Source organism: Cronobacter muytjensii ATCC 51329 (assembly GCF_001277195.1).
Lineage (GTDB): Bacteria > Pseudomonadota > Gammaproteobacteria > Enterobacterales > Enterobacteriaceae > Cronobacter > Cronobacter muytjensii.
Genome location: NZ_CP012268.1, coordinates 2,167,892 through 3,088,237, shown reverse-complemented (window position 1 = coordinate 3,088,237; position 920,346 = coordinate 2,167,892). Strand labels below are relative to the sequence as shown.

Here is a 920,346-nt window from a genome sequence, read left to right as displayed (position 1 = left end):
GTCTCGAACGGTAACTACTCCAACTTTGAAAGCCTGGAGTTCGGCAAGCTCATCACGGCTATCGATAAAGTGGATGACCACACGGTGCGCTTTATGCTCGCCCACCCGGAAGCGCCGTTCGTGGCCGATCTCGGCTGGTATTTCGCATCTATCCTGTCGGCGGAATATGCCGACGCGATGCTCAAAGCCGGCACGCCGGAGCGCGTGGATATGAACCCCATCGGCACCGGGCCGTTTAAGCTCGCGCAATATCAGAAAGATTCGCGCATCCTGTTTACGGCGTTTGACCAGTACTGGCAGGGCAAAGCGAAGCTCGACCGGCTGGTGTTCAGCATCACCCCGGACGCCTCGGTGCGCTACGCCAAGCTTGAGAAAAACGAGTGCCAGGTGATGCCGTTCCCCAACCCGGCGGATCTGCCGCGCATGAAGGAAAACCCGGATCTCACGCTGATGAGCAAATCGGGGCTGAACACGGGCTTCCTCGCGTTCAACACCCAAAAACCGCCGCTGGATAACGTCAAAGTGCGCCAGGCGCTGGCGATGGCCATCAACAAGCCTGCGATTATCGACGCGGTGTTCCAGGGCACCGGCACCGCCGCGAAAAACCTGTTGCCGCCGGGCGTCTGGAGCGCAGATAAAGATTTAAAAGACTATGACTACGCGCCGGAGCAGGCCAAAGCGCTGCTGAAAGACGCGGGCATGCCGGAGGGCTTTACTATCGATCTCTGGGCGATGCCCGTGCAGCGGCCCTATAACCCGAACGCCAAACGCATGGCGGAGATGATCCAGGCGGACTGGGCAAAAATCGGCGTGAAGGCGCATATCGTCACCTATGAGTGGGGCGAATATTTAAAACGCGTGAAAGGCGGCGAACACCAGGCGGCGCTGATGGGCTGGACGACCGCGACCGGCGATCCGGATAACTTCTTCGGCCCGCTCTTTACCTGCCAGTCCGCCAACGGCGGCTCGAACTCCGCGAAGTGGTGCTATGCGCCGTTCGATAAGCTCATCAGCGAGGCGAAAGCCACCAGCGATCGTCCGACGCGTGAAGCGCTCTATCTTGAGGCGCAGCAGATCATGCACGATCAAATGCCCGCCGTCATGATCGCTCACTCGACGATCTTCGAGCCGGTACGCAAAAACGTCACCGGTTATGAAGTCGATCCGTTCGGCAAACACATTTTTTATCAGGTGGATCTTAAAAAATAAGGCGGGAAACCGCCTCTGCGGAGGCGGTTTATCATGGCTCCTGGCGGGGGAGATTACGCGAAAACGCCACATTCGCCACCGACTGCACTTTCCAGGCATTCCCTTCTTTGACCATGCAATCAATCACGATGTGATCCTGTTTTTTGCCAAACGCGATATAGACGTTATTGCATGCCGCATGCGCATCGCTGGCGACGGCGGCGATCTATCGCTTCGCACCTTCTCCCGCCACACTTCCCACCCAGGCCTGCGACATCACATCGCGCCACGCCTCATCCTGGCGTTCAAAAAACGCGGCGGTCTCATACAACAGCGCATCGGGCGCAAGGTGCGGTGACTGTAACAGCGCCAGTAACCCTTCATAGCCCGCGCAGGCGTGCCACTGGCACTGCGCCACGTAACCGATGTTTCGCTCCACCCGCATATGCTGGAAGAACGGCGCCTGGAGCGCGGCGGCGGCTTTGCGCTGCGCAGGCGCCAGCGGGATGAATAACAGCAACGCGCTGTCGGTGCCGTTTGCGGGCAGGGTAAAACGGCGCGGGGCGGGCAGCGGGCGCGGCGGCTGTGGGGTGACGAGCGGGAAGGGGAAGTCGCTTAAGCGGCGCGCGAGCGCGTCGCGCAGCAGCGGGCCGCCGCCGTCAAGCGTAGCCTGCCACGCCTGCGCGCCCGGTACGCGCGTGGTCATCAGCAGCTCGCGGGGAAGCTGCGCCAGCAGGCGGCGCACTGCGATAGCCTGGTTTTCCTCTGCCTGCGCCCGCTGAGCCAGTCTTTCCGCTTCGGCGCGGTAGCGATCATCCGGCTCCCACAGGTACGTCATCATCTCCGTGAGTAGCACCATGATCAGCGCTTCGTCGCCGGACAGCGTGATGCGCCAGTCTCCGTTCACAGGCCCCACATGCAGCGCGCCGCCCTCAAGGCGCGCCCGGTCGCACAGCGGGCGCAGGCGTGAGAGCAGCTCCATGCCGCGACGCTCGCTGACGACGGTGCCCGGCGCGGGCGCAAGCGTCAGGGCGATGCGTTCAGCGCCGGGTTGCCACACGAGCGGCGCGCAGTCGCCTGGCAGCGCCACGGCAAGCGCGGGCGGAAAGACCGGCGCGGGGGAAAAGGGAATATCCGGCGGTGTCCTGTCCGGCGTCGCCGGAAAATCGCCGAGCGTGAGCGTCAGCCCCTGCGTCGCGACCGGCGCGCCGTTGACTTCCGGGGCGAGCCACAGCCGCGTCGGGCGCTGCGCCATGAGCGCGGCCAGCAGCGGGCGCCATGCGCGGGCTTCCACCGGCGGCTGACCAAACGCATGCGCGCGCAGGGCGTCCATGGGCGATAACGCGTTGAAATCCTCGCAGGCGAGGCGCAGCAGGGGCGTCAGCGCCCCTTCCGGCAGCGCGGCGAGGGCCGCCAGCCAGCGGTGGAACAGCGCGTCCACGCAGGCCGGATCCACCGCCTCGCCAGCGAGCGTGAAGGTCACGCGCAGCCAGAGCGTGGCGTCATCCAGCGCGTCGGCCTCAAGCGCGGCGTCGTCGGCGAGCGTCTGTTCGCGCAGGGCGGCCATCAGGCCGCCGGGCGCTTCACTGCGAAGCGTGTGCGCAAGCAGGCGCAGGGCAGGGCGCACGGCGACGGGCAGCAAAAAACTCAACGCCAGTTGCGTAATCCCCGGCTGCGCCAGCGCGCACTCCTGGCCTGAATGCGCCTTAACGGTAAGCGGCTGCGCCACGCCCGGCGTGATGCGGGCGGCGGCCTCGCGGGCCAGCGCGTCGAGTTCATTAAGCGGCTGCGGACCGCAGAGCCAGAGGTGCAGGTTCGCGGCGTGATAGTGCTGCTGATGAAACGCAGTCAGCGCCGCGCGTAGTCGCGCGGCGTCGTCACCAAACGCCGCCTGATGGCCGATGCGCAACCGCGTCAGCCGCGCATCGCCCGCCATTGTTGCCAGTATCGCCGCCTCACGCCGGGTCGCGGCGTCCTGCGTCAGCAGCCGATACTCGGCGTCAATCACCTGCGTCTCCTGCATCAGCGGCTCTGGCGTAAAGCGCGGGGCGACCAGCATATCGGTCAGGCGCGAAAGCCCAGGCTTAAGCGCCTGCGCAGGCACTTCAAAGAAAAACGCGGTCTGGCACAACCGGGTGGAGGCGTTAAGCCGCCCGCCCTGGCCCGGCACCCAGCGCATCAGCCGCTCGTCGTCCGGGTAGCCCTCGCTTTCGCGAAACAGCATATGCTCCAGCAGGTGCGCGAGCCCCGGCCACGCGTCCGGCTCGTGCAGGCTACCGGCGTTCACGCGCCACAGGGCCGCCGCCTGCGCGGCGTGCGGCTGGTGGATAAGCGTGAGCGTCACGCCGCTCTCAAGCCGAAGCGTGCGCGTCATTGCGGCGTTTTAAAGATGAGTTGCGAGTTAGCGCGGTTGCGAAACCGCAGATCGCCGATGCCCATCTGCGTGCGGTTCGCGGCCTCGCGCGCGGCGAGAATGGTGCCGTGGTGCGGCGATTTGCTGCACACCGGGTCGGCGTTGGCCGCATCGCCGGTCAGCATAAACGCCTGGCAACGGCAGCCGCCGAAATCCTGCTCTTTCTCCGGGCAGGAGCGGCACGGCTCCGGCATCCAGTCATTGCCGCGGTAGCGGTTAAACCCGAACGATTCATACCAGATGTGTGAGAGCGACTGCTCCAGCACCGACGGGAATTTGACCGGCAGCTGGCGCGCGCTATGGCACGGCAGCGCGGTGCCTTCCGGCGTCACCGAGAGGAAAATCGCGCCCCAGCCGCCCATGCAGCCTTTCGGGCGCTCTTCGTAATAATCCGGCGTCACAAACAGCAGGTTGGCGAGGTTGCCGGTGTCGGCCATCTTCTCGCGGTACTGTTTCACCACCGCCTCGGCGCGGGCGATCTGCTCGCGGGTTGGCAGCAGCCCTTCGCGGTTGAGATGCGCCCAGCCGTAGAACTGGCAGGTGGCAAGCTCCACATCGTCCGCGTCAAGCTGGATGGAAAGCTCGATGATACGGTCAATCTGATCGATGTTATGACGATGCAGCACAAAGTTCAGCACCATCGGGTAGCCGAGCGCTTTCACCGCTTTCGCCATCGCGAGCTTCTGGTGAAACGCTTTCTCGTTGCCCGCCAGCGCCGCGTTCAGCGTCTCGTCGCTCGCCTGGAAGCTAATCTGAATATGATCCAGCCCGGCGTCGGCGAAGGTCTGGAGCTTTTTCTCGGTAAGCCCAATGCCGGAGGTAATCAGGTTGGTGTAAAAGCCCATGCCTCGCGCGGCGGCGATAAGCTCCGGCAGATCTTTACGCACCAGCGGCTCGCCGCCCGAAAACCCGAGCTGCACCGCGCCCATCGCGCGCGCCTGGCGAAACACGTCGATCCACTGCGCCGTGGTCAGCTCATTCTCCTGGGCGGCGAAGTCGAGCGGGTTTGAGCAATAGGGGCATTGCAGCGGGCAGCGATAGGTCAGCTCCGCCAGCAGCCACAGCGGCGGGTTCACCGGTTTAGCGTCACTCACGGAAAATCACCCACTTTTGCTGATACGCGAGGCCGAGAAAGCCCAGCACGTCGTCGGTCAGGGAACCGGCTTCCGGGAAGCGCGCTTCCAGCGTGTCAATGATCGCGCCCGCCGTCTGCTGGCCGTCAACCAGTTGCAGAATGGCCGCCGCGCTCTCGTTGAGTTTCGCCATGCCTTCCGGGTAGAGGATCACATGTGTGTTCTGCGCCTCTTCCCATTGCAGGCGGTAACCGCGGCGAAATTGCGGTATATGATGGCGTTCAGGCTGCATCAGACCAGTCTCCGTTTGTGCCACACCGGCTCGCGGGTGACGGTGTGATAAGGGGCTCTGTCCAGCGCATAGGCCATCGTCATGGCGTCAAGCATGCTCCAGAGGATGTCGAGCTTGAACTGTAAAATCTCCAGCATCCGCTGCTGGCGCTCCAGCGTATTGCAGTACTCCAGCGCCAGCGACAGCCCGTGCTCCACGTCGCGGCGCGCCTGGCTTAAGCGGCTGCGGAAATAGTCATAGCCTTCCGCTTCAATCCAGGTGTAGTGCTGCGGCCAGCTGTCGAGCCGCGCCTGGTGGATCTGCGGGGCGAACAGCTCAGTGAGCGAACTGCACGCGGCTTCTTCCCAGCAGGCGCGGCGGGCGAAGTTCACATAGGCATCCACCGCGAAGCGCACGCCGGGCAGCACGCTCTCTTGCGAGAGCAGCGACTCACGCGACAGCCCGACCGCCTCGCCGAGACGCAGCCAGGCTTCGATACCGCCTTCGCTGCCGTCATAGCCGTCGTGGTCGAGAATGCGCTGCACCCACTGGCGGCGGACTTCCGGGTGCGGACAGTTCGCCATAATGGCGGCGTCCTTGATGGGAATACTGGTCTGGTAATAAAACCGGTTCGCCACCCAGCCCTGGATCTGCTCGCGGGTCGCCTCGCCGTTATGCATGGCGATGTGATAAGGGTGGTGAATATGATAGAACGCGCCTTTTGCGCGCAGCGCCGCTTCGAACTCGTCGGGCGTCAGCAGTCGTTGCTCGGTCATAAAGCCTCTTATAGCGCGATAACCATCCCGTCGTGGCTCACCTCAATGCCCAGCTGGTGCAGGGACTGGCGCTCCGGGGACTCCTCGTTAAGGATCGGGTTGGTATTGTTGATATGAATGAGAATTTTGCGCTCTGCGGGCAGGCGCGCCAGCAGCGCCGCGAGCCCCTGTTCTTCTGAGAGCGCCAGGTGGCCCATCGCTTTGCCGGTGTTATGGCCGACGCCTGCGGCGGCAAGCTCATTGTCGCGCCACAGCGTGCCGTCAATCAGCAACACATCGGCGCGCTCAAGCCACGGCATAATCGCGTCGTCCGGCTCGCCGAGGCCCGGCGCATAGAGCAGATTTTTGCCGCCTTCTTCTTCGATAAACAGCGCGACGTTATGGCCCGGCAGCGGGCGGTCGCGGTAAGGCGAATAGGGCGGCGCGTTGCTCAGCAGCGGAATGGCGGTGAAATGCACGCCCGGACAGACTCGCGTCTGAAAGCGCGCCAGCGGCGCGATAGCGTGATGAATCAGCCCGCCGTTCCAGTGAGAGAGCATCGGGAAGACCGGAAAGCCGGTACAGAGATCCTCATGCACTTCTGGCGTACACCAGACGTGATGCGGGCAACCTTCACGTAAATTGAGTAATCCCGCGCTGTGATCGATCTGGCTGTCGGTGAGAATAATCGCGCCGATAGCGGTGCCGCGCAGCACCTCGGGATTATGCAATTCGGGTGAGGCGAGAAGCTGGTGACAAATATCGGGCGAGACGTTACACAACACCCAGTTTTTCCCGTCGTCACTGACGGCGATGGAGGACTGGGTACGGGCGGACGTCTTCATTGTGCCGTTACGCACGCCCTGGCAGTTGGCGCAGTTGCAGTTCCATTGTGGGAAACCGCCGCCGGCCGCCGAGCCGAGAACTTTGATCTGCATGTGTCAAACCGGAAAGGGAAAAGAGAAAAGGTGCCCGCGATGCCGCGGGCACAGGCGATTAACGGTTGGAAATGTACAGCGTCACTTCCAGACCCAGGCGCAGGTCAACAAACGCAGGTTTAGTCCACGTGGTCATAGTCTTACTCCTCATATAGCGGGTGATTTTTTATCACCCTGGTGAAACCGATTACCGGCGCGCTTATGTTGCGTAAATGTGATCGAGATCGCAACTTAAATGCTTAACCATTTATTGCGATTCTCCCCAGGCGAGCCTGAGAACACGCAACCAGTTGCGCCAGGCGAGCTTTTCAAGCAGCGGCGCGTCGAACCCCGCCACTGCCAGCGCCTCCATGAGACGCGGTAAACCGGTGACGTCGCCCATCGCATCCGGCAGGCTGATGCCGTCGAAATCCGATCCGAACGCCACCCGGTCTTCACCCAGTTTAGTAACCAGATACTCAACGTGCGTAACAATTTCAGACAATGGCGTATCGCCGTTGCGCTGGCCGTCGGCGCGCAGAAAGGCGGTGCCGAAGTTTACGCCTACCAGACCGTCGCTCTCTTTGATGACCGCGAGTTGCTCGTCCGTCAGGTTGCGCGGCTGCGCGCAGCGCGCGTGGGCGTTAGAGTGCGTCGCCACCAGTGGCCCGCCGCCAATAGCGGCGGTGTCGAAAAACGCCTTCTGGTTCATATGCGAGACATCCACCAGCACGTGATGCGCGCGACAGGCGCGGATAAGCGCTTTACCTGCGGACGTTAATCCGGCGCCGGTATCTGGCGAGCCTGGGAACGGCCCGCTGACCCCCTCGCCGAACGCGTTCGGCAGATTCCAGAACGGCCCGATACTGCGCACGCCCTGGGCGATCAGGGCTTCCAGCGGCTCCAGCTGCGCGTTAATCGCCTGCGCGCCTTCGATATGCAGCACCAGCGCCACCACGCCGTCCGTGATGCACTGCTCGATATCCGCAACCGTAAGGCAGACGCGCATTTTTCCACCGGACGCCTGCGCCATCTGATGAAATAGCACTATCTGCGCCTGGGTTATCGCAAGGGGATCGTGCATCGTTTCGGCATCCGCCAGCGGCAGGTTGCGCATCTGCGCGACATACTCCGCTGGCGGCACGAACACCGCGAACAGCCCGCCGGCAAAACCGCCCTGACGCATCCGTGGATAATCCAGATGACCGCCTTCAAGGCCGGTAAACACCGCGCCGACAGGCTCGCTTTCAGCGCGCAGCCACAGGCGCAGCAGCAGATCGTTATGGCCGTCAAACACGGGCGGAAAAGCAGAACAGGGGGCGTGCATCGGCGCTCCGAAGTAAAAAAATGGTTAACCTATTGTGGCATGGGTAAGGGGAGCGCGCTTAAACGTGGGTGCGGTTTGGGAAACGGCGTTGGGATTCTCTCAACGCCTTTACGCGACGTTTGCCTTTAGCGAGTTTGCTGTACTTTTCCGTCTGCCTTTGTAAGTAAATATCGTCATCTATGCGGTCTTCTGTATTGCCGCTTCGGGTTTGACTGACAGACATCAGAATATTTTTATCAATACAGTTACGAGGCGGAGCGATATCCGCGAAGCATAGCCTGTCGGCTTTTCCTTCTTCCTGATCCCCATCGCCCCAAACATAAATATAGATATCTTTGCCATTCAGAGGGTATTTTTCCGCAAGCGTTTTGCCATTTTTTATCCACCAGCCGATTTTTGCTGATGAGGATAGCGGTAAATCGTTAACCAGAATTTGTGCAGTGAATTCGCCATGATGGATGCTCTTAATAGCCACGTTATCATGGTTCAGGTAATTCAAAAGAAAAATGGCGGCATTAATGACAGGAATAATGAAAAGGCAGATTTTTTCACCGGCAATTCCTTTCTGAACCAGGTGCGAAGCGGTGACCAGCATAGCGTAAATGCATGTATTGAGGAGCATCAAACGTTGCGGTGTTTCAGCCGTCGCCATAATGTTTTCACAACAATAAACAGCAGCAGGGCGACTATGAAATCCGCTAACGCCATTAGCAACCACCACAGTTCCTGCGCATTAAGAAAACCTATCCATTCGGCGGTCGCTACCAGACTGTCCGTTTCCTGACGCGTGAGTGGTCGCCAGAAATGAATGGTCGGGATAGTTATCATATAAAGCACACCAAACAGCACTACATTAGCGAGCAGGGCAGAGACTTTCATAAGCCACCACTTCAATTTCTCCATATGTCAGGATCCCTTTACCCATGACGACTTTATTCGTTACCAGTAACGCGTCACGTATTAATGCAAAATCAGAAGAGTGCTGTAGCGTAATACATCCCAATGATAAACCCTGGCCCCCAACAGGATGAAGACGAAAGTTACCGCTTTTACCTCGTTTATCCAGGTATAGTCATCCAGCAGACCATCAGCGCGATATAATGCGAACCATTGAGTATGATCAGAAGGAACGCCCGCTACGCTGTTCCATGCATCTATCACCTGGGTTCTTATTCTTGAACCTGCGCCTCCCTGTGGTCTGTCTACAATCAGATATCGTCCTGGGGGGAATGGGCCTTTGTCGGGTAATGCAACGCATCCACCGCGGTTGCGGTATGTTGAATCTCCTGAAAAAGCCATAAAAGTGCCGACGCCATAGATTAATAGCGGTGAAAAATCAGCATTGTTAATTGTGAATTTCCCAAACAGCGCCAGGGTGATATTCCTCTGTCTGAGTATGCGTAAGATATTGTTCTGGGGCGTGATTAAACCTGAAGCTGACGCGGCGATATTACGTGATTTTTAAGCGGGTTCTGTGTAAGTACCGAGAGTTATTAGCTTTTAGTAAAAACAATAAAGGGGTGCTGTTAGTGGGTTGATTAATAAAAATTGCCATGATGCTCAGTCCGAAAAATAATCTCTCCGGTATGCTTATTCCATGGATTTGCCTCTTTGTTCCGCGCCTCGCTTATTTTTTTCGTACCCGGCGCATTCCGCTTCCCTGTACTACCCTTTATTTTTCACCTGTTGAAGGAGGCACGATGGCAGAGTCGCATCTGATTGATACCCTGGAATTTGGGCCGGAAAACGCGCCTGAGTGTAAATATGAAATTTACGGCGAGGACGACAAACAGCCGCAGTACGCCACGCGGTTTGTGCGCGACGACAGCGGCGAATGGCAGCCGCAGCAGGATCAGCTCCGTTTTGCCGCGCAGCAGGAGCAGCAGGCCGCCAGCAGCACGATGGATTACGGCTACAGCGACGGCGCGCCGGAACTGCGCGACTTACTGGCCGAAGCGAAAGAACACTGCGAGCGCGACTGGCAATCGCGCAAGTAAGGCTTGCCCCGCTGCGCTGGCAGCGGGCACTCACTCTGAAATAACGCGGCCTCACGGCATCACCGCGCCCCGGTTTGCGCCTACTCCATTCCCACTTCGCTGACTTACTTGCGATTCTCCTGATTCCATAGCGGGCTATCCCTGCCTGATAGCGGAGACATCACGCCATCCCATGCTCGAAAAGCGCCACGCAGTAAAGTAACCGTGTTGACTTAATTTGTATAAAGCGTATTTTTCAGGACATGAAAACGATTCTGATCATTGCCCCGGAAGGGGGCATGCTGCTGGAAGCGACCGGCATCGCGGATATCTTTACCCGCGCCAATCAGCTGCGGCCTGCGTCTTCCCCTGAGCCGCATTACCAGGTAACGCTCGCTACCACGCAGCCGCACCACGTCATCCACGGCGCCTCCGGCTTTAAACTGCTGGCAGAGCATCGCCTGTGCGATCTCGCGCCGCAAACGCCGTTCGACACGATCATGGTGACTGGCCGCGGCCTCACGGAAGAGGAGGGCGATCAGGTGGCGCAGTGGCTCGCGCAGGCGGCCCCGTATGCCCGGCGCGTGGTCTCGGTGTGCGGCGGGGCGCTGCTGCTGGCGCAGGCCGGTCTGCTGGACGGGCGGCGGGCCACGACCCACTGGCGGATGCTCGATACGCTCGCCGCGCGTTTTCCGGCGGTGACCGTAGAGCGCGGGCCTATCTATGTGCAGGATGGCGATATCTGGACATCCGCCGGCGTCACGTCGGGCTTTGATCTGACGCTCGCGCTGCTGGAAGAAGACGGCGGGTTTGAGCTGGCGCGCAATGTCGCGCAGGAGCTGGTGATGTACCTGCGCCGCCCCGGCGGGCAGTCGCAGTTCAGCCGCTACCTGCTGACGCAGGCGAAAACGCCCGGCCCGATCCGCGATCTCCAGGGCTGGATCCTCGAGAATCTGGCGCAGGACCTCAGCGTCGAGCGGCTGGCGGAGCACGTGGCGATGAGCCCGCGCAATTTCACCCGCGTCTTTACCCGTGAAACCGGCGTGTCGCCCGCGCGCTATGTCGAAGAGGCGCGCCTTGACGCCGCCCGCCAGCGGCTGGAGCAGGGGAGCGAAAGCGTTGAGCAGGTCGCCACCCTGTGTGGCTTTGGCAACGGCATTAACCTGCGGCGCGTCTTTGAGCGTAACCTGCATCTCACGCCATCGGAATACCGCGAACGCTTCTGCGCCCGCATGCTGGCGTAAAGTGATCTAATATCGTCGTTTACGCCATTTGCCCTCTGTTACACACTCTCTACAGAACGTTAACAGAGGAGCTTTATCATGGTTAAGGTAGGCATTAACGGTTTTGGCCGCATCGGCCGCAACGTATTACGCGCCGCGCTGGGCAATGAGGCGTTTCAGGTGGTGGCGATTAACGATCTCACTGACAGCAAAACCCTGGCGCATCTGCTCAAACATGACTCCCTGCTCGGCACGCTGCCTGCGACTGTAGAGGCGGGCGAGGGCGAGCTTAAGGTTGACGGGCGCGCCGTTCGCGTCTTCTCTGAGCGCGACCCCGGTAATATTCCGTGGAGCAGCGTCGGCGTGGAGATAGTCATCGAAGCTACCGGTTTCTTCACCGATAAAGCCCAGGCCGACGCGCACATCACCAAAGGCGGCGCGAAGCGTGTCATCATCTCGGCACCGGCCAAAAACGACGACCTGACCATCGTGATGGGCGTTAACCATGAGCAGTACGATCCGGCGCAACACCGCGTGGTCAGCAACGGCAGCTGCACCACCAACGGCCTCGCGCCTGCCGCCCAGGTGCTGCATCAGCAGTTCGGCATCCGCCACGGGCTGATGAACACCACGCACGCTTACACTAACAGCCAGGCGCTGCACGATCAGCCCGAGAAAGACCTGCGCGGCGCCCGCGCGGCGGCGCTCTCCATCGTGCCTTACTCCAGCGGCGCGGCGAAGGCGATTGGCAAAGTGATCCCGGAGCTCGACGGCCGCATGACCGGCTACTCGCTGCGCGTGCCGGTACCGGTGGTGTCGATTGTCGATTTAACCGTGACGCTTGAGCGCGACGTGACCGTAGAAGAGGTCAACGCCGCGTTCCTGAACGCCTCGCAGGGCGGGCCGCTGAAAGGCATTCTCGGCTACAGCGATGAACCGCTGGTCTCCAGCGACTACCGCGGCGATCCGCGCTCGTCCATTATCGATGGCCTTTCAACGCTGGTGATTGGCGGCAACATGGTCAAAATCCTCGCCTGGTATGATAACGAGTGGGGCTTTTCAAACCGGCTGGTGGATCTGGCGCTGTTCATGGCGCGCCGCGGCCTGTAACGCGTTGCTGCTGAAAAAGGATGGCTCAGGCCATCCTTTTTTTATGCCCGCGGCGCGTCCGGGATGCGGGCAATCACTTTGATTTCAAAATCAAAACCGGCAAGCCAGGTGACGCCGATGGCGGTCCAGTTCGGGTATGGCGGCTGCGGGAAAATAGCCTGTTTCACCGCCATAATGGTTGGGAACTGGTTTTGCGGATCGGTGTGAAACGTGGTGACATCCACCAGATCGTCAAACGTACAGCCCGCGGCGGCGAGCGTCGCGCGCAGGTTTTCAAAGGCGAGGCGCACCTGGGCGTCGAAATCCGGCTCTGGCGTGCCGTCGGCGCGGCTGCCGACCTGGCCTGAGACAAACAGCAGGTCGCCGGAACGAATGGCGGCGGAGTAGCCGTGTTCTTCATAGAGCGCATGCCGGTTAGCGGGAAAAACGGGTTCACGGGCAATCATAGCGGGTCCTCTTATCGGTCAGGCGCAAGGCGGATGCAACGCGCCGGTTATTGATTTAATATACGTGGCGTATGTGAATAATAATCATACATACGCCGCGTATGTCAATTGAAATACGTAGCGTATGTGAAATGGAGGAGTTATGGCTGCGAGACGCCGCATCGAAACGATGGAAGAAAACCGCGCGAAGCTCATCGCGGCGGCGCGTAAGGCGTTTGCCGAAAAAGGCTTTGCCGCCGCCTCAATGGATGAGCTGACTGCAAGCGTCGGCCTGACGCGCGGCGCGCTGTATCATAATTTCGGCGACAAAAAAGGGCTGCTCGCCGCCGTGGTGGCGCAGGTGGATGGCGAAATGGCGCAGCGCGCGAAGGCGGCTGCCGCAAACGCCGGCGACGACTGGGAAACGCTGCTCGCCGAAGGCGTGGCGTATATCCGGATGGCGCTGGATGAAGAAGTGCGGCGCATCGTGCTGCTGGATGGCCCGGCGTTTCTCGGCGATCCGGCGCAGTGGCCGAGCCAGAACAGCTGTCTTGACGCCACACGCCAGACGGTTATCCGTATGATGGCGCGCGGGATAATCAAACCGGTGGATGCCGACGCCGCCGCGCGGCTGCTGAACGGCGCGGCGCTCAATGCCGCGCTGTGGGTGGCGGCAAACCCCGATCCACAGCAGGCGCTGCCAAAGATGATCGACGCCTTCACGCTGCTGGCAGGCGGCTTGCGCGCCTGATTGGGTTGCGTTTATGCGAAAAAAGGATGGCCGGTGCCATCCTTTTTAGTCAGCGAGACAGAACGAATTAAAGCTTCATCCGCTATTATATTATTAGCCCCGCCGTTCGTGCGGAGCTCTGTCATTTTTACACCGGTTTAACTGAGCATGTTGCTATAAACGTTGGCATATATTTATCAATAAGAAAACGTGGCGCAGGCTGGAAAGCCTCATCGAAACCCGTCAATATCAAACCAGCTTCCAGCTGGCCGCTAATTTGTTCCGCTAACGTATGGCCAAAAACAAAGGCCTCGTTCGTGGCTAGCTTCTTTTCAATTTCTGCTGTACTCAAATCCGTTATATCAGCATAAGGTAAAATGAACGCGGGCTTCATCAAACCACGTTGGGCCAAATCAGGCGAGCGGTCAAAAACAAAGACTACCGGATTATAAAAGCTGCTGAGTAACTTCCCGCCTTTGCGCAGGACACGGAAACATTCGGCCCAAACTTTACGTATGTTCGGTATATACAGATTAGAGATGGGATGAAAAATCAGGTCGAATGACTCATCCTCAAAGGCGGACAAATCCTGCATATCGCCCAGTACTGTTTTTAAGGTCAGGTTGTCGCGTTTCGCAACCCTTTCATCTAAGGCCAGTTGCTCCTTCGAAGCATCAAGGACAACCACTTCCGCGCCAGCCGCTGCCAGCACAGGAGCCTGCTGCCCACCCGCGGCGGCCAGGCACAAAACACGTAGACCGTGCACGTCGTCAAGCCATCCCGCCGGGAGTTCAGCAGGTATAAGTTGTACCCGCCACTGGCCCTGTCGGGCGGCCTGAATGGTTTCCGTTGTCACGGGGCGCGACCAGTCACCATTTTCACGCGCCATGCGATCCCACGCGGCCTGATTGTGAAAATAAATATTATTGAGGGAACAATGAGTCGGCATCATTATCTGTCCTGAGCAAGTTAAAACAATGCCAGACAGTAAAGCACAGAAATTTTTGCTATCTGCTGCTATTAACATTAGCGGCAAGCAGACAAAATGATATGAACGAAAATGTGCATTTACTTCCGGCAAACCAGTAAGTGTTCATAGCACATTAGTTGTTCATTTCAGCAAAACCTCACCAGGCAGGAAGATTATATGAATATGCTTCTGAAATATAATTCCACAACGCTGTTCCTACAAGTCTGATTATAAAATAAAGGTATCTGTCGCTATTAACCTGTTCCCAAACGAAGCGGTTTCAGTTTCATAATTAACTTACAGATTAAAAGGTGCATTTTTTTGCGTTCTGCGCATCCCGGTCCAGACTAAAAGCTGGGCTGCGTCGTCCTGCAAGCCTGCGGCGGCGCGGCAATCTGCTGATAAAAGGGGGCCGGTATGTCTGAAGAAAGAATGATCAATACCACCATCGTCATCACCGGGGCGTCGAGCGGCTTTGGGCGCGGGGCCGCGCTGGCGCTCGCTAAACGCGGCGCGAATGTGGTGCTGGCGGCGCGACGGGGCGAAGCGCTGGAGGCGCTGGCGCAGGAGATCAACGCCGGTGGCGGCCACGCGCTGGCGGTGGAGACGGATGTCAGCCAGCCGGATCAGGTGGAGCGTCTGGCGCAGGCGGCGATCGCGCGCTTCGGGCCGATTAATATCTGGATCAATAACGTCGGCATTGGGGCGCTCGGCTGGTTCTGGGAGATCCCGGTGGCCGATCACGAACGGCTGGTGGACGTAAACCTCAAAGGCGTCATCTATGGCGCACACGTAGCGGTAAAACATTTTATTGCCCAGGGCTTCGGCGTGCTGATCAACACCGGCTCCGTGGACAGCGAAGTGCCGCTCGCGTTTCAGTCGAGCTACGCCGCCACCAAAGCCGCGGTGCTGAGCCTCGGGCGCACCATCAACGAAGAGCTGCGGCTCAATGACTATAACGACATTAAAGTGGCGACCATCATGCCGTGGGCGGTCGATACGCCGTGGTGGACCCACGCCGCCAACTATACCGGCCACGCGCCGCGCATGGCCGCGATGGATTCCCCGGAAAAAGTGATCGACGCCATAGTGAAAGCCTGCTTCAAACCGGAAGAGGAGATCCCGGTGGGCTGGAAGGCGCGCTCGTCTAACCTGTCGCACCACCTGTTCCCGGATATGACTGAGAAACTCTCGGCGAAGGTGATTAACCGTTCAGTGGAGAAAGCGCAGCCGCTGGCCCCGACGACCGGCGCTATCTATACGCCTATGGCCGACACCACCACCATTGACGGCGGCATCCGCGCTCGAATGAAGCAGGAAGATAAAGCGCGCTGAGCGTGCAACCCGCCGGAAGGCCCGGCGGGTGCGGCTTAAAAGTCGTAGCTCATGGAGAGTTTCAGCGTGCGCGGTTTGCCCTGATAGAGGTAAATGCCGCTGCTTTCCACGGTCGACCAGTATTTCTCATTGGTGACGTTATCGACGCCCGCGCGCCACGTCACGGTATTCTGCTGATCGTTAAGCGTCATGCGGTAACGCACGCCGAGATCGAGCGTGGTGAAGTCGTCCAGCTTGCGGGTGTTGGCGGCGTTAGCGTACTGCGCGCCGGTGTGGTTCACCCAGGCGCTGGCGGTCAGCCCCTCGACTGGCGCGATATCCACCTCGCCGCCCACGCGCATCGCGAAGCGCGGCACCCCGACGGCGTCGTTACCGTCATTCACGCCGTCTTTGGTGCGGGTCATTTGTGGGGCAATCCAGGTGGCGCTGGCGTTCAGGCGCAGCCCCAGCACCGGCTCGCCGAACAGGTTCAGCTCCACGCCGCGGTTGCGCTGCTCGCCGCTGAGGGCGTAGATATTCGTGACGCTGTCCTGGGTGGCGACGGGCTTTTTGATTTCAAAGGCGGTCAGGGTGCCGCCAAGCCGCCCGAAATCTACCTTCACGCCCGCTTCATTCTGTTTTGAATGCAGAATGCCGGTGCTCTCGCCGTAGTTGGCGGCGGTCGACGGCGCGCTGCCGCCAGGCTCCAGCGACTCAGTATGGTTGGCGTAGAGCGATACCTGTTCGGTTGGCTTGTAGACGATGCCATAGGTCGGCATCCAGCGGCTGTCGTTAAACCGTGAATCACGCGTCTCATCGCCAGTTTTGGCGCTGTATTTGCGCACCACCACTTTCTGGTGGCGCGCGGCCACCGTCAGCAGCACGCGGTCATCCAGCACGCCCAGCGTATCGCTCAGCAGCCAGCCCTGGGTGCGCGAGCGCCCGGTGGTCGGCGGCGAGCCATAGTTACCGCTGAAGCTGGCGTTGGGCGGACGGCCCACGTCTGGCGGGTCATAAATATTCACCGCCCGGGTGGTTTTCGCCATGCGCCAGGAGGTCGCGTCGCGGCGCGCGATGGCCGAATACCCCACATTCACCTGATGCGAAATAAACCCGGTGTCGAAGCGCCCGCGCACGCCGCCCATCCCGCTGAAATTATCATTAATGCGGTTGGTATCCATGCGGCCCATCGTGGCGTCGCCAGCGGCGTTGATCAGCCGCGGCGTGGCGTACAGCCCTTTCTCGTGGCTATGCTGGCCGCCGAGGCCGCCATAGAGCGTCCAGTCGTCGGTGAGCGCATACTCAGCGCGCGCCATGCCGAACTGGCTTTCGAGATCGCTGTAAACCCAGTCCTGGCTGTAGTTCTGCGTCGCTTTCGGCACGGCCGGGATGAAATCGACGTTGCGAATATCCACTCCAATCCGCCCGCCGTGGAAGCCCTGCTTCTGGTAGCCGAGATCGAGCGAGGTTTTCAGCCGGTCGCCTTTGTAATCGAGGCCGACGGAGGCAAAGGTGGTGCGGCGCTTTTCGTTATCCACCGCCGTCTCGCCCTCGCGCTGCACCAGGTTTACGCGCGCGCCGAACTGCTCCGCGTCGCCGAAACGTCGCCCGGCATCCAGCGTGACGCCCGCCTGGCTTGCGGAGGTGTAGTCAACGCCAAGACGGGTGAGCGGCAGGTCGTCGGCATGTTTCGGCTCAAGGTTGATAACGCCGCCCACGCCGGTGGTGGACGCGCCGTTCACCAGCGCGTTGGCCCCTTTGAAGATCTCGATGCGGTCGACCATCGCCATCTCCACCACCTGACGCGGCATCACCCCGCCAAGGCCGCTAAAGGTCATGTCGTCGCCTTCAAGCGCAAAGCCGCGAATACGGTACGTCTCCTGGAAGTTGCCGTAGCCCTGCACGTTCTGCACGCCCGCATCGTTACGCACCACGTCGGCGACGGTGCGCGCCTGCTGATCTTCCACAAGCTTTGAGGTAAAGCTGATGACGTTAAAAGGCACATCCATCGCGCGCTGCTCGCCGAGCATGCCGAGTCGGCCGCCGTGCGCCACCTGGCCATCCAGATAAGCGGGCGGGGGCGTGTCGCCGCCCGGCGTAAATGCCTCGCCGGCGGCCTGTACCACGATAGTCTCTTCCGCCTGCGCATCGGCGCTGGCGGCCTGCGCGTAAGACGCGGCGCAGCCCACGGCCATCGCCAGCAGCGTTTTGCGTAACGTTACGTGTCTCATCCCCGAGGTTGTCCTGTCGTTATTCTTGTAAGGAAAAAGGGCCCCTTGCCGGGCCCGTAAAGCGGTTATTTCAGGTCGATGCGCACCACGTGCTCCGGCCCTTTAGTTGAGTGATCTTTATTAAACGGCTGTTTGACGGTGACCCACAGCGTCTGGCCGTCTTGTGAGAGCAGCAGGCTGTTCGGGTTCGGCGGCAGATCCCACTCTTTTTTCACTTTGTAAGTGGTGGCATCGAGGCTCAGTAGTTTTCCGCCGTCGCGCCGGGTGAGGTAGATCTCCTGGCGCTGCGGGTTGAATTTCACCGCCAGCGAATCGCCCACGTCGAGCTGTTTGATGACGTCGCCGCTGCGGATATCCAGCGCCAGCGTGGTTTTCGCTTTGGAGTTGTCGGTAACAAACAGACGGCCGGTCGCCGGATCTTCCGCCATGTTCAGCAGCAGCGCCGGTTTATCGCCGAGCGGTTTCCAGCGCTTTTCGATGCGCTGCGTGGTCGGGTTGATAACGAGAATTTCGCCGCCGCCGTTTGCCGCATACAGCCGTTGCGTGACAGAGGAGAAGTGCAGGCCGGTCACCCATTTGCCCGCGTTTTTGATGCGTTTTTTAAGCTTCAGCGTTTTCGCGTCGACGACCCAGATCACCGCCGGATCGGCGACGGCACCGACATACAGCAGGCCGTCGTGCCAGAGAATTTCACGCGCGCCGGACGGGAAGCCTTTCTCGTTACGCTCGCCAAACAGCAGACGACCGGTGATTTTCCCGGTGGCGGCGTCGAGCGCGCTGATGCCGCCATCCAGCGAGTTGGTCACCCAAATCGTTTTACCTTGCGGATCGGTGGTCATGCCGAAGTTTTTCAGGTCGGTATGCGTTTCGCCGAGAGTTTTCAGCGACGCGGGATCGAGCTTGTAGATAACGCCGCCCTGAACATCTTTAAACGACTGTGCCGTGGCGACGTAAAGCGCGTGGGTCGTCGGGCTTAGCGCCATCTCATAGACGCCGTAAGCGAGCTCGCGCTTCACGAGGTTATCAGGCTGGGTTTGCGCGGCGGGAGCCGGAGAGGTGGCCTGCGCGGGGGATGGTTGTGTCGCGCAGCCGCTAAGGGCGAGCGCCACCAGCAGCGCCAGGGCGCCAGTCTTGTGGTTCATCAGACAACTCCATTTGGTTTAACGTATTGTTATAAAACGCAAAAGGGGAGTTCGCCCGCCGTCTGCGCCAGCGGTTCCTGCCATAAACTGAAACACCCTTTCACAGAAGCTGCAAATGTTACTAATAATCATTTGCAATTGAAAGCAAAAATCATCGGCGTGAAAAGGCGGCTAAAAAGCAGGGAAATGCGCTAAAAAGGCGGGATAATAAGCAATGCCGGCAGGAGGGCCGGCGTGGCGTTAACAGTCTCGCAGCGCCTGAACGAGGCGCGCCATCTCGTCGAGCAGGCGCTCGCGGTCGGCGCGGCGATCGCGCAGCGGGGCGGTAGAGCGGCGTTCAATAAAGCGCGTCGGCAGCAGCGTTGAGCCGCCGTCGCCATGGCCGGTGAGGCGCGCCACCATCCGGCGCACCGACTCCGCGCCAAGGCGGTTGAAATCCTGCTCGACGGTAGTGAGCGGCGGAATGAAATAGGCGCTGTCCGGCGTGTCGTCATAGCCAATCACCGAGACATCCTGCGGCACGCGCAGGCCGAGCTCGTCCAGCGCGCTCATCGCGCCGAAAGCCATCTGATCGTTTGCCACCAGCAGCGCGGTAATGTCGCGCCGCGTGCGGAACAGGCTGAGCGTCTGCTGCCAGGCATCCTTTGAACTCCAGTCGCCGTGCAGCAGCGCGCAGGCGCGCAGGCCGCGCTCCGCCAGTACGGCCTGCCAGCAGGCGAGACGCATTGAGGAGGCGACCGAGTGCGCGGGCCCCGCGAGCAGCGCGACCTGCTGATGTCCGGCATTGAGCAAAAATTCCGCGCTCTGACGCGAGCCGTCGCGCGGATCAAAGCTCACGTGAAACACGTCGCTGTCGGCGGGCACGTCGAGAAACTGGCAGAGCAGATCGCTGTTTTGCGCCGCGAGTGTCGCCGCGGCGTCAGCCCCGAGCGGCAGGTTGATAATGACACCATCCACTTTCTGCGCGCGCATTTCGTTTAGCGAGCGTTGCAATTCCTCCAGCGTGCCGGTTTCCAGGGTGGCGATCACCACGCTGTAGCCCGCCCGCGCGGCGTGGCTTTTGATGGCGGCGGCGATCTGCGACGGCGCATGGAGCGCCAGCGAGACGGTAATAAAACCGAGCGTGCGGGTGGCTTTGCCGGCCAGCAGCTGCGCGTTGCGGTTCGGCACAAACTGCAACGCCTCCATCGCCTCCAGCACCCGCTGGCGGGTGGCGGGCGACACCAGCGCCGGTTTGTTAAGCACGCGCGATACCGTCTGGTGCGATACCCCGGCCTTCCGCGCCACGTCATCCAGCGTGCTGAGTCGTTTTTTCATCGCCTTTCCTCTGCGTCTCGTCGGCGCAATCATCGGCGATGGCGGCGGCGAAAGTCAATTTCTGGCGCGAAATGTCTAGCGCTAACATTGGTGGTGTGACGTTGATCTCACTTCTCGATCCATCCACCGCAGGGATGTGATCCGGGGTCGCATTCTGAAAAGCCGCTATTCGCCATTTTTACGCTTTCCCGCCATGCTGATTACCAATGTTAGCGCACGACATTTTTTGATTTACAGGGAAAACTCATGACAGAAAACCCCACCACGACCGCTTTTAACGAGCTCCAGACGCGCCCGCTGGCGACCATTCTCGCCCGCAATGACTGGCAGAACCCGGCCATCACCAGCGTCAACCGCCTGCCGTCCCATACGCCGCTACACGGCTGGCGCGACGCCTGCCAGGCGCGCCGGGGCGAAACCTCCGACGCCGTGCTGTCGCTCGACGGCGAGTGGCAGTTCAGCTTTTTCACCAGCCCTCAGCAGGTGCCGGACGTCTGGCTGGCGGCCGATTTGAGCGACGCCTGCGCAACCAGGGTGCCGTCGAACTGGCAGATGGAAGGCTACGACACGCCGATCTACACCAACGTGCGTTACCCGATCCCGGTGAACCCGCCGTTTGTGCCGGACGAAAACCCGACTGGCTGCTATTCGCGCGATATCGACGTGCCGCAGGCGTGGCTGGAGGCGGGCCGCACGCGCATCATCTTCGGCGGCGTGAATTCGGCGTTTTATCTCTGGTGTAACGGGCAGTGGGTGGGGTACTCCCAGGACAGCCGCCTGCCGGCGGAGTTCGATCTCACCGACGTGCTGCATGCGGGCCGCAACCGCCTGTGCGTGCTGGTGTTGCGCTGGTCGGACGGCAGCTATCTTGAAGATCAGGATATGTGGCGCATGAGCGGCATTTTCCGCCCGGTCAGCCTGCTGCATCTCCCGGAGCAGGCCTTCGCGGACGTGCGCGTTCACACCGAGCTTGCGCCATCGCTGCGCCACGCCACGCTGTTTAGCGAGGTGGAAGTCACGCCCGCCGCGCGCGGGCTTGGCGTCAGCCTGGCGCTGTGGCACGGCGACACCGAAGTGGCGAGCCAGACGCGGCCGCTCGGCTCAGCCCCCATTGATGAACGCGGTAACTACCCGGAGCGCGTAACGCTCTCGCTCGACGTTGACAACCCGCTGCTCTGGAGCGCCGAAGCGCCGCATCTCTACCGCGCGGTGGTCACGCTGCTTGACGCCGACGGTATGCCGCTGGTTTCTGAGGCGCACGACGTCGGCTTTCGTCGCGTGGAAATCCACAATGGCCTGCTGACGCTCAACGGCCAGCCGCTGCTTATTCGCGGCGTGAACCGCCACGAGCACCACCCGGAGAAAGGCCAGGCGGTGGATGAGGCGGCGATGGTGCAGGACATCCTGCTGATGAAGCAGAACAACTTTAACGCTGTGCGCTGCTCCCACTATCCTAACCAGCCGCGCTGGTATGAACTGTGCAGCCGCTACGGGCTTTACGTGGTGGATGAAGCGAATATCGAAACCCACGGCATGGAGCCGATGAGCCGCCTGTCTGACGATCCGGTCTGGCTTGGCGCGTACAGCGAGCGCGTCACCCGGATGGTGAAATGCAACCGTAACCATCCGAGCATTATTATCTGGTCGCTCGGCAATGAGTCCGGCAATGGGGCCACCCACACCGCGCTCTACAACTGGATCAAGCATCAGGACCCGACCCGCCCGGTGCAGTATGAAGGCGGCGGGGCGGATACCCGCGCCACCGATATCATCTGCCCGATGTATGCCCGCGTGGAGACCGACCAGCTCATCCCGGCGGTGCCGAAGTGGTCGATTAAAAAATGGATTTCCATGCCCGGCGAAACCCGCCCGCTCATTCTGTGCGAATACGCCCACGCGATGGGCAACAGCCTCGGCAACTTCGCCGACTACTGGGCCGCGTTCCGCCAGTATCCGCGTCTGCAGGGCGGGTTTATCTGGGACTGGGCCGACCAGGCCATCACGCGCGTGGAGCCGGACGGCAGCCGCTGGTGGGCCTACGGCGGCGATTTTGGCGACACGCCGAACGACCGCCAGTTCTGCATGAACGGGCTGGTCTTCCCGGACCGCACGCCGCACCCGGCGCTCTTTGAGGCGAAGCATCAGCAGCAGTTCTTCCAGTTCCGGCTGGTGAGCGAAAGCCCGCTGCAAATCGAAGTGACCAGCGAATACCTGTTCCGCGACAGCGACAACGAGCGCCTGGTCTGGAGCGTCGAAGTGCGCGGTGAAGCGCGCATCAGCGGTGAAACCGTGCTGGAGCTTGGCCCGCAGGCGAGCCGCGTGCTGACGCTCAGCGAAGACGGGTTTACCGCCAGGGCGGGTGACGACGCCATCTGGCTGCACGTGCGCGTTGAACAGCCGCAGGCGACGGCGTGGTCCCCGGAGGGGCATCTCAGCGCCTGGGCGCAGTGGCCGCTTGCCGCGCCGCTCGCGCTGCCCGAGCCGCCGGCTGCGGGCGATGCGCCGCAGCTTGATATCACCGACGCGGAATTTGTCATCCGCCACGGGCGTCAGACATGGCGCGTCAGCCGCGCCAGCGGTCAGCTCACCCAGTGGAGCGACGACGGCGTCGATCAGTTGCTGACGCCGCTTGCCGATCAGTTTATTCGCGCGCCGCTTGATAACGATATCGGCGTCAGCGAAGTGGAACGCATCGACCCGAACGCCTGGGTGGAGCGCTGGAAGGCGGCCGGGCTGTATGAGACTGAGCATCGCTGCCTGGTCTGCTGCGCGCAAACCATCCGCGAGGGCGTGGAAGTGCGCGCGCAACATGCGTATTTCGCACGCGGCCTGGCGGACGGCCCGGCGATCCTCAGCCGCTGGCGCATGGTGGTGGATAACCAGGGCGCGCTGCACTGCGATATCGATGTCGAGCGCAGCCCGGCGCTGCCGCCGCTGCCGCGCGTGGGCGTCGTCTGCCAGCTGCGCGGCGGCGAAGAAACCGCAAGCTGGCTCGGCCTCGGCCCGCATGAAAACTACCCGGACCGCCTGAACAGCGCCTGCTTCTCGCGCTGGACGCTGCCGCTCGCGGAGCTCTCCACGCCGTATATCTTCCCGAGCGAAAACGGCCTGCGTTGCAACACCCGCGAGCTGAGCTGGAACGGCTGGCAGGCCGAGGGCGAGTTTCATTTCTCACTCAGCCCCTATGGCACCCGTCAGCTAATGGAGACCAGCCACTGGCATAAATTGCAGCCGGAGGCGGGCGTCTGGCTGACGCTTGACGGCTTCCATATGGGCGTCGGCGGGGACGACTCCTGGACGCCGAGTGTCCACCCGGAGTATCTGCTGACCGCGCGGGAATACTGCTACCGCTTTACCCTGCGCAGACGGCAAGGCTGACAGGGCGCGACCGCCGGGGCGCGCCCCGGCTTTTACAACAAAAACAGCCTTATTAACCCTGAAGGTGAAAGATGAATAAGCCTGCCCTGACCCCGGTTGAAAGACAGAACTTCATATTCTTTTTGCTGTTCTTCTTTTTCTACTACTTCATTATGTCGGCCTATTTTCCGTTCTTTCCGGTGTGGCTCGCGGATGTCGCCCATCTGAATAAAACGGATACCGGGATCGTCTTCTCGTGCATCTCGCTGTTCGCGATTATCTTCCAGCCGGTGTTCGGGCTGGTCTCCGATAAGCTCGGGCTGCGTAAGCATCTGCTGTGGACGATAACCGGGCTGCTGGTGCTGTTTGCGCCGTTTTTTATCTTTGTGCTCAAACCGCTGCTGGCGTTTAACATCTGGGTCGGGGCGTTTGTCGGCGGCTGCTATCTCGGCATCGTATTTTCGAGCGGCTCAGGCGCCGTGGAGGCTTATATTGAGCGCGTAAGCCGCGCCAATAACTTCGAATATGGCAAAGTGCGCGTTTCCGGCTGCGTGGGCTGGGCGCTGTGCGCCTCGATGACCGGCATGCTGTTTGGCGTGAACCCTAATATCATCTTCTGGGTGGCCTCGGCTTGCGCGCTGATTCTGGCAGGCGTGCTCTGGTTCTCGCGCCCGGCAGGAGAGAGCGGCAACCTGATCTCCGGCACCCAGGAAACCAGCCAGGCCTTCTCAATGAAGCTGGTGGGCGAGCTGTTCAGAATGCGAAGCTTCTGGGCGTTCATCATTTACGTGGTGGGCGTGGCGAGCGTCTATGATGTCTTCGACCAGCAGTTTGCCAACTTCTTCAAAGGCTTTTTCTCAAGCCCGGAGCGCGGCACGCAAATTTTCGGTTTTGTCACCACCGGCGGCGAACTGCTCAACGCCACCGTGATGTTCTTCACGCCGTTTATTATTAACCGCATCGGCAGCAAAAACGCGCTGCTGATAGCAGGCGCGATTATGTCGATGCGCATTATCGGCTCGTCGTTCGCCACCGCTGACTGGCAGGTTATCGTGCTGAAAACGCTGCACATGTTCGAGCTGCCGTTCCTGCTGGTGGGCACCTTTAAATACATTTCGGCGGTATTTGACCCGCGGCTTTCAGCCACGCTGTTCCTGGTGGGCTTTAACCTCTCTAAACAGCTTTCGGGCGTCGTGCTCTCCACCTGGGCGGGGCGGATGTATGACACGGTGGGCTTCCAGCAGACTTATCTGGTGCTGGGGCTGATTACGCTTGGGTTTACCGTTATCTCCATCTTTACGCTTCAGGGGCGACCGCGCCCGGCGCTTGAGAAATCGCCCAATTCTTCTCTCGCCTGACGCCCGCGCCCTCCACGGGGGAGCCTGGCTCCCCCGCCATTCCCCTGAATGAATAAATTGCATGGCATTGATGTCAGAAATCTGTCCATTTATGGAAGAGCGGCGGGCCGCTTTCTTATACACTATGTGCCGCTATGGTAATCCGCCCGTTCCGACGCGGCCTCCAGAAAGCCGGTGATGAGGCTTCTGCCGCGCAAAAAAGAGTGAGACAGATGGAAATCAAACACAAAAAAAACCGTTCGCTTTATATCCCCTACGCCGGTCCGGTTCTGCTGGAGTTTCCGCTGCTGAATAAAGGCAGCGCCTTCAGCATGGAGGAGCGCAGCAACTTCAACCTGTTAGGGCTGCTGCCGGAAGTGGTGGAAACCATAGAAGAGCAGGCGGAGCGCGCGTGGCGACAGTTTGAAGATTTCAAAACGGATATTGATAAACACATCTACCTGCGCAACATCCAGGACACCAACGAAACCCTGTTCTACCGCCTGCTGGAAAACCATCTCGACGTGATGATGCCCATCATCTACACGCCGACCGTGGGCTCCGCGTGCGAGCGTTTTTCTGAAATTTACCGCCGCGCCCGCGGGGTGTTCATCTCCTGGCCGAACCGCCACAACATGGACGACATCCTGCAAAACGTGCCTATCCATAATATCAAAGTGATTGTGGTGACCGACGGCGAGCGTATTCTCGGCCTCGGCGACCAGGGCATCGGCGGCATGGGCATTCCTATCGGCAAGCTGTCGCTCTACACCGCCTGCGGCGGCATCAGCCCGGCGTATACGCTGCCTATCGTGCTGGATGTCGGCACCAACAACCAGCAACTGCTCAACGATCCGCTCTACATGGGCTGGCGTCATCCGCGCATCACCGACGATGAGTATTACGCGTTTGTGGATGACTTTATCCAGGCCGTGAAACAGCGCTGGCCGAACGTGCTGTTGCAGTTTGAAGACTTCGCGCAGAAAAACGCGATGCCGCTGCTGGAGCGCTATCGTGATGAGATCTGCTGCTTTAACGATGACATTCAGGGCACCGCGGCGGTCACGCTCGGCACGCTGATTGCGGCGAGCCGCGCGGCGGGCAGCCAGCTTAGCGAGCAGAAAATCGTCTTCCTCGGCGCGGGCTCCGCCGGGTGCGGCATCGCCGAGCAGATCATCGCCTGGATGCGCACCGAAGGCGGCTTAAGCGATGAGCAGGCGCGCGCCCGCGTTTATATGGTCGACCGTTTCGGCCTGCTCACCGACAACATGCCGAATCTGCTGTCGTTCCAGTCGAAGCTGGTGCAAAAGCGTGACAGCCTCCAGAACTGGGACACCAGCAGCGATTCGCTGTCGCTGCTGGATGTGGTGCGCAACGTCAAGCCGGATATCCTGATTGGCGTGTCCGGGCAGACGGGCCTTTTCACCGAAGAGATCATCCGCGAGATGCATAAACACTGCGCGCGCCCGATCGTTATGCCGCTCTCAAACCCGACGTCCCGCGTTGAGGCCACGCCGCACGATATCCTGAACTGGACCGACGGCGCGGCGCTGGTGGCGACCGGCAGCCCGTTCCAGCCGGTGACCATCAAAGAGAAAACGTACCCGATTGCCCAGTGCAATAACGCGTACATTTTCCCGGGCATCGGGCTTGGCATTATTTCGTCCGGCGCGCTGCGCGTCACCGATGAGATGATGATGGCGGCCAGCGAAGCGCTGGCGTCGCATTCGCCGCTGGTCAATACCGGCAGCGGGCTGGTGCTGCCGCCGCTGACCGACATTCAGCAGGTGTCGAAAGATATCGCGTTTGCAGTGGGGAAAATGGCGCAACAGCAGGGCGTGGCGGTGAAAACGTCCGCCGAGGCGCTGTTGCAGGCCATTGAGGAAAACTTCTGGCTGCCGGAGTACCGCAGCTACCGCCGCACGTCTATCTGATGCGGCTTCACGCTGGCGCGTCGCGCCAGCGTGCTTTCACTTCTGGCGGCTACCGCCGCGCCACTGCGCCCAGAGGCATTTGCCCGCCACCGTCGTTATCAGCGAACAGATAACCGACACCACCGCCAGCTCAATAAAATACGCGTTAAAGTCATCCAGGAACGGCACCACGTTCACCACGGCGGCCACGTCGCGCAGTTCGGCTGCGTGCAGCAGGGCGAACAGCACATGCGGAATATTCAAAAAGAAGAAAATAAACAGCAGGCAAAAGATAATGGATTCAATGGTGTTGGCCGGGGTGACTCTCATTGACGCGCTCGGTTCTGAATAAAGGACAACCCCGACGACGCCTGGCGCCGCGGGGTCTGGCCTCGCATCATACCTGAAACCGCGCCCGACAACAGGTGATTTTATCGCCGGTTTCCCGGCGCACAGGCTCAGGCAACGTGCTGGCGCACCTGCTCAATACTGCTTAGGATCTCGCGCTCGATATCCGCTTCGCGCCATGTCGCCAGCGCTGATGAGAACGGCTCAAAAGCGTAAATTCCCTGATAGCCCCGCGCCTCCAGCGCGTTAACCTGCTCAACCGAGTTCAGGCGATCGCCCGGCGTCAGCATAACGCGCTGATCGTCGGTCAGCGCGTCGAACGGGCGCGTGTCTTCCACGCCTGAGAGGTGCACCAGCCCAATCATTGAAACCTCAACCTGCGCGAACTCCTGCGCTGCCTGCGGGTAGAGCGCGTGGTGGAAGGTATCGATCAGCAGTTTAAAAGGGACGCTGGCGTCGCGGATCAACGTCTGGGCCTGCGCCGCCGAGCGCAGCGAACTCTGCGGAAAACCGAGCGGCTCTACCAGCCCCTGAATGCCGTAGCGTTCAAAGAGGGGGGCGAGATCCTGAAGCGCCGCCAGCGTCTCGTCGGGCGCTATCTGGCGACCGTCGTTCAGCGGGCAGAGCACCAGCCCCGCCGCGCCCACCGCCTGCGCCTCTTTCAGCAGCGATTCGGTCAGTTCGCGCACCGCGGGCGTGCGCTGATTAAAGGGATACACGGCGTTAATCGTGACAATCTCAATACCGTAACGCGCCGCCAGGTCGCGCACCTGCGCATGGCTCAGGTCGTCGGTCACGCTACCGCCGGGCATGTCATTACGCAGCTCGACCTTATTCAGTCCAAGCCGGTTAACAAGCTTAAAGAACGCGGGAATGTCCAGTCCTGGGGCGATTTTGCGGTTAACGCAGAAGCGGTGCAGTGCAACGGTCATCTTACTCTCCTGAAAGCAACAGAATGAAAGGGTCAGCCTGTCATTAATCAAAACATTTATTTCATAATTGGCAATGTTTGAAAATCCGCTTCTTTGATCGGCTTCGCAAAAAAGTGTTGAAGCCAGGCGGATATACCCGTTATACGCGGTATAAGCCGTGATGTTTCAGGGGGTAAACCGGTAAAGCGAAGGCGGGTTGAAACGGCGCAGGATGAAAATGCGACCATTGTCACCAAAATTAAATTTCATTTAATTGCTTTATTGAAATATTCATTTCATTTGGCCAGGATAAGGACAGACGAGTTTACGCGAGCCGCCACGGCTACGGCATTGACCCCCTCCAGACGACGAGGCTAAGCATGACTATTACAGGAAACTTTATCGGCGGGAAAATCTGCTACAGCGACAGCAACCAGACGGTGCCGGTCTTTGACCCGGCCACGGGCAAACCGGTGCGTGAGCTGACGCAATCCACGGCCCGGGAGGTCTCGGGCGCGATTCAGGTCGCCCATGAGGCGTTCGCCGCCTGGTCGAACACCACGCCGCTGCGCCGCGCCAGGGTACTGTTTCATTTCAAAATGCTGCTGGAGCAGCATGCCGAAGAGCTGGCGGCGATTATCGTCAGCGAACATGGCAAGGTCTGGTCGGACGCGATGGGCGAACTGACGCGCGGCATGGAAGTGGTGGAGTTCGCCTGCGGCATTCCACACCTGATCAAAGGGGAATACTCCTCCGACGTCGGCACCCGCGTCGACAGCTACTCCCTGATGCAGCCGCTCGGCGTGGTCGCCGGCATCACTCCGTTTAACTTCCCGGCGATGGTGCCGATGTGGATGTTCCCGATAGCGCTCGCCTGCGGCAACAGCTTTGTGCTCAAGCCGCCAGCGCTGGCGCCCACCGCTGCGGTGCGACTGGCGGAGCTGCTAAAAGAGGCCGGCCTGCCGGACGGCGTTTTTAACGTTGTGCATTGCAGCAATGAGGACGCCGAACAGCTCTATACCGATCCGCGCATCGCGGCGGTGAGCTTTGTCGGCTCGTCCGGCGTGGCGGAGCATATCTACAAAACCGCCAGCGCCTGCGGCAAACGCGTGCAGGCGTTCGGTGCGGCGAAAAACCACGCTATCGTGATGCCGGATGCGGATCTCGACGCGACGGTCAACGCCATTATGGGCGGCGCGTTCGGCTCGGCGGGCGAACGCTGCATGGCGCTGCCGGTGGTGGTGGCGGTGGGCGATGAAACGGCGGATAAACTGATCGCGCGCCTGACGCCGCTGGTGGAGGCGCTGAAAGTCGGCCCAGGCTGTATGCGCGGGCCGGAAGAGAATGAGATGGGGCCGGTCGTCTCTGACGCGCACCAGAAAAAAGTCCTGGGCTATATTGAGAAAGGCGTCAACGAGGGCGCGAAACTGGTGGTGGATGGTCGCCGGTTCCGCCTGCCGGGCTATGAGGCGGGCTATTACGTGGGCGGCACGCTGTTCGATAACGTGACGCCGGAGATGGTTATCTGGCGCGAAGAGATTTTCGGGCCGGTGCTTGGCATCGTGCGCGCGCCGGACTACGACAGCGCGCTGACGCTGATAAACAGCCACGAATTCGGCAACGGCAGCGCGATTTTCACCAGCAACGGCCACACGGCGCGCGAGTTCGTGCACGATGTGCAGGCAGGCATGGTGGGCGTCAACGTGCCGGTGCCGGTGCCGATGGCCTTCCACAGCTTCGGCGGCTGGAAACGCTCTGTCTTCGGCGCGCTTAACGTGCACGGGCCGGACGGCGTGCGTTTCTACACCCGCATGAAAACCGCCACGGTGCGCTGGCCGCAGGGGCAACAGACCGTCTCTGAATTCAGTATGCCGACGCTGGGTTAATTTTCCAGGAGGAGCCATGTCGTTACTTGCAAAGGCGCAGCGCGACGCGCGCCATCTTCAGCACATCACGCCGGAAAGCGCCGGCTGGCGCTATATCGGCTTCGATGTCTGGATGTTGAAAGAGGGGGAAACGCTCACGCTTGAGAGCGGCGACCGGGAGTTGTGTCTGGTGCTGGTGGCGGGGCGTGCCTCGGTGAAAACGCGCAAGGCGGATTTCCCGGGGCTCGGCGGGCGGATGTCGCCGTTTGAGCGCACGCCGCCGTGGTCGGTCTACGTGCCGCCGCAGGAGCGAATTGAAGTGACGGCGGATTCCAGCCTGGAACTCGCGGTCTGCAGCGCGCCGGGTAAAGGCACGCTGCCTGCGCGGGTGATAACGCCGCAAGAGGTGGGCGTCGAGCATCGCGGCAAAGGACGTAACCAGCGCCTGGTGCATAACATTCTGCCGGACAGCGGCGAGGCGGACTGTCTGCTGGTGGTCGAGGTGTATACCGAAGAGGGCGCCACCAGCTCCTGGCCCGCGCACAAGCACGACACGCCAGTGCCCGGCCAGGAGACGCAGCTCGAAGAGACCTACTATCACCGTTTCGACCCGCCGCAGGGCTTTGCGTTTCAGCGGGTTTACACCGATGACCGCAGCCTCGACGCCTGCATGGCGCCCTACAATCACGACGTGGTGATGGTGCCGCGCGGCTATCATCCGGTCGCGGCGATTGCAGGTTACGACAGCTATTACCTGAACGTGATGGCGGGGCCTGAGCGAAAATGGCTCTTCACCTGGGAAGAGGACCACGCCTGGATAAACCACGACGACTATCCGCGGCGTTAAGCGTGGAAACAAAAACGGCCCATACGGGCCGTTTTTTTGTGGCGCGCGTCAGGCGCTTTGCTGCTGCGCGGTTTTGCTGTTGTTAAGCGCCAGCGACACGGCCAGCGTCTGGGCGAGACAGAGCGAGGCCACCTGCGAGCGGAAGCCGTCCACCTGGGCTTCACGCACCACGAAACAGACATCGCTGAAGGCGGCGAGCGGGCTTACCTGGCTGTCGGTAATGGCAATCTGGCGCGCTTTGCGCTGCGCGCCAAGCTCGACCAGCTCCACCACTTCGCGGGAATAGGGCGAGAAGCTCACCGCCACCACCACATCTTTCGGCCCCACCAGGCTTAACTGCTCGGTAAACATCCCGCCCAGCCCGTCGATAAGAAACGCTTTACGGTCGAGATGGCGCAGCGCGTAGGTGAGATAAGACGCGACGCTGAACGAGCGGCGCAGGCCAATCACATAGATATTTTCCGCCTCCGCCAGCAGCTTCACCGCGTTTTCCAGGTCTTCCGGCGCCATTTGCATCGCCAGCTGTTGTAGCGCCTGGCTGTTGACCATCGTAAACATGCTGAGGATTTCGCCCGGCGTTTCCGGAGCGCTGGTCTCTTCGCTGGCGGTCTGGCGGAACAGGCGCGCGCGCTCGGTATAGTTGGCGGTCTCCTCCATCAGATGCTGTCTGAACATCTGCTTCATTTCATTAAAGCCGCTGAAGCCGAACGCGTTGGCGAAGCGGATAAGCGTGGAGGGCGGCACATCCGCCTGCTGGGCGATAGAGGCCACGGTGTCGAACGCCACGCTGTTGCTGTTATCGAGAATGTAGCGCGCCACCTGTTTTAGTCGTTTGCTGAGCTCGTCATACCGGCGACGAATTTCATCCTGCAGGATGGAGAGCTGGGTCGGATTATTTGCCATGTATCGTGCCTGAAAAAGGGGAAAAAGGAGGAAAGCTTGTGTCAGTGTATCAAATGAAGCGAATTTTTCATTTTCCCGAATGAAATACGCGATTCATTTCACGAAGCAGGAAGGCGCGGAGCGACAGGGCCGCTCCGCGAGGGGATCAGGAACGGGCGTCGCGCCAGAAGCCGATAAGCGTCAGGTAATTATTTTTTACCTCGCGGATCAGCGCCTCGTCGCTAAGCTCGCCCTGCATCCAGCGGCGCGACGGCTGGCCAAAAATGGTGCGCCCGACCGCAAAGCCTTTGATGATGGGATGCGACGCCGCCTCAGCGAATCCTTCACGCAACTGCTCCTGCGGCGCGTCAAGGCCCAGCAGCAGGATGCCGCGACAGTACGGATCTTCCTGTTCAATCAGCGCGCTGATGGCCTGCCAGTGATGGCTCGCCAGCGGCGGCAGTTTCCACCAGTCCGGTTTGATGCCGAGCTGATAAAAATGCGCCAGCATACTGTGGTAATGCTGTTGGTCTTTATCCGGCCCGCTCTCGGGCAAAATGACTTCCAGCAGCAGTTCATGGCCCGACTGCTGACAGGCGCGCCACACCTCCCGCAACAGCGCGTCCTGCTCTTCACGCAGCGCGAGCGGATCGTGCGGATGGTAAAAGACCAGGCATTTCACCACATGCTCCAGCGGCCAGCTTGCGAGCTGCGAGCCGATATCGCCATGCTCCAGGCGCAGCGGGCGGGAGCCCGGCAGTTCAATCGGGCGGCCAATCCACCAGCCCTGGCCGGTAATGGCGTTCAGCGCGCGCTGGCCGTAGGTGCCGTCCGCGAGAATGCCGCTGCGTCCCTCAAGCCCCGCCTCCTGCGCCGCGTCTTTCGCGGCCTGTAGCAGCAGTTGTTTCAGCGCCGGGATGCGCGCGTCGTCACAGCCGGTATCGCGGGCCAGATCGGCGAGCTGTTTGCGGTGATCGAAGGCGAAAATGCACAGCTCCGGCCACGCCTGGCGGCGGGAAGTGACGCGATGCAGATGATTTAAGCGGGAGTCGAGATCCGGGCGCGGCACCGCTTGCGCGCGGGCCAGATAATCATCAAGCTCGTCGCGGGTCGGCATCGCCGGGGCGCAGCCGTGGCGAGATACCACCAGCGCGCCGCAGGCGTTGGCGTAGCGGCAGGCCTGCTCCCAGCCCTCGTCATTCAGCCAGCCGCGCAACAGGCCGGACATAAACGCATCGCCCGCGCCCAGCACGTTCAGCACCTCCACGCGCACCCCCTGAAAGAGCGGGATAGCGTCCCAGCCGTCCGGCACCGCGCCTTCCAGCACCACGCAGCCCATCGGCCCGCGCTTGCAGACCAGCGTGGCGTTCGTGGCGTGGCGGACATTTTTCAGCGCCGTCAGCGTGTCGGTGCTGCCGCCCGCGATATGAAACTCCTCTTCCGTACCGACGACCAGATCGAAAAGATGCAGCACTTCCTGCAACTGGCGCGTCACCGGCTCTGACTCCACATAGCGCGTTTCGCCGTCGCCGGGTGAGGTCAGCCCCCACAGCACCGGACGGTAGTCGATATCCAGCGCGGTACGCAGCCCGTGGCGGCGCGCATATTCCAGCGCTTTCAGCACCGCGGCGCGGGTGTCCGGGTGGGAGAGATGCGTGCCGGTCACCGCCAGCGCGCGGGCGGAGGCGATATAGTCTTCGTTGATATCCTGCGGCGTCAGCGCCATGTCGGCGCAGTTATCGCGATAGAAAATCAGCGGAAACGTCTCCTGGTCTTTAATGCCGAGCATCACCAGCGCCGTCAGCCGCTGTTTATCCGTTATCAGGTATTCAGTATCGACGCCTGCGCGCTGCAGCGTTTCCCGCAGGAAACGTCCATTATGTTCATCCCCCACGCGGGCCAGCATCGCCGATTTCAGCCCCTGAATCGCGGTACCGAACGCGACATTGCCCGACGAACCGCCGAGATATTTGGCGAAGGTCGCCACATCTTCAAGCCTGGCGCCGATTTGCTGCGCGTAGAGATCCACGGCAACCCGGCCAATACAAATGACGTCGAGCCGCTTAACTGCTGCATTCATAGCTACGGTTTCCTTTTACATGCCTGCTTCACGAGAGGGCCGGAGAGCCGGCGGCGCGCCCGCAAGCAGCCTGAGGGTTAACGGTTGAACGTAGTATGAGAAATAAATATTTCATTTACAAATTAGTTTGAAATTAAAAAACCAAAAATGTGAACGCTATTCCACTCTGCGTGTCTTCAGCGCATGGCGCGCAGGCGCGAGCGCCGCTTCCGGGCAGCGCATCACCGGCCGCTGCAAAAGCATAGACTCTGCGGGGTTATCTGGCGCGGCGCGGTGTTGCGGGTTGCAGCGTTTCGCGATCCCTCCCACAGAAAAAGCCAGGGGGCGAAACAGAGTTTGATCGCTCTCTCAAAATGAAACATTTCATCTGTATTTTGGTTTAATGAAAAATATGTTTGCCTATAATCCAGACAGATTCCGGCAGGCAGTCCGCTTTTACACCGACACCAGAGCGAGCCTGCATGACATTGGCTGAAAAAGGAAGGCGAACATGGGCAAGCAGAGACTGACAATGGCGCAGGCGCTGGTGAAGTTTCTTGATAACCAGTATCTGGAGGTGGATGGCGAGACCGTCAAATTCGTCAAAGGCATTTTCGCCATCTTCGGCCACGGCAATGTGCTGGGGCTTGGCCAGGCGCTGGAGCAGGAGCGCGGCGAATTGCGTCTCTATCAGGGCCGCAACGAACAGGGGATGGCCCATGCGGCCACCGGTTTCGCCAGACAGTCGCTGCGCCGCCAGATCCTCGCCTGCACCTCGTCGGTCGGGCCCGGTGCCGCCAACATGATAACCGCCGCCGCGACGGCCACCGCCAACCGGATCCCGCTATTGCTGCTGCCGGGCGATGTCTTCGCCACCCGCCAGCCCGATCCGGTGTTACAGCAGATAGAGCAGAGCTACGATCTCAGCATCAGCACCAACGACGCCTTTCGCGCCGTCAGTAAGTACTGGGATCGCATTACGCGCCCGGAACAGCTGATGAGCGCCTGCATTAACGCCATGCGCGTCCTTACCGATCCGGCGGAAACCGGCGCGGTGACGCTGGCGCTGCCGCAGGATGTCCAGGGCGAAGCCTGGGATTATCCGACGGAGTTTTTCGCCCGCCGCGTGCATCGTCTCGACCGCCGTCCGGCGAGCGCCGCCCAGCTCAATGACGCCGTGGCGGCCATAGTCGCCAGCCGCAAACCGCTGATTGTCTGCGGCGGCGGCGTGAAATATTCCGGGGCGGGCGAGGCGCTGGCGCAGTTCGCTGAGCGTTATCACATTCCGTTCGCCGAGACCCAGGCGGGAAAAGGCACGCTCATCTCGTCGCACCCGTATAACGTTGGCGGCGTCGGTGAAACCGGCTGTCTCGCGGCGAACCTGCTCGCCAAAGAGGCGGATCTGGTGATCGGCGTCGGAACCCGTTTTACCGATTTCACCACCGCCTCGAAATGGATTTTCCAGCATCCGGGCGTGCGGTTTCTCAATATCAACGTCAGCAACTTCGACGCCTGGAAGCTCGACGGCATTCCGCTGCTGGCCGACGCCCGCGAGGCGCTGACGGCGCTTGACGCCGCGCTTGGCGATACCGCGTGGCAGGCGGGCTGGGGCGAGCAGATTGCCGCCGTGCAGAACCGCCAGATGAAAGAGACGCACCGTGTATATCAGGCCACGTTTCAGGAAAAGGGATTCGTTCCGGAGATAGATGATCATCTCGACCGCGAATCGGTCTGGCGGGAATTTCGCCTGCTGACCGACTCGACGCTCACCCAAAGCAGCGTGCTCGGCCTGCTTAATGAGGCGTTACCTGAAGAGGCGGTGATCGTCGCGGCGGCGGGCAGCCTGCCGGGAGATTTGCAGCGCGTCTGGCGCACCCGCGCGCCCAATGCCTATCACGTTGAATATGGCTACTCCTGCATGGGCTATGAGGTGAACGCAGCGCTCGGCGTGAAGCTCGCCGAGCCGCAGCGCGAGGTCTACGCGATGGTGGGCGATGGCGCGTTCATGATGTTGCATTCAGAGCTGGTCACCTCCTTACAGGAAGGCGCGAAAATCAACGTGCTGCTGTTCGACAACATGACCAACGGCTGTATCAACAATCTGCAAATGGAACACGGCATGGACAGTTTCGGCACCGAGTTCCGCTTCCGCTCGCCGGAGAACGGCCAGCTGAGCGGCGGGCTGGTGCCGGTGAACTTCGCCGCCATCGCGGCGGGCTACGGCTGTAAAACCTGGCGCGTCACCACGCTTGATGAACTGAAAGCGGCGCTGGAGGCGGCGCAGCGCGAGACCGTCAGCACCCTTATTGATATCAAAGTGTTGCCCAAAACCATGGTGCACAAATATGGCAGCTGGTGGAACGTCGGCGTGGCGCAGCAGGCGCTGTCCGAACGTATTCAGCGCGTGGCGCAACAGATTAACGAAAAACGCGCGCAGGCGCGGGATTACTGATTTTCCCTTTAAAAGACAACTTACCTTAACCCTGATTATTCCGGAGATAACCCTTATGTCGCTCAGATTAGGTGTAATTGGCGCAGGCGCCATTGGTAAAGAACATATCCGCCGCTGCACGCAGGTGCTGCAGGGCGCGACCGTCGTCGCGGTATCGGACATCAACCTGGATAACGCGCGCGCCGCGGTGACCGCGCTCGGCCTGCAAGCGGAAGTGTATGCCGACGGGCAGGATGTGATTAAGGCGCAGGATGTGGACGCGCTGATTGTCACCTCCTGGGACCCGACGCACGAGGCCTTTACGCTCGCGGCTATTGACGCGGGCAAACCGGTGTTCTGTGAAAAACCGCTCGCTATGACCGCCGAAGGCTGTCGCCGTATTGTGGACGCCGAGATGAAAGCGGGCCGCCGTCTGGTGCAGGTGGGCTTTATGCGTCCTTACGACGAAGGCTACCAGGCGCTGAAAGGGGTTATCGATAGCGGCGACATCGGCGCGCCGCTGATGCTGCACTGCGCGCATCGCAACCCGGAAGTGGGCGAGAACTACACCACCGATATGGCCATCACCAGCACGCTTATCCATGAGCTCGACGTATTGCGCTGGCTGCTGAACGACGACTATGCCTCGGTGCAGGTGCGTTTCCCGCGCGCCACATCGCACACCCACGCGCAGCTCAAAGATCCGCAAATCGTGATGCTGGAAACCCGCAAAGGGACGCTTATCGACGTCGAGATTTTCGTCAACTGCCGCTACGGCTACGACATCCAGTGCGAAGTGGTCGGCGAAACCGGCATTGCCCGGCTGCCTGAGCCGTCGTCAGTGCAGATGCGTAAAGCGGCGAAGCTTGCCACCACGATCCTGACCGACTGGAAAGACCGCTTCATTAAAGCGTATGACGTGGAGTTGCAGGCGTTTATCAATGACGTAAAAGCGGGCGAACTGCGCGGCCCGTCCGCCTGGGATGGTTACGCGGCGTCGGTTGCGGCGGATGCGTGCCTGAAGGCGCAGGAGAGCGGCGCGCTGGAGTCCATCAGCCTGCCGGAGCGCCCGGCGTTTTATCTGCGCTAAACCCGCAGCCTGCTAATGAATCTGACAGGGGTTAACTATGAAAATCGCCTTTGACGTCGACGTCATTAAAGACCTTGGGATCACGAATATGGTCCGGCAGGTCGCGGAGTGGGGCTATCAATACATTGAGCAGTCGCCGCACCCGCAAATTAACCCGTTTTATAAGCACCCGAAAGCGGGCCGGGAAGTGATCGCCGAATATAAAAAGGCGCTGCGCGACACCGGCGTTGCGCTTTCTTCCTTTATTTGCGTCTACCGCTGGTCGGGTCCGGACGAGCTGCGGCGACAGGCGGCGGTGAAAAACTGGAAGCGCCTAATCGAAATCGCCATCGAGATGGATGTGCAGGTGATCAACACCGAGCTCTCCGGCGACCCAAACCAGCCGGAGATCTGCGAGGAGATGTTCTATCGCTCAATGGAGGAGCTGTTGCCGATTTTCGAGCGCGAGGGGTTGCGCGTTGAGATCCAGGCGCACCCGTGGGATTTCTGCGAAGAGAACAACGAGACTGTCGATATCGTGAAGTCGTTTCGCAGCGATAACGTGAAATATGTCTACAGCGTGCCGCACACCTTCTTTTATGACAAAGGCAAAGGAGAGGTGGAAAAGATGCTGCGCTACGCCGGGGATGACCTGTCGCATGTGCTGATCGCCGATACCATGAACCACACCCGCCACTGTCGCTATATCGTCAACCCGCCGGGCGTCGACGCCGCGGTGCATCAGCATGTGGGCGTAGGGGAGGGGGAAGTCGATTTCCAGGCGTTGTTCAGCACGCTGCGCGATATGGGGTTCGCCCACCAGAGCTTTAAAGTGGGCGGCGAGCCGATTGTCGCCGCGTCGCTCTTTGGCTACCCGGAGAAGATGAAATACCAGGCGGTGGAAACCCGTGAACTGATTGAGCGCGAACTGCTGGGCCGTTAAGCCCCAGCCGGTTGCGACCTGAGAGGCGCATTATGAATAAGCAAGATGTGAAGCTGGCCATCGCCCCGATCGGCTGGACAAACGACGACATGCCGGAGCTGGGCGGTGAAAACACCTTTCAGCAGACGGTCAGCGAAATGGCACTGGCGGGCTTTACCGGCAGCGAAGTCGGTAGCAAATACCCGCGCGACCCGGCCATTCTCAAGCCGATGCTGGCTATCCGCGGCATTGAGATCTGCAACGCCTGGTTCAGCACCTTTTTTGCGGCGGGCGAGCGGGAGAAAACCCTCGACGAGTTTGTGAATCACATGAATTTCCTGCATGCGATGGGCGCGAAAGTGATTGGCTGCTCCGAGCAGAGCGGCAGCATTCAGTGCACCACGCTGCCGGTGATGGGGCCGGACAAACCGTGTTTCAGCGAGGAGGAGTGGGCGCGCGTGGCGGAGGGCTACAACACGCTAGGCCGGCTCGCCGCCGAAAAGGGCATGCAGGTCTGTCTGCATCATCATATGGGCACCGGTATCCAGACCGCGCAGGAGATAGACACGTTTATGTCGCGCGTGGATGACACAGTGTTTCTGCTGTTCGATACCGGACACGCCTGGTACGCCGAAGGCAGCGAAGCGGCCATGCTCGCCATTCTGGAAAAACACCTGCCGCGCATTAACCATGTGCACCTGAAAGATGTGCGCCCGGCAGTCATTGACGAGGTGAAACGCGACGGGCTGTCGTTCCTGGCGGGCGTCAGGAAGGGCACCTTCACGGTGCCGGGCGACGGGGCTATCGATTTCCGTCCGGTATTCCGGCTGCTGGATGAGCATGGCTATCGCGGCTGGATGGTGGTGGAGGCCGAGCAGGACCCGGCAGTGGCGAACCCGTTTGAATATGCGGTGAAAGCGCGTCGCTATATCCTGGAGACCGCCGGGATCTGACCCTCTCGCGCTGGCCCGCCAGGGGCAAACTGGCGGGTCTGTCCATTCAGTCTGGATTTTTTTGAAAACAACGTTTCATTATGGCTGGCGCTGTTCGCATGACGGCGTCGGCCCGCCCCGCGTTACGCTACCACTGGTTTTTTCTCGGTTTTATGCTTTTATCTGTTTGATAGTTCCTACTATTTTTTCGTATTGGGTGTCTTCCCCACAGCGATCGCTTCCCCGCCTGCGTGCTCATTATCACAAAGTAATAACAAAACATGACCTGCCACTCAAAATTAAAATTTCATTGTTTATATAAATGAAATATTCGATCTAAATTGATTGTGGTGAATATATCATCAACCGAGCCCGGCCCCTGACAACTGGCCGCCTCGTTTTTCCCTGAACGGCAGGTTACTGGAGTCTTTTATGACTAAAGAACAATATCTCACCCTTAACAGAGCATCAGGGCCTAACAGCGACGCGCCGACGTCGCCGTTTGTCAAAGTGATTGCGCTAATCGCCACGCTCGGCGGTCTGCTCTTTGGTTACGACACCGGCGTTATCTCCGGCGCGCTGCTGTTTATGGGCAGCGAACTGCACCTCACCCCGCTTACCACCGGTCTTGTCACCAGCTCTCTGCTTTTTGGCGCCGCCTTTGGCGCGCTGCTGGCGGGCCATATGGCGAACGCCGCGGGACGAAAGAAAATCATCATTTATCTGGCGGTCATTTTCGCTATTGGCGCGGTGGGTACCGCGATGGCGCCGGACGTGTCGTGGATGATTTTCTTTCGCCTGGTGCTCGGCGTGGCCGTGGGGGGCGCGGCGGCAACGGTGCCGGTTTATATCGCGGAGATCGCGCCTGCCAACAAGCGCGGCCAGCTGGTAACCCTCCAGGAGCTGATGATCGTCTCCGGGCAATTACTGGCCTATATCTCTAACGCCTCCTTCCACGAGCTGTGGGGCGGCGAGTCGACCTGGCGCTGGATGCTGGCCGTCGCGACGCTGCCCGCCGTGTTGCTGTGGTTCGGGATGATGTTTATGCCCGATACGCCGCGCTGGTACGCCATGAAAGGGCGTCTTGCCGAAGCGCGTCGCGTGCTGGACCGTACCCGTCGCCCGGAGGATGTCGACTGGGAAATGATGGAGATTGAAGAGACGCTCGAAGCCCAGCGCGCGCAGGGCAAGCCGCGTCTGCGCGAATTGCTGACGCCGTGGCTGTTTAAACTCTTCCTGATAGGCATCGGCATCGCCGTTATTCAGCAGTTAACCGGCGTGAACACCATTATGTATTACGCGCCGACGGTACTGACGGCGGTCGGGATGTCCGATAACGCCGCGCTGGTGGCGACCGTCGCCAACGGCGTGGTGTCGGTGCTGATGACGTTTGTCGGCATCTGGATGCTCGGTAAAATCGGGCGGCGCGCCATGACCATGATTGGCCAGTTCGGCTGTACCGCGTGTCTGGTGTTTATTGGCGCTGTCAGTTATCTGCTGCCGGAAACCGTTAACGGCCAGCCGGACGCGCTGCGCGGCTATATGGTGCTGGCGGGGATGCTGATGTTTCTGTGCTTCCAGCAGGGCGCGCTCTCGCCGGTGACCTGGCTGCTGCTCTCGGAGATTTTCCCCACCCGCCTGCGCGGCATCTTTATGGGCGGCGCGGTGTTCGCAATGTGGATAGCCAACTTCCTGATCTCGCTCTTCTTCCCGATCCTGCTCGCCTGGGTCGGGCTCTCCGGTACGTTCTTTATCTTCGCGGCGATCGGCATCCTGGGCGCGACGTTTGTCATCAAATGCGTGCCGGAAACCCGCAACCGCAGCCTGGAGCAGATTGAGCACTACCTGCATGACTGGCTGGATAATAGCCCTGAGGGCCAGCGCCGCGCTCGCGAGCGCCGGGCGTGTCGGGCGCAGATGGATAACGCGCGGTCATAACGGGCGCGCGACGCAGAGGGAAGCCGCCGGGCTTCCCTTTTTTTTGGCCGCTTATTGTTATATTTCTGTAACAAATATTCCGTAGCCTCACGTGCATAAAAACTATTCCCCTTCAAAACGACATCCCGAAAGGAAACCGCGATGGGCAGACCGTTAAAAACCTTATTCAAACGTGAGCATAGTGAAGAGATCAGCAACCGCAGCGACAACCGCGCGTTTTCGCAGGTGGCGGAAGTCTATTTGTCGCGCCGTCGCCTGTTGCAGGCGGGCGCGGTTGCAGGCGCTGCGGCGGCGTTCCCGTTTCTGCTGAAGCCGGAAAACGCGCTGGCGAAAGTGGTCGCAAACGCGAGCGGCAACCTCGGCAAAGCCACGGCGCTCGGCTTCACCAGTCTGCCGGTTTCCACAGAAGATACCGTTATCGTGCCGGAAGGCTACATTGCGAAGCCCTTCTATAAGTGGGGCGACGCCACCGGGCTTGCGGGCAACCTGCCGGTTTTCAAAACCGACGGCAGCAACACGACGCAAGAGCAGGCGGCGCAGGCCGGGATGCACCACGACGGCATGGCGTGGTTTAGCCTGCCGCAGGGCGGGCACAGTGCCGATCACGGTCTGCTCGCTATGAACCATGAATACATCGACAACGGCCTGCTGTTTAAAGACGGCGAAGCCAACTGGAGCCCTGATAAAGCGCTCAAAGGCCAGAACGCGATGGGCGTGTCGGTTATCGAAGTGAAAAAAGGCCAGCAGGGCTGGGAAGTGGTGCGCCCGTCCACCTTCGCCCGCCGCATCACGGCTAACACGCCGATGAAAATCACTGGCCCGGCGCTGCACAATAAACTGATGCAGACCGCCGCTGACCCGAAAGGCGAAACCATTCTCGGCACCATGCAGAACTGCGCCAACGGCTTCACGCCATGGGGCACTTACCTGACGTGCGAAGAGAACTGGTCCGATATTTTCGTCAAGAAAGCGGAAATGAACCCGCTTGAGAAGCGCTACGGCATCAGCGACAGCGACGACTCCTACCGCTGGAATGAAGTCGACAAACGCTTCAGCGTCGACGCCACGCCGAACGAACCGAACCGTTTCGGCTGGGTGGTGGAAATCGACCCTTACGATCCGCAGTCGGTGCCGCGCAAGCACACCGCGCTTGGCCGCATCAAGCATGAAGGCGCCGCCGTCACCATCGCGCCGGATAACCGCGTTGTGGTTTATATGGGCGACGACCAGAAATTCGAATACATCTATAAATTCGTCTCGGAAGGCAAATACAACCCGCAGGATCGCAAAGCCAATATGGGCCTGCTGGAAAAAGGCACGCTGTACGTGGCGAAATTCCACGACGACGGCAAAGGCGAGTGGCTGCCGCTGGTGTTCGGCCAGAACGGGCTCGACGCCAGTAAAGGCTTTGAAAACCAGGGCGATCTGCTGGTGAAAACCCGTCTCGCGGCAGACGCCGTGGGCGCCACCAAAATGGACCGCCCGGAGTGGATTGCCGTTGATCCGTATCATAGCGGCAGCGTCTACTGCACGCTCACCAACAACAGCGATCGCGGCAAGGAAGGCAAAGCGCCGGTGGATGCGGCTAACCCGCGCGCAAAAAACGTTTACGGCCACATCATGCACTGGCTGGAGCAGAACGGCGATCCGACCGCGCAGCAGTTTGCGTGGGATATTCTGGTGATGGGCGGTCGCACCGATACTGACAAACCGGAAGCCAAAGGCAGCATGAAGGGCGCGGAATTCGGCAGCGCCGATGGCCTGAGCTTCGATCATCGCGGCGTGCTCTGGATCCAGACCGACGTGTCGTCCTCGACCATCAACCGCAAAGATTATGAAGGCATGGGCAATAACCAGATGGTGGCGACGATCCCCGGCACCAACGAGTTCCGCCGCTTCCTGACCGGGCCGCGCGGCTGTGAAATCACCGGCATCGCGTTCACGCCGGATAACCGCACACTGTTTATCAATATTCAGCATCCGGGCGAGCCGGGCGAAGGGCTGAGCGACCCGCAAAACCCGACGGCGGTCTCTACCTGGCCTGACGGCGACAAAGCGGGCCGCCCGCGCTCCTCGACCGTGGTTATCGTCAAGGCCGACGGCGGCATGATCGGCACCTGACAGTAAACCATTCAGAGAACAACGCAGGCGCAGTCAGCCTGCGTTTTTTTATGGGCCGTGGCAGGCTAAATCATGGTCTTGAGCCATGTGGAGGCTGGTCAATCTGCATACGCTGGTGCGGTTTAGAATCATCTGTTATATAACATTCTCTTTTATTCATGTTCACCTTCAGGCCTTTCGGTATATTCCTCCAGGATAAGACCTAAAGTCGGAACGTCTGCGCGCGGCGCACCCTGTTTTTTGCGGCAGTGCGCCGCTGAAGGAAAGTAAAACCTTATGATAGTTTTAAGGAACATCTCAAAGCTGTTTCATCAGGGTAAGGACACCATTACGGCCGTGGATGACGTCAACCTGGACGTCGAGCGCGGACAAATCTACGGCATCATTGGCTACAGCGGCGCGGGGAAAAGTACCCTGATTCGCCTGTTAAACGGCCTCGAAAAACCGACGTCCGGCACGGTGACCATCGCGGGTAAAGAGATTTCGGCCGCGCGCGGCGAATCGCTGCGCCAGGCGCGCCTGAAAATCAGCATGGTATTCCAGCATTTCAACCTGCTCTGGTCGCGCACCGTCAGTGAAAACATCGCTTTTTCGATGCAAATCGCCGGCGTGCCGAAAGCGGAAATTAAAACCCGCGTGGCGGAGCTTATCGACCTTGTCGGCCTGAAGGGGCGCGAAAATGCGTATCCGTCGCGCCTTTCCGGCGGGCAGAAGCAGCGCGTCGGCATCGCCCGCGCGCTGGCGAACCGCCCGGACGTGCTGCTGTGCGACGAAGCCACCTCGGCGCTCGACCCGCAAACGACCGATCAGATCCTCGATCTGCTCCAGGACATTAACCGCCGCTTCGGGCTCACCATTGTGCTTATCACCCATGAGATGCACGTGGTGCGTAAAATCTGCGATCGCGTGGCGGTCATGGAGGAGGGGCGCGTGGTGGAAGAGGGCGACGTGTTGCAGGTCTTTACGCACCCGCAGCAGCCGATCACCCGCCAGTTTGTGCGCCAGATTAGCCAGGAAGAGGGCGATGAGGCGTTCGACCCCGCGCTTGCGGGCGAGCTTAACGGCGCCGTTATCAAACTGACTTTCGTCGGGCACAGCACGCACAAGCCAGTGGTGGGCGAACTGACGCTGCGCTACGGCCTGCCTTTTAATATTCTGCACGGCAAAATGACCCAGACCGCCCACGGCGTGTTTGGCCAGCTCTGGCTGCACGTGGTGGCGACGCCGGAACAGCTGGAGAATATCCTCGCCGATTTACGCCTGCATGAGATCCACTGCGAGGTTATCAAACATGCTTGAGTCACTTTTCCCTCATCTGAAGCTCGATCAGCTGCTGGCCGCCACCCAGGAGACGCTCTACATGACCGCGCTCTCCGGCGTCGCCACCTTTGTGCTCGGCATCGTGCTCGGCCTGGCGCTGTTTTTGACGGCGCGCGGCGGGCTGTTTGAAAACCGTCTGGTCTACGGCGTTATCTCCATCGTGGTGAACGTGTTCCGTTCCATCCCGTTTATCATTTTGATTGTGCTGCTGATCCCGTTTACCAAAACGATTATTGGCACCATTCTCGGGGCTAACGCCGCGCTGCCCGCGCTGATTGTTGGGGCCGCGCCGTTCTATGCGCGTCTGGTGGAGATTGGCCTGCGCGAAGTCGATAAAGGCGTGATTGAAGCCACCCGTTCAATGGGCGCACGCATGAGCACGTTGATTTTCCGGGTTCTGCTGCCGGAGTCATCCCCCGCGCTGGTGTCGGGTATCACCGTCACCCTTATCGCGCTGGTCAGCTACAGCGCGATGGCCGGGGTGATTGGCGCGGGCGGGTTAGGGAACCTTGCTTATCTGGAAGGATTCCAGCGTAACCACAATGACGTCACGCTGGTGGCGACGGTCGCTATACTGGTGATTGTCTTCATCATTCAGTTCATCGGTGACGCCTTAACCTCTTATTTAGATAAACGCTAACAACAACAGAGAACACACATCATGAAAAGAGTACTGACGCTGATTGCCGCCGCCACCCTGAGCGTTTCCGCCTGGGCCGACACCCTGACCGTGGGCGCGTCCAACGTGCCGCACGCGGAAATTCTGGAGCAGGCGAAGCCTATCCTGGCGAAGCAGGGTATCGATCTGGAAATCCGCCCGTTCCAGGATTACATCCTGCCGAACACGGCACTGGCAAGCCGCGATATCGACGCGAACTACTTCCAGCACATCCCGTATCTGAACAGCGTGCTGAAAGATCACGCCGACGATAAAACCTATGATTTCGTCAGCGCCGGTGCTATCCATATCGAGCCAATCGGCATCTATTCTAAAAAGTACAAATCGCTCAAAGATCTGCCGGAAGGCGGCAAAGTCATCATGCGTGACGCCGTGGCGGAAGAGGGCCGTATTCTCTCTATCTTCGAGCGCGAAGGCGTTATCAAGCTGAAACCGGGCGTGAATAAAGTCGATGCGCGCATCAGCGATATCGTGGAAAACCCGAAAAAACTGAAGTTCATGCCGAACGTGGAAGGCTCTCTGCTGCCGCAAATGTATAACAACGACGAAGGCGACGCGGTGGTGATCAACGCCAACTACGCCATCGACGCGGGCCTCGACCCGGTGAAAGATCCGATCGCGGTGGAGAGTGGCGAAAATAACCCGTACGCCAACATCATTACCGTGCATAAGGGCGACGAGAAGAAAAAAGATATCGTGGCGCTGGTGAACGTGCTGCACTCTAAACAGATTCAGGACTGGATCCGCACCAAATATAAAGGCGCGGTGATCCCAGTAAATAACTGATTTGCCATTGGTAAAAGGGGAGCTGCGGCTCCCCTTTTTTTTGCCCTGCGGCGGGTTAAATCCTGTGCCCCGGATTCTCCCTGGAAAGCGCGTTGGCCGCGCAGATAAGCGACAGATGGCTTAAGCCGAGCGGCATATTGCCGCGCCAGCCGCCCGTGCGGGTGTCGTACATCTCATTAAAGATTTGCACGTTGCCGCTCTGGCACAGCGTGTCGAGAATCTCTTTCATATCGTGCTGCGCCTCATCGCGCTTTTTCAGCTCCGCCAGGGCCTCGACGCGCCAGAAGGCGCAGGCCACAAAGGTGCTCTCTTCCACCTCGACGCCCGAATAGCGGTAGAGCATCGGGCTGTTGTGGCCCAGTTCCTGATAAATCGCTTCAAGCGTTGAGAGCATTCGCTTGCGGTTAACCTGCCTGCCGTAATAGTGGGTGAGGCTGATAGCGGCGTCGAGCGTTTCGCTCCCCGCGTAGAAGGTGTACGCCTGGCGGCTTTCGCTCCAGCAGTGCGTTTCGATCCACTCGCTGATACGGTCGCGTTCGCGCGCCCAGCGGCCCTTCCAGGTCGGTTCGATATGGCCGATTTCCGCCAGCGCCACGGCCTGATCGAGCGCCAGCCAGCAGGCCATTTTCGAGTGCGTGTAATGACGCTCCTCGGGCAACTCCCAGATGCCGGAATCGGGCAGCCGCCAGCGATCGGCGCAGCGGTTCGCCAGATGCCCGAGCAGGCGTGAAGTGGCGAGATCAAGCACATGGCCCATCTCGACAAACAGACGCGCGGTCGCTAACAGGTCGCCATACATGCTGGGCTGGAACTGATCGCGGGCGTTATTGCCGACCCGCACCGGCTGCGTACCCTGGTAGCCTTCCATCTGCGGGTAGCGTTCCTCAGGCACCCAGCCGCCTTCGAGCGTATAGCAGGCGCGCAGTTCGCCGTCATGGCGAATAATGGTCGAGGTGAGCCAGGAAAACGCCGCCTTACAATCCTCAATCGACCCCAGGTAGACAAACGATTTAATAATCAGGCAGGCGTCGCGCACCCACGCGTAGCGGTAGTCGTAGTTTTTCTCTTTGCCGAGCCCTTCTGGCAATGAGGTGGTGGCGGACGCCGCCAGCGCGCCGGTCGGCGCATACCAGAGGAATTTCAGCGCCAGCGCCGAGCGCTTGACGTGATGTTCAAACGGGCCGTTCCAGTGAAGATTCTCTGCCCAGTCGCGCCAGGCGCGATCGCTGGTGTCGATACGCTGGTCGATTTTCTCAAGCGGCGGTATCGCCAGCGGCTCTTTTTCGGTGGCGACCAGCGCCACCAGCGATCGCGAGCCGGGCGAGGTCGTCAGGGTGCCTGTCATTCCCATGTCGTCACAGCGTTCGGTCTCCACGTCATCGGAAAGGCGCAGGGCCACCATCAAATCATCGAGGTGAAAAAGGGTTTTCTCCTGCACGTGATCCAGCCACGGCGAACAGGTGTGAGCGCGCGTGCCGGGTTTAAAACGCACCGTCAGGCGCACGTGGCCTTTGATGCCTTCAACGCGGCGCGCCATCTCGCTCCAGGGCAGGCGTCCGGCGAAGGTGCTGTTAATGGATTCTGTAATCAGCACCTCGCCGGAGGCGGTTTTATAGCGCGTTTCCAGTACGTTGCTGTTCTCACGGTAGCTGCGCGACATCTCCCACTCTTCTTCTGGCGTCAGCGCGAAAAAGCCGCCTTCGGGCGCGTCGAGAATACGGTCAAACAGCGGCGGCGAATCGAGATTCGGCACGCACCACCAGTCGATAGCGCCGTCCGGGGCGATAAGCGCCACCGAGCGGCCTTCGCCGATGGCGGCATAATCGCCGAGGCCCGCATAGCCTTGCTGACGCGCGGGAGAGCGGTAAGTCTTATTTTTCACAGGCGGGATAATCCTTTCTCTGGTCCATGCTGGCGCAACCGCCGCAAGGCTGCGGCGAAACGGTAATGCCTTAAGCGTAGACCATGAGAGCGCGGTCACAGTTTGACCGAGGGGCGGGGGAGAGATAAAAAAACGGCCCGCCGACAGGCGAGCCGTGGCTGCGCGAGGAGAGAATTAGCGCAGGTTATCCGGGAAGTTAGCCGGCAGATCGCTTGCGGCGCAGGCTATCACGGTGTCATCGTCAGGGCCGCAGTCACGCACGAAGGTAATGGTGGCGAACTCATCGATCACTTCGGTCGGGTAAGCCGGGCCTGCTTCGCGGTAGGCTTCCATCTGTTCGATATGTTCATTCTGGAAGCAGACGGTTTTCTGCGGATCGTTCATCACCCAACGCGGGAAGAAAATGGTGCCGTGGAACAGCAGGTCGCCGAGGTTAGCGATCAGGCTGACGTCAGTACCGGTCGGTTCGGTCCAGGAGATTTTATAGATGCTTTCGCCGACGCGAACGATATACACGCGCTGATCTTTCACCCAGCGGTTGCCCACGATACCGCTGTGGATACGGTAATCAATGGTGGTTTCGTTTTTTACGTAGATCTCGTAGTTCCAGCCGTTGTCATAGGTATAGACCAGATGTTTACCCACAAAACCGCTTAAATCGTGTTTGTCGAAGTTGCTCATTGTTGGCCTCCTTTGTTTCGTTGAATTAAGCATAGACCTTTATTTTTTTAATGAAAAACGCTAATTTTGCATAAGATTGATTCAAAATTTCGATGAGTTATGCATAAAACAACGCTGGAACAATGGGCTTTGCTGGACAAAGTGGTGGAAGAGGGCAGTTTTGCGCGCGCAGCGCAAAGCACGCACCGCAGCCAGTCCTCGGTGAGTTACAACCTGGGGCTGTTGCAGGAGCGGCTCGGCGTGGCGCTTCTGGAAACTCAGGGCCGCCGCGCGGTGCTGACGCCTGCGGGCGAGCTGCTGCTGGCGCAAGTGCGCCCGTTACTGAGCGCTTTTACTTGGGTCGAGGCGCATGCCGCCACGCTTCGCAACGGCGTGCGTACCCGGATTGATCTGGTGGTGGACAACATCTTTCCGCGCGAGACGCTGTTCGCTGTCCTGCGCGAATTTCAGCGCCAGCACCCTTCGACGCAGGTGCAACTGACCGAGGTGCTGGAGAGCCAGAGCGACGCTATCGCCGCGCACTCCAGCGCCGATCTGCTGGTGCTCTCGCGTCGCGAAGACAGTCTGGGACGCGGCGAGTGGCTGATGAACGTAAATTTTGTGGCGGTGGCGCACCGCGATCACCCGCTGGCGCAGATGCCAGGGCCGGTTGGCGAAGAGGCCCTTGGACGGTACGCCCGCATTAAGCTTGCAGGCGGTGAGACGCAAAGCCCCGGCGGCGCGCCGGAGCAGTGGGTGTTTTCAACGGTAGATGCCGCCATCGAGGCGGTAATGCATCAGGTGGGCTACGGCTGGCTGCCGGAGGCGCGCATCGCAGGGCCGCTGGCGCAGGGGCTGTTGCGCCCGCTCCCGCTCGCCCACGGCGCGCGGCGCGCCACGCCGCTGCATCTGATTGTGAAAAAAGATCTGCTGGTGCCGGACGCCGCCGTCAGTACGCTGATTGCCCTGTTTAGTCGGCTGCGCGAGGCGTAGCGGCGCGCCGGTTGCCAAGGTAAATCAGCGCCAGCGCCACGGCGAGGCACACTACCGCGCCGAGACGGCTTAGTGAGAACGGGATCGCCGCGTTGCCGAGCCAGCCGAAATTATCGATAAGCATGCTCATGGCGAGCTGACCGAATATGACCGCCACCGTCGCGACCGCCGTGCCGATGCGCTGTACCGCAAGCACCATGATCACAATATACGGCACGCCGCACAGCGCGCCGGTAAGCTGCCACTTCGGCACGTCCAGCAGGGAGATCGCGTGCGGCGGCTCGAAGAAGAAAATCAGCAGCGCGCAGACCAGCGCGCCCACTGAGAACGTCAGAAAGGCGCAACGAAACACGCCCACTTTCGCGCCAAGCTGGCCATTAATCGCCGCCTGAATGCTCAGCAGCGCGCCGCCGATCACGGCAAGAATAATCATTAACGTTGTCATCAGTGCTCCTTAGCCCCGCGCGACCAGCGCCAGCGCGGCGAGAATAAACAGCAGCGCCAGCAGGCGCAGTTTGTCCATCGGGCGGCGCTTCGCGCCGAACAGTCCGAAGTGGTCGATAATCAGGCTTTTGAAAACCTGTCCTGCCAGAATGCCTATCATGGTCATGGCAATGCCGATAACCGGCGTGGCGACGGTCAGGATCACCACATACCCCGCGCCGAGCAGGCCGCCGGTCAGCTGCCAGCCGGGCTGGGCGAAAAACGACGGGCTGTTGCGCGGGCTATAGAACAGCATCAGCAGAAAGGTGAGCGCCGCGCCGACGCCAAAAATGCTGAACGCCGCCCAGAAATCCCCGACCTCGCCGCCGAGCGGCCCCAGCAGGCCCGCCTCAACGGAAAGCCCCATCCCGCCCGCAATGACGAGCGCTATTAATAAAAGCTGCATGGTTATCCTTAATAAAACGCGAAGGTCGCGCAGTGTAGTGCAGCGCGCTGTGTTGAAAAACGCTACGATGCACGAAACACCTTTGCAGGATTGGCACAGATGATGGATCCCAGTTCAGTCAACATTCGGGCGCTACAGCTTTTTATCAGCGTTTTTGACGGGCAGAGCTTCTCGGCCGTCGCGCGCCGTGAGGGCGTTTCGGCATCAATGGTCTCCCGGGTTATCCGCCAGCTTGAAGAGGCGCTCGGGCAGCAGCTTTTCTACCGCAATACCCGTGCCGTCATCCCAACCGAAGCCGGGCGGCTGTTTGCGCAGTACGCGCGCGGCATGGCCGAACAGTTCAGCGAGGCGCGCCGCGAATTACAGGACCGGGCGCTGGAACCCTCCGGGCTGCTTCGCATCAACGCGCCGGTGTTCTTCGGCCAGCGGCATATCGCGCCGTGGCTGACCGGCCTTGCGGAGCGCTATCCGCGCCTGCAGCTGGCGCTGACCCAGACTGATGACTATGTCGACCCGCACCGCGACGCCACCGATCTTATCGTGCGCATCGGTACGCTCACCGATTCCAGCTTTCACGCCCGCGTGTTTTGCGAGCAACGCTATTACTTCGCCGCCGCGCCGCGCTATCTGGCGCGCTACGGCACGCCCACGTCGCCGGAGGATTTCCGCACGCATCAGTGTCTGGTTTACAGCGGCTCATCGGGGCCGAACCGCTGGCTGGCGCGCAGGCCGGGCGAGCCGTGGGTGCATTACCCGGTGAACGCGCGGCTCGCTTCCAACAACGCCAGCTCGCTGCTGACCGCGGCGCTTGACGGCATGGGGCTGGTGCTGTTTCCGGACTGGATGACGGGGGAGTGGCTGAAGCAGGGCAGGCTGGTGAAGGTGTTGCCGGAGTATGAGGCGGCCATCAACACCGAGGCGCAGCATATCGCGGCAATCTACCCGAACGCGCGTCACCCGCCGCTGAACGTGCGCGCGGCGATTGACTATTTTATCGAGGCGTTCGGCACGCCGGTTTACTGGCAGCGCGATTAACACGCCAAAAAGGCCGCGCGAGGCGGCCCTTTTGGCGGTCTGGCTGTGCGGCGTTACGGCAGCGCGTAGGCTATCACGTAATCGCCACGGTCAGGAGACTGACGGGCGCCGCCGGCTGAGATAAGCACATACTGCTTGCCGGTTTTCGGCGACACATAGCTCATCGGGCCGCCCTGGCTGCCCACCGGCAGGCGCGCTTTCCACACCTCTTTACCGGTCGACGAATCAAAGGCGCGCAGGTAGTAGTCCTGCGTGCCCGCGATAAACACCAGACCGCCCTGCGTCGCCAGCGTACCGCCAAGCGTCGGCATACCGACCGGCATCGGCGCACGCATCTTGATACCGAACGGGCCGGTATCCTGCACGGTGCCGACCGGCACCTGCCAGACGATTTTCCGGGTTTTCAGGTCGATGGCGGAAAGCGTGCCGAACGGCGGCTCCTGGCACGGAATGCCGAGCGGCGACATAAAGCGGTTTTTATTCACCGCATACGGCGTGCCTTTCAGCGGCACCGCGCCCATGCCGGTGTTAATCGCCTCGCCGCCGTTGCTGCCACGGTCGATGGCGCTGGTGTCCGCCGGGATCATCTGCACCCACAGACCAAGACGCATGTCGTTGACGAAGATGTAGTGATTATTCGGGTCGGTCGACAGGCTGCCCCAGTTCATACCGCCGAGCGAGCCGGGGAAGCTCAGGGATTTATCGGTGCCGGGAACAGTAAACAGGCCGTCATAGCGCATGCCTTTAAACGCGATGCGGCAGGCGAGCTGGTCAAACGGCGTCGCGCCCCACATGTCCGATTCGGTCAGGGTCTGCGCGCCAATCTGCGGCATACCGACCGAGTGCGGCTGCGTTTTAGGGTACTGCTCGTTGGGAATGGTGCCAGGCTTCATTGGCAGCTCTTTGACTTCCGTCAGCGGCTTGCCGGTCAGGCGATCCAGCACGAAAATCTGGCCCGCTTTAGTGCCGAACACCACGGCGGGCGTGGTTTTACCGTCTTTTTGCGGAAAGTCCACCAGGCTCGGTTGCATCGGGATATCAAAGTCCCACAGATCGTTATGGACGGTCTGGTACACCCATTTCTCTTTGCCGGTGGTAGCGTCCAGCGCCAGAATCGACGCGCCATATTTATGATCGAGCGGCGTGCGGTTCGCGCCCCACAGATCCACCGAAGAACTGCCCATCGGAATGAACACGGTGTTCATTGCCGGGTCATAAGACATCGGCGCCCACGAGTTCGGGGTGCTACGCGCGTAGTGCTGGCCCGGTTGCAGGCGGGCGTTCGGATCTTCATTGCCCGGATCGAACGCCCAGCGCATTTCACCGGTTATCACATCAAAGCCGCGCAGTACGCCGCCCGGCATATCGGTCTGGACGTTATCCGCCACGCGGCCGCCCACCACCACCGTCGTGCCGGCAACGGTCGGCGCGGAGGTTAGCTGGTATTTCGGGTCCTGCGCGTCGCCGAGACCCGCTTTAAGATCCACGACGCCGTGGCTGCCGAAGCCTTCGCAGAATTCGCCGTTATCGGCGTTCAGCGCAATCAGGCGCGCGTCGATGGTGTTCATCAGAATACGGCGCTGGCAGGCGGCGCCCGCCGGTAGCGAAGGCGCGGGCACCGGCGTGGCGCCCGGCACGGTCGGCTGAGCGATCGGTTGGGTGGCGTCAAAATACGCGAGGCCGCGGCAGCGGTTCCATACTTCCGCTTTAGCGTTGATTTCACGCTTCCAGATCTGCTTGCCGGTATCGGCTTCAACCGCGATCACGTTGTTATGCGGCGTGCAGAGATAGAGCGTATTGCCGATTTGCAGGGGCGTTTGCTGATCTTCCGCGCCGTTGCCGGTCGGGCTGTCAGGAATATCGCCGGTGTGGAAGGTCCAGGCGACTTTCAGATCTTTAACGTTATCGCGGTTAATCTGATCGAGCGCGACAAAACGGCTGCCGCCCGGCGTGTTGCCGTAGTTCGCCCACGCTTTTTGCGCGTTCTCTTTAGCGACCGGAACCAGCGGCAGCGGCTCGCCTTTGAAGGCGACCGTCGGGTGTGGCTGGAACATCTGTACCAGCGTCGCGACCATACCGACGGCAATCACCGCGCTCAGCGCATAAGAGAGTTTCGCGAGCGGCGCTTTGCCTTCGCGACGACGCAGGGCAGGCCAGGTGAGAAATGCCAGCAGCATCATGCCCGCAGGCACCATCAGGCGAGAGACCAGGCCCCAGAATTCCAGCCCGGTGTCATACAACGCCCAGAGAAGCGTGCCGACAAACACCAGAAGAAACAGCACCACCGCCGAAGATTTGCGGCGCAGGAACTGAATCGAAGAAAGCAGCGTGACAACGCCTGCGATAAGAAAATAGACGCTGCCGCCAAGCGAGACCAGCTTGCCGCCCCCGATAACAAAGAAGAGGCCAATAGCGAGCAGCACCAGCCCCAGTAATACAGACCAGATGGCAAGCCCTTTTGAGCCGCCGGTCTTGGTTTCCGTCATAAAATAACTCTCCCGAAAAGAACGTTCCCCGCGCGAAGCGGGTACAAAAACGCTTCATAAAAAGATTATGAAGCGTAAAAGTCGCACAAAATTGCCTTTCGAGTGTAACATCGGACAGCTTTGAATGGGGTTTTTAACGCCCCTGGCGAGGCGTTAACCGCACTTTTTTCAAATTGCTCAGGAAGGGTCGTCTTCTTTTTTCTCCAGCGGCAAAGAGGTGCGACCGGGGCCGGCGGAGAAGGTGTTCCAGCAGGTGACAAAGAGCGCTGCGATAAGCGGCCCGACCACGAAGCCGTTAATGCCGTACACTTCCAGCCCGCCCAGCGTCGCGAGCAGGATAAGCCAGTCGGGCATACGGATATCTTTCCCCACCAGCAGCGGACGCAGCAGGTTATCCGCAAGGCCCACCACAACGATGAAAAACGCGGTCAGCAGCACCGCTTTCACGATGGCTCCGGTGGTGAAGAGATAGATAACCGCCGGCACCCAGATAAGCGCCGTGCCGACGGCGGGCACCAGCGACAGGAACGCCATCAGCGCGCCCCACAGAATGCTCGCGCCGATGCCCGCGAAGTAAAACGCCACGCCGCCAAGCACGCCCTGAACCACCGCCACCACCACCGTGCCTTTTACCGTGGCGCGCGCGACGGCGGCGAAGCGGCGAAAGAGCCGCTGTTTGACTTTATCCGAGAGCGGCAGCGCATTCAGCACCATCGACACCAGCCGCGGGCCATCCTTCAGCAGGAAAAACAGCAGATAGAGCATGATGCCGAACCCAACCACCACGCTGAACGTGTTGCGGCTGATAAGAAAAATGCTGCCCGCCACGTACTGGCTGCCCTTAAGCGCCGCGCCGGAAATTTTCTCCTGAATGGCGGTCGCGCTGTCGAGCTGGTTTTCGGCGAGCATCTGCTGCGCCCAGTCCGGCAGTATGCGCACCACATCCGCCAGCAGCACGGAAAGCGTGGTGTTATTGGCCTGCAAATCGCTGTAAACCGTGTTGAACTCTTTAACCAGCGACGAGGTGATCACCGCCAGCGGCGCGAACACCAGCAGGCAAATCAGCACGACGGTTAAGAGCGAAGCGATACTGGCGCGCCCGCCCATCGCATGACAGAGCCTGCGCTTTATCGGATAGAAGATCACAGCGAGGATCACGGCCCACAGCACGGCGGAAAGATAGGGTTTGATCAGGTTGAAAAACAGGATCGAAACGATAAACAGGATCAAAATAAAAAACGCCCTGGACATCTCTTTCGAGTTCATGATGCATCCTTATCGTCAGTCAATAGCAGCCGGATACCACAACGGCGCGGCACCCGCTTCATTCCAGAAGGGTCTTACAAACGTAGCTGAACTCGGGGCGTTTTGCCGAAGGCGGCGAATCGGGGGCCTGTCCGACAGGCCCCCGGCGGGGTCAGGTTACCGGCCACTGGGTGAGGCGAATACCGCGCTGCGGCGCGTTCTGCGCAAAGTCGCTCAGCACCGCTTTGACATCCGGATCGAAATAGTCGGCGTTGTCATGCTCGACAATCACCACGCTCTTTTCCGGAATTTTATCCAGCAGCGCTTGCAGGCGCGGGTTATGCATAAACGTTAGGTTTTGGTGAATGCGCAAGACATAGTGGTCGTCATAACGCGCCAGCTGCATGGCGTTGCGATGGCTATGCCAGAGGCTGAGCGCTATCTGGGCGGCAAGCCCGATGCCGATACCTGCCAGCATCCCGAACGCGATGATGCCAATGATGGTGGCGAGGAACGGCACCGACTGCTGCGCGCCCGCGCGGAACTGTTCTACAAAGAGGCGCGGCGTGGCGAGCTTATAGCCGGTATAGAGCAGCACCGCCGCGAGGCTCGCCAGGGGGATAGTCATCAGGACTTCACGAAACCACAGCACGCAGATGAGCAGCAGCGCGCCATGAATGAAAATCGACAGTTTGGTCTGCGCGCCGGTGCTGACGTTCACGGAACTGCGCACAATCACCGCCGTGATCGGCATCGCGCCGACCAGCCCCGAGAGCAAGTTACCCGCGCCCTGCGCCAGCATTTCACGGTTGGGCGACGGCGGCGGGTTTTGCGGGCGCAGTTTTTTCAGCGCCTCCTGGCTTAGGAGCGTTTCAAGGCTCGCCACCAGCGCCAGCGTCACGGCCACGACATACACCGACGGATTAGTAAACGCCTGCCAGGCGGGCGTCTCCAGCTCCGAAACCAGCGCGCCCAGGCTTGCGAACTCCGGTAGCGTAATCAGCGGCAGGCGCGCGAGCAGCGCGGGCGAGCTGTGGCTAAGCGCAAGCGTCGTCACGCAGCCCACCAGTACCGCGACCAGCGGGCCCGGGATCCAGGCGAGGCATTTAACGCGCCGGATAGCTGGCGAGCCCCAGAGCGCCATCAGCAGCAGCCCGCCGACCGCGACCGCAATCGACACCGGCGAGAACGCAAAATCGCCGCTGAACACCGCCAGCAGGCTGTTTTCATCCGCCGCGCCCAGCGCCACCGGGATCTGCTGCATAATAAGCAGCAGGCCGATCGCCGCCAGCATGCCTTTAATAACGCTCCCTGGCACCAGCGAGATAAACCGCCCGGCGCGGATAAGCCCGAGCGCGATTTGCAGCACGCCCGCCAGCACCAGCGCCAGCAGAAAGGCGGAAAATGAACCCAGCGTTTCAATCGAGGCGACGACAATCGTCACCAGGCCCGCGGCGGGGCCGCTGACCGCGAACCGCGACGGGCTTAGCGCCGTGACCACCAGCCCGCCGATAATGCCGGTCAGCAGGCCGACGAACGGCGGCAGGCCGCTTGCCTGGGCGATCCCAAGGCAAAGCGGCAGTGCTACCAGGAAGACAACCACCCCCGCCAGGCTATCCTGGCGCAGCGTATTCATATTCATACCGCTTCCTCTCCCGTTTGCTCCGTCAGCATTTCCAGATGACCGGACGCCAGGTCATACACGCAGCCGTAAACATTCAGCTCCTGGCCGCTGCGCCAGATATTGCGCACTGTGCGGGTCTGCACCAGGCGGTTGAATTGCGCGATGACGTTGGCTTCCACCAGTTGATTCAGGGTTTGTGTATCGGGCGGCGACGCATCGCGCCCGGCGATATGCTGCGAGAGCGCGTCGCGCAGATGGCTGATGCGCCGCGCCAGCGATGAGGATTCATGCGCGAGCGACATTTGCGGCAACGTCAGCGCCGCCTGTACGCCGCCGCAGCCGTAATGGCCGCACACCACGATGCGTTTCACCTTCAGGTAGTGCAGCGCGTATTGCAGCACGCTCATAAAATTGTCGTCGTCCGGATCAACCATATTGGCGATATTGCGGTGTACGAACAGTTCGCCAGGGTGAGAGCCGGTAAGCACTTCCGCCGGCACGCGGCTGTCGGAACAGCCTATCCAGAGCGAGTGCGGCTGCTGCTGGTCTAGGTGTTTGCCAAAGTAATCCGGGTCCCGTTGAAGACGCTGCTGCGCCCAGCTACGGTTTTTGGCCAGAAGAGGTTTTAAGGTGGTCAAAATGCTGTCTCCATGAGGGATTCAACGAGCCGAATATCGACTGCCCGTTAAAGGCATTCTCCGTGGACTCGTTACGGCGAAATTAATAAGTAGCATTCTTCTTTGATATTTATTACTCAGGAAATTCCTATAAGAGAAATTAAAGTTTAAAGGTTTATCAGCTTTGTAAAGTTTTAAAAATTCTGGGTAAGTAAATGCGAGTGTCGATAATAGAAACAGAGAGGTAATTTATCAGGAAATGATTAGCCGGATGATAATCAGTATAGATAAGCCATTGTTATATTGTGGGTAATAAAGGCGGGCGCTTAACTTTATTTATAAATGCCTTTCACGGAAATATATCCGCTGATTCTCTTCCCAATTTCCTCATGCGTACTTCTGTTAATAAGAAATATTTATGTTTTAGGCGCAGTGCTGTCAGGTTTCTTTGGGCTGGGCGGCGGGGCTGACCGCACCCGTTGCCAGGCAGAGGATTGCGGTAAATACTCTTCTCATTTTCGCGCGGTACGCCGCTGTTAAGGCGCGCCGCGCAACATCCGACTGCTAAGGAGAACATGATGGCAGGGGAACATGGCGCGCGAACCAGCGCCTTTCAGCTGGAGGATTTCCTGAACGGCGACTACTTTTATCCGGCCATGACAGCACGCGGCGAGTATGCGATGGTAGGTGGAAACATCGCGGTTAGAGCAGGAAAAATAACAATGGCAGGGAATATCCTGATGTGGCTGATATCGTCAGCGTTACTGCTGGCCTATTTCTGGCGTGTTACGCTCAGAAAGCCGTTTAAAACGGTGGGTAAGCACTTTCTTATTCTGCTGGGCGTGCATCTGGCGCTCAGCGTGGGCGCGATGTCGCTCAGACAGTCCGGGCATTTTATCCCCGGCGAATACCGTTCAGCGGGCATATTGCTGATTAAAGGGTATATGCTGGCGATAGTGATTGTACTGGTGAATTTTTTCGCCGCGCTTTCCGCGCGCGGCGCGGCGAAAATGACTGACTTTCATGAAAAACATAACGCGGCCAATTTACACCGTCAGCCGCTGCGTTTTTATCTGCGCCATCAGGCGGGGATAGTCTCGGCGTACCAGTGTTTTTTTATCGCCGGCGGCGTTTTTATGCTTTGGGCGGTCTGTTTCCGCCTGGGGTTTTAAGCGGCTCGCGGCGCGGCGCGAGCCCCGGTTATTTCGCCGACTGCGCCTCGCGGCGCTCCGCCAGCAGGCGGCAGATCTCGGCGTGTTTCTCTTCGGTAAACGTAAAGCGCGACATCAACAGCAGGCGGATTAGCGAACCGATGGCGGGCAGCAGGCAGATGCCGAAAAACAGCCCATTCAGCACCGCAGGCGTCTGGCTCTGGGCCTGCGGCACATAGCCAATCAGCGTCAGGAACACGCCAATCAGCCCGCCGCCTACCGCCACTGACATCTTGCCGGTAAATGTCTGCCCGGAGAAGGTGATCGCCGCGCAGCGCCGGTGAGTGTGATACTCGGCATATTCAATAGTGTCGGCAATCATCGACGAGGTGAGAATATTGGTCATCATCACAAAGATATTGCTAAGCCCCAGCAGGATGAACAGCAAAATAGTGTGCTCAAAGCCCGCGAACCACATCACCACGCGCACGGCGATATCCAGCCCGCAGAGGATCATAAACAGCCGGCGCTTTTGCATCCGCCGCGTCAGCAGCGGTGCTATCAGGCAGACTACCGCGGCCACAATGCCGAGCACGCCAACCACCGTCTGTAAGCCTGCGTCGCCGAGGTTATAGATAAAGAAATAGATGTAAATGCCATTCGCGACGTTATGAAAAACGCAGAAAAAGAACGACATCAGAATAATAAACAGCGGCTTGTTATGGCGTAAGTTGCGGAAAGTGTCACGAATGGTGACTTTTTCCGGGCTGGGCGGCACGCGCTCTTTTACCTGCATAAAGCCGTTAATCATCAGCGGCAGGCCAATCAGCATCATGACCAGCGCGCCCATGAAATAACCTTTGTCATCGCTGTAGGGGGCGAAAAAGGCGGCGAGGCGCGGAAAGAAAATACTGGCGCAGGCGATACCGGCGTTGACGCCGAGCATAGCGGCGGTCACCGCGCGGGTACGCTGCACCGAATCATTGGTCATCACCGATGACATCGACCAGAACGGAATATCGGAAATCGCATACAGCGTGCCCCATAAAATATAGGTCACTCCGGCGTAAATAATTTTGGTGGTCATGTCCGCGTCGATTTTATAAAACGACAGCAGCGTGACGCCGGTAATTAACAGCGGCGCGATGAGCATAAAGTGGCGGAACTGCCCGAAGCGGCTGTTAATGGTGTCCATAATGCTGGCAAACAGCGGATCGTGAATCGCATCCCAGGCGCGGGCTATCAGAAAAATGGTGCTCGCGGCCAGCGCTGAAATACCCAGCACGTCGGTATAGAAATAGTTAATAAACGATCCCACCAGCCCAAAGCTAAAACATTGCCCTAACCCATAGCCGAAATAGGACCAGAGTTCGCGGGACGGGATTTTCATCGTGTTTGCCATAGTCTCTGCCTTACTACCCGGCCACCGGGGCCGGGCAAAGATGTTATACAGCGGTGGATGTCACGGCGGGATGAAGGCCGATTTTGCTTAAGCGGCGTACCAGCTCGATTTCCGCCTGTGAAAAAGGAATGCCGTTTTCTTCAAACACATCGTGGAACCAGAGCCGGCAGTAGTCGGGGCTGTTTTTCATCACCACCGGCCACGGCAGCCACGTCTGGGTTTTGCCGCGCACCAGCCCCCACTGATAAGGCGCCACATTGGCGGCGTGCATCAGCGGCAACTGTTCTTCCACCGTGCTTCCGACGTGGCGCGCCAGCCATTCGGTACAAAACAGCGGGCGGCCGAGCTGCTGGAGCTGGTGGATGATAGCCACCATGCGCGCGGTGTGGGTGTAGGCGTGGAAGCTGATGACATCCGAAAGCGAGAGCGCCGCCTGGTCGAGCGGATGAGTGAAGTAGCGCTCGTTCGCCTCCTCGGCGGGCAGATGCCAGGCGCAGACGGTCAGCGGCTGGGAGGGGTTTTCCTCGCGCGCCCAGCTAAACGCCTGCGTCATCAGTTCCATCGCAAAACGTTCCAGCTTTTCGTCATACAGCACCTCTTCGGTGCCGCTTGAGAAAATGCCGCGGTTGCCGGGCTCGTTGTAGAGATCCCAGAGCAGTACGCGCGGATCCTGACCGAAGCGACGGAGAATATCGCGCACGTAGCGCTCCACCTGCGGCCAGGTGCTTTTATCGCACACTTTTGCGCGCCCCGGGCTCGCGGCGGCCTGGCTGTTGTGTTTGCCAGGCACCGGCGGTTTTTGCGGCCCGAGATAAGGCTCATCGCCAGAAAACCCGCAGTCGTCCATCAGGGTGAGCATGGTGCGCAAACCGTGCGCCTCGGCAATGGCGAGAAACCGGTCGATGCGCGCGAGCAGCCCGTCGCGGTCATGTTCCCAGACGATAAACGGCAGATTGATGCGCAGCGAGTTATAGCCCGCCCGGGCCGCCCAGCCCAGCTCGCGCGTGATGGTTGGCTCGTCGAAGGTTTCCGCCTGCCAGATATCCGTCCAGTTCACCGCTGTCGAAGGCAGATAGTTAAAGCCGCACAGCCAGCCCTGATCCTGATACCACGCCTGCGCCTGCGCCTGGCTCCATTGCTGTTTCATTTATCGCTCCTTTCAGTTAATAAAATTAACTAATAAATATTAGCTGTGCGATAAACCAGCAAACCTCTGAGTGGCGAAAGGAGAGACGAATCACAAACTGGCGGCACCGTCCGGCGTAAAACGTGACGCGCCACACAGGAGATTGCCCGTAGCGGGGCATGTCAGGTTATGATGCAGGGCTCACGACAGCGCGGGAAAAGGACGATGCGAAAAAATAAGGTGACGATGAATGATATCGCGCGCGCGGCGGGCGTCTCCCAGGCGACGGTATCGCTGGTGATTAACCAGTCCCGCAATATCAAGCTGAGTGATGAAACCCGTCAGCGGGTGATGGCTGTGGCGGCAGAGCTTGGTTACGACCGCGTCCCGGCCATCCACTCGCCGCGCAATCAGGAAGAGATCGCGCTGCTGATAAGCTCCCTGCAAAGTTTTGATCCGTTTATCGACGCCATCAGCCAGGCGCGCGAGGCCGCGTGGCGTAACCAGGTGCTGCTGACGGTTTATGACTACGGCGATGACGATGCGCTGGCGCGCGATATCATTCGCCAGCTTGAAAAGCGCAACTGCGTGGGGATTATTCTGGCCTCGCCGGTTACCGCCGTCATCGACATGTCGCCGTTTCATCAGTGCACCGCGTTACCGCTGGTGCTGCTGAACCAGAGCGCGCCGCAGTCGCCGCAGGTGCCATCTTTCGTACCGGACGATTACGCAAACGCGTATCTGCTAACACGCCATCTCATCGCCCAGGGCGCGCGACGCATCGCGCATATTACCGGCGAAGAGTGGATGGAGGCGACCCGCCAGCGGCTGGCGGGCTATCTCGCCGCGCTGAAAGAGGCGGATATCGACCCGGAGCCGGAACTTATCATGCAAACCAACTGGCAGTTCAGCGAATCGTTCCAGGCGACGCAAACGCTGCTGACGCAGACGCCGCGCCCGGAGGCTATCTTCTGCGCCAGCGACTGGCTGGCGATTGGCTGCTATCAGGCGCTGGCGACCGGCGGCGTGCGCATCCCTGACGATATGCTGGTGGCGGGGTATGACGATCAGAAAATTTCCGAGCAGCTTACGCCCGCGCTCACCAGTATTCAGTTGCCCTACAGCGAGCTTGGCCGGATGGCGGTGGAGTATTTGTGCAACGGCGAAGACGCGATAGCGCATGTCACGCTGACCGGACAGTTGCGTACGCGCCTGTCGACCTCGGCAAAGGGCAGCGCAAAATAACGGCCCCCTGAAATTTAGCGGGTACGCAAAAAGCGTTTTTTATGACAGCAAAATAAAAAGTTTATTACTGCTAAAAAAAAGCGTAGCGAAAGTAACCGATTATTTTGGGCGATCGAATAAAAAAACGGCAAGCCGTTCGAAAGACTGCGCCGAACAGAATGAATGAATAAGATAAAACTTAACCATCATCATATTTTTTCATAAAATCCGCGTTAAAAATGTCTGCGGGTTGCGAGCTTCAGCGTAAACTGCGTTTTCGCCAGGGATGCTACGTAAATACCAGACTGGAGGTGAATATGTATTCCTTTATCGCCAGGCAGCCCATCTTTGACGCTGCGCTTAATACCGTCGCGTATGAGCTGCTTTATCGCAATGGATTGACCAATACGTTTCCGATGGTGACGGAAGAATATGCCACTAACCATCTGCTGGCGGAGCAATTTCTTGTCACCCCGCTGCAACGTCTGGTGGGGCAGCACACGTCCTATATCAATTTCCCGCATGAGATGATTGTCAACGGTCTGGCGCAAACCCTCCCGGCGGAAAAAGTGGTGATTGAAATTCACCAGAACGCCGCCCCGGAACCCGAGCTGTTAAAAATGGTGCGGGAGATGTATTACAAGGGCTTTCGTTTCGCCCTGGATAACTTTCGTTTGAGTGAGGCGTGGTCAAGTTTTTTGCCGTATGTGACGGTTATTAAGTTCGATATTCAGGCATTAACGCCGGAGCAAATTTCACGTTTTATTCGTGAAAATAATATCAGTAACCGCAAATTACTGGCCGAAAAAGTCGAAACTCGCGAGCAGTTTACCCTTTACAAAGAGATGGGCTTTCAGCGTTTCCAGGGCTATTTTTATGGCGAGCCGGAAATGATTAAGACCCGTAAATTGCCGGAGCAGCAGATGTTTATTCTGCAATTGCTCAATGAAGTGGTTTCGGCCAACCCGGATATGCGCAAAATAGAAGAGCTGATAAGCCGCGATGTGGCGATCACCTACAAGCTGATGCGCTATGTCAATAATATCAAATATAAAATTAACCACCATGCCAACGCGGATGTGCTGCCTTTTCGCAATGTTCTCTATTTCCTGGGGCTTAGCGAATTGCGCCGGTTTATCGCGATTCTGGCGGTGACACACAGTAGCGAGCCTGCGGTCACCGAACTGTTTAACTACAGTCTCGCCTGCGGCCGCTTCTGTGAAATGGCCGTCGCGCAAACGGGCGCGAACGTCGATGAAAACGACGCCTTTATCGCCGGGCTCTTCTCGCGGCTGGATATTATTCTGAGCGTGCCAATGGCGGTGCTGCTTGAGCAGATAACCGTACCGGTCATCGTGCGCGAGGCGCTGTTAAACCGCAGCGGCACGCTCGGCGCGCTGTTGAATCTCTATGAAGGCTACGAGCAGAATCACTGGCAGGGCGTCACGCAGGGCATGAAACAGCTCAACATGAGCGAAGAGCAGGTCACGCAGCTGTTCCTGGAAGCGGTGGAGTGGGGCGACAGAATTATTTAAGGCTGCGCCGCAACCCGCTCCTGCCCGGTTGCGGCTAAACGTGCAACTTCAGGCATTACGCCTGTGGAACCTCGTCCAGCGAAAAGTAAATCGTCAGCCCGTGTTTGCGGGCAATCTCCACATCGCGGTCCGCGCCGCCAGAGGCGCCAGGCAGGCGCAACACCGCGTCGCATTTCGCCACCAGGCGGTGCGCGACCGGATACAAAAACCGCTCGCTTAGCGCATCGCCAGGCTTTTCGCTACCGGCAGTCCTGGAGAGCGGCAGCGCGAGCCATTCGCCAATCACCGGCACGTGGCCGCGCTCAAACAGCGCCAGCGCCGCCTGCTCAAGGCGCGCCAGGTTCTGCCGCATCAGGGTTTCATCGCCGTGGGTGCCGCTGCGCCACGGGCCCGCCACCAGAATCAGTTTGCTCATCGTCTTGTCCTTACACTAGCGCGTTCAGCGCCGCGTATTGCAGCAGCATGATGGTTTTGGCATCGACTATCTCGCCGTCGCGCACCGCGCGCAGCGCCTCGTCGAAGGGCATTTTCACGACCTCGATATCCTCGCCTTCTTCCGCGATCCCGCCGCCCGCGCCGCGTCGTCGCGCCGGATCGTATTCGCCGATAAAGAAATAGAGTTTTTCCGTCACCGAGCCGGGGCTCATGTAAGCTTCAAACACTTTCTCGACCTTCTCCACGAGATAGCCGGTCTCTTCTTCGGCCTCCGCCCGGATACGCGCTTCAGGCTCGGCTTCATCCAGCAGGCCCGCCGCCGTTTCGGTCAGCAGCCCGTCGTAGCCGTTGATAAATACCGGCAGACGAAACTGGCGAGTGAGAATGACGCCGCGTTCGGCGCGGTTATACAGCAGAATGGTCGCCCCGTTGCCGCGGTCATAGGCTTCGCGGCTCTGTCGCTGCCACCGGCCGTCACGGCGCTGATAATCAAAGGTATATTTCTTCAGCACATACCAGTCGTCTGACAGGGTTTGCGTTTCAACAATGCGTACTTTTTCACGAACAGATGGCATGATGACGTCTCCACAGGTAGAATCGGCAACATAACGTGCATATTCGTGCATGGTCAAGAGATATCGTGCAAACAGGGAACCCGTATGCTGACGTCACAACGTAAAAAGCTCATCCTGGAAAAACTGGCGGCGGAAGGGCAGGTGCAGTCCCGGGCGCTCAGCGAGTGGTTTAACGTCTCAGAAGATACGATACGGCGCGATCTGCGCGAGCTTTCCGCCGAAGGCCGTCTGCAACGTGTGCATGGCGGCGCGCTGCCTGCGTCGGCGGCGGTGGCGGATTTCGCCGGACGCAGCCAGCTTTCGCTGGATTCCAAACGGGCGGTTGCCCGGCGCGCCGCAGCCCTGATTGAGCCTGGGCAGATTGTGATGCTTGACGGCGGCACCACCACCAGCGAGCTGGTGAAATGTTTGCCAGCAGATCTCGCTATTACCGTTATCACCCACAGCCCCGGCATCGCGCTGCTGCTGGTGGAGCATCCGCGGATTGAAGTGATCCTCATTGGCGGCCGGTTGTTTAAACATTCGATTGTCTCGGTGGGCGCGGCGGCTATCGAGGCGATGAGCCACCTGCGCGCCGACCTGTTTTTTATGGGCGTAACCGGCATTCGCGCCGACGCGGGTCTTAGCACCGGCGACTACGAAGAGGCGTGCGTGAAGCGCGCGCTGGCGTCGCGCGCCGCCGAAACGGTGGTCATGGCCTCGCGGGAAAAACTCAACGCCGCCTCCGCGTTCTGTATCGGCGATATCTCGCTTATCCATACGCTGGTGGTGGAAGGCGACACCGCCGACAGCCTGCTTGCGCCCTTCGCGGCACAGGGCGTGACGGTGATAAAAGTGTAGCGTCGTGAGGGAATAACCCGGCCGGAAAGTGCGCATAACCGTGTAAAGCTGTCTATCCTGTGAATGACGACGCCCGAAAACGGTTATGCGGATAATTTCAGGAGGGACGGCATGAAGTTTTTTTATTTTGTTTCGTTAATTGCAGCGGCCTGTTATCTGTTTGCTTTTTTACCGCGCGCGAAAAGTGACCGCGAGCCGCTTGCTTACTGGGGATGCTGGATTTATCTGGGTGCCTCGGCGATTTACTGGGCAATTTTCGGATTAAAACACTATTTTTAATCGCTATATTAACGCGCCGGGAAATAATGCCCGGCGGATAACGCGATTTTATCGGAAAAGTAAATAGCGAGGGCATAATTCCTAAAACGTTTCTTTTTACCTGACCTCCATAATTCCATCGCTTTCTTTACAAAATTACGCTATCTTTCCGCGCGCAAAAGGCTCACTCTGACACATCGCGTTAGCGCTGTGGTTGGCAACGCGCTCAGGATTACCGTGCCGCTTTACTAATTTTCCTTTAATGACAAAGCGATACGAATTTCCGGTCGTAACATTCTTTTAAGACTGGAGCCAGTTTCTGTTAATTAAGGTTGTTATCATTAGCGGATTAAGTTTTTTTACAGCGGCGTTTTGCTGTGGTTGTCACCAGAAATTACGACGTAATAGGGTGAAGTGTTTCAGAATTCATAAAAAGACCATCTTTTATTCACATTCTGACATTACTTTATTTCAAACCGCGAGCCATTACGGCGCTTGTGCTTTTTTGGCTTCACCTGTTTTATTCTGTAGCAGGAAGGCAATATCCCTGCTGAATCATTCTCTGTCTGGTTTGTACCGCTTACGGAACGGCTTCTTTATGCGATACACCGCTGTGCATAAAGGGGCTTTATATGAATAACGTCACGCCTTTTTCCCGTGCGCTGTTGCATCCGCGCTACTGGTTTACCTGGTTTGGTCTCGGCCTGCTGTGGCTGCTGGTTCAGATGCCGCATCCGCTGTTAATGCGCCTCGGCGCGTTTCTCGGTCGCAACTCGCGCCGTTTTCTCAAGCGCCGTGAAAAAATCCTGCGCCGTAATCTTGAACTATGCTTCCCGAACTTCAGCGAGGCGCAAAAAGAACAGCTGATTCAGGAAAATTTCCTGTCGCTCGGCATGGCGCTGCTGGAAACCGGCATGGCCTGGTTCTGGTCAGATGCGCGCATCAAAAAATGGTTTAACGTCGAAGGGCTGCACCATCTGCACCAGGCGAGCGCGCAGCAGCGCGGCGTCATCGTCATCGGCGTACATTTTATGTCGCTGGAGCTGGGCGGCCGCGTTATGGGGCTCTGCAAGCCGATGATGGCGATGTACCGCCCGCATAACAATAAAGCGATGGAGTGGGCGCAGACCAAAGGGCGCATGCGCTCCAACAAAGCGATGATCGACCGTAAAGATCTCAAAGGTATGGTGAACGCGCTCAAGCAGGGCGAAGCGGTCTGGTTCGCGCCGGATCAGGACTACGGCCCGCGCGGCAGCACCTTCGCGCCGCTGTTTGCGGTGAACAACGCCGCCACCACGCGCGGCACCTATGTGCTTTCACGCCTGAGCAACGCGGCAATGCTGACCATCGTGATGATCCGCAACCCGGATGCCAGCGGCTATAAGCTGATTATCCAGCCGGAACTGCAGGGTTATCCGCGTGAAGATGAAGCCGCCGCGGCCTGCTACATGAACAAGGTAATTGAGCGTGAAATTCTGCGCGCGCCGGAGCAGTATCTCTGGATCCACCGCCGCTTCAAAACGCGTCCGGCTGGTGAAGCGTCGCTCTACACCTGATACGCGTCATTACAGAAAGCCCCGCTCAGTGCGGGGCTTTTTTTTGGCTCAATCGTGGTTTTACCACGCCATGCAGCGCCGGGTTATCGCTCTCATCCTTGAGCTTCACGCCGGTGAGCCTGCGTAAAAATGCCTGTTCCAGCAGCCAGGCGAGCTTAAAGGCCGCCGCCTCCCAGGGAAGCCCCTCAGGGCGAATATTGGAGATGCAGTTGCGCTCGGACTCAATACGCGAGCGCTGCGGCTGCCAGGTGAGGTACACCCCGAGGCTGTCCGGCGACGAGAGGCCGGGGCGCTCGCCAATCAGGATCGCCACGGCCCGCGCGCCCAGCGCCTCGCCGATATCATCTCCCAGCGCCACCCGCGACTGATGCGCCAGCACCACCGGCGCGAGCGACAGCCCGAGCGTGTCAATATAGGGCAACAGGGCGCGGATAAACCCGACCGACTGGCGGTGAACGGCATGGGACGACAGCCCGTCGCCAATCACCAGCAGCAGATCGGCGTCGCGTTTACGCGCCGCCAGCACGGCCCGGCTGTCATCATCCAGACGGCGGCCCAGATCCGGGCGATGCAGATACGTGGCGCGATCGGGCGCGGCGCTGTGCACGGTCAGCGTCTCAAGCCCGAGCGCCGCCAGGGCGGGCCGCAGCCCTTCGCTGTCGAACGGTTGATGAATGGCGTCGCGCGCCTGCGCATGCGCCAGGCCGAATTTCAGCACCTCGCCGGTAGGAAGGCTCGCGCCGCTGCGCCCGAGCGCGATGCGGGCATCGGTAAACTGGCGTAGCAGTTCCCAGCTGTCATGAGTGCTCATACATTTTCCCCCTGCGGCAGCGCCGTCAGCAGCGGATGGTTCGCACCGGTCAGGCGCAGATCGCCCTGGGCGTTGATTATCTGCATTTTCTCAAGCCAGGCGGCGAATTCCGGGGCGTGCTTCAGGCCCAGCAGGCGACGGATGTAGAGCGCATCGTGAAATGAGGTGCTCTGGTAATTCAGCATAATGTCGTCTGCGCCCGGCACGCCGATAAGAAACGTCAGCCCGGCCGCGGCGAGCAGTGTAAGCAGCGTGTCCATGTCATCCTGATCCGCCTCGGCGTGGTTGGTGTAACAGACGTCGCAGCCGAGCGGCAGCCCCATCAGCTTGCCGCAGAAGTGATCTTCAAGCCCCGCGCGGATGATCTGTTTGCCGTCATAGAGGTATTCCGGGCCGATAAACCCCACCACGGTGTTGACCAGCAGCGGTTTAAAATGGCGCGCCACCGCATAGGCCCGCGCCTCGCAGGTTTGCTGATCGACGCCATGATGCGCGTTTGAAGAAAGACAGCTCCCCTGGCCGGTCTCGAAATACATCACGTTGTCGCCGAGCGTGCCGCGTCCGAGACTCAGCGCCGCCTCGTGCGCCTCCTTGAGCAGCGCAAGGCTGATGCCAAAGCCGCTGTTCGCCGTCTCGGTGCCCGCCACCGACTGAAACACCAGGTCCACCGGCGCGCCGCGCTCAATAAGCTGGAGCGTGTTGGTCACATGCGTCAGCACGCAGGACTGCGTCGGGATCTCAAAACGGCTGATGACGTCATCCAGCATATAGTTGAGCCGCTCCAGCACCGGCAGGCTGTCGCTCGCCGGGTTAATGCCGACCACCGCGTCGCCGCTGCCGTAAAACAGCCCGTCGAGCATACTGGCGGCGATACCGCGCAGATCGTCCGTCGGGTGATTCGGCTGCAAGCGCACGCTTAAATGGCCCGGAAGGCCGATGGTGTTGCGAAAGCGCGTCACCACGCGGCATTTGCTGGCGGCGAGGATGAGATCCTGATTGCGCATTAACTTGCTGACCGCCGCCGCCATCTCCGGCGTGATGCCCGGCGCCACCCGCGTCAGCGTCTCGCTGGTGGTCGACTCATCCAGCAGCCAGTCGCGAAAATCGCCGACCGTGAGATGGCTGACCGGCGCGAAGGCGTCGCGGTCATGGGTATCGATAATCAGCCGCGTCACTTCATCTTCTTCATACGGGATAACGGGGTTATCGAGGATGTCGCGCAGCGGCACGTCGGCAAGCGCCATCTTTGCCGCCATTCGCTCGGCGGCGCTTTGCGCCGCGACGCCCGCCAGCACATCGCCGGAGCGTGCCGGGGTGGCTTTCGCCAGCAGCGTTTTCAGGCTGTCGAACTGATATGTCGAATGCGTAAGCGTAGTGCGATACACAAGCGCTCCTTATGAGGCGACGCGCAGCTGGGCATCCACGGCGGCGGCGGCCCGCGCGCTGGCGGTCAGCCGGAACCACAGGTAGCCTGCCAGCATCATCACGGCGAAAATCGCGGCCAGCGCCGGGTTAAACCAGACCATCGCCACGAGGCAGATCAGGGCCATACCCAGCGCGAACGCGGGCGCCAGCGGCCAGAGCGGCGCGCGGAAAGGCCGCGCCAGATGCGGCTCGCTGCGCCGCAGCTTAAACAGCGCGGCCATCGAGACGATATACATAACAATAGCCCCAAACACCGACATAGTGACGATGCTGGCCGTGAGCGACATCCCGTTTATGGTTATCAACGAATCGGAGAAGATAGCGGCGATCCCGACAATACCGCCCGCGAGGATCGCCCGGTGCGGCGTGCGGGTACGCGGGTGAACGGTTGACAGGCTTGCCGGCAGAAAGCCTGCGCGCGCCAGAGAGAATATCTGGCGTGAATACCCCATGATGATGCCGTGAAACGACGCCACCAGGCCAAACAGGCCGAGCCACACCAGCATATGCAGCCAGCCGCTGTTGGCCCCGACGATGGTTTTCATCGCCTGCGGTAAGGGATCGTTAATATTAGCAAGCGTACGCCAGTCGCCGACGCCGCCTGCGAAGATCATCACGCCTGTCGCCAGCACCGTCAGGGTGATAATGCCGCCGCCGAGCGCGCGCGGAATGGTGCGCTGCGGATCTTTCGCTTCTTCGGCGGCCATTGAGGCGCCCTCAATGGCTAAGAAAAACCAGATGGCGAAGGGAATGGCGGCGAACATGCCCGGCAGGGCGAGGCTGCTGAAGTTCTCTGCTCCCGCCCAGCCGTGCGCGGTAAAGTGGCTCCACGAAAAGCCCGGCGCCACCACGCCCATAAAGACCAGTAGTTCGAAGATGGCGAGCAGGGTGACGATAAGCTCAAAGGTGGCGGCGATCCCGACGCCGAGAATGTTGAGCGTCATAAAGATGACGTACGCGCCGCAGGCGACCCATTTCGGGTCAAGCGACGGGAACTGCACGTTAAGATAGGCGCCGATGGCCATCGCGATGGCGGGCGGGGCGAACACAAACTCAACCAGCGTGGCAAAGCCCGCGATAAACCCGCCGGTGGGGCCGAAGGCCCGACAGGCGTAAGCGAACGGCCCGCCCGCGTGCGGGATGGCGGTCGTCAGTTCGGTAAAGCTGAAGATAAACGCGCAATACATAGCGGCAATCGCCAGCGCCACCACCAGAAAACCCATCGTGCCTGCCTGAGACCAGCCATAGCTCCAGCCGAAGTATTCGCCGGAAATCACCAGCCCCACCGCGATGCCCCACAGCCGGAAACTGCCCAGCGTGCGTTTTAACCCTGCCTGCTGTTCGCTCATACCTCACCTCGTAAGATACCGGATAGACCGGATGAGCGCTGCAAAGAGCGTACCAGCCGCGCAGGCCCGCATGGCGCGGGGCGGGCGGGTCCGGCTGCGCCAGCGTGGTGCTGATAGTGCGCTGCTTTGGTGAAACGTGCGGCAGGCTTTGAAAAAGCGCGCGGGGTATGTGTTAATAACATTTTATTTACATGTGGAGCCGTCACGATGGCCGGGACCGCCGTAGCTTTTTCATTTCGCGAGGTCATGCAACAGCGCGCGCAGGAGAACGCGCTGCGGCTGGATGCGGATCAGACGCAGCTGGTCGCGGCGCTGGATGCGCTGGCGGCCCCGCGGCTGGCGGGCGGAGCGCGTTTCGCCGGGCTCTATGTCTGGGGCAGGCCCGGGCGCGGTAAAAGTTTTATCGTCGATAACTTTTTTGCCTCGCTGCCTCTCGCCGCGAAAAAGCGCGCCCACTTTCATGACTTTTTTCGTGAACTGCATCAGCGGATGATGCACCAGCCGCTGGAGGCGGCGCTGCGCGCGCTGCTCGGCGACGCGCGGCTGCTCTGCTTTGACGAGTTTCACCTGCACGATCCGGGCGATGCGATGCTCGCGAAAAAGCTGCTGGAGGTGGCGCTCTCGATGAATATCACCCTTATCCTCACCTCCAACTATTCGCCGCGGGAGCTGCTGGCGCATCCGCTGTATCACGAGCTTTTCGTGCCGTCGATTGCGCTTATCGAACGCGAAATGACAATTTTCGCGCTCAACGGCGAGCGCGATTATCGTCTCATGGCCGGGAGCGACGCCGGGCTGTTCAGCCAGGGCGCGTGGCTGCGCCCCGGTACGCCCGCCCAGCGCGACGCCTGCGGGCTGCCTGGCGCCTGCGGCGAATTTGCCGTTGCGGCGGGGTATCACACGTTTTACGCCGTCTCGCCGCCGGACGAAATATTACATTTTACGTTTGCGGGGTTATGCGAAGCGCCGACGGCGGTAATGGATTATTTAACGCTTTGTGAATCTTATTCCTGCTGGTTTATTGACGCGGTGCCGTTGCTCGCTAATGTAAATCCGGCCGCCCAGCAGCGGTTTATTAATCTTATTGATGTGCTTTATGATAAGCAGCGGCAGTTATTTGTTTCCAGCGCCTATGGCGTGACGGATATTATTCACGGCGTGGAACTTGACGATATCGGGCGCACCGCCAGCCGGCTTTCGCAATTACCGGTAATACAGATTCCTGTTACGGGTTAACGGAATAATAAAGCGCGCGCGTATTAAGAAAATAAGTAATGAATGGTAATGAAAAAAAGGGTGCCTGAGAGGCATAACACCGCCAGCCAAATCGCGGGGATTGCTCCCCGCGTCAGACGCTTACTCTCTGGATTTACAAGCCAGTGAAGCGACAACTTCCATGCTCGCGCCCCGCAAGCGTAGCTCGCAAAGCGTTTCCCGTGAGAGGGTGGTGAACATTAATACCGTCACGCAGACAATAATAACGCACCAGATAAAAGTATTGTCCTTCATAGCCATTCTCCTTGCCGTGAGGCGAGTAAGAGGCTAACATATGAACTGTCGGGTTCATGTGTCGGCCTCGGGTTAAGTTAATTAACTCGGGGCCTTCATCTTTTTGGGAACCTGCACAATGCCTGAAACCAAAAAGCTTCAGGCACCCGCCGCGAATAATACGCTTCTTTTATCCTGGTAAAATCTTTTCCTTTTTTGGTTTCTTTAAAAGTCACCCGAGTGAATATTCACTTCGCTTTGGCGCCGCGAATATTCACATTAGGGGTTCCTGTTATTCTTTTTCTTATTTATTGCTGACAGCGATGAGCCACGGCCCGCCAGAGCAAGGCCGCGACGCTGACGACCCGCAGGCGCGGCGTCAGGGGCGCTCATCGTCGTGCGCGGCGTGGATTTTGCCGCGAAAGATCCAGAAGCCCCAGCTGTTATAGATAAGCGTGACGGGCACGAAAACGCCGAAAGCCATCAGCATCAGCTTTTGCGTGGCGGGCGGGGCGGCGGCCTGCGTGAGCAGCAGTTTCGGCGGCAGAATAAACGGAAACACAGCGAGCAGCATCGCGCCGAACGCGGCGATGAACAGCAGCAGCGTCATCGCGAGCGGCAGAAAATCGCGCTGCTGGCGCAGCGCCAGACCGAGCCCGGCGAAGGCCAGCAGCCCTGTTGCCGCAAGCGGCCCGCTCCACGCCCACGCCTGCAAATGCAGCCGGTAGCTTTCAGTAAGCTGCACCGTCCAGATAAGCAACCCGGCCAGCAGCGCGGCGGTGAGCGGCGCAAGCCACATCGCCTGACGCCGCGCCCGGATACTGAGCCCGCCTTCGCCGCGCCAGATAAGCCAGCAGGCGCCGAGCAGCGCGTACCCGGCGCTGAGCGCTATCGCGCAGTACACCGAAAACGGCGACAGCCAGTCCATCGCGCTGCCGGTGAACCGCGCGCCGTCATGCGTGATCCCTTCCATCCACGCGCCCATTGTCGCGCCCTGGCTCAACGAGGTTAGCCAGGAGCCGCCAATAAACAGCGCGTCGAAGAGCCGCGGGCGCAGATGACGGTACTCAATCGCCATACCACGCACAATCATCGCCAGCAGCATGATATAGACCGGCAGGTAGAGCGCGCTGTAAAGCATGCTGAAGGCGACGGGGAACATCGCCAGCAGCGCGCCGGCGGTCAGCACCAGCCAGGTTTCGTTGCCGTCCCAGACCGGCAGCAGCGAAATATTCATCTGCTGGCGCGCCTGCGGCGGATGAAACGGCGCGAGCAGCCCGACGCCGAGATCCGCGCCGTCGAGCAGGACATAAATCAGCACGCCCGCCGCGAGCGCCCCGGCGCAGAGCAGCGTTAACAGCGGCAGGGAAAGCAACAGTTCAGTCATTGGTTCTCCCCCGCAGGCTGTGCGGCACGATGCCGCCGCCGGTTTGCGCCGCCACGGCCGGGTTGGCGTCAGGCTCGTCGTCGCCCGGCGGTTTTGCGAGCAGACGCAGCATAAACCACAGGCCCAGGCCGAACACCAGCAGATAGACCGCGACAATCGCGCCGAATGACCCGAGCACCAGCGAAGGGGCTACAGGCGAGGCGCTGTCGCGGGTCAGCAACTGCCCGTAGATGGTCCACGGCTGGCGGCCCGTTTCCGTCACCACCCAGCCTGCCAGCATCGCGATAACACCCGCAGGCGCCATCGCCACCATGCTTCGTTGCAGCCAGCGCGCCTCCCACAACCGGCCACGCAGCCGCACCACCAGACCGGCCGCACCAAAGAAAATCATCAGAACGCCGAGCCCGACCATCGCGCGAAACGCGAAAAACACGCCCGGCACCCACGGCAGTTCATCCTGCGGATATTGATTGAGGCTATGGATCACGCCGGTAAGGTTATGGCGCAGATAGAGCGAGCCTGCGGACGGGATCGCCACTTCCACATGGTTGCGCCGCGCTTCCATATCCGGAATAGCAAACAGCCGCAGCGGCTCGCCTTCGCCGGGCGGCGGCGGGTTCCAGCTGCCTTCCATCGCCGCCAGTTTTACCGGCTGGTGGTCGCGGGTGTTGGCGCCGTGCAGGTCGCCCACCACCGCCTGTAAAGGGGCGAGCGCGAGCAACAGCCACAGCCCCCAGGAAAACATCCGTCGCGCGCCCGGTTGTTGCGGGCGTTTTAGCAGATGCCACGCGCCGACGGCGGCTACCAGGCACGCCGTGGCGAGCAGCGCGGCGATGGACATATGGATAAGCCGGAAGGGAAACGACGGGTTAAAAATCACGGCCCACCAGTCGACGGGCTGAAAGCGGCCATCAGGGCCGATACTAAAACCGGCGGGCGTCTGCATCCACGAGTTCGCGGCGAGTATCCAGAAGGCGCTGAAAAGGGAGCCTGCCGCCACCACGCAGGTGGCGAGAAAGTGCACCCACGGGCGCACCTTGCCCATGCCGAACAGCACCACGCCCATAAACCCCGCTTCAAGGAAAAACGCCACCAGCACTTCCATGTACATCAGCGGCCCGATCACGGCGCCGGCGCGGCTGGAAAGTTCTCCCCAGTTAGCGCCAAACTGAAACTCCATCAGCACGCCGGTCACCACGCCGATCGCGACATTCAGCGCGAACACCTTGCTCCAGTATGTATAGAGATCCAGATAAATACGCTGCCTGCGCCACAGCCACAGGCCCTCCAGCAGCATCAGCCACTGCGCGAGGCCAATCGTCAGCGCCGCCAGTACGATATGAAACCCGATGGTGAAGGCAAACTGGCTGCGCGCCAGCAGCAGCGCGGTTTCCGGACTTATCATGAACACTCCGTTAAAGCAGGCGACGCGCGCTTTACCGGAAAAGCGGCGACGCGAAAAGGCGAGGTCAGGGGTGGTTTAAAGGTAGCCCGCCGGGGCGAGCCTGACCAGGCGGAGTATTCATATCAGCAATTTATTCTCCTCTGGCAGGGCGGCGTCTGAAACAGGGGGCATCCCTAACCTGCTGACAACGTGACGGCTTTTGCAATTTGCGCGGCTTCCCGGTATAACGTTTATCTATGGATGTTTAGACGTCTGAACGTATAGAAGGGTTTATGCAGGAATCGCAGCAGTTACAACGCACCATGAAGGCCCGTCATCTGGTCATGCTCTCGCTGGGAGGCGTTATCGGCACCGGGCTGTTTTTTAATACCGGCTATATTATCTCCACTACGGGTGCGGCGGGCACGCTGCTGGCGTATCTTATCGGCGCGCTGGTGGTGTGGCTGGTGATGCAGTGCCTCGGCGAGCTTGCCGTCGCCATGCCCGAGACCGGCGCGTTCCACGTGTATGCCGCGCGCTATTTAGGCCCGGCGACCGGCTATACCGTCGCCTGGCTTTACTGGCTCACCTGGACGGTGGCGCTCGGCTCAAGCTTTACCGCCGCCGGATTCTGTATGCAGTACTGGTTCCCGCAGGTGCCGGTGTGGGTCTGGTGTCTGGTCTTCTGCGTCGTGATTTTCGCGCTCAACGTCTTCTCCACGCGCCTGTTCGCCGAGGGCGAATTCTGGTTTTCGCTTATTAAAGTCATCACCATCGTGGCATTTATCGTGCTGGGCGGGGCGGCGATGTTCGGCATTCTGCCGATGAAAGACGGCTCGCCCGCGCCGCTGTTGCATAACCTCACCGCCGCAGGCTGGTTCCCTGCCGGAACGCTGCCTATCCTGATGACGATGGTGGCGGTGAACTTCGCGTTTTCCGGCACTGAGCTTATTGGTATCGCGGCGGGAGAGACCGAAAACCCGCAGCAGGCGGTGCCGGTGGCGATTCGCACAACCATCGTGCGGCTGGTGATTTTCTTTCTCGGCACCGTGCTGGTGCTGGCGGCGCTGATCCCGATGGATCAGGCGGGCGTGGTGAAAAGCCCGTTCGTGCTGGTGTTTGAGAAAATCGGCATCCCGTATGCCGCCGATATCATTAATTTTGTCATTCTTACCGCCATTCTTTCAGCGGCGAACTCGGGCCTGTACGCCTCAGGGCGGATGCTCTGGTCGCTGTCTAACGAGCGCACGCTGCCGCGCGGTTTCTCGCGCCTGACGCGCCGCGGCGTGCCGCTGACGGCGCTGACCGTAAGTATGCTCGGCGGCGTGCTGGCGCTCTTTTCAAGCATTGTGGCGCCGGATACCGTTTTTGTGGCGCTGTCGGCGATTTCCGGTTTTGCGGTGGTGGCGGTGTGGCTCAGCATCTGCGCCGCGCACTTTATGTTCCGCCGTCGTCATCTGGCTGAAGGTCGTGCGCCGGAAGAACTGCACTATCGCGCGCCCTGGTACCCGCTGACGCCGATCCTCGGCTTCGTGCTCTGCCTTATCGCCTGCGTGGGGCTGGCGTTCGACCCGAGCCAGCGTATCGCGCTGTGGTGCGGGCTGCCGTTTGTCGCGTTCTGCTACGGCGCGTATTATCTGACACACTTTTTCCGCACGCGCCGCCATGAGGAGCCTCGCCATGTCGCTGAATAACCCGTTATCCCTTCTATTAAGCCAGCGGCCGTTTGTGGTGCTGGACGGCGCGCTCGCGACTGAGCTTGAGGCGCGCGGCTGCAATCTCGCGGACAGCCTGTGGTCGGCGAAAGTGCTGATGGAGCAGCCGGAGCTGATTTACGCGGTGCATCTTGATTACTTCCGCGCCGGGGCGCAGTGCGCCATTACCGCGAGCTATCAGGCGACGCCTGCCGGTTTCGCCGCGCGCGGACTTGACGAGGCGCAGTCGCGCGCGCTGATTGCGCGAAGCGTTGAGCTGGCGCGTCAGGCGCGTGAGGATTTCCTCAAAGAACAGCCGGAGGCCGGGCCGCTACTGGTGGCGGGCTCCGTCGGGCCGTATGGCGCTTTTCTGGCGGATGGCTCGGAATACCGCGGTGACTATCAGCTGACTGAAGCGGAATTCGCGGCGTTTCATCGCCCGCGCGTGGAAGCGTTGCTCGCGGCGGGCGTGGATCTGCTGGCGTGCGAAACGCTGCCGTCGCTTGCCGAGGCCCGCGCGCTCGCCGTGCTGCTGGCGCAGTACCCGCAGGCCCGCGCCTGGTTCTCGTTTACGCTGCGCGACAGCGAGCATATCAGCGACGGCTCGCCGCTCGCCGACGTGGCGGCGGCGCTGGCGTCCTGTTCGCAGATTGTGGCGCTCGGCATCAATTGCGTACCGCTGGACGACGCCACCGCCGCGCTGACGCGCCTGCATAACGCCACGCCGCTGCCGCTGGTGGTTTACCCTAACTCAGGCGAGCAGTATGACGCGGTCAGTAAAACCTGGCGTCACGACGGCCACGCCTGTCATACGCTGGCGCACCATCTCGACGCCTGGCGTGACGCAGGCGCGGCGCTCATCGGCGGCTGTTGTCGCACCACGCCTGCGGATATCGCGGCGCTGCGTGCGCAGCGTTGAGCATGATTGCCGGGGGGCGCTTCGCTTACCCGGCCTACAAAATATGGAGCAGGCAGGGCGGGTAAGCGCGCCCGCCGTTTCCGGCTTCACCCGTCAGGTGAAGGGAGCGGGGCGCATATGAAAGCCTGGTGAAATCGTTCCGTTCGCCATCACGTCGCGTTTATATGCGTGTCTTTCTCACGCGAACGTGCAAAGGGGGCTCGCCGCCGCCCCCTTTGCCATCCCGGCTCCCGGCGGAAAATCGCCCCGGTGGGCCGATTTTTTTTAGCCGGAGCAACCCCCCCCTTTCCCTGACGTTTCCTGCGCAGTAGGGCGCTTCGCTTACCCGCCATTTCCGGCTTCACCCGTCAGGTGAAGAGAGCGGGGCGAATATGCAAGCCCGGTGAAATCGTTCCGTTCGCCATCACGTCGCGTTTATATGCGTGTCTTTCTCACGCGAACGTGCAAAGGGGGCTCGCCGCCGCTCCCTTTGCCATCCCGGCTCCCGGCGGAAAATCGCCCCGGCGGGCCGATTTTTTTTTAGCCGGAGCAACCCTCCTTTTCCCTGATGTTTCCTGCGCTGTGGGGCAGGTAAGCGCGCCCGCCGTTTCCGGCCTCACCCGTCAGGTGAAGAGAGCGGGGCGCATATGAAAGCCCGGTGAAATCGTTCCGTTCGCCATCACGTCGCATTTATATGCGTGTCTTTCTCACGCGAACGTGCAAAGGGGGCTCGCCGCCGCCCCCTTTGCCATCCCGGCTCCCGGCGGAAAATCGCCCCGGTGGGCCGATTTTTTTTAACCGGAGCAAAACCATCGGTTTAAGGTCAGCTTCGCCCGAGAAAATAAAAAGGTGGGTGTGGCTTCGCCTACCTTCCTCTTGCAAATAAAAAAGACATTTGAAGCAGGTAGGGCGGGTAAGCGCGCCCGCCATCCCGCACATCGCCCTCCATAGCGCACAAAATTAACTATCCATTGCCGCTTTTTTTCTAAAAACGATTCGGCATGAGCGATGCCTTTTTATTCCTTTATCAAACGCCGCCTGCCGGAAATACTCCCCCATAACAAAAGAAGGGGAGCAGAGACTATGGCAATTTCATCGCGCATTATCTTGTCAGGCGCACTGGCGCTATGGGCATTTCAGGCGCAGGCGGTAGACGTCACCGTCGCGTATCAGACCTCCGCCGAACCGGCGAAAGTGGCGCAGGCGGACAATACCTTTGAGAAAGAGAGCGGCGCGAAGGTCGACTGGCGTAAATTCGACAGCGGCGCAAGCGTGGTGCGCGCGCTTGCCTCAGGCGATGTCCAGATAGGCAATATCGGCTCCAGCCCGCTCGCCGTGGCGGCAAGCCAGAATCTCCCCATCGAAGTCTTCCTGCTCGCCTCGCAGCTCGGTAATTCCGAAGCGCTGGTGGTGAAAAAATCGATTCGCACGCCTCACGATCTTATCGGCAAACGCATCGCGGTGCCGTTTATCTCCACCACCCACTACAGCCTGCTCGCGGCTCTGAAACACTGGGGCATCAAACCGGATCAGCTACAGATTGTGAATCTCCAGCCGCCCGCGATCATTGCCGCCTGGCAGCGGGGCGATATTGATGGCGCTTACGTCTGGGCGCCTGCCGTTAACGCGCTTGAAAAAGAGGGCGTCGTGCTGACCGACTCTTCTGAAGTCGGGAAATGGGGCTCGCCGACGCTTGATGTCTGGGTCGTGCGCAAGGACTTCGCCGAAAAACACCCGGAGGTGGTCACAGCCTTTGCCCGCAGCGCGCTGGCGGCCCAGCGCGGTTACATCGACGACCCGCAGGGCTGGCTGAAACAGCCGGCGCATCTGGAAAAGCTGTCGCGCTTAAGCGGTGTGCCGCAAAGCGATGTGCCGGGGCTGGTGCAGGGGAATACCTATCTCACCGCGAGCCAGCAGGTGGAGCAGCTTAACGGGCCGGTAAATCAGGCGATTATCGACACCGCCGCGTTTTTGAAAGCGCAGGGCAAAGTGGCGCAGGCCGGGCAGGATTACCGCGCGTTCGTGACTGACCGCTTTGTGAAGCCGCTGGCTCAGCCGTAAGGGGGCGCGATGTTACGGGTTTCTCATCTGCATGCCAGTTTCGACGGCAAGCCCGCGCTTGCCGATATCAACCTGACGCTTAATGACGGCGAGCTGCTGGTGGTGCTTGGCCCGTCCGGCTGCGGAAAGACCACGTTACTGAATCTGATCGCCGGTTTTTTGCCGCTCACGGCCGGAAGCATTACGCTCGACGGCAAACCGGTCATCGGCCCCGGCGCTGACCGCGGCGTGGTGTTTCAGCATGAGGGGCTGCTGCCGTGGCGCAGCGTGCTGGATAACGTCGCGTTCGGGTTGCAGTTACAGGGCGTTGGGCGTGAAGAACGCCGCGAACGGGCCCGCCAGATGCTCGTGAAAGTGGGGCTTGAGGGCGCGGCTAACCGGTTTATCTGGCAGCTCTCCGGCGGTCAGCGCCAGCGCGTCGGCATCGCCCGGGCGCTCGCCGCCGATCCGCAACTGCTGCTGCTCGACGAGCCCTTCGGCGCGCTCGACGCCTTTACCCGCGAACAGATGCAGACGCTGCTGCTGCGCCTGTGGGCCGGGAGCGGCAAGAAAGTGCTGCTCATCACCCACGACATCGAAGAAGCGGTCTTTATGGCGACCGACTTAGTCCTCCTGTCGCCTGGGCCAGGCCAGGTGCAGGAGCGGCTGCGGCTTGATTTCGCAAGGCGGTTTGTCGCAGGCGAACCGGCGCGCAGCATTAAATCCGATCCGGCGTTTATCGCCCGCCGCGAATATGTCCTGAGCCGGGTCTTTGCCTTACGGGAGAGCGCCGATGAGCGTACTGATTAACGATAACGCGGCGAGTCCGCCCACGCGTCGCCGTCGTGCGGCCCCCCGCCCGCTGGCGCTTAGCCTCGCCACGCTGGGCGCGCTGCTGGCGCTCTGGTGGGCGGCGACGGCGCTACAGCTTGTCAGCCCGCTGTTTCTGCCCGCGCCGCAACAGGTATTGCGCCAGCTGATGACCATCGCCGGGCCGCAGGGGTTTATGGACGCGACGCTCTGGGCGCACCTCGGCGCGAGCCTCGCGAGAATGCTCACTGCATTGCTGGCGGCGGCGCTTATCGGCATTCCGGTCGGCATCGCGATGGGGCTGAACCCGTCACTGCGCGCCATTCTCGACCCGCTGATTGAGCTTTACCGACCGATTCCGCCGCTCGCCTATCTGCCATTGATGGTTATCTGGTTCGGCATCGGCGAGACCTCCAAAGTGCTGCTTATCTACCTCGCGATTTTCGCGCCGGTGGCGATGTCGACGCTGGCGGGCGTCAAAAGCGCGCAGCAGGTGCGTATCCGAGCCGCGCAGTCGCTGGGCGCAAGCCGCTGGCAGTTACTCTGGCACGTGATTTTGCCCGGCGCGCTGCCGGAAATTTTAACCGGTCTGCGCATCGGGCTTGGCGTCGGCTGGTCGACGCTGGTCGCCGCCGAGCTTATCGCCGCCACGCGCGGGCTGGGATTTATGGTGCAGTCTGCCGGTGAGTTTCTGGCGACCGACGTGGTGCTGGCAGGGATCGCGGTGATAGCCCTGGTGGCCTTTATTTTAGAACTGGGGCTGCGCGCGCTGACGCGTCGGCTGACGCCCTGGCATGGAGAAACACAATGAGCGAACGCATTACTATTACGCCGCTGGGGCCGTACATTGGCGCTCAGGTATCCGATATCAATCTGGCGAAACCGCTGAGCGACAGCCAGTTCGAGCAGCTGTATCACGCGCTTATCCGCCATCAGGTGCTGTTTGTGCGCGATCAGCCCATCACGCCGCAGCAGCAGCGGGCGCTGGCGATGCGCTTTGGCGATCTGCATATTCACCCGGTCTATCCGCACGCCGAAGGCGTGGAGGAGATAATCGTGCTGGATACGCATAACGACAACCCGCCGGATAATGACAACTGGCATACCGACGTGACCTTTATCGACACGCCCCCCGCGGGCGCGATACTGGCGGCCAAACAGCTGCCTGCCAGCGGCGGCGACACGCTCTGGACGAGCGGCATCGCGGCGTTCGAGGCGCTCTCCGCGCCGTTACGGACGCTGTTAAGCGGCCTGCGCGCCGAGCATGATTTCCGTAAATCTTTCCCGGAGTGGAAGCACACGAAAACGCAGGAGGAACACCAGCGCTGGCGCACGGCGGTAGAGAAAAACCCGCCGCTGCTCCATCCTGTGGTGCGTACGCATCCGGTGAGCGGCAAACAGGCGCTGTTCGTCAACGAAGGCTTTACGACGCGCATCGTGGATGTGTCGCTCAAAGAGAGCGAGGCGCTGCTGGGCTTTCTTTTCGCGCATATTACGAAGCCGGAATTCCAGGTGCGCTGGCGCTGGCGGGAGAACGACGTGGCGCTGTGGGATAACCGCGTGACGCAGCATTACGCCAACGCCGATTATCTGCCTGAGCGGCGCGTGATGCACCGCGCGACAATCTTAGGCGATAAGCCCTTTTACCGGGCCAGTTAATCAAAGGGCGCTGCGGCGCCCTCTCTTTTTACGCTCGCTTGTACATTCGGTTACACGCCGATACCAATCACTCACGGAAGCGGCGGCGCGGCTTCTCTATAGTGATTTCCAGAGCCCCGACGCGGGGTAACTGAAAGCCAATTCGAGGGTAAAGAGATGAAAAAAGTATTAGCGCTGGTTGTTGCCGCCACTATGGGTCTGTCTGCTGCTGCGTTCGCGGCGGATAACACTGCCGCACCGGCTCCGGCCGCTGCGACCACCACCACCACCGCTGCGCCGGCAAAAGCGCCTGCGGCGAAAACGCACCACAAAAAAGCGCACAAGAAAGCGGTAGAGCAGAAAGCGCAGGCTGCGAAAAAACACCACAAGAAAGCCGCCGAACAGAAACCGGCTGCTGAGCAGAAAGCCCAGGCGGCCAAAAAGCACCACAAAAAAGCCGCCGGGCAGAAACCGGCCGCTGAGCAGAAAGCGCAGGCTGCTAAAAAACACCACAAAAAAGCAGTAAAACACGACGCGGCTAAACCGGCTGCCCAGCCTGCTGCATAAGCCATACGATCCCCCAGTAATTAAAACACCCGGCTTGCCGGGTGTTTTTTATGGGTGAAATGTGGGCTGAATGGTGGGTGCGCTGCGCTTACCCCCCCTACGATGAAAATGGTGTTGTTTGGATGGCGGGTAAGCGACGCGCACCTGCCGTTCGGGGTTTCTCGATCTCGTTCAGAAAGAGCGTCGGTATGAGGGAATATATACCAGGGCGGCGAACAGGTTCCGTTCGCCTTAAAGTCGCCTTCATATGGGCGCTTTGCTCACGCGAACGTGCAAAGGGGGCTCGCCGCCGCCCCCTTTGCAATCCCGGCTCCCGGCGGAAATCGGCCCTGAGGGGCCGATTTTTTTAGCCGGAGCAAAACCATCCACCTTACCAACCGATTAACGCCCGGGCGGAAAAAAGGTGGGTGCGCTGCGCTTACCCCCCTACGATGAAAATGGTGTTGTTTGGAGGGCGGGTAAGCGACGCGCACCCGCCGTTCGGGGTTTCTCGATCTCGTTAAGAAAGAGCGTCGGTATGAGGGAATATATACCAGGGCGGTGAACAGGTTCCGTTCGCCATAAAGTCGCCTTCATATAGGCGCTTTGCTCACGCGAACGTGCAAAGGGGGCTCGCCGCCGCCCCCTTTGCAATCCCGGCTCCCGGCGGAAATCGGCCCTGAGGGGCCGATTTTTTTAGCCGGAGCAAAACCATCCACCTTACCAACCGATTAACGCCCGGGCGGAAAAAAGGTGGGTGCGCTGCGCTTACCCACCCTACGATTAGCGTGGTGCTGTTTGCATGGCGGGCGCGCCGATATACCGCTCCCGGCGCGACGCTTTGAGGCGCGTTAAATCGACCAGCACCAGGCCGTCCACGCAATCGCTGAACGCCGGATCGCTGCCGAAATCGATAAACTGCACGCCGCCTGGCTCGCAGAGCTCCGAATATTGCTTGTAGAGCGGTGGTATCCCGCAGCCCAGATTGCCGAGCAGCGACTTCAGGCGCGTCAAATCATCCTGATAATTTACGCCGCCGAACTGCGCCAGCGCCTCCGGCAGCGAAACCGGGTAAGGGCGGCGCGAGGCGGCGAGCGGATGCTGCGCCGGGAACCAGAGCCGGTAAAACGCTACCAGCAGATCGCGCGCGGCAGGCGGCAGGCCGCCGGAAATCGATACCGGCCCGAAGAGATAGCGGTACTGCGGGTAACGCGCCAGATACGCGCCGATGCCCGACCAGAGATAATCAAGCCCGCGCCGTCCCCAGTATTGCGGCTGGATAAAGCTGCGGCCAAGCTCGATCCCCTGGCTTAACACCTCATCCATCCGCTCGTCGTAGTGAAAGAGGCTGTAGCTGTAAAGCCCCTGCGGCCCGCGCAGCGCCACCTGCTGCGCCGTCGGGATAAAGCGATACGCGCCGACTATCTCCAGCGCCGCGTCATCCCATAACACCAGATGCCAGTAGTCATCGTCATACGCATCGGTATCGCGGCGCTTGCCGCTGCCTTCGCCCACGGCGCGAAAGGCGATTTCACGCAGCCGCCCGAGCTCGCGCAGCACCGGCGCCTCTTCCATGCCGTTGCGTCGCCACAGATAAATGGTTTTGCCGTCCGGCGTTTTGCCGAGGGTCTCGGCACTGGCCAGCGCCCGACGCAGCACCGCCCGGTCTTCCGGGCGCGCAATGGCGCATTCCGTTTTAAAACAGCCTTTTTGCCCTTTGCCGAGGCGCGAAACGTGCAGGCGAAAACGCGCCGCCATCTCGCGCGGCGGCGTGTTTGCATCATGCCAGGCGCTCCAGGGAATGCGCTCGCCAATATTCACCGGCAGCGACGTGCCGCGTTTGCGGAACATCTCGCGGATTAGCATCAACATGGCGAGCGGCGGGGCGATAAGGGCAGCGCCGTAGAAGGCCAGACTGTTGCGCCCGGCGATATGCACCGGCAAAACCGGCGCGCGGTAACGGCTTGCGAGCTTCACAAATCCGGCGTTCCAGTCGCCATCCTGGATACCCTCCATGCCGGGGCGCGACACTTCGCCGGACGGGAAGAAAATCAGCGCGCCGCCGCGCTCCAGATGCGCTTCCATCTCTTTAATCGCGGTTTTGCGGGTGCGGTTGCCGATATTGTCGACGGCGATAAAGAGCGACGAGAGCGGCTCCAGATGGCTTAGCATCCTGTTTGCCACCACGCGCACGTCGCGCCGCACGCGGGAAATGGCGTAGAGCAGCGCCAGCCCGTCGGCGGTGCCGGTCGGGTGGTTGGCGACGACGACCAGCGGGCCGTTGTCCGGAATTTGCTCCAGCGCGCGCGCGGGCAAATCGCAGCGAATATCAAGATGCTCCAGCACCTGCTCAACCATATCAAGCCCTTTAAGATGGCGATGGCGGGCGGCGAAAGCCTGAAATTCGTGTTCATACAGCAGGCGCTTAAGCGTTTTTTTAAGCCAGGGGGCGGGGGTTTTCTGCGGGTAGAGATCGTCCAGAACGTTGTCGATGCTAAACACGGTTGTGTCTCCTCGGGAACCGTCTGCGAACAGTGATAGACCCGGAAGATGACGCCAGCATGTCAGGGGCGTGAAGGAACGGTCACAGCGCGGGGGGCGCAGGGAAAACGGCGGCGGACAGGGCGTCCGCCGCGGCAGGTCAGAGAATGTTTTTCTCGGCCAGATCGAGGGCGAAGTAGCTGAAAATAAGATCCGCCCCCGCGCGCTTGATAGCGCCGAGGCTTTCCAGAACCACTTTTTCTTCGTCAATCGCGCCCGCCTGGGCGGCGAATTTGATCATCGCGTACTCACCGCTCACCTGATAGGCGCCGAGCGGCAGGCTGGTGCGCTCGCGCACGTCACGCAGGATGTCGAGATACGCGCCCGCCGGTTTGACCATCAGCGCGTCCGCGCCTTCGGCTTCATCCAGCAGCGACTCGCGGATCGCTTCGCGGCGGTTCATCGGGCTCATCTGATAGGTTTTACGATCGCCTTTCAGCGCGGTGCCGGCGGCTTCGCGGAACGGGCCGTAGAAGGATGAGGCGAATTTGGTGGAATAGGAGAAAATCGCGGTGTCGGTGAAGCCTGCCGCGTCCAGCGCCTGGCGAATGGCTTTCACCTGGCCGTCCATCGCGGCGGAAGGGGCGATAAAGTCAGCGCCCGCCGCGGCAGCCACCACGGCCTGACGTCCCAGATTGGTGAGCGTCGCGTCGTTATCCACGCCGTGCTCACACAGCACGCCGCAGTGCCCGTGGGTGGTGTATTCGCAAAAACAGGTGTCCGACATCACGATCATTTCCGGCACCGCGTCTTTGGCGATACGCGACATGCGCGCCACCAGCCCGTTTTCATTCCAGGTGTCGCTGCCGCACTCATCGGTATGATGCGAAATGCCGAACGTCATCACGGAGCGGATACCCGCCTTCGCGATGCGCTCGATTTCACGGGCGAGATATTTTTCTGGAATACGCATCACGCCAGGCATGGCGGCGATCGGTTTGTAGTCGTCCAGCTCTTCCTCAACGAAAATCGGCAGCACCAGATCGTTGCGGCTTAACGTGGTTTCTTCAAACATGGCGCGCAGCGAGGCGGACTGGCGCAGGCGGCGCGGGCGGGAACTCAATGAAAAATCGGCCATAATTGCTTCTTATCAGAGAAATGGGACAGGCTTTATTTTAACCCGAAACAGGGGTGGATGTTTGACGATTGTGGGCGCTAAACCGCGCGCCGTCGCGCAGAGCAGGGCCTGCCGGGGGAAAAGCGCGGACAGACCCTGAGGCGCGCCGGTTATTCCCGCGCTTTTAACAGCTCGACGAGGCGCTCCAGCGCAAACACTGCGGCCTGATCGATAACGGTTTTTGGATCGCCGTTAAAGTGGCGTTTTTCCGCCACGGTTTCCTGGCCCGGCATTCCCCAGCCGAACCACACGGTGCCGGGCGGCGTGCCGTCTTCACCGCCAGATGGCCCGGCGTAGCCGCTCACGGACAGGCTGACATCTTCGCCGGAGCGCGCGCGCGCGCCTGCCGCCATTTCATGCACCGTCTGCTCGCTGACGGCGGTGTAGAGGCGCAGCGTCTCTTCTTTCACGCCCAGCATGCGCTGCTTGGCTTCATTGGTGTAAGTGATAAAACCGCTCGAATAAAACGCAGTGGTGTCTTCGGTGGCGCACAGCGTGTAAGTGATAAGCCCGCCGGTGCAGGACTCCGCGGTCGCCAGGCGTAGCCCGCGCTGGCTGAGATAAATGCCGGCCTGTTTTGCGGCGTGCTGAAGTTTTTCGTTCATTCGATTCATTTTCTCCATGCCATTGAGATATTCACATTATAGATGAGTATCCCGCAGTGAATGTGAAAAGTACCGGGAGCGCAGCGGTACCTGTATTTTATAACCGGTGGCTATGTTATTTATTGGAACAATAAGAGTTATATTTTTATCTCAATAAACCATTGCTTTTTTATGACGGAATCATGAGGTTTTCTCGCAGACAAGGCAGCAAAAGGAGCGGGGGGATATTCGCTGCTCTGAATTAAATAACCAAAAAGTTTGAATTCATACAATCCGTAAAGAAGAATTGAACCTTTAATTTTCCGATGTGCATAATTTTGCCGTTAATACACTCCGTTTGTATTACGGCAAACCATTTGATGGACCAACTTTGTGACGTCCCTGAGGAGGGATGATAAATGCACTCCTGGAAAAAGAAACTTGTAGTCTCACAATTAGCCGTGGCCTGCACGATGGCTATCGCTTCTCAGGCATCCGCCGCCACGGATATTTCAGGCAAAAGCTACGACACGTTTTATTATGACGGCGGCATTATGTATCAGGGTTATGTCGGCTATGACTATGGCGCTGATTATTATAACGGCAATATTTATCCGCAAATTTCCGGCGCGCAGGTCGACGGTGTTATTTCCACCTGGTATCTCGACGACGGCACCAGTAATAATAGCAACCGCAACGCCCTGACCATTAAGGACAGTACCATTCACGGGATGATTACCTCCCAGTGCATGACTGATAATTGCGATAATCGTACCGGAGATTACCTCTATAATCGTCTCGCCTTAACGGTCGATAATTCAACTATTGACGATGATTTCGAACACTACACTTATTATAACGCCGACGATAAAACCACCGCCTCTCAGGATATTTACAATCTCGGCACCGCGATTACGCTTGATCAGGAAACCGATCTGGTTATCCAGAATAACTCCCACGTTGCCGGTATTACGCTGACGCAGGGTTATGAATGGGAAGATAATCAGGACGTCACCTCCGCGACTGGCGCAAATAGCGGCGAAATTTTTAATAACACCATAGCGGTGACAGATTCTGTGTTGAGCTCCGGCTCATGGACCGATGAAGGCACCGATGGTTTTTACGGCCATACCGGTAAAGCCAGCGATTACGATAACGCTATTACCGCTGACGATATCGCACTGGCCGTTGTCGCTAACGCCAGCGCCGATAACGCGATGCAGACCACCGCCTCTTTCGATCGCTCAACCATTAACGGCGACATCTACTTCGAAAGCACGTTCGACGAGAATTTCGGGGGGTATGACCGCACCACGCTTGATGCCGACGGCAATCCGGTTACGACGCATGTCAACGCGTATGACGTGAACGGCGACGGCACGCTCGATTCCAACGGCTGGGATGACACTGACCGCCTGGACGTCACGCTGACGAACGGCAGCAAATGGGTGGGCGCGGCTGTCTCCAATGTGGAGGCGACCGCCGAGCTTTATGACTATCAGCCGAACAGCCTCTGGCCGGGCTCTACCTATGGCATCGAAAACGACGACACGGCGTTTAACGAAGCGGGCCACGTGACGGGCAACGAGGTTTACCAGAGCGGTATTTTCAACGTGACGCTGCAAAACGGCTCCGAATGGGACACCCGCAAAGCCTCGAACATCGACGCGCTGGTCGTGGATAACGTTTCGCAGGTGAACGTGGAAAGCTCATCGCTGCTGGCGGATTCTATTGCCCTGACTAATGCTTCCACGCTGAATATCGGCGACGGCGGCGCAGTCGCGACTGACTCGCTGACGCTGGATAGCGGCAGTGAAGCGACGCTGACGGAAGAAACCGCCTCGCTGTACGCCAACACGCTGACCGTCGATAACGGCGCGCAGCTGAATCTGGGTCTGGGCCAGGTGGACGCCGACCAGGTGGTGCTGACCGACGGCGGCGTGCTGAACGTGGCGAGTCGTGACTATGTGCTGGACGCGTCGCTTGGCAACGCGCGCTACGTCACCAACGATCCGCACCAGGAAGATTATGACGACGGCGTGATCGCGCTGAATTCCGATGGTCATCTGGCGGTCAACGGCGATGTGTCAGGCAACTACCGGGTGCGTATCGATAACGCGACCGGCGCGGGCGCGATCGCGGATTACAAAGGCAATGAAGTGCTGCGCGTGTACGACGATAACGACGCGACCACCGCGCGCTTTACCGCCGCCAACAACGCCGATCTGGGCGCGTACACTTACGAGGCCAGCCAGCAGGGCGATACCGTGGTGCTGAAACAGCGCGAGCTGACCGACTACGCGAATATGGCGCTGAGCATTCCTTCCGCCAATACCAATATCTGGAACCTGGAGCAGGATGTGTTGAGCACGCGTCTCGCGCAGGGCCGCCACAGCGCGGCGGATACCGGCGGTGCGTGGGTAACCTACTTCGGCGGTAACTTTAACGGCGATACCGGCGAGCTGAGCTATGACCAGGATGTGAACGGTCTGATGGTCGGCCTCGATAAACAGGTGGATGGCAATAATGCGAAATGGATGCTGGGCGCTGCGGCGGGCTTTGCGAAAGGCGACATGGACGATCGCACCGGGAGCGTTGATCAGGACAGCCAGTCCGCGCGTCTGTACGCCTCCGCGCAGTTCGCCAACAACGTGTTCCTCGACTCCAGCCTGAGCTACAGCCATTTCAGCAACGATCTGAGCGCGGTCATGAGCGACGGCCAGGCGGTCTCTGGCGATATCTCATCCGACGCCTGGGGCTTCGGGCTGAAACTGGGTTACGACTGGGCGTTTAATCCGCAGGGTTACCTGACGCCTTACGCCAGCGTTTCCGGGCTGCTCCAGGACGGCGACGGCTATCAGCTGAGCAACGATATGCGCGTCAACAGCCAGTCTTATGACAGCCTGCGCTATGAGCTGGGCGCAGATCTCGGTTACACGTTCAGCTATGGCAACGACCAGGCGTTCACCCCGTATGCGAAACTGGCTTACGTCTATGACGACGCGAACGATAACGATGCCGACGTAAACGGCGACAATATCGATAACGGCGTGGAAGGCTCTGCGGTTCGCGCGGGCCTCGGCGGCAAATTCAGCTTCACCAAAAACTTCAGCGCCTATGCCGACGGCAACTACCTCGGCGGCGGCGACGTTGAGCAGGACTGGGCGGCCAACGTGGGCGTCAAATATACCTGGTAATCATGTTAGTTAGCGTCAAAAGCTGCCTGTCCCGCGCGGACAGGCAGTTCCCATTAACACACCTGAAATGGATATCTCGCGTGTTAGACCTGGTAAAACCCCTTCATCATCTCGATGCCCTTCAGCGTCATCTCGGCCCGGCAGGAACGCCCTTTGACATTGACGCCCACTGCGAACTGTCGTTTTTCAACGAGCAGGGCGAGCCGCAGTGCTGGTTTTTTAAGGAGGGTAGCCTCAATCTCTGGCGTGAACAAAACCGCATTCATGTCGATTTAATGACCTCGCCGCTTTATTTAAGCTTTTCCGACGCGGTGATCCCCGAGCCGCTGCGCTATACGCTGATGACCGAAACACCGTGTCGCGGCTTTCGGATGCCGGTGCGCCGGGCGATAGAAATTATCGAACATCGTCAGCTGTGGAAATCGTTCTGCCACTGGCAGACATGGCTGATGCGTTCGTTTGAGTGGCGCGACGCGCATTTTATCGGCACCACGACCTATTCGCAGATCCGCGCCACGCTGTTGACGATGGCGAGATGGAGCCCGGAACTGCGCGCCCAGATAGGCGTTATCCATCATATTCAGAATCACACCCATATTTCCCGCTCGGTCATCGCCGAAGTGCTCGCTGAGCTTCGCAAGGGCAAGTACATTGAAATGCAGAAGGGAAAGCTGGTGGCGGTGAATAAACTGCCGCTCAACTACTGAAAAAGTACGGCGCCGAAGGGGCGCCGTTTTTGAGATTACGATCCCGGCGTTTGCAGCGGTTTGTTGCCGCTCAGCTCGGTCACCAGATCGTTGATGCCGTCGCTCATGTTAGTAAAGCGCGTCAGCGGGGAGCGAGTCACCACCACGAACGCGCCGATGTTATGCTGCGGCACCATCGCCATGTAGGTGATAAAGCCGCCGCCGCCGCCGGTTTTCTGAATAATGCCAGGGCGTCCGGCTTTCGGAGCCATATAGACCCAGCCAAGTCCGAGCGCGTCCGCTTTGCCCGGCACGTCCATTCCCACCACTTTCGTGAGCTGCGTGCGCTGATAAATCAGCGTCTGCATCCGGTCGGCCTGCGCGCTGCGACGGTGGAAATCGGACGCCAGGAACTGCTGCATCCAGCGCATCATGTCATCCGGCGTGGAATAGACGCCGCCGCTGCCAATCGCCGCCAGCGTGTTATTGCACGGGCTGGCGCCTTTTTCGGCTACCATCAGGCGCTTGCACTGATCCGGCGAGGGCGTAAACGTGGTGTCTTTCATGCCGAGCGGACGGGTTATCTGCTCTTCGAACAGCTGCGTATAAGGCTTGCCCGCCGCGTTCGCCAGCGCGTCCGCCAGAAGATCAAAGGCGAGGTTGGAATAGGCCGCTGTGGCGCCAGGGGCGGCTTTTAGCGTCGCGGTGGAGAGCCACTCCCAGCGCTGCTGGCGCGTCGGCCAGACAAACACCGGGCGTTTCGCCGCGCCGCCAGGCTGTTCGCGGGGCAGGGCGCTGGTATGCGTGGCGAGGTTCACCAGCCGGATAGGCTCGCCCTGATACGTCGGCACGCGCGCGCCGGGCGGTGCGTAGCGGCTGAGCGGATCGTCAAGCCGCACCACGCCCTGATCGAGCATTTTCACCAGCATTTCGCTGGTCATCAGTTTGGTGAGCGAGGCGATACGGATAACCGAGTCGAGCTGCGGGCGAACGTTATTGCCGGGGCGCGTTTCGCCGAAGCTTCTGAATACGCGCTGGTTACCGTCAATCACCACAATCGCCATGCCGGTCGCGCCGCTGCCATAGAAAATATGGTTGGCGTAACGGTCGACAATATCGGACGCAAAGACCGGGTCGGGCGAAGTTTGCGCGGCATGAGCCGCAGAAAAGGCCGCGCTAATCAGCAGGGCGCAGGAGAGCAGACAACGTTTCAACGAAGCAATCCATTCAGTGAGCGGGGATAGAGGGTATTTATACTACTGCGCGCAGATCTGCAAAGGCCGGAAAAGCACGCCCGCGTGCGAAAAAACGTAACGACGCGTAACAGCTCGTTTTTTTGCGCTAATTTTTTGTGCAATCGGCACCGCTTCGCCTGTGGTAACCTCCTGCTTTCCCCAGAAGGAGTGCGCGATGTCTGTACCAAAGGTTGTGATGGTTATCGATATGCAAAACGGCGTTTTCGCGACGCCACGTTTTGACCGGGAAGGGCGCGTCGCCCGCATTAATCAGCTGATGGCGGGGGCAGAGCAGGTCATTATCATTCAGCACGCCGAGGCGGGCGGGCTGGAAGAGGGAACAGCCGGGTTTGCGGTGTTGCCAACACTCAACGTACCCGCAAACGCCCTGCGGGTGACGAAAACCGCCTGCGACGCCTTCTGGCGCACGCCGCTTGAGGCGCTACTGCGCGAGCATAACGTCGACGCGTTCGTGGTATGCGGCTGCGCCAGCGACTACTGCGTGGATACCACTATCAAACAGGCCGCGAGCCGCGGCTTTCGCGTTACCATCGCCGGGGATGCGCATACCACCGCCGATCGTACTGCCGCCACCGCGGCGGTGCTCATCGAGCATTACAACGAGATGTGGCGCAACCTGACGATGCCGGGCAATCCGCTGCGCGTGCTGAGTACCGGGGAGATCCTCACTGCGTGGCAGGCGAACTAACGCGCTTGCAGTCTGTCTCACCACGGCGCGAGCGTGGGCCGCGCCGTTACACTTTCAGAAACAATCGGGGCGGTGCGCTGGCCGCTCGTCGGGTTACACTCAACGCCCCTGTCGCGAGGGCAGGGCTGCGGTCATACAGCAACAGCAAAACAAGAATATTTGCAGGAGTGATTGATGTTTAAATCCTTTTTTCCTCGTCCCACCGCGTTTTTTCTTTCAGCGCTGGTCTGGGCGATGATTGCCGTGGTCGTCTGGCAACTGGGTGGCGACTGGCTTAGTGAACGGCTCGGCGTGGCGGGCGAACTGCCCATCAGCGCGGCTCGTTTCTGGTCGGGCAGTTTTCTGCTTTTCTACGCGTATTACGCGCTCTGCGTGGGGCTGTTCGCCGCCTTCTGGCGCTTTTACAGCCCGCACCGCTGGCAGCGCTGGTCGGTGCTGGGATCGGCGCTGCTGATCTTCGTCACCTGGTTTATGGTGGAACTGAGCGTTGCCATTAACGCCTGGTACGCGCCGTTTTTCGATCTGATCCAGACCGCGCTTGGCGCGCCGAATAAAGTCAAAATCGGCCAGCTCTACAGCGGGCTTACGGTGTTTCTCGGCATTGCGCTTATTTACGTGACGGTGGGCGTGCTGAATAACTTTTTCATCAGCCATTACATCTTCCGCTGGCGTACCGCCATGAACGAATACTATATGGAGCACTGGCAGCGGCTGCGCCATATCGAAGGCGCCGCGCAGCGCGTTCAGGAAGACACCATGCGTTTCGCCTCAACGCTTGAAGATATGGGCGTGTCGCTGCTGAAAGCCGTAATGACGCTGATTGCGTTTCTGCCGGTGCTGGTGGCGCTCTCGCCGCACGTGAAAGAACTGCCGGTGGTGGGCGCCGTGCCTTATGGGCTGGTATTTGCCGCGATCGTCTGGGCACTGATCGGCACCGGGCTGCTGGCGCTCGTTGGGATCAAGCTGCCGGGGCTGGAGTTTCGCAACCAGCGGGTCGAGGCCGCCTATCGTAAAGAGCTGGTGTATGGCGAAGACGATCCGACGCGTGCCGATCCGCCGACAGTACAGGCGCTGTTCAGCAATGTGCGCTACAACTATTTCCGGCTCTATTTTCACTACACCTATTTCAATATCGCCCGGATCCTCTACCTGCAAGTGGATGCGATTTTCGGCCTGTTTTTGATGTTCCCGTCGATTGCGGCAGGGAGCATTACGCTGGGTCTGATGTCGCAAATAGGCAACGTGTTTGGTGAAGTACGCGGCGCGTTCCAGTATTTAATTAACTCCTGGACAACGCTGGTGGAGCTGATGTCTATCTACAAACGTCTGCGCAGCTTTGAGCGAACGCTGAACGATCGGCCTGAGCCGCAACACGAACCGCAGGAAGCGATGTAACGCGCGCTGCCGCTGCGTCTTCGGAGCGATCCGCTTTTCGCGGCGGCAAAAACGTGGCAGGGTAAACGGCCTGAACCCAGCCTGACAGGATTATCATGGCCGCCACGCTTGCCTTGCCAGCTCGTTTTCGTCCCCTTACGCTCGCCGCCCTGCTGGCGCTGGCGGGCTGTACCAGCCAGACCTCAACCACAGAAAAGGGCGCGAAGCCGCTCGACGTGCGCGCCGTGGTGAAGCAAAAAATGCCCGCCAGCGTGAAAGACCGGGACGGCTGGGCGCGCGATATCGCCCGCGCGTTTGAAATGCAGAAGATAACGCCCAGCGAAGAGAACATCTGTTCAGTGCTGGCGGTGGCGGAGCAGGAGTCGAATTATCAGGCCGATCCGCAGGTGCCGGGGCTTGGCAAGATTGCCTGGAAGGAGATAGAGCGCCGCGCCGGTAAGTTGCATATTCCCGCTTTCGTGGTGCGCACCGCGCTGCTGATTAAATCCCCTAATGGCAAAAGCTACAGCGAACGGCTCGATAACGTGAAGTCTGAACGTGAGCTGAGCGCGATTTTCGACGATTTCATCGGCATGGTGCCGCTCGGCCAGACGCTGTTCGGCAACCTGAACCCGGTGCATACCGGCGGGCCAATGCAGGTGAGCATCGCCTTTGCCGAAGCGCACGCGCGCGGCTACCCGTATGATATCGACGGCACACTGCGCCAGGAGGTCTTTACGCGGCGCGGCGGCCTCTGGTTCGGCATCTGGCATCTGCTTAACTACCCGGCGGATTACTCGCGCCCGCTCTATCGCTTCGCCGATTTCAACGCCGGCTGGTACGCGAGCCGCAACGCGGCGTTTCAGAATGCGGTCAGCAAAGCGAGTGGCGTGAAGCTGGCGCTGGACGGTGATGTCATTCGTTACGACAGCAGCGAGCCGGGCGCTACCGAAAATGCGGTGCGTAAACTGGCGGGCAGGCTGGACATGAGCGAGAGCGCGATTCATCGCGCGCTGGCGAAAGGGGATAGCGAAGATTTCAGCGACAGCGAGCTTTATAAAAAGGTGTTTGCGCTGGCGGACAAACGCGCCGGTAAGGCGCTTCCACGCGAGTTACTGCCGGGTATTCAACTGGAAAGCCCGAAGATCACGCGTAAGCTCACCACGGCGTGGTTTGCAAAGCGCGTGGACGACCGTCGGGCACGCTGTATGAGTAAAGATTAAAGGCGATGACGTCGCAGGCGGAAGAAAAACGCCATGACCATCGCAAAGACGCAGCCTGCCAGAAACGGCACCAGCGCGAACACGGTGCCGACCGCGAGTCCCATTTTGATTTGGGGACGGCCGTTTTCCTGCATCTGCATCAGATTATCCAGAACGCCTGGCGCATGCACCACGACATTCAGGAGTTGCGCGCCAACCCAGAAAGAGAACAACACAAACAGCGCGTAAGCGAGGTTGCCCAGCGCGGACGATCTTCCAGGTTTCCCGGCGATTATGGGTTTGGGTAACGATATCTCAGCCATACAGACCTCCGGGGTGTTCGACCTTCGTACTGGCGTGACGCCAGGTGCTACAGGGGAAGTTTGGCAGGAGATTTTATTTGTCAATATCGGATTCGTGGTAATTTGGCGGGCAGATTACTCCTGAATGTCAAAATTATGTCGATTCTCACATTTCTGTAACTGCATTAATAAATGGTTAACATTCAGACTTTTCCTGCTCTCCGCGCGCAGCACGATGGCCCACAGATATTCCGGTTTCTGACGCTTTTCGGCGTTTTTTAAGCGTAACCGTAACGCGCTTCACACCGCGCGACGCGGGCCACAGACAGGCGTCAGAGGATATGCGAAGATGCTTTTTTTGACGCTTTCGGAGTAACCATGCAACTCTCTGCCAAAATTCGCCGTGACTGGCACTATTACGCGGTCGCGCTGGGCCTGATTTTTATTATGAACGGCGTGATTGGCCTGCTGGGGTTTGAAGCGAAAGGCTGGCAAACCTATGCGGTGGGGCTGGTGACCTGGGTTATCTGCTTCTGGATAGCGGGCTTTATTATCCGCCGTCGCCCCGAAGAACCGGGCGCGGCGGAAGAGTAACGCTTTAACCGGTGATGGAGCTTTTCAGCGACGCGTCGGCGCGATGACGCTCCAGCGCCAGTTCAATCAGGCGGGTGATCAGTGCCTGGTAACCGATGCCGCTCGCCTGCCACAGTTTCGGATACATACTGATATTGGTAAAGCCCGGCAGCGTGTTGATCTCATTAATAATCACCTCGTTTTCCGGCGTCAGGAAAACGTCCACGCGCGCGAGGCCAGCGCACTCCAGCGCCTGAAACGCGCGCACGGCGATGGCTCGGATCTTCTCGTTGATCTCAGGCGCGATATCGGCAGGCACCACCACGCGGGCGGCCTGATCGTCGATGTATTTGGTGTCGTAAGAGTAAAACTCGCTGTTGACCACGATCTCGCCGCAGGTGCTCGCCTGAGGATCCTCGTTGCCCAGCACCGCGCACTCGATCTCACGGCCCTGAATGCCGGTTTCCACCACCACTTTATGATCGAATTCAAAGGCCAGCGCCACGGCGGCGTGGAACTGCGCCTCGTCGTTGACTTTACTGACGCCGACCGATGAGCCCTGGTTCGCCGGTTTGACGAACAGCGGCAGGCCCAGCTGCGCTTTAACCTCGGCGAAGGTGATGCGCTGGCGGTTTGCGCGGGTAAGGGTAATAAACGGCGCGACGGCGAGACCGGCGTCGCGCAGCAGTCGCTTGGCGACGTCTTTATCCATGCTGACCGCCGAACCCAGCACGCCTGCGCCGACAAACGGAATATTTGCCATGCGCAGCATCCCTTGCAGGGAACCATCTTCGCCGAGCGTGCCGTGAACGATGGGGAAAATCACATCCAGTTGCGGCAGCGCCTGGCGGTTGTCAGAATCAATCAGCTGCTGCGCTTGCTGGCCCGGGATCAGCGCGACGTTTTTCTCCGAGCGGTGCAGGGCGATGCGCGCCGGGTTATCGGCATTCAGCAGATAGTGCGACGCGTCGTTAACATGCCACTGGCCTTGTTTATCAATGCCAAGCAGCACCACGTCGAATTTTTCTTTATCAATCGCATCGACGATATTTTTCGCCGACTGAAGCGACACTTCGTGCTCCGCCGATTTTCCGCCAAACACAATGCCCACGCGCAGTTTTGCCATTTTTACAACCATCCTCAAAGCAGACGAAAGTCCACAACATAGCACGCCCGGCAGGTGGATTCATGTGGTTCGTCGCCACGCAGCGCGAAGCGGTTATACTTTGATTTTGTGTCTGGTTTTCTGGCGGTGGCATGGCGAAAAAAGGGATAGCGATGGTAACGACCCTGGCGTTAACGGCGCTGGCAGGCGTCTGGCTGTATGATTCTCTGCCCGCCTGGTACAACCCCTTCGCGCCACTCTCGCCGCTCGATCCGCCGACGATGGTGACGCGCTACAAACTGCGCCAGATGGCGAAAAATCCGCAGGCGTGTCTGGCGCTACTCGACGAAGCCCGTAAGCGGGACATGATCCAGTACCGCGTCCAGGCATCGACCCGGGGCAACTGCCCGCTGAATTCGCCGGTGCGGGTGCAAAGCTTCGGCGAGGTGAAACTCAGCAGTTCGTTTCTCGCAAGCTGCCCGCTGGCGCTCAGCAGCGCCATGTATGTGCAGCAGCAGGCGAAACCCATCAGCGCCTCTGTGATGGGCAGCCCGCTGGTGCGCATCGACCACTACGGCAGTTACGCCTGTCGCAATATCTATCATCGTGCTAATGCGCGTTTAAGCGAACACGCGACGGCGGACGCGCTGGATATCAGCGCCTTTCGTTTTGCCAACGGCCAGCAGATAAGCGTGCTGAAAGGCTGGAAGGAGAGCGGCCCGCGCGGCGAGACGCTGCGCGCGCTGTTCGGCCAGAGCTGTCTCTACTTCGGCAACGCGCTGGGGCCGGACTATAACGCGGCGCACGCCAACCATTTTCACTTAGGCATGCGCGGTTTTGGCATTTGCCGCTAAGGATAATCGTCGGCGCAGGCGGCGCTCTGGTGTGATAAATGTCACAAACGATTTTATATTAATAATAAGCATCCAAAATATCTCAGGCCGCACTGATGGGCATATGTCTTTTGGCGCATCCTGATACTCTTATACTTCATCGACTTACAGAAAGCAGATAGCGCGCGTATGGAATCCTGGAAGGTTAATCTTATCTCCGTCTGGTTTGGCTGTTTTTTTACCGGCCTTGCTATCAGTCAAATCCTTCCGTTTTTGCCGCTGTATGTCGCCGAGCTCGGCGTGCAGTCGCACGAGGCGCTGTCGCTCTGGTCAGGGTTGACGTTCAGCGTCACCTTTCTCGTCTCCGCGTTTGTCTCGCCGCTCTGGGGAAGCCTCGCCGACCGCAAAGGCCGCAAGCTGATGCTGCTGCGCGCCTCGCTTGGCATGGCAGTGGCTATCCTGTTGCAGGCGTTCGCGACCAGCGTCTGGCAGCTCTTCGCGCTGCGCGCGCTGATGGGGCTCACCTCCGGGTATATCCCTAACGCGATGGCGCTGGTGGCCTCGCAGGTGCCGCGCGACCGCAGCGGCTGGGCGCTCAGTACGCTTTCCACCGCGCAAATAAGCGGCGTGATTTTAGGCCCGCTGATGGGCGGTTTCCTCGCTGACAGCGTCGGGCTGCGCCCGGTCTTTTTGATAACCGCGCTGCTGCTGATGATAAGCTTCGCGGTAACGTTATTTCTGATTAAAGAGGGTGCCCGTACAGCGCTTTCCAGAAGCGAACAGCTTAGCGGCAAAGCCGTGTTCGCCTCGCTTCCCGCGCCGTGGCTGGTGGTGAGCCTGTTTATCACCACGATGGTCATTCAGCTCTCTAACGGCTCCGTCAGCCCCATTCTGGCGCTGTTTATCAAAGAGCTGACGCCGGACAGCAGCAATATCGCCTTTTTAAGCGGGATGATCGCGGCGGTGCCTGGTGTGTCGGCGCTCCTGAGCGCACCTCGCCTCGGGCGGCTTGGCGACCGCATCGGCACTGCGCGGGTGCTGATGGCGACGCTGGTGGTCGCGGTCGTGCTCTTTTTCGCCATGTCGTTCGTCACCTCGCCGCTACAGCTCGCGGTGCTGCGTTTTCTGCTCGGCTTTGCCGACGGCGCGATGTTCCCGGCGGTGCAGACGCTGCTGGTGAAATACTCCTCCGATAACGTGACCGGACGTATATTTGGGTACAACCAGTCGTTTATGTATCTCGGCAACGTGCTGGGGCCGCTGATGGGGGCCGGGATCTCCGCTGCCGCCGGTTACCGTTGGGTTTTTATCGCCACGGCGATAGTGCTGCTGCTGAACGTGTGGCAATTTGCCGCAGCCTTAAGACGTAACGCAAAAGCTGTAAATAATTAAACTGCCGCCGCGCGGGGGAATTAATTTCTTACGTCAGGCCGCTGTTAAGCGAGGGCGGATAATCGTTTTCTTAGCGGCATTGATTTATTCCAGTCAGTAAAACGTTTCGCTCACGGGAATTTTTTGTGGCGCCGCACAAAACCGATGCGCCATTAAAAAAAGCCGCTGCGATCACTAGGCAATCCCGACGGCTAATGATAACTTCTCAGCAACAATTTCACGGGAAGACAGTGATGAAAAACCTTATAGCTGAGTTGCTGGTCAAGCTTGCAGAAAAGGAAGAAGAGTCTAAAGAGCTGGTGGCGCAGGTCGAGGCTCTGGAGATTGTCGTCACCGCCTTGCTGCGTCATCTGGATAACGAAACGCAACAGACGCTGATTGCGAGCGTGGAAGGGGCGCTCGAAGGCGTACAGCCGGACAGCCACATTCCGCAGCGCGATACCGAACTGCTCCAGCAATACGTAAAAAAGCTGCTGCGGCACCCCAGATCATAAACAGGTGAAGGGGGAGCCGCGTTATTTTTCTGTCACATGATTGCGCTACGCTTGCGACACAGCGTTATTCGCCAGCGCTATTTTCAGGAGGCGTTATTCCCGTTATGTGCATCAGGAAATACCCTGCGATACTGCCATTATTTTCAGACCCTTTCTCCCTTTGTCGCGCGCTTTATCCTGCAGGTATGGCGCTTTTGTAATAATAATTTTACCGTATCACGCTTTCGTTAATTACGCCCGCCTCTCCTTTATCAGCGCAGCTATTTTTATGTGCGTCATAAGATTATTGTCTGGCTGACAAATACGACGACAGAAATAACCGGCTGCGATTTTTCTCTCTTACTTTTATATAGCGGCGGCTGGCGGCTGTACGTTCTGTGCTCGCCTGCCGATGGCGCGCCGTTTTCCGGCGGGTTAAAAAGCCGCCAGCCTCTCTGACGGAAACAGGAAACTCTCTGATTGTCCATGAGAGAAACGGCGGATTAACGTTGTGTTGTTTTAAAAATATGGCGCTTTATCACATTAATTCCCACCATGCGGGGATATAGCGCGAGGTGAAGCGATTTTTCGGTTTTATAACCTGCATCACAAAACATTACTTCACAGCAATTTTATCCATATCTTCGCCGTTTCCCGCCTGACCGCTCAGCGGCGTTGCCACTACCGTTATGAAGATGGCCGATTGCCTTTAACGGGAGAAAAAAGATGTCCTCGGTAAGTGAAGTCACGCCTGCTGCCAGCGCTCAGGAACGTAAAGCGCGCCGCATGAACCTGTTTGTTTCTGTTTCTGCCGCTGTCGCGGGCCTGCTGTTTGGCCTGGATATCGGCGTTATCGCCGGGGCGCTGCCCTTTATCACCGATCATTTCAGCTTAAGCAGCCGCGCCCAGGAATGGGTAGTGAGCAGCATGATGCTCGGGGCAGCGCTGGGCGCGCTGTTTAACGGCTGGCTCTCCTCGCGGCTCGGGCGTAAATACAGCCTGCTGGCGGGCGCCGTGCTGTTTATTCTCGGATCGCTCGGATCCGCGTTTGCGCATTCGCTGGAAGTGCTGCTCGCCGCCCGTGTGATCCTCGGTATCGCGGTCGGGATCGCCTCCTACACCGCGCCGCTATACCTCTCGGAGATGGCGTCCGAGAAAGTGCGCGGCAAGATGATAAGCCTGTATCAGCTAATGGTGACGCTCGGCATTCTGCTGGCGTTTCTGTCTGATACCGCGCTCAGTTACAGCGGCAACTGGCGCGCCATGCTGGGTGTGCTGGCGCTGCCCGCCGTGATCCTGCTGGTAATGGTGGTGTTTTTGCCGAACAGTCCCCGCTGGCTGGCAGCCAAAGGGATGCATATCGAGGCGGAAAATGTGCTGCGGATGCTACGCGACACCTCGGAAAAAGCGCGCGAGGAGCTTAACGAAATTCGCGAAAGCCTGAAGGTGAAGCAGGGCGGCTGGGCGCTGTTCACCGCCAACCGCAACGTGCGCCGCGCCGTGTTTCTTGGAATGTTGTTGCAGGCGATGCAGCAATTTACCGGTATGAACATCATCATGTATTACTCGCCGAAGATCTTTCAGATGGCGGGGTTCGCCAGCACCGAACAGCAGATGATCGCAACCGTCGTGGTGGGGCTTACCTTTATGCTCGCCACGTTTATCGCGGTATTTACCGTGGATAAAGCAGGGCGCAAACCGGCGCTGAAAATCGGCTTCAGCGTGATGGCGCTCGGCACGCTGGTGCTCGGCTACTGCCTGATGCAGGTCGACCGGGGGCAGATCTCCACCGGTATTTCGTGGCTGTCCGTCGGCATGACCATGATGTGTATCGCGGGCTACGCCATGAGCGCCGCGCCCGTGGTGTGGATTTTATGCTCGGAAATTCAGCCGCTGAAGTGCCGTGATTTTGGCGTCACCTGTTCGACCACGACCAACTGGGTATCGAACATGATTATCGGCGCCACCTTCCTGACGCTTATCGATCATATCGGCGCAGCGGGCACGTTCTGGCTTTATACGGCGCTGAACATCGCCTTTGTCGGCGTCACGTTCTGGCTTATTCCGGAAACCAAAAACGTCACGCTCGAACATATCGAGAAAAACCTGATGTCTGGCAAGAAACTGCGCGATATCGGGCAGTGAGCCAACAAAAAGGGCTACCGCGGGTAGCCCTTTGTTTTTTAGCCCTTGCTGAGCTTTTCCGATTTGGCCATGCACTGGGCCATCGCTTCAATCACGGCGGCGCGCATGCCGCGCTCTTCCAGTACCCGCACCGCCTCGATGGTCGTGCCGCCTGGCGAGCAGACCATATCTTTCAGCTCGCCCGGATGTTTGCCGGTCTCCAGCACCATTTTCGCCGAGCCCATCACCGCCTGCGCGGCGAATTTATAAGCCTGCGCGCGCGGCATACCGCCAAGCACGGCCGCGTCGGCCATTGCCTCGATAAACATAAAGACATACGCCGGCGCGGAACCACTCACGCCCACCACCGGATGGATCAGGTACTCCGCCACCACTTCCGCCTCGCCGAAGCTTCGGAACATCGCGAGCACATTCTGGATATCTTCGTCGCTGGCGAGCGCGTTCGGGGTGATGGAGGTCATACCGGCGCCCACCAGCGACGGCGTGTTCGGCATGGTGCGGATAATTTTGCGATCGTGTCCCAGCACGGTTGCGAGCTGGTCAAGCGTGATACCGGCGGCGATAGAGACCACCAGCGAATCTTTGTTCAGACTGGAGGCGATATCGCTCATCACTTTCAGCATGATGTTGGGCTTCACCGCGCCGATGACGATATCCGCCGCCTGAGCGACCTCCTGCGCGCTGGAGGCGGTATTAACGCCATATTCCTGCTTCAGCGCCGCCTGGCTCTCTTCAGAGGGCGTATACACCCAGACGTTCTCCGCCCGCGCCTGGCCGCTCGCCAGCAGCCCGCCAAGAATCGCCTTGCCCATATTGCCGCAACCGATAAAGCCTGTTTTCTTCTCCACAGCATCACTCCGTTTTATCGCGTCCAGAATCACAAGGGGTATAGCTTAACGCGCTTTCAGGCAATCCGTTAAGGCTTCGGCTACGCTTATCCTGAATCCAGGGAGATGTGTGATGGCGAAATCTGTTTCTGACGAACGCGTCAGCCGGGAGACGCCGGTGCGCGAACATATGCATGCCCAGCGCGTCGAGTGGCGCATACAGCAGGGCGGAAACTGGCTGCTGTTTACGATTGTCGTTATCGCGCTGCTCGGCGGGTTTTCCGACGGCTGGCTGAGCGAAACCTCAATCACCAACCGCGAAAAAAGCCTGACCATCGAATACCAGCGTTTTCTGCGCGCCGAGAGTGACGAGCCGTTTGCGCTGCGCATTCAGGGGCCGAAAAACCAGCCGGTGACGCTGACCTTCGGCGGCGCTCTCCCCGATCGCTTCGTGCTGCAAACGCTCCAGCCGCAACCGGTCGTCGCGCATACCGGCCAGCACACCCTGACGCTCACCTTCCCGCCGACGCCGGATGGCGCGCACGCGGTCTGGATGGTGACGCAGCCGCAATCGGCGGGGCGCCTGAGCTCTACCGTGACGCTGAACGGCGCGTCGCCGGTACATCTCACCCAGTGGGTTTATCCGTAGGAGAACAATATGGACAGCGTATTACGCGCCGCAGGCATGTATTTTCTGCTGCTGGTGGTGCTGAAAATCGCCGGTCGCCGCACCTTAATGGAGATGAACTCATTTGATTTCGTGCTGCTGCTTATCATCAGCGAGGCGACCCAGCAGGCGCTGCTCGGCAACGATTTCTCCTTCACCGGCGCGGCCATCACTATCATTACGTTGATTGTGCTGGATATCGTGCTGAGCTGGTTGAAAAACGCGTTTCCGCGTCTCGATTTGCTGCTCGACGGCTCGCCGCTGATCCTTGTGGAGAATGGTCGGCTACTCACTGCGCGCATGAAAAAATCCGGAATTTCCCGCGACGATATCTTAAGCTCTGCCCGCACCAGCCAGGGGATTGAGCGGCTGGAGGAGATAAAATTCGCCATCCTTGAGAAAAATGGCAAAATCTCCATTATTCCCGCCGATAATCAGGAGTCGTAATGCCAGTCTGGGTGGATGCCGACGCGTGTCCGAAAGTGATTAAAGAAGTGCTGTTCCGCGCCGCCGAGCGTACCGAAACGCACGTGGTGCTGGTGGCGAACCAGCCGCTGCGCGTGCCGCCCTCGCGGTTTATCCGCGCGCGCCAGGTGCCTGCGGGTTTCGACGTGGCGGATAACGAGATTGTGCGCTGTTGCGAGCCGGGCGATTTAGTCGTGACAGCGGATATTCCCCTGGCCGCTGAGGTCATAGCGAAAGGAGCGGTGGCGCTGAACCCGCGAGGCGAACGTTACAGCGAAGCCACGATCCGCGAGCGCCTGACGATGCGCGATTTCATGGATACGCTGCGCGCCAGCGGCATCCAGACCGGCGGTCCGGACGCCCTGAGCCAGCGCGACCGCCAGCAGTTCGCCGCTGAGCTCGACAAATGGCTCAGCGGCCAGAAGCGGCAGGCTTAGACCCAGTTATCGTCGTCGCCGCCGAAATCATCGCCGCCAAAGTCATCGCCCGCGAAGTCGTTATTCCAGTCTTCTTCGCCGCTTGCCGGCACATAATCGTTGCTGTTGTCCTGTTGCAACCCGGCGTCCTGATTCAGGAACTGGCTGTCATCCGCCTGGTTGTAATCTTCCACGGCATTCACCGGGGTGTTATCTGCCGGTTGCGCCGGTTCGTTGATGATATTGACGAGTTCTTGCGGCTGGTGGTGACTGAACATGCTGGTCAGCATATTGCCAAGCACCACGCCGCCCGCGACGCCTGCCGCAGTCTGCAGAGCGCCCGCCATAAAGCCGCCGCCGCGCGGGGCGTTATTGTAATACTGGCCCTGGGCCGCCTGCGGCGCATAACCAGCGGGCGGGGCGCTCTGGTACTGCTGCGCGCCGGGGATAGGATCAGAGCCGCGAGCGACCGCCTGCGGACGCGGCGGTTCCTGTTCGTGCTTATTGCCGCCAAACAGCCCGGCCAGGAAGCCGCCGCTGCTCTGCTGGCGGCTGGCGGAATGCTTAAGCTGTTCCACTTCCGCTTCCAGCGCCTGAATACGGCCATTAAGCTGTTTCATGGCCGCTTCCTGGATAAGAATGGTTTGCGCCATATAGTACGCCGCGCCCGGCTGAGCGCGCATGTGCTGCTCAATCCAGCGCTCGGCGTCCGCGTCGCGCGGCGCGCTGTTTTCGCCGGCGGCTTTGAGTCGGTCAAAAAGCCCGTCGATCAGACGTTGCTCTTCAGATTGCATGATTCATCCCTCTGTCATTGAACGCGATAATAGTAAGTCTGGAGAAAAATCCACACTTGTAAATGTCCGGTGCGTAAAGGAAATAAGAAATATGTAACCGGGTGCGGCGGATAGTGGGGTTGTGCCGGGCGTTCCCTTTCAAGTATGGTGGGCGCGTTTTGCGTATTCTTGCGAGTGGTAGCGTGGCTTTACACTTGGCATTGACCCGAACGGTTGTTCCTCGCGGGGTTTCACGCGACATCCGCACTTTTGTAAGTTTAAATTTACGCCTGTCCTGTGTACTAGTTTATTGTTAAACTCATGGCTTACGGCCTGCGTTTTCACCCTTTCGTGGCTTGCGAAAGGCGAGGTAATCCATCCATGAATCAACCCATTTATTTAATCGGCGCGCGCGGCTGCGGCAAAACCACTACCGGCGAGGCGCTGGCTCGCGCGCTGGCATACAGCTTTGCCGATACTGACCGCTGGCTGCTTGAGCAGACGCAAATGACCGTCGCCGAGGTGGTGGAGAAAGAGGGCTGGCCCGGTTTTCGCGACCGTGAAAGCCAGACGCTGCAGGCGGTGACTGCGCCTGCGACAGTGGTGGCGACAGGCGGCGGCATGGTGCTGCGCGAAGAGAATCGCGAGTATATGCGCCAGCACGGCGTGGTGATTTATCTCAGTGTGCCCGTGGCGGTACTGGCGCAGCGGCTTGAGGCGTTTCCGGAAGAAGGGCAGCGCCCGACGCTCACCGGCAAGCCGATGACGGAAGAAATCGCCGAGGTGCTGGCAGTGCGCGACGTTCTCTACCGCGCCTGCGCGCATCATGTGATTGACGCCGCCGACGCCCCGGCAAGCGTCGTCTCGCGCATTATCGCAGCGCTGCAACCGGCGCACGCCAGCTAAGTGCCGGGATTGTCTATACTTAAAGCTCGTCCCCGATAATTAAGGAAGAGCTATGCCGAGCAGACCCCCCTATCCGCGCGAAGCGCGCGTGGTTCCCATTGAAAAAGGCGTGCCGGGTAAAACCGTCACCAGCTATCAGCTGCGTGCCGATCACCCGGAGCCCGATACGCTTATCAGCGAGCACCCCACCGAGCACGAAGCGCTGGATGCCAAGCGCCGTTACGAAGATCCGGATAAGTCCTGACCGCCGATGGCGGCAGGCGCCAGCGTGTCGCTGCGCTTACCGCCAGTCTGAAAAAATGCGCCTGCCGCTTTGTATCACACCTTTCATCCAAAGCTAATGTTAACGATACGTTATGATTATTATGCTGCGGCAGGCGCGGTTTCGCGTGTTTGTCTCCTGTGCTGCGCTGGAAAGCTGCTACGCTTTCTGATTCCCCCTTCGCTTGCGCTCAAGTTTCAGGCAAAGGGTGTCGTTATTAATGTGAGAGGCTGTAAACCAAGGCGATAAAAATGTGTGCGACTCTGGCGATAATTACCATCGGCGTAGTGCCTGTCAGCGAGGTGCTGCCGCTGTTAACGGAACATATCGATGAGCAGCAAATCACCCATCTGAGTCTGATGGGTAAGCTGTCGCGCGAAGAGGTCATGGAAGATTACGGCGTGTTGGGTCAGGAAGAGACGCTGGTGACCCTGCTCTCTGACGGCGAAAAAGCGACGGTATCGAAAGCCAAAACCGAAAGGGCGCTGCAAAGCGTTATCGAAGTGCTCGACAACCAGGGGTATGACGTCATTTTACTGATGAGCACGCAGCGTTTCTCTGGTTTGCGGGCGCGTAATGCGATATTGCTTGAGCCGGACCGCATCATTCCGCCGCTGGTGGCGTCTATTGTCGACGGGCATCAGGTGGGGGTGATTGTGCCGATCCCGGAGCTGATGGATATACAGGCACAGAAGTGGCAGGTGCTGGAAAACCCGCCGCTCTACTCGCTCTCTAATCCGTTTTACGGTACGGAAGACGAGCTGGTCGGCGCCGGGCGCGATCTGCTGGCCCGCGGGGCGGATGTTTTGCTGCTCGACTGCCTCGGCTTCCATCAAAAACACCGCGATTTACTGCAAAAGTCGCTTGATGTGCCAGTGCTGCTGAGCAATGTTCTGGTGGCGCGGCTCGCTTCCGAACTCCTTGTCTGAGCGCGGGTCACAATTTGCGTGACAGCGCTCAGGCTGGCCCTCTATATTGTTTTTCCAACCATTTTTTCGATAAGGGCCTGCTTATGCTTCAGAGTAACGAATACTTTTCCGGTAAAGTGAAATCCATTGGCTTCACCAGCAGCAGCACAGGCCGCGCCAGCGTCGGTGTGATGGCGGAAGGCGAGTACACGTTTGGCACCGCGCAGCCGGAAGAGATGACCGTCGTCAGCGGCGCGCTGAATGTCCTGCTGCCAGGCGAAACTGAATGGAAAACGTATGAGGCGGGGCAGGTCTTTCACGTGCCAGGGCACAGCGAATTTCATTTGCAGGTGGCCGAGCCGACCTCTTATCTCTGTCGTTACCTGTAATTGCGCCGCCCCGGACGGGGCGACGCGAGCGAATTAACGCTGGGCTTCGCCGCCCAGCGCTTCCACTAAGTTCTGGATCAGCGCCGCCAGTTCGCCAGTCATTAGCGTGAAATCGGCGTCAAAGCGCTGCGCCACGTCTTCACGTGCAATGTCGTCGTTCTGATCGCGCAGCTCGTCGGCAAATTTCAGACGCTTGAGCGAGCCGTCCTCGCACAGCATAAATTGCACGCGCTGTTGCCAGTCGAGCGCCAGCTTGGTCACCACTTTGCCCGCTTCGATATGCACGGCGATTTCGTCGCTCACCAGCTCCTGTTTTTTACAGCGGATCACGCCGCCATCTTCAAGGATTGCCTTAAGCTCCGCTTCATCGAGCAACTGAAAGCCCTGCGGCACGTTATTAGCGCGCACCCATTCGGTAAGCGTCAGCTCGATCGGGTTTTCCAGCGTCAGCGGCACCACCGGCAGCGAGCCGAGGCTTTTGCGCAGCAATGCCAGCGTGTCTTCCGCTTTTTTGGCGCTGGCGCAATCCACCACGATAAGTCCGCTGGCGGTATCTATCCACATCATGGTCTGGCTGAAGCGGCTGAAGGCACGCGGCAGCAGCGAGTGCAGCACTTCATCTTTGAGCGAATCTTTTTCCGTCTTTTTCAGTTTGCGGCCCTGATCGGCCTCCAGACGGGCGATTTTCGCTTCCAGCGCCTGTTTGATGACCGGCGCCGGGAGAATTTTTTCTTCTTTGCGCGCGCAAATCACGATCTGGCCGTTGGCGGCGTGGGTAAGCGCGTCGCTGCCGCCGCCCATCGGCGGCACCCAGCCGGTTTTCGCCATATCCTGGCTGCCGCACGGGGTGAAGGTAAACGCAGCTAACTGTTTTTCCATCTCATCCGCACGCAGCGCCGCGTCGCGGTTTAAGCGGTAAACCATTAAATTTTTGAACCACAGCATGTTGATTTCCACGGCCTGGTAGTTAAACGCAGCGGGCATGATAACGAATCAGCCGCAGCGTTTCATTGCCTTTCACGGACAGGTTATCTACTCTCCAGGTAAGTCATTGAATATGAGGAAGCAGACGTGCGTATTGGGATCGATTTAGGCGGCACCAAAACCGAAGTGATTGCGCTCGACGACGACGGCGAACCGCGTTTTCGCCACCGCGTGCCGACGCCGCGCGACGATTATCCGCAAACCGTCGAGACGATAGCGGGCCTCGTTGAGCTTGCCGAGCAGGAAACCGGTGATCGCGGTACGGTGGGCGTCGGCATACCCGGCACGCTTTCGCCTTATACCGGCGTGGTGAAGAATGCGAACTCGACCTGGCTGAACGGTCAGGCGCTCGATAAAGATCTGAGCGCGCGGCTCAATCGTGAAGTGCGGCTTGCGAATGACGCCAACTGTTTCGCTGTCTCTGAGGCCGTGGACGGGGCCGCGGCGGGCGCGCAGACCGTGTTCGCGGTCATCATCGGCACCGGCTGCGGCTCCGGCATCGCGCTGGGCGGCAGAAGCCATATCGGCGCCAACGGCAACGCGGGCGAGTGGGGCCATAATCCGCTGCCATGGATGGATGAAGATGAGCTGCGCTATCGCGAAGAGGTGCCGTGCTACTGCGGCAAGCAGGGCTGTATCGAAACCTTTATCTCCGGCACAGGCTTTGCGACCGACTACCATCGTCTGAGCGGTCAGCCGCTCACTGGCAGCGAAATCATCCGCCTGGCGGACGCGCAGGACGCAGTGGCGGAGCTCGCGCTCAGCCGTTATGAACTGCGGCTGGCGAAATCGCTGGCGCATATCGTCAATATGCTCGACCCGGACGTGATTGTGCTGGGCGGCGGAATGAGTAACGTCGACCGGCTCTACAAAACTGTACCGCCGCTGATGAAACACTGGGTGTTTGGCGGCGAGTGTGAAACGCCGGTACGTAAAGCGGTGCATGGCGACTCCAGCGGCGTGCGCGGCGCGGCGTGGCTCTGGCCTGCCACGCGCTAATAAAAAAGGGGCGCAATGCCCCTTTTGTCAGTCGACCTGATACTCCCGCGCCAGCCGGCTCACGCCGAGTCCGTTAATCTTCCTGACTTTAATCTGCACCGGAATACGCTCTTTCATCGCCTCAACGTGGCTGATGACGCCGATGGTTTTGCCGCTGGCGTTCAGCGCGTCCAGGGCATCCAGCGCGGTGTCGAGCGTCTGCGCGTCCAGCGTGCCGAAGCCCTCATCGAGGAACAGCGAATCGATGCGGGTTTTATGGCTGACCAGATCCGAAAGCGCCAGCGCCAGCGCGAGGCTTACCAGGAAACTCTCGCCGCCGGAGAGCGTACGGGTATCGCGCACCGCGTCCGCCTGCCAGGTGTCGACCACTTCAAGCTCCAGGTCTTCGCTCAGCTTCCGCTTCAGCAGATAGCGGCCATGCAGACGCGTCAACTGGTTGTTAGCAAGCCACACCAGGTTATCCAGCGTCAGCCCCTGGGCGAATTTACGGAACTTATCGCCTTTCTGGGAGCCGACCAGATGGTTGAGCTGCCCCCATTCGTCGGCCTCGCGCCGCGCCTCGTCAATCAGCCCGAGCAAGGAGGCGAGCCGCGCGCGGTTCTCTTCATCCTGGCGCAGCTGCTGGCGCAGCTCGCCCTGACGCGTCGTATTATCACGTAATCGCTCAGCGATAAGCGCCAGCGCCGCCTCGCTCTGACGCGCATCCGCCGTGTCGTCAAGCGTGGCCGGGCGCGCGTTAAGATGGTGCTCCAGCGCCTGTTGCGCCTGCGTAAACAGCGTCTGCTGCGCCTCCCGCTCGCGCGCCAGCCGCTGTTTTAACGCCTCAAGCGCGCGCAGCGTCGCGTCATCCAGCAAAGCGGCGAAGAACGCCGTTTTATCCGCGAACGGGCTGGCGGCGAGCGCCTCGTCAAACGCGCGGCAAGCGGTTTGATAACGCGCGCGCTCCTGCTCAAGCTGCGCGCCGAGCGTCTGCCACTGGGCTTCCAGCGACAGGCAGAGCGTATGAGCCTGATGGCCTGCACGCGGCAGGTCGTCCACCGGCGTGGCGGCCGCCTGCGCGTCGCCATCCTCCGGCAGCAGAGTAAGGAGATTTTCGCAGGCCGTGAGCTGCTCGCGCAGGCGTTGCTGGCGATCGTGCTCCTGTTGCCAGCGTGTCGCCTCTTCTTCGCGCGCGGCGAACCACGGCGCCGGGTCGTCGTGGTCCGGCTCGGCCAGCGACAATGCCGCCAGCTGGGCGCGCAGTGTCTCCTGCTGGGTCTGATACGCGCTTTCAAGCGCGGTGAGCTGGCGCTGCGCGCTGTCGATGGCCGCCTCCAGCGTCTGGCGTTCGCGCAGCAGTTGCAACTGCTGCTCGCGCTGTGTCTGCTCGTCAAGCCACGGCGTGATATCCTCGCCCGGCATCGCGTTGATCGCGGCGGCGGCGCAGAGCGTCTGCCACTGCGACGTGAGCGCTTGCTCCTCTTCCAGCAGGCTTGTCGCTTCGTTTTCCTGTTGCTGGCGCTGTCTTATCAGCGCGTCGAGCTGGCCGCGCAGCGCCGCGCCCTCCGCGCCAAGCTGTTCTTTTTCTTGCTCCAGTTGCGTGAGCCGCAGGCGGCTGGCGTCGGGTTTCAGCGCCTGATACGCCTCCACCGCCGGGTGTTCGGTCGCGCCGCAGAGCGGGCAGGGGCTGCCAGGCTGCAGGCGCGCGCGCTCTTCGACCAGACTTGCGATGCGCTGCTCCAGCTCGCAGACCGCTTTTGCTCGGGCCACCTCGTCCTGTTTGGTTTTGTAATCCTGACGCTTTTGCGCAAGCTGCTGCTCCAGCTGCTGGATTTGCGTTTGCAGCGCGACAAAGCCCTCCTGCTGGCGCGCTTTACGGCGCATCAGCGGCGCAAAAGCCGACTGGAGCGTTGCCAGTTGCTGGCGCAGCGGGCGCTGTTCGTTGAGCGTCGAGAGCGCCTGAGCAACATCTTCAGGGGTGAGGAAAAGCCCGGCGTCCGGCAGCGCGTCGCGCTTGCGCCGGGTGGCGGCGAGACTGTCGTTAAGCGCCCGTATCTGTTGGCTGTCGCGTTTTTGCTGCGCCAGCACGGCGCGCCAGCCCGCCAGTTCGCTGCTCCAGAGGCGGTAGCGGTCGTGTTCCGTGAGCCAGCGGGCGACCCGGGCGAGGTCGTCTGCGCGGATCTGCGCCTGTTCCGCCGCCGCCTGGCGGATCTCCCGGCGGCGCTGGGCGCTTTCCTGTAAGCGAACGCTCACTTCTTCGTGCTGGCGCTGGGTCGCGGCAAGCGAGGTCTCAAGCTCCTGGCAGCGCAGCCAGGCCGGACGCAGTTTTTCGGCGGGCAGCGCCGCCTCCAGTTTTGCAAGCTGCGGGGCGGCCTCCTGCAATGCCTGTTCCGCCCGCGCCACGCCCTGACGCGCCGCCTCAAGCGCGGCGGCGAGCGCGGTGCGCTGCGTCAGCCACAGATGCTGTTGCTGGAGCTGACGCTGCTGCGCCAGTTGCGTTTTTTCATCGTCAGTAAGCGCCTGCAAACCTCTGGTAAGGCTTTCGCGCTGCGCGTCATCCAGAAGCGTCACGCCCTGCGCCTGGGATTCGAGCTTCTCAAGCTGGCTGCGCGCTTCCTTATGCTGTTCGAAAATACGCGCGGAGACCTGGCCGTAGATTTCAGTGCCGGTGAGCTCTTCTAACAGTTCGGCGCGGGCTTTGGCCTCGGCGTTGAGAAACGCGGCGAACTGCCCCTGCGAGAGCATCATCGATCGGGTGAAACGGTCATAATCCAGCCCGGTCAGCGCGGCGATGCGGTCAAGTTTGTCTTTGATTTTATCGGCGACGATTTTGCCATCGTCACAGCGCGCAAGCTCCACGCGCGGCGCCTGTAAATTGCCGTCCGGCTGGCCGCGGGCGCGGCTCTGGCTCCAGAACGCGCGCCAGGCGACGCCTTTAACTTCAAACTCCACCTCCGCCAGACATTCGGCGGTGTCGCGGGTCATTAAATCGTTCTGGCTTTGCGACAGCGCGTTCAGACGCGGCGTGCGGTGATAGAGCGCAAGGCAGATGGCGTCAAGCAGCGTGGTTTTGCCCGCGCCGGTCGGGCCGGTAATGGCGAACAGTCCGTTGCTGGCGAACGGCTCGGCGGTGAAGTCGATTTTCCATTCGCCTTTGAGTGAATTCAGGTTTTTCAGCCGCAGGGTTAAGATTTTCATGCCTCGTCTTCCTCGTGCAGGCTCTCCAGCGTGCGGGCGAACAGCGTGCGCAGCCGCGCCCGCTCTGGTTCTTCCAGCGCTTCCAGATCCAGGCGGCGCTCAAACACTTCTTCCACGCCCAGTTCGCTGAGGGTTTCAGTGCTGAGCGTGCCAAGTGCGCGCTCGCGCATCTCGCGGCTGCGACGCAGCAGGACGACTTCCACCGGCAGGCTTTCGGTAAGCTGGCTTATCTGGCGGTGCATGTCGTGCAGGAACTCTCCGGTGTCAATTTCAATATCGAGCCAGACTTTCGGCTCGTCGGGCGCGTCGCGCCACTGTTCGAGCTGGGCGGTGATGGACGCCAGGCTGCCTTTTAAGACCGCCAGCGGCTGGCTGACCGGCACCGGGAGCGCCGTGACGTCGCGCAGTTTGCCGTCGGCGAACTCCACCAGAAACACGCTTTTCTCTTTGCCGGTTTCATCAAAGCTCAGCGCAATCGGCGAGCCGCTGTAGCGGATATGCTCGCAGCCCGCGACCTTCTGGGCGCGGTGGATATGGCCAAGCGCGATGTAATCGGCGGGCGGAAAGCGATCCGCCGGAAACGCGTCGAGCGTGCCTATATAGATGTCGCGTACCGCGTCACTTTTCGTCACGCCGACGGTCGTGAGATGGCCGGTGGCGATAATCGGCAGATTACGCTCGCCGCGAAGCTGGCAGGCGGCCTCGTAGCACTGTTGATAGTGCTGGCTGATGGCCTCCAGCAGTTGCTGCTGTTTTTCGCGCCCCGACTGGCCGCTAAGGCTGCGCAGCACATCGCGCGGGCGCAAAAACGGAATGGGGCAGAGCACCGCGCCGGGCTCGCCGTCGCGCCGGTATAATAAGGTGGCCTGACTTTCCGGCGTCAGCCGGGCGCTGGCGATCACCTGCGTGTTAAGGCAGGCGAGCAGCTCGCGGGATTCATTCAGCGTCGCCACCGAATCGTGGTTGCCGCCCAGCACGATAAGCGGACAGTTCGTCGCCTGCAGTTTGACGACAAAGCGGTTGTAGAGCTCGCGCGCATAGCTCGGCGGCGCGCCGGTATCAAAAATGTCGCCTGCGACGATAATCGCGTCCACCTGATGCTCGATGGCAGCGCCGAGGAGCCAGTCGAGAAAGGCTTCATGCTCGGCGGCGCGGCTTTTGGCATAAAAATTTTGACCAAGATGCCAGTCTGAGGTATGCAGAATACGCATGGGATGCCCTGTGGCGAAAAAGCGAGAAGGGGATTATAAACATCCGGTACGGCGAGTGTCCTGTTTCGTCGCGCCGCGCGGTTTTTTCGCCTGCGCTGACAGGTCATCTTACGGTCATCTTTTTCATAAATCTGTCATAAATCTGACGCATAATGGCGCCGCATTACATTCTGTTTACTTTATTTAACAGGGCTAATCATGGCGAGACGTATTCTGGTCGTTGAAGATGAAGCACCTATCCGCGAGATGGTATGCTTCGTACTGGAACAAAATGGCTTCCAGCCGGTGGAAGCGGAAGATTATGACAGTGCGGTGAATCAACTCAATGAGCCCTGGCCGGATCTGATTTTGCTGGACTGGATGCTGCCTGGCGGATCGGGGATCCAGTTTATTAAACATATCAAACGCGAAGCGCTGACTCGCGAGATCCCGGTCGTGATGCTGACCGCGCGCGGCGAAGAAGAAGATCGCGTACGCGGTCTGGAAACGGGCGCGGATGATTACATTACCAAGCCGTTCTCCCCGAAAGAACTGGTGGCGCGCATCAAAGCCGTCATGCGCCGCATCTCCCCGATGGCGGTGGATGAAGTCATTGAAATGCAGGGCTTAAGTCTCGATCCATCATCGCACCGCGTGATGACCGGCGAAAATCCCCTCGACATGGGGCCAACGGAATTCAAACTGTTACACTTCTTTATGACGCACCCGGAGCGCGTTTACAGCCGCGAACAGCTGCTGAACCACGTCTGGGGTACGAATGTGTATGTGGAAGATCGCACTGTCGATGTGCATATCCGCCGCCTGCGCAAGGCGCTGGAACATAGCGGTCATGACAGAATGGTACAAACGGTGCGCGGTACGGGTTATCGGTTCTCGACCCGTTTTTAAACCCAAAACAGGAGTGTGACGCGTGCTGGAACGGCTGTCATGGAAAAGACTGGTGCTGGAGCTGTTGCTTAGCTGTATTCCGGCGCTGGTTCTCGGGGCGATATTCGGCTATCTGGCATGGTTTTTACTGGCGGCAGTGACCGGATTGCTCATCTGGCATTTCTGGAATCTGCTGCGCCTTTCCTGGTGGCTGTGGGTGGATCGCAGCATGACGCCGCCGCCTGGCAGCGGCAGCTGGGAGCCGCTGCTCTACGGGCTGCACCAGATGCAGTTGCGCAATAAAAAGCGTCGCCGTGAGCTGGGCAATCTTATCAAACGCTTTCGCAGCGGCGCGGAATCGCTGCCGGACGCCGTGGTGCTGACCACGGAAGAGGGCGCCATCTTCTGGTGTAACGGTCTTGCGCAACAGCTGCTTGGCCTGCGGTGGCCCGACGATAACGGGCAGAACATCCTTAACCTTCTGCGCTACCCGGAGTTCACCAGCTATCTGCGCGGCCAGGATTTCAACCGACCGCTGCATCTGGTGCTCAATAACGGGCGTCATCTTGAGTTTCGCGTGATGCCATACAGTGAAGAGCAGTTGCTGATGGTGGCGCGCGATGTCACACAGATGCATCAGCTCGAAGGCGCGCGACGCAACTTCTTTGCAAACGTCAGCCATGAGTTGCGCACGCCGCTGACCGTGTTGCAGGGCTATCTTGAGATGATGCATGAGCAGACGCTCGAAGGGCCGCTGCGTGAAAAAGCGCTGCATACCATGCGCGAGCAAACCTACCGGATGGAAGGCCTGGTAAAACAGCTACTGACGCTGTCGAAAATCGAGGCGGCGCCCGCGATGCAGCTCAACGAAACCATCGATGTGCCGATGATGCTGCGTGTCGTGGAGCGCGAAGCGCAGACGCTCAGCCAGCAGAAGCATACCTTTACGTTTGAGGTGGAACCACAGCTTAAAGTGCTTGGCAACGATGAGCAGTTGCGCAGCGCGATTTCCAACCTGGTCTATAACGCGGTGAACCATACGCCTGCGGGCACGCATATCACGGTGCGCTGGGAGCACACGCCGCATGGCGCGCGCTTTAGCGTGTCGGATACCGGGCCTGGGATCGCGGCGGAGCATATTCCTCGCCTGACGGAGCGCTTTTACCGGGTGGACAAAGCGCGCTCGCGCCAGACCGGCGGTAGCGGGTTAGGACTCGCGATTGTAAAACACGCGCTGACGCATCATGACGCGCGACTGGAGATTGAAAGTACGCCCGGCAAAGGAACGACGTTTTCGTTTCTGCTGCCGGAAAGACTCATTGCCGCCGCGCCTGCCAAAGCGGTTTCTGTAGTGTAACTCGTCACGTCTGCTTTCCGGGGCCAGCCATAAGCTGGCCTTATTCATTTTTTATCCACCTTGCAGCGCTTTTTACATCGTTTGTTGCTTTTTTGCTCGCGCGAATCGCCGGAGGTTTTTTAGGAAATTAGATTTTATCACTGCCCCGAAACTTAGATCTGGCATAAAGGTCTGGTTTTACGATCCCGTCTTGCCTTTAAACGTTATAAGCGTTTAAATTGCGCCCCTGCTATTGCCAGACCGACTGTTTTTGCGTGGTAAACTGAAAAACAATTCTTCGCCAGCGTAATCGGGAAGCATATCCCGCTGTCGCCGTCTGAAATAGCCGCGTTTTCGTCAGGCAACTGACGGTAAAAAATATTTATTTCAACACCACATCCACAGGCAGTAAATCTTATGACCCATCAGTTAAAATCGCGCGACATTATCGCACTGGGGTTTATGACCTTTGCGCTGTTCGTCGGCGCGGGTAACATCATTTTCCCTCCTATGGTTGGTTTGCAGGCCGGTCCGCATGTGTGGACGGCGGCGATCGGCTTTCTGATAACCGCTGTTGGTCTGCCTGTGCTGACCGTGGTGGCGCTGGCGAAGGTCGGCGGCGGCGTTGACAGCCTGAGCCATCCGATCGGCCGCGTGGCGGGTATTCTGCTGGCGACCGTCTGCTACCTGGCGGTAGGGCCGCTGTTCGCGACGCCGCGTACCGCCACCGTGTCGTTCGAAGTGGGCATTGCGCCACTGACCGGCGACGGCGCGCTGCCGCTGCTGATTTACAGCCTGGTCTATTTCGCGCTGGTGATCCTGGTCTCGCTCTATCCGGGCAAACTGCTGGATACCGTGGGCAACTTTCTGGCGCCGCTGAAAATCATCGCGCTGGTGGTGCTGTCGGTCGCGGCCATTCTCTGGCCGGCGGGCGATATCAGCGTGGCGACAGAGGCCTACCAGAAAGCGGCGTTTTCCAACGGGTTTGTGAATGGCTATCTGACGATGGATACCCTGGGCGCAATGGTGTTCGGGATTGTTATCGTCAACGCGGCGCGCTCGCGCGGCGTTACCGACTCTCGTCTGCTGACGCGCTACACGGTGTTCGCAGGCCTGATGGCGGGCGTGGGCCTGACGCTGCTCTATCTGGCGCTGTTCCGCCTGGGCTCTGACAGCGCGACGCTGGTGGATCAATCCGTTAACGGCGCGGCTATCCTGCACGCTTATGTTCAGCATACCTTCGGCGGTGCGGGCAGCTTCCTGCTGGCGGCGCTGATTTTCCTGGCATGCATGGTGACCGCGGTCGGCCTGACCTGCGCCTGCGCTGAGTTCTTCGCGCAATACCTGCCGCTCTCCTACCGCACGCTGGTCTTTATCCTGGGGCTGTTCTCCATGGTGGTGTCGAACCTCGGCTTAAGCCAGCTGATTCAGTTCTCGATTCCTGTGCTGACGGCCATCTATCCGCCGTGTATCGCACTGGTTGTGCTGAGCTTTACCCGCGGCTGGTGGCATAATGCGAGCCGTGTTATCGCCCCGGCGATGGCGGTCAGTCTGCTGTTCGGTTTGATTGATGGGGTGAAAGCCTCGGCGATAAGCGGTATCCTTCCGGCCTGGACTCAGAAACTGCCGATGGCGGATCAGGGGCTGGCCTGGCTGCTGCCGACCATCGTGATTGCGCTGGCGGCGGCCGTCTGGGATCGCATGGCCGGACGGAGCGTGACTTCCACCGCACACTGATCGTCGGTTGATTGTTGAACCACGGGGCCTGGCTCCGTGGTTTTTTTATTGTATGACGTGGTACTGGAAAGATGGAAAACGAGAACAAGCTCAAGCGCGGATTGAGTACAAGACACATCCGCTTTATGGCGCTGGGTTCAGCGATTGGCACCGGCCTGTTTTACGGCTCGGCGGACGCCATCAAAATGGCAGGCCCAAGCGTACTGCTGGCCTACATTATTGGCGGCGTGGCGGCGTATATCATCATGCGCGCGCTCGGCGAAATGTCGGTGCATAACCCGGCGGCGAGCTCTTTCTCTCGCTATGCGCAGGATAACCTCGGCCCGCTCGCGGGTTATATCACCGGCTGGACCTACTGCTTTGAAATCCTGATTGTCGCCATCGCCGACGTGACCGCTTTCGGCATCTATATGGGCGTCTGGTTTCCGGCGGTGCCGCACTGGGTCTGGGTGCTGAGCGTGGTGCTGATTATCTGCGCCATTAACCTGATGAGCGTCAAAGTGTTCGGCGAGCTGGAGTTCTGGTTCTCGTTCTTTAAAGTCGCCACCATTATCATCATGATTGCCGCCGGTATCGGCATCATTATCTGGGGCATCGGCAACGGCGGCCAGCCGACCGGTATCCATAACCTGTGGAGCAACGGCGGCTTCTTTGCGAACGGCTGGATTGGCACCGTGATGGCGCTGCAGATGGTGATGTTCGCCTATGGCGGCATTGAGATTATCGGCATCACGGCGGGCGAGGCGAAAGACCCGGCGAAATCCATTCCGCGCGCCATCAACTCCGTACCGCTGCGTATTCTGGTGTTTTATGTCGGTACGCTGTTTGTGATCATGTCTATCTATCCATGGAACGAAGTCGGCACCAACGGCAGCCCGTTCGTCCTGACCTTCCAGCATATGGGCATTACCGTCGCGGCGGGTATCCTGAACTTCGTGGTGCTGACCGCTTCACTGTCGGCGATCAACAGCGATGTCTTCGGCGTCGGTCGCATGCTTCACGGCATGGCGGAGCAGGGCAGCGCGCCGAAAGTGTTCGCCAAAACCTCGCGTCGCGGCATTCCGTGGGTGACGGTGGTCGTGATGTGCTTCGCGATGCTGCTGGCGGTGTACCTCAACTACATCATGCCGGAAAACGTCTTCCTGGTGATTGCGTCGCTCGCGACGTTTGCGACCGTCTGGGTCTGGATAATGATCCTGCTCTCGCAGGTGGCTTTCCGCCGTCGCCTGAGCGCTGGCGAAGTCAAAGCCCTGAAATTCAAAGTGCCGGGCGGGGTGGCGACCACCATCGCGGGCCTGATTTTCCTGGCGCTTATCATCGCGCTGATTGGCTATCATCCGGATACCCGCATTTCGCTCTACGTCGGTTTCGCGTGGATTGCGCTGCTGCTGGTCGGCTGGGTGTTTAAACGCCGCCGCGACGCCCGTCTTACCGCGTAATCCTTCTCCCTTCATCCCCGCCGCCTGGCGGGGATGATGTTTTCGCTCTACGCTCACCTGAGATTCTCCGCCTCCCGTCTCCTCCCCCAATAAAATCCAGAATGAGGAAGGCGCGCGGTTGCCCGTGTGAAAAGATCGCCCCGTTTTCTGTCGATTAAGGATTAAGTGTATGTTGAATGCCTGGCATCTCCCCGTCGCGCCCTTTATTCGCAAGCAGGGGGAGACGTTACAGATTACCCTCTGGCTCAAGGGCGACGCGCTGCCGGAAACCGTTGTGCTGCGCTACGAGCGCGATAACGAAGAAACGCCGTTTACCATGAAGCGGCTGTCAGCCGCGCCGCACCCGGAGGTCAGCGCGTGGCAGGCGAGTATTCCGCTCGGCGACGGTCAGCCGCGCCGCCGCTACGCCTTCAAACTGCTCTGGCGCGATCGTCAACAGTGGTTCAGCCCGCTCGGCTTTAGCGCAGTCCCGCCTGCTCGTCTGGCGCTGTTCGCGACTGACGCGCCGGACAACGGCCCGCAGTGGGTGCAGGATCAGGTGTTTTATCAGATTTTCCCGGATCGCTTTGCCCGCAGCACGCCGCGTGGGGCGCAGCAGGACAAGATTTACTATCACCACGATCAGGGGCGCGACATTATTCTGCGCGACTGGCACGAGCCGGTAAGCGCGGAGGCGGGCGCCTCGACGTTTTACGGCGGCGATCTCGACGGCATCTGCGAAAAGCTGCCCTATCTGAAAGCGCTTGGCGTTACGGCGCTTTATCTCAACCCCATCTTTTGCGCGCCAAGCGTACATAAATATGACACCGCCGATTACCGCCACGTCGACCCGCAGTTTGGCGGCGATGAGGCGCTGTTGCGCCTGCGCGAAAAAACGCGTGAGGCGCAAATGCGGCTGATTCTGGACGGCGTCTTTAACCACACCGGCGATACGCACCCGTGGTTCGATCGCCAGAACCACGGCGAAGACGGCGCGTGCCACCACCCTGACTCGCCGACGCGCAACTGGTACAGCTTCACCGATGACGGCCACGCGTTCTGCTGGCTCGGTTATGACAGCCTGCCGAAACTCGATTTCGCCGAGCGTGGCGTAGTGGAGGAGATCTACGCAGGCGAAGAGAGCGTCGTGAAGCACTGGCTGAAAGCGCCGTGGAACATTGACGGCTGGCGGCTTGACGTGGTGCATATGCTCGGCGAGCGCGGCGGGGCGAAAGAAAACCTGCGCCACGTCGAGGGCATTACGCGCGCGGCTAAGGCCGTGGATCCGCAGGCGTTTGTTTTCGGCGAGCATTTTGGCGACGCGCGCCAGTGGCTGCAAAACGACGCCGAAGACGCGGCGATGAACTACCGCGGCTTTACCACGCCGCTGTGGAGTTTTCTCGCGGGTGTGGATCAGGGGCTTGAACCGCAACGGCTCGACGCCGCCGACTGCATCCGATGGATGGAGGAGTACCGCGCGGCGCTCTCGCACCAGCAGCAGTTGCGGATGTTTAACCAGCTCGACAGCCACGATACCGCACGCTTTAAGACGCTGGTTAACGGCGATCCGGCGCGCCTGCGGGCGGCGGCAGTATGGCTTTTCTGCTGGCCTGGCGTGCCCTGCATCTTCTATGGCGACGAAGTGGGCGTGGAAGGCGGTAACGATCCGTTCTGTCGCCAGCCATTCCCGTGGGAACCCGCGCGCCAGGACGGTGAATTGCTGGCGCTCTATCAGCGGCTCGCGCGCCTGCGCCATCGCAGCCGGGCGCTGCGTTCCGGCGGCTGTCAGGTGATGTACGCAAAAGGCGATGTCATCGTATTCGCGCGCGTCTTCCGACAGGAGCGGGTGCTGGTGGCGCTCAATCGCGGCGCGGCCTGTGACGTGACGCTGCCTTTCTCACCGCTCCTTGCGGGGCAAACCTGGACGCATGAAGAGGGCGATGGCGCGCTGGATGAACAGACGCTGCGACTGGCGGCGGGGGCGGCGGTTATCTGGCGCACGCGATAAGCGTACCGAAATGCGGTAAAGGAATACCGCTTTTCATTCAGATATGGGAAAGTAGCCGCACCTCTGTCGCAGGGTCTGAAATCAATGGATGAGATTTTTGTATTTGCTGCTCTGATTGCGCTTTTCTGCATCGTCGTGGTGCCGGTACTGGCTATCATGGCGCTAAAGCGCAGCGCACGTAACGAAACTGAACTTCAGCACCTGCGCGAGCGGGTAGCGACGCTGGAGGCGCGTCTCGCCGACGCCTCTGCGACGGGCGCCGTAGCGCCTGCGCCGCAGGCCGCGCCTGTGCCCGCCACCGCAGTGCCTGTTGTCACTGCGCCTGAACCTGATACGGCCCCTGCGCCTGAACCTGAACCGGCCCCTGCGCCGCAAGTGGCTGATACGCCGCCGGTCTGGTCGCAGGCGGTGCGTGACGCGGCGAAACCGCGTGCGCGTGACGCCGCGCCGCGCCGTGAGAAGTCGGTGCAGGAAAACCGCGGCGAGGCCGCGCTCGGCGGCATATTCACGGGGCTCGCCCGCTGGTTTATGCAAGGTAATCCGCTCGCCAAAATCGGCGTTATTTTGCTCTTTTTAGGGCTCTCCTTCCTGCTGCGCTACAGCGTTGAGCGCGACATGCTGCCGCTTGAGCTGCGCGTCGCGGGCGCGGGCATCGCGGGGCTGGCGCTGCTGGCGTTCGGCTGGCGGCTGCGGCATAAGTCTCCTCTCTATGCGCTGATCCTCCAGGGCGGTGCTGTCGGCGCGTTGTACATCACGATTTTCGGTGCGTTCCGGCTCTGGCAGATGTTGCCGATGCCGCTCGCCTTTAGTCTGATGCTGAGCGTGTGCGCCGCGAGCGTGGCGCTGGCGGTGCTGCAACGCGCCTTAAGCCTCGCGATGCTGGCGAGCCTCGGCGGCTATCTTGCGCCGCTGTTGCTCTCCACTGGCGGCGGCAGCCATATCGCGCTCTTTTCGTTCTATCTGCTGCTTTCTGTGGGCATCGCCGTCGTGAGCGTCTGGCAGCACTGGCGCGAGCTGAACCTGCTCGGGCTGCTCTTTACCTTCGGCGTGGCGGGCTTGTGGGGCATTAACGGCTATCAGCCGGATGAGTGGCTGAGCTGCCAGCTCTTTCTTATCGCCAATATTCTGCTCTTCGGCGTGGTCTGTGTGGCGCTGTCGTTACGCGCGCAGCAGCACAGGAAAATCGTCGACGGCGTGCTGCTGTTCGCGCCGCCGCTGGTCGGGTTCGGGATGCAGTACGCAATCACCCGACACTGGACATACGGCCCGGCGTTTTCCGCGCTCGGCTTTGGGCTGGTCTATTTACTGCTTGCGCGCGCTGCGCTGCGTCGCTACCCGCAGGAAGGGCGGATACTGGCGATGGGCGGACTGGCGCTCGGCGGCGCGTTTGTCACGCTCGCGATCCCGCTGGCGCTTTCGGCCCGCTGGACGGCGCTCGCCTGGGCGCTGGAAGGGCTGGGGCTGCTGTGGTTTGGCATGCAACAGGCTCAGCGGCGCATGAGCTACAGCGGCAGCGCGCTACTGGTGCTGGCGGCGGCGAGCGCGATTTACGCCTGGCTTGACGGCATCGCCATGCTGAACGCGGCGTTTATCTGCGCGGTGCTGGCGCTCTGCTGGCTTGCCGGTGGCTGGCTGTGGCGTGAGCCGCAGCGGCAGGTGAGCCGCGTGCATCTTGGCGCTGGCATTGCGTTCTGGCTGTTGGCGCTTTTGCAGGCCGCCCGCTGGACGTTTGCGGATTTCTCCGTCGGGTTTGCCCTGTTGCTTGCGCTGCTCGCGCTCTCCGTGGTGCTGTGGCGCGTGGGCGCGCGTAAAGCCGCGTGGCCGGATCTTGCGTACGCCGTCTGGCTGCTGTGGCCTGGCATGGCCCTGATGCTGCTGTGTCATCTCGTGATTGACGGCGCGCTGGTGCAGGCAGGCTGGCACAGTCTCGTCTGGTGTCTGGCGCTGCCGTGCGCGCTCTGGCTGCTGCGCCGCGATGCCGGCACGCTGCCGGCGCGTATCCAGCAGGGGCTGCACCTGACGTTGTTCTGGATGTTGTTGCTTGCCGCAGGCGCGGAGACCTGGTGGTTTACTGACAGCCTGCCGTGGGGCAGCGAGGCGTGGCAGGCGGGTATTATTCTGGCTGTCAGCGCCGCTATTGTGCTGCTGGTGAGCGCGGCGATCCGACGCCAGTGGTGGCCGTGCGCGCAGTGGCCTGCGCTTTACTGCGGACCGGGGCTGGCGCCGCTCGCGCCTGCGCTTGCGCTAGTGCTGCTAACGGGCAATCTGCTGGACGGCGTATCGATCGGCTGGTCGTATCTGCCGTTTATCAATCCGCTGGAGCTTGGCGCGGGCTTCGCCCTGCTGGCATTGCTGAGCTGGTGGCGGCTGCTCACGCGCTTCTGGTTGCCGGCGCTGCGTCAGGCTGAACCCTGGGCGCCGCTTGTCTGGCTGGCGCTGCTGTTCTGGTGGGGCAACGGCGTGGTGCTACGCACCCTGGCCTGGGGGGGTGATATTCCCTGGCAGGCCGACGCGTTATGGGGTTCGCGCCTGGTGCAGACCACATTCGCGCTACTCTGGATGCTGCTGGCGCTGCTGGTGATGGTGCGCGCCACACGCCAGGGCGCGCGGCAGGGCTGGTTTTGCGGCGCGGGGCTGCTTGGCGTGGTGATTGTGAAGCTGATGCTGGTGGACAGCGCTGGCGGCGGCGGGCTCGCGCGCGCCGTCGCGTTTATCGGCGTCGCGGTGCTGGTGCTGATTGTGGGTTATTTTTCTCCGCTGCCGCCGAAAGCGGCGCAGCCGGTCAACGCCCGTCAGGGAGAGTCAGAATGAAACGATACTGGATGGCCCTCGTCTGGGCGATGACCGCCGCGTGTGCGGCAAGTGATGACACCTCAGGCCCTGCCGAGAGCCCGCAGGATTACGCGCGTGGCGTTGAGCTTGCCGTCGAAGGGCAGTCGCCCTGGTACCAGCTGACGCTGCCGGAGGCGGTGTATCAGCAGAGCGCGTTTCCGGACCTGCGCGATGTTCGCGTATTTAATTCGCAGGGCGCGAGCCTGCCTTTCGCGATGGAAACCACGACGCCGCCCGCGCCCGCGCCGCAAAGCGCGCCGCTGACGGTCTATAAGCTGGACGCGCAGCCGCTCAAACCCGCCCGTGACGACGACGCGCAGGCGATGCTGCTGACCGCGCCGTCCGGCGTGCAAATCCGCATGGAAAACCCGCCCGACGAGACGCTGAGCGCAAGCTGGCTTATCCCGCTCGGCGAGGGGCGGGGCGAGCAGGCGCTGACGCAGCTGCGTCTGGCGTGGCCGCCGCAGGCGAACGGCTGGCAGGCACGGGTGGATGTGCTTAGCAGCGAGACGCTGCGCGACTGGCAGCCGGAAGTGGCCGACGCGCCGCTGATGGATTTAACCTCCGGCGATCAACGTTTGTTGCAGGACAGGGTGGATTTCAGCGACGGGCTCGCGCTTTCCGGCGCGAAATACCTGCTGGTGGTGGTGAAAAACGCCAGCGCGCCGCTCGAATTCACTTCGGCCACCGGGCAGTGGCAGGCGCCGCATCCGCAGCCTGTGCGCATACCGCTGCCGGCTCAGGGCGTGAAAGCGCCGGATAACGCGGCGGTCTACCGTTGGCCGCGTCCGCAGCCGTTTGATGCGCTGACGCTGCGCCCGGCGCAGGAGAACGCCGTTGTGCCGGTGGAGATTGACTATCGCCGCGCGGATAACATGCCCTGGCAGCCGCTTACCCGTACCGTGATTTACCGCCTGCCGGAGCGCCCTGTGGTCAGAATTGCGCTGCACGGCGAGCTGATTTCCGCCCTTCGCGTGCGCGCTATCAATCAGCGCTTCGGGGATGCCCTCCCGGAAGTAGTCGGCGAACGCGATGAAAAAACGCTGGTGTTTAACGCCCAGGGCCACGGCCCGTTCCTGCTTGCCTGGGGCAACGGCGCGGCGCAACCGCAGGCGCTGGCGCTGCAAACGCTGGTGCCGGGACAGCGCAACCTTGAGACGCTGCCTTACGCGCAGGCGGTCAATCCTGTGACGTTAGGCGGCGATGCGCGGATGGTGGCGAAAGATGCTGTCGCGCAGCGCAGCGCGCTCTATACGTGGCTTATCTGGGGCGTGCTGGTGGCGGGAGCCGCCGGGCTGCTGCTGCTCGCCTGGCGGCTGTGGCGGGAGATCCGTCGTGAAAAGGCGGCGTAATCAGAGCGTCTGCTGGCGCGCCATCTCCATCATGCGCGGATAAAAGCGCCAGAACTGGCGCTCCAGCGCGGCGTAGTGGGTATTGAGATCGTCCCAGGAATCGCGCAGCGCCGCCAGTTTCGGGCGGCGGCTCGCCATGCCGTTGAGCACGCGGGCGATAAAGTCCATGTCGCGGTAGCGCTCCATCCAGCGCTCGCGCCAGAGAACCTCGTTAAGGTTGACGAAGCGCTCGGGCGCATCGGGCAGTGCAGGCAGGATCAGCGCGTGCGCATGGGCGACGAACTGGTCTAGCGGCACCTCGGGCGAAATGCGCGCCCAGTGGCGCGAGAGGAAGTGATCCCACATGACGTCCAGCGTGACCGGCGCCACGCGGCGGGTTTCCGGGCGGAACCAGTCGCGCGCCTCGCGTACTTCCGGCAGGTTATCGGTGAGGACATCCACGCGCCGGTGCATGTAAATTCCCGCCACGACATCCGCCGGGTAAAACGCGTCCGGTTTGCCGCGCACAAAGTCCGCCATCAGGTTTCCGGGCAGCGAACTTTGCGCGAGATGCGCGAGGTGCAGATGGGCGAGAAAATTCATAACGATCCTTTCCAGAAAGAGAGATAAAGCGGCTTATCAGTTGCAGGGAGCGCGCCCCGGCACTAGACTAGCCGCCTGTTTTTTATGTCAGAGTTCCAGCCATGCGTTTGACCGATTTCTCCTTTGAATTACCCGAATCCCTGATAGCTCACTATCCACAAGCTCAGCGCAGCGCCTGTCGCCTGCTGTCGCTCGACGGGCCGACGGGCGATCTCACGCACGGCACTTTCACCGATTTGCTCGATAAGCTCAACCCCGGCGATCTGCTGGTCTTTAACAATACCCGCGTGATCCCGGCGCGCCTGTTCGGCCGTAAGGCGAGCGGCGGCAAGATCGAAGTGCTGGTGGAGCGTATGCTTGATGACCACCGCGTGCTGGCCCATATCCGCGCGTCCAAAGCGCCGAAGCCGGGCGCGGAATTACTGCTGGGCGATGATGAAAGCGTAAACGCGACAATGACCGCGCGCCACGACGCCCTGTTTGAAGTGCAGTTTAACGACGAACGTCCGGTGCTGGATATTCTCAACAGCATCGGCCATATGCCGCTGCCGCCGTACATTGAACGTCCGGATGAAGAGTCCGACCGCGAACTCTATCAGACCGTCTACAGCGAGAAACCGGGTGCGGTCGCGGCGCCGACCGCCGGGCTGCATTTTGATGAGCCGCTGCTGGCGCGCCTGCGTGAAAAAGGCATCGAGATGGCGTTCGTGACGCTGCACGTCGGCGCGGGCACGTTCCAGCCGGTACGCGTCGAGAGCATCGAGGATCACGTGATGCACTCCGAATATGCGGAAGTGCCGCAGGACGTGGTTGACGCGGTGCTGGCCGCAAAAGCGCGCGGCAATAAAGTCGTCGCCGTGGGCACGACGTCGGTACGCTCGCTGGAAAGCGCGGCACAGGCGGCGCAAGACGCGCTTATCGCGCCGTTTTTCGGCGACACGCAGATTTTTATCTATCCTGGCTATCAATACAAAGTGATCGACGCGCTGGTGACAAACTTCCACCTGCCGGAATCCACGCTCATTATGCTGGTGTCCGCCTTCGCGGGTTATCAGCACACCATGAACGCTTACCGCGAAGCGGTGAAAGCGGAGTATCGCTTTTTTAGTTACGGCGATGCGATGTATATCACGTACAATCCGCAGGCCATTTTCGAGCGGCCGGGCGAGTAATTTTATTCAGCGCCGGCGCAATACCGCTATTTTCTCTCTCCATAAGCGGAGAGGGCCGGGGTGAGGGGAGCCTTCACCCTGCAACATTAATCATCAGACTGTCTCTCTGATGTGGAGAAAAACGTGAAATTTGAACTTGATACGACCGATGGCCGCGCGCGCCGCGGCCGCCTGGTATTTGATCGCGGCGTGGTGGAAACCCCGGCGTTTATGCCTGTCGGCACTTACGGCACCGTTAAAGGCATGACGCCGGAAGAAGTGGAAGCCACCGGCGCGCAGATTATCCTTGGCAATACCTTTCACCTCTGGCTGCGTCCCGGCCAGGAGATCATGAAACTGCACGGCGACCTGCACGATTTTATGCAGTGGAAAGGCCCGATCCTGACCGACTCCGGCGGCTTCCAGGTCTTCAGCCTGGGCGATATCCGTAAAATCACCGAGCAGGGCGTGCATTTCCGCAACCCGATCAATGGCGATCCGATTTTCCTCGACCCGGAAAAATCGATGGAGATCCAGTTCGATCTCGGCTCTGACATCGTGATGATTTTCGACGAGTGTACGCCATACCCGGCAGACTGGGATTACGCGAAGCGCTCCATGGAGATGTCTCTGCGCTGGGCGAAACGCAGCCGTGACCGCTTTGACAGCCTCGGCAACAAAAACGCGCTGTTCGGTATTATTCAGGGCAGCGTTTACGAAGATTTACGCGATATCTCGGTTAAAGGTCTGGTAGAGATAGGCTTTGATGGCTACGCTGTCGGCGGCCTGGCTGTCGGCGAGCCGAAGGAAGATATGCACCGCATTCTGGAGCATGTCTGCCCGCAGATCCCGGCGGACAAGCCGCGCTACCTGATGGGCGTGGGCAAACCGGAAGATCTGGTCGAAGGCGTACGTCGCGGCATCGATATGTTCGACTGCGTAATGCCGACGCGCAACGCGCGTAACGGCCATCTTTTCGTCACCGAAGGCGTGGTGAAAATCCGCAACGCGAAGTACAAAAGCGATACGGGGCCGCTGGATCCTGAGTGTGATTGCTATACCTGTCGCAATTATTCACGCGCCTACTTGCATCATCTTGACCGTTGCAACGAAATACTGGGCGCGCGGCTCAATACCATTCATAACCTTCGCCACTATCAGCGCTTAATGGCTGGTTTACGCAAGGCTATCGAAGAGGGTAAATTAGAGCACTTCGTCGCGGATTTCTACCAACGCCAGGGGCGGCCGGTGCCACCGTTGAACGTTGATTAATTTAATAATGAGGGAATTTGAATGAGCTTTTTTATTTCTGATGCGGTAGCCGCTGGCGGTGCGCCGGCGCAGGGCAGCCCGATGTCACTGATTCTGATGCTGGTGGTGTTTGGTCTGATCTTCTACTTCATGATCCTGCGTCCGCAGCAGAAGCGCACCAAAGAACATAAAAACCTGATGAGCTCTATCGCTAAAGGCGATGAAGTGCTCACTAACGGTGGTCTGGTGGGTCGCGTGACCAAAGTAGCGGAAAACGGCTACATTGCTATCGCGCTGAACGACACCACCGAAGTGGTTATCAAGCGTGACTTCGTCGCAGCCGTCCTGCCGAAAGGCACCATGAAGGCGCTGTAATCCATTGTTTTCCCAAAGGGAACTGCCGTGTTAAACCGTTATCCTTTGTGGAAGTACCTCATGCTGGTCGCCGTGCTTATCGTCGGCCTGCTTTATGCACTTCCCAACCTGTATGGTGAGGATCCGGCTGTTCAAATCACTGGCGCGCGCGGCGTCGCCGCCAGTGAGCAAACGCTGATCCAGGTCCAGAAAACGTTACAACAAGAAAAAATTTCCGCGAAATCTGTGGCTCTGGAAGAGGGCGCCATTCTCGCGCGCTTTGACTCCACCGATACTCAGCTACGCGCTCGCGAAGCGCTGATGAGCACGATGGGCGATCAATTCGTCGTCGCGCTTAACCTCGCGCCTGCCACCCCACGTTGGCTCACCGCTATTTCCGCCGAACCGATGAAGCTCGGTCTTGACCTGCGCGGCGGCGTTCACTTCCTGATGGAAGTGGATATGGACACTGCGCTTGGCAAGCTCCAGGAACAGAATATGGACAGCCTGCGCAGCGATCTGCGCGAAAAAGGGCTGAGCTGGACGAACGTACGTAAAGCCGATAACTACGGCGTGACGATTCAGTTCCGTGACAGCGATACCCGTGACGCCGCGGTTTCTTATCTGACGACCCGCCATCGTGACATGGTTATCTCCGGGCAGGGCGACAACGGCCTGCGCGCGGTGATGTCCGATGAACGTCTGCGCGAAGCGCGTGAATATGCTGTTCAGCAGAACATTAACATCCTGCGTAACCGTGTTAACCAGCTGGGCGTTGCCGAGCCGCTGGTGCAGCGTCAGGGCGCTGACCGCATCGTGGTTGAACTGCCGGGTATTCAGGACACCGCGCGCGCTAAAGAGATCCTCGGCGCGACTGCCACCCTGGAGTTCCGTCTGGTCAACAGCACGGTTGATCGCTCTGCCGCAGCCGCAGGTCGTGTTCCTGGCGACTCCGAAGTGAAGATGACCCGTGAAGGGCAGCCTGTCGTGCTGTACAAACGCGTTATCCTGACCGGCGACCATATTACCGATTCCACCTCTGGAGTTGATGAATACAACATGCCGCAGGTGAATATTTCGCTCGACAGCTCGGGCGGCAATATCATGTCCAACTTCACCAAAGACAACATCCATAAACCGATGGCGACGCTCTTTGTGGAATATAAGGACAGCGGTAAGAAAGACGCTAACGGCCGCAGCATTCTGGTGAAACAGGAAGAAGTGATTAACGTCGCGACTATCCAGGCGCGTCTCGGTCAGAATTTCGTCATCACCGGCATCGATAATCCGAACGAAGCGCGTCAGCTCTCGCTGCTGCTGCGTGCGGGCGCGCTGATTGCGCCTATCCAGATTGTTGAAGAACGCACTATCGGCCCGACGCTTGGGATGCAGAACATCACCCAGGGTCTGGAAGCGTGCCTGGCGGGCCTCGCGGTCTCCATTCTCTTCATGATCCTGTTCTATAAAAAGTTCGGCCTTATCGCGACTACCGCGCTGCTGGCAAACCTGGTGCTGATCGTCGGCATTATGTCGCTGCTGCCGGGCGCCACGCTGACCATGCCGGGTATCGCGGGGATTGTGTTAACCCTTGCGGTCGCGGTGGATGCGAACGTGCTGATAAACGAGCGTATTAAAGAAGAGCTCAGCAACGGCCGTTCGGTGCAGCAGGCGATTGATGAAGGTTACCGTGGGGCGTTCAGCTCTATTTTCGACGCCAACGTCACGACGCTGATTAAGGTCATCATCCTGTACGCAGTGGGGACCGGGGCGATTAAAGGGTTTGCTATCACGACCGGTATCGGCGTGGCGACCTCCATGTTCACCGCTATTGTCGGTACCCGTGCCATTGTAAACCTGTTGTACGGCGGCAAACGCATCAACAAGCTGTCTATCTGAGGAGTGCGTTGTGGCACAGGAATATACTGTTGAACAATTGAACCACGGCCGTAAAGTCTATGACTTTATGCGCTGGGACTACTGGGCCTTCGCCATTTCCGGCCTGCTGCTTGTCGCCTCTATTGTGGTGATGGGCGTGCGCGGCTTTAACTGGGGCCTCGATTTCACCGGCGGTACGGTCATCGAGATCGCGCTGGAGAAGCCGGCGGAACTGGATTTAATGCGCGAATCGCTGGAAAAAGCGGGCTTTGAAGAGCCGCTGCTGCAGAACTTCGGCAGCAGTCGCGACATCATGGTGCGTATGCCGCCTGCGCAGGGCGAAACGGGTGGTCAGACGCTCGGCAACAAAGTGCTGAACGTGATTAATGAGGCGACCGGCCAGAATGCGGCGGTGAAGCGTATCGAGTTCGTCGGCCCGAGCGTGGGCGCTGACCTCGCTCAGGCGGGCGCGATGGCGCTGCTGGTCGCGCTGCTCTCCATTCTGGTGTATGTCGGGTTCCGCTTTGAGTGGCGTCTGGCGGCTGGTGTGGTTATCGCGCTGGCGCATGACGTCATTATCACCATGGGCGTGTTGTCGCTGTTCCAGATTGAGATTGACCTCACCATTATCGCATCGCTGATGTCGGTGATCGGTTACTCGCTGAACGACAGCATCGTGGTTTCCGACCGTATTCGTGAAAACTTCCGCAAAATCCGTCGCGGAACGCCTTACGAAATCTTTAACGTGTCGCTGACCCAGACGCTGCAAAGGACGTTGATCACCTCCGGCACCACGCTTGTCGTGATCCTGATGCTGTACCTGTTCGGTGGCGCAATGTTGCAGGGCTTCTCGCTCACCATGCTTATCGGCGTGTCTATCGGTACGGCGTCGTCGATTTACGTCGCGTCCGCGCTGGCGCTCAAGCTTGGCATGAAACGCGAACATCTGCTGCAGCAGAAAGTGGAAAAAGAGGGCGCGGATCAGCCGTCGCTTCTGCCGTAATCACGTAACGCATTACGCCAGTAAAAACCGCAGGTTTCGGCCTGCGGTTTTTTTTCGCCTGAATAAGGATTAAGCGAAAGCGCAGGTGCCACGATAATAAGCGCAGCCGTCTGGCTGATGACCGTGGAGCATCGGTGATGAACAATCATAAAAAAAGCCAGCGTACGCTGGCTTTTTGATTGAAGTGGTCAGGCTCAGAAGTTGTAACCGACCACCAGGTAACCACCCCAACCGGTCGTACGGGTGTTGTAGTTGGTGAATATCAGTTCGGCATCGTCATTCCACTGGCCGCCGTTGTGCCAGTAACGCGCCACCACAGAGTAGTGCCAGTGATCGTAGTTCAGCGCCAGGATATGGCTGGAGGCGATGGAGTCGTTCGTGCGGGCCTTCACGCCATTGAGCGCATAACCGCCTTTATCGCCGAGGTCTGAGCCCCAGTCAAAGTTGGTAAAGCCGATATAGCTCAGGTTGCCGCCCCACAGCTGGGTAATAGGCACAAAGTATTTCACTTTGAAGCGGTAGCCATCCCACTCGTTCTGGTTCTGCGCGCCATAGTTCTGCCACTGGTATTTGGCGTACACGTTCAGGGAGAGGCTCATCGGCAGGCCGGTATCGATATCGGTACCGAGACCCATATACCAGGTGCTCTGTTCCTGAGAGTCGTTACGGCCCATATCGTAGATATAGTTGTTCGCAAAGTACCACTCTTTGAACGGGCCAAACGCCAGGCTGGTGCCGGTCAGTTTGTCGATGGAGAAACGCGGTTCAATCTCCATAAACAGCGGAGAGCCTTTGTTCCAGATCCCTTTGGCATCTCTGTTGCCGCCAAAAAACACTGGCGCATCCAGGTAGCCGTAGAAATCAAACCAGTCTTTTTTCGCGAAAGCTTCATATTCCAGGTAGGTATCGTTGCGAACTTTCGGTCCGAAGCGGGTGTGGTAGCTGCCCACCACGTTGACGCTCTGGTGCCACCAGTCGGAAACAAACTCACTATTGCTGGTTTCTGCCGCGCTGGCAGTAAAAGAGGTGGAGAGCGCCAGGGCTGCACCGGCAGCTAAAACAATTTTTTTCATAATAGAGCCACTGTTTTAAGGAAATCCCCATTTCTGGGTGGAGTAAAGCTTTCGCATTTGGCGGGATGGCCGCCACCGCATAAATTGTGCTGCCTATTATAAGTATCCAGCCTCACAAAAATATGTGGCGTTTCACATTCTTGCCATGTACGTAATCGATTGCGTTCACGTTTGCGTACATCGGAACGCGGATTCTAACGGCATAAGGGAACTCTGCCAACAATCACGATCTCACTTTTTGCTTAACGCGGCGGGAAAAGACGGAAATTAGCGGGACAAAAAAGCAAGTGGACCCAGCGGCGCGAATGTAACAAATGGTGCGCCGCTGGCGGAGAAGACGTTACGGCGCGACGATGGCGTCGCCCGCGATAAGCGGCTGGATATCATGTACGCGGATAAAACCCAGTTGCCCGGGCGTAACACCGGCGAGCGTGAGCGGAATCGAAACGTCACTGGGTGCCAGCGTACTGGCTGGCGCGCTGAACGGTTGATTCTGCACGTTCACCTCCTGATAGTTCTCGGTAGTGCCCTGTAACTGGCCCCATTCCACGGTGCCGGTAAAGGCAGGCAGCGGTTCGTTGGACTCGCTCTGGATAAATAACGTCGCCTGCGTGCCGTTCGCGCCCGCCGAGACGTTACGCAGCGACATTTTCAGCATTCCGAGCTGGCTGCTGAGACGCGCAGGGGTATTTGAGCCAGGCAGCAGATAAACGCCGCTTTGCGATTTCATATTCAGCGCGTTTTGCTGCGTGATTTTGACAGTTTCCTGCTTCAGCTTCGTCATTTCATGATTCAGGGTGCTGACATTCTGGTGCATCTGGCGCACTTCGCTTTGCGGAGCGCAGGCGCTTAATGCCAGTGTGCTGCCGGCGATCAGCCATTTCAGATAACGTGTTGTCATTGTTCGCTTTTCCTGAAAAAGGTGAGGTGCAGTAATGGTAGAGCCTGCCGGCGCGTCTGGCATAGCGTCTTTGTCTCAAAAAGGTTGCGCCTTTGTAGTCCCGCCAGTTCAGGGTAAACTGTTGTTCAGTTAACTTTTTCAGTCAGGAAGCGCTATGCATTGCCCGTTCTGTTTCGCCGTTGACACTAAAGTGATCGATTCCCGCCTGGTGGGAGAGGGCTCCTCAGTACGCCGTCGCCGCCAGTGCCTGGTGTGCCATGAACGTTTCACGACGTTTGAAGTCGCGGAGCTGGTCATGCCGCGCGTGGTGAAAAGCAACGACGTGCGCGAGCCTTTCAATGAAGACAAACTGCGTAGCGGCATGCAGAAAGCGCTGGAAAAGCGCCCGGTCAGCTCCGACGATGTGGAAATGGCCATCAACCATATTAAATCCCACCTGCGTGCTACCGGCGAGCGCGAAGTGCCGAGCAAACTTATCGGCAACCTGGTGATGGAGCAGCTCAAAAAGCTCGATAAAGTCGCGTATATCCGTTTTGCCTCGGTATACCGCAGCTTTGAAGATATCCGCGAATTCGGCGAAGAGATCGCCCGCTTACAGGATTAACCGATGTCCGACGAATTTTACATGGCGCGCGCGCTGACGCTCGCGGGCCAGGGACGCTTCACCACGCATCCAAATCCGCGCGTGGGCTGTGTCATTGTTAAAGACGGCACGATCGTCGGCGAAGGCTTTCACCTGCGCGCAGGCGAGCCGCATGCCGAAGTGCACGCGTTGCGCATGGCGGGCGAGAGGGCGCGCGGCGCAACGGCGTACGTCACGCTGGAGCCGTGCAGCCACCACGGGCGCACGCCGCCATGCTGCGACGCGCTGATTAATGCGGGCGTCGCGCGCGTCGTCGCGGCGATGCAGGACCCAAACCCGCAGGTGGCGGGGCGTGGGCTATATCGTTTGCAGCAGGCGGGCATTGATGTCAGCCACGGGCTGATGATGAGCGAGGCCGAAGCGCTGAATAAAGGCTTTCTCAAACGCATGCGCACCGGTTTTCCGTATATTCAGCTTAAGCTTGGCGCGTCGCTTGACGGGCGTACAGCGATGGCGAGCGGCGAAAGCCAGTGGATAACCTCGCCGCAGGCCCGGCGCGACGTGCAGCGTCTGCGCGCCGAAAGCCATGCTATCCTCACTACCAGCGCCACCGTGCTGGCGGACGATCCGTCGATGACCGTGCGCTGGGACGAACTTGGCGACGCCACGCAGGCGGTGTATCCGCGTGAAAATCTGCGCCAGCCGCTGCGAATCGTCCTTGATCGCCAGAATCAGGTGACGCCCGCACACAAGATTGTCAATCAACCCGGCGAAACCTGGCTTGCCCGCGCCACCCCTGACGACGCCGTCTGGCCTGCGAGCGTGGAACAACTCCCGACGCCGGTACATAACGGCAAGCTGGATCTCGTCCTGCTGATGATGCAACTGGGCAAGCGGCAGGTAAACAGCCTGTGGGTGGAAGCGGGCCCGCAGCTCGCAGGCGCGCTGCTCCAGGCCGGGCTGGTGGATGAACTTATTGTTTATATGGCCCCAAAACTGCTTGGCAGCGAGGCCCGCGGGCTTTTCTCCCTGCCAGGTCTTGAGAAACTTGCCGATGCGCCGCGTCTGGAATTTCGCGACGTTGTTCAGGTCGGCCCCGATTTGCGCCTGCGCCTCGCGCTCGCCTGACGGCGGGACGTAAAACGTAAGCAGTGCGCGAAAGAGTATGATAAAATCCGCCCCCCTGCGGGGGCTACATAACCCTAAGGTAAGAGTATGAACATTATTGAAGCTACCGTTGCTGCCCCGGACGCTCGCGTCGCCATCGCCATTGCGCGTTTCAACAACTTCATCAATGACAGCCTGCTGGAAGGCGCGATCGACGCCCTGAAGCGTATTGGTCAGGTAAAAGATGAAAACATCACCGTGGTGTGGGTGCCAGGCGCTTACGAGCTGCCGCTGGCGGCACAGGCGCTGGCGAAAACCGCGAAATATGACGCGGTTATCGCGCTCGGTACGGTGATCCGCGGGGGTACTGCGCATTTCGAATACGTTGCTGGCGGCGCCAGCAATGGTCTGGCCCACGTGGCGCAGAACAGCGAAATCCCGGTAGCTTTTGGCGTACTCACCACTGAAAGTATTGAACAAGCCATCGAACGCGCTGGCACCAAAGCCGGGAACAAGGGCGCCGAAGCGGCGCTGACCGCGCTTGAAATGATTAATGTCCTGAAGGCTATCCAGGCCTGATTTTTTTGTAAGGGGAATTCCGTGAAACCTGCTGCTCGTCGCCGCGCCCGTGAGTGTGCCGTCCAGGCGCTTTACTCCTGGCAGTTGTCCCATAACGACATCGCCGATGTTGAATACCAGTTCCTGGCGGAACAGGATGTCAAAGATGTGGACGTGATGTATTTCCGCGAACTGCTCTCCGGGGTGGCGACCAACAGCGGCTATCTCGACGGCCTGATGAAGCCGTACCTGTCCCGTCAGCTCGAAGAGCTGGGCCAGGTGGAGAAAGCGGTGCTGCGTATCGCGCTGTACGAACTCTCAAAACGTGACGATGTGCCGTATAAAGTGGCCATCAATGAAGCGATTGAGCTGGCGAAAGTCTTTGGAGCCGAAGACAGCCACAAGTTCGTCAACGGCGTGCTCGACAAAGCCGCGCCGCATATTCGCCCCAACAAAAAGTAATATCCGCCTGCCGTCGGCAGGCGAGACCTGGCCCTCGTTTTCTTTTACCGTTCTGTGCGTCAGACGGGCAAAAAGCTGGCGATTGTCTACTATGGTCATCAATACGAAGAACCCGCTGTTCTTCGTCTGCTGTCTGAGGCCGGGCTTCCGGCCTTTTCTTCTTCTCTTCTGTAGAGGCGTAACCCTATGGCATGCGGCGAGTTTTCCCTGATTGCACGTTATTTCGATCGGGTCAGAAGCTCTCGTCTTGATGTCGAGACCGGCATCGGCGACGACTGTGCGCTGTTAACCGTGCCGGAGAAGCAAACCCTGGCGATCAGCACCGATACGCTGGTGTCAGGCATTCATTTTTTACCGGATATTGATCCGCGCGATCTCGGCTACAAGGCGCTGGCAGTCAATGTGAGCGATCTGGCGGCGATGGGCGCCGACCCGGCCTGGCTGACCCTGGCGTTAACCCTGCCGGAGGTTAATGAGCCCTGGCTTGAGGCCTTTAGCGACAGCCTGTTTGAACAACTCAGCTATTACGATATGCAGCTTATCGGCGGCGATACCACGCGCGGCCCGCTCTCGATGACGCTCGGCATTCACGGCTTCGTCCCGGCCGGGCGGGCGCTGAAGCGCTCAGGCGCGCGTCCTGGCGACTGGATCTACATCACCGGCACGCCGGGCGACAGCGCCGCTGGCCTTGCGATTTTGCAGCAGCGTCTGACGGTGGAAAACGACCCCGACGCCGATTATCTCATCAAGCGCCATCTGCGCCCGACGCCGCGCGTGCTGCACGGTCAGGCTTTGCGCGGGCTGGCGAGCGCGGCTATCGATCTCTCTGACGGGCTGATTTCCGATCTCGGTCACATCCTGAAAGCGAGCGACTGCGGCGCGCGTATTGAGCTTAATGATATGCCGTACTCTGCGGCGATGACGCGTAACACCACGCCGGAGCAGGCCCTGCGCTGGGCGCTCTCTGGCGGTGAAGATTACGAGCTCTGCTTTACGGTGCCGGAGATTAATCGTGGCGCGCTGGAGGTGGCGGTGAACCATCTCGGTGTGTCAGTCACCTGCATCGGACAGCTGACCACCGCCGCCGAAGGTATGGTTTTTTTACGCGATGGCGCGCCGGTAACGCTCGACTGGAAAGGATATGACCACTTCGAAACGCACGTTTAATAAGGATGTCGCCAAAAGCCGGCTGAATTTACGCAACCCCTGGCATCTGCTCGCCACGGGGTTTGGCAGCGGCTTAAGCCCGTGGGTGCCGGGTACGATGGGGTCGCTTGCGGCAATCCCGTTCTGGTATCTGATGACGTTTTTGCCCTGGCAGCTTTACTCGCTGGTGGTGATGTTCGGCATCAGCCTCGGCGTTTATCTCTGCCACCAGACCGCCAAAGACATGGGCGTGCACGATCACGGCAGTATCGTCTGGGATGAGTTTATTGGCATGTGGATAACGCTAATGGCGCTGCCGACCCACGACTGGCAGTGGGTTGCCGCCGGGTTTGTGATTTTCCGCATTTTCGATATGTGGAAACCCTGGCCTATCCGCTGGTTTGATCGCAACGTTCACGGCGGCATGGGGATCATGGTGGATGATATCGTCGCAGGGATTATTTCGGCGGGCCTGCTCTACTGGGTGGGCCATCACTGGCCCATCGGTCTGATTTAACCGCATCAGCCCTCGCATCAGAGGGCTGATGTTTTCTGCCTATTTGAAACCGACGACCGGATGCGCCTTGTAAGGCGTTTCCAGCTCGGCCATCTCTTCGCTGGTGAGCGTCACCTCGACCGCGTCAATCAGCTCCTGCAACTGCTCCTCGCGCGAGGCGCCGATAATTGGCGCGACAACGCCCGGTTTACTCAGCAGCCAGGCGAGCGCCACCTGCGCGCGACTGACGCCTTTATCCTGCGCGATAAAGGCCAGCCGCTCGGCGATTTTCGCGTCGTTTTCTTCGGTTTCGCTGTAGAGCGTTTTACCAAATTCATCGGACACCAGCCGCGCCGTGGTTTCGCCCCAGGGGCGAGTCAGACGGCCGCGAGCCAGCGGGCTCCAGGGGATAACGGCCACGCCTTCGCGATAGCAAAGCGGCAGCATCTCCTGCTCCTCTTCGCGATAAATCAGGTTGTAGTGGTTTTGCATGGTGACGAACGGCGCCCAGCCATTCTCTTTTTGCAGGTTCAGCGCCTGCTCGAACTGGTGCGGATGCATGGAAGACGCGCCGATATAGCGCGCTTTACCGGCTTTCACCACGTCGTTTAAGGCTTCCAGCGTCTCTTCAATCGGGGTGTCGTAGTCCCAGCGGTGGATTTGCAGCAGGTCGACATACTCCATGCCGAGGCGGCGCAGACTGTCGTCGATAGCGCGGAGGATCAACGGGCGGGAAAGCCCCTGCGGCAGATCGCCAACCTGGTGATAGACCTTGGTGGCGACCACGACATCCTCGCGGCGTGCGAAATCACGCAGCGCGCGGCCTACGATCTCCTCGCTGCTGCCGTCAGAATAACTGTTGGCGGTGTCGAAAAAGTTAATGCCGCCGTCAAGGGCGTGTTTGATGATAAGGCGGCTGCTTTCTTCGGGGAGAGTCCAGGCGTGGTTACCGCGGTCCGGCTCGCCAAACGTCATACAGCCCAGGCACAGACGGGAAACCTGAAGGTCGGTTTTTCCTAATTGCTTGTATTGCATGGTTCCGCTCCTGCTTTCGGGTCACAAAGGGTACCTTTAAGCATAGCAGGAGCGGAAACGAAGCAGAGGTCAGGCGAGCCAGTCGCGCACGCGCCGGGCGATGCCGTCGGCGGTAAGGCCAATCTCCGCGCGCGCTTCGTCCTGGGTGCCCTGAGGGATAAAGTGATCCGGCAGGCCGAGGTTCAGCACCGGCACCGGTTTGCGCTTCGCCATCAGCAATTCGTTAACGCCGCTGCCCGCGCCGCCCATAATGGCGTTCTCTTCGATGGTGACCAGCGCCTCGTGGCGTTCGGCGAGCTCCATGATCAGCGCTTCATCAAGCGGTTTCACAAAGCGCATATCGACAAGCGTCGCGTTGAGCGCTTCGGCGGCCTGAGTGGCCTCCGGCAGCAGTGTGCCGAAGTTGAGCAGCGCCACTTTTTCACCGTGGCGTTTTACCACGCCTTTGCCAATCGGCAGCTTTTGCAGCGGCTCCAGCGTCACGCCGAGCGCGTTGCCGCGCGGATAGCGCACGGCGCTCGGGCCGTCGTTGTAGTGATAGCCGGTAAACAACATCTGGCGGCACTCGTTCTCATCGCTCGGCGTCATGATGACCATATCCGGGATGCAGCGCAGATAAGAGAGATCGAACGCGCCCTGATGCGTCTGGCCGTCGGCGCCGACGATCCCTGCGCGGTCAATCGCGAACAGCACCGGCAGTTTCTGGATGGCGACATCATGAATGACCTGATCATAGGCGCGTTGCAGGAAGGTGGAGTAAATCGCCACCACCGGCTTGTAACCGCCAATCGCGAGACCCGCCGCGAAGGTGACCGCATGCTGTTCGGCAATCGCTACATCAAAATATTGCTCCGGATACTGGCGGGAGAATTCGACCATGCCGGAGCCCTCGCGCATGGCGGGGGTAATGGCCATCAGTTTGTCGTCTTTAGCGGCGGTTTCGCACAGCCAGTCGCCGAAGATTTTTGAGTAGCTCGGCTGGCCGCCGCTGCTTTTCGGCAGCGTACCGCTTTCCGGATCGAATTTCGGCACCGCGTGGAAGGTAATGGGATCTTTTTCCGCCGGCTCATAACCACGGCCTTTCCTGGTCATGATATGCAGGAACTGCGGGCCTTTGAGGTCGCGCATATTTTTGAGTGTATGCACCAGCCCCAGCACGTCGTGGCCATCCACAGGGCCGATATAGTTAAAGCCCAGTTCTTCAAACAGCGTGCCCGGCACGACCATGCCTTTAATGTGCTCTTCAGTACGCTTGAGCAGCTCTTTGATTGGCGGCACATTGGAGAAGACGCGTTTGCCGCCTTCGCGAAGCCGCGAGTAGAGCTTGCCGGAGAGTAGCTGCGCCAGATGGTTATTCAGCGCGCCGACATTCTCGGAAATCGACATTTCGTTGTCGTTAAGGACGACCAGCATATCCGGGCGGATATCGCCCGCATGGTTCATCGCCTCGAACGCCATACCGGCGGTAATCGCGCCGTCGCCAATCACGCAGACGGTGCGGCGGTTTTTCTCCTCGCGCGCCGCGGCGACGGCGATACCGATACCCGCGCTGATAGACGTGGACGAGTGGCCGACGCTTAACACGTCATATTCGCTCTCGCCGCGCCACGGGAACGGGTGCAGGCCGCCTTTCTGACGGATGGTGCCGATGCGGTCACGGCGTCCGGTCAGAATTTTATGCGGGTACGCCTGATGGCCCACGTCCCAGATAAGCTGGTCAAACGGCGTGTTGTAGACGTAATGCAACGCCACGGTAAGCTCCACCGTGCCCAGCCCGGAGGCGAAGTGTCCGCTTGAGCGGCTCACGCTGTCGAGCAGATAGCGACGCAGTTCGTCGCACAGCTTCGGCAAACTCTCTTTTGGCAACAGGCGCAGCTGTGCAGTGGAGTCCACCAGCGCCAGGGTCGGGTATTTGGCAGTATCAAAACTCATTCAGAGACTCATCGTGGTGTTATACGTTTATTTATCACGTTGGATTATGAAATTCGCTAACGCTTCCAGTGTTGCGGTATCCAGCGTCTGGGCTTTCAGCGGCGCCAGCGCCGCCAGAGCGTCGTCGCACAAACTGCGCGCTTTCGCCTGGGCTTGCTCAAGACCCAGCAGGGCGGGGTAGGTGCTTTTGCCAAGTTGCTGATCGGCACCCTGGCGTTTACCAAGGGTGGCAGTATCACCCACCACATCCAGAATGTCATCCTGTACCTGGAAGGCGAGGCCGATGCTTTCTGCGTAACTGTCAAGATAAACCAGCGCGTCGCGGCCTTTATCTCCAGCGCACAAAGCGCCCATGCGTACCGCCGCGCGGATAAGCGCGCCGGTTTTATGGCGATGGATGCGCTCCAGCGCGTCGAGATCGACCTGCTGGCCTTCGGCTTCGAGATCGAGCGCCTGACCGCCGCACATGCCCGCCACGCCGCTCGCTTTCGCGAGCTCAGAGACCATCGCGAGGCGGTCGCGCAGCGCCACGTTGTCCATCGGCGCGTCGCTTAAAATTGAAAACGCCAGCGTTTGCAGCGCATCGCCCGCAAGGATCGCGCTCGCTTCGCCGAAGCGGATATGGCAGGTCGGCTGTCCGCGACGCAGATCGTCGTCATCCATTGCCGGCAGATCGTCATGCATCAGCGAGTAGGCGTGAATGCACTCAATGGCCGCGGCCGGGGCATCCAGCGCGGTCGGGCTGACGCCGAACATCTCACCGGTGGCGTAGACCAGAAACGGCCGCAGGCGTTTACCGCCTAATAATGTGCCGTAGAGCATCGCCTCAACCAGTGGACTCTTCTGAAACGGCAGGGCGCCAATAAAATGCTGCAGCGCGCCGTTGGCCCGCTCAGCCTGCGACTGAAGCTGTTGACTGAAATCCATGTTTACTCGGCGTCCGGCGTAAAGGGGGTAAGAGGCGCATCCTCATTCTGAGAAAGCAGGATCTGCACGCGTTGCTCCGCCTGTTGCAGTTTTACCTGGCCCTGGCGCGCAAGCTGCACGCCGCGTTCAAATTCATTGAGCGCCTCTTCGAGCGGCAGGTCGCCGCTTTCCAGACGGTTGACGATGAGCTCAAGTTCCGACAGGGCAGTTTCGAAGCTGGCCGGCTGTTCATTTTTCTTCGGCATAGTAAATGTCTGACTCTATGGGTTAACTGTCATTTCAGCGACACTGCATGGTAGCGGAGACGCAAAGATTAGCAAATAACGCCTTGTGGGTTGGTAACAGGCGCAGTTACACCGCGATGGTGATATACTGCCGGGCTCACGATGCAGGCGCGCTACGTCCTGCAGTACCATTTTCTAAGCCCCGGTGGGCTTGCCAACGAATCATAGCCACCATGAAGTTTATCATTAAATTATTCCCGGAAATCACCATTAAAAGCCAGTCTGTGCGGTTGCGCTTTATAAAAATCCTGACCGGGAATATTCGTAACGTACTGAAACACTACGATGAAAATCTTGCCGTGGTTCGCCACTGGGACCATATCGTGGTGCGTATTAAAGATGAAGCCCAGCACGATACCGTGCTCGACGCGCTGACCCGTATCCCAGGCATTCACCACGTTCTTGAAGTCGAAGACGTGCCGTTCACGGATATGCACGACATTTTCGAGAAGGCGCTCGCCAACTGGCGTGAGCAGCTCGAAGGGAAAACATTCTGCGTGCGCGTTAAGCGACGCGGTCAACATGAGTTTAGCTCTATTGAAGTGGAGCGCTACGTTGGCGGCGGGTTAAATCAGCATATTGAATCCGCCCGCGTCAAATTAAAACAGCCTGACGTTACCGTCCATCTTGAGATTGAAGACGATCGTCTGCTGCTGATAAAAGGCCGCTATGAAGGCATCGGTGGTTTCCCGATCGGCACTCAGGAAGATGTGCTGTCGCTCATCTCCGGCGGCTTCGATTCCGGCGTCTCCAGCTATATGCTGATGCGCCGCGGTTGCCGTGTGCATTACTGCTTCTTTAACCTGGGCGGCGCGGCGCATGAAATCGGCGTACGCCAGGTGGCGCACTACCTGTGGAGCCGCTTTGGCAGCTCGCACCGCGTGCGTTTTGTGGCGATTAACTTCGAGCCGGTGGTCGGCGAAATCCTTGAAAAAGTGGACGACGGCCAGATGGGCGTGGTGCTCAAGCGTATGATGGTGCGCGCGGCGTCGAAAGTGGCGGAGCGTTATGGCGTGCAGGCGCTGGTCACCGGCGAGGCGCTGGGACAGGTCTCCAGCCAGACGCTGACCAACCTGCGCCTTATCGATAATGTCTCTGATACGCTGGTGCTGCGCCCGCTTATTTCTTACGACAAAGAGCACATTATCGATATCGCCCGCAAAATCGGCACCGAAGATTTTGCACGGACCATGCCGGAATATTGCGGCGTGATCTCTAAAAGCCCGACCGTGAAAGCCGTGAAAGCGAAAATCGAAGCCGAAGAAGCGAACTTCGATTTCACTATCCTCGACCGCGTAGTGGAGGAAGCCACGAACGTCGACATCCGCGAAATTGCCGAGCAGACCGAACAGCAGGTGGTGGAAGTGGAAACTGTCAGCGGTTTCGGCCCGAACGACGCGATTCTGGATATCCGCTCGGTTGACGAGCAGGATGACAAACCGCTGGTTATCGATGGCGTTGAGGTAGTGTCGCTGCCGTTCTATAAGCTCAGCACGAAATTTGGCGATCTCGACCAGAGCAAAACCTATCTGCTGTGGTGCGAGCGCGGCGTGATGAGCCGCCTGCAGGCGCTGTATCTGCTGGAACAGGGCTTTAAGAACGTGAAAGTCTACCGTCCGTAACGCCAGCGCGTTGCGCGAAGTGACAGAAAAATCCCCTCCACGGAGGGGATTTTTTATGGGCAGAATTTCTGGCGGGAAAGCTTAGTAGTCGCGATAGCTGTAAATCCCCGCCGCCAGCACCAACTGACCGGCGACCTCGTGCGCTTTTGCACGCCCGACCAGCAAGTCGATAATCTTCAGTGCGAAATCAATCGCGGTGCCTGGCCCCTGGCTGGTCAGCAGGTTGACGCGCGGATCCCAGACCACGCGTTTATCCTGCCACTGATCGTCCGGGATCGTCTCTTTCAGCGCCGGGAGGCCGGTCATGTTGCCGATGGGAAAGAGCGCATGCGGCACCAGTACTGTACCTGCCGCCGCGCAAATAGCCGCGACAATCCGCCCGGATAAATGAAACTGGCGCACCGTTTCGACCAGCAGCGGACTGTCGCGAAACGCTTCAGCGCCTTTCAGGCCGCCCGGCAGCACAATGATGTCGAAATCACCGTCCGCCACTGCCACCAGCGGCGCGTCCGCCAGCAGCCGGACGCCGCGCGAACACGCGATCGTTAAATCACCGTCGCTCGCGACGCTCGCGGTGGTGACCTTAATGCCGCCGCGAACCAGCAAATCGATGGTGGTGACCGCTTCGGTCTCTTCAGTGCCAGGGGCGAGGCATACCAGTGCCGATGCGCTCATACTCATTCTCCTTGCGTTTAATCTGTTCATACAGACGGCTGTTCACCGGCAGCGTCAGGCCATGCGCTCTGGCGCGGCGCAGCAGATAGCCGGTGATGTAATCAATCTCGGTGTGACGCTGCTGGCGGACATCCTGCAGCATTGAGGAAATATTGGCGGCGGTGCTCTCGATAACCTGGTCGATATAGTAAAGCAGGCTGTCCGTCGACGTGTGGTAGCCTTCGCGCTGCATGACCTGCGCCACTTCGGCGCAAATCTCCCGCACTTCATTCTGGCGCTCGCGCAGCTCGCCGTTCGGGCAGTTATAAAGCGCTGTCAGCGGGTTTATCACGCAGTTGGCGGCAAGCTTTATCCAGCGCGACGCATTAACGTTATCGTGCCAGGCGACATCCGGCAGCGCCTGCTGCAACAGCGCCGCCAGCCGGGAATAGTCCTGCGCGTCCGGGGTGACCGGGCCAATATGCGTGGTGCCGCAAGCGACATGCGTTACTACATTGCCGTCGCGTCGCGCCGCATGCGTTGTGACGCCGGCGAGCAGCGGCTGCGCGATAGCGCGTAGCTCATCCAGCGTTCCCATACCGTTATGCAGCAGCAAAATGGGGCTGGCGGCGGGCAGGCGGGCAGCGAGCGCTCTCACCGCCTCGGAGACCTGCCAGGCTTTCAGCGTTACCAGCAGCAGCTCGCTGTCGGCGAGAAAGGCGGCGTCGTTCGCGGTAAAGGTGTGTGTAAACGCGCTGCCGTCGGTTTCCACCAGGCTGACGTGGCAGGATGACTGCGGCACGCGCAGCCACCCCTGTACCTCGTGACCTTGTTTGTGCAGCGCGCTCATCCAGAGCTGGCCTAAAGCGCCGCACCCAAGCACGGTAATTTTCATTATTCCTCCTCGCCCGCAACGGCGCCGGGCGTTGTGTCATACGTCTATTATAACGTGAGCGCTTAGGCTTTCGCCTGCCGCCGGTTTCCGGGTTGTGTTATGCGCCTTTGCGGGTATTATGCAACGCACATACTGAGAGGGAGATAGAAAACATGCCATCTTTTGACATTGTCTCTGAAGTCGAAATGCGGGAAGTGCAGAACGCGGTTGAGAACGCCACGCGTGAACTTGAAACCCGTTTCGACTTCCGCAACGTGACCGCAAGCTTTGAGCTGAACGAAAAAAACCAGACCATTAAAGTGACGAGCGAATCAGATTTCCAGGTCAATCAGCTGCTGGATATCCTGCGCGCGAAGCTGCTAAAACGCGGCATCGAAGGCAGCTCCATCGACGTGCCGGAAGAGTTTGAGCACAGCGGGAAAACCTGGAGCGTGGAAGCGAAGCTCAAGCAGGGCATCGACACCGCGATGGCGAAGAAAATCGTTAAGCTGATTAAAGACAGTAAGCTCAAAGTCCAGGCACAAATCCAGGGCGAGCAGGTTCGCGTAACCGGTAAAGCCCGCGACGATCTCCAGCAGGCGATCGCGCTGGTGCGCGGCGGCAACCTCGGCCAACCGTTCCAGTTCAATAACTTCCGCGACTAAGCGAGCGGAAGGGCAAAAATCAAAAGGGCGGAATATCCGCCCTTTTTTGTGTCTGATTGTCGCGGCTACGGTTAAGCGTGGCGGATCTGCTGTTCTATCTCGACGCGGTTTGTCACTTTGGTGTCGATTTTCAGATACGCGCTGCGTTCATCAGGCACTACCACCGCCTCGCTGACGCCCGCAGTCTCACGCAAACGCTGCGCGAGCGTTTCATCTGCCGACACTCCAGGCGGAATTTCCACGCGAATACTGCTGACATACGGCGGCTCTTTCATCGTGGTGCTGACCAGCAGCCAGACGGTCGCCAGCAGCGCGCCGACCAGAAAGACCGTCTGGGAATCGAACAGGCCATCGACCCAGCCGCCCAGCGAGCCGCCGATGGCCACACCCAGAAACTGGCTGGTGGAGTATACGCCCATGGCGGTGCCTTTATAGCCCGCCGGCGACTCTTTGCTGATAAGCGACGGCAGCATCGCCTCCATCAGATTAAACGCGATGAAAAATAGCTGTACGCCGACGATAAGCTCCCAGAAGTGCGGACCTGCGCCCCACAGCACGATTTCGGCGATAAGCAACAGCGCCACGCAGAGGAGAAACACGCGCTTCATTTTGCGCTTCGCTTCGGCATAAATAATGAACGGCACCACCGAGACGAACGAAATCAGCATGGTGCACAGATAAACTTTCCAGTGCGCCGCCGCCGGGTAACCTGCGGCTTCCAGCTGGCCGGGCAGGGCGACAAAGGTCGACATCAGGAGAATATGCAGGCACATAATGCCGAAGTTAAGTTTCAGCAGCGTCGGCTCGGCCAGCACTTTGCGAAAACAGCCTTTGACCATGCCTGAGTCACGGTTCAGCACATGGCTGTCGCTGTCGGGCACGACCCAGAGCGTGATGAGAATGCCCGCGGTCGCGAGCACCGCGATCATCCAGAACAGCGCATGCAGGCCGAGCGCGTGGGTAATTATCGGGCCAAGCACCATCGCGATGGCGAACGTCACGCCGAAGCTGACGCCGATAAAGGCCATCGCCTTGGTACGGTTCTGTTCGCGGGTGAGATCGGAGAGCAGCGCCATAACGGCGGCGGCGATAGCGCCGGAGCCTTGCAGCGCGCGCCCGAGAATAATGCCCCAGATGGAGTCGGTCAGCGCGGCGACCAGGCTGCCGATAACGAAAATCGCGAGACCGCCGACAATCAGCGGTTTACGACCAATACGGTCAGAAAGCAGGCCAAACGGCACCTGGAAAATCGCCTGCGCGAGGCCGTAAATACCAATCGCGAGGCCAATCAGCGCTTCGCTGGCGCCCTGTAACGCCATTCCGTAAGTAGTAATGACCGGCAGTACCATAAACATACCGAGCATGCGCAAAGAAAAAACCGTCCCTAAACCCCATGTCGCGCGCAACTCGACTGGTGTCATTTTGTTATCGTTCATTACCACCTCAGATAAAAAGCAGGCCTTAGTGTAGTGCGAGGGCAGGGGAGGGTAAATGCCGGGTTATTTAGAAAATATTTCAAGGGTTAACTATTCATGCTGTCAATGAATATCGGCCCGGATGAGCGCAATAAAAAAGGGTGCCGTAGCACCCTTTTTCGTGTCGGTGACTTACCAGACGTAAGTCAGCAGACTCTGTGAATCCGGCACCATAAAGTCCACGGACATCATCACGCTCAGCGAGGTGATAGCGACAATCGAGAACACAAACAGTTTGCGTGCCCAGACTTTATCGTTTTCAGCCTTGTAGCCGCGCAGGGCCATGCCAAGCCACCAGACGCTGACCGCTGCCGCCACCACCAGGTATTTATACCCGGCATAACCGCCCAGCGAGAGCATCAGGGTCGCCACGGCGAAGGCGATGATGTAAAGGGTAATGTGGTTTTTGGCCACAGAAATCCCTTTAACCACCGGCAGCACCGGAATGTTAGCGGCCTGATAATCCTTAAAGCGGAAAATCGCAATCGCGTAGGAGTGAGGCATCTGCCACAGGCTGAAAATCGCAAGCAGGATCAACGCGCCGGTATCGAACTCGTTAGTCACCGCGCAGTAGCCGATAACCGGCGGCGCAGCGCCGGACAGCGAGCCTATCAGCGTGCCATAGACCGAGTGGCGTTTCATGTAGAGGCTATATACCCCGACATACACCACAAAGCCCATGACCGCCAGCCACATCGCCAGCGGGTTCGCACCGAACCAGAGCAGCATAAAGCCAGCAATACCCAACAAGGTGGCGTACACCAGCGACATTTTCGGTGAAATCAGTCCCTTCACCAGCACACGGTTTTTGGTGCGCTCCATTTTGCGGTCAATATCACGGTCGATGTAGTTGTTAAACACACAACCGGACGCCACGACCAGCGACACCCCCACGAGGGTGAAAAGGAACAGGGGATAGTCGATGCTGCCTTTGGAAGCCAGCAGGAATCCCCCGATAACCGATATCAGGTTGCCGAAAATGATGCCTGGTTTCGTTACTTGCAGGTATTGCTTAATCATACTCGCCGCTCTTAGTGAACCATCATGTTGTAATTCAGGTTCCACATAATCCAGATAGAGCCTACCACTACTATCGCGATAATCAGCAACGTAAAGACAAAGGCTACCAGGTTCCAGCGCTCCTCAGAGGAAGCGTTCATGTGCAGGAAGCACACCAGGTGAACCAGAATCTGTACGACTGCGGTTGCCACTACCACACCCAGCAGGGTGCCGTGAGACGCGGAACCATTCATGACCATCCAGAACGGGATTACTGTCAGAATAACCGACAGGATAAACCCGATCAGGTACGTCTTGACGCCACCGTGATGAGCGCCGTTGTGATCGGTTGAATGACTCATTACATCGCCCCCATCAGATAGACTACAGAGAACACGCAGATCCACACCACGTCCAGGAAGTGCCAGAACATGCTCAGGCACATCAGGCGCGCGCGGTTATTGTGGGTCAGACCGCGGCGGGAGACGTGAATCATCATCACAACCATCCAGATAAGGCCAGAGGTCACGTGGAGACCGTGGGTGCCGACCAGCGCGAAGAAGGCGGACAGGAAGCCGCTTCTGTCTGGGCCGAAGCCTTCTGCGATCAGATGATGGAATTCATAGATTTCCATCGCCACGAACCCTGCGCCAAACAGGAAGGTCAGGGCGAGCCAGGACATCACCTGGCTCTGTTTGTTGTTGTTCATGGCGATCATCGCCATGCCATACGTGATGGAGGAGAACAACAGCAGGAAAGTTTCAACCAGCACAAACGGCAGTTCGAAAATGTCTTTCCCGGTCGGGCCCCCCGCCGTGCCGTTCACAAGAACGGCATAGGTGGCAAACAGACATGCAAACAGAATGCAGTCGCTCATCAGGTAGATCCAGAAGCCGAACACTTTGTTCGCTCCTGCATCGTGGTGCCCATGCTCATGGCTGCCATGGGCAAGTTCGTGATTAATGCTCTCAGTTGACATTTTTCAGCCCTGCTTTGGTGATTTCTTCGAAGTGCTGGTTTTCCAGTTTCTCAACGGTGGCTACCGGTACATAGTAATCCACGTCTTCATCGAAGCTCTTCGCAATCCAGGTAATAACGATACCCGCGAAGCCCACGATAGCCAGCCACCAGATGTGCCAGATCATCGCGAAGCCAAAGATGGTGCTGAACGCGCCGATGAAAATACCCGCTGCGCTGTTGCGCGGCATATGAATTTCTTCATAGTGCGCCGGCTGCTTGTAAGCTTCACCTTTGTCTTTCATTTCCCAGAACGCATCGCGCTCGTGGATTTCCGGTACTACCGCGAAGTTGTAGAACGGCGGCGGAGAAGAAGTCGCCCACTCCAGCGTACGGCCGCCCCACGGGTCGCCAGTCAGGTCGCGGTTCAGATGACGGTCGCGAACACTCACGTAGATCTGCAGGATGATGCACAGGATACCGCAGGCAATCAGCAGCGCGCCGATTTCAGCGACAATCATCAGCGGCTGGAACATCGGGTCGATGTTCTGGCTAACGCGACGCGTCATACCCATGAAGCCCATGGCGTACAGCGGCATAAAGGTCACGAAGAAGCCGATGATCCAGAACCAGAAGGCGCGGATGCCCCAGGTCTCGTTCATCTTGTAGCCGAAGGCTTTCGGCCACCAGTAGCTCATACCGGCGAAGCAACCGAAGACCACACCACCGATGATTACGTTATGGAAGTGCGCAATCAGGAACAGGCTGTTGTGCAGTACGAAGTCTGCGCCCGGCACCGCCAGCAGTACGCCAGTCATACCACCGATAGAGAAGGTGATGATGAAGCCGATAGTCCACAGCATGGAAGAGTGGAACTGAATACGGCCCTGATACATGGTGAACAGCCAGTTGAAGATCTTCACCCCGGTCGGGATGGCGATAATCATCGTGGTGATACCAAAGAAGGCGTTAACGTTCGCGCCACTACCCATGGTGAAGAAGTGGTGCAGCCACACGATGAACGACAGCACGGTAATCGCGATGGTCGCCCAAACGAGGGAGGTGTAACCGAACAGACGTTTCTTCGAGAAGGTGGAGGTGATTTCAGAGAACACACCAAACACCGGCAGAACCAGGATGTACACTTCCGGATGGCCCCAGGCCCAGATCAGGTTCACGTACATCATCATGTTGCCGCCCATATCATTGGTAAAGAAATGGGTGCCCAGATAGCGGTCCAGGGTTAGCAACGCAATAGTGACGGTCAGGATCGGGAACGAGACGATAATCAGGACGTTAGTACACAGCGACGCCCAGGTGAATACCGGCATTTTGAACATGGTCATGCCCGGCGCACGCATCTTCAGGATGGTCACGAAGAAGTTGATACCGGTCAATGTCGTACCAATACCGGAGAGCTGGAGACTCCAGATCCAGTAGTCCACCCCAACGCCCGGACTGTACTCAATACCCGAGAGCGGCGGATAGGCCACCCAGCCGGTCTGAGCAAATTCGCCCACGCCCAGAGAGACGTTCACAAGGATTACCCCGACAACCGTGAACCAGAAGCTCAGGTTGTTCAGGAACGGATATGCCACGTCGCGCGCGCCGATCTGCAGCGGAACCACCAGGTTCATCAGACCGATAACGAACGGCATCGCCACGAAGAAGATCATGATAACGCCGTGGGCGGTAAAGATCTGGTCGTAGTGATGCGGCGGCAGGAACCCGGCTTCGCCGGAGGCCGCCAGCAATTGCTGGGTACGCATCATGATGGCGTCCGCGAAGCCGCGAACCAGCATCACGATAGCCACGAGGATATACATAATCCCCAGACGTTTGTGGTCCACAGAGGTGAGCCACTCGTTCCACAGATAAGACCACTTACCGAAGTAAGTGATAGCTGCAACTAGCGCCAGACCCCCGACGATAATGGCAGCCACCGTAACCATGATAATCGGCTCATGGTACGGGATTGCATCCAGTGTAAGTTTTCCGAACATCGTATTATTCCTCGGCCCCTTAGTGAGAGGTTTCCGCGTGATTCATGTCCATGCCTTCCATGCCTTCGTGGGCGTTGTGCTCCCCTTCAGACTGAGTCACGTCCATGCTCTTCCCAGGTCCCATGAATTTGTTAATCACGTCTTTAAACAAATTCGGTTTTACGCTGGAGAAGTATTCGACTTTGTTGTATTCGCTCGGGGCCGCCAGCTTGTCATAGGTCGCCATATCGTTAATGGTTTTGCCAGACTGCTTCGCTTTGGCCACCCACTGGTTGAAGGTCTCGTTATCCGGCGTGGCGATTGCCTTGAACTTCATGCCGGAGAAACCTGCACCACTGTAGTTAGCAGAAATACCGTCGTAGGTGCCGGCTTCGTTCGCAATCAGGTGCAGTTTGGTCTGCATACCTGCCATTGCGTAGATCTGGCTACCCAGGCGCGGAATAAAGAAGGAGTTCATCACCGAGTTGGAGGTGATTTTGAATTCCACAGGCGTGTTCGCCGGGAACGCGATTTCATTGACCGTCGCGATGCCCTGCTCCGGATAAATGAAGAACCACTTCCAGTCCATTGCGATAACTTCGATGGTCACCGGCTTCGCATCGTGCGCCAGCGGACGGCTGGGTTCGAGCGAGTGCGTGGTTTTCCATGTCAGTACTGCAAGGAAAATGATGATAAGGATAGGGATGGTCCAGACAACAGCTTCAACTTTGTTGGAGTGTGACCAGTTGGGGCTGTATTTTGCGTCCTTATTGGTTGCCCGATATTTCCAGGCGAAGCCAATAGCCATCACGATGGCTGGAATCACGACAATCAACATCAGCCCGAGGGCGGTCAGTATCAGTGAACGTTGCTCCAGTCCAATCTGTCCTTTGGGGTTGAGAAGCGCAGCATCGCAGCCACTGAGTAAAACAGTGCCTGCGAATAATGACAGCAGTCCCAAACTTTTATTGTATTTCCTGAGTCTCATTTAACGACCTCAATTCAGGGGGATCTGGTGGCGGTTAAAGTGTGCCGGGCATTTTACGGGAAGGTTACATTACTGTAAACACGAATGGCGCAGTGTCTGTGGGGTGTAACCGGGTTCTGTCGCTACCGTCACAGCCAATGCAACAAAATGTAAAATGTAAGCCATGACAGCCACATGGCAAGGGTTATAACAAAATCCTATGTAAAGTAAGGTCAAGACGGGAATTGAGTATATAGGGGTGGAAATAACATACAATAAATTAACAAGGCGGTTTCAAATGAGAAACAATAACGGCGGGAAAATAATTTTTCACGGTGCTGAATCGTTAAAAATAATGTCGCACAGAATGATAAACGAAATTATTTAAAGTCTCTGCTACCAAATTTCGATAAATATATCTAAGCAAATCAAATGCTATTTTATTGACCAGTAAATTGGAACGCTTTCCTGGTTGTGCTTTTTTTCTGGCGATAAAAGCAACAATAAAACAACAATCATTCAGGGTAAAGGATTGATACGCATGGAAACAGTAACGCCTCTGATAGGCATCGATTTAGGCACGTCTAACAGCGCGGTGGCCTGGTTTACCGGGGGGCAGTCGACGCTGATTGCCGATGGTGACAAGCGCGTGCTGACGCCTTCTGTCGTCGGCCTGGACGATGACGGACATCTGATTGTCGGCGCTGCGGCGAAAGCCCGCCTGGTCAGTCATCCGACGCTCACGCACGCGAGCTTCAAACGCTACATGGGCACCGACAAAGTGTTTACCCTCGGCGAGCATCGCTTTCGCGCGGAAGAGCTTTCGGCGCTGGTGCTGCGCAAGCTGAAAACCGACGCTGAAGTGGCGCTCGGGTCGACCATCACACGCGCGGTCATTACCGTCCCGGCCTGGTTTAACGATATTCAGCGCAAAGCGGTGAAAACCGCCGGGCACCTGGCGGGGCTTGACGTCGAGCGTCTGGTCAATGAACCGACAGCGGCCTCGCTTGCCTATGGTCTTGCCGATAACCGTGAGCAAAAGTTCCTTGTTTTTGACCTCGGCGGCGGCACGTTTGACGTCTCTATCGTCGATATGTTTGAAGGCGTGATCGAAGTACGCGCCAGTAGCGGCGACGCGCGCCTCGGCGGCGATGACTTTACCGATGTTATTCGCCAGTGGATGCTGTCGCGTTACCCTGACTACCAGCCGGCGGACGCATTCGAAGAGGCGCAACTGACGGCGCAGGCCGAAGGCCTGAAACACCAGCTCACGCAGCAGGCGCTGGCGACAGCCACGCTCCACGCTGGCGGGCAGGAGATGACCTGGCGGCTGGATAATGACACGCTCACCGATATCTGCCAGCCGCTGCTGGCGCGGCTGAAACAGCCCGTTATCCAGGCGCTGCGCGACGCCCGTTTTGATATCGGCGATCTGGACGATGTTATCCTGGTGGGCGGCGCCACGCGCATGCCGGTGGTGCGCCAGCTGGCGGCGCGCATGTTTGGCCGCTTCCCGCGCGCTGAGCTCAACCCGGATGAAGTGGTGGCGCTGGGCGCGGGCATCCAGGCGGGGCTTGCAAGCCTCGACGCGGCGCTCGACGACGTTGTACTTACGGATGTAATGCCCTATTCGCTCGGCATCGAAACGGCGCGCCGTCACGGCGAACGCTTCGAGAGCGGCTACTTTCTGCCGATTATCGAGCGCAACAGCTTTGTGCCGGTCAGCATGTTCCGCTCCATCGCGACCGTTTATGACAACCAGCGCCAGCTCGAAATCGCCGTATTTCAGGGCGAGGCGCGCCGGGTGGCCGAGAATATTCTGCTCGACAAATTTACGCTCGATATCCCACCGCGCCCGGCGGACGAAGTGACCGTGGATGTACGTTTCACTTATACCCTTGATGGCATTCTGGAAGTGGAATGTAAAATCGACGGTCAGGAGGACGTGGCGTCGCTGGTGATTGAACGCGCGCCTGGCAGCCTCAGCCCGGAGGAGATCCAGCAGCGCCTGGCGCAGCTCAATGCGTTGAAAATCCATCCGCGCGACCGCACGGAGAACCGGCAACTGCTGGCGCAGGCGAGCCTGCGTTATGAACAGACGCTCGGCGAGCGGCGTCATCTTATCGATCACTACAGCGCGCAGTTTGAGCAGGCGCTGGAAAGCCAGGATCTGCGCGCGATCGCCGACGCGCGTCAGTCGCTGGCGCAGATCCTCGCCCAGTTTGACGACGGGTTACGCTAATGGATGCCTGGAGCCTTCTCGGCCTTGAGCCGACCAAAGACAAAAGCGCGTTGCGCCGCGCCTGGGCGAAAGTGGTCAAGCAGCATCGTCCGGATCAGGACCCGCAAATGTATCAGCGGCTGCGCGAAGCCTACGAGGCGGCGCAACGCTACCAGGAAGAAGAAGACCTGGACGATGCAACCGACGGCGACGAGGCGCAATCGCCTGTCGTTATCACAGACGGTGATATCCCTGCCTGGCTGCAAACGGAAACGACTCCGCAGCCGGATGTCATGTCGCAGCCCGGCTGGGATGCGCAGCAGCTTCGCGAGAAAGCGCAGTGGCTGTCGCCTTTTATCGTCGCCGATGAGATGGCTGGCTGCCAGCTGCTGGAAACTTACCTGGTAACCGAGCTGCCGGATGCGCTGGCGGCGCGCCGCTACTTCAGCGAGCAACTGGCCGGAGCGCTGGCGGATGAACAGTGGCTCACGCGAGGCCAGCTGGAGCATGTCGGCAGGGTAATGGGGTGGGAGCTTGAGAGCTACCGCAGCACAGCGCTGTCCGACTGGCTGGTGGAGGCGCTCGACGCGCGCGTCACCACCACGGAAGAAGATTACCGGATGATCGTGGAGCGCGGGCAGCATCAGGCGAACTGGCTCTGGCGAGCCCGCTGGCGACTGATGACCGAGCCGCAGGCGCCGCTGCCGTGGTGGGGGCGACTGTGGCCTGGATTTCTTGACGAGGCCCGGCAGCAGGTCCAGACGATGTGCGGCGAACAGCCCGGTTTATGGCAGCGTATTAACCCGGTGATGATGGAACTGCTCTATACGCCAGGCCGGGCGCTGTCGATGCATCTCTTCATAAGCCTGCTCTTTTGGGGCGGCGTGCTGGGTTTTCTGGCGGTCGATCCTCAGGTAAGGGCGGTGGATGTGGGGATTGTGAGTGCGATTGTAGGGGCTTATCTGTTCGGTATCCCGGCGCTCTGGAACCGCTATCCTGAGGGGAGCCGACAACGGATCGGCGTCCGTATTGGGTATGTGCTGTTATCAGTCACGCTGCTGGCGGCCCCGGTGGGGCTTTTTGCGCACTATGCCGTGGCGTTCTATCAGAAAAGCCACGAAATCACGCCGGTGCTTTATATGGTCGTGATTATCGTGGGAGTGCTGGTGGTGTGTCTGAGACCGCGGGCGCGGCAGTGGTGGCGCTGGCCCATTGATATCATCTCCGGGCCGATCGGGTTTCCTGTTCAGTTGCTTTGTCAGCTGCCGTGGGTGATTAACCTGTTTTTAATTCCTTTCGGCACGAAGTTGTACAGCGTGTTTATCCGCCTTTTTATTGAGGCGATAAGATCAGGGTTCTGAACGCACCGCGACGCGACGTAGCGCCAGGTAATCGAGCAAACAGCCCAGCACGATCCCCCCCAGCGCCAGTAACGCGCCGGCTTCAAGCAGCATCCCATCAAAGGTTAACGCGCTCAGGCCGAGCGCGTTGCTGATAATCACCAAAAGCCAGGCGCCGAGCAGCGCGCAACCGATCAGCAGCAGACGCAGCGCGAAACGATAACCCGCCGGGAACGCCTGGCGGCGCAAAAACGCGCCGGTTTCACGGGTATACTCCAGTGTGCCCCGGCACAACTGCAACAGCAGAATACCCGGCACCGCCGCGACTACCGAGAAGAGATAAAAGCTCGGCCAGCCGTAAGCTTCCACAAACCAGCCCGCCACCGGGCCCACATAGACGCGCCCGACAGCCGACAGCGCGGAGAGCAGGGCAAACTGGGTGGCGGAAAACGACTTATTACACAGCGTCATCAGCAGCGCCACAAACGCCGCGGTGCCCATGCCGCCGCACAGGTTTTCAAAGAAAACTGCGGCCGCCATGGTCAGCAGATCTTTATCGCTCACTGACAGCAGCCAGTAACCGGCGTTCGACGCCGCCTGTAAAATGCCGAAGATCAGCAGCGCGCGGAACAGCGACAGCCGCTGCATTAATACCCCGCCGTAGAGCGCGCCGATAATCGTCGCGAGCAGCCCCAGCGTTTTATTCACCATGCCGACCTGAGCGGCGTCAAAGCCGACGCCGCGAATAAGAAAGGTGGTGGTCAGGCTCATGGCGAACGCGTCGCCAAGCTTATAAAGGACAATCAGCAACAGGATAAGCCAGGCGTTGTTACGCCCGAAGAAATCGCGCAGCGGCGCAACGACGGCCTGCTCCAGAGTGCGCGGGGCCGGGATGGCGTCGTCAGGCTCCGGCGCAAACCAGGTGGCGATAAGGCAGGGGATGAGAAGCGCTGCCATCAGCCAGTAAGTGGCCTGCCAGCCGAGCCAGCGGTCTGCGAGCCACAGCGCCAGTCCGCCTGAGACCAGCATCGCCAGCCGATAGCCAAGCACGCTAATCGCCGCGCCCGAGCCGCGTTCGTCAGCGGGCAGCACGTCGGTTTTCCAGGCGTCGAACACGATATCCTGCGAGGCTGAACAGAACGCGATAAGCACCGCCAGCGCCGCCATCCAGCGCAGATGCGTCGAGGGCTCTAAAAAGCCCATCCCGGCGATAGCTACCAGCAGTAACAGTTGCGTGATAAATAGCCAGCCGCGACGCCTGCCGAGCAGCGGCGGCGTATAGCGGTCCATGACCGGCGACCAGAGAAATTTAAAGACGTAAGCCTGACCGACAAGCGAGAAAAAACCGATGGTTTTGAGGTCGATATTCTCAACCGTCATCCAGGCCTGAAGTGTGCCGGAGGTGAGCGCCAGCGGCAGGCCGGAGGCGAAGCCGAGGATCAGTAAAATGGCGGATTTCGGCTGCTGAAAAAGGCGTAAATAATGACTGTGCATGGGCGGCCGTAAAAAAAGCGGCCCGGCGAACCGGGCCTTTAAAAACAAGGATGATTAACGCGCGTTCTGTTTGATGAACTCGTGGATGCTGGTGTCCTGCGCCATATCGGCGATAGTGTCGCTCAGCACGGAGTTAACCGCGTCGGCGATATTTTTGTTGCTCGCCTGGAAAGCGCCTTCCACAGAATAACTGGCGCGGTAGTTTTTGGTCATCTTATTGCCCGTTTTCGCGGTCGCAATGATAGAGATGTCCGCTTTAGTGGCGATGTTGTAGCGCACGTTGCCCTGCGAGACGTCAGCATAGAGCTGGTTAACGATAATCTGCAAATCTACCGCGCCGCTTGGGCCAATCATGTAGCCGCGGGAGGTCATCTGTTTCTCCAGCACTTCCTGAAGCAGGAAACGCAGATCGCGCGAGGCGGTCAGCGTCACCAGCTGGTTGTCGCGGGTCACTTTCGCCAGCGCCTGATCCTGACGCTGATCCGCGCCGTTAATGCTGACGGTCACGCCCATCAGGCTCGGGTCCTGCTGCGGCAGGGTGATTTTAGGGGAGACTTCAATCGTCGTCGGCGGGGTCGCGCAACCTGCCAGCATAAAAAGGGCAACGAGCGGGAAGAGTACTTTTTTTAACATGTTCAGGCTCTCAACGGTCCATGGGCAATGAAGAAGAAAATTCCCGCCATCATAGCATCGCCATGCGCGAGGGGAAGAGGCCAGTCGACTGAAAATAACGCAATGTCTTTTTTATGACCGCCGTCTGGCCTGGCGTCGTCTGAAATTGCGGTTATAAGCGCGCTGACCGGCGCTGAGCGTGCCATAAAGCGCAGCGGCGGCAAAAGTTAAAATTGTGTTGTTTTTTGACAATGGAAACGGTAAAAGCGGCTAACCTTTAAAGTGATGGCTGCCATCGCAGCGTTGTCGAGGAGAGTCTTATGATGATACGCGAGCAGATTGAAGAAAAACTGAAGGCAGCCTTTGAGCCTGTCTTTCTGGATGTAGTGGATGAAAGCTATCGTCATAACGTACCGGCGGGCTCTGAAAGTCATTTCAAAGTCGTGCTGGTCAGCGATCGCTTCGTCGGCGAGCGTTTCCTCAATCGCCACCGGCTCATTTACGGCATTCTTAGCGAAGAACTGGCCTCGACGGTGCATGCTCTGGCGCTGCACACCTATACCCTGAAAGAGTGGGAAGGGCTTCAGGATACGGTGCTGCCTTCTCCGGCTTGTCGGGGGGCCGGCACCCTGGCCTGATGAATCACAGTTGCAACGGCGGGAGCTTTTCCAGTATGTTGCGCCAGCGGTAATAAAACGAAACGGCCTGCGTGGCCGTTTTTGTTTTGCCTGAATTTTGCACGCTATGTGCACTTTTCAGTCATAAATTTGCCGGGAAGTGTGAAAAGTGCCGCAATGCCTCGGCTGGCTTTTCTCGACTCCCCAAGGGGATGCCGCTATAATGCTGCGTCTTATTTTTCGGAATGTCTTCGGGACGATTCTGGCGACAGGGATAGTGTTTCTGCTAAAGAAGACGTCCCGGTTCTGCGAAGCGAATACCATAGGGCTTCCAGAGTTGACCGAGCACTGTGATTTTTTGAGGTAACAAGATGCAAGTTTCAGTTGAAACCACTCAGGGCCTTGGGCGCCGTGTAACGATTACTATCGCTGCTGACAGCATCGAGAACGCTGTAAAAAGCGAGCTGGTCAACGTGGCAAAGAAAGTGCGTATCGACGGCTTTCGCAAAGGCAAAGTACCGATGAATGTTGTTGCTCAGCGTTATGGCGCATCCGTGCGTCAGGATGTGCTGGGCGATCTGATGAGCCGTCACTTCGTTGACGCTATCATCAAAGAAAAAATCAATCCGGCTGGCGCGCCGAACTATGTGCCGGGCGAATACAAACTGGGCGAAGACTTCACCTACGCGGTAGAGTTCGAAGTGTACCCGGAAGTTGAGCTGCAGGGCCTGGAATCTATCGAAGTGGAAAAACCGGTTGTTGAAGTCACCGACGCTGACGTAGACACCATGCTGGACACCCTGCGCAAGCAGCAGGCGACCTGGAAAGATAAAGACGGCGCTGCCGACGCAGAAGACCGCGTAACCATCGACTTCACCGGCTCTGTAGACGGCGAAGAGTTTGAAGGCGGCAAAGCGACCGACTTCGTACTGGCGATGGGTCAGGGCCGCATGATCCCGGGCTTTGAAGAAGGCATTAAAGGCCACAAAGCAGGCGAAGAGTTCACCATCGACGTGACCTTCCCGGAAGAATACCACGCGGAAAACCTGAAAGGTAAAGCTGCTAAGTTCGTTATCAACCTGAAGAAAGTTGAAGAGCGCGAACTGCCGGAGCTGACCGAAGAGTTCATCAAACGTTTCGGCGTTGAAGATGGTTCCGTTGCCGGTCTGCGTACCGAAGTACGTAAAAACATGGAACGCGAGCTGAAAGGCGCCGTGCGTAACCGCATCAAGTCTCAGGCTATCGACGGTCTGGTGAACGCGAACAACATCGACGTTCCGGCTGCGCTGATCGACGGCGAAATCGACGTGCTGCGCCGCCAGGCCGCACAGCGTTTTGGCGGTAATGAGAAACAGGCTCTGGAACTGCCGCGCGAACTGTTCGAAGAACAGGCTAAACGTCGCGTCGTTGTTGGTCTGCTGCTGGGCGAAGTCATTCGTACCCATGAGCTGAAAGCTGACGAAGATCGCGTGAAAGCGCTGATCGAAGAGATGGCTTCTGCTTATGAAGATCCGTCAGAAGTTATTGAGTTCTACAGCAAGAACAACGAGCTGATGGACAACATGCGCAACGTGGCGCTGGAAGAGCAGGCGGTTGAAGCGGTACTGGCGAAAGCGAAAGTGACCGAGAAGCCGACCTCTTTCCAGGAACTGATGAATCAGCAGGCGTAAGCCCTTTCATCGTTCCACGACGAGGCATATGGGCCCGTCACCGCAGGGTGACGGGCTTTTTTGTCACTTTTCCTACCCAGAAATGGCGGGTAAGGGGTGTTTCGGTGTTAGCGTAACAGCAAAAGATTGTTATGCTTGAAACAGGGCATCATTATCCCCATTAATGAAACAGTAAAAAGTGAACGACTGGCTGATAATCCGTCCGTAAGGTGTTTACCGGCAGGAGCGTAGTCATCCTGAGCGGTCTCAAGTAGAATCAGTACAGCAGGTTACTCAGAATATTTATCCAGGAGACGGATATGTCATACAGTGACGAACGTGATCAATTTGCACCCCATATGGCTCTGGTGCCGATGGTTGTTGAACAGACCTCGCGCGGCGAGCGTTCTTACGATATTTTCTCCCGTCTGCTCAAGGAACGTATCATTTTTCTGACCGGCCAGGTCGAAGACCAGATGGCCAACCTGATTGTCGCGCAGATGCTGTTTCTGGAAGCGGAAAACCCAGAGAAAGACATCTATCTTTACATTAACTCGCCGGGTGGGGTAATCACCGCCGGGATGTCAATCTACGACACCATGCAGTTTATTCAGCCGGACGTTAGCACCATTTGTATGGGCCAGGCCGCGTCAATGGGCGCTTTCCTGCTGACTGCGGGCACGAAAGGTAAACGTTTCTGCCTGCCCAACTCGCGCGTAATGATCCACCAGCCGCTGGGCGGCTACCAGGGGCAGGCGACGGATATCGAAATCCACGCCCGCGAAATCCTGAAAGTGAAAGCACGCATGAACGAACTGATGGCGCAACATACGGGCCAGCCTCTTGAACAAATCGAGAGAGACACAGAGCGCGACCGTTTCCTCTCTGCAGGTGAAGCAGTAGAGTATGGTCTGGTTGACTCCATCATGACCCACCGTAACTGATGCCCGCCACGCGAGGGCCGCTATACTAGAAAAAGGCGGCCCTTTGCATCCTGGCGGCAGGCGCTGGTACGAGCATGGCGTTGTCGCGTGCGGCACTAAGAACAGAAAAGAGGTTTTGACTCATGACAGATAAGCGCAAAGACAGCTCAGGCAAACTGTTGTACTGCTCTTTTTGCGGCAAAAGCCAGCATGAAGTGCGCAAGCTAATCGCCGGGCCGTCCGTGTATATCTGCGACGAGTGTGTCGATTTATGTAACGACATTATTCGCGAAGAGATTAAAGAAGTGGCTCCGCACCGTGAACGCAGCGCTCTGCCGACGCCACATGAAATCCGTAGCCATCTTGACGATTATGTTATTGGTCAGGAAAGGGCGAAAAAGGTGCTGGCGGTAGCGGTCTATAACCACTACAAACGTCTGCGCAACGGCGACACCTCGAACGGCGTCGAACTCGGTAAAAGTAACATTCTGCTGATCGGCCCGACCGGTAGCGGTAAAACCTTGCTGGCGGAAACGCTGGCGCGCCTGCTGGATGTACCGTTTACCATGGCTGACGCCACTACGCTGACCGAAGCCGGTTACGTGGGCGAGGATGTGGAAAACATCATCCAGAAACTGCTGCAAAAGTGCGACTACGACGTCCAGAAAGCGCAGCGCGGCATCGTTTATATTGATGAGATTGATAAAATCTCCCGTAAATCCGATAACCCGTCCATCACGCGCGACGTATCCGGCGAAGGCGTACAGCAGGCTCTGCTGAAGCTTATCGAAGGCACCGTGGCGGCCGTACCGCCGCAGGGCGGGCGCAAACATCCGCAACAGGAATTCTTGCAGGTTGATACCTCCAAAATTCTCTTTATCTGCGGCGGCGCGTTCGCAGGTCTCGATAAAGTGATCGCGAATCGTGTAGAAACCGGCTCCGGCATTGGTTTTGGCGCGACAGTAAAAGGCAAATCGCAGAAGGCGACCGAAGGTGAGCTGCTCTCCCAGGTCGAGCCGGAAGATCTGATCAAATTTGGTCTGATCCCGGAATTCATTGGCCGTCTGCCGGTTGTCGCCACGCTAAATGAGCTGAGCGAAGATGCGCTGATCCAGATCCTCAAAGAGCCGAAAAACGCCCTGACCAAACAGTATCAGGCGCTGTTTAACCTCGAAGGCGTAGAGCTGGAGTTCCGCGACGAAGCGCTGGAAGCCATCGCCAAAAAAGCGATGTCGCGTAAAACCGGCGCGCGTGGTCTGCGCTCCATCGTCGAAGCGGCGCTGCTGGAAACCATGTACGATCTGCCGTCCATGGAAGACGTTGAAAAAGTGGTTATTGACGAGTCCGTAATCGCGGGCCAAAGCGAACCGCTGCTTATTTATGGCAAACCGGAAGCCCAGCAGGCATCCGGCGAATAATTCGCCAGTTCTGACAATCAGTTAACAATAAATGGGGGAAATAATCCCCCATTTATTTTTCCTGCATCCGTGCCGTTGAATGTGCGGGAAACATCCCCATATACTGATTTACTTATTGGTGATGCCGTGAAGTGCGTTCACATGCGCCCCATCACCAGGCGGAAACTAAACTAAGAGAGAGCTCTATGAATCCTGAGCGTTCTGAACGCATTGAAATCCCCGTATTGCCATTGCGCGATGTGGTGGTTTATCCGCACATGGTTATCCCTTTGTTTGTGGGACGGGAAAAGTCTATTCGTTGCCTTGAAGCCGCCATGGATAATGACAAAAAAGTCATGCTGGTGGCGCAGAAAGAGGCCTCAACGGATGAGCCGGGCGTGAACGATCTGTTTACTGTCGGTACCGTGGCGTCCATTTTGCAGATGCTGAAACTGCCAGACGGCACCGTCAAAGTGCTGGTTGAAGGTTTGCAGCGCGCGCGTATCACCACGCTTTCCGACAACGGCGACCATTTCGCCGCGAAAGCCGAATACCTGGAATCGCCGGCCATTGACGAGCGCGAGCAGGAAGTGCTGGTGCGCACTGCCATCAGCCAGTTCGAAGGCTACATCAAGCTCAATAAGAAAATCCCGCCAGAAGTGCTGACGTCGCTTAATAGCATCGACGATCCGGCCCGTCTTGCGGACACCATCGCCGCGCATATGCCGCTGAAACTCAGCGATAAGCAGTCGGTGCTGGAGATGTCTGACATCAACGAGCGTCTGGAATACCTGATGGCGATGATGGAGTCGGAAATCGACCTGCTGCAGGTTGAAAAACGCATCCGTAATCGCGTCAAAAAACAGATGGAAAAAAGCCAGCGCGAGTACTATCTGAACGAGCAAATGAAAGCCATTCAGAAAGAGCTCGGCGAGATGGACGATGCGCCGGACGAAAACGAAGCGCTGAAGCGCAAAATCGACGCGGCCAAAATGCCGAAAGAGGCTAAAGAGAAAGCCGAGGCCGAGCTTCAGAAGCTGAAAATGATGTCTCCGATGTCGGCCGAAGCCACCGTGGTGCGCGGCTACATCGACTGGATGGTGCAGGTGCCGTGGAACGCGCGCAGCAAAGTGAAAAAAGACCTGCGCCAGGCCCAGGAGATTCTTGATACCGATCACTACGGCCTTGAGCGCGTTAAAGATCGCATCCTGGAATACCTCGCGGTTCAGAGCCGTGTGAACAAAATCAAAGGGCCGATCCTGTGTCTGGTGGGGCCGCCGGGGGTGGGTAAAACCTCGCTTGGTCAGTCCATCGCTAAAGCGACCGGTCGTAAATATGTCCGTATGGCGCTGGGCGGCGTGCGTGATGAAGCGGAAATCCGCGGTCACCGTCGTACTTACATCGGTTCTATGCCGGGTAAACTGATCCAGAAAATGGCAAAAGTGGGCGTTAAAAACCCGCTGTTCCTGCTCGATGAGATCGACAAAATGTCCTCCGACATGCGCGGCGATCCGGCTTCTGCGCTGCTGGAAGTGCTCGATCCGGAACAGAACGTGGCCTTTAACGATCACTATCTGGAAGTGGATTACGACTTAAGCGACGTGATGTTTGTCGCCACGTCCAACTCCATGAATATTCCGGCGCCCCTGCTGGACCGTATGGAAGTGATCCGTCTTTCCGGTTACACCGAAGATGAAAAACTCAACATCGCGAAGCGCCACCTGCTGCCGAAGCAGATTGAGCGTAACGCCTTGAAAGAGAATGAAATCGAGGTGGATGACAGCGCTATTATCGGCATCATCCGTTACTATACCCGCGAAGCGGGCGTGCGTAGCCTTGAGCGTGAGATCTCCAAACTGTGCCGTAAAGCGGTTAAACAGCTGCTGCTGGACAAATCGCTTAAGCGCATCGAGATCACCGGTGAAAACCTCAAGGATTTCCTCGGCGTTCAGCGCTTTGACTACGGCCGCGCCGATAGCGAAAACCGTGTAGGACAAGTAACGGGTCTGGCGTGGACGGAAGTGGGCGGCGATCTGCTGACCATCGAAACCGCCTGCGTGCCGGGTAAAGGCAAACTGACTTACACCGGTTCACTCGGTGAAGTGATGCAGGAGTCCATCCAGGCGGCGTTAACCGTGGTTCGCGCGCGTGCCGAGAAGCTTGGCATCAACAGCGACTTCTACGAAAAACGTGATATTCACGTTCACGTACCGGAAGGCGCCACGCCGAAAGATGGCCCGAGCGCCGGTATCGCTATGTGCACCGCATTGGTGTCCTGTCTGACCGGCAACCCGGTGCGCGCTGATGTGGCGATGACCGGTGAAATCACGCTGCGTGGCCAGGTGCTGCCGATTGGCGGTCTGAAAGAGAAACTGCTGGCGGCGCACCGTGGCGGCATTAAAACGGTGCTGATCCCGGATGAAAACAAGCGCGATCTGGAAGAGATTCCGGAAAACGTCATCGCCGATCTGGATATCCATCCGGTGAAACGCATTGAAGAGGTGCTGAGCCTGGCGCTGCAAAACGCGCCGTATGGCATGCAGGTCGCGACCGCAAAATAGTGACCTGACGCAAGCACGCTGAGAAAAACAGGGCTGGTAAGTGTTTTCGCACTTGCCAGCCTTTTTTTGTATAGCTAATTTAGATTGCCGTCCGAAGTGCCATCACTAACTCTTGTTGTAAGGGCATGAGAGGACTGCTATAACTGCTGCGCGGTCGCGTCGTGAAGGATTCCGGTGCGATATAAAATATAAAGAGAGGAAGAGAAGAGTGAATAAATCTCAACTGATAGACAAAATTGCCGCAGGTGCCGATATTTCTAAAGCAGCGGCCGGACGTGCGTTAGATGCTTTGATTGATTCTGTTACCGAATCTCTGCAGGCAGGGGATGAAGTTGCGCTGGTTGGCTTTGGTACCTTTGCTGTTCGTGAACGTGCTGCCCGCACCGGCCGTAACCCGCAAACTGGCAAGGAAATCACCATCGCAGCGGCGAAGGTTCCGGGTTTCCGTGCTGGTAAGGCGCTGAAAGACGCGGTTAACTGATCCTTTGGCTGGCATTATCGCAGCCGGGGGAGAAAACAAGGCGCATCATCTGATGTGCCTTTTTTATTTCTGGATGAGTAATCTGCTGATATGGGCTGACAACCGCCCCGGTTTCTTGTCACAATACGCCTTTGCGCGCAGCGGCCGAGCGGATGTCGTCACGTTTCTGTGCGAGTTCTACCTGTCATTCTACAGCGGAGTGTTGTTACACCATGATGGACAATTTACGCGCGGCGGCGAATCACGTCGTGCTCAAGATCATTCTGGGTTTGATTATCCTGTCATTCGTTTTGACTGGCGTGAGTAACTACCTGATTGGCGGTAACAGTAACTATGCCGCAAAAGTTAACGATCAGGAAATCAGCCGGGCCCAGCTTGAAAACGCGGTCAACGCGGAGCGCAACAACCTCGAAAGAAGACTGGGCGATCGTTTTTCGGAGCTCGCTTCCAATGACAAATATATGGCCGATCTGCGCCAGCGTGTACTGCAAAGTCTGATCGACGAAGCGCTGATCGACCAGTATGCGCATGCGCTCAAGCTTGAGATCAGCGACGAACAGGTGCGCGACGCGATTTTCAAAAATCCTGCGTTCCAGGAAAACGGTAAATTCGATAACGCGCGCTACAACGCGATTATCACCAGCATGGGTATGAGCGCCGATCAGTACGCGCAGGCGCTGCGTCGTCAACTGACCACTGACCAGCTGGTTAACGCCGTTATGGGCAGCGACTTCGTTCTGCCGGGCGAAAACGATCAGTTCGCGGCGTTGTTCTCGCAGCAGCGTCAGGTTCGCACCGCGACCATCGCGATTGATGCGCTAGCACAGAAGCAGCAGGTTTCCGGGCAGGAAATCAACGATTACTACCAGCAGCACACCAACAACTTCATGTCGCCTGAACAGTTCCGCGTCAGCTATATCAAGCTTGATGCCGCTGCGCTTGCCGAAAACGCCAGTGAAGAAGAGATTCAGGCTTACTACGACAAACATCAGGATGAGTTTGGTCAGCCGCAGCGCAACCGCTACAGCCTGATCCAGACCAAAACTGAAGCTGACGCGAACGCGGTACTCGCGCAGCTCAAGCAGGGCGCGGATTTCGCCACGCTGGCCAAAGAGAAATCGGTCGATGTCATCACGGCCCGTAACGGCGGTGATATGGGCTGGCTGGAGCCGGGCACCACGCCGGAAGAGTTTAAAAACGCCGGTCTGAAAGAGAAAGGCCAGCTTTCTGGCGTTATCAAATCTTCTGTCGGCTTCCTTGTCGTGCGTCTTGATGACATTCAACCGGCCAAAGTGAAGCCGCTTTCTGAAGTGCATAACGACATCAGCGCTAAAGTGAAGCAGGAGAAAGCGCTGGATGCCTTCTTCGCGCTGCAACGTACCGTAAGCGATGCGGCAAGCAACGACAACGAGTCGCTGGCGGGAGCTGAGAAAGCGGCAGGCGTGAAAGCGGTCGAAACCGGCTGGTTCAGCCGCGACGCCGTTCCGCAGGAGATCAATTTTAAACCGGTCACCGACGCGGTGTTTGGCGGTAATCTGCTGGGTGAGAATGGCACGCCGGGTAATAACTCCGACATCATTACCGTCGATGGCGATCGTGCTTTTGTGCTGCGTATCACCGAGCACAAACCGCAGGCCGAGAAACCGCTCGCCGAGGTAAAAGATCAGGTTACTGCGCTGGTGAAACATGAGAAGGCACTGAAACAGGCGAATGAAGAGGCGCAAAAACTGCTGAGCGCTCTGAATGCAGGCAAAGGTGATGAGGCGCTTAAAGCGGCAGGTATCTCCTTCAGCGCGGCGAAGACCTTCGAGCGCAGCACGCAGGATACGCTGACGCAGCCGGTCTTCGCACTGCCGCTGCCGGCGAAAGGTAAACCGAGCTACGGCATCGGCAACGACATGCAGGGCAACGTTGTTCTGCTGGCGCTGGATGAAGTTCGCAGCGGCACCATGCCGGACGCGCAGAAGAAAATGATGGCGCAGCGTCTGACCCAGAATAATGCGGAAATTGCATTTGACGCGTTGCTGGTGGGGCTGCGTAAAGACGCCAAAATCAAGTTTGGCGATACCGGCGCCGCGCCGCAGCAATAACGAGACGTCTCGCACAAATTTTGCAATTCTCTGCAAACCTTAAAGGCCGCTTTCGCGGCCTTTTCCATTTCTGAAATCTGGCGTTTGAGCCGTTTTCTCTGTCCGCTTATGGTGGCGGTGCTGTTAACAAACAAGGAGAACACAGCATGAAACGTGGAATCAAAATCTTCTGTCTCGCCGTCGCTCTGGCTGGCGGTACCTTTTGCACCGCGACGAGCGCGGCGCCATCAGCAGGAAAAGTCCAGGCGGAGCAGATAAAAGATAAACCAGCCGCCGCTGCGCCGCAGGCAAGGCCAGAAAGCGCGCCAGAAACCCTGGAAGAAACCGTGAGTATCAACACCGCCACGGCGGATGAGCTGGCACAGGCGATGAACGGCGTCGGTAAAAAGAAAGCGCAGTCTATCGTCAGTTATCGGGAAGAATATGGCCCGTTTAAATCCCTGGAGGATCTCAAACAGGTGCCCGGCATGGGCAATTCGCTCGTCGAACGCAACCTTTCCCGGATCCGGCTCTAATCGTTAACCATCCGCGCTTGCAGAGTTGAAAAACTTTGCCAGACTAAAGAGGTCATACCAGTGGTGTGACCTCTCTTGTTTTTATCACTCTGTATCTCTTACAAAAAAGAAAAGGTTTAAGCGCTATGCAGACTCAAATCAAAGTGCGTGGGTATCACATAGATGTTTACCAGCATGTGAATAACGCGCGTTATCTGGAGTTTCTTGAAGAAGCCCGCTGGGATGGGCTGGAGAATGACGAAAGCTTTAAATGGATGATGGCGCACAACATTGCTTTTATTGTCGCCAATATCAACATCAACTACCGACGACCCGCAGTGCTGGGCGATCTGCTGACTATCACCAGCGAGGTAAAACAGCTTAACGGCAAAAGCGGCGTGCTGAGTCAGGTGATTACGCTTGCGCCTGAAGGCGAGGTGGTTGCCGATGCGCTCATCACCTTCGTGTGTGTCGATCTGAAAACGCAGAAAGCGCTGCCAATTGAAGGCGAGCTGCGCGAAAAACTGGAAAACATCACAGGCTAAATTCTGCAATCACGCCGCCTGTGCATGCAGTGATGGATTTCTCTCCGTTAAAGGCGAACAATCCGGTAGATGTTATCGGCCCGGAAGCACTGTAAAAAAATGCTTTTAAAATCAACAGGGCAGCCGCTCTTTAACAAGATGGGTTGTGATGTAAATGTTGGTAGGTTGTGGCGGGCGATAAAAAGGTAAATAAAACAAAGTATTGTCTTTAGAGTGTTCCCCGCGCCAGCGGGGATAAACCGGTGCGCGCCGTACTGAACGGCAGCAAGACGCAGTGTTCCCCGCGCCAGCGGGGATAAACCGCCGCTCGACAGCGTGCGGGCCGCCATTGTGCCGTGTTCCCCGCGCCAGCGGGGATAAACCGGAACTGGCAGGCCGATGGATTGCTGAAGATGGGTGTTCCCCGCGCCAGCGGGGATAAACCGACACTGATTATGCGCAGGCCGACGCGTGGCGCGTGTTCCCCGCGCCAGCGGGGATAAACCGTTTATATTAACGTGGAATTCGCTCCTAAATCGGTGTTCCCCGCGCCAGCGGGGATAAACCGATCTGCCTGCAGGTTAATCCAGAAATCCTCGTGTGTTCCCCGCGCCAGCGGGGATAAACCGCATTTCCCCGTGTACGAACGCGCTTTATTCGTGTGTTCCCCGCGCCAGCGGGGATAAACCGTGGGGCGGCCGCGTGCGTATTATTTCCACGCAGTGTTCCCCGCGCCAGCGGGGATAAACCGGCTTTGACATTGTTCTGAACGACGATGAGACCGTGTTCCCCGCGCCAGCGGGGATAAACCGCCAGACCGATATGCGGCCGAGTACCGGGCCGAGTGTTCCCCACCCCAGCGGAAATAAACCGGAACAGGGCGGTGAATAGAGACCAGAGAATACGCGCCCTCTGGCCCCCCACATTCTTCAGCGGCGTTTATACTTCAAAGCCAACGTAAAATTTCGCAACACTGCGCAACAAAGGAGAGACGATGCGGGTACACCATCTTAACTGCGGTTGTATGTGTCCTTTGGGCGGCGCGCTGTATGACGGCTTTAGCAAAGGGCTGCACGCGCATCTTATTTGCCACTGCCTGCTGATTGAAACCCAAAACGACGGGCTGGTACTGGTGGATACCGGCTTTGGTCGCGACGATATGCGCCATCCCGGCCGTCGGTTGCCGCTGTTTTTTCGGGCGCTGAACAATATTCAGTACCGCGAATCATTAACGGCGTTGCATCATATTAAAGCGCTCGGCTTTAAGCCGGAGGATGTACGACATATCGTGCTGACGCATCTCGATTTCGACCACGCAGGCGGTATCAGCGATTTCCCGCATGCGCAGGTGCATCTGATGCAACAGGAGATCACTGCGGCGAATGGGCGGGGTACCTGGCTCGACAGCGCGCGCTATCGGCCGGGGCAGTGGGGAAACCGGTCGGGCTGGCACGGCTATCAGGCGCATGGCGAGCCGTGGTTTGGTTTTAGCGCCGTGCGCTCACTCGATGGCCTGCCGCCGGAGATACTGCTGATCCCGCTGCCGGGACATACCGAAGGCCATGCAGGCGTGGCGATTGATACGCCGCAGGGCTGGATCCTTCATGGCGGAGACGCGTGGTTTTATCGCGATGAGATGGCGGCGGACCCGCACTGCACGCCGGGGCTGCGCTTTTATCAGTGGATGATGCAGAAAGACAAATCGGCGCGACTGGCGAACCAGAAACGCCTGCGGAACCTGGCCGCTGACGCAAATGCGGGCGTGACGCTGTTTTGCAGCCACGACGCCCGCGAATTTGAACGCGTCAGCGGTAAAAACCTGGCTATTTAAGCCCGGTTTTTTGTTTCATGGCGGCCATAACGGCAGGCTGGTTTGCCTGATATTGTGACAGCCCGTTGGCGCGCAGATGGCAGGCGGCGCACTCGCCGCAGCCATCACCCTGAATGCCGTTATAGCAGGTGAGCGTCTGCTGGCGAATCACATCCAGCTTGCCCCAGTAATCCGCCAGCGCCCAGGTTTCCGCTTTATTCAGCCACATCAGCGGCGTCTCAAAGCGCACGTCACGCGCCATGCCAAGCGTGACGGCGTGGTTGAGCGCTTTAACAAACTCGTCGCGACAGTCCGGGTAGCCGGAAAAATCAGTCTCGCAAACGCCGGTGATCACTGCTTCGGCCTGCACCTGATACGCATAAACAGATGCCAGCGTCAGGAACAGAATATTACGGCCCGGCACGAAGGTGCTCGGCAACCCGTCGGCATCGGGATCGTAATCCGGCACAGGGATGCTGTCGCGCGTCAGGCTGCTGACCGCGAGTTCGTTAAGCAGCGTCACATCCAGCACTTTGTGCGCACGCGCGCCCAGCGATGCGGCAAGGGCGCTCGCGACATCAATCTCGGCGCGATGACGCTGACCGTAATCGAACGTCACGCAATGCACTTCATCATATTGATGTAACGCCTGAATCAGGCAGGTGGTGGAATCCTGGCCCCCGCTGAAGACCACAACGGCACGTTTCATAAAGCCCCTGTCATTGAATAGCAAAAACGTTATGGTAGCGCCGCGTCGCCGCGCCCACCAGCTTCTTGCGGCGGCGGCAGCCATGCGCGGCTGAAATCAAACCAGCCGAGCGCGTTCAGTTCGATGCCGTTAACGCCAGGCGGCGCGCTTATCTGATAGCGATAGTTAAAGAGCGGGGTGATGACGGCGTCGTGCATCAGCGTCTGCCAGACCTGGCGCAGCGCTGCATTGCGGCCCCGATCGTCCGGATGGCTTTGCACCGCGTCCAGCGTGGCGTCAAGGTGCGCCCGCTGCGGGCCGGTTAACAAATGTCGCCAGAGCGGGTCGCAGCGCAGCCACTGTTCCAGCGTATATTCCGGCGCCTCGCCAATCAGCCTGTCGCCCATCACGATATCTGCCTGCGGCAGCAGCGCGCAGCCATCCCAGTTTTTCGCGTTATGAAAATGCAGTGTCAGACAGCATCCGCGCTGTGCCAGAAAAGCCTGAAGCTGGCGGGCCATTACCGGCAACTCTACTGGCAGGTGATAGACCAGCGTCAGTGAAGGCGGCAGCGGCGGCGGCGGTTCGTCGGGCCATTCCGGCAGTTCCCAGCCGGGCAGCAGTTCGTTGCTGGGCGTAATCAAATGTTCATCAAGCGGCAGGGCGTCAATCATGCCGCTGCGGTGAATGAGTTGCATCAGCCAGCGCGCCTGCGTACGCGACAGCCGCCCGTTTTGCCGGATACCGAGATAGCAGAACCCGAGGCTGATGCTGTTGCTCACCGGGCGCAGATGCTGGAGCTCTTCCTGCTGGCCGATGGCAATCTGCACCGGATGGCGGCAACTGGTGCCGAGCGCGCTGTCGAAGAGATCCGGCGTAATCCAGTATTCGACCGCTTTTAACAGTGGATGATTAAGATGATAAAGATCGTGGCTTTCGATGCGCACCAGGTCAGGGGTGAAAGCGGCAAGCCGGAACGGGCCGCAGCCGAGCGTCGCCTCGTCCGGATGCGCCAGATAACTGCAGTGGCTGGCAAACCGCCACGCCAGCCAGTAATCGGGGCGGATCAAATCGACGCGCAGGCAGTGCGTGTGCTCCACCGTAATACTTTTGACGCTGGCGAAGAGCTGGCGCAGTGCGTCAGGCTCAAGCAACTGTTGCAGCCGTCGCTGCAACTGCGCGGCGTCTACCGGTTCATGATTGTGCCAGTGCAGGGTGGGGCGCAGATAAAAGCGCCAGCTGAGGCCGTCCGGCGACACATGCCAGTGGTGTGCCATATCGCCTTCCGGGCGCGCGCTTTGCGGATTAAACCGCGTCAGTCCGCTGAAAATTTGCCGGGCGAGGTGCTGTTCGGCGCGGCCTGGCAAAAAGCCGGGCGTCAGCGGCTCAAGCGGGCGGTAATAGGGAATGCGCAGCGTGGGAGTGTCGTTATGCCACTGGCCGCCCAGAAACGGGTGCAGCAACTGACGCAACTGGCCGGAAGCGAGCTGCGCGAGTGTGAGGGCGTTATGGTGCTGGCCCTGGCGTAACACGGTTTCCATCATGCCGGCGCGCACGGTTTGCGGCGAGACCATAAAAGTTAACTCGCCCCGTTTGCCACGGCCCGGCTGCGCACGCCAGCGCAGCCAGCCCTCTTGTTCCAGCTGGCGCAGCAGCGTACGGACGTGGCGCTCGCTGCAAAAACAGCGCGCGGCGAGCTCCGCGACAGTGACGGCCTGCGGGTCACCCTCCGACGCCTGCCACAGGCGCTGGAATTGATTAAGCCGGTTCAGGAGACGCATAAAAAACCCGGAACAATTTTTCGCAAGTATTCACTATTAGTTCCGTATATGCCAGGCAATACTGCCCGTCAACCGTAAGAGGGGATGAAAATGGTACGACTGGCCGCTTTTGATATGGATGGTACGCTCTTAATGCCCGATCACCGCACGGGCGACGCAACCCTGAAAACGTTACGTCGCCTGCAGGAGCGCGGCGTCACGCTCGCGTTCGCAACGGGTCGGCATTTGCTTGATATGCGTCCTCTGTTGCAGGAAATAGCGCCGGAGGCCTTTCTCATCACCGGCAACGGGACGCGCATTCATGCGCCATCAGGCGAGCGGCTGCTCGCCAGAGATTTACCGCCGCAGGTCGCTGAAATCGTGCTGCACGGTCACTGGAATACGTCCGCCAGTGTGCATGTGTTTAACGACAGCGGCTGGCTCACGGATAAAGATATTCCGGCGCTGTTGCAGGCGCATAGCTGGAGCGGCTTTCGCTATCAGCTTACCGATCTCAAACGCCTTCCCGCGCATGAGGTGACGAAAATTTGCTTTGTTGCCGACCATGCCACGCTCTGCACGCTGCGCACGGCGCTGAGCCAGACGCTTGGCGCGCAGGCGCATCTCTGTTTTTCCGCGACCGACTGTCTCGAAGTTCTGCCGCCTGACTGTAATAAAGGCGCGGCGTTACAGGCGCTGGCTCATCACCTGGGCATCACGATGGCGGATTGTATGGCGTTTGGCGATGCGATGAACGATCGCGAAATGTTATCGCTGGCCGGGAAGGGGCTGATTATGGGTAACGCGATGCCAGAGCTTATCGCGGCGCTGCCTCATCTGCCGGTTATCGGGCACTGCAACAGAGAGGCGGTCGCGCACTATTTGACGGATTGGCTGGACACGACACCTTAATGATTCCCCCGAATGATGAGGCATTCCAGCAAGCCGGGGCTATCGTTATCCCCCGGCTTTTTTTATTTCCCGCCGCTGATGGTCACCGTCAGCTTCATTAATGAGTAGTTAAAAAGCTGCGGCGGCATGGTGTCCGGGTTGTAGAGATCGCCTGCGAAGCAGTAAACCTCCATCACGCCACCCCGTTTACCGAGCTCCAGCGCCTGCTGGAAAATATACGGCAGGTTTTCGTCATAGGTCACCGGCACATTGGCGTTATTGTTCAGCACGCGCCCGTCAAGGGTCGCCTCTTTGAACGTGACGTTGAGCGTTTCGCCCGGCGCGATAGCCTTTTTGCCCGCTTTGGTCTGAATAAAGAACAGCGACTTATTACGCTTAAGCAATTTTTTCTGCGCGGTCACATTCTCCAGTTGTTTAATGCCCGCCTCGTACTTCTTCTCTTCGCGGCTGGACAGCTCTTTCAGCATCGATTCATGCAACGTCAACAGCAGCTTCGGTTCGATCGCGACTTTTTGCGCCAGGCCATCTTTGATACCCATCAGCAGAAGCGGCAGATCCGTTTTGATGCCGAGATCGTTCATCTGATCCATGCTTTTTTGCACCAGCCGCGAGAACATCACGCCGTTGGCGTAAGACTGTTTGCTCGCTTTATCCTTAAGCGATACGGTGCCGGCTTCCGGCCCGGTTTTGCCGGTCGTCTGCGCCTGAACCTGGGCCGCGGTATCCGCCCTCAGTTTCTCAGCCTGTGCCAGCAGCTCTGTTTTTTCTTTTTCGGCCTGTGCTTTTTGCGCGGCGTTTTCCGCGTTCAGGCTCGCCAGTTTATCGGTCAGTTCCTGATTCGCACGTTTGAGGGTTTCCAGTTCGGCTTGCGCTTTTTGCTGATCGGTAGCGGAGGCCGAACGCAACGCTTTGTCTGACGCCTCTGGCTGGTGTTCTTTATCAGCGAGCGACTGCTTCAGCGTCGCGATCTCCGCCTGGGCGGTAGTGAGCTGCTGGTTTATCGCCTCTTTTGCGGCGGCCATTTGCGCGGTCTGCTGTTGCTGGCTACGGAACGCCAGATCTTTTTCGCTCTCACTGCCTTTGAGTCCGGAAAGCTCTGTCTGTAGCGCCGTCGCTTTCTCCTGAGTGCGGGTGGCGAGCGCAGTTGATGCGTTAAGTTTCTCCGTAAGCGCGGCTACCTGCGCCTTGAGCGCCGCTTCCGTCGCCTGGTTTTTTTGCAGCAGTGCGGCCTGTTCCGCCTGCATTTTTTGCAGTTTCTCTTTATCTTCTTTGCTGAGCGTACTGGTTTTAAGCTCCAGCAGGCTGTTTTGCTGTTTCAGTGCTGTGAGTTCAGCGGCGCGCTTATCGAGCTCCGCCTGCAGCGCCTGCGCTTTCTGGTTCAGCGCGTCAACGCTCTGCGCGTTTTGCTGCGTGAGCGCGGCTTTTTCCTGCTCAAGCTTCGCGAGCTGGGTTTGCAGCGCGTTTTCACTTTGCGAATGTTCAGCGCCTGCCTTTTTGAGCGCCGCCAGTTCAGCGGCGCGTTTATCAAGCTCCGCCTGCAGCGCCTGCGCTTTCTGGTTCAGCGCGTCAACGCTCTGCGCGTTTTGCTGCGTGAGCGCGGCTTTTTCCTGCTCAAGCTTCGCGAGCTGGGTTTGCAGCGCGTTTTCGCTTTGTGAATGTTCAGCTCCTGCCTTTTTGAGCACCGCCAGTTCAGCGGCGCGTTTATCAAGCTCCGCCTGCAGCGCCTGCGCTTTCTGGTTCAGCGCCTCAACGCTCTGCGCGTTTTGCTTCGCAAGCGTCGCTTTTTCCTGCTCAAGCTTCGCGAGCTGGGTTTGCAGCGCGCTTTCGCTTTGCGAATGTTCAGCGCCTGCCTTTTTGAGCGCCGCCAGTTCAGCGGCGCGTTTATCAAGCTCCGCCTGCAGCGCCTGCGCTTTCTGGTTCAGCGCCTCAACGCTCTGCGCGTTTTGCTGCGTGAGCGCGGCTTTTTCCTGCTCAAGCTTCGCGAGCTGGGTTTGCAGCGCGCTTTCGCTTTGCGAATGTTCAGCGCCTGCCTTTTTGAGCGCCGCCAGTTCAGCGGCGCGTTTATCAAGCTCCGCCTGCAGCGCCTGCGCTTTCTGGTTCAGCGCCTCAACGCTCTGCGCGTTTTGCTGCGTGAGCGCGGCTTTTTCCTGCTCAAGCTTCGCGAGCTGGGTTTGCAGCGCGCTTTCGCTTTGCGAATGTTCAGCGCCTGCCTTTTTGAGCGCCGCCAGTTCAGCGGCGCGCTTATCGAGCTCCGCCTGCAGCGCCTGCGCTTTCTGGTTCAGCGCCTCAACGCTCTGCGCGTTTTGCTGCGTGAGCGCGGCTTTTTCCTGCTCAAGCTTCGCGAGCTGGGTTTGCAGCGCGTTTTCGCTTTGTGAATGTTCAGCGCCTGCCTTTTTGAGCGCCGCCAGTTCGTCAGCGCGTTTATTCAGCTCGGCGCGTAGCGCCTGCATATCGTTGTTAAAACGTGCCGTGCTCTGCGTATTTTGCTGCGTGAGCGCGGCTTTTTCCTGCTCCAGCCGGGCAATCTGTTTTTGTAACGCATTTTCGCTCGCGGAATGGGTGTCGCTTGTTTTTTTCAACTGTGCGAGCTCCGCGGTTTTACTGGCGAGCGCCGCCTGAAGTTCAGCGGTTTTTTGCTCCAGCGCTTCAATACGCGCGGCCTGCTGCGTGCTGGTCGCGCCTTGCTCGCGCTGCGCGTTTTGCAGGCTGCGGGAGAGGCGATCGTTTTCCTTCGCCAGCGCGCTGTTGTCTTTCAGCAGCTGCGCGTTTTGCGCCTCAAGCGCTGTGGGCGCGCCGAGGCTTTTTTTCTCCTGCTCCGCTGCTTTGAGCTGTTTTTTCAGCCGGGCGATTTCCTGCTGGAGATCGTTTATCTGGGCGCGCGAGGCGGAACGCGTTTGCGGACGTCTGGTGGGTTCAGGGAAGTCCATCGGTTTTACGTCGATTTGCTGAATAGTCGACAGAAAGTCATTTCCCTGCGCGGCCTGGCTATTTTGCGCAGCCCAGGATGACTGGCCGCTCAGCGCCAGTGCCAGCATGCAGGCGAGCGCGCTTTTGCGGCTTATTATTCTTCCCTTCATCCCGTCACCTCTCATTTAGCAATTCCCGCGCCTTTTTTCAGCTCGGCCAGCAGAGACTGCGAAATCGTATTGCAGGCGTCATTCACGCGGAACTGATAAAGCGGAGTGATGGTGTCTACCATAATATTGGAGAGATCGTTACTGATTGACGCGTAATATTGCGTCGCTTTAATGCTGCGATACAGTGTGTCGATCTGCTCGCGATATTTATCCCGATTAATATCGGCAAGGTGTTTGGTTTCCGCGAGGCAACGCTCAAGGCGCAATTTTGTATCATTGTTAACGGGCGCCAGTTGATTCATCGACTCCACCGGCGTGGGGGCTGTCTGCGCTGGGTGAGTGGTCGCCGCGGCGCTCGTCGCCTGCGGCGCGGAAGTTTTCACTGGCGCATTTTTTTTAGCAGTAGTACAGGCGCTTAAAGACATCATTATTGCGGCAATATAAATGATTTTTTTATTTAACATATTTTATCTCTTTTTATCTCTTATCTGTCTCATCTGTGTCTGATTACAGGATGCCAGCCATCCCTGGCGCAATCTGGCCTGGATAACCCGAATTTTGTCCAGTAATAGACTTACTCATCGCGAAGGGCGCGCGAGATTACGCCAGCATACCGGGAGAAAGAACGATGATTTTATACAGACTTGAGGAAGATAGATTTTAATAAATTCTTAAAAGTGGTTGTTTTATTTTTAAAGTAAATAATAAGCGCTGGAATATTTATTGAAATTATATTTTTGCGGATGGCGGCCGTGAACGGTAAAGAGGGTCTGTTGTATTTGTCGCGCAAATAAGAAAAATAAATTAATAAAAATAACAAATAAAAAAGCGGCGTACTGGCGCCGCTTTGCAGTGATTGTGCGTTACGCGCGCGCCTGGCGCAGCAATGCATTGATGTCCGCACGCCACGGCGAGATGTCGCCAAGTGTCGCCGCGACCCATTCCGGATTGTGATACGTGTCCAGATAACGCTCGCCGCTGTCGCATAAGAGCGTCACGATAGCGCCGTTACGGCCTTCCTCGCGCATCCGTGCCGCCAGCTGTAGCGCGCCCCACATATTCGTGCCGGTCGAAGCACCCACTTTGCGGCCCAGCAGTTCGCTTAGCCACTGCATCGCCGCCACGCTCGCGGCGTCCGGCACCTGCAACATTTCATCAATCACGTCGGGGATAAAAGAGGGCTCGACGCGCGGGCGGCCAATGCCTTCAATCCGGCTGCCGACCGCGCTTTTCAACCCGCCGTCGCGCTGGCGCCAGTAATCGTAAAAGACTGAATTTTGCGGGTCGACCACCATCAGGCGCGTGGCATGTCCCTGGTAGCGCAGGTAACGGCCAATCGTCGCGGAAGTGCCGCCGGTGCCGGCGCTCATCACGATGTAATCAGGGATGGGGTGCGGCTCGTCGGCCATCTGACGGAAAATGCTGTCGGCAATATTGTTATTGCCGCGCCAGTCGGTCGCGCGTTCGGCGAAGGTGAACTGATCCATATAGCGGCCATGCAACTCGCGCGCGAGCGTTTCGGACGTCTCGTAGATCTCGCAGGCGCTCTGCACAAAGTGGCAGCGGCCGCCGTAAAACTCAATCTGTTCCACTTTGCGCCGCGCGGTACAGGCGGGCATGACGGCGATAAACGGCAGGCCCAGCATCCGGGCGAACCAGGCTTCTGAGACGGCGGTCGAGCCGGAAGAAGCTTCGATAATCGGCGTGCCTTCGCGGATCCAGCCGTTACATAAGCCATATAAAAACAGCGAGCGCGCCAGGCGATGCTTAAGGCTGCCGGTGGGGTGCGTGCTTTCGTCTTTCAGATAGAACCAGATGCCCGGAAACGCGGGCAGGGTAAAGCGGATCAAATGGGTATCCGCGGTGCGCCGGGCGTCGGCGTGGATCTCGTTAATGGCGTGGTGAACCCAGGTGCTGGACATGATACGTTCCGGTTTATCAATTTGTGCCCAGCGTAAAGCATCTTTCAGGAAAATAAGTTGCCTTTTAGCCTGCGGATTGCTGCTATAGGAGAAAATTTTTCTACAGGAGGCGGGAATGTTAGATAAAATTGATTGCAGACTCCTCGCGCTGCTTCAGGAGGACGCGACGCTTTCTTTGCAGGCGCTCGCCGATGCCGTTAATCTGACAACGACGCCCTGCTGGAAGCGGCTTCGGCGGCTGGAGGACGAGGGCTATATTATTAAGCGCGTCGCGCTGCTGGATCCGCAAAAACTCGGTCTCGGCCTCACTGCCTTTATGCTGATTAAAACGCAGCATCACAGCAGCGACTGGTACAGTCAGTTCGTCGCGGTGGTAGAAGAGATGCCGGAAGTGCTCGGTTTCTGGCGCATGGCGGGCGAATACGACTACCTTATGCGGGTACAGGTAGCCGATATGAAAAGCTATGACGACTTTTATAAACGTCTGGTTAACCGGGTGCCGGGGCTGTCAGATGTCACTTCGAGCTTCGCGATGGAGCAGATAAAATACACCACAGCCCTGCCGCTTAAGCGCTAAACCGTCTGGCTCGCCACGACGCCCGCGCTTTATCATCAGACCAATCAGGAATTTCGCGTGCGATTATTTGCTCAGTTAAGCTGGTATTTTAGCCGGGAGTGGCGTCGCTACCTCGGCGCCGTTGCCCTGCTTATCCTTATCGCCATTCTGCAACTGGTGCCGCCGAAAGTGGTGGGTTACGTTGTTGATGGGGTCACTCAAGGTCATTACACCACCCGGCAGGTGCTGCTGTGGATTGGCCTGCTGGTGGCGATTGCCATTGTGGTTTATCTGCTGCGCTATGTCTGGCGCGTGCTGCTGTTCGGGGCGTCTTATCAGCTCGCGGTCGAACTCCGGCGCGATTTCTATCGCCAGCTCAGCCGCCAGCATCCGGAATTTTACCTGCGCCACCGCACCGGCGATCTTATGGCGCGCGCCACTAACGATGTCGATCGCGTGGTGTTTGCCGCGGGCGAAGGTGTGCTGACGCTTGTCGATTCGCTGGTCATGGGCTGCGCGGTGCTGGTCGTTATGTGCACCCAGATAAGCTGGCAGCTCACGCTGCTGGCGCTGCTGCCGATGCCGGTGATGGCGATTGTCATCAAACGCTACGGCGACAAGCTCCATCACCGTTTCAAGGCCGCGCAGGCGGCATTTTCGTCACTTAATGACCGCACTCAGGAGAGCCTGACCAGCATTCGCATGATCAAAGCGTTTGGGCTGGAGGACAGGCAGTCGGCGCTGTTTGCCGAGGACGCGCGCGACACCGGCGTAAAAAACCTGCGCGTGGCGCGCGTTGACGCCCGTTTCGACCCGACAATTTATATCGCCATCGGCATGGCGAATCTGCTGGCCATCGGCGGCGGCAGCTGGATGGTCATGAACGGTACGCTGACGCTTGGCCAGCTCACCAGTTTCACCATGTATCTCGGCCTGATGATCTGGCCGATGCTGGCGCTGGCGTGGATGTTTAATATTGTCGAGCGCGGCAGCGCGGCGTACAGCCGTATCCGCGCGCTGCTGGCGGAGGCGCCGGTGGTGGAAGATGGTCAGGCGGCGCTGCCCGCCGGGCGTGGCGAGCTGAACGTGGCTATCCGCGAGTTTCGCTACCCGCACGCCGCCCGCACCACGCTGCAAAACGTCCAGTTTACGCTCAAACCCGGCCAGATGCTGGGGCTCTGCGGCCCGACTGGTGCCGGGAAGACCAGCGTGCTGGCGTTGATTCAGCGTCATTTTGATCTCGACGCCGGCGAGATTACGTTCCACGACGTACCGCTCGCGCGCCTGCATCTGGACGAATGGCGCGCCCGGCTGGCGGTCGTCAACCAGACGCCGTTTTTATTCTCCGACACCGTTGCCAGCAATATCGCGCTCGGCAAGCCCGACGCGACGCGTGACGACATCGAGCGCGCGGCTAAACTCGCCTGCGTCCATGACGATATTCTGCGCCTGCCGCAAGGGTATGAGACGCAGGTCGGGGAGCGCGGCGTGATGCTCTCCGGCGGACAGAAGCAGCGTATCTCGATTGCCCGCGCCCTGTTGCTGGAGGCGGAAATTCTGGTGCTGGACGACGCGCTTTCCGCCGTCGATGGCCGCACCGAACATCAAATTCTGCATAACCTGCGCCAGTGGGGCGAAAACCGCACGGTAATCATCAGCGCGCACCGGCTCTCGGCGTTAACCGAGGCCAGCGAAATCCTCGTGCTCCAGCACGGACAGGTGGCGCAGCGCGGGCGTCATGAGGCGCTGGCGGCGCAGCCGGGCTGGTATCGTGATATGTATCGCTATCAGCAGCTCGAAGCGGCGCTGGATGACGCGCCGGATGAGAATGACGAGGAGGCGCTGAATGCGTAATCCAGGACAGAGCTGGTCGACGCTGCGGCGTCTGCTGGCCTATGGCTCGCTGTGGCGTAAACCGCTCGGCGGCGCAGTGATCATGCTGTGGGTCGCGGCGGCGGCGGAAGTCACCGGGCCCGCGCTTATCAGCTACTTCATCGACAACCTGGTGGCGAAAAACCAGCTGCCGCTGGGGCTCGTGGCCGGGCTCGCGTTCGCGTATGTGCTGCTGCAAATCCTCGCGGCGGGGCTGCACTACTGGCAGGCGCTGTTGTTTAACCAGGCGGCGGTCGGCGTGGTGCAACAGCTGCGAACCGATGTGATGGACGCCGCGCTGCGCCAGCCGCTCAGCGCGTTCGACACCCAACCGGTGGGCCAGTTAATTTCGCGCGTCACCAACGATACCGAAGTGATACGCGATCTTTATGTCACCGTGGTCGCGACGGTGCTGCGCAGCGCCGCGCTGATTGGCGCGATGCTGGTGGCGATGTTCAGCCTCGACTGGCGCATGGCGCTGGTGGCCATCACCATTTTCCCGGCGGTACTCATTGTTATGACGATTTACCAGCGCTACAGCACGCCGATTGTGCGCCGGGTGCGGACATATCTTGCTGATATCAACGACGGCTTTAATGAAGTCATCAGTGGTATGAATGTTATTCAGCAGTTTCGCCAGCAGTCGCGGTTTGGCGAACGCATGAATGCTGCCAGCCATTCGCACTACCTGGCGCGCATGCAGACGTTGCGCCTGGACGGGTTTTTGCTGCGCCCGCTGTTGAGCCTCTTTTCCGCGCTGGTGCTGTGCGGGCTGCTGATGCTGTTTGGGTTCACGTCCGTTGGCACGATTGAAGTGGGCGTGCTGTATGCGTTTATCAGCTATCTGGGCCGCCTTAACGAGCCGCTGATTGAGCTTACGACGCAACAGTCTATTTTGCAGCAGGCGCTGGTGGCGGGCGAGCGCGTCTTCGAGCTGATGGACAGACCGCGGCAGAATTACGGCCACGACGAGCGGCCTCTCTCAAGCGGGGCGATTGACGTGGATAATGTCTCGTTCGCCTATCGCGACGATCAACTGGTGCTGAAGGATATCTCGCTTTCGGTGCCGTCCCGCCATTTTGTGGCGCTGGTCGGGCATACCGGCAGTGGTAAAAGCACGCTGGCGAGCCTGCTGATGGGCTACTACCCGCTGACCGCAGGCGAAATTCGCCTTGATGGACGCCCGCTTGCCTCGCTCAGCCACGGCGTGCTGCGTAAAGGCGTGGCGATGGTGCAGCAGGATCCTGTCGTGCTGGCCGACTCGTTCTTTGCCAACGTGACGCTTGGACGTGAGATAGACGAAGCGCGCGTCTGGGAGGTGCTGGAAACTGTGCAACTGGCGGAGCTGGCGCGCGGCATGAGCGACGGCATTTATACGCGTCTTGGCGAGCAGGGCAATAATCTCTCGGTCGGGCAGAAACAACTGCTGGCGCTGGCGCGCGTGCTGGTGGACGCGCCGCAAATCCTGATCCTCGATGAAGCGACCGCCAATATCGATTCCGGCACCGAGCAGGCCATTCAGCAGGCGCTCGGCGCTATTCGCCAGCACACCACCCTTGTGGTGATAGCGCACCGCCTCTCGACTATCGTGGAAGCGGACACCATTCTGGTGCTGCATCGCGGTCAGGCAGTGGAGCGGGGCAGCCATCAGGCGCTCCTGGAAGCGCGCGGGCGTTACTGGCAGATGTATCAGCTACAGCTGGCCGGTGAAGAGCTTCAGGCCGCTGCGCAGGAGGAGTCGCTCAGCGCCTGATGCACCAAAACAACGCGTTCTGCTAACACTCATCGTTAGTGGTGCAAAAATGCAACGCACCCTGCACTGGCATGGTGCGTTTTTGCTTTCTGGCACCCGCGCACCGCGCTGCGCTGCGCTTCCTTTCCCATCTCCTCGCCGCCGCCGCGCGCTTTTTCATTCCTGGCACGCTGCTTGCTTTATCCGTTCAACATCGCTGCCGCATTACCCAATTCTGACTGGAGGGGATCTATGAAGCTGGTTACCGTGGTAATCAAACCGTTCAAACTGGAAGACGTGCGTGAAGCACTTTCCACCATTGGCATTCAGGGCCTTACCGTCACTGAGGTGAAAGGGTTCGGGCGTCAGAAGGGCCATGCCGAGCTTTACCGCGGCGCCGAGTACAGCGTGAATTTTCTGCCCAAAGTAAAAATCGACGTGGCGATCGCCGACGATCAGCTTGATGAAGTGATCGACGTGGTCAGCAAAGCCGCGTGGACCGGTAAAATTGGCGACGGCAAAATTTTCGTCGCCGAACTGCAACGCGTGATTCGTATTCGTACCGGCGAAGCCGACGAAGCGGCACTCTGATTTCTGGCCAACCGTAACAGGAATGGAAAAGATGAAACACACAGCCCTCAAATCTGGTTTCGGCCTGCTTGCTCTGCTGCCCGGCTTCGCGCTGGCGGCGCCTGCGGTGGCGGATAAAGCCGATAACGCCTTTATGATGATAAGCACCGCGCTGGTGCTGTTTATGACAATCCCCGGCCTTGCGCTCTTTTACGGCGGTCTGATCCGCGCGAAAAATGTGTTGTCGATGCTGACGCAGATCTCCGTCGCTTTTGCGCTGGTGTGCGTGCTCTGGGTGGTATACGGCTATTCGCTGGCGTTTGGCGCTGGCGGCAGCTTTTTCGGCAATGTCGACTGGATCATGCTGAAAGGCATCAAAATTACGGATCTGATGGGCAGCTTCTATCAGTACATCCACGTCGCCTTCCAGGGGTCGTTTGCGTGCATTACCGTGGGGCTTATCGTCGGCGCGCTGGCGGAACGTATTCGCTTCTCGGCGGTGGTGATTTTCGTGGTGGTGTGGCTGACGTTCTCTTACGTGCCGATTGCGCACATGGTGTGGGGCGGCGGTCTGCTGGCCTCTCATGGCGCGCTGGATTTCGCGGGCGGTACCGTGGTGCATATTAACGCGGCGGTGGCGGGCCTGGTGGGCGCGTATCTGGTTGGCAAACGTGTCGGTTTCGGCAAAGAGGCATTCAAACCGCATAACCTGCCGATGGTCTTTACCGGCACCGCAATCCTCTATTTCGGCTGGTTCGGCTTTAACGCCGGCTCCGCCAGCGCCGCGAACGAAATCGCCGGTCTGGCCTTTGTGAATACCGTTGTTGCGACGGCGGCGGCCATCCTTGCCTGGGTGTTTGGCGAATGGGCGCTGCGCGGCAAGCCTTCTCTGCTGGGCGCATGCTCCGGCGCTATCGCCGGGCTGGTCGGCGTGACGCCTGCATGTGGTTATATCGGCGTCGGCGGTTCGCTGATTGTCGGTATCGCGGCGGGCCTTGCGGGTCTGTGGGGCGTGACCATGCTGAAGCGCTGGCTGCGCGTTGATGACCCGTGCGATGTGTTCGGCGTACATGGCGTCTGCGGCATCGTAGGTTGTATCCTCACCGGTATCTTCGCCTCCACGTCGCTCGGTGGCGTCGGTTACGCCGAGGGTGTGACGATGGGCCATCAGGTGCTGGTGCAGCTTGAAAGTATCGCCATTACCGTGGTGTGGTCTGGCGTGGTGGCGTTTATCGCCTACAAAGTGGCGGACATGACCGTTGGGCTGCGCGTCTCTGAAGAGCAGGAGCGCGAAGGTCTGGACGTGAACAGCCACGGCGAGAACGCGTACAACGCCTGATCGTTGTGATTGCGAGCATAAAAAAACCTCCCGCGCGCGGGAGGTTTTGTTTTTTATGGGGGAGGCCGGAAATGGCAAGCTTTGGAAAGGGTGACGTCTGGCAAGGGTGGGGCGCTTCGCTTACCCACCGAGCCCCATCTTCAAACGGTTATTCGCTGGGCGGCTAAGCGCAGCGCACCCGCTGTTCGGCAAACGGCGCGCCAACCTTACCCGCGCTTTCTCATCACGCCTTCCTGCACGGTCGAGGCGACAAGGACGCCGTCCTGGGTATAAAACTCGCCGCGTACAAACCCACGGGCGCTGGAGGCGGACGTGCTCTCCACGCTGTAAAGCAGCCACTCGTTCATATCAACCGGGCGGTGGAACCACATGGAATGGTCGATGGTCGCCACCTGCATCCCCGGCTCCAGGAAACCGACGCCGTGCGGCTGTAACGCCACCGGCAGGAAATTGAAATCCGAGGCGTAACCGAGCAGCGACTGGTGCACCCGGATATCGTCCGGCATCTGGCCGTTGGCGCGCAGCCACACCTGACGCTCCGGCTTCGCCACATGGCCTTTAAGCGGGTTATGAAACTCTACCGGGCGAATTTCCAGCGGTTTGTCGCACAGAAACTTTTCTTTCGCCTGCGGCGGCAGGAGGTGCGCCAGCGAGCGGGCGATATCGGTTTCCGATTTCAGGCCGTCAGGCGAGGGCGCAGGCGGCATGGTTTTCTGATGCTCGAAGCCGCTTTCGGGTGCCTGGAACGAGGCGGTCATATAGAAAATCGGCTTGCCGTGCTGGATAGCCGCCACCCGCCGGGCGCTGAAGCTGTTGCCGTCGCGCAACACTTCCACGTCATACACAATAGGCTTCTGGCTGTCGCCGGGGCGCAGAAAATAGCTATGAAAAGAGTGCACCAGCCGCTCTTCCGGCACAGTCGCTTTGGCGGCGTAAAGCGCCTGGCCGACGACCTGACCGCCGAACACCTGCCGTAACCCGAGATCTTCGCTTTGGCCGCGAAAGAGCCCTTCTTCTATTTTTTCCAGATTTAATAACGCCAGTAAGTTGCTCAGCGCCTGACTCATAAAGGGTCCTCTGATACCGAGAAATGCACAGCCGTGCGAATGATATATGCCGATTATAACGCAGAAAGACAACTGGTCAGAGGGGTTCAATAATCTTAATAGCGGCCCGTTTCCAGGCGAAAATTAGTGATATGTGCCACACTTAGCACGACAAGCATGTTGTGAGAGCTCACGCTGGTGAGTGCAAGGCGCTTACTGGTGCATCGAAAATAAGGAGAACGCTATGAAACTCGTGCACATGTTAAGTGGTTTAGCCGTTGCCGTTGCGCTGGCTGGTTGCGCGCAGGATAAAAGTGCCGATATCGCCGTTCCCGCGCCGAACCCGAATACTTCTGGCGTCGCGACGAAGCCGGTGATTAAGCAGCCGAACGTGTCCGGGACAGTCTGGATCCGCCAGAAAGTGGCGCTGCCGCCGGATGCGGTGCTGACCGTGACCCTGTCGGACGCGACCCAGGCGAACGCGCCGTCTAAAGTCATTTCGCAGAAAGTGGTGCGTACAGAAGGCAAACAGGCCCCGTTCAGCTTCGTACTGCCGTTTAATCCATCCGATATTCAGCCGAATGCCCGCATTCTGCTGAGTGCCGCGATTACGGTTGACGATAAGCTGGTGTTCATCACCGACCGCGTACAGCCGGCGGTGAACGATGGCGGCAAGAAAATCGACCTGACCCTGGTGCCGGTGCAGCAGACCGCCGTGCCGGTACAGGCTGGCGGCGGCGCGGTCACAACCGTACCGTCTACCTCGCCGACGCAGGTCACGCCGTCCGCCGCCGTTCCGGCGCCGACGACGTACTAAGCCTGCCACAGCGCCTCTTCGGAGGCGCTTTTCAGTAGCGCCACCCGTAGCGCGCCAGATCGATCTCTCCTTTTCCCGACACCTGTACGCCTTCTGCAAGCAATGCCTGACGCTGACGCTGTAAATCCGGCCCGGTCAGCGAAATTTCTCCCCGACGATTCACCACGCGATGCCACGGCAAAAGGCTGCCCTCCGGCAGGCGCTTTAACACGCCGCCTACCTGACGCGCCGCCCGCGGCGAACCCGCCAGCCGCGCCACCTCGCCATAGGTTGTGACGCACCCTTCCGGAATGGCGGCGACAATCTGGTAAACGCGTTGCGGGAAGGTGTCGTGGTTATGCATGAGGGGCTCCTGTCAGTCAGGTTGTAAGCATATGAACGCACGCTCAGAAGGGCAACTATGAGTGAAAACGTCGCGCGGTCAATATCATTTTGATGAATGGAAATCGCGTAATCCTCTTACGGGCAGCGTGCCGCATACTCAGTGTTCCCCGCGCGAGCGGGGATAAACCGCCCAGCCAGCCGACGCCCTGTTTCACGCTCCTTTGACCATGATTGCGCAATAAACCGGCATCCGGCGCGCGTTGGGTTGCAATCGCCAGGGGCAACAGACATAATGCGGCCTGCGCGTTTAACGACGCTCTCAATGGGGGCCCTGTTGGTTCTCCCGCAACGCTACTCTGTTTACCAGGTCAGGTCCGGAAGGAAGCAGCCAAGGCAGATGACGTGTGTGCCGGGATGTAGCTGGCAGGGCCCCCACCCATTTCAGGCGCTCTCGCCGCCACCTCCACAACATGCTGCTTCTTCTCTTATCCAGAGTATCTGTCTCTACTTTTTCTTATCCGCGAAACGCAATATCCATTTCCGCCACGTAGCGTTATATATTTTGTTTTTTATTTGCAAATTCATTTAACTGTCATTTATTTGTCATCTTATTGTCATAATAGCTTGTCGAATATCTCATTTTTGAAACGTCTTTTTATAAGAAAGAGCTTAGTGCTGGATCTTAATAATCAATTAAGGTATTAAATAGCTCTCATCTGTAAAGAAAGGAATTTTCTATGACTGCTGCGGTGCTTAACGTAAAAATAAATACGGACCTCAAAGAAAAGCTTCGTCAGTATGCTGAGCAGAACAGTGAGACGCTCAGCGCCGCCACAGAAAAGCTGCTGCTTAAAGCGCTGGTGCTTGCTGATGAAGACGACGCGGTGAGCGGCGAAGAGATCGACAGCCAGCATACCGAAGAAGATATCTCCCCACTTTCTGTAAAAGAAATCAAAGCGCTACGTAAACTTCTGAAGAAGAAAAAATGAAAAACGCCCCTCTGTCTACCACGGCTTCAACCTATCGGGAAGCCTGCGAGCTGTTGCGTTCAGGCTATGTAAAACACGTCCGTCTGGGCTGGGATGTCGGCAGCGATGAGTTTTTTCGCATTGCGTCTGACTGGTGCGATGCTGGCGCCAAAATAAAAAAAGAGGGCAATGAGTTTATCATTTCCCTGAAAGGCTTCCCGGTTCCCCGTCAGCATTAATTCCCGCTTGTTGAATGCGTCATTAATATATCATCTCCGTGACACGGCGCTGTTACAAAGCGCCGTCATTATCTTCCGCATAATAAAATGATACGCCTCACCATCTCATAACATGTGCAGTCACGGATGACGGTATTTTATGGCGAGCCGGAAGGGTCGCCATCTGTTTTTTCTGGCCGGGGTGATGTTATCGCTGTCATCCGGCGCTATCGCTTCAGACTGACCTCATTCACGCTGCGCGGCATCTGTCAGGCCCTACACCAGGCCGCGGGCGGTCGTCGCGCGCGTCTCCATTAACTGCTGCCAGAGCGGCTGCAACCGGCTGAACGCCTCTTCCAGCCGTTCGGTCTCCAGCGTAAACGGCATACGCAGATAACGCTCGAACGCGCCATCCACGCCGAACCGGTTACCTGCGCCAAGATGAATGCCAAGCCCTTCGGCGCTGGCGGCAAAACGCGTCGCCAGCGGGCGCGGTAACTCAACCCAGAACGATAATCCTCCTTGCGGCAGCGGGCTGCGCCACTGCGGAAAATAGCGTTGCATGGCGTCGAGACAGGCGTCGCGGCGCGCTTTTAACGCCGCACGGCGCGGCGGCAAAAAGCGCGATGACTCCTCAATAAGCGTGGCGACGGCGAGTTGCTCCAGTAACGGCGAGCCGAGATCGAGCGTGTCGCGCATCTGTACCAGCGAGGCGATAGTGCGCGCGCTGGCGCGTATCCAGCCGAGCCGCAGTCCGCCCCAGAAGCTTTTACCCGCCGACCCGAGCGTAATGACGTCATCCTGCCCGCTGAATGCGGCAAGCGGCGACGGCGGGGCGTTTTCATACCAGAGGTCGACCATGGTTTCATCCACTACCAGCGTCGTACGGCAGGCCGCCGCCGCCGCCGCCACGCGCTCGCGGGTCGCCGCGTCCATGCAACTGCCGGTTGGGTTGTGATAATCCGGAATAAGATACGCGAGGCGCGGCGACGTCTGGGCGAATGTGGCCGCCAGCCCGTCCGCGTCCCATCCTTGTGCGGTCAGCGATACCGGCACCGGGCGGCACGACGCGCCGCGAATAGCGGCGATGGCAAGCGGGTAAGTGGGGTTATCGACCACTACCCGGTCACCGGGGCCGGTCAGCAGCCGCAGGATGAGCGCGAAACCGCTCACCGCGCCGTTGACCAGCATCACCTGATCGGCGCTGGTAGGCAGGCCACGCGCGTTGTAGCGGGCGGCGATAATTTCGCGCAGGCGCAGCAGCCCGTGCGGATCGTAACCGGTATGGCCAAGGTAGTCCGGCAGCTGCGCGACGGCGCGCTGGCAGGCTTCCAGCACTTCCGGGCCTGCGCTCAGCGCGGCGGTGGAGAGATCGAGCGCGCCGCCGCTGCCGGTTAGCGTCGGCACTGAAGCGCTGCCAGCCGGCAGAGCGATGGCGGAGCCCGCGCCGTGGCGGCTTATTAAAAAGCCTTCATCGCGCAGCAGCCCCAGCGCGCTGGCGACCGTGGTGCGGCTGACGCCAAGCGCGCCCGCCAGTTCACGCTCGCCCGGCAGCCGGCTGGCGAGGGGCAGGCGCCCGTCAAGAATGACCAGCCGCAGGGCCTGCGCCAGCTGACGATAAACCGGCAGGCGGGCGTGCTCCTGCTGCCAGCGACCAAGCAGGCGCAGCAGCGAGGCCGCGCCGGTGCGACGCGTATTCATAAGCAGTCCACTTTGTTGTAACTGGACCTTAATCTTAGGCCGGCTGGCTTTAAAGTAGTAGCCAATTTACTGGCGAGGAAAAAAGTATGTGGCGTCGTTTACTTCAGCTGTATGTCGGGCTTGCGTTGTATGGCGTGTCTACCGCGATGTTCGTGCGGGCCGATCTCGGCACCGATCCGTGGAACGTGTTTCATCTGGGCGTCGCGCGGTTGCTGTCGCTGAATATCGGCCTGGTGATTATCGGCGTCGGGGCGCTGGTGCTGCTGCTGTGGGTGCCGCTGCGCCAGAAGCCCGGGCTTGGCACTATCAGTAATGTCATCATGATTGGGCTTGCGGCGGACGCGGCGCTGGCCGTGTTGCCCGCAGCCTCCTCGCTGGCGGTGCGCAGCGGGCTGCTGGCGGCGGCTGTCGTGGTGAATGCGCTCGCGACTGGCATGTATATCGGCGCGGGCTTCGGCGCGGGGCCGCGCGATGGTCTGATGACCGGCATCAATGCCCGCACCGGCTGGTCGGTGCGCAGCGTGCGAACCGCGATTGAAGTGTCGGTATTGCTGGCGGGCTGGGCGATGGGCGGCTCGCTCGGCATCGGCACGGTGGTTTACGCGCTGACAATCGGGCCGCTTATCCAGCTCTGCCTGCCGTGGTTTCAGGCAAAGCGCGTAAAGCGCGCCGCGCCAGGCGCCGCGGCGATTGAGAAAGGTTGAGTCGCCTTTTTCCGGCGCTGCGTTATGCTGAGAGTTTCCGCTGGCGAGGAACTGCGATGTCGAATAAGGAATCACTGCGTGCGCTGCCCGCAATCCACTGGAGCAGCGAGGCGCTGGCCGCCATGCTGTGCCGCTGCTTTGATGGTTATCTGGTGCCGTTCCAGCTGGATGGCGCCACCTTCGCTCAACGTTTCGGCGCGGAGAATGTCTGCCTGAACGCGAGCCGCATCTGGCTTGAGGGCGATAACATCGTCGCGCTGGCATTGATTGCACGGCGCGGCTGGCGCAGCCGCCTGGCCGCGTTCGCCATTCACCCGGCGTGGCGCGGCAAAGGCGTTGGTAAGATGCTGATGATGCAGTTGCTTGATGAAGCGCACGAGCGCGGCGAGAAAAGCATGACGCTTGAGGTGATCGTCGGCAACGACGCGGGGCAGGGGTTATATGAGCGGGTAGGGTTTGCCTGCGAAAGAACGCTGGTCGGCTTTCAGGCCCACAGCCCGGCGACGTTTGTCGATACGCAGGCGCTGATGCCGTGCGATCCGCATGAGGTGGCGCGCCGTATCGCGGCGCAGGCGGACGACCTGCCGTGGCTGGTGTCGCCCGAAACCGCCCAGGCGCTGCCGGGAACAGGGTTTTCACTTGATGACCGGGCGTTCGCGATTGTCGCGACCTGCTATGCCCAGCCGCAGCTGCGCGCGCTGTGGGTGGCGCCTGCGGCGCGGCATGAAGGGCGTGCTCGGCGGCTGTTATCGCTGCTGCATGAGCGCTTTCCGGGGCTGATGACGCCGGTGGCGGTGGAGCAACGCCTCGCGCCGCTTTTTGAGCAGAGCGGCTTTCGGATCCAGCCGGTGCGCCAGTACGAGATGCGACACTCGCTTACCTGACGCCGTGCGCTTTACACCAGGCGATAAATGCCTCGGCGGGCAGCGCTTTACTGTAAAGCCAGCCCTGGGCGTACTGCACGCCGTGTTCGCGCAACCACTGCGCCTGGCTTTCGTTTTCCACGCCTTCGGCCACCATCTCCAGCTTCAGCGTTTTCGCCATTTCGATGATGTGCGGCGTGACCGTTTTGTACTCCAGCGCGTCGACAAACGATTTATCGATTTTCAGGATATCGACGTTCAGATCTTCGAGATAACTCAGGCTGGAGTAACCGGTCCCGAAATCATCGATGTAAATCTCATGACCCGCCGCGCGTAGCCGCTCAATCACAGGGCCGCTTAAGCTCGGGTCGGCAAAGCCGCGCTCGGTAATTTCCAGCGCCAGCTGGCACGGTGGGATACCATGCTGCGCCAGCGCCTCGCTGAACATATCAACGAACTGCGGCTCATGCAGATCGAAGGCGGAAATGTTAATTGAGATGTGCTGTTGCGGGTGCGCGCGCAGCCAGTCGCCGAGATCGTGCAGAACGTTGTAGACAATCTGGCGCGTCAGCGGGCCGATAAGCCCGGTCTGTTCGGCGAGCGGAATGAAAATATCCGGCGTCAGCATACTGCCGTCCGGCTGGGGCCAGCGGATCAGCGCCTCGGCGCCAATGGGCTTGCCGTCCGCCAGGCGAATAATCGGCTGGTAGTGCATCACCAGTTCATTGTTGTTAATGCCGTCCTGCAGGCGATAGCGCGGGGACTGTAAACGCCGTAACAGGCGCAGCAGGTAAAACGCCGCCGCCAAGCTGATTAAAATCCCGGCCGGCAGCCAGATGAGCTGGAGCTTGCGGATCTCCGCCGTCTGCGGCGCCCGCGACGCCCAGGCCACCACGGCAATCCCGGAGCGCGGCTTCATGCGTATCAGGTAAATATTGCCGCGGTACTCGATTTTTTCGGCGCCGCTTTCACGCGCTTTACGCCAGACGGAGATGTCAAACGGGCTGCTGCTGGCGAGGATCCGGTTGCGCTGTAACCCGATAATCGTCGTGTTGATGGGCCAGGCGCTGAACGGGATGAGATCGATAAACGAGTAGGGGTCGATCAGAACCATATGTGGCATCCGACCGATCATGATCATGGGCGTCGGCATGCCGAGATCGTTTTGCGCGCTAAACCAGATGGGGTAACTGGATTCGCTGACCCATGTCGGCGTCGGCAGCGGTTTTGAGATACTGCGGCCCACCAGCGATGAACAGAGCGGCGTCATATCCTGCAGGTAAACCACTTCCTGAACGTGGCGGAACACGAACGACGTGCGGCGCATCGCTTGCAGATGCGTCTCGCTGCATGCCTCGCCGTCGAAGCGATTGATTTGCGTCAGCGCCGCTTTCGCCTGTTGCATAATGGTGTCGGTGCGGATCAGCGTGCGTTCCGTGTAGGCGTCGAGCTCCATCATAAAGTGCTCTTCGGCCTGGTGGCGGGCGAGCCAGAAACTGAAAGCGACGGGCAGCAGAACGCTGAGCAACAGCACGGCTGTTACTACCCTTATCAGTTTTGCAATGGTCACGATGGTTGCCTGCCCGTAATGAAGAAAAGAGTGCGGAGTACCTTTAGCGTAGTGGGGGATAATGGCTTTTGCGACGGCATGTCGCATTGATTTCGCTTAGGGTTTAGGCAAAAAATAAGAAAGCAGCGCAGCCGCGCGGGCCGCGCCGCAGAACATACATCTTAGCGGCGGTGCGCGAGGCGGCGCACCAGCCGATCGCCGAGCGTTTGCACGCCCTGCACCAGCGCCACCAGAATCACCACCGTGGCGGCCATCACTTCATTATTGAAGCGCTGATAGCCGTAGCGGATCGCGAGGTCGCCAAGCCCGCCGCCGCCAATCACGCCCGCCATTGAGGAAAAGCCTATCAGCATCACCACTGTAAGCGTGACGCCTGCCAGCAGCGCAGGCAGCGCCTCCGGCAGCAGCGCTTTGCTGATCACATGCCAGGCGTTGCCGCCCATCGCGATGATCGCTTCGGCGCGTCCTTTGTCCACCTCATCAAGCGCGTTTTCCACCACGCGCGCGAAAAAGGGAAACGCCCCGATAGTAATGGGCACTACGGCGGCGGTACTGCCGAGCGTGGTGCCGATAATCAGGCGCGTCAGCGGGATCAGCGCAATCAGCAGCACGATAAACGGCAGCGATCGCCCGATGTTAATGACCCCGCCCAGCAGACGGTTAAGCCGGGGCTGAGGGAGCACGCCGTCGCGCCGGGTGATAAACAGCATCACGCCGACCGGCAGGCCGATAAGCACCGTAAAGAGCGCCGCCAGCCCAACCATATAGAGCGTCTCCAGAGTTCCCTGCGCCAGTAGCGGCCAGAGATCGTCAAAACTCATGCGACTTCGCACAGTATTCTGCCCTCCACGCCGTGACGACGTAAAAATGCCTGCCAGGCGGCGTTATCTCGCACCAGCGTCTGGCGCAGCACCGACCACGGCGCGGTTAACAGATCCGCGAGCCTGCCGCTCTCCACCAGCCGTCCGTTCTCCAGCAGCGCGGCGTGATCGCAGATGGCTTTCACCACCTCCAGCTCATGCGTGATAAGCACGATGGTCAGCCCCAGCTGGCGATTGATGTCGGCAAGCAGCGCCAGGATGGAGCCAGTAGTTTCCGGATCCAGCGCGCTGGTGGCCTCGTCGCACAGCAACACCTGCGGATGCGCGGCCAGCGCCCTGGCGATGCCGACGCGCTGCTTCTGTCCGCCGGACAGGCGCGAGGGAAACGCGTTCGCTTTATCCGCAAGCCCCACGAGCTCCAGCAATTCCCCGACCCGCTGACGGCGCACAGTACGCGGCATACCGGTTATCTCCAGCGGCACCGCCACGTTGTCCGCCACCGTGCGCGCATGCAGCAGGTTAAAGTGCTGAAACACCATTGCGGTGCGCTGGCGATGCTCGCGCAACGCGCGGTCGTCAAGGCGCGTGATCTCCGCGCCGTTCATCAGGATGCGACCCGCCGTGGGCCGCTCCAGCAGATTAAGACAGCGCAACAGCGTGCTTTTGCCCGCGCCGCTGCGCCCGAGTATCCCGTAAACCGCGCCCTGGGGAATGGCGAGCGAGACGTCGTCCAGCGCCGGGCGGCCCTCTCCGGCGTAAGTTTTGCTCAGCCCTTCCAGCGTTATCATGACTGCGGGGCCGCGACCGGGATCACCGAGCCGTTATAGTGCTGGCGGATAAATTCCGCGACCTGCGGCGACTGCAAATCCTTCGCCAGCGCTTTGATGCGCGGGTCGTTCACCAGCGTCGGGTTAGTCACCAGCAGGTTGGCATACGGGTTATGGTCGGCGCTCTCAAGGCCCAGCGCATCTTTCGCGGGCGTCAGCCCGGCTTCCAGCGCGTAGTTGCCGTTGATCACTGCCAGATCCACATCATCCAGCGAGCGCGGGATCTGCGGAGATTCGATTTCGAGGATCTTCAGGTTTTTCGGGTTCTCCCTGATATCGTTCGGCGTGGCGAGGCTGCTTGCCGGATCGTTAAAGCCTGCTTTAAGCGTAATCAGTCCCTGCTTTTGCAGTAAAAACAGCGCGCGGCTGAGGTTGGTTACGTTATTCGGCACCGCTACCGTGGCGCCTTCCGGCACGGTTTTGAAATCCTTATATTTATGCGAATAGATGCCGAGGGGTTCGACATGCACCGTCGCGGCGACCGCGAACGTTTTGCCGAGCGCTTTTTCCTGATCCTTCAGGTACGGCAGATGCTGAAAATAGTTGGCGTCAACGTCGCCGTTCGCCAGCAACTCGTTGGCGTTCACGCCGCTGGAGAGCTCCACCACGTTCAGATCGAGTTTGGGGTCGAGCGTTTTAATGTAGTTAAGGATTTCAGCGTGCGGCACCGGATCGGCGGCGATACGCAGCGGTTCGGCAGCCTGTAAGCCGGTTGCTACCAGCAGCGTCAGCCCTGCCAGCGTCAATGTGGCCTTATTCATGGTCTTTTCCTTTGCAAGTGAAGGTCAGGCAATCAGTTCATGGCTTTCGCGCAGCACGTCGCGGTAGTAGCGTTCGGCGACATCGGGGTGCGATCGCAGGCGGCCTTTTAAGTAGTTCCAGCCGACGTCGCGCAGCAGTGGATTGCGCGGATCGCTTTGCGGGCCGTGCGCCTCGCGGGCGAGCTCCGGCGGTAGGGGATAGACCGGCACCACGCCGTCGAGCCGCGCGCCCAGGAAGAAGGCGATGGAAAGGCGTTCTTTATCCGCTGGCGGCGAGACGACGCGGTGCACCGTGGCGCGCAGATAGCCGTTGGTGGCAAGCTCCAGCAGTTCGCCGATATTGACCACAAAGCTGCCGGGCAGCGGGGCGGCGTCAATCCACTCGTCGGGTGCCACTTCCACCTGCAGGCCCTGTTGCTGATCCTGCAACAGAAAGCTCAAAAAACCGGAATCCTTGTGCGCGCCGACGCCCTGATCGCTTTGCGTATGCTGCTGGCCGGGGTAGCGGATGAGCTTGATATGCTCGTTGGGCTGTTCGCCATACAGCGTGTCGAACGCGTCTGGCGCGAGATGCAGGGCTTCTGCGAAGGCGCGCAGCAGACGCAGCGCCATCTGCGCCATGTCGCGCTGAAAGCGCAGCAGAGTCGGTTTAAGCGATGGCTGGGCGTCGGGCCAGAGGTTCGGCCCCTGCAAACGACGCCAGGACGGCGCGTTCGCGGAAAGCGTGAGCGCCGGGCGCTCGGCGCCAATATCAAACTGTTCGCGCCAGTCCGGTTTGCCGCGCGTCAGCTCCGCCGCGGCGCGGTTATAGCCGCGAAAGTGAGGCGAATGGATCATCGCCACCCGCGCTTTTTCGTCTTCCGGCAGCGCGAAGAACCGGCGCGCTTCGTGTTGAACGTCGTCCAGCAGGCGGGTATAGACACCATGATTCACGATATAGAAAAAACCGATGTCGCGGGCGGCGTAGCGCAGGTGATCGAGAAACGCGGCGCGGTCGGCCGGGCCCTGATTAAGCCGGGTGAGATCCAGGATTGGCAACGTTGGGGGAAAGGCTGTGCTCATGGGGCGCTCCGTTAGCAAAAGAAAATAACAGTCGGTTATCAGCAAACAGACAGGCACAACAACAGCGCAGGCGCATAGGGATCTCCTCAGGTTGGCTCCATGACGTCACGGTGCCTGAAAAGCGTCGGCGCGCCCAATATCGTTCTTTTCTGATTTATAACGTCATGGGGTAAAAAGGATTTCTGGCTACCGCATAAGGAAGTATTTCAAAATGTTTCCGGTGGAACGGGATTTGTTTTACCCGTCAATGAGTTAAATTTTCGTTAAAATCTTAACAATGATTCAACCTTCAAGTTTGCCGCTGCGCTGCCGTTGTCCTGAAAGAAGTTCCCTCTGAATCTTTCCAGGTAAATAACAATGCTAAAAACAACGCAAGCCAGGTTTATCGTTTTACTCTGTCTCTTTTTTGCGGCGCTCAGCGTTATTACCGCGCTGGTGATCCACTTTTTTGTGACGCCGGAAATTAAGCGCACTGAGACGCGTCTTATTCGTTATGAAGTGGATAACGTGGCGTTCAGCATCGTCGAACAGATGAACCGCGTGCAGGCGCAGATGCGCAGCGTGACGCAGAGCGTCGCGACCATGCAGAGCGATGAAATCGATCGTCTGCTGCCCGCGCTGGTGGATCAATACCAGGATGTGAATGTCTTTGGCGGGGGCATCTGGCCGCTGCCGGAAAAACGCGAGGCGGGGCGCAATAAATTCAGCACCTTTTTCGCCCGCAACGCCAGCAATCAGCTGGAAGTGAACACCTACTGGAACTCTGAGGCGGCGCCGAACTATTACGAGCAGGTCTGGTATAAAGCGGGGCTGAATGCGCCCGTAAGCCAGTGCGCCTGGGCGAACGCGTATCAGGATGACGCCAGCCCGCAGCCGCGCACCAACTGCGCGATGGTGATTACGAAAGATGGCCAGCCGTGGGGTGTGGCGACCATCGACGTGACGCTGGGCTTTTTCAACCAGCTGGCGAAACAGATGAACGAGGCGATTTCCGGACGCGTGCTGATTCTCGAAGCGGACGGCAAAATTGTCGGCGACGCAAACCAGGTAGGGAAAACCGCCAGCCTGAAAAAGCTCGCCGATCTCGGCGATGACCCGATGGCGCAGGCGGTGCAGAACACGTTGTCCCGCTTCCGCGCAGGCGAAAAAACCGAGCAGGAGTATGACCAGGATGGCGAATCGCACACCGTGATGTTGCAGTCCATCAAAAACAGCCCGTGGATTATCGCCGTCGATCTGCCGACCGCGCTGCTGACGACGCAGACTGATACCATTCTGGCGCGCCTGAGCATGGTGCAGATCCCGATGATGTTGCTGCTGCTGGGCGTGCTGGTGCTGTTTATCCGTTCGCTGATGGGCAAGCTGGCCGATCTTAACCGCAACATCAGCCGTCTCTCCGCAGGCGGCGCGGATCTGACTCAGCGCCTGGAGCCGACCAGCAGCCCGGAATTCAACGCGATTATCGACAGCTTCAACGGCGTGATCGACTATCTGCAAAAAATGCTGCGCCAGGTGGGCGACAGCGCCCGCGCGCTCTCGTCGGCATCGCAGCAGATCTCAAGCGGCAACCAGGATCTCTCCGCGCGCACTGAAGATCAGGCGAGTTCCATTGAGGAGACGGCGGCCTCCATGGAACAGCTCACCAGCACGGTGCGTCAGAACGCCGATAACGCCGCGCATGCCAACGAGCTTGCGCATCAGGCGTCCCAGGTGGCGGAGCGGGGCGGCAACGTGGTGCGCGAAGTGGTCAGCACCATGAGCGCGATTCAGAGTTCGTCCGGCAAGGTCGTGGATATTATCGCGGTAATCGACAGTATCGCGTTCCAGACGAACATTCTGGCGCTCAACGCCGCGGTAGAAGCGGCGCGCGCGGGCGAACAGGGCCGCGGTTTTGCGGTGGTCGCCTCCGAGGTACGCAGCCTGGCGCAGCGCTCCGCGCAGTCGGCGCGTGAAATCAAACAGCTTATCGAAAACTCCGCCACCAATATCGACACAGGCACGAAGCTTGTGAATGAGGCGGGCGCGACGATGGATGAACTGCTGAGCGGCGTGCGCAACGTAACCACGCTGATGGGCGAGATAATGTCCTCCAGCCGCGAACAGAGCGCGGGGATTTCACAGGTGAACCTGGCGATTAACCAGCTCGACAGCGCGACGCAGCAGAACGCGGCGCTGGTACAGGAAGTGTCGGCGGCGTCTCACTCAATGAGCGAGCAGACGCAGCAGCTCGACCGCGTGGTAGCGGGCTTCCGCCTGTAAGTTAGCGCTTGCCTCTGAGAAGCCGGCCGCCCGATGCGCCGGCTTTTTTATTTCTGCCGCTCGACCCTTCACGCCAGCCGCTTGCAATTTCAGCGCGGTCGCTTTACGATATTGTTACGTTATAACATTTCTTTAAGGGCGAATGATGAAACCAGATATCCATCCCCACTACCGCACCGTGGTGTTCCACGACACGAGCGCCAACGAATATTTTAAAGTGGGCTCGACCATTAAAACCGAGCGTGAAATCGAACTCGATGGCGAGACATACCCGTACGTGACGATTGATGTGTCATCAGCGTCGCACCCGTATTACACCGGGCGTCAGAAGACCATCACTACCGAGGGCAGCGCCGCGCGCTTCCAGCAGCGTTTTGGCCGTTTCTTTAACGATAAAAAGGCGTAAACCATGCAGGTGCTGAATTCATTACGCAGCGCGAAAGCGCGCCATCCTGACTGTCAGATAGTCAGACGCAAAGGCCGGCTGTATGTTATCTGCAAATCGAATCCGCGTTTTAAAGCGGTGCAGGGCAGGAAGAAAAGACGGTAAGCATCGCCCTCGCAAGAGGGCGATTTTTTTAGTGCGCCTGAGATGCCGTCGCGGTGTTCACCGGCGGATTAGCGCTACCCGCGTGTTTATCGAGCGAGTAGATATCATAAAAGGAGAGCGCTTTTTTACGGGTCAGCATTTTCTCCAGCTGCGCTTTTTGTTCGGCGGTAATACGCGGCGAATGCTGGATCTCGTTCACCAGGCTCTCCGGCACGTTGCGGGTGTTATACCACTCGCCGTTGTAACACACGCGCAGATCCAGAACATCGATATCTTCGTAGTGGTAGCGCGGGTTAACATCGAAAAAGAAAAAGCCGTTGAGCAGCGCAAACAGCACCACCAGCAGCCAGACCGAGCCTGCCAGCGTTTCCGACTGGAGCATCACCGCCATGGTGGCGAGCCACCCCAGATACATGGCGATAAACAACCCCGGATGCTTACGGATAAAGCTGATGCTAAAACGCGGACGGTTATCGCGCTTCTCTTCTTTGTTGAGCTGGTCAATCGTGGCCGTCAGCAGTCGCTGGATTTCAGTCATGCAAAACCTTCAGAATCTGTGTCGCGCGTGCGCGGGAAAGGGCATTTTAGAAGGCCGCCGCGCGCGAAAAAAGTAACAGACGGCCAACAAAAAACCATAACAGTTAACCGCAGCGGCACTCAGAGGCGGCGGATCACGCGCGCCGGGTTGCCTGCCACCACGCAGTTATCTTCCACTGAATGGGTCACTACCGCGCCAGAGCCGACCACGACGTTATCGCCAAGCGTGACGCCGGGGTTGATGATGGCGCGCCCGCCAATCCAGACATTATTGCCAATGGTGACCGGTTTAGCGAACTCCAGCCCGCTGTTGCGTTCGGTCGGATCCAGCGGATGCGTGGCGGTATAGATGTGCACGCCGGGCGCCAGCATACAGTTATCGCCAATGCGCACCGGACAGACGTCCAGAATCACGCAGTCAAAATTGGCGTAGAAGTTTTCGCCAAGATAAATGTTATAGCCGTAATCGCAGCGGAACGTGGGTTCGATATACGCGTTCCCCGCCGCGCCAAGCAGCGTCGCCAGAATCTCCTGACGTCGCGCTTTCGCATCCGGCGCGCTGTGATTGTATTCATGCAACAGATGTCTGGCGCGCAGACGGTCCTCACGCAGTACCGGGTCGTTCGAGAGGTACAGCTCGCCCGCAATCATTTTGCGTTTTTCTTCGCTCATGGCTTAAGTCACTCCTTTAACAGTAAGGCCTGATAGTAGCCACTAAACGCGCGGCTGACCATTCACTGCATTTAAGAGGGGGAGGCGCTGCACAAAAGAGAGGGGAGGAGGGGCCATGCTAACGGAGGCTCTGTTCGGTATGGCACGCATAATCCGAATCGCTCGACACTAACATGGCGCCAGCATCATCAATATCACTGATGATAATCACGTACAAAATAACAGGGGATTAACGGACAAATTTCCACACAGAGGTTGGGATTTTATCGTAAAGCTTATTCATGGTCAGTTCAGCGAGACGATGATCTGCAGCTGAATAAAATACCGCCAGTTCATTGTCAGGCAATTCATATTTATTTTTTTCAATCACACGTTCCAGCGTATCAATTGTCTGACAGCGTCTGAGTCGCATTAAATAATCGGTTTTGGTTAATGGTTTGGTCGTCATAATACACCTAAGTGGTTGTTCTATTTTTAAAAAGACAAGCTCACAGGATTCTCCCGGCTGGCGTTTACGAAACACCGGAAAAGCCTGTTTCCGGACTTGCGCCATTTTTGCAAATCTTGCGCATTGATACCGTAATTGCTGAAAAGCATAAAAGTATCATCCAGATATTCATCTAATTGCTCAATGAGAGCGGCATCTTCGTCATGCTTAATTTTATAATTAAGACCGAAACTGGCAATATGCTCAATCAGATCGTTCAGTTGCAGGTTAACGGCGGATGTGGGGTCGTTAACCCAGCCATGCTGGTTTTCGCCTAGCGTGGCGAGGCAATCATGATACAGGCTTTCGCAAAGAAATTTAAGCTGCGCTATATCATGCCGTTTTGGTGAGTATTCGTCCATAACGTATCCCCTTTTTAGCGAAAATTTTTAGTCAACAGCACCGCAGGGGCAGATACACAACGCGTATCAGGAGGCTTCGCGCTCCATTTTTAATCTACTTTTACTATAAAACACCCTGAGGATTTTTTCCTGGCACGATTACGAAAAATTACATTTTCGCTTTTAATCGCACGTCATTGTCGACACATTTACGCGAATCAATATTGGCAGCGAACGCTGACGCATTGAGAAAGAAAACTTAAGCTTTAAGTCTTAGATTTACCTTAGTTTAAAACTTTCATTTATTCGCGCCTGAAGAATATTCTGTAATAAGATCTTTTTCTGCATCGGATTAATCCCAATAAAATATTTTTAATGCAAAAAAGAGGGATACGGAGGCGAGGTGATGTTTTTTTGCGCGGGATTCTAAAAACGCCGGAAGGGGGCGATGCGCCCGTGGGGAATATCCCGGCAAAAAGAAAGGCCGCATCAGCGGCCTTTCTTATTCACGTTGCTCAACCGATTAGTGGTGCTCAACCGGATGGCTATGCTCAATATCTTCATTCTTGCGGCTGAAGCGGCGGCGTACCACCACAAAGAACACCGGAACGAAGAAGATAGCCAGAATGGTCGCGGTCACCATCCCGCCCATTACGCCGGTCCCTACCGCGTTCTGCGCGCCGGAACCTGCGCCGGAGCTGATAACCAGCGGCATTACGCCGAGAATAAACGCCAGTGAGGTCATCAGAATAGGACGCAGACGCATACGCACGGCTTCCAGGGTCGCTTCAATCAGGCCCTTGCCTTCTTTCTCCATCAGGTCTTTGGCGAATTCCACAATCAATATGGCGTTCTTCGCCGACAGGCCGATGGTAGTCAGCAGGCCCACCTGGAAGTAAACGTCATTGCCAAGACCGCGTACCGATGCCGCCAGCAGCGCGCCGATAACCCCAAGCGGAACCACCAGCATGACCGAGAACGGAATTGACCAGCTCTCATAGAGCGCCGCCAGACACAGGAACACCACGATAAGCGAAATGGCGTACAGCGCCGGCGCCTGGTTGCCTGACAGACGTTCCTGATAGGACATACCGGTCCAGTCGTAGCCGATACCGGTCGGCAGCTTGCTGGCGATCTCTTCCATCATCGCCATCGCTTCACCGGTACTCTTACCTTCTACCGCCTGGCCCTGGATCTGCATGGACGGCAGACCGTTATAACGCTCCAGACGCGGCGAACCGTATTCCCAGTGGGACGTCGAGAAGGCGGAGAACGGCACCATCTGCCCGTCAGAACCACGCACGTACCAGTTGTTGATATCGCTCGGTAACATACGGTACTGCGCCTGCGACATGACATACACTTTCTTCACGCGACCGCGGTCGATGAAGTCGTTGACGTAGCTGCCGCCCCACGCGGAGGCCAGCGTCGTATTGATGTCGCTCAGCGAAACGCCCAGCGCCTGCGCTTTTTCCTGGTCGATGTCGATTTTGAACTGCGGCGTATCTTCCAGACCATTCGGACGCACCTGCGAGAGCAGATCCGGGTGTTTCGCCGCTTCGCCCAGCAGCTGGTTACGCGCCTGCGTCAGCTTTTCATGGCCCAGGTTGCCCTGGTCAATGAGTTCGAAGTCAAAGCCCGTCGCGGTACCGAGTTCCACAATCGCCGGGAGGTTAAAGGCGAAGACCATCGCATCTTTGATCTGCGAGAAACGCCCCATCGCACGGCCAGTAATGGCAGGAACTTTGTTTTCCGCACCCGGACGATCCTCCCAGTTTTTCAACGAGACGAACGCCAGACCGGTGTTCTGACCGCGGCCGGAGAAGCCAAAGCCGTTAACGGTGAAGACGGAGTTAACGTTGTCTTTCTCCTGAGTGAGGTAGTAATTCGTCACCTCATCCAGCACCTTCTGGGTGCGCTCCTGAGTGGCGCCCGCCGGTAGCTGGGCCATCGTCAGGAACACGCCCTGATCCTCTTCCGGCAGGAAGGAGGTTGGCAGGCGGATAAACAGGAACGCCATCGCCACGACAATCAGCAGGTAGAGCAGCAGGTAACGACCGGTGCTGCGCAGAATATTCCCTACGCTGTCGGTGTAGTGATGCGTGCTCTTGTCGAACATGCGGTTAAACCAGCCGAAGAAGCCTTTTTTGCCTTCGCCGTGATCGCCTTTGGCGACCGGCTTGAGCATGGTGGCGCACAGCGCCGGCGTCAGGATCATCGCCACGATAACCGACAGCACCATCGCGGAAACGATAGTAATCGAGAACTGACGATAGATAGCGCCCGTCGAGCCGCCGAAAAAGGCCATCGGGATAAATACCGCCGAGAGCACCAGCGCGATACCCACCAGCGCGCCCTGAATCTGACCCATTGATTTACGGGGCGCCTCTTTGGGCGGTAGTCCTTCTTCCACCATCACACGCTCGACGTTTTCCACCACGACGATGGCGTCATCCACCAGCAGACCGATGGCGAGCACCATCCCGAACATGGTGAGCGTGTTTATCGAGTAGCCGAACGCCGCCAGTACCGCAAAGGTGCCAAGCAGAACGACCGGAACCGCGATGGTTGGAATCAGCGTCGCGCGGAAGTTCTGGAGGAACAGGTACATGACCAGGAACACCAGCACGATCGCTTCAACCAGCGTTTTCACCACTTCGAAAATAGAGATTTTTACGAACGGCGTGGTGTCGTACGGATAAACCACTTTCAGACCGCTTGGGAAGAACGGCTCCAGCTCCGCAATGGTCTTGCGTACCGCTTCCGCGGTATCCAGCGCATTGGCGCCGGTCGCGAGTTTAATACCGAGACCCGAAGCCGGCTGGCCATTGAAGCGCGCGATAACGTCGTAGTTTTCGCCGCCAAGCTCAACTTTCGCCACATCTTTCAGGCGCACCTGCGAGCCGTCCGGGTTCACCTTCAGCAGAATTTTGCTGAATTCTTCCGCGGACGTCAGACGGGTCTGCGCGATGATAGAAGCGTTAAGCTGCTGGCCTTTCACCGGCGGGGTGCCGCCAAGCTGACCGGCCGCGACCTGGGCGTTCTGCGCTTTAATGGCGCTGATAACGTCCACGGGCGTTAGCTGGAAGTTGTTCAGCTTATTCGGGTCGAGCCAGATACGCATCGCGTACTGCGAACCGAAGAGCTGTACGTCACCCACGCCGGAAGTACGGCTGATGGGATCTTTAATGTTGGCGCCCGCGTAGTCGGCGATATCTTCCTGGGTCATCGACCCGTCAGTGTTGATAAGACCCAACACCATCAGGAACGAACTGGAGGATTTCTCGACGCTGACCCCTTGCTGCTGCACTTCCTGCGGCAGCAGCGGCATGGCGAGCTGCAGTTTGTTCTGCACCTGCACCTGCGCGATATCCGCGTCAGTGCCGGATTCAAACGTCAGCGTTATCTGCACGGTGCCCGAGGAGTCGCTGGTGGAGGACATGTACATCAGGCCATCGATACCGTTCATGTTCTGTTCGATAACCTGCGTCACGGTGTCCTGCACCGTTTTCGCATCCGCACCCGGGTAGGTCGCGTTAACCGTCACCGCTGGCGGCGCAATCGACGGATATTGCGCAACGGGCAGTTTCATAATGGACAAGCCACCTGCCAGCATGATGATGATGGCGATCACCCATGCGAAGATGGGGCGATCGATAAAAAACTTAGCCATGTTTTAACGGCTCCTGTTAACTCAAGACTGCGGTTGCTGTGACTGCGTCTGACCAGCGGCGCCGGATTTCTGCTGTTGCTGCTGGTTTTCAGTCACTTCCTGCACTTTCACCTGCGCGCCCGGGCGAACTTTTTGCAACCCGGTCACGATCACGCGATCGCCGGCTTTCACACCGTCGGTGACGACCCACTTGTCGCCCATCGCCTGGCCAACCGTCACCGGACGCACTTCGACTTTGTCGCCTTCGCCAACCACCATGACCGTCGCGTCACCGCGCGGCGTGCGCGCCACGCCCTGCTGCGGCACCAGAATCGCGTTCGGGTTAACCCCTTCTTCGAGACGGGCGCGGACAAACATGCCCGGCAGCAGCGTGTGGTCAGGGTTCGGGAAAATCGCGCGCAGCGTAATGGAGCCTGTGGTCTGATCCACGGTCACGTCGGAGAATTCGAGCGTGCCTTCCTGCGAATATTTCAGGCCGTCAGCGGTGGAGAGCGTTACTTTCGCTTTGCCGTTATCCTGCTTCAGCTGTCCGCTCGCCAGCTCCTGCTTAAGACGCAGGAAATCGTTGCTGGACTGGGTCACATCGACATAAATAGGGTCAAGCTGCTGCACCGTTGCGAGCGCCGTCGTCTGGCCGCTCTGCACCAGCGCGCCTTCCGTTACGGCGGATTTGCCGATACGGCCGCTGATAGGAGAGGTCACTTTGGTATAGGCGAGGTTGATACGCGCAGTTTCCACCGCCGCTTTTGCCGCGACGACCGCCGCATTCGCCTGCTGGGCTTCCGCCTGCGCATTGTCGTAATCCTGCTGGCTGATGTACTGCGTGCCGAGCAGTTTCTGATAACGCTTGAGCGTCACCTGGGCGATATTGGCGCTGGCCTGCGCTTTGGCGAGATCGCCTTTCGCGCTTTCATAAGATGCCTGATAGGTCGCGGGATCGATCTGATAAAGCGAAACGCCTGCTTTGATATCGCTGCCTTCCTCGAAATTACGCTTGAGGATAATGCCGCTCACCTGAGGACGAACTTCCGCCACACGATACGCGCTGGTGCGGCCAGGAAGTTCAGTTGTGATTTGCAGAGGTTCGCTTTTCAGCGTCACCACACCCACTTCGGGCGCCTGGGGCGCTTGTTGCTGAGCCTGTTCACCGTCACATCCTGTAAGCGCTATGCTGCCTGAAAGCATCAGAACGACCGCCAGAGGCGTGAACCCTCTGTTTTTGTTCATATCTAAACCTCGAGTGTCCGATTCCAAAAAATGACCAATGGATCAAAAGTCCGCAAACCCATTGCTGCGTTTATAGTGTCGTCATGCTATGGTACATACATACAGAAATGTATGTAAATCTGACTCCTGTAAATTCACCGACATATGGCACGAAAAACCAAACAGCAAGCCCTGGAGACGCGTCAACACATTCTGGATGTGGCGATTCGCTTGTTCTCGCAACAGGGGGTGTCAGCCACATCGCTGGCGGACATTGCCCAGGCGGCGGGCGTAACGCGAGGCGCCATCTACTGGCATTTCAGGAACAAGTCGGATTTATTTAGTGAAATCTGGGAATCATCAGAGGCCAGCATTGGCGATCTTGAAAATGAGTATCGGGCAAAATTCCCAGACGATCCACTCTCTGTGTTACGCGAGATTCTCGTTTATATACTTGAAGCTACGGTGACAGAAGAGCGTCGCCGCCTGATGATGGAAATAATTTATCACAAATGTGAGTTTGTTGGAGAAATGGCTGTCGTTCAGCAGGCGCACCGCAGCCTCTGTTTTGAAAGTTATGACCGTATCGAACAGGCGCTGACGCAGTGCATCCAGTCCGGCATGTTGCCGGAAAACCTCCAGACCCGCCGCGCCGCGATCCTGATGCGCAGCTATATTACCGGCTTGATGGAAAACTGGCTCTTCGCGCCACAGACGTTTGATCTTAAAAAAGAAGCACGTGAACTGGTGGCGATTTTACTGGAGATGTATCAGTACTGTCCGTCCCTGCGCCACGCCCCCGACGCCGCGCCTGCGGCCACCTCTCGCTGAATTTATCTTAAAGCCCGGCGGGCCGCTATTCCATGCGCCAGAGCCGTGGTATTCTCTGCGCCGTTCCAGTATCCCCGCAGGCATTCCGCGTGCGGTCCGGCCATGATTTCATTCAAATGACAATGCAGCACACAACCCTTTCGCGGCGCCTGACGTCCGCCATGCTTTTGACCGTCCTGCTGATGTTCGGCGCGCTTTCGCCTGTCGTGGCGCAGGCGGCGTCCGCCAGCGGAGAGATCCCCTCGCGCGCCGAAGTGCAGTCGCAGCTTGATGCGCTGGGCAAACAGAAAAACCACTCTGCGCAGGATAAGCTGACGACGGAAGATTTAACGGCGACGCTTGAGACGCTGGATAAAATCGAACGCATCAAGCAGGAGACGGTGCAACTGCGCCAGCAGGTGCTGCAGGCGCCGGAGAAAATGCGCCAGGCGACTGAAAACCTGAACGCGCTGCGCAATCAGGATAGCGACGAGGTGGTGCGCCAGACGCTGAAAAACCTGTCGCTGCGCCAGCTGGAGTCGCGCGTCGCGTCGGTGCTTGACGACCTGCAAACCGCGCAGGGCGATCTCGCCACGTTCAACAGCCAGCTGGTGTCGCTACAGACCCAGCCGGAGCGGGTGCAGAACGCGATGTACAACGCCTCGCAGGAGCTGCAGCAGATCCGCAACCGCCTGAACGGCACGGCGCCCGGCGAAGAGACGCTGCGTTCTTCGCAACAAACGCTGATGCTGGCCCAGCAGGCGCTGCTGAACGCGCAGATTGATCAGCAGCGTAAAAGCCTCGAAGGTAATACGGTGCTGCAGGACGCGCTCCAGAAGCAGCGCGACTACACCACCGCGCACATCAATCAGCTGGAGCATCAGCTGCAACTGTTGCAGGAGGCGGTGAACAGCAAACGCCTTACTATTACCGAGAAAACCGCCCAGGAGGCGATTGCTCCGGAAGACGCCTCCAGCATCCAGAACAACCCGCTGGTGCGCCAGGAGCTGGAAGTGAATCACCAGCTCAGCCAGCGCCTGATCGACGCCACCCAGAGCGGCAATAATCTGGTACAGCAAAATATTCGGGTGAAAAACTGGCTCGACCGCGCGTTGCAGTCGGAGCGTAACCTGAAAGAACAAATTTCGGTGCTCAAAGGCAGCCTGCTGCTGTCACGCATTCTGTATCAGCAGCAACAGACGCTGCCTTCCGCTGACGAACTGGAAGATATGACCAACCGCATCGCGGATCTGCGTCTCGAACAGTTTGAAGTAAACCAGCAGCGCGACGCGCTGTTCCAGAACGACGCGTTCGTTGCGAAGCTGGAAGAAGGGCATCAGAGCGAGATCAATGACGACGTGCACGACGCGCTGTTGCAGGTGGTCGATATGCGCCGCGAACTCCTTGATCAGCTCAACAAACAGCTTGGCAACCAGCTGATGATGGCGATTAACCTGCAGATCAATCAGCAGCAGTTAATGAGCGTCAGCACCAATCTGCAGGAGATGCTCACGCAGCAGATCTTCTGGGTGAACAGCAACAAGCCGATGGACTGGGAGTGGGTGAAAGCCTTCCCGCAGGCGCTGCACGACCAGGTGAAGGCGATGAAAATCACCTTTAACTGGGAGAAAGCCTGGCCCGCCATGCTGAAAGCGTTGCTGGCAGGGCTGCCGCTATTGCTGATAGCCGGTCTTATCCGCTGGCGTTTTAGCTGGATGCGCCAGTATCTGAATAAACTGGCGGGCGAAGTCGGTCAGTTGCGCAACGACAGCCAACTGCATACCCCCAAAGCGATTCTGATAAACCTGATCCGCGCGCTGCCGGTCTGCCTGATTATTCTGGCGGTAGGGCTTTTTGTTTATGTGATGCAGCTGAATATCAGCGATTTGCTCTGGGCGTTCAGCAAAGAGCTGGCGATGTTCTGGCTGGTATTTGGCCTCTGCTGGCGCGTGCTGGAAAAAGACGGCATGGCGGTGAGCCACTTCAATATGCCTGCGACGCTGACCAGCCACTGGCGCCGTCAGATTGTGCGGGTGAGCCTGGCGTTGCTGCCGCTGCTGTTCTGGTCGGTGCTGGCGGAACTCTCGCCGTTGCATCTGATGGACGACGTGCTCGGCCAGACCATGATTTTCCTTAACCTGCTGCTGATTAGCGCGCTGGTATGGCCGATGTGCCGCGATAGCTGGCGCGATAAAGAGTCGCACACCATGCGGCTGGTCACGGTCACGGTGCTGTCCATTGTGCCTGTGGCGCTCCTGGTGCTCACCGCGACGGGGTATTTCTATACCACGCTGCGCCTCGCGGGGCGCTGGATAGATACCGTCTATCTGGTGATTATCTGGAACCTGCTCTACCAGACCGTGCTGCGTGGCCTGAGCGTCGCGGCGCGCCGTATCGCTTACCGCCGCGCGGTGGCGCGTCGGCAGAATATGGTGAAAGAGGGCGCCGAAGGGGCCGAGCCGGTGGAAGAGACCTCGCTCGCGCTCGATCAGGTGAATCAGCAGACGTTGCGTATTACCATGCTGGTGATGTTCGCGCTGTTTGGCCTGGTCTTCTGGGCTATCTGGTCTGATTTAATCACCGTATTCGCCTACCTCGACAGCATCGTGCTGTGGCATTACAACGGCACTGAAGCGGGCGCGGCGGTGATGAAAAATGTCACCCTCGGCAGTATTTTGTTCGCGGTAGTGGCGTTTATGGTGGCCTGGGCGCTTATTCGTAACCTGCCAGGCTTGCTGGAAGTGCTGGTGCTCTCGCGCCTTAAAATGCGCCAGGGCGCGTCCTACGCCATCACGACTATCCTGAATTACGTGATTATCGCGGCGGGTGCCATGACGGTGTTCGGCTCGCTTGGGGTGTCGTGGGATAAACTGCAATGGCTGGCGGCGGCGCTGTCAGTCGGTCTCGGTTTCGGCCTGCAGGAGATTTTCGGTAACTTCGTCTCCGGCCTGATTATCCTGTTCGAACGCCCGGTGCGTATCGGCGATACCGTCACCATCGGCACGTTCTCCGGCACGGTCAGCAAGATCCGCATCCGCGCCACTACCATCACCGACTTTGACCGTAAAGAGGTGATTATCCCGAACAAAGCGTTTGTGACGGAGCGCCTTATCAACTGGTCGCTGACCGACACGATCACCCGCGTGGTGATCCGCCTCGGCGTGGCGTATGGATCGGATCTGGATAAGGTGCGCGAGATCCTGCTGAAAGCGGCGATGGAACACCCGAAAGTGATGCACGATCCGGAGCCAGCGGTGTTCTTTACCACTTTTGGCCCAAGCTCGCTGGATCACGAACTGCGCCTTTATGTGCGTGAACTGCGCGATCGCAGTTATACCGTGGATGAGCTGAACCGCACCATCGACAGGCTGTGTCGTGAAAGCGATATCAATATCGCGTTCAACCAGCTTGAAGTGCATCTGCATAACAACCACGGCGAGATGCATACCGAAGTGAAGCGCGATCTGCGTAACGCCAAAAACGACGGCGAGGCGAACGCCGCCAAAGCCTGATGCGTCAGCCCTTCTTCGCGTATCGGGGAGAAGGGCTGTTAGCTGTCGGCGTCGCGCAGCTTACGCAGATAGTCATCACGCACGATCTCCAGCGCCGCCAGCACCGTTTGCGGCGGGATTTCATGATTTTCCAAGAGCATAATTAAATCGACCGCGAGCTTGACCTCATCAGGGGCTTGTTCCAGCGACATCGTTTCTCTCCTTCAACCTCATTCAGTTTTAGCGCGTAATGCGCTCCAGCGCACGCTCTGTGCGGGCCACTGCGGCCCGGCAGCGCGCCAGACGTTCGTCCAGCGCCTGGATTTCGCGTTGCAGTTGCGGGTCGTCGCCCGCGGCGAGCTGCCGTTCGCGCCCGGCTTTCATCGCCAGCAGGCGGCGTTCATACTCCTGATATTGCGCAAGCCTTGTGTGCAGACGCCCGCCGGGCAGATGCGCGTTCTCGTGACGGCGCAGCGCGGCGGTCGCCGCCTCGCGCCGTAACGCCTCAGTTTGAAGCGCGAGCCGTTCGGCAAGCCAGGCCACGCGCGCGGCGTCATTCTGCGCGACCGCCGCCTCAAGCCGCGACAGCGTTCCTTCAGCCTGCGTCAGATAATCGCCCAACCGCTCGCTTTTAGAAGGAAAAAGCTGGCGGTCAAAACGCGGCGAGAAATGGCGCTGCGACGCCAGCGGGCCGATCAGGTCGTGAAGCCCCGCGAGGCGGGCCTTAAGCGATTGCAATAATAGGGGGGTTCTCATGTGACTCCGGGCGTTACGCCATGCGCGCTGTGCTACAGTAACTCACTTGGTTTCGCGAGTACGATTATGCAAAGGACTATTTTACTCATCCTGGGGTGGCTGGCGGTAGTGCTGGCGACGCTGGGCGTGGTGCTGCCGCTTCTGCCGACGACGCCGTTTCTGCTGCTGGCCGCCTGGTGTTTCGCGCGCTCGTCGCCGCGTTTTCACCACTGGCTGCTCTACCGCTCCTGGTTTGGCGGCTATCTTCGCCACTGGCAGCAATACCGGGCGATGCCGCCGGGCGCGAAGCCGCGAGCGATACTCGTTATCCTCGCTACCTTTGCTATCTCACTGTGGATGGTGAAGATTTTCTGGGTGCGGATCGTACTGCTCATCATCTTAGGCGGCCTGTTGATGTTTATGTGGCGCATCCCGGTCGTTGATGAAAAACAACAAAACCCGTAAAGCGCACCCGCGGTGGTTGCAATTGCCGCGCGCAGCCAGTAAATTCGAGCGTTTTCGAGTACAGGCGCCGTTGGTTAAAGGGTAAACAACTTCTCCCTTCAATCCTCTCCGGCGCCCTGTGAGTAATACCGTTTTTATCAGGCATACATCCATGACCGCAACTGCGCAGCAGCTTGAATTTCTTAAAAACAGCATTAAAAGCATTCAGGATTACCCGAAGCCGGGCATTCTCTTTCGTGACGTGACCAGCCTGCTGGAAGACCCTAAAGCCTATGCCCTGAGCATCGAACTGTTAGTGGAGCGCTACAAAAACGCGGGTATCACGAAAGTCGTCGGTACCGAAGCACGCGGTTTCCTGTTCGGCGCGCCGGTCGCGCTGGCGCTGGGCGTGGGTTTTGTCCCGGTGCGCAAACCGCGTAAACTGCCGCGCGAAACCATCGCGGAAAGCTACGAGCTGGAGTACGGCACCGATCAGCTGGAGATCCATGTCGACGCGATTAAGCCTGGCGATAAAGTGCTGGTGGTCGACGATCTGCTGGCGACCGGCGGCACCATTGAAGCCACCGTGAAGCTTATCCGTCGTCTCGGCGGCGAGGTTACCGACGCGGCGTTCATCATTAATCTGTTCGACATCGGCGGCGAAGCGCGCCTCAACAAGCAGGGCATCACCTGCTACAGCCTCGTGCCGTTCCCGGGCCACTGATCTTCTTCCCGGCAGCCTCGCCCATCGGGTGGGGCTGTGTTAGCATTACCCCTTCAGAATCCACCACTCAAGCGTTTCAGAGCCTGCCCATGAGTTATCAGGTCTTAGCCCGAAAATGGCGCCCACAAACCTTTGCTGACGTCGTCGGCCAGGAGCATGTGCTCACCGCCCTGGCGAACGGTTTATCGCTGGGCCGAATTCACCACGCCTACCTGTTTTCCGGTACGCGCGGCGTCGGCAAGACTTCTATCGCCCGTCTTCTGGCGAAGGGGCTGAACTGTGAAACCGGCATCACCGCCACTCCGTGTGGCGTGTGCGACAACTGCCGTGAAATCGAGCAGGGGCGTTTCGTCGATCTTATTGAAATCGACGCCGCCTCGCGCACCAAAGTGGAAGATACCCGCGATCTGCTGGACAACGTCCAGTACGCGCCAGCCCGCGGCCGCTTTAAAGTTTACCTTATTGACGAAGTGCACATGCTTTCGCGGCACAGCTTCAATGCGCTGCTGAAAACGCTGGAAGAGCCGCCGGCGCATGTGAAATTTCTGCTCGCGACGACCGATCCGCAAAAGCTGCCGGTGACTATCCTTTCCCGCTGCCTGCAATTCCATCTGCGGGCGCTGGATCTTGATCAAATCCGCCAGCAGCTTGAACATATCCTGACGCAGGAAGGCATCAGCCACGAGCCGCGCGCGCTGCAACTGCTGGCCCGCGCCGCCGACGGCAGCCTGCGCGACGCGCTGAGCCTGACCGATCAGGCGATCGCCAGCGGCGACGGACAGGTGACCACCCAGGCGGTGGGCGCGATGCTCGGCACGCTTGATGACGATCAGGCGCTGAGCCTGATTGAAGCGCTGGTCGCCGCCGACGGCGAGCGCGTGATGCAGCAGATTAACGACGCCGCGGCGCGCGGCGTTGAGTGGGAGGCGCTGCTGGTCGAAATGCTTGGCCTGCTGCACCGCGTGGCGATGGTGCAACTGTCGCCGTCAGCGCTTGGCGCGGATATGGCTCCGCTGGAGCAGCGCCTGCGTGAGCTCGCGCGCGTAGTGCCGCCGGGCGATATTCAGCTCTATTACCAGACGCTGCTTATCGGGCGCAAAGAGCTGCCCTGGGCGCCGGAGCGCCGGATGGGCATTGAAATGACGATGCTGCGTGCGCTGGCGTTCCATCCGCGCGCGCCGCTGCCGGAGCCGGAGCGTGAGGTTCAGCCCGCCGCCGTGCTGCCGGTCGTGAACGCGACGCCTGCCCCGCAACCGCAGGCTCAGCCGCCGCAGCCCGTGCAGACAGAGGCCGCGCCGCAGTATCAGACGTCGTCTCAGCCGGTTTCGCCGTCTCAGCCGGTTTCGCCGTCTCAGCCGACCGCGCAGACGATTCCCGACACCACTAGCCAGCTTCTACAGGCGCGCAGCCAGTTACAGCGCGCTCAGGGAGCGGCCAAAACAAAAAAGAATGAACCGGCAGCGCCAGCCACAGCGCGGCCGGTGAATAACAGCGCGCTGGAGCGGCTGGCGTCCGTCACTGAGCGCGTGCAGTCCCGGCCTGCGGTGGTGAAAGACGACGCCCCGGCCCAAAAAGAGGCGTATCGCTGGAAAGCGAAAAACATCGTGCCGCAGGCGCAGCAGGCCCCCGTCGCCACGCCGCGCGCGCTGAAAAAAGCGCTGGAGCACGAGAAAACGCCGGAACTTGCCGCGAAGCTTGCGGAAGAGGCGCTTACGCGTGACGAATGGGCTGCCGAAGTCAGCCGTCTGCAGGTGCCGAAGCTGGTGGAACAGGTCGCGCTGAACGCATGGAAAGAGCAGGACGGACAGAAAATTTGTCTGCACCTGCGCCCGTCTCAGCGCCACCTGAACTCCGCATCGGCGCAGAAAACCCTCGCCGACGCGCTGGGCGTTTTGTACGGCGCGCCGGTTGAACTGACTATCATTGAAGATAATAATCTGGCGCACCGGACGCCGCTGGAATGGCGGCAGGCTATCTACGAAGAGAAACTCGCAAAGGCGAGAGAATCGATTATCGCGGATGCCAATATCCAGACGCTGCGTCGTTTCTTCGACGCGGATCTGGATGAGGAGAGTATTCGCCCCCTTTGACAGGCAGTGTCGCTGCCTGTTGTAACCCCTGGCCTCGCTGTCGGCTCTGCCGTCAGCGACCTGAAGCAAAGAGAGAAGCTTATGTTTGGTGGTAAAGGCGGTCTGGGCAACCTGATGAAACAGGCCCAACAGATGCAGGAAAAAATGCAGAAGATGCAGGAAGAAATCGCCCAGCTGGAAGTGACGGGCGAATCTGGCGCGGGTCTCGTAAAAGTGACCATCAACGGCGCGCACAACTGCCGTCGCGTGGAGATCGATCCGAGCCTGCTCGAAGACGACAAAGAGATGCTGGAAGATCTGGTCGCTGCTGCGTTTAACGACGCCGCTCGCCGCATCGAAGAGACGCAGAAAGAAAAAATGGCTTCCGTTTCCTCCGGTATGCAGTTGCCGCCGGGCTTTAAGATGCCGTTCTGATGCCTTCGGGACGACAGGGCTCGCCTGTCGTCCTGCTTCCCGCGTTTTTCCTCGTTGCTCTCGTTTTCCCGCTGCCCGTCACCTCTGGACTATGCTCTTACAAGAGGTTTGCCGTGCGTGCGTGAAGGCGCAGGTGGTAATCTACACGCTTTGTTCGTCGTTAAGGAATTCTTCATGCAGACCAGTCCTCTGCTGACTCAACTGATGGAAGCCCTGCGCTGCCTGCCGGGCGTGGGCCCGAAATCGGCGCAGCGCATGGCGTTTACGCTGCTGCAGCGCGATCGCAGCGGCGGTATGCGTCTTGCTCAGGCGCTGACCCGCGCCATGTCGGAAATTGGCCACTGCGCCGACTGCCGCACTTTCACCGAGCAGGAAAAATGTAATATCTGCACCAACCCGCGCCGTCAGGAAAATGGACAAATTTGCGTGGTGGAAAGCCCGGCGGATATTCACGCCATCGAGCAGACCGGCCAGTTCTCAGGCCGCTATTTCGTGCTGATGGGGCATCTGTCGCCGCTCGACGGCATCGGCCCTGACGACATCGGGCTTGACCGTCTGGAGCAGCGTCTGGAGGCGGAGCCGCTCAAAGAGATTATTCTTGCCACTAACCCGACCGTGGAAGGGGAGGCGACCGCCAATTACATCGCCGAGCTCTGCGCCCAGTATGGCGTTGACGCAAGCCGCATCGCGCATGGCGTGCCCGTGGGCGGCGAGCTGGAAATGGTCGACGGCACCACGCTCTCGCACTCGCTGGCGGGCCGCCACAAAATGACCTTCTGAGCCTGTCTGTCCTCTTTTTGCCCAAAGCCGCGTTGCGCGGCTTTTAACCAGTTAACGCCCGCCGCGTTGACCGCCGCTTGAAAAATCTTTGCGCTATCCCCATCTCTGCCTCAACCGTTTTTGTTCACTGTGGCCTGTTTTGTTGAGGTATCACCATTATGAAAGGACAAGAGACCCGTGGTTTTCAGTCAGAGGTAAAACAGCTTCTGCACCTGATGATCCATTCTCTCTATTCAAATAAAGAGATTTTCCTGCGTGAGCTTATCTCCAACGCCTCGGATGCGGCGGACAAACTGCGCTTCCGTGCACTCTCCAGCCCCGATCTCTATGAGGGCGACGGCGACCTGCGCGTACGCGTCTCGTTTGATAAAGATAACCGCACCCTGACCATCGCCGATAACGGCATCGGCATGACGCGCGATGAAGTGATAGACCATCTCGGCACCATTGCGAAATCGGGCACCAAAGCGTTTCTTGAATCGATGGGCTCTGACCAGGCGAAAGACAGCCAGCTTATCGGTCAGTTCGGCGTGGGCTTCTACTCCGCGTTTATCGTGGCGGATAAAGTGACCGTTCGCACCCGCGCGGCCGGCGCCAGCGCCGATGAAGCGGTGTTCTGGGAATCGGAAGGCGAAGGCGAATATACCGTTGCGGATATCTCCAAAGCGGATCGCGGCACCGAAATCACCCTGCATCTGCGTGAAGGCGAAGATGAGTTCTTAAACGACTGGCGCGTGCGCTCGATTATCAGCAAATATTCTGACCATATTGCGCTGCCGGTCGAGATTGAAACCCGTGAAGAGAAAGACGGCGAAACCGTTGTCTCCTGGGAGAAAATCAACAAGGCGCAGGCGCTGTGGACCCGCAGCAAAGGCGAAATCAAAGACGAAGAGTACAACGAGTTCTACAAGCACATCGCCCATGATTTCACCGACCCGCTGACCTGGAGCCACAACCGCGTGGAAGGCAAGCAGGAGTACACCAGCCTGCTGTACATTCCTTCCCAGGCACCGTGGGATATGTGGAACCGCGATCATAAGCATGGGCTGAAACTCTACGTGCAGCGCGTGTTTATCATGGATGACGCCGAGCAGTTCATGCCGAACTTCCTGCGCTTTGTGCGCGGCCTGATTGACTCTAACGATCTGCCGCTCAACGTCTCGCGTGAGATCCTCCAGGACAGCTCCATCACCCGTAACCTGCGCAGCGCGCTGACCAAACGCGTGTTGCAGATGCTGGATAAACTCGCCAAAGACGATGCTGAAAAATACCAGACTTTCTGGAAACAGTTTGGCCTGGTGCTGAAAGAGGGCCCGGCGGAAGACAGCGCCAACCAGGAAGCGATCGCGAAACTGCTGCGTTTCGCCTCGACCCATACCGACTCCTCCGCCCAGACTGTGTCGCTGGAAGAGTATGTCTCCCGCATGAAGGAAGGGCAGGAGAAAATTTACTACATCACCGCCGACAGTTACGCGGCCGCGAAGAGCAGCCCGCATCTGGAGCTGCTGCGTAAGAAAGGCATCGAAGTGCTGCTGCTTTCCGATCGCATCGATGAGTGGATGATGAGCTATCTCACCGAGTTCGACGGCAAAGCGTTCCAGTCGGTGGCGAAAGCCGACGAGTCGCTGGAGAAACTGGCGGATGAAGTCGACGAAAGCGCGAAAGAAGCGGAAAAAGCGCTGGAGCCATTCGTGGAGCGCGTGAAAACCCTGCTGGGCGAGCGCGTGAAGGAAGTGCGTCTGACGCATCGTCTCACCGATACCCCGGCGATTGTCACTACCGATAACGACGAAATGAGCACCCAGATGGCGAAACTCTTCGCCGCAGCGGGCCAGGCGGTGCCGGAAGTGAAATACATCTTTGAACTCAACCCTGATCATCAGCTGGTGAAACGCACCGCCGATACTCAGGACGAAACACAATTCAAAGAGTGGGTGGAACTGCTGCTCGACCAGGCGCTGTTCGCCGAACGCGGTACGCTGGAAGATCCGAACCAGTTTATCCGCCGTATGAACCAGCTGCTGGTCTCCTGATCGCCGTGGGGGCTTAAGGTGGGACGCTTCGCTTACCCACCTTACCACCGGGGGCATGTATTGGCGCAGGGCGGATAAGCGTTAGCGCATCCGTCATCGCAAAAACGCGCCCCCTCCCGTTACCCATAAAAAGGCGGGCACACGTAAATGTGCCCGCCTTTTTTATGCCCCGCCCCCGGTTTTCTGCACCTCAATCCCCGTTGAAACCATTCACCATCCGCCGCGTTTGTTGTCGGGATAGCGCCTTTAATGGTATGGTTTTCGCTTCAATCACGTAGTGAAAATGCAAACGTATGGAGAATTACGCAATGCGTATTATTCTGCTCGGCGCTCCGGGCGCAGGTAAGGGGACTCAGGCACAATTCATCATGGAGAAATACGGCATTCCGCAAATCTCCACCGGTGATATGCTTCGCGCCGCAGTGAAATCCGGCTCTGAGCTGGGCAAACAGGCTAAAGACATCATGGACGCCGGCAAGCTGGTTACCGACGAGCTGGTTATTGCGCTGGTCAAAGAGCGTATCGCACAGGAAGATTGCCGCAACGGCTTTTTGCTGGACGGCTTCCCGCGCACTATTCCTCAGGCGGATGCTATGAAGGACGCAGGCATCAACGTTGACTACGTGCTGGAATTCGACGTGCCGGATGAACTGATTGTCGATCGTATCGTTGGCCGCCGCGTACACGCCGCCTCCGGTCGCGTTTACCACATCAAATTCAATCCGCCGAAAGTGGAAGGCAAAGACGACGTGACCGGCGAAGCGCTGACCACCCGTAAAGACGATCAGGAAGAAACCGTGCGTAAGCGTCTGGTGGAATACCATGAGATGACCGAGCCGCTGATCGGCTACTACCGCAAAGAAGCGGAAGCGGGCAACACCCGTTACGCTAAAGTCGACGGCACCAAAGCCGTGAGCGACGTGCGCGCCGAACTGGAAAAAATCCTCGGCTAAACCGCATTCGCGTGACCGACGCCGGGCCGAGCCCGGCGTTTTGCTTTCTGTCTCCCTCCTTTACGCTGCGCTTTTTCCGCCTGCGCCTTAAATTTCTCCGCCTGAGGGCGTATAACGTCTGCGGGTTAACAGACAGGGAATACCGCATGTTCAGACAGACTCCGCTGCTGGATGAGTCCACCGCAAGGCTTATCGTCCGGCGCGCCATGAGCATCATCGACTATCCGGTTAACGTGATGGACAGCCACGGCGTTATCATCGCCTCCGGCGATCCGCAGCGGCTGATGGAGCGCCACGAAGGCGCGCTGCTGGCGCTCGCTGAGAGCCGCGTCGTGGAAATAGACGCCGCTACCGCGCGTCATCTGAAGGGCGTGCGGCCTGGCATCAACCTGCCGTTCTGTTTTCGCCAGCGTCAGATGGGCGTTATTGGTATTTCGGGCGAGCCCGAGCAGGTGCGCGCCAGCGGCGAGCTGGTGAAAATGGCCGCCGAACTGATGGTCGAACAGGCGGCGCTGCTTGAGCAAAACCAGTGGGAGAAGCGCTACCGTGAGGAGCTGACGCTCCAGTTGCTCGCGGGCGGCGGTGAGCGCGAGGCGCGCGAATCTATGGCCGCCTGGCTTGGCGTCGCGCTCGACGTGCCGCGCATCGCCTGGATTGTCGAACTGCGGGACGGTAACCCGCAACAGATGCGCGAACTGCTGGCGGAGCTGGAGCGCGAAGCGCGCGACGCGCTGTTCGCCATGACCGGCTTTAGCGAAATGGTCATGCTGTGCCCCGCGAGCCTTGAAAACGGGCGGTGGAGCCAGGCGCAGGACCGACGTCAGGCGCAGCGGCTGCATGCGCTCTGGCAGGGACGTTTTAACGTGCGGCTGATTATTGGCGGCTTTTACTCAGGCGATGCGGGGCCGTCCCGTTCGCTGCGCGCGGCGCGCGCCACGCAGTCGATGGCGCGCCGCCTTAAGCTGCGCCACAAGACGCTGTTCTATGATGAAAATCCGCTGGCGGCGCTGCTGTGCGATTCCGGTGACGACTGGCGCGCGGAAGAGCTTGGCGCACCGTGGCGCAGGCTTGCGGAACACGATGAAAAAGGCGTGCTGCGCCAGACGCTGCGCTGCTATTTTTCCCGGAATTGTGAGCAGGCGCAGACGGCCAGCGCGTTGCATATCCACGTCAACACTCTGCGCTACCGGCTTCAGCGCGTCGAAGCGATAACCGGCCTTAAAATCAATCAGTTATCTGATTGTCTCCAGCTCTACGTCGGGATGCTCACGCAGGCGTAATTTGTAGAAACCCACAAACAACGGCGTACTGAAGCGCGCGTTCTTTGTGGGTTTCGCTCAGGCATTCTCCCCTTCGCGACGCTATGTTGTCCTGACCCTTACCTCAACGAGAAAACAATAATGACAACGGTATCCACTCTCGGCGCGCTGACGGCGTTAGTCGTCGCGATTATTCTGATCCTGCGTAAAGTGCCGCCTGCTTACGGCATGCTGGCAGGGGCGCTCGCAGGCGGGCTGGTCGGCGGCGCCGATCTTGTCCATACGGTCAGCCTGATGATTGAAGGCGCGCAGGGCATCACTAACGCGGTGCTGCGCATTCTCGCGGCGGGCGTACTGGCTGGCGTGCTGATTGAATCCGGTGCGGCGCATACCATCGCCGAAACCATTGTGCGCAAAGTGGGAGAGAAACGCAGCCTGCTGGCGCTGGCCATCGCGACGCTTATTCTGACGGCGGTTGGCGTATTTATTGACGTGGCGGTAATAACCGTCGCCCCTATCGCGCTCTCTATCGCCCAGCGCGCGGGCATTTCGCGTATTGCCATTCTGCTTGCCATGATTGGCGGCGGCAAAGCGGGCAACGTGATGTCGCCAAACCCCAATACCATCGCCGCGGCGGACAACTTCCATGTGCCGCTGACTTCCGTGATGCTCGCAGGCGTAGTGCCGGGCATGGTGGGGCTGGCGATGGCCTGTTTTCTGGCGAGCCGTCTTAGCCATAAGGGCAGCCGCGTCACCGCGCAGGAGCTGCCGGTCGAGAATACCGGGCCGCGCCCTGGCTTCGCCGCGGCTATCAGCGCGCCGCTGGTGGCGATTCTTTTACTGTCGCTGCGCCCTGTTGCGGGCATCGCCGTTGACCCGTTAATCGCGCTTCCGGCAGGCGGTCTGGCAGGCGCGCTGCTGATGGGGCGTTTGCGTCAGTGCAACACGTTTATGATCTCTGGCTTAAGCCGTATGGCGCCGGTCGCGATTATGCTGCTCGGCACCGGCGCGCTGGCGGGGATTATCGCTAACTCCGGGCTGAAAGATGTGCTGATCGACACGCTGACCCATACCGGGCTGCCCGCCTGGCTGCTGGCGCCGCTCTCGGGCACGTTAATGTCAATGGCGACGGCCTCCACCACCGCCGGCACCGCCGTGGCGTCCGCCGTGTTCAGCCATACGCTGCTGGAGCTTGGCGTCAGCGGTCTGGCTGGCGCGGCGATGATCCACGCGGGCGCGACAGTGCTCGATCACCTGCCGCACGGGAGCTTTTTCCATGCGACTGGCGGCAGCGTCGGGATGACCGTGCATGAACGGCTTAAACTCTTACCGTATGAAACGCTGGTGGGCTTTACCATTGCCACCGTGTCGGCGCTGATGTTCGGCGTACTGGGTGTGGCTGCTTAAGGAATAAACCATGACAACCCTGAAAAAAATCGTTATCGCCCCGGATTCATTTAAGGAAAGCCTGAGCGCTATGGATGTCGCGAAGGCTATCGAGGCAGGCTTTCGTGAGATCTACCCGCAGGCCAGCTATGTGCGTCTGCCGATGGCGGACGGCGGCGAGGGCACCGTCGAGGCGATGGTCGCCGCGACGGGCGGACATATCGTGCACGTGCCGGTCACGGCGCCGCTCGGCAACCGGGTGGAGGGCTTCTATGGCGTGCTCGGCGACGGTGAAACCGCGGTAATCGAAATGGCGGCGGCCTCCGGCCTGCATCTGGTGCCGCCCGCGCAGCGCGATCCGCGCATCACGACCAGTTTCGGCACCGGGGAGCTTATCCTCGCGGCACTGGATAGCGGCGTTAAGGCGATAATCATCGGCATCGGCGGCAGCGCCACCAACGACGGCGGCGCGGGCATGATGCAGGCGCTGGGCGCGCGCTTTCTCGATAATCAGCAGCGCGGTCTGGCGCCGGGCGGCGCGGCGCTGGCCGCGCTTGCAAGCGTGGATATGTCCGGTCTCGATCCGCGTCTGGCGCACATTTCTTTCACGGTCGCCTGTGATGTCGATAACCCGCTGTGCGGCGCGAAGGGCGCGTCGGCGATATTCGGGCCGCAGAAGGGCGCGACGCCGGACATGGTGACGCAGCTCGACGCCGCGCTGCGCCGCTTCGGCGCCACGCTCGAAGCGGTAACCGGCAAAAACATCATCAGCGCGCCGGGCGCGGGCGCGGCAGGCGGCATGGGGGCTGCGCTGCTCGGTATGCTCAATGCGCAACTGCGCCCTGGCATTGATATCGTGATTGAAACGCTGGGGCTGGCGCAGGCGGTGCGCGACGCGGATCTGGTTATCACCGGCGAAGGACGGCTCGACAGCCAGAGTATTCACGGTAAAACGCCGGTCGGCGTGGCGCGGGTGGCAAAGCAGTTCCAGCGTCCGGTCGTGGCGATCGCAGGCAGCCTGACGCCCGATTATCAGGTGGTGCACGAGCACGGCATCGACGCCGCGTTCTCGGTGCTCGATCGCATCGTCACGCTGGAGGAGGCGCTGGACGACGCCGCGCGCAACCTGCGCGTGACGGCCCGCAACGTGGCGGCGCTCTGGCAGATGGCGGAGAACCACCGCTAGCGCCTTTTGCTGTTATCGGTTCCGGTGAATTCGTTTTACGTTACAATGATTTTCATTCGCAGCGGTGCGGCTGATGATTTCAGTCGCTCCGCTCGCGCCGGATATCAATGAGGAACCGTGATGCAGTCAGTGAAAAGCGGCGTTTTATTAGTCAATCTCGGCACCCCGCAGGCGCCAACCCCTTCAGCCGTAAAGCGTTATCTGAAACAGTTTTTGAGCGACCGGCGCGTCGTGGATGTGCCGCGTTTTATCTGGTGGCCCCTGCTGCGCGGCGTCATTCTGCCGCTGCGTTCGCCGCGCGTGGCGAAACTCTATCAGTCCATCTGGATGGAAGAGGGCTCGCCGCTGATGGTCTACAGCCGTCGTCAGGAGAAAGCCCTGAGCGCGGCGCTCGGCGATGTGCCGGTAGCGCTCGGTATGAGCTACGGTCAGCCGTCGCTCGACAGCGCGGTGCAAAAGCTGCTCGACCAGCATGTTGATCACATCATTGTCCTCGCGCTCTATCCGCAATACTCCTGCTCCACCGTGGCGGCGGTGTGGGACGAGCTGGCGCGTATTACCGCCCGCTACCGTAAACTGCCGTCAATGACGCTTATCCGTGATTACGCCTGCGAGCCGACCTATATTCACGCGCTGGCGCAATCGGTACAGCGCTCGTTTGAAAAACATGGCGAGCCGGATCTGCTGCTGCTCTCCTACCACGGCATTCCGCAACGCTACGCCGACGAAGGCGACGACTACCCGCAGCGCTGTCGCGATACGACCCGCGAGCTGGTATCAGCGCTCGGCATCGCGCCGGAAAAAGTGATGATGACGTTCCAGTCGCGCTTTGGCCGCGAGCCGTGGCTCACGCCGTATACCGACGAAACCATGAAAATGCTCGGTGAAAAAGGCGTGAAGCATATTCAGGTGATGTGTCCGGGCTTCTCCTCGGATTGTCTGGAGACGCTGGAGGAGATCGCCGAACAGAACCGGGAAATTTTCATCGAGGCGGGTGGCGAAAAGTATGAATATATTCCGGCGCTTAATGACGAGCCGGCGCATATCGCGATGATGAAGGAACTGGTAGACCGTTACCGTTGATCGCATGCGGGGCGGGGAGTGTGCTACCATTCCCCGCCTGAATAGCCACCTGCACGCAAGACCATGAAATTTCCCGGCAAACGTAAGTCCAAACACTACTTTCCCGTCAGCGATCGCGATCCGCTCCTGCAACAAATTCAACCTGAAAGCGAAGTCAGCACCTCCTGGGTGGTGGGTATCGACCAGACGCTGGTGGATATCGAAGCCCGCGTGGATGACGCGTTTATTGCTCGCTACGGCCTGAGCCTCGGCCATTCGCTGGTCATTGAAGACGATGTCGCCGAAGCGCTGTATCAGGAGCTGGTGCGCGAAAACCTGATAACCCACCAGTTCGCCGGGGGCACCATTGGCAACACCATGCACAACTACTCGGTGCTGGCGGATGACCGCTCGGTGCTGCTGGGTGTGATGTGCAATAACGTGCAGATTGGCAGCTACGCCTATCGTTATCTCTGCAACACCTCAAGCCGTACCGATCTGAACTACCTGCAGGGCGTGGACGGAGCGATTGGCCGCTGCTTCACGCTGATAAGCGAGCAGGGCGAGCGCACGTTCGCCATCAGCCCAGGCCACATGAACCAGCTGCGCCCGGAAAGCATTCCCGAAGCGGTGATCGCAGGCGCGTCGGCGCTGGTGCTGACGTCCTATCTGGTGCGCTGCAAGCCCGGCGAGCCGATGCCGCAAGCGACCATGACCGCCATTGGCTACGCCAAAAAACATAACGTGCCGGTCGTGCTGACGCTTGGCACCAAATATGTGATTGCCGATAACCCGCAGTGGTGGCGCGATTTCCTCAAAGAACACGTATCGATTCTCGCGATGAATGAAGAAGAGGGCGAGGCGCTGACCGGCGAAAACGATCCGCTGCTGGCGTCCAATAAAGCGCTCGACTGGGTGGATCTGGTGCTCTGTACTGCCGGGCCGGTGGGGCTCTATATGGCGGGCTTTACCGAAGATGAAGGCAAACGCAAAACCCAGCATCCGTTGTTGCCGGGCGCTATCCCGGAATTCAACCAGTATGAGTTCAGCCGCGCCATGCGCTTTAAAGATTGCGAACAGCCGCTGCGTATTTTCTCCCATATCGCGCCATACATGGGCGGGCCGGAGAAGATAATGAACACCAACGGCGCCGGCGACGGCGCGCTGGCGGCGCTGCTGCATGATATTACCGCCAACAATTATCACCGCACCAACGTGCCGAACTCCAGCAAGCATAAATACACCTGGCTGACCTATTCGTCGCTGGCACAGGTGTGTAAATACGCAAACCGCGTGAGTTATCAGGTGCTTAACCAGCACTCTCCGCGTCTGACGCGCGGCCTGCCGGAGCGCGAGGATAGCCTCGAAGAGGCGTACTGGGAGCGTTAACTGTTATCGTTATGGCGGGTGCGCTGCGCTTACCCGCCCTACGGGGCTCCGACGTCTGTTTCAGTGTAAGGTGGGTGAGCGAATGCGCACCCACCTTTTTATTGGCGGTGGGAACAGCGGTTTTCTTCTCTTCCCCGTGGGTCAAGGACTGAGCTAAGGGAAATAGGCGAGGTCGTTGAAATCGTTCCGTTCGCCATAACGCCGTGTTTATATGTGCGTCTTCCTCACGCGAACGTGCAAAGGGGGCTCGCCGCCGCCCCCTTTGCAATCCCGGCTCCCGGCAGAAAATCGCCCCTTCGGGGAAGCCGCGCCTTTTTCCCTGCGGCCACGGGTCGGGCATGACAATACGTCCCTGTATTGTCATGCCCTCGCACCGGGTCCCTCCGGTGCGTCCCGGCCTGCGGCGAAACGGCGCGCCCGATTTTTTTTAGCCGGAGCAAAACCTTCCACATTGACGCCGTGATGATTTCCTGGGCAGGTTAGCGAAGCGCAACCACCCTGACCAGCCGCCACCGCCTTAACTGTGGCTCAACACCTCCTGCGCCTGCTCGGGTTTATCGAGCATCCGCAGCATCGTGCTCGCGATTTCGCGCTCACCCATCACGACCTCATTCGCGCCACGTTCGGTGATGTAATCCACCTCGTCGTCATAATGCGCGCGGGCGATGATCTCAATATCCGGACGCTTCTCACGCGCGGTAGCGACGATTTCGCCTGCCTCATAGCCGTTCGGGATTGTCAGTAGCAGCCAGCGCGCGCAGTCGAGGTGCGCCAGCGCCATGGTCTGCTCGTTAGCCGCGTTGCCAAGTACCGCGCGCACGCCACGCTCGCGCAGCGCCTCTACGCGGGTACGCGAGGTCTCCACCACCACCAGCGGAATACCCTCGGCGATAAGCTTCTCGCCAAGCAGGCTGCCGACGCGCCCGTAGCCCACCAGCAGCGCATGATTACAGACATCCACCGGGTTCTGCTGCTCTTCTTCCATCGCCTCTTCAAGCGTCTGCTCCTCCAGTTCGTCGTGGCGCGAAAGAAAGCGCTCCAGCAGAGCAAACATCACCGGGTTAAGCATAATGGAGAGGATCGCGCCCGCCAGCACCAGATTCTGTCCGTCCTGCGGCAGCAGATCCAGCGCCATGCCGAGCCCGGCCAGGATAAACGCAAATTCGCCAATCTGCGCGAGACTGACCGCAATCGTCAGGGCAGTGCGGCGTGAGTGGCCGAACAGCTTCACCAGAATGAAGGCCGCCAGCGACTTACCGAACAGGATAATCAGCAGCGTGCCCAGCACCGCCATCGGCTGCTGCACCAGGATCATCGGGTCGAACAGCATTCCGACCGAGACGAAAAACAGCACCGCGAAAGCGTCGCGCAGCGGCAGCGTATCGTGCGCGGCGCGATGGCTGAGCTCGGATTCATTCAGCACCATCCCCGCGAAAAACGCGCCGAGCGCAAAGGAGACATCAAACAGCTCCACGGCGCCGAAGGCGATGCCGAGCGCCAGTGCCAGCACGGCAAGCGTAAACAGTTCTCGCGAACCGGTCGCTGCGCTGCGCGCCAGGATCCACGGCACCAGGCGGCGACCCACCAGCATCATCAGCGCGATAAAGGCGATAACCTTGCCAAGGGTGATCCCCATATCGACGCTCAGCGTCGCGAGGCCGAGATTGCCTTTTTCCAGCATGCCGGCGACGGCGGGCAGCAGCACCAGCGTCAGCACCATGACTAAATCTTCGACAATAAGCCAGCCGATGGCGATCTGCCCGCGCTGGCTGTCGATAAGCTGCCGCTCTTCAAGCGCGCGCAGCAGCACCACCGTACTGGCGGTAGAAAGACACAGGCCGAAAACGATGCCTGTCATCAGCGACCAGTCAAGGAAGGAGGCCAGCCCCATGCCAAGCAGCGTCGCCACGGCTATCTGCAAAATCGCGCCGGGTATGGCGATGGACTTTACCGCCATCAGATCCTTCAGAGAGAAATGCAAACCCACGCCGAACATCAGCAGGATCACGCCAAGCTCCGCCAGCTCCGGGGCGAGCTTCGTATCCGCGACAAAACCGGGCGTGAACGGCCCGGCCACCACGCCCGCCAGCAGGTATCCCACCAGAGGGGAGATGCGCAGCCGGTTGGCGAGCATACCGAGAATAAAGGCCAGAACAAGGCCACCGACAAGTGTGGTGATAAGCGGTGTGGCGTGATGCATTCCGTCTCCTTTCGTTGAATGTGGTACACCGGATGTTTTGCGTGCAACTCGTAACAGTTTATGACAATTTTCGGCAGCGCGGAGGAGAAAATTAGCGAAAACTTTCTGAAATCGTCCATTAAGCGCAAAAAAATGCAAAGTGACGACATAACTCAATATTATCTTGAGTAAAGCAAGATGCCATGCGGGTAAGTCGTCAGAATAAGGCACGATTCTCCCTGTAAAAAGACCTGTTTTAGGCGGAAAAAACAGGCGGCGCCCTTCAATAACGAGAGTTTGGTGTTAAATGGCGGATTTTTGACGGAAAGATGACTGCAAGATGATAGCAATCATAAAGATTGAGTCGGGGGCGGCGCTTTTTTGCAGGCCACGGCCTGAAACCCCGCCTGGTGAATAAGGCATAAACTTTGCTTCCTTCTGGCGTGCGGTTTTGAGGAAAGTCGCAAATCTGAAAACAAAGTTGAGTATGTTCGGCTGGCGCTGTAATTTCAGCATTTCACGTTAAGGATAGGGAGAGTTGTCATGGGGTTAGCCAGAAAAGGGTTGGCTGTCGCGCTGCTGGCGGGGCTTAGCCTGCTGAGCGGCGGCGCATCCGCCTGGGAGCAGGATAAAACGTATAACATCACCATTTTGCACACCAACGATCATCACGGTCATTTCTGGCGTAACGAATATGGCGAATATGGGCTGGCGGCGCAAAAAACGCTGGTCGACAGCGTGCGCCGCGAGGTCACGGCCCAGGGCGGCAGCGTGCTGTTGCTCTCTGGCGGTGATATCAACACCGGCGTGCCGGAATCCGATCTCCAGGACGCCGAGCCCGATTTTCGCGGCATGAACCTGATTGGCTATGACGCGATGGCCGTTGGCAACCATGAATTCGATAACCCGCTGAGCGTGCTGCGCCAGCAGCAAAAGTGGGCCAAATTCCCGCTCCTCTCCGCCAATATCTACCAGAAAAGCACCAATGAGCGGCTTTTCAAGCCCTGGGCCATTTTCAAACCGCAGGGCATTAAAATCGCCGTGATTGGGCTTACGACCGACGACACGGCGAAAATCGGCAATCCGGAATTTTTCACTGATATCGAATTTCGCAAGCCTGCCGACGAAGCCAAACTGGTAATTCAGGAGCTGCAGCAGACTGAAAAACCGGATGTGATTATCGCCGCGACCCATATGGGGCATTACGATGACGGCAACCACGGCTCTAACGCGCCGGGCGATGTCGAACTGGCGCGCGCGTTGCCGCCAGGGGCGCTTACCATGATTGTGGGCGGCCACTCGCAGGATCCGGTCTGCATGGCCTCGGAAAATAAAAAGCAGGTCGATTACGTGCCGGGCACCCCGTGCGCGCCGGACCAGCAGAACGGCACCTGGATTGTGCAGGCCCATGAGTGGGGCAAATATGTCGGCCGCGCCGATTTCCAGTTCCGCAACGGCGAAATGAAGCTGGTGCGCTATCAGCTCATTCCTGTCAACCTGAAGAAAAAAGTGACCTGGGATAACGGCGACAGCGAGCGCGTGCTCTACACGCCGCAGATCCCGGAGAACCCGCAGATGCTCTCGCTGCTGACGCCGTATCAGAAAAAGGGCCAGGCGCAGCTGATGGTGAAAATCGGCAGCGTTAACGGGCGTCTTGAGGGCGACCGCAGCAAGGTGCGCTTTGTGCAGACCAGCATGGGCCATTTAATTCTCAACGCCCAGATAGCCCGCACCGGGGCTGATTTCGCGGTGATGAGCGGCGGCGGCATTCGCGATTCCATCGAGGGCGGCGACATTACCTATAAAGATGTGCTCAAGGTACAGCCATTCGGCAACACGCTGGTGTATGTCGATATGACGGGTAAAGAGGTCGTGGAATACCTGACGGCGGTCGCGCAGAAAAAACCGGATTCCGGCGCTTATCCGCAGTTTGCCAACGTGAGCTTTACGGCGTCTGGCGGCACGCTCAATGATGTGAAAATCAAAGGCGAACCGGTCGACCCGGCGAAAACTTACCGTATGGCGACGCTCAGCTTTAACGCTACCGGCGGCGACGGCTATCCGGCCATCGATAAAACGCCAGGCTACGTCAACACCGGTTTTGTGGATGCGGAAGTGCTGAAACAGTACATCCAGCAGAACTCGCCGCTGGATGTAAACGCGTTTGAGCCGAAAGGCGAGGTGAGCTGGCAGTAACTCAGTCGCGACGGGCGATATCGGCGAACTGCGCGCTCAGCAGTTTCGCTACATCCGCCGCCGCCAGTTCGATATCCAGCCCGCGCTTGCCGCCAGAAATATAAATGGCCGGGAAGTCGCGGGCTGGCGCGTCTATCAGCGTCGGCAGGCGCTTTTTCTGCCCAAGCGGGCTGATGCCGCCCACCAGATAGCCGGTGGTGCGCTGCGCTATCATCGGGTCTGCCATTTCCACTTTCTTAGCGCCCAGCGCCTTAGCGACCTTTTTTAAATCGAGTTGTGTCGCAACCGGCGTCACGGCGACCGCCAGCTGTTTCATATCACCGTTTACCGCCACCAGCAGCGTTTTATAAACCTGCTCTGCATTAAGCCCGAGCTTACGCACCACTTCATCGCCAAAGTTGGTTTCGTTTGGATCGTGCTCATACGTGTGCAGCGTGAAAGGTATTTTATTTTTTTCGAGTAATTTCACGGCGGGCGTCATCTTTCCTTTCCCATTTCTGTGGTCTGTCGGCGCAGCATAGCGCCGTTGATGTCCGAAAAAATTGTATCAGCTTGCTGGATTATATTGGCAGCGTGTATGGATTGCGCGACAATCGCCGCAACCGTTCGCTTCGCGGGCGGCATAACGACAATAATGAAAGTTCCTCTTTGACGGGCCAGTAGCGATACTGGCCTTCTTTTTTAGCGCGCGCGGAACATCGCCGGCAGGTTGTCTTCACCATAGAGATGCAGTGCGCCGACCGCCACCACATAGCGGCCCGGCGGCAGCGTCAACAGATACTGGTGCCACTGCCGGTTACGCTGCTGCATCAGCATATCCCCCAGCTCGGCGCTGAAGGTGTTCGGCAGCGCGACGTTATCCGCTTCCGGCGGGCGCGCCATCCACCAGCCAATCATAATCTGCAACAGCCGCGCGTTGGTGTGCCAGTGGGTCAGGGTATCCTCCAGCAGCGCCAGACCCTCCTGCGGCAAACGGCGCAGCAGCGCTACCTGACTTTGCGCGCCCTCCAGCTCCTTAACCGCTACCTGATGCGTTTCGGCCGCATTTAACAGCTGAAAATCGATCCCGAAATCAGGCCGCAGGCCGAGGCGCTGCGCCTGGTGCGCCTGTAGAATCAACGCCACCTGCCACAGCGGCAGGTCGTCCAGCCGGGAAAGCGGCAGCGCCAGGTCGTCGATGCGCTTTTCAAGCTGGCTGAACAGCGCCTCGTCGAGACGCTCGCGCAGCGGCGGGCAGAGCGGCACATCGCCGAAGGGCGAGGCGTCGCCGCGGATATCGGCTTCGACAATCAGCGCATCGGCGCGCTTTAGTTTTTCCACCAGGCGGGCGGGTAGCGGCGACATATCGGGCGTGCCCATATGGATGCTGCCGACCAGGTGCAGGTAGCGGCCGCCTGGCAGCGTAATATCCACTGCGGGCCACGGATAACCGGGACGCAGGCTGTCAAACCAGGTGCGCAGACGACGTAACAGGCCCATAACCACTTTCCCTGAGTAAAAAAGCCATGCTAACGCGCAGACGTGACGCGTGCAAACGAGAGGGGGCCGGGGGGCAGGTACGTGGAGAGGCGTGCGCCATAAAACGCCAGAACAGGTAAGCGAAGCGCACCCGCCATTTCGCGCGTATTCACAAAAAAGCCCGCCGGAGCGGGCCTGACATTACGGTTTCGGCGTAAAGCGCAGCAGCCGGTTGGCGTTGCTCACGACAGTAATGGATGACAGCGCCATCGCCGCGCCCGCCACTACCGGGTTTAACAGCGTGCCGGTCAGCGGCCACAGGATACCCGCCGCGATGGGGATGCCGAGCGCGTTATAGATAAAGGCGCCCAACAGGTTCTGCTTCATATTGCCAAGCGTCGCTTTAGCGATAGCCATCGCGTCGGCGACACCCGTCAGGCTGTGGCGCATCAGCGTGATGGCCGCGGTTTCAATCGCCACGTCGCTGCCGCCGCCCATCGCGATGCCTACTTCCGCCTGGGCCAGCGCCGGGGCGTCGTTGATGCCGTCGCCAACCATCGCCACCTTGCGGCCCGCCTGCTGGAGTTGCTTAATGGCCTGCGCTTTGCCGTCCGGCAGTACGCCTGCGATCACCTCGTCAATACCCGCTTCGCGGGCAATGGCGTTGGCGGTCACGGCGTTATCGCCGGTCAGCATCACCAGACGGTAGCCTTCGCGATGCAAACGCGCCAGCGCGGCGGCGCTGTCTTCACGCAGCGGATCGCGAATGGCGAACAGCGCCGCCAGCTTACCGTCCACCGCCAGCAGCACCGGCGTGGCGCCGAGGCTCGCCTGACGCTGCGCCTCGTCGCGCAGCGCGTCGGTCGCGATGCCGTTTTCCTCAAGCAGCGCCTGATTGCCGAGCAGCAGCGTTTTACCCTCTGCCGCACCGCTTACGCCCAGCCCGCGCAGCGTTCTGAAACCGCTGATGGCGGGCAGGGAAGCCCCTCCGGCACGCTCGATAATGGCGCGCGCCAGCGGGTGGCTGGAGCCTTGCTCAAGCGCGGCGGCAAGGCGCAGCGCGTCGGCTTCGGTGATTTCGCCAGTAGTGGCGATGGCCGCCACCTGCGGTTTGCCTTCGGTCAGCGTACCGGTTTTATCAAACACCAGCGTATCCACGTCGCTGGCCCGTTGTAGCGCATCCGCGTCGCGCACCAGTACGCCGAACTCCGCCGCGCGCCCGACGCCGGAGATAATCGACATCGGTGTGGCGAGCCCCAGCGCGCATGGGCAGGCGATGATAAGCACCGTGGTGACGATAACCAGCGTATAGACAATCTGCGGTGCGGGGCCTGCGAAGAACCAGACCGCGCCGCTTAGGAGCGCAATCAGCACCACCACCGGCACGAAGACCGCAGAGATGCGATCGGCCAGCTTGCCGATTTCCGGCTTGCTGCTCTGCGCCTGGCGCACCATACGAATAATGCGCGACAGCGTGGTGTGGTTGCCCACCGCGGCGGCGCGAAACAGCACGCTGCCATCCTGCACGACGGTGCCCGCGTGTATCGCATCACCCGCCGCTTTTTGCTGCGGCACCGGCTCGCCGGTTAACATCGCTTCGTCAAACCAGCCTTCGCCATCGGTGATGTTGCCATCCACCGGCACGCGATCGCCGGTGGTGAGTCGCAGCGTCATGCCCGGCGTGACCTCCGCCAGCGGCACGCTTTTTTCGCCTTCCGGGGTGACGACGCGCGCGACCGGCGGCGTCAGATCCAGCAGGCGTTCCAGCGCCTTCGACGAACGCTGACGCGCGCGCGCCTCCAGCATATGGCCGAGGTTAATCAGACCGATAATCATGGCGCTGGCTTCGTAATAGAGGTGGCGGGCTTCCATCGGGAAATGCTGCGGCCAGAGGTTAACGCTCATGGAGTAGAGCCACGCCGCGCCGGTGCCGAGCGCGACCAGCGTGTCCATTGTCGCGCTGCGGTTACGCAGGCTTTTCCAGGCGCTGCGATAGAAATGGCCGCCCGCGAAAATCATCACGCCGAGCGTGATAAGGCCGATGACCAGCCAGAGCGACCGGTTGGCATCGGTGACCATCATATTGTCGCCGAACATGCCCCAAATCATCACCGGCACGCCGATGGCGAGCGCCAGCGTCGCCTGCCAGCGAAACCGCTTCATTGCTGCCTGCGCGGTCTGCTGCTGGCGCTCGCGACGTTCGGCGTCATCGTCAATCGCTTCGGCGCCGTAGCCTGCCTTTTCAACCGCCGCAATCAGCTCATCGGCGGACGCGTGGCCCATCACCAGCGCCGTACGCTCCGCCAGGTTGACCCGTGCCTGCGTGACGCCTGCCACCCCCTGAAGGGCGTTCTGAACGCGGCTCACGCAACTGGCGCAGCTCATGCCGTTGATAAGCAGCTGGCGGCTGTCGTCATCAATGGCGATATCGGCTGCCGGAAGCTCAGGTTGCGCCGCTGTCAGTGCTTCCGACGGGGTTGATGACTCTGTCAGCGGGTTAGCCTTTGGGTGTGCGAGCGTCGCGTCGTAGCCGGCCTGTTTGACCGTATCGATAAGCGCCTGCGCAGAGGCGGTGGTGGTCACGCTGGCATGTTCAATGGTGACCTCAGCGTGCTCAACATCCGGGCGTTGCTCCAGGCTCTCTTTCACCCGTTTTACGCAGTGCCCGCAGGAAAGCCCGTCCAGGGCCAGCTCAATGGTGTTCGACATACGTTGTCTCCTCAGTTAACGATCAACCTCAGGTTGACCAGAAAATCGTATTCGTTCTACTGTTATTCAGCGTAAACCTTCCATCAAGGGGAAGGTCAAGGGGGAAACATGAATATCAGCGATGTGGCGAAAAAAACCGGGCTGACCAGCAAAGCGATTCGTTTTTACGAAGAGAAAGGGCTGGTGACGCCGCCGTTGCGCGGGGATAACGGTTACCGGACTTACTCGCAGCGGCATATTGATGAGCTGACGCTGCTGCGTCAGGCGCGTCTGGTGGGGTTTAACCTGGAGGAGTGCCGCGAGCTGGTGCATCTGTTTAACGATCCGGCGCGCCATAGCGCAGATGTAAAAGCGCGCACGCTGCAAAAGGTGGCGGAAATCGAAAGTCATATCGAGAGCCTGCAGGCGATGCGCCAGCAACTGCTTGACCTCGCCGCCGCGTGTCCGGGCGACGACAGCGCCGACTGCCCGATTATTGATAATCTCTCGGGCTGCTGCCACCGGCGCGCCGACGCGTAAGGGTCAGCGCCCGGCGTTAAGCACGAATATTACCGCGCCGCGATACCACGGCGAGGCCGCAAGCTTCGCCTCCTCGGTTTTATTCCACTCGCCGTTCTGCGCGATGCCGATTTTAAAGGGAATGCGCAGCCCCAGCAGGGCGGGCAGATAGCGGGCGTACCCCGGCACGGTATGACGCCCCTGATAGGTCTGCACCACCAGCTCATCCACCGGCAGCGCGTTGAGACGCGCAATGCTGCCGGTCTGCGCCCAGTCGAGCAGCCCCGTGACACCGAGCGCGAAGCGCGCATCCAGCCGCGCCCGCAGCCGCGTTAAAAACTGGTCGTAGTCGTCGATTCGGTGCGTGGCGGCGTCAAAATCAATCTGTAACCCGGTCACCCGATTCCCCGCCTGCGACCAGCGGGCGGGCAGACGGGCGAGCGTATCGAGCATCTCATCTGTGAGATCGAGCCGCTCCAGCCTGACGGTGACCCAGATGGCCGGTGCGCGCAGCCGGGCGACGGGCTGACCGAGACGCACGAATGTCGCCTCGCCCCGGCGCGTGACCACTTCCCCCTGGTGCAGATAGATAACCTCGGCCTGACGCAGCGCCGCGGGCGGCCTGACGCCGGACCAGAGCCAGAAGGCCCGGTAGTCGGCGTCATTCGCCCGCGTCGCCTGCGCCCAGGCCCCCGCTGATGCCAGCAGCAGGCTTACCAGTAATATTTGAGCTGCTGCGCCCATGGGCTTCCTGGCCAGTTTTTCTTAAGCTGCCCGAACCAGGCTTTGCGCGTCGCTTTGTCCACCTCTTTACCGCCACAGTCGTTATAGCCTGACGGCGCGTAGCACATCACAGCACGGTAGAGCGCATAGCTTTTATCTTCCGGCTCGGCTTTAGGGTTGGCGATCACCTGCTGGTAATAATGCTGGCGATTGGGCTGCCCGTCGGCATGATTAGTGTCGGTGGCGCTGTCGAGCGTGCTATTGCCGCCCGTATCGCCCCAGCGGTTGACGCTGGCGTCCGTCAGGCGGAAGAACTCGCCCAGACAGTTCAGCGCATGGCTGTCATCAGGGCGGTCCGCCAGCGTTTTCGCGGTATCGTCAAGCGTCGCGCAGGCGTAGCCTTCCGCCACGTCGTCGCCTTTCCAGTTAAAGACCTTGAGGTTCACATCGCCGAAGGCTTTTTCGTCCAGCGGCTGAAGCTCCTTCGCCAGCGCTTTGTCCTTGAGATAATCCTCATAGCGACCGTCGATAAGATGGCGGATGAGCAAGGTGTGCAGCGCAATGGTGCGTTCTTCGTTGTTCATGCCGTGCTGCGCCTCAGCCTTAAGCAGTTCAGGGGAGGCTTTGGTTTTCAGCACCAGCGAGCGATAGCGCAGGCCGGTGACGAGGCTTTCCGGGGCGAAAATGGCCGCCGTCTCGTTGTTTTCAACCAGCGCTGCGGCAAGCTTCATCTGCAACAGCTGTTGTTCCGCGCCCGGTTTGGCGGTTTTCAGCAGACGCTGCCAGTGGTCGCGCGCCGCCGCCCACTGTTTTTGCGCGCCCAGCGCGTCGCCATATAGCACCTGCTCGCTGAAGGCGAGAATATCGTGTTGCGGCAGGCTGTCGGCGGGCTTAATAGCCGCCGTCACCGCCGCGTAATCCTCCTGCTGCCAGAACAGCCAGGCGTTTTGCAGGTAATTCCACAGCGGCATCAGGCCCGCTTTTTCATAAACAGGTTTATAGCCGTCGAGCATCTCGCGTGTAACGTGCGGGTTTTTGTCGCCCTGGCGTTCATACTCGCGCAGCCAGCGCAGCGTCTGGGTAAAGGTGAGCAGCGGGGCGTCGGGGCTGCTGACGAACCAGGTATCGCCGCTGGCGTCTTTGCTTTGCAGTTTGCTGTCGTTTTCAAGCAGCAGCGCGCGAAGGGCGTCGGCATCCGGAGCGTCTTTCAGCGCCTGCTCGTAGCGCGGGGCCAGCGCGTCCCAGTCCTGCAGATACCAGTAAATCCGGCGCTGCATGCCGCGCGCAGAGTCGGCGTAAGCGCCTTTCGGCCAGGTTTTCAGGTAAGACTCAGAGTATGTCAGCGCCTGACGCGCGGCCGCTTTGTCGATTTTGGTGGTATCAAACAGGCCGTAGTCATCATCGACGGCGCTGGCGCTGCTCTGGTTGAGCGCGACGCGCATCAGCATATAAGCGGCGGTTTCCGCCACCCACGGCTGCTGGCTGGCTTTCAGCGCGGTAAAACCTTCCGCGGCGGCGGGGTAGTCGCCCTGGTAAAAGGCGGTGGCAGCGGCAAGGTAATCGTCGAATGCGGCGGCGGGCGTGCCCTGCGGCGCGCTCACGCTGGCAGGCTGGCTGTCAGGCGCCTGATACAGGCTCAGACGGGCCTGCGCCAGGTGCTGACGCTGGGCGTCGGTGAGCGATTTCTCATTGTTGAGCGCTGTCAGATACGCGATAACGCTCTGCGAATTATTGGATACAAAACGGGTTTCCCGGTCGGTATCGCTGACGGTCGCTGCGGCCGGATCGAGATGCATGGCGGTCAGCAGAGAGGCGAGCGGATCCGGCGTGGCGGCTGCGGGCGCGCTGTCGACGGATGCCTCAGCGGGCGGCGTGCCATCGTCGTCGTGATAGCCAAAGTGATACTCACGGGTGTGGCGCGGGTCGGCGGGCAGCGGATACACCGGCAGCGTGAACTGTTTCTGCTCGCCGATGATGCGCATCAGGTTATCGCGGGTATCATTATCTACGTCGAGCCAGGGTTCGCTTTGCAGCACGCAGCCGGATGAGCCCCAGGTACAGTCTTCGATATCAGAAGAAGCCTGCGCGCAGAGCGTGGGCAGCGCGAGAAGGGCGAGGGCGATCCCTGTCAGTCTTGGCGTCATAACGTCATTTCCTTGTGAAAATATTGTAAAAAAACCTGCCCGGATCATGCCCGAACAGGCTTTTATTGAACAGTGGCCTGGCGTGAAAAAGGGTCAGCGCGTCTGGCTTGTTTTTACGCGCAGGCGAATGCCGTCGATAGCGACCACCTCTACCGCCGTGCCCGCCGGTAAATCGCTGTCGGCAACCACCGGCCAGACGCTGTCGCCCACGGTAATCTGGCCGCGCCCGTTAACAAGCGTCTGCGTCAGCGTAAAGCGCTGGCCCACCAGCTGATGGCCGCGCTGGTTCAGCGCGTTGTCAGGGCGCGGCGCGGCCCGGCGGGACAGCCAGCGCCACCACAGCCAGACCGCGACTAACATCAACAGCGCGAAGCTCACGCCCTGCCACTCCCAGCCCATCGGCAGGAGCCAGGCGAGCAGCCCGGTCGCCACCGCCGCCACGCCGCTCCAGAGCAGGAAGCCGTTGCCGCCGAGCATTTCCGCCGCCAGCAGCAGGCCGCCTAAGCAGAGCCAGAAGACGTGAGGGTGAGCGAGGATAAGCGTCATCATGGGCGTTTACGCTCGTTGCCGCTCTCTTTCATCAGCTCGGCGATACCGGCGATCGAACCCATCAGGCTGGACGCGTCAAGCGGCATCATGACGACTTTGCTGTTGCTGGAAGAGCCAATCTGCTGGAGCGCGTCGGTGTATTTCTGCGCCACAAAGTAATTCACCGCCTGAATATCGCCCGCGGCGATCGCTTCCGACACCATCTTCGTGGCGCGCGCTTCGGCTTCCGCCGAACGTTCGCGGGCTTCCGCCTGCAAAAACGCCGACTGGCGGTCGCCTTCCGCTTTGAGGATCTGCGACTGCTTCTCCCCTTCGGCTTTGAGGATCTCCGCCTGGCGCACGCCTTCGGCCTCAAGGATATAGGCGCGTTTGGTACGTTCGGCTTTCATCTGGGCATTCATCGAGGCGATAAGCTCGGCGGGCGGGCGCACGTCACGGATTTCGATACGCGTAACTTTAATGCCCCACGGGTTGGTGGCTTCATCGACGATATGCAGCAGGCGAGTGTTGATACTGTCACGCTGCGAGAGCATTTCGTCGAGTTCCATCGAGCCCAGTACGGTACGGATGTTGGTCATGGTGAGGTTAATGATGGCAAGCTCAAGGTTGCTCACCTCATAAGCGGCGCGCGGAGCGTCGATCACCTGAATAAAGCAAACCGCGTCAATCGTGACGTTGGCGTTATCTTTGGAGATAACCTCCTGCGACGGAATATCGAGTACCTGCTCCATCATATTGATTTTACGACCGACACGGTCCATGAACGGCACGACGAGATTCAGGCCGGGCTGCAGCGTTTTGGTATAGCGGCCAAAGCGCTCCACGGTCCACTGGAAGCCCTGCGGCACGATTTTGACGCCGGCCATAACGATAACCAGCGCGACGAAAATAAGAACGGGGATAATAAACAGCATCAAACCAACCTCCTGTTGTTTGTGATAGCGGTTATTGTACCCCTTGCCAGCGCCGGGCGCAGCGCCCGAATCTGGCAGGGGAAGATCACGGCGTCCTTGCCGCGTAGCGATCAGTAAAGCAGGGAGTAGAGCTGACGGCGGTATTTCGACGCCAGCGCGTCACCGGTACCCAGCGCGGCCAGGATTTCCTGGAACATTTTACGCGCCTGGCCGTCAGCGGCGCCCAGATCTTTTCTCAAATGTGCGAAAAGCAACTCCAGCGCCTCTTCGTTGCGGCCCACCTGATGCAGTTGCAGCGCGAGCTGGCTTGCGAGCTGCGCGTCATCCGGATTTTCCTCCACCTGCTGTTGCAACTGCTGGATTTCCGGGGTGTCCGCCGCCTGCTTCAGCAGGTCAATCTGCGCGACCAGGCCCTGATAGCGGGTGTCCTGATCCTGCAACGGAATGGTTTTCAGCACCGCTTCGGCGTCATCAGTGCGGTTAAGCGCAATTTGCGTCTGCGCCAGCAGAAGACCGATTTCACTCGACTGATTCGACATCTGCCAGGCCTCTTTGAGCAGCGGCAAAGCGTCGGCATGTTTGCCTTCCTGCATCAGCGCCATCGCCTCCTGCGCTTTCAGCTCTTCCTCACGCGGCAGAACTTTATCCAGCAGCGCGCGGATCGCTTCTTCCGGCTGCGGGCCCTGGAAGCCGTCCACCGGCTGGCCCTGGCTGAACAGGTAGACGGTGGGAATGGCGCGCAGGCCGAACTGCGCGGCGATAGCCTGTTCATTGTCGCAGTCTACTTTCGCAAGGATAAACTGGCCCTGATACTGGTTCGCCAGTTTTTCAAGCACCGGCGTCAGCTGCTGGCAGTGCTGGCTGCGATCGGACCAGAAGTAGAACAGCACCGGCACGTTCATGGATTGCTCCAGTACCTGATGCAGGTTCGCTTCGCTGAGGTTGATAATATACTGTTCGGACATGAGTCACTCTCTGTTGTCGATTTCCTTTTTACATGGGGGCAGGGCGCGCGCCTTCAACTTACCCGTGTAAAATTTTGTCCATCATTCGCGTCGGCAGCAGCCGTTTCAGCCAGGCGACGGCGTGGGTCACCAGCGTGACCGGGTAGCGAATGCGCGGGTTCGGGCTCTCAAAAGCATGGCGCACTTTAGCGACCACCGCCTCCGGGCCGAGCGTAAATCGCGCGGCGATGCCAGGGTTTTCCACTGGCTTGTCCGTCTGCGTCTGGTTGACGTTTTCCGTAAAGCGCGTCCGGATGGGGCCTGGCTCAATCAGGCTCACCTTCACGCCGCTGTAGCGCAGCTCCATGCGCAGCGCGTCGGCCCATGCCTCCAGCGCGTATTTGCTGGCGGCGTAGGCGCCGCGGCCGGGTGTGGAAATCAATCCCATCACCGAACTGGTGTTGACGATGCGCCCTTCGCCATGCGGCAGCATCGCGGGCAGCAGCAGCATGGTGAGCTGGTGCGCGCCGAAAAAGTTGGTGGAGAACTGCTGCTCCATCTGCGCGCGGCTGATGGTGGAAAGCGGGCCGTACACGCCATAGCCGCCATTATTAAAAATGCCGTACAGGCGGTTATTCGTCAGGCGTATCACTTCCTGCGCGGCAGCCTCCACGCTCTGCGGCGAATCGAGATCGAGTTCAATGCCAATAAAGCCCAGCGCGTTCATACGCGCGACATCTTCCGGCTTGCGGCAGGCCGCGAGGATCTGAAAGCCCTGACGGCGCAACTCATGCGCGCAGGCAAGGCCTATACCGCTGGAACATCCTGTAATTAAGAGTGATTTTTGCATAACTTTACCCGCTCAGCGCCCCGCAGGGTTATGAGTCGTGTTTAACTAAAGGGGCCAGTCGCTGCGCCATCCAGTCGGCGATAAACGGCTGGGCGTCGCGATTGGGATGAATGCCATCCTCCTGCATCCACTGCGGTTTGAGGTAAACCTCTTCCATAAAGAAGGGCAGCAGAGGGATGGAGTAAGACTGTGCAAGCTCAGGGTAAATCGCCTCGAACGCCTGATTGTAACGGCGTCCGTAGTTGGCGGGCAGTCGAATCTGCATCAGCATCGGCTGCGCGCCCGCCGTTTTCACCTGTTCTATGATTTTCGTCAGCGTGGCCGAGAGCGTCGCTGGTGGAAAACCCCGCAGGCCGTCATTGCCGCCAAGCTCAATCAGCACCCAGCGCGGCTGATGCTGTTTGAGCAACGCGGGCAGGCGCGACAGCCCCTGCTGCGCGGTGTCGCCGCTGATGCTGGCGTTGACCACGCGCACGTCGCGTTGCTGCCATTTATCGTTGAGCAACGCAGGCCAGGCGGCGTCTGCCGCCATGCGATAACCGGCGCTCAGGCTGTCGCCCAGCACCAGTAACGTGTCCGCCGCGGCGGCGCGAAAGCTTAATAACGCCAGTAACAGGAAAGGGAAATGCCAGCGGAAAACATTCTTGAAGTTCATCATCTTAATAAATCCGTCGGTCAGGGGGAACACGCACTTTCCATCCTTACCGGAGTTGAACTGGTTGTCAAACCGGGCCAGAGCATCGCGCTGGTGGGCGAATCGGGGTCTGGCAAGTCAACGTTGCTTGCGATCCTCGCAGGTCTCGACGACGGCACCAGCGGTGAAGTGCGCCTGCTGGGCGAGCCGCTGCATCAGATGGATGAAGAAGCGCGTGCGCGGCTGCGCGCCCGTGACGTCGGCTTCGTGTTTCAGTCATTCATGCTGATCCCGACGCTTAACGCGCTGGAGAATGTCGAGTTGCCCGCGATGCTGCGCGGCGAGAGCGGCAAGGCCAGCCGCCAGCAGGCGCAGGCGCTGCTGGAGCAACTGGGGCTTGGCAAACGTCTTGACCACCTGCCGGCGCAGCTTTCCGGCGGCGAGCAGCAGCGCGTGGCGCTGGCGCGCGCGTTCAATGGCCGTCCGGCGGTACTGTTCGCCGATGAACCCACCGGCAATCTTGACCGTCAGACCGGCGATCGCATCGCCGATCTGCTCTTTTCTTTAAACCGCGACAGCGGCACCACGCTTATCCTCGTCACCCACGATCCTGAACTGGCGGCCCGCTGCGATCGCACTTTGCGGCTGCGCGACGGCAAGCTGTGGGAGGAAGCATGACGGCCCGCTGGTTCTGGCGCGAATGGCGCTCCCCGTCGCTGTTAATCGTCTGGCTGGCGTTAAGCCTCGCGGTGGCCTGTGTGCTGGCGCTCGGCAAGATAAGCGATCGTATGGAAAAAGGCTTAAGCCAGCAGACGCGCGAATTTATGGCGGGCGACCGGACATTGCGCAGTTCCCGCGCGGTGCCGCAGTCGTGGCTCGACAAAGCCGGGGAAGACGGCCTGGCCGTCTCGCGGCAGCTCAGTTTTTCCACCATGACGTTTGCCGCCGATCGCCCGCAGCTTGCGAGCGTCAAGGCGGTGGATACGCGCTATCCACTCTACGGCACGCTGCAAACGCGCCCGCAGGGGCTGTTGCCTGCGCCAGGCACGGTGCTGCTGGCACCGCGTTTGATGGCGCTGCTTGGCCTGAAACCTGGCGATAACGTGGATGTGGGCGACGCGACGCTGAGCGTGGCGGGTGAAGTTATTCAGGAGCCGGACAGCGGCTTTAATCCGTTCCAGATGGCGCCCCGTCTGCTGATGAATCTCGCGGACGTTGAACGCACCGGCGCGGTGCAGCCCGGCAGCCGTCTCACCTGGCGCTACAAATTCGCCGGCACCCCCGAACAGCTCGGGCGCTATGAAAGCTGGCTGTTGCCGCAGTTGCAGCCGGAGCATCGCTGGACCGGCCTTGAGCAGGACGAGAGCGCGCTCGGCAAATCGTTGCAGCGCTCGCAGCAGTTTTTGCTGCTCTCCGCGCTCCTGACACTGCTGCTGGCGGTCGCTGCCGTGGCGGTGGCGATGAGCCACTACTGCCGCAGCCGCTACGATCTGGTGGCTATCCTGAAAACCCTCGGCGCCGGGCGCGCGGCGCTGCGTAAGCTGATTGTCGGCCAGTGGCTGATGGTGCTGACGCTCGCCGCCCTCACCGGCGGGGCGGCAGGACTGCTTTTCGAAGCGATCCTGATGCGGTTGCTGAAACCGGTGCTGCCCGCCACGCTGCCGGAGGCGAGCTTCTGGCCCTGGGTCTGGGCCGTAGGCTCAATGGTGGTAATTTCTCTGCTGGTGGGGCTGCGCCCGTATCGTCTGCTGCTGGCCACACAGCCGCTGCGCGTCTTGCGACGCGACGCGGTGGCGAACCTCTGGCCGCTGAAAATTTATCTGCCGGTGATGGCGCTTATTGTGGTGGCGCTGCTCGCCGGCCTGATGGGCGGGCGGATGTTGCTCTGGGCAGTGCTGGCGGGCGCGGTGGCGCTGGCCGCGCTGTGCGGCGCGGCAGGCTGGGCGCTGCTGTGGGGCCTTAAGCGGTTGCGGCTGCGTTCGCTCGCGCTGCGCCTCGCGGTCAATCGTCTGCTGCGCCAGCCGTGGCAAACCCTGAGCCAGCTCGCCACGTTTTCACTCTCTTTCATGCTGCTGGCGCTGCTGTTGGTGTTAAGGGGCGATCTGCTCGACCGCTGGCAGCAGCAGTTGCCGCCGGAAAGTCCGAACTATTTTCTGATTAATATCGCACCGGAACAGCGCGATGCGGTGAAAGGGTTCCTGGCGGAGCACCAGGTTATTACGCAGGCGTTCTATCCCATTGTGCGTGCGCGCCTGACGCAGATTAACGGCAAGGCAACCGCAGGTCATGAAGATGAGGCGCTTAACCGCGAGCTTAACCTGACCTGGCAGGCAGAGCGCCCGGATCACAACCCGATCACCGCGGGCAGCTGGCCGCCAAAAGCGGGCGAGGTATCAATGGAAGAAGGGCTCGCGCAACGGCTGAATATCGCCCCCGGCGACAGCGTGACGTTTACCGGCGACACCCAGGCCTTCACCGCCAAAGTGACCAGCCTGCGTAAAGTTGACTGGGAGAGCCTGCGGCCAAACTTCTTCTTTATTTTCCCGCCGGGGGCGCTGGACGGGCAGCCGCAAAGCTTCCTGACCAGCTTCCGGGCTGATAACGCCGACACGATGCTGACGCAACTGAACCGGGAGTTCCCGACGGTCAGCGTGCTGGATATCGGGGCAATCCTGAAACAGATTGGTCAGGTGCTGGAGCAGGTGAGCCGCGCGCTGGAAGTGATGGTGGCGCTGGTAACGACCTGCGGCGTGCTGCTGTTACTGGCGCAGGTGCAGGTCGGGATGCATCAGCGCCGCCAGGAGCTGGTGGTCTACCGCACGCTCGGCGCACAGAAAAAACTGCTGCGCGCCACGCTCTGGAGCGAGTTCGCGCTGCTGGGGCTGGTGGCTGGTCTGGTGGCGGCTATCGGCGCGGAAGTGGCGCTTGGCGTACTGCAGACCCGCGTGTTTGACTTCCCGTGGGAGCCTGACTGGCGGTTGTGGGTGACGCTGCCGCTATGCGGCGCGCTGCTGTTGTCGCTATGCGGCGGCTGGCTCGGCGTGCGGCTCCTGAAGGGTAAAGCGCTGTTTCGGCAGTTCAGCGCTTAGCACATTTTCGTCGGTATTTATGCGCCTCCGGTCTTATGACCGGAGGCGTTTTTGTTTGTGGTTATCTTTCATCGTCTTAGCGCGGCCTGCCGTCAGCAGCAGCGAGCCGCTGAATGAAATATTTTCAATTACCCGCCGCTTGCGAATATGCCATCTTAACGTGCCGCACCTCACGTGCGCGCGATCACAATAATCAGGCGGCTCACCGCCGTTACGCACTGACACACTTCATCAAAGGGAGATCCTCATGGGATTGCTAAAAGGCTGGCGCACGCTTGCGGGCGCATTACTTCTGGCGGGCGGCATGCAGGCCGCGCAGGCGGGCGACCCGCAAACCATCACGTTCGGCGTAGCGCCGGGGCCTTACGGCGATATGGTTAAACAGGCCATTGCGCCGTCGCTTAAAGAGAAAGGCTATAAGGTGGTGGTGCGCGAATTCAGCGACTACGTACAGCCGAACATGGCGCTTGCGAACGGCAGCATTGACGCCAACCTGTTCCAGCACTCACTCTATTTTGAAAAATTCACCGCCGATAAGGGCCTTAAGCTCACGAAACTGCTGACGGTGCCGACTGCCGGTATGGGGCTCTATTCCCGCAAAGTGAAAAGCATCGATGCGCTGAAAAAAGGCGACATCGTCACGCTCTCTAACGACCCGACCAACCTGGCGCGCGGGCTGCGCTTTTTGCAGGCGATGGGCTTAATCACCATCAAGCCGAATATCGATCCGACCAAAGCGTCCGAACGCGACATCGCCACTAACCCGAAAGGACTGGTGTTTAAACCGCTGGAGGCGGCGCAATTGCCGCGCACGCTCGACAGCGTCACGGCGGCGCTGGTCAACGGCAACTTCGCCATCGCGGCGGGTCTGGATCTCTCTTCTGCCCTGAAGCAGGAGCAGCTTGATGAAAATCTGAAAAATATCATCGCGGTACGCAGCGAAGACGCCGACAAGCCTTTTGCGAAGGATATCGTGGCGGCGGTGAAATCCCCGGCTTACGCGGCGGTAATTAACGATCCGAAAAATATTTTTAACGCGTTCCAGAAACCGGACTGGATGACGGCGACGCAAAAATAATGGTCGGCAGTGTCGCGCGGGCGGGCCTGATGCCTGCCCGCGCGTTTTTCAGAGGGTTGTCATGATTACACTCACTCACGTCAGCGTCGATTTCACGTCGGGCGGCCAGCGCACCCGGGCGGTTGACGACGTTAATCTGGAGATCCCGCGCGGAGCGATTTTCGGCATTGTCGGCACCAGCGGTGCCGGGAAAAGCACGCTGCTGCGTACCTTGAACGCCTTGCAACGGCCATCGGAAGGGCGCGTCACCGTGGCCGGAACGGAAATCTCCGCGCTATCCGGCGCGGCGCTGCGCACCGCACGTCAGCGCATCGGCATGATCTTCCAGCACTTTAATTTAATGCATACGCGTACCGTGGCGCAGAACGTCGCCTTTAGCCTGAAAGCGGCGGGCTGGGAGCGGGCGAAAACAGGCCCGCGTGTCGCGGAAATCCTCGAACTGGTGGGGCTCAGCGATAAAGCCAGCCGCTACCCGGTACAGCTTTCCGGCGGACAGAAGCAGCGCGTCGGCATCGCCCGCGCTATCGCCAATCACCCGGACGTGCTGTTGTGCGACGAGCCCACCTCGGCGCTGGATCTGGAAACCTCCGCCACTATCCTGGCGCTGCTCAGGGAGATCAACGCTCGCCTTGGGATCACGGTTGTGTTGATCACTCATGAAATGAACGTTATCAAGACGATTTGCGATCGCGTGGCGGTGATGTCCGGCGGCAAGGTCGTGGAAGAGGGCGAGGTGTTTGATATTTTCGCGCGCCCGCAGCACCCGTTTACGCAGCAGCTGGTGTCGCACACGTTGAACCTGACGCTTCCGGCGCGCCTGCGCGAGCATCTGCACGGCTCGCTGCTGAAGATTTTATTTATTGGCGACTCCGCCGAACAGCCGGTGCTGTCGGAAGTGGCGGTTAACTTTGGCGTGGCGGTGAACATACTGCACGGCAAAATCGAGTATATCGGCGAGCGCGCGCTCGGCATTTTAGTCGTGCAGCTTACGGCGAACGATAACCCGGCGGCGGTCGAGGCGGCGGTGGAGCATATTCGCGCCCGTACGGCACAGGTGGAGGTGATCCATGGATGATTTACTCGCTGACCTGACGCTGGCGTTTGGCGAAACGTTCCAGATGCTGGGCATTTCGACGCTGCTTGCGATCGTGGGCGGTCTGCCGCTCGGCTTTTTGCTTTTCGTGACCGACCGCCATCTGTTCTGGCAGAACCGCGCCATTAACGTGGTCGGCTCGGTGCTGGTGAATATCATCCGCTCGGTGCCGTTCGTGATCCTGCTGGTGTTGCTGCTGCCGCTGACGCAGTTTCTGCTGGGTAATACCATCGGGCCCGTGGCGGCGTCGGTGCCGCTCTCCGTCGCGGCCATCGCGTTTTACGCGCGACTGGTGGATGGCGCGCTGCGTGAGGTCGATCGCGGGATTATCGAGGCCGCCGAGGCGTTTGGCGCAAGCCCGATGCGTATCATCTGCACGGTGCTGCTGCCGGAGGCGAGCGCGGGCCTGCTGCGCGGCCTGACGGTGACGCTGGTCAGTCTGATTGGCTATTCGGCAATGGCCGGGATTGTCGGGGGCGGCGGCGTCGGCGATCTCGCGATTCGCTACGGCTATTATCGCTACGAAACCGGGGTGATGGTCGTGACCGTTATCGCGCTGATTGTGCTGGTGCAGGCGGTGCAGATGCTCGGTGACTGGCTGGCGAATCGCGCCGACCGACGCGGCAGGCATTAAAGACCACCGGCATGAATATTCACGGCGCGCCGGGCTTCCTGCGCGCCGTTTTCTTTTCTTCAGTCTCGTTTTCCTCTTCGATAAATTCCGGCAATCCAAATACGCAAACTGGCAAAGCGGGTCGCTTACGGGCGTAAAAATGCTGAAAATAACGCCAAAAAACCGTCGTTCAGCCATCGATATTTCTGGACGACTTTACCGATCGCCTTCTTTACTGCTGAAACCGCAGAGAATATTCCATCTGGTTCTAACGTACCGCGAATGATTCTTTAACCGCCGAAAAACGCCGCCCTATCATTTGTCCGTTCTCTGTTTAACGGATAAATACACTATGTCGATAGTCGATTCTGTGACGTCTCTTATCGGGCAGACGCCGCTGCTGCGCCTCGCTAAGCTTGATACCGGCCCGTGCGAATTGCTGCTGAAGCTGGAAAACCAGAACCCCGGCGGCTCTATCAAAGACCGCGTGGCGCTCTCGATGATTAACGAGGCTGAGCGCCAGGGGCGGCTTGCGCCCGGCGGCACGATAATCGAAGCCACTGCGGGTAATACCGGCCTTGGGCTTGCGCTTATCGCCGCGCAAAAGGGCTACCGGTTGATTCTGGTGGTGCCCGATAAAATGAGTCGCGAGAAGATTTATCACCTGCGCGCGCTCGGCGTGGACGTGCGGCTGACCCGTTCGGACGTTAACAAGGGCCATCCGGCGTATTACCAGGATTACGCGCAGCGTCTCGCCGATGAGACGCCTGGCGCGCTCTATATCGACCAGTTTAATAACCCGGCGAACCCGCTGGCGCATGAAACCACGACCGCGCCGGAACTCTTTGACCAGGCGGGCGGGCGCATTGACGCCATTGTGGTGGGCGTCGGCTCCGGCGGCACGCTCGGCGGATTGCAGGCCTGGTTTGGCAAACACTCCCCGCAGACCGAATTTGTGCTGGCCGATCCGGCAGGATCGATCCTGGCCGATCAGGTCGAGACCGGGCGCTATCACGAGGCGGGATCGTGGCTGGTGGAAGGCATCGGCGAAGATTTTATTCCGCCGCTGGCGCATCTCGAGGGCGTTAAACAGGCGTTACGCGTCACTGACGCCGAGGCGTTCAGCACCGCGCGCGACCTGCTGAAAATCGAAGGCGTGCTGGCAGGCTCCTCCACCGGCACGCTGCTTGCCGCTGCGCTGCGCTACTGCCGCGCGCAGACGACGCCGAAGCGCGTCGTGACCTTCGCCTGTGACAGCGGCAATAAATATCTCTCGAAAATGTTCAATGACGACTGGCTGCGCCAGCAGGGGCTCCAGGCGCGGCCCGCCACCGGCGACCTGCGTGATTTTATCGCGTTTCGCCATGACGAGGGCGCCGCCGTCACCGCCGCGCCGGATGACACGCTGGCAACCGTGCTGGCCCGGATGCGGCTCTATGATATTTCGCAGCTGCCGGTGCTGGAGGCGGGCCGCGTGGCGGGCATCGTCGATGAATGGGATCTGCTGACGTTTATTCAGGGCGACAGCCAGCGTTTTCTCACGCCCGTTTCCGCCGCCATGAACCGCGAGGTGGTCACGCTCGATAAACACGCCAGCGAACGCGAGCTGTTTGACGTTTTCTCGCGCGGGCTGGTGGCGGTCATCACTGACAACACGCGCTTTCTGGGTCTTATCACCCGCACCGATGTGCTGAACCGCTGGCGCAACCGGCTTGAATCGTAAGGAGCTTTATTATGGATAAATTTGCCACTCTTAGCGTGCATAGCGGCACGCACCACGACCAGCACGGCGCGGTGATGCCGCCGATTTACGCCACGTCTACTTTCGCGCAGCCCGCGCCCGGCGAACATACGGGCTATGAGTATTCGCGCAGCGGCAATCCGACCCGCCACGCGCTGGAGCGCGCCATCGCCGAGCTGGAGGCGGGCCGTCAGGGGTTTGCGTTCGCCTCCGGGCTGGCGGCGATTTCCACGGTGCTGGAACTGCTCGACAAAGAGAGCCACATCGTGGCGGTAGATGATGTTTACGGCGGCACTTACCGGCTGCTGGAAAACGTGCGCAAGCGTACCGCCGGGCTTTCGGTCACCTGGGCGAAGCCGGACGATCTTGCCGCGCTGGAGGCGGCGATCCGCCCGGAAACGCGCATGATCTGGGTCGAAACGCCGACCAATCCGTTGCTCAAGCTTGCGGATCTTGAAGCCATCGCCGGGCTGGCGCGCCGCCACGGAATTATCAGTGTGGCCGATAATACTTTTGCTTCACCGGCGATCCACCGCCCGCTGACGCTCGGGTTTGATATCGTGGTGCATTCGGCCACCAAATACCTCAACGGCCACTCGGATGTCGTGGCGGGGCTGGCAGTGGTGGGGGATAACGCGGCGCTGGCGCAGCAGCTGGCGTATCTGCAAAACGCCGTCGGCGGCGTGCTCGATCCGTTCAGCAGCTTCCTGACGCTGCGCGGTATCCGCACGCTGGCGCTGCGTATGGAGCGCCACAGCGCGAATGCGCTGAAGATAGCGCAGCGGCTGGAGCGGCATCCGCAGGTGGAAAAGGTCTTTTTTCCGTGGCTCGACAGCCATCCGCAGCATGCGCTGGCGCGCCGTCAGATGGCGCTGGCGGGCGGGATGATTTCCATCGTGGTGCGCGGTGACGACGCGCGCGCGGCGCAGGTAATAAAAAAGCTGCGGCTCTTTACGCTTGCGGAGAGCCTGGGGGGCGTCGAGAGCCTGGTGAGCCAGCCTTTCAGCATGACGCACGCGTCGATTCCGCTTGAGCAGCGGCTCGCGAACGGCATCACGCCGCAGTTGATCCGGTTGTCGGTGGGGATCGAGGAGGCGGAGGACCTGATTGCCGATCTGGGGCAGGCGCTGGAAGAGTAACGATGTGCGGGACGGCGGGTGGCGCTTTGTTTACCCGCCCTGCGAACCGGACATAACGTGATGCGGCTGTGCTGGGGGAGTAAGCGCACTGACCTTATCAATCACCGCACCCAGGCGTCTGTAAAAAAGGCACCCCTCGGGGTGCCTTTCGCTTAGCGTAACAGCGCCTGCGCCCAGGCGATGCCGCTGGCATACTCTGGCGGAAGCAGCGGCGCGAGCGCCTCCAGCGTGGCGTCAAGCAGCGCCGGGTCGTTGTCGCTGAGGTTAAGGTGACCCACTTTACGGCCCGGACGCACCTCTTTGTCGTACCAGTGCAGATGCACCAGCGGCAGCTTGAGCCAGTCGTAATTGAGATCGCTGCCAATCAGGTTGACCATCACCGACGGGCTGCTGACCACCGGCTGCGGCAGCGGAAGGCCGGTCACGGCGCGCAGGTGCAGCTCAAACTGGCTTATCGATGCGCCATTTTGCGTCCAGTGGCCGCTATTGTGCACGCGCGGCGCCAGCTCGTTAATCAGCAGGCCCTGCGGTGTCACGAAACACTCCATCGCCATTACACCGACATAGTTCAGCTCGTCCATAATGGCGCGCAGCATCGACTCGGCCTGATCCTGCTGCGTGGCGCTCGCGTGCGGGAAAGCCACGCTGGTGCGCAGAATGCCGTCCTGATGCAGGTTATGGGTCAGCGGATAAAAGACCGCGCTGCCGTCGTGCGCGCGCGCGCCCACCAGCGACACCTCGCCGGAAAAGTGAATGCCCTGTTCGACGATACATTCGCCGTAGCACTCGGCAGGCAGCGTGTCGGTCTCGCCTTCACGCAAACGCCACTGGCCGCGGCCGTCGTAGCCGCCAGTGCGGCGCTTCACGATAGCCAGTTCGCCAAGACGGCTGAACACCTGCGGCCACTCGCTGCGGTCGGCCAGCAGCTGCCAGGGCGCGGTAGGAAGCGCGAGCTTATCAAGCAGTTGCTTCTGGGTAAGGCGGTCGGCGATAAGCGGGAAAACGTCGCGGTTCACAAAGGCGTTATGACGCGCCAGCTCGCGGGTGAGGGCGGTTTCCGGCCAGCGTTCGATCTCCGCTGTGATAACGCTTTGCGCGAACGGCACCGCCTGCGGATCGGCGTCGAGCCCTACCGGCCAGACGCGAATGCCGAGCGGCTCGCCTGCCTGACGCAGCATTCTGCCGAGCTGGCCGTTACCCAGCACGCATACCTGCTTCATGCGTCACCCCGCGGATCCGGGTTCTCCAGCACCTCGTCGGTTTGCTTCTGGCGCCAGACCTGAAGACGCGCCAGCAGGGCGCTGTCGTGCTGCGCCAGGATCTGGGCGGCCAGCAGAGCGGCGTTGGCTGCGCCCGCTTTACCGATAGCCAGCGTACCCACCGGAATACCGCGCGGCATCTGTACGATAGAGTAGAGGCTGTCCAGCCCGCTTAACGCGGCGCTCTGCACCGGCACGCCCAGCACCGGCACCAGCGTTTTCGCGGCGATCATGCCCGGCAGATGCGCCGCGCCGCCCGCGCCCGCGATAATCACCTGAAAACCGTTCTCCTGCGCGCTTTCGGCGAAGCTGAACAGTTTATCGGGCGTGCGGTGCGCGGAGACCACTTCAACGTGGTGAGGAACATCCAGAGCATCAAGGATTTCTGCGGCAAACTGCATGGTGGCCCAGTCGCTTCTGGAACCCATGACGATGGCGATACGCGCCGGGGTGTGGCTGGAGGACATACGTCTCAAAACTCCTGTGGTCAGGCGGCAAAATCAACGGGGTCGCCGTTACGAGGGCTTCGAGAATATCATGGATAACGGGCAAGGAAAACGGTTGCGTAGGCGTGCGGACGGCAAAAAAGGGGAGAGCGAATCAGAACGGAAAGGCGATCAGTTCAACGTCGTCTGGCGTGACTTTGATCATTGAGCCTTCGCTGTGCCAGGCGCCTAACACGACGCGATGAGCGGGCTGGCCGTTGGCTTCAAGGGCATGGACGGCGGGGCGGTGGGTGTGACCGTGGATCAGCCACTGCACGCGCTGGCGCGTCATCGCCTCAGCCACAGCCTGGGGGTTGACGTCCATAATGGCGAGATCTTTCTGGCTGTTGGAAGCTTTGCTGCCGGCACGCATTTTTGCGGCGATGCGGCGGCGCAGGCGCAGAGGGAGCGTGAGGAAAAGCCGTTGCAGCCACGGCTTATGCACTTTGGCGCGAAACGCCTGATAGCCGGCGTCATCCGTGCAGAGCGTGTCGCCATGCATAATCAGTACGCGTCTGCCGTAAAGCTCAAGGACTTTTTCTTCCGGCAGAAGCTGCATACCGCTTTCACGCGCGAAGCGTTTGCCCAGCAGGAAATCGCGGTTGCCGTGAATGAAGTAACAGGGCACGCCGCTTGCCACGAGCGCCTTTATGGCGGCGGCGATATCGCGGTGCAGCGGCTCGGGGTCATCATCGCCAATCCAGGCTTCAAACAGGTCGCCCAGGATGTAAAGCGCGTCCGCCTCACGTGCCGTACCGGCTAAAAAACGCAGAAAACCGGCGGTAATCGCCGGTTCTTCTGAGCACAGATGAAGATCTGCAATAAAGAGCGTCGCCACGAATTACTCGCTGACGGTTACGCGCTCGATAATCACGTCTTCTTTCGGCACGTCCTGATGCATGCCGCTGCGGCCGGTGGAAACGCCTTTGATTTTATCAACCACGTCCATGCCTTCGACCACTTCCGCGAATACGCAGTAGCCCCAACCCTGCAGGCTTTCGCCGCTGAAGTTCAGGAAGTCGTTATCAACCACGTTGATGAAGAACTGGGCGGTCGCGGAGTGCGGCGCCTGCGTGCGCGCCATAGCCAGCGTGCCGCGGGTGTTCTTCAGGCCGTTGTTGGCTTCGTTCTTGATAGGATCTTTCGTGCTTTTCTGTTTCATGCCCGGCTCGAAGCCGCCGCCCTGAATCATAAAGCCGTTAATTACACGATGGAAAATGGTGTTGTCGTAGAAACCTTCGCGGCAATATTCCAGAAAGTTTTTTACCGTTTCCGGCGCTTTGTCATCAAAAGTTTTGATTACGATATCGCCGTGATTGGTGTGAAAAGTAACCATGTCTGCATCCTGTTGTGTTTCAGTGGTGCTTCGGCTTCCAGAAGAAGCCACAGTAGGAGGCTGTTATAGCATAACTCACCGCTTGCTTCACCTTGCAAAGTGGGGTGCTTGCGCTTTCAATTATGGGTAATATAGGGGTTTTATCTGCTTACCACACACTGACACGGAAACTTCTGATGTTAAAAATCTTCAATACCATGAGTCGCCAGAAAGAGGAATTCAAGCCTATCCATGCCGGGGAAGTCGGCATGTACGTGTGTGGTATTACCGTTTACGACCTCTGTCACATCGGCCACGGGCGCACGTTTATCGCCTTTGACGTGGTCGCGCGTTACCTGCGTTTTCTCGGCTATAAGCTGAAATATGTGCGTAACATTACCGATATTGACGACAAAATCATTAAACGCGCAAACGAGAACGGTGAAGACTTCGTGGCGCTGGTAGACCGCATGGTCGCCGAAATGCACAACGATTTTGATGCGCTGAACATTCTGCGCCCGGATAGCGAGCCGCGCGCGACGCAGCACATTCCGGAGATTATTGAGATTGTGGAGCAGTTGATCGCCCGCGGTCATGCGTATGTCGCCGGCAACGGCGATGTCATGTTCGCCGTGGAGAGCGACGCCGATTACGGCAAGCTGTCGCGTCAGGATCTCGAGCAGCTTCAGGCGGGCGCGCGCGTCGAAGTGGCCGACAGCAAACGCAATCCGATGGATTTCGTGCTGTGGAAGATGTCCAAGCCGGGCGAGCCGAGCTGGCCGTCGCCGTGGGGCGATGGCCGTCCGGGCTGGCATATCGAATGCTCTGCGATGAACTGCAAACAGCTGGGCAGCCATTTCGATATTCACGGCGGCGGTTCTGATCTGATGTTCCCGCACCATGAAAACGAAATCGCCCAGTCGACCTGCGCGCATGACGGCGAATACGTTAACTACTGGATGCACTCGGGCATGGTGATGGTCGATCGCGAGAAGATGTCTAAATCGCTTGGCAACTTCTTTACCGTGCGCGATGTGTTGCAGCATTACGACGCGGAAACCGTGCGCTATTTCCTGATGTCGGGCCACTATCGCAGCCAGCTGAACTACAGCGAAGAGAACTTAAAGCAGGCGCGGGCCTCCCTTGAGCGTCTCTACACCGCGCTGCGCGGCACCGACAGCAGCGCGACAGCCGCGGGCGGCGAGGCGTTCGAAGCGCGCTTTATCGAGGCGATGAACGACGATTTCAATACGCCGGAAGCCTATTCAGTGCTGTTTGATATAGCGCGTGAAGTGAACCGCCTGAAAGCGGAAGACAGCCACGCGGCGAACCAGCTGGCGGCGCATCTGCGTAAGCTCGCGGCGGTGCTCGGGCTGCTGGAGCAGGCGCCAGAGCAGTTCCTGCAATCCGGCGCGCAGGCCAACGATGACGAAGTGGCGGAAATCGAAGCGCTGATCGTGAAACGTCTGGAGGCGCGTAAAGCGAAAGACTGGGCGGCGGCGGACGCGGCGCGCGATCGCTTAAACGAGATGGGCATCGTGCTGGAAGATGGCCCGCAGGGTACCACCTGGCGGCGTAAATAAGAAAAAGCGGCGAAAGCCGCTTTTTTTATGCGCGATGTTCAGGGAGGGGGGCAAGTGTGCTGCGCTTATCACCCCAGGTATGCATCCACACCAGGCTTGTTAGCAGGTAAACGTAGCGCACCCCTCCTCCGTCAGCGACGCACCATCACGCGGAGCCGCGCGCGATAAGCTGGCCTGAGAGCGTAATGCGCTGCGCGGCCAGGCCCGGCTCGTGAATAAGCCTAACAATAAGCCCCGCCGCCTGCCGGGCGGTCTCTTCGCTGGCGGACGAGACGTAGGTGAAAGACGGTGAGGTGAGATTCACATGCATCATGTCTTCAAAGCCAATCAGCGACACCTGCTGCGTCAGAAACACGTCTTTCCCCACGGTGCGGCCCACCTGATGGATCGCCTCCAGGCAGCCGATAATCGCATGCGGCGAGTGGCACAGCAGGGCGGTAATTTTATTATTCGCTTCAAGCAACTGGCGTACCGACTGGCTTACCGCGAGCGTCTCTTCAGCGCAGGCAGGCGCGAACTCATCGCGCCAGGCGAGGCCATATTGCGTGAGCGCGGCGCGGTAGCCGAGCAACCGCTCCTGACGAATCAGACACCCCGCCGTACCGCCAATATAGGCGATATTGCGGTGGCCCCGCTCTATCAGATAGCGCGTGGCGAGCCCGCCCGCCTGGCGGTTGTCGCGCACTACGCTGTTGAGCTTTTCCTCAACCGGCGATTGTGACACCACCACTACGGGCAATGTGCTTTGCGCGACCGGCGCAGGCAGCGTGCGGTGGTCGGAATCGGCGGTCAGGTAAACGACGCCCGCCACGCCCTGGCGGATAAACGAGACAAAACAGGCCGCCAGCCGCCCCGTTTCTCGGCCCGGCTGGGTGAGAAAGACCATATAGCCCTGCGCCTCCAGCGCCTGCACCAGGCTTGCCGTGACGCGGGTGGAGAACGGATCGTTGAGATCGTCCACCACCAGGCCTATCAGGTTGGAGGTTTTGCCGCGCAGGTTAGCGGCGGCGACGTTATGCACATAGCCCAGCGCCTTAATGGCGGCATGCACTTTTTCGATGGTCGCGGCGGAGATTTTTCCCTTCTGGCGCAACACCAGCGAGACGGTGGACACCGACACGCCCGCGTGACGCGCCACATCGATAATGCTGACCTTTTTCATCTGCCCTGATTTATCCTTTTATCGCCTGAGAACGCGGGCCTGGCGCCAGGCCCGCGCGGGCGTTATTTCCCCGTCATGCCTGACATGTTTTGCGCGATAAACTGCGCGCGCGCGCCGAATATCACCTGTATGCCGTTATCGCCCACAAACACCACGCCGCGCGCGCCAAGGGCGTTCAGCCCGTCTCTGTCAACCAGTTCCGGACGAGCGACCTCAAGACGCAGGCGGGTGATACAGGCGCCGACGCTGGTGATGTTCTCTTTGCCGCCCAGCAGGCCCATGATATTGCCCGCCAGCTCCGCATCAGTTTTATCATCCACATTCGCGGTGATTTCCACCCGGCCCGGCGTTTTCACGTCAAAACGGCGAATAACAAAGCGGAAGGTAAAGTAGTAAATGATCGCCATCGGAATACCGACAATCACCGCGTTCAGGAAGTGGGTCTGATAGCCATTAAAAGACGGCAGGATCCCGAACGAGATGTAATCGATAAGCCCGGCGGAGAACGATTTGGCGATATGCGCGTCCAGCAAATACATGCACATATACGAAAGCCCCGCCATGATGGCGTTAAATACATACAGCACCGGCGCGACAAAAATAAAGGTAAATTCCACCGGCTCCGTGATCCCCGTCAGAAAACAGGTCAACGCGGCGGAGAAAAGAATGCCGGAGGCGATTTTTTTATTTTTCGTGCTGGCTTCGTGATACATCGCAAGACACGCCGCCGGCAGCGCGAACAGCATCAGCGGGAACTCGCCCTGCATAAATTTACCGGCATTCTGGTAAGTATCGCTGCTGAAGCTTTTCACGCCTTCTTCCAGCATCTTGAACCAGATGGTCTGGTCGCCGTGGATAACCTGCCCGGTCTGGGTGGTGTAATCGCCAAACGAATACCAGAACGACGGATACCAGATATGATGCAGGCCGAGCGGGATGAGCGCGCGCTCCACCAGCCCGAAGATAAAGGTCGAGGCCGCCTGGTTATCCCCATTCACGATGACCGACAGCGCGTCAATGCCCGCCTGGATATGCTGCCAGACATAGGGCAACGCCAGTCCGAGCAGGAATGAGAGCAACGCCGCGGCAATCGCCACAAACCGTTTACCGGAGAAAAAGCCCAGGAATTCGGGCAGTTGCAGCGTGTGGAAACGGTTATAGCACCATGCGGCGAGAATGCCGGAAATCAGACCGCCGAACACGCCCATCTGAAGCGTCGGGATGCCGACCACCATCGCATATTTTCCGCCGCTCGCTGCCATCTCCGGCGTAATGCCAAGCTGCGTGCTGATGGTGATGTTGATAATAAACACCGAGACGGCGGCAGAGAGCGCCGCGATGCCCGACTCCGACGCCAGACCGACGGCGGAGCCGATGGCGAACAGCAGGGGCAGGTTATCAAAAATAACGCCGCCCGCGTTCATCATCAGCGGCAGATGGAATTTATCGCCGAACGCCAGCAGCAGACCGGCGGCGGGCAACAGCGAGATAGGCAACATTAGCGCGCGGCCTATCATGGACAATTTCGAAAGCGATTTAACGACACCTGTGATGAGACTCATACCGATCCCCCGATTGGAACAGCCGGGCTTTGGTGCCCTGTTTTATAGTAAGTAGAACGTTCTAGTAGAACGTTCTACTTATGCTGTGGGATCGGAGGCTAAACACGCAACATCTATTTAACGTTCCGTCAGAAGATTTGCTGATTATTTGAAGTCGGTTAGAAAACGCGGCGGATACGCAGCATGCGAAAAAACGGTAAAAGGGCAGGAGAGGGCGATAAGAAAAGCGTCTGAAGCAGGGAATAATACGCCCTCTGCGACGAGAGGGCGTGAGGCGTTACGCGGTGACGGTCACGCTCTGGCCATCGAAGCTGACGGTCTGGCCGGCGACGATTTTGCAGCGCTTGCGGGTTTCTACCGCGCCGTCCACGGTCACCAGCCCTTCGGAGATAAAGATTTTCGCCTGCGCGCCGCTCTCGCTCCAGCCTTCAAGCTTCAGCAGATCGCACAGTTCGACGTGAGGGTGTTTGCCTAAAGAAAATGTCGCCATGTTATGCGTCCTCGCTGTCGTGATATTCAACACACGCCTGTAGCGTGTTCTGGATGAGCGTGGCGACCGTCATCGGGCCGACGCCGCCCGGCACCGGGGTAATGTAACCGGCGCGCTCTGCGGCGTCGTCAAACACCACGTCGCCGACCACTTTGCCGTTTTCCAGACGGTTAATGCCAACGTCAATCACGATAGCGCCTTCTTTGATCCACTCGCCCGGAATAAAGCCTGGTTTGCCGACCGCGACGATCAGCAGATCGGCGTTTTCGACATGCTGACGCAGGTTTTTGGTGAAACGGTGGGTCACGGTGGTGGTACAGCCCGCCAGTAGCAGCTCCATGCTCATCGGACGGCCAACGATATTGGATGCGCCAATCACCACGGCATTCAGCCCGTAGGTGTCGATATTGTAGCGTTCAAGCAGCGTCACGATGCCGCGCGGCGTACAAGGGCGCAGACGCGGCGCGCGCTGGCACAGACGACCGACGTTGTACGGATGGAAACCGTCCACGTCTTTATCCGGCGCGATGCGCTCCAGCACTTTCACGTTATCGATGCCTGCCGGCAGCGGTAGCTGAACCAGAATACCGTCAATGGCGGCGTCGGCGTTCAGTTCATCAATCAGCGCCAGCAGTTCGGCTTCGCTGGTGGTGTCCGGCAGATCGTAAGAGCGGGAAACAAAACCCACTTCTTCACACGCCTTACGTTTGCTGCCGACATAAATTTGCGACGCCGGGTTCGCGCCGACCAGCACGACCGCGAGCCCGGGGGCGCGTTTTCCGGCCGCCACGCGCGCTTTTACTTTTTCGGCAACTTCAAGGCGCACCTGCTGCGCAATCGTTTTACCGTCAATAATCTTTGCTGCCATCAGAGAGAAGATTCCGTCTGTAATCAAAAGAAGAGGGGATGAGGATATTCTGTCAGAAGCGCGCCGTGCTGTCAGTTTTCGTTTGTGTCTTTCGCTCAATTGTCCAGCAGGCGGTTCGAAAGCCATTGACTCACCAGGTGCTGACCGTATAATTCCAGGCGTTTCACACCGCTGCCGCAGGCAAAAGGTGAAACGCCTCTCCACGAGGCGCCCTTAGCTCAGCTGGATAGAGCAACGGCCTTCTAAGCCGTGGGTCGCAGGTTCGAGTCCTGCAGGGCGCGCCATTATTTTTCAATAACTTACCCTTTGCTGTTTGCCTCCTGTTTTTCCATGTGGGACAGAGTTGGGGCATCAACGTCATAAATCGCCTCGACTGGCACCCCGCGCTTTATCCAGTGGCCACGCAGACTGCCTCTCACACGGTACGTTCTGTCAGTGCGTTTTGCGAAACCGACTAAGGGCGCGGTACGGAATAAGCCCGTTTGCTTATGCGCGCCGCAGAGCGCTGGCAAAATTTTCATTCGTCGTCGGCTCGAAGTCCGGGCGCACTCAGTTTCCCAGCGCCGCAAGAATGACGGTTTCCATTTTTTCGGGGGGCGTGAACGGCGCAAAACGTTTGAGTGGTTTGCCATCGCGTCCAATCAAAAACTTCGTGAAGTTCCACTTGATCCGGCCACCCAGCACGCCGGGCAATTCATCTTTCAGGTAACGAAACAGCGGGTGCGTAGCCGCGCCGTTGACCGCCACTTTCCCGAACATGGGGAAGCTCACACCGTAATTGATGTGACAGGTCTGTGCGATTTCATCGGCACCGCCGGGCTCCTGATTACCGAACTGGTTGCAGGGAAAACCAAGCACTATAAACCCCCGGGCGGCATACTTTTTATAAAGCGCCTCAAGGCCTGCGTATTGCGGCGTGAAGCCACAATGGCTGGCGGTATTCACCACCAGAATCACCTTGCCCGCGTAGTCGGCCATAGAGATAAGCTCGCCACGCAGGCTGGTGGCAGTCAGTTGATGAAAGGGGGTCATGACGGGATCCTCAAAACAAAATCAGTGTGACGTCGACATTGCCACTTCGCGCGTTGTAGCAGGGGGCACACGGGATGTGTCGGGCGAGATGCTCCTGCCCCCGATTGCTCAACATACCATGATTTTAGTGAAAGGACGCCGGTAGCGCAGGCGTCCTGAAATGTGATGACCGCGCATCCCCATTAGCCGGGGCAGGCGCGCCGTATCGCGGAAGAAGCCGTTTACGCCGTCATCCCGCCATCGATGATAAGCTCTGCGCCGCTCACGTACCTGCTTTCATCCGAGGCAAGAAACAGGGCGGCGGCGGCCACGTCGTCGGGGGTCCCTAAACGCCCGGCAGGGATACGCGCGTTCATCATTTGCCTGAAGTCGTCGCTGACCTTGTCAAACATCGGCGTATCCGTGGGCCCGGGGCTGAGTGTGTTCACTCTGATGCCGCGTGGTGCCAGCTCTGCGTTCCACGAGCGCGCATACGAGCGAACCGCGGCTTTGGTGGCGGAATAGGTGCCATAACCGGCATTCGCCATGTTGCCTGCAATCGAACCGAGCAACACGATAGCGCCGCCATCGCCCATATGGCGAACTGCGTGCTGCGCCGTTAATACCATCGCACGCACGTTCAGGCCGAAGGCGCGATCGATATGCTCCCCGGTGGTCTCTTCAAGGCTCGCAGGCTCAGAGAGACCTGACGAGTACACCAGAATATCAAGGCGTGCGGCTCTGGCCTGAAGCGTGTCGAAAAGGCGCGCCCGCTCGTCGGTTTTAGTGAGATCGCAGGGGATCGCTTCGATTCGACCACCGATGGCGGCAACCGCTTCGGCCAGCTGCGCTTCACGTCTACCGGTGATGAAAACATGGGCGCCTTCCTGCACAAAACGGCGCGCGATCGCAAGCCCGATACCGCTGTTGCCGCCTGTTACCAGGACGGTCTTTCCTTCAAGTTTCAACATGGCTACTCCAGAAAGAGGGTGGAAGCCAGATGATACATTTTGTATATTTAGGGTCAATTACGCACCTGATGTACATCAGATATATAAAAGGAAACCTCATGTCTACGGATATCGCTGCCCAACTGGCAGAAATCAACAGCACACGCCCTGTCCTGGAACAGGTGGCCAACAAATGGTCAATATTAATTCTGACCGTATTGTGCACCCAACCTGCGCGCTTTAACGCCATCAAGCGCAGGCTGGATCCCATCACGCACAAGGCCCTGACGGAAGCGCTGCGCCGGCTTGAGCGCAACGGTCTGGTCAGCCGCCGCGTGATTGCATCGTCACCCGTAGCGGTCGAATATGCGATTACGCCGCTGGGGCGGACCCTGCAGGAACCTTTTGTGGCGCTGGTGAGCTGGGCCAGGCAACATGGCGCCTCGATAGCGCAGGCGCAGGCGGCTTATGACGACAGGCTCGCTGCCGATGAGGCGGTGTAAGCGTCTTGTTTCCACAAGGGTCGGGCAACACGGCGGCTGAATAATGACTGCGGAGGCGTTATGGATATCACGCGTTTTTATACCTCTGTTAACGGCATTTTTTATCGGGCAATCGATCCTGCGTATCGGCACTTCGCCTTATCCGGCTCCAGGGCGCCGGGGCGATATTCAGGAGGCGATCAACCCACGCTCTACCTGAGTTCTTCGCCGGAAGGCGTCGGGGCCGCCATGCAGGCTCATCGCGATAACAGAGCGAGCCTTGAAATCATTAAAGTCAGCGTCGTGGCAGAGAAGATTTTTGACCTGCGCGATGCCGCGGCGATGCTGGCCGCAGGTATTGATCTTCACGACGCGATTGCGCCGTGGCAGGAGACCGTAAAAGAGGGCGGCATCCCCCGGTCATGGAAGGTTCGCCAGCGCCTGGAATCACTGGGAATGAAGGGGTTGATTGATCCCTCCCGCCAAGCGCCCGGCCTCTGGCATCTGGTGCTTTTTTCCTGGAATGATGACAGTCAGGCGCGGGTAAACATTATCGAATAGCGCATAAGCGCAGCATGGCTGAGTGGACGTGCCGCGCTAAGCATCACGCCGTCACAGCCCCATCCACAATGCGATTAAGGCGAGCAGCGCGGGCTGCGCCTGCACATAAAGAATTTTTCTGTTGGCGGTAAGCGCGCCAACGATGCCGGCAATCAGTACGCAAACCAGAAAGAAGAGTTTGAACTGAAAACCGTTATCGCCCAGCCAGAGTCCCCAGAACAAACCTGCCGCTAAAAAGCCGTTGTACAGCCCTTGATTGGCGGCAAGCACCCGGCTGTCGCGGGCAAAATCGGCACTCAGGTTAAACGCTTTGCGGCCCGTTTTCGTCTCCCATAAAAACATCTCAAGCACGAGAATATAGACGTGTATGACGGCGACAAGCGCGATAAGAACGGTAGCTGCCATGAGCACCCCTCATAAAGAAAAAAGCAACATCAACAGTATATATCGCGCAGCCGCACTGCGCGGAAGGCGTCAAGCCGTCGCAGGTACCCGCGCGCCCGCGCGCCACCAGACGATTAACGCCGCCAGCGCAACCACCCCGAGGGTCGCGAATGCTACGCGCCATGACGACTGCGCGACGATGCTTCCGGCGAGCGCCGGGCTGAACGCCGCCCCCGCGCCCTGCATCAGCATAATCACGCTCTGCCCGGCATTGATATGCCCGGAGCCGCGCAGCGCGTTAACGATATATCCCGGCACCGCCACGCCTAAGATCCCGGCGGCGACGCCATCCAGAATTTGCACCGGGATGACAGATAACGGCCCGGCAAAGCTCGCTGCCAGCGCGGCGCGTACCGGCAGCACGATGAGCGCAATCAGAATCAGCCTGCGATAGCCATATCTTTGCGCCTGCGCCGGGGTCAGGAGCGCGACCGGGATCATCACGCATTGCGCAATCACCACGGTCGCCGCCGCGTAAAGACCTGGGCTCCAGAGGTTGCTGCCGGTGGACGCCACGCGCATGCTCAGCATCGGCAGCAGCGCGGCGTTAGCGAGGTGAAACAGCAGCAGCGTGATACCCGTCGTCAGCAGCACCGGGTTGCGCATCAGCACCGACAGCCGTGGCACCGCGTGCGCTTTGTCATGTGTTTCAATGCCGCGCGCCACATCGTGATCGATATCCTGCTCGCGGATAGCCAACACGCTAAGCGCGGTGAAAACCGCCATACTGGTCATCAGAATAAAGACCGCACCGATGCCCCACAGCCACATCGCGCTGCCCGCCAGCACCGCCGCCACCATATTGCCGCCGTGGTTGAACGCCTCGTTGCGGCCCATCTGTCGCGTGAAGCCGCTCTGGCCGGTCAGGCCCAGCGTAATCCCCGCCACCAGCGGGCCAATCAGGGCGGCAACCAGACCGGAAACCATCTGCGACACCATCGCAATGCTGTAACGGGTGCTGTACCAGAGCAGCAATGTCGCCAGCGTCACCAGCGCGCAGCAGACCAGCAGCAGCAGGCGTTTCTGGCGCGTGGCGTCGATGATAATTCCGGCCGGTACCGTCGCCAGCAGCGCCGCGATGCCGCCTGCGGTCATCACAAAGCCGATATCATCCGGTCGCCAGTGCTGCTCTGTGAGAAAAATGCCGAGAAAAGGACCCAGCCCGTCGCGGACATCCGCCAGAAAAAAGCTCATCAGGCAGAGCGCCTGTAGCGAACGCAACATTCTTATCATTCTCCCTGCAAAATGTGGTGACGCGAAACGACGTTATCGAGTTGTTATAAAAGAATGATGGCGGCAATAAAAAAAGTCACCCAGGGGAAAAGTAACCAAATGAAACGGGCAAGGCGGCGAGAGGCAACGCGCCCGCGAAGGGCGGCGCTTCAGCGTGCTGACGGGAAAGCGTGTTTCAGGCAGGGGAATTGCTCAAACCGGGCGAACGGTATTTTACCCGCGGCGTTATCGTACTGGTCGACATGAGGGGCACCCGGACGATCACTCGCGCTTTGGCGCGGCTGCCGACCGCTTTACAGGCGTCTTCAGCCAAATCCACTTCCTGATAAATCAGCCGGGCGCTCACAGCGTCGGTGTTGATATCCGTGGAGACGCGCTTGCACGTCGCCTGATATTTTAGTATTTTCTAAATTTAGAAAACGCTAAACTATTCTTAAATGACCGAACGGGATCTGTTACAACGGCAGGCGAATGACGCGGCTGCACTACTGAAAACGCTGAGTCATCCTCAGCGCTTATTGATTTTGTGTATGCTCATCGACAAGCCCGGCACCGAAGCCGGTGAGCTGTGCAGGATGAGCGGGCTCAGCGCGTCCGCGACCTCACAGCATCTGGCCCGTATGAAAGCCGAAGGGCTTATCGAAGGCGTCCGGCAGGCCCGGTTTATCCGCTACCACATTAAAAATGAGGCGGTCGTCGCCGTGGTGCACACGCTGAAAAATATCTATTGTCCGGGAGCATAATATGTCGTCTGTGTTTATCACCCCTGCCGAGGCGAAGGCGCTTATTGAGCGCGATGCCATCCTGATGGATATCAGAGGCCATGATGAATGGCGGCGCGAGCATATTTCCGGCGCCCGTATGGTGTCGCCTGAAAACAGTCAGCCTGACGATTTTAGCGACACGGCGCTGCGCGAGACCGATACCGTCATTTTTCACTGCCAGAGCGGAATGCGTACGGAAAAATTTAAAGACCGGCTTGTCGCTGCGGTATATCCGGCCAGAGCGCTAATCATGCAGGGCGGTATTAATGCCTGGAAAGCCGCCGGTTATCCCGTCATCACCGATCGCCGTCAGCCATTACCGCTGATGCGGCAGGTGCAGATCGTCGCTGGCGCGCTGGCGCTGTGCGGTACGCTTGCGGGCGCCACGCTTGCGGCGGGGTTTTATATTATTCCCGGCATTGTCGGGGCCGGGCTGCTGTTTGCCGGCGTGACCGGCTGGTGCGGTATGGCGAAATTACTGGCGGCGATGCCGTGGAATAAACGCGCCGCATAGCCGCTGGTGCGCGTAATGGGCAAATAATGAAAAAGTGAGCGCGCGCCACTTTCTGTCGTGCGGCAACGTGAGAATGATTGCGCCAGCGCCGGTAATGCGCGCCGTGAGGATACCGAAACCCAAAAACAACGCTGACGGTATGATAAATACAGGAAAAGAGGCGCAATGCCTCTTTGTTTTTTAATGTGTATAAACGTTGGGGAAGAAAGGGTGCCAAATCCTTTTGGCGGGTATTAAAGCGTTATGCTGTGATTAAATCGCTATGCCAAATAAAAGAAACAGACACGCGATAAACGCCACATACAGCGAAATAATAAAATATTTCGCGCCAAAACTATATTCCATTGTCACTCCCGGCGTGCTTCAGAGGCTGTGTAAAGTCTTTATCGTTGATTGCGAAGCGTTATAATCAATATGGCCCTCAAGGCGAGGTGCTCCGACGGTGCAGCGTAAAATAAAAAAATAAAAAAGCCGCTTTTAAAAGGCGGCTTAACCCTGTTTCCAGGTGGCGCGCATGGTAGGGGATTACCGGCAGCTTATCAAGCAATGGCCGGTCATTCCCCCTGAAAACCACTATATTTTGTAGCGATACGAATAAAGCGGCGTTATTTCATTAGGCCACAATAAACCGGTTAACCAGCAGCGACATCGCCTCCGACTGGTTATCAAGCGTCTGGCTGGCGGTCGCAGCCTCGGACACCAGCGAGGCGTTCTGCTGCGTCACCTGCTCTAACTGGTTCAGCGCCTCGTGCACCTGCGACACGCCGAGCGACTGCTCAGCGGCGGCGCGGGCGATATCGCTGATAAACGTCCGCATCCGGGCGGTATTCGCCACGGCGGCGTCCAGCGCGTGACCCGAGGCGTCCACATGCTCCACGCCTTCGCCGATTTTCGCCATGTTATTGGCGACCAGCTCACGGATAAGCCCCGCCTCGCGGGCGCAGCGCTGCGACAGCGTGCGCACTTCGGACGCGACCACAGCAAAGCCGCGACCCAGTTCGCCCGCCCGCGCCGCTTCCACGGCGGCGTTAAGCGCCAGCAGGTTGGTCTGGAAAGAGATATCGTCAATGGAGCCGACAATGCGCGAGATCTGTTCGCTGGAAGACTGAATATCCGCCATGCTCTGGCGGGCCGCATGCGCCACGGTGCTTGCGCTCTGCATCTCTTCTTCCATCAGGCGCGTCAGACGCTCGGCCTCGTGGGCGTTGTCGGCGGTCTGGGTAATGACGGTCGTTATCTGCTCCATGCTGGCGGCGGTTTCCACCAGCGAGGCCGCCTGTTCATCGGTGCGCTGCGCAAGATCCTGGTTGCCCGCCGCGATCCCGGCGCTGGCGTGGCGCAGCACCACGGCGCCGGATTTTATCTGCGCGACGATCTGCTGGATATCCTCAATGGCGCGGTTATAGGCGCGGTTGAGCGCGGAGAGTTCATCGCTGCCCGGCACGTCCAGACGGCGGGTTAAGTCGCCCTGCATCCCGTCAATAGTGGTTAACGTGGCGTGCAACTGACGATGAATACTGCGCGCGACCATCACGGCGAAACTCATCGCCACGATAAGCGCCAGCAGGGTGATAGCGAGAAAACGCTGCCATCCGGCGCGGGCGTCGCGCGCAAGTTCGCCCGCGGTGGTCAGAAGCTGCGCGGAGGCGGCGTTCTCCAGCGTGCGCAGGGTATCGATGCGCTGCGTCTGGGCCTCGAACCAGCTTCCCGGCGAGACGCCGAATCCGCCGCTTGCGGCTTTATCGAACGCGGTCTGGCGCAGCGCCAGCGCATGGGTGGCTGACGGCAGGGCGAGCGTCTCATCAATGCGTTTCACGCCGTTCGCATCGGAAAGCTGACGCGAGGCGGCAAGCCAGGCCTGCTGTTTGCCCACCACTTCGCTCAGGCGCGCCAGCTGGCCATCGCTGAAGCGGTCGGCGAAGAAAATCCCGGAGAGCAGCGCGCGCTCGACGCCCGCCTGTTCTTTCATGCTGAGCAGGCTGTAGTAAACCACCATCTCATTCACAATGACGCCCGCATGGCTCAGGTGCGTGCTGCGGCCCACCAGCTCCAGCACGGTGCTGATGGTTTCAGTGTAAAACGCCACGCCCTGCGGGGCGGGAATCGACAGGGCGGTTATCTGCTGGCGCGTCTCATCCAGCATCGAGACGCGTTGCTGGAAGGCGCGGATTGCCTCGCCGACGCTGCCTTTCAAACTGGCTTCATCGGTGCTGTTCATGGCGGCATTAAACGCTTTCAGCGCGTCGTCGGTATGGCTGCGCTGCGCCGTGAGCTCGCCGTTAAACTGCGCGCCTTTGCTGCCGAGATAACCGGCGCTCAGTCCGCGCTCTTTTTGCAGTTCATGCACCACATCGCCAGCGCTTTTCGCAAGGCGCGTCACTTCTTCGACATTTCGCATCTGCCGTTCAGTATCGATGCGCGCCAGCATTCCGGCACCCGCCAGCCAGAGCAGCGCCAGTAATAAAGGCAAAAGCGCGATGGCTAATTTCGTTTTCATAGAGATACGATATATCCATGACATAAGCGTCATTCCTGTGTTGCGATAAAAACAGATATATTTTTTATCGGTAACATAAATCAGGAGCTTTAATGGCTGACGCCGCGCTTAAGGTAATAAAATAACTAAAAAGAGTTATTCTGATGATCCAGAATATAAAAGAGTGAATTATTTTTTCAGATACCGTTTAAAACCGGCAATGCATCGCCGGTTTTTCAGGGCAGGCGGCGCCTTCTTTCTGATAAATACCGCTAATCAGAAGGGCGCCTGTCACGGGACGTGCTCAGGCAGCCCAGATCTCGCCGTGCAGGCGCACCAGTTCGGAGAGCGAGCCGCCGTCAGCGGTAAACTCGCGGACGCGATGCACGTCGCTGTCGTTGTTTTTCACGTAGCGGTGAATCGCCTCCAGCGCGCTGCTGGCGTTCAGCGGACGGGCGTAGCGCTCCAGTTTATCGAGCAGGCGCAGAATATCCTCGCCGAGGGTGCGCTGCTCGCCGGTACATACATCCGTCAGCGTACCGTCGAGACCATAGCGGCAGGCCTGGAAACGGTTGAACCGGTAAATCAGGTAATCCTCAGCTTTATGTTTATACGGCCGCTCTTCTAACAGCCAGTGTGAAAGCGCCTGAATAAAGCCGGCGATATTAATGGCGCGCTCCAGCGTCAGCGGCGTATCCATGACGCGCACTTCCACCGTGCCAAAGCCGGGGCTTGGGCGAATATCCCAGTGGAGATCTTTAATCGACTGCACCACGTGGGTGCCTTCAAGCCGCGCATACATCTTCTCAAATTGCGTCCAGTCGGCGGCAAACGGCGCCGGGCCGTTGTCCGGGAACGCCGAGAAAATATTAAGCCGCGAGGAGGCGAAGCCGGTGTCCGAACCCTGCATATAGGGCGACGACGCCGAGAGCGCCACAAAATGCGGCACAAAACGCGAGAGTCCATGCAGCAGGTAAATCGCCTCTTCGCCGGTGCGGCAGCCGACATGCACATGCTGGCCAAACACGGTCGCCTGTTTAATCAGGTAACCGAACAGCTCCAGCGTGCGGGCGTAGCGCTCGCTGGCGCAAACTTCCTGGCGCTGCCATTTCTGGAACGGGTGCGTGCCGCCGCCGCTGATGACCAAATGGTGTTGCTGGGCGCAGGCCAGAATTTCACGCTGCATCGCGGCGAACTCCGCCGCGACCTGGTTGATATCGCGACAGACGCCCGTCGCTATCTCCAGCATGCTCTCGGTGATGTCATGTTTGACCTCACCTGCGGTGATGCGGCTTTCCAGCGCGCTAATCAGCGTTGACGAATCCTGGCTTAAGTTATAGCCAGGCGGGCTGACGACCTGGAGCTCCAGCTCAACGCCCAGGGTGTAGGGCTCGGAAGCAGCGAAAGGTTTAAGCGGCATTGGAGGCTCTCTTATCCGTAATGGGTTCTGCTCCAAGTATAGTCACGTGACATCATTCAGTTGCGCATCGGCGGCTCGGATAACACTGAGTTCGTACATGCGTTTTCCCCCATAAATCAATGGCTATCTTCTGCGCAGAAGGGCTGATATAACTTTTTATTAACAACACACCGGGAGGAGAAAACGTGGCTTATTACAATCATTACGGCCAGCAGGTAGACGCGCCGCTGCCAGACTGGCAGGGCGCCCGCATGCCGGAGCGCGTGACGCTTGAGGGCCGCTACTGCACGCTGGCGCCGCTCAACGCAGACGCCTATGCCGCGCAACTTTTCGCGGCATATCAGGAGGCCCCCGACGATCGCGACTGGACATGGCTTGCCAGCGATCGCCCCGACAGCGTCGCCCGGTGTCACGACTGGATAATGCAAAAAGTCATGGATCCGTCGCTGGTGCCGTTTGCCGTCATCGATAATGCACGCGGCGAGGCGGTGGGGCTGGTCTGCTTTATGCGCATCGATAAAACCAACGGCGTGGTGGAAATCGGCCACGTCACCTGGTCGCCGCGCATGAAAAATCGCGTGACCGGCACCGAGGCGCTCTGGCTTCTGATGCGTGACGCCTTTGCGCGCGGCTTTCGTCGCGTGGAGTGGAAATGCGACTCCATGAACACCGCCTCGCGCCGCGCCGCCGAACGGCTCGGCTTTACATATGAAGGGCGTCTGCGCCAGATGATGGTGCGTAAGGGCCGCAACCGCGATTCCGAGTGGTTTTCGCTGCTGGACGGCGAATGGCCGCAGGCGGATGCCGCGCTCCGCACCTGGCTTTCAGCGGAGAATTTCACCGCCGATGGCGTGCAGAAGCAGCCGTTAAGCCACTTTCGCAAGCTTTAAGCGACGCGCAGGAGCGTCAGGATCTGCTGCGCGTCCTGCTGCCAGTGCAGGGTAAAACACTGCCCTTGCGAGAAGGGGCCGAGCGCACAGGCAAGGCGCAGCGTCAGCCGGCTTTCCTCCAGCGCGACGACGCGCGCGCACGCAAAGCCAAACCAGTGGCCCACGTGCGGGAACAGCGCTTTAAAGAGGCTCTCTTTGGCGGAAAAGACCAGCGTCAGGGCGCTGGCGAAGGGCAGGGGCGTACGTTCAAGCAGCGTGCGCTCCTGCGCGTCGATAATCCCCGACGCCAGTTCCTCCGCCGTTGGGGACGCCATCACGGTTTCCACATCAAGCCCGATGCTGCCAGGCGTGGCGATAACCGTCGCCCAGGCGCGGTTACCCGTGTGCGTGATGCTGCCGGTAAAACCGGCGGGCCAGCGCGGCTCGCGGTGCGCGCCGATGCCGGGAACGCCCGGCTTTGCGCCGGCGTCCCGTAGCGCCGCCACGGCGGCCATGCGGCCCGCCAGATGTTCCGCCTGACGCCGCACAACGGCGCTTTTAAGCGAGGCGTGGTGCGGCAGCCAGAGAAGATCGGCAGGCTGTAAAGTCTGCGGGGAGAAATCGACGCGCCAGACAGCGTGTCCGGCCACGTTAAAGGGGGTGAGGGTCGTCTGCATAAAAAACGGGCGGGAGTCGCCTCCCGCCGTGGTCATCAGAAGTGGGTGTTGATGCCCATGAACCAGGTGCGTCCCGATTCGTTATAGGTTTCCGCTCCGGCGCCATACATCCAGGCGTTGGTTTTGGCGTTACCGGTGGTCTGGGCGTTACCGGCGCGCCAGTGACGCTTGTCGAAGACGTTATCGACGCCCGCGGTCAGGCTGACGTTTTTGGTCACATCCCAGGTGCCGCTCAGGCCGACGATGCTGTAAGGACTCACTTCGTTGGTGCCGCTGTCGCTTACGCGCTCGCCCTTGTAGTTATACATCTTCGGTTTCTGACGACCATACCAGGTCAGGGTGCTTTGCAGCGACAGATCGTCGCGCACCTGCCAGCTCAGCGTCGAGTTCAGCGTAAACTCCGGGATGATAGACAGGCGATCGCCGGTGGTTTTGTTCTTACTCTGCAACATCCAGGTCAGGTTGTTGCTCCACTGTACGGTATCGGTCACCGGCAGGTTCAGCGTGCCTTCCAGCCCTTCAACCACGGCTTTCGGCACGTTCTCCCACTGGTAGAGATCGGTTTTGCCGCTGATAGCCGTGACGCGCGAATAGCCCGCTTCGATTTTGTCGTGATAATCGTTACGGAACCACGTCAGGCCCGCCTGATAGCCATCCTGTTTGTACTCCAGGCCAATCTCTTTATTGACGCTGGTTTCGGCTTTGAGATCGTCGTTACCCATCAGGTAGCAGCCGATATTGGTGGCGCTGGCGTAGCAGCCCTGGCCGCGGCTGTAGAGGATGTAGTTGTCGTTGGTCTGATACAGGCTCGGCGCTTTATAGGCGCGGGCGATGCCCATTTTCAGCGTCAGCGTGTCGGTCAGCGCCTGGGTGAGGTTCAGCGCCGGGCTCCAGCTGTTGCCAACGATAGTATGGTGATCGAAACGCAGCGACGGGGTCAGCGTGGTGCTGTCGGTCAGTTGCATGTTGTCTTCTGCGAACAGCGAGAAGATCTCCGCTTTAGCGTACGGGCTGCGGCCCGTTGTCTCGACGCCCGGAATCTCGCCACCGCTGGTGGAGCCGGTCAGCGCCTGCGCGGTGGAAGTGCCGTCTTTCAGGCGCTGCTGATTCCACTCGGTGCCGACGGTCAGGTTCTGGTTCACCAGCCAGTCGAACGGAATGCTCACTTCGCTGTGCAGCAGCACGTCGCTCAGGTTGATATCCGAGAACTTCTCGCTGTTGAATAACCCTTCCAGACCGCCCGTGAGACCTTCGCCCAGGCGCGAGTTGCGGGTGTGCTCATACTGGGCGTAAGTGTTGGTGGTGACGCCGTTATCCCAGCCGCCGGTCCAGGTGACGGCGTAGTTCTGGCGATAAAGGCGGTTGGTTTCCTTGCCGTAGTATTTCTTCACCAGACCACTGGAGTTGTTGTCGTTGTTGGTGTTTTGGGTGTCGCCCGCGTAGAGGTTGCCCTGGCGGCTGTAGCCCGCTTCGAACTCCAGCGCCTGCATCGGCGCGAATTCCCAGCGAACCTGGCCGTTGATGTCTTTATTCACCACCCCTTCGCGCCCGGCGGGCAGGGTATCGGCGTAGCTGCCGGTGCGCAGCGATTCGTGCCCGGCGTTAATGTCCTGCGCGTCCGCCTGGGTTTTCGCCAGATTGCCGTAGAGGCGGAAGCTGACGCTGTCGCCAAGCGGCCCGGTCAGGCTGAAGTTAGTGCGTTTGGTGGCGCCTTCGGCTTTATGTTCCGGTACGTCGAAATAGCTGTCCCATGCGCCGTGCCATTCGTTGCTGCTGCGTTTGGTGATGATGTTCACCACGCCGCCCGCCGCGCCGTTGCCGTAGCGCGCGGCGGCAGGGCCGCGCAGCACTTCGATGCGTTCTATCATTTCCGGCGGTACCCAGGCGGTATCGCCGCGGCTGTCGCGCTCGCCGCGCCAGCCCTGACGCACCGAGTTGCGGCTGCTCACCGGCTTGCCGTCAATCAGGATAAGCGTATTTTCCGGGCCCATGCCGCGGATATCGATCTGGCGGTTATTGCCGCGCTGGCCGCTGGTGGAGTTACCGGTCAGGTTGACGCCTGGCATGGTGCGGATGATTTCCGACACGTCGCGCGCGGGCGGGTTTTTGCGAATTTCGTCAGCGGTGATGGTGGAAACGCCAGGCGCCTGAAGGTTTTGCTGTGCGGCGGTAACCACAATTGTGTCGTCGTTTTCCGTTGCTTTGCCATCCACGGCGGCGGTGCTGTCCTGTGCCCAGGCGGGCAGCGCAACGCCATAAATCCCCATGTTTATCAGCATCGCCAGGGAGAGAGGGAGCTTTTTATTCATTTTGTATCCTGCTGTTTTCCGCAGCGGCCCGGAAGTCCTTCCCCAACGGGGCAGGGCGCGGCATGGAATTGCCAGGCTCGCCTTACGCAACAGACCGCTCATCCCGGAGCGGCAATGCGCAGAGGCCTGGTCGGGTTAATGTTTTAAGGGTGAAAGACGCGCTTCCCACAGCGCGCCAATACGCTATTGCAAATGCAAATAATTATCAATAATATTATCGACAAATTATCACGAGTTCCTTAAATTCATGATATTTATTAAAATTAACAAGGGGTTGGACGGTGGCGGTGCACGCAACGGGAAGTGAGGCCTGGTGGCAGGCAAAGCAGGCACAGGGCGTGCCGGAAATTTCCGGCGCGCAGCAGGGTAAATGCAGCGTCACCTTCTGGTGGCGCGATCCGGCGGGAGATGAAACCACCTCCGACGTGCAGCGTGTCTGGATCTACATCACCGGCATCACCGATCACCACAAACCCTCCGCGCCACAGTCGCTGACGCGCCTGCCTGGCACCGACGCCTGGTTCTGGCGCACAGCGCTGAGCGAGCACTGGCGCGGCAGCTACTGTTTTATCCCCTCGACGCGCCCGGATGATTTCGCCCCTGAAGCCTTCAGCGATACGCCCGCGCGCCATGCGCTGCGCGAAGGCTGGCGCAAATTACTGCCGCAGGCCCTGTCTGACCCGCTCAATCCGCACCACTGGCGCGGCGGTCGCGGCCATCCGGTCAGCGCGCTGCATCTGCCCGGCGCGCCCGCGCAGCCGGGCTGGGAGGAAGGCGAGGTGGCGTATACGCCCGCCGAAGAATTTCTCTGGCGCAGCGACCGGCTCGGCAATCAGCGCCGCGTCTGGCTTTTCACCACCGGCGGCAATGACGCCCCCGAGGCGCGCCCGCTCGCTATTCTGCTCGACGGCCAGTTCTGGGCGCATAGCCAGCCGGTCTGGCCTGCGCTTCAGCGGCTGACCGATCGCGGCGTGCTGCCGCCTGCCGTTTATCTGCTGGTGGATGTGATTGATACGGCGCACCGAAGCGAGGAGTTGCCCTGTAACGCCGTTTTCTGGGAGGCGCTGTGGGAGGAATTGCTGCCGCTGGCGCGAACCAAAACCGCATGGCGCGACGCCCCGCAGACCACCGTCGTCGCCGGACAGAGCTTCGGCGGCTTGTCGGCGCTCTACGCCGGGCTGCACTGGCCGCAACGTTTCGGCTGCGTGTTAAGCCAGTCCGGCTCGTTCTGGTGGCCGAAACGCGACGCGAACGGCGACGGCTGGCTGGTGGAAGCCCTGGCCGCAGGCCGCCTCGACCCACGTCCGCTGCGCATTTTTCTTGAGGCGGGCCTTTATGAACCGCTCATTTTGCAGGCCAATCAGCGCCTGGTTTCCTTACTGCAACAGACACAGCAGCCGCTTTTCTGGCGTCAGGTTGACGGCGGACACGATGCGCTTTGCTGGCGCGGCGGGCTCACCGAAGGGCTGGCCGCGCTGTGGGGCAGCCCTCACGCCCCGGCGCGTTTTTAAAGACAGGAGTGAAGTATGGAATTCAGCAACCCCTTCGATAACCCGCAGGGCCGCTTCTGGCTGCTCGAAAACGACCAGCAGCAGTTAAGCCTCTGGCCGCAGGCGTGCGCGCTGCCGCCGGGCTGGCGCGTGGTGGCGCCGCCGCAAAGCCAGCAGGCGTGCGAGGCGTGGCTCGCACCACATGGCGCGGCGCTTCAGCCGACCCGTTTCGCGCATTCCGACGACAAGCGAGGTTAACGTGAAGGACGTAACCCTGACACCGGCGACGCACGCCGCCGCGCTGCCGCTGGTCGCGGCGCAGCCTGGCATCTGGATGGCAGAAAAACTCTCCGACCAGGTCAACGCCTGGAGCGTGGCGCACTATGTGGAGCTGAACGGCTCGCCCGATGCGCCGCTGCTGGCGCGCGCCATCGTCGCAGGCATGATGGAGGCGGATACGCTGCGCATGCGCTTTGACGAGCACGACGGCATCGTCTCCCAGCGTGTCGACCCCGATTTCACATTCGATACGCCCGCGATAATTGATTTGCGCCATGAAGCTTGCCCACAGGCAGCGGCGCTGGCGATGATGCGCGCCGATCTGGAGCAGGATTTGCGCGTCGCGAGCGGCAAACCGCTGGCGCACCATCAACTGCTGCGCGTGGGCGACACGCGCTGGTTCTGGTATCAGCGCTATCACCATCTGGTGGTCGATGGCTTCAGTTTCACCGCCATTACCCGCCGTATCGCCGATATTTACCGCAGCTGGCATCGCGGCGAAGTCCCCGGCCCGTCGCCGTTTGTCGCTTTTACCGAGGTGGTGGACGAATATGCGCGCTATCAGGCGTCGGACGCCTGCGCCCGCGATGCCGCTTTCTGGGCGCAGCAGGTGCGCGAGCTGCCGCCGCCTGCGACGCTTTCTGACAAACCGCTGAGCGGACAATCCTCCACCACGGCGCTTATCCGCCGTTCGCTGCGTTTTGACGACGCGCAGTTCGCCGCGCTGCTGGCGAAGGCTGACGGGCTCGCCGCGCCGGACATCGCGCTGGCGCTGGTTGCGCTGTGGCTCGGGCGTCTGAGCGGGCGTAATGACTACAGCGCCGGTTTCATTTTTATGCGCCGCATCGGCTCCGCCGCGCTGTGCGCCACCGGCCCGGTACTCAATGTGCTGCCATGCCCGGTTCACATCGACCCGTCGCAGACGCTCGCGCAGTTTGCGGCAGGCTTCGCAAAGACGCTTAAAACGCTGCGCCGCCATCAGCGCTATGACGCCGAGCAGGTGCTGCGCGACAGCGGCAACGTGGCGCAGCAGACGCCGCTGTTCGGCCCGGTGCTGAATCTGAAAATGTTCGATTACCGGCTCGATTTCGACGGCGTCGAAGGTATCACGCACCAGCTCGCCTCAGGGCCGGTGAAGGATCTGGAAATCGCCCTTTATGTGGACGAACAGGGCGGCGTGACGCTGGAGCTGCTGGCCAATCAGCAGCGCTACGATGCCGCACAGATTGAGCGCCAGCTCGCCCGCCTGCCGCGTCTGCTGGCGCAGTTTGCGGCTGATCCTGAGCTTGCGTGCGCGCAGGCGGATCTGCTGGGTGAGGAGGATTATGCGCTGATTGAGCGCGTGAACCAGACCGCCATGCCGCTACCGCAAGAGACGCTCAGCAGTCTGCTGGACAAACAGGCCCTGGCGACGCCGCAGGCCGCCGCGCTGGCCGATGAACATTACGCGTTCACCTACCGCGAAATGCGCGAGCAGGTGCTCACACTCGCGGCGGAGCTGGTGCGTCGCGGGGTGGCGCCTGGGGATGTCGTGGCGGTCGCGCTGCCGCGCTCGGTATTTCTTTCGCTCACGCTCCAGGCCATTGTGGAAGCGGGCGCCGCCTGGCTGCCGCTTGATACCGGCTACCCGGACGATCGCCTGCGAATGATGCTGGAAGACGCGCGCCCGGCCATGCTTATCACCGCCGCGCAGGAGCAGGGCCGTTTTGCCGGGCTGGATCTGCCGGTGTTCTGCTATGAGGCGCCGCTGCCGGTGAACGCGCCGCAGCCGCTTGCCCGCTCGCGTCCGTCGCACACCGCGTATGTCATTTTCACCTCCGGCTCCACCGGACGTCCGAAGGGCGTGATGGTCGGCCAGACCGCCATCGTCAACCGGCTGTTATGGATGCAAAGCCACTACCCGCTCGGCGCGGATGATGTGGTGCTACAAAAGACGCCGTGCAGTTTTGACGTCTCGGTGTGGGAGTTTTTCTGGCCGCTTATCGTCGGCGCGCGGCTGGTGATGGCGCCGCCTGAGGCGCATCGCGACCCGCAGGCGCTACAGGCGCTGTTCGCGCGCTGGCGCGTGACGACGACGCACTTTGTGCCATCGATGCTGGCGGCGTTTGTCGGCGCGCTCGCCACGCCGCAGGCCGTTGATGCCTGCGCGTCGCTGCGTCAGGTGTTCTGTAGCGGCGAAGCGCTGCCGACCGGGTTATGCCGCGAGTGGGAGCGCCTGACCGCCGTTCCGCTGCATAACCTTTACGGCCCAACGGAAGCGGCCGTTGATGTGAGCTGGTATCCGGCTTTTGGCGAGACGCTCGCGAAGGTGGAAGGCCCGAGCGTGCCCATCGGTTTTCCGGTGTGGAATACCGGCCTGCGCATTCTGGACAGCGCTATGCGTCCGGTGCCGCCAGGTATGGCGGGGGACCTCTATCTCACCGGCATCCAGCTGGCCCAGGGCTATCTGGGCCGCCCTGATCTCACCGCCAGCCGCTTTATCGCCGACCCGTTCGCGCCAGGCGAGCGGATGTATCGCACCGGCGATGTGGCGCGCTGGCTTACGGACGGCGCGGTGGAATACCTCGGGCGCAGCGACGATCAGCTGAAAATTCGCGGCCAGCGCATCGAGCCTGGCGAGATTGACCGCGTCATGCAGAGCCTGCCGGACGTGGCGCAGGCCGTCACCCACGCCTGCGTACTGAACCAGAATGCCCGGACGGGCGGCGATGCGCGCCAGCTGGTGGGGTATCTGGTTTCCGCCTCCGGCGACGCGCTGGATGTCGACGCGCTGCGCGCGCGCTTAAGCGCGCTTCTACCCGCGCATATGGTGCCGGTAACGCTGATTCAGCTTCCCGCGCTACCGCTCAGCGCCAACGGCAAGCTGGATCGTAAAGCGCTGCCGCTGCCGCAGCTCACCGCCCGCGCGCCAGGGCGTCAGGCGGCGCCAGGCGTGGAAATGACGATCGCGCAGGCGTTTTCACAGCTTCTGGGCGTGGACGTGACCGACGCGCAGGCCGATTTCTTCGCGCTCGGCGGCCATTCGCTGCTGGCGATGCGGCTTGCGGCACAGCTTACGCGCGAGCTGGAGCGGCCGGTAACGGTCGGGCAAGTGATGATTGCGCCGACGGTGGAAAAACTCGCGGCGCAGGTAAACGCGGACCTGAGCGATGCGCAGGCGGAACAGGCGGGCTTCGACGCGGTGTTGCCGCTGCGCGATGGTACCGGGCCGACGCTTTATTGCTTCCACCCGGCGTCGGGTTTCGCCTGGCAATTCAGCGTGTTGCAACGCTGGCTGTCGCCACGCTGGGCGATTACGGGCATTCAGTCGCCGCGCCCGGACGGCCCGATGCAGCAGTGCGCGTCGGTCGATGAAGTGTGCGATCGCCATCTCGCGACGCTTCGTGCGCTACAGCCGCACGGCCCGTACTGGCTGTTCGGTTATTCGCTTGGCGGCACCATCGCGCATGGCGTCGCCGCGCGCTTAAAGGCGGCGGGCGAAGAGGTGGCGTTCCTCGGCCTGCTCGACACCTGGCCGCCGGAAACCCAGAACTGGCAGGAAAAAGGCGAGCAGGAGCTCGACCCGGCAGTGCTGGCGGAGATTGAACGCGAGCGGGCGGCGTTTGTCAGCGCGCAGCAGGGGCAGGGCTCGACGCGGCTGTTTGAAACGATTGAAGGGAACTATGCTGACGCAGTGCGGCTGCTCTCGACCGCGCGCAGCACGCGCTTTGACGGCGATGCCACGCTGTTTGTCGCCGAACGCACCGTGACGCCGGGCCTCAACCCGCGCGACGCATGGGCGCCCTGGACGCGCGCGTTAGAGGTGCATAACATCGATTGCGCGCATGTGGAGATAATCTCCCCATCCGCGTTCGAGGTGATAGGCCCGCTGCTGCGGGAAAGGCTGGATCAGGAGGCGGCGAAGGGCGATCTATAAGAGCGGTGATATCGTTCCGTTCGCCATCACGCCGCGTTTCTCTCTGCGCTTTTTTCACGCGAACGTGCAAAGGGGGCTCGCCGTCGCCCCCTTTGCCATCGCGGCTCCCGGCGGAACATCGGCCTGCGGGCCGATTTTTTTGAGCCGGAATACCACCGCTTTACCGCACCCGCCGTGGGTTTCCATCCAGGGAGGTGCGCTTCGCTTACTCACCCTGTAACAGAAACCGGGGCTGACCGTCTGGCGGGTAAGCGTTAGCGGCCCCGCCACTCATAACCGTCCGCCATCCGTAACCCCGTCATCCCCGGGCTTACGCGAGGCGCGGGTAACTTTCGGCGATGGGGCTGCCGGTGAAGTTCGCAATCCATCCTTCGGGATTATCGAAAATGCGGATCGCCGTGAAATGCGGCTGCGAGCCCATATCAAACCAGTGCGGCGTACCTGCCGGCACCGAGATCAAATCGTTTTTCTCGCATAACACCTGGTAGATTTTGTCGCCGATATGGAGGCAAAACAGCCCCGCGCCTTCGACGAAAAACCGCACTTCGTCTTCGCCGTGGGTATGTTCGTTGAGAAATTTGCCGCGCATCGCCTCTTTTTGCGGGTTATCGGCGCGCATGCTGATGACATCCCAGCTCTGATAGCCCTTTTCCGCCACCAGCCTGTCGATCGCATGTTGATAAGCGTTTAACACCGCCTCCGGCGTTGGGTTATCGCCGAGCTCGCGGTCGGCCTGCCAGCGCTCGAACCGCACGCCCTGTGCGTTAAGCTGTTCGCGAATCGCCTCTGCATCGGTGCTCTGCCACAGCGGTTCGCGGGCATCATTATCGGCAAAAATCGTCAATGCGCTCATGTCGGGATCTGCTCCGGGTGGATGTCATCGAAACGGGAAACCTGGGGGTGGGTGCTTTGCGGATCCGGCTCGCCGCGAATCAGCTGAAGGGTTTTCCAGCCCGCCTCACGCGCGGCGTCCAGCTCTTCATGGATATCCGAGAGAAACAGCATCTGATGCACCGGCACGCCAGTTTTCATGGAGATATTGCGGTAGGACGACACCTGGCGTTTAGCGCCGACCTGGGTGTCGAAAAAGCCGCTCAGCAGCCCCGAAACGTCGCCTTCATCGCTGTAACTGAACAGCAGTTTTTGCGCCGGAACGGAGCCGGAAGAGTAGATGAAGATATCGATATCCTGATCGCTCCAGCGGCGCAGCGCGGGTACGACGTCCGGGTAGAGGTGGCCGGTGAAATCGCCATTTACATAACCTTCGCGCCAGATATGGCCCTGAATGGATTTCAGCGCCGGGGATTTACGATCTTCATCCATAAATTTGAAGAGGGTGTCAATCAGCTGATCGACTGACGCTGCCGGCTGGTGGATCTCGCCGCGCAGTTCGTTAAGCAGCAGATTCACCGGTTCGCGCTGCTCGCCTGAGCGGATAAAGCGCTCCAGACGCTCGCGCGCATACGGAAACAGGACGTTATGAACGAAGCGGATATCGGTCGTGGTGCCTTCAATATCGGTAACAATGGCGCGGATCATGCTCTCTCCAGCAGGCGTCGCTGCATTTCACATTCAAACAGGAATTCGAGCCCCTCCAGATGGCGACGCGCTTGCACGACATCTTCCCCCCAGCAGGTCAGCCCGTGGCCGCGCAGCAAAAAACCGTAGCGCAGCGGAAACTGGCGGTGATGATGCGCAATGCGCTCCGCCAGAGCACCAATATCCTGATCGTTATCGAAAATGGCAACAGGCACGTCATCAAGATGGGTGGTTTGTCCGGCAAGCGATTTCTGCATCTCGTAACCGGTAAGGCGCAGCGTGTCGCTTTTCTCCACGCGGGAGAGCACCGTTGCGTTGACGGTATGCACATGCAGCACGCAGTTTGTCTCAGGGAAGAGGCGATAAATCAGGGTATGCAGGCCGGTCTCGGCGGAGGGTTTACGGCCAGACGGCGCGCGCGAGGTGGCGATTTCCACCTGTAAAAAATCGTCCGGCGTCAGGCTGCCTTTATCTTTGCCCGACTCGCTCAGCCAGCACCAGCGCGCGTCTTCACGCAGCGACATATTGCCGCCGGTGGCGGGCGCCCAGCCCTTTGCGCCGATCCAGTGGCAGGCCGCCACCAGTTGCTCCAGTTGGCTCTCTTTACTCATCGCATCCCCGCAGGCATATCGTTAGCGTTTAGACGTCTAAGCGTCTTGATTGCCAGAGAGTAGCATCGTGTTATAGTGTCGGCAACACAAAGACAACACCATAACAACACGACACCGAGCGAAAGGATCAGCCGTTATGAGCCACACCCCGTTGACGCCAGAAAGCAAGCTGCCCGCGCTGGGCACGACCATTTTTACCCGTATGAGCGCGCTGGCGCAGCAGCATCAGGCGATTAATCTGTCGCAAGGATTCCCGGATTTCGACGGCCCGCGCTGTTTGCAGTCGCGGCTCGCGCACCACGTGGCGGCGGGCGCAAACCAGTACGCGCCAATGACCGGCGTACAGGCGCTGCGCGAGGCGATTGTCGATAAAACCGAGGCGCTCTACGGTTATCGCCCGGACGCCAGCCTTGACGTGACCGTCACGGCAGGCGCGACCGAAGCGCTCTATGGCGCCATTACGGCGCTGGTGCGCCCTGGCGATGAGGTCATCTGCTTTGACCCGAGCTATGACAGCTACGCGCCCGCAGTGGCGCTCTCTGGCGGCGTGCTGAAGCGCATCGCGCTGACGCCGCCCGACTTTAGCGTCGACTGGCAGCAGTTCCCGGAATGGTTAAGCGATCGCACCCGGCTGGTTATCCTCAATACGCCACATAACCCCTCCGCCACGGTCTGGCGCAAAGCGGATTTCGCAGCGCTCTGGGCGGCGATTGCGGAGCGTGAAATCTATGTGTTGAGCGATGAAGTCTATGAGCACATCTGCTTTGCCGACGAGGGGCACGCCAGTGTGCTGGCGCATCCACAGCTGCGCGAGCGGGCGATTGCGGTGTCATCGTTCGGCAAGACCTATCACATGACCGGCTGGAAAGTGGGGTACTGCGTGGCGCCCGCGGCGCTCAGCGCCGAGCTTCGCAAAGTGCACCAGTACCTGACGTTTTCGGTCAACACCCCGGCGCAGCTGGCGCTGGCGGATATGCTGCGCGCCGAGCCGGCGCACTATCTTGATCTGCCCGCGTTTTACCGGGCGCGGCGCGACACGTTTATTCAGGCCCTCGCGGGAAGCCGCTTTAAGATTTTGCCCTGTGAAGGCACCTACTTTTTACTGGCGGATTACAGCGCGATTTCCTCACTGGATGACGTCAGCTTTTGCGAATGGCTGACCACGGAGGCGGGCGTCGCCGCCATTCCGCTGTCGGTATTCTGCGAGGCGCCATTCCCGCACAAACTCATCCGGTTATGCTTCGCCAAGCAAGAGGCGACGCTGCTGGCCGCGGCAGAACGGCTGGCGCGTTTATAAGGTCGGCTGATCCGGTGGCGCGCCGCCCTGTTTTAGCGCGGCGGGCACATCGTGCAGAAAATGCTGTTCTATCCGCGACACGAAGTTCACGAACGACGCGTTGGTTAACGATGAGCGGTTGTAGATAAGGTAGTAGTCTATCTGCGGCAGAGTGATGTTCAGCGCCACTGGCCGCAGCCGGAAGACCGAGCGGTAGCGGCGCAGCGTGGAAACGGGCAGAATGCCGACAAAGTCGGTTTTGCCAATTACCGCCATGATCGCCGACGGCGAGTTACTGGTAAACGCGATTTGCCGCTCGCCGATAAGCTCGGATGACTTCACGTGGAAGTGTTTCTGACCCTCTTCGGTGCCGTTAAACAACGTGAATTTTTCCTGCGCCAGCGCGGCCTCGTCGGCGCGCTCCCCCAGCCGCGGATGGTTTTCGCCGCACACCAGCACGGTCTCCTCGCTAAAGCAGTGTTTGCAGATCATTGAATGGCTGACGACAGGCGTCATGCCGATTATCAGATCGGCTTTGCGATAGGCCAGCAAATCTTCTGCGGTTTCGCTGGCGAGCGTGGTGTCGTAATGCTCCAGTTCGAAATCGTAAAGCTCACGAAACGCGCTCACTAACTCCGGCAGATGATCCGCCGCCAGCGACGGCGGGCAGTAGAGCACGAAGTTTTTACGCAGCGGCGCGCCCTGCATCATATTGATGGTCTGCTCAAGCTGATTCAGATTGTCTTCGAGATAGTGATGCAGATTGGTGCCGACGGTGGTGGGCGTGATGCCTTTGCCGGAGCGGACAAACAGCGGATCGTTAAGCTGGTTGCGCAGGCGCTGCAACGACTGGCTTATCGCCGAGGGCGTGAGAAACAGCGCTTCAGCCGCCTTGCTGACGCTACGATGTAAATAGATACACTCAAAAATAACCAGAAGATTGAGGTCGAACTTTTTCAGATCCTGCAAATTTGCCATGGCAGCCTCGCAACGAGACGAAAGGGTTTTTATGGTTTATGCATTCTCTGTAAATAATAGATAAGGAATATGTTTTTGTGCGTACGAAGCGGGGCATATTCTGAAAAACCGAGCGGCCTTCACAGAAGCCGCCTGGCCGCGAGCGCAAGGGCGTTTTATACCGCGTGAAAGGCAAGTAAAAGCCATTTAATACAATATGTTGAGCGATAAAAAGACAACGTGTAAAGCGCGCGGCCCGTTGTTAAGCTATGCCTATCAGAGCCATAGACGGGAATAATCTTCGCCTGCGTTGCCCTTAAGGCAGGAGAGTGTTCTAATCGCAGGAATGCTTGTGTCGTAAATAGCGGCGCAGCACTTTGCCAGCACGCTGGCTCTGACGTTACCTGCGGGTATCTCAGCGACTCAGGCCGCCCGTTCAGGTGGCTTTTTTATTTTTTTCGCCCGTTGGCGTCAAAAGTTCATAAGGTTGTCCCGGAAGCGTTGTTAGCTATCACTTATTGATTTGATAATACAAACGCATTGGCCCGGGTTGCTAAAATTCGATACCTTACGTCCCATCGAAAACACGGAGGAAGTATAGATGTCCTTGATTAATACCAAAATCAAACCTTTCAAAAACATGGCGTTCAAAAACGGTGAGTTCATCGAAGTTACCGAGAAAAACACTGAAGGCCGCTGGAGCGTATTCTTCTTCTATCCGGCTGACTTTACTTTCGTATGCCCGACCGAACTGGGCGACGTGGCTGACCATTACGAAGAGCTGCAGAAACTGGGCGTAGACGTTTACTCCGTTTCTACTGACACCCACTTCACCCACAAAGCATGGCACAGCAGCTCCGAAACCATCGCGAAAATCCAGTACGCGATGATCGGCGACCCGACTGGCGCCCTGACCCGTAACTTCGAAATCATGCGTGAAGACGAAGGTCTGGCTGACCGCGGTACTTTCATCGTTGACCCGCAGGGCGTTATCCAGGCTATCGAAATTACTGCTGAAGGCATCGGCCGCGACGCGTCTGACCTGCTGCGTAAAATCAAAGCAGCTCAGTACGTTGCTTCTCACCCAGGCGAAGTGTGCCCGGCTAAGTGGAAAGAAGGCGAAGCGACGCTGGCTCCGTCTCTGGACCTGGTTGGCAAAATCTAATTTTTCTTCGGCTTTTGCTGCATAGCTGTGTTGGCATCACTCTCGCGCCCCGGTCACTTACTTTTGTAAGCTGCCGGGGACTTAAGAGTTCGCCGCCTTGCTCTGCAACAAAAATCCTTCGAAAAATACAGGCATTATCACGGGTGCAGTTCTGCACCCGTTTTTTTGAAAACGCTTTTACGCGCTCTCATTTAAGTTGCAACGCGGCGCAGCCTGTACGAGGCGGCTTAAATGAGGAAGCGTAAGCTCAGGAGAAAATTATGCTCGACACAAACATGAAAACCCAGCTCAAGGCGTATCTTGAGCGTCTGACAAAGCCTGTTGAGTTAGTGGCCACGCTGGATGACAGCGCGAAATCAGCAGAAATCAAAGAACTGCTGACAGAAATCGCTGAGCTGTCTGACAAAGTCTCCTTCCGGGAAGACAACACGCTCGCGGCGCGTAAACCTTCATTCTTAATCACCAACCCAGGCTCAACCCAGGGCCCGAGCTTTGCGGGCTCGCCGCTCGGCCACGAGTTTACCTCGCTGGTGCTGGCGCTGCTGTGGACCGGCGGTCATCCGTCGAAAGAGGCGCAGTCGCTGCTGGAGCAGATCCGCGATCTGGATGGCGATTTTGAGTTCGAAACATATTATTCGCTCTCCTGCCACAACTGCCCGGATGTCGTGCAGGCGCTGAACCTGATGGCGGTGCTGAACCCGCGCATCAAGCACACCGCTATCGATGGCGCGGTGTTCCAGAATGAAATCACCGAGCGCAACGTAATGGGCGTGCCGGCGGTGTTCATGAACGGCGTGGAGTTCGGCTCCGGTCGTATGACGCTTGCGGAGATTGTGGCGAAAGTCGACACCGGTGCTGAAAAACGCGCGGCGGAAGAGCTGAACCAGCGTGACGCGTACGACGTGCTGATCGTCGGCTCCGGCCCGGCGGGCGCGGCGGCGGCGGTATACTCCGCACGTAAAGGCATCCGCACCGGTCTGATGGGCGAGCGTTTCGGCGGCCAGGTGCTGGACACTGTGGATATCGAAAACTACATCTCCGTGCCGAAAACCGAAGGTCAGAAACTGGCGGGCGCCCTGAAAGCGCACGTAGACGACTACGACGTTGACGTTATCGATACCCAGAGCGCGACGAAGCTTATTCCGGCGGCGAGCGAAGGCGGCCTGCATCAGATTGAAACCGCTTCCGGCGCGGTGCTGAAAGCGCGCAGCGTTATTGTGGCGACCGGCGCGAAATGGCGCAACATGGGCGTGCCTGGCGAAGATCAGTATCGCACCAAAGGCGTGACCTACTGCCCGCACTGCGACGGCCCGCTGTTTAAAGGCAAACGCGTTGCGGTGATCGGCGGCGGTAACTCCGGCGTGGAAGCGGCGATTGATCTGGCGGGTATCGTTGAGCACGTAACTCTGCTGGAGTTCGCACCGGAAATGAAAGCCGACCAGGTACTGCAGGACAAACTGCGCAGCCTGAAAAATGTCGACATCATCCTGAACGCGATGACCACCGAAGTGAAAGGCGACGGCACGAAGCTGACGGGTCTGGATTATCAGGACCGCGTGACCGGCTCCGTGAAGCATCTGGAAGTGGCGGGGATCTTCGTTCAGATAGGTCTGCTGCCGAACACCACCTGGCTGGACGGCGCGATTGAGCGTAACCGTATGGGCGAAATCATCATCGACGCCAAATGCGAAACCAGCGTGAAAGGCGTGTTCGCGGCCGGCGACTGCACCACTGTGCCGTACAAACAGATTATCATCGCCACCGGCGAAGGCGCGAAAGCGTCGCTGAGCGCGTTTGATTACCTGATTCGCACGAAAACCGCGTAAGAATAAGAAAGTAAGACACCTGCGTAAAAGCCGCCTGCAAGGGCGGCTTTTTTATTGGCGCGCGGTGGGTGCGGCTTCGTTATTCATCCCTGTTTATCGTCAAAAACGTTTACTTCACGAGGGGCCGTCATGACCTCTCTGCCGCTGCGAGCGCTCCGGTTCAAGGGTTTCAGGGGGGCTCATGGGTAGGGATGATACTGAGCCTTGCGCGCCGGTTAACATGATCCCGCTCGCGAAAAAGGGCTTAACGTCAACGCAGGGCGGGTAAGCGCCAGCGCACCCGCCATTTATCCTCAAATCACGCGCCATGTATGCGCAGGCATTACCGCACCACAAAAACCGGCACATGGGCGTGGCGCACCACACTTGAGGCGTTTGAGCCTAACAGGTGGGTGCTTATCGACGGATCGCGCGAACCGATGACCACCACGTCGGCGCGTAACTCTTTCGCCATCGCGTTAACTTCATCGCGCACGCTGCCGAACCGGATATGGCTGCGCAGACGGTCTTCCGGCAGGGTGAAATGGTGCTTCAGGGTTTGCAGGCGCGCATTCGCCTCGGCTTCAAGATGCTCTTCAAACCGGCGGATATCGGCGGCGAAGCGGTGGAGGCTCAGGTTGGCCGAGCCGGGCAATACATGTAGCAGATGAATAATCCCAGCCTGCTGCGCCAGAAATTCCGCATGGGCAATCGCTTTGTCGCTCAGTTCCAGTTCAAACACATCAACAGGCATCAGAATAGTGTTGTACATCGTCACTCCTCCTTTAGCGGTTATCAGCGCCTGCATAAAACCATATTTTTTGAGCGGATAATTTTAGCCGCCCGACAAATTTGTCCTTTTTTACACCGCAGCTTTGCCAGGAAAACTCTCAAAGCCGCCGCGCCACGAGCCGATTCCGCGGCGGGCGGGCCATCCGGTCTACCCTTGGTGTAGACCAGATGAACTTTCGCACTGGAACCTGTCTCTTTTTACTCTCTGCCAGGAGGTCGTAATGAAGGCGTTAACCTACCACGGGCCGCATAACGTTAAAGTTGAAAATGTCCCGGACCCGATTATCGAGGCGCAGGACGACATTATTCTGCGCGTCACGGCCACCGCGATTTGCGGTTCCGACTTACACCTCTATCGCGGCAAAATTCCGCAGGTGCATCATGGCGATATTTTCGGCCATGAATTTATGGGCGAAGTGGTGGAAACCGGCAGCGCGGTGAAAGATATCCGCCGTGGCGACCGTGTAGTGATCCCGTTTGTTATCGCCTGCGGGGAGTGTTTTTTCTGCAAGCTGCAGCAATATTCCGCCTGTGAGACCACCAACAAAGGCACCGGCGCGGCGCTGAATAAAAAACAGATCCCGGCGCCCGCCGCGCTGTTTGGCTACAGCCACCTCTATGGCGGCATCCCGGGCGGCCAGGCGGAATATGTCCGCGTGCCGAAGGGCAATGTCGGGCCGTTCAGGGTGCCGCCGGTGCTCTCCGACGATAAAGCGCTGTTCCTCTCTGACATTCTGCCGACCGCCTGGCAGGCCGTGAAAAACGGCCAGGTGCAGAAGGGCTCACAGGTAGCGATTTACGGCGCAGGCCCGGTCGGGCTTCTGAGCGCCGCCTGCGCGCGGCTGATGGGGGCCGAGCAGATTTTTATGGTCGACCATAACGACTATCGTCTCGCGTTTGCCAAAGAGCGCTACGGCGTTATCCCGATCAATTTTGACGACAACGACGATCCGGCGGCGTTCATTATCGAAAACACGCCGGGCAACCGCGGCGTGGACGCGGTCATTGATGCGGTTGGCTTCGAAGCCAAAGGCAGCCTGACAGAAACCGTGCTGTCGAATCTCAAAATCGAAGGCAGCAGCGGCAAAGCGCTGCGCCAGTGCATCGCGGCGGTGCGCCGCGGCGGCGTGGTGAGCGTGCCGGGCGTGTACGCGGGCTTTATCCACGGCTTCCTGTTTGGCGATGCGTTTGATAAAGGCATCAGCTTCAAAATGGGCCAGACGCATGTGCATGCGTTCCTGCCGGAGCTGCTGCCGCTTATCGAGCAAGGGCTGCTGACACCTGAGGAGATAGTGACGCACTATCTGCCGCTCGAAGACGCCGCGCGCGGCTATAAGATTTTCGAGAAGCGAGAAGAGGAGTGCCGCAAGGTGATTCTGGTGCCGGGCGCGGCGACGCCGGAGGCGGCGCGCGATAAAGTCACCGCGCTGATGAATGCGCCGTTGCAGCCGTAGAACGGGCGCATAAACAGAAAGAGGATGCCGGAGCATCCTCTTGTTTTTTGCCGCCATGCGGGCTTAGCGGTGATATTCGCCCGCCGCTTCCGGCTGGTAGAGCAGTTCCAGCACTTCGATATGCGTTTCGCTGCCGTCCGGCAACGGCCAGCGGATGGCGTCGCCCACGCGCAGCCCCAGCAGCGCCGCGCCCACCGGTGCCATCACCGACAGCGAGTCGTCGTTGCTGCCTGCAAGCTGCGGGTAAACCAGCTGCCGCTCGTATGTTTCACCACTCGCCAGATCGCGGAATTTCACCCGGCTGTTCATCGTCACCACATCCTGCGGCATCGCCTGCGGGCTGACCATCCGGGCGCGATCCAGCTCATCGTTCAGCGCGTCGGCGACCGGCAGACGCGCGAACGCGGGCTGTTCCAGCAGGCTATCGAGACGTTCGGCATCGAGTTCGTTGATGATAAGGGCAGGTCGGGACATTTCTTACTCCATGTCGTTGAATCAGGCAGCGTTTCGCCGTTAACAAGCGTCCAAAGAAAAACCCTCACCGTCAAAACGATGAGGGTCCGCGTCAGAGGATGATACTCAGCCTTGCGCGCCGTTTGAAGTGACCTGGGTCACAAAACGGGGCTTAAAGCAGGATGCTGCCCACCGTCGCCAGCAGGAAGGCGATAGTGCCCAGCAGGGTTTCCATCACGGTCCAGGTTTTCAGCGTGGTTTTCTCATCCATCTCAAGGAAACGGCCCACCAGCCAGAAACCGGAGTCGTTGACGTGTGAAAGCACCGTCGCGCCGCCCGCGATAGCGATAACGATAAAGCAGAGGTCGAACTGGCTTAAGCCTGGCGTCGCCTGCACCATCGGCGCGACCAGCGCGGCGGTGGTAGTCAGCGCGACGGTCGCCGACCCTTGCGCCACGCGAAGCGCGGTAGAGATAACAAACGCTGCCAGGATAACCGGCATGCCGGTATCAGAGAGTACGCCCGCCAGCGCGTCGCCGATGCCGCTTGCGCGCAGCACGCCGCCGAACATGCCGCCCGCGCCGGTCACAAGGATAATCCCGCAGATAGGTCCGAGCGCGCCGTCGCAGACTTTCTCCAGATGCTGGCGGCTGTGGTTGCGGCTAAATACCATCAGCGCGAAAAACACGGTGATCAGCAGCGCCACCGGGGTTTTGCCGAGCATACGCAGGAAGTTCACCACGCTATTATCGGCGCTGACCCAGCCCAGCACTTTGGCGGTGTTGAGGCCCGTATCCAGGAAGATGAGCGCCAGCGGCAGCAGCAGAATGGCCAGCACCATGCCAAATGACGGCGGGCGGTGCGTCGGGTCGGCTTCCACTTCGCCAAGGAAAGACGAGGGCAGTTTGATATCGAATTTCTTACCGGCGTACTGCCCATAGAGATAGCCGCCGAAATACCAGGTGGGGATCGCGATAATCAGCCCCACGATCACCAGCAGGCCGATATTAGCGCCCAGCAGTTCGCTGGCGGCAACCGGGCCTGGATGCGGCGGCACCAGCGCATGCATGGCGGCGAACGCGCCCGCCGCCGGGAAGGCGTATTTCAGCGTCGAGCCACCAAAACGTTTCGCCACGCTGAAGATAATCGGCAGCATCACCACCAGGCCGGCGTCGAAGAAAATCGGGAAGCCGAACAGCAGCGAGGCGACGCCCAGCGCGAACGGCGCGCGGTGTTCGCCAAATTTATTGATAAGCGTGTCGGCCAGCACTTTCGCCCCGCCGGAGATCTCCAGCATACGGCCTATCATCGCGCCGAGTCCCACCAGCAGCGCGACGCCCGCGAGCGTGCTGCCAAAACCGGTCAGCAGCGTGGGCACGACTTTATCAAACGGCACTTTGGTCAACAGCGCCACAACGATACTGACCAGGGTAAGAGCAAGAAAAGCATGCACTTTAAAGCGCATGATAAGTACCAGCAGCAGCACGACGGCACAGGCGGCAATGCCCAGCAGCGTACCGGCGCCATAAGCGTAAGTGGTTTCTGTCATCGTTATTGTCCTCAACATGGGTACAGTGAAACCGTAGCCTGGTCTGCGGTTTTCTCACTGATACCGGTAACATGATACTGGTAACATGCAGAGGGTTGTAAACAGGGGGTGTCATATTTATTAACATTTTGAGATCACCGTCAAACTCCCGCTTTCGCGGAGCCTGACGATGCATATCCCGCCTGACGCTTCTGTCAAATTTTCCGGCGCATTTTTTTCACTAAATCGCCAGATTTGTTGGCTATATCGAGCTTTTTTGTTGTGAAGTGGCCACGAAGTTGTCGCTTTGGTCTGTCGTTAACTAGCTTAGGATCGTGATGATATGCCGTACATCGCGCTGTATACGGCGGCGCAACGCCACCGGACCCTGATCAGTGCATAAGAGGACATCATGAAAAAGCTCACCTTCACGTTTCTGACCGTGGCGCTGGCGGGCACCAGCCATTTCGCCTTTGCCGATACCCTGCGCATGGAATGTCCCGTCTCTCCCGGTGGCAAACAGTACTGCCAGTACATCAAAGAACGCTTTGAGAAGCAGACGGGCAACCAGCTCGAATTTATCGAATTCCCGGCCGCCTCGGATGAAAAGCTGGCGCTGCTGCAACAGCTGTTCGCCGCCAAAGATGAAAAAGCGGTGGATGTGTTTCAGTCCGACACCATCTGGATTGGCCTGCTTGATAAGCAGACGCTCGATCTCACCGATGCCATGGGGGGGATGGAAAAAGAGTTTTTCCCGGGGCCCTGGAAGAACAACACCGTGAATGGACGCCTGAAAGCGGTGCCGTCATATATCGACACCGGCGTACTGTTTTATCGCAAAGACTTACTGGAGAAATATAAAGAGCAGCCGCCGAAAACGTGGGACGAGATGACGCGTATCGCCACCAAAATCCAGGCGGAAGAGCGCAAGGCGGGGCATAAAAATTTCTGGGGATACATCTTCCAGGGCAAATCATATGAAGGGCTGACCTGCAATGCGCTGGAGTGGATCGATTCCTATGGCGGCGGCACGTTTATCGACGAAAAAGGGAACGTGACCATTAACAATCCGAAAGCGGCGCAGGCGCTCGATATGGCGCGCGGCTGGATGGGCAAGATAACGCCGAAGGGCGTGCTGGGCTACAAAGAAGAAGAGTCGCGCACGGTGTTCCAGAATGGCGATGCGCTGTTTATGCGCAACTGGCCTTACGTCTGGCAGTTGTCGCAGGCGGATGACAGCCCGCTGAAAGGCAAGGTGGGCGTGATGCAACTGCCTGCCGGGCCGGACGGGCGTCAGGCGACGACGCTCGGCGGCTGGCAGTGGTCGATTAACGCCAATACTAAAAACCCGCAAGCCGCGATTGCGCTACTGAAAATCTTAAGCGACGACGACTCGCAAACCACGCGCCTGAAAATCCTCGGTCACGCGCCGACGCGCGTCGCGCTTTATGAAAACAAAGACGTGCTGGCGATTGCGCCGGAGCTGACCCAGTTCCGCGATATCTTCGCCCAGGCGGTGCCGCGACCGGCGACGGTGACGAAAGCCCAGTATCCGCGCGTGTCGAACGCGGTGTTCAACGTGACCTTTAGCGTGCTGAACGGCAAAGAGGACGGCAAGAAAGCCACCGCGGATCTGCAAAAACGCCTGACGCGCGCAAAGGGCACCGGCTGGCGGTAAAGGCGGGATAACGATGTGGGGGCGGGTGCGCTTTGCTTACCCGCTCTGCACGTGACGAAACTGCGTGTCGCAGGGCGGGTAAGCGGCGCGCCCCCGCCATTCAAACCTGATAAACGCCGCCACACAGGGAACGAATTTCCCCTCGCGCCTGCGCGAAGAAAGCCGGAGCGAGGGCAATACCGTCGTGTCCGTCAACATGCTCAACGGAGCGCTTATGAAATCCGATAGCCTTACGCAGCCGCCGACAGCCCGGCGGCACAAGGTCTCCTGGCATCAGCGCCGTCGCCGCGTGGCGTGGGGGCTGGTGCTGCCCTCGCTGATCCTGCTGGCGCTGGCGGCGGGCTGGCCGCTCGCGCGCACTATCTGGTTCAGCTTCACTAACGCCATGCTCGACGCGCCGCAGGACTATCAGATGGTCGGCGTCGCCAACTATTTTGCGCGTCAGGATGGCGTCAGCATCGGCGTGCTGAGCGACCCGCTCTGGTGGCAGGCGGTAGGCAATACGCTGTGGTTTACCTTCACCTCGGTGGCGCTGGAGCTGCTGCTCGGCATGCTGCTGGCCCTGCTGATGAACGAGAAATTTCGCGGTCAGGGGCTGGTGCGCACCGCCATTCTCATTCCGTGGGCCATTCCGACTATCGTCAGCGCCAAAATGTGGGGCTGGATGTTCCACGACCAATATGGCGTGGTGAACGATCTGCTCGGCAAAATCGGTCTGCCGTCACACCTCGCCTGGATTGCCGAGCCGTCGCTCTCCATGTGGGCGGTGGTGATTGCCGACGTCTGGAAAACCACGCCGTTTATGGCCCTGATGCTGCTGGCGGCCCTACAGCTTATCCCGGCGGATCTCTACGAGGCGGCGAAAGTGGACGGCGCCAGCCCCTGGCAGCGCTTTAAGCGCATTACGCTGCCGCTCATTATGCCAGCGCTGGTCGTGGCGCTGATTTTCCGCGTCATGGATTCGATGCGCATCTTTGACCTCATCTACGTGCTGACCTCCAACAGCGAGGCGACGATGTCGATTTCTGGCTACGCCCGCGAGCAGATTGTCTCTTATCAGGATATGGGCATGGGCTCCGCGGCGTCGGTGCTGGTATTTATGATGGTGGCGGGCATCGCGGCCTGCTTTATCCGCGTCGCGCGTTTAAACGACAAGGAGAAGAACTGATGAAAATCACGCGCGGGCAGCGCAGGGCAGGGCATAAAGCGGTGATTTTTATCGGCGCGCTGATGGCCTGTCTGTTCTGCGTTTTTCCCTTTTACTACGCGATTATTACTTCGCTGCGCGCAGGCCAGGAGCTGTTTACCCCGGCCTATTTCCCGACCGGCTGGCACTGGGATAACTATGTGGTCGCGCTGGTGGATAATGGTATCGCCCGCAGCCTGCTGAATTCCGTGCTGGTGGCGGTGGTGACGGTAGGGCTGTGCCTGCTGGTGTCGGTGACCGCCGCGTTCGCGCTGGCGCGCGTGCCGTTTCGTGGGCGGCGCGTGCTGCTGTTCACCATTCTGTGCGTCTCGATGTTTCCGCAGGTGGCGGTGCTGACCGGCATGTTCGAACTGGTGCGCTTTCTCGGGCTGTATGATTCGCTCGGCGCGCTGGTTATCTCCTACACCACCTTCTCGTTGCCGTTTACCGTCTGGGTGCTGACCACGTTTATGAAGTCGATTCCGGTGGAGCTGGAGGAGGCGGCTATCGTTGACGGCGCGACAACCGGCACCATTATTCGACGCGTGTTCGCCCCGGTACTGGCGCCCGCGCTGGTGACGACCGGGCTGCTGGCGTTTATCGGCGCGTGGAATGAATTTATGTTCGCGCTGACGTTTATTATCTCCGGCGACAAGCGCACCGTGCCCGTCGCCATCAGCATGTTCAGCGGCGCGTCGAGCTACGAGCTGCCGTGGGGCAGCATTATGGCCGCGTCAGTGGTGGTGACGCTGCCGATTATTATTCTGGTGCTGATTTTCCAGAAACGTATTGTCAGCGGGCTCACCAGCGGGGCGATAAAGGGGTAAATCATGGCGCAACTCCGGTTAGAAAAAGTGCAGAAACGCTACGGCTCTCATGCCGAGGTGATAAAGCCGCTCGATTTACAGATTAACAGCGGAGAGTTTGTAGTGGTGGTCGGACCGTCCGGCTGCGGCAAATCGACGCTCCTGCGCCTGGTGGCAGGGCTTGAGGAGATTACCGATGGCGATATGTATATCGACGATCTGCGGGTAAATGACGATTCGCCCTCCGATCGCGGCATCGGCATGGTGTTCCAGTCCTATGCGCTCTATCCACACATGACCGTGTACCAGAATATGGCTTTCGCGCTCGAAATGGCGAAAGTGCCTGAAAAGGCGATCGACGAGCGGGTGCGTGAAAGCGCGCGGATTTTACAGCTGGAGCATCTGCTGGATCGTCGTCCGAAAGATCTCTCCGGCGGTCAGCGCCAGCGCGTGGCGATAGGCCGGGCGATTGTGCGTGAGCCGAGCCTGTTTCTCTTTGATGAACCGCTCTCGAACCTTGATGCTTCGCTGCGTGTGCAGATGCGTATGGAGATAGCGGCGCTGCATAAGCGTATCAACGCGACCATTCTCTATGTTACTCACGATCAGGTGGAGGCGATGACGCTCGCTGATCGCATCGTGGTACTTAACCAGGGCCAGATTGAACAGGTCGGCTCGCCGCTTGAGCTCTACGATACGCCTGCCAACGTCTTTGTGGCGCAGTTTATCGGCTCGCCAAAGATGAATCTGATCCCCGGCAAAATGCTGCGCATTATGGAGCACGCCTGCGAAGTGGAGCTGGAAAACGGGCTGCGGCTGACGCTGCCGATACAGGCGCAAGCGGGCAAGGAAGGCGACGCGGTGCAGCTCGGCATTCGCCCCGAGCATGTCGGGATAATGACGCTTGCCAAAGCGGACGTGGAGGGGGAGGTGCTGTTCGTCGAACATATGGGCAATGAGACCCTGATTTACGTCAACGGCGGTTATGGCGCAGAACCGCTGGTCATGCGCCATACTGAGAGGCTGGAGATACGGCCGGAGCACCATCTGGGCCTGAAACTCCCACCGGAACACTGTTATCTTTTCGACAGCGCGGGCAGGGCGTTTGTACGGCTCAGCGGCCCGAAAAACCAGCACTAAGGGAGCGTGATGAAAGCAATCGACAAGAAGTGGTGGCACAACGCGGTGGTCTATCAGATCTACCCGCGCAGCTTTATGGACGCCAACGGCGACGGCGTGGGTGACCTGGCCGGGATCATCAGCAAACTCGACTATCTGCAACAGCTTGGCATCAACCTTATCTGGCTCTCGCCGGTCTACAAATCCCCGATGGACGATAACGGCTACGATATCTCGGATTACGATGATATCGCCGCCGAGTTCGGCACGATGGCGGAAATGGAGCAGCTGATTCATGAAGCGAAAGCGCGCGATATTTATATCCTGATGGATCTGGTGGTGAACCACACCTCGGATGAACACCCGTGGTTTATCGAGGCGAGAAAGGGCAAAGATAACCCGTACCGCGACTTCTACATCTGGCGCAAACCGGCGCCGGACGGCGGCCCGCCCAATGACTATCGCTCGCACTTTGGCGGCAGCGGCTGGGCGTATGACGAGGCGAGCGGCGAATATTATCTGCATCAGTTTTCCGTTCGCCAGCCCGATCTCAACTGGGAAAATCCACGGGTGCAGGAGGAGATCCACGCGATGATGAACCGCTGGCTCGATAAAGGCATCGGCGGCTTTCGCATGGATGTTATCGATCTTATCGGTAAAGAGGTTGACCGACAGATCATGGCGAACGGCAAGCACCTGCATGTGCTGCTGCGCCAGATGAACGAGGCGACCTTCGGCCCGCGCGATTCGCTGACTGTGGGTGAAGCCTGGAGCGCCACGCCGGAAGATGCGCTGCTCTACAGCGACCCGGCGCGCCAGGAGCTGTCGATGGTGTTTCAGTTTGAGCATATCAAGCAGACCTGGGACGAAAAAGCCGGCAAATGGCGCAGTAAGCCGTTCGAGCTGTCGCGTTTTAAGGCGGTTATCGACAAATGGCAGACGGCGCTCGCCGACCGCGGCTGGAACTCGCTGTTCTGGAGTAACCATGACCTGCCGCGCGCGGTGTCGAAATTCGGCAACGACGGCGAATTCCGCGAGGTGTCGGCCAAAATGCTTGCCACCGCGCTCCACTGCCTGCGCGGTACGCCCTATATCTATCAGGGCGAAGAGATAGGCATGACCAATGTGCGTTACTCCACCATTGAAGAGTACCGCGACATTGAGAGCCTCAATTTTTATCGCGAGCTTATCGCCGGCGGCCTGACGCATGACGAGATGATGACCGGTATTTACGCCAACGGACGCGATAACGCCCGCACGCCAATGCAGTGGGACGACAGCCCGCACGGCGGGTTTACCACCGGTATGCCGTGGCTTGGCGTTAACCCGAACTATCGTGAGATAAACGTCGCCCAGGCGCTGGCCGAGCCTGACTCTATTCTCTGGCACTATCAAAAGCTGGTGGCGCTGCGTAAACAGTACCCGATTCTGGTTTACGGCGATTATCAGATGCTGTTTGCCGAACATCCTGAAGTGTTCGCCTGGGTGCGCCGCTACGAGGGCGACACGCTGCTGGTGATTAACAACTTCTTCGGCAACGCCATTACGTTGCCCATTCCGGAAGCGATGCAGGCGTGGCACGGCGAGTGCCTTATCAGCAACTACGCGCCGCGCGACCAGCTCGCCGTGAGCCTGGAGCTGCAACCTTATGAATCTTTCGCGCTGTTAATTCATCAGGAGGGGTAATGATTGAGGCAACGACGCAGGTAGAAGGCCGCTGGTGGAAAGAGGCGACGGCCTACCAGATTTATCCGCGCAGCTTTAAAGACAGCAACGGCGACGGTATCGGCGATCTGAACGGGATTATCGAGAAGCTCGACTACCTGAAAGATCTCGGCATCGACCTTATCTGGATCTGCCCGATGTATCCATCGCCCAACGACGATAACGGCTACGACATCAGCGACTATCAGGGGATCATGGCGGAATTCGGCACAATGGCCGATTTTGACCGGCTGCTTGCGGGCGTACATCAGCGCGGCATGCGGCTTATTCTCGATCTCGTCGTCAACCACACTTCTGACGAGCATCCGTGGTTCCTGGAGTCGCGCTCCTCGAAAGATAACCCGAAACGCGACTGGTATATCTGGCGCGATGGCAAAGACGGCGCCGAGCCGAATAACTGGGAATCTATCTTCAGCGGCTCGGCATGGAAGCGTGATGAGGTGACCGGCCAGTATTTCATGCACCTGTTCAGCAGCCGCCAGCCGGATCTCAACTGGGAAAATCACGAGATGCGCGCCGCCGTCTACGACATGATGCGCTGGTGGCTCGATAAGGGCATCGACGGTTTTCGCATTGACGCCATCGCGCATATGAAAAAGGAGCCGACGCTCAGCGATGTGCCGAACCCGGACAAACTGCCGTATGCGCCGTCGATGGTGGCGCACCTCAACTACGACGGCCTGCTGGATTATGTGGACGATATCTGCCGCAACGTCTTTAACCATTACGACATCGTGACGGTGGGCGAGATGAACGGGCTGGATGCGGATCACGCGGAAGAGTGGGTGGGGGAGAACCGCGGACGGCTCAATATGGTGTTTCAGTTCGAACATGTCCGGCTCTGGGAGCCACAGGCGGGCCTGCGACCGACACCCGCCGTGCTGCGTAATATCTTCACCAGCTGGCAGCAGGCGCTGGAAGGCAAGGGGTGGAACGCGCTGTACGTGGAAAACCACGATGTGACGCGGGTGGTTTCACGCTGGGGCGATACTGAACGCCACTGGCGCGAGAGCGCGACCTGTATTGCGGCGATGTATTTTCTGATGCAGGGCACGCCGTTTATCTATCAGGGCCAGGAAATCGGCATGACCAATACCCGGTTTGCGAGCCTTGATGATTTCGACGACGTCTCGGCGCATAACAAAGCGCGCGATCTGCGAGATCAGGGCATGAGCGAAGAAGACATTGTCGAATTCCTGACGCGCACCGGGCGCGATAACTCACGCACGCCGATGCAGTGGGACGCGTCGCCGTACGCCGGTTTCAGCACTCACGAGCCGTGGCTGAAGGTGAACCCGAACTACGAGATGATCAATGTCGAAAGCCAGCAGCACGACCCGCATTCGGTGCTCAATTTTTATCGGCAGATGATCCACCTGCGTAAGCGCGAACCGGCGCTGATCTACGGGCGTTACGAGCCGCTGCTTGACGATCATGAGCAGATTTACGCTTATGGACGCACGCTGGGCGAGGAGCGCCTGGTGGTGCTCTGTAACCTCTCCGGCAAGGCTGCGGAATGGGAGGCGCAGGCGCTGTCGCTTGACGGCGCTACCTGCCTGCTCGCCAATTTCAGCGAGAGTCCGGAGGGGCATCGCCTGAAAGCCTGGGAGGCGCGGGTGTATAAACTGGCGACATAACGCGCGTCAACCTGTGACGTAACAGCATTTTTTGGAAGACAGATCGCGCCACAATGGCGCGATTTTTTTACATGGATGCAAATGATGATGCGTAAAACCGTTCTGGCCGCGCTGGCGTTACTGGCAATGTGGCAGGTATCCCCGGCGCTTGCGGCATTAAGCGACGATCAGGTCAAAGAGCAGATTATTCAGGAGGAGATTGACAATTATTCCGGCAATTGCCCGTGCCCTTATAACACGATGCGTAACGGTCGTGCCTGCGGCGGGCGCAGCGCGTGGAGCCGGGAAGGGGGCGCTTCGCCAGTCTGTTACAAACGCGAGGTGACCGAGGAGATGATCCGCGAATGGCGCGAGCGCAACGAATAATCGCGCTCGCGCGGATGGCTTAATACCCGACGGTATCAAGGATAAAGTTTTTCCCACAGTTGCCCGGATGCGGCTGCGGCGCGAACGCGTCGGCGCTGAGCGGCGCGTTGATTTGCGCGGCGTTCAGCGAGATCTGCATTTCGGTGAGATAGGCTGGGTTACCGTTGCAGGTGAGTTTGACTGCACGCACGCTCTGACGTCCAAAGGCTTTGGCGACGGCAGTATCAAACGCCTGACGACTCACCGCTTTGCCGTAGTTGGCCGCCAGAAACGCGCCCAGCGGACTCTGCTTGATCTCGTTGTTCATGCGGACCATCGTGCCGAAATAGGCGTCCGGATCAAAACCAAAGCAGACGCCGTGCTTGGCATATTCGTAGCGTTCAAGGCAGGAGTCGCCGCCCGCGCCAGGCATGGTCTCACTCAGTTTCTCCGCCGTTTCCAGCGACAGGCCGGTTTCCGCCGCCTGGCATTTTCTGTCGGCGCGGGCGAGCGGCATATTCGGCACAGGACGCGTGGCGCAGCCATAGCGCATCCAGCGTTTATCGTCGACGCCGCGCGCGGCGATGGATTTCGGCAGGCCAGGCCACAGGCCGTGCACCGTCAGGTAGTTGCGTTTATCGTCTTCTTCTTTTTGCAGCGCGCATTCGGTTGGTTCGTCGCGGTGACGCTCATGCATGCTCTGGCAAAAACCAGTCTGCCAGGAGAGCGCCAGCACGTAGCGATCGAAATCGCCATACTGCTTCGCTTCCAGCGGCTGCGCGGCGGCGGTTGTCGCGGCCATCGCCAGCAGCGCGCCTGCGGCGAGTAAAACTTTCCTGTTAACCATGGTATGGGTCCGAAATCGACGGGATAAATGACAAAGATGTGTCATTTAACCATAAAAAAAGCGCCGCGAGGGCGCTTTTCGGACAGATTCCGCTTAAGAGCAGAAGATTATGCCGCCACCAGCAGTTGCGTGGCGAGGATCACGACGATTAATCCAACCAGCACCGGCACCGAAGTGCGTTTTACTACTTCAAACGGCGAAATCTGCGCCATACCGGCAACCGCGACCACGACGCCGGAAACCGGCGACAGCGTACGGCCCAGGTTAGAGGCCTGAAGCATCGGGATAGTCAGATAGGCCGGGTTAATGCCGGCGCTGTGGGCAAGCTTCGGGATCATCTCTACAAACGCATAGAACGGCGCGTTGCCGGAGCCGGTGGTCATCGCGGCAAGCATAGTGAGCGTGACCAGCACCAGCATCAGAATAATACTGGCGGAGCCAAAGGAGGTGGCGACAGAGATCAGGCTCTGAATAAAGCCGATAGTGCTGAGGCCCTGGGCGAAAACCCCGGCGGCCACCAGCAGAATGACGACGCCCGCGAAGGCGTCCGCCATGCCCCGGTAAGCGACCTCCAGCCCGGCAAAGACTTTTTTACTGTCAAAGCCGCGCAGGAATTCAATAATGGCAGTCAGCACGATACAGATCACGAGAATGGTGATGATGTGCAACTGCGGGCCCCATTTACCATCAAAAATCAGCACGCCGATGATAGGACTGAACGGCAGGATGGCGTAAAACGCGGGCGCATGGGTTTTAATATCGTTCACGTCGAGCATTTCATGGCTGACCTGCTCTTTTTTATCCAGCCAGCGCTGCCAGAAGAAATGCGCGATCGCCATGCTGATGATCGCGGCGATGGAGATGGGCAGCGTGGTTTTAAAGGCGAAATCGATAAGCGGCATCTCAGAGGCCTGAGCGGCCAGCACCACATCACCGGAGGTGGGTGAGAGGATAATCGCCGCCGGTGAAGCGCAGATGGCCGCCGCCGCGCCGCGGCTGATGCCGACGTTCACCATTACCGGAAACAGCGTGGCCATCAGGAGTACGCCAAGCCCGGTGGCGGATGAGACGGCCAGCGACATCAGGCAGGCGACAAAATAGGCGGCAATCATCAGCACGTAAGGGGAGTTGATATAACGCAGCGGACGCGAGGCGAGTTTCACGACCATATCGTTTGCGCCGGTGTGCGTCATATAAGCCGCAAAACCGCAGAGCATCATAATCATCATGCCGAGATCGCCGCCGCGGCTCATCAGCAGAATTTTAATGTATTCAAAAATATCGCTGATGGCATAACCGGTACTGGTTTCTTTTGCCGGTAATATCGCGTGACCCATTAGCGCGCTAATGATTAACAGCAGCAGGCCGCCAACAAAAAGCACGCCGGTGGCGGAATAACCTTTAATGATATAACGCGCGACTCCCACAATAACCACGGCTCCTGTGAGGAGTTCCAGAATTGTTCCCATAATTGCCTCTGTTGAGCGACCGGAAAATAGCCTGGCGACGATAGGTGTATGGCTCAGGCGAGATGCGGGGGAATGTGCCTTAATTACGCTGAGTGTTATCTGATACATATCAATAAACTCTCTGCTAGTGGATAAGGCAAAGGGCAAGAAAATAATGTATTTATAAATTAATGGCTTGCATAAGGCAACCGATTAACAGCGATGAACGAAAATGCGCAGGACATGTACAAAACGGAATTTGCGTTAAGGTGTGGCGGGCATCGCGATTATTGACAGGCATTATTCCGGCGCGTCAAGGAATAAAGAAATCAGGGGTTTTTAAGTGGCTCTGACAGTGTGCAATTCGACTTCAGAGGCCAGAAGCGTCTGAAAAAACCATGCGTAGTAAGTCTGCGGGCTCGCTTTCGGAATCAACCGACATCTGGTTAAGACTTCATTGAGGCACGATCGCCCAGAATATGGCTTCATACTAACAGTGGTAATTAAGACGTGACCGTAGTTAATAAATCCTTTCTGACAATTTTTCTGCTTTTCTGCCAGTTTGTGTTTCCCCTGAATGCCTCGGCGCTGGAAGCGCCACGCACCGTTAAAGCCTGGGCTTCTGTGCTTGGTGATAATATCGCCGAGACGTGGAACGAGCCGCAGCATGTGGATCTCTATGTGCCTTCCATTACCTGGCATGCGCGCTTTGCCTACGACAAAGAGAAAACCGATCGCTACAACGAGCGCCCGTGGGGGGCCGGTATCGGGAAATCGCGCTGGGACGAGAAAGGCAACTGGCACGGTCTGTATGTGATGGCGTTTAAAGATTCCTACAACAAATGGGAGCCTATCGCCGGGTACGGCTGGGAGGCGACATGGCGCCCGCTGCCTGATGACGCCTTTCATGTCGGGCTGGGCTATACCCTCGGCGTGACGGTGCGCGATAACTGGGATTACATCCCTGTTCCGCTGGTGCTGCCGCTCGCTTCCGTGGGTTACGGCCCGGCGACGTTCCAGATGACGTACATCCCTGGCACTTACAACAACGGAAACGTTTACTTCGCCTGGCTGCGGTTACAGTTTTAAGCGCAAAATATTTTCAGTCATAAGAAAATGCGCTAAGCCAGAGAAGACAAGGCTCACAAGCCCAACGGCAAAAAAAGTTCGCGACTTTTATCACTTTTTCTAAAAGTTCGACTGGACAAAAGCCACCACAATTGATGTACTGATATCCGACACAGCATTTGTGTCGATTTTTCATGTAAAGGTAATTTTGATGTCTAAGATTAAAGGTAACGTTAAGTGGTTTAATGAATCCAAAGGATTCGGTTTCATTACTCCGGAAGATGGCAGCAAAGACGTGTTCGTACACTTCTCTGCGATCCAGAGCAATGGTTTCAAAACTCTGGCTGAAGGTCAGCGTGTAGAGTTCGAAATCACTAACGGTGCCAAAGGCCCTTCTGCTGCTAACGTAATCGCTCTGTAATTACAACAGCAAGAATTTCAAAACCCGCTGACTCAGCGGGTTTTTTTATGCCTGTCGCTTTACCGTTATTCAGTAAAACAGAAAGCTCTTCAGGAAAAACCCGACCACCAGAACGCTGAACAACACCGCCAGCCAACTCAACATTTGCGCTTTCATAAGCCCCTCCGCACCAGACAATGGGGCGATAGTGGCAGAGAAAAATTAAGCTAACATTAACGAGACGCCGTTTAGCGCATGTTCACGGACGAAAAGAGCCAGAATGCGAGCGCCGTCATCATAAATGAGCCCAGCAGGTTCAGCATGACGTTAAGCCCCGCCCAACCGATACGGCCTTCCTGAAGCAAAAAGACCACTTCTGCGGAAAAGGTTGAAAAGGTCGTCAGGCCGCCGCACAGGCCGGTGGTGATAAGAAGTTTCCACATCGGGTCCAGATGCGTCATCCGGTTGAACCAGGCAAGCCCTGCGCCGATGATAAACGCGCCGGCCAGGTTGGCCGTCAGTGTGCCGAGCGGAATGGCGTGATGGACCGGGTTCAGGCGCAGGCCAAGCCACCAGCGCAGCACGCTGCCGGTGCCGCCGCCCAGAAAGACCGCAAGCATAATTTTCAACATGAGCATTCGCCATTATGTTATTGGTAAGGCGAAGAGTTTACCGCCAGCCACGGCGCGCTGGCTACCGTAACGAGGAGAGGCGCAGATGAAAGTAGCGGTGGGACAGTTCGCGGTCACCCCCGACTGGCAAAAAAACGCGTTAACCTGCGTGACGCTCATGGCGGATGCGGCCCGTCAGGATGCCGCGTTGCTGGTACTCCCGGAGGCGCTGCTGGCCCGCAGCGATAACGACCCGGATCTGTCAGTAAAATCGGCCCAGGCACTCAATGGCGAGTATGTCAGTCGGTTGCGCGAAGAGAGCGCCAGAAACGGCCTTACAACGCTTCTGACGCTGCATATCCCCACCCGTGAGGGGAGAGCGGCCAACACGCTTATCGCGCTGCGTGGAGGCGAAATTATCGCGCAATACCAGAAGCTCCATCTCTATGACGCCTTCGCGATGCAGGAGTCGCGTCTGGTGGACGCGGGCGATGCAATACCGCCGCTAATTGAGGTGGCGGGTATGAACGTGGGGCTGATGACCTGTTACGATTTGCGTTTTCCGGAAATGGCCCTCAGCCTGGCGCTCGCAGGCGCCGAGTTGCTGGCGCTGCCGGCGGCCTGGGTACGCGGCCCGCTCAAAGAGCATCACTGGGCCACGCTGCTCGCGGCCAGAGCGCTGGATACCACCTGTTATGTGGTCGCAAGCGGCGAATGCGGCAACCGAAATATCGGACAGAGCCGTATCGTTGACCCGCTGGGCGTGACGCTCACGGCAGCGGCAGAAGGCCCGGACCTGATTTTCGCAGAGGTATCGCCACAGCGCGTGGCGCAGGTACGCGACCAGCTACCGGTGCTTAAAAACCGCCGTTTCGCGGCGCCGCAATTATTTTGATGTTTTTTTATCCAGCGCTTGATTCATCTCGTTACAGATTGCTATTGTGTGTCGGGCTGAAATGACCGTTAATAAGTGCGGTCTTTAAGATGGCCGAATGGCGCCAGATTTTCTAAGAAGGTAAGTATGGGTGAAATTAGTATTACCAAACTGCTTGTGATCGCCGCACTGGTTGTTCTGCTGTTTGGTACCAAAAAACTGCGTACGCTTGGGGGAGACCTGGGCGCGGCGATTAAAGGCTTTAAAAAAGCGATGAACGACGATGAGTCCGGCGCGAAAACGCCTGCCGCGACCGACGCTCCGGCGGAACGTCTGTCTCATAAAGAGTAATCTCCGGCCCTTGCGGCATAAAAAAACCGGCCTCTGATGAGCCGGTTTTTTTGTGGGCGATTGCCAGACGGTAACGAAATATTACGCGTTTATTTGACTTCTTCGCCTTTCGCCTGGAGATCGGCGTGGTAGGACGAGCGCACGAACGGGCCGCAGGCGGCGTGGGTAAAGCCCATCGCGAGCGCTTCCGCTTTCATCTCTTCAAATTCGTCCGGGCTGACGTAGCGCTGCACCGGCAGGTGGTGACGGCTCGGCTGCAGGTACTGGCCCAGCGTCAGCATGGTAACGCCGTGTGCACGCAGATCGCGCATAACCTCAATAATTTCCGCGTTAGTTTCGCCAAGGCCGACCATCAGCCCTGATTTGGTCGGGATCTCCGGGTGCGCTTCTTTAAAGCGCTCCAGCAGCTTCAGCGACCAGGCGTAATCGGCACCTGGACGCACCTGACGATAAAGACGCGGCACGTTTTCCAGGTTGTGGTTAAACACGTCCGGCGGCGTGGCGTTGAGGATATCCAGCGCTTTGTCCATACGGCCGCGGAAATCAGGCACCAGCGTTTCGATTTTGATGGTCGGGCTCTTTTCACGGATTGCGCTGATGCAGTCCGCAAAGTGCTGAGCGCCGCCGTCACGCAGGTCATCGCGATCCACAGACGTGATAACGACGTAGCGCAGCGCCATATCGGCGATGGTTTGCGCGAGCTTCTGCGGCTCGTTGGCATCCGGTGCCACCGGGCGGCCGTGGGCCACGTCGCAGAACGGGCAGCGACGCGTGCAGATAGCGCCGAGGATCATAAAGGTCGCGGTGCCGTGGTTGAAACACTCCGCAAGGTTCGGGCAGGAGGCCTCTTCACAAACTGAGTGAAGGCCATTTTTGCGCATCGCCGCTTTGATACCCTGAATGCGGGTTGAGTCGGCAGGGAGTTTGATTTTCATCCACTCCGGCTTTCTTAACAAAGCCTCGCGCTCTGTCGCCACATTCTTAACCGGGATAAGGGCCATTTTATCGGCATCGCGGTATTTCACACCGCGTTCCATCACAATGGGTTTACTCATAGCGTGCGTGTTCCAGTTGCGGATAACGAAGGAAAGCGTTTAAATTCAAGCTAATGTTGTATTTATCAACTATTTTTGAATTAACGGCACGCAGTATAACATTACTGCCACACAGAATCAGCCTGAGGGCACCCGAATTGCCGAAGAATTTGTAAAATAGTTGTTATTTAGTGCCCTTAAGCCGTCGCCCGTTATGAGGGCGACGCGTGAGCGGAAACCGCTTTGCTGGCAAACCCTTCCACAATCGCTTCAATCACATTCTGTACCACCGGATCGCGCAGGCTGAATTTATTGTAATGCAATGAAATGTCGATAGTTTCTTTAATTACGACATCGCTTTCTACTTCAATAAGTCCAAAGCTGTCTTTAAATAACGCGAATATACGTGCGGGCATAAAGCCGATTAAATCGCTGCTGCCGATGATGGACGCGATAGTAACCATATTGTAACTGCTGAACGAAACGTTTCGATCCGGCAGTAACGTATTGATCTGCTTGCGTACACCGTTCACCATGCCGCCGGGCAGCATAATAAACGTATGTTCCCAGGTTTGCAGATCTTCAGACGTGACGGGTTCACCGGTACGGCTGCACGGATGGCCGCGACGGCAGACCACCGCGACGCGATCCTTAAAGAGCAGGTGCGTACTGAGCGTGCGAGAGGACCATGAGCCGCTGTCGACTACCAGATCGGTCTGGAACTGGCTCAGCTGCGTTTCGGTGTCCTGCAGGGGAATATTGCGGATTTGTAAGTGCGGATTCACCTTGCGGATCTGCTGATAAATCTGCGGGATCACCAGGGCGCCCAGCGAGGCGGACGTGGCGATAGTAATGGTGCGCTGTTTTTCATGCTCGCCCTGTAAATCCAGCGCGCCGAGAATAGACTCCAGTCCCTGACTGATATATTCGTGCATATGGGTCGCGTAAGCGGTCGGCGTGACCCCTTGCCCCTTACGAATAAACAACGGATCGGGAAATATCAGGCGCAGTTTTTGAATAGACTGGCTGATGGCCGATGGCGTCAGGTTCAGTACTCTGGCCGCGTTGACAATGCCTTTATGCACGTATACGGCTTCGAAAATCGTCAGCAGGTTAAGATCGATATTTCGCAGAGTCTGGAATATTTGCGGTCTACTGTCATCTTCCTGTTTGGCTGAAGGTTTTTCAGGGGGATGGTTCAATTCCACGCTACGCTCCAACTGTATAGATAAATCAAATAATAGAGAGGTTCTATTTATAATAACTGTGAACAGGTCCCTTAGCCGATAATAAAACGCTCCGGGGATCTTACCCGCATAAAGTGAACAGGACTTTACATGGTCGGCAAAGGGGCGGGTGGCGTTTTCAGATAAATCCCGCTTATCTTCTCGTACCGTTAATGTATTGATGAGATTAAGAAAAATCTACTCAGGCGCAGAGAAAATAAATAATCCGTTATGGAATGTAAAGCGGCAAATTGCATAACGATTAAAGGCCGCCACAAGAAGGGCGGCGAACAGGTAAAGTCTTAAGCGCTGATATATTCCGCCGTGGGATTATTAAGTAGCGCTAAAAAGTGATGCACCAGTCGCGGTTGTACAACTTCCAGTTGCGCGCCAGCAGATAGCGCGCTGACCTGAGTCATTTCCATTCCCGCGTAGCCGCAAGGGTTAATTCGTAAAAACGGACGCAGATCCATATTTATATTCAGTGCGAGCCCGTGAAATGAACAGCCTTTACGAATTCGCAGTCCCAGCGAGCAAATTTTTTTGCCGTCCACATAGACGCCTGGCGCGTCCGGGCGCGGATAGGCGTTAATGGCAAATTCAGCGAGCGTATTCACTACCGTCTGTTCCAGCAGCGTCACCAGTTCACGCACGCCAAGCTTGCGGCGTCGGAGATCCAGCAACACATACATCACCTGCTGACCGGGCCCGTGATACGTTACCTGGCCGCCACGATCGCTTTGAATAACCGGAATGTCGCCGGGCATTAACACATGCTCTGCCTTACCGGCTTGCCCCTGAGTGAACACCGGCGAGTGTTCTACCAGCCAGAGCTCATCCGGCGTGTTTTCATCGCGTTCATCGGTAAACTGATGCATCGCCTGCGAAACGGGTTCATAAGGCTGAAGCCCAAGCTGGCGAATGAGGATTTTTTCCTGAAGCAAAACTGCGTCTCCGAAGAGAGAAGGTGCGGGGAGTATATCACGAAGAGAAGTTACCCGGGCGCGGCCGGGTAACGGGGATCACAGTACCATACGCACGATTTCGATATTGCCGAGCTCTTCATAGAGCGTTTCCACCTGCTCGATATGCGTCGCGTTGATGGTAATCGAAACGGAATGGTAGTTGCCTTTGCTGCTCGGTTTCACCTGCGGCGTGTAGTCGCCAGGCGCATGGCGCTGCACGACCTCGACGACCAGATCGACCAACTCAGGCTTCGCCAGGCCCATCACTTTGTAAGTAAAGGGGGTCGGGAACTCAAGCAGCTCGTTAAGTTTGGTTTTCATGTCAGCTCCAGCGTTACGTCAAAAAATAATAACTCCCGCCGGGGCGGGAGTAGGATTGATGCTTAGTATATGGGGATGAAAGTCAGGCTTTCAAGTGGTCAGCAATTAACCAAACCAGTGGTGGAACATCAGCTTGATGTAATCAATGATGCGACCAAAGAAGTTACCTTCCTGAATCTCTTCCAGCACGACCAGCGGGCGCTGTTCGATGGTTTTTCCGTCCAGCTGGAAGTTAATCGTGCCCACGACCTGATTTTTAGCAAGCGGCGCGTGCAACTCGGAAGTGTTCAGCACATAGCTCGCTTTGAGATCCTTCATGCGTCCGCGCGGAATGGTCAGATAAATGTCTTTATCAACGCCAAGCGATGCGCGATCGCTGTCGCCAAACCAGGCGGGCTCAGAGGCGAACTCTTTGCCGGCTTTCAGCGGATTCACGGTTTCGAAGAAGCGGAAGCCCCAGGTCAGCAGTTTTTTGCTCTCGGCTTCGCGGCCTTTAAAGGTGCGCCCGCCCATCACGGCGGAAATCAGGCGCATCTGGCCTTCGGTCGCCGAGGCCACCAGGTTATAGCCCGCTTTGTCGGTGTGACCGGTTTTGATACCGTCCACGTTCAGGCTGTTATCCCACAGCAGGCCGTTACGGTTGGTCTGGCGGATACCGTTAAAGGTGAACTCTTTCTCTTTGTAAATAGAGTATTCATTCGGCACGTCGCGGATCAGCGCCTGGCCAATCAGCGCCATATCGCGTGCGGAGCTGTACTGGCCGTCGGCATCAAGGCCGTGGACGGTCTGGAAATGAGTGTTTTTCAGACCCAGCGCGGTGACGTAGCTGTTCATCAGGCCCACAAACGCATCCTGGCTGCCCGCAACGTAATCGGCCATCGCCACGCAGGCGTCATTGCCGGACTGTAAGTTAATGCCGCGGATGAGCTGAGATACCGGCACCTGCATGCCAGGCTTCAGAAACATCAGGGATGAGCCTTTGAAGACCGGGTTGCCGGTCGCCCAGGCGTCGTTGCCGATAGTCACCAGATCGGACTCTTTAAATTTGCCTGCTTTCATCGCCTGGCCGATGACGTAACTGGTCATCATTTTCGTCAGGCTCGCCGGATCGCGGCGCGCGTCAGCGTTCTGTTCCGCCAGCACTTTCCCTGAGTTGTAGTCGATGAGGATGTAGGCTTCCGCGTCGATCTGCGGCACCCCTGGGATCATCGTTTTGATATTAAGGTCGTCGGCATGGGCCGCGGTGGAGAGGGCTGCGACAGAAAGCGTCGCGCTAACGGCGAGACGCTGCATAAAACGAACGGAGAAAGTGGTCTTCATGGTCTGAACAACGACATCCGTGATGAGTGAAAAAAGTGCCTTACTATAGCAAATGCCTTATGGGCTGGCATCCGACTTTGCGCAGGATTTGTTAACGGTCTTTACCGTAACTGACAAAGCGGCAGGCCAGCCCGGCCTGCGTTTATTGGGCGACAGTAATGAAAGACTGTACCTGCGCTTCGCTCTGCAAACGCTGCTGGAGCGAGGCGGCCTGGGATTTGCTGGCGAACGGCCCTAACTGAACGCGATAAACCGCGCCGTTCTGGCTGACGCGTCCCGGCACGGAGAACTGCTGGCTCAGCTTCTGCTGCCACTGCCCGGCACGCGCGGCGTCGCTCACGGCGCCGACCTGCACCACATAGTTGCCCGCAGCGGCACTCGCCGGTGCGACGCTACCCTGGACAGAGCCCGGTGCAGTCACCGGCGCGTTACGGGTCGCGGGGGCTGCGAGCTGCGCCGGTTCAGCGGCCGGCTGCGCGGTGGTATCTCCGACAGCCGGTTGAGGGGCCGCTGCGGCAGGCGCGGTTTCTGGCGTTGCGCTCTCCAGTACGCCTGAGGCAAGCGTTGTCGGCGCGCCTAAAAAGCCGCCGCTTTTCACCGGCGCGCCGGTGGTATCGTCACTTTGCAGCGTGTCATTGCTGACCGGACGGATATCGCCCTGCGGCGCCACCGGCTGCGGCGCGGATGACACACTGCCGAGGCCGCCGCTTAAATCAGGGCGCGCCGGGAGCGCGTAAGTCTGCTTCGCGACGGTTGTACAGGCCATGCCGGGGCCGGAAAGCGAGCCGTCCGGCGCGACGATAATCGGATCGATACGCACTTTGGTGTTATTCGAGGTGTTGAGCCTGTCCGCCGCCGCGCGTGAGAGCGAAATCACGCGGTCGTTGCCGTAAGGTCCGCGGTCGTTAATGCGCACCACAATCATGCGGCCGTTGGCGAGGTTGGTGATACGCGCATAACTCGGCACCGGCAGGGTAGGGTGCGCGGCGGTGAGCTGCATCGGGTCGAACGGTTCTCCTGACGCCGTCAGATTGCTATCCGGCTCGGCGTCATAAATCGCCGCGAGCCCCGCCTGGCTGAAGCGCGAGAGATCCTGAACGATGCTGTAGCGCTTACCGTCGCGCTCGTAATCGCTGTTCACGGAAGGGTTCAGTTGCTCGTAGCGAGGCTCCGCGCCGCTTATCTCAACGATCGGACCGTTGCAGACCGGCTGCTGTGGCGCCACGCTCGCCTGTTGTTGCCCTTCGTTATTTACGCCGCAAGCGGTTAATAACCCCGCGGCGATGCAGACGCCAATCCACTGCTTACGCATTGCGCACCTCTTATACGCTCTTCGACAACATTTTCCTGTGGGTATGGATCGACATGACGATACCAAACCCTGCCATGAGTACAATCAGGGCGGAACCCCCGTAGCTGACCAGCGGCAGCGGAACGCCCACCACCGGTAAGATACCACTCACCATCCCAATATTCACAAACACATAAACAAACAGAATCAGCATCAGCCCGCCTGCCATTACGCGCCCGAAGGTCGTCTGCGCGCGCGCGGCGATCCACAGCCCGCGCATAATCAGCAGCACATAGAGCGCCAGCAGCACCAGTACGCCGACAAGCCCCAGCTCTTCGGCGAGTACCGCGAAGATAAAGTCGGTATGGCGCTCCGGCAGGAATTCCAGCTGTGACTGTGTGCCGTGCAGCCAGCCTTTACCGCGCAGACCGCCGGAGCCGATAGCGATTTTCGACTGAATAATATGATAGCCCGCGCCAAGCGGGTCGCTCTCCGGATCAAGCAGCATCATCACGCGCTGACGCTGATAGTCATGCATCAGGAAGAACCACAGGATCGGGATAAACGCCGCTATCAGCAACACCGCGATACCAATCAGACGCCAGCTCAGGCCGGAGAGGAACAGCACGAACAGTCCGGAGGCGGCAATCAGAATCGAGGTGCCGAGGTCAGGCTGTGCGGCCACCAGCAGCGTCGGCATGAAAATGAGCACCAGCGCGATACCGGTGTTTTTAAGCGAAGGCGGGCAGACGTCGCGGTTGATAAAACGCGCCACCATCAGCGGCACCGCGATTTTGGCGATCTCCGAAGGCTGGAAGCGCACCACGCCGAGATCGAGCCAGCGCTGCGCGCCTTTAGAGATAGCCCCGAAGGCGTCCACCGCCACCAGCAAAATGATACAGACGATATAAAGATAGGGCGCCCAGCCTTCATAGACGCGCGGCGGGATCTGCGCCAGCACAATCATAATCACCAGGCCCATCATTATCTGGCCTATTTTGCGCTCCATCATGCCGATATCCTGGCCGCTGGCGCTCCAGATAACCATCGCGCTGTAAAAGCAGAGCGCCAGAATAATCAGCATAAAGGTCGGGTCGAGGTGGATTTTATCCCACAGCGACTTTTTATTCGGATTGTCGGTCATCTTATCGATCCTCCGCCGCCGCCGTGGCGGGGTTTTCCGTCGGCAGTTCGGTGTTGTTATCCCCGAGCATAATGTGATCGAGGATCTGACGCATGATGGTGCCCACCGCCGGGCCCGCGCCGCCGTTTTCCAGGATCATCGCCACCGCGACCTGCGGGTTGTCATAAGGCGCGAACGCGGTCATCAGCTTGTGGTCGCGCAGACGCTCGGCGATACGGTGCGCGTTGTAGGTCTCGTTGGCTTTCAGCCCGAAGACCTGCGCGGTACCGGATTTCGCGGCGATTTTATATGGCGCGCTGGCGAAATATTTATGTCCTGTGCCGTTGGCGCGGTTGGCAACGCCGTACATACCGTCTTTGGCGATTTCCCAGAAACCGGAGTGGATGTCGCCTACCGGCGGCTGTTCCGGCTGTTTCCACGGCACTTTCTGGCCGTTAACGACGGTCGTCATCAGCAGATGCGGCACTTTTACCACGCCGTCGTTAATCAGGATCATCATGGCTTTGTTCATCTGTACCGGCGTGGCGGTCCAGTAACCCTGGCCGATGCCCACCGGAATGGTGTCACCCTGATACCACGGCTTTTTAAAGCGCTTCATTTTCCATTCGCGGGTCGGCATGTTGCCGGAGCGCTCTTCAGAGAGATCGATACCGGTCATGCTGCCGTAGCCGAATTTACGCATCCACTCGGAGAGCCGGTCGATGCCCATGTCGTAAGCGACCTGATAGAAGAAAGTATCCGCCGACTCTTCCAGCGATTTCGTGACATTAAGCCGCCCGTGGCCCCACTTTTTCCAGTCGCGGTAGCGCTTCTCAGAGCCCGGCAGTTGCCACCAGCCCGGGTCGAACAGCGAGGTGTTGCGGTTAATCACGCCCGCGCTTAAGGCAGACACCGCCACGTATGGCTTCACGGTCGACGCGGGCGGATAGACGCCCTGGGTGGCGCGGTTAATCAGCGGCGTGTTCGGGTCGTTCAGCAGCCCGGAATAATCTTTGCTGGAGATGCCATCCACGAACAGGTTCGGGTTGTAGCTCGGCATCGACACCATCGCGAGGATGCCGCCGGTGCGCGGGTCAGTAACGACCACCGCGGCGCGGCTGCCCTGCAACAGCGTTTCAATATAGGTTTGCAGCTTGAGGTCGAGCGTCAAATAGATGTCATGGCCCGCCTGCGGCGGCACTTCTTTAAGCTGGCGGATCACGCGCCCGCGGTTGTTAACTTCTACCTCTTCATAACCGGTCTGGCCATGCAAAACATCTTCGTAGTAGCGCTCAATGCCGAGCTTGCCGATATCGTGCGTGGCGGCGTAGTTGGCGAGCTTGCCGTCTTTATCGAGGCGCTCAACGTCTTTATCGTTAATCTTCGACACATAGCCGATAACGTGGGTCAGCGCCGCACCGTAAGGGTAATAGCGGCGCTTATAGCCTTTCACTTCCACGCCGGGGAAGCGGTACTGGTTCACCGCGAAACGCGCCACCTGGACTTCTGTCAGGTTGGTTTTCACGGGAATGGAGGTAAAACGGTGCGAGCGCGCGCGCTCTTTTTTGAAGTTCGCGATGTCGTCGTCAGTGAGATCGACCACTGCGCGCAGCCCTTCCAGCGTGTCCTGCACGCTGTCGACCTTTTCAGGCATCATTTCTATCTGGTAGATAGTGCGGTTCAGGGCCAGCGGGGTGCCGTTGCGATCGTAGATAATCCCGCGGCTTGGCGGGATGGGCACCAGTTTGATGCGGTTCTCGTTGGAGCGGGTCTGATAGTCGTTAAAACGCAGGATCTGTAAATGGTAGAGGTTGAAGACCAGGATCCCGGTCAGCACCAGGATGCCGGCAAAGGCGACCAGCGCCCGACGCACAAAGAGCGCGGACTCAGCCGTATAGTCACGAAAGGAATCCTTGAGTTTCATCCGCTGCTTAACTTACCTGATGGTGATTATTCACGATGATACGGGTGATTGGTGGTGATGCTCCAGGCGCGGTAGAGGCTCTCCGCGACAATCACCCGCACCAGCGGATGGGGCAGGGTCAGCGTGGAAAGCGACCAGCTCTGTTCCGCCGCCGCTTTACACGCATCAGACAGCCCTTCCGGCCCGCCTATCAGCAGGCTCACGTCGCGGCCGTCTTGTTTCCAGCGCTCAAGCTCGCGAGCCAGTTGCGGCGTGTCCCACGGACGGCCCGGAATATCCAGCGTGACGATGCGGTTCTTCCCGGCCGCCGCCAGCATCATTTCGCCTTCTTTATCCAGAATACGTTTGATGTCGGCGTTTTTGCCGCGTTTTCCCGCCGGGATCTCAACGAGTTCGAACGGCATATCTTTCGGGAAGCGGCGCAGATACTCGCTGAACCCCGTCTGCACCCAGTCGGGCATTTTTGTGCCAACGGCTATCAGCTGAAGCTTCACGCCTTAACCCCAGAGCTTTTCCAGCTCATACAGGCGACGACTTTCTTCCTGCATGACGTGAACAATCACATCGCCGAGATCGACCACAATCCAGTCGGCGGCATTTTCGCCTTCCACACCGAGCGGCATCATGCCCGCCGCGCGGGATTCCTGGACAACATGATCGGCGATAGACATCACGTGACGGCTGGAGGTGCCGGTGCAGATGATCATACAGTCGGTGATGCTGGATTTGCCCTTAACATCAATGGCGATAATATCCTGGCCTTTAAGATCGTCAATTTTATCAATGACAAAATCCTGGAGTGCTTTACCCTGCAAGTTTTCCCCCTGGGAATGTGAACCTCGGATGACGCCGGATGCGCCATCGAATGACCGATACGAACACAGCGCCCGACAGGGCAGGCTGCGCTCAGAAGTGGGCTATCATCCCACCGCAGGCAAGAGTTTGCATCGCCATTTTTGTAAAACAATTTCAGAAAGGCGGTTTGCGGCGGGAAATATCTGGCAGCGGAGGATAACAGTATCGCCCGTTGTGTCAATGCCTGAGCCACAATCGGCTCAGCGCGCGGCAGGCGACGGGCGATACAGCGCGTGGCGGTGAATGTAATCCAGTACCGCCGGAGGCAGCAAATCGTCACACGGCTGCCGGTGCGCCAGGCGAGTGCGAATGTCGGTCGCGGAAATCGGGTAGAGCGGGGTATCGGCAAGATAGATTTTTCCGGCGGGCTGCTGGTGAAGCTCATCAGCATGATGGGCGAGATGCGCTGACAGCCAGCGTTGATCTTCTTCGGTTTTCATCTCGACCGGATAACCCGGACGGCGGCAGACCAGCAGGTGACAGCACGCCAGCAGGGCCTCGTAACGGTGCCAGGTGCGCAGCGTCAGTAAGGAATCCTGGCCGATGATAAATCCCAGCGGCGCGTCCGGTCCGGCCTCCTGGCGCAACTGCGCCATCGTTTCGCTGGTCCATGACGGCGTTGAGCGTTGCAGTTCGCGAGAATCGAGGCGGAACAGCGGATTACCGGCAATCGCCAGTTCAACCATCTCTTTGCGCTGGACGCTGCTGGCGCCCGGCTGCGGGCGATGCGGCGGCACATTGTTCGGCAGCATCGTCACCTGCGTGAGTTTCGCTTCTTTCGCCAGCGCCTCCACGGCGCGCAGATGGCCGTAATGGATGGGGTCAAACGTGCCGCCATACCAGGCCTGAAGAGAAGAGGCGAGATCAGCCATCAATAAAGACATCCGCCAGCGCTTTATGGCACAGCACCAGAGAGAGACTTTCCAGCTCCGGCCAGACGTTCTGGCCGTAATCCTGCTTCAGCGTAATTTCACACTGTGTCAGCAGGCGCACGGCCTGCCACAGCCGGTCGTCGGTCAGGCGGGACAGCGCTTCGCCAAGAAGCGGGCGGCGGTTCTGCCAGACGCGATGCTGGTCGAACAGCGTGCGCAGCGGCGTGGTCGCCGACTGACGTTTCAGCGTCACCAGCGTGAGTAACTCGCGCTGCAGCGTGCGCAGCAGAATAACCGGTTCGGCGCCTTCCAGCCGTAGCTGTTGCAGGATATGCAGCGCGCGTTTGCTTTTGCCCGCCAGCAGCGCGTCGACCCAGTGGAACGGCGTGAAGTGCGCGGCGTCGTTGACTGCCTGCTCAACGCGCGGCAGGGTCAGCTTGCCGTCCGGCCAGATTAAAGAAAGCCGCTCCAGCGCCTGCGCCAGCGCCAGCAGGTTGCCTTCATAGCAATAGCAGAGCAGTTGGTTTGCCGCGTCATCAAGTTGCAGGTTCATCTGTTTCGCCCGGTTAGCCACCCAGCGCGGCAGCTGCGCCTGCTCCGGCGTCTGACAGGTCACCTGCACCGCACGGTCGGCGAGCGCGGTGTACCACGCGGCGTTTTCCTGGGCTTTGGTCAGCTTGTTGCCGCGTACGATCAGCAGCAGATCGTCATGAAGCAGGCTGACCAGCGTGGCGAGTTGTTCATTGATGGCGGCGTTGGGGCCGTTTTCCGGCAGCGCCAGCAGTAATGTCTGGCGACTCGCGAACAGGCTCATCGCCTGACAGAGTGAGAAAATAGCCTGCCAGTCGGTGCTGACATCAATGATATAGCGGTGATGCTCGTCAAACCCCTGTGTCTGCGCCTGATGATGAATAGCGTCCTGGCTTTCCTGGAGGAGCAGCGGATCGTTGCCGAGCAATAAATAGGCCGCGCGCAGCCCTTCGTTGAGCTGCGCGCGGAGTTGTTCAGGGTAAAGCCGCAGCATTACTGAACGGGGAGGGTCGTGGAGACGCGGTTGCTGGCCGGCGCGGCGTCAGCGGTGGCAGGCGGCGTGGCAGCCTGCGGCGCGTCGCGGGTTTCCGAGACATCGCGCGCGTGAACCGCCACCAGTTTGCGGATCAGCTGTTCGGCGGCTTTGTCATACATCTCCTGAACGATGATGGTTCGTTCAGCCGACTTCGCGAGCGCCGTCAGCGGGTTGTCAAAGAATGAGCGATAGACGCGGGCACTGATCGGGTAGATGTCGTGACCCGGGATCAACACGCTGGCGTTTACCGTCATCACCATCTGGTACTCCGCGGTGCGGCCGTTCTGGAAGACCGATGCGGTATCCTGAGAGATAGACGCCGCGCCGATACGCAGCGACGGCACGTCCTGGCGAATTGAACTCGCCTCGACAATTTCCACACCGTTCAGACGCAGCTGGTTACGCACCGCGCGCGTCAGCGGACCGTTCGGATCGCCGGAGTTAAGGATTAACGTATGCATTTGCTCTGGCACCTGCGTGGTATTGCGCAGATGCCAGCCGCAACCGGCGGTGAGCATCACCGCCAGGCCTACTAACAGAGTAATCAGATGTCGCACGCTTCCTCCTGCGCTTAGCCTACAACCAGGTTAAGCAGTTTACCCGGTACGTAAATCACTTTACGTACGGTCACGCCGGCGAGGTATTTCGCCACCAGATGTTCCTGAGCGGCGCGCTCGCGCACCTGCTCTTCTGTCGCGTCGGCCGCCACGGTGATTTTACCGCGCACTTTCCCGTTGACCTGGACGACGACAAGCGTGGTGTCTTCCACCATCGCGCTCTCATCAGCCTGCGGCCACGGCGCATTGTCGATATCGCCTTCGCCTTTCAGCTCCTGCCATAGCGTAAAGCTGGCGTGCGGGGTGAACGGGTTAAGCATACGTACTACCGCCAGCAGCGCTTCGCGCATCAACGCGCGATCCTGTTCGCCATCCTGTGGCGCTTTCGCCAGTTTGTTCATCAGTTCCATGATGGCGGCGATAGCGGTGTTGAAGGTCTGACGGCGGCCGATATCATCGGACACTTTCGCGATAGTTTTATGAACGTCGCGACGCAGCGCTTTCTGATCGTCATTCAGCGCATCCACGTTCAGCGCTGGCGCGTCACCGAGTTGGGTGTGCTCGTACACCAGACGCCAGACGCGTTTCAGGAAGCGGTTCGCGCCTTCCACGCCGGATTCCTGCCATTCGAGCGTCATATCCGCCGGGGAGGCGAACATCATGAACAGACGCACGGTGTCGGCGCCGTAACGCTCTACCATCTCCTGCGGGTCGATGCCGTTGTTTTTGGACTTCGACATCTTGCTCATGCCGGTATACACCAGTTCGTGACCTGCAGCATCGCTCGCTTTAACAATGCGGCCTTTTTCGTCGCGCTCAACGATGGCGTCTTTCGGGGATACCCAGTTACGCTCGCCATTCGCGCCGACATAGTAGAACGCGTCCGCCAGCACCATACCCTGACACAGCAGCTGTTTTGCCGGCTCGTCGGAATCGACCATGCCCGCGTCGCGCATCAGTTTGTGGAAGAAGCGGAAGTAGAGCAGGTGCATGATGGCGTGTTCGATACCGCCGATATAGATATCGACTGGCAGCCAGTAGTTGGCCGCTTTCTCATCCAGCATGCCTTCTTTGTACTGCGGGCAGGTATAGCGCGCGTAGTACCAGGACGACTCCATAAAGGTGTCGAAGGTGTCGGTTTCGCGCAGCGCCGGCTGGCCGTTAACGGTGGTTTTCGCCCACTCCGGATCGGCTTTGATCGGGCTGGTGATACCATCCATAACCACATCTTCCGGCAGGATAACCGGCAGCTGATCTTCCGGCGTCGGCATCACGGTGCCGTCTTCCAGCGTCACCATCGGGATCGGCGCGCCCCAGTAGCGCTGGCGGGAAACGCCCCAGTCGCGCAGACGGTAGTTAACTTTGCGCTCGCCCACGCCTTTGGCGGCGAGTTTATCGGCAATCGCGTTAAAGCCCGCCTCGAAGTCCAGTCCGTCGAATTCGCCGGAGTTGAACAGGACGCCTTTTTCCGTCAGCGCCTGCTCGCTCAGATCCGGCGCGGTGCCTTCTGCGGTCAGGATAACCGGCTTGATCGGCAGACGGTATTTGGTTGCGAATTCATAGTCGCGCTGGTCGTGGCCCGGAACCGCCATTACGGCGCCGGTGCCGTATTCCATCAGCACGAAGTTCGCCGCCCATACCGGGATGGCTTCGCCGGTCAGCGGATGAATCGCTTTCAGGCCGGTGTCGATGCCTTTCTTCTCCATCGTCGCCATATCGGCTTCGGCCACTTTGGTGTTGCGGCATTCTGCGATGAAATCGCCAAGCGCCGGGTTAGCGGCGGCAGCGGCCTGCGCCAGCGGGTGACCCGCCGCGACGGCCAGATAGGTGACGCCCATGAAGGTGTCCGGACGGGTGGTGTAAACCGTCAGTTTCTCGTCGCTGTTCTGGACGTCGAAGGTGATCTCCACGCCTTCGGAACGGCCAATCCAGTTGCGCTGCATCGTTTTAACGGTGTCCGGCCAGTGATCGAGCTTGTCCAGATCGTTTAACAGTTCGTCAGCGTAAGCGGTGATTTTAATAAACCACTGCGGGATCTCTTTGCGTTCGACTTTGGTGTCGCAGCGCCAGCAGCAGCCGTCGATAACCTGTTCGTTGGCAAGCACGGTCTGGTCGTTCGGGCACCAGTTCACCGCGGAGGTTTTCTTATACACCAGGCCTTTTTTATAGAGCTCGGTGAAGAATTTCTGCTCCCAGCGGTAATATTCCGGTGTGCAGGTCGCCAGCTCGCGGCTCCAGTCATAGCCGAAGCCCAGCATTTTGAGCTGGTTCTTCATGTAATTAATGTTGTCGTACGTCCACGGCGCCGGCGCGGTGTTGTTTTTTACCGCTGCGCCTTCGGCCGGCAGACCAAAGGCGTCCCAGCCGATGGGCTGCAATACGTTTTTACCGAGCATACGCTGGTAGCGTGCGATCACATCGCCAATGGTGTAGTTACGAACGTGGCCCATGTGTAGTCGGCCAGAAGGATAGGGAAGCATCGACAGGCAGTAATACTTCTCTTTGCTCTCGTCTTCGGTCACTTCAAATGTGCGCTTCTCTTCCCAGTGAAGCTGTACTTTGGATTCTATCTCTTCCGGGCGATATTGCTCTTGCATGGCAGCCAGTAGTCCTGTTTTCAATACAGCTACAAATGTAGCTTTAACGTGTGTTATTTCAGATCCGCATAGCATAGCCGATTCGACCGCCGCACAACAGCCTTTCAGCGGAGGCGGCGCGAATAAGGAAAAGCGCGCTTTTAACGGGCGCTGTGCGCTGACAAACAAAGCGCTGCGGGATTAACGTCTACAATAAGAAGAGGTTACCCATCCAGGAGGAGAAAGGCGATGAACAAGGTTGCGCAGTACTACCGTGAACTGGTGGCCTCGCTCACCGAACGCTTACGCAACGGCGAGCGCGATATCGACGCGCTGGTGGAGAGCGCCAGGCGGCATATAGCCCGCAGCGGCGAGCTTACCCGCACGGAGGAAGAGGAAGTGACCCGCGCGGTGCGGCGCGATCTCGAAGAATTCGCCCGCAGCTATGGCGAAAGCAAGGATGAGCTCACAGACAGCGTTTTTCTACGGGTAATAAAAGAAAGCGTCTGGCAGGAGCTGGCGGATATCACTGATAAAACCCAGCTGGAGTGGCGCGAAGTCTTCCAGGATCTCAACCATCACGGCGTGTATCACAGCGGCGAGGTGGTGGGGCTTGGCAATCTGGTGTGCGAAAACTGCCATCATCATCTGGCGTTTTACACACCCGAAGTGCTGCCGGTCTGCCCGAAATGCGGCCATAACCAGTTCCAGCGTCGGCCGTTTGAACCATAATCCACACGCCTGCCCGCGGGGCGCGTATCGCTTACGCCCCGCGAGCGCTGGCTGCTGTGTTACGATTTTTATTGCCCCTAAGCGCGATTTTCAGCACGTTGCGTATCGCTTACGGCATTCTGCCGTAAACGCTGTTGTCCTGCCCGCCGTCGATTGTGTTGACGCGTCTCGTCGTTATACTCACTCCTGATTTTTAATGGAAAACTCTTGAGGGAACAGTGAAACACGCATACTGGCTCGCAGCCAGCGCTGCTGGCGCTGACCGCCTGCAACAAACAGGACACCTGGGAAAATAGCGACTATCTCATCAAAACGATTAGCGTTGATTATGACAATAAATCCCAGAACGGCACCGGAGCAGAATAACATCCTGAGTTTCAGGCTGCTATTACAGAAGAAATACGCGGGCTTAAAGAGAAATTCTATTTTCACCTGAATAAGGACACGTTGACGTGGTATCAGGATACGCGGCCGCATACGGAGAAAATCGCGGATCGTCGGGTGCAGATTAACGGTATCTGGCACACACTCACGCGCGATGCGACGAGCGATATCGTGCGCGTCGTATCGGATAACACGGGTATGTGCGGGTTATACCGCTGTACGGTCACGATGGAGTTGACGCCTGCAAGCGCCGAGCCGGCACGGCTGGCGCGCCTGAAAGCACAGTTTCAGCAGACCGAACAGCGCCGTCTTGCTCAGACGCAGCGCCAGAAGGCGCAGGCGGAAGAGGCGCTCCGCCATCCACCCGCAGGGTTTCTTGTCAGCCTGAATAACGATGCCGAACTGACGCTGCCCGACGCGATGATTCAAAGCCTGCAACGCTGGGAGTCTGGTATTTACAGCCGTCGTATTGGCAAGCTCAGTATCGACTGGCAAAACGAACATGATGAAATCTATTCGTTTACTAACCCGGCGCAAACCCTGCACGGTGAACTTATTATCGCACCGGGCGCGCAAGGCGATATTGAATTCGACCGCTGGCTGGCGTTGCAGGAGAGCGTGATTTACGCCTCGTCGCGCGGCGCGATTTATTATAATGCGCAGGGCTTGCCGGAGGCGTTTTATTACCACTATAACGCGGCGGCAAAACGCTATGTCATCGGCATCGCTAACAGCGAGTCTTTTGCGGACATCCTGACAACCTATTCGGTGTTACGCACGATGGATCCGGAATACCGCATGCAAAACGTGATTAAGATGGATGATCTGGCGCTGCCAGCGGCGGCGCTTGAAGAGCGAATGGGGATCACCGCCAGCGACCTGTTTGACTGCGCCCGATCCCGCCTGCTCATCCTCGATACCATAAATACGCTGCTGGCGGAGGCTGAGCGTGGCGAGAAAGCGACGCGTAACGTGCACCGCATTCCCGCTCAGCTCAGCGGCGGCGGCCATGAGGATTATGCGAAGATGGTCATTCACCGTGGCACCTTGCGTGACGTGGCGGCGAAAACGCAGAAGGACTATCCGGGCGGCAGGTGGCTTAATGAAACTTACCTGTACCCGCAAAACGCGCAGTTTGACGGCGCCTACAGCTTCTTGCTGGAAAAAGATGGCCTGGTGTATGAGTTCTACGTGGATAACAGCGAGTATACGCAGGCGGAGCGGATGCTTTATCTGACGGTGCTAAGAACAATCGACGCCGCAGGTATTCATTCTCTGCCGGCGAGCAAGCGCGCTAACCTGTTTGCGCCGCAGAAACCGTAACAGACGCGCCGGCATACCGTGCGGGTATGCCGGCAGGGGCGTCATCAGTGCAGGATTTTAGCGAGGAAGTCTTTCGCGCGTTCCGATTTGGGGTTGGCAAAAAACTCTTCTTTCGGCGAATCTTCCACAATTTTGCCTTCGTCCATAAAGATAACGCGGTGCGCAACCTTACGCGCGAACCCCATTTCATGGGTCACGACCATCATCGTCATCCCTTCCTGCGCCAGTTCAACCATCACGTCCAGCACCTCGTTGATCATTTCAGGGTCGAGCGCGGAGGTGGGTTCGTCAAACAGCATCGCCACCGGGTCCATACAGAGCGCGCGGGCGATCGCCACACGTTGCTGCTGGCCGCCGGAAAGCTGTGACGGGAACTTATTGGCATGAGCGGAAAGCCCGACGCGCTCCAGCAATTTCAGCCCTTTTTCGCGGGCAGCGGCTTTATCGCGCTTCAGCACTTTTACCTGCGCCAGCGTCAGGTTTTCGATGATAGAGAGATGTGGAAACAGCTCGAAGTGCTGGAATACCATGCCGACATGCGAGCGCAGCTGCGCCAGGTTGGTTTTTTTATCGTTGACGCGGGTGCCGTTGACGACAATTTCGCCCTGCTGAACAGGTTCGAGGCCGTTAACGGTTTTAATCAGCGTCGATTTGCCGGAGCCGGAAGGGCCGCACACCACCACGACTTCGCCTTTTTTTACGGCTGTGGAGCAGTCGGTAAGCACCTGAAAGTGACCATACCATTTCGAAACGTTTTTCAGGGTAATCATTATACAGTCCTTTTCTTCAGCCAGCTGACCAACAGCGATGCACTTAAACTAATGACAAAGTAAACGGCGCCTGCAAACAGGATCATCTCTACCTGCGTGCCGTCGCGCTCGCCAATCGTCGAGGCGGTGCGGAAGAAATCCGCGAGGCTCAGCACGTAAACCAGCGAGGTATCCTGGAACAACACGATGCCCTGAGTGAGCAGCAGCGGCACCATGGCGCGAAACGCCTGCGGCAGGATAATCAACTTCATGGATTGCCAGTGTGTCATCCCGAGCGCCAGCGCGGCGCTCGACTGGCCGCGCGAGATGCTCTGAATACCGGCGCGAATAATTTCCGAATAGTACGCGGCTTCAAACATTGAAAACGCCACCATCGCCGAGATGAGGCGGATATCGGTTTTTGGCGAGATGCCCAGAACATCCTGCAAGATGCCCGGCACAATCAGGTAAAACCACAGTAGCACCATCACCAGCGGAATAGAGCGAAACACGTTGACGTAAGCCGTGGCGAACCAGGCGAACGGCTTAAACGTGGAGAGGCGCATGACCGCCAGCAGCGTGCCCCAGACGATGCCGATAATGACAGCCGTGACGGTGATTTTTAAGGTGATGACCAGCCCTGCCAGCAGATAGGGCATAGAGGGAACAATCGATCCCCAGTCGAACTCGTACATTATTTGCTCCCCATATTGCCCGGCAGGCGAACCTTACGTTCCACCAGATTCATGACCAGCATGATGACCGTATTGATAAATACATAGGCGAGCGTAATAGCCGTAAACGATTCCCAGGCGTGGGCGGAGTAGTCGAGCAGCTTGCCCGCCTGCGCCGCCATATCGACCAGACCGATAGTGGAGGCGATAGCTGAGTTCTTCACCAGGTTCATCATCTCGGATGTCATCGGCGGCACAATGACGCGATAGGCGTTAGGCAGCAACACATAGCGATAGGTTTGCGGCAGCGTCAGGCCCATCGCCAGCCCGGCGTTCTTCTGACCGCGCGGCAGCGACTGGATAGCGGCGCGCACCTGCTCGCACACGCGCGCGGCGGTAAACAGCCCCAGGCAGATCATCGACGAGAGGAAAAACTGTACGTTGGGATCAAGCTCTGCTTTAAACCACATGCCGAGATCTTCCGGCAGCAGCTCCGGCACCACGAGATACCAGGTAAAAAACTGGACGATCAGTGGAACGTTGCGGAAAAGCTCGACGTAGCAGGTGCCGATGGCGGAGAGAAGGCGGTTTGGCACGGTGCGCAGAATACCGAACAGGGAGCCGACGAGGAATGCGATTATCCAGGCGGTGATCGACAGCGCGACCGTTACCTGGAAGCCACTCCATAGCCAGCCTAAGTAGGTGGTGTTGCCGAACGGCGCATCCTGTAAAAAGATGCCCCAGTTCCAGTCTATAGACATAACGGACTCCGAAAAAAAGGGGGGTAGCAGCGCTACCCCCTAAGATTGATGAGAAGCCTCTTGTATTCGCGCCGGATGGGGAACGGCCATCCGACGTATAGTCTGTCCGGGCTTCATGTCGTCAATCGTGAGGGCAGGGTGACCCGCCCCTTAATGGTTGTAATTAGTTAAGCGCTTTATCGTTAGGCTCTTTGAACAGGGCTTTCATGTCGTCGGAAAGCTCGAAGTTCAGGTTAAGGTTTTTCGGCGGAATCGGGTTTTTAAACCACTTATCAAACCATTTCGCCGCTTCGCCGGAGGTCTGCGCCTGGGCAATGGTGTCGTCTACGAGTTTTTTGAACGTCTCGTCGCCTTTACGCAACATGCAGCCGTAGGCTTCTTTGGATTGCGGCGTGCCGACAATTTCCCAGTTGTCCGGTTTCTTCGCTTTAGCGCGTTCGCCGGCGAGCAGAGCGTCATCCATCATAAAGGCCACCGCGCGGCCGCTTTCCAGCGTGCGGAAAGAGTCGCCGTGATCTTTAGCGCTGATGATGCGCATATCCATTTTCTTCTCATCATTGAGTTTATGCAGCAGCACTTCAGAGGTGGTGCCGGAGGTCACAACGACCGCTTTGCCTTTCAGATCCGGGAAATCTTTAATCGGGCCGCCCTTTTTCACCAGCAGGCGTGTGCCCACGACGAAAATCGTGTCAGAGAACGCGGCTTGTTTCTGGCGCTCCAGGTTATTGGTGGTCGAGCCGCATTCAAAATCAAAGGTGCCGTTTTGCAGCAGCGGGATACGGTTTTGTGACGTAATCGGGATCATTTTGACCTGCAGATCCGGCTTGTTGAGCTGTTTTTTAACGGCTTCAACGATAGCGTTGGAGTAAGCCTGCGAGTAGCCGACCACTTTTTGCTGATTGTCGTAATAGGAGAAAGGAACTGAGGATTCGCGATGGCCGACGACAATAACGCCGTTCGCTTTGATTTTATCCAGCGTGCTTTGACCGCTGCTCGCTTCTTCCGCATGGGCCAGACCTGCGCTCAGCCCCATTACCAGCATTGCTGCGGTCAGTTTACGTAACTGCATATCCAACTCCTTTATCGCGGCGCCAGAGACGCCATTGATACCCAATTGTGAATGTGTGTTGTTATATCCTGCCGTCCCGCCAGCAGCGTTAGTACCGTGTTGGTACCATTTAGCCTGGCTGGATGTAAATAATTTGCTGTGAATTTGTTTATTTTTGCGAAGCGCGCCGCACCAATTAGAGGCAAAAATGCGGCGTTGCACTAAAGTGGTGCCGCAAAAGTGTTTTACTGGTGCAAAGGCCGCCTCTGCATCGCCTGTTAAGGCGTTTCAGCTAAATCATTGGATTAACTAAAGCAAAGGATATGCCAGGAAAGAAAAAGGCCAGCATAGCTGACCTTTTTTAGCGTGGTTTACGCGCGTCTGCGTCTGCCGAGGCTTATCAGCACCGCCGCGAAGCCGCCAAGTGCGACGATAATCCAGATAATCGCATTGCCGAAACGGGCATACGGCGTAAGCCCGCTGGTGGGCGTGACGGAGGCGTTTAACACCTCGCGGGTGAATTGCGGAATGATGGACTGGACGTCGCCGTTTGCGTCAAGCACCGCTGTGACGCCATTGTTAGTGCTACGCAGCAGCGGACGCGCCAGCTCCAGCGCGCGCATGCGCGCCATCTGGAAATGCTGCCACGGGCCGATGGAGTGACCGAACCAGGCATCGTTTGAAATCGTCAGCAGGAAATCGGTGTCCGGACGGAAGTTATCACGCACCTGTTCGCCGAGAATGATTTCATAACAGATAGCCGCCGTCAGCTTCATACCGTGGGCCTGCAACTGCGGTTGCAGATAGGGCCCACGGCTGAATGACGACATCGGCAGGTCGAAGAATGGCGCCAGTGGCCGCAGGATGGATTCCAGCGGCACAAACTCGCCGAACGGCACCAGATGATTTTTGTGGTAGCGGTTGGCGGAATTGTAGCTGTAGGGCGTATCGGCGCCGAGCGTAATAATGGTGTTATAGGTGTCGTAACGGTTTTTCTCGTTAAGACGCGCATCCACCACGCCGGTTATCAGCGTCGCGTCATTCGCGCGCAACACCGTGTCAAGATCGTGCAGGAATTGCTGCTGGTTGCTCTCTAAATCGGGAATAGCGGATTCCGGCCAGATAATCAGCCCGGCTTTGCCGAGTTGCTGGCGCGTGGCGTTGAGATAGATACGCAGCGTATTCATCAGCTCGCCTTCATCCCATTTCATAGACTGCGGAATATTGCCCTGCACCAGCGACACGTTGATTGCGCGCTCGGCGTGCGGCTGATACCACTGGATATAGCGCAGCGGGAAGGGGAGCGCGAACAGCACCAACGCGCAAACGGCGGGCTTCCAGGCGCGACGCGCCAGCGCCAGCGTCAGAAGACCGCTGACGGCCATCAATAAGAAGTTGATCGCCTCGACGCCCATTACCGGCGCCAGGCCTTTCAACGGGCCGTCTATCTGGCTGTAGCCGAACTGCAGCCACGGGAACCCGGTCAGCACCCAGCCGCGCAGAAACTCGGTGAGATGCCAGACGACCGGCGCGGCGATAGCCACACGCAGCCAGCAGGTTTTCGGCCACAGGCGCGCCAGCACGCCAGCGAAAAGACCGGTGTAAAGTGACAGATAGGCGGCGAGAAGCACGACCAGCGCCACGTTGACCGGGCCCGGCATACCGCCAAACTGGGCGATGCTGACATAGACCCAGTTCACACCGCTGCCAAACAGGCCAAGCCCCCAGGCAAAACCAATCGATGCGCTTTGCATCGGGCGACGGTTAAGGGTAAGCCCCTGGAGGCCCATCAGCGAAATGAGGGCGGCGGGCCAGAAATCATAAGGGGAAAAGGCCAGCGTTCCGCTGGCACCAAAAAGCAGCGCCAGCAGCAGACGCACGCGCTGGCGTTCAATCATTGAGGCAAGAGCCATTCCATTAGTCTTCCAGTTTAGGCTGCGGCGAGTTTTCCGGCATTCTGACGTGGACCTGGATAATACGACGGCTGTCCGCCATGGCAACTTTAAACTGGTAACCATCGATATCGATGGTCTCCCCGCGCGCAGGCAGATGGCCAAACGCCTGCATGACAAGACCGCCGATGGTGTCCACTTCTTCATCGCTGAACTGGGTGCCGAAAGTATCATTGAAATCTTCGATGGACGCCAGCGCGCGTACGGTCCAGGTATGACGGCTGAGCTGACGGAAATCGATATCTTCTTCATCGTCATATTCGTCTTCGATTTCGCCGACGATAAGCTCAAGAATATCTTCGATGGTCACAAGACCTGACACGCCGCCAAATTCGTCAATCACGATAGCCATGTGATAGCGCTGGGAGCGGAACTCTTTCAGCATCCGGTCGACCCGTTTGCTTTCCGGCACGACAACCGCCGGGCGCAACACTTTATCCATGCTGAAGGCGTCGGCGTCGCTGCGCATAAACGGCAGCAGATCCTTGGCCATCAAAATCCCTTCAATGTGATCTTTGTCTTCGCTGATCACCGGAAAACGCGAGTGCGCCGATTCGATAATGACGTCGAGACATTCATCGAGGCTCTGGTTGCGTTTGAGGGTGACCATCTGAGAACGGGGGATCATGATATCGCGCACGCGCTGGTCGGCAATATCCATTACCCCTTCGAGCATGTCGCGCGTATCCTGATCGATAAGCTCGTTCTGCTCGGAATCACGGATAAGCTCAAGCAGTTCATCACGGTTTTTCGGTTCACCGTGGAAAAGCTGGCTTAAGAGGAGGGAGAAAAATCCCTTTTTGTTAAGTGAGTCGCTACTGTGTGAGTTGTCGTCGCTCATGGCGTTAATTCAGGGTTCTCATGTTGGTGGATGTGTCGCCCGCGGCGGGAAATACACGCCGCAGCGATAGAAATCACTGGCGGCAGCGGACTGCCGCACAGATTACGCTTTCTCGGCAATGTACGGATCGTCAAAGCCCAGGGCAAGCATTATCTCGGTTTCGATGCCTTCCATCTCTTCGGCTTCGTCATCCTCGATATGGTCATAGCCCAGCAGATGCAGACTGCCGTGCACGACCATGTGCGCCCAGTGGGCTTCCAGCGGCTTTTCCTGCTCCTGCGCCTCGCGCTCTACCACCTGGCGACAGATGATAAGATCGCCAAGCAGCGGCATCTCAATGCCGGGCGGCGCTTCAAACGGAAACGACAGCACGTTGGTGGATTTATCTTTGCCGCGGTAGGTCAGGTTTAAATCGTGACTTTCCGCTTCATCCACCAGACGTATCGTCACCTCTGATTCTTCCTGAAATTGTGGGATGACGGCATTCAGCCATGTCTGAAACTGGGCTTCATCCGGCAAACCGGAGGTCTCTTCGCAGGCAACCTGCAAATCAAGGATCACCTGACTCATTTACTCTCCTGCGTGCCAGCGGCCAGCGCCTGGGCTTCGCGTTTACGTTCCGCCGCCTGTTCGGCCTTGCGTTTCTGATCGGCCTCTTCCCAGGCTTCATAGGCGGTGACGATACGTGCGACCACCGGGTGGCGCACCACGTCTTCGCTATGGAAGAAGTTAAAGCTAATCTCTTCCACTTCTGACAGCACTTCGATGGCGTGACGCAGACCGGACTTCAGGTTTCTCGGCAAGTCGATTTGCGTGACGTCGCCTGTGATCACCGCTTTGGAGTTAAAGCCGATACGCGTCAGGAACATCTTCATCTGCTCGATGGTGGTGTTCTGGCTCTCATCAAGGATGATGAATGCGTCATTCAGCGTACGGCCGCGCATGTAAGCCAGCGGCGCGACTTCAATCACGTTGCGTTCCATTAACTTTTCTACGCGCTCAAAACCTAACATCTCAAACAGCGCGTCATAGAGCGGGCGCAGGTACGGGTCGACCTTCTGGCTGAGATCGCCTGGCAGGAAGCCGAGCTTTTCGCCCGCTTCGACCGCCGGACGGGTCAGCAGAATGCGGCGGATCTCCTGACGCTCCAGCGCGTCCACGGCCGCGGCAACCGCGAGATATGTCTTACCGGTACCGGCAGGGCCGATGCCAAAAGTGATGTCGTGGTCAAGAATGTTGGCGATGTACTGCGCCTGGTTCGGCGTACGGGGTTTAATCACGCCGCGCTTGGTCTTGATGTTGACCGCTTTGCCGTACTCCGGCACGCTTTCAGCGCTCTGTTCGAGTACGCGAAATTCTTTGATAGCCAGATGGATCTGTTCCGGCTCAATTTCTTTGATTTCGCCACGCATCGGCGCGGTATCGACATACAGATGGCGCAGAATATCTGCCGCGGCGCTGACGCAAATCGTGCGGCCGGTCAGTTTAAAGTGGTTGTCGCGACGGGCGATTTCTATGCCGAGGCGTCGTTCCAGCTGTTTGATGTTGTCATCAAAGGGTCCACAGAGGCTAAGCAGACGAGCGTTGTCTGCCGGTTCCAGCGTAAATTCACGAGTTTCTATATTCAAACTTGTCCTCTTGGTCACACAGGGCCAGTTAAGGTGAATAAAATGCCTGCTGATTTTCTCAGGGCCTTAGAGAAATTATTCACGGCGAGGGAAAAAGGCGCAAGCGACAACCCGGATATTTGGGTGACGCCTTCAGAATGCAAGAGCGGATGCGTGAAAAATAAGCGTATGCCGCAGCGGGGCGGCATACGTGAGACGGCGGGTTAAGGCTGGAAAATACCGACGCCGAGTTCGTTCTCTTTACGCGTGCGGGCGATGATCGCTGCCGGAGATTCCACCACGCGCAGGCCCATCTCTTCCTCGGTGCGGATAACCTTGCCGCGCAGAGAGTTCGGGAACACTTCGGTGATTTCCACATCGACGAATTTGCCAACCATGTCCGGCGAGCCTTCGAAATTGACCACGCGGTTGTTTTCGGTGCGTCCGGACAGCTCCATGATGCTTTTACGCGACGTGCCTTCCACCAGGATGCGCTGGGTGGTGCCGAGCATTCGACGGCTCCAGGCCATTGCCTGCTGGTTGATGCGCTCCTGCAGAATATACAGACGCTGCTTTTTCTCTTCTTCCGGCACATCGTCCACCATGTCGGCGGCAGGGGTACCCGGGCGTGCCGAGAAAATAAAGCTGTAGCTCATGTCGAAATTGACCTCGGCAATCAGCTTCATGGTCTGTTCGAAATCCTGCTGGGTTTCGCCCGGGAAGCCGACGATAAAGTCTGAGCTAATCTGGATATCCGGACGTGCGGCGCGCAGTTTGCGGATAATCGCTTTGTATTCCAGCGCGGTGTGGGTGCGCCCCATCATGTTCAGCACACGGTCGGAGCCGCTTTGCACCGGCAGGTGCAGGAAACTGACCAGTTCCGGCGTATCGCGATACACCTCGATAATATCGTCAGTGAATTCGATCGGGTGGCTGGTGGTGAAGCGAATACGATCGATACCGTCGATAGCGGCTACCAGGCGCAGCAGATCGGCGAAGGTGCCGGTAGTGCCGTCATAGTTTTCACCGCGCCAGGCGTTGACGTTCTGCCCCAGCAGGTTGACTTCACGTACGCCCTGGGCGGCAAGCTGTGCGATTTCCAGCACGATATCATCGCTCGGGCGGCTGACTTCTTCGCCGCGGGTGTACGGAACCACGCAGTAGGTGCAATATTTGTTACAGCCTTCCATGATGGAAACGAACGCCGTTGGGCCTTCCGCGCGTGGCTCAGGCAGACGATCGAATTTTTCGATTTCCGGGAAGCTAATGTCAACAACCGGACTGCGGGTGCCTTTCACCTGGTTGATCATTTCCGGCAGGCGGTGCAGGGTCTGTGGCCCGAAAATGATGTCGACGTAGCGGGCGCGATCGCGAATATGATCGCCTTCCTGAGAGGCCACGCAGCCGCCCACGCCGATAATCACTTCCGGATTTTTTTCCTTTAACGTTTTCCAGCGACCTAACTGATGGAAAACCTTCTCCTGCGCCTTCTCACGGATCGAGCAGGTATTCAGCAGCAGAATATCTGCTTCTTCCGCCACGTCGGTCAGCGTAAAGCCGTGCGTGGTTTCCAGCAGATCGGCCATCTTCGATGAATCGTACTCATTCATCTGACAGCCCCAGGTTTTGATATGGAGTTTTTTTGTCATTGACTTGCCATTGCTCAGTTAAAGCCACTCATTTTGGCCGCGTATTGTAATGCTTTGATGTGTTCGTGACCAGTGGCGAGGCAAAGACGTCAGGCGGCGAAAAATCCGGTAAACTGAAGGGAGACTGCTTAAGGATAAAATGACCATGATAAATCAACCAATTGAAGTCGCCGTCGTCGGCGGTGGCATGGTGGGCGCCGCTGCCGCGCTGGGGCTGGCGCAAAATGGTTTTCAGGTAGCGGTGGTGGAGCATGCCGCGCCGCCCGCGTTTTCGCCACAAAGCCCGCCTGACGTGCGAATTTCTTCCATTAGCTGCGCCTCAGTGGATCTTCTGCGCGGGCTGGGCGTGTGGCAGCGGGTGCTGGCGATGCGCGCGCATCCTTATCGTCGCCTCGAAACCTGGGAGTGGAACGAGGCGCGGGTGGAGTTCAGCGCTGACGAGCTGCAACTGCCTGAGCTCGGTTACATGGTAGAAAACAACGTGCTGCAACGCGCGTTGTGGGAGGCGCTGGAGGCGCATCCGGCCGTGAGGCTGCTATGTCCCGCGACGCTCACGCAGATGACGCCGACGCAAAACGGTTATCAGCTGGCGTTAGATAATGGCGAAACGCTCCAGCCACGGCTGGTGATTGGCGCCGATGGCGCGAGCTCGCAGGTGCGCAAATGGGCCGGGATAGGCGTTAACGCCTGGCAATACCAGCAGTCGTGTTTGCTCATCAGCGTGCAGTGCCAGCTGCCGCCCGGCGACAGCACCTGGCAGCACTTTACGCCTGACGGGCCGCATGCGTTTCTGCCGCTGTTCGATAACTGGGCTTCGCTGGTCTGGTATGACCGTCCGGCGCGCATTCGTCAGTTGCAGGCGATGAATATGGCGCAGCTCGGGCGCGAAATCGCAGCGACGTTTCCGTCGCGGCTCGGCGGCGTGACGCCGGTCGCCTGCGGCGCGTTTCCGCTGGTACGCCGCCATGCGCTGCGCTACGTGCTGCCGGGCGTCGCGCTGGTGGGCGACGCCGCGCATACCATTCACCCGCTGGCGGGGCAGGGCGTGAATCTCGGCTACCGGGATGTCGATGCGCTGCTGAAGGTGGTGATTGACGCCCGCAATGCGGCGCAAGACTGGGCTTCTGTCGATATACTGAAGCGCTATCAGCGCCGCCGGATGCCGGATAACCTGATGATGCAAAGCGGTATGGATCTCTTCCACGCAGGCTTTACCGCGAAGCTCAAGCCGCTGCGCGTGCTGCGTAATCTGGGGCTTATCGCTGCCCAGCGGTCGGGCGTGCTGAAGCGCCAGGCGCTACGATATGCGCTGGGTTTATAATTTCATAGTTACAACATACTTATTGCTGTCGTAAAAGAGATGACGGAGGCGTTAGCGCCGTCATCGCCGGGCCCCGGTGAACGAGGGGAGTAAAAAGGCCTGCATGTGCGGGCTTTTTTTTATTGAGCGATTCAGCCAAAGAGCGACAGGGTTTGTGAAGCGCGCTGAAGAGAGGCCGTACATGTCGGGCGCAGAAAAGATCGGGCGCAGAAAAGAAAAAAGCCTGCTTTCGCAGGCTTTTAAAGAGTGGCTGGGGTACGAGGATTCGAACCTCGGAATGGTGGAATCAGAATCCACTGCCTTACCGCTTGGCGATACCCCAACAAAATGTTGGTGCTGAATTGTCAGTTAAAGGAAGAAACAAAGAACCTTTAACCTGTGCGTTTAGCTTCTTGCCAACCGCTTCTTCAAAGTGGCTGGGGTGCAGGGATTCGAACCCCGGAATGGCGGAATCAGAATCCGCTGCCTTACCGCTTGGCGACACCCCAAGAAACTCTTGCGAACTTTACTTCGCGCTATCTCGCATAAACACTGCAAGATGCTTAAATATGGTGGCTACGACGGGAATCGAACCTGTGACCCCAGCATTATGAGTGCTGTGCTCTAACCAGCTGAGCTACGTAGCCAAATTTTATTGCTTTACCAGCCATAACGACTGGCTGGGGTACCTGGATTCGAACCAGGGGATGCCGGTATCAAAAACCGGTGCCTTACCGCTTGGCGATACCCCAACGACCACTGCGCTATACGCAAAAGTCGAAGAAATATGGCTGGGGTACCTGGATTCGAACCAGGGAATGCCGGTATCAAAAACCGGTGCCTTACCGCTTGGCGATACCCCATCCGTGCAACGCTAACCCGGGAATGGTGCGGGAGGCGAGACTTGAACTCGCACACCTTGCGGCGCCAGAACCTAAATCTGGTGCGTCTACCAATTTCGCCACTCCCGCAAAAAAGATGGTGGCTACGACGGGAATCGAACCTGTGACCCCATCATTATGAGTGATGTGCTCTAACCAGCTGAGCTACGTAGCCATCTTTTTTCGCGTTACCTTATCGGCGTTGCGGGGCGCATTATGCGTATTGGGCCTGGAAGCGTCAACACCTTTTTTGGCGAAAATCGACGTATTGTGACTGTTTGACTAGCTTGCGAACAGCTTGATGCAATATTCGTCGATTCCGGTTGATTTATCCACTAAGTCAATGGAAAACGAGCCACTGTCTGAACAACGTTGTGCCAATAAAAAAACGGGCCGAGAAGGCCCGTTGTTCATTTAAGGAGTACTCATTTATAGGCGGACTGGTGTACACCCACCGCGCGGCCTGACGGATCGTTCATGGTTTTAAACGCTTCGTCCCATTCGATGGCTTTCGCAGAAGAGCAGGCGACAGACGGCCCGCCCGGCACGCACTCCGCCGCGCTCGGCACCGGGAACAGCTCTTCGAAAATCTCGCGGTAGAGATACGCTTCTTTCGACGACGGCGTGTTGTACGGGAAGCGGAAGCTGGCCGTGGCTAACTGCTGATCGGTGACCTGCTCAGCGGCCACTTCTTTCAGCGTATCGATCCAGCTGTAGCCGACGCCGTCAGAGAACTGCTCTTTCTGACGCCACGCCACGCTGGCTGGCAGGTAAGATTCAAAACATTCACGCAGGATATGTTTCTCCATTTTGCCGTTGCCGCACATTTTATCCTGCGGGTTGATGCGCATCGCCACGTCGAGGAATTTCTTATCAAGGAACGGTACACGCGCTTCGACGCCCCAGGCTGACATCGCCTTGTTTGCACGGGCGCAGTCAAACATATGCAGCGCCTGCAGTTTACGCACGGTTTCTTCGTGCAGTTCTTTCGCGTCAGGCGCTTTATGGAAGTACAGATAGCCGCCGAATACCTCATCAGACCCTTCACCCGAAAGCACCATTTTAATGCCCATCGCTTTGATCTTACGGGACATTAAATACATCGGAGTTGACGCGCGAATGGTCGTCACATCGTACGTTTCAATGTGGTAAATCACATCGCGAATCGCATCCAGCCCTTCCTGAACGGTAAAATGAATTTCATGGTGCACCGTGCCGAGGTGGTTCGCCACTTCCTGCGCCGCTTTCAGATCCGGCGAGCCTTCAAGACCGACGGCAAAAGAGTGCAGCTGCGGCCACCAGGCCTCGGAACGCTCCTGATCTTCCACGCGACGCGCCGCGAATTTCTTGGTGATCGCAGAAATCACCGATGAATCCAGACCGCCGGAGAGCAGCACGCCGTAAGGCACGTCTGACATCAGGTGGCTTTTCACTGCGTCTTCCAGCGCCTGACGCAGTTCGGCTTTATCCGTCACGTTGTCTTTTACCGCGTCATACTCGAACCAGTCACGCTGATAGTACTGGCGAATTTCGCCGTCCTGGCTCCACAGATAACTGCCGGCCGGGAACTCTTTAATGGTGCGGCACACCGGCACCAGCGATTTCATCTCGGAAGCGACATAAAAGTTGCCGTGCTCATCATGCCCCATGTAGAGCGGGATAATGCCGATGTGGTCACGGCCAATCAGGTACGCGTCTTTTTCGCTGTCATACAGCACGAAAGCGAACATGCCCTGCAGCTCGTCGAGAAATTCCGGCCCCTTTTCCTGATACAGCGCCAGGATAACTTCGCAGTCAGAACCGGTCTGGAACTGGAAACGGTCGCCATATTCCGCACGCAGCGCCTGATGGTTGTAAATCTCGCCGTTCACGGCCAGTACATGCGTTTTTTCGGTGTTGTAAAGCGGTTGCGCGCCTGCGTTGACGTCGACAATAGAAAGACGTTCATGCGCGAGAATAGCTTTATCGCTGGCGAAAACGCCGGACCAGTCCGGGCCGCGGTGACGCATCAGGCGTGACAGCTCAAGTGCTTTTTTACGCAGCTCAACCGCATCGGTTTTGATATCCAGCACACCAAAAATAGAACACATAGAAAACTCCGTTAACCCTGGCGGTGATGTTGTGTTGTCTGTCTGCGAGGCGTTGCGGTTTATGCAATTTTTCCGCTTCAGCCTCCGTTGTTGATTAAGAAAATGCCGTAATTCATACAGACTATGCAAGCCTTTTAGCGATGGAGTAATAAATAGTTCAACAGGCGTTAGCGGAAATTTAAAAATGATTACCAGAATGGCGCGGTTTTTAGCGATTTCTCAAAAAAAAGGCGATTTTATTGAATGCGGGGGGGCGGGGCAGGCAGAAAAAACGGCCATCATTATGGCCGTCAGGATCAGATAACGTCGATTTCGGCGACGGAAGGATAAATCCAGCTCGGTCGGAACGGCATCGCGTCGATATCATTGATGGTGGAGACGCCAGAAAGTACCAAGATGGTTTCGAGCCCGGCCTGGAAGCCTGCCAGAATATCAGTACGCAGGTTATCGCCGACAATCACGGTATGCTCGGAGTGCGCCTGCATTTTGTTCAGCGCCGCGCGAATGATCCACGGGCTCGGCTTGCCGACGTAAAACGGCTTACGGCCAGAGATTTTCTCAATACCCGCGCACAGCGCGCCACAGGCGGGGTAGAAGCCACGCCCGTGGGTGTCCGGGTTAGTGGCGATAAACCGCGCGCCGTTGGCGACGAAAAAGGCGGCCTTATGCATCATCTCCCAGTTATAGGAGCGGGTTTCGCCGACGATCACGAAATCCGGATTGATGTCGGTAATGGTAAAGCCAGCTTTATACAGCTCGTGAATTAAGGCCCCTTCGCCGACCACATACGCTTTTTTGCCTTCCTGGCGACGCAGAAAGTCCGCTGTCGCCATGGCGGAGGTGTAAAACACGCTGTCCGGCACGTCGATCCCGGCGGAGGCGAAACGGTTAGCCAGATCCTGGCCGGTCTGGGACGGGTAGTTGGTCAGCAGGACCAGCGGAAACCCTTTTTCAAGAATGCGTGTCAGAAATTCACTGGCGCCGGGCACCGCAACGTTATCGTGCATCAGCACGCCATCGATATCGCAAATTACGTTCTGAATGGTCATGGACTACTCTGGCTCAGGGAACAGAAAGGCGTAACTATAGCGCAAACGCCAAAGTCACTCGTTAACTTTCCAGCAAACGCTGTAATAACAAACCGTTAAGCATGGCGCGTTTCACCAGCGCGAAAGCGCCGATTGCCGAGCGGTGATCGAGTTGTGACGGCACCACCGGCAGGTTTTTACGAAATGCTTTGAGGGATTGGGTGTTGATGCAGCTTTCGATAGCGGGCAACAGCACTTTCTGCGCTTCGACGATTTCACCGGCAATAACGACTTTTTGCGGGTTAAAGAGGTTAATGGCGATGGCGATAGTTTTGCCAAGCTGACGCCCAACGCGCTCCACGACTTCGCTCGCCAGCGCGTCGCCCCGGTTAGCGGCTTTGCAAATCGCTTTGATATTGCACTCGTCTGGCGTCAGGCGGCTCTGATAGCCCTGCTCAAGCAGTTGGCGCACGCGTTGTTCAATCGCGGCATTGGCAGCGACAGTCTCCAGACATCCGAAGTTGCCGCAGTGGCAACGCTCGCCTAAAGGGTCGACCTGAATATGACCAATTTCGCCGACGTTGCCGTTGCGGCCGATGAAGATGCGCCCGTTGGAGATAATGCCTGCGCCCGTGCCCCGGTGAACGCGCACCAGAATGGAGTCTTCGCAATCGCGTGTTGCACCGAAATAGTGCTCCGCCAGCGCCAGGCTGCGGATATCGTGCCCAACAAAACAGGCGACGTTGAAGCGCTTTTGCAGCGCGTCGACCAGCGGCCAGTTTTCCACGTTAATGTGCGGCATATAGCGGATAACGCCGCTTTCCGGGTCCACAAGACCCGGCAGAATAACGGAGACGGCGATAAGCTCGCGGATTTTGCGCTGCCAGGTCTCGATAAACTGCGCAATCGTATTCAGCAGTGCGTGCTCAAGCGTTTCCTGAGTACGCTCTGGCAGGGGGAAATGTTCTTCCGCCAGCACTTTGCTGCTCAGGTCGAACAGCGTAAGCGTCGCGTCGTGTCGGCCAAGCCGTACGCCAACTGCCTGGAAGTGCCGGGTTTCGGTGATGATGGAGATAGCGCGGCGGCCCCCGGTAGAGGCCTGCTGATCGACTTCTTTAATCAGGCCGCGCTCAATCAGCTGGCGAGTAATTTTGGTAACGCTGGCGGGCGCAAGCTGGCTCTGTTCGGCTATCTGTATGCGCGATATCGGCCCATGCTGGTCGATAAGACGATAAACCGCCGCGCTGTTAAGCTGTTTTACGAGATCAACGTTGCCAATTTGAGCCTGTCCGCCAGTCGTCATGCCTTTATTTACTCAGTAACGACCTCGTTACCATTAACGATGGTCTTGATGATTTTATAGTCGCGGGTAAAGGCGGTGAGATTCGCCACTTTGCCCGTTTCAATGCTGCCAAGCCGGTCTGCCACGCCCATGGCGCGGGCCGGATACAGCGTCGCCATACGCAGCGCTTCGTCCAGTGCGATATTGACATGCTCCACCAGGTTGCGCACGCCTTCGATCATGGTCAGCGCCGAGCCGCTGAGGGTGCCGTTTTCGTCCACGCACAGGCCATTGCGGTAGTATATTGTTTTACCAGCAAAAATGAACTCATCAATATTGGCACCTGCGGGCGCTGTCGCGTCAGTCACCAGACAGAGTTTGTCGCCTTTTACTTTTTTCGCGAGGCGCACGTTTGCGAAATCCACGTGCAGGCCATCGGCGATAATGCCGCAAAAGACATCCGGCTCGTCAAAGATAGCGCCAGTCAGGCCCGGCTCGCGACCAGTGATGTAAGGCATTGCGTTGAAGAGGTGGGTTGCAAAGCGGATCCCGGCGCGAAAGCCTGTTTTTGCCTCTTTCAGCGTCGCGTTCGAGTGCCCGGCGGATACCACAATGCCCGCCGCGGTGAGCTGGCTAATGAACTCTGGCGCGACCCGTTCCGGCGCGAGCGTGATTTTGGTAATAACGTCAGCATTTTCACACAGAAACTTGACCAGCTCAGCGTCCGGTTCACGCACGTAATCCGGGTTGTGCGTGCCTTTTTTGACGATATTCAGCCACGGGCCTTCAAGGTGCAGACCCAGCGCCTGATTTTTGTGGTGCGCCAGGTATTCGCGCATTACCCGCACGCCCTGTTTCATCAGCGCGTCGCTACAGGTAATCAGCGTCGGCAGATAGCTGGTGCAGCCCGATTTCTCGTTGGCTTTCTGCATAATTTCCAGCGTTTCGACCGAGACCGCGTCTGCCGTGTCGTTAAACTGCACACCGCCGCAGCCGTTTAACTGTACGTCGATAAAACCGGGGGCGATGATGGCACCGCCCATGTCGCGCTGTTCGATTCCCGCCGGCAGGTCAGCCAGCGGGCACAGGCGCTCAATCAGGCCATCGGCGATAACAATCGCATGGTCATCCAGAATGTCGTGGCCGGTGTAAATCCGGCCGTGGGTTAAAGCGTACATAATGCCCCCGGTAACCAGTCCTTAAAGATCTTTAATATTTTCAGCTTCGAGCTCGGTGAAGTATTTTAACGTCTTCACTTTCAGTTCCATGGTGGAAGGCTCGTCACACACGATAACCGCTTTCGGATGCAGTTGCAGACAGCTGATGGTCCACATATGGTTTACGTTGCCTTCGACGGCCGCCTGCAGCGCCTGCGCTTTAACATGGCCCAGTACCAGAATCATCACTTCCTGCGCGTCAAGCAGTGTGCCGACGCCGACCGTGAGGGCGTATTTTGGCACCTGATTCACATCGCCGCCAAAGAAACGCGAATTCGCCACGCGGGTGTCGTGCGTCAGCGTTTTGATACGGGTGCGGGAAGCCAGTGAAGAAGCTGGTTCGTTGAACGCAATATGACCGTCGTTGCCCACGCCGCCCATAAAGAGGTGAATTTTGCCGTAAGCGCGAATTTTTTCTTCATAGTGGCGGCATTCTGCGTCAATATCCGGCGCGTTACCATCCAGCAGGTTGATATTTTCTTCGGGAATATCAACGTGGTCGAAGAAATTGCGGTACATAAAGCTGTGGTAGCTTTCCGGATGATCTTTCGGCAACCCGACATATTCATCCATGTTAAAGGTCACCACATGTTTGAAGCTCACCTGGCCCGCTTTGTGCATCTCAATCAGCGCTTTGTAGGCTTCAAGCGGCGTGCCGCCTGTCGGCAGGCCGAGCACGAACGGACGGTCAGCGGTGGGGTTGAAATCGTTAATGCGCTTAACAATATGGCGGGCGGCCCATTTGCCTACCTGCTGCGGCGTAGCCAGCGGAATCAGTCTCATTGTTCACCTCGAAAGTTAGAAAACAGGCGCGGATTGAACGACGCACAGTGTAAGGGTATACCCGTTCGCTGAAAGCGGGAGCAATCCGTCTCGATTTTTTGAATGATAAAATAAGTTTTCGAGGTAAGCCATAGGTCAGGACCTTCAACTACGATATTTGGTGATAAAAATCACAGAAAAGACGCGTTTAATTTGCGAGGCGAATTAATTTTGCAGACACTCAGCGTTGATACCAAGTGTCGCCGCGTTTCAGGGTTGGTAGCACAATAAAAAACGGCTTAGCTGGAGCCTCATCGGGGTCTCATAGGGGGAAAAAGTGAGTATTTTAGGTTATTTACAACGAGTGGGCCGGGCGCTGATGGTGCCTGTGGCTACGCTGCCTGCGGCAGCTATTCTGATGGGGGTCGGCTACTGGCTCGACCCGACCGGCTGGGGCGGCGGCAACGCACTGGCGGCATTTTTCATTCAGTCTGGCTCCGCCATTATCGACAACATGGGTGTGCTGTTTGCCGTGGGCGTCGCTTATGGCATGTCAAAAGATAAAGACGGCGCCGCGGCGCTGGCGGGGTTTGTCGGTTTTCTGGTGCTGACGACGCTTTGTTCGCCTGCCGCAGTCGCCATGATCATGAAGATCCCGGCCGATCAGGTACCGGCCGCTTTCGGTAAGATTAAAAACCAGTTTGTCGGCATTATGGTGGGGATTATCGCCGCAGAACTCTACAACCGCTTTAGCGCCGTCGAGCTGCCGAAAGCGCTCTCGTTCTTCAGTGGCCGTCGTCTGGTGCCGATTCTGACCTCGTTCGTGATGATTGTTGTCGCTTTCATCATGATGTACATCTGGCCGGTCGTTTTTGGCGGTCTGGTAGAGTTTGGCGAGCAGATCCAGAAACTCGGCTCCGTTGGCGCAGGCGTCTACGCCTTCTTTAACCGTCTGCTTATTCCGGTGGGCCTGCACCACGCGCTGAACTCAGTGTTCTGGTTTGACGTCGCCGGCATCAACGATATCCCGAATTTCCTCGGCGGCGCGCAGTCTATAGAATCCGGTAAAGCCGTGGTGGGTATTACGGGGCGTTACCAGGCGGGCTTCTTCCCGATCATGATGTTCGGCCTGCCGGGCGCAGCGCTTGCGATTTACCACTGTGCGCGTCCTGAGAACAAAGCCAAAGTGCTGGGCATCATGATGGCAGGTGCTTTCGCCGCGTTCTTTACTGGCATTACCGAGCCGCTGGAATTCTCCTTTATGTTCGTGGCGCCGGTGCTGTATGTCATCCATGCGGCGCTGACCGGTATTTCGGTGTTTATCGCGGCGACTATGCACTGGATTGCCGGTTTCGGCTTCAGCGCGGGTCTGGTGGATATGGTCCTCTCCTCGCGTAACCCGCTGGCGACCCACTGGTACATGCTGATTCCGCAGGGCCTGGTGTTCTTCGTCATTTATTACGTGGTGTTCCGCTTCACTATCACCAAATTCAACCTGATGACGCCGGGCCGTGAGCTGGCTGTCGCAGGCAGCGAGGCGGACGGTGAAGACGTTAACGTGAGTGGCGATAAAGCCCTCGATGCGACCGGGCTGGCACGTCAGTACATTGCGGCGGTTGGCGGCTCCGATAACCTGACTGGCATCGACGCCTGCATTACCCGTCTGCGTCTTTCCGTGAAGGATTCGGCGCTGGTGGATGAAGCGCTGGCTAAACGCCTCGGTGCGACCGGCGTTATCCGTCTTAACAAAACCAGCGTGCAGATTATCGTTGGTTTTGTGGCGGAAAAAATCGCTAACGCGATGAAAACGACCGGCCACGTGGCGGCCTCTGCGCCGACAGCCCCTGCTGGCGCGCCTGTCGCACCCGCGGTAAAACCGCAGGCGGTCGCGAATGCGCAGACGATAGCCGCGCTGGTCTCGCCGGTGACCGGCGAGGTTGTGGCGCTGGATGCGGTGCCGGATGAAGCGTTCGCCAGCAAAGCCGTCGGTGATGGCGTCGCTATCAAACCGACCGACAAAACGGTGGTGTCACCGGCGGCGGGCACGATTGTCAAAATCTTCAATACCAACCATGCGTTCTGCCTTGAAACCGAAAACGGCGCGGAAATCGTGGTTCATATGGGGATTGATACCGTCGCGCTGAACGGGCAGGGCTTTAAACGTCTGGTGGAAGAGGGCGCGCAGGTGACCGCGGGCCAGCCGGTGCTGGAGCTTGATCTGGATTACCTGAACGCGAACGCGCGCTCAATGATTAGCCCGGTGGTGTGCAGCAACATCGACGATTTCGGCGGCATGGTCATTAAGGCGCAGGGTGCGGTTGTGGCAGGGCAGAGCGCGCTGTATGAGATTAAAGGCAAATAATCGCTTCTGAGTCGTAATGCCTTAAACGGCGGGAGATGCTCCCGCCGTTTTTTTTTGCTTTTTTTCGGGGCTGGCGCAGGGGGGGGAAGCCGTGTAGGGTGTCGCCCATCAGGATTAAGGAGAATCATATGCGCCATTGTATTATCGCGGTTTGCGCCGCCGTGCTGCTGAGCGGCTGCGTGCCTCGCTACGCCACGCACCGGCCTGCGCTTGAAATGGAAATTCAGAACGAACGGGGCGAGCCGGTTCCTCACGCCACGCTCTGGCTGCAAACGCACCGCATGCCGCCGGGCTTTTACCCACCGCCGGAGAAATTCATGGCAGATGAGAAAGGCCATATTTCCGTTTCACGCGTCTCGGAGTGGGAACTCATGATTTTCTTCCTGCACGGCACAATGATCTATTCCTGGACCTGGTGTGTTGAAGCGCCGGGCTATATTCCGCGCGACGGAAATGTCGACTCGTTAAGCTCACCAGTAAGAATGCTCAAAGCCACTGTCCCCCAGCGTTGTCGGCAGGCGGAATACGCCCAACGCGGGCAATGACAGGCGCTGCCCCACGGCGGGATTTTCTGTAACTAAAGGTTGTTTCCCGCTGCAGCTTATAAGATCATACGCCGTTAAACGATGTTGACGCTTTGAGGAATATGCGATGAGTGAGGCAGAAGCCCGCCCGACTAACTTTATTCGCCAGATTATTGATGAAGATCTGGCGTCTGGAAAACACACCACGATTTGCACCCGCTTCCCGCCGGAGCCGAACGGCTATCTGCACATCGGCCACGCGAAGTCCATCTGCCTGAACTTCGGCATCGCCCAGGATTACCAGGGCCAGTGCAACCTGCGCTTTGACGATACCAACCCGGTGAAAGAAGACCTGGAATTTGTCGAGTCGATTAAAAACGACGTGCAATGGCTGGGTTTCCACTGGTCTGGCGATGTGCGTTACTCCTCTGACTATTTCGATCAGCTGTACAATTACGCCGTTGAGCTTATCAACAAAGGGCTGGCGTATGTCGACGAGCTGTCGCCGGAGCAGATCCGCGAATACCGCGGCACCCTGACCGCGCCGGGCAAAAACAGTCCGTTCCGCGATCGCAGCGTGGAAGAAAACCTGGCGCTGTTTGAAAAAATGCGCGCTGGCGGGTTCGAAGAAGGCAAAGCGTGCCTGCGTGCGAAAATCGACATGGCGTCGCCGTTTATCGTGATGCGCGATCCTGTTCTGTACCGCATCAAGTTCGCTGAACATCACCAGACTGGCAATAAGTGGTGCATCTACCCGATGTATGACTTCACCCACTGCATTTCCGATGCGCTGGAAGGGATCACTCATTCGCTCTGTACGCTGGAATTCCAGGACAACCGTCGTCTGTATGACTGGGTACTGGATAACATCACCATCCCGGTACATCCGCGTCAGTACGAGTTCTCTCGTCTGAATCTGGAATATACCGTGATGTCCAAGCGTAAGCTGAATCTGCTGGTGACCGACAAGCATGTTGAAGGCTGGGACGATCCGCGTATGCCGACCATTTCCGGTCTGCGCCGTCGCGGTTATACCGCCGCTTCCATTCGTGAATTCTGCAAGCGCATCGGCGTCACCAAGCAGGATAACACCATTGAGATGGCGTCTCTTGAGTCCTGCATTCGTGAAGACCTCAACGAGAACGCGCCGCGCGCGATGGCGGTTATCGATCCGGTGAAACTGGTTATCGAAAACTACCCGCAGGGTCAGAGCGAAGTGGTTTCAATGCCTAACCATCCGAACAAACCGGAAATGGGCAACCGCGACGTGCCGTTCAGCGGCGAAATCTGGATCGATCGTGCAGACTTCCGCGAAGAAGCGAACAAGCAATACAAGCGTCTGGTGCTCGGTAAAGAAGTGCGTCTGCGTAACGCGTACGTCATTAAAGCGGAACGTGTTGAGAAAGACGAGGCGGGCGAAATCACGACTATTTATTGCTCGTACGATGCTGATACGCTGAGCAAAGATCCGGCTGACGGTCGCAAGGTAAAAGGCGTTATTCACTGGGTCAGCGCCGCGCATGCGTTGCCGGTTGAGATCCGTCTCTATGACCGTCTCTTCAGTGTGCCGAACCCTGGTGCTGCGGAAGATTTCCTGACGACAATAAATCCGCAATCTCTGGTGATCAAACAAGGTTATGCTGAACCGAGTCTGAAAAACGCCGAAGCGGGCAAAGCCTGGCAGTTCGAGCGCGAGGGTTATTTCTGCCTCGACAGCCGCCATGCAAACGGTGACAAACTGGTGTTTAACCGCACCGTTGGCCTGCGTGACACCTGGGCTAAAATCGGCGAGTAAAGGCTTGCCTGTCATAAGACGCCGCCATCGCGCGGCGTTTTTTTTATTTGCTGAATCAATCTGTTAACTCCCCTTAAAGATTCGCGATGCGAATTAATTTCTTTTGTTTTGATAAACGCCTTTCATCGTATATCTCCCCGCTACAGAGCTTTCTACTTTATTAAAAATTGTAATCGCTTTCATTTTATTGTTTTGACTGCGTTTTCTAAGTTGTACGGCATAAAAATTCACCCTTATGAAAATGTTACAAAATGAAGGAATTTTTGTGCTGCTCGTCATAAAGCCATAAAGAATTCAGGTTTTAAGATTGATAATTCGCGCTGCGAAAAATAGTCTTTAAGTGCGGTAGCGCGGGGGAAGCTCCGCCGCCGTCTTTTATTTTTTTAATTTTTTCATTCGCTTTATGGGCGTTGTTCCACGCGAATTTTTTACGTCAAAGAGGAATTTCACATGCGTTCGTTGAAATACAAACGTAGCGGCGTCGCTTTGGCTCTCGCCAGCGTCAGCGCGCTGGGCGGCTTGTGCAGCCCACCCGATGCTCTGGCAGCGGGGTTTATTGATGACTCTACGTTAACCGGCGGCATCTATTACTGGCAGCGCGAGCGCGACCGTAAAGATGTTGTAGAAGATAAATACAAAACCAACCTTTCTCACTCCACCTGGAACGCGAATCTCGATTTTCAGTCAGGGTTCGCCGCCGATATGTTCGGGCTGGATATCGCCGCTTTTACTGCCATCGAAATGGCGGAAAACGGCGACAGCGGTCACCCGAACGAAATTGCGTTCTCCTCCAGCAATAAAGCCTACGACGAAGACTGGTCAGGGGATAAAAGCGGTATCAGCCTTTATAAAGCCGCGGGCAAATTCAAATACGGCCCTGTCTGGGCGCGAGCCGGCTGGCTGCAACCGACCGGGCAGACACTGCTGGCGCCGCACTGGAGCTTTATGCCCGGCACATATCAGGGCGCGGAAGCCGGGGCGAATTTCGACTACGGCGATGCTGGCGCGCTGAGTTTTTCCTATATGTGGACCAACGAATACAAATCGCCGTGGCATCTGGAGATGGATAAGTTCAGGCAGAACGACAGAACGACTCGCGTGGATTATCTCCACTCTATCGGCGCGAAATATGCGTTTAAAAATTCGCTGGTGCTGGAGGCGGCGTTCGGCCAGGCGCAGGGCTATGTCGATCAATACTTTGCCAAAGCGAGCTACAACTTTTCGCTTGCCGGAAACCCGCTCGCCACCAGCTATCAGTTTTACGGCGCGCGCGATAAAGCCAGCAGCGGCACTATTAATGATATCTACGATGGTACGGCCTGGCTCCAGGCGCTGACGTTTGGCTATAAGGTCGGGCCGGTGGATCTGCGCCTCGAAGGCACATGGGTGAGCGCCGAAGGACAGCAGGGCTATTTCCTGCAGCGTATGACGCCGACGTATGCCTCCTCCAACGGACGGCTCGATATCTGGTGGGATAACCGCTCAGATTTCAACGCTGACGATGAAAAAGCGGTATTTTTCGGCGCGATGTATGACCTGAAAAACTGGAAGCTGCCGGGCTTTGCGATAGGCGCCTCTTACGTCTACGCGTGGGATGCAAAGCCCTCAACGCTTCCGACCACCGACAACTACTACGATCCTGACTACCGCCTGAAAGAGTCTGCCTACAGCCTGGACGCGGTCTACACCCTGCAGGACGGCCGCGCCAAAGGCACGATGTTTAAGCTGCATTTCACCCAGTATGACAACCATTCCGACATCCCGAGCTACGGCGGCGGCTACGGCAACATTTTCCAGGACGAACGCGACGTGAAATTTATGGTCACGGCACCGTTTACGATTTTCTGAATGCGCAGGGGCGCGCAGGTGCGCCTTACATAAAGGGCAGTGAAAAGGACGAGATGATGAAAAAGTTACAGATCAGTCTGTTAGCCGGGGCGGTGATGGGGATTTTAGCCGGTAGCGGCGCACAGGCGTCAACGGCAGACCAAATCAGCCAGTTTGGGCTCAACTACGCGATTACCGACAACCACGCGGCACAGCATGGCGTCGACTGCGCCGCGCTTGGCGCCGACTGGGCCTCCTGCAATAAAGCGGTTATCACGCTCACCAATCCGGGTGACGCGGTGACGGATAAAAACTGGACTATCTGGTTTCACAGTATTCGCCAGATCCTCAAGGTCGATAACGATCAGTTTAAAGTGACCCACGTGATGGGCGATCTCCATAAGCTTGAGCCGACGGACAAATTCACCGGCTTCCCGGCCAATGCCTCGGTGGAGATCCCAATCGTCAATGAATACTGGCAGCTCTTTATCACCGATGTGCTGCCGCGCTGGTACGTTACGGCGGACGATGGCGCGCCGAAAGTGATCGCCAGTACCGATACCGAAACGTTAACCGGGTTCGTCAGCCCGCTGAAAGATCAGTGGAAACGCACGCCGGACGATAAAAACATCCTGATGACCGCGGAAGCGCGCTTCGATAAAAATAGCGACATCAAAACACTGAATGCCGACAGCCTGCGTGGGCAGATTATCCCGACGCCGCGCCAGGTCAGGCTGCACGGGCAGGACGTCGCTCTCGACCAGGGCGTTAAGCTTGATATAGCCGTGCTTGATAAAGGCTCGCAAGAGGCGATTACCGCGCGCTTTGCGCTGCTGGGAGTGAAAACCGGATCGGGTTATCCGGTGCGTACGGCCATCGCGAGCCGCGCGTTTAACGGCAAAGAGGCGGTGTCCGGCGCTTATCAGCTGCATATAGGACAGAAAGAGGCGGTAATTACCGGCTACGATCGCGCAGGCGTCTTTTATGGTTTGCAGTCACTGCTGTCGCTGATCCCGGTGGACGGCGCGCGCCAAATCGCGATGCTTGACGCGCAGGATGCGCCGCGTTTTGCGTATCGTGGCATTCACCTTGATGTGGGGCGCAACTTCCATACTAAAGCCGCCGTGCTGCGCCTGCTCGATCAGATGGCGGCCTGGAAGCTCAATAAATTTCACTTCCATTTAAGCGACGATGAGGGCTGGCGCATCGATATTCCGGGGCTCCCGGAGCTGACTGAAATTGGCGCGAAACGCTGCCACGATCTGAGCGAAAAAACCTGTCTGCTGCCGCAGCTCGGCTCCGGGCCGGATACCAACAACAACGGTAGCGGCTATTTCACCCGCGCCGATTATATCGAGATAGTGAAATACGCCGCGGCGCGCCAGATTGAGGTCATTCCGGAAATAGATATGCCGGCTCACGCCCGCGCGGCGGTGATTGCAATGGAGGCACGCTACGATCGGCTGATGAAAGCGGGTAAAACCAACGAGGCGAACGCGTACCGCCTGCTCGACCCGCAGGATACGTCGGTTACCACTGGCGTGCAGTATTACAACCGTACCGGCTACCTCAATCCGTGCCTCGATTCGTCACGCCGTTTCGTGGATAAAGTGATCGGCGAAATTCAGCAGATGCACCGGGAGGCCGGACAGCCGCTCACCACCTGGCATTTTGGCGGCGACGAGGCGAAAAATATTTACCTTGGCAGCGGTTATACCGATAAAACGAAACCGGAAGCCGGGAAGGGCATTATCGATCAAAGCCGCCAGGATAAGCCCTGGGCGCGCTCGCCGGTGTGTCAGAAAATGGTTAAGGACGGGGTGGTCGCGGACGTTGAGCATCTCTCCAGCTACTTTGGCGTTGAGGTCAGCAAGCTGGTGAAAGCGCACGGCATTGACACCATGCAGGCCTGGCAGGATGGCCTTAAAGATGCGAAAGACGCCAGCGCCTTTGCCACCTCACATGTCAACGTCAACTTCTGGGACACCCTCTACTGGGGCGGTTTTGACAGCGTCAACGACTGGGCCAACAAAGGCTTTCGCGTTGTGGTCTCTAACCCTGATTACGTCTATCTCGATTTCCCGAACGAAGTGAATCCGGCGGAGAGCGGCTACTACTGGGGCACGCGCTTTAGCGACGAGCGTAAAATTTTCAGTTTCGCGCCGGATAACCTGCCGCAAAACGCCGAGACGTCGGTCGATCGCGACGGCAACGCGTTCAGCGCTAAATCCGATAAACCCTGGCCTGGCGCTTATGGGCTCTCGGCACAGCTCTGGAGCGAAGTGGTGCGTACCGATAAGCAGATGGAGTACATGATGTATCCGCGTCTGCTGGCCGTAGCGGAGCGCGCCTGGCACCGTGCCGCATGGGAGCAGGATTATCAGGCGGGGCGCGAGTATAAGGGCGGCGAAACGCATCAGGTCGATATGCAGGCGCTACAACGGGACTGGACGCGTTTTGCGAACCTGCTTGGCCGTCGCGAACTGCCGAAACTTGAGAAAGCGGGCGTGCAGTTCCGTCTGCCGGTGCCGGGCGCACGCGTGAAAGCAGGGGTATTGCAGATGAACATCAGCCTGCCTGGCGTGACGATGGAGTATTCCACTGATGGCGGCGCGCGCTGGCAGCCTTATGACGCCGCGCAACCGCCGCGCGTGACGGGCGAGGTGCAGGTACGCAGCGTAAGCGTGGATGGCAAACGCCACAGCCGGACGGAGCGCGTACAGCCGTAACGCGCTTTTTAAAAAAGCCAGCCTCCGGGCTGGCTTTTACGTGTGTTAAAGCGGTGTCTTACAGCGCCTCTGGCAGATGGTGAACGGCAAGCAGTTTGCCTTTGCTGATTTCAATATGTTTCGCGCTGCGTAGCTGGGACAAGGTTTTCATTACCATACTGCGGGAAAGATTTGTTTTTTTAACAATATAATCGGCGACGTTAATCCGGTTACGCATAAACTCATCCATCGACGCCAGACAATCGATATTGGCTTTAATCATACTGTAGCTGTTTCTGCCCAGCATAATTTCTTCCCGATAGCAAAGCATATTAATTATCCATGAGGACAAAATAAGAAGATGTAACTGGCAATGATTTTTTTCGATTTCCTGCATGAAATAATCAAAAGGAATTAACTGATAATGACATTCTGAATCAGCCTGTAATTTTATGAATTGGGATTTACCTAAATTCCGCGCCAGGCCCAGAACCGAAGGGGCGCTGCATTTTTCCAGCAACAGGCGGTCACTCTGGCGCATCAGAGAAAACTGACCGCCGCGAATGATGCAAATTTCCCCGTCTCGCAACGGGATAAGCGTATTTTTTTCCGCACGAGACCAGTTGCCGTAGCTATTGAAAATATCGGCAATGCGGTAAATCTCAGCAAGAGGTTTAGAGGGTAATACCATATTGGTTACCTTGTTTAAAATAAATTTATGTCGTTGCTGTATCTTAATGGATGCTTTTTTATTGCTGCAATAAGGGGCAGAGAAGAGGGAATGAACAACGGCAATCTTTCGTTGGCTAACCGCTTGACCGATAAAGATATTTATCTTTTCTGAATTTATATTTAATAAAATATATGTGGTTTAATTAAGCATTGTGCGCTGTATTAAAATACACATCTCTGTGTTATTAATCCAAAATGATACATGTGTATTTTCAGCGTCTGGTTTTCAGACAATAAAAAAGCCGACAAACGTCGGCTTTGGATCAGGCGTTATGGCAAGCGTTACTTCTCGCCGACCTCGTGCGCGTGTTCATTCTCGCGGCAGTCGCCATCGGCACAGTGACCATACAGATAGAGGCTGTGGTTGGTCAGGCGGATGCCGTGACGTGTCGCGATTTCACGCTGACGGGCTTCAATAGAGTCATCGCTGAATTCGATCACTTTGCCGCAATCGAGACAGATCAGGTGATCGTGATGATGCTGTTGCGTCAGCTCGAAAACGGATTTACCGCCTTCGAAGTTGTGACGGGTGACGATGCCGGCATCGTCGAACTGGTTCAGTACACGATAGACCGTGGCAAGGCCAATCTCTTCACCCATGTCAATCAGACGCTTATAGAGGTCTTCCGCACTGACATGATGATTGACCGGTTCCTGCAGCACTTCGAGGATTTTTAATCGAGGAAGCGTGACTTTCAGGCCGGCCTTCTTTAATGCGGTATTGTTGTCAGTCATGCGGAATCTGTCCTGTTGCTTAACGACTCGCCCCAGAAGGGAGCGATACATCGGATACGCCGAAGATGAATGCGTCTCATTATAGAACTGACATGCCTAAATGAAAACCGCAAGCGTCCGGCAAAAAAGAGCTTAAAAATCGTGGACCCGCCAGCGTTTTGCACGGGGAGGCCTGATAATTAAGGATGCCATTGTACAGCGTAGTGAGGGAAAGTTAAAAATTTGTAGCAATTATTTTCATTGCTTTTATCTATCAACCGGCGCGGACGGTCGCCCGCGCCGTTTATCATCAGGCGTTGATGATTTCCTGCAGGTGCAGCTCTTCGGAGACCTGTTTCACCCATTTTTCAACGCGTTCCGCCGTCAGCTCCGGCTGGCGATCTTCATCAATTGCGAGGCCGACAAAGTGATCGTCGTCTGCGAGACCTTTGGACGCTTCGAAGTGATAACCCGCCGTCGGCCAGTGGCCAACAATGGTCGCGCCGCGCGGCTCGATAATATCGCGAATGGTGCCCAGCGCGTCGCAGAAGTATTCTGCGTAATCTTCCTGGTCGCCGCAGCCGAACAGCGCGACCAGTTTACCGTTGAAGTCAATTTCTTCCAGCGTCGGGAAAAAGTCGTCCCAGTCGCACTGCGCTTCGCCGTAGTACCAGGTCGGGATGCCAAGCAGAAGAATATCGAACGCTTCCAGATCCTCTTTGCTGCTTTTAGCAATGTCATGCACTTCAGCAACGTCTTTCCCGAGCTGTTTCTGGATAATTTTCGCGATATTTTCGGTATTGCCGGTGTCGCTGCCGAAAAAGATGCCTACGATTGCCATAAGAAGAATAACCTCTTGAATCTAAATGTGATGGTGCTGGCATAACGCCCACAGATAGGGCAATCATAGCAGAACAGGTGAAGGTGCGGAAACGGTATCAGGCGCCGGGTGCACTCTCTGCTACATTGCCCCGTCCTTTTGGGTAAAATTCAGACCAGACCTTACTCCTGCAAGGCTTTCAGCTGAGCGAGGAGCATAGCTTCTATCAGCTCGCTGCGGCTGATATTACGCGCCTGAGCCAGATGGTTCAGCGCGTCCACCGCATCGGCGTTCAGCTTCAATTCCACGCGCTTAAGCCCGCGAACTTTGTCACGCTTAAGCTGGTTGCGCTTATTGATGCGCAGCTGTTCGTCGCGCGACAGCGGATTGGTTTTCGGTCTGCCCGGACGGCGTTCATCCGCGAAAAGATCGAGCGTTGTGCGGTCCGTTTGTTCTTTTGCCATGGTATGAGTATAGACAGGGGAAACAGGCTGCCGGGGCGGGCCCGGCGGTATTTCAGCGCGCCATCATACATCAGGCAGCGAAGCGCGCCAACGCATCCGGCGCGCGACGGCGCCGGTCGGTCTGTTTTTAATCAGTTTCCAGAAAACGCCGGATAGCGCGCAGCACCGCCTGCGGCTTTTCGGCATGCACCCAGTGACCCGCGCCCGCGATAACGTGCGCGCGGGCCTGCGGGAATTGCGCCAGCAGCGCTTCGCGGTGCGCTTCTTCCACATAAGGCGACGCGCCGCCACGGATAAACAGCGCCGGGCCGCGCCAGGCGGGGAGGGGTTCCCAGCCGACAATATGGGCGTATTGATTCCACAGCACCGGCACATTGAAGCGCCAGACGCCATCGACAAACGACTTCAGCAGAAACTGAATCACGCCTTCTTCCGCGATATACTGGCGCATGATATCCGCCGCCTGCTGGCGTGTTGTCGCGCCCGCATCGCTCACCGCGTTGACCGCCGCGAAAATGTCGTCGTGGCGGCGGACCTGATAATCCACTGGCGCGATATCGATAGCCACCAGCTTTTCAATGCGATCTGGCGCCAGCGCCGTTACCGCCATCGCCGCTTTGCCGCCCATCGAATGCCCGATAAGAATCACTTTCTCCAGCCCCAGCGCATCCAGCGTATCGAGAATGTCCTGCGCCATCGCCGGGTAATCCATCGTCTCGCTACGCTCAGAAAGCCCGTGGTTACGCAAATCGACCTGCACAATATTGTTATCCTGCACCAGGTCGCGGGCCAGCACGCCGAGATTGTCCAGGCTGCCAAACAGCCCGTGAATTAACACAATCGGTGTATTTTGAGTCGGTTGTTGCGCAGATTGCGTGCGGGTATTTAATTTCATGGCAAAGTTCTTTTTTGGCGACTGACAGGTTAGGTTATCATGTTGACCATTCTGCCGCCCGGCTGCAAGGTTCCAGTTAATTCCGACTTTTGCGGCCTTCCTGGTTTGACGCTATCCGCTGTTGGGTTTTAACTCTATAATCCCAATGACTTGTATTCAGAAAAGAAATCGCACTGGATTAAGATGAAAACGATTGAAGTTGATGACGAGCTGTATCGCTACATTGCCAGCCACACCCTGCATATTGGCGAAAGCGCGTCCGACATTTTACGGCGCATGTTGAAATTTTCCGCCTCCACGCAGATCGCCGCTACACCAGCCAAAGCAGAGATCCCAGCCACCGTCGCGCCCGCCGCTGACAAACCGGCCAACCCGGCGCGCGATCGCGTTCGCGCCATGCGTGAGCTGCTTCTTTCGGATGAATACGCCGAACAAAAACGCGCGGTCAATCGTTTTATGCTGGTGCTGTCTACACTCTATTCACTGGATGCAGACGCTTTTGCCGAAGCTACCGAATCGTTACATGGTCGCACCCGCGTCTATTTCGCCGGCGACGAGCAAACGCTGCTGCAAAGTGGCAACCAGACGAAACCCCGCCACGTGCCGGGCACGCCGTACTGGGTTATCACGAACACGAATACAGGCCGCAAATGCAGCATGATTGAACACATCATGCAGACCATGCAGTTCCCGGCGGAATTGATTGAGAAGGTTTGCGGCACCATTTAACTCTTGCGTCAGAAGGACCAGGCCATGGCAGTCAATAACCGTGCGGGACAGCCTGCACAACAGAGTGATTTAATCAACGTCGCCCAGCTGACCGCGCAGTACTATGTGCTGAAGCCCGAAGCGGGTAATGCGGAGCACGCGGTGAAGTTCGGGACTTCCGGCCACCGCGGCAGCGCCGCGCGTCACAGCTTTAACGAGCCGCACATTCTGGCCATCGCCCAGGCGATTGCGGAAGAGCGCGCCAAAAACGGCATCACCGGGCCGTGCTATGTCGGTAAAGATACGCATGCGCTCTCCGAGCCTGCGTTTATCTCCGTACTGGAAGTGCTGGCGGCAAACGGCGTCGATATCATCGTGCAGGACAACAACGGTTATACGCCGACGCCTGCGGTCTCTAACGCGATCCTTGAGCACAACAAACGCGGCGGCGCACAGGCTGACGGCATCGTCATCACGCCGTCGCACAACCCGCCCGACGATGGCGGCATCAAATACAACCCGCCTAACGGCGGCCCGGCAGATACCAACGTCACTAAAGTGGTTGAAAACCGCGCCAACGCGCTGCTGGCGGACGGTCTGAAAGACGTGAAACGTCTGTCGCTGGACGACGCCTGGGCGAGCGGCCGCATTCAGGAAAAAGATCTGGTGCAGCCGTTTATTGAAGGGCTGGCGGAGATCGTCGACATGGCCGCTATCCAGAAAGCGGGCCTGAAGCTTGGCGTTGACCCGCTGGGCGGCTCCGGCATCGAATACTGGAAGCGCATCGCGGAGCACTACAAGCTCAACCTGACGATTGTTAACGATCAGGTCGATCAGACGTTCCGCTTTATGCATCTGGATAAAGACGGCGCTATCCGTATGGACTGCTCCTCGGAATCCGCGATGGCGGGCCTGCTGGCGCTGCGCGATAAGTTCGACCTGGCGTTTGCCAACGACCCGGACTACGACCGCCACGGCATCGTCACGCCTGCGGGTCTGATGAACCCGAACCACTATCTCGCTGTCGCCATCAACTATCTGTTCCAGCATCGCCCGCAGTGGGGCCAGGACGTTGCCGTCGGTAAAACGCTGGTTTCTTCCGCAATGATCGACCGTGTGGTCGATGCGCTGGGCCGTAAGCTGGTGGAAGTGCCGGTCGGGTTTAAATGGTTCGTTGACGGTCTCTACGACGGCAGCTTCGGCTTTGGCGGCGAAGAGAGCGCGGGCGCGTCCTTCCTGCGCTTTGACGGCACGCCGTGGTCCACTGATAAAGACGGCATCATCATGTGCCTGCTCGCGGCGGAAATCACCGCGGTGACCGGGAAAAACCCGCAGCAGCACTATGACGAACTGGCCGCGCGTTTCGGCGCGCCGAGCTACAACCGTCTGCAGGCGTCCGCCTCCTCCGCGCAGAAAGCCGCGCTTTCTAAACTCTCTCCGGAAATGGTCAGCGCAAGCACACTGGCAGGCGATCCGATCACCGCACGTCTGACAGCCGCGCCGGGCAATGGCGCTGCTATCGGCGGCCTGAAAGTGATGACCGAGAACGGCTGGTTCGCGGCGCGTCCTTCCGGTACCGAAGACGCGTACAAGATCTATTGCGAAAGCTTCCTCGGTGAAGAACACCGCAAGCAGATCGAGAAAGAAGCGGTAGAAATCGTCAGCGAAGTGCTGAAAAACGCGTAAGCGTTGCGGGGCAGGCCGCAGTGCTCGTCCCGGCGATAACATAAAAACGGCAACCTTCGGGTTGCCGTTTTGATTTGCCTGCCAGGCCACGTTACCCCTGCTTGTTGGTCAGCTCAAAGCGCGGAGAGACCAGCCCGTAGAGCGTCCAGCCCATAAACGTGACCATGGCGCCGTACAGCATCGCCTCCTCGCCGGATGAATAGAGCGCGTAAAAGCTGTAAATCGCGCCCACCAGCGCCACCATGTTGGCCTGCTTCGCCTTGCGCGACGGCACATTCGCCACTTGCTGAATGATTACCAGCGCCGCCATCGACAAAATATACGGGATGATATTGGTCACCACCGCCAGGTTAACCAGCACGTTAAATTGTTTATTGAGTGACGGGCTGATGGTCATCAGCGACAGCGCGCTCTGGATAATCACAATCGTCAGCATCCCTTTTACCGGCGCTTCGGCTTTGCTCAGGCGTGAGAACACTTTGGGGAAATAGCCCGCGTCGGCGGAGGAGCGGAACACCTGAGCGATAGTAAACTGCCAGCCGAGCAGCGAACCACAGCAGGACATTACCATCAGCGCCATAATGATTTTCCCGACGCCCGGCGTGAACATCTGCGCGAACGCCAGCCCGAACGGCGCGGTGGAGTGCGCGAGACTCAGATTTGGCACAATGCCCGCAATCACGTTGGTGGAAACAATATAAATCACCGCCGCGCCGAGCGTGCCGCCCAGTACCGCAATCGGCACGTTGCGCTCCGGGTTTTCCACCACCTCGGTGTTGGCGCAGGCCGACTCCAGCCCGAGGAACGCCCATAGCGTCATGGCGATGGAGGAGCCTACCGCGTCGAAAAACGGCACGTGATGCGGGTTCCAGGAGTCTGCATACAGCGACGGGCTGAACCAGAACCAGCCGATGACCGACAGCCCGACCACCGGGATGATTACCCCCCAGACGGTAATACCGCTGAGCTTGCCGGTGATGCGCGCGCCGCCGAAGTTGGCGACCGTGCAGATCCACAATACGCCCATCGTGGCGATGCCGGTCTGCACCGGCGTCAGCGCCGCGCCGAACAGCTCGCTGCCATAGCCGACCGCGGAGATAGCGATGGCGACGTTAGCGATAAGCAGCGATACCCCGTAGGTATAGTTGGCCATAAAATTGCCCGACTTACCGAACGCATACTCCGCATAGCCGCCCATGCCGCCCGCTTTGCGGCTGAACATTCCGCATCTTGCGAAAGCCCAGGCCAGCGCCGTTGAGCCGACGGCGGTCACAAGCCAAGAGATAATCGAAATAGTGCCCACTTCGGCAAGCTTGGTCGGCAGCATAATAATGCCGGAGCCCATCATGTTCACCATCGTCAGGATGGTCAGCGGCACGACGCCCATTTTGTTGGATTTGCTCATCATAACGCTCCTTCCGCGCGGCCCTGCGTGACTGGCCGTTGACGGATGACGTAACACCACACCTGGCGGCGACCGTCATTCTCCTGTACATACACACCCTGTAATTCCGGCGCGAAACCCGGCAGCAGGTTGATCCCTTCTTCCAGCGCCCGGAAGTAGTGCAGCGCCGCGCCGCCCCAGATTTCACCGGGCACCACACACAGCACGCCCGGCGGGTAGGGGAGCGCGCCTTCAGCCGCGATGCGGCCTTCCGCCTGGTCAAGCCGCACCAGCTCCACCTCGCCACGAATAAACGCGTGGTTCGCCGCCTGCGGGCTCATGGCGACGCGCGGGAAATACGCCTTACGAAACATCTCTTTTTGCAGCTGCTTTACGTTACGGCTGGCGTAAAAATCGTGCATCTCCTGACAGAGCTGGCGCAGCGTATACCCGGCGTAACGGGCCTGATGCTGTTTCCAGAGCGTCGGCAGCACCTCGCTTAACGGCGCGTCGCTCTCCAGCAGCTTTTCAAAACGCGCCAGCTGCGCCACCAGCTGTTGCAGCTTGCTCATCTCTTCGGCAGGGGTGAGCAGAAACAGGATCGAGTTCAGGTCGCACTTCTCCGGGATGATATGGTTCTCGCGCAGGTAGCTTGCGAGCACCGCCGCAGGCACGCCGAACGCCGCATATTCGCCGGTCGCGATGTCGATGCCCGGCGTGGTGAGCAGCAGCTTGCACGGGTCGACAAAATACTGGTGCGGCGCGTAGCCCTCAAAGGCGTGCCAGCGCTCGCCGGGTTCGAAGTGGAAAAACCGCAGGTCGGAGGCTATTTCCTGTGTCTCATAGCTCTGCCACGGACGGCCATCGACCGTCGCCGGAACGAAGGGGCGTATGGCGCGGCAGTTGTCGAAAATCATCTTGCGCGCCTCGATGCCATATTCCACGCAGCGCATCCACAGACGGCGTCCGCCTTCGCCTTCATGCATCCGCGCGTTGATGTCGAGTGCCGCGAAGAGCGGGTAAAAAGGGCTGGTGGAGGCGTGCATCATAAAAGCGTTATTCATGCGCTTGTGGGGCACATAACGCGGCTGTCCTTTGATATGACTGTCTTTTTTATGAATTTGTGACGTCTGGGAAAACCCGGCCTGCTGTTTATGCACCGACTGCGTGACCAGAATGCCCGGATCGTTTTCATTGAGCGACAGCAGTAAGGGCGAGCAGGGCGCCATCATCGGAATAAACTGCTCATAACCCACCCAGGCGGAGTCGAAGAGAATGTAATCGCACAGCGGCCCCAGGCTATCGACCACCTGACGGGCGTTGTAGATAGTGCCGTCGTAAGTGCCGAGCTGGATAACTGCGAGGCGAAACGGCCGCGCCATCGCGGCGCGCTCTGGGGCGGTCTCGCGTACCAGGCTGCGCAGATAACGCTCGTCGAAGCAGTGCGCGTCGATGCCGCCGATAAAGCCGTACGGGTTACGCGCGGTTTCCAGATAAACCGGGGTGGCCCCCGCCTGCAACAGCGCGCCGTGGTGGTTCGACTTATGGTTATTGCGGTCAAACAGCACCAAATCGCCGGGCGCAAGCAGCGCGTTAAGCACCACTTTATTGGCGGATGACGTGCCGTTCAGCACAAAGTACGTTTTATCAGCGTTGAACACCTGCGCGGCGTGCTGCTGGGCGAGGCACGGCGCGCCTTCGTGGATCAGTAAATCACCCATCGCCACATCGGCATTGCATAAATCGGCGCGAAACAGCGTCTCGCCGAAGAAATTCACAAACTGGTTTCCGGCCGGGTGGCGGCGGAAAAACTCACCGCCCTGGTGCCCGGGGCAGTCAAACGCGCTGTTGCCCTGATTCACGTAATCGACCAGCGCGCGAAAGAAGGGCGGGCGCAGCGCGGTTTCATATTTCTGCGCGGCGGCTTCAAGCTGTCGACCATAGTAGTCGCGGTGCGTTTCGTTATCGTCAAACACGCCGGAAATCCGCGCCAGATACTCAGCAGGCACCCGCTCCTCGGGCTGACACATGACAAATACCGGAACGCCGAAGCCAGTCAGCTCTATTTCATCAATAATGCCCTGGAAAATATCGCTGACGGAAATGACCGCCGCGGCAATATCAATATAGTTGGTGTCATGAATATTAATAAGCTCCCGGTCAGTTGAAAAACAGTCCGGGCATAAACGGCTAACGCCGATTTTTAACGCTTGCATGGTGATTCCTTATTTTCAGGTAAAGCAATCCCGCGCTATTTCCTTGTGGAAATTGCTTTATTATTTTTTCAGGTAAAAGCTTCCCGCCGCATAATAAATGCGGGAAATAACCTTGGTTTTATTTTTGCCAGACAAAGCCCTGCCAGCTAACAGGCTGGTTATCATAGGGTTTATGGCATAAAGAGGCGCGCATTCTCAGGCGTAAACCCGTTATTACATCACATGGAATTTTCGCTGAGAAATGGCAGGCGCGCTGCGGCGCTAAAGGCTAGCGGGCGTTGAAAATATGGAAGTCGAAGCAGTTTCGGTGAGCAAACATCATAATATGGGTTGTCCGCCGGATATGCGGCATTAACCGATTGTTATTTTCCATCGTCGTTTCCTTTCACTTATTGAAAGCGTGGTCATTTTATCCGGCTCAGAGCGTTATTCTGTGAAAGAGATCAACAAAAATGGCCTGAACCAGAAATAATACGTCGTTATTTATGCATAATGCAGCGCAGATTTCTTCTGGTTACATGAATGTAGCTGGTTAGTTATGAATATGGTTTTACTATATTTCGGGGAATTTAACGCTGGCGGGAATGAATTATCGCAGAGGAATAATAAAATAAATGAATAATCATTTTGTTGCGGCGAGGATTTATTCAGAATAAAAACGAGGGGGAAACGCCGCCGCGCCAGGCCTGACGCGGCGATGCGCTTACAGCATAAATCGGTAGCCGATGCCCGTTTCCGTCAACAGGTGGTGCGGGCGCGCCGGGTCAAGCTCCAGCTTCTGGCGCAGGTGGCCCATGTAGATACGCAGATAATGGCTGTGCTCCACCGCGTTCGGCCCCCACACCTGGCTTAACAGCTGGCGCTGGGTCAGCACTTTGCCCGCGTTGTTCAGCAGCACGGCCAGCAGGCGGAACTCAATGGGCGTCAGGTGGATCTCCTGCGCGCCGCGCGTGATGCGCCTCGCCGCCAGGTCGACGGTGATATCGGAAAATCGCACCACCGGATCGCTCTGGCTGGCGGCGCCGTGACGGCGCAGGGCGACGCGCAGTCGCGCCTGTAACTCGCCAATGCCGAACGGTTTGCCCAGAAAGTCATCGGCGCCCGCGTCCAGCGCCGCGATTTTGTCCTGTTCGTCGCTGCGCGCCGACAGCACAATCACCGGCGTCTGGCTCCACTGGCGGTAGTCGCGGATAAAATCGATGCCGTCGCCGTCCGGCAGGCCGAGATCGAGAATCACCAGATCGGGCTTGCGGGTCGCGGCTTCAATCAGCCCGCGCTGCAGAGTTTCAGCGTCATACACGCGCAGTCCCTCGCTCTCCAGCGCGGTGCGCAGAAAGCGGCGGATCTCTTTTTCATCTTCGACAATCAGAACGCTAATCACATGACCTCGTGGATATCCAGTTCCGGGGGCGTTTCTTTGGGCAGCAGCACGTGGAAACTTGCGCCGCCTTCCGGGCGATTACGGGCGTAAATCTCGCCGCCGTGCACCTCGACAATCGCCTGGCAAATGGCAAGCCCCAGCCCGACGCCAGGGATGGCGGATTCTTTATTACCGCGAGCGAATTTAGCAAAAATCGCCTGCTCCTGACCAGCCGGAATGCCGGGGCCGCTGTCCCAGACTTCGAGATCGAGCCGCTCGTCGCGCCAGCCCGCCCGCACGCCTATCTGCGCCCGTGACCCCGCATATTTAGCGGCGTTTTCCAGAAGATTAATCAGCACTCGCTCAAACAGCGGGCCGTCAACGTGGATAAGCGTCAGCGGATCGCTCAGGCTCAGCGCGATATGCCGCCCGCCGAGACCCGGTTCGAGCATTTTGAGCGCGCTGCCCACGACCTCTTCCAGCGTCAGCCACTCTTTACGCAGGTTAAAACCGCCGGACTGAATGCGCGCCATATCCAGCAGATTATTCACAAGCCTTGCGGTGTTAAGCACATGCTGGCGGATTTCGCTCGCCTGCGGCGCGTGTTTCGAGCCTTCTGAGGCCAGATCGAGCGTCAGAATTTCCGCCTGGCCGAACAGCACCGTCAGCGGCGTACGCAGGTCGTGGGAGAGTGCCGCCAGCAGAGAGTTGCGCAGCTGTTCGCGCTCGCTTGCAAGCCGCGCCTGTTCTTCGCTTTCGGTCAGGAACAGCCGCTCCAGCGCGCTTGCCACCAGTAGCGTAAACGTCTCCAGCAACCGCTGCTGTTCGGGGATCATTAGCTGGCGCAGATTGCTCGGCTCGACAATCACCAGCCCGAGCGTCCGTCCGGCGGTGCGCAGCGGAAGAATTTGATAAGGCACGCCGGGCAGGGTGTCGGTGCCCGCGCCGGCAGGCAGCCCTTTATCAAAGCTCCAGCGGGCAATGGCTTCATCCCACGGCGTGATGTCCGCCAGCGGCTGTGGCGGCTGTAATTTGCCCTGGTCGTCCGGCAGCAGCAGCAGGCCGCGAGCATGAAAGGTGGAGGCGATAAACTGCTGGCTGGTGGCGGCGATATCGCGTGCGGTACGGCCCACGGCCAGCGCTTTAGACATCTCATAAAGATGCCGGGTGCGCTGTTCGCGATAGCGTGCGATACGCGCCTGGTAGCGTACGCCCGCGGTCAGGTTGCCGATGATAAGCCCGACGCTCAGCATCACGGCGAACGTCAGCAGATATTGCACATCCGACACCGCCAGCGTGCCACGCGGCGCGATAAAAAAGAGATCGAAACTCACTACGTTGATGACGGTGGCAAGCACCGACGGCCAGCGGCCATAAAACAGCGCCACCACCACCACGCCAAGCAGATAGACCATCACCAGGTTGGCGGCGTCAAAAGCGATAAGCCACTGGTGCGCGACCAGCGTAATCAGCGCGCAAAGCGCAAGCGCCACCGCGCAGCCGCGCATCTGCACCCGCCACTTCTCCATAAAGGTGCGGTTGTCGGCGGGTTTCGCCGTGGCGGGCGCGGGTTTATCATCCAGCGCGACAATCAGTAAATCGAGATCCGGCGCGTGGCGCGCCAGGCGTTCGGCGAACGTATCCTGGCTCCACCAGCGGCGTTTGTTGCGCCGCCCGATGACGATTTTGCCGAGGTTATGCTCGCGGGCGTAGCGCAGCACGGCTTTTTCCTCTACCGGATCGGCGAGGGTCGCGGTCTCCGCGCCCAGCTCCTGCGCGAGGTGCAGCGCGCTTAAAATGGTGCGTCGCGCCGATTCCGACAGCCGGTGCAGGCGCGGGGTTTCGACATACACGGCATGCCAGACGCTACCGAGCCTTGCCGCCAGCCGCGCGGCGGTGCGCACCAGTTTTTCGTTACCGGCGCCCTGGCCGATACACAGCAAAATGGCGTCGCGGGTATGCCAGACTTTCTCCTGTCCCTGTCGGTCGCGCCAGGCGCGCATCTGATCGTCTACCCGGTCGGCGGTGCGGCGCAGCGCCAGCTCGCGCAGCGCGATAAGATTGCCTTTACGGAAAAAATGCTCAATGGCGCGCTCGGCCTGGCCTGCGATATAGACTTTGCCTTCATGCAGGCGCTGGCGCAGATCGTCCGGCGGCAAATCCACCAGCACAATTTCATCGGCTGCGTCGAAAATCGGATCCGGCACCGTTTCGCGCACCTGGATACCGGTCACGCCGCCCACGACGTCGTTCAGGCTCTCCAGATGCTGCACGTTAACGGTGGTAAACACGTCGATGCCGGCGTCCAGCAGCTCGTCGACATCCTGCCAGCGTTTCGGGTGGCGCGAGCCGGGCGCGTTGCTGTGCGCCAGTTCATCCATAAGGATAAGCGCCGGGTTGCGCGCCAGCGCCCCGTCGAGATCGAACTCCTGCACCACGCGGCCCCGGTGATGGATACGCTTAAGGGGCTGGATAGCCAGCCCCTTGAGCAATGCCGCCGTCTCCTGGCGACCGTGGGTTTCGACCACGCCCACCAGGATATCGAGGCCCTGCGCCCGCAGACGCTGGGCCTCCTGAAGCATGGCGTAGGTTTTCCCTACGCCTGCGCAGGCGCCGAAGAAGATTTTGAGTTTTCCGCGCGTCCGGCCCTGCGTCTGCTCCAGCAGGCGATCCGGGTCGGGGCGCATCGGCTCTTCGGTCATGGTTTTTCCTTACGGTTGCAGGGCGTCCAGCGCCAGATTGAGTTGCAGCACATTCACTACCGGCTGGCCGAGGAAACCGGCGAGCGGCGCCTGGGTCGCCTCGCGGATAAGCCGTCCGACTTCCGCTTCAGAGATCCCGCGCGCCTGCGCCACGCGCGGTGCCTGCCAGAACGCGGCGTCTGGCGAGATGCCGTAGTCAAGACCGCTGGCGGACGCCGTCACCAGCTCCACCGGCACCGCCGTGCGGGCCTCCGGGTTGGCGGCGCGCAGCGCGGCCACGCGCGCCTGAACCTGTTTATCCAGCTCCGGGTTGCTGGCGGCGAGATTGCTGCCGCCGGAAGCCATTGGATTATAAGGCGCTTCGGCGGTGGCGGAAGGGCGGCCCTGGAAATATTTCGCCTCGCTGAATGCCTGGCCGATGAGGCGCGAGCCGCGCACCTCATCATTCTGGCGGATAAGCGATCCTTGCGCCTGATCCTTAAACCACCACTGGCCGAGCACGGTAGTGGCCAGCGGGTAAACGCCACCGGTAATAAGCGTCAGAAAAATCAGTACTGCGAGTGCAGGGCGTAACGTAGCCATAACGTTTCCTTTTAAACCAGACCAAACAGCGTTAACAGCAGGTCGATGAGCTTGATGCCGATAAACGGCACCACAAGACCGCCCAGACCATAAATCCACAGGTTACGGCGCAGCATCGCCGCGGCCGCAAGCGGCTTGTAGCTCACGCCCTTCAGCGCCAGCGGGATCAGAAAGACGATAATCAGCGCGTTGAAAATCACGGCGCTCAGAATGGCCGAGGCGGGCGAGTGCAGATGCATCACGTTCAGCGCGTTAAGCTGCGGGTAAGTCGCCGCGAACGCCGCCGGGATAATAGCGAAATATTTGGCCACGTCGTTGGCGATACTGAACGTCGTCAGCGAGCCGCGCGTCATCAGCATCTGTTTGCCGATATGCACCACTTCGATGAGCTTGGTGGGGTTAGAGTCGAGATCCACCATGTTCCCCGCCTCTTTCGCCGCCTGGGTGCCGGAGTTCATCGCCACTGCGACGTCCGCCTGCGCCAGCGCCGGGGCGTCGTTGGTGCCGTCGCCGGTCATCGCCACCAGTCGTCCTTCGGCCTGATACTGGCGGATCAGCGCCAGTTTGGCCTCCGGCGTCGCTTCGGAAAGAAAATCATCCACGCCCGCTTCGGCCGCGATGGCGGCGGCGGTCAGCCGGTTGTCGCCGGTGATCATCACCGTTTTGATGCCCATTTTGCGCAGCTGCGCGAAGCGCTCTTTAATGCCGCCTTTGACGATATCTTTCAGCGCAATAACGCCGAGCACCTGCGCGCCTTCGGCCACCACCAGCGGCGTGCCGCCGGTGCGCGCCACGCCTTCCACCAGCGTATCGACCTGCGCCGGGAACTGGCCGCCGTTGGCTTCCACGTGGCGGCGAATGGCGTCCACTGAACCTTTGCGGATCATCCTGTCCTGGACGTTAATCCCGCTCATGCGCGTCTGGGCGGTGAAGGGCACAAACGTCGCCTGAAGGCTCTGCACGTCGCGCTCGCGCAGGTTAAAGCGCTGTTTGGCGAGCACCACGATGCTGCGGCCTTCCGGCGTTTCATCGGCGAGCGAGGCGAGCTGGGCGGCGTCCGCCAGCGTTTTTTCATCGACGCCGGGCGCGGGCAGGAACGCGGAGGCCTGACGGTTGCCAAGCGTAATGGTGCCGGTTTTATCAAGCAGCAACACGTCCACATCGCCCGCCGCTTCTACCGCGCGCCCGCTGGTGGCAATCACATTCGCGCCAAGCATGCGGCTCATGCCCGCCACGCCGATGGCGGAGAGCAGCCCGCCGATGGTCGTCGGGATGAGGCAGACCAGCAGCGCCACCAGCACCGTCACGCTAACCGCCGCGCCGCCGTACTGCGAGAACGGGTAGAGGGTCGCAGTCGCCAGCAGAAAGACGATGGTGAGCGCCACCAGCAGAATGGTGAGCGCGATTTCGTTCGGCGTTTTACGGCGCTCGGCGCTTTCGACCATCGCAATCATGCGGTCAAGGAACGTCTCGCCCGGGTTAACGCTGCACTGGATGACCAGCCAGTCGGAGAGAATGCGCGTGCCGCCGGTCACCGAGGCGAAATCGCCGCCCGATTCGCGGATTACCGGCGCCGATTCGCCGGTAATGGCGCTCTCGTCAACCGACGCGCCGCCTTCGAGCACCTCACCGTCACACGGGATGATATCGCCCGCTTCCACCAGCACGATATCGCCTTTGCGCAGGTCGGTAGCAGGCACGTGATCCACCTGGGCGTCGTGGTGTGGCGCGCGCAGTTTACGGGCGAAGGCGGTCTTTTTAACGCCTTTCAGGCTGTTAGCCTGGGCTTTGCTGCGGCCCTCGGCCAGCGCCTCGGCGAAGTTCGCGAACAGCACCGTAAACCACAGCCACAGGCTGATGGCGCCGGTAAACAGCGCCTCGCCGGGCAGTTTCCCGGCGGCAATCGCCACGGCAATCAGCGTGGTCAGCAGGCTGCCGACCCAGACGATAAACATGACCGGGTTGCGCCACTGGGCGCGCGGACTCAGTTTTTTAAAAGAATCGATCAGCGCCTGACGAACCAGAGAGGATTCAAACAGGGCCAGTTGCTTGCGACTCATGGATAGCGACTCCGCAATGGTCATTTCACAAGAGAAAGGTGTTCCGCGACCGGGCCTAAGGCGAGGGCGGGGATAAAGGTCAGGGCGCCGACCAGCAGCACGGTGCCCGTCAGCAGGCCGATAAACAGCGCGCCGTGGGTAGGCAGCGTGCCGGGGCTCGCGGGCTGCGCTTTTTTAGCGGCGAGCGATCCGGCAATCGCCATCACCGGCACAATCACCAGGAAGCGGCCAAACCACATGCAGAACGCCAGCAGCAGGTTCCAGAACGGCGTGTTGGCGCTCAGGCCCGCAAAGGCGCTGCCGTTGTTATTGGCGGCGGACGAGACCGCGTACAGCACTTCGCTGAACCCATGAATGCCGGGGTTGAAAATGCCCGCGCGGCCTGCGTCGGTCATCAGCGCCAGCGCCGTGCCGATAAGCACCAGCGCAGGCGTTACCAGAATCGCCAGCGCGGTCATTTTCATCTCGCGCACGTCAATTTTTTTACCGAGGTATTCCGGCGTGCGGCCAATCATCAGGCCGGCGATAAACACGCCCAGCAGCACAAACAGCAGCATCCCGTACAACCCGGAGCCGACGCCGCCGAAGACCACTTCGCCAATCTGCATCAGCCACATTGGCAGCATGCCGCCGAGCGCCGTAAAGGAGTCGTGCATGGCGTTGACCGCACCGCATGAGGCCGCTGTCGTGACGACCGCAAACAGGCTGCTGGCGAGAATGCCAAAGCGGCTCTCTTTGCCTTCCATATTAATGGCGCTGTCGGCGCCGAGCGTCAGAAAGTGCGGGTTGCCTGCCGTTTCAGCCCACATCACCAGCGCCACGCAGACCACGAAAATCACCGTCATGGTCCAGAGAATGGCGCGGCCCTGACGCGCGTCGCCCACGGCATCGCCGAAGGCGAAACAGAGCGCCGCCGGGATCAGGAAGATAGCCAGCATCTGCACGAAGTTCGTCAGCGCGGTCGGGTTTTCAAACGGGTGAGAGGAGTTGGCGTTAAAGAAGCCGCCGCCGTTGGTGCCGAGCATTTTGATGGCCTCCTGCGAGGCGACCGGGCCCATCGGCAGCATCTGCCGCGCGCCTTCCAGCGTGGTGAAAGGCTGATACGCCGAGAAGTTCTGAATCGCGCCTTGCTGAATAAAAAACAGGGCGATAATCAGCGAGAGCGGCACCAGTACCCACAGCGTCACGCGGGTAAGATCCTGCCAGGCGTTGCCGAGCGTTGTGGCCGACTGGCGTGCGAACGCACGAATCAACGCAAACGCTACCGCAATGCCGGTGGCGGCGGAGAGGAAGTTTTGCACCGCGAGCCCCGCCATCTGGCTGAAATAGCTCACCGTGCTTTCGCCCGCATAAGATTGCCAGTTGGTGTTCGCGACAAAACTCACCGCCGTGTTCAGCGCCAGATGCCAGGAGAGGCCCGGCAACTGTTGCGGATTAAGCGGCAGGAAGCCCTGACACATCAGTATGGTGAACAGCACCACCAGCCCGAGTGTGTTAAAGGCCAGGATCGCCAGCAGATAGCGCTTCCAGTCCATCTCTTCCTGACGAATGCCGAGCACGGCCCAGAGCACGCGCTCCACGCCGCCCACGCCCGGCAAGGGCTCGCCGTCGATCATCCTGGCAAGCAGGCTGCCCAGCGGTCTGGCGAGCGCCATCAGCACCAGTAAAAAACTGGCGATAAGTAAAAATGCCGAAGCCGCCATCAGAACGCCTCCGCATTAATCAGGGCGTATACCAGATAGCCCAGTAACAGGAAAACCAGCACGATGCCGGTTATAAGGCCTGCACTCACAATCCACCTCCATGGGGGTTTTTGGAATATGCGCAGAGGGTAGGGATTCAGGCGTAAAGGTTTCGCAAAAATCGCGAAGCGGGGTGTAAAAAAAATATAAAAATCGCAAAAACCATAATTTAACTGCGGGTTAGTATTTCGTTAACCGTTTTGTAACTTATTTACAGTATCAATTGTAAAGATGCTAAGAATTCGTCTGAATGGTGGTCGGATGAGTAGTAAAATTACAGGCAAAGCGGTACAATTTTAACCAGCTCACAAAATTCAATTTCCGGCCTTGCATGCCGGGCAAGTTAAAAAGGGGGAGAAACCTATGTCTTTATATAAAAAATATCCTGCGCATCAGGTCTTCCTGCGTCGCGCGCTGGTGCTGATCGCGGGTATCGTCGCCCTGCCGGTAATGCTGTTCTGGAAAGATCGCGCTCGCTTTTATAGTTATCTGCACCGCGTATGGTCGAAAACCAGCGATCAGCCGGTCTGGATGGCGCAGGCTGAACAAGCTGCCTGCGATTTCTACTGATTCGCGCGACGCCCTGAAAAACCGCTCATTTCGAGCGGTTTTTTTATGCCTGCGAAAGTCGTGCGCCGCTGCGTTTTTCGCTGCAAACAGGCTGGTGTTAACAGGCTGCCTCTGGCTACACTGAGAGTGTATAAAAATGAGGAAGGCCGAATGAGTGTAAAAATCCCTGTTGGCATTAGCGCCTGTCTTTTAGGGGAAAATGTGCGTTTCGACGGCGGCCATAAACGGCTGGCCTTTGCGGTGGAAGAGCTTGCGCCCTGGGTAAAATATGAGCCGGTCTGCCCCGAAATGGCGGTTGGCCTGCCTGTGCCACGCCCGGCGCTCCGTCTGGTGAAAACCGACGACGGCCATCTCGCGCTGCGCTTTAGCGATAAACGCGACGGGGATCTCACTGAAGAGATGGCTGCCTTTTCACGCGAGCGCGTCAGCCGCCTTGAACACCTGTGCGGCTATATCGTCTGCGCCAAGTCGCCAAGCTGCGGTATGGAGCGCGTGCGCGTCTACGATCAGGACGGTAAAAACAACCGAAAAGCCGGACGCGGCATCTATACCGATATTCTGATGAACGCGCTGCCCTGGCTTCCGGTGGAAGAGGACGGGCGTCTGCACGATCCGGCCATTCGCGAAAATTTCGTCGAACGCATCTATACCCTGCATGAACTCCACGCGCTGCGCGCCGAAGGGCTGAGCCGCGGGAATCTGATTGCGTTCCACAGCCGTTATAAGCTCCTGCTGCTGGCGCATTCGCAGCCGCTCTATCGCGAGCTGGGGCGTTTTGTCGCCGCCATCGACAAGTGGGAATCGCTGGACGCCTATTTTGAGGAGTACCGCCTGCGCCTGATGGCGCTGCTGTCCATCCAGGCTACCCGGCGCAACCACACCAACGTGCTGATGCACGTGCAGGGCTATTTCCGCAATCAGCTTAACGGCCGCCAGCGTCAGGAGCTCTCCACGCTTATCGACCGCTACCGTCAGGGCACCCAGCCGCTGCTGGCGCCGGTCACGCTGCTCAAACACTACATGGCGGAATTTCCTGACCCCTACCTTGATCAACAACGCTATTTTGAGCCTTACCCGGAAGCGCTGCGCCTGCGCTATGGCCGGTAAACAAGGAGTGTTATGACCACGCATCTGGTCTGGTTTCGCGCGGATTTACGCGTCTTTGATAACCTGGCGCTCGCCGCCGCCTGCCGTGACCCCGACGCGCGGGTCATCGGTCTGTTTATCTCCACCCCGCAGCAGTGGCGCGATCACACCCTCGCGCCGCGCCAGGCGGCGTTTATCTGGCAAAACCTTGCGGCATTGCAACAGGCGCTCGCGAAGCGGGGCATTCCGCTCTTTACCTGCGACGCGCCCGATTTCGCCGCCGCCGTGGAGACGCTGGCGACGTTTTGCGACGAGCATCAGGTATCGGCGCTGTTTTATAACTACCAGTATGAACTGAACGAGGCACGGCGTGACGCGGCGGTCGAACGCCGGCTGGCTGAGCGCGTCGCCTGCCAGGGCTTCGATGACAGCGTGATGCTGCCGCCCGGCAGCGTCGTGACCGGCAACGGCGAGATGTATAAAGTTTTCACGCCTTACAGCCGGGCATTTTTGCGCCGTCTGGGCGAAGGGCTGCCGCCATGCGTCAGCGCGCCGAAACCGCGCGCGGGCGGTGCGTTAAGCGACCTGCCCGCGCTTGCGCCCTTTGATTACCCCAGCGAGACGCCGGACGCGCTGCTGTTTCCGGCAGGCGAAGAGGCCGCGCTGCAACGCCTGCGCGAGTTTTGCCAGACGGCGGCGGGTGACTACCCGGAAAAGCGCGATTTCCCGGCGCTTCGCGGCACCAGTCTGCTCTCGCCATATCTCGCCATCGGCGTGCTGTCGCCGCGCCAGTGTCTGCATCGTCTGTTAACCGAACACCCGCGCGCGCTGGAAGGCGGCAGCGGGGCGGTCTGGCTGAATGAGCTTATCTGGCGCGAATTCTACCGTCATCTTATCGTCGCCTGGCCGCACCTGTGCCGCCATCAGCCGTTTATCGACTGGACGGCGCGGGTGGCATGGCAGCAGAACGACGCGCACTTTCAGGCCTGGTGCGAAGGCCGGACGGGTTACCCGATTGTGGACGCCGCCATGCGCCAGATGAACGCGACTGGCTGGATGCACAACCGGCTGCGGATGATCACCGCGAGCTTTCTGGTCAAAGACTTACTGGTCGACTGGCGGCGCGGCGAACGCTATTTTATGTCGCAACTGATCGACGGCGATTTCGCGGCCAATAACGGCGGCTGGCAGTGGGCGGCCTCGACCGGCACCGACGCCGCGCCCTATTTCCGTATTTTTAACCCTGTCACGCAGGGGCAGCGGTTTGACGCCGACGGCGATTTTATTCGCCGCTGGGTGCCGGAGCTGAGCCATGTTCCCGGTAAGGCGGTGCACGAGCCGCATGTCTGGGCTAAAAAACACGGCGCAACGCTGCGCTACCCGCAGCCGATAGTCGATCACAAACAGGCGCGCGTCGCGACGCTCGCGGCCTATGAAGCGGCCCGCAAGGCATAAGAGAGACGAAACATGAAAAACAGCGAACTGGAACAACTGATTAACGACAAGCTTAACAGCGCGACGTTCAGCGACTACGCGCCGAACGGGTTGCAGGTCGAGGGCCGCGACGAGGTGCATAAAATCATCACTGGCGTGACCGCAAGCCAGGCGCTGCTCGATGAAGCCGTGCGCCAGCAGGCGGACGCCGTCATTGTGCACCACGGTTATTTCTGGAAGGGCGAATCGCCGGTGGTACGCGGCATGAAGCGCAACCGTCTGAAAACGCTGCTCGCCAACGATATTAACCTCTACGGCTGGCATCTGCCGCTCGACGCGCACCCGCAACTGGGCAATAACGTGCAGCTGGCGCAACTGCTTGGCATTGAGGTGAAAGGCGAAATCGAACCGCTGGTGCCGTGGGGTGAACTCTCGATGGCGGTTTCTGGCCCGGAATTCGCCTCCTGGCTTGAGGCGCGTCTGGGGCGGCGCCCGCTGTGGTGCGGCGATACCGGCCCCGATCTCGTTAAACGCGTCGCCTGGTGTACCGGCGGCGGCCAGAGCTTTATCGACAGCGCGGCGCGCTTCGGCGTCGATGCGTTTATTACCGGCGAAGTATCGGAGCAGACCATTCACTCGGCGCGCGAGCAGGGGCTGCACTTCTACGCCGCCGGCCACCACGCCACCGAGCGCGGCGGCATTCGCGCGCTCAGTGAATGGCTGAATGAAACCACCGATCTGGACGTGACCTTTATCGATATCCCGAATCCGGCTTAAACAACACAAGAGAGGAAAACGTGCAGCGAGCCCGTTGTTATCTGTTAGGCGAAAGCGCCGTAGTGCTGGAGCTGGAGCCGCCTGTGACGCTGGCCAGCCAGCAGCGCATCTGGGGGCTGGTGCAGCGTCTGGAGGCGGTGCCCGCCGTGGTGGAAGTCATTCCCGGCATGAATAACATTACCGTGATGCTGCGCGAGCCAGGCACGATGGCGCTGGACGCGATTGAGCGGTTACAGCGCTGGTGGGAGGAGAGCGAGGCGATTCTCCCTGACGCGCGGCGCATAGAAATTCCGGTCGTGTACGGCGGCGAAGGCGGGCCGGACCTGGCGGAAGTCGCGCGCCACGCCGGGCTTAGCGAAAAGCAGGTGGTGGAAAAGCACTCCCAGGTCGACTACGTGGTCTATTTCATCGGCTTTCAGCCGGGCTTTCCTTATCTTGGCGGGCTCGCGCCCGAGCTTGCCACGCCGCGTCGGGCCGAGCCGCGGCTGTCGGTCCCGGCAGGCTCCGTCGGTATCGGCGGCAGCCAGACGGGCATCTATCCGCTGCCAACGCCAGGCGGCTGGCAGATAATCGGCCACACGCCGCTTGCGCTGTTTAACCCGCAGAAAAACCCGCCGGGCCTGCTCGCGCCCGGCGACACCGTGCGCTTTGTGCCGCAACAGGAGGGCGTATGCTGAAGATTATTCGCGCGGGCATGCACGCCTCGATTCAGGACGGCGGCCGTTTCGGGCTGCGCCAGTATGGCGTGAGCCAGTGCGGCGCGCTGGATGGCCCGTCGTTGCAGATTGCCAACCTGCTGGTGGGCAACGATCCGAACGCGGCGGCGCTTGAAATTACGCTCGGGCAGTGCGTGGTGGAGTTCACCGAAGACGGCTGGTTTGCGCTCACTGGCGCGGGCTGCGACGCGATGCTTGACGATCGCGCCGTCTGGACCGGCTGGCGCCTGCTGGCCCGTGCGGGACAACGCTTAAGCCTGAAGCTGCCGCGCCGCGGCATGCGCAGCTATCTGGCGCTGGCGGGCGGTTTCGACGTGCCGGAAGTGATGGGCTCTTGCAGTACCGACGTCAAAGCGGGCGTCGGCGGTTTTGAAGGTCGTCTGCTGCGCGACGGCGACGCCGTGCCGGTGAAGCCAGCCACCCGCCATTTTCGCGAGGCGCGCGGCGTGAAGCAGTTACTGTGGGGTAACCGCATTCGCGCGCTGCCAGGGCCGGAGTATCATGAATTCAGCCACGCGGCGAAAGAAGCGTTCTGGCGTACGCCCTGGCAGCTAAGCCCGCAGAGTAACCGCATGGGCTACCGGTTGCATGGCCATGTGCTGGAGCGCACCACGGAGCGCGATCTGCTCTCCCACGGGTTGTTGCCGGGTGTGGTGCAGGTGCCCCCCGGCGGTCAGCCGATTGTGTTGATGAACGACGCCCAGACCACCGGCGGCTACCCGCGTATCGCATGCGTCATTGACGCCGACCGTTACAACCTCGCGCAGCTGCGTTTAGGCGAGCCCATTCACTTTGTGCAGTGCTCCATCGAAGAGGCGCTGAGGGCGCGCAGCGACCGTGAACGTTACCTTGAACAACTGGCATGGCGGCTGAATGATGAAGATTGATCTGAACGCCGATCTCGGCGAGGGCTGCGGTAACGACGCGTTGCTGATGCCGCTGATTAGCTCGGCCAATATCGCCTGCGGGTTCCATGCGGGCGACGCGCGGACGATGCGCGAAAGCGTGCGGCTGGCGCTGGCGCACGGCGTGGCCATCGGCGCGCATCCAGGCTTTGCGGATCGCGAAAACTTCGGGCGCACGGCGATGCAGTTACCGCCCGAGACGATCTACGCCGAGACGCTGTATCAGACGGGCGCGCTCGCGGCGATTGCGCGCGCCGAGGGCGGCAGGCTCACGCACGTGAAACCGCACGGGATGCTCTATAACCAGGCGGCGAAAGACGCGGCGCTTGCCGACGTCATCGCCCGCGCGGTGAAGGATTTCGATGCCACGTTGCTGCTGGTGGGGCTTGCCGGGAGCGAGTTAATTCGCGCGGGCGCGCGCCATCAGCTTGCCACACGCGAAGAGGTGTTCGCCGATCGCGGTTATCGGGCGGACGGCTCGCTTGTGCCGCGCAGCGAGCCGGGCGCGTTAATCGAGGATGACGATGAGGCGGTCTCGCGCACGCTGACGATGGTGCTGGAAGGGCGGGTACTGAGCCGGGAAGGGGCCTGGGCTGCGGTCAACGCCCAGACGGTCTGCCTGCATGGCGACGGGGCGCACGCGCTGGCGTTTGCGCGCCGTTTACGTGAGGCTTTTGACGCGCGGCAGATTCAGATAAGCGCGTAACTTACAGCGACGCCGCCGCCCGCGCGGCGGTGTCGTAGAGCGAGGCGATAGTGCGCAGCAGTTGCGCCGTTTCGCCAATCGCCGCCCCCGGTATGCCGCTCTCCACCTGGATGGCGATAAGACACGCCTCGCGCACGTCGCGGTACTTCATGCACAGCGCTTTTCCTTCCTCGGTGGTAAAGAAATAGAGTTCTTTGCCCACTTTCTCGCTGCTCACATAGCCCGCTTTCACCAGCTTTTTCAGCGCGTAGGTGACGACATGAGTGTCTTCGACGTTCAGCACAAAGCAGATATCCGCCAGCTTTTTCTTGCGGTTACGGTGGTTGACGTGATGCAGCAGCGACACGTCGAACGCGCCCATATCTGGCTCGCCCGCTGCCGTCATGCAGCGCACCATCCATTTGTTAAACGCGTTGCTGGTCATGATCAGCGCGTACTCCAGCTCCGATAATTCGGCGCAGCGCTCTGAAACCAGATGACGGGACGAGACGATACGCCCGTCGGTGATATCGTCGTTACCGTTTGATGTTTCAGCTTTTTTCTGGCTCATCGCGGCCCTTATTCTTTTGCGGGTATTGGTAAAAACTATAAAACGTAACCGACAAAATAAAAACATTTTATTGATAAATTGTTTACATGTTGTGACCGTTCAGATATAGCTTTTTGGTCAGGTTCTGCACGTTCACAGCGCCTGCCTACACAACAACGTTCGCCGTAATGCCCACGCTTCGCCACCCCGGCGAAGGAGTAGAACAGCCTTCGGCGTGCAACGCTCACTTTGGAAAGGGTAACAATGTATGGACGGTTCCTCTCTGTTGCCACTCATCGGGATCCCGGTGGTGGTTCTCGGTTTTGCGCTGCGCTTTAACCCGCTGCTGGTCGTCGTGGTCGCCGGGCTGACGACGGGGCTCACGGTCGGTATGGATTTCGGCATGTTGCTGGAAACCTTCGGCGAAAAATTTGTTAACAGCCGCTCGCTCGCGACGTTTATTTTGATTTTGCCGGTGATTGGCCTGCTGGAGTATTACGGGCTGAAAGAGCGCGCCCAGGCGTGGGTGGCGAAAATCGCCAGCGCCACCTCGGCGCGTATTCTGATGCTCTATTTTGTGGTGCGCGAAGGCACCGCCGCGCTCGGGCTGATGTCGCTCGGTGGTCACGCCCAGACTGTGCGTCCGCTGCTGGCGCCGATGGCTGAGGGCGCGGCGCTTAACGAATATGGCGAGCTGCCTCAACACATCCGCGACAAAATCAAGGCGCACGCCGCCGCGTGCGACAACATCGCGGTGTTCTTCGGCGAAGATATCTTTATCGCCTTCGGCGCGGTGCTGCTGATTGACGCCTTCCTGAAAGAGAACGGCATCGCGGGCATTGAGCCGCTGCATATCGGCCTGTGGGCTATCCCGACCGCCATCGCCGCGCTGATTATCCATATGGCGCGCCTGCTGCGCCTCGACGCCAGCGTGCGCCGCGACGTAATTGCCTGGCGTGCGGAGCAGGGCAAACAGGAGGCGGCGCAATGAGCACTTTGCTGACCATTAACCGCGTCTACTACCTCATTGGCTTCGTCGTCATGCTGCTGGTGGTGATGACGCTGCGCGATCGCGGCAACCCGAAGCGTTTTACCACTGCGCTGTTCTGGTTCCTGTTCGGCGGTATTTTCCTCTTCGGCGATCTGATGGTGCAGGAGCTGGGCCGCTCGCTGGCCTACCGAATTATTGGCGGCGCGGTGATTGTTATCGCCCTGCTGGCGGGCTTTGGGCTGGTGGGGAAAGGGCACTATAAAATGTCCACCGAGGCGGAGCGCGTGGCCTCCTCAGAGCGTCTGCGCAACTGGCTGTTCCTGCCCGCGCTGCTGATCCCGGTGGTGACGGTGCTCGGCACGCTGTTTTTAAAAGGCGTCTCGGTGGGCGGCGTTTTCCTGCTGGATCAAAAACAGCTGACGCTTGCCGCGCTGTGCGTGGCGTGCGTCGCGGCGCTGCTGGTTGGCTGGTGGCTGACGCGCGGCACGCCGCTGCATGCGGTGCGCCAGTCGCGCCGTCTGGTGGATACTATTGGCTGGGCGGTGATTTTACCGCAGATGCTGGCCATGCTCGGCGGCGTGTTCGTCGTCGCCAATACCGGCACCGCCGTGCAGAACGTGGTAAGCCTGTTTGTGGATCCGGAAAACCGCTTCATGCTGGTGGTAATTTACTGCATCGGCATGGCGCTGTTCACGATGATCATGGGCAACGCGTTTGCGGCATTCCCGGTGCTGAGCGCCGGTATCGCGCTGCCGCTGTTGATTAACCATCATCATGGCGACCCGGCGCCGCTGCTGGCGATTGGCATGTATGCCGGGTATTGCGGCACGCTGATGACGCCGATGGCGGCCAACTTCAATATCGTTCCCGCCGCGCTGCTGGAGCTTAAAGATAAGTACCAGGTAATAAAAATTCAGATCCCAACGGCGGTGACGCTGTTGGTGGTGAACGTTTTCCTGATGTATTTCATCGTGTTCCGCTAAGCGCGGCACGGTTGCCCCTAAGGAGCTGTTATGACACTGACGCAATCCCAGGCTGACGCCTTTGCCCGGATGCCTTTAACGTATCTGCGCCAGGAATACCCGAACCATATTATGCATCTGATGAATGAGGACGCCGATGCGCTGCCGCCGCGCGAACTGCATCCGATTTTTTATGGCTGCTTTGACTGGCATTCGGCGGTGCACGGCTACTGGCTGCTGCTACGCTGCGTGCGCCTCTACCCGACGCTGTCGTGTCGTGACGATATCATCGCGCTGTTCGATGACCACTTCACCCAGGCGAACGTGGCGCGCGAAGTGGACTATTTCACCGCGCCGTTTCGCGCGTCGTTCGAGCGTCCGTACGGGTACGGCTGGCTGTTGGCGCTCGCCCAGGAGCTGAAGCAGTCGGACGTGCCGCAGGCCGCGCGCTGGCACGAAACACTTGAGCCGCTGACCCAGGATATCCGCGCGCGCCTTATCGATTATCTCAGTAAGCTGACCTACCCGATCCGCGTCGGCACGCATTACAACACCGCGTTTGCGCTGGCGCTTGGCCTCGATTACGCCCGCGCGCTGGACGACGAGGCGCTGGAGCGCGCTATTACTGACGCCTCGACGCGGTTTTATCAGGCCGACACCGCGTACCCGGCGCACTACGAGCCGGGCGGCGATGAATATCTCTCCGGGGCGCTGACCGAGGCGTTGCTGATGAGCAAAACGGCGGAAGGTTTCCCGGCGTGGTTCGATGCCTTCCTGCCGGATATCGGCGGCGTGGCGGCGCTGATGAACCCGGCGGTGGTAAGCGATCGCGCCGACCCGAAAATCGCGCATCTTGACGGGCTGAATTTAAGCCGCGCGTGGTGCATGAAGCATATCGCGGCGGCGCTGCCGGAACATCACGGCGCACAGGCTCCGCTGAAGGAGGCGGTGGCGCGCCACCTGGCCGCAAGCGTTGAACATGTCGTCGGCAGTCACTACAGCGGCGGCCACTGGCTTGCGAGTTTCGCGCTGCTGGCGCTGGAATAACCCCTTCAACCGCCGCTTTTTTGCGGCGGTTTCGTTTTTCTCCCCCAGGCCCGCTGCTACAGTTTATCCTTATGTTTTCATCTTTAAGTAACCCAAAAAGGATGCACGATGCCGGAAGGACCGGAGATCCGCCGCGCGGCGGATAAGCTTGAAGCGGCGGTGGCGGGAAAGCCGCTGACCCACGTCTGGTTTGCCTTTCCTGAACTGAAAGCGTTTGAAGCGTTGCTGACGGGCGTGCGCGTCGAGCGCTTTGAAACACGCGGCAAAGCGCTGCTGACGCATTTTTCTAACGGGCTGACGCTCTACAGCCATAACCAGCTGTATGGCGTCTGGCGGGTGGTGAAAGCGGGTGAAACGCCGCAGACCACGCGCAGCCTGCGCGTACGGCTCGACACCGAAGACGCGGCGGTGCTGCTCTACAGCGCTTCTGAGATTGAAATGCTCGACGCCGACGGTGTGGCGGCGCACGCGTTTTTACAGCGCGTCGGGCCAGATGTGCTGGATCTGTCGCTGACGGTGGAACAGGTAAAAGAGCGGCTGTTAAGCCCGCGCTTTCATCGCCGTCAGTTTAGCGGCCTGCTGCTTGATCAGGCGTTTCTCGCGGGGCTTGGCAACTATTTGCGGGTCGAGATCCTCTGGCAGGCGCAGCTTGCGCCGCGCCATAAAGCCTCAACGCTCAATGACGCGCAGCTCGACGCGCTGGCCCGCGCCTGCCTTGACATTCCACGGCTCTCATATCAGACGCGCGGCAGGGTGGATGAGAACAAACACCACGGCGCGCTGTTTCGCTTCGAAGTGTTTCATCGCGCGGGGAAAAAATGCCGCCGCTGCGGGGGCATTATCGAAAAAACGACGCTGTCGTCGCGGCCGTTCTACTGGTGTCCGGGGTGTCAGACGTAGGGGCGGTGGTGGCGGGCGGTGCGTCGTTTACCCGCCCTGCACCGTAATGTGCGCAGAAATATGGGCGTTCCGTTCGCCATCACGTCACGTTTCTGTGTGCGTTTCTCTCACGCGAACGTACAAAGGTGGGCGCCGCCGCCCCCTTTGCCATCCCGGCTCCCGGCGCAAAATCGCCCTGTGGGCCGACGTTGTGAACAGGAGCAACACCCTCCGCGCTACATTTTGTGCATGGTAGGGGGAGGCGCACCCGCCCTGGTTATGACCCGCCGGGCGTTGAAACCGCCATAAAAAAACGCGCCAGAAGGCGCGTTTTTTAAGAATAACCGCAGCGTTAAATTAACGTTTGGTCAGATCAGATTTGAAATCACGCTGCTCGTAGCCGGTATAGAGCTGACGCGGACGCGCGATCTTCATGCCTTCGCTGTGCATCTCATTCCAGTGCGCAATCCAGCCTACGGTACGCGCCATCGCGAAGATAACGGTAAACATGGACGACGGAATGCCCATCGCTTTCAGGATAATGCCGGAGTAGAAATCAACGTTCGGGTAGAGTTTCTTCTCAATGAAGTACGGGTCGTTGAGCGCGATGTTTTCGAGCTCCATCGCCACTTCCAGCAGATCGTCTTTGGTGCCCAGCTCTTTCAGCACTTCATGGCAGGTTTCACGCATGACGGTGGCGCGCGGGTCATAGTTTTTGTAAACGCGATGACCAAAGCCCATCAGGCGGAAAGAGTCGTTTTTGTCTTTCGCGCGACGTACGAATTCCGGAATGTGCTCAACGGAGCTGATCTCTTCCAGCATTTTAAGCGCCGCTTCGTTAGCGCCGCCGTGCGCCGGTCCCCACAGAGAGGCGATACCGGCTGCGATACACGCGAAGGGGTTCGCGCCGGAGGAGCCTGCGGTACGCACGGTGGAGGTCGAGGCGTTCTGCTCATGATCCGCGTGGAGGATCAGAATGCGATCCATGGCGCGTTCCAGCACCGGGTTCACCTCATAAGGCTCGCACGGGGTGGAGAACATCATATTCAGGAAGTTGCCGGAGTAGGAGAGGTCGTTACGCGGGTAAACAAACGGCTGGCCGATTGAATATTTGTAACACATCGCCGCCACGGTCGGCATTTTAGAGAGCAGGCGGAAGGCCGCAATCTCACGGTGACGCGGGTTATTGACGTCCAGCGAGTCGTGATAGAACGCCGCCAGCGCGCCGGTCACGCCGCACAGCACCGCCATCGGGTGGGAGTCGCGACGGAAACCGTGGAACAGACGCGTGATCTGCTCATGGATCATGGTGTGGCGGGTGACGGTCGTTCTGAATTCGTCGTACTGCTCCTGAGTGGGCTTTTCGCCGTAGAGCAGGATGTAGCACACTTCGAGATAGTTGGACTCGGTGGCTAACTGATCGATAGGGAAACCGCGGTGCAGCAGGATACCTTCATCACCATCGATAAAGGTGATTTTGGACTCGCAGGATGCGGTAGAGGTAAAGCCGGGGTCGAACGTGAAAACACCTTTAGAACCAAGACTACGGATATCGATTACATCCTGACCGAGCGTGCCTTTTAGCACATCCAGTTCGATAGCACCATCACCGTTATAGGTTAGGTTTGCTTTTTTATCAGCCATTTACGGTCTCCTTAGCGCCTGTTGCTTGCGACGGTTAACCGCCGATTTACCTCCAGCCAGCAGGGGGAATGTTGCCAGTTTGTTGTGTGGCGCGCAGCTCTGTTTCAGAGGGGAAACCAGGGTACAGAGCGATGGGCGGCTTGCAGGCAACCATTCAAACCTGGGTGAAACAACAGTAAATCAGGGTGTTAGCCGTCAGTATTTGTCAAACCTGATTATCACTAATACCTGGCTAAATTACTGCGGTCAATACCGGCACACTGTTACATAACTTATTCTCAGGTGAAAGTATGACCCCATAACTTTTGCGAATTATATGCATTTCCTGGTGATGTTTGTAACTAATTTGTTTAACATTTGTCAAATCAGATGATTAAAAATTAAAATAATGTTGTTATCGTGATCCTGGTCACTGTTCCGACCAAAAGCGGCCAAAGTATTTGTATGTTAATTGTAATGATATTGTGAACATCCTATACTGCCGCCAGGTCTCCGGAACACCTTGCAACCGCGAGCCACCCAGCGTAGTAACGCGTTATGCAGCCTTTGGAAGCGGTGATTTTGCATGACGCGGAGTTATAGAAAGATGACGCTGCTTGACCCGCCTGCAGACCGGAGGAAGGACACAATAAGAACAGCATGTGGGCGCATTCATGATAAAAAAGGTGAATAAACAACGACCTGTCAACCTGGATCTGACAACGATCCGGTTTCCTGTCACCGCGATCGCTTCTATCCTCCACCGCGTTTCCGGCGTGATTACCTTTGTCGCCGTCGGCATTCTGCTTTGGTTGCTAGGGCTGTCTCTCTCGTCTCAAGAAGGTTTTCTGACCGCGTCCTCAGTCATGGACAGCTTCTTCGCTAAATTCATCATGTGGGGCATCCTGACTGCGCTGGCTTACCACGTCGTCGGCGGCGTCCGCCATATGTTAATGGACTTCGGCTACCTTGAAGAAACCTTCGCAGCAGGCCAACGCTCCGCTAAGTTCGCTTTTATTCTCACTGTCGTGCTTTCAATTCTCGCAGGAGTCCTCGTATGGTAAGCAACGCCTCCGCATTAGGACGCAACGGCGTACATGACTTCATCCTCGTTCGCGCCACCTCCATCGTCATGACGCTCTATATCATTTATATGATTGGCTTCTTCGCGATGAACGGCGACCTGACGTATGAAGTCTGGACAGGTTTCTTCTCCTCCACCTTCACGAAAGTGTTCACCCTGCTAACGCTGGTTTCGATTCTGGTCCATACGTGGATTGGGATGTGGCAGGTGCTGACCGACTACGTAAAACATCTGGCGCTGCGCCTCTTTTTACAGCTGGCGATTGTCGTCGCCCTGGTGGTTTACGTGATTTATGGATTTGTTGTGGTGTGGGGTGTGTAAATGAATTTGCCAGTCAGAGAATTTGATGCCGTTGTTATTGGCGCAGGCGGCGCAGGTATGCGCGCGGCGCTGCAGATTTCCCAGAGCGGCCAGACATGCGCGCTGCTCTCCAAAGTGTTCCCGACCCGTTCTCACACCGTTTCCGCCCAGGGCGGTATTACCGTTGCGCTTGGCAATTCCCATGAAGACAACTGGGAATGGCACATGTATGACACGGTAAAAGGTTCCGACTATATCGGCGACCAGGACGCGATTGAATATATGTGTAAAACCGGCCCGGAAGCGATTCTGGAGCTTGAGCACATGGGGCTGCCGTTCTCCCGTCTGGACGATGGCCGCATCTACCAGCGCCCGTTCGGCGGCCAGTCGAAAAACTTCGGCGGCGAGCAGGCGGCGCGCACCGCAGCGGCGGCGGACCGTACCGGTCACGCGCTGCTGCACACGCTGTATCAGCAGAACCTCAAAAACCACACCACGATTTTCTCCGAGTGGTATGCGCTGGATCTGGTGAAAAACCAGGATGGCGCGGTGGTGGGCTGTACCGCGCTGTGCATCGAAACCGGCGAAGTGGTGTACTTCAAAGCCCGCGCGACCGTGCTGGCGACCGGCGGCGCAGGCCGTATTTACCAGTCCACCACCAATGCCCACATTAATACCGGCGACGGTGTCGGTATGGCGCTGCGCGCAGGCGTACCGGTGCAGGATATGGAAATGTGGCAGTTCCACCCGACCGGCATCGCCGGCGCGGGCGTGCTGGTCACCGAAGGCTGCCGCGGCGAAGGCGGCTACCTGCTGAACAAACACGGCGAGCGCTTCATGGAGCGTTACGCGCCGAACGCCAAAGATCTGGCGGGTCGCGACGTGGTGGCACGCTCCATCATGATCGAAATCCGCGAAGGCCGCGGCTGCGATGGTCCGTGGGGCCCGCACGCCAAGCTTAAGCTCGACCATCTGGGCAAAGACGTTCTGGAATCCCGTCTGCCGGGCATTCTGGAACTCTCCCGCACTTTCGCGCACGTCGACCCGGTGAAAGAGCCGATCCCGGTAATCCCGACCTGCCACTATATGATGGGCGGCATTCCGACCAAAGTGACCGGCCAGGCGCTGACCGTGAACGAGAAGGGCGAAGATGTGGTGATCCCGGGCCTGTTCGCGGTGGGTGAAATCGCCTGCGTATCGGTGCACGGCGCCAACCGTCTGGGCGGCAACTCGCTGCTTGACCTGGTGGTCTTCGGCCGCGCGGCGGGTCTGCATCTTCAGGAATCTATCGCCGAGCAGGGCCAGCTTCGCGACGCCAGCGACTCCGATGTGGAGTTCTCGCTGGAGCGCCTCAACCGCTGGAACAACAACCGCGACGGCGAAGACCCGGTGGCGATCCGCAAAGCGCTGCAGGAATGTATGCAGCACAACTTCTCGGTATTCCGCGAAGGCGACGCGATGGCCAAAGGGCTTGAGCAACTGAAAGTGATCCGCGAGCGCCTGAAAAACGCCCGTCTGGACGATACCTCCAGCGAGTTCAACACCCAGCGCGTCGAGTGCCTGGAGCTGGATAACCTGATGGAAACCGCTTACGCCACCGCCGTATCGGCGAACTTCCGTACCGAGAGCCGCGGCGCGCATAGCCGCTTCGACTTCCCGGACCGCGACGACGAAAACTGGCTGTGCCACAGCCTCTATTTGCCGCAAACAGAGAGCATGACGCGTCGCGAAGTGAATATGCAGCCGAAGCTGCGTCCAGCTTTCCCGCCGAAAGTGCGTACTTATTAAGAGCGGAGCAATGTGATGAAACTCGAGTTTTCCATTTATCGCTATAACCCGGATGTCGACGACGCGCCGCGCATGCAGGATTACACCCTGGAGCAGGAAGAAGGGCGTGACATGATGCTGCTCGACGCCCTGATGCTGCTGAAAGAGAAGGACCCGAGCCTCTCTTTCCGCCGCTCCTGCCGCGAAGGCGTGTGCGGCTCCGACGGCCTGAACATGAACGGTAAAAACGGCCTCGCCTGTATTACACCGGTGTCTAATTTAGGTGCGGGTAAGCAGAAAATCGTTATCCGTCCGCTGCCTGGTCTGCCGGTTATCCGCGACCTCGTAGTGGACATGGGGCAGTTCTATGCCCAATATGAGAAGATTAAACCTTACTTGTTGAATAATGGACACAATCCGCCGGCACGCGAACACTTGCAGATGCCGGAACAGCGCGAGAAGCTCGACGGGCTGTATGAGTGCATTCTGTGCGCCTGCTGCTCCACGTCGTGCCCGTCGTTCTGGTGGAACCCGGATAAATTTATTGGTCCGGCAGGGCTGTTGGCCGCGTATCGCTTCCTTATCGACAGCCGCGATACCGAAACCAACGAACGCCTGGACGGCCTGAGCGACGCGTTCAGCGTGTTCCGTTGCCACAGCATCATGAACTGCGTGAGCGTCTGTCCGAAGGGGTTAAACCCGACGCGCGCCATCGGTCATATTAAGTCGATGCTGTTGCAGCGCAGCGCGTAAGCAAGCGTTGTGGTAGTGGCGGGTGCGCATACGCTTACCCGCCCTGGAAAGAAATATCCCTCTCCCTGAGGGGAGAGGGAAAAGCAGGAAACCTTTAAAAACTGCCACAGAGAATAGGTAACCGAGATTTTCTGAGCGAGACAAGGCGCGGCTGAACGAGTCCCCAGGAGCATAGTGACCTATGTGACTGGAGTGAGAGAAAGACGCAACGCCGTCGCAGCCAGAAAAGCGAGAGTTACGGGCTGTTTTTAAAGGTTCCTTCGCGGGCCCGCACTAAACAAGAGCTCGCAGGTGAACCCCGGCACGTACAACACTGTACGTGGTAGTTTCTACGGCGAAATAAGCAGACATGCTTAAGGGATCACGATGCAGAACGGCGCAATGAAAGCCTGGCTGGACTCTTCTTACCTCTCTGGCTCTAACCAGAGCTGGATAGAACAGCTCTATGAAGACTTCTTAACCGATCCTGATTCAGTGGACGCCCACTGGCGCTCTATGTTCCAGCAACTGCCTGGCACCGGCGCGAAACCGGATCAATTCCATTCAAAAACGCGTGATTATTTCCGTCGTCTGGCGAAGGATGCCTCACGTTACTCTTCCTCGATTTCCGACCCTGACACGAATGCGAAGCAGGTTAAAGTCCTGCAGCTTATTAACGCCTATCGCTTCCGTGGCCACCAGCACGCGAATCTTGATCCGCTTGGGCTGTGGCAGCAGGAGCGCGTCGCGGATCTGGACCCTGCGTTCCACGATCTGACCGAAGCCGATTTCCAGGAAACCTTTAACGTAGGCTCTTTTGCGCTCGGCAAAGAGACCATGAAGCTCGGCGATCTCATCGAGGCGCTTAAGCAGACTTACTGCGGCTCCATCGGCGCGGAATACATGCATATCACCTCGACTGAAGAGAAACGCTGGATCCAGCAGCGTATTGAATCTGTCGCGGGCCACGCGGGCTTTAGCGCGGACGAGAAAAAACGCTTCTTAAGCGAACTGACCGCAGCAGAAGGTCTGGAGCGCTATCTGGGCGCTAAATTCCCCGGCGCGAAACGTTTCTCGCTGGAAGGCGGCGATGCGTTAATCCCGATGCTTAAAGAGATGATTCGCCACGCCGGTAAAAGCGGCACGCGCGAAGTGGTGCTGGGTATGGCGCACCGCGGTCGTCTTAACGTCCTGATTAACGTGCTCGGTAAAAAGCCGCAGGATCTGTTCGACGAATTCGCCGGCAAGCATAAAGAGCATCTCGGCACCGGCGACGTGAAATACCATATGGGCTTCTCGTCCGATATCGAAACCGAAGGCGGCCTGGTTCACCTGGCGCTGGCGTTTAACCCGTCGCACCTGGAGATTGTCAGCCCGGTGGTGATGGGCTCTGTGCGCGCGCGTCTCGACCGCCTGGATGAGCCGAGCAGCAACAAAGTGCTGCCGATCACCATTCACGGCGACGCGGCCGTTGCAGGGCAGGGCGTGGTGCAGGAAACCCTGAACATGTCGAAAGCGCGCGGCTACGAAGTGGGCGGTACGGTTCGTATCGTTATCAACAACCAGGTAGGCTTTACGACGTCCAACCCGCTTGACGCCCGCTCCACCCCGTACTGCACCGACATCGGCAAAATGGTGATGGCGCCGATTTTCCACGTCAATGCGGACGATCCGGAAGCCGTGGCGTTTGTGACCCGCCTGGCGCTCGATTTCCGTAACACCTTTAAACGCGACGTGTTCATTGACCTGGTGTGCTACCGCCGTCACGGCCATAACGAAGCCGACGAGCCGAGCGCAACCCAGCCGCTGATGTACCAGAAAATCAAAAAGCACCCGACACCGCGCAAACTCTACGCTGACAAGCTGGAGCAGGAAGGTGTGGCGAAGCTTGAAGACGCGACCGAAATGGTCAATCTCTACCGCGACGCGCTGGATGCCGGCGAGTGCGTGGTGAAAGAGTGGCGTCCAATGAATATGCACTCCTTTACCTGGTCGCCGTACCTCAATCACGAGTGGGACGAAAGCTACCCGAATAAAGTGGAGATGAAGCGTCTGCAGGAGCTGGCGAAGCGCATCAGCACCGTGCCGGAAGGCATTGAGATGCAGTCGCGCGTGGCGAAAATCTACGGCGACCGTCAGCTGATGGCGAACGGCGAAAAACCGTTTGACTGGGGCGGCGCGGAAACGCTGGCCTACGCGACGCTGGTCGATGAAGGCATTCCGGTGCGTCTGTCCGGCGAAGACTCCGGCCGCGGTACTTTCTTCCATCGTCACGCGGTGGTGCATAACCAGGCCAACGGTTCGACCTGGGTACCGCTACAGCACATCCATAATGGCCAGGGCCCGTTCAAAGTCTGGGACTCTGTACTCTCTGAAGAAGCGGTGCTGGCGTTTGAGTATGGCTACGCGACCGCAGAGCCGCGCACCCTGACCATCTGGGAAGCGCAGTTTGGCGACTTCGCCAACGGCGCGCAGGTGGTTATCGACCAGTTCATCAGCTCCGGCGAGCAGAAGTGGGGCCGTATGTGCGGCCTGGTGATGCTTCTGCCGCACGGTTACGAAGGCCAGGGCCCGGAACACTCTTCCGCGCGTCTGGAGCGTTATCTGCAACTCTGCGCTGAGCAGAACATGCAGGTATGCGTGCCGTCGACGCCGGCGCAGGTTTACCACATGCTGCGTCGTCAGGCGCTGCGCGGTATGCGTCGTCCGCTTATCGTGATGTCGCCGAAATCACTGTTGCGCCACCCGCTGGCGGTCTCCACGCTGGATGAACTGGCGAACGGCGCATTCCAGCCTGCTATCGGCGAAATCGATGAGATCGATCCGCAAGGCGTGAAACGCGTCGTGCTCTGTTCTGGTAAGGTTTATTACGACCTGCTGGAGCAGCGTCGTAAGAATGATCAGAAGGATGTGGCGATTATCCGTGTCGAACAGCTCTATCCGTTCCCGCACCACGCGTTGCAGGAAGCGCTGAAGCCGTTCGCGCACGTGCATGATTTCGTCTGGTGCCAGGAAGAGCCGCTTAACCAGGGCGCCTGGTATTGCAGCCAGCACAACTTCCGTGAAGTGATTCCGTTTGGCTCTGCATTACGTTATGCAGGCCGCCCGGCCTCCGCCTCGCCTGCGGTAGGGTATATGTCCGTTCACCAGAAACAGCAACAAGATCTGGTTAATGACGCGCTGAACGTCAATTAATTAAAGGATAAATAATGAGTAGCGTAGATATTCTTGTTCCCGACCTGCCTGAATCCGTTGCTGACGCAACCGTCGCCACCTGGCACAAAAAGCCGGGCGACGCGGTGAAACGCGATGAAGTGCTGGTAGAAATCGAAACTGACAAAGTGGTACTGGAAGTACCGGCGTCGGCTGACGGCGTGCTGGATGCGGTACTGGAAGACGAAGGCAGCACCGTGACCTCTCGCCAGATCCTGGGCCGTCTGAAAGAGGGCAACAGCGCGGGTAAAGAGAGCAGCGCCAAACCGGAAGCGAACGAGTCTACCCCGGCGCAGCGCCAGCAGGCGTCTCTGGAAGAACAAAATAACGACGCGCTGAGCCCGGCGATTCGCCGTCTGCTCGCGGAGCATAACCTCGACGCGGCGGCCATCAAAGGCACCGGCGTTGGCGGCCGTCTGACCCGCGAAGACGTGGAAAAACATCTGGCGAAAGCGAACGGCAGCGATACGGCGAAAGCGCCGGAACAGGCTGGCGCGACAGCCGCGCCGCAGCTCGGCTCCCGCAGTGAAAAACGCGTACCGATGACCCGTCTGCGTAAGCGCGTCGCCGAGCGTCTGCTGGAGGCGAAGAACTCCACCGCGATGCTGACCACGTTCAACGAAGTGAACATGAAGCCGATTATGGATCTGCGTAAGCAGTACGGCGACGCCTTCGAAAAACGTCACGGCATCCGTCTGGGCTTTATGTCTTTCTACGTGAAAGCGGTTGTGGAAGCGCTGAAACGCTTCCCGGAAGTAAACGCGTCTATCGATGGCGACGACGTGGTGTATCACAACTACTTCGACGTCAGCATGGCCGTCTCCACGCCGCGCGGTCTGGTCACGCCGGTCTTGCGTGACGTTGACGTGCTGGGCATGGCCGACATTGAGAAGAAAATTAAAGAGCTGGCGGTGAAAGGCCGCGACGGCAAACTGACCGTGGAAGATCTGACCGGCGGTAACTTTACCATTACCAACGGCGGCGTTTTCGGCTCGCTGATGTCCACGCCTATCATCAACCCGCCGCAAAGCGCGATCCTGGGCATGCACGCCATTAAAGACCGCCCGATGGCGGTGGATGGCAAGGTTGAGATCCTGCCAATGATGTACCTGGCGCTCTCCTACGATCACCGCCTGATCGATGGCCGTGAATCCGTAGGTTTCCTGGTGACCATTAAAGAGTTGCTGGAAGATCCGACTCGTCTGCTGCTGGACGTGTAGTTTCAGAAGGGCGGCTCGTCCGCCCTCAGGTAGTGTTTATGGTCGCGTCGTGAGGCGCGGCAATTTCGAACTCCGAGCGTGAATGCGCTTTTTCTTGATGGACTGAAGAGATGAACTTACACGAATATCAGGCGAAACAGCTGTTTGCCAGATCAGGCTTACCGACGCCAGTGGGTTATGCCTGCTCAACCCCGCGTGAAGCAGAAGAAGCCGCCTCTAAAATCGGCTCCGGCCCGTGGGTGGTGAAATGCCAGGTTCACGCGGGCGGCCGCGGTAAAGCGGGCGGTGTAAAAGTCGTTAAGAGCAAAGAAGAGATTCGCGCCTTTGCCGAGCACTGGCTGGGCAAACGCCTGGTGACCTATCAAACTGACGCCAACGGCCAGCCGGTTAACCAGATCCTGGTGGAAGCTGCGACCGATATCGCAAAAGAACTCTACCTCGGCGCAGTGGTTGACCGTGGCACCCGTCGCGTGGTGTTTATGGCCTCCACCGAGGGCGGCGTGGAAATTGAAAAAGTGGCGGAAGAAACCCCGCATCTGATCCACAAAGTCTCTATCGATCCGCTGACCGGCCCGATGCCGTATCAGGGACGCGAGCTGGCCTTTAAACTGGGCCTCGAAGGGAAACTGATCCAGCAGTTCACCAAAGTGTTCATGGGTCTCGCGAACATTTTCCTGGAGCGCGACCTGGCGCTTATCGAGATCAACCCGCTGGTTATCACCTCTCAGGGCGATCTGATCTGTCTCGACGGCAAACTGGGCGCTGACGGCAACGCGCTGTTCCGCCAGCCGGATCTGCGTGAAATGCGCGACCAGTCTCAGGAAGACCCGCGCGAAGCACAGGCGGCGCAGTGGGAACTCAACTACGTGGCGCTGGATGGCAACATTGGTTGCATGGTGAACGGCGCGGGCCTCGCGATGGGCACCATGGACATCGTGAAGCTGCACGGCGGCGAGCCGGCGAACTTCCTGGACGTTGGCGGCGGCGCGACCAAAGAGCGCGTAACCGAAGCGTTCAAAATCATTCTGTCTGACGACAAAGTGAAAGCCGTTCTGGTTAACATCTTCGGCGGCATCGTGCGCTGCGACCTGATTGCCGACGGCATCATCGGCGCGGTGGCGGAAGTCGGCGTGAACGTGCCGGTTGTGGTGCGTCTGGAAGGCAACAATGCCGAGCTGGGCGCGAAGAAACTGGCCGACAGCGGCCTGAATATTATTGCAGCGAAAAGTCTGACGGATGCAGCTCAGCAGGTAGTTGCTGCTGTGGAGGGGAAATAATGTCCATTCTGATCGATAAAAACACCAAAGTTATCTGCCAGGGCTTTACCGGCAGCCAGGGGACATTCCACTCCGAACAGGCTATTGCTTACGGTACGCAGATGGTCGGCGGCGTTACGCCGGGCAAAGGCGGCACCACGCATCTGGGCCTGCCGGTGTTCAACACCGTGCGTGAAGCGGTAGAAGCGACCGGTGCGACCGCGTCTGTTATCTACGTCCCGGCGCCGTTCTGCAAAGACTCCATTCTGGAAGCCATCGACGCGGGCATTAAGCTCATCATCACCATTACTGAAGGCATTCCAACGCTGGATATGCTGACCGTAAAAGTGAAGCTGGATGAAGCGGGCGTGCGCATGATTGGCCCGAACTGCCCGGGCGTTATCACCCCAGGCGAGTGCAAAATCGGCATCATGCCGGGCCACATTCATCAGCCAGGCCGTGTGGGGATCGTCTCCCGCTCCGGCACCCTGACCTATGAAGCGGTTAAGCAGACCACCGATTACGGCTTCGGCCAGTCCACCTGCGTGGGCATCGGCGGCGATCCGATCCCGGGCTCTAACTTCATCGACATCCTGAAGCTGTTCCAGGAAGATCCGCAGACCGAAGCGATCGTGATGATCGGCGAGATCGGCGGTAGCGCGGAAGAAGAAGCGGCGGCGTACATTAAAGATCACGTCACCAAACCGGTGGTAGGCTACATCGCGGGCGTCACCGCGCCGAAAGGCAAGCGTATGGGCCACGCGGGCGCGATTATCGCGGGCGGCAAAGGCACTGCGGATGAAAAATTCGCAGCGCTGGAAGCCGCAGGCGTTAAAACCGTTCGCAGCCTGGCGGACATCGGCGACGCGCTGAAAACCATTCTGAAGTAAACGTCTCGCCTCGTGGATGCGAGGTAAACACATCCAATAATAAGATTCGACATGGTTGGCTACCCGCAAGGGTAGCCTTTTTTATTGCCTGCGGCGGGCTTCTGAGCGGCTATGTATGGTTTCCGCTCGCCTTAAGCAAGAAAATCGCGCGCATAACGCTGCGGGCATGCGCTCTGACGGCGCGACGCCTGTGCAACAGTGAGGCGCGGTTTCACAACCTACGTCGTTACCAGATACGGCTGAATGAAGCCTCCCTGAAAAGGCGCTGGCCCACCCAGGGCTTCTTTTTAATAACGCTTGTCGCCGGATCTACGGATATGCAACCCGGGCAACGCATTTATTATTATATGTGCGTAATAAGTTTTAAAACTGCAATTAATTAGTAAATGAATTGTGAAATAAAAAGGCGTTTTTTGATCTAAGGAATTTTTATTTTTCGCCGATATTAACAAGGAAGTGTGATTAATATCTCGAATCGATCGTGATGAAAATAACGGGGAGTTATTGTTCGTATCGCTTTGGTAACCCGACAGACAATAAAAAAACACTTATCGTTAACATTATTTTCACTTAACCCATTCGAGGTGAAACATAATTAACAATGGGTATAAAAACTGATTTGAATCAAACTTTTTCTGTTGAAAAAAAGCGTGAGAAAGCGCTAAATTGCGGTCGATCAATCTGGTCTCGAAGCGGCAATTTAGGTATAAATTGATCGCCATCGAAAAACGCAAATAACGGTATGTGCAAATCTGTTTATTATCCCTGAATTGCAGCGTAAAATATTTGCCGAATCAATTTGGATTTCTTTTAACTTATTTGTAACCTTTCGCCTTTACTTTTTCACAAATACACGCAGTGATATAAGCGACGGCTAACGGAAGCAAATGTCATTGGTATTGGGGCATGCGTTGTGGCGCTTTTAAAAAACGCCACGCTCGAAGTCTTCATGCGAGGAGCAAGGAGTCAAGATGTTAGATATAGTCGAACTGTCGCGCTTACAGTTTGCCTTGACCGCGATGTACCACTTCCTTTTTGTGCCGCTGACGCTCGGTATGGCGTTCCTGCTGGCCATTATGGAAACGGTCTACGTCCTCTCTGGTAAACAAATCTATAAAGATATGACCAAGTTCTGGGGCAAGTTGTTTGGTATCAACTTCGCACTGGGCGTGGCGACCGGCTTGACCATGGAGTTCCAGTTCGGGACTAACTGGTCTTATTATTCCCACTATGTGGGCGATATCTTCGGTGCCCCGCTGGCCATCGAAGGCCTGATGGCGTTCTTCCTGGAATCGACCTTTGTCGGCCTGTTCTTCTTTGGTTGGGATCGTCTTAGCAAAGTACAGCACATGGCCGTGACCTGGCTGGTGGCGCTCGGCTCTAACCTCTCCGCATTGTGGATCCTCGTGGCGAACGGCTGGATGCAAAACCCGATCGCGTCCGATTTCAACTTCGAAACCATGCGCATGGAGATGGTGAGTTTCTCCGAGCTGGTGCTGAACCCGGTAGCGCAGGTGAAATTCGTTCACACCGTGGCGGCAGGCTACTGCACCGGCGCGATGTTCATTCTGGGCATCAGCGCGTGGTACATGCTTAAAGGCCGCGATTTCGCCTTCGCCAAACGCTCTTTCGCTATCGCGGCGAGCTTCGGCATGGCGGCGGTGCTTTCCGTTATCGTGCTGGGTGATGAATCTGGTTACGAAATGGGCGACGTACAGAAAACCAAACTGGCCGCGATTGAAGCCGAGTGGGAAACCCAGCCGGCGCCTGCCGCGTTTACGCTGTTCGGTATCCCGGATCAAGAGACGCAGGAAAACCGCTTCGCTATCCAGATCCCTTACGCACTCGGCATTATTGCGACCCGTTCTGTGGATACCCCGGTCATCGGTCTGAAAGATCTGCTGGTGCAGCATGAAGCGCGCATCCGTAACGGGATGAAAGCGTATGCGCTGCTGGAGCAGCTGCGTTCCGGCTCAACCGATCAGGCGGTACGCGATGAATTTAACAGCGTGAAGAAAGATCTCGGTTACGGCCTGCTGCTCAAACGCTATACCGATAACGTCGCTGATGCGACCGAAGCGCAGATCCAGAAAGCGACGCAGGATTCTATTCCGAGCGTGGCGCCGCTGTACTTCTCGTTCCGTATTATGGTGCTGTGCGGCATTCTGATGCTGCTGATTATCGGCGCGTCGTTCTGGTCAGTAATTCGCAACCGCATCGGCGATAAAAAATGGCTGCTGCGCGCGGCGTTCTACGGGATTCCGCTGCCGTGGATTGCGGTGGAATCGGGCTGGTTTGTGGCGGAGTACGGCCGTCAGCCGTGGGCTATCGGTGAAGTACTGCCGACCGCGGTAGCGCACTCTAACTTGTCTGCGGGCGACATCCTCTTCTCTATGGTGCTGATCTGCGGCCTGTACACGCTCTTCCTGGTAGCGGAACTGTTCCTGATGTTCAAATTCGCCCGCCTGGGGCCGAGCAGCCTGAAAACCGGTCGCTATCACTTCGAGCAGTCCACCGTGGCTTCTCAGCCGGCACGCTAAGCGAGGAGATGTAAAATGATCGATTATGAAGTACTGCGTTTAGTCTGGTGGCTGCTGGTTGGCATTTTGCTGATAGGTTTTGCTGTCACCGATGGCTTTGATATGGGGGTCGGCATGCTGACCCGCATCCTGGGGCGTACCGACACCGAGCGCCGCGTGATGATTAACTCCATCGCGCCGCACTGGGACGGCAACCAGGTATGGCTTATTACCGCGGGCGGCGCGCTGTTCGCGGCCTGGCCGCTGGTCTATGCCGCAGCGTTCTCCGGCTTCTATGTGGCGATGATTCTGGTGTTGGCGTCGCTGTTCTTCCGTCCGGTGGGTTTTGACTATCGCTCCAAGATTGAAGATATGCGCTGGCGCAACATGTGGGACTGGGGCGTTTTCGCGGGCAGCTTCGTGCCGCCGCTGGTGATCGGCGTGGCGTTCGGCAACCTGCTGCAGGGCGTGCCGTTCCACTTCGATAAATACCAGGGCATGTTCTACACCGGCAACTTCTTCCAGCTGCTGAACCCGTTTGGTCTGCTGGCAGGCGTGGTAAGCGTAGCGATGATCCTGACCCAGGGCGCGACCTACCTGCAAATGCGTACTACTGGCGAGCTGCACCTGCGTTCCCGTACCACCGCGCAGATTTCCGCGCTGGTGATGATGGTCTGCTTCGTGCTGGCAGGCGTATGGGTCATGTATGGCATCGACGGCTATGTGGTGACCTCCGCCATCGATCCGCGTGCGGCATCTAACCCGATGAATAAAGAAGTGGTTCGTCAGGCGGGCGCCTGGTTTGCTAACTTTAATAACATGCCGGCGCTGTGGGCGATTCCTGCCCTGGGCGTGGTGCTGCCGCTGCTGACGGTACTGGCGTCGCGTCTGGAGAAAGGCGCCTGGGCGTTTGTGTTCTCTTCACTGACGCTGGCATGCGTTATTCTGACTGCCGGTATTGCGATGTTCCCGTTCATCATGCCGTCCAGCACCATGCTGAACGCCAGCCTGACGATGTGGGATGCGACGTCCAGCCAGCTGACGCTGACCGTCATGACCTATGTCGCGGCGGTGTTTGTGCCGATTATTTTGCTCTACACCACCTGGTGCTACTGGAAAATGTTTGGCCGTATCACCAAAGAACATATCGAAAGCAACACGCATTCTCTGTACTGATAAGGAGCTGACTATGTGGTATTTCGCCTGGATTCTCGGAACGCTTCTTGCCTGTGCTTTCGGGATCATTACCGCGCTGGCGCTGGAGCACGTTGAAGCGACCAAAGCCGGTAACGTCGAGTCGTGATGAAACGCATCATTACCGCGCTTTACGCGCTCATGGATAAGAGCCCGCTACGGGCTCTTTCTTTAATCATGGCGCTGGTGCTGGCGGGCTGCATGTTCTGGGACCCGTCGCGCTTTGCGGCGAAGACCAGCGGCCTTGAGATCTGGCAGGCGCTGTTCCTGATGTGGGCCGTCTGCGCCGGGGTTATCCACGGTGTGGGTTTTCGCCCTCGCGCGGTACACTGGCAAGGCATCTTCTGTCCGCTGATTGCGGATCTGGTGATGCTGGCCGGGCTGCTATTTTTCTTTGCCTGAACAAGGTTTCACCGGCTTTTCTGTGGGCTTTTCGGAGCCCATAAATATTTACTCTCCGTTTACTTCTCCCCATTCCAAACCCACATTCACTTGCGTATAGTAGCAGCGTTTATTTGCATTACCGGGATGTAGAGTGAGCACAACGCTGTTTCGATGGCCGGTTCGTGTCTATTACGAAGACACCGACGCCGGTGGTGTGGTTTATCACGCCAGTTACGTCGCCTTTTATGAAAGAGCACGCACAGAGATGCTGCGCCACCACCACTTTAATCAGCAGGATTTACTGGCGGAGCGAGTAGCCTTTGTGGTTCGCAAGATGTCGCTTGAGTATCTTGCGCCTGCCCGACTCGACGATATGCTCGAAGTCCAGACCGAAATTACAACGCTGCGTGGCACCTCTATGGTGTTCAGGCAACGGATTGTTAACGCGGAAAACCAGCTTCTCAACGAAGCCGAGGTGCTGATTGTCTGCGTTGATCCACTCTTAATGAAGCCTCGTGCGCTTCCCAAGTCTATTGTCGCGGAGTTCAAGCAGTGACTGACATGAATATCCTTGATTTGTTCCTGAAGGCAAGTCTTCTGGTCAAACTTATCATGTTGATTTTGATTGGTTTTTCAATCGCGTCCTGGGCCATTATCATTCAGCGAACGCGCATTCTTAATGCCGCTTCGCGTGAAGCCGAAGCCTTCGAAGATAAGTTCTGGTCGGGCATTGAGCTTTCTCGCCTGTATCAGGAGAGCCAGGGCCGTCGTGAAAACCTCTCCGGCTCCGAGCAGATCTTCTATGCCGGTTTTAAAGAGTTCGCCCGTTTGCATCGCGCCAACAGCCATGCGCCGGAAGCGATCGTCGAAGGGGCGTCGCGCGCGATGCGCATTTCGATGAATCGCGAACTCGAAACCCTTGAAAATCATATTCCTTTCCTCGGCACCGTCGGCTCTATCAGCCCGTATATCGGTCTTTTCGGCACCGTGTGGGGGATCATGCATGCCTTTATCGCGCTCGGCGCGGTGAAACAGGCCACATTGCAAATGGTCGCGCCGGGTATCGCCGAAGCGTTGATCGCGACCGCGATCGGTCTGTTCGCAGCGATCCCGGCGGTTATGGCGTATAACCGCCTGAACCAGCGTGTGAACAAGCTGGAGCTGAATTACGACAATTTTATGGAAGAGTTCACGGCTATCCTGCATCGTCAGGCTTTCAGCACCAGCACCAGCGAAAGCAACAAGGGGTAAGTCATGGCCAGAACACGTGGACGTGGTCGTCGTGATCTGAAATCTGAAATCAACATCGTTCCGCTGCTGGACGTGCTGCTGGTGCTGTTGCTGATTTTTATGGCGACGGCGCCCATCATCACCCAGAGCGTGGAAGTGGATTTGCCGGACGCCACGGATTCCCAAACCGTCAGCAGCAACGACAACCCGCCGGTGATAATTGAAGTCTCTGGCGTGGGCCAGTACAGCGTGGTGGTTGAGAAAGACCGCATGGACCAGTTGCCTTCTGAGCAGGTGGTGGCTGAGGCGCAGCGTCGCCTGCAGGAAAACCCGAAAACGGTCTTTTTAATCGGTGGCGCCAAAGACGTTCCTTACGACGAGATAATCAAAGCGCTGAACCTGTTGCATCAGGCAGGCGTGAAATCTGTCGGCTTAATGACGCAGCCTATCTGATCCACCCGCCTGACAGGGCTACAAGTTTTGGAAACCGAGAGTGGCAAAGGCAACCGAACAAAACGATAAGCTGAAACGCGCGATTATCATTTCAGTAGTGCTGCACCTGTTGCTGATTGCGCTGCTGATCTGGAGCTCGTTCGACGAGCATATCAATGAAGACGCTGCGGGCGGCGGCGGCGGTTCTGCTATTGACGCCGTGATGGTCGATCCCGGCGCGGTAGTGCAGCAATATAATCGTCAGCAGCAGCAACAGGCTAGCGCGAAACAAGCCGCCGAGCAGCGTGAAAAACAGGCGCAGCAGCAGGCGGAAGAACTGCGCGAGAAACAGGCTGCCGAACAGGAACGCCTGAAAAAGCTTGAGCAGGAGCGTCTGGAAGCACAGGAGAAAGCGCAGCAGCAGGCCGAACAGCAGAAACAGGCTGAAGAAGCGGCGAAGCGCGCTCAGGAACAACAAAAACAGGCTGAAGAGGCGGCAGCCAAAGCGGCGGCGGATGCTAAAGCGAAAGCCGATGCGCAGGCGAAAGCGGCGGAAGAAGCCGCGAAGAAAGCCGCTGCGGACGCGCAGAAAAAAGCGCAGGAAGAGGCAGCGAAAGCGGCCGCTGCGGCGAAGAAAGCGCAGGAAGAAGCGGAGAAGAAAGCCGCTGCTGACGCTGCGAAGAAAGCCCAGCAGGACGCCGAGAAAAAGGCAGCCGCTGAGGCAGCGAAGAAAGCCGCAGCTGAAAAAGCTGCCGCTGAAAAAGCGGCGGCAGCGGAAAAAGCGGCAGCCGAGAAGAAAGCGGCCGCTGCAAAAGCCGCGGCTGAGAAAGCGGCAGCCGAGAAGGCCGCCGCCGATAAGAAAGCCGCTGCCGAGAAAGCGGCAGCCAAAAAGGCGGCCGCCGCGAAAGCGGCTGCTGAGAAGGCTGCTGCCGCGGAAGGTGTCGACGATCTGCTTGGCGATCTCAGTTCAGGTAAGAATGCGCCGAAAACCGGCGGTGGGGCAAAAGGCAGTAATGCAGCACCGGCGGGTAGCGGTAATAGTAAGAACAACGGTGCCAGCGGCGCTGAAATCAACGGCTATGCCTCGCAGATAAAGGCTGCCATTGAGAGCAAGTTCTACGATGCGTCGTCGTATTCAGGTAAAACCTGTACGCTGCGTATTAAACTGGCACCGGACGGCTTACTGCTGGATATCCAGTCGGAAGGCGGCGATCCTGCGCTTTGCCAGGCAGCTATTTCCGCCGCCCGACAGGCTAAGATTCCTAAACCGCCAAGCCAGGCTGTTTATGAAGTCTTTAAAAACGCGCCATTGCTTTTCAAACCGCAGTGATTTCCGGTAACAAAACCGGGCTTCACTGTCCGGTTTAAGCCGGCGTGCAATGTGGTTGTCTATCTTTGAGTTTGTTAACATTCTGCTAAATTATCGCGGGCTTTGAGTCCAGATAAGGGAGATATGATGAAGCAGGCATTACGTTTAGCATTTAGTTTTCTGATGCTGTGGGCAGCCGTGCTGCACGCAGAAGTACGCATCGAGATAACCCAGGGGGTTGACTCGGCGCGTCCGATTGGTGTGGTGCCGTTCCAGTGGGCCGGGCCGGGCGCCGCGCCTGAAGATATCGGCGGCATTGTGGCGGCGGATCTGCGCAACAGCGGCAAATTCAACCCGCTCGATCGCTCACGTCTGCCGCAGCAGCCCGCTTCCGCGCAGGAAGTGCAGCCAGCGGCATGGTCTGCGCTCGGTATTGACGCCGTGGTGGTAGGGCAGGTGACGCCGAACGGCGACGGCAGCTATACTGTGGCATACCAGCTGGTGGATACCGGCGGCGCGCCGGGCACTGTGCTGGCGCAAAACTCTTACAAAGTGAATAAGCAGTGGCTGCGTTACGCGGGCCATACGGCAAGCGACGAAGTGTTTGAGAAGCTGACCGGTATCAAAGGCGCGTTCCGCACCCGTATCGCTTATGTGGTACAGACCAATGGTGGTCAGTTCCCGTATGAGCTGCGCGTTTCTGACTACGACGGTTACAATCAGTTTGTGGTTCACCGCTCGCCGCAGCCGCTGATGTCTCCGGCCTGGTCGCCAGATGGCAGCAAACTCGCTTACGTCACGTTTGAAAGCGGTCGTTCTGCGCTGGTTATCCAGACGCTCTCTAACGGCGCTGTGCGTCAGGTTGCTTCCTTCCCGCGTCACAATGGCGCGCCGGCATTCTCGCCGGACGGTAGCAAACTGGCCTTCGCACTCTCCAAAACAGGCAGCCTGAACCTGTACGTGATGGATATCGTCTCCGGCCAGATCCGTCAGGTGACTGACGGTCGCAGCAACAACACCGAACCGACCTGGTATCCGGACAGCCAGACGCTGGCCTATACCTCTGACCAGGCGGGGCGTCCGCAGGTGTATAAAGTCAATGTCAACGGCGGCGCGCCGCAGCGCGTAACCTGGGAAGGGTCTCAGAACCAGGACGCTGACGTGAGCTCTGATGGTAAATTTATGGTGATGGTGAGCTCCAATGGCGGCGCTCAGAATATCGCTAAACTGGATCTGGTAACGGGTGGCGTACAGACGCTGTCGTCAACGTTCCTGGATGAAACGCCAAGTCTGGCACCTAACGGCACTATGGTTATCTACAGCTCTTCTCAGGGGATGGGATCCGTGCTGAACCTGGTTTCTACAGATGGGCGTTTCAAAGCGCGTCTTCCGGCAACTGATGGACAGGTGAAATCGCCTGCCTGGTCGCCGTATCTGTAATAATAATTAATTGATTACTAAAGGAATCAAAGAAATGCAACTGAACAAAGTGCTGAAAGGGCTGATGATCGCTCTGCCTGTTATGGCAATCGCGGCGTGTTCTTCTAACAAGAACGCCAGCAATGACCAGAGCGGCGAAGGCATGCTGGGTGCCGGCACTGGTATGAACGGCAACGGCGGCAACATGTCTTCTGAAGAGCAGGCGCGTCTGCAGATGCAGCAGCTGCAGCAGAACAACATCGTTTACTTCGATCTGGACAAGTACGACATCCGTTCTGACTTCGCTGCGATGCTGGACGCTCACGCTAACTTCCTGCGTAGCAACCCGTCTTACAAAGTGACCGTTGAAGGTCACGCGGATGAGCGCGGCACGCCGGAGTACAATATCTCCCTGGGTGAGCGTCGTGCTAACGCCGTTAAGATGTACCTGCAGGGTAAAGGCGTTTCTGCTGACCAGATCTCCATCGTTTCTTACGGTAAAGAAAAACCTGCAGTACTGGGCCACGACGAAGCGGCATATGCCAAAAACCGTCGCGCCGTACTGGTTTACTAAGAGAATTGCATGATCAGTAACTTCAGACATCACCTGTTGAGTCTGTCGTTACTGGTTGGCGTAGCGGCCCCCTGGGCCGCTAATGCCCAGGCGCCAATCAGTGATGTCGGCTCAGGCTCGGTCGAAGACCGTGTCATTCAACTCGAGCGTATTTCTAACGCTCACAGTCAGCTTTTAACCCAACTTCAGCAGCAGCTCTCCGATAACCAGTCCGATATTGATACCCTGCGAGGTCAGATTCAGGAGAATCAGTATCAGCTTAACCAGATTGTTGAACGTCAAAAGCAGATCCTTCTGCAGATGGACAGTCTGAGTAATGGCAATAGCGGAGCGGCAGCGGCGCAGGATGGCTCGCAGGCGCAAACCGGCGCGGCAACCGCCGCTCCGGACTCAGGCGCTTCCGCACCTACTGCCAGCGCGCCGGCGCAAAGTGGGGATGCCAATACCGATTACAACGCAGCTATCGCGCTGGTGCAGGATAAATCCCGTCAGGATGAAGCCATCACCGCGTTTACTAATTTTATTAAGCAATACCCGGATTCTACTTACCAGCCGAACGCCCATTACTGGCTCGGGCAACTGAATTACAACAAAGGTAAGAAAGATGACGCGGCGTATTACTTTGCCTCGGTGGTAAAGAACTATCCCAAATCACCGAAAGCGGCAGATGCGATGTTTAAGGTGGGCGTAATCATGCAGGATAAAGGCGACACCGCGAAAGCGAAGGCCGTTTATCAGCAGGTTATCTCCAAATACCCCGGCACCGACGGCGCAAAGCAGGCGCAAAAACGCCTGAACGCGATGTAATGCATGCGGCTTGACCAGATGCCGTATTATTTCTGGTCTGGCCGCATGAAACATAAGCAGTTAAGTGATCTGCCTCGAAATTTTTGTTGCGTCAGAATCTTAAATCAGTAATATATGCCGCCGTTGCCACGGGATACGAAACAAACCCGCGGTGGCAAAAAAGTGGGTCGTTAGCTCAGTTGGTAGAGCAGTTGACTTTTAATCAATTGGTCGCAGGTTCGAATCCTGCACGACCCACCACTCGCTCAGGTGGTTTAAATGAGCGATATCGTGAAGGCAACGCCGCGTAAGCATCGTTAAGTTTTCTCCCTCCACGACGCACCACAAGCAGTAGTCCAGCGCAGTATCGGGTGATTAGCTCAGCTGGGAGAGCACCTCCCTTACAAGGAGGGGGTCGGCGGTTCGATCCCGTCATCACCCACCACTCGGGTCGTTAGCTCAGTTGGTAGAGCAGTTGACTTTTAATCAATTGGTCGCAGGTTCGAATCCTGCACGACCCACCAATCGTCTTAGTGGAAACACTGGCGATACCGTGAAGGATAACGTTGCGCAGCAACGGCCCGAAGGGCGAGGCGAAGCCGAGTCATCCTGCACGACCCACCAATCGTTTTAGTGGAAACGCTGGCGTTGGTACTCAGAAGTAGATCTTTCAGATAACACCCGAATGGGTCGTTAGCTCAGTTGGTAGAGCAGTTGACTTTTAATCAATTGGTCGCAGGTTCGAATCCTGCACGACCCACCATGATTAAGGTGGGTGTTAACAGTCGGTGTGAAGGATAACGTTGCGTCGCAACGGCCCGAAGGGCGAGGCAAAGCCGAGTCATCCTGCGCAACCCACTAACTGAAAGAAGTATTGAGCAAGTGCAGTAACCCGCATGGGGTCGTTAGCTCAGTTGGTAGAGCAGTTGACTTTTAATCAATTGGTCGCAGGTTCGAATCCTGCACGACCCACCATGATTAAGGTGGGTGTTAACAGTCGGTGTGAAGGATAACGTTGCGTCGCAACGGCCCGAAGGGCGAGGCAAAGCCGAGTCATCCTGCGCAACCCACTAACTGAAAGAAGTATTGAGCAAGTGCAGTAACCCGCATGGGGTCGTTAGCTCAGTTGGTAGAGCAGTTGACTTTTAATCAATTGGTCGCAGGTTCGAATCCTGCACGACCCACCAGTGTAAAAAGGCGCCCTAAAGGCGCCTTTTTGCTATGCGCAGTTGCCAATGATTCGAACCTGCCGCAGGTTCGAGCCGAGCTTTAGCGAGGCAACATTGCCGCTTGCGGCAATGGCCCGAAGGGCGAAGTCATCCTGCACGACCCACCAGTGTAAAAAGGCGCCCTAAAGGCGCCTTTTTGCTATGCGCAGCTGTCAATGATTCGAACCTGCCGCAGGTTCGAGCCGAGCTTTAGCGAGGCAACATTGCCGCTTGCGGCAATGGCCCGAAGGGCGAAGTCATCCTGCACGACCCACCAGTGTAAAAAGGCGCCCTAAAGGCGCCTTTTTGCTATCTGGACGCCAGAAAGATTCACAAAATTGCCGGGAGCAATTGAACAACGTGAAACGTTGCCCGCAGGGCGAGTCTCAGGATGAGCCGTCTAAACCTGCGGCAGGAACGAGTCGAGCCTTTGATGGCGAGACACCGGAGCCGTTGACGGCGACGGCCCGAAGGGGGATTCTGCACGGCCCACCCGCGTTGAAGGGCGCTGGCGGTGCTTTTTAGCTGTCTGTGCGATGGTGAGCCTTGTGCCTACGCCGCGTCTCTGTCTGTAATAGCGGTCTGCGTCTTTGCCACTGCTTTCCTGCGCTTTTATCCCTGATGTTTTCCTGTGACTTTTCCTTTCCGATCCGCTATCTTGTTTAGCATATAAAACAAATGAAGCTGCCAGGTGGCTATCATTGGCTCGGTATAGCGGCTTTAGTTCAGTGAAAAAAACGAGATGGCGCAAATGAGTGTAATGTTCGATCCCGAAGCCGCGATTTATCCCTTCCCCCCCAAGCCGGCTACGCTGACCGCCGACGAAAAAGCCGTTTACCGCGAAAAAATTAAGCGTCTGCTTAAGGCGCGTAATGCGGTGCTGGTTGCTCACTATTATACCGACCCTGAAATTCAGGCGCTGGCGGAAGAGACCGGCGGCTGTATTTCCGACTCGCTCGAAATGGCGCGCTTTGGCGCAAATCACGAAGCCACCACGTTGCTGGTCGCGGGCGTGCGCTTTATGGGCGAAACCGCCAAAATTCTTAGCCCCGAGAAAACCATTCTGATGCCGACGCTACAGGCGGAGTGCTCGCTGGATCTCGGTTGCCCGGAAGAGGAGTTCGCGGCGTTCTGTGACAGCCACCCGGATCGCACCGTGGTGGTGTACGCTAACACCTCGGCGGCGGTCAAAGCGCGCGCAGACTGGGTAGTGACATCCAGTATCGCCGTCGAGCTGATTGAACATCTCGACAGCCTTGGCGAGAAAATCATCTGGGCCCCCGATCGGCATCTCGGCCGCTACGTGCAAAAGCAGACCGGCGCAGACGTACTCTGCTGGCAGGGCGCCTGTATCGTGCATGACGAGTTTAAAACGCAGGCGCTGGCGCGCATGAAAGCGCTCTATCCGGACGCCGCCGTGCTCGTGCATCCAGAGTCGCCGCAGGCGGTTGTCGATATGGCCGATGCGGTCGGCTCGACCAGTCAGTTGATTAACGCCGCCAGAACGCTGCCGCAGCAGACGCTGATTGTGGCCACGGATCGCGGTATCTTTTACAAAATGCAGCAGGCGTGCCCGGAAAAAACGCTGCTTGAGGCGCCCACGGCGGGGGAAGGCGCGACGTGCCGCACCTGCGCGCACTGCCCGTGGATGGCGATGAACGGTCTTCAGGCTATCGCAGAGGCGCTGGAGCATGGCGGTGCGGTGCATGAGATTCATGTCGACGCGGGCCTGCGAGAGCGTGCGTTAACGCCGCTTAACCGCATGCTGGATTTTGCGGCTACACTTCGTCTTTCTGTTAAAGGCAATGCGTAAGGACTTTACGCTTCGGGGATAATATGGATTTTTTCAGCGTACAAAACATTCTGGTGCATATTCCGCTCGGCGAGGGCGGCTACTCGCTTTCATGGATTGAAGCCGTCGGAACGCTGGCGGGGCTGCTGTGTATCTGGCTCGCGAGTCTTGAGAAAATCGTTAACTATGCGTTCGGCTTAATTAACGTCACGCTGTTTGCCATCATCTTCTTTCAGATCCAGCTCTATGCCAGCCTGCTGTTACAGGTCTTTTTCTTTGCCGCCAATATCTACGGCTGGTACGCCTGGTCGCGTCAGAGCGGCGATAATCAGGCTGCGCTACACATCCGCTGGCTACCGCGCTCAAAAGCGTTCGGCTGGCTGGCGGTCTGCGTGGTCGCGATTGGGCTGATGACCGTCTGGATCGACCCGGTCTTCGCATTCTTAACCCGCGTTGCGGTAGAGGTGATGCAGGCCGCCGGGCTTAACGTCACGGCACCGCAGCTGCAGCCGGACGCTTTCCCGTTCTGGGACTCTTGTATGACGGTGCTGTCGGTAGTGGCGATGATCCTGATGACGCGCAAATATGTCGAAAACTGGCTGCTGTGGGTCATTATTAACGTCATCAGCGTGGTGATTTTCGCGCGTCAGGGCGTTTACGCCATGTCGCTGGAATACCTCATCCTGACGTTTATTGCGCTTAATGGTAGCCGGATGTGGATCAAAGCCGCGCGCGAGCGAGGCTCGCACGCGCTGTCGCACTAATGAGAATGGCCGTGGGCGTGCGGCGTCACGTCCCCGGCATTCAGAGAGCAGTCCTTACCGCTGCATGACTGATACTCCAGCTGTACTGTCACATGCGCTATCTGATAATGCTGTTTCAGATAGTCGTGAATGCTGGCCAGCAGCGCATCGTGATTGTGTGGCGGGATCACCTGGATATGCAGCGTCATCACCGGTTTTTCCCCGACCAGCCAGAGATGCACATGATGCACATCCCGCGCTTCCGGGATTTCGCGTAACAGCCGACGACGCAGCTGGTCTACATCCACGGCGCGCGGCGCCCCTTCCAGCAGCTCATTCATGCTTTCCTTCAGCAGCCGCCAGGCGCTGCGCAACACCAGACACGACACCAGAATGGAGAGGATCGGGTCAATGGGCGTCCAGCCGGTCCAGAGTATGACCAGCGCGGCCACAATCGCGCCGACCGAGCCCAGCAGATCGCCCAGCACATGCAACGCCGCTGCGCGCACGTTCATGTTTTTCTCGTCGCTGCCGCGATGCAAAATCCAGAACGACAGTAGATTCGCCACCAGACCCGCCACAGCGATGCCGAGCATCGCGCCGCCCGCCACTGGCTGAGGCGTGATAAAGCGCGCAATCGCCTCCCAGACGATAATTCCCGTGATAACCAGCAGCGCCAGCGCGTTTACGAAAGCGGCAAGGGTAGTTAAACGTAACAGCCCGAAGGTATGCCGCGTATCCGGCGCGCGGCGCGCAAAACGCACCGCCATCAGCGCGACCAGCAGCGCGGCAGCATCGGTAAACATATGGCCCGCATCGGCCAGCAACGCCAGCGAGCCGGAGAGCAGGCCGCCGACGATCTCCAGCGCCATAAAGGCGGCGGTCACCAGAAAGGCGATCAGCAGCCGCTGGCTGTTGGAGTGTTGGGAAGGGGTGTGGGAGTCGTGTGTATGAGAATGCGAATGGGCCATAGCGTGCGTCGCTCAGAATAAATTGTTGTGATTATCGATTCAGTCACTGGCGCGGCAAGCGCGCGCTACCACAATAGCAAAAATAAAGGAGAGCCGAAGCTCTCCTTTTTAATCAACGCATTAAATGCGGTTACTGGGAGGTGCTGCCTGAGGTGCTTGGGCAGGCGTCGCCAGTACATTGTACGGTGCTATTGCTGCTGCCTGCGGCTCCTGCGCTGCCGGTAGCGCCCGTGCTGGTACCAGTGCTGTTAGCCGTGCCGGACGTGGTGCCGGCGGAGGTGCCGGTGCCGGTATTCACGCCGCTGTTCGCGGAATTGGTGCCAGAGGTATTGATATTGCTGTTATCAACGCCGTTCGGGGCGACATTCTGTTTAGCGTCTGGCGCAACCTGGCCTGCATTGGCGGCCGCGTTCGCAGAGCCCGTATCGCTACCGCCCGTTGAAGAGCCGGAATCGGCGGCAAGCGCCGCGCCGCTGGCCAGAGTCAGAGTGGCGGTCAGAAAGAGTGAAGTCAGTTTATTCAGTTTCATAGTCATGCTCCTGTTCTGGTCGTTATTGCTGGATAACTTCTTCCAACAGTGCACTGCGAAAAAGTTGCTCAGCGTGTGTGTTGCGGTCGAAAAAACCACACCATCGCCGACAGGCAGTAGGTGATTCTGTAAAATGTATAAAACAGAGTGCTAACAATTAAAAAGTGTAGACTGGATCTCTCTTTACGCTACTTTCTGGCGTTTTTAAGTTAACTTCCAGGAATTTTCCGTGCGAACTGTAAATGCGTGTTTACACTACTGATGCGACAAGATAGATTGAGGGGATTGCATTACAACAAAACTGTAGGGCCTCCTGGAACCATCATGACTTATCAGAACGACGATTTACGTATCGAAGGCATTAACGAATTACTCCCGCCTGTCGCACTCCTGGAAAAATTTCCCGCTACTGAAAAAGCCGCTGGAACCGTATCTGCGGCCCGTCAGGCGATTCATCAGATCCTGCATGGCGATGACGATCGTCTGCTGGTGGTCATCGGCCCGTGCTCCATTCACGACCCGATCGCAGCGAAAGAGTATGCATCGCGTCTGCTGCCGCTGCGTAAAGCGCTGAAAAACGAGCTGGAAATTGTTATGCGCGTCTATTTTGAAAAACCGCGCACCACGGTGGGCTGGAAAGGGCTCATCAACGATCCGCATATGGATAACAGCTTCCAGATTAACGAGGGCCTGCGTATCGCGCGCAAGCTGCTGCTGGATATCAACGACACCGGCCTTCCGGCGGCAGGCGAGTTTCTGGATATGATCACGCCGCAATATATGGCGGACTTAATGAGCTGGGGCGCCATCGGCGCGCGCACGACAGAATCTCAGGTGCACCGCGAGCTCGCCTCCGGGCTTTCGTGTCCGGTTGGTTTTAAAAACGGGACAGATGGCACCATTAAAGTGGCTATTGACGCCATTAACGCCGCCAGCGCGCCGCACTGTTTCCTGTCGGTAACCAAATGGGGCCACTCGGCTATCGTCAACACCAGCGGCAACAGCGACTGCCATATTATTCTGCGCGGCGGTAAAGAGCCGAACTACAGCGCGGCGCATGTCGCCGAGGTGAAAGCCGGGCTTGAGAAGGCCGGGCTTAAGCCGCAGGTGATGATCGATTTCAGCCATGCCAACTCCAGCAAGCAGTTTAAAAAGCAGATGGAAGTGGGCGCGGACGTGTGCGGCCAAATCGCCGGCGGCGAACAGGCCATTATGGGCGTGATGATCGAAAGCCATCTGGTGGAAGGTAATCAGAGCCTTGAGAGCGGTGAACCGCTGGTGTATGGCAAAAGCGTCACCGACGCCTGCATCGGTTGGGAAGATACCGACGCCATCCTGCGTCAGCTCGCCAAAGCTGTAAAAGCGCGTCGCGGTTAATTTCCCCTGTATGAAGGGTGGGGGCGCTTTGCTTACCTACCCTGCTGATGATGTAACGATGATTGCAGAGCGGGTAAGCGCAGCGCACCCGCCGCCCGGCACCATAGGCCATCTCGTCAGGCATCACCTAATAAAAAAGGCGTGGTTCTCACCACGCCTTTTTCACACCACGGTTACGAATTACTTCGCTTTACCCTGGTTTGCGACGGCCGCGGCTTTCGCTGCGATTTCGTCAGCATTACCCAGATAGTAATGTTTAATCGGTTTGAAATTCTCGTCGAATTCATACACCAGCGGTACGCCGGTCGGAATGTTCAGCTCAAGGATCTCTTCTTCGCTCATGTTATCCAGGTATTTCACCAGGGCGCGCAGAGAGTTGCCGTGTGCGGCGATAATGACGCGCTCGCCGCTTTTCAGGCGCGGCAGAATGGTTTCGTTCCAGTAAGGGATAACGCGATCGATGGTCAGCGCCAGGCTTTCGGTCAGCGGCAGCTCCTGCTCGCTCAGCTTCGCGTAACGCGGATCGTGGCCCGGAAAACGCTCGTCATCTTTGGTCAGCGCCGGCGGGGTTACCGCGAAGCCGCGGCGCCACTGTTTAACCTGCTCGTCGCCATATTTTTCAGCGGTTTCGGCTTTGTTGAGGCCCTGCAGGGCGCCGTAGTGACGCTCGTTCAGTTTCCAGGATTTTTCAACCGGCAGCCAGGCCTGATCCAGCCCGTCCAGGATGTTCCACAGCGTGTGGATGGCACGTTTCAGCACGGAGGTATAAGCAAAGTCAAAGCTATAGCCTTCGTCTTTCAGCAGCTTGCCTGCGGCTTTCGCTTCGCTGACGCCTTTTTCGGACAGGTCAACGTCGTACCAACCGGTAAAGCGGTTTTCGTTGTTCCACTGGCTTTCACCGTGACGAACCAGAACCAGCTTAGTAACAGCCATAGTATTACTCCTTCATAAGCCTGATTGAATGATAACAGTTATCATTATATTGCCGTGTTGACGCCAGCGGCAACGCTAAACCTTTAACATAGCGAAAATAGCGGTGCAGTGTAAGGCGCATGTGAACTGGCCGTGATTTTTTTGTCAGTAACTGGCGGGAATTACAGCGAAATGGCGAAAAAAAGCCCTCTTTGAAAAGAGGGCTGAACGATTACTGAGGAATAAAGTGATACTGCGTGACGCTCAGGTATTCCTGACCGGGGCGCAGAATGCAGTCCGGCTGCGGCCATTCCGGGTGGTTAGGGCTGTCAGGCAGGAATTCGCTTTCCAGCGCCAGTCCCTGCCAGGCGCTGTAGGTTCCCTGTTCGCGCGCGGGCGTCCCTTCCAGATAATTGCCGGAATAGAACTGCAGCGCGGGCGCGGTGGTATAAACCGTCATTTTCAGCTTGTCATCGCTCGACCAGACATGCGCCGCTGGCTTGGTCAGATCGCCTCTGGCGTCCAGCAGCCAGGCGTGATCGTAGCCTTTCACCCGCTGCTGATCGTCGTCTTTGAGGAAATCCTGCGCGATGGTTTTCGCTTCGCGGAAATCAAATCCCGTACCGGCTACGTCTGCCAGCCCTTCGCGCGGAATGCCCTGTTCATCGACTGGCAGATAGCGCTCTGCGAAAAGCTGCAGGCGATGCGCGCGCACGTCGTTCTGCTCGCCATCCAGGTTGAAATAGGCATGGTTAGTCAGGTTAACCGGGCAGGGCTTATCCACGCGGGCGCGATATTCAATGCTGATGCGGTTATCGTCCGTCAGGCGGAAATGCGCGGTGGCGCGCAGCTCACCGGGATAGCCCTGATCGCCGTCCTGGGAATCCACCGTATAAAGCACTTCCTGCTCGTTCTGACGCACGATGCGCCAGCGGCGTTTGTCGAACCCTTCCGGGCCGCCGTGCAGCTGGTTTTCGCCCTGGCTCGGCGTAAGGGACCAGGTTTCGCCGTCCAGCGTAAAGCGCGACTGCGCGATACGGTTAGCGTAACGGCCCACCGACGCGCCGAGGAACGCGGTTTGTTCAAGCCACACTTCCGGGCTCGGACAGCCCAGCAGCGTCTCACGCACGCTGGCGTCTTTCATCGGGACACGGGCCGACAGCAGCGTCGCGCCCCAGTCCATTACGGTCACCACCATCCCCGCGGCATTACGCAGGGTGGAGATGCGATACGGTAGCCCATCCGGGGCCAGTTGCGGCGTCTCTTTTAGCACAGACCTGCTCCTTCTGAAGGTTTGCACACGTAAAACGTTTCTTTAATACCGGTGCGCGCTTCGTACTGCGCTTCGACGGCGGCCTGCACTTCCGGCACGATAGCCTCCGGCACCAGCGCCACGACGCAGCCGCCGAAGCCGCCACCCGTCATGCGCACGCCGCCTTTATCACCGATAACCGATTTAACAATCTCCACCAGAGTATCGATCTGCGGAACGGTAATTTCAAAGTCGTCGCGCATTGAGGCGTGGGATTGCGCCATCAGTTCGCCCATGCGCGTCAGATCGCCTTTCGCCAGCGCGTCAGCCGCTTCCACGGTACGGGCGTTTTCGGTCAGTACATGACGCACGCGTTTAGCCACGGTCGGATCGAGCTCATGCGCGACGGTATTAAACTGATCGAGGCTCACATCGCGCAGCGCTTTTTGCGTGAAGAAACGCGCGCCGGTTTCGCACTGCTCGCGGCGTGTGTTGTACTCGCTGCCGACCAGCGTGCGTTTAAAGTTACTGTTGATAATCACCACCGCGACGCCCTGCGGCATCGGCACAGCTTTGGTGCCGAGGCTGCGGCAGTCGATCAGCAGCGCATGATCCTTCTTGCCAAGTGCGGAAATCAGCTGATCCATAATGCCGCAGTTGCAGCCGACAAACTGGTTTTCCGCCTCCTGGCCGTTCAGGGCTATCTGGGCGCCGTCGAGCGAGAGGTGATAAAGATGACGGAACACGGTGCCGACCGCGACTTCCAGCGACGCAGATGAGCTTAAACCCGCGCCCTGCGGCACGTTACCGCTGATAACCAGATCGGCACCGCCGAAGCTGGCATCGCGCTGCTGAAGGTGTTTTACCACGCCGCGCACATAGTTCGACCACTGCTGGCTGTCGTGCGCCAGGATAGGCTCATCCAGTGAAAACTCGTCGGTCTCGTTTTCGTAATCGGCAGCGATGACGCGTACGCGGCGGTCGTCACGTTTCGCGCAGCTGATAACCGTCTGATAATCAATCGCGCACGGCAGTACGAAACCGTCATTGTAATCGGTGTGCTCGCCGATAAGGTTAACGCGGCCCGGCGCCTGAATATGGGTGGTGGCAGGGTAGCCGAATTTTTCGGCAAACAGGGATTGTGTCTTCTCTTTCAGGCTCATTGTTATTCTCCGGATTCGCGAAAATGGACGTCGCTGACGGCGCGCAGGCGCTCTGCCGCCTGCTCGGCGGTTAAATCACGCTGAGTTTCCGCCAGCATTTCATATCCCACCATGAACTTGCGTACCGTGGCGCTGCGCAGCAGCGGCGGGTAGAAGTGGGCATGCAACTGCCAGTGTGTGTTCTCTTCGCCGTTAAAGGGCGCGCCATGCCAGCCCATTGAGTAGGGGAAGGAGGTCTGGAACAGATTGTCGTAGCGGCTGGTAAGCTTTTTCAGCGCCAGGGCCAGATCGCTACGCTGCGCGTCCGTCAGGTCGGTCATGCGCAGAATATGCGTCTTCGGCAGCAGCAGCGTTTCAAACGGCCAGGCCGCCCAGTACGGTACGACCGCCAGCCAGTGTTCGGTTTCCACCACCGTGCGGCTGCCGTCGGCCAGCTCGCGCTGCGCGTAATCCACAAGCATCGGCGAGCCCTGCTGTTCGAAATACGCACGCTGAAGGCTGTCTTCACGCGCGGCTTCATTCGGCAGGAAGCTGTTCGCCCAGATCTGGCCGTGCGGGTGCGGGTTGGAGCAGCCCATCGCCGCGCCTTTGTTCTCAAACACCTGCACCCACGGGTAGGTCTGCCCCAGCTCGGCGGTCTGCGTCTGCCAGGTTTTCACTACTTCTTCGAGCGCGGGCAGCGTCAGCTCCGGCAGCGTTTTGCTGTGATCCGGCGAGAAACAGATAACGCGGCTGGTGCCGCGCGCGCTTTCAACACGCATCAGCGGATCGGCGCTTTCCGGCGCATCCGGCGTGTCGGTCATTAGCGCGGCGAAATCGTTAGTAAAAACGTAAGTGCCGGTGTATTGCGGGTTTTTGTCCCCGGTGACGCGGGTGTTGCCGGGGCAGAGAAAACAATCGGGATCGTGCTGCGGCAGCGTCTGTTTCGCCGGCGTTTCCTGCGCCCCCTGCCAGGGGCGCTTGGCGCGATGCGGCGAGACCAGAATCCATTGGCCGGTCAGCGGGTTATAACGACGGTGCGGATGATCCACGGGGTTAAACTGTTCCATCTGACTTCCTTTAATCGGGATAACCTTGGGGATGACGGGACTGCCAGCGCCAGGTGTCGTCCGCCATCTCCTGTAATGAACGCGTCACGCGCCAGTTAAGCTCCTGGTCAGCTTTGGTGGCGTCTGCCCAGTACGCGGGCAGGTCGCCGTCTCGGCGCGGCGCAAAGTGATAGTTAATCGGTTTGCCACAGGCCTGGCTAAAGGCGTTAACCACATCCAGCACGCTGCTGCCAACGCCCGCGCCGAGGTTGTAAATATGCACGCCCGGTTTGCCGGCCAGCTGCTGCATGGCGGCCACGTGACCGTCGGCGAGATCCATCACGTGGATATAGTCGCGCACGCCGGTGCCGTCTTTCGTCGGGTAGTCATTGCCAAACACCGCCAGCGATTCGCGACGGCCTACCGCCACCTGGGCGATATACGGCATCAGGTTATTCGGGATGCCCTGCGGGTCTTCGCCCATATCGCCTGACGGATGTGCGCCGACCGGGTTGAAATAACGCAGCAGCGCGATGCTCCACTCCGGGCAGGCTTTTTGCAGGTCGGTCAGGATCTGCTCGACCATCAGCTTACTTTTGCCATACGGGCTTTGCGGGGTGCCGGTCGGAAAGCTTTCCACATAAGGGATTTTCGGCTGGTCGCCATAAACGGTGGCGGAAGAACTGAAGATAAAATTGGTGACGCCAGCGGCGCGCATAGCGGAGATAAGGCGCAGCGTACCGTTCACGTTGTTGTCGTAATACTCAAGCGGTTTGGCGACGGATTCACCGACCGCCTTCAGACCGGCGAAGTGGATAACCGTGTCTATCGCATAATCGTGGAAGATCTCGCGCAGCAGGGCTTCATCGCGAATATCGCCGTCGATAAACGTCGCGGCTTTGCCGCCCAGACGCTCAATCACCGGCAGCACGCTGCGCTTACTGTTGCAGAGGTTATCGAGAATGACCACATCATGATCGTTTTGCAGCAGTTGCACACAGGTATGACTTCCGATGTAACCGCTACCACCCGTTACCAGAACTCGCATATTTGGCTCCATTACGCTTATGGTATGTATTAACCATAGCATAACAGAGAGCCAAAAAGTGTGACATGGGATAAATTAGTGGAATCGTTTACACTGATTTTCACTCTACCGGCTGACATTGCTAAGCCATTGTAAAACAAAACGCGACGCGCGCATTTGCAGCTAATCTGAAAGTGAAAGCGGCGTGCCGGGCCGGGGAAGGCGCGGCACGCAGAAAAGCGTGTGGCGTGTTAACGCAACGTATCGAACTGGTAACGATAACTGTCGCCGTCCGGCACGAAGGTTAAGCGGTGGGTCATACACTGCGGAGCGTCTTCGGCATGATGGGAGACAAACAGCAGTTGCGTCTCGCCTTCGCTAATCAGCACATCGACAAAGCGGCGCACCAGCTGACGGTTCAGCGGGTCAAGCCCCTGCAACGGTTCGTCAAGGATAAGCAGCGTCGGATGTTTCACCAGCGCACGCACAATAAGCGCCAGCCGTTGCTGCCCCCAGGAGAGGCTGTGAAACGGGGCGTCGGCGGTGGCGTCGTCCATGCCGAGGATCGCGAGCCATTCGCGCGTCAGTTGCTGCTGACGGTCCGACACCGCCTGATAAATCCCGATAGAGTCGAAATAACCGGACAAAATCACGCTGCGCACCGAGGCGCTGACACGGTAATCGAGATGCAGACTGCTGCTGACGTAGCCGATATGCTTTTTGATATCCCAGATGGTTTCGCCGCTGCCGCGACGGCGGCCAAAGAGCGTGAGATCGTTGCTGTAACCTTGCGGATGATCGCCGGTCACGAGACTTAACAGCGTCGATTTCCCGGCGCCGTTGGGGCCGACTATCTGCCAGTGTTCGCCGGGTTTGACCGTCCAGCTCAGGTTGTTAAGAATAGGTCGGTCGTTATAGGAGACCACGCCGTTACGCAGCACGATACGCGGTTCGGCATCATTCAGCGCGTGGCGCGCCGCAGGCGCGTCCGCCTCCGGCAGCCGCACGCCCGCCAGTTTTTCGCTGTGCGCCAGCTGCGCCACCAGCGCCTGGTTCAGCAGCGTGGCCTTATCGCCGGTTTCCACCAGCGTGCAATCCGCGAGTACGCCCGCGCGCTGCACAAAATCAGGGATCTCATCAAAGCGATTGAGGATAAGCCCCAGCGTGTAGCCCTGCGCGCTCAGCTCACCGAGGAGCCGCGCCAGCTGTTCGCGCGAGGCGACGTCGAGACCGTCGAACGGTTCATCAAGAATGAGTAAATCCGGCTGCGACATGAGCGCCTGACAGAGCAGCGCTTTGCGGGTCTCGCCGGTAGAGAGGTATTTAAAACGCCGCTCAAGCAGCGGTTCAATGCCGAACAGCGCCGCAAGCGCCGTGCAACGGGCCGGATCGCGGACGTCTTCCTGAATGATCTGCGCCGTGGTGCGTCCGGTGTCGTCTTCATCCGGGCCAAGCATATCGGTGTTATTACGCTGCCACTCGTCGCTTACCAGCTGTTGCAGCTGTTCAAAAGAGAGCAGGGCGATGCGGGAGAACTGACTGACGCGCTCGCCTTGTAACAGCGGGAGTTCGCCTGCGAGCGCCCGGGCAAGGGAGGATTTCCCGCTGCCGTTAGCGCCGACAAACGCCCAGCTCTCGCCCGCCTGGAGGGTCAGGCTCTCAATATGAAGCGCGCGCGTATCGCTAATGCGAAACGTGCCTTGCATAATTTGCAACGTTGTCATCTCGTATCCCATTTTCTGCAGCACAAAACCACAGGGATACGTCTTTCATGCCACGATGTCAACGGCGGAGCGCGTTAGCAGAGCGTCGCGACAATCACGCTGTCAGCGCTAAACCCCGCGGTTACGGCCAGGCCTTCTTCCGGGTCTAATGCCTGCGCCGCCTCGGGCGAGAGCGTGGCGCACAGCGTCTGGCCATCCGGCAGCGTCAGGAGAATTTCGCAGTGCTGCGCGGTGCGGGAAATATGGCTAATAGTGCCGGCAAACTGATTATCGGCGCTGGCGGCCGCCTGCGGGTCACGGGCGAGCTGCACCCACGGCGCTTTAATCAGCGCCAGCACCTCTTTGCCTGGCGTAAGCGCCAGACGTTCGGCGCTCTGGCGCGTCACTGCCGCTCTGATGCGCGTGCCGCTGCCCGCCAGCGCTATTTCAATCATCTCCTGAACCGGGTCGGCGTCGCGTGTTACCACATGCCCGAACCACTGATTGCGGGCGCTGGTTTGCAGCGAAAAACGGGCGATAGCGGCAAGCAGGCTGTCGAGCGGCAGCGCGTCGTCGCTGAGCGCGTTAAACGCCTTCTGCTGGATCTGCCCGAGAAGATCGTAGAGCGCGATTAGCCGCGCGCCGTAAGGCGTCACCTGCGCGCCGCCGCCGCCTTTGCCGCCGGTGGCGCGCTCAACCAGCAGTTGATCGCCAAGCTGATTCATCTCATTGATGGCGTCCCACGCGCTTTTATAGCTGATACCGGCGAGCTTCGCGCCCTGGCTGATAGAGCCGGTCTGCGCCACCTGTTTTAGCAACGCGATGCGCCGCGGGTCGGCAAAAATTTTGTCGTGCAGTTTAAGCGTCAGAAGAATATCAGCCTGCATGGTGGCCTCCTGCGGGGCAAAAGGCTATTGTGAAGGAAAGCGGCGCGTCGGCGCAAATGGCACAAAAGGGCAGGATGTTTCGCACGGATGCCGCTAGAATGACGGTTTACTGATATTCAGGAGGCAACCATGTTGGAGTTGTTGAAAAGTCTGGCGTTTGCCGTGATTATGGTGCCGGTGGTGATGGCCGTGATCCTGGGTTTAATCTGGGGCCTGGGCGAGGTGTTTAACATCTTCTCCGGCATTGGTCATAAAGACCAGTCAAAACAGCACCGCTGATTTCCCTCGCGCCCGGCTTTGCCGGGCGTTTTCATTTCTGTTCCCTCTCTGCCCTCAAGCCGCCGCGCTCTTTGCCGATAATTGCTGGGAAAACCCTGCCCGCAGCGTTATATTATTCGTTATATAACGAAACGGTAAGGAGTGTGTCATGGCTAAATTATGGGTACGACTGGCGCTCGGCGTCACCTTAAGCGCGGGCGTTGTCGGCCAGTCGCTGGCGCAGGATAATACGGTAACGGTCTTCGCTGCCGCCTCGCTGACCAACGCAATGCAGGATATCGCCAAAGAGTATGCCAAAGCGCAGCCGGTGAAAGTGGTCTCGTCGTTCGCCTCCTCTTCGACGCTCGCGCGACAGATTGAAGCGGGTGCGCCGGCAGATATTTTTATCTCCGCCGACCAGAAGTGGATGGACTACGCCGCCGATAAAAAAGCCATTGACGCGGGCAGCCGCAAGACGCTGCTCGGCAACAGTCTGGTGGTGGTGGCGCCCGCCAAAAGCGCGCAGGGCGATATAGTCATTAACCGCAGCACCGACTGGAAAAGCCTGCTGAAAGGCGGCCGTCTGGCGGTGGGCGATCCGGCGCATGTGCCGGCCGGCATTTACGCCAAAGAGGCGTTGCAAAAGCTCGGCGCCTGGCAGACGCTCTCAGCACAGCTCGCGCCCGCAGAAGACGTTCGCGGCGCGCTGGCGCTGGTGGAGCGCGATGAAGCCCCGTTGGGCATCGTCTATGGTTCTGACGCCGTGGCAAGCCGCGGCGTGAAAGTGGTTGGCACCTTCCCGGAGGATTCCCATCAGAAAGTGGAATATCCGCTGGCGATTATCGACGGGCATAACAACCCGACGGTCAGCGCGTTTTACCGCTATCTGCAGGGCCCGGAGGCTGCCGCGGTGTTTAAACGATATGGATTTACGACCAGCCAATGATGTTGACAGAACCCGAATGGCAGGCGGTACTGCTTAGCCTGAAAGTCTCTACACTTGCGGTACTTATCAGTTTGCCCTTCGGGGTTCTTCTCGCCTGGGTGCTGGTGCGCTGCACCTTCCCGGGCAAAACCCTGCTGGATGGCGTTATCCATCTGCCGCTGGTGCTGCCGCCCGTAGTAGTGGGCTATCTGCTGCTGGTGGTGTTTGGTCGCCGCGGGCTGATAGGGGAGTGGCTTTACGATCTCTTCGGCGTCACGTTCGCTTTTAGCTGGCGCGGGGCGGTGCTCGCCTCGGCGGTGATGGCGTTTCCGCTGATGGTGCGCGCCATTCGTCTGGCGCTGGAGGCGGTCGATATCCGTCTGGAAGCGGCGGCGCGCACGCTGGGCGCCGGGCGCTGGCGCGTCTTCTTCACCATTACGCTGCCGCTGATGCTGCCGGGCATTATCGTCGGCACGGTACTGGCCTTCGCCCGCTCGCTCGGCGAATTCGGCGCCACTATTACTTTTGTCTCCAATATTCCGGGCGAAACCCGCACGCTGCCGTCGGCGATGTATACGCTAATCCAGACGCCGGGGGGGGAAAGCGCCGCCGCGCGCCTGTGCATTATCGCCATCGTGCTGGCGCTCTGTTCGCTGATGCTTTCTGAATGGCTGGCGCGCCAGAGCCGCCGCCGTCTGGGGGCGTCATAATGCTGGAGCTTAATTTCACCCAAATGCTCGGCAACCATCGCCTGACGGTCAATGAAACCCTGCCGGGCAGCGGCATTACCGCCGTTTTTGGCGTCTCGGGCGCCGGGAAAACGTCGCTGATTAACGCCATCAGCGGGCTGACGCGTCCGCAGCACGGGCGCATCGCGTTAAACGATCGTGTGCTGAGCGATACGGAAACCGAAACCTTCCTGCCGCCGGAAAAACGCCGCATCGGCTATGTCTTTCAGGATGCGCGCCTGTTCCCGCACTATAAAGTGCGCGGCAACCTGAAATATGGCATGGCGAAAGAGATGGCGGGGCAGTTTGACAAGCTGGTGACGCTGCTCGGCATTGAGCCGCTGCTGGACCGCTTTCCGGGCACGCTCTCGGGCGGCGAAAAACAGCGCGTGGCGATAGGCCGCGCGTTGCTGACCGCGCCGGAACTCTTGCTGCTCGACGAACCGCTTGCCTCGCTCGATGTGCCTCGTAAGCGTGAACTGCTGCCGTATCTGCAACGGCTGGCGCGCGAGATTAACATTCCGATGCTCTATGTCAGCCATTCGCTGGAAGAGATTTTGCATCTGGCGGATAAAGTGCTGGTGCTGGAGCAGGGCGAGGTGAAAGCGTTCGGCAGCCTGGAGGAGATCTGGGGCAGCAGCGTGATGCATCCGTGGCTGCCGCCGGAGCAGCAGAGCAGCGTGCTGAAAGTCACAGTGCTTGAACATCATCCCCATTACGCCATGACGGCGCTGGCGCTGGGCGACCAGCATCTGTGGGTCAACCGTGTCGAAAAGCCGTTACAGACGCCGTTGCGCATTCGCATTCAGGCGTCCGATGTCTCGCTGGTGCTGCAACCGCCGCTGCAAAGCAGTATTCGCAACATCCTGCGCGCCCGCGTGGCGCAATGTTATGACGATAACGGGCAGGTGGAAGTCCAGCTTGAGGTAGGCTCGCGCACCCTCTGGGCGCGCATCAGCCCCTGGGCGCGCGACGAGCTGGCCATTAAGCCCGGCCTGTGGCTCTACGCCCAGATCAAAAGCGTGTCGATCACCACTTAAAGCACCCACTGACGCAGCGCGTCGGCAATACTGGCCTCGCTATTGGGGCCAATCACTTTGTCGGCGTGCGATTTCACGATGTCATCGGCGTTGCCCATAGCGATGCCGAGCCCGGCGCGCTCCAGCATGGAGATGTCATTGTGGTTATCCCCGAACGCGACCACTTGCTCCATCGACAGCCCCTGAGATTCCACCCACTGCGCCAGCCGTTTGCCTTTGCTGTTGCCTGGCGCGGCTACGTCCACCTGATCGTGCCATGACCACTCGCAGGCGAGCCCCAGCTCGCGCTCAATGGTCAGCGCGACGCTTTGCAGGCGCGGAATGTCCTCGCCCGTCAGCGCGAATTTCCAGATATTCTCCACCGAGCGCGCCGCATCACGCAGCGAGGCGACCTGACGGAAGATCGGACGCTGGGCTTCGGGCAGGCGCAACGCCCAGTTTTCGGTGCGCTGGATATGGCCGGAAGCGTGCTCATACAGCATCGCGTCATCCACATACATTAAGGAATGTATGCCGTATTCGGTGAGCAGTTCGAGCAGGGCGCTGGCCTGCTGCGGCGTCATCGGGTCGGCGGTCAGTACCTTTTTCGCTTGATAATCATACAAATAAGTGCCATTACAACAAATTGCAGGTGTATCAAGCGCCAGTGCCTGATAAAAAGGATGGATGGCATTGTGATGGCGTCCGGTCACGATAACCGGTTTCAGCCCGGCGTCTTTCGCCAGCGCGAGCGCGTCGAGGGATTCCTGGAGAATGGTTTTTTGTGCGGTGAGCAGGGTGCCGTCTAAGTCGAGTGCGATTACGCGAAAGGTCATGCGGGTTTCCAGAGTCGTCAGTCAGAATATCCGGTTGATGGTACACCGCCAGAGGCGAGGGGTGAAACCCGCAACGCCCGCGTCGGCACAGGAAGATAAAACACGCTACCCTTGAGACAGTCTTTCAAGCTGCAGTGAGGAAAGGAGTATTCATGAAACAAACCGTTTATACCGCAAGCCCCGAGAGCCAGCAGATCCACGTCTGGCGTCTGGAGCCGCAGGGCTCGCTGACGCTGTTGCAGGTGGTGGACGCGCCGGGGCAGGTTCAGCCGATGGTCGTCAGCCCCGACAAGCGTTTTCTGTATGTTGGCGTGCGTCCGGAATTTCGCGTTATCGCTTATCGCATTGCCTCCCATGACGGCACGCTCAGCGAGGCGGGCGAAGCGCCGCTGCCGGGCAGCCCGACCCATATCTCTACCGATCACACCGGTCGCTTCCTGTTTAGCGGCTCGTATAACGCGGGCAGCGTGAGCGTCGTGCGCCTGAACGACGGGCTGCCGGGCGAGACCGTCACCGTGGTGGAAGGGCTGGAAGGCTGCCACTCCGCGAATATCGCTCCTGATAACCGCACCCTGTGGGTGCCGGCGCTGAAACAGGACCGCATCTGTCTGTTCACGTTAACCGACGATGGCCGCCTTGAGCCGCAAACCCCGGCGGAAGTGACTACCGTCGCGGGCGCCGGGCCGCGCCATATGGTTTTTCATCCGAGCAAGCCGTTTGCCTACTGCGTGAATGAGCTCAACAGCTCGGTCGACGTCTGGGCGCTCAACGATCCGCACGGCAAAAAAGAGTGCGTGCAGACGCTGGATATGATGCCTGCCGGTTTCGCCGACACCCGCTGGGCGGCGGATATTCACATTACGCCGGATGGCCGCCATCTCTACGCCTGCGACCGCACCGCAAGCGTCATCACGATGTTTACCGTCTCTGAAGATGGCAGCGTGCTGGAAGTGCAGGGACATCAGCCGACGGAAACCCAGCCGCGCGGCTTTAACATCGACAACAGTGGTCACTATCTGATTGCCGCTGGCCAGAAGTCGCATCATATCGCGCTCTACAACATTGAGGGCGCGCAGGGGCTGCTGACGGAAAAGGCGCGTTACGCGGTGGGCCAGGGCCCGATGTGGGTGGTTATCAACGCCTTCGAGGCGTAAGACGCATAAAAGAAAAAACCTCGCCGTGGCGAGGTTTTTTTTCGGCGGGGGTGAGCCGCCTGCACGTCTGTTGTTCTCAACGCTTTTATCCTAAATATTCCCAACTTTCCTGTAAACGTTTAGTGTGTACAAAAATCTCGTCTTATTTTTATACGCAATAAAATGTTTTTTAAACAGGAAGTTATAAGATCTGAATATTATCCTAATCATTTGTGATGCTGTGTTTATATACAGTTTCTGGCGATAAAATTTGTGCGTTGAGTTGATGCTGCTTCGGGGCTGTATGGGTAACGAATTAAAGTCCTGGCTGGCGGGTGGTGCCGTCAGTGCCTTAGCCCCCGGAGCACGTCTGCTGTTCTCAACATTACCGGTGGCGACAGGCAAAGTAAGGGTAAGTCATCGGGAGTGCTCCTTTTCAGGAGTCGCGTATGAGCGGTGTGGAATGGACTATTCTGTTCCTGCAACTCATTGTTGCAGTACTGCAACTGCTTGATGCTTATCTGAAGTGCTTTGGATAACGCAACAGGTCGCAGCAAAAAGGGGGATTGCTCCCCCTTTTTGCTAAAGCCCGGTGACCGGCGCGATTACTTTTTCGGCTCAGCGACGACTTTGCTGCCGAGCCCGCGGTTGTTGTATTCCCACAAGCGGTTGGCGTTGGCGTCGTTCAGGTCACGCTGGATATTGCCTTTATCGTCCTGCGCGCCGGTGTTGCCGGTAAACGGACGCTGTGAACCCAGCGCCGGGCCCCACGGCTGCGCGGTGTTGAAACCGGCGTCAATCACGCTGTCGCGAATGACAACCTGGCCGTTCGGCGTCTGGCCTGGCGTATAGCCGTTAGCGCTCGCGTCCATATCCCACGCGCGGCCCAGTTGCGCCACACCTTCACCGGCCGCCACAAAACGGCTGTTCACCGCGAGGAAGCCGTAATAGAAGTTTGGCGCGGTCGCCGGCGCGAAGACATAGCCTTCTTTCTGGGTACGGGTGTTTACCACGCGGAATTCGGTGTTATCAAACACCACCGCGCCGCGACCGGCCACCAGATCGACATCGCCTTCCACATAGCTGTTCGTCACCTGCGTGCGGGTCAGACGATCCGGCGTGAAGCGGTTGCGGATATCGCTGTTGGTCACCAGGAACGGGTTCTGGCGGCCCAGGATATTAACCTTGTTGATCTGCACCCGATCGCCGTCGGTACGCAGCGCGACGGCCTGATGCTGGCCTTCGCCCGCCGCGTCGCCGAGGCTGTTTTCAATGGTCAGGTTTTGCAGTTGCAGGCCGTTATTCTGCGACCAGAACACGGCGGAACACATCAGGCCAACGCTGCCGTTACGGTGATTCTGGCAGTTGTCGAACATGTACCAGGCCGGTTTGCCGGGCATATATTTGCCGGATGGGTTCACGGTACGACGCCAGGTGTTGGCATCCATTTCGCTGTCCAGCGCGGCGCTGATCTTCACGTCAATCGGTTTTTCGCCAGTGCCGTAAAGGGTCACGCTGCCCGGCGCGGCGGGCACATATACGGTGCCTTCATAGGTGCCCGGCAGAATCGCGATGTACTGACGATTGCTGGCGTGACGGGCGATCGCCGCGTCCACCGCCGCCTGAATGCTGGTATGGGTCACGCCCTGTTCGCCCGACTGGCCGACCACGAAGTCCGGTTTTTCAGGCAGTCGAATCGACGACGGTGCCCACGGCGCGGCATTCGGGTCGATATTAGAGAAGTAGCGGGCCGGGACGAAATTCTTCGCTTCATCCGCAGACAGCACCGGGCGAGCCGACGTACCCGGCGCGCGTTGTTCAGAAGGACGTTGATCCGGTGGCGTTGAGCTGCATGCAGTCAGTGTCACGCCAAAAGCGAACGCCAGCGCCAGACGGGATACCGAAAATTTGTTCAAGGGTTGCTCCTTGCTAAGCCTGTTAAAATGAGGGAACGCACAAGAGCCTGCTTTTTTATACTAAGTTGAGCGAAACGGGAAGCCGATTGTGACAACCGGCTTCAAAATGCGTCAGAGATAATGCGCGGTCAGCGAGGCGCTGGCGAGGCGGTGAAAGTGCACGTTAAACCCGACCAGCGCGCCGCTGGCGTTCTCATCCACCTCGATACGCTCTGTGTCCAGCGCGTGCACCGTGAAGATATAGCGGTGTGTTTCGCCCTTCGGCGGCGCCGCGCCGCCATATCCCGCGGAGCCGAAATCGGTGCGCGTCTGGATGGCGCCGTCCGGCAGCTCGGCCTGGCCGGAGCCCGCGCCCTGCGGCAACACACGCGTGTCGGCAGGCAGATTCGCCACGACCCAGTGCCACCAGCCAGAGCCGGTCGGCGCGTCCGGATCGTAGCAGGTCACCACAAAGCTTTTGGTGCCGGGCGGCACGTCATCCCAGGTAAGATGGGGCGAAATATTATCGCCCTCGTAACCCATGCCGTTAAAGACGTGGCGCATGGGGAGTTTGTCGCCGTCGTTAAAATTGACGCTGATGAGCTTCATGCCGTCTCTCCGTTTACAGATGCAGCAGTTTTAACAGCGCTTCGGCGGTGGCGGCGGAAGAGGCCGGGTTCTGGCCGGTCACCAGATGCCCGTCGACCACAACATGCACGCCCCAGTCGTCGGTGCGCTCAAAGTGGCCCCCCGCCTGTTTCAGCGCGTCTTCCACCAGGAACGGCACGACGTTGGTCAGCCCGACCGCCTCTTCTTCGCTATTGGTAAAGCCGGTCACGCGTTTACCTTCCACCAGCGGAGTACCGTCCGGCTTTTTCACATGGCGCAGCACGCCGGGCGCGTGGCAGACGGTCGCCACCGGCTTGCCGCCGCCCCAGTAGTGCTCAATCAGCGCGATGGAGATAGGATCTTCGGCGAGATCCCACAGCGGGCCATGACCGCCGGGGTAAAACAGCGCGTCATATTCGTCGGCGTTGATCTCGTCAAGGCGCACAGTACTGGCGAGCGCCTCCTGAGCCTGCGGATCTTCGCGAAAGCGACGGGTGTCGGAGGTCTGCGCGTCCGGCGCGTCGCTTTTCGGATCGAGCGGCGGCTGGCCGCCCTGCGGCGTGGCGAGCGTTACGTCGATGCCCGCATCGTGAAAGACATAGTAAGGCGCGGCGAACTCCTCCAGCCAGAAGCCGGTTTTTTTCCCGGTATCGCCCAGTGTGTCGTGGGATGTCAGTACCATCAGAATCTTCATCGCGTCCTCCTGGTTTTATCGCAAATCCTGAAAGTGTAGTGCATCCCCGTCGTTTGCCTGGCGCTCAGTGTCTGAAAAAGCGCGGGTTTCTCACCGCCTCACATACCGCGCGGGTCAGGCGCGAAAGCTGTTCCGGCGTGATGATATAGGGCGGCATCAGGTAGATCAGGCGGCCAAACGGACGCACCCAGACCCCTTGTTCAACGAAAAAGCGCTGCAGCAGCGCCATATCGACCGGATGATGGGTTTCGACCACGCCGATAGCGCCGAGTACACGCACATCGGCGACCAGCGGCAACGCGCGGCACGCAGCGAGTTCGTCGCGTAGCTGCTGTTCTATGGTCGCCACCTGCGCGCGCCAGTCGCCGGTTTCCAGCAGCGCCAGGCTCTCTGCGGCGACTGCACAGGCGAGCGGATTGCCCATAAACGTCGGGCCGTGCATAAAGCAGCCCGCTTCGCCGTTGCTGATGGTCTCGGCCACGAGTCGGGTGGTGAGCGTCGCCGAAAGCGTCATGGTGCCGCCGGTCAGCGCTTTGCCCAGGCAGAGAATATCCGGCGCGATCCCGGCGTGCTCGCAGGCGAACAGCTTGCCGGTGCGGCCAAAACCGGTCGCTATCTCATCGGCGATAAGCAAAATCCCTTCGCGATCGCACATGCGGCGGATGCGCTTTAGCCACTCCGGGTGATACATGCGCATGCCCCCCGCGCCCTGGACAATCGGCTCCAGAATAACAGCGGCGATGTCATGACGGTGCGCAGCCAGCAGCCTTGCGAACGGCGCGATATCGCGCTCATCCCACTCGCCGTCAAAGCGGCTCTGCGGCGCGGGCGCGAACAGGTTCTCCGGCAGGTAGCCTTTCCACAGGCTGTGCATGGAGTTGTCCGGATCGCACACCGACATCGCCCCAAACGTGTCACCGTGGTAGCCGTGGCGGAAGGTGAGAAAGCGCTGGCGCGGCTCGCCGCGGGCGTGCCAGTACTGCAACGCCATTTTCATCGCCACTTCCACCGCCACCGAACCGGAATCGGCGAGAAACACACATTCCAGCGTCTCCGGCGTCATCGCCACCAGCCTGCGGCACAGGGCTATCGCGGCAGGGTGGGTGATGCCGCCGAACATCACATGCGACATCGCCTCAATCTGGTTTTTCATGGCCGCGTTAAGGCGCGGATGGTTATAGCCGTGAATGGCGGCCCACCACGACGACATGCCGTCCACCAGCCGCTCGCCGGTCGCCAGTTGCAGTTCACAGCCTGCCGCACCCGCCACCGGGTAAACCGGCAACGGCGCGCTCATGGAGGTATAGGGGTGCCAGATGTGGTCACGATCGAAGGCGAGATCGTCGGGTGTTATCATGACTTGTAAACCAAATTAAAAAGATTTAGGTTTACGAGTATATCCATAACCCAGATAAATAAAACCCTTTGGAGACGCCCGATGGCTCACCTTTCACGCTGGACTTTGTCGCAAGTCACTGAACTTTTTGAAAAACCTTTGCTGGATCTGCTCTTTGAGGCCCAGCAGGTTCACCGCCAGCATTTTGACCCACGCCAGGTGCAGGTCAGCACGCTGCTGTCGATCAAAACCGGCGCCTGCCCGGAGGATTGTAAATATTGCCCGCAGAGCGCGCGTTACAAGACTGGCCTTGAGGCCGAGCGCCTGATGGAAGTCGAGCAGGTGCTTGATTCGGCGCGTAAAGCCAAAGCGGCCGGCTCCACGCGCTTCTGCATGGGGGCGGCCTGGAAAAACCCTAACGACCGCGATATGCCCTACCTTGAGCAGATGGTGCAGGGCGTCAAAGCAATGGGCCTTGAAACCTGCATGACGCTCGGCACGCTGAGCGACGCCCAGGCGCAGCGTCTCGGCGAGGCGGGGCTTGACTACTACAACCACAACCTCGACACCTCGCCGGAGTTTTACGGCAACATCATCACCACGCGCACCTACCAGGAGCGTCTCGACACGATTGAAAAGGTGCGCGACGCGGGCATTAAGGTCTGCTCCGGCGGCATCGTGGGGCTGGGGGAAACCGTGACCGACCGCGCCGGCCTTCTGCTGCAACTCGCCAACCTGCCGACGCCGCCGGAAAGCGTGCCGATTAACATGCTGGTGAAGGTGAAAGGCACGCCGCTTGCCGATAACGACGACGTCGACGCGTTTGATTTCATCCGTACCATCGCGGTGGCGCGCATCATGATGCCGACTTCATACGTGCGTCTCTCGGCGGGCCGCGAGCAGATGAGCGAGCAGACCCAGGCGATGTGCTTTATGGCGGGCGCTAACTCCATTTTCTACGGCTGCAAACTGCTGACCACGCCAAACCCTGAAGAGGACAAAGATTTGCAGTTGTTCCGCAAGCTCGGCATCAACCCGCAGCAGACCGCGGTGCTGGCGGGCGATAACGAACAGCAGCAGCGTCTGGAGCATGCGCTGCGCGACGCCGACAACGCACAGTATTACAACGCGGCGGCGGTATGACCTGGCAGGAGAGAATCGACGCGGCGCTCGCTTCGCGAGAAGCCAGCCACAGCCTGCGCCGTCGCGTCGTTTGTGACCCGGCGCCCGGCGGCGCCCTGGTCCATCAGGGCATTCGCTACCGCAACTTTTCCGGCAACGACTATCTGGGACTGAGCCAGCATCCGGCGCTGGTCGCCGCCTGGCGACAGGGCGCGGAAAAATATGGCGTCGGCAGCGGGGCGTCTGGTCACGTCAGCGGGTACAGCGGCGCGCATCAGGCGCTGGAAAACGCACTGGCGCAGTGGCTCGGCTACGATCGCGCGCTGCTGTTTATCTCCGGTTTCGCCGCTAATCAGGCGGTGGTGGCTGCGCTGATGCAGCCGCAGGATCGCCTTTTTGCTGACCGGCTAAGCCACGCCTCGCTGCTGGAGGCCGCAAGCCACAGTCCGGCGACGCTTCGCCGCTTTGCGCATAATTCGCCGCAGGCGCTCGCGGCGCTGCTAGATAAACCCGGCGCCGGTCTGACGCTCGCCTTCACCGAAGGGGTGTTCAGCATGGATGGCGATCTCGCGCCGCTCGCTGAGCTCGCCGGGCTGACGCAGGACGCGCAGACGCTGCTGATGGTGGATGATGCCCACGGCATCGGCGTGCTGGGCCGTGAAGGGCGGGGCAGTTGCGATGTCGCCGGCGTGAAGCCCGATTTACTGCTGGTGACGTTCGGCAAGGCGTTTGGCCTGAGCGGCGCGGCGCTACTGTGCAGCGAGCCGATGGCCGATTATCTGCTCCAGACGGCGCGCCACCTCATTTACAGCACCGCGATGCCAGCGGCGCAGGCGCAGACGCTGAACGCCGCGTTAACGCTCATTCGCGAAGGCGACGATCGGCGCGCGCGACTGGCGCGCCATATCGCCCGGTTTCGCGCGGGCGCGGCGCAATTGCCGCTGGCGCTTGCCGGGTCGCAGACCGCGATTCAGCCGCTCATCGTCGGTGAGAACGGTGCCGCGCTTGCGCTCGCCGCCCAGTTGCGCGAACGCGGCTGCTGGGTAACGGCCATCCGCCCGCCGACCGTGCCTGCGGGCACCGCGCGGCTGCGCCTGACGCTGAGCGCCGCGCATCAGGATGACGATATCGACGCGCTGCTGGAGGCGTTATATGACGGTTGCCGTTGATAAACGCGCTGTGGCCGCCGCGTTTGGCCGCGCGGCGCAGAGCTATGACGATTTCGCGACGCTCCAGCGGCAGAGCGCGCAATTGCTGGCGGAACACTGCGGCGCGCAGGGCGTCGCGACGGTGCTGGACGCGGGCTGCGGCACCGGCGCGGGCAGTCTCGACTGGCGTGCGCGCGGCTGCGACGTCACCGCATTCGATTTAAGCCCCGGCATGCTGGCGCAGGCGCGCGAACGCCGCGCCGCACACCGCTACGTGCAGGGCGATATTGAGGCGCTGCCGTTCGCCGATGCAAGCTTTGATCTCGTCTGGAGTAACCTGGCGGTGCAGTGGTGCCAGAGCCTTTCGGCGGCGCTGGCGCAGATGTTACGTGTCGCACGGCCGGGCGGGCGAGTGGCGTTCAGCACGCTGGCGCACGGCTCGCTTCACGAACTGCATCAGGCGTGGAGGGCGGTCGACGACCGGGCACACGCCAATCACTTCGCCAGCCCGCAATCCATTCACGCCGCCGCGCCCGCAGCCCGCATGACGCTGCGCCAGCATCCGGTAACCCTGCTGTTTGCCGACGCGCTCGGCGCGATGCAGTCCCTGAAGGGCATCGGCGCCACCCATCTGCACGCCGGACGCGAGAGCCGCACGCTCACGCGCCGCCAGTTGCGTGCGCTGGAAGAGGCCTGGCCGCGACAGGATGGCCGCTTCCCGCTGACTTACCACCTGATTTCTGGAGTGATTAAACGTGACTGAACGCTGGTTTATTACCGGAACCGATACTGAAGTGGGCAAAACCGTCGCCAGCTGCGCGCTGCTCGAAGCGGCGAAGGCTGCCGGACGGCGCGCGGCGGGCTACAAACCGGTTGCCTCGGGCAGCGAAATGGCGCCGGAAGGGCTTCGCAACAGCGATGCGCTCTCGTTACAGCGACACAGCAGCGTGGCGCTGCGTTACGAGCAGGTCAATCCGCTGACGTTCGGGGAGCCGACCTCGCCGCACATCGCGAGCCGGGAAGAGGGGCAGCCGATTGATTTCGCGGTGATGTCCGCAGGCCTTCGCGCGCTGGAGCAGCAGGCCGACTGGGTGCTGGTGGAAGGCGCGGGCGGCTGGTTTACGCCGCTCACCGACGACGCCACCTTTGCCGACTGGGCGCAGCAGGAGCGTCTGCCGGTTATCCTGGTGGTCGGCGTAAAGCTTGGCTGCATCAACCATGCGCTGCTGACCGCGCAGGCGGTGCAGGCCGCCGGGCTGCGTCTTGCGGGCTGGGTGGCGAACGATGTGCAACCGCCGGGCCGTCGTCATCAGGACTATCTCGCCACGCTGCAACGCCTGCTGCCGGCGCCGATGCTTGGCGAGATCCCGTGGCTGGGCGCGGAGCCGGACGTGACGCCCGCCGCGCAGTGGATTGATGTAGGGAAACTGGCGCGTTAACGCCTCAGGGCGTTATCCAGTGCGTCATGCGCGCATCGGTTAACTGCGCCACGCTGCCGCGGGCCACGGCGCGCCCGCGATGCAGCAGACAGAAGCGATCCGCCACCCGGCGGATAAACGCCAGGTGGCGCTCCACCAGCAGCAGGCTCATTCCCCATTCGCGGTTAAGCCGCACCAGAATATCGCCCAGTCGCGGAATAAATTTCTGCCCAAGCCCGCGCGTCGGTTCATCAAGGATGAGCAGGCGCGGACGCGTCACCAGCGCCTGGGCAAGAGTCAGCTGGTGCGCCACTTCCGGCGTCAGGCGCGAGGCCTGCGCGTGGCGCTCGTCATACAGCGCCGGGAAAAGGTCAAACACCGGCTCCGGCAGGGTGGCTCCGGTCCGGGGCTGCGCGAGCAGGGCGATATGCAGATTTTCTTCGACGGTGAGCTGCGAAAAATAGCGCCGTTCCTGCGGCACATAACCGATGCCCAGCGCCGCGCGCGCCTGCGCCCCGACGCGCATTAACTCCTGCGGCGCGCATCCGGCCTCGCGCCAGAGAATACTGCCGCTTTTCACCGGTAAATGCCCGGCGATGCAGTTCAACAACGTGGTCTTTCCCATGCCCGGCGCGCCGATGACGCAGGTGCACTCCCCCGGCAGTAAATCAAGGCTGACGTCCCACAGGGTATGCTGCGTGCCGTAAAAGTGGTTAACCGCGTGCAGACTTAACATGGCGCTTCTCCTTCAGACAGGGTATCGAAAAACGGCGTTGGCGCGCCGCGCGTAAACGCGGGTCGCGCTCTGACTTCCCCGGTCTGCCCACGCATCCTGCTTCGCTCCCCGGCAAGGACGGGAAGCGGGTGTCGTTCCGGTAACAGGGGTATTGCAATTCTCTTGCCAGCCAGTGAAAACACCTTTGATCGGGCCAGGAATTGAGACTAAACCTAAAGGAGCGCCGGCAAGCCAGTGCGTTATCCTGGCGAAAGCCTGTCGGCGTGCACGTTTTGAGTGCCAGGCTTAGCGTGGTTTTGGTGCAGCGCGGGGCAAAAGCTAAGCAAAAATCTGTGAATGGGATCGCGCCACAGGCGCCCGTCAGAGGACGTAAATATGGCGAAAACCAGGCGGGAAAAATTTTTTCTGAGCCAGACGCGGGGGTTCAGAGTGAATAGCCCACGCGGCGCGCTTTCAGGGCTGGAGGCAGTTATCCACTATTCCTGTGGATAACCTTGTGCATTAGAGTTAGAAAACGCGCCGTAAGCGAGAGCCGATGCGGGTTTCACCCGATCTGGCGCGAAAGCCGTCTTTTATGAAAAATCGTTTTAAATTAGCAGGTTAATTAAAAGCAAGCGCTGAAGGAAAAGTGTCATCTGCTGCAACAAAAGTATCACAGCTTCGCTTGACAAATGTTAAAGGACAAAAAGTTCTGGGGATAACCGCTACCCGGCAGTGTTTTATCTCGCAAGCGGGCAAATTTTCTTCATTCCTGCCGGTAAAAGCGCGACAGAGACAACATCCGCTAACCGGCTACTGATTTTATATCCAGTATTTATCGCTGGCAAAAATCGCTGCGGTGAGTACAATTAACGCTCTGTTCCGCGCGAATCTTCATCAGGTGTTTCTTCATGAGCAAACCGTTCAAACTCAACTCCGCTTTCAAACCTTCCGGCGACCAGCCAGAGGCTATCCGCCGCATCAAGGAAGGGCTGGAGGACGGGCTGGCGCACCAGACGCTGCTTGGGGTGACGGGCTCGGGTAAGACCTTCACCATGGCGAACGTTATCGCCGATTTGCAGCGCCCGACGATGGTACTGGCGCCTAACAAAACGCTGGCGGCGCAACTTTACGGCGAGATGAAAGAATTCTTCCCGGAGAATGCTGTCGAGTATTTCGTCTCCTACTACGACTACTACCAGCCGGAAGCCTATGTGCCGAGCTCCGACACCTTTATCGAAAAGGACGCGTCGGTGAACGAGCATATTGAGCAGATGCGTCTGTCGGCGACCAAAGCGTTGCTGGAGCGGCGCGATGTGGTTGTGGTGGCGTCGGTGTCGGCGATTTACGGTCTGGGCGATCCGGATCTCTATCTGAAAATGATGCTGCATCTCACCAAAGGGATGATCATTGACCAGCGCGCGATTCTGCGTCGACTGGCGGAGCTGCAATATACCCGCAACGATCAGGCGTTTCAGCGCGGCACCTTCCGCGTGCGCGGCGAAGTGATCGATATCTTCCCGGCGGAATCGGACGACCTGGCGCTGCGCGTCGAGCTGTTTGACGAAGAGGTGGAGCGGCTGTCGCTGTTCGACCCGCTGACCGGCACCGTGGATTCCATTATCCAGCGTTTCACCGTCTACCCGAAAACGCACTACGTCACCCCGCGCGAGCGCATCGTGCAGGCGATGGAAGAGATCAAAGTGGAGCTGGCGGAGCGTCGTAAGGTGCTGCTTGAGAACAACAAGTTGCTGGAAGAGCAGCGTCTGACCCAGCGCACCCAGTTCGATCTCGAAATGATGAACGAGCTTGGATATTGCTCGGGCATCGAAAACTATTCGCGCTATCTCTCCGGGCGTGGGCCGGGCGAGGCGCCGCCAACGCTGTTTGACTATCTGCCGGCGGACGGGCTGCTGGTTATCGACGAATCGCACGTGACCATTCCGCAAATCGGCGGGATGTTCCGCGGCGACCGGGCGCGCAAAGAGACGCTGGTGGAGTATGGCTTTCGACTGCCGTCGGCGCTGGATAACCGTCCGCTGAAGTTTGAAGAATTTGAGGCGCTGGCGCCGCAGACCGTCTATGTGTCGGCGACGCCCGGCAACTATGAGCTCGAAAAATCGGGCGGCGAGATTATCGATCAGGTGGTGCGCCCGACCGGGCTGCTCGACCCGATTATCGAAGTGCGTCCGGTGGCGACGCAGGTGGACGATCTGCTGTCGGAAATCCGCAAACGCGTCGCTATCAACGAACGCGTGCTGGTGACGACGCTCACCAAGCGAATGGCCGAAGATTTAACCGAATATCTGGAAGAGCACGGCGAGAAGGTGCGCTACCTGCACTCTGACATCGATACCGTGGAGCGTATGGAAATCATCCGCGACCTGCGGCTGGGTGAATTTGACGTGCTGGTGGGCATTAACCTGCTGCGAGAAGGGCTGGATATGCCGGAAGTGTCGCTGGTGGCTATTCTTGACGCCGACAAAGAGGGCTTCCTGCGTTCCGAGCGCTCGCTTATTCAGACCATTGGCCGCGCGGCGCGTAACGTCAACGGTAAAGCGATTCTCTACGGCGATAAAATTACGCCGTCGATGGCCAGAGCGATTAGCGAAACCGAACGCCGTCGTGAGAAGCAGCAGGCATACAACGAAGAGCATGGCATTGTGCCGCAGGGGCTGAACAAGAAGGTGGTGGATATTCTGGCGCTTGGCGAGAATATCGCGAAAACCAAGCCGAAAGGCCGCGGCAAAGGCCGGACCGTCGCCGATGTCGAAGCCGCTGAGCTGGCGCTGACGCCGAAAGCGCTGCAGCAGAAAATTCATCAGCTGGAAGCGCAGATGGTGCAGCACGCCCAGAACCTGGAGTTTGAAGAGGCGGCGCAGCTGCGCGACAAGCTTCACCAGCTACGCGAGCTGTTTATCGCTGCCTCGTAATGCTCTCGCTCTGGCGCGGGCGTGAATGCGTCAACGTGGAGGGTAAGCAGCGGTGCTTCGCTTACCCCTGCGATATTGAACAAAGAGCATGGCGTTTGCAGGGCGGGTAAGCGCACCCGCCATCGTGCCCCGCGACAGCCCCGGTCTCACCCGCCGTTGCGGCGGTAAAACCCCACACTTTCTCATCACGCCCATTCACGCCAGGGGTCACCCCAACGCCTGAATGGCTTTTTCAAGCGAGACGCGCAGGAGATGCCGGTCGTGGCGGTAGGGAATATCGCTCGCTTCCAGCGGCTCCTGAATGATGATTCTGTCCTGCGCCCCGCTGACATCCACCTTCGGGCCGACGACGACCGCATCCACGACACGTTTGCCAACACGCGCTTCCATCAGCGCCAGTTTTTCTTCCAGACGCAGCGCGGCGGCGGCCGGGCTCAGCTCGCGCCCCAGATTGCCGATGTAGACCATCGGCGCAGGCGTGCGGCGCAGCGCCTTCGCGAGATCGTCCAGCAACAGCAGCGGCATCAGGCTGGTGTAAAAGCTGCCGGGACCAATGATAATTAAATCAGCCTCGCCAATCGCTTCCACCGCCTCGCGCGTCGCCCTGACGCTCGGGTAAAGCATCAGCTCTTTCGGCGGGTGGCTCAATAAATCGATGTTTACCTCGCCATAGACTTCGTTGTCTTCGCGATCGATAGCCATCAGATCCACCGGCTGCTCGGACATCGGGATCAGGAACGCGTCGACTTTGAGCAGGTTACGAATGAGATTGATCGCCTCAAGAGGCCGCACGCTCAGGTGATCGAGCGCTTTTAACATGAGATTTCCGAGGTTATGCCCCGAAAGTTCTCCATTACCTCCAAAACGGTATTCAAACATCGCCGACGCGACGCTCGGTTCGGTAATTAACTGATTCAGACAGTTGCGCATATCGCCCCAGGCGATGCCGCCTTCCGAGCGACGAATACGGCCCGTGGAGCCGCCGTTATCGGTCGTGGTGACAATGCCTGTCAGACGTGACCCCAGAGAAGAGAGCGAGGACATGACGCGTCCTAAACCGTGACCGCCGCCGAGTGCCACCACCCGGTCGAGGTCCGCAAACGTGCGATTGCGCATACCTAATCCTTATTATATCGATCCCGCATACGTTAGCTGAAAAGCGTCAGAAAAACGATCGGCTGGCGTCGAAAATGACACACATCAAAGTGAAAGCGCGGGTTTTGCGTATTCTGGTGCCCGTAACGGGAATAATGCCGTTATATATAAATTTATATAGCGAAATCGCGCGTGGCGAAAAACGCCGTAACGCGCTACTATCGCGGCTGGCAGGTTTAATTACCTGAATATGACACTCAAGCCTTTGCGCCTACGTTTTCAATAAAATATGGCGCTCTGGCCGTGGCGAAACGCCACCAGGGTGCAGGAAGAAATGACTGCATCTCCCGATTTGGAAAGGTGTACATGGCTTCTCAACTTACCGATGCGTTTGCGCGTAAGTTCTATTACTTACGCCTGTCAGTGACTGACGTCTGCAACTTTCGTTGCACCTACTGCCTGCCGGATGGCTACAAGCCCGCCGGCGTTACCAACAACGGTTTTCTTTCACTCGATGAAATTCGCCGCGTGACGCGCGCGTTCGCAAACCTTGGCACTGAAAAAGTGCGACTGACCGGCGGCGAGCCGTCGTTGCGCCGCGATTTTTGCGACATCATCGCCGCCGTGCGTGAAAACCCCTCCATTCGCCAGATTGCCGTGACGACCAACGGCTACCGCCTGGCGCGCGACGTCGCGCAGTGGCGCGACGCCGGACTCACGGCAGTCAACGTCAGCGTCGACAGCCTCGACGCCCGCCAGTTTCACGCCATCACCGGCCAGGATAAATTCCGCCAGGTGATGGCGGGCATTGACGCCGCCTTTGACGCAGGCTTTGCGAAAGTGAAGGTCAACACCGTGCTGATGCGCGACGTGAACCATCACCAGCTCGATACCTTTCTCAACTGGATCAAAACCCGTTCCATCCAGCTACGCTTTATTGAACTGATGGAAACGGGCGAGGGCAGCGAGCTGTTCCGCCAGCACCATATCTCGGGCGCGACCATTCGCGACGAGTTGCTAAAACGCGGCTGGATCCACCAGTTGCGCAGCCGCGCTGACGGCCCGGCGCAGGTCTTCTGCCATCCGGATTATGACGGTGAGATCGGGCTTATCATGCCGTATGAGAAAGATTTCTGCGCCAGCTGCAACCGCCTGCGCGTCTCGTCGATCGGTAAGCTGCATCTGTGCCTGTTCGGCGACGGCGGCGTGGATCTGCGCGATCTGCTGGCCGAAGAAGGGCAGCAGGCGGCGCTGATGGCGCGTATCGAAGAGGCGCTGCGCGGTAAAAAGCAAACCCATTTCCTGCATCAGGGCAATACCGGCATCACCCAGAATCTGTCCTATATCGGCGGCTGACGCCGCGCACAAGGAGTCACTATGAGTCAGGTTAGCGCAGAGTTTCTGCCGGCGCGCGTCGCCATCCTTACGGTTTCCAGCCGTCGCGGCGAAGATGACGACACCTCCGGGCATTTTTTACGTGATGCGGCGATTGAGGCCGGACATCAGGTGGTCGATAAAGCCATCGTCAAAGAGAACCGCTACGCCATACGCGCCGAGGTGTCGCGCTGGATAGCCAGCGACGACGTACAGGTGGTGCTGATTAACGGCGGTACTGGTTTTACCGCAGGCGATCAGGTGCCGGAGGCGCTACTGCCGCTGTTCGACCGTGAAATCGCAGGTTTCGGCGAAATGTTCCGTATGCTCTCGTTTGAAGAGATAGGCACGGCCATGATGCAGTCGCGCGCAGTGGCGGGGATTGCCAACGACACCCTGATTTTCGCGATGCCGGGCTCTACCCGCGCCTGCCGCACGGCCTGGGAAAACATCATCGCGCCGCAGCTCGACGCCCGCACGCGCCCGTGTAATTTTCACCCTCATCTGAAGAAGTAAGTTATGTCGCAACTGACCCACATCAACGCCGCCGGCGAAGCCCATATGGTCGATGTCTCCGGAAAAGCGGAAACGGTGCGCGAGGCGCGCGCTGAAGCGTTTGTCGCTATGCGCCCGGAAACGCTGGCCATGATCGTTAACGGCAGCCACCACAAGGGCGACGTGTTCGCCACCGCGCGCATCGCGGGTATCCAGGCGGCGAAGCGCACCTGGGAGCTGATCCCGCTCTGTCATCCGCTGCTGTTGAGCAAAGTGGAAGTGCAGCTGTTCGCGGACGAAGCGCACAGCCGCGTGCGTATTGAGTCACTGTGTCGTCTTACCGGTAAAACGGGCGTTGAGATGGAAGCGCTGACGGCCGCCTCGGTGGCGGCGCTCACCATCTACGACATGTGTAAAGCGGTGCAGAAAGATATGGTGATTGGCCCGGTGCGGCTGCTGGCAAAAAGCGGCGGCAAATCAGGCGATTTTCAGGTGGATGCCCATGATTAACGTGCTTTTTTTCGCGCAGGTGCGCGAGCTGACCGGCGTGGATGCCGAGCGCGTGGCGGCGGATTTCGCAACCGTCGAGGCGTTGCGGCAACATCTGGCGGCGCGCGGCGGGCGCTTCGCGCTGGCGCTGGAATCCGGCAAGCTGCTGGCGGCGGTGAATCAGACGCTGGTGCCGTTTGACCATCCGCTCGCCGACGGCGACGAAGTGGCCTTCTTCCCGCCCGTGACCGGAGGCTAAGATGAACAATACCCGCATTCGCGTCGGCCATGAAAATTTCAGCGTCGGCGAAGAGTATGAGTGGCTCGCGCAGTGCGATGAAGACGGCGCGGTCGTGACCTTTACCGGCAAAGTGCGTAACCACAACCTCGGCGACAGCGTGCGTGCGCTGACGCTGGAGCACTATCCGGGCATGACTGAGAAAGCGTTGACGGAGATTGTTCAGGAGGCGCGGGCGCGCTGGCCGTTGCAGCGCGTATCCGTGATCCATCGCGTGGGCGAACTGTGGCCGGGCGATGAAATCGTTTTTGTCGGCGTGACCGGCGCGCACCGCAGCCAGGCTTTCGAGGCGGCGCAGTTTATTATGGATTATCTGAAAACGCGCGCGCCGTTCTGGAAGCGTGAAGCCACGCCGGAAGGCGACCGCTGGGTCGAGGCGCGCGACAGCGATCAGCAGGCGGCGCAGCGCTGGTAATGACATCGGCGGAGATTTGTTCCAGGCTTAATAGAGGGGAGACGCACGTATCGTGTGTCTCGACACGCATTAACCGCACATTAACCGTATAAGTGAGGCAGCGTCATGGATCGATTCCCACGCTCAAGTCAAACTATTGTGCAGCCGCGCGCCGGGCTGCAAACCTTTATGGCGCAGGTGTATGGCTGGATGACCTGTGGTCTGTTACTGACCGCGTTTGTCGCCTGGTATTCAGCCAATAATGAAAACCTGATGATGTACATCTTCTCAAGCCGGTTTGTGTTCTTCGGGTTGATTATCGCCCAGCTCGCCGTGGTGTTTATTCTCTCAGGCCTGGTGCATAAGCTCAGCCCGGCGGTTGCCACCGCGCTGTTTATGCTCTATTCAGCGCTCACCGGCTTGACGCTCTCATCGATATTCCTGGTCTATACCTACGCCTCGATTGCCAGCACCTTTGTGGTGACGGCGGGGATGTTTGGCGTGATGAGCCTGTACGGCTACACCACCAAGCGCGATCTCAGCGGCTGGGGGAATATCCTCTTTATGGCGCTGATCGGGCTGATTATCGCTTCGCTGGTGAACTTCTGGCTGAAAAGCCCGGCGCTGATGTGGGCGGTCACCTATATTGGCGTTATCGTGTTTGTGGGCCTTACCGCCTATGACACGCAGAAGCTGAAAACCCTGGGCGAGCAGATTGACGTGAGCGACCGCGGGAACCTGCGCAAATATTCGATTCTCGGCGCGCTGACGCTGTATCTCGATTTCATCAACCTGTTCCTGATGCTGTTACGTATTTTCGGCAACCGCCGCTAACGGCGCTTCACATCAAATAAAAACCCTCTGCGGAGGGTTTTTTTATGGGCGCGGGGTGAGGGGCGGGCGCGCTGACGCTTACCCGCCCTGCATACAACAAGCCCTTCCTGGGTAGAGCGGGTAAACCACGCGCCACCCGCCGTCGTACCTCACTTCTCTTTTGCAAGCTTCAGCGGCGGCTCGCCGTTCTCCTCTGGCACCTCACCGGACTGCTGCGCTTTCGCGAGCTGCTTCTCGTTTTTGGCGCGCAGTTTCTTCGCACGGCTCTCAAGCACAAGGTAGAAAATGATAGCCAGCAGCAGCGGGGCGAAGAAATAGAGCATACGGTAGGCGAGAAGCGCCGCGATAATCGCGCCGTGGCTGATGTGCTCGCCGCCAAGCAGCGCGATAAACACCGCCTCCAGCACGCCGATACCTGCCGGTATATGGATAATCACCCCCGCGATACTGCTCACCAGCAGTACGCCCAGCACAAAGAAATAGTTGATCTCCTGGCCCAGCAGCAGCCAGATAATCGCGCCCATCGCCATCCAGTTGGCGCTGGAAATCACCATCTGGGCGATAGCAAATTTCCACGACGGCAACACCAGCTTCTGGCCTTTTATCGTCACATGGCGGCGCTTCGCGAAGGCGCAGAACCACATATACACCGCAATTACGGCGAGCAGCGCCACGCCGATAATGCGCAGCGTCATCTCGTCGATATACCAGTGCTCAGGAAGCTTCACCACGCCGAAAGTGAAAATCACGCCGCCCAGCAGAATATAACCGAGCCAGTTGGTGGTAATGCTCAGGGAGAAAATACGCGTAATCGTACTGCCCGGCAGCCCGAGGCGCGAGTAGAGCCGGTAGCGCATCCCCACGCCGCCTACCCACGTACTCAGCGTCAGGTTGAATGCGTAACAGACGAACGACACCAGCATCACCTGCCGCTTAGCGAGCTTATGGCCGCAGTAGGCGCGGCCGAGCAGGTCGTAGCAGCCGTAAAGCAGATAACTCACGATAACCAGCGCCACCGAGATGAGCAGGGCGGTGCGGTTGTAGTTTTTGATAACCTTCCACACCTCCTCCCAGTCGACTTTCTGCGCGTACATCACAATCAGCACGACGACGGCGATAAAAAACAGCCATGTCAGGATCTTCTTCGTCAGACGCCACTTCGAATGCGATTTCGCCATTACGGTTTCACTCCCGGATTTTCAGTCTCGACCCGGTCCTGGGTTTCGATTTCAGGTTGTACCGGCGGCGGCACCTGCGCGAGCTTCGGCGTATGGGCGGGCAGCCAGCCCACCATTGCCGGGAAGTGGCGCAGGAAGTGGAACACGATGACGCTCTTGGTGAGATTCCACCAGGTGCGTTTCGGCATCATGCTCTCATCCACCTGTTTACAGTCTTCGCGGATAAGGCGCGTCAGGTTGTCGCGCAGGGTCTGGTTGAACTGCGTATCGTGAATAATCAGATTCGCCTCCAGATTAAGCGACAGGCTCAGCGGGTCGAGGTTACTGGAGCCGACCGTCGCCCAGTGATCGTCCATCAGCGCCACTTTGCCGTGCAATGGACGGCGCAGGTATTCGTAGACTTCAACGCCTCCCTTCACCAGATAGTTATAAAGCAGGCGCGCGCCTACCTTAACGATAGGCATATCCGGCTCACCCTGCACGATGAGCTTCACCTTGACGCCGCGGCGGGCGGCGTTGCGCATCGCGTGCAGCAGGCGATAGCCAGGGAAAAAATAGGCGTTGGCGATAATCACTTCTTTTTTGGCGTTCGCCAGCATCTTCAGATAATGACGTTCGATATCGTCGCGATGATCGTTATTGTCGCGCCAGATAAACAGCGCCTGCGCCTCGCCCGGCATCGTGTTATCCACCGCCTGCTGATAATGGCGCTGCCACCAGCGGCTTACCTGTTCTTCGCCAAGATTACTGAGGACAAACTGATAAATGTCCTGCACCACCGGGCCTTCGACGCGTACCGCGTAATCCTGTTTCGCCTCCGGGCCATAATCGCTCATATGTTCAGCGGAGTAGTTAATCCCGCCGACGAACGCCACTTCGCCGTCGATCACCACAATTTTGCGATGCATACGGCGGAACACATTCGTGCGCATGCCCATCGTGCGCGGGCGCGGATCGTAATAGCGGAACGTTACGCCCGCCGAGGTGAGGGTGCCGACGAACTCGTCGCTGAGATCCGGCGAGCCGTAGCCGTCCAGCAGCACTTCGACGCTGACGCCGCGCTGTGCGGCGCGCAGGATGACCTCATGCAACTGGCGGCCGACGTTGTCGTCGAACCAGATAAAGGTTTCCAGAATGATTTTGCTGCGCGCGTTATCTATCGCCTCAAAGACGGCGGGATAAAATTCATCGCCGTTCTCTAACAACTCAATGCGGTTGCCGTCACGCCAGTTTGTTTTCATAGATGGATCTCCACTGCCAGCGGGGCATGGTCGGAAAGATGGCGCCAGTTACGCAGCGGCAGCGCGGTCGGCGCGCTCGCCGAGGCGTTTTTCACATAGATCCGGTCAAGACGCAGCAGGGGGAAGCTTACCGGGAAGGTGCGCGCCGGACGCCCGTGAGCGCGGGTGAACACCTCGTCAAGCCCCGCCTGGGCGCGCAAAATGCGGTTCGCCTGCTGGCGCCAGTCATTGAAATCGCCAGCCACCACCACCGGCTCGCCGTCCGGCAGGCTGTTGACCAGCTCCGCCAGCATGGCGAGCTGCGCCTGACGGTGCGCCTCTTTCAGCCCCAGATGAACGCATATCACATGAATGGCTTTCGGGAAGCCGGGCGGGGTGATACGGCAGTGCAGCACGCCGCGCTTTTCGGTGCCGGGCACCGAGACGTCGCGGTTTTCGTAATGCTCAATCGGGTAGCGCGACAGCACGGCATTGCCATGATGCCCCTCCGGGTAGACGGCGTTGCGCCCGTAGGCGTAATCGCTCCACATCGTGTCGGCCAGAAATTCATAGTGGGTGGTGTCCGGCCAGTTTTCGACGTGCAGCGGGTGAACCTCGTGCGCGCCCATGACTTCCTGGAGACAGACAATATCCGCCGAGACCGTGCGAACCGCATCGCGCAGTTCCGGTAAAATAAAGCGTCGGTTAAAAGCGGTAAAACCCTTGTGGGTATTAATAGTCAAAACGTTAAATGAAAATCGCTGTGTATTATCTGCCATGTTTCCCCAGCCACTTCTTATTCTCCTGATGTCAGTAAAGTGTAGTCCCAGTCACAAAAAGCGCCGGGGATACGGAATTTTCCGTAAACTGCGGTACTCTGAAGAATGAGTGAAAAATCCCACAGGAGTGCGGCCATGAAGTGGCAACAATATATTCGCGTGGCGACAGGCTTAAGCTGCTGGCAGATTATGCTGCATCTGGCGGTCGTGGCGCTGCTGGTGGTGGGCTGGATGAGCGGGGCGCTGGTGAAAATCGGGCTGCTGTTATGCGCGCTGTACGCGCTGACGGTCGCGCTGATGCTGGCGTTTCAGCGCCATCACGACGGCGTCTGGCGCGAAGTAGGCGATTTTCTGGAAGAGCTCACCACGACCTGGTATTTTGGCGCGGCGCTGATTGCGCTCTGGCTGCTCTCGCGCGTGCTGCAAAATAATTTGCTGCTGGCGCTCGCGGGCATCGTGATCCTGGCAGGCCCGGCGCTGCTCTCGCTGCTGGTGAAAGAGCGCAAGCGCGATGCGGCCCACTTTTCATCGAAACATGGCCTGCGCCGCTAACCCATAAAAAGGCGGCACGTCAGAGAACGGTGGGGCGCGCGAGATTTTATGCGCTGCCTCACAAAAACTGTTACACTCCGCCCCTTAGCGACATTGTGGTTTGTGTCCCCTCTCCGGCCAGACGGCCATTAGACTCCCTGAAACTACACCCTTTGCGGTCGGGACGAGTCAGGAATAATTATGTCTTTTGATTCACTGGGCTTAAGCCCTGAGATCCTGCGCGCCATTGCCGAGCAGGGTTACAATGAACCGACTCCGATCCAGCGCCAGGCCATTCCTGTGGTGCTTTCAGGCAAAGATTTGATGGCCAGCGCCCAGACCGGCACCGGCAAAACCGCGGGCTTCACGCTGCCGCTGTTACAGCGCCTGACGACCAGCCAGCCGCACCCTCAGGGCCGTCGCCCGGTGCGCGCGCTGATCCTGACCCCGACGCGCGAACTGGCAGCCCAGGTGGGCGAGAACGTGCGCGAATACAGCAAATATCTCGATATCCGCTCGCTGGTGGTATTTGGCGGCGTGAGCATCAACCCGCAGATGATGAAACTGCGCGGCGGCGTAGATGTGCTTATCGCCACTCCTGGTCGTCTGCTCGACCTTGAACACCAGAACGCGGTGAAGCTCGATCAGGTCGAAGTGCTGGTGCTTGATGAAGCGGACCGCATGCTCGACATGGGCTTTATCCACGACATTCGTCGCGTGCTGGCGAAGCTGCCGGCGAAGCGTCAGAACCTGCTGTTCTCCGCCACCTTCTCCGATGACATCAAAGCGCTGGCGGAAAAACTGCTGCGCAATCCGGAAGAAGTGGCTGTGGCGCGCCGCAACACCGCCTCCGGGCAGGTGACGCAGCATGTGCATTTCGTTGATAAAAAACGTAAGCGGGAACTGCTTTCTTACCTGATTGGCGATGGCAACTGGCAGCAGGTGCTGGTGTTTACCCGCACCAAGCACGGCGCTAACCATCTGGCCGAGCAGCTTAATAAAGACGGCATCACCGCCGCGGCTATCCACGGCAACAAGAGCCAGGGCGCCCGTACCCGCGCGCTGGCGGATTTCAAGACCGGCGGCATTCGCGTGCTGGTAGCGACCGACATCGCCGCGCGCGGTATTGACATCGAAGAGCTGCCGCACGTAGTGAACTACGAGCTGCCGAACGTGCCGGAAGATTACGTTCACCGTATTGGTCGTACCGGACGCGCCGCCGCGACCGGCGAGGCGCTCTCACTGGTGTGCGTCGATGAGCACAAACTGCTGCGCGATATTGAACGCGTGCTGAAGCGTGAAATCCCGCGTATGGCCATCCCGGGCTATGAGCCGGACCCGTCTATCCCGGCGGAGCCTATCGTTAACGGTCGTCAGGGCCGTGGCGGTCGCGGCGGTCAGGGCGGCGGCGGTCGTGGTCAGGGCCAGCCGCGCCGTCAGGATGGCGACGGCAATCGTTCGTCTGGCGAGCGTTCGCGCCGTCAGGATGGCGAAGGCAATCGGCCGTCTGGCGAGCGTTCGCGCCGTCAGGGTGGTGAAGGCAATCGTCCGTCAGGTGACCGTCCGCGTCGTCCGGGCGGCGAGGGCAACCGTCCGGCTGGCGCGAAGCCGCGCACCCGTCGCGCGCCGCGTAAAGCGTCCGGGGAATAATCCGCGGACGTTGCCAGTCTGATGCGGGGTAGCTAACATACCCCGCAGTCTGTTGCGGGAGCCCGTTGCGATGATCGATAAGCACTCCACCACGCCGGTGTATTTACAGGTCGAACAGTTTTTGACGGCGCAGATCCAGTCTGGCGCATTGCGCCCTGGTGACGCGCTGCCGTCGGAAACGGCGCTCTGCCAGCAGTTCGGCATTGCCCGGATGACCGCCCGTAAAGCCGTCGATTACCTGGTGCGCCAGGGCAAAGTGGAGCGCCGCCGCGGTCAGGGCACGTTCGTTACCCGCGACAGCGCTCCGCTGCGCATCGCGCTGCCGCTCGACCGGCATCTCTCCTCCAGCGAAGCGGCCACCGGCCTTGACGCGCCGATGACCAACCGCCTTATCTGCCTTGAACGCACCCGCGCCAGTGACGCGCTGGCCGCGCAACTCGCCATTTCCGCAGGGGAACCGCTTTGGTTTATGAAACGCCTGCGCCTGCTCGGCGACGTGCCGTTCGTCTTTGAAATCTCCTGGATGATAAGCGCGCCGTTCGACGATCTGAGCGAGGCGGATCTCAACGCCTCCAAATATGCCTACATTAGCCGTAAAGGCTTTGCTGTCGCCCACAGTGAAAAGCAGATCCGCGCCGAACTGCCGTCACGCGAGGTGCGGGACATGCTCGGTCTGCAACGCGAAGAGCCCGTTCTGCATGCGACCTCTGTCGCCTGGCTGACGCTTGGCACCCCCTTTGAAGTCTCTGAAATCTATTACAATCAACAGCATTATCTCTTCACCCTGACTGCCAGTCGCCCCTAGCGCCACGCGCCAGCGCTGCGCGTTTTGTGATCAACCTCTGTTTCCTGCTAACTTGTATAGACAACTATACAAGTTAGCAGCCTATAATCCCCTCATCGTTGTCATTAAGCATTTCTCTTGGTAAAGGGAGCCGCGTATGAGTCGGGCAGGTGAATTTGTTCAGGATTTAGGCAAGGCGCTGATGATGCCGATTTCGGTGATCGCGGCGGCCGGTATTTTCCTCGGCCTCGCCGCGGCGTTGCAGAATCCGGCCATCGTCAGCGAGGCGCTACTAAATGCGCAGGCGATGCAGCACGCGATTGGATTTATCCGCAAGGTGGCGGGCGCGCTGTTCGGCAACCTGCCGCTGCTGTTCGCCATCGCGGCGGCGGTGGGGCTGGCGCGCGATGAAAAGCCGACCGCGGCGCTCGCGGCGGTCATTGGTTTTATCACGCTGCACGTCGGCGTGAATTTCAGTCTGACGGCGCAGGGCCTGACGCCCGCGACGACGTCGGTGAGCGCCTTTATGGAAAAGGGCTACAGCCAGACCGAAGCGGTGATGTACGCCGCGGAATTCGCTAACACGCTCGGGATTTTCTCTTACCAGATGAGCGTCCTGGGCGGGGTGATCGCAGGCATTGTCACCGTGCTGCTGCATAACCGCTTTTACACCATCGAACTGCCCGCCGCGATCGCGTATTTCGGCGGGCGGCGCTTCGTGCCTATCGTGACCGTTGTAGTGCTGCCGTGCGTCGGCGTGCTGCTGTCGTTTATCTGGCCGGTGGTGGCGAGCGGCATTATCCGTCTCGGCGAGTTTATCGGCCACGCGGGCGCGGCGGGGACATTCTTTTACGCCTTTACCGAGCGTCTGTTGATCCCAACCGGGCTGCATCACATTCTCAATGAAACGGTGCGCTTCACGCCAGTGGGCGGCATGGTGCATGTCGATAACGAAAGCATCATCGGCGCGCTCACCATCTTTAACTATTCGCTCTCCCACCCAGGCGAGCTGGCGGGCGATGTGGTGCGTGAGGCCACGCGCTTTCTGGCGCAGGGCAAAATCCCGGTGATGATGTTCGGCCTGCCTGCCGCGGCGCTGGCGATTTACCGCTGCGCGAAACCGGAACACAAGCAGCGCGTTAAGGCGCTGATGATGGCGGGCGCGCTGGCGTCCTTTACGACCGGCATCACCGAGCCGCTGGAGTTCAGCTTTATTTTCGTCTCCCCGCTGCTGTTTATTTTTCACGCCGTCATGACCGGCCTTTCCTTCGCCTGTTCGCAACTGCTGGGCGTGATGATAGGCAATGTGCAGGGCGGAATTATTGACTTAACCGTCTTCGGCATCCTGGGCGGCGCAAAGACCGCATGGTGGTTCAGCCTGCTGCTGGGGGCCATCTGGGCGCCGGTGTATTACTTCACGTTCCGCTGGGTCATCCTGCGCTTTAACGCCCGCACGCCGGGGCGCGAAGAGGATGACCGTCGCGCGCCTGCCGCTACCCCCTCCGCCAGCGGCGCGACCGCGCAGATAATCGATGGTCTGGGCGGTCGCGACAACATTCAGGCCGTGGACTGCTGCTTTACCCGCCTGCGCGTGCGGGTGGCGGATATGCAGAAAATTGACGAGCCCGCGCTGATGCAGACCGGCGCCAGCGGCATCGTCCATGCCAGCCAGAACGACATTCAGATTATCTATGGCCCGCAGGTGGAAGGTATCGCCAGCCGGGTGAAACAGAACTTACTCGTCCAACAGCCGTAAGAGAGCCATATTATGCAAAAGACTTTTAATATCGTTTTAGTCGGTGGGGGTTCCACCTGGACGCCGGGCTTACTGAAAGCGCTGTGCAAGCTGAAAACGCGTCTGCCGCTGGGGCGGCTCGTTATGTTCGATGTGAACGCCGAACGCCAGGCGGTGATTGGCGAGTACGCGAAGGTGCTGTTTCGCGAGGAATATCCGCAACTCGATTTTGTCTACACCACGGATAAAGATGTCGCGTTTCACGAGATGGATTTCATCTTCTGTCAGATGCGCACCGGCGGCTACGCGATGCGTGAAAAAGATGAAAAAATCCCGTTGAGCCTCGGCGTTATCGGCCAGGAGACCTGCGGCCCCGGCGGGTTTGCCTACGGCATGCGCTCAATCGGCGACGTGATTAAGCTTGTGAACGACGTGCGCGAGCGCTCGCCGCAGGCGTGGATTTTAAACTATACCAACCCGGCGGCGATTGTGGCCGACGCGCTGAAAAAGTGCTTTCCGAAAGATGAGCGGATTATCAATATCTGCGACCAGCCGGTGAACCTGCTGCGCTCCTATGGTCGTCTGCTGGGCCGCGACCCGGAAACCTTCGAACCGGTCTATTTCGGCCTTAACCACTTCGGCTGGTTTACGCATCTGTATGACGAGACCGGGCAGGATCTGGTGCCGGAGCTGAAGTCGATTATTCGCAGCAACGGCTTTAAGCCGGTGGATGCCGAGCAGCGCGACGCCTCGTGGCTCGACACCTACGCGGTGGTGGCGGATATGCTGAACGATTTCCCGGATTATCTGCCCAACACCTATCTGCAATATTACCTTTACCCGGATTACAAGCTCAGCAAGCTGGACCCGAATTACACCCGCGCCAACGAAGTGATTAACGGGCGTGAGAAGCGGGTGTTTGACGAGTGCCGCACCGCAGTGGCGGAAGGCACCACCAAAAACGTCCATGTGGTGCACAACGACGCCCACGGCGACATGATCGTCGAGCTGGCCGAATCGATAGCCTTCAACCTGAAGAAGATATTTATCGTGATGGTGGAAAATAATGGCCTGGTGGCGAATCTCGATAATGACGTGATGGTGGAGGTGGCGGCGCAAATGGGGGCCAACGGCCCGCGTCCGTTTGGCGTGGGTAAAATCCCAACCTTCTATAAAGGTTTAATTGAGCAGCAGTACGCCTACGAGCGGCTGACGGTGGAGGCGTATCTGGAAGGTTCCTATACCAAAGCGCTGATGGCGTTGACGCTCAACCGCACCGTGGTGGACGCGAAGAAAGCGCGCAAAGTGCTGGATGCGTTAATCGAGGCGAATAAAGCGTATTGGCCGGAATTGAAGTAGCGGGTAGTGATGGCGGATGGCGCTGCGCTAAGGCGCCTTATCGGTATAGGGATTTGCGTTTCATCGTGATAAATAGCAGGGGGCGCGTGCTCGCCCCCTTTTTTGTGGCGCTGATGACGGGGATGCGGCGCTGATCCCAGCCGTCAGCCCGCCGCGTTAAAGCTGTTCGCCGTTACTGGCTATCACCTGTTGATACCACGCAAAGCTGCGCTTCTTGCGCCGCGACAGGGTGCCATTGCCGTCGTTGTCTTTATCGACATAAATAAACCCGTAGCGCTTTTTCATCTCGCCGGTGCCGGCGCTCACGATATCAATCGGCCCCCACCAGGTGTAACCCATGATGTCGCAGCCATCCGCCACCGCCTCGGCCATCTGCTGGATATGCGCGCGGCCATAGGCGATACGCGCCTCGTCGTTAAACTCGCCGTGTGCATCGGCGATGTCATCGCCGCCGTAGCCGTTCTCGACGATAAACAGCGGCTTCTCGTAGCGGTCGCTAAGCTCGTTACACACCAGCCGCAGACCGACCGGGTCAATCGGCCAGCCCCATGCCGTCTTTTCAAGACAGGGATTGTCTTCGCCCATCGCGCCGCCGGTGTCGACGCGCAGCTGCGCGCCTGCGCGATGCAGGACGCTGCGGTAATAGCTAAAGCCAAGATAATCCGACGGGTATTGCGCCAGCAGTTCGGTATCGCCGGGGTGGATTTCGAGATCAATGTCGTTATCGCGAAACAGGCGCTTCGCGTAGGCCGGATAGCGGCCGCGCATCATCACGTCGGCGTAAAAGAGCGAACGGCGGCGCAACTGGTAGGTCGCCAACATATCGTCCGGGTGGCAGGTCGCCGGGTAGGCGGTGCTGAGCGATAGCATGCAGCCGATTTTCGCCTGCGGGATAATCTTGTGGCACAGCTTATTGGCGAGCGCGTTGGCGACAAACTGGTGATGGTTCGCCTGGTAAATCTCCTGCGCCGACGCGCCAGCCGCCACCGCGCCGGTGGCGAACGGAATGCGGTTCATGTTGTTCAGCTCGTTAAAGGTCATCCAGTATTTGACCTTATGCTGATAGCGGCGAAACACCGTCTCGCAGTAGCGGGTAAAGAACGCGATAAGCGCGCGATTCTTCCAGCCGCCGTACACCTCAAACAGCGCCAGCGGCGTTTCGTAGTGGGAGAGGGTAATGACCGGCTCGATGCCATATTTCAGCAGTTCGTCAAACAGCGCGTCATAAAACGCGAGCCCCGCCTCGTTTGGCTCCGTCTCATCGCCGCGTGGAAAAATCCGCGACCAGGCAATCGACGTGCGAAAACACTGGAAACCCATTTCGGCAAACAGCGCCACGTCTTCTTTATAGCGATGATAAAAATCGATGGCCTCATGGCTCGCGTAATAGAGAGACGGATCGACCGCCGCGTCGTGCCTGCCGGAGATAATGCCGCCGCGCACCACATCCGCGATGGACGGCCCTTTGCCGTCTTCATTCCACGCCCCTTCGGCCTGATTCGCGGCAATCGCGCCGCCCCATAAAAAGTGTTCCGGAAACGTTGCCATGTCTGCTCCTTAATCGCTGAGATCCGCGCCGTTTGTGGCGATGACTTTTTTGTACCAGTGGAAACTCTTTTTGCGCGACCGCGCCTGGCTGCCGTTGCCCATATCATCCTGATCGACGTAGATAAAACCGTAGCGCTTGGAGATCTGCGCGGTGCCCGCGCTCACGACGTCAATGGGCCCCCACCAGGTGTAACCGAAGAGCTTCACGCCGTCGGCGAGCGCCTCCTGCATCTGCCCGATATGCTGGCGCAGATATTCGATGCGGTAATCGTCGTTAATCGTGCCGTCAGGTGCGGGCGAATCGAGCGCGCCGAGGCCGTTTTCGGCGATAAACAGCGGCTTCTGGTAGCGGTCATAGAGCTGGTTTAGCGCAAGGCGCAGCCCCTGCGGATCAATCTGCCAGCCCCAGTCGCTCTGCGGCAGGTACGGGTTACGGATGCCGCCGGTGATAAGATTGCCGGTCACGCCTTCAAGCTGCTCCGGGTGCGCGCTGACGGTACTCGACATGTAGTAGCTGAACGACACGTAATCGACCGGGTAGAGACGCAGGATCTCATCGTCGCCCAGCGCTTTTTCCAGCCGGACGTTTTTCTCGGCGAACATCCGCTCGGTCCAGGCCGGGTAGTAGCCGCGCGCCTGGACATCACTGAAAAACAGCGAGACGCGCTGCTCCTCTTCGCAGGCCTGTAAGTCGTCCGGATGGCAGGTGTGGGGGTAGAGCATCTGGTAACTTATCATGCAGCCCACCTGCGAGCCGGGGATTATCTCGTGGCACGCTTTGGTCGCGAGCGCGCTCGCCACAAACTGATGGTGCGCGCCCTGATATTTCGCCTGTTCAAGATGCGGATGGTTCTCTTCAATCACCCCGACGCTGACATACGGGTGGTGCTTCACGCAGTTGATCTCGTTAAAGGTCATCCAGTATTTGACCTTCTTGCGATAGCGGGTGAAAACGGCGGTGACGAAGCGTACGTAGAAATTCACCAGCTGGCGGTTGGGCCAGCCGCCGTAGTCGGTCACCAGCGCGAGCGGCATCTCGTAGTGCGAGAGCGACACAATCGGCTCAATGTTATGTTTTAACAGCGTGTCGAAGACGCGATCGTAGAAGGCGAGGCCCGCTTCATTCGGCTCGTTCTCGTCGCCGCGCGGGAAAATACGCGTCCAGGCGATCGACATGCGAAAGCATTTAAAGCCCATTTCGGCGAACAGCGCGATATCTTCTTCATAACGGTGATAAAAGTCGTTGCCCTTGCGCTTGGGGTAATACTTCGTGCTGGCCGGATCCTGCGCTTCGGCCACCTGGCGGTGGGTCATGCCGAGCCACTGATCGAGCCAGCGTTCTTTCGGCGTGCTGACATCAAAGGTGTAAACGTCTGAGACCGACAACCCCTTGCCGTCGACGTTCCACGCGCCTTCAAGCTGGTTCGCGGCGGTCGCGCCGCCCCACAGGAAATCCTCAGGAAATGGTTTTGAAAAGGCCATGCAGTTCTCCCTTAAGCCGCCGCAGCGGTCAGTTTCAGAAAGGCTTCACGGGTTGCCACGTCGCCCTGTTTCAGCGGGCTGATGTCGCCGTAGCAATCGGTATTGGTGACGATGACGATAACGCTCGGGTCGATATTGCGCGCGGCGAGCGCGGCGAGATCAAAGCTAATCAGCGGTTGTCCGGCCTCGACGAACTGGCCGTTCTCCACGTGCCGGGTAAAATGCTGGCCGCCAAGCTTCACGGTGTCGATGCCGATGTGAATCAGCACCTCGGCGCCGTTATCGCTCCTGAGCGTCAGGGCGTGGTTGCTGTCGAAGACAGATTCGACGCGCCCATTGACCGGCGAGAGTAGCTCGCCGCTCTGGGGCACGATGGCGATGCCTTTGCCGAAGATCTCATCGGCAAAAACCGGGTCGGTGAGCGCTGAGAGCGGGATGAGACGCCCACTGACGGGCGCGAACAACTGCTCCTCGCGGGCGAGCGCCACGGGGCTTAGCCCGGCCACCACTTCTGGCGGCGCGTCGTGCCGCGCGAGCGTTTCTGCGGGCTCCTCAAAGCCCAGGATCACCGTCACCAGCGCCGCCGCGCAAAAGGCAATGGCGAGGCTCGCCAGCGCCCAGAGAAACGTGGGGCCGACCAGCGCCGGAATGCCCGGAATACCGCTTAAAGCGAAGGCGTACGTTTTCACGCCGAGCGCCATCGCGAACGCGCCGCCGCACGCGCCGCCAATCAGCGCCGCGGCGAACGGGCGCTTAAAGCGGATATTGATGCCATACATCGCAGGCTCGGTAATGCCCATCGCCGCGCTGAAGCTGGTGGAGAGCGCCAGCGTCTTGATTTTTTTATTGCGGGCGCGCAGGAACACGCCGAACGCCGCGCCCGCCTGGCCCATATTGGCGACGTAAAACAGGATCTTAAACGGGTCATAACCGAGCCGGCTGATGTTATTAATCACAATCGGCACCAGCACGTAGTGCATGCCGGTGATGATCATCAGCGACAGCGTGCCGCCGACAATCACGCCCGCGAGCCAGCCCATGTTCGCCACCAGCCAGATAATCCCGCCGGAGAGCGCGTTGCCAAAGAAAATCCCCGCCGGACCGATGGCGATAAGCGTCACCGGCGCGACGATAACAAGGCTCAGCAGCGGCACGAACATGGTTTTCAGCGCAGCCGGCATCACGCGGTCGATGACCCGCTCGACATAGCTCAGCAGCAACACCGCCAGCAGAATAGGAATTACCGATGAGGCATACGAGACGCTGGCGACCGGCATGCCGAGGAACGCGACCGGCGCGCCCGATTTCAGGAGCGTGGTGAGGGTAGGGTGAAACAGCGTGGCGGCGAGGGCGACGGCCACATATGGATTGGCGCCGAACTTATTCCCGGCGCTGAAGGCGAGCACCAGCGGCATAAAGAAAAAGACGCCGTCGCTTATCGCCATCAGGATCTGGTACGTCTGGTTACTGGCCGCCACCCAGCCGAGCGCGAGGCAGAGCGACAGCACGCCCTTAAGGATACCCGCCCCGGCGATAGCCGGAATAATCGGCGAGAAAATGCCCGCTAACCCTTCCAGTACGACGGAAACCGGGTTGCGCCGTTTCGGCGGCGAGGCGGCTTTTTTCCCGTCGAGGTTCGGCAACTGCGCCAGCACCACCTGACAGAGCGGAGCGACCTCGTTGCCGATAATCACCTGAAACTGATCGCCGGACAGATTCACGCCCATGACGCCATCCAGGTTTTCCAGCGCGGTACGGTTGACCCGGTCGAGGTCGACCAGCGCGAAACGCAGGCGGGTAATGCAGTGGTAAAGCGAAATAATATTCGCCTCGCCGCCGAGATGGTCAATTATCTGGCGGGCGGTGTGCGGGTAGTTCATGGCTATTCCTCTCCAGAATGAAACCCTGCGGTTTCATTAAACCGTCGCCGGTGAAAATACCGGCAGGTTGCTGCCTCTGGGGTTTGCCTGATTGAACAGTAACAAGCCTAAAGGGAATGCGCTAAACGATGAATCACATTGTCGATATGCACCGTTAAATACAATTTTTCAGAATGCGTCATGGCGTGGCGATAATTCTTTTCCACAAAGTCGCTAATGGCTTCGACGCACGCCACGGTATTTTTATACCGCTGCTGCACCATCGCGAATAATTCACTGTCATCATTTTCCAGCCGCTGGCCCTCTATTACCCGCTGGGCGAAAAACTTTACGTGGGTAATAAAGCGCTGGTAATTGAGCGACTGTTCATCGGGGCCCACGGCGAACCAGTACTTCACAATATTCTGGATCTGAGAAATCAGCCGGGTAATGTCGTTAATTTTGCTTTTCGGATCGTTAAGCCCGGCGTTTACGATATGCAGCGCGATGCTGCATGCCTCGCTATCCGGCATCAGCACGCCGGTGCGCGCGGCGATCAGCGCCAGCGCCTGGCGCCCGATGGCGTATTCGTCCTGATAAAAGTGACGCACTTCCCACTGTAACGGGTTAGCGATTTCCTGGCCCTGCCGGGTGCGCGCAATGGCGTAATAAAGGTGATCGGCGAGCGTCACATAAATGCCTTCGCTTAATTTCAGGCCCGGCGTCTGGCGCGCCAGCGCGACAATATCGTCGGTCAGCTGGACAATTTCCACCGGCACTTCATCGAGCAGGACTTTAAACCGCGCGGAAATCGTGTCGTCATGCAGACGAAACGTTTTCTCAACATGGCTTATTGCCACCGTTTCGCCGACGTGCGCATTAAAACCGAGCCCTCTGCCGGTCACGATAACTTCCTGGCCGCGTTCGTCGACGGCGCTGACGACATTATTATTAAGTATTTGCTTAATGATCATCGCCGACTCCTGAAAGCAAAAACGGGCAAAACATAAATACAGGCGCCAGGGAGTTCCCCGGTGCTGCATTCAGGTTTTGCCCGCCGAACGGTAACAAGCGCAATGCAATATCAAAAAACCTAACACCCACCTGGTATTCGGTCAATGAATGGCCCTTGATTTATCATAAGCCTGACGACGATTTGTGATCCGCCTTACGGATCGCTGCGCGCCGCGCGGGCAAAAAAAGGTTCAGCTGCCCCCTGAAAAGTGCCACAATAGTGGCTGTTTATACAGTGTTTCAGGGCTTCCGATGGCATTAACCGCCGCGCAGAAATCGCAAATTGCCGCCTGGTATAAGGCGCTTCAGCAGCAGATTCCGGACTTTATTCCCCGCGCCCCGCAGCGGCAGATGATTGCCGAAGTGGCGAAAACGCTCGGCGGCGATGACGGACGGCATCTGGCTATCGAGGCGCCGACCGGCGTTGGCAAAACGCTCTCCTACCTTATTCCCGGCATCGCCATCGCCCGCGAAGAGCAGAAAACCCTGGTGGTGAGCACCGCCAACGTGGCGCTGCAGGATCAGATCTTCAGTAAGGATTTGCCGCTGCTGCGTAAAATCATCCCTGAGCTGCGCTTTACCGCCGCCTTTGGCCGCGGGCGCTATGTTTGCCCGCGCAACCTGACAGCGCTCTCAACCGACAGCGCCTCGCAGGGCGATCTGCTGGCGTTTCTTGACGACGAGCTGACGCCTGACAGCAAAGAAGAGCAGCAGCGCTGCGCGAAGTTAAAAGCGGATCTCGACAGCTATAAGTGGGACGGCCTGCGAGACCATACCGATCAGGCGATTGACGACAAACTCTGGGCGCGGCTCAGCACCGATAAAGCAAGTTGCCTTAACCGTAACTGTCACTACTACCGTGAATGCCCGTTTTTTGTGGCGCGCCGTGAGATTCAGGAGGCGGAAGTGGTGGTCGCCAACCATGCGCTGGTCATGGCGGCGCTGGAGAGCGAGTCGGTGCTGCCGGAGCCAAAGCACCTGCTGCTGGTGCTGGATGAAGGCCATCATCTGCCGGATGTCGCCCGCGACGCGCTGGAGATGAGCGCTGAAATCAGCGCGCCCTGGACGCGGTTGCAGCTCGATCTTTTTAGCAAGCTGGTCGCCACCTGTCTTGAGCAGTTCCGCCCGAAAACCGTGCCGCCGCTCGCCACACCGGAGCGGCTGAACAACCATTGCGAAGAGGTCTATGAGCTGATTGCCGCCATGAACCGCATCGTGGGGCTGCTGCTGCCGCCGGGAGAAGAGAGCGAGTTCCGTTTCCCGATGGGCGAATTGCCGCAGGAGGTGATGGAGATCTGCGAGCGGCTGGCGAAGCTTACCGAAAACCTGCGCGGGCTGGCGGAGCTCTTTTTAAACGATCTCAGTGAAAAGACAGGCAGCCACGACATTGTGCGTCTGCACCGCGTACTGTTGCAGATGAATCGCGCGCTCGGCCACTTTGAGGCCCAGAGCAAGCTCTGGCGGCTGGCGTCGCTGGCACACGCCTCCGGCGCTCCGGTGTCCAAATGGGTGACGCGCGAAACCCGCGAAGGGCAGCCGCATCTCTATTTCCACTGCGTGGGGATCCGCGTGAGCGATCAGCTTGAAAAGCTTATCTGGCGGCAGGTGCCGCATGTCGTCGTGACCTCCGCCACGCTGCGCTCGCTTAACAGCTTCGCGCGGTTGCAGGAGATGAGCGGCCTGCGCGACAAAGCGGGCGACCGCTTCGTGGCGCTCGACTCGCCGTTTAATCACGTCGCGCAGGGGAAAATCGTCATTCCTCGCCTGAAGCATGAGCCGCTGATGGAGCATGAAGAGGCGCACCTCGCCGAGATGGCGGCCTATTTCCGCGCGGAATACAAAAAGGGCGAACACAAAGGGATGCTGGTGCTGTTCGCCAGCAACCGCGCGATGCAGACCTTTTTGTCTTTTGTGCCGGATCTGCGTCTCGGTCTGCTGGTGCAGGGCGATCAGCCGCGCTACCGGCTGGTGGAGTTGCACCGTAAAAAGGTGGAGCAGGGCGAGGCGAGCGTGCTGGTGGGGCTACAGTCGTTCGCCGAAGGGCTTGATCTCAAAGGCGAGCTGTTAAGCCAGGTGCATATCCATAAAATCGCGTTTCCGCCCGTGGACAGTCCGGTCGTCGTGACGGAAGGCGAGTGGCTGAAAAGCCTTAACCGCTATCCGTTTGAAGTGCAAAGCCTGCCTGCCGCCTCATTTAACCTCATCCAGCAGGTGGGGCGGCTTATCCGCAGCCATAGTTGCTGGGGTGAAGTGGTGATTTACGACCGGCGTCTGCTGACCAAATCCTACGGTAAGCGGTTGCTGGACGCGCTGCCGGTGTTCGCGATTGAACAGCCGGAGGCGCCGGAAGCGGCCAAAAAACCTCCTCAGGCGAGGCGTGCGAGCCCGACAAAACGTCATGGCAGCGCAGGCGCGCGACGCGGCGCTACTCGTAAGTAAACGTCACCTGAACGGTGCTGATAAAGGTGCCGCCTGTGGCATTCCCTTTGGTCGCGACATAGCGCGCGGCGAGGGGGAGCGTCACGGTGCCATCGCTGCTGTTGACGGGGGTGGTCAGTTGACTGCCCGTGCTGAGCGTTTTGCTGTGATCGCCTGAACTCAGCTCCAGGCCCACTCCGGTTCCCGTGCCGGTACTGGCGAAATAGTCCGGCGCATCGGCATCCGCCGTACCGTTAAACGTGCTGGTCACCTGTGTCACAGAGGACGGACATTGCGACAGCGACAGCTCGAAATCCACCCAGTCGCCCGTTGCCCCCGCTTGCTGAAACTGCCCTGACGTGGCCTCGCCCATCTCCACGCTGGCGCTTTTACTGCCGTTATCGACCATGCAGGTGGCACCGACAATATTACCCGTCACGCGTATGGCGACTGAATCGGCACAGGCATTGTGAATAACGCCTGCCCATATAAGCAGAAGAAGAAACTTTTTCATTGGTGCGTAAACCTATTGATAAGCGATGGTCAGAATCACGGCCGCATTCGCGCTCCCTGGCGTGAGCTCGTGAGAAGTCTGGTAATAACGGATACCCGCCGGTAGGGTGAGCGTTTTATTGACGAGGGTTATCGGCGGATAATAACCAGAGAAATAATCTATCGTGGTGTTGTTAACCTGCATTTGAATGCCCAGCCCGGTAGCGCTGTCAGCGGTATCGTCAAGTTTCATGACGCTTTGCTGACCATCAATCAGCCCTTCTGCGCCATTAACGCGATACATAATGGAGGCATTCTCGTCACAGGTAATATGCACGTCAAAGTTATCCCATGCTGTCGTGGTGCCAGGCCCGGTGAATTGCGATGCAGGGATGTCCCCCAGATTGACGACTAAACTTTTAGGGTCTACAGAACAGGTCACTTTTGTTGGAAATAAATAAGCGTTATAGTACGTGGTGCTATTATTAGCCAGCTTTTCTGCATTATAAATTTTGAATGTAAAGCTGGTGTTAGAGCTGTTTAAATTCCCTTCGCCTTGCTGTTCGGCCGTTTTTATTAATACAATATTTGTCGATACAGAAAATGATTTATTACTGTCGAGTTTGTAAACCGGCGTGTTTGTTGAGTCACAGCTTTCGCCTTTTCCTGTAATTCGTTTCCATTTGTCGTTATATAATGCGACGCCAAGGCCTGGAATACCTGTGGCATAAACACCGGGCATGCCTGGCACTTCTTCACCCGAGCCGGTAAAGCAGGCAACCAGCACTTCACCGCTGCGATCTGATGTGCAGCTTACCATAAAATTCACTGCTCTTTCTGAGCCCGCAATAATTTCCCCAATATCTGTTGAGGTTGAAATTTTTAAATTATATATGCTCTGAACACTTGGGAATTGCCTTGAGCTGCAGGACGCGTGCGCATGCGGAATAAATAAAATCCCTCCAGCCAGCAGGCAAAGCGATAAAAAATAGCGAATGTATTTCATACTAATTCTCCGGCGCTGTAAATTAAGAACATGGCGCAGTGACGGTTATGATGGCGCTGCCCTGAGATTTCTCCGGCAGAGGATAGTGCGCGCTGCAATGCTGGTTTGCCGCATTGCCCCAGGAGGCGGTTAACAGCGCGTCGGGTTGCAGGCCGGTCAGGTAAACCTGGCCGTTATCGCCCACGATGGACGCGTCGCTTTGCTCGCCGTTCGCCACTGAGGCGCCAAACGGTACGGGACGCCCGTCGGCGCGCAGGAGCGTCATCAGCACGCGGTTGCCCACGTGCGCATCGAAGCGAGCGCGCACCACCGCCCCCCTGGCCGGCGTGACGGTTTTTGCGGCATAGGTAACATCCGCGCCGTCCGGAAGCGTCTCGGTATCCAGCGCAATGCTGTTACGCCGCCAGGGGCTGGTGTAAGGCACAATGGCGTAGCCACGAAAATCGGTTTTAATGCCGTTCTGATTTGCGATAGCGGTACCGCTGACGCCAGGCACCTCCACCAGCGCGAGAGTTTCGCCCAGCGGTTGCCCCAGCGTAACGCCATGACGATGCGCGACAATACCGCCGCTCACGCCGTAGTTAATCTGCCGCTGGGTGTGATCCTGCGAATAACCGGCGCTCAGTTCACCATACGTACCCCGGTAATCGGCGTTCAGCGTCGTGGCGTTATTGTTCCCGTCACGGCTGATGCTCTGCTGAATGCCCCAGTTCAGGTTATTATCTGCAAGCGCTGCGCCGTTCAGGCCGAGCGTCTGAACGCTGCCTTCTTCGCTGTTATTCAGGCTATAGCTGGCCCAGGTATTGCTCATCCATCCGTCTAACGGCACAGAAACGCTAAGAGAGAAGCGCTGCTCGTGATTTTTCGCGGCGAGACTGTCATCAAGCGCCTGCGTATTCTCGTTAAGGCTGTAGTTGAAACCGAAGCTAATCCCATGCCAGCTATTGCTGTAGCCTGCGCCGATTGAAGTCTGCGTCTGCGCGTTATCCCAGTATTTTTCTTTTATCAGGCTCAGATTGAGCGAGCCCAGGTCGTCGCCGAGATTCTGATTAAGCGTTATCTCCTGGCGGCTTCGCCGTCTGTCTGACGTGTCCCACAAGTCGTCGCGGCGGTAAGCGTCCATGTTTTCCTGGAGCGTATAAAACCCGTCGCTGTTGTAGCGATAGCCCGCCACCGCAAGCGTTGTGTTTGTGCTGGCGATATTTTTACTGTAACGCACACGCCATGAGCGGCCATTCTGCGCGTTACCCCGAAAGGGTTGCGACTTTGCCGAGGTGACATCCACGGAAAGGGCGCCCCAGTCGCCCAGGTTTTTGCCAGCGCCCAGCGCCAGCGCCCGGTAATACGGGCTGTACTGCACCCCGCCATACGCTGTAAAGCCATCCCGCATCCCGTAAATGGCGGCGCTTTGTATAAAGGGCGTTTGGGCCACGTCCTCATCGTAAGCGCGATACTTCCCGCCCGTCAGGCTGTATTTGAGGCGGCCTTCACGTTGTAAGACCGGTACGGACGCGTAGGGCACAACGAAATGCTGCTCGCTGCCGTCCGTTTCTTTAACCGTCACGTTAAGGTCGCCGCTGCTGCCGGAGGGGTAGATATCCCGGATTTCAAACGCGCCAGGCGCGACGGTATTCTGATAAATCATGTAGCCATTCTGGCGGATGGTTATCAGCGCATTACTGTTGGCTATCCCGCGTACCACGGGCGCATAGCCACGTTCACTCTCCGGCAACATGTCATCGTCCGAGGCGATTTGAATGCCAGTAAATGAGATGCTGTCAAAGACATCCGCTGGCGAACTGCTCTGACCCAGCACCAGTTCGCCGCCGATCTGGCGTAAGTCGCGTTGCAGATAGGTATAGACGGGCGAAAAGTCAGCTTCCGTTTGCGCACCGTTGCGGCTGCGGCTCCACGTTGAGTAGTTACGAAGCCGCCATGCGCCTATATTGAAACCGGGGCGCAGGTTGAGATAATCATTCTCGCTTTCCTCTCTGCCTGGTTCCTGCGGCTTAATTTGACTGCCGGAATAGCTGTAATTAAGCAGCAGTGCGGTGATCCCCTCATCGAACTCCTCCGGGGGAATCGCGCCACGTGCCATCTGGCTCATCGCGCTTTGCGGAATACTTAGCAAAAGTTGCTGACGGTTCGCGATAAAGGTGGCGCTGGCGGCAGGGATAGCGCCGAGCGTGGCGCAGCCATTGCGCTCCGTAAGCTCCCGGAATTTTTCCGTCGCCACGCCCGCGCTTTTCAGCGCGCTGATACTCAGACAGGGTGCGAGAATGGCGTTGCCGCTGGCATCTTTATCGAGAAAAAACGTGACGTCACGGTTACCGATATTTTGGTTATTGACCAGAATGTCGACATGATATTTTCCAGGCGCCAGGCCGGGGCCTTTTTCATAAAGAGAAAGATCCGGTCGCTCCTCAGTTTGTTCGCCATCGTCTAACAGCGCCGGGTTGAAATAATCGTCGCCCCAGGCCTGCCCTGTTGATAACCCCAGCGACAGGCACTGTAAAGCAATCAGCAGAGCCAGATGGCGAATGCGGTTTTTCTTCATTCGTCTGGCATTATTGAGTGACATTATTCATCCCCGGATAAACGGTTTTATTCTCAGGACAGTGAATTAAGAGGCAGTGTTTAAAACGCGGTTTTCCATTCTTTGCTGATGCTGCCGTAGTCGTTTATGATTTTCCATGACACGGTATTGCCTGAAATAGTCGCGGGTATCTCAAAGGGTGTTTCGCTTTTTGGCGCAGCATAACCAATTTTCGGTAATGTCTTCCCGCCCAGAGTAATAGACTGGAAATTCATATAATAGGGCGAGGTGTTATTAACTATCAGGGTATTGCCGTTGCGCCGCCACTGTAAATCATTTGCCGCTTCCTCTGGCTTGCCGGTAATGGCTGCCGGGCGGTAAATTAATTTAATGCGGGTTTTAATGGCTATCTGTAGCGTATTTTGATCCTGTTGCTTCGCGGTGGAAGGAATGGATTTGACGTTGAGCCAGTAAAGCGATTCGCGGTCCTGCGGTAAAGACGCGCCAGTAAATATCACGCGCAGTATGTTATCCTGCCTGGCATTAAGACGAAACAGCGGCGGCGTCACCAGAAAAGGCGCTTTGCTGCCGTCGGTCGCCTCTACCGAACTCTGAATCAGATAGTTAATATCATCGGAGTTAGAGACAATGAGTGAACTTTCTTTTTTATCGCCCGGATAAATCAGGCGAGTGCCGCCAACGACGACGCCCGCCTGAGCCACAGAGGTCGCCATTAATAAAGCGCTGAGGATAATAAATTTACGCATAGTGATCTCTTCTTAATAGCGGGATATTAGCTTTCTGGCGACAGCAAATATCCCGGGGAGGATTAGTTATAAGTAACCGTAAAGGTTGAGGTCGAATCCGCTTTTCCAGCCGTCACCGTGGCCGCCGTCTGGATATAACGCGCGCCAAAAGCCAGGTCGTTTGTCTCAGTGCCGGATTTCAGCGTGTATTCAGAAGAAGCGGTATAGAGATCCAGCGGCGCGCCGGAGGCGTCGAGCAACTGAATGCCCACACCGCTGGCTACGCCGGTGCCGCTGGACAACGCCAGCACTTTGTCATTGTCAGTGCTCGCGCTGCCGCCAAAAGTAACGGAAGCGGCGGTCACGGCGGCCGGGCAGTTTTTAAGCTGTAACGCAAAGCTTGTCGGGGTTGCCGTTGAGCCAACACCGCTAAATACCGTTTTGGAAATTTTACCTAAATCGACCTGGAGCGGGCTGCTCAGGCTGTTTACCACTTCACAGGCGGAATCAAGGATTTCGCCGGTGAAATTCACCTGTCCTTCCCCGGTCGATGCAGCCCAGGTAAAAGAAGAGCAACCCGCAATAGCGGCGATGGCGGTACTGAACACTATTTTTTTCATCATTCATCCTGTTTAAGGTTGAAAAGAAAGCCTTAAATAATTAAGGCGTGAATAAGAACGATGAAAAATATGCGCCTGATGTATTGAATGCTCCAGTTATGAACACTTAACTATTCTTTTAGTGAATTAATATATTAAAAAACTTCGTCAGAGTTATGCGTTAACGCGGCGGGGCTGGTACGGCGACGGCGGCGCCAGGTGCTTGTCACACCAGAGTTTTAACTTGTATTGTGCAACGAGGCAGATAGCGATCCGCAGTGGAAGCACTGGCGGCGCATCGGAGAGAATGATTCACCGGGGCTATTACCAGGCCTGTCAGAGAGGAGAGAAAGATGGATTACCGCGCAATCATTAAAGAGATTGGCCGGGGAAAGAACCATGCGCGTGACCTGGACCGGGATACCGCACGGTCTCTCTACGCGCATATGCTGGATGGCGACGTGCCGGACCTGGAGATGGGTGCCATCCTGATTGCGCTGCGCATTAAAGGCGAAGGCGAGGCGGAGATGCGCGGCTTTTATGACGCGATGCAGCAGCACACCCTGCGCCTGACGCCGCCGGTCGCAAAGCCGATGCCGGTGGTCATTCCAAGCTACAACGGCGCGCGCAAGCAGGCGAACCTGACGCCGCTGCTGGCGCTGCTGATAAGCCGCCTCGGCTTTCCGGTGCTGGTGCACGGCGTGAGCGACGATCCGACCCGCGTGCTGACCGAAACCATCTTCACGCTGATGGGCATTACCCCGACGCTGCATGCAGGCCAGGCGCAGGCGAAGCTGGACGGGCGCGACCCGGTGTATGTTCCCATTGGCGCGCTCTGCCCGCCGCTCGAAAAACAGCTGGCGATGCGCTGGCGGCTTGGGGTGCGCAACAGCGCCCACACGCTCGCCAAACTGGCGACGCCGTTCGGCGAAGCTGACGCGCTGCGCCTTTCCAGCGTGTCGCATCCGGAATATGTCAGCAGAGTGGGACAGTTTTTCATGGATATCGGCGGACGCGGGCTGCTGATGCACGGTACTGAAGGGGAGGTATACGCCAACCCGCAGCGCTGTCCGCAAATCGCGCTTATCGACGCGCAGGGCACGCGCATTCTGGCGGAGCGCCAGAGCGAGGCGGCGTCTGTGCCGGTCATACTGCCGCAGGCGAAAGATCCCGAGGTGACCGCCCGCTGGACCGAGCGCTGTCTGTCCGGTCTTGAGCCGGTGCCGGAATCGCTGAAAACCCAGATGGCGTGCGTGCTGGTGGCAAGCGGCGAGGCGGAAGATATCCCGGCGGCGCTGGCCCGGATTGCGCAGACGTTCTGATAAAAAAAGCCCGCAGCATCCGCCGCGGGCAAAAAGGGTAACAAAGGGTTAATGAAGGGCAATAAGGGTATGTCAGTGGCTCAGGTCAATCAGTTGTAGATAACCGCGGTACCGCTGGCGAGATTATTGGTGTTGGCGGAGGTGATGCTATACGCCTTCGCGCCTGCCGCTTCGGCTTTTGCCGCAAGCGTCGCATTCAGTTCATCCAGCGTGCTGGCGCCCTGAGCAGACACGACACCGATTTTATTCAGGCCCTGCGCCTGCGCCGGGCTGACCTGTTCTGCCGCACCGGCAGCAAAAGAAAAAACGGACAGGGTCAGGGCGGCTACAGCATATTTGGTGGCTTTCATAGTGATTCTCTCGCAGTTTGTTCTGTTTAATACGGCTTGTTCCGTTGATGTGATGATTGTCACATTCAGCGGCAGAATATAAAACCGAAGAGAATTGACAGCCTTATTCTAAAAATTTGAATGTAATATAAGCTGTTGAATAAATTGGCAATAATGCCTTTTTTCCACGCTTCTTTACAGGCCCTTACCGTCCCGTTTTTTAAGGGCACAAATCGACACATCGAAACGGTAAAAGCGTGTATGGGGGAGCGCAGGTGTTAGCGCAACTGGCTGTCTTTTGAGCCGCGGCGATTATAGAGTGAGTAACGCTGGCGGTGTTCATCCTGTTTTTGCTGGCAGTTCACACACAGACGCACGCCCGGGATAGCCTTACGGCGCGCCTCGGGGATCGGCTCATCGCACATCTCGCAGAATTCCAGACTTTCGCCTGTTGGCAAGTCGCGTCGCGCCCGCGCCACGGCGTCTTCAACGGTGCTGTCAATTTGATCCTGAACCGCGCCGTCGTTTGCCCAACCTGAAGCCATAGGGACCTCCTGAATGGTTAAACACAGGGGTAATTATAGCAAAAAAGGGGGCATCCTGCCGGGAGAAAGCCCGCCGCAGCGGGCTTTGGGCGCGATCAACGCGCGTCCGGGCGCACCAGATCGAAGCGCTGCGCCTCGTCAATACCGTAGTAGGCGCTCGGGCCGCCCGCGCGCAGGATGGGACGGGCTTTCGCGGTCTGATAGATGCCATCTTCCAGCAGCGACTCGTCAATATGCACCGCGACCACTTCGCCTAATACCAGCCAGGTATCAATCAGCTCGCCGCTGGCGGCCGTGAGCTGAATGCACTGCGTGAGGCGGCATTCGAAATTGACGGGGCTTTCGGCGACGCGCGGCGCGCTGACCACCCGCGACGGCGCGGCGGTAAGACCGGCGCGGATAAACTCATCTTCACCGTGGGGCAGGGAGGCGGAGGTTTCATTCATCGCCACTGCCAGCTCGCGCGTGGCGAGGTTCCAGACGAACGCTTTCGTCGCGGCAATATTTCTTACGCTGTCTTTCCAGCCGTTGCTGGAAAAACCGATAATCGGCGGGCGATAGTTAAAGCAGTTAAAGAAGCTGTATGGCGCAAGGTTGCGACGGCCTTCGCTGTCTTGTGAGGCTATCCAGCCGATGGGGCGCGGGCCGACGATGGCGTTCAGCGGATCGTGCGGCAACCCGTGGCCGCGAGCCGGTTCGTAGTAATAGTGCATAGCGGACTCCCTGGACAAAAAAACTATCATAGCCGTCGCGGTAAATTTTGCCGCGCTTATTTACCAGGGGCGGGTCAGCGGGTATTGTACGCGCCCACACAGGAGGAAGCCGATGAACCGCAAACCGGGCCTGCACCCACGTAACCGCCACCACAGCCGCTATGATTTCGACGCGCTGACACAGCGCTGTCCGGCGCTTGGCGCGTATGTTCGCCTCTCGCCCGCCGGCGAGCCGACCGTTGATTTCGCCGATCCACAGGCGGTCAAAACCCTCAATCAGGCGCTGCTGGCGCACTTTTACGGCGTGCAGCAGTGGGATATTCCTGACGGCTTCCTCTGTCCGCCGGTGCCGGGCCGCGCGGATTATATCCATCATCTGGCGGATCTGCTGGCCGGGGGCAACGGCGACGTTGTTCCCGCGCAGGCGAGCGTGCTGGATATCGGCGTTGGCGCCAACTGCATCTATCCGCTAATCGGCCAGTACGAGTACGGCTGGCGGTTTACCGGCACCGATACCAGCGAAGAGGCGATCCGCAGCGCGAGCGCCATTATTGACGCCAATCCTGGGCTCAACCGCGCCATCCGCCTGCGCCGCCAGAAAACCCCGGACGCGATATTCCACGGAATCATTCACAAAAATGAGCGTTACGACGCGACGCTGTGCAACCCGCCGTTCCACGACTCCGCCGAAGCCGCCAGCGCGGGTAACGCGCGTAAACGCCGTAACCTTGGGCTCGCGCCGGACACGGGGTTAAACTTTGGCGGCCAGCAACAGGAGCTATGGTGCGAGGGCGGCGAGGTCGGCTTCATCACCCGGATGATCGCTGAGAGCGCGCTGTTCGCCCGTCAGGTGCTGTGGTTTACCACGCTGGTGTCGAAGGGCGACAACCTTCCGCAGCTTTACCGGGCGCTGGAACAGGCGGGCGCAGTGAAAGTGGTCAAAAAAGAGATGGCCCAGGGCCAGAAGCAGAGCCGCTTTATCGCCTGGAGCTTTATGGATACGGCCCAGCGCGAACGCTGGGCACAGAACCGTTCGCGGTAATTACACCGTCGGATTCGCAGGCGGCAGCGCGCCGCCTGCCGCCGCCTGCGCCTGGGCGGCGGCGGTGGCGTCCGGCATCGGCTGCATGACCTGCACCGTCTGTACCGGCGGGCGAATACCTGCCAGATCGAAGTGTTTTTTCACTATGCCGTCAAGCGCGAAACGCACCGTCCACTGCTTCAGCGGCTGGGTGGTGAAAGTCACGCGGATCGTAAAGGCGGTGTTGGTCAGCCCCACAATGCCCACCACGTTCGGCTCGCCTATCACAAGCATTCGGATATCCTCCTGCTCCATCAGCTCATCCACCGCCGCACGCAACGCGCGGTTAGCCTTTTCGGTATCCTCAAAGCGGTCGACATCATAGTTCGCCACAAACGAGCCTATCCCGCGCACGAAGTTGGCGAAGGTCGTTATCGATGACCACGGAATAATGTGGTAGGCGCCGGTGTCCTGGCGTACGCCCACCGAGCGGATCGACATGCGCTCCACGGTGCCGGTCAGCGGGCCGATGGTCACCAGATCGCCGGTGTTCATGCCGTTCTCAAACTGAATAAAGATGCCGGTGATGATGTCTTTGACCAGCGTTTGCGAGCCGAACGAGACCGCAAGGCCCAGCGCGCCCGCGCCCGCCAGCAGCGGCGCGATATTGACGCCAATCTCCGAGAGCACAATCATCACCGTAATCGTGCTGATAATGACCGCCAGCGCGTTGCGAAACAGCGTCAGCAGCGTGCGGGTGCGGGCGCTCGGCATCGGGCGGCCGTGGATGTCAGACGCGAGGCGGCTCTCAATCAGGCTCGCCAGCACCGTCCAGCCGACGGCGGAGAAGAACAGGATAAGCGAGATGCGGATCAGGATATCCACGGTTTTCTCACCCGCGCCCACGGTGAGCCACTCCCAGAAATCAAACAGGCCCCAGGCGTTCATCAGCAGCATGATCGACACGCAAACCGTGAGAATGCGCGCCAGCTTCAGCGTGACGGAAATCCAGCCGTTGAGACGTTTTTGCAGCTCCGGATAGTTGCGCTGTACTGGCGGGGAGAGCGTGATGGTTTTACTCAGCCAGCGGGTGAAGACGCCGCAGATAAACGCCGCGACGCTGACGATGGCGAGCGTTTTCAGCGAGGCACCCATCATAAATTTCAGGCTGTTGCCCGGATCGAAGAGCGAAAAGAAAAACAGCACGATGAAATAGGCGCTCGCCAGCCAGTGCCAGACCAGCGCGAACGCGCGGATAAACAGGCTGAAAAAGGCGAGCGAGCGGTCCGCAAGGCGGGTCAGCCCGGCGGTGATAGCGCGTTTATTATGGAAAATGAGGTACAGCGCCCAGCCGGTCATAGTCAGCATGATAATAACGTTTGCCAGCGCGCCGACCTGCACGTTGACCTGCGCTGAGATGATAGGCACCGCCACCAGCAGGCCGTAGCCTATCAGGCTGCTTAGCCCGCTCAGGCGCAGGTGCCAGTAACGCGCGCTCGCATCGCTGATGACAAACGGGCGCAGCGACGGGAAGCGCGGGCAGAAGATAAGCCGCAATATAGCCTTAAAGAATTCGATAAGCGCAAAGGCGTTCAGGAACAGCCCCTGCTGACGGGCAATGGTACGGCTGCCCGCGTTCATCATATCGATCGCTATCTGGCCGACAAACAGCGTCAGGGCCAGCAGCGCGAGGTCGATAATAAACGCCAGAATAATCATCAGCGGCAGCTGTATCCAGCTCGCCCGGTTGATGTTTTTGCGCCGTCCCCACTGGCCCATTTTTCGGTACAGCGGAATGGCGCACGCGCGTACCGCGAAGTAAAACAGGAATACCGAGACCGCGAGCAGGGTGAAGTGAGTGAGCGCGTTGAAAAAGGTTTTCTCGTTAAATACCTTGTGCGGCGCGCTGGTGATATTGCGATGCAACTGAGCAAAGCGCCCGGCAAGCTCGCCGCCGTAGTGGCGCGTCACCTCGGTAACGTTCTCCAGCACCGTTTTTTCTTCTTCTTCGGCGACGGGCGGCTTGATGACGGGCGTGGCTTCAGTGGCGGGCGTGGCCGCCGCCTGGCGCAACTGGCCGATAAGCTCCTTGCGGGAGGCGTCGTTTTCGAGCACATCCGCGAGCGCCGCGTAGGCCGCTTTCTTTTTTTCCGCGTCAGGCTCTGTGGGCGGCGCCTCGCTTTTTTGAGTGGTCGAGGCGGCAACCGCCGCGGCGGGCAGGCTTACGGCATTGGCTGAAACGCTAAACAGGCTGACAAGCAGCAGTAAAATCCACGGCACGCTCTCCTCCGGCTGAGAAAGTGACACAAAGAGGTAAGTATAGTGCCCGGATAAGCGAAGCCCGGAAAAGAGGAGTATTCCGGAGATTGGGAAGAGGGGCGCCGCACCCGGTTTGACATCCAGGGGCCGGTAAGCGCAGCGCCGCCGCCACGGTTGCGGGAGAGAGGGGGCGGGCGCGTCGCTTACCCACGCTGGGCAATCACCCGCAGGCCGCCCTACCCACGTCGACGCCAATAAAAAACCCTCTCCGGGGAGAGGGTTTGCACAGGGCGAAAACCTTAAGAGACGTGCTGCAAAAACTCCTGCAGACGCGGGCTTGGCGGGTTCTCGATGAGCGCCTGCGGATTGCCGTCTTCGGCGATGCGGCCTTTGTCGATAAAGATCAGACGAGACGCCACTTTTTCGGCGAAGCCGATTTCGTGGGTCACGATAACCATCGTCATGCCTTCTTCGGCCAGATCCTGCATCACTTTTAACACTTCGTGGCGCAGCTCCGGGTCAAGCGCGGAGGTCGGCTCATCAAACAGCATCATCTTCGGCTTCACCGCCAGCGCGCGGGCAATCGCCACACGCTGCTGCTGGCCGCCGGAAAGTTCAGACGGATAGTGATGGCCGCGCTCGGCAAGCCCCACTTTCGCCAGCAGCGCTTTCGCCAGCTTCTCAGCCTCGGCTTTGCTGGCGCCGCGCACGCGAATCGGCCCGAACATGACATTTTCCAGCGCCGTCAGGTGCGGGAAGAGATAGAACTGCTGGAACACCATGCCAGCTTCCTGACGGATCAGGCGCTCGTCCACTTTCGGGTCGTTCACCTTAAGCCCATCGACAATCAGATCGCCGCTGGTGATTTCTTCCAGTTTGTTGATGCAGCGCAGCAGCGTCGATTTCCCGGAGCCGGACGGCCCGATGATGACGACGACTTCGCCCTGGTTAATCTTTAAATCGATATTATGCAGCACCTGGGTTTGACCAAAATGCTTGGAGACGTTTTTAAATTCAATCACAGGATTTTCATCCTTTTTTCCAGACGACGCAGAACAAAGCTCAGAACGAGGGTAATGACCAGATAAATCACCGCAACGGCGCTCCAGATTTCAAGCGCGCGGAAGTTGCCCGCGATGATCTCCTGGCCCTGACGGGTCAGTTCGGCGACGCCGATAACGATAAACAGCGAGGTGTCTTTAATGCTGATGATCCACTGGTTGCCGAGCGGCGGCAGCATACGACGTAGCGCCAGCGGCAGGATCACGTGGCGGATGGTTTCACGCTTCGACAGCCCCAGCGCCAGGCCCGCTTCACGAAAGCCTTTATGGATGGAGAGCACCGCGCCGCGGGTGATTTCCGCGATATACGCGCCGGAGTTGATCATGATGGTGACCACCGCCGCGGTGAACGGGTCGATGCGTAAATCGTTAAATGCCATCGGCAGGGCAAAATAGATAAACATCACCTGCACCACAATCGGGGTGCCGCGAATGATTTCAATAAAAACCAGCGCGATGTGATTCGCAATCCAGCCGCCAAACGAACGGGCGAAACCGGCCACCAGACCGATTATCAGACCGCCGACCAGACCGAGGACCGAAATCCACAAGGTCATTTTGGCGCCTTCAAGCAAGAGGGGAATGGCAGGCCAGATGGCGCTCCAGTCAAACTGCATGATGATTTCCTGTGTTACCGTGGTTCAAAAATAGCAGGGGCGAAGGCCGCCCCTGACAGATATTAACTGCTTAATAAGAATTATTATTTTGGCTCAGTGCCGAACCATTTTTTGTAGATTTCGTTATAGGTGCCGTTCTCTTTCAGGGTCTTCAGCGCGCCGTTGACTTTGGTGCGAAGATCGTCGCTGCCTTTCGGGAACGCGATGCCATACTGCTGGCCCGCCAGAGAGTCGCCAACGGCTTTGAACTGACCATTACCTGCGGTTTTGATGAAGTACAGGATGTTAGGCGTATCGTGCAGAACAGCGTCAGCACGGTTGGTGCCAAGCTCCATGTACGCGTTGTCGATGTTCGGGAACTGGCGCAGATCTTTGGTTTTGATGTTCGCTTTCGCGTAATCGACTGAACCGGTGCCGCTCTTCACGGCGACAACTTTACCGTCGAGATCCTTCACGCTTTTCACGTCGTTGTTGTTCGCTTTCACCATCACCAGCAGGCCGCTGTTGTAGTAGCCGTCGGAGAAGTCGATCGCTTTTTTACGTTCGTCAGTGATGGTGATACCGGCCAGCGCCAGGTCAACGTTTTTGGTTTGCAGCGCCGGAATAATGCCGCTGAAATCCATTGGTTTTAAGGTGTAGTCGAGCTTCAGCTCTTTAGCGATAGCGGCCCACAGGTCGACGTCGAAGCCGACATACTTATCGCCTTGTTTAAATTCGAAGGGAACAAACGCGGTGTCGGTTGCTACAACCAGCTTATCCGCCGCCTGAGAAGAGACCGCAAAGGCCAGAGTCAGGGCTGCCAGGGAAACTTTAAAAACAGACTTCATAGCATTTCCTTTATTTATCCGCGGGGCGATCCCCGATAAGAACGTAGCGCTGCATGAAAAAATCATGCCAGTTTTACAACCCGCTGTTTTGAAAGGCAAGATAAAAGTCCTTCTGCACAATCAATGCGCTTATTACCGTTATTTGCACCAATATGGTGCACCAAAATAGTGCGCAGCGGCCGTCAGCCGGGTGAAGGGTCTTTTTAGCCTGAAAACCGGTGATAAAACAATCTTTCATTAACGATTGTGTGAGGGGATTATTACAAAGAGATAACGTTTGCGGGGTAAATCGGGCGAGTGACGCCCTCTTTTAGTGCAAAGCCCCCTCCGGGAGGAGAGGGCCTGATAAGTAAAGCGTCTGGTATAACCGGGAATTATTCGATATTCGACTCGATAAACCACAGGAATTTATCCAGATCGCGAGACGCTGCGGTAAAGATATCCGCCGTATCTTCGTCGCTGGCTTCGCTGATGGCCTTACGCACGTCGTTCGCGACAATCGCGTAGCGGTCCGCCAGCTCTTTCAGGTGCTCCTGAACGCTATGGATGTCCAGCGGATAGCTTTTCAGTGCGGTTTTGCTGTTAACCACCTGTGTGGTGCCCAGCGCGACGCCGCCCAGCTGTACGGCACGTTCAGCGATAGTATCGAGGTGCTCAGTCAGCGCGGTACGGAAGCCGTCCAGCATTTCATGAACGCCAATAAAGTTCGCGCCGCGCATGTTCCAGTGCGCCTGTTTAGTAATCAGCGACAAGTCAATGAAATTAACCACCTGGCGGTTCAGCAGCTCGATGGTGGCCTTTTTGTCGCTGTCTGCTACATCATTGCGGGTGTAGAGCAGGTCGGAAGCCTTTGTTTTAACCAGTTTAGCGGTACCCATAATTTCATATCCTCTTGATGATTGTGTCCCAGGAAATTACGGAATTAAGTATAGCACCGGGTCTGGAGTTTGCTGGCGTGGCTGTGCCTATCAGATAAATAGAAAAGGGGTGGTTGCCTGTAAAATTTCTTTATGAACAGGGTGTTGGCTAATTTTGTAAGTATTTTTATAACGTTTAAATTAACGCTGAATTAAAGCGAACCGCGCATGTGGTTATTTTAATAGCGAATCAATCGCAACGCAGAAATATCTGAAACTGGCGAGAGGGAAATAGGCTGGCACGGCATAAACCGTGCCAGGAAATATAAATTCTGCTTAATCAATATCGAGGCTTTTTATCTGCGTTTCACGCCGCAGCGTCAGCGTCGAACCGATGGAAGCGATGATGATCGACAGCAGGGCCAGCCACTGCACCAGCGTCAGCGTTTCGCCGAGGAACAGCATGCCGGAAAAGGCCGCCAGTGCCGGCTCCATACTCATTAGCGTGCCGAATGTTCGCGTGGGCAGGCGCGTGAGCGCGGTCATCTCCAGCGAATAGGGAAGGGCAGTGGAGAGCACGGCGATGCCAAGGCCGAGCGGCAGCACCGACCAGTGCCAGAGCGCGTCGCCCGCGGCAATCGCGCCGATGGGCACAAAAACTATCGCGGCAATGAACGAGCCGAGCGCGACGGTCGCCGGGCCATGTTCCGCGCCCGCTTTTTGTCCGGCGATAATGTAGACCGCCCAGCAGGCACCCGCGCCTAACGCGCAGGCGGCGCCGAGCGGATCGACATGCGTGACATCCTGGCCGAGCGGCAGCAGAAACCACAAACCCAGTACCGCCAGAATGACCCAGAGGAAATCCACCGGGCGGCGAGAGCCGAACAGCGCTACCGCCAGCGGGCCGGTAAACTCCAGCGCGACGGCGATGCCGAGCGGCACGGTACGAATCGATAAATAAAAGAGGTAGTTCATCGCGCCGAGCGCCAGCCCGTAAATCAGCAGCGGCATTCGCTGACTGCGGGTAAAGCGCAATCGCCAGGGTTTAAACACCACGGCCAGGATAAGCGTGCCGAGCGCGAGGCGCAGCGCGGTCACGCCGGGCGCGCCTACCAGCGGAAACAGTGATTTAGCGAGCGACGCGCCGCTTTGAATAGACGCCATGGCAATAATAAGCACCACGACGGGCAACCAGAGGGGAGTTTTACGGGACAACGTTGGCATCCTGCGCACCTGTAAAAGTTAAAGATAAGTAAACGCGATAGCTTACTGTATTTAACTGACGGGTGGTTTAGCAAACATTGAAAAACGCGGCGGCAATAGCGGTTATCATACCCGGGTTAGCGCAAAATTTGTTCAGTCGCGTTTAGGAATAATCCGGATGCAGGCGCACTCTGACAGAGGCCATAATCGTTGCCGCCGGTTAAAATGCATTGTTTTTAGCAAGATAGACGCTGGCGGAAACGTTCTGTTACAGGAAAGACCGGGTTAGACAACGTGAACAACAAAGAGTTTCCTGCTGGGTTTTGATATATTTAAATCTTAGGACTTACTTGAAGCACATTTGAGGTGGTTATGAAAAAAATTGCATGTCTTTCAGCACTGGCTTGTGTTCTGGCCGTTTCCGCAGGTTCTGCTGTTGCTGGCACCGCTACCGTTTCCGGTGGCTACGCTCAGAGCGACGCGCAGGGCGTGATGAACAAAATGAACGGTTTCAACCTGAAATACCGCTATGAGTTCGACGACACCAACCCGCTGGGCGTGATCAGTTCCTTCACCTACACCGAAAAAGATCGCTCTGAAAACGGTGAATACAACAAAGGCCAGTACTACGGCATCACTGCAGGTCCGGCTTACCGTATCAATGACTGGGCAAGCATCTACGGCGTAGTGGGTGTTGGCTACGGTAAATTCCAGAGCACCGACTACCCGACCAAAACCAGCGACACCAGCGACTACGGTTTCTCTTACGGTGCTGGTCTGCAGTTCAACCCGGTTCAGGACGTTGCTCTGGACTTCTCCTACGAGCAGAGCCGCATCCGCAACACCGACGTTGGCACCTGGATCGCAGGCGTGGGTTACCGCTTCTAATCACTCCGGTGATAAAAAATCCGCCCTCGGGCGGATTTTTTTTATCTGCGCGTCGCCTCAGTGCGTACGTGCGTCAAACAGATCGCAGCCCAGGTGATCATAGCTCACCTTATTGAGTTTAAAGTTGGTCACATAGACCGGCCCCGCTTTTTGCCCCGAAATAAATTTATATTTCGGCGCGATCTCTTTCACTTTAATCCCCGTCCACTGCGCAAAAAAACTCAGGAAATCATTGGCGGAGCGGCGCGCTTTGATAATGCGGTGCGCTTTATCGTCGCTGGAAAGCACCATAAACGGCACCTGAAAATTTTGCTGAAATTTATCGTCATGCGCCAGGTACTGCACCGCTTTGCCGCGCTCTTTAAAGGCGAGACCGTGATCGGAGAAGTAGACCAGGGAGAAACTCTGCCCGCTGTTTTGCAGTTGCTGATAGAGCTGACGTAACAAATCATCAGTCTGGCGAATGCTGTAAAGGTAGCAGGATGTCTCTTTCGACTGCACGAATACATCATACTTGCCCTGCGTGCGATCGCACGCCTGCGGATGCGAGCCCATCAGATGCAGCACAATAAGCTGCGGCTGCGGGCGCTGCGTCGCCAGCACCTGCGCGGTCATTTTCAGCAGCGCCTCGTCGCGGGTGTTTTTATCCGCTTCGAAATCGCCGCTTTTTAAGAAATGCACTTCGTCGGCGCGCCGGGCGATGCTCGCAATGGCCGTGTCATATTCGCCAATCTGCCCCTGGTTTGAAAACCACCAGGTCTGGAAACCGGCGCGGTTGGCGAGCGTGACGACGTTATCCTGATATTGCGGCTTATTATCCACGACCCGGTTAAGCGTCAGTCCGAGCGATTTCTGTGTCGAGCCGCTGGCGGCGATATAATCTGTGAACAGATAGCCATTCACGCGGCTCGCGAACGGGCTGTTATCCCACTGGCCGCCAAACGCGCCGACCGCGTCACGCCGAACGCTTTCGCCAATCACCACCACATAGGTGTGATATTTCGGCGCGACCGCGAGAACGTTCCAGGAGTCCTTGATTTTCGACAGCGCCTCCATGCGTTGCTGTTCGTCCAGCACCTCGTAATTATTCACCACCACGTCTTTAACGAAGCGAAACACCGGGTAGCCGCTGTCTTTTAGCGCAAACACGCCGCCGTAAAGCTGGTTTTGTACCGGCGTCACGAAAAAACTCACCACGCTCACCGCAAGGCAGAGGCTGTCGAACGGCCGCCAGCGACGGCGGGCTGCAGGCGTGCGGCGCAGCGCAATAATGCCCAGCGTAAAAATAAACAGCGATACCAGATAGCTGTACCAAGGGAAAATGGTCAGCAGCTCCGTCGACTCTTCCATATTGGTGGCATGCAGCGCCAGCAGCGTGTTGAAATTCGGCGCGCCGTAAGTCTGCCCGAACGGAAAATAGAGCCCGGCCACCAGCGAGCAGACGGCCAGCAGCCCTTTCTGTACGCGCGGCGCGCTTCTCCACAGCAGCAACAGCACGCAGCAAAACGCGACGGCGTAGAGCAGGCTGAATTCATAACCCAGAGCGACATTAATTAATAACGATTGCAGAAAATAGAAGCCAATCCACGGATCGAGAGCGATGCCGCGCGCAGCAAGAGTATTTTTTAGCGTTAGATTCATAGTACGGGTTCAACGAAACGCCATGCGTAAACCCTGGCGTCAAGGGTATTCGCCCGCCAGAGTGCAGGACCAGAAGGGAGGGAGATCCGCATTCGGTAACATCGTGAGGGCAGGGCTGCAAGAAGATAGAGCCGCGCGGCAAGAATAGCAACGGGGGGAAACCAACTAGTTTGCGAGAAAGGCTGCAAAACTCGCCAAAAGAGAGAAGAAAACCAACGTGAGGTGCGCAGGGCGCAGTGTAACGCAGAATAATGAAGAAAAAATGACAACAGGGCGGGGCGGCAGGCTGCTTACTTCTGCCCGTGATCGTCCTGCTCCGGCTGGGGTTTCGGGTTAAACATCTCGCACAACATATTCAGCAGCCGCAGCCGCACCTGAAAGGGGGAGTGAGTAAACACGCGCATACACCTCATTACTTCGTTCATACCAGGTCTCCGCGTCTGACAGCCCGAAACCTCCGGGCTGTTCGCATTACATACAGATATAGCACAGGCTATGTTGTATAGCTATGGCTAACACGTTAATTTTTTGTGCTCGCGGTGCGGTGGTTTACAATGGCCCGCAAAACAGCGTTAACCGTATCGCGCCACTGTAATGAGGAAGCATAATGAGCCGTCGGGCAGGTAAGCAGAGCAGCATGAAAGTGACGCAACTGGTGAACGTCGAGGAGCATGTCGAAGGTTTTCGCCAGGTGCGTGAAGCCCACCGGCGCGAGCTTATCGACGATTACGTCGAACTGATTTCCGATCTTATCCGCGAGGTCGGCGAAGCGCGTCAGGTGGATATGGCCGCGCGTCTTGGCGTTTCGCAGCCTACTGTCGCCAAAATGCTCAAACGTCTCGCCACCGTTGGCCTGATTGAGCAGATCCCCTGGCGCGGCGTGTTTCTGACGCCGGAAGGTGAAAAGCTGGCGCAGCAGAGCCGCGAGCGTCACCAGATTGTCGAGAACTTCCTGCTCGCGCTTGGCGTGAAACCGGATACCGCGCGGCGCGACGCCGAAGGGATGGAGCATCATGTCAGCGAAGAGACGCTTGAGGTCTTTCGCCGTTTCAGCCAGCAGAACGGATTTGAATAATCATGTTACGTCGCCTTGCGCGTCCTTTTCTTCACGACAGGTTTTTCCAGCTTTTATTGATAACCGGCATTCTGCTGAGCTTTTTTGTGCCTTTCGCACCGCGCGAATGGCCGCAGGCCGTGGACTGGCGCACCATCATTACGCTCGCCGGGCTGATGATGCTTACCAAAGGCGTTGAGCTGAGTGGTTATTTCGACGTGTTGGGCCGCCGCCTGGTGCGCCGCTTCACGACGGAACGCAGCCTGGCGCTGTTTCTGGTCTGCGCCGCCGCGCTGCTCTCCACTTTTTTAACCAACGACGTGGCGCTATTTATCGTGGTGCCGTTGACGCTGACGCTTAAAAAACTGTGCGCCATTCCGGTGAACCGCCTCATTATCTTTGAAGCGCTGGCGGTGAACGCCGGTTCGCTGCTCACGCCCATCGGTAATCCGCAAAATATCCTGCTGTGGGGGCGCTCCGGTCTCGCGTTTGGCGAGTTTATTCTACACATGGCGCCGCTGGCGTTAGCGCTGATGGCGAGCCTGCTGGTGCTCTGCCGGGTGTGCTTCCCGGCGAAGGCGCTGCATTATCAGTCGCACGATAAAGCGCATGACTGGCAGCCGCGTCTGGTCTGGTGCTGTCTCGCGCTTTATGTGGTGTTCTTAACCGCGCTGGAGCTGGAACTGGCGCTATGGGGGCTGGCGCTGGTTGCGGCCGGATTTTTACTGGCGGCGCGCCGGGTGCTGATTAGCATCGACTGGAGCCTTTTACTGGTGTTTGTGGCGATGTTTATCGACGTGCATCTGCTGACGCAACTGCCCGCGCTCACGTCCAGTCTGCATCACGTCACGCAACTGCCCCCCGTCGGGCTTTACGCGCTCGGCATCGGGCTTTCGCAGTTTATCAGCAACGTGCCGGCGACCATTCTGCTGCTCAATTACGTGCCGCCGACGACGCTGCTCGCCTGGGCGGTGAATATCGGCGGTTTCGGGCTGCTGCCCGGCTCGCTCGCCAACCTGATAGCCCTGCGTATGGCCGCCGATCGCCGCATCTGGTGGCGCTTTCATCTCTACTCCCTGCCGCTGCTTATCTGGTCGGCGCTGGTGGGTTATCTGCTGTTGTGGGGGCTTTTTCTCAGATAATGCTAATTTGTCAGTTTTTCCTGGCAAATGTATAGACTGGTCCTAAGTTTAGTAAACGGTAATTTGTGATGTTTTTAACTTACAGGACTGTTGCTGAACTATGGCGGAAAATCACAATAACAACGCTGACGAAGAGAAACGTCAGGAGCAGAGCGACGATACCAGCAAAAACAAGGATAACGGCAAGGCGGAGGGCGAAACGCGCAAGCGCCCTGGTAAAAAGCCGCTGATTATCCTTGGTATCGTGGTCATTATTATGGTGGTGGGAGCCCTTATCTGGTGGCTGATGACCCGCAACCTCGAAACCACAGACGATGCTTTTATTGAAGGCGATGCCGTCACCGTCGCGCCGAAAGTCGCGGGCTACGTCACTGAACTGCGCGTTAAAGATAACCAGCGGGTAAAAAAAGGCGATCTGCTGGTGGTGATTGACCCGCGCGACGCCACCGCACAGCGCGATCAGGCACGCGCGCAGTTGTCGCTTGCCGAATCGCAGTTGCATCAGGCGCAGGCGCAGCTGGCGCTCGCCAAAGTGCAGTACCCGGCCCAGCGGGATCAGGCTAAAGCGCAGGTGCTGCGCGCCGAGGCGGAGCTTGCTAACGCGCGCGCCGAATATCAGCGCCAGCGCGGCGTCGATCCTCGCGCCACCTCCCGGCAAAACATTGATGCCGCCAGCGCCCAGCTGCGCAGCGCCGAGGCGGGGCTTGCTAACGCGAAGGCCCAGCTGGAAGTCGCGGAACAGGTGCAACTGCAAATTCGTCAGCAGGAAACCAACGTCGAAGCCCGTGAAAGCCAGGTCGCCCAGGCGCGCGCGCAGCTACAGACGGCCGAACTGAATCTTTCTTATACCGAAGTCCGCGCGCCGTTCGACGGCTTCGTCACTAAGCGCAACGTCCAGAACGGCACGCTGGTGCAGGCGGGCAGCGCGCTCTTCTCGCTGGTATCGCCCGAGATCTGGGTGGTGGCGAACTTCAAAGAGTCGCAGCTGGAGCGTATGCGCCCTGGCAATAAAGTCGCTATCTCCGTAGACGCCTTCCCGGATCTTGAGCTCGAAGGTCATGTTGAGAGCATCCAGCAGGGTAGCGGCTCACGTTTCTCGGCATTTCCGGCGGAAAACGCCACCGGCAACTTTGTGAAAATCGTCCAGCGCGTGCCGGTGAAAATCGTTATCGACAAAGGGCTTGAGAACTGGGATCAGCCGCTGCCGCTGGGGCTGTCCGTTGAACCTGAGGTGACGGTGGAATGAGCGAGCAGGCCCACAGCGGCTGGCGCCCGGCCAGCAACCCCTGGTCCGTCGCGATAGTGGTCACTATCGCGGTGTTTATGGAAATTCTCGACACCACGATTGTCAACGTGGCGCTGCCGCACATCGCCGGTTCGCTGTCGTCGAGTTACTCCGAATCGACGTGGGTCCTGACGTCTTATCTGGTGGCGAACGGCATCGTGCTGCCGCTGTCGGCGTTCTTCAGCCGCCTGTTTGGCCGCAAGCAGTTTTTCCTGATTTGCATCGTGATGTTTACGGTCTGCTCGTTCCTCTGCGGTATCGCCACAGAGCTTTGGCAAATCATCCTGTTTCGTATCCTGCAGGGCTTTTTCGGCGGCGGCCTGCAACCGACGCAGCAGTCGGTGCTGCTGGATTACTTCAAGCCGGAAGATCGCGGCAAGGCGTTCGGGCTCTCCTCAATTGCCATCATCGTCGCCCCGGTGCTCGGCCCGACGCTCGGCGGCTGGATAACCGATAACTACTCCTGGCGCTGGGTCTTTTTTATTAATATCCCGGTCGGGATTGTCTGCGTCCTGGCGGTCTATCAGCTGCTGGAAGATCCGCCGTGGGAGAAAAAATCGGAAGAAAAAATCCCGGTGGACTGGACCGGCATCGGGCTTATCGCGCTCGGGCTTGGCTGTTTGCAGGTAATGCTTGATCGCGGCGAAGATGAAGACTGGTTTGCCTCTGATTTCATCCGCACCTTCGCGGTGCTGACATTTATCGGGATCATCGGCGCGATTTACTGGCTTATCTACACTCGCCGTCCGGTGGTGGATCTGCATTGCGTGCGCGATAAAAACTTCGCCGTCTCCAGCGTGCTGATGGCGGGCATGGCGCTTATTCTCTACGGCAGCTCGGTGGTTATCCCGCAGCTTGCGCAGCAGGATCTCGGCTATACCGCCACCTGGTCGGGGCTTATCCTCTCGCCCGGCGCGGTGCTTATTGTCTTTACCATCCCGATTGTGCTGAAGCTGATGCCGCTGGTGCAGACCCGCTGGATCATCGCGTTCGGCTTCCTGTGCCTCGGCGTGTCGTTCTTCTGGTCGCGCAATCTGGTGCCGAACGTCGATTTTGAAACGCTGATGCTGATGCGCAGCGCGCAGTCGATAGGGCTCGGCTTTTTGTTTGTGCCGCTCACCACCATTGCGTTTATCACCATTCCCCAGCGGCTGAACGCCGACGCGGCGGCGCTCTTTACCATGTTCCGCAACGTGGCCGGGTCGATAGGCATTTCGCTCTCCACCGCGGCCATTACCGAGCGCGCGCAGGTGCAGAGCGCCCATCTGAGTACGCACATGTCGCCGTTCGATGAACAGTTCCAGCAGGCGATACGCAGCGGCGCCGAGGCGGTGCGCAATTTTACGGCGCAGCTTGGCGACCCGACCGGCATAGCCACCGGACAACTGTATAAAACGATGATTGCCCAGTCGCGCATCCTGGCCTACATCGACGTGTTCACGCTGCTGAGCGTGGTGGCGATTTTACTGATTCCGTTTTGTTTATTGCTTTCGCCGATTAAGAGCGAAGGCTCCGCAGGAGCACACTGATATGTACGGAAGAGTGACCTTCCCACTGAGTCTGATGGCGGTAGCGCTGCTGCTGGCTGGCTGCGCGGTCGGCCCGGATTACCGGGCGCCCGAACCGGTGACGCCGGGCGCGTTTGGCGAAACCGCGCGGCAGAACGCGCCGGATGTCGCCTCGAAGGCGCGCAGCACCGCGCCTGACCCGCGCTGGTGGCGCACGTTTAACTCGCCGCAGCTCGACAGCCTTATTGAGCGCGCTATCGCGGGCAATTTGTCGCTTCAGCAAACCGTGCTGCGCATCGCAGGCGCCCGCGAGCAGATAAACCAGGCGGGCGGCGCGTTTTTCCCGGCGGTGAACGGCAACGTGCGCGCCACGCGCCAGCAGCTCGGGCTGGAAGGCGAACTGAAATCGCATGACGTTTACGGCCAGCTTGACGCGGTCGACCCGCAAATCAGCTCCGCGCTTGGCCCGCTGACGCAGCCGATTAACCTGTATCAGGGCAGCTTTGACGCGCAGTGGGAGATAGATCTCTGGGGCAAAGTGCGCCGTCAGGTTGAGGCGGCGGACGCGCAGCAGAAGGCGGCGATTGAGCAGCGCAACGACGCGCTGGTCTCGCTGGAAGCCGAAGTGGCGCGCGCCTGGCTACAACTGCGCGGCGCGCAGAGCATTCTCGCGACCATGAATGAGCAGATAGCCTCGGCGCAGCAGACGCTGGAGCTGACCGAAAGCCGCCAGCGCAGCGGGCTGTCGCCGCAGCTGGATGTGGAAAATGCCCGCGCCCAGCTCGGCACATTGCAGGCGCAACTGCCGCAGTATCAGGCGCAGGAGCGTCAGGCGATGAACGGGCTGGCGGTGCTGCTTGGCAAACCGCCCGGCGCGCTCGACGCCGAACTGCGGGCCGCGCAGCCGCTGCCGGCCTTGCCGGAAATCGTGCCGGTCGGCATTCCGTCGACGCTCGCGCGTCGACGTCCGGACGTGCGCGAAGCCGAAGCCAGACTGCATGCCGCGACCGCACAGATTGGCGTGTCGGTGGCGCAGCTCTTCCCGAGCCTGTCGCTTTCCGGCCAGTTCGGCATGCGCAACAGCGAAACCGACTACCTCACCGACTGGAGCAGTCACTTTTACAGCTTCGGCCCGCAGGTCTCCATTCCCATCTTCCAGGGCGGGCGGCTGGTCTCCAGCGTGAAGCTCGCGCGGGCGGAGCAGGGCGCGGCGGCGTTGCAGTATCGCCAGACCGTGCTGACGGCGTTAAGCGATGTAGAAAACGCGCTGGTGAGCTATCGCACCGACCAGCAACGCGAGGCGGGGCTGGAGAAGACGCTTGATGCGCTGCAAACCTCGTTTGATTTAGCGAGCGACAGTTACCGTAAAGGCATCGCCACGTTTATCGAGGTGCTTGACGCCCAGCGTCAGCTCGCCCAGGCCGAGCAGCAACGCGCGCAGGCGCGGGTACAGAGCAGCCTTGACCTCGTCGCGCTTTACAAAGCGCTGGGCGGCGGCTGGGAGCCGTATCAGAACGTGCGGCTGCCGGATTACGACGTTTTTGGACCCGCGCCGCGCGGTTAAGCGAGTTTCGGCAATAAAAAACCCCGCGGGCAGCGATGCGCGCGGGGTTTTTCGTTTTCTGGACGATCAGTTCAGACGGACCGGCATACCGGAACGGTTCTGCACCGCCTGTTCAACGACGTTCTGATCGACATCGCTCTGGCTGGTCACGGTGGTGACCGCTTTGGTCAGCGTGATCGGCACGATTTCGTTGTTATTGATCTGATCTTCACTGGTCGAGAGCGGGTTATGCACCTCGATATAGCGGCTGCCATCCGGCTCGGTGGTCGCTTTCACCGGCTCGCTGATGAACTGGACGCGGGTGCCGACCGGCACGTTCTCGAACAGGAATTTAATGTCTTCGTTACGCAGACGCACGCAGCCGTGGCTCACGCGCAGGCCGATACCGAAGTTGGCGTTGGTGCCGTGGATAGCGTACAGACGGCCAATGTAGAGCGCATAAAGGCCCATCGGGTTATCGGGGCCTGCCGGTACGACCGGTGGCAGCGGCTCGCCCGCCGCTGCGTATTCCGCGTGCATCTTGGCGGTCGGCGTCCAGGTCGGGCCCGCTTTCTTGCGTTCCACTTTGGTCACCCAGTTGATCGGCGTGTCTTTACCGAGCTGGCCGATACCGATCGGCAGCACGATAACGGTATTGGTGCCTTTCGGGTAGTAGTAAAGACGCATTTCGGCGCTGTTGATCACAATGCCTTCATGCGGGGTATCCGGCAGGATCAGCTGCTGAGGAATGTTCAGGATGGTGCCGCCTTTCGGCAGGTACGGGTCAACGCCCGGGTTGGCCTCCAGCATGTTGGAAAGCCCCATCTGATACTGCGCGGCGAAATCTTCCAGCGGCAGATTATTGCCTTCAGGGATCGTCACGACCTGGTTTTCACCCACCAGACGGCTACCGTCGGTCGGCAGAGGATAAGTCACAGCAGACGCGGTGTTACAAAACCCGACGACTGCGAAAGCTGCCACTAAAAGCGTGCGTAATTTCATCTTCATGTTATGCAAATATCGTTGCCGGACCGGCCGTTAGAGTGAAACGAAACAATACAGGGAGCGCATTATATGTGCATTCTCCACGGCAGGGAATTGAGATGTGTACTAATTCACATATTTTTCCCGTCTGGTAGTGAGTGTAGCCAGCCCATTGACGGGGGAAATAAATTCGGAGTTATGGCATAATGCGGTGTTTATCACACATCTTACCCAGGAATCACGCGTGTTAGTTACCAGCAACGTCACCATGCAGTTCGGCAGTAAGCCGCTGTTTGAAAACATTTCCGTCAAGTTTGGCGGCGGCAACCGTTACGGTCTGATTGGCGCCAACGGGAGCGGGAAATCCACTTTCATGAAGATCCTCGGCGGCGATTTACAGCCGAGCGCAGGCAACGTATCGCTCGATCCTAACGAGCGCATCGGCAAGCTGCGTCAGGATCAGTTCGCTTTCGAACAATACACCGTGCTGGATACCGTGATCATGGGGCACGGCGAGCTGTGGGAAGTGAAACAGGAGCGCGACCGCATTTATGCGCTGCCGGAAATGAGCGAAGAAGACGGCTATAAAGTGGCCGACCTCGAAGTGAAATATGGCGAAATGGACGGCTATAGCGCTGAATCCCGCGCAGGCGAACTGCTGCTGGGCGTCGGTATTCCGCTGGAGCAGCATTACGGCCCGATGAGCGAAGTCGCGCCAGGCTGGAAGCTGCGTGTTTTGCTGGCGCAGGCGCTGTTCTCCAACCCGGACATCCTGCTGCTCGATGAACCGACCAACAACCTGGACATCGACACCATCCGCTGGCTGGAGCAGACGCTAAACGATCGCGACAGCACCATGATTATTATTTCGCACGACCGTCACTTCCTGAATATGGTCTGCACCCATATGGCGGATCTGGATTACGGCGAGCTGCGTGTTTATCCGGGCAACTACGACGAATACATGACCGCCGCGACCCAGGCGCGCGAGCGTCTGCTGGCGGATAACGCCAAGAAAAAGGCCCAGATTGCCGACCTGCAATCCTTCGTCAGCCGCTTTAGCGCCAACGCCTCGAAATCTCGCCAGGCGACTTCCCGCGCCCGCCAGATTGACAAAATCAAGCTTGAAGAAGTAAAAGCCTCCAGCCGCCAGAACCCGTTTATCCGCTTCGAGCAGGATAAAAAGCTGTTCCGTAATGCGCTGGAAGTGGAAGCCATGACCAAAGGCTTCGACAACGGCCCGCTGTTTAAAAACGTCGGTCTGCTGCTGGAAGTGGGCGAGAAGCTCGCGATCCTCGGCGCCAACGGCGTGGGTAAATCCACCATGCTTAAAACGCTGGTGGGTGAACTGCAACCGGATAACGGTACCGTGAAATGGTCTGAAAACGCGCAGATCGGCTACTACGCGCAGGATCACGAATATGAGTTCGATAACGATCTGACTGTGTTCGAGTGGATGAGCCAGTGGAAACAAGAAGGCGACGACGAGCAAGCGGTGCGCAGCATCCTGGGCCGCCTGCTGTTCAGCCAGGACGACATCAAAAAGCCCGCCAAAGTGCTTTCCGGTGGTGAAAAGGGCCGTATGCTGTTTGGCAAACTGATGATGGAAAAACCGAACATTCTGGTGATGGATGAACCGACCAACCACCTGGATATGGAGTCGATCGAATCGCTTAACGCCGCGCTGGAGATGTACCAGGGTACATTAATTTTCGTCTCCCACGACCGTGAGTTCGTAAGCTCGCTGGCGACCCGCGTCATTGAAATCACCCCGGAACGCGTGGTGGATTTCTCTGGTGGGTACGAAGATTATCTGCGCAGCAAAGGCATCGAATAACGTTCCCGTCGTCTTTCGCGCCGCCGCAGCGGTGTTGGCTGCGCCTGCGCACCCCGGTCACTTACTGGTGTAAGCTCCCGGGGATTTACAGGCTTGCCGCCTTGCTGCAACGCGAAATCCACAGGGAAAGGCGGTGAGGAAAGGCGGTGAGAGAAAGGCGATGAGGGGAGGCAGTGAGAGCGACATCGAATAACGTTCCCGTCGTCTTTCGCGCCGCAGCGGTGTTGGCTGCGCCTGCGCACCTGCTATCGCAAAACAACACCGTCATCCTCGACAAAAAAGGCGAGCCTGCGGCTCGCCTTTTTCTTTTGCGCTCTCTTTACCGTACCCAGCGGTCAGTTTCTTCGCCGTTGATGACCAGACGGCGGGTTTCATTCGGCGGTAGCGACACCGTCATCGTCTTCCACGCCGGTTGATAATCGCCGGTAGTGGAGAAGGTCAGATGAATGGCGTCGGCGGTGCATCGCATCTGCCAGTTGACCCACAGCGCGTTACCCGCTTTGTAACCCCAGGATTCGCCGTCATCTTCAAACACCAGGCCTGCGGCCTCGCCGTTGCCCGGCACCGGGAACAGCTTCAGTTCGCGCTTGTCGTCCCGCAGCGCGTCCACATGCCGGATGCGCTCGCTAAGCGGCAGGCCCGCACCAGCGCGCACCAGCAGCGGCAGGCGCTCCAGCGGCGCGTCGAGCGTCACCCACTGGCCGCCTGCGTACCAGCCGCCCGTGTGGAAATCGTACCAGCCGTGGTCGTTTGCAGGCAGCCAGAGTGTGCGGGTGCGCGCGCCGGGCTCCACGACGCTTGCCACCAGCAGATCGCGGCCCAGCATAAACTCGTCGCACTCGCACAAGGTCTGCGCGTCGTGCTCGTGGTCGAGAAATGTCGGGCGTAGCATCGGCTCGTCATCGGCATGTGCCTGCCACAGCAGCGTGTAAAGGTAAGGCAGCAGGCGATAGCGCAGTTCAATCGCGCTGCGGATAGCGGGCGTCACCGCCGGGTACATCCACGGTTCGTTAACGGTGTGATCGTCATTCCACGAGTGAATGGTAAAGCGCGGATGCATCACGCCGTTCTGCACCCAGCGGACAAACAGCTCGGCATCCGGTTTGTCGCCTGAGAAGCCGCCAACGTCATGGCCCACGTTATACAGCCCGGAGAGGCTCATCCCGAGGCCCATGCGAATGTTGTAGCGCAGCGTCTGCCAGCTGGTGCGGTTATCGCCACTCCAGGTCTGGACATAGCGCTGCATCCCGGCGCAGCCGGAGCGGGAGATCAGATAAGGGCGTTTGTCCGGCGCGAAGCGCTGCTGCGCTTCCATTGACGCGCGCATCATTAAGAGCGGCATTACCGGGCGGATATGTTTAATCGCCACCGGCTCGCCGAAACCGTGGCAGCGCGCTTCGCCGTCCCACACTTCATATTCGTTATTGTCATTCCAGGTGGAATCGATGCCCATCTCCAGTAGCTGCGTGGTGACGCCGTTCTGCCACCAGGCGACCGTCGCCGGGTTGGTGAAATCGAGATGTGAACCTTCGTCATCCCAGAAGCTGGAGCGCTCCGGCGCGTCCGTTTCCGAATCGCGGATAAAGAGCCCCTGCTGCGCCACCTCCTGATAGCGCGGATGATCCTGCAACAGGCAGGGCTTGATGTTCGCGGCAAGCTTTAGTCCGGCATCATGGAAGGCCGCGCTCATCGCCTTGGGCTGCGGCACTTTGTCGTAATTCCAGTTAAAGACGTAGCGCTTGTTGTTAATGGAGGTATAGCCCGACGACAGCTGGAAGGAGTCGCACGGGATCGCCTGCTCGTCGCACAGGCGGATAAAGTTCATCAGCTGATCCTGCGCGTCCGGCGCGTCAGTGTAGTGCATAGTGGAGCCGCTGTAGCCGAGGCTCCATTTCGGGCCGAACAGCGTCTTGCCGGTCAGTCGCACAAAGGCTTTCGTGACATCCAGCACGCGCGGGCCGACGAACAGATAGTAATCAATATCGCCCGCATCGGCCTGCCAGCGGCGGTAGGGCTGGTGATAGTTGTCGATCTCGTTGCCCAGATCCAGCCAGCAGCTGCTGAGGTTGTCGTAAAACAGCCCGAAGCTGACCTGCTCGCGGCGCGTAATCGTAAACGGAATATGTTTATACAGCGGATCGGTGCTGGCGGCGTTATAGCCCATCGCGTCCAGGTTGCGCATCTCGAAGCGGCGTCCGGTGCGTTCCAGCTCGCCCGCCTTTTCGCCAAGGCCGTAATAGCGGTCGTCTTTCTGGCGGCGTTGGTAGTGCGCCACGCCGTCGCCGTGCGCGTTAAGCAAATACGCGCTGGTGGGGCGGTCGCTTGTCAGAAACTGCCAGTCGCCGTCGTCGTCGCGGTAGTGCCACTCCAGCCACAGCGGCTGGTGCACCGTAACCCGCAGCCGTTCGCTGCTGAGCGTAAGGCGCTCCGGGGTTTCTTCAAGCGTAAAGCCCGGCAGGCTGAACCCGGCGAGGCTGTCGCGCGCGCGGCCCTCCCACGGCGTGTCACTGCCTGGCGCGATGCTCCAGGTGCGGTTGAGCGCATACGCCCCGCGGCGCTTCACCGCCACGCGGAACAGGCCCGGTTCCAGCACCCACACGCACAGCGTATGGGCGTCGTCCACCGTCAGTTCGACATGGTGGTCGTCAGAATGGGTGAATCTCCAGTGTTTGAGGGTTTTCATTCGTATCTTCCCTATGAAACGCGCGTATTACGGCGCTCGGCAATAAAGGCAACCAGGAACATCGCGCCAATCAGGTCAAAAAAGCCCATGGCGACAAACAGCGGGTTGAAGCCGATTTTGTCGGCAGTCACCCCGATAATCAGCGAGAACAGGAAGCTGGCAATCCAGGCGCAGGAGCCGCGCATCCCGTTTACCGTGGCCATCTGGCCGCGGTCGAAGGATTCCACCACCAGCGCGCTCAGCATGCAGGAGATAATCTGATGCCCGAAGCCGCCAATGGAGATAAGAATGATGGTGATGTACGGATCGCGCGTCAGAGTGACAATCGCCAGCGACACCATCAGAAACGCGCCGGTCACCGAGCTTGCCACGACGGAATTGACCCGCGTGCAGCCGAAAAGGCGCACATACAATTTGGTGAGATAACCGCTTGCGACCGAGCCTAAGTCAGCGGCGAGGAACGGCAGCCAGGCGAACATGGCTATCTGTTTGAGATCCATGCCATGCTCTTTGGCGAGATAAAGCGGCACCCAGAAGCTCATCACCGCCCAGGCAGGCTCGGCCATAAACGCCGGGATGGCGATGCCGTAAAAACGTTTATTCTTCGAGACGGTTTTCAGCGCGGTAAAGAAGGGCAGGCGCACCGGCGGCGGCTCGTTATCCTGGCGAATAAAAGCGAGCTCTTCTTCGCTCAGACGCGGGTGGCGTTCCGGGTTGTGATAAAACAGCCACCACAGCACGACCCAGCCGAGCGCCAGCACGCCGGTAAACAGAAACGCGCCCTGCCAGCCGAAGGAGATATGCGCAAAGTAAATAATCGGCGGGGCCAGCATCGCGCCGATAGAGAACCCGACGCCTGCCCAGCCCGCGGCGACCGGGCGCTCCTTTTTCGGGAACCATTCGCCGAGCGTTTTGGCGTTGGCGGGCGTCGCCGCCGCTTCCGCCGCGCCCATAAAGAAGCGCAGGATAGCGAGATGCAGCCAGCTACCTGCGCCCGCGTGGAAAATGCACATCAGCGCCCATAATGAGGCGCAAATCAGAAAGCCGAGTTTGAGGCCAATGACGTCAATCAGCCACCCGCACAGCGGCTGAAACAGGGTATAGGCGAGCTGAAACGCGCCCACGATGTACGAATATTGTTCGGTAGTAATGCCCAGGCTCTCTTTGAGCTCCGGGGCGAGAATGCCAAGCGAGTTACGGGTGATGTAGTTGACGGTCACGCCCATCAAAAACAGCACCAGCACCCACCAGCGCAGATGACGGATTGCGCGACGGGTACGGGTTTTCACCGCGCCGACATCCTGGTTAATGCTCTGACTCATTTATTCTTCTCCACGGTTAGCCTGACGGGTATAACAACTCGCATTCCGGACGCGCCGGAAACCACAGCAGAGACCGCTATTTATTTGAATTAACACATTATTTGTAGGGTTTGTCGTAAGCTTCGGCAGGAAAAGCTGTACGACAACCTGAGGGTAGAGCAGCCACTGGAATGGTAGTAGTCTCTTTTATGCAAAGATTTTCATGAAACAGCGGAGGTGTGTTAAAAGAAGCCATAACAGAAGGGATATATCGTAAAAATAACCGTGAAAAATTTTTCATTTCACAACCGGAGATGGATCACAAAATGAGTAAAAAGCTCCAGGTGGCCCGGATCGCCGAACAAACCGGCCTCTTACTCAGCACCGTTTCCCGCGTGCTGGCAGGCAAAGCGAATACCAGCGAAAAGGCGCGTCGCAGAGTGCGGGAGTGCGCGAAAGCGCTGGGCGTGCTGGAAGATATGGCGGCGGGCCGGTTGCTGCTAAACAGCCTGGTGGTATTCGCGCCACGACGGGCGTTTGATGAGCGGTCCGACATCTTTTACTACCGTGTGATCCAGAGCATCAACAAAGCGCTGGAGCCCCACGAAGTGCGGCTGCGCTACTGCGCGCTGGAAGAGAACGACGCCGACGCCAATCTGTTTCTCGCCAGAATGAACGAGCCGCAGACCGAGGCGGCGCTTCTGCTCGGCATCGACGATCCGCATATTCACGATCTGGCCGTTGATGTGGGCAAGCCGTGCGTGCTCATTAACTGTCGCGACCGCAACATGCGTCTGCCTGCCGTGGCGCCCGATCACCGGGCCATCGGCGAGAACGCGGCGCGCTACCTCTTTGAGATGGGGCATCGTGACGTTGTCAATGTGCTGTGCCTGCGTCGTTATACGATGGAGCAGCGGCTCGCGGGCATTCGCGACGCCTGGGAGGCGCAGAATCTGGCGTTTGACGAGCAGCGTCACCTGCTGACGGCGCCCGATTTCAGCGCCAGAGGCTGCGAGGCGCTGGTGACCCGCTTTCTGGCCGATACGCCCGCGGACGCGGTGCCCGGCGCGCTGCTGGTAGGCGGCGACTTTATGGCAGCGGGTGCGGTGAAAGCGTTACAAAACGCCGGGCTGCGCGTGCCGCAGGATATCTCCGTGATGAGCATCGACGCTTTTAACCTGGCGGCGATTGAGGATGTGCCGCTTACGGCGGTGCATGTGCCGCGCGACGCGCTGGGAGAAGAAGCGGTGCTGATGCTGCAACAGCGGCTGATCCGCCCGCAGGCGGCCATCGGCACGCTGTTGCTGAACGGCACGCTGGACGTGCGCGAATCGGTGCGGCGCGTCAGACCGGGGCGGGGCAGAACCAGCGTGCAGCGCGACGGCCTGTATGACTAACGCCCGTCGCCGCACACCTCGCAATGCGGGTTGCGCGCCAGTTTCATCTCGCGAAACTGCGTGCGCAGGGCGTCATAGATAATAAGCTTTCCGGCGCACGGCTCGCCGTAGCGCGCCAGCACCTTAATGGCCTCCATCGCCTGGAGCGAGCCAATCACGCCCACCAGCGGCGCCATCACGCCCGCTTCCACGCAGGTCAGCGCGTTGTCGCCAAACAGGCGGCTCAGGCAGCGGTAGCACGGCTCGCCGGGCTGCCACGTAAAGACGCTGATCTGGCCTTCCATGCGGATAGCCGCGCCGGACACCAGCGGCACCTGATGACGAAAACAGAGCGCGTTAAGCTGATTGCGCGTCGCCACGTTATCGGTGCAGTCGAGCACCAGCGCGTGACGGGCGATAAGTTCGGCGAGCGCGGCGTCATCAAGCTGCGCGTTAACCGTGTCGACAGCGCAGTGCGGGTTGATGGCGCGAAGCGTCTCTCGCGCCGATTCGACTTTCGGCTGGCCGATAGTGGCGTCGCGATGCAGCACCTGGCGTTGCAGGTTGGAGAGCGCGACCGTGTCGAAATCCAGCAGCGTGAGCCTGCCGACGCCCGCCGCCGCCAGATACGGCGCAGCGGCGCAGCCGAGCCCGCCCAGCCCCACCACCAGCACCGACGAAGCTTTCAGCCGCTCCTGGCCGTCGAAATCGAAATCGCGCAGGATGATTTGCCGGTTATAGCGCAGCATCTCCGCATCGCTTAACGCCTCAGTCATCTCAGCCTCCAAACAGGTGATTAAACAGCTCGACCTCAACCCATTCGCCCGGCTCGACGTGGCCGCGCTCGCGCTCCAGCACGATAAAACAGTTGCCCTGGGTGAACGAGCTGAAAATATGCGAGCCCTGGTGGCCCGTGCTCACCACTTCCGGCTGGCCGTCGGCGCCGGTGCGCAGCACGCCGCGCTGGAAGTCGAGCCGTCCGGGGGATTTTTTCAGACGCTCCGCCGCGCGTACCCGCAGGCGCGGGGCGCGAACCACCTGCTGGCCGCTCAGCTTCGCCAGCAGCGGCTGCACCAGCTGGTAAAACGTGACGGCGGCAGAAACCGGGTTGCCCGGCAGGCCGCAGAACCAGCTGCTGGCGAGGCGGCCAAAGGCGAACGGTTTGCCAGGCTTAATGGCAAGCTTCCAGAAGCCGATTTCGCCGAGTTCTTCCAGCAGCGTTTTCGTGTAATCCGCTTCGCCCACCGACACGCCGCCAGAGCTTAACACCACATCGGCCTCGCGGTCGGCTTCCAGAAACGCGGCGCGCAGGGCGCCCGGATCGTCGCGAATGATGCCGAGGTTAATGACGTCGCAGCCGAGCGCCTCCAGCATCAGATGCACCGCGAGGCGATTAGTGTCGTAAATCTGGCCTTCCGCGAGCGGCTGGCCGGGGAGCTGGAGCTCATCGCCGGTGGAGAAAATCGCGACGCGCGGCTTGCGTACCACTTCCACTTCGGGAATGCCGAGCGAGGCGAGCAGCGGCAGTTCGGCGGCGCTCAGCTTCTGACCCGCCTCCATCACCACCGCGCCCTGACGAATATCTTCGCCGCGACGGCGGATGTGCTGGCCCGCGCGCGCCGGCGCGGTGAAGCGCACGCCCGCGTCGCTGGTTTGCGCCTCTTCCTGCATGATGACGGCCTCTGAGCCTGTCGGCACCGGCGCGCCGGTCATAATACGGATAACGCTGCCCGCCGGCCATTCGCCGCTAAACGGCTGCCCTGCGAACGCTTTGCCCGCCACCGGCAGCCACGCGCCAGACGCGAGATCCGCTAACCGAACGGCGTAGCCATCCATCGCCGCATTATCAAAGCCCGGCACATCCAGCGGCGAGGTGACTGCGCGCGCCGTCACCCGGCCCATGCTCTTTAGCAGCGGCAGCGTTTGCGTCTCACTCAGGGGAAGAATGCGGGAGAGCATCTCTTCAAGGGCGGTTTCCAGGGACATCAGTCCAGCGGTCGGTTCCATCTTTCACTCCAGCGCGACAGTCACAAAACGCCTATTATGACAGAAAGGGTCACGGGTATGCATGTTTCACCGCCCGCGCCGCCCGCCGGGCTTTACATCACTTTTACCTCTTTCTATATTCAAAATTCGTCTGAATCAGCGGCAACGATAATGATATTTATAGAAAAAACGCAGCCGCCCCAGCAAAATCGCTGCGTTGTATTCTGAACGCTGAACCATCACCTGTGAGGAACCGCAGTGCCCAACGATGAAGTGTTGCCTGAAGATGCCGTCCTGTCGGTCTCTGGCCTGAACGTCTGCTTTACGGAAGAAGGGGAGCGTACCGCCGCGGTGCGCGGGCTCTCATTCAGCCTGAAACGCGGCGAAACGCTGGCGATTGTCGGGGAATCGGGCTCCGGCAAATCGGTCACCGCGCTTTCGCTGATGCGCCTGATTGAACAGGCGGGCGGCGCGATGGAGAGCGGCCCGCTGCTGCTGCGCCGCCGCAACCAGCAGGTGATCGACCTGCGAACGTTTTCGCAAAAACAGATGCGCGACGTGCGCGGCGCCGACATGGCGATGATTTTTCAGGAGCCGATGACCTCTCTGAACCCGGTATTTCCGGTGGGCGAGCAGATAGCCGAGTCGATTCGTCTGCATCAGGGTTTCGGGCGCGAAAAGGCGATGCGCGAAGCCAAACGCATGCTTGATTTAGTGCGCATTCCTGAATCGGAGGCGATGCTGGCGCGCTTTCCACACCAGCTTTCCGGCGGAATGCGCCAGCGTGTGATGATTGCGATGGCCCTCTCGTGCCGCCCGGCGGTGCTGATCGCCGACGAGCCGACCACGGCGCTGGACGTGACTATTCAGGCGCAGATCCTGCATCTCATCCGCGTGCTCCAGCAGGAGATGTCGATGGGCGTGATTTTCATTACGCACGACATGGGCGTGGTGGCCAATATGGCTGACCGGGTGCTGGTGATGTACCAGGGCGAGGCCGTCGAAACCGGCCCCGTTGAGGAGATCTTCCGCCGTCCGGCGCATCCATATACCCGGACGTTGCTGGCGGCGGTGCCGCGCCTGGGGGCGATGAACGGCACCGATCTGCCGCGTAAATTCCCGTTGAACCATGCGCCGCGCCGCGAGATGGACCCGCCGGAAGCCGAACAGGATACCGTGGTGCCGGACAGCGAACCGATTTTGCAGGTGCGCGATCTGGTCACGCGTTTTCCGGTGCGCAGCGGTATTTTCAACCGCGTGAAGCGCGAAGTGCATGCGGTGGAGAAAGTGAGTTTTGACCTGTGGCCCGGCGAGACGCTGTCGCTGGTGGGCGAGTCAGGCTGCGGGAAATCGACCACCGGGCGCTCGCTGCTGCGCCTCGTGGAGACCCAGGGCGGCTCAATTACCTTTAGCGGCAAGCGCATCGACACGCTCTCCGACAGCGCCATGCAGGCGGTGCGCCGCGATATGCAGTTTATCTTTCAGGACCCCTACGCCTCGCTCGATCCGCGCCTGACGGTGGGGTATTCCATTATGGAGCCGCTGCTGGTGCATCGTTTGCTCGACGGCGACGCGGCGCGCAAACGGGTGGCGTGGCTGCTGGAGCGCGTGGGGCTGAAGCCTGAGCACGCCTGGCGTTATCCGCATGAGTTCTCCGGCGGCCAGCGCCAGCGAATTTGCATTGCACGCGCGCTGGCGCTCAACCCAAAAGTGGTGATCGCCGATGAATCGGTCTCCGCGCTTGATGTCTCGATCCGCGCGCAAATTATTAATCTGCTGCTCGACCTGCAGCGCGATTTCGGCATTTCGTTTCTGTTTATTTCGCATGATATGGCGGTGGTGGAGCGCATCAGTCATCGCGTGGCGGTGATGTATCTCGGACAGATTGTTGAGATAGGTCCACGGCGCGCGGTGTTTGAAAATCCACAACATCCGTACACCCGCAAGCTCATGGCGGCGGTGCCGGTGGCCGATCCTGGTCATCCGCGTCGCCAGCCGGTGCTCCTTTCCGATGAGATCCCGAGCGCCACGCGCCCGAAAGGCGACGAGCCGTTTGTCGCGCCGCTGGTGCAGGTAGGGCAGGGCCATTATGTGGCGCGTCATCCCGTTGGGGCGACGGACCATCATTTTTAATTTTTCAGGCAAGGCTTTCAGGAGAAGACTATGACACAACGAATCGCACGCCGCTGGCTCGCCGCGGCTGGGCTGGTTTCTGCGCTAGCCGCCGCGCCCGCCTGGGCTGAAAAAGAGATTGTCGTGGCGGTGGGCTCAAGCTTTACCACGCTCGATCCTTATGACGCTAACGACACGCTCTCCCAGCAGATCGCCAAATCGTTCTACCAGGGGCTGTTTGGCCTCGATAAAACGATGAAAGTGCAGAACGTGCTGGCGGAGAGCTACAGCGTGTCGGACGACGGGCGGGTCTACACCGTTAAGCTGCGCAGCGGCGTGAAGTTTCAGGATGGCACCGATTTCAACGCCGATGCGGTAAAAGTGAACCTCGATCGCGCGAGTAACCCGGATAACCATCTCAAGCGCTATAACCTTTATAAAAATATCGCCAGCACCGAGGCGGTCGACCCGACCACGGTGAAAATCACCCTGAAGCAGCCGTTCTCCGCGTTTATCAATATTCTGGCGCACCCGGCCACGGCGATGATTTCGCCCGCCGCGCTGAAGAAATATGGCAATGAGATAGGGTTTCACCCGGTCGGCACCGGGCCTTATGAACTGGTGACCTGGAACCCGACCGATTTTGTGAAGGTGAAGAAGTTTGCGGGCTACTGGCAGCCGGGGCTGCCGAAGCTGGACGCCATCACCTGGCGCCCGGTGGTGGATAACAATACCCGCGCCTCGATGCTGCAAACCGGCGAGGCGCAGTTCGCGTTCCCGATCCCTTACGAGCAGGCCGCGCTGCTGGCGAAAAACAGCAAGCTGGATCTCGTGGCGTCGCCGTCGATTATGCAGCGCTACATCAGTATGAACGTGACGCAAAAGCCGTTCGACAACCCGAAAGTGCGCGAGGCGATTAACTATGCGATTAATCGTCAGGCGCTGGTGAAAGTGGCGTTCGCCGGCTACGCGACGCCCGCGACCGGCGTCGTGCCGCCGACCATAGAATTTGCGCAGCAGTATCAGCCGTGGCCGTATAACCCGGCAAAAGCGCGCGAGTTGCTGAAAGAGGCGGGCTACCCGAACGGCTTTAGCACCACGCTCTGGTCATCCCATAATCACAGCACCGCCCAGAAGGTGTTGCAGTTTACCCAACAGCAGCTGGCCCAGGTGGGAATTAAAGCCAAAGTAACGGCGATGGACGCCGGACAGCGCGCCTCGGAAGTGGAGGGCAAAGGGCAGAAAGAGAGCGGCGTGCGGATGTTCTACACCGGCTGGTCAGCTTCGACCGGCGAGGCCGACTGGGCGCTGTCGCCGCTGTTCGCCTCACAAAACTGGCCGCCGACGCTCTTCAACACGGCGTTCTACAGCAATCCGAAGGTGGATGCCGATCTCGCCGACGCGCTGAAAACGACCGATAAAGCCCGTAAAGCCGCGCTGTATAAAGACGCGCAGGATACGTTATGGAAAGAGTCGCCCTGGGTGCCGCTGGTGGTGGAAAAATTAGTGTCGGCGCACAGCAAATCGTTGACCGGATTTTACATGATGCCGGATACGGGCTTTAGTTTTGAGGATGCGGATCTGAAATAAGCGCCACCTGCCAGAGTACGGTTGAGTTGGCGGAAGGTGGGGCGCTTACGCTAACCCACCCTGCAAAGGTTAAAGCGGCAGGCCGTAAAACTCAGGGCGGGTAAGCGTCAGCGCACCCGCCGGGAGAGATGGCTTCAACCGATATCCCATTCTCATGAAGGAAGACAAGGTTTCGCATGTTTAGCTACATCGTAAAACGCCTGCTGGGCCTCATCCCGACGCTGCTTATCGTGGCGGTGCTGGTGTTTTTATTCGTTCACCTGCTGCCGGGCGATCCGGCGCGCCTGGTGGCCGGGCCTGAGGCCGACGCGGAGGTGATAAATCTCGTGCGCCATCAGCTTGGGCTCGATCAGCCGCTCTGGCAGCAGTTCTGGCACTACATCAGCAACGTGGTGCGGGGCGATTTCGGCACCTCGCTGGTGTCGCGCCGCCCGGTCTCTGAAGAGATTGCCAGCCGCTTTATGCCGACCTTCTGGCTGACGCTCGCCAGCATGAGCTGGGCGATGCTGTTCGGGCTCGCCACCGGGATCGTCGCAGCCGTGTGGCGCAACCGTTGGCCGGATCGCCTGAGCATGACGCTCGCGGTGTCGGGCATTTCGTTTCCCGCCTTCGCGCTCGGCATGCTCCTGATGCATATCTTCTCGGTGCAGCTCGGCTGGCTGCCGACCGTGGGCGCCGACAGCTGGCGGCACTATATTCTGCCGTCGCTGACGCTCGGCGCCGCCGTGGCCGCTGTGATGGCGCGCTTCACCCGCGCCTCTTTTGTTGACGTGCTCGGCGAAGACTATATGCGCACCGCCCGCGCCAAAGGCGTGAGCGAAAAATGGGTTATCCTGAAACATGGTCTGCGCAACGCCATGATCCCGGTCGTCACCATGATGGGCTTACAGTTTGGCTTTCTGCTGGGCGGCTCTATCGTGGTGGAAAAGGTGTTTAACTGGCCGGGGCTTGGGCGTCTGCTGGTGGATTCGGTGGAGATGCGCGACTACCCGGTCATCCAGGCAGAAGTGCTGCTGTTCTCGCTGGAATTTATTCTTATCAACTTAGTGGTGGATGTGCTCTACGCCGCCATTAACCCGGCTATCAGGTATAAGTAAGGATGCGACTTTTCAACTGGCGTCGACAGGCGCTTTTAAACGGCATGCCTGCCGTCCGGCCCCAACAGACGCGCACGCCGTGGCATGAATTCTGGCATCGCCTCAAGCGCCAGCCGGTGGCGCTGGTCGCGGGCGGCTTCGTGCTGCTGTTGATAGCCCTGGCGCTGTGCGCGCCGTGGATAGCGCCGTTCGATGCGGAAAACTATTTTGACTACGACCGCCTGAACGAAGGGCCGTCGATGGTGCACTGGTTCGGCGTCGATTCGCTGGGGCGCGATATTTTCAGCCGCGTGATTGTCGGCGCGCGGATTTCGCTCGCCGCCGGGGTGTTTGCGGTACTGACGGGGGCGCTTATTGGCACTGTGCTGGGGCTGCTGGCCGGATTTTATGAAGGCTGGTGGGACCGGGTGATTATGCGTATCTGCGACGTGCTGTTCGCCTTTCCGGGCATTTTGCTCGCCATTGCGGTCGTGGCGGTGATGGGCAGCGGTATGGCGAATGTGATTATCGCGGTGGCGATTTTCAGCATCCCGGCCTTTGCCCGACTGGTGCGCGGCAATACGCTGGTGCTGAAACATCAGACCTTTATCGAATCGGCGCGCAGCATCGGCGCGTCGGATCTCACCATTCTGTTTCGCCATATTTTGCCGGGCACGGTGTCGTCGATTGTCGTCTATTTCACCATGCGTATCGGCACGTCGATTATCTCCGCCGCCAGCCTGTCATTTCTCGGCCTCGGCGCGCAGCCGCCGACGCCGGAGTGGGGCGCGATGTTAAACGAGGCGCGCGCGGATATGGTGATGGCGCCGCACGTGGCGATTTTCCCAAGCCTCGCCATTTTTCTGACGGTGCTGGCGTTTAACCTGTTAGGCGACGGATTGCGCGACGCGCTCGATCCGAAGATTAAAGGGTAGGGGAACCGCTGTAACGGCCCACGAAATGGCGAGCGCCCGGGATGGGGGGTGCGCTGCGCTGGCGCACCCTGCACGGGGCAATACCGGCAGCTTTTGTTAGGTGTACGTTTGCGCCCCCGCGCGCTCAACCTCTCGCTATTTCTGAACACCGGCCGTCCCCCCTCCGCCAATAAAAAAGGCTGCCCCCGGCAGCCTTTTTTGACGCGGGAGCCTTATACCAGACTGCCCCACAGGTCGTACTCGTCGGCGTTTTCCACCTTCACGCGTACCACATCGCCCGGCTTCAGCGTCGTTTCACCGTTGAGGTAAACCGCGCCGTCGATTTCCGGTGCGTCAGCCATGCTGCGGCCAATGGCACCTTCGTCATCCACTTCATCGACGATAACCAGGATCTCGCGGCCCACTTTTTCCTGCAGGCGCTCGGCGGAGATCTGCTGTTGCAGCGCCATAAAGCGGTTCCAGCGCTCCTCTTTCACCTCTTCCGGCACCTGATCCGCCAGCTCGTTAGCGGTCGCGCCTTCGACCGGGCTGTATTTAAAGCAGCCGACGCGATCCAGACGCGCTTCTTTGAGGAAATCCAGCAGCATCTGGAAATCTTCTTCGGTTTCGCCAGGGAAGCCGACGATAAAGGTTGAGCGCAGGGTCAGCTCCGGGCAAATCTCGCGCCACTGCTTAATGCGCGCCAGCTGACGGTCGACCGAGCCAGGACGCTTCATCAGCTTCAGGATACGCGGACTCGCGTGCTGCAGCGGAATATCGAGATACGGCAGGATTTTGCCTTCCGCCATCAGCGGGATCACATCGTCCACGTGCGGGTACGGGTAGACGTAATGCAGACGCACCCAGACGCCGAGCTTCGCGAGCTGTTCGCACAGGCTCACCATGCTGGTTTTCACCGGCGAACCGTTCCAGAAGCCGGTGCGATGTTTCACGTCCACGCCATACGCGGAAGTGTCCTGGGAGATAACCAGCAGCTCTTTGACGCCGGCTTCGACCAGGCGCTTCGCCTCGGCCAGCACGTCGCCAATCGGACGGCTGTCGAGATCGCCGCGCATCGACGGGATAATGCAGAAGGTGCAGCGATGGTTGCAGCCTTCAGAGATTTTCAGGTAGGCGTAGTGACGCGGCGTCAGCTTCACGCCCTGCTCCGGCACCAGGCTCAGGAACGGGTTGTGCTTCGGCTTCGGCACATAGTGATGAACATGTTGCAGCACCTGCTCGTAGCTGTGCGGCCCGGTTATCTCCAGCACTTTCGGGTGCACTTCGCGGATCTGATCTTCTTTCGCGCCGAGACAGCCGGTGACAATCACCTTGCCGTTTTCATTGAGCGCCTCGCCGATCGCCTCCAGCGACTCCTGCACCGCGCTGTCGATAAAGCCGCAGGTGTTGACGATAACCATATCGGCGTCGTCATAGCGCGGCACCACGTCATAGCCCTCGGTGCGAAGCTCGGTCAGGATGCGCTCAGAGTCCACCAGGTTTTTCGGGCACCCTAATGATATAAATCCAATCTTAGACATTTTTTTGTACAATCAGTTGCTCACATTGCCGGGGATTATATAGATGCCGCAACTTTATAGCTACATCAGGTGGTCAACAGATCGCCAGGACAAAGGGACAACCAGAAACAGGCAGCTTGCAGCCGCGAAAGTATATGCGGCTGAAGCTGGGCTGGAAATGGTTGAGATCGAAGATCCTGGCGTCAGTGCTTTTCGTGGCAAGAATACCAATACAGGAAAATTAGGGGATTTTATAGATGCAGTTAAACAAGGAGCTATTGCCTCTGATTCCTGGCTATACGTGGAAAATCTGGACCGCATTACAAGACAGAATGTAACTACTGCACAGAAACTGTTTATTGAATTGTTAGAGTTAGGTTTGACACTCGTCACAGGCATGGATAAGCGGGTATATACACTTGATTCTGTAAACAAAAATCCAACAGAATTAATGATTTCACTACTGCTGTTCAGCCGTGCCAATGAAGAATCAGAAACGAAATCAAACAGGACTATAGGCAATGTTGTTGCTTTGGTCGAACGTCATCAAGCAGGATTGCCAGTAAACATTAAGTCAGTTGGTCGCCATCCGTTTTGGATAGATGATTCAGGTTCGCAATATGAAGCGGTTAAAGAACATCCGGTTTACTGGAGTATTGCCCGCGAAGCTATAGACATGTTTTTAGATGGGAATGGCATCTATACAGTAAAGCGTTATCTCGATGAAAAATATCCTAACGGTTTAAAGGGTAAGGAGTGGGATTATCAAGTTTTAAAGAAAATGCGTGATAATCGTGCGTTGATTGGGGAAAGGACTATCAATGTCGGTGGTGCTACTTACAAACTTGATAACTACTATCCGTGGTTGTGTAAAGATGAAGCAGAGTTTTTAACGCTGGCTGAACGTAAGCAACAAAACAACTACAAAGCTAAGAAAGACAAAACAGAAGAAATCAAATTGTTGTCAGGGCTACAGGTGTTGCGGTGTAGTAAATGTGGAGGAACGATGCATTCCTTCATGAATCATGGTAGTGCTCGCTACATCTGTACGAATGGGGTTCACCTACAGAAAAACTGTTCTGGCTGGTCCATATCAGCTCAATTAGTTGAACACTGTACAATGATTTCACTCCTGATCGGTTACATGGACAAGAGTCGTAAGGATGGTATTAACACTACTGCTATAGAAGAAGAAATTAGTAGAAAAGAAATATTGATAACTGATCTGGAATTTCGCATAGCAAACATGGCTCAGGCAATAGCTATTGCTCCTGATGTTAGTGCACTAGCAGTTCAATTAAATACTTTTGATTTAGAACGTAAAAAGACTGTTCTGGAAGTTGATAAGTTGAAAGAACGCTTACATTCATTGAAAGGTAAAGGATCTTTAGAAGTAGATATTACTGATTTCCTGATGCTTATTCAGTGGTCGGTGTTTACAAATATGGAGGATGCTGACAGAAACAAAATAAGGAAAATTATTAGCTCTATAATCGAAAGTATTATTGTTGAAAAAGCAGATGGATGTATAACTATAAAGATAAAGTGTCATCATAAAGATGAATGGCTAGTGTTTGGTGGAGTCAACAGAAAACCTTTTTGGGCTTTTACTATCGAGTATTCCACTAATGATACAAAAGAAATTGAAGGTGGAGACTCTTCAAATTTTGTTAGTAATCCGCTATTTCAGAAGGCAGTAGAGCAACTGGATAGTATCAAACAGAATTATCTAAAGCTTTTCGAGACTGCCAACACTATGTTAGGAGTCGTTGGTTATAGTGATATTCGAGGGGCATCATTCTGGCCTAATACTGGACAGTATGAACGTGCGAATGTTGAGTATGAGGGGATAACTTATAACATTGCGATGAATGGCCGGGTTTCGAAGGCAATAACCGCAGCATTGGAAGCGACTGGATTGTCGCGTAAAGACTTCATAGAGCGTTATAAGGTATGAAGCCAAAGAACTTGTAGTGTTGCAGGTTCATCATAGGATGCTTTTTTAAGTCGGCAATGACCGCATCAAAACCGAGAACTCTCGAAATTTTTAATAAATGTACTACTAAGAAAGTACAACGATACTCGTGAAACCATCGAAGAATGTATCAGTTAGAAAGTACAAAGATAGTGCCTAAATGATATATGATTTTTTGACTTGAATAGTAATGAGATTGTCAAGAAGAAGTTGCAACTTTTTCTTGATTGGGGCAATTTTGCCCGTTAACATATAGCCAATCAAACATTAACAGCACCCCTAGGAGGTTAACCATGAGATGACTTTTAATTTAGAGGAGTAACGATATGTCAAAGAAAAATAGTAAGATACCTTCCGCAATTGTTAATGAAATAAAGCATCTATTCAATGAGTTAGCTGCTTTTAGCGTTACGGTTCAACGTAAGCAAAGTAGTACAAAAGCCTACATACAGGTTCTGGATGAATATCAGGGAAATGAGAGGATTCACACCATTTACCTAAAGGACGATAAAATACGTTATCGCGGCCTAAATGTAGAAAGCAGCAATATAACAGAAGTCGATATAGAAAATAACGAAGTAAAATTTGCTATGTATTCGACATTAATTATGAAACTTCCTGTAGCTTTTGAGGCGGTGAACCAACTTCTTTCACTTGTTGATAAGCATGGTCTTGTAGTTGTCGCAACTCCTAAATACTAATAACTAAAACGACGAAAGGCCGACTCACTGGAACGAATCGGCCTTTCTAAATAATCAATATGGAGCGTGTAGAAATGATTAATCCTACACCTATTTATAATAAGTTTAAGTACGTTTCTGCTGAATGTGGTTCAGGTAAAACATATCAATTATGTGAGAATATCAATAAAGTACTCAACACAAAAGGCAGTGCCGAAAAGTTTATTATCGTACAAAATACACAGAAACTCGCTACAGATACAGCTAAAAATTTTAACAACTGCAAATTACTGATTAGCGATTTAATGCCCAGGAGTAAAAATGTCATTAATGCAGTACTGGATTTCCTCAAAGCACCAGTTGAGCGGGTTCTTATCATTAGTGATAAAACATTTTTTAGAATACCAGTTGAAATATTAGAAGGTTGGCAGATTTGGCTTGATGATGTGACTAATTTCCATTCATTCAAAAATGTTAATGACGATAATCAGCGAATCAAAGACATTATCTATCATGATCTTATGCAAGAACATGAGGTTGTCGATGAAGAAAAAAGACAGTACTTAACAGCGAAAAAGAAAGCAGTAAAAGGGGATTTAATGAACAAAATCGCCCAAGAGCTTTCTGTTATAGCTGAGAATGATATTTTCATCATGAACAACGATTACTTTGTCGATCCAGAGAAAGTGCAATTGAGCATTCTTGGATGGAAAGATCTCAGTAAGTATCTCGGATTACCTGTTACTTTCATGGGGGCAAACTTCGAAAATTCATTGACTTATAAGGCAAATCAAGGGATGTTTGAAGAAATCAGTCTGGATGATCTGCAACAACGAAAAGTTCCTTTAACTGAACGCCTCAAAGTATACTATTTCTCAGAAAATATAAAATTATCAAAGACATGGAAGGAAAGGAACCCTGGTCAACTCCAGCGTGTTTATGCTTACCTCTCTGAAGTACTCGAAGGTCAGGAATACTACTGGACGAACAACAATACCGACAAGCAGAAGCTGCACAAGGCTTACAGAATAAGCCCTGATGCGAGGGGGCATAACGACTACAAAGATCGACATACATGCGTCTGGTTAGCCTGTATGCGTCCAGACGATACAGAAGCGAAGCTGTGTGAGTTGCTATTAAAGATTACAGGTGAAGACATCCATCAGGCAAGAGAGTACGAAAACCTTCACCAGTTCGCTTTAAGGGGGATATCACGTCAGTTCAACAATGATGCAACTCAGATTGTCTATGTGTTCGATAAATGGCAGGCTGAATCATTGAGTACAAATATTGAACATATTCCCGGAGTGCTGGAAAACGTAGCACCGGGGGCATCAGGAAGGCCAAAAGGAGCCACAAACGTTAAGAGACTGCCTGCATTGAGTGATACAAAATCGAAGCGTTTCAGTCGCTGGAAAAAGGATAATCCGGGGCTTGAGTTAGTGGCATTCAAAGCATTTCTTGCAAGTACTGTCAACGCGGATCTCAGTACTGACGATACTACGGCTATGTGGGACAGATACCAGAAAGCAGTACAAAAAAGAGATGCAAATACAATCCGAAACACCGACATGAAAAGCAGCAGCATGTCCAAAAATAACCCCTTATAATATATACTTAGAGAAAAAACGGACATCAACCAAAGAGCGAAAGCGAATTAACTGCCTGAAAGCAGGAGCGGCGAAGCAAGCGAACTGTTTCGGGTAGTTAGTGAGAGTGCTCACGCAGTGAGTACTTGATAGCTATCTCATTGTTATAATTATATAAATGATTAAACAGTACCCGCAAGCGAGTACTGTTCGCTGGATTAGGTTCTACTGCTCGTTCCCTTCGGTCACTTGCAGAGCGAACCAAATCGCGTTTTTTTGCTCTTTTCGGAAGTACATAACTGACTGTTATTTAATTACTTATTTTACAGATAAACCCTTAGTGTACTTAGTGCGTATCTGCTATTTCAGTTACTTGAAAAGCCCTGTCAGTACTGACCAGAGCGAACCCCGATCCAGTCATTTCCTTGCTATGATGGTGTTTCGGACAAAACGCACAGGAAGCCCTTGAGGGGGAGGTAGTTCAAAATAGGGCCTAAGCATCGGAACAGTAAAAAAACACCTCAGAAATGCACTGAGAACGTTTAAAGGGCTTCATAAACACAGACTACAGATGATTCAGTACTATCAGTACTTCCCCCAGCACATCAAAGGAGGATAGTGAATCCTGATTGACGATCATCGCACTGTATTTGGGGTTATCACTGCTCAAATTGTATCCATCTGGCACTACCTGAACTCGCTTGTACAAGTAGTTTCCTTCCTTGTGGAGTACTACCACTTTACCGTCTTTTAATTGCTTATGTTGCTGATCAACAAGTAAAATACTGCCAACTAAGAATGTTGGTTCCATTACATCTGTACTGACCCGTAATGCAGCAAGAGACCCTGCCTTTTCCTGTAAATCGGGGAAAACACCTGAATCCAGTAAAAGGAAATCATTAGAATCAATAAAAGGAATTTTCAACAGTTCTTCGGCTTGGTTTGTGTTTGCCGATTTTGAAAACTCTTTTCCAGTAGCCAGCCATTCAACCGACACGCCACCAGCTTTAGCCAGAAGCACAAGATTCTCAAGCGTAGGGCTTGATACAGCTTGTAGATAGTTGTGGACAGTACTGTAGCCAATGCCTGCTTTTTTGGCGAAATCTCGCCCTGAACCAGAAGGTACTATTGATTTAAGTCTTTCGCTGAACTGCTCAACGCTCTCTTTTTTGCCTGCCATTCACAGTCACCACATTAAAAGGAACATTGTTCCTTATTTTTATTTGACGAATTCCTTTTAATGATCAATCATGTTCTTAATCTTAGTAATGAGTGGTCATTATGAGTATTCACAATCAATCAGGATCGCAGATAAAGGATCAGAATTCCAGTACTGAGAACTGGCATAGGGCCGATATCTTGGCAGCTATCAAGAAGCGAGGAGGAACGTTGGCACAGCTATCCAGAGATAGCGGTTTACATGAAAGAACACTTTATAACGTACTTGAGCGACATTGGCCGAAAGGTGAGCGAATTATCGCCGATTTTATCGGTGTACCCGTTAGTACGATCTGGCCTGAACGCTATGAGAAACTTAACGTAAATGAAATCTGAGGAAAATGTATGTCTGGATTGATCGTTTTCATTATCTGCATAGCAATTTCGGTACTTTGTTATAAGAAAGTTTCAAACCGTTTCAGAAATAAAGGTCAGGGAAAATTCCGTACTTTAACACTTTCCTTGGTGATAAGTTTTGTTGTTTTCATGGTGTCTATTGGAATTGGTGCAGGGATTGTTTCACAAGATAAGAGTACTGATGCAAAGGCTTCAACGGCTGACAGTACGGAAAAGACAAAGTCCAATGTTTATAAATGTGATAAGTTTGATGCGATAACACAAACTCGACAGGGAACAAAATACGATTCAGGTTATTATTCCGATAAAGGGATTTCAATTTACTATACTATTTCAGACAATGAATTAATCAGCAGAATGCCAATTCCTGGCGAAGAAGATAGTATATATACAGCTGAATTTAACAAGATTGCAGTAGATGGGTCAAAGAAGTACGGGAACTCATCAAGTAACTACTTTGTATCAGTACTGAATGATAATACTATAAAGGTAATTGATGTTGAATTTAATCATAATTCAACAATTACACAAATTTGTTCGAAACAGTAACGTTCACTCAAGGAATCGAATAAATGATGAAAACAATATCAGTACTATTAATGTTACTCCCATTAACCACAATTGCGGCTACTTCGCCAGAAGGGAAAGCTGAAAATCCCTTTATTGTTGGCAATGAAGTTATTTGTCTGAAAGAAATCCAGAAGCAGATTACCCCTTATCTCAAATCTTTTGAAGAAGAAAGAGATGTAAAGTATAAGTACAATGTTAAATCTGGTTTATCGTACAAAGATACTGTAGGGCTACGGTTACAGATCAACCGTGTGGATTCGGGGCTCAATGTACGTGTGGCAGATCTGGACTACTACTGGCTACAGGAACGCGGCAGCATGTGCCAGCCAGCGTACATGGTTCTTAATCGATTATAGTAAAACAAGATTGTATAGGGTCGCGAAAGCGGCCTTATTTAAGTATATAGTCGAATGCGTCTAAGTTACTTGTCTTTAAAAGACGAAATAATACTATGTCAGGGAGGCAGTTTTCAAAAAAAATAAACTAAGGGATTCTTTACTCGAATAAAATGTCAGCCTCTTTTTTTTTGTGCTAATTTAAATTTCCTAGAACTCCCAGATAACAATACCCTTCGACGTATCTGAATATTTTGCTCATGATTTTCATAAAGCATATATTACTTAATTATACAATATGATTTTTAGAAGATGCTATTTTCGTGATTAGCTATCTCTATATCGTTTAGAACTTGTGGGAAAACACTCCATGCTTGTTTTTACAAGCATGGAGTGTCATTAACTAATATCTTCTTAAGAACATGTCATGCTGCTCCCCTGGATATTCAGGAGTTAAAATGATATCATCATCATCACCATTATATTTGTATTCTGTTGACGAGAAGATAAACTGAAAGTTATGTTTTTTAGATAATTTCTTTAAAGCCATAATAAAATTATCTATGTCTTCGTGATGTATTTCATGTTGCTTCGGAGTATCAAATATAGCAAACATAAAAGACTTGCAATTTAATTCTATCATGCTTTCTATCAATGCACTTCTATAAGCTAGTATAGCTCGTGATTTAGTGCTGCCTTTTAATTGTTCTAAGGTTTCATAGCCCATTGTTGGACTGAAATCATTTTCAAATGTAATATTGAAATCAATGTTAGGGGTTTTCAATACTTTTAACCAGAATATGAATTTATCTCGTAAGGTTGTCTTAACCTTTGCCAATCTAGGGATTGTCTGTCTATTTTTATCGAGACCATCTAATTCGTCTAAAGCGTGTTCACGTTTATTAAGCATTTCAACATACTTTGCCTCTAATAACGCTATTTTATTTAATTCATTTTTCTCAAGTTGTAGCTTAAATAACATTGATGTTATTTCAGAAATAGCGTCAATTACTGAAGATATATCTTCCTCTTCAATAATATTGGTTCTCATAGTGTTCAGGTCTTCGATGGTCTTACTCGTGTGTTTTATTTCCTGTTCTATCGCGTCATGCCGATCACTATCTAAATTTAAACTTCTTTCAATATCTTTAATTTGATCTTTAAGATATAAAAGATGTTTTGCATAGCTTTCAGAACTTCTTGTAAACATTTTACAATCTAGGGATGGGCAAATTTCCTCAAAAGAGCGAAATATTCTTTTAGCTTCCTCATTTAGGTTGAGGGTATTTATTTCAGTGTTAATTTCTTTCATTATTTGTAATAATGATGACTCTCTTCTTTCCATGAATTTTAATTCTGACTTGAGAGCGTTTAGGTTTTCTTTTTGATTTCTTATGACTGCATCTATGCTCACAAGAGAATCATTTTTTAATGATTTGCTATTTTTCAGTTCAGTAAGTTCGTCTTTCAGACCATTAATCGAACTATCGATTGATTCGATGTTTTTATCTTTATGGGCATCTTTAGCTATTTCAATATTTCTTCTTTGTACTGCTAATGAATTATCTAAATATTTAATTTCTTCTGTAAGATTAATATTTTTCTTTTTAGCATCAAAAGAATGTTTTTCTGGCAAAGAGAATACTATTCTGAGCATTTCAGAAAACTGATCTTTAATAAAGTTTCTTGGCGAGTAATAAAATTTTGAGTAACCTAAGTCTTGATCAAGATAAAATATAGGAAGAATAGTTGATAAGTAAGGATAAGACTGTTTGTTCTGAGTTGTAAGAAGTGATGGGTAATTTAAAGATAGTTTTTCGAAAATGTACTTAGAATAATCAGCTTCATTGTAAAACTTCAATATCTCTTTATTGCTTTCTAAGGACAAAATGAAGTCAGTATGTTCAAAGTCTCTAGTGGCTTTAAAAATATTATTAGCTATCGTAAAAGTAAGGGTGGCAGATTTGCATAATTTATAAATATCATCTCTAAATTTGCATGGGTATCCAAGGCAATAAGAGATTGATTGCAGTAGTGGCGTTTTACCACACCCATTAGGTCCGTAAAATTCAGTAATATTTTTACCAAAAACAAGTTCGTCGGATTCAAGCCCAACAATTCCCCTACCTTTAATTTTTATACTTACAAGTTTCATAATAACTCACCGTCTAATTTTGAATCAACACAGTAATTTCTATATGATCTTTCTATTAATGCCAGATTATAAGACAAATCACTTTCATATAAAAATGCTTTGTCGATAACTTTTTTTCCTAATTTGGTAATGCTTAATTTCTTATTACTTTCATCAATTATAACGAGTTGTACTGACTCAAGAAATTGTAAAGCGGTGACTGTACGTATTCTAAGATTGGCAGACCAGCCTAATAATTGTGATGATCCCTTGAATCCCAGCATTACGTCTTCTAAAAGTCTACCTACTAAGCTTCCTATTTCACTAGCACGCGGTTTTACACGATTTTTAGATAAAAGAAGTATAATAAGAGCTATTAAAGGTAATTGGAACAGAGCTTCATTGTTTAGGCCTAAACTCTCTTGCTTATCTATATGTTTTATGTCAATTTTAATATCTTTTTTAGATATAATGTCGAAAAATTCATCGTAGTTCATTTTGAACGCTCTACTAATCTGGAAAAAAGACTTCCGGTTAAAGCCTCTTTATCTAAGGAATGAAGTAAATTATTTTGATTTAATGAATCATATAATTCATTAATGAATGCTCTTAAGTTTGATAAAAATAAATTTCCATGCATAAACGTTAGTTTATCTAAGGTTGCATTAATTTCTCTGTCGATTGTGATATAATCAAACTCAGATATAATATGTCTATTATTCCTTAACCACTGATCCCATTTTATTTTACATCTTGTGAAAAAATCTACTTCCATGTCGTTGGCTCCTGCTTTTCTCAGCAATCTTTCAATTACTGACGCTGATTTTAGGGCGTGTTCATCGCCATTATCTAAAAAGTCATAATAAGCACGTTTTGAGATGCTGAGAACATCTAGGAGATCATCGATATCTATACCAGCCAGCTTTTTTATATTTTCTCTTGAACAATCATTAATTTTTACACTTGATTTTGAGTTTACTAGTGCCAAAAGAGAAAATAATATTTCTTTTGCTTCTGTGTGTGATAGTTCAATTTCGCTAAATTTAAATATCTTCTGTTTAGCAAGTATTTCAAACGTTTCATGTTTGCTTTTAATATATTCAACATCAGTTTCAAATTTTAGTTTCTTAAGATTTTGTTTTATCGCATCAATATCTAGCTTTTCGTGATCTTCCTGGATTGAGATGAAGCAATTATTAAACGAGTCAATTATAAGTTTGCAGTGTGTATTAGAAAAGGTTTCAGAAACGATATCATCGATAATGTTCTCTATATCTTCATCAACATGCGTATTTGTAAGGAAAACAATTTCATTACAAGACTCTCCGAAATTAATCGTATGTTGCAATAGTTTCCCAACGAAACTATCTCTGATCATTTCATCTGTCTGAGGATTTTTTGCACTTTTCCTTTTTAAAATCCCAAACACGTCTCGTAGTTTCCAAATTTCTCGCAGTTTCTCCTTAGTTTTGACTTGTACAAATGTGTAACGAATATCACTAGCAATGACTTTTTCAATGACAAAATCATCGTGAAATTCGCAAAAAACGCGTTTGACATCTTTACCCTCTAGGATAGACAAACATGCAATACTTGCTGCTCTGATCTGAGCATTATAGCGTTCTAAAGTGTCTCTTCCCGCTTGCTCTCTTGGTTTAACTTCATGTAACTCAGCCATAACACTTCACATTGTCCTAAAGAAACATAGGGATAATGTAAATGCAGTAGTCTTTTTTGAAAACAAGAAAGGCTGCAAAAGTGAACATTGATACAATAATCAAATACTGTTTTTTTATCCAGTATTTTATTGCTTTTTTACTTAAAAGATAAGAGTGACGCTAAGTTCAAACCCACGCCTCCTTTGTTGTATAGCCTACTAATTTAAATCGGTAGAAAATCAAGTGAGTCCAAGGAAAACATCTCCAGAGACGAGAGACGAGAGACGAGAGACGAGAGACGAGAGAACAGAGGCGAGAGACCGGAGACGAGAGAACAGAGACCAGAGAGAAGGAAGTAAACAGAGGTATAATCACTGTAATTACTAGTCTCAGTAGAGTAGTCCCTTCTGATACTCCGCTTTAGCGTCTCGTTTAGTATCATTTAGATGTTGAATGAATTTAAATGAGACTGTATCATTCTGTTATTTCAAATGATACTAATCGGCAGTGAGGGCAGGAAAATGATTTTTGGTTATGCGAGAGTCTCAACGAAGGATCAGAATCTTGAGCGTCAGTTGGCAGTACTAGAACCTGTTTGTGACAAAATCGTTACAGAGAAAGAATCAGGTAAGTCCACCAGCGAAAGACCTGAATTGTTGAACCTGCTTTCACACCTCCGTGAAGGTGATACCCTCATTACGCATTCCATTGATCGCCTCGCACGTAATACCCGCGATTTGTTGGAGATGATTGATAATCTCGTTGAGCGTGGGATCACTGTTCAGTTTCTTGCAAACTCAATGAGCTTCGACAACTCCCCACAATCCCGCCTAATCCTAACCATGATGGGAGCCGTTGCAGAATTTGAGCGAGGCATGATCGCATCACGCCGCAACGAGGGGATTGCTCTTGCCAAAGAAGCCCGGAAGTACAAGGGCAAGCAGAAGAACAAGGAACTTCATAGCAAAATTATCGATATGTTACAGGCTGGGAAGAACACTCCCGACGAGATCGCGAAGTTGTGTGATTGCGGTCGGGCTACAGTGTTTCGCGTGAAGAAAGAAATGCTTACCAATATGGTTGACGTTAAGAACTGATATAGTGGTAGGGGGGTTAGAACGCATACTTCCCTACTGTAACTAGTTGAATCCTTTCGATATCAATATACTGTTTCTTATCTTTTTTTGAGATAAAAGGCATTATAATTATGGCAATATTAGGAAATCAATGAAAATGACAAAAAAAATCACTATTCCATCTGAAAGAAGTTTATATCCTAACACCGTTTTTCATTTCACCGATGATAATGATATCCTATTAAATATTCTCAAGGATAAATTTTTCAAGGCTTCTTATGCGAAAGAAATTATAGTGGGGCCTAATGGTTCTAAACGTAGGTTTGGGATACCAATGGTATCTTTTTGCGATATTCGATTGTCTAATCTGCACGAACATATGAAAAAATATGGCTATTATGGTATTGGATTAAAGAAAAGTTGGGCTATTAATAAAGGACTTAACCCAGTAAGTTATCTTAACCATAATTGTTCTATGTTTGAGTATTTTGATGAACAGCTAAGAGACATGAGTAACGAATTATTAAATATTAATTCAGTTGAAGAGCGTAAAATAGCTAGGCAGAAGTATCGTAACCTTCAAAATGTAATGCGATATATGAAAAATTACGAAGGTGAGCTCACTAGAGGCGATGAATATCATAAGAATTACCGGTTCGCTAATGAAAGTGAGTGGCGTTATGTCCCTGATATCACTACTAATGATGTTATACCTGTTAAGATAATTAGAGCCAGAGAGAAGGATTGGAAGAAAAAAGCAAACGATGCGTTGTGGAAATCTGAGGCTTCACGTCTTAGATTTGATTATAATGATATAAAATATATACTTGTACCAACAAACTTTATGGCCTTCGATCTTATTGAGGGGTTCAAAGAGTTTGTTTCTGAAGACCAATATGTCTATTTGATATCCAAAATTTTCGATTCGAGGCAAATCTATAAAGATTTATAGAAACTGAGAATCTATAATAGCTCGCAAAAAAAAGCGGGCTTTAATTATTATTCATCCATAAAATTAATATCATAACGCCCATAGCCACCATCATGCCCTGAAGAACAGTAAGCCAAAAGAAGGACTATCAGCAAAATCACAATTGTATTACCGATGTTTCGTTTATCTTTCATTTTGGCTTACCCTGCGTACTTACCAATCCCAAGAAATGGTTGTCTTAAGGGGCCTATGTCTAGTGTGCTCTGTACGTGTCGCCGTAATAACTACTTTCCCTGTTTCCTTTGAAACAATGTCATAAACATCAATTTCAGTTTCACCCATTGATCCTTTAGTTCTACTGCTTTTATGAACGTAGTTGTACTGATCTTTCGGGTAGTCTCGCTCGAATTGTTCTTCAGTCATAGCTATTCACCTAATCCCGGTACACAAACTGTACAAAGGTATTTTATGACAAGATTTACAAAAAAGTAACATGGAATGGACGTAAAGGTGATGACACAAGTCTTTTCAGATAAACAATTAACTCAAGATGGTGAATAGCTTGATACGCAGAAGATTTGTGAAGTAGTTACGGTTTAAGATTAAAAATGTGACAGTGTACAAGTGAGGTACAATATATTGTGTGTATAATTATAAATTGCACCATATGGTGTATTTTACACAGCAGGTAACTTGTATGGGTAAGAACCAGCATGTTGTACCCCACAATGGGGCTTGGGCTGTAAGAGGGGCAGGAAATGGGAAGGTTACTTCGACCCATAGCACGCAGCAGCAGGCAATAGATGCTGGTCGTGCAATTGCCCGAAATCAAGGCAGTGAACTTGTAATTCATCGTCCCAATGGACAAATTCGTGATAGCGATTCACACGGTAAAGATCCATTCCCTCCAAAGGGATGATGCTTGTTAACGGAAAAAAGAGGCTAATGGCCTCTTTTTTTATAAAAATCAGTGAGTAAAGCAATGGTGGGGGTTTATAGGGCGTAATTTATTTTTTGATTATTAGGGCAGCCCAACGAAACAAAGCCAATCTTAGGCTGCTGCATTACATTGCTCATAGATTAAAAATTCATCATTTATGGAGTTATCAGGGCGGGGATTTTACAGAGGTTGGCGGGAAATTTGTACTGGTATCTTATGCCTGCCGCTTTGTTAAAGTTTTTGTAAAAGTCAGGCTGCCGCCGTGACCGCTGGCTACCCTTAATCGGGACTGCCATAAGGAGAACGCCATGCCATTACGCTCGCCTCGTTTACTTGCGCTGCTGCTCTTTGTCAGCGCCTCCGCCGCCGCGCTGCCCGCGAAAGTCGACGTGTTGCAGGAGAATCTCGACCATCCCTGGTCGCTGGCGTTTCTGCCAGATAATCAGGGCATGTTGATTACGCTTCGTGAAGGCGAGCTGAAACGCTGGCAGCCGGGCAAAGGGCTCTCTGGCCCGATTACCGGCGTGCCTGAGGTCTGGCATCAGGGGCAGGGCGGGCTGCTGGATGTCGTGCTGGCGCCGGATTTTAACGAAAGCCGCCGGGTCTGGCTGAGCTACGCCGAAGCCGGCAGCGACGGTAAAGCGGGCACCGCGGTGGGCTACGGGCGTCTTAGCGACGATATGCAACGGCTGGAGAATTTTAAAGTGGTGTTCCGCCAGCAGCCGAAGCTCTCCACCGGCAATCACTTTGGCGGACGTATGGCGTTTGACGGCAAAGGCTATCTCTTTATCGCGCTGGGCGAGAACAACCAGCGCCCGACCGCGCAGGATCTCGATAAGCTCCAGGGCAAAGTGGTGCGTCTGACGGAAAACGGCGACGTGCCGAAAGACAATCCGTTCGTCGGTAAGCCGGGCGCGCGCCCGGAGATCTGGTCATACGGCATACGTAACCCGCAGGGGCTGGCGCTCAACCCCTGGAGCCAGGCGATGTGGCTTAATGAGCACGGCCCGAAAGGTGGTGATGAAATTAACCTTCCCGAAGCGGGCAAAAACTACGGCTGGCCGCTCGCGACCTGGGGCATAAACTACAGCGGTGAGCCGATTCCGGAAGCCAAAGGCGGCGAGGCGCCGGGGACGGAACAGCCGCTCTTTTACTGGAAGGTGTCGCCAGCGGTGAGCGGCATGGCGTTCTATAACGCCGATAAATTTCCGCAGTGGAAAAACAAGCTGTTTATCGGCGCGCTTAAAGATCAAAACCTGATACAGCTGTCGGTAAACGGCAATAAGGTCACGGAAGACGGACGGCTGCTGGAGGGGGAAAACAAGCGGATTCGCGACGTGCGGGTCGGGCCGGACGGCTTCTTATATGTGCTGACCGACGAAACCGACGGTCAGCTGCTGAAAGTCAGTCCGGCGTCGTGATTAGCTGACCGGGATCATGACGATATTGCGAAACGCCGGGCGCTCGGTGAGCTGCTGATACCAGCGCGCCAGATGCGGGCGCGGCGTCCATTCGATGCCGACGTTAAAGAGATTATAGATGTGCGGCGCAGGGGCCATATCGGCGATGCCGAACGCGTCGCCGGAAAGCCACGGGGTTTTCGCAAGCTCAGCGTCAAGCATGGCGAACAGCGCGTCGCACTGCTTTTTGCTCTCTTCAATCAGCGCCGGGTCGCGCTGCTCGGGCGGCGTGCGCACCAGGCTGAACACGACGCCGCGGTGCGGCGCGGGCAGCGTGCTGATGGCCCAGTCCATCCACTTCTCGCCGCGGGCGCGCGCAACCGGGCACTCCTGCCACAGGCGGCCCTGGCCATATTGCGCCGCGAGATAGCGCACAATGGTGTTGGATTCCCACAGCACCAGGTCGGTTTCATCGTCACGCAGGCATGGCACCAGCCCGTTCGGGTTCATCTCCAGGTAGTCCGCGTCGCGGTTAATGCCATACTGGCCGCCCGCCGGAATGCGGTTATACGGCAGCTCCAGCTCTTCCAGACACCACAGCACCTTCTTCACGTTGGTGGAATTCTCTCGACCCCAGACGGTTATCATGACTTGCTCCTTTTGCAGATGAACGATGCCGCGGCGGCGAACGCCTGCGCGCCACGTGTGAACGCTCATGGTGGAATAAACCCCGCGCTTTAGCAACCGCCTGAAAATGTTCTCCCGCCGCGCCGGTTTGTGACGGTAAAAGTGAAACTTTAAAAACTTTACCCGCGCGCTGTTTCATTGAAGCCGTTTGTGCGTTATTACTCACCTTTTTACCGATACGGTTGATTTGTAGTAGTTTCTGGAATGGATATTCAGGTGGCTTTTATGACCTCACTCTCACGCTCCGGCGCTTCCTGCGCGCGTGCTCTCTCAGGCGCGTTTCTTCTGATTTCGCTTACCGCCGCCCATGCGGCCGACCCCATCGCGCCCGCCGCGCCTGCGGTCGAGGCCCGCGCCTGGATCCTTATGGACTATCACAGCGGCAAAGTACTGGCCGAAGGCAACGCCGATGAAAAACTCGATCCGGCGAGCCTGACCAAGCTGATGACCAGCTATGTGGTCGGCCAGGCGCTCAAGGCGGGAAAAATTCACCTCGATGATAAAGTCACCGTCGGCAAAGACGCCTGGGCGACCGGCAACCCGGCGCTGCGCGGTTCATCGCTGATGTTCTTAAAGCCCGGCGATCAGGTCTCGGTCGCGGATCTTAATAAAGGCGTGATTATTCAGTCCGGCAACGACGCCAGCATCGCCATCGCCGATTATGTGGCGGGCAGCCAGGACGCGTTCGTCAGCCTGATGAACGGCTACGCGAAGCGCCTCGGGTTGACCAACACCACGTTTAAAACGGTGCACGGCCTTGATGCGCCGGGGCAGTTCAGCACCGCGCGCGATATGGCGTTGCTCGGCAAAGCGCTGATCCACGACGTGCCGGATGAGTACGCCGTCCACAAAGAGAAAGAGTTTACGTTTAACAATATCCGCCAGCCGAACCGCAACCGCCTGCTGTGGAGCACCAGCATGAACGTGGACGGTATGAAAACCGGCACCACGGCGGGCGCGGGCTATAACCTCGTGGCTTCGGCGACGCAGGGCGATATGCGTCTTATCTCGGTGGTGCTCGGCGCGAAAACCGACGGCGTGCGCTTTCGCGAGTCAGAAAAGCTGCTGACGTGGGGGTTCCGCTTCTTTGAAACCGTCACGCCCATCAAGCCGGACGCCGCGTTTGTCAGCCAGCGCGTCTGGTTTGGCGACACCAGCGAGGTCAGGCTCGGCGCAGGCGAGGCAGGCTCGGTGACTATCCCGAAAGGCCAACTGAAAAATCTCAAGGCGACCTATACCCTCAATTCGCCACAACTGACCGCGCCGCTGAAGGCGGGGCAGGTGGTCGGCACGATTGATTTTCAGCTCAACGGCAAAAGCATCGAGCAGCGTCCGCTGGTGGTGATGGAGGCGGTTAATGAAGGCGGTTTCTTCAGCCGGATGTGGGATTTTGTCCTGATGAAATTCCATCAGTGGTTTGGCGGCTGGTTCTCGTAACAGCACGCTCCCGCCATGCGGGAGCGCTTACCACAGCACGTCGACTTTCGCCGACTGCGCCCAGGCGATAAACGCCTCGTCGGGCATCCTGTCGGTCGCAATCGTGCCGAACGCTTCAAGCGGCCCCATACAGGCGGGCCGCACCTGACCAAACTTACTGTGATCGGCCACAATGACGTACCGTTGCGCCATCTCCAGCGCCCAGTGCTTCACCGGTAATTCGTCGAGATTAAAACAGGTCGCGCCATACTGCGGATGCACGCCCGCCGCCGAAAAAAAGGCGATATCCGGGCACAGATTGCGCAACGTTTCCTGGAAATTGAGCGGTTTGAAAATGGCGTTGCTGGCGTGAAACTCGCCGCCGCACAAAATCACGCGGCACTGCGGTTTCTCCTGCAACGCCAGAAAGGTGTTCAGCGAATAACAGATGCCGGTAAAGGGCAGCGCGTCGTCCAGCGCTTCGATAATCCACGGCGTGGTGGTGCCGCAGTCGAAAAACAGCGTCTGGTGCGGGCGCGCGAGCGACGCCGCAATTCGCGCCGCATGGCGTTTCTCTTCCACCAGACGGGTTTTTTCGTCGCTCAGCAGGTAACGGCTGACGGTCACGCCGCGCGGCTCCAGCACAATATAGCCGCCGAGCAGCGTAACCGGCGCGTCGTGGCCCTGCAGGTCGCGGCGAATCGTCATCTCAGAGACGCCAAGCAGCGCCGCCGCCTCTTTAAGATGAATTTTATCCTGTCGCTTTAGCGCCTGTAGCAGTTGCGCTATTCGCTCGTCACGCCGCGTTTCCATAAAGCCTCTTGCTCAACCCGGCGCCACGCCCGTCGCGCGGCGCCTGAAAAGTCGTGCAATCTTACCTGCGGCCCTGCGGTTAGTCACGCACCCAGCCTTTACGGATAGGCAGCGCGAAGCACAGGCGATAAAGCTGACGCAGCGCGCGATAAAGCGGCTCGCCAAACGGCGCCCAGAGGATCTGCGCGCTCAGGCAGGCAAGCAGCGCCACCAGCAAGCCGCCCGCCATATCGAGCGGCCAGTGGACGCCGAGATAGATGCGCGACCAGGCAATCGCGCAGGCAACCGCCATCAGCACCAGCCCTGACCAGACGCGGTGCCAGAAGAGAAACGCCAGCGCGAAGGTGAAAATCACGGTGCCGTGGTCGCTCGGGTAGGAGTCGTTCGGCGCGTGCGGCAGGAACTGATGGCCGAGGCCCACCACAAACGGCCTGGGGTGCGGAAAAAGATGACCGGCAATCCAGGAGACCGAGAGACTGATAAGCAGCGCCAGCGCGAACTTCACCACCAGCCGGCGCTCGGTGGGGCGCCACAGCCAGAGCACAACAGGCAGTAGCGGCACGATAGAGATAAGATCGCGGGCGATAAACGTCGCGAGCGCGATAAGCCAGCTTGCGGAGTCTGGCGTGGCGTTGATTTGCAAAAAGAGAAAGTGATTCAGCGCTTCCATCATAGGGTTGCAGATTCCTTATTCATCAGTGTGGTGGTCACGCCCCACGTCACCACCTGCGTAAGCCACACCCACCAGCCTGCCCACAGGTTATGGGTGAAAAAATGCGCGCCGCGCATCACTTGGCCGAAGCCCATCGTAAGGCCGAGCACAATGCCTGCCGTCAGCGCCAGCCGGGCGAGACCCGGACGTTCGCGCCGCAGCCCGAACCAGAGCCCCATCACCATAAAGCCGCTTGAGGCATGGCCGCCGGGGAAACAGCGACCGGGGCCGCTGGCGTCGGGCGCCGCACTGAAGAGCGGATAAGAAAGCGCTTTTCCGCCATACTCGACCAGATCCCACGGGCAGCTGTGGTGGCTGGTGGCCTTCAGCACGCCGACCACGGCGGTGCCAAGCCCCATCAGCAGCGCCACCATTATCCAGCGCGGGTGTCGGCGAGCGAGACCGTACAGCAAGCTCCCGACCGCTATCGCGACGGCGCAATATTTGGCGAAACGGTGGTTAATAAGATCAAGCCAGGGGTTGTTCTGCCAGGGAAAGCGCTGCGCTGCGGCATCAAACCACATCTGCGTCAGCCAGCGGTCCAGCGCCTCGTTACGCGAAAGCCAGGTAAACAGCACGCCCAGCGCCGTTAACAGCGCAAGCTGACCAACATAAAAGCGCAGGGGCAGCGAATAAAGGGAGATTGTCTTATTTATCCGCGGCCTGGCGGGATACAGGAGCGGGGATAGCGTGCGCATAACGGCGCCCTCTGCGAGCTGAAAACGGCCAGCATAAAACGGCTAACTTAAGAAAACCTTAAACAGCCGGACGAAAGGCGCGCGCCGCCCGTTTGTCGCACATAATTCACTATCGCGCGGCGCGGCAATTCATTACACTCAGCGCGATTTTATGGATGGAAGACTCATGCAAACTCACGCAAACCGAACCGGACGTCTCGGACGCCAGGCGCTGCTGTTCCCGCTCTGTCTGGTGCTCTATGAATTTTCTACTTATATCGGCAACGACATGATCCAGCCGGGGATGCTCGCGGTCGTCGAGCAGTATCAGGCGGGCGTGGAATGGGTGCCGACCTCGATGACCGCCTATCTCGCGGGCGGCATGTTTTTACAGTGGCTGCTTGGCCCGCTCTCGGATCGCATCGGTCGTCGCCCGGTGATGCTGGCGGGCGTGGTGTGGTTTATCGTGACCTGCCTTGCCACGCTGCTGGCCCAGACTATCGAACAGTTCACGGTGTTGCGTTTCTTACAGGGCATCAGTCTGTGCTTTATCGGCGCGGTGGGGTATGCGGCTATCCAAGAGTCGTTTGAAGAGGCGGTGTGCATCAAAATCACCGCGCTGATGGCGAACGTGGCGCTGATTGCGCCGCTGCTCGGCCCGCTGGTGGGCGCGGCCTGGGTGCATGCCGCGCCCTGGGAGATGATGTTTGTGCTGTTCGCGGCGCTGGCGGCCATCTCTTTCTTCGGGCTGTGGCGCGCGATGCCGGAAACCGCGACGCGGCTTGGCGAGAAACTGTCGCTGCGCGAACTGGGGCGTGACTATAAAGCGGTGCTGAAAAACCTGCGTTTTGTCTCAGGCGCGCTGGCGATCGGATTTGTCAGCCTGCCGCTGCTGGCGTGGATTGCCCAGTCGCCGGTGATTATCATCAGTGGCGAGCAGATGAGCACCTATGAATATGGGCTGTTGCAGGTGCCGATTTTCGGCGCGTTGATCCTCGGCAACCTGGTGCTGGCGAAGCTCACCGCACGGCGCAGCGTGCGCTCGCTGATTATCATGGGCGGCTGGCCGATTATGGCCGGGCTGGCGCTGGCGGCGCTCGCGACGCTGCTCTCCTCCCACGCCTATCTCTGGATGACGGCGGGGCTCAGTATTTACGCCTTCGGCATCGGCATCGCCAACGCGGGCCTGGTGCGCCTGACGCTGTTTGCGAGCGACATCAGCAAAGGCACCGTTTCCGCCGCGATGGGCATGTTGCAGATGACGATTTTCACTGTCGGCATCGAAGTGAGCAAACACGCCTGGATCGGCGGCGGCAACGGCCTGTTCAACCTGTTTAATCTCGCAAACGGTCTGCTGTGGCTGGGCCTGATGGTGATTTTCCTGAAAGATAAAACCGTCGGCGCCAGCCGGGAAGGCTGATGCGACGTGCGGCGGCCCGGACGGGCCGCCGTTTCATGCGAATGGCGCCTCGTTGTTCAGGATCTTATCAATCACCTCAAGCACCCCTTCCTCGTTGTTTGTCGGCGCCCGGTAACGCGCCACCTTGTGAATCGCTTGCGGCGCGTTTTCCATCGCAAAGCCAAACGCCGCTTGGCGCAACATCTCCACGTCATTGCCGCCGTCGCCAAACGCCACGACCTCGCTGTCCGCAATGCCCCAGCGCGCTTGCAGCATCTGAATGCCGTTCGCTTTGTGCAGACCCGGAATGATGAGATCGATAGAGCCGTGGCCGCTGGAAACCGGCACCACGATGCCGTTAAACGCCTCGGTCAGGTCATCCATCGTTTTCAGCAGCTGAATATCCGGCAGGTTGAGCGCGAATTTAAAGAAAATATCTTTTACGGCGAACAGATCGTCGACAAACTGCAACCGGTGATAATAGCGCGACGCCATCTGTTTAAAGCGCTCGTCGTAGCGGTTGAGCGAGTACCCGCTGTGCTTGCCGCAGGCGATGATCTCCACGTCTTCCAGCGTCAGCAGATGCGCGATGACGTGGCGGTACTCCTCTTCGGTCAGTTCCCCGTTAAACAGATCCTCGCCTTCGCACACCACCCACGCGCCGTTTTCCGCCACGAAAGCTATCTCGTCGGCAATTTCCGGGAAGAATGATTGCAACTGGTAAAACTGGTTACCGCTCGCCACCACAAAACGGATGCCGCGCGCTTTTAATTCGGCATACTGCGCGAGGAAACGCGCGCGATTGTAAGTCTTGGCGTCGCTTAAAAATGTGCCGTCCATATCCACGGCGATTAACTTCACTGCCATAAACGCTCCTTAAGCATTTTCAGGCGCGGCACCGTAAAAGTACGGATTTGCGCCTGTTAACATAAGCTATGGTTATTAAAAGGATTTTTCACTTAATTCAAATTTAAACCTAAAGCTAAATTGCCTGGGGGCCGATAGTAGCCTTGTTAACGACTCTCCGACGTGCGAAACGGCAACCCTATGGCGACTATCTTCAATAATCTGATGTCAGGTAATGTCCTGACGCAGCAGAAAAAAACGGCCGCTAGCTTAAGCCAGTCCATTGAGCGGCTCTCATCCGGCATGCGCATTAACGGCGCGAAGGATGATGCTGCCGGGCAGGCTATTGCCAACCGTATGTCCGCGACGCTTAAGGCCAATGATGTGGCGTCGCGCAGCATGAACGATGGCATTAGCCTCTCGCAGACCGCCGAAGGCGCGCTCTCTGAAGTCAGCGCTCTGCTGATGCGCGCCAAAGAGCTGGCTGTGCAGGCGGCGACCGGTACGCTCGATACGAGCGATCGCGCGGCTATCTCCACGGAGTTTAGCCAGATAAAAGCGCAGATTGACGCCATTGCCACAGGGACGACGATTTTCGGCAAATATCCGCTGGCGCCCGCTGCGCCGCCGACACCCCCTGCGGCGCAGCTTGGCAATATTCCGTCCATTAACCAGCGTTTCCCGGTGCCTGGCCAGCAGTACTCGTTCAGCTCCGGGCTGGTGCCGCTGGCTTATATCCCGGCAGGCGCGACCGATATTACGTTGACCATTAACTCCGGCTGGATGGATGACGATATCCAGCTGTTCAGCCGCGACGGCAGCCACCTGGTCGGCACGCCGGTAAACGGCGCTACGCGTGATTTCACCTGGACGAATAACGGGGTGAACAGTACCGCGACGGCTAACACCAAAATTATCTCCACCGATAACGGATTTTTGCCTGACGCCAGCTACAGCGACGCGAACCTGACGCAGGGGCCGGCCACCTATAACGTGAGCGGCGGGGCGGTAAAGAATTACAACGGCATGACCATCACCTACAGCGGCGACGGCGACCGCTATGAGACGCCGGCGACCGGCTGGGGTAACAACGGCACCGTCTCGGCGGGCAACTATCTGGAGCGGCTCTCCATCGATAAGGTGACGGAAGATGTGATCATTATGGTGGTTGGCAACGGATCCTTTTTCGGTCAGATGACCTGGACGAAGCTGCCGCTGCCGACCGATAAGCCGGACGGGCCGGTCAGCACCGACACGGATATCGTGATGAGCGCCGATTATGGCGAGGCGGTGGAGTATAAAACCATTCCCGCCACGCCCTCGGACACGAAAACGCTCGGCCTGGACGCCGCGCGGCTCGATAATCAGCAGGGCGCGTCGCAGGCGATTGACACCATTGACCACGCGCTGGATACCGTCAGCAGCTACCGCGGCACGTACGGCAGCCTGGTGAATACGTTTGACTCCGCAAAGGCGGGGCTGGCGCAGAAAACCGTCGCCACCGCCGCCGCGCGCAGCCGCATTGAGGATGCGGATTTCGCGCAGGAGGCCAGCAATCTCAGCCGCTCGCAGATCCTGCAACAGGCCGGGAATGCCGTACTGGCGCAGGCGAACCAGCAGGCGGAAAGCGTGCTGTCGCTCCTTAAATAACGTCACGCGCCGGCTCGACGGGCGTCGCCGGTTTCGCCACCGCGCGAGCCACCAGCGCCGCCAGCACCACCAGCGACAACACCACCAGCATCGCGCTGCGCAGTCCGTAATGTTCCCCCAGGAAGCCGAGCAGCGGCGGGCCGACCAGGAAGGCAACATAGCCCGCCGTGGCCACCACGCTCACGCGCACCGGCGCATCCGGCCCGGTATCGCTCGCCGCCGAAATCGTCAGCGGGAAGCCGAGCGACGCGCCTAATCCCCACAGCAGTACCGACACGCTCGCGATAAGCGGGTTATCGACAAAGATAATCAGCCCGATGCCGAGCGCGCCCATCATGGCGCTGGCGCGCACCACATTTACGCGGCTGTAGCGGTCGATAAACCAGCCGCCGAAGAAGCGGCCCAGCGTCATGCCGAGCGTGAAGCCGGCGTAAATCAGCGATCCGGAGGTGGGGCTGAAGCCGTGGCCATCCACCATGAGGAGCGGCAGCCAGTCGTTGGCGGAACCTTCGGCAAACGCCATCGCAAGCACAATCAGGCCAATCAACAGCAGCTGGCTGTCTTTCCAGAAAGGAATATGTCCGGCGGGGCGCTGCTGACGCGCCTCTTTCGCCTCTTTGCCGACGCCGTGCGGGATAGCGCGCAGCCCGACGATAATCGGGATGACGGTAATCAGCGTGGCGATGGTGAGGTGCAGATCGGCAGGAAAATTCAGCGCCGTCAGGCTAAGCCCGATGCCCGCGCCAATCAGCGTGCCGAGACTGAAAAAGCCGTGCATCATCGGCAGAATGGTTTTGTTCTGTAACTGCTCGACCGTCGCGCCTTCCACATTCAGCGCCACCTCAGCGGAGCCCATTCCGGCGCCCAGCACCGCCAGCCCGCAGGCGAACAGCAGCGGCGAGGCGAGCCACAGCGCGAACGCCATCAGCAGCATACCGAGCACGCCCAGCGCCATGCCGTTGCGGATAACCGGGCGCGTACCAAGACGCTTCACCAGCCAGCCTGAACAGAGGATGCCGCTCATTGAGCCTACCGAGAGACCGAACAGCACAATGCCCATCCCGGCGGTAGAGACCTGCAGCACATCACGGATTGAAGGCGTACGGGTCGCCCAGGAGGCCATCAACAGGCCCGGCAGAAAGAAAAACAGAAACAGCGCCCACGTTCTGTGACGCAGCGCGGGAGAGAGATTCACGTCGGATGACATAGCCCATTCGCCTGGAGTGAAAAAAGAAACCTTTAAAACGTAGCAAGGTTGTGTACATTTGTACACATACCAAAAATGCTTTTTCCCGGTGGAGGAGCCGACCTCTTATGGCGACACGACAAAACGATCCGCAACGCCGCGAGCGTATTCTGGAAGCGACGCTTACCTGCATCGCCACACATGGCTTTCATCATATTACGCACCGTAAAATCGCGCTTGAAGCAGACGTGCCGCTTGGCTCCGTCACTTATTATTTCACCTCGCTGGAGGCGCTGCTTGCAGAGGCGTTCACGCGCTTCGCCGAGACAATGTCATGCCAGTATCAGGCGCTGATGGCGCAGGCGCAGAGCCGTGAAGAAGCCTGCGAAGCGGTGACGGCGCTCATTTGCGGCGCGCAGGTGACGACCCCTGAAAATATGGAGCTGATGTACCAGCTTTACGCCTACGCGGGCCGCCAGCCGCAGCTGAAAATCATCATGCAGGACTGGATGCGCCGCAGCCAGCAGACGCTCGAAACCTGGTTCGACCCGGCGACCGCCCGCGCGCTCGACGCGTTTGTCGAAGGGATGACGCTGCATTACGTCATCGACCGCGAGCCGCTCAGCCGCGAAACAATCCGCGCGATGGTGGGGAGAATTGTGGGGGAGGATTAGCGTTGATTTATCAGAGAGGGTAAATAAAGCAGTACGATGACCCATAACACCATTCCCACTATTTTTAATGGCCAGGGATCAGGAAACTCGAAGCAGAGAAGCGTGCCCGTAATCAGTAGCGGGCCTGTTAAGAGTTCAAAGATACTGTTTAACATCCCAATTTTTTGGGAAAGGAACCGGTTCAGTATCAACGCGATGAGTCGCGCTCCTGCAAGTATGAGTGCGACTCCCACAGTTTTTTCCTGCCAGGAGGCGAGTTCAGCCAATACAATTAAGCAGGTAGTGAGAACCCAGCAACAAAAAATAATATTAATAATCTGAATGATGGTTTTATTCACATTGCCTGGTCTTTTTGTTTGCGCTCATTAATGATTTTTTAATTGAGTGGCAATGGTTGTCATATATAACGTGTATGGATGGTTCATATATCGATTCATGTGAAGTAAATGGAATAATCTTCACGCATTTTATTATGAAATATGGTTGTTGCAAATTTTATTATGTAAATCGCCACGTTGTCTAATTCTCAAGTCATTAATATTATCTGAAAAAACGTTTAGCTTGCTGGCGAAATGATGTCCTTTCGGTAATCTTCAATTACTAAATAAACAGATAAGAGGTCTTAAATTTATATAATGTTTGATTGTTTATAACAGGCTGGGTTAAAACGCGTTTCTCAATAAAAGAGTACTAACTCGTGGGCAAAGTTTCAGCCAATCATCTAACAGGTTTGTGTTTATAGGGAGGTAGTATGGATACCGTAGAAAGCCTTAATGGGGGATATTTTTACAAAGGCCTTTTTGATTTGAGCGTACATGAATTACTCTTCTGGGTCATGATTGATGAAATCCAAAAACAGCTTGGCGTCGAGGATATCATAGGCGCTGCATTCTTGTTGTTAGGTACGAATAGTATTGAAGTGCCGGGTAAAATGTCTACCGCTACAAAAGGGACGTCTCACGCTTCTTTATTCTTCAGGCAACACCTAAGCTATAAATTTAAAAGGCGTATTCTTCCAACATTGACTAACACATCTTTCTCCATGCGCGGGCTTAAAATCTTCTGGGTCAATAATTTAGGCGCTTTCGTCGGCCGTGCAGTACCTGTGCTGGGCTGGATTATACTTGCGAAAGATGTTTCCCTTATCAGTTACAATACGGTAAACCATTACAATAAACTGGTACGTAAAGAGGACAGGATCTGGTGAAGATGGTATCTGATGAAGACATACGAGCAATGATCTTAAAAGAACTACCGCTAGTGACTTCTTTCACACTTAAGAAGCAAGAGCCTGATCTTGACAGCCCTTTGCAGGAAATGTTTGAAGTCGAAGATATCGCAGAAATGGCTCAGACCCTGTTTAGCCACTTCGGGACAGAATACAGCCGCTTTGATCTCACCGCTTACTATCCGTGGAAAACGCCAGGACTGTTTTCACGCAAGCCCGTGATACAGGATAAAACGCCTTTGACAATCAGGATGTTTGTGGAGTCGGTGAAGGCGGGGAGGTGGTTGTATGGGTAAACACAACTGAGTGATTAACGTCAGAATTGATTAGCATGTGATTATTAAAACAGCTGTTCCTGCAATGCATTTTGCCTCATCAAAATATGCCATTGTGTTTTTATACATTTAACGTGTCGCAGAGATATTATGTCGCCGGTTTTTACAGGCGATTTGGTTTATTGAAGACTGATAATGAGCGTGAGAATCACAACACAAAAAGTGGATACCCGGAAGAAGCGCATTCAGCGTGATGGATTGAAGGGATCCACATACTTTTGCCAACAGGGTGGAAAAGTATGGGTTTCGGCTTCAGGAGACCATCAGACTATTTGTCAGCGGGGTTTAGGCAAAGATTCAGGAACAAGTTCACTGGATAGTTACTTGCGTTGGGATGATATCAGTGCGATAGCACTGGTTGATCTGCTTTACGCCATTGAAACGGCATAACGTCAGGCATGATATCGCATTTTACAGCGCTGGCGCAGCTGCATAACTACCTGAATCAGGGATACCTTCCAGAGGTGCGTTTTCTGCACTCAAACCCCAGACAACAAAAAACCCATCAACCTTGAACCAAGATGGCGGGGTTGATGGGCTCCACAAAAATGGGGACATCAAAGAAAAGCAGTGGCACTAATTGAGACTGGCGCTTTTTCGAAAAGTTCGCGCCTTACGCAAAATTTCTCGTTTTTTTATGTGCCGGGCCAGACGATGACGATAAGCGTACCGGCGAGCGTCAGCAGAACGTTGGCAATCGCATACGTGCCCGCATAGCCGAGCGCCGGGATGTTGCTGCGCGCGGTGTCGCTGATTATCTCCATCGCAGGCGCGCAGGTACGCGCGCCCATCATCGCGCCGAAGAGCAGCGCGCGGTTCATGCGCAGCACATACGCGCCGAACAGGAAGCAGATAACGACCGGCAGCAGGCTGACGAGCAGGCCCGCGAAGAGCATCTGGCCGCCCACGACGCCGAGGCCGTGACCGATACCGCTGCCCGCACTCAGGCCTACGCCCGCCATAAACACCATCAGGCCGAACTCTTTGACCATCATCAGCGCGCCCTGCGGGATATAGCCAAACGTCGGGTGGTTAGCACGCAGGAAGCCGAGCATGATGCCCGCAAACAGCAGCCCGGCAGCGTTACCGATGCCGAAGCTAAATGAGCTGAACTGGAAGGTGATCATCCCGATCATCAGGCCAACAATAAAGAAGGCGCAGAAGGCGAGGAGGTCGGTCACCTGGCTGTGAATGGAGATAAACCCGATGCGGTCGGCGATGGTTTTCACACGTCGCGCGTCGCCGCTCACCTGCAACACGTCGCCCTTGTTGAGCACAATGTTGTCGTCAATCGGCATTTCAATCTGGCTGCGAATGACGCGGTTTAAGAAACAGCCGTGGTCGGTAAGCTTAAGCTGGCCGAGGCGGCGACCCACCACGTTATGGTTTTTCACCACGATCTCTTCGGTGACGATGCGCATGTCCAGCAGGTCGCGGTCGAACACCTCTTTCCCGTTGCGAAAGCTCGGGTCGAGGCGCGCGTGCGCGTCCGGGTAACCCACCAGCGCGATTTCGTCACCCATCTGCAACACCGCGTCGCCGTCCGGGTTTGCGAGAATGCCGTTGCGGCGGATGCGCTCAATGTAGCAGCCGGTCTGGCGATAAATGCCGAGTTCGCGCAGGTTTTTGCCGTCTGCCCAGGCGACCAGCTCCGGCCCTACGCGATAGGCGCGGATGACCGGCAGATAGACTTTGCGATTGGCGTCGGTGTCGAGACCGCGTTCGCGCGCAATCTGCTGGGCGCTGGTTTGCAGATCCTGATGCTGAAGCTTCGGCAGGTAGCGCGCGCCGAAAATCAGGCTTACCAGTCCGATAAGATAGGTCAGCGCATAGCCGAGGCTCAGGTGATCCAGCGCCTGGGCAAGCTGCGCGCCCTCCATACCGGCATGGCGCAGGGTGTCGCCTGCGCCCACCAGCACCGGCGTTGAGGTCATGGAACCCGCCAGCATCCCGGCGGTCAGTCCGATATCCCAGCCAAACGCCTTGCCGAGGCCGAGCGCGATAAGCAGGGCGCTTGCGACCATCACCAGCGCGAGCATCAGGTAATTTTTACCGTCGCGAAAGAAAATAGAAAAAAAGTTGGGACCGGCTTCCACGCCGACGCAAAAAATAAACAGCATAAAGCCGAGGTTAAGCGCGTCGGTGTTAATCGTAAAATGTTGCTGGCCTAATAATAATGAAACCACTAAAACGCCAATGGAATTACCCAGTTGCACAGAACCCAGGCGTAATTTACCAAGACACAGGCCGAGCGCCAGCACCACAAATAATAACAGGATGTAATTCCCGTTTAACAAATCTGCGACGTTTATATTCACGGAGGCTAACTTCTTGTTTACCAGTAAGTTGTTGAAAAGGAGAGGCTTCTGGGCTAGGATTTTGCTTATGTTTTGCCGGAAGTGCGCTTTCCGGCGCAGTTATTTCGTCTGCATAAGCTTTTCGCCGCCGCTAGTTTAATCGTTATGTATAGTATCGGCCAGCAAGAATATTCTAATACCCGCAGTTAATTATGAGGCACGGATTGCCACGATGCTTTATCTGACTAGAGATCCGCACTGGCGGAGAGGAGATCAGGTTGATACAGGCACTATCAGGGGGATATCTGTTGATGCGACGTCATAGCCGGGCTGCAACCGCCTGCTGTTTTATTCTGTTCCTGGCGGTGTTTATTGCGCAGAAAATGGTGCTTCACCCTTTCGAGCCGGTTAGCGGAACACGGGATTTAGGCATCTTATGCTTTATTCTTCCGGGGGCGCTGGCGGGCGTGTTCGCGCGTCGCGGACGCGAGCTGAAGCCATTACTTGGCGCGCTGGTGGCCGCGCCGGTTTGTCTGCTGCTCCTGCATTTGTGGGGCGGCGCGGGGCGTTCATTCTGGCAGGAGCTGGCGTGGATTTTCAGCGCGCTGTTCTGGTGCTCTCTGGGCTCGCTCTGCTGGCTGTTTCTGCTGACGCTGCTGCGTCGCCACGCTGGCGTACGTCGGCTGTAACGGCGGGTTTCATCTTCTTCCTAAACGCAACGTTCCGTTAACCGTCATCCGGCGCATTACGATTATACTGATGAGTTTTGGCAGCCAGCTCGCGCGCTGGCTTTTCAACACACCAGGAATAAGGAAAACGTGATGACGCCAACGATTGAGCTGCTTTGCTCACACCGTTCTATCCGCCACTACACCGATGAGCCCATCAGCGACGCCCAGCGTGAAGCGATTATCCACGCCGCGCAGTCCGCTTCCAGCTCCAGTTTCCTGCAATGCAGCTCGATCATTCGCGTGACCGACCGCGCGATGCGCGAGCAACTGGTGACGCTCACCGGCGGCCAGCCGCATGTCGCCAAGGCGGCGGAGTTCTGGGTCTTCTGCGCCGATTTCAACCGCCATTTGCAAATCTGCCCGGACGCGCAGTTGGGTCTTGCCGAACAGTTGCTGCTTGGCGTGGTAGATACCGCGATGCTCGGCCAGAACGCGTTAGTCGCGGCGGAATCGCTCGGTCTCGGCGGGGTTTATATCGGCGGCATTCGCAACAGCATTGAAGCCGTAACCGAACTGCTGGGCCTGCCGCAGCATGTGCTGCCGCTGTTTGGCCTCTGCCTCGGCTGGCCCGCGGACGATCCGCAGGTGAAGCCGCGCATGCCGGCAGGGCTGATGGTGCACGAAAACCGTTATCAGCCGGTCGACCGCGAACTGCTGGCCGAGTATGACGAAGAGATAGCCAACTACTACATGCATCGCGACAGCAACGCCCGCCGCGATACCTGGAGCGACCAGATCCGCCGCACCATCATCAAAGAGAACCGTCCGTTTATTCTCGACTATCTGCACAAGCAGGGCTGGGCGACGCGCTAAGCCTTTTTGCATTCCCCCGCCCGCGCGGGGGAGTGTATGATAGGCCGGTTTTCACGACGTGTTCAGAGAGGTGCAGGGTGAAAATCGCCATTTTGTCCCGGGACGGTACGCTCTATTCTTGTAAACGCCTGTGCGAAGCCGCGACGCGACGCGGCCATCAGGTGGAAATTCTCGATCCGCTTTCCTGCTATATGACCATCAACCCTGCGGCGTCCTGCGTGCATTACAAGGGCCGTCAGCTGCCGCATTTCGACGCGGTGATCCCACGCATCGGCTCGGCCATCACCTTTTATGGCACCGCCGCGCTGCGCCAGTTCGAGATGCTCGGCAGTTACCCGCTGAACGAATCGGTCGCCATCACCCGCGCGCGCGACAAGTTGCGTTCGCTGCAGTTGCTGGCGCGTCAGGGGATTGATCTGCCGATTACCGGCATAGCCCATTCGCCGGACGACACCAGCGATCTTATCGAGATGGTGGGCGGCGCGCCGCTGGTCGTGAAGCTGGTGGAAGGCACGCAGGGCATCGGCGTGGTGCTGGCGGAAACCCGCCAGGCGGCCGAAAGCGTGATTGACGCTTTTCGCGGGCTCAACGCGCACATTCTGGTGCAGGAATACATTAAAGAGGCCAGGGGGCGTGACATTCGCTGCCTGGTGGTGGGCGACCGCGTCGTCGCGGCTATTGAGCGGCAGGCGAAAGAGGGCGATTTCCGTTCGAACCTGCATCGCGGCGGCGTGGCGCGCATTGCACAGATAAGCGAACGCGAACGAGAAATAGCGATAAAAGCCGCCGCCACGCTGGGTCTTGATGTGGCGGGCGTCGATATTCTGCGCGCCGAACGCGGCCCGCTGGTGATGGAAGTGAACGCGTCGCCGGGCCTTGAAGGCATTGAGAAAACCACGGGACTGGATATCGCCGGCCAGATGATTAGCTGGATTGAGCGTCACGCGCGGCCCGACTACTGCCTGAAGACCGGCGGCTGATGCGGCGTCATGGTATAACGTCCGTTTTTTGCGTAAGCTATCCGATTGACATGTTTGTTTACTAAAAGAGGCTACAGGTTTTATGGATTCACTCGTCGTCCCGACGCTGGACACCCTGCGCCGCTGGCTCGATAACCTCGGCGTGAGCTTTTTCGAGTGTGATACCTGCCAGGCACTCCATCTTCCGCATATGCAGAATTTCGACGGCGTATTCGACGCCAAGATAGATCTGGTGGATAACGTGGTGCTGTTTTCCGCGATGGCGGAAATCAAGCCCTCGGCGCTGCTTACGGTTGCCTCCGATCTTTCGGCTATCAACGCAGGCTCGTTGACCTTAAAGGCATTTCTCGACATTCAGGATGATAACCTGCCAAAGCTGGTCGTCTGTCAGACGCTGCTGGTTGAGGTGGGCGTGACGGCGGAGCAGTTCGGGGCGTTTTTCCGCCAGAGCGAGCAGCAAACCTCGATGGTCATTATGGAAGCGCGCGCGCAACAGCTGATTTATACCCCTGAAGAGGACGAAAAAGGGGAAGCCGTAGTGAATAACCATTTTCTTCACTGATCCCGCCTGCTTTTAGCGCAGTCGCTACCAGGGCGACTGCGTATTTCGCTTTTTTATTCTGCATTGAAACTGTTGCGATAGCATAAATCACCGCTCACCGTGCCGTTTTGGCTTATCCCATAGACCAAATCTGACTAAAAAATTGTTAAAAGGCGTTTTTTATTCCGGGCTATAGCCTCGGGGTCAGGCTACAGTTATCCTTGCGAGGCTGCATACAGCGTGCAACATCTGCCTGGAGAGTCGCTCTCCTTTTTCTGCGCAGAATGACCATCTATGCATGAATCTTGCATATGTTTAATTGCGTAAATTTAGTTCGCGTCGACGCGGACTTTTACCCTTTATTCAGAAGGAAAACAGATATGTCCACCCAAAGTAAAAAATGGTTATCGGGTGTGGTTGCCGGTGCGTTGATGGCCGTTTGTGCGACAACCTCAGCGGCTGAACAGAAAACGCTGCATGTGTATAACTGGTCAGATTATATTGCCCCGGACACGATTGAGAATTTCACCAAAGAGACCGGCATTAAAGTTGTCTACGACGTGTTTGATTCCAACGAAGTGCTGGAAGGCAAACTGATGGCCGGCAGCACCGGCTTCGACCTGGTGGTGCCTTCTGCAAGCTTCCTTGAGCGCCAGCTCACCGCGGGCGTGTTCCAGCCGCTCGACAAGAGCAAACTGCCGAACTGGAAAAACCTCGACCCGGAAATCCTCAAGCTGGTGGCGAAGCACGATCCGGAGAATAAATACGCTATGCCTTATCTGTGGGCGACCACCGGCATCGGCTATAACGTCGACAAAGTGAAAGCGGCACTCGGCAAAGACGCCCCGGTCAACAGCTGGGATCTGGTGCTGAAGCCGGAAAACCTCGAAAAACTGAAAAGCTGCGGCGTCTCATTCCTGGATGCCCCGGAAGAGATCTTCGCTACCGTGCTGAACTACCTCGGTAAAGATCCGAACAGCAGCAAAGCGGATGACTACAGCGGCGCGGCGACCGACCTGCTGCTGAAGCTGCGTCCGAACATTCGCTATTTCCACTCCTCGCAATACATCAACGATCTGGCGAACGGCGACACGTGCGTGGCCATCGGCTGGGCGGGCGATGTCTGGCAGGCGGCGAACCGCGCGAAAGAAGCGAAAAACGGCGTCAATATCTCTTATTCCATTCCGAAAGAGGGTGCGCTGGCATTCTTTGACGTCTTCGCCATGCCGGCAGACGCCAAAAACAAAGAAGAAGCGTATCAGTTCCTCAACTACCTGATGCGCCCGGACGTCATGGCGCACATCAGCGATCACGTCTACTACGCAAGCGGCAACAAAGCCTCCACGCCGCTGGTGAGTAAAGAAGTGCGTGACAACCCAGGCATCTACCCGCCGGCGGATGTAATGGCCAAGCTCTTCACCCTGAAGGTACAGGAGCCGAAGCTCGATCGCGTGAGAACCCGCGCCTGGACCAAAGTGAAAAGCGGTAAATAAGGCCGCTTCGTCGTAAACGGTCTGCATCGGGGCGGTGCAGCTGCCCCAAAACAGGACAGAGGTCATGCGCCTCTGTTCTGCCATTTGTGCGGCAACCGGGCCGCACAGGTACTTTTGCTTTTTGCCGGAGAGCAATGTAGTGAACGACGCTATTCCCCGCCCACAGGCGAAACCCCGCAAGGCGCTGACCCCGCTGCTGGAAATCCGTAACCTGACCAAATCGTTTGACGGCCAGCACGCCGTGGACGACGTCAGCCTGACTATCTATAAAGGCGAAATTTTTGCGCTGCTTGGCGCCTCCGGGTGCGGAAAATCGACGCTGCTGCGCATGCTCGCGGGCTTTGAAGCGCCGACCGCCGGGCAGATTGTCCTGGACGGCGTGGATCTCTCCCATGTGCCGCCGTACCAGCGCCCCATCAATATGATGTTTCAGTCCTACGCGCTCTTTCCGCATATGACGGTCGAGCAGAATATCGCTTTCGGCCTGAAGCAGGACAAACTGCCGAAGGCGGAAATCACCAGCCGCGTCGAAGAGATGCTCGGGCTGGTGCATATGCAGGAGTTCGCCAAACGTAAGCCGCACCAGCTTTCCGGCGGCCAGCGTCAGCGCGTGGCGCTGGCCCGCAGCCTGGCCAAACGCCCAAAACTGCTGCTGCTTGACGAGCCGATGGGGGCGCTGGATAAAAAACTGCGCGACCGTATGCAGCTCGAAGTGGTGGATATTCTTGAGCGCGTCGGCGTTACCTGCGTGATGGTAACGCACGATCAGGAAGAAGCGATGACGATGGCGGGCCGCATCGCCATTATGAACCGCGGCAAGTTTGTGCAGATAGGCGAACCCGAAGAGATTTACGAGCATCCGACCACGCGCTACAGCGCTGAGTTTATCGGCTCGGTCAACGTATTCGACGGCCTGCTGCGCGAGCGCCGCGACGACGGGTTAATCATCGACGCACCGGGGCTGGTGCATCCGCTCAAGGTTGACCCGGACGCCTCGGTGGTGGACGGCGTGCCGGTCCACGTGGCGCTGCGCCCGGAAAAGGTCATGCTCTGCGACGAGCCGCCGGCGGATGGCTTTAACTTCGGCGTGGGCGAGGTGGTGCATATCGCCTATCTTGGCGACCTCTCTATCTACCATGTGCGTCTGCACAGCGGGCAGATGATCAGCGCCCAGTTGCAGAACGCGCACCGCTACCGCAAAGGCGCGCCCACCTGGGGCGATGAAGTGCGCCTGTGCTGGGATGCGGACAGCTGCGTTGTGCTGACGGTGTAAGGAGGCGAAAGATGAGTTCCCTTGAACGTCAAACCGAGCCGCCGTCCGCCGCGCCCGGCGGTTTCCGGCTGTGGCTCGCGCGCCTGCAAATGGCGCATGGCCGTAAACTGGTTATCGCGCTGCCGTATCTGTGGCTGATCCTGCTGTTTATGCTGCCATTCCTGATTGTCTTCAAAATCAGCCTGGCGGAAATGGCGCGGGCGATCCCGCCCTACACCGATCTGGTGAGCTGGGCGGACGATCAGTTGTCGGTGACGCTGAACATCGCGAACTTCCTGCAACTGACCGACGATCCGCTCTATTTCGAGGCGTATTTGCAGTCGTTACAGGTAGCGGCGGTCTCGACGCTGTTCTGTCTGCTGCTCGGTTATCCGCTCGCCTGGGCGGTGGCGCACAGCAAACCGTCGACGCGCAACATCCTGTTGCTGTTGGTGATCCTGCCGTCGTGGACGTCATTTCTTATTCGCGTCTACGCCTGGATGGGCATTCTCAAAGAGAACGGCGTGCTGAATAACGTGCTGCTGTGGCTTGGCGTTATCGACCAGCCGCTCGCGATTCTGCACACTAACCTCGCGGTCTATATCGGGATTGTCTACGCCTATCTGCCGTTTATGGTGCTGCCGATTTATACCGCGCTGACCCGCATCGACTATTCGCTGGTGGAGGCGTCGCTGGATCTGGGCGCCCGTCCGGTGAAAACCTTCTTCAGCATTATCGTGCCGCTGACCAAAGGCGGCATTATCGCAGGCTCGATGCTGGTGTTTATTCCGGCGGTGGGGGAGTTTGTTATTCCGGAACTGCTCGGCGGGCCGGACAGCATCATGATTGGTCGCGTGCTGTGGCAGGAGTTCTTTAACAACCGCGACTGGCCGGTGGCCTCAGCGGTGGCGATCACCATGCTGGTGGTGCTTATCGTGCCCATCATGTGGTTCCACAAGTATCAGAACAAAACGATGGGAGACCATGCATGAACAATCTGCCTGTGGTGCGCTCGCCGTGGCGCATTCTGATCCTGGTGGTCGGCTTCGCGTTCCTCTACGCGCCGATGCTGATGCTGGTGGTTTACTCGTTTAACAGCTCCAAACTGGTGACGGTATGGGCCGGCTGGTCGACCCGCTGGTATGGCGAGCTGTTCCGCGATTCCGCGATGATAAGCGCAGTCGGGCTGAGCCTGACGATTGCCGCCTGCGCCGCGACGATGGCGGTGGTGCTTGGCACTATTGCGGCGGTGGTGATGGTGCGGTTCGGGCGCTTTCGCGGCTCGAACGGCTTTGCCTTTATGCTCACCGCGCCGCTGGTCATGCCGGATGTCATCACCGGGCTGTCGCTGCTGCTGCTGTTTGTAGCCCTCGGTCACGCCATCGGCTGGCCGTCGGACCGTGGGATGCTGACCATCTGGCTCGCGCACGTCACGTTCTGCACCGCCTATGTGTCGGTGGTCATCAGCTCTCGCCTGCGCGAGCTGGACCGCTCGATAGAAGAGGCGGCGATGGATCTCGGCGCCGCGCCGCTGAAGGTATTCTTCGTCATCACCCTGCCGATGATCATGCCCGCGGTGGTCTCAGGCTGGCTGCTCGCCTTTACGCTCTCGCTCGACGATCTGGTTATCGCGAGCTTTGTCTCGGGGCCGGGCGCCACGACGCTGCCGATGCTGGTCTTCTCCAGCGTGCGCATGGGCGTTAACCCGGAGATTAACGCGCTGGCCTCCATCATCCTCGCCGTTGTCGGCGTTATCGGCCTGATCGCCTGGTTTTTCATGGCGCGGGCAGAAAAGCAGCGACTGCGCGACATCCAGCGTGCAAGGCATAGCTGAAGCGCCTAAAATCTGCAATCATGTGCTCCCAGCGCCGCGTATGACGCGGCGCTGTTTCACAGGGAAGGCGAGATTTGGACATTTTCAGCAAAGCGCGACAATCACACGCCCGAATGAACGCTCCTACGCTGGTACAGGTGGCGGCGATAGCCATTATTTCCACGCGCTGCCTGGATCTGCTGATGCTGTTTAACCTGCTGGGCGTGCGCGGCGTGATGGATTTTATCCACCGCAGCGTACAGACCTGGAGCCTGACGCTGATTTTCTTCGGCAGTCTGGTGTTGTTGTGTATCGAGTTTCGCTGCGCTTTCGTCATTCTGAAAGGCCGCGCCTGGGGGCGCTGGGTTTTTTTGCTCACCCAGATTATCGCCACAAGCTATCTGTGGGCGGCGTCGCTCGGCTGGGGTTATCCTGAACTTTTCAGCATCGCGGGCGGCTCCCGCCGCGAGATTTTCCATTCGCTTGCGATGCAAAAACTGCCGGATTTGCTGGTGCTTTCCCTGCTGTTTATTCCCGCCCGCAGCCGACGATTTTTCCGACTACAGTAATCCTGCGGCGTGATAGAATCGCCGGTCCGCGTTTTTTTAAGGTTTTTAGCTATGCACTGCGCACTCTATGACGCGGGGCGCTGCCGCTCCTGTCAGTGGATTGAACAGCCCCTCGACACTCAACTTGCCGCCAAAATGTCCGATCTGCGAGCGCTGCTGGCTGAATTGCCGGTGGGTGAGTGGTGCGCGCCGGTCAGCGGGCCGGAACAGGCGTTTCGCAACAAGGCCAAAATGGTGGTGAGCGGGAGCGTGGAAAAACCGCTGCTCGGCATGCTGCACCGCGACGGCACGCCGGTGGATTTGACCGAATGCCCGCTCTATCCGGCGTCGTTTTACGCGGTCTTTGCGGCGTTAAAACCGTTTATCGCCCGCGCGGGGCTAACGCCGTATAACGTTGCCCGTAAGCGCGGCGAACTGAAATATCTGCTGTTGACCGAAAGCACGCTCGACGGCGGGCTGATGCTGCGATTCGTACTGCGATCGACCACCAAACTCGCCCAGCTGCGCGCCGCGCTGCCTGCGCTGCTGGCGCAACTGCCGCAGTTGAAAGTAGTGACCGCCAACATTCAGCCGGTGCATATGGCGATTATGGAAGGCGAGGAGGAGATCTGGCTCACGGAGCAGCAGGCGCTGGCCGAGAATTTCAACGGCGTGCCGCTGTGGATCCGCCCGCAGAGTTTTTTCCAGACTAACCCGACGGTGGCGAGCGCGCTGTACGCCGCAGCCCGAGACTGGGTGCGCGCGCTGCCGGTAAACCATATGTGGGATCTGTTTTGCGGCGTGGGCGGTTTTGGCCTGCACTGCGCGACGCCTGCGATGACGCTGACCGGCATTGAAATCGCGCCGGAAGCCATCGCCAGCGCCCGCGCCTCGGCGCAACAGCTTGGCCTGCGTCACGTGCATTTTCAGGCGCTCGACTCTACGAATTTCGCGACCGGCCAGCAGGCTGTGCCGGATCTGGTGCTCGTCAACCCGCCACGGCGCGGCATCGGCGAGGCGCTGTGCGACTATCTAAGCCGTATGTCGCCGAAATACCTTATTTACTCCAGCTGTAACGCCCAGACGATGGCGAAAGATATCAAACAGCTCCCCGGCTACCGGATTGCGCGCGTGCAGCTGTTCGATATGTTCCCGCATACTGCGCATTACGAGGTGCTGACGCTGCTGGTGCGGCAGTAAATTCTGGCAGGGCGGGTAAACGACGCGCACCCGCCATGCGTACCGTCCCTTACCAGTAAAGCTTCCAGCTTTGCGACAGCCGCGTCAGCGCTTCCATGTAGAAATAGTCGCCCCAGCTGCAACACTCATCGACGCCTTTGTCGCTCGCCAGATGGTAAACCGAATGCTTCAACAGACCGTTGCAGGCGTCTTCGGGCTTCGCCAGATAGCCCTGCGTCAGGGACGCGAAAATATATAGCGCCCACTGCTCGCAGACGGCGCGATCCGGGTCGGTGGCGGGCAGATGTTTGATAAGCTCCAGCAGCCCGCATACGGTAATCGCAGCGGCGGACGAATCACGCAGCGCGTCAGTACCCTGCAGCGCCAGATCCCAGTGGCAGACCCCGTCTTCCGGCAGGCGGTTGAGGAAATAGCTCGCGAGCTTCTTCGATAGCCCTACCATCCGTTTATCGCCGGTATAGCGGTAACTCAGCAGAAACCCGTAAATTCCCCATGCCTGGCCGCGCGACCAGCAGGAATCATCGGCGTAACCCTGCTGGGTGTTGCCGAAACGCGGATCGCCCGTTACCGGATCCATATAATAGGTATGCCACGACGAGGCGTCCGGGCGCACCAGATAACGCGCCGCCTGATTCACGTGCGCCTGCGCCGCCGCCGCGAAACGCCCGTCGCCGGTCTGCTCGCTCGCCCACCAGAGCAGCGGCAGGTTCATGTTGCAGTCGATAATCATCCGCCCCGCCTGCTCGGGGTCATCCAGATTGCCCCAGGCCTGAATAATTTGCGCCCTGGGATGATAACGCTCAAGCAGCGCCTCGGCCGCCAGCAGCGCGAAGCCACGCGCCTCGCGGCTGGCGTTGAGCCGCCAGTCTGCCACGCAGGAGAGCGTATAGAGAAAGCCCAGATCGTGCGTGTTAGTGTCGTGACGCCCGGCGATACGTGCGCCAAACGAGCGCACCTGACGCTGCGCGGCGGCGCGAAACGCCTCATCGCCAGACAGCTCCCACGCCAGCCAAAGCTGGCCGGTCCAGAAGCTGGTTGTCCACTCGACGTTTTCCGTCAGCGGGTAATACCCTTGCACACAGGTTTCAGCGGGGAAACGATCGCCAAACGCGGCCAGATTCTGGCGCAGACGCGCCAGCACGGCTTCGCGGGTTTGGCCAAGCGTCTCGCGTAGGGCGGCCAGACCGGGCGTCTGCGGCGGAGAGATAAACGGTTCACTGGCGATGGATTGCAACATAACAGCTCCTTAAAAGTGTGTCTGACAGTCAGTTTTTCACCGCCGCCGCGGTGTGAGCCGCGCCGGCGCGCTTGCTCTGACAGGCGGAAAGGGTAAAGGCGGAAATGAACGTAAAGGTGAGGGCGATAGCGCCCATCAGGATGTAGGTCTGCTCGAAGCCGATGCGGTCATAGAGATACCCTGCGGGCGATGACACCACCACGTTGCCGACGTAGAGCATCGCCTGGTAGCCCAGCAGATACATGGTGGCGTTGACGCGCTTGTCGAAATGCTCGGCGATATATTTGAACACCGACACCAGCAACAGGCAGATTTCGAGCCCGTAGAGCGGCTTAAGCACCGAAATCAGCAGGTGGGAATCACACAGGCCCGAGATAATCAGCCGCGCGCCCACCACCAGGCCGACAATCAGCAGTCCTTTTTTGGCCCCCACGTAATTCACAAATACCGGCACCACCATGTACATCACAAATTCCATACCGGACTGCACCGTGCCGAGGTAGCCGAACACCGCGTTGCCCTGCTGCACGTCGTCAAAGAAAGTGACGAAATAGCGCGAAAACTGCTGCTCGGCGATGAACATCATCCAGGCGACGCCCGCTACGTAGAGGCAGAACGCCCAGAACTTACGGCTGCGCAGCAGTTCATACACGTCGCTCATGGCAATTTTCTGTTTCGAAAGCACCTCGCTTGCGTGGGTGGTGGACGTGTTGACCTTCAGGCTCAGCAATACGCCGAGCATGACCAGCGACGCGACGCTGCCGAGCATAAAGTTATACGCAGGGGAGAGGTTAAACAGCAGGCCGGAGAACGACGAGGCGACCGCCCAGCCGAGCGAGCCCCACATGCGGATCTGCCCAAACTCCATGCCGTTCAGGCGGCTGTAGCGATCGGTGTAGGATTCACAGGCGGCGACGCCTGCATACCACGCGAAGCTTAAATAAATCGCGCCGACGATAATCCCGAGCAGCGTATTCGAGATGAGCAACGGTTGATAAACATAGATAAAAAACGGCGCCATCAGCGCGGACATGCCCACCACAAAATAGAGCAGGTGTTTGCTCATGCCGATTTTATCGAGAATGTAGCCATACACGGGCTTGAGGATCACCGAGAAAATCCCGTTTACCGCAAACACGGTTCCGATGACCGAACCGCTCAAATGGGTTTTCTGGCCGAGCCAGATAGCCAGCAGACCGATGCTGGCAGACCAGGTAAAGAAGTAGAGAAAGATAAAACTACTGATTTTCACGTATTCCGCTTTATTCGCAGCAGTGATGTTTTTCATACAGACCTCTCAGGGGCTTATTTATTGTTGTAGAGCGGGATGCGGCGCGCCTCGCCGTCCGGCGTACGCAGGCACAGGGCATCATCCAGAAAGGCGATAGCCGGCGCGTGCGAAAGCGCGTCGGGCGCGCCGATAACGCCTGCCGCCGCGCAGCACAGCCAGGTGTCGCCTGGGGCTATCGCGCCGCTAAGAGCCGCAATAGCGGCGCATTCGGCAAACATCACGCTGCTGTTAGGCGGGGTAATGACCGGTTCCGGCTGTCGGGCGTTAGCGGGAGACAGCTCGACGATGGCGCAGGCGCCGTACGGGGCATGGATGTCGCAGCGGCCTGGTAGGGTTTCAACACGTGTCGTTTGCGGCTGCCAGCGCGTGGCGAAGGCGCCTTCGACGCTGTGGAGTTCGCGGGCGCTGCGAATATGGTGCACGCGCAACTGCCACACGCCGCAGGGGATAAGCCAGGTCGCGACCTGTACGTCATGCCACGGCGACCAGCGCGAGAAAATATGGTCGTGCGCGGTAATCACCTCGTCGCACGCGCGGCGGCCGCGGTAGTAGCCGTCGTTTTCGCACAGCAGCAGCATGGAATCGCAGGCCGCGTGTTTAATGCCATAGCGACCACGCTCAAGGGTGAAGCCGAAATGGCTGGAGTAGGCGAATTTGGTGTATTTGGCCTCGGTATTCACATAGTTATTCAACTCCAGCTGGCCTGCGGTCAGCAGCCAGGCGTGGCGCGACGCTTCGCTGTGAACAAGCAACTGCGAGGCCTCGGGAATAGCGTGATGCCCGTCGGCGAGCGGCAGCGGCGCTTCCTGCGCCTGCCAGAACGGATGCGTTTGCGGGAGCGCCAGCACCAGAAACACCTTCAGCGCCCAGTACGGGGAGCCGGGGGAATTATAGTCCTCGCACATCGCGAGATTGGGGCAGGCGTAGCCGAGCGTGAGGATGTCGTCGCGATCGAGAATCGGCTGTTCCATCCACCAGCGCAGGTGGCGCAGCACGATGCCTTTCACCACGCCCGGCGTATAAACTTCCAGGCCGGAGAACGCGACGGCGCTCCAGAACGCGACCATCGCGAAGCGGTAGGTGAGGCTGCGGCCAAACGGAATTGACGCCCCGCTGGTTGCGGAAAACCAGATGAAATCCGTGGCGAACCGGCGCGCGCGGTCGCGAAGCGTGGCGGCGCGTTCGGCGTCGTCCTGTGCCATTAGCGTGGCGTAGACCAGCCCGTAGAAGTGAAACGCCATCGAGATGTAGTAATCCCTCGGGCGGCCTGGGCCATCGGCGTACCAGCCGTTGCCGAGGTAATACGCCTCCATGCGGGCGAAGCGCGCCTCCAGCACATCGCGCCGCCACGGCAGCCCGGCGCGCTTAAAGCCCAGCTCCACGAGGATCGCGAAGTAATTCCAGTTGCTGTCCGGCATGTCGGCGTCAGCAATCTGGCGCAGCCAGCGACAGAGATTATCGAGTTCGCGGGCGCTGAACCGCGCGGTGAGCGTCTCCTGCAACAGCGCAAGCCCCAGCCCGTAGGCCGCCATCTCCACCAGCCGCTGATCGTAAGGGCCGGTATCTCCCCAGTAGCCTGGATGCTGCGGATCGGTGCCGTGGCGGATGGCCGTCAGGTATTTTTCACACTCCGGCGGCGCATCGCCGCCCGCCATCAGCGGAAACAGGCCCCACAACGCGCGCGACAGCCCCTCCATGCGAGCGATGTCCGGCCCGTAGTGCGCGCAGGTCGCCCCGAGCGTAATGCCGGTGTCGCCTGCCACAAACTGCGCGTCCAGCCCGCGCAACAGCCGCATCAGCAGCGCCGCTACATCGCTGCGGGAAGAGAGCGGATTTTCTCTGTTTTTCTCGCCTGCCATTATTCACCTCATCAATGCGCTTGTATCGCGCTGCGCTCCTGCGTAATGGGTGCAAGCATAGGTAAGCCGGGCGAGGGCTAAATGTTAGCTGTGTCACAGGGTGACGCATTCCCTAAGACACTGTTTGAGAAAATTTAAAACTATGGTTTATAACTCCTGTCACCTGGCCAAAAATTGAAATCTGTTGCCCTGTGGATACCGCCTGCGAAAAATCGCTGCTGGAGCTTATCTCGCTCGATGACGACATCGTCTCGTTCAGCCGCCTGTATGCCAATTCGATTCGCTATCATCACTGGCATCAGTGTCTGGAGCTACTGTATGTGGAGGAGGGCTACGGCGTGGTGATGGTGGATAACCAGCAATACACGATGCGTCCCGGACGGCTGTTTATCTTTCCGCCGATGACGCTGCATAAAGTGATGGTGGAGGAGAGCGAGCGTGAGCGCTACCGGCGCACGGTTATCCATCTGGATAATCACGCCGCGCTGCGGCTGCTCACGCCGTTCGCGCAGCGCCATGCGCGGCTGGCGCAGCTCTGTCAGCGCGGCGCGCGCGCAACCGTGGTGGATTTCGCCGACATTCACGCGCATCTTGACCATCTTTTCACGCTTTACGCGCCGCGACTCGCGAAAGGGCGTAGCGAGCATGAAGAGGTGGCGAGCTTTTTAATCCATCTGCTGAGCCTGTTACCGCAGACGCCCGCGCCGCTGCCGCGCGCCAGCAATACGCTCTCAACGCAGGTGATGTACTGGGTGGAAGAACACTACGCGCAGAAATTCAGCCTCAGCGCGCTGGCGCAGAAGCTTAACCGTTCGCGCAGCTATCTTTCGCGTCGCTTTCAGCAGGAGACGGGGGAGGCTATCCACGACTATCTGACGACGTTCCGGCTGCGCAAAGCGTGCGAGCTGTTACGCCATCACGCGTACAGCGTGGCGGAGATCGCGCAGATGACCGGATTTTCCGATACCACGTATTTCATCAGTTGCTTTCGCAAGCGGCTTGGCGAAACGCCGTTGCAGTACCGCAAATCGCGAAAAAATTAAGGCCCGCATGGCGGGCCCTGGAAGGCGAGACGCGACGCTTACTGCGGGAACCACTGGTCGCTGATTTTCTGGTATGTGCCGTCGGCTTTGATGGCTTCCAGCGCGTCGTTGAGCTTTTTCAGCAGCGCGACGTTTTCCGGGCGTACCGCGATGCCAAGCCCGGTGCCGAAGTATTGCGGGTCGGTTACTTTTTCCGTGGCGGTGCCAAGCTGCGGGTTATTCTTCAGCCATTCATTCACCACGGCGGTATCCCCGAAGACGCCGTCGAGACGGCCATTTTTCAGGTCGATAATCGCGTTCTGGTAGCTGTCATACGCCACGGTTTTCACTTCCGGGTGTTTATCCTGGAGGTATTTCTGGTGCGTGGTGCCGTTTTCCATGCCGATGCGTTTGCCTTTCAGTTCATCGAAAGATTTGTACGCGCCTTTTTTGGCAATCACCACCGCGGAGTTGGCGTAATAGGGCGCGGTAAACGCGACCTGTTTCTGGCGCTCGGGCGTGATGTCCATACCGGAGATGACGGCGTCATATTTTTTAAATTTTAGCGCCGGGATCAGGCTGTCGAACGCATGGTTGGTGAATGTGCACTCCGCCTGCATTTTTTTGCATAACGCTTTAGCGAGATCGATGTCAAAACCGACGATCTGATTGCTGGCGTCGAGCGACTCGAACGGCGGGTAAGTGGCGGATGAGCCGAAGCTGATTTTATCTGCGGCAGTGGCGTGGAAAGCGGCACCCGCCAGCATGGCGGCCAGAATGATTTTTTTCATGCGTAAAGCTCCCGTCTGTCAATCTCGTTATAAATCACCGTTTACCCGGCGTGATAACACCATGCCATTAAGTGAATTTTTATTCAATAAAAATGTATAAATATTTTTATTTGCCGGCGCAGGGGGGCAGAGGGGGCGCTTCGCTCGCCCCTCCAGCAAAAGAGGAGTATGTTGCTTCAGGTTTTACAGGGCGGGTAAGCGAAGCGTATCCGCCATCAAACATACCGCCCTCCCCGCAAGGAGGAGGGCGGGGTGAGGGGAACTAGCTGCGGCGCTCAAACGCCAGCGCGCGACGCTCAATCAGGCGCATCAGCAGCGTTAACAGGCCGTTGACGATAAGATAAATCACGCCCGCCGCGCCAAACACCATCACGTCATAGGTGCGGCCATACAGCAGTTGCCCGTGGCCCATCACTTCCATCAGCGTGATCGTGTAGGCGAGCGACGTACTCTTAAACACCAGCACCACTTCGTTGGAATACGACGAGAGCGCGCGCTTAAACGCATACGGCAGCAGGATAGCGAGCGTATCTTTGCGGCTCATGCCGAGCGCGCCGCAGGACTGCCACTGGCCGTCCGGGATAGCCCGGATAGCGCCGTAAAAGAGCTGCGTGGTATACGCCGCCGAGTTCAGCGACAGCGCCACCAGCGCGCACAGCCACGGCTCGGAAAGCACGTGCCACAGCCACGGATAGTTCTGCAGCGACGGAAACTGCCCTGGCCCGTAGTAAATCAGGAAGATCTGCACCAGCAGCGGCGTCCCGGTGAACAGCGTAATGTAGCCGCGCACCAGCCAGACCAGCACCGGCGTTTTCAGCGTCAGGATAATCGTGAAGATAACCGACAGCACCAGCGCCACGGCGATGGACGCCACGGTGAGCGTCAGGCTGGTGTGCAGCCCTTTGAGAAGCTCCGGCAAGTAATCAAGCATCAGCCAGGCCTCCGCTCAAAACGCGTGGCGCGCAGGTCAATACGCTTGAGGATGTACTGGCTTATCAGGGTGATCACCAGATAAATCGCCGCCGCGACAATGTACCAGGTAAACGGCTCCTGGGTGCGGGTGGCGATGCTTTTGGTTTGCAGCATCAAATCGTTCACGCTAATCAGCGACACCAGCGCGGTGTCTTTCAGCAGCACCAGCCACTGGTTGCCAAGCCCCGGCAGCGCGTGGCGCCACATCTGCGGCATCACCAGGCGGAAGAAAATGGCCGATTTCGACAGTCCCAGCGCCTGGCCCGATTCCCACTGACCGTGCGGAACGGCTTTCAGCGCGCCGCGCAGCGTCTGGGAGGCGTACGCGGAGTAGAGCAGCGCGAGCGCAATCACGCCGCACAGAAACGGGCTGACATCGAAGTTATCGATCTGCACCTGCACGGGAATAGTGGCGAACCCCAGCGGAATGGTAAACCCGTCCGAGAGCGTCAGCAGCAGTTGCGACGAGCCGAAATAGATAAACAGCACCACCAGAATTTCCGGCAGGCCGCGCAGCAGCGTCACCAGCGCCGTGGCGAGCCACGCCACGGGCCGCCACTTCGCCGATTCCAGGACCGCGAACAGCATCGCCAGCACCAGGCCCAGGCAAAGGGCGCAGACGGCAAGGCCGACGGTCATCCCGGCGGCGCTTGCTAATGGAAACATTTCGTTCATTCAGGCGATTACTTCTGGAACCATTTGTCGTAGATGGCTTTGTACGTGCCGTCTTTTTTCACTTTCTCCAGCGCGGTGTTGAATTTCTGCTGAAGTTCAGTGTTGCCCTGGCGCACCGCGATGCCAAGACCGGTGCCGAAGTAGTCTTTGTCCGTCACTTTATCGCCAACCGCGGCCAGTTTCGGATTGGTTTTCAGCCATTCGGTTACGACGGCGGTATCGCCAAACACGGCATCGATGCGGCCATTTTGCAGATCCAGACGCGCGGTCTGGTAGCTGTCATAAGGCACGGTGGTGATTTCCGGGTGTTTGTCGGTAATGAATTTCTGGTGAGTGGTGCCGTTCTGCACGCCCACGCGTTTGCCTTTCAGCTGCGCAATACTGCTGTTTTTACCCTGCAGGCCGACAAACAGCGCGGAGTTGTCGTAATACGGCGCGGTGAACAGCACCTGTTTTTCACGCTCAGGGGTAATATCCATGCCCGCCATTACCGCATCCACGCGCTTGAATTTCAGCGCCGGGATCAGGCTGTCGAACGCCTGGTTGGTGAACGTACAGGTCGCGTCTATCTCTTTACACAGCGCATTGGCCAGATCGACGTCGAAACCGACGATTTTATTGCTCGCGTCCATCGACTCAAACGGCGGGTAAGAGGCTTCGGTCGCGAAACGGATAGTTTGTGCTGCGGCGGCGGAAAGGCTAACGCTTGCAAGAAGCGCGGCAATTAATACGTTTTTCATTGTCATTATTCCGGTCATCTTTAGTGGGAAAGATAGTTTTTAAACGCGTCGGTCGCAGGCGCGCTAAAGCAGCTCGCGTCGCCCTGCTCGATAATATGTCCATTTTCCATATAGACCACACGACTGGCGGTTTTACGCGCCACTTCCACTTCGTGCGTCACGATAACCTGCGTGATCCCGGTCTGTGACAGCTCGCGGATAATGCTGACGATCTGGGCGGTGATTTCCGGGTCGAGCGCGGCGGTCGGCTCGTCAAACAGCAGCACCTGCGGCTCCATCATCAGCGCGCGCGCAATCGCCACGCGCTGCTGCTGACCGCCGGAGAGGTGCAGCGGATAACGATCGACATAAGGCGTCAGGCGCAGGCGCTCCAGCAGTTTGTCGGCACGCTGACGCGCGGCCTCTTTGCTAAGCCCCAGCACCCGGCACGGCGCTTCGATAAGATTATCCAGCACCGTCAGGTGCGGCCACAGATTGTACTGCTGGAACACCATGCCGACATTGCGGCGCAGTTCGCGGATAGCTTTATCGCCCGGCGCTTTCGAGAAGTCGAACTGGTTGCCCGCAATGCTGAGCTGCCCGGAACGCGGCATTTCCAGCAAATTGAGTACCCGCAGCAGCGAGCTTTTCCCCGCGCCGCTTGGGCCAAGCAACACCAGCGTTTCGCCCTCAGGGCAGCTGAGCGTGATGTCAAACAGCGCCTGATGCGCGCCGTAAAAGCAGTTTATGCCGTTTAGTTGAATACTCATGCGTAGCAGTTGAATAGCAATTGAGACCGCGAATAGTACCGTTGGCAGAATAGTTATGCAATATTAGTGCGTTAAAACTTAATATTCTCCACATTTACGGTACAAAACCAGCACGATATAGCGGGGTGGGGGTGGGGCAAGAATAAATGTCGGCCAGATGGCGCTAAGCCAGACGGTTTATCGCACCCACTCCCGCCGCGCTTAGCGGCGCTCCAGCGACTGGCGCAGCGTGCCCGCTGGCGCATGTACGTTGCCGCCAAGATAGCGCACGTCATCCACGGCCCAGCACTGGCCTTCGCGCACCATCAGCACTTCATCCAGCCATTTTGTCTCGCCGCGCTGCTGCTCCACGCGTAGCGGAATATTGCGCGCGTCGGTGTTGGGAATGCGCGAGGCGCTGGCGACGCGCACGCTCTCAGGCGCGTCGGTGCGGCTGGAGAATGGATCGGTGCGTAAGAAGCCGTTATCGGCGTGGTTTTCGCGGTTCGATTTATCAAGAAGCTGATAGAGCGAATCGCTTAAATAGGGACGTAAATCGGTCAGGCGCGTCAGCCCCTGGCTGCGCTGTTCGATGCGGTGCTGGTAGAACTGTTCCGCCACGGCATCAGGGCCGCCTTCCACGCACGGGCCGCTGCGCGAGCCGATATCCTTAAAGGCGGGCGTCACGGTGGTACAGGCGCTCAGCATCAGGGCGCACGGAAGAACCAGAGTCAGAACGGTATGGCGCATTTTTATTTCCTTATTCCGGTAAGCAGGACTACGTTTCTTGTCACAGGACTTTTTTAGCATAGCGTATCGTTACCGAATTGCGTCTGGTATCGTCTGCTAACGCATTGATAGCCAAAAGGAGAGAACCATGCAGTTTTCCACCACGCCAACCCTGGAAGGACAAGTTATCGTTGAGTATTGCGGCGTCGTCACCGGCGAGGCGATCCTCGGCGCCAATATTTTCCGCGACTTTTTTGCAGGCATCCGCGATATCGTCGGCGGCCGTTCCGGCGCGTATGAAAAAGAGCTGCGCAAGGCGCGTGAAATCGCATTTCGCGAGCTGGGCGACCAGGCCGCGTCGCTCGGCGCCGATGCCGTCGTCGGCATTGATATCGATTATGAAACTGTCGGTAAAGACGGTAGCATGCTGATGGTGAGCGTCAGCGGCACGGCGGTGAAAACCCGTCGATGAAACTGCGTTTCTGGCCGCTGCTGCTGGCGGCGCTGCTCGCAGGGTGCGCGGGCGAAAAAGGGATTGTCGATCGCGGCGATTATAAAGTGGATACGCGCCGGGCGGCGCAGGCGGCGTATCCGCGCATTAAAGTGCTGGTTATTCACTACACCGCCGATGATTTCGACACGTCGCTTGCCACGCTGACTGACCGGCACGTCAGCTCGCACTATCTGATCCCGGCGAACCCGCCTGAAAAAGGCGGCAAACCGGTTATCTGGCAACTGGTGCCGGAGCGCGAGCTGGCGTGGCATGCGGGCGCGAGCTTCTGGCGCGGCGCCACACGGCTAAATGACACCTCTGTCGGCATCGAGCTTGAGAACTATGGCTACCGGAAAATCGACGGGCAGAAGCGTTTCTTCCCGTTCAGCCCGCCGCAGATAGCCGTGCTCAGCAAGCTTGCGCGCGACATCATCCACCGCTACCAGATTACGCCGCAGAACGTCGTGGCGCATGCGGATATCGCGCCGCAGCGCAAAGACGATCCGGGGCCGCTGTTCCCGTGGCAGGCGCTGGCGGCGCAGGGCATCGGGGCGTGGCCGGATGAACAGCGCGTCGCGTTTTATCTCGCCGGGCGCAACCCTTATGCGCCGGTAGATGAAAACACGCTGCTGGATCTGCTGGCGCGCTACGGCTATGACGTGACGCCGCAAATGAGCGAAGCGCAGCGCAAACGCGTCATTCAGGCGTTCCAGATGCATTTCAGGCCCGCGCGCTATGACGGCCTGCCGGACGCGCAGAGTCAGGCGATCGCCGAGGCGTTGCTGGAGAAATACGGTCAGGGGTAATGAAGAAAACGCCGCAAAATGCAGCGTTAATTTTTACAGGCAAGGCGTTATCCGCGGTGCAACGTGCCGTGGTCGCGCAGCCAGTACGCGGTGCGCTCAATGCCGTCATCCAGCGACACCACAGGCTTATAGCCCAGCTCGCTTTCGGCGCGGCTGATATCCAGCGTGAAATCGAAATTCAGCTTTGAAACGCCGTAGTGCGTCAGCGCCGGCTCTTTATGCGAATGCTTGCCGAGGCGCTCCAGGCTTCGCGCCATCATATCCAGCATCGGATAAGGCACCGAGCGGATACGACACGAAATTCCCAGCTCATCAATCAGCTTCTGCACGATACTTTTCAGCGGACGCGCTTCGCCGTTAGTGATGTTATACGCGCGCCCCGACGGCAGCGCGTCGCAGGCGCTGCTGCTGGCAAGCCACATCGCGTGAACCGCGTTTTCATGGTAAGTCATATCCACCATTGCCTCGCCGCCGCGTGGCAGCAGCACGCTGCCGTAATGGCGCATCATCTGCACCAGACGCGGGAAAAAGACTTTATCGTGCGGCCCGAACAGGCTTTGCGGACGCAGAATGGTAAAGCGCGTCTGCGGGTTCGCCTGCGCCAGCAGCTGGATAACCTCTTCGCTGGCGGCCTTGCTGCGCGCGAACGCGTTCGCCATCCGGTGCGGGCGGAAATCTTCGCGAATATCGCGATGGTGGTGATAATCGAAATAGAGCGCGGGGGAGGAGATATGCACGAAGTTGCGCACGCCCCAGGCGACGGCCCATTCGCCGAGACGGCGAGTGGCGCGCACGTTGGCAAGATCGAACGCCTCCTGCGGGCCCCAGGGCGAGGTAAAGCTCGAACAGTGCCAGAGGGTATCAATACCGGCCAGCATGACTTTCGCCTGCGAGGATACCAGCTCGGTTAAATCGGCAGGGATAAATTCCGCGCCCATTTTCTCCAGCAGCTTGCCCATCGCTTCATTGCGCCCGGTGGCCCGGACCTGGACACCCTGATGACGTAAATATTCGACCGCGTTTCGGCCTAAACCGCTGGTGGCGCCCGTGACCAGTACCTTCATATCGATCCACTGTGCTGTAACGTTTAGCCGCGCATTCTTCCGTGAAATCAGCGCTGATGCAATGGGTACAACGTAACAATGCGCGTAAGCGCAGCTGAACAGGCCCCTTGCCGCAGCGCTGTAAAGGCGTTATGCCGCCTGCTGTAAAAACTCCCGCCAGTATGCCACGACGGTTTCAAGCTGTTCGCGGTTGACATCAAGGTGCGTCACCAGACGCGTCACCGGGGCGGCGCTTATCAGCACGTCGCGCGTTTTCATAAACGCGCCGAGCGCGGCGACCTGCGCCGGCGGCACGCGGATGAACAGCATATTGGTGTCGTGGCGACGCACATCCGCGCCCACATCGCGCAGCGCCGCGGCAAGCCAGGCGGCGTTGTCGTGATCCTCTTTCAGACGCGTAACGTTATGCTCCAGCGCATAAAGCCCGGCGGCCGCGAGAATACCGGCCTGACGCATGCCGCCGCCGGTCATTTTCCGCCAGCGTTTTGCGCGCTGAATGTACTCATGGCTGCCGAGCAGCAGCGAGCCCACCGGCGCGCCGAGCCCTTTGGAGAGGCAAATCGTGAACGTATCGCAAAACTGCGCGATATCTTTCAGCTCGCAGCCATACGCCACTACTGCGTTAAAGATGCGCGCGCCGTCCACATGCAGCGCGAGACCGCGCTCGCGGGTAAATTCCCACGCCTGTTGAAGATAATCGCGCGGCAGTACTTTGCCGTTATGGGTATTTTCAAGGCTTAACAGGCGGGTGCGGGCGAAGTGCACATCGTCGGGTTTGATTTTCGCCGCGACGTTATCAAGCGGCAGCGTGCCGTCACTGTTGGCGTCAATCGGCTGCGGCTGAATGCTGCCGAGCACCGCTGCGCCGCCGGCTTCATAGAGATAATTGTGCGCGAGTTGTCCGACAATATACTCCTCGCCGCGCTCGCAGTGACTCAGCAGCGCCACCAGGTTCGCCTGGGTGCCGGTAGGCAGAAACAGCGCCGCCTCTTTGCCGCTCAGGTGCGCCGCATACTCCTGCAGCGCGTTAACGGTCGGGTCGTCGCCATAGACATCATCCCCGGTGGGGGCCGCCATCATACGCGCCAGCATGGCGTTGCCAGGGCGCGTGACGGTATCACTGCGTAAATCGATCACGGTATATCCTTTTCGGTGAACAGAAACGTCTCTTTTACCGGAACCAGTTGGTTTTCGCCAGATCGATAACTTCATCCCCGCGGCCATTGATGATGGCGCGCAGCATATAGAGGCTAAAGCCCTTAGCCTGTTCCATCTTGATTTGCGGCGGCATCGCCAGCTCCTCTTTGGCGACGGCGACATCCACCACCACCGGGCCGTCGGTGCTGAAGGCGCGTGAGAGCGCGTCATCCAGCTCGCTCGCTTTTTCCACGCGAATGCCCGGAATGCCGCACGCTTCGGCGATGCGCGCGTAATTAGTCGCGTGCAGATCGGTGCCGTCGGTCAGGTAGCCGCCCGCTTTCATTTCCATCGCCACAAAGCCGAGCACGCTGTTGTTAAAGACGATGACTTTCACCGGCAGGTTGAGCTGCACCAGCGAGAGCAGATCGCCCATCAGCATGCTGAAGCCGCCGTCGCCGCACATCGCCACCACCTGACGCCCCGGCGCGCTCGCCTGGGCGCCGATCGCCTGCGGCATGGCGTTCGCCATCGAGCCGTGGTTGAACGAACCCAGCAGGCGGCGTTTGCCGTTCATCTCCAGATAGCGCGCCGCCCACACGGTCGGCGTGCCGACATCGCAGGTGAAAATCGCGTCCGGCGCGGCGAAGTGGCTTATCTGACGGGCCAGATACTGCGGGTGCAGCGCCTTTTCACTCGGCTGCGCCAGGTCGTCGAGCCCTTTGCGCGCGTCGCGGTAATCCTCCAGCGCTTTATCCAGGAAATGCCGGTCAGTTTTCTCCTCCAGCAGCGGCAGCAGAGCGGCGAGTGTCGCTTTCACATCGCCCACCAGCGCCATGTCGACTTTGCTGTGCGCGCCGATGCTGCCGGGGTTGATATCTATCTGGATGATTTTGGCGTGAGTCGGGTAGAACGCGCGATAGGGAAAACGGGTGCCGAGAAGGATCAGCGTGTCGGCGTTCATCATGGTGTGGTAGCCGGACGAGAAGCCGATAAGCCCGGTCATGCCCACGTCGTACGGGTTGTCGTACTCGACATGCTCTTTGCCGCGAAGCGCATGGACGATGGGTGCTTTCAGCGTACGGGCGAACGCCACCAGCTCCTCATGCGCGCCCGCGCAGCCGCTGCCGCACATCAGCGCGATGTTATCGGAGTAGCGCAACAGCTGGGCGAGTTTTTTAAGTTCGTCCTGCGGCGGCACGATAACCGGCTGCGGCGCGTGATACCAGGCGGGATTCACATCTTCCGGCGCGGGTTTGAGCGCCACATCGCCCGGCAGCACTATCACCGAGACGCCGCGTTCCAGCACGGCTTTACGCAGCGCGATGGCGAGCACCTGCGGGATCTGCTCCGGCGTCGACACCAGCTCACAGTAATGGCTGCACTCGCGGAACAACTCCTGCGGGTGCGTCTCCTGGAAATAGCCGCTGCCGATTTCGCTGGAGGGAATGTGCGCGGCAATCGCCAGTACCGGGACGTTGTTGCGATGGCAGTCAAACAGCCCGTTGATGAGATGCAGGTTGCCCGGCCCGCAAGAGCCCGCGCACACGGCCAGCTCGCCGGTCAGCTGCGCTTGCGCGCCCGCCGCGAAGGCCGCCACCTCTTCATGGCGCGTCGACATCCAGTCGATGGTGCCCATGCGGTTTAAGCTGTCGCTAAGGCCATTGAGCGAGTCGCCGGTTACGCCCCAGATGCGTTTCACGCCCGCCTGCTCCAGGGTTTTTGCGATATAGGACGCCACGGTCTGTTTCATTTTCCCTCCTTAGTGCGTTGTCTGTGATACCGGTTACAAGCTTAGTCCAAATTGCTTTGCAGGCAGCGGGAATAGCCTTTAATTTCATATGGATTTGTGGGCGGCCACGCCGCTGGGCGTCGCCGGGACAGCGATTCAGACGGAATAAAAAAATGCTAACGACAACACTCACCGCCTTTAACCGGGCGCTGGACAGAGAGGCTTTAGGTAAATTACTGCTGCGCCTGACCGTGGGCGGGCTGATGCTGTTTCATGGGGTGCATAAGCTGCTGGATGGCGTGGACGGCATCGCCGGGATGCTGGCGGCGCGCGGCCTGCCGGAGTTTATCGCGTACGGTACGCTGGTGGGCGAGGTGGTGGCGCCGCTGCTGGTGATTTTGGGCATTCTGACGCGCCCGGCAGCGCTCGTCATCGCCTTTACGATGGTTGTCGCGTGGCTGATGGTGGGTATGGACAAGACGTGGATGCTCGATAAAACCGGCGCATGGGCCATTGAGAATATCGTCTATTTCTTCACCGGCGCGCTGGCGGTGGCGTTTTGCGGCGCCGGGCGGTATTGCGTCGCGCGCCGCCCGGCGTGGCAGTGAGTGAAGGGCCGGCAGGTGTGCGTACAGGCAGAAAGGCGGGTGGCGCTTCGCTGACCAGCCCTACCATTATTGCCAGCAAGCACAGGGCGGGTAAGCGTTAACGCACCCGCCCTGTGTCGTCAGGCCAGCACCAGATCGCTTGCCGGATGGCACGAACACGCCAGCACATAGCCGTCGGCTATCTCCTGATCGGTCAGCGTCATTGTGCTCGTCACGCTGTATTCGCCGGAAAGTACCCGCGTTTTGCAACAGCCGCACACGCCTGCGCGGCACGCGGCGTTCACCGGCACTTTATTGCTCTCCAGCGCCTCCAGCAGCGTGGTGCCAACCGCGCCATAAAATTCGCGTGCAGGCGTAAGCGTGGTGAATTTAAGCCCGCTGGTGGCGGCCCCGGCGACCGGCGTGAAGAACTGCTCTTTAAAAAAGCGCGTCACGCCGAGCGCTTTCACTTCCTGCTCGACGAAATCCATATACGGCGCGGGGCCGCAGACCATCACGGTACGGCTGGCGAGATCCGGCACCGCCTCCAGCATGGCCCGGGTTAAACGCCCGTGCGCAAAGCCCGGCGCGTCGCCATTTTCCGCAACCAGCGTTACCGGATAGTCGCGCCATTCGTCGGCGAAAATCACATCCTGCGGCGTGCGCACGTTATAAATCACCTGCACGTCAGCCTGTGGACGATACTTCGCCAGCCACCGGCGCATCGACATAATCGGTGTCACGCCGCAGCCGCCTGCCAGCAGCAAAAAGCGTTCGCTGGTTTTATCCGCGCAGGTGAAGCCGCCCTGCGCGTCGGAAAGCCACAGATAATCGCCGCGTTTCACCTCGCGCGTCAGCCAGCCGGAGCCTTCGCCGTCGTCGATCCGGCGCACCGTTAAGGTGATAAACGGGCTCACGCCAGGCGTTGAAGAGAGCGTGTAAGCGCGCAGCGTATCGGCGCGATTGCGAATGCTCACCAGGGCATACTGCCCCGCCTGGTACGGATAGAAATCGTGGCACAGGAGCGACAGCGTCCAGACATCCGGCGTCTCCTGCCGGATGTGGTGAACCTGCATGCGCCACGGGCATTGTGGGGTTGGCATCGTCATGTTTCCTCCTTACGCGCCCAGCAGCGCGCGCATATCCTGCTCAACGGTGGTGACCTGGCGCAGGCCGAACTTCTCATTCAGCACCGCCAGCAGATCCGGCGTCAGGAAGCCAGGCGCGGTCGGGCCGGTAATAATATTGGTCACGCCGAGCGACAGCAGAGTCAGCAGGATCACGATAGCTTTCTGTTCAAACCAGGAGAGCACCAGCGACAGCGGCAGATCATTGACGCCGCAGCCGAGTTTTTCGGCCAGCGTCACCGCGAGAATAATCGCCGAGTAGGCGTCGTTACACTGGCCGGCGTCCACCAGACGAGGCAGCCCTTCGATATTGCCGAAGTCGAGCTTATTGAAGCGGTATTTGCCGCAGGCCAGGGTCAGGATCAGGCAATCCTCCGGCACCTGGGTGGCGAAATCGGTAAAGTAGCTGCGTTCGCCGCGCGCGCCGTCGCAGCCGCCCACCAGGAAGATGTGGCGCAGTTTCTCACGGCTCACGAGATCAATGAGCGTGTCGGCGGCGCCGAGCAGCGTCTGGCGGCCGAAACCAACGGTAATCAGGTGTTCAATCTCAGAATACGGGAAGCCCGCCATCTGCTGCGCCTGAGCGATGACCGGCGCGAAGTTGTCGCCTTCGAGGTGGCTGACGCCTGGCCAGCCGACGATGCTGCGGGTCCAGATGCGATCGTCATAATTGCCGACGGTCGGGTCGATAATGCAGTTGGACGTCATCACAATCGGGCCAGGGAAGCGGGCGAATTCCACCTGCTGGTTCTGCCAGCCGCTGCCGTAGTTGCCGACCAGATGCTTAAATTTGCGCAGCTCCGGGTAGCCGTGCGCGGGCAGCATTTCGCCGTGAGTATAAACGTTAACGCCGGTGCCTTCGGTCTGCTCCAGCAGGTTATAGAGATCGTTCAGATCGTGGCCGGAAATCAGAACACATTTGCCCGCCACGGCTTTGACATTGACCTGCGTCGGGGTCGGGTGGCCATATTTGCTGGTTTCGCCTGCGTCCAGGATGCTCATTACTTTGAAATTCATCTGGCCGATTTCCATCGCGCATTCCAGCAGCGCGTTCATATCCGCAGGCCAGGTGCCGAGCCACGCCATAATTTTGTGATACTGCGCATAGATATCGTTGTCTGACTTCCCGAGCACGTGCGCGTGTTCCATATACGCCGCCGCGCCTTTCAGCCCATAGAGGCACAGCAGGCGCAGGCCAAGAATATTCTCGCCTATCACCGCTTTATCGATATTCGGGGCGAAGGCGGCGGCCTGGCGCTGTAACTCGCCGAGGTCGTCGCTCGCAAGCGTTAGCGCCGCCATCGGATTGTCGACCTGCGCGTTTTCGTCAACAGCCAGACACTGGGCTTTCAGCGCGTCGCGCAGCGCAATCGCTTCGCGGGTGTAGCCCACAATGCGCGGCGAATCGAAGTTCACGTTGGTGAGAGTGGAGAAGAAAGCGCGGGGCGCAAAGCTATCTACATGATGGTCGATGATGCCAAGCTCACGCGCTTTGACCGCCCAGGCGGAAAGCCCCTGCAAAGCCGCAATCAGCAGATCCTGCAGGTCGGAGGTTTCGGCGGTCTTTCCGCACATCCCCTGCGCATACGCGCAGCCATTGCCCGCCGGAGTACGAATCGTTTGTTCACATTGCACGCAAAACATGATGACACCTTAAAGTTATATTTAATATGCATGTTTAAGGTTAGGCCTGGGCGCAGGGGGAGAAAAGCATTTTTTAAGGAACCTGAAGTGAGATTGACGTAGCGCAATTTTGGCGGCAGGAGCCTACCGCCAAAGAGGTATCAGGCGGCAAACAGCGCCATGAGCAACGGTACCAGCAGGCTCAGAATAAAGCCGTGAACAATGGCGGCGGGCACCAGTTCCAGCCCGCCGCTGCGTTGTAAAACTGGCAGCGTGAAGTCCATCGATGTCGCTCCGCAGATGCCGAGCGCGGTGGAACGGCTGCGGCGTACCAGCGCCGGGATCAGCATAATCGCGATAAGCTCGCGGCCCAGATCGTTAAAGAACGCGGCGCTGCCGATAACCGGCCCCCAGGATTCCGTTATCAGAATGCCGGAGAGCGAGTACCAGCCGAAGCCTGATGCCATCGCCAGCCCCGCGCGCAGCGGCAGCCCCAACAGCTGCGCGTTCACGACGCCCGCGATAAGCGAACTGCCCAGCACCACGACCGCCACCATCATGCCGCGACGGTTAAGCACAATCTGCCTGAGCGTCATGCCGTTGTTACGAAGCTGAATGCCTATCAGGAACAGCAGGAAAATTAAGGTGTATTCGCTCGCCTCGGTGGCGTGCTTAAGAAACGTAAGGCCGGTCAGCCCCAGCAGAAAGCCGAGCACCACGACGCCGCACAGCTTGAGGGATTCCAGCGCCATCGCGAGGCGCGACGGTAGTTTCTCCTGATGATGCCGATGGCGCCACGGGATCGCGCGTTCAAGCCACAGCAGGGCGGCGATATTGCACAACATAATGACTGTAATGCTGACGGCGGAATAATGAAAAATCGCCAGCAGATTCGCAGACAGATTATCAAGAAACGCCAGGCTTATTCCCATAAAGAACAGAATGATATACACCAGCCAGCTTAAAAACCGGTTGATAAGCCGCAGCGCGCCTGCTTTGCGCAGGGGAATAAGGTAGCCGAGAATAAGCGGTACTAAAATAATTAACAGTCCTGCAAACATGAGGCGGGGGATCCCTGAAATACCTGAAATTATGGTGCCGCCACACCCTACAGAATTCGCCACTGCGAGTAAAGCCGCCATTATCAGCGATATTTCATTGCGTTAGCGCATAATGAAAGTCATTAATGACGCGCCTTCATCATCACAATTTTTATTATTACGAGATGTCTCGCAGCGATGCGTATTCATCGGCACAGTGCCTGTTAAGCCTCTGATTGAATAGCTATACTGGCCACATGCAGCCATGCCTGATGCAGCCGGAGGAAAGATGTTTCTTGAGCGTGTGGAGATCGCCGGGTTTCGCGGAATTAACCGCTTATCGTTAACGCTTGAACATAATAATGTGCTGATTGGCGAAAACGCGTGGGGGAAATCGAGCCTGCTGGACGCCCTGACGCTGCTGCTAAACCCCGGGGACGCGCTCTATTCCTTTACCCGCCACGATTTCTGGTTTCCGCCTGGCGATATTCACGGGCGCGAGCGACATCTGCATGTGATCCTCATCTTTCGCGAGTCGGAGCCAGGTGATGCCGGGCGCCACCGCTACCGTGGACTGCGGCCGCTCTGGACGGCGGGCGACGAAAATTATCAGCGGATTTTCTACCGGCTGGAAGGCGAGCTTAACGACGATGAAAGCGTGCTGACGCTGCGCAGTTTTCTCAACGCGCAGGGAGAGGCGCTGGCGCTTGAGGATATCGATAACAGCGCGCGCCAGCTTATCCGGTTAAGCCCGGTGCTGCGGCTGCGCGACGCCCGCTTTATGCGCCGCCTGCATGACAGCGCTATCGCCCATACCCCGCAGGTTGAAGTGACGGCCCGCGAGCTTGATTATCTGACGCGCGAACTGGTCTCCCGCCCGCAAAACCTGACGGATGAACAGATTCGCCAGGGGCTGTCGGCGATGGTGCAACTGCTGGAACACTACTTTTCCGAGCAGGGCGCGCCAGGGCCGCGTTACCGCCTGATGCGTCGTCATTCGCATGATGAACAGCGCAGCTGGCGCTATCTCGACACTATCAACCGTATGATTGATAAACCTGGCGGGCGAGCCTATCGGGTGATCCTGCTTGGGCTTTTCGCCACGCTGTTACAGGCCAAAGGCAATGTGCGGCTCGATAAATACGCCCGCCCGCTGCTGCTGGTCGAAGACCCCGAAACGCGCCTGCATCCGATTATGCTGTCAGTGGCCTGGCAGTTGCTGAATCTGCTGCCGCTGCAAAAACTCACCACCACCAATTCAGGCGAACTGCTGTCGATGACGCCAGTGGAGGACGTGTGTCGCCTGGTGCGCGCTTCCGGCAAAGTGGCGGCCTGGCGTCTCGGGCCTGGCGGTATGAACGCCGAAGACAGCCGCCGCATCGCATTTCATATTCGCTTTAACCGCCCCTCGGCGCTGTTCGCGCGCTGCTGGCTGCTGGTGGAAGGCGAAACGGAAGTCTGGATGATGAACGAACTGGCGCGCCAGTGCGGCTACCATTTCGAGGCTGAAGGCGTAAAAGTGATTGAGTTCGCCCAGTCAGGTTTAAAGCCGTTAATTAAGTTCGCCCGCCGTATGGGCATTGACTGGCACGTGCTGGTGGATGGTGACGACGCCGGGCGCAAATACGCCGCAACGGTGAAAGGGCTGGTCAACCACGACAGCGAACAGGTGCGTCAGCACTTAACCGAGCTCCCGGCGCTGGATATGGAGCACTTTATGTATCGCGAGGGATTTGAGACGGTGTTTTACCGGGTGGCGCAGCTGCCGGACGGCGTACATATGAATATGCGGCGGGTTATCGTCAAGGCTATCCACCGCTCCTCAAAGCCCGATCTGGCCATAGAAGTAGCGATGGAGGCCGCGCGCCGCGGTATAGACGCCGTGCCGTCGCTGCTACGCAAAATGTTCTCCCGTGTGCTGTGGCTCGCCCGCGGGCGCGCGGATTAACGTATCGTGTAGCGGGGAAGTGCAGGGCGGGTAAACGCACCGCACCTGCCGAAAGAGATGTAGCGGGCAAGCGAAGCGCACCTGCCAGCTCAACGCCCCGCAACTTGACTCTCGTTAAACCACGCGGCGATTTGGGCAGTCATACTGTCCAGCAGCTCATAACGGCGGCGATACTCCGCGCGTTTTTTACTGGCTATCTCCTCAAGCGATTTCCGCGCGATGTGCAGCGGCATGTGATAAAGGCCCTGCGCGTCCTTCTCACCGCCCAGCGACGCCCAGAAGCTGTCATAGTCGGCATGCAGTTTATCTTTTTTCTTCTTCGCGTAGCGCCAGCTGCGGTAGATATGCGTGTCGTTACTGACGGCGAGGATCTGGCTTACGGCGAAATGGCGCGCCAGCAGGCAGACGGCCTCCAGCAGCAGGCGTTTGGGGAACAGCCCGTGGCAGGCTTTGGTCGCAAGCTGGATCTTGTCATGTTCCACCCAGGCTTTGGCACCCTGTAAGCCGCCGATAAACAGCGTGCTTTTCCCGCCAACTTCGCACAAGGTGAACGTCATCTCGGCGAGCACGACGCCGGCGGCGTCGCGGAAAATCATCGTCGTTTCGCCCTCTTTATCGAGATCCGCGACGGCGGCGAGGTCGAGACGATACTGCGCGTCGTTTTTGCCGGTAAGCAGGGCAAGCGTGACGCCCGGACGGGTGAGGTGCCCGTGCATCAGCGCGCTGGGCAGAAGACGCGCGATATGCTGGTAGTGGTATTCCAGCGCAGCCAGCGCCTGCTGGCGGGAAACATTCACGGAGAGCCACGGCCGGTGCAGGCGGCACGGCAAACCTGGCTGGGCATGCAGCAGCGCGTCCAGCATGGGCTGTTGCGCCAGCACGGCAAGCCAGCGGCGGGTGGCGAAAGGCGTCACCAGCGAACGCAGCATAAATTTACGGCGATAGGCCGGGTTCTGCCAGGCGAGCCCCGGCGTTTTCTGACCGGTCGCGAGCAGGCGGAAGAGCTGCCAGGCGCTGTGGGCTGGCGATGGTACGGAAAGTTCGGCGAGTGCGGACATAGCCCAGTCTCATGCGTGATGAACAATGAGGCTATGGGAACAAACCATCACTCAACGCAATATCAACGCCCTGGTTTATTTACAGGTCGCATAGGGTTTGGTTGAGATTGCGTTTAGAATAGGAGAGCAAACTCTGTTTACTCGTCTGAAACGTCAGGAAAGATATGAAGCTTAAGGGAAGGATCAAGAAGCGCTACGTGGTGCTGGCTCTGGTTATCATTATTGGCGGTATCTGGCTGTGGAAGACCCTGAATGCGCCGCTGCCCCGCTATCAGACCATGCTGGTGCGCAAAGGGGATTTGCAGCAGAGCGTACTGGCGACCGGCAAACTCGACGCGCTGCGCAAAGTGGATGTCGGCGCGCAGGTGAGTGGCCAGTTAAAAACCTTGTCGGTCAATATCGGCGATAAAGTGAAAAAGGATCAGCTGCTTGGGGTTATTGACCCGGAGCAGGCCGAAAACCAAATCAAAGAAGTGGAAGCGACGCTGATGGAGCTGCGTGCGCAGCGGCGACAGGCCGAGGCGGAAATGAAGCTTGCCCGCGTCACGCTTTCTCGTCAGCAACAGCTCGCCCGCACTCAGGCGGTCTCGCGCCAGGATCTGGATACCGCCGCCACCGAACTTGCAGTAAAAGAAGCGCAAATCGGCACGATCGACGCGCAGATCCAGCGTAACCAGGCGTCACTCAGCACCGCGAAAACCAATCTGGACTATACCCGCATCACCGCGCCTATCGCGGGCGAAGTGACGCAGATAACCACGCTACAGGGCCAGACAGTGATCGCCGCCCAGCAGGCACCGAACATTCTGACGCTGGCCGATCTCAGCACGATGCTGGTGAAAGCGCAGGTTTCCGAGGCAGATGTCATCCATCTTAAGCCCGGCCAGAAAGCCTGGTTTACCGTGCTCGGCGATCCGCTGACCCGTTATGAAGGGCGGCTGAAAGATATTCTCCCCACGCCGGAAAAAATCAACGACGCCATTTTTTATTACGCCCGTTTTGAAGTGCCGAACCCGCAGGGGGTTCTGCGTCTTGATATGACCGCGCAGGTGCATATTCAGCTTGGCGGCGTCAGTAATGTGCTGACCATTCCGCTGGCGGCGCTGGGCGAGCCTGTCGGAGATAACCGCTATAACGTGACGCTGCTGCGTAACGGTGAAACCCGCGAGCGCGAAGTGACTATTGGCGTGCGCAATGATACGCAGGTCGAAGTAGTGAAAGGCCTCGACGAAGGCGATGAAGTGGTGATCGGCCGCGCGGTCGGGAGCGACCAATGACGGCGCTGCTTGAACTGCGCGATATTCGCCGCAGTTATCCGTCGGGCGACACCGATGTTGAAGTGCTTAAAGGCGTCTCCCTGACCATTCACGCCGGTGAAATGGTGGCGATCGTCGGCGCGTCCGGCTCCGGGAAGTCGACGCTGATGAATATTCTCGGCTGCCTCGATAAGCCGAGCAGCGGCAGCTATAAGGTGGCGGGCGTGGATGTGGCGACGCTTGACAGCGACGCGCTGGCCCGCCTGCGGCGCGAACACTTCGGCTTTATTTTCCAGCGTTACCATCTGCTCTCGCATCTGACGGCGGCACAGAATGTCGAAGTCCCGGCGATTTATGCCGGCACCGGACGTGCCGCGCGACAGGCGCGGGCGCGGGAATTGCTGGCGCGGCTCGGTCTTGAGGCGCGGGTGGATTATCAACCGTCGCAGCTCTCCGGCGGGCAGCAGCAGCGCGTCAGTATCGCCCGCGCGCTGATGAATGGCGGACAGGTGATCCTCGCGGACGAACCGACCGGCGCGCTCGACAGCCATTCCGGCGAAGAAGTGATAGCGACGCTAAAGCAACTGCGCGATCGCGGGCATACCGTGATTATCGTAACCCACGACCCGAATGTCGCCGCGCAGGCGGAGCGGGTTATCGAAATCCGTGACGGGGAAATCATCAGTAACCCGCCGCCGGTGGCGACGCGCGACGGGGCGGGGTTGAACGCGCAGCCGCACGACGCTCCGGCGTTAGGGCAGTTTATCAACAGTTTTCGCGAGGCGCTCACCATGGCGTGGCTTGCGATGGCGGCCAATAAGATGCGCACGTTACTGACGATGCTCGGCATTATTATCGGCATCGCGTCGGTGGTCTCTATCGTGGTGGTCGGGGATGCCGCCAAGCAGATGGTGCTGGAAGATATTCGCTCCATTGGCACAAACACGATTGACGTCTACCCCGGTAAGGATTTCGGCGATGACGATCCGCAGTATCAGCAGGCGTTACAGTATGACGATTTGCAGGCGATCCAGCGTCAGCCGTGGGTGAGTTCCGCCACGCCTGCCGTCTCGCAGAATTTACGGCTGCGCTACGGCAATGTGGATGTCGCCGCCAGCGCCAACGGCGTGAGTGGGCAATATTTCAACGTTTACGGCATGACTTTCAGCGAGGGCAATACCTTTAACGACGAGCAGTTGCGTGGCCGCGCGCAGGTGGTGGTTATCGACAGCAACGCCCGCCGTCAGCTCTTTCCCAATAAGGCGAGCGTCGTCGGCGAAGTGGTGCTGGTGGGCAACATGCCCGCGACGGTTATCGGCGTCGCGGAAGAAAAACAGTCGATGTTCGGCAGCAGCAAAATTCTGCGGGTGTGGATGCCGTACAGCACCATGTCCGGGCGCATCATGGGTCAGTCGTGGCTGAACTCCGTCACCGTGCGCGTGAAAGAGGGCTACGACAGCGGCGAGGCGGAGCAGCAACTGACCCGGTTACTGACGCTCCGCCACGGCAAAAAAGACTTTTTCACCTGGAATATGGATGGCGTGTTGAAAACGGCGGAAAAGACCACACGTACACTTCAGCTGTTTTTAACGCTGGTGGCGGTGATTTCGCTGGTCGTCGGCGGGATCGGGGTGATGAATATCATGCTGGTGTCGGTGACCGAGCGTACCCGTGAAATCGGCATTCGTATGGCGGTCGGTGCGCGCGCAAGCGACGTCTTACAGCAGTTTTTAATCGAAGCTGTGCTGGTGTGTCTGGTAGGCGGAGCGCTCGGGATCGGCTTGTCGCTGCTTATCGCCTTTTCTCTGCAACTTATTCTGCCCGGCTGGGAGATTGGCTTTTCGCCGGTGGCGCTGTTGACGGCGTTTTTATGCTCCAGCGCGACGGGCGTGTTGTTCGGCTGGCTACCCGCCCGCAGCGCCGCGCGGCTTAATCCTGTCGATGCGCTGGCGCGGGAATAAATAAAAATGCCAGTCCACGGGACTGGCATTTCAGGAGCAGGATGTACACAATGAAACAGAAGAGTTACGCAACTGCGGATGCGACTTCTGCTTCAAGAGGGACAATAACGCTGGCATGGTTGCCTTTGGGACCCTGATGTACATCGAACCTCACGACTTGTCCGGCTTTCAGCGTTCTGTAGCCGTCCATCTGGATTGTAGAGTAGTGCGCGAAGATATCTTCGCCGCCGCCTTCAGGGCAGATAAACCCGAACCCTTTGGCGTTATTGAACCATTTAACAGTACCCGTCTCCATGCTTCGACATCCTTCATAAGTCTTATTGAGTAAGATGGATTGAACCGGTGGGTGAGGGGGGCTGTTCAAAACCTCGCCAACTCACGCTTGTACAATTTAGAGAAATCGCACTCTTCGTCAAGCGTTGAGCGGGGTCTGGCAGGTGGGATTGAGTCAAAATTTTGAAGCAGTTAACGCTATTTTCATTAATGTGACAGAGCTCGCGAATACCAGTGATAGCTGGTGGCGTGCTGAACATTAGGGTAGATTCAGGATGCGTATTACACTCAACCAGAGCGCCGGAAAACACGCTGGCTGTACTGTTTAACCATGATGACGACTGGCAATGAGTAAAGACAAAAGTTGGCTGGATTTTGACCATTTGGCGGAAGATGACCTGCGCGAAGCGCTAAAACCGCCATCTATGTATAAAGTTATATTAATGAACGATGATTACACGCCGATGGAATTTGTCATTGACGTGCTGCAAAAGTTCTTTTCTTATGATGTAGAACGTGCAACGCAACTGATGCTCACGGTTCACTATCAGGGGAAAGCCATCTGTGGCGTTTTCACCGCGGAAGTGGCGGAAACCAAAGTGGCGCTGGTGAACAAATATGCGAGGGAGAACGAGTATCCGTTGTTGTGTACGCTGGAAAAAGCCTGATTAAGGCAAACTATTGAGGGGGTGCCCTATGCTCAACCAGGAACTGGAACTCAGTTTAAACATGGCTTTCGCCAGAGCGCGCGAGCACCGACACGAGTTTATGACCGTCGAGCATCTGTTACTGGCTCTGCTCAGTAACCCATCGGCACGGGAGGCGCTTGAAGCCTGCTCCGTGGATCTGGTGGCGCTGCGTCAGGAACTCGAAGCCTTCATCGAACAAACCACACCCGTACTGCCCATGACAGAAGAAGAGCGCGACACTCAGCCGACGCTCAGCTTCCAGCGCGTGTTGCAGCGTGCGGTATTCCACGTCCAGTCCTCCGGCCGTAGCGAAGTGACCGGCGCGAATGTCTTAGTGGCTATCTTCAGCGAACAGGAGTCCCAGGCGGCCTATCTGTTGCGTAAACATGAAGTCAGCCGCCTCGATGTGGTGAATTTCATCTCTCACGGCACCCGTAAAGACGAGCCAGGCCAGGCGCCGGGCAATGATAATCCGGTCAACGAAGAGCAGGCAGGCGGGGAGGAGCGTATGGAAAACTTCACCACCAATCTCAATCAGCTTGCCCGCGTTGGCGGCATTGATCCGCTGATTGGCCGCGATAAAGAGCTGGAGCGCGCCATTCAGGTGCTCTGCCGTCGCCGGAAAAACAACCCGCTGCTGGTCGGCGAATCGGGCGTCGGGAAAACCGCCATTGCCGAAGGGCTTGCCTGGCGTATCGTGCAGGGCGACGTGCCGGAAGTGATGGCCGACTGCACCATTTACGCGCTGGATATCGGCTCGCTGCTGGCGGGCACTAAGTACCGCGGCGATTTTGAAAAACGCTTTAAGGCGCTGCTTAAACAGCTGGAGCAGGATAACAACAGCATCCTGTTCATTGATGAGATCCATACCATCATCGGCGCGGGCGCGGCCTCTGGCGGCCAGGTGGATGCGGCTAACCTGATTAAACCGCTGCTTTCCAGCGGCAAAATCCGGGTGATGGGCTCCACGACGTATCAGGAGTTCAGCAATATTTTCGAAAAAGACCGCGCGCTGGCGCGTCGCTTCCAGAAAATCGACATCACCGAGCCGAGCGTTGAGGAAACCGTACAGATAATCAACGGCCTGAAGCCGAAGTATGAAGCGCACCACGACGTGCGTTACACCGCGAAAGCGGTACGCGCGGCGGTGGAACTGGCGGTGAAATATATCAACGACCGCCATCTGCCGGACAAAGCCATCGACGTTATCGATGAAGCGGGCGCGCGGGCGCGTCTGATGCCTGTCAGCAAGCGTAAGAAAACGGTTAACGTGGCGGATATCGAGTCTGTCGTGGCCCGTATCGCGCGTATTCCGGAGAAGAGCGTGTCGCAAAGCGATCGCGATACGCTGAAAAATCTGGGCGATCGCCTGAAAATGCTGGTGTTTGGTCAGGATAAAGCCATTGAGGCTTTAACTGAGGCCATCAAAATGAGCCGCGCGGGGCTGGGCCACGATCGTAAACCGGTCGGTTCTTTCCTCTTCGCGGGCCCGACCGGCGTCGGGAAAACCGAGGTGACGGTGCAACTGTCTAAAGCGCTGGGTATTGAACTGCTGCGCTTTGATATGTCCGAGTATATGGAGCGTCATACCGTCAGCCGCCTGATTGGCGCGCCTCCGGGCTATGTCGGCTTCGATCAGGGCGGTCTTTTGACCGACGCGGTTATCAAGCATCCGCATGCGGTTCTGCTGCTTGATGAGATAGAAAAAGCGCATCCGGACGTCTTTAACCTGCTGCTGCAGGTGATGGATAACGGCACGCTCACCGATAACAACGGGCGCAAAGCGGATTTCCGCAACGTGATTCTGGTGATGACGACCAACGCCGGCGTGCGTGAAACCGAGCGTAAATCCATCGGGCTTATCCGTCAGGACAACAGTACTGATGCGATGGAGGAGATCAAAAAGATCTTTACGCCGGAGTTCCGCAACCGTCTCGACAATATCATCTGGTTCAACCATCTCTCTTCCGAGGTGATCCATCAGGTGGTCGACAAGTTCATCGTCGAATTGCAGGCGCAGCTTGACCAGAAAGGCGTTTCCCTGGAAGTGAGTCAGGAAGCGCGCGACTGGCTGGCGGAGAAAGGCTATGATCGTGCGATGGGCGCACGTCCGATGACCCGCGTGATTCAGGACAACCTGAAAAAACCGCTGGCCAACGAACTGCTCTTCGGCTCGCTGGTGGATGGCGGTCAGGTTTCCGTCGCGCTGGATAAAGATGCCGATAAGCTGACGTACAGCTTCCAGAGCGCGCAGAAGCATAAGCCTGAAGCCGCGCACTAAGCGATACGCGCTAAACACAACGCCGGATAGCGATATCCGGCGTTTTTTTATATGTTTTCAGCGGCATAACATGCGTCGCGCCCATAAAAAAGCGCCGCTAAGTGCGGCGCTTTTTCTCAGGCTGGCGCGGCAAACGGCGGCGCGGCCCGGCTTCTCACTGGGGAGAAGCCTGTACAAACTTAGCGACTACGGAAGACAATGCGGCCTTTGCTCAGGTCGTACGGGGTCAGCTCAACAGTCACTTTGTCGCCCGTCAGAATGCGGATGTAGTTTTTGCGCATTTTACCGGAGATATGGGCAGTTACCACGTGACCGTTTTCCAGTTCTACGCGGAACATAGTGTTAGGTAACGTTTCAAGAACGGTACCCTGCATTTCAATATTGTCTTCTTTGGCCATCTAATCCTCTGGGGTATCACTACCATAGTTTGAACCGGCAAGATAATGCCCAAGTTCACCCATTAAGTAAAGTTTTGCGGGCGAAATGCCCATTGTACCGCTGCGCCTTCCTGCCCCCACGACAAAACCGCGCGGGCAGCGCAAGCGTAACGGGGAGCGTGAGATCCAAAGCGTTGCGTTAACGGAGGGTCCCAAAACGGCGGCAGGGTAATGGCAGTCATTTTCTGCGTGCGTAAGTATAACACCCTGATAAAAAATGTGCCGAAAACATTCTGTTATCCTGCCGAGGTAAAGAGGGTTTGCGGTATCCAGCAGCGTTCTTGAACCGGCAACTGGCGCAGTTCGCCCAGTCGTTGCAGATAATCGCGGCGCGGGATCTCTATAGCGCCCAGCGATGCGGTATGCGGATTCAACACCTGGCAGTCGATAAGCCTGCCGCCCTGCGCCTGGAAGTACTCACAAAAGACGACCAGCGCGGTTTTTGAGGCATTTTCCCGGCGGCTGAACATCGATTCGCCACAAAACAGCGCGCCCTGCGCTACGCCATACATGCCGCCCACCAGCTGATCCTCCAGCCAGACTTCAACCGAGTGCGCGTGACCCAGTTCATGCAGGCGCTGCCAGGCGATAATGACGTCATTAGTTATCCATGTGCCGTCGTCGCGATCGCTGGCGCAACCCTGAATGACAGCGTTGAAGGCGTGATTCAGCGTCACGCGATAAGGCGAGCGGCGATGAAAGCGCTTCATGCTACGGCTGATATGCAGCCGGTCGGGCCAGAGCACCGCGCGCGGATCGGGCGACCACCATAAGATCGGGTCGCCAGGCGAAAACCACGGAAAAATCCCGTGCTGATAGGCCATCATCAGGCGCGCCGGGCTGAGATCGCCGCCTAAGGCCAGTAAACCGTTGGGTTCACGTAACGCCCCCTCGGGCGAGGGGAAAGCAATCGAATGACGAGAAAGCTGCACCAGACGCATCACAACGGCGCTCCCTGACAACGTTGTCAAATATCAATCAATGATAGTGTACTGTTCGCTGACGAAACTGATAATACCGTCCCTGCTGCGCCAGTAATTCTGCGTGACTACCTTGCTCAATAATCTGCCCGTTGTCCATGACAATGATGCGATCGAACGCCGTCAGGCCCTGCAGGCGATGGGTGACCATCAGCAACGTTTTCTGCGTGGCGACGTCCCTGACCAGCGCGAGTATCTGACGCTCGGTTTCTGCATCCAGCCCCTCTGTCGGCTCATCCAGTAAAAGTATCGGCGCGTCGTGCAGCAGCGCGCGGGCGATACCGAGACGGCGCAGCTCGCCGCCGGAAAGCTGACGCCCGCCTTCGCCAAGCCAGGCATTCAGGCCGTCGTCTGCCAGCAGTTTCTCTAACCCCACGCGTTCAAGCGCGGCGGCAAGGGCGGCGTCATCCGCCTCCGGCGCGGCGAGCCGCAGGTTATCCCGAAGGGTAGCGCTGAACAGATGCACGCGCTGCGGCACGACGCTCATCGTCGCGCGTAAGGCGGCTTCGTTATACGCGGCGAGGGCAACGCCGCCCAGCATCACCGCGCCCTGCGTCGGATCCCAGGCGCGGGTGAGCAGTTGCAGCAGCGTCGACTTACCGCAGCCGGTGCGCCCAAGTATCGCGATATGCTCGCCCGGCGCGACATCAAGGGTAATATCGCGCAGCGCAGGCTGCGGCTGGCCCGGATAACTAAAGCTCACATCACGCAGCGTCAGCGACGCCTCGCGCGGCGCGTCGGCGCCTGGCCTGGCAAAGGCGATGTCTGCAGGCTGCTCGATAACGTCGCTGACGCGACGGGCGGAAGCGATCACCTGGCCGAGATGCTGGAACGCGCCGCCCACCGGCGCCAGCGCTTCAAAAGCCGCCAGCGCGCAGAAGACAAAGAGCGCAATCAGCGAGCCGTGCGCGCTGTTGCCGCCGACGCCGCCTGCGGCCATCCAGAGAATCAGCACGACTGTCATGCCGCTTATCAGCGTCATCATTGCCTGCGAGAGCGCCGTCAGACCGGCCTGACGACGTTGCGCCTCGTGCCAGGCTTGTTCAGTCGCGTCGAGATTATCGCGATAGCGCCCGGCAGCGCCAAAAATCGACAGCTCCGCCTGGCCGTGCAGCCAGCTGGTCAACTGCTGGCGATAGCTGGCACGCAGCCCGGTCAGCGCTTCGCCCACCGGACGACCCGCGCGATAGAAAAGGGGAGGAAGCAGCAACAGCGTCGCCAGCATGATCCCGCCAAGCGTCAGCGCCAGCGTGATATCCAGCACGCTCAGGCCCAGCGTCACAACCACGATAACGGCTAGCGCGCCGATAAGCGGCGACATCACGCGCAGGTAAAGGTGATCCAGCGTATCGACGTCCGCCACCAGACGGTTTAGCAACTCGCCCTGACGAAAACGCGCCAGCCCCGAAGGGGAGAGGGGCAAGAGGCGGCTGAAGGTGTGAACCCGTAAATGTTCCAGCACGCGGAACGTGGCTTCATGGCTCACGAGACGCTCGAAGTAGCGCCCGGCGGTGCGAAAAATCGCGGCGCCGCGCACGCCCGCGGCAGGCAGCATATAGTTGAAACTGTAAAGGCCGGCCATGCCCACGACCGCTGAGGCGGACAGGAACCAGCCTGAAAGCGTCAGCAGACCGATGCTGGCGAGCAGCGTTACGATAGCCAGCACGACACCGAGCGTCAGCAGCCATTTGTGGCGTTTATAGAGCGCCAGATAGGGTAATAATGCGCGCATTTAAATCTCCTCCTGACGGTGCGCCAGCAGCGCCGCGAAATAGCCGTCGGCGGCGCTGAGAGTGGCGACATCGCCCCGTTCCACCAGGCGGCCATCGCGCATCACCCAGACTTCATCCCAGGCGGCGATATCATCAATCTGGTGTGTAACCATCAGCGTGGTCTGCGCCAGCGACGCGCTCTCCAGCGCCTGCATCACACGGCGCTCGCTGCCTGCGTCAAGGCTTGCGGACGGCTCATCCAGCAGCAACAAACGGCAGGGTGAGAGAAGGGCGCGGGCGACGGCTACGCGCTGCGCCTGGCCGACGGAAAGTCCGGATGACTGATCGCCGACGGGCGTGTCCACGCCCTGCGCCAGCAGCGGCAGAAATTCGCTTACCCAGGCTTTATCGAGCGCCGCCTGAAGCTGCGCTTCGCTCGCGTCAGGATCGGTCAGCAGCACGTTCTCTTTTAGCGTCTGTGCCGGCAACTGCGGGTTTTGCCCCACCCAGCTCAACTGACGACGCCAGCTTTCCGGCTCCAGCTCGCGCAGCTCAACGCCATTAACGCGCAGCGAGCCTTCATACGGCAGAAAACCGGCCAGCAGATTCAGAAGCGAGCTTTTACCCGCGCCGCTTTGCCCTACCAGCGCCACGCGTTTGCCCGCAGGCAGCGTGAAATTGAGCGGCCCGGCGAGGCGTTTGCCTTGCGGGGAGAGAATAGTGAGCCCCTGCGCGTCAAGCGTGATCGGCTCGCAGCCGGAAAGCTCCAGCGTGCCTTTTTCGGCATGCTGAATAGGGGTTTCGAGGAAGGTTTTCAGGCTGTCGGCTGCGCCGATCGCCTGCGCTTTGGCGTGATAAAACGTCCCAAGATCGCGCAGCGGCTGGAAGAACTCTGGCGCCAGTATCAGCGCCAGGAAGCCCGCGAACAGCGTCACGCCGGTGCCATAATGGCCGAAGTTAAGCTCGCCCAGATAAGAAAATCCGAAATAAACCGCCACCAGCGCAATAGAGAGCGAGGTGAAAAATTCCAGCACGCCGGACGAGAGAAACGCCAGGCGCAGCACTTCCATGGTGCGCTGGCGGAAATCCTGCGAGGCGGCCTGAATGTTGCGCGTTTCCGCCGCGCCGCGGTGGAAAAGACGCAGCGTTTCCATACCGCGCAGGCGGTCGAGAAAGTTGCCGCTAAGCCGCGCCAGCGCCTGGAAATTACGGCGGTTGGCGTCGGCGGCACCCATGCCGACCATGGCCATAAAGAGTGGGATCAGCGGCGCGGTGCCGAGAAGGATCAGGGCCGCAGTCCAGTTGTAGGGGAAAATCGCCAGCACAATCAGCAGCGGCACGCTCGCCGCCAGCGCCATTTGCGGCAGATAACGGGCATAGAAATCGTGCATATCGTCAATCTGCTCAAGGATAAGCGTCGCCCAGCTACCGGCGGGTTTGCCCTGGATCCAGGCCGGGCCCGCCTCCTGAAGACGGTCCATTACCTGCTGGCGGATGCGCGCGCGAATATGCTGTCCGGCATGGAACCCAACTTTTTCGCGCAGCCAGACTATCCACGCGCGCAGCACGAAGACCAGAATCAGCAGGACAAACGGCAGCAAGAGCGCCTCGCGCGGGATGCCTTTCATTATCATGTCATGCAGGAGATCGGCCAGCAGCCAGGCCTGTGCGACGATAAGCAGACCGCTCACCACGCCGAGCAGGCGCGACAGGCTGAGCCAGCGGCGGGAGATAACGCTTTGCTGTTTAAGCCAGCGGGTCAGTTCTTGTTGACGGGTTTTATTCATTGCATGCACTGAGCAGTAAAATCCAGAGTGCTCGCCGCAAGGCGAGAGAGCAGGCAATGTTACAACGGGGATAAAAGAAAGGCGACTGATTCGTCGCCTTGTTTAAATCGTGGAATTAGCTGTGCTTTTCAGCCAGACCGTCCAGATAGCGCTCGGCGTCCAGCGCGGCCATACAGCCGGTGCCAGCGGAGGTGATCGCCTGGCGGTAGATATGGTCCATCACGTCGCCTGCGGCGAAGACGCCAGGGATGCTGGTCTGCGTGGCGTTACCGTGGATGCCGGATTGCACTTTGATGTAGCCGTTCTCAAGTTCCAGCTGACCATCAAAAATCGCGGTGTTCGGGCTGTGACCGATTGCGACAAACAGGCCCGCGACATCCAGCGTCTCGACGTTTTCCGGATTCAGCGTGTCGCGCAGACGCAGACCGCTCACGCCCATCTGATCGCCGGTCACTTCTTCGAGCGTGCGGTGCGTGTGCAGCACGATATTGCCGCTTTCCACTTTATCCATCAGGCGTTTGACGAGAATTTTCTCGGCGCGGAAGGTATCACGACGGTGGATCAGGTGCACTTCAGAGGCGATATTCGCCAGGTACAGCGCTTCCTCCACCGCCGTGTTGCCGCCGCCGATGACGGCAACTTTCTGGTTGCGGTAGAAGAAACCGTCGCAGGTCGCGCAGGCGGAGACGCCGCGGCCTTTGTAGGCTTCTTCCGACGGCAGGCCCAGATAACGCGCGGACGCGCCAGTCGCGATAATCAGCGCATCGCAGGTGTATTCGCCGCTGTCGCCAATAAGACGGAACGGACGGTTTTGCAGATCGACCTTGTTGATATGGTCGAACAGGATTTCTGTTTCAAACTTCGCGGCATGCTCATGCATGCGTTCCATCAACAGCGGACCGGTCAAATCATGCGGGTCGCCCGGCCAGTTTTCCACTTCAGTGGTGGTCGTCAACTGACCGCCTTTTTCCATCCCGGTAATCAGAACCGGTTTCAGGTTAGCGCGCGCCGCGTAGACCGCAGCGGTGTATCCCGCCGGGCCGGAGCCAAGAATTAACAGCTTACTGTGTTTAGCCGTGCCCATGAGATCCTCATTGTTGTTGGCAGACAATGGGCTGGATTGTAGGGAATTTGCCGGGGTAAAAAAAGAGTGTGGCAATTTTGTTAACGATTCATGCAATAGCTTTAGCCAATAGCGTCATTATTTTTACTGATTAAAAAGCGCGGCAGATAAGGCAATAAAATGAGGAATAATCGCCGGTCGTTACCACTCTCTGGCACGTTCTACTAAAAATCGATGTTTTGCTTTGACAATCCCCTGCGCTTTTGCGAAAACATTCGAGGAAGAAAAAAGGGTTGGCTTTGGTTGTAGCGCATTCTGGCGCAAGCTTGTGCCAATTTCCGGGCTATTGAAATTCACGCATGGCGTGGACAGACGCCATGCGTAATATCGATAGCTGCCAGCGGGCAACGGTCTTCTAACTGACACCCTGAACAGTGAAGTGCAATGGGTAATGGCAGGTGTAGGGAAGGAATACAGAGAGACAATAATAATGGTAGATAGCAAGAAGCGCCCTGGCAAAGATCTCGACCGTATCGATCGTAACATTCTTAATGAGCTGCAAAAGGATGGGCGTATTTCTAACGTCGAGCTTTCAAAAAGAGTGGGTCTTTCCCCGACGCCGTGCCTTGAGCGCGTTCGTCGTCTGGAACGACAGGGTTTTATTCAGGGCTACACGGCTCTGCTGAACCCGCATTATCTGGATGCCTCACTTCTGGTTTTTGTTGAGATTACTCTGAATCGTGGCGCGCCGGATGTATTTGAGCAGTTCAATGCCGCTGTACAAAAGCTGGAAGAAATTCAGGAGTGCCATCTGGTTTCCGGTGATTTCGACTACCTGTTGAAAACCCGCGTACCGGATATGTCCGCTTACCGTAAGCTGTTGGGCGAAACCCTGCTGCGTCTGCCGGGCGTCAATGACACCCGTACTTACGTGGTCATGGAAGAAGTTAAGCAGAGTAATCGTCTGGTCATTAAAACCCGCTAACACAGAACAGGTGCAAACCGGGCGTAGTTTGATTACACTCCTGTTAATCCATACAGCAGCAGTGGCGGGGTTTCTCGCCACTGCTGTCCGTTTTACCTCATGGACCTGGAGAGCCTGTCTTGAGCCAGGAATACACCGAAGACAAAGAAGTCACACTCACTAAATTAAGCAGCGGGCGCCGACTGCTCGAGGCGTTGCTGATCCTCGTCGTGCTGTTCGCCGTCTGGCTGATGGCCGCCTTGTTAAGCTTTAACCCTTCCGATCCGAGCTGGTCTCAAACGGCCTGGCATGAGCCTATCCATAATCTGGGTGGCGCGCCTGGCGCCTGGCTTGCGGACACGCTGTTTTTCATTTTCGGCGTGATGGCCTACACCATTCCCGTGATCATGGTCGGTGGCTGCTGGTTTGCCTGGCGTCAACGTGGCAATGACGATTACATCGACTATTTTGCCGTGGCGCTGCGCCTTATCGGTGTGCTGGCGCTTATCCTGACGTCTTGCGGGCTCGCGGCGATTAACGCCGATGATATCTGGTACTTCGCCTCCGGCGGGGTAATTGGCAGCCTGCTCAGCACCGCGTTACAGCCCATGCTTAACAGCAGCGGCGGCACCATCGCGCTGCTCTGCGTCTGGGCGGCGGGCCTGACGCTGTTTACCGGCTGGTCGTGGGTCAGTATCGCAGAGAAAATCGGCAGCTTTGTGCTGACCGTGCTGACGTTCGCCAGCAATCGCACCCGTCGGGACGATACCTGGCAGGACGACGACTATGAAGATGACGATGAAGAGCACGAGGAATATGAAGAGGATGAGCACGAGCCGCAGCAGGCGAAAGGGGAGTCCCGTCGCGCGCGTATTCTTCGTGGTGCTTTAGCCCGTCGCAAAAGGCTGGCGGATAAGTTCAGCAACCCGATCGCGCGCAAAACTGACGCCGCGCTGTTTTCGGGCAAACGCATGGATGACGCCGATGAGGTGCAATACAGCGTGCGCGGCACGCCTGCGGATGCTGACGACGTCCTGTTCTCCGGCCATAAAGTGACCGAGCCGGAGGCGTTTTATGATGACAACGATCCGCTGCTGAACGGTCACTCAATCGCTGACCCAGCCGCTGTCGCTGCGGCCGCCACCCCGGTTGCGCCGGTCTGGGCGACTGCACAGACTGCGATGCCGTCAGATACCGTGAGCGTCCAGGCGCCGGACGTCGCGCCTGAGATCGACTGGCATGCCGCGCCTTCTGCGCCCCATGCTCATCCGGGCATCGCACCGGAGCCGGATTACTACGCGCCGCAAGAGCCGCCGATCGCGCACGCGCCCCAGGATAATATTTACTGGCAGCCCGCTCAGACGAGCGCGCCGCAGCCTCATCAGCCTGCGCAGCCACCATCTCAGCCAGTGCAACAGCCTTATCAGCCTGCACAGCCGCAGCAGTATCAACCGCAGCCAGCGCCACCGCACGCCTTTCAGGCGCAACAACCGCACCCGATGACGCATCAGCAAGCGCCAGCAGCGCACGACGCGTATCCGTCGCACACCGCGCCGTATGCGCCTGCGCCTGAATCTCATGCCCAGGTGCCGCGCGAGCCTTACGCTGCGCCAGAACCTTACGCGTCTGCGCAACCCGCCGCGCCGGTGTATGAGCCAGAGCCCGTTGCGCCGCCGGAAGAGAGCAAACCCGCGCGTCCGCCGCTGTATCATTTCGAAGAAGTGGAAGCGCAGCGCGCTCGCGAGCGCGAACAGCTGGCCGCCTGGTATCAGCCTGTCCCGGATCCACAAGAGCTCGCCCGTAAAGAAGAACCAACGCGCGCGCCGCAGCCTGCGCCTGCCGTTCCATCGTCACCGGTATCTGATATTGCGAACGCTGCGGCCTCTGGCCTGAATGTTGCGGCACAGGCAACCGTCGCCTCAACTGCCGTTCACGCTGCATCCAGGACAGCTTCAGCCGCGTCGCAAACCGCCGCTGCTTTTACGCCGGTCGCTGGTGAAGCGCCGCGTCCGCAGGTGAAAGAGGGCATCGGCCCGCAGTTGCCGCGACCGAACCGCGTGCGTGTACCGACCCGTCGCGAGCTTGCGTCTTACGGCATCAAACTGCCGTCGCAACGCATGGCGGAAGAGCGCGCCCGCGAAGAGGCAGAACGTCGTATGGCGCAGCAGCAACAGGGCGTTTCTGACGAAGAAGCGGATGCTATGTACCAGGATGAACTGGCGCGTCAGTTTGCCGCCTCACAGCAGCAGCGCTACGGCGAAGAGTATCAGGCGGAAATGAGCCCCGAGGATGAAGAGGCCGCAGAACAGGCGGAGCTGGCGCGCCAGTTCGCCGCGACGCAGCAGCAGCGCTACTCGGCACCGCAACCGTCCGGCGCGGCGCCGTTCCTGCCGGATGATTTTGAGTTTTCGCCGATGAAAACGCTGGTCAATGAAGGCCCGAGCGAGCCGCTGTTTATGCCGGAGCCTGTCGAGCCCGAACCGCCTCGTCCGGTACAGCAGCCTCAGGTGCCGCAACACATTCAGCAGCCGCCGCAGCCTGTCGCGCCTGTGCAAGGTTATGCGCAATCTCAGGGTCATACGCCGCAGCCGCAAACACCGCCGGCGCACGCGCCTCAGCAATACGCGCCTCAGCCTGCTGCTTATCAGCCGCAGCAGCCGTCAGCGCCTGCGCAGGGTTATCAGCCGCAGCAGCCGTCAGCGCCTGCGCAGGATTATCAGCCTCAACAACCGGCCGCAGCGATGCACGCGCCTCAACAACCTGCCGTGGCGCCGCGGGACAGCCTGATCCACCCGCTGCTAATGCGTAACGGCGATGAACTGCCGATGCATAAGCCTTCCACGCCGCTGCCGTCGCTTGATCTACTGACGTCGCCGCCGGCGGAAGTGGAGCCGGTGGATACCTTCGCCCTTGAGCAGATGGCGCGTCTGGTTGAAGCGCGTCTGGCGGATTTCCGTATCAAGGCTGATGTGGTGAACTATTCGCCAGGGCCGGTTATCACCCGTTTCGAGCTGAACCTCGCGCCGGGCGTGAAGGCGGCGCGTATTTCCAACCTGTCGCGTGACCTGGCGCGTTCGCTTTCTACCGTCGCAGTACGTGTCGTGGAAGTGATCCCCGGCAAGCCGTATGTCGGCCTCGAGCTGCCGAATAAAAAGCGTCAGACCGTGTACCTGCGTGAAGTGCTGGACTGCGCGAAATTCCGGGATAATCCGTCGCCGCTGAGCGTGGTGCTCGGTAAAGATATCGCCGGCGATCCGGTGGTGGCGGATCTCGCGAAAATGCCACACTTGCTGGTAGCCGGTACGACTGGCTCCGGTAAATCGGTGGGCGTGAACGCCATGATCCTGAGCATGCTCTATAAAGCAACGCCGGAAGACGTGCGCTTTATCATGATCGACCCGAAAATGCTGGAACTGTCTGTGTATGAAGGCATTCCGCATCTTCTGACCGAAGTGGTCACCGACATGAAAGACGCCGCCAACGCGCTGCGCTGGAGTGTGAATGAGATGGAACGCCGCTACAAACTGATGTCCGCGCTCGGCGTGCGTAATCTCGCGGGTTACAATGAGAAAATTGCCGAAGCCATGCGCATGGGCCGCCCGATCCCGGATCCGTACTGGAAACCCGGTGACAGCATGGATGCTACCCATCCTGTGCTGGAGAAACTGCCGTATATCGTGGTACTGGTCGATGAGTTTGCCGATCTGATGATGACGGTCGGTAAGAAAGTCGAAGAGCTTATCGCGCGTCTGGCGCAAAAAGCGCGTGCGGCAGGGATCCACCTGGTGCTCGCGACCCAGCGTCCGTCGGTGGATGTTATTACCGGCCTGATTAAAGCCAACATCCCGACACGTATCGCCTTTACGGTGTCCAGTAAAATCGACTCGCGAACCATTCTTGACCAGGGCGGTGCGGAATCGCTGCTGGGTATGGGGGATATGCTTTATTCCGGCCCGAACTCCTCCATGCCGGTGCGCGTTCACGGTGCCTTTGTGCGTGATGAAGAAGTGCATGCTGTCGTGCAGGACTGGAAAGCGCGCGGTCGCCCGCAATATGTCGACGGCATAACTTCCGACAGCGAAAGCGAGGGCGGTGGTAGCGGTTTTGACGGCGGCGAAGAGCTCGATCCGCTGTTCGATCAGGCGGTCGCGTTTGTCGTGGAAAAACGTAAAGCGTCGATTTCCGGGGTGCAGCGCCAGTTCCGTATCGGTTATAACCGCGCGGCGCGTATTATCGAACAGATGGAAATGCAGGGTATCGTCAGCGAGCAGGGCCACAACGGCAACCGCGAAGTGTTGGCGCCGCCGCCATTCGAGTAAAGATCTTTCCCTGCGTGTGCGGCATCAGGCAGCGCGCGCAGGGCGTTACGCTCATCAGCATTCTGCAAAGATGGGTAAATTACCAAAAAATCAGGTTTTTCTTCTGTCGACAAGCGCAGCCTTGTGGCTACAGTAAGGGACAGTAAGCGATCCCGTACCGGGGTCGGTCGTATTCTGAGGGATAACAATGAAAAAAATCGCCGTAACCTGTGCTTTGCTTTCCGCGTTTGCCGCATCGTCCGTCTGGGCGGATGCCGCAGGCGATTTGAAAAGCCGCCTGGACAAAGTCAGCAGTTTCCACGCCAGCTTCACCCAGAAAGTGACTGATGGCAGCGGCGCAGCCGTGCAAGAAGGCCAGGGCGATCTGTGGGTTAAACGTCCTAATCTGTTCAACTGGCATATGACCCAACCGGATGAGAGCGTGCTGATTTCTGATGGTAAAACGCTGTGGTTCTATAATCCGTTTGTTGAGCAGGCGAGCGCTACCTGGCTGAAAGACGCCACCAGCAATACGCCGTTCATGCTGATTGCACGTAACCAGAGCAGCGACTGGCAGCAGTACAACATTAAACAGAATGGTGATGATTTCGTGCTGACGCCGAAGGCCAGCAGCGGCAACCTGAAGCAGTTCACCATCAATGTGAGCCGCGACGGCACCATCAATCAGTTCAGCGCTGTTGAGCAGGACGATCAGCGCAGCAGCTATCAGCTTAAATCCCAGCAGAATGGCGCTGTGGACATGAGCAAATTTACCTTTACGCCGCCGCAGGGCGTAACGGTGGACGACCAGCGCAATAAGTAGAGGTACGGGTGGGCAATCTTTCGCTCGATTTTTCCGATAACACCTTTCAGCCTCTGGCCGCGCGTATGCGGCCAGAAAACCTGGCGCAGTATATCGGGCAGCAGCATCTGCTGGCGCCCGGTAAGCCGCTGCCCCGCGCCATTGAGGCCGGGCATCTCCATTCTATGATTCTCTGGGGCCCGCCGGGCACCGGTAAAACTACGCTTGCCGAAGTCATTGGCCGTTACGCGAATGCCGATGTTGAGCGCATCTCTGCGGTCACGTCCGGTGTGAAAGAAATCCGCGAGGCCATTGAGCGCGCACGACAAAACCGTAATGCGGGCCGCCGCACCATTCTGTTTGTCGATGAAGTGCATCGCTTTAACAAAAGCCAGCAGGATGCTTTCCTGCCGCATATTGAAGACGGCACCATTACGTTTATCGGCGCGACGACAGAAAATCCGTCGTTTGAGCTTAACTCTGCGCTACTGTCGCGCGCGCGTGTCTATCTGCTGAAATCCCTGACGATCGACGATATCGAACAGGTGCTGACGCAGGCGATGACCGACCGCGAGCGCGGCTATGGCGGGCAGGATATCGTTCTGCCGGATGAAACCCGCCTCGCTATCGCTGAGCTGGTGAACGGCGACGCGCGCCGTGCGCTTAATACGCTTGAAATGATGGCGGATATGGCGCCAACCGACGACAGCGGCAAGCGGGTGCTGAAGCCTGAGCTGCTGACGGAAATCGCTGGCGAGCGCAGCGCGCGCTTTGATAACAAAGGCGACCGCTTTTACGATCTGATTTCGGCGCTGCATAAATCGGTACGCGGCTCCTCGCCGGACGCTGCGCTTTACTGGTATGCGCGCATTATCAGCGCGGGTGGCGATCCGCTTTACGTGGCGCGCCGCTGTCTGGCTATCGCGTCGGAAGATGTCGGCAATGCCGATCCGCGCGCAATGCAGGTTGCTATATCCGCGTGGGACTGCTTCACGCGCGTCGGGCCTGCGGAAGGCGAAAGGGCGATTGCGCAGGCCATTGTTTACCTCGCCTGCGCGCCGAAGAGTAATGCGGTTTACACCGCCTTTAAAGCAGCGCTGAAAGACGCCCGCGAGCGTCCGGATTACGACGTGCCGGAACATTTGCGCAATGCGCCGACGAAGCTCATGAAAGAGATGGGCTACGGTCAGGAGTACCGATATGCGCACGACGAGCCCAACGCCTACGCGGCTGGCGAAGACTATTTCCCGTCGGAAATGGCACAAACGCGTTACTATCATCCCACCAACAGAGGTCTTGAAGGCAAGATTGGCGAAAAGCTAGCCTGGCTTGCTGAACAGGATCAGAAAAGCCCCACAAAACGCTACCGCTAATGCGGTCGTTGCGGTAAGGTTAATCGTTGAATATCAGTGCGACCGCAGGCAGCGGTCGCCTTTCCCTTTTCTTTTTTTCGATAAGCACAGGATAAGCATGCTCGATCCCAATCTGCTGCGTACCGAGCCAGACGCAGTCGCTGAAAAACTGGCACGCCGGGGCTTTAAGCTGGATGTAGATAAGCTGGTCGCTCTTGAAGAGCGTCGTAAAGTTCTGCAGGTAAAAACTGAAAATCTGCAGGCTGAGCGTAACTCGCGATCGAAATCCATCGGCCAGGCGAAAGCGCGTGGGGAGGATATTGAGCCGCTTCGTCTGGAAGTGAATAAGCTTGGCGAAGAGCTTGATGCGGCGAAAAATGAGCTTGATGTGCTGTTGGCGGAAATTCGCGATATCGCGCTGACCCTGCCTAACCTGCCGGACGATGACGTACCGTCGGGCAAAGATGACAGCGAAAACGTTGAAGTGAGCCGCTGGGGCACGCCGCGTAAATTTGATTTCGAAATCCGCGATCACGTGACGCTTGGCGAAACGCTGGGCGGCCTGGATTTTGCGAGCGCTGTGAAACTGACCGGCTCACGTTTTGTGGTCATGAAAGGGCAGATTGCCCGACTGCACCGCGCGCTGGCGCAGTTTATGCTGGATCTGCATACCGAAGAGCACGGCTATAGCGAAAACTATGTGCCGTATCTGGTGAACCATGACACGCTTTACGGTACCGGCCAGCTGCCGAAGTTTGCAGGCGATCTGTTCCATACTCGCCCACTGGAAGAAGAAGCGGACAGCAGCAACTACGCGCTGATCCCGACTGCGGAAGTGCCGCTGACCAACCTGGTGCGCGATGAGATCATCGACGAAGACGCGCTGCCTGTCAAAATGACCGCGCATACGCCGTGTTTCCGCTCTGAAGCGGGATCGTATGGTCGTGACACGCGTGGCCTTATCCGTATGCACCAGTTCGACAAAGTCGAAATGGTACAGATAGTGCGTCCGGAAGATTCCATGCAGGCGCTGGAGGAGATGACGGGTCACGCGGAGAAAGTGCTGCAACTGCTGGGCCTGCCGTATCGTAAAGTGCTGCTGTGCTCTGGCGACATGGGCTTTGGCGCGCGTAAAACCTATGACCTGGAAGTCTGGCTTCCGGCGCAGGATACGTATCGCGAAATCTCTTCCTGCTCCAACATGTGGGATTTCCAGGCTCGCCGTATGCAGGCGCGCTGCCGCAGCAAGTCCGATAAAAAGACCCGTCTGGTGCACACCCTTAACGGTTCTGGTCTGGCGGTAGGCCGCACGCTGGTCGCGGTGCTGGAGAACTATCAGCAGGCTGATGGTCGCATCGAAATTCCGGAAGTGTTGCGTCCATATATGAAAGGCCTTGAGTTTATCGGTTAAGGTAATATCCCTTTCTTTTTAAAGCGCCTGCGGGCGCTTTTTTCGTTTTTGTCCGTGTACTTTTTTACGTGATTTATTGATAAATATTTTCATGGATGTTGGCGTGGGTTTATTTGGTTAACTGATTATTTTTTATAGATAATATCTTACAGTCAACGTTAACGCCGCTGCGGATAAATCAAGGCTGTTCATCGACAGCGCATTACGGCGTGAAAAGACGATTTCTGGCAGATTGACTTTGTCGTGGCTGGTGGCATGATGCGCACGAATTCTGATCTTCCTCACGGTTTATTCCATGTCTACCTATACCCGGCCAGTGCTGCTTTTGCTCTGTGGCCTGCTTCTGTTGACCCTGGCGATAGCGGTGTTAAATACGCTGGTACCGCTGTGGCTTGCCCATGACAATTTGCCTACCTGGCAGGTCGGCATGGTCAGCTCATCGTATTTTACCGGCAACCTGCTGGGCACGCTGATTACCGGCGCGCTTATCAAGCGTTTTGGTTTCAATCGCAGTTACTATATTGCTTCGCTGATTTTCGCAGCCGGCTGCGCCGGGCTTGGCGTGACGCTGGGCTTCTGGAGCTGGCTCGCGTGGCGCTTTATCGCCGGTATCGGCTGCGCCATGATTTGGGTGGTGGTGGAGAGCGCGCTAATGTGCAGCGGCACGTCGCGCAACCGCGGCCGTCTGCTGGCCGCCTATATGATGGTTTACTACATGGGCACGGTCGCAGGCCAGTTGATGGTGAGTAAACTGCCGACCGACCTGATGAGCGTGCTGCCATGGGTGACGGGCATGGTGATGGCGGCCATTCTGCCGCTGCTCTTTACTCGTATCGTGAACAGCAGCAGCGAGCATCAGGAAAAGACGCACGTCTGGCCGATGTTCAAGCTGCGTCAGGCGCGTCTTGGCGTTAACGGCTGTATTATTTCCGGTATCGTACTGGGTTCGCTTTATGGTCTGATGCCGCTCTACCTTAACCATCAGGGCGTCAGTGACGCCGGAATCGGCTTCTGGATGGCGGTAATGGTCAGCGCAGGGATCATCGGCCAGTGGCCAGTGGGTAAGCTCGCCGACCGCTTCGGGCGTTTGCTGGTGCTGCGTGTCCAGGTATTTGTCGTGATTGTGGGCTGTATGGCCATGCTGACCCAGGCGGCAATGGCGCCTGCGCTGTTCGTTCTCGGCGCAGCGGGTTTCACGCTCTATCCGGTGGCGATGGCCTGGGCCTGCGAAAAAGTAGAGCAGCATCAACTGGTGGCGATGAATCAGGCGCTGCTGCTTAGCTACACTATCGGTAGCCTGCTTGGGCCGACCTTTACCGCTATGCTGATGCAGAGCTATTCAGACAGCCTGCTGTTTGTGATGATAGCCAGCGTCTCGTTCGTGTATCTGATGATGCTGATGCGCAAAGCCGGCCATCATCCGACGCCTGTCGCTCACGCCTGATAACAAAACGCCCGCGAAATGCGGGCGTTGTTTTTTATCTGTCGCGTTGTCAGTACATTACCTTGTGGCCGTACTGCTCCAGAATACCTTTAACCCGCTCCATCGTCTCTTTCTTCGGCGGTTTCACGCCGTCCAGCTTGTACTCTTCACCCATCGCAACCCATTTGTGTTTGCCGAGTTCGTGGTAGGGCAGCAGTTCGATTTTTTCGATGTTGCCCATTTCGCGGGTAAATTCACCGAGACGGTGAGCGGAGTCATCATCGTCGGACCAGCCCGGTACAACCACATAGCGTATCCAGGTTTTGATACCTTTCGCGGCGATATAACGGGCAAATTCCAGCGTGCGGTGGTTGGAGACGCCCACCAGATTCTGATGGATTTCGTCATTCATCTGTTTGAGATCGAGCATCACCAGGTCGGTCACTTCCAGCAGCTCGTCAATCACCGGATCGTAACGGCGCACAAAGCCGTTGGTATCGAGACAGGTATGAATGCCTTCTTTCTTGCAGGCGCGGAACCAGTCACGCACAAACTCTGCCTGCAAAATAGCTTCGCCGCCAGAGGCGGTCACGCCGCCGCCGGACGCGTTCATAAAATGCCGGTAGGTCACTACCTCTTTCATCAGCTCTTCAACTGTGATCTCTTTGCCGCCGTGCGTATCCCAGGTGTCGCGGTTATGGCAATAGAGGCAGCGCATCAGGCAGCCCTGAAAGAAGGTGATAAAGCGGATCCCCGGGCCATCTACGGTGCCACAGGATTCATAGGAATGAATGCGACCAATAACTGACATTGCGGTGTTATCTCCAGTTCGGGCCCGATACTGCGGGGCCGGGTGAGCGCGGTCTGTGCCGCGTCGAGTCTTTTTTGCGAGATAACTGAATTATAGTCAGTCGCCTTGCAGAAAAGGCTCATAACGGGGTGGGTTATAAGAAAGGCCCCACAAACGTGGAGCCTTCATTTTACGCGTTTTCAGCCAGAGCGGGTATTACATTGTCTGAGTGAAAGTACGGGTGATGACGTCCTGCTGCTGCTCTTTGGTCAGCGAGTTGAAGCGCACCGCGTAGCCAGACACGCGAATGGTCAGCTGCGGATATTTCTCAGGATGTTCCATCGCATCCAGCAGCATTTCACGGTTCATGACGTTCACGTTGAGGTGCTGGCCGCCTTCGATAGACGCTTCATGGTGGAAGTAACCATCCATCAGGCCTGCCAGGTTGGTTTTGCGCACTTCATCGTCTTTACCCAGTGCGTTCGGCACGATAGAGAAGGTATAGGAAATACCATCTTTTGCGTAAGCGAACGGCAGTTTCGCAACAGAGGTCAGAGAGGCGACAGCGCCTTTCTGGTCACGGCCGTGCATCGGGTTAGCACCCGGGCCAAACGGTGCGCCTGCGCGGCGGCCATCCGGGGTGTTACCGGTTTTCTTACCATAAACCACGTTAGAGGTGATGGTCAGCACGGACTGGGTCGGAATCGCGTTGCGGTAAGTGGTCAGTTTCTGAATTTTCTTCATGAAACGTTCAACCAGGTCAACTGCAAGGTCATCCACGCGAGCGTCGTTATTACCGAACTGCGGGTATTCGCCTTCGATTTCGAAGTCGATAGCCAGGCCGTCTTCATCGCGAATCGGTTTAACTTTCGCGTATTTAATAGCAGACAGGGAATCCGCTGCTACCGACAGACCCGCGATACCGCACGCCATGGTACGAATCACGTCGCGATCGTGCAGCGCCATCAGCGAAGCTTCGTAGCTGTACTTGTCATGCATGTAATGGATGATGTTCAGGGCGGTGACGTACTGTTTCGCCAGCCAGTCCATGAAGTGATCCATACGTTCCATAACTTCATCAAAATTCAGCAGATCGCCTTTGATCGGCTCAGATTTCGGGCCTACCTGCATTTTCAGTTTTTCATCAACGCCGCCGTTGATAGCGTACAGCATGGTTTTCGCGAGGTTAGCGCGAGCGCCGAAGAACTGCATTTGCTTACCAACTACCATCGGGCTTACGCAGCATGCGATAGCGTAGTCGTCGTTATTGAAGTCCGGGCGCATCAGGTCATCGTTCTCATACTGCAGAGATGAGGTATCGATGGAGACTTTTGCTGCGAATTTTTTGAAGTTCAGCGGCAGTTTTTCGGACCACAGAATAGTGATGTTCGGCTCCGGAGACGGCCCCATGGTGTACAGGGTGTTCAGGAAACGGAAGCTGTTTTTGGTCACCAGGGTACGGCCATCAACGCCCATACCGCCAACGGATTCGGTCGCCCAAATCGGGTCGCCAGAGAACAGCTCATCATATTCCGGCGTACGCAGGAAGCGTACCATACGCAGTTTCATCACCAGGTGATCGATCAGCTCCTGGGCTTCCTGCTCGGTGATTTTGCCCGCTTTCAGGTCGCGTTCGATGTAAACGTCGAGGAACGTAGAGACACGGCCAAAGGACATTGCAGCGCCGTTCTGGGATTTCACCGCAGCCAGGTAGCCGAAGTACGTCCACTGCACCGCTTCCTGAGCGTTCGTTGCCGGACCGGAGATATCGCAACCATATTTCGCCGCCATCTCTTTGATCTGACCCAGCGCGCGGTGCTGTTCAGCAATCTCTTCGCGCAGACGAATGGTCGCTTCCAGATTAACGCCGTTTTCCAGGTCCTGTTGCAGAGAGACAAACTGTGCGTATTTGTCTTTCATCAGGAAGTCGATACCGTACAGTGCAACGCGACGGTAGTCACCAATGATACGACCACGGCCGTAAGCATCCGGCAGACCGGTCAGCACGCCGGATTTACGGCAGTTCAGAATGTCTTTGGTGTAAACATCGAATACGCCCTGGTTATGGGTTTTGCGGTATTCGGTGAAGATTTTTTTCAGCTGAGGATCGAGCTCGCGGTTATACGCTTTGCAGGAACCTTCAACCATTTTGATGCCGCCAAACGGAATAATGGCGCGTTTGAGCGGAGCTTCAGTCTGCAGGCCAACAATTTTTTCCAGCGACTTGTTGATGTAACCCGCGTCGTGCGAGGTGATGGTGGACGCGACAGAAGTGTCAAAATCAACTGGCGCATGCGTGCGGTTTTCCAGTTTGACGCCTTCCATCACTTTGTCCCACAGGGTAGTGGTGGCTTCAGTTGCGCCAGCAAGGAAGGACTCGTCACCCTCGTATGGCGTGTAGTTTTTCTGGATAAAGTCGCGGACGTTGACTTCATTCTGCCAGTCGCCTTTCGCAAAACCTTCCCAGGCTGTGGCTAACTTTTCATTAAGCTCGGACATGTAACACCTACCTTCTTAAGTGGATTTTTTATTTACTGCCTGGAACAACTATCAGCGATGGTCGTCGCCACGCAGGTAAATGACCCAGTATGTCAATCCGACGAGCAAACCCCCACCAATGATATTACCTATGGTTACCGGTATCAGGTTATCAATGATGAAATTCATCACGGTCAGATGAGAAAATTGGTCTGGCGAAGCGTGAATCGCGCTCCAGAACTCCGGGCTGCCAAAGTGACGGATCACTATCCCCATCGGGATCATAAACATGTTGGCGATACTGTGTTCGAAACCGCTGGCCACAAACATCCCGACCGGCAGAATCATAATAAAGGCCTTATCAATAAGGCTGCGCCCTGAGTAACTCATCCAGACGGCGAGGCATACCATAAGGTTAGCCAGGATACCGAGGCAGACCGCCTCAATAAAGGTATGCTCGACTTTGTGCGACGCCGTTTGCAGGACGTTGAGCCCCCAGCCGCCGTTGGCGGTCATATACTCGCCGGAAAGCCACATCAGTAAGACAAAGAGCAAGGCGCCAATCAGGTTGCCCACATAGACATTCAGCCAGTTGCGTGCCAGTTGCCCCCACGTGATACGCCCGCTGGCCTTAGCGACGACAATCAGCACCGTCGACGTAAAGAGATCGGCGCCGCAAATGACGCAAAGAATCAACCCGAGTGAGAAACAGATACCGCCAATGAGTTTTGTTATGCCGAATGGCATCGCGGCAGTGCCGGTGGTGGCGGTGATATAGAAAACGAAAGCAATAGAGATAAATACGCCAGCCGTAATTGCCAGATAAAACGTCTTTAACGGATGTTTCGTGGCTTTGTAAACACCCGCTTCCTCGGCGACTTTCGCCATAGCAGCGGGGAGTAATAGATCAAAAGGGTTGTCAGCTTTCACACTAACTCTCTCTTTATTTATTCGGCGAGTTGATACTAACAAAGCATGATGGAGTAAAATTTGATATGGATCATATCTCGCCAGGTTTGCAGGACTGAAAGGCGTTTGGTTTTTACGCAATTTCAGCTTAACTTTTTGATTATAGACTAAAAAATAAATTTTAAAATTTATTAAATGAGTTGAAAAAAGACGAAAAGACTCTCCCCATAAAGTGTTAATCACTATGAATTATTGGCTAAAAAAAGTAACAATCAAGCCGGGCGGATATAATTTATATTCACCAGTAATTAACCCGATTTTTACAATTTGAGGCTAGCCAGATAAATAAAAACGGGGCCGTAAACGCGCCCCGTCATATTTGCTAAACATAAGTGTGAAGCAAGTCAATTGATATGCGTTATATCAATTTCCCTGCCAAAACGTCGCCTTAGCACGCTGTAGTTTTTCGTAGGCCGCCAGTAACGACTGATGCGCCGGGAAAGCTTTGAGGTCGCTGTCGACCGGCTGAAGACCGTAGAACGGCGCTTCGCCGCTGATAGCAGCGCTGGCGGCTTCCACCGCATCAGCACCGTACATGCGCACAAACGCATTGAGATACTGCAGTGGCTCGCGTTCCTCTTCCTGCGCCAGCAGCAGCAGAGTTTGCAGGCAGCGATAGTAGTTGGCGCGCCCGGCGCTAAAGACCGACGCGTTAAACTCGATTGTCCATTCTGTCCAGATCAGCGCCTGATCCAGATCGCCGCCCGCCAGCGCCAGCATTGCTTTCAGCTCGCCGATGCGCAGGGTATACCAGCCGTTGTCTTTACCGGTCGCCAGACCAAGCAGTTCGCGTACGCGGGTAAAATCGTCATGGCCTTCTTCATCAAGCTGGGCGATGAGATTCAGATAATCTTCTTTCTCCCATTCGCTGCCCGGCAGCGCCAGCAGGGTTTCGCGCAGGTGCGCGCCCATGCTGTTATTGGCGAGCCACAGATCTTCCGCCGGATAGATGTCGGACATGCCTGGTACCAGGATACGGCAGGCGTAGACGCCCAGATGTTCGTAATCGGCGATATACACTTCTTTATCTTCGGCGCGGAAGATAGCCATCAGCGTGGCGAACTCTTCTTCCGTAGTACCGGCGAAGCTCCAGTCCACGAACGGGTAGTCTGCGTCTTGCTTAAACATATCCCAGGAGATAAGACCGCTGGAGTCAATGAAATGGGTCTCCAGGTTAGCGTGCTCAGCGACTTCTTCATCATCAAACGTCGGCGGGGTGAACACGTCGAGATCTTTCAGGCCGCGACCCTGCAGCAGTTCCGTCACGGTACGCTCCAGCGCTACGCCGAAATCAGGATGCGCGCCAAAGGAAGCGAAGCAGGTGCCGTTCGCCGGGTTAAACAGCACGACGCAGATAACCGGATACTTACCGCCCAGCGAGCCGTCATAGGCGAAAATGGGGAAACCTTCGGCTTCGAGCGTATTGATGGCTTCCACGACACCCGGGTAGCGCGCCAGCACGTCCTGCGGGATCTCCGGCAGGCTGATGCTCTCAGCGATAATACGGTTTTTAATGTGGCGCTCGAAGACTTCAGAAAGCCCCTGAACGCGGGCCTCATTGCGGGTATTGCCGGCGGACATGCCGTTGGACACGTACAGGTTGCCTACAATGTTCATCGGAATATAGACGGTCTGCTCGTCGGACTGACGGGTAAACGGCAGGGCGCAGATGCCACGCTCTTCATTACCAGACTGCAGGTCTACCAGCATACTGGCGGTCAGCTCGTTTTCCGGATCGTAAAACGCGCGCAGGCGGGCGTCGAGGATCCCTTCTGGCAGCGCGTCGCTCTGCGGGATCGGGAACCATTTTTCATTCGGATAGTGTACAAAAGGGCCATTCGCAATGGTGTCGCCCAGCCAGAAATCAGCGAAGAAATAGTTGGTGGACAGACGCTCAAAATATTCGCCCAGCGCGGACGCCAGCGCGGCTTTTTTCGTGGCGCCTTTACCGTTGGTAAAGCACAGTGCGCACTCTTTGTCGCGAATATGCACGGACCAGACGTTTGGCACCGGGTTCAGCCAGGAGGCCTCTTCGATGTTAAAGCCCAGATCGGCGAGTTTCTGCTGGAAGCGAGCGATGGAATCTTCCAGAGCGGCATCTTTGCCGGGGATGAAGGTTTGAGTCATGGGATCCACTTTTGTCGTACGCAAAGCGCGCAATGATACGGATTTTAGCCGCTGTTAGCCATCGTCCCGCCCGGCACGGCAAAAATAAATCTTACGGCTATTCTTAGAAGTGATAACTCCCTGTTATGGCGTAAGAAAAATATGAAAGCTTTCGATTTGCAACGGATGGCGCTTGACAAGTTTCCGCTTGAATTTCTGGGCGAAGTCGCGCTACGCAGCCTCTATACCTTTCTTCTGGTCTTTGTGTTTCTCAAAATTACCGGGCGACGCGGCGTACGCCAGATGTCGCTGTTTGAAGTCTTAATCATTCTGACGCTTGGCTCGGCGGCGGGCGACGTGGCGTTTTATGATGACGTGCCGATGCTGCCGGTGCTGGCCGTGTTTGTCACCATCGCGCTGCTCTATCGGCTGGCGATGTGGCTGATGTCATTTAGCGAAAAGCTCGAAGATCTGCTTGAGGGCAAGCCACGCATCATTATTGAAGATGGCGAGCTGGCCTGGGAGAAACTCAACCGGGAAAACATGACCGAATTTGAATTCTTTATGGAGCTGCGCACCAAAGGGGTGGAACATCTGGGACAGGTGCGGCTGGCGATTCTGGAAGCGAGCGGGCAAATCAGCGTGTACTACTATCCTGATAAACTGGTGCGACCGGGGCTCTCCATTTTGCCGGAGTATTGCAGCGAACGGTTTGAAACGATCCCGGAAACCGGCGACTACGCCTGCATTCGCTGTAGCGAAGTGGTGACCTTTGAGTCAGGCGTTAAACCACCGTGTCCGCGCTGTAAAAACCACATCTGGGTGAAGGCAAGCACCGCGACCCGCGTCACCTGACAGCGAATTCCACCGCCAGCGCAGCGCGCGCTGGCGGAATCTGTTGTGTGATTTAGCGCACATTACCCATGGTGCCAGGATTAGCCGTTGCAGCCCCGGCGACGGAATGATAAAACCGATAGCCACAGGAAAAACTTATTGCTTTTAGCGTGGTGAGGGGAAATGGCTCAGGTCTACAATTTTAGTTCTGGCCCGGCGATGCTGCCGGCGGATGTGTTGCGAGTAGCTCAGGAAGAGTTGCGTGACTGGCAGGGGTTAGGCACCTCTGTGATGGAAATTAGCCACCGCAGCAAAGAGTTTATTCAGGTTGCGGAGCAGGCAGAGCAGGATTTTCGCGATCTGCTGCAGATCCCCTCAAACTATAAAGTATTGTTCTGTCACGGTGGTGGGCGAGGCCAGTTTTCCGCTATTCCGCTGAATCTGCTGGGCGACAAGACGACGGCGGATTATGTCGACGGCGGCTACTGGGCGGCCAGCGCCGTTAAAGAAGCCAAAAAATACCTGACGCCGAATGTTATCGACGCGAAAATTACCGTCGACGGCAAACGCGCTATCAAGCCGATGAATGAATGGCAGCGCTCTGAAGGCGCGGCGTATTTGCACTATTGCCCGAATGAAACTATCGACGGTATCGCAATTAACGATACGCCCGATTTCGGCGACGCTATCGTGACCGCGGATTTTTCCTCTACTATTCTGTCTCATCCCATCGACATCAGTCGCTATGGCGTCATTTATGCGGGCGCACAGAAAAATATCGGCCCGGCGGGTCTGACGCTGGTCATTGTGCGCGAGGATCTTCTCGGCAGGGCGCATGTGGCGTGTCCTTCCGTGCTGGATTACAGCGTGCTGAGCGAAAATGACTCTATGTTCAATACGCCCCCGACCTTCGCCTGGTATCTGGCAGGACTGGTCTTTAAATGGCTCAAAGGTAAGGGCGGCGTGGCCGCGATGGACAAAATCAATCAGCAAAAAGCGGAACTGCTTTATGGCGTGATTGATAACAGCGGCTTCTATCGCAACGACGTGGCGACGGCGAACCGTTCGCGCATGAACGTGCCGTTCCAGCTCGCCGACAGCAATCTGGATAAGCTGTTCCTTGAGGAATCCTTCGCGGCGGGTCTGCATGCGCTGAAAGGCCACCGCGTGGTTGGCGGGATGCGCGCCTCTATTTATAACGCGATGCCGCTCGAAGGGGTGCAAGCCCTGACCGATTTTATGGTTGATTTCGAACGCCGCCACGGTTAATCCTTCCATGACGATTCTCCCCGCGGCTGCCCGCGGGGTTTTTATTCTGTTTTATTGAGACTTTTTCCATGCAGGAATCCCTGACCTTACAACCCATCGCGCGCGTGGATGGCACCATTAACCTTCCTGGCTCCAAAAGCGTGTCCAATCGCGCGCTGCTGCTGGCCGCGCTCGCGAAAGGCACCACCACGCTGACCAACCTGTTAGACAGCGATGACGTGCGCCACATGCTGAATGCGCTTAAAGCGCTGGGTGTGAATTATTCGCTCTCCGACGATCGCACCCGCTGTGAAATTCAGGGGCAGGGTGGGCCGTTTAACACGCTCGTGGAGCTGGAGCTATTTTTAGGCAACGCGGGCACAGCGATGCGTCCGCTGGCCGCCGCGCTGTGCCTCGGCACCAATAATGTTGTGCTGACCGGCGAGCCGCGTATGAAAGAGCGCCCGATAGGCCATCTGGTAGACGCGCTGCGTCAGGGCGGCGCAGACATTACATATCTGGAGCAGGAAAACTATCCGCCGCTGCGCCTGAAAGGCGGTTTTGCGGGCGGTAACGTCACCGTTGACGGCAGCGTCTCCAGCCAGTTTTTAACCGCGCTTCTGATGACAGCACCGCTGGCGCCGAGCAATACCGCTATCGACATCAAAGGTGAGCTGGTTTCAAAACCCTATATTGATATTACGTTGCACCTGATGAAAACCTTCGGGATTGAGGTGGAGAACCAGAATTACCAGCGTTTTGTGATTCAGGGCGGCCAGCAGTACCAGTCGCCGGGGCACTATCTGGTGGAAGGCGACGCCTCGTCCGCGTCCTATTTCCTCGCCGCCGCGGCCATTCGTGGCGGCACTGTGAAGGTCACCGGGATCGGGCGCAACAGCGTGCAGGGCGATATCCGTTTTGCCGATGTGCTGGAGAAAATGGGCGCACGCATCACCTGGGGCGACGATTTCATTAGCTGCACCCGCGGTGAGCTTAACGCTGTTGATATGGACATGAACCATATCCCCGATGCGGCGATGACCATCGCGACGACCGCGCTGTTCGCTAACGGCACCACCACGCTTCGCAACATCTACAACTGGCGTGTGAAGGAAACAGACCGTCTGGCGGCGATGGCGACGGAGCTGCGTAAAGTGGGCGCGACGGTGGAGGAGGGACATGACTTCATTACCGTTACGCCGCCAGCGCAGCTGCAATTCGCTGATATCGGCACCTATAACGATCACCGCATGGCGATGTGCTTCTCGCTGGTGGCGCTCTCCGACACGCCGGTGACCATTCTCGATCCGAAATGCACCGCGAAGACCTTTCCTGATTACTTCACCCAGCTCGCGCGCATCAGCCACTCCGCCTGATCTGACCGGTAGCCCCGTATCATAAGTACGGGGCGCTGTGTAGCCGTGATTATTCGGATAAGCGTCCATGTTTCAATAATGTTAATCTGCCGCCGGGTTTTAATTAACCCGCTGCATTTTTACGTTGAATCCATGGACGATTTATTATGAAAAACAAAAAAGTACTTCTGAGCTGTCTGGTTGCCGCAGCGCTGGTGTCTGGCTGTAAAAATATGGGCGCGCTGAATGGCGACGCGCTGGCAAAATCCGGCATGTCCGCATATCAGGCTGCGACGCTCAGCGACGCAGACGTAAAAGCGCTGTCCGATCAGGCATGCGCGGAAATGGATAAAAAAAATCCCGTCGTGCCGGCGTCCAGCAAATACGCGAAACGCCTGAATAAAATCGCGAAAGCGCTTGGCAACAATATCAATGGCACGCCGGTAAACTACAAAGTTTACGAAACGCCTGAAGTCAACGCCTGGGCGATGGCGAACGGCTGTATCCGTGTTTATAGCGGTCTGATGGATATGATGACCGACAACGAAGTGGAAGCGGTTCTGGGCCACGAAATGGGGCATGTGGCCTTAGGCCATACCCGCAAAGCTATGCAGACCGCGTATGCGACCGTGGCGGCACGCGATGCGGTATCCGCTACCAGCGCTGCAGGCGCGCAACTCTCTAAATCTGAGCTGGGCGACATGGCGCAAAACGTGATTAACTCCGCGTTCTCCCGCAGCCAGGAGTCGGATGCTGATGACTTCTCTTACGATCTGCTGAAAAAACGTAAGATCAGTACCAAAGGCCTGGTCACCAGTTTCGAGAAGCTGGCGAAACTGGATGCGGGTTCCGAGAAATCGATGTTTGACTCTCACCCGCCTTCAGCGGAACGCGCTCAGCACATCCGCGATCGTATCGCTGCAGACAAGAAATAATCCTGCTTACCCGGACCGCCATCGCGGCGGTTCGGGCATCTGCGTCCAATTCTTCTACACTCAGCCACAATGGCGGCAATATTTCGCCGGAAAGATAACAGTCTGCGTTGATGAAGCGTATAATGCGCCGCGTTCACGTTGCAGGCCTGCCATTTGTTATTGAAGGAGAAAAAGATGACGGCATCCGTCCCGGTAATCACAATCGATGGCCCAAGCGGCGCAGGCAAAGGCACGCTGTGTAAAGCGATGGCTGAGACCCTGCAATGGCATTTACTGGATTCCGGCGCCATTTACCGGGTTCTTGCGCTGGCCGCGCTGCATCATCATGTCGACGTCGCCTCTGAAGAAGCGCTGGTTCCGCTGGCTGCGCATCTCGACGTGCGTTTCGTCGCGCAACAGGGCGAACTGGAAGTGATTCTGGAAGGCGAGGACGTCAGCGCCGAAATCCGCACGCAGGAAGTGGCGAACGCCGCTTCGCAGGTCGCCGCGTTTCCGCGCGTGCGCGAGGCCCTGCTGCGCCGTCAGCGCGCGTTCCGTGAAGCCCCTGGCTTGATAGCCGACGGGCGCGATATGGGAACCGTGGTTTTCCCTGATGCGCCAGTGAAAATTTTCCTCGACGCCTCTTCGGAAGAGCGTGCCCATCGCCGCATGCTACAGTTGCAGGAAAAGGGCTTTAGTGTTAACTTTGAACGCCTTTTGGCCGAGATAAAAGAGCGCGATGACCGCGATCGTAACCGGCCCGTAGCGCCGTTAGTGCCTGCGCAAGACGCTCTGGTGCTGGATTCCACCAGCCTTAGCATCGAACAGGTCATCGAAAAGGCGCTCGAATACGCCCGTGAAAAACTGGCGCTCGCGAAGTAACGCGACCGAATTTGCAGTACCCCCGTTGCAATGGAGTGACAGCGGGTATGTGAAACAACCCCACCCAGCATGATGCCAGGTGGACGTTAATTTAAAACCTGAAGATTAAACATGACTGAATCTTTTGCTCAACTCTTTGAAGAATCCCTGAAAGAAATCGAAACCCGCCCGGGTTCTATCGTTCGTGGCGTTGTTGTTGCTATCGACAAAGACGTAGTACTGGTTGACGCCGGTCTGAAATCTGAGTCCGCCATTCCGGCAGAGCAGTTCAAAAACGCCCAGGGCGAAATTGAAATCCAGGTTGGTGACGAAGTTGACGTTGCTCTGGATGCAGTAGAAGACGGTTTCGGCGAAACCCTGCTGTCTCGTGAGAAAGCTAAACGTCACGAAGCGTGGCTGATGCTGGAAAAAGCTTACGAAGAAGCTGCAACCGTTACTGGTGTTATCAATGGCAAAGTCAAGGGCGGCTTCACTGTTGAGCTGAACGGTATTCGTGCGTTCCTGCCGGGTTCCCTGGTAGACGTGCGTCCGGTTCGTGACACCCTGCACCTCGAAGGCAAAGAGCTTGAATTCAAAGTAATCAAGCTGGACCAGAAGCGTAACAACGTTGTCGTTTCCCGTCGTGCCGTTATCGAATCTGAAAACAGCGCAGAGCGCGATCAGCTGCTGGAAAACCTGCAGGAAGGCATGGAAGTTAAAGGTATCGTTAAGAACCTCACTGACTACGGTGCATTCGTTGATCTGGGCGGCGTAGACGGCCTGCTGCACATCACTGATATGGCATGGAAACGCGTTAAGCATCCGAGCGAAATCGTGAACGTGGGCGACGAAATCACTGTTAAAGTGCTGAAGTTCGACCGCGAGCGTACCCGTGTCTCCCTGGGCCTGAAACAGCTGGGCGAAGATCCGTGGGTTGCTATCGCTAAACGTTACCCGGAAGGCACTCGCCTGACTGGTCGCGTAACCAACCTGACCGACTACGGCTGCTTCGTTGAAATCGAAGAAGGCGTTGAAGGCCTGGTACACGTTTCCGAAATGGACTGGACCAACAAAAACATCCACCCGTCCAAAGTTGTTAACGTCGGCGACGTGGTAGAAGTGATGGTTCTGGATATCGACGAAGAACGTCGTCGTATCTCCCTGGGCCTGAAACAGTGCAAAGCCAACCCGTGGCAGCAGTTCGCTGAGACCCACAACAAAGGCGATCGCGTTGAAGGTAAAATCAAGTCTATCACTGACTTCGGTATCTTCATCGGCCTGGACGGCGGCATCGACGGTCTGGTTCACCTGTCTGACATCTCCTGGAACGTGGCTGGCGAAGAAGCCGTTCGCGAGTACAAAAAAGGCGACGAAATCGCTGCCGTTGTACTGCAGGTTGACGCAGAGCGTGAGCGTATCTCCCTGGGCGTTAAACAGCTCGCGGAAGATCCGTTCAACAACTACGTTGCGCTGAACAAGAAAGGTGCAATCGTTACTGGTAAAGTAACCGCAGTTGACGCTAAAGGTGCTACAGTTGAATTAGCAGACGGCGTTGAAGGCTACCTGCGCGCTTCTGAAGCTTCCCGTGACCGCGTAGAAGACGCGACTCTGGTTCTGAGCGTTGGCGACGACGTTGAAGCTAAGTTCACCGGCGTTGATCGTAAGAACCGCGTAGTAAGCCTGTCTGTTCGTGCGAAAGACGAAGCTGACGAGAAAGATGCAATCGCTTCTGTTAACAACAAACAGGAAGAAGGCAACTTCTCTAACGCAATGGCTGAAGCGTTCAAAGCAGCTAAAGGCGAGTAATTGCCTTGACAGATTACAGGTTCCGGCCTGTAATCAGACACTAAGGGCGGCTTTGGCCGCCCTTGTTCGATGGTAGCTGTAAGACAATTTTCCTGAATGGAAACCGGAGGAAACATGACCAAGTCAGAATTAATAGAAAGACTTGCAAGCCAGCACTCCCATATCCCGGCGAAAGCGGTGGAAGATGCGGTTAAAGAGATGCTGGAACATATGGCCTCTACTCTTGCCCAGGGCGAGCGTATTGAAATCCGGGGTTTCGGCAGTTTCTCCTTACACTATCGCGCACCACGCACCGGGCGTAACCCGAAAACAGGTGATAAAGTTGAGCTGGAAGGTAAGTACGTTCCGCACTTTAAACCGGGTAAAGAACTACGCGACCGCGCCAATATTTACGGTTAAGTCCATCCCTTAACCTTGCAGAGAACGGCACCTCAGGGCGCCGTTTTTTGTACCTGTCACAGGGTACTGCGAGCTGCCTCGACACTTTTACTGCAACCGTTGTAACGTCATAAATTCCTTTCTGTACGCCTCGTAAAACCAGCAACCTCTGTCTGACAATCTCGTTTGACCGCTGCACACTCCTTCGCAACAAGGAGGTGTTTGTGATCCCGCTGCCCGCGTTATGCCTGTGCGTCATGGCAGGTCTGTCGCCACTGCTTTTCCTGCCCGCGCTGCCACCCGTCACGCAGATAACGGCGCTCACGCTGCTGGCATCCGTCATGGTTTTTCTGCGGTATCGGGCCGTGCGTTATCCGGCGCTGATGTTGCTCTTTCTCTGCTGGGGGCTGTTCGCCGCGCGGCAGGCCACGTTGCCATATACATCGCTTGCCGGAAAGACGCATCAGGCCGAGGTGGTGGTGACTGATACCGACGGCGCGACAGAGCATAATGTGAAAATTCTCCGGTTGAATGGCGAACGGTGGCTTTCAGCGCCTGGGGCAATATTGCGGGGCACTTATCTTCCGCAGCAGGTGTGCGCAGGCCAGCGCTGGTTAATGACGCTGCGCTTGAGGCCAGTGCATGGGCAACTCAACGAAGGCGGTTTTGACCGCCAGCGCTATGCCTTATCGCAACACCAGCCGCTTAACGGGCGCGTGGTGGCAGCGCAGCGGCTGAGTGAGGCGTGCAGCTTTCGCTCGCGCTATATCGCGTCGGTCAGCCAGCAACTGGCACCGTTTACCTGGCGACCTGTCATTCTGGCGCTCGGGTTCGGTGAGCGGGTGGCCCTGACAGATGACGTCAAAACGCTCCTGCGTGAAACCGGCACTGCGCATTTGATGGCTATCTCCGGGCTGCATATCGGTTTTGTCGGCACGCTGGGGTGGGCGCTGGCGCGTTTGTTACAGCTCTTATTGCCTGCGCGCTGGATAGGCTACCGGTTTCCCTTAATGGCGATGCTGGCAACAGCGGCACTTTATACCTGGCTCTCAGGCAGTAATCCGCCCGCCGTGAGAACCCTGGTCGCGATTTCCGTCTGGTGCGCGCTGCGATTTTGCGGCAGGCAATGGACGCCCTGGCAAGTTTGGGCCTGCTGTGTGGGTAGCATTCTCTTCTGCGATCCCGTGGCGATACTCTCTGAAAGCCTCTGGCTTTCAGCCTTTGCTGTGGCTGCGCTGATTTTCTGGTATCAGTGGGTGCCGTTGCGCGCTGACGGGAGATGGCGTCATCTGAAAAGCCTGCTGCATCTGCAGTGCGGTATGACGCTGCTGCTGCTGCCGCTTCAGCTTTTGTTGTTCCATGGCATTAGTCTGTCCTCGCTGCTGGCGAATCTGGTCGCGGTGCCGGCGGTCACGTTTATTGCCGTGCCGCTGGTACTGGCTGGCATGCTGCTGGATCTGGCGCATCTAACGTGGGCGGAGCAGGGGATATGGCTGATAGCTGACCGAACGCTGGCCGCGCTTTTCTGGTTCTTACGGCAGTTGCCTCCCGGCTGGCTTGGCCTTGATCAACGCTATCAGTGGCTGATGCTTGCGCCCTGGGCCGGGGTTATTCTCTGGCGGACGCGCTGGTGGCGTACCTCGACTGCAACATGCGGTATTACGCTGGGGCTGCTGTCATGGCCATTCTGGCAGAAACCCGCAGAGGATACCTGGCGGTTACATATGCTGGATATCGGTCACGGTCTCTCCGTGGTGATTGAGCGCCACGGCAAGGCGATACTGTACGACAGCGGAAACGCCTGGGCTGGCGGCGACAGCGCTCAGCAAACGATTATCCCCTGGCTTCGCTGGCATCATCTTGAGCCGGAAGGGATAGTTATCAGCCATGAGCACCTCGATCACCGGGGTGGGTTGGAGAGCCTGGCGCGCGCATGGCCGCAGATGTGGATCCGCAGCCCACTCGGTTGGGCCAACCATTTTCCCTGCGTGAAAGGCGTGCACTGGCGCTGGCAGGGCCTCGACTTTACTGTGCACTGGCCACCGGAGGGTTTTCAGGCGCGGGGTAATAACCGTTCATGTGTGGTGAAAATCGATGACGGCGAGCACAGCGTCTTGCTGACTGGCGATATTGAAGCTCCGGCAGAGTTGGCTATGCTCAAAAAGCAGTGGCGGCAGTTACAGGCAGATATTATTCAGGTGCCTCACCACGGCAGCCGTACTTCATCAACGCCGACGCTACTTTCGGTTGTGAATGGCAAAGCGGCGCTGGCGTCGGTGTCTCGCTACAACGCCTGGCGCCTGCCATCCACGACCATAATACGACGCTATAAAACACATCGCTATCAATGGTGCGATACGGCACACGCCGGGCAAATCTCTGTCTCTTTTTCGCCAGGGCAATGGCAGATTGAAGGGTTCAGAGAACAGATTTTACCCCGCTGGTATCATCAGTGGTTTGGCTCACCTGCTGAATACAGGTAGAATATGCGGCTATTTCAACGAAAGCTGGTTTTTTGAATGCATAACGATAAAGATCTCTCCACGTGGCAGACCTTCCGCCGACTCTGGCCGGTGATTGCACCCTTCAAAGCGGGTCTGATTGTGGCTGGGGTAGCGTTAATACTCAACGCAGCCAGCGATACCTATATGTTATCGCTACTTAAACCATTACTGGATGATGGTTTTGGTAAAACAGACCGCTCAGTGCTGCTATGGATGCCGCTGGTGGTGATTGGCCTGATGGTGCTGCGCGGTATCACCAGTTACATTTCCAGCTACTGCATCTCCTGGGTTTCCGGGAAAGTCGTAATGACGATGCGCCGCCGCCTGTTTAATCACATGATGGGCATGCCCGTATCTTTCTTCGATAAACAGTCTACCGGCACGTTGCTCTCCCGCATTACCTACGACTCAGAGCAGGTGGCCTCGTCTTCCTCCAGCGCGCTTATTACCGTAGTGCGTGAGGGGGCGTCGATCATCGGCCTGTTCATCATGATGTTTTACTACAGCTGGCAGCTTTCACTGATTTTGATTGTGCTGGCGCCGATTGTGTCCATCGCTATCCGCGTTGTGTCGAAGCGTTTTCGCAGCATCAGCAAAAACATGCAGAACACCATGGGGCAGGTGACGACCAGCGCCGAGCAGATGCTGAAAGGCCATAAAGAAGTCCTGATTTTCGGCGGCCAGCAGGTTGAAGGCGAACGCTTCGCGAAAGTGAGCAATAAGATGCGCCTGCAGGGCATGAAAATGGTGTCCGCCTCGTCGATTTCCGACCCGATTATCCAGCTGATTGCTTCTCTGGCGCTGGCATTCGTGCTGTATGCCGCAAGCTTCCCGAGCGTGATGGAAACCTTAACGGCGGGCACCATCACCGTGGTCTTCTCTTCAATGATTGCGCTGATGCGTCCGCTGAAATCTCTGACTAACGTCAACGCGCAGTTCCAGCGTGGGATGGCAGCCTGCCAGACACTGTTCGCCATCCTCGACAGCGAGCAGGAAAAAGACGAAGGCACCCGTGTCATCGAACGCGCTCAGGGCAATCTCGAGTTCCGTGACGTTACCTTTACCTATCCGGGCCGTGACATTCCGGCGCTGCGTGATATCAGTCTCTCGATCCCGGCAGGGAAAACGGTGGCGCTGGTGGGGCGTTCGGGCTCCGGTAAATCGACGCTCGCCAGCCTTATTACGCGCTTTTATGACATCGACAGCGGTGAGATCCTGCTGGACGGCCACGACCTGCGTGACTATACGCTCTCATCACTGCGTAACCAGGTCGCGCTGGTCTCTCAGAATGTCCATCTGTTTAATGACACTATCGCCAATAATATTGCTTACGCGCGTACCGAAGAGTACAGCCGTGAAGAGATCGAAAAAGCTGCCCGTATGGCCTATGCGATGGACTTTATTAATAAGATGGATAACGGTCTTGATACCGTTATCGGCGAAAACGGCGTGCTGCTTTCAGGCGGCCAGCGTCAGCGTATCGCGATTGCCCGCGCTCTGCTGCGCGACAGCCCGATCCTTATCCTTGATGAAGCCACCTCCGCGCTGGATACCGAATCAGAACGCGCCATCCAGGCGGCGCTGGACGAGCTGCAAAAGAACCGTACGTCACTGGTTATCGCGCACCGTCTCTCCACCATAGAACAGGCAGATGAAATCGTGGTAATCGAAGATGGGCGCATCGTGGAGCGCGGTAACCATACCGAATTGCTGGAGCACCGCGGCGTCTATGCGCAGTTGCATAAAATGCAGTTTGGTCAATGATTGAGCGCATCTGGTCCGGCCGTTCGCCGTTATGGGTCTTGCTGCTGCCGCTCTCCTGGCTCTATGGCCTGGTGAGCGGCGCTATCCGCCTGAGTTATCGCTTAGGGTTGCGTAAAGCCTGGCGCGCGCCGGTGCCGGTAGTGGTGGTGGGCAACCTGACCGCAGGCGGCAATGGCAAAACGCCGGTTGTAGTCTGGCTGGTTGAGCAACTACAGCGGCGGGGCGTGCGTGCAGGCGTTGTCTCCCGTGGCTACGGCGGTAAGGCGACGCATTATCCGCTGGTGCTTAACGATGCCACCACGCCTGCGGAAGCTGGCGACGAGCCGGTGCTGATTTATCAGCGTACCGGCGCGCCTGTGGCGGTATCCGCAAACCGCGCAGAAGCGGTGCAGGCGCTCCTCGAACGCGCGGGCCCGCAAATGATCATCACCGATGACGGCCTTCAGCATTACGCGCTGGCGCGCGACAAAGAAATTGTCGTTGTCGATGGCGCACGCCGTTTCGGCAATGGCTGGTGGCTCCCCGCCGGGCCGATGCGCGAACGCGCTTCTCGCCTTAAACAGGTCGATGCCGTTATTACCAACGGCGGCGAAGCCCGGAGCGGCGAAATTGCAATGCAGCTTACTCCAGGCCTGGCGGTGAATCTGCGTAGTGGTGAAAAGCGCCCGGTTGAAAGCCTTAACAACGTCGTCGCGATGGCAGGAATCGGCCATCCGCCGCGCTTTTTCGCCACGCTTGAGAAATGCGGCCTGACGCTGGTGAAAACGGTAAGCCTCGCCGACCATCAGGCGCTGCGCGAAGCCGACGTCCTGGCGCTGTTGAGTGACGGGCAGACGCTCATCATGACTGAAAAAGACGCCGTAAAATGCCGCGCTTTCGCCCATGAGGACTGGTGGTATTTGCCGGTGGAAGCGGTGCTGTCGCAGCCGCAGGCCGATCAATTATTGAAGGATATCCTCGCGCTGGTGCGTTAAGCAGGTGTGCCAGTCAGGTTCGCGTACGGGAGCTGATATGTCTGGAGTGCATCTTTCTTTACGCGCGGCGCGCCATCTCCATCTTGCCGCGCAGGGGCTTTTGAAAAAGCCGACGCGGCGCGCACGCTCTGCCGATATCCTCGCTACCGTTGCCCGCATGTCGCTACTGCAAATCGACACGATTAACATCGTGGCGCGCAGTCCGTATCTGGTGCTGTTCAGCCGTCTCGGCGCTTATCCGGGGCACTGGCTTGATGACGCCCTGGCGCGCGGCGAACTCATGGAGTACTGGGCGCATGAAGCCTGTTTCCTGCCGCGCAGCGATTTCCCGCTTTTCCGTCACCGTATGCTCAACCCTGAAAACATGGGCTGGAAATACCGTGCCGGCTGGATGAAAGAGCACGCGCAGGAGATAGGCGAACTGATGGCGTTTATCGAGCGCAACGGCCCGGTTCGTTCGGCGGATTTCGGGCATCCGCGCAAAGGCTCCAGCGGCTGGTGGGAATGGAAACCGCATAAAAAACACCTGGAAGGGCTTTTTACCTCGGGTCAGGTGATGGTGGTGGAGCGACGCAATTTCCAGCGCGTCTACGATCTCACCACCCGCGTACTGCCTGACTGGGACGACAGCCTGCATCTGATCGACAAAGCGCAGGCCGAGGCGCAGATGCTTGCCAGGAGCGCGCGCAGCCTCGGCATTTTCCGCAGTGCCTGGCTTGCCGATTACTACCGGCTGCGTCATGTCGCGACGGGGCCATTGCTACAGGCATGGCAGGAGGAGGGGTTCGTGGTGCCGGTGGAGGTCGAGACGCTCGGGCTGATGTGGCTGCATCATGAACTGGTGCCGCTGCTGGAACAGGCCGTGGCGGGCAAACTCAGCGCGACTCACAGCGCGGTGCTCTCGCCATTCGACCCGATCGTCTGGGACCGCCGACGCGCTGAGGCGTTCTTCAATTTTTCCTACCGTCTTGAATGTTATACCCCGGCGCCCAAACGTAAATATGGCTATTTCGTTCTGCCTCTGTTGCACAAGGGAGCGCTCGTCGGGCGCATGGACGCCAAAATGCACCGTCAGCAGCAGTGGCTTGAGGTGATTGCGCTTTATGGCGAAGAAGACGTGAAGTTTACGCCAGGTGTTATCGCTGGATTGCGCCAGGCTATCAGCGATTTCGCCGCCTGGCAGGGGGCCCACCGGGTGGTTTTCCGCCAGTTGCCCGGCCCGCTTGCGCAGGCGTGGGGCGAGGGCTGGGAAATTGACCCCGCGCCCCGGACGCATGTGATATCCTCAAAAGATTAATACCACCGGTCCATCAGGAGGAACCATGGATCATCGTTTACTCGAAATCATCGCCTGCCCGGTTTGCACCGGCAAGCTCTACTTTAATCAGGAAAAGCAGGAGCTTATCTGTAAAGCCGACCGTCTGGCTTTCCCGCTACGCGACGGTATTCCGGTTCTGCTGGAAAATGAAGCCCGCTCGCTTGCCGCAGAAGAGACCAACCCATGAGTTTTGTGGTCATTATTCCCGCCCGTTACGCATCGACGCGTCTGCCGGGCAAGCCGCTTGTGGATATCAACGGCAAACCGATGATTGTGCATGTGCTGGAACGCGCGCGCGAATCGGGCGCTGAGCGAATCATTGTCGCGACCGACCACCCCGATGTCGCCCGCGCAATTGAAGCGGCAGGCGGCGAAGTCTGTATGACCCGCGCCGATCACCAGTCTGGCACCGAGCGTTTAGCGGAAGTCGTGGAGAAATGCGGTTTCGCCGATGATACGGTTATTGTGAACGTGCAGGGCGACGAGCCGATGATCCCGCCGGCGATTATTCGTCAGGTGGCGGAAAACCTGGCGGGCGCTCAGGCGGGTATGGCGACGCTGGCGGTACCGGTTCATGACGCGCACGAAGCGTTTAACCCGAACGCGGTGAAAGTGGTGATGGACGCGCAGGGCTACGCGCTCTACTTCTCTCGCGCCACCATTCCGTGGGATCGCGATCGTTTCGCGCAGTCGCGCGACGCTATCGGCGACAGCTTCCTGCGCCATATCGGTATTTACGGCTATCGTGCGGGTTTCATCCGCCGTTACGTTACCTGGCCTGCCAGCCCGCTTGAGCAGATTGAAATGCTGGAGCAGTTGCGCGTCCTGTGGCATGGCGAGAAAATCCATGTGGCCGTCGCCGAAGTCGTGCCGGGAACCGGCGTCGATACGCCTGAAGATCTTGAGCGCGTGCGCGCCGAGATGCGTTAACGAAAACCGGCCAAGGCCGGTTTTTTATTGCCGCCCTGCGGCGCTGACCGGCAGCGTCTGGAACGGTTTTATCTCCTTTAGCACAAACATACTTTGCATCTCTTTAATGCCCGGCAGACGGCGCAATACCGACATGGCGAATTCTGCATAGGCATCGAGGTCGCGCGACACCACCTGTAACAGGAAATCGGCATCACCGCCGATGCTGTAGCAGGCGACAACATTTTCAAGCTCCATGACCTCCTGTTCAAAGCGTCGTGCCTGTGTTTCGCTGTGGCTGTCGATGCTTACGCGCACAAACACCATCACGCCAAGGCCGATTTTCCGACGGTCCAGCGCGGCGTGATAACCGAGGATAACCTTATCTTCTTCCAGCTTCTTCACCTTGCGCCAGCAGGGCGAAGGCGAAAGATTAACGGCATCCGCCAGCGCCTGGTTGGTTATGCGCGCGTCCTGTTGCAGCAGCGTCAGCAGGGTGATGTCAGCAGGTGCCAGCGTATCGTCAGACATAATTTTCCTTATTACCGAATTTAAAGGGTAATTTTACCCTTTAACCGCGCATTTTGGTGCATAAAAGAACATTTTTATCCGGCATTATCGGGCAGACTGTCCATAACAACTGACAGGGAGAAAAATATGCAATTCGATACCAGCCTGCATAAATGCACTATCGTCGTCGACCGCGCGCTGACGCCGGGCCTTGCCATGAATGCCGCCAGCGTGCTCGGCGTCTGCCTCGGGCGCAGGGTGGAGGCACTGGTCGGGCCGGATATGCTAAGTGCCGATGGCGTCGTCTACCCGGGGGTGATCCGCGCGCCGCTGCCGGTATTGCTCGGCGAGGGCAACACATTGCTGAGCCTCTTTAACGCCGCGCGAAACGATCCGCAGATTCTGGTGCTGCCCTTCAGCGCCCTGGCGCAATCGTGTAAAACCTGGGAGGAGTATGAGCGGCGAATCGCCGGGACCACCAGCGAGCAGACCGAACTGGCGGCGCTCGGGCTGGTCGGGCCGAAAAAGCACATCGCCCGGTTAACGGGCAACCTTCCGCTTTACCGTTAGCGTCAAACTGGCGAGGAATTGATCTCAGCAGATGACATCTGCCTTCAGGACGCCCATTATAAAAACAACAGCTTTTATAAGGGTAACGGCAAATGGATCAACTGCGTGCGGAACTCAGTCATCTGTTAGGTGAAAAACTCAGTCGGCTTGAATGCATCAGCGAAAAACCGGATACGGCGCTCTGGTCGCTGTATGACAGCAAAGGCAATCCGCTGCCGCTGCTGGCACGAAGCTTTACCTCGCCCGGGCTTGCGCAACAGCAGGCCGGGAAAATGTCGATACTGGCGCGTTACGGCACGGTGCGTCTGCCGGTAGTGTACGGCGTGATGACCCACGAAGAACATCCGGGGCCGGATGTACTGCTGATGGAGCGTCTGCGCGGGGTGCCGGTGGAAGCGCCGGCGCGCACGCCGCAGCGCTGGGAGCAGTTGCAGGATCAGATAATCGAAGCGCTGTTAAGCTGGCACCGCGTCGACAGCCACGGCTGCGTGGGGAGCGTCGACAGCACCCAGGAAAATCTCTGGCCGTTCTGGTATCGCCAGCGGGTCGAGGTGCTCTGGAGCACGCTCAATCAGTATCAGAATACCGGCCTGACAATGCAGGATAAACGCATGCTGTTTCGTACGCGCGAATGCCTTGAGGGGATGTTCGCCGGGTTTAACGATAACTGCGTGCTGATCCACGGGAATTTCAATCTGCGCAGCATGTTGAAAGACGCGCGCAGCGATCAACTGCTGGCGATGGTCAACCCGGGCATCGTGCTCTGGGCGCCGCGCGAGTATGAGCTGTTCCGCCTTTTCGACACACCGCTTGCCGAAAGCCTCTTCTGGCGTTATCTCCAGCGCGCGCCGGTCGCGGAGTCCTTCCTCTGGCGCCGCTGGCTCTACGTGTTGTGGGATGAAGTGGCGCAACTGTTACAAACCGGCAAAATGAACCGCGCGGCGTTTAACACCGCATCGGAATCACTTCTGCCCTGGGTCGCCTGAACCCATGCCTTTCATCCACTGCCAGACGCGCCCGAGGATCTCATACCCGGCGCGTTCGCTATGCATCAGCCACAGCGAGGACGGATAAATACGCTCCCAAGGATTAAGCGGCGACGTTATCGCCATCTGGTTGGCGGGCGCGGGGATCGGGTTTAACCCCTGTCGCCTGAAGAAAATTACCGCGCGCGGCAGATGAGATGCCGAGGTAACCAGCAAAAACGGCTCCTTGCCCAGCGCTTTCGCGACAGCCGCCGCTTCTTCTTCCGTATCTCTGGGCGTATCAAGCGTAATGATGTCGCTACGCGGAACGCCTAAGCTTTCTGCCACGCGGGCGCCCGCTTCCGCCGTGCTCACCGGATTAGTAGTGGCGCGCGCGCCGGTAAAGACCATCTTCGCGCCGGGATTGGCCAGCCACAGCCGCACCCCTTCGGTCACCCGTGGCAGGCTGTTATTGATAAGATTCGAGCTGGGCGCCCATTTGTCGTTCCAGGTGTAGCCGCCGCCCAGCACCACAATATAATTCGCCTTTTCGCCGCGCCAGGTGGGGTAATCATCTTCCACGGGTCTTAGCAGGCCGTCGGCGACCGGTTGCAGGCTCAATAGCAGCAAAACCAGCCAGCTTGCCGTCATTAACACTTTCCCGCTTTTCTTAAATCGCGTGAACCACAGCAGCGCCAGCGCGATGCCCATCATCAGTAGCAGAAACGGCAGCGGCAGCAGCAGCGCGCCGGTGATTTTTTTCAGAATAAAAAGCATCGGTTATGGGTCCTTTTTTAACCATACGGCAGGTAAAGGCTGCCTATCTTACGCCAGATGGGTTCATTCTCCCTCCGGCTGTGACAAAATAGCGGTTTTGCCGGATGCGCTTATCACCTGGAGAGTGTGCCCATGCGGGATCGCAATTTTGATGACATCGCCGAAAAGTTTGCGCGCAACATTTACGGTACAACAAAAGGCCAGTTGCGTCAGGCTATCCTCTGGCAGGATCTCGACGCGTTGTTAAGCGCCTTGCCCGACCGTCCACTGCGCGTGCTTGACGCCGGCGGCGGCGAGGGGCAAACCGCCTGTCGCCTCGCTGAGCGTGGCCATCAGGTGTTGCTGTGCGATCTCTCGGCGGAAATGATAGCCCGCGCGCGTCAGGCCGCCCAGGAGAAAGGTGTGAGCGGCAACATGCATTTTGTACAATGCGCCGCGCAGGACGCAGGTCAGCATTTGGAAAGCCCGGTTGATCTGATATTGTTTCACGCTGTGCTGGAATGGGTGGCCGATCCGCAGGCGGCGCTGCGCCATTTATGGCAATGCCTGGCGCCGGGCGGCGCGCTCTCACTGATGTTCTACAACGCCAACGGCCTGCTGATGCACAACATGGTGGCAGGTAACTTCGCCTACGTGCAACAAGGCATGCCCAAAAAGAAAAAACGCACCCTTTCGCCGGATTACCCGCGCGAGCCGCAGCAGGTTTACCGCTGGCTTGAAGAGATGGGCTGGCAGATCCACAGCAAAACCGGCGTGCGAGTTTTCCATGACTATCTGCGTGAAAAACATCAGCAGCGCGACGAATACGAGACGCTGCTTGAGCTTGAAACGCGTTACTGCCGACAGGAGCCCTGGGTGAGCCTGGGCCGATACATCCATGTCACTGCGTTTAAGCCGGAGATCCAAGGATAAATTATGAGTACTTTTTCCCAGACAGTCCCTGAACTGGTTGCCTGGGCCAGGAAAAACGATTTCTCGATCCAGCTTCCGGTGGACAGGCTGGCGTTTTTGCTGGCTATCGCCACGCTGAACGGTGAAAGGCTGGACGGCGAAATGAGCGAAGGGGAGCTGGTGGACGCGTTTCGCCACGTCAGCGACGCGTTTGAGCAATCCACAGAGACGGTCGCCCAGCGCGCCAACAACGCCATTAACGACATGGTGCGCCAGCGTCTGCTTAACCGCTTTACCAGCGAACAGGCGGAAGGCAACGCGATTTATCGCCTGACGCCGCTGGGTATCGGCATCACTGATTACTATATCCGCCAGCGTGAATTCTCCACGCTACGCCTGTCCATGCAGCTCTCGATCGTGGCCAGTGAACTCAAACGCGCTGCGGACGCTGCCCTGGAAGGGGGCGATGAATTCCACTGGCACCGCAACGTTTACGCGCCGCTCAAATATTCGGTGGCAGAAATTTTCGACAGCATCGATCTCACTCAGCGCATCATGGACGAGCAGCAACAGCTGGTAAAAGACGATATTGCCCAGTTGCTGAATAAAGACTGGCGCGCGGCGATCTCCAGCTGCGAACTGCTGCTGTCGGAGACCTCCGGCACGCTGCGTGAATTGCAGGATACGCTGGAGGCGGCGGGCGATAAGCTGCAGGCCAACCTGCTGCAAATTCAGGAAGCGACGCTTGGCCGTGACGATCTGCATTTCATCGACCGCCTGACGTATGACCTGCAAAGCAAGCTCGACCGTATTATCAGCTGGGGCCAGCAGGCGATTGACCTGTGGATCGGCTATGACCGTCACGTCCATAAATTTATCCGTACCGCGATTGATATGGATAAAAACCGCGTCTTTGCCCAGCGCCTGCGCCAGTCGGTACAGAACTATTTCGACGCGCCGTGGGCGCTCACCTACGCCAGCGCCGATCGTCTGCTCGATATGCGCGATGAAGAGATGACGCTGCGCGATGAAGAAGTCACCGGCGAACTCCCGCCGGATCTGGAATTTGAAGAGTTTAACGAGATCCGCGAACAGCTGGCGGCGATGATTGAAGCCCAGCTTGACGTCTACCGGGAACGCCAGCAGCCGCTCGACTTAAGCGTCGTGATGCGCGAATACCTGACTCAGTTCCCGCGGGCCCGTCATTTCGACGTGGCGCGCATTGTGGTAGACCAGGCAGTGCGTCTGGGCGTCGCTGAAGCGGACTTTACCGGGCTGCCGGCCAAATGGCAGCCGATTAATGATTATGGAGCCAAGGTACAGGCGAATGTCATCGACAAATATTGAACACGTGATGCCAGTGAAGCTGGCGCTGGCGCTCGCGAATCCGCTGTTTCCGGCGCTCGACAGCCAGTTGCGCGCCGGGCGTCACATTGGCCTGGATGAACTGGATAATCACGCCTTTCTGATGGACTTCCAGGGCGAGCTGGAAGAGTTCTACAGCCGCTATAGCGTGGAGCTTATCCGCGCGCCGGAAGGATTTTTCTATCTCCGTCCGCGCTCCACCACGCTCATCCCGCGCTCGGTGCTATCCGAGCTGGATATGATGGTCGGCAAAATCCTCTGCTATCTCTACCTGAGCCCCGAGCGGCTGGCGAACGAAGGCATCTTCACCCAGCAGGAGCTGTATGATGAGCTGCTGGCGCTGGCGGATGAGACCAGATTACTGAAGCTGGTGAACAACCGCTCAACCGGGTCGGATCTCGACCGTCAGAAGCTGCAGGAGAAAGTGCGCTCTTCCCTGAGCCGCCTGCGTCGTCTCGGTATGGTCTGGTTTATGGGCCATGACAGCAGCAAATTCCGCATCACTGAGTCGGTATTCCGCTTCGGTGCGGACGTGCGCGCCGGCGACGACCCGCGCGATGCGCAGCTGCGCATGATCCGCGACGGCGAAGCGATGCCGGTGGAAAACCACCTGCAGCTCAATGATGAGAACGACGATACCCAGCAGGATAACGCGGAGGATGACAATGATTGAACGCGGTAAGTTTCGCTCGCTAACGCTTATCAACTGGAACGGCTTTTTTGCCCGGACGTTTGATCTCGATGAACTGGTCACCACGCTGTCCGGCGGCAACGGCGCCGGGAAATCGACCACGATGGCGGCGTTTGTCACGGCATTGATCCCGGACCTCACGCTGCTGCACTTCCGTAATACTACCGAAGCGGGCGCGACCAGCGGCTCGCGCGATAAAGGCCTGCACGGCAAACTCAAAGCGGGCGTCTGTTATTCAGTGCTTGACGTCGTTAACTCGCGCCATCAGCGCGTGCTGGTGGGTGTGCGTCTGCAGCAGGTCGCCGGGCGCGATCGTAAAGTGGACATCAAACCGTTCGCTATTCAGGGCCTGCCGAGCGCCATGCTGCCGACGCAGCTCCTGACGGAAACCCTGAACGACCGTCAGGCGCGCGTGCTGAGCCTCAACGAACTGAAAGACAAAATTGATGCGATGGAAGGGGTGCAGCTTAAGCTGTTTAACTCCATTACCGATTACCACTCGTTGATGTTCGATCTGGGCGTGGTGGCGCGTCGTCTGCGCTCAGCATCCGATCGCAGCAAATATTACCGCCTGATTGAAGCGTCGCTCTATGGCGGTATCTCCAGCGCTATTACCCGCTCGCTGCGCGACTACCTGCTGCCGGAAAACGGCGGCGTGCGTAAGGCATTCCAGGATATGGAAGCGGCGCTGCGCGAAAACCGCATGACGCTGGAAGCGATCCGCGTGACCCAGTCGGACCGCGATCTGTTCAAGCACCTGATCTCCGAAGCCACCAACTACGTGGCGGCGGATTATATGCGACACGCCAATGAGCGCCGCATTCATCTTGACCAGGCGCTGGAGCTGCGCCGCGAGCTGTTCACCAGCCGCAAGCAGCTCGCTGCCGAACAATATAAACATGTCGATATGGCGCGCGAGCTCTCCGAGCACGCCGGTGCCGAAGGCGATCTCGAAACCGATTATCAGGCCGCGAGCGACCACCTCAATCTGGTGCAGACTGCGCTGCGCCAGCAGGAGAAAATTGAGCGCTACGACGCCGACCTTGAAGAGCTGCAAATTCGCCTGGAAGAACAGAGCGAAGTGGTGGCTGAAGCGGCCGAGCAGCAGGAAGAGAACGAGGCCCGCGCCGAAGCCGCCGAGCTGGAAGTTGACGAGCTCAAAAGCCAGCTTGCGGATTATCAGCAGGCGCTTGACGTCCAGCAGACCCGCGCTATCCAGTATCAACAGGCGCTGACCGCGCTGGAGCGTGCCCGTGAACTGTGCCATCTGCCGGATCTGACCGCCGAAAGCGCTGACGAATGGCTGGATACGTTCCAGGCGAAAGAGCAGGAGGCCACCGAGCGCCTGCTGTCGCTTGAGCAGAAAATGAGCGTCGCGCAAACCGCGCACAGCCAGTTCGAACAGGCTTATCAACTGGTCACATCCATTAACGGCCCGGTGAGCCGCGCTGAAGCGTGGAGCGTCGCGCGTGAACTGCTGCGCGACGCCAGTCAGCAGCGTCATCTGGCCGAACAGGTACAGCCGCTGCGCATGCGCCTTTCCGAGCTGGAGCAGCGCCTGCGCGAACAGCAGGACGCCGAGCGTTTGCTGGCTGATTTCTGCAAGCGTCAGGGCAAAGATTACGATCCTGAAGATCTCGAAGCGCTCAATGAAGAGCTGGAAGCGCGCATCGCCGCGCTCTCCGACAGCGTTGCTCAGGCGGGCGAACAGCGCATGACGCTGCGTCAGGAACTGGAGCAGATCCAGAGCCGCGTGAAGACGCTCACCAGCCAGGCGCCCGTCTGGCTGGCGGCGCAAAACAGCCTTAACCAGATAAGCGAACAGAGCGGCGAGACGTTTGAGTCCGGCCAGCAGGTCACCGAATACCTTCAGCAGTTACTGGAGCGCGAACGTGAAGCCATCGTCGAGCGCGACGAAGTAGGCGCGCGTAAGCGAGCGGTTGATGAAGAGATTGAACGCTTAAGCCAGCCGGGCGGGGCCGAAGACGCGCGTCTGAACGCGCTGGCGGAACGCTTTGGCGGCGTACTGCTGTCTGAGATTTATGACGACGTCTCCCTTGAAGACGCGCCTTACTTCTCGGCGCTGTATGGCCCGTCGCGTCACGCGATTGTCGTGCCGGATCTCTCAAGGGTGCGCGAGCTCCTCGACGGCCTTGAAGAGTGCCCGGAAGATCTCTACCTGATAGAAGGTGACCCGCAGTCCTTCGATGACAGCGTTTTCAGCGTTGAAGAGCTGGAAAAAGCGGTAGTGGTGAAAGTCGCCGAGCGCCAGTGGCGCTACTCCCGCTTCCCGTCGTTGCCGCTGTTTGGCCGCGCCGCGCGAGAAAGCCGCATCGAGAACCTGCATGCCGAACGCGAAGCGCTCGCCGAACGTTACGCGACACTCTCTTTCGACGTGCAGAAAACCCAGCGTTTGCATCAGGCGTTTAGCCGCTTTGTCGGCCAGCATCTGGCCGTGGCGTTTGAGGCGGATCCGGAAGCGGAAATCCGCAAGCTCAACACGCGCCGCAGCGAAATCGAGCGTGCCATCAGCCAGCACGAAAACGACAACCAGCAACAGCGCGTGCAGTTTGAACAGGCAAAAGAGGGCGTCGCCCAGCTTAACCGCCTGCTGCCGCGCCTGAGCCTGCTGGCGGATGACAGCCTGGCGGACCGCGTTGATGAAATTCAGGAGCGTCTGGCGGAAGCCCAGGACGCTGCGCGCTTTATCTCCCAGCACGGCAGCGCGCTGGCGAAGCTTGAGCCGGTAGCCTCTGTCCTGCAAAGCGATCCGGAGCAGTTTGATCAGCTGAAACAGGATTACGAGCAGGCGCGTCAGACTCAGCGCGATGCCCGTCAGCAAGCCTTCGCGCTGAGCGAAGTAGTGCAGCGTCGCGCGCACTTCAGCTACAGCGACTCAGCGCAGATGCTCAGCGGCAATACCGATCTCAATGAAAAACTGCGCCAGCGTCTGGAGCAGGCGGAGGCCGAGCGTACCCGCGCCCGCGAAGCGTTGCGTACTCATGCGGCGAAGCTCAGCCAGTATCATCAGGTGCTGGCGTCGCTGAAAAGCTCGTTTGATACCAAAAAAGAGATGCTGGGCGATTTACAGCGCGAGCTTCAGGATATCGGCGTACGCGCCGATGCCAGCGCCGAAGAGCGCGCCCGCCAGCGTCGCGATGAACTGCATACGCGTCTTAGCAACAACCGCTCGCGCCGCAACCAGCTGGAAAAACAGCTGACGCTGTGCGAAGCGGAAATGGATAACCTGACCCGCAGCCTGAAACGCCTTGAGCGTAACTACCACGAGATGCGCGAACAGGTGGTGAGCGCGAAAGCGGGCTGGTGTGCGGTGATGCGTATGGTGAAAGACAACGGCGTCGAACGGCGCCTGCACCGTCGCGAACTGGCGTATCATTCCGGCGACGATTTGCGGTCGATGTCGGATAAAGCGCTCGGCGCGCTGCGCCTCGCGGTCGCGGATAACGAACATCTGCGCGACGTGCTGCGCCTGTCTGAAGATCCTAAACGTCCGGAACGTAAAATTCAGTTCTTCGTCGCGGTCTACCAGCATCTGCGCGAGCGTATCCGTCAGGATATTATCCGCACCGATGACCCGGTCGAGGCCATTGAGCAGATGGAGATTGAGCTGGGCCGCCTGACGGAAGAGCTTACGTCGCGCGAGCAGAAACTGGCGATAAGCTCCCGCAGCGTGGCGAATATTATTCGCAAAACCATTCAGCGCGAACAGAACCGTATCCGGATGCTCAACCAGGGGCTACAGAGCGTTTCTTTCGGGCAGGTCAACAGCGTGCGCCTGAACGTCAACGTGCGTGAAAGCCATGCGACGCTGCTGGATGTACTCGCCGAACAACATGAACAGCACCAGGACTTGTTTAACAGTAACCGCCTGACCTTCTCCGAAGCGCTGGCGAAACTCTGGCAGCGCCTGAATCCGCAGATAGACATGGGCCAGCGCACTGCCCAGACCATCGGCGAAGAGCTGCTTGATTACCGCAATTATCTGGAGATGGAAGTCGAGGTTAACCGCGGCTCCGACGGCTGGCTGCGGGCGGAGAGCGGCGCGCTCTCGACCGGCGAGGCGATCGGCACCGGGATGTCGATTCTGGTGATGGTGGTCCAGAGCTGGGAAGATGAGTCGAGCCGTCTGCGCGGCAAAGATATTTCGCCATGTCGCCTCTTGTTCCTCGACGAAGCGGCGCGCCTTGACGCCCGTTCCATCGCCACGCTGTTCGAGCTGTGCGAGCGCCTGCAGATGCAGCTGATTATCGCGGCGCCGGAAAACATCAGCCCTGAAAAAGGCACGACCTATAAACTGGTGCGTAAAGTGTTCCAGAATCACGAACACGTGCATGTGGTGGGGCTGCGCGGTTTTGCCGCACCGCCAACGGAAGCGTTGCCGGGCGCGGCAGAAGTTTCGTAATGACATCACCATAAAGAGCGGGCTTCGGCCCGCTTTCTTTTTGGTCAGCAAATCTTTAAACTTCTTTACATTCGGTCAGGCAAATGGTTTTTTCTCTTTATATACTCAAAATAAGCCTGAGTGCCGAACTATTCTGAAAAACAGGGGGCAAGGGATGGTGCTTAACAATATGCATGGTTTTCGACGGTCAGCGCTGAGTTTGTGTCTGGCTCTCAGTATCGCTCCACTGTTTAACGCGTATGCCGACGAACCGGAACTGATCGCTACCGACAGCATCACCACGCTGAGCGCGCAGCCGATCGCGCTGTCGCCGGGAATGATGTTCCTCGCGGCAAATGCGGCGCCTGACGCCGCGAGCCGTCTTGCAAGCGCGCGCGCACAGCTCCAGGCGGCGCTGCCTGCAGGTTTTACGCCAGTCTATATGAACGCGCTGGTGGGCCTGTATGCCGCCCGCGATCTGAAGCCAATGTGGGAGAACCGCGACGCGGTTCAGGCGTTCCAGCAGCAGCTCGCGGAAGTGGCGCTCGCCGGTTTCCAGCCGCAGTTCACCGCCTGGGTGGAACAGCTGACAAACCCGGCGGTCACCGGCCTTGCCCGCGATATCGTGCTGAGCGACGCGATGGTCGGCTATCTGCATTTTATCTCCGGCATTCCAAGCCAGGGCAATCGCTGGCTCTACAGCGCTAAACCCTACAAACCAGAGCTGCCCGCGTTGACGGTGCTTAACCAGTGGCAGGTCGCGCTGGATAATGGCTCGGTTCCGGCATTTGTCCGCTCGCTGGCGCCGGCGCACCCGCAATACGCCGCAATGCACGCCTCGCTGCTGCAACTGGTCGCGGACACGCGCCCGTGGCCGCAGATGACCGGCAAAGAAAAACTACGCCCTGGCCAGTGGAGCAACGACATCCCGGCCCTGAAAGAAATTTTACAGCGTACGGGCATGCTGGATGGCGGCCCGGATATCGTCCTGCCGGGCGATAATAACGGCGTCGTCAGCCCGTCCGCCGCGCCGCAAACGGCCAGCCAGACCAGCGCGAAAAACCCGACCCGCGGGGTGTACGACAAAGACCTGGTCGCGGCGGTGAAACGTTTCCAGAAATGGCAAGGGCTTGGCGCGGATGGCGTGATTGGCCAGTCGACCCGCGACTGGTTAAACGTGACGCCAGCCGAGCGTGCTGCGCTGCTGGCGCTCAATATTCAGCGCTTGCGCCTGCTGCCGGGCAAACTCGATACCGGCATTATGGTCAATATTCCGGAATATTCGCTGGTCTATTACCAGAACGGCAATCAGGTGCTGGCGTCGCGGGTGATTGTCGGCCGTCCGGATCGTAAAACGCCGCTGATGAGCAGCGCGCTGAATAACGTAGTGGTGAACCCGCCGTGGAACGTGCCGCCAACGCTTGCGCGCAAAGACATTCTGCCGAAAGTCTGGAACGATCCGGGTTATCTTGAAAGCCACGGCTATACGGTGCTGAACGGCTGGAGCAGCAACGCTGAGGTCGTGGATCCGTGGATGGTGGACTGGGCGACGATTACGCCGTCGAACCTGCCGTTCCGGTTCCAGCAGGCGCCGGGCGCGCATAACTCGCTGGGGCGTTATAAGTTCAACATGCCAAGCTCAGATGCTATTTATCTGCACGACACGCCGAACCATAATCTGTTCCAGCGCGACGCGCGGGCGCTCAGCTCCGGCTGCGTGCGCGTGAATAAAGCCTCAGAGCTTGCCAATATGCTGCTACAGGATGCGGGCTGGAATGATTCGCGTATTTCGCAGACGCTGAAAGAGGGGAATACGCGTTACGTAAATATTCCGCAGACCATTCCGGTGAACCTCTATTATCTGACCGCGTTTATTGGTGAAGACGGACGTCCGCAATATCGTACAGATATTTACAATTATGATCACACCGCGCGATCGGGCGCACAAATTCTCCCGAAAGTGGAACAACTCATCCGCTAACAGGTTTAATTCCGCGGACTTAACCTGCTCAATATGAACATAAAACGGGCCAAACGTGAAAAAAGGCCCGTTATTCCTGGCTTTGACCTGTATTGACTCCCCCCCGGCTGGCGGTTAAGGTGCCTCTCGTGCGCCAGAAGTGCATAGTTATTGTTCATATTGATTGTAGACCTGAATATCATGGATAAAATTGACGCTCACCGCCGCAAACTGCTGGCGTTTGGCGGCGCCGCTTTAGGCGCTGCAATACTGCCCACGCCTGCGTTTGCTACTCTGTCGACGCCGCGACCGCGTATTCTTACGCTGAATAACTTACATACCGGCGAATCGATTAAGGCCGAATTTTTCGATGGCCGGGGCTATATTCAGGATGAATTAGCAAAGCTTAACCATTTCTTTCGTGATTACCGGGCAAATAAGGTAAAAGCGATCGACCCCCGTTTATTTGACCAGCTGTTCCGTTTGCAGGGCCTGCTCGGCACCCGCAAGCCGGTACAGCTGATCTCCGGCTATCGCTCCGTTGATACCAATAACGAGCTGCGATCCAAAAGCCGCGGCGTGGCAAAGCACAGCTACCACACCAAAGGCCAGGCGATGGATTTTCATATCGAAGGTATTTCGTTAAGCAATATTCGCAAAGCGGCGTTATCTCTGCGCGCCGGTGGTGTAGGATACTACCCCAGCAGTAACTTTGTGCATATTGATACCGGGCCGCTAAGGCACTGGTAATTAACGACCCCGGCAGCGCGCCGGGTAAAAGGAGCGGTATGAACTATCATATTATTCCGGTAACGGCGTTCGCCCAGAACTGCTCGTTAATCTGGTGTGAGGAGACGCAACAGGCAGCCCTGGTGGACCCCGGCGGCGACGCGCAGCGTATCAAGGAAGAGGTCGCTCAGAAGGGCGTCACGCTGCGGCAGATCCTGTTGACACATGGTCACCTTGACCATGTCGGCGCGGCGGCAGAGCTTGCGGCGCACTACGACATCCCCATTATCGGCCCGGAAAAAGAAGATGAGTTCTGGCTGCAGGGCTTACCGGCCCAGAGCCGTATGTTCGGGCTCGATGAGTGTCAGCCGCTGACGCCAGACCGCTGGCTCAATGAAGGCGACACGGTGAGCGTTGGCAATATTTCGCTTAGCGTGTTGCACTGCCCGGGCCACACGCCGGGCCATATCGTCTTTTTCGACGCGCAGTCACGTCTGCTGGTTTCCGGCGACGTGATATTCAAAGGCGGGGTGGGGCGCAGCGATTTTCCGCGCGGCGATCACGGTCATCTGATCGATTCCATCAAGCGTAAGCTGCTGCCGCTCGGCGATGACGTCACCTTTATTCCTGGCCACGGCCCGATGTCGACGCTCGGTCATGAGCGTCTGCATAATCCTTTCCTGCAGGATGAAATGCCGGTCTGGTAATTTGCCTCCAACAAAAAGGGCCGCTCAGTGCGGCCCTTTTGCTTTTACGCTCTCATTACAGCACAGCGACAATGGCTTCGCACAGCGGCGCCATGTTATCCGGCGTCATGCCCGCAACGTTAACACGGCCTGATGCGACGGCGTAAACGCCAAACTCTTCACGCAGACGCAGCACCTGCTCTTTGGTCAGACCGCTGAAGGAGAACATGCCGTTCTGTTTGGTGATAAAGCTGAAATCGCGGTTCGCGCCTTTCTCGGCCAGCGTGTTCACAAACAGCTGACGCATACGCTGGATGCGCTGGCGCATATCGGTCAGTTCCTGCTCCCACATGGTGCGCAGCGCGTCATTGCTGAGAATGGTCGCGACCACGGAGGCTCCGTGCGCCGGCGGGTTTGAGTAGTTGGCGCGAATGCAGGATTTCATCTGGCTGAATGCGCGATCGGCCGCGTCGGCATCCGCCGCCACCAGCGTACAGGCACCTACGCGCTCGTTGTACAGACCGAAGTTTTTCGAAAACGAGCTCGCGACAATAAGCTCTTTATGCAGGGCGACGAATGCGCGCAGGCCTTCGGCGTCTTCTTCCAGACCACGGGCAAAGCCCTGGTAGGCGAAGTCGAACAGCGGCAGCCAGCCTTTTTCTGCGGACAGCTTCGCCAGCTGTTCCCACTGCTCAAGCGTCGGGTCGATGCCGGTCGGGTTGTGGCAGCAGCCGTGGAACAGCACCACGTCGCCTGCCTGGGCTTCATGCAGGCTGTTTAACAGGCCGTCGAAATCAAGCGTATGGTTGGCGGCGTCGTAATAGGCGTATTCACGCACTTCCAGACCGGCGGAGTTAAACACGCCTTTATGGTTCGGCCAGCTCGGGTTAGAGACCCAGACGCGTTTCACGTCGGTGTTTTTCGCGAGGAAATCCGCCGCGACGCGCAGCGCGCCGGTGCCGCCTGGAGTCTGCGCGGTGCGGGCGCGTTTATCGCTGATAACCGGGCTTGCTTTACCGAACAGCAATTCCTGCGTGCAGCGGCCGAATTCGGGAATACCGTCAATGCCGAGGTAGTTTTTGGTGGTTTCATTTTCCAGCAGATATTGTTCTGCTTTTTTAACGCTGGTCAGAACCGGGGTCTTACCGGTTTCATCCTTGTAAACACCAATGCCTAAGTTAATTTTGGTCGGGCGGTCGTCGGCACGAAACAGATCGGCCAGGCCAAGGATCGGGTCGGCTGGGGCGGCGGTAATGTTCTCAAACATGACGAGGTTCCATTGTGATTTCAGAAGGGAAATTCGCTATCAGGTTAACGGGAGATTTACAAAATGCCAACCGTTTGCCCGGAAAAGTTACATGGATCGCAAAAGTCGGCAGAATTTACTTTTACCCATAAAAAAACAGGGCCGAAGCCCTGTTTTTTCGCTATCAGACAACAAGGTTGTGCTGATTAGAACTGGTAAACTGCCGCCAGGCCCAGCTGGTCGTCGGTACCAACCCAGCCGCCGCCAGTGCGTTCAGCCTGGTCTTCGTCCAGCAGGTTGATACGGTAGTCAGCAGACACGCTAAAGTTTTTGTTGAAGTAGTAAGCTGCACCAACTTCAACATATTTAGCCAGGTCAGCATCGCCACCGGTAAAGCCAGAACCGTTGTAAGGGTTCGCGCTCAGGTCCTTACCTTTAGACTGTACGTAAGAAATGGACGGACGCAGACCGAAGTCGAACTGGTACTGAGCAATCACTTCAAAGTTCTGGGTTTTGTTCGCTACGTTGTAGTACTCATCCGGATAGGATGTAGCAGAAGAAGTATTGTCAGCATAGCTGTTAGCCAGAATGCTCATGTTACGCGTTTCTGCATACACTGCTGCCAGGTACAGGTTGTTTGCATCGTACTTCGCGCCGAAAGCCCATGCTTCGGCTTTATCGCCTTTACCGTCATCTTTTTGATCAAGAGTACGGTTAGCGTTGCTGTATGCACCGATAACGCTGAAGCCTTCACCGAAATCATAACCCAGTGAGTAACCTACGCCGTCGCCGTTAGCGCGACGGAGATCATCACGTTCGTTTTTACCCTGGTACTGAATGGCAAAGCTCAGGCCATCGGCCAGGCCAAAGAAATTGCTGTTACGGTAGGTCAGCAGGCCAGTAGAACGACTGGTCATAAAGTTATCGGTATAACCGCCACCCCAGGTTTCACCAGACCAGGTCGGTGCCATATCGGTGAAGGATTCTACGTCATAAACAACACCGTAGTTACGGCCGTAATCAATAGAACCTGCATCAGCGAATTTCAGACCAGCAAAAGCCAGACGTGTACGGCTGGAGTTGTTGGCACCCTGCTCAGCTTCCGCGTCGCTAGCATAGGTACGGTATTCCCACTGGCCGAAACCAGTAATCTGATCGTTGATCTGGGTTTCGCCTTTGAAGCCCAGTTGAGCATAAGTGGCATCGGCGTTATTGGTGTTATCGCCAGAGGTCACGAAATCATGCTCGGCGTTTACTTTACCGTAAAGATCCAGTTTGTTGCCGTTTTTGTTATAGATTTCTGCAGCATTTGCTGCACCGGCTACCAGCAGGGCAGGGATAACCACTGCCAGGATATTGCGCTTCATCATTATTTATTACCCTCATTGGTTTTTTTGAACACCTGCCACTGCCGTCAATAATTCATTACGGAACTATTGATGAGAGTTTGGTGTCTTTCTGTGTCTGTCTGGCATCTTACCATTCATATAATCGTTTCGCTACACGGAAAGTGCTACAAATGTCTAAATCAGGTAACAAAAAGAAATATTGTGTAAGAATTTATTAATGTAAGGGAACTTTGTGAGAGACCTCAAATTTATTACTTAAGTGAATAAATTTCGGCCATTCCTTTCTTATATATATGAAAAACTTATTATTAATTTAGATAAGACGCATTTTTATACAATTGTAAGCGCAAGGCGAGTTTTACTGGATAAGCCGGATAGAAGTCCAGATGTCTGTGGAAGATGTGTCCAAATGTGCTATATCGAAGCGGTATAAAAATTCGCCATCAGACAAATGATGAATTTTTATACAAACGAAAATGAACGGGAAATGTAATAAAAAATGGACAACAGGCGAGCGGGCAGAAAAAGGGCCAGCAAGCTGGCCCTGTAAAACTCAGAAATTCGCGTTGCGCGGGGTACGCGGGAAGGGAATGACATCACGCACGTTCTGAACGCCAGTCACATAGGCGATCAGACGTTCAAAGCCAAGACCAAAACCGGCGTGCGGCACGGTGCCGTAACGGCGCAGGTCGCGATACCACCAGTAGTCTTCTTTATTAAGGCCCATCTCTTCCATACGCGCGTCCAGCACGTCAAGGCGCTCTTCACGCTGGGATCCGCCGATGATTTCACCGATACCTGGCGCAAGAACGTCCATCGCCGCCACGGTTTTGCCATCTTCGTTAAGACGCATATAGAACGCCTTGATGTCTTTCGGGTAGTTTTTCACGACAACCGGCGCTTTAAAGTGTTTCTCGGCGAGATAACGCTCATGCTCGGACGCCAGATCCACACCCCAGTAGACCGGGTTCTCGAATTTCTCGCCGCATTTCTCAAGGATGGCGACCGCGTCGGTGTAATCCACCTGCGCGAAGTCGGCAGAAATGAAACGCTCCAGGCGATCAATCGCTTCTTTATCCACGCGTTCGGCGAAGAACTTCATGTCATCCATGCGTTCGTCCAGCACGGCTTTGAAGACATATTTCAGCATCGCTTCCGCGAGACCCGCCACGTCGTTCAGGTTAGCGAACGCGACTTCCGGCTCCAGCATCCAGAACTCGGCCAGGTGGCGGCTGGTGTTGGAGTTTTCGGCGCGGAACGTCGGGCCGAAGGTGTAAATTTTCGACAGCGCGCAGGCGTAAGTTTCGCCGTTCAGCTGGCCGGAAACGGTCAGGAACGCTTCTTTGCCGAAGAAGTCTTTATCGAAATCGATTTTGCCCTGGCCGTCGCGCGGCAGGTTTTCCAGATCCAGCGTCGAGACGCGGAACATCTCACCGGCGCCTTCGGTATCGGAAGCGGTAATCAGCGGGGTGGAGACCCAGAAGAAGCCCTGCTCGTGGAAGAAACGGTGCAGCGCCTGCGCCAGCGTATGACGCACACGGGCGACCGCGCCGATAAGGTTGGTGCGCGGACGCAGATGCGCGACCTCACGCAGGTACTCGATGCTGTGGCGCTTGGCCGCCATCGGGTAGGTGTCCGGATCGTCCACCCAGCCGGTGACTTCTACCTGGGTCGCCTGCAGCTCGAAGCTCTGGCCTTCGCCCGGGGATTCGACCACCTTGCCGGTGACGATAACCGAGCAGCCCGTCGTGAGGTGCAGCACCTCTTCATTATAATTGGGCAGAGAATTATTGATGACAGCCTGTATCGGATCAAAGCAGGAACCGTCATAAACGGCGAGGAAGGAGATGCCAGCTTTTGAATCTCTTCGGGTACGCACCCACCCGCGCACGGTGACTTCACTGTCAACGGCAACGCGGCCCTGGAGTACGTCGGCTACAGGCACAACGCTCATAATTATCTCTCTGGTTAATGGTCAAAAATAACATTTTCCACCCGGACGGGGGGATATCTATGTTACCTGGCATACGCCATCAGACAAGCAGAATTCGCGATGCGGGAAAAAGAAATCGGAAAGGGGAAGAGAATGCAGGGAGCGCGCGGCTCCCTGAATGATTCCATCAGCTTGCTTTACGCACCTGCGGCAGGTCGAACGCTTTGCGCAGCGCGCGCACAAACGCTTTGTCGTGACAGATGGTTTTGCCAGGGCTGTCGGAAAGCTTCGCGACCGGGCGGCCGTTACACTCCACGAGCTTAATCACGATATTCAGCGGCTTAACATGCGGAATATCGCAGGTCAGGCGGGTGCCGATGCCAAAGCCAAGTTTCACGCGGTCGGCGAAGTGGCGGTAGAGTTCAATGGCTTTCGCGAAATCGAGATTATCAGAGAAAATCAGCGTTTTGCTGAGTGGATCAATGCCGAGCTGCTGATAATGGGCGATGGCTTTTTCGCCCCACTGCACCGGGTCGCCGGAGTCGTGGCGCAGCCCCTGATAACGCCCGGCGAATTCCGGGCCGAAATCGCGCAGGAAAGCGTCCATCGTAATGCAGTCGGTGAGCGCGATGCCAAGCATATCCGGGTATTCATCAAGCCATGCCTGCAAGGCGGCAATCTGGCTGTTGGCGAGGTCAGGGCTGATTTGCTGATGCGCCTGGAACCATTCATGCGCCTGCGTGCCCATCGGCGTCAGGGAGAGACGGCGGGCGAGATCGTAGTTGCTGGTGCCGATAAACCACGGCTCCTGCTGGAGACGCTCGACAATCGCCTGCTGCACCTCACGCGAGAAGCGACGCCGGGTGCCGAAATCCATCAGGCGGAACGCGCTGAGATCCAGCCCGTCGGTCATGGCGCGGAAATCCTGCAATTTGACTTCCAGATGCGCCAGCGCCTGCTCAACGCTCGCTTCCGGGGAACGGTAGCGATGCACCAGTTCGCTTATTACCGCCAGCAGCGGTACTTCCCACATAATCACTTCGCGCCACGGGCCGCTTAAGCGAATATCAAGCTTGCCGCCCTCGTTGCGGATCTGCACCTGCGACGGGTCGTAGCGGAAATTTTTCAGCCACGCTAAATAGTCCGCTTTGAAAAACGGCAGGCCCGAGAGCCACTGAAACTCCGCGTCGGAAAGCGCCAGATGCTGCATGGCATCGACCTGTTCGCGGATTGCCTCAGCATAAATGCCCAACAGATCGTCACCCCGGCAGCGAAATTCCGCTGCGACATGCACGTCATAATAGTGGTGAAAAACCGCCTGCTGCATATGCAGCTTGTAGGCGTCCGTATCCAGCAGCGTTTGCAATAGGGGGGAAGCGTATTGTGTCATGGTGCGAACTGGCATCCTCTCACAGGCGCGTGTCTATCAGTGGCATAAGCAGATAAAGACGCAGGAGTATACCCTGATTATCGGTTTATTGAAGCAGGATCACAACACAACCGGCGAAGCGGGTCGAGGGCAATTTGTGCCGCATGTTACTTAAATGTAGCAATCTGCCCGGTAGCCCCTGAAAAGTGAAAGATTCTGCGTGGCAACATTAACGCAACAGGAATAGACTGGAGACGTAACCATACGGACCCTGGATAAGGTTTTTTATGACTCAACAGCCACAAGCAAAATACCGCCACGACTATCGTGCGCCGGATTACCTGATTACCGATATTGATCTGACCTTCGACCTCGACGCCGCCAGAACGCGGGTCACGGCAGTCAGTCAGGTCAACCGCCGCGTGGCGGAGAACGCGCCGCTGCGTCTGGACGGCGAAGACCTTACCCTGATTTCGGTCGACGTGGATGGCAAACCCTGGCCGCATCACCGCCTGGAAGAGGGCGCGCTGGTGCTGGAAAACCTGCCGGAGCGTTTCACGCTAACCATCGTCAATGACATCCATCCGGCAACGAATACGGCGCTCGAAGGGCTTTATCAGTCCGGCGTAGCGCTCTGCACCCAGTGCGAAGCGGAAGGTTTCCGTCATATTACCTGGTATCTGGACCGCCCGGACGTGCTGGCGCGCTTCACGACCAAAATCATCGCCGATAAAGCGACCTACCCGTATCTGCTCTCGAATGGCAACCGCGTGGCGCAGGGCGAACTGGACGATGGCCGCCACTGGATGCAGTGGGAAGATCCCTTCCCGAAACCGTGCTACCTGTTTGCGCTGGTGGCAGGCGATTTCGACGTGCTGCGCGATACCTTCACCACCCGTTCCGGACGTGACGTGGCGCTGGAGCTGTATGTGGATCGCGGCAATCTGGACCGCGCCAGCTGGGCGATGACCTCGCTCAAAAACTCCATGAAATGGGACGAAGAGCGTTTCGGTCTGGAGTACGATCTCGACATTTATATGATTGTCGCCGTCGATTTCTTCAACATGGGCGCGATGGAGAACAAAGGGCTTAACGTCTTTAACTCTAAATTCGTGCTGGCGCGTGCCGAAACCGCGACCGATAAAGACTATCTCAATATTGAGCGCGTTATCGGCCATGAATATTTCCACAACTGGACCGGCAACCGCGTCACCTGCCGTGACTGGTTCCAGTTGAGCCTGAAAGAAGGTCTGACGGTGTTCCGTGACCAGGAGTTCAGCTCTGACCTCGGCTCCCGCGCGGTCAACCGCATCAGCAACGTGCGCACCATGCGCGCGATGCAGTTCGCCGAAGACGCAAGCCCGATGGCGCACCCGATTCGCCCGGACATGGTCATCGAAATGAACAACTTCTACACCCTGACCGTGTATGAGAAAGGGTCGGAAGTGATCCGCATGCTCCACACGCTGCTTGGCGAAGCGAATTTCCAGAAAGGCATGCAGCTCTATTTCGAGCGCCACGATGGCAGCGCGGCTACCTGCGACGATTTCGTGCAGGCGATGGAAGACGCGTCCAATGTCGATCTTTCACATTTCCGTCGCTGGTACAGCCAGTCCGGCACGCCGATTGTTACCGTGCAGGATGACTACAATCCGCAAACCGAGCAGTACACGCTGACCCTAAGCCAGCGCACGCCGCCGACGGCGGACCAGCCGGAAAAACTGCCGTTGCATATTCCGTTCGACATCGAACTCTATGACAACGAAGGCAACGTCATTCCGCTGCAAAAAGATGGCCACCCGGTACATCACGTGCTGAACCTGACGCAGGCGGAGCAGACGTTTGTTTTCGATAACGTTTACTTCCAGCCGGTGCCGTCACTGCTGCGTGAATTCTCCGCGCCGGTGAAACTGGAATATAAATGGAGCGATCAGCAACTGACGTTCCTGATGCGCCACGCGCGTAACGATTTCTCGCGCTGGGACGCGGCTCAGAGCCTGCTCGCGACCCATATCAAGCTCAACGTGGCGCGTTATCAGCAGCAACAGCCGCTGTCGCTGCCGCTGCATGTGGCGGACGCCTTCCGCGCGATCCTGCTTGATGAAACCATCGATCCGGCGCTGGCGGCGGAGATCCTGACGCTGCCGTCACAAAATGAAATCGCCGAGCTGTTCCAGATCATCGATCCGCAGGCTATTGCGGCGGTGCACGACGCGCTGACCCGCACGCTCGCCACTGAGCTTGCCGATGAACTGCTGGCGGTTTACAACGCGCATAAGCTCACCGGTTACCGTATCGATCATGCAGATATTGGCAAACGCGCGTTGCGTAACACCTGCCTGCACTATCTGGCCTTCGGCGACGCGCAGCTGGCCGATAAGCTGGTTGCGACGCAGTATCACGACGCTGACAACATGACTGACGCGCTGGCAGCGCTGGCTGCGGCCGTCGCCGCACAGCTGCCGGGACGCGACGCGCTGCTCGCCGAATATGACGACAAGTGGCACCACGACGGTCTGGTCATGGATAAGTGGTTTATGCTGCAGGCGATGAGCCCGGCGAAAGATGTGGTCAGCACGGTGCGTGCCCTGCTGGAGCACCGCTCGTTCAGCCTCGGCAATCCGAACCGCGTACGTGCGCTGGTCGGCGCATTCGCCACCAACAACCCGGCGGCGTTCCATGCCGAAGATGGCAGCGGCTATCGCTTCCTGGTGGAGATGCTGACCGAGCTCAACACCCGCAACCCGCAGGTGGCATCGCGTCTGATTGAGCCGCTGATCCGTCTGAAGCGTTATGACGCCAAACGTCAGGCGTTGATGCGTACGGCGCTGGAGGAGCTGAAAGCGCTGCCGAAGCTCTCCGGCGACCTGTATGAAAAGGTGAGCAAAGCGCTGGCGTGATGCGGTTGTTGAAGTGAGGAGGGTGGGCGCGCTTCGCTTATCCGCCTTACAGATAAAAAGCCTGTATTCACAGGGCGGGTGAGCGTAGCGCACCCGCCTTCTTTATATAAAGCTTCCGCGTTCTGTAAATAACCGTCTTTCTTTTTCCTGAGCCTGTTATCCCGCTTTAACCACCCGTACGGGCGCAGGCGTTTTACGCATCACCCGATTCAGCACCTCGGCTTCCAGCTCCGCGAGACGCGGCGTGCCATGACGACGCGGGTGCGGCAAATCCACCGTCAGGTCAAGCCCGATTTTTCCTTCTTCAATTAATAACACCCGCTCCGCCATCGCCACCGCTTCGCTCACGTCATGCGTCACCAGCAACACCGTAAACCCATGCTCGCGCCACAGCGACACAATCAGCGCCTGCATCTCAAGACGCGTCAGGGCGTCCAGCGCGCCAAGCGGTTCGTCGAGCAGCAGCAGGCCGGGGCGATGGATTAACGCGCGCGCCAGCGCCACGCGCTGCTTCTGGCCGCCCGACAGCGCAGCAGGCCAGTCGCCTGCGCGGTCGGCCAGCCCCACTTCGTCCAGCACCTGGCGCGCCGCAGGCTGCCAGTCGCCCTTCAGCCCCAGCCCGACATTGTCGAGCACTTTTTTCCACGGCAGCAGGCGCGCATCCTGAAACATCATTCGGGTGTCGTCCTGGGCTTCGCAAAGCGGCGCGTTGCCCGCGCGAAGCGCCCCGGCACTGGGCGTTTCGAGCCCGGCGAGCAGACGCAACAGCGTGCTCTTGCCGCCGCCGCTGCGCCCGACCACCGCCACAAACTGCCCGGCGGGAATATGGAGGTCCAGCCCGTTAAGAATGGTTTTTGCGCCGTAGCGTTTGGTTACGCCTTCCAGCAGCAGCGGGGTACCCTGGTTAAGTCGTGCGGTCGTCATGCGTTCGCCTCCTTAAGCTGATAAGCGGGGTGCCAGCGCAGCCAGATACGTTCCAGCGCACGGGCGCTGAGATCCGCAAGCTTGCCGAGCAGGGCGTAGAGAATAATGGCCACCACCACGACGTCGGTTTGCAAAAATTCACGCGCGTTCATCGCGAGATAGCCGATGCCGGAGTTCGCCGAAATGGTTTCCGCCACGATAAGCGTCAGCCACATCAGCCCGAGCGCGAAGCGCACGCCGACCATCATCGAGGGCAGAGCGCCTGGCAAAATCACCTGCCGGAACAGGCTGAATCCGGAAAGCCCGTAGCTGCGCGCCATCTCCAGCAGTCCGCTGTCGATATTGCGAATGCCATACCAGGTGTTGATGTAAATCGGAAACAGCGTGCCGAGCGCCACCAGGAAAATTTTGGCGCTCTCGTCGATGCCGAACCACAAAATCACCAGTGGGATCAGCGCCAGATGCGGCACGTTGCGCAGCATCTGGATGGAGCTGTCGAGCAGCCGTTCGCCCCAGCGCGACAGCCCGCTGATAAGCCCAAGCGTCAGGCCAATCAGCCCGCCGATGGAAAATCCCACCAGCGCGCGCCAGCTGCTGATCGCCAGATGCTGCCAGAGCTCGCCGCTGGCGGTCAGCCGCCAGAAGGTCTCTGCCACGTTTTCCGGTGACGGCAGAATGCGCGTGGAGAGCCAGCCTGCCTGAGAGGCGAACTGCCAGACGACGAGCACCCCCACGGGCAGCGCCCACGGCGCGGCGCGCTGGAGCCATTTTTGCGAAGCGCTTGCCATGCGGCCTCCTTAACTCTGCGCCACCCGGCGCGGAATAAACTCATTCGCCACCGCCTCGCCCTGCGCGGTCAGCGCGCGCGGTTGCGGCACGTCAGGAATAGCGACATCCAGGTGCGGGAACAGCAGCTCGCCCACCCGATACGCCTCTTCCAGATGCGGGTAACCGGAAAGAATAAAGCTGTCGATACCGAGCGCCGCATATTCATTAATCCGCGCCGCGACCGTCGGGCCGTCGCCCACCAGCGCTGTGCCCGCGCCGCCGCGGACCAGACCTACGCCTGCCCACAGATTGGGGCTGATTTCCAGCCGGTCGCGACGCCCGCCGTGCAGCGCGGCCATCCGCTGCTGGCCGACGGAATCCTGACGCGCGAACGCCGCCTGCGCTTTGGCGATCGTCTCGTCGTCGAGATGGGCGATCAACCGGTCGGCGGCCTGCCAGGCTTCTTCCGTAGTTTCGCGGACAATAACATGCAGGCGAATGCCAAAGCGCACCGTGCGCCCGTGGGCCGCGGCTTTGGCGCGTACCTGGGCGATTTTCTCTTTTACCTGTTCCGGCGGCTCGCCCCAGGTCAGGTAGAGATCGACCTGTTCGGCGGCCAGATCCTGCGCTACGTCCGACGATCCGCCAAAATAGAGCGGCGGGCGCGGTTGTTGCACCGGCGGGAACAGCAGTTGCGCGCCGCGCACCTTGATATGCTTGCCGTCAAAATCGACTTTTTCGCCTTCCAGCAGACGGCGCCAGACGCGGGTAAATTCCGCTGATGCCTCGTAACGGGCGGTGTGATCGAGGAAAACGCCATCGCCCGCCAGCTCCTGTGGGTCGCTACCGGTCACCAGGTTAAACAGCGCGCGGCCGTTCGAAAGCCGGTCGAGCGTTGCCGCCTGGCGCGCTGCTACGGTCGGCGACACCACTGACGGGCGCAACGCCACCAGAAATTTGAGCCGCTGGGTTACCGGGATCATGGACGCGGCGACCAGCCAGGCGTCCTCGCACGAGCGCCCGGTCGGGATCAGCACGCCGGTAAATCCGAGGCGGTCGGCGGCCTGCGCGATTTGTTGCAGATAACCGTGATCGACCGGGCGGGCGCCTGCGTCGCTGCCGAGATAGTGGCCGTCGCCGTGGGTCGGTAAAAACCAGAACAGATTCAGACTCATGATTTCTCTCCTTCGGTTGCGCCGGTCCAGATGCGGCTGCGGATATCGACTTTTTTCGGTACCAGATGATTGTCATAAAACAGATCCGCAGTGTGTTGCTGGCGCGCGGCGGTCTCTTCGTTGACGGGCGTGATGCGGGTCGGCGGGCGGTGATCGAAATAGCGCTCAATCACCGGCACGGGCAGGCCGATGCTCTGCGCAAACAGCTTCACGCTCTCTGCGCGCTGGCTGCGGGTGAGTGCGTCCGCCTCGCTGAAGCTGTCCAGCACGCCGGACAGGAACGCGCCATATTTCTGCGCGTACGGGCGGGAGGCGAGATAGAACGAGCCGGTGAGGTCAAGATCGGTGCCGTTGGTCAGCACCCGCACGCCGCCCTGAATCAGCGCCGCGGAGTAGTACGGGTCCCAGATGGCCCAGGCGTCGACGTTGCCCTGCGTGAAGGCGGCGCGCGCATCCGCGGGCGTCAGATAGACCGGCTGGATATCCTGAAAGCTCAGTCCGGCTTTTTGCAGCGCGCGCAGCAGCAGGTTGTGGGAGCTGGAGCCTTTCTGGAAGGCGACCTTATGGCCTTTTAAGTCGGCGACACTTTTAATCGTACTGTTTTCAGCCACCAGCAGTACTTCGGCTTTCGGTTTTGGCGGCTCGCTGCCGATATACACCAGATCCGCGCCGGCTGCCTGCGCGAATATCGGCGGAATATCGCCAGTACTGCCGAGATCGATACTGCCCACATTCAACGCCTCCAGCAGTTGCGGGCCCGCCGGGAATTCAACCCAGTTGATTTTGGTATGCGGATAACGTTTTTCCAGCAGCTGATGGCTTTTCGCCAGCACCATGCTCACGGAGCCTTTCTGATACCCGATGCGTAGCGCCTCGGGCTGCGGCGCGGCGGCGCTGGCGCCTGCGGCGAAGAGCGTGAAGCTTACTACCAGCAGCGGCGCGGCGTGACGGCGCAAAAGATTAAGCATGTAACGTTCTCCTTGTGAAGTGCGGCGCAGAGGGCGCCTGATGACGGCGCGTCAGCGCCTGCCAGAAAGTGTCCAGCGCCTCGTCAAGACGCGTTTGCAGCAGCGGCGAAAAGCGCGGCTGGTGATGGTAATCGAGCACCTGGCTGTCGTCGGCGAAGACGCCGTGCAGGATCTCCTGCGCTTTGAGGGCGTTCAGCACCGGCTTAAGGGCGTAGTCGAGCGCCAGCAGATGGCCGACCGAACCGCCTGTCGCGACGGGCAGCACCACTTTTTTCTCAAGCGCCCGTTCGGGCAGGAGATCGAGCAGCGTTTTCAGCGCGCCGGAAAAGGACGCTTTATAAATGGGGGTAGCGATAATCACGCCGTCCGCCTGCTGTAGCTGTTCAATAAGCGTGAGCAGCGCGGGGCTGTCGAAACGGGCGTAAAGGAGATCGTCGGCGGCGAAATTCTGGATATGCCAGTGGCAGACCTCAACATCAAGCCGGGTCAGTTCGCCTGCGAGATAAGAGAGCAGGGCGCTGGAGCGTGACGGAAAACGTGGACTTCCCGCCAGAGTAATAACCCGCATACCACCTCCTTATAACAAAAAGTAAGTTTTCAGTTAACATTAATAACAATATGAGAGGATAGTGGCAGAGGGGCGCGCGGCGAGAAACTAAAAATTTCGGCGATACTTTGCCGAAAAACGCATAATCAGCGCGGCGGGAAGAAAACGTTTGCCTGTGCCGGTCTTTTTTGCCGCAGGTCAATTCCCTTTGTGAAGCGGATCGCAGATAATAGCGCCCCGGTTTGCATACCGGGAATCCAGGAGAGTTCATGTACTACCCCTTCGTTCGAAAAGCCCTGTTTCAGCTCGACCCCGAGCGCGCTCACGAATTTACCTTCCAGCAAATGCGCCGTATTACGGGCACGCCTCTTGAGGCGCTGATGCGCCAGAACGTGCCGGCGAAACCGGTCACCTGTATGGGGCTGACGTTTAAAAACCCGCTGGGGCTTGCCGCAGGCCTTGATAAAAACGGCGAGTGCATCGATGTGCTCGGCGCGCTGGGTTTCGGCTCGGTCGAAATCGGCACCGTAACGCCGCGTCCGCAGCCGGGCAACGACAAGCCGCGTATCTTCCGTCTGGTGGAGGCGGAGGGGCTGATTAACCGCATGGGCTTTAATAATCTCGGCGTGGATAACCTGGTGGAGAATGTTAAAAGAGCGCACTTTGACGGCGTGCTCGGCATTAATATCGGCAAAAATAAAGACACGCCGGTGGAGCAGGGGAAAGATGACTATCTGATCTGCATGGAAAAGGTGTTTCCTTATGCGGGTTACATCGCCATTAATATCTCTTCACCGAATACCCCCGGTCTGCGTTCGCTGCAATATGGCGATGCGCTGGACGATCTGCTCGGCGCGATTAAAGCGCAGCAGCAGCAGCTTTCGCAAAAGCATCATAAATATGTGCCGGTTGCAGTAAAGATCGCGCCGGATCTTTCCATTGAAGAATTGATCCAGGTCGCCGGCAGCCTGGTACGTCATAATATTGACGGGGTAATAGCCACCAATACCACGCTCGATCGTACTCTCGTGCAGGGCATGAAACATTGCGATGAAACCGGCGGATTAAGCGGGCGTCCTCTGCAATTAAAAAGCACAGAAATCATCCGCCTGTTAAATCAGGAGCTGCAAGGACGCCTGCCCATTATCGGCGTCGGCGGGATTGATTCTGTTATCGCCGCGCGTGAAAAAATGGCGGCTGGCGCTTCGCTTATTCAGATCTATTCCGGTTTTATTTTTAAAGGCCCGCCGCTCGTCAAAGAAATTGTGACCCACCTTTAAGCATTTCCTTATCCAGGACGACCAGGGCTTTATTTTCAGCCCTGGTTGTTTTATATTCCGCGGTTGTTGCTAATTTAAACGTCATAGTCTTAGATTAATGAGGGAATAAACGAAGCGGCAAAATAAAGGAAATATTTTTAGTTTCAGAGCGGTAGGGGGATGACAATGCGTATAAAGCCGGACGACAACTGGCGCTGGTATTATGATAATGAGCACGACCGGATGATGCTCGATCTGGCCAACGGCATGCTGTTTCGCTCGCGTTTCGCCCGCAAAATGCTCACACCCGACGCGTTCGATCCTTCCGGATTCTGCGTCGATGACGCCGCGCTCTGGTTTTCCTTCGATGAAAAATGCCGTGAATTGCCTCTCGCCGCTGAGCAGCGCGCCGAACTGGTGCTGAACGCGCTGGTCGCCATCCGTTTCCTCAAACCCCAGATGCCGAAAAGCTGGCACTTTTTAGCGCATGACGAAGAGTGGCTGCCTGGCTGTGGCGATGCGGCCTGCGTATGGCTGAGCGACAGCGGTGAGGCGGTGAGCCTGCTGGTGGTGGAGCCGGGCGATAACGCCACGCTCTGCCTGCTGGCGCAGCCAGTGTTGACGATCGCAGGCCGCGCAATGCAGTTAGGGGATGCGATTAAAATCATGAACGACAGGCTCAAACCGCTGGCGTGTGCGCCGCAGTTGAGCCTTGATCAGGCTGTTTAACGAGCGAGCCGCACCGCGCCCGCCGGCACGCAACTACAGCTTAAGAAGGTGCCGTCATCGCCCAGCGCGCTCTGCTTAAGCGGCGTCACCTGACCTTCCAGCAGCGTTACGCGACAGCTGCCGCAGATCCCGGCGCGGCAGGAGTACGGCACCCGGATCCCTTGCTGCTCCAGTTGTTCCAGCACGACCTGCTGGTTATTGCCATCAAAGCGCTTGCCTTCCCATTCTATCGACACCTGTGCCGCCGCGGCAGTGGCCGGTGCCACGCGCTCTTCCACATCGCCTGCACCATACGGGCGTGCCGGGCCGGTCGCCAGCACTTCCACGCAATCGCCTGCGCGAATGACGCCGCGGTTGCGGGCAATCAGATTCTGACCGAAATCGACATCCCCGTTATCAAGCGCCGTGCGGAATTTTTGCAGCGTCGCCAGCGGCTCGCCGCTCGGATGCTTGCGTCCCCGCTCGGGGCTGATGGTCGTAAAAATACAGCGGCTGCACGGTTTGGCGACGTCAAAAACGACCTCGCCGATGCGAATGACTTTCCAGGTATCTTCCGCCCAGGCCTCAACACCGGTCACCACCAGATTGGGGCGAAACTGATTCATGGCGACGCCTGCCGGACAGCGCTTTTGCAAATCGCGCAAAGAGGCTTCATTGGCGAGCAGGTACGGGTAGCCGTCGGCGAAACCGAGCGGTACTTCCGGATGACGCTTTACGCGGCGTGTGAGCGACGGGCCGACCCAGCGCAGCTGGACGTCACGGCCAAAAAAGCCGCTCAGCCACTGGTTTATAGCATCCGGCGCGATAAGCGCGGTGAAATGGTTGCCCCAGACTTCGGTGGGCGCGGCCACGGGCAGGAAATCGGCGAAGCGAATGGCGCTGCTGCTGCCATCCGGCGCGGTAAGATGCAGGCCATCCGGCAGCAGGGCAGGCGTAAAGCGCACCATTTGCGGAAACTGGCGCGCGGTAATAAAGGTGCCATCCGTTTCCGTCACCATAAACGCGCGATCAAACGCCAGACCGCTGACGTCTGCCAGCGCGTGAGAGACCTGCAATCCACGCATTGATTTCACCGGATGAATAAAAAGCTGTGATAAAACCATGGCGTGAGCCCTCCCGGCATAAGAAATAGAAGGGCAACTTTATGACATGCGTGGCGGATTGGCTATAATGCGCCACAATTTTCTTTTTACTGAAGTGACGATATGAATGCTTTGTTTGCCAGTACGGCGCGTGGGCTCGAAGAGCTGTTAAAAACTGAACTGGAAAACCTGGGCGCGCAGGAGTGCCAGGTGGTTCAGGGTGGCGTGCATTTTCAGGGCGATGCGGCTCTGGTTTATCAAAGCCTGATGTGGAGCCGCCTGGCGTCGCGTATTCTTCTGCCGCTCGGCGAATGCGCGGTCTACAGCGACCTGGACCTCTATCTGGGCGTTCAGGCTATCGACTGGACGAGCATTTTCGCGCCCGACGCCACGTTCGCCGTTCATTTCAGCGGTCTTAACGACACCATTCGCAACAGCCAGTACGGCGCAATGAAAGTTAAAGACGCGATTGTTGACGCTTTCACCCGTAAAAACCTGCCGCGCCCGAGCGTTGATCGCGAGCTGCCGGATTTGCGCATTAACGTCTGGCTGAATAAAGACACCGCCAGCATTGCCATCGATCTTAGCGGCGAAGGCCTGCACCAGCGCGGCTATCGCGATCGCACCGGACAGGCACCCATAAAAGAAAACCTGGCGGCGGCCATTGTGATGCGCTCTGGCTGGGAAGCCGGCACGCCGCTGCTCGACCCGATGTGCGGCTCCGGCACGCTGTTGATTGAGGCGGCGATGATCGCGACCGATCGTGCGCCGGGCCTGCATCGCACTCACTGGGGCTTTAACGGCTGGGCGCAGCATGACGAAACTGTATGGAAAGCGGTGAAAACCGAAGCGCAGGTGCGCGCCCGTCGTGGTCTCAGCGAATATGGTTCTCGCTTCTACGGCTCCGACAACGATCCGCGCGTGATTGAACGCGCCCGCACCAACGCCCGTCGCGCGGGCCTTGCCGACATCATTACGTTCTCGGCGCAGGATGTGGCGCAACTGACTAATCCGCTGCCAGAAGGCCCCACCGGCACCGTTATCAGCAACCCGCCATACGGCGAGCGACTGGAGAGTGAACCGGCGTTGATCGCGCTGCACAGCCTGCTGGGCCGCATTATGAAAAACCAGTTCGGCGGCTGGAATCTGTCGCTGTTTAGCGCCTCGCCGGAACTGTTGAGCTGCCTGCAACTGCGCGCCGATCGCCAGTTCAAAGCCAAAAACGGCCCGCTGGACTGCGTGCAGAAAAACTATCGTCTGGCGCCGACCCAGCCGGGCGCGGCTCCGGCGCAGGTGGCGGAAGATTACGCTAATCGCCTGCGTAAAAATCTGAAGAAGCTGGAGAAGTGGGCGAAACAGGAAGGCATCGAGTGTTATCGCCTGTATGATGCCGACCTGCCGGATTACAACGTCGCGGTGGACCGCTACGCAGACTGGATTGTGATTCAGGAATATGCGCCGCCGAAAACGATTGAGCCGGAAAAAGCCCGTCAGCGCCTTTTTGACGTGATTGCAGCCACCCTTTCTGTGCTGGGCCTCGCGCCTAACAAACTGGTGCTGAAAACCCGCGAGCGTCAGAAAGGTAAAAATCAGTATGAAAAACTGGCCCAGAAGGGCGAGTTTATGGAACTCAACGAGTTTAACGCACGGCTGCTGGTGAACCTGACGGATTATCTCGACACCGGCCTGTTTCTCGATCACCGTATCGCGCGCCGTATGCTCGGTCAGATGAGCAAAGGAAAAGATTTCCTCAACCTCTTTTCCTACACCGGCAGCGCCAGCGTACATGCAGGTCTCGGCGGCGCGCGCTCTACCACTACGGTGGATATGTCGCGCACCTATCTGGAATGGGCTGAGCGCAATTTGCGTCTCAACGGGTTGAGCGGTCGCGCGCATCGCCTGATTCAGGCTGACTGCCTGAGCTGGCTTGCCGAAAGTGACGAGCAGTTCGATCTGATCTTTATCGATCCCCCGACGTTTTCGAACTCCAAACGTATGGAAGAGACGTTCGACGTGCAGCGCGATCATCTGCGTCTGATGAAAGATCTCAAACGCCTGCTGCGTCGCGACGGGACGATTATGTTTTCCAATAACAAGCGTGGGTTCAGGATGGATCACGAAGGGCTTGCGGCCCTGGGCCTGAAAGCGCAAGACATTACACAAAAAACGCTCTCTCAGGACTTCGCGCGCAACCGCCAGATCCATAATTGCTGGCTCGTAACCCACCAGACCAAGGACTAAAGAATTATGTCGTTAATCAGTATGCATGGCGCCTGGCTCTCCTTTAGCGACGCGCCGCTGCTCGATAATGCCGAACTGCATATCGAAGAAAATGAGCGCGTCTGTCTGGTCGGGCGCAACGGGGCCGGGAAATCGACCCTGATGAAAATTCTTAACCACGAACTGCCGCTGGACGATGGTCGCCTGGTCTATGAACAGGATCTGGTGGTGGCGCGTCTGCAACAGGATCCTCCGCGCAACGTGGCCGGTAGCGTGTATGACTTCGTTGCCGAAGGCGTAGCGGAGCAGGCGGAATACCTTAAGCGCTATCACCAGATTTCGCACCTGGTGATGACTGACCCGAGCGATAAAAATCTTTCGGAGCTGGCGCGCGTTCAGGAGATGCTGGAGCATCACGACTTATGGCAGCTTGAAAACCGCATCACCGAAGTGCTGGCGCAGTTAGAGCTGGACGCGGATACGCCGCTGGCGTCGCTGTCCGGCGGCTGGCTGCGTAAAGCGGCGCTGGGGCGCGCGCTGGTGAGCGCGCCGCGTGTCCTGCTGCTCGACGAGCCGACCAACCACCTGGATATCGAAACTATCGACTGGCTGGAAACCTTCCTGAAGTCGTTCTCCGGCAGCATCGTGTTTATTTCGCACGACCGCTCGTTTATTCGCAACATGGCGACGCGCATTGTCGATCTTGACCGCGGCAAGCTGGTCTCCTATCCGGGCGATTACGATAAATATCTGGTGGCCAAAGAAGAAGCGCTGCGCGTTGAAGAACTGCAAAACGCTGAGTTCGACCGCAAGCTGGCGCAGGAAGAGGTCTGGATCCGTCAGGGCATCAAGGCGCGCCGCACCCGTAATGAAGGCCGCGTACGCGCGCTGAAGGCGATGCGTCGCGAGCGCGGCGAGCGCCGCGAAGTGATGGGCAGCGCGAAAATGCAGGTCGAAGAGGCGACCCGCTCCGGCAAAATCGTCTTTGAGCTGGAAAATGTGAATTACCGTCTCGGCGATAAAACGCTGGTGCGGGATTTCACAGCCCAGGTACAGCGCGGCGATAAAATTGCGCTGGTTGGGCCGAACGGCTGCGGGAAAACCACGCTGCTGAAACTGATGCTTGGCCAGCTTAAGGCCGACAGCGGTTGCGTGCACTGCGGCACCAAATTAGAGGTGGCGTATTTCGATCAGCACCGCGCCGAGCTGGATCCGGAACGTACCGTGATGGATAACCTCGCCGAGGGCAAACAGGAAGTGATGGTGAACGGCAAGCCGCGCCACGTGCTCGGCTACCTGCAGGACTTTCTGTTCCATCCGAAACGCGCCATGACGCCGGTACGCGCGCTTTCCGGCGGCGAGCGTAACCGCCTGCTGCTGGCCCGCCTGTTCCTGAAACCCAGCAACCTGCTGATCCTCGATGAACCGACCAACGACCTCGACGTGGAAACGCTCGAACTGCTGGAGGAGCTGATCGATGGCTATCAGGGTACGGTACTGCTGGTGAGCCACGATCGTCAGTTTGTTGATAACACCGTAACCGAATGCTGGATTTTCGAAGGCGAAGGCCGTATCGGGCAGTATGTCGGCGGTTACCACGATGCCCGGGGCCAGCAGGCGTCATCGCGCGCGATGCAGCAGCCCGCCGCGAAGAAAGCTGAAGCGGCGGCGGACGCGAAGGCAGAAACTGTCAAACGAGGCAGCAACAAACTAAGCTATAACTTGCAGCGCGAACTGGAGCAGTTGCCGGCCCGGCTGGAAACGCTGGAGGCGGCGCTGGAAGGGCTGCAGGCGCAAGTCAGCGACGCGGCGTTCTTTAACCAGCCTCACGATGTTACGCAGGATGTGCTGGCGCAGTTGAGCGCCGCCGAAGCCGCGCTGGAAGAAGCGTTCGAGCGCTGGGAATACCTTGAGTCACTTAAAAACAGCTGATTATTCAGGAACCCGCATGCATGAACGTCATCATGCGGCAGAGCATATGCTCTGTCCGCAATGCGATCTTCTGGTGAAGCTCCCGGCGCTTGCGCCGGGGCAAAAAGCGCATTGTCCCCGCTGTGATACTACGCTGACCGTCGAATGGGCCGCGCCGCGTCAGCGGCCGACAGCCTATGCGCTGGCGGCGTTGTTCATGCTGTTACTCTCAAACCTCTTTCCGTTCGTTAATATGGAAGCGGCGGGCGTCAGCAGTGAGGTAACGCTGCTGGAAATCCCCCGTGTTCTGTTTAACGAAGATTATGCCAGCCTCGGCACGCTGTTCATGCTGTTCGTACAGCTGGTGCCCGCGTTCTGTCTGGTCACGATAATCCTGCTGGTCAATCGCATTGCGCTGCCGCCGCGTCTTAAAATTGCGATGGCGCGCGTACTGTTTCAGTTGCGCAGTTGGGGCATGGCGGAAATCTTCCTCGCGGGCGTGCTGGTAAGCTTTGTGAAGCTGATTGCATATGGCGATATCGGCATCGGCAGCAGTTTTATCCCGTGGTGTCTGTTCTGCGTGCTTCAGCTACGCGCGTTTCAGTGTGTGGATCGCCGCTGGCTCTGGGATGATATCGCGCCGATGCCGCTGTTAACCCAGCCGCTTAAGGTCGGTGTGGCCGGCATTCGGCAGGGGTTGCGGGCGTGCCCGTGCTGTACCGCCATTCTGTCTGGCACCGATGGCCGTTGCCCGCGCTGCCATACCGTCGGCCACGTCCGGCGCAAAAACAGTATTCAGTGGACCGTCGCGCTGTTGGTCTGCTCCATTATGCTTTATCTGCCCGCGAACCTGCTGCCCATCATGATTACCGATCTGCTGGGCGACAGAATGCCTTCCACGATTATCGCGGGCGTGATCCTCATCTGGAATGACGGCTCGTACCCGGTGGCGCTGGTGATTTTTATCGCCAGCATTATGGTGCCGACGCTTAAGATGATTGCGCTTGGCTGGCTGTGCCTGGACGCCAAAGGTTATGGGCGCCAGGAGCGAGAGCGTATGCACCTGATGTATGAAATCGTGGAATTTGTCGGCCGCTGGTCGATGATTGACGTCTTCGTGATTGCGGTACTTTCCGCGCTGGTGCGCATGGGCGCGCTGATGAATATTTACCCGGCCTGGGGAGCGGTAATGTTTGCGATGGTGGTCATTATCACCATGTTCGCCGCAATGACCTTCGACCCGCGTCTCTCCTGGGACCGTGAGCCTGATTCAAGCTATGAGGAGTTACCCGAACATGGAAAATAAACGCGGGGAAGCAAAGATTAAGAAGGTAAAGAACTGGTCGCCGGTCTGGATCTTCCCGATTATTACCGCGCTTATCGGCGCCTGGATCCTGTTTTATCACTACAGCCATCAGGGGCCGGTAGTAACGCTGATGACCACCAACGCGGAAGGCATTGAAGGCGGTAAAACCACTATCAAAAGCCGCAGCGTGGATGTCGGCGTCGTGGAGAGCGCGGTGCTGACCGACGATCTGCATCATGTCGAGATTAAAGCGCGAATGAATCCAGGCATGGAAAAACTGCTTTATGAAGATTCGGTCTTCTGGGTAGTGAAGCCGCAGATCGGCCGTGAGGGCGTGACCGGCCTCAATACGCTGCTCTCTGGCGCCTATATTGAACTGCAGCCGGGCTCGAAGGGCAGTGTGCCGGAGTCCTATAAACTGCTGGACGCGCCGCCGCTGGCGCCGCCGGATGCCAAAGGTATCCGTGTGATCCTCGACAGTAACAAAGCCGGGCAGCTTAACCCCGGCGATCCGGTGCTGTTTCGCGGTTATCGTGTCGGCTCGGTGGAAACCAGCACTTTCGACCCGCAAAAACGCACAATCAGCTACCAGCTGTTTATCAACGCGCCAAACGATCGTCTGGTGACCAGCAACGTGCGTTTCTGGAAAGATAGCGGGATCGCGGTGGATCTGAGCTCATCGGGGATGCGGGTGGAGATGGGATCGCTCAGCACGCTGTTTAGCGGCGGCGTCAGCTTTGACGTGCCGGATGGCTGGGAGCTGGGGCAGCCGGTCGCCGAGAAAACTGCGTTTACGCTCTATGATGACCAGCGCAGCATTCAGGAATCGCTCTACACCGAACATATCGATTATCTGCTCTTCTTCAAAGACACCATTCGCGGCCTGCAACCGGGCGCGCCGGTGGAGTTCCGTGGTATTCGTCTGGGTACCGTCGCGCAGGTGCCGTTCTTCGTGCCCGGTCTGCGTCAGGCGGTGAACACCGATTACAGCATTCCGGTGCTGGTGCGCATTGAGCCGGAGCGTCTGGCCAACCAGATTGGCGAAGATCCTGATGTGGCGAATCACCTGCATGATCTGATGAAAAAAGGGCTGCGGGCGACACTGAAAACCGGCAATCTGGTGACCGGACAGCTGTTTGTCGATCTCGACTTCTACCCGAAAGCGCCGCCGGTGACCAAAATTGCGAGTTACAACGGTTATCCGGTGATCCCGACCGTGAGCAGCGGGCTGGCGCAAATCCAGCAGCGCCTGATGGATACGCTGGATAAGATTAACAATCTGCCGCTCAATCCGATGATCGAACAGGCGACCAACACGCTTTCGGAAAGCCAGCGCACGATGCGCCGTCTGCAAACGACGCTCGATAATCTTAACCAGCTGACCTCCAGCCAGTCAGCGCAGGAGCTGCCAGCGGATATGCAGAAAACGCTGCGTGAACTCAATCGCAGCATGCAGGGCTTCCAGCCAGGTTCTGCCGCCTATAACAAGATGGTGGCGGATATGCAGCGTCTGGATCAGGTATTGCGCGAGCTTCAGCCGGTGTTGCGTACGCTTAACGAGAAGAGCAACGCGCTGGTGTTTGAATCGAAAGAGAAAAAGGATCCGCAGCCGAAGAGGGCAAAAGAATGAAAAAATGGCTCCCGCTAGCCGCTGTTATGCTGCTGAGCGCCTGTAGCAGCACTGAGGAAACCACCTGGTATCAGCTTCCGGCGTCCACCGCGCCGGTCACACACAGCGCGCCGGCAAACAGCCAGCGCCTGCTGTGGGTTGAGCAGGTGGCGGTGCCCGATTATCTGGCGGGCAATGGTGTTGTCTATCAGACCACCGATGTGCAGTACGTGATAGCGAGCCAGAACCTGTGGGCGAGTCCGCTGGATCAACAGTTACGCAATACGCTGGTAACGAATCTCAGCGCCACGCTGCCTGGGTGGGTGGTTTCCGCTCAACCGCTCGGCGCGGAGCAGGATACGCTGAACGTCAACGTGACCGGTTTTCACGGTCGCTATGACGGGCGAGTGATTGTCAGCGGCGAGTGGCTGCTTAAGCATAAAGGTCAGCTTATCAAGCGGCCTTTCTACACTGAACTTAAGCAGCAGCAGGATGGCTATGACGCGATGGTGAAAACGCTCGCGCAAGCATGGCAGCAGCAGGCGAAAACCATAGCGGATGAGCTGGCGCGCCAGCCATAAAAAATTTGAATGACCCTAAAAAGCCGTCGTCTTCTGCTTAAAGAGGGCGGCGGCTTTCTCTTTTATGCCAGTCAGATAACCTCACTGCACCCTCATTTTTTGTATAAAATTTATCCAAACTAGCTCACAAATATGACATTGGCGTGAATTTTGCGCATTGACGCGCCCGATATTTGCAGGTATTCGTAAAGTGTGATTGCGCAAAATGTAATCACTGTTTTCTTTTCCACCAGACCTGAAATGAGGGAAACGAGGCATGAAGAGACAGAAAAGAGATCGCCTGGAACGGGCACATCATCGTGGTTATCAGGCCGGTATTACCGGACGCTCAAAAGAAATGTGTCCTTACCAGACCCTGAATCAGAGGTCTCATTGGCTGGGAGGCTGGCGAGAAGCCATGGAGGACAGGGCTCAGACTGCGTGAGCTTGTCTCTTTAAAAAGAAACCTCCGCATTGCGGAGGTTTCGCCTTTCTGGATGCCATCAAATGAGGCTATCAGAACACAGAGGTGTCCTGGAACAGGCCAACTTTCAGGTCAGTCGCGGTGTAGATCTGTTTGCCGTCGACCAGCACTTCGCCATCGGCGATACCCATGACCAGACGACGGTTTACCACGCGTTTGAAGTGAATACGGTAGGTCACTTTTTTGGCAGTCGGCAGGATCTGGCCGGTAAATTTCACTTCGCCTACGCCCAGCGCGCGGCCTTTGCCTTCGCCGCCCAGCCAGCCTAAATAGAATCCGACCAGCTGCCACATAGCATCAAGACCGAGGCAGCCCGGCATTACCGGATCGCCGATAAAATGGCAGCCAAAGAACCACATGTCAGGATGGATATCCAGCTCCGCTTCCACGTAACCTTTATCAAAGTTACCGCCGGTTTCGGTCATTTTCACCACGCGGTCCATCATTAACATGTTGGGTGCCGGCAACTGAGGGCCTTTTGCGCCAAACAGCTCGCCGCGCCCGGAGGCAAGAAGGTCTTCTTTCGTATAGGATTCGCGTTTGTCTACCATGTTCTCTGTATGCCTTATTTTAGTGAAGCCCGCAGGTTAGCTAACACGTGTACGCTGAACAAGTCCGATCAGTTGTGGTTAAACCAGTTCAGCCAACGTAACGGCCATGGCCGCTGGCGGATATCCTGCTGCGTCGCCTGAGCGATTCGCTCGCCGATAGCCGACAGCAAGGTCGTCTGGCCTTCGCCATCCCACGGGAGAGTGGTTAATAAGGGTAGCGCATCTGCGACATCATCAATGGCCCAGATGGAAAATTGCCCCTGCTCGACTGCGTCCAGAATCTCCTGGCACAACGATAAATGACGTACGTTGGCGGCAGGAATAATGACGCCCTGTTTGCCCGTTAAGCCGCGAGCCTGACAGACGGTGAAAAAACCTTCGATTTTCTCGTTAAGCCCGCCGACCGGTTGCGCGCGGCCAAATTGATCCACTGAGCCGGTAATGGCAATCTGCTGGTTAAGCGGGGCGTTGGCGAGCGCGCTGATAAGCGCGCACAGCTCCGCCATTGAGGCGCTGTCGCCGTCCACTTCGCTGTAGGACTGCTCAAAGGTTAGCGAGGCGGAGAAGGGCATCTGCTGTTCAAGATCCAGCTCAGCCATCAGGAATGCCTGCATGATCATCATGCCCTTGGCGTGAATATTACCGCCCAGTTCGGCTTTGCGTTCGATATCGGTAAACTCGCCGTCGCCGATATGCACCACGCAACTGATGCGAGATGGTTCGCCGAACGCGCGCGGATGCCCGGGAAATTCCACGACTGACAGCGCGTTAATCTGACCGATGCGTTCGCCTTCAGTTTCCACCAGCAACTGGCCGAGCAGGATTTCATCCTGCATGCGCTCGGCGAGATAGCCTTCACGCCAGGCGCGCCGGGCCAGCATCTGCGCGAACTGCGCGGCGTCGAAGGTGGCGTCTTCGCATAGCGCCGCGACTTCGCCGAGCTGGCGCGTCATCCAGATAGGATCCAGCGGCAGCGTCTCCTGGTCGCCGGTGTACCGCACGGCTTCACGAATCAGCAGCGGCCAGGCGTCGCGTGCCGGCGCGGGCAGCTGATGCTGTTGAGCGAGCGTGCAGACCCAGTTGCACCAGAGTGAAATATCTTCTTCGTCGGCGATTTGCAGATCATCTTCATATTCACTGTAAATAGCCTGCTGTGCGAGTACGGGCTCCATCTCCTGGAAATCGGCCAGCGATTCACGATCGCCCACCAGCACGACGCGCAAATCGAGCGCGAGGGAAGGGAGGGAAACCGGCAACGGACGCGATTCGTCCGGCGCTATCCACTCAAAGCGCTTCGCGATGATCATCTGCTTCAGGCGCATCCATAACAGCGGCTGCATCAGGAGCGTTTTCAGCGCCACCACCAGAATGCCGCCGTTCGCTTTGTGCACCAGGCCTGGCTCTAAGGAAATTTTACCGGCGAACTGGCGCACGCAGCCGAAAAGCTCACCCGCTTCGGCCCAGGCGGCGACCACCACGTCCGGACGCACGGCGAAATCACCTGGCGCGTTATCAGGCGGTGCCAGCGTGACTTTCTGGTCTTCGATAAGATAGTGCCCGCCGACAAGGCGTGATTGTTCCGGCAGTAGCGCTTTTGCCGCGCTGGCAATCAGTTCCAGCAAAGGTTTCTCTTCATCCGCCTTTACCAGCATAAAATCATTTAAGGGGCGCGGCGCGCAGAGCTGACTCAGCCCATCGTGGAGGCGAGGCTGGAGCGCCTCAAAATCAAGCGCGCCGTCAGATGCGGCGTCCATTTCATCAAACCGGGACTGGAAGGTCTCCGTATCAGGTACAAGCGCTTGTGATGTAAGTCTGTTAATGGTCAATGTCGAGGTTTTTTAGTCAGATGTAAAAGGCGAGATTATAGCGTAATGGGCCGGTCAACACACCGGAAATGCCGAGATTGCCCTGCAGAATCTCCCGGCGCGTCACAGACGGTTATTTCCCCTCAGCGAAACGAAAAAAAACTGTTATCCTGAAATGAGTTACACGGTCATCCTGAGATCGCAATGAAATACCAACAACTCGAAAACCTCGAAAGCGGCTGGAAGTGGAAATATCTGGTTAAAAAGCATCGCGAAGGCGAGCTGATAACCCGCTATGTCGAAGCCAGCGCAGCGAAAGAGGCGGTGGATCTCTTGCTGGGTATGGAAAACGAACCGGTAAGAGTGCTGGGCTGGATCGAGAAGCATATGAACCCGGCGCTGCAAAACCGCCTTAAACAGACGATTCGCGCCCGTCGTAAGCGGCATTTTAATGCCGAGCATCAGCATACCCGTAAAAAGTCTATCGATCTGGAGTTTATGGTCTGGCAGCGACTGGCCGGGCTTGCGCAGCGTCGCGGGATTACGCTTTCAGAAACCATCGTGCAGCTGATTGAAGATGCCGAGCGTAAAGAGAAGTATGAAAATCATATGTCGACGCTGAAACAGGATTTGCAGGCACTGCTGGGTAAGAAAGAGTAACGCGGGCGAGGCGCCGCAAAACGTCAGGCTGACACGCTTGCCCGGAGCATAGCGCAGCGATTGCAGGGCAAAATGTGATGCCTGCGGTGATGATAAACCCTTCCGAAAACACAACAGACGTTGATGACAGGCGCAAAGCCAGTCTCTGAACTTATTCCGGCAGAAACATGAACGCCAGAAACAAAAAACCCCGCCTGGGCGGGGTTTTTCTTAACGTATAACTTAAGCCTGCGGCTGAGTTACAACGTCTTTAACGCCTTTAACTTCGATCTCTACGCGACGATCCGGACCCAGGCAGTCGATCAGAGCTGCACGAGCTTTCACGTTGTCACAGGTGTTGCCAGTGACCGGGTTGGATTCGCCCATACCACGTGCGGAGATCTTGTTGGACGGGATACCTTTGGAGATCAGGTAGTCAACAACAGACTGAGCACGTTTCTCAGACAGACCCTGGTTGTAAGCGTCAGAACCGATACGGTCGGTGAAGCCCAGAACCACTACAGAACCGTCTTTCGGATCCAGGTTGCTCAGCTGAGAGTACAGCTGATCCAGCGCCTGCTGGCCTTCCGGTTTCAGGGTAGCTTTGTTGAAGTTGAACAGAACGTCAGACTTCAGGGTGAAGTGCTTGGTCTGTACTTCCGGAGCCGGAGCCGGAGCCGGAGCTACAACCGGAGCTGCATCTTCCTGCTGACCGAAACGGTAGGAAACACCTACGCTCAGCATGCCGTTGTCCGGACGCGCGCCAACAGTCTGTGCGTCGCCGATGTTGTTAACCCACTGGTATTCCAGACGGGTAGCGATGTCGCGAGTCATTGCCCACTCAACGCCGCCTGCGAATACAGGAGAAACGCCGGTGTCGTGGTCGTCGCCAGCGATGTTAGAAGAGGAATCAGCACGCCATACCATGCCGCCCAGACGGGTGTAAACGTCCAGATCGTCGGTTACCGGGTAACCCAGTTTAGCGGTCAGCTGTACGCCCTGAGCTTTGAAAGCGCCGTTTACAGTGTCGCCTTTATACGGCATGCGGCCCAGCCAGTCGTAGCCCATTTCGAAGCCAACGTACGGGTTAACCTGGTAACCACCGAACGCGCCTGCGCCCAGCTGGCTTTCGTGAGTCGGACCGTCGTTAGGAATAAAACCGGTATCGTGGAACTGGGACCAGCCCAGTTTGCCGCCTGCATACCAGGTGTTATCTTTCGGTGCGGCCTGCGCTACGGTAGCGAAGCCAGCCAGTGCCACTGCAATCGCGATAGCTGTCTTTTTCATTTTTTGCGCCTCGTTATCATCCAAAAAGGCCATGCGCTTTTCCGGGAGGAAAAGTTCACGGTTAAATCCTTCACCGGGGTTATAGCTCAATGGTTACTCTACCGATATTGTCGGTTTATTGATGAGCACCCTGGCGAGGTAAAGTCTACAACGTAGTTGGAAACTTACAAGTGTGAAGTCCGTCAGGCATATGAAAAAAAACAACTTGCGAAAGCAAAATTTAACATTTTTGCGGCAATTTTAAACACTCGTAAAGTGTGAAACCGGACGAAATCGCCCGTCTGGCCGTTCATTCGCCACAATCACTCTAACGCAGAGCGCGAGAACAAATCTGTACCAGGATTTATCCTAAAAACAATTAATGCACCATTCTTGAGTGAATTCTTAAGCCCGAACGTGGTCGGTCACCGGTCAGAGAGGGTTGGACAGGGCGCATTAAAAACCCCATTGCGTTTCCTTTCTCTGCCGCTTCCGTCAGACGGCGATGCTCGTCATCCGTTAAGTCATCATGCAGCCAGGCGATCACGACGCTGTAATTACCCGTTTCCATCGCACGAATCATTGAGTCGATAGTGACTTGTGGGTTCATCTGACTCACCTGCATTACTTTCGTCAGCGGTAAACCGGCGGATTCGACCCATTCACGGCTCAGACGCTGTTGCGGCGTGAGCCACAGCTGCCAGCGGGACTGCTGACCGAGCTGCTGCAACAGGGGCAGCAACACCAGTTGCGTCATCCACGGCTGATCTTCGTTGTACATCACTTCACTTATCAATCCCTTGGTTTCAGCCTGAGCTAACGCGCCTGCCGTTTCTTTTGCCAGACGACGGGAGCCATGCGCGCGATTTTGATGAGAAAAGTACATAAAGGTCCAGCCTCACTAGTTACTGTATGCATATACAGTACTGCTGGCGAGACCAAAGATCAATCTAAATTTCGGAAAGCATCTCGCAAATTTTGCATCTTATGACGTTGGAAAATGAAATTCGGATTGCTCACCGGGCGCAACTTTCATATGTTCCTGTTAAAGGAAAAGCTAATGGGATTTTTATCCGTTACTTATTGATATAAAAGGAATAATCATGGATAAAGCTTCGTCTGACACTCTGGTTCGGGTACAAAATACGCTTTCATCGCTGGGAAATGTTACTCATCGTTCGCTCTTTGGCGGCTACAGCCTCGCCATTAACGACGCCGTATTCGCCATGCTGGTGGAAGGGCGCTTGTATCTGCGTGCCAGCGATCAGAGCCGCGATTATCAACAAGCGCATAATCCGCCGATGCTGGTATGTACCCGGCGCGGTCGTCATATTAGCCTCAACTATTATCTGGCGGATGAGACACTCTGGCGCTCGCCATCAGCGCTGCGTGAGCACGCGCGCATCGCGCTGGCCTGCGCGCAGGCAGAGAAAACCGAGCGTGCCCGCGAGCGGCGCGTCAAAGATCTGCCAAACCTTAACGTTCAGCTTGAAATGTCGCTCTGGGAAGCCGGGATCCGGGATGTGGAAACGTTATGCGCCTTTGGCGCGAAGGAGTGCTGGCTGAAGTTACGCAAGGCTCGCAAAAACCTCAGCCTGCATGTGTTGTACGCGCTTCAGGGCGCCATTACCGGCACCCATGAAGCGGCGTTACCCACCCAAATCCGCGAAGAGCTGCTGGAATGGTTTATGCAATTCTCAGTACAGAATCATTCCTGAGCCAGTTGACGCTGCAGGCGGCTGATTTCCGGCAGCGGAGAGATAAGCAGTCCTATCTGCTGTAGCACCAGCGGTTCTTTACTCTCCTGGCGCGGCTCAATTTGCCCAATGCGCTGCGCCAGTTCCGCCAGCGATTGCTTCACCCGCGCGTCGTCAGCAGGCTGGTGATGAAGCGCATCATCAACGTAACAGACAGCATCGTCGAGCAGGGAGAGGATCTCCTGACGCGTTAGCTTTTCCCTGTGCGCGCCAAGCGCGGAGATATAGCTGGTAAGCGTGTGGTTAAGACACAAAAACCGGAAAGCGATATCGCGCATCTGCGCACTGACTCTGGGCTCGCTCGACATATTCGACACCACCGACGCCAGCTCCGCATCGCTGTTATGCGCATCGCGACGGGCGATACGATAGGCGAGCCGGTTGTCGCGCCCTTGATGATACTGTTCAAGGATCGCGTCGAGATAACGACAGTTGGCGTTTAGCGCGCGCTCAAGCACCGCTGGCAGCCGACGGAACCGCCAGTCGGGCCAGATAAAGCTCACCGCAAACCAGGCGATGGCGCAGCCGATTATCGTATCCACCACGCGCGGCAACGCCACTTCAAAGCCCTCGCCCAGCAGATTAAAGCACAGAAGTACCAGTAGCGTGATAAAGAGCGTGGCGTGGGCGTATTGCACGGTGCGGAAAACAAAAAACAGCACGCCGGTAATCACGATCAGCACCAGTTGCCCTTCCAGTGAAGGTACAAAATAGAGCACGGGAATGCCGACCGCGACGCCCGCCAGCGTGCCGATAATACGCAGTGTCAGGCGATGGCGCGTGGCGTTGTAGTTCGGCTGACAGACAAACAGGCTGGTGAGCAAAATCCAGTAGCCGTGATTAAGGCCGGTCAACTGGATAAAAGCGTAACCGACGCACAGTACGACGGACATCCGCACCGCGTGGCGAAACAGCGCCGACTGCGGCGTAACGTTACGGCTCAGGCGAAACCAGATATCGCTGAAGCCGTTCAGGCTGTCATCCGCCAGACGGTGTTCACTGTCACTGGCGGCAGGTTGGGTAAAGGGCTGCTCCGATTCAATAGTGGCAAGCTGCGCGTCAATGGCTTTAAGGTTGGCGACCAGAAACTGCACGGCTTTGAGCTGTGTGGCCGACCCGCCCGCCGCCGCGGTGCGATCGAGCGCGGCCTCCAGATGCGTAAATGCGCGCTCGAAACGCGGATCGTGCTGGTAGGGCTTGCGCAGCAGCACGGAACGCGCCAGTTGCTGACACGCCTGTGACTGCATGGAGAGCAAACGCTGGAAGCGGAACATCACATCGCTGTAGCGAAAGGTGTCACGCAGTGTCTGGTAATGAATATGCGAGGAGCTTGCGCGCTCGTGGATATCCTGCGCGACAAAATAATAGTGCAGCGTGCGGCGCGTGCTGCGCTGGCCGCGGTCACCGCGCAAGCGGGTCAACAGCGAGGCTTTGGTCTGATTCAGCGTGGCAACCAGCTGGCTGTTGGCCATCGCCAGCTCCAGCATCGGCACCTGACTTTCATCTTCGATATCCGGATCGAACAGCCGCGATTTAATTTCCAGATAATGCGCCAGCTGTTCATAGCAGCGGGCCAGATTTTCCTGCAACGGCCGCACCGGGAAGAGCAAATGCCCGGCGAGCGTCAGCAGGTTGTACCAGACCGCGCCTGCGAGCAGCAGCAGCGGCTGCTGGTACCAGTGCTCATAAAGCGATACCCCAAGCATGGTATAGATAGCTATCAGCAGCGCGCCGAAGGCGATAGTCGCATAGCGCTGCCCAAGCCCGCCCAGCAGAATAAAGCCAATGGTCGAAACCGTCAGCCCGGCGGCGAACAGCCACGGCCACGGGAACAGCAACTCCACCGAGGCCGAGGCGATAAAAAAACTGATAAGCGTAATCAGCAGGTTTCGCAGTCGGCCCGTCAGGCGATCGTCGAGGTCGGTCAGCGCGGCGGCGACCACGCCAAGCGTCAGCGGAATCGTCAGCTTCGCCTCGCCAAGCCACCAGGGCAGCGCCGCGGTGCCGCACAGCGCAATAAAGATACGCACGTTGGTGAGCCACGCGCTGTTCCAGGCGTGGCGGTGAAGCAGAGGGTTGAGCATCATGAGCGGCCCTGGTTTACTGGAAACGGCGGCGGGCGTTCGCGTCGCGCGCGGCCCTGGCCGTCTCCACGGAAACGACGCGGCGGCCTACTGGCCAGAGCGCAATCGCGGCGATTTTAAAATTCGCAATACCGACCGGGATCCCAATAATAGTCAGGCACTGCGCGATACCAGCGGCGATATGCATCAGGCACAGCCACCAGCCGAAAAACAGCAGCCAGAAGAGATTCAGCAGCGTGCCGCCGGTATTGAGCAGCGCATTTTTCCCCGCCGGATCAAGCTCGTCCACATGTACCGCTTCATTCCCATAGGGCAGCAGCGACAGTTTTGTAATTTCCCAGCAGGAGCGTGTCAGCGGCAGGGTGATAACCAGAACGATGCTGACAAGCGTCGCCAGCAGCCAGGAGAGGGTCGTGGCGAAACCGCCCAGCACAAAATTCAGAATATTTAAAACAGTACGCATAAAACCTCAGAAGCGTCGGCAAAGCGCCGGGATCATAACCACAACAATTGTAACGCGTTTTGGGTCTGGAGCGTGATATCGCAGGCGGGTAAACTTAGCGCTCTGACACCATTCAATGGCAGCCTCATGGAACTGAAAGCAACCTCTCTGGGTAAACGTCTGGCGCAACACCCCTACGATCGTGCGGAAATCCTCACCGCCGGGGTAAAAGTCTCTGGCGATAAGCACGAATATCTGATCCCATTTAATCAGTTGCTGGATATCCAGTGCCGCCGCGGCCTGGTCTGGGGCGAGCTGGAATTCACGCTGGCGGATAATAAAGTGGTGCGCCTGCACGGCACGGAATGGGTGGAAACCCAGCGCTTTTATCATCACCTGACAGCGCTCTGGCAGCAGTGGAGTCTTGAGATGAGCGAGGTAGCGGCGGGCGTGCTCAACGCCTGGCAGGAGAAAATCCGCAGCGGCGCAACGCATGAGAAATGGCTAAAGCGTGAAGAGAGCCAGGCGTTATGTCAGGCGCTGCGCCGTGCGTTACAGGCGCTGCCGGTGCCGACAGCGCGCCTTGAGTCGTTCGATAACTGCCGCGACGCCTGGCGGGAATGCCAGGCCTGGCTTGGAGACAGCGAGGCGAAGCGTCTCGCGCATAACCAGGCCTTTACCGACGCCATGCTGACGCGTTACGCCGATTTTTTCGCGCATATTGAAAGCTCGCCGCTTAACCCGTCCCAGGCGCGGGCGGTGGTAAACGGCGAAAGCTCGCTGCTGGTGCTGGCAGGCGCGGGGAGCGGCAAAACCTCCGTACTGGTGGCGCGCGCGGGTTGGCTTATCGAGCGCGGCGAGGCGACAGCTGAACAAATTCTGCTGCTGGCGTTCGGGCGTCAGGCCGCCAGAGAGATGGAGGAGCGGCTTCAGGCGCGTCTTAACACCGATGCGATCGTCGCGCGTACCTTTCATGCGCTGGCGCTGCATATCATCGGCCAGGGCGGGCGTAAAACGCCGCGCGTGAGCGAGCTTGAAAACGACACGGTAGCGCGCCACGACCTTCTGCTGAACGCCTGGCGCGAACAGTGCCGCGAGAAAAAAGCGCAGGCGAAGGGCTGGCGGGAGTGGCTGCGTGACGAGCTGGAGTGGGACATCGACGACGGCGATTTCTGGGAGGACGAGGCGCTTTGCAAACGGCTCGCCAGTCGTCTCGACCGCTGGCTTGGGCTGATGCGCATGCATGGCGGCTCGCAAGCAGAGATGATAGCCGCCGCGCCAGATGATGTTCGTGTGCTCTTCCAGAAGCGCGTCAAGCTGATGGCGCCGTTATTGAAAGCCTGGAAAGCGGCGCTGAAAGCCGAGGAGGCGGTCGATTTTTCGGGGCTTATCCATCAGGCGATCAGCGTGCTGGAGAAAGGCCGTTTTGTCAGCCCGTGGAAGCATATTTTGGTGGACGAATTCCAGGATATTTCACCGCAGCGGGCAGCGTTGCTGGCGGCACTGCGCCGTCAGAATTCAGCCACCAGCCTGTTTGCCGTGGGCGACGACTGGCAGGCGATTTACCGCTTCAGCGGGGCGCAACTCTCCCTGACTACCGCATTTGACGCGCATTTTGGCGAGGGCGACCAGTGCGCGCTCGACACCACGTACCGTTTTAACGGGCGCATCGGCGACATTGCTAACCGCTTTGTCCAGCAAAACCCGCATCAGCGGGAAAAACCCCTTAACAGTCTGCGTGCGGGCGACAGCAAAGCCGTCACGCTGCTGGCGCAGGAGCAACTGGAAGCGCTGCTGGATAAAATGAGCGGCTATGTGCGCCCCGACGAGCGCGTACTGGTGCTGGCTCGCTATCATCATCTGCGCCCGGCGGCGCTGGAGATGGCCGCGACGCGCTGGCCAAAACTCTCGCTGGAGTTTATGACGATTCACGCCAGCAAAGGGCAGCAGGCGGATTACGTCATTATTGTCGGTCTGAACGAGGGGCGGGATGGGTTTCCGGCGCCTGCCCGAGAATCGGTTATGGAACAGGCGCTGCTGCCTGCCACGGAAGACTTCCCTCATGCCGAAGAGCGCCGCCTGCTGTATGTGGCGCTAACCCGCGCGCGGCATCGTGTCTGGCTGCTGTATGACAACGCGGCGCCGTCGGTGTTTGTTGACGCGCTGACGCGTCTTGGCGTGCCGACGGCCCGCAAACCCTGATTATTTCAGGCGTTCTGCGAGATAACGCGGATAGTCAGGGATCAGCACATCCAGCGTGTCGCTAAAGGTCGGCGACTGGATAATAAAATCTGCCGTCGACAGGTTCGTCGCTACCGGGATATTCCAGACGGTGGCGAGACGCAGCAGCGCTTTAACGTCCGGATCGTGCGGCACGGCGTTCAGCGGATCCCAGAAAAAGATCAATACGTCGATTTTCCCTTCGGCGATCATCGCGCCCACCTGCTGATCGCCGCCCATCGGGCCGCTCAGCATCGCGTTAACCTCAAGGCCGGTCGCGCGCTGCACCAGATTGCCGGTAGTGCCAGTTGCGTACAGTGAATGATGCGCCAGCAGCGCTTTATGGCGCTCCACCCAGTTCATCAGCATCGATTTGCAGTGGTCATGCGCCACCAGCGCGATTTTCTTTTGGGCGGGCAGGGTTCGGGTTGTCAGTTCCATATCATTTTCCAGATTAAATAACTGGCTACAGATTACTGTAAGTGATGGATGCTGCAAGCGAAGCCGGTAAAAAACTGCGCCCCGTCGCATCGGTTGCGCTCAGACGCGGCGTTGCGTGGTGAGCGCGCCGCCTTTGACATACACTTTACTGGAACGTTTTGAGGGGAGAGAAAATGAAAGAAGCTGATATCGCAGAGATTTTGCAAAACACCAAAACTATCGCGCTGGTGGGCGCCAGCGACAAGCCCGACCGTCCGAGTTATCGCGTGATGGCGTATCTGCTGGAGAAAGGGTATCACGTCATTCCCGTGTCGCCGAAAGTAGCGGGGAAAACCTTGCTTGGCCAGCAAGGATACGCCACGCTCGCCGACGTGCCGGAAAAAGTTGATATGGTGGACGTGTTCCGTAATTCCGAAGCCGCGTGGGGCGTGGCGCAGGAGGCCATTGCGATAGGCGCGAAAACGCTCTGGCTACAACTTGGCGTGATTAACGAGCAGGCGGCGGTGCTGGCGCGTGACGCGGGGCTTAACGTGGTGATGGATCGCTGCCCGGCGATAGAAATACCGCGGCTAGGCCTGTTTCAGTAATAAAAAACCCGGCGTGGCCGGGTTTTTTTAGTTACGCAGGCGGGGCGCCTGGAGCTGCTGGCGAATCGAACGCGCCAGTTCATCCATAGAGGGTTGCTCCGGATGCTCCTCCTGCATTTCGCCGCTTAGCTGGGCTTCAGCAAGATAAGTATGCACGGGCTGGCCGTCGTCGTCTTCCATCACGACGTGATACCACGGCGCGGCGCGCAGCTCGGCGTTTACCGCCAGTTCATCGACTTCAGGTTCATCAAGCGAATATTCAGGGTCGATATCCACCACGACACCCAAATACCCTAACAGAGAATGACGAACCTGCTGGCCGATACCGAATTTGCTGGCAATCATTGTCACCTCCCGGGAAACGTTCATACCCTGTATATAAGGGCAGTGTATTCCTTTTCAAGTTACATGACGCGACAGGCAAACCCTTTCAGATAAAGACCTTCCGGGTAGCTGGCGATCACAGGGTGATCGGCGGCCTGACGGAACTGCTCTATAAATTGTACATCACGTCCGGCATCTGTTGCGGCGTCGGCGACGATTTTCTGGAATAAATCGGTGGTCATCAGCCCGGAGCAGGAGAACGTGAGCAGAATGCCGCCAGGGTTAAGAAGCTGAATTGCGAGCATATTAATGTCTTTATAGCCGCGGCATGCGCCATGAAGCTGGCTTTTGTTCTCTACGAATTTTGGCGGGTCCATCACGATAACGTCGAACTTCTCGCCCTGATCGCGGTATTTACGCAGCAGCTTGAATACGTCATCGCGCACGAATTCGGCTTTGCTCAGGTCGAGCTGGTTAAGCTCCACGTTCTGTTTCGCCACATCCAGCGCCTCCTGCGAGGTATCAACGCTTATCACCTGGCGACAGCCGCCCATCAGCGCAGAGACCGCAAAGCCGCCAGTGTAAGAGAAGCAGTTCAGCACGCGCTTGTCGTCGACATAGCGGCGCGTCGCGAAACGGCTGTCGCGCTGGTCAAGGTAATAACCGGTTTTATGACCGCCTTTAATATCCACCAGCAGCTTCATGCCGTGCTCTTCAATCGCCAGCAGATCCGGCGGCACCTCGCCGCTGATCGGGCCCTGCGCAAGCTCCATGCCTTCTTTTTTACGTACCGCGACGTCCGAGCGATCGTAAATCGAGCATTCTGGGTAGAGCGACTGCAACGCCGATACCAGCGCCGGGCGCTGATATTCCGCACCGGCGGAGAGCAGTTGCAGCACGAGGAAATTGCCGAAACGGTCAATCGTCACGCCCGGCAGGCCGTCCGATTCACCGGCGATAAGGCGATAGCTGTCGAGCCCGTCTTTTTGCGCCAGCCAGTCGCGCCACTGCTGCGCCTGAGCCAGGCGACGGGTGAAAAAGGCGATGTCGATGGTTTCATTCGCATCAAACGTCCAGACGCGCGCGCGGATCTGCGAGGCCGGGGAGAGGGCGGCGCGTGCTAACCATTTTCCCTGATGGTCGACGATGTCGATGGTTTCACCTGGCGCGGCTTTACCTTCCATACGCGCGACGGCGCCGGAAAAGACCCAGGGATGGCGGCGCAGGAGAGACTTCTCGCGCCCTTTGGCTAACACTAAACGTACGCTCATAATTTGCTATTCTGTGAATCAAAGAAAATGGGCGCCATTCTCCCGACTTCAGCCGGGAAATGCAACGCTACCGCAAAGGAGAACCGCTATGACTCAACAATGCACGATGGCCTGGGTACACGGCCGGGTACAGGGCGTCGGGTTTCGCTACACTACCCAGCACGAGGCGACGCGACTGGGCCTGACCGGCTACGCACGTAATCTTGACGACGGCAGCGTGGAAGTGCTGGCCTGCGGCGAGGCCGGGCAGGTGGAGAAGCTTATCGCCTGGCTAAAAGCGGGCGGGCCGCGTAGCGCCCATGTGGAGAAGGTCCTGACGGAGCCGCATTCGCCCGCTGAAGATTACCGGGAATTTCGCATTCGCTATTAAATGCACTTCACGGGTTTCGGCAGGCCGGCGATTTTAGTGGCCTGCTTCGCCGGGCCTTTCGGGAACAGGCGATAGAGATAGCGGCTGTTGCCTTTCTCTTCGCCGAATTTCGTCGCCATTGCTTTGACCAGCATGCGGATAGCGGGCGATGTATTAAATTCGATATAAAAATCGCGTACAAAGCGCACCACTTCCCAGTGCTCCGGCGTTAGCGTAATGCCTTCTTTTTCGGCGATAACCTCCGCCAGCCCTTCGCTCCAGGCGTCGAAGACTTTCAGATAGCCTTCAGCGTCGGTTTCAAACTCTTTACCATCAAACGTCAACATACCGATTCTTGCCCTGTTACTGATTGCGCGCAGTGTAGCAAATTCCTGGCGCCAGAAAAAACAAAGCCCCGCACGGGGCGGGGCTTAAGCGCAGCGTTGGCTAACCGTTAGTCGCGGCTCGCGAAGCCCAGAATGCTCAAAAGGCTCACAAAGATGTTGTAGAGCGAAACATACAGGCTGACGGTCGCGCGAATATAGTTGGTTTCGCCGCCGTGAATGATATTGCTGGTTTCAAACAGGATGGCGCCTGAAGAGAGCAGAATAAACACGGCGCTGATCGCCAGGTGCAGCGCAGGCAGCTGTAAGAAGATGTTCGCAACCATGCCGATCAGCACGACGACCACACCCGCCATCAACATACCGCCCAGGAAGGACATATCCTTGCGGGTGGTGAGCACATAGGCGGAGCAGCAGAAGAACACCAGCGCGGTGCCGCCGAGAGACAGCGCGATAAGATCGCCCATCCCGGCAGAAAGATACGCATTAAGCATCGGCCCCAGGATATAGCCCAGGAAGCCGGTGAAGGCGAACGCCGCGATGATACCGCTTGGCTTATTGGCCAGACGGTAGGTCAGGAACATCAGACCGTACATGCCCACCAGCGTCAGGATCAGGCCCGGCGAAGGCAGTGCCAGTACGGTGCTGGCGGTCGCGGTGATCGCGGAAAACGCCAGCGTCAGGCTCAGCATAAAATAGGTGTTACGCAGAACCTTATGGGTGCTAAGCAGCGACTGTCTGTCGCGCGCAGAGGTAATTAAGCGATCCATGAGTAGTCTCTCATTACAGGTATTTAGTTTCCGAGCATAGAAGGTTGCACGCAACGGGAAAAGGGCTTTTACCCATCTTTACGCTGCTTTATTTCTCTAAAAACAAGGACTCAGAAAACGCATTTATATCATAAAAAACGGTCGGCTCCGGCGTGCTTTCAGATCCCCCTCTTATATATGACGTAAAACCGTTGCGCGAAAGCCGGCGCGCGTCTATCTGTGTTAACGACATATCACAACAACACACAAGGCGTGGAAAATGAACGTGAAACAGAAAGCTCTGTCTTTTTCTCTCATCGCTGCCGTCATTTCGGGCGCATGCGCGACGGCGTATGCGGCGCAGGTGCCGGCAGGCGTTGAGCTTGCTGCAAAACAGGAACTGGTGCGCAACAATGGCAGCGAACCTGCCTCGCTCGACCCGCATAAAGTAGAAAGCGATGTCGAATTCAATATCATCAGCGATGTTTTCGAAGGGCTGGTGGCAGTGCGTAAGGATGGCTCCATTGAGCCGCGGCTTGCGCAAAGCTGGGAAAACAAAGACAACACCGTCTGGACGTTTCATCTGCGCAAAGGCGTGACCTGGTCCGACGGCGAGCCCATTACGGCGGAAGATGTGGTCTGGAGCTGGCGTCGTCTGGTTGACCCGAAAACCGTCTCGCCTTACGCCAGCTTTCCCGGCAACATGAATATTGAAAATGCCGCTGAGATAGCGAATGGCAAGAAACCGGCGGACACGCTGGGAGTCAAAGCGCTGGATGACAACACAATCCAGGTCACCCTCACGCAGCCCACCGCGGCGTTCCTGTCGATGCTGGCGCACCCGTCGCTGGTACCCATCGATAAAACCGCCGTTGAGCGTTTCGGCGATAAATGGGCGCGTCCGGAGCATTTTGTTTGTAGCGGCGCGTATAAAGTCATTGACTGGGTGGTCAATGAAAAGATTGTAGCCGAGCGTAATAAACGCTACTGGAATGATAAAGAGACGGTGATTAATAAGGTCACTTACTTGCCGATCGCCGCTGAAACCGCAGATCTGAACCGCTACAAAGCGGGTGAAATTGACATCACCAGCACCGTGCCACTCAATCAGTTCGCGCAGCTGAAAAAAACGATGCCGGAGCAGGTGGACGTCTCGCCACTGCTTGGCACCTATTATTACGAATTCAATACCAGCAAAGCACCGTTTAACGATCCGCGCGTGCGCCGTGCGCTCAACATGGCGCTCGATAAAAATATCATCGCAGCGAAAGTGCTGGGGCAGGGGCAGCGACCGGCGTGGGTGGTCAGCCAGCCGGAGATTGGCGGTGTAAGCATCACTCCGCCGGAATATGCCAGCTGGCCGCTGGAAAAACGTATCAGCGAGGCGAAAAAACTGCTGGAGGCGGCGGGCTTCAACGCACAGCATCCGCTCACGTTTAACTTGCTTTATAACACGATGGAATCGCACCAGCGCATCGCCATTGCGGCGAGTTCCATGTGGCAAAAAAATCTCGGCGTGGTGGTAAAACTCCAGAACCAGGAGTGGAAAACCATGCTTGATAACAAACACACCGGTAACTTCGACGTGGTGCGCTACGCGTGGAACGCCGATTATGACGATGCCTCGACATTTCTGAACAACTACCGCACCGGTGACAGCCAGAACACCTCACGCTACACCAACAAAGCCTATGACGAGGCGCTCGCGAATGCGGCGAAAGCGGCTGATGTCACCGCGCGTGGGACGTTTTATCAGCAGGCGGAAACCATTCTGGCTGACGACGTGCCCGCGATTCCGGTTTACCACTATGTTCGCACCCACATGGTGAAGCCCTGGGTTGGCGGTTTTTACTCCAGTAACCTGGGCTTTTATTACACCAAAGATATGTACATCAAAAAACATTAACCCCGGGCGAGCGCCGTAAGGGTCGGTAAAAATGCTGCAAATGTGATCGTTGTGCCGATATTTCAGTCGATTAGCGCGCTTTTGGCTGTTTTTAAGGCAATCGAACACATTCGGGCTTTACACGGCGCAGGGGGATGTTTATAGTTCGCGTCATTGCGGAAGTGTGGCCGAGCGGTTGAAGGCACCGGTCTTGAAAACCGGCGACCCGAAAGGGTTCCAGAGTTCGAATCTCTGCGCTTCCGCCAACCAATTTAAGGGGATGCCGAAAGGCGTCCCCTTTTTCATTTGGAGAGTTTCTTTCCGCGCTTTCTGGCGTTTCCTGTCAGGCGTTTCTTAACGTCTTCCTGCAAGTTTGTTACCAAAGACAATTCCTGTGTCGCGCAAAGACAACGTGTGCGCGCGCTAACGCGCGCGCTGTCCGTATAGTCTGTTACATCTGCCTGACGCCTTGCGCTTGTCAGCGCCTCGTCCGCGCGTAGCATCTGCTGCTCAGTGAACTATTCCGCCGCGCGGCGGCGGGGCAGAGCTATCACCGGCGGGTTTCAGGGAGAGAAACAATGGCATCGCTGCAAACGGTTATAGAAAGTTGTCAGGCGAGCGCGGAGGAACTGGCGCCGCAGGCGCAGCAGCGCCTCGCGCTGTGGGAAAAATGGCTGCAACCTATTTTCGACCATAATCCCACCGGCGACGATCCGGGTTACAACGACGATTTCCAGCAGATCCGCGAAGAAGTCAATAAACTCTCCGGCGCGGATACCACGCGGGTCGGCGCGCTTGCGGAAAAAGTCCTGATGACTGCCGCGAAAGATCTCCGCGTCGCCACTTATTATGCCTGGGCGCGGCTGCACCGCGACGGCGAGGCGGGCTTTGCCGAAGGGCTGGAGTTGATAGCCGCGCTGCTACAGCGTTTCGGCGCAACGCTTCATCCGCAGCGTGCGCGACGTCGTCAGGCGTCGCTTGAGTGGCTCGCGGGTTCACGCGTGCTCGACAGTCTTTCTGTCTGGCCCGAAGTCACCCGTGAAGATGCCAGACGTACCGCAGGCGCGCTGCTCCTGATTGACCAGGCGCTGGCGCACGACGAGGCGGCGGCGCGCCCGCAACTTGCCGCGCTCTATGGCGCGCTGGAGGCCCGGCTGATGAAAGCGGGCGGCGTTGATGCCGTTGTGCCCCAAACCACCAGCGACGCCCTTGCCACCCATGCCGCGCCGGCCATCAGCGCGATCGCCTCAGGGCGCGATCTGCTGGATCAGGGCCGCCTGCTTGCCGACTATTTGCGCAATCAGCCCGACGGCTGGCTTGCCGCGCACCGGCTGATGAAATGCCTGCGTCACGACACACTCCACCAATTGCCGCCGCTGTCAGACGACGGGCGCACCCGCATTGAGCCGCCAAAGGCCGACCAGCGCGCTGCTAAAACGCCTCTGGCTCCAGCAGAGCTGGCCCGAGCTGCTGGAGCAGGCAGACAGCCTGTTTTCACGCGGCGCTAATCATCTGTGGCTTGATGTGCAGTGGTATACCCACGAAGCGGTGCTGAAATCCGGTCAGGAGACGCTGGCGGGGATTATTCGCGCCGATCTGAATGGCCTGCTGAACCGCCTGCCGGGTCTTGAGACGCTGGCGTTTAATGATGGCACGCCGTTCGCCGATGAGGTGACGCAGCACTGGATCACGCAGCAGGTACGGGAGGCGTCGCCCGGTCAACATGAGATGCCTGCTGCCGACACATGCGGCGCGGGCGACGACGAGGTGCTACAACTGGAGCCGGAAGCCATTGCGCTCGCTGACAGCGAAGGCGTTGACGCCGCGCTGGGCTGGTTACAGAGCCGGCCATCGTTGACTTCAACGCGTCAGCGCTGGCTGCTGCGTCTGCTGATGGCGCGTCTTGCCGAGCAATACGGCAAAAATGAACTGGCGCTGCATCTGCTGGCTGAACTGCAAACAGCGGCCTCGGCCATGACGTTGCCGCAATGGGAGCCTGCGCTGCTGTTCGAGGTGAGCGCCCGGCGGCTGCGGCTGCTGCGCATGAAGGCCGGGCGCAGCGATACGGATAAAGCGCGCCTGCATGCGGATATGGAACAGCTGCTCGCGACGCTTATCGCCATTGACCCGGCGCGCGCCGCTGTTTTGTGTAGTTAAGCCTGTTCAGGGAAAAAAAACATGCCCGAAAGCCATCACACGCCCTCGCTTTATGAAATCCTCTACGGTAATTTCGCAGGTGGGCTGGCGCTGCATGACGTCAGCGAGGAAAACCAGGTCATCCTGTCGGTGCTCGACAATATGCAGCGTATCCTCAATACCCGCGCCGGTAGCCTGAAGCATCTGCCGGACTACGGCCTGCCGGATATGACCAAAATCCTCCAGGGAATGCCCGGCACGGCGCATGAACTTATCAGCACACTCTGTGCCGTGCTGCTGAAATATGAGCCACGCCTCAAGCGCCTCAACATCGCGCTGCTGGCGCAAACCACACCAGGCGAGCTGCGCTACGCCATCGACGCCGAGCTGAAAGGCGTCGGGCTGGTGCGCTACGGCACGGAATTTATGCCCGAAGGGCGGGTACTTATCCGCCATCTTAAACAACAGCAATTAATGGATAACCGGGCCGCCCTCTGAGCGGCTTTTCCGACAGGGATATCATGAACACCCCTTCTGAACGACATCTCAAAACCGGCGGCGATCCGCGTCTGCTGCCGGACTACGCCGCGCTGCGCGAAGAGCTCAGCAAACTCACGCACCCGGCGCGCCCCGATGTGGACTGGCGACGGGTCGAACAGTTATCGCTCTCCCTCTTTGAGCGCAACGGCGTCGAACTGCAAACCGCCGTCTGGTATACGCAGGCCCGCCTGCGCCTGCTGGGCTTGCCTGGCCTCAACGAAGGGCTGGCGATTCTGGCGGCGCTTATCGCGCACCAGTGGGGCAACCTGTGGCCGCAGCCAGTACATGCGCGTATGGAGATCTTAAGCAGTTTCAGCCAGCGCGTGCAGCAGACGCTGCGCACCTTGTCGCTGCGCTATGCCGATCTCGGCGCGCTTTATCAGGCGGAGCAGTATCTCTCGTCAATGATTGCAGTGCTGGCGCGCCTTGAGCTTAAGCATGTGAGCCAGATGGACGCGCTGCGGGCGCAGTTTCAGCAGGCCGCAGCGCGGCTGGAGAGCGAAACAGGCGAGGGCGACGCGCGGGCGGCGGATGTCGCAACGCCGCCGTGTGATGAGTCTTCTGACGATGCGCGCCGTGTTTATGTCGCCGCAAGCCTGGCGGCATCGCCGGAAATGCCGCGCCGCGCTATCGATAAAACTCGCCTGAAACCTTTCCTTGCCGGCATGCTGACCATGCTGGTGGCAGGCGGCGGGGGGCTGCTCGGCTGGCAGGCGTATCAGCGTCCCGACCCGCTGGCGGCGCAGGTTGCGGCGTCGCTGGATGCATGGCCGAAAGTGGCGACCGGCGCCGTACTGACGCCTGAGCGCGGGCGCAGGCTCGCTCCGCAGACCGTTTTCGCGCCCACGCGCCAGCGTCTGGACTGGCTTGCGCGTCTGCCGCCGGATCGCAATATTCGCTACGGTGGTGAACTGGTGCGCCAGGCGGACGCGCTCTGGCCGCAAAACCCGCAGGCGCAGGCGCTTGCGCGTCGGTGGCGTCAGCAGATGAGCGCGGCCGCGCTGCCTTTACAACATCTGGATGGCTGGCATCAGGGCATGACGCAGCTCGATCAGCTCGCCGCGCGGCTCAACGCGCTGGATGAGCGGCGCGGCAAATACCTGACAGGCAGCGAGCTTAAAACCATGGTGTTTAACATTCGTCAGGCGTTTGACGCGATGCCGCCTGCCGAGGAGCTGCTGCGTCGGATGGCGGCGCAGCGTCAGCAAGGCGCTGTTCCCGAGGCGCTGCGCGTTGAGACTGAAAGCCGTCTCAGTCAACTGCTTTACCGGTACGTGTTGCTCACGCCTGATACGCCTGACAACACCGCGCCGTAACGTGCGGTATGTCTGTGCAGGGTAAGACGCAGCAGAGAAAGACACCCGTCGCGCACTGGTTAAGGTTTTTTGTCTGTTCAGCGCGTAAGACGCCGCTAAACGACGCAGTGACGGCTTAAAAGCGAATTGATCCCGAAGCGGCGCTACTCTCGGCCCTGGTTGTATTCCGCTACCAGACATTCCAGCGCCGCGCTGACGTTCGCCGGCGAAAGGCGTACCAGCTGCGGGTAAAAAGGGTGGCGATACACAAAATCGATAAAACGCCGCGCAGGCTGGAGCGTGGCGTCGCGTAACTCACTGAGACGCTGCGCGCCGGTCAGGCTGCATACGGCCATTTGGTAGTCGGGTTGAGAAAACGTGCGCCAGATGTCGTTCCAGATAATATCGGACGCAATCACTTCAGAGCGATACGGCTGCTGCGGCACGCGTTTTCCTGCTTCGTGAACAAAAGCGATATGGCAATGACCACTCAGGATCTCCTCCCGGTTTGCCATCAGGCAACCCCCATAAAGGAAACATTCATGCTCAAGATAATGGCGGGTATACAACGCGGCGTTGTCGGTCAGCGATTTAACGACTTCAAAATGGCGGTAAGCAGCAAGTACCGGCTTAACCACAGTGCCGGCATCGTTAACTTTTAAGCGCGCAGCCCCATAACGGGTATCGAAAAGAAGATCGCGCCGCCTTATCTGCCTGTCTTTCGCGAAGATCCTGGCGATAAGATTTTCGTTATCGATGTGTTCTTCTTTATCAGCGCGATAACGGTAATTTTCCGGGATTGCAGCGCCGGGCGGCGCATAGTTGGTTGTCAGCGCGATAACCTGATGGCTCGCTTTCTCGGCGGTTACCACGACGTAAAGGCGGTTAGCGGAGTGATTAAAGCCCAGCGTAAAGGTGGCGGTCGCGAAAACCGGATTCAGGGAGCAGACGTGAACTGAGGCAGACGCAATACGGGCGGCAAAAGCCAGTTGATGAAGCGCACGCCCGAAGGTTTTATTGCTGATCCCACTGGCTGCGCGAAAGTCATACAGCCGCCCGCCTGTACGAATCAATTGCGCGAGTGGTAAAAGGTGAGGGGCCACGTGCGCCTTCTCATACCAGACAAATGTAGAGCGACAGCCTGTACAAAGCAGGCGCTGTCGTCCATTTTCGGCATAGCCGTTACGGATCAGGCTGTTGCGTCCCCCGCAGCGTGGACAGGCCCGGATCACGCCCTGATAGTTTCTGTTTACCTCAGCCTTAAATGCATTCAGCGCGGCTGCGCTAATCACCGGAAAGGGAAAACCACACGCCTGGCAAAGGATGTTTTCGCCGCGCTGCAAATAAGAAGGGCTGCCCAGAACACCAAAATTCTTGCAGCCAAACGTCTTACAGGCGTTCACATTGCTGGTCCGAAAAAGCGCGGCAGCCTGCATTATCGAGCCTTTCAGGCGATCAGCCATTTTATCTCCGCCGGGGAGCGTCCGCTTTGTGACAGCGTTTTCAACATCAGCATATAAGGGTTGATGTAACTGAAAAACGCCTGATACCCCTCACAAAACCAGTTGCGGTTTAGCTTGCCCTCCGCAGAGGGCAGAATGCGGTGTTTCGGGCAGCCGCCGTAACAGGCAAACCGGTAAGGGCAACGGTGGCATTCAGCCGCCATAGCATGTGCTTTCGCGCGTGAAAAAGCCTGGTTTGCATCGCCGTCGCGGAGTGCGGCAAGCGGGGTGGAGTGGATATTGCCGAGTTTATAGCGGGGCCAGACATAATGGTCGCACTGATACACATCACCGTTCATTTCCATCGCCAGTGCGCTGCCGCAGCGCTCTGCGAAAACGCAAATTTGCGCAGGCAGGCCGCACCAGGCGGCGAACGCCTGATCAAAAAGCTGAATGCTGATGTCGCCAATATCCCGCCGTATCCAGGTGTAAAAAATCGTTTTTAAAAAGACACCGAAGGCATCACCGGGCACTGACCAGGGCGCAATAGCGGCGTCTGCCTGATCGTCAGGGGACACCAGAACGCGGTTTTCGCCTGCCAAAGCATGACGCTCCAGCAGAGGAATAAACTGCATATCGCGACTGCCGATGCTCCGAAGGTAGTCATACACGCGCAGCGGATGGTGAACGTTAATATTGTTCACGACCGTCAGGGTATTGAATTCAATATGGTGCTTTATAAGCAGACGAACCGCGTTTTCCACGCGGTCGTGCGTCGGTTTCCCGGAGCGGGTTTTACGCCATGCATCGTGCAGCTCTGCATCGCCATCAATGGAAAGACCGATTAAAAAATGATGTTTGCTTAAAAAGCGGCACCATGCGTCATTGAGTAACAGCCCGTTGGTTTGCAGCGTATTGATTATCCGTTTTCCGCAGGAATATTTTTCCTGTAAAGCAACGGCGCGCTGATAGAAATCGAGACCGGCAAGGGTTGGCTCACCGCCTTGCCAGGCGAATATGACCTCGTCGGTCTGCTGCGCTTTAATATGTTGTTCAACGAATAATTCAAGGGTCGCGTCATCCATACATTTTTGTTGGCGACCCGGATAAATCTGCGCTTTTTCGAGGTAAAAGCAGTAATCACAGTTTAGATTACAGGCCGCGCCCACCGGCTTGACCATGACATGGCAGCTTTTCTTTATCACTGTATTTTCTCTCACAGGAAAACTCTGCGGCGATGCTGAACCACCACGCCGCAGAGCAGGTGGGTAAAACCTGAGCAGCGAAACTTAATTCCAGTCAACCGGCTCAGGTTTTTCTCCACGGGCGCGCATCAGCGAATCGTTATCGATATCGTTTTTATAGCGCGTAAAATCTGCAATGAGTTGTTTCTCAAGGTCTGGTTGTTTGCCAAGCAGGTTATTGACCTCGCCAGCATCCATTTTCAGGTTATAAAGGTATTTCGGTTTAGCGTTACGGTCGAAAATCATTTTCCAGTCACCTTCCCGGATGGCCCACATATCCGTCGGATCGTCCTGAAAAGGCATATCAATTGACCAGATAAGCGGTTTCTGACGCGTAAGCGTTTTCCCTTCCAGTATGGGCCTGATTGATTCGCCATCGATAACGCGATCGGTTGGTAAAGGAAAGTGCAGCATGTCAGCAAGCGTCGGCAGCACATCCAGCCCGGTAACGGGTGAGTCGGACACCGTTCCCGCTTTAATATGGCTCCCGTATTTGATAATGGCTGGTACGCGGATACCGCCTTCCCAAAGATTATCCTTCCGGCCCCGTAATCCGTTGGTTTCGCCTGCCATATTTAACTCATACCATTTGCGCGCTTCCCGCGTGACCGGCCCATTGTCGCTGGTAAAGAGGATAATAGTGTTATCCTCTTCCCCCATTTCCTTAATTTTTGCGACGACTTTACCGACCTGTTCATCGAGGTAACTGATATTCGCGTAATATTCACCCGTGCCCCGCCAGGGTTTATCCGCCCAGTCGGCATAAAAGAGATCCTGATGCTGGCGTTCATATTCCGACATATAGCTTTTGTACATATCGAGATATTTTTGCGGGGAGGCGAGCGGGGTATGAACTTCGGTAAACGCGACGTATAAGAAGAACGGTTTATTGTCTTTGCGGCTGTCGAGCCAGTGAATCGCCTCGCTGCTAACCAGTTCACCGCTCATCTGTTTAACCGTGCCGATGGGTTGACCATTACGATAAAAACCGTTGGGATACACCACGCCATAGCGCGGGCGCGTTTTTACTTTATCGAGATCGCTTGTGACAAAGCCTGCTGCGTTCACCAGAGAATAATCAAAACCCATATCTTTGGCCTGCGGCTGATCGGTACGGTCAGCGCCCGCATTTAAATGGAGCTTGCCCATCATCGCTGTGTCATAGCCCTGCTCTTTTAAATAGCTGGCGATCGTTTTTTCATTACGGCCCAGCGCCACATTTTTTCCACCGGAAGGGATCCAGGAGCGAATCCCGGTACGAAACGGCGTGCGCCCCGTTAATAAACCCGCCCGTGAAGGCGAACAGAGCGGGGCCGGGGCGTAATATTCCGTAAAGCGCATACCCTCCTGCGCCAGGCTGTCGATATTGGGCGTTTTGACAATCGGATGCCCATAAACGCCGGTATCACCGTAGCCAAGATCGTCCGCCATAATAATAACGACGTTAGGCCGTTTAACGGTAGTGTCAGAGCCCGGTGTCGGGGCAGGAGATTGTGCTCCGGCGCTGGCGGCCAGCATCAGGCTCACCAGGCTTGTCAGCATTCGCTTTTGCATAATGTTTTCCTTATTAAAATCAAAACTCATAGCCCAGCATATAAATCATCTGATCGCCGAAACCGTCATACCCCAGCTTGTTTTTGAAATAGCGCCAGGTGACGCTCGCTTTAAGATGCGGATAAAACTTCCATGTCAGCGTTAAACCGCCATTAATGCCGTTAGCGCCATGCTGCTGCTCTGCATAGGCGTCGTTACGATCGAATTCAAATTCATGCCAGTCTGATAACACAAAAGACTCCTCCCACAGCGAGAAGAAATATGCGGTCGTCCATCCTGCGACATAGCCGTTGCGCCCGCTGGCGCTTCTGCCGCCGAGCCGTTGTGAGTAATAATCGGAAGACTGATTATGAAAGGCGAGGTAAGGCTTAAAAAATCCCCATTTACCGCTTAAGCCCAGGTAGCCCAGGCCATACATCATGTCCAGATCGTCGCCCCAGGTATTATCAAACTGACCGTAAACTTTTCCCATCAGGCTCACGTCGGAGCTGAACAGCCGAATATGTGTCTGTGCGGACAACACATAGTTCTGACCGGAAATGTCGTGGTTCAGTACATTATTTTCATAAAACGAGTAAAATTCGCCTTTATCAAAAATGGCGCCAAAATCTGCGGTCAGTTTCCACACCTCGCCACGGTGGGTATTTTCAAACCCACTATTCCAGTCTGCATATCCTGCATTCAGGGAGCCGTAAGCGTTTTTGATTTCAAGGTCCAATGCGTTTACATGGCTGGCATGTAATAAAATAACCAGAGTGGTAATCGGAACTAACGTGCCTATACCTCTGCGTATTATTCCTAAAATCATTCTATGAACGTCCTTATTATCGGTAAGCATTCGCAAGAAATCATAATGAGTACGGCTTATTATGTTTGTGATAAAAATCACAGGTGAAAATAAGGGGGTGTTTATAAAGGGGGGAGTGTCAGAAAGTGTTGGTTTTAAAATGATATCTTATTGAAAAGGTTACGGGTTTGTTTTTCATTATTTAGTCACTTTCATGGCTGTTTTGCTGGGCGGTAATGCATTTTCTTATTTTCTGAAGTTTGTTGTTTTTGTGGTGAGAGTAACGGTTCCAGTTACAAGAATGAATAAAAATTTTCTTCATCGATAGCACCTTGATTGAGCATATACCCATAAATCAATAAGTTTTCATAATATTTATTGTGTGTCCGATGAGTGATATTGAATGTGAGAACTGTCATGCCCGTTATAACGATGGGTGAGCTGCGTTAGTTTTATGATGAGCTTTATTATCAATAAGGAGTTTGCTATGGCTGGTAACTTAAACGTTCTGCCCCTTCCTCGTCCGCCTGTCAATCAAGGAATTGATACCGCAAATGCGACTGTATTAAATCATAATAGTATTTATTCAACGTTGATGACTCAGATCACGTCAGAAAACACTCAAAGAAATGCCGTTCTTACACTAAACCCTTATGGCACCGCGCCACTGAGTCTTTATGTCGGCATATGGGCTAATGAGGCTGATTCGGTGCAAATTACGGTAACCGATGAAAGTGGTAGCGTTCCTTTACTCACTTTTCATCAGAATATCGTTACTGGTCCAAATCTGGTTCCAGTTTCAGGTCTTGTTGCAGATAAAGTAAACATCATTAGCTTAACGTCGACGTCTGGTACCACAAGCTGGTCAATGCTTACAGCACCCCTCCCACCTACTGATGCTCAGAACCCTGACGGGCATAACCTTTTCCCTCAAGTGACTCAAAAAACACCGGTGACCGATCCTTCTCTCCTTGCTGATGGCGTTTATTTTGTATCATGCTTCGATCGCAATAATATTGCGCTTGATTACCAGGCCAATATTCGATGGTTTACTACCAAGGATATAGCATCAAATAATTTACTACGTATCGCAAATGGTAATTTTTTGTCGTCGGCAATCGCGCAGAATAACTATTTAGAGATGTATGAGTTTGATATGGTTGGGCGAGTCCATACTGTCTATAAACTGGATAATGCTTTGCATCATTCGTTATATCAGCAAAGTAACGGGGTGCTGGTAGGGGCATCTGAGTATGCGCCCGGCACTCGACCAGATGGCGGAAAAAGCATAGAGGATGGTGTTTCTGTTATCGACCTTTCAACAGGCTTAGAGATTCGCTATTACGATATGGTGAAAGTCCTCGACCCTGGGCGTATTACACGCCCCTCCAATCCCCCCTCTACCGACGGTACTATAGACTGGCTTCATGTAAATCAAGCCTATATCAATGAAACCAATAATATTCTTGTTACCTCCGGGCGCAATCAAAGTGCTATATTTGGTATTAATGCAGATACTGCGGAACTTGTGTTCATTATGGGGGCTCATGAAGACTGGTCCTCAGCATTTACAAACTACTTGCTGACGCCGGTAGATAGTCAAAATAACCCACTCTATGATTTCAGTGACCCGCAGCAAGTGGCTGCCGCTAATTTATCTTTCTGGAACTGGGGGCAACATAATGTTCTCGAAATCCCTAATAGTCATACTGGCCTGATTGATATTTCAGTTTTCAACAACGGTAATTACCGTGCGAGTACCGACGATAAGAGCCTTGAGCCATGGAAAAACCAGAGCCGCGTAAGTAATTATCGTATCGACATTAACGCCCGGACGGTGCAAAAGCTGAGCGAATATTATTCCGGGCCTGAAGGTTATAGTAGTTTATGCGGAGCGAAGCAGATTATGCCGAACGGTAATCTGGTGGTTTGTTATGGCGGAGCCACTTTCGATGGCACCGGCCTTACCATGACATGCGATCCTGGCTATAGCGACGTGGATTACGGTGTCTGGGATGACAGCGCCGAAGGAAAACTACCGCTCAGGGAGCTCGACGAACAAGGCAATATTCTGCTTGATATCACTATTGGCTCAGGGTTAGCACGAAGTAAAAATGATGATCCGGCCATGTTTCGGTACAACATCACTTGTTTCAGAGCTTACAAGTTACCGCTATTTGGCTAAGCGAAATATACCGCTGCGTTTGCCGCAGCGGTGACAGCGCGGCCCTCTGCGCAAACAGAGGGCCGAAAGGTCAGACGTTTTTACGTTCGATAGTCTGTTCGCCCCAGAAGAGCGAATCCGCATCGGTTTTCTTGAAGGCCCGAATCAGCACCTCATCGCTGCCTTCTTCCCAGATTTTCTCGGCCATCACCTCGTCATAGTCGGCCACTTCGAAAATCGCTTCGGCGATTTCGGGCGACGTATTACGCAGGCTGGCCCATTCCCCCACGTGATGGGATTTCGATTCTTGTGTCGGCATGATTTCCTCCAGTGAAGTGAGTTAGCCTTTCAGTTTGACAGCGAGGCCCGCAACGTATTCGCCCTGATAACGGGCGATAGCCAGCTCTTCCGGACTGGGCTGACGCGAGCCGTCACCGCCTGCGATTGTGGTCGCGCCGTAAGGCGTTCCGCCGCGAACCGTGGAAATATCAAACAGCTCCTGCGCCCCGTAACCGATAGGCACAATGATCATTCCATGATGAGCAAGGGTAGTCCATGTTGAGGAGATAGTGTGCTCCTGACCGCCCCCGGTACCGGTGGAGCTAAAGACGCTGCCCAGCTTGCCGTACAGCGCGCCGGAGGCCCACAGGCCGCCCGTCTGGTCGAAAAAGGTGCGCATCTGGCCGGACATATTGCCGAAACGGGTCGGGGTGCCGACGATAATCGCGTCGTAATCCGCAAGCTCCTGCGGCGTAGCGACCGGTGTGTCCTGCGCCTTACCGCCCGCTTTCGTGAAGGCTTCCGCCTGCATGGTTTCCGGAACGCGCTTGATAGTGACCTGCGCGCCCTCAACCTTTTCAACGCCTTCGGCCACCGCATGGGCCAGCGTTTCAACATGCCCGTACATGGAATAATAAAGCACCAGAACTTTCGCCATCAGCTTTGCTCCTGTCTCAGTGTTTGCCACAGCCTGTATCGCTGCGCTCATCATTAAAGGATATGCCGCCACGGGCAGAGTGCAAATGACCAGGCAAAAAACCTTTGAAAATAAGAATTTACCTGAAGAAAGGCGCTTTGTAGCATCAGGTCACATTTTTGCGGCGGCGAATTTTTTTAATCATAAGAATGCCTTATTAATCGTTTCGTCAGATTCATCGTCGAAACGCCAGATTGATGTTGCAGAATGTTTCAGGAGGGTGGCGAGCGGGCGCGCCCTGGCTAAGCTTTTAATCACGCGGCAACGATAACGGCTCCGGCCAGATGCCGTGAGGTGAAAGAATCCTCTTTTACTGAATGCAGTATGATGTCTAATGATTCACATAATCTGGAGGTCAGAAATGGCAAACCATCGTGGTGGTTCAGGTAATTTCGCAGAAGATCGTGACAGAGCATCAGAAGCAGGTCGTAAAGGTGGCCAGCAGAGCGGCGGGAACTTCAAAAATGACCCGCAACGCGCTTCCGAAGCTGGGAAAAAAGGGGGTAAAAACAGTCATGGCGGCGGACGTAGTTAGCGCCACGCATGACCGTTATTAACCGCCAACGCTGAAAAGTACGGGTTAATAACCACCCTCTGACCGCCGGGCACTCCCGGCGGTTTTTTTATGCCTGCGAGGGCGGGTCTTGTGGAGCCAGTCGCGCATCCGGCGCGGCCTGACGACGGCTTAACAGCGCATTTAACGCAATGGCCCCGAACGTCGCGGTACCGATGCCGCCAAGCGTAAAGCCGCCAAGCGTCAGCGCAAAATCGCCCGCGCCCAGTACCAGCGTCACCGCCACCATTATCAGGTTCCCATTCTGGCTGAGATCCACATGGTTCTGCACCCAGATGCGCGCGCCCGCCACCGCAATCAGGCCGAAGACCACAATCGATGCGCCGCCGATCACCGGCCCGGGAATCGTATGGATAAGCGCGCCGAATTTCGGTGAGAAGCCGAGGAGGAGGGCAATCATGGCCGCTGCCACAAACACCAGCGTTGAGTAAACTTTGGTGACCGCCATCACGCCGATATTCTCTGCGTAAGTAGTGACGCCGCTGCCGCCCACCGCGCCGGAGAGCATTGTCGCGAGCCCGTCACCCACAAACGCGCGGCCCATATACGGGTCCATGTTGCGCCCGGTCATGCCCGCTACCGCTTTCAGGTGTCCGAGATTTTCCGCGACCAGAATCACCGCCACCGGCGCAATCAACATGATCGCCTGCGCGTTGAAGGCCGGCGCGGCGAAGTGCGGCAACCCGAACCACGCCGCCTGGGCGACGGGCGTGAAGTCGACCGGTTTGCCAAGCCCGAGCACATTAGTAAACAGCGCATAGAGTACCCAGGCGGCAATCAGCCCCACCAGGATCAGCAGCCGCTGCACCATGCCCCGTGTAAACACCGCCACCAGCCCAATGCAAAGCACCGTCATCACCGCCATCCAGCCGTCAAAGGCGCTCGCGGAGACGCCCTTTACCGCAATCGGCGCAAGATTAAGCCCAATCGCCATCACCACCGCGCCGGTCACCACCGGCGGCATCAGCCGTTCTATCCAGCGCGTGCCCGATTTCATCACCACCACGCCAATAAGCGTGTAGAGCAGGCCACAGGCGATAATGCCGCCGAGCGCCACGCTCATATTCGGGTTCAGTCCCTGGCCGCTGAAACCCGTCGCGGCGATCACCACGCCGACGAACGCGGCGCTGGAGCCGAGATAGCTCGGCACCCGGCCGCCGGTTATCACAAAAAACAGCAGGGTGCCGATACCGGACATCAGAATCGACAGGTTTGGATCGAGCCCCATTAAGAGCGGCATTAACACCGTCGCGCCAAACATCGCCACCGCATGCTGCACCCCCATCACCAGCGTCTGACCGGCGGAGAGCGTTTCATCGGGAGCCACCACGCCGCCAGCGGGGCCGGCAGCTTTACGCCAGTGAGGAAACCAGGAATTGGCCATGTTTATCTCCTGTGGAGCTAAGAGGCGAGCCCGCAGACGGGCCGCGCCAGAGAGTGATAGCTGCGGTCGAACCAGACCAGACCGTGCGTATCGTCGTTGCGTGCTATCTCCAGCACACGGCACAGCAGCACATCATGCGTAGAAACCGGCACCACCTGTTCCACGCGACAGTCGAACGAGACCACCGCACCTTCGAGCTGTGGACAGCCGGTGACGCCACGTCGCCAGCGGGCCGCGGCGAAGCGCTCCTCCATCGGCGTTTTGCCGCCGAACAGCCCGGAGAGCGCCTCATGCCCGGCGGCAAGCGTATTGACGCACAGCTGTCCGTTAGCCTGGAACACTGGCCAGACGGAGGCGTTGCGGTTAAGACAGACTAGCAGCGTCGGCGGGCTGTCCGTTACGCTACATACCGCCGAGGCGGTAAACCCCGCGAGACCGGCGGCGCCGTCGGTGGTGACGATATTGACCGCCGCCCCGAGCCGCGACATCGCATCGCGAAAAGCCTGTTGTTCACTCATAACGCCTCCTTAAATGATCGCGCACGTATCGTCAAAGGTGAGCCGCGGCAGGCGCGGATGCAGTCTGGCGGTATCGCCATAGCCGATATTGATAAGCAGATTGCTTTTCCAGGTCGTGCCGCTGAAAAATTCAGCGTCCACCGCCGCCCGGTCAAAACCGGACATCGGGCCGGTGTCGAGCCCCAGCGCGCGACAGGCCATAATCAGATACCCCGCCTGAAGCGAGCTGTTGCGAAACGCCGTCTCTTCGGCCACCGCCGGGCTTGAGGTAAACCAGGCGCGGGCGTCGGCATAGGGGAAAAGCTGCGGCAGCGCCTCGTAAAACTCGTGGTCCCAGGCGACGATGGCGGTCACCGGCGCGCGCATCGTTTTCTCCACGTTGCCGCTCAAAAGCGCCGGTTTCAGGCGCGCTTTCGCCGCAGGCGTTTTCACGAACAACAGCCGCCCCGGCGAGCAGTTGGCAGAGGTCGGGCCGAGTCGCACCATGTCGTAAATGTCGCGCAATTGGTCGTCGCTCACTGGCACGTCGAGCCAGGCGCTGTGGGTGCGGGCGTCGGTAAATAACGTGGCGAGCGCGCTGGCGCTCAGGGCTTCGCTCATACGGTCTCCTTGTGGGGCCCGGCAACAAGCGCCGCGAGCCCGGCTAACAACAGGGGGTTAAAAAGGGACGCTGCCGCGACGTTGCAGGCGTGCGCGCCACTCTCCATTACCGCCAGCTGGCTGTGTGGGAGCGCTGCCTGCAATGCCTGCGAGCAGGTCCACGGCACCAGCAGATCGTCGCGAGCGCAAATCAGCTGTACCGGTGTAGTGATGCTGGCGGCCCGCTTGCGGTAGTCGGCGCTTTTCAGCGCCCGGAGCCTGCGCAGCAGGTTTTCGGTGCCCTGAAAATGCGCGTTATGCAGCGCCTCTTCGGCTTCAAGCCGCGGCTGGTTTTCTTCAGCCCACGCGGGCGGGTAGAGAAACAGCGGCTGTGCGGCAACGTAAGCCGCCGGGCCGCTGTCCAGCAGCAGCCGTTCGCGCGCGTCGAAGCAGCGGCGGGTCCAGGCGCTCAGCGACAGCCAGCCGTTGACGATAACCAGCGCGCTGACCGCCTCCGGGAACGCCAGCGCCAGCTCCATGCCGACCAGCCCGCCAAGCGCGTGGCCGAGCACCGCGTAGCGCCGCACGCCGTGGATAACCAGCGCCTGGTGAAGCTCCCGCGCCATATCGGCAAGCGTATAGCCCTCGGGCAGCGCGTCAGGGTTTTCGCCGGTGCCGCGCTGGTCATACACCACCGTCTGGTATGCGTGACCGAGCGCGCCCTGCTGCGCGAGCCAGTAGCCGCCAAGCCCGCCGAGACCAGCAATCATCACCACCACAGGCGCGCCGGGAAAGGGCGCCTCGCCGACGCGCAGTTTCATCACGCGCCTCCCGCAGGCCCGATATGGGCCACGCTCGCGATTTCCACCAGCGCCTCCGGCTTCACCAGCCCGCACTGAATGCAGAAGCGCGCGGGTTTATCGCCGGGGAAAAATTCTGCGTAGATCTCGTTAATCGCGGCGTAATTTTTCCAGTCGGTAATAAAAATCGAGTTGAATGTCACGTCCTCCATCGTCCCGCCCGCGGTTTCGATAACATTCCGTATCGTCTCCAGCACGTGACGGGTTTGCGCTTTTGGGTCGCCGGGGTACACCACATTGTTGGCCTTATCAAACGGCAGCGTACCGGAGACATACACCACGCCGTCCGCCAGCGTGCCGGGCACGAACGGCGCGATGGGTGTCGTGGTGCCGGGGGGAATAATGACCTGTTTGGGCATAAAGACTCCTTACGCGATGCGGGCCAGGGTGGCGGGGGAGAGGGCGTGACAGAAGCTCTGCACGTCGCTGACCCAGCCGAAAAAGGTTTCGATATTAAACAGCGCGGCCTGCTGGGCGAACGGCGGCCCGGCCTGGTGGGTGGCGTCTTCCAGCACCACGCCGAAATACTCCAGGAAAAAGCCGTCCCGCAGGGTCGACTCCACGCAGACGTTGGTGGCGATACCGGTAAAGACCAGGTGACGGATATTGCGCGCGCGCAGCATGCTGTCGAGCGGGGTGTTAAAGAAGCCGCTGTAGCGCGGTTTCGGCAGTACGATATCGCCAGGAAGCGGTGTGAGTTCATCCACCAGTTGGTAATCCCAGCCGCCTTTCGCCAGCAGCTTGCCGTACAGCTCCGGGCGGCGGCGCATGGTTTTCAGCGCGTTCGATTTATGCCAGTTCGGCGAGCCGGGGCCGCCTGCTTCGAGATAGTCGCTGTCCCAGCCGTTCTGAAACCAGACAATCGTCATGCCCGCCTCGCGCGCGGCGGCGACGGCGGTTTTGATGTTGGCAATGACCGGCGCGGTAGCCGAGACGTCAAAACCAGCGAGATCCAGATAGCCGCCCTGGCTTGCGTAGGCGTTTTGCATATCCACCACAATCAGCGCGCTCTGCTCCGGCGCGAAGGTGAGCGCCTCGGGGCGCGCCGCCAGATTGATAGCGTTCATCACGCCACCTCCTGCGTCACGCGCAGATGATCGCGACAGCGCATCAGCGGCTGAATATGTTCGCCAAAGGCGTCAATGCCGGTCAGGAAGTCGTCAAACGTCAGCAGCACGCCTTCGGTGCCCGGTACGGCGGCGACTTCATCAAGCATCCGGGCGACGCTCGCGTAAGAACCCACCAGCGTGCCCATATTGATGTTGACCGCCGAAGTCGGGTCTGCCATCTGGCGCACGTTGGTGTCACTGCCTGAGCGGGTATCCTTCTGGCTCTGTTCGGTAAGCCAGGAGAGCGCCTCTTCATCGGCACCGGCTTTGTAATGTTCCCATTTCGCGCGCGCCGCCTCGTCGGTTTCGTCGGCAATCACCATAAACAGCACGTAGGAGCCGACATCGCGCCCGGCTTCATCGGCGGCGGCTTTCATGCGCGCGGCGGTGGGGGCGAAGGCGGCAGGCGTGTTGACCCCTTTGCCGAAGCAGAAGTTGTAATCAGCATATTGTGCGGAAAACGCCATGCCCGCGTCGCTCTGGCCTGCGCAGATGACTTTCATCGGCTGCTGTGGGCGTGGGCTGACGCGACAGTCATTCATGGTGAAGTAGTCGCCTTTAAAATCGCTCTGGCCGGTGTTCCAGAGATCGCGCAGCACCTGAACATATTCGGTGAGATAGTCATAGCGGCGCGCGAAATAATCGTCGCCGGGCCACAGCCCCATCTGCTCATATTCCGGCTTCTGCCAGCCCGTCACCAGGTTAACGCCGAAACGCCCGCCGGAGATGGAATCAATCGTGGAGGCCATGCGCGCCACAATGGCGGGCGGCAGCGTGAGCGTGGCGGCGGTGGCGTAAATCTGAATACGCGAGGTTACCGCGGCGAGGCCCGCCATCAGGGTGAACGACTCCAGATTATGATCCCAGAATTCGGTCTTACCGCCGAAGCCGCGCAGTTTTATCATTGAGAGCGCAAAATCGAACTGCTGCTGCTCCGCCTTCTGCACGATGGCTTTATTAAGCTCAAACGTAGGCATGTATTGCGGGGCATGGGTGGAAATCAGCCAGCCGTTATTGCCGATAGGCACAAAGACACCAATTTTCATCACGAACCTCTCTTTTGCGGATAAAAGAACCGTCGCGTGGCGTTGCTTCCTGCACGTCCCGTGCCGCGCTCAGAGGGTGAATTGCAAAGCGAATGCCAGTTTTTAAAATGCCTTTGTTATCATTGTGTTGCTTGTGTGTGTAAATTTTGGACGCTAAAAACCGGACTAAACGGTCAAAAACGTTGCACAGAAAACAGGCAGCGTTGCGCAATCAAAGTGCAGATGGCGCGCCGCGGGTCGAGCCGCCGCCGCGCTTTTGCTATGCTTGAGCAAAACATAAGGAGAGAGCGCATGGCACAAGGCGCGCAAAAAGAGACGGGCAAGCGCTCAAAAGCGGTGGCGGCCAAAAAACAGGCGATACTGGACGCCGGGCTGACGCTGTTTTCGCAGTTTGGCATTCACGGCACCAGCCTTGAGCAGGTGGCGGAGCGCTCCGGCGTTTCTAAAACCAATCTGCTTTACTATTTTCCGTCTAAAGAGGTGCTCTATATCGCCGTGCTGAAGCATATTCTCGATATCTGGCTGGCGCCGCTGCGCGCGTTTCGCGAGGATTTGCAGCCGCTCGCGGCGATTAGTGAATACATTCGCTTAAAGCTTGAGGTATCGCGCGACTTCCCCGAGGCGTCGCGGCTGTTCTGTCTGGAGATGCTCCAGGGCGCGCCGCTTTTGATGGCCGAATTGCAGGGGGATTTAAAAGCGCTGGTGGAGACAAAATCCGCCATCATTACCGGCTGGGTCGCCAGCGGCAAGCTCGCCCCCATCGACCCGCACCATCTCATCTTTATGATCTGGGCCACCACGCAACACTACGCGGATTTCGCCACCCAGGTGGAGGCGGTCACCGGCGCGACGCTCGCCGACGAGGCGTTTTTCAACCGCACCGTGGAGAACGTCCAGCGCATGATCATTGAGGGGATTCGGGTGCGGTGAGGCCGGTGTTACCGCCAAATAAAAAGGCGCCCGTGGGCGCCTTTTGTATGAGATGACCGTCAGCCGATAGTCATCAGGCTGGCGTTGCCGCCGGCGGCGGCGGTGTTGACGCTGAGCGAGCGCTCCAGCCACAGGCGTTCCAGCAGCAGGTTGGTTTCCCCGCGCCCGAAGCCCTGTACCGAAACAATCGCGCCCTCGCGCGCGGCCACTTTTTCGCACAGCGCGCGCAGCTGATCCGAGTCACCGTGATAGATAACGGCGTCAAAGAACTGGCTGAACAGCACGTCCGGTTTGGCGAAGTCGATAATCGCGTTCACCGCAGCCGGGAGCTGTTTGGCAAGCGTGCGCTGGAGCGGCTCATCCGCCCACAGCACGCGGCTGCCCGCGCTGGTGACGGCGGCGAGCTGCACCAGCAGATCCTGCTCGTTGTCCGCAAGGCAGAGCACGCGCTCGCGCGGCAGCAGGGTGTAGGTATTGCGCTCGCCGGTCGGGCCTGGCAGGGTGCGCTGCACGCCGCTTTGCGACAGGGCGAGATAGTGCTCGCACAGCGCTTTGAGGTCCGGGCGGCCCGCCGCCCACTCGGTCAGCGCCTGGTGCGGGCGCGTGATGAGCGTTTTCACCTGCGCGTCCTGGGCGTAGCGGGCGTCGTGGCGCTCAAGCGTTGTCTGCACCGCCGCGTCCGGACGGCTCGCCAGCAGGCGGTAGAGATAGAGCGGGCCGCCCGCTTTCGGGCCGGTGCCGGAAAGCCCTTCGCCGCCGAACGGCTGCACGCCGACCACGGCGCCGACCATATTGCGGTTCACATACAGGTTGCCGACGTGCGCGCTGCCGGTTACCTGGGCGATGGTCTCATCGATGCGCGTATGCACGCCAAGCGTCAGGCCATAGCCCGCTTTGTTGATCTGCTCAATCAGCCCCGCCAGGTTGTTGCGGTTGTAGCGCACCACATGCAGCACCGGGCCGAAGACCTCTTTTTTCATCTCATCAAAGCTTTCAAGCTCAATCAGGGTCGGCGTGACAAAGGTGCCGGTCTGCCATTCGCGGGCGTCCACGCTGTTGTCGCGTACCGCCTGGAAGACCTTGCGGCCTTTGGCGCGCATCGTCTGGATATGGCGCTCAATTCCGGCTTTGGCATCGGCATCAATAACCGGCCCGATGTCGGTGGTCAGGCGGCCAGGGTTGCCCATGCGGCACTCCGCCATCGCGCCTTTCAGCATGGTCAGCGTGTGATCGGCGATTTCTTCCTGCAGGCAGAGCACGCGCAGCGCCGAGCAGCGCTGGCCGGCGCTGTCAAAGGCCGAGGCGACGACATCCACGACAACCTGTTCGGTAAGCGCGGAGGAGTCGACAATCATGGCGTTCAGGCCGCCGGTTTCGGCAATCAGCGGCGTCGGGCGGCCCTGCGGGTCGAGACGGTCGGCGATATTGCGCTGCAGGAGCGTCGCCACTTCGGTGGAGCCGGTGAACATCACACCGCGCACGCGCGCATCGCCCGTAAGCTGTGCGCCCACGGTTTCGCCGCGCCCCGGTAGCAGTTGCACCACGCCCTGCGGCACGCCCGCTTCCAGCAGAAGCTGAATGCCCTGCGCGGCGATAAGCGGCGTCTGCTCCGCGGGTTTCGCCAGCACGCTGTTGCCTGCCGCGAGTGCGGCGGCCACCTGGCCGGTAAAGATAGCGAGCGGGAAGTTCCACGGGCTGATACAGACCACCGGGCCGAGCGGGCGGTGGGTTTCGTTGTCGAAATCGTCACGCACCTGGCCTGCGTAGTAGCGCAGGAAATCGACCGCCTCGCGCACCTCGGCGATGGCGTTGGCGAAGGTTTTACCGGCTTCACGCACCAGAATGCCGATGAGCGTCTGGGTCTGGGCCTCCATCAATACTGCGGCGCGCTCAAGGATGGCGGCGCGCTCCTGCGGTGGGGTGGCAAACCAGATAGGCGCGTTATTAACCGCGCTTTCCAGCGCCTGCGCCACTTCCGCTTCGCGGGCGTCGCGGGCGTAACCGACGATATCGCGCGGCTCCGCCGGGTTAACGACCGGCGACAGCTCGCCTTCTTCCACGGCGTTTTCCAGCATCGGCAGCGCGCGCCATTTTTGCAGGGCGCTGTTGAGCAGCGACGAAGAGAGGGAGGCCAGGCGGTGTTCATTCGCCAGATCGAGACCAGCCGAGTTCACGCGGCCTTCGCCGTAAAGATCCTGCGGCAGCGGAATTTTCGGGTGCGGCAGACCGACGCGGCCTTCCTGCGCGGCCAGTTTCTCGACGGCGCTCACCGGGTCGGCCACCAGATCGTCCAGCGACAGGGTGTTATCGGCGATGCGGTTAACAAACGAGGTGTTAGCGCCGTTTTCCAGCAGGCGGCGTACCAGGTAGGCCAGCAGCGTCTCGTGGGTGCCGACCGGGGCGTAAATACGGCACGGTCGGTTGAGTTTGCCGTCGGTGATTTTGCCCACCACCTGCTCGTAGAGCGGCTCACCCATGCCGTGCAGGCACTGGAACTCATACTGGCCGGGGTAGTAGTTCTGGCCGGCGAGGCTGTAAATGGCCGCCAGCGTATGGGCGTTGTGCGTCGCGAACTGCGGATAGATCAGGTTCGGCACCGACAGCAATTTTTTCGCGCAGGCGAGGTAGGAGATATCGGTATAGACCTTGCGGGTATACACCGGATAGCCTTCCAGGCCTTCCATCTGGGCGCGTTTGATTTCGCTGTCCCAGTAGGCGCCTTTCACCAGGCGGATCATCAGGCGACGACGACTGCGGGTGGCGAGATCGATTAAGTAATCAATCACGAACGGGCAGCGCTTCTGGTACGCCTGAATGACAAAGCCGATGCCGTTCCAGCCCGCAAGCTCCGGCTCGAAGCAGAGTTTTTCCAGCAGATCGAGGGAGATTTCCAGGCGGTCAGCTTCTTCAGCGTCGATGTTAATGCCGATGTCATACTGGCGCGCCAGCAGCGTCAGAGATTTGAGGCGCGGGTAGAGCTCCTCCATCACGCGGTCATACTGCGCGCGGCTGTAGCGCGGGTGCAGGGCGGAGAGCTTGATGGAAATACCCGGCCCTTCATAGATGCCGCGGCCGTTGGAAGCTTTGCCGATGGCGTGGATCGCCTGCTGGTAAGAAACCATATAGGCCTGCGCGTCGGCGGCGGTGAGCGCCGCCTCGCCCAGCATGTCGTAGGAATACCGGAAGCCTTTTTCTTCGAGCTTACGGGCGTTGGCCAGCGCCTCGGCGATGGTTTCGCCGGTGACAAACTGTTCGCCCATCAGGCGCATCGCCATATCCACGCCTTTACGGATCAGCGGCTCGCCGCTCTTGCCGATGATGCGGTTGAGCGAGCGCGACAGGCTGGCTTCGTTATGGGTCGAGACCAGACGGCCCGTAAACAGCAGGCCCCAGGTGGCGGCGTTGACGAACAGCGACGGGCTGCGGCCAATGTGAGACTGCCAGTTGCCGTTGCTGATTTTGTCGCGGATCAGCGCGTCGCGGGTGGCTTTATCCGGAATACGCAACAGCGCCTCGGCAAGGCACATCAGCGCCACGCCTTCCTGGGAGGAGAGCGAAAACTCTTGCAACAGGCTCTGCACCATACCGGCGCGACCGGAAGCGGTTTTCTGATTACGCAGCTTCTCGGCGAGGCTCCAGGCGAGCTGATGGGTTTTCTCCGCGACCGGCTGCGGCAGGCGGGCCTGCTCCAGCAGCATCGGCACCGCGTCGGTTTCCGCGCGACGCCAGGCGGCGGTAATGGCCGCGCGGCTCACCGACTGCGGCTGGATCTGCTCGGCGAACTCAAGAAACGGCTGGTGGCTCTCTTCCGGCGGCGCGGCGGCTTCGTCGCTCTCATTGGCGGCGCCGGCCAGCAGCGCGGGCAGTTCCGGCAGGCCGTCGCTGTTTTCCAGCTGCTCAAGATAATTAAAGATGGCCTGCTTAATCAGCCAGTGCGGCGTGCGGTCAATTTTGGTCGCGGCGGCTTTAATACGCTCGCGGGTGGCGTCGTCCAGCTTGACCCCCATCGTGGTGGTGCCCATGCCCTTACTCCTGTGTGTCGCGTCAATATAAGAACGGTGATGTTCGGCAATATCTATCATGTTGCAACTTTGTGCAACCTTGTTAAATGTGACCTCGCCAGCAAGCTTAAAAATGAATGAAATGTTAAATATGAAATCGCTATGACGCGTGGGAGAAAGGGCGGTTATAAGCTCAGAATTCGGGCCTGGTTAACATTTTTATCCGGTGCAACCTGCAAAAGCGTGAGCGAGTGCAACCTCTCAAAAAATGTACAGGTTTCACAGATGCAAAACATGTGAATGATGTGTTAAATCGATTGTGAATAAAAAACGCTTCCGGCAGGATACTGCCGCCACACGATACGACAATAACGCCACCGCTGCGTTCCGGCGGTGATAAACGGGGCGACCCGGTAATAACGCGGAGAAGTGAAATGACGACGAGTACACCGATGCTGGTGACTTTCATTGTTTATATTTTGGGGATGATACTGATTGGGTTTATTGCGTGGCGCTCCACCAAAAACTTTGATGACTACATTCTTGGCGGACGCAGCCTGGGCAGCGTCGTAACCGCGCTCTCTGCCGGCGCGTCGGATATGTCGGGCTGGCTGCTGATGGGCCTGCCGGGCGCGGTGTTTCTCTCCGGGATCTCCGAAAGCTGGATTGCCATCGGGCTGACGCTCGGGGCCTGGATTAACTGGAAGCTGGTGGCGGGGCGCCTGCGCGTTCACACCGAGCACAACAATAACGCGCTGACGTTACCGGATTATTTCACCGGACGTTTTGAAGATAAGAGCCGCCTGCTGCGCATTATCTCGGCGCTGGTGATTCTGCTGTTCTTCACTATCTACTGCGCATCCGGCATCGTAGCGGGCGCGCGCCTGTTTGAAAGCACCTTTGGCATGAGCTATGAAACCGCGCTCTGGGCAGGGGCTGCGGCGACCATCCTCTACACCTTTATCGGCGGGTTCCTGGCGGTAAGCTGGACCGACACCGTTCAGGCGAGCCTGATGATTTTCGCGCTGATCCTCACACCGGTTATCGTGATTTTCGCGGTCGGCGGCCTGGACGATTCGCTGGCGGTGATTAAGCAAAAGAGCATCGAGAATATCGATATGCTCAAGGGGCTGAACCTGGTCGCGATTATTTCGCTGATGGGCTGGGGGCTGGGCTATTTCGGCCAGCCGCATATTCTGGCGCGCTTTATGGCGGCGGACTCTCACCACACCATCGTTCACGCGCGTCGCATCTCCATGACCTGGATGATCCTCTGCCTCGCGGGCGCGGTGGCAGTGGGCTTCTTCGGTATCGCCTACTTCAATAACCATCCGGAACAGGCGGCGGCGGTGAACCAGAACGGCGAGCGCGTGTTTATCGAACTGGCGCAGATCCTGTTTAATCCGTGGATTGCCGGTATTCTGCTCTCCGCTATCTTGGCGGCGGTGATGTCAACGTTAAGCTGTCAGCTACTGGTCTGCTCCAGCGCCATTACCGAAGACCTCTACAAAGCGTTCCTGCGTAAAGGCGCGAGCCAGAAAGAGCTGGTATGGGTCGGCCGTATGATGGTGCTGGTGGTAGCGCTGGTCGCCATCGCGCTGGCGGCGAACCCGGAAAACCGCGTGCTGGGCCTGGTGAGCTACGCGTGGGCGGGCTTTGGCGCGGCGTTTGGCCCGGTTGTGCTGCTGTCGGTGATGTGGTCGCGCATGACGCGCAACGGCGCGCTGGCGGGCATGATTATCGGCGCGGTGACGGTGATTGTCTGGAAACAGTTCGCGTGGTTTAACCTTTACGAAATCATTCCGGGCTTTATCTTCGCAAGCCTCGGTATCGTGGTGGTGAGCCTGATGGGCAAAGCGCCATCGGCCTCCATGCAGGCGCGCTTTGAAAAAGCGGACGAGGAGTATCACACCCCTGCGCCGTCGAAGCTTCGCGCTAACTAAGCGTCTTATAAAACCCGCCGCCTGGCGGGTTTTTTCTTTCTCATCAATCCGGTAGCTTGCCAGACGCTGCGATTTACGCTGTTATCTTCGCGTTCACCCATAACAAAAAAGGACAGGATGATGGCGATTCGCAAGGTAATGATGTCGATAGCGCTGGCGGCGACGCTTGCAGGCTGCGCCCCGCACGCGGCCGAGCAGGCGCAAACACCGGCGTGCGCTGCGCAAAACCGCATGACGCAGACCACGCTCTATTTCGGGCTGAATCGGCCAGCCGGGGCGGCTATCACTGAACAGGAGTGGCAGCGCTTTGTGGATAACGACGTGACGCCGCGTTTTCGCGACGGGCTGACCGTCTTTGACGCGCGTGGACAGTGGCTTGGCAACGACGGCAAGGTGGCGCGCGAGCCGAGCAAGGCGCTGATGCTTATCCACGCCAGCGACAGCGCGAGCGAGAAGGGGATTGAAGCCCTGCGCGGGATTTATAAATCGCGTTTCGCGCAGGAGTCGGTGATGCGGGTCGATGAAACCGTGTGCGCGCAGTTCTGAAAAAAGGCGGGGAAGCCCCGCCTTATCTATACACCGCTATTTCTGGCCGGGTAAACGGAACGCCACCCGGCATTGATTCACAGCACCAATCCCGCAAAACTCGCCGACAGTAAACTCACCAGCGTCGCGCCGTAGACCAGACGCAGGCCAAAGCGCGATACGACGTTGCCTTGCGACTCGTTAAGGCCCTTGATAGCGCCCGCCACGATGCCGATAGAGGCGAAGTTCGCAAACGACACCAGAAATACCGACAGGATCCCAAGCCCGCGAGGGGAGAGCGTCGCGGCGATTTTTTGCAGCTCGATCATCGCGACAAACTCATTCGCCACCAGTTTGGTCGCCATAATGCCGCCTGCCGTCAGGGCGTCCGCCGCCGGGATCCCGATAAGCCAGGCGAGCGGGTAGAAAACATACCCCAGCAACTGCTGGAAACTGTGGCCGAACAGCGTCAGAAACAGCGCATTCACCGCGCTGATAATGGCGATAAAGCCGATCAGCATTGCGAGAATAATCATCGCTACCTTAAAGCCCGCCAGAATGTACTCGCCGAGCATCTCAAAAAAGCTCTGGGATTCATGTAGCTTTTCAAGCTTCACCTCCGGCTCGTCCTGCGGGCGTGTCGGGTTGATGACCGACAGAATAATGAAGGTGCTGAAGAGATTAAGCACCAGGGCCGCCACCACGTATTTCGCCTCGACCATCGACATATACGCGCCGACAATAGACAGCGACACCGTGGACATCGCCGTCGCGGCCATCGTAAAGAGGCGGCGCGAGGAGAGATCGCCAAGCACCCCTTTATAGGCGATAAAGTTTTCCGACTGGCCGAGGATCAGTGAACTCACCGCGTTAAAAGATTCCAGCTTGCCCATACCGTTGACTTTAGAGAGCAGCGTGCCGATAACGCGGATAAAAATCGGCAGAATACGCCAGTGTTGCAGGATGCCGATGAGCGCCGAGATAAACACGATAGGGCAGAGCACGCCGAGAAACACAAAGGCGAGGCCCTTCTGGCTCATGCCGCCGAAAACGAAGTCGGTACCCTGAGCGGCAAAGTACAACAGCGACGAGAACGCGCCGGCAATTGACTGGATCGCCGCCAGCCCCGCCTGCGCATGCAGGAAGAACCAGGCGAGCGCCGCTTCGATAATTATTAGCTGAAGAATATAACGCAGGCGAATGCTTTTACAGTCAAAGCTTGCAAGCCAGGCAAGCGCGAGTATCGCCACGACGGCGAAAATAAAGTGCAGAATGGTTGTCATAGTTACGCAGGTGTCTGAAAGAAAAATAGTTAGCCACATAAAAACCGGCCGGTAAACAGCGCGCTAAGCATAATTTCCCGCATCGTTATCTGGCAAATGGAATAAGAAAAAGCGATGACGGGCTATTCTGGCCATGACTATTTTCAGTGTCTTTTTGGTCAAAAACGCCAGCGAGAACGGCGCGGCAGCGCGCCCGCCTGACAGAGTGGTTTACGCTAGTGACTACTCAACTTCGCAACTTTTACACTTCGTCATAATTATCCCCACATTTCGCTTGTGTTTCTTTTGGTGGTAATGATAATCACTTGCACTCAAGTTTACGTTTCTTTGCATCAGTTGACCTGATTTCACATTTGCAGGTGCCCGAATGTTCGTTCCTTTTCTGATTATGCTGCGTGAAGGCCTCGAAGCGGCGCTCATCGTCAGCCTTATCGCCAGCTATCTCAAGCGCACTCAGCGCGGCAACTGGCTCGGCGTGATGTGGGTCGGCGTGTTTCTCGCCGCCGCGCTCTGCCTGGGCCTCGGTATTTTTATTAATGAAACCACCGGCGAGTTCCCGCAAAAAGAGCAGGAGCTGTTTGAGGGGCTCGTGGCGGCCATTGCGGTTGTGATCCTCACCTGGATGGTGTTCTGGATGCGTAAAGTCTCGCGCAACGTGAAAGGCGAACTGGAGCAGGCGGTGGATCGCGCGCTCAGGCGTCCGGGCGGGCACGGCTGGGCGCTGGTGATGATGGTCTTTTTCGCCGTGGCGCGCGAAGGGCTGGAGTCGGTCTTTTTCCTGCTGGCCGCGTTTGGTCAGGATGTCGGTATCTGGCCACCGCTCGGCGCGATGCTGGGGCTTGGCACCGCTGTGGTGCTCGGATTCCTGCTTTACTGGGGCGGCATTCGTCTTAACCTCAGTGCTTTTTTCCGCTGGACCAGCCTGTTTATTCTCCTGGTCGCCGCCGGGCTTGCGGCGGGCGCTGTCCGCGCCTTCCATGAAGCCGGGCTGTGGAACCATTTTCAGGCGGTGGCGTTTGATTTGAGCAATGTGCTCTCGACGCACTCGCTCACCGGCACGCTGCTGGAAGGGATTTTCGGCTACCAGGAAGCGCCGACCGTCAGCGAAGTGGCGGCATGGTTTATCTATCTGATCCCGGCGCTGGCGCTCTATGCGCTGCCAGCGCGCGCCGACGCGCGGATCTCCGGGAACGCCTGATTTTTGCCGCGCCCGTGCGCGGCTTAGTTACAACATACTTTTAGAGGGATGGGTCATGACGAAACAACTTCGCCGTAGCGCGCTTTCCGTGACGCTGCTGGCATTTATCAGTTCCGCATTTACCGCGCAGGCGGCCGAGGTTCCGCAGGTGAAAGTCACCGTCAACGACAAACAGTGCGAGCCGATGACGCTTACGGTGAATGCCGGTAAAACCCAGTTCATTATCCTCAACCACAGCCAGAAGGCGCTGGAATGGGAAATCCTTAAAGGCGTAATGGTGGTGGAAGAGCGTGAAAACATCGCGCCGGGCTTCAGCCAGAAGATGACCGCCAACCTTGAGCCTGGCGAATATGACATGACCTGCGGCCTGTTGAGCAACCCGAAAGGTAAGCTTATCGTCAACGCGGCCGGCGGCGAGAAAGCCGCGGCGAACAGCGGCCTGATGTCGCTCGAAGGCGCGGTGACCGACTATAAAGCCTGGGTGATGGTGGAAACCGCCGCGCTGGTCTCTGGCACCAAAGCCTTTACCGACGCGGTCAAAGCGGGCGATATCGAAAAAGCGAAATCCCTGTACGCCCCAACGCGCCAGCACTATGAGCGCATCGAACCTGTCGCTGAACTGTTCTCCGATCTCGACGGCAGCATTGACGCTCGCGAAGATGATTACGAACAGAAAGCGGCCGACCCGAAATTCACAGGCTTCCACCGCCTGGAGAAAGCACTGTTCGGCGATAACAGCGTCAAAGGCATGGAGATGTACGCCGACAAGCTCAACAGCGATGTGCTGGATCTGCAAAAACGCATCAGCGAGCTGGCGTTCCCGCCGGGTAAAGTGGTGGGCGGCGCGGCGGGCCTGATCGAAGAAGTGGCGGCCAGCAAAATCAGCGGTGAAGAAGATCGCTACAGCCATACCGACCTGTGGGATTTCCAGGCGAACATCGACGGTGCGCAGAAAATCGTGAATCTGCTGCGTCCGCAACTACAAAAAGAGAACGCGCCGCTGCTGGCGAAAGTGGATGCCAACTTCAAAAAAGTGGATGCCATTCTTGCCAAATACCGCACTAAAGAGGGCTTTGAGACTTACGACAAGCTGACCGATGCCGACCGTAACGCGCTGAAAGGGCCGATTACGGCGCTTGCTGAAGATCTCTCCTTATTGCGCGGCGTGCTCGGGCTGGACTAAGCGTTATGCAAGAACATGATAATCACGGCGTGCCGCAACCGGCGCGCCGCCGTCTGCTGAAGGGGCTTGGCGCGCTGACCGGAGCGCTGGCGGTTACTGGCGGTTGTCCGGTCGCGCATGGCGCGCAGACGAAAACCGCGCCCGGTACGCTCTCTCCCGACGCGCGCTCGCAGACGCAGCCGTTTTACGGCGCGCATCAGGCGGGTATTCTGACGCCGCAGCAGGCCTCGATGATGCTGGTGGCGTTTGATGTGCTGGCTGCGGATAAAGCCGACCTGGAACGGCTGTTCCGTCTGCTGACCGACCGCATTGCATTTCTGACCGAGGGCGGCCCGGCGCCACAAACGCCGAACCCGCGTCTGCCGCCGATGGATTCGGGCATTCTCGGGCCGGTCATTGCTCCGGATAACCTGACCATCACGGTGTCGCTGGGCCGGTCGCTGTTTGACGAGCGCTACGGGCTTGCGCCGCAGATGCCGAAAAAGCTGCAAAAAATGGAGCGTTTCCCCAACGACTCGCTGGACGCGGCCCTGTGCCACGGCGATTTGCTGCTGCAAATCTGCGCCAATACGCAGGATACGGTTATCCATGCGCTGCGCGACGTCATTAAGCACACGCCGGATCTGCTGAGCGTACGCTGGAAACGCGAAGGGTTTATCTCCGATCACGCGGCGCGCAGCCTCGGTAAAGAGACGCCGGTTAACCTGCTCGGTTTTAAAGATGGCACCGCGAACCCGGATACCCGCAATGCGCCGCTGATGGATAACGTGGTGTGGGTAACGGCGGATCAGGGCGAGCCCGCGTGGGCAGCAGGCGGCAGCTATCAGGCTGTGCGCATTATCCAGTTCCACGTGGAGTTCTGGGACCGGACGCCGCTTAAAGAGCAGCAGACAATTTTTGGTCGTGACAAGCAGACCGGCGCGCCGCTCGGCATGCAGCGTGAGCACGACGTGCCGGATTACAGCAACGATCCGGACGGTAACGTGATTGCGCTCGACAGCCATATCCGGCTTGCGAATCCACGCACGCCAGAGACCCAGTCCAGCCTGATGGTGCGTCGCGGTTACAGCTATTCGCTGGGCGTGACTCCTTCCGGCCAGCTCGATATGGGCCTGCTGTTTGTCTGCTATCAGCATGACCTGGAAAAGGGTTTTTTAACGGTGCAAAAGCGGCTTAACGGTGAAGCGCTGGAGGAGTACGTGAAGCCCATCGGCGGCGGCTATTTCTTCGCGCTGCCGGGGGTAGCGGATAAATCCCGCTTCCTGGCCGACGGCCTGCTGAAAGCCTGACATAAACCCCGCCCCATGAGGCGGGGTTTTTTATGTTTCATTTGCTAACAATTTTCGCGCGCCTGTGGCAGAGCATTTTCGCGGCAGCTATTCTGTTGATACATTTCTGTAATATTTTTCTGTCATAAAAGAATCATTGTACGGCGGGTCTCAAAAGTTATCTTTTAGTAAATATTATGTTGCAAAGTTGATAATTTTTGTTGTACTTAAAGCGTTAGCGGTAGTTCCCCGACGGTGTCAGCAGTAGCACGATGGAGATCGCGAATGGTAGCGTCCAGAAGTGGACTTAAACGGAATACAACCCGCACCACCCGGCGCGGAGGAGCCTCCTCCGGCAGCGTTATCTCCACCCCCTCAAACACGTTTCAACTTTCTTCCACAGTTCCAGACGATGCGGTAAGCGGTGCGCGTAGCCGTACTACCGCGTCTTTTCGACCGGCAATTCATGGCTTACAAGGAAGCCAAACCTCAAACGTTCGTGCGCATAATCGCGTCCATCATCAGGATGCGGCTCATGTAAACCAACTTAACAAGGTGCCATCCATGGGAAGACAGAAAGCAGTGATCAAAGCTCGTCGTGAAGCAAGACGCGTTCTCAGACGAGACTCACGCAGCCACCGGCAGCGTGAAGAGGAATCGGTCACCACGCTTGTGCAAATGAGTGGCGTAGAAGCAATCGGCATGGCGCGGGACAGCCGCGATCTGTCGCCGATTGCCGCTCGTACCGACGCTCAGGCGCATTATCTTGAGGCTATTGAGAGCAAGCAGCTGATATTCGCCACCGGCGAAGCCGGATGCGGCAAAACGTTTATCAGCGCCGCGAAAGCGGCTGAGGCCCTGATTCACAAGGATGTCGACAGGATAATTGTCACCCGTCCGGTGCTGCAGGCCGATGAAGATCTCGGCTTCCTGCCCGGCGATATTTCCGAGAAATTCGCTCCCTATTTCCGCCCGGTCTATGACGTGCTGGTGCGCCGCCTCGGCGCCTCCTTCATGCAATATTGCCTGCGCCCGGAGATAGGCAAAGTCGAGATTGCGCCGTTCGCCTATATGCGTGGACGTACTTTTGAAAACGCCGTTGTGATTCTGGACGAGGCCCAGAACGTGACTGCCGCGCAAATGAAAATGTTTTTGACCCGCCTCGGGGAGAACGTGACCGTTATCGTCAATGGCGATATCACCCAGTGCGATTTGCCGGCGGGCGTGCAGTCCGGCCTGAGCGACGCGCTGGCGCGTTTTGAGGAAGATGAGATGATTGGCATCGTGCGGTTCGGTAAAGCCGACTGCGTGCGCTCCGCGCTCTGCCAGCGAACGCTTAACGCTTACGATTAACGTAACCGATAACAAAAAACCGGCGTCTGGAACGGCGCCGGTTTTTATTTGTCAAGACCCTGCTATTTGCCTGCCTGCATCCTTACCTTTTTTATTCTCTGGTCGATAACCCTTACGCACAGCGCCATAGAAAATGGCCGTAATTAATTACGTTTTGGTAAGGATATCGTTATGAAAGCTTCTTTCGCGCTTCCCTTTGCGTTTTGTTCGCTGGTCTTAAGCGGATGCAGTAATACGCCGCCGCCGCCTGTTGAGAAGGTGGTCAACACCAGCACCGTTAAAGGCGAGGGCGGCGCGTTATTGTCGATTCAAAGCTACGAGCAGCTCAGAACCGATACCCATCAGCCAACCGATACGTCGCTGCGCTACATCACGCGCGGCGACACCAGCAAAGTGGTGGCGCTAAAAACCCTGCAGTTTATTGTTGGCCTGGCGGCGGGTGGCGCTCAGGAATCAGGATTTACGAAAGATCAGCTGGTGGGTACGCCGATAACTATGATGCCTAACCCAACGCTGACCTATTTTTCTGATGCTATGAAAAAATCGCTTGAGAAAGATATGGCGAAATTACCTGCCGGAGAGATTAAAAACCCGATAGAGATTCGTCCTTATACCTGGATGCTGGTTTATGAAAACCTCTCCGGAGGCGACAGCTACGAGCTTCACTATCAGACAGCAATCAGACGCACAAAATCGGCGCTTGAAAAAGGTAAAGAAGCGTCCGCCTCGGTGTCGTGTTATCCAGAGGCAGTAAAAGCGCCGCTGGCTCAGTGGCAGGCAAACCATTACCAGAAAGTGACTGAGGTCACGCGCGGTTTTATGGACGCGTGTCTGAAAGATTTTGAAGCCCATAAGGCCGAGTTTCTGCAATAAAAGCGTTTCGCCGGGTTTGGCATCAGACAGGTAAGCGCAGGGCCGCCTGCCATCCGGGCAGGCGCGATGTAAATGCAAAAAAGCCTGAGGGTTAGCTCAGGCTCTTTCTTTGAATATGGCGGTGAGGGAGGGATTGATTCGGCCCGGTGTGCCTCACCCTTCGGGCGGCATGTCCGCAAGCGGCCCTGCCGTCCAGGCGGTAAACCGCCTGTCGAACCCTGGTCGAGGCTTCTCATCCCTCCCCGGGGTGGGCGAGATATAAATGCAAAAAAGCCCGTACTTGCGTACAGGCTCTTTCTTTGAATATGGCGGTGAGGGAGGGATTGATTCGGCCCGGTGTGCCTCACCCTTCGGGCGACATGTCCGCAAGCGGCCCTGCCGTCCAGGCGGTAAACCGCCTGTCGAACCCTGGTCGAGGCTTCTCATCCCTCCCTGGGCAGGCGAGATATAAATGCAAAAAAGCCCGTACTTGCGTACAGGCTCTTTCTTTAAATATGGCGGTGAGGGAGGGATTGATTCGGCCCGCCGGGCCTCACCATTCGGGCGGCATGTCCGCAAGCGGCCCTGCCGTCCAGGCGGTAAACCGCCTGTCGAACCCTGGTCGAGGCTTCTCATCCCTCCCCGGGCAGGCGCGATATAAATGCAAAAAAGCCCGTACTTGCGTACAGGCTCTTTCTTTAAATATGGCGGTGAGGGAGGGATTCGAACCCTCGATACGTTGCCGTATACACACTTTCCAGGCGTGCTCCTTCAGCCACTCGGACACCTCACCATATTGTCTTGCTGCCTCGCGTAGCGGGGCAACGGGGCGCTACTATAGGGATCTGCATGAAAACGGTCAAGCAGATTTTTTTCTTTCTTATTCGTTCGGTTAAGGGTTAAACGAAATGACGTTTTTGCCCGCTGGTCCGCCCCGGACAGCCCGCCGCGCGGGCGGATAACGCCACGCCTGCTTCGCTTATCCCGATTTCTGTACCAGGCTTAATACACAACAATGAGACAGAAAATGTGGAGCACTATGAAAGAGCGAAATCGTACTATCGGCATCGCGCCCTATGGCGGATCGGCGGGCGGTTGGGGGGCATTAAAAGCCGTTGCTGACGCCATCCGCGGCCAGATGTCGGTGAAGCAGGACGTGATTGCCCTGTTCAAAGTTAATCAGCCGCAAGGATTCGACTGCCCCGGCTGCGCCTGGCCCGATCCGCAGCATGCGTCGTCATTCGAATTCTGCGAAAACGGCGCGAAGGCGGTTTCCTGGGAAGCGACCAGTAAACGCACCACGCCGGAATTCTTCGCGGCGCATCCTGTCAGCGAACTCTGGGAGCGTAGCGCCTTTGAACTTGAAGGCGAAGGGCGCCTGACGCACCCGATGAAATACGATCCGGCAAGCGACACCTACCAGCCCATCGAATGGGAGACCGCATTTCGGGAGATTGGCGAGCGCCTGCGCAGCTATGACGATCCGGACAGCGTGGAGTTTTACACCTCGGGCCGCGCTTCCAATGAGGCTGCGTTCCTGTGGCAGCTTTTCGCGCGCGAATATGGCACCAACAACTTCCCGGACTGCTCTAACATGTGCCATGAACCCACGAGCGTCGGCCTGCCGGAGTCCATCGGCGTCGGTAAAGGGACGGTAGAACTGGAGGATTTCGACCACTGCGATCTGGTGCTGTGCATCGGCCATAACCCTGGCACCAACCATCCGCGCATGCTCGGCACGCTGCGTGAAGTGTCAAAGCGCGGCGCGACGATTGTGGCAATCAACCCCCTGCGCGAACGCGGCCTTGAGCGCTTTACGTCACCACAAAGCCCGATCGAGATGCTGTCGCTAAGCTCCACTGAACTTGCTTCGACGTATTATAAAGTGCGGGTCGGCGGCGACGCGGCGATGCTCAAAGGCGTGATGAAAATTCTGCTCTCAATGCATGAAGAGGCGCTGGCTAACGGCGAGCCGGGCGTGCTTGACGAGACATTTATTCAGGAACATACCGAAGGGTTTGACGCGCTGAAAGCGGATCTCGACGCCACCGACTGGGCGCATATCCTCAAAGTCTCCGGGATGGAGCGCAAGGAAATCCAGAATATCGCGCGCCTGTATGCGAACGCCGAACGCACCATTATCTGTTACGGCATGGGGATCACTCAGCACCAGTACGGCACGCAGAATGTGCAGCAGATCGCCAATCTGCTGCTGTTGCGCGGCAACATCGGCAAAAAAGGCGCCGGAATTTGTCCGCTGCGCGGCCACTCGAATGTGCAGGGCGATCGCACGGTCGGCATCACTGAAATCCCGCCTCAGTCGCTGCTCGACGGCATCGAGCGTGTCTTTGGGTTTAAACCGCCGCAAAAACATGGACACGGCGCGGTGGCGGCGATTCAGGCGATGCGCGACGGCAAGGCCAAAGCGCTGCTCTGTCTGGGCGGCAATCTGGCGGAGGCGATTTCCGACCCGCAGGTGACCTTCCCGGCCATGCGCAATCTCGATTTGGTGGTGCATATGGCGACTAAACTCAACCGTTCGCATCTGTTACTTGGCAAGCATAACTATATTCTCCCGGTGCTTGGCCGCACCGAGACGGATGTACAGGCGTCGGGCGAGCAGAGCATTACGGTGGAAGATTCGATGTCGATGGTGCATGCCTCGCGCGGCATGCTGAAACCGGCGTCGCCGCATCTGCGCTCGGAGCCCGCTATTGTGGCGGGGCTTGCGAAAGCGACCCTGCCGGATACGGTGGTCGACTGGGATAAAATGATAGGCGATTACAGTTTTATCCGCGACGCTATCGAGGCGGTGTTCCCGGCCTTCGCGAATTTCAACGAGCGGGTGAAAAAACCGGGCGGGTTCCGGCTGCGTAATGCAGCCTCGGAGCGTGTCTGGAATACGCCCAGCGGCAAAGCGCAGTTTAAAGTGATGCAGGGGATTAATGAGGATCCGCGGTCGCTGAAGTGTCATGACCTGGTGTTGACGACGCTGCGCAGCCACGACCAGTACAACACGACGCTGTACGGCCTGAACGACCGTTACCGTGGCGTGACGGGGCGGCGCGATGTGCTGTTTATCAATCCGGATGAAGCGGAGAGACGTGAACTGCGCGTGGGCGACCAGGTGAATATCACCGCGCTTGACCCCGATGGCAACCCGACCTCGCGGCGGATGCACAATCTGACCGTAGTGGTTATCGATATGGCGCCCGGCTCGGTCGGCGCGTATTACCCGGAGGCCAACGTGCTGGTGCCGCTCGACAGCCACGATACTCAGAGCGGGATCCCCGCCTACAAGAGCATCCCGATTGCGATGGAGCGCGTCGCCGCGCCGGTCGAAACATCCGGTGCGCGCCGATAGACGGGGGCGTAAAAGCGTTCCATCCATTTTTCCCTAAACCCGTGAAGCGGTGCGTGCCTGCCGTTCGGAATAGCGCGGCATAAATGCAAAAAAGCCTGAGGGTTAGCTCAGGCTCTTTCTTTGAATATGGCGGTGAGGGAGGGATTGATTCGGCCCGGTGTGCCTCACCCTTCGGGCAGTCAGCTCGCCTGGTTCGCAGACTGTCTCACTGGCTGCGCCAGTGGTCGAACCCTTGTCGAGGCTTCTCATCCCTCCCCGGGGTGGCGCGATATAAATGCAAAAAAGCCTGAGGGTTAGCTTAGGCTTTTTCTTTAAATATGGCGGTGAGGGAGGGATTGATTCGGCCCGCCGGGCCTCACCCTTCGGGCAGTCAGCTCGCCTGGCTCGCAGACTGTCCCACTGGCTGCGCCAGTGGTCGAACCCTTGTCGAGGCTTCTCATCCCTCCCCGGAGTGGCGCGATATAAATGCAAAAAAGCCTGAGGGTTAGCTCAGGCTCTTTCTTTAAATATGGCGGTGAGGGAGGGATTCGAACCCTCGATACGTTGCCGTATACACACTTTCCAGGCGTGCTCCTTCAGCCACTCGGACACCTCACCATATTGTCTTCCCGACGCTGCGGGACGGGCGCTAATGTAGGGGAAAGGCCCATAGCCGTCAATGCAAATTTAGCGCTTTCTGGAGCGTTTAAACAAACTTCATACAAAGTGCCCTAAAAGTAACCGTTCAATGCCTGTGAGTAAGATCCATAACAGGAACAAAAAAGTGCCTTTTTTTGAATCTGGAACATTCCCACGCACTGCATTATGTGCTGCGTAATAGAAGACGATGAATGAATCACCAGCTTGATAACGGCAGAGCTAACCATCAAATTCCAGAATAACAAAAGGATAGATAATTATATCTATATAAAGGCATATATATTTGCGCCAGAAATGTTCATGTTTAAGATGATATTAAATCAATGTATATATTAATTGAATGATTTGATGTAACGCTAACCGATAGAAATCTGCTGCTTAGTTAGTGAATTTAAATAAAAATTCAGACTGCTAATTGTCAGTTTATTTAACTGAGGCTAAGATGCGTTGGCTTTAATCTGTAAGCGATATTTATTCGTTAAATATATAGTTTGGGATAAACAATCATGGAGAAGATATGAGAAAACATGTCTGTTTGATGATGCTCGCAGGAGCGTTGGCGATAAATGCAGCTTCGGCGTTAGCAGCAGATGGAACCATTAAATTTACAGGTAAAATTACCGATCAGGCCTGTGAAATCGATGATGACGATAAAGTGCTTGATGTCGAGATGGGCGTATATTCAGTGAAGCAATTTAACGCGACCGTAGGGGTGAAAACGCCACCGATCCCGGTAAATATTAAGCTGAAAAACTGTCCGGTTGTGGAAGAGGGCGCCAATCCGCATTTCAGTATTTATCTCACAGGCGATGCTGACCCGGTGAATAAAGATTACCTGAAAGTGGCGGACGGCGGTGCGACGGGGGTTGCGATTGTCATCACGGATGACGAAGGTACGCTTATTCCCATGAACCAGTTCTCTGAGCGTAAATTTGAAATTACCGATGCCACGATGGATCTGAATCTCATTGCCTATTACGAATCCACTGATACCACCATTGGTGCAGGTGCCGCTAACGGAACAACGGATATTACTTTTGACTACCGTTAATCTTTATTAAGTTAACGTGTAATTAAGCCGCCAGCCCAGGCTGACGGCTTATTATTCCTTTTCGACGTGAGTTAGATTATGCGTACGATGAGAAAGTCTGTTCTCAAAACAATCATTTTTTTTATTATGCTGTTTAATCTACATAGCGCTTTGGCCGGCGGGATTGTGGTTGGCGGCACGCGCGTGATCTATGAAGGCAATAAAAAGGAAGCGTCGCTTAGCGTAAAAAATAACAGCGGCACCAGCCCGTTTTTATTACAGTCCTGGATTGATACTGGCGATGGCAAAACACGCGGCCCATTTATGGTGACGCCGCCGCTGTTTCGTATTGAACCCAATGAAGATCATGAGTTACGCATCGCGAAAACCGGCAATTTACCGGAGGATCGCGAGTCGCTTTTTTATCTGAATATTCGCGCTATTCCGCCGTCATCACCTGATGCGGTCAATACGCTCAAGCTGGTGGTGAAAACCCGCATTAAGCTTTTTTACCGTCCGCAAGGCCTTATCAATGACGCGGCGACAGCCTACAAGCAGCTGGCGTTTCATCTCGCCGATGGCCAGCTGGTTGCTGAGAACCCAACCCCTTTTTATGTGGTGTTCGATAGCCTGACTGTCGGCGCGACGCGTATTCAGCGCGCGGATATGCTGGCGCCGTTCGCCAGCCAGCGTTTTGATCTGCCCGCAACGGAAACCGGGCGAGGCGTGAGCTGGCGCGTTATTAACGATTATGGCGGCGTGACGAAGCCAGAGACCCGCGCTCTGTGAGCCGTACAGCAAGGAATGCGCCTGTGAAGAACACTGCTTACTCTTTTGATAGTCGTCTGCCGGAAACCGTTCGGCCTGTTGCGCTCATGGTGGCGGCTGCGCTGACGTACATGCTAAGCGGCCATCACCACGCCTGCGCGCAGGAGAAAGTCTGGTTTGACCCGATGTTAATGGAGCAGGGCGATCCGGGGCAGCGGGGCGTCGACCTGTCGATTTTCAGCACTAAAGATCAGCTGCCGGCGGGGAATTATCCGCTACGCATCCGGCTTAACGGCGATGAACAGTTTACCCGCACGGTGCCTCTGACCGTGGACACGCGCGGCGAGACGCATCCGGTCATTACGCCCGCGCTTCTGGAAGAGCTGAATGTGAAAACCGAGGCGTACCCGGCGCTGGCGGCGCTCTCGCCGCTCGCGCCTGTTGAGGATATCGGCTCGCTGATCCCGGCGGCGTCAGTGCGGCTGAACACCCATAGCATGGCGCTGGAGGTCAGCATTCCGCAGGCGGCGTTGCGGCGCACCGCTCGCGGCTTTGTGGATCCCGCATACTGGGATGACGGTCTTCCCGCTTTTTTTAGCAACTACACGTTTAACGGGACGGATACCCAAAGCGATGTCGACGCAGACGATTCATCGCAATATCTCAACCTGCAGAACGGGCTGAATATCGGGCCATGGCGCGTGCGTAATTATTCCACCTGGAGCAAAAGCGACGACGAGGCGCGCTGGGATACGGTCTACACGTTTTTACAGCGGGATATCAAGCCCTGGCGCTCGCAACTGACCATGGGGGAGAGCTATTCCCCGTCGATGATTTTCGACAGCGTGAAATTCAAAGGCGCGCAGCTGGCGACCGACGACAATATGCTGCCGGACAGCCTGCGCGGCTTTGCGCCGGTGATCCGAGGGATCGCCAGTTCAACCGCGGAAGTTACGGTGCGCCAGAACGGCTACATCATTTTTCAGGATACCGTTGCTCCTGGCGCGTTTGAAATCAGCGATCTCTACCCCACGTCGCACAGCGGCGATCTGGAGGTAACCATTAAAGAGGCTGACGGCAAAGAGCGACGTTTCATTCAGCCGTTTTCCGCCGTACCGATCATGCAGCGGCCCGGACAGCTTAAATACAGCCTGACGGCGGGCGAATACGATCCGAGCGGGCCAGACGACGCCACGCCCGCCTTTGCGCAGGGCACGCTGATCTACGGTCTGAATAACGCAGTGACGCTCTATGGCGGCGCGATGGGTGCAGAGACTTATCAGGCCGCCGCCCTCGGCGTAGGCGTTGGGCTCGGGGAGTGGGGCTCGGTCTCGGTTGATGTCACGCAGGCGCGCAGCCAGCTGCAAAATAATACGACCTCGACAGGCCAGTCGTACCGCTTTCAGTATTCTAAAAATATTGAATACACCGATACCGCCATTACGCTTGCGGGCTACCGCTATTCCACCAGCGGCTATTACGATTTCGATGAAGCGAACCATGATGAAGACTGGTATGACGACCGCTACAGCGGGTATTACCAACAGCGCAGCCAGCTGCAAATCAGTATTAACCAGACGCTTGGCGGCATCGGTTCGTTTTATCTGAATGGCTATCAGCGAGACTTCTGGAACCGGGCGGACAAAGAGCAGAATCTCTCTGCGGGCTTTGCCTGTACGACATCCGGTATCACCTGGACGCTTTCGACTGCGTGGAACAAAACAGAAGATCAAACCGATCGGCAAATCGCGCTCGGCGTCAGTATTCCGTTGAGCCGCTGGCTGAATAATAGCTGGGCGACGTTTAACGTAAGCCAGAACCAGGATGGCGACACGCGCTACCAGACCGGGTTGAGCGGCACCCTGATGGATGACGGCCGGTTAAGCTATTCGCTACAGCAAAGCTACAACCAGGCGGGGCAAAACGGCGATAACAACACTGACAGCAGTGCCGATCTCAATTATAAATCGCGCTTCGCCAACCTGAGCCTCGGCTATTACCAGTCTGAGGATACCCGCCAGTGGAACTACGGTGCCTCCGGCGCGCTGGTGGTGCATCCGCATGGCGTTACGCTCGCTCAGCCGCTCGGCGACGCCTTCGCGCTGGTGGACGCCAATGGCGCCAGCGACATCCGCTTCAAAAATCAGTCCGGCGTCGCCACCGACTGGCTGGGTTATGCGGTGATCCCCTGGCTCTCTCCTTATGAAAGAAACGAGCTGACGCTCGACACCACCACGATGCCCGCTGGCGTGGACGCGGAAAATACGCACCTGACGCTTATCCCGAATAAAGGCGCGTTAGTCTACGCGCATATCGATGCGCGCAAAGGGCATCGGCTGCTTTTGACGCTGCGCCGGGCAAACGGCGAGCCGGTGCCGTTCGGCGCGCTGGTAACGCTGGATGGCGTTGAGAACTACGAAAGTATTGTTGACGAAGGCGGCGTCGCGTACCTGACCGGCGTGAAAGAAAATGGCAGTGCGCAGGTGAGGTGGGGAAGCCGCGCCGACCAGCGCTGCCGTGCTTCTGTGATTTTACCCGAGGCGCCGCCAGTACAGGGCGATCTCCTCCCCCTGACGGCTATGTGTCGATAAAAAGAGAATACGATGATGTCTAAAGCGTTCTTAAGGGGCCTGCTGTTCTGCTGTCTTGCCGCTGTCCCGTCCACACGGGCGGCAACGGGATTTTGCAACACGACGGGCGGCCCGAAAATTTTTAACGTCGACGCCAGCGCGACGGTAACCAATCCTGATGATAACCAGTCTGGCAAAACCTTTACTGAAAGATTCGGGTCATCGGAAAATTACAGCGCGCACTGCGATTGCGATGACAGCGATACAAATAAAGAGCCGCATCCGGGGGTCTACTATAAAAGCGAGTATCTGGCGCCGACGAGGCAATATGGCAGTTCGTCCTTTATTCGCGTCAATGACAATATTGATATGGCGGCGGCGATTAACATAGCAAACGTGGGCGATGTCAACGTGCCGTTTACCGATATCTGGAACAAAAAAAACAATGGCTGCTCGCTGAATAGCTTTACCACCGGACAAAGCGGATCGTTGACGTTTCGTATTAATAAACCTTTCCTGGGACAGGTGACTATCCCACAAATGGCCGTGGCAGCAATTTATGGCACCGTCAGGCCGGGGCAATATTCCAGCGAACCGATGTCTAAGGTGTATGTCCAGGGCACCATTACCGTGCCGCAAAGCTGTGAGATTAATTCCGGCGAAATCATCACCGTTGATTTTGGCACGCTGTTAGCCAGTACTTTTACGACCCGGGGCCATAAACCCGACGGCTTTGTCGATAAAAAAACGGCCATTGCTTATGTCTGCAAAAATATCAGCGACAGTGTCACCTTAACCATGACGTTTTCCGGCGCTGCGGCGGAAGGCATGCCAGAGGCGCTCGCTACCAGCAACCCCGATGTCGGCGTACTGATAAAAAACGACAGCGAACAGGTCATTGCGGTCAATACGGGCGAGCTGCCGATGCCGCTTGAGTCGTCTGCTGACATTTCGCAGCGTACCGGCGCGGTAGATATTCTCACGGCGCCGGTCAATCTCAGCGGCAAAACGCCGCAAAACGGCGAGTTTTCGGGTTCGGCGTCCATTACGGTGAATATTCGCTAGCGCCGCCCGCGTTTCCCGCAGCCGCCACAAAGGCGGCTGATTTTGTTATGGTGATGAAAATAACCTGCCCGGAGAAACGCCCGTGGAAATCTTGTTTTATCATCCCACCTTTGATGTGGCCCAGTGGGCCGCTTTACTGCAACGCCATCTGCCGCACGCGCGGCTTCGCGCCTGGGAGCCGGGCGATAACGCCCCTGCTGACTACGCACTGGTCTGGCATCCGCCGTATGAGATGCTGCGTGGACGCACCCACCTCAAAGCGATTTTCGTGCTCGGCGCGGGCGTCGATTCGCTGTTAAGCCGCCTGGATGCGCATCCGGATCTGCTGCCGCCTGACGTGCCGCTCTGTCGTATGGAAGATACCGGCATGGCCGCGCAGATGCAGGAGTACGCGGTAAGTCAGGTGTTGCACTGGTTTCGCCGCTTCGATGATTACGCGGCGCTACAGCGCGAGGCGAAATGGCAGCCGCTTGAAGAGTACCGCCATGCCGATTTCACCATTGGCGTGCTGGGCGCCGGCGTGCTCGGTGGGCAGGTGGCGCAAAGTCTGCATTCGTGGGGCTTTCCGGTGCGCTGCTGGAGCCGCAGCCGGAAAGCGTACCCCGGCATCGAAAGCTTTGCCGGTACGCACGAGCTGGCTGCGTTTTTGCGCGGCACGCGCGTGCTGATTAACCTGTTGCCCAATACGCCGGAGACAGTGGGTATTATTAACGGCGGGCTGCTCGCGGCGCTTGAGGATAACGCGTATGTCCTGAACCTGGCGCGCGGTGTGCATCTGGTGGAAGAAGATTTGTTGGCCGCGCTGGATAGCGGGAAAATCAAAGGCGCGATGCTGGACGTCTTTCATCAGGAGCCGCTACCTGCGGAAAGCCCGCTATGGCGGCATCCGCGTGTGCGCCTCACGCCGCATGTGGCGGCGGTTACGCGTCCTGAGGAGGCGGCTGCGTTTATCGCGCAAAGCATCTCGCGCATTGAGCGCGGCGAGACGCCGCAAAATCAGGTGGACGTAGCGCGCGGCTACTAGCGACCGTCTGTCGCGCCCGGTGATTCGGCTAAAAATCGCCGGGGATACCTGTTATCCTTGAATAACATCACAAAGGAGAGCGCCATGTATCCCGTTGACCTGCATATGCACACCGTCGCCAGCACCCATGCTTACAGTAACCTGCATGATTATATCGCCGCGGCGAAGCAAAAAGGCGTCCGGCTCCTGGCCATCACCGATCACGGCCCGGATATGGCGGATGCGCCGCATCACTGGCATTTTATTAATATGCGCATCTGGCCGCGCGTCGTCGATGGCGTCGGCATTCTGCGCGGCATCGAAGCCAATATTAAAAACCGCGACGGAGAGATCGACTGCACCGGCCCGATGCTCGATTCGCTTGATCTCATCGTCGCCGGCTTTCATGAGCCTGTTTTCGCCCCCCAGGACAAAGACACGAATACCGAAGCGATGATTGCGGCGATGGCGAGCGGTACGGTGCATATCATTAGCCACCCCGGCAACCCGAAATATCCGGTCGATATCCCGGAAATTGCCGCGGCGGCCGCGAAATATCAGGTCGCGCTGGAGATTAATAATTCCTCCTTCACCCACTCCCGCAAGGGCAGCGGGCCAAACTGTAAAGCTATCGCTGCCGCCGTGCGCGATGCGGGCGGCTGGGTGGCGCTCGGCTCTGACTCCCATACCGCCTTTACGCTTGGCGATTTCCATGAATGCCGTAAGGTGCTGGATGAAGTCGGTTTTCCGGAAGACCGCATCCTCAACGTCACGCCGCGCCGCCTGCTCGATTTTCTTGAAACCCGCGGCATGACGCCAATTGCTGAATTTGCCGCGCTTTAATATCGCCTGAAATGGAATCTGTTCATGAATGAGTTTTCAATAATTTGCCGCCTGCTGGGCTCTCTCTGGTACCGTGCGCCGCAGGACCCGGTGATGGCACCTATTTACGGCCTGATCCGCGACGGCAAACTCGCGCAAAACTGGCCGCTGGAGCAGGACGAGCTGCTGACGCGCCTGCAAAAAAGCGCGCAGCCCGATGAGGTGCAGACCGATTACCAGGCATTGTTCGGCGCTGATGACGCTCGCGTGGCGCCGTTTCGCTCCGCCTGGGTGGAGCAGGGCAGTGAACAGGAGGTCCGCGCCTTTTTAACCTCCCGCGGCATGCCGCTCGGCGAAACGGCGGCGGATCACTTCGGCCTGCTGCTGCTGGCGGCGTCGTGGCTGGAAGATCAGTCAGCCGAAGATGAAATCGAAGCGCAGGAGACCCTCTTCGGCGAGTTCCTGATCCCGTGGTATGAAACGTTCCTCGGTAAAGTAGAGGCGCACGCCACGACGCCGTTCTGGCGCACGCTTGCGCAAATCACCCGTGAAGCCATTCAGGCGATGTGGGAAGAGTTGCAGGAAGAAGATGAAGAGCGCGGCGCGGAGTGATTTTTATTTGTGATTAATATCACAAATAAAATGTAACTCACCGTGCGTTATTTCATATGGTGTGCGTCAGATCGCATTCCCGGTGCGGCGTTTTGCTAAGATACGCCGCCATGAACAGACACTTTTCTCTCGCATTAACTACCGGCCTGCTCTCCGCCCTCTGGGCGTGGAGCGCCGTCGCGCTCGGCCTGCCGTCCTGGGCGGGCTTTCTCGGCTGTACCGCCTGGTTTGCAAGCCCACGGGGCGGCATCACGGGTTTTCTGACTCTCCTCTTTACGCTGTGCAGCGGCGTGCTGTGGGCGCAGGTGATTATCGCCGGTAGCGCCGTGGCACCGGGTCTCGCGTGGGTGAGCTATGCCATGACCGGCGTGGTGGCTTTCCTGATGTGCATCCAGTCGCGCCAGACGCTGCTCAGTTTCGTGCCCGGCACGTTTATCGGCGCCTGCGCCACGTTCGCAGGACAGGGCGACTGGAAAAACGTGCTGCCAGCGCTGCTGCTGGGGCTGCTTTTTGGCGTGGCGATGAAAGGCAGCGGAATGTGGCTCGCGCACCGTACCGCGCCGAAAAACACCACCACCGCCTGACACGAAAACCCGCGCCCGCGGGTTTTTTTTGCGGCTTTACCCGTTCCGCCTGTATCAACCGTGACACAATAATCCCCCGGCGTGAATATTTCTGTTTCAGGCTTCCATAACCTTTGTTTGTAATATATATGTTAACTTTAAGTTGAAATAATATTGCCTGTGTGGGAGCCATTTCAATGTATACCTCGCTTTTCGCCGCCGCGATGACCGCCGCGCTTGCCTTGTCGTCCGTTGCCGTCCTGGCGCAAACGGGCGGAACCCTTACGTTTCACGGCGCTATCGTGGAAGAGGTCTGCTCGGTCGCGCATAACGCGGCGCATATTGAGCTCTCCTGCCCACGCGGTCATCAGGTACACCGCCAGACGCTCTCGCTGCGCGCCACGGGCGTGCGCGAGATGCACTCACCGTGGGTGCACAGCCGTCTCGACTATCTTAATGCGTCGCATACGCTCGGCATTCTGACATTGACCTACCGCTGAACACGTCGTGGCGGCGACCGGGCGCGCTGTTCTACACTTGAATGAACAGCGTTTATCAGGAGAGAAGCATGTCAGGGCGCATTGAAGTGGTGCAGGGCGATATTACCCGCATCGATACCGACGTTATTGTCAACGCCGCCAACCCTTCGCTGATGGGAGGCGGAGGCGTGGATGGCGCTATCCACCGCGCCGCGGGGCCTGCGCTGCTGGCGGCATGTAAAGCCGTGCGTCAGCAACAGGGGGAGTGCCAGCCGGGGCACGCGGTGATTACCGAGGCAGGTAACCTGGCGGCGAAAGCCGTAATACACACCGTGGGGCCAGTCTGGCGCGGCGGGCGCGATAACGAACCGCAACTGCTGGCGGACGCCTATCGCAACAGTCTGGCGCTGGTGACAGCGAACGGTTATCACAGCGTGGCGTTCCCGGCCATCAGCACTGGCATCTATGGCTATCCGAAAGCGGCGGCAGCGCAAATCGCCTTTGATGCCGTTTCGGATTATCTTACCAGGCACCCACAACTTCAGCAGGTATACTTTGTCTGCTATGACGAAGAAAACTTCCTGCTTTACCAGCGCTTACTGGGACAATACGACGCACAGCCGGGCGCATAATACCCGGCTTGGCCGCGCTATTGCCCCGACCACGGCGCAGCACCCTCACCACAGCGGCTTACATCCTCTTGATGACAGCCTCGACGCCTTCGCCGCCCGCTATCTGCTGGCAGAAATGGCGGAGGAGACTATCGACGTCCAGTACTATATCTGGGAAGACGATATGTCCGGGCGGCTGCTGTTCGGCGCGCTGCTGGCGGCGGCGCGGCGTGGCGTCCGGGTGCGTATTCTGCTTGATGACAACAATACGGTGGGCATGGACGACACGCTGCGCCTGCTCAATGCCCATCCGAATATCGAAATTCGCCTCTTTAACCCCTTCTCTTTTCGCACGCTGCGCGCGCTGGGCTATCTCACCGATTTCGCAAGGCTTAATCGCCGCATGCACAATAAAAGCTTTACGGTGGACGGCGAGGTCACGATTATCGGCGGGCGCAACGTCGGCGACGCCTATTTCGGCGCGGGCGAACAGCCGCTGTTTTCCGATCTCGACGTCCTGGCGATAGGCCCGGTAGTCGCAGATGTCACCCAGGATTTCGAACGCTACTGGAAGAGCCGGTCAGTGTCGACGCTTGATAAAGTGCTGGAGGTCGAGGTGGAAGAGATAGACGCTCGCGTCCAGCTGCCGCCGCACTGGAAGGACGATCCGGTGGCGCGGCGCTATCTGGAGCGTCTTGAGAGTACACGCTTTGCAAGCTACATCGAAACCCGCACGCTGCCCCTGGTCTGGGCTAAAACGCGCCTGTTAAGCGACGATCCGCGCAAAGGGCAAGGGAGGGCGCGCAACCATACGCTATTGCCGCAGCGCATGATGACGCTTATCGGCGAGCCTAAAACCCAGTTCGATATCATTTCATCCTATTTTGTGCCCACCCGCGGCGGCGTGGCTTTACTGCTGGCGCTGCGCCGCAAGGGAGTGAAAATCGCGATCCTCACCAACTCGCTGGCGGCGAACGACGTCGCGGTTGTGCATGCCGGTTACGCGCGCTGGCGTAAAAAACTGCTGCGCCACGGCGTGGAGCTGTATGAGCTGAAACCGACCCGCGATCCGGGCCGTGTGCCGCACGACCGCGGGTTGACCGGTAACTCTGGCTCCAGCCTGCACGCCAAAACGTTCAGCGTTGACGGGAATCAGGTGTTTATCGGTTCGTTTAATTTCGACCCGCGCTCGGCGATGCTTAACACCGAAATGGGGTTTGTGATTGAAAGCGAAACGCTGGCGGGCGCTATCCATAAACGCTTTACGCGAACGCGGCGTGAAGCGGCCTGGGCGCTACGCCTCGACCGCTGGGGGCGTATTAACTGGATAGAAGAAAAAGATGGCAAAGAGATTGTCTGGAAAAAGGAGCCGAAAACCCGTTTCTGGCAGCGTCTGCTGGTGCGTCTGGTCTATCGGCTGCCGGTTGAGTGGATGCTCTGAAAAGCTGGCTGAGTATTAAGACGACGCGCCGCGCGGGCGCGTGTCCGGATCACCCCGTTGCCGTACCTGGCGCCGGGGTTTTATTTTGCGGTTTCCCGGAGAACAGGAAACGCAGCAGGGGAATGCGCAGGTGCGCCTCATACAGCACTACGGCGATGCCAATTACAAACACCAGACCGGCGATGAAGCCCAGCGCGTTCGAGTGGATGTGCGGCGTGATATACGCGCCGAAGAATAGCGTCAGCGGGTGATGCACCAGGTAAATAAACAGCGAGGCGTTAACGAAATAGGTCACACGTGCCGATTTAAAATTCAGCAGGCGATGGCCGAGCGAGAACACGACGTTGACCATCCATAGTCCCATCAGCATGCTAATCACGTTATCGGTTTCATACATCCAGGCATCGCCGCTGCCGTAGCGTTGGTTCAGCAGATAGGCGATAAACGCCGCCGTCGCGCCGAGCGCGCAGCCGGGCGAGAAGGTGGTAAAGCGGTCTTTCAGCGAGGCATGCTTAAAGGCCAGCGCGCCGAGAATAAAAAACGGCGAATAAAATAAGGTTTGCATCACCACGAAATTAAACAAGCCGTCGCTTAATATCGGCGCATAGACGATAAAAATAAGACGGCGCAGCGCGGCGAATGCGACGCCGAAGAGTAAAAACAGCGCTGAGAGTTTTCCTAATGTCAGGCGTTCGGCCAGCGCCGCGCTTTTCTCTTCGGGCCAGTTTTTTATCTGCTGAAATAGCCATAAACCGAGGGTCGTGAACACCACCAGCACCAATAAAAACCATAAATGCGAGGTGAGTTCCCACACCAATGTGTTGTATTTGTCGTAACCGGAAAGCGTATGCCAGTCATCGGCCCGGCCTTTGACATATTGCAACATCAGAAATTGCGGCAGCGTGAGAAGCGGAATAGCGGTCAACATTGGGATGCCGACGCGCTCCAGACGCACTTTCCACCAGCGTTTGCGCGGGTAGCGCAAGAACAGCATGTAGGAAAAATACCCTGAAATAACAAAGAAAACCTGCATGCGGAAGGCGTGAATGAAATCGTTAAACAGCGTCAGGCCCACGGACGGGGTGAGGCTGTTGACATGCCACTGGTGGGTGGAATAAATAAGCGAAATATGAAAGGGGATGCCTAAAAGCATCAACCATGCGCGGATGGAATCGAGAAAAAACTCTCTCTGTGTCGACGTCGTCATATCACTCCATAAAATCTCGGACTATTCGCCTTATCCCTCAGGCTGATTCTGTTTTAGATTCGGCCCCCACCCTACAGGAAGGCCGACACACTGTCTCCAGGACAAATTCGCAAAGCGAAAATGGCGCGCATTCATTTGTTTAATCCCTGAGCCGGCGTGCTGAACAAAGCGGGGATTGTGTTGTCGGAAACCGCAAGTTTCCATTAAAATGGATCGGATTGATTTAAGCACACAAAGGGGGAAGTGCTTAGTTATATGAAACATAAAACACAGATGATGAAAATGGGTTGGCTGGGTGCGGCAGTGATGTTGTCACTTTATACCACTTCGGGTTGGGCCTTCACTATCGACGACGTCGCAAAACAGGCGAAATCCTTAGCGGGCAAGAGCTATGAAGCGCCGAAGAGCAACCTGCCCTCCGTTTTCCGCGATATGAAATACGCGGACTACCAACAGATCCAGTTCAATCACGACAAAGCCTACTGGAGCAAAATCAAAACCCCGTTCAAGCTTGAATTCTACCATCAGGGTATGTACTTCGACACGCCGGTCGCGCTTAACGAAGTGACCGCCAATACGGTTCGTAAAATTAAGTACAGCCCGGATTACTTTAATTTCGGCAACGTTCAGCACGATAAAGACACCGTCAAAGACCTGGGCTTCGCCGGTTTCAAAGTGCTCTACCCGATCAACAATAAAGATAAAAACGACGAAATCGTCAGCATGCTCGGAGCGAGCTATTTCCGTGTGATAGGACAAGGCCAGGTTTATGGGCTTTCCGCGCGCGGTCTGGCTATCGATACCGCGCTGCCGTCCGGTGAAGAGTTCCCGCGCTTTCGCGAGTTCTGGATCGAGCGTCCGAAAGCTGCCGACAAACGTCTGACCATTTACGCGCTGCTGGACTCTCCGCGCGCGACCGGCGCCTACCGCTTCATCATTACCCCCGGGCGCGACACGGTCGTGGACGTGCAGTCGAAAGTTTACCTGCGCGATAAAGTGGGCAAACTGGGCGTCGCGCCGCTGACGAGCATGTTCCTGTTTGGGCCGAACCAGCCGTCGCCGGCAACCAACTTCCGCCCTGAATTGCATGATTCTAACGGTCTCTCTCTGCATGCTGGCAACGGCGAGTGGATCTGGCGTCCGCTGAACAACCCGAAACACCTCGCGGTCAGCACGTTCACGACCGAAAACCCGCAGGGCTTCGGTCTGCTGCAACGCGGCCGTCAGTTCTCACGCTTTGAAGATATCGACGATCGCTACGATCTGCGTCCTAGCGCGTGGGTAACGCCGCAGGGTCAGTGGGGCAAAGGAAAAGTCGAACTGGTGGAAATTCCGACCAACGACGAGACCAACGATAACATCGTGGCCTACTGGACGCCGGACCAGCTGCCGGAGCCAGGCAAGGAGATGAATTTCAAATACACCATCACCTTTAGCCGCGACGAAGACAAACTGCACGCTCCGGAAAACGCGTGGGTACTGCAGACCCGTCGCTCTACCGGCGACGTGAAACAATCCAATCTGATTCGTCAGCCGGACGGCACCATCGCATTTGTGGTGGATTTCACCGGCACCGAGATGCAAAAGCTGCCGGATAATACGCCGGTGACTGCTCAGGCGAGCATTGGCGATAACGGCGAAATCGTTGAAAACAGCGTGCGTTACAACCCGGTCACCAAAGGCTGGCGTATGACGCTGCGCGTGAAGATCAAAGACGCCAAGAAAACCACTGAAATGCGCGCGGCCCTCGTCAATGCCGATCAGCCGCTGAGTGAAACCTGGAGCTATCAGCTACCTGCCAATGAATAAGTCTACTGAGTATATCGACCTGCTGCCGCTTTCCGATATTGAGAAAGCGGCGCTGCCGACATCTGACATGCAGGCCCTTCATCAGTCGCTGGACGCCGAAGGGCGCGTCTGGGCCCGCGAGGATGACTCCCCGCTGGGCTCGGTGAAAACGCGTCTTGAACAGCGCTGGTCAGACTCGCTCAATGGCGATCAGCTGATCAAAGACGACGAAGGCCGCACGCAGATCCAGGCGATGCCGAAGGCAACGCGTTCCTCCATGTTCCCGGATCCGTGGCGTACCAACCCGATTGGGCGCTTCTGGGATCGTCTGCGCGGCCGCGAAGTGCTGCCGCGCTACATGGCGGGCCTGACGAAAGAAGAGCGCGCCGCGGAGCAAAAATGGCGTACGGTCGGCACTATCCGCCGTTACATCCTGCTGCTGCTGACGCTTTCCCAGACGGTCGTCGCCACCTGGTATATGAAAACCATTCTGCCTTATCAGGGCTGGGCGCTGATCAATCCGGCAGACATGATGGGCCAGGACTGGCTGGTTTCCGTGATGCAGCTGCTGCCATATGTGCTGCAAAGCGGCATCCTGATCCTGTTCGCAATTCTGTTCTGCTGGGTCAGCGCCGGGTTCTGGACCGCGCTGATGGGCTTTTTGCAGCTACTTATTGGTAAAGATAAGTACAGTATCTCCGCCTCGACGGTCGGGGACGAGCCTATCAACCCTGAGCACCGTACCGCGCTTATCATGCCTATCTGCAATGAAGATGTGGATCGTGTGTTTGCGGGCCTGCGCGCAACCTGGGAGTCGGTCAAAGCTACCGGCCAGCAGGCGCACTTCGACGTTTATATCCTGAGCGACAGCTATAACCCGGATATTTGCGTCGCCGAGCAGAAAGCGTGGATGGAGCTGATTGCCGAAGTGCAGGGCGAAGGGCAGATCTTCTATCGCCGTCGTCGCCGTCGCGTGAAGCGTAAAAGCGGCAACATCGACGATTTTTGCCGTCGCTGGGGCAACCAGTACAGCTACATGGTGGTGCTGGACGCCGACTCCGTGATGACGGGCGACTGTCTGACCGGTCTGGTGCGTCTGATGGAAGCGAACCCGAACGCCGGGATTATCCAGTCGTCGCCGAAAGCGTCTGGCATGGATACGCTCTATGCGCGCTGCCAGCAGTTCGCCACTCGTGTTTACGGGCCGTTGTTTACCGCCGGTCTGCACTTCTGGCAACTGGGCGAATCGCACTACTGGGGCCATAACGCGATTATCCGCGTGAAGCCGTTCATCGAGCACTGCGCGCTGGCGCCGCTGCCAGGCGAGGGCTCTTTCGCAGGCTCCATCCTTTCCCATGACTTCGTGGAGGCGGCGCTGATGCGTCGTGCGGGCTGGGGCGTGTGGATTGCCTATGATCTGCCGGGCTCGTATGAAGAGCTGCCGCCGAACCTGCTGGACGAGCTTAAGCGCGACCGCCGCTGGTGCCACGGCAACCTGATGAACTTCCGCCTGTTCCTGGTTAAGGGCATGCACCCGGTTCACCGTGCCGTGTTCCTGACGGGCGTGATGTCTTATCTGTCGGCGCCGCTCTGGTTCCTGTTCCTGGCGCTCTCTACCGCGCTTCAGGTGGTACATGCGCTCACTGAGCCACAATACTTCCTGCAGCCGCGTCAGCTCTTCCCGGTCTGGCCGCAGTGGCGTCCTGAGCTGGCGATAGCGCTGTTCGCCTCGACCATGGTGCTGCTGTTCCTGCCGAAACTGCTGAGCGTTATTCTCATCTGGTGTAAAGGCCCGAAAGAGTATGGCGGCTTTTTCCGCGTCACGCTTTCTCTGCTGCTGGAAGTGCTGTTCTCGGTACTGCTGGCGCCGGTGCGTATGCTGTTCCACACCGTGTTTGTGGTAAGTGCTTTCCTCGGCTGGGAAGTGGTCTGGAACTCGCCGCAGCGTGACGACGACTCCACACCGTGGAGCGAAGCGTTCCTGCGTCACGGTTCGCAGCTGCTGCTGGGTCTGGTATGGGCCGTCGGTATGGCATGGCTGGATCTGCGCTTCCTGTTCTGGCTGGCACCTATCGTGTTCTCGCTGATCCTCTCGCCGTTTGTGTCGGTGATTTCAAGCCGCGCGACCGTGGGCCTGCGTACCAAACGCTGGAAGCTGTTCCTGATCCCGGAAGAGTATTCGCCGCCGCAGGTGCTGGTGGATACTGACCGCTATCTGGAGCTTAACCGCAGCCGTTCGCTGGAAGATGGCTTTATGCACGCGGTGTTCCATCCGTCGTTTAACGCGCTGGCGACCGCCATGGCAACCGCGCGTCACCGCGCAAGCCATGTGCTGGAGATTGCCCGCGATCGTCACGTCGAGCAGGCGCTGAACGATACGCCGGAGAAGCTCACCCGCGACCGCCGCCTGGTGCTGTTAAGCGATCCGGTGACAATGGCGCGTATGCACTATCGCGTCTGGGCGCACCCGGAGAAATACTCCTCCTGGGTTAGCCATTACGATGAGCTGAAGCTCAACCCGCAGGCGTTACGCGCGCAGTAAGCGTGGTAAATGCCAGAAATGAAAATGCCGGCCTGATGGCCGGCATTTTTTTGCCTCTCTCACGGACTGTTATACTTGAAACACTCTGTTAAAAAGCGAGGTCACCCTTGAGAATCGTCGCCGTTCTGCTTGCCGTCTGGATGCTCTGCGGCTGTGGCAGTATCATCAGTCGCGCCGTGCCGGGGCAGGGACATGGCAATCAGTATTACCCCGGCGTGCAGTGGGATGTGCGTGACAGGCCGTGGCGCTTTATTCTGATGCTCGATCTGCCGTTTTCGCTCATCTTCGACACGCTGTTGCTACCGGTCGATATGCATCACGGCCCGTATGAATAACGCTTAGCGGGTGGTATCCCATTCGTCCGCCGCGGTGCGCCCCTCTTCGGTGTCCAGCGGCGGCTCCAGCTGAAACTCGCCTTCATCCCACTCATGCAGCGTATTCTCTTCCTGCCACTCCTGGCGCAGTTCAATCTCGTCGAAATCGCCGTCAAACACGCTCTGCGCGGCGTCGCCGGTCAATACGGTCAGACAGTCGCCTTCGTCGGTTTCATTGGCGAAGAACTCGACCTGCCACATAATTTCCCCATCCTGCAGCACATATTTTTGCATATTGAACAGCTCGACAACCGCGTCCTCTTCCTCGATTGCCGGATTCGCGGCGAGGAACTCTTCGCGTGCTGCGTCAATGGCTTCTTCAAGCGTGGCGTACATAGTCATAGCTTTCTCCCTGAACGGACATGGTTGTTTCAGGAAAGAATAGTCGAAGATCAGGATTTGCAAGAATGAAGGCGAAAAAAATGGCGGGAGAAGCAACGCCCGCAACGTGGCGCGCTGCGGGCGGGGTGATTAATAGCGAGACGGTACGCCTTCCGGGCGCGTCTTGAAGCGGCGGTGCAGCCACATATACTGATCCGGGGCCATCAGAATGCACTTCTCCACCACCTTATTCATCCAGGCGGCGGTCTCTTCGGCGCTGCCAACAGGCGGCGCACACTCCGGCTCCAGCGCAATCAGCTCATAACCGCTGCCATCCGCCTTGCGGCGCGGTACGAACGGCACGATGCAGGCTTTCGACGTTTTCGCCAGCATCCAGGTGCCGGAGGTGGTGGCAGCCTGATCAACCGCGAAAAACGGCACGAATACGCTGTTACGCGGGCCATAGTCATGGTCAGGCGCGTACCAGATGATTTCGCCGCCTTTCAGCGCGCGGATCATGCCTTTAAGATCTTTACGATCGAGCATGGTTTTATTGGAGCGCAGGCGTCCCCAGGTTTGCAGCCAGTCGAGCAGCGGGTTGTCGTTAGGGCGATAAACTCCGATGCCCGGCGTATGCATTCCGAAGATGCGCGCGCCCAGCTCCAGCGTCAGGAAATGCACGCCGATCAGCAAAATGCCCTGTTGCTGCGCCAGCAGCGCTTTGACGGGGTCGACGCCGGAAACCTCCGTCCAGCGCGCAACGCGCCAGTTGGGCCAGAACCAGGCCATACCGGTTTCCATCAGCCCCATGCCGACCGATTCGAAATTCTTCACTACCAGCGCCTTTCGCTCGGCTTCGCTCATTTGTGGGAAGCAGAGTTCAAGATTGCGATGCGCGATACGCGCGCGGCGTTTCATCACCCGCATCGCCAGGCGGCCAAGCCCACGCCCCAGGCGCCAGATGACCGGGTAGGGGAGCAGCACGACGAGATAGAGCAGGCCAATGCCAAGCCAGGTCAGCCAGTAACGGGGGTGCAGCAGTGCGCGAGAAAATTGCGGTAAATGCGTCATGAAAATTCCATTAATTGCAGGCGAAGCCCTTTCACGGCCGGTATTGTGACATTTTTTTGCGAACGACCAAAATTCTCTGCCGTTCACGCCGCGACGCCGGGGGAAGATAAAAGCGCTAAGGTGTGGAAAATGTAGCGCAAAATGTAGGGATGTAAATTAACGGTAATTGCTATATGATGCCGGCCGTTATTTATTCCCCCACCGATAGCAGGAAAGTACACCATGCCAGTGTTACACAACCGCATATCGAATGAGGAGCTGAGAGCGCGCATGCTGGCCGAAACCGAGCCGCGCACCACTATCTCATTCTATAAGTATTTCACCATCGACGATCCGAAAGCGACGCGCGACGCGCTCTATAAAGCGTTCACCGAACTCAATGTTTTTGGCCGTATTTATCTGGCCCATGAGGGTATCAACGCGCAAATCAGCGTGCCGGAAAGCAACGTCGAGGCGTTTCGCGCCGCGCTGTATGGTTTCCACCCGGCGCTGGACGGGCTGCGTCTGAATATCGCGCTGGATGACGATGGAAAATCCTTCTGGGTGCTGCGCATGAAAGTGCGCGATCGCATCGTGGCGGACGGCATCGATGACCTGACTTTTGACGCAAGCGACGTGGGCGAATACCTTAAGGCGGCGGAAGTCAACGCGATGCTCGATGACCCGGATGCGGTGTTTATCGATATGCGCAACCACTACGAATATGAAGTGGGGCATTTCGAGAATGCGCTGGAGATCCCGGCGGACACTTTCCGCGAGCAGTTGCCGAAAGCGGTGGAGATGATGCAGGAGTACAAGGACAAGAAAATCGTCATGTACTGCACTGGCGGGATCCGCTGTGAAAAAGCGAGCGCATTCATGCGCCATAACGGTTTCCAGAAAGTCTGGCATATCGAAGGCGGCATTATTGAGTACGCCCGTAAAGCGCGCGAACAGGGGCTGCCGGTACGTTTTGTCGGCAAAAACTTCGTGTTTGACGAACGCATGGGCGAGCGCATCTCGGAAGATGTTATCGCGCACTGCCACCAGTGCGGCGCGCCGTGCGACAGCCACACCAACTGCAAAAATGACGGCTGCCATCTGCTGTTCATTCAGTGCCCGGCGTGCGCTGAGAAATTTGCCGGTTGCTGCAGCGAGCTGTGCAAAGAAGAGATGGCCCTGCCGGAAGAAGAGCAGCGCCGCCGGCGCGCGGGTCGTGAAAACGGCAATAAAATCTTTAATAAATCCCGCGGGCGTCTCAACACCACGCTCGGCATTCCGGACCCGGAATAACCCGCAGGCGTAAAAAAACCGGTCAGTTGACCGGTTTTTTATGCCGTAAAGGCGATTACTTCTGCTTCACGCCTTCCACAGAGATAATCAGATCCACTTCCTGGGAGGCCGGCCCCAGATCGGTGGTAATGTTGAAGTCTTTCAGCTTGATTTTCCCTTCCGCTTCAAAGCCCGCGCGCTCGCCGCCCCACGGATCTTTACCCTGGCCCAGCAGTTTCGCTTCCAGCGTTACCGGTTTGGTCACGCCGTTCAGAGTCAGGTCGCCAGTGATATCCAGTTCATCGCCATCTTTTTTCACGGCGGTCGACGTGAAGGTCGCTTTCGGGAACTTCGCCACGTTCAGGAATTCCGCGCTGCGCAGGTGCTTGTCGCGCTCGGCGTGGTTCGTGTCGACGCTGTTGGTATTGATGGTGACGTTGACTTTATCCGCCGCCGGATTTTTCTCATCAAACGTGAACGTGCCGTCGAAATCGCGGAACGTACCGTAGAGCCAGCTGTAGCCCAGATGCTGGATACGGAAGTTGACGAAGGCATGCTGGCCTTCTTTATCGATCTTGTAATCAGCGGCGACGGCTGAGCCGGTCGTGAACAGCAGGGCACCCAGAGTGACCCCCAGCAGGCTTTTCTTCATATTTCGCTCCATGGTTAGTGTGACGCTTTCCCGAGCATCCGCTTCAGGGTGACGTCTTTGTCGACAAAATGGTGTTTCAGCGCGGCCAGCGCGTGCAGGACCGACAGGCCCACCACGCTCCAGGCGAGCCACAGATGGATATCACCAGCGAGATCCGCCTGCTCGCCCGCGCCGCTCACCAGCGCCGGTACCTCGAACAGCCCGAAGACGGAGATCGGTTTGCCTTCCGCCGTCGAGATCAGATAGCCGCTGATAAGAATAGTAAACAGGATCAGGTAGAGCATGACGTGTACCGCAACGGCGCTGAAATGCGTCAGGCGTGAATAACTGGCGAGGGGCGGCGGGGGCGGAGAGATAAAGCGCCAGACCACGCGCACCAGCAGAAAGACAAACAGAATGATACCGATGCTCTTGTGAATTTCCGGCGCCTGGTGATACCAGACATCGTAATAGCCGAGCGACACCATCCACAGCCCGAGCGCAAACATGCCGTAAACCGTCAGCGCCATCAGCCAGTGAAGCAGTACTGAGAAATGTCCATATCGTGTTGGTGAATTACGCCACTGCATGATTATGCGTCCGCAAGTAAGAATGACTCAAACAGTGGCGTTTAGACGAAGTAAAAGCAAACCAAAAAAACAAAACAAATTGTTCAAATATTTTGAAGATAAAGCATTCGCAAAGAAAATTCGTTAATTGATTGTTAAAACCGCTACAGGCAGCGGGAATATCCTATATCATTTGAGTATAAACGCCTGGCGACGAGGCGGTGAGATTGTTTAGCCACCAAATAGTTTAGTGATTTATCAGCTTTTGTCAGTCTGGCGTCAATATATTTGATTGTCGATACGAAAACGAAAACCGGGCGCTGTCACGGCCCGGCTTGCGGTCAGTTATGCAGAAGCGGTAAAACGCGCCAGGGAGAAAGGAGAGAGATCGAATTCGTGCGGCTTACCGGCGGCGAACCGCGCGGCAATCTCGCCAAGCACCGACGCGAACTTAAAGCCGTGGCCGCTCAGCCCCGTCACCAGCAGCACGTTGGGGGTATCGGGCAGGGTGTCGATAATAAAATCCTCATCCGGCGTATTGTCATAGGTGCATGATGCGCCGTACAGACAGCCGCCAATGCCTGGCAGGAAGTGGCGCAGGAACGGGAAGACTTCCGCGCCGTCGGTCGCCACCGCGCCAAAAGGCACGCGCTCTTCGGGGCGTGAAATAATCTGTCCGCCGTTATGCTTACCAATTTTCAGCTCGTTGTTTTCCGCCGGGAAGCCATAAAACTGGTCGCCGTTCGGCATTTCGCCCGTGAAAGCCGGAAAACGGTTGTTAGTGCTGTAGCGGCCATCCGCCTGATACCAGGCGAAGATTTTACGCACCGGCGTCACTGGCAACCCCGGCACCAGCCGCGACACCCAGGTCCCGGCGCTGATAAGCGCTTTGCGGGCGTGGTACACGCCGTCGGCGGTGGTGACGCGCACGCCCTCTTCGGTGGCCTCAAACCCGCTGACCGGGCAGTTAAAGAGCTGCGCGCAGCCCGCTTCTTCGGCAAGGCGAATATACGTAGCGATCGCTTTTTCACTGCGCAGCACGCCGGAATGGGGTTCAAACAGGCCGAGATAATTTTCCGGCAGGCGGATTTCCGGCCAGCGCGCCATCACCTCTTCACCGGTCAGTTTCTCCAGCGGGAGCTGCCAGCGCGCGGCGCTGTCGGCAACGTTCGCGAGAAAGGGGGAATCGGCCGGGCCAAGATTAATAACGCCGGTACGCTCGAAAATACGCTCGCCGCCGAGTTCCTGTAGCTCGTCCCACAGCGCCTGAGCGCGCAGCACCAGCGGAACATAGCGCTCGCCTTCGCCATAGGCATGGCGGATAAGCCGCGTGTCGCCGTGGTGGCTCCCCTCCTGATGCGGCGGGTGAGCGCTGTCTGTCATTAATACGTTAAGCCCGGCGCGGGTAGCGTAATAACCGGCCGCTGCGCCTGTTGAGCCGCTGCCGATGATAATCAGATCGTATTCCATGAAATTACTCCGCGAAAACCATTGGTTAGCAGAGTAATTAAGAGCAGGACAATTCTCAAGCGGGAAAAAATAAAGGCACCCCGGAGGATGCCTTTGAGTTATAAGAAAAGCACGGTATCAGTGCTTGCGATAATCGCTTTCCTGGTACTCACCGGATTCAATTTTTGCAATGCCGGCTTCTAAGATGGAAATAAATTGTCTTGCTACATCAGTGGTCAACCATAATGTCTGGCCGACTTCGGTCGCTTCGCGATCCGCCTGCGGAGAGGATTGATAGTGCAACCGCAGCATCAGTGCGTCATAGCTGTCGACGGTGCTGATGTCCCATCCAACAAGGGGATGCGTCTGTATTACTTCATTTTTTTCCATCATAACCCCCTTTATACGTGTTTATAGACAACGACTCATGAGGTTCAATGCGTGATTTCTTATCTCTGAAGCAAATAAAGTATATCAACCAATAAGGGAAAATGGGGAGGAAATAAATACCCTGAAACACATTTTTTTCAAAATTTGAATTAACTGAACAATAAAACGGCAGATTATTCGCAAATTTTTGTTAAGCATCGCGATCAATGAGACAAATGCTGAAAAGAAAAAAACGGACTATTGCAGAAAAAGGCGGGACAAATATAAAAAAACCGGGCGGCGAAGCCCGGAAAACTGACACCATAGAGAAGAGGGATACGAGGGTTAATCAGCAGAAAACCAGTCGTCAGCGCTCTCCCAGGTTTCCTGGAGAATTTCGCTGATGCGATCTTTATCTTCTTTCGCGCCACCCAGTACCGACAACTGATTCGCAGCGGCATAGCGCACGCTCACGTGGTTCGGCATTTCCGGAAAATGGCTTTCAATACGGCGGGATAGCTCGCTGGCCAGCGCGTCGATAGCGCCTGGCGGTAACGGCGTGGTTTTGGCGATAGTCACTTCAATACGCATAACAACCCCCTGTTAATCATACTGTATATATATACAGTTTAAAGATGAGGCATGCAACAGGGGGCCGTGATTTTTTTGCAGGCTTTAGCCTTTTACCGTCCAGCGAACCGCTTCGCCCGCAAGGAACGGCACCAGCGTGTCGCCTGCGATTTCAATGGTTTCTGGCATGACGCTCGCTTCACGCACCAGCTCGACGGTGCCGTCATTTACCGGCAGACCGTAAAAGCGCGGGCCGTTGAGCGAGGCGAAGGCTTCAAAGTGCGCCAGCGCGTTCATCTCTTCAAAGACCGTAGCGTAGGCACCGAGTGCGGAGGGCGCGTTAAAACAGCCCGCGCAGCCGCAGCTCGCCTCTTTACGATGACGCGCATGGGGGGCAGAGTCAGTACCGAGGAACACACGCTCGCAGCCGCTCGCTACCAGCTCGCGCAGCGCCTGCTGATGCACGTTACGCTTAAGGACAGGCAGACAATAGAGGTGCGGGCGAATACCGCCTGCGAGCATATGGTTGCGGTTGAACATCAGGTGCTGCGGCGTAATGGTCGCGCCCAGACGCTCGTTGCCTTCACGCACGTAGTCAGCGGCGTCTTTGGTGGTGATATGTTCAAACACGACTTTAAGCCCCGTCAGGCGCTGTCTGAGCGGCTCCATCACTGTCTCAATAAACCGCGCTTCGCGATCGAAGATATCGATGTCGCTGTGGGTCACTTCGCCATGCACCAGCAGCGGCATGCCGAGCTTTTCCATGCGCTCCAGCACCGTCATGATGTTATCCACGCTGGTGACGCCGTGGCTGGAGTTAGTGGTGGCGTTAGCCGGATAAAGTTTGGCGGCGGTAAAAACGCCTTCGTTAAAGCCGCGCTCCAGTTCGTCCGCGTCCAGCGTGTCGGTCAGGTAGCAGGTCATTAACGGTTCGAAGGTGTGGGTGTCGGGTACGGCGTCAAGGATGCGCTGGCGGTAGGCGATAGCGGCTTCCACAGTGGTGACCGGCGGCGCCAGGTTTGGCATGACGATAGCGCGCCCGTATGTTTCGCTGGTGTAAGGCACGACGGTTTTCAGCATGTCGCCATCGCGCAGATGAACATGCCAGTCGTCGGGGCGGCGGATTTTTAAAACCTGGGGTTGTGCAGTCATGGAAGGCTCCGGCTTGAGGAAACAGTCAGTAATGGCTGGTTTTATGCCGGGCACTAAGGATAAGCGTAAACGTTTTCCTTTGCATCCTTTTCATGAAAATTCGGGGGCATCGCGCCCCCGGAATTTTTTAATCGGTAAACGGAATGACGATTTCGCCGGGTTTCACCTCCAGCCCTTTGGCGAATTTTTTCGCCAGCGCCTCGCCGTTGGTGCGATCTTCGCTCAACACATACGCCGGACGCTGTTCGAAGTAGCTGCGCAGCGACTTATTCAGATACGGCATCAGGGTTTCGAGCACCGGCGCCATTTTGTCCGGCGTCACGCTGCTGTCGACAATCTCCATTTCACGCAGATAAATCGCGCCCTTGTCTTTATCGAATGAGGGCAACGCCTTGAGCTTCAGCTTCACCAGCGCTTTCTGGTTGCCGAACAGCGACCTCATATCGAGGCTCGCATCGCCAGTCAGCGTGACTTTATTGGGCTCTTCGCGGCCGATCGCGCTGCTGAGATTGGTTAAAACGATATGCGCGTCCGCGACGCCCGGCAGGCCGATATCTTTCGCGTAGTTATTCCGCTTTTGCAGCGCCTGGTTGATGTCCTGTTCGGTGACGGTGTACTGCGTGAGCTGGTTACATCCCACCAGCAAGCCGCTGACGATAAGCGCTGCGGCGACTAACATTTTTTTCATGAGCTTCCCTCGTTCTGGTGCTGTCGGGCGATCCTGACACAAAGCAGGATGCCCCGCCAGTGGAAGCGGCAAAAGCGGATTCGGCTTAAAACGCCGGTGGGAGCCACCGGCGTGCAGGTCAGATAGCCATTGAGGAGAGCAGATTAATTTGCGTCTGCTTGGCCATGTTGTCGCGGTAATCGGCAACGCGGGTAGGGTAGTTGACGCCCGCCACCAGCGTCAGGTTACGCAGCACCGGGAAGAGGTGTATGTCATCTTCGGAAAGCTCGCCGTTCACGGCGTTTGGCTGGACGATAAGCTTATCGAGCGCGCGCAGGTCGTCGCTGATATTTTTGATAAGCCCCGCAGAGTGCGCCATATGGTCCTCAAACGAGCCAATCGCCGCCTCTTTTTTCTCGGTAAAGTAACGGCGCGCTTCCGGCGTGGCGAATTCATCAAACGCGGCTTTGGCGAAACGCGGCAGCAGCAGGCGGTTAACATAGCCATTGACGCGGCGCAGCCACTCCTCGATCGCCGGGTTACGCTTGCCGGTCAGCAGCGGTTTGCCGTCAAGGTTATCGACGTAATGAACGATGTCCATACTTTCCGGCAGGTAGCGACTGTCGTCTTTTTGCAGAATCGGGGCCATTTTCTGGCCAATCATGCGGGTGGGAGTGGCTTCGTCATCGCTGGACATCACGATAAGCTCCACCGGAAGGTTCTTGAGCCCGAAAATCATGCGCGCTTTCACACAGAACGGACAGTGATCGTAAATATATAACTTCACGTTTCTCCTCCTGCTCAGGTTACTGATTTTTCAGTATGGTGGAGAAAACGCAGGGGAGCAAATCGCCCCCCGCGCATCAGGCTTCCGGCTCCAGCAGCCCCGTTGTCAGGCGTTTCTGGCTGAACTGCCACCAGAGCATCATAAACGTGCCGAGGCCGATAATGCCGAGCATAGCCCAGGGCAATTCTGGCGTGTTGAGCGCGCGGCCAGCGTCAAACAGCCAGCCGCCGCCTGCGTAGCCGAGCGCGCCGCCAAAGGCGAGCCCAAGACGGCTAAAGCCCATATAGCTGCCGCGCGCGCGGGCGTCCGCCAGCGACGCGCTCAGGGTTTCACGCGCCGGTTCGGCGATAATCGAGCCGAGATAAAAGAGGCAGATAAGGGTAAAGAGTTGTTGCAGGTTGTCTGCAAGGCCGATTGGCACCAGGCTTAGCGTCATCACCAGCAGCCCGGCCATCAGCCGCTGCTCCAGGCGAAAGCGCTTTTCGCTCCAGCGCGCCAGCGGGTAGAGCAGCGTCAACGACAGCACGGCTTCAATGGCGTACATCCATTTCACCGCCGCCGGTTCGCCTGCGATATCGTTGACCATAACCGGCAGCATCAGCATCACCTGTACCGCCAGCATGTAGTAGCCGGTCAGCGTCAGCACATAGGTGACGAAGCGTTTGTCGCGCAGCACCCGGCCCATGCCTTCGCGCAGCGGCGTGCGTACGGTAGAGAGCTTCCAGTCCGGGAGCAGCCAGGCGTTAAACGCGGCGCAAACCACAAACAGCAGCGCGCCTACGCCGCACACCAGGCGGAAATCATATTGCAGCAGCCAACTGCCGATAAGCGCGCCCGTCACGGCGCCGGCGCTGTCCTGCATCATCAGCAGGGAGAAAAAGCGGCCCCGCTCCTGCGGGCGTACCAGCTTCACGACCAGCGCCGAGCGCGGCGGGTCGAAGAGCGTGCCGCCAAGCCCTGACAGCACACAGGAGACCCAAAGCACCCACGGCTCGTGGGCGATAGCCATCGTCGCGAAACCTGCCGCGCGCAGCAGCATGCCGGTGACAATCATCGGCCGCGCGCCCAGACGATCGGCGATAGCGCCGCCGAAAATACCGAGCCCCTGTTGCACAAGCTGGCGCAGACCGAGCGCGATGCCCACCATCAGCGCGGCCCAGCCGAGGTTGTCGACAAAGCGGATAGAGATCAGCGGAAAGACGACAAAAAAGCCCAACACTACGAGCATATTGTCAATTAACAGGAAATATTTACCCAGGCTTCTTGCCTGCGACACGCTGGACATTTCCCCTCCAGGGAAAAAAGCGAAGAGACAGACTATCTTACGGCCTGGCGCGTCCGTTGGCGGTGTTTTGAGCGACAATATTTTTTTATCGATCGCTATGATTGATTCATGAAATTCATCGTTATGCCGCGCGGCACGTCAAAGAATGGCAGGTTGCTGTTTTCACTGTTTTGTTTACCGCGGTTATAGTAAAACGTAAGGCCCGCGATGGCGCGCTGTCCGGGGCAGGAATCAGGAATAATGCCGAGAAAGGAGCAGGGTATCGATGTTTGGCTACCGAAGTAACGTGCCGAAAGTAAGATTAACGACGGATCGCCTGGTGGTGCGGCTGGTGCACGATCGCGACGCGTGGCGGCTGGCGGATTACTACGCCGAAAATCGCCAGTTCCTGAAACCCTGGGAGCCTGTTCGCGATGAAAGCCACTGCTACTCCTCTGGCTGGCAGGCGCGGCTTGGCATGATCAACGAACTTCACAAGCAGGGCAGCGCCTTTTATTTCGCGCTGCTCGACCCGGACGAAAACGAAATCCGCGGCGTCGCGAATTTTTCCAACGTGGTGCGCGGCTCATTCCACGCCTGTTATCTCGGTTATTCGCTGGGCGAAAAGTGGCAGGGGCAGGGCATGATGTTTGAAGCGCTTACCAGCGCCATTCGCTATATGCAGCGCAGCCAGCATATGCATCGCATCATGGCCAATTATATGCCGCATAACCAGCGCAGCGGCGACCTGCTGGCGCGCCTCGGCTTTGAAAAAGAAGGCTATGCCAAAGATTACTTACTGATTGACGGCGTCTGGCGCGACCACGTGCTGACCGCGCTGACCGCGCGTGAATGGACGCCGGGGCGCTGAGGAGAAAACCATGAAACATCAGTTCAGCGCGCTGGAAGCGCGCGTCATCGGCTGCATGCTCGAAAAACAGGTCACGACGCCGGAGCAATACCCGCTCTCGGTCAACGGCGTGGTAACCGCCTGCAACCAGAAAACTAACCGCGAGCCGGTAATGAACCTGAGCGAAGCGCAGGTGCAGGAGACGCTCGATAATCTGGTGAAGCGGCACTATCTGCGCACCGTCAGCGGTTTTGGCAACCGGGTCACCAAATATGAGCAGCGCTTTTGCAACTCGGAATTTGGCGATCTGAAATTCTCGCCTGCTGAAGTGGCGATTGTCACCACGCTGTTGCTGCGCGGCGCACAGACGCCGGGCGAGCTGCGCAGCCGGGCTTCGAGAATGCATGAGTTCAGCGACACAGCGGCGCTTGAAGGCGCGCTGGAGACGCTGGCGAGCCGCGAGGATGGCCCGTTTGTGACGCGTCTTGCGCGCGAGCCGGGCAAGCGCGAGAGCCGCTATATGCATCTGTTCTGTGGCGAGCCGGATGCTGCGGCGTTTGCCACAAGCGAAGATACCCCGGCGGCGGATACCGACGCCTTAACCGCGCGCGTCGAGGCGCTGGAGCTTGAGGTGGCTGAATTACGCCAGCGCCTCGAATCACTGTTGGCACACCTGGGAGAATAATCGTGGCGAAATTACGCGTAGGGGTAGTGGGGCTTGGCGGCATCGCGCAGAAAGCGTGGTTGCCGGTACTGTCGCAGGCGACGGACTGGACGCTCGCGGGCGCATTCTCCCCGACGCGCGCCAGGGCGCTGCCGGTCTGTGAGGCGTACCGTATCCCGTATATCGATTCGCTTCAGGCGCTGGCGGCGCAGTGCGATGCGGTCTTCGTGCACAGCGCCACCAGCAGCCATTATGAAGTGGTGAGCGAGCTGTTAAACGCGGGCGTGCACGTCTGCGTGGATAAACCGCTGGCGGAACATCTCGCCGACGCCGAGCGCCTGGTGGCGCAGGCGAAACAACGCAATCTGACGCTGATGGTCGGCTTTAACCGCCGTTTCGCGCCGCTGTATCGCGACCTGAAAGCGACACTCGGCGCCGCCTCGTCGCTGCGCATGGACAAACACCGCGCCGACAGCGTCGGCCCGCACGACCTGCGCTTTACGCTGCTTGACGATTACCTGCATCTGGTGGATACCGCCCTGTGGCTTGGCGGCGGCGAAGCGACGCTCGCGAGCGGCGCGCTGCACACCACCGCGCAGGGCGAGATGTGGTATGCCGAGCACCATTTTCGCCGCGGCGATCTTTCCATCACCACCAGCATGCACCGTCGTGCGGGCAGCCAGCGTGAATGGGTGCAGGCGGTAACCGACGGCGCGCTGATTGACGTCACCGACATGCGCGACTGGCGCGAAGAGCGCGGCGCAGGCGTGGTGCATCGTCCCGTGCCCGGCTGGCAGAGCACGCTGGAGCAGCGCGGCTTCGCGGGCTGCGCGCGGCATTTCATCCACTGCGTGCAGAATCAGACGGTTCCGGAAACCGCAGGCGAGCAGGCGCTGACCGCCCAGCGCGTGGTGGAACGGTTGTGGCGCGAGGCGATGCGCGAGTAACCACGGCGCGCATCTGCCAGTAGTATTTCCCTTTCAGTCGAGTAGACTAAGCGCTTCGCTGAAAAGCCCCTGACGCCTGCCCTGCAGGCGTCAGTGTTTATGGGAAAGAACAAGAATGAATTTACTGAAGTCGCTGGCTGCGGTCAGCTCAATGACGATGTTTTCCCGCGTGCTCGGGTTTGCACGCGACGCCATTGTGGCGCGGGTGTTCGGCGCCGGTATGGCGACGGACGCCTTTTTCGTCGCCTTTAAGCTGCCGAACCTGCTGCGCCGCATCTTTGCCGAAGGCGCGTTTTCGCAGGCGTTTGTGCCGATCCTCGCCGAATATAAAAGCAAGCAGGGCGAAGACGCCACGCGGGTCTTTGTCGCTTACGTTTCCGGCCTGCTGACGCTGGCGCTGTTTATTGTGACAATCGCCGGTATGCTGGCGGCCCCGTGGGTGATTCTGGTTACGGCGCCGGGCTTCGCGGATACGGCGGATAAATTCGCGCTCACCACATCCCTGTTGCGCATTACCTTTCCTTATATTCTGCTGATTTCGCTGGCCTCCCTCGCGGGCGCCATTCTTAACACCTGGAACCGCTTTTCGGTGCCGGCGTTCGCCCCGACTTTCCTGAATATCAGCATGATAGGCTTTGCGCTCTTTGCCGCGCCGTACTTTAACCCGCCGGTGCTGGCGCTCGCCTGGGCGGTGACGGTCGGCGGCGTGCTGCAACTGGTCTATCAACTGCCGCACCTGAAGAAAATCGGCATGCTGGTGCTGCCGCGCATTAACTTAAAAGACGCGGGCGCAATGCGGGTGGTGAAGCAGATGGGGCCCGCCATTCTTGGCGTATCGGTGAGCCAGATCTCGCTCATCATTAACACTATTTTCGCCTCATTTCTGGTCTCCGGCTCGGTCTCCTGGATGTATTACGCCGACCGCCTGATGGAGTTCCCGTCCGGCGTGCTGGGCGTCGCGCTCGGCACCATTCTGCTGCCGTCGCTGTCACGCAGCTTCGCCAGCGGCAATCATGACGAATATTCGCGTCTGATGGACTGGGGGCTGCGCCTGTGCTTTTTACTGGCGCTGCCGAGCGCTGTAGCGCTGGGAATTCTCGCAAAGCCGCTTACCGTGTCGCTGTTCCAGTACGGTAAATTCTCCAGTCACGATGCGAGCATGACGCAGCAGGCGCTGGTGGCGTATTCGGTGGGGCTGATGGGGCTGATTGTGGTGAAGGTACTGGCGCCAGGGTTTTATTCGCGCCAGGACATCAAAACGCCGGTTAAGATAGCCATCGTGACGCTTATCATGACGCAACTGATGAACCTGGCGTTTATCGGGCCGTTGAAACATGCCGGACTGGCGCTTTCCATCGGCCTTGCGGCTTGCCTGAACGCGAGTCTGCTCTACTGGCAGTTACGTAAGCGCAAAATTTTCCAGCCGCAGCCCGGGTGGGGCGCGTTTCTCGCGCGACTGGTTATCGCGGTGCTGGTGATGGCCGCCGCGCTGCTGGGTGTCATGCACCTGATGCCGGACTGGGCGCAGGGCACGATGCCGCTGCGGCTGTTGCGTCTCGCGGCTGTTGTGGTGGCGGGCGTTATCGCCTATTTCGCCACGTTAACGCTGCTTGGCTTCCGCGTTCGCGATTTTGCGCGCCGCACGGCCTGAGCCCGCTACACGCCAACGCGCCGCGCTTATCGCCCGGCGCGTTTTTTTATCGGCTTTTTTCAGGCGGCATAGTGCAGACGTGCGAAAACCTTCCGGCAGGTTTCCCTGCCAGAAGGGGTATGATTATCCACTGCCTTGCGGTCAGATGGCGATTTTCTTCCCGCCGCGATGCATATTCGCGGACGTCTGCCCGTTAGCGCCATACAGCGCCGGCTCCTGCAGCGGCTTTAACACCGCCAGAGCCTGCTGGTTGCGGGCCATTTGCCCTTCGAGCAACCAGCCGTTATGCAGATTCATATCGCGCAGGTGCAGGGTTTTCTGAGTAATCGTCTGCCAGCGCGCGGCCACGTCCGGCGGCGCGACGCGGTCCGTCTTTTGTTCGCTGCGGCGCTGCTGTTCAAGGTAGTCCAGCGTGGCCAGCAACGAGCTTTTCTCCTCGGTGATGCGCTGAAGCGCACTGCCGTTAAGACTGCCCGCGGATAACTGTTGCTGCTCCGCGTCCATCACAGACTTCAGCGAATTCAGTACAGTTGTCATTTGGTCTAACACTTCTGACAGACGGCTCATAAATTATTTATCCTGCAAGTAACTCTGAGCTTCCTGGATAAGCGCATCGGCGATTTTGCCGGTGTCCATTTTCAGCTCGCCATTACGAATGGCGGCCTTCAGCGCTTCCACACGCTCAACGTTGATGTCATCAGCGCCTGGCTTCATCAGTTTTGCCTGGGCGCCGCTAAGGGTGACGCTGGCGCTGCCTGCCGCGGTGGTTTCCGTCTGGCGGGCTTTTGGTGCCTGCGGTTCACTGTTTTCGCGCGGTTGCACCGTACTCACTGGCTTCAGGGGGGACGTGCGTTCAATGCTCATTGATTTTTTCCTCATAGAGGGGCTCGCGGCGTAGAGCCGATATCCATCGTTAGTTGATTAACTATATCGGCAGCCACGATGAATTCTTTATAAAGATTACAGGTTAATCAGAATAATCCCATCAGAACCCACGATGCCGCTTACCACCTGGCCTGAGGCCATTCTGACCCGGGCGTTTTGCGCCACCGCCGCATTGTTTAAGGCCCGGCCTTCGCCATTAATGCTAAAGCCTTCGCCGTTGGCGATTATCTGTACCTGCTGACCCGCTTTTACACGCCAGGACTGGCGCACCATCGTCAGCATTACCGGCTGATCGGGCGCGAGGTCACGCAGGGTAACAGCTTCGCGCGCCTGGTCAAGATTGAGCATAGCTTTTGGGGGCAGGAGATCCAGACGGCCGCGTTCAAGGCGGACGTTGGACTCGTTCAGCATGCCGCCGCGCGCGACAGGCTGACTGGCCACCACATAGTTCCCGAAGGCCTGAACGTTGACCTGCATATACCGTTTTTCACTGCCGCAGCGCACCAGCACGCTGAGGTTTCCCCACAGACGGGCGTTGCCCGGCAGGCTGAAATCAGGATTGTCGCAAATCAGTCTCTGCGGCTCCGGCGTTTTCACCGTCACCACTACCGCGTCGCTAATGCCTGCAAGACGCTGAAGAAAGAACGGCGTCAGCTGGGCGTTAAGCGTATCGGCGAAAAGGCCCGGGCTTAACAGCAGTAAACCCGCGGCGAGACAGTATTTCAGGCTCTTCATTGCACTTCTCCACTTTCGGAACAGGGAGGATTCTACTCTGCTCTGTTTTTGTTCAAGGCAACAAATAGCGACGCATTTTGCGTTTATTCCAACGATAACGCACGCGTGAGGGGCGATAAGCTTTGCACACTCACCAGACTAAGTGGAGGAATCATGCTCGATAAACTGGACGCCGCGCTGCGCTTTCAACAGGAAGCTATCAATTTACGCGCTCAGCGTCAGGAGATTCTGGCGGCCAATATCGCCAACGCCGATACCCCAGGTTATCAGGCGCGCGATATTGATTTCGCCAGTCAACTGAAAAAAGTGATGGATCAGGGCCGCGCGTCAGGCAGCACCATGACGCTCGCCGTGACCTCATCACGCCATATCCCGGCTCAGGCGTCCACCGGCGCTTCTCTTGATTTGCTTTACCGCGTGCCGGACCAGCCCTCGATGGATGGCAACACCGTCGATATGGACCGTGAGCGTACCCAGTTTGCCGACAACAGCCTGAAGTATCAGACCGATCTGCAGGTTCTCGGCGGCCAAATCAAGAGCATGATGTCCGTGCTGCAGCAACAGTAAGGGTTAAAACGCGATGGCGCTTTTAAACATTTTCGACATTGCCGGCTCAGCGATGACCGCGCAATCCAAACGCATGAACGTGGCGGCCAGTAACCTTGCCAACGCCGACAGCGCGACCGGGCCGGATGGACAGCCTTACCGCGCCAAGCAGGTGGTTTTCCAGGTGGATGCCGCGCCAGGCGCCGCGACAGGCGGTGTGAAGGTAACGGATGTCGTGGAAAGCCAGGCGCCGGACAAGCTGGTTTATGAGCCAGGCAACCCGCTGGCGGACGCCAAAGGGTATGTCCGTATGCCGAACGTTGACGTGGTGGGCGAGATGGTGAACTCCATGTCCGCCTCCCGCAGTTACCAGGCCAACGTTGAAGTGCTGAATACCGTGAAAAGCATGATGCTGAAAACGCTCACGCTCGGTCAATAAAGGAGAGAGTTATGTCGGTGACATCAACTATTAATGAGAATTACAGCACCAGCAGTGCCGCCAGCGCGACCTCCAGCAGCAGCCTGACCGGGAGCAAAGCGTCTGACCTGCAAGGCAGCTTCCTGACGCTTCTGGTGGCGCAGCTGAAAAACCAGGACCCGACCAACCCGATGCAGAACAACGAACTGACCACGCAGCTTGCGCAGATCAGTACGGTGAGCGGCATCGAGAAACTGAACACCACCCTCGGATCTATCTCCGGTCAGATCGATAACAGCCAGTCGCTTGCGGCGAGCGCGCTTATCGGTCACGGCGTGATGATCCCGGGCAGCACCATTCTGACCGGCAAAGACACCACGACACCGTTTGGCGTCGAGTTGCAGCAGGCCGCAGATAAAGTTACCGCGACTGTCACTGATAAGAGCGGGAAAGTCGTTCGTACCATCGAGATCGGCGCGCTGAGCGCAGGTGTCCATACCTTCTCTTGGGATGGTTCGATGAGCGACGGCACTAAGGCGCCGGATGGCTCCTACAACGTCTCCATTGCCGCAAGCAACGGAGGCACTCAGCTGGTCGCGCAGCCGCTTAACTTCGCGATGGTAAACGGCATTACGCGAAGCAACGGTTCGAACCTGCTGGATCTGGGCACCTACGGGACTGCCTCACTCGACCAGGTACGGCAAATTATTTAAGCCTTCAATCTTATCAGGAGTAAGAAATGGCCTTTTCACAAGCGGTCAGCGGTCTGAATGCTGCCAGCACCAACCTCGACGTTATCGGCAACAACATTGCCAACTCCGCCACTTATGGTTTTAAGTCTGGTTCCGTCTCTTTCGCCGACATGTTCGCCGGCTCGAAAGCGGGCCTGGGCGTTAAAGTCGCGGGTATCACCCAGGACTTCGGCGACGGCGTGACCACCAACACCGGCCGTAAGCTTGACGTGGCTATCAGCCAGAACGGTTTCTTCCGTCTGGTCGACAGCAACGGCGGCGTGTTCTACAGCCGTAACGGCCAGTTCAAACTGGACGAAAACAGCAACCTGGTCAACATGCAGGGCATGAAGGTAACCGGCTATCCGGCAACCGGCACCCCGCCGACCGTACAGCAGGGCGCAGATCCGGTCTCACTGACCATCCCGACCGCGCAGATGCCGGCAAGCAAAACCACCAGCGCGAACTTCGTGATGAACCTGAACTCCGCTGACGATGTTCCGGCGCAGTCTCCGTTCGATCCGGCTAACTCCAGCACCTTTAACAAAAGCGTGCCGCTGACTGTTTACGACACCCTGGGTAACGAACACAACCTGAAGCTGTACTACGTGAAAACCGCGGATAACAAGTGGGATGTCTACAACATGGACACCAGCGTAAGCTCCGCGACCCCGACCACGCCGCTGACCAGCCTGACCTTCAGCGACAGCGGCGCCCTGACTGGCGTGACCAACGCGGCTCCGGCCGGTACGCAGCAGGTGCCGATCGCAGTGGCGGCCCTCAACGGCTCTGCGGCGTTCAGCTTCAGCATGAACCTGACTGGCACCACCCAGCAGAACTCCGGCGCCAACGTGCTGCTGACCTCAAACCAGGACGGCTACAAGCCGGGCGACCTGGTCGGTTATGAAGTGACCGAAGACGGCAGCCTCGTCGGCAACTACTCGAACGAGAAGAGCCAGTTGCTGGGTCAGATCGTTCTTGCGAACTTTGCTAACCCGGAAGGGCTCTCTTCTCAGGGCGACAACGTCTGGTCAGCAAGCACCGCCTCCGGCGTGGCGCTGCTGGGCTCTGCGGGCACCGGCAACTTCGGCAAGCTGACCAGCGGCGCGCTGGAAGCGTCTAACGTCGACTTGAGTAAAGAACTGGTCAACATGATCGTCGCGCAGCGTAACTATCAGTCGAACGCGCAGACCATCAAGACTCAGGACCAGATCCTCAATACCCTGGTTAACCTGCGCTAATTGTCTGAAGGGATGGCTTAATGGATCACGCAATTTATACCGCCATGGGCGCAGCCAGCCAGACGCTGAATCAGCAGTCTGTCACGGCAAGCAACCTGGCCAACGCATCAACGCCTGGCTTTCGCGCTCAGCTCAACGCGCTGCGCGCCGTGCCGGTAGAAGGGCTGTCATTGCCAACCCGTACGCTGGTCACGGCTTCCACCCCTGGCGTGAATATGAGCCAGGGGTCGCTCGACTACACCTCCCGTCCGCTGGACGTTGCCATTCAGGGCAGCGACGGCTGGCTGGCGGTGCAGGCACCGGACGGCACCGAAGCGTATACCCGCAACGGTAACATCCAGCGCACGGCGACCGGCCAGCTCACCATCCAGGGTAATCCTGTGATGGGCGAGGGCGGTCCGGTCGTGGTGCCGGAAGGCGCGGAAGTCACGATTGCCGCCGACGGTACGATCTCCGTACTGAACCCGGGCGACGCCCCGAACACCATTGCGCCGGTTGGCCGTCTGAAGATGGTTAAAGCCAGCGCGCAGGAAGTGGTACGCGGCGACGATGGTCTGTTTCGTTTAAACCAGCAGGCGCAGACCGCCCGCGGCGCGACGCTACAGGCCGACCCGACCATCAGCCTGATGTCCGGGGTGCTGGAAGGCAGTAACGTGAAACCCGTGGAAGCAATGACCGACATGATAGCTAACGCCCGTCGCTTTGAGATGCAAATGAAAATCATCACCAGCGTCGATGAGAACGAGCAGCGCGCTAACCAGTTATTGTCGATGAGTTAATCAACAGGACGACCCTATGATCAGTTCTTTATGGATTGCCAAAACCGGCCTCGACGCCCAGCAAACCAATATGGACGTTATCGCCAACAACCTGGCGAACGTCAGCACCAACGGTTTCAAACGTCAGCGCGCGGTGTTTGAAGATCTGCTTTATCAAACCATCCGCCAGCCGGGCGCGCAGTCGTCTGAACAGACCACGCTGCCTTCCGGCCTGCAGATCGGTACCGGTGTGCGCCCCGTCGCCACCGAGCGTCTGCACAGCCAGGGCAACCTGTCTCAGACCAACAACAGCAAAGATGTCGCGATTAAAGGCCAGGGCTTCTTCCAGGTTCTGCTGCCGGACGGCACCTCCGCGTATACCCGCGACGGTTCTTTCCAGGTCGATCAGAACGGCCAGCTGGTGACCGCAGGCGGTTTCCAGGTGCAGCCCGCCATCACTATCCCGGCGAACGCGCTGAGCATCACCGTCGGTCGCGACGGCGTGGTGAGCGTGACCCAGCAGGGAACGGCGGCGCCGGTTCAGGTTGGCCAGATCAACCTGACCACCTTTATGAACGACAGCGGTCTGGAAAGCATTGGTGAAAACCTCTACACCGAAACCCAGTCCTCCGGCACGCCGAACGAAAGCACGCCGGGTCTGAACGGTGCAGGGCTGCTGTATCAGGGTTATGTCGAAACCTCTAACGTCAACGTGGCGGAAGAGCTGGTCAACATGATCCAGGTGCAGCGCGCTTACGAGATTAACAGTAAAGCGGTTTCCACCACTGACCAGATGCTGCAAAAACTGACGCAACTCTAAAGCCTGTTTCGGTGTGGCGTGACGCCACACCGAACGCCACTACTGAAGATGAAAGCAATGCAAAAGACCGGTGCGCAACTCTGCCCTTTAGCGATAGCTCTCGCATTGACCCTTTCGGGCTGTGCGTGGGTGCCTTCTACTCCGCTGGTTCAGGGCGCGACGACCGCGCAGCCCGCACCTGCCCCCGCGCCGGTGGTTAACGGTTCCATTTTCCAGTCGGTACAGCAGATTAACTACGGTTATCAACCGCTGTTCGAAGACCGTCGTCCGCGTAACGTCGGCGACACGCTCACGATTGAGCTGCAAGAAAACGTCAGCGCGAGCAAGAGCTCGTCTGCAAACGCCAGCCGCGACGGCAAGACCAATTTCGGTCTCGACACCGTTCCACGCTACCTGCAGGGCCTCTTCGGCAATGCGCGCGCCGATATCAGCGCGTCCGGCGGCAATACCTTTAATGGTAAAGGCGGCGCCAACGCCAGCAACACCTTCAGCGGCACACTGACCGTGACCGTCGATCAGGTTCTTGCCAATGGCAACCTGCACGTGGTGGGCGAAAAACAGATTGCCATCAACCAGGGCACAGAATTTATCCGCTTCTCGGGCGTGGTTAACCCTCGCACCATTAGCGGCAGCAACACGGTACCGTCCACGCAGGTGGCGGATGCCCGAATCGAATATGTCGGCAACGGCTATATCAACGAAGCGCAGAACATGGGATGGCTACAGCGTTTCTTCCTTAATTTATCGCCGATGTAACAGAGGTGAAAAATGTTTAAATCGCTCCCAGGACTCCTGCTGCTGCTCGTCGCGACGTTCGCGCAAGCTGACCGCATTCGTGACTTAACCACCGTACAGGGCGTACGTGAAAACTCCCTGATAGGCTACGGCCTGGTGGTGGGCCTTGACGGCACCGGCGACCAGACGACCCAGACGCCGTTTACCACCCAGAGCCTGAACAATATGCTCTCCCAGCTCGGGATCACCGTCCCGGCGGGCACCAATATGCAGCTGAAAAACGTGGCGGCGGTGATGGTTACCGCCTCCTATCCGGCGTTCGCGCGCCAGGGGCAGTCCATCGATGTGGTGGTCTCCTCCATGGGTAACGCCAAGAGCCTGCGCGGCGGTACGCTGCTGATGACCCCGCTGAAAGGCGTCGATAATCAGGTGTATGCGCTGGCGCAGGGCAACATTCTCATTGGCGGCGCGGGCGCGTCGGCGGGCGGCAGCAGCGTGCAGGTAAACCAGCTCAACGGCGGCCGTATTACCAACGGCGCGGTGATTGAACGCGAGCTGCCGACCCAGTTCGGCACGGGCAACACCATCAACCTGCAGCTGAATAATGACGACTTTACGCTGGCCCAGCAGATCTCTGACACCATCAACCGCGCACGCGGTTATGGCAGCGCCACCGCGCTGGACGCCCGTACCGTTCAGGTACGCGCATCAAGCGGCGGTAGCTCCCAGGTGCAGCTGCTCGCCGCGATTCAGAACCTTGAAGTCAACGTCGCGGTGCAGGATGCCAAAGTCATTATTAACTCGCGTACCGGCTCGGTGGTGATGAACCGCGAAGTGTCGCTCGACAGCTGTGCGGTCGCGCAGGGCAACCTTTCTGTGACGGTGAACCAGCAGGCGAATGTCAGCCAGCCGGATACGCCGTTCGGCGGCGGCCAGACCGTCGTGACGCCGCAGACCCAGATCGATATGCGTCAGTCAGGCGGCGCGCTGCAGCGCGTGACCTCCAGCGCCAACCTGAACAGCGTCGTACGCGCGCTTAACGCGCTGGGCGCCACGCCGATGGATCTGATGTCAATTCTGCAATCCATGCAAAGCGCGGGCTGTCTGCGCGCCAAACTGGAAATCATCTGATGCTGACTGATAGCAAATTACTGTCCAGCGCCGCCTTTGACGCGCAATCGCTCAATGACCTGAAAGCTAAGGCCGGTAAGGATCCGAACGGCAACCTGAAACAGGTTGCCCGCCAGGTGGAAGGGATGTTCGTGCAAATGATGCTGAAAAGCATGCGCGAAGCGCTGCCCAAGGATGGGATGTTCAGTAGCGATCAGACTCGGCTATATACCAGCATGTACGATCAGCAAATTGCCCAGCAGATGACGGCGGGCAAGGGGCTTGGCCTTGCGGACATGATGGTGAAACAGATGGGCGGCGACCCTTCAGCCAGCGCTGAAGCGCCCGCCGCTGCGCAAAGCGCGTCTCAGGTGCCGATGAAGTTCGATATCGACACCATGAACAGCTACCGCAACCAGACAATTACCCAGATTGTGCGCCAGGCGATGCCGAAGGCGCCGTCCAATGAAGAACCGCTCTCCGGCGACAGTAAAGACTTCCTGGCGCAGCTGGCGCTGCCCGCGAAGCTTGCAAGCCAGCAGAGCGGCGTTCCTCATCACCTGATCCTCGCCCAGGCGGCGCTGGAATCGGGCTGGGGCCAGCGCCAGATCCTGAAAGCGAACGGCGAGCCAAGCTTTAACATTTTCGGCATCAAAGCGACCTCGTCGTGGAAAGGGCCGGTGACGGAGATAACCACCACCGAATATGAAAATGGCGAAGCGAAGAAGGTGAAAGCGAAGTTCCGTGTTTATAGCTCCTATCTTGAGGCGCTGTCGGACTACGTGGGCATGCTGACGCGCAACCCGCGTTACGCGGCGGTCACCACGGCCGCCTCGGCGGAAGATGGCGCGAAAGCGTTGCAGAGCGCCGGTTACGCGACCGATCCGAACTACGCCCGTAAGCTGACCAGCATGATCCAGCAGATGAAATCGCTGGGCGAAAAGGTGAGCAAAGCGTACAGCCAGGATATCTCGACGTTGTTCTGAAACGGCTCAAGTTCTCTTAAGCGCTGCCGATAATTATCGTCAGGACCCGCGTATGAATGTTCAAAAGGAACCTCCATGTCCAGTAGCTTAATTAATAGCGCCATGAGTGGCCTGAGTGCGGCGCAAACCGCACTGAGCACGGTGAGCAATAACATCTCTAACTACAACGTCGCAGGCTATACCCGCCAGACCACCGTTCTGGGGCAGTCTAACAGCACCATGACGCAGGGCGGCTGGGTCGGCAACGGCGTGTATGTGTCCGGTATTCAGCGTGAATATGATGCATTTATCACGAATCAGCTGAACGCGGCGCAAAACCAGAGCAGCGGGTTAACCACCCGTTATGAGCAGATGTCGAAAATCGACGATATGCTATCTGGCACCACCAATAACATCTCTACTACCATGCAGGATTTTTTCAAAAGCCTGCAAACGCTGACCAGCAACGCCGAAGATCCGGCGGCGCGTCAGACCCTGCTCGGTAAAGCCGACGGTCTGGTCAATCAGTTTAAGGTGGTGGATCAGTATCTGCGCGACCAGGATAAGCAGGTCAATACGGCCATTACTTCCAGCGTCCAGCAGATCAACAACTACGCCACGCAGATTGCGTCGCTGAACGAGCAGATCACCCGCCTGACCGGTATGGGCTCCGGCGCATCGCCGAACGATCTGCTGGATCAGCGCGATCAACTGGTGAGCGAGCTGAACAAAATCGTCGGCGTGGATGTCTCCGTTCAGGATGGCAACACGTTTAACGTCACGATGGCGAACGGTTACAACCTGGTTCAGGGCAGCAAAGCCAGCCAGATTGCCGCCGTGCCGTCGAGCGCCGATCCGGCGCGCACCACGATTGCGTTCGTCGATAAGATTGCCGGCAATATTGAGATCCCGGAAAAACTGGTGACCAGCGGTTCGCTGGGCGGTCTGTTCGCCTTCCGTTCTCAGGATCTCGACCAGGCGCGTAACAACCTGGGCCAGCTGGCGCTCTCTTTTGGCGATGCGTTTAACAAACAGCACGAAGCGGGCTTTGACGCCAGCGGCGACGCCGGTAAAGCGTTCTTTAAGCTCGGCGATGCGGCGGCGATGAGCAATACCCGCAACACCGGCAGCGCTTCCCTGACCGCGACCATCACTGACAGCTCGGCGGTGAAAGCCAGCGATTATCAGATGGCGTACGACGGCAGCAACTGGAAAGTGACGCGTCTGTCTGACAACGTCATCGTGAACGCCACGCCGACGACCGACGGTTCGGGCAACCTGACCGCGCTGGAGTTCGACGGCCTGAAGATTGACATCACGGGCGCGGCGGCCAACAAAGACACCTTTACCATCAAGCCGGTGAGCAACGTCATTATCAGCATGGACGTGGCTATCCATGATGAGTCAGAAATCGCGATGGCATCCGACGCGGCATCGGGCGAGAGCGACAACCGTAACGGTAAAGCGCTGCTGGATCTGCAAAACAGCAAAACCGTCGGCGGCAGCAAAACGTTTAACGATGCCTATGCAGCGTTTATCAGCGACGTGGGTAACACCACCAACACGCTGAAAAGCTCCAGCACCACCCAGACTAACGTGGTAACGCAGCTGACCAACCAGCAGCAGTCCATTTCCGGGGTCAACCTGGATGAAGAGTACGGCAACCTGCAGCGCTATCAGCAGTACTACATGGCGAACGCCCAGGTGCTGCAAACCGCGTCCACGCTGTTTGACGCCCTTCTCCAGATTCGCTAACAGGGAACCGAACAATGCGTATTAGTACTCAAATGATGTATCAGCAGAACATGCGGGGCATTACCGAATCGCAGAGTACCTGGCTGAAATACGGTGAGCAGATGTCCACTGGCAAACGCGTTAACCGTCCGTCTGACGATCCGATCGCTGCCGCGCAGGCAGTCGTGCTCTCCCAGGCGCAGGCGCAGAACGACCAGTACACCCAGGCGCGTACCTTCGCGACCCAGAAAGTGTCGCTGGAGTCGAGCGTGCTGGATCAGGTGACCAGCGTCATCACCTCCGCCCAGGAGAAGATTGTCTATGCCAACAACGGCACGCTGAGCGACACCGACCGCGCGTCGGTCGCGACCGATCTTCAGGGGATGCGCGACCAGTTGCTGAACCTGGCGAACAGCGCTGACGGTAATGGTCGCTATATTTTTGCGGGCTATAAAACCGATTCGGCGCCGTTTAGCGGTACGGCGGGCAACATCACGTACAACGGCGGCACGGACAACATCACTCAGCAGGTGGATTCCGCACGTACCATGGTTATCGGTCATACCGGCAACCTGGTTTTCGACCGCGTCACCAGCAACGCCACGCCGGAGCCGGACGGCTCGCCGAGCGAAACGAACCTGTTTAAAATGCTCGACTCCGCTATCGCAGCGCTGAAAACCCCGATGGAAGGCGCGGACGAAACGACCCAGCAGGGCCTGCTGGACGCTATCTCCAAAACCTCGCGCGGTTTGAGCAACTCGCTGGATAACGTCGGGACGGTGCTGGCGGAAGTGGGTACCCAGCTTAAAGAGCTGGATAACCTGGATGAGCTGGGCGCGGAACGTACGCTCGGTCAGACCGAGCAGATGAGTAATCTGGTGGATGTGGACTGGAACTCGGCCATTTCCTCTTATGTCATGCAGCAGGCGGCGCTTCAGGCTTCCTACAAAGCATTTAGCGATATGCAGGGTATGTCGCTGTTCCAGTTAAACCGTTAAGGTTTGTCGATTTGAAGCATGTCATGAAACTGGGCATGCTTGATGTGCCCGCTTCATCACCCCGAAGCGGGCTTTTTTTTGCTTAGCGTTCCGCCACCGGTTTCGCCGCGAACCCGGCCGGACGCGTTTTCTGCGTCAGGCGAATCACCAGCGCCACGCCGCTTGCGAGCGTTGCCAGCGCAACCACCGCAGGCCAGCCGCCAAACGCCCAGGCTTTACTGCCGAGCAGCGACCCCAGCGCCATCCCCACAAACACGCCGGTAAAGAGCAGGGCGTTCAGACGCCCGCGCGCTGTCGGCTCCAGGCTGTAAACCAGCGTCTGGTGCGCCACCAGCGATGACTGCAGGCCTAAATCGAAACCGACCGCCGCCAGCGCAATCACCAGCAGTTGCATGGAAGGCGTCAGCAAGGGCAGGGCAAACATGGCGGCAAAGGAGAGCATCACTAACAGGCTGCCGAGCTGGGTAACGCGCGCCGGGCCGAAACGGTCGGAGAGCGCGCCGGAGAGCGGTGCGGCCAGCGCGCCAGCCGCGCCTGCGAGACCAAACGCGCCCGCGACCGCGCTGCCCATGTGAAACTGCGCCTGAAGCATGACTGCCAGCATCGACCAGAACGCGCTGAAGCCAATCGACAGGAAGCCTTGCGCCAGGGCCGCGCCGCGCAGGGTCGGGTAGCGTTTCCACAGGCCGCCCATTGAGTGCAGCAGAGCCGGATAGCTGAGGGTCGCGTGCGTTTCAAAGCGCGGCAGGACGCGCCACAACACCAGACCGGTCAGCGCGATGCTGGCGGCAGCAAGCTGATACATTACCCGCCAGCCGAAGGCCGCGCTGATAACGCCGCTCACCGAACGGGAGAGCAGAATGCCAAGCAGCAGGCCGGTCATCACCGTACCGACGATTTTTCCCTGCTGACCCGCAGGTGAAAGGATGGCCGCGGCGGGGACGATATCCTGCGCCATCGTCGCCATCATGCCCACTAACAGGCTCAGCACCAGCAGGCTATGCAGCCCGTCGCTGAAACTGTAAAGTGCGAGCATTACGGCAAGCGCCAGGCATTTGACCAGGATGAGCATGCGGCGGTCGTGACGGTCGCCCAGCGGCAGCAGAAACAGAATGCCGAGCGCGTAGCCCGCCTGTGTCAGCGTCGGGATAAGCCCCATGCCGTCGACGCCGAGGCGCAGATCGCTGCCAATCAGCGGCAGGATCGGCTGCGCGTAGTAAATCGAGGCGACACTCAGGCCGGTCGCTATGGCCAGAATCAGTATTAACAGCCGTGAGAGCCCAGGGGCGCGGTGTGCAGCATCGTTATGGTTATTCATGGTGAAACCCTTGTGAGTAATCAGTACGGGTTGATTGTCAGCGAGCGGCGGCTGGCGCGGTAGAGGCCGACATGATAAAACGGTTATACGTGTAGCGTATAACCATTGAAAAAACTATGGGCATTGAGCGTATAGATCGGGTGGAGCTGATGCACACCCTTGTGCGTATTATCGAAAGCGGCTCGCTTTCAGCCGCCGCCGTGCAGATGAATACCACCCAGGCGACCGTCAGCCGCCGCCTGAAGTCGCTGGAGGATTTACTGGGCGCGAGGCTGTTGCTGCGCACCACGCACGCCATGAAGCTTACCGATGACGGCGAGCGCTGCTATCAGCACGCCCGAAGCGTAATGGCGAGCTGGCAGGCGCTGGAGGATGAAATTAAAAACGCGGAAGGGGAGCCGGTCGGCGTACTGCGCGTGCGGGCGCCGCACGCGTTCGGACAGGATCAGCTTATCGATCCGCTGACCGGCTTTTTAAACCGCTATCCGGGCCTGTGCGTGGAGTGGATGCTCAACGATAAATCACCGGATTTCATCGGCGATAATATCGACTGCGCGCTGCACGTCGGGCCGGATGTCGACCCGTCAGTGATAGCCGTACAGCTCGCTGAAGTGCCGCGCATCGTGGTGGCGTCGCCTGCGCTGCTGGAACGCCGCCCGGCGGTGAACACCCTTGACGATCTTGCCGCGCTGCCCTGGGTGGCGCTCAGTACCTTTTATCGACGCGAAGTCGCGCTCCAGCATACGCAAAGCGGCGAACGGCAGGCGTTCGCGGTAATGCCGCGGCTCAGCTCTGACAGCCTGTACGCGGTGCGCCGCACTATTCTTAACGGGCTGGGCGCTGGCATGGTTTCCGCATGGGTGGTGGAGGACGATCTGCGCGAGGGGCGGCTGGTGCAACTGCTGCCGGCGTGGCAGGCGCCGCCGCTGCCGGTTTATCTGCTCTACCCGTGGGCGCGCTACTACCCGGCGCGGCTGCGGCGGTTTCTGGAGTTGATGAAAGCGGTCATGCCGGAGCTGGCAGGGATGCGGCGGGTCCCGGCAGGCGGGGCGTAACAAAATATAGCGGGAAACAGGCAATAAAAAAGCCGGTCAGAGACCGGCTTTTTTGTGCGGGGAAGATTACTCCACCGGCTGAGGGCGTGTCGCAGGGGCAGAGGCCTGATGGGTGGCGCTGTGGCCGCCCGCCGAACCTTTACCGCTGAACTCGAACGCCGGACGTACCCAGTCGCTGTGACGCGGCGGTTCCGGAACATATTCCGGCGCCGGCGCGCGGGTCATCGGCGCGGAAGCGACTTTAGCGGCGGCGAAGGCCACGACAGGCGCTTTCACTTCTTCTTCCTGCGCTTTCACGACAGGGGCAGCTTCCGGGGCTTTCACTGGCGTTTGCGCGATAACGTCCGGCTGCGGTGCCTGGGCTGGCGTGCTTTCTGCGATGGCAGCAGCGGCATCAGCGCGGGCAGCGTCGTCGGCAACCGGTTCATCAGACGCTTCATCCGCCGGAACGGCTTCCTGAGCGATCTGTTCCGCGACCGGCGCATCCTGCGGTTCAATCAGCTGCGGCTGCGCGTCAACAGGGGCTTCGATGGCTTCCGGATGGGTGGTTTCCACCACCGGCTCCTGCGGCGCAGTCTCAACCACTGACGGCTCAACCACAACGGCTTCAGCAACCGGCTCAACCGGCGCTGTCACGGTCTGGGCTTCAGCGACCGGCGCGGTGTTCTGCTCCGGCGTCTGCTGCTCATCCTGTTCCTGCGCACGCGGCAGCGGGTAGCGGATCCAGACTTTACCTGACGCCATCTCCGGCGACGCGCACGCGACGGTCAGCGGCATCGGCGACTGGGTCGGGTAGCGCTCGTCACGGTAGCGACGACGGCGTTGACCGCTGACGCGCAGGTGACGCGGAGAACGACGGGAGCGACGCGGCATGCCCGCATTTTCGCTGCCTGTCTGGGCGCTGTCATCGGTCGCGGCTGGCGCCTCGACGTTCGCCGGCAGCGCCAGGGGAGCCGCCTCTTCACGCGCTTCGGCGACAGGCGCCTGGGCGTCAGTCTGTTCGATAGCCTCAGAAACCGACTCGATACGCACTTTCTGGCTCAGCTGGCGCGGTTTACGACGCGGCATCACCTGAACAACGCGATCTTCCTGTTCGGTCTCTTCCACCGCCTCGTCACGGTTCAGCGCGCTGACTTCCTGATGCGCCTGACGTTTCTCATCAGAGCGACGACGGTTGCGATCGCGGCGGGACGGCTGCTGCTCATCACGGGCTTTGGACGGTTTCTCCGCTTCTTCAGCCACGACCGGCGTGCGGGTTTCACGCGCGTCGGCGTTCTGCTGCTGTTTCTCGCGGCGGTTGCGGCGGTTTTCTTCGCGCGCTTCGCTGTTGTCACGGTTATCGCGAGTGTCGCGGTTTTCACGAGACGGACGCTCGCCGCGTTCGCCACGGTCGTTACGGTCATTGCGATCGCGACGGTTGTTCTGGCGACGGCCGTTACGACGTTCCTGCTGCTTATCGTCACGGTTTTTCGCTGGCTGCTGCTCCGGCTCGCTCGCGGTCGGTTGCGGCTGCTGTTCGCTGGCGAACAGGCTCTTCAGCGCGCTGATAGCGCGGCTCAGGAAGCCTTCTTTCGCAGGCTCAGCGGCTTTCGTCGGCGCTTTCGGTTCGGCAGCGGCGGCTTTCGGCGCGCTGGCCTCCTGCGGCACTGGCGGTACGTCCGGCATCACGAAGGTGGCAAGCGCCGGCTGCTCAGGACGTTTACGCTCGGCGTATTCATCTTCAGACGGCAGCGCCATCGCTTCTTCATGCAGCTTCGGCAGCATGTAGCTCAGGGTGTGGGTCTCTTCGCCTTTACGTACGCGCAGTACGGAGTAGTGCGGAGTTTCCATCTGATCGTTTGGCACGATCACGCAGCGCACGCCGCCCTGGCGCTTCTCGATGGCGGTAATCGCTTCACGCTTCTCGTTAAGCAGGTAGGAGGCGATAGGCACCGGAACGATAGCGTGGACTTCCTGGGTGTTCTCTTTCAGCGCTTCTTCTTCAATCAGACGCAGAATGGACAGCGACAGGGATTCGTTATCGCGGATGGTGCCGGTGCCGCTACAACGCGGGCAGACGTGATGGCTGGATTCGCCAAGCGACGGGCTCAGACGCTGGCGGGACATCTCCAGCAGGCCAAAGCGCGAAATATGGCTAATCTGGATACGCGCGCGATCCTGACGCACCGCTTCGCGCAGACGATTCTCTACCGCGCGCTGGTGGCGTACCGGGGTCATATCGATAAAGTCAATAACGATAAGACCGCCCAAGTCGCGCAGGCGCAGCTGGCGGGCGATTTCATCCGCCGCTTCCAGGTTGGTATTGAACGCCGTCTCTTCGATATCGCCGCCGCGGGTGGCGCGAGCGGAGTTGATATCGATGGCGGTCAGCGCTTCGGTAGTGTCGATAACAATCGAGCCGCCGGACGGCAGACGCACTTCGCGCTGGAAGGCAGACTCAATCTGGGATTCGATTTGGTAATGGCTGAACAGCGGGATTTCACCGGTGTAGAGCTTAATTTTGCTGCTGAAATCCGGACGACCCAGCGCGGCGATGTGCTGGCGTGCCAGCTCAAGCACTTTCGGGTTATCAATGAGGATTTCGCCGATGTCCTGGCGCAGATAGTCGCGGAACGCGCGCACGATAACGTTACTTTCCTGATGGATAAGGAACGGCGCCGGGCGGTTTTCTGCGGCTTTCTGGATGGCTTCCCAGTGCTTCAGGCGGAAGCTTAAATCCCACTGCAGCGCTTCGGCAGATTTGCCGACGCCCGCGGTGCGCACGATAAGCCCCATGCCGTCAGGCAGCTCCAGGCTGGAAAGTGCTTCTTTAAGCTCAGTGCGATCGTCGCCTTCGATACGGCGAGAGATACCGCCCGCACGCGGGTTATTCGGCATCAGCACCAGGTAGCTGCCTGCGAGGCTGATAAATGTCGTCAGCGCCGCGCCTTTGTTGCCACGCTCTTCTTTATCGATCTGAACGATAACTTCCTGGCCTTCGCGCAGAACATCTTTAATGTTCGGACGACCATGGGAGGCATAGCTGGCGGGGAAGTATTCGCGGGCGATTTCTTTTAAGGGGAGGAAACCATGTCTTTCGGCGCCATAATCTACAAATGCGGCTTCGAGACTGGGTTCAATGCGGGTAATTTTGCCTTTGTAGATGTTCGCTTTTTTCTGCTCGTGTCCAGGACTTTCGATATCCAGGTCGTACAGACGTTGCCCATCCACGAGGGCGACGCGCAACTCTTCCTGCTGAGTTGCGTTAATTAGCATTCTTTTCATCGTAACTTACTCGTTATTCTTACATTGACGACAAAGCTGCGGGCATGGTGACGCTGACCGGGAGAGAACCGATGGCCTCGTGACTGTTCGCGCCGTCAACCTCCCGGTTGTCGAACGCTTAAGAGGCGCAGAGTGTCGGTAGCCTGTATTTCAGGTGGAAATACAGCGCAATTATCAGAGGAATGACCGGGATTGTTTCTCCGGAAGCTTCCCTTTACCGGCCAGGCTGCAACCCGCAGCCCGCTAACTGCCTGAAAGTTCAACACGTCTTACGCCATTGCTGCGTGGAAGGACTAGCAGGCAAAACTGGTAATTCCGCAAAATTCCTTGTCTAAACAAGTCTCAACACGGAAAACAGTCGCATTATTCCATTGCTAAGCTTGATATAGCAAGCTGACTTTTGCCCTTTGCCATCGACTTACTCACAGTTTTTTAACTTCTTGTTCATCTGTTCCACCGAAGCGGCGACGAAATGAACTCATTAGCTGTGCGAATCGATGAGCTACTCAATATAAGCATATAAAAATGTGTGGCGCTACGGTCATCCGGTATTTAGAATCGCGCACCATGAAAACAGAGACGCCATCCGTAAAAATCGTTGCCGTTTCCGCCGATCAGGCCGGGCAACGTATCGATAATTTTTTGCGCACGCAGCTGAAAGGCGTGCCCAAAAGCATGATTTACCGCATCCTGCGTAAAGGTGAAGTGCGCGTGAACAAAAAACGCGTGAAGCCGGAATACAAGATTGAGGCGGGCGATGAAGTGCGTATTCCGCCAGTTCGCGTCGCCGAGCGCGAAGAAGAGGCGGTTTCGCCGCATCTGCAAAAGGTTGCGGCGTTAAGCGACGTCATCCTTTATGAAGACGACCATATCCTTGTGCTGAATAAGCCGTCCGGTACGGCGGTGCATGGCGGCAGCGGGCTGAGCTTCGGCGTGATCGAAGGGCTGCGCGCCCTGCGCCCTGAGGCGCGTTTCCTTGAGCTGGTGCATCGTCTGGACCGCGATACTTCCGGCGTGCTGCTGGTGGCGAAGAAGCGCTCTGCGCTGCGTTCGTTACATGAGCAGTTACGTGATAAAGGGATGCAGAAAGACTATCTGGCGCTGGTGCGTGGTCAGTGGCAGTCGCATGTGAAAACGGTGCAGGCGCCGCTACTGAAAAATATTCTGCAAAGCGGCGAGCGCATCGTGCGCGTTAACCAGGAGGGGAAACCCTCTGAGACCCGCTTTAAGGTGGAAGAGCGTTTTGCGCACGCCACGCTGGTGCGCTGTAGCCCGGTGACGGGCCGTACGCATCAGATCCGCGTACATACCCAGTACGCCGGGCATCCGATCGCCTTTGACGATCGCTATGGCGACCGTACCTTCGACGCACAGCTCGCCGCGACCGGCCTTAGCCGCCTGTTCCTGCACGCGGCGGCGCTGCGTTTCGAGCATCCGGGCACCGGCGAGACCATGCGCGTTGAGGCGCCGATGGACGATGAGCTTAAGGGTTGTCTGAAAGTGCTGCGTGCGGGCGGCTGACAGCCTCCCGAATGTGGTAGTTCTCGCCAGCCATTCCCGCGCTGCGTTGTGAAATGCACTATACTGAACACCCGGCTTCGGCCGGGTGTTTTTTTATACATATACAACCGCATGGAGATAAAAATGGCCTGGTTACATTCCCGGACATGGAAACGTGTTTTCTTTACCCTGTTTCTGACAGGCATGGTGTGGCAACTCGCAGGGTGCGATAACGACAAAGAACCGGAACAGCGTAAAGCGTTTATTCAATTCCTTCAGACCCGCATTCTGCCTTCTGAGAAGTTGTCGGTTCCGACGCTGACTGAGCAGGAAAAAGAGAGCTTTGGCAAGTACGCTGACGATTACGCCATTCTGAGCGATTACTCCAATGAAATGACTACCGCGTTCTCCGGCAACGATCAGGCTATGCGTCAGATGCGCGGCGTGACCAGCGCGAAAGACATGGTGGAAAAACGCGATACTATCGAGAAGTCCCGTAAAGAAGTGGGGAACATAGAGTCGAAACGCGCTGATACTATGAAGAGCGTGGAAGACCGTTATTCTAAACTGAAACAGCCTGACGACCTGAAAGCGGTCTTTGACCAGGCTTATCAGAAAACGGTTGTGCGCCCTAACGCGCTGCTGACCCAGACTCTTTCTCTGACTGACGCCATTCTTGGTCAGGCGCTGGATATCGGCAACTACCTGAACAGCCTCGGTAATAAAGTGCAGTATACCGGCTCGATGGCGCAGTTTACCGACCAGAAACAGCTGGATCTGTTTAACGAAAAACTGAACGCGATGCGCGAAAAACAGCAGGAACTGCTGACCGTCGCGCGTCAGCTGGCAGGCATGCAATAAGCCGCAGCCTTGCGATAAAAAAGCCCTGCGTTGCAGGGCTTTTTGCTTTCTGATGCCTAGCGGCGGGCGAGGGGATCGACCCCTTCGCGGCGGAGCATTTCGCACAGACGAATTAACGGCAGGCCTATCAGCGTGTTCGGGTCACGACCGTCGAGGCGGTCAAAAAGCGTAATGCCGAGCCCCTCGCTTTTAAAACTCCCCGCGCACTGCCAGGGCGTTTCACGATGCAGATAGTTCTCGATTTCCTCATCGCTCAGCGTGCGAAAATGCACATGGAAAGGCTCGCAATCGCATTGCTGCTCGCCCGTCGCGCTATTATAAAGCGCAAGGCCGGTATAAAAGGTCACTACCTGGCCACTCGCCTGACGCAGCTGTTTAAGGCCGTTTTCAAACGTGTGGGGTTTGCCGGTAATGGTATTATTCAGCACGCAAACCTGATCGCTGCCAATAATCAAATGCCGGGGATATTTCTCCCGCAGCGCTTGCGCTTTTTGCAAAGCCAACCTTAATACTAATTGTTGTGCGGTTTCATCCGCGTATGGCGTTTCGTCGGTCTCAGGCGCTGCGGTTTCAAACGGTAAACCCAGCTTTTCTAACAGGCTACGGCGAAACGGCGACGTGGAAGCAAGCACAATTGAGGTCATATTTTTCAGGGAAAGATAGCGAATCGATGAGCGCTATTTTAAACTGTCGGCCGCAATGTGTGCGAATAAATGGTAAAAGGTGTTTCAAACCCGCCTTTTTCTTTGACTCTATGACGTTACAAAGTTAATATGCGCGCCCTATGCAAAAGGTAAAATTACCCCTGACTCTTGATCCGGTTCGTACGGCTCAAAAACGCCTCGATTACCAGGGTATCTATACCCCTGAACAGGTAGAGCGTATCGCCGAATCTGTGGTCAGTGTGGACAGCGATGTCGAATGCTCCATGTCGTTCGCTATCGATAACCAGCGTCTCGCCGTTTTAAAAGGCGATGCAACGGTTACGGTAACGCTCGCGTGTCAGCGTTGCGGTCAGCCGTTTAGTCATGTTGTTCACACAACGTATTGTTTCAGCCCGATCTCTAACGACGATCAGGCAGAAGCACTCCCGGAAGCGTATGAGCCGATTGAAGTAAATGAATTCGGCGAAATCGACCTGCTGGCGACGGTGGAGGATGAATTAATCCTCGCCCTGCCTGTAGTTCCGGTGCATGATTCTGAACACTGTGAAGTGTCCGAGGCGGACATGGTCTTTGGTGAACTGCCTGAAGAGGCACAGAAACCAAATCCATTTGCCGTGTTAGCCAGTTTAAAGCGTAAGTAATTGGCGTTTCCCGCGCGAGCAGGAATAAGCCGTAATTGAGGAGTAAGGTCCATGGCCGTACAACAGAATAAACCCACTCGTTCCAAGCGCGGTATGCGTCGTTCTCATGACGCGCTGACCGCTGTCACCAGCCTGTCTGTAGACAAAACTTCTGGTGAAACCCATCTGCGTCACCACATCACCGCCGACGGTTACTACCGCGGTCGCAAGGTTATCACTAAGTAATCACGCGCAAGCGTGATTGAGCTTAGTGCGCTTTCCCCGCTCCAGCGGGGATAACCGTAACCTGGCGATATCTTGACACCTCTAACCCTGGCGTTAGATGTCATGGGCGGGGACTTTGGTCCTGCCGTGACAGTGCCTGCAGCATTGCAGGCACTGAATTCTGATCCACATTTGCATCTTCTTTTAGTCGGCGACCCCGACGCCATCACGCCATTACTTGCCAGAGCTGATTTTGAACAACGTTCACGGCTGCACATCATTGCGGCAGAATCGGTTATTGCCAGTGATGTCCGTCCTTCTCAGGCTGTGCGCAACAGTCGCGGCAGCTCCATGCGTATCGCGCTGGAGCTGGTGAAAGAAGGGCGTGCGCAGGCTTGTATCAGCGCTGGTAATACCGGCGCGCTGATGGGGCTTGCCAAACTGTTGCTTAAGCCTGTCGACGGCATTGAGCGGCCTGCGCTGGTGACGGTGTTGCCGCACCAGCAGAAGGGCAAAACGGTGGTGCTGGATTTAGGCGCCAACGTGGAATGCGACGGTACGATGCTCGCGCAGTTTGCGATTATGGGCTCGGTGATGGCGGAAGAGGTGCTTGGCATCGATAATCCGCGCGTCGCGCTGCTCAATATTGGCGAAGAAGAGACGAAAGGGCTGGATAGCATCCGCGATGCGGCGGCGATCTTAAAAGCCGTACCATCGATGAACTACATCGGCTATCTCGAAGCCAACGAATTACTGACCGGCAAAACGGATGTCCTGGTATGCGACGGTTTTGTCGGTAACGTCACGCTAAAAACGATGGAAGGTGTTGTCAGGATGTTCCTTTCGCTGCTCAAATCGCAGGGGGAAGGAAAAAAACGGTCGTGGTGGTGGCTTTTATTAAAGCGTTGGTTACAAAAAAGCCTCTCAAGGCGATTCAGTCACCTGAACCCCGACCAGTATAATGGCGCCTGTCTGTTAGGATTGCGCGGCACGGTGATTAAGAGCCACGGTGCAGCCAATCAGCGAGCTTTTGCGGTCGCGATTGAACAGGCAGTGCAGGCGGTGCAGCGACAAGTCCCTCAGCGGATTGCCGCTCGCCTGGAATCTGTATTACCCAAGAGTGACTGAGCGTACATGTATACGAAGATTATTGGTACAGGCAGCTATCTGCCTGAACAAGTGCGGACGAACGCCGATCTGGAAAAAATGGTCGAGACCTCTGACGAGTGGATTGTCACTCGCACCGGTATCCGCGAGCGTCGCATTGCGGCGCCTGACGAGACTGTCGCCACTATGGGCCACGAAGCGGCGCTGCGCGCGATTGACATGGCCGGCATCGACAAAACACAGATTGGCCTGATTATCGTCGCCACCACCTCCGCCACGCACGCTTTCCCAAGCGCGGCCTGCCAGGTTCAGGGCATGCTGGGCATTAAAGGCTGTCCGGCGTTTGACGTCGCTGCCGCCTGCGCAGGCTTTACTTATGCGCTAAGCATCGCCGATCAATACGTAAAATCCGGCGCGGTGAAAAACGCGCTGGTGATAGGCTCAGACGTGCTGGCACGTACGCTCGATCCTGAAGATCGCGGCACGATCATTTTGTTCGGCGATGGCGCCGGCGCCGCCGTTCTTGGCGCGAGCGAAGAGCCGGGCATTCTCTCCACCCATCTGCACGCGGACGGCAGCTACGGCGAACTGTTAACGCTGCCGAACCAGGATCGCGTAAATCCGGACAGCCCGACCTTCCTGACGATGGCCGGGAACGAAGTCTTTAAAGTCGCGGTAACGGAACTGGCCCATATTGTCGACGAGACGCTGGAAGCCAATCAGCTCGATCGTGCCGCTCTCGACTGGCTGGTGCCGCATCAGGCGAATCTGCGCATTATCAGCGCGACCGCGAAAAAACTCGGTATGTCGATGGACAATGTCGTTGTGACCCTCGACAGACACGGCAACACCTCTGCGGCTTCCGTGCCTTGCGCGCTGGATGAAGCGGTACGCGACGGACGCATTCAACGGGGCCAACTGGTTCTGCTGGAAGCTTTCGGCGGCGGCTTCACCTGGGGTTCCGCGCTGGTTCGTTTTTAATCGAGAAGGATAAAAAAATGACGCAATTTGCTTTTGTGTTCCCGGGCCAGGGCTCTCAGGCTGTGGGGATGCTGTCTGACATGGCGGCAAATTTTCCCGTTATTGAAGCGACGTTCCGCGAAGCCTCCGCGGCGCTGGGCTATGATCTCTGGGCGCTGGTTCAACAAGGCCCGGCGGAAGAGCTGAACAAAACCTGGCAGACACAGCCTGCGCTCCTGACGGCGTCCGTCGCGCTGTGGCGCGTCTGGCAGGAGCAGGGTGGTAAAGCGCCTGCGCTGATGGCCGGTCATAGCCTCGGCGAATATTCCGCGCTGGTGTGCGCGGGCGTTATTGATTTCGCCGACGCGGTGCGTCTGGTTGAACTGCGTGGCAAATTCATGCAGGAAGCCGTGCCGGAAGGCACGGGCGCGATGGCGGCGATTATTGGCCTCGATGACGATGCGATTGCGAAAGCTTGCGAAGAAGCCGCTGAAGGGCAGGTGGTTTCGCCGGTTAACTTCAACTCGCCAGGTCAGGTGGTTATCGCGGGTCATAAAGAGGCCGTCGAGCGCGCAGGCGCTGCCTGCAAAGCCGCAGGCGCCAAGCGCGCGCTGCCGTTGCCGGTCAGCGTGCCGTCTCACTGCGCGCTGATGAAGCCGGCGGCGGATAAGCTCGCGTCTGAGCTTGAAAAGATCACGTTCAACGCTCCACAAATCCCGGTCGTCAATAACGTCGACGTGAAATGCGAGACCACGCCGGAAGCGATTCGCGATGCGCTTGTGCGCCAGCTTTACAGCCCGGTACAGTGGACGAAAAGCGTTGAATTTATCGCGGCGCAGGGCGTGACGCAGCTGTATGAAGTGGGTCCGGGCAAAGTGCTGACCGGCCTGACGAAACGTATTGTTGACAACCTGACGGCGGCGGCGATTAACGAGCCGGCCAGCCTGTCAGCGGCACTTGCGCAATAAAACGAGGAAAACCATGAGCTTTGAAGGAAAAATCGCGCTGGTCACTGGTGCGAGCCGCGGTATCGGCCGCGCTATCGCCGAAACCCTGGCCGCACGCGGCGCTAAGGTTATCGGCACCGCCACCAGCGAAAGCGGCGCGCAAGCGATTAGCGACTATCTGGGCGCTAATGGCAAAGGCCTGATGCTGAATGTGACCGATGCGGCATCCATCGAATCGGTTCTGGAAAATATTCGCGCAGAATTTGGCGAAGTGGATATTCTGGTCAATAATGCCGGGATAACCCGTGACAACCTGCTGATGCGAATGAAAGATGACGAGTGGAACGATATCATCGAAACCAACCTGTCATCGGTTTTCCGTCTGTCAAAAGCGGTAATGCGGGCTATGATGAAAAAGCGTCACGGCCGCATTATCACTATCGGTTCTGTGGTTGGTACCATGGGAAATGCCGGTCAGGCCAACTACGCTGCGGCGAAAGCGGGTCTTATCGGTTTCAGTAAATCGCTGGCGCGTGAAGTTGCGTCCCGCGGTATTACGGTAAACGTTGTTGCTCCGGGTTTTATTGAAACGGACATGACGCGTGCGCTGTCTGACGACCAGCGTGCGGGTATTCTGGCGGAAGTTCCTGCGGGTCGCTTAGGCGACGCAAAAGAAATCGCCAGCGCGGTTGCATTTTTAGCCTCTGACGAGGCCGGGTACATCACTGGTGAGACCCTGCACGTCAACGGCGGAATGTACATGGTTTAATCACGAATAAAATTATTTGCGTTATCAGGGCAATTGCCCGCAAAATAGCGTAAAATCGTGGTAAGACCTGCCGGGATTTAGTTGCAACTTTTTCAACATTTTATACACTACGAAAACCATCGCGAAAGCGAGTTTTGATAGGAAATTTAAGAGTATGAGCACTATCGAAGAACGCGTTAAGAAAATTATCGGCGAACAGCTGGGCGTTAAGCAGGAAGAAGTTACCAACAATGCTTCCTTCGTTGAAGACCTGGGCGCTGATTCTCTTGACACCGTTGAGCTGGTAATGGCTCTGGAAGAAGAGTTTGATACTGAGATTCCGGACGAAGAAGCTGAGAAAATCACCACCGTTCAGGCTGCCATTGATTACATCAACGGCCACCAGGCGTAAGTGAACATCTCCAGGCGGTCGCTCGACCGCCTGAGTTTTATCTTTTAGTCCCACAAGTATCTACTAATATCATCCCTCCCTGGAGGACAAACGTGTCTAAGCGTCGTGTAGTTGTGACCGGACTGGGCATGTTGTCTCCTGTCGGCAATACCGTAGAGTCTACCTGGAAAGCTCTCCTTGCCGGTCAGAGTGGCATCAGCCTGATCGACCATTTCGATACTAGCGCCTATGCAACAAAATTTGCTGGCTTAGTAAAGGATTTTAACTGTGAAGACATTATCTCGCGCAAAGAACAGCGCAAGATGGATGCCTTTATTCAATATGGAATTGTCGCCGGCGTACAGGCCATGCAGGATTCCGGCCTTGAAGTGACGGAAGAGAACGCTCCTCGCATCGGCGCGGCTATCGGTTCCGGCATCGGCGGCCTTGGCTTAATCGAAGAGAACCACAGCTCGCTGGTTAACGGCGGCCCGCGGAAAATCAGTCCCTTCTTCGTGCCATCAACGATTGTTAACATGGTGGCGGGTCATCTGACCATCATGTACGGTCTGCGCGGTCCCAGCATTTCTATCGCCACCGCCTGCACCTCCGGCGTGCACAACATCGGCCATGCGGCGCGCATCATCGCCTACGGCGATGCTGACGTCATGCTGGCAGGCGGCGCAGAAAAAGCCAGTACGCCGCTCGGCGTTGGCGGATTCGGCGCGGCGCGTGCGCTCTCCACCCGTAACGATAACCCGCAGGCCGCAAGCCGTCCGTGGGATAAAGAGAGGGATGGATTTGTGCTGGGCGACGGCGCGGGCATCATCGTGCTGGAAGAGTACGAGCACGCGAAAAAACGCGGCGCGAAGATCTACGCTGAACTGGTCGGTTTTGGTATGAGCAGCGATGCGTATCATATGACCTCTCCGCCGGAAAACGGCGCGGGCGCGGCGCTGGCCATGACGCACGCGCTGCGTGACGCAGGTCTTGACGCAGGCCAAATCGGTTACGTCAATGCGCACGGCACCTCGACGCCTGCGGGCGACGTAGCAGAAGCCCAGGCGGTGAAATCCGTCTTCGGCGACGCGGCGAAACGCGTAATGGTGAGCTCCACTAAATCGATGACCGGCCATCTGCTTGGCGCGGCGGGCGCAGTAGAATCTATCTACTCCATCCTCGCGCTGCGCGATCAGGCGGTTCCGCCGACCATCAACCTGGACAATCCGGACGAAGGCTGCGATCTTGACTTCGTTCCGCATGAAGCGCGTCAGGTTTCTGGCCTGGAGTATACCCTGTGTAACTCCTTCGGCTTCGGCGGCACCAACGGCTCTCTGATCTTCAAAAAGGTCTGACAGTCGCCACAAAGGCCCGCCCCGCGCGGGCCTTTGAACATTTTCCCTTCCTCTTGCCCCCCGTTGGTCATCCTGCCAGACTAATGCGCTACCCGTTAAGGAGCCACCATGCTGTTAATTAATGGTCTCGACCAGGATTGCCTGCCGGCGGCCGATCGCGCCGTTCAGTTCGGCGATGGCTGTTTTACCACGGCCCGCGTGCGCGACGGCGTCGTTATCATGCTGGAGCAGCATCTGGCGCGCCTGCGCGAAGGTTGCGAGCGGCTGGTCATCGCAATGCCGGACGCCAGCGCGCTGCGTAACGAAATAATGCAGGCGGCGCAGGGACAGGGGAGCGCGGTCGTGAAAGTCATTATTACCCGAGGGGCTGGATCGCGCGGCTACGGTATCGCCGGATGCGGCGCGCCGACGCGTATCGTATCGCGCGCGGCGTATCCCGCGTTTTACGACGACTGGCGCGCGCGAGGCATCCGTCTTGCCCTCAGTCCAGTGCGGCTCGGACGCAACCCGCATCTTGCTGGCATTAAGCACCTCAACCGGCTTGAACAGGTGCTCATTCGCGCGCATCTTGAGCAGACGCCCGCCGATGAGGCGCTGGTACTTGACAGCGAAGGGTGGGTTACGGAATGCTGTGCGGCTAATCTGTTCTGGCGTAAAGGAAAAGCGGTGTTTACCCCCCGTCTCGATCAGGCTGGCGTCGATGGCCTTATGCGGCGCCATATTATTGGCCTGCTGAATCAGTCAGCCTGGCGATTGTCTGAAATTAACGCGCCGTTCAGTGCGCTTGAAGAGGCTGACGAGGTCTTTATCTGCAATGCGCTGATGCCGCTGGTGCCAGTGCGTGAGATTGACGGTCACGCTTACGCCTCCCGCGAACTTTATAACCACCTCATTTCCCACTGCGAATAACCGGGTTCCCATGAAGAAAATGTTGCGCGTCGCGCTACTGCTGGTTCTTGTGCTTGCCGCCGCGGCAGGTGTTGGTTACTGGAAAGTGCGCCAGCTGGCGCAAAGCCCGTTGCCGATTGCGAAAGAAACGATATTTACACTTAAACCGGGCACCGGGCGTCTCGCGCTTGGCCAGCAGCTTTATGATGAAAAGCTCATCAAACGCCCGCGCGTATTCCAGTGGCTGTTACGTCTTGAGCCAGGGCTGGCACATTTCAAAGCCGGGACATACCGATTCACGCCACAAATGACTGTGCGTGACGCTTTGCGTCTGCTCGCGAGCGGTAAAGAGGCGCAATTCCCCATCCGCTTTGTCGAAGGCATGAAGCTGAGTGACTGGCTGAAACAGCTGCGCGAAGCGCCCTATATTAAACACACCCTTAAAGACGACGAGTACGCGACGGTAGCGCAGGCGCTGAAGCTTGAACATCCCGACTGGGTGGAGGGGTGGTTCTGGCCTGATACCTGGCTCTATACCGCCAACACCTCTGATGTGACGCTGCTCAGGCGCGCCCATCAACGGATGGTGAAAGCGGTGGACGCTATCTGGAAATCACGTATGGACGGGTTGCCATATAAAGATCCGAACCAGCTGGTGACGATGGCGTCCATCATTGAAAAAGAGACGGCGGTGGCGGGCGAGCGTGACCGCGTTGCATCGGTGTTTATCAACCGTCTGCGCATTGGGATGCGTCTGCAAACCGATCCGACGGTCATTTACGGCATGGGTAACGATTACAACGGGAAGCTTTCACGTAAAGATCTGGAAACCCCGACGCCGTATAATACCTACGTCATCAGCGGCCTGCCGCCAGGCCCTATCGCAATGCCTGGCGAGGCGTCGCTGAAGGCGGCGGCGCATCCGGCGAAAACGCCGTACCTCTATTTTGTGGCGGACGGTAAGGGCGGCCATACGTTCACCACGAATCTCGCCAGCCATAATCGTGCAGTGCAGGATTATCTTAAGGCGCTTAAGGATAAAAATGAGCAGTAAATACATTGTCATCGAAGGGCTGGAAGGCGCCGGAAAAACCACGGCGCGCAATCTGGTGGTCGAGACGCTGAAATCGCTCGGCGTAGCCAACCTGACCTTCACTCGCGAGCCGGGCGGTACGGTGCTGGCCGAAAAACTGCGTAGCCTCGTGCTGGATATCAAATCGGTGGGCGATGAAGTCATCACCGACAATGCCGAAGTGCTGCTGTTTTACGCCGCCCGCGTCCAGCTGGTGGACACTGTGATTAAGCCTGCGCTCGCGCGCGGCGAATGGGTCATTGGCGACCGTCACGATCTCTCCACCCAGGCTTATCAGGGCGGCGGGCGCGGCATTGACCGCGCGCTGCTGGCCACGCTGCGCCAGGCGGTGCTGGGCGATTTCGCGCCGGATCTGACCATTTATCTTGATGTCGATCCGCGCATCGGGCTTGAGCGCGCCCGCGCGCGCGGGGAGCTTGACCGCATCGAACAGGAATCGCTCGATTTCTTTAACCGCACCCGCGCTCGCTATCTTGAGCTGGCTGCGGGCGACCCGCGCATTGTCACTATTGACGCCTGCCAGCCGCTGGAGGCCGTCAGTCGCGATATCCGCGCCACGGTGACGCGTTGGGTGCAGGAGCAAAAATAATGAAATGGTATCCGTGGCTGCGCCCCTCGTTTGAACATCTGGTCGGCAACTGGCAGTCCGGCAGGGGACACCATGCGGTATTGATTCACGCATTGCCCGGCATGGGCGACGACGCGCTGATTTACGCGCTAAGCCGCTGGCGCATGTGTCAGCAGCCACAAGGGCAGAAAAGCTGCGGCCAGTGCCGCGCCTGCCAGCTGATGCAGGCGGGCACGCATCCTGATTATTATCTGGCGGAGCCGGAGAAGGGCAAATCGACGCTCGGCATCGACGCTATCCGCGATATCAGCGAAAAGCTCTACGACCGCGCGCGTCTTGGCGGCGCGAAAGTCGTCTGGATCAAAGAGGCCGCGCAGTTGACGGAGGCGGCGGCCAACGCGTTGCTGAAAACGCTGGAAGAGCCGCCGGAAAATACCTGGTTCCTGCTGGGCTGTCGTGAGCCGGAACAACTCCCCGCCACGCTTCGCAGCCGCTGCTTTAGCTGGCACCTCGCGCCGCCGGAGGCGCGTTACGCCGAGGCCTGGCTTGCGCGTGAAACCCAGGCGGACCCGTCGCGTATTAACGCCGCGCTGCGTCTCACCGGCGGTGCGCCCGCCGCCGCGCTGGCGCTCCTCCAGCCGGAACAGTGGCAGCAGCGTGTGGCGCTCAGCGAGAAAACGGCGGCGGCGCTCTCAGGCGGCGACTGGCTCTCCTTATTACCCGCGCTTAACCACGATCAGGCGCCGTTTCGGCTCCACTGGCTGGCGTCTTTCCTGATGGATGCGCTGAAGTGGCGTCACGGAGCCTATGGCGCGCTGGTAAACACCGATTATCAGGTGCTGGTGGCACAACTGGCCCAGAACTTTACGCCCGTCATCCTGCAGGCGATGCTCGATTCGCTGTTCCGCTGTCGCGAACGGCTGTTGAATGTGGCGGCGGTCAATCGGGAGCTGCTGCTGACCGAACTGCTACTCACCTGGGAGCGTTATATGCGCCCGGGTGCCGCGCTTCCTTCTTATCATCTCTGAGAGAGACGTTATGTTTTTAGTCGACTCACACTGCCATCTCGATGGCCTGGATTATCAGTCTCTGCATAAAGATGTGGATGACGTTCTGGCGAAAGCCGCCGCCCGCGACGTGAAATATTTTCTGGCGGTCGCCACCACGCTGCCTGGTTACAACGCCATGCGCGAGCTTATCGGCGAGCGGGAAAACGTGGCGTACTCCTGCGGCGTGCATCCGCTCAATCAGGACGAGGAATATGATGTCGAAGAGCTGCGTCGTCTCGCCGCCGACCCGCGCGTCGTGGCGATGGGCGAAACGGGGCTTGATTATTATTACACGCCGGAAACTAAAGCCCGCCAGCAGGAATCGTTCCGTCATCACATCCGCATCGGCCGTGAGCTGAACAAGCCGGTTATCGTCCATACCCGTGATGCGCGTGAAGACACACTCGCTATCCTGCGCGAAGAAAAAGTGACGGACTGTTCAGGCGTACTACACTGTTTTACGGAAGACAGAGAGACGGCGGGCAAACTGCTGGATTTAGGGTTCTATATTTCCTTCTCCGGCATTCTGACCTTCCGCAACGCGGAGCAGATCCGCGAGGCGGCGCGTTATGTCCCGCTCGATCGTCTGCTGGTGGAAACCGACTCGCCGTACCTGGCGCCGGTTCCGCACCGCGGTAAAGAGAATCAGCCTGCGCTGGTGCGCGATGTGGCGGAATATATGGCGGTGCTGAAGGGCGTGAGCCTGGAAACGCTGGCTGAAACCACCACCCGCAACTTCTCCACGCTGTTCCACGTTGACCTCGCCGCGCTGCAATCTGCCTGATAAACCGAGTTATTTTAAAGCTCGTAATTAATAGACAAAGCGAGTAAAGTTCACCGCCGAAATTCAGGCGGTGACCCTCGATTTATAAACATCCTGAAACACTTAATGTAAAGAATCGCAAGTTTTCGCCTAAGGTGTGTTTGAAACGTGATAGCCGTCAAACAAAGATCGCGTGATTTATTTTACTCTGCGTAATAAATAAAGGGTACTCAGATGCCCTGTTTATGGCCCGTTTCTCCCCCGGGCTGATGCGTAAAACGCGTAAAAAAAGCACAAATACTCAGGAGCACTCTCAATTATGTTTAAGAATGCATTTGCTAACCTGCAGAAGGTGGGTAAATCGCTGATGCTGCCAGTCTCCGTACTGCCTATCGCAGGTATCCTGCTGGGCGTCGGTTCTGCAAACTTCAGCTGGCTGCCAGCCGTGGTTTCCCACGTCATGGCGGAAGCGGGCGGTTCTGTTTTCGCTAACATGCCGCTTATCTTCGCTATCGGTGTTGCGCTGGGCTTCACCAATAACGACGGCGTATCAGCGCTGGCTGCGGTAGTCGCCTACGGCATCATGGTGAAAACCATGGCGGTCGTTGCACCGCTGGTGTTGCACCTGCCTGCGGAAGAGATCGCCGCGAAGCATCTGGCTGATACCGGTGTTCTGGGCGGTATTATCTCCGGTGCGATTGCAGCGTATATGTTCAACCGCTTTTATCGTATCAAGCTGCCTGAGTATCTGGGCTTCTTCGCGGGTAAACGTTTCGTTCCGATCATTTCTGGTCTGGCGGCGATTTTCACTGGCGTGATCCTGTCCTTCATTTGGCCGCCGATTGGCTCCGCCATCCAGACGTTCTCTCAGTGGGCGGCGTACCAGAACCCGGTTGTGGCGTTTGGTATCTACGGCTTCATCGAACGTTGCCTGGTGCCGTTTGGTCTGCACCATATCTGGAACGTTCCTTTCCAGATGCAGATTGGTGAATTCACCAACGCGGCAGGTCAGGTGTTCCACGGCGATATCCCGCGCTATATGGCAGGCGACCCGACCGCAGGCAAACTGTCTGGCGGCTTCCTGTTCAAAATGTACGGTCTGCCGGCTGCTGCCATCGCTATCTGGCACTCCGCTAAACCGGAAAACCGCGCCAAAGTGGGCGGTATCATGATCTCCGCCGCGCTGACCTCGTTCCTGACCGGTATCACTGAGCCGATCGAGTTCTCCTTCATGTTCGTGGCGCCGATCCTGTACATCATCCATGCGGTACTGGCAGGCCTGGCCTTCCCGATCTGTATCCTTCTGGGTATGCGTGACGGCACCAGCTTCTCGCACGGTCTGATCGACTTTATCGTTCTGTCCGGTAACAGCAGCAAACTGTGGCTGTTCCCGATTGTCGGTCTGTGCTATGCCGTTGTGTACTACACCATCTTCCGTGTGCTGATCAAAGCACTGGACCTGAAAACGCCGGGTCGTGAAGATGCAACGGAAGACAGCAAAGCAGGCGCAACCAGCGAAATGGCTCCGGCTCTGGTGGCGGCGTTTGGTGGTAAAGAGAACATCACTAACCTTGACGCCTGTATCACCCGTCTGCGCGTAAGCGTGGCGGACGTAGCGAAAGTGGATCAGGCTGGCCTGAAGAAACTGGGCGCTGCGGGTGTGGTTGTCGCAGGCTCCGGCGTTCAGGCGATTTTCGGCACCAAGTCCGATAACCTGAAAACCGAAATGGATGAATACATCCGTAACAGCTAATCCAGGCTGACGGGGAGATAAAGGGAGGCGCAAGCCTCCCTTTTTTTACGCCTGAAAACGCGCGGGGAAAGGATGCAGCGAGCGGCAAAACGGGGGAGGCTGGCTGGGGCGTTAATGCCGACAGTATCGCGTTGAGACGGCTATTTTGGCCCGCACTTTGGATGCGTCGCGAGGCGTAACGCCCAATAAAAAAGGGAGCCGCAGGGCTCCCTTTCATTACATCTGACTATTCATCAGAAACTGTAGCTTGCGGTCACTGAGAAATTACGCGGCGCGCCGTACACGCCGTACGTGCCGAGGTAATCGTAATATTCTTTATCAAAGACGTTATTAAGGTTTGCCTGAACCGCGAAATTTTTCGTTGCCTGGTAACGCGTGAACAGGTCGACAACGGTGTAACCGCCCTGAGTGATACGCGTGTCGCCGTTCGGGCCAACAAAATCCTGCCAGGTTTTGGTCTGCCAGCGCGCGCCGCCGCCCACGGTGAGTTCAGGCATCATCGGCAGCTGGTAGCGCGTAAAGAGCTTCATGGTGGTGCGCGGCTGATCCGGGTTGACCGCAAGGCCCTCGTCGTCTTCCGCCACATAGCGGCTCGCGCCGAAGGTCAACTGCCAGTTATCGGTCAGGGCGCCGTTTAGTTCAAGCTCAACGCCTTTACTTACGGTGCCATTGACAGCTTTATAGGCCGACTGGCCGCCGGAGCCCGGAATCGTTACACCGGTATTAACGGCGACGTTATCCTGTTCGATACGAAACACCGCCAGCGAGGCCGTCAGGCGTGTGTTAAACCAGTCTGCTTTGACGCCTGCCTCATATGCCTTGCCGGTGGTCGGGTCGAGAAACTCGCTGTTGATATCGCGCTGCCCGCTTGGCTGGAAGATAGAGGTGTAGCTCGCATACGCTGACCACGTGTCGTTGATGTCGTAAATCAGGCCCGCGTAAGGCGTCACGTCGTCCGCTTTGCTGCGGCGAATTTCATCCGGTTTACGCTCAAGATTATATTTCGCGTTCCATTCAGTATAACGCGCACCCAGAATCAGATGCAGCGGATCGGCAAGAGAGAGGCGCGTCGCGGCATAAAGGGATTTCTGGCGAATCACATCGCGCTGGTACAGCGCGAAATCAGACCAGGTGGGGTTAGCCAGCGTATCGCCGTTATAATTATGAATATTACCGACATCCATCAGTCCGAAGTTGTCATTCACCGGATAGGCGTTGTCGTAATTGTTGCGCTGCCGACTGTAGCTTCCGCCAAACATCATTTCGTGCTGGCGACCCGCCAGTTCGTAACCGCCGCGGACAAAGGCGTCGACTGAATCCTGCTTACGTTCGCCCACGTTCCAGCCGCCCCATGCGCCCTGAAAGAGAGCGGCGTTGTAGCGACCGGTCGTTTTGTCCGGGAATCCATCGATATACATCAGGCGATTGTCGAAGTTGGTTTCGGCATGCATCGCGTTGACTTTCGCTTCCCAGCCATTATCGAAGCGCTGCGTCAGGTTGGCGAAAATTTTGGTGGAATCGAGGTTGGAGTAAGCCCAGTCGGCAGCGGTATTAAATCCACGGCGGAAATGTGTGCGGCTGCCGTCGCTGTAGAGGGAAGGAAAACCGCCCCAGGTCGGGCTGTCTTCTTCACTTTCCTGGTAGTCATACCCCAGCGACAACTGTGTAGAATCGGTAATGTCGGCATCCACGACACCGGAAATGAATTTTTTACGATAGTGGTTACGCTCAACCCAGCTGTCGTTATCCTGATAACCTGCCACGACACGCCCGCGAATGTCGCCGGATTCCACCAGCGGGGCCTGCAAATCCATCACGTAACGCTGTTTATCCCAGCTGCCGTAAGTCGCGGAAACGTTGCCTTTAAATTCTCTGCTGTCCGCATGTTTGCGAACCATGTTGACGTAAGCCGAAGGGTTACCGGTACCGCTCATTAGCCCGGCGGCGCCGCGCACAACTTCAATTTTGTCATAAATCGCCGTGTCGCCCGCGGTATCGCCAAAGTTCCAGCGGTTATCAAGGAACGTCGGCATATCCTCGTAGGCAAAATTGCTGATGTAGAAACCGCGCGCGAAGAAGTTTGTGCGGCTGGTGTCGATACGCGAGACGGTCACGCCCGTGGTGTTTGCCAGTACATCTTCAATGGTATCCAGCTGCTGATCCTGCATGCGCTGTTGGCTAATCACGCTCACCGATTGCGGGATATCGCGCGGCACCAGCAGCATTTTCGTGCCGGATGTCGTGGTTTTAACGCTGTAATCCTGCGACTCATCAGGCGTGCCGCTGTCGGCAGCCGCGTCGACCACAATGGTGTCGTTTGTCGCCGGTGCTGCGTAAACTGCTGGTGCCGCCAGCGCGCTGGCAATGCTTAACGCCAGCAAAGAGGGAAGAGAAGACGCCGGAACGACGCCCTGACGAAGTGCATGCTTAGCCATGTGTTGCCCTTAAAAATAATAAAATGATGCTGTGCATCAGGCTGTTGTAGTACGACTCTCATCACTGGCATCCGGCCTGATGAACAGAAATCGCGGGACTAAAACAACGTTCCACTGTCAATAAAAATGAGAACTATAATCATTTGTTTTTGCGGTGTAAACAAATGTAAGACGCGTTACAAATCGGCGGAAACAGGCCTGCCGAAGAAAAGCGCGTGAAGCAGGGCGACAACACCTCGGGTATGCGCTATAAGCGTCCGCTTTATAAAGAAAAACCGGCGCAAAGGTTGAAAGGAAGCGATCATCTCGCTCATACTCTTAGCGTTTATCCAAGAAGGAAAAAAACCATGGCCGAAGAAACCATTTTCAGCAAAATTATTCGTCGCGAGATCCCGTCGGATATCGTTTATCAGGATGAGCTGGTAACGGCGTTTCGCGATATTTCTCCCCAGACCCCAACCCATATTTTAATCGTCCCGAATGTACTGATACCGACCGTCAATGACGTCACGCCGGAACACGAGCAGGCGCTTGGTCGTCTGTTTACCGCCGCCGCGAAAATCGCGCAGCAGGAAGGTATTGCGCAAGACGGTTATCGCCTCATCATGAACTGCAACCGTCACGGCGGGCAGGAGGTCTACCACATCCATATGCATCTGGTAGGTGGCCGTCCGCTGGGGCCAATGCTTGCGCATAAAGGTCTCTGATATGGGCTGCGCACGCACAGGCTGGCTGCTGGCCGCGCTGCTGCTGGCGGGCTGCCGATCCGCGCCGACGATTCCCGTCAGCGACGATCAGGCTGTAGTGATGGAATCCAGCGTTCTGGCTGCGGGCATTACCGCTGAAAAACCAGACTTTTCTTTGCAAAACGGCAAGCCTGGCGCCGCCGCTACCATTTACAATAACAAAGACGCGCCCGTTACCGTCCACTACCGCTTTTACTGGTACGACGCCCACGGGCTGGAAGGCCAGCCGCTGGATGTTCCGCGAACGGTGGTCATCCCGGCGCAGGGCCGTGTGACGGTTAACGGCCAGACCGACTATCTGGCGGCACGGAAAGCCCGTCTTTATCTCTATCTCTGAAGGGGGAAACGTTGAACAGAATGTATCGCTATGCGCTACTGGCGGCTGTCGCCCTGGCGCTGTCGGGTTGTATTGTACCCGGCGAGCAGAAACCCGCGCCGGTCGAAGAAGTGCAACCGGGCACGCAGCAACCTACGCAGCCCGTCCCGCCGCCGACCCAGCCGGTGCCGACTGTGCCATCCGTGCCGTCAATTCCGGCGCAGCCTGGCCCGATTGAACACCAGCCCGAAAACACCACGCCGGAGCCGAAATCGCGCACCTATGACTGGAACAGCGCAATGGCACCGATGGTCGGCAAAATGTTACAGGCCGACGGGGTAAACGCGGGCAGCGTGCTGCTGGTGGACAGCGTCAATAACCGTACCAACGGCTCAATGCAAACCGGCCCGGCTACCGAGGCACTGCGCGGCGCGCTGGCGAACAATGGTAAATTCACGCTGGTCTCGGCGCAGCAGCTCTCAATGGCGAAACAGCAGTTAGGACTTTCGCCGCAGGACAGCCTGGGCTCGCGCAGTAAAGCCATCGGCATCGCCCGTAACGTGGGCGCGCAGTATGTGCTCTACGCCAACGCCAGCGGCAACGTGAACGCCCCCACGCTGCAAATGCAGCTGATGCTGGTACAGACTGGCGAAATTATCTGGTCCGGTAAAGGTGCAGTTCAGCAAACCCAGTAATCTGAGCCCGGAAGGGTTTTTACAACAGAGTTTTCCGGCGGCTTCGGCCGCCGGCGTCATTTGCGCGCTACCGGGCCTCAGCGACGGCGCCTGGCGTGTTGTCGTTGATGGCGACACCCTGGTGGTGCGCCGCGACGCGCGGGTAAGCCGCGCGCGTAGCCCACGCCAGTATCGCGCGCTGAAACGGCTGCCTGCGACGCTCGCGCCGCGCCCGCGCCGCTGCGACAACGGCTGGCTGGCGGTCACTTTTTTACCGGGCGACATTCACGACACGCTGCCGCCTGTGCCGCAACTCGGTGCGCTGCTGTATCATCTGCATCGTCAGCGACGCTTCGGCTGGCGTATCGAACTGCTGCCGCTGCTGATGCGAGACTGGCAGCAGAGCGCGCCGACGCGCCGCACGCGTTTCTGGCTGCGTCTGCTACACCGCATGCGCCGCCTCGGCGAGCCGCGTCCACTGCGTCTCGCGCCGCTGCATATGGACGTTCATCCCGGCAACCTGGTCTGGGCGCAGGAGCGACTGATGCTTATTGACTGGGAGTACGCGGGCGATGGCGACGTTGCGCTGGAGCTTGCCTGCGTCTGGCTCGATGACGCGACGCGCCAGGCGCTTATTGCCGACTACGCGAAACGAGCAATGATTAACGAGACGTCGCTGCGCCGTCAGGTGGCGCGCTGGCGTCCGTGGAGCGGGTTACTGATGGCGGGCTGGTATGAGCGCCGCTTTCAGGAAACCGGCGACCGCACATTTATCACACTTGCAGACGAGGCCTGGCGCCAGCTGCGGGAAAACGAATACGAAGGGAGAGAAACATGGGTCCGGTAATGCTGGATGTGGAAGGCTTTGAGCTTGATGCCGAAGAGCGTGAAATTCTGGGGCATCCGCTGGTAGGTGGGCTTATCCTGTTTACCCGCAACTATCACGATCCCCAGCAGTTGCGCGAGCTGGTGCGTCAGATACGCGAAAGCGCGCATAACCATCTGGTCATTGCTGTAGACCAGGAGGGCGGACGCGTGCAGCGTTTTCGCGACGGGTTTACCCGACTGCCTGCGGCGCAGAGCTTTGCCGCCCTGCTGGGTATGGAGGAGGGCGGGAAACTTGCCCAGGAGGCGGGCTGGCTGATGGCCTGCGAAATGATTGCAATGGATATCGACATCAGCTTCGCGCCGGTGCTGGATGTCGGGCATCTCAGCGCCGCGATTGGCGAGCGCGCGTTTCATGACGACCCGGCAAACGTGCTGGCGATGGCAAAACGCTTTATTACCGGTATGCAGAGCGCGGACATGAAAGCGACCGGCAAACACTTCCCGGGCCACGGGGCCGTCAGCGCTGATTCGCACAAAGAGACACCGCGCGATCCGCGCCCGGCTGCGGAGATTCGCCGCCACGACATGCTGCCGTTTCGCGAACTTATTAGTTACAACATGCTCGATGCTGTCATGCCGGCGCACGTCGTCTATAGCGATGTCGATCCCCTGCCAGCCAGCGGTTCGCCTTACTGGCTTAAGCAGGTGCTGCGCGGTGAACTCGGTTTCGACGGCGTGATTTTCTCTGACGATCTCTCAATGGAAGGCGCGGCAATTCTTGGCGGCTATGCGGAGCGCGGGCAGGCGGCGCTGGACGCCGGTTGCGATATGATCCTGGTCTGCAATAATCGGAAGGGTGCCGTTAGCGTTCTGGATAACCTGTCGCCGATCAAAGCAGAACGTGTTACACGTTTGTATCATAAAGGTGTAATTTCGCGTCAGGAACTGATGGCGTCAGCGCGCTGGAAGCAGGTAAGCGGCGAGCTTACCGCACTGCATGAGCGCTGGCAGACGCACAAGGCGGGGTAATTCGTTGCCCTGAAGCTGCTACGCTGGGATGAGAATGCGATGATTATCTACTTACACGGTTTCGATTCAAACAGTCCGGGTAACCATGAGAAAGTGCTGCAACTGCAGTTTATCGATCCGGATGTGCGGCTTATCAGCTACAGCACGCGCCATCCGAAACACGACATGCAGCATCTGCTGCGCGAAGTGGACAAGATGCTGCAGTTAAACGTCGACGAGCGGCCCCTCATCTGCGGCGTGGGGCTTGGCGGCTTCTGGGCGGAGCGTATCGGTTTTCTGTGTGATATCCGGCAGGTTATCTTCAACCCCAACCTGTTTCCGTATGAAAACATGGAAGGCAAAATCGACCGGCCGGAAGAGTATCTGGATATCGCGACCAAATGCGTTGAGAACTTCCGCGAGAAAAACCGCGACCGCTGTCTGGCTATTCTCTCGCGTGAGGATGAAGCGCTTGACAGCCAGCGCTCGGCGCAGCTGTTGCATCAGTTCTACGAAATCGTCTGGGATGAAACGCAGACGCACAAATTCAAAAATATTTCGCCCCACCTGCAACGCATTAAGGCTTTTAAAACACTCGGGTAATGCCTGCCTGAAACATCAAGCGCCATCATATCGACGATGGGCCAGCCGCAAGCTGGCCCATTTTGTTTATCTTTAATGCATAAAAATTGATGCACATCAAATTTGGTATGACCAATGCACCGTTCATGTTATGCTCGTCTCTGTTGTGAACCGGGTTGCTAAACTATTGTTAATTAAAAGCTATTTTTAATAACTTTGAATTAACAATTAGTTAAACACTTTAAGGGGGTCACGTTGACTACGCCATTAAGAAAGATCGTTATCGTGGGCGGCGGTGCCGGCGGACTGGAGCTCGCCACGCAGCTCGGTCATAAACTGGGCCGCGGCAAAAAAGCGAAAGTCACGCTGGTGGATCGTAATCACAGCCACCTGTGGAAACCGCTGCTGCACGAAGTGGCGACCGGCTCGCTGGATGAGGGCGTTGATGCGCTGAGCTATCTGGCGCATGCGCGCAACCACGGTTTCCAGTTCCAGCTGGGTTCCGTTGTGGATATCAACCGCGACGCGAAAACCATCACGCTTGCCGAACTGCGCGATGAGAAAGGCGAACTGCTGGTGGCTGAGCGTAAAGTCCCTTACGACACGCTGGTCATGGCGCTCGGCAGCACCTCCAACGACTTCAACACGCCAGGCGTCAAGGATCACTGCATTTTCCTCGACAACCCGCACCAGGCGCGTCGTTTCCATCAGGAAATGCTTAACCTGTTCCTCAAATATTCCGCCAACCTCGGCGCTAACGGCAAAGTGAACATCGCGATTGTCGGCGGCGGCGCAACAGGCGTTGAGCTCTCCGCAGAGTTGCATAACGCGGTGAAACAGCTGCACAGCTACGGCTACAAAGGGCTCACCAACGAAGCGCTGAACGTGACGCTGGTGGAAGCGGGCGAGCGTATTCTCCCGGCGCTGCCGCCGCGTATCTCCAGCGCCGCGCACAATGAGCTGACCAAGCTTGGCGTACGCGTGCTTACCAACACCATGGTGACCAGCGCGCAGCAAGATGGGCTCAACACCAAAGACGGCGAATTCATTCAGGCTGACCTGATGGTCTGGGCGGCAGGTATTAAAGCGCCAGATTTTATGAAAGAGATAGGCGGGCTCGAAACCAACCGCATCAATCAGCTGGTGGTGGAACAGACGCTGCAAACCACGCGCGATCCGGATATCTTCGCCATTGGCGACTGCGCGTCCTGCCCGCGTCCGGAAGGCGGCTTCGTACCGCCGCGCGCCCAGGCGGCGCACCAGATGGCTTCCTGCGCGCTGGACAACATTCTGGCGCAGATCAAAGGCAAGCCGCTCAAGCCGTACGTCTATAAAGACAAAGGCTCGCTGGTATCGCTGTCGAAATTCTCGACCGTCGGCAGCCTGATGGGCAACCTGATGCGCGGCTCTATGATGATCGAAGGGCGTATCGCGCGCTTTGTCTACATCTCGCTGTATCGTATGCATCAGATAGCGCTGCATGGCTACTTCAAGACCGGCCTTATGATGCTCGTTGGCAGCATCAACCGCGTGATCCGCCCGCGGCTGAAGCTGCACTAAGCAAGACATCCGCCCCGGCGCCCGCCAGGGCGGATGAAATTTTATTTCCGTCACCTTTTCCCTTCAGACTCCTCTCAATCCGCTGATTCGCCCCGGTTAATCCTCTTTTTTGAGTCGTTTTCTGATTTGCCATTCGTTTCCTCAATTGCAAAATTGTTACTAATTGCACAGCCGGGAGGAATTCCTGTGAATAAATCAATGTTAGCGGGTATCGGTATTGGGGTGGTTGCTGCGCTGGGCGTAGCGGCGGTGGCGAGTCTGGATGTTTTTACTCCTTCGCCGAAATATGCTCAGGTGGTTTCTGCCACGCCTATCAAAGAGACCGTGAAAACGCCGCGTCAGGAGTGCCGTAATGTCACCGTGACGCATCGTCGTCCGGTTCAGGATGAAAACCGCCTGACCGGCTCGGTACTGGGCGCGGTCGCAGGCGGCGTGATTGGCCACCAGTTTGGCGGCGGGCGCGGTAAAGATGTCGCGACGGTGGTGGGCGCGCTGGGCGGCGGCTACGCCGGCAACCAGATCCAGGGTCATCTGCAGGAGAGCGATACCTACACCACGACTCAGCAGCGCTGCAAAACCGTCTATGACAAATCAGAGAAAATGCTCGGTTATGATGTGACGTACCGCATCGGGGAAGAGCAGGGCAAAATCCGTATGGATAACGATCCGGGCAGCCGTATTCCGCTCGACAGCAACGGACAGCTGGTACTGAATCAGAAAACCTGAAAATAAAAAAGCGTTACGCACCATTGCCCCTCTCGCACTCAGGCAGAGGGGCTTTTTTATGCCTGCGCCCCGGTGGGAAACCACAAAATACGCATGCGAAAACGCCCATGCGTCACGGGCTGTGAGGCATGGGCGTTGGCATTACATAGCACTGTGTTGTCTGAATAAAATAAAACCCGTGATCAGCACTGATAAAAACGCATAAAGAATAGAACCACCGCAGAACAACCAAAGGCCAAATAACAATGTTATTACTATTAACACCTTAAATAATGGTAATAGCAAAGCCATGTTCATCTTCCTTCTGTAGGTGTATAGCCAAAAATCGTCTCTTGTCTTCCATATTTGAAACTTGATACACCACGGATACTGTGTGGAAAAAAGTCCTCGTCCCTGCATGGCACCGTCTTCATGACGTGAATAACTCCAGTTCTAATAATTGATGGTGCTAATTAATTAGCACACGAATAATCATTTCTTTGACGATCAAAGAGTAGCTATTCTGAAGGATATATTTGCCAGTTTTTTCCTATCAATAAACGGCGCAGAAAGGCTTTCAGCGAAACGGCGATTATTCATAGAATTTATGGGAAAAACGGGAGTGGCGGATGCCGCTCCCGGAAGGCGGGGATACTATTGCAAGAGGTGCGGCCACAGTCGCATAGTCATATTCACAATCTGAATCAATTCTTCCTGGCTGGCGCCTTCGCGTGCGCTTACCGACATGCCGTGCACCAGGCAACTGATAAAGCGTACCAGTGCAGGCAAGTTGCATTCTGATGGAATTTCTTTTTTCGCCTGCCGCTCACTTAAAAAGCGCAGCAAAATTTCTTCGCGTTGCGTATGACGGGCTTTCAGCGTGGCGGCGATTTCTTCAGACGATGCGGCGAGCGCCGCAGACGTCGTGACCATAAAACAGCCCGCCGGCGTCTCTTTACTGGCAAAGCAGCTCGCTACCGCGCAAAGATAGTCATGCAGCGCTTCATCGACGCGTTTATCAGCGCGAAACAGCAAGGTTTCCTGCTGTTGCGCGAAGCGTGCGATATAGCGGTCAAGCACGGCGCGAAACAGCCCCTCTTTATTGGTGAACTCCGCATACAGCGTCGGCGCTTTGGCACCGGTCGCTTCCACCAGATGCGCCAGCGACGTGGCTTCGTAGCCATGCTGCCAGAATAGTGCCATGGCCTTATCAAGCGCCGCTTCCCTGTCGAACACTTTCGGTCGGCCACGGCTTTTTTTTGCGCAACTTTGCGTTTCTGTTGTCATGGTGCCGTTTAACCTCTTTATCTGAACCTGCCTTCAAAATACCCCTTTTTGCACCGGGAGTACCAGCAAAACCGCGCCGGATGTAGTTTCCAGCGGCGGGTCGCCGTAAGCGAGCTATTAATATAACGATCGTTAAAAATTATATTGACACGTGATGCAGATCACAACTATCATTTATCTATCGATCATTAATTAAATAATGTTAACGACCCTCTGTTACCGAACCGTCTTACTGATAAAAAGGTTACCCTATGAAAAACGTCAACATGCTGTTCGCCGTCGCCATTCTGAGTTCGCTGTCATTTGCAAGCGTCGCTGCCGTCCAGGTGCAGTCAACGCCAGCGGGGCAGCAGAAAGTGGGCACTATCTCCGCCACCGCCGGGACTAACCTGTCGTCGCTCGAAGCGGAGCTTGCGCAAAAAGCGGATGAAGCCGGTGCGAAATCGTTCCGCATCACCTCGGCGAATGGCCCGAACGCCCTGCACGGCACGGCGGTTATTTATAAATAAGCTGAACCGACACACAGCAAAAGGCCCTGTTCAGCGACAGGGCCTTTTTTCGTTCAGGGCTCAGATGGCGTTAGAAGTGGGTTCAGAAGCGTGCGCGGTGACGTTGACCGGCACGCCAGCGCGCAGGCGCAGCGCGTGCTCCATCACGTCGCGGTCGGTCTGCGGGGCAGACTGGAACGCCTGAAGGGTTGCGTTCAGTACAATCGGCAGCGTTTTCGGATCGTCCTCAATCCGTTTTGACAGCGGTTGATGCACCTCTACCAGATGCCGGCCATCCGGTTCTACGGACGCTTTCACCGGCGCGTTAATGATATTCACGCGCGTTCCGACCGGCACCACGCTGAATAAATGCTTAATGTCGTCATCGCGCAGGCGAATACAGCCGGAGCTAACGCGCATCCCGATACCGAAATCGGCATTCGTGCCGTGTAGAAGATAGACGCCGCCGTAAGCCGCAAGGCGGATCGCGTGGTGGCCCATCGGGTTATCCGGCCCGGCCGGGACTACCGGCGGCAGATCAATACCCTGGGCTTTATAGCGCGCGCGGATATTGGCGGTCGGCGTCCAGGTGGGGTTAGCGCGTTTTTGCGAGACGGATGTCTGCATCGTCGGCGTCAGCGTATCGCCATCCAGTTGACCGATGCCTATCGGGTAGACGGTCACGCTGTTTTCGCCCGGTGGGAAATAGTAGAGCCGCAGCTCGGCAAGATTAATGAGAATGCCTTCGCGCGGCGCGTCCGGCAGCAGCATCTGGCGCGGAATCGTCAGTACGCTGCCCGCGCGCGGCACATACGGATCAACGCCCGGGTTCGCCTGCAAAAGCGCCAGAAAGCCAACGTTATAGCGTTTGGCGATCGCCTCCAGCGAGCCGCCGTCGTCTGCCACCGTGTGGTAGAGGGTTTCGCCGATAAGCCGGCTGCCAGGCGGCGGCAGCGGATAGGTATTGGCCATCGCATGGCTTGCGCCAAGCGTCACGCTCGCGGCGAAGGCAAGCCATGACAGCCAGCGGGTAAAACGCGCATTTTCTCTTTTCATTTACAGATCCCAAAGGCAGAGAAGCTTTTGTAATTTATTGATAAAGAGAGAAGTATGGCGGGGGTTCGTCCAGGGAAACCCTGGACGAATGCAAAAGATTGTAAAGTTACGCCCCTGAGCGGGGCGTGGTGGATTACGGCAGGGTGTGTTCGGCGAGTTGCGCCATAAACTGACGCACCCATTCCATGCGGTTTTTGCGCTCTTCCAGCTCGCGGAAAAACTTCAGGCGCGTCGGCCCGTCGAGGCGATAATGTTGCGGCTCTTTTTGCAGCAGACCAATAAGCCAGCCCGGATCAACATGGTTCTTCTCGGCAAATTCAATCGTCCCGCCTTTTTCATTGGCCTCAATCTTGCGTACGCCAAGCTTCTGCGCCTGCTGGCGCAAAAGCGCGATATCCAGCAGGTTGCGCGCCGGGTCCGGCAACAGGCCAAAGCGATCGATAAGCTCCACCTTGATCTCTTCAAGCTCCTGCTCTTTTTTGGCGCTGGCAATGCGCTTGTAGAAGGACAGTCGCGTATTGACGTCCGGGATAAAGGCTTCCGGCAGCAGCGAGGGCATCCGCAGCTCCACTTCGGTCTGCTGGCTGGTGAGATCTTCAAGCGACGGCTCGCGCCCGGCTTTCAGCGCGTCAACGGCGTTTTCCAGCAGTTCCATATAGAGCGAAAAGCCGATGGTCTCCATCTGACCGCTTTGATCTTCGCCCAGCAGCTCGCCCGCGCCGCGGATTTCCAGATCGTGCGTCGCCAGCGCAAAGCCTGCGCCCAGATCTTCCAGCGAGGCGATGGCTTCGAGGCGTTTCTGCGCGTCGGTGGTCATCGCTTTAGGCGGCGGCGTCAGCAGCCAGGCGTACGCCTGGTGGTGCGAACGGCCCACGCGGCCACGCAGCTGGTGCAGCTGCGCAAGGCCAAAGTGGTCGGCGCGCTCGATAATAATGGTATTGGCGGTCGGAATATCGATACCGGTTTCGATAATCGTGGTGCAGACCAGCACGTTGAAGCGCTGGTGATGGAAGTCGTTCATCACCCGCTCCAGCTCACGCTCGCGCATCTGGCCGTGGCCGATGGCGATACGCGCCTCCGGTACCAGGTTTGCCAGCCGCTCGGCGGCTTTCTGAATATTCTCGACGTCATTGTAAAGGTAATACACCTGCCCGCCGCGCAGCACTTCGCGCAGGATCGCCTCGCGCACCACCAGATTGTCATACTCGCGCACGAAGGTTTTCACCGCCAGTCGGCGCGCCGGCGGCGTGGCGATAATCGACAGGTCCCGCATGCCGCTCATCGCCATGTTAAGCGTGCGCGGAATCGGCGTCGCGGTAAGCGTCAGGATATCGACATCGGCGCGCATCGCCTTGATACGCTCTTTGTGACGCACGCCGAAGCGGTGCTCCTCATCGACGATGAGAAGCCCCAGATCTTTCATCTTCACATCGCTCTGCAACAGCTTATGGGTGCCGATAAGAATATCGACTTTCCCTTCGGCAGCCTGTTCCAGCACCTGCGCCTGCTCTTTGGCGCTGCGAAAGCGCGACAGCAGCTCAATGCGCACCGGCCAGTTGGCGAAGCGGTCGCGGAAATTGTCGTAATGCTGCTGGGCGAGCAGAGTGGTCGGCACCAGCACCGCGACCTGTTTATTGTTCTCGACGGCAAGAAACGCCGCGCGCATCGCCACTTCGGTTTTGCCGAAGCCGACATCGCCGCACACCAGGCGATCCATCGCCAGCGGCTGGCACATATCGCTCAACACCGCGTTAATGGCCTGCGCCTGATCGGGCGTCGTTTCAAACGGGAAGCCCTCGCAGAACAATTGATACTGCTCTTTGTCATGCTTAAAGGCGAAACCGGCTTTCGCGGCGCGCTGGGCATAGATATCCAGCAGCTCCGCCGCCACGTCGCGCACTTTTTCCGCCGCTTTCTGGCGCGCTTTGCTCCAGGCGTCGCCGCCCAGTTTATGCAGCGGCGCATTCTCTTCGGCCCCGCCCGCGTAGCGGCTGATCAGATGCAGTGACGAGACCGGCACATAGAGTTTCGCCTCGTTGGCGTAGGTCAGCATCAGATATTCAGCAGTGATGCCGCCCGCTTCAAGCGTGGTCAGCCCGGCATAGCGGCCCACGCCGTGCTCCAGATGCACTACCGGCTGGCCGGGGCGCAGCTCCGCCAGGTTGCGGATAAGCGTGTCGGGGTTAATGGTGCGGCGGCTCTCCTGACGGCGGCGCGTCACGCGCTCGCCCAGCAGATCGCTTTCGCAGATAAACGCCCGGTGGCGCAGGGTGTCGATAAACCCGCGCTCCGCCGCGCCGATGCTCAGATAACAGCCGCCGTCGGCGGCATCTTCGAGACGCAGCAGGCGCTTTGGTGCGACTTTAATGCGCGAGAGCAGTTCAGAGAGCGCCTCGCGGCGGCCCTCACTTTCTACCGAGAAAATTACCGGCCCGGTGAACGATTCAAGAAAACGGCGCAGGCTGTCGAGCGGCGCTTTCTGCTGGGCCTGAACGGCGATATCCGGCAGCGGCTGATAGCCGAGATTGGTATTCGCGGCTTTATCGGCGAGCGCTTCGGTTTTCAACTGTACGCGCGGCCAGGCTTTCAGTTGCGCATGAAGTTCATCAGTGCGCAGCCAGAGTTCTTCCGGTGGCAACAGCGGACGCATCGGGTCAACGCCGCGGTTCTCATAACGCGCGACGGCGTCGGTCCAGAAGCGGTCAGCGCTCGCCTCAAGATCGCCTGTGCTCACTACCAGTGTGTTTTTCGGGAAATAGCTGAACAGCGGCGGCAGCGGCTCGCTGAAGAACAGCGGCTGCCAGTATTCGATCCCGGTGGGCAGGGTGCCTTTGCTCACCTGCTGATAGATATGCTCCGGGTCACGCTTGACCTCGAAACGGTCGCGCCACTGGCTGCGGAACAGTTCAATGGCCGCTTTGTCGGTCGGAAATTCGTGCGCCGGCAGCAGATTTATCGCCTCGACCTCTTCCAGCGTGCGCTGGGTGTCGACGTCAAACAACCGCAGGCTGTCGATTTCGTCATCGAAAAAGTCGATGCGGTAGGGCTGTTCGCTGCCCATCGGGTAGAGATCGAGCAGCGCGCCGCGGGTGGCGTATTCGCCATGCGCCATCACCTGATCCACATGACGATAGCCCGCCTGGTCGAGCTGGCTGCGCAGGGTGTCGCGCGACAGCTGCTGGCCTTTTTGCATCACCAGCGCGTGGCCGTGCAGGAAGCTGTGCGGGCAGACGCGCTGCATCAGCGTGTTCACCGGCAGGATCAACACGCCGCGCTGCATGGCGGGCAGCTGATAGAGCGTCGAGAGGCGCGAGGAGATAATCTCCTGATGCGGCGAGAAACTGTCGTAAGGCAGCGTCTCCCAGTCGGCGAGGTTCATGACCAGGCTTTCGGTAAACTGTTGAATTTCATCATGCAGGCGCAGGGCGTTTTGCATATCCGGCGCGATAAGCACCAGCGGGCCGGCGTGGCGTTCCGCCATTTCCGCCACCTCGACGGCGCAGGCCGCGCCGGTCAGTTCACCCAGTTGACGCTGATCGCCCGCTTTGACGGGCAGAGTGTAACGATATTGTTCAGGCATAGAAGGCGAAGCGTGCTCCGGTTGTGCCGCTTGTCCGGGATAAAAACCCGGCGACAGAGTGGGTTAGTGGTTCCATAAATCAGATCTGGGCTTTATTATCGTTGATCACTTTGCATTAGCAACCGTACAAGACGGATTTCATGTATCAACCTGTCGCGTTATTTATCGGCCTGCGCTATATGCGCGGGCGTGCAGCAGACCGCTTCGGCCGCTTCGTCTCCTGGCTCTCCACTATCGGCATCACGCTTGGCGTGCTGGCGCTGGTGACAGTGCTCTCCGTGATGAATGGTTTCGAGCGCGAACTGCAAAACAACATTCTCGGGCTGATGCCGCAGGCGGTGGTCAGCGCATCCAAAGGCTCCGTTAACCCACAGCAGTTGCCTGCCGACCGCCTTCACTTGCAGGGCGTGAACCGCGTAGCGCCGCTGACCACCGGCGATGTGGTGCTGCAAAGCGCCCGTAGCGTGGCGGTTGGCGTAATGCTGGGCATCGACCCGCAACAGCGCGATCCGCTGACGCCGTATCTGGTGAACGTCAAACAGCAGGATCTGGCCGCCGGCAAATACAACATCATTCTCGGCGAACAGCTCGCGGGCCAGCTTGGCGTCAAACGCGGCGATCAGCTGCGCCTGATGGTGCCGTCGGCAAGCCAGTTCACGCCGATGGGCCGTTTGCCGAGCCAGCGTCTCTTCACGGTGATTGGCACTTTCGCCGCCAACAGCGAAGTGGATGGCTATCAGATGCTGGTGAACATTCAGGACGCCTCGCGCCTGATGCGCTATCCGGCGGGCAATATTACCGGCTGGCGGCTGTGGCTGAACGAGCCGCTCAAGGTCGATGTGCTGAGCCAGCAGCCGCTCCCGGCAGGCACCGAATGGCACGACTGGCGCGATCGCAAAGGCGAGCTGTTCCAGGCGGTGCGCATGGAGAAAAACATGATGGGCCTGCTGCTGAGCCTTATCGTCGCTGTCGCCGCATTTAATATCATCACCTCGCTGGGGTTAATGGTGATGGAGAAGCAGGGCGAAGTGGCGATTCTGCAAACCCAGGGGCTGACGCGCCGCCAGATCATGGCGGTGTTTATGGTGCAGGGCGCGAGTGCGGGCGTCATTGGCGCGCTCTTTGGCGCGCTGCTGGGCGCGCTGCTCGCCAGTCAGTTGAATAACCTGATGCCGGTCATCGGCGCGTTTCTTGACGGCGCGGCGCTGCCGGTCGTAATCGAACCGCTGCAGGTCATCGGGATTGCGCTGGCGGCGATGGCCGTCGCGCTGTTGTCTACGCTTTATCCTTCCTGGCGCGCCGCCGCCACCGAACCCGCTGAGGCTTTACGTTATGAGTAATTCTGTGCTGTTACAGTGCGACAACCTGTGCAAACGCTACCAGGAAGGCAAAGTGCAAACGGATGTGTTGCACAACGTCAGTTTCAGCATCGATGCGGGCGACATGATGGCGATTGTCGGCAGCTCCGGCTCCGGCAAAAGTACGCTGCTGCACCTGCTGGGCGGCCTTGACACGCCGACCTCCGGCGACGTGATCTTCAGCGGGCGACCGCTGAGTTCGCTGTCGTCCGCTGCCAAAGCCGAGCTGCGTAACCGCGAGCTGGGCTTTATCTATCAGTTCCACCACCTGTTGCCGGATTTCACCGCCATGGAAAACGTGGCGATGCCGCTGCTTATCGGTAAACAGCCAAAGGCCGAGACGGAGCGCCGGGCGCTGGCGATGCTCGACGCCGTTGGGCTTGCGCACCGCAGCAATCACCGCCCGTCGGAGCTTTCCGGCGGCGAGCGTCAGCGCGTCGCCATCGCCCGTGCGCTGGTAAATAACCCGCGTCTGGTGCTGGCGGATGAACCCACCGGCAACCTGGATGCGCGCAATGCCGACAGCATTTTCGATCTGCTCGGCGAGCTTAACAAAACCCAGGGCACCGCCTTCCTGGTGGTGACGCACGATCTGCAGCTCGCGAAGCGGCTGTCGCGCCAGCTTGAGATGCGCGACGGGCATCTGAACCCTGAACTGACCCTGATGGGGAGGGCGTAAATGGGTTCCGCGTTATCGTTACTGATAGGCCTGCGTTTTAGTCGTGGCCGTCGGCGCAGCGGCATGGTGTCGCTGATTTCCGTGATTTCGACCGTCGGCATCGCGCTTGGCGTGGCGGTGCTGATTGTGGGGCTGAGCGCCATGAACGGCTTTGAGCGCGAACTGAACAACCGCATTCTGGCGGTGGTGCCGCACGGCGAAATCGAGCCGGTCGAACAGCCGTGGCGCGGCTGGCAGGAGGTTGTGACGCGCGTTGAGAACGTTAACGGCATCGTGGCGGCAGCGCCCTACGTGAATTTCACCGGGCTGGTGGAGAGCGGGGCAAACCTGCGCGCCATTCAGGTCAAAGGCGTCGACCCGGCGCAGGAACAGCGTCTAAGCGCGCTGCCACGCTACGTGCAGAACAACGCCTGGCAAGATTTTCAGGCGGGCAAACAGCAGATAATCATTGGTAAAGGCGTTGCGGATGCGCTGAAAGTGAAGCAGGGCGACTGGCTCTCCATCATGATCCCCAACTCCGATGCCGACCATAAGCTGTTGCAGCCCAAACGCGTGCGTTTACAGGTGGCGGGCATTCTGCAACTCAGTGGTCAGCTCGATCACAGCTTCGCGATGGTGCCGCTGGCCGATGCGCAGGGGTATCTGAATTTAGGTGACAGTGTCACGGGTATCGCTATTAAAGTGAATGACGTGTTTAACGCCAATCAGCTGGTGCGTGACGCGGGCCAGGTGACTGACGCCTACGTTTACATCAAAAGCTGGATTAACACCTACGGCTATATGTACCGCGACATCCAGATGATCCGCGCCATCATGTATCTGGCGATGGTGCTGGTGATCGGCGTCGCCTGCTTTAACATCGTTTCCACGCTGGTGATGGCGGTAAAAGATAAAAGCAGCGATATCGCGGTGCTGCGCACGCTCGGCGCGAAAGATGGCCTCATCCGCGCGATTTTCGTCTGGTACGGATTGCTGGCGGGGCTGCTTGGCTCGGTCAGCGGCGTGGTGGTGGGCGTGCTGGCCTCGTGGCAACTGACGGCGATTATTCACGCGATTGAAAAACTGATTGGTCATCATTTCCTCTCCGGCGATATCTACTTTATCGACTTTCTGCCGTCGGAGCTGCACGCGCTGGACGTGGTGTATGTGCTGGTCACGGCGCTGGTGCTGAGCCTGCTGGCGAGCTGGTATCCGGCGCGGCGCGCGAGCCGCATCGACCCGGCGCGCGTGCTGAGCGGACAATAATTCAGGGAGCGGCGAATGTATTACGGGTTTGACATTGGCGGCAGCAAAATCGCCCTCGGGGTTTACGATGAAGCGCGGCGCCTGCAATGGCAAACCCGCGTGGCGACCCCGCACGACAGCTATGAACGCTTCCTCGACGCTGTCGCTACGCTGGTGGCAGAAGCCGATCGCCGATTTGGCGCTGCCGGTCATGTCGGCGTCGGCATTCCCGGTATTCCTGAAACCGACGACGGGCTGCTTTATGCGGCCAACCTGCCCGCCGCCAGCGGCAGGGCGGTACGGCGCGATCTCAGCGCGCGGCTTGGGCGCGAGGTGCGCATCGATAACGACGCCAACTGCTTTGCGCTCTCCGAAGCCTGGGACGACGACTTTCGCGCTTACCCGGTGGTGATGGGGCTAATCCTCGGCACCGGCGTTGGCGGCGGAATAATTGTTGACGGCAAACCGGTGACCGGGCGCAGCTTTATCACGGGCGAATTCGGGCATATCCGTCTGCCGGTGGACGCGCTGGCGATCCTCGGGTGCGATATCCCGCTGCTGCGCTGCGGCTGCGGTCAGCATGGCTGCATCGAGAACTATCTTTCGGGCCGGGGCTTTGCATGGCTCTGGCAACACTTCTACCATCAATCACTGGACGCGCCGGAAATCATTGCGCGCTGGCACCAGGGTGACGCCCAGGCGCAGGCGCACGTGGAGCGCTACACTGACCTGCTGGCGGTCTGCGTCGCCAGCCTGCTGACCGTGCTGGACCCGCACTTGCTGGTGCTGGGCGGCGGCTTGTCGGGGTTCGCGCATCTGACGACGGCGCTCGCAGCGAAGCTGCCCGCCCATCTGCTGCCAGTGGCGAAAGTCCCGCGTATCGAGCAGGCGCGCCACGGCGATGCAGGCGGTATGCGGGGCGCGGCTTTTCTCCATCTCACACGCTCACGGAGTTGAAATGCAATCGCGTCGTCTGCACCGGCTGGGCCGGTTTCGAAGGAATAAACGTCGGCTGCGCGAGCGGTTGCGTCAGCGAATTTTTTTCCGGGACAGAGTCATGGTACCTGAAGTGATGAATAAACCTGTGGTAGTGGTGTTAACCGGGGCGGGCATTTCGGCGGAATCGGGCATTCGCACCTTCCGCGCCGCCGACGGACTGTGGGAAGAGCATCGGGTGGAGGATGTGGCGACGCCGGAAGGTTTCGCGCGCAATCCGCAACTGGTGCAGGATTTTTATAACGCCCGGCGGCGTCAGCTCCAGCAGCCGGAGATTAAGCCCAACGCGGCGCATCTGGCGCTGGCGCGGCTGGAAGAGGCGTTAGGCGACCGCTTTTTGCTGATAACCCAGAATATCGATAACCTGCACGAGCGCGCCGGAAATAATAATGTCGTGCATATGCATGGCGAACTGCTGAAAGTGCGCTGTTCGCAGAGCGGACAGGTGCTGGAGTGGACGGGCGATGTGACGCCCGACGATAAGTGTCACTGCTGTCAGTTCCCCGCGCCGCTGCGCCCGCACGTGGTGTGGTTCGGCGAGATGCCGCTCGGCATGGATCGGATTTATGAGGCGCTGGCGCGCGCCGATGTGTTCATTGCTATCGGCACCTCCGGTCATGTTTACCCGGCCGCCGGTTTTGTGCATGAAGCTAAGTTGCAGGGCGCGCACACGGTGGAGCTAAACCTTGAACCGAGTCAGGTTGGCAGCGAATTCGAAGAGAAGCATTACGGGCTCGCAAGCCAGGTGGTGCCGGAGTATGTCGAGAAGTTGTTGAAAGGGTTGTAGAAAGGGCGGGGGCGTTACGCTTACCCGCCCTGCAAACCCGCCCTTTCGTCTGATATTACTGTAAGGCGGGTAAGCGAAGCGTACCCGCCCTGTCACCACGATGAACGTTAACGTCCCGCTTTTAACTTCTGGTAATACGACTCATAAATCGCGCTCGCCTCGCCGACGTCGTTCTGCCATTCACCTTTCTGAATGGTCGCATCGTCCGGGTAGAGCGATTTATCGTCCGACACCTCTTTTTTGAGCAGCTTACGGGCGGCGAGGTTCGGCGTCGGGTAACCGATGGTTTCGGCAACCTGTTTCGCCACGTCCGGGCGCAGCAGGAAGTTAATCAGCTTGTGCGCGCCTTCGACGTTTTTCGCATTCGCCGGAATAGCCAGGCTATCCATCCAAAAAATCCCGCCTTCCTTCGGCCAGACCACATCCAGCGGGGCGCCAGCCTGACGCGCCACCCACGCAGAGCCGTTCCACACCATACCGAGATTCACTTCGCCTTCCAGATACGGGTTCGCCGGGTTGTCGGAGTTAAACGCCGCCACGTTCGGCATCAGTTTTTTCAGCTCGTTATAGGCCGCTTCGATCTCTTTCGGATTGGTGGTGTTGCCGGAAAGCCCAAGCTTGCGCAGCGCCATCTGGAACACTTCGCGCGCGTCATCGGTCAGCAGCAGGCTGCCTTTATACTCCGGCTTCCAGAGATCCGCCCAGGAGGTCACGCTCTTCGGGTCGATCGCATCGCTGTTCACGCCGATCGCCGTCGCGCCCCAGATATAGGGCACGGAATAGTCGTTATTCGGATCGAACGGCTTGTTCAGCATCGCCGGGTCCAGATTGTGGAAATTCGACAGCTTGCTTTTGTCGATCTTCTGGATCATTCCTTCCTTGCGCATCTTGTCGACAAAATAAGTCGACGGCACGATCAGATCGTACGCGCCCTGCTGATAAGTTTTAAGCCTGGCGTACATGGTCTCGTTCGATTCATAGGTCGAATAGATAACCTTGATGCCGGTCTCGTTGGTGAACTGCTCCAGCAGGCCTGGCGGCACATACTCGGTCCAGTTGTAGAAGTAGAGCGTTTTGCCGTCATCAGCGTGCGCAGCGCTCATACCGACCGCCAGAGCACCCGCTGCAAGCAGGTGGCGTGACCATTTTTTCATTTTACGTCCCCTGAGTTGAAGGCCTGGCGAGGCAGGCTTTTCGTTTTATCGCGAAGCAATAGCTGGCTTGCCAGTACCAAAACCAGCGACAGCGCCAGCAGAATGGTGGCGAGCGCGTTGACTTCCGGCGACACGCCCACTTTCACCATGGAATAAATTTTCAGCGGCAGGATTTCATAGCCCGGCCCGGTCACAAACGATGAGACCACGACGTCATCCATCGACAGCGTAAAGCTCAGCAGCCAGCCCGCCGCCACCGCCGGCATCGCCAGCGGCAGGATAATTTTGCGCAGAATAGTGATTTCGCTTGCGCCCAGATCGCGCGCCGCTTCAAGCATGCGTACGTCAAAGCCTTTCAGCCTTGAATAGACGGTCACAACCACAAACGGCAGGCAGAAGGTGATGTGCGAGAACAGTAGCGACCAGAAGCCAAGCTGAATGCCCGCCAGCATAAACAGCACCAGCAGGGAAATCGCCATCACGATATCGGGCGACATCATCACCACAAACAGCATGCCGCTGACAAACGGTTTGCCGCGAAAACGGTAGCGGTAGAGCGCGACCGCCGTCAGCGCGCCGATGGCGGTGGCGAACGTGGCGGAGAAGACCGCCATCGTCAGCGAATGTTGGGCGGCCTGTAACAGGCTGTCGTTATTCATCAACAGGCTGTACCAGTTTGTGGTGAAGCCCTGCCAGTTAATGCCGAAACGCGAGCTGTTGAATGAGTTCACAATCAGGATCACGATCGGGATGTAAAGATAAGCGTAAATAGCGGCCATAAAACCGCCGCGCAGCAGTCGACCGATCATTCCAGCTCCACCTTCTTGTTAAGCAGGCGCGCGGCGCGCCAGTACACCAGCAGCATCAGGCCCATCACCAGCGTCAGCGTGATGCTGGTCGCCGCGCCGAACGGCCAGTCGCGGATGTTCAGGAACTGGCTCTTGATAACGTTGCCGATAAGCAGGTTTTTTGCGCCGCCCATGAGATCGGAGACATAAAACAGGCCCATCGCGGGCAGCATCACCAGCAGACACCCGGCAATAATGCCCGGCATCGTCAGCGGCAGGATAATGCGCACAAAAGTTTGCAGCTTGCTGGCGCCGAGATCGCGCGCGGCTTCCAGCAGCGGCTTGTCGAGCTTCTCAATACTGGAGTAGAGCGGCATCACCATAAACGGCAGCAGGATATAAACCAGGCCGATAATCACCGCTGACGGCGTATACATGATGCGCACCGGCGTGTCGATAACGCCGAGCCAGAGCAAAAACTCGTTCAGATAGCCGCGCGTGCTGAGAAACAGCTTCAGGCCGTAAATACGGATAAGCGAGTTCGTCCAGAAGGGAACTATCAGCAAAAACAGCAGCAGCGGGCGCACTTTCGCCGGCAGTTTCGCCAGGAACCAGGCAAACGGGTAGCCCAGCACCAGACACGCGAGCGTCGCCTGCAGCGCCATATTCAGCGAGTGCAGCAGCACCTGGAAATAGAGCGGGTCGAGCAGGCGCGCGTAGTTATCCAGCGTAAACACCAGGCTTACGAAATGCGCGTCGTCGCGGGTCAGGAAGCTGGTGGCGATGATCATCAGGTTAGGCAGGAACACAAACAGCACCAGCCAGCCGACGATCGTGGCGATCACCACATTCTGGAATTTACGCGAGCTCTTCATCGGCCAGCACCACCTCCCAGCTTTCCACCCAGGTCACGGCCATTTTCTGATCGAGAGAGTGGTCGAAATCCGGATCGTCTTCGTTAAAGAATTCGCTGACCAGCACTATTTTGCCGTTTTCCAGCTCAACGACCGACTCCAGCGTCATGCCCTTATAGTTGCGCTCGCGCACAAAGCCAATCAGGCCGTCGGCGTCGCCTTCGCCATTGATCTCTTCAACGCGCAGATCTTCCGGGCGCAGCAGCACGTTGAGTTTCTGGCCGACCGCGACCGGGAAACTGACATACAACACACACTCGCGGCCTTCCACGTTCGCCCGCACGCGGCTGGCGTCGACGCGCTCGATGACTGTCGCCTCGAAGATATTGATCTCGCCGATAAAGCTCGCCACAAAGAGGTTTTTCGGCTCTTCGTAGATTTCACGCGGCGTGCCATCCTGCTCGATGCGCCCGTCGCGCATCACCACGATGCGATCCGACATGGTCAGCGCCTCTTCCTGATCGTGGGTCACGAACACGAAGGTAATGCCCAGCTTACGCTGGAGCGCTTTCAGCTCATTTTGCATCTGTTTGCGCAGTTTATAGTCGAGCGCGGACAGCGATTCATCTAGCAGCAGCAGGCGAGGTTTATTGACCACCGCGCGGGCGATCGCCACGCGTTGCTGCTGGCCGCCGGAAAGTTGATGCGGTTTGCGCTGGGCAAATTCCTCAAGCTGCACCATCTTTAATGCATCCATCACGCGCGGCGCTATCCCGGCGGCAGGCGTTTTCTGCATCCGCAGGCCAAACGCCACGTTTTCAAAGACCGTCATGTGCGGGAAAAGGGCGTAGCTCTGGAAAACCGTATTCACATGGCGATGTTCGGCGGGAACGTCGGTAATGTCCTGCGAATCAAGGGTAATTCGCCCGGCGTCGGCGTTCTCAAGGCCTGCGATAAGGCGCAGCACGGTCGTTTTACCGCAGCCGGAAGGGCCGAGAAGCGTGAGGAATTCACCATGATTGATGGTCAGCGAGAAATCAGAAATGACGGTTTTACCATCAAAGCTTTTCCCGATATCCGCCAGTTGCAGAAGGGGGGAAAGCGAGCGCGGCTGTGTATTCAATTTTTTTACTCTGTCCCGTAAAAAACGCATCAAGAAGAAACCGGATGCGGGGTTTGTGATGAACCACCTTTGGGTCTGGCACATGATAAGGGCAGGCATTCTACGGCAAACCATTGAAATCGCCAATGCCACAGACGCTTTCTTGCCGGTATCGCGCGTTTTCCAGGGGTTTTCATTCATGCAGGCGCGCCAGGGGCGGATACCCCCTTTTTTCCCGGCAGGATTATTCCTCTTCGCCGGGTGAAAGGTGACCTGAAACAATATTTGTCTTTTAATGCTTAATGATAATGACGTCACAAAATAACAGGGGTGAGAACATGGATAAATTACTCGAACGTTTCCTGCAATATGTCACTATGGATACCCAGTCACGGGCCGGGGTGAAGCATGTTCCCAGCACCGAAAGCCAGTGGAAGCTGTTAAACCTGCTGAAAAACCAGATGGAAGCCCTGGGGATGACCCAGGTCATGCTGAGCGAGCACGGCACGCTAACCGGCACGCTGCCGTCTAACGTCAATAAGCCCGTCCCGCCCATCGGCTTTATTTCGCATGTGGATACATCGCCCGATTTCACCGCGAAGAATGTCAATCCGCAGATTGTCGAAAACTATCGCGGCGGGGATATCGCGCTCGGCACCGGTGAGGAAGTGTTATCGCCGGTCATGTTTCCGGTGTTGCATCAGCTACTCGGCCATACGCTTATCACAACCGATGGTAAAACGCTGCTCGGCGCGGACGATAAAGCAGGAGTCGCTGAGATCATGACCGCGATGGCGACACTGGCGCAGAGCGACATCCCTCACGGCGATATCCGCGTTGCCTTTACGCCGGACGAAGAGGTCGGCAAAGGCGCGAAGCATTTCGATGTTGGGGCGTTCGACGCGCGCTGGGCGTATACGATGGATGGCAGCGGCATCGGCGAGCTGGAGTATGAGAATTTTAACGCCGCCTCGGTGACCATTAAGATTGTCGGCAATAACGTGCACCCCGGCACCGCCAAAGGCGTGATGGTAAACGCGCTGTCGCTGGCCGCGCGCATTCACGCGCTGGTGCCCGCCGAGGAGAGCCCGGAGTGCACCGAGGGCTATGAAGGTTTTTACCATCTGCATACCATGAAAGGCTCGGTGGATCGCGCCGAGATGCATTACATCATCCGCGATTTCGACCGCGAGAATTTCGAAGCGCGTAAACGTCGCATGATGGATATCGCGAAACAGGTCGGCAAAGGGCTGCATCCGGATTGTTACATTGAGCTCGCGATTGAAGACAGCTATTACAACATGCGGGAAAAAGTGGCCGAGCATCCGCATATCATCGAGATTGCGCGTCAGGCGATGGTGGATTGCGGCATCGAACCGCAGATGAAGCCCATTCGCGGCGGCACCGACGGCGCGCAGCTGTCGTTTATGGGCCTGCCGTGCCCGAACATTTTCACCGGCGGGTACAATTACCACGGCAAGCATGAATTCGCGACGCTCGAAGGGATGGAGAAAGCGGTGCAGGTGATTGTGCGCATCGCCGAGTTAACGGCGCAGCGGGCAGGGTAACCGGGTCGTACCGTGACATTAAAAAGGCGGGTGCGCTAACGCTTACCCGCCTTACAGATTAAGCCATCATTTTGTGGTTATGTCTCAGCGCGGGTCACTAAAGCGCACCCGCCGTCCCACACGCGGTTAATCCGCGAAATACCAGTAGCCGCTGTTAACCAGCGCGGCCAGCATCGCCAGGAATGACGGATCTTCCAGCGCGTCGCCGAACATCGCGTCATTCAACACGATTTCATTGGCGAGCTGATGCAGCGCCGGGCGGTGCGGGGTGTCTATCTTCTCGCCGTTTACGAATACCTCTTCGCCGATACGCAACACGCGCAGGCCACCCAGACGCACCAGCGAATCGCCCTGTTTCAGCGCGTCATAGATTTCATCTGGCTGATAGGGCGGCTCTGGCGGCGAGACGTCCAGCTCGTGACGTGACTGAGTAATAAACTCGCCAAACCACTCGTTGAAATGCGCCGGATCGCGAATAAGATCCAGCATCATCTCGCGAAGCTTGTCCACTTCCGCAGGCACGATATCCGCCGCATGCTCGCGGGCCGGCACGTCAGGGTCGCTGTAGCGCTGGCTGCCAAGTTCGCGCTGCAGCACGTAATCGGCGAAACCGCTGATAAGCTCGCGACCGCTCGGCGCGCGAAAGCCCACCGAATAGTTCATTGAGTTTTCCAGCGAATAGCCTTCATGCGGGAAACCTGGCGGAATATAGAGAATATCGCCCGGCTCCAGCTCTTCGTCGATCAGCGCTTCAAACGGGTCGACCTGCAGCAGATCCGGATGCGGGCAGTGCTGCTTCATCGGCACTTTTTCGCCGACGCGCCAGCGACGACGCCCCACGCCCTGAATAATAAACACGTCATACTGATCCAGATGCGGGCCTACGCCGCCGCCCGGCACGGAGAACGAGATCATCAGATCGTCGATGCGCCAGTCCGGCAGCGCGCGGAACGGACGCATCAGCGCCGCGCTCGGCTCATGCCAGTTATTCACCGCCTGCACTAAAAGCGACCAGTTATTTTCACCCAAGTGATCGTAGCTCTGGAACGGGCCGTGGCTCACTTCCCATTTGCCGTCCTGATGACTGACCAGGCGGCTGTCCACCTCGTTCTCCATCGCAAGACCGGCCAGTTCGTCCGGTGAGAGCGGGTCGACAAAATTCTTGATGCCGCGCTTTAACACGACCGGGCGTTTTTGCCAGTAGCGTTCAATGAAATCGGGCCAGTTTATCTCTACGTGGTAATCCATATTGTATTCCGCAGGCTCTGAAGATGAGTCGGATTATAACGGACGCGCGTCACTCTGCGTGGCCGTCAGACAGGTTTTTTCGCAGACTGGCGGAAGATTCGCCGGCGGGCGGCTGCTGGCGGGCGAAAACGACTTCCATCCTGGCGCCGCCGAGCGGGCTGCTGCCGGTGAGGATCTGCCCGCTGTATTGTTCAACCACTTCACGCGCCACCGACAGCCCCACGCCCTGGCCGGGACGCAGCGTATCGGCCCGCTGGCCGCGGTCAAACACCAGCGCGCGTTTACTCTCCGGAATGCCCGGACCGTCATCTTCGACCACCAGATGCAGCGTATCATCCGCCACGCGCGCGGTGACCTCGACAAACTCCAGACAATATTTGCAGGCGTTATCCAGGACATTGCCCATGACTTCGAGAAAATCGTTTTTCTCGCCGATAAACACGATCTCCGGCGAGATATCGAGCGTAATACTCACGCCTTTGCGCTGGTAAACCTTGTTCAGCGCCGAGGTCAGGTTGTCGAGCAGCGGCGCCACCGGGTGCAGCTCGCGGCTCAGCAGCATATTGCCGCTGCGCATACTGGCGCGGTGCAGGTAGTAGCCAATTTGCTGTGAAATACGGCTGATCTGCTCAAGCATGACGGGCTCGGCCTGTTCGACATCGGTTTTGCCGGTACGCAGCGAACGTAGCGTACTTTGCAGCACCGCCAGCGGCGTTTTAAGGCTGTGGGTGAGATCGGTGAGCGTCGTGCGGTATTTCTCATAGCGCTCGCGCTCGCTTTTCAGCAGCCGGTTGAGGTTATGCACGAGGCTTGTCAGCTCGCGGGTGGTATAGGGGTTGAGCTGTTCCCGGTGATGCTCTTCCAGCTCGCGCACTTCGCGGGCCAGCGCCTCAATCGGGCGCAGGCTCCACCATGCCGCGAGCCACAGCAGCGGAACAACCAGCAGCAGATTCGCCGCGAGCACATAGATAAACCAGTTCCAGACGCTCCACGAGCTTTTCAGCTCGTCGGGGATCGTATCGACCACCACGACCGTCAGCGCGGGCAGGGTGGCGGTCGCGGGGTAAAGGTTCACCGCCACCGAGTGCGTGGTTTCGTCATCTCTTTCGGGATCGTACTCGTTCAGCCGTTTTTGCAGGGAGTGGTTGGTGCCCAGCAGTACGCGGGTGTCGCTAAAGCGCGTTTCCAGCTCGTGAAAACCGTTGGCGGAGAGCCATTCCGGGCGAATTTCTTTCATCAGCCAGGGTACGTCGCACTGCGACCAGAGCAGTTTGCCTTTTTCGTTATAGATAAACGTCAGCGTCGGGCTCTGCCTGTCGATATGATCGGGGATCTCCACGCTCAGCCTGCCGTTTTCATAGCGGGCGAGCGTGTAAAACAGATTGCTCTCGCCGCGCAGCAGGCGAAAGGTGGTTTTATCGAAACTCACGCTGTAGCCCACCAGCGCCACCATGCCGTAAGCGAGCGAGAGCACCAGCACGACCGCCGCCGTCGCCAGCAGAAAGCGAACCCGCAGCGAGAGCGGTAAAAAGTGACGCAGGAATTTTTTCATTTAGCGCAGATCGAACCGGTAACCCTGGCCGCGAACCGTGGTGATCGCCTCGCCGGGGTATTCCGCCTGAATTTTTTTGCGCAGGCGTCCCATCAGGACGTCAATGGTGTGGCTTTCACGCAGCTCGGCGTCCGGGTAAAGCTGGAGCATCAGCGAATCTTTGCTGACCACTTTACCGGCGTTGCGGATAAGCGTTTCCATAATGGTGTATTCGAAGGCGGTCAGGCGGATCAGGTTATCGTTAATGGCCACTTCGCGGCGTGAGAGATCCACCACAAACGGCGGCATCGAGATCACCTGTGAGGCAAGCCCGCTGTTACGCCGCAGCAGCGCCTGCATCCGCGCCACCACTTCTTCGATGTGAAACGGCTTGGTGACGTAATCGTCCGCGCCCGCGCCCAGCACTTCTACTTTATCCTGCCAGCCTTCACGGGCGGTGAGCACCAGAATCGGCAGCGTGATATCGTGCGAGCGCCAGCGGCGGATCAAACTGAGCCCGTCTTCATCCGGCAATCCGAGATCGACAATCGCCACGTCCGGCAGATGTTCATTGAGGTAATAATCGGCTTCTTTGGCATCTTCCGCCGCATCCACCTGATGCCCCAGCTCAGAGAGCTGCACTTTCAGATGATGCCGCAGCAGAGCGTTATCTTCGACGACCAGCACGCGCATGCGACGTCCCCTTATTTATTAATTTGATAAATAGTTTAACGCCAATTATTACCAAAAGGGCATAAACATTGGGTAAACCAGCCGGGGATCGCGCGCGAGGGAAACAGGCAGGAAAGCGCAGGAAAAGCGATAAAAAACGCCACCCGAAGGTGGCGTCGCGTGCGGATTATTTCAGATCGTCAACCATCTGGATAGCGCGGCCGATGTAATTGGCAGGCGTCATCGCTTTCAGACGCGTTTTTTCGTCTTCCGGCAGTTCCAGACTGTCGATGAACTGCTTCATGCCTTCGGCGTCAACGCGCTTGCCGCGGGTCAGCGCTTTGAGCTTCTCATAGGGCTTCTCGATGCCGTAGCGGCGCATCACGGTCTGGATCGGTTCCGCCAGCACTTCCCAGTTGCTATCCAGCTCTGCCAGCAGGCGATCGCGGTTCACTTCCAGCTTGCTCACGCCTTTCAGCGTCGACTGATAAGCGATCAGCGCGTAGCCGACGCCAACGCCGAGGTTACGCAGAACGGTGGAGTCGGTGAGGTCGCGCTGCCAGCGGGAGACCGGCAGTTTGCTTGCCAGATGTTGCAGCACGGCGTTCGCCAGGCCCAGGTTGCCTTCGGAGTTTTCGAAATCGATAGGGTTGACCTTGTGCGGCATGGTGGAGGAGCCGATTTCGCCCGCGATGGTTTTCTGTTTGAAGTGGTTCAGCGCGATATAACCCCAGACGTCACGGTCAAAGTCGATAAGGATCGTGTTGAAGCGCGCCATGCAGTCGAACAGCTCTGCAATGTAGTCGTGCGGTTCAATCTGGGTGGTGTACGGGTTCCACTGAATGCCAAGCGAGGTGACGAATTCTTCGCTGAACTGGTGCCAGTCCACTTCCGGGTAAGCGGCGATGTGCGCGTTATAGTTGCCGACCGCGCCGTTGATTTTGCCGAGGATCTCGACCTGCGCGAGCTGACGGTACTGGCGCTCCATACGGTACGCGACGTTCGCCATCTCTTTACCCATGGTGGACGGCGTCGCCGGCTGGCCGTGGGTGCGGGAGAGCAGCGGAATATCGCGATACTGGTGCGCCAGATCTTTTACAGCGTTAATAATGTTGCGCCAGACGGGCAGGATCACTTCTTCGCGCGCCGTAGAGAGCATCAGCGCGTGGGAGAGGTTATTGATGTCCTCAGAGGTGCAGGCGAAGTGAATAAATTCTGAGACGGCATGCAGCGCCGGCACTTCAGCCACTTTTTCCTTCAGGAAATACTCAACCGCTTTGACGTCATGGTTGGTGGTGCGCTCGATAGTCTTGATGCGTGCGGCGTCTTCTTCGCTAAAGCCCGCCACAATCGCATCGAGGAAATCGTTTGCGTTTTTGTCAAAAGCAGGAACTTCCTTGATCGCTGCGTGTGCGGCCAGCTTTTGCAGCCAGCGAACTTCAACCTGTACGCGGAACTTCAGCAGGCCAAATTCGCTGAAAATGGCGCGCAGCGCGCTGACTTTGTCGCCGTAGCGTCCATCAACGGGGGAAACGGCGGTCAGTGAGGATAATTCCATCAGTCACTCCTGAGAGGTTAACATTGAGCAAGAATTTGTTTCGCCTGGGTGGTCAGACGATTACGGGAAAACATCAGTTGCAGCCGTCCGCCGCCGACCTGCTGCCAGAGTACCGCGGCGCGGATACCGGCGAGCAGCGTGGCGCGAACTTTGGCCTGTACCTGCGGGCTTTGCAGCACGGCAGGCGAGCCGTTGACCTGAATGCGCGGGCCAAGCGGGCTAATCACATCCACGTAGATCCCGGCCATCGCGTTCATCAGCGTGTCGGATTCCAGATCGAAGTGCTCAAGCTGGCGGCTTAAATCGGCGATACGGTTGCCAAGGGTATTCATGGCGCCTTTGCTGCCGGCAAGCTTACGCTCCAGCACCATCAGGCTTAAGGTGTAGCGCGTCAGTTCGGCGCCGAGGCCCTGACGGTTGCTGGTGTTGAGGATGCCAAGCAGCGTTTCCAGACCGGTTTTGAGCCCGGCTTCTTCACCGCCGAATACGTCAAGGGTAGACGCCGGGTTCTGGTCAATCACGCTTTTCAGCGAGACGCGCAGCGCCCTGGCGTCGCACGTGCCCTGATGCGCGAGCTCCTGAACCAGACGCGCCGACTGACAGATGCCCGCCAGCGCAAGGGTGATGTCGTAGAAGTTCTTTGCCACACGTGCTCCTTTTTGACCGCGGCGTCTTGGTTATCGCCGCGTAAGCGGCATCTCAGTTATACCGGTAGCGGCAGGCGCTGTTCGATGATTCCGCCGCCGAGGCAGACTTCACCCTGATAAAACACGGCGGACTGCCCCGGCGTGACCGCAGAAACCGGCTCGTCAAACAGCACTTCGATGCGGTCTTCATCCAGCGGGCGCACGGTGCAGGGAATATCGCCCTGACGATAGCGGGTTTTTACGGTGCAGGTAAACGGCGCGGTGACCGGCTCGCGATTAACCCAGTGCAACTGCTGCGCAATCAGACCGACAGACATCAGACGTGGGTGATCGTGGCCCTGGGCGACGATAAGAATGTTGTTTTCAACGTCTTTATCCACCACGTACCATGGCTCTTCGCCGCCGTCTTTGGTGCCGCCGATGCCGAGGCCTTTGCGCTGGCCGAGCGTATGATACATCAGCCCCTGGTGCTCGCCGAGGGTGTCACCGTCGACGGTCACGATTTTACCCGGCTGCGCGGGCAGGTAGCGGCCAAGGAACTCGCGGAACTTGCGCTCGCCGATAAAGCAGATGCCGGTGGAATCTTTTTTCTTCGCGGTCACCAGGTCGAGTTCTTCGGCGATACGGCGCACTTCCGGTTTTTCCAGCTCGCCGACCGGGAACAGGCTCTGCGCGACCTGATCGTGGCCGAGCGTGTAGAGGAAGTAGCTCTGGTCTTTATTGCCGTCGAGACCGCGCAGCAGGCGGCTTTTACCGTCAACATCCGCGCGGCGCACGTAGTGGCCGGTCGCGATATAATCGGCGCCCAGGTCTTCAGCAGCAAACTCCAGGAAGGCTTTGAATTTAATTTCTTTGTTGCACAGGATATCCGGGTTTGGCGTGCGTCCGGCTTTATATTCCGCCAGGAAATGCTCAAACACGTTATCCCAGTACTCTGCCGCGAAGTTCACGGTATGCAGCTCGATGCCGAGCTTATCGCACACCGCCTGGGCGTCGGCGAGGTCAGAGGCGGCCGTGCAATAATCCTCGCCGTCATCCTCTTCCCAGTTCTTCATAAAGAGACCTTCCACCTGATAGCCCTGCTGTTGCAGCAGGTAAGCGGAAACGGAGGAATCGACGCCGCCGGACATTCCGACGATGACTTTTTTCTGGCTGTTATCAGACATTGCACCACTCACGACATAAAACAAAGGCGGCGTATTCTAGCACGCGCTGGCGACGCAAACACCCCCTGCGCGCGCCGGGTTGGCCTTCGGACGTGAAGAAAAGCGTTTAACGGCAAGAATTGCGACCCGCGGCGAGAGGCTGAAAGGCAGGACAGGGGACGGTGATGTCAAAGACGCGGAGCCGCGGCTGCGGCCCCGCCTGTCGGTTTATGCGTAGCGTTCGTCGAGGCTGAACTGTTCGACGGTTTGCGCCAGTTGCTGCGCCTGCTCTTCAAGCGAGCTGGCGGCGGCGGCCATCTGCTGCACCAACGCGGCGTTCTGCTGGGTTACGCCATCCATCTCATTGACGGCGATAGTCACCTGGCTGATGCCTTTCGACTGCTCATCAGACGCGCTGACGATTTCGCCGATGATGGTTTGCACGGAGTGCACCGCCTGGGTCATCTCTTGCATGGTTTTCCCGGCGTCGTTCACCAGCTGCACGCCGTTGGCGACACGCTGGCCCGACTCTTCAATCAGTGCGGCTATCTCTTTCACCGCGTTGGCGCTGCGCTGTGCCAGGCTTCGTACTTCACTTGCCACCACCGCGAAGCCGCGGCCCTGTTCGCCCGCGCGCGCCGCCTCTACCGCGGCGTTGAGCGCCAGAATATTGGTCTGGAACGCGATGCTGTTGATCATGGTGGTGATGTCGCTGATTTTCTTCGAGCTGTCGTCAATCTGCGCCATCGTTTGTACAACCTGGCCGACCAGCGCTTCACCGCGGCTGGCTATCTGCGTGGCGTTGGCGGTCAGTTCGGTCGCATGATGCGCATTGGCGGCGTTGTGCTTCACCGTGGCGCTGATCTGCTCCATGCTCGCCGCGGTCTGTTCCAGCGCCGCAGCCTGTTCTTCGGTTCGCGAAGAGAGGTTAATATTGCCGCTGACTATTTCGCCCGCGCCCTGACGGACAGAGTCGCTCGCCTCTTTGATCTGCCCGACGATGCCGCGCAACTGCGCCTGCATGGTGTGCAGCGCGTAGAACAGACTACCGCGATCCCCCGGCTTGACCGGCACCACGTTATCCAGCTTGCCGTCGGCCACCGCCAGCGCGATGGTGGCCGCCTCCAGCGGTTCACCGCCGAGCGGTTTGAGCACTTTGCGGCTAAAGACGATGCCCAGCAGCGCGCTCACCAGCAGAATGCTCACTACCATCAGGATAATCGCATTCATGAGCTGGCGGTTGGCGGCCGCCATCACCTGGCTTACCGGCGCCACGACGCCGAGATACCATTTATCGGTACTGGTGCCGATGCTCACCGGCTGCCAGGTCACTAACGCTTGCTCGCCAAGGATCGGATCTTCCTGCTCCACCACGTTGCTGGTGAAACCGGCGGTATCGCCAGGAAAGGGTTTGCTGGTCAGCTTTTTGTCCGGGTAAGAGATAACTTTGCCTGCGGTGGAGAGCAGCACGGCATAGCCGCCGCCTTCCCACGGTTTAATCTGGTTAACTTTCTGTTGCAGTGAGGCCAGAGAAATATCGGAGGTCACCACGCCCTGGAGTTTGCCGTCGGTGATGATGGGCGCCGCCACGGAGGTGAGCAGCGTCGGCACGCCGTTATAGGCGTAGCTGTAAGGCTCGATTAGCGTGTCTTTCTGCGTCTTTTGTGGGATCAGATAGTAGTCGCCCTGGCCTGGCGTCAGATAAGAAAGCAGGGGATGGAATTTATAGTTGCCCGCCTGATCGTGGTCGACAAAAAAGGCGTAGCGGCCTTTCGGCGCCTGTCCGGGCTTGCCGTCGAATTCCGCATCACGTCCGTCAAAGGCGTTCTCTTCAAAAATCACCGAGACCGACAGGTAATCAGGATTATCGCGCAGCGCGCCTTCCAGCAGTTTGTCAGCGACGTTGCGATCGGTGACGCCCGCACGGGGGAGTGCCGCCATGCTGTGACCGAGGTTATGCGCCACATCGCGCGCGTAGTTCAGCTCCTGCTGGATTTTCAGCGCCTCGCTCTGAGCTATCTGTTTTAAGTAGCTTTCGGCCAGAGATTTTTGTTCATTGCTGGACTGCCAGCTCAACACGCCGATGGTGACAACAAACCCCAGCGTGATGGTTAAGGCGCCCGTCAACAGCATCTGCGCGCGGGTACTCATCTTTTTATGTACGGATTGTCTGGCCATCACGGCTCCTCAGGATCAACCACGAAATATCATTACTGTCCCTTCGCTTAGAGCCTCCTGGTCAATGCTCTATCGGCGTTTATTTTTTGTTCTTTAATCACGCGCAGTGCGTGAATGGTGGCGTAAAACGAGGCTCTTTCAGCGAAAACAGCGGATGCGCGCGGGCGAAAACGACGGCAACGGGAGAAGATGCTAAATGTAGCGGTGAGCGGCAGCATGTTAAGCTGCCGTTAAAAGTTTCGCGGCGAAACAAAAATGTGGGCGGTCTGACGAAACGCTTAGTGGAACGGCCAGTTAAACGCGCCGATAAGCGAGAGCGGGTAGCGTTCGCCCTGCTGCCAGGTGCGGATGCTTTCCGCTACCAGCGGCGAGCGCAGGTTTCCGGCGGTGAGGATTTCGTCGGCGCTCACCCAACGGCAGCAGTCGATATCGCTGTCGTGCGGCTCGGTCGGCAGCGGCGCATCGAGTTCAATACTGAACAGGAAGCGCAAAAAGGGCGTGTTATCGGGCGCTTGCCACTGATGCAGACGCAGAAAATGCTGTGGCTCTGCGCGAATGCCGGTTTCTTCCCACAATTCACGGCGGGCGGCCTCCAGGAGCGTTTCGTCGGCTTCGAGATGGCCGGCGGGCTGGTTCCACAGCGCCTTGCCGTTGATGGTCTCTTCCACGACCAGAAATTTGCCCTGCGCGTGAACCACGCAGGCGACGGTAACATGAGGTTTGAACATCCGGTTCTCCTTATTTGAGCGTTATTTCTCGCCACTGGCCGCAGGCCAGATCCTCGAGAGTATAGTCGCCCATCGCGTACCGAATCAGCCGCAGCGTCGGGAAACCGATATGCGCCGTCATACGGCGCACCTGGCGGTTGCGGCCTTCATAAAGGGTTATTTTAAGCCAGCAGGCAGGAATGGATTTGCGCTCTCGGATGGGCGGATTACGCGGCCACAGCCAGGCGGGCTCGTCGACCCGTTCCACGCCGGCAGGGAGCGTCGGCCCGTCATTCAGCGTTACGCCCACGCGGAGTTTCGCCAGCGCTTCTTCTGTCGGCTCGCCTTCGACCTGCACAAAATAGATTTTACCGGTGCGTTTGCCGGGCTGAGTTAATTTCGCCTGTAGCGCGCCGTCGTTGGTCAGCACCAGCAACCCTTCGCTGTCGCGATCCAGACGCCCTGCGGCGTAAACACCCGGCACCGGAATAAAATCCTTCAGCGTCTGGCGCCCGGACTCATCGGTAAACTGCGGCAGCACATCGTAGGGTTTATTAAACAGGATCAGCCGTTTCGGGCCTTCGGGTTTGCGGCGCTTAGCGGAATGTTGTGAGCTGAATCGCTCAAGCCGGTGATTTCTAAAAGAAGTTTTCTGCATACTATTTTCAGGCTTTATCAATTGCCGCATTATACCCTATTCATAAGGGCGTGGCATGGGGCAGAACATTAAGGTAGTATTATCACGCCTATTACAAATCATTAACAAAATGAGTCACAACCAGAAGCGCTCGAAGGAGAGGTGAATGGAAAGCAAAGTAGTAGTTCCGGCGGAAGGTGAAAAGATCACAGCGCAAAACGGCCAGCTGAATGTACCCCACAACCCGATCATCCCGTTCATTGAAGGCGACGGTATCGGCGTGGACGTTACCCCAGCGATGCTGAAAGTGGTCGACGCCGCGGTTGAGAAAGCCTACAAAGGCGAGCGTAAAATTTCCTGGATGGAAATTTACACCGGTGAGAAATCTACCCAGCTTTACGGCCAGGATGTCTGGCTGCCCCAGGAAACCCTGGATCTGATTCGTGAATATCGCGTTGCCATCAAAGGCCCGCTGACCACGCCGGTTGGCGGCGGTATTCGCTCCCTTAACGTCGCCCTGCGTCAGGAGCTGGACCTTTACGTCTGCCTGCGCCCGGTGCGTTACTACCAGGGCACCCCAAGCCCGGTAAAACACCCGGAACTGACCGACATGGTCATCTTCCGTGAGAACTCCGAAGACATCTACGCGGGCATTGAGTGGAAAGCCGACTCTGCCGACGCGGAAAAAGTCATCAAATTCCTGCGCGAAGAAATGGGCGTGAAGAAAATCCGCTTCCCGGAACATTGCGGCATCGGCATCAAGCCGTGTTCTGAAGAAGGCACCAAACGTCTGGTGCGCGCGGCGATTGAATACGCCATCACCAACGATCGCGAATCCGTGACCCTGGTGCATAAAGGCAACATCATGAAATTCACCGAAGGCGCGTTTAAAGACTGGGGCTACCAGCTGGCACGTGAAGAGTTCGGCGGCGAGCTTATCGACGGCGGCCCGTGGGTGAAAATCAAGAACCCGAACAACGGCAAAGAGATTGTGGTGAAAGATGTGATTGCCGACGCCTTCCTGCAGCAGATCCTGCTGCGTCCGGCGGAATATGACGTTATTGCTTGTATGAACCTCAACGGCGACTACATCTCTGACGCCCTGGCAGCCCAGGTTGGCGGCATCGGCATCGCGCCGGGCGCGAACATCGGCGACGAATGCGCGCTGTTTGAAGCGACCCACGGCACCGCGCCGAAATACGCAGGCCAGGACAAAGTTAACCCGGGCTCTATCATTCTCTCCGCTGAAATGATGCTGCGTCATTTGGAATGGTTCGAAGCGGCTGACCTTATCGTGAAAGGTATGGAAGGCGCTATCAACAACAAGACCGTGACCTATGACTTCGAACGCCTGATGGAAGGCGCTAAGCTGCTGAAATGTTCAGAGTTTGGCGACGCTATCATCGCGAACATGTAATCCAGATTTTGGGTTAGGTAAGAACGGGAGCCGATTGGTTTCCGTTCTTTATTATTAGATTTGGAACGGTTATCAAAATTTTATCAAAACAAGTTATCAAAACCCCACCCCAAAAACCTAAATTGCAATCGTCGTCCAGTCCTTCCCTCGGTCGTCGTTATAACGATCGGTTTGTTGCTGCGACTTGTGGCCGAGCAACTTTTTCGTGTCAATCCCTTGCTCCTTATAAAGACGTTCAGATAGTGATCTCTGCTCGTGGAATGTCGCTGGCGTTCCTTCCCCCCAGTCAATTTCTGCCTTATCCCGAGCCTTACTAAAATTCATGGTTAGCGTGTTCGCTTTAACTGGGGCGCCTCGTTCTGCTTGCGACGTGGCCCTGAAAAAATGGACGAGGTAAGGGCTAACCGCATAATCCCGACAGCGCGCTATAACATCCCGCAAACTCCAGTTAATTGCATTCAGGCGGAGCGATAATGGGATCGCTATTTTGCTTCCTGTTTTCTCCTGAATAATGTGTAATTGATCATCCCAGACATCGCTAAACTTCATTTTCGAAATATCACCCAGGCGTTGGCCGGTTACCAAAGCCAGCAACATAGCGTTACCCATATACTGATGGTTGGTGTCTGCAATCTCGAATATCCGCTGCCATTCCTCCAGACTGAGGCGCTGGCGTGTAACTTTTCGGCGGGGCTTTTTAGTTGCTGAAGCTGGATCGTAACCTGGAGGAACTTCACCCGCATGCTGCGCTTCTTTAAAAATATCTACCAGCACAGTTCTGACGACCTGAGCCATTCTCGGCTGACCGGCAGTGACGTACTCATCGAGCAGCTGAGCAATATCGCGAACATCCACTGATGGCAGCAGTTTCATACCGACTCGCTCTCGCAATAGCGAAACCGGTTTTGTCTTCTGTTTGAATGTGTTCAGTTTGATGTCGCCCGTCGCCAACCTTTCTTCCTGAATCTTCCAGTATCTATCCAGCCATGTAGAAACCGTGATTGCTTTGCCTTTGCTGGTGGCGATCCTGTCGCTAATCGCCAGAATTTGCCGGGTTCTCTGTTCCGCCAGGCGCGTGTTAGCTTCTGTAGCAATCGCTATAGCTTCTGCCTCATCGGTACCCAGCGCATGAAACTTACCTGTGGCGGGATGTTTATAGCGCCAGTAAACCTTATTCGCTTTTCTACTGTAGAGAGGGTAAAGGTTCGGAACAGAAACATTGTTTTTACGTGGTCGAGCTGCCATCAGCAAGAATCCTCTGAAGTATAGGCGAGTCAGTCTTTCGGATATTCGGCTTAGCCAATTCGCCTACAAGTTCTGCATCTTCCCTTACTCGCCACTTGCGGCCCTGTTTCATAGCTGGTGGGGAAAACATATTTTGCTTAGCGTATCGGCGCAGAGTATTCAAAGCTGGTGGACTGCTCCGGTATTTCTCTGCTGCCCATTCCTCAAGCGTGAGCATTTGCTTCATGGCTTTTTCTCCACTTTACCGGCTGCACCCGGGTTAAATCAGATGTTGTTGCTGGTGGCAGGAATCAACCGCTGCCAGATTGCTGAAACGTATTTCACCTGGTGCTTGGCATCGGCTAGCGCGTTATGCAAGTCGCCTTCAAACGGAATCTCATAACGCGGATGAAAGCCAGCAGCGCGACCCATTTCGACGATTGTGCGCACGTCCCGATCGTTCCAGAACCGCCAGGGGCAGTAGAAACCGTGACGTTCGAATGTCGCCCTGATAATGACATTGTCGAAATTCGCTCCGTTGCCCCATACCTGTAAGCTTTTCGGCTCACAGTTGTCCTCTATCAGCTTCATCAACCCGCCGAGAGCATGAGTAATTTGTACCCTGTTATCGCTGGTAATGGCGGCTCGCGCTTCCGCGCTCTGCTTTAGCCACCATAAGATAGTGTCAGGGTCTGCCACTGCGTCACGAACCATTGAGGATTCCAGATCCGCTACGGCATAGTATTCCGGTCCCATCACGCAAGTGGAGGGTTCAAAAAGCACAGCCCCGATCGCGATGATAGGTGCGGTGGGTTTGTTACCCATCGTTTCAAGATCAATCATTAAATGGTTCATCGCCCCTCCTTTCCCGGTGCGGCGCGCTTTACCGGATAATAAGTGCTGTTATATGCTTGGCCGTTTGCGGGTTGGACTGTTCCACACAGGAAAAGGGGATCGCTCGTATCACCATCGTCGTTACGGACCCAACCAACAATCTCATCTAGAAGGGGGGCGGGCGGTGGCGCTATGTAGAGCGGTAGGCACACGCCCGCTTTCGGCTCTGTAGTCATGGTGGCGAAGCGTGTATAACCTCGCAGCAGGCGCTTTGCCGCCTTGTCGCTCACGTAAAACATCGGCTCCGCCCGATCCCGCAGCGCCTCCAGCAGCTCGTCGCTGATCTTCGTCTTTTCCCTTAACACTACAGCTAAGAGATCGAGATGCCCGGCCATACGCTGCACAAGAGAGGCGGCTTCATGCATGCCGTTCTGCGTGCCCAAAAGCACCACCAGCTGGTGGCCTGATTTCGCGAGCTCCTTCGTTTTTTCGTAATTCAATGCGTGTTCCTCCACTTAACTTCGCGCTGCACCGCGCTGTCTTTTGGTTGTAGCAACCCTACCCATGCGAAATGGAGTAGTCTGTTTAAACAAGTTTTATTCACTCCCGTGAAAGGAGCGGCCATCTGCACTGGCCGCCAGGTAGTTTCTCCATCCAACACATAAGAGCACCTGCGGTTAGGAGTGCCGCCCGGGTGGGGTGGGTTACGAGCCGGTCACCCGGAGATGCTCTTGTGTATTGAGTAAATGTCTTGTCCGCTTTTCATAGTTTGTGAGCGATGCCAATCTGTTTCGTTTGTCTACCAACTCCCTGCTGATGTGATCAAGAATACCTTGGGTATTTTTTAATGTAAATACTCAAGGTATTTTTTTTGGATAATAAAATTGTAAGCCTCTGAATATTTTGGGTATTCAAATTTTAAAATCTTCGTGCTATACAGCCATTAGTAGCTATCAACTAGGGTGTTGGTATGAAGATAAATGAAACTCTGCTGACACAATGGCTAACGCTGCGCGCAAGTATGAGGTGGCTGACTGCCTACAGCTTGCACGGATGACAAATAGAGGCGATGGGGGTGGTGACCATATGGCGAGTTATTGGGTCTTTATTATTTATTATCTAATTTAAATCAATAGCTTGGTCTGGCGGGCAGATGCTGGCGTGATAGTGATCTGCGGTCAATAAAAACCCGGCACTGTAGCCGGGTTAGTTGATTTATTTGAAAACTCGCTCTAAGGCGCTTTCATATTGTTCTTTAGTCTCGCACATAGAGGCCATCCCGATAATTTTACCAATGTGCCGACGGAGCGCTTTAACACCGACGTCAGATAAAAACATATGAATTTTGTCGCCACGCTTTCCATTTTCTTCACGACTTTCTTTAGCCAAATCAAGAATTTTACCTTCGCTTTTAGCCAAGGTTTCGTAGATGTGGCGTTCTGTGAACCAACGGAAGTTGCCTGGGTGTCCACGCTCCGGCCTTTTCAATTCATACAGTCTGTACCATTCATAATAAAGCTCGTCAGGGAACTCCTTTTCCCAAGCGCGAGCTTCTTCCCTGACATACATTTTAAAAGCCTCAATAACCTCTTGGGCTGATGGCTCATAGCCTGATACAGCATAGGCAACATCACGAATACCAGATTTTGCAGATGCGTTTATTATGCGCTGGGCTGAATCAGCTGCTTTGACCCTTGCAGCAGGTAAAGCTCCTGCATCCCTGGCTGCTATCAAAGCTCTACCAATATCGACTATCACGGTAATATCGTACCCATAAGCTTGGTGTACCGTTTTAGATTTGGAAGTTAATTGAAATTTAAAGGGATTTTCCATTTTTTCGAGCAATTCCAGATCGCGGAAATTGCTCATATATTGAGCATTCAGTAACTGATCGATATCCCTTGCATGTTCACCAATGCCAAGCAGTTCAGCCAATCCGGTTTTGGTAACGACAGGGGTTTTTTTACCGTCGTCCAGAACATAACACTCGGCATCAATACCAAATTGCTCTTTAAAGTTCCCCATGTGGGTTGCTTTATATCCCCATCGCTTCGCAGCTGCCTTTTTGGCAATTTCTGAGCGCTGCTCCTTAGTAAGGGAGTTCGCTCGAGCCAAGCCGCCTTTAGCCTTGCCTTTTGGTTCTTTTTTAGCATCTGTCATATGCAAGCACCATTGTTGTGAAATGTGCTTGCAAGATAACCAGTGAGGGATCAAATAGCAAGCATTTTATATTAGCCATGCTTGCATTTTTGTGTATATTAAAAAGCCCGCACAAGGCGGGCTGGATACTATGAATCAAGATCGGGCAACATAATTTTTTCAATTAACATTAGTGCCCTTTGGTCTCGTTCAGCGAAGTATTTAGGGGCATATTGAGGAAGCCATACTTCATTAAAGTGCTGTTTAAAATCAGCAAGATATTCGTTTGGATATAGGCGGACAGGAAAAGTTCTTCCATCGGGGTACTCATGATCGTATGTAGGAAAGGTCTTCGGATCGACCCCTCGATTATCACGAAGCCATTGAGAGAAAACCCTACCCTCTGAAATATCAGGAACCATTTTTTCTGGCAGTGTATAACCAGCCTGTTCAAGCGGTGCGACAAGGTTAAATGTCAGTTCATTAAGCATTGAAAAGTGCGTATGCGGAACCCTGCCTCTATTGGTCATATAGCGTTTGAGATGGATAGGTAGCTCTACCGGTGTCCTTTCGCCAGACATCCACTCGCGCACCCACCTCGATACTTGCACTGCAAATTTGGGGGATAGCCACTGCGCTAAATTGATAGCTATATCAGGGTGAACCCAAGTACCTTGATTTTCCGTTCTTCCACCTTTAAATGATTGAATTAATTCCGATATGGGGATTCCCATATCGCTAGATAACTCTTCAAAAAAGTCTTGTGTGGTTTTAAGTCGCGTATAATCTGTAAGTAATTTGCCGGCAGACTTACACATTGCGGTAGCATTGATATATCCGTCTTTAGTGCGAAGATGGATGACTTCTCCATCAACTTCTCTAGCAATTAACGCAAGTTGAAACTGTGTCATAAATCATCCTATTGCTGTGAAAAATTAACAAAAAATTCAAACAACCGTCTCTTCAGGTCACGGATAACCTCTGCTGTTAAATCAGCCTCAACTTTGTTTCTATAGCCACGCCAATAACCCGGCAATTTCCATTTACTGGTACAAGGGGCCATGCGGGGTTTAATCCTTTAAGATACCTTTGCCCGCCATCAATGATCAGTCTCTTGAAGGTGGCCTCGTTGGAATCAGATAGCTTTGCTATCACTAGGCTTCCGTTAATCGGTTCCCTGCCAGTATCAAAAAGAACGAAAGTTCCCTCAGGTATGCTCAACCCTACCGGCGCAGTCATGGAGTCGCCTTCAACCTTTAACCAGAAAGCATCACCCTGAATATGAGCATCGGACTCGAGCCAGAGGTCGATATCTTTCAATGTGTATGGTTCACATGCTTCACTCCATGCACCAGCTTGCACGCTACTTAATACGGGATACCTCTTCCCGGGCCTGTACTCTCCGATGTACTTAACGTTCGATTCACCATTTAGACTGGCAGCCTGCTCAGCAACTTTTTCAGCTATTGACGGACTGAAGTCAGAGATTGAAACCTGAAGCAGTCTGGCAAAACCAGATGCCACCTCAACATTCAGGGCATTCCTTCCGTTTAGGTAATGCCCCACAGCGCCCTGAGTAATACCAAGATCGTCAGCGATTGTATATTGAGTGACGCCCAATTCTTTCTTTTTCGACTCATACAAAGCCTTCAGGCGCTTAGCATCCTCAAGCTGTTCTGTCGTCAGGGATTTTTTTGTGTCCATAACCGGCATTGTAATACCAGCAGTATTCATATTAAAAATACCTGTAATATTGATATGAATAAATACCTGTAGTATTCTTATTGCATGGTAACAAACGGAGAGTGCCTATGACTCGAATGACACTTGCCGATTACGCAAAGAAATATGGCCAAGCGAAGGCCGCAAACGACTTTGGCGTAATTCAGTGTGCAATCAGTAAAGCTATCCGCGCTGGTCGTAACATCATCGTTACTGTCAAAGCCGATGGGAGCGTTGTGGGAGAGGAGGTTAGACCTTTCCCGAGCCATAAAAAACAAGACTAAGCAGTACCCGCTCTTTACCAACCTGAACCGCCGACAACGCGGTAATTCAAATGAAAAGCTTTGCGTTCATTTGCGAAACCGAATCCATAACCTGCAAAACCATAGCAGCAGGTAAATGGGTGCATAACTACCAAAGGACAAACAAGATGGTAGACAACATCAAAGCAGCAATAAGCGCGATGTGTAAGGCGCATCCCGCTGGTCGTCTCGGGATGGCTGCCGATCTCGGCATGAGCATCGACACCTTTCATAACCACATGTACCAGAAATGCGGCAGCCGCTTCTTCACGCTGGCCGAGCTTGAGCGCATGGAGGACCTGTCCGGCGTCTCGATGCTGGCGGAATATGCCGCGGTGCGCGTCGGCAAACTGCTGGTGGACGTTCCGAAACCGGAAAGCATGGACAACGTGGACCTGTTCGCGATCGACATGAAAACCAGCGCGGCGAAAGGCCAGCTGGCGCAGGCGCAGATTGAAGCGGCTGAGGATGGGGTAATTGACCGTCATGAACGCAAAAAGCTCTCTGAGCTGTTTCGCAAGACCATTCGCCACCAGTTCCACGGATTCATGGGCTTTATGGCGCTGTATGGGGTTTCAGACCAGGCAGTAGAAGTATTTATGAGCACCAGAAAAGGTGACGCCCCGAGTGTGCAGCTCGAGGCGTCGGGCGCGTCTTTTCAATAGTGGAGAAACTACGCATGAACAGTTTAACAACACGTTACCGCAGGTCGCAACTTATTGCGCTGCCGGTACCGGGCGGAGCCGGTCCGGTGCAGTACCGGTATGCAGTGAGAGTATCAGGCCACTGTGTGCCCGTCAGCTACCAGCTCGTTCAGCAGATGGTAGGGGAGTTTAACCGCCAGGCGGAGGCTTTCGCGTGCAGGAACTCAACAGACGATACCGCGACTGGCGGGGAACTGAAGTCCACGTCACCGGTTACGACCCCGAAAAACGACAGGTTATCTTCCGGCGCGCGGGTTACCCGCACGACTGCATGCAACCTGTTGAGCGGTTCCGCGAGAAGTTCAAAAGGGTGGATGCATGAGCGTTAAGTTATCAGCCTACGTCTGGGATGGCTGCGCGAGTGCCGGAATCAAAGGCACGAAGCTGCTGATCCTGGCGCGCCTGGCTGATTTCTCCAGCGATGAAGGTATCAGCTGGCCCAGCGTCGACACCATCGCGCGCCAGATTGGCGCCGGTCGCAGCACCGTTATTACCGCAGTTGGTGAGCTTGAGCGTGACGGATGGCTGACCCGCAAAGAACGCCGTCAGGGCCAGCGCAGCGGTACCAACATCTACACGCTGAATGTGCCGCGCCTGCGCCAGGCTGCTGCCGGTGCTTATTCTCAGGGTCCAGTTTCTGAACATTCAGAATCTGGACGTTCAGAATCCGAAGGTTCAGAAGCTGGACGTCCAGAATCTGAACGTCCGGAAAACCGCAAAAACCGGGCTTCTCAGGGTCCAGAATCTGGACACGATCCGTCAGTAACTTCAAAACAAGAACCGTCAGATAAAAAACCGTCTTGTCAGGTTGCCCGGCAACCCGACGCTGAGCAGCTGATCACCGATAAAGCGATTGCTGTGCTGAAGCACCTGAATCTGGTCACCGGCGCGCGTTACCAGAACTCAAAATCCTCACTGGAGAACATCCGGGCCCGGCTGCGCGAAGGTCATTCGGTGGACGACCTGCAGCTCGTTGTCGACTACAAGCACGAGCACTGGCACGACACGGAAATGTACGACTACATGCGCCCGCAGACGCTGTTCGTCCCGAGCAAGCTTGAAGGCTACCTGCTGAGCGCCACCCGCTGGAAAGAGCGCGGACGCCCGCCCCGCCAGCAGTGGAAGCAGCGCAGTGTGCAGCGCGACGACAGCGCATTTAAAGCCAGCTATGCCGGTGTTGATTACAGCCAGGTCCCGGAGGGGTTCAGATCATGAAAAACGAGAAGCTGAAACACGAAGTTTTTGAAGAGCTGGCCTGCCAGCTGGAAAGACAGAATCTGTGGCGCCGTGCCGCACATGCCTACCTGGCTGCGTTCGATGCCTCGAAGAGTAACCGGGACCGCGAACGGCTGGCGAAGAAGCGTACCCAGTGCCTGAAGATGAGCAACCGCGTTGGTTACGTAGAAGGCCGTTGCTATCTGGCCGGTAACTATGTGGGGGAACTGTGATGCACCCGTTGAATGTTTATAACCAGGCGCTGGCGGCGCTGCGCAGCAAACCGGCTCACGAACTTAAGGAAGTCGGCGATCAGTGGCGTACGCCGGACAATATTTTTTGGGGCATCAACGCCATGTTCGGCCCGCTCGTACTGGACCTGTTCTCTGATGGCGAGAACGCCAAATGTGAGGCGTATTACACCGCCGAAGATAACGCGCTGACGCAGGACTGGTCGGCGCGTCTGGCCGAACTCAACGGCGCCGCGTTCGGCAACCCTCCGTACAGCCGCGCGTCCAGGCACGACGGGGAGTACATCACCGGCATGCGTTACATCATGCAGCACGCCAGCGAGATGCGGGAAAAAGGCGGGCGGTACGTCTTTTTGATTAAAGCGGCCACCAGCGAGGTCTGGTGGCCGGAAGACGCGGATCACATCGCCTTTATCCGTGGCCGCATCGGTTTCGATCTTCCGTCATGGTTTGTCCCTAAAGACGAAAAGCAGATCCCGTCCGGCGCGTTTTTTGCGGGTGCCATTGCGGTATTCGATAGGACCTGGCGCTGCCCGGCAATGAGCTACATAAGCCGCAGCGAGCTGGAAGCGCGCGGCGATGCTTTTCTTGCTCAGATTCGTCGCGAAGCGGAACGTCTGATTCCAGTAACTTTACTTCCCGCGGTGCCGGAAGAGTTACCTGAAAAATGGCCCGCTGAAGTATCGGTGATTTTTAGCCAACTAACTGGAACAAAAGGGTTAGCAGAGAGCATCCAGCGCAAGGTGAAGTACCACATAAACCGCATGTGGCTCGAAAGAATGCCGATGCCGGAAATTTTAAAAGCCGCCAGTGAAATGGCCTCAGCAATGGAGAAAGCAGCGTGAAAGAAATCATTGTGGATAATTTTGCTGGTGGCGGCGGTGCGAGCACAGGTATTGAAATGGCGATCGGCCGCAGCGTGGATATTGCTATCAATCACGACGTAAACGCCATCGCTATGCACACCACAAATCACCCTGAAACGCTGCATTACTGCGAAAGCGTATTTGATGTTGATCCGGTAGCGGCAACTGCAGGCCGCCCGGTTGGGCTGGCGTGGTTCTCACCTGACTGTCGCCATTTTTCGAAAGCGAAGGGCGCCAAACCCGTTGAGAAGGCGATACGCGGGCTTGCATGGATCGTTATTCGGTGGGCGCTGGCGGTGAGGCCACGCGTCATGATGCTTGAGAATGTGGAGGAATTTAAAACGTGGGGACCGCTTCTCAAAGCCGGGATGTACCCTGATCCGGCGCGCGCCGGTGAAACGTTCGAAGCGTTCTGTGGAATGCTGTCCGGCGGAATTTCGCCGGATCATCCGGCGCTGATGGAGTGCTGTGAGTTTCTGGGGATTTCTGCCCAGGGTGAACTGGCTCAGCAACTGGTCGCCGGTCTGGGTTATACCGTCGATCATCGTGAGCTACGCGCGTGCGACTTCGGAGCGCCTACCATTCGTAAAAGGTTCTTTATGGTCATGCGCTGTGACGGTGTTGCTCTGAGCTGGCCGGAACAAACTCACGGCGATCCTAAAACCCCGGCTGTGCAGAGCGGGAAATTACAACCGTGGCGCACGGCGGCGGAGTGCATCGACTGGTCTCTGGAATGCACGTCCATTTTTGAACGCAAAAAGCCTCTTGCAGAAAATACGCTTAAACGCATTGCGCGTGGTATCCAGCGATTCGTCATCGATAGCGCATCTCCTTTCATCGTGAAGTGCAATCACACCACTACAAAGAGCAAATACGACTGTTTTCGCGGCCAGGCGTTGGGTGAGCCGCTGCAAACCATTACCAAAACGCACGGCTATGCGGTCGCAATACCCCACCTGACTAAATTCCGCACCGGCGCAACTGGGCAGGAAGTCAGTGAACCAGCTCCAACAGTTACGGCAGGAACGTCAGCGCGGCCGGGCGGTAACGGTCATGCGCTTGGGCTGGTTGAGGCTATGTTGACCCCTTTCATGGCTGGTAACGGGGGATCAGAATACCAGGCAAAGCCGCGTTCTCTGGAAAAGCCTGCTCACACAATCCTCAAAGAGTCCCGCGCCTGTGTTGTAGCGCCAGTTATTGCCAGACAGTTCGGAAACAGTATCGGTCACCGCGCTGACGAGCCGAGCGCTACGATCACCGCTGGCGGCGGCGGTAAATCCCAGCTTGTGACTTCAACGCTGATCCAGATGGGGTATGGCGAAAGGGAGGGCCAGGCTCCTCGTATTCTCCAGCTCGGAAAACCTTTGGGTACGGTCACGGCCGGTGGCAATAAATTTGGGCTCGTCGCGGCGAACCTGGTTAAACATTTCGGTGGAAATTACACAGGGCCGGGCGCTGCAATGGACGCGCCAGCGCACACAGTCACAACCACCGATCACCACGGGCTGGTTACTTCACATCTGGTTATGCTGCGTGGTACCTGCCGCGACGGCCGTGTCGTTGATGCTCCAGCACCGGGCTTAACTGCTGGTGGCCTTCATGTTGGCGAAGTCGAAACTCAGCTCGCGGTTGATCATTACGACGAAGAGCGCGCTCAGCAGGCTCTCGAGTTCCTGCGGCAATACTGCGGCGAAAACTGCGACGGACTGGTTACGGTCGGTGGCATGGTTTATCGCATCGTTGATATCGGCATGCGCATGCTGCAACCGCATGAGCTTTATCGCGCACAGGGATTCCCGGAGTGGTACATCATCGATAGGGACTACAGCGGTAAGAAGTACGCGAAGGATAAGCAGGTAGCACGCTGTGGTAACGCGGTACCGCCACCGTTTGCTGAGGCACTGGTCCGTGCGAATCTCCCGGAGATGTGTGAAGCGAAGCAGGAGGTAGCCGCGTGATCATTGAAACGAAAAAAACATCCCTGCTTACCAGTCGCCAGCAGGAGGTGCTGAATATGCTCGCGGATTTCCAGAGACGAAACGGTTACCCGCCGACACAGAAAGAAGTGGCTCAGCTGATGGGGGCCGCTTCACCCAACGCTGCGACAGACATGCTGCGTACGCTGGAGAAGAAAGGCGCCATATCGTTATCAAAAGGCGTCGCCCGCGGCATCACCATCAACGGCATTGCCAAAGAAGATGAAGCGGTTTCTCTGCTGCGTGCGATGGTAGAAGGTGAAGCCAAATCGCGCGATCGCGCGGTGGCTTTCCTGAAAGCGCGGGGTGCCATTGCATGAAGCTGATCCTGCCTTTTCCCCCCAGCGTTAACAGCTACTGGCGCGCTCCGACTAAGGGGCCGCTAAAAGGCCGTCACCTTGTCAGCGCAGACGGGCGCAAATATCAGAGCAATGCCGCAGCGGCCGTTGTTGAGCAACTTCGGCGCATACCCAGGCCTGTCACCAGCCTGCTGGCGGTGGAGGTGGTGCTTTACCCGCCTGACCGGAAACGCCGCGATCTGGATAACTATCTGAAGGCACTTTTCGATGCGCTGACGCTGGCCCACGTCTGGGAGGACGACAGCCAGGTGAAAAAGATGCTGGTGGAATGGGGCCCGGTAACCAGCAAAGGGAAGGTGGAAATCACGATCAGTAACTTTGTGGCGGGTGCAGCCGCCTGACAGATGGAGAAACGTATGAACAAGACAAACCCGATTTCATTTTGCCCCAGGCATCATGCGGCGCTGGCAGGTCAGAAGATTTTTATGTCCAGCCGGGAAATAGCCTCGCTTGTAGGTTCACGTCATACCGACGTGTGCACCGCCATTGAGCGATTAATGAAGAAAAGCGTCATTGATGGGTATACGGCATTGCCGTACACCCACCCGCAGAACAGGCAGGAATACCACCACTACCTGGTTAACAAGCGTGACAGCTATGTCATTGTGGCGCAGTTATGTCCGGAGTTTACCGCGCGCCTGGTTGATCGCTGGCAGGAACTGGAAAGCGGCCAGCAGCCGGGCGTGCCGCGGTCGCTGCCGGAGGCACTGCGCCTTGCTGCGGATCTGGCCGAACAAAAGGAAAGGCTGGCACAGGAACTCGCCGCCGCGGCGCCAAAGGTGGAATTCGTGGATCGCTACTGCACCGCCAGCGGTTCGCTCTCATTCCGTCAGGTGGCAAAGCTGTTAAAAGCCAAAGAAACGGATTTCCGCCTGTTCCTGATCGACAACGAGATTATGTACCGCCTCGGCGGGGTGCTGACGCCGCGCCACCAGCATATTGATGCCGGACGGTTCGAGGTGAAAACGGGCACCTCCACGGCATCCAACCACGCGTTCAGCCAGGCGCGTTTCACAGCGAAGGGTATTAAGTGGATAGCTGGGCTGTGGGCCGAGCATATAGCGAAGGGGAACGCAGCGTGAGAGCTCTGTTAACACCGGAAATTGCGCGCGGAATGGGTATCGTGCTGCTGCGCCCCGGCCCTGAACTGATGCCCATATTTGCAAACGGGCGCGTGCTGGTAGAGGTGCAGCCAGAAAGCTTGGCACGGTTCCCGAGCGGCGCGGTGCCGCCAGCGCACCAGCCCCTGGCCGATGACGAAGGACTGCAGGTCTTCTTTACTGATGAGCGGGTGATCCGGGCTGCTGGTGGTATCAACGGGCTGGAGCACTGGCTGATGAAGCAGCAGGGCGGCTGCCAGTGGCCGCATAGTGATTACCATCACCATGAGCTGACCACGATGCGGCATGAACCCGGCGCGCTGCGTCTGTGCTGGCACTGTGATAATCAGCTGGTCGAACATTTTACTGAGCGCCTGTCAGCAATTGCCCGTTCCAATGTGATAGCCTGGATTATCAGCGTCGCGCGCGGTGCCCTCGCCTTTGACGATACCCACGAGCTGACTCTGCCGGAGTTGTGCTGGTGGGCTGTCAGGATGGATATCACTGACGCGCTTCCGGACAGCGTGGCGCGCCGCGCGCCGCGCGCTGCGCCTTCCGCCTTTGCCCTTGCAGGGCGTGTCGCGTGAAAGCGATATGGTTCCGGGACCGTCGGCAGCTGAAATAGTACAGACGAAAGCACAGCGTGCTGGTGCCGTGAAAAGGCTAATGAACTGTGACAAGCCGCAGGAGCAACAGCCGCGGGTGGTTGCGCTGACGATCGACCCTGAGTCGCCTGAAAGTTACATGCTCCGGCCAAAGCGCCGCCGCTGGGAAAACGAGAAATACACCCGCTGGGTTAAGCAGCAGCCTTGCGCATGCTGCAACCAGCGGGCAGACGATCCCCACCACCTGATCGGCCACGGGCAGGGCGGGATGGGTACCAAAGCCCATGACCTTTTCGTATTGCCTTTGTGCAGAAGGCATCACGACGAGCTCCATCGGGACACCGTGGCATTTGAAGAAAAATATGGCTCACAGCTCGAGCTGATTTTTCGTTTTTTAGACCGCGCGCTCGCGATCGGCGTGCTGTCATAAGTGGAGTGGAGACCACACATGAACCTCGAAGCCTTACCAAAGTTCTATTCCCCGAAATCACCGAAACTCAATGATGAGACACCAGCCACCGGCAGCGCCGCGCTGACCATCTCGGATGTAATGGCCGCACAGGGTCTCGTCCAGTCTAAGGCGGCGCTGGGGTTCAACCTCTTCCTCGCCAAAATGGGCATTCAGGATCCGCAGCCAGCTGTTGATGGCCTGGTTAAATATGCGCTCGCGCTAAATAACGGCGTAATGAAAAAACTCGGTGAGCGCGCGCGCGCGGAAATGGCCCTTTGTCTGGCTCAGTTCGCCTACAGCGACTATGCGCGCTCGGCAGCCAGCAGCTGCGAATGCCATCACTGCGAAGGAAAAGGGGTTAAGCGCGTGCGTCGGGAGGTGGTGAAGCATCCTGGCGTGAAAGGCGTGGATGCGACAATTCGCGTAGAGGAAGTGGAAGAACTCTGTAAGCACTGCGGTGGGAAGGGGGTTATCAGTACGGCCTGCCGGGACTGCTCGGGACGGGGAACGGCGCTCGACCGTAAGCGTACCGAGTTACACGGCGTGCCGGTGCAAAAGCTGTGTGAGCGATGTGGCGGTAAAGGGTTTGCACGTCTTCCCACCACTCTGGCGCGCCGTCAGGTACAGGTTCTGGTGCCTGATATGACCGATTACCAGTGGTACAGCGGGTTTGCTGACGTCATTAACCTGCTGGTGACGAAATGCTGGCAGGAAGAAGCATTCGCGGAAAAGATGCTGCGAGAAGTCACACGTTAGAAGCCTGATTAAATATTTTAGCGACACGATGCTTGCTAAATTCAAAAAAATTGGGTAGGATTTTTCTAACGATGGGCATTGTATGTTCACCGTTAAAAAGCCCGCCACTGAGCGGGTTTTTTTATGCCTGTTGCATATATAGCTTGATGGTTATGCCAACCAGAGTTATCTGTGTGTCACACCACCTTTATGGATAAAAAGGCATGCAAAATCAGCAATATATGACAGAAGAGGCAAAGGCAGTTTATAACGAATTAAGCTCATCTCCTGCAACAGCCGGGGAGATAGCTGAGAATACACATCTGAGCCTGGCACGTTGTCAGTTCATACTGACTCAGTTAGAAATGGCTAAGTTATCAATATGCCAGTTTGGATGTTACAAACGCCTCCAGTAATGGGGGTTTTCTGCTGTGGAAATGGGCGGCTGGAAGGTGTTGGAGCATCCTCCAGCCATTCGCCTATGCTGATGATCACAAGCGAACCAGGGCCCACTGCTTTAGCGCAAAAGCATAGTGAGCCTACCAGAGTGCCGCTTACTGATCTATGGAAAATACTGTAAAAATATCCAGTATTGATTTAATCAATGCTGACTGCCTGGAATTTATCCAAACCCTTCCCGAAAATTGCGTCGATCTGATAGTTACAGACCCACCTTATTTCAAAGTTAAACCTAACGGCTGGGATAATCAGTGGCAAGGTGACGAAGATTACCTTCACTGGCTTGATATGTGTCTCGCGCAATTTTGGCGTGTGCTTAAACCCAACGGAAGCCTTTATGTATTCTCTGGGCATCGCCTCGCATCAGACATCGAGATCATGATGCGTAAACGGTTCAACATCCTTAATCACATTATCTGGGCGAAGCCTGCAGGCAGATGGAAAGGATGTAATAAAGAAAGCCTGCGGGCGTACTTTCCGGCAACAGAGCGCATTCTGTTTGCTGAGCATTATCAGGGGCCGTACAAGCCTAAAAGAGACGGGTATGCAGAGAAGAGCAGTGAGCTGAAGCAGCATATTTTCTCACCTTTAATTTCATATTTTCGTGATGCTCGCGAGGCGCTTGGTGTTTCTTCAAAGCAGATCGCCGAAGCCACGGGAAAGAAAAATATGGCATCACACTGGTTCGGCGCGAGTCAGTGGCAGTTACCGAATGAAGCCGATTATCTCAAGTTGCAGAACCTGTTCACTCAGATCGCTGTAGAAAAGCATATTTCTCAGGAACTGGAAAAACCACATCATCAGCTGGTCGCGACCTGGCATACGTTAAATCGAAAATACGCTGAGTTGCTGGAGGAATATGAAAATCTCCGGCGGCTTTTCACTGTCACAGCAGCTGTGCCATACACCGATGTATGGACACACAAGCCAGTTCAGTTCTATCCAGGAAAACATCCATGCGAAAAGCCTGCGGACATGCTGCGCCAGATTATTTCTGCAAGCAGCCGGCCGGGCGACATCGTGGCGGATTTCTTCATGGGTTCTGGTTCAACGATAAAAGCGGCGCATGCGCTTGGCAGGCGTGCAATAGGTGTAGAGCTTGAGCTGGAAAGATTTAACCAGACGGTTAAAGAACTCTGGGAGCAGTCGCAAACATAAAATATCAACGCCACCTCGTGGTGGCATTTTTCCCCTCATTTCTGAGAGGACTCACACACAAGAGGGGGCGTAATGTCCGATCCGGTTTCGGGAACTGTCGCGGCAGGGGCTGCGCTTACTGGTGCGAGCATCTACGGACTGCTGACCGGCACAGATTATGGCGTAATTTTTGGCGCGTTTGCCGGTGCTGTCTTTTATGTTGCCACCGCTGCAGACCTGACCCTGATCCGGCGCGCCGCCTATTTTGTTGTTTCGTACATCGCTGGCGTTTACGGTGCGGGGCTGGTGGGCTCCAAGCTTGCCAGCTGGACGGAATACAGCGACAAGCCGCTTGATGCACTGGGGGCCGTTATCCTCTCTGCGCTGACGATTAAAATCCTGACGTTCGCCAGCCAGCAAGACCCTGCGCAGTGGTTCCAGCGGTGGAGAGGGGGAGCCAATGCTAATAAGTGATCCGCTGGTACTGACCAACCTGGCGACGTGCTCGGCCATTGTGCTGAGGCTGATGCTGTTCCGTAAACCCGGAGCCCGGCATCGCTGGTGGGCATCGTGGCTGGCATATCTGATTATCCTGGCGTATGCCTCTGTGCCGTTCCGCTACGCCTTCGACTTTTACGTCCATACACACTGGGCGTCGGTCATCATCAACTTAATCATCTGCGCCGCCGTGTTCCGTGCCCGGGGCAACGTGGCGCGCCTGTTTCAGGTACTGAGGCCCGAATGAACCAACAACAATTTCAGCAGGCGGCTGGTTTAAGCGCCAGCTTAGCTGCGCGCTGGTTCCCGCACATTGATGCGGCGATGCGTGATTACGGCATCACTGCGCTGGTTGATCAGGCAATGTTCATCGCGCAGGTCGGCCATGAAAGCACCAGCTTTACCAGGCTGGTGGAGAGCTTCAACTACAGCATCGCAGCGCTTAATGGTTTTGTCCGGGCTGGCCGGTTAACTCAGGATCAGGCCAACACGCTGGGCCGCCGCACGTATGAAAAGGTACTGCCTCTTGAGCGTCAGCGCGCGATCGCAAATCTGGTTTACAGCAAGCGTCTCGGTAATAACGCCCCGGGTGATGGCTGGAAATATCGCGGACGCGGGCTCATCCAGATCACCGGGCTCGAAAATTATCGCGACTGCGGCGCCGCGCTGAAACTCGACCTTGTGAGCACGCCGGAACTGCTTTCCGATGACTCCAGCGCAGCGCGCTCTGCGGCATGGTTCTATGCCAGCAAAGGCTGCCTGAAATATCCGGGAGATTTGCTGCGCGTCACGCAGATTATTAACGGTGGGCAGAACGGGCTGGAAGACAGACGGGCCCGCTATGCGGCAGCGCGCCGGGTGCTCTGATGGCTACAGTATGGGGCTTTATCCGTGCATGGTGGAAGCCGCTACTCTTCCTGGCCGCTGTGGGATTTGCGCTTTATTACCGGGCCTCACTCACAAAAGCAGAGGCATCCTTAACCGAAGTTAATCATGCATTAAAACTGGCTAAAGATGACATTGATGACATGAGTCGCCGCCAGCGCGACGTTGAAGCGCTCGATGCGAAATACACGAAGGACTTAGCGGATGCTCAGAAAAATATTGCTCAGCTTGAGCGCGATGTTGCTGCTGGCCGTAAGCGGCTGCAGCTCAACGCCACCTGTTCCGCGAACGGAGCGCCCGGCACCACCGGCGTGGATGATGACACCGGCCCCCGACTTACTGACGCCGCTGAACGGGATTATTTCACCCTCAGACAGCGAATCGAAACCGTCACCAGACAACTGACCGGGTTGCAGGATTACGTGCGCGAGCAGTGTCTGAAGTAACGAGCCTTTTTACAGGGGGACAAATGAAAAAGTTTTTATTTAAGGCTGTCGGTGAACTGGTGTCATGGGGGGTGATTGCCCTGCTTGCGTACTCGGCCTGGGTGGGCAGCAACTCACTGGCAGGTATCGCGGCGGCATCTTATTGGGTGGTGATCGTCCTAGCTATCTTTATCGCGGTTTTGGCTTACATCGGTGTCCTTGCCCTGAGTGAAGAGAAAGACCTCGAGAAGCGAAAGAAGGGGCTGGATCTGCTTAAGGATACATATAAGCGGGTTGGCTTCTTCCGCAAGTGCATTAATTGGTTATGCTTGGTGCTTATTGTCTGCCTGCTGGCTTACACGGGCTGGGTCTTTACTGCCGTAAGTTACGCGCTAATCGCTCTTCTCTTCCGTTTCGTTATTGCAATCGGGCGGGATAAGTATGAAGAGCTAACGCAACCCATGCAGGCGTAAGCATCATTTTATCTATAGACTCCTTGATGACGGTAGGCATTCACTGAAGGCTTGTGATAATGAATTCACTTGACATATCATCTTCTTAACCCGGAGGTGATAATGGACGCGGAAATAATTTCTTTTGAGTCAATGCTAGCAACACAAAGAGCTGCTGATTGGGCGCTATGGTCAATGTTGGGAACATGGTTTTCAGGATTTGTCACTTTAGGCGCCGCATTTGTTGCATTTAAAGCGCTGCAGACATGGAAGCAACAAGAGAAGCATAATGAAAAAAAATCTTTAAAAGCTGCCCTAATAAGTTATCGCAATCTTTTAGTCATGATGCCAGAAATGCTAAACCCTCAAGATCCCAATTGTCGTCAGCCTGCCTTGTTATTACAAGACTCGATGAATCAAGTTTATCTCTATGTAACTTTAATGGAAGTAATGCTTGATAGAAATGAAATAGGGCAGCAGTTTTATGCTCTAAACAACAGACATGGCGAGTATATGCGAGGGGAAGTTCACCGAGATAAGGTAGCTGAATTGCTCATCCCATTTATATCAAAGCCATTTATTTCTGGCGAATACAATCTGAAACCGAAATAAGAGATTTGCTTATTAATACAAACACAAGCCACTGGCATCCGCTGGTGGCTTTTTTATGCGCATCGCACACGCACAAAAGAGAGTCTTTCAATCGTGAGCCTAGGGAACGCTGCTTTCTCTCGGGCGGCTTTCCCGTGCGACAGGCCCACATCTAAAAGGAATGAAGTATGCAGGTCACTATTGACGGCGTTCAGTATGTGCCCGCCAGTCAGCAGCAATCTCGCATCGGCATCGCAATAACCACGCACAACCGTCCTCACGTTCTGAAGCAAGCCATTGAGCAACATCTGAAGCATTTGCCCGCCGGCGCGCTGGTGGTTGTGGTGGATGATGGTTCCAGTCCTGCCGCTGTGGTGCCTGACGGCATTCGCTTAATCCGGCATGAAACCTCTCTTGGTATCGTGGCATCGAAGAACGCCAGCCTTGAAGCGCTGATGGATGCTGGTTGCGAACATCTTTTCCTGTGGGACGATGATGCCTGGCCGATTGCCGATGAATGGCATCTACCTTACATCGAATCACCGGAGCCGCATCTGGCTTATCAGTTTCTCGACCTGGCGGGCCCGCGCAAGCTGAATGACCTCTCCGTCCTGTACCGCGATGATAACCACATCGCCTACACCGGGCAGCGCGGCGTGATGCTCTACTACCACCGCAGCGCTATTGAAAAGGTTGGCGGATTCGACCCCATTTACGGGCGCGGGATGTACGAGCACAGCGATTTAGCCCTGCGCATTCATAACGCGGGACTGACCACATGGGCCTATGCCGATGTTGTTGGTTCTGAAAAGCTGATTCATTCCCTCGATGAACATGAAGCCATTGAGCGTTCGGTACCTAAACCGGACCGGGTAGCGCTGGTGGAACGTAACGTGAAGATCCACAACGAGCGCCGTGATAACGGGTTTACTGGTTACGTTGACTACCGGCGACAGCGTGACGTGGTCATCACTACTCTGCTTACCAGTCAGCCAGATCCGCAGCGAGGCACCAAAATGGCTGCCTCGCCTGACATGCTGGTCAAATGGGCGGCCTCGCTTCGGGAGTGTATACGTATCGCGCTGGTGGATGAATTGCAGACCGCCCCGGCAGACGTTGAACTGTGCCGTATTCCTGACGTAAAGATGAACATCTACTTCCGGCGCTGGCTGCATATCTGGCAGCACCTCCGTGACCATCCTGAATATCGGCTCGTCTGGTGTACAGATGGCACTGATGTCGAGATGCTTCGCGCACCGTGGGAAGAAATGCAACCCGGTAAGGTTTATGTCGGCTCTGAACCGAAGACATATGCTGACGCCTGGGCAAAGCAGAACCATCCGGAGCGAATCTATCAGGAATTCATTGAAGCACACCGCAACGATGTGATGCTTAACGCTGGTCTGCTGGGCGGCACTCGAGCTGATGTAATGGCGTTCGCGCATGGCATCATTCGCCTTTATTACCGCATCGAGAGTTATCGCTTCTGGAAGAAAGAGCAAACTGGCGCCGCGGTGGGTGACATGCTGGCGTTCGGAATTGTCGCGCAGTCATTCGCAGAAAGGTTGGTCACCGGACCTCTGGTTCATACCGTATTCAAAACTGACGGGATTGGTAGGGAGGCCGCATGGTGGAAACACAAGTGAGATTCGTGATAGTCGCCCATCATTCCCGCCACGAACAGGCAAAAAAGCTTGCTGAATCACTGGATGGTTATCTGCTGGTGGATGAGAACAGCTCTGGCGCGAACTGGAATCATTACCGCGCGCTGCAATGGGCTGCAGAGCAAAGCTGTCGCGTTGTGGTGCTGGAGGATGACGCGCTGCCGGTAGAAGGATTTCAAACGATTGTCACTGAATGGCTGACCCGCTTCCCGGATTCCCTCATCAGCTTCTATCTCGGTACCGGTCGCCCTCCGCAATATCAGCTGGAGATAGCCACAAAGCTTATCGCCGCTGACCGCGAAAGGACTGACCACATCACCATGCAGCGCCTGGTGCATGCTGTTTGCTACAGCGTACCGCCGAAATTAATCCCGAAGGTGGTGTCGCGCTGGGATGCGAGCAAGCCTGCTGATTACGCGATTGGTGATGCCTGCGGCGGTCTGGTGATTTATGCGTGTAGTTCGCTGGTGGACCATGCTGATGGCCTGCCTGTAGAAAAGCATCCCGACAGACAGCAGCGCCGCGAGCGCCGCCGCGCATGGAGACTTCATGGCTAAGCTGACCACGTTAAAGCCACGGCTGAAGGTTATCGATACGCGCCGTATAAAGCCTGTATACGGCGAACAACGGCGCATCAGCGGCAGCGCCCGCGTTGGCCTTAAGCGTCGAATCTGGGTGCGTGACGGTGGGCACTGCTGCATGTGCTCACGCGCTGTTGACCTGCATGAAAGCGAACTCGATCACCGCATCGCGTTACAGTTCGGCGGCGATAACTCAGAGCGAAACCTTTGGACGCTCTGTACTGAATGCCACTCAGGTAAGTCGGCACGCGAAGCGGCAGCCGGTCAGCCTGATGAAGAGGCCATGAAGCATGCCGTGCCTGATGGCTGTCTGGGGACGGGCTTCGTGGGTCTCTGACGACAGCCAGCCACGGGGGGGTATGTTCGGAAGTAAACATCGATCATGCTGGACACCGCCCCCCCTCTCACGCACAGAAAAAATTCCCCTCTGGAGGGTATAAACATGTTAACAGCGCAAAAGCGTAAATTCGCTGTCGCGCTGATGTCCGGTATGTCTCAAAAAGATGCGGCAGTGAAGGCGGGATATTCTGAGAAATCCGCACGGTCCAAGGGGTCGCAGCTTGCAAAAGACCCGGAGGTCATCGCGTTTATTGAGCGTAAAAAAAAGGAAGTTATCGAGACAGATGACATACCTGCCTGCCGGAAAAATGTTTATACCCCAACGGTAAACACTACCGAAAAAAATGATGTGCCACTGGCGCCAGGCACAGCTGATGCTTACGACGATCCGCTTAAGTTTCTGATGGCCGTAATGAACGACGCCACTGAAGAAATTGACGTCAGAAAGGACGCGGCGAAGGCCATGCTTCCCTATATTCACCCCAAAAAAGGGGAAACAGGAAAAAAGGAGGCGCGCAACGCCGCGGCAAAAGCTGCTTCCGGGGCCAGCAAATTTGGTGCGATGGCGCCGCCGAAGCTGGTCGTGAACAACAAGGGGTAATTTATGGCGCAGTGGTCTACAGCCTGTACGGACTGGGAATCGCGCCTGGTTGCCGGCGAGTCCATTATTCCGCCGCCTATCTTTCCCGGCCAGGCGGAGCAGGCGCTGGGTATCTTCCGTGAACTGCGGGTTTCTGACCTGCCGGGCAAGCCTACTTTCGGTGAGTGCTCTGAAGAATGGGTGTTCGACTTCGTGAAAGCCATCTTCGGCGGATACGACGCCGAAACAGGCAACCAGCTCATCCGCGAATACGGCCTGCTGATATCGAAAAAGAACACCAAGTCTACCATCGCAGCGGGCATCATGCTGACCGCGCTGATCCTCTGCTGGCGAGAGGACGAAGAGCATCTGATTCTGGCACCCACCAAAGAGGTTGCCGATAACAGCTTCAAGCCTGCCGCTGGCATGATACGCGCCGACGATGAGCTGTCTGATATGTTCCAGATCCAGGACCATATCCGCACGATTACGCACCGGGTGACGCGAAATACGCTGAAAGTGGTGGCCGCAGACACGGACACCGTATCAGGTAAGAAATCGGGCCGTATTCTGGTTGACGAGCTCTGGCTGTTCGGCAAGCGCGCCAATGCAGAGGCGATGTTTATGGAAGCGCTAGGCGGGCAGGTCTCGCGTAATGAAGGATGGGTGATATTTCTCACCACGCAGAGCGACGAGCCGCCGGCAGGCGTTTTCAAAGAACGTCTCGATTACTGGCGTAATGTCCGTGACGGCAAGATAAACGACCCTAAAACGCTGGGCATCCTTTACGAGTTCCCGGAACGGATGGTGGAAAGCAAGGCTTATCTCGATCCGGAAAACTTCTACATCACCAACCCGAACATCGGCCGCTCGGTCAGCGCGGAGTGGATAGCGGATCAGCTCCGCAAGAACCAGGCGAAAACGGACGGGACGCTGCAGCAGTTCCTGGCGAAGCATCTCAATATTGAAATTGGCCTTAACCTGCGCAGCGACCGCTGGGCGGGCGTCGATTTCTGGGAGCAGCAGGCGCAGCGCGTCAGTTTTGATGATTTGCTGCGGCGCGCCGAGGTGATCACCGTCGGCATTGATGGCGGCGGTCTTGATGACCTGCTGGGCTTCGCTGCAGTCGGACGTGACGCTGAGACGCGGGAGTGGCTCTGCTGGTGCCATGCCTGGGCGCATGAGATAGCCATCCGGCGGCGTAAAAGCGAGGAGTCCAGGTTCAATGACTTCGTGAGGGCAGGCGACCTGACCATTGTGAAGCGGATGGGGCAGGATACCGAAGAGGTGGCGGAATACGTCCGCCGCATCCACATTGCTGAACTGCTCGACAAGATAGGCATTGACCCGTCAGGCGTCGGCCAAATCCTTGATGCACTGATTGAGGCGGAAATACCCGCCGATGCGGTGGTTGGCGTAAGCCAGGGCTGGCGCCTGGGCGGCGCGATTAAAACCACCGAACGCAAGCTTGCCGAGGGCGTGCTTATCCATGGCGGGCAACCGATGATGGCCTGGTGTGTGGGTAATGCCCGGGTGGAGCCGAAAGGTAACGCCATCCTCATTACCAAGCAGGCCAGCGGCAAGGGAAAGATTGACCCGCTGATGGCGCTGTTCAACAGCGTTTCGCTCATGGCGCTGAACCCTGAAGCGAAAAAGCAGGATTACCAGGTGCATTTCATATGACAGTTACGTCAGTTAATGACCCGCTACGGCGGGTTTTTTCGTTTCAGGAGGCAGCTAAATGACGCTTAATCGCGCATGCACCCTTATGACGGTTAAGGCGGTGAACGAGGACGAGCGGATCATTACCGGCATCGCCTCCACGCCTTCGCCTGACCGTGACGGGGACATCATGGAGCCGGAGGGCGCGAAGTTCCGCAGCGACACGCCGTTCCTCTGGCAGCATGACCGCTCACAACCCATCGGCACCTGCACACCAAAAATGGTGAAGGGCGGGCTTGAGATCACAGCAAAACTGGTGAAACCCACCCCGGATATGCCGTCCCAGCTGGCCGCCCGCCTCGATGAGGCCTGGGCATCCATTAAGGCGGGGCTGGTTCGCGGTCTCTCTATCGGCTTCCGGCCGATTGAGTATTCCTTCCTGGATGAAGGCGGTATCCGCTTTTTGTCCTGGGACCTTCTTGAAGTCTCGGCAGTGACCATTCCGGCAAACGCTGAATGTTCCATCAATACCGTGAAATCCTTCGACCGCCAGTTACTCGCCGCGGCAGGCAAAGAGAAACCGGTGGTTAAAGCAACACAGTCCGCTGGCGCTACAGCACCCAAAACCAATACCAATAAAGGAAACAGTTCGATGAATATCGCAGAACAAATCAAAAGCTTTGAAGCGAAGCGTTCGGCGCTGGCGGCGTCTCTCTCCGACATTATGGCGAAAGCCGCCGAAGCCGGGCGTACTCTTGATATGGAAGAAGAGGAGAGCTACGACAACACCTCCGCCGAAATCAAATCCGTAGATGCGCACCTGAAGCGTCTGCGCGACATGGAAAGTAACCTCGCTGCGACTGCCAAACCGGTAAGCAAAGCGGCGGGTGGTGACGTAAACGTAGTGGCAACCAGCGCGCCGGGCATCATCCGCGTAGAGCAGAAGCTGGAAAAAGGCATCGCCTTTGCCCGCTTTGCCAAGGCGCTGGCCGCCGCGAACGGCAGCCGTTCTGAAGCGCTCGAAATTGCCCGTAAGCAGTATCCGGACGATGCGAAACTGCATCATGTCCTGAAGGCGGCCGTCGGCGCTGGCACCACCACCGACCCGAAATGGGCTGGCGCGCTGGTTGAATATCAGGAATACGCACAGGATTTCGTGGAATTCCTGCGACCGCAAACCATTATTGGCCGCTTCGGGCAGGGTAACATCCCGGCGCTGCGCCAGGTGCCGTTTAACATCCGCATCCCGGCGCAGACCTCTGGCGGGTCAGCGAACTGGGTAGGGCAGGGCAAGGCGAAGCCGCTGACGAAGTTTGACTTCGAGTCGATCACCTTCAGCTTTGCGAAAGTGGCCGCAATCGCGGTGCTGACTGACGAACTTATCCGCTTCTCCAACCCGGCAGCCGATGCGCTGGTACGTAACGCGCTGGCTGAAGCGGTCATTGCCCGTCTTGATACTGACTTTATCAGCCCGACAAAGGCGGAAGTTGCCAATGTATCTCCGGCTTCCGTTACCAACGGCATTGCCGCTATCCCGTCCACCGGTAACCCTGACGACGACGCAGCAGCGGCTTTTGGCGTGTTTGTCGCTGCTAACTTGCAGCCGAACGGTGCAGTCTGGCTGATGTCCAGCACTACCGCGCTGGCGCTGTCCATGCGCAAGAACGCGCTGGGCCAGAAAGAGTATCCGGAAATGACGCTGCTGGGCGGCACCTTCCAGGGCCTGCCGGTTATCGTCTCCCAGTATGTTGGCAGCCAGCTGGTGCTGGTTAACGCGCCGGATATCTACCTGGCTGACGACGGCGGCGTTGCCGTGGATATGTCCCGCGAAGCCTCGCTCGAAATGCAGAGCGAACCAACCGGCGACAGCGTAAATGGTACTGGCACCGAGCTGGTTTCCATGTTCCAGACCAACAGCGTGGCTATCCGCGCCGAACGCTGGATTAACTGGAAGCGCCGCCGCACCGCTGCCGTCGCCGTGATTTCCGGCGTGAACTACGGCACCACCCAGACCAGCTAACCAACTCAGGAGGGCGGGGGAACCCCCGCCATTTTGCATGGCAAAAATCCGATATCTCCAGCGCACTCATGACTCTAAGCCCGGCGATGAAAAAACCGTGGATGACCAGTGCGCGAGGGTGCTGGTGCTGCTGGGCAAGGCTGAGTACACCGGCGCAAAGCGTGCTGGTGGCGGGAAAAAGAAAAATAATGCGGGGAATGGCTGATGTGGAATCCTTTCCGGAGAAAAGAAAAGGCGCTGCAGCAACCCGCAGGCCGTGGCCTCTGGACCTCACTGCTAAGTTTTGTCCGTGAGCCCTTTGCCGGCGCATGGCAGCGTAACCTGGAAATAAACGAGAAAACCGTCCTTTCCTTCCACGCCGTGTTTGCCTGCATATCGCTGATTGCGAGTGATATTGCAAAGATGCCTGTGCGGTTGATGCGCCGCGATTCAAACGGCATCTGGAAAGAAAACAATAATGGCAAGGTTGCCGCAATTTACAGGCGCCCGAATGCGTTCCAAAACCGGATGCAGTTTTTCGAATGCTGGCTTAACTCCAAGCTTTGCTACGGGAATACAGTTGTCCTGAAGATCCGTAATACCCGCGGGGAAGTCACGGAGCTGCGCATTCTGGACTGGAACAAGGTCACTCCGCTGGTGGCAGATGACGGTTCGGTTTTTTACCAGATTAACCCGGATAATATGGCCGGTATTGAATCCGAGGTGACAGTCCCGGCACGAGAGATTATCCACGACCGGTTTAACTGCCTCTTTCATCCGCTTATCGGTCTTTCACCGATTTATGCTGCTGGCCTGGCAGCGATGCAGGGGCACCATATTCAGGAAAATGCGGCCTTCTTCTTCCGCAACGGCGGCAAGCCCAGCGGGGTTATTGAAGTGCCGGGTAGCATCAGCGAGGAAAATGCCCGCATCCTGAAAAACAACTGGGATACGGGATATACGGGTGAAAACGCAGGGAAAACAGCCCTCCTGAGTAATGGCGCCAAATACAACCCAACGGCTATGACGGCAGCTGATGCTCAGATGGTTGAACAGCTTCAGATGACCGCGAAAATCAGCTGTTCGGTTTTCCATGTCCCGGCTTACAAAGCCGGAATAGGCGAGCTTCCCTCCTACGACAATATCGAGGCGCTGGAGCAGCAGTATTACTCGCAGTGCCTGCAGACGCTTATCGAGTCGATTGAGCTGCTGCTGGATGAAGCGTTTGAGCTGGAAGGTGATACCGGCACCGAGTTTGATGTGAGTGCGCTGCTGCGTATGGACAGCGAACGCCGCATAAAAACGCTGGGCGAAGGCGTTAAAAATACTATCCTGACGCCTAATGAGGCGCGACGCAGTGAAAACCTGCCGCCCGTTACTGGTGGTGATGAGCTTTACCTTCAGCAGCAGAACTTCAGCCTTGGCGCGCTGGCCCGCCGCGATGCCTCGGATGATCCATTCGGCAAAAGCAGTTCTTCTGCACCATCGCAACCCCCCAGTGAGGAAGGAAAGGCTTTATCTGCCGCTGAGCAATCAGCGGCCAAAGCCATGCTCAGAGGATTGCTTACCAAATGAATGAACGCGAATTAACGCTAATAAAGGTGCTTGGTGAAGAGTTCAGTCACGCTCTCGCTGAAATGCGTGAAGGGTTTCGTAAAAGCCTTGATCAGCAGCGTCAGGAATACGATGAAAAGCTGAGCCTGCTTTCCAGGCAACTGGAAGAAATAAAAAGCGTCCCGGCACCCGACTTTGCCGCCATGGTGGAAGAGGCTGTGGCAGCTCTGCCCGCGCCTGAGGTTCTTCAACTGCCTGATATCGCCTCCATGGTCACTGATGCGGTTGCCGCAATTCCGGCTCCGCAGGACGGAAAAAGCCTGACGCCCGATGACGTGCAGCCGATGCTGCAGGAGATGGTGGACAAGGCATTCCGCGGCTTACCAACACCGAAAGACGGTAAGGATTACGATCCGGCGGTACTGAAGCAGGCAGTGGAAGAGGCCGTAAGTAGTGCTGTCGCTGGCATTCCGGCACCGCAGGACGGAAAAAGCCTTACGCCCGATGACGTACAGCCGATGCTGCAGGAGATGGTGGACAAGGCATTCCGCGGCTTACCAACACCGAAAGACGGTAAGGATTACGATCCGGCGGTACTGAAGCAGGCGGTGGAAGAGGCCGTAAGCAGTGCTGTCGCTGCCATTCCGGTACCGCAGGACGGCAAAAGCCTTACATCTGAAGACGTGCAACCCATGCTGGAGCAACTCGTCGCAGCGTCAATGCCGGTTCTTCCGGATGTGAAAAAGCTGGTTAGCGAAGCCGTGGCCGCATTGCCGACAGCTGAACCGGGCAGGGATGGCGAAGATGGCCGCGATGCGCTGGCGCTGGAAATTCTGCCAGTCATTGATGAAGGGAAAAGCTACCCTCGCGGCTCTTATGCAACTCATAACGGCGGCTTGTGGCGTGCCTATGAGAAAACGCACGGCATGCGAGGCTGGGAATGTGTGGTTGACGGTGTGGCTGGCGTGGAGGTTGAGCGTTCCGGGCAACGGCGTTTCACCCTGACGGTTAACCGTTCCAGCGGTAGCAGTGAAACCAAATCGTTTGACGTTCCGGTCATGATTTATAAAGGCGTTTTCAAATCCGGCCAGGACTACCTGCCGGGCGACACGGTGACGTGGGGCGGCTCGCTCTGGCACTGCGACAATCAGACGCAGGACAGGCCAGGAGAGACGGGCTCGAAAGGCTGGACGCTTGCTACCAAGCGCGGGCGCGACGGGAGGGATAAAACGTGATTGAACTTGTCACTGTCCCGCAGGCAAAAGAGCACCTGCGCATTGATGATGATGCCGGTGATGCTGATCTGACACTGAAAATTCAGGCTGGCAGCGCCGCCATTCTCGCTTATGTCCAGGGAAGCCGTGACCTTGTTGTCAACAGTGATGGCGCGCTGATCGAAGGTGAACCGCTACGACGCACGCAGACGGCGCTGCTCATGCTCTTGGGCTGGCTGGATCGCAACCGGGGCGGTGAAGAGGAAGAAAAGCTTCAGCAAGGTGAGCTGCCGTTCTCCGTGACGATGCTTATCTACGATCTCCGTCGGCCGACCATTATTTAAGGGGGGTGTTATGCCGTGTTCCGGATGTGAACGCAGGAGAGAATGGCTGAAAAACTGGATGAGAATAGCCTATGAACGAACAACAGGTAAGCCTGCTGATAGCAGCAATGTCCGAGCAGACGAAGGCGATGCAGGAGCAGACCGTCGCACTGAATCGCCTGGTGGACTCAAATGAAGCGCTGGTAGCGTTGCTTTATCAGTCACTGGCCGAGGACATCGAAACGACAACGCTTGATTTCCCTGTACCGACCTACCTAAGCGGCAAAGTCCGGGGGTGAGCATGCAGGCCGGAAAGCTGAACAAACGTATATTGCTACAAAAGCCTGTAAAAACACAAAACCCAACCTCCGGCGCGATCGAAAGTGGCTGGGCGGATGTGGTTCAAGTATGGGCTAACGTTACAGACCTCTCCGCGCGCGATTTTGTGGCTGCAAAAGCAGGTCAGAACGAGGTAACGACGCGGATCATCATCCGCTGGCGTGATGACGTCACGGATAAGCACCGCATTCTTTACCGTGGGCGCATTTATGACATTCAGGGCGTGCTGGAGGACGATAAAAGCGGGCGAGAATATCTGACGCTGCCATGCTCCCGGGGGGTTAACGATGGCTGATGGCATTGATTTCAGCATAATCGGGATCGATTCGCTGCTGGGTAAGCTGGACAGTATAAGTGATGACCTGCGGCGGCGCGGCGGGCGGGCGGCGCTCCGGCGCGCCGGCAACGTGATTGTCGATAAGGCAAAAGAGAACGCCAGCCGCATTGACGACCCTGAAACCGGGCGTAGCATCGCCGCGAACGTGGCGATACGCTGGAACGGCAGGCTTTTCAAAACAACCGGCAATCTGGGCTTTCGCATTGGGATGCTGCACGGCGCCGTGCTGAAAAATCATCCTGACCTCAGCGAGAACGCGCCGACCCCACACTGGCGCCTGGTTGAGTTCGGTACCGAGAAAATGCGCGCTCAGCCTTTCATGCGCCCGGCGGCGGAAAGCAGCGTTGGCGAAGTGGTTAACGTGTTCGCCACCGAATACGAAAAGTCTATAGACCGGGCCATTAAGCGCGCGCAAAAGAAAGGAGTGCCACCATGATCGCGCCTATCTTTTCCGTCTGCGCTGCCAGCCCGACGGTAACGGCGTTACTAGGAACCGACCCGGTGCGCCTCTATCCCTTCGGCCGCCAGGATGATGCTGTTGTTTACCCCTACGTTGTCTGGCAGAACGTCAGCGGCTCGCCGGAGAATTACCTCAAGCAAAGGCCCGATGTCGACTCGTTCACCCTGCAGGTGGATGCCTACGCCGACACGGTGGATGAGGTGATCGCCGTGGCCGCCGCGCTGCGGGACGCCATTGAGCCACATGCTTACATAACGCGCTTGGGAGGACAGGAAAAAGACCCTGAAACCAGGCGCTACCGCTACTCCTTCGATGTTGACTGGATAGTCAGGCGATAACCCACAAGCACCGGCCCTGAGCCGGTTTTTTTATATCCGGAGATTCCCATGTCTGTATTGACACAAGGCACTCAGCTCTTCGTGCTGGCTAAAGGCGCGGTGAGCGAAATTGAATGCATCACCAGTTTTACCCCGGGGAGTAACCCTGCCGACCAGATCGAGGATACCTGTCTTTCTGAAAAGTTTGACCGCACCTACAAACGCGGCTTACGCACGCCCGGCCAGGCAACGGCGACACTAAACGCTGACCCCAAAAACGCCAGTCACATCATGCTTTATAACCTGTCAATTTCTGACGATGAAGAAGATCAGGCGCTGACTTTCGCCATTGGTTGGTCTGACGGTGACTCAGTACCAACGGCGGCCGCCTCTGGTGCAACGGGAACGGTAGACGGTCTGGCACTGCCGGATGACCGTACCTGGTTCGTATTTAAGGGGTACGTAGCCGATTTCCCTTTCGACTTCGCAGCTAACACCGTCGTTTCCACTTCAGCCTCCATCCAGCGTTCCGGCTCTGCCGTCTGGATCCCAAAAGCGCAGGCAGGCAGTTAACTTGCGGGGCTGCGGCCCCGTAACATTTCACTAATATTGGGAACAGCTATGAAACTTACCCTCGACTCACTAAAACAAGCTGGCGCGTTTACCGGGCGCCCGGTTGAAAAAGAAATTACATGGAAACAGGGCAGCCAGGAGCTTACCGCAACAGTCTATATTCGGCCGATGGGCTATTACACTGCCATGACAGATGTAATGGCGGCGCAGGGGCATATTGACGGGGTTGCTGGCCGAATTGCTGCTTCCATCTGTGACGAAGAAGGAAAGCCGGTATTCACCCCCGCCGATATCACGGGTGAAGCAGATCCCGAGCGGGGCGCGCTGGACGGGCAGCTCACTATCGCGCTACTGCTGGCAATCCAGGAAGTTAACGACCTGGGAAAGACGAGCTTACCGGAGAAGACGAAATCTGGTGTGAACTCGTCCTCAACGGCATCGGTGGGAGGACAATCGCCGAAGCGCAAGAAGCTCTCAGCTTCCGCGAGTTTCAGCTCTGGGTCAAATACCGCAACCAGTACGGAAGCCTGAACCCGATGATGCGAACAGAGTGGGGTGCCGCGCTGGTGGCGTCGGTGCTGGCTAACGTAAATCGTGGCAAAGATGACCCAGCTTTCAGGCTATGTGATTTTGCTCCGCATATTCGTGAACAACCCATTTCCCTTGAGCAGGCTATGAATGCCTGGAATTGATAAGCCAGGTTGATGTTTTGCCATTGTTCAATTCCCTGTTATTCTCTCAAAATCTGAATGAGGAGGTGAAATGGCACTCATTAAATGTAAAGAATGTGGCGAGGAAGTATCAAGCAAGGCTGATGTTTGTCCAAAGTGTGGTGCCCCTTTCAAATTAAGGGTGAAAGGTCCTTCAGGATGCATGATGATATTGTTAGTTATAATAGGGGTTTTATTTACTATATTTTTTATAGCAAAAATGAGCTGAATTAATTGTTATGTTGGTTTTTATTTGCATAAATTAGCAATTTACCCTGCGATTTTAATATAACCCGCTTCGGCGGGTTTTTATTTTAGGATGTTATATGGCTGGCAAATCACTCGGCACATTGACAATCGACCTCATCGCCAAGGTTGGTGGTTTTGTCTCAGGTATGGACAAAGCCGAACGCGCTTCAACAAAATGGCGAAAACAGGTTGAGTCGGATGTTAAAGCCGTTGGTGCTGCCATTGCTGCTATGGGCGCAGCGGCGACCGGTGCTGCAGTTGCCGCTTCCTCTGCAGGCATTGCTTTGCTCAAATCCACATCTGAGCAAATTACAGAAATAGATCGTTGGGCAAAGTCTCTCCGCCTATCAACTCAGGAATTGATAGCCTGGCGGTTCGCCGCAGAAAAGGCCGGCGTTTCTGGAGATCAGATAGCAGATATTTTCAAAGATATCGGGGACAAAATTGGCGATGCTGTTCTGAATAAATCAGGTGAAGCAGTCGATGCTCTGAATGCATTAGGTCTTTCTGCGGAAAAACTCTCAAAAGTTACTCCTGATAAGCAGCTATTAGCTATTGGTGAAGCACTCGGGAAAATAAATACAAACGCTGAAAAGACTAATATTCTTGAAAGTCTAGGTAACGACTTATCGAAGTTATTACCTCTCTTTGATAATAACAACCAAAAATTAACGCAATTTATTCAGCTCGCTAAAGATTATGGGATTGCACCAGATTCGAAATCCATTGATGACTTACTGAAAGTAAGCCAAATATTTCAGGATATGGAGGCGCAGGCGAATGGCCTGAAGGTTGAGATTGCTTCAGGTCTTGCGAAGGTTGACCTATCGCCACTCCAGAATGGTCTTGATGATCTTAAAAAAACTTTTACCGATCCGGCAGTCTTGCAGGGGTTATCAGATCTGGTTGGTGGTGTTGCTTCTCTTGTGGGCTGGCTTGGCAAGGCAGCATCAGAACTTGGCAGATTGGTAGAAAATTTCCAGGGTGGGCAGCAGCTTGCGACCAATGCATCCCGTGTTGAAATATTCCGGCGTATAAAGAACCTTGAGGCGGATCTGAACGATAAGGGTGTTCTTGCAGATATAAACCGGATCGGAATGGATACAGACTCTCGTCGCAAAGAGCTCGATGAATTACGTAAACGGCTCGGCGATATGAAGGATTTTCAGACCACCCTACCTATCAACGCTGCTGGTGTGCTGGGCACAGCCAGTTCTGGCTTTAAGCTTGGTTCAGGGGAAGTCAACGGCAAGCCTGTAACCGACAATTCTGGCAAGAAACTTGAAAATACCTTCAAGGCGACGGAGCAGAATTATCTTCGCCAAATAGCGCTGATTGATACTACCGGCAAAAAATCTTTTGAAGTGACCGAGCAGCAGAAACTTCAGTTTGATATTGCTGATGGAAAACTTTCAGGACTAAATGAGACGCAGCGACAGCGGCTTGAGCAGTTAGCTACCGAAGTTGACCGCCTAAATGCTGTCAAAAAGGCTAACGAGGAAAATCTAAAATTGGCTGAGTATGTCGCCAACCTTCAGCGCGAAAATGCTAACGCCTCAGCCTCTCTTAACGCTGATATTATCGGTGCTGGACAGGGTGACAAATTTCGTGAGTGGATGCGTGAACAGCTCGATATTGAGCGCGAGTTCAATGAAAAGCGCTCTGATTTACAGCAAAGATATCAGCGCGGAGACATTAAAAGCGAGGCGGATTATGACCGTTATAATGCTGAGCTTGATAAAGCACTGTCGCAACGCCTCGGGGATTACCAAAATTATTATCAGCAAATTGACCAATTGAATGCCGACTGGATGAGCGGTGCGCGGGACGGGCTGGCTAATTGGGTTGATGATGCATCGAATTATTCGCAGCAGGCGGCCAGTGGTGTTCAGAATGCCCTGTCCGGCATCACAAATAACCTTGTCGATATGCTGAACGATAATAAAGCCAGTTGGAAAGACTGGGGTGTAAGCGTTCTGAAGACGATCGAAAAGGTTGCATTAAATATGGCGTTGGTAAACGGCGTCAGTGCTATCGGTTCGTTGTTCAGCTTCGGCGCGTCTACGGCAGTTGGTTCAACGCCTTCTGGTGCATATAACTCTGCGGCTGCGGGCATTCAGCTTAACGCCAAAGGCGGCGTTTATGAATCTGCAGATCTGAGTAAATTCAGCAGCAGCATAGTTAGTAGCCCCACGATGTTTGCCTTTGCCAAAGGTGCTGGGCTGATGGGCGAGGCCGGACCGGAAGCCATTATGCCGCTGACCCGCGACGCCACCGGCAGGCTGGGCGTAAAAGCGCTGGGTAGCGGCACGCAGGGCGGCGCGGGCGTCAGCGTCAGCATCGGGACCATTAATTTTACAGGCGGCAAAGGTGGTGCGCAGGGCAACACTAACGCCGCCGGCGCAGTGGCTAACCAGCTCACCGGCGCCATTCTCGATACCATCAACTCGCAGCTGCGCAAGCCCGGCACCCCCTTGTGGAACGCCACGCAGGGCAAGCGCTAAAAATCAATTTACCACCCGCTACGGCGGGTTTTTTTATGGGTGAAACATGGCAACCGAAACCTTTACCTGGTGCCCGCGCATTAATGCCGGGGGCGAGGTGACTCACCGCGTCCGCCGCGCGCAGTTCGGCGACGGGTATGCCCAGGCGTCGGGAGACGGCATCAACGCCCGCGGTCAGAAATGGGATCTGGAATTCGTTGGGGATGAAAGCTACATCACCGCGATTATGGACTTTCTGGACAGACATGGCGGCAGCCGTTCATTCATCTGGCAGGCACCGCTGAAAGGCGCGGGGCTTTACCGCTGTGACGCCTACCGCCCGTCGGCGCCGGGCGGTGGCATTTTCTCTCTCACCGCAACCTTCACACAGGCATTCGCTCCGTAGGTACTTATGGCAATCAGTAATGACGTTCAGAAGCTTGAACCCGGCGACAGTGTCCGCCTGGTGACCGTCGATGGCTCGGCGTTCGGCGCGGGCGTGCTGCGCTTTCACGCCTGCACTATTCCCCACACGCCGGAAGAAATCGCGGCGAGCGGCGGCGACACCTCGAAGCTTGCCGCTAAATCCATCTGGTTTGATGACGAGGAATACGGTGCGTGGCCGTTTGAAATTACCGGGCTGGCATCGTCGAGTGACGGCCAGAGCGCGGAGCCGGTGCTGCGCATCGCCAACCTTGATGGCGTGGTGACCGCGCTCTGTCTGCGCTTTGATGACATGGTGCAGGCGAAGGTCACGATTCTGGATACGTTCGGGCAGTATCTCGATGCGCGCACCTTTCCTGACGGCAACCCGTCCGCCGATCCGGGGCAGTATTTCCGCCAGGTATTTTACATCGACAGCAAGGCGGCAGAGGACAACGAGGTGGTGGAATTTCGCCTCTCCAGCCCGATGGACCTGCAGGGTCTGCTGATCCCGACGCGCCAAATCACGGCGGTCTGCACCTGGGCCTGCCGCAACAAATACCGCAGCGGTGACGGCTGTACCTACAACGGCCCGCGCATGTTTGATCTGAAAGGTAACCCGGTGACCGACCCTGCACAGGATAAATGCTCGGGCCTGCTGACCGACTGTAAAAAACGCTTTGGCCCGGCTGCCCGGCTCGATTTCGGCGGCTTTCCGGGGGCCAGCCTGATCCGGAGGTAATCATGCGCGATAAAACCATTGCCGGTATCCTGGCTCATGCTGCGGCGGAATACCCGCGCGAGTGCTGCGGCGTGGTGGCGCAGAAAAGCCGCGTCGAGCGGTATTTCCCGTGCCGGAACATCACCGGCGCGCCGGAGGAGCAGTTTGAGCTGTCGCCGGAGGATTACGCGGCGGCGGAAGACTGGGGCACCGTCACCGCCATTGTGCATTCCCACCCGGGCGACGGCGCCACCACCCAGCCGAGCGAACTCGACCAGCTGCAGTGCGACGCCCACGGCATCCCCTGGGTAATCGTCTCGTGGCCGGAAGGCGACCTGCGCACCATTGCGCCACGCGGGGAACGGCCGCTGGAAGGGCGCGCCTTTGAACTGGGTTATGCCGACTGCTGGTCGCTGGTGATGGACTGGCACCGCCGGCAGGGCGTGACGCTTCGCAACTACAGCGTGGATTATCCGTGGTGGGAGCGAGGAGAAAATCTCTATATGGATAACTGGTATGCCGAGGGATTTCGCGAGGTCACGGAGCCGCGCGCCGGCGACATGGTGCTGATGCAGGTGTCCGCGCCGGTGGTGAATCATGCCGGTATTCTGCTGGAAGGTAACCAGCTGCTGCACCACCTGTACGGCCAGCTCTCCTGCACCACGCCGTATGGCGGCTATCTGCGCGATCGCACGATTAAAATTGTCAGACACAAGGACCTGCCATGAATGAACTTAAAACGGTGAGGCTGTACGGCATGCTTGGCGCGCGGTTCGGTCGCGAGCACCGGCTGGTGATTACCAGCCCCGCAGAAGCCTGTCACGCGCTGTCGGTCATTCTTCCGGGTTTTGAGCAGTACATGCAGACGGCGCACCTGCGCGGCCTGCGCTTTGCTGTGTTTAAGGGAAAAAAGAACATCGGCCAGGACGAGCTGAAACATAACAGCGGCGAAGAGGATATCCGCATCGCGCCGGTGATTGCCGGAAGCAAACGTGGCGGTGTGCTGCAGACCATTCTTGGTGCCGTGCTGGTGGTGGGAGCGCTTGCTCTTGGCCCCGTGGGTATCGGCGCCATCGCAGGCAGCACGGCGATGAGCATTGGCCTTATGGGCGGTTCGATGATGATTGGCGGCGTGGTGCAGATGCTGTCACCCCAGCCCGGCGGGCTGGCATCGCGTCAGGACCCCGATAACGCGCCGAGCTATGCGTTCGGCGGGCCCGTGAATACCACGGCAATGGGTAACCCCGTCGGGCTCCTGTATGGCGAGCGCGAAATAGGCGGTGCGATTGTTTCCGCCGGCATCTACACCAACGACCAGTGAAAACCGGTCTGATAACAGCGCCTGCGGGCGCTTTTTTTATGGGCGCGGTATGGAAAAAATAACCGGTAAAAAGGGTGGCGGTGGTAATTCACGCACACCGCGGGAGTCTCCTGATTCATTACAGTCGATTGCGACGGCCAAAATACTGCTGGCGCTGGGCGAGGGGGAGTTCGCCGGCGGCCTGACGGATAAAGATATTTTCCTCGACGGTACCCCGATCCGCAGCGCTGACGGTACGCTTAATTTTCCCGATGTGAAATGGGAATTTCGTCCGGGTACCCAGACGCAGGATTACATTCCCGGCATACCGTCGGTGGAAAATGAAATCACCGTTAACACTCAGCTTAAAGCCACACAGCCGTGGACGCGTGCCATCAGCAACACGCAGCTCTCTGCGGTCCGGGTGCGTCTCGGTGTGCCTTCACTGCAGCGCATGAAGGACAACGGGGATGTGGTGGGCTACCGCGTCGAATACAAAATTGAGCTGTCCACAGACGGCGGCGGGTATGTCACGGTGCTGAACGGTGCATTCGACGGTAAAACCACCTCCCTGTATGAGCGCAGCCATCGCATTGACCTTCCGCCTGCCCGGACCGGCTGGCAGCTTCGTGTGAGCCGGACGACGGCGGACAGCACCTCCAGCCGCATCGTGGATACGACGAACATCGAAGCGTATTCCGAAATCATCGATGCAAAGCTGCGCTACCCGAACACCGCACTGCTGTTTGTGTCATTCAACGCGAAGCAGTTCAGCAATATCCCGCAAATCAGCGTACGCGCCCGCGGGCGTCAAATCCGTGTGCCCACGACATACGATCCGGAGGCACGCACCTATTCCGGCACCTGGGACGGCTCGTTTAAATGGGCCTGGAGCAACAATCCCGCCTGGGTGTTTTACGACCTGGTACTGAGTGACCGCTTCGGTACCGGCGACCGGCTGGACGCGACGCAGGTGGACAAGTGGAAACTCTACCGCATTGCGCAGTACTGCGATCAGCCCGTGCCGGACGGTACCGGCGGCAACGGTACCGAGCCACGTTTTCTCTGCGACGTGTATATCCAGAGCCAGAACGAGGCGTTTACGGTGCTGCGCGACCTGGCGAGCATCTTTCGCGGCATGACATACTGGGCCGGTAATCAGCTGGCCGCGCTGGCGGACATGCCGCGCGACATGACGTATGTCTACACCCGCGCCAACGTCATCGACGGCAAATTCTCCTACGCCAGCGGCAGCGAGAAGAACCGCTATTCAACGGCGATGGTGAGCTGGTCAAATCCGGAGAACCATTACACCGATGAAGTGGAGGCGGTGATGGAGCCTGATCTGGTGCGGCGCTACGGCGTGCGCCAGACGCAGATCTCCGCCATAGGCTGCACACGGCGCACCGAGGCCAACCGTCGCGGCCGCTGGGCGCTGCTGACAAATGCTAAAGACCGGATGGTGAGTTTCGCCACCGGGCTGGAAGGCATGATCCCGTTGCCGGGCCATATCATCGGCGTGGCGGATCAGTATCTGTCCGGGCGGGTAATGGGCGGGCGCATCAGTCAGGTGAACGGTCGTGTGCTGACGCTCGACCGGACGCCGGATGCAAAAGCAGGCGACAGACTAATCGTCAACCTGCCGTCCGGTAAATCACAGGCCCGTACCCTTCAGGCGGTCAGCGGCCGAAACGTCACGGTGTCTGCGGCATTCAGCGAAACGCCGGAGCGTGAGGCGGTCTGGTCGGTGGATGCGCAGGATGTCTCGATCCAGCAGTACCGCGTCACGTCTGTCGAAGACAACAACGACGGCACCTGGACCATCAGCGCGGTGCAGCACAACCCGGATAAATATGCCGCCATCGATTCCGGCGCGCGGCTCGATGAGCGTCCGGTATCAGCTATTCCGCCGGGCGTTCAGGCGCCGCCGGCCTCCGTGACCCTCAGCAGTTACAGCCGCGTGGTGCAGGGCCTCAGCGTGGAAACCCTGCGTGTCGCCTGGCCTGCTGCTCCCGGCGCCGTGGCGTATGAATGTCAGTGGCGCAAGGATAGCGGCGACTGGGTAAATGTGCCGCGCACAAGCTCGCTTGGCTTTGAGGTGCAGGGCATTTATGCCGGGCGGTATATGGCGCGCGTCAGCGCTGTGAATGCCAGCGATGTCGCCTCGGTCTGGCAGACCAGCGTGGAAGTGACACTGACCGGCAAGGTGGGGCAGCCGCTGGCACCACTGAACTTCCGCACCACGCCGATCAACTGGGGCATCCAGCTCGACTGGAACTTCCCTGACGGTGCTGACGACACGCTGATGACCGAAATTCAGTATGCCGCCGCGACCGACGGCAGCGACGCGTTGCTGCTCTCGGATGTGCCGTATCCGGCGCACAGTTACACGCAGCTTGGCCTGCGTGCGGGGCAGATCTTCTGGTACCGCGCGCGACTGGTGGACCGTATCGGGAACCCCTCGGCATGGACGGGCTGGGCACGCGGCATGGCGAACGACAATGCAGAGGATTACCTGGGCGATATTGCGGGTGATTTCATGACGAAGGAAGACGGTGAGGCGCTGCTCAGCGAAATCACGCTCGACCCCGAAGCCATTCTGCAGAACGCACTTAGCAGCCATGACACAGTCAACCAGCAGTGGAAGCAGTACGGCGAAAACCGCGCCGGCATTGTTCAGGCGCAGACACTGGCCGCCGATGCCGGTAAGTCCGTAGCGGCGCTTGAGACGGCGGTAAACGCGAAATTTAATGATTTCGACGCCACCGCCAGTCGTCTTGAGAAAGCCACTGCGGATAACGCATCGGCCATCAGCGAGATAAACGACACGGTGGTGGCGCGGTTTGACAATGTGGCTGCCGCGGTAGAAGGCAAAATGGATGCGTATGTTGATGCCAGTGGCGGCTCTGCCATCTACACCATGAAAACCGGCGTGCAGTATAAGGGGCAGTATTATGACGCCGGTCTGTCAGTGGCGGTCACCATTAACGGCACCGCTGTCGATACCCGCTTTGCGGTGAATGCGAATCAGTTTGTGGTAATGAGCGGCAGCGAAAACAACCGTTATTCGCCGTTTGCGGTGGTAAACGGGCAGGTGTTTATGAACTCGGCCTTTATCCAGGACGGCACCATCACCAGTGCCAAAATCGGCGCATTCATTCAGTCAACGAACTATGTGGCAGGCCGCGCAGGCTGGCGACTGGACAAGGCCGGAAACTTTGAGATTAACGGCGTAGGCGGAGGTGGCAGGATGCTTATCAGCAACACGCTGGTCCAGATCTGGGATGCCAACAATGTACTGCGTATCCGGATGGGGCTTTTCTGATGTCAGGATTACAGTGCTGGGATGAAAACGGGCAACTGGTGGTGGACCTCGGTGACTATATGGTGCGTTATCTTGGCCGGACCGTCGTCAACGCGCCAGGGAATATCACACAGATGAACGTTCCTTATGCAGGCCTGACGGCCGCCGGCTCTTTTGCCGCTATTGTCAAACTCACCGGTGTTACCCGGATCTGGAGCACGTCATGTTATGACGGCGGATTTACGCTGTTTTTTGTGCCGGGCACCAGTTACGCAGACACCATAACCGTGGATCTCTACAGCTTCCTATGAGCGGATTTGAAGTCAGAAACTCAGCCGGTGCGCTGACCATTAACAGCGATTACCGCGCGCCTTTGCTGTCTTCATCGGCAGCAGTGAGAACCGATTCGGTCGGTGATTTTGATATGGATATTCCGGGGTTCGGTAACCTTAAACAACTGGGGTGGGTCCTTGATAGCACCCTGTTTGCGCCCGGGCAGTTGTCATGGTTCAGGCTGAACGTGAATGGCTGGGGCCTGCCGGGCGCGCAGTACTTTCTGCCCGGTGCTGCTGTTATTGCCAAAACCAAGACCGATATTGCCTGGCAAAGCGGATACCTTGATGTGTTTAATTCAGCCGGGGAGCTTATCTGGTCAGCGAGGTCTGCGGCCAGAATGCCCCGTGTGCTGGGTTTTATCACCATTCCGGCAGGCTTCGACCTGCAGAATAATACGTTTTCAGCTGCGGTACCTGGCACGCCTTATTATCTGCTGGAAATCATGCCAGGCGCATTGTCTGAGGATCAGGAAGGTGTGGGAGCAAAAAACGGCATCGTTATTAAACAGCTCTCCGGCTCGGTCATCATGCGCTACATCAACCAGAACGGCAGGAACTACAGGGATACCCCGCTTTACTCCCGTGGGTTCAGGCTTCCTTACGCCGTATTCTCCACCCTTTAAGACTCATACAAGACCCGCTTCGGCGGGTTTTTCATTTTAAGGAGCAGGCCTGATGGCTAAAGGCACTATCAGCATCAATAACGGCGCAACGACCATAAACGGCGACGGCACTACATTTACCGGCGAACTGGTTGCCGGTGATTACATCGTTTTTACAGCAGGTCAGGTAGTCTATACTCTGGCCGTTAAAACAGTGAGCAGCGACACGGCACTGACGCTCACTAAAACATATACCGGACCGGACGCCACGGGGCTGGCGTGGTCGGCGGTACCGCGCGGCACCATGAGCCAGATTACGATGGAAGTTGTGAATCAGGTGACCGAGGCATTACGCGGTCTGAACCATGACAAAGCTAACTGGCAGCAGGTATTCTCCGCAGGCAACAATATCACGGTTTCCCTGCCGGACGGCAGGGCGTTTAACGGACCCAGTTGGCCGTTTATCGTTAACCTTCTGGAAGACCTTGATCCTGACCGGCTTCAGCAAATCGTTAATGACCTGAAGACGGCGCAAACCAGCGTAAGCGCCGACAGGAAAGCAGCCGAAACCGCCCGAACCGGCGCACAAAGCGCAGCCACCAGTGCGGCAACTGCACAGAAAGCAGCGGAAAGCGCCAGCGCTGCCGCCACGAAAAGCGCCACCAGTGCAGCCACCAGCGCCAGTGATGCGACGAATTCAGCAAACGCTGCCAGCCAGGCGGCCACCGATGCACGTAGCCAGGCAGATCGCGCAGAGCTGCTGGCCGATAAATTTGACGCAGAAAAAGTCCTGACGAAAGATGCAAACCTGTCCGATGTAGCTGACAAGGCAAAGGGGTTAAAAAACCTTCTGAACGGTAAACCGCTGCCGCTGAGTGCTGATGCGGTATCCGATGGCGATGCGGTGACTCTGCGTCAGCTTAAAGCCTCATCTGGTGGCGGAAGCAGTGCCAACATGAATGGCGTGATGAATGATTTTATCGGTGCCGTGGACTGGTTTAACGGATCACGAGCGTCCTTGCCATCTGGCTATCAGTCTGGTGACGGGCAAGTTCTTAAACGTAGCGATTATCCTGATTTGTGGGCTGCTATCAACTCTGGAATTCTGCCGTCGATAACTGATTCTGCATGGCTTGCCGATCCGGCCAGGCGTGGTCGTTACTCTACCGGCGACGGCTCAACCACTTTCCGCATGCCGGATTTGAACGGCGTTCAGAGTGGCAGCATCGCTGCGCCATTCCTTCGCGGCAGCGGAACAGGCTCGCAGGGGAATCCCGGTGATGTTGCGCAGGACGGATTACCTAACATTGCTGGCGCTTACAACATCAGGAATATTAACGGTGGTGGCCGCAACACATGGGGTCATGTTGGCTCGTTCTATTATGATCAAGATCCTAAAGGCAGCGCGCTTGCGGATCTCCAGACTGGCTCGACGTCATCGATTCCCGAAATTATGCGATTTGATGCCAGCCGTTCTAATTCTGTTTATGGTCGCGCCAGTGAAGTTCAGCCGAAAAACGTTGTCGGTATCTGGATAATCCGCGCCAACGGCAATTTTGTTGCGGCCAATACTAACTTTAACGTCATCAACGCCTACGCATCAGATCCGGGCGCTGGTTTCGTTGCGACGGGCGGCTTTGCCAGGTCTGTAGCAAAAATCGCTGAATCGGAAGCCTTTGAGGCTCAATTCTACGCGGAAAAAGGTTCGGATGGTGTTGTTCGTGCGACTATTCGCGCCGGTAGCGGCAACCCAAGCGTTGCGGCGCAGTTTTCGGAAAGCGGGGAGGTGACAGCGCCAACGTTTAAGCCGACTGATATTTCGGCGACGTGGGATAACTTTCAAGTTCCACACGGCCCTTTATCGCCTGTTAGCGGGTCAATCAGTGTTGAGGATTATTTAAAACGTCCTGGCTTTTACATGCAAAACAGGAACGCCGAAGCAAGTTTGGCAAATGGTTATCCTGATGGAAAGGCGGGGTCTCTTTTGGTAATGCCTAATGGTGCTGGTAATGCAAACGGATGCACTCAATTTTATTCAAATTACCAGGGAACTGGCGGAATCTTTTTCCGCCGATACATTGCTGATCAGTCAAGTTTTGAAAGTGGCGGCCCTGCTGGATGGAAAACAGTTTTCACCAATCACGGGGATATTGCAAACACCGCTGGCGGGCCAAACGCGACGGTTAATAACTGGAATGACATTCAAGCTAATCATGTAGGTTTCGGTTACAACGGCGTGCCAAACAGCCCAGGGTCAACCGGTACTTGCCTGACTTTCTCTAACACTAAATACCCGGCTTATGCCATCCAGTTTACTGGAAACTACGCATCTGCATCTCGCTACTTTGCGCGCTCTCAAAATGGCGATAGCGGCGGAGTTTGGCAACCCTGGCGCGAGTTCACGATGGCGGCTGTTTCCGATGAGCGTCTGAAAGATGTTAAAGGGAATTTTAACGTTGAGGCCGGTCTGGATAACATCAACCGCATGGAGTTTAAGCTTTTTCGTTACAAGTGGGATGAACCTGAACGGTCGGCGCGCCGTGGCGTTATCGCCCAGCAGATTATGCAGATTGACAAGGAATACGTGAAGGATGTTGGCGAAAACATGGTGTTGGACCAGACGCCGATGTTACTTGACGCTCTGGCTGCAATAAAAGCGCTGCGCCAGCGTGATGAGGACAACAAGGCACGTATTGCTGCGCTTGAAATGGAACAGGCCCGGCTGCAGGCGTCAGTTTCCAGCCTCATTGCTGCGGGAAGCGCCACCAAAGAAGGTTCTGAAAGCGAATCGGTCAGTGGAAAATGATAAGGCATAGTGGCCCGTATGGGCTGCTCTGCTTATAAAAAATATTACCTGCCGTTACGATTAATAGGCCGCTGCGTCTTGATTTCGTTACCCCTTGAAACTACTGTATAAATACACAGTATATTTTACAGGAGGTACATAATGAAAATACACCCCCTCGTCTGGCCGGTTACGCCAGTCAACATCCCATTCTATGCAGACCTGATTTCAGCAGGCTTTCCGAGTCCCGCCGCCGATTATATCGACAGTGGCATTGACCTCGTTTCCCACCTTATTGCACATCCTTCATCCACCTATGTTCTGCGGGTCGCCGGCGACTCGATGCGCGATGCCGGTATTCTCGACGGTTCCCTTTTGCTGGTGGACTTCAGCCTGCACGCGAGACACAACGACATCGTCGTCGCCAATATCGGCGGGGAGTTCACTGTTAAAAGGCTGGTGACGTACCCTGTGGCGCAGCTACGTGCCGAGAACCCGGCTTACCCGCCTATAGCTGTTTATGACGCCGACGACCTCGAAATCGTCGGCGTTGTCATTTGCGTGATAAATACCCTGCACCGCAATGTTCGCGCTGGTTGATATGAACTCGTTCTACACGAGTTGCGAGACGGCATTCCGTCCGGATCTGGCCGGTCAGCCCATTGTGGCGCTCTCGAATAACGACGGCTGTGTGATAGCGCGCAGCCGCGAAGCAAAAGCGCTTGGCATAAAAATGGGCATGCCCTGGTTCCAGCTGCGCGAGATGCCGTTTCCGCAGCGGATCATTGCCTTTTCCAGCAACTATGAGCTTTAGTAAGTTAAGTGGAATGCAACATTTGCGGTATAAACTTTAGCCAGTTGTCCTGAACTGAAAGGGGAAGGCCGTGAACACGAAAACACATTCCACTTCGGCTTTGCTGCTGGCCGGGCAGTGGCTTAAAATTCCTTCGAATTTAGGAAGAGCCAGCTCAACTATTAAGGTAAGGCCTATCGAAGTGCCCTGACGCATTTTTTTGCCTTCTGTGAAATACACGATATTGCTCCTGAAAGGGCTTTCTTTGAAGACATTGCAGTATATATCTGCCCTCAGCTCCCTGATATGCCGTCAGCCGTTGCCAGCGCCACGCTCCAGTTGCGCATTTCAGCTCTTCGCCTCTGGTATGACTTTCTGATTTACCAGGATATTTGCAGTCTCAACCCGTTACCCCGTTCGGGTTTGCCTGGTGCCATTTATACCGGGCGAGGCCTGATCCCACGTATCACCCGCCTCCCCGTTATTCCCGATGACGGGCAGTGGCTCAGGTTCCTGAAACACGTTTCTGCCGCGTCCCTACGTGACCGGCTGATGCTTGCTCTGGCGTATTATGGCGCGCTCCAGCGCACGGAAGTGACGGCTCTGAGGCTTGAGGACATTGATCTGGCTCACCGCCTGATACGCATCCGCGCAGAGACGACGAAAAACAGACGGGAAAGAATGGTCTGCTACAGCGCTGACGTTGCGCGGGTACTGGCAAATCATTTCCAACAGCTACGGCTGGCAGGCTGGTCAGGCGGTGCTCTGTTCCGTTCCGCCTCTGACCGTAATTACGGCGCTCCGCTCTCGTTCTGGAGCTGGAGTAAAACCGTGCGGAAATGGGCGACAGAGGCTGATCAGCCAGACATCACCACGCATACTTTTCGTCACCTCCGGCTGACGCACCTGGCACGGGCCGGATGGAAACTGTATGAACTGGCTACGTATGCAGTGCTTCGCCAGAATGAGCTGATGCGCCTGACCGCAGGCTGCATCATTCCACAATCGGAAGATATTAACCGGGACGACGGCAGTACCATTCCTGCCGGGACCCTTTGCTACCTTAATGTGCCAGCTGGCAAGACCTCTAAAGCCTTTGTTAAACCGGTTTCTGCTGCAGTGAAAAAGTATGTCGATATCTGGCTGGCAGAGTGACCAGAAGAGCAGGCAGCGCTGACGGATGAACGCACCGGTGAAAAGGTCCGTTTCCTGTTTCAGTACCGGGGCAAAGCCGTGGGAAGAGATATAATAAACCGCACCGTTATTCCGGTTCTCTGTGCCAGAGCGGGGATGCCGGAGGAAGACAGCCGGGGTCCCATTACCAGCCACCGGGGGCGTGCATCGGCCGTGACAGCACTGGCCAGTGTTCCTCAGGGCATGTCGCTATACGAGCTGATGCAGTGGTCAGGTCACTCTTCGCCGCAGTCTACAATGCATTATATTCGTATACGGCCGACACAGCTGGCAGCCTCTTTTGTGAAGGCGGACCGGGTCGCGCATATGATGAGCGTGCTGATTGACCATGATCCGCTTGCCGTCAGCCTCACCGGTCCGGCAATATATTATGATCTCGGCGATTCGTACTGTATGAATCCATTCTGGAGCAACTGCCCGCACCGGATGGCGTGCATCGGTTGTGACTTTAATCTGCCAAAACAGAGTGCAAGAGGACTTCTGCTCGAAAGTAAGGCGTCCGTAAAAAGATATCTGGAGGAGGTGCCGCAGACGGTTGACGAGAGAGCCATCGTGGAGGGAGATACGGAAAAACTGGAGGCTGCTCTGAGAAAAAGCAGTAAGGTTCTCATCCGGTAAAACATCTGTCCGGACAGCATATTATTTCAGGTAAGTAGCAGCACAGTGCGTGAGTTCTGCGTCGTAACAGAAAGTCAGCAGTCAAAGCTGATTCACTGAGCCATACCTCTTTTTTCCGCAGTCATTCCGGTTTAGATTATTTCTTTTTTCTGCCTGAAAAAAGATAAATAAGGGCCCTCTCAGGGGCCCTGCCGGTCGGTTGAAATCAGTCTTCTGATGTCAGCTGTAAACTATTTATTCAGCCATTTTTCCAGATGTTCAATCTCCGCCTTCTGTGCTTTGATGACATCTTCAGCCATATTTCTCATTTCAGGATCTTTTCCGTACTTCAGCTCTGTTTCGGCCATGGCTATCGCGCCTTTATGGTGCTCAGCCATGCCTCTGGCAAAAGTCCTGTCTGCATCCTGCTCCTTCATCGCATCCATCATGCTGCGGTGCATATTCTGCATGCCGGCCATGTATTCTTTTGAGGCCGGGGACATATGCATGTCCTGCGTCATCTTCATATCTGGCTTCTGTGCCATAGTCGCAACTGGCAGAACAACCAGCAGGGAAACCAGGGCTGTCTGTAATTTTTTCATGATCCGTTCCTTTACTGGGCTAAGATACTCAAGTTTAGTTAAGCACCCGGGATCGTTTCACAAAAGCGTGAAAGAAATCCTTGATTTAAAGCAGTTCAGAATTATTACGGGCGAAAGCATGAAGAAAGCGCACATCAACGTAAATTATGCTGCTGGTATTTTTACCGTAAACGTAACGATGTCTTCGTCCAGAAAAACCTGCAATGTACCGTTGTGAGCCTGAACAACGGCTCGCGTGATGGAAAGGCCCAGGCCAGCACCGTCCGTGTTATGTTGCCGGGACGAGTCGCCCCGGTAAAAGCGATCAAAAAGCCTGCCCAGATTTTCCTGCGTGATGGCTTCCGTGCGGTTGGATATATGAACAAACGCCATCCCGATCTGCTGTTCTGCCCGGATCAGGATCGCCGCGCCGTCTGAAGAGTACTTTATTGCATTGGTTATCAGGTTGCTCAGCGCCCGGCGCAGCATCAGACGATCGCCCTTCATGCTGGCCCCCCCTTCAAACGTCAGGGTTTTACCGTTTTCAGCGGCCAGCGGCTCGAAAAATTCGATTAGTTCTTCGAGTTCTGCCTTTGCGGAAAAAATCTCATTTTCCAGCGCCAGCAGCCCGTTTTCAGACTTCGCCAGAAACAGCATGTCGCTGCTCATTCTGGCAAGTCGGCCCAGCTCCTCCAGGTTTGAGAAAAGCACTTCCCGGTAGCTGGCAGCGTCACGCTCCCGGGACAGGGCAACCTGCGTCTGCATCATCAGGTTACTTACGGGAGTGCGCAGCTCATGGGCTATGTCAGATGAAAACTCTGACAGGCGCCTGAAAGAGCCCTCCAGTCTCTCCAGCATGCTGTTAAACTCGGCTACGGTAGGCATAAGCTCCGAAGGAAGGTGTCGGGCCGGCAGGCGCTCACTGAGATTATTAACAGTAATAGCCGAAGCCAGCCGGTTTATTTCATTCAGCGGCCGGAGTCCGATGCGGGTGGCAAGCCAGCCCAGCAAGACAGAAAGAAAAATCAGTCCCCCGTTAAGCCACATCAGCCACTCTTTCAGCTGGCCGATAAATTCATCATGAAAGCCAGTATAGTAGGCGGCTGTTATCAGCACGTCCCGGTGCCTGCCCGCGTTCTCTGCACCGATTTTTTTAATCATGACGTTATAGCGCCAGCCGTCTTCCTCCACCGTCTGCAGGGTGTTCAGCTTCAGGGGCTCACCGGCAAAGCGCTCAGCCGGAACCGGGAAGCCGGGAGAGAAATAGTCGGCGAGTATTTGATTATCAGCAGTCCTGATCGACAGATAAAGTCCGCTATGGCCCACCATGGCGTCGGCAAGCTTGCGGGCAAGTCCGACGGTATCAAGCTTTCCTGTACGGACTTCACTTTCCAGCAGTTCGGTAGCCAGCTCAAGCTTACCGGTCAGCAGCGTAAGGTCCTGGCTGCGAAAGTAACTGCCCAGCGCGGCAACCAGCAGAACGCTGGTAAGCAGCCAGACGGACATCATGACACCGGCAAAGACCAGGCTAAGTCTGGAAGTCAGAGACCAGTTACGCTTCATTCTTCACGTATCTCCAGCACGTAGCCAATGCCGCGCACGGTATGGATCAGCTTCGGGCTGAAGTCATCATCCACCTTGCTGCGCAGCCGCCGGACAGCCACATCAATCACGTTAGTGTCACTCTCAAAATTAATATTCCAGACCAGGGAGGAGATGAGATTTCTTGGCAGCACTTCACCGCGACGCTGCAGCAGCAGCTCAAGCAGAACAAACTCTTTTGTGGACAGATGAATTTTTTTGCCGGAACGGCTGACGCTCCGGCGGGATATGTCCATCACCAGGTCAGCTATTTCGTACATGCCGGATGCCAGAGAGCGGTTACGCCTGAGCTGGGTCCGGATACGGGCCAGAAGCTCGGCAAAATCGAACGGCTTGAGAAGATAGTCATCGGCTCCCAAGTCCAGACCTTTGATTTTTTCGCTGACGTTATCCCTTGCGGTCAGAAACAGCACGGGCTCTTCGTGGCGGGCCATTCTCATCTGCCGCAGAATGTCCCAGCCGTCCAGGGAGGGCAGCATCACATCAAGAATAATCAGGTCGTAGCGCTGCTGAAGGATATGCTCCAGCCCCTGACGGCCGTCATTCACAAGGGTGACGTCATACCCTGCCTCCTGAAGACCCTGTTTCAGGTAAGTCCCGGTTTTAATTTCATCCTCGACGATCAGAAGAGTGGTCATGGTATAAGGGCCCTGCAGCTGAGTGTCGTTACGCCATACCGTTACCGGGCGACAGCGTGCCAAGCCAGGCTACGGTCGCCAGAATCAGGATAGACACGCTGAACTCTGTAATAATACTTTTGCGCATCAGCGCAATACCCGTCTTATAGTGGCCCTGACCGAGCGCATTTTCCAGTGCGGGTGCAAGCCGGAAGCGGTTCGCGGCAGCCAGCAACAGCATAACGAAAAACAAACCTGTCTTGATTAGCAGGAGCAGCCCGTAGTGGCTGCCCGGCAAAGATTTGACCGGGTCTTCCACAATGAAGAAAAAGTTAATGACGGCGGTGATGACAATACTCAGCACAATCACCGTGCCGGCCCGGGAAAAGCCCGTCAGGGCTTCCGCAAGCTGCCGGACGTGGCTGGCCGTCTGCGCCTTTTTGATGCATAACAGAATGGCAAAGGCCGTGAGCGCGCCCACCCATGCACCGGCTGCCGACAGGTGGATGATATCGCTCAGCAGATGCAGATAGTAGCTCATACCGTCGTTCATGGCCGCATGGCCGCCCCATGCCAGGGTGGCCAGCGCTGTGCCTCCGGAAAGCGTGAGAACGTAACGCGACAGAACGGCATTGCGCAGGCGCAGGCCCAGTCCGATGAAGGCCAGCACGAGTGCGGCAAGCCGGATAACCCAGCTGAGGCCGACCGCAGTCTCACCGATAACCATCTCTATGATGTGGAGCGTGATTTCACCTGCGTCGGTCACGCCACTCATCGCCTGCGCGACCAGCAGCATATTCGCCAGCGACAGAACAATGCCGACGGATATCAGAATAAAGAAGAACGACCAGACACTGAATAATGACACCGATTTTTTAAGCGTTCCCTTCACGGCATACAGTTCAAATAAAGGCAGCCCAAACAGAACCATAAGGTCAAGGTAAAGGAAAAAGCGGATAACAATAAAAGTCTGATCGTTCATGGCATTATTTCACGCTAAAGCTGACGTTACCCGTGCGCGGGTGTGTATCAGAAGACACCGCACGCCACTCCACCTTGTATGTGCCAGGCACCAGAGGTTTGGCTGGCGTGATCACCATGGTTTTCGGATCGCCACCGGCGGCCACTTTTGCCGCAACCGCCATCGGGGCATGAGAGGACATGCCGGGCATAGCGGTCATGACGAGACGTGCACCAGAAAATTTTGTGACCAGATTCTCAGTAAAGTGCAGCTCCACTTTTGAAGGCGCTGCCACCTGCGCTTTATCAGCAGGGACAGAAGAAGCCAGTTCCGGATGCGCCTGCGCGGCAAAAGCAGCAACAGAGGCGGCAACAGCGATGACGTAGCCAGCATAATTACGTTTCATATTCATACCTGTCTTGTTTGTTAGAATTAACTGCATCAGAACCACACGCGGGCACCGAGAAGAAAGCGCAGTTCGTTGTCTTTCTCTCCTTCACGGGTCGCCATATCGGCCGTGTTGCCATAAAGCTGGCTCCACGATACGCCCACATAAGGCGCAAACTCCCGCTTCATTTCGTAACGAAGGCGCAGGGAAAGCTCGGTACCGGACAGCCCTTTTCCGGTTTCACGCACCTCATCATCCTTTCCGTAAAAATTAGCTTCAAAAGACGGCTGCAGGATGAGCCGGTTGGTCAGCAGCACGTCATACTCTGCTTCAAACCGGAGCGCGGTGCGTCCCTGCTCACCGGCAAACGCGGTGAGTTCAGTTTCGAGGTTATACAGCGGCATGCCCTGAAAGCCGGCGGCGGCCCATGTCTGGGGCCTGCCAGGTTTAAAATCCTGTCGGGCGCCCGCAACCACGTCCCACCAGGGCGAGATAGCGTGCCCCCACAGGGCCTGCACCTCTGCCGACTCGGTTTTTCCGTCGCTGGTTTCCCCTTCGCTGCGCAGCCAGAGGCGATCAATATCCCCGCCTGCCCAGCCGCTGACGTCCCAGCTGAACCCTCCGGCCTCATTATTTTTCTGCCACTCAAGCTGATCGGCCAGCAGATACCAGTTCACGTTGCTGTCATGCACCTTATGGCCGTGTACGTCCGGAAACGCAGCCCGGCGGTCGGCGTCCGTCAGCACCGGAACAGGCGTTCTGCTTTCAGTCGGGGCAGCAGGCTGCATAGACTCCATGCTTTCCATCCCGGACATGGGTTCCATATTGCCCATAGCGGAGTGGTCCATGCCCGACATTGCACCTATGTCATGCTCCTGCATGTTGTGCGCCGCTTCAGCCCGTGCATCAGGGGCGGCCGTAAGTGCGCTGCCGGCAATGGCTGCGAAAACCAGCAGTCCGGCCGCCGGGCGGAAAAAGTTATGTTTCATATCACCACGCTCAGAAGCTGACATCAGAAGTACCTCATTCATTAACCCGGACTTCACGGAACATGCCTGTTTCCATATGAAAAAGCAGGTGACAGTGGTAAGCCCAGCGGCCCAGCGCATCGGCCGTCACACGATAGCTGCGGCGCGTGCCGGGCGGCATATCAATGGTGTGTTTACGTACCAAGAAATTCCCTTCTTCATCTTCAAGGTCGCTCCACATTCCGTGCAGATGAATGGGATGCGTCATCATGGTATCGTTAACCAGCACGATGCGGACGCGCTCGCCATAGCGGAGCGTGACCGGCTCTGCATCGGAGAACTTGATGCCATTGAAAGACCAGGCAAATTTTTCCATATGGCCGGTAAGATGCAGTTCTATGGTGCGTGAGGGTTCGCGTCCGTCTGGATCGTCAAAAGTGCTTTTCAGGTCAGCGTAGGTCAGAACCCTGCGGCCATTGTTCCTCAGCCCGATACCCGGATCGCTGAGCTTCGGGGTGGGCATCATGGCCTGCATGTCAACCAGGGGGTTGTTCGTTTCTGATGCCGGATGCTTCTGCATATCACCCATGCCGGCCATGCTGCCGTGGTCCATGCCGCCCATGCTGCTGTGATCCATGCCAGCCATACTGCCTGCCGGGGCGCTTTCCACAGCTGAACCATCCATGCTCTGCATGCTACCGCCGTCCATACCCTGCATCTGCCCGTGATCCATACCCCCCATGCTGCCGTGATCCATTCCCCCCATTCCCATATCATCCATGGTGAGCCAGGGACGAGGATCTGTGGAAGGAACCGGGGCAGTCATGCCTTCACGAACGGCAAGCGTGCCCCGGGCATAGCCGCTTCTGTCCATGGACTGGGCAAAGATGGTGCAGGCATCCTGTACGGGCTCCACAATGACATCGTAGGTTTCAGCCACGGCAATACGGAACTCATCCACGCTGACGGGGGTGACGTACTGGCCGTCAGCAGCCACCACGGTCATCTTCACGCCGGGAATGCGCACATCGAAGTAGGTCATGGCAGAGCCGTTGATAAAGCGGAGGCGGATTTTTTCGCCTTTACGGAACAGTCCGGTCCAGTTTTTACCCGGGCCCTGACCGTTCATAAGATAGGTGTAAGTCGCACCGCTGACGTCTGCAAGGTCAGTCGGGTTCATCTTCATTTCCGCCCACATCTTCCGGTCGGCCAGGGTATTTCCCAGTCCCTTATCCCGGGCATCACGGAAAAAGTCACCAGCAGCAGGCTTGGCGAAGTTGTAGTAGTCGGACTGCTTTTTCAGTTTTGCAAGAATGGTAGAGGCACTTTCATCTGACCAGTCGGTCAGCATTACCACGTGTTCCCGGTCATACTTAAATGGCTCAGGCTCAGCAGAATCAATGATAATCGGGCCGTAAACGCCCTCCTGCTCCTGCAGGCCGGAGTGGCTGTGATACCAGTAGGTGCCATTCTGCTTTACGCGAAATGAATAGACGTAAGTATCATCGGGTTCAATACCGTGAAAGCTGAGGCCGGGAACACCATCCATGTTGGCTGGCAGAATAATGCCATGCCAGTGAATGGAGGTTGTTTCTTTCAGACGGTTTTTAACCCGCAACGTGACAGTATCACCTTCTTTCCAGCGCAGCAGGGGCCCCGGCAGGCCGGCGTTGATGGTTTTGCCATAACGGATGTTTCCGGTGATATTCAGCGGCGTTTCGGCGATGAACAGGTCGAAATCGTTACCGGTAAGCGTGCGTGACTGTACCAGACTTACTGCCGAGAAAGCATTGAACGTCTTCATACCAAGACCGCCGACAATTCCGGCTGCTGTGATCCCTTTGATAAAATTACGTCGTGTACTTTTAAGCTGCATAACTGGGCTCCGGCAAAATGCAGTTTGTCCCGGGAGGAACTTTTTCGGCGCCGGAAGCATGAATAATGCAACCCGGCCAGGAACGTTATTTCTGTTACCGGAAAACTATCACAACTGAAACCCCGACTTGATTACATTTATGTCATGTTGGAACCTACTGTTTTTAAATTACATTTTTGTCATTTTCGTTCACGGTGTTTTTTTTCGGATACGATGAAAGTCACTGAGGCCGGTAAAGTTCCGGTCCGGAATTAACGGCTATTTTTATCCTTTAAACGTAAGGAATTACGAATGAAAAAGATTATGCTTGCCGCCGCTGCGGTCCTTCTGTCTGTTTCAGCCGCTCAGGCTCAGCCAGCCCCCATGGACATGTCCTGCTGCATGAACAAAAAAGCCCCGGCGGCCTCCATGAATGAACATGAGCTGGCGATTCAGGCACATCAGAGCATGAATAACAGCAGTTCTGCCGCACATCAGAACATAATTGAAACGCACCGTAAGATGATGCAGGAAGAGAAATAAGCGCAGATAACAGCCCGTAGCCTTGGCTGAAAAAACTCGGGCAAAAATCACCCGGATTTTGTCTTGGTTACTGTTGTTACAGAATGTGTTGTGCATTAACCCTCATTACACTGAGTTATCTGAAAAACTTTGTTGAGGCTGTAATCAGCCGGCCCGTCTGACTGTGGCGGGCTTCTTTTTAAAACCCTGTGTCACCCCACTCCTGTTACCGTCTGTATAAAACGCTTTTGCAGCAATCAACATTTTGTTCCATGCTTACCACTTCTTTGCATTTAACGATGACGGGAAGAAATTATGTCTGAACAATACCGCAACTGCATTGAGGCCTGTTATATCTGCGCCGCAACCTGTGACTACTGCGCAACGTCCTGCCTGAAAGAAGAAAATATTGAGATGATGCGCGAATGCATCCGGACGGACATGCAGTGCGCCAGCATCTGCCGTCTGGCAGCTGAACTGATGACAATGGACAGTGAATTTGCTGCTCAGATTTGTAAGGTTTGCGCAGAAGCATGCCAGAAATGCGGTGATGAGTGCGCGAAACATGAGCACGAGCACTGTAAGAAATGTGCTGAAGCCTGTTACCGCTGTGCTGAAGAATGCCGGAAAATGGCAGCGTGACAGCAAATGGAAGCTGTCCAGTCGCAGCTTCCGGAAAGTGCCGCCTGTTTCATTCCAGCCGGTGATTTTTGATACATTCACCCGGCGTCAGGGTGGTAAAAATCACCGTTCTTATCCGGACTACCCGCCATACAGCCAGAAGGGTAATACCGCGTCCCTATTCAGGCTTTTTTAAACTGACATCCCCCTATATTAAATATCGTAAAAACCCGGGCGTGTTTTTGCAGCCGGTCGGTACATATGCCCTCTGCCTTATTCACAAAAACGGGGATAACACCTGTATAATTAATGTGCAGATTTGTTGTGTGCATTCCTTCAGAAAGATTTAAGTCTTGTGTTGAATTTCTATTCCACATAAACGGCGACATGAGCCAGCGGGTAATGACCACGCTTGAGGAAATGTGCCCGCGCGTCGAGGTATACAGCATCGATGAGGCATTTTGCGATCTTACGGGTGTAAGGAATTGTCGTGACCTGGCTGATTTTGGAAGGGAGATACGCGAGACGGTGCGGTGCAACACGCGAATTCATTGTGGTGTCGGTATCGCCCAGACGAAGACGCTGGCGAAGCTTGCCAATCGCGCGGCCAAAGAGTGGCCGCAGACGGGCGGGGTGGTGGACCTGTCAAACCAGGCGCGCCAGCGGCGGCTGATGGCGCTGATGCCAGTGGAAGATGTCTGGGGCGTCGGTCGGCGTATCGCCAGAAAGCTGGAGGCGATGGGTATTAAAAATGCTTTGCAGCTCTGTGATACCGATATCCGCTTTATCCGCAAACATTTCAACGTTGTGATGGAGCGCACCGTGCGTGAGCTGCGCGGCGAGCCCTGTCTGGAGATCGAAGAGTTTGCCCCGGCGAAACAGGAAATCGTCTGCAGCCGGTCATTCGGGGAGCGAATCACCGACTATGAAGCGATGCGCCAGGCTATCTGCAGCTATGCGGCGCGCGCGTCGGAAAAGCTCCGCGGCGAGCATCAGTTCTGCCGGTACATTTCGGTGTTCGTGAAAACCTCCCCGTTCTCTGCTGAGACGTATTACGGCAACCACGCCGGGACAAAGCTACTGACGCCAACTCAGGACACGCGCGACATTATCGCTGCGGCGACGCGCTGCCTTGATGCAGTCTGGCGCGACGGCCACCGGTACCAGAAAGCGGGCGTTATGCTGGGTGACTTTTTCAGCCAGGGCGTGGCACAGCTGAATCTGTTTGACGAGAATGCGCCGCGCGCCAACAGCGAGGCGCTGATGTCACTGATGGACAAACTCAACCAGCAGGGGCGGGGAACACTCTATTTTGCGGGGCAGGGCATCCAGCAGGCGTGGCAGATGAAGCGGGAGATGCTGTCGCCGTGTTATACGACACGGCTGGCTGACGTGCCGATCGCGCGGGCATGGTAAAAGTGGTAGTGTTCACACCTTTATAATGCAAGATAATGTCCGCTTTGAGCGAACAGCGGACCTTGCAAGTTTACACTCCCCTGGAGCGGAAATCTGATGGGAGATCACCTTGTTTCCACTGGTCCTCCACCAATCTATAAAAGGATCAATTGAAAGAACTTGGAAAGTATTTCATTTGCTATAGTAAAAACAGAAGCGGTTGTTAGCCAGCCAGACCAATCTGTTAACCTATTTATTTCTGTTACAGTTAAGGCAACTTATGGATTATTTGCAGCAACTTATTTCGGACCCTACGGCGTGGGTAGCGCTGGCAACTCTCATTACGATGGAGGTTGTGCTTGGTATAGACAACCTCATCTTTATCTCAGTCATTACCAATAAGTTGCCTGAGCAGCATCGTGATCGGGCCAGACGCATTGGGATAGGCTTAGCTCTGGTTATGCGATTAGGACTCCTGGGTACTATCGCCTGGATCATTCAGTTAGTCGAGCCAGTACTTAGCTTCTTTGGCAAAGACTTTTCCTGGAAGGATATCATTTTGATTGCCGGGGGGCTTTTCCTGCTTTGGAAGGCTACAAAGGAAATTCATCACATACTTGACCCTCATCCAGAGGGTGACATGTTTGAAGGAAAAGGCAGTAAAAGCAGCGCTATCCATGGATTTGGCTCAGCTATTATTCAAATACTTGTGCTTGATCTTGTATTTTCCATAGACAGCATTATTACGGCTGTAGGCATGACTGAGCATGTACTAATCATGGTAATTGCGGTTATTTTCGCCGTGACAGTTATGCTTTTGGCTGCCAAACCTCTGGCACGCTTTATTAGTAATAATCCTTCAGTTGTTATGCTGGCGCTGGGCTTTTTAATCATGATCGGTATGACTCTGATTGCTGAGGGCTTTGGTGCTCATGTGCCTAAAGGGTATATCTATGCTGCTATGGCCTTCTCAGCTTTTATAGAAGGATTAAATATGCTGTCCCGACGAACAAGGCGTAAGCATTAAATCCTGCACGGCCCGGTAAATGTTTAAAGTTACTGTAAGGGCTTGTAATATCTGTCGGGACCGCCAGCAGGCCATGCTTCGCTCGATAACGACCTGCGCTACCATGGATGTTGAGGATGCTGGCCTCCTTGTCGAAGCTGGCGCAGCATGCGGCTCGAATGAACTACTATGAACTGCTAACAAAAACTTTCTGATGAGCGCAGGCATATAATACTGCACATCAGAGGTAGAAAGGTTCGGTGAGTATCTGGTTAGAGGCTTGTAATATTTGCAGTGGGCCTAGTTTAAGCCGCTGAGCTGCTTGCCATAATTTGACACAGCATGATGTCAGTAATCAGCTTTACGGTTCTCCAGTGACTTAAGCATGCGCCGCCTGTATCTGCGTGCTCTGCTGTTGTTCCTGACCAGGGGTTTGACAGTTCTGCTATAGCTTATGTTTGCCATACATTTCCCCGTTACGTTATTGGCTGCTCTGTCGTAACAATGCGTCCAGCGGCAGGCTAGGCCAACCCACGATGAATTTCTGGCTAACCAGCCTCAGCGCAGATTTACCCCCTGGTATGTATGGAATGTTAAATGGGCATCGAATCGTGTTCCGTTACCGTACGTATGTGACCACAGATGCTATCCTGCCATCGCCTGGAATACAAAACGCCTGTCTGACACTGGCCGGTAAGGGTTTAACGGGCCTCTTTTGCACCACAGGTTTTTGGGACTCACTGCGCTGTCTGTATATAACAGTACACTGCTGAAGGCTGAATTTGCTGTCAGTCCCGGATAACCTGAAAGCCGCTTTGCGGCAAATAGAATTTAACGTTTTTAATGCTTATAGCACCGTGTCAGTTCAGGCTCATAGAAAGCGTCCGCTTCTGGCACAATGCGGGCATTATGAAAGGGATGTGCTCAAGCGAACCTCCATTTAGCCTTGAAGTGGTTATCAAAACTCTACGTAAACTATACAAAATCAACGAGTTATGGCGAAGGCTAAAATAATAAGTTTAGATGCTTATTAAGCATAAAAGCTTTTAAATTCAATCGGATGTAATGAATTTCTAAATCTACTGCTGCGTCATATGGAATGGTTCGAAGCGGCTGACCTTATCGTGAAAGGTATGGAAGGCGCTATCAACAACAAGACCGTGACCTATGACTTCGAACGCCTGATGGAAGGCGCTAAGCTGCTGAAATGCTCAGAGTTTGGCGACGCTATCATCGCGAACATGTAATCCAGCGTCTGGATTAGGTGTAAAACGGGAACCGGTTGGTTCCCGTTTTTTATTATTAGCGTTTGAACGGTTATCAAAGCAATTTATCAAACCCCCTCGTCTGGTGAGCGCATCACCGACTATAAAGCGATGCGCCAGGCTATCTGCAAAATGGCGATGCTGACCCATGCCGGAAGCCTGACGGCCATAAGGCTTTTGATGACCAGTGCGCTATCCGTCTCGGCGTTGCCTTAACTCGCTGCGGATACGATGTCAGCCGCCTAAAATTAGCGCAGTGCTGGTATCACCCCAAAACAGATGGTCATGTGCTGAGGGCAGAGGAACTGGCGAAAGCACTAAAAAGAACGGCAATCCCGGGGGTTTTCAGTGCGGTTAAAGTCAGCACTGAAAATTTCGAAGAGACGCTCCGGGGGCAGACCGGGATAATTTTCTTTAAGGATTATTTCCGCAGAGGTAGCGAAAGCTTTACTAATCGATCAGGAGACCATATCGACCTGTGGAATGGAAAGCGTGTAACATCGCGGTCAAGTTATCTTCGTATTCAATGGGGATTGCACTGGGAAGGTTACCTCAGCGATTTCTTTAATTCCCGTGAAATCTGGTTCTGAAAGATTATATGAAGCGTTCACTACAAATTTGCATGGCGTCACTTGCCGGCCTTATCGTTGGGGGTGGAGTCTTTATCGCGGCATTTCCAACTCTGGCACACTTTTTTTACGGACCGGTATATGGTGAAGATCAAATGTCTGCGAACGCCTCGCTCTTATTCATCGGCTTACCTGCAACTGCGCTTGTGTTTGCCATCGCGGCGGGTGTGTGGTGGGCAATACGTCTTAAGGCGAAAGCAGAATCTAAATAGTATTGGGGTAAGTTAAATTCGGGGTCAGAGACCAGTTGCAGAAATGTTTTCTGGCGCGACGGCCACCGGTACCAGAAAGCAGGTGTGATGCTGGGTGACTTTTTCAGCCAGGGCGTGGCGCAGCTGAATCTTTTCGACGAGAATGCGCCGCGCGCGAACAGCGCGGCACTGATGTTCCTGATGGATAAACTCAACCAGCAGGGCAGGGGAACACTCTATTTTGCGGAACAGGGTATCCAGCAGGCGTGGCAGATGAAGCGCGAGATGCTATCGCCGTGCTATACGACACGGCTGGCTGATGTGCCGACCGTGCGGGCATGATAAAAGGGGTATTGTTCAGGCATTAAAGAAATGAGAAGGTCCGCTTTGAGCGAAAAGCGGACATTGTATCTGGCATCTATACGCTCCCTGCCTCTGGCGTTCCCTGGTGGAATACCAATTTCCATTGCCCGTTCGCAGAAAATTCCCAATATGAAGAACGTAGGGTTGCACGACTGCCATTTGGATTAACAGTTCTGTAGTGCAATATTGCGAAATTATTTCCAACGCTGATAAGCCGGTAATCACGACTAAGAATAACCGGAACATTATCTTCACTCAAAAGCGCTTCAATAGTCTGAGTACGATCAACGACTACACCTGAGCGTGTTATTTCGCTAAATCTTTCGTGGAGTATCTGTTCAAGCCATACCCGATCTTTCCGCCTGCTTCTATGAAGAGAGCGTTCAAGTCTTTTTAGCGTCCCCAGGAGCATAGTGTTTGTCCTCATCACAATCGAACATTAACTCTTAAGGCAATAATTGCTGGAATGCAACGTCCGCGCCGGCCGAAAACTGTGAGGGGGCCCCCTTCTTCAAATCGGGATGCCCGTTTTAAGATCGAGCTTAAAAGGTTCCCAACCTCCTGGCGGGTCCCACTCTCCCAGGCCCAGCACCGTCTCATTCTCTATCGATGTAATGATCACGCCATCAATGGCGCACTGCCTGGATTTCCAGAGAATGCCCGCAGCAATATCCATCAGAAAAACGTGGCAGTAAGTGGTGACCAGAACCCGATTATGTAGCCTGTCAGAATGGATGTCAGGAACTGAATAAATATGGCCAACGTAATCACCTAGTGGATGGCTTCTGAACGAGTGTGTGGTCATCTCAACAACATGAAAGTGGTCGCCACAAATGATTGCCACCTGGGATTCATTCAGTAGGAAATCACAAAAGGCGCTGGAAATCAGCCAGCCATCCTCGTCGGCACGTATATATAACTGTAAAATCACAATGGGCTCACCGCCCTTACTGATTAACAGTCGTCGATTCTTTTCTCCATTAGCGCCAAAGGGATTGACGTTGATGATCGGAACACCTTCCCTTTCATCACCGGGCTTAGGCTGTTCAAGCCAAGTCGCTTGCAATGTCATTAAGTATCCAAAGTGTGAACAGCAGAAGAACACATACTACTTTACAAGCTGATGTCACGACAGCGCCTTAGGTTGCCATATTGCGCTGACCGGGCCCCGCGGATGAGTACATTCAAGTGTTAGCAACGTCCGCTTCTGGCACGGGGCGGACATTGCTGGCTGAACTGAAGGTCCGCTGTGAGCGAAAAGCGGACGCAGACTGTCCAGGTTTGTGATTATTTTCGTAATCGCTGGAAATATATGATATTTATAGATGATTATGGCCCCGGTCACGTCGCTAACCGATGCGGCGCTGTTGCTGCTCACGCTCTGAAGCGACCCAGCTAACGACTGCCTCAATAAAGGCGCGAACCTGGGGCAATAAAAAGTGACGATCCGGATAAACCACTGCAATCTGCATTTCAGTCCCAATGATACCTCTCAGTACCGGGACAAGTGCGCCCTGCTGCAGGTGTTCACCAATCAACTCTTCAGGCAAAAGTGCAATGCCACGGTTGTTGATAGCCGCCTCACAAAGCAGGGAAATATCGTCAGAAAAAAACGCGCCGTCCACCTTTATCCTCTCTCCAGAAAGCAAAGGCCAGTACATCTCCGGTAACTCCCCACGGGCAAATCCCATCAGGCATTGATGAGCGCTGAGGTCATCCAGGGTGACAGGGACACCCTTGCCTGAGAGATAGTCCGGTGAGGCGACGGCAATCACCGGATCGCGAAAAAGCGTGCGGGCAATCAACCCCGGCTGCATTTGGCTACTGGCTCTCAGGGCAACGTCGAATCCTCCGCTTCGGAAATCGATATGATGACTGGACGTGTGAACATGGACGCGCAGCAAAGGGTGCTGAGCAATAAATTCACAAAGCATCGTCCTGAAGCTCTTTTTCATACCGGGAGGAAGCGATACACGCAGATCCCCCCGTAAACAGTCCCCGGAACGGGACACACTCTGCTCTGCCTGTTTTATCGCCTCAAGCGCGATGATGGCCTCTTTATAGAAGACTGCTCCCGGTTCTGTCAGCGCCAGGCTTCGGGTGGTTCTCAGGAGCAGGCGTGTGCCCAGCTTTTTTTCAAGCTGCGCAATCCGACGGCTCAGCGTTGCCCGGGGAACGCCCAGTTCCGCCGCGGCGCGGGAGAGTGATTTCGCATCGACAGTTTTCGTAAACGCAATGAGTTCGGAGGTTTCTGCACCAGGCGGCATATGGATCGTTTTCGGTCAGGTGATGACAGTTTAAAGAGTATTGTCACGGATTCCGCTCAGCGGCAAGCTTTGCCTGACGACATCCGGGCACAAATCTGATGCCTGGCCACTTATCCAGAACGTTATCCAGAAGGTGTGAAATGGCAGAAGAAAAGAAAATTATTGCTGTGTTCGGAGCAACCGGTCACCAGGGAAAAGGCGTGGTGCAGGCGCTAAAAACAGCCAGTCAGTTCAGGGTACGGGCATTGTCCCGTACCCCGCAGAACTATACCGGCGAGGCTGACGAAGCCCTGTATGCGGATCTTGAAAAGCCTGAAACGCTCTGCGACGCATTAAAAGGTGTATACGGCGTATTTCTGGTAACTGATTACTGGCAACAGGGCACAGATGAGAAGAAGCAGGCAACATCAGCGATCGAAGCCGCAAAATCAGCGGGGGTGAAACATTTTATCTGGTCCACGCTTCCTGATGTTGAATCAGTGACTCAGGGTGAATTCAGGCTCCCGCAGTTTACCAATAAAGCCAGAATCGACAGTCTGGTAAAAGCGGCTGATTTCACTTATTACACTTTCGTCGTACCGCCAGCTTATTATCAAAACTTCACAGGCCCCTTTGGTCCGCAAAAGCAACAGGACGGGAGCTATGGATGGGTCCTGCCGATTAACCCTGACGTTCGCTGCATTCATATGGGCGATATAAACGAGCTTGGCAAAATTGTGGCCGGTGCATTTGCCCATCCTGATATCGCCGGACAGGGTGCTTACCTGCCGCTTGTCGGCGATTTCCTGAGCTTCAGTGAGATTGTAGAAACGCTAAATCAGCATGGGCATCACGTCACCTTTAAACAGGTTCCACGGAATGTCTATGCCAGTTTTTTTCCTGGCGCGCAGGCGCTGGGCGATACGCTGGCCTATTACGAAAAATATACCTATCTGGGGCCGGGGTCGCACCAGGCTGCCATTGCACTTGCCAATAAGATCGCGGGGGGCCATCCGGCTTCTTTTGGCTCCTGGGCCAGGGCCAATTTCGCACTTAATATGAAGTAAACTGTTTCAGGTTGCCGCAGTGAGTCATGGATGTGATGAATCGTTTTGCGGCGAACCTGGTTTGTCACCTCGTCCTGCCCGCACTGTTTATGGCAAGTTGTCTTCCTGGCGCCGAAATTTTATCGTCTGCGTTATAAATATCGTAAACAGAAATAGCAATTGAAAGCACGATGAGGGCTTTACCTAAACGCGAGAGTTGCATCATTTGCATGTTAACTTGCGGGTTGGATTTGCCAGGAACGGGAGCCGCCGTGCCCCCGTTATTTATTCGGGATATGAAAATGGCAAGCGCCATCAGCATAAAAACGGGCAAATGGATCCCATGAGAAATAAAGATTTACGCTATATCTCTCTGATTAATTTACCAATTAAACGCCGATAACGCTTTGACGTCAGCCGCAGGGTTGGCTTCTTTTACCGCCAGTAAAAAAACCGCGAAGTTATGGTTGAAAAACGTAATGTTATGATAAAACTGAAACTCTTTTTTTTGCCCATGGTTGAGATAAATCACGGACCATTTGCGTCGGTTATTAAGAGTGGTAAAGCCTGGTTTGATTTGCAGTATGTCTGAAAAATGCACTTTAACCGTAATGTCATTTTTCACCTGATATAAATATGCGCTGTCATAGAAATACGCTTCCTTCTTGGCAAAACGCGCGAAAATGGAAGGGTTGCACGATATTTTTATCATGCCGTTGTCAGCGGGAACGATTTTTTTCGCCTGGCGCATCCAGTTTAAAAACCATCTTCCTAAAAAGATGAATATAACCGGTAATAATAAGACGGTTGAAAACCCCAAAACATCCTTCATGTTTTACTCTCTTTCGGCCCTTTTCCCCATCATGTTAATGAGTAAAAGGGCATGCACAGGGGGCAGTTCGTGCGTGGCATACCTTTGGCAGCAATACGCGGCCAGCCATCCGAATGACGGTACCTCAACGGGCGGAACCCGTGAAGAGCAGACCGCCCATCGCCTCTGAATAACCCACCAGACGCGTTAGCGAGTTTGTCGTCAGGACTGCCTTTGTTGCACAGCGCCATCCGCGCCGTTCGTCACCAGGCGAATGGCTTCAACGTATATCTGTCTTGTTCCATCCACAGTCTGTTCTTCAGAATCCCTGAGCTGTGCCAGTATATTATCTGTCTTTACAGGTATTCCTGACACTATCAAACGTGACACCGCCTTTCCTATCACTCTGTAAATAGCGTCCATGTTTTCGGGGTTTACGATGCCCATTCAGAACTCTCCTGCTAATTGGATCCGCTGCTATTGCCTGTACGGTTGGCTTGAGAACCGTCTCAACTGAGCAGAATCATACCGGGCACTACGGCAAAAGGTAACAGATTTTTGTGGACGCTTAATCGGGCAGCATCGACTGACAGGCGCTTATGATAACCCTGAGGCTTTTCTGCACGTGTAGGGCTTAAATGAAATTATAAGAGGATAAGCGCAGGGGCACGATGAAACCGCGCAAGGGGAGGGACAGCCATGAAAAAGAGACAACCTTTAATTAATTCAGTGATACGGGGATTTTGAAACGAATTAAAAGCACCAGCACTGGCCGGTGCTTTTAACCGGCTGCGGGAACGCAGATACAACATTAATTTTGACTGGCTGGGGTTTGTGCAGAGATAAATAAATGATTACAGGCGGGGCAGATGAGCGTTTTTTTCTTATTGACGCGGGCGGAGCTGTGTTCAGATTTTTCACTGCATTTAGGGCAGGTCACGCGGCTTAAGTAACTGTCTTGGGATTTTCTTTTATGAATAGCCATAAGTATCTTCTTTGATGTCAGGAGGGGGCACCTTACACACTTCCAGGCTCAATAGCCCGTAATTTCGCATTTTATTTGGCACATGCGCGTTTTTTATGCAGCGCTTACATTACGACGTTGCGCTTACGGGGCGAGGGTTCTGTTAACGGCAGGCATAAGCGTGATGACCATTCTGGTAGCTTAATTCGTCTTTGTTGATGCGGTAATCTGGGATAGAACGCGAATAAGAAAAGGAATAAAGGGATGAGCCACGGCTATCTGATCTGGCTTAAAAATACGTTTCGCTGGGGCTACCGGCTGACGATTAAGCAACTGGTGACGTTTATTCTTTACAGCGCACTGGTGTATTGCCTGCTGTCAGGAGCATGGTTTGCCCTGGTGCAGATAATAGCCCTGACACCGCTAACAGAGTATGTAACGGCGGATGAGGTGATGCTGACATCGTTTTCAGTCACACGCAGCATTCAGGCGCTGGTCGGCATTCCGGTGGTGCTGCACGTGCTTAAGTCGTTCATCTGGCTTTTTACCCGCGCGCCACACGGACAGAACGGTGATACGAGCTATTACACCGACACTACGCATCACCCCGTAAATAACCCTGCGCCTGGTAATTCCACGCCTGCGCATTTAAGCGCATCGCATCACCACAGCTATTCCGACAGTTGCAGTTCAGATAGCGGCTCCGACAGCGATTCAGGCAGTTGTAGCAATGATTAAAGATACAGCCCGGTATGAAGCCGGGCTGTGTTTTGCGGTAAGTAAGCTCTTAATGCAATAATGCCTGTCAGGCTTCATCATCGCCATAATAGAGCGTACCGATTTTGATAAGCGGGCGTCCCTGAGATTTACGGTGCAGGTTGGAGTCGCGTAGTGAATAGACGCAACCGCAATATTCTTGCTGATAAAAACGCTCGCGTTTGCTGATTTCAATCATGCGCGCGGAGCCGCCCTGTTTGCGCCAGTTATAATCCCAGTACACCATGCCCTCATAAGGGGCCGCGGCGCGATGCCCGCAGTCGTTAATTTGCTGCATGTTTTTCCAGCGGGAAATGCCGAGCGAACTGCTGATCACTTTAAAGGCATTCTCATGCGCATAAAGCGCGGTGCGCTCAAAGCGCATATCGAAGCACATGGTGCAGCGAACACCGCGCTCTGGCTCCCATTCCATGCCCCTGGCGCGCTCGAACCAGTTATCGGTATCGTAATCCGCGTCCACAAAAGGAATACCGTGTTGATCGGCAAAGCGCATATTTTCCTCTTTGCGCAGCAGATATTCCTTTTGGGGATGAATATTGGGGTTGTAGAAAAAGATAGTGTAATCGATACCTGAAGCGTGGAGCGCCTCCATGACTTCGCCCGAGCAAGGCGCGCAGCAGGAGTGCAGCAGCAGTTTTTGTTCCTGATTGGGTAGCGTCAGTGTGGGTCTGACAAACGCGTTCATCATTACCTCGTTCCGTGTTGTCCTGAGATAAACCTTAACAATATTTTATGCGCGACGCACGCATCACGCCGCGTTTGGACAATTTTACAACGCCTGACCGCATGTTGGAAAAAGCCAGGTAAAATAGCGGAGCCATAAGAAAATATATTCTCTTGTCAAAAATATCTCTGGGCCGCTGTGTTTAAATGTGTACGGATGATTTATTTATGCGCCGCGCTGGCAATTCGCTCAATAATGAACTAGCAAAAATAGTTGTCGCTTTTTAAATATATAGTTTTGTAAAAGACCGAGTATTGCTTGCTTAAAAAATCCGGGCATGCGTTAATGGACTCCTCGGTTTGATATGCAGAATCCGTGTGCAGTGGTCGCGATAAGTCCTCCGCTTCAGTTGTGCTCATTTCCAGACGTTATCCTTTGATATCTCTTTTCTTGAGTTTCCTCTTAAGCACTGAATATTTCTGTTCTTCAAACCATTTTCGCCGCAAGGCTCAAGTATAAAGGTAATAGTATGGCTAACAGAATCAGTGGTTCAGTGAAATGGTTTAACGCGGATAAAGGCTTTGGTTTTATCGCACCGGCAGACGGCAGCAAAGACGTGTTCGTTCACTTTTCCGCTATCCAGAGCGACAATTTTCGCACGCTGACCGAAGGTCAGCAGGTTGAATTCTCGGTTGAAAACGGCGCTAAAGGCCCGTCAGCCGTGAATGTGGTGGCGCTTTAAAGACGACATGATTGCTGCAGGGTTGCATTTCAGATGTCCTGCGTGTCATGGCTCGCAGTACCGTATTTCCCGTTTCGACGTGACCGATAAAAACCCACACGGCGCAAAATGTATATTTTGTAAAAACGTGATGCTGGTAGGGAATGCCGAACGTTATGACAGTTATGCGATGAGACATTCGGAAACGAATACGCATCGCTAATATCGCATTCTGTAAAAAAAGCCCGCTTGCGGGCTTTTTCTTTTGGCTTTTCAGGCGCTAAAGTCACCGGTTACTCTGACGGTGCAAGCAGTGCCAGGGGCGGCAATATTCATGTGACGCTATGATAAAGCCCTGGACGTGCGTCGTCATGGACGCAGAGCCTGCCAGAAGAGCGGGAAAGAAAAACGCGACGCCGGGGCGTCGCGCTAAAGCAGGAGAGGCAATCAGTGTTTGCGGGCTAATAGCTGCTCCACCACCGCGCGCGCGGCGGTGATTTTTTGCGCCCGCTCCGGATCGCTGTTGACGCCTGCTTCAAGGCTTGCGAAGTGGTGACGCGCGTTATCAACCACCCGTTCCTTCAGCACGGCGGGCACTTCTTCCAGCAATGACTGGAACAGAATCTCGTACGCCAGGATGCGCGTCTGAAGTTTTTCAATAATCTCGTCAATCGAGCCCGTCATTTGTACCTCTTCTGGTGAGTGCGTCGGCGCTAAGTTTCACTTTAGCCGCTCGGCAGAGCGTTGGCGAGGGGGGAGAGGCAGAAAAGCGTCCGGCATGCGCAGGCCAGGCTACACTTTTTCTGTCTCCCGTGGATTATGAGGATAGAAAAATGTCTGACCATCGCCATCCCGACAGACCGCTTGCGGATGATAATGAACATCACGGATTGCCGGAAGACGCGCCGGATACCATCAACCCGTGGGAAGAGGACGATCTGCCTGAAAAAGAGGAGCAGCACGGGCGGGAATCGCTGCGCGACGCATGGCGCAAGGCGCCCTGACACAGGTTTTTCCGACGCTTTTCCAGCGCCGCCTGCGGGCGGCTTTGTTATTTTTTGCGCCCGCTCTCCTTTTTTACATCCCGCCGACATTTTGTCGCTTTCTGTGCCCTCTATTTTTTCCAAAAGCTGCCGATAACGATTTAAAGCAAATTCAGGCGCCAGGCTTGCCTGAAACCAGGCACCAGCGTGTTGTCCCTTTCGCAGCATGAGCCACCACCCACGTACCTTTGAGGCAAATATGGATAACTTCCAGAAAGATATTGATGAGAGGGCGAATCTCGCTTTATCGAATAAATTCGAACTGCTGCTCTTCCGGCTGGGCTCTGCGAGCGACGAGGAAAAACCTGAGCTGTACGGTATTAACGTTTTTAAACTGCGCGAAATTGTGCCGATGCCGACCATTACCAAAGCGGCAGGTATGCAGGCGCCGCTGCTCGGCATGGCGAATATTCGCGGTCAGATCATTCCGGTGGTCGATCTTCCGGCGGTCACTGGCTGCAAACCCTCCACCGGGCTTAACCTGCTGCTGGTGACAGAATATGCGCGCAGTACTCAGGCCTTCGCGGTGGAGTCGGTAGAGAACATTATTCGCCTCGACTGGAGCCAGGTGCATACGGCGGAATCGGGCGTCAGTTCCCGTAATATCACCAGCATCGCGCGTCTCGACAGCGACAACCAGAGCAACGAACTGGCGCTGGTGCTTGATGTCGAACAGATCCTGTATGACATCATCCCGTCGGTGCGCGACGGCCAGCCAAACACGGTGGTCAAGGAGCGCAGCTTTAAACTCAAGCCGGGCGCGGTCGCCATTGTCGCAGAAGATTCCAAAGTGGCGCGCTCAATGCTGGAGCATGGTCTCAAGAGCATGGGCATTCCGGCCATCATGCACACGACGGGCCTTGAAGCCTGGGAAAAAATCAAGCTGATGGCGAAAGAGGCGCAGGCGGAAGGGCAGTCGATTACCGATAAAATCGCGATGGTACTGACTGACCTCGAAATGCCGGAGATGGACGGCTTTACCCTGACACGTAATATCAAAATGGACGCCACGCTGAAGAAAATTCCGGTTGTGATCCACTCGTCGCTCTCAGGCAGCGCTAACGAAGATCACGTGCGTAAAGTGGGCGCCGATGGCTACGTGGCGAAGTTTGAAATCAACGAACTCTCGTCGGCTATCGAGCGCGTGCTCGACAAAGCGGCAGGCTGACGGTCAGGCTCCGGCGCCGCCGGGGTCTGCATTTTTCAGACAGACGGTAAGCATACCGCGCCTGCGAAGGCTTTCTGGTCAGCTACACTTAATGTGTTAACTCTGATGGATACAGGAGGTCATCATGTTTTTTGGTTTCGGATACTTCGGTGAATCGCAAAAAGAGCAGGCTTTTCGCTTACAGGCTGAAGAGCAGGGGGGCGGCACGCCGGGCCCGGAAGGGGAAGTGACGCGCAAGCGTGACGACAGCGATGACGACGAAAAAGGGCCGTACCGCTCGGAAGATGACGCCAAATAAAAAAGCCGCCGCCAGGCGGTTTTTTAATGCGCGCAGCATTGCCGCCCGCACGGAGCGGCATACAAAGGCAGCCTGAAGGCCGCCTGAGCATTACTGCGCGTTCAGCTCGCGCCACTGCTCTGCCAGCGAATCCAGCAGCTCGTAACGCTTGCGGTATTCGGAGCGTTTTTTACTGGCGACCTCTTCCAGCGGTTTGCGCGCGGCCACAAGCGGCAGGGCGAAACAGCGCGCGCCGCGACGCTCGCCGCCAATCGATTCCCAGAACTCATCGTAACTGGCAAAAAAGTGCCGCCCTTTGCTAAAGCGGTAACGCAGCCCGCGGAAGACGTGGCCGTCGTTGCTCACCGCCTCGAAGTGGGTCATGCCGAACTGGCCTGTCATCAGCCACAGCACTTCCATCAAAAGACGTTTCGGGAAGACGCCGTAGCAGGCTTTGGTGGCATCGCGGATGGCGTCGTGCGGCACGCTGCGGCGCGGGCCCTGCAGGCCGCCGATGGCGATGCCGTAGCCCGTGGCGTCGCGCACAATACTAAACGTCAGGCTCGCCAGCAGCACGTCATCGCAGTGCAGCCACAGCGTGCTTTCGCCTTCGCGCTCGGCTTTGTGGGCCGAGGAAACGCTGATAACCACCTGTTTGTCTTTCGCCGCCAGCCGGAACAGCGGCTGCGGGCGCGTAGCGCAAAGCGCGTCTGCCAGACGCGGCGAAGCCTGCTCGCTCACGAACTGATAGTGATTGATGATAGCGCTGGCGCGCTCGCCGGCGCTTAATCCGAGACGCAGATAGTGACGATGAATTTTTCCCGGCAGCGTGTTCTGCACGCTCAGCAGTTGCTCAAAGCGCGGGTTCGTCGCCAGCGAATCCATAAAACGCAGCGTGGCGGGCAGATAAAGACAGCTGCGCAGCGCGAATTTGAGCCGATAGCTTTTTTTCGCCCATAACCCGCCGGGCATCAGCGCGCCGGTGGAGAGAGCTTTAATAAGATCCATGCCGCTACGCGAGGGTTCGGCAGCGTGAGAGGTGATGACCGACATAAGAAAAACCTGAGATACCGCGAATTGACGAAGTATATCGATACGGCGAAACGGCTTTCTAAACGGCACCTCAATGCGACGTCATCAGGCAAATTCCAGGGAGAGGGGCGCACAGAAGGAAAAAATACCCCGCCGATGCGAAGGAGAGCGGAAAGTACGACGATGAGTCGCGATACAGGCAGGGCAATTGCCGGTAGTGCGCTCAGGGAGCCGTGAGCCGCTCCTGCCGTGGGGTAAAGATGAGGCAAAAATGGCAGTTCTTCAGACAATCATGAGAACGACGGCAGCTTAACAAACAAGCGTGGCGGGATAATGAAGAAAATAAGGCGATTTGTACGGGCACCTGCCGATTTTTTGATTCAGAAATCTTTACATCGCGACATAAGAATGTTCTGATCTACACGTTTCATTTACTGTATTGCGAACGCGGAAAGACCCCATGCAACAACTCAAACCAGGCGCTCTCGCCATTATCATCGGCGCCCGTACCGCTGCCGGTCGGGGAAATATTGGTAAATCTGTTGAGCTTTTCAGCCTCTGCCAGCCTGGCGAGCGCTTTATCAACCCGGTGACCGGGTTTATGACCGAGCTGCCGACGGCCTGCGCCCGCCCGCTCTGGCTGGTGACCGGTAATGTCGTCGCCGCCGATGGCCAGACCGGCTTTGCGTTTGTGCGCGCTGAACACCTTATGCCGCTTGACGGCGAACTGCTGCCGCTCGAAGAGACGGCGCTGCTGCTCGACTGACGATTTAACGCCCGCCAGCCGTTATCTCCCGGAGCCACGCGGCAAGCACCTGTGCGTGGTTCTGCTGCCTGTCTTTTGCGCCGTACAACAACGTCAGCGTCCCGTTACGGGCGATGGCCGCGAGTCGTGCGCCTTCTTCCTGCTGCGCGGCTAACTCCTCACGGTAGCGCTCGCTGAAGTGCGCGAAGTCAATTACCTCGCCATGCAACGCTTTGCGAAGCGCGGTCGAGGGCGCGAGCGTTTTATTCCACTCATCCAGCGGCAGATCCGTTTTCTTAATGCCGCGTGGCCAGAGTCTGTCCACCAGCACCCGGTAGCCGTCCTGCGCGTCCGGCTCGTCGTAAACGCGTTTTAACGCAATCATCATTGCCTCCTGCATATGGTTATGACCGGAGGGATTATCTGCCTGCAACGGACGCCAGGCAAACGGCAAGACATCTTTGTCCGGGACGTCTCGCAAAAGAGCAGGCAACAGGTTCCCTGCTGATTTTGGGTGTTGTTCGCGGGCGCGCCTGTCGGTATGCTGATGTTCCTTATGTTATGCTCAATCCGTTCATGCATAAGGAAAACCTCATGGAAACCTCTCCGCTCTCATCCACACTCCGTATCGCCCTGGTCGGCGACTATAATGCCGAAACCGTCGCGCATCAGGCTATTCCGCTTGCGATTGACGACGCTGCCGCCGTGCTGGAACTCACTGCCGACTACGACTGGCTCCCGACCAAAGAGATCGCAAGCGCGGAAGATCTTGTCGGCTATGATGCCGTCTGGGTCGTGCCCGGCAGCCCTTACGACAATGAAGATGGCGCGTTTATCGCCATTCGTTACGCGCGTGAAAATGCGATCCCGTTTCTCGGCACCTGCGGCGGTTTTCAGCATGCGGTCATAGAATACGCCCGCAACGTGCTGGGCTGGGAAGACGCCAGCCACGGCGAAACGGCGCAGGGCGGCAGGCTGGTGATTTCGCCGCTCAGCTGTTCACTGGTGGAGCAGACCGGCGAGATTGAACTGCGCCCACATACGCTTATCGCGCGCGCTTACGGGCGAATGGAAATAGAAGAGGCGTATCGCTGTCGCTTCGGCGTATCACCGGAATTCGTTGAGGCGCTGAACGGCGACGCGCTGAAAGTCACCGGCTGGGATAACGACGGCGACGTGCGCGCCGTCGAACTCACCACCCATCCGTTCTTCGTGGCGACGCTGTTCCAGCATGAGCGCGGCGCGCTTGACGGGCGTCCGGTACCGCTGGTGCGTGAATTCCTGCGCGCTGCCCGTCGCTAATCATTAAGGCGCGCCGATTTCCCGTGCGCGTCCGGCGAACCCGCCCGCGATGGCCATAACCACCGCCAGCGCGGCGCACAGCAGCAGCGGCAGGCTCCAGCTCTGCGTCAGATCGTGGAGCCTGCCAATAACCGGCGGCCCGCACGCCGCCAGCAGATATCCCACCGATTGCGCCATGCCGGAGAGCGCCGCCGCCTGATGCGCTGAACTGGCGCGCAGGCCGATAAACGTCAGGCCGAGGATCATGGTCGCCCCCGAGCCGAACCCAAAAATCACTACCCAGCAGGCCGCCTGCCCAGGGAAAAGCCACAGCCCGATCGGGCTTAGCGCACAGAGCAGCGCCGTCAGTACGGCGATGGCGCGCTGATCCCGTAATTTTGCCAGCAACAGCGGCACCGCGATGCCCGGCACGGCGGTGGCGAGCTGCATCAGCCCGTGCAGCGAACCGGCCTGCGCCTCGCTATAACCGCGGCTTAGCAGAATCGACGGCAGCCAGCCGATGACGATGTAATAAATAAGCGAATTGACGCCGAGAAAGAGGGTGACCTGCCAGGCCAGAGCCGAGCGCCAGATGCCACGGTTATGCAGCGCCGCGCCGCCGACGGCATCGCCGCGCGCCGCGCGCAGCTGCGGCAGCCAGAGCAGCTGCGCGAGGAGCGGAAAGACCATGAGCGCCAGCAGCGCGCCGCGCCAGCCGCCGCTGAAGGCCGCTACCGGCACTACCAGCGCCGAGCCCGCCGCCGCCGCAAGCCCCATTGTCAGGGAATACGCGCCGGTGAGTTTCGCCACCTGGCCTGGAAAATCACGTTTGATCATGCCGGGCAGCAGGACGTTGCCAAAGGCAATGCCACAGCCGATAAGCGCGGTGCCGGTAAAGAGCGCCGCCGCGCCGCCCGACGAGCGCAGGGCAATACCGGCGCAGATAAAGAGCAGCGCGCCGCAGAGGCTGCGCTCCATACCGAAACGCCTCGCGCTCCCCGCCGCCAGCGGCGATACCAGCGCGAAGGCGAGCAGCGGCAACGTGGTTAACAGGCCGGTCGCGGCGGTGGAGAGGGTAAAGTCAAGGCGGATAGCGTCCAGCAGGGGAGCGGCGCCGGTAAAAGTGACGCGAAGCGTAGTGGCAATCATCAGAATGCCTGCCAGCAGCAGCCAGCCGCCGCGACGCGAAGAAGTCAGGTTAGTCATGGGTTCCTCATGGGCGCGCGGCGTGGGGATACCGCGCGAATACTGCGGATGAAAAGATCAAAAACAAAACGCACGGCTACTGGCGGCCAATCAGCAGCGACACCAGGCCCGCGGCGATAAGCGGCCCGACCGGCACGCCGCGAAAGAGCGCCACGCCGAGCACCGTGCCAACCAGCAGACCGGCCACAATCGACGGCTGGCTGCCCATCAGCGCCACGCCCTTGCCGCCAAGCCAGGAAACAAAAATGCCGACGGCGATAGCCACCAGCGATTTCCAGTTAAGAAAAGCATGAAACAGCGTGGAGGTGGGCAGGGTGCCGCTGGCGATGGGGGCCATCACGCTGATGGTCAGAATGATGATGCCAACGGTGACGCCCTGTTTTTCAACCCACGGAAACCAGGCGCTGAGCGGCGTCATCCGGATAACGATCAGTACAAGAACCGAGACCGTCACCGCCATGTTATGGCTGACAAATCCCAGACCGGCCAGCGCCAGCAGGATAAGCAGCGTAATATCGAACATCTTGAGTTCCTTGCCAAAAAGGGCCTGTCGGCCTGTCGTCATTATTTTGCAATCAAAAGCCGGTATCTGTGGAGCCTGCTTCCTGACAGGCGAGAGACCCGGAGAGACGATGAACGACTTGCTATCGCCCGACACACTCTGGTTAACCACCTTCTTTTTCGCCGTCGCCGCTACGCTGATTATTGCGGTGCGGTTTCTGGAGAAGCGCTGGTAGACGCCGCGCGGTGAAACGCAATCTGCGTGGGTTTCGCCAGGCGCAGATAGTCAGCGGTGTCCATGATAATCGATTTTTCAAGCAGACCGGCGTTAAAGGCGATCTCATCGTGACGCTCAAAGAGTAACGGGTCGGCGACGAGCCGGAGCGACGGGTGAAAACTGAACGGCGGGATAGCCCCGAAAACACAGCGGGTGAGTTCATCGACTTCCGCAGGGCTCGCAAGCGACGCTTTGGTGCCGCCAAGATGTTGCGCTAACTGCGTCAGGTCGGCCTGCAAATCGGCCCCGAGTACCGCCAGCACCACCTGTTTTACGCCGTTGCCTTTGATTTTGCATACCAGCGCTTTGGCCCCCTGGCTGAGTTGCGTGCCGCGAATTTCCGATACCGCCTCGCATTTGCCCATCGCCTCATGTTCCACCATGCGAAACCGCGCCTGGCCTGTGGTCAGTAAGTCCACCAGCATTTGATGAATATCCACGCCTTTCATTATCTCGCCTCGCTTATATTATGACGTTTCCACCATACTGGCGGCTCGCTTATTTTGCAATGCCAGTAAATATACACAAAATAAAATCCAGTAAAATAAAGGCCCTGGGATTATTACCTGAAAAAAAGGCGGCGTGTCGTTTGGCTTACTCTGGAATGCTGTATTAAGATCATAAGAGTGCCTTATGAAAGCGGTGGTCGTAATAGCGCGAATGAAAGTTCCCGCACGGCGGATAAATAATCGTGGCACCGGATGGGAGTAATAAATTTCGTCTTCGTGGTGCTGGTGGGAATATTCTCAGGCACGACATTTACGAAATGAGATACACACCAGTGCGCTCCGGCCGAACAATGTCATACTGCTTTCAGCAGGCGAACAGGTTTTAATGTAGTACTTTTTTCTGGTAACACTAACCCAAACCCGGAGGTTGTTATGGCAGAGCATCGTGGTGGTTCCGGCAATTTTGCCGAAGATCGTGAAAAAGCATCTGAAGCGGGTAAAAAAGGCGGACAGCAGAGCGGCGGGAATTTTAAAAATGACCCGGAGCGTGCGTCTGAAGCAGGTAAAAAAGGCGGCCAGAACAGCCACGGCGGCGGACGTAAATAATTCGCCTCGCTGAATTTATCTGTGATACAGCAGCCTCAGGGCTGCTGTTTTTATTTTGCCTGCATGCTCAGTAATAAGCGCAGCGCCTGGCTGTCCACGGGGCGTGAAAACCACCAGCCCTGCCCATAACAGCCCGGAAAATTATCCTGTAAATAATCGACCTGCAACCGCTGTTCGAGCCCTTCAAAGACAATCTGCTGTGGCATCGCTTTGAGCATCAGAATTAAATTTACCAGCAGGGTTTTATTCAGTGACGGCGTACCGATCGCATCGGTAATGCTTTTATCCACTTTTACTTCATCAATCGGCAGACGCGACAGCCAGGAGATAGTGGAATAACCAGTGCCGAAATCATCAAGCGCTATCAAAAAACCGTGCCGCTTAAAGAGTAATATCGCAGCTTCCATATGCGCAAGCGTGGCATTTTCCCGCTCGGTGATTTCGAGCATAATTCGGCTGGGTGGCAGGCCGATTTTTTGTGTCAGTTTAGTCAGGAAATCCAGATAATGATGAGAGAAAAGGTCGGCGAGGCTGATATTGATACTGAGCGTGAGGTCATACCGGTTTAATAACTCCGCCATTTCACCCACGGCCTGCGTCGTCACAAATTCTGTGATTTTTGCCATCAGCCCTTCTTTTTCCGCAAGTGGAATAAACAGATCCGGCGAAATAGCGTCCCCGTTATTATCATGCCAGCGCAGCAGCGCCTCCATGCCTTTCATCCGGCCGGTTTCTATTTCATAAATTGGCTGATAAACCACCCGCATCTCGCCGTTTTTTAAGGCATTTTCCAGCCGGGTCGGCAGCGATGTTTTTTTCCTGCGATAAAAGACGAGGCTTGTACAGATCAAAATGCCGAGCCCCAGGCCCAGCGCGGTAAGTAGCGCGAGGGTATACCAGCGCGCCTGCAATAATCCATAAGGATGTGTGCCAGCAATTACGCAGAGATCGTATTGGCGGTTGCACTGTTCGCGGGTAATAAAATACCAGGCGTAATGGGTGGTGGCATCCGCTTCGGTTAATAGCGCCTGGGTTGGGCCGAGGGTAAACCAGCGGTGATTATGCTGAGAATTGGTGATAACGGCGCTGTAATGCGCAGTCGCTGCGTCTTTTTCGAAGCGGGTAAAAATAAAAGGAGAAAATATCACCAGCAGATCGTTACGCCACCAGGCGCTGACGTTAATGCTATCGGTTAAGGGCAGATTTAATAACCAGCGAGCGCCGTTGCGGCCAACAAAACTTTCCGTTGCGGTCAACGGCTGCGCAATGGGGAGGCGCCCCCATAGCGCCGTACATAAAATCCCGCGCGCGCTGGTGCGACCGACGTCTTTTATCAGCTGATAATTCCATAGCAGCGTGCGCAGCGCATTAAGATCGGCTTCACTACAGGAGGGATAATGCGCCATTTTCGCTTCGCGGGCGGCAATATCATTTGCCTGTTGCAGGAGCGTTACGCTACGCTCCAGCACCGCCTGACTATAATCGTTGATGCGGCTTGCTTCTGTCCGCCAGTACATAATTTGCGCAGCGGCCAGAACGGCAAATAGACTGGCGAGAATTATTCCCGCCATTCCGGCATTTTTATTCAAGCCCAATGAGACCCTGTTAGACATGATTCACGGTGGTCCTGCGACGGCGCCGCGTCGTTCTTATTTAATGCCGCCCACTATAACTGATAGCGAACCGGCTGTAAGTAAATTCTGTAGGGTTATTAATAATGAGATGGTGCGTTACTAAATAGTATGGGCGAAAATGCACGTTTAATTAAGTGAGGCTGATATAAAAGTTTAGTGGCGCTTTAATTGCGGATAAGTAAAAAAGAAATAATGGGGCCGACAGCGTCGGCCCGCAAGTTAGCTCCAGCTTTCGCTGGCCTGCTTATGAAACAGCTCGCGGAATACGGGATAAATATCATCCTGATCGCGAATATGCTGCATAGCGAAATTCTCATAGGTCGCCTGCAAATCTTCATATTCACGCCACAGGGTCTGGTGAGCGCGGCGGGTGATTTCGATATAACTGTAATAACGCACCACCGGCAGAATTTTCTTGGCCAGAATTTCATGGCACAGGGGGGAATCATCCGCCCAGTTATCGCCATCGGACGCCTGTGCGGCATAAATATTCCACTGCGCCGGGTCGTAACGCGCTTTGACCACTTCATCCATCAGCTTCAGCGCGCTGGAAACAATCGTCCCGCCGGTCTCCTGTGAATAGAAAAACTCGTGCTCATTCACCTCTTTGGCCTGTGTGTGATGGCGGATATAGACCACATCGACGTTTTTATAGGTCCGGCTCAGGAACAGATAGAGCAGAATATAAAAGCGCTTGGCCATATCTTTGGTGGCCTGATCCATCGAGCCGGAGACGTCCATCAGGCAGAACATAACCGCCTGGCTTGAGGGCTCCGGGCGTTTCTCGAAGTTTTTATAACGCAGATCGAATGTGTCGATAAACGGCACGCGTTCAATTTTGGCGCGCAGTTCGGCTATCTCCCGGCGCAAACGCTCTTCTTCAAGCAGCTGCGCCGGTTCGCTTTTCAGCGCCTCATCAAGATTCGCCTCCAGCTCGCGCAGCGCCCGACGTTTGCCCGCAGTCATCGCGGTGCGGCGCGCCAGCGAGTTTTGCAGCGAGCGCACCACGCTGATGTTGGCGGGCACCCCGTTTGAGGTGTAACCGGAGCGATGGGTTTTATATTCGTTTAGCTGACGATGCTGGTTTTTTTTCAGATTCGGCAGGGCGAGATCTTCAAATAGCAGGTCGAGATATTCATCTTTGGAGATTTGAAAGACGAATTCATCCTGGCCTTCGCCGTCGGCGCTCGCCTGGCCCTGACCACTGCCGGAACCGCCGCCGCCGCCCTGCGGGCGCTCGATGCGATCGTTTTGCACGAAATGATCGTTGCCCGGATGGACGCGATGGCGCAGGCCGCCGCGCCCCTGATGAAACATCGGTTCACTGATATCGTCGTTAGGAATGGAAACGGACTCGCCGCTCTGGATGTCGGTCACCGAGCGCTTGTTGATGGCCTCGGAAATCGACTGCTTGATTTGTGCTTTGTAACGGCGCAAAAAGCGCTGGCGGTTTACCGTGCTCTTGTTTTTGCCGTTAAGACGTCGGTCTATGAACCAGGTCATATGCCCCCCGTACTGCATTTGCCAACTTTCTGTGCGCCTGTTTCGCCGCAGGTTGCGGCATACGGTTCGCTTCGTTGTAAGCCCGGCCGCGCGAACGCCGCCGGGCGATGGTGTTAAGACGATTTACGCACGCGCAGATACCATTCGCACAGCAGACGTACTTGCTTGCGGGTATAGCCTTTTTCCATCATGCGATCGACGAAATCATCGTGTTTCTTCTGCTCGTCCGTGGAGGTTTTGGCGTTAAAGGAGATAACGGGCAGCAACTCCTCAGTGTTCGAGAACATTTTCTTCTCGATAACCGTGCGCAGCTTCTCATAGCTGGTCCAGTTCGGATTACGACCATTATGGTTAGCACGGGCACGCAGCACGAAGTTGACGATTTCGTTACGGAAATCTTTCGGGTTGCTGATGCCTGCCGGTTTCTCAATTTTCTCAAGCTCCGCGTTGAGCGATTCGCGGTCGAAGAGCTGACCGGTATCCGGATCGCGATACTCCTGATCCTGGATCCAGAAATCCGCATAGGTAACGTAGCGGTCAAAGATGTTCTGACCATATTCGGAGTAGGACTCCAGATACGCCGTCTGGATCTCTTTGCCAATAAACTCGGCATATTTCGGGATCAGATAGCCTTTGAGAAATTCGAGATAGCGCTCCGCGCTCTCCTGCGGGAACTGCTCGCGCTCAATCTGCTGCTCCAGCACATAAAAGAGATGTACCGGGTTCGCCGCCACTTCGGTGTGATCGAAGTTAAAGACGCGCGAGAGGATCTTGAACGCGAAACGGGTCGACAGGCCATTCATGCCTTCGTCGACGCCCGCGTAGTCGCGATACTCCTGATACGATTTCGCTTTCGGGTCGGTATCTTTCAGGCTTTCGCCGTCATAGACGCGCATTTTCGAGTAAATGCTGGAGTTTTCCGGCTCTTTCAGGCGCGACAGTATCGAGAAGCGGGCCAGGGTTTCCAGCGTGCCGGGCGCGCAAGGGGCATGTGAAAGCTCACTGTGGTTAAGCAGTTTCTCGTAGATTTTAATCTCTTCCGAGATACGCAGGCAGTAAGGCACCTTGACGATATAAACACGGTCAAGAAACGCCTCGTTGTTTTTATTGTTGCGGAAAGTCACCCATTCCGATTCGTTGGAGTGCGCCAGAATAATACCGTTAAAGGGCAGGGCGGAGATGCCTTCCGTCCCGTTATAGTTCCCTTCCTGCGTCGCGGTGAGCAGCGGATGCAGCACTTTAATCGGCGCTTTGAACATCTCGACGAATTCCATTACGCCCTGGTTGGCGCGGCAGAGCGCACCGGAGTAGCCGTAGGCATCGGGATCGTTTTGGGCGTGATGCTCAAGCTTACGGATATCCACTTTACCGACCAGCGCTGAAATATCCTGATTGTTTTCATCGCCCGGCTCGGTTTTAGCGATAGCAATTTGCTCAAGAATGGACGGCCAGACTTTAACCACGCGGAATTTGGTGATGTCGCCGCCGAATTCATGCAGGCGTTTCGCGGCCCACGGCGACATAATGGTGCCGAGATAGCGACGCGGCACGTTGTATTCTTTTTCAAGGATCTGCGCGTCTTCCTGCGGGTTAAAGAGGCACAGAGGATGATCGTTGACCGGGCTGCGCTCGCCGTTGGCGCTAAGTACATAAATGGGCACGCGCTGCATCAGCGATTTCAGGCGCTCGGCCAGCGATGATTTACCGCCGCCTACCGGGCCCAGCAGATAGAGGATCTGTTTTTTCTCTTCCAGACCCTGCGCCGCATGTTTCAGATACGACACAATCTGCTCGATGGCCTCTTCCATGCCATAGAACTCCTCAAACGCCGGATACCGGGCGACCACCCGGTTCGAAAAGAGACGGGAAAGCCGTGGCTCCTGGGCAGTATCCACCATCACTGGCTCACCGATGGCCATCAATAGCCGTTCTGCCGCATTGGCATAAGCACTGCGATCCTGCCGGCAAACGGTAAGAAATTCCTGCAGTGTGAACTCTTCGTCCTTGGCAGCTTCATAGCGCTGGCGATAGTGATCGAATATATTCATGGCATGCCGTCCTTTCGTTTTTTAGCACAGGTTTAAGAGCCGTTCATATGAATAGTGGAGGCTCCCGGAAGACGTATTCTGAGTACAGCAACCCTAATGCCAACTGAAGCATTTATTGCGCGTTGCACTGTGCTACTGCGGTCAGGGTAATGCACCTTCTTAATTTTAAGCGTAGATGGCATTTGAAAATCTTGCATGCGGCTGTTTCAGGGAACCAGTGATTTATCAAGCACTCATCCCGTTGTTTCTGCTAAAGCATTTGCGTACAAGACGCGGATTCACCGCAAAGTCATAAAATTGCAAGGCCGCTGTAACGCGAAAATGCGAGGCTGCGCGATCGAATGATGTAAAGATGTGCGAAAAAATTTGGGGTGAAGAGTACGAGGCGGTTACACTTCGCGAGCTGATCATTTGACTAAAGGACTTGATGCATTGTGAGCACATTCAAATTTCTGGCACTGGGTGCCCTCATGGCTTCAGCCGCTACTCTCGCGCATGCAGAAGGAAAGCTGTCAGTTGGCGCAGGTGCAGGATGGGTGGTGAACCCGTATAAGCAGTATGACCGCGACGTTTACCCTCTGCCGGTTATCAATTATGAAGGCGATAACTTCTGGGTACGCGGCCTGGGCGCAGGTTATTACCTGTGGAACGACACCGCCGATAAGCTCTCCATTATGGCGTACTATTCGCCGGATCATTTCAAACCAGGCGACAGCGACAACCGTGCGTTACGTCGTCTGGACGAGCGTAAAGCGACGCTGATGGCGGGTTTGTCTTACGTGCATAACACCGAATACGGCTTCCTGCGCACCTCTCTTGCCGCCGACACGCTGGATAACAGCAACGGCATCGTCTGGGATCTCGGCTGGCTCTATCGCTACACCAACGGCGGCCTGACGCTTATTCCGGGTATCGGCGTGGAGTGGAGCAGTGAAAACCAGAACGATTACTACTACGGCGTGAGCGGCAAAGAGTCGCGCCGCAGCGGCCTGAACCGCTACGATGCGGACGACGGCTGGGCGCCGTATGCGGAGCTGACCGCCAGCTATCGTCTTTCTGACAGCTGGAGCGTGTACGGCAGCGGCCGTTACACCCATCTGAGCGACGAAGCGAAAGACAGCCCGATGGTGGACCGCTCCTGGTCTGCGCTGCTGTCTACCGGCGTAACCTATACGTTCTGATAACGCGGACAGGGATTCACGGGGCGCCATGTGCGCCCCTTTTTTATGGCGAAAGGGCGAACCGTTAAGCGCAACAAAGGCGGAAAAGGGCAAAAAAGGGCAGGGAGAACGCGTGAGCGCAAAAAAACGGCCCCGTTTACGGGGCCGTCGATGATCAGGCTTTCTTCACGACGCGCAGCGTCTGGGAGAGGCGCGAAGGTTTGTCCTCACGAGTCTGCTGCGGGGCAGTGACGCAGGCCGTTTCAACACACACAAAGGTTTTATAGCCGTCGTCCGGCATATCGCCCATGCTGACGGAGAGCGCCGGGCCCGGGTTCCAGCCCACCACATTGCTGTTATGGTGATGCACGACTTCAATCGTGCGGTTGAGCGCGCCGTCGTGGATCAGGCTGCATCCTTCCGGGTTCAGGTAGACGCGGTCGGTACGGTCCGGGAAGGTCTGCACGCCGTCTGTCAGCGACCCTTGCTCGCCGCCCTTGACTTTATCGAGGTAGGTATCGCCAAGGCCGCTGACTTTGACGTCAGCGATATCGCCTACATTGAAATAGGTGTGCAGCGCGGAGGTGGTTTCAAATTCGCCGTGCGCTTCCAGTTCCATTTCGCAGGTTTTGCCAAGTTTGTAGCGTGCATAGAGCGTGAAATCGTGCGGCCAGTACTGGCGGCTCGCTTCGCTGGCGTGCAGTTCAAACGTCAGCACCACGCCATTATCGTCTTCGTTATGAGCGCTTAACGTCCACGGCAGATTACGGGCGAAACCGTGAGAAGGCAGATCTTTTTGCGCAGACGGGCCGAACCACGGCCAGCAGATCGGCACGCCGCCACGCAGCGCGACGCCCTTTTTAAAAGGCGTATTGCCGCTCAGCCACAGCACGTCCTCTTCACCGGCGGGCTTCCAGCAGAGCAGATGCGCGCCCTGCAGCGCCACCGCGGCGCGTACCTGCGGATGGTCAACGACAACAATATCCAGCTCGTCATGCTGACGGCGGGAGAGATAAGGGGTTAACTGTTCAGACACCGGCAGGGCAAAAATCGTGTTAATCATTTCTGGCAATCCTCTGTCTTAAAAGCCAAATAAAAAGGGCGACCGAAGTCGCCCTTAAGATCAAAACCCATCTCACTTATTTGGAGATGTGAGCGATCAGGTCCAGAACTTTGTTGGAGTAGCCAGTTTCGTTGTCGTACCAGGAAACCAGTTTCACAAAGTTGTCGTTCAGTGCGATACCTGCTTTAGCATCGAACACGGAAGTGCAGACTTCGCCGTTGAAGTCGGTGGAAACCACGTCATCTTCGGTGTAGCCCAGAACGCCTTTCATTTCGCCTTCAGCGGCTTTCTTGATAGCGTCTTTGATCTGCTCGTAAGTTGCTGCTTTTTCCAGACGAACGGTCAGGTCAACAACAGATACGTTCGGGGTCGGAACGCGGAACGCCATACCAGTCAGTTTGCCGTTCAGTTCCGGCAGGACTTTACCTACTGCTTTAGCAGCACCGGTAGAGGATGGGATGATGTTCTGCGCTGCGCCGCGGCCGCCGCGCCAGTCTTTGTGAGACGGGCCGTCAACGGTTTTCTGGGTAGCGGTAGTCGCGTGAACGGTGGTCATCAGACCTTCGATGATGCCGAAGTTGTCGTTGATAACTTTCGCCAGCGGAGCCAGGCAGTTGGTGGTGCAGGAAGCGTTGGACACGATGTCCTGGCCTGCATATTTATCAAAGTTAGCGCCACGAACGAACATCGGGGTGTTGTCTTTGGACGGGCCAGTCAGAACAACTTTTTTCGCGCCAGCGGTGATGTGTTTACGTGCGGTTTCGTCGGTCAGGAAGATACCGGTTGCTTCAGCAACCACGTCCACGCCCACTTCGTCCCACTTCAGGTTAGCCGGGTCTTTTTCAGCGGTAACGCGGATTTTTTTACCGTTAACGATCAGATGACCGTCTTTAACTTCAACGGTACCGTCGAAACGACCGTGAGTAGAGTCATACTTCAGCATGTAGGCCATGTAGTCAGCGTCTAACAGGTCGTTAATTGCAACGATCTCGATGTCAGAACGTTTCTGAGCGGCACGGAAAACAATGCGACCGATACGGCCAAAACCGTTGATACCTACTTTGATAGTCATATATTCCACCAGCTATTTGTTAGTGAATAAAAGGTTGGCTGTAAAATTACAAAAACCTTACGCAGCGTCAAGCGGAATCGTGTCAATCATTGCGACAAATCAATCCTGTGGACAAGCTTTGCGCGTCTGACTTGCCTGATTTTCCTTTTGGGCTTACGTCCATATGGGGACGCTGCCAGGAATTTAAAAGGCCATTGAAAATAAAAGTGTGACGCGAGTCACGTTTGCCTCTCCGCTGCATTTTCAGTGCTAAGTTTAGACCAAAAGTGTACACGTCACTGTTAATGTTTTGTTAGAATATTGCAGGTAATGTAACTGCTTAAACCTCCCCGAGATGTCACCTTATGGCCAATCAAAACTCCCAGGACGATTTGAAAAACACCCTGACGGAAATGCAGTTCTACGTCACCCAGAATCACGGCACGGAACCGCCGTATACCGGGCGTCTGCTGCACAACAAACGTGATGGCGTCTACCACTGTCTGGTGTGCGATGCGCCGCTATTTAACTCACAAACCAAATATGACTCTGGCTGCGGCTGGCCGAGCTTTTACGAGCCGGTGAGTGAAGATTCAATCCGTTACCTCAATGACTACTCACACGGTATGCAGCGCATCGAAATCCGCTGTGGAAACTGTGACGCGCATCTGGGGCATGTTTTCCCTGACGGCCCGCAGCCGACCGGCGAACGCTATTGCGTTAATTCCGCCTCGCTCAGCTTTACCGATGACGATAACGGCGAGCAGATCAAAGGCTGAAGAATCGATTCAGCAAATTATTCCACTGGAGCGTGTTCTGATGAACCTTGAAGACCTGATTAGCAGCATGACGCCGGAAGTGTATGAGCGCCTGGCCACTGCGGTGGAGCTTGGAAAATGGCCGGACGGCGTGGCGTTAACCCCGGAGCAGAAAGAGAACAGCCTGCAGCTGGTGATGCTCTGGCAGATGCGCCATAACACCAATCCGCAGCACATGACTATCGGCACCGACGGTCAGCTGGTGATGAAAAGCAAGCAGCAACTCAAAGCGGAGTTCGGCATTCATTCACAGCCCATCGCGACGCTGAAACCCGAATAAGCTGAAGCGTGCTGAAGCCAAAAAAAGGCCTCGGATAATCCTGCGGCCTTTTTCTTTATGCGAGCCAGACGGTTTACGCCTGCGTTTCGCGCCAGTCGTCCAGCGTGAACAGTGTGGCACCGCTTGCCGCCATCTCCTGAAACGCCAGCATGCTGGCCTGCGCAGTCAGATTAACGCCGCGACAGCCGTCGGTAATGACGTTCACCGTATACCCGAGGCTCAACGCGTCCAGCACCGTATATTTCACGCAGTAGTCGGTCGCAAGGCCCATCACGATAAGCTCGTTCACATTGTGCTCGCGCAGCCATGCATCCAGCGGCGTTTTCTGACGATGCCCGTTATCGAAAAACGCGCTGTAGCTGTCAATCGTCGGATTCTCGCCTTTATAAAAACGCTGCACGATAGCCTTGTGATTCAGCAACGGGTGGAGCGCGGCGCCGTCGCTCTCCTGAATGCAGTGATCGGGCCACCAGGTCTGCGGCAGGCCGTCAAGCGTGCCTTGCGTGAACGGCTCGGCATGTTGCACCGAGGCGAAGCTGCCGTGTCTGGCCGGATGCCAGTCCTGGCTTGCCAGCACCGGCACGCCGCGTGGCTGGCACCACTCGATCATCGCATTGGCAATGTCTACCGTGCTGTCGCCTTCCGCGACCGCCAGCGCGCCGCCGGCGCAAAAATCGTTTTGCAGATCCACCAGCAGCAGAGCGCGTGAAGTCATGAAAACCTCCTTATTCGTCCGGGGTCAGTTCGCCGCGCAGGTTACGCATCATCGCGTCGCGGATAGCCTGCGGCTCCAGCCCCTGGCTTAACAGATAATGCAGTTTCGTCAGCGTCGCCTCGACGGTCATGTCGAACCCGCTGATAACGCCCGCGTGCGCCAGCGCGTTGCCCGTGGCATAGCCGCCCATATTCACTTTGCCGGACATACACTGCGTCAGGTTCACCACCACAATCCCACGCGAGCACGCCGCCTGAAGCTCCTGAAGGAATTCGCCATTTTGCGGCGCGTTGCCCACGCCGTAGGAGCGCAGGATAAGCGCCCGCACCGGCTGGCGCAGGAAGTTGCGCACCACGTCGGCGGAGATGCCCGGATAAATCGTCACCACGCCGATAGGCTGCGGCGTAATCGGATGGACGCGCAGCTCGCCGTGGCCGTGCGGCGCGGGCGGCGTATTCAGCCGGCGAATATGAATGCCCGCTTCGAGCAGCGGCGGCAGGTTAGGGGAGGCAAACGCGTCGAAGCCGTCAGCGTGCGCTTTTGTCGTGCGGTTGCCGCGATAGAGCCGGTTATTGAAGAATAGCGTCACTTCGCTGACAGGGTAGTTCGCCGCCACGTAGAGCGAGTTCAGCAGGTTTATCTGACCGTCAGAACGCAGCTCCGCCAGCGGGATCTGCGAGCCGGTGACGATAACCGGCTTGCTCAGGTTTTCCAGCATAAAAGAAAGCGCCGACGCGGTGAAGGCCATGGTGTCGGTGCCATGCAGGATCACGAAGCCGTCATACTCATCGTAATGCGCCTTGATATCCTCAGCGATATGTAGCCAGTCCTGCGGCGTCATATCAGAGGAGTCCATCAGGGGCGCATATTCATGGATAGTGAAATCCGGCATTTCGGGGCGGTGGAATTCCGGCATTTGCGCGAGCTGCTGCTGGAGATGACCGGAAACCGGGATATAGCCGTGTTCGGAGCGTTGCATACCGATGGTGCCGCCGGTATAGGCAACGTAGATCGATTTCTTTTGCATAGGATAGCTTTCGTTGTGCATAAACCCGCGCAGTATAGAGGTGCGGCGGAAAAAAATCAGCCCGGCATTGGCCGGGCTGTGACAGAGACACGCAGGCGCGTTAGCGCACGTCGCCGCAGGTGAGGCAGAAGGCGTAACGGTTTTGCGGATCGTTAAAGGCGGCCAGCTTGTCACCTTCTTTTTTCGCCGCCAGCGCCGCGTCTGCCACCGGCGCAGGGAGCCACGCCTGTAACGCCTGCGGCAGCATCGCGTGCACCGAGCCGGTCAGGTTCGCCAGCACCATATCCATAAAGCCAGGCTCATCCTGATAAAAATCAAGGTGCCAGGTTTTCAGCTTCGCAAGCTCTGCGGCTTTTTTCACCGCGTCGTCAAAGTCGCCAAGGCTGTCCACCAGGCCGTTTTGCTTCGCGTCTTCGCCCGTCCAGACGTGGCCCTGAGCAATCTGGTCAATCTGTTGCGGGGTCTTGTTACGCGACTGCGCCACCAGGCCGATAAAGCGCTGATAGCCATTCTCGATGGTTATCTGCATCAGCTTCTGCACTTCCGGCGGCAGCGCTTTGGTCACGGCGACATCCGCGAGCGGCGAGGTCGCCACGCCGTCCGTATGTACGCCTATCGCGTCCAGGCTGTTTTCCATGGTGTTGATAACACCAAAGATGCCGATGGAGCCGGTAAGTGTGCTTGGGTTCGCCACGATGTAGCTTGCAGGCGTGGAGATCCAGTAGCCGCCCGAGGCCGCCATCCCGCCCATCGAAACCACAACCGGTTTACCGGCTTCTTTGGCTGCCGCCAGCTCCTGACGGATGGTTTCAGAAGCGGTCACGCTGCCGCCAGGGCTGTTCACCCGCAGCACAATGGCTTTCACTTTCGGATCAAGACGTGCGTCGCGGATCTGCGCGGCGGTTGTGTCGCCGCCGACGTTCCCCGGCGTCTCTTCGCCATCCATGATAGCGCCGTTCGCGAACACCACGGCGATGCTCTCGCCCTCCCCGGACGGCTTATTCACCGGGTAGTCGTAAATGCTGACGCCGCGGAAATCTTTATCCTTGTCGCTCCAGCCGAACTGTTTCACCAGCGCTTTGTCGATAGCGGCGCTGCTTGCCAGCTCATCCACCAGCTTATTGTCGAGCGCGTACTTCGCCGTATCGCCGCCCGCCGCTTCAAGCCCTGCGATCATCGCCTGCGCGCCAGGGAAGATCTGGCTTGCCGGTACCTGGCGGTTAGCCGCGAGCGTGCCGAGGTAGTTTTGCCACAGCTCGCCAATCCAGCGGCTATCCGCCTCGCGGGCTTCCGGCGACATATCGTCGCGGATAAACGGCTCGACGGCCGATTTATAGGTGCCGACGCGGAACACATGGGTGGTCACTTTCAGCTTGTCGAGTAGCGACTTGTAGTAGAGGCCATTAGTGGCGAAACCGTGCAGATCGACCGTGCCCTGCGGCGAGAGCCAAATCTTGTTGGCGAAGCTCGCGAGATAATACTGGCTCTGGCTGTAGCTTTCGCCGATGGCGTACACCGGTTTGCCGGCGTCGCGGAATTCGCGCAGCGCCTTACCGATATACTGCATCGACGGCTGATCGGCACCCGCGAAATCCTTCAGATCCAGCACGATGCCGGTAATATTGCGGTCATCTTTCGCCTGGCGAATCGCGTTGACGATATCAAACAGCGAATTTTCCTGTAAGCGATCGGAGCTTGCGCCGAAAAGCTGACGGCCCAGCGCGCCCAGCTTGTTATTAACCGACGGTTTATCCACTACCACGCCGCTGATATCGAGCAGCAGCGCGCCGCGCCCCGGCTCCGACGGGCCGCTGTTGAACTGCATCCAGACGCCGACGCCCACCAGCACCAGCACGAGAAACAGCAGATTCATCACCAGCTCTCTGATGAAGTTGAGCAGGCGCCAGGTCCACTTAAAGAATCCGGCAATAATTCGCCAAAGGGTACGCATTTACTCTCCCTAATCCGTGAATAACGGGGAACCCCGTAACCTCCCGCTACAGGCGGGACGCCGACAAAGTGTAAATACCCCGCGCGGCCTTGTCAGCAGGAAACGCCGGCAGGGTGTAACAAAACATACCGCTGTGTTAATTTTATGATTAAAAATCATCACAGGAGAGTTGAGATGGATGCAATAGATATGCTGGTCAACCGCCGCAGCGCCTCACGTCTCGCCGAGCCGGCGCCGACGGGCGACGCGCTGGAAAACATTCTGCGCGCGGGCCTGCGCGCGCCGGATCACGGCACGTTGCAGCCGTGGCGCTTCTTTATCATCGAAGGGGAAGGGCGCGAGCGCTTCAGCGCATTGCTGGAAAACGCCGCCACCGCCGACGGTCAGGATGAAAAGGCCATTGACAAAGCGCGCAACGCGCCGTTTCGCGCGCCTCTCATTATCACCGTCGTCGCCCACTGCGAGGAGCACCACAAAGTGCCGCGCTGGGAGCAGGTGGTCAGCGCCGGTTGCGCCGTCATGGCGATGCAGATGGCGGCGCTCGCCCAGGGCTTTAACGGCATCTGGCGCAGCGGCCCGTTCACCGACAACCCACTGGTGCGCGAGGCGTTCGACTGCCGCGAGCAGGATCAAATCGTCGGTTTCCTCTACCTCGGCACGCCGCAACTGAAAGCGTCCACCACCATTAACCTGCCCGACACCGCCCCCTTCGTGCGTTATTTCTGAAGCCCGCGCGCAAAACTGTCTGGATTGTGAGCAAAAGCGGCGCAATTCAGACAGCCATACTTACCACCCCGTCTTTCAGGCGCTACCATAAGCGCGCTTTATTTATCGAATGATAACGATCACCTGATTCTGACCAAACAAGGAGCGGTCCATGAGTGAGCAAGCGATTCGTCTGACCCAGTACAGCCACGGAGCAGGTTGCGGTTGTAAAATTTCCCCGAAAGTGCTGGAAACTATCCTGCACAGCGATCAGGCGAAGTTTATCGACCCCAACTTGCTTGTCGGCAATGAAACCCGCGACGACGCGGCGGTGTATGACCTGGGCAACGGCACGAGCGTTATCAGCACCACGGACTTCTTCATGCCTGTCGTGGACAACCCCTTTGATTTTGGCCGCATCGCTGCGACCAATGCCATCAGCGATATCTACGCGATGGGCGGCAAACCGGTTATGGCTATTGCGATACTCGGCTGGCCGGTCAACACGCTGGCGCCGGAGATCGCGCGCGAGGTGGTGGAAGGCGGGCGTTTCGCCTGCCAGCAGGCGGGCATCGCGCTCGCGGGCGGTCACTCTATCGACGCCCCGGAGCCGATTTTCGGCCTTGCAGTCACAGGCGTCGTGCCGACCGCGCGCGTGAAGAAAAACAGCACCGCCGAGGCGGGTTGCAAGCTTTTTCTTACCAAACCGCTGGGTATCGGCGTGCTCACTACGGCTGAGAAGAAATCGCTGCTGCGCCCGGAGCATCAGGGGCTCGCCACGGAAGTGATGTGTACCATGAATAAAGCGGGTGCTGATTTCGCGCAGATTGACGGCGTGCGGGCGATGACTGACGTTACCGGCTTCGGGCTGCTGGGCCACCTCAGCGAAGTGTGTCAGGGCGCGGGCCTGCAGGCGGAGCTCTGGTATGAGGCCGTGCCGAAGCTGCCGGGCGTGGAAGAGTACATCGCTCAGGGCACGGTGCCAGGCGGCACCAGCCGCAACTTTGCGAGCTACGGTCACCTGATGGGCGACATGCCGGACGCCTGGCGCAGCCTGCTGTGCGATCCGCAAACCTCCGGCGGCCTGCTGCTGGCGGTCGACCCGGCGGCGCAGGCGCAGGTGGAGGCCGTGGCGGCAGAGCATGGCATCACGCTCAGCGCGATTGGCGAGCTGAGAACCGCGCGCGGCGGCCGTCCGATGGTGGAGATTCGCTGATCGATGCGGTTGTTTATTGCCGAAAAGCCCAGCCTGGGGCGCGCCATCGCCGACGTGTTGCCGAAGCCGCATCGTCGCGGCGACGGGTTTATCGAATGCGGAAATGGCCAGGTCGTGACCTGGTGCGTTGGCCACCTGCTGGAGCAGGCGCAGCCGGACGCCTATGACAGCCGCTATGGCCGCTGGAATCTCGCCGACCTGCCCATCGTACCGGAAAAATGGCAGCTTCAGCCGAAGCCGTCGGTGGCAAAGCAGCTGAACGTCATTAAAAAGCTGCTTGGCGAGGCGCAGGAAATCGTCCACGCAGGCGACCCGGACCGCGAAGGGCAACTGCTGGTGGACGAAGTCCTCGACTATCTGCAACTGCCCGCCGAAAAGCGCCAGCAGGTACGCCGCTGCCTGATTAACGATCTCAACCCGCAGGCGGTGGAGCGCGCCATTGAAAAACTGCGCGAGAACCGGGAATTTGTGCCGCTCAGCACCTCGGCGCTCGCCCGCGCCCGCGCCGACTGGCTTTACGGCATCAACATGACGCGTGCTTATACGCTGCTCGGGCAAAACGCGGGCTACCAGGGCGTGCTCTCGGTGGGCCGCGTTCAGACGCCGGTGCTCGGCCTGGTGGTGCGGCGTGATGAAGAGATTGAAAACTTCGTCGCCAAAGATTATTTCGACGTCAAAGCGCATATCGTCACGCCCGCGGATGAGCGCTTTACCGCGCTCTGGCAGCCAAGCGAGGCCTGCGAGCCGTATCAGGATGAAGAGGGGCGGCTGCTGAACCGCGCGCTGGCGGAGCATGTCGTCAGGCGTATCGATGGCCAGCCCGCGCTTGTCACCAGCTATAACGACAAGCGTGAAAGCGAGGCCGCGCCGCTGCCGTTCTCGCTCTCCACACTACAAATCGAGGCTTCAAAGCGCTTTAACTTAAGCGCCCAGACGGTGCTTGATATCTGCCAGAAGCTCTACGAAACCCACAAGCTCATCACCTATCCGCGTTCCGACTGCCGCTACCTGCCGGAAGAACACTTCGCGGGCCGCCACGCGGTGCTCAAAGCGATAGGCGTGCACGCGCCGGATCTGCTGCCGCAACCGGCGGTCGACCCGGCGCGCCGCAACCGCTGCTGGGACGATAAAAAAGTCGATGCCCACCACGCCATTATTCCGACCGCGCGCAGCGCGCCGGTGTCGCTCTCTGACGGCGAGGCGAAAATCTACGGGCTTATCGCGCGCCAGTATCTGATGCAGTTCTGTCAGGACGCGCAGTTTCGTAAATGTGTTATCGAGCTTGATATCGCAGGCGGCAAATTCATCGCCAAAGCGCGCTTTCTGGCGGACGCGGGCTGGCGTACGCTGCTCGGTGCCAAAGAGCGCGACGAGGAGAATGACGGCACGCCGCTGCCGGTCGTCGCGAAGGGCGATGAACTGCTGTGCGAGCGCGGCGACGTTGTCGAGCGTCAGACCCAGCCGCCGCGCCACTTCACCGATGCCACGCTGCTGTCGGCCATGACCGGTATCGCGCGGTTCGTGCAGGATAAAGATCTGAAAAAAATCCTGCGCGCCACTGACGGGCTCGGCACCGAAGCCACCCGCGCAGGTATTATCGAGCTGCTGTTCAGGCGCGGTTTTCTGGAAAAGCAGGGGCGCTATATTCACTCGACGCCTGCCGGGAAAGCGCTGATCCACGCGCTGCCGGAACTCGCTGCACGCCCCGACATGACCGCGCAGTGGGAATCAACGCTGACGCAAATCAGCGAGAAACAGTGTCGTTATCAGGATTTCATGCAGCCGCTGGTGCACACGCTCTATACGCTGATTGACCAGGCGCGCAGCGCGCCGGTGCGCCAGTTCCGCGGGCTGGTGGCGCCGCAGAAGGCGCAAAAAGGGCGCGGGGGCAAGGGCGGCAAAAAGCCCGCGTTCCGTAAACGTGGCGGCGCGCAGCCTGCTGCGGAGTAAACCTGACGCGCGCCATAAACCTTATGCCCGCCTGGCCGATACTCTTTCAGGGAAAGCGCGACGCGCTATAGTGAAAGCAGATGTCGCGCTGCGGCGTCATCACGCAACAAGAGGGGATACAGGGTGTCAGTGAAACAGAGCTTATTAGCGGCGCTGGCGCTGCTTGCGACGCTGCCGGCGGGTGCCGACAGGCTGCGCCCGGATGTGCAGGTCAACGTGCCGGAAGAGGTTTTCAGCACCGGCGGCCAGCGTCCGCAGCAGTGCATTCAGTGCTGCGTCTATCAGGATCAGAACTACTCGGAAGGGGCGGTGATCAAAGCCGATGGCGTGCTGTTGCAGTGCCAGCGCGACGAGAAAACCCTCAGTACGAATCCGCTGGTGTGGCGTCGCGTCCGGACATAAACGCTTCCAGCAGAGGAATATCCGCCGGGGCGAGCGCATAGCCGAACGCCTCGCGCGGTTCACACCACACCAGCGCGCTATGACACAGCGCCTGCGGTTCGCCATCGAAATCTTCCACCCGCCATGCATGCAGCCGGATAACCCGTCCTGACACCTCACGCGTGTGGATTGCCACATACGCGCCGATGCGCGCCTCAATCGCCAGCTCTTCTGAAAGCTCGCGCGCCAGCGCCGCAGGCTGGCTTTCGCCGGGCTCCACTTTGCCGCCGGGGAATTCCCACAGGCCCGGCTGATCGCCTGTTGCCGGGCGCTGCGCCAGCAGCAGACGGCCCTCGCGCACAATAATCGCCGCCACAACGTCAATGATTTGCATGGTCAATGCCTGAAAGGGCGCCCCTTGCAGAAGGCGCCGTAAGAATCACAGCGAGAACGTCGCCCAGACGGGCGCGTGGTCGGAGGGTTTTTCCATCGCGCGGATCTCGTAATCGATGCCGGTCTCGACGAGGCGCGCCATCAGCGGGGCGCTGGCCAGCAGCAGATCGATGCGCAGGCCGCGGTTCTCGTCAAACCCTTTTGAGCGGTAGTCGAACCACGAGTAGCGGTCGTGGGTTTCCGGGTTAGCGTGACGGAACGTATCGGTCAGCCCCCAGTCCAGCAGGCGGCCCATCCACTCGCGCTCTTCCGGCAGGAAGGAGCATTTGCCGGTGCGCAGCCAGCGCTTGCGGCTCTCTTCGCCGATGCCGATATCCAGATCGGTCGGGCTGATATTCATATCGCCCATGATAAGCACCGGGTTGTCGTTCTTCAGCGCCGTGTCCAGGTAATGTTGCAGGTCCTGATAAAACTTCGCTTTAGCCGGGAATTTCACCTCGTGATCGCGGCTTTCGCCCTGCGGGAAATAGCCATTGATGACGGTAATATCGCCAATAGCGGACGGGATTTCCGCCATGATAATGCGCCGCTGCGCCTCTTCGCCGTCACCCGGAAAACCGCGACGCACGGACACCGGCGTGGCTTTAGTCAGCAGGGCCACGCCGTAATGGCCCTTCTGGCCGTGATAGAACACGTTGTAGCCCAGTTTCGCCACCTCTTCGAGGGGAAACATGTCGTCATGGACTTTGGTTTCCTGCAGGCCGATAACGTCCGGCTGATGCTGTTCCACCAGCGCAGCCAGCTGATGTGGGCGGGCGCGCAGGCCGTTGATGTTAAAAGAGATGAATTTCATAGTCGCGAACACACTGGATTAACAAGAGTGGCGCGATGGTATCAGAAAAAGCGTTCGCGCGTCTCCCGGACGGGCAAGGTTGTGACAATCGCTGTCAGCGGCAGCGTGTCGCCAGAGACGCACCATCATGGTGCCAGTGCCCTGAAAAGGGGCACCGTTTCATGACAAATCCCGGCTACGATCACAAATCCAGAACAATATTTTATGAATGCATAATCGCGCGGATTTTTTTACCGCACACGCCGCTTTGTCATAAAAGTATTCACTTTTTATGCAATTAAAGTGAATAGTGTTACTCCGTAAGTCATTGATTTAGCGTTCACGCCTGCCCGGTATGCATTTTCTCCTCTGGCTGGCACGAAGCGTGCAATCTACAGTAAGAGCGCAAACATCATTTCATTAACAAATACACAACCTTTTATTTACCGGACGAGGTCGCTATGTCGCAGTCAATTACCCGCCAGAATTTTGATGAGTGGATGATCCCCGTATACGCGCCGGCAGCGTTTATCCCGGTGCGGGCCGAGGGGTCTACGCTCTGGGATCAGGAAGGCAAGGAGTATATCGATTTCGCGGGCGGCATCGCGGTAAATGCGCTGGGACATGCGCACCCGAAACTGCGCCAGGCGCTGGAAACCCAGGCGGCGAAACTCTGGCATACCGGCAACGGGTATACCAACGAGCCGGTGCTGCGCCTCGCCAAACGCCTGATTGATGCCACCTTCGCCGACCGCGTCTTCTTCTGTAACTCCGGGGCCGAAGCCAACGAGGCGGCGCTGAAGCTCGCCCGTAAATATGCGCACGACCACTACGGTGCGCAGAAAAGCGGCATCGTGGCGTTCAAAAACGCCTTCCACGGCCGGACGCTCTTTACCGTCTCGGCGGGCGGTCAGCCTGCGTACTCACAGGATTTCGCGCCGCTGCCGCCGCAAATCAGCCATGCGGTCTTTAACGATGTAGACTCCGCCGCCGCGCTGATTAATGACGATACCTGCGCGGTGATCGTCGAGCCGGTGCAGGGCGAGGGCGGCGTGGTGCCCGCCACCAAAGCGTTCCTCCAGGGCCTGCGCGAGCTGTGCGACCTTCATAACGCGCTGCTGATTTTCGATGAAGTGCAGACGGGCGTGGGCCGCACCGGCTCGCTCTATGCCTACATGCACTTCGGCGTGACGCCGGATGTGCTCTCCACCGCCAAAGCGCTGGGCGGAGGCTTCCCGATTGGCGCGATGCTGACCACCGAGCGCTGCGCCGCGGTGATGGGCGTCGGCACCCACGGCACTACCTACGGCGGCAACCCGCTGGCGGGTGCAGTGGCAGGCGAAGTGCTGGATCTCGTTAATACCCCGGAGATGCTCAGCGGCGTGAAAGCGCGCCATGACGCGTTTGTCGAGCAACTCACCGCGATTAATCAGCGCCTCGGCCTGTTTAAAGAGATCCGCGGACTGGGGCTGCTGATTGGCTGCGTGCTGAAAGACGAGTATGCGGGCAAGGCGAAGGCGATTTCGCTTGCTGCCGCGAAAGAAGGCGCGATGGTGCTGATTGCAGGCGCCAACGTGCTGCGTTTCGCGCCTGCGCTCAACATCAGCCATCAGGAGATTGAAACCGGGCTTTCGCGCGTCGCTCGCGCCTGCGAAAACTGGCTGAAGGAGGGCGCATCATGATGGTTATCCGCCCTGTAACCCACGACGACGTGCCGGCGCTGCTGGGGCTTGCCGCCAAAACCGGCGGCGGGCTCACCTCGCTGCCGGTCGATGAAAAAACCCTCAGCGCGCGCGTCGAACGCTCGCTGCAAACCTGGCGCAACGAACTGCCGCCGGGCGATCAGGGCTATGTGTTCGTGCTGGAAGAGACCGACAGCCGCACGGTCGCCGGGATCTGCGCCATTGAAGTGGCGGTTGGCCTGAGCGAGCCCTGGTATAACTACCGCGTCGGCACGCTGGTGCACGCCTCAAAAGAGCTGAACGTTTATAACGCGCTGCCGACGCTATTTCTCAGCAACGATCACACCGGCAGCAGTGAACTCTGCACGCTGTTTCTCGACCCGGACTGGCGCAAAAACGGCAACGGCTATCTGCTTTCCAAATCCCGCTTCATGTTTATGGCCGCGTTCCGCGAGCGTTTTAATGAAAAAGTCGTGGCGGAGATGCGCGGGGTGATTGACGAATACGGCTATTCGCCGTTCTGGGAGAGCCTCGGCCAGCGCTTCTTCTCGATGGAGTTCAGCCGCGCCGACTACCTGTGCGGCACCGGCCAGAAAGCGTTTATCGCCGAGCTGATGCCGAAACATCCCATCTATACCCAGTTCCTTTCCGAAGAGGCGCAGGCGGTGATAGGCCAGGTGCATAAAGACACCGCGCCCGCACGCGCGGTGCTGGAGGCCGAAGGCTTCCGCTATCGCAACTATGTCGACATTTTCGACGGCGGCCCGACGCTTGAGTGCGATATCGACCGCGTGCGCGCCATCCGTAAAAGCCGTCTTGTGGAGGTGGCGGAAGGCCTGCCGGCTACGGGTGACGATCTGCCGGCCTGCATGGTGTCGAACGAAAATTATGACCATTTCCGCGTGATGCTGATCCGCGCCAGACCTGACGCCGACCGGCTGATTCTGGATGCCGCCACGCTGGATGCCCTGAAATGCCAGCACGGCGACCAGGTCCGCCTGGTGCGCCTTTGCCCTGAGGAGAAAGCAGTATGAGCATATGGATTAACGGCGAGTGGAAAACCGGGCAGGGCGAGGCGCTGGAAAAACGCGATCCGGTCGGCGGCGCGCTGCTCTGGCAGGGCAACGCGGCTGACGAGGCGCAGGTGACGCAAGCCTGCGCCGCCGCGCGCGCGGCGTTCCCGGCCTGGGCGAAACGGCCTTTCGCGGAGCGTCAGGCTATAGCCGAAAAATTCGCGGCGCTGCTGGAGGCGAATAAAACCGACCTGACGCGCATTATTGCGCAGGAGACCAGCAAACCGCGCTGGGAAGCGGCCACAGAAGTGACCGCGATGATCAATAAAGTCGGCATTTCGCTGAAAGCGTATCAGGTGCGTACCGGCGAGCAGCAGACGCCGATGCCGGATGGCGCGGCAACGCTGCGTCACCGTCCGCACGGCGTGCTGGCGGTCTTCGGCCCGTACAATTTCCCGGGGCATCTGCCGAATGGTCATATCGTTCCGGCGCTGCTGGCGGGCAATACGCTGGTGTTTAAGCCAAGCGAGCTGACGCCGCAGACCGGCGAGGCGGTCATGAAGCTCTGGGAGCAGGCGGGGCTGCCCGCAGGCGTGCTCAATCTCGTACAGGGCGCGCGCGCCACCGGCCAGTCGCTCGCTTCGCAGCCGGAGCTTGACGGCCTGCTGTTTACCGGCAGCGCCAGCACCGGGTATCAGCTGCATCGCCAGCTTGCCGGGCAGCCGGAGAAGATCCTGGCGCTGGAGATGGGCGGTAATAACCCGCTTATCGTCGAAGATCCCGACGATATCGACGGGGCGGTGCATCTGGCCATTCAGTCGGCGTTTATTACCGCCGGGCAGCGCTGCACCTGCGCGCGCCGCCTGCTGGTGAAGCGCGGCGCGGCGGGCGACGCCTTCCTGGCACGTCTGGTAGAGATTGCCGGAAGGCTGCGCCCTGACCGCTGGGATGCCGAGCCGCAACCGTTTATGGGCGGGCTTATCAGCGTCCAGGCGGCGGAGCGGGTGCTGGAGGCCTGGCAGGGCCATCTGGCGCGCGGCGGCAAACCGCTGCTGACGCCGGCGCTGGTGCAGGCGGGCAGCTCGCTGCTGACGCCGGGGATCGTCGAGCTTACCTGCGTGAGTAACGTGCCGGATGAAGAAATCTTCGGGCCGCTCCTGTGCGTCTGGCGCTACGATAATTTTGATGAGGCGATAACGCTTGCCAACGCCACCCGCTACGGGCTTTCCTGCGGGCTGATTTCGCCGGTGCGTGAAAAATTCGACCAGCTACTGCTGGAAGCGCGCGCGGGCATTGTGAACTGGAACAAACCGCTCACGGGCGCGGCCAGCACGGCGCCGTTTGGCGGCGTCGGGGCCTCCGGCAACCATCGCGCCAGCGCCTGGTACGCGGCGGACTATTGCGCCTGGCCAATGGCGTCGCTTGAAAGCCCGACGTTCGCGCTGCCGTCGTCGCTAAACCCCGGCCTCGATTTCGGCGCTAAGGAGCAGGCATGAAAGCACGCGAAGTTAACTTTGACGGACTGGTGGGCTTAACCCATCACTATGCCGGGCTGTCATTCGGCAACGAGGCCTCGACGAAGCATCGCTTTCAGGTGTCGAACCCGAAACTGGCGGCGCAGCAGGGGCTTGCAAAAATGAAAGCGCTGGCGGACGCGGGGTTTGCGCAGGCCGTTATCCCGCCGCAGGAGCGGCCGAATCTCGCCGCGTTGCGTCAGATTGGCTTTACCGGTCGCGACGAACAGGTGCTGGAAAAGGCCTGGCGCACTGCGCCGCATCTGCTCTCGGCCGCAAGCTCAGCCTCCTCGATGTGGGTGGCGAACGCCGCCACGGTCTGTCCTTCCGCCGATGCGCTGGATGGCAAAGTGCATCTGACGGTGGCGAATCTTAATAATAAATTTCACCGCGCCAGCGAAGCGCCCGGCACCGAACGGCTGCTGCGCGCTATCTTCCGCGATGCGTCCCGTTTTGAAGTTCACCCGGCCCTGCCGCAGGTGGCGATGTTTGGCGATGAAGGCGCGGCCAACCATAACCGTCTCGGCGGCGATTATGGGGAGCCGGGCGTTCAGCTCTTTATTTACGGGCGCGAAGAGAGCGGGGCGCTGGTGCCGGCCCGCTACCCGGCGCGCCAGACGCTGGAGGCCTCGCGCGCCGTGGCGCGGCTTAACCAGGTTTGTCCGGATCGTGTGGTGTTCGCGCAGCAGAACCCGGCGGTTATCGATCAGGGCGTATTCCATAATGACGTGATTGCCGTTTCTAACCGGCAGGTGCTGTTCTGCCACCAGCAGGCATTTTTACATCAGCAGGCGCTGCTGGAGGCGCTTGCTGATCGGGTGCCGGGCTTTACGCCGCTGGTGGTGCCCACGGACGCGGTCTCGGTGCAGGACGCGGTAGAAACGTATCTCTTCAACAGCCAGCTCCTGAGCCGCGACGACGGTACGATGATGCTAGTATTGCCGGAAGAATCACGCCGCCATGACGGCGTCTGGCGCTATCTGAATACGCTTCTGGCCGCAGATAATCCGATAAGCGAACTCACCGTCTTTGATCTGCGTGAAAGCATGGCGAACGGCGGCGGCCCGGCCTGCCTGCGGCTGCGCGTGGTGCTGACCGAGGCTGAACGCCAGGCGGTAAACCCGGCAGTGATGATGAATGACACGCTGTATGAGCGCCTCAACGTGTGGGTGGAGCGACACTATCGCGACCGGTTGTCGCAGGAGGATTTGGTCGATCCGCAACTGCTGCGTGAAGGGCGCGAAGCGCTCGACGAGCTGACGCGCCTGCTCGACCTCGGTAATGTCTATCCGTTCCAGCAGTAAGGAGTCGCTATGGAGGATTTTATTGCGCAGACCCTGCGCGGCGTGACGCCTGAGCGCAACACGCAACAGCGCGGCGGCGTGCGCGTCGAATGGCTGGACGAGGGCCTTATGCAGCTTACGCCGCAAGGGCATACGCGCGGCGCGCTGGTGGTGAGCGCGGGTATTCATGGCAACGAAACCGCGCCGGTGGAGATGCTGGCCGGGCTGCTCGCGCCGCTTCTGCGCGGCGAGCAGCCACTCGTCTGGCGACTGCTGGTGGTACTGGGCAGCCCGGCGGCGCTGCGGGCCGGACGGCGTTTTATCGATTACGATCTTAACCGTCTCTTCGGCGGGCGCTGGCAACACGCGACGCCTGGGTATGAAACTGCCCGCGCCGCGCGGCTTGAACAGGCGCTGGAGACGTTTTTCGCGGCGGGGAACGAACCGACGCGCTGGCATCTGGATCTGCATACCGCCATTCGCGGCTCGCAATTTCCGCGCTTCGGCGTGCTGCCGGCGCGTACCGCCGCCTGGCCGGAAGATTTTCTGACGTGGCTTGGCGATGCCGGATTAGAGGCGCTGGTGTTTCATCGCACGCCGGGCGGCACGTTCAGTCATTTTTCCTGCGAGCGTTTCGGGGCGCTGAGCTGCACGCTGGAGCTGGGTAAAGCGCTGCCGTTTGGTCATAACGATCTTAGCCAGTTCTCGCTCACTGGCCGGGCGCTGGCGGCGCTGCTTGACGGCTCGCCGCTGCCTGCCGCCGAAGCGCCGCGGCGCTTCGAGGTGGCGCAGCAGCTCACGCGGCGCAGCGAGCGTTTTGTGCTGCATATGTCAGGCGATACGGAAAACTTCACAGCGTTTAAGGCGGGCACGCTGCTGGCGGAGGATGGCGAGGAGCGTTATTACGCGCAGGATGTGGAGAGAGTGCTGTTTCCTAACCCGTCGGTCGCGTTGGGTTTACGCGCCGGATTAATGCTGCGGGAAATTTAATATATTGCGGCGCCAGGCGAGGCCGCAAAATATTGCAGAAAATTCTTATCGGTTTGCTTTATTTTACAGCACGACCTCTTTATACTGCGCTCACGATATCTTCACAATCAAGCAATTGTGATATTCCGGAAAGTTTCTCCTCTCTTTTTCCTTATTTTCTTCATAATTGCACAATAATTGTTTTTTACGCTTTCACTGTTTTACTCAGACTCTGACTTATTGACGAATCTGCCCGTAGAATTAATCTCGTCAAGGCGACAATCTGTTGCTGAATTAACTGAAAGTAAGGACAACATTATGCGTAAATTAACGGCTATCTTCGTTGCTTCTACCCTGGCACTTGGCGCGGCAAACGTGGCTCATGCGGCGGACGCTCCGGCGCCTGACGCGAGCGGCAAGCCAATGATGCAGCATAAAGGTCCACGCGGCCCGCATCACGATATGATGTTCCAGGGGCTGAACCTGACCGATGCGCAGAAACAGCAGATCCGCGACATCCGTAAAGCCCAGCGCGAAAAATTCGAGCGTCCTTCGCTCGAAGAGCGCCGCGCGATGCATGAGCTGATTGCCAGCGATAGCTTCGATAAAGCCAAAGCCGAAGCGCAGATCGATAAAATGGAAGCGCAGCACAAAGCCCGTATGCTGATGCATATGGAAACGCAGAACAAAATTTATAACGTTCTGACCCCGGAGCAGAAAAAGCAGTTTAATGCCAATTTTGAGAAGCGTCTGACAGAACGTCCTGCGCCTGAAGGTAAAATGCCAGCAGATTCAGAATAACCTCTGACTGGCTTAAGACCGCCGGTTTTGATCAGTGTCCTTTGGGGGCGCTGGTCAGAACCGGCGGTTTTCTTTTCTGGCGCCTCTTGCCACGTAGTTTCTGTTAGTTATCATTCCCCTTTGCCGCCGCGCTGCGCTTTTTTACCCGCCGGCGGTTTTTAGTATCCGCTACAGCAATCCTCTGGCGCTGCCGATAACCGAGTCAGGGAATTTATACCGATAATTTTCGCCGCGGCCCGGCCGCAGGCGATTTACGCATTACGCGTTTTCCAGGAGTGGGGATGGAGTTTTTTGACGTAAAAAAAATGCCGGTGAACCTGTGGCGCAACGGCGCAGGCGAAACCCGGGAAATCTGCTGTTTCCCGCCGAGCCGGGATTTCAACTGGCGCGCCAGTATCGCCTCCCTCGCCAGCAACGGCGAGTTCAGCGTCGTACCTCAGGTTGACCGCGTCGTAACATTGCTGGATGGCGGCGAAGTGACGCTGCACGGCGGCGGCGCGTTTCGCCATACCTTAAAACGCCACCAGCCGTTTACGTTTGCAGGCGAGCATCCGGTCCGCGCGGAACTTACCGACGGGCGCATGTCGCTGGATTTTAACCTGATGACCCGCCGCGATCGCTGTCGCGCGCAGGTGCGCGTCGCCGACCGCACGTTCACCACCCGCCACAGGCGCGGCGGTATTGTCTATGTGCTGAGTGGCGCGTGGCAGCTTAACGATAAACTGCTGACGGCGGAGCAGGGCGCGTGGTGGCAGGAGGGGATGCATACCCTTCGGCTGCTGAAAACCGAAGGGCAACTGCTGTTTAGCGAAATTACCTATCTTTAAGGCGCGTTGGCACCGATTTCGATAATGTCGTGCTCGCCGCTGATAAGCGGTTTGCAGAGGATGCGATAGCCGTCATTGTCAAAGCCCTGCGGCGCGCGTGAAATATTTGCGGCCTCGCTGAGCGACCCGACAGAGCCTAACCAGTACCAGTTATGGATGATATGGTACTGGGTCATCTCCCCGAACGTCTCCCGCAACCCCACCGGGCCGTTCCACGGCCAGCAGATAACCCGCATGCGATCGAGCGCGTCCATCAGGCGTGCGTTGTGCTCGTCCAGCGACTCTTTACCGCAGCAGGCGCCTGCGCAGCGCTTCAGCGCCGAGCGGAAACAGGCGCGGCCAGGACGCACCGATTCCAGCCCCAGCAGGCCGTAGCAGAGCTGTTGCTCATCGGCGATGGATTGCAGCGTACCGAGCGCCGCGCGACGGCTTGAAAAGAGACCATACAGCCCCGGCTGGTGGGAGAAATCAACGTCGCGGGCGTAGACCACTTCCGGCTTTTCGCCTTTGAACTGCAACGAACAGAGCTGCCGGTTGCGACGCAGACGTTTGTTGAACAGCGGCTGCTGCTCTTTAATCATCTGCGCTTCGAGGAGCAGCGCGCCAATTTCGCCCGCGGTGCGGATAAACGTGATGCGCCGCGACTGACGCAGCATCGAGGCTTCGTCGGGCGTGCGCAGGTGCGAGAGCACCCGGCTGCGAATATTGACGCTTTTGCCGATATAGAGCGGCATGGTTTCGCTTTCGCCATGAAACACATACACGCCAGGGTGTTTCGGCAGATCCTCAAGCCACGGACGCAGATGTTCGGGATATTCATAAATTGCCGCTTTTTCAAACTCCAGCCGCGGCGCGCCAGTACGCCTCACCACATCACTCTCCTGAATACTGTTTACTTATCCAGTCTATCAGGGAATGTGTGGTTGAAAAAGCGCCATTTTCAGTTCAGGTTGCGCGTCGCGAGCCAGCAGAGCAGGGAACCCGCCACGACCATCGCCACGCCCTGCCAGAACGCGAGGCCCGGCGCGAGGCCAAGCCACAGGCTCGCCAGCAGCGCCGAGAGCACCGGCGTGAAGTAAGAGGCGGTGGCGAGCAGCGTCATATTGCCGCGCTGAAGGCTGTAGTTCCAGGCGGCGTAAGCGGTTGCGGTGGAAAGCCCCATAAACAGCAGCTGCGCGACGGCGGGCGCTGAGGGTTGCATTGGCGGCTGGGGCGACAGCGCGTATTTCAGCCACAGCGCCGCGGCGGTTGCGCAGAAAAAGAGCGCTACGCCGTTCTGGCCGTTGCTCCAGCGGCGCGTCAGGTTGCAGTAAAGCGCCCAGACGATGGCGGCGGTGAAGGCGAGCGTGTAGGCGGTGGGGTTATCCTGCATATTGCGCCAGAGCGTCGCGGGTGACCAGACGCCGTCGCCGTTGAGCACCTGAAACACGCCCGCCATGGCGAGCAGCAGCCCCGGCCAGAGCCAGACACGGCTGCGCTGGCCGTTGATGAGCACCGCCAGCAGCACCGTCAGGCTCGGCCAGAGGTAGTTGATCATTCCAAGCTCCAGCGACTGCGCGCGGGTATGCGCCAGGCCAATCGCCAGCGCGAGGCAGATTTCATAACCGACAAACAGCAGCCCGCCGATAATTAAATAGCGGCGCGGCAGACGTTTTGGGTGAGTCAGCCCTGGCGACACCATCAGGCAGAGCGAGCTGACGGTATAGATAAGCGCCGCGCCGCCTACCGGGCCAAACGCTTCGCTGATGCTGCGAAATAACCCGACAGAAGTGCTCCAGAGCAGAATAGCCGCAAGGCCCGGCAAGGTGGCGCGCTGCGTTGAAACCGACATACATCATCCGTGAAAAAGGCGCTTTAGCGCGAAAAAGAAGAAACGCGGGGATAACGCTCCCCGGCGGACCGGAGAGCGCCTGAAGCGTGGTTATTGCTTCCAGAAGTCGTCGAAAATAGTGATCGGCGGGCGACGTTTGTGCTCGGTCTTCGTATACCAGCCGTCAATGATCTGGCTGATTTTCTCATCGACAGGTTTGCCTTCCAGGTAGTCGTCGATGTTGTCATAGGTCACGCCCAGCGCCACTTCATCCGGCAGGGACGGACGATCGTCTTCGAGATCGGCGGTCGGTACTTTCAGGTACAGATGCTCAGGGCAGCCGAGCGTTTTCAGCAGCAGTTTGCCCTGGCGCTTGTTGAGGCGGAACAGCGGGTTGATATCGGTGCCGCCATCGCCATATTTGGTGAAGAAGCCGGTCACCGCTTCGGCCGCGTGGTCGGTGCCAACTACCACCCCTTTGGTCATCCCGGCGATGCTGTATTGCGCTTTCATACGCTCGCGCGCTTTCTCATTGCCGCGAACAAAATCGCTCAGCTCAATGCCTGCTTCGCGCAGCGCTTTTTCACTCGCCAGCACCGCTTCTTTGATGTTCACCGTCAGCACTTTATCCGGCTGGATAAACGCCAGCGCGTCCTGACAATCTTTTTCATCAAACTGTACGCCGAAGGGCAGGCGCACCGCGATAAACTGGTAGCTCTGGTCGCCGGTTTCATCGCGCAGTTCGGTGATAGCAAGCTGGCTCAGTTTGCCGGCGAGCGTGGAGTCCTGGCCGCCGCTGATGCCGAGCACCAGGGTTTTCAGGAACGGATAGGTTTTCAGATAGGACTTCAGAAAATCGACGCTGCGGCGGATCTCTTCACTGGCGTCAATCTGTGGTTTCACCCCAAGCGCCTGAATAATTTCTTGTTGCAATGCCATTTACCCCTCCAGTCTTGTTCGCCTGCAACGCGCAGGCATTGAAACAGTGATTTGTTAAAGCTAACCCGTTGTGGGCAAAACGACAAGTTACGGACGCCCCGTGCGGCATCACGCGGCGCGATCGGCGTTTTTTGCGTCATACGTCGCCGCGCGGAGAATTCTCTTAATTTGGGCGTGTTTTGGGTAAGAGGTTGAAAAAATGCCTTTTATATTCCAGGCTTATCTGCACACGCTGAAAAAAAGAGGATGACACAATGAACAAGAAGTTTGCAGGATTTCTGAGTGCAGCGGCTGTAATGACCATGCTGGCAGGGTGTACCGCTTACGATCGTACCGCCGATCAGTTTACCCAGCCGGTGGTTAAAGATGTGAAAAAAGGCATGAGCCGTCAGCAGGTGATGCAGATTGCGGGTAAACCGTCTTCTGAAGTTACCATGATCCATGCTCGCGGCACCTGCCAGACCTATATTCTGGGCAGCCGCAACGGCAAAACCGAGACCTATTTCGTCGCTCTGGACGAAACCGGTCACGTGCTGAATTCCGGCTACCAGACCTGTGCCGAGTACGACACCGACCCGCAGGCGCCGAAACAGCAGTAAGACGCCACGCAGGCAAAGAAACCGGCTCCGGCCGGTTTTTTTGTCCCTGCGATTGGCGTCATAACGCCCATAAAAAACGCCGCGTCACGCGGCGTTTTGCTTGCCTGAAAGTGGTCAGGCCGGAATGGCGGCCACTTTCGGGGTGCGTGCCCAGACGCGGTGGCAGGCGAGCTGATGGATAAAATCATCCATAAAGCTTCCGGTGGCGTCATCGGCCTCCACAATGCCTTCTTCGCCGGTGTCCGGCACGTTCAGGCGGCTTTTCAGCGCACGCGCGTCGCCCATCAGGCCGATAGCCTTCAGATGTTTGTACGCCTCCAGCAGGTAGTATACCGCGTCGCCGTTATCGGAAAGGGCGTTTGCCGCACCGCCTGGCACTAGCACGGCGTCGACCGTTACCGACGGCGAGCCTGCGAAAGTCCCTGCGACTTCCAGCTGCGAACCGTCATCCGCCGTTACGCTGCCCATCCGGCTGTAAAGCAGTTTGGCGTGTACGCCGTGTGATTTCAGCGCCTGCAACATGGCGAGCAGATCGGCGGATTTCACCTGATCGTTAAGCAGTACCGCCACTACGCGCCCTTTCACGGTGCCGCCCGGCACGGCATACAGGCTCAGAGAGGGATCTTTTTTCAGCCCGTTCACATCTTTCGGCGGTGCCACATGCATCTGCTCTTCGGTAAGCGTGATACCGAGGTTACTGGCCACCGGATGCGCCAGCGAGATATCGATATGGCAGAGGTGATCCACCACGCGCTCGCGGATGTAGCTGCGCACGACTTTGCTGAGCTCAAAGCTGAAGGCATCAATGATATGTCGCTGCTCGACCGGCGTCTGGCTTTGCCAGAACAGACGAGGCTGAGAGTAATATTCGCCGAACGACGGGCTACGCTCGCGGATCTTATGGCCTTCGACACGGACCTGATGGCTTTCGAACCCGCCAGCCTTCGGCGCAGGCGGCGTCTCGCGCGGCCAGTTGTCGTTAATCGAGTTCGGCTCGTAGTTGGCCGGGTTAGTGTCGATATCCATCCGGTGCATGCCGTCGCGCTGGAAGTTATGGTACGGACAGGTCGGGCGGTTAATCGGGATCTCGTGGAAGTTCGGCCCGCCGAGACGGCTTATCTGGGTGTCGGTATAGGAGAACAGACGCCCCTGCAACAGCGGATCGTTAGAGAAATCGAGCCCCGGCACGATATGGCCCGGATGGAACGCCGCCTGTTCATTTTCCGCAAAGAAGTTATCCGGGTTACGGTTCAGCACCATTTTGCCAACCAGTTGCACCGGCACCAGCTCTTCCGGGATAAGCTTGGTGGCGTCGAGCAGGTCAAAATCAAATTTAAACTCATCGTCTTCCGGGATCAGCTGTACGCCGAGTTCATATTCCGGGTAATCGCCCGCTTCGATAGCTTCCCACAGGTCGCGGCGGTGGAAATCCGGGTCGCGGCCGGTCAGCTTCTGCGATTCATCCCAGATAAGCGACGCTTTGCCCGCCACCGGTTTCCAGTGGAAACGCACGAACGTGCCTTTCCCTTCGGCATTAATAAAGCGGAAGGTATGGATGCCGAAGCCTTCCATGGTGCGATAGCTGCGCGGGATGCCGCGATCGGACATCGCCCACATGACGTTGTGCAGCGTCTCAGGTTGCAGCGAGACGTAATCCCAGAAGGTGTCATGCGCGCTCTGGCCCTGCGGTACGGCCCAGTGCGGCTCCGGTTTCACGGCGTGGACGAAATCCGGGAATTTATGGGCGTCCTGAATGAAAAAGACCGGAGTGTTGTTGCCCACCAGGTCGAAAATCCCTTCTTCGGTATAGAACTTGGTGGCGAAGCCGCGAATGTCGCGCACCGTATCCGCTGAGCCTGCGCCGCCCTGAACGGTCGAGAAGCGCACGAACACCGGCGTGATTTTTTGCGGGTCGCTTAAGAAGGCGGCTTTGGTGATGTCGCTCAGGCTTTTATACGGCTGGAAATAGCCATGCGCGGCCGAGCCGCGGGCGTGGACGATGCGTTCGGGAATGCGTTCATGGTCGAAGTGCGTGATCTTTTCGCGCAGGATAAAGTCTTCGAGCTGTGTCGGGCCGCGGGTGCCCGCGCGCAGCGAGTTCTGATCGTCGGCGATACGCACGCCCTGATTGGTCGTCAGCGCCTCGTTCTCACCGCCCTTGCGGAAGGTTTCCAGCGCGCCGAGCTTATCGTTAGTTACCTGCGGGGCTTTAAGACTACCGGGCGCGGTGGGTTGCTCGCCAGGCGGGGTTGGCGCCGGAGCGGGGCGGTGGGAGCCGTCACCAGGCGCCAGCGATCCCATGCCCGGCTGGGACGACCGCGCGTCGTGGAACGGCGCTTCATGGTTAGGGCGTTTCTCATCGTTCGACATTGAACTCGTCTCCTTTCCTTTTTCTTAAGCAGTCGGATGGCTGCATGAAATGTAAGGTAACTATAGAACAGGCCTGAAGTTCTTGCGGAAAAGGCGACGGCGTAAAAACCGGCAAATGAACGGCGCAGCGCACGCAGGATGCGACGCAACGCCCTGCGATCCGCTATCATAGAGGTTTATCTTTTGTTTTCAGCCAGTGAATCCGACGCTTATGAAACCACTTCGTCATCAGAATCGTCCCGTTATCAGCTATGTCCCACGCGTAGAGCCGGCGCCGCCGGAGCATGCGGATCGCATGGAGGGATTCGACGATGTCTGGGTGCTGAAGGGCAAATATGTGGCGTTTGTGATGTCCGGGGATCGTTTTCGCCGCTCGCCCGCGTTCAGCACGCCAGAAGCTGCCCAGCGCTGGGCCAACCAGCTTAAACAGGATGAGGTATAGCGGGCGCAATGCATCGCCCGGCGCGACGCGCAAAAGAAAGATGTCGCCTGAGGCATAAAAAAGCCCGCCGTTGCGCGGGCTTTTTTGTGGCCTGAATGCGCCCCAGGCATAAAAAAACCGGCCACAGGGCCGGTTTTTGCGGGTATATCAATGACGCGATTAACGGTGCGCCAGTTCGGCTTCGTCGTCGCTGTTCAGAATGGTTTTATCCGTCTGCTTCAGCCACTGGCTGGTGAGCGTGCCGGCGGTCATGGAGCCGCTGACGTTGAGCGCGGTACGGCCCATATCGATGAGCGGTTCGACGGAGATCAGCAGTGCCACCAGGGTGACCGGCAGGCCCATCGCCGGGAGCACAATCAGCGCCGCGAAGGTCGCGCCGCCGCCCACGCCCGCCACGCCTGCGGAGCTTAAGGTCACGATACCGACGAGGGTGGCTATCCACACCGGGTCAAGCGGGTTGATGCCCACAGTCGGGGCGACCATCACGGCAAGCATAGTCGGGTAGAGTCCCGCGCAGCCGTTCTGGCCAATCGTCGCGCCAAAAGAAGCCGCGAAGGAGGCGATAGACTCCGGGACGCCCAGACGACGGGTCTGCGCTTCCACATTCAGCGGAATGCTGGCGGCACTGGAACGGCTGGTGAAGGCGAACGTCAGCACCGGCCAGACTTTGCGGAAATAGCGCAGCGGGCTGACGCCATTAACCGCCAGCAGCACGCCGTGCACCACGAACATAATGCCGAGACCCAGGTAAGAGGCGACCACAAAGCTGCCGAGCTTAATGATGTCCTGCAGGTTTGAGCTCGCCACCACTTTGGTCATCAACGCCAGAACGCCATACGGGGTCAGCTGCATCACCAGACGCACCAGCTTCATTACCCAGCTTTGCAGGGTGTCGATAGCCGCCAGCACGCGCTCGCCTTTTGGCGCGTCGTCTTTCAGCAGTTTCAGCGCCGCCACGCCCAGGAACGCCGCGAAAATCACCACGCTGATGATAGACGTCGGGCTCGCGCCGGTAAGATCGGCAAACGGGTTTTTCGGTACGAAGGAGAGCAGCAACTGCGGTACGGTGAGGTCGGCAACTTTACCGGCGTAGTTAGTCTGAATGGCGTTCAGACGCGCGGTTTCCGCGCTGCCCTGCACCAGACCTTCCGCCGTCAGGCCGAAGAGGTTTGTCACGAGCACGCCGACCAGGGCGGCGATAAGCGTCGTGAACAGCAGCGTGCCGATGGTCAGAACGCTGATTTTGCCCAGCGACGAGGCATTATGCAGACGCGCCACGGCGCTCAGGATCATCGCGAACACCAGCGGCATGACGATCATCTGCAGCAGTTGCACATAGCCGTTGCCGACAATGTTGAACCACTGGATAGAGGTTTTCAACGTCTCGCTGTCGGAGCCATAAATCGTGTGCAGCGCCAGCCCGAAGACCACGCCCATCGCCAGACCGAGCAGTACTTTTTTCGCCAGGCTCCACTGGGTGTGGCGCGTGCGCGCCAGCAACAGCAGCAGAACCACGAACGCGATAACGTTCGCTATCAGTGGAAGATTCATCCCCGTTCTCCTGATTTTTTTATAACCGGCATGGCCGAAATGGCATGCCTTTATGCCGCAAAGGGTATCAGAATCAAAAGAGAGGGCCTTATATCCAAATGGAATGGTTTATATCAAAACGCAATTTCAGTTTATTTACTGTTCCATCTGGTGATGAATAAAGCGGTTGAAGGTGTTCTGGAGCGAATTAATCGCAGCCGACGACCACTTCATCGCGCTGCTGTCGGTCATGCTCTGCGGCATCCAGACCGCCCAGACGAACAGCGCCATGCACAGCACCCGCTCCAGCTGATTGCCCTTTTGCGGATAGAGCAGCGGCAGGCGAAAACGCCAGCGGCACGGCCACAACAGCGGGACGCCGGCAGGCGTTATCATATCGGCGAGAATATGGCTCAGGTAGCCAAGCACCAGGCCCTGTAACGCGTCGGCAGGCAGGATCCAGGTTTCCGGCACTTTTAAGAGAAACAGCGTCAGCCCGCCGAAGACCGCCAGCAGGCTGTGCGTAAAACCCCGGTGCCCGAACATACGCGCCACGGGCTTTGAGATCCATTTTAGCCGCTGACCGAGAAACGACTTCGGGTGGTCGATATCCGGCAGCAGGCAGGTGAGAATGGCGGAAGGGATAATATGCCACCAGTCACCCTGCGCCAGCACAGGGGTCAACTCGGCATTTTTAGCAAATACCGCGCAGGCTATAGAAAAAAGCAGGTGGCCTTCCGCCGTCATGATAAAACCCTGTGACTGTCAATCTATCCAGTATAGGGTTTTTATACAGTAGAGAAAAGTGGTGACGGTGTAACACTTTGTCACCGCAGGCCCCGTGACGCCTCGTTTTGCGGCTAACGGGCGAGCCAGCCGCCGTCCACCGCCAGGGTGTAGCCGTTAACGTAATCGGACGCTGCCGAGGCGAGAAAAATCACCGGCCCCTGGAGATCCTCCGGTTTTCCCCAGCGTCCCGCCGGAATGCGCGCCAGAATTTCCTCATTACGGTCGGCATCTTCGCGCAGCGCCTGGGTGTTATTGGTTGCCATATACCCCGGCGCGATGCCGTTAACGTTAATCCCGTATGGCGCCCATTCGTTGGCGAGCAGGCGGGTGAGGCCAAGCACGCCGCTTTTCGATGCGGTGTAAGAAGGCACGCGGATGCCGCCCTGGAAAGAGAGCATTGAGGCGATATTAATGATTTTGCCGCCGCCACCCTGGGCGATGAACTGTTTCGCGACGGCCTGCGAGAGGAAAAATAGCGCTTTGAGATTGAGATCCATCACGTCATCCCAGTCCCGCTCGCTGAAATTCAGCGCGTCTTCGCGCCGGATAATCCCGGCGTTATTCACCAGAATATCGATCCGGCCGAGCGCGTCGAGCGTCTGCGTGACGAGCGCCTGCGGCGGCGCGCAGGCGAGATCCGCCTCGATGGCGACAAAGCGGCGGCCGAGCGCATGCACTTTGGCGGCGGTCTCAAGCGCCGGACTGCGGCTCACGCCCGCGATATCGCACCCGGCGGCGGCGAGCCCGAGCGCCATGCCCTGTCCCAGCCCGGTATTGCATCCGGTTACCATCGCCACTTTTCCGGCAAGCGAGAATTTATCCAGCATCTTCCGTTCCTCTTTGGCTCATCTACGCGCGCAGGGAGATCTCCCTTTCGCATTCACAGCAATGATAGGAGTCGGTGAACAAAAAGACAAAGCTGAATGAAACCCTGTTTTAAAAATATGACGGCGGGCGGTTTCTGGCGGGCATAAAGTGAAACCGCCGCCGGACGGCAGCGGTAAAAGAGGGTTAGCCAAGCAGATGCCAGGGTTCGAGTTCCGTCAGTGAATTGAGCCGCACGTTCGCCAGCGCCCAGCGCGCGTCGGCGCGGTTTTCTTCGGCGGGCACGACGATGGAGCGCATCCGCGCCGCTTTTGTGGCGATCATGCCGTTCACGGAGTCTTCCAGCGTCACGCAGCAGAGCGGATCGACGCCAAGCTTCGCCGCGGCGTCCAGATAAACCTGCGGGTGCGGCTTGCTGTAAGGCAGATGTTCGGCGGAGGCAAGCACGTCGAACTGCTCGCGCAGATCGAAAAGCGTGAGCACGCGCTCCAGCATATGCAGCGGCGAGGCGGAGGCGAGTCCCACTTTCAGCCCCTGCGCTTTACACAATGCAATGGCATCGGCCACGCCCGGCAGCAGCGGCCGTTTTTCTTCCACCAACGTTATCGCGCGGGTGATAATGCGCTGTGTCACTTCCGCAACCGACGGGCCGTTCCACGGCTGCTGCGCGAACCACAGCTCAACCACCAGATCAATGCGCAGCCCCAGCGTGTCGGGCAGCTCATGGCGGCGGGAGGTGTCGACGCCAAGCGTCGCCATCACTTCAAGCTCGGCCTGATCCCAGAGCGGCTCGGAATCGATCAGTAAACCATCCATATCAAAAATAGCGGCGAGGATCTGTCGCGGTGAAGACATCGTCTGTCACTCCTTATTTTTCGCGGGAAAGGATAATCAATAGCCGGAAAAGCGCGTTATGGCTACCGCTTTCCTGTCACGCGCCGGAAAGTTCAGGCGAAAAGGCGCCTCACGGGGTAAACTTAGGCGAATCTGTCGCGTCGCTATCAAGGGGAAAGCATGACGTATCAACAAGCTGGACGCATTGGTGTCTTAAAACGCATCGCCGGATGGGTGATTTTTATTCCTGCCACGCTCTCGACGATTATCTCCGTACTGAAGTTTATGTATGAGCACAGCGAAAAGCAGCCGGGTATTAACGCCGTGATGCTGGATTTCGCGCATGTGATGATAGAGATGGTGCGTTTTAACACGCCGTTCCTGAATTTCTTCTGGTACAACTCGCCGCAGCCCGATTTCGCGCGTCACGCCAATATCGGTTTCTGGGTTATCTATATTCTGATTTTTGTTGGTCTGGCGTTACAGGCGTCCGGCGCGCGGATGTGCCGTCAGGCGCGTTTTCTGCGCGAACATATCGAAGACAGCCTGATTCTTGAGCGCGCCAAAGGCGACGACGGCCTGAGCCGCGAGGCGCTGGAGTCGCGCGTTGTGGTGCCGCGCCACACGATTTTCCTGCAAATTTTCCCGCTGTATGTCCTGCCGGTGATTGTGCTGGTGTTGGGCTATCTGTTTTTCTCCCTTCTCGGGTTCCTGTAAGAGCTTACGCGCGCCGCGGCGCGCGTCTTTTATACTCCCACGACCTGTGTTAGCGCCTTTTGCGCGGCGACCAGATGCTGGCCGCCGAAGAGCGTCGCGCGGTTGAGCAGGGTGTAGAGCTGATAGAGCGGCTGGCGCTCCAGAAAACCGGCGGGCAGCGGCATCACTGACTGATAGCCGTCGTAAATTTGCGGCGGCTGTTCCGGATGGAGCGGCAGCATCGCCAGATCGCATTCGCGATCGCCCCAGTAACAGGCCGGATCGAAAATATAGGGGCCATCTGGCCCCAGCGCGCAGTTGCCGGACCATAAGTCGCCGTGAAGCAGCGAAGGCGCGGGCTGGTGGGAGACGAGCTGTTGATGGACGGCGTCGACGATGCGGTCGATATCGCCGAATTCCATGCCTTTTTCCGCCGCCAGCTCAAGCTGCCAGCCGATGCGCTGCTCAGCGAAAAAGCGCGCCCAGCGCCGCTGCCAGGCGTTGGGCTGCGGCGTGGTGGAGAGCGTGTTGTCGTAATCCAGACCGTACTGCGGCTGTTCGCTCCACTGGTGCAGGCGCGCCAGTTGCTGGCCGAGCAGAAAGGCGTTGTGGGCGTCGAGCGGTTTGGGAGGCAGATACTCCAGCAGCAGAAAACTGTATTCACGATCGCTGCCGACGCCGATAACGTCTGGCACCGTGACCGTTTTACTGCGCGCCAGCAGGTTAAGCTGATCGGCTTCTGCGGTGAAGCAGGGCAGCAGCGTGACATCATCGCATTTGACGAAAATATCGCGTCCGGCCCAGTGGATACGCCATGCGGCATGGATTTCGCCGCCCGGCAGTTCGGTTCGCTGGCGGATTTCACCGGCGCCCAGCTGTTCGTTTAACAAACGCGTAATGGCATGCCACATGATTACTCTCCCAGGTTTCCCGTCAAGAAAGTCAGCTTAACGCGCCCGCGCGCCTGAAAATCTGCGCGGACGCACAACCTGCCGTGTGCAATGGCGCTAAGAGAGGGCGCTGTCGCGCAGCCAGTCGTCGAATGTCACAACGTTCACTTCAGGCTGCTGGCCAAGCGCCGCTTCGCCAAGCCCCTGCGCGAGGTCATGCACGTCGTCTTTACTGAGCGCGCTCACCAGGCCGAATGTGTTGGTGCCGAGCTCGTGGATTTTCCCATCGTCGTCGGCGAGCGTCAGCAGAAAGCCGCCGCGCGTCAGGTGATTATTGAGCTCGTTAATATCGGTCAGGCTTTTTTCATGAAACTTTACGGTGACGACATAGCGGGTCACTTCTCCATTACTCATGGCGAACCTCATTGTCAGAGTGAAATGCCAGCCCGACGGGCTGGCCGGAATATCAGCGTGTAAGCCAGTGGTAGATGCGCTCGGTATTTTCCTGCGAGCAGAGCCGCGTGCCCTGATTGATGGTGGCGGCGCTGCCAGCGGCCACGCCGTAACGCACCATATCAAGCAGCGGCGCGTCCTGCGCGAGGCGCAGCGTCATCGCGCCGACCATGCTGTCGCCCGCACCGACGGTGCTCTGGCTTTTCATCGGCGGCGGCACGACCTGGACACAGTCGCTGCCGTCCACGCCGAGCGCGCCCTGCGGCCCCAGCGACACCACGACGCGGCGGGCTTTGCCCTGCTGCACCAGCTCCATCGCGGCCTGACGCACGTCATCCGGCGCGCTCAGTGAACGCTTCACGAGCGCCGCCAGCTCTTTCTGGTTCGGTTTCACCAGCTCGATATCGCCCACCTCCAGCGCGGCGGCCAGCGCATCGCCGGAACTGTCGATAATCAGGCGAATGCCCTGCTGGCGGGCCGCTTTAATCAGTTGCTGGAGTTTCTCGACGCTGACGCCGGGCGGCAGACTGCCGCTGATGACCAGGATAGCCCCGGCCTCAATGGCCAACACTTTTTCTTCAAGCTGACGGAATTCGTCATCGGTGATCGTGGCGCCCGGCATAACGAAGCGGTACTGCTCGCCGCTCGACTCCACGTGCACATGAAGGTTCTGGCGCGTCCAGTCGCGGGCAGAGACCGTGTCTGCCGCGACCTGTTCGTCGTTAAGGAGCGCAACCAGATGCTCGCCCGTCGCGCCGCCAGCCGGGAAGAGGGCAGTCGCGCTGCCGCCCAGATGAACAATAGCGCGCGCGACGTTAATGCCGCCGCCGCCCGGCTCAAACACCGGGGCGCTACAGCGCAGCTTCCCTTCCGGGTAAATTTGCGGCGTGAGCGTAGCGCTGTCGAGCGAGGGCGCCAGCGTCAGCGTATAAATACGTACCATATCGCCTCCATTTTTTATGAGCTGCCCTAAGCGTAGCACCCGTCAGCCAGACGGTGGGTGAATAACGTGCTGATTTTACATATCTCCCGATTTAAATCGGACGGGCGGTCTTTATAAATAAAAAGGTATTTTTCAGAGTGCGCTTATTCTTAAATGTCGAAAGGAATTCATTGCTAAGCCAGAAGGCTCTTTTTATAATTCGTTACCTTTCTATGGGCGGATTTTATTGATCCAGAGAAAAAGTTACGGGACCGTAATGGTCCTTTTTTTTGTTGTATGGACCTGAAAATCAACATGAAGCTTTTTAAGACAGTACCCCTGGCAATGCTGCTGGCGGGTGGCGCGCTGCTGAGCCAGCACGCGATGGCTGATAATTCCGTTTTTACTGTCATGGACGATCCTTCCACCGCGAAAAAACCGTTCGAAGGTAATCTGAATGCGGGTTACCTGGCGCAAACCGGTAATACCAAAAGTTCTTCCTTAACGGCTGACAGCAACCTGACCTGGTATGGCAACACTACGGCATGGTCGCTGTGGGGCAACGCCAGCAATACCTCTTCTAACGACGAACGCTCTTCCGAGAAATATGCGGTGGGCGGACGTAGCCGTGTGAACGTTACCGATTATGACTATCTGTTTGGCCAGGCGAGCTGGCTGACGGACCGTTATAACGGCTATCGCGAGCGCGACGTGGCGACCATCGGTTATGGTCGCCAGTTCCTGAACGGGCCGGTTCATAGCCTGCGCGTGGAATTTGGTCCGGGTATCCGTTATGACGAGTACACCAACGGCGAAACCAAAACCCAGGGCCTGGGCTACGCGTCCGGCATCTACACCTGGCAACTGACCGACAACACGAAGTTCACGCAGGGTGTTTCCGTGTTCGGCTCCGAAGATACCAACGTCAACTCCGAAACGGCGCTGGACGTGGCTATCAACGAGCATTTTGGGCTGAAAGTCGCCTATAACGTGACCTGGAACTCCAATCCGCCGTCTAGCGCACCGGATCATACCGATACCCGCACCTCTGTGACGCTGGGTTACCGCATGTAAGGGCGCTTACGCAGATAATGCTAAAGGCTGGCGCTGCCAGCCTTTTTTATTCCTCGCTTTCTTTCTCGTTTTTTAGCAATGCGTGTCTTTACATCCTCGCGCACCTTTTTCAGCAATCGCTTTTCATTCAGCGCGTTACGTGTCAGTTCAGTTTCTTTGACGTCGGTCGACAAATAATTTGACTGTTTGTAAGTGTGATCTGGATCTACTATTTGCATACCGGTGGTGAATAAATCGTCACCCCATTTTTATGCTGCGATAAAGAGATAATAAAGATGAAGACAATCAAAACGACTGCCGCCGCGCTGGCGTTGAGCGTGCTTTCCTTCAGCGCTTTTGCTGCCCCGACTACCCCGGTCACGCACGATGATGCACCTTATGCCGGGTGGCGCGTAAGCGATATCGAAGCGGGCTCGAACATCCAGCCGGGCGCGGCCTCTACTGGCCAGTCAATGAATGACGCGTTTAACGCGCAAACGCTGGTCGCGGGCGACTGGTCCTGATGGCGAATTGTTTAACTCGCACGCGATAAAACCGGATCCTGCGATCCGGTTTTTATTTTTTTCATTCCTTTCTTTTATATATGACGCTCGGCGGTTTTATTGATAAACCGATTGCGTTCATTCTTATGTAAATACCATGCTGCGCCTGCCTGTGTGTTCACGCACTGGCTCCTCATGCTTACTGCTGAAAATATCCCCACCCAAATCAGGCATTTTTATCTGGCATTGCTTAGTTGGCTAAGGAAATATGCCGATTTACACACCATAAACGCGATAAAATAAACGTGTGAAGTTGATCACGAATTTGTTCGCTGTTAGGGTAAAGAAGAGTCAGGCATCTGAAAACGCAGGTAAGCACATTCAGATGTGTCATTACTAACGGCGGGAAGAGATCCTGCTACGCTCTTAAAGGAAGTCTCAGAAAGATAAGTCTTCTTTATCGCTAAGGAAGCGGACTGTGGGCGGCGTGTGGCGCATTTGCCATCTCCCGAGTCAAAGAGCGAATTCAATGAGGATGGATATGAAGCTTAAAAGAAAAAAAGTAGAACCGATCTCTTTGAGTGACGTTACGATTATTGATGATGCAAAACTTCGTAAAGCAATTACCGCAGCCTCGCTCGGTAATGCTATGGAGTGGTTTGATTTTGGCGTATATGGCTTTGTGGCGTATGCGCTTGGCAAGGTCTTTTTCCCCGATGCAAACCCCAGCGTGCAGATGATCGCCGCGCTGGCGACGTTCTCGGTTCCCTTTCTTATCCGTCCGCTTGGCGGGCTGTTCTTCGGTATGCTCGGCGATAAATATGGTCGCCAGAAAATCCTCGCCATTACCATTGTGATAATGTCCGTCAGTACATTCTGTATCGGGCTTATTCCATCCTATGCTTCAATTGGCATCTGGGCGCCGATTCTGCTGTTGCTGTGTAAAATGGCGCAGGGGTTCTCGGTGGGGGGCGAATATACCGGCGCGTCGATTTTCGTCGCGGAATATTCGCCTGACCGTAAGCGCGGCTTTATGGGCAGCTGGCTGGACTTCGGCTCCATTGCGGGCTTCGTGCTCGGCGCGGGCGTCGTGGTACTGATCACCGCAATTCTTGGCGAAGAGAACTTCCTGAACTGGGGCTGGCGTCTGCCGTTCTTCCTGGCGCTGCCGCTCGGCCTGATTGGTCTCTACCTGCGTCATGCGCTGGAAGAAACCCCGGCTTTTCAGCAGCATGTTGAAAAGCTGGAGCAGGGCGATCGTGAAGGTCTCCAGCACGGCCCGAAAGTCTCGTTTAAAGAGATCGCGACGAAACACTGGCGCAGCCTGCTGGCGTGTATCGGTCTGGTGATTTCCACCAACGTGACCTACTACATGCTGCTCACCTATATGCCAAGCTACCTGTCGCATAACCTGCACTATTCGGAAGCGCACGGCGTCCTGATTATTATCGCGATTATGATGGGTATGCTGTTTGTCCAGCCGGTCATGGGCCTGCTGAGCGACCGGTTTGGCCGCCGTCCGTTCGTGATTTTCGGCAGTATCGCGCTGATGGTGCTGGCGATCCCGGCCTTTGTGCTGATTAACAGCAATGTGCTTGGCCTGATTTTCTCCGGCCTGCTGATGCTGGCGGTGATCCTCAACTGCTTTACCGGCGTGATGGCCTCGTCGCTGCCTGCGATGTTCCCGACGCACATTCGTTACAGCGCGCTGGCGAGCGCCTTTAACATCTCGGTACTGATCGCAGGTCTTACGCCGACCGTGGCCGCCTGGCTGGTGGAAGGCACTGAAAACCTGATGATGCCGGCATACTACCTGATGGTTGTCGCAGTGGTGGGCCTGATCACCGGTCTGACCATGAAAGAGACCGCTAATCGCCCGCTGAAAGGCGCGACGCCTGCGGCATCGGATATTCAGGAGGCGCGCGAAATCCTGCGTGAGCACCACGACAATATCGAACAGAAAATCGAAGATATTGATAAAGAGATAGCCGAGCTGCAGGAAAAACGAACCCGTCTCGTCGACCAGCATCCACGCATTAACCAGTAATCCAAAGCCCCTCCGGGGGCTTTTCTTTTTTAGCGTGGCGTGAAGCGCGCTGCGTCACTTCTTTTACCCGTTGCCCGATAAATAATTTCGGCGCGTTATTTTCAGAATAGTTCCAAAACTTTACGGATGCGCCTTTCTGCGTGTCGCCTTGTCTTTGTTTATCCTGCTGAATGCACTGTTATTCGCTTTCCTGAAAGCGGTGCGGCTAACGCGGCGGCTACGTCAGCGCGGGGCTGTGTCTGGCTGCTTCGTTGTTGCAATTTATTCTCATTTGCATTTGCGCGCTACGGAAAAGCCTTCCAGGCTTGTTGGGGTCATCACTATTCGTTCCTTCACCCTGACAGGAGACATGCATGTTCCATCATTCCTCAAAGCTGCAATACCCGGTACGCGTCGAGAAGCCCGATCCCGAGTTCGCCATGCTGTTGCAACAGGCCATTGGCGGCGTGGAAGGAGAAATCCGCGTGGCGATGCAGTACTTTTTCCAGGCGATGGGCGCACGCGGCGATGTGCGTATTAAAGACCTGTTAATTTCCACTGCGACCGAAGAACTGGCGCATATTGAAATGCTCGCTTACGCCGTTGCCATCAATCTGGAAGGCGCGCCGCTTTCTTATCAGGAAGCGTCGGCGAAAGACCCGGTAGTTAACGCGATTCTGGGCGGGATGAATCCGCGACATATTCTCTCCTCCGGCCTGGCGGCGCTACCGGAAAATGCCAACGGCAAGCCCTTCGATATGAGCCATATTTACGCCTCGGGTAACGTGGCGGCGGATATGCTGGCGAACGTCACCGCGGAAGCCTCCGGGCGCGTGCTGGCCACCCGGCTGTATAACCTCACCGAAGATAAAGGGATGAAGGATTTTCTCTCTTTCCTGATAGCCCGCGACACCATGCATCAGCAGCAGTGGCTGGCGGTGCTTGAAGAGATGGGCGGGCTGAGCGCTTCGCTGCCTATCCCGAATAGCTTCCCGCAGGAGAGCGAAGCCAGTGAACATTCTTACTACTGCCTGAATACGTCGCTGGATAAACCGCTGCCGAAAGGGCGCTGGAGCGAAGGTCCGGCATATGACGGTAAAGGACAGTTTACCGCCAAAGAAGAGCCAGAAATTCTGGGGCAGGAGCCGGTGCTCGGCAATGCGCGTCCGGGCTCCGGCGCGCAGAATGAGCAGATCCTTGGCAAATAAGGCCGCGTCAGGGCAGGGAGCCCTGACATTTCCTCTCTTTTTAACCTTCCGACTGCTTTCATCCCGTAGCTAAGGAAAATCTTAATAGCTTGCTTCTGCAGGCCAGATTGTGAATGATCGCCGCAAGCACACCAGCAATGAATAACAATGAAAAGAGCTCTTATTATTTCCTGCTGCTATATCAGCAGCCTGGGGTCGGCCTGCTCGATGGTTCAGGGCCGCGAATATAATACCTGGTATGAAAAAGACGCGGTGTTATATGACATGACGCAAACGCCGGACGGTAATCCCGTCATGTTGAGCATTTCCCAGGCGGGTCGTCGTACGGCCAATATGGTGATTTCCTCTCTGACCGCCGGAAAATGTCCGGTGCAGGCGAAAACGCTCGAAATTAATAACGATATCGTTCCCGCTGAATACGTTTGCACGGAACAGGGCAGCGATAAAATTGAACACTATCTGGTTCGCGATGCGGACAGAGTAAATGCCATGGTGGAGCGGCTGCGTTCAGATTTCACGGTTATGAGTCAGCAAGAGATAAAAATTTGGGCGGCAAATATTAAAACGCCGAAATTTGGGATGACGCCGCGTCTGTGACGCTGGCAGAGCGTGTTTATTTACACTATGTAAAATAAATCGTACAGACAAATATTAGCGCCAGTTTGCATCTGGGTGACATAAAATTCTGCCTGTGAATAATAAGGTAGTGATTGTCACGGTTATTGGAATTGAGTTCAGTTTTTACCGTGAAGATAAAACCAGATGGAGAAAATCAATAATGAACAAAATTTCAGCGCTAATGTTTAGCCTGGCGGTAGCCGGATGCATGTCCACCAGCACGTTCGCCGCTAAAAAATCCGCTGAACCTCTTGCGGCATATCCTGCGGCGGAAAAGGGCATGGTTCGTCAGGTGATCACACTGCCTGCGCGGTCTGATGAGTCATCTTATAAAGTTGAACTGGTGATTGGGCAGACGCTTGAGGTCGACTGTAATCATCATCAGCTGGGCGGTAAATTCGAGCGTAAGACGCTGGAAGGCTGGGGATACGACTATTACGTGTTTGAGGCAGCGAAAAACGCCGACGGCTCCCCGATGTACACCTCGACCATGATGGCCTGCCCGGATAGCAAAAAAGAGAAAAAATTTGTTACTTCACACCCCGGCGACGCCGGCATGCTGAACTACAACAGTAAACTGCCGGTGGTGGTTTATACCTCAGAAAATATCGACGTGAAGTATCGGCTCTGGAAAGCCGATGAAACTCTCGGCGCCGCTGAAAAGCGATAAACCTGCACAGAGGATTTTCTGAGCCGTAAGGCCGTCAATTACGCGCGGCCTTGCGGTTGGGTTTATCTGGCACCCGTAAAGCTGGCGCGTTTACTCTCTCACCAGCCCATAGCAGCGCGATAGTCAGACGCGCTGCATTGTAGCCTGTCCATAAGCCGCCAGCCCTACCAGAACTGGCAATAAACCCCGTTTGAAGCCCTGCCGAAAATTATTTACTCTCGCAACGTTTGTATCTTCCCGACGGGTATTCTGACTGACCGCTGCCTTATTATGCTTTTCTGCGGCGCTTTGAATGACGCATGATGTATGACCGTTTGGGTGATAACACTTGCGCCGGCGTAAAAAGTGAAGGTCAGAAAATGAAAAGCAGTGATTACCGCTGGGAAGCTTGTTTCGGTTTGAACAGTCCGCTATTCATCAAACTCGTCCTGGTACTGCTTCTTGTTCTCTGCTGTCGTGATGTCTTGCGAAAAAGAAACAGCAGTCTTTAGCCGATGCCATCGACGATGCCGATGCACGGGAGCAGCGCGAGTGGCGCTATGCGCGCTGGGCGCTGAAGTGCGGACAGATAATCGCTACCGTGTATCTGTTGTGGTCTTTTGTCAGGGCGCTGTTGACGTAACCCTCTACCGCCGACGCGATTTTATTTATCCATGCATTAATGTCTTTGCGCAGGGCTCAGAATGAAAACTGTTTTTTCCGTTCTTAACGAATCTCATATCAACGCATGCGCGCATCTGTATTGTAAGGTCTACAAAGAGGCCCCCTGGTTCGAAACGCCTGAATTGCAGCCCGTGTGCAGCTTTATCCAGGAGCATCTGCGAAATAACTTTTTCAGGGGCTACCTTGCATGTTGTGACGATAACATCGTTGCGGTGAGTATCGGTTTCAGAAAGCCGTGGCCCGGCGGGGTTGAATATTATATTGATGAGTTTTTTGTCGATCCGGAATATCAGGGAAGGGGTGTCGGTACACAGTTGATGGATTTCATTAAAGCGCAGTCTTTAAACGAAGGGCTGAACGCGATTATTCTCAATACCCATAAAGCGTATCCATCCGATTTCTTCTACAGAAAAAATGGCTTCGATGAGCATGCGGGGTTAATTGTTCTCTCCACAACGCTCGGCTGACATTATCAGAACGCGCCATTGAGCATATCCCCGTGATGTGGCCCGTTATCCGCAGAGGCACTTCCTTCTGGCGCTGAGCAGGCTGACGCAGATGTATCGTCCGCCATGAAAACCTGGCGCGCCAACAGGGTTATGGGTATTGATTAACGAGGCGGTTGTTTCATGGAAACCCGCTCCGTGGCCAACGCTTGCAGAACTGTTTTAAGCCAGTCGGTCGCGCCTCGCTTGCCGCTTCGTTGATGCGAATAAATCTTTACTTCAAATGAGGGTATTTTGAAAGGTAATTCAAATAGCCTGATAGCTAATGCCGGGATCAGCTTCTCTGCGGCAATGCGGGGGATTGCCATAAGCAAATCGCTTTCTGCGACGATGAACGGCGCGCTAAGCATCGAGGGGGTTTTGATCGCTATCTGGCGTGAATACCCCATCTGTTCAAGCTGAGAATCCAGCACGCCTCGCTTTTCATTCCAGGGCGTCACCACCAGATGTCGGGCAGTCAGATAATCCTCAAACGTCAGTTGTGTCCTGCTGGCGTTGCTGATAACGACATACTCATCTTCGAGCCAGTTGATCTCCTCCAGCTCCGGATGACGGATATCCTCCGGTGTGCTGAACCCAAGCGCCAGATCCATCTCGCCTGCCAGTAGTTCATTCAGCGCCGGACTGTGTGGTAAATAGCGCAACTCAAAGCGCAAACCGGGCGCCTGGCACTGCAACCTGTGCATAAGGGCAGGGAAAATACAAAACGCGGTGAAGTCGGTAATGGCAATCTTCAAACACTCAGTACTACTGAAAGGTTCAAATTCAGGCTGCGGCGTCAATTCCTGATTGAGAAATTTTAGTGCCGAAGCAATGGAAGGCGCGAGCTGGGCGGCATAGACGCTGGGGCACATCCGGTGGCCTTCCCGGTAAAATAATGGATCATTGAGCGTGGCACGCAGTCGCGACAGCGCATGACTCAATGCCGATGTACTCATCGCCAGTTCATCGGCTGCTTTACGAACTGAACAGTGACGATAGATAGCGTCAAAAACAGGCAAAAGATTTAAATCAAGACGCCGCAAGGCGGGATGCATAATATTCATCGTTTAGTGATTTCATTGCACTTAATTCTTCGGACATTACCCCTTAAGCTTGGCGCTATCAATATCTGTCCATTATGAGATAACAGGAAAAGCAATGAGCTATACGATCCGTCCCGCCCGCCCGGAAGATGCAACGGCAATATTCAATATGATTTATGAGCTGGCTGTATATGAAAAAGCCCCACAGGAAGTGGTCACTACGCCAGACGAGATTCGGGAAACGCTCTTTGGTGAAGGCAGCAAAACTGAAGCGCTGATATGCGAGACGGAAGATAAAGCCGTAGGATATGCCGTTTTTTTTACCAGTTATTCCACATGGCTTGGGCGTAACGGTATTTACATGGAAGATTTATACATTTCTCCTGCGTATCGCGGCAAAGGCGCAGGAAGGGCCCTGCTAAAAAGCATCGCTCAATGCGCCGTAAAAAGGCGGTGCGGTCGTCTTGAATGGAGCGTGCTGGACTGGAACCAGCCTGCCATCGATTTTTATCTGAGCATTGGTGCGGTGCCACAGTCTGAATGGATACGCTATCGTCTTGACGGTGAAGCGCTGTTGACGTTTGCCGGGTAAAAGCGCCTGGCGTCGCTTTTTCGCTATACCCGGTGCTTATCGGACATGCCGGAGATGCGCTTATGGTCATCCTGGCATGGATAGCTTTATCCATTTTATTAGTGTTACCATAGCTATAGACGCAAAGCATAAAGTCATACGGAAAAGGCTTTACGTACCAAAGTGTGTACCAATTTGGCGAGTGTTGGTCAGATGGCTACATCACTTAATGAATCAAATACTTTTTAAATCATATGTGATCTTGCGTGTGGGTCACCACTGTGAATAAGGATTTATAATGCCTGTTATTACGCTTCCTGATGGCAGCCAACGCCATTACGACCATGCTGTAAGCCCTATGGATGTTGCCCTGGATATCGGTCCGGGTCTCGCAAAAGCCTGTATTGCTGGCCGCGTGAACGGCGAGCTGGTCGACGCTAACGATATTATCGAACAGGACGCCCAGCTCGCGATCATTACCGCGAAAGATGAAGATGGCCTCGAAATCATTCGTCACTCCTGCGCGCACCTGCTGGGCCATGCTATCAAGCAACTGTGGCCGCATACCAAAATGGCGATTGGTCCGGTTATCGACAACGGCTTCTATTACGATGTCGATCTTGACCATACCCTGACTCAGGAAGATATCGACGCCCTCGAAAAGCGTATGCACGAGCTGGCGGAGACCAATTACGACGTCATTAAGAAAAAAGTGAGCTGGCAGGAAGCGCGCGAAACGTTTGTGAGCCGCGGTGAAAACTACAAAGTCGCTATTCTTGATGAAAATATTTCCCGTGACGATAAGCCGGGCCTCTATCATCACGAAGAATACGTGGATATGTGCCGCGGCCCGCACGTGCCGAACATGCGCTTCTGCCATCATTTCAAGCTGATGAAAACCGCAGGCGCTTACTGGCGCGGCGACAGCAGCAACAAAATGCTGCAGCGCATCTACGGTACGGCCTGGGCGGATAAAAAAGCGCTGAACGCGTACCTGCAGCGTCTGGAAGAGGCTGCGAAACGCGACCACCGTAAAATCGGCAAGCAGCTCGACCTGTATCATATGCAGGAAGAAGCGCCGGGTATGGTGTTCTGGCATAACGACGGCTGGACCATTTTCCGCGAGCTGGAAACGTTTGTTCGCTCCAAGCTGAAAGAGTACCAGTACCAGGAAGTCAAAGGTCCGTTCATGATGGACCGCGTGCTGTGGGAAAAAACCGGTCACTGGGATAATTACAAAGACGCGATGTTCACCACGTCTTCCGAGAACCGTGAGTACTGCATCAAGCCGATGAACTGCCCGGGCCACGTGCAAATCTTCAATCAGGGTCTAAAATCATACCGCGACCTGCCATTGCGTATGGCGGAGTTCGGTAGCTGCCACCGTAACGAGCCTTCGGGCGCGCTGCATGGCCTGATGCGCGTACGCGGCTTCACGCAGGATGACGCCCACATCTTCTGTACTGAAGAGCAGGTGCGCGACGAAGTGAACAGCTGTATTCGCATGGTTTATGACATGTACAGCACCTTCGGCTTTGAAAAAATCGTGGTGAAACTCTCCACTCGCCCGGAAAAACGCATCGGTACGGACGACATGTGGGACCGCGCGGAAGCCGACCTGGCGGTTGCGCTGGAAGAGAACAATATCCCGTTTGAGTATCAGCCGGGTGAGGGCGCGTTTTACGGCCCGAAAATTGAGTTTACGCTCTATGACTGCCTCGATCGCGCCTGGCAGTGTGGTACCGTTCAGCTCGATTTCTCCCTGCCGTCGCGCCTGAGCGCGTCTTACGTAGGGGAAAACAACGAGCGCCAGGTGCCGGTGATGATTCACCGCGCGATTCTGGGCTCGATGGAACGTTTTATCGGTATCCTGACCGAAGAGTTCGCCGGGTTCTTCCCGACATGGCTCGCACCGGTTCAGGTCGTGGTGATGAATATCACCGATTCGCAGTCTGAATACGTTAACGAATTGACCCGTAAACTACAAAATGCTGGCATTCGTGTAAAAGCAGACTTGAGAAACGAGAAGATTGGCTTTAAAATCCGCGAGCATACTTTACGTCGTGTCCCATACATGTTGGTTTGTGGCGACAAAGAGGTCGAAGCAGGCAAAGTGGCCGTTCGTACCCGCCGTGGTAAAGACCTCGGTAGCCTGGATGTCAACGACGTAATAGAAAAGCTGCAGCAAGAGATTCGCAGCCGCAGTCTTCAACAACTGGAGGAATAAGGTATTAAAGGCGGAAAACGAGTTCAAACGGCACGTCCGAATCGTATCAATGGCGAGATTCGCGCCCAGGAAGTTCGCTTAACAGGTCTGGAAGGTGAGCAACTGGGGATTGTGAGTCTGAGAGAAGCTATCGAAAAGGCTGAAGAAGCTGGAGTAGATTTAGTTGAAATCAGCCCTAACGCCGAGCCGCCAGTTTGTCGTATTATGGACTACGGCAAGTTCCTTTATGAAAAGAGTAAGTCTTCTAAGGAACAGAAGAAGAAGCAAAAAGTTATCCAGGTGAAGGAAATTAAATTCCGTCCTGGTACAGATGAAGGCGACTATCAGGTAAAACTCCGCAGCCTGATTCGCTTTCTCGAAGAAGGCGATAAGGCCAAGATCACGCTCCGCTTCCGCGGTCGTGAGATGGCCCACCAGCAAATCGGTATGGAAGTGCTTAACCGCGTGAAAGAAGATTTGCAAGAACTGGCAGTGGTCGAATCCTTCCCAACGAAGATCGAAGGCCGCCAGATGATCATGGTGCTCGCTCCTAAGAAGAAACAGTAAGGCCTTCAAGTAGCATTGTCTGTGGAGCCTTTGGGCTTCACAGATTTTGTTCGCCTACGTTTCGTTTAATTAACAATGCGAAGTGGATGTAATTAAGATGCCAAAAATTAAGACCGTACGCGGTGCTGCTAAGCGCTTCAAAAAAACCGGTAAAGGTGGTTTTAAGCACAAGCACGCTAACCTGCGTCATATTCTGACCAAAAAAGCGACCAAGCGTAAACGTCACCTGCGCCCGAAAGCCATGGTTTCCAAAGGCGATCTGGGTCTGGTAATCGCGTGCCTGCCGTACGCATAAGCCGTTTAACTTTTAACTTTTTTACAGAATAGAAACAGGAGAGCAC

Annotated in this window: 845 protein-coding genes, 17 tRNA genes, 8 other RNA genes, 13 pseudogenes, 1 CRISPR repeat array, 1 riboswitch and 1 other annotated feature (1 of these 886 running past the window's edge); of the genes and pseudogenes, 490 read left to right on the top strand and 393 right to left on the bottom strand. The window is 57.6% G+C overall.

Annotated elements, in window-relative coordinates; genetic code table 11:
- A protein-coding gene (locus AFK63_RS14245) for an ABC transporter substrate-binding protein (protein ID WP_038864579.1) crosses the window boundary here: on the top strand, positions 1–1,209 show its 3' portion. It extends 387 nt beyond the left edge of the window; the window shows 1,209 of its 1,596 coding nt (coding positions 388–1,596); its start codon lies off the left edge, out of view; the stop codon is at positions 1,207–1,209.
- Between the two features lie 31 nt (positions 1,210–1,240).
- Here the strand turns inward: AFK63_RS14245 and AFK63_RS21855 are convergent.
- The 11 genes and pseudogenes from AFK63_RS21855 to AFK63_RS20655 form a co-directional block, all read right to left on the bottom strand.
- A pseudogene (locus AFK63_RS21855) lies at positions 1,241–1,414 on the bottom strand (DUF3828 domain-containing protein); the annotation flags it as partial.
- Positions 1,415–3,562 carry a pyrroloquinoline quinone biosynthesis protein PqqF gene (pqqF, locus tag AFK63_RS14240; protein ID WP_053531580.1) on the bottom strand — a complete coding sequence of 716 codons (2,148 nt, stop codon included), beginning with the start codon at positions 3,560–3,562 and terminating at the stop codon, positions 1,415–1,417. It abuts the pseudogene before it with no gap.
- The gene (gene pqqE, locus AFK63_RS14235) at positions 3,559–4,695 is read right to left on the bottom strand and encodes a pyrroloquinoline quinone biosynthesis protein PqqE (protein WP_038864554.1); all 1,137 of its coding nucleotides are present in this window, start codon (positions 4,693–4,695) and stop codon (positions 3,559–3,561) included. Before pqqE ends, pqqF begins: the two co-directional genes overlap by 4 nt.
- Positions 4,688–4,966 (bottom strand): pyrroloquinoline quinone biosynthesis peptide chaperone PqqD, encoded by a 279-nt coding sequence (pqqD, locus tag AFK63_RS14230; protein ID WP_038864550.1) that lies wholly within the window; start codon positions 4,964–4,966, stop codon positions 4,688–4,690. The genes pqqE and pqqD overlap by 8 nt, the downstream gene beginning before the upstream one ends.
- Positions 4,966–5,721 carry a pyrroloquinoline-quinone synthase PqqC gene (pqqC, locus tag AFK63_RS14225; RefSeq protein ID WP_038864548.1) on the bottom strand — a complete coding sequence of 252 codons (756 nt, stop codon included), beginning with the start codon at positions 5,719–5,721 and terminating at the stop codon, positions 4,966–4,968. Before pqqC ends, pqqD begins: the two co-directional genes overlap by 1 nt.
- Positions 5,722–5,729: 8 nt before the next feature.
- The gene (gene pqqB, locus AFK63_RS14220; protein ID WP_038864546.1) at positions 5,730–6,638 is read right to left on the bottom strand and encodes a pyrroloquinoline quinone biosynthesis protein PqqB; all 909 of its coding nucleotides are present in this window, start codon (positions 6,636–6,638) and stop codon (positions 5,730–5,732) included.
- A gap of 58 nt (positions 6,639–6,696) precedes the next feature.
- Entirely contained in the window at positions 6,697–6,774 is a 78-nt protein-coding gene (gene pqqA / locus AFK63_RS20660; RefSeq protein WP_071601127.1) for a pyrroloquinoline quinone precursor peptide PqqA, read from the bottom strand.
- A gap of 111 nt (positions 6,775–6,885) precedes the next feature.
- Positions 6,886–7,944, bottom strand: coding sequence for a dipeptidase (locus AFK63_RS14215; RefSeq protein WP_038864544.1), 1,059 nt, complete (start codon positions 7,942–7,944; stop codon positions 6,886–6,888).
- A gap of 58 nt (positions 7,945–8,002) precedes the next feature.
- Positions 8,003–8,596 carry a DUF943 family protein gene (locus tag AFK63_RS14210; RefSeq protein WP_236613118.1) on the bottom strand — a complete coding sequence of 198 codons (594 nt, stop codon included), beginning with the start codon at positions 8,594–8,596 and terminating at the stop codon, positions 8,003–8,005.
- Positions 8,566–8,847, bottom strand: coding sequence for a hypothetical protein (locus tag AFK63_RS14205; RefSeq protein ID WP_236613117.1), 282 nt, complete (start codon positions 8,845–8,847; stop codon positions 8,566–8,568). Before AFK63_RS14205 ends, AFK63_RS14210 begins: the two co-directional genes overlap by 31 nt.
- Positions 8,798–9,318: pseudogene (locus AFK63_RS20655) on the bottom strand (DUF2778 domain-containing protein). The gene AFK63_RS14205 and the pseudogene AFK63_RS20655 overlap by 50 nt, the downstream one beginning before the upstream one ends.
- Before the next feature lie 326 nt (positions 9,319–9,644).
- On the opposite strand from AFK63_RS20655, the gene AFK63_RS14200 reads away from it, so the two are divergent.
- The 3 genes from AFK63_RS14200 to gap all read left to right on the top strand — a co-directional run bounded on the left by AFK63_RS14200 (position 9,645) and on the right by gap (position 12,253).
- Positions 9,645–9,941, top strand: coding sequence for a hypothetical protein (locus AFK63_RS14200; RefSeq protein ID WP_038864542.1), 297 nt, complete (start codon positions 9,645–9,647; stop codon positions 9,939–9,941).
- Positions 9,942–10,183: 242 nt separating this feature from the next.
- A complete protein-coding gene (locus tag AFK63_RS14195) occupies positions 10,184–11,164 on the top strand; it encodes a GlxA family transcriptional regulator (RefSeq protein ID WP_038864539.1) in 981 nt (326 codons plus the stop codon).
- Between the two features lie 78 nt (positions 11,165–11,242).
- On the top strand, positions 11,243–12,253 hold the full coding sequence (gene gap / locus AFK63_RS14190; protein WP_038864537.1) for a type I glyceraldehyde-3-phosphate dehydrogenase: 1,011 nt from the start codon (positions 11,243–11,245) through the stop codon (positions 12,251–12,253).
- 41 nt (positions 12,254–12,294) lie between these two features.
- On the opposite strand, the gene AFK63_RS14185 is transcribed toward gap, so the two are convergent.
- A complete protein-coding gene (locus AFK63_RS14185) occupies positions 12,295–12,699 on the bottom strand; it encodes a RidA family protein (RefSeq protein ID WP_038864534.1) in 405 nt (134 codons plus the stop codon).
- Between the two features lie 142 nt (positions 12,700–12,841).
- On the opposite strand from AFK63_RS14185, the gene AFK63_RS14180 reads away from it, so the two are divergent.
- Positions 12,842–13,429, top strand: a complete 588-nt coding sequence (locus tag AFK63_RS14180) for a TetR/AcrR family transcriptional regulator (protein WP_038864531.1) — start codon at positions 12,842–12,844, stop codon at positions 13,427–13,429.
- Positions 13,430–13,556: 127 nt separating this feature from the next.
- Here AFK63_RS14180 and AFK63_RS14175 read toward each other — a convergent pair whose 3' ends face one another.
- Positions 13,557–14,360 (bottom strand): class I SAM-dependent methyltransferase, encoded by an 804-nt coding sequence (locus AFK63_RS14175; RefSeq protein ID WP_236613116.1) that lies wholly within the window; start codon positions 14,358–14,360, stop codon positions 13,557–13,559.
- Between the two features lie 435 nt (positions 14,361–14,795).
- Between AFK63_RS14175 and AFK63_RS14170 the strand changes: the two genes are divergently transcribed.
- Complete coding sequence (locus AFK63_RS14170) at positions 14,796–15,713, top strand: SDR family NAD(P)-dependent oxidoreductase (protein WP_038864529.1); 918 nt, start codon at positions 14,796–14,798, stop codon at positions 15,711–15,713.
- A 35-nt stretch (positions 15,714–15,748) separates the two neighbouring features.
- On the opposite strand, the gene AFK63_RS14165 is transcribed toward AFK63_RS14170, so the two are convergent.
- The 3 genes from AFK63_RS14165 to AFK63_RS14155 form a co-directional block, all read right to left on the bottom strand.
- Positions 15,749–17,923 carry a TonB-dependent receptor gene (locus AFK63_RS14165; RefSeq protein ID WP_038864527.1) on the bottom strand — a complete coding sequence of 725 codons (2,175 nt, stop codon included), beginning with the start codon at positions 17,921–17,923 and terminating at the stop codon, positions 15,749–15,751.
- A gap of 65 nt (positions 17,924–17,988) precedes the next feature.
- Positions 17,989–19,065, bottom strand: a complete 1,077-nt coding sequence (locus tag AFK63_RS14160) for a YncE family protein (protein ID WP_038864525.1) — start codon at positions 19,063–19,065, stop codon at positions 17,989–17,991.
- Between the two features lie 240 nt (positions 19,066–19,305).
- Positions 19,306–20,382, bottom strand: a complete 1,077-nt coding sequence (locus AFK63_RS14155) for a LacI family DNA-binding transcriptional regulator (protein ID WP_038864523.1) — start codon at positions 20,380–20,382, stop codon at positions 19,306–19,308.
- Between the two features lie 246 nt (positions 20,383–20,628).
- Between AFK63_RS14155 and AFK63_RS14150 the strand changes: the two genes are divergently transcribed.
- The 3 genes from AFK63_RS14150 to AFK63_RS14140 all read left to right on the top strand — a co-directional run bounded on the left by AFK63_RS14150 (position 20,629) and on the right by AFK63_RS14140 (position 27,010).
- On the top strand, positions 20,629–23,760 hold the full coding sequence (locus AFK63_RS14150) for a beta-galactosidase (protein ID WP_038864520.1): 3,132 nt from the start codon (positions 20,629–20,631) through the stop codon (positions 23,758–23,760).
- Between the two features lie 71 nt (positions 23,761–23,831).
- Positions 23,832–25,097 (top strand): oligosaccharide MFS transporter, encoded by a 1,266-nt coding sequence (locus tag AFK63_RS14145; protein ID WP_038864518.1) that lies wholly within the window; start codon positions 23,832–23,834, stop codon positions 25,095–25,097.
- Positions 25,098–25,309: 212 nt separating this feature from the next.
- Positions 25,310–27,010, top strand: coding sequence for an NAD-dependent malic enzyme (locus AFK63_RS14140; RefSeq protein WP_038864514.1), 1,701 nt, complete (start codon positions 25,310–25,312; stop codon positions 27,008–27,010).
- 36 nt (positions 27,011–27,046) lie between these two features.
- Here the strand turns inward: AFK63_RS14140 and AFK63_RS14135 are convergent, their stop codons facing one another.
- Together AFK63_RS14135 and AFK63_RS14130 are read right to left on the bottom strand one after the other, a co-directional pair.
- A complete protein-coding gene (locus AFK63_RS14135) occupies positions 27,047–27,319 on the bottom strand; it encodes a hypothetical protein (protein WP_038864513.1) in 273 nt (90 codons plus the stop codon).
- A gap of 128 nt (positions 27,320–27,447) precedes the next feature.
- Positions 27,448–28,269 carry a TIM barrel protein gene (locus AFK63_RS14130; RefSeq protein ID WP_038864511.1) on the bottom strand — a complete coding sequence of 274 codons (822 nt, stop codon included), beginning with the start codon at positions 28,267–28,269 and terminating at the stop codon, positions 27,448–27,450.
- A gap of 359 nt (positions 28,270–28,628) precedes the next feature.
- Here AFK63_RS14130 and AFK63_RS14125 point away from each other — a divergent pair, with 359 nt between their 5' ends.
- On the top strand, positions 28,629–30,134 hold the full coding sequence (locus tag AFK63_RS14125) for a CoA-acylating methylmalonate-semialdehyde dehydrogenase (protein WP_038864509.1): 1,506 nt from the start codon (positions 28,629–28,631) through the stop codon (positions 30,132–30,134).
- 16 nt (positions 30,135–30,150) lie between these two features.
- Positions 30,151–30,960, top strand: a complete 810-nt coding sequence (iolB, locus tag AFK63_RS14120) for a 5-deoxy-glucuronate isomerase (protein ID WP_038864507.1) — start codon at positions 30,151–30,153, stop codon at positions 30,958–30,960.
- A gap of 48 nt (positions 30,961–31,008) precedes the next feature.
- On the opposite strand, the gene AFK63_RS14115 is transcribed toward iolB, so the two are convergent.
- A complete protein-coding gene (locus AFK63_RS14115) occupies positions 31,009–31,863 on the bottom strand; it encodes a MurR/RpiR family transcriptional regulator (RefSeq protein ID WP_038864504.1) in 855 nt (284 codons plus the stop codon).
- 145 nt (positions 31,864–32,008) lie between these two features.
- Complete coding sequence (locus AFK63_RS14110) at positions 32,009–33,922, bottom strand: bifunctional 5-dehydro-2-deoxygluconokinase/5-dehydro-2-deoxyphosphogluconate aldolase (RefSeq protein WP_038864500.1); 1,914 nt, start codon at positions 33,920–33,922, stop codon at positions 32,009–32,011.
- Positions 33,923–34,412: 490 nt separating this feature from the next.
- Between AFK63_RS14110 and iolD the strand changes: the two genes are divergently transcribed.
- From iolD to AFK63_RS14065, 9 genes are all read left to right on the top strand, one after another.
- On the top strand, positions 34,413–36,353 hold the full coding sequence (gene iolD, locus AFK63_RS14105) for a 3D-(3,5/4)-trihydroxycyclohexane-1,2-dione acylhydrolase (decyclizing) (RefSeq protein WP_038864497.1): 1,941 nt from the start codon (positions 34,413–34,415) through the stop codon (positions 36,351–36,353).
- A 55-nt stretch (positions 36,354–36,408) separates the two neighbouring features.
- Complete coding sequence (locus tag AFK63_RS14100) at positions 36,409–37,422, top strand: Gfo/Idh/MocA family protein (RefSeq protein ID WP_038864492.1); 1,014 nt, start codon at positions 36,409–36,411, stop codon at positions 37,420–37,422.
- Positions 37,423–37,459: 37 nt separating this feature from the next.
- The gene (locus tag AFK63_RS14095) at positions 37,460–38,344 is read left to right on the top strand and encodes a sugar phosphate isomerase/epimerase family protein (protein WP_038864487.1); all 885 of its coding nucleotides are present in this window, start codon (positions 37,460–37,462) and stop codon (positions 38,342–38,344) included.
- Between the two features lie 32 nt (positions 38,345–38,376).
- A complete protein-coding gene (iolE, locus tag AFK63_RS14090) occupies positions 38,377–39,276 on the top strand; it encodes a myo-inosose-2 dehydratase (RefSeq protein ID WP_038864484.1) in 900 nt (299 codons plus the stop codon).
- 411 nt (positions 39,277–39,687) lie between these two features.
- On the top strand, positions 39,688–41,193 hold the full coding sequence (locus tag AFK63_RS14085) for a sugar porter family MFS transporter (RefSeq protein ID WP_038864482.1): 1,506 nt from the start codon (positions 39,688–39,690) through the stop codon (positions 41,191–41,193).
- Between the two features lie 141 nt (positions 41,194–41,334).
- Positions 41,335–43,314: a PhoX family protein gene (locus AFK63_RS14080; RefSeq protein WP_038864480.1), complete on the top strand. Its 1,980-nt coding sequence runs from the start codon at positions 41,335–41,337 to the stop codon at positions 43,312–43,314.
- 276 nt (positions 43,315–43,590) lie between these two features.
- Positions 43,591–44,613, top strand: a complete 1,023-nt coding sequence (locus AFK63_RS14075; RefSeq protein ID WP_038864478.1) for a methionine ABC transporter ATP-binding protein — start codon at positions 43,591–43,593, stop codon at positions 44,611–44,613.
- Positions 44,606–45,274, top strand: a complete 669-nt coding sequence (locus AFK63_RS14070; protein ID WP_007720530.1) for a methionine ABC transporter permease — start codon at positions 44,606–44,608, stop codon at positions 45,272–45,274. The genes AFK63_RS14075 and AFK63_RS14070 overlap by 8 nt, the downstream gene beginning before the upstream one ends.
- Positions 45,275–45,295: 21 nt before the next feature.
- A complete protein-coding gene (locus tag AFK63_RS14065) occupies positions 45,296–46,099 on the top strand; it encodes a MetQ/NlpA family ABC transporter substrate-binding protein (protein WP_038864476.1) in 804 nt (267 codons plus the stop codon).
- Between the two features lie 55 nt (positions 46,100–46,154).
- Here AFK63_RS14065 and AFK63_RS14060 read toward each other — a convergent pair whose 3' ends face one another.
- Together AFK63_RS14060 and AFK63_RS14055 are read right to left on the bottom strand one after the other, a co-directional pair.
- Positions 46,155–47,981, bottom strand: a complete 1,827-nt coding sequence (locus tag AFK63_RS14060) for a glycoside hydrolase family 15 protein (protein WP_038864473.1) — start codon at positions 47,979–47,981, stop codon at positions 46,155–46,157.
- A gap of 174 nt (positions 47,982–48,155) precedes the next feature.
- Entirely contained in the window at positions 48,156–48,662 is a 507-nt protein-coding gene (locus tag AFK63_RS14055) for a phenolic acid decarboxylase (RefSeq protein WP_038864472.1), read from the bottom strand.
- 99 nt (positions 48,663–48,761) lie between these two features.
- Between AFK63_RS14055 and AFK63_RS14050 the strand changes: the two genes are divergently transcribed.
- Positions 48,762–49,634, top strand: a complete 873-nt coding sequence (locus AFK63_RS14050; protein WP_038864470.1) for a LysR family transcriptional regulator — start codon at positions 48,762–48,764, stop codon at positions 49,632–49,634.
- On the opposite strand, the gene AFK63_RS14045 is transcribed toward AFK63_RS14050, so the two are convergent.
- The gene (locus AFK63_RS14045; RefSeq protein ID WP_038864459.1) at positions 49,612–50,079 is read right to left on the bottom strand and encodes a DMT family transporter; all 468 of its coding nucleotides are present in this window, start codon (positions 50,077–50,079) and stop codon (positions 49,612–49,614) included. The two genes, AFK63_RS14050 and AFK63_RS14045, sit on opposite strands and share 23 nt — an antisense overlap.
- 9 nt (positions 50,080–50,088) lie before the next feature.
- Complete coding sequence (locus AFK63_RS14040; RefSeq protein ID WP_038864457.1) at positions 50,089–50,523, bottom strand: DMT family transporter; 435 nt, start codon at positions 50,521–50,523, stop codon at positions 50,089–50,091.
- A 99-nt stretch (positions 50,524–50,622) separates the two neighbouring features.
- Here AFK63_RS14040 and AFK63_RS14035 point away from each other — a divergent pair, with 99 nt between their 5' ends.
- Positions 50,623–51,558: a LysR family transcriptional regulator gene (locus AFK63_RS14035; protein ID WP_038864455.1), complete on the top strand. Its 936-nt coding sequence runs from the start codon at positions 50,623–50,625 to the stop codon at positions 51,556–51,558.
- A gap of 53 nt (positions 51,559–51,611) precedes the next feature.
- Here AFK63_RS14035 and AFK63_RS14030 read toward each other — a convergent pair whose 3' ends face one another.
- The 4 genes from AFK63_RS14030 to AFK63_RS14015 all read right to left on the bottom strand — a co-directional run bounded on the left by AFK63_RS14030 (position 51,612) and on the right by AFK63_RS14015 (position 57,551).
- On the bottom strand, positions 51,612–54,044 hold the full coding sequence (locus tag AFK63_RS14030; protein WP_038864454.1) for a glucose/quinate/shikimate family membrane-bound PQQ-dependent dehydrogenase: 2,433 nt from the start codon (positions 54,042–54,044) through the stop codon (positions 51,612–51,614).
- Positions 54,045–54,221: 177 nt separating this feature from the next.
- Positions 54,222–55,310, bottom strand: a complete 1,089-nt coding sequence (locus tag AFK63_RS14025; protein WP_038864450.1) for an AI-2E family transporter — start codon at positions 55,308–55,310, stop codon at positions 54,222–54,224.
- 151 nt (positions 55,311–55,461) lie between these two features.
- A complete protein-coding gene (locus AFK63_RS14020; RefSeq protein WP_144420924.1) occupies positions 55,462–56,925 on the bottom strand; it encodes a SulP family inorganic anion transporter in 1,464 nt (487 codons plus the stop codon).
- Positions 56,926–56,927: 2 nt separating this feature from the next.
- Positions 56,928–57,551: a carbonic anhydrase gene (locus AFK63_RS14015; protein ID WP_038864447.1), complete on the bottom strand. Its 624-nt coding sequence runs from the start codon at positions 57,549–57,551 to the stop codon at positions 56,928–56,930.
- 554 nt (positions 57,552–58,105) lie between these two features.
- On the opposite strand from AFK63_RS14015, the gene AFK63_RS14010 reads away from it, so the two are divergent.
- Positions 58,106–58,702 carry a hypothetical protein gene (locus AFK63_RS14010; RefSeq protein WP_236613115.1) on the top strand — a complete coding sequence of 199 codons (597 nt, stop codon included), beginning with the start codon at positions 58,106–58,108 and terminating at the stop codon, positions 58,700–58,702.
- A 28-nt stretch (positions 58,703–58,730) separates the two neighbouring features.
- On the opposite strand, the gene AFK63_RS14005 is transcribed toward AFK63_RS14010, so the two are convergent.
- Positions 58,731–60,083, bottom strand: coding sequence for an MFS transporter (locus tag AFK63_RS14005; RefSeq protein ID WP_050568179.1), 1,353 nt, complete (start codon positions 60,081–60,083; stop codon positions 58,731–58,733).
- A 43-nt stretch (positions 60,084–60,126) separates the two neighbouring features.
- A complete protein-coding gene (locus tag AFK63_RS14000; RefSeq protein WP_038864446.1) occupies positions 60,127–61,230 on the bottom strand; it encodes a cellulase family glycosylhydrolase in 1,104 nt (367 codons plus the stop codon).
- A 204-nt stretch (positions 61,231–61,434) separates the two neighbouring features.
- On the opposite strand from AFK63_RS14000, the gene AFK63_RS13995 reads away from it, so the two are divergent.
- Both AFK63_RS13995 and AFK63_RS13990 read left to right on the top strand, forming a co-directional pair.
- Positions 61,435–62,454, top strand: a complete 1,020-nt coding sequence (locus AFK63_RS13995; protein ID WP_038864444.1) for a LacI family DNA-binding transcriptional regulator — start codon at positions 61,435–61,437, stop codon at positions 62,452–62,454.
- 296 nt (positions 62,455–62,750) lie between these two features.
- Complete coding sequence (locus tag AFK63_RS13990; RefSeq protein ID WP_038864443.1) at positions 62,751–63,968, top strand: EAL and HDOD domain-containing protein; 1,218 nt, start codon at positions 62,751–62,753, stop codon at positions 63,966–63,968.
- A 55-nt stretch (positions 63,969–64,023) separates the two neighbouring features.
- Here AFK63_RS13990 and AFK63_RS13985 read toward each other — a convergent pair whose 3' ends face one another.
- Both AFK63_RS13985 and AFK63_RS13980 read right to left on the bottom strand, forming a co-directional pair.
- Positions 64,024–64,383, bottom strand: a complete 360-nt coding sequence (locus AFK63_RS13985) for an NUDIX hydrolase (protein WP_038864442.1) — start codon at positions 64,381–64,383, stop codon at positions 64,024–64,026.
- 10 nt (positions 64,384–64,393) lie between these two features.
- Positions 64,394–64,978, bottom strand: coding sequence for an NUDIX domain-containing protein (locus AFK63_RS13980; RefSeq protein ID WP_038864441.1), 585 nt, complete (start codon positions 64,976–64,978; stop codon positions 64,394–64,396).
- Positions 64,979–65,062: 84 nt separating this feature from the next.
- Here AFK63_RS13980 and AFK63_RS13975 point away from each other — a divergent pair, with 84 nt between their 5' ends.
- The 3 genes from AFK63_RS13975 (at position 65,063) to lpxP (ending at position 67,632) form a co-directional block, all read left to right on the top strand.
- The gene (locus tag AFK63_RS13975; RefSeq protein WP_038864440.1) at positions 65,063–65,818 is read left to right on the top strand and encodes a DeoR/GlpR family DNA-binding transcription regulator; all 756 of its coding nucleotides are present in this window, start codon (positions 65,063–65,065) and stop codon (positions 65,816–65,818) included.
- A 63-nt stretch (positions 65,819–65,881) separates the two neighbouring features.
- Entirely contained in the window at positions 65,882–66,097 is a 216-nt protein-coding gene (locus AFK63_RS21280; protein ID WP_131824753.1) for a hypothetical protein, read from the top strand.
- Between the two features lie 611 nt (positions 66,098–66,708).
- Positions 66,709–67,632: a kdo(2)-lipid IV(A) palmitoleoyltransferase gene (gene lpxP, locus AFK63_RS13970; protein WP_038864438.1), complete on the top strand. Its 924-nt coding sequence runs from the start codon at positions 66,709–66,711 to the stop codon at positions 67,630–67,632.
- Between the two features lie 25 nt (positions 67,633–67,657).
- Here the strand turns inward: lpxP and eutC are convergent, their stop codons facing one another.
- Genes eutC through eat form a run of 3 tightly spaced genes read right to left on the bottom strand, consistent with a single transcriptional unit; the run spans position 67,658 to position 71,217 of the window.
- The gene (gene eutC, locus AFK63_RS13965; RefSeq protein WP_053531579.1) at positions 67,658–68,443 is read right to left on the bottom strand and encodes an ethanolamine ammonia-lyase subunit EutC; all 786 of its coding nucleotides are present in this window, start codon (positions 68,441–68,443) and stop codon (positions 67,658–67,660) included.
- Positions 68,440–69,828 (bottom strand): ethanolamine ammonia-lyase subunit EutB, encoded by a 1,389-nt coding sequence (locus AFK63_RS13960; RefSeq protein ID WP_038864436.1) that lies wholly within the window; start codon positions 69,826–69,828, stop codon positions 68,440–68,442. Before AFK63_RS13960 ends, eutC begins: the two co-directional genes overlap by 4 nt.
- Positions 69,829–69,837: 9 nt before the next feature.
- A complete protein-coding gene (eat, locus tag AFK63_RS13955) occupies positions 69,838–71,217 on the bottom strand; it encodes an ethanolamine permease (RefSeq protein ID WP_038864435.1) in 1,380 nt (459 codons plus the stop codon).
- 207 nt (positions 71,218–71,424) lie between these two features.
- On the opposite strand from eat, the gene zapE reads away from it, so the two are divergent.
- Positions 71,425–72,453 carry a cell division protein ZapE gene (gene zapE / locus AFK63_RS13950; RefSeq protein ID WP_038864434.1) on the top strand — a complete coding sequence of 343 codons (1,029 nt, stop codon included), beginning with the start codon at positions 71,425–71,427 and terminating at the stop codon, positions 72,451–72,453.
- Positions 72,454–72,573: 120 nt separating this feature from the next.
- On the opposite strand, the gene AFK63_RS13945 is transcribed toward zapE, so the two are convergent.
- From AFK63_RS13945 to AFK63_RS13935, 3 genes are all read right to left on the bottom strand, one after another.
- On the bottom strand, positions 72,574–72,726 hold the full coding sequence (locus tag AFK63_RS13945) for a Hok/Gef family protein (RefSeq protein ID WP_081642088.1): 153 nt from the start codon (positions 72,724–72,726) through the stop codon (positions 72,574–72,576).
- A gap of 358 nt (positions 72,727–73,084) precedes the next feature.
- A complete protein-coding gene (locus tag AFK63_RS13940; protein ID WP_038864431.1) occupies positions 73,085–74,092 on the bottom strand; it encodes a cytochrome d ubiquinol oxidase subunit II in 1,008 nt (335 codons plus the stop codon).
- A complete protein-coding gene (locus AFK63_RS13935) occupies positions 74,085–75,497 on the bottom strand; it encodes a cytochrome ubiquinol oxidase subunit I (RefSeq protein ID WP_038864430.1) in 1,413 nt (470 codons plus the stop codon). Before AFK63_RS13935 ends, AFK63_RS13940 begins: the two co-directional genes overlap by 8 nt.
- 272 nt (positions 75,498–75,769) lie before the next feature.
- On the opposite strand from AFK63_RS13935, the gene mmuP reads away from it, so the two are divergent.
- The 7 genes from mmuP (at position 75,770) to asr (ending at position 83,123) form a co-directional block, all read left to right on the top strand.
- On the top strand, positions 75,770–77,170 hold the full coding sequence (mmuP, locus tag AFK63_RS13930; protein WP_038864429.1) for an S-methylmethionine permease: 1,401 nt from the start codon (positions 75,770–75,772) through the stop codon (positions 77,168–77,170).
- Positions 77,157–78,089 carry a homocysteine S-methyltransferase gene (gene mmuM, locus AFK63_RS13925; RefSeq protein ID WP_038864428.1) on the top strand — a complete coding sequence of 311 codons (933 nt, stop codon included), beginning with the start codon at positions 77,157–77,159 and terminating at the stop codon, positions 78,087–78,089. Before mmuP ends, mmuM begins: the two co-directional genes overlap by 14 nt.
- Before the next feature lie 1,062 nt (positions 78,090–79,151).
- Complete coding sequence (gene tauA, locus AFK63_RS13920) at positions 79,152–80,129, top strand: taurine ABC transporter substrate-binding protein (RefSeq protein ID WP_038864424.1); 978 nt, start codon at positions 79,152–79,154, stop codon at positions 80,127–80,129.
- A 9-nt stretch (positions 80,130–80,138) separates the two neighbouring features.
- Entirely contained in the window at positions 80,139–80,918 is a 780-nt protein-coding gene (tauB, locus tag AFK63_RS13915) for a taurine ABC transporter ATP-binding subunit (RefSeq protein ID WP_038864423.1), read from the top strand.
- Positions 80,902–81,729 carry a taurine ABC transporter permease TauC gene (tauC, locus tag AFK63_RS13910; protein ID WP_038864422.1) on the top strand — a complete coding sequence of 276 codons (828 nt, stop codon included), beginning with the start codon at positions 80,902–80,904 and terminating at the stop codon, positions 81,727–81,729. The genes tauB and tauC overlap by 17 nt, the downstream gene beginning before the upstream one ends.
- The gene (gene tauD, locus AFK63_RS13905; protein ID WP_038864421.1) at positions 81,726–82,577 is read left to right on the top strand and encodes a taurine dioxygenase; all 852 of its coding nucleotides are present in this window, start codon (positions 81,726–81,728) and stop codon (positions 82,575–82,577) included. The genes tauC and tauD overlap by 4 nt, the downstream gene beginning before the upstream one ends.
- A 156-nt stretch (positions 82,578–82,733) precedes the next feature.
- Positions 82,734–83,123 (top strand): acid resistance repetitive basic protein Asr, encoded by a 390-nt coding sequence (asr, locus tag AFK63_RS13900; protein ID WP_038864420.1) that lies wholly within the window; start codon positions 82,734–82,736, stop codon positions 83,121–83,123.
- A gap of 762 nt (positions 83,124–83,885) precedes the next feature.
- On the opposite strand, the gene AFK63_RS13895 is transcribed toward asr, so the two are convergent.
- The 3 genes from AFK63_RS13895 to AFK63_RS13885 all read right to left on the bottom strand — a co-directional run bounded on the left by AFK63_RS13895 (position 83,886) and on the right by AFK63_RS13885 (position 87,365).
- Entirely contained in the window at positions 83,886–85,604 is a 1,719-nt protein-coding gene (locus AFK63_RS13895; RefSeq protein WP_038864418.1) for a lysophospholipid acyltransferase family protein, read from the bottom strand.
- 139 nt (positions 85,605–85,743) lie between these two features.
- Positions 85,744–86,721, bottom strand: a complete 978-nt coding sequence (hemB, locus tag AFK63_RS13890; RefSeq protein ID WP_038864417.1) for a porphobilinogen synthase — start codon at positions 86,719–86,721, stop codon at positions 85,744–85,746.
- A gap of 149 nt (positions 86,722–86,870) precedes the next feature.
- Entirely contained in the window at positions 86,871–87,365 is a 495-nt protein-coding gene (locus AFK63_RS13885; RefSeq protein ID WP_038864416.1) for a CinA family protein, read from the bottom strand.
- A gap of 398 nt (positions 87,366–87,763) precedes the next feature.
- On the opposite strand from AFK63_RS13885, the gene AFK63_RS13880 reads away from it, so the two are divergent.
- Both AFK63_RS13880 and AFK63_RS13875 read left to right on the top strand, forming a co-directional pair.
- Positions 87,764–90,541 carry an autotransporter outer membrane beta-barrel domain-containing protein gene (locus tag AFK63_RS13880; RefSeq protein WP_038864415.1) on the top strand — a complete coding sequence of 926 codons (2,778 nt, stop codon included), beginning with the start codon at positions 87,764–87,766 and terminating at the stop codon, positions 90,539–90,541.
- Positions 90,542–90,621: 80 nt separating this feature from the next.
- Positions 90,622–91,248 carry a helix-turn-helix domain-containing protein gene (locus AFK63_RS13875; RefSeq protein WP_038864414.1) on the top strand — a complete coding sequence of 209 codons (627 nt, stop codon included), beginning with the start codon at positions 90,622–90,624 and terminating at the stop codon, positions 91,246–91,248.
- Between the two features lie 35 nt (positions 91,249–91,283).
- On the opposite strand, the gene ampH is transcribed toward AFK63_RS13875, so the two are convergent.
- Complete coding sequence (gene ampH, locus AFK63_RS13870; RefSeq protein ID WP_038864413.1) at positions 91,284–92,441, bottom strand: D-alanyl-D-alanine-carboxypeptidase/endopeptidase AmpH; 1,158 nt, start codon at positions 92,439–92,441, stop codon at positions 91,284–91,286.
- A 196-nt stretch (positions 92,442–92,637) separates the two neighbouring features.
- Between ampH and AFK63_RS13865 the strand changes: the two genes are divergently transcribed.
- From AFK63_RS13865 to AFK63_RS13855, 3 genes are all read left to right on the top strand, one after another.
- Positions 92,638–93,171, top strand: a complete 534-nt coding sequence (locus AFK63_RS13865; RefSeq protein WP_038864412.1) for an isochorismatase family protein — start codon at positions 92,638–92,640, stop codon at positions 93,169–93,171.
- 174 nt (positions 93,172–93,345) lie between these two features.
- Positions 93,346–94,566 carry a peptide antibiotic transporter SbmA gene (gene sbmA / locus AFK63_RS13860; RefSeq protein WP_038864411.1) on the top strand — a complete coding sequence of 407 codons (1,221 nt, stop codon included), beginning with the start codon at positions 93,346–93,348 and terminating at the stop codon, positions 94,564–94,566.
- Positions 94,567–94,661: 95 nt separating this feature from the next.
- Positions 94,662–95,768, top strand: a complete 1,107-nt coding sequence (locus tag AFK63_RS13855) for a DUF1615 domain-containing protein (RefSeq protein WP_038864410.1) — start codon at positions 94,662–94,664, stop codon at positions 95,766–95,768.
- On the opposite strand, the gene AFK63_RS13850 is transcribed toward AFK63_RS13855, so the two are convergent.
- Positions 95,765–96,070, bottom strand: coding sequence for a DUF2755 family protein (locus AFK63_RS13850; RefSeq protein WP_038864409.1), 306 nt, complete (start codon positions 96,068–96,070; stop codon positions 95,765–95,767). The genes AFK63_RS13855 and AFK63_RS13850 overlap by 4 nt on opposite strands.
- A 357-nt stretch (positions 96,071–96,427) precedes the next feature.
- Between AFK63_RS13850 and AFK63_RS13845 the strand changes: the two genes are divergently transcribed.
- On the top strand, positions 96,428–96,643 hold the full coding sequence (locus AFK63_RS13845) for a DUF2754 family protein (protein ID WP_038864408.1): 216 nt from the start codon (positions 96,428–96,430) through the stop codon (positions 96,641–96,643).
- Positions 96,644–96,647: 4 nt separating this feature from the next.
- On the opposite strand, the gene ddlA is transcribed toward AFK63_RS13845, so the two are convergent.
- Complete coding sequence (gene ddlA, locus AFK63_RS13840; protein ID WP_038864407.1) at positions 96,648–97,748, bottom strand: D-alanine--D-alanine ligase; 1,101 nt, start codon at positions 97,746–97,748, stop codon at positions 96,648–96,650.
- A gap of 131 nt (positions 97,749–97,879) precedes the next feature.
- Between ddlA and AFK63_RS13835 the strand changes: the two genes are divergently transcribed.
- The 4 genes from AFK63_RS13835 (at position 97,880) to AFK63_RS13820 (ending at position 102,570) form a co-directional block, all read left to right on the top strand.
- Positions 97,880–98,581 carry an extensin-like domain-containing protein gene (locus tag AFK63_RS13835; RefSeq protein WP_038864406.1) on the top strand — a complete coding sequence of 234 codons (702 nt, stop codon included), beginning with the start codon at positions 97,880–97,882 and terminating at the stop codon, positions 98,579–98,581.
- A 168-nt stretch (positions 98,582–98,749) separates the two neighbouring features.
- Entirely contained in the window at positions 98,750–99,952 is a 1,203-nt protein-coding gene (locus AFK63_RS13830; protein ID WP_038864405.1) for a multidrug efflux MFS transporter, read from the top strand.
- A gap of 233 nt (positions 99,953–100,185) precedes the next feature.
- A complete protein-coding gene (gene iraP, locus AFK63_RS13825) occupies positions 100,186–100,446 on the top strand; it encodes an anti-adapter protein IraP (protein ID WP_038864404.1) in 261 nt (86 codons plus the stop codon).
- Positions 100,447–101,151: 705 nt separating this feature from the next.
- Complete coding sequence (locus AFK63_RS13820) at positions 101,152–102,570, top strand: sugar porter family MFS transporter (protein ID WP_038864402.1); 1,419 nt, start codon at positions 101,152–101,154, stop codon at positions 102,568–102,570.
- Positions 102,571–102,608: 38 nt separating this feature from the next.
- Here AFK63_RS13820 and proC read toward each other — a convergent pair whose 3' ends face one another.
- Positions 102,609–103,418: a pyrroline-5-carboxylate reductase gene (gene proC / locus AFK63_RS13815; protein ID WP_038864401.1), complete on the bottom strand. Its 810-nt coding sequence runs from the start codon at positions 103,416–103,418 to the stop codon at positions 102,609–102,611.
- A gap of 112 nt (positions 103,419–103,530) precedes the next feature.
- Between proC and AFK63_RS13810 the strand changes: the two genes are divergently transcribed.
- From AFK63_RS13810 to AFK63_RS13800, 3 genes are read left to right on the top strand one after another with little or no spacing between them, the layout of a single operon-like run.
- Positions 103,531–104,046: a hypothetical protein gene (locus AFK63_RS13810; protein WP_038864400.1), complete on the top strand. Its 516-nt coding sequence runs from the start codon at positions 103,531–103,533 to the stop codon at positions 104,044–104,046.
- Between the two features lie 9 nt (positions 104,047–104,055).
- The gene (locus AFK63_RS13805) at positions 104,056–104,511 is read left to right on the top strand and encodes a DUF421 domain-containing protein (protein ID WP_038864398.1); all 456 of its coding nucleotides are present in this window, start codon (positions 104,056–104,058) and stop codon (positions 104,509–104,511) included.
- Positions 104,511–104,966, top strand: coding sequence for a YaiI/YqxD family protein (locus AFK63_RS13800; RefSeq protein ID WP_038864397.1), 456 nt, complete (start codon positions 104,511–104,513; stop codon positions 104,964–104,966). The genes AFK63_RS13805 and AFK63_RS13800 overlap by 1 nt, the downstream gene beginning before the upstream one ends.
- On the opposite strand, the gene AFK63_RS13795 is transcribed toward AFK63_RS13800, so the two are convergent.
- Positions 104,963–105,739: a DUF2076 domain-containing protein gene (locus tag AFK63_RS13795; RefSeq protein ID WP_053531578.1), complete on the bottom strand. Its 777-nt coding sequence runs from the start codon at positions 105,737–105,739 to the stop codon at positions 104,963–104,965. The two genes, AFK63_RS13800 and AFK63_RS13795, sit on opposite strands and share 4 nt — an antisense overlap.
- Before the next feature lie 360 nt (positions 105,740–106,099).
- On the opposite strand from AFK63_RS13795, the gene aroL reads away from it, so the two are divergent.
- The 4 genes from aroL (at position 106,100) to ppnP (ending at position 108,183) form a co-directional block, all read left to right on the top strand.
- Positions 106,100–106,624 carry a shikimate kinase AroL gene (gene aroL, locus AFK63_RS13790; protein WP_038864390.1) on the top strand — a complete coding sequence of 175 codons (525 nt, stop codon included), beginning with the start codon at positions 106,100–106,102 and terminating at the stop codon, positions 106,622–106,624.
- Positions 106,625–106,676: 52 nt separating this feature from the next.
- A complete protein-coding gene (locus AFK63_RS13785; RefSeq protein ID WP_038864389.1) occupies positions 106,677–106,868 on the top strand; it encodes a YaiA family protein in 192 nt (63 codons plus the stop codon).
- 269 nt (positions 106,869–107,137) lie between these two features.
- The gene (locus tag AFK63_RS13780) at positions 107,138–107,815 is read left to right on the top strand and encodes an AroM family protein (RefSeq protein ID WP_038864388.1); all 678 of its coding nucleotides are present in this window, start codon (positions 107,138–107,140) and stop codon (positions 107,813–107,815) included.
- 83 nt (positions 107,816–107,898) lie between these two features.
- Positions 107,899–108,183, top strand: coding sequence for a pyrimidine/purine nucleoside phosphorylase (gene ppnP, locus AFK63_RS13775; protein ID WP_038864387.1), 285 nt, complete (start codon positions 107,899–107,901; stop codon positions 108,181–108,183).
- A gap of 33 nt (positions 108,184–108,216) precedes the next feature.
- Here the strand turns inward: ppnP and rdgC are convergent, their stop codons facing one another.
- Positions 108,217–109,128, bottom strand: coding sequence for a recombination-associated protein RdgC (gene rdgC, locus AFK63_RS13770; protein WP_038864394.1), 912 nt, complete (start codon positions 109,126–109,128; stop codon positions 108,217–108,219).
- 126 nt (positions 109,129–109,254) lie between these two features.
- On the opposite strand from rdgC, the gene mak reads away from it, so the two are divergent.
- Positions 109,255–110,166 (top strand): fructokinase, encoded by a 912-nt coding sequence (gene mak / locus AFK63_RS13765; RefSeq protein ID WP_038864386.1) that lies wholly within the window; start codon positions 109,255–109,257, stop codon positions 110,164–110,166.
- Positions 110,167–110,193: 27 nt separating this feature from the next.
- Here the strand turns inward: mak and sbcC are convergent, their stop codons facing one another.
- Positions 110,194–113,343, bottom strand: a complete 3,150-nt coding sequence (gene sbcC, locus AFK63_RS13760) for an exonuclease subunit SbcC (RefSeq protein WP_038864385.1) — start codon at positions 113,341–113,343, stop codon at positions 110,194–110,196.
- The gene (gene sbcD / locus AFK63_RS13755) at positions 113,340–114,554 is read right to left on the bottom strand and encodes an exonuclease subunit SbcD (RefSeq protein ID WP_038864384.1); all 1,215 of its coding nucleotides are present in this window, start codon (positions 114,552–114,554) and stop codon (positions 113,340–113,342) included. Before sbcD ends, sbcC begins: the two co-directional genes overlap by 4 nt.
- Positions 114,555–114,752: 198 nt before the next feature.
- Between sbcD and phoB the strand changes: the two genes are divergently transcribed.
- From phoB to AFK63_RS13720, 7 genes are all read left to right on the top strand, one after another.
- Positions 114,753–115,442: a phosphate response regulator transcription factor PhoB gene (gene phoB, locus AFK63_RS13750; protein WP_007720408.1), complete on the top strand. Its 690-nt coding sequence runs from the start codon at positions 114,753–114,755 to the stop codon at positions 115,440–115,442.
- 22 nt (positions 115,443–115,464) lie between these two features.
- Positions 115,465–116,778: a phosphate regulon sensor histidine kinase PhoR gene (gene phoR, locus AFK63_RS13745; protein WP_038864383.1), complete on the top strand. Its 1,314-nt coding sequence runs from the start codon at positions 115,465–115,467 to the stop codon at positions 116,776–116,778.
- Positions 116,779–117,174: 396 nt separating this feature from the next.
- Positions 117,175–118,494 (top strand): branched-chain amino acid transporter carrier protein BrnQ, encoded by a 1,320-nt coding sequence (brnQ, locus tag AFK63_RS13740; protein WP_038864381.1) that lies wholly within the window; start codon positions 117,175–117,177, stop codon positions 118,492–118,494.
- Between the two features lie 71 nt (positions 118,495–118,565).
- A complete protein-coding gene (gene proY / locus AFK63_RS13735; RefSeq protein WP_038864380.1) occupies positions 118,566–119,933 on the top strand; it encodes a proline-specific permease ProY in 1,368 nt (455 codons plus the stop codon).
- Positions 119,934–120,102: 169 nt separating this feature from the next.
- The gene (gene malZ, locus AFK63_RS13730; protein ID WP_038864379.1) at positions 120,103–121,920 is read left to right on the top strand and encodes a maltodextrin glucosidase; all 1,818 of its coding nucleotides are present in this window, start codon (positions 120,103–120,105) and stop codon (positions 121,918–121,920) included.
- Positions 121,921–122,004: 84 nt separating this feature from the next.
- Positions 122,005–124,731, top strand: a complete 2,727-nt coding sequence (locus AFK63_RS13725) for a DUF2339 domain-containing protein (protein ID WP_038864378.1) — start codon at positions 122,005–122,007, stop codon at positions 124,729–124,731.
- Positions 124,728–126,104 (top strand): DUF3999 family protein, encoded by a 1,377-nt coding sequence (locus tag AFK63_RS13720; protein ID WP_038864377.1) that lies wholly within the window; start codon positions 124,728–124,730, stop codon positions 126,102–126,104. The genes AFK63_RS13725 and AFK63_RS13720 overlap by 4 nt, the downstream gene beginning before the upstream one ends.
- Here the strand turns inward: AFK63_RS13720 and acpH are convergent, their stop codons facing one another.
- Entirely contained in the window at positions 126,105–126,686 is a 582-nt protein-coding gene (gene acpH / locus AFK63_RS13715; RefSeq protein WP_038864376.1) for an ACP phosphodiesterase, read from the bottom strand.
- A 101-nt stretch (positions 126,687–126,787) separates the two neighbouring features.
- Here acpH and queA point away from each other — a divergent pair, with 101 nt between their 5' ends.
- From queA to secF, 5 genes are all read left to right on the top strand, one after another.
- Positions 126,788–127,858, top strand: a complete 1,071-nt coding sequence (queA, locus tag AFK63_RS13710; RefSeq protein ID WP_038864374.1) for a tRNA preQ1(34) S-adenosylmethionine ribosyltransferase-isomerase QueA — start codon at positions 126,788–126,790, stop codon at positions 127,856–127,858.
- Positions 127,859–127,981: 123 nt separating this feature from the next.
- A complete protein-coding gene (tgt, locus tag AFK63_RS13705; protein ID WP_004387763.1) occupies positions 127,982–129,109 on the top strand; it encodes a tRNA guanosine(34) transglycosylase Tgt in 1,128 nt (375 codons plus the stop codon).
- Positions 129,110–129,130: 21 nt separating this feature from the next.
- Complete coding sequence (yajC, locus tag AFK63_RS13700) at positions 129,131–129,463, top strand: preprotein translocase subunit YajC (RefSeq protein ID WP_007720388.1); 333 nt, start codon at positions 129,131–129,133, stop codon at positions 129,461–129,463.
- A 27-nt stretch (positions 129,464–129,490) separates the two neighbouring features.
- Positions 129,491–131,338: a protein translocase subunit SecD gene (gene secD / locus AFK63_RS13695; RefSeq protein WP_071603725.1), complete on the top strand. Its 1,848-nt coding sequence runs from the start codon at positions 129,491–129,493 to the stop codon at positions 131,336–131,338.
- Positions 131,339–131,348: 10 nt separating this feature from the next.
- Positions 131,349–132,320 carry a protein translocase subunit SecF gene (gene secF / locus AFK63_RS13690; protein WP_038864371.1) on the top strand — a complete coding sequence of 324 codons (972 nt, stop codon included), beginning with the start codon at positions 131,349–131,351 and terminating at the stop codon, positions 132,318–132,320.
- A gap of 194 nt (positions 132,321–132,514) precedes the next feature.
- Here the strand turns inward: secF and AFK63_RS13685 are convergent, their stop codons facing one another.
- Positions 132,515–133,393 carry a nucleoside-specific channel-forming protein Tsx gene (locus AFK63_RS13685; protein ID WP_038864370.1) on the bottom strand — a complete coding sequence of 293 codons (879 nt, stop codon included), beginning with the start codon at positions 133,391–133,393 and terminating at the stop codon, positions 132,515–132,517.
- A gap of 340 nt (positions 133,394–133,733) precedes the next feature.
- Positions 133,734–134,294 carry a SadB/YajI family lipoprotein gene (locus tag AFK63_RS13680; RefSeq protein WP_038864368.1) on the bottom strand — a complete coding sequence of 187 codons (561 nt, stop codon included), beginning with the start codon at positions 134,292–134,294 and terminating at the stop codon, positions 133,734–133,736.
- A gap of 154 nt (positions 134,295–134,448) precedes the next feature.
- Between AFK63_RS13680 and nrdR the strand changes: the two genes are divergently transcribed.
- From nrdR to pgpA, 6 genes are all read left to right on the top strand, one after another.
- The gene (gene nrdR, locus AFK63_RS13675) at positions 134,449–134,898 is read left to right on the top strand and encodes a transcriptional regulator NrdR (RefSeq protein ID WP_007673903.1); all 450 of its coding nucleotides are present in this window, start codon (positions 134,449–134,451) and stop codon (positions 134,896–134,898) included.
- Positions 134,899–134,901: 3 nt separating this feature from the next.
- Complete coding sequence (gene ribD, locus AFK63_RS13670; protein WP_038864367.1) at positions 134,902–136,005, top strand: bifunctional diaminohydroxyphosphoribosylaminopyrimidine deaminase/5-amino-6-(5-phosphoribosylamino)uracil reductase RibD; 1,104 nt, start codon at positions 134,902–134,904, stop codon at positions 136,003–136,005.
- 87 nt (positions 136,006–136,092) lie between these two features.
- Entirely contained in the window at positions 136,093–136,563 is a 471-nt protein-coding gene (ribH, locus tag AFK63_RS13665) for a 6,7-dimethyl-8-ribityllumazine synthase (protein ID WP_038864365.1), read from the top strand.
- Between the two features lie 21 nt (positions 136,564–136,584).
- Entirely contained in the window at positions 136,585–137,004 is a 420-nt protein-coding gene (gene nusB / locus AFK63_RS13660; RefSeq protein WP_038864364.1) for a transcription antitermination factor NusB, read from the top strand.
- A gap of 186 nt (positions 137,005–137,190) precedes the next feature.
- On the top strand, positions 137,191–138,171 hold the full coding sequence (thiL, locus tag AFK63_RS13655; RefSeq protein WP_038864362.1) for a thiamine-phosphate kinase: 981 nt from the start codon (positions 137,191–137,193) through the stop codon (positions 138,169–138,171).
- Positions 138,146–138,667 (top strand): phosphatidylglycerophosphatase A, encoded by a 522-nt coding sequence (gene pgpA, locus AFK63_RS13650; protein ID WP_038864361.1) that lies wholly within the window; start codon positions 138,146–138,148, stop codon positions 138,665–138,667. Before thiL ends, pgpA begins: the two co-directional genes overlap by 26 nt.
- Positions 138,668–138,706: 39 nt before the next feature.
- On the opposite strand, the gene AFK63_RS13645 is transcribed toward pgpA, so the two are convergent.
- From AFK63_RS13645 to xseB, 4 genes are all read right to left on the bottom strand, one after another.
- On the bottom strand, positions 138,707–139,681 hold the full coding sequence (locus tag AFK63_RS13645) for an aldo/keto reductase (RefSeq protein WP_038864360.1): 975 nt from the start codon (positions 139,679–139,681) through the stop codon (positions 138,707–138,709).
- A 69-nt stretch (positions 139,682–139,750) separates the two neighbouring features.
- The gene (gene dxs / locus AFK63_RS13640) at positions 139,751–141,613 is read right to left on the bottom strand and encodes a 1-deoxy-D-xylulose-5-phosphate synthase (RefSeq protein WP_038864359.1); all 1,863 of its coding nucleotides are present in this window, start codon (positions 141,611–141,613) and stop codon (positions 139,751–139,753) included.
- Between the two features lie 27 nt (positions 141,614–141,640).
- Positions 141,641–142,540 (bottom strand): (2E,6E)-farnesyl diphosphate synthase, encoded by a 900-nt coding sequence (gene ispA, locus AFK63_RS13635; protein ID WP_038864358.1) that lies wholly within the window; start codon positions 142,538–142,540, stop codon positions 141,641–141,643.
- A gap of 2 nt (positions 142,541–142,542) precedes the next feature.
- A complete protein-coding gene (gene xseB / locus AFK63_RS13630; RefSeq protein ID WP_038864357.1) occupies positions 142,543–142,785 on the bottom strand; it encodes an exodeoxyribonuclease VII small subunit in 243 nt (80 codons plus the stop codon).
- A 212-nt stretch (positions 142,786–142,997) separates the two neighbouring features.
- On the opposite strand from xseB, the gene thiI reads away from it, so the two are divergent.
- Positions 142,998–144,446 (top strand): tRNA uracil 4-sulfurtransferase ThiI, encoded by a 1,449-nt coding sequence (gene thiI / locus AFK63_RS13625; RefSeq protein ID WP_038864356.1) that lies wholly within the window; start codon positions 142,998–143,000, stop codon positions 144,444–144,446.
- 81 nt (positions 144,447–144,527) lie between these two features.
- Here thiI and yajL read toward each other — a convergent pair whose 3' ends face one another.
- Together yajL and panE are read right to left on the bottom strand one after the other, a co-directional pair.
- The gene (gene yajL, locus AFK63_RS13620) at positions 144,528–145,121 is read right to left on the bottom strand and encodes a protein deglycase YajL (protein ID WP_038864355.1); all 594 of its coding nucleotides are present in this window, start codon (positions 145,119–145,121) and stop codon (positions 144,528–144,530) included.
- Complete coding sequence (gene panE / locus AFK63_RS13615; protein WP_038864353.1) at positions 145,081–145,995, bottom strand: 2-dehydropantoate 2-reductase; 915 nt, start codon at positions 145,993–145,995, stop codon at positions 145,081–145,083. Before panE ends, yajL begins: the two co-directional genes overlap by 41 nt.
- A 152-nt stretch (positions 145,996–146,147) precedes the next feature.
- Here panE and AFK63_RS13610 point away from each other — a divergent pair, with 152 nt between their 5' ends.
- Positions 146,148–146,639 carry a YajQ family cyclic di-GMP-binding protein gene (locus tag AFK63_RS13610; protein WP_007720350.1) on the top strand — a complete coding sequence of 164 codons (492 nt, stop codon included), beginning with the start codon at positions 146,148–146,150 and terminating at the stop codon, positions 146,637–146,639.
- A 71-nt stretch (positions 146,640–146,710) separates the two neighbouring features.
- Here the strand turns inward: AFK63_RS13610 and AFK63_RS13605 are convergent, their stop codons facing one another.
- From AFK63_RS13605 to cyoA, 6 genes are all read right to left on the bottom strand, one after another.
- The gene (locus AFK63_RS13605; RefSeq protein ID WP_038864351.1) at positions 146,711–148,075 is read right to left on the bottom strand and encodes an MFS transporter; all 1,365 of its coding nucleotides are present in this window, start codon (positions 148,073–148,075) and stop codon (positions 146,711–146,713) included.
- A gap of 171 nt (positions 148,076–148,246) precedes the next feature.
- A complete protein-coding gene (gene cyoE / locus AFK63_RS13600; RefSeq protein ID WP_038864350.1) occupies positions 148,247–149,134 on the bottom strand; it encodes a heme o synthase in 888 nt (295 codons plus the stop codon).
- Positions 149,135–149,145: 11 nt separating this feature from the next.
- Positions 149,146–149,475, bottom strand: a complete 330-nt coding sequence (locus AFK63_RS13595) for a cytochrome o ubiquinol oxidase subunit IV (RefSeq protein ID WP_004387740.1) — start codon at positions 149,473–149,475, stop codon at positions 149,146–149,148.
- The gene (locus tag AFK63_RS13590) at positions 149,475–150,092 is read right to left on the bottom strand and encodes a cytochrome o ubiquinol oxidase subunit III (protein WP_038864348.1); all 618 of its coding nucleotides are present in this window, start codon (positions 150,090–150,092) and stop codon (positions 149,475–149,477) included. Before AFK63_RS13590 ends, AFK63_RS13595 begins: the two co-directional genes overlap by 1 nt.
- Positions 150,082–152,073: a cytochrome o ubiquinol oxidase subunit I gene (gene cyoB / locus AFK63_RS13585; protein ID WP_038864347.1), complete on the bottom strand. Its 1,992-nt coding sequence runs from the start codon at positions 152,071–152,073 to the stop codon at positions 150,082–150,084. Before cyoB ends, AFK63_RS13590 begins: the two co-directional genes overlap by 11 nt.
- A gap of 19 nt (positions 152,074–152,092) precedes the next feature.
- Positions 152,093–153,040: a cytochrome o ubiquinol oxidase subunit II gene (gene cyoA, locus AFK63_RS13580; RefSeq protein WP_038864346.1), complete on the bottom strand. Its 948-nt coding sequence runs from the start codon at positions 153,038–153,040 to the stop codon at positions 152,093–152,095.
- A 520-nt stretch (positions 153,041–153,560) separates the two neighbouring features.
- Here cyoA and AFK63_RS13575 point away from each other — a divergent pair.
- The gene (locus tag AFK63_RS13575; protein WP_038864343.1) at positions 153,561–155,261 is read left to right on the top strand and encodes a molecular chaperone HscC; all 1,701 of its coding nucleotides are present in this window, start codon (positions 153,561–153,563) and stop codon (positions 155,259–155,261) included.
- Positions 155,261–156,601 carry a J domain-containing protein gene (locus AFK63_RS13570; RefSeq protein WP_038864342.1) on the top strand — a complete coding sequence of 447 codons (1,341 nt, stop codon included), beginning with the start codon at positions 155,261–155,263 and terminating at the stop codon, positions 156,599–156,601. The genes AFK63_RS13575 and AFK63_RS13570 overlap by 1 nt, the downstream gene beginning before the upstream one ends.
- Here AFK63_RS13570 and ampG read toward each other — a convergent pair.
- Together ampG and AFK63_RS13560 are read right to left on the bottom strand one after the other, a co-directional pair.
- Positions 156,590–158,074 (bottom strand): muropeptide MFS transporter AmpG, encoded by a 1,485-nt coding sequence (gene ampG, locus AFK63_RS13565; protein WP_038864341.1) that lies wholly within the window; start codon positions 158,072–158,074, stop codon positions 156,590–156,592. The genes AFK63_RS13570 and ampG overlap by 12 nt on opposite strands.
- A 54-nt stretch (positions 158,075–158,128) precedes the next feature.
- Positions 158,129–158,707 carry a lipoprotein gene (locus AFK63_RS13560; RefSeq protein WP_004387734.1) on the bottom strand — a complete coding sequence of 193 codons (579 nt, stop codon included), beginning with the start codon at positions 158,705–158,707 and terminating at the stop codon, positions 158,129–158,131.
- A 299-nt stretch (positions 158,708–159,006) separates the two neighbouring features.
- Between AFK63_RS13560 and bolA the strand changes: the two genes are divergently transcribed.
- The 10 genes from bolA (at position 159,007) to AFK63_RS13510 (ending at position 171,253) form a co-directional block, all read left to right on the top strand.
- On the top strand, positions 159,007–159,324 hold the full coding sequence (gene bolA, locus AFK63_RS13555) for a transcriptional regulator BolA (RefSeq protein WP_004387733.1): 318 nt from the start codon (positions 159,007–159,009) through the stop codon (positions 159,322–159,324).
- Between the two features lie 350 nt (positions 159,325–159,674).
- Positions 159,675–160,973: a trigger factor gene (tig, locus tag AFK63_RS13550; RefSeq protein ID WP_038864340.1), complete on the top strand. Its 1,299-nt coding sequence runs from the start codon at positions 159,675–159,677 to the stop codon at positions 160,971–160,973.
- Positions 160,974–161,272: 299 nt separating this feature from the next.
- Complete coding sequence (gene clpP, locus AFK63_RS13545; RefSeq protein WP_004387730.1) at positions 161,273–161,896, top strand: ATP-dependent Clp endopeptidase proteolytic subunit ClpP; 624 nt, start codon at positions 161,273–161,275, stop codon at positions 161,894–161,896.
- Positions 161,897–162,018: 122 nt separating this feature from the next.
- Complete coding sequence (gene clpX, locus AFK63_RS13540; RefSeq protein ID WP_038864339.1) at positions 162,019–163,293, top strand: ATP-dependent protease ATP-binding subunit ClpX; 1,275 nt, start codon at positions 162,019–162,021, stop codon at positions 163,291–163,293.
- A 185-nt stretch (positions 163,294–163,478) separates the two neighbouring features.
- The gene (lon, locus tag AFK63_RS13535; RefSeq protein WP_071603724.1) at positions 163,479–165,833 is read left to right on the top strand and encodes an endopeptidase La; all 2,355 of its coding nucleotides are present in this window, start codon (positions 163,479–163,481) and stop codon (positions 165,831–165,833) included.
- A gap of 208 nt (positions 165,834–166,041) precedes the next feature.
- A complete protein-coding gene (gene hupB / locus AFK63_RS13530) occupies positions 166,042–166,314 on the top strand; it encodes a nucleoid-associated protein HU-beta (RefSeq protein WP_007720325.1) in 273 nt (90 codons plus the stop codon).
- Positions 166,315–166,526: 212 nt separating this feature from the next.
- Complete coding sequence (ppiD, locus tag AFK63_RS13525; RefSeq protein WP_038864336.1) at positions 166,527–168,404, top strand: peptidylprolyl isomerase; 1,878 nt, start codon at positions 166,527–166,529, stop codon at positions 168,402–168,404.
- A 146-nt stretch (positions 168,405–168,550) separates the two neighbouring features.
- The gene (locus AFK63_RS13520) at positions 168,551–168,919 is read left to right on the top strand and encodes a helix-hairpin-helix domain-containing protein (protein WP_038864335.1); all 369 of its coding nucleotides are present in this window, start codon (positions 168,551–168,553) and stop codon (positions 168,917–168,919) included.
- Between the two features lie 125 nt (positions 168,920–169,044).
- A complete protein-coding gene (locus AFK63_RS13515; protein WP_038864333.1) occupies positions 169,045–169,443 on the top strand; it encodes a YbgC/FadM family acyl-CoA thioesterase in 399 nt (132 codons plus the stop codon).
- A gap of 213 nt (positions 169,444–169,656) precedes the next feature.
- A CRISPR array of direct repeats spans positions 169,657–170,295; the repeat unit is 29 nt; unit sequence GTGTTCCCCGCGCCAGCGGGGATAAACCG.
- Positions 170,296–170,416: 121 nt separating this feature from the next.
- Positions 170,417–171,253 (top strand): MBL fold metallo-hydrolase, encoded by an 837-nt coding sequence (locus AFK63_RS13510; RefSeq protein WP_038864332.1) that lies wholly within the window; start codon positions 170,417–170,419, stop codon positions 171,251–171,253.
- Here AFK63_RS13510 and queC read toward each other — a convergent pair.
- Both queC and AFK63_RS13500 read right to left on the bottom strand, forming a co-directional pair.
- Positions 171,246–171,941, bottom strand: a complete 696-nt coding sequence (gene queC, locus AFK63_RS13505; RefSeq protein WP_038864330.1) for a 7-cyano-7-deazaguanine synthase QueC — start codon at positions 171,939–171,941, stop codon at positions 171,246–171,248. The two genes, AFK63_RS13510 and queC, sit on opposite strands and share 8 nt — an antisense overlap.
- 29 nt (positions 171,942–171,970) lie before the next feature.
- A complete protein-coding gene (locus AFK63_RS13500) occupies positions 171,971–173,701 on the bottom strand; it encodes an SgrR family transcriptional regulator (RefSeq protein WP_038864329.1) in 1,731 nt (576 codons plus the stop codon).
- Positions 173,702–173,791: 90 nt separating this feature from the next.
- Between AFK63_RS13500 and cof the strand changes: the two genes are divergently transcribed.
- On the top strand, positions 173,792–174,592 hold the full coding sequence (cof, locus tag AFK63_RS13495) for an HMP-PP phosphatase (RefSeq protein ID WP_038864393.1): 801 nt from the start codon (positions 173,792–173,794) through the stop codon (positions 174,590–174,592).
- 62 nt (positions 174,593–174,654) lie between these two features.
- Here cof and AFK63_RS21670 read toward each other — a convergent pair whose 3' ends face one another.
- From AFK63_RS21670 to AFK63_RS13470, 3 genes are all read right to left on the bottom strand, one after another.
- On the bottom strand, positions 174,655–177,669 hold the full coding sequence (locus tag AFK63_RS21670) for a coiled-coil domain-containing protein (RefSeq protein WP_236689957.1): 3,015 nt from the start codon (positions 177,667–177,669) through the stop codon (positions 174,655–174,657).
- Between the two features lie 11 nt (positions 177,670–177,680).
- Positions 177,681–178,133 carry a hypothetical protein gene (locus AFK63_RS13480; RefSeq protein WP_038864322.1) on the bottom strand — a complete coding sequence of 151 codons (453 nt, stop codon included), beginning with the start codon at positions 178,131–178,133 and terminating at the stop codon, positions 177,681–177,683.
- Between the two features lie 399 nt (positions 178,134–178,532).
- A complete protein-coding gene (locus AFK63_RS13470) occupies positions 178,533–179,591 on the bottom strand; it encodes a PLP-dependent cysteine synthase family protein (RefSeq protein ID WP_038864319.1) in 1,059 nt (352 codons plus the stop codon).
- Between the two features lie 115 nt (positions 179,592–179,706).
- Between AFK63_RS13470 and AFK63_RS13465 the strand changes: the two genes are divergently transcribed.
- The 5 genes from AFK63_RS13465 to amtB all read left to right on the top strand — a co-directional run bounded on the left by AFK63_RS13465 (position 179,707) and on the right by amtB (position 185,660).
- Positions 179,707–180,168 carry an Lrp/AsnC family transcriptional regulator gene (locus AFK63_RS13465; RefSeq protein WP_038864318.1) on the top strand — a complete coding sequence of 154 codons (462 nt, stop codon included), beginning with the start codon at positions 179,707–179,709 and terminating at the stop codon, positions 180,166–180,168.
- Positions 180,169–180,225: 57 nt separating this feature from the next.
- Positions 180,226–182,001 (top strand): SmdA family multidrug ABC transporter permease/ATP-binding protein, encoded by a 1,776-nt coding sequence (locus tag AFK63_RS13460; protein ID WP_038864316.1) that lies wholly within the window; start codon positions 180,226–180,228, stop codon positions 181,999–182,001.
- Complete coding sequence (locus AFK63_RS13455; RefSeq protein WP_038864314.1) at positions 181,994–183,772, top strand: SmdB family multidrug efflux ABC transporter permease/ATP-binding protein; 1,779 nt, start codon at positions 181,994–181,996, stop codon at positions 183,770–183,772. Before AFK63_RS13460 ends, AFK63_RS13455 begins: the two co-directional genes overlap by 8 nt.
- Positions 183,773–184,003: 231 nt before the next feature.
- Positions 184,004–184,342 (top strand): P-II family nitrogen regulator, encoded by a 339-nt coding sequence (gene glnK, locus AFK63_RS13450; RefSeq protein ID WP_007673733.1) that lies wholly within the window; start codon positions 184,004–184,006, stop codon positions 184,340–184,342.
- 31 nt (positions 184,343–184,373) lie between these two features.
- Positions 184,374–185,660: an ammonium transporter AmtB gene (gene amtB / locus AFK63_RS13445; RefSeq protein ID WP_038864312.1), complete on the top strand. Its 1,287-nt coding sequence runs from the start codon at positions 184,374–184,376 to the stop codon at positions 185,658–185,660.
- A 206-nt stretch (positions 185,661–185,866) separates the two neighbouring features.
- On the opposite strand, the gene tesB is transcribed toward amtB, so the two are convergent.
- On the bottom strand, positions 185,867–186,727 hold the full coding sequence (gene tesB / locus AFK63_RS13440) for an acyl-CoA thioesterase II (protein WP_038864311.1): 861 nt from the start codon (positions 186,725–186,727) through the stop codon (positions 185,867–185,869).
- Between the two features lie 223 nt (positions 186,728–186,950).
- Between tesB and AFK63_RS13435 the strand changes: the two genes are divergently transcribed.
- Positions 186,951–187,523 carry a YbaY family lipoprotein gene (locus tag AFK63_RS13435; RefSeq protein ID WP_038864310.1) on the top strand — a complete coding sequence of 191 codons (573 nt, stop codon included), beginning with the start codon at positions 186,951–186,953 and terminating at the stop codon, positions 187,521–187,523.
- A 31-nt stretch (positions 187,524–187,554) separates the two neighbouring features.
- Here AFK63_RS13435 and AFK63_RS13430 read toward each other — a convergent pair whose 3' ends face one another.
- Positions 187,555–187,866 carry an MGMT family protein gene (locus AFK63_RS13430; RefSeq protein ID WP_038864308.1) on the bottom strand — a complete coding sequence of 104 codons (312 nt, stop codon included), beginning with the start codon at positions 187,864–187,866 and terminating at the stop codon, positions 187,555–187,557.
- 313 nt (positions 187,867–188,179) lie between these two features.
- Here AFK63_RS13430 and ffs point away from each other — a divergent pair.
- From ffs to AFK63_RS13420, 3 genes are all read left to right on the top strand, one after another.
- Positions 188,180–188,276: signal recognition particle sRNA small type (ffs, locus tag AFK63_RS20635), an RNA gene on the top strand.
- Between the two features lie 308 nt (positions 188,277–188,584).
- Positions 188,585–188,836, top strand: coding sequence for a hypothetical protein (locus tag AFK63_RS13425; RefSeq protein WP_007755637.1), 252 nt, complete (start codon positions 188,585–188,587; stop codon positions 188,834–188,836).
- The gene (locus AFK63_RS13420) at positions 188,833–189,054 is read left to right on the top strand and encodes a hypothetical protein (protein ID WP_038864305.1); all 222 of its coding nucleotides are present in this window, start codon (positions 188,833–188,835) and stop codon (positions 189,052–189,054) included. Before AFK63_RS13425 ends, AFK63_RS13420 begins: the two co-directional genes overlap by 4 nt.
- Before the next feature lie 255 nt (positions 189,055–189,309).
- Here AFK63_RS13420 and yczR read toward each other — a convergent pair whose 3' ends face one another.
- Positions 189,310–190,734, bottom strand: a complete 1,425-nt coding sequence (gene yczR, locus AFK63_RS13415; RefSeq protein WP_038864304.1) for a MocR-like transcription factor YczR — start codon at positions 190,732–190,734, stop codon at positions 189,310–189,312.
- An 86-nt stretch (positions 190,735–190,820) separates the two neighbouring features.
- Between yczR and yczE the strand changes: the two genes are divergently transcribed.
- Together yczE and AFK63_RS13405 are read left to right on the top strand one after the other, a co-directional pair.
- Positions 190,821–191,438 carry a membrane protein YczE gene (yczE, locus tag AFK63_RS13410; protein WP_038864303.1) on the top strand — a complete coding sequence of 206 codons (618 nt, stop codon included), beginning with the start codon at positions 190,821–190,823 and terminating at the stop codon, positions 191,436–191,438.
- Between the two features lie 56 nt (positions 191,439–191,494).
- A complete protein-coding gene (locus AFK63_RS13405; RefSeq protein ID WP_038864302.1) occupies positions 191,495–192,322 on the top strand; it encodes a GNAT family N-acetyltransferase in 828 nt (275 codons plus the stop codon).
- Here AFK63_RS13405 and AFK63_RS13400 read toward each other — a convergent pair.
- The 5 genes from AFK63_RS13400 to AFK63_RS13380 all read right to left on the bottom strand — a co-directional run bounded on the left by AFK63_RS13400 (position 192,315) and on the right by AFK63_RS13380 (position 197,342).
- A complete protein-coding gene (locus AFK63_RS13400) occupies positions 192,315–193,871 on the bottom strand; it encodes an EAL domain-containing protein (protein ID WP_038864301.1) in 1,557 nt (518 codons plus the stop codon). The genes AFK63_RS13405 and AFK63_RS13400 overlap by 8 nt on opposite strands.
- Before the next feature lie 161 nt (positions 193,872–194,032).
- On the bottom strand, positions 194,033–194,692 hold the full coding sequence (locus AFK63_RS13395) for a methionine ABC transporter permease (RefSeq protein WP_167341524.1): 660 nt from the start codon (positions 194,690–194,692) through the stop codon (positions 194,033–194,035).
- The gene (locus AFK63_RS13390) at positions 194,689–195,480 is read right to left on the bottom strand and encodes a methionine ABC transporter ATP-binding protein (RefSeq protein WP_081642086.1); all 792 of its coding nucleotides are present in this window, start codon (positions 195,478–195,480) and stop codon (positions 194,689–194,691) included. Before AFK63_RS13390 ends, AFK63_RS13395 begins: the two co-directional genes overlap by 4 nt.
- Positions 195,477–196,280: a MetQ/NlpA family ABC transporter substrate-binding protein gene (locus AFK63_RS13385; protein ID WP_038864298.1), complete on the bottom strand. Its 804-nt coding sequence runs from the start codon at positions 196,278–196,280 to the stop codon at positions 195,477–195,479. Before AFK63_RS13385 ends, AFK63_RS13390 begins: the two co-directional genes overlap by 4 nt.
- A gap of 24 nt (positions 196,281–196,304) precedes the next feature.
- Entirely contained in the window at positions 196,305–197,342 is a 1,038-nt protein-coding gene (locus AFK63_RS13380; protein ID WP_038864297.1) for an isopenicillin N synthase family dioxygenase, read from the bottom strand.
- 357 nt (positions 197,343–197,699) lie between these two features.
- On the opposite strand from AFK63_RS13380, the gene AFK63_RS13375 reads away from it, so the two are divergent.
- The 3 genes from AFK63_RS13375 to ykgO all read left to right on the top strand — a co-directional run bounded on the left by AFK63_RS13375 (position 197,700) and on the right by ykgO (position 200,151).
- Positions 197,700–199,601: a methyl-accepting chemotaxis protein gene (locus AFK63_RS13375; protein ID WP_038864296.1), complete on the top strand. Its 1,902-nt coding sequence runs from the start codon at positions 197,700–197,702 to the stop codon at positions 199,599–199,601.
- Between the two features lie 145 nt (positions 199,602–199,746).
- The gene (locus tag AFK63_RS13370) at positions 199,747–200,007 is read left to right on the top strand and encodes a type B 50S ribosomal protein L31 (RefSeq protein WP_038864295.1); all 261 of its coding nucleotides are present in this window, start codon (positions 199,747–199,749) and stop codon (positions 200,005–200,007) included.
- Between the two features lie 3 nt (positions 200,008–200,010).
- Positions 200,011–200,151, top strand: a complete 141-nt coding sequence (gene ykgO / locus AFK63_RS13365) for a type B 50S ribosomal protein L36 (protein WP_007713754.1) — start codon at positions 200,011–200,013, stop codon at positions 200,149–200,151.
- A gap of 28 nt (positions 200,152–200,179) precedes the next feature.
- On the opposite strand, the gene AFK63_RS13360 is transcribed toward ykgO, so the two are convergent.
- The 6 genes from AFK63_RS13360 to acrA all read right to left on the bottom strand — a co-directional run bounded on the left by AFK63_RS13360 (position 200,180) and on the right by acrA (position 207,088).
- On the bottom strand, positions 200,180–200,689 hold the full coding sequence (locus AFK63_RS13360; protein WP_038864293.1) for a YlaC family protein: 510 nt from the start codon (positions 200,687–200,689) through the stop codon (positions 200,180–200,182).
- A 119-nt stretch (positions 200,690–200,808) separates the two neighbouring features.
- Positions 200,809–201,360, bottom strand: a complete 552-nt coding sequence (gene maa, locus AFK63_RS13355; RefSeq protein ID WP_038864292.1) for a maltose O-acetyltransferase — start codon at positions 201,358–201,360, stop codon at positions 200,809–200,811.
- Positions 201,361–201,589: 229 nt separating this feature from the next.
- Entirely contained in the window at positions 201,590–201,808 is a 219-nt protein-coding gene (locus AFK63_RS13350; RefSeq protein ID WP_007713751.1) for an HHA domain-containing protein, read from the bottom strand.
- A gap of 26 nt (positions 201,809–201,834) precedes the next feature.
- The gene (gene tomB / locus AFK63_RS13345) at positions 201,835–202,209 is read right to left on the bottom strand and encodes an Hha toxicity modulator TomB (RefSeq protein ID WP_038864291.1); all 375 of its coding nucleotides are present in this window, start codon (positions 202,207–202,209) and stop codon (positions 201,835–201,837) included.
- A gap of 502 nt (positions 202,210–202,711) precedes the next feature.
- Positions 202,712–205,861, bottom strand: a complete 3,150-nt coding sequence (gene acrB, locus AFK63_RS13340) for a multidrug efflux RND transporter permease subunit AcrB (protein ID WP_038864290.1) — start codon at positions 205,859–205,861, stop codon at positions 202,712–202,714.
- Between the two features lie 21 nt (positions 205,862–205,882).
- Entirely contained in the window at positions 205,883–207,088 is a 1,206-nt protein-coding gene (acrA, locus tag AFK63_RS13335; RefSeq protein ID WP_038864289.1) for a multidrug efflux RND transporter periplasmic adaptor subunit AcrA, read from the bottom strand.
- A gap of 144 nt (positions 207,089–207,232) precedes the next feature.
- Here acrA and acrR point away from each other — a divergent pair, with 144 nt between their 5' ends.
- Positions 207,233–207,898, top strand: a complete 666-nt coding sequence (gene acrR / locus AFK63_RS13330) for a multidrug efflux transporter transcriptional repressor AcrR (protein WP_038864288.1) — start codon at positions 207,233–207,235, stop codon at positions 207,896–207,898.
- 161 nt (positions 207,899–208,059) lie between these two features.
- Positions 208,060–211,389, top strand: coding sequence for a mechanosensitive channel MscK (gene mscK, locus AFK63_RS13325; protein ID WP_168427235.1), 3,330 nt, complete (start codon positions 208,060–208,062; stop codon positions 211,387–211,389).
- 38 nt (positions 211,390–211,427) lie between these two features.
- On the opposite strand, the gene rsmS is transcribed toward mscK, so the two are convergent.
- Positions 211,428–211,580, bottom strand: coding sequence for a pleiotropic regulatory protein RsmS (rsmS, locus tag AFK63_RS20630; protein WP_071603723.1), 153 nt, complete (start codon positions 211,578–211,580; stop codon positions 211,428–211,430).
- A 28-nt stretch (positions 211,581–211,608) separates the two neighbouring features.
- Complete coding sequence (gene priC, locus AFK63_RS13320; RefSeq protein WP_038864286.1) at positions 211,609–212,124, bottom strand: primosomal replication protein PriC; 516 nt, start codon at positions 212,122–212,124, stop codon at positions 211,609–211,611.
- 66 nt (positions 212,125–212,190) lie between these two features.
- On the opposite strand from priC, the gene AFK63_RS13315 reads away from it, so the two are divergent.
- The 12 genes from AFK63_RS13315 (at position 212,191) to AFK63_RS13260 (ending at position 225,823) form a co-directional block, all read left to right on the top strand.
- Positions 212,191–212,568 carry a DUF454 family protein gene (locus tag AFK63_RS13315; protein WP_038864285.1) on the top strand — a complete coding sequence of 126 codons (378 nt, stop codon included), beginning with the start codon at positions 212,191–212,193 and terminating at the stop codon, positions 212,566–212,568.
- A 151-nt stretch (positions 212,569–212,719) separates the two neighbouring features.
- Positions 212,720–213,271, top strand: coding sequence for an adenine phosphoribosyltransferase (gene apt, locus AFK63_RS13310; RefSeq protein WP_007713738.1), 552 nt, complete (start codon positions 212,720–212,722; stop codon positions 213,269–213,271).
- Between the two features lie 89 nt (positions 213,272–213,360).
- Complete coding sequence (gene dnaX / locus AFK63_RS13305; protein WP_038864284.1) at positions 213,361–215,361, top strand: DNA polymerase III subunit gamma/tau; 2,001 nt, start codon at positions 213,361–213,363, stop codon at positions 215,359–215,361.
- Positions 214,694–214,758, top strand: a sequence feature (DnaX frameshifting element). Its footprint overlaps the gene before it by 65 nt.
- A gap of 81 nt (positions 215,362–215,442) precedes the next feature.
- Positions 215,443–215,775 (top strand): YbaB/EbfC family nucleoid-associated protein, encoded by a 333-nt coding sequence (locus AFK63_RS13300; RefSeq protein ID WP_004386900.1) that lies wholly within the window; start codon positions 215,443–215,445, stop codon positions 215,773–215,775.
- Between the two features lie 174 nt (positions 215,776–215,949).
- Entirely contained in the window at positions 215,950–216,555 is a 606-nt protein-coding gene (recR, locus tag AFK63_RS13295; protein WP_007673635.1) for a recombination mediator RecR, read from the top strand.
- A gap of 158 nt (positions 216,556–216,713) precedes the next feature.
- Positions 216,714–218,588 (top strand): molecular chaperone HtpG, encoded by a 1,875-nt coding sequence (htpG, locus tag AFK63_RS13290; RefSeq protein ID WP_038864283.1) that lies wholly within the window; start codon positions 216,714–216,716, stop codon positions 218,586–218,588.
- Positions 218,589–218,896: 308 nt separating this feature from the next.
- Positions 218,897–219,541: an adenylate kinase gene (gene adk, locus AFK63_RS13285; RefSeq protein ID WP_038864282.1), complete on the top strand. Its 645-nt coding sequence runs from the start codon at positions 218,897–218,899 to the stop codon at positions 219,539–219,541.
- Between the two features lie 146 nt (positions 219,542–219,687).
- The gene (locus tag AFK63_RS13280) at positions 219,688–220,821 is read left to right on the top strand and encodes a sugar diacid recognition domain-containing protein (protein WP_038864281.1); all 1,134 of its coding nucleotides are present in this window, start codon (positions 219,688–219,690) and stop codon (positions 220,819–220,821) included.
- A gap of 120 nt (positions 220,822–220,941) precedes the next feature.
- Complete coding sequence (locus tag AFK63_RS13275; RefSeq protein ID WP_038864280.1) at positions 220,942–222,207, top strand: GntP family permease; 1,266 nt, start codon at positions 220,942–220,944, stop codon at positions 222,205–222,207.
- A 10-nt stretch (positions 222,208–222,217) separates the two neighbouring features.
- Positions 222,218–223,372: a glycerate kinase gene (locus tag AFK63_RS13270; protein WP_038864278.1), complete on the top strand. Its 1,155-nt coding sequence runs from the start codon at positions 222,218–222,220 to the stop codon at positions 223,370–223,372.
- A 120-nt stretch (positions 223,373–223,492) separates the two neighbouring features.
- A complete protein-coding gene (gene hemH, locus AFK63_RS13265; protein WP_038864277.1) occupies positions 223,493–224,455 on the top strand; it encodes a ferrochelatase in 963 nt (320 codons plus the stop codon).
- 63 nt (positions 224,456–224,518) lie between these two features.
- Positions 224,519–225,823 carry an inosine/guanosine kinase gene (locus AFK63_RS13260; RefSeq protein ID WP_038864276.1) on the top strand — a complete coding sequence of 435 codons (1,305 nt, stop codon included), beginning with the start codon at positions 224,519–224,521 and terminating at the stop codon, positions 225,821–225,823.
- A 517-nt stretch (positions 225,824–226,340) separates the two neighbouring features.
- Here AFK63_RS13260 and ybaL read toward each other — a convergent pair.
- Together ybaL and AFK63_RS13250 are read right to left on the bottom strand one after the other, a co-directional pair.
- A complete protein-coding gene (ybaL, locus tag AFK63_RS13255; RefSeq protein WP_038864272.1) occupies positions 226,341–228,023 on the bottom strand; it encodes a YbaL family putative K(+) efflux transporter in 1,683 nt (560 codons plus the stop codon).
- 282 nt (positions 228,024–228,305) lie between these two features.
- Positions 228,306–228,518, bottom strand: coding sequence for a hypothetical protein (locus AFK63_RS13250; protein WP_038864270.1), 213 nt, complete (start codon positions 228,516–228,518; stop codon positions 228,306–228,308).
- Between the two features lie 27 nt (positions 228,519–228,545).
- On the opposite strand from AFK63_RS13250, the gene ushA reads away from it, so the two are divergent.
- Entirely contained in the window at positions 228,546–230,198 is a 1,653-nt protein-coding gene (gene ushA, locus AFK63_RS13245; protein WP_038864269.1) for a bifunctional UDP-sugar hydrolase/5'-nucleotidase UshA, read from the top strand.
- A 1-nt stretch (position 230,199) separates the two neighbouring features.
- Here ushA and ybaK read toward each other — a convergent pair whose 3' ends face one another.
- From ybaK to copA, 3 genes are all read right to left on the bottom strand, one after another.
- Complete coding sequence (gene ybaK / locus AFK63_RS13240) at positions 230,200–230,679, bottom strand: Cys-tRNA(Pro)/Cys-tRNA(Cys) deacylase YbaK (RefSeq protein WP_038864267.1); 480 nt, start codon at positions 230,677–230,679, stop codon at positions 230,200–230,202.
- A 200-nt stretch (positions 230,680–230,879) separates the two neighbouring features.
- Positions 230,880–231,677, bottom strand: coding sequence for a TraB/GumN family protein (locus AFK63_RS13235; protein ID WP_038864266.1), 798 nt, complete (start codon positions 231,675–231,677; stop codon positions 230,880–230,882).
- 180 nt (positions 231,678–231,857) lie between these two features.
- On the bottom strand, positions 231,858–234,365 hold the full coding sequence (gene copA, locus AFK63_RS13230) for a copper-exporting P-type ATPase CopA (RefSeq protein ID WP_038864265.1): 2,508 nt from the start codon (positions 234,363–234,365) through the stop codon (positions 231,858–231,860).
- A gap of 108 nt (positions 234,366–234,473) precedes the next feature.
- On the opposite strand from copA, the gene cueR reads away from it, so the two are divergent.
- Entirely contained in the window at positions 234,474–234,884 is a 411-nt protein-coding gene (gene cueR, locus AFK63_RS13225; protein ID WP_038864264.1) for a Cu(I)-responsive transcriptional regulator, read from the top strand.
- Positions 234,885–234,887: 3 nt separating this feature from the next.
- Here cueR and AFK63_RS13220 read toward each other — a convergent pair whose 3' ends face one another.
- The 7 genes from AFK63_RS13220 to tesA all read right to left on the bottom strand — a co-directional run bounded on the left by AFK63_RS13220 (position 234,888) and on the right by tesA (position 241,645).
- Positions 234,888–235,607, bottom strand: a complete 720-nt coding sequence (locus AFK63_RS13220) for a DUF3142 domain-containing protein (RefSeq protein ID WP_038864263.1) — start codon at positions 235,605–235,607, stop codon at positions 234,888–234,890.
- The gene (locus AFK63_RS13215; RefSeq protein WP_038864261.1) at positions 235,577–237,730 is read right to left on the bottom strand and encodes a tetratricopeptide repeat protein; all 2,154 of its coding nucleotides are present in this window, start codon (positions 237,728–237,730) and stop codon (positions 235,577–235,579) included. The genes AFK63_RS13220 and AFK63_RS13215 overlap by 31 nt, the downstream gene beginning before the upstream one ends.
- A 93-nt stretch (positions 237,731–237,823) precedes the next feature.
- Positions 237,824–238,279, bottom strand: a complete 456-nt coding sequence (locus tag AFK63_RS13210) for an NfeD family protein (RefSeq protein WP_038864259.1) — start codon at positions 238,277–238,279, stop codon at positions 237,824–237,826.
- Positions 238,276–239,193, bottom strand: coding sequence for an SPFH domain-containing protein (locus AFK63_RS13205; RefSeq protein ID WP_038864257.1), 918 nt, complete (start codon positions 239,191–239,193; stop codon positions 238,276–238,278). Before AFK63_RS13205 ends, AFK63_RS13210 begins: the two co-directional genes overlap by 4 nt.
- 110 nt (positions 239,194–239,303) lie before the next feature.
- Positions 239,304–240,158 carry a co-chaperone YbbN gene (locus AFK63_RS13200; RefSeq protein WP_038864256.1) on the bottom strand — a complete coding sequence of 285 codons (855 nt, stop codon included), beginning with the start codon at positions 240,156–240,158 and terminating at the stop codon, positions 239,304–239,306.
- A 58-nt stretch (positions 240,159–240,216) separates the two neighbouring features.
- The gene (locus tag AFK63_RS13195) at positions 240,217–240,987 is read right to left on the bottom strand and encodes an SDR family oxidoreductase (RefSeq protein WP_038864254.1); all 771 of its coding nucleotides are present in this window, start codon (positions 240,985–240,987) and stop codon (positions 240,217–240,219) included.
- A 28-nt stretch (positions 240,988–241,015) separates the two neighbouring features.
- Entirely contained in the window at positions 241,016–241,645 is a 630-nt protein-coding gene (gene tesA / locus AFK63_RS13190) for a multifunctional acyl-CoA thioesterase I/protease I/lysophospholipase L1 (protein ID WP_038864274.1), read from the bottom strand.
- Between tesA and ybbA the strand changes: the two genes are divergently transcribed.
- The 7 genes from ybbA to AFK63_RS13155 all read left to right on the top strand — a co-directional run bounded on the left by ybbA (position 241,613) and on the right by AFK63_RS13155 (position 250,374).
- Complete coding sequence (ybbA, locus tag AFK63_RS13185; RefSeq protein WP_038864253.1) at positions 241,613–242,299, top strand: putative ABC transporter ATP-binding protein YbbA; 687 nt, start codon at positions 241,613–241,615, stop codon at positions 242,297–242,299. The two genes, tesA and ybbA, sit on opposite strands and share 33 nt — an antisense overlap.
- Positions 242,296–244,710: a putative ABC transporter permease subunit YbbP gene (gene ybbP, locus AFK63_RS13180; protein ID WP_038864249.1), complete on the top strand. Its 2,415-nt coding sequence runs from the start codon at positions 242,296–242,298 to the stop codon at positions 244,708–244,710. The genes ybbA and ybbP overlap by 4 nt, the downstream gene beginning before the upstream one ends.
- A gap of 247 nt (positions 244,711–244,957) precedes the next feature.
- Positions 244,958–245,788, top strand: a complete 831-nt coding sequence (locus AFK63_RS13175) for a MetQ/NlpA family ABC transporter substrate-binding protein (protein WP_038864247.1) — start codon at positions 244,958–244,960, stop codon at positions 245,786–245,788.
- 61 nt (positions 245,789–245,849) lie between these two features.
- Positions 245,850–246,863 (top strand): virulence-associated ABC transporter ATP-binding protein SfbB, encoded by a 1,014-nt coding sequence (gene sfbB / locus AFK63_RS13170; protein ID WP_038864246.1) that lies wholly within the window; start codon positions 245,850–245,852, stop codon positions 246,861–246,863.
- Entirely contained in the window at positions 246,856–247,515 is a 660-nt protein-coding gene (locus AFK63_RS13165) for a methionine ABC transporter permease (protein WP_038864245.1), read from the top strand. Before sfbB ends, AFK63_RS13165 begins: the two co-directional genes overlap by 8 nt.
- 331 nt (positions 247,516–247,846) lie before the next feature.
- Positions 247,847–249,217 carry a pyridoxal-phosphate dependent enzyme gene (locus AFK63_RS13160; RefSeq protein WP_038864244.1) on the top strand — a complete coding sequence of 457 codons (1,371 nt, stop codon included), beginning with the start codon at positions 247,847–247,849 and terminating at the stop codon, positions 249,215–249,217.
- Positions 249,218–249,228: 11 nt separating this feature from the next.
- Complete coding sequence (locus AFK63_RS13155; protein ID WP_038864243.1) at positions 249,229–250,374, top strand: trans-sulfuration enzyme family protein; 1,146 nt, start codon at positions 249,229–249,231, stop codon at positions 250,372–250,374.
- A gap of 152 nt (positions 250,375–250,526) precedes the next feature.
- Here the strand turns inward: AFK63_RS13155 and purK are convergent, their stop codons facing one another.
- The 4 genes from purK to ppiB all read right to left on the bottom strand — a co-directional run bounded on the left by purK (position 250,527) and on the right by ppiB (position 253,454).
- Complete coding sequence (gene purK, locus AFK63_RS13150) at positions 250,527–251,594, bottom strand: 5-(carboxyamino)imidazole ribonucleotide synthase (RefSeq protein WP_038864242.1); 1,068 nt, start codon at positions 251,592–251,594, stop codon at positions 250,527–250,529.
- A complete protein-coding gene (gene purE, locus AFK63_RS13145) occupies positions 251,591–252,100 on the bottom strand; it encodes a 5-(carboxyamino)imidazole ribonucleotide mutase (RefSeq protein WP_038864241.1) in 510 nt (169 codons plus the stop codon). The genes purK and purE overlap by 4 nt, the downstream gene beginning before the upstream one ends.
- Before the next feature lie 133 nt (positions 252,101–252,233).
- The gene (lpxH, locus tag AFK63_RS13140; RefSeq protein WP_038864240.1) at positions 252,234–252,956 is read right to left on the bottom strand and encodes a UDP-2,3-diacylglucosamine diphosphatase; all 723 of its coding nucleotides are present in this window, start codon (positions 252,954–252,956) and stop codon (positions 252,234–252,236) included.
- Between the two features lie 3 nt (positions 252,957–252,959).
- Positions 252,960–253,454, bottom strand: a complete 495-nt coding sequence (gene ppiB, locus AFK63_RS13135; RefSeq protein WP_038864239.1) for a peptidylprolyl isomerase B — start codon at positions 253,452–253,454, stop codon at positions 252,960–252,962.
- A gap of 176 nt (positions 253,455–253,630) precedes the next feature.
- On the opposite strand from ppiB, the gene cysS reads away from it, so the two are divergent.
- On the top strand, positions 253,631–255,016 hold the full coding sequence (gene cysS, locus AFK63_RS13130) for a cysteine--tRNA ligase (protein ID WP_038864238.1): 1,386 nt from the start codon (positions 253,631–253,633) through the stop codon (positions 255,014–255,016).
- A gap of 145 nt (positions 255,017–255,161) precedes the next feature.
- On the opposite strand, the gene malI is transcribed toward cysS, so the two are convergent.
- The 4 genes from malI to folD form a co-directional block, all read right to left on the bottom strand.
- A complete protein-coding gene (gene malI, locus AFK63_RS13125; RefSeq protein WP_038864237.1) occupies positions 255,162–256,178 on the bottom strand; it encodes a Mal regulon transcriptional regulator MalI in 1,017 nt (338 codons plus the stop codon).
- A gap of 62 nt (positions 256,179–256,240) precedes the next feature.
- Positions 256,241–257,740 carry a PTS transporter subunit EIIC gene (locus AFK63_RS13120; protein ID WP_038864236.1) on the bottom strand — a complete coding sequence of 500 codons (1,500 nt, stop codon included), beginning with the start codon at positions 257,738–257,740 and terminating at the stop codon, positions 256,241–256,243.
- A 277-nt stretch (positions 257,741–258,017) separates the two neighbouring features.
- A complete protein-coding gene (ybcJ, locus tag AFK63_RS13115) occupies positions 258,018–258,230 on the bottom strand; it encodes a ribosome-associated protein YbcJ (RefSeq protein ID WP_038864235.1) in 213 nt (70 codons plus the stop codon).
- Position 258,231: 1 nt separating this feature from the next.
- Positions 258,232–259,098: a bifunctional methylenetetrahydrofolate dehydrogenase/methenyltetrahydrofolate cyclohydrolase FolD gene (gene folD, locus AFK63_RS13110; RefSeq protein ID WP_038864234.1), complete on the bottom strand. Its 867-nt coding sequence runs from the start codon at positions 259,096–259,098 to the stop codon at positions 258,232–258,234.
- Between the two features lie 207 nt (positions 259,099–259,305).
- Here folD and AFK63_RS13105 point away from each other — a divergent pair.
- Positions 259,306–259,382 (top strand) — tRNA-Arg (locus tag AFK63_RS13105).
- 265 nt (positions 259,383–259,647) lie between these two features.
- On the opposite strand, the gene AFK63_RS13100 is transcribed toward AFK63_RS13105, so the two are convergent.
- On the bottom strand, positions 259,648–260,130 hold the full coding sequence (locus tag AFK63_RS13100) for a glutathione peroxidase (RefSeq protein WP_038864233.1): 483 nt from the start codon (positions 260,128–260,130) through the stop codon (positions 259,648–259,650).
- 221 nt (positions 260,131–260,351) lie between these two features.
- Entirely contained in the window at positions 260,352–261,080 is a 729-nt protein-coding gene (locus AFK63_RS13095; protein ID WP_038864231.1) for an SDR family NAD(P)-dependent oxidoreductase, read from the bottom strand.
- Positions 261,081–261,178: 98 nt separating this feature from the next.
- Here AFK63_RS13095 and AFK63_RS13090 point away from each other — a divergent pair, with 98 nt between their 5' ends.
- Positions 261,179–261,562, top strand: coding sequence for a winged helix-turn-helix transcriptional regulator (locus tag AFK63_RS13090; protein WP_038864230.1), 384 nt, complete (start codon positions 261,179–261,181; stop codon positions 261,560–261,562).
- Positions 261,563–261,622: 60 nt separating this feature from the next.
- Positions 261,623–262,102, top strand: coding sequence for an RES family NAD+ phosphorylase (locus AFK63_RS13085; protein WP_038864229.1), 480 nt, complete (start codon positions 261,623–261,625; stop codon positions 262,100–262,102).
- Between the two features lie 51 nt (positions 262,103–262,153).
- Here the strand turns inward: AFK63_RS13085 and AFK63_RS13080 are convergent, their stop codons facing one another.
- The 3 genes and pseudogenes from AFK63_RS13080 to AFK63_RS21665 all read right to left on the bottom strand — a co-directional run.
- Positions 262,154–262,507 carry a DUF1304 domain-containing protein gene (locus tag AFK63_RS13080; protein WP_038864227.1) on the bottom strand — a complete coding sequence of 118 codons (354 nt, stop codon included), beginning with the start codon at positions 262,505–262,507 and terminating at the stop codon, positions 262,154–262,156.
- A 69-nt stretch (positions 262,508–262,576) separates the two neighbouring features.
- Positions 262,577–263,770 (bottom strand): MFS transporter, encoded by a 1,194-nt coding sequence (locus tag AFK63_RS13075; RefSeq protein WP_038864226.1) that lies wholly within the window; start codon positions 263,768–263,770, stop codon positions 262,577–262,579.
- 158 nt (positions 263,771–263,928) lie between these two features.
- Positions 263,929–264,089 (bottom strand): annotated as a pseudogene (locus AFK63_RS21665) (hypothetical protein); the annotation flags it as partial.
- 127 nt (positions 264,090–264,216) lie between these two features.
- Between AFK63_RS21665 and AFK63_RS13070 the strand changes: the two are divergent.
- Complete coding sequence (locus AFK63_RS13070) at positions 264,217–264,522, top strand: ArsR/SmtB family transcription factor (RefSeq protein ID WP_038864225.1); 306 nt, start codon at positions 264,217–264,219, stop codon at positions 264,520–264,522.
- Between the two features lies 1 nt (position 264,523).
- Positions 264,524–265,057 carry a rhodanese family protein gene (locus tag AFK63_RS13065; protein ID WP_038864223.1) on the top strand — a complete coding sequence of 178 codons (534 nt, stop codon included), beginning with the start codon at positions 264,524–264,526 and terminating at the stop codon, positions 265,055–265,057.
- A gap of 613 nt (positions 265,058–265,670) precedes the next feature.
- Here the strand turns inward: AFK63_RS13065 and AFK63_RS13060 are convergent.
- Both AFK63_RS13060 and AFK63_RS13055 read right to left on the bottom strand, forming a co-directional pair.
- Positions 265,671–267,578 (bottom strand): methyl-accepting chemotaxis protein, encoded by a 1,908-nt coding sequence (locus AFK63_RS13060; protein ID WP_038864221.1) that lies wholly within the window; start codon positions 267,576–267,578, stop codon positions 265,671–265,673.
- A 259-nt stretch (positions 267,579–267,837) separates the two neighbouring features.
- Positions 267,838–268,953, bottom strand: coding sequence for a YbdK family carboxylate-amine ligase (locus tag AFK63_RS13055; RefSeq protein WP_038864220.1), 1,116 nt, complete (start codon positions 268,951–268,953; stop codon positions 267,838–267,840).
- 185 nt (positions 268,954–269,138) lie between these two features.
- Here AFK63_RS13055 and AFK63_RS13050 point away from each other — a divergent pair, with 185 nt between their 5' ends.
- Positions 269,139–269,843, top strand: a complete 705-nt coding sequence (locus AFK63_RS13050) for a GNAT family N-acetyltransferase (protein ID WP_038864219.1) — start codon at positions 269,139–269,141, stop codon at positions 269,841–269,843.
- Here AFK63_RS13050 and entD read toward each other — a convergent pair.
- A complete protein-coding gene (entD, locus tag AFK63_RS13045; protein WP_167341523.1) occupies positions 269,840–270,499 on the bottom strand; it encodes an enterobactin synthase subunit EntD in 660 nt (219 codons plus the stop codon). The two genes, AFK63_RS13050 and entD, sit on opposite strands and share 4 nt — an antisense overlap.
- A gap of 35 nt (positions 270,500–270,534) precedes the next feature.
- The gene (locus AFK63_RS13040; RefSeq protein WP_038864217.1) at positions 270,535–272,808 is read right to left on the bottom strand and encodes a TonB-dependent siderophore receptor; all 2,274 of its coding nucleotides are present in this window, start codon (positions 272,806–272,808) and stop codon (positions 270,535–270,537) included.
- 281 nt (positions 272,809–273,089) lie between these two features.
- Between AFK63_RS13040 and fes the strand changes: the two genes are divergently transcribed.
- The 3 genes from fes to AFK63_RS13025 all read left to right on the top strand — a co-directional run bounded on the left by fes (position 273,090) and on the right by AFK63_RS13025 (position 278,493).
- Positions 273,090–274,319 (top strand): enterochelin esterase, encoded by a 1,230-nt coding sequence (fes, locus tag AFK63_RS13035; protein ID WP_038864216.1) that lies wholly within the window; start codon positions 273,090–273,092, stop codon positions 274,317–274,319.
- Positions 274,320–274,334: 15 nt separating this feature from the next.
- Positions 274,335–274,556 carry an MbtH family protein gene (locus tag AFK63_RS13030; RefSeq protein ID WP_038864215.1) on the top strand — a complete coding sequence of 74 codons (222 nt, stop codon included), beginning with the start codon at positions 274,335–274,337 and terminating at the stop codon, positions 274,554–274,556.
- A 76-nt stretch (positions 274,557–274,632) separates the two neighbouring features.
- Entirely contained in the window at positions 274,633–278,493 is a 3,861-nt protein-coding gene (locus tag AFK63_RS13025; RefSeq protein WP_050568178.1) for an enterobactin synthase subunit F, read from the top strand.
- A 310-nt stretch (positions 278,494–278,803) separates the two neighbouring features.
- On the opposite strand, the gene AFK63_RS13020 is transcribed toward AFK63_RS13025, so the two are convergent.
- Genes AFK63_RS13020 through AFK63_RS13010 form a run of 3 tightly spaced genes read right to left on the bottom strand, consistent with a single transcriptional unit; the run spans position 278,804 to position 280,643 of the window.
- Positions 278,804–279,346, bottom strand: coding sequence for a 1,2-dihydroxy-3-keto-5-methylthiopentene dioxygenase (locus AFK63_RS13020; protein ID WP_038864213.1), 543 nt, complete (start codon positions 279,344–279,346; stop codon positions 278,804–278,806).
- Positions 279,343–280,032, bottom strand: coding sequence for an acireductone synthase (mtnC, locus tag AFK63_RS13015; RefSeq protein ID WP_038864212.1), 690 nt, complete (start codon positions 280,030–280,032; stop codon positions 279,343–279,345). The genes AFK63_RS13020 and mtnC overlap by 4 nt, the downstream gene beginning before the upstream one ends.
- Positions 280,029–280,643 (bottom strand): methylthioribulose 1-phosphate dehydratase, encoded by a 615-nt coding sequence (locus AFK63_RS13010; protein ID WP_038864211.1) that lies wholly within the window; start codon positions 280,641–280,643, stop codon positions 280,029–280,031. Before AFK63_RS13010 ends, mtnC begins: the two co-directional genes overlap by 4 nt.
- Before the next feature lie 136 nt (positions 280,644–280,779).
- Here AFK63_RS13010 and AFK63_RS13005 point away from each other — a divergent pair, with 136 nt between their 5' ends.
- Positions 280,780–281,940 (top strand): pyridoxal phosphate-dependent aminotransferase, encoded by a 1,161-nt coding sequence (locus tag AFK63_RS13005; RefSeq protein ID WP_038864210.1) that lies wholly within the window; start codon positions 280,780–280,782, stop codon positions 281,938–281,940.
- On the opposite strand, the gene citR is transcribed toward AFK63_RS13005, so the two are convergent.
- Positions 281,935–282,897, bottom strand: a complete 963-nt coding sequence (citR, locus tag AFK63_RS13000) for a DNA-binding transcriptional repressor CitR (protein ID WP_038864207.1) — start codon at positions 282,895–282,897, stop codon at positions 281,935–281,937. The genes AFK63_RS13005 and citR overlap by 6 nt on opposite strands.
- A 580-nt stretch (positions 282,898–283,477) precedes the next feature.
- Between citR and ahpC the strand changes: the two genes are divergently transcribed.
- Positions 283,478–284,041, top strand: coding sequence for an alkyl hydroperoxide reductase subunit C (ahpC, locus tag AFK63_RS12995; protein WP_038864206.1), 564 nt, complete (start codon positions 283,478–283,480; stop codon positions 284,039–284,041).
- Between the two features lie 260 nt (positions 284,042–284,301).
- Positions 284,302–285,867 (top strand): alkyl hydroperoxide reductase subunit F, encoded by a 1,566-nt coding sequence (gene ahpF, locus AFK63_RS12990; protein WP_053531577.1) that lies wholly within the window; start codon positions 284,302–284,304, stop codon positions 285,865–285,867.
- Between the two features lie 322 nt (positions 285,868–286,189).
- Here the strand turns inward: ahpF and uspG are convergent, their stop codons facing one another.
- Positions 286,190–286,618 carry a universal stress protein UspG gene (gene uspG / locus AFK63_RS12985; protein ID WP_038864192.1) on the bottom strand — a complete coding sequence of 143 codons (429 nt, stop codon included), beginning with the start codon at positions 286,616–286,618 and terminating at the stop codon, positions 286,190–286,192.
- 241 nt (positions 286,619–286,859) lie between these two features.
- Between uspG and AFK63_RS12980 the strand changes: the two genes are divergently transcribed.
- Positions 286,860–288,092 (top strand): zinc-dependent alcohol dehydrogenase, encoded by a 1,233-nt coding sequence (locus AFK63_RS12980; protein WP_038864191.1) that lies wholly within the window; start codon positions 286,860–286,862, stop codon positions 288,090–288,092.
- Positions 288,093–288,155: 63 nt separating this feature from the next.
- Here AFK63_RS12980 and rnk read toward each other — a convergent pair whose 3' ends face one another.
- Both rnk and AFK63_RS12970 read right to left on the bottom strand, forming a co-directional pair.
- On the bottom strand, positions 288,156–288,566 hold the full coding sequence (gene rnk / locus AFK63_RS12975) for a nucleoside diphosphate kinase regulator (protein ID WP_038864190.1): 411 nt from the start codon (positions 288,564–288,566) through the stop codon (positions 288,156–288,158).
- Between the two features lie 151 nt (positions 288,567–288,717).
- Positions 288,718–290,094, bottom strand: a complete 1,377-nt coding sequence (locus tag AFK63_RS12970) for a GntP family permease (RefSeq protein WP_038864189.1) — start codon at positions 290,092–290,094, stop codon at positions 288,718–288,720.
- A 391-nt stretch (positions 290,095–290,485) separates the two neighbouring features.
- Between AFK63_RS12970 and AFK63_RS12965 the strand changes: the two genes are divergently transcribed.
- The 7 genes from AFK63_RS12965 (at position 290,486) to AFK63_RS12935 (ending at position 298,590) form a co-directional block, all read left to right on the top strand.
- Entirely contained in the window at positions 290,486–291,751 is a 1,266-nt protein-coding gene (locus AFK63_RS12965; protein ID WP_038864188.1) for an ABC transporter substrate-binding protein, read from the top strand.
- Positions 291,752–291,965: 214 nt separating this feature from the next.
- A complete protein-coding gene (locus AFK63_RS12960; RefSeq protein ID WP_038864187.1) occupies positions 291,966–292,919 on the top strand; it encodes a carbohydrate ABC transporter permease in 954 nt (317 codons plus the stop codon).
- Complete coding sequence (locus AFK63_RS12955; RefSeq protein ID WP_038864183.1) at positions 292,919–293,764, top strand: carbohydrate ABC transporter permease; 846 nt, start codon at positions 292,919–292,921, stop codon at positions 293,762–293,764. Before AFK63_RS12960 ends, AFK63_RS12955 begins: the two co-directional genes overlap by 1 nt.
- A gap of 3 nt (positions 293,765–293,767) precedes the next feature.
- Positions 293,768–294,883 (top strand): ABC transporter ATP-binding protein, encoded by a 1,116-nt coding sequence (locus AFK63_RS12950; protein ID WP_038864181.1) that lies wholly within the window; start codon positions 293,768–293,770, stop codon positions 294,881–294,883.
- A gap of 9 nt (positions 294,884–294,892) precedes the next feature.
- Positions 294,893–296,548: a glycoside hydrolase family 13 protein gene (locus tag AFK63_RS12945; protein ID WP_038864180.1), complete on the top strand. Its 1,656-nt coding sequence runs from the start codon at positions 294,893–294,895 to the stop codon at positions 296,546–296,548.
- Entirely contained in the window at positions 296,548–298,224 is a 1,677-nt protein-coding gene (locus AFK63_RS12940; RefSeq protein WP_038864178.1) for a glycoside hydrolase family 13 protein, read from the top strand. Before AFK63_RS12945 ends, AFK63_RS12940 begins: the two co-directional genes overlap by 1 nt.
- Before the next feature lie 84 nt (positions 298,225–298,308).
- A complete protein-coding gene (locus AFK63_RS12935) occupies positions 298,309–298,590 on the top strand; it encodes a hypothetical protein (RefSeq protein WP_050568177.1) in 282 nt (93 codons plus the stop codon).
- Between the two features lie 19 nt (positions 298,591–298,609).
- On the opposite strand, the gene rna is transcribed toward AFK63_RS12935, so the two are convergent.
- Both rna and dcuC read right to left on the bottom strand, forming a co-directional pair.
- Complete coding sequence (rna, locus tag AFK63_RS12930) at positions 298,610–299,416, bottom strand: ribonuclease I (protein ID WP_038864176.1); 807 nt, start codon at positions 299,414–299,416, stop codon at positions 298,610–298,612.
- A 107-nt stretch (positions 299,417–299,523) separates the two neighbouring features.
- A complete protein-coding gene (gene dcuC, locus AFK63_RS12925) occupies positions 299,524–300,885 on the bottom strand; it encodes an anaerobic C4-dicarboxylate transporter DcuC (RefSeq protein WP_038864175.1) in 1,362 nt (453 codons plus the stop codon).
- Between the two features lie 489 nt (positions 300,886–301,374).
- Between dcuC and pagP the strand changes: the two genes are divergently transcribed.
- Both pagP and cspE (AFK63_RS12915) read left to right on the top strand, forming a co-directional pair.
- Entirely contained in the window at positions 301,375–301,953 is a 579-nt protein-coding gene (gene pagP, locus AFK63_RS12920) for a lipid IV(A) palmitoyltransferase PagP (protein WP_038864174.1), read from the top strand.
- A gap of 190 nt (positions 301,954–302,143) precedes the next feature.
- A complete protein-coding gene (gene cspE / locus AFK63_RS12915; RefSeq protein WP_002439184.1) occupies positions 302,144–302,353 on the top strand; it encodes a transcription antiterminator/RNA stability regulator CspE in 210 nt (69 codons plus the stop codon).
- A gap of 227 nt (positions 302,354–302,580) precedes the next feature.
- Here cspE (AFK63_RS12915) and crcB read toward each other — a convergent pair whose 3' ends face one another.
- Positions 302,581–302,964, bottom strand: a complete 384-nt coding sequence (crcB, locus tag AFK63_RS12910) for a fluoride efflux transporter CrcB (RefSeq protein ID WP_038864172.1) — start codon at positions 302,962–302,964, stop codon at positions 302,581–302,583.
- Between the two features lie 85 nt (positions 302,965–303,049).
- Here crcB and AFK63_RS12905 point away from each other — a divergent pair, with 85 nt between their 5' ends.
- Together AFK63_RS12905 and tatE are read left to right on the top strand one after the other, a co-directional pair.
- Complete coding sequence (locus AFK63_RS12905) at positions 303,050–303,838, top strand: deaminated glutathione amidase (protein ID WP_038864171.1); 789 nt, start codon at positions 303,050–303,052, stop codon at positions 303,836–303,838.
- A gap of 126 nt (positions 303,839–303,964) precedes the next feature.
- A complete protein-coding gene (gene tatE, locus AFK63_RS12900) occupies positions 303,965–304,168 on the top strand; it encodes a twin-arginine translocase subunit TatE (RefSeq protein ID WP_038864170.1) in 204 nt (67 codons plus the stop codon).
- An 89-nt stretch (positions 304,169–304,257) separates the two neighbouring features.
- Here tatE and lipA read toward each other — a convergent pair whose 3' ends face one another.
- The 14 genes from lipA to leuS all read right to left on the bottom strand — a co-directional run bounded on the left by lipA (position 304,258) and on the right by leuS (position 319,319).
- A complete protein-coding gene (lipA, locus tag AFK63_RS12895) occupies positions 304,258–305,223 on the bottom strand; it encodes a lipoyl synthase (RefSeq protein WP_038864168.1) in 966 nt (321 codons plus the stop codon).
- A 191-nt stretch (positions 305,224–305,414) separates the two neighbouring features.
- Positions 305,415–306,410 carry a YbeF family transcriptional regulator gene (locus tag AFK63_RS12890; RefSeq protein WP_038864164.1) on the bottom strand — a complete coding sequence of 332 codons (996 nt, stop codon included), beginning with the start codon at positions 306,408–306,410 and terminating at the stop codon, positions 305,415–305,417.
- A gap of 320 nt (positions 306,411–306,730) precedes the next feature.
- A complete protein-coding gene (gene lipB / locus AFK63_RS12885) occupies positions 306,731–307,372 on the bottom strand; it encodes a lipoyl(octanoyl) transferase LipB (protein ID WP_038864163.1) in 642 nt (213 codons plus the stop codon).
- 78 nt (positions 307,373–307,450) lie between these two features.
- Positions 307,451–307,714, bottom strand: coding sequence for a DUF493 family protein YbeD (gene ybeD, locus AFK63_RS12880; RefSeq protein ID WP_007710678.1), 264 nt, complete (start codon positions 307,712–307,714; stop codon positions 307,451–307,453).
- 105 nt (positions 307,715–307,819) lie between these two features.
- The gene (gene dacA / locus AFK63_RS12875) at positions 307,820–309,034 is read right to left on the bottom strand and encodes a D-alanyl-D-alanine carboxypeptidase DacA (RefSeq protein ID WP_038864161.1); all 1,215 of its coding nucleotides are present in this window, start codon (positions 309,032–309,034) and stop codon (positions 307,820–307,822) included.
- A gap of 142 nt (positions 309,035–309,176) precedes the next feature.
- On the bottom strand, positions 309,177–310,346 hold the full coding sequence (rlpA, locus tag AFK63_RS12870; protein ID WP_038864160.1) for an endolytic peptidoglycan transglycosylase RlpA: 1,170 nt from the start codon (positions 310,344–310,346) through the stop codon (positions 309,177–309,179).
- 10 nt (positions 310,347–310,356) lie between these two features.
- Positions 310,357–311,469 carry a peptidoglycan glycosyltransferase MrdB gene (gene mrdB / locus AFK63_RS12865; protein WP_038864158.1) on the bottom strand — a complete coding sequence of 371 codons (1,113 nt, stop codon included), beginning with the start codon at positions 311,467–311,469 and terminating at the stop codon, positions 310,357–310,359.
- A 1-nt stretch (position 311,470) separates the two neighbouring features.
- A complete protein-coding gene (gene mrdA / locus AFK63_RS12860) occupies positions 311,471–313,372 on the bottom strand; it encodes a peptidoglycan DD-transpeptidase MrdA (RefSeq protein ID WP_038864156.1) in 1,902 nt (633 codons plus the stop codon).
- A gap of 26 nt (positions 313,373–313,398) precedes the next feature.
- Entirely contained in the window at positions 313,399–313,866 is a 468-nt protein-coding gene (gene rlmH / locus AFK63_RS12855) for a 23S rRNA (pseudouridine(1915)-N(3))-methyltransferase RlmH (protein WP_038864155.1), read from the bottom strand.
- Between the two features lie 3 nt (positions 313,867–313,869).
- On the bottom strand, positions 313,870–314,187 hold the full coding sequence (gene rsfS, locus AFK63_RS12850; protein WP_038864153.1) for a ribosome silencing factor: 318 nt from the start codon (positions 314,185–314,187) through the stop codon (positions 313,870–313,872).
- Between the two features lie 240 nt (positions 314,188–314,427).
- Positions 314,428–315,099, bottom strand: coding sequence for a nicotinate-nucleotide adenylyltransferase (gene nadD / locus AFK63_RS12845; RefSeq protein ID WP_038864152.1), 672 nt, complete (start codon positions 315,097–315,099; stop codon positions 314,428–314,430).
- Entirely contained in the window at positions 315,092–316,123 is a 1,032-nt protein-coding gene (holA, locus tag AFK63_RS12840; RefSeq protein ID WP_038864148.1) for a DNA polymerase III subunit delta, read from the bottom strand. Before holA ends, nadD begins: the two co-directional genes overlap by 8 nt.
- On the bottom strand, positions 316,123–316,722 hold the full coding sequence (gene lptE, locus AFK63_RS12835) for an LPS assembly lipoprotein LptE (RefSeq protein WP_038864147.1): 600 nt from the start codon (positions 316,720–316,722) through the stop codon (positions 316,123–316,125). Before lptE ends, holA begins: the two co-directional genes overlap by 1 nt.
- Positions 316,723–316,736: 14 nt before the next feature.
- Positions 316,737–319,319: a leucine--tRNA ligase gene (gene leuS, locus AFK63_RS12830; RefSeq protein ID WP_144420905.1), complete on the bottom strand. Its 2,583-nt coding sequence runs from the start codon at positions 319,317–319,319 to the stop codon at positions 316,737–316,739.
- Positions 319,320–319,547: 228 nt separating this feature from the next.
- On the opposite strand from leuS, the gene AFK63_RS12825 reads away from it, so the two are divergent.
- Positions 319,548–320,030 carry a zinc ribbon-containing protein gene (locus AFK63_RS12825; RefSeq protein WP_038864144.1) on the top strand — a complete coding sequence of 161 codons (483 nt, stop codon included), beginning with the start codon at positions 319,548–319,550 and terminating at the stop codon, positions 320,028–320,030.
- Positions 320,031–320,210: 180 nt separating this feature from the next.
- Here AFK63_RS12825 and AFK63_RS12820 read toward each other — a convergent pair whose 3' ends face one another.
- Positions 320,211–320,462: a hypothetical protein gene (locus tag AFK63_RS12820; RefSeq protein ID WP_144420904.1), complete on the bottom strand. Its 252-nt coding sequence runs from the start codon at positions 320,460–320,462 to the stop codon at positions 320,211–320,213.
- Between the two features lie 15 nt (positions 320,463–320,477).
- Between AFK63_RS12820 and AFK63_RS12815 the strand changes: the two genes are divergently transcribed.
- The gene (locus AFK63_RS12815; protein ID WP_038864142.1) at positions 320,478–321,737 is read left to right on the top strand and encodes a hypothetical protein; all 1,260 of its coding nucleotides are present in this window, start codon (positions 320,478–320,480) and stop codon (positions 321,735–321,737) included.
- A gap of 44 nt (positions 321,738–321,781) precedes the next feature.
- Here AFK63_RS12815 and AFK63_RS12810 read toward each other — a convergent pair whose 3' ends face one another.
- From AFK63_RS12810 to AFK63_RS12775, 8 genes are all read right to left on the bottom strand, one after another.
- Positions 321,782–322,507, bottom strand: a complete 726-nt coding sequence (locus AFK63_RS12810; RefSeq protein WP_007699518.1) for an amino acid ABC transporter ATP-binding protein — start codon at positions 322,505–322,507, stop codon at positions 321,782–321,784.
- Positions 322,507–323,181, bottom strand: coding sequence for a glutamate/aspartate ABC transporter permease GltK (gltK, locus tag AFK63_RS12805; protein ID WP_038864141.1), 675 nt, complete (start codon positions 323,179–323,181; stop codon positions 322,507–322,509). The genes AFK63_RS12810 and gltK overlap by 1 nt, the downstream gene beginning before the upstream one ends.
- Positions 323,181–323,921: an amino acid ABC transporter permease gene (locus AFK63_RS12800; protein ID WP_038864140.1), complete on the bottom strand. Its 741-nt coding sequence runs from the start codon at positions 323,919–323,921 to the stop codon at positions 323,181–323,183. Before AFK63_RS12800 ends, gltK begins: the two co-directional genes overlap by 1 nt.
- Positions 323,922–324,084: 163 nt before the next feature.
- Entirely contained in the window at positions 324,085–324,990 is a 906-nt protein-coding gene (locus tag AFK63_RS12795; protein WP_038864138.1) for an amino acid ABC transporter substrate-binding protein, read from the bottom strand.
- A gap of 350 nt (positions 324,991–325,340) precedes the next feature.
- A complete protein-coding gene (lnt, locus tag AFK63_RS12790) occupies positions 325,341–326,882 on the bottom strand; it encodes an apolipoprotein N-acyltransferase (protein ID WP_038864137.1) in 1,542 nt (513 codons plus the stop codon).
- Between the two features lie 4 nt (positions 326,883–326,886).
- The gene (gene corC, locus AFK63_RS12785; RefSeq protein ID WP_007710647.1) at positions 326,887–327,762 is read right to left on the bottom strand and encodes a CNNM family magnesium/cobalt transport protein CorC; all 876 of its coding nucleotides are present in this window, start codon (positions 327,760–327,762) and stop codon (positions 326,887–326,889) included.
- A 102-nt stretch (positions 327,763–327,864) separates the two neighbouring features.
- Positions 327,865–328,332 carry an rRNA maturation RNase YbeY gene (gene ybeY / locus AFK63_RS12780; protein WP_038864134.1) on the bottom strand — a complete coding sequence of 156 codons (468 nt, stop codon included), beginning with the start codon at positions 328,330–328,332 and terminating at the stop codon, positions 327,865–327,867.
- Complete coding sequence (locus tag AFK63_RS12775) at positions 328,329–329,390, bottom strand: PhoH family protein (protein ID WP_038864133.1); 1,062 nt, start codon at positions 329,388–329,390, stop codon at positions 328,329–328,331. Before AFK63_RS12775 ends, ybeY begins: the two co-directional genes overlap by 4 nt.
- A gap of 42 nt (positions 329,391–329,432) precedes the next feature.
- On the opposite strand from AFK63_RS12775, the gene AFK63_RS21420 reads away from it, so the two are divergent.
- A complete protein-coding gene (locus AFK63_RS21420; protein WP_155884335.1) occupies positions 329,433–329,597 on the top strand; it encodes a hypothetical protein in 165 nt (54 codons plus the stop codon).
- On the opposite strand, the gene miaB is transcribed toward AFK63_RS21420, so the two are convergent.
- Complete coding sequence (gene miaB, locus AFK63_RS12770) at positions 329,594–331,018, bottom strand: tRNA (N6-isopentenyl adenosine(37)-C2)-methylthiotransferase MiaB (RefSeq protein ID WP_038864132.1); 1,425 nt, start codon at positions 331,016–331,018, stop codon at positions 329,594–329,596. The two genes, AFK63_RS21420 and miaB, sit on opposite strands and share 4 nt — an antisense overlap.
- 145 nt (positions 331,019–331,163) lie before the next feature.
- On the opposite strand from miaB, the gene ubiF reads away from it, so the two are divergent.
- Positions 331,164–332,339 (top strand): 3-demethoxyubiquinol 3-hydroxylase, encoded by a 1,176-nt coding sequence (gene ubiF / locus AFK63_RS12765; RefSeq protein ID WP_038864196.1) that lies wholly within the window; start codon positions 331,164–331,166, stop codon positions 332,337–332,339.
- 247 nt (positions 332,340–332,586) lie between these two features.
- Here the strand turns inward: ubiF and AFK63_RS12760 are convergent.
- From AFK63_RS12760 to nagB, 12 genes are all read right to left on the bottom strand, one after another.
- Positions 332,587–332,661 (bottom strand) — tRNA-Gln (locus tag AFK63_RS12760).
- Between the two features lie 91 nt (positions 332,662–332,752).
- A tRNA-Gln gene (locus AFK63_RS12755) sits at positions 332,753–332,827 on the bottom strand.
- Positions 332,828–332,888: 61 nt separating this feature from the next.
- Positions 332,889–332,965: transfer RNA gene (locus tag AFK63_RS12750), tRNA-Met, on the bottom strand.
- Between the two features lie 30 nt (positions 332,966–332,995).
- Positions 332,996–333,070, bottom strand: a tRNA-Gln gene (locus AFK63_RS12745).
- 36 nt (positions 333,071–333,106) lie between these two features.
- Positions 333,107–333,181, bottom strand: a tRNA-Gln gene (locus AFK63_RS12740).
- A gap of 23 nt (positions 333,182–333,204) precedes the next feature.
- A tRNA-Leu gene (locus tag AFK63_RS12735) sits at positions 333,205–333,289 on the bottom strand.
- A gap of 8 nt (positions 333,290–333,297) precedes the next feature.
- Positions 333,298–333,374: transfer RNA gene (locus tag AFK63_RS12730), tRNA-Met, on the bottom strand.
- Positions 333,375–333,624: 250 nt separating this feature from the next.
- Complete coding sequence (gene asnB, locus AFK63_RS12725) at positions 333,625–335,289, bottom strand: asparagine synthase B (protein ID WP_038864131.1); 1,665 nt, start codon at positions 335,287–335,289, stop codon at positions 333,625–333,627.
- 296 nt (positions 335,290–335,585) lie between these two features.
- Positions 335,586–336,338, bottom strand: coding sequence for an HAD-IIA family hydrolase (locus AFK63_RS12720; RefSeq protein ID WP_004387185.1), 753 nt, complete (start codon positions 336,336–336,338; stop codon positions 335,586–335,588).
- Between the two features lie 61 nt (positions 336,339–336,399).
- On the bottom strand, positions 336,400–337,620 hold the full coding sequence (gene nagC / locus AFK63_RS12715) for a DNA-binding transcriptional regulator NagC (RefSeq protein ID WP_038864130.1): 1,221 nt from the start codon (positions 337,618–337,620) through the stop codon (positions 336,400–336,402).
- 8 nt (positions 337,621–337,628) lie between these two features.
- Complete coding sequence (gene nagA, locus AFK63_RS12710; protein WP_038864129.1) at positions 337,629–338,777, bottom strand: N-acetylglucosamine-6-phosphate deacetylase; 1,149 nt, start codon at positions 338,775–338,777, stop codon at positions 337,629–337,631.
- Between the two features lie 21 nt (positions 338,778–338,798).
- The gene (nagB, locus tag AFK63_RS12705) at positions 338,799–339,599 is read right to left on the bottom strand and encodes a glucosamine-6-phosphate deaminase (RefSeq protein WP_038864128.1); all 801 of its coding nucleotides are present in this window, start codon (positions 339,597–339,599) and stop codon (positions 338,799–338,801) included.
- 316 nt (positions 339,600–339,915) lie between these two features.
- Here nagB and nagE point away from each other — a divergent pair, with 316 nt between their 5' ends.
- From nagE to AFK63_RS12680, 5 genes are all read left to right on the top strand, one after another.
- Entirely contained in the window at positions 339,916–341,940 is a 2,025-nt protein-coding gene (gene nagE, locus AFK63_RS12700; protein WP_038864127.1) for an N-acetylglucosamine-specific PTS transporter subunit IIBC, read from the top strand.
- A 128-nt stretch (positions 341,941–342,068) separates the two neighbouring features.
- Positions 342,069–342,485, top strand: coding sequence for a hypothetical protein (locus AFK63_RS12695; protein WP_038864126.1), 417 nt, complete (start codon positions 342,069–342,071; stop codon positions 342,483–342,485).
- A 106-nt stretch (positions 342,486–342,591) separates the two neighbouring features.
- Positions 342,592–344,259 carry a glutamine--tRNA ligase gene (gene glnS, locus AFK63_RS12690; RefSeq protein WP_038864125.1) on the top strand — a complete coding sequence of 556 codons (1,668 nt, stop codon included), beginning with the start codon at positions 342,592–342,594 and terminating at the stop codon, positions 344,257–344,259.
- Positions 344,260–344,709: 450 nt separating this feature from the next.
- Complete coding sequence (gene chiP, locus AFK63_RS12685) at positions 344,710–346,107, top strand: chitoporin ChiP (RefSeq protein WP_038864123.1); 1,398 nt, start codon at positions 344,710–344,712, stop codon at positions 346,105–346,107.
- Positions 346,108–346,163: 56 nt separating this feature from the next.
- Complete coding sequence (locus tag AFK63_RS12680) at positions 346,164–348,815, top strand: beta-N-acetylhexosaminidase (protein ID WP_038864122.1); 2,652 nt, start codon at positions 346,164–346,166, stop codon at positions 348,813–348,815.
- 58 nt (positions 348,816–348,873) lie between these two features.
- On the opposite strand, the gene AFK63_RS12675 is transcribed toward AFK63_RS12680, so the two are convergent.
- The 5 genes from AFK63_RS12675 to ybfF all read right to left on the bottom strand — a co-directional run bounded on the left by AFK63_RS12675 (position 348,874) and on the right by ybfF (position 352,419).
- Complete coding sequence (locus AFK63_RS12675; RefSeq protein WP_038864117.1) at positions 348,874–349,485, bottom strand: helix-turn-helix domain-containing protein; 612 nt, start codon at positions 349,483–349,485, stop codon at positions 348,874–348,876.
- Positions 349,486–349,808: 323 nt separating this feature from the next.
- Positions 349,809–350,261 (bottom strand): ferric iron uptake transcriptional regulator, encoded by a 453-nt coding sequence (gene fur / locus AFK63_RS12670; protein WP_038864115.1) that lies wholly within the window; start codon positions 350,259–350,261, stop codon positions 349,809–349,811.
- Positions 350,262–350,550: 289 nt separating this feature from the next.
- Entirely contained in the window at positions 350,551–351,081 is a 531-nt protein-coding gene (gene fldA, locus AFK63_RS12665; protein ID WP_038864113.1) for a flavodoxin FldA, read from the bottom strand.
- Between the two features lie 161 nt (positions 351,082–351,242).
- Positions 351,243–351,524 (bottom strand): LexA regulated protein, encoded by a 282-nt coding sequence (gene ybfE / locus AFK63_RS12660; RefSeq protein WP_004387174.1) that lies wholly within the window; start codon positions 351,522–351,524, stop codon positions 351,243–351,245.
- Between the two features lie 127 nt (positions 351,525–351,651).
- Positions 351,652–352,419, bottom strand: a complete 768-nt coding sequence (gene ybfF, locus AFK63_RS12655) for an esterase (protein WP_038864112.1) — start codon at positions 352,417–352,419, stop codon at positions 351,652–351,654.
- Positions 352,420–352,602: 183 nt separating this feature from the next.
- Between ybfF and seqA the strand changes: the two genes are divergently transcribed.
- The gene (gene seqA / locus AFK63_RS21270; protein ID WP_038864110.1) at positions 352,603–353,148 is read left to right on the top strand and encodes a replication initiation negative regulator SeqA; all 546 of its coding nucleotides are present in this window, start codon (positions 352,603–352,605) and stop codon (positions 353,146–353,148) included.
- A 24-nt stretch (positions 353,149–353,172) separates the two neighbouring features.
- A complete protein-coding gene (pgm, locus tag AFK63_RS12645) occupies positions 353,173–354,813 on the top strand; it encodes a phosphoglucomutase (alpha-D-glucose-1,6-bisphosphate-dependent) (RefSeq protein WP_038864109.1) in 1,641 nt (546 codons plus the stop codon).
- Between the two features lie 91 nt (positions 354,814–354,904).
- Here the strand turns inward: pgm and potE are convergent, their stop codons facing one another.
- From potE to kdpF, 9 genes are all read right to left on the bottom strand, one after another.
- Positions 354,905–356,218, bottom strand: a complete 1,314-nt coding sequence (gene potE, locus AFK63_RS12640) for a putrescine-ornithine antiporter (RefSeq protein ID WP_038864108.1) — start codon at positions 356,216–356,218, stop codon at positions 354,905–354,907.
- On the bottom strand, positions 356,218–358,413 hold the full coding sequence (gene speF, locus AFK63_RS12635) for an ornithine decarboxylase SpeF (RefSeq protein WP_038864107.1): 2,196 nt from the start codon (positions 358,411–358,413) through the stop codon (positions 356,218–356,220). Before speF ends, potE begins: the two co-directional genes overlap by 1 nt.
- A gap of 268 nt (positions 358,414–358,681) precedes the next feature.
- Complete coding sequence (gene speFL, locus AFK63_RS21265) at positions 358,682–358,786, bottom strand: leader peptide SpeFL (protein ID WP_106503839.1); 105 nt, start codon at positions 358,784–358,786, stop codon at positions 358,682–358,684.
- A gap of 330 nt (positions 358,787–359,116) precedes the next feature.
- Positions 359,117–359,794, bottom strand: coding sequence for a two-component system response regulator KdpE (kdpE, locus tag AFK63_RS12630; RefSeq protein ID WP_038864106.1), 678 nt, complete (start codon positions 359,792–359,794; stop codon positions 359,117–359,119).
- Positions 359,791–362,475, bottom strand: coding sequence for a two-component system sensor histidine kinase KdpD (gene kdpD, locus AFK63_RS12625; RefSeq protein ID WP_038864105.1), 2,685 nt, complete (start codon positions 362,473–362,475; stop codon positions 359,791–359,793). Before kdpD ends, kdpE begins: the two co-directional genes overlap by 4 nt.
- Before the next feature lie 9 nt (positions 362,476–362,484).
- Positions 362,485–363,057 carry a potassium-transporting ATPase subunit KdpC gene (gene kdpC / locus AFK63_RS12620; RefSeq protein ID WP_038864104.1) on the bottom strand — a complete coding sequence of 191 codons (573 nt, stop codon included), beginning with the start codon at positions 363,055–363,057 and terminating at the stop codon, positions 362,485–362,487.
- An 11-nt stretch (positions 363,058–363,068) separates the two neighbouring features.
- A complete protein-coding gene (kdpB, locus tag AFK63_RS12615; RefSeq protein ID WP_038864102.1) occupies positions 363,069–365,117 on the bottom strand; it encodes a potassium-transporting ATPase subunit KdpB in 2,049 nt (682 codons plus the stop codon).
- A gap of 20 nt (positions 365,118–365,137) precedes the next feature.
- Complete coding sequence (gene kdpA, locus AFK63_RS12610) at positions 365,138–366,820, bottom strand: potassium-transporting ATPase subunit KdpA (protein ID WP_038864101.1); 1,683 nt, start codon at positions 366,818–366,820, stop codon at positions 365,138–365,140.
- Complete coding sequence (gene kdpF / locus AFK63_RS20610) at positions 366,820–366,909, bottom strand: K(+)-transporting ATPase subunit F (protein ID WP_015386886.1); 90 nt, start codon at positions 366,907–366,909, stop codon at positions 366,820–366,822. The genes kdpA and kdpF overlap by 1 nt, the downstream gene beginning before the upstream one ends.
- A gap of 313 nt (positions 366,910–367,222) precedes the next feature.
- Here kdpF and AFK63_RS12605 point away from each other — a divergent pair, with 313 nt between their 5' ends.
- The 7 genes from AFK63_RS12605 to pxpA all read left to right on the top strand — a co-directional run bounded on the left by AFK63_RS12605 (position 367,223) and on the right by pxpA (position 373,053).
- Positions 367,223–367,429: a YbfA family protein gene (locus AFK63_RS12605; protein ID WP_038864099.1), complete on the top strand. Its 207-nt coding sequence runs from the start codon at positions 367,223–367,225 to the stop codon at positions 367,427–367,429.
- 150 nt (positions 367,430–367,579) lie between these two features.
- Positions 367,580–368,536, top strand: coding sequence for a YbgA family protein (locus AFK63_RS12600; protein WP_038864098.1), 957 nt, complete (start codon positions 367,580–367,582; stop codon positions 368,534–368,536).
- A gap of 12 nt (positions 368,537–368,548) precedes the next feature.
- Positions 368,549–369,970: a deoxyribodipyrimidine photo-lyase gene (gene phrB / locus AFK63_RS12595; RefSeq protein ID WP_038864097.1), complete on the top strand. Its 1,422-nt coding sequence runs from the start codon at positions 368,549–368,551 to the stop codon at positions 369,968–369,970.
- A gap of 12 nt (positions 369,971–369,982) precedes the next feature.
- The gene (locus AFK63_RS12590) at positions 369,983–370,726 is read left to right on the top strand and encodes a type 2 GTP cyclohydrolase I (RefSeq protein ID WP_038864095.1); all 744 of its coding nucleotides are present in this window, start codon (positions 369,983–369,985) and stop codon (positions 370,724–370,726) included.
- Positions 370,727–370,746: 20 nt separating this feature from the next.
- Positions 370,747–371,403: a 5-oxoprolinase subunit PxpB gene (gene pxpB, locus AFK63_RS12585; RefSeq protein WP_038864093.1), complete on the top strand. Its 657-nt coding sequence runs from the start codon at positions 370,747–370,749 to the stop codon at positions 371,401–371,403.
- Positions 371,397–372,329 carry a 5-oxoprolinase subunit PxpC gene (gene pxpC, locus AFK63_RS12580; RefSeq protein ID WP_038864092.1) on the top strand — a complete coding sequence of 311 codons (933 nt, stop codon included), beginning with the start codon at positions 371,397–371,399 and terminating at the stop codon, positions 372,327–372,329. Before pxpB ends, pxpC begins: the two co-directional genes overlap by 7 nt.
- Positions 372,319–373,053 carry a 5-oxoprolinase subunit PxpA gene (gene pxpA / locus AFK63_RS12575; protein WP_038864195.1) on the top strand — a complete coding sequence of 245 codons (735 nt, stop codon included), beginning with the start codon at positions 372,319–372,321 and terminating at the stop codon, positions 373,051–373,053. Before pxpC ends, pxpA begins: the two co-directional genes overlap by 11 nt.
- Position 373,054: 1 nt before the next feature.
- On the opposite strand, the gene AFK63_RS12570 is transcribed toward pxpA, so the two are convergent.
- A complete protein-coding gene (locus tag AFK63_RS12570) occupies positions 373,055–373,603 on the bottom strand; it encodes a winged helix DNA-binding protein (protein WP_038864091.1) in 549 nt (182 codons plus the stop codon).
- A gap of 247 nt (positions 373,604–373,850) precedes the next feature.
- On the opposite strand from AFK63_RS12570, the gene AFK63_RS12565 reads away from it, so the two are divergent.
- The 4 genes from AFK63_RS12565 to nei all read left to right on the top strand — a co-directional run bounded on the left by AFK63_RS12565 (position 373,851) and on the right by nei (position 377,482).
- On the top strand, positions 373,851–374,573 hold the full coding sequence (locus AFK63_RS12565) for a DUF969 domain-containing protein (protein ID WP_038864090.1): 723 nt from the start codon (positions 373,851–373,853) through the stop codon (positions 374,571–374,573).
- Complete coding sequence (locus AFK63_RS12560) at positions 374,570–375,556, top strand: DUF979 domain-containing protein (protein WP_038864088.1); 987 nt, start codon at positions 374,570–374,572, stop codon at positions 375,554–375,556. Before AFK63_RS12565 ends, AFK63_RS12560 begins: the two co-directional genes overlap by 4 nt.
- A gap of 30 nt (positions 375,557–375,586) precedes the next feature.
- The gene (locus AFK63_RS12555; RefSeq protein ID WP_038864087.1) at positions 375,587–376,582 is read left to right on the top strand and encodes a DUF2891 domain-containing protein; all 996 of its coding nucleotides are present in this window, start codon (positions 375,587–375,589) and stop codon (positions 376,580–376,582) included.
- A 108-nt stretch (positions 376,583–376,690) separates the two neighbouring features.
- Positions 376,691–377,482 (top strand): endonuclease VIII, encoded by a 792-nt coding sequence (gene nei / locus AFK63_RS12550; RefSeq protein ID WP_038864086.1) that lies wholly within the window; start codon positions 376,691–376,693, stop codon positions 377,480–377,482.
- A gap of 336 nt (positions 377,483–377,818) precedes the next feature.
- On the opposite strand, the gene AFK63_RS12545 is transcribed toward nei, so the two are convergent.
- Together AFK63_RS12545 and AFK63_RS21850 are read right to left on the bottom strand one after the other, a co-directional pair.
- The gene (locus AFK63_RS12545; RefSeq protein ID WP_038864084.1) at positions 377,819–379,105 is read right to left on the bottom strand and encodes a citrate synthase; all 1,287 of its coding nucleotides are present in this window, start codon (positions 379,103–379,105) and stop codon (positions 377,819–377,821) included.
- Positions 379,106–379,337: 232 nt separating this feature from the next.
- Positions 379,338–379,427 carry a hypothetical protein gene (locus AFK63_RS21850; protein WP_428830473.1) on the bottom strand — a complete coding sequence of 30 codons (90 nt, stop codon included), beginning with the start codon at positions 379,425–379,427 and terminating at the stop codon, positions 379,338–379,340.
- A gap of 317 nt (positions 379,428–379,744) precedes the next feature.
- Between AFK63_RS21850 and sdhC the strand changes: the two are divergent.
- The 29 genes and pseudogenes from sdhC (at position 379,745) to pnuC (ending at position 403,157) form a co-directional block, all read left to right on the top strand.
- Positions 379,745–380,148: pseudogene (gene sdhC, locus AFK63_RS12540) on the top strand (succinate dehydrogenase cytochrome b556 subunit).
- Positions 380,142–380,489: a succinate dehydrogenase membrane anchor subunit gene (gene sdhD, locus AFK63_RS12535; RefSeq protein WP_007706826.1), complete on the top strand. Its 348-nt coding sequence runs from the start codon at positions 380,142–380,144 to the stop codon at positions 380,487–380,489. The pseudogene sdhC and the gene sdhD overlap by 7 nt, the downstream one beginning before the upstream one ends.
- Complete coding sequence (sdhA, locus tag AFK63_RS12530; RefSeq protein WP_038864082.1) at positions 380,490–382,256, top strand: succinate dehydrogenase flavoprotein subunit; 1,767 nt, start codon at positions 380,490–380,492, stop codon at positions 382,254–382,256.
- A 15-nt stretch (positions 382,257–382,271) separates the two neighbouring features.
- Complete coding sequence (locus AFK63_RS12525) at positions 382,272–382,988, top strand: succinate dehydrogenase iron-sulfur subunit (protein WP_007669742.1); 717 nt, start codon at positions 382,272–382,274, stop codon at positions 382,986–382,988.
- A 366-nt stretch (positions 382,989–383,354) separates the two neighbouring features.
- Positions 383,355–386,162: a 2-oxoglutarate dehydrogenase E1 component gene (gene sucA / locus AFK63_RS12520; RefSeq protein WP_038864080.1), complete on the top strand. Its 2,808-nt coding sequence runs from the start codon at positions 383,355–383,357 to the stop codon at positions 386,160–386,162.
- A gap of 14 nt (positions 386,163–386,176) precedes the next feature.
- On the top strand, positions 386,177–387,400 hold the full coding sequence (odhB, locus tag AFK63_RS12515; RefSeq protein ID WP_038864079.1) for a 2-oxoglutarate dehydrogenase complex dihydrolipoyllysine-residue succinyltransferase: 1,224 nt from the start codon (positions 386,177–386,179) through the stop codon (positions 387,398–387,400).
- Positions 387,401–387,510: 110 nt separating this feature from the next.
- A complete protein-coding gene (gene sucC, locus AFK63_RS12510; RefSeq protein WP_007720002.1) occupies positions 387,511–388,677 on the top strand; it encodes an ADP-forming succinate--CoA ligase subunit beta in 1,167 nt (388 codons plus the stop codon).
- A complete protein-coding gene (gene sucD, locus AFK63_RS12505; protein ID WP_004385340.1) occupies positions 388,677–389,546 on the top strand; it encodes a succinate--CoA ligase subunit alpha in 870 nt (289 codons plus the stop codon). The genes sucC and sucD overlap by 1 nt, the downstream gene beginning before the upstream one ends.
- A gap of 971 nt (positions 389,547–390,517) precedes the next feature.
- Positions 390,518–392,086 (top strand): cytochrome ubiquinol oxidase subunit I, encoded by a 1,569-nt coding sequence (gene cydA / locus AFK63_RS12500; protein WP_038864078.1) that lies wholly within the window; start codon positions 390,518–390,520, stop codon positions 392,084–392,086.
- Between the two features lie 15 nt (positions 392,087–392,101).
- Complete coding sequence (gene cydB / locus AFK63_RS12495) at positions 392,102–393,241, top strand: cytochrome d ubiquinol oxidase subunit II (protein ID WP_007848415.1); 1,140 nt, start codon at positions 392,102–392,104, stop codon at positions 393,239–393,241.
- A gap of 13 nt (positions 393,242–393,254) precedes the next feature.
- Positions 393,255–393,368 (top strand): cytochrome bd-I oxidase subunit CydX, encoded by a 114-nt coding sequence (gene cydX, locus AFK63_RS20605; protein WP_071603716.1) that lies wholly within the window; start codon positions 393,255–393,257, stop codon positions 393,366–393,368.
- Positions 393,368–393,661 (top strand): cyd operon protein YbgE, encoded by a 294-nt coding sequence (gene ybgE / locus AFK63_RS12490; protein ID WP_038864076.1) that lies wholly within the window; start codon positions 393,368–393,370, stop codon positions 393,659–393,661. The genes cydX and ybgE overlap by 1 nt, the downstream gene beginning before the upstream one ends.
- A 133-nt stretch (positions 393,662–393,794) precedes the next feature.
- Entirely contained in the window at positions 393,795–394,199 is a 405-nt protein-coding gene (ybgC, locus tag AFK63_RS12485; RefSeq protein ID WP_038864074.1) for a tol-pal system-associated acyl-CoA thioesterase, read from the top strand.
- Entirely contained in the window at positions 394,196–394,894 is a 699-nt protein-coding gene (gene tolQ / locus AFK63_RS12480; RefSeq protein ID WP_007756414.1) for a Tol-Pal system protein TolQ, read from the top strand. The genes ybgC and tolQ overlap by 4 nt, the downstream gene beginning before the upstream one ends.
- A gap of 3 nt (positions 394,895–394,897) precedes the next feature.
- Positions 394,898–395,326 (top strand): colicin uptake protein TolR, encoded by a 429-nt coding sequence (gene tolR, locus AFK63_RS12475; protein WP_038864070.1) that lies wholly within the window; start codon positions 394,898–394,900, stop codon positions 395,324–395,326.
- Between the two features lie 40 nt (positions 395,327–395,366).
- A complete protein-coding gene (gene tolA, locus AFK63_RS12470) occupies positions 395,367–396,635 on the top strand; it encodes a cell envelope integrity protein TolA (RefSeq protein WP_038864069.1) in 1,269 nt (422 codons plus the stop codon).
- A 126-nt stretch (positions 396,636–396,761) separates the two neighbouring features.
- Positions 396,762–398,054, top strand: coding sequence for a Tol-Pal system beta propeller repeat protein TolB (gene tolB, locus AFK63_RS12465; protein ID WP_038864067.1), 1,293 nt, complete (start codon positions 396,762–396,764; stop codon positions 398,052–398,054).
- Between the two features lie 34 nt (positions 398,055–398,088).
- Positions 398,089–398,607, top strand: coding sequence for a peptidoglycan-associated lipoprotein Pal (gene pal / locus AFK63_RS12460; protein ID WP_004386751.1), 519 nt, complete (start codon positions 398,089–398,091; stop codon positions 398,605–398,607).
- Positions 398,608–398,616: 9 nt separating this feature from the next.
- Positions 398,617–399,414: a cell division protein CpoB gene (cpoB, locus tag AFK63_RS12455; RefSeq protein ID WP_038864066.1), complete on the top strand. Its 798-nt coding sequence runs from the start codon at positions 398,617–398,619 to the stop codon at positions 399,412–399,414.
- Positions 399,415–399,578: 164 nt separating this feature from the next.
- Positions 399,579–399,654 (top strand) — tRNA-Lys (locus AFK63_RS12450).
- Between the two features lie 108 nt (positions 399,655–399,762).
- A tRNA-Val gene (locus tag AFK63_RS12445) sits at positions 399,763–399,838 on the top strand.
- A 3-nt stretch (positions 399,839–399,841) separates the two neighbouring features.
- A tRNA-Lys gene (locus tag AFK63_RS12440) sits at positions 399,842–399,917 on the top strand.
- 163 nt (positions 399,918–400,080) lie between these two features.
- Positions 400,081–400,156 (top strand) — tRNA-Lys (locus tag AFK63_RS12435).
- A 136-nt stretch (positions 400,157–400,292) separates the two neighbouring features.
- Positions 400,293–400,368 (top strand) — tRNA-Lys (locus AFK63_RS12430).
- Between the two features lie 136 nt (positions 400,369–400,504).
- Positions 400,505–400,580: transfer RNA gene (locus AFK63_RS12425), tRNA-Lys, on the top strand.
- 22 nt (positions 400,581–400,602) lie between these two features.
- Positions 400,603–400,729, top strand: a non-coding RNA gene (locus tag AFK63_RS20600) — RtT sRNA.
- A gap of 22 nt (positions 400,730–400,751) precedes the next feature.
- Positions 400,752–400,878, top strand: a non-coding RNA gene (locus AFK63_RS20595) — RtT sRNA.
- A 474-nt stretch (positions 400,879–401,352) separates the two neighbouring features.
- Positions 401,353–402,414 carry a quinolinate synthase NadA gene (gene nadA / locus AFK63_RS12420; protein WP_038864063.1) on the top strand — a complete coding sequence of 354 codons (1,062 nt, stop codon included), beginning with the start codon at positions 401,353–401,355 and terminating at the stop codon, positions 402,412–402,414.
- A gap of 23 nt (positions 402,415–402,437) precedes the next feature.
- Positions 402,438–403,157, top strand: coding sequence for a nicotinamide riboside transporter PnuC (pnuC, locus tag AFK63_RS12415; protein ID WP_038864062.1), 720 nt, complete (start codon positions 402,438–402,440; stop codon positions 403,155–403,157).
- Here pnuC and zitB read toward each other — a convergent pair.
- Both zitB and AFK63_RS12405 read right to left on the bottom strand, forming a co-directional pair.
- Positions 403,154–404,107, bottom strand: coding sequence for a CDF family zinc transporter ZitB (gene zitB / locus AFK63_RS12410; protein ID WP_038864059.1), 954 nt, complete (start codon positions 404,105–404,107; stop codon positions 403,154–403,156). The two genes, pnuC and zitB, sit on opposite strands and share 4 nt — an antisense overlap.
- Before the next feature lie 130 nt (positions 404,108–404,237).
- Positions 404,238–404,636 (bottom strand): protein YbgS, encoded by a 399-nt coding sequence (locus AFK63_RS12405; protein ID WP_038864058.1) that lies wholly within the window; start codon positions 404,634–404,636, stop codon positions 404,238–404,240.
- 324 nt (positions 404,637–404,960) lie between these two features.
- On the opposite strand from AFK63_RS12405, the gene aroG reads away from it, so the two are divergent.
- Positions 404,961–406,013: a 3-deoxy-7-phosphoheptulonate synthase AroG gene (gene aroG / locus AFK63_RS12400; protein ID WP_038864057.1), complete on the top strand. Its 1,053-nt coding sequence runs from the start codon at positions 404,961–404,963 to the stop codon at positions 406,011–406,013.
- A 180-nt stretch (positions 406,014–406,193) separates the two neighbouring features.
- Here the strand turns inward: aroG and gpmA are convergent, their stop codons facing one another.
- From gpmA to modE, 7 genes are all read right to left on the bottom strand, one after another.
- Entirely contained in the window at positions 406,194–406,946 is a 753-nt protein-coding gene (gpmA, locus tag AFK63_RS12395) for a 2,3-diphosphoglycerate-dependent phosphoglycerate mutase (protein ID WP_007706899.1), read from the bottom strand.
- A gap of 211 nt (positions 406,947–407,157) precedes the next feature.
- Positions 407,158–408,198, bottom strand: coding sequence for a galactose-1-epimerase (gene galM, locus AFK63_RS12390; protein WP_038864056.1), 1,041 nt, complete (start codon positions 408,196–408,198; stop codon positions 407,158–407,160).
- Positions 408,192–409,340, bottom strand: coding sequence for a galactokinase (gene galK, locus AFK63_RS12385; protein ID WP_038864055.1), 1,149 nt, complete (start codon positions 409,338–409,340; stop codon positions 408,192–408,194). The genes galM and galK overlap by 7 nt, the downstream gene beginning before the upstream one ends.
- Before the next feature lie 2 nt (positions 409,341–409,342).
- A complete protein-coding gene (gene galT / locus AFK63_RS12380; RefSeq protein WP_038864054.1) occupies positions 409,343–410,389 on the bottom strand; it encodes a galactose-1-phosphate uridylyltransferase in 1,047 nt (348 codons plus the stop codon).
- A gap of 10 nt (positions 410,390–410,399) precedes the next feature.
- On the bottom strand, positions 410,400–411,416 hold the full coding sequence (gene galE, locus AFK63_RS12375) for a UDP-glucose 4-epimerase GalE (protein ID WP_038864053.1): 1,017 nt from the start codon (positions 411,414–411,416) through the stop codon (positions 410,400–410,402).
- A gap of 230 nt (positions 411,417–411,646) precedes the next feature.
- Entirely contained in the window at positions 411,647–413,119 is a 1,473-nt protein-coding gene (modF, locus tag AFK63_RS12370; RefSeq protein WP_038864051.1) for a molybdate ABC transporter ATP-binding protein ModF, read from the bottom strand.
- A gap of 74 nt (positions 413,120–413,193) precedes the next feature.
- Positions 413,194–413,985, bottom strand: coding sequence for a molybdenum-dependent transcriptional regulator (gene modE / locus AFK63_RS12365; RefSeq protein ID WP_038864050.1), 792 nt, complete (start codon positions 413,983–413,985; stop codon positions 413,194–413,196).
- A gap of 129 nt (positions 413,986–414,114) precedes the next feature.
- On the opposite strand from modE, the gene AFK63_RS20590 reads away from it, so the two are divergent.
- From AFK63_RS20590 to modC, 4 genes are all read left to right on the top strand, one after another.
- The gene (locus tag AFK63_RS20590; protein WP_038864049.1) at positions 414,115–414,264 is read left to right on the top strand and encodes an AcrZ family multidrug efflux pump-associated protein; all 150 of its coding nucleotides are present in this window, start codon (positions 414,115–414,117) and stop codon (positions 414,262–414,264) included.
- Positions 414,265–414,412: 148 nt separating this feature from the next.
- Positions 414,413–415,189, top strand: coding sequence for a molybdate ABC transporter substrate-binding protein (modA, locus tag AFK63_RS12360; protein WP_038864048.1), 777 nt, complete (start codon positions 414,413–414,415; stop codon positions 415,187–415,189).
- Complete coding sequence (gene modB / locus AFK63_RS12355) at positions 415,186–415,878, top strand: molybdate ABC transporter permease subunit (RefSeq protein WP_038864046.1); 693 nt, start codon at positions 415,186–415,188, stop codon at positions 415,876–415,878. The genes modA and modB overlap by 4 nt, the downstream gene beginning before the upstream one ends.
- Positions 415,878–416,936, top strand: coding sequence for a molybdenum ABC transporter ATP-binding protein ModC (gene modC, locus AFK63_RS12350; RefSeq protein WP_038864045.1), 1,059 nt, complete (start codon positions 415,878–415,880; stop codon positions 416,934–416,936). Before modB ends, modC begins: the two co-directional genes overlap by 1 nt.
- Here modC and AFK63_RS12345 read toward each other — a convergent pair.
- The gene (locus AFK63_RS12345) at positions 416,933–417,751 is read right to left on the bottom strand and encodes a pyridoxal phosphatase (protein ID WP_038864043.1); all 819 of its coding nucleotides are present in this window, start codon (positions 417,749–417,751) and stop codon (positions 416,933–416,935) included. The two genes, modC and AFK63_RS12345, sit on opposite strands and share 4 nt — an antisense overlap.
- Before the next feature lie 152 nt (positions 417,752–417,903).
- On the opposite strand from AFK63_RS12345, the gene pgl reads away from it, so the two are divergent.
- Positions 417,904–418,905 carry a 6-phosphogluconolactonase gene (gene pgl / locus AFK63_RS12340; protein WP_038864042.1) on the top strand — a complete coding sequence of 334 codons (1,002 nt, stop codon included), beginning with the start codon at positions 417,904–417,906 and terminating at the stop codon, positions 418,903–418,905.
- A gap of 428 nt (positions 418,906–419,333) precedes the next feature.
- Complete coding sequence (gene tisB / locus AFK63_RS20585) at positions 419,334–419,423, top strand: type I toxin-antitoxin system toxin TisB (RefSeq protein WP_071603714.1); 90 nt, start codon at positions 419,334–419,336, stop codon at positions 419,421–419,423.
- 66 nt (positions 419,424–419,489) lie between these two features.
- Here the strand turns inward: tisB and AFK63_RS12335 are convergent, their stop codons facing one another.
- From AFK63_RS12335 to bioA, 4 genes are all read right to left on the bottom strand, one after another.
- A complete protein-coding gene (locus AFK63_RS12335) occupies positions 419,490–420,800 on the bottom strand; it encodes a putative acyl-CoA thioester hydrolase (protein WP_038864040.1) in 1,311 nt (436 codons plus the stop codon).
- Positions 420,801–420,911: 111 nt separating this feature from the next.
- Positions 420,912–421,388, bottom strand: coding sequence for a kinase inhibitor (locus AFK63_RS12330; RefSeq protein WP_038864037.1), 477 nt, complete (start codon positions 421,386–421,388; stop codon positions 420,912–420,914).
- A 13-nt stretch (positions 421,389–421,401) separates the two neighbouring features.
- Positions 421,402–422,082, bottom strand: coding sequence for a type 1 glutamine amidotransferase domain-containing protein (locus AFK63_RS12325; RefSeq protein WP_038864036.1), 681 nt, complete (start codon positions 422,080–422,082; stop codon positions 421,402–421,404).
- Between the two features lie 64 nt (positions 422,083–422,146).
- Positions 422,147–423,436 (bottom strand): adenosylmethionine--8-amino-7-oxononanoate transaminase, encoded by a 1,290-nt coding sequence (gene bioA / locus AFK63_RS12320; RefSeq protein WP_071603715.1) that lies wholly within the window; start codon positions 423,434–423,436, stop codon positions 422,147–422,149.
- 84 nt (positions 423,437–423,520) lie between these two features.
- On the opposite strand from bioA, the gene bioB reads away from it, so the two are divergent.
- From bioB to bioD, 4 genes are read left to right on the top strand one after another with little or no spacing between them, the layout of a single operon-like run.
- Entirely contained in the window at positions 423,521–424,561 is a 1,041-nt protein-coding gene (gene bioB, locus AFK63_RS12315) for a biotin synthase BioB (protein WP_038864033.1), read from the top strand.
- On the top strand, positions 424,558–425,709 hold the full coding sequence (gene bioF, locus AFK63_RS12310) for an 8-amino-7-oxononanoate synthase (RefSeq protein WP_038864032.1): 1,152 nt from the start codon (positions 424,558–424,560) through the stop codon (positions 425,707–425,709). Before bioB ends, bioF begins: the two co-directional genes overlap by 4 nt.
- The gene (gene bioC / locus AFK63_RS12305; protein ID WP_038864029.1) at positions 425,693–426,451 is read left to right on the top strand and encodes a malonyl-ACP O-methyltransferase BioC; all 759 of its coding nucleotides are present in this window, start codon (positions 425,693–425,695) and stop codon (positions 426,449–426,451) included. Before bioF ends, bioC begins: the two co-directional genes overlap by 17 nt.
- On the top strand, positions 426,444–427,127 hold the full coding sequence (bioD, locus tag AFK63_RS12300; RefSeq protein ID WP_038864028.1) for a dethiobiotin synthase: 684 nt from the start codon (positions 426,444–426,446) through the stop codon (positions 427,125–427,127). The genes bioC and bioD overlap by 8 nt, the downstream gene beginning before the upstream one ends.
- Positions 427,128–427,131: 4 nt before the next feature.
- Here the strand turns inward: bioD and AFK63_RS12295 are convergent, their stop codons facing one another.
- Complete coding sequence (locus tag AFK63_RS12295) at positions 427,132–427,842, bottom strand: ABC transporter ATP-binding protein (RefSeq protein WP_038864024.1); 711 nt, start codon at positions 427,840–427,842, stop codon at positions 427,132–427,134.
- A gap of 890 nt (positions 427,843–428,732) precedes the next feature.
- On the opposite strand from AFK63_RS12295, the gene uvrB reads away from it, so the two are divergent.
- Complete coding sequence (uvrB, locus tag AFK63_RS12290) at positions 428,733–430,754, top strand: excinuclease ABC subunit UvrB (protein WP_038864023.1); 2,022 nt, start codon at positions 428,733–428,735, stop codon at positions 430,752–430,754.
- Positions 430,755–430,961: 207 nt separating this feature from the next.
- On the opposite strand, the gene yvcK is transcribed toward uvrB, so the two are convergent.
- Positions 430,962–431,870, bottom strand: coding sequence for a uridine diphosphate-N-acetylglucosamine-binding protein YvcK (yvcK, locus tag AFK63_RS12285; protein ID WP_038864021.1), 909 nt, complete (start codon positions 431,868–431,870; stop codon positions 430,962–430,964).
- Positions 431,871–432,091: 221 nt separating this feature from the next.
- Positions 432,092–432,228: riboswitch (molybdenum cofactor riboswitch) on the top strand.
- Here yvcK and moaA point away from each other — a divergent pair.
- The 6 genes from moaA (at position 432,216) to AFK63_RS12255 (ending at position 435,733) form a co-directional block, all read left to right on the top strand.
- Positions 432,216–433,205: a GTP 3',8-cyclase MoaA gene (gene moaA, locus AFK63_RS12280; RefSeq protein WP_038864020.1), complete on the top strand. Its 990-nt coding sequence runs from the start codon at positions 432,216–432,218 to the stop codon at positions 433,203–433,205. (Overlaps the previous riboswitch by 13 nt.)
- A 21-nt stretch (positions 433,206–433,226) precedes the next feature.
- Positions 433,227–433,739: a molybdenum cofactor biosynthesis protein B gene (gene moaB, locus AFK63_RS12275; RefSeq protein WP_038864019.1), complete on the top strand. Its 513-nt coding sequence runs from the start codon at positions 433,227–433,229 to the stop codon at positions 433,737–433,739.
- 3 nt (positions 433,740–433,742) lie between these two features.
- Positions 433,743–434,228, top strand: a complete 486-nt coding sequence (moaC, locus tag AFK63_RS12270) for a cyclic pyranopterin monophosphate synthase MoaC (RefSeq protein ID WP_038864018.1) — start codon at positions 433,743–433,745, stop codon at positions 434,226–434,228.
- Positions 434,221–434,466 (top strand): molybdopterin synthase sulfur carrier subunit, encoded by a 246-nt coding sequence (gene moaD, locus AFK63_RS12265; RefSeq protein WP_038864015.1) that lies wholly within the window; start codon positions 434,221–434,223, stop codon positions 434,464–434,466. The genes moaC and moaD overlap by 8 nt, the downstream gene beginning before the upstream one ends.
- A gap of 1 nt (position 434,467) precedes the next feature.
- Positions 434,468–434,920 (top strand): molybdopterin synthase catalytic subunit MoaE, encoded by a 453-nt coding sequence (gene moaE / locus AFK63_RS12260; protein ID WP_038864014.1) that lies wholly within the window; start codon positions 434,468–434,470, stop codon positions 434,918–434,920.
- Positions 434,921–435,025: 105 nt separating this feature from the next.
- Complete coding sequence (locus tag AFK63_RS12255; RefSeq protein ID WP_038864012.1) at positions 435,026–435,733, top strand: Bax inhibitor-1/YccA family protein; 708 nt, start codon at positions 435,026–435,028, stop codon at positions 435,731–435,733.
- Between the two features lie 149 nt (positions 435,734–435,882).
- Here the strand turns inward: AFK63_RS12255 and AFK63_RS12250 are convergent, their stop codons facing one another.
- Genes AFK63_RS12250 through AFK63_RS12240 form a run of 3 tightly spaced genes read right to left on the bottom strand, consistent with a single transcriptional unit; the run spans position 435,883 to position 438,910 of the window.
- A complete protein-coding gene (locus AFK63_RS12250) occupies positions 435,883–436,911 on the bottom strand; it encodes a lysylphosphatidylglycerol synthase transmembrane domain-containing protein (protein ID WP_038864009.1) in 1,029 nt (342 codons plus the stop codon).
- Positions 436,911–438,152 carry a cardiolipin synthase ClsB gene (clsB, locus tag AFK63_RS12245; RefSeq protein WP_038864004.1) on the bottom strand — a complete coding sequence of 414 codons (1,242 nt, stop codon included), beginning with the start codon at positions 438,150–438,152 and terminating at the stop codon, positions 436,911–436,913. Before clsB ends, AFK63_RS12250 begins: the two co-directional genes overlap by 1 nt.
- Positions 438,149–438,910 carry an endonuclease/exonuclease/phosphatase family protein gene (locus AFK63_RS12240; protein WP_038864003.1) on the bottom strand — a complete coding sequence of 254 codons (762 nt, stop codon included), beginning with the start codon at positions 438,908–438,910 and terminating at the stop codon, positions 438,149–438,151. Before AFK63_RS12240 ends, clsB begins: the two co-directional genes overlap by 4 nt.
- Before the next feature lie 135 nt (positions 438,911–439,045).
- Between AFK63_RS12240 and AFK63_RS12235 the strand changes: the two genes are divergently transcribed.
- From AFK63_RS12235 to AFK63_RS12215, 5 genes are all read left to right on the top strand, one after another.
- Positions 439,046–439,462 carry a YbhQ family protein gene (locus AFK63_RS12235; RefSeq protein ID WP_038864002.1) on the top strand — a complete coding sequence of 139 codons (417 nt, stop codon included), beginning with the start codon at positions 439,046–439,048 and terminating at the stop codon, positions 439,460–439,462.
- A 180-nt stretch (positions 439,463–439,642) separates the two neighbouring features.
- On the top strand, positions 439,643–441,091 hold the full coding sequence (gene rhlE / locus AFK63_RS12230; protein ID WP_038863999.1) for an ATP-dependent RNA helicase RhlE: 1,449 nt from the start codon (positions 439,643–439,645) through the stop codon (positions 441,089–441,091).
- A gap of 70 nt (positions 441,092–441,161) precedes the next feature.
- A complete protein-coding gene (locus AFK63_RS12225) occupies positions 441,162–441,896 on the top strand; it encodes a GntR family transcriptional regulator (protein ID WP_038863998.1) in 735 nt (244 codons plus the stop codon).
- Positions 441,897–442,032: 136 nt separating this feature from the next.
- On the top strand, positions 442,033–443,631 hold the full coding sequence (locus AFK63_RS12220) for a PTS transporter subunit EIIC (protein ID WP_038863997.1): 1,599 nt from the start codon (positions 442,033–442,035) through the stop codon (positions 443,629–443,631).
- 12 nt (positions 443,632–443,643) lie between these two features.
- A complete protein-coding gene (locus AFK63_RS12215) occupies positions 443,644–444,969 on the top strand; it encodes a 6-phospho-alpha-glucosidase (protein WP_038863994.1) in 1,326 nt (441 codons plus the stop codon).
- 156 nt (positions 444,970–445,125) lie between these two features.
- Here AFK63_RS12215 and AFK63_RS12210 read toward each other — a convergent pair whose 3' ends face one another.
- The 4 genes from AFK63_RS12210 to licT form a co-directional block, all read right to left on the bottom strand.
- The gene (locus tag AFK63_RS12210; RefSeq protein ID WP_038863992.1) at positions 445,126–446,517 is read right to left on the bottom strand and encodes a glycoside hydrolase family 1 protein; all 1,392 of its coding nucleotides are present in this window, start codon (positions 446,515–446,517) and stop codon (positions 445,126–445,128) included.
- Between the two features lie 9 nt (positions 446,518–446,526).
- Positions 446,527–447,999, bottom strand: a complete 1,473-nt coding sequence (locus tag AFK63_RS12205) for a glycoside hydrolase family 1 protein (RefSeq protein ID WP_038863990.1) — start codon at positions 447,997–447,999, stop codon at positions 446,527–446,529.
- Positions 448,000–448,010: 11 nt separating this feature from the next.
- Entirely contained in the window at positions 448,011–449,879 is a 1,869-nt protein-coding gene (locus AFK63_RS12200; RefSeq protein WP_053531576.1) for a beta-glucoside-specific PTS transporter subunit IIABC, read from the bottom strand.
- Positions 449,880–449,986: 107 nt separating this feature from the next.
- The gene (gene licT, locus AFK63_RS12195; RefSeq protein ID WP_038863973.1) at positions 449,987–450,832 is read right to left on the bottom strand and encodes a BglG family transcription antiterminator LicT; all 846 of its coding nucleotides are present in this window, start codon (positions 450,830–450,832) and stop codon (positions 449,987–449,989) included.
- 292 nt (positions 450,833–451,124) lie between these two features.
- Here licT and dinG point away from each other — a divergent pair, with 292 nt between their 5' ends.
- Positions 451,125–453,311 (top strand): ATP-dependent DNA helicase DinG, encoded by a 2,187-nt coding sequence (dinG, locus tag AFK63_RS12190; protein ID WP_038863972.1) that lies wholly within the window; start codon positions 451,125–451,127, stop codon positions 453,309–453,311.
- Here dinG and AFK63_RS12185 read toward each other — a convergent pair.
- The 5 genes from AFK63_RS12185 to AFK63_RS12165 form a co-directional block, all read right to left on the bottom strand.
- The gene (locus tag AFK63_RS12185; protein ID WP_158408862.1) at positions 453,298–453,729 is read right to left on the bottom strand and encodes a fimbrial protein; all 432 of its coding nucleotides are present in this window, start codon (positions 453,727–453,729) and stop codon (positions 453,298–453,300) included. The two genes, dinG and AFK63_RS12185, sit on opposite strands and share 14 nt — an antisense overlap.
- A gap of 87 nt (positions 453,730–453,816) precedes the next feature.
- Positions 453,817–454,788, bottom strand: coding sequence for a fimbrial protein (locus AFK63_RS12180; protein WP_081642084.1), 972 nt, complete (start codon positions 454,786–454,788; stop codon positions 453,817–453,819).
- Positions 454,789–454,810: 22 nt separating this feature from the next.
- Positions 454,811–457,369 carry a fimbria/pilus outer membrane usher protein gene (locus AFK63_RS12175; protein WP_038863970.1) on the bottom strand — a complete coding sequence of 853 codons (2,559 nt, stop codon included), beginning with the start codon at positions 457,367–457,369 and terminating at the stop codon, positions 454,811–454,813.
- A 56-nt stretch (positions 457,370–457,425) separates the two neighbouring features.
- Positions 457,426–458,091: a fimbrial biogenesis chaperone gene (locus AFK63_RS12170; protein ID WP_038863969.1), complete on the bottom strand. Its 666-nt coding sequence runs from the start codon at positions 458,089–458,091 to the stop codon at positions 457,426–457,428.
- Between the two features lie 62 nt (positions 458,092–458,153).
- A complete protein-coding gene (locus AFK63_RS12165; protein WP_038863967.1) occupies positions 458,154–458,690 on the bottom strand; it encodes a fimbrial protein in 537 nt (178 codons plus the stop codon).
- 332 nt (positions 458,691–459,022) lie between these two features.
- On the opposite strand from AFK63_RS12165, the gene ybiB reads away from it, so the two are divergent.
- Entirely contained in the window at positions 459,023–459,991 is a 969-nt protein-coding gene (ybiB, locus tag AFK63_RS12160; RefSeq protein WP_038863966.1) for a DNA-binding protein YbiB, read from the top strand.
- An 89-nt stretch (positions 459,992–460,080) separates the two neighbouring features.
- On the opposite strand, the gene ybiJ is transcribed toward ybiB, so the two are convergent.
- The 3 genes from ybiJ to AFK63_RS12145 form a co-directional block, all read right to left on the bottom strand.
- On the bottom strand, positions 460,081–460,341 hold the full coding sequence (gene ybiJ / locus AFK63_RS12155) for a DUF1471 family protein YbiJ (protein ID WP_038863965.1): 261 nt from the start codon (positions 460,339–460,341) through the stop codon (positions 460,081–460,083).
- Positions 460,342–460,598: 257 nt separating this feature from the next.
- Positions 460,599–460,865 (bottom strand): DksA/TraR family C4-type zinc finger protein, encoded by a 267-nt coding sequence (locus tag AFK63_RS12150; protein WP_038863963.1) that lies wholly within the window; start codon positions 460,863–460,865, stop codon positions 460,599–460,601.
- Between the two features lie 95 nt (positions 460,866–460,960).
- A complete protein-coding gene (locus tag AFK63_RS12145) occupies positions 460,961–461,578 on the bottom strand; it encodes a flavin reductase family protein (RefSeq protein ID WP_038863961.1) in 618 nt (205 codons plus the stop codon).
- A 112-nt stretch (positions 461,579–461,690) separates the two neighbouring features.
- Between AFK63_RS12145 and rlmF the strand changes: the two genes are divergently transcribed.
- Positions 461,691–462,620 carry a 23S rRNA (adenine(1618)-N(6))-methyltransferase RlmF gene (gene rlmF, locus AFK63_RS12140; protein WP_038863960.1) on the top strand — a complete coding sequence of 310 codons (930 nt, stop codon included), beginning with the start codon at positions 461,691–461,693 and terminating at the stop codon, positions 462,618–462,620.
- Here rlmF and ybiO read toward each other — a convergent pair whose 3' ends face one another.
- The 6 genes from ybiO to rhtA form a co-directional block, all read right to left on the bottom strand.
- Positions 462,621–464,879, bottom strand: a complete 2,259-nt coding sequence (gene ybiO, locus AFK63_RS12135; RefSeq protein WP_038863959.1) for a mechanosensitive channel protein — start codon at positions 464,877–464,879, stop codon at positions 462,621–462,623. It abuts the gene before it with no gap.
- Between the two features lie 278 nt (positions 464,880–465,157).
- A complete protein-coding gene (glnQ, locus tag AFK63_RS12130; RefSeq protein WP_038863958.1) occupies positions 465,158–465,880 on the bottom strand; it encodes a glutamine ABC transporter ATP-binding protein GlnQ in 723 nt (240 codons plus the stop codon).
- Complete coding sequence (gene glnP, locus AFK63_RS12125; protein ID WP_038863956.1) at positions 465,877–466,536, bottom strand: glutamine ABC transporter permease GlnP; 660 nt, start codon at positions 466,534–466,536, stop codon at positions 465,877–465,879. Before glnP ends, glnQ begins: the two co-directional genes overlap by 4 nt.
- An 83-nt stretch (positions 466,537–466,619) precedes the next feature.
- On the bottom strand, positions 466,620–467,363 hold the full coding sequence (glnH, locus tag AFK63_RS12120) for a glutamine ABC transporter substrate-binding protein GlnH (RefSeq protein ID WP_007711680.1): 744 nt from the start codon (positions 467,361–467,363) through the stop codon (positions 466,620–466,622).
- A 374-nt stretch (positions 467,364–467,737) separates the two neighbouring features.
- Entirely contained in the window at positions 467,738–468,241 is a 504-nt protein-coding gene (gene dps / locus AFK63_RS12115; RefSeq protein ID WP_038863954.1) for a DNA starvation/stationary phase protection protein Dps, read from the bottom strand.
- Positions 468,242–468,556: 315 nt separating this feature from the next.
- Positions 468,557–469,444 carry a threonine/homoserine exporter RhtA gene (gene rhtA / locus AFK63_RS12110; protein ID WP_038863953.1) on the bottom strand — a complete coding sequence of 296 codons (888 nt, stop codon included), beginning with the start codon at positions 469,442–469,444 and terminating at the stop codon, positions 468,557–468,559.
- A gap of 351 nt (positions 469,445–469,795) precedes the next feature.
- Here rhtA and ompX point away from each other — a divergent pair, with 351 nt between their 5' ends.
- Positions 469,796–470,311: an outer membrane protein OmpX gene (gene ompX, locus AFK63_RS12105; RefSeq protein WP_038863951.1), complete on the top strand. Its 516-nt coding sequence runs from the start codon at positions 469,796–469,798 to the stop codon at positions 470,309–470,311.
- A gap of 57 nt (positions 470,312–470,368) precedes the next feature.
- On the opposite strand, the gene AFK63_RS12100 is transcribed toward ompX, so the two are convergent.
- The gene (locus AFK63_RS12100) at positions 470,369–471,952 is read right to left on the bottom strand and encodes a phosphoethanolamine transferase (protein WP_038863950.1); all 1,584 of its coding nucleotides are present in this window, start codon (positions 471,950–471,952) and stop codon (positions 470,369–470,371) included.
- A gap of 290 nt (positions 471,953–472,242) precedes the next feature.
- Positions 472,243–472,377: a manganase accumulation protein MntS gene (mntS, locus tag AFK63_RS21260; RefSeq protein WP_144420903.1), complete on the bottom strand. Its 135-nt coding sequence runs from the start codon at positions 472,375–472,377 to the stop codon at positions 472,243–472,245.
- A gap of 182 nt (positions 472,378–472,559) precedes the next feature.
- Between mntS and mntR the strand changes: the two genes are divergently transcribed.
- The 5 genes from mntR (at position 472,560) to AFK63_RS12075 (ending at position 478,505) form a co-directional block, all read left to right on the top strand.
- Positions 472,560–473,027, top strand: a complete 468-nt coding sequence (gene mntR, locus AFK63_RS12095; RefSeq protein WP_038863949.1) for a manganese-binding transcriptional regulator MntR — start codon at positions 472,560–472,562, stop codon at positions 473,025–473,027.
- A gap of 2 nt (positions 473,028–473,029) precedes the next feature.
- Positions 473,030–474,148, top strand: a complete 1,119-nt coding sequence (locus tag AFK63_RS12090; protein ID WP_038863948.1) for an anion transporter — start codon at positions 473,030–473,032, stop codon at positions 474,146–474,148.
- A 100-nt stretch (positions 474,149–474,248) separates the two neighbouring features.
- On the top strand, positions 474,249–475,394 hold the full coding sequence (locus AFK63_RS12085) for an HlyD family secretion protein (RefSeq protein ID WP_038863946.1): 1,146 nt from the start codon (positions 474,249–474,251) through the stop codon (positions 475,392–475,394).
- The gene (locus tag AFK63_RS12080) at positions 475,391–476,962 is read left to right on the top strand and encodes a DHA2 family efflux MFS transporter permease subunit (RefSeq protein WP_038863944.1); all 1,572 of its coding nucleotides are present in this window, start codon (positions 475,391–475,393) and stop codon (positions 476,960–476,962) included. The genes AFK63_RS12085 and AFK63_RS12080 overlap by 4 nt, the downstream gene beginning before the upstream one ends.
- Position 476,963: 1 nt before the next feature.
- The gene (locus AFK63_RS12075; RefSeq protein ID WP_038863943.1) at positions 476,964–478,505 is read left to right on the top strand and encodes an efflux transporter outer membrane subunit; all 1,542 of its coding nucleotides are present in this window, start codon (positions 476,964–476,966) and stop codon (positions 478,503–478,505) included.
- Between the two features lie 66 nt (positions 478,506–478,571).
- On the opposite strand, the gene ldtB is transcribed toward AFK63_RS12075, so the two are convergent.
- Positions 478,572–479,492: a L,D-transpeptidase gene (gene ldtB, locus AFK63_RS12070; protein ID WP_038863983.1), complete on the bottom strand. Its 921-nt coding sequence runs from the start codon at positions 479,490–479,492 to the stop codon at positions 478,572–478,574.
- 220 nt (positions 479,493–479,712) lie between these two features.
- Here ldtB and AFK63_RS12065 point away from each other — a divergent pair, with 220 nt between their 5' ends.
- Positions 479,713–481,305: an ABC-F family ATPase gene (locus tag AFK63_RS12065; RefSeq protein ID WP_007707121.1), complete on the top strand. Its 1,593-nt coding sequence runs from the start codon at positions 479,713–479,715 to the stop codon at positions 481,303–481,305.
- Between the two features lie 319 nt (positions 481,306–481,624).
- Here AFK63_RS12065 and AFK63_RS12060 read toward each other — a convergent pair whose 3' ends face one another.
- A complete protein-coding gene (locus tag AFK63_RS12060; protein ID WP_038863941.1) occupies positions 481,625–483,988 on the bottom strand; it encodes a glycoside hydrolase family 31 protein in 2,364 nt (787 codons plus the stop codon).
- An 11-nt stretch (positions 483,989–483,999) separates the two neighbouring features.
- Positions 484,000–485,310 (bottom strand): MFS transporter, encoded by a 1,311-nt coding sequence (locus AFK63_RS12055; RefSeq protein WP_038863939.1) that lies wholly within the window; start codon positions 485,308–485,310, stop codon positions 484,000–484,002.
- A 305-nt stretch (positions 485,311–485,615) separates the two neighbouring features.
- On the opposite strand from AFK63_RS12055, the gene AFK63_RS12050 reads away from it, so the two are divergent.
- Positions 485,616–486,686: a LacI family DNA-binding transcriptional regulator gene (locus AFK63_RS12050; RefSeq protein ID WP_038863982.1), complete on the top strand. Its 1,071-nt coding sequence runs from the start codon at positions 485,616–485,618 to the stop codon at positions 486,684–486,686.
- Here AFK63_RS12050 and moeB read toward each other — a convergent pair.
- Positions 486,683–487,441 (bottom strand): molybdopterin-synthase adenylyltransferase MoeB, encoded by a 759-nt coding sequence (moeB, locus tag AFK63_RS12045; protein ID WP_038863937.1) that lies wholly within the window; start codon positions 487,439–487,441, stop codon positions 486,683–486,685. The two genes, AFK63_RS12050 and moeB, sit on opposite strands and share 4 nt — an antisense overlap.
- 1 nt (position 487,442) lies before the next feature.
- On the bottom strand, positions 487,443–488,672 hold the full coding sequence (moeA, locus tag AFK63_RS12040; RefSeq protein ID WP_038863935.1) for a molybdopterin molybdotransferase MoeA: 1,230 nt from the start codon (positions 488,670–488,672) through the stop codon (positions 487,443–487,445).
- Between the two features lie 237 nt (positions 488,673–488,909).
- On the opposite strand from moeA, the gene gsiA reads away from it, so the two are divergent.
- The 4 genes from gsiA to gsiD all read left to right on the top strand — a co-directional run bounded on the left by gsiA (position 488,910) and on the right by gsiD (position 494,364).
- Positions 488,910–490,784 (top strand): glutathione ABC transporter ATP-binding protein GsiA, encoded by a 1,875-nt coding sequence (gene gsiA, locus AFK63_RS12035; protein WP_038863934.1) that lies wholly within the window; start codon positions 488,910–488,912, stop codon positions 490,782–490,784.
- Between the two features lie 30 nt (positions 490,785–490,814).
- Complete coding sequence (gene gsiB / locus AFK63_RS12030; RefSeq protein WP_038863932.1) at positions 490,815–492,353, top strand: glutathione ABC transporter substrate-binding protein GsiB; 1,539 nt, start codon at positions 490,815–490,817, stop codon at positions 492,351–492,353.
- A gap of 176 nt (positions 492,354–492,529) precedes the next feature.
- Positions 492,530–493,450, top strand: a complete 921-nt coding sequence (gene gsiC, locus AFK63_RS12025) for a glutathione ABC transporter permease GsiC (RefSeq protein WP_038863931.1) — start codon at positions 492,530–492,532, stop codon at positions 493,448–493,450.
- 2 nt (positions 493,451–493,452) lie between these two features.
- Complete coding sequence (gene gsiD / locus AFK63_RS12020) at positions 493,453–494,364, top strand: glutathione ABC transporter permease GsiD (RefSeq protein WP_038863930.1); 912 nt, start codon at positions 493,453–493,455, stop codon at positions 494,362–494,364.
- Positions 494,365–494,576: 212 nt separating this feature from the next.
- On the opposite strand, the gene rimO is transcribed toward gsiD, so the two are convergent.
- Positions 494,577–495,884, bottom strand: a complete 1,308-nt coding sequence (rimO, locus tag AFK63_RS12015) for a 30S ribosomal protein S12 methylthiotransferase RimO (protein ID WP_038863981.1) — start codon at positions 495,882–495,884, stop codon at positions 494,577–494,579.
- A 43-nt stretch (positions 495,885–495,927) separates the two neighbouring features.
- On the opposite strand from rimO, the gene AFK63_RS12010 reads away from it, so the two are divergent.
- The 3 genes from AFK63_RS12010 (at position 495,928) to AFK63_RS12000 (ending at position 500,128) form a co-directional block, all read left to right on the top strand.
- Entirely contained in the window at positions 495,928–497,820 is a 1,893-nt protein-coding gene (locus AFK63_RS12010) for a recombinase family protein (RefSeq protein WP_071603713.1), read from the top strand.
- Positions 497,821–498,164: 344 nt separating this feature from the next.
- A complete protein-coding gene (locus AFK63_RS12005) occupies positions 498,165–498,539 on the top strand; it encodes a hypothetical protein (protein WP_023339120.1) in 375 nt (124 codons plus the stop codon).
- A 74-nt stretch (positions 498,540–498,613) separates the two neighbouring features.
- Positions 498,614–500,128 carry a type III restriction endonuclease subunit R gene (locus AFK63_RS12000; protein WP_071603712.1) on the top strand — a complete coding sequence of 505 codons (1,515 nt, stop codon included), beginning with the start codon at positions 498,614–498,616 and terminating at the stop codon, positions 500,126–500,128.
- A 544-nt stretch (positions 500,129–500,672) separates the two neighbouring features.
- Here AFK63_RS12000 and AFK63_RS11995 read toward each other — a convergent pair.
- Positions 500,673–501,287, bottom strand: coding sequence for an XRE family transcriptional regulator (locus AFK63_RS11995; protein WP_038863927.1), 615 nt, complete (start codon positions 501,285–501,287; stop codon positions 500,673–500,675).
- Positions 501,288–501,388: 101 nt separating this feature from the next.
- On the opposite strand from AFK63_RS11995, the gene AFK63_RS20575 reads away from it, so the two are divergent.
- From AFK63_RS20575 to AFK63_RS11990, 3 genes are read left to right on the top strand one after another with little or no spacing between them, the layout of a single operon-like run.
- A complete protein-coding gene (locus AFK63_RS20575; protein ID WP_071603711.1) occupies positions 501,389–501,661 on the top strand; it encodes a helix-turn-helix domain-containing protein in 273 nt (90 codons plus the stop codon).
- A 9-nt stretch (positions 501,662–501,670) separates the two neighbouring features.
- Positions 501,671–502,231 (top strand): hypothetical protein, encoded by a 561-nt coding sequence (locus AFK63_RS21255; RefSeq protein ID WP_144420902.1) that lies wholly within the window; start codon positions 501,671–501,673, stop codon positions 502,229–502,231.
- A 26-nt stretch (positions 502,232–502,257) separates the two neighbouring features.
- Positions 502,258–502,608, top strand: a complete 351-nt coding sequence (locus AFK63_RS11990; RefSeq protein WP_407638554.1) for a hypothetical protein — start codon at positions 502,258–502,260, stop codon at positions 502,606–502,608.
- Positions 502,609–502,990: 382 nt separating this feature from the next.
- Here AFK63_RS11990 and AFK63_RS11985 read toward each other — a convergent pair whose 3' ends face one another.
- The 3 genes from AFK63_RS11985 to AFK63_RS11980 are packed head-to-tail and all read right to left on the bottom strand — an operon-like array spanning position 502,991 to position 506,399.
- Entirely contained in the window at positions 502,991–504,742 is a 1,752-nt protein-coding gene (locus AFK63_RS11985) for an AAA family ATPase (protein ID WP_038863924.1), read from the bottom strand.
- Positions 504,739–505,218, bottom strand: a complete 480-nt coding sequence (locus AFK63_RS20570; protein WP_071603710.1) for a hypothetical protein — start codon at positions 505,216–505,218, stop codon at positions 504,739–504,741. The genes AFK63_RS11985 and AFK63_RS20570 overlap by 4 nt, the downstream gene beginning before the upstream one ends.
- Positions 505,215–506,399, bottom strand: coding sequence for a dsDNA nuclease domain-containing protein (locus AFK63_RS11980; protein ID WP_038863922.1), 1,185 nt, complete (start codon positions 506,397–506,399; stop codon positions 505,215–505,217). The genes AFK63_RS20570 and AFK63_RS11980 overlap by 4 nt, the downstream gene beginning before the upstream one ends.
- A 501-nt stretch (positions 506,400–506,900) precedes the next feature.
- Between AFK63_RS11980 and AFK63_RS11975 the strand changes: the two genes are divergently transcribed.
- Positions 506,901–507,476 (top strand): recombinase family protein, encoded by a 576-nt coding sequence (locus tag AFK63_RS11975; RefSeq protein WP_023339125.1) that lies wholly within the window; start codon positions 506,901–506,903, stop codon positions 507,474–507,476.
- Between the two features lie 130 nt (positions 507,477–507,606).
- A complete protein-coding gene (locus tag AFK63_RS11970; RefSeq protein WP_050568171.1) occupies positions 507,607–508,407 on the top strand; it encodes an abortive infection system antitoxin AbiGi family protein in 801 nt (266 codons plus the stop codon).
- Positions 508,408–508,454: 47 nt separating this feature from the next.
- On the opposite strand, the gene AFK63_RS21730 is transcribed toward AFK63_RS11970, so the two are convergent.
- Positions 508,455–508,580: a hypothetical protein gene (locus AFK63_RS21730; RefSeq protein WP_263441221.1), complete on the bottom strand. Its 126-nt coding sequence runs from the start codon at positions 508,578–508,580 to the stop codon at positions 508,455–508,457.
- A 19-nt stretch (positions 508,581–508,599) separates the two neighbouring features.
- Positions 508,600–508,809: a hypothetical protein gene (locus AFK63_RS21250; protein ID WP_144420901.1), complete on the bottom strand. Its 210-nt coding sequence runs from the start codon at positions 508,807–508,809 to the stop codon at positions 508,600–508,602.
- Between the two features lie 244 nt (positions 508,810–509,053).
- Here AFK63_RS21250 and AFK63_RS20565 point away from each other — a divergent pair, with 244 nt between their 5' ends.
- Both AFK63_RS20565 and AFK63_RS11965 read left to right on the top strand, forming a co-directional pair.
- On the top strand, positions 509,054–509,305 hold the full coding sequence (locus AFK63_RS20565; RefSeq protein ID WP_438802294.1) for a DUF2188 domain-containing protein: 252 nt from the start codon (positions 509,054–509,056) through the stop codon (positions 509,303–509,305).
- Between the two features lie 329 nt (positions 509,306–509,634).
- Complete coding sequence (locus tag AFK63_RS11965) at positions 509,635–510,747, top strand: PQQ-dependent sugar dehydrogenase (protein WP_038863921.1); 1,113 nt, start codon at positions 509,635–509,637, stop codon at positions 510,745–510,747.
- Here AFK63_RS11965 and AFK63_RS11960 read toward each other — a convergent pair whose 3' ends face one another.
- A complete protein-coding gene (locus AFK63_RS11960; RefSeq protein WP_038863920.1) occupies positions 510,748–511,374 on the bottom strand; it encodes a glutathione S-transferase family protein in 627 nt (208 codons plus the stop codon).
- A gap of 264 nt (positions 511,375–511,638) precedes the next feature.
- On the opposite strand from AFK63_RS11960, the gene dacC reads away from it, so the two are divergent.
- Positions 511,639–512,850 carry a serine-type D-Ala-D-Ala carboxypeptidase gene (dacC, locus tag AFK63_RS11955; RefSeq protein ID WP_050568175.1) on the top strand — a complete coding sequence of 404 codons (1,212 nt, stop codon included), beginning with the start codon at positions 511,639–511,641 and terminating at the stop codon, positions 512,848–512,850.
- Positions 512,851–512,877: 27 nt separating this feature from the next.
- Here the strand turns inward: dacC and deoR are convergent, their stop codons facing one another.
- From deoR to AFK63_RS11940, 3 genes are all read right to left on the bottom strand, one after another.
- Positions 512,878–513,642, bottom strand: coding sequence for a DNA-binding transcriptional repressor DeoR (gene deoR, locus AFK63_RS11950; RefSeq protein WP_038863917.1), 765 nt, complete (start codon positions 513,640–513,642; stop codon positions 512,878–512,880).
- Between the two features lie 79 nt (positions 513,643–513,721).
- Positions 513,722–514,315: an undecaprenyl-diphosphate phosphatase gene (gene ybjG, locus AFK63_RS11945; RefSeq protein WP_038863914.1), complete on the bottom strand. Its 594-nt coding sequence runs from the start codon at positions 514,313–514,315 to the stop codon at positions 513,722–513,724.
- Positions 514,312–515,052 (bottom strand): phosphatase PAP2 family protein, encoded by a 741-nt coding sequence (locus tag AFK63_RS11940; RefSeq protein ID WP_050568170.1) that lies wholly within the window; start codon positions 515,050–515,052, stop codon positions 514,312–514,314. The genes ybjG and AFK63_RS11940 overlap by 4 nt, the downstream gene beginning before the upstream one ends.
- Before the next feature lie 166 nt (positions 515,053–515,218).
- On the opposite strand from AFK63_RS11940, the gene AFK63_RS11935 reads away from it, so the two are divergent.
- Positions 515,219–516,451, top strand: coding sequence for an MFS transporter (locus AFK63_RS11935; RefSeq protein WP_038863913.1), 1,233 nt, complete (start codon positions 515,219–515,221; stop codon positions 516,449–516,451).
- Between the two features lie 33 nt (positions 516,452–516,484).
- Here AFK63_RS11935 and AFK63_RS11930 read toward each other — a convergent pair whose 3' ends face one another.
- Positions 516,485–517,297 carry a Cof-type HAD-IIB family hydrolase gene (locus AFK63_RS11930; RefSeq protein ID WP_038863911.1) on the bottom strand — a complete coding sequence of 271 codons (813 nt, stop codon included), beginning with the start codon at positions 517,295–517,297 and terminating at the stop codon, positions 516,485–516,487.
- Positions 517,298–517,477: 180 nt separating this feature from the next.
- Between AFK63_RS11930 and AFK63_RS11925 the strand changes: the two genes are divergently transcribed.
- Positions 517,478–518,926: a flagellin N-terminal helical domain-containing protein gene (locus tag AFK63_RS11925; protein ID WP_053531575.1), complete on the top strand. Its 1,449-nt coding sequence runs from the start codon at positions 517,478–517,480 to the stop codon at positions 518,924–518,926.
- Here AFK63_RS11925 and AFK63_RS11920 read toward each other — a convergent pair.
- Positions 518,919–520,133 (bottom strand): MFS transporter, encoded by a 1,215-nt coding sequence (locus AFK63_RS11920; protein WP_038863901.1) that lies wholly within the window; start codon positions 520,131–520,133, stop codon positions 518,919–518,921. The two genes, AFK63_RS11925 and AFK63_RS11920, sit on opposite strands and share 8 nt — an antisense overlap.
- Positions 520,134–520,240: 107 nt before the next feature.
- On the opposite strand from AFK63_RS11920, the gene AFK63_RS11915 reads away from it, so the two are divergent.
- The 3 genes from AFK63_RS11915 (at position 520,241) to AFK63_RS11900 (ending at position 522,310) form a co-directional block, all read left to right on the top strand.
- Entirely contained in the window at positions 520,241–520,786 is a 546-nt protein-coding gene (locus tag AFK63_RS11915; protein WP_038863899.1) for a TetR/AcrR family transcriptional regulator, read from the top strand.
- A 751-nt stretch (positions 520,787–521,537) separates the two neighbouring features.
- Positions 521,538–521,993, top strand: coding sequence for an STM2901 family protein (locus tag AFK63_RS11905; RefSeq protein ID WP_038863896.1), 456 nt, complete (start codon positions 521,538–521,540; stop codon positions 521,991–521,993).
- Positions 521,990–522,310, top strand: coding sequence for a DUF1493 family protein (locus AFK63_RS11900; protein ID WP_081642082.1), 321 nt, complete (start codon positions 521,990–521,992; stop codon positions 522,308–522,310). Before AFK63_RS11905 ends, AFK63_RS11900 begins: the two co-directional genes overlap by 4 nt.
- 674 nt (positions 522,311–522,984) lie before the next feature.
- Here the strand turns inward: AFK63_RS11900 and AFK63_RS11895 are convergent.
- A complete protein-coding gene (locus AFK63_RS11895; protein WP_038863894.1) occupies positions 522,985–524,667 on the bottom strand; it encodes an aspartate:alanine antiporter in 1,683 nt (560 codons plus the stop codon).
- A gap of 290 nt (positions 524,668–524,957) precedes the next feature.
- Here AFK63_RS11895 and ybjM point away from each other — a divergent pair, with 290 nt between their 5' ends.
- The 10 genes from ybjM to rlmC all read left to right on the top strand — a co-directional run bounded on the left by ybjM (position 524,958) and on the right by rlmC (position 534,017).
- Positions 524,958–525,335 (top strand): inner membrane protein YbjM, encoded by a 378-nt coding sequence (gene ybjM, locus AFK63_RS11890; RefSeq protein WP_038863892.1) that lies wholly within the window; start codon positions 524,958–524,960, stop codon positions 525,333–525,335.
- Between the two features lie 132 nt (positions 525,336–525,467).
- Positions 525,468–526,190 carry an oxygen-insensitive NADPH nitroreductase gene (gene nfsA / locus AFK63_RS11885; RefSeq protein WP_038863891.1) on the top strand — a complete coding sequence of 241 codons (723 nt, stop codon included), beginning with the start codon at positions 525,468–525,470 and terminating at the stop codon, positions 526,188–526,190.
- 77 nt (positions 526,191–526,267) lie between these two features.
- The gene (gene rimK, locus AFK63_RS11880; protein ID WP_038863890.1) at positions 526,268–527,170 is read left to right on the top strand and encodes a 30S ribosomal protein S6--L-glutamate ligase; all 903 of its coding nucleotides are present in this window, start codon (positions 526,268–526,270) and stop codon (positions 527,168–527,170) included.
- Between the two features lie 82 nt (positions 527,171–527,252).
- The gene (locus tag AFK63_RS11875) at positions 527,253–527,732 is read left to right on the top strand and encodes a type III secretion system chaperone family protein (RefSeq protein ID WP_038863889.1); all 480 of its coding nucleotides are present in this window, start codon (positions 527,253–527,255) and stop codon (positions 527,730–527,732) included.
- A gap of 359 nt (positions 527,733–528,091) precedes the next feature.
- On the top strand, positions 528,092–529,204 hold the full coding sequence (gene potF / locus AFK63_RS11870) for a spermidine/putrescine ABC transporter substrate-binding protein PotF (RefSeq protein ID WP_038863888.1): 1,113 nt from the start codon (positions 528,092–528,094) through the stop codon (positions 529,202–529,204).
- A gap of 139 nt (positions 529,205–529,343) precedes the next feature.
- Positions 529,344–530,477, top strand: coding sequence for a putrescine ABC transporter ATP-binding subunit PotG (gene potG, locus AFK63_RS11865; RefSeq protein ID WP_148562986.1), 1,134 nt, complete (start codon positions 529,344–529,346; stop codon positions 530,475–530,477).
- An 11-nt stretch (positions 530,478–530,488) separates the two neighbouring features.
- The gene (gene potH / locus AFK63_RS11860; RefSeq protein ID WP_038863886.1) at positions 530,489–531,448 is read left to right on the top strand and encodes a putrescine ABC transporter permease PotH; all 960 of its coding nucleotides are present in this window, start codon (positions 530,489–530,491) and stop codon (positions 531,446–531,448) included.
- On the top strand, positions 531,445–532,290 hold the full coding sequence (gene potI / locus AFK63_RS11855; RefSeq protein WP_007747033.1) for a putrescine ABC transporter permease PotI: 846 nt from the start codon (positions 531,445–531,447) through the stop codon (positions 532,288–532,290). The genes potH and potI overlap by 4 nt, the downstream gene beginning before the upstream one ends.
- Before the next feature lie 113 nt (positions 532,291–532,403).
- Entirely contained in the window at positions 532,404–532,838 is a 435-nt protein-coding gene (locus tag AFK63_RS11850; RefSeq protein ID WP_050568166.1) for a YbjO family protein, read from the top strand.
- Between the two features lie 51 nt (positions 532,839–532,889).
- Positions 532,890–534,017: a 23S rRNA (uracil(747)-C(5))-methyltransferase RlmC gene (gene rlmC, locus AFK63_RS11845; RefSeq protein ID WP_038863881.1), complete on the top strand. Its 1,128-nt coding sequence runs from the start codon at positions 532,890–532,892 to the stop codon at positions 534,015–534,017.
- A 49-nt stretch (positions 534,018–534,066) separates the two neighbouring features.
- On the opposite strand, the gene AFK63_RS11840 is transcribed toward rlmC, so the two are convergent.
- From AFK63_RS11840 to AFK63_RS11830, 3 genes are read right to left on the bottom strand one after another with little or no spacing between them, the layout of a single operon-like run.
- Positions 534,067–535,254 carry a glycoside hydrolase family protein gene (locus AFK63_RS11840; RefSeq protein ID WP_038863878.1) on the bottom strand — a complete coding sequence of 396 codons (1,188 nt, stop codon included), beginning with the start codon at positions 535,252–535,254 and terminating at the stop codon, positions 534,067–534,069.
- A gap of 28 nt (positions 535,255–535,282) precedes the next feature.
- Entirely contained in the window at positions 535,283–536,542 is a 1,260-nt protein-coding gene (locus tag AFK63_RS11835; RefSeq protein ID WP_038863876.1) for an oligosaccharide MFS transporter, read from the bottom strand.
- 17 nt (positions 536,543–536,559) lie between these two features.
- Positions 536,560–538,404 carry a DUF2264 domain-containing protein gene (locus AFK63_RS11830; protein WP_038863875.1) on the bottom strand — a complete coding sequence of 615 codons (1,845 nt, stop codon included), beginning with the start codon at positions 538,402–538,404 and terminating at the stop codon, positions 536,560–536,562.
- 191 nt (positions 538,405–538,595) lie between these two features.
- Between AFK63_RS11830 and AFK63_RS11825 the strand changes: the two genes are divergently transcribed.
- Positions 538,596–539,447 carry an AraC family transcriptional regulator gene (locus AFK63_RS11825; protein WP_038863874.1) on the top strand — a complete coding sequence of 284 codons (852 nt, stop codon included), beginning with the start codon at positions 538,596–538,598 and terminating at the stop codon, positions 539,445–539,447.
- A 38-nt stretch (positions 539,448–539,485) separates the two neighbouring features.
- Here AFK63_RS11825 and artJ read toward each other — a convergent pair whose 3' ends face one another.
- From artJ to AFK63_RS11795, 6 genes are all read right to left on the bottom strand, one after another.
- Positions 539,486–540,217, bottom strand: a complete 732-nt coding sequence (gene artJ, locus AFK63_RS11820; RefSeq protein WP_038863873.1) for an arginine ABC transporter substrate-binding protein ArtJ — start codon at positions 540,215–540,217, stop codon at positions 539,486–539,488.
- Positions 540,218–540,479: 262 nt separating this feature from the next.
- A complete protein-coding gene (gene artM, locus AFK63_RS11815) occupies positions 540,480–541,148 on the bottom strand; it encodes an arginine ABC transporter permease ArtM (RefSeq protein ID WP_038863871.1) in 669 nt (222 codons plus the stop codon).
- A complete protein-coding gene (artQ, locus tag AFK63_RS11810) occupies positions 541,148–541,864 on the bottom strand; it encodes an arginine ABC transporter permease ArtQ (RefSeq protein WP_038863869.1) in 717 nt (238 codons plus the stop codon). Before artQ ends, artM begins: the two co-directional genes overlap by 1 nt.
- 8 nt (positions 541,865–541,872) lie before the next feature.
- On the bottom strand, positions 541,873–542,604 hold the full coding sequence (gene artI, locus AFK63_RS11805; protein ID WP_038863867.1) for an arginine ABC transporter substrate-binding protein ArtI: 732 nt from the start codon (positions 542,602–542,604) through the stop codon (positions 541,873–541,875).
- A 20-nt stretch (positions 542,605–542,624) separates the two neighbouring features.
- Positions 542,625–543,353 carry an arginine ABC transporter ATP-binding protein ArtP gene (gene artP / locus AFK63_RS11800; protein ID WP_038863866.1) on the bottom strand — a complete coding sequence of 243 codons (729 nt, stop codon included), beginning with the start codon at positions 543,351–543,353 and terminating at the stop codon, positions 542,625–542,627.
- 201 nt (positions 543,354–543,554) lie between these two features.
- Positions 543,555–544,082, bottom strand: coding sequence for a lipoprotein (locus AFK63_RS11795; protein ID WP_038863864.1), 528 nt, complete (start codon positions 544,080–544,082; stop codon positions 543,555–543,557).
- Between the two features lie 127 nt (positions 544,083–544,209).
- Between AFK63_RS11795 and AFK63_RS11790 the strand changes: the two genes are divergently transcribed.
- Positions 544,210–544,533, top strand: a complete 324-nt coding sequence (locus AFK63_RS11790) for a heavy metal-binding domain-containing protein (RefSeq protein WP_004386731.1) — start codon at positions 544,210–544,212, stop codon at positions 544,531–544,533.
- Positions 544,530–545,360 (top strand): N-acetylmuramoyl-L-alanine amidase, encoded by an 831-nt coding sequence (locus AFK63_RS11785; protein ID WP_038863862.1) that lies wholly within the window; start codon positions 544,530–544,532, stop codon positions 545,358–545,360. Before AFK63_RS11790 ends, AFK63_RS11785 begins: the two co-directional genes overlap by 4 nt.
- Positions 545,361–545,407: 47 nt before the next feature.
- Here the strand turns inward: AFK63_RS11785 and AFK63_RS11780 are convergent, their stop codons facing one another.
- From AFK63_RS11780 to poxB, 3 genes are all read right to left on the bottom strand, one after another.
- Positions 545,408–546,424: an NAD-dependent epimerase/dehydratase family protein gene (locus AFK63_RS11780; RefSeq protein ID WP_038863861.1), complete on the bottom strand. Its 1,017-nt coding sequence runs from the start codon at positions 546,422–546,424 to the stop codon at positions 545,408–545,410.
- Between the two features lie 129 nt (positions 546,425–546,553).
- Entirely contained in the window at positions 546,554–547,561 is a 1,008-nt protein-coding gene (gene ltaE / locus AFK63_RS11775) for a low-specificity L-threonine aldolase (RefSeq protein WP_038863860.1), read from the bottom strand.
- A 34-nt stretch (positions 547,562–547,595) separates the two neighbouring features.
- Positions 547,596–549,314 carry a ubiquinone-dependent pyruvate dehydrogenase gene (poxB, locus tag AFK63_RS11770; protein WP_038863858.1) on the bottom strand — a complete coding sequence of 573 codons (1,719 nt, stop codon included), beginning with the start codon at positions 549,312–549,314 and terminating at the stop codon, positions 547,596–547,598.
- 152 nt (positions 549,315–549,466) lie between these two features.
- On the opposite strand from poxB, the gene AFK63_RS11765 reads away from it, so the two are divergent.
- A complete protein-coding gene (locus AFK63_RS11765; RefSeq protein ID WP_038863856.1) occupies positions 549,467–549,901 on the top strand; it encodes a DoxX family protein in 435 nt (144 codons plus the stop codon).
- Positions 549,902–550,020: 119 nt separating this feature from the next.
- Here the strand turns inward: AFK63_RS11765 and hcr are convergent, their stop codons facing one another.
- The 3 genes from hcr to AFK63_RS11750 all read right to left on the bottom strand — a co-directional run bounded on the left by hcr (position 550,021) and on the right by AFK63_RS11750 (position 553,691).
- Positions 550,021–550,989, bottom strand: a complete 969-nt coding sequence (gene hcr / locus AFK63_RS11760; RefSeq protein WP_038863855.1) for an NADH oxidoreductase — start codon at positions 550,987–550,989, stop codon at positions 550,021–550,023.
- Between the two features lie 9 nt (positions 550,990–550,998).
- Positions 550,999–552,651, bottom strand: a complete 1,653-nt coding sequence (hcp, locus tag AFK63_RS11755) for a hydroxylamine reductase (protein ID WP_038863853.1) — start codon at positions 552,649–552,651, stop codon at positions 550,999–551,001.
- Between the two features lie 140 nt (positions 552,652–552,791).
- Positions 552,792–553,691 (bottom strand): lysine exporter LysO family protein, encoded by a 900-nt coding sequence (locus AFK63_RS11750; RefSeq protein ID WP_038863852.1) that lies wholly within the window; start codon positions 553,689–553,691, stop codon positions 552,792–552,794.
- A 268-nt stretch (positions 553,692–553,959) separates the two neighbouring features.
- Between AFK63_RS11750 and AFK63_RS11745 the strand changes: the two genes are divergently transcribed.
- Entirely contained in the window at positions 553,960–555,618 is a 1,659-nt protein-coding gene (locus AFK63_RS11745; RefSeq protein ID WP_038863850.1) for an ATP-dependent nuclease, read from the top strand.
- 89 nt (positions 555,619–555,707) lie between these two features.
- On the opposite strand, the gene AFK63_RS11740 is transcribed toward AFK63_RS11745, so the two are convergent.
- Positions 555,708–556,676, bottom strand: coding sequence for a VirK/YbjX family protein (locus tag AFK63_RS11740; protein ID WP_038863849.1), 969 nt, complete (start codon positions 556,674–556,676; stop codon positions 555,708–555,710).
- 164 nt (positions 556,677–556,840) lie between these two features.
- Between AFK63_RS11740 and macA the strand changes: the two genes are divergently transcribed.
- Both macA and macB read left to right on the top strand, forming a co-directional pair.
- Entirely contained in the window at positions 556,841–557,953 is a 1,113-nt protein-coding gene (gene macA, locus AFK63_RS11735) for a macrolide transporter subunit MacA (RefSeq protein WP_038863846.1), read from the top strand.
- On the top strand, positions 557,950–559,893 hold the full coding sequence (gene macB / locus AFK63_RS11730; RefSeq protein ID WP_038863845.1) for a macrolide ABC transporter ATP-binding protein/permease MacB: 1,944 nt from the start codon (positions 557,950–557,952) through the stop codon (positions 559,891–559,893). The genes macA and macB overlap by 4 nt, the downstream gene beginning before the upstream one ends.
- Before the next feature lie 64 nt (positions 559,894–559,957).
- Here macB and cspD read toward each other — a convergent pair whose 3' ends face one another.
- Complete coding sequence (cspD, locus tag AFK63_RS11725) at positions 559,958–560,188, bottom strand: cold shock-like protein CspD (protein ID WP_007664616.1); 231 nt, start codon at positions 560,186–560,188, stop codon at positions 559,958–559,960.
- A 325-nt stretch (positions 560,189–560,513) separates the two neighbouring features.
- Here cspD and clpS point away from each other — a divergent pair, with 325 nt between their 5' ends.
- On the top strand, positions 560,514–560,834 hold the full coding sequence (clpS, locus tag AFK63_RS11720; protein ID WP_038863842.1) for an ATP-dependent Clp protease adapter ClpS: 321 nt from the start codon (positions 560,514–560,516) through the stop codon (positions 560,832–560,834).
- Between the two features lie 28 nt (positions 560,835–560,862).
- On the top strand, positions 560,863–563,136 hold the full coding sequence (gene clpA, locus AFK63_RS11715) for an ATP-dependent Clp protease ATP-binding subunit ClpA (protein WP_038863840.1): 2,274 nt from the start codon (positions 560,863–560,865) through the stop codon (positions 563,134–563,136).
- 179 nt (positions 563,137–563,315) lie between these two features.
- On the opposite strand, the gene infA is transcribed toward clpA, so the two are convergent.
- From infA to trxB, 5 genes are all read right to left on the bottom strand, one after another.
- Entirely contained in the window at positions 563,316–563,534 is a 219-nt protein-coding gene (gene infA, locus AFK63_RS11710) for a translation initiation factor IF-1 (protein ID WP_001040187.1), read from the bottom strand.
- Between the two features lie 275 nt (positions 563,535–563,809).
- Entirely contained in the window at positions 563,810–564,514 is a 705-nt protein-coding gene (gene aat / locus AFK63_RS11705) for a leucyl/phenylalanyl-tRNA--protein transferase (RefSeq protein ID WP_038863839.1), read from the bottom strand.
- A gap of 37 nt (positions 564,515–564,551) precedes the next feature.
- A complete protein-coding gene (cydC, locus tag AFK63_RS11700; RefSeq protein WP_038863838.1) occupies positions 564,552–566,285 on the bottom strand; it encodes a heme ABC transporter ATP-binding protein/permease CydC in 1,734 nt (577 codons plus the stop codon).
- Positions 566,286–568,052, bottom strand: a complete 1,767-nt coding sequence (gene cydD, locus AFK63_RS11695; protein ID WP_038863836.1) for a heme ABC transporter permease/ATP-binding protein CydD — start codon at positions 568,050–568,052, stop codon at positions 566,286–566,288.
- Between the two features lie 115 nt (positions 568,053–568,167).
- Positions 568,168–569,136: a thioredoxin-disulfide reductase gene (gene trxB / locus AFK63_RS11690; RefSeq protein WP_038863835.1), complete on the bottom strand. Its 969-nt coding sequence runs from the start codon at positions 569,134–569,136 to the stop codon at positions 568,168–568,170.
- 469 nt (positions 569,137–569,605) lie between these two features.
- Here trxB and lrp point away from each other — a divergent pair, with 469 nt between their 5' ends.
- The 6 genes from lrp to AFK63_RS11660 all read left to right on the top strand — a co-directional run bounded on the left by lrp (position 569,606) and on the right by AFK63_RS11660 (position 579,386).
- Positions 569,606–570,100, top strand: coding sequence for a leucine-responsive transcriptional regulator Lrp (gene lrp, locus AFK63_RS11685; RefSeq protein ID WP_000228469.1), 495 nt, complete (start codon positions 569,606–569,608; stop codon positions 570,098–570,100).
- Positions 570,101–570,219: 119 nt separating this feature from the next.
- Positions 570,220–574,398 carry a DNA translocase FtsK gene (ftsK, locus tag AFK63_RS11680; protein ID WP_038863833.1) on the top strand — a complete coding sequence of 1,393 codons (4,179 nt, stop codon included), beginning with the start codon at positions 570,220–570,222 and terminating at the stop codon, positions 574,396–574,398.
- 187 nt (positions 574,399–574,585) lie between these two features.
- Positions 574,586–575,200 carry an outer membrane lipoprotein chaperone LolA gene (gene lolA, locus AFK63_RS11675; protein WP_038863831.1) on the top strand — a complete coding sequence of 205 codons (615 nt, stop codon included), beginning with the start codon at positions 574,586–574,588 and terminating at the stop codon, positions 575,198–575,200.
- Between the two features lie 8 nt (positions 575,201–575,208).
- Positions 575,209–576,552, top strand: coding sequence for a replication-associated recombination protein RarA (gene rarA / locus AFK63_RS11670; RefSeq protein ID WP_038863830.1), 1,344 nt, complete (start codon positions 575,209–575,211; stop codon positions 576,550–576,552).
- 97 nt (positions 576,553–576,649) lie between these two features.
- Positions 576,650–577,942 carry a serine--tRNA ligase gene (gene serS, locus AFK63_RS11665; protein ID WP_038863828.1) on the top strand — a complete coding sequence of 431 codons (1,293 nt, stop codon included), beginning with the start codon at positions 576,650–576,652 and terminating at the stop codon, positions 577,940–577,942.
- 295 nt (positions 577,943–578,237) lie between these two features.
- Positions 578,238–579,386, top strand: coding sequence for an MFS transporter (locus tag AFK63_RS11660; protein WP_038863826.1), 1,149 nt, complete (start codon positions 578,238–578,240; stop codon positions 579,384–579,386).
- A 49-nt stretch (positions 579,387–579,435) separates the two neighbouring features.
- On the opposite strand, the gene pflA is transcribed toward AFK63_RS11660, so the two are convergent.
- The 4 genes from pflA to ycaO form a co-directional block, all read right to left on the bottom strand.
- Positions 579,436–580,176: a pyruvate formate lyase 1-activating protein gene (pflA, locus tag AFK63_RS11655; protein ID WP_007730248.1), complete on the bottom strand. Its 741-nt coding sequence runs from the start codon at positions 580,174–580,176 to the stop codon at positions 579,436–579,438.
- A gap of 195 nt (positions 580,177–580,371) precedes the next feature.
- Positions 580,372–582,654, bottom strand: a complete 2,283-nt coding sequence (gene pflB / locus AFK63_RS11650) for a formate C-acetyltransferase (protein ID WP_038863824.1) — start codon at positions 582,652–582,654, stop codon at positions 580,372–580,374.
- Between the two features lie 51 nt (positions 582,655–582,705).
- Complete coding sequence (gene focA, locus AFK63_RS11645; protein WP_038863823.1) at positions 582,706–583,563, bottom strand: formate transporter FocA; 858 nt, start codon at positions 583,561–583,563, stop codon at positions 582,706–582,708.
- Between the two features lie 402 nt (positions 583,564–583,965).
- A complete protein-coding gene (ycaO, locus tag AFK63_RS11640) occupies positions 583,966–585,729 on the bottom strand; it encodes a 30S ribosomal protein S12 methylthiotransferase accessory factor YcaO (RefSeq protein WP_038863819.1) in 1,764 nt (587 codons plus the stop codon).
- Positions 585,730–585,870: 141 nt separating this feature from the next.
- On the opposite strand from ycaO, the gene AFK63_RS11635 reads away from it, so the two are divergent.
- The 13 genes from AFK63_RS11635 to kdsB all read left to right on the top strand — a co-directional run bounded on the left by AFK63_RS11635 (position 585,871) and on the right by kdsB (position 600,594).
- Positions 585,871–586,563, top strand: coding sequence for a DUF421 domain-containing protein (locus AFK63_RS11635; protein WP_038863818.1), 693 nt, complete (start codon positions 585,871–585,873; stop codon positions 586,561–586,563).
- 162 nt (positions 586,564–586,725) lie between these two features.
- On the top strand, positions 586,726–587,811 hold the full coding sequence (serC, locus tag AFK63_RS11630; protein ID WP_038863817.1) for a 3-phosphoserine/phosphohydroxythreonine transaminase: 1,086 nt from the start codon (positions 586,726–586,728) through the stop codon (positions 587,809–587,811).
- Positions 587,812–587,879: 68 nt separating this feature from the next.
- Positions 587,880–589,166, top strand: coding sequence for a 3-phosphoshikimate 1-carboxyvinyltransferase (gene aroA / locus AFK63_RS11625; RefSeq protein ID WP_038863816.1), 1,287 nt, complete (start codon positions 587,880–587,882; stop codon positions 589,164–589,166).
- Between the two features lie 146 nt (positions 589,167–589,312).
- Complete coding sequence (loiP, locus tag AFK63_RS11620) at positions 589,313–590,080, top strand: metalloprotease LoiP (RefSeq protein ID WP_038863814.1); 768 nt, start codon at positions 589,313–589,315, stop codon at positions 590,078–590,080.
- Positions 590,081–590,254: 174 nt separating this feature from the next.
- Positions 590,255–590,941, top strand: a complete 687-nt coding sequence (cmk, locus tag AFK63_RS11615) for a (d)CMP kinase (RefSeq protein WP_038863812.1) — start codon at positions 590,255–590,257, stop codon at positions 590,939–590,941.
- 111 nt (positions 590,942–591,052) lie between these two features.
- Positions 591,053–592,726, top strand: coding sequence for a 30S ribosomal protein S1 (rpsA, locus tag AFK63_RS11610; RefSeq protein WP_004387354.1), 1,674 nt, complete (start codon positions 591,053–591,055; stop codon positions 592,724–592,726).
- A 114-nt stretch (positions 592,727–592,840) separates the two neighbouring features.
- The gene (gene ihfB, locus AFK63_RS11605; protein ID WP_004387353.1) at positions 592,841–593,125 is read left to right on the top strand and encodes an integration host factor subunit beta; all 285 of its coding nucleotides are present in this window, start codon (positions 592,841–592,843) and stop codon (positions 593,123–593,125) included.
- A gap of 236 nt (positions 593,126–593,361) precedes the next feature.
- Positions 593,362–595,587, top strand: a complete 2,226-nt coding sequence (locus tag AFK63_RS11600; protein WP_050568169.1) for a ComEC family protein — start codon at positions 593,362–593,364, stop codon at positions 595,585–595,587.
- Positions 595,588–595,623: 36 nt separating this feature from the next.
- Positions 595,624–597,372, top strand: coding sequence for a lipid A ABC transporter ATP-binding protein/permease MsbA (gene msbA / locus AFK63_RS11595; protein WP_038863810.1), 1,749 nt, complete (start codon positions 595,624–595,626; stop codon positions 597,370–597,372).
- Positions 597,369–598,346: a tetraacyldisaccharide 4'-kinase gene (gene lpxK, locus AFK63_RS11590; RefSeq protein ID WP_038863809.1), complete on the top strand. Its 978-nt coding sequence runs from the start codon at positions 597,369–597,371 to the stop codon at positions 598,344–598,346. The genes msbA and lpxK overlap by 4 nt, the downstream gene beginning before the upstream one ends.
- Positions 598,347–598,383: 37 nt before the next feature.
- On the top strand, positions 598,384–599,643 hold the full coding sequence (locus tag AFK63_RS11585; RefSeq protein WP_038863807.1) for a winged helix-turn-helix domain-containing protein: 1,260 nt from the start codon (positions 598,384–598,386) through the stop codon (positions 599,641–599,643).
- Positions 599,644–599,668: 25 nt separating this feature from the next.
- On the top strand, positions 599,669–599,851 hold the full coding sequence (gene ycaR, locus AFK63_RS11580) for a protein YcaR (protein ID WP_038863806.1): 183 nt from the start codon (positions 599,669–599,671) through the stop codon (positions 599,849–599,851).
- Entirely contained in the window at positions 599,848–600,594 is a 747-nt protein-coding gene (gene kdsB / locus AFK63_RS11575) for a 3-deoxy-manno-octulosonate cytidylyltransferase (RefSeq protein WP_038863804.1), read from the top strand. Before ycaR ends, kdsB begins: the two co-directional genes overlap by 4 nt.
- A 24-nt stretch (positions 600,595–600,618) precedes the next feature.
- Here the strand turns inward: kdsB and AFK63_RS11570 are convergent, their stop codons facing one another.
- Entirely contained in the window at positions 600,619–601,104 is a 486-nt protein-coding gene (locus AFK63_RS11570; protein WP_038863803.1) for an Lrp/AsnC family transcriptional regulator, read from the bottom strand.
- 126 nt (positions 601,105–601,230) lie between these two features.
- On the opposite strand from AFK63_RS11570, the gene AFK63_RS11565 reads away from it, so the two are divergent.
- Together AFK63_RS11565 and AFK63_RS11560 are read left to right on the top strand one after the other, a co-directional pair.
- On the top strand, positions 601,231–601,653 hold the full coding sequence (locus AFK63_RS11565) for a DUF2000 domain-containing protein (protein WP_038863801.1): 423 nt from the start codon (positions 601,231–601,233) through the stop codon (positions 601,651–601,653).
- Positions 601,654–601,745: 92 nt separating this feature from the next.
- The gene (locus tag AFK63_RS11560) at positions 601,746–602,639 is read left to right on the top strand and encodes a YcbJ family phosphotransferase (protein WP_038863799.1); all 894 of its coding nucleotides are present in this window, start codon (positions 601,746–601,748) and stop codon (positions 602,637–602,639) included.
- On the opposite strand, the gene elyC is transcribed toward AFK63_RS11560, so the two are convergent.
- A complete protein-coding gene (elyC, locus tag AFK63_RS11555; protein WP_038863798.1) occupies positions 602,616–603,395 on the bottom strand; it encodes an envelope biogenesis factor ElyC in 780 nt (259 codons plus the stop codon). The two genes, AFK63_RS11560 and elyC, sit on opposite strands and share 24 nt — an antisense overlap.
- 132 nt (positions 603,396–603,527) lie before the next feature.
- Here elyC and cmoM point away from each other — a divergent pair, with 132 nt between their 5' ends.
- From cmoM to AFK63_RS11520, 7 genes are all read left to right on the top strand, one after another.
- On the top strand, positions 603,528–604,307 hold the full coding sequence (gene cmoM, locus AFK63_RS11550; RefSeq protein ID WP_038863797.1) for a tRNA uridine 5-oxyacetic acid(34) methyltransferase CmoM: 780 nt from the start codon (positions 603,528–603,530) through the stop codon (positions 604,305–604,307).
- 3 nt (positions 604,308–604,310) lie between these two features.
- Entirely contained in the window at positions 604,311–605,633 is a 1,323-nt protein-coding gene (gene mukF / locus AFK63_RS11545) for a chromosome partition protein MukF (RefSeq protein ID WP_038863796.1), read from the top strand.
- Entirely contained in the window at positions 605,614–606,324 is a 711-nt protein-coding gene (mukE, locus tag AFK63_RS11540; protein WP_038863795.1) for a chromosome partition protein MukE, read from the top strand. Before mukF ends, mukE begins: the two co-directional genes overlap by 20 nt.
- The gene (gene mukB, locus AFK63_RS11535; protein ID WP_038863793.1) at positions 606,317–610,765 is read left to right on the top strand and encodes a chromosome partition protein MukB; all 4,449 of its coding nucleotides are present in this window, start codon (positions 606,317–606,319) and stop codon (positions 610,763–610,765) included. Before mukE ends, mukB begins: the two co-directional genes overlap by 8 nt.
- 154 nt (positions 610,766–610,919) lie before the next feature.
- Complete coding sequence (ldtD, locus tag AFK63_RS11530; RefSeq protein ID WP_038863792.1) at positions 610,920–612,725, top strand: L,D-transpeptidase; 1,806 nt, start codon at positions 610,920–610,922, stop codon at positions 612,723–612,725.
- 180 nt (positions 612,726–612,905) lie between these two features.
- Positions 612,906–613,454, top strand: coding sequence for a YcbK family protein (locus AFK63_RS11525; protein WP_032805302.1), 549 nt, complete (start codon positions 612,906–612,908; stop codon positions 613,452–613,454).
- Positions 613,455–613,492: 38 nt separating this feature from the next.
- Positions 613,493–614,140: an MBL fold metallo-hydrolase gene (locus tag AFK63_RS11520; protein WP_038863791.1), complete on the top strand. Its 648-nt coding sequence runs from the start codon at positions 613,493–613,495 to the stop codon at positions 614,138–614,140.
- Between the two features lie 55 nt (positions 614,141–614,195).
- Here the strand turns inward: AFK63_RS11520 and AFK63_RS11515 are convergent, their stop codons facing one another.
- The 4 genes from AFK63_RS11515 to pncB form a co-directional block, all read right to left on the bottom strand.
- Positions 614,196–615,386: an amino acid aminotransferase gene (locus tag AFK63_RS11515; protein ID WP_038863789.1), complete on the bottom strand. Its 1,191-nt coding sequence runs from the start codon at positions 615,384–615,386 to the stop codon at positions 614,196–614,198.
- Positions 615,387–615,571: 185 nt separating this feature from the next.
- On the bottom strand, positions 615,572–616,735 hold the full coding sequence (locus tag AFK63_RS11510) for a porin (RefSeq protein WP_038863787.1): 1,164 nt from the start codon (positions 616,733–616,735) through the stop codon (positions 615,572–615,574).
- A 532-nt stretch (positions 616,736–617,267) separates the two neighbouring features.
- Positions 617,268–618,668: an asparagine--tRNA ligase gene (asnS, locus tag AFK63_RS11505; RefSeq protein WP_038863786.1), complete on the bottom strand. Its 1,401-nt coding sequence runs from the start codon at positions 618,666–618,668 to the stop codon at positions 617,268–617,270.
- 166 nt (positions 618,669–618,834) lie between these two features.
- On the bottom strand, positions 618,835–620,037 hold the full coding sequence (gene pncB, locus AFK63_RS11500) for a nicotinate phosphoribosyltransferase (RefSeq protein ID WP_038863785.1): 1,203 nt from the start codon (positions 620,035–620,037) through the stop codon (positions 618,835–618,837).
- 266 nt (positions 620,038–620,303) lie between these two features.
- Between pncB and pepN the strand changes: the two genes are divergently transcribed.
- Positions 620,304–622,916, top strand: coding sequence for an aminopeptidase N (gene pepN / locus AFK63_RS11495; RefSeq protein WP_038863783.1), 2,613 nt, complete (start codon positions 620,304–620,306; stop codon positions 622,914–622,916).
- 156 nt (positions 622,917–623,072) lie between these two features.
- Here pepN and ssuB read toward each other — a convergent pair whose 3' ends face one another.
- Genes ssuB through ssuE form a run of 5 tightly spaced genes read right to left on the bottom strand, consistent with a single transcriptional unit; the run spans position 623,073 to position 627,319 of the window.
- A complete protein-coding gene (gene ssuB / locus AFK63_RS11490) occupies positions 623,073–623,840 on the bottom strand; it encodes an aliphatic sulfonates ABC transporter ATP-binding protein (protein ID WP_038863781.1) in 768 nt (255 codons plus the stop codon).
- The gene (ssuC, locus tag AFK63_RS11485) at positions 623,837–624,628 is read right to left on the bottom strand and encodes an aliphatic sulfonate ABC transporter permease SsuC (protein WP_038863780.1); all 792 of its coding nucleotides are present in this window, start codon (positions 624,626–624,628) and stop codon (positions 623,837–623,839) included. The genes ssuB and ssuC overlap by 4 nt, the downstream gene beginning before the upstream one ends.
- Positions 624,629–624,637: 9 nt before the next feature.
- The gene (gene ssuD, locus AFK63_RS11480; RefSeq protein WP_038863778.1) at positions 624,638–625,783 is read right to left on the bottom strand and encodes an FMNH2-dependent alkanesulfonate monooxygenase; all 1,146 of its coding nucleotides are present in this window, start codon (positions 625,781–625,783) and stop codon (positions 624,638–624,640) included.
- Positions 625,780–626,751, bottom strand: coding sequence for a sulfonate ABC transporter substrate-binding protein (locus AFK63_RS11475; protein WP_038863777.1), 972 nt, complete (start codon positions 626,749–626,751; stop codon positions 625,780–625,782). The genes ssuD and AFK63_RS11475 overlap by 4 nt, the downstream gene beginning before the upstream one ends.
- Complete coding sequence (gene ssuE, locus AFK63_RS11470; protein ID WP_038863776.1) at positions 626,744–627,319, bottom strand: NADPH-dependent FMN reductase; 576 nt, start codon at positions 627,317–627,319, stop codon at positions 626,744–626,746. Before ssuE ends, AFK63_RS11475 begins: the two co-directional genes overlap by 8 nt.
- Before the next feature lie 248 nt (positions 627,320–627,567).
- On the opposite strand from ssuE, the gene pyrD reads away from it, so the two are divergent.
- Both pyrD and zapC read left to right on the top strand, forming a co-directional pair.
- Positions 627,568–628,578: a quinone-dependent dihydroorotate dehydrogenase gene (pyrD, locus tag AFK63_RS11465; RefSeq protein ID WP_038863775.1), complete on the top strand. Its 1,011-nt coding sequence runs from the start codon at positions 627,568–627,570 to the stop codon at positions 628,576–628,578.
- A 165-nt stretch (positions 628,579–628,743) separates the two neighbouring features.
- Positions 628,744–629,286, top strand: coding sequence for a cell division protein ZapC (gene zapC / locus AFK63_RS11460; protein WP_038863773.1), 543 nt, complete (start codon positions 628,744–628,746; stop codon positions 629,284–629,286).
- Here the strand turns inward: zapC and AFK63_RS11455 are convergent.
- Positions 629,283–630,389: a YcbX family protein gene (locus AFK63_RS11455; protein ID WP_038863772.1), complete on the bottom strand. Its 1,107-nt coding sequence runs from the start codon at positions 630,387–630,389 to the stop codon at positions 629,283–629,285. The genes zapC and AFK63_RS11455 overlap by 4 nt on opposite strands.
- Before the next feature lie 102 nt (positions 630,390–630,491).
- Between AFK63_RS11455 and rlmKL the strand changes: the two genes are divergently transcribed.
- The 6 genes from rlmKL to rmf all read left to right on the top strand — a co-directional run bounded on the left by rlmKL (position 630,492) and on the right by rmf (position 638,419).
- Positions 630,492–632,609, top strand: a complete 2,118-nt coding sequence (gene rlmKL / locus AFK63_RS11450; protein ID WP_038863770.1) for a bifunctional 23S rRNA (guanine(2069)-N(7))-methyltransferase RlmK/23S rRNA (guanine(2445)-N(2))-methyltransferase RlmL — start codon at positions 630,492–630,494, stop codon at positions 632,607–632,609.
- 6 nt (positions 632,610–632,615) lie between these two features.
- Entirely contained in the window at positions 632,616–634,520 is a 1,905-nt protein-coding gene (locus AFK63_RS11445) for an ABC transporter ATP-binding protein (protein ID WP_038863769.1), read from the top strand.
- Positions 634,521–634,536: 16 nt separating this feature from the next.
- Positions 634,537–635,805, top strand: coding sequence for a membrane integrity-associated transporter subunit PqiA (pqiA, locus tag AFK63_RS11440; RefSeq protein WP_038863767.1), 1,269 nt, complete (start codon positions 634,537–634,539; stop codon positions 635,803–635,805).
- On the top strand, positions 635,795–637,435 hold the full coding sequence (gene pqiB, locus AFK63_RS11435; protein WP_038863765.1) for an intermembrane transport protein PqiB: 1,641 nt from the start codon (positions 635,795–635,797) through the stop codon (positions 637,433–637,435). Before pqiA ends, pqiB begins: the two co-directional genes overlap by 11 nt.
- Positions 637,432–637,995 (top strand): membrane integrity-associated transporter subunit PqiC, encoded by a 564-nt coding sequence (gene pqiC, locus AFK63_RS11430; RefSeq protein WP_038863763.1) that lies wholly within the window; start codon positions 637,432–637,434, stop codon positions 637,993–637,995. Before pqiB ends, pqiC begins: the two co-directional genes overlap by 4 nt.
- A gap of 256 nt (positions 637,996–638,251) precedes the next feature.
- Positions 638,252–638,419, top strand: a complete 168-nt coding sequence (gene rmf, locus AFK63_RS20550) for a ribosome modulation factor (RefSeq protein ID WP_071603705.1) — start codon at positions 638,252–638,254, stop codon at positions 638,417–638,419.
- Positions 638,420–638,490: 71 nt separating this feature from the next.
- Here rmf and fabA read toward each other — a convergent pair whose 3' ends face one another.
- Both fabA and AFK63_RS11420 read right to left on the bottom strand, forming a co-directional pair.
- On the bottom strand, positions 638,491–639,009 hold the full coding sequence (gene fabA / locus AFK63_RS11425; RefSeq protein ID WP_032983916.1) for a bifunctional 3-hydroxydecanoyl-ACP dehydratase/trans-2-decenoyl-ACP isomerase: 519 nt from the start codon (positions 639,007–639,009) through the stop codon (positions 638,491–638,493).
- Between the two features lie 68 nt (positions 639,010–639,077).
- Positions 639,078–640,835, bottom strand: coding sequence for an AAA family ATPase (locus AFK63_RS11420; RefSeq protein WP_038863761.1), 1,758 nt, complete (start codon positions 640,833–640,835; stop codon positions 639,078–639,080).
- Positions 640,836–641,018: 183 nt separating this feature from the next.
- Between AFK63_RS11420 and matP the strand changes: the two genes are divergently transcribed.
- Positions 641,019–641,474, top strand: a complete 456-nt coding sequence (gene matP / locus AFK63_RS11415) for a macrodomain Ter protein MatP (protein ID WP_007717899.1) — start codon at positions 641,019–641,021, stop codon at positions 641,472–641,474.
- A 222-nt stretch (positions 641,475–641,696) separates the two neighbouring features.
- Here matP and ompA read toward each other — a convergent pair whose 3' ends face one another.
- Positions 641,697–642,740, bottom strand: coding sequence for a porin OmpA (gene ompA, locus AFK63_RS11410; RefSeq protein ID WP_108695697.1), 1,044 nt, complete (start codon positions 642,738–642,740; stop codon positions 641,697–641,699).
- A 358-nt stretch (positions 642,741–643,098) separates the two neighbouring features.
- Positions 643,099–643,605 (bottom strand): SOS-induced cell division inhibitor SulA, encoded by a 507-nt coding sequence (gene sulA / locus AFK63_RS11405; RefSeq protein ID WP_038863758.1) that lies wholly within the window; start codon positions 643,603–643,605, stop codon positions 643,099–643,101.
- A gap of 217 nt (positions 643,606–643,822) precedes the next feature.
- Here sulA and AFK63_RS11400 point away from each other — a divergent pair, with 217 nt between their 5' ends.
- The gene (locus AFK63_RS11400) at positions 643,823–644,437 is read left to right on the top strand and encodes a TfoX/Sxy family DNA transformation protein (protein ID WP_038863757.1); all 615 of its coding nucleotides are present in this window, start codon (positions 643,823–643,825) and stop codon (positions 644,435–644,437) included.
- Here the strand turns inward: AFK63_RS11400 and yccS are convergent.
- Positions 644,428–646,560: a YccS family putative transporter gene (gene yccS / locus AFK63_RS11395; protein WP_144420922.1), complete on the bottom strand. Its 2,133-nt coding sequence runs from the start codon at positions 646,558–646,560 to the stop codon at positions 644,428–644,430. The two genes, AFK63_RS11400 and yccS, sit on opposite strands and share 10 nt — an antisense overlap.
- A 16-nt stretch (positions 646,561–646,576) precedes the next feature.
- On the bottom strand, positions 646,577–647,023 hold the full coding sequence (locus AFK63_RS11390; protein ID WP_038863754.1) for a YccF domain-containing protein: 447 nt from the start codon (positions 647,021–647,023) through the stop codon (positions 646,577–646,579).
- Between the two features lie 126 nt (positions 647,024–647,149).
- Here AFK63_RS11390 and helD point away from each other — a divergent pair, with 126 nt between their 5' ends.
- A complete protein-coding gene (gene helD, locus AFK63_RS11385) occupies positions 647,150–649,204 on the top strand; it encodes a DNA helicase IV (RefSeq protein ID WP_038863753.1) in 2,055 nt (684 codons plus the stop codon).
- Here helD and mgsA read toward each other — a convergent pair whose 3' ends face one another.
- Positions 649,205–649,663, bottom strand: coding sequence for a methylglyoxal synthase (mgsA, locus tag AFK63_RS11380; protein WP_038863752.1), 459 nt, complete (start codon positions 649,661–649,663; stop codon positions 649,205–649,207). It lies immediately after the preceding gene.
- Between the two features lie 173 nt (positions 649,664–649,836).
- On the opposite strand from mgsA, the gene AFK63_RS11375 reads away from it, so the two are divergent.
- Entirely contained in the window at positions 649,837–650,250 is a 414-nt protein-coding gene (locus AFK63_RS11375; RefSeq protein WP_007717879.1) for a CoA-binding protein, read from the top strand.
- Between the two features lie 27 nt (positions 650,251–650,277).
- Here the strand turns inward: AFK63_RS11375 and hspQ are convergent, their stop codons facing one another.
- Positions 650,278–650,595 (bottom strand): heat shock protein HspQ, encoded by a 318-nt coding sequence (gene hspQ / locus AFK63_RS11370; RefSeq protein WP_004385415.1) that lies wholly within the window; start codon positions 650,593–650,595, stop codon positions 650,278–650,280.
- A gap of 59 nt (positions 650,596–650,654) precedes the next feature.
- On the bottom strand, positions 650,655–651,845 hold the full coding sequence (gene rlmI / locus AFK63_RS11365) for a 23S rRNA (cytosine(1962)-C(5))-methyltransferase RlmI (RefSeq protein ID WP_038863751.1): 1,191 nt from the start codon (positions 651,843–651,845) through the stop codon (positions 650,655–650,657).
- Positions 651,846–651,933: 88 nt separating this feature from the next.
- On the opposite strand from rlmI, the gene yccX reads away from it, so the two are divergent.
- The gene (gene yccX, locus AFK63_RS11360) at positions 651,934–652,215 is read left to right on the top strand and encodes an acylphosphatase (protein WP_038863748.1); all 282 of its coding nucleotides are present in this window, start codon (positions 651,934–651,936) and stop codon (positions 652,213–652,215) included.
- Here the strand turns inward: yccX and tusE are convergent.
- Together tusE and yccA are read right to left on the bottom strand one after the other, a co-directional pair.
- Entirely contained in the window at positions 652,212–652,541 is a 330-nt protein-coding gene (gene tusE / locus AFK63_RS11355) for a sulfurtransferase TusE (RefSeq protein WP_038863747.1), read from the bottom strand. The genes yccX and tusE overlap by 4 nt on opposite strands.
- 107 nt (positions 652,542–652,648) lie before the next feature.
- Positions 652,649–653,308 (bottom strand): FtsH protease modulator YccA, encoded by a 660-nt coding sequence (yccA, locus tag AFK63_RS11350; protein ID WP_007664775.1) that lies wholly within the window; start codon positions 653,306–653,308, stop codon positions 652,649–652,651.
- A 259-nt stretch (positions 653,309–653,567) separates the two neighbouring features.
- Between yccA and AFK63_RS11345 the strand changes: the two genes are divergently transcribed.
- The 5 genes and pseudogenes from AFK63_RS11345 (at position 653,568) to AFK63_RS11325 (ending at position 659,164) form a co-directional block, all read left to right on the top strand.
- Positions 653,568–655,193 carry an ABC transporter substrate-binding protein gene (locus AFK63_RS11345; RefSeq protein ID WP_038863746.1) on the top strand — a complete coding sequence of 542 codons (1,626 nt, stop codon included), beginning with the start codon at positions 653,568–653,570 and terminating at the stop codon, positions 655,191–655,193.
- Positions 655,194–655,350: 157 nt separating this feature from the next.
- Positions 655,351–655,438: transfer RNA gene (locus tag AFK63_RS11340), tRNA-Ser, on the top strand.
- 312 nt (positions 655,439–655,750) lie between these two features.
- Positions 655,751–657,329 (top strand): annotated as a pseudogene (gene tssA, locus AFK63_RS11335) (type VI secretion system protein TssA).
- A 21-nt stretch (positions 657,330–657,350) separates the two neighbouring features.
- Positions 657,351–657,806 (top strand): type VI secretion system baseplate subunit TssE, encoded by a 456-nt coding sequence (gene tssE / locus AFK63_RS11330; protein WP_038863744.1) that lies wholly within the window; start codon positions 657,351–657,353, stop codon positions 657,804–657,806.
- Positions 657,807–657,829: 23 nt separating this feature from the next.
- The gene (locus AFK63_RS11325; RefSeq protein WP_053531574.1) at positions 657,830–659,164 is read left to right on the top strand and encodes a VasL domain-containing protein; all 1,335 of its coding nucleotides are present in this window, start codon (positions 657,830–657,832) and stop codon (positions 659,162–659,164) included.
- Positions 659,165–659,307: 143 nt separating this feature from the next.
- Here AFK63_RS11325 and AFK63_RS11320 read toward each other — a convergent pair whose 3' ends face one another.
- The 5 genes and pseudogenes from AFK63_RS11320 to AFK63_RS11305 all read right to left on the bottom strand — a co-directional run bounded on the left by AFK63_RS11320 (position 659,308) and on the right by AFK63_RS11305 (position 664,191).
- Entirely contained in the window at positions 659,308–660,246 is a 939-nt protein-coding gene (locus tag AFK63_RS11320) for a cytoplasmic protein (protein WP_236613107.1), read from the bottom strand.
- A 63-nt stretch (positions 660,247–660,309) separates the two neighbouring features.
- Positions 660,310–660,579 (bottom strand): annotated as a pseudogene (locus tag AFK63_RS21845) (IS1/IS1595 family N-terminal zinc-binding domain-containing protein); the annotation flags it as partial.
- 11 nt (positions 660,580–660,590) lie between these two features.
- Positions 660,591–661,766 carry an anaerobic sulfatase maturase gene (locus tag AFK63_RS11315; RefSeq protein ID WP_038863712.1) on the bottom strand — a complete coding sequence of 392 codons (1,176 nt, stop codon included), beginning with the start codon at positions 661,764–661,766 and terminating at the stop codon, positions 660,591–660,593.
- A gap of 108 nt (positions 661,767–661,874) precedes the next feature.
- Positions 661,875–663,347, bottom strand: coding sequence for a sulfatase family protein (locus AFK63_RS11310; RefSeq protein WP_407638553.1), 1,473 nt, complete (start codon positions 663,345–663,347; stop codon positions 661,875–661,877).
- Positions 663,348–663,402: 55 nt separating this feature from the next.
- Positions 663,403–664,191: an outer membrane protein OmpK gene (locus AFK63_RS11305; protein ID WP_038863709.1), complete on the bottom strand. Its 789-nt coding sequence runs from the start codon at positions 664,189–664,191 to the stop codon at positions 663,403–663,405.
- 466 nt (positions 664,192–664,657) lie between these two features.
- Here AFK63_RS11305 and AFK63_RS11300 point away from each other — a divergent pair, with 466 nt between their 5' ends.
- Positions 664,658–666,355 carry an aryl-sulfate sulfotransferase gene (locus AFK63_RS11300; protein WP_038863708.1) on the top strand — a complete coding sequence of 566 codons (1,698 nt, stop codon included), beginning with the start codon at positions 664,658–664,660 and terminating at the stop codon, positions 666,353–666,355.
- A gap of 70 nt (positions 666,356–666,425) precedes the next feature.
- Here the strand turns inward: AFK63_RS11300 and AFK63_RS11295 are convergent, their stop codons facing one another.
- Both AFK63_RS11295 and wrbA read right to left on the bottom strand, forming a co-directional pair.
- Positions 666,426–666,653, bottom strand: coding sequence for a YccJ family protein (locus AFK63_RS11295; protein WP_007726489.1), 228 nt, complete (start codon positions 666,651–666,653; stop codon positions 666,426–666,428).
- A gap of 21 nt (positions 666,654–666,674) precedes the next feature.
- Entirely contained in the window at positions 666,675–667,271 is a 597-nt protein-coding gene (gene wrbA / locus AFK63_RS11290; protein ID WP_038863705.1) for an NAD(P)H:quinone oxidoreductase, read from the bottom strand.
- A 400-nt stretch (positions 667,272–667,671) separates the two neighbouring features.
- On the opposite strand from wrbA, the gene AFK63_RS11285 reads away from it, so the two are divergent.
- Complete coding sequence (locus AFK63_RS11285; RefSeq protein ID WP_032981312.1) at positions 667,672–667,845, top strand: con-10 family general stress protein; 174 nt, start codon at positions 667,672–667,674, stop codon at positions 667,843–667,845.
- An 88-nt stretch (positions 667,846–667,933) separates the two neighbouring features.
- On the opposite strand, the gene rutG is transcribed toward AFK63_RS11285, so the two are convergent.
- Genes rutG through rutA form a run of 7 tightly spaced genes read right to left on the bottom strand, consistent with a single transcriptional unit; the run spans position 667,934 to position 673,380 of the window.
- Positions 667,934–669,268, bottom strand: coding sequence for a pyrimidine utilization transport protein G (rutG, locus tag AFK63_RS11280; protein WP_038863702.1), 1,335 nt, complete (start codon positions 669,266–669,268; stop codon positions 667,934–667,936).
- A gap of 17 nt (positions 669,269–669,285) precedes the next feature.
- Entirely contained in the window at positions 669,286–669,786 is a 501-nt protein-coding gene (gene rutF / locus AFK63_RS11275; protein WP_038863700.1) for an NADH-dependent FMN reductase RutF, read from the bottom strand.
- Between the two features lie 9 nt (positions 669,787–669,795).
- A complete protein-coding gene (locus AFK63_RS11270) occupies positions 669,796–670,386 on the bottom strand; it encodes a malonic semialdehyde reductase (protein ID WP_038863699.1) in 591 nt (196 codons plus the stop codon).
- Positions 670,383–671,186, bottom strand: coding sequence for a pyrimidine utilization protein D (gene rutD, locus AFK63_RS11265; RefSeq protein ID WP_038863697.1), 804 nt, complete (start codon positions 671,184–671,186; stop codon positions 670,383–670,385). Before rutD ends, AFK63_RS11270 begins: the two co-directional genes overlap by 4 nt.
- Positions 671,186–671,584, bottom strand: a complete 399-nt coding sequence (rutC, locus tag AFK63_RS11260) for a pyrimidine utilization protein C (protein WP_007726498.1) — start codon at positions 671,582–671,584, stop codon at positions 671,186–671,188. Before rutC ends, rutD begins: the two co-directional genes overlap by 1 nt.
- A 9-nt stretch (positions 671,585–671,593) precedes the next feature.
- A complete protein-coding gene (gene rutB / locus AFK63_RS11255) occupies positions 671,594–672,292 on the bottom strand; it encodes a pyrimidine utilization protein B (RefSeq protein WP_038863695.1) in 699 nt (232 codons plus the stop codon).
- Positions 672,292–673,380, bottom strand: coding sequence for a pyrimidine utilization protein A (rutA, locus tag AFK63_RS11250; protein ID WP_038863694.1), 1,089 nt, complete (start codon positions 673,378–673,380; stop codon positions 672,292–672,294). The genes rutB and rutA overlap by 1 nt, the downstream gene beginning before the upstream one ends.
- Before the next feature lie 291 nt (positions 673,381–673,671).
- On the opposite strand from rutA, the gene rutR reads away from it, so the two are divergent.
- Positions 673,672–674,310: an HTH-type transcriptional regulator RutR gene (rutR, locus tag AFK63_RS11245; RefSeq protein ID WP_038863693.1), complete on the top strand. Its 639-nt coding sequence runs from the start codon at positions 673,672–673,674 to the stop codon at positions 674,308–674,310.
- A 59-nt stretch (positions 674,311–674,369) separates the two neighbouring features.
- On the opposite strand, the gene putA is transcribed toward rutR, so the two are convergent.
- Entirely contained in the window at positions 674,370–678,332 is a 3,963-nt protein-coding gene (putA, locus tag AFK63_RS11240; RefSeq protein WP_038863691.1) for a trifunctional transcriptional regulator/proline dehydrogenase/L-glutamate gamma-semialdehyde dehydrogenase, read from the bottom strand.
- 413 nt (positions 678,333–678,745) lie between these two features.
- On the opposite strand from putA, the gene putP reads away from it, so the two are divergent.
- Together putP and AFK63_RS11230 are read left to right on the top strand one after the other, a co-directional pair.
- Positions 678,746–680,254 (top strand): sodium/proline symporter PutP, encoded by a 1,509-nt coding sequence (gene putP, locus AFK63_RS11235; protein WP_038863690.1) that lies wholly within the window; start codon positions 678,746–678,748, stop codon positions 680,252–680,254.
- Positions 680,255–680,371: 117 nt separating this feature from the next.
- On the top strand, positions 680,372–680,800 hold the full coding sequence (locus tag AFK63_RS11230) for a DUF3574 domain-containing protein (protein WP_038863689.1): 429 nt from the start codon (positions 680,372–680,374) through the stop codon (positions 680,798–680,800).
- A gap of 77 nt (positions 680,801–680,877) precedes the next feature.
- Here the strand turns inward: AFK63_RS11230 and AFK63_RS11225 are convergent, their stop codons facing one another.
- Positions 680,878–682,062, bottom strand: coding sequence for a NupC/NupG family nucleoside CNT transporter (locus AFK63_RS11225; protein ID WP_038863686.1), 1,185 nt, complete (start codon positions 682,060–682,062; stop codon positions 680,878–680,880).
- Positions 682,063–682,429: 367 nt separating this feature from the next.
- Between AFK63_RS11225 and efeU the strand changes: the two genes are divergently transcribed.
- The 5 genes from efeU (at position 682,430) to AFK63_RS11200 (ending at position 687,937) form a co-directional block, all read left to right on the top strand.
- Positions 682,430–683,260 carry an iron uptake transporter permease EfeU gene (efeU, locus tag AFK63_RS11220; RefSeq protein ID WP_038863685.1) on the top strand — a complete coding sequence of 277 codons (831 nt, stop codon included), beginning with the start codon at positions 682,430–682,432 and terminating at the stop codon, positions 683,258–683,260.
- 55 nt (positions 683,261–683,315) lie between these two features.
- Positions 683,316–684,443, top strand: coding sequence for an iron uptake system protein EfeO (gene efeO, locus AFK63_RS11215; protein ID WP_038863683.1), 1,128 nt, complete (start codon positions 683,316–683,318; stop codon positions 684,441–684,443).
- 5 nt (positions 684,444–684,448) lie between these two features.
- A complete protein-coding gene (gene efeB / locus AFK63_RS11210) occupies positions 684,449–685,732 on the top strand; it encodes an iron uptake transporter deferrochelatase/peroxidase subunit (RefSeq protein ID WP_038863681.1) in 1,284 nt (427 codons plus the stop codon).
- Positions 685,733–686,275: 543 nt separating this feature from the next.
- Positions 686,276–687,064: a phosphate starvation-inducible protein PhoH gene (gene phoH / locus AFK63_RS11205; RefSeq protein ID WP_038863679.1), complete on the top strand. Its 789-nt coding sequence runs from the start codon at positions 686,276–686,278 to the stop codon at positions 687,062–687,064.
- A 171-nt stretch (positions 687,065–687,235) separates the two neighbouring features.
- The gene (locus tag AFK63_RS11200; protein ID WP_050568156.1) at positions 687,236–687,937 is read left to right on the top strand and encodes a hypothetical protein; all 702 of its coding nucleotides are present in this window, start codon (positions 687,236–687,238) and stop codon (positions 687,935–687,937) included.
- Between the two features lie 116 nt (positions 687,938–688,053).
- Here the strand turns inward: AFK63_RS11200 and AFK63_RS20540 are convergent.
- The 4 genes from AFK63_RS20540 to AFK63_RS11195 all read right to left on the bottom strand — a co-directional run bounded on the left by AFK63_RS20540 (position 688,054) and on the right by AFK63_RS11195 (position 688,709).
- Positions 688,054–688,194: non-coding RNA, RtT sRNA (locus AFK63_RS20540), on the bottom strand.
- Positions 688,195–688,243: 49 nt separating this feature from the next.
- Positions 688,244–688,384: non-coding RNA, RtT sRNA (locus AFK63_RS20535), on the bottom strand.
- A 48-nt stretch (positions 688,385–688,432) separates the two neighbouring features.
- Positions 688,433–688,573: non-coding RNA, RtT sRNA (locus tag AFK63_RS20530), on the bottom strand.
- 48 nt (positions 688,574–688,621) lie between these two features.
- A tRNA-Ser gene (locus tag AFK63_RS11195) sits at positions 688,622–688,709 on the bottom strand.
- Between the two features lie 246 nt (positions 688,710–688,955).
- Between AFK63_RS11195 and AFK63_RS11190 the strand changes: the two genes are divergently transcribed.
- Complete coding sequence (locus tag AFK63_RS11190) at positions 688,956–691,280, top strand: FdhF/YdeP family oxidoreductase (protein WP_038863736.1); 2,325 nt, start codon at positions 688,956–688,958, stop codon at positions 691,278–691,280.
- 127 nt (positions 691,281–691,407) lie between these two features.
- Here AFK63_RS11190 and AFK63_RS20525 read toward each other — a convergent pair.
- The 3 genes from AFK63_RS20525 to AFK63_RS11185 all read right to left on the bottom strand — a co-directional run bounded on the left by AFK63_RS20525 (position 691,408) and on the right by AFK63_RS11185 (position 691,877).
- Positions 691,408–691,550: non-coding RNA, RtT sRNA (locus AFK63_RS20525), on the bottom strand.
- Positions 691,551–691,598: 48 nt separating this feature from the next.
- Positions 691,599–691,741, bottom strand: a non-coding RNA gene (locus AFK63_RS20520) — RtT sRNA.
- Between the two features lie 48 nt (positions 691,742–691,789).
- Positions 691,790–691,877: transfer RNA gene (locus AFK63_RS11185), tRNA-Ser, on the bottom strand.
- A 559-nt stretch (positions 691,878–692,436) separates the two neighbouring features.
- On the opposite strand from AFK63_RS11185, the gene AFK63_RS11180 reads away from it, so the two are divergent.
- From AFK63_RS11180 to AFK63_RS11130, 11 genes are all read left to right on the top strand, one after another.
- Entirely contained in the window at positions 692,437–692,970 is a 534-nt protein-coding gene (locus tag AFK63_RS11180; protein ID WP_038863678.1) for a fimbrial protein, read from the top strand.
- A 78-nt stretch (positions 692,971–693,048) separates the two neighbouring features.
- Entirely contained in the window at positions 693,049–693,738 is a 690-nt protein-coding gene (locus AFK63_RS11175) for a fimbrial biogenesis chaperone (RefSeq protein ID WP_038863677.1), read from the top strand.
- Positions 693,739–693,824: 86 nt separating this feature from the next.
- Positions 693,825–696,308 (top strand): fimbria/pilus outer membrane usher protein, encoded by a 2,484-nt coding sequence (locus AFK63_RS11170; RefSeq protein ID WP_050568163.1) that lies wholly within the window; start codon positions 693,825–693,827, stop codon positions 696,306–696,308.
- 12 nt (positions 696,309–696,320) lie between these two features.
- Complete coding sequence (locus tag AFK63_RS11165) at positions 696,321–697,352, top strand: fimbrial protein (RefSeq protein WP_108695707.1); 1,032 nt, start codon at positions 696,321–696,323, stop codon at positions 697,350–697,352.
- 82 nt (positions 697,353–697,434) lie between these two features.
- The gene (ghrA, locus tag AFK63_RS11160; protein ID WP_038863676.1) at positions 697,435–698,376 is read left to right on the top strand and encodes a glyoxylate/hydroxypyruvate reductase GhrA; all 942 of its coding nucleotides are present in this window, start codon (positions 697,435–697,437) and stop codon (positions 698,374–698,376) included.
- Between the two features lie 84 nt (positions 698,377–698,460).
- The gene (locus tag AFK63_RS11155; protein ID WP_038863674.1) at positions 698,461–699,198 is read left to right on the top strand and encodes a phosphatase; all 738 of its coding nucleotides are present in this window, start codon (positions 698,461–698,463) and stop codon (positions 699,196–699,198) included.
- Positions 699,199–699,222: 24 nt separating this feature from the next.
- A complete protein-coding gene (locus AFK63_RS11150; protein WP_038863671.1) occupies positions 699,223–699,789 on the top strand; it encodes a TorD/DmsD family molecular chaperone in 567 nt (188 codons plus the stop codon).
- Between the two features lie 110 nt (positions 699,790–699,899).
- Positions 699,900–700,373: a DUF1097 domain-containing protein gene (locus AFK63_RS11145; RefSeq protein WP_038863670.1), complete on the top strand. Its 474-nt coding sequence runs from the start codon at positions 699,900–699,902 to the stop codon at positions 700,371–700,373.
- 176 nt (positions 700,374–700,549) lie between these two features.
- Positions 700,550–700,852, top strand: coding sequence for a hypothetical protein (locus tag AFK63_RS11140; RefSeq protein ID WP_038863669.1), 303 nt, complete (start codon positions 700,550–700,552; stop codon positions 700,850–700,852).
- Between the two features lie 68 nt (positions 700,853–700,920).
- Positions 700,921–701,463: an O-acetyl-ADP-ribose deacetylase gene (ymdB, locus tag AFK63_RS11135; RefSeq protein WP_038863668.1), complete on the top strand. Its 543-nt coding sequence runs from the start codon at positions 700,921–700,923 to the stop codon at positions 701,461–701,463.
- Positions 701,396–702,883: a phospholipase D family protein gene (locus AFK63_RS11130; protein ID WP_038863667.1), complete on the top strand. Its 1,488-nt coding sequence runs from the start codon at positions 701,396–701,398 to the stop codon at positions 702,881–702,883. Before ymdB ends, AFK63_RS11130 begins: the two co-directional genes overlap by 68 nt.
- Before the next feature lie 49 nt (positions 702,884–702,932).
- Here the strand turns inward: AFK63_RS11130 and mdoC are convergent, their stop codons facing one another.
- Positions 702,933–704,090, bottom strand: coding sequence for a glucans biosynthesis protein MdoC (gene mdoC, locus AFK63_RS11125; protein WP_038863665.1), 1,158 nt, complete (start codon positions 704,088–704,090; stop codon positions 702,933–702,935).
- A 273-nt stretch (positions 704,091–704,363) separates the two neighbouring features.
- On the opposite strand from mdoC, the gene mdoG reads away from it, so the two are divergent.
- The 3 genes from mdoG (at position 704,364) to AFK63_RS11110 (ending at position 708,755) form a co-directional block, all read left to right on the top strand.
- Positions 704,364–705,899, top strand: coding sequence for a glucans biosynthesis protein MdoG (gene mdoG, locus AFK63_RS11120; RefSeq protein ID WP_108695708.1), 1,536 nt, complete (start codon positions 704,364–704,366; stop codon positions 705,897–705,899).
- On the top strand, positions 705,892–708,420 hold the full coding sequence (mdoH, locus tag AFK63_RS11115; RefSeq protein ID WP_038863662.1) for a glucans biosynthesis glucosyltransferase MdoH: 2,529 nt from the start codon (positions 705,892–705,894) through the stop codon (positions 708,418–708,420). The genes mdoG and mdoH overlap by 8 nt, the downstream gene beginning before the upstream one ends.
- Positions 708,421–708,560: 140 nt before the next feature.
- On the top strand, positions 708,561–708,755 hold the full coding sequence (locus tag AFK63_RS11110; protein WP_369832612.1) for a YceK/YidQ family lipoprotein: 195 nt from the start codon (positions 708,561–708,563) through the stop codon (positions 708,753–708,755).
- 3 nt (positions 708,756–708,758) lie between these two features.
- Here AFK63_RS11110 and AFK63_RS11105 read toward each other — a convergent pair whose 3' ends face one another.
- Together AFK63_RS11105 and AFK63_RS11100 are read right to left on the bottom strand one after the other, a co-directional pair.
- On the bottom strand, positions 708,759–709,136 hold the full coding sequence (locus AFK63_RS11105; RefSeq protein WP_038863658.1) for a MysB family protein: 378 nt from the start codon (positions 709,134–709,136) through the stop codon (positions 708,759–708,761).
- 129 nt (positions 709,137–709,265) lie between these two features.
- The gene (locus AFK63_RS11100; protein ID WP_038863657.1) at positions 709,266–710,186 is read right to left on the bottom strand and encodes a Kdo(2)-lipid IV(A) acyltransferase; all 921 of its coding nucleotides are present in this window, start codon (positions 710,184–710,186) and stop codon (positions 709,266–709,268) included.
- 222 nt (positions 710,187–710,408) lie between these two features.
- Here AFK63_RS11100 and trhO point away from each other — a divergent pair, with 222 nt between their 5' ends.
- Positions 710,409–711,458 (top strand): oxygen-dependent tRNA uridine(34) hydroxylase TrhO, encoded by a 1,050-nt coding sequence (trhO, locus tag AFK63_RS11095; protein WP_038863655.1) that lies wholly within the window; start codon positions 710,409–710,411, stop codon positions 711,456–711,458.
- Between the two features lie 55 nt (positions 711,459–711,513).
- On the opposite strand, the gene AFK63_RS11090 is transcribed toward trhO, so the two are convergent.
- The 9 genes from AFK63_RS11090 to mdtH form a co-directional block, all read right to left on the bottom strand.
- Positions 711,514–712,089, bottom strand: coding sequence for a YceI family protein (locus tag AFK63_RS11090; protein WP_038863653.1), 576 nt, complete (start codon positions 712,087–712,089; stop codon positions 711,514–711,516).
- A gap of 14 nt (positions 712,090–712,103) precedes the next feature.
- A complete protein-coding gene (locus AFK63_RS11085; RefSeq protein ID WP_038863652.1) occupies positions 712,104–712,658 on the bottom strand; it encodes a cytochrome b in 555 nt (184 codons plus the stop codon).
- Positions 712,659–712,982: 324 nt separating this feature from the next.
- Positions 712,983–714,107 carry an N-methyl-L-tryptophan oxidase gene (gene solA / locus AFK63_RS11080; RefSeq protein ID WP_038863650.1) on the bottom strand — a complete coding sequence of 375 codons (1,125 nt, stop codon included), beginning with the start codon at positions 714,105–714,107 and terminating at the stop codon, positions 712,983–712,985.
- A gap of 117 nt (positions 714,108–714,224) precedes the next feature.
- Complete coding sequence (gene bssS, locus AFK63_RS11075) at positions 714,225–714,479, bottom strand: biofilm formation regulator BssS (protein WP_023898967.1); 255 nt, start codon at positions 714,477–714,479, stop codon at positions 714,225–714,227.
- A gap of 321 nt (positions 714,480–714,800) precedes the next feature.
- Positions 714,801–715,046 carry a DNA damage-inducible protein I gene (gene dinI, locus AFK63_RS11070; protein ID WP_038863649.1) on the bottom strand — a complete coding sequence of 82 codons (246 nt, stop codon included), beginning with the start codon at positions 715,044–715,046 and terminating at the stop codon, positions 714,801–714,803.
- Between the two features lie 84 nt (positions 715,047–715,130).
- On the bottom strand, positions 715,131–716,177 hold the full coding sequence (pyrC, locus tag AFK63_RS11065) for a dihydroorotase (RefSeq protein WP_038863648.1): 1,047 nt from the start codon (positions 716,175–716,177) through the stop codon (positions 715,131–715,133).
- Positions 716,178–716,304: 127 nt separating this feature from the next.
- A complete protein-coding gene (locus AFK63_RS11060) occupies positions 716,305–716,865 on the bottom strand; it encodes a lipoprotein (protein ID WP_038863647.1) in 561 nt (186 codons plus the stop codon).
- A 118-nt stretch (positions 716,866–716,983) separates the two neighbouring features.
- Positions 716,984–717,631, bottom strand: a complete 648-nt coding sequence (grxB, locus tag AFK63_RS11055; RefSeq protein ID WP_038863646.1) for a glutaredoxin 2 — start codon at positions 717,629–717,631, stop codon at positions 716,984–716,986.
- A gap of 76 nt (positions 717,632–717,707) precedes the next feature.
- The gene (mdtH, locus tag AFK63_RS11050; protein ID WP_038863644.1) at positions 717,708–718,916 is read right to left on the bottom strand and encodes a multidrug efflux MFS transporter MdtH; all 1,209 of its coding nucleotides are present in this window, start codon (positions 718,914–718,916) and stop codon (positions 717,708–717,710) included.
- Positions 718,917–719,181: 265 nt separating this feature from the next.
- Between mdtH and rimJ the strand changes: the two genes are divergently transcribed.
- The 4 genes from rimJ (at position 719,182) to murJ (ending at position 723,007) form a co-directional block, all read left to right on the top strand.
- Positions 719,182–719,766, top strand: a complete 585-nt coding sequence (gene rimJ / locus AFK63_RS11045) for a ribosomal protein S5-alanine N-acetyltransferase (RefSeq protein WP_038863641.1) — start codon at positions 719,182–719,184, stop codon at positions 719,764–719,766.
- A gap of 10 nt (positions 719,767–719,776) precedes the next feature.
- Positions 719,777–720,430 (top strand): YceH family protein, encoded by a 654-nt coding sequence (locus tag AFK63_RS11040; RefSeq protein WP_038863640.1) that lies wholly within the window; start codon positions 719,777–719,779, stop codon positions 720,428–720,430.
- A 2-nt stretch (positions 720,431–720,432) separates the two neighbouring features.
- Positions 720,433–721,356 carry a Gfo/Idh/MocA family protein gene (locus AFK63_RS11035; RefSeq protein ID WP_038863639.1) on the top strand — a complete coding sequence of 308 codons (924 nt, stop codon included), beginning with the start codon at positions 720,433–720,435 and terminating at the stop codon, positions 721,354–721,356.
- Between the two features lie 115 nt (positions 721,357–721,471).
- Positions 721,472–723,007, top strand: coding sequence for a murein biosynthesis integral membrane protein MurJ (murJ, locus tag AFK63_RS11030; protein ID WP_038863638.1), 1,536 nt, complete (start codon positions 721,472–721,474; stop codon positions 723,005–723,007).
- A 141-nt stretch (positions 723,008–723,148) separates the two neighbouring features.
- Here the strand turns inward: murJ and flgN are convergent, their stop codons facing one another.
- The 3 genes from flgN to flgA all read right to left on the bottom strand — a co-directional run bounded on the left by flgN (position 723,149) and on the right by flgA (position 724,627).
- Positions 723,149–723,574, bottom strand: coding sequence for a flagella biosynthesis chaperone FlgN (flgN, locus tag AFK63_RS11025; RefSeq protein WP_038863637.1), 426 nt, complete (start codon positions 723,572–723,574; stop codon positions 723,149–723,151).
- Positions 723,575–723,577: 3 nt separating this feature from the next.
- Positions 723,578–723,871, bottom strand: coding sequence for a flagellar biosynthesis anti-sigma factor FlgM (gene flgM / locus AFK63_RS11020; protein WP_038863636.1), 294 nt, complete (start codon positions 723,869–723,871; stop codon positions 723,578–723,580).
- Between the two features lie 96 nt (positions 723,872–723,967).
- Entirely contained in the window at positions 723,968–724,627 is a 660-nt protein-coding gene (flgA, locus tag AFK63_RS11015; protein WP_038863634.1) for a flagellar basal body P-ring formation chaperone FlgA, read from the bottom strand.
- Positions 724,628–724,780: 153 nt separating this feature from the next.
- Here flgA and flgB point away from each other — a divergent pair, with 153 nt between their 5' ends.
- The 11 genes from flgB to flgL all read left to right on the top strand — a co-directional run bounded on the left by flgB (position 724,781) and on the right by flgL (position 734,683).
- Positions 724,781–725,194 (top strand): flagellar basal body rod protein FlgB, encoded by a 414-nt coding sequence (flgB, locus tag AFK63_RS11010; protein ID WP_038863631.1) that lies wholly within the window; start codon positions 724,781–724,783, stop codon positions 725,192–725,194.
- Positions 725,195–725,207: 13 nt separating this feature from the next.
- The gene (flgC, locus tag AFK63_RS11005) at positions 725,208–725,612 is read left to right on the top strand and encodes a flagellar basal body rod protein FlgC (protein ID WP_004385214.1); all 405 of its coding nucleotides are present in this window, start codon (positions 725,208–725,210) and stop codon (positions 725,610–725,612) included.
- An 11-nt stretch (positions 725,613–725,623) separates the two neighbouring features.
- Entirely contained in the window at positions 725,624–726,304 is a 681-nt protein-coding gene (gene flgD, locus AFK63_RS11000) for a flagellar hook assembly protein FlgD (protein ID WP_038863628.1), read from the top strand.
- Positions 726,305–726,330: 26 nt separating this feature from the next.
- Positions 726,331–727,563 (top strand): flagellar hook protein FlgE, encoded by a 1,233-nt coding sequence (gene flgE / locus AFK63_RS10995; RefSeq protein WP_038863626.1) that lies wholly within the window; start codon positions 726,331–726,333, stop codon positions 727,561–727,563.
- A 20-nt stretch (positions 727,564–727,583) separates the two neighbouring features.
- Positions 727,584–728,342 (top strand): flagellar basal body rod protein FlgF, encoded by a 759-nt coding sequence (locus AFK63_RS10990; protein WP_038863625.1) that lies wholly within the window; start codon positions 727,584–727,586, stop codon positions 728,340–728,342.
- A 16-nt stretch (positions 728,343–728,358) separates the two neighbouring features.
- Positions 728,359–729,141 (top strand): flagellar basal-body rod protein FlgG, encoded by a 783-nt coding sequence (gene flgG, locus AFK63_RS10985; protein WP_007663430.1) that lies wholly within the window; start codon positions 728,359–728,361, stop codon positions 729,139–729,141.
- Positions 729,142–729,198: 57 nt separating this feature from the next.
- Entirely contained in the window at positions 729,199–729,897 is a 699-nt protein-coding gene (gene flgH, locus AFK63_RS10980; protein ID WP_032990808.1) for a flagellar basal body L-ring protein FlgH, read from the top strand.
- A 12-nt stretch (positions 729,898–729,909) separates the two neighbouring features.
- Positions 729,910–731,007: a flagellar basal body P-ring protein FlgI gene (locus tag AFK63_RS10975; protein ID WP_038863624.1), complete on the top strand. Its 1,098-nt coding sequence runs from the start codon at positions 729,910–729,912 to the stop codon at positions 731,005–731,007.
- Complete coding sequence (flgJ, locus tag AFK63_RS10970) at positions 731,007–731,972, top strand: flagellar assembly peptidoglycan hydrolase FlgJ (protein ID WP_038863622.1); 966 nt, start codon at positions 731,007–731,009, stop codon at positions 731,970–731,972. The genes AFK63_RS10975 and flgJ overlap by 1 nt, the downstream gene beginning before the upstream one ends.
- A 75-nt stretch (positions 731,973–732,047) precedes the next feature.
- The gene (gene flgK / locus AFK63_RS10965) at positions 732,048–733,706 is read left to right on the top strand and encodes a flagellar hook-associated protein FlgK (protein WP_038863620.1); all 1,659 of its coding nucleotides are present in this window, start codon (positions 732,048–732,050) and stop codon (positions 733,704–733,706) included.
- A gap of 14 nt (positions 733,707–733,720) precedes the next feature.
- Positions 733,721–734,683, top strand: coding sequence for a flagellar hook-associated protein FlgL (flgL, locus tag AFK63_RS10960; protein ID WP_038863619.1), 963 nt, complete (start codon positions 733,721–733,723; stop codon positions 734,681–734,683).
- A gap of 82 nt (positions 734,684–734,765) precedes the next feature.
- Here flgL and AFK63_RS10955 read toward each other — a convergent pair whose 3' ends face one another.
- Positions 734,766–736,001, bottom strand: a complete 1,236-nt coding sequence (locus tag AFK63_RS10955) for an MFS transporter (RefSeq protein WP_038863618.1) — start codon at positions 735,999–736,001, stop codon at positions 734,766–734,768.
- Positions 736,002–736,117: 116 nt separating this feature from the next.
- Between AFK63_RS10955 and AFK63_RS10950 the strand changes: the two genes are divergently transcribed.
- Positions 736,118–737,056 (top strand): LysR family transcriptional regulator, encoded by a 939-nt coding sequence (locus tag AFK63_RS10950; RefSeq protein ID WP_038863616.1) that lies wholly within the window; start codon positions 736,118–736,120, stop codon positions 737,054–737,056.
- Between the two features lie 66 nt (positions 737,057–737,122).
- On the opposite strand, the gene rne is transcribed toward AFK63_RS10950, so the two are convergent.
- The gene (gene rne / locus AFK63_RS10945) at positions 737,123–740,320 is read right to left on the bottom strand and encodes a ribonuclease E (protein WP_038863613.1); all 3,198 of its coding nucleotides are present in this window, start codon (positions 740,318–740,320) and stop codon (positions 737,123–737,125) included.
- A 567-nt stretch (positions 740,321–740,887) separates the two neighbouring features.
- Here rne and rluC point away from each other — a divergent pair.
- Positions 740,888–741,841 carry a 23S rRNA pseudouridine(955/2504/2580) synthase RluC gene (gene rluC / locus AFK63_RS10940; protein WP_038863612.1) on the top strand — a complete coding sequence of 318 codons (954 nt, stop codon included), beginning with the start codon at positions 740,888–740,890 and terminating at the stop codon, positions 741,839–741,841.
- A 123-nt stretch (positions 741,842–741,964) separates the two neighbouring features.
- Entirely contained in the window at positions 741,965–742,681 is a 717-nt protein-coding gene (locus AFK63_RS10935; protein WP_038863611.1) for a DUF3053 family protein, read from the top strand.
- A 56-nt stretch (positions 742,682–742,737) separates the two neighbouring features.
- On the opposite strand, the gene AFK63_RS10930 is transcribed toward AFK63_RS10935, so the two are convergent.
- Positions 742,738–743,325 carry a Maf family protein gene (locus AFK63_RS10930; RefSeq protein WP_038863609.1) on the bottom strand — a complete coding sequence of 196 codons (588 nt, stop codon included), beginning with the start codon at positions 743,323–743,325 and terminating at the stop codon, positions 742,738–742,740.
- A gap of 140 nt (positions 743,326–743,465) precedes the next feature.
- Here AFK63_RS10930 and yceD point away from each other — a divergent pair, with 140 nt between their 5' ends.
- From yceD to ptsG, 14 genes are all read left to right on the top strand, one after another.
- On the top strand, positions 743,466–743,987 hold the full coding sequence (yceD, locus tag AFK63_RS10925; RefSeq protein ID WP_038863608.1) for a 23S rRNA accumulation protein YceD: 522 nt from the start codon (positions 743,466–743,468) through the stop codon (positions 743,985–743,987).
- A 51-nt stretch (positions 743,988–744,038) separates the two neighbouring features.
- Positions 744,039–744,212, top strand: coding sequence for a 50S ribosomal protein L32 (rpmF, locus tag AFK63_RS10920; RefSeq protein WP_004385196.1), 174 nt, complete (start codon positions 744,039–744,041; stop codon positions 744,210–744,212).
- Positions 744,213–744,284: 72 nt separating this feature from the next.
- Positions 744,285–745,319: a phosphate acyltransferase PlsX gene (gene plsX, locus AFK63_RS10915; protein ID WP_071603699.1), complete on the top strand. Its 1,035-nt coding sequence runs from the start codon at positions 744,285–744,287 to the stop codon at positions 745,317–745,319.
- Positions 745,320–745,325: 6 nt separating this feature from the next.
- Entirely contained in the window at positions 745,326–746,279 is a 954-nt protein-coding gene (locus AFK63_RS10910) for a beta-ketoacyl-ACP synthase III (protein ID WP_038863604.1), read from the top strand.
- A 17-nt stretch (positions 746,280–746,296) separates the two neighbouring features.
- Positions 746,297–747,226 carry an ACP S-malonyltransferase gene (fabD, locus tag AFK63_RS10905; RefSeq protein WP_038863602.1) on the top strand — a complete coding sequence of 310 codons (930 nt, stop codon included), beginning with the start codon at positions 746,297–746,299 and terminating at the stop codon, positions 747,224–747,226.
- 13 nt (positions 747,227–747,239) lie between these two features.
- Positions 747,240–747,974: a 3-oxoacyl-ACP reductase FabG gene (fabG, locus tag AFK63_RS10900; RefSeq protein WP_007707910.1), complete on the top strand. Its 735-nt coding sequence runs from the start codon at positions 747,240–747,242 to the stop codon at positions 747,972–747,974.
- A gap of 154 nt (positions 747,975–748,128) precedes the next feature.
- Positions 748,129–748,365, top strand: coding sequence for an acyl carrier protein (acpP, locus tag AFK63_RS10895; RefSeq protein ID WP_000103754.1), 237 nt, complete (start codon positions 748,129–748,131; stop codon positions 748,363–748,365).
- A 92-nt stretch (positions 748,366–748,457) separates the two neighbouring features.
- Positions 748,458–749,699: a beta-ketoacyl-ACP synthase II gene (gene fabF / locus AFK63_RS10890; protein ID WP_038863601.1), complete on the top strand. Its 1,242-nt coding sequence runs from the start codon at positions 748,458–748,460 to the stop codon at positions 749,697–749,699.
- Between the two features lie 108 nt (positions 749,700–749,807).
- On the top strand, positions 749,808–750,608 hold the full coding sequence (pabC, locus tag AFK63_RS10885) for an aminodeoxychorismate lyase (protein ID WP_038863600.1): 801 nt from the start codon (positions 749,808–749,810) through the stop codon (positions 750,606–750,608).
- 10 nt (positions 750,609–750,618) lie between these two features.
- On the top strand, positions 750,619–751,641 hold the full coding sequence (yceG, locus tag AFK63_RS10880) for a cell division protein YceG (protein WP_038863599.1): 1,023 nt from the start codon (positions 750,619–750,621) through the stop codon (positions 751,639–751,641).
- Positions 751,631–752,269, top strand: a complete 639-nt coding sequence (gene tmk / locus AFK63_RS10875) for a dTMP kinase (protein ID WP_038863597.1) — start codon at positions 751,631–751,633, stop codon at positions 752,267–752,269. The genes yceG and tmk overlap by 11 nt, the downstream gene beginning before the upstream one ends.
- On the top strand, positions 752,269–753,276 hold the full coding sequence (gene holB / locus AFK63_RS10870; protein WP_038863595.1) for a DNA polymerase III subunit delta': 1,008 nt from the start codon (positions 752,269–752,271) through the stop codon (positions 753,274–753,276). The genes tmk and holB overlap by 1 nt, the downstream gene beginning before the upstream one ends.
- Before the next feature lie 10 nt (positions 753,277–753,286).
- Positions 753,287–754,081: a metal-dependent hydrolase gene (locus AFK63_RS10865; RefSeq protein ID WP_038863594.1), complete on the top strand. Its 795-nt coding sequence runs from the start codon at positions 753,287–753,289 to the stop codon at positions 754,079–754,081.
- A 298-nt stretch (positions 754,082–754,379) separates the two neighbouring features.
- Entirely contained in the window at positions 754,380–755,813 is a 1,434-nt protein-coding gene (gene ptsG, locus AFK63_RS10860; RefSeq protein WP_038863592.1) for a PTS glucose transporter subunit IIBC, read from the top strand.
- 233 nt (positions 755,814–756,046) lie between these two features.
- Here ptsG and fhuE read toward each other — a convergent pair whose 3' ends face one another.
- The gene (gene fhuE / locus AFK63_RS10855; protein WP_050568153.1) at positions 756,047–758,248 is read right to left on the bottom strand and encodes a ferric-rhodotorulic acid/ferric-coprogen receptor FhuE; all 2,202 of its coding nucleotides are present in this window, start codon (positions 758,246–758,248) and stop codon (positions 756,047–756,049) included.
- 347 nt (positions 758,249–758,595) lie between these two features.
- On the opposite strand from fhuE, the gene hinT reads away from it, so the two are divergent.
- The 8 genes from hinT (at position 758,596) to AFK63_RS10815 (ending at position 764,688) form a co-directional block, all read left to right on the top strand.
- Positions 758,596–758,955 carry a purine nucleoside phosphoramidase gene (gene hinT / locus AFK63_RS10850; RefSeq protein ID WP_038863589.1) on the top strand — a complete coding sequence of 120 codons (360 nt, stop codon included), beginning with the start codon at positions 758,596–758,598 and terminating at the stop codon, positions 758,953–758,955.
- Between the two features lies 1 nt (position 758,956).
- Positions 758,957–759,331, top strand: coding sequence for a YcfL family protein (locus tag AFK63_RS10845; protein WP_038863587.1), 375 nt, complete (start codon positions 758,957–758,959; stop codon positions 759,329–759,331).
- A 20-nt stretch (positions 759,332–759,351) separates the two neighbouring features.
- Positions 759,352–760,005 carry a penicillin-binding protein activator LpoB gene (gene lpoB, locus AFK63_RS10840; protein ID WP_038863585.1) on the top strand — a complete coding sequence of 218 codons (654 nt, stop codon included), beginning with the start codon at positions 759,352–759,354 and terminating at the stop codon, positions 760,003–760,005.
- Positions 759,983–760,831: a thiamine kinase gene (thiK, locus tag AFK63_RS10835; protein WP_038863583.1), complete on the top strand. Its 849-nt coding sequence runs from the start codon at positions 759,983–759,985 to the stop codon at positions 760,829–760,831. Before lpoB ends, thiK begins: the two co-directional genes overlap by 23 nt.
- The gene (gene nagZ / locus AFK63_RS10830) at positions 760,819–761,841 is read left to right on the top strand and encodes a beta-N-acetylhexosaminidase (protein WP_038863582.1); all 1,023 of its coding nucleotides are present in this window, start codon (positions 760,819–760,821) and stop codon (positions 761,839–761,841) included. Before thiK ends, nagZ begins: the two co-directional genes overlap by 13 nt.
- A 39-nt stretch (positions 761,842–761,880) precedes the next feature.
- Entirely contained in the window at positions 761,881–762,423 is a 543-nt protein-coding gene (ycfP, locus tag AFK63_RS10825; protein ID WP_038863581.1) for an alpha/beta hydrolase YcfP, read from the top strand.
- A gap of 234 nt (positions 762,424–762,657) precedes the next feature.
- Positions 762,658–763,962 carry an NAD(P)/FAD-dependent oxidoreductase gene (locus AFK63_RS10820; RefSeq protein WP_038863578.1) on the top strand — a complete coding sequence of 435 codons (1,305 nt, stop codon included), beginning with the start codon at positions 762,658–762,660 and terminating at the stop codon, positions 763,960–763,962.
- Between the two features lie 186 nt (positions 763,963–764,148).
- Positions 764,149–764,688 carry a glycine zipper 2TM domain-containing protein gene (locus AFK63_RS10815; protein ID WP_038863577.1) on the top strand — a complete coding sequence of 180 codons (540 nt, stop codon included), beginning with the start codon at positions 764,149–764,151 and terminating at the stop codon, positions 764,686–764,688.
- A 633-nt stretch (positions 764,689–765,321) separates the two neighbouring features.
- Here AFK63_RS10815 and AFK63_RS10810 read toward each other — a convergent pair.
- Positions 765,322–765,954 carry a TetR/AcrR family transcriptional regulator gene (locus tag AFK63_RS10810; RefSeq protein WP_038863574.1) on the bottom strand — a complete coding sequence of 211 codons (633 nt, stop codon included), beginning with the start codon at positions 765,952–765,954 and terminating at the stop codon, positions 765,322–765,324.
- A gap of 251 nt (positions 765,955–766,205) precedes the next feature.
- Between AFK63_RS10810 and bhsA the strand changes: the two genes are divergently transcribed.
- A complete protein-coding gene (gene bhsA, locus AFK63_RS10805) occupies positions 766,206–766,463 on the top strand; it encodes a multiple stress resistance protein BhsA (RefSeq protein WP_038863572.1) in 258 nt (85 codons plus the stop codon).
- A 60-nt stretch (positions 766,464–766,523) separates the two neighbouring features.
- On the opposite strand, the gene ldtC is transcribed toward bhsA, so the two are convergent.
- Both ldtC and mfd read right to left on the bottom strand, forming a co-directional pair.
- Entirely contained in the window at positions 766,524–767,498 is a 975-nt protein-coding gene (gene ldtC, locus AFK63_RS10800; protein ID WP_038863571.1) for a L,D-transpeptidase LdtC, read from the bottom strand.
- Between the two features lie 133 nt (positions 767,499–767,631).
- The gene (gene mfd, locus AFK63_RS10795) at positions 767,632–771,078 is read right to left on the bottom strand and encodes a transcription-repair coupling factor (RefSeq protein WP_038863569.1); all 3,447 of its coding nucleotides are present in this window, start codon (positions 771,076–771,078) and stop codon (positions 767,632–767,634) included.
- A gap of 140 nt (positions 771,079–771,218) precedes the next feature.
- Between mfd and lolC the strand changes: the two genes are divergently transcribed.
- From lolC to cobB, 5 genes are read left to right on the top strand one after another with little or no spacing between them, the layout of a single operon-like run.
- Positions 771,219–772,418 carry a lipoprotein-releasing ABC transporter permease subunit LolC gene (gene lolC / locus AFK63_RS10790; protein WP_038863568.1) on the top strand — a complete coding sequence of 400 codons (1,200 nt, stop codon included), beginning with the start codon at positions 771,219–771,221 and terminating at the stop codon, positions 772,416–772,418.
- Positions 772,411–773,115: a lipoprotein-releasing ABC transporter ATP-binding protein LolD gene (gene lolD, locus AFK63_RS10785; RefSeq protein WP_038863567.1), complete on the top strand. Its 705-nt coding sequence runs from the start codon at positions 772,411–772,413 to the stop codon at positions 773,113–773,115. The genes lolC and lolD overlap by 8 nt, the downstream gene beginning before the upstream one ends.
- On the top strand, positions 773,116–774,360 hold the full coding sequence (gene lolE / locus AFK63_RS10780; RefSeq protein ID WP_038863565.1) for a lipoprotein-releasing ABC transporter permease subunit LolE: 1,245 nt from the start codon (positions 773,116–773,118) through the stop codon (positions 774,358–774,360).
- A 15-nt stretch (positions 774,361–774,375) separates the two neighbouring features.
- Positions 774,376–775,296: an N-acetylglucosamine kinase gene (nagK, locus tag AFK63_RS10775; RefSeq protein WP_038863564.1), complete on the top strand. Its 921-nt coding sequence runs from the start codon at positions 774,376–774,378 to the stop codon at positions 775,294–775,296.
- A gap of 1 nt (position 775,297) precedes the next feature.
- Entirely contained in the window at positions 775,298–776,122 is an 825-nt protein-coding gene (cobB, locus tag AFK63_RS10770) for a Sir2 family NAD+-dependent deacetylase (RefSeq protein WP_038863563.1), read from the top strand.
- Positions 776,123–776,229: 107 nt separating this feature from the next.
- Here the strand turns inward: cobB and potD are convergent, their stop codons facing one another.
- From potD to potA, 4 genes are read right to left on the bottom strand one after another with little or no spacing between them, the layout of a single operon-like run.
- On the bottom strand, positions 776,230–777,276 hold the full coding sequence (potD, locus tag AFK63_RS10765; protein ID WP_038863562.1) for a spermidine/putrescine ABC transporter substrate-binding protein PotD: 1,047 nt from the start codon (positions 777,274–777,276) through the stop codon (positions 776,230–776,232).
- A complete protein-coding gene (potC, locus tag AFK63_RS10760; protein WP_038863557.1) occupies positions 777,273–778,085 on the bottom strand; it encodes a spermidine/putrescine ABC transporter permease PotC in 813 nt (270 codons plus the stop codon). Before potC ends, potD begins: the two co-directional genes overlap by 4 nt.
- A complete protein-coding gene (potB, locus tag AFK63_RS10755) occupies positions 778,082–778,939 on the bottom strand; it encodes a spermidine/putrescine ABC transporter permease PotB (RefSeq protein ID WP_038863556.1) in 858 nt (285 codons plus the stop codon). The genes potC and potB overlap by 4 nt, the downstream gene beginning before the upstream one ends.
- Complete coding sequence (gene potA, locus AFK63_RS10750; RefSeq protein WP_038863555.1) at positions 778,923–780,071, bottom strand: spermidine/putrescine ABC transporter ATP-binding protein PotA; 1,149 nt, start codon at positions 780,069–780,071, stop codon at positions 778,923–778,925. Before potA ends, potB begins: the two co-directional genes overlap by 17 nt.
- Before the next feature lie 287 nt (positions 780,072–780,358).
- Between potA and pepT the strand changes: the two genes are divergently transcribed.
- The gene (gene pepT, locus AFK63_RS10740) at positions 780,359–781,588 is read left to right on the top strand and encodes a peptidase T (RefSeq protein WP_038863552.1); all 1,230 of its coding nucleotides are present in this window, start codon (positions 780,359–780,361) and stop codon (positions 781,586–781,588) included.
- 126 nt (positions 781,589–781,714) lie between these two features.
- On the opposite strand, the gene AFK63_RS10735 is transcribed toward pepT, so the two are convergent.
- The 9 genes from AFK63_RS10735 to rluE form a co-directional block, all read right to left on the bottom strand.
- Complete coding sequence (locus AFK63_RS10735) at positions 781,715–782,836, bottom strand: ribosomal protein uL16 3-hydroxylase (protein ID WP_038863551.1); 1,122 nt, start codon at positions 782,834–782,836, stop codon at positions 781,715–781,717.
- Positions 782,837–782,885: 49 nt separating this feature from the next.
- Positions 782,886–784,388: a two-component system sensor histidine kinase PhoQ gene (gene phoQ / locus AFK63_RS10730; protein WP_038863550.1), complete on the bottom strand. Its 1,503-nt coding sequence runs from the start codon at positions 784,386–784,388 to the stop codon at positions 782,886–782,888.
- Positions 784,389–785,060, bottom strand: coding sequence for a two-component system response regulator PhoP (gene phoP / locus AFK63_RS10725; RefSeq protein WP_038863548.1), 672 nt, complete (start codon positions 785,058–785,060; stop codon positions 784,389–784,391).
- A gap of 166 nt (positions 785,061–785,226) precedes the next feature.
- Positions 785,227–786,597 carry an adenylosuccinate lyase gene (gene purB / locus AFK63_RS10720; RefSeq protein ID WP_038863546.1) on the bottom strand — a complete coding sequence of 457 codons (1,371 nt, stop codon included), beginning with the start codon at positions 786,595–786,597 and terminating at the stop codon, positions 785,227–785,229.
- Between the two features lie 17 nt (positions 786,598–786,614).
- Positions 786,615–787,244, bottom strand: coding sequence for a high frequency lysogenization protein HflD (gene hflD / locus AFK63_RS10715; protein ID WP_038863545.1), 630 nt, complete (start codon positions 787,242–787,244; stop codon positions 786,615–786,617).
- Positions 787,245–787,300: 56 nt separating this feature from the next.
- Positions 787,301–788,410, bottom strand: coding sequence for a tRNA 2-thiouridine(34) synthase MnmA (mnmA, locus tag AFK63_RS10710; RefSeq protein WP_038863543.1), 1,110 nt, complete (start codon positions 788,408–788,410; stop codon positions 787,301–787,303).
- A 207-nt stretch (positions 788,411–788,617) separates the two neighbouring features.
- Complete coding sequence (locus AFK63_RS10705; protein ID WP_038863541.1) at positions 788,618–790,567, bottom strand: methyl-accepting chemotaxis protein; 1,950 nt, start codon at positions 790,565–790,567, stop codon at positions 788,618–788,620.
- Positions 790,568–790,845: 278 nt separating this feature from the next.
- On the bottom strand, positions 790,846–791,295 hold the full coding sequence (locus tag AFK63_RS10700) for an NUDIX hydrolase (protein ID WP_038863539.1): 450 nt from the start codon (positions 791,293–791,295) through the stop codon (positions 790,846–790,848).
- Between the two features lie 10 nt (positions 791,296–791,305).
- The gene (rluE, locus tag AFK63_RS10695; RefSeq protein WP_071603697.1) at positions 791,306–791,962 is read right to left on the bottom strand and encodes a 23S rRNA pseudouridine(2457) synthase RluE; all 657 of its coding nucleotides are present in this window, start codon (positions 791,960–791,962) and stop codon (positions 791,306–791,308) included.
- Between the two features lie 115 nt (positions 791,963–792,077).
- Between rluE and icd the strand changes: the two genes are divergently transcribed.
- Entirely contained in the window at positions 792,078–793,328 is a 1,251-nt protein-coding gene (icd, locus tag AFK63_RS10690) for an NADP-dependent isocitrate dehydrogenase (protein ID WP_038863537.1), read from the top strand.
- A 117-nt stretch (positions 793,329–793,445) separates the two neighbouring features.
- Here the strand turns inward: icd and AFK63_RS10685 are convergent, their stop codons facing one another.
- From AFK63_RS10685 to AFK63_RS10655, 7 genes are all read right to left on the bottom strand, one after another.
- Complete coding sequence (locus AFK63_RS10685; protein WP_038863535.1) at positions 793,446–794,573, bottom strand: site-specific integrase; 1,128 nt, start codon at positions 794,571–794,573, stop codon at positions 793,446–793,448.
- The gene (locus AFK63_RS10680; protein WP_024555881.1) at positions 794,554–794,799 is read right to left on the bottom strand and encodes an excisionase; all 246 of its coding nucleotides are present in this window, start codon (positions 794,797–794,799) and stop codon (positions 794,554–794,556) included. Before AFK63_RS10680 ends, AFK63_RS10685 begins: the two co-directional genes overlap by 20 nt.
- A 38-nt stretch (positions 794,800–794,837) precedes the next feature.
- Positions 794,838–795,407: a 3'-5' exonuclease gene (locus AFK63_RS10675; RefSeq protein ID WP_038863532.1), complete on the bottom strand. Its 570-nt coding sequence runs from the start codon at positions 795,405–795,407 to the stop codon at positions 794,838–794,840.
- The gene (locus AFK63_RS21655) at positions 795,404–795,886 is read right to left on the bottom strand and encodes a hypothetical protein (protein ID WP_236613106.1); all 483 of its coding nucleotides are present in this window, start codon (positions 795,884–795,886) and stop codon (positions 795,404–795,406) included. Before AFK63_RS21655 ends, AFK63_RS10675 begins: the two co-directional genes overlap by 4 nt.
- A gap of 715 nt (positions 795,887–796,601) precedes the next feature.
- A complete protein-coding gene (locus AFK63_RS10665) occupies positions 796,602–797,546 on the bottom strand; it encodes a P63C domain-containing protein (protein ID WP_038863530.1) in 945 nt (314 codons plus the stop codon).
- Positions 797,547–797,674: 128 nt separating this feature from the next.
- A complete protein-coding gene (locus tag AFK63_RS20495; protein ID WP_071603696.1) occupies positions 797,675–798,436 on the bottom strand; it encodes a KilA-N domain-containing protein in 762 nt (253 codons plus the stop codon).
- Positions 798,437–798,512: 76 nt separating this feature from the next.
- Complete coding sequence (locus AFK63_RS10655) at positions 798,513–799,229, bottom strand: LexA family protein (protein WP_038863732.1); 717 nt, start codon at positions 799,227–799,229, stop codon at positions 798,513–798,515.
- Between the two features lie 107 nt (positions 799,230–799,336).
- Here AFK63_RS10655 and AFK63_RS10650 point away from each other — a divergent pair, with 107 nt between their 5' ends.
- From AFK63_RS10650 to AFK63_RS21750, 51 genes and pseudogenes are all read left to right on the top strand, one after another.
- Positions 799,337–799,531 (top strand): Cro/CI family transcriptional regulator, encoded by a 195-nt coding sequence (locus AFK63_RS10650; protein ID WP_038863528.1) that lies wholly within the window; start codon positions 799,337–799,339, stop codon positions 799,529–799,531.
- 146 nt (positions 799,532–799,677) lie between these two features.
- Positions 799,678–800,214, top strand: a complete 537-nt coding sequence (locus tag AFK63_RS10645) for a YmfL family putative regulatory protein (RefSeq protein ID WP_038863525.1) — start codon at positions 799,678–799,680, stop codon at positions 800,212–800,214.
- A 193-nt stretch (positions 800,215–800,407) separates the two neighbouring features.
- Positions 800,408–800,575, top strand: a complete 168-nt coding sequence (locus tag AFK63_RS20490; RefSeq protein WP_015386538.1) for a DUF4222 domain-containing protein — start codon at positions 800,408–800,410, stop codon at positions 800,573–800,575.
- The gene (locus AFK63_RS10640; RefSeq protein ID WP_038863524.1) at positions 800,572–801,468 is read left to right on the top strand and encodes a conserved phage C-terminal domain-containing protein; all 897 of its coding nucleotides are present in this window, start codon (positions 800,572–800,574) and stop codon (positions 801,466–801,468) included. Before AFK63_RS20490 ends, AFK63_RS10640 begins: the two co-directional genes overlap by 4 nt.
- On the top strand, positions 801,465–801,701 hold the full coding sequence (locus tag AFK63_RS10635; protein WP_038863522.1) for a PerC family transcriptional regulator: 237 nt from the start codon (positions 801,465–801,467) through the stop codon (positions 801,699–801,701). Before AFK63_RS10640 ends, AFK63_RS10635 begins: the two co-directional genes overlap by 4 nt.
- Positions 801,701–802,564, top strand: a complete 864-nt coding sequence (locus tag AFK63_RS10630; RefSeq protein ID WP_038863514.1) for a phage N-6-adenine-methyltransferase — start codon at positions 801,701–801,703, stop codon at positions 802,562–802,564. Before AFK63_RS10635 ends, AFK63_RS10630 begins: the two co-directional genes overlap by 1 nt.
- Positions 802,561–804,543 carry a DNA cytosine methyltransferase gene (locus AFK63_RS10625; protein WP_038863513.1) on the top strand — a complete coding sequence of 661 codons (1,983 nt, stop codon included), beginning with the start codon at positions 802,561–802,563 and terminating at the stop codon, positions 804,541–804,543. Before AFK63_RS10630 ends, AFK63_RS10625 begins: the two co-directional genes overlap by 4 nt.
- A gap of 56 nt (positions 804,544–804,599) precedes the next feature.
- A complete protein-coding gene (locus AFK63_RS10620) occupies positions 804,600–804,881 on the top strand; it encodes a LexA family protein (protein WP_050568161.1) in 282 nt (93 codons plus the stop codon).
- The gene (locus AFK63_RS10615; RefSeq protein ID WP_032968904.1) at positions 804,878–805,261 is read left to right on the top strand and encodes a RusA family crossover junction endodeoxyribonuclease; all 384 of its coding nucleotides are present in this window, start codon (positions 804,878–804,880) and stop codon (positions 805,259–805,261) included. The genes AFK63_RS10620 and AFK63_RS10615 overlap by 4 nt, the downstream gene beginning before the upstream one ends.
- A gap of 15 nt (positions 805,262–805,276) precedes the next feature.
- Positions 805,277–806,002 (top strand): phage antirepressor KilAC domain-containing protein, encoded by a 726-nt coding sequence (locus AFK63_RS10610; RefSeq protein WP_050568152.1) that lies wholly within the window; start codon positions 805,277–805,279, stop codon positions 806,000–806,002.
- Positions 805,999–807,055 (top strand): annotated as a pseudogene (locus AFK63_RS10605) (DUF968 domain-containing protein). The gene AFK63_RS10610 and the pseudogene AFK63_RS10605 overlap by 4 nt, the downstream one beginning before the upstream one ends.
- Before the next feature lie 18 nt (positions 807,056–807,073).
- Entirely contained in the window at positions 807,074–807,832 is a 759-nt protein-coding gene (locus AFK63_RS10600) for an antitermination protein Q (RefSeq protein ID WP_038863510.1), read from the top strand.
- Between the two features lie 203 nt (positions 807,833–808,035).
- Positions 808,036–808,227 (top strand): DprA-like winged helix domain-containing protein, encoded by a 192-nt coding sequence (locus AFK63_RS20485; protein ID WP_071603695.1) that lies wholly within the window; start codon positions 808,036–808,038, stop codon positions 808,225–808,227.
- Positions 808,228–808,375: 148 nt separating this feature from the next.
- Positions 808,376–809,428 (top strand): DNA-methyltransferase, encoded by a 1,053-nt coding sequence (locus AFK63_RS10595; RefSeq protein ID WP_038863508.1) that lies wholly within the window; start codon positions 808,376–808,378, stop codon positions 809,426–809,428.
- Between the two features lie 72 nt (positions 809,429–809,500).
- Positions 809,501–809,881 (top strand): phage holin family protein, encoded by a 381-nt coding sequence (locus AFK63_RS10590; protein WP_038863507.1) that lies wholly within the window; start codon positions 809,501–809,503, stop codon positions 809,879–809,881.
- Positions 809,868–810,152: a phage holin family protein gene (locus tag AFK63_RS10585; RefSeq protein WP_038863506.1), complete on the top strand. Its 285-nt coding sequence runs from the start codon at positions 809,868–809,870 to the stop codon at positions 810,150–810,152. Before AFK63_RS10590 ends, AFK63_RS10585 begins: the two co-directional genes overlap by 14 nt.
- On the top strand, positions 810,149–810,772 hold the full coding sequence (locus AFK63_RS10580) for a glycoside hydrolase family 19 protein (protein WP_038863505.1): 624 nt from the start codon (positions 810,149–810,151) through the stop codon (positions 810,770–810,772). The genes AFK63_RS10585 and AFK63_RS10580 overlap by 4 nt, the downstream gene beginning before the upstream one ends.
- Complete coding sequence (locus AFK63_RS21025) at positions 810,772–811,236, top strand: lysis protein (protein WP_038863503.1); 465 nt, start codon at positions 810,772–810,774, stop codon at positions 811,234–811,236. The genes AFK63_RS10580 and AFK63_RS21025 overlap by 1 nt, the downstream gene beginning before the upstream one ends.
- 23 nt (positions 811,237–811,259) lie before the next feature.
- Entirely contained in the window at positions 811,260–811,688 is a 429-nt protein-coding gene (locus AFK63_RS10570; RefSeq protein ID WP_038863501.1) for a hypothetical protein, read from the top strand.
- Between the two features lie 102 nt (positions 811,689–811,790).
- Positions 811,791–812,279 (top strand): hypothetical protein, encoded by a 489-nt coding sequence (locus AFK63_RS10565; protein WP_038863500.1) that lies wholly within the window; start codon positions 811,791–811,793, stop codon positions 812,277–812,279.
- A 167-nt stretch (positions 812,280–812,446) separates the two neighbouring features.
- The gene (locus AFK63_RS10560; RefSeq protein WP_038863498.1) at positions 812,447–813,904 is read left to right on the top strand and encodes a glycosyltransferase family 2 protein; all 1,458 of its coding nucleotides are present in this window, start codon (positions 812,447–812,449) and stop codon (positions 813,902–813,904) included.
- Positions 813,886–814,479, top strand: coding sequence for a hypothetical protein (locus AFK63_RS10555; protein WP_038863496.1), 594 nt, complete (start codon positions 813,886–813,888; stop codon positions 814,477–814,479). The genes AFK63_RS10560 and AFK63_RS10555 overlap by 19 nt, the downstream gene beginning before the upstream one ends.
- Entirely contained in the window at positions 814,472–814,840 is a 369-nt protein-coding gene (locus AFK63_RS10550) for an HNH endonuclease (RefSeq protein WP_038863495.1), read from the top strand. The genes AFK63_RS10555 and AFK63_RS10550 overlap by 8 nt, the downstream gene beginning before the upstream one ends.
- Positions 814,841–814,945: 105 nt before the next feature.
- On the top strand, positions 814,946–815,443 hold the full coding sequence (locus AFK63_RS10545) for a terminase small subunit (RefSeq protein ID WP_038863494.1): 498 nt from the start codon (positions 814,946–814,948) through the stop codon (positions 815,441–815,443).
- A gap of 3 nt (positions 815,444–815,446) precedes the next feature.
- Positions 815,447–817,105 (top strand): terminase large subunit, encoded by a 1,659-nt coding sequence (locus tag AFK63_RS10540; protein WP_038863491.1) that lies wholly within the window; start codon positions 815,447–815,449, stop codon positions 817,103–817,105.
- A 58-nt stretch (positions 817,106–817,163) separates the two neighbouring features.
- Positions 817,164–819,104 carry a phage major capsid protein gene (locus tag AFK63_RS10535; protein ID WP_038863490.1) on the top strand — a complete coding sequence of 647 codons (1,941 nt, stop codon included), beginning with the start codon at positions 817,164–817,166 and terminating at the stop codon, positions 819,102–819,104.
- Positions 819,105–819,141: 37 nt separating this feature from the next.
- Complete coding sequence (locus tag AFK63_RS21505; RefSeq protein WP_007889812.1) at positions 819,142–819,309, top strand: hypothetical protein; 168 nt, start codon at positions 819,142–819,144, stop codon at positions 819,307–819,309.
- On the top strand, positions 819,309–820,658 hold the full coding sequence (locus tag AFK63_RS21650; RefSeq protein WP_038863488.1) for a phage portal protein: 1,350 nt from the start codon (positions 819,309–819,311) through the stop codon (positions 820,656–820,658). Before AFK63_RS21505 ends, AFK63_RS21650 begins: the two co-directional genes overlap by 1 nt.
- Positions 820,655–821,872 (top strand): phage portal protein, encoded by a 1,218-nt coding sequence (locus AFK63_RS21645; protein WP_038863486.1) that lies wholly within the window; start codon positions 820,655–820,657, stop codon positions 821,870–821,872. The genes AFK63_RS21650 and AFK63_RS21645 overlap by 4 nt, the downstream gene beginning before the upstream one ends.
- Positions 821,869–822,195, top strand: a complete 327-nt coding sequence (locus AFK63_RS10520; protein WP_038863485.1) for a head-tail connector protein — start codon at positions 821,869–821,871, stop codon at positions 822,193–822,195. Before AFK63_RS21645 ends, AFK63_RS10520 begins: the two co-directional genes overlap by 4 nt.
- Before the next feature lie 71 nt (positions 822,196–822,266).
- On the top strand, positions 822,267–822,473 hold the full coding sequence (locus tag AFK63_RS10515; protein ID WP_038863484.1) for a hypothetical protein: 207 nt from the start codon (positions 822,267–822,269) through the stop codon (positions 822,471–822,473).
- A 2-nt stretch (positions 822,474–822,475) separates the two neighbouring features.
- Positions 822,476–822,808 carry a phage head closure protein gene (locus tag AFK63_RS10510; protein ID WP_038863482.1) on the top strand — a complete coding sequence of 111 codons (333 nt, stop codon included), beginning with the start codon at positions 822,476–822,478 and terminating at the stop codon, positions 822,806–822,808.
- On the top strand, positions 822,801–823,286 hold the full coding sequence (locus AFK63_RS10505; protein ID WP_038863481.1) for an HK97-gp10 family putative phage morphogenesis protein: 486 nt from the start codon (positions 822,801–822,803) through the stop codon (positions 823,284–823,286). Before AFK63_RS10510 ends, AFK63_RS10505 begins: the two co-directional genes overlap by 8 nt.
- Positions 823,283–823,648, top strand: a complete 366-nt coding sequence (locus AFK63_RS10500) for a DUF3168 domain-containing protein (protein ID WP_007732682.1) — start codon at positions 823,283–823,285, stop codon at positions 823,646–823,648. The genes AFK63_RS10505 and AFK63_RS10500 overlap by 4 nt, the downstream gene beginning before the upstream one ends.
- Before the next feature lie 48 nt (positions 823,649–823,696).
- Positions 823,697–824,200 (top strand): phage tail tube protein, encoded by a 504-nt coding sequence (locus AFK63_RS10495; RefSeq protein WP_007732685.1) that lies wholly within the window; start codon positions 823,697–823,699, stop codon positions 824,198–824,200.
- A gap of 48 nt (positions 824,201–824,248) precedes the next feature.
- Complete coding sequence (locus tag AFK63_RS10490; RefSeq protein ID WP_038863477.1) at positions 824,249–824,731, top strand: phage tail assembly chaperone family protein, TAC; 483 nt, start codon at positions 824,249–824,251, stop codon at positions 824,729–824,731.
- 5 nt (positions 824,732–824,736) lie between these two features.
- A complete protein-coding gene (locus AFK63_RS21840; RefSeq protein WP_205694552.1) occupies positions 824,737–824,892 on the top strand; it encodes a phage tail assembly protein T in 156 nt (51 codons plus the stop codon).
- Positions 824,893–824,962: 70 nt separating this feature from the next.
- Complete coding sequence (locus AFK63_RS21245; RefSeq protein ID WP_144420899.1) at positions 824,963–825,139, top strand: zinc-ribbon domain-containing protein; 177 nt, start codon at positions 824,963–824,965, stop codon at positions 825,137–825,139.
- A 97-nt stretch (positions 825,140–825,236) separates the two neighbouring features.
- A complete protein-coding gene (locus AFK63_RS10485; RefSeq protein ID WP_236613105.1) occupies positions 825,237–827,663 on the top strand; it encodes a phage tail tape measure protein in 2,427 nt (808 codons plus the stop codon).
- 46 nt (positions 827,664–827,709) lie between these two features.
- Entirely contained in the window at positions 827,710–828,048 is a 339-nt protein-coding gene (locus tag AFK63_RS10480; RefSeq protein ID WP_007728442.1) for a phage tail protein, read from the top strand.
- Between the two features lie 6 nt (positions 828,049–828,054).
- Positions 828,055–828,807, top strand: coding sequence for a phage minor tail protein L (locus tag AFK63_RS10475; protein ID WP_038863476.1), 753 nt, complete (start codon positions 828,055–828,057; stop codon positions 828,805–828,807).
- 2 nt (positions 828,808–828,809) lie between these two features.
- Positions 828,810–829,514 carry a C40 family peptidase gene (locus AFK63_RS10470; RefSeq protein ID WP_038863475.1) on the top strand — a complete coding sequence of 235 codons (705 nt, stop codon included), beginning with the start codon at positions 828,810–828,812 and terminating at the stop codon, positions 829,512–829,514.
- Positions 829,511–830,107: a tail assembly protein gene (locus AFK63_RS10465; protein ID WP_038863474.1), complete on the top strand. Its 597-nt coding sequence runs from the start codon at positions 829,511–829,513 to the stop codon at positions 830,105–830,107. Before AFK63_RS10470 ends, AFK63_RS10465 begins: the two co-directional genes overlap by 4 nt.
- Before the next feature lie 49 nt (positions 830,108–830,156).
- On the top strand, positions 830,157–833,411 hold the full coding sequence (locus AFK63_RS10460; RefSeq protein ID WP_038863471.1) for a host specificity protein J: 3,255 nt from the start codon (positions 830,157–830,159) through the stop codon (positions 833,409–833,411).
- Complete coding sequence (locus AFK63_RS10455) at positions 833,411–833,701, top strand: hypothetical protein (protein ID WP_038863470.1); 291 nt, start codon at positions 833,411–833,413, stop codon at positions 833,699–833,701. The genes AFK63_RS10460 and AFK63_RS10455 overlap by 1 nt, the downstream gene beginning before the upstream one ends.
- The gene (locus tag AFK63_RS10450) at positions 833,698–834,348 is read left to right on the top strand and encodes a hypothetical protein (RefSeq protein WP_038863469.1); all 651 of its coding nucleotides are present in this window, start codon (positions 833,698–833,700) and stop codon (positions 834,346–834,348) included. The genes AFK63_RS10455 and AFK63_RS10450 overlap by 4 nt, the downstream gene beginning before the upstream one ends.
- Before the next feature lie 52 nt (positions 834,349–834,400).
- A complete protein-coding gene (locus tag AFK63_RS21640; RefSeq protein WP_236613104.1) occupies positions 834,401–837,133 on the top strand; it encodes a tail fiber domain-containing protein in 2,733 nt (910 codons plus the stop codon).
- Between the two features lie 141 nt (positions 837,134–837,274).
- Entirely contained in the window at positions 837,275–837,712 is a 438-nt protein-coding gene (gene umuD / locus AFK63_RS10435) for a translesion error-prone DNA polymerase V autoproteolytic subunit (protein ID WP_038863467.1), read from the top strand.
- Positions 837,696–837,923: pseudogene (locus AFK63_RS10430) on the top strand (Y-family DNA polymerase); the annotation flags it as partial. The gene umuD and the pseudogene AFK63_RS10430, both read left to right, overlap by 17 nt.
- 288 nt (positions 837,924–838,211) lie before the next feature.
- A pseudogene (locus AFK63_RS21570) lies at positions 838,212–838,784 on the top strand (tyrosine-type recombinase/integrase); the annotation flags it as partial.
- Between the two features lie 63 nt (positions 838,785–838,847).
- Positions 838,848–839,717: pseudogene (locus tag AFK63_RS21750) on the top strand (tyrosine-type recombinase/integrase); the annotation flags it as partial.
- 230 nt (positions 839,718–839,947) lie between these two features.
- Here the strand turns inward: AFK63_RS21750 and copM are convergent.
- From copM to AFK63_RS10380, 7 genes are all read right to left on the bottom strand, one after another.
- Positions 839,948–840,298, bottom strand: a complete 351-nt coding sequence (copM, locus tag AFK63_RS10410; RefSeq protein ID WP_038863465.1) for a CopM family metallochaperone — start codon at positions 840,296–840,298, stop codon at positions 839,948–839,950.
- Positions 840,299–840,442: 144 nt separating this feature from the next.
- Positions 840,443–841,840 (bottom strand): heavy metal sensor histidine kinase, encoded by a 1,398-nt coding sequence (locus AFK63_RS10405; RefSeq protein WP_038863464.1) that lies wholly within the window; start codon positions 841,838–841,840, stop codon positions 840,443–840,445.
- Positions 841,837–842,517: a heavy metal response regulator transcription factor gene (locus AFK63_RS10400; protein WP_007708057.1), complete on the bottom strand. Its 681-nt coding sequence runs from the start codon at positions 842,515–842,517 to the stop codon at positions 841,837–841,839. The genes AFK63_RS10405 and AFK63_RS10400 overlap by 4 nt, the downstream gene beginning before the upstream one ends.
- A 28-nt stretch (positions 842,518–842,545) precedes the next feature.
- A complete protein-coding gene (copD, locus tag AFK63_RS10395; protein WP_038863463.1) occupies positions 842,546–843,478 on the bottom strand; it encodes a copper homeostasis membrane protein CopD in 933 nt (310 codons plus the stop codon).
- 4 nt (positions 843,479–843,482) lie between these two features.
- Positions 843,483–843,863: a copper homeostasis periplasmic binding protein CopC gene (gene copC / locus AFK63_RS10390; RefSeq protein ID WP_103791066.1), complete on the bottom strand. Its 381-nt coding sequence runs from the start codon at positions 843,861–843,863 to the stop codon at positions 843,483–843,485.
- Positions 843,864–843,898: 35 nt separating this feature from the next.
- Positions 843,899–844,726: a copper resistance protein B gene (locus AFK63_RS10385; RefSeq protein WP_407638552.1), complete on the bottom strand. Its 828-nt coding sequence runs from the start codon at positions 844,724–844,726 to the stop codon at positions 843,899–843,901.
- Positions 844,727–844,868: 142 nt separating this feature from the next.
- Positions 844,869–846,689, bottom strand: a complete 1,821-nt coding sequence (locus AFK63_RS10380) for a copper resistance system multicopper oxidase (protein WP_038863461.1) — start codon at positions 846,687–846,689, stop codon at positions 844,869–844,871.
- Between the two features lie 291 nt (positions 846,690–846,980).
- Between AFK63_RS10380 and AFK63_RS21795 the strand changes: the two genes are divergently transcribed.
- The 7 genes and pseudogenes from AFK63_RS21795 to AFK63_RS10350 all read left to right on the top strand — a co-directional run.
- Positions 846,981–847,211: a hypothetical protein gene (locus tag AFK63_RS21795; protein WP_038863460.1), complete on the top strand. Its 231-nt coding sequence runs from the start codon at positions 846,981–846,983 to the stop codon at positions 847,209–847,211.
- 294 nt (positions 847,212–847,505) lie between these two features.
- A complete protein-coding gene (locus tag AFK63_RS10370) occupies positions 847,506–847,832 on the top strand; it encodes a four-helix bundle copper-binding protein (RefSeq protein ID WP_038863459.1) in 327 nt (108 codons plus the stop codon).
- A gap of 360 nt (positions 847,833–848,192) precedes the next feature.
- A pseudogene (umuC, locus tag AFK63_RS10365) lies at positions 848,193–849,227 on the top strand (translesion error-prone DNA polymerase V subunit UmuC); the annotation flags it as partial.
- A gap of 259 nt (positions 849,228–849,486) precedes the next feature.
- A complete protein-coding gene (locus AFK63_RS10360; protein ID WP_038863458.1) occupies positions 849,487–850,233 on the top strand; it encodes a TerC family protein in 747 nt (248 codons plus the stop codon).
- Between the two features lie 1,058 nt (positions 850,234–851,291).
- Positions 851,292–851,459: pseudogene (locus tag AFK63_RS20455) on the top strand (NADP-dependent isocitrate dehydrogenase); the annotation flags it as partial.
- 143 nt (positions 851,460–851,602) lie between these two features.
- The gene (locus AFK63_RS21790; protein ID WP_071603692.1) at positions 851,603–852,067 is read left to right on the top strand and encodes a T6SS effector amidase Tae4 family protein; all 465 of its coding nucleotides are present in this window, start codon (positions 851,603–851,605) and stop codon (positions 852,065–852,067) included.
- A 296-nt stretch (positions 852,068–852,363) separates the two neighbouring features.
- A pseudogene (locus AFK63_RS10350) lies at positions 852,364–852,639 on the top strand (DUF4113 domain-containing protein); the annotation flags it as partial.
- A 76-nt stretch (positions 852,640–852,715) separates the two neighbouring features.
- Here the strand turns inward: AFK63_RS10350 and AFK63_RS20445 are convergent.
- From AFK63_RS20445 to AFK63_RS10340, 3 genes are all read right to left on the bottom strand, one after another.
- Positions 852,716–853,072 carry a nuclear transport factor 2 family protein gene (locus AFK63_RS20445; protein WP_071603691.1) on the bottom strand — a complete coding sequence of 119 codons (357 nt, stop codon included), beginning with the start codon at positions 853,070–853,072 and terminating at the stop codon, positions 852,716–852,718.
- A gap of 99 nt (positions 853,073–853,171) precedes the next feature.
- Positions 853,172–853,732: a hypothetical protein gene (locus tag AFK63_RS10345; protein ID WP_038863453.1), complete on the bottom strand. Its 561-nt coding sequence runs from the start codon at positions 853,730–853,732 to the stop codon at positions 853,172–853,174.
- Between the two features lie 277 nt (positions 853,733–854,009).
- Entirely contained in the window at positions 854,010–854,927 is a 918-nt protein-coding gene (locus AFK63_RS10340) for a LysR family transcriptional regulator (RefSeq protein ID WP_038863452.1), read from the bottom strand.
- Positions 854,928–855,067: 140 nt separating this feature from the next.
- On the opposite strand from AFK63_RS10340, the gene AFK63_RS10335 reads away from it, so the two are divergent.
- Complete coding sequence (locus AFK63_RS10335) at positions 855,068–855,973, top strand: NmrA/HSCARG family protein (RefSeq protein WP_038863449.1); 906 nt, start codon at positions 855,068–855,070, stop codon at positions 855,971–855,973.
- A 361-nt stretch (positions 855,974–856,334) separates the two neighbouring features.
- On the opposite strand, the gene AFK63_RS10330 is transcribed toward AFK63_RS10335, so the two are convergent.
- The 3 genes from AFK63_RS10330 to AFK63_RS21500 all read right to left on the bottom strand — a co-directional run bounded on the left by AFK63_RS10330 (position 856,335) and on the right by AFK63_RS21500 (position 857,748).
- Positions 856,335–856,784 carry a hypothetical protein gene (locus tag AFK63_RS10330; protein ID WP_038863448.1) on the bottom strand — a complete coding sequence of 150 codons (450 nt, stop codon included), beginning with the start codon at positions 856,782–856,784 and terminating at the stop codon, positions 856,335–856,337.
- A gap of 201 nt (positions 856,785–856,985) precedes the next feature.
- The gene (locus AFK63_RS10325) at positions 856,986–857,210 is read right to left on the bottom strand and encodes a hypothetical protein (RefSeq protein ID WP_038863447.1); all 225 of its coding nucleotides are present in this window, start codon (positions 857,208–857,210) and stop codon (positions 856,986–856,988) included.
- Between the two features lie 364 nt (positions 857,211–857,574).
- Positions 857,575–857,748, bottom strand: a complete 174-nt coding sequence (locus tag AFK63_RS21500; RefSeq protein WP_165688847.1) for a YnfU family zinc-binding protein — start codon at positions 857,746–857,748, stop codon at positions 857,575–857,577.
- Between the two features lie 243 nt (positions 857,749–857,991).
- Here AFK63_RS21500 and AFK63_RS10320 point away from each other — a divergent pair, with 243 nt between their 5' ends.
- The gene (locus AFK63_RS10320) at positions 857,992–858,465 is read left to right on the top strand and encodes a hypothetical protein (protein WP_038863445.1); all 474 of its coding nucleotides are present in this window, start codon (positions 857,992–857,994) and stop codon (positions 858,463–858,465) included.
- Positions 858,466–858,532: 67 nt separating this feature from the next.
- Here the strand turns inward: AFK63_RS10320 and AFK63_RS10315 are convergent, their stop codons facing one another.
- Entirely contained in the window at positions 858,533–859,189 is a 657-nt protein-coding gene (locus tag AFK63_RS10315; RefSeq protein ID WP_038863719.1) for an epoxyqueuosine reductase QueH, read from the bottom strand.
- Between the two features lie 508 nt (positions 859,190–859,697).
- On the opposite strand from AFK63_RS10315, the gene cspE (AFK63_RS10310) reads away from it, so the two are divergent.
- Entirely contained in the window at positions 859,698–859,910 is a 213-nt protein-coding gene (gene cspE, locus AFK63_RS10310) for a transcription antiterminator/RNA stability regulator CspE (RefSeq protein WP_038863444.1), read from the top strand.
- Positions 859,894–860,112, top strand: coding sequence for a cold shock small protein YmcF (gene ymcF / locus AFK63_RS20440; RefSeq protein WP_071603690.1), 219 nt, complete (start codon positions 859,894–859,896; stop codon positions 860,110–860,112). Before cspE (AFK63_RS10310) ends, ymcF begins: the two co-directional genes overlap by 17 nt.
- Positions 860,113–860,336: 224 nt before the next feature.
- Here the strand turns inward: ymcF and AFK63_RS10305 are convergent, their stop codons facing one another.
- Complete coding sequence (locus AFK63_RS10305) at positions 860,337–860,573, bottom strand: hypothetical protein (protein ID WP_038863442.1); 237 nt, start codon at positions 860,571–860,573, stop codon at positions 860,337–860,339.
- 149 nt (positions 860,574–860,722) lie between these two features.
- On the opposite strand from AFK63_RS10305, the gene AFK63_RS21495 reads away from it, so the two are divergent.
- From AFK63_RS21495 to AFK63_RS21490, 3 genes are all read left to right on the top strand, one after another.
- Entirely contained in the window at positions 860,723–860,893 is a 171-nt protein-coding gene (locus AFK63_RS21495) for a hypothetical protein (protein ID WP_167341521.1), read from the top strand.
- Positions 860,894–861,131: 238 nt separating this feature from the next.
- Positions 861,132–862,100, top strand: a complete 969-nt coding sequence (locus tag AFK63_RS10300; protein ID WP_038863440.1) for a chemotaxis protein — start codon at positions 861,132–861,134, stop codon at positions 862,098–862,100.
- A 124-nt stretch (positions 862,101–862,224) separates the two neighbouring features.
- Positions 862,225–862,398: a hypothetical protein gene (locus AFK63_RS21490; protein WP_007670864.1), complete on the top strand. Its 174-nt coding sequence runs from the start codon at positions 862,225–862,227 to the stop codon at positions 862,396–862,398.
- A 90-nt stretch (positions 862,399–862,488) separates the two neighbouring features.
- On the opposite strand, the gene AFK63_RS10295 is transcribed toward AFK63_RS21490, so the two are convergent.
- The gene (locus AFK63_RS10295; protein WP_038863439.1) at positions 862,489–863,430 is read right to left on the bottom strand and encodes a VirK/YbjX family protein; all 942 of its coding nucleotides are present in this window, start codon (positions 863,428–863,430) and stop codon (positions 862,489–862,491) included.
- A 439-nt stretch (positions 863,431–863,869) separates the two neighbouring features.
- Between AFK63_RS10295 and AFK63_RS10290 the strand changes: the two genes are divergently transcribed.
- Complete coding sequence (locus AFK63_RS10290) at positions 863,870–864,175, top strand: hypothetical protein (protein ID WP_038863436.1); 306 nt, start codon at positions 863,870–863,872, stop codon at positions 864,173–864,175.
- Positions 864,176–864,179: 4 nt separating this feature from the next.
- Here AFK63_RS10290 and AFK63_RS10285 read toward each other — a convergent pair whose 3' ends face one another.
- On the bottom strand, positions 864,180–864,539 hold the full coding sequence (locus tag AFK63_RS10285) for a DUF488 domain-containing protein (RefSeq protein WP_038863435.1): 360 nt from the start codon (positions 864,537–864,539) through the stop codon (positions 864,180–864,182).
- 209 nt (positions 864,540–864,748) lie between these two features.
- Here AFK63_RS10285 and AFK63_RS10280 point away from each other — a divergent pair, with 209 nt between their 5' ends.
- The gene (locus AFK63_RS10280; protein ID WP_038863433.1) at positions 864,749–865,456 is read left to right on the top strand and encodes a CTP synthase C-terminal region-related (seleno)protein; all 708 of its coding nucleotides are present in this window, start codon (positions 864,749–864,751) and stop codon (positions 865,454–865,456) included.
- Positions 865,457–865,459: 3 nt separating this feature from the next.
- On the opposite strand, the gene AFK63_RS10275 is transcribed toward AFK63_RS10280, so the two are convergent.
- The 3 genes from AFK63_RS10275 to AFK63_RS10265 all read right to left on the bottom strand — a co-directional run bounded on the left by AFK63_RS10275 (position 865,460) and on the right by AFK63_RS10265 (position 867,868).
- On the bottom strand, positions 865,460–866,641 hold the full coding sequence (locus tag AFK63_RS10275; RefSeq protein WP_038863431.1) for a CynX/NimT family MFS transporter: 1,182 nt from the start codon (positions 866,639–866,641) through the stop codon (positions 865,460–865,462).
- Between the two features lie 76 nt (positions 866,642–866,717).
- A complete protein-coding gene (locus AFK63_RS10270; RefSeq protein ID WP_007747682.1) occupies positions 866,718–867,164 on the bottom strand; it encodes a DUF441 domain-containing protein in 447 nt (148 codons plus the stop codon).
- Between the two features lie 179 nt (positions 867,165–867,343).
- Positions 867,344–867,868, bottom strand: coding sequence for a YbaK/prolyl-tRNA synthetase associated domain-containing protein (locus AFK63_RS10265; protein ID WP_038863430.1), 525 nt, complete (start codon positions 867,866–867,868; stop codon positions 867,344–867,346).
- Positions 867,869–868,300: 432 nt separating this feature from the next.
- Here AFK63_RS10265 and AFK63_RS20435 point away from each other — a divergent pair, with 432 nt between their 5' ends.
- On the top strand, positions 868,301–868,474 hold the full coding sequence (locus AFK63_RS20435) for a con-10 family general stress protein (RefSeq protein WP_071603689.1): 174 nt from the start codon (positions 868,301–868,303) through the stop codon (positions 868,472–868,474).
- Positions 868,475–868,524: 50 nt separating this feature from the next.
- Here the strand turns inward: AFK63_RS20435 and AFK63_RS10260 are convergent, their stop codons facing one another.
- From AFK63_RS10260 to yeaG, 3 genes are all read right to left on the bottom strand, one after another.
- Positions 868,525–870,045, bottom strand: coding sequence for an EAL domain-containing protein (locus AFK63_RS10260; protein ID WP_038863428.1), 1,521 nt, complete (start codon positions 870,043–870,045; stop codon positions 868,525–868,527).
- A 282-nt stretch (positions 870,046–870,327) separates the two neighbouring features.
- A complete protein-coding gene (locus tag AFK63_RS10255) occupies positions 870,328–871,611 on the bottom strand; it encodes a YeaH/YhbH family protein (RefSeq protein ID WP_038863718.1) in 1,284 nt (427 codons plus the stop codon).
- Between the two features lie 113 nt (positions 871,612–871,724).
- On the bottom strand, positions 871,725–873,659 hold the full coding sequence (gene yeaG / locus AFK63_RS10250) for a protein kinase YeaG (protein WP_038863426.1): 1,935 nt from the start codon (positions 873,657–873,659) through the stop codon (positions 871,725–871,727).
- A 470-nt stretch (positions 873,660–874,129) separates the two neighbouring features.
- On the opposite strand from yeaG, the gene AFK63_RS10245 reads away from it, so the two are divergent.
- Positions 874,130–874,840, top strand: a complete 711-nt coding sequence (locus tag AFK63_RS10245) for a MipA/OmpV family protein (protein WP_202624691.1) — start codon at positions 874,130–874,132, stop codon at positions 874,838–874,840.
- Between the two features lie 154 nt (positions 874,841–874,994).
- Here AFK63_RS10245 and AFK63_RS10240 read toward each other — a convergent pair whose 3' ends face one another.
- Together AFK63_RS10240 and gapA are read right to left on the bottom strand one after the other, a co-directional pair.
- Positions 874,995–875,882, bottom strand: coding sequence for a D-hexose-6-phosphate mutarotase (locus tag AFK63_RS10240; RefSeq protein ID WP_038863422.1), 888 nt, complete (start codon positions 875,880–875,882; stop codon positions 874,995–874,997).
- A gap of 76 nt (positions 875,883–875,958) precedes the next feature.
- A complete protein-coding gene (gene gapA, locus AFK63_RS10235) occupies positions 875,959–876,954 on the bottom strand; it encodes a glyceraldehyde-3-phosphate dehydrogenase (RefSeq protein ID WP_004386625.1) in 996 nt (331 codons plus the stop codon).
- 344 nt (positions 876,955–877,298) lie between these two features.
- On the opposite strand from gapA, the gene msrB reads away from it, so the two are divergent.
- A complete protein-coding gene (gene msrB / locus AFK63_RS10230; protein ID WP_038863419.1) occupies positions 877,299–877,712 on the top strand; it encodes a peptide-methionine (R)-S-oxide reductase MsrB in 414 nt (137 codons plus the stop codon).
- Positions 877,713–877,752: 40 nt separating this feature from the next.
- Positions 877,753–878,031, top strand: coding sequence for a YeaC family protein (locus tag AFK63_RS10225; RefSeq protein WP_038863418.1), 279 nt, complete (start codon positions 877,753–877,755; stop codon positions 878,029–878,031).
- Between the two features lie 73 nt (positions 878,032–878,104).
- Here the strand turns inward: AFK63_RS10225 and pncA are convergent, their stop codons facing one another.
- The 3 genes from pncA to sppA all read right to left on the bottom strand — a co-directional run bounded on the left by pncA (position 878,105) and on the right by sppA (position 881,724).
- On the bottom strand, positions 878,105–878,746 hold the full coding sequence (gene pncA, locus AFK63_RS10220) for a bifunctional nicotinamidase/pyrazinamidase (RefSeq protein WP_038863415.1): 642 nt from the start codon (positions 878,744–878,746) through the stop codon (positions 878,105–878,107).
- Between the two features lie 10 nt (positions 878,747–878,756).
- On the bottom strand, positions 878,757–879,773 hold the full coding sequence (gene ansA, locus AFK63_RS10215; protein WP_038863716.1) for an asparaginase: 1,017 nt from the start codon (positions 879,771–879,773) through the stop codon (positions 878,757–878,759).
- Positions 879,774–879,873: 100 nt separating this feature from the next.
- Positions 879,874–881,724 (bottom strand): signal peptide peptidase SppA, encoded by a 1,851-nt coding sequence (sppA, locus tag AFK63_RS10210; protein ID WP_038863414.1) that lies wholly within the window; start codon positions 881,722–881,724, stop codon positions 879,874–879,876.
- A gap of 174 nt (positions 881,725–881,898) precedes the next feature.
- Here sppA and AFK63_RS10205 point away from each other — a divergent pair, with 174 nt between their 5' ends.
- The 4 genes from AFK63_RS10205 to AFK63_RS10190 all read left to right on the top strand — a co-directional run bounded on the left by AFK63_RS10205 (position 881,899) and on the right by AFK63_RS10190 (position 885,997).
- The gene (locus AFK63_RS10205) at positions 881,899–882,450 is read left to right on the top strand and encodes an NAD(P)H nitroreductase (RefSeq protein ID WP_038863412.1); all 552 of its coding nucleotides are present in this window, start codon (positions 881,899–881,901) and stop codon (positions 882,448–882,450) included.
- 151 nt (positions 882,451–882,601) lie between these two features.
- Positions 882,602–883,645: a selenide, water dikinase SelD gene (selD, locus tag AFK63_RS10200; protein ID WP_038863410.1), complete on the top strand. Its 1,044-nt coding sequence runs from the start codon at positions 882,602–882,604 to the stop codon at positions 883,643–883,645.
- Positions 883,646–883,648: 3 nt separating this feature from the next.
- Complete coding sequence (locus AFK63_RS10195; RefSeq protein WP_038863407.1) at positions 883,649–885,595, top strand: DNA topoisomerase III; 1,947 nt, start codon at positions 883,649–883,651, stop codon at positions 885,593–885,595.
- A 123-nt stretch (positions 885,596–885,718) separates the two neighbouring features.
- Entirely contained in the window at positions 885,719–885,997 is a 279-nt protein-coding gene (locus AFK63_RS10190; RefSeq protein ID WP_007748161.1) for a DUF1496 domain-containing protein, read from the top strand.
- Here AFK63_RS10190 and AFK63_RS10185 read toward each other — a convergent pair.
- Both AFK63_RS10185 and xthA read right to left on the bottom strand, forming a co-directional pair.
- Complete coding sequence (locus AFK63_RS10185) at positions 885,957–886,370, bottom strand: pyrimidine (deoxy)nucleoside triphosphate diphosphatase (RefSeq protein ID WP_038863405.1); 414 nt, start codon at positions 886,368–886,370, stop codon at positions 885,957–885,959. The genes AFK63_RS10190 and AFK63_RS10185 overlap by 41 nt on opposite strands.
- A 45-nt stretch (positions 886,371–886,415) precedes the next feature.
- Positions 886,416–887,222 (bottom strand): exodeoxyribonuclease III, encoded by an 807-nt coding sequence (gene xthA / locus AFK63_RS10180; protein WP_038863404.1) that lies wholly within the window; start codon positions 887,220–887,222, stop codon positions 886,416–886,418.
- Between the two features lie 440 nt (positions 887,223–887,662).
- On the opposite strand from xthA, the gene astC reads away from it, so the two are divergent.
- From astC to ves, 7 genes are all read left to right on the top strand, one after another.
- Positions 887,663–888,883, top strand: coding sequence for a succinylornithine/acetylornithine transaminase (gene astC, locus AFK63_RS10175; protein WP_038863398.1), 1,221 nt, complete (start codon positions 887,663–887,665; stop codon positions 888,881–888,883).
- Positions 888,880–889,917, top strand: coding sequence for an arginine N-succinyltransferase (gene astA / locus AFK63_RS10170; protein ID WP_038863397.1), 1,038 nt, complete (start codon positions 888,880–888,882; stop codon positions 889,915–889,917). Before astC ends, astA begins: the two co-directional genes overlap by 4 nt.
- A complete protein-coding gene (gene astD, locus AFK63_RS10165; RefSeq protein WP_038863395.1) occupies positions 889,914–891,392 on the top strand; it encodes a succinylglutamate-semialdehyde dehydrogenase in 1,479 nt (492 codons plus the stop codon). The genes astA and astD overlap by 4 nt, the downstream gene beginning before the upstream one ends.
- A complete protein-coding gene (gene astB / locus AFK63_RS10160; protein ID WP_038863392.1) occupies positions 891,389–892,714 on the top strand; it encodes an N-succinylarginine dihydrolase in 1,326 nt (441 codons plus the stop codon). The genes astD and astB overlap by 4 nt, the downstream gene beginning before the upstream one ends.
- Before the next feature lie 9 nt (positions 892,715–892,723).
- Entirely contained in the window at positions 892,724–893,683 is a 960-nt protein-coding gene (astE, locus tag AFK63_RS10155) for a succinylglutamate desuccinylase (RefSeq protein ID WP_053531573.1), read from the top strand.
- Positions 893,684–893,980: 297 nt separating this feature from the next.
- Entirely contained in the window at positions 893,981–894,463 is a 483-nt protein-coding gene (gene spy, locus AFK63_RS10150; RefSeq protein ID WP_038863381.1) for an ATP-independent periplasmic protein-refolding chaperone Spy, read from the top strand.
- A gap of 281 nt (positions 894,464–894,744) precedes the next feature.
- Positions 894,745–895,290 (top strand): environmental stress-induced protein Ves, encoded by a 546-nt coding sequence (ves, locus tag AFK63_RS10145; RefSeq protein ID WP_038863379.1) that lies wholly within the window; start codon positions 894,745–894,747, stop codon positions 895,288–895,290.
- Here ves and cho read toward each other — a convergent pair.
- From cho to nadE, 3 genes are all read right to left on the bottom strand, one after another.
- Positions 895,287–896,162, bottom strand: coding sequence for an excinuclease Cho (cho, locus tag AFK63_RS10140; protein WP_038863378.1), 876 nt, complete (start codon positions 896,160–896,162; stop codon positions 895,287–895,289). The genes ves and cho overlap by 4 nt on opposite strands.
- A gap of 68 nt (positions 896,163–896,230) precedes the next feature.
- Positions 896,231–897,121: an aromatic amino acid DMT transporter YddG gene (gene yddG, locus AFK63_RS10135; protein ID WP_038863377.1), complete on the bottom strand. Its 891-nt coding sequence runs from the start codon at positions 897,119–897,121 to the stop codon at positions 896,231–896,233.
- Between the two features lie 90 nt (positions 897,122–897,211).
- Positions 897,212–898,039, bottom strand: a complete 828-nt coding sequence (gene nadE / locus AFK63_RS10130; RefSeq protein ID WP_038863375.1) for an ammonia-dependent NAD(+) synthetase — start codon at positions 898,037–898,039, stop codon at positions 897,212–897,214.
- A gap of 254 nt (positions 898,040–898,293) precedes the next feature.
- Between nadE and osmE the strand changes: the two genes are divergently transcribed.
- Entirely contained in the window at positions 898,294–898,638 is a 345-nt protein-coding gene (gene osmE / locus AFK63_RS10125; protein ID WP_038863374.1) for an osmotically-inducible lipoprotein OsmE, read from the top strand.
- Positions 898,639–898,752: 114 nt separating this feature from the next.
- On the opposite strand, the gene katE is transcribed toward osmE, so the two are convergent.
- Positions 898,753–901,008 carry a catalase HPII gene (gene katE, locus AFK63_RS10120; protein WP_038863373.1) on the bottom strand — a complete coding sequence of 752 codons (2,256 nt, stop codon included), beginning with the start codon at positions 901,006–901,008 and terminating at the stop codon, positions 898,753–898,755.
- A gap of 211 nt (positions 901,009–901,219) precedes the next feature.
- On the opposite strand from katE, the gene cedA reads away from it, so the two are divergent.
- Positions 901,220–901,450 carry a cell division activator CedA gene (cedA, locus tag AFK63_RS10115; RefSeq protein ID WP_038863371.1) on the top strand — a complete coding sequence of 77 codons (231 nt, stop codon included), beginning with the start codon at positions 901,220–901,222 and terminating at the stop codon, positions 901,448–901,450.
- 159 nt (positions 901,451–901,609) lie between these two features.
- On the opposite strand, the gene AFK63_RS10110 is transcribed toward cedA, so the two are convergent.
- The 4 genes from AFK63_RS10110 to hxpB form a co-directional block, all read right to left on the bottom strand.
- On the bottom strand, positions 901,610–903,001 hold the full coding sequence (locus tag AFK63_RS10110) for an L-cystine transporter (RefSeq protein ID WP_038863370.1): 1,392 nt from the start codon (positions 902,999–903,001) through the stop codon (positions 901,610–901,612).
- Positions 903,002–903,136: 135 nt separating this feature from the next.
- Complete coding sequence (locus AFK63_RS10105; RefSeq protein ID WP_007792738.1) at positions 903,137–903,727, bottom strand: metal-dependent hydrolase; 591 nt, start codon at positions 903,725–903,727, stop codon at positions 903,137–903,139.
- 113 nt (positions 903,728–903,840) lie between these two features.
- On the bottom strand, positions 903,841–904,596 hold the full coding sequence (gene kduD / locus AFK63_RS10100) for a 2-dehydro-3-deoxy-D-gluconate 5-dehydrogenase KduD (RefSeq protein WP_038863369.1): 756 nt from the start codon (positions 904,594–904,596) through the stop codon (positions 903,841–903,843).
- A gap of 184 nt (positions 904,597–904,780) precedes the next feature.
- Complete coding sequence (gene hxpB, locus AFK63_RS10095; protein ID WP_038863367.1) at positions 904,781–905,449, bottom strand: hexitol phosphatase HxpB; 669 nt, start codon at positions 905,447–905,449, stop codon at positions 904,781–904,783.
- 159 nt (positions 905,450–905,608) lie between these two features.
- On the opposite strand from hxpB, the gene AFK63_RS10090 reads away from it, so the two are divergent.
- The gene (locus AFK63_RS10090; RefSeq protein ID WP_038863365.1) at positions 905,609–906,145 is read left to right on the top strand and encodes a YniB family protein; all 537 of its coding nucleotides are present in this window, start codon (positions 905,609–905,611) and stop codon (positions 906,143–906,145) included.
- Positions 906,146–906,174: 29 nt separating this feature from the next.
- On the opposite strand, the gene AFK63_RS10085 is transcribed toward AFK63_RS10090, so the two are convergent.
- The 3 genes from AFK63_RS10085 to pfkB form a co-directional block, all read right to left on the bottom strand.
- Positions 906,175–907,035 carry a fructosamine kinase family protein gene (locus AFK63_RS10085; protein WP_038863364.1) on the bottom strand — a complete coding sequence of 287 codons (861 nt, stop codon included), beginning with the start codon at positions 907,033–907,035 and terminating at the stop codon, positions 906,175–906,177.
- A gap of 96 nt (positions 907,036–907,131) precedes the next feature.
- A complete protein-coding gene (ghoS, locus tag AFK63_RS10080) occupies positions 907,132–907,428 on the bottom strand; it encodes a type V toxin-antitoxin system endoribonuclease antitoxin GhoS (protein WP_038863363.1) in 297 nt (98 codons plus the stop codon).
- Between the two features lie 52 nt (positions 907,429–907,480).
- A complete protein-coding gene (gene pfkB / locus AFK63_RS10075; protein WP_038863362.1) occupies positions 907,481–908,410 on the bottom strand; it encodes a 6-phosphofructokinase II in 930 nt (309 codons plus the stop codon).
- A 294-nt stretch (positions 908,411–908,704) separates the two neighbouring features.
- On the opposite strand from pfkB, the gene AFK63_RS10070 reads away from it, so the two are divergent.
- The 7 genes from AFK63_RS10070 to AFK63_RS10040 all read left to right on the top strand — a co-directional run bounded on the left by AFK63_RS10070 (position 908,705) and on the right by AFK63_RS10040 (position 915,597).
- A complete protein-coding gene (locus AFK63_RS10070) occupies positions 908,705–909,463 on the top strand; it encodes a DUF481 domain-containing protein (RefSeq protein ID WP_038863385.1) in 759 nt (252 codons plus the stop codon).
- 275 nt (positions 909,464–909,738) lie between these two features.
- Positions 909,739–909,966 carry a hypothetical protein gene (locus AFK63_RS10065; RefSeq protein ID WP_038863361.1) on the top strand — a complete coding sequence of 76 codons (228 nt, stop codon included), beginning with the start codon at positions 909,739–909,741 and terminating at the stop codon, positions 909,964–909,966.
- A gap of 520 nt (positions 909,967–910,486) precedes the next feature.
- The gene (gene proP / locus AFK63_RS10060; RefSeq protein WP_038863360.1) at positions 910,487–911,992 is read left to right on the top strand and encodes a glycine betaine/L-proline transporter ProP; all 1,506 of its coding nucleotides are present in this window, start codon (positions 910,487–910,489) and stop codon (positions 911,990–911,992) included.
- A 353-nt stretch (positions 911,993–912,345) separates the two neighbouring features.
- The gene (locus AFK63_RS10055; RefSeq protein WP_038863359.1) at positions 912,346–913,179 is read left to right on the top strand and encodes a manganese catalase family protein; all 834 of its coding nucleotides are present in this window, start codon (positions 912,346–912,348) and stop codon (positions 913,177–913,179) included.
- 147 nt (positions 913,180–913,326) lie between these two features.
- Entirely contained in the window at positions 913,327–913,776 is a 450-nt protein-coding gene (locus AFK63_RS10050; RefSeq protein WP_038863358.1) for a hypothetical protein, read from the top strand.
- Positions 913,777–913,957: 181 nt separating this feature from the next.
- Entirely contained in the window at positions 913,958–914,467 is a 510-nt protein-coding gene (eco, locus tag AFK63_RS10045) for a serine protease inhibitor ecotin (RefSeq protein WP_038863356.1), read from the top strand.
- Between the two features lie 683 nt (positions 914,468–915,150).
- Complete coding sequence (locus AFK63_RS10040) at positions 915,151–915,597, top strand: GNAT family N-acetyltransferase (RefSeq protein ID WP_038863355.1); 447 nt, start codon at positions 915,151–915,153, stop codon at positions 915,595–915,597.
- A 143-nt stretch (positions 915,598–915,740) separates the two neighbouring features.
- On the opposite strand, the gene AFK63_RS10035 is transcribed toward AFK63_RS10040, so the two are convergent.
- Positions 915,741–916,682, bottom strand: coding sequence for a LysR family transcriptional regulator (locus AFK63_RS10035; protein ID WP_038863350.1), 942 nt, complete (start codon positions 916,680–916,682; stop codon positions 915,741–915,743).
- Positions 916,683–916,776: 94 nt separating this feature from the next.
- Between AFK63_RS10035 and AFK63_RS10030 the strand changes: the two genes are divergently transcribed.
- The 4 genes from AFK63_RS10030 (at position 916,777) to rpmI (ending at position 920,300) form a co-directional block, all read left to right on the top strand.
- The gene (locus AFK63_RS10030; RefSeq protein WP_038863348.1) at positions 916,777–917,253 is read left to right on the top strand and encodes a GNAT family N-acetyltransferase; all 477 of its coding nucleotides are present in this window, start codon (positions 916,777–916,779) and stop codon (positions 917,251–917,253) included.
- Between the two features lie 277 nt (positions 917,254–917,530).
- Positions 917,531–919,459 (top strand): threonine--tRNA ligase, encoded by a 1,929-nt coding sequence (thrS, locus tag AFK63_RS10025; RefSeq protein ID WP_038863346.1) that lies wholly within the window; start codon positions 917,531–917,533, stop codon positions 919,457–919,459.
- A gap of 3 nt (positions 919,460–919,462) precedes the next feature.
- On the top strand, positions 919,463–920,005 hold the full coding sequence (gene infC, locus AFK63_RS10020; RefSeq protein ID WP_015741001.1) for a translation initiation factor IF-3: 543 nt from the start codon (positions 919,463–919,465) through the stop codon (positions 920,003–920,005).
- Positions 920,006–920,102: 97 nt separating this feature from the next.
- Positions 920,103–920,300, top strand: a complete 198-nt coding sequence (gene rpmI, locus AFK63_RS10015; RefSeq protein WP_001124225.1) for a 50S ribosomal protein L35 — start codon at positions 920,103–920,105, stop codon at positions 920,298–920,300.
- Positions 920,301–920,346 lie beyond the last annotated feature (46 nt).

Bases quoted from the DNA above. Each gene is read 5' to 3' on its own strand.
- AFK63_RS13985 (WP_038864442.1), bottom strand. From the start codon at position 64,383: ATGAGCAAACTGATTCTGGTGGCGGGCCCGTGGCGCAGCGGCACCCAC.
- AFK63_RS11965 (WP_038863921.1), top strand. From the start codon at position 509,635: ATGCCATTACGCTCGCCTCGTTTACTTGCGCTGCTGCTCTTTGTCAGC.
- AFK63_RS11475 (WP_038863777.1), bottom strand. From the start codon at position 626,751: ATGCTTAATCTTTTGCGCCGTCACGCCGCGCCGCTGCTGGTAGTAAGC.
- rna (WP_038864176.1), bottom strand. From the start codon at position 299,416: ATGGTTAACAGGAAAGTTTTACTCGCCGCAGGCGCGCTGCTGGCGATG.
- AFK63_RS11270 (WP_038863699.1), bottom strand. From the start codon at position 670,386: ATGAGCGAAGCCCTGAGCGCCAGCGCGCTCGCCACGTTATTTACCGAC.
- ycfP (WP_038863581.1), top strand. From the start codon at position 761,881: ATGATTATCTACTTACACGGTTTCGATTCAAACAGTCCGGGTAACCAT.
- AFK63_RS10700 (WP_038863539.1), bottom strand. From the start codon at position 791,295: ATGTTCAAACCTCATGTTACCGTCGCCTGCGTGGTTCACGCGCAGGGC.
- ybcJ (WP_038864235.1), bottom strand. From the start codon at position 258,230: ATGGCGACATTTTCTTTAGGCAAACACCCTCACGTCGAACTGTGCGAT.
- cof (WP_038864393.1), top strand. From the start codon at position 173,792: ATGGTACGACTGGCCGCTTTTGATATGGATGGTACGCTCTTAATGCCC.
- xthA (WP_038863404.1), bottom strand. From the start codon at position 887,222: ATGAAATTCATCTCTTTTAACATCAACGGCCTGCGCGCCCGCCCACAT.
- AFK63_RS11840 (WP_038863878.1), bottom strand. From the start codon at position 535,254: ATGTTGCAATCCATCGCCAGTGAACCGTTTATCTCTCCGCCGCAGACG.
- copC (WP_103791066.1), bottom strand. From the start codon at position 843,863: ATGAAACGTAATTATGCTGGCTACGTCATCGCTGTTGCCGCCTCTGTT.
- dacC (WP_050568175.1), top strand. From the start codon at position 511,639: ATGACCTCACTCTCACGCTCCGGCGCTTCCTGCGCGCGTGCTCTCTCA.
- AFK63_RS11445 (WP_038863769.1), top strand. From the start codon at position 632,616: ATGTCGTTAATCAGTATGCATGGCGCCTGGCTCTCCTTTAGCGACGCG.
- AFK63_RS10280 (WP_038863433.1), top strand. From the start codon at position 864,749: ATGGAAACCTCTCCGCTCTCATCCACACTCCGTATCGCCCTGGTCGGC.
- AFK63_RS11140 (WP_038863669.1), top strand. From the start codon at position 700,550: ATGTATACCTCGCTTTTCGCCGCCGCGATGACCGCCGCGCTTGCCTTG.
- AFK63_RS11990 (WP_407638554.1), top strand. From the start codon at position 502,258: ATGAAAACAATATCAGTACTATTAATGTTACTCCCATTAACCACAATT.
- sucC (WP_007720002.1), top strand. From the start codon at position 387,511: ATGAACTTACACGAATATCAGGCGAAACAGCTGTTTGCCAGATCAGGC.
- AFK63_RS10990 (WP_038863625.1), top strand. From the start codon at position 727,584: ATGGATCACGCAATTTATACCGCCATGGGCGCAGCCAGCCAGACGCTG.
- rutA (WP_038863694.1), bottom strand. From the start codon at position 673,380: ATGAAAATTGGTGTCTTTGTGCCTATCGGCAATAACGGCTGGCTGATT.
- AFK63_RS14175 (WP_236613116.1), bottom strand. From the start codon at position 14,360: ATGATGCCGACTCATTGTTCCCTCAATAATATTTATTTTCACAATCAG.
- AFK63_RS10340 (WP_038863452.1), bottom strand. From the start codon at position 854,927: ATGCCGCCTGGTGCAGAAACCTCCGAACTCATTGCGTTTACGAAAACT.
- AFK63_RS12090 (WP_038863948.1), top strand. From the start codon at position 473,030: ATGTTACGTCGCCTTGCGCGTCCTTTTCTTCACGACAGGTTTTTCCAG.
- AFK63_RS11300 (WP_038863708.1), top strand. From the start codon at position 664,658: ATGGCTGGTAACTTAAACGTTCTGCCCCTTCCTCGTCCGCCTGTCAAT.
- pal (WP_004386751.1), top strand. From the start codon at position 398,089: ATGCAACTGAACAAAGTGCTGAAAGGGCTGATGATCGCTCTGCCTGTT.
- AFK63_RS11560 (WP_038863799.1), top strand. From the start codon at position 601,746: ATGGATCAACTGCGTGCGGAACTCAGTCATCTGTTAGGTGAAAAACTC.
- ldtC (WP_038863571.1), bottom strand. From the start codon at position 767,498: ATGAAAAGAGAAAATGCGCGTTTTACCCGCTGGCTGTCATGGCTTGCC.
- AFK63_RS14050 (WP_038864470.1), top strand. From the start codon at position 48,762: ATGCATAAAACAACGCTGGAACAATGGGCTTTGCTGGACAAAGTGGTG.
- bioC (WP_038864029.1), top strand. From the start codon at position 425,693: ATGACGGTTGCCGTTGATAAACGCGCTGTGGCCGCCGCGTTTGGCCGC.
- AFK63_RS20570 (WP_071603710.1), bottom strand. From the start codon at position 505,218: ATGAACTACGATGAATTTTTCGACATTATATCTAAAAAAGATATTAAA.
- AFK63_RS14145 (WP_038864518.1), top strand. From the start codon at position 23,832: ATGAATAAGCCTGCCCTGACCCCGGTTGAAAGACAGAACTTCATATTC.
- AFK63_RS13880 (WP_038864415.1), top strand. From the start codon at position 87,764: ATGCACTCCTGGAAAAAGAAACTTGTAGTCTCACAATTAGCCGTGGCC.
- AFK63_RS12695 (WP_038864126.1), top strand. From the start codon at position 342,069: ATGCGCCATTGTATTATCGCGGTTTGCGCCGCCGTGCTGCTGAGCGGC.
- AFK63_RS11180 (WP_038863678.1), top strand. From the start codon at position 692,437: ATGAGAAAACATGTCTGTTTGATGATGCTCGCAGGAGCGTTGGCGATA.
- ahpF (WP_053531577.1), top strand. From the start codon at position 284,302: ATGCTCGACACAAACATGAAAACCCAGCTCAAGGCGTATCTTGAGCGT.
- artP (WP_038863866.1), bottom strand. From the start codon at position 543,353: ATGAGTATTCAACTAAACGGCATAAACTGCTTTTACGGCGCGCATCAG.
- mdoC (WP_038863665.1), bottom strand. From the start codon at position 704,090: ATGACGACGTCGACACAGAGAGAGTTTTTTCTCGATTCCATCCGCGCA.
- mdoH (WP_038863662.1), top strand. From the start codon at position 705,892: ATGAATAAGTCTACTGAGTATATCGACCTGCTGCCGCTTTCCGATATT.
- dinG (WP_038863972.1), top strand. From the start codon at position 451,125: ATGGCATTAACCGCCGCGCAGAAATCGCAAATTGCCGCCTGGTATAAG.
- pgpA (WP_038864361.1), top strand. From the start codon at position 138,146: ATGACCACTTCGAAACGCACGTTTAATAAGGATGTCGCCAAAAGCCGG.
- AFK63_RS11175 (WP_038863677.1), top strand. From the start codon at position 693,049: ATGCGTACGATGAGAAAGTCTGTTCTCAAAACAATCATTTTTTTTATT.
- AFK63_RS13380 (WP_038864297.1), bottom strand. From the start codon at position 197,342: ATGAGCACAGCCTTTCCCCCAACGTTGCCAATCCTGGATCTCACCCGG.
- ybaK (WP_038864267.1), bottom strand. From the start codon at position 230,679: ATGACGCCCGCCGTGAAATTACTCGAAAAAAATAAAATACCTTTCACG.
- AFK63_RS12800 (WP_038864140.1), bottom strand. From the start codon at position 323,921: ATGTCTATAGACTGGAACTGGGGCATCTTTTTACAGGATGCGCCGTTC.
- AFK63_RS14200 (WP_038864542.1), top strand. From the start codon at position 9,645: ATGGCAGAGTCGCATCTGATTGATACCCTGGAATTTGGGCCGGAAAAC.
- AFK63_RS12100 (WP_038863950.1), bottom strand. From the start codon at position 471,952: ATGAATCTAACGCTAAAAAATACTCTTGCTGCGCGCGGCATCGCTCTC.
- yajL (WP_038864355.1), bottom strand. From the start codon at position 145,121: ATGAGCGCATCGGCACTGGTATGCCTCGCCCCTGGCACTGAAGAGACC.
- lnt (WP_038864137.1), bottom strand. From the start codon at position 326,882: ATGGCTCTTGCCTCAATGATTGAACGCCAGCGCGTGCGTCTGCTGCTG.
- pepN (WP_038863783.1), top strand. From the start codon at position 620,304: ATGACTCAACAGCCACAAGCAAAATACCGCCACGACTATCGTGCGCCG.
- sdhA (WP_038864082.1), top strand. From the start codon at position 380,490: ATGAATTTGCCAGTCAGAGAATTTGATGCCGTTGTTATTGGCGCAGGC.
- AFK63_RS10810 (WP_038863574.1), bottom strand. From the start codon at position 765,954: ATGACAACAGAAACGCAAAGTTGCGCAAAAAAAAGCCGTGGCCGACCG.
- gap (WP_038864537.1), top strand. From the start codon at position 11,243: ATGGTTAAGGTAGGCATTAACGGTTTTGGCCGCATCGGCCGCAACGTA.
- AFK63_RS21650 (WP_038863488.1), top strand. From the start codon at position 819,309: ATGTGGAATCCTTTCCGGAGAAAAGAAAAGGCGCTGCAGCAACCCGCA.
- bioF (WP_038864032.1), top strand. From the start codon at position 424,558: ATGACCTGGCAGGAGAGAATCGACGCGGCGCTCGCTTCGCGAGAAGCC.
- AFK63_RS14055 (WP_038864472.1), bottom strand. From the start codon at position 48,662: ATGAGCAACTTCGACAAACACGATTTAAGCGGTTTTGTGGGTAAACAT.
- AFK63_RS11105 (WP_038863658.1), bottom strand. From the start codon at position 709,136: ATGACTATGTACGCCACGCTTGAAGAAGCCATTGACGCAGCACGCGAA.
- AFK63_RS10580 (WP_038863505.1), top strand. From the start codon at position 810,149: ATGAACCAACAACAATTTCAGCAGGCGGCTGGTTTAAGCGCCAGCTTA.
- flgL (WP_038863619.1), top strand. From the start codon at position 733,721: ATGCGTATTAGTACTCAAATGATGTATCAGCAGAACATGCGGGGCATT.
- AFK63_RS14035 (WP_038864455.1), top strand. From the start codon at position 50,623: ATGATGGATCCCAGTTCAGTCAACATTCGGGCGCTACAGCTTTTTATC.
- cyoA (WP_038864346.1), bottom strand. From the start codon at position 153,040: ATGAGACTCAGGAAATACAATAAAAGTTTGGGACTGCTGTCATTATTC.
- ybeY (WP_038864134.1), bottom strand. From the start codon at position 328,332: ATGAGTCAGGTGATCCTTGATTTGCAGGTTGCCTGCGAAGAGACCTCC.
- moaD (WP_038864015.1), top strand. From the start codon at position 434,221: ATGATTAACGTGCTTTTTTTCGCGCAGGTGCGCGAGCTGACCGGCGTG.
- dacA (WP_038864161.1), bottom strand. From the start codon at position 309,034: ATGAAGACCACTTTCTCCGTTCGTTTTATGCAGCGTCTCGCCGTTAGC.
- rutD (WP_038863697.1), bottom strand. From the start codon at position 671,186: ATGAAACTGCGCGTCGGCGAGGCGCCCTTTCCCGGCGCGCCTGTGGTG.
- pepT (WP_038863552.1), top strand. From the start codon at position 780,359: ATGGATAAATTACTCGAACGTTTCCTGCAATATGTCACTATGGATACC.
- ansA (WP_038863716.1), bottom strand. From the start codon at position 879,773: ATGCAAAAGAAATCGATCTACGTTGCCTATACCGGCGGCACCATCGGT.
- AFK63_RS13800 (WP_038864397.1), top strand. From the start codon at position 104,511: ATGCCAGTCTGGGTGGATGCCGACGCGTGTCCGAAAGTGATTAAAGAA.
- iolD (WP_038864497.1), top strand. From the start codon at position 34,413: ATGGGCAAGCAGAGACTGACAATGGCGCAGGCGCTGGTGAAGTTTCTT.
- ybiB (WP_038863966.1), top strand. From the start codon at position 459,023: ATGGATTACCGCGCAATCATTAAAGAGATTGGCCGGGGAAAGAACCAT.
- AFK63_RS10655 (WP_038863732.1), bottom strand. From the start codon at position 799,229: ATGGACACAAAAAAATCCCTGACGACAGAACAGCTTGAGGATGCTAAG.
- AFK63_RS20495 (WP_071603696.1), bottom strand. From the start codon at position 798,436: ATGACACAGTTTCAACTTGCGTTAATTGCTAGAGAAGTTGATGGAGAA.
- fur (WP_038864115.1), bottom strand. From the start codon at position 350,261: ATGACTGACAACAATACCGCATTAAAGAAGGCCGGCCTGAAAGTCACG.
- rimJ (WP_038863641.1), top strand. From the start codon at position 719,182: ATGTTTGGCTACCGAAGTAACGTGCCGAAAGTAAGATTAACGACGGAT.
- cspE (WP_038863444.1), top strand. From the start codon at position 859,698: ATGGCTAACAGAATCAGTGGTTCAGTGAAATGGTTTAACGCGGATAAA.
- AFK63_RS20575 (WP_071603711.1), top strand. From the start codon at position 501,389: ATGAGTATTCACAATCAATCAGGATCGCAGATAAAGGATCAGAATTCC.
- AFK63_RS10505 (WP_038863481.1), top strand. From the start codon at position 822,801: ATGGCTGATGGCATTGATTTCAGCATAATCGGGATCGATTCGCTGCTG.
- AFK63_RS13205 (WP_038864257.1), bottom strand. From the start codon at position 239,193: ATGCTGTTTATTATCCCCGTTCTTATTTTCGTCGCGCTGGTTATCGTT.
- AFK63_RS13055 (WP_038864220.1), bottom strand. From the start codon at position 268,953: ATGCCGCTTAAACCTTTCGCTGCTTCCGAGCCCTACACCCTGGGCGTT.
- astA (WP_038863397.1), top strand. From the start codon at position 888,880: ATGATGGTTATCCGCCCTGTAACCCACGACGACGTGCCGGCGCTGCTG.
- sbcD (WP_038864384.1), bottom strand. From the start codon at position 114,554: ATGCGTATTCTGCATACCTCAGACTGGCATCTTGGTCAAAATTTTTAT.
- AFK63_RS10865 (WP_038863594.1), top strand. From the start codon at position 753,287: ATGTTTTTAGTCGACTCACACTGCCATCTCGATGGCCTGGATTATCAG.
- nadD (WP_038864152.1), bottom strand. From the start codon at position 315,099: ATGGCTGATCTCGCCTCTTCTCTTCAGGCCTGGTATGGCGGCACGTTT.
- AFK63_RS14085 (WP_038864482.1), top strand. From the start codon at position 39,688: ATGACTAAAGAACAATATCTCACCCTTAACAGAGCATCAGGGCCTAAC.
- AFK63_RS10975 (WP_038863624.1), top strand. From the start codon at position 729,910: ATGTTTAAATCGCTCCCAGGACTCCTGCTGCTGCTCGTCGCGACGTTC.
- AFK63_RS13020 (WP_038864213.1), bottom strand. From the start codon at position 279,346: ATGAGCGCATTGACGATTTTTGCCGATAATGATGCCCGCGAACCGCTG.
- AFK63_RS10360 (WP_038863458.1), top strand. From the start codon at position 849,487: ATGGATTATTTGCAGCAACTTATTTCGGACCCTACGGCGTGGGTAGCG.
- mnmA (WP_038863543.1), bottom strand. From the start codon at position 788,410: ATGTCTGATAACAGCCAGAAAAAAGTCATCGTCGGAATGTCCGGCGGC.
- moaC (WP_038864018.1), top strand. From the start codon at position 433,743: ATGTCGCAACTGACCCACATCAACGCCGCCGGCGAAGCCCATATGGTC.
- macA (WP_038863846.1), top strand. From the start codon at position 556,841: ATGAAGCTTAAGGGAAGGATCAAGAAGCGCTACGTGGTGCTGGCTCTG.
- AFK63_RS13940 (WP_038864431.1), bottom strand. From the start codon at position 74,092: ATGACTGAACTGTTGCTTTCCCTGCCGCTGTTAACGCTGCTCTGCGCC.
- artM (WP_038863871.1), bottom strand. From the start codon at position 541,148: ATGCTTGATTACTTGCCGGAGCTTCTCAAAGGGCTGCACACCAGCCTG.
- AFK63_RS12150 (WP_038863963.1), bottom strand. From the start codon at position 460,865: ATGGCTTCAGGTTGGGCAAACGACGGCGCGGTTCAGGATCAAATTGAC.
- potE (WP_038864108.1), bottom strand. From the start codon at position 356,218: ATGAGCAAATCCAACAAAATGGGCGTCGTGCCGCTGACCATCCTGACG.
- yccS (WP_144420922.1), bottom strand. From the start codon at position 646,560: ATGCTCAACCCTCTGCTTCACCGCCACGCCTGGAACAGCGCGTGGCTC.
- murJ (WP_038863638.1), top strand. From the start codon at position 721,472: ATGAATTTACTGAAGTCGCTGGCTGCGGTCAGCTCAATGACGATGTTT.
- cydC (WP_038863838.1), bottom strand. From the start codon at position 566,285: ATGCGCGCATTATTACCCTATCTGGCGCTCTATAAACGCCACAAATGG.
- thrS (WP_038863346.1), top strand. From the start codon at position 917,531: ATGCCTGTTATTACGCTTCCTGATGGCAGCCAACGCCATTACGACCAT.
- poxB (WP_038863858.1), bottom strand. From the start codon at position 549,314: ATGAAACAGACCGTGGCGTCCTATATCGCAAAAACCCTGGAGCAGGCG.
- AFK63_RS10545 (WP_038863494.1), top strand. From the start codon at position 814,946: ATGTTAACAGCGCAAAAGCGTAAATTCGCTGTCGCGCTGATGTCCGGT.
- elyC (WP_038863798.1), bottom strand. From the start codon at position 603,395: ATGCTTTTTATTCTGAAAAAAATCACCGGCGCGCTGCTGCTGCCGCTG.
- lpxK (WP_038863809.1), top strand. From the start codon at position 597,369: ATGATTGAGCGCATCTGGTCCGGCCGTTCGCCGTTATGGGTCTTGCTG.
- rutB (WP_038863695.1), bottom strand. From the start codon at position 672,292: ATGAACGCTATCAATCTGGCGGCGCGCCCCGAGGCGCTCACCTTCGCG.
- AFK63_RS10405 (WP_038863464.1), bottom strand. From the start codon at position 841,840: ATGAAGCGTAACTGGTCTCTGACTTCCAGACTTAGCCTGGTCTTTGCC.
- fabA (WP_032983916.1), bottom strand. From the start codon at position 639,009: ATGGTAGACAAACGCGAATCCTATACGAAAGAAGACCTTCTTGCCTCC.
- AFK63_RS11170 (WP_050568163.1), top strand. From the start codon at position 693,825: ATGGTGGCGGCTGCGCTGACGTACATGCTAAGCGGCCATCACCACGCC.
- AFK63_RS13520 (WP_038864335.1), top strand. From the start codon at position 168,551: ATGAAACGTGGAATCAAAATCTTCTGTCTCGCCGTCGCTCTGGCTGGC.
- ybiJ (WP_038863965.1), bottom strand. From the start codon at position 460,341: ATGAAAGCCACCAAATATGCTGTAGCCGCCCTGACCCTGTCCGTTTTT.
- AFK63_RS10585 (WP_038863506.1), top strand. From the start codon at position 809,868: ATGCTAATAAGTGATCCGCTGGTACTGACCAACCTGGCGACGTGCTCG.
- crcB (WP_038864172.1), bottom strand. From the start codon at position 302,964: ATGTTGAAAATTATGCTTGCGGTCTTTCTGGGCGGCGGCACCGGCAGC.
- rimO (WP_038863981.1), bottom strand. From the start codon at position 495,884: ATGTCTAAGATTGGATTTATATCATTAGGGTGCCCGAAAAACCTGGTG.
- AFK63_RS11835 (WP_038863876.1), bottom strand. From the start codon at position 536,542: ATGAAAAACATCACTGCTGCGAATAAAGCGGAATACGTGAAAATCAGT.
- AFK63_RS13785 (WP_038864389.1), top strand. From the start codon at position 106,677: ATGCCGAGCAGACCCCCCTATCCGCGCGAAGCGCGCGTGGTTCCCATT.
- AFK63_RS10480 (WP_007728442.1), top strand. From the start codon at position 827,710: ATGGCAACCGAAACCTTTACCTGGTGCCCGCGCATTAATGCCGGGGGC.
- bssS (WP_023898967.1), bottom strand. From the start codon at position 714,479: ATGATGGAAAAAAATGAAGTAATACAGACGCATCCCCTTGTTGGATGG.
- AFK63_RS13435 (WP_038864310.1), top strand. From the start codon at position 186,951: ATGAAACTCGTGCACATGTTAAGTGGTTTAGCCGTTGCCGTTGCGCTG.
- AFK63_RS13155 (WP_038864243.1), top strand. From the start codon at position 249,229: ATGGATAAATTTGCCACTCTTAGCGTGCATAGCGGCACGCACCACGAC.
- AFK63_RS13235 (WP_038864266.1), bottom strand. From the start codon at position 231,677: ATGGGCCTGTTACGTCGTCTGCGCACCTGGTTTGACAGCCTGCGTCCC.
- sdhD (WP_007706826.1), top strand. From the start codon at position 380,142: ATGGTAAGCAACGCCTCCGCATTAGGACGCAACGGCGTACATGACTTC.
- lolA (WP_038863831.1), top strand. From the start codon at position 574,586: ATGAAAAAAATCGCCGTAACCTGTGCTTTGCTTTCCGCGTTTGCCGCA.
- AFK63_RS14195 (WP_038864539.1), top strand. From the start codon at position 10,184: ATGAAAACGATTCTGATCATTGCCCCGGAAGGGGGCATGCTGCTGGAA.
- AFK63_RS13395 (WP_167341524.1), bottom strand. From the start codon at position 194,692: ATGAGTTTTGACGATCTCTGGCCGCTACTGGCGCAGGGAACTCTGGAG.
- mfd (WP_038863569.1), bottom strand. From the start codon at position 771,078: ATGCCTGAACAATATCGTTACACTCTGCCCGTCAAAGCGGGCGATCAG.
- phoQ (WP_038863550.1), bottom strand. From the start codon at position 784,388: ATGAAAAAATTCCTGCGTCACTTTTTACCGCTCTCGCTGCGGGTTCGC.
- ssuD (WP_038863778.1), bottom strand. From the start codon at position 625,783: ATGAGTCTGAATCTGTTCTGGTTTTTACCGACCCACGGCGACGGCCAC.
- AFK63_RS10600 (WP_038863510.1), top strand. From the start codon at position 807,074: ATGAACCTCGAAGCCTTACCAAAGTTCTATTCCCCGAAATCACCGAAA.
- ahpC (WP_038864206.1), top strand. From the start codon at position 283,478: ATGTCCTTGATTAATACCAAAATCAAACCTTTCAAAAACATGGCGTTC.
- pqiC (WP_038863763.1), top strand. From the start codon at position 637,432: ATGAAAAAATGGCTCCCGCTAGCCGCTGTTATGCTGCTGAGCGCCTGT.
- glnS (WP_038864125.1), top strand. From the start codon at position 342,592: ATGAGTGAGGCAGAAGCCCGCCCGACTAACTTTATTCGCCAGATTATT.
- AFK63_RS11925 (WP_053531575.1), top strand. From the start codon at position 517,478: ATGGCGACTATCTTCAATAATCTGATGTCAGGTAATGTCCTGACGCAG.
- AFK63_RS14170 (WP_038864529.1), top strand. From the start codon at position 14,796: ATGTCTGAAGAAAGAATGATCAATACCACCATCGTCATCACCGGGGCG.
- ddlA (WP_038864407.1), bottom strand. From the start codon at position 97,748: ATGGCAAAACTGCGCGTGGGCATTGTGTTTGGCGGAAAATCGGCGGAG.
- cueR (WP_038864264.1), top strand. From the start codon at position 234,474: ATGAATATCAGCGATGTGGCGAAAAAAACCGGGCTGACCAGCAAAGCG.
- astC (WP_038863398.1), top strand. From the start codon at position 887,663: ATGTCGCAGTCAATTACCCGCCAGAATTTTGATGAGTGGATGATCCCC.
- AFK63_RS21280 (WP_131824753.1), top strand. From the start codon at position 65,882: ATGACGACGCCCGAAAACGGTTATGCGGATAATTTCAGGAGGGACGGC.
- efeB (WP_038863681.1), top strand. From the start codon at position 684,449: ATGCAAGAACATGATAATCACGGCGTGCCGCAACCGGCGCGCCGCCGT.
- priC (WP_038864286.1), bottom strand. From the start codon at position 212,124: ATGAGAACCCCCCTATTATTGCAATCGCTTAAGGCCCGCCTCGCGGGG.
- AFK63_RS10030 (WP_038863348.1), top strand. From the start codon at position 916,777: ATGAGCTATACGATCCGTCCCGCCCGCCCGGAAGATGCAACGGCAATA.
- entD (WP_167341523.1), bottom strand. From the start codon at position 270,499: ATGCAGACGACCCTCACCCCCTTTAACGTGGCCGGACACGCTGTCTGG.
- AFK63_RS11230 (WP_038863689.1), top strand. From the start codon at position 680,372: ATGATGGCGATTCGCAAGGTAATGATGTCGATAGCGCTGGCGGCGACG.
- corC (WP_007710647.1), bottom strand. From the start codon at position 327,762: ATGAGCGACGACAACTCACACAGTAGCGACTCACTTAACAAAAAGGGA.
- zapE (WP_038864434.1), top strand. From the start codon at position 71,425: ATGGCCGGGACCGCCGTAGCTTTTTCATTTCGCGAGGTCATGCAACAG.
- gltK (WP_038864141.1), bottom strand. From the start codon at position 323,181: ATGTACGAGTTCGACTGGGGATCGATTGTTCCCTCTATGCCCTATCTG.
- ybfF (WP_038864112.1), bottom strand. From the start codon at position 352,419: ATGAAATTAAATACCCGCACGCAATCTGCGCAACAACCGACTCAAAAT.
- flgG (WP_007663430.1), top strand. From the start codon at position 728,359: ATGATCAGTTCTTTATGGATTGCCAAAACCGGCCTCGACGCCCAGCAA.
- AFK63_RS12060 (WP_038863941.1), bottom strand. From the start codon at position 483,988: ATGAAAACCCTCAAACACTGGAGATTCACCCATTCTGACGACCACCAT.
- yajC (WP_007720388.1), top strand. From the start codon at position 129,131: ATGAGCTTTTTTATTTCTGATGCGGTAGCCGCTGGCGGTGCGCCGGCG.
- rlmI (WP_038863751.1), bottom strand. From the start codon at position 651,845: ATGAGCGTACGTTTAGTGTTAGCCAAAGGGCGCGAGAAGTCTCTCCTG.
- rluE (WP_071603697.1), bottom strand. From the start codon at position 791,962: ATGCGGCAATTGATAAAGCCTGAAAATAGTATGCAGAAAACTTCTTTT.
- AFK63_RS13270 (WP_038864278.1), top strand. From the start codon at position 222,218: ATGACAACCCTGAAAAAAATCGTTATCGCCCCGGATTCATTTAAGGAA.
- AFK63_RS10485 (WP_236613105.1), top strand. From the start codon at position 825,237: ATGGCTGGCAAATCACTCGGCACATTGACAATCGACCTCATCGCCAAG.
- hspQ (WP_004385415.1), bottom strand. From the start codon at position 650,595: ATGATTGCCAGCAAATTCGGTATCGGCCAGCAGGTTCGTCATTCTCTG.
- clpA (WP_038863840.1), top strand. From the start codon at position 560,863: ATGCTCAACCAGGAACTGGAACTCAGTTTAAACATGGCTTTCGCCAGA.
- lrp (WP_000228469.1), top strand. From the start codon at position 569,606: ATGGTAGATAGCAAGAAGCGCCCTGGCAAAGATCTCGACCGTATCGAT.
- amtB (WP_038864312.1), top strand. From the start codon at position 184,374: ATGAAACACACAGCCCTCAAATCTGGTTTCGGCCTGCTTGCTCTGCTG.
- odhB (WP_038864079.1), top strand. From the start codon at position 386,177: ATGAGTAGCGTAGATATTCTTGTTCCCGACCTGCCTGAATCCGTTGCT.
- potB (WP_038863556.1), bottom strand. From the start codon at position 778,939: ATGAAGAGCTCGCGTAAATTCCAGAATGTGGTGATCGCCACGATCGTC.
- tauD (WP_038864421.1), top strand. From the start codon at position 81,726: ATGAGCGAACGCATTACTATTACGCCGCTGGGGCCGTACATTGGCGCT.
- AFK63_RS10555 (WP_038863496.1), top strand. From the start codon at position 813,886: ATGGTGGAAACACAAGTGAGATTCGTGATAGTCGCCCATCATTCCCGC.
- astE (WP_053531573.1), top strand. From the start codon at position 892,724: ATGGAGGATTTTATTGCGCAGACCCTGCGCGGCGTGACGCCTGAGCGC.
- AFK63_RS14130 (WP_038864511.1), bottom strand. From the start codon at position 28,269: ATGACCGTTGCACTGCACCGCTTCTGCGTTAACCGCAAAATCGCCCCA.
- flgN (WP_038863637.1), bottom strand. From the start codon at position 723,574: ATGAGCCGTCTGTCAGAAGTGTTAGACCAAATGACAACTGTACTGAAT.
- AFK63_RS13370 (WP_038864295.1), top strand. From the start codon at position 199,747: ATGAAACCAGATATCCATCCCCACTACCGCACCGTGGTGTTCCACGAC.
- AFK63_RS12165 (WP_038863967.1), bottom strand. From the start codon at position 458,690: ATGAAAAAAATAGTGTTCAGTACCGCCATCGCCGCTATTGCGGGTTGC.
- wrbA (WP_038863705.1), bottom strand. From the start codon at position 667,271: ATGGCGAAAGTTCTGGTGCTTTATTATTCCATGTACGGGCATGTTGAA.
- AFK63_RS11740 (WP_038863849.1), bottom strand. From the start codon at position 556,676: ATGTCCGCACTCGCCGAACTTTCCGTACCATCGCCAGCCCACAGCGCC.
- queC (WP_038864330.1), bottom strand. From the start codon at position 171,941: ATGAAACGTGCCGTTGTGGTCTTCAGCGGGGGCCAGGATTCCACCACC.
- asnB (WP_038864131.1), bottom strand. From the start codon at position 335,289: ATGTGTTCTATTTTTGGTGTGCTGGATATCAAAACCGATGCGGTTGAG.
- AFK63_RS12600 (WP_038864098.1), top strand. From the start codon at position 367,580: ATGAGTGTAAAAATCCCTGTTGGCATTAGCGCCTGTCTTTTAGGGGAA.
- AFK63_RS11400 (WP_038863757.1), top strand. From the start codon at position 643,823: ATGGATAAAGCTTCGTCTGACACTCTGGTTCGGGTACAAAATACGCTT.
- ycaO (WP_038863819.1), bottom strand. From the start codon at position 585,729: ATGACTCAAACCTTCATCCCCGGCAAAGATGCCGCTCTGGAAGATTCC.
- pgm (WP_038864109.1), top strand. From the start codon at position 353,173: ATGGCAGTCAATAACCGTGCGGGACAGCCTGCACAACAGAGTGATTTA.
- AFK63_RS11570 (WP_038863803.1), bottom strand. From the start codon at position 601,104: ATGTCTGACGATACGCTGGCACCTGCTGACATCACCCTGCTGACGCTG.
- panE (WP_038864353.1), bottom strand. From the start codon at position 145,995: ATGAAAATTACCGTGCTTGGGTGCGGCGCTTTAGGCCAGCTCTGGATG.
- AFK63_RS10650 (WP_038863528.1), top strand. From the start codon at position 799,337: ATGACTCGAATGACACTTGCCGATTACGCAAAGAAATATGGCCAAGCG.
- serS (WP_038863828.1), top strand. From the start codon at position 576,650: ATGCTCGATCCCAATCTGCTGCGTACCGAGCCAGACGCAGTCGCTGAA.
- phoB (WP_007720408.1), top strand. From the start codon at position 114,753: ATGGCGAGACGTATTCTGGTCGTTGAAGATGAAGCACCTATCCGCGAG.
- AFK63_RS10040 (WP_038863355.1), top strand. From the start codon at position 915,151: ATGAAAACTGTTTTTTCCGTTCTTAACGAATCTCATATCAACGCATGC.
- pncB (WP_038863785.1), bottom strand. From the start codon at position 620,037: ATGACACAATACGCTTCCCCCCTATTGCAAACGCTGCTGGATACGGAC.
- pqqD (WP_038864550.1), bottom strand. From the start codon at position 4,966: ATGCAGCCTGAACGCCATCATATACCGCAATTTCGCCGCGGTTACCGC.
- iraP (WP_038864404.1), top strand. From the start codon at position 100,186: ATGAAAAACCTTATAGCTGAGTTGCTGGTCAAGCTTGCAGAAAAGGAA.
- ispA (WP_038864358.1), bottom strand. From the start codon at position 142,540: ATGGATTTCAGTCAACAGCTTCAGTCGCAGGCTGAGCGGGCCAACGGC.
- AFK63_RS11515 (WP_038863789.1), bottom strand. From the start codon at position 615,386: ATGTTTGAGAACATTACCGCCGCCCCAGCCGACCCGATCCTTGGCCTG.
- pqqA (WP_071601127.1), bottom strand. From the start codon at position 6,774: ATGACCACGTGGACTAAACCTGCGTTTGTTGACCTGCGCCTGGGTCTG.
- modB (WP_038864046.1), top strand. From the start codon at position 415,186: ATGATGTTGACAGAACCCGAATGGCAGGCGGTACTGCTTAGCCTGAAA.
- moeA (WP_038863935.1), bottom strand. From the start codon at position 488,672: ATGGAACCGACCGCTGGACTGATGTCCCTGGAAACCGCCCTTGAAGAG.
- sfbB (WP_038864246.1), top strand. From the start codon at position 245,850: ATGATTACACTCACTCACGTCAGCGTCGATTTCACGTCGGGCGGCCAG.
- AFK63_RS10930 (WP_038863609.1), bottom strand. From the start codon at position 743,325: ATGACCTCAATTGTGCTTGCTTCCACGTCGCCGTTTCGCCGTAGCCTG.
- pyrD (WP_038863775.1), top strand. From the start codon at position 627,568: ATGTACTACCCCTTCGTTCGAAAAGCCCTGTTTCAGCTCGACCCCGAG.
- gapA (WP_004386625.1), bottom strand. From the start codon at position 876,954: ATGACTATCAAAGTAGGTATCAACGGTTTTGGCCGTATCGGTCGCATT.
- tusE (WP_038863747.1), bottom strand. From the start codon at position 652,541: ATGTTGACGTTTGATGGTAAAGAGTTTGAAACCGACGCTGAAGGCTAT.
- potA (WP_038863555.1), bottom strand. From the start codon at position 780,071: ATGCGTTTTTTACGGGACAGAGTAAAAAAATTGAATACACAGCCGCGC.
- AFK63_RS13300 (WP_004386900.1), top strand. From the start codon at position 215,443: ATGTTTGGTGGTAAAGGCGGTCTGGGCAACCTGATGAAACAGGCCCAA.
- AFK63_RS10490 (WP_038863477.1), top strand. From the start codon at position 824,249: ATGAAACTTACCCTCGACTCACTAAAACAAGCTGGCGCGTTTACCGGG.
- AFK63_RS11040 (WP_038863640.1), top strand. From the start codon at position 719,777: ATGAAACATCAGTTCAGCGCGCTGGAAGCGCGCGTCATCGGCTGCATG.
- clsB (WP_038864004.1), bottom strand. From the start codon at position 438,152: ATGAAAACAAACTGGCGTGACGGCAACCGCATTGAGTTGTTAGAGAAC.
- AFK63_RS10085 (WP_038863364.1), bottom strand. From the start codon at position 907,035: ATGTGGCATGCCATTACGCGTTTGTTAAACGAACAGCTGGGCGCCGGT.
- nagA (WP_038864129.1), bottom strand. From the start codon at position 338,777: ATGTACGCTTTAACCCACGGCCGGATTTACACCGGCCACGACATTCTG.
- AFK63_RS13590 (WP_038864348.1), bottom strand. From the start codon at position 150,092: ATGTCAACTGAGAGCATTAATCACGAACTTGCCCATGGCAGCCATGAG.
- artJ (WP_038863873.1), bottom strand. From the start codon at position 540,217: ATGAAAAAAATCATTCTGGCCGCCATGCTGGCGGGTGCCGCTTTCCAC.
- msbA (WP_038863810.1), top strand. From the start codon at position 595,624: ATGCATAACGATAAAGATCTCTCCACGTGGCAGACCTTCCGCCGACTC.
- rpmF (WP_004385196.1), top strand. From the start codon at position 744,039: ATGGCCGTACAACAGAATAAACCCACTCGTTCCAAGCGCGGTATGCGT.
- fabG (WP_007707910.1), top strand. From the start codon at position 747,240: ATGAGCTTTGAAGGAAAAATCGCGCTGGTCACTGGTGCGAGCCGCGGT.
- rmf (WP_071603705.1), top strand. From the start codon at position 638,252: ATGAAGAGACAGAAAAGAGATCGCCTGGAACGGGCACATCATCGTGGT.
- AFK63_RS11085 (WP_038863652.1), bottom strand. From the start codon at position 712,658: ATGCAGTGGCGTAATTCACCAACACGATATGGACATTTCTCAGTACTG.
- pgl (WP_038864042.1), top strand. From the start codon at position 417,904: ATGAAACAAACCGTTTATACCGCAAGCCCCGAGAGCCAGCAGATCCAC.
- flgK (WP_038863620.1), top strand. From the start codon at position 732,048: ATGTCCAGTAGCTTAATTAATAGCGCCATGAGTGGCCTGAGTGCGGCG.
- eat (WP_038864435.1), bottom strand. From the start codon at position 71,217: ATGAGCGAACAGCAGGCAGGGTTAAAACGCACGCTGGGCAGTTTCCGG.
- phoH (WP_038863679.1), top strand. From the start codon at position 686,276: ATGGGAAGACAGAAAGCAGTGATCAAAGCTCGTCGTGAAGCAAGACGC.
- AFK63_RS12965 (WP_038864188.1), top strand. From the start codon at position 290,486: ATGAAAAAGCTCACCTTCACGTTTCTGACCGTGGCGCTGGCGGGCACC.
- moaA (WP_038864020.1), top strand. From the start codon at position 432,216: ATGGCTTCTCAACTTACCGATGCGTTTGCGCGTAAGTTCTATTACTTA.
- aroA (WP_038863816.1), top strand. From the start codon at position 587,880: ATGCAGGAATCCCTGACCTTACAACCCATCGCGCGCGTGGATGGCACC.
- AFK63_RS10495 (WP_007732685.1), top strand. From the start codon at position 823,697: ATGTCTGTATTGACACAAGGCACTCAGCTCTTCGTGCTGGCTAAAGGC.
- AFK63_RS10305 (WP_038863442.1), bottom strand. From the start codon at position 860,573: ATGACGGGCTCGATTGACGAGATTATTGAAAAACTTCAGACGCGCATC.
- purB (WP_038863546.1), bottom strand. From the start codon at position 786,597: ATGGAATTATCCTCACTGACCGCCGTTTCCCCCGTTGATGGACGCTAC.
- pxpA (WP_038864195.1), top strand. From the start codon at position 372,319: ATGAAGATTGATCTGAACGCCGATCTCGGCGAGGGCTGCGGTAACGAC.
- hemH (WP_038864277.1), top strand. From the start codon at position 223,493: ATGCAGTCAGTGAAAAGCGGCGTTTTATTAGTCAATCTCGGCACCCCG.
- AFK63_RS12605 (WP_038864099.1), top strand. From the start codon at position 367,223: ATGTCTTTATATAAAAAATATCCTGCGCATCAGGTCTTCCTGCGTCGC.
- chiP (WP_038864123.1), top strand. From the start codon at position 344,710: ATGCGTTCGTTGAAATACAAACGTAGCGGCGTCGCTTTGGCTCTCGCC.
- AFK63_RS14080 (WP_038864480.1), top strand. From the start codon at position 41,335: ATGGGCAGACCGTTAAAAACCTTATTCAAACGTGAGCATAGTGAAGAG.
- AFK63_RS13885 (WP_038864416.1), bottom strand. From the start codon at position 87,365: ATGAACGAAAAACTTCAGCACGCCGCAAAACAGGCCGGCATTTATCTC.
- AFK63_RS21025 (WP_038863503.1), top strand. From the start codon at position 810,772: ATGGCTACAGTATGGGGCTTTATCCGTGCATGGTGGAAGCCGCTACTC.
- AFK63_RS11875 (WP_038863889.1), top strand. From the start codon at position 527,253: ATGGATTCACTCGTCGTCCCGACGCTGGACACCCTGCGCCGCTGGCTC.
- AFK63_RS10050 (WP_038863358.1), top strand. From the start codon at position 913,327: ATGAAAAGAGCTCTTATTATTTCCTGCTGCTATATCAGCAGCCTGGGG.
- AFK63_RS11190 (WP_038863736.1), top strand. From the start codon at position 688,956: ATGAAAGAGCGAAATCGTACTATCGGCATCGCGCCCTATGGCGGATCG.
- AFK63_RS14070 (WP_007720530.1), top strand. From the start codon at position 44,606: ATGCTTGAGTCACTTTTCCCTCATCTGAAGCTCGATCAGCTGCTGGCC.
- AFK63_RS21505 (WP_007889812.1), top strand. From the start codon at position 819,142: ATGGCAAAAATCCGATATCTCCAGCGCACTCATGACTCTAAGCCCGGC.
- recR (WP_007673635.1), top strand. From the start codon at position 215,950: ATGCAGACCAGTCCTCTGCTGACTCAACTGATGGAAGCCCTGCGCTGC.
- hcp (WP_038863853.1), bottom strand. From the start codon at position 552,651: ATGTTTTGCGTGCAATGTGAACAAACGATTCGTACTCCGGCGGGCAAT.
- AFK63_RS10640 (WP_038863524.1), top strand. From the start codon at position 800,572: ATGAGCGTTAAGTTATCAGCCTACGTCTGGGATGGCTGCGCGAGTGCC.
- kdpB (WP_038864102.1), bottom strand. From the start codon at position 365,117: ATGAGTCGCAAGCAACTGGCCCTGTTTGAATCCTCTCTGGTTCGTCAG.
- tssE (WP_038863744.1), top strand. From the start codon at position 657,351: ATGCCCGAAAGCCATCACACGCCCTCGCTTTATGAAATCCTCTACGGT.
- ybjM (WP_038863892.1), top strand. From the start codon at position 524,958: ATGCGACGTCATAGCCGGGCTGCAACCGCCTGCTGTTTTATTCTGTTC.
- AFK63_RS12235 (WP_038864002.1), top strand. From the start codon at position 439,046: ATGAAGTGGCAACAATATATTCGCGTGGCGACAGGCTTAAGCTGCTGG.
- cydX (WP_071603716.1), top strand. From the start codon at position 393,255: ATGTGGTATTTCGCCTGGATTCTCGGAACGCTTCTTGCCTGTGCTTTC.
- AFK63_RS13430 (WP_038864308.1), bottom strand. From the start codon at position 187,866: ATGCATAACCACGACACCTTCCCGCAACGCGTTTACCAGATTGTCGCC.
- AFK63_RS13200 (WP_038864256.1), bottom strand. From the start codon at position 240,158: ATGTCCGAACAGTATATTATCAACCTCAGCGAAGCGAACCTGCATCAG.
- rhtA (WP_038863953.1), bottom strand. From the start codon at position 469,444: ATGCCAACGTTGTCCCGTAAAACTCCCCTCTGGTTGCCCGTCGTGGTG.
- xseB (WP_038864357.1), bottom strand. From the start codon at position 142,785: ATGCCGAAGAAAAATGAACAGCCGGCCAGCTTCGAAACTGCCCTGTCG.
- AFK63_RS12240 (WP_038864003.1), bottom strand. From the start codon at position 438,910: ATGGCAGATAATACACAGCGATTTTCATTTAACGTTTTGACTATTAAT.
- AFK63_RS14125 (WP_038864509.1), top strand. From the start codon at position 28,629: ATGACTATTACAGGAAACTTTATCGGCGGGAAAATCTGCTACAGCGAC.
- AFK63_RS12215 (WP_038863994.1), top strand. From the start codon at position 443,644: ATGCAAAAGACTTTTAATATCGTTTTAGTCGGTGGGGGTTCCACCTGG.
- AFK63_RS12525 (WP_007669742.1), top strand. From the start codon at position 382,272: ATGAAACTCGAGTTTTCCATTTATCGCTATAACCCGGATGTCGACGAC.
- holB (WP_038863595.1), top strand. From the start codon at position 752,269: ATGAAATGGTATCCGTGGCTGCGCCCCTCGTTTGAACATCTGGTCGGC.
- AFK63_RS13085 (WP_038864229.1), top strand. From the start codon at position 261,623: ATGGATATCACGCGTTTTTATACCTCTGTTAACGGCATTTTTTATCGG.
- tolR (WP_038864070.1), top strand. From the start codon at position 394,898: ATGGCCAGAACACGTGGACGTGGTCGTCGTGATCTGAAATCTGAAATC.
- ghoS (WP_038863363.1), bottom strand. From the start codon at position 907,428: ATGAGTAATGGAGAAGTGACCCGCTATGTCGTCACCGTAAAGTTTCAT.
- mukB (WP_038863793.1), top strand. From the start codon at position 606,317: ATGATTGAACGCGGTAAGTTTCGCTCGCTAACGCTTATCAACTGGAAC.
- leuS (WP_144420905.1), bottom strand. From the start codon at position 319,319: ATGCAAGAGCAATATCGCCCGGAAGAGATAGAATCCAAAGTACAGCTT.
- tisB (WP_071603714.1), top strand. From the start codon at position 419,334: ATGAGCGGTGTGGAATGGACTATTCTGTTCCTGCAACTCATTGTTGCA.
- icd (WP_038863537.1), top strand. From the start codon at position 792,078: ATGGAAAGCAAAGTAGTAGTTCCGGCGGAAGGTGAAAAGATCACAGCG.
- nagB (WP_038864128.1), bottom strand. From the start codon at position 339,599: ATGAGACTGATTCCGCTGGCTACGCCGCAGCAGGTAGGCAAATGGGCC.
- aroL (WP_038864390.1), top strand. From the start codon at position 106,100: ATGAATCAACCCATTTATTTAATCGGCGCGCGCGGCTGCGGCAAAACC.
- AFK63_RS11295 (WP_007726489.1), bottom strand. From the start codon at position 666,653: ATGCCGACACAAGAATCGAAATCCCATCACGTGGGGGAATGGGCCAGC.
- ompX (WP_038863951.1), top strand. From the start codon at position 469,796: ATGAAAAAAATTGCATGTCTTTCAGCACTGGCTTGTGTTCTGGCCGTT.
- ybfE (WP_004387174.1), bottom strand. From the start codon at position 351,524: ATGGCAAAAGAACAAACGGACCGCACAACGCTCGATCTTTTCGCGGAT.
- cydB (WP_007848415.1), top strand. From the start codon at position 392,102: ATGATCGATTATGAAGTACTGCGTTTAGTCTGGTGGCTGCTGGTTGGC.
- AFK63_RS12405 (WP_038864058.1), bottom strand. From the start codon at position 404,636: ATGAAACTGAATAAACTGACTTCACTCTTTCTGACCGCCACTCTGACT.
- ldtB (WP_038863983.1), bottom strand. From the start codon at position 479,492: ATGAAGATGAAATTACGCACGCTTTTAGTGGCAGCTTTCGCAGTCGTC.
- AFK63_RS12225 (WP_038863998.1), top strand. From the start codon at position 441,162: ATGATCGATAAGCACTCCACCACGCCGGTGTATTTACAGGTCGAACAG.
- AFK63_RS20565 (WP_438802294.1), top strand. From the start codon at position 509,054: ATGGTGTATTTTACACAGCAGGTAACTTGTATGGGTAAGAACCAGCAT.
- aroG (WP_038864057.1), top strand. From the start codon at position 404,961: ATGACTTATCAGAACGACGATTTACGTATCGAAGGCATTAACGAATTA.
- AFK63_RS11305 (WP_038863709.1), bottom strand. From the start codon at position 664,191: ATGATTTTAGGAATAATACGCAGAGGTATAGGCACGTTAGTTCCGATT.
- malZ (WP_038864379.1), top strand. From the start codon at position 120,103: ATGTTGAATGCCTGGCATCTCCCCGTCGCGCCCTTTATTCGCAAGCAG.
- AFK63_RS10110 (WP_038863370.1), bottom strand. From the start codon at position 903,001: ATGAATCTTCCACTGATAGCGAACGTTATCGCGTTCGTGGTTCTGCTG.
- AFK63_RS11100 (WP_038863657.1), bottom strand. From the start codon at position 710,186: ATGACGCATTTACCGCAATTTTCTCGCGCACTGCTGCACCCCCGTTAC.
- AFK63_RS11155 (WP_038863674.1), top strand. From the start codon at position 698,461: ATGTATCCCGTTGACCTGCATATGCACACCGTCGCCAGCACCCATGCT.
- AFK63_RS10950 (WP_038863616.1), top strand. From the start codon at position 736,118: ATGGGCATTGAGCGTATAGATCGGGTGGAGCTGATGCACACCCTTGTG.
- AFK63_RS14010 (WP_236613115.1), top strand. From the start codon at position 58,106: ATGATGGCAGGGGAACATGGCGCGCGAACCAGCGCCTTTCAGCTGGAG.
- AFK63_RS13945 (WP_081642088.1), bottom strand. From the start codon at position 72,726: ATGAAGGACAATACTTTTATCTGGTGCGTTATTATTGTCTGCGTGACG.
- proY (WP_038864380.1), top strand. From the start codon at position 118,566: ATGGAAAACGAGAACAAGCTCAAGCGCGGATTGAGTACAAGACACATC.
- iolB (WP_038864507.1), top strand. From the start codon at position 30,151: ATGTCGTTACTTGCAAAGGCGCAGCGCGACGCGCGCCATCTTCAGCAC.
- tesA (WP_038864274.1), bottom strand. From the start codon at position 241,645: ATGATGAACTTCAAGAATGTTTTCCGCTGGCATTTCCCTTTCCTGTTA.
- htpG (WP_038864283.1), top strand. From the start codon at position 216,714: ATGAAAGGACAAGAGACCCGTGGTTTTCAGTCAGAGGTAAAACAGCTT.
- pnuC (WP_038864062.1), top strand. From the start codon at position 402,438: ATGGATTTTTTCAGCGTACAAAACATTCTGGTGCATATTCCGCTCGGC.
- AFK63_RS13835 (WP_038864406.1), top strand. From the start codon at position 97,880: ATGGCGAAAAAAGGGATAGCGATGGTAACGACCCTGGCGTTAACGGCG.
- AFK63_RS11150 (WP_038863671.1), top strand. From the start codon at position 699,223: ATGAATGAGTTTTCAATAATTTGCCGCCTGCTGGGCTCTCTCTGGTAC.
- mmuP (WP_038864429.1), top strand. From the start codon at position 75,770: ATGCAGGAATCGCAGCAGTTACAACGCACCATGAAGGCCCGTCATCTG.
- AFK63_RS10535 (WP_038863490.1), top strand. From the start codon at position 817,164: ATGACGCTTAATCGCGCATGCACCCTTATGACGGTTAAGGCGGTGAAC.
- AFK63_RS10515 (WP_038863484.1), top strand. From the start codon at position 822,267: ATGAACGAACAACAGGTAAGCCTGCTGATAGCAGCAATGTCCGAGCAG.
- sulA (WP_038863758.1), bottom strand. From the start codon at position 643,605: ATGTACTTTTCTCATCAAAATCGCGCGCATGGCTCCCGTCGTCTGGCA.
- AFK63_RS10380 (WP_038863461.1), bottom strand. From the start codon at position 846,689: ATGCAGCTTAAAAGTACACGACGTAATTTTATCAAAGGGATCACAGCA.
- modF (WP_038864051.1), bottom strand. From the start codon at position 413,119: ATGACAACGTTGCAAATTATGCAAGGCACGTTTCGCATTAGCGATACG.
- yceG (WP_038863599.1), top strand. From the start codon at position 750,619: ATGAAGAAAATGTTGCGCGTCGCGCTACTGCTGGTTCTTGTGCTTGCC.
- AFK63_RS13455 (WP_038864314.1), top strand. From the start codon at position 181,994: ATGCGTAATCCAGGACAGAGCTGGTCGACGCTGCGGCGTCTGCTGGCC.
- AFK63_RS10475 (WP_038863476.1), top strand. From the start codon at position 828,055: ATGGCAATCAGTAATGACGTTCAGAAGCTTGAACCCGGCGACAGTGTC.
- acpP (WP_000103754.1), top strand. From the start codon at position 748,129: ATGAGCACTATCGAAGAACGCGTTAAGAAAATTATCGGCGAACAGCTG.
- AFK63_RS14135 (WP_038864513.1), bottom strand. From the start codon at position 27,319: ATGAGAGTCACCCCGGCCAACACCATTGAATCCATTATCTTTTGCCTG.
- AFK63_RS12080 (WP_038863944.1), top strand. From the start codon at position 475,391: ATGAGCGAGCAGGCCCACAGCGGCTGGCGCCCGGCCAGCAACCCCTGG.
- pxpC (WP_038864092.1), top strand. From the start codon at position 371,397: ATGCTGAAGATTATTCGCGCGGGCATGCACGCCTCGATTCAGGACGGC.
- lpxP (WP_038864438.1), top strand. From the start codon at position 66,709: ATGAATAACGTCACGCCTTTTTCCCGTGCGCTGTTGCATCCGCGCTAC.
- AFK63_RS11200 (WP_050568156.1), top strand. From the start codon at position 687,236: ATGAAAGCTTCTTTCGCGCTTCCCTTTGCGTTTTGTTCGCTGGTCTTA.
- lipA (WP_038864168.1), bottom strand. From the start codon at position 305,223: ATGAGTAAACCCATTGTGATGGAACGCGGTGTGAAATACCGCGATGCC.
- AFK63_RS13025 (WP_050568178.1), top strand. From the start codon at position 274,633: ATGGCAGAAAAACTCTCCGACCAGGTCAACGCCTGGAGCGTGGCGCAC.
- fldA (WP_038864113.1), bottom strand. From the start codon at position 351,081: ATGGCAATCGTAGGCATCTTTTTCGGCAGCGACACCGGCAATACCGAA.
- AFK63_RS12180 (WP_081642084.1), bottom strand. From the start codon at position 454,788: ATGAAATACATTCGCTATTTTTTATCGCTTTGCCTGCTGGCTGGAGGG.
- AFK63_RS11520 (WP_038863791.1), top strand. From the start codon at position 613,493: ATGAACTATCATATTATTCCGGTAACGGCGTTCGCCCAGAACTGCTCG.
- mukE (WP_038863795.1), top strand. From the start codon at position 605,614: ATGTCATCGACAAATATTGAACACGTGATGCCAGTGAAGCTGGCGCTG.
- AFK63_RS11970 (WP_050568171.1), top strand. From the start codon at position 507,607: ATGAAAATGACAAAAAAAATCACTATTCCATCTGAAAGAAGTTTATAT.
- AFK63_RS11455 (WP_038863772.1), bottom strand. From the start codon at position 630,389: ATGGTTTTATCACAGCTTTTTATTCATCCGGTGAAATCAATGCGTGGA.
- AFK63_RS10185 (WP_038863405.1), bottom strand. From the start codon at position 886,370: ATGCAAATCATTGACGTTGTGGCGGCGATTATTGTGCGCGAGGGCCGT.
- holA (WP_038864148.1), bottom strand. From the start codon at position 316,123: ATGCTGCGGCTTTACCCTGAACAACTCCGCGCGCAGCTCAACGAAGGG.
- ribH (WP_038864365.1), top strand. From the start codon at position 136,093: ATGAACATTATTGAAGCTACCGTTGCTGCCCCGGACGCTCGCGTCGCC.
- AFK63_RS13250 (WP_038864270.1), bottom strand. From the start codon at position 228,518: ATGCTGAAATTACAGCGCCAGCCGAACATACTCAACTTTGTTTTCAGA.
- tomB (WP_038864291.1), bottom strand. From the start codon at position 202,209: ATGGACGAATACTCACCAAAACGGCATGATATAGCGCAGCTTAAATTT.
- AFK63_RS13210 (WP_038864259.1), bottom strand. From the start codon at position 238,279: ATGATGACGCTTATCCTCGCTCACCCTCACGTCTTCTGGCTCTGCTTA.
- AFK63_RS11780 (WP_038863861.1), bottom strand. From the start codon at position 546,424: ATGAAGGTACTGGTCACGGGCGCCACCAGCGGTTTAGGCCGAAACGCG.
- queA (WP_038864374.1), top strand. From the start codon at position 126,788: ATGCGTTTGACCGATTTCTCCTTTGAATTACCCGAATCCCTGATAGCT.
- AFK63_RS14150 (WP_038864520.1), top strand. From the start codon at position 20,629: ATGACAGAAAACCCCACCACGACCGCTTTTAACGAGCTCCAGACGCGC.
- AFK63_RS13080 (WP_038864227.1), bottom strand. From the start codon at position 262,507: ATGGCAGCTACCGTTCTTATCGCGCTTGTCGCCGTCATACACGTCTAT.
- AFK63_RS11915 (WP_038863899.1), top strand. From the start codon at position 520,241: ATGGCGACACGACAAAACGATCCGCAACGCCGCGAGCGTATTCTGGAA.
- efeU (WP_038863685.1), top strand. From the start codon at position 682,430: ATGTTCGTTCCTTTTCTGATTATGCTGCGTGAAGGCCTCGAAGCGGCG.
- sbmA (WP_038864411.1), top strand. From the start codon at position 93,346: ATGTTTAAATCCTTTTTTCCTCGTCCCACCGCGTTTTTTCTTTCAGCG.
- yceD (WP_038863608.1), top strand. From the start codon at position 743,466: ATGCAAAAGGTAAAATTACCCCTGACTCTTGATCCGGTTCGTACGGCT.
- ldtD (WP_038863792.1), top strand. From the start codon at position 610,920: ATGGTGCTTAACAATATGCATGGTTTTCGACGGTCAGCGCTGAGTTTG.
- AFK63_RS12220 (WP_038863997.1), top strand. From the start codon at position 442,033: ATGAGTCGGGCAGGTGAATTTGTTCAGGATTTAGGCAAGGCGCTGATG.
- AFK63_RS14160 (WP_038864525.1), bottom strand. From the start codon at position 19,065: ATGAACCACAAGACTGGCGCCCTGGCGCTGCTGGTGGCGCTCGCCCTT.
- citR (WP_038864207.1), bottom strand. From the start codon at position 282,897: ATGGCAAATTTGCAGGATCTGAAAAAGTTCGACCTCAATCTTCTGGTT.
- yczR (WP_038864304.1), bottom strand. From the start codon at position 190,734: ATGAATACGCGTCGCACCGGCGCGGCCTCGCTGCTGCGCCTGCTTGGT.
- AFK63_RS10845 (WP_038863587.1), top strand. From the start codon at position 758,957: ATGGGCTGCGCACGCACAGGCTGGCTGCTGGCCGCGCTGCTGCTGGCG.
- rutC (WP_007726498.1), bottom strand. From the start codon at position 671,584: ATGCCCAAACAGGTCATTATTCCCCCCGGCACCACGACACCCATCGCG.
- putA (WP_038863691.1), bottom strand. From the start codon at position 678,332: ATGGGCACCACCACGATGGGGGTCAAGCTGGACGACGCCACCCGCGAG.
- AFK63_RS14030 (WP_038864454.1), bottom strand. From the start codon at position 54,044: ATGACGGAAACCAAGACCGGCGGCTCAAAAGGGCTTGCCATCTGGTCT.
- AFK63_RS12675 (WP_038864117.1), bottom strand. From the start codon at position 349,485: ATGGTATTACCCTCTAAACCTCTTGCTGAGATTTACCGCATTGCCGAT.
- nrdR (WP_007673903.1), top strand. From the start codon at position 134,449: ATGCATTGCCCGTTCTGTTTCGCCGTTGACACTAAAGTGATCGATTCC.
- nagC (WP_038864130.1), bottom strand. From the start codon at position 337,620: ATGACGACTGGCGGACAGGCTCAAATTGGCAACGTTGATCTCGTAAAA.
- moaB (WP_038864019.1), top strand. From the start codon at position 433,227: ATGAGTCAGGTTAGCGCAGAGTTTCTGCCGGCGCGCGTCGCCATCCTT.
- osmE (WP_038863374.1), top strand. From the start codon at position 898,294: ATGAACAAGAAGTTTGCAGGATTTCTGAGTGCAGCGGCTGTAATGACC.
- AFK63_RS11930 (WP_038863911.1), bottom strand. From the start codon at position 517,297: ATGGCAGTGAAGTTAATCGCCGTGGATATGGACGGCACATTTTTAAGC.
- cspD (WP_007664616.1), bottom strand. From the start codon at position 560,188: ATGGAGACGGGTACTGTTAAATGGTTCAATAACGCCAAAGGGTTCGGG.
- AFK63_RS13095 (WP_038864231.1), bottom strand. From the start codon at position 261,080: ATGTTGAAACTTGAAGGAAAGACCGTCCTGGTAACAGGCGGCAACAGC.
- acrB (WP_038864290.1), bottom strand. From the start codon at position 205,861: ATGGCTAAGTTTTTTATCGATCGCCCCATCTTCGCATGGGTGATCGCC.
- AFK63_RS11795 (WP_038863864.1), bottom strand. From the start codon at position 544,082: ATGCGCCATACCGTTCTGACTCTGGTTCTTCCGTGCGCCCTGATGCTG.
- AFK63_RS12295 (WP_038864024.1), bottom strand. From the start codon at position 427,842: ATGTTAAGTCTGCACGCGGTTAACCACTTTTACGGCACGCAGCATACC.
- rnk (WP_038864190.1), bottom strand. From the start codon at position 288,566: ATGTCCCGACCTGCCCTTATCATCAACGAACTCGATGCCGAACGTCTC.
- cedA (WP_038863371.1), top strand. From the start codon at position 901,220: ATGAAACCACTTCGTCATCAGAATCGTCCCGTTATCAGCTATGTCCCA.
- AFK63_RS11375 (WP_007717879.1), top strand. From the start codon at position 649,837: ATGAAAGAAGCTGATATCGCAGAGATTTTGCAAAACACCAAAACTATC.
- AFK63_RS10325 (WP_038863447.1), bottom strand. From the start codon at position 857,210: ATGGGCATCGTAAACCCCGAAAACATGGACGCTATTTACAGAGTGATA.
- flgE (WP_038863626.1), top strand. From the start codon at position 726,331: ATGGCCTTTTCACAAGCGGTCAGCGGTCTGAATGCTGCCAGCACCAAC.
- AFK63_RS12980 (WP_038864191.1), top strand. From the start codon at position 286,860: ATGAAGGCGTTAACCTACCACGGGCCGCATAACGTTAAAGTTGAAAAT.
- AFK63_RS11585 (WP_038863807.1), top strand. From the start codon at position 598,384: ATGTCTGGAGTGCATCTTTCTTTACGCGCGGCGCGCCATCTCCATCTT.
- nadE (WP_038863375.1), bottom strand. From the start codon at position 898,039: ATGGCATTGCAACAAGAAATTATTCAGGCGCTTGGGGTGAAACCACAG.
- AFK63_RS12810 (WP_007699518.1), bottom strand. From the start codon at position 322,507: ATGATTACCCTGAAAAACGTTTCGAAATGGTATGGTCACTTTCAGGTG.
- AFK63_RS13780 (WP_038864388.1), top strand. From the start codon at position 107,138: ATGTGTGCGACTCTGGCGATAATTACCATCGGCGTAGTGCCTGTCAGC.
- lolE (WP_038863565.1), top strand. From the start codon at position 773,116: ATGGGTTCCGCGTTATCGTTACTGATAGGCCTGCGTTTTAGTCGTGGC.
- thiI (WP_038864356.1), top strand. From the start codon at position 142,998: ATGAAGTTTATCATTAAATTATTCCCGGAAATCACCATTAAAAGCCAG.
- ompA (WP_108695697.1), bottom strand. From the start codon at position 642,740: ATGAAAAAGACAGCTATCGCGATTGCAGTGGCACTGGCTGGCTTCGCT.
- AFK63_RS12145 (WP_038863961.1), bottom strand. From the start codon at position 461,578: ATGCACTATTACTACGAACCGGCTCGCGGCCACGGGTTGCCGCACGAT.
- dinI (WP_038863649.1), bottom strand. From the start codon at position 715,046: ATGCGTATTGAAGTGACTATCGCCAAAACCACGCCGTTACCGCCAGGC.
- AFK63_RS13720 (WP_038864377.1), top strand. From the start codon at position 124,728: ATGAAACGATACTGGATGGCCCTCGTCTGGGCGATGACCGCCGCGTGT.
- aat (WP_038863839.1), bottom strand. From the start codon at position 564,514: ATGCGTCTGGTGCAGCTTTCTCGTCATTCGATTGCTTTCCCCTCGCCC.
- AFK63_RS10245 (WP_202624691.1), top strand. From the start codon at position 874,130: ATGGCTTCAGCCGCTACTCTCGCGCATGCAGAAGGAAAGCTGTCAGTT.
- modE (WP_038864050.1), bottom strand. From the start codon at position 413,985: ATGCAGGCTGATATTCTTCTGACGCTTAAACTGCACGACAAAATTTTT.
- mrdB (WP_038864158.1), bottom strand. From the start codon at position 311,469: ATGACCGACAATCCGAATAAAAAGTCGCTGTGGGATAAAATCCACCTC.
- AFK63_RS12075 (WP_038863943.1), top strand. From the start codon at position 476,964: ATGTACGGAAGAGTGACCTTCCCACTGAGTCTGATGGCGGTAGCGCTG.
- AFK63_RS21255 (WP_144420902.1), top strand. From the start codon at position 501,671: ATGTCTGGATTGATCGTTTTCATTATCTGCATAGCAATTTCGGTACTT.
- cyoB (WP_038864347.1), bottom strand. From the start codon at position 152,073: ATGTTCGGAAAACTTACACTGGATGCAATCCCGTACCATGAGCCGATT.
- yeaG (WP_038863426.1), bottom strand. From the start codon at position 873,659: ATGAATATATTCGATCACTATCGCCAGCGCTATGAAGCTGCCAAGGAC.
- AFK63_RS10465 (WP_038863474.1), top strand. From the start codon at position 829,511: ATGAATGAACTTAAAACGGTGAGGCTGTACGGCATGCTTGGCGCGCGG.
- AFK63_RS13060 (WP_038864221.1), bottom strand. From the start codon at position 267,578: ATGTCATGGATATATCGTATCTCTATGAAAACGAAATTAGCCATCGCG.
- AFK63_RS14025 (WP_038864450.1), bottom strand. From the start codon at position 55,310: ATGAACTCGAAAGAGATGTCCAGGGCGTTTTTTATTTTGATCCTGTTT.
- pfkB (WP_038863362.1), bottom strand. From the start codon at position 908,410: ATGGTACGTATTTATACGCTGACGCTGGCGCCCTCGCTCGACAGCGCT.
- AFK63_RS10460 (WP_038863471.1), top strand. From the start codon at position 830,157: ATGGAAAAAATAACCGGTAAAAAGGGTGGCGGTGGTAATTCACGCACA.
- potI (WP_007747033.1), top strand. From the start codon at position 531,445: ATGAACAATCTGCCTGTGGTGCGCTCGCCGTGGCGCATTCTGATCCTG.
- AFK63_RS10105 (WP_007792738.1), bottom strand. From the start codon at position 903,727: ATGACGGCGGAAGGCCACCTGCTTTTTTCTATAGCCTGCGCGGTATTT.
- AFK63_RS14205 (WP_236613117.1), bottom strand. From the start codon at position 8,847: ATGGAGAAATTGAAGTGGTGGCTTATGAAAGTCTCTGCCCTGCTCGCT.
- AFK63_RS12945 (WP_038864180.1), top strand. From the start codon at position 294,893: ATGAAAGCAATCGACAAGAAGTGGTGGCACAACGCGGTGGTCTATCAG.
- zapC (WP_038863773.1), top strand. From the start codon at position 628,744: ATGCGTATAAAGCCGGACGACAACTGGCGCTGGTATTATGATAATGAG.
- AFK63_RS13595 (WP_004387740.1), bottom strand. From the start codon at position 149,475: ATGAGTCATTCAACCGATCACAACGGCGCTCATCACGGTGGCGTCAAG.
- AFK63_RS10630 (WP_038863514.1), top strand. From the start codon at position 801,701: ATGCACCCGTTGAATGTTTATAACCAGGCGCTGGCGGCGCTGCGCAGC.
- AFK63_RS11145 (WP_038863670.1), top strand. From the start codon at position 699,900: ATGAACAGACACTTTTCTCTCGCATTAACTACCGGCCTGCTCTCCGCC.
- galE (WP_038864053.1), bottom strand. From the start codon at position 411,416: ATGCGAGTTCTGGTAACGGGTGGTAGCGGTTACATCGGAAGTCATACC.
- potH (WP_038863886.1), top strand. From the start codon at position 530,489: ATGAGTTCCCTTGAACGTCAAACCGAGCCGCCGTCCGCCGCGCCCGGC.
- ybjG (WP_038863914.1), bottom strand. From the start codon at position 514,315: ATGATGGAAGCGCTGAATCACTTTCTCTTTTTGCAAATCAACGCCACG.
- AFK63_RS13480 (WP_038864322.1), bottom strand. From the start codon at position 178,133: ATGTTAAATAAAAAAATCATTTATATTGCCGCAATAATGATGTCTTTA.
- AFK63_RS10385 (WP_407638552.1), bottom strand. From the start codon at position 844,726: ATGCAGGAGCATGACATAGGTGCAATGTCGGGCATGGACCACTCCGCT.
- AFK63_RS13175 (WP_038864247.1), top strand. From the start codon at position 244,958: ATGGGATTGCTAAAAGGCTGGCGCACGCTTGCGGGCGCATTACTTCTG.
- modC (WP_038864045.1), top strand. From the start codon at position 415,878: ATGCTGGAGCTTAATTTCACCCAAATGCTCGGCAACCATCGCCTGACG.
- AFK63_RS10320 (WP_038863445.1), top strand. From the start codon at position 857,992: ATGAGCCACGGCTATCTGATCTGGCTTAAAAATACGTTTCGCTGGGGC.
- rutF (WP_038863700.1), bottom strand. From the start codon at position 669,786: ATGAGTGAACAACAGGCTTTTCGCGATGCGATGTCGCGGCTCGGGGCG.
- AFK63_RS12825 (WP_038864144.1), top strand. From the start codon at position 319,548: ATGAACAAGGTTGCGCAGTACTACCGTGAACTGGTGGCCTCGCTCACC.
- AFK63_RS12545 (WP_038864084.1), bottom strand. From the start codon at position 379,105: ATGGCTGATAAAAAAGCAAACCTAACCTATAACGGTGATGGTGCTATC.
- uspG (WP_038864192.1), bottom strand. From the start codon at position 286,618: ATGTACAACACTATTCTGATGCCTGTTGATGTGTTTGAACTGGAACTG.
- AFK63_RS12005 (WP_023339120.1), top strand. From the start codon at position 498,165: ATGTCAAAGAAAAATAGTAAGATACCTTCCGCAATTGTTAATGAAATA.
- AFK63_RS13470 (WP_038864319.1), bottom strand. From the start codon at position 179,591: ATGTCCAGCACCTGGGTTCACCACGCCATTAACGAGATCCACGCCGAC.
- solA (WP_038863650.1), bottom strand. From the start codon at position 714,107: ATGGAATACGATCTGATTATCATCGGCAGCGGCTCAACAGGCGCAGCG.
- AFK63_RS13725 (WP_038864378.1), top strand. From the start codon at position 122,005: ATGGATGAGATTTTTGTATTTGCTGCTCTGATTGCGCTTTTCTGCATC.
- kduD (WP_038863369.1), bottom strand. From the start codon at position 904,596: ATGCTGGATAAATTCTCGCTTGCCGGAAAAGTGGCGATGGTAACCGGA.
- AFK63_RS14165 (WP_038864527.1), bottom strand. From the start codon at position 17,923: ATGAGACACGTAACGTTACGCAAAACGCTGCTGGCGATGGCCGTGGGC.
- AFK63_RS11090 (WP_038863653.1), bottom strand. From the start codon at position 712,089: ATGAAGAAAAGCCTGCTGGGGGTCACTCTGGGTGCCCTGCTGTTCACG.
- glnP (WP_038863956.1), bottom strand. From the start codon at position 466,536: ATGCAGTTTGACTGGAGCGCCATCTGGCCTGCCATTCCCCTCTTGCTT.
- speF (WP_038864107.1), bottom strand. From the start codon at position 358,413: ATGCAAGCGTTAAAAATCGGCGTTAGCCGTTTATGCCCGGACTGTTTT.
- AFK63_RS13510 (WP_038864332.1), top strand. From the start codon at position 170,417: ATGCGGGTACACCATCTTAACTGCGGTTGTATGTGTCCTTTGGGCGGC.
- AFK63_RS14045 (WP_038864459.1), bottom strand. From the start codon at position 50,079: ATGACAACGTTAATGATTATTCTTGCCGTGATCGGCGGCGCGCTGCTG.
- yvcK (WP_038864021.1), bottom strand. From the start codon at position 431,870: ATGCGCAATCGCACGTTTGCGGACCTCGACCGGGTGGTGGCACTCGGC.
- AFK63_RS13830 (WP_038864405.1), top strand. From the start codon at position 98,750: ATGGAATCCTGGAAGGTTAATCTTATCTCCGTCTGGTTTGGCTGTTTT.
- AFK63_RS13935 (WP_038864430.1), bottom strand. From the start codon at position 75,497: ATGATAAGTCCGGAAACCGCGCTGCTGCTGGCGCGCAGCCAGTTTGCC.
- helD (WP_038863753.1), top strand. From the start codon at position 647,150: ATGGAACTGAAAGCAACCTCTCTGGGTAAACGTCTGGCGCAACACCCC.
- nei (WP_038864086.1), top strand. From the start codon at position 376,691: ATGCCGGAAGGACCGGAGATCCGCCGCGCGGCGGATAAGCTTGAAGCG.
- trhO (WP_038863655.1), top strand. From the start codon at position 710,409: ATGCCAGTGTTACACAACCGCATATCGAATGAGGAGCTGAGAGCGCGC.
- AFK63_RS10620 (WP_050568161.1), top strand. From the start codon at position 804,600: ATGCTCGCGGATTTCCAGAGACGAAACGGTTACCCGCCGACACAGAAA.
- rdgC (WP_038864394.1), bottom strand. From the start codon at position 109,128: ATGCTGTGGTTCAAAAATTTAATGGTTTACCGCTTAAACCGCGACGCG.
- AFK63_RS11660 (WP_038863826.1), top strand. From the start codon at position 578,238: ATGTCTACCTATACCCGGCCAGTGCTGCTTTTGCTCTGTGGCCTGCTT.
- AFK63_RS10550 (WP_038863495.1), top strand. From the start codon at position 814,472: ATGGCTAAGCTGACCACGTTAAAGCCACGGCTGAAGGTTATCGATACG.
- tauA (WP_038864424.1), top strand. From the start codon at position 79,152: ATGGCAATTTCATCGCGCATTATCTTGTCAGGCGCACTGGCGCTATGG.
- AFK63_RS11130 (WP_038863667.1), top strand. From the start codon at position 701,396: ATGACGAAGAAAACTTCCTGCTTTACCAGCGCTTACTGGGACAATACG.
- ykgO (WP_007713754.1), top strand. From the start codon at position 200,011: ATGCAGGTGCTGAATTCATTACGCAGCGCGAAAGCGCGCCATCCTGAC.
- AFK63_RS11390 (WP_038863754.1), bottom strand. From the start codon at position 647,023: ATGCGTACTGTTTTAAATATTCTGAATTTTGTGCTGGGCGGTTTCGCC.
- dxs (WP_038864359.1), bottom strand. From the start codon at position 141,613: ATGAGTTTTGATACTGCCAAATACCCGACCCTGGCGCTGGTGGACTCC.
- AFK63_RS13065 (WP_038864223.1), top strand. From the start codon at position 264,524: ATGTCGTCTGTGTTTATCACCCCTGCCGAGGCGAAGGCGCTTATTGAG.
- ycaR (WP_038863806.1), top strand. From the start codon at position 599,669: ATGGATCATCGTTTACTCGAAATCATCGCCTGCCCGGTTTGCACCGGC.
- pqqF (WP_053531580.1), bottom strand. From the start codon at position 3,562: ATGACGCGCACGCTTCGGCTTGAGAGCGGCGTGACGCTCACGCTTATC.
- AFK63_RS13425 (WP_007755637.1), top strand. From the start codon at position 188,585: ATGACTGCTGCGGTGCTTAACGTAAAAATAAATACGGACCTCAAAGAA.
- pqqB (WP_038864546.1), bottom strand. From the start codon at position 6,638: ATGCAGATCAAAGTTCTCGGCTCGGCGGCCGGCGGCGGTTTCCCACAA.
- AFK63_RS10935 (WP_038863611.1), top strand. From the start codon at position 741,965: ATGGCCTGGTTACATTCCCGGACATGGAAACGTGTTTTCTTTACCCTG.
- AFK63_RS12950 (WP_038864181.1), top strand. From the start codon at position 293,768: ATGGCGCAACTCCGGTTAGAAAAAGTGCAGAAACGCTACGGCTCTCAT.
- AFK63_RS10240 (WP_038863422.1), bottom strand. From the start codon at position 875,882: ATGATTAACACGATTTTTGCCCTGCCGGTGTCTGAACAGTTAACCCCT.
- umuD (WP_038863467.1), top strand. From the start codon at position 837,275: ATGAAAATACACCCCCTCGTCTGGCCGGTTACGCCAGTCAACATCCCA.
- AFK63_RS11960 (WP_038863920.1), bottom strand. From the start codon at position 511,374: ATGATAACCGTCTGGGGTCGAGAGAATTCCACCAACGTGAAGAAGGTG.
- AFK63_RS11315 (WP_038863712.1), bottom strand. From the start codon at position 661,766: ATGGTCAAGCCGGTGGGCGCGGCCTGTAATCTAAACTGTGATTACTGC.
- AFK63_RS13820 (WP_038864402.1), top strand. From the start codon at position 101,152: ATGTCCTCGGTAAGTGAAGTCACGCCTGCTGCCAGCGCTCAGGAACGT.
- AFK63_RS13685 (WP_038864370.1), bottom strand. From the start codon at position 133,393: ATGAAAAAAATTGTTTTAGCTGCCGGTGCAGCCCTGGCGCTCTCCACC.
- rlmKL (WP_038863770.1), top strand. From the start codon at position 630,492: ATGAATGCTTTGTTTGCCAGTACGGCGCGTGGGCTCGAAGAGCTGTTA.
- flgD (WP_038863628.1), top strand. From the start codon at position 725,624: ATGTCGGTGACATCAACTATTAATGAGAATTACAGCACCAGCAGTGCC.
- AFK63_RS13195 (WP_038864254.1), bottom strand. From the start codon at position 240,987: ATGCAAAAATCACTCTTAATTACAGGATGTTCCAGCGGTATAGGCCTT.
- pabC (WP_038863600.1), top strand. From the start codon at position 749,808: ATGCTGTTAATTAATGGTCTCGACCAGGATTGCCTGCCGGCGGCCGAT.
- matP (WP_007717899.1), top strand. From the start codon at position 641,019: ATGAAATACCAACAACTCGAAAACCTCGAAAGCGGCTGGAAGTGGAAA.
- AFK63_RS21250 (WP_144420901.1), bottom strand. From the start codon at position 508,809: ATGACTGAAGAACAATTCGAGCGAGACTACCCGAAAGATCAGTACAAC.
- AFK63_RS10205 (WP_038863412.1), top strand. From the start codon at position 881,899: ATGGATGCAATAGATATGCTGGTCAACCGCCGCAGCGCCTCACGTCTC.
- fabD (WP_038863602.1), top strand. From the start codon at position 746,297: ATGACGCAATTTGCTTTTGTGTTCCCGGGCCAGGGCTCTCAGGCTGTG.
- AFK63_RS13645 (WP_038864360.1), bottom strand. From the start codon at position 139,681: ATGCAATACAAGCAATTAGGAAAAACCGACCTTCAGGTTTCCCGTCTG.
- ymcF (WP_071603690.1), top strand. From the start codon at position 859,894: ATGTGGTGGCGCTTTAAAGACGACATGATTGCTGCAGGGTTGCATTTC.
- AFK63_RS10335 (WP_038863449.1), top strand. From the start codon at position 855,068: ATGGCAGAAGAAAAGAAAATTATTGCTGTGTTCGGAGCAACCGGTCAC.
- pflB (WP_038863824.1), bottom strand. From the start codon at position 582,654: ATGTCCGAGCTTAATGAAAAGTTAGCCACAGCCTGGGAAGGTTTTGCG.
- ptsG (WP_038863592.1), top strand. From the start codon at position 754,380: ATGTTTAAGAATGCATTTGCTAACCTGCAGAAGGTGGGTAAATCGCTG.
- AFK63_RS20445 (WP_071603691.1), bottom strand. From the start codon at position 853,072: ATGCTCCTGGGGACGCTAAAAAGACTTGAACGCTCTCTTCATAGAAGC.
- AFK63_RS13160 (WP_038864244.1), top strand. From the start codon at position 247,847: ATGTCGATAGTCGATTCTGTGACGTCTCTTATCGGGCAGACGCCGCTG.
- AFK63_RS11525 (WP_032805302.1), top strand. From the start codon at position 612,906: ATGGATAAAATTGACGCTCACCGCCGCAAACTGCTGGCGTTTGGCGGC.
- AFK63_RS10510 (WP_038863482.1), top strand. From the start codon at position 822,476: ATGCAGGCCGGAAAGCTGAACAAACGTATATTGCTACAAAAGCCTGTA.
- AFK63_RS13075 (WP_038864226.1), bottom strand. From the start codon at position 263,770: ATGTTGCGTTCGCTACAGGCGCTCTGCCTGATGAGCTTTTTTCTGGCG.
- AFK63_RS21795 (WP_038863460.1), top strand. From the start codon at position 846,981: ATGAAAAAGATTATGCTTGCCGCCGCTGCGGTCCTTCTGTCTGTTTCA.
- selD (WP_038863410.1), top strand. From the start codon at position 882,602: ATGAGTGAGCAAGCGATTCGTCTGACCCAGTACAGCCACGGAGCAGGT.
- AFK63_RS11635 (WP_038863818.1), top strand. From the start codon at position 585,871: ATGAAAGCTTTCGATTTGCAACGGATGGCGCTTGACAAGTTTCCGCTT.
- phoP (WP_038863548.1), bottom strand. From the start codon at position 785,060: ATGCGCGTGCTGGTCGTCGAAGATAACGCTCTGCTGCGGCATCATCTG.
- rlmF (WP_038863960.1), top strand. From the start codon at position 461,691: ATGAACCGCAAACCGGGCCTGCACCCACGTAACCGCCACCACAGCCGC.
- AFK63_RS13120 (WP_038864236.1), bottom strand. From the start codon at position 257,740: ATGAGTCTCATCACAGGTGTCGTTAAATCGCTTTCGAAATTGTCCATG.
- AFK63_RS10635 (WP_038863522.1), top strand. From the start codon at position 801,465: ATGAAAAACGAGAAGCTGAAACACGAAGTTTTTGAAGAGCTGGCCTGC.
- nagZ (WP_038863582.1), top strand. From the start codon at position 760,819: ATGGGTCCGGTAATGCTGGATGTGGAAGGCTTTGAGCTTGATGCCGAA.
- flgB (WP_038863631.1), top strand. From the start codon at position 724,781: ATGCTCGATAAACTGGACGCCGCGCTGCGCTTTCAACAGGAAGCTATC.
- pqqC (WP_038864548.1), bottom strand. From the start codon at position 5,721: ATGACCGAGCAACGACTGCTGACGCCCGACGAGTTCGAAGCGGCGCTG.
- ssuC (WP_038863780.1), bottom strand. From the start codon at position 624,628: ATGGCAAGCGCTTCGCAAAAATGGCTCCAGCGCGCCGCGCCGTGGGCG.
- modA (WP_038864048.1), top strand. From the start codon at position 414,413: ATGGCTAAATTATGGGTACGACTGGCGCTCGGCGTCACCTTAAGCGCG.
- AFK63_RS10330 (WP_038863448.1), bottom strand. From the start codon at position 856,784: ATGAAGGATGTTTTGGGGTTTTCAACCGTCTTATTATTACCGGTTATA.
- AFK63_RS11995 (WP_038863927.1), bottom strand. From the start codon at position 501,287: ATGGCAGGCAAAAAAGAGAGCGTTGAGCAGTTCAGCGAAAGACTTAAA.
- AFK63_RS12210 (WP_038863992.1), bottom strand. From the start codon at position 446,517: ATGGCAACGTTTCCGGAACACTTTTTATGGGGCGGCGCGATTGCCGCG.
- cysS (WP_038864238.1), top strand. From the start codon at position 253,631: ATGTTAAAAATCTTCAATACCATGAGTCGCCAGAAAGAGGAATTCAAG.
- galT (WP_038864054.1), bottom strand. From the start codon at position 410,389: ATGGAACAGTTTAACCCCGTGGATCATCCGCACCGTCGTTATAACCCG.
- AFK63_RS10910 (WP_038863604.1), top strand. From the start codon at position 745,326: ATGTATACGAAGATTATTGGTACAGGCAGCTATCTGCCTGAACAAGTG.
- ybgE (WP_038864076.1), top strand. From the start codon at position 393,368: ATGAAACGCATCATTACCGCGCTTTACGCGCTCATGGATAAGAGCCCG.
- mmuM (WP_038864428.1), top strand. From the start codon at position 77,157: ATGTCGCTGAATAACCCGTTATCCCTTCTATTAAGCCAGCGGCCGTTT.
- artQ (WP_038863869.1), bottom strand. From the start codon at position 541,864: ATGAACGAAATGTTTCCATTAGCAAGCGCCGCCGGGATGACCGTCGGC.
- artI (WP_038863867.1), bottom strand. From the start codon at position 542,604: ATGAAAAACGTATTAATTGCCGCGCTTCTTGCAAGCGTTAGCCTTTCC.
- cobB (WP_038863563.1), top strand. From the start codon at position 775,298: ATGCAATCGCGTCGTCTGCACCGGCTGGGCCGGTTTCGAAGGAATAAA.
- AFK63_RS10290 (WP_038863436.1), top strand. From the start codon at position 863,870: ATGCAACAACTCAAACCAGGCGCTCTCGCCATTATCATCGGCGCCCGT.
- AFK63_RS21850 (WP_428830473.1), bottom strand. From the start codon at position 379,427: ATGCATATAATTCGCAAAAGTTATGGGGTCATACTTTCACCTGAGAAT.
- AFK63_RS21645 (WP_038863486.1), top strand. From the start codon at position 820,655: ATGAATGAACGCGAATTAACGCTAATAAAGGTGCTTGGTGAAGAGTTC.
- AFK63_RS12250 (WP_038864009.1), bottom strand. From the start codon at position 436,911: ATGGCGAAATCGCATTCGAAGTGGCGTCTGACGAAGAAGATCCTGACA.
- seqA (WP_038864110.1), top strand. From the start codon at position 352,603: ATGAAAACGATTGAAGTTGATGACGAGCTGTATCGCTACATTGCCAGC.
- potD (WP_038863562.1), bottom strand. From the start codon at position 777,276: ATGAAAAAATGGTCACGCCACCTGCTTGCAGCGGGTGCTCTGGCGGTC.
- eco (WP_038863356.1), top strand. From the start codon at position 913,958: ATGAACAAAATTTCAGCGCTAATGTTTAGCCTGGCGGTAGCCGGATGC.
- mntS (WP_144420903.1), bottom strand. From the start codon at position 472,377: ATGAACGAAGTAATGAGGTGTATGCGCGTGTTTACTCACTCCCCCTTT.
- AFK63_RS13680 (WP_038864368.1), bottom strand. From the start codon at position 134,294: ATGACAACACGTTATCTGAAATGGCTGATCGCCGGCAGCACACTGGCA.
- clpP (WP_004387730.1), top strand. From the start codon at position 161,273: ATGTCATACAGTGACGAACGTGATCAATTTGCACCCCATATGGCTCTG.
- rlpA (WP_038864160.1), bottom strand. From the start codon at position 310,346: ATGCGTAAGCAGTGGATTGGCGTCTGCATCGCCGCGGGGTTATTAACC.
- eutC (WP_053531579.1), bottom strand. From the start codon at position 68,443: ATGAGCACTCATGACAGCTGGGAACTGCTACGCCAGTTTACCGATGCC.
- AFK63_RS14065 (WP_038864476.1), top strand. From the start codon at position 45,296: ATGAAAAGAGTACTGACGCTGATTGCCGCCGCCACCCTGAGCGTTTCC.
- AFK63_RS10055 (WP_038863359.1), top strand. From the start codon at position 912,346: ATGTTCCATCATTCCTCAAAGCTGCAATACCCGGTACGCGTCGAGAAG.
- cmoM (WP_038863797.1), top strand. From the start codon at position 603,528: ATGCGGGATCGCAATTTTGATGACATCGCCGAAAAGTTTGCGCGCAAC.
- tesB (WP_038864311.1), bottom strand. From the start codon at position 186,727: ATGAGTCAGGCGCTGAGCAACTTACTGGCGTTATTAAATCTGGAAAAA.
- AFK63_RS11935 (WP_038863913.1), top strand. From the start codon at position 515,219: ATGCAAACTCACGCAAACCGAACCGGACGTCTCGGACGCCAGGCGCTG.
- sucA (WP_038864080.1), top strand. From the start codon at position 383,355: ATGCAGAACGGCGCAATGAAAGCCTGGCTGGACTCTTCTTACCTCTCT.
- yccX (WP_038863748.1), top strand. From the start codon at position 651,934: ATGACTCAACAATGCACGATGGCCTGGGTACACGGCCGGGTACAGGGC.
- AFK63_RS13030 (WP_038864215.1), top strand. From the start codon at position 274,335: ATGGAATTCAGCAACCCCTTCGATAACCCGCAGGGCCGCTTCTGGCTG.
- tauC (WP_038864422.1), top strand. From the start codon at position 80,902: ATGAGCGTACTGATTAACGATAACGCGGCGAGTCCGCCCACGCGTCGC.
- yddG (WP_038863377.1), bottom strand. From the start codon at position 897,121: ATGTCGGTTTCAACGCAGCGCGCCACCTTGCCGGGCCTTGCGGCTATT.
- AFK63_RS11345 (WP_038863746.1), top strand. From the start codon at position 653,568: ATGAACGTGAAACAGAAAGCTCTGTCTTTTTCTCTCATCGCTGCCGTC.
- AFK63_RS12325 (WP_038864036.1), bottom strand. From the start codon at position 422,082: ATGAAGATTCTGATGGTACTGACATCCCACGACACACTGGGCGATACC.
- AFK63_RS14040 (WP_038864457.1), bottom strand. From the start codon at position 50,523: ATGCAGCTTTTATTAATAGCGCTCGTCATTGCGGGCGGGATGGGGCTT.
- AFK63_RS12170 (WP_038863969.1), bottom strand. From the start codon at position 458,091: ATGCGTAAATTTATTATCCTCAGCGCTTTATTAATGGCGACCTCTGTG.
- AFK63_RS12330 (WP_038864037.1), bottom strand. From the start codon at position 421,388: ATGAAGCTCATCAGCGTCAATTTTAACGACGGCGACAAACTCCCCATG.
- AFK63_RS10070 (WP_038863385.1), top strand. From the start codon at position 908,705: ATGAAGCTTTTTAAGACAGTACCCCTGGCAATGCTGCTGGCGGGTGGC.
- adk (WP_038864282.1), top strand. From the start codon at position 218,897: ATGCGTATTATTCTGCTCGGCGCTCCGGGCGCAGGTAAGGGGACTCAG.
- mdoG (WP_108695708.1), top strand. From the start codon at position 704,364: ATGATGAAAATGGGTTGGCTGGGTGCGGCAGTGATGTTGTCACTTTAT.
- AFK63_RS12055 (WP_038863939.1), bottom strand. From the start codon at position 485,310: ATGAGTCAGAGCATTAACCAGGATGTCGGCGCGGTGAAAACCCGTACC.
- ppnP (WP_038864387.1), top strand. From the start codon at position 107,899: ATGCTTCAGAGTAACGAATACTTTTCCGGTAAAGTGAAATCCATTGGC.
- AFK63_RS13385 (WP_038864298.1), bottom strand. From the start codon at position 196,280: ATGAATAAGGCCACATTGACGCTGGCAGGGCTGACGCTGCTGGTAGCA.
- bhsA (WP_038863572.1), top strand. From the start codon at position 766,206: ATGAAAAACGTCAACATGCTGTTCGCCGTCGCCATTCTGAGTTCGCTG.
- dps (WP_038863954.1), bottom strand. From the start codon at position 468,241: ATGGGTACCGCTAAACTGGTTAAAACAAAGGCTTCCGACCTGCTCTAC.
- AFK63_RS21670 (WP_236689957.1), bottom strand. From the start codon at position 177,669: ATGAAGGGAAGAATAATAAGCCGCAAAAGCGCGCTCGCCTGCATGCTG.
- ampG (WP_038864341.1), bottom strand. From the start codon at position 158,074: ATGCACAGTCATTATTTACGCCTTTTTCAGCAGCCGAAATCCGCCATT.
- ybbA (WP_038864253.1), top strand. From the start codon at position 241,613: ATGCCAGCGGAAAACATTCTTGAAGTTCATCATCTTAATAAATCCGTC.
- AFK63_RS12345 (WP_038864043.1), bottom strand. From the start codon at position 417,751: ATGACCTTTCGCGTAATCGCACTCGACTTAGACGGCACCCTGCTCACC.
- AFK63_RS12010 (WP_071603713.1), top strand. From the start codon at position 495,928: ATGCCGCAACTTTATAGCTACATCAGGTGGTCAACAGATCGCCAGGAC.
- putP (WP_038863690.1), top strand. From the start codon at position 678,746: ATGACGACGAGTACACCGATGCTGGTGACTTTCATTGTTTATATTTTG.
- AFK63_RS11905 (WP_038863896.1), top strand. From the start codon at position 521,538: ATGGATACCGTAGAAAGCCTTAATGGGGGATATTTTTACAAAGGCCTT.
- AFK63_RS11285 (WP_032981312.1), top strand. From the start codon at position 667,672: ATGGCAAACCATCGTGGTGGTTCAGGTAATTTCGCAGAAGATCGTGAC.
- AFK63_RS21640 (WP_236613104.1), top strand. From the start codon at position 834,401: ATGGCTAAAGGCACTATCAGCATCAATAACGGCGCAACGACCATAAAC.
- AFK63_RS13315 (WP_038864285.1), top strand. From the start codon at position 212,191: ATGCAAAGGACTATTTTACTCATCCTGGGGTGGCTGGCGGTAGTGCTG.
- moaE (WP_038864014.1), top strand. From the start codon at position 434,468: ATGAACAATACCCGCATTCGCGTCGGCCATGAAAATTTCAGCGTCGGC.
- efeO (WP_038863683.1), top strand. From the start codon at position 683,316: ATGACGAAACAACTTCGCCGTAGCGCGCTTTCCGTGACGCTGCTGGCA.
- AFK63_RS10610 (WP_050568152.1), top strand. From the start codon at position 805,277: ATGAACAAGACAAACCCGATTTCATTTTGCCCCAGGCATCATGCGGCG.
- AFK63_RS10275 (WP_038863431.1), bottom strand. From the start codon at position 866,641: ATGACTAACCTGACTTCTTCGCGTCGCGGCGGCTGGCTGCTGCTGGCA.
- AFK63_RS13420 (WP_038864305.1), top strand. From the start codon at position 188,833: ATGAAAAACGCCCCTCTGTCTACCACGGCTTCAACCTATCGGGAAGCC.
- AFK63_RS10225 (WP_038863418.1), top strand. From the start codon at position 877,753: ATGAACCTTGAAGACCTGATTAGCAGCATGACGCCGGAAGTGTATGAG.
- astD (WP_038863395.1), top strand. From the start codon at position 889,914: ATGAGCATATGGATTAACGGCGAGTGGAAAACCGGGCAGGGCGAGGCG.
- rne (WP_038863613.1), bottom strand. From the start codon at position 740,320: ATGAAAAGAATGCTAATTAACGCAACTCAGCAGGAAGAGTTGCGCGTC.
- infA (WP_001040187.1), bottom strand. From the start codon at position 563,534: ATGGCCAAAGAAGACAATATTGAAATGCAGGGTACCGTTCTTGAAACG.
- AFK63_RS10295 (WP_038863439.1), bottom strand. From the start codon at position 863,430: ATGTCGGTCATCACCTCTCACGCTGCCGAACCCTCGCGTAGCGGCATG.
- gpmA (WP_007706899.1), bottom strand. From the start codon at position 406,946: ATGGCTGTTACTAAGCTGGTTCTGGTTCGTCACGGTGAAAGCCAGTGG.
- rutR (WP_038863693.1), top strand. From the start codon at position 673,672: ATGGCACAAGGCGCGCAAAAAGAGACGGGCAAGCGCTCAAAAGCGGTG.
- AFK63_RS13570 (WP_038864342.1), top strand. From the start codon at position 155,261: ATGGATGCCTGGAGCCTTCTCGGCCTTGAGCCGACCAAAGACAAAAGC.
- AFK63_RS10090 (WP_038863365.1), top strand. From the start codon at position 905,609: ATGACGTATCAACAAGCTGGACGCATTGGTGTCTTAAAACGCATCGCC.
- AFK63_RS10500 (WP_007732682.1), top strand. From the start codon at position 823,283: ATGATCGCGCCTATCTTTTCCGTCTGCGCTGCCAGCCCGACGGTAACG.
- tolB (WP_038864067.1), top strand. From the start codon at position 396,762: ATGAAGCAGGCATTACGTTTAGCATTTAGTTTTCTGATGCTGTGGGCA.
- potC (WP_038863557.1), bottom strand. From the start codon at position 778,085: ATGATCGGTCGACTGCTGCGCGGCGGTTTTATGGCCGCTATTTACGCT.
- AFK63_RS13575 (WP_038864343.1), top strand. From the start codon at position 153,561: ATGGAAACAGTAACGCCTCTGATAGGCATCGATTTAGGCACGTCTAAC.
- AFK63_RS14075 (WP_038864478.1), top strand. From the start codon at position 43,591: ATGATAGTTTTAAGGAACATCTCAAAGCTGTTTCATCAGGGTAAGGAC.
- AFK63_RS14180 (WP_038864531.1), top strand. From the start codon at position 12,842: ATGGCTGCGAGACGCCGCATCGAAACGATGGAAGAAAACCGCGCGAAG.
- sucD (WP_004385340.1), top strand. From the start codon at position 388,677: ATGTCCATTCTGATCGATAAAAACACCAAAGTTATCTGCCAGGGCTTT.
- hxpB (WP_038863367.1), bottom strand. From the start codon at position 905,449: ATGTCTTCACCGCGACAGATCCTCGCCGCTATTTTTGATATGGATGGT.
- AFK63_RS10595 (WP_038863508.1), top strand. From the start codon at position 808,376: ATGGAAAATACTGTAAAAATATCCAGTATTGATTTAATCAATGCTGAC.
- AFK63_RS13405 (WP_038864302.1), top strand. From the start codon at position 191,495: ATGTCGAATAAGGAATCACTGCGTGCGCTGCCCGCAATCCACTGGAGC.
- mgsA (WP_038863752.1), bottom strand. From the start codon at position 649,663: ATGGAACTGACAACCCGAACCCTGCCCGCCCAAAAGAAAATCGCGCTG.
- ubiF (WP_038864196.1), top strand. From the start codon at position 331,164: ATGATAAATCAACCAATTGAAGTCGCCGTCGTCGGCGGTGGCATGGTG.
- mukF (WP_038863796.1), top strand. From the start codon at position 604,311: ATGAGTACTTTTTCCCAGACAGTCCCTGAACTGGTTGCCTGGGCCAGG.
- AFK63_RS10260 (WP_038863428.1), bottom strand. From the start codon at position 870,045: ATGGCGGGAATAATTCTCGCCAGTCTATTTGCCGTTCTGGCCGCTGCG.
- cydD (WP_038863836.1), bottom strand. From the start codon at position 568,052: ATGAATAAAACCCGTCAACAAGAACTGACCCGCTGGCTTAAACAGCAA.
- nagK (WP_038863564.1), top strand. From the start codon at position 774,376: ATGTATTACGGGTTTGACATTGGCGGCAGCAAAATCGCCCTCGGGGTT.
- ybaL (WP_038864272.1), bottom strand. From the start codon at position 228,023: ATGCATCACGCCACACCGCTTATCACCACACTTGTCGGTGGCCTTGTT.
- glnH (WP_007711680.1), bottom strand. From the start codon at position 467,363: ATGAAGTCTGTTTTTAAAGTTTCCCTGGCAGCCCTGACTCTGGCCTTT.
- AFK63_RS10345 (WP_038863453.1), bottom strand. From the start codon at position 853,732: ATGACATTGCAAGCGACTTGGCTTGAACAGCCTAAGCCCGGTGATGAA.
- iolE (WP_038864484.1), top strand. From the start codon at position 38,377: ATGAATAAGCAAGATGTGAAGCTGGCCATCGCCCCGATCGGCTGGACA.
- ymdB (WP_038863668.1), top strand. From the start codon at position 700,921: ATGTCAGGGCGCATTGAAGTGGTGCAGGGCGATATTACCCGCATCGAT.
- AFK63_RS11850 (WP_050568166.1), top strand. From the start codon at position 532,404: ATGAACGCTCCTACGCTGGTACAGGTGGCGGCGATAGCCATTATTTCC.
- AFK63_RS13360 (WP_038864293.1), bottom strand. From the start codon at position 200,689: ATGACTGAAATCCAGCGACTGCTGACGGCCACGATTGACCAGCTCAAC.
- AFK63_RS13845 (WP_038864408.1), top strand. From the start codon at position 96,428: ATGCAACTCTCTGCCAAAATTCGCCGTGACTGGCACTATTACGCGGTC.
- yczE (WP_038864303.1), top strand. From the start codon at position 190,821: ATGTGGCGTCGTTTACTTCAGCTGTATGTCGGGCTTGCGTTGTATGGC.
- gsiD (WP_038863930.1), top strand. From the start codon at position 493,453: ATGCGACTTTTCAACTGGCGTCGACAGGCGCTTTTAAACGGCATGCCT.
- rpmI (WP_001124225.1), top strand. From the start codon at position 920,103: ATGCCAAAAATTAAGACCGTACGCGGTGCTGCTAAGCGCTTCAAAAAA.
- dnaX (WP_038864284.1), top strand. From the start codon at position 213,361: ATGAGTTATCAGGTCTTAGCCCGAAAATGGCGCCCACAAACCTTTGCT.
- proP (WP_038863360.1), top strand. From the start codon at position 910,487: ATGAAGCTTAAAAGAAAAAAAGTAGAACCGATCTCTTTGAGTGACGTT.
- AFK63_RS12000 (WP_071603712.1), top strand. From the start codon at position 498,614: ATGATTAATCCTACACCTATTTATAATAAGTTTAAGTACGTTTCTGCT.
- astB (WP_038863392.1), top strand. From the start codon at position 891,389: ATGAAAGCACGCGAAGTTAACTTTGACGGACTGGTGGGCTTAACCCAT.
- apt (WP_007713738.1), top strand. From the start codon at position 212,720: ATGACCGCAACTGCGCAGCAGCTTGAATTTCTTAAAAACAGCATTAAA.
- AFK63_RS10680 (WP_024555881.1), bottom strand. From the start codon at position 794,799: ATGAAGCAAATGCTCACGCTTGAGGAATGGGCAGCAGAGAAATACCGG.
- AFK63_RS10735 (WP_038863551.1), bottom strand. From the start codon at position 782,836: ATGGATTACCACGTAGAGATAAACTGGCCCGATTTCATTGAACGCTAC.
- loiP (WP_038863814.1), top strand. From the start codon at position 589,313: ATGAAAAACAAAAAAGTACTTCTGAGCTGTCTGGTTGCCGCAGCGCTG.
- AFK63_RS10565 (WP_038863500.1), top strand. From the start codon at position 811,791: ATGGACGCGGAAATAATTTCTTTTGAGTCAATGCTAGCAACACAAAGA.
- AFK63_RS14100 (WP_038864492.1), top strand. From the start codon at position 36,409: ATGTCGCTCAGATTAGGTGTAATTGGCGCAGGCGCCATTGGTAAAGAA.
- flgC (WP_004385214.1), top strand. From the start codon at position 725,208: ATGGCGCTTTTAAACATTTTCGACATTGCCGGCTCAGCGATGACCGCG.
- AFK63_RS10255 (WP_038863718.1), bottom strand. From the start codon at position 871,611: ATGACCTGGTTCATAGACCGACGTCTTAACGGCAAAAACAAGAGCACG.
- AFK63_RS21490 (WP_007670864.1), top strand. From the start codon at position 862,225: ATGTTTTTTGGTTTCGGATACTTCGGTGAATCGCAAAAAGAGCAGGCT.
- AFK63_RS11510 (WP_038863787.1), bottom strand. From the start codon at position 616,735: ATGATGAAGCGCAATATCCTGGCAGTGGTTATCCCTGCCCTGCTGGTA.
- AFK63_RS14005 (WP_050568179.1), bottom strand. From the start codon at position 60,083: ATGGCAAACACGATGAAAATCCCGTCCCGCGAACTCTGGTCCTATTTC.
- AFK63_RS13500 (WP_038864329.1), bottom strand. From the start codon at position 173,701: ATGCGTCTCCTGAACCGGCTTAATCAATTCCAGCGCCTGTGGCAGGCG.
- AFK63_RS13990 (WP_038864443.1), top strand. From the start codon at position 62,751: ATGTATTCCTTTATCGCCAGGCAGCCCATCTTTGACGCTGCGCTTAAT.
- kdpD (WP_038864105.1), bottom strand. From the start codon at position 362,475: ATGACCGAAGAGCCGATGCGCCCCGACCCGGATCGCCTGCTGGAGCAG.
- tmk (WP_038863597.1), top strand. From the start codon at position 751,631: ATGAGCAGTAAATACATTGTCATCGAAGGGCTGGAAGGCGCCGGAAAA.
- AFK63_RS12720 (WP_004387185.1), bottom strand. From the start codon at position 336,338: ATGACCATTCAGAACGTAATTTGCGATATCGATGGCGTGCTGATGCAC.
- rhlE (WP_038863999.1), top strand. From the start codon at position 439,643: ATGTCTTTTGATTCACTGGGCTTAAGCCCTGAGATCCTGCGCGCCATT.
- AFK63_RS13390 (WP_081642086.1), bottom strand. From the start codon at position 195,480: ATGATAACGCTGGAAGGGCTGAGCAAAACTTACGCCGGAGAGGGCCGC.
- AFK63_RS11765 (WP_038863856.1), top strand. From the start codon at position 549,467: ATGCTAACGACAACACTCACCGCCTTTAACCGGGCGCTGGACAGAGAG.
- miaB (WP_038864132.1), bottom strand. From the start codon at position 331,018: ATGACAAAAAAACTCCATATCAAAACCTGGGGCTGTCAGATGAATGAG.
- bolA (WP_004387733.1), top strand. From the start codon at position 159,007: ATGATGATACGCGAGCAGATTGAAGAAAAACTGAAGGCAGCCTTTGAG.
- katE (WP_038863373.1), bottom strand. From the start codon at position 901,008: ATGTCGAACGATGAGAAACGCCCTAACCATGAAGCGCCGTTCCACGAC.
- AFK63_RS10455 (WP_038863470.1), top strand. From the start codon at position 833,411: ATGTCAGGATTACAGTGCTGGGATGAAAACGGGCAACTGGTGGTGGAC.
- AFK63_RS13850 (WP_038864409.1), bottom strand. From the start codon at position 96,070: ATGGCTGAGATATCGTTACCCAAACCCATAATCGCCGGGAAACCTGGA.
- AFK63_RS10450 (WP_038863469.1), top strand. From the start codon at position 833,698: ATGAGCGGATTTGAAGTCAGAAACTCAGCCGGTGCGCTGACCATTAAC.
- AFK63_RS13515 (WP_038864333.1), top strand. From the start codon at position 169,045: ATGCAGACTCAAATCAAAGTGCGTGGGTATCACATAGATGTTTACCAG.
- clpX (WP_038864339.1), top strand. From the start codon at position 162,019: ATGACAGATAAGCGCAAAGACAGCTCAGGCAAACTGTTGTACTGCTCT.
- AFK63_RS12555 (WP_038864087.1), top strand. From the start codon at position 375,587: ATGACACTGACGCAATCCCAGGCTGACGCCTTTGCCCGGATGCCTTTA.
- bioB (WP_038864033.1), top strand. From the start codon at position 423,521: ATGGCTCACCTTTCACGCTGGACTTTGTCGCAAGTCACTGAACTTTTT.
- maa (WP_038864292.1), bottom strand. From the start codon at position 201,360: ATGAGCGAAGAAAAACGCAAAATGATTGCGGGCGAGCTGTACCTCTCG.
- AFK63_RS11920 (WP_038863901.1), bottom strand. From the start codon at position 520,133: ATGTCATCCGACGTGAATCTCTCTCCCGCGCTGCGTCACAGAACGTGG.
- copD (WP_038863463.1), bottom strand. From the start codon at position 843,478: ATGAACGATCAGACTTTTATTGTTATCCGCTTTTTCCTTTACCTTGAC.
- AFK63_RS12560 (WP_038864088.1), top strand. From the start codon at position 374,570: ATGAGCACTTTGCTGACCATTAACCGCGTCTACTACCTCATTGGCTTC.
- speFL (WP_106503839.1), bottom strand. From the start codon at position 358,786: ATGGAAAATAACAATCGGTTAATGCCGCATATCCGGCGGACAACCCAT.
- cyoE (WP_038864350.1), bottom strand. From the start codon at position 149,134: ATGATTAAGCAATACCTGCAAGTAACGAAACCAGGCATCATTTTCGGC.
- AFK63_RS13215 (WP_038864261.1), bottom strand. From the start codon at position 237,730: ATGACGCCAAGACTGACAGGGATCGCCCTCGCCCTTCTCGCGCTGCCC.
- AFK63_RS13995 (WP_038864444.1), top strand. From the start codon at position 61,435: ATGCGAAAAAATAAGGTGACGATGAATGATATCGCGCGCGCGGCGGGC.
- AFK63_RS10195 (WP_038863407.1), top strand. From the start codon at position 883,649: ATGCGGTTGTTTATTGCCGAAAAGCCCAGCCTGGGGCGCGCCATCGCC.
- ssuB (WP_038863781.1), bottom strand. From the start codon at position 623,840: ATGACGACCGCACGACTTAACCAGGGTACCCCGCTGCTGCTGGAAGGC.
- AFK63_RS11745 (WP_038863850.1), top strand. From the start codon at position 553,960: ATGTTTCTTGAGCGTGTGGAGATCGCCGGGTTTCGCGGAATTAACCGC.
- acrA (WP_038864289.1), bottom strand. From the start codon at position 207,088: ATGAACAAAAACAGAGGGTTCACGCCTCTGGCGGTCGTTCTGATGCTT.
- phrB (WP_038864097.1), top strand. From the start codon at position 368,549: ATGACCACGCATCTGGTCTGGTTTCGCGCGGATTTACGCGTCTTTGAT.
- AFK63_RS13560 (WP_004387734.1), bottom strand. From the start codon at position 158,707: ATGTTAAAAAAAGTACTCTTCCCGCTCGTTGCCCTTTTTATGCTGGCA.
- serC (WP_038863817.1), top strand. From the start codon at position 586,726: ATGGCTCAGGTCTACAATTTTAGTTCTGGCCCGGCGATGCTGCCGGCG.
- AFK63_RS10470 (WP_038863475.1), top strand. From the start codon at position 828,810: ATGCGCGATAAAACCATTGCCGGTATCCTGGCTCATGCTGCGGCGGAA.
- thiL (WP_038864362.1), top strand. From the start codon at position 137,191: ATGGCATGCGGCGAGTTTTCCCTGATTGCACGTTATTTCGATCGGGTC.
- AFK63_RS10300 (WP_038863440.1), top strand. From the start codon at position 861,132: ATGGATAACTTCCAGAAAGATATTGATGAGAGGGCGAATCTCGCTTTA.
- potF (WP_038863888.1), top strand. From the start codon at position 528,092: ATGTCCACCCAAAGTAAAAAATGGTTATCGGGTGTGGTTGCCGGTGCG.
- pqiB (WP_038863765.1), top strand. From the start codon at position 635,795: ATGGAAAATAAACGCGGGGAAGCAAAGATTAAGAAGGTAAAGAACTGG.
- hcr (WP_038863855.1), bottom strand. From the start codon at position 550,989: ATGACGATGCCAACCCCACAATGCCCGTGGCGCATGCAGGTTCACCAC.
- glnK (WP_007673733.1), top strand. From the start codon at position 184,004: ATGAAGCTGGTTACCGTGGTAATCAAACCGTTCAAACTGGAAGACGTG.
- AFK63_RS12905 (WP_038864171.1), top strand. From the start codon at position 303,050: ATGAAAGTAGCGGTGGGACAGTTCGCGGTCACCCCCGACTGGCAAAAA.
- AFK63_RS13040 (WP_038864217.1), bottom strand. From the start codon at position 272,808: ATGAATAAAAAGCTCCCTCTCTCCCTGGCGATGCTGATAAACATGGGG.
- AFK63_RS12680 (WP_038864122.1), top strand. From the start codon at position 346,164: ATGAAAAAGTTACAGATCAGTCTGTTAGCCGGGGCGGTGATGGGGATT.
- msrB (WP_038863419.1), top strand. From the start codon at position 877,299: ATGGCCAATCAAAACTCCCAGGACGATTTGAAAAACACCCTGACGGAA.
- rpsA (WP_004387354.1), top strand. From the start codon at position 591,053: ATGACTGAATCTTTTGCTCAACTCTTTGAAGAATCCCTGAAAGAAATC.
- tatE (WP_038864170.1), top strand. From the start codon at position 303,965: ATGGGTGAAATTAGTATTACCAAACTGCTTGTGATCGCCGCACTGGTT.
- AFK63_RS13280 (WP_038864281.1), top strand. From the start codon at position 219,688: ATGTTCAGACAGACTCCGCTGCTGGATGAGTCCACCGCAAGGCTTATC.
- AFK63_RS14000 (WP_038864446.1), bottom strand. From the start codon at position 61,230: ATGAAACAGCAATGGAGCCAGGCGCAGGCGCAGGCGTGGTATCAGGAT.
- AFK63_RS10270 (WP_007747682.1), bottom strand. From the start codon at position 867,164: ATGTTCGATATTACGCTGCTTATCCTGCTGGCGCTGGCCGGTCTGGGA.
- sppA (WP_038863414.1), bottom strand. From the start codon at position 881,724: ATGCGTACCCTTTGGCGAATTATTGCCGGATTCTTTAAGTGGACCTGG.
- AFK63_RS10955 (WP_038863618.1), bottom strand. From the start codon at position 736,001: ATGAATAACCATAACGATGCTGCACACCGCGCCCCTGGGCTCTCACGG.
- flgH (WP_032990808.1), top strand. From the start codon at position 729,199: ATGCAAAAGACCGGTGCGCAACTCTGCCCTTTAGCGATAGCTCTCGCA.
- AFK63_RS12935 (WP_050568177.1), top strand. From the start codon at position 298,309: ATGATGCGTAAAACCGTTCTGGCCGCGCTGGCGTTACTGGCAATGTGG.
- AFK63_RS10400 (WP_007708057.1), bottom strand. From the start codon at position 842,517: ATGACCACTCTTCTGATCGTCGAGGATGAAATTAAAACCGGGACTTAC.
- lon (WP_071603724.1), top strand. From the start codon at position 163,479: ATGAATCCTGAGCGTTCTGAACGCATTGAAATCCCCGTATTGCCATTG.
- AFK63_RS13605 (WP_038864351.1), bottom strand. From the start codon at position 148,075: ATGAACGATAACAAAATGACACCAGTCGAGTTGCGCGCGACATGGGGT.
- acrR (WP_038864288.1), top strand. From the start codon at position 207,233: ATGGCACGAAAAACCAAACAGCAAGCCCTGGAGACGCGTCAACACATT.
- AFK63_RS10570 (WP_038863501.1), top strand. From the start codon at position 811,260: ATGAAAAAGTTTTTATTTAAGGCTGTCGGTGAACTGGTGTCATGGGGG.
- AFK63_RS10540 (WP_038863491.1), top strand. From the start codon at position 815,447: ATGGCGCAGTGGTCTACAGCCTGTACGGACTGGGAATCGCGCCTGGTT.
- AFK63_RS12970 (WP_038864189.1), bottom strand. From the start codon at position 290,094: ATGACAGAAACCACTTACGCTTATGGCGCCGGTACGCTGCTGGGCATT.
- AFK63_RS21500 (WP_165688847.1), bottom strand. From the start codon at position 857,748: ATGGCTATTCATAAAAGAAAATCCCAAGACAGTTACTTAAGCCGCGTG.
- AFK63_RS12175 (WP_038863970.1), bottom strand. From the start codon at position 457,369: ATGTCACTCAATAATGCCAGACGAATGAAGAAAAACCGCATTCGCCAT.
- AFK63_RS12205 (WP_038863990.1), bottom strand. From the start codon at position 447,999: ATGGCCTTTTCAAAACCATTTCCTGAGGATTTCCTGTGGGGCGGCGCG.
- AFK63_RS21245 (WP_144420899.1), top strand. From the start codon at position 824,963: ATGGCACTCATTAAATGTAAAGAATGTGGCGAGGAAGTATCAAGCAAG.
- tig (WP_038864340.1), top strand. From the start codon at position 159,675: ATGCAAGTTTCAGTTGAAACCACTCAGGGCCTTGGGCGCCGTGTAACG.
- AFK63_RS11830 (WP_038863875.1), bottom strand. From the start codon at position 538,404: ATGGCAGGCGAGAAAAACAGAGAAAATCCGCTCTCTTCCCGCAGCGAT.
- pflA (WP_007730248.1), bottom strand. From the start codon at position 580,176: ATGTCAGTTATTGGTCGCATTCATTCCTATGAATCCTGTGGCACCGTA.
- AFK63_RS11225 (WP_038863686.1), bottom strand. From the start codon at position 682,062: ATGACAACCATTCTGCACTTTATTTTCGCCGTCGTGGCGATACTCGCG.
- ribD (WP_038864367.1), top strand. From the start codon at position 134,902: ATGTCCGACGAATTTTACATGGCGCGCGCGCTGACGCTCGCGGGCCAG.
- AFK63_RS13855 (WP_038864410.1), top strand. From the start codon at position 94,662: ATGGCCGCCACGCTTGCCTTGCCAGCTCGTTTTCGTCCCCTTACGCTC.
- AFK63_RS10370 (WP_038863459.1), top strand. From the start codon at position 847,506: ATGTCTGAACAATACCGCAACTGCATTGAGGCCTGTTATATCTGCGCC.
- AFK63_RS21730 (WP_263441221.1), bottom strand. From the start codon at position 508,580: ATGAAAGATAAACGAAACATCGGTAATACAATTGTGATTTTGCTGATA.
- AFK63_RS13010 (WP_038864211.1), bottom strand. From the start codon at position 280,643: ATGAGTAAAGAGAGCCAACTGGAGCAACTGGTGGCGGCCTGCCACTGG.
- deoR (WP_038863917.1), bottom strand. From the start codon at position 513,642: ATGGAAACGCGGCGTGACGAGCGAATAGCGCAACTGCTACAGGCGCTA.
- ushA (WP_038864269.1), top strand. From the start codon at position 228,546: ATGGGGTTAGCCAGAAAAGGGTTGGCTGTCGCGCTGCTGGCGGGGCTT.
- zitB (WP_038864059.1), bottom strand. From the start codon at position 404,107: ATGGCCCATTCGCATTCTCATACACACGACTCCCACACCCCTTCCCAA.
- nfsA (WP_038863891.1), top strand. From the start codon at position 525,468: ATGACGCCAACGATTGAGCTGCTTTGCTCACACCGTTCTATCCGCCAC.
- uvrB (WP_038864023.1), top strand. From the start codon at position 428,733: ATGAGCAAACCGTTCAAACTCAACTCCGCTTTCAAACCTTCCGGCGAC.
- AFK63_RS13610 (WP_007720350.1), top strand. From the start codon at position 146,148: ATGCCATCTTTTGACATTGTCTCTGAAGTCGAAATGCGGGAAGTGCAG.
- AFK63_RS10685 (WP_038863535.1), bottom strand. From the start codon at position 794,573: ATGGCAGCTCGACCACGTAAAAACAATGTTTCTGTTCCGAACCTTTAC.
- AFK63_RS10560 (WP_038863498.1), top strand. From the start codon at position 812,447: ATGCAGGTCACTATTGACGGCGTTCAGTATGTGCCCGCCAGTCAGCAG.
- ves (WP_038863379.1), top strand. From the start codon at position 894,745: ATGGAGTTTTTTGACGTAAAAAAAATGCCGGTGAACCTGTGGCGCAAC.
- rsmS (WP_071603723.1), bottom strand. From the start codon at position 211,580: ATGTCGCTGGAACAAGCCCCTGATGAGGTCAAGCTCGCGGTCGATTTA.
- AFK63_RS12565 (WP_038864090.1), top strand. From the start codon at position 373,851: ATGGACGGTTCCTCTCTGTTGCCACTCATCGGGATCCCGGTGGTGGTT.
- AFK63_RS10035 (WP_038863350.1), bottom strand. From the start codon at position 916,682: ATGAATATTATGCATCCCGCCTTGCGGCGTCTTGATTTAAATCTTTTG.
- AFK63_RS20590 (WP_038864049.1), top strand. From the start codon at position 414,115: ATGTTGGAGTTGTTGAAAAGTCTGGCGTTTGCCGTGATTATGGTGCCG.
- AFK63_RS10315 (WP_038863719.1), bottom strand. From the start codon at position 859,189: ATGAACGCGTTTGTCAGACCCACACTGACGCTACCCAATCAGGAACAA.
- AFK63_RS11565 (WP_038863801.1), top strand. From the start codon at position 601,231: ATGCAATTCGATACCAGCCTGCATAAATGCACTATCGTCGTCGACCGC.
- spy (WP_038863381.1), top strand. From the start codon at position 893,981: ATGCGTAAATTAACGGCTATCTTCGTTGCTTCTACCCTGGCACTTGGC.
- yccA (WP_007664775.1), bottom strand. From the start codon at position 653,308: ATGGATCGCTTAATTACCTCTGCGCGCGACAGACAGTCGCTGCTTAGC.
- AFK63_RS13090 (WP_038864230.1), top strand. From the start codon at position 261,179: ATGTCTACGGATATCGCTGCCCAACTGGCAGAAATCAACAGCACACGC.
- AFK63_RS11790 (WP_004386731.1), top strand. From the start codon at position 544,210: ATGCAGTTTTCCACCACGCCAACCCTGGAAGGACAAGTTATCGTTGAG.
- AFK63_RS14155 (WP_038864523.1), bottom strand. From the start codon at position 20,382: ATGAAAAAACGACTCAGCACGCTGGATGACGTGGCGCGGAAGGCCGGG.
- AFK63_RS13260 (WP_038864276.1), top strand. From the start codon at position 224,519: ATGAAATTTCCCGGCAAACGTAAGTCCAAACACTACTTTCCCGTCAGC.
- AFK63_RS14215 (WP_038864544.1), bottom strand. From the start codon at position 7,944: ATGCACGCCCCCTGTTCTGCTTTTCCGCCCGTGTTTGACGGCCATAAC.
- macB (WP_038863845.1), top strand. From the start codon at position 557,950: ATGACGGCGCTGCTTGAACTGCGCGATATTCGCCGCAGTTATCCGTCG.
- ssuE (WP_038863776.1), bottom strand. From the start codon at position 627,319: ATGCGGGTTATTACTCTGGCGGGAAGTCCACGTTTTCCGTCACGCTCC.
- mntR (WP_038863949.1), top strand. From the start codon at position 472,560: ATGAGCCGTCGGGCAGGTAAGCAGAGCAGCATGAAAGTGACGCAACTG.
- lolD (WP_038863567.1), top strand. From the start codon at position 772,411: ATGAGTAATTCTGTGCTGTTACAGTGCGACAACCTGTGCAAACGCTAC.
- trxB (WP_038863835.1), bottom strand. From the start codon at position 569,136: ATGGGCACGGCTAAACACAGTAAGCTGTTAATTCTTGGCTCCGGCCCG.
- AFK63_RS11310 (WP_407638553.1), bottom strand. From the start codon at position 663,347: ATGCTGGCCGCCAGCGCCGGAGCACAATCTCCTGCCCCGACACCGGGC.
- kdpC (WP_038864104.1), bottom strand. From the start codon at position 363,057: ATGGCTACGTTACGCCCTGCACTCGCAGTACTGATTTTTCTGACGCTT.
- brnQ (WP_038864381.1), top strand. From the start codon at position 117,175: ATGACCCATCAGTTAAAATCGCGCGACATTATCGCACTGGGGTTTATG.
- AFK63_RS13865 (WP_038864412.1), top strand. From the start codon at position 92,638: ATGTCTGTACCAAAGGTTGTGATGGTTATCGATATGCAAAACGGCGTT.
- mrdA (WP_038864156.1), bottom strand. From the start codon at position 313,372: ATGAAACTCAAGGATTCCTTTCGTGACTATACGGCTGAGTCCGCGCTC.
- AFK63_RS14095 (WP_038864487.1), top strand. From the start codon at position 37,460: ATGAAAATCGCCTTTGACGTCGACGTCATTAAAGACCTTGGGATCACG.
- AFK63_RS21420 (WP_155884335.1), top strand. From the start codon at position 329,433: ATGCCTGCTGATTTTCTCAGGGCCTTAGAGAAATTATTCACGGCGAGG.
- fhuE (WP_050568153.1), bottom strand. From the start codon at position 758,248: ATGGCTAAGCATGCACTTCGTCAGGGCGTCGTTCCGGCGTCTTCTCTT.
- AFK63_RS13100 (WP_038864233.1), bottom strand. From the start codon at position 260,130: ATGACCCCCTTTCATCAACTGACTGCCACCAGCCTGCGTGGCGAGCTT.
- AFK63_RS13975 (WP_038864440.1), top strand. From the start codon at position 65,063: ATGCTGACGTCACAACGTAAAAAGCTCATCCTGGAAAAACTGGCGGCG.
- tauB (WP_038864423.1), top strand. From the start codon at position 80,139: ATGTTACGGGTTTCTCATCTGCATGCCAGTTTCGACGGCAAGCCCGCG.
- AFK63_RS11325 (WP_053531574.1), top strand. From the start codon at position 657,830: ATGAACACCCCTTCTGAACGACATCTCAAAACCGGCGGCGATCCGCGT.
- AFK63_RS12085 (WP_038863946.1), top strand. From the start codon at position 474,249: ATGGCGGAAAATCACAATAACAACGCTGACGAAGAGAAACGTCAGGAG.
- AFK63_RS13165 (WP_038864245.1), top strand. From the start codon at position 246,856: ATGGATGATTTACTCGCTGACCTGACGCTGGCGTTTGGCGAAACGTTC.
- ybeD (WP_007710678.1), bottom strand. From the start codon at position 307,714: ATGAAAACCAAACTTAACGAGCTGCTTGAGTTCCCGACCCCCTTTACT.
- AFK63_RS11985 (WP_038863924.1), bottom strand. From the start codon at position 504,742: ATGAAACTTGTAAGTATAAAAATTAAAGGTAGGGGAATTGTTGGGCTT.
- asr (WP_038864420.1), top strand. From the start codon at position 82,734: ATGAAAAAAGTATTAGCGCTGGTTGTTGCCGCCACTATGGGTCTGTCT.
- AFK63_RS12940 (WP_038864178.1), top strand. From the start codon at position 296,548: ATGATTGAGGCAACGACGCAGGTAGAAGGCCGCTGGTGGAAAGAGGCG.
- purE (WP_038864241.1), bottom strand. From the start codon at position 252,100: ATGTCCTCCAGCCACACCCCGGCGCGTATCGCCATCGTCATGGGTTCC.
- pqiA (WP_038863767.1), top strand. From the start codon at position 634,537: ATGCATGAACGTCATCATGCGGCAGAGCATATGCTCTGTCCGCAATGC.
- mscK (WP_168427235.1), top strand. From the start codon at position 208,060: ATGCTTTTGACCGTCCTGCTGATGTTCGGCGCGCTTTCGCCTGTCGTG.
- cspE (WP_002439184.1), top strand. From the start codon at position 302,144: ATGTCTAAGATTAAAGGTAACGTTAAGTGGTTTAATGAATCCAAAGGA.
- AFK63_RS14210 (WP_236613118.1), bottom strand. From the start codon at position 8,596: ATGGCGACGGCTGAAACACCGCAACGTTTGATGCTCCTCAATACATGC.
- mtnC (WP_038864212.1), bottom strand. From the start codon at position 280,032: ATGATCCGCGCCATTGTTACCGATATTGAAGGCACCACGACCGATATC.
- purK (WP_038864242.1), bottom strand. From the start codon at position 251,594: ATGAAGCAGGTATGCGTGCTGGGTAACGGCCAGCTCGGCAGAATGCTG.
- AFK63_RS12050 (WP_038863982.1), top strand. From the start codon at position 485,616: ATGAGTAAAAAGCTCCAGGTGGCCCGGATCGCCGAACAAACCGGCCTC.
- rluC (WP_038863612.1), top strand. From the start codon at position 740,888: ATGAAAACAGAGACGCCATCCGTAAAAATCGTTGCCGTTTCCGCCGAT.
- ybbP (WP_038864249.1), top strand. From the start codon at position 242,296: ATGACGGCCCGCTGGTTCTGGCGCGAATGGCGCTCCCCGTCGCTGTTA.
- AFK63_RS11975 (WP_023339125.1), top strand. From the start codon at position 506,901: ATGATTTTTGGTTATGCGAGAGTCTCAACGAAGGATCAGAATCTTGAG.
- rutG (WP_038863702.1), bottom strand. From the start codon at position 669,268: ATGGCCAATTCCTGGTTTCCTCACTGGCGTAAAGCTGCCGGCCCCGCT.
- gsiC (WP_038863931.1), top strand. From the start codon at position 492,530: ATGTTTAGCTACATCGTAAAACGCCTGCTGGGCCTCATCCCGACGCTG.
- AFK63_RS12255 (WP_038864012.1), top strand. From the start codon at position 435,026: ATGGATCGATTCCCACGCTCAAGTCAAACTATTGTGCAGCCGCGCGCC.
- AFK63_RS10645 (WP_038863525.1), top strand. From the start codon at position 799,678: ATGGTAGACAACATCAAAGCAGCAATAAGCGCGATGTGTAAGGCGCAT.
- AFK63_RS21495 (WP_167341521.1), top strand. From the start codon at position 860,723: ATGTCTGACCATCGCCATCCCGACAGACCGCTTGCGGATGATAATGAA.
- AFK63_RS13350 (WP_007713751.1), bottom strand. From the start codon at position 201,808: ATGACGACCAAACCATTAACCAAAACCGATTATTTAATGCGACTCAGA.
- AFK63_RS10065 (WP_038863361.1), top strand. From the start codon at position 909,739: ATGAAGACAATCAAAACGACTGCCGCCGCGCTGGCGTTGAGCGTGCTT.
- AFK63_RS14110 (WP_038864500.1), bottom strand. From the start codon at position 33,922: ATGAATGCAGCAGTTAAGCGGCTCGACGTCATTTGTATTGGCCGGGTT.
- AFK63_RS11060 (WP_038863647.1), bottom strand. From the start codon at position 716,865: ATGAAAAAAATGTTAGTCGCCGCAGCGCTTATCGTCAGCGGCTTGCTG.
- AFK63_RS10285 (WP_038863435.1), bottom strand. From the start codon at position 864,539: ATGATTGCGTTAAAACGCGTTTACGACGAGCCGGACGCGCAGGACGGC.
- AFK63_RS21840 (WP_205694552.1), top strand. From the start codon at position 824,737: ATGATGCGAACAGAGTGGGGTGCCGCGCTGGTGGCGTCGGTGCTGGCT.
- AFK63_RS11110 (WP_369832612.1), top strand. From the start codon at position 708,561: ATGCTCTGCGGCTGTGGCAGTATCATCAGTCGCGCCGTGCCGGGGCAG.
- AFK63_RS12590 (WP_038864095.1), top strand. From the start codon at position 369,983: ATGAAAAACAGCGAACTGGAACAACTGATTAACGACAAGCTTAACAGC.
- moeB (WP_038863937.1), bottom strand. From the start codon at position 487,441: ATGACTGAGGCGTTAAGCGATGCGGAGATGCTGCGCTATAACCGGCAA.
- ppiD (WP_038864336.1), top strand. From the start codon at position 166,527: ATGATGGACAATTTACGCGCGGCGGCGAATCACGTCGTGCTCAAGATC.
- AFK63_RS10590 (WP_038863507.1), top strand. From the start codon at position 809,501: ATGTCCGATCCGGTTTCGGGAACTGTCGCGGCAGGGGCTGCGCTTACT.
- flgM (WP_038863636.1), bottom strand. From the start codon at position 723,871: ATGAGCATTGAACGCACGTCCCCCCTGAAGCCAGTGAGTACGGTGCAA.
- AFK63_RS13375 (WP_038864296.1), top strand. From the start codon at position 197,700: ATGCTAAAAACAACGCAAGCCAGGTTTATCGTTTTACTCTGTCTCTTT.
- clpS (WP_038863842.1), top strand. From the start codon at position 560,514: ATGAGTAAAGACAAAAGTTGGCTGGATTTTGACCATTTGGCGGAAGAT.
- AFK63_RS11940 (WP_050568170.1), bottom strand. From the start codon at position 515,052: ATGCGCACGCTATCCCCGCTCCTGTATCCCGCCAGGCCGCGGATAAAT.
- hinT (WP_038863589.1), top strand. From the start codon at position 758,596: ATGGCCGAAGAAACCATTTTCAGCAAAATTATTCGTCGCGAGATCCCG.
- flgJ (WP_038863622.1), top strand. From the start codon at position 731,007: ATGCTGACTGATAGCAAATTACTGTCCAGCGCCGCCTTTGACGCGCAA.
- copA (WP_038864265.1), bottom strand. From the start codon at position 234,365: ATGTCGAACACCATTGAGCTGGCCCTGGACGGGCTTTCCTGCGGGCAC.
- galK (WP_038864055.1), bottom strand. From the start codon at position 409,340: ATGAGCCTGAAAGAGAAGACACAATCCCTGTTTGCCGAAAAATTCGGC.
- kdpA (WP_038864101.1), bottom strand. From the start codon at position 366,820: ATGGCGGCTTCGGCATTTTTACTTATCGCCAGTTTTTTACTGGTGCTG.
- AFK63_RS13810 (WP_038864400.1), top strand. From the start codon at position 103,531: ATGGCGAAATCTGTTTCTGACGAACGCGTCAGCCGGGAGACGCCGGTG.
- ppiB (WP_038864239.1), bottom strand. From the start codon at position 253,454: ATGGTTACTTTTCACACCAATCACGGCGATATCGTAATCAAAACTTTT.
- pncA (WP_038863415.1), bottom strand. From the start codon at position 878,746: ATGACTTCACGCGCTCTGCTGCTGGTGGATCTGCAAAACGATTTTTGC.
- AFK63_RS10265 (WP_038863430.1), bottom strand. From the start codon at position 867,868: ATGAAAGGCGTGGATATTCATCAAATGCTGGTGGACTTACTGACCACA.
- AFK63_RS10615 (WP_032968904.1), top strand. From the start codon at position 804,878: ATGAAGCTGATCCTGCCTTTTCCCCCCAGCGTTAACAGCTACTGGCGC.
- gsiB (WP_038863932.1), top strand. From the start codon at position 490,815: ATGACACAACGAATCGCACGCCGCTGGCTCGCCGCGGCTGGGCTGGTT.
- flgA (WP_038863634.1), bottom strand. From the start codon at position 724,627: ATGAAGAGCCTGAAATACTGTCTCGCCGCGGGTTTACTGCTGTTAAGC.
- nadA (WP_038864063.1), top strand. From the start codon at position 401,353: ATGAGTGTAATGTTCGATCCCGAAGCCGCGATTTATCCCTTCCCCCCC.
- AFK63_RS14115 (WP_038864504.1), bottom strand. From the start codon at position 31,863: ATGGCAAATAATCCGACCCAGCTCTCCATCCTGCAGGATGAAATTCGT.
- AFK63_RS10675 (WP_038863532.1), bottom strand. From the start codon at position 795,407: ATGAACCATTTAATGATTGATCTTGAAACGATGGGTAACAAACCCACC.
- lpoB (WP_038863585.1), top strand. From the start codon at position 759,352: ATGTATCGCTATGCGCTACTGGCGGCTGTCGCCCTGGCGCTGTCGGGT.
- AFK63_RS12200 (WP_053531576.1), bottom strand. From the start codon at position 449,879: ATGAACTACCCGCACACCGCCCGCCAGATAATTGACCATCTCGGCGGC.
- AFK63_RS11980 (WP_038863922.1), bottom strand. From the start codon at position 506,399: ATGGCTGAGTTACATGAAGTTAAACCAAGAGAGCAAGCGGGAAGAGAC.
- AFK63_RS14020 (WP_144420924.1), bottom strand. From the start codon at position 56,925: ATGAATACGCTGCGCCAGGATAGCCTGGCGGGGGTGGTTGTCTTCCTG.
- AFK63_RS11600 (WP_050568169.1), top strand. From the start codon at position 593,362: ATGGCAGGTCTGTCGCCACTGCTTTTCCTGCCCGCGCTGCCACCCGTC.
- AFK63_RS13795 (WP_053531578.1), bottom strand. From the start codon at position 105,739: ATGCAATCTGAAGAGCAACGTCTGATCGACGGGCTTTTTGACCGACTC.
- ihfB (WP_004387353.1), top strand. From the start codon at position 592,841: ATGACCAAGTCAGAATTAATAGAAAGACTTGCAAGCCAGCACTCCCAT.
- AFK63_RS10705 (WP_038863541.1), bottom strand. From the start codon at position 790,567: ATGGCCAGACAATCCGTACATAAAAAGATGAGTACCCGCGCGCAGATG.
- AFK63_RS14140 (WP_038864514.1), top strand. From the start codon at position 25,310: ATGGAAATCAAACACAAAAAAAACCGTTCGCTTTATATCCCCTACGCC.
- lolC (WP_038863568.1), top strand. From the start codon at position 771,219: ATGTATCAACCTGTCGCGTTATTTATCGGCCTGCGCTATATGCGCGGG.
- mdtH (WP_038863644.1), bottom strand. From the start codon at position 718,916: ATGTCCAGCGTGTCGCAGGCAAGAAGCCTGGGTAAATATTTCCTGTTA.
- AFK63_RS13220 (WP_038864263.1), bottom strand. From the start codon at position 235,607: ATGGGCGCAGCAGCTCAAATATTACTGGTAAGCCTGCTGCTGGCATCA.
- hemB (WP_038864417.1), bottom strand. From the start codon at position 86,721: ATGGCCGATTTTTCATTGAGTTCCCGCCCGCGCCGCCTGCGCCAGTCC.
- rlmC (WP_038863881.1), top strand. From the start codon at position 532,890: ATGCACTGCGCACTCTATGACGCGGGGCGCTGCCGCTCCTGTCAGTGG.
- AFK63_RS20485 (WP_071603695.1), top strand. From the start codon at position 808,036: ATGCAAAATCAGCAATATATGACAGAAGAGGCAAAGGCAGTTTATAAC.
- AFK63_RS14185 (WP_038864534.1), bottom strand. From the start codon at position 12,699: ATGATTGCCCGTGAACCCGTTTTTCCCGCTAACCGGCATGCGCTCTAT.
- AFK63_RS13005 (WP_038864210.1), top strand. From the start codon at position 280,780: ATGAGCCACACCCCGTTGACGCCAGAAAGCAAGCTGCCCGCGCTGGGC.
- acpH (WP_038864376.1), bottom strand. From the start codon at position 126,686: ATGAATTTTCTCGCCCATCTGCACCTCGCGCATCTCGCGCAAAGTTCG.
- malI (WP_038864237.1), bottom strand. From the start codon at position 256,178: ATGAAAAAGGTCAGCATTATCGATGTGGCGCGTCACGCGGGCGTGTCG.
- dcuC (WP_038864175.1), bottom strand. From the start codon at position 300,885: ATGGGAACAATTCTGGAACTCCTCACAGGAGCCGTGGTTATTGTGGGA.
- cpoB (WP_038864066.1), top strand. From the start codon at position 398,617: ATGATCAGTAACTTCAGACATCACCTGTTGAGTCTGTCGTTACTGGTT.
- AFK63_RS12960 (WP_038864187.1), top strand. From the start codon at position 291,966: ATGAAATCCGATAGCCTTACGCAGCCGCCGACAGCCCGGCGGCACAAG.
- folD (WP_038864234.1), bottom strand. From the start codon at position 259,098: ATGGCAGCAAAGATTATTGACGGTAAAACGATTGCGCAGCAGGTGCGC.
- AFK63_RS11785 (WP_038863862.1), top strand. From the start codon at position 544,530: ATGAAACTGCGTTTCTGGCCGCTGCTGCTGGCGGCGCTGCTCGCAGGG.
- asnS (WP_038863786.1), bottom strand. From the start codon at position 618,668: ATGAGCGTTGTGCCTGTAGCCGACGTACTCCAGGGCCGCGTTGCCGTT.
- AFK63_RS12795 (WP_038864138.1), bottom strand. From the start codon at position 324,990: ATGCAGTTACGTAAACTGACCGCAGCAATGCTGGTAATGGGGCTGAGC.
- AFK63_RS11165 (WP_108695707.1), top strand. From the start codon at position 696,321: ATGATGTCTAAAGCGTTCTTAAGGGGCCTGCTGTTCTGCTGTCTTGCC.
- AFK63_RS13275 (WP_038864280.1), top strand. From the start codon at position 220,942: ATGACAACGGTATCCACTCTCGGCGCGCTGACGGCGTTAGTCGTCGCG.
- cydA (WP_038864078.1), top strand. From the start codon at position 390,518: ATGTTAGATATAGTCGAACTGTCGCGCTTACAGTTTGCCTTGACCGCG.
- AFK63_RS12955 (WP_038864183.1), top strand. From the start codon at position 292,919: ATGAAAATCACGCGCGGGCAGCGCAGGGCAGGGCATAAAGCGGTGATT.
- copM (WP_038863465.1), bottom strand. From the start codon at position 840,298: ATGAAAAAATTACAGACAGCCCTGGTTTCCCTGCTGGTTGTTCTGCCA.
- kdsB (WP_038863804.1), top strand. From the start codon at position 599,848: ATGAGTTTTGTGGTCATTATTCCCGCCCGTTACGCATCGACGCGTCTG.
- pyrC (WP_038863648.1), bottom strand. From the start codon at position 716,177: ATGACTGCACAACCCCAGGTTTTAAAAATCCGCCGCCCCGACGACTGG.
- AFK63_RS11750 (WP_038863852.1), bottom strand. From the start codon at position 553,691: ATGTTTGCAGGACTGTTAATTATTTTAGTACCGCTTATTCTCGGCTAC.
- AFK63_RS12570 (WP_038864091.1), bottom strand. From the start codon at position 373,603: ATGAGCCAGAAAAAAGCTGAAACATCAAACGGTAACGACGATATCACC.
- cmk (WP_038863812.1), top strand. From the start codon at position 590,255: ATGACGGCATCCGTCCCGGTAATCACAATCGATGGCCCAAGCGGCGCA.
- AFK63_RS13980 (WP_038864441.1), bottom strand. From the start codon at position 64,978: ATGCCATCTGTTCGTGAAAAAGTACGCATTGTTGAAACGCAAACCCTG.
- licT (WP_038863973.1), bottom strand. From the start codon at position 450,832: ATGATCATTAAGCAAATACTTAATAATAATGTCGTCAGCGCCGTCGAC.
- AFK63_RS10665 (WP_038863530.1), bottom strand. From the start codon at position 797,546: ATGACAGATGCTAAAAAAGAACCAAAAGGCAAGGCTAAAGGCGGCTTG.
- AFK63_RS13805 (WP_038864398.1), top strand. From the start codon at position 104,056: ATGGACAGCGTATTACGCGCCGCAGGCATGTATTTTCTGCTGCTGGTG.
- AFK63_RS13070 (WP_038864225.1), top strand. From the start codon at position 264,217: ATGACCGAACGGGATCTGTTACAACGGCAGGCGAATGACGCGGCTGCA.
- AFK63_RS20435 (WP_071603689.1), top strand. From the start codon at position 868,301: ATGGCAGAGCATCGTGGTGGTTCCGGCAATTTTGCCGAAGATCGTGAA.
- sbcC (WP_038864385.1), bottom strand. From the start codon at position 113,343: ATGAAAATCTTAACCCTGCGGCTGAAAAACCTGAATTCACTCAAAGGC.
- AFK63_RS13465 (WP_038864318.1), top strand. From the start codon at position 179,707: ATGTTAGATAAAATTGATTGCAGACTCCTCGCGCTGCTTCAGGAGGAC.